The organism is Arthrobacter sp. MDT2-3, assembly GCF_059090465.1.
In genome coordinates this window covers 227569-943340 of sequence record NZ_JBNHFS010000002.1, presented here as the reverse complement: position 1 = coordinate 943340, position 715772 = coordinate 227569, and the positions used below count along the sequence as shown (strand labels likewise).

The 715772-nt window shown below is 64.2% G+C and carries 658 protein-coding genes, 7 tRNA genes, 6 pseudogenes and 1 riboswitch (1 of these 672 running past the window's edge); of the genes and pseudogenes, 391 read left to right on the top strand and 280 right to left on the bottom strand.

What is annotated here, in order from left to right:
• Both AC5RUQ_RS10050 and AC5RUQ_RS10045 read right to left on the bottom strand, forming a co-directional pair.
• Positions 1–472: pseudogene (locus AC5RUQ_RS10050) on the bottom strand (HNH endonuclease); the annotation flags it as partial.
• A gap of 414 nt (positions 473–886) precedes the next feature.
• Positions 887–2902, bottom strand: coding sequence for a beta-galactosidase (locus AC5RUQ_RS10045; protein ID WP_493947164.1), 2016 nt, complete (start codon positions 2900–2902; stop codon positions 887–889).
• Positions 2903–3079: 177 nt separating this feature from the next.
• Between AC5RUQ_RS10045 and AC5RUQ_RS10040 the strand changes: the two genes are divergently transcribed.
• The 5 genes from AC5RUQ_RS10040 to AC5RUQ_RS10020 all read left to right on the top strand — a co-directional run bounded on the left by AC5RUQ_RS10040 (position 3080) and on the right by AC5RUQ_RS10020 (position 8286).
• Positions 3080–4372 carry an ABC transporter substrate-binding protein gene (locus AC5RUQ_RS10040; RefSeq protein WP_493947163.1) on the top strand — a complete coding sequence of 431 codons (1293 nt, stop codon included), beginning with the start codon at positions 3080–3082 and terminating at the stop codon, positions 4370–4372.
• 31 nt (positions 4373–4403) lie between these two features.
• Positions 4404–5357 (top strand): carbohydrate ABC transporter permease, encoded by a 954-nt coding sequence (locus AC5RUQ_RS10035; protein ID WP_493947162.1) that lies wholly within the window; start codon positions 4404–4406, stop codon positions 5355–5357.
• Complete coding sequence (locus AC5RUQ_RS10030) at positions 5354–6271, top strand: carbohydrate ABC transporter permease (RefSeq protein WP_493947161.1); 918 nt, start codon at positions 5354–5356, stop codon at positions 6269–6271. Before AC5RUQ_RS10035 ends, AC5RUQ_RS10030 begins: the two co-directional genes overlap by 4 nt.
• A 22-nt stretch (positions 6272–6293) precedes the next feature.
• Positions 6294–6923 carry a Poxvirus protein I5 gene (locus tag AC5RUQ_RS10025; protein WP_493947160.1) on the top strand — a complete coding sequence of 210 codons (630 nt, stop codon included), beginning with the start codon at positions 6294–6296 and terminating at the stop codon, positions 6921–6923.
• Between the two features lie 103 nt (positions 6924–7026).
• Positions 7027–8286, top strand: a complete 1260-nt coding sequence (locus AC5RUQ_RS10020) for an MFS transporter (protein WP_493947159.1) — start codon at positions 7027–7029, stop codon at positions 8284–8286.
• A gap of 26 nt (positions 8287–8312) precedes the next feature.
• On the opposite strand, the gene AC5RUQ_RS10015 is transcribed toward AC5RUQ_RS10020, so the two are convergent.
• Positions 8313–11597, bottom strand: coding sequence for a family 78 glycoside hydrolase catalytic domain (locus AC5RUQ_RS10015; protein ID WP_493947158.1), 3285 nt, complete (start codon positions 11595–11597; stop codon positions 8313–8315).
• 35 nt (positions 11598–11632) lie between these two features.
• Complete coding sequence (locus AC5RUQ_RS10010) at positions 11633–12901, bottom strand: Gfo/Idh/MocA family protein (protein ID WP_493947157.1); 1269 nt, start codon at positions 12899–12901, stop codon at positions 11633–11635.
• A 236-nt stretch (positions 12902–13137) separates the two neighbouring features.
• On the opposite strand from AC5RUQ_RS10010, the gene AC5RUQ_RS10005 reads away from it, so the two are divergent.
• From AC5RUQ_RS10005 to AC5RUQ_RS09980, 6 genes are all read left to right on the top strand, one after another.
• Complete coding sequence (locus AC5RUQ_RS10005) at positions 13138–13821, top strand: YesL family protein (RefSeq protein WP_493947156.1); 684 nt, start codon at positions 13138–13140, stop codon at positions 13819–13821.
• Between the two features lie 98 nt (positions 13822–13919).
• Positions 13920–15449: an extracellular solute-binding protein gene (locus tag AC5RUQ_RS10000; RefSeq protein ID WP_493947155.1), complete on the top strand. Its 1530-nt coding sequence runs from the start codon at positions 13920–13922 to the stop codon at positions 15447–15449.
• Positions 15450–16424 carry an ABC transporter permease gene (locus AC5RUQ_RS09995; RefSeq protein WP_493947154.1) on the top strand — a complete coding sequence of 325 codons (975 nt, stop codon included), beginning with the start codon at positions 15450–15452 and terminating at the stop codon, positions 16422–16424.
• Between the two features lie 2 nt (positions 16425–16426).
• Positions 16427–17299 (top strand): carbohydrate ABC transporter permease, encoded by an 873-nt coding sequence (locus tag AC5RUQ_RS09990; RefSeq protein ID WP_461172442.1) that lies wholly within the window; start codon positions 16427–16429, stop codon positions 17297–17299.
• Between the two features lie 29 nt (positions 17300–17328).
• Positions 17329–18018, top strand: coding sequence for a rhamnogalacturonan acetylesterase (locus tag AC5RUQ_RS09985; RefSeq protein ID WP_493947153.1), 690 nt, complete (start codon positions 17329–17331; stop codon positions 18016–18018).
• Positions 18019–18690: a DUF1961 family protein gene (locus tag AC5RUQ_RS09980; RefSeq protein WP_493947152.1), complete on the top strand. Its 672-nt coding sequence runs from the start codon at positions 18019–18021 to the stop codon at positions 18688–18690.
• 12 nt (positions 18691–18702) lie between these two features.
• Here AC5RUQ_RS09980 and AC5RUQ_RS09975 read toward each other — a convergent pair whose 3' ends face one another.
• The 4 genes from AC5RUQ_RS09975 to AC5RUQ_RS09960 all read right to left on the bottom strand — a co-directional run bounded on the left by AC5RUQ_RS09975 (position 18703) and on the right by AC5RUQ_RS09960 (position 20436).
• Complete coding sequence (locus AC5RUQ_RS09975; RefSeq protein ID WP_493947151.1) at positions 18703–19275, bottom strand: alpha/beta hydrolase; 573 nt, start codon at positions 19273–19275, stop codon at positions 18703–18705.
• 95 nt (positions 19276–19370) lie between these two features.
• Positions 19371–19499, bottom strand: coding sequence for a twin-arginine translocation signal domain-containing protein (locus AC5RUQ_RS09970; protein WP_493947201.1), 129 nt, complete (start codon positions 19497–19499; stop codon positions 19371–19373).
• Positions 19500–19534: 35 nt separating this feature from the next.
• On the bottom strand, positions 19535–19744 hold the full coding sequence (locus AC5RUQ_RS09965; RefSeq protein ID WP_458781085.1) for a hypothetical protein: 210 nt from the start codon (positions 19742–19744) through the stop codon (positions 19535–19537).
• 77 nt (positions 19745–19821) lie between these two features.
• The gene (locus tag AC5RUQ_RS09960; protein ID WP_493947150.1) at positions 19822–20436 is read right to left on the bottom strand and encodes an AAA family ATPase; all 615 of its coding nucleotides are present in this window, start codon (positions 20434–20436) and stop codon (positions 19822–19824) included.
• A gap of 133 nt (positions 20437–20569) precedes the next feature.
• On the opposite strand from AC5RUQ_RS09960, the gene AC5RUQ_RS09955 reads away from it, so the two are divergent.
• Complete coding sequence (locus tag AC5RUQ_RS09955; protein ID WP_493947149.1) at positions 20570–20944, top strand: DUF7793 family protein; 375 nt, start codon at positions 20570–20572, stop codon at positions 20942–20944.
• A 21-nt stretch (positions 20945–20965) separates the two neighbouring features.
• Here the strand turns inward: AC5RUQ_RS09955 and AC5RUQ_RS09950 are convergent, their stop codons facing one another.
• Positions 20966–21988 (bottom strand): LacI family DNA-binding transcriptional regulator, encoded by a 1023-nt coding sequence (locus AC5RUQ_RS09950; RefSeq protein WP_493947148.1) that lies wholly within the window; start codon positions 21986–21988, stop codon positions 20966–20968.
• Between the two features lie 150 nt (positions 21989–22138).
• Between AC5RUQ_RS09950 and AC5RUQ_RS09945 the strand changes: the two genes are divergently transcribed.
• The 9 genes from AC5RUQ_RS09945 to AC5RUQ_RS09905 all read left to right on the top strand — a co-directional run bounded on the left by AC5RUQ_RS09945 (position 22139) and on the right by AC5RUQ_RS09905 (position 31924).
• Positions 22139–22486, top strand: coding sequence for an L-rhamnose mutarotase (locus AC5RUQ_RS09945; RefSeq protein WP_493947147.1), 348 nt, complete (start codon positions 22139–22141; stop codon positions 22484–22486).
• A 99-nt stretch (positions 22487–22585) separates the two neighbouring features.
• Complete coding sequence (gene rhaI, locus AC5RUQ_RS09940) at positions 22586–23752, top strand: L-rhamnose isomerase (protein WP_493947146.1); 1167 nt, start codon at positions 22586–22588, stop codon at positions 23750–23752.
• 4 nt (positions 23753–23756) lie between these two features.
• Entirely contained in the window at positions 23757–25808 is a 2052-nt protein-coding gene (locus tag AC5RUQ_RS09935) for a bifunctional aldolase/short-chain dehydrogenase (protein ID WP_493947145.1), read from the top strand.
• The gene (locus AC5RUQ_RS09930; RefSeq protein ID WP_493947144.1) at positions 25805–27316 is read left to right on the top strand and encodes a rhamnulokinase; all 1512 of its coding nucleotides are present in this window, start codon (positions 25805–25807) and stop codon (positions 27314–27316) included. The genes AC5RUQ_RS09935 and AC5RUQ_RS09930 overlap by 4 nt, the downstream gene beginning before the upstream one ends.
• Positions 27317–27492: 176 nt before the next feature.
• Positions 27493–28512, top strand: coding sequence for an acetylxylan esterase (locus tag AC5RUQ_RS09925; protein ID WP_493947143.1), 1020 nt, complete (start codon positions 27493–27495; stop codon positions 28510–28512).
• Between the two features lie 15 nt (positions 28513–28527).
• Positions 28528–29895, top strand: coding sequence for a glycoside-pentoside-hexuronide (GPH):cation symporter (locus AC5RUQ_RS09920; RefSeq protein ID WP_493947142.1), 1368 nt, complete (start codon positions 28528–28530; stop codon positions 29893–29895).
• A gap of 214 nt (positions 29896–30109) precedes the next feature.
• Positions 30110–31249: a 3-deoxy-7-phosphoheptulonate synthase gene (locus AC5RUQ_RS09915; RefSeq protein WP_493947141.1), complete on the top strand. Its 1140-nt coding sequence runs from the start codon at positions 30110–30112 to the stop codon at positions 31247–31249.
• A gap of 173 nt (positions 31250–31422) precedes the next feature.
• Positions 31423–31635, top strand: a complete 213-nt coding sequence (locus tag AC5RUQ_RS09910; protein WP_163166742.1) for a helix-turn-helix domain-containing protein — start codon at positions 31423–31425, stop codon at positions 31633–31635.
• Positions 31636–31825: 190 nt separating this feature from the next.
• Positions 31826–31924 carry a 30S ribosomal protein bS22 gene (locus AC5RUQ_RS09905; RefSeq protein ID WP_003792170.1) on the top strand — a complete coding sequence of 33 codons (99 nt, stop codon included), beginning with the start codon at positions 31826–31828 and terminating at the stop codon, positions 31922–31924.
• Positions 31925–32027: 103 nt separating this feature from the next.
• Here AC5RUQ_RS09905 and AC5RUQ_RS09900 read toward each other — a convergent pair whose 3' ends face one another.
• Positions 32028–32846 carry an HAD family hydrolase gene (locus AC5RUQ_RS09900; protein ID WP_493947140.1) on the bottom strand — a complete coding sequence of 273 codons (819 nt, stop codon included), beginning with the start codon at positions 32844–32846 and terminating at the stop codon, positions 32028–32030.
• Between the two features lie 77 nt (positions 32847–32923).
• On the opposite strand from AC5RUQ_RS09900, the gene AC5RUQ_RS09895 reads away from it, so the two are divergent.
• Both AC5RUQ_RS09895 and AC5RUQ_RS09890 read left to right on the top strand, forming a co-directional pair.
• Positions 32924–33178, top strand: coding sequence for a glutaredoxin family protein (locus AC5RUQ_RS09895; RefSeq protein WP_493947139.1), 255 nt, complete (start codon positions 32924–32926; stop codon positions 33176–33178).
• Positions 33179–33282: 104 nt separating this feature from the next.
• A complete protein-coding gene (locus tag AC5RUQ_RS09890) occupies positions 33283–33987 on the top strand; it encodes a redox-sensing transcriptional repressor Rex (RefSeq protein ID WP_163166736.1) in 705 nt (234 codons plus the stop codon).
• Between the two features lie 53 nt (positions 33988–34040).
• Here AC5RUQ_RS09890 and AC5RUQ_RS09885 read toward each other — a convergent pair whose 3' ends face one another.
• The 3 genes from AC5RUQ_RS09885 to AC5RUQ_RS09875 form a co-directional block, all read right to left on the bottom strand.
• Entirely contained in the window at positions 34041–34778 is a 738-nt protein-coding gene (locus AC5RUQ_RS09885; RefSeq protein WP_493947138.1) for a hypothetical protein, read from the bottom strand.
• Between the two features lie 163 nt (positions 34779–34941).
• A complete protein-coding gene (locus AC5RUQ_RS09880; RefSeq protein WP_493947137.1) occupies positions 34942–35397 on the bottom strand; it encodes a hypothetical protein in 456 nt (151 codons plus the stop codon).
• Between the two features lie 174 nt (positions 35398–35571).
• Positions 35572–36120: a YceI family protein gene (locus tag AC5RUQ_RS09875; RefSeq protein WP_493947136.1), complete on the bottom strand. Its 549-nt coding sequence runs from the start codon at positions 36118–36120 to the stop codon at positions 35572–35574.
• A gap of 202 nt (positions 36121–36322) precedes the next feature.
• Between AC5RUQ_RS09875 and AC5RUQ_RS09870 the strand changes: the two genes are divergently transcribed.
• From AC5RUQ_RS09870 to AC5RUQ_RS09825, 10 genes are all read left to right on the top strand, one after another.
• Positions 36323–37003 carry a histidine phosphatase family protein gene (locus AC5RUQ_RS09870; protein ID WP_493947135.1) on the top strand — a complete coding sequence of 227 codons (681 nt, stop codon included), beginning with the start codon at positions 36323–36325 and terminating at the stop codon, positions 37001–37003.
• 38 nt (positions 37004–37041) lie between these two features.
• Positions 37042–37644 carry a TlpA family protein disulfide reductase gene (locus tag AC5RUQ_RS09865; protein WP_493947200.1) on the top strand — a complete coding sequence of 201 codons (603 nt, stop codon included), beginning with the start codon at positions 37042–37044 and terminating at the stop codon, positions 37642–37644.
• A 9-nt stretch (positions 37645–37653) separates the two neighbouring features.
• A complete protein-coding gene (locus tag AC5RUQ_RS09860; RefSeq protein WP_493947134.1) occupies positions 37654–38409 on the top strand; it encodes a cytochrome c biogenesis CcdA family protein in 756 nt (251 codons plus the stop codon).
• Positions 38409–40187 carry a cytochrome c biogenesis protein ResB gene (gene resB, locus AC5RUQ_RS09855; RefSeq protein ID WP_493947133.1) on the top strand — a complete coding sequence of 593 codons (1779 nt, stop codon included), beginning with the start codon at positions 38409–38411 and terminating at the stop codon, positions 40185–40187. Before AC5RUQ_RS09860 ends, resB begins: the two co-directional genes overlap by 1 nt.
• A 2-nt stretch (positions 40188–40189) precedes the next feature.
• Positions 40190–41275 (top strand): c-type cytochrome biogenesis protein CcsB, encoded by a 1086-nt coding sequence (gene ccsB / locus AC5RUQ_RS09850; protein ID WP_493947132.1) that lies wholly within the window; start codon positions 40190–40192, stop codon positions 41273–41275.
• A 152-nt stretch (positions 41276–41427) separates the two neighbouring features.
• Complete coding sequence (locus AC5RUQ_RS09845; RefSeq protein WP_493947131.1) at positions 41428–43578, top strand: Hsp70 family protein; 2151 nt, start codon at positions 41428–41430, stop codon at positions 43576–43578.
• Between the two features lies 1 nt (position 43579).
• The gene (locus AC5RUQ_RS09840; protein WP_493947130.1) at positions 43580–45652 is read left to right on the top strand and encodes a helix-turn-helix transcriptional regulator; all 2073 of its coding nucleotides are present in this window, start codon (positions 43580–43582) and stop codon (positions 45650–45652) included.
• A gap of 163 nt (positions 45653–45815) precedes the next feature.
• A complete protein-coding gene (locus tag AC5RUQ_RS09835) occupies positions 45816–46535 on the top strand; it encodes an IniB N-terminal domain-containing protein (RefSeq protein ID WP_493947129.1) in 720 nt (239 codons plus the stop codon).
• A gap of 52 nt (positions 46536–46587) precedes the next feature.
• Positions 46588–48474: a dynamin family protein gene (locus AC5RUQ_RS09830; protein WP_493947127.1), complete on the top strand. Its 1887-nt coding sequence runs from the start codon at positions 46588–46590 to the stop codon at positions 48472–48474.
• Positions 48471–49958: a dynamin family protein gene (locus tag AC5RUQ_RS09825; RefSeq protein WP_493947126.1), complete on the top strand. Its 1488-nt coding sequence runs from the start codon at positions 48471–48473 to the stop codon at positions 49956–49958. The genes AC5RUQ_RS09830 and AC5RUQ_RS09825 overlap by 4 nt, the downstream gene beginning before the upstream one ends.
• Positions 49959–50009: 51 nt before the next feature.
• On the opposite strand, the gene AC5RUQ_RS09820 is transcribed toward AC5RUQ_RS09825, so the two are convergent.
• Positions 50010–50408 (bottom strand): PLD nuclease N-terminal domain-containing protein, encoded by a 399-nt coding sequence (locus tag AC5RUQ_RS09820; protein WP_493947125.1) that lies wholly within the window; start codon positions 50406–50408, stop codon positions 50010–50012.
• 62 nt (positions 50409–50470) lie between these two features.
• Between AC5RUQ_RS09820 and AC5RUQ_RS09815 the strand changes: the two genes are divergently transcribed.
• Complete coding sequence (locus AC5RUQ_RS09815; protein WP_493947123.1) at positions 50471–50788, top strand: DUF4229 domain-containing protein; 318 nt, start codon at positions 50471–50473, stop codon at positions 50786–50788.
• A 43-nt stretch (positions 50789–50831) separates the two neighbouring features.
• On the opposite strand, the gene AC5RUQ_RS09810 is transcribed toward AC5RUQ_RS09815, so the two are convergent.
• The 4 genes from AC5RUQ_RS09810 to AC5RUQ_RS09795 form a co-directional block, all read right to left on the bottom strand.
• The gene (locus AC5RUQ_RS09810) at positions 50832–51713 is read right to left on the bottom strand and encodes a 1,4-dihydroxy-2-naphthoate polyprenyltransferase (RefSeq protein WP_163166710.1); all 882 of its coding nucleotides are present in this window, start codon (positions 51711–51713) and stop codon (positions 50832–50834) included.
• A 66-nt stretch (positions 51714–51779) separates the two neighbouring features.
• Complete coding sequence (locus AC5RUQ_RS09805; protein WP_493947199.1) at positions 51780–52958, bottom strand: AMP-binding protein; 1179 nt, start codon at positions 52956–52958, stop codon at positions 51780–51782.
• 88 nt (positions 52959–53046) lie between these two features.
• On the bottom strand, positions 53047–54000 hold the full coding sequence (locus AC5RUQ_RS09800; protein ID WP_493947122.1) for a 1,4-dihydroxy-2-naphthoyl-CoA synthase: 954 nt from the start codon (positions 53998–54000) through the stop codon (positions 53047–53049).
• Positions 54001–54022: 22 nt separating this feature from the next.
• Positions 54023–54463 carry a VOC family protein gene (locus AC5RUQ_RS09795; RefSeq protein ID WP_256250015.1) on the bottom strand — a complete coding sequence of 147 codons (441 nt, stop codon included), beginning with the start codon at positions 54461–54463 and terminating at the stop codon, positions 54023–54025.
• Positions 54464–54817: 354 nt separating this feature from the next.
• Here AC5RUQ_RS09795 and AC5RUQ_RS09790 point away from each other — a divergent pair, with 354 nt between their 5' ends.
• Entirely contained in the window at positions 54818–55399 is a 582-nt protein-coding gene (locus AC5RUQ_RS09790; RefSeq protein ID WP_493947121.1) for a hypothetical protein, read from the top strand.
• A 21-nt stretch (positions 55400–55420) separates the two neighbouring features.
• On the opposite strand, the gene AC5RUQ_RS09785 is transcribed toward AC5RUQ_RS09790, so the two are convergent.
• A complete protein-coding gene (locus AC5RUQ_RS09785) occupies positions 55421–56182 on the bottom strand; it encodes a CPBP family intramembrane glutamic endopeptidase (protein WP_493947120.1) in 762 nt (253 codons plus the stop codon).
• A gap of 74 nt (positions 56183–56256) precedes the next feature.
• Between AC5RUQ_RS09785 and AC5RUQ_RS09780 the strand changes: the two genes are divergently transcribed.
• The 9 genes from AC5RUQ_RS09780 to AC5RUQ_RS09740 all read left to right on the top strand — a co-directional run bounded on the left by AC5RUQ_RS09780 (position 56257) and on the right by AC5RUQ_RS09740 (position 67174).
• Positions 56257–57243: a metal ABC transporter substrate-binding protein gene (locus AC5RUQ_RS09780; protein ID WP_493947119.1), complete on the top strand. Its 987-nt coding sequence runs from the start codon at positions 56257–56259 to the stop codon at positions 57241–57243.
• Positions 57240–58031, top strand: a complete 792-nt coding sequence (locus AC5RUQ_RS09775) for a metal ABC transporter ATP-binding protein (protein WP_493947118.1) — start codon at positions 57240–57242, stop codon at positions 58029–58031. The genes AC5RUQ_RS09780 and AC5RUQ_RS09775 overlap by 4 nt, the downstream gene beginning before the upstream one ends.
• Positions 58031–58900 carry a metal ABC transporter permease gene (locus tag AC5RUQ_RS09770; protein WP_493947117.1) on the top strand — a complete coding sequence of 290 codons (870 nt, stop codon included), beginning with the start codon at positions 58031–58033 and terminating at the stop codon, positions 58898–58900. The genes AC5RUQ_RS09775 and AC5RUQ_RS09770 overlap by 1 nt, the downstream gene beginning before the upstream one ends.
• A 157-nt stretch (positions 58901–59057) precedes the next feature.
• Complete coding sequence (locus AC5RUQ_RS09765; protein ID WP_493947116.1) at positions 59058–60749, top strand: ABC-F family ATP-binding cassette domain-containing protein; 1692 nt, start codon at positions 59058–59060, stop codon at positions 60747–60749.
• A gap of 296 nt (positions 60750–61045) precedes the next feature.
• Positions 61046–61393: a molybdopterin oxidoreductase gene (locus AC5RUQ_RS09760; protein ID WP_256250024.1), complete on the top strand. Its 348-nt coding sequence runs from the start codon at positions 61046–61048 to the stop codon at positions 61391–61393.
• Positions 61393–63909, top strand: coding sequence for a nitrite reductase large subunit NirB (gene nirB / locus AC5RUQ_RS09755; protein WP_493947115.1), 2517 nt, complete (start codon positions 61393–61395; stop codon positions 63907–63909). Before AC5RUQ_RS09760 ends, nirB begins: the two co-directional genes overlap by 1 nt.
• Positions 63906–64244 carry a Rieske (2Fe-2S) protein gene (locus AC5RUQ_RS09750; protein WP_493947114.1) on the top strand — a complete coding sequence of 113 codons (339 nt, stop codon included), beginning with the start codon at positions 63906–63908 and terminating at the stop codon, positions 64242–64244. Before nirB ends, AC5RUQ_RS09750 begins: the two co-directional genes overlap by 4 nt.
• A gap of 174 nt (positions 64245–64418) precedes the next feature.
• Entirely contained in the window at positions 64419–65879 is a 1461-nt protein-coding gene (locus tag AC5RUQ_RS09745) for an amino acid permease (RefSeq protein ID WP_493947112.1), read from the top strand.
• A gap of 224 nt (positions 65880–66103) precedes the next feature.
• Entirely contained in the window at positions 66104–67174 is a 1071-nt protein-coding gene (locus tag AC5RUQ_RS09740) for a DNA polymerase IV (protein WP_493947111.1), read from the top strand.
• A gap of 96 nt (positions 67175–67270) precedes the next feature.
• Here AC5RUQ_RS09740 and AC5RUQ_RS09735 read toward each other — a convergent pair whose 3' ends face one another.
• Positions 67271–67447: a CsbD family protein gene (locus tag AC5RUQ_RS09735; protein WP_104998934.1), complete on the bottom strand. Its 177-nt coding sequence runs from the start codon at positions 67445–67447 to the stop codon at positions 67271–67273.
• Positions 67448–67587: 140 nt separating this feature from the next.
• Here AC5RUQ_RS09735 and AC5RUQ_RS09730 point away from each other — a divergent pair, with 140 nt between their 5' ends.
• The 5 genes from AC5RUQ_RS09730 (at position 67588) to AC5RUQ_RS09710 (ending at position 71767) form a co-directional block, all read left to right on the top strand.
• Entirely contained in the window at positions 67588–68049 is a 462-nt protein-coding gene (locus AC5RUQ_RS09730) for an SRPBCC family protein (RefSeq protein WP_493947110.1), read from the top strand.
• Entirely contained in the window at positions 68049–68726 is a 678-nt protein-coding gene (locus tag AC5RUQ_RS09725) for a pentapeptide repeat-containing protein (protein WP_493947109.1), read from the top strand. Before AC5RUQ_RS09730 ends, AC5RUQ_RS09725 begins: the two co-directional genes overlap by 1 nt.
• A gap of 130 nt (positions 68727–68856) precedes the next feature.
• Positions 68857–70083 carry a thiolase family protein gene (locus tag AC5RUQ_RS09720; RefSeq protein ID WP_493947108.1) on the top strand — a complete coding sequence of 409 codons (1227 nt, stop codon included), beginning with the start codon at positions 68857–68859 and terminating at the stop codon, positions 70081–70083.
• On the top strand, positions 70083–70898 hold the full coding sequence (locus tag AC5RUQ_RS09715) for an enoyl-CoA hydratase/isomerase family protein (RefSeq protein WP_493947107.1): 816 nt from the start codon (positions 70083–70085) through the stop codon (positions 70896–70898). Before AC5RUQ_RS09720 ends, AC5RUQ_RS09715 begins: the two co-directional genes overlap by 1 nt.
• Positions 70895–71767 carry a 3-hydroxyacyl-CoA dehydrogenase family protein gene (locus AC5RUQ_RS09710; RefSeq protein WP_493947106.1) on the top strand — a complete coding sequence of 291 codons (873 nt, stop codon included), beginning with the start codon at positions 70895–70897 and terminating at the stop codon, positions 71765–71767. The genes AC5RUQ_RS09715 and AC5RUQ_RS09710 overlap by 4 nt, the downstream gene beginning before the upstream one ends.
• 9 nt (positions 71768–71776) lie before the next feature.
• Here the strand turns inward: AC5RUQ_RS09710 and AC5RUQ_RS09705 are convergent, their stop codons facing one another.
• The gene (locus tag AC5RUQ_RS09705; protein ID WP_493947104.1) at positions 71777–72010 is read right to left on the bottom strand and encodes a DUF6480 family protein; all 234 of its coding nucleotides are present in this window, start codon (positions 72008–72010) and stop codon (positions 71777–71779) included.
• Between the two features lie 75 nt (positions 72011–72085).
• Between AC5RUQ_RS09705 and AC5RUQ_RS09700 the strand changes: the two genes are divergently transcribed.
• Positions 72086–72694, top strand: a complete 609-nt coding sequence (locus AC5RUQ_RS09700; RefSeq protein ID WP_493947103.1) for a GNAT family N-acetyltransferase — start codon at positions 72086–72088, stop codon at positions 72692–72694.
• Between the two features lie 10 nt (positions 72695–72704).
• On the opposite strand, the gene AC5RUQ_RS09695 is transcribed toward AC5RUQ_RS09700, so the two are convergent.
• Positions 72705–73619, bottom strand: a complete 915-nt coding sequence (locus AC5RUQ_RS09695; RefSeq protein WP_493947101.1) for an SGNH/GDSL hydrolase family protein — start codon at positions 73617–73619, stop codon at positions 72705–72707.
• Between the two features lie 163 nt (positions 73620–73782).
• Between AC5RUQ_RS09695 and AC5RUQ_RS09690 the strand changes: the two genes are divergently transcribed.
• A complete protein-coding gene (locus tag AC5RUQ_RS09690; RefSeq protein WP_493947100.1) occupies positions 73783–74502 on the top strand; it encodes a tyrosine-protein phosphatase in 720 nt (239 codons plus the stop codon).
• Positions 74499–76583, top strand: a complete 2085-nt coding sequence (locus tag AC5RUQ_RS09685) for a S1 family peptidase (RefSeq protein WP_493947099.1) — start codon at positions 74499–74501, stop codon at positions 76581–76583. The genes AC5RUQ_RS09690 and AC5RUQ_RS09685 overlap by 4 nt, the downstream gene beginning before the upstream one ends.
• A 28-nt stretch (positions 76584–76611) precedes the next feature.
• On the opposite strand, the gene AC5RUQ_RS09680 is transcribed toward AC5RUQ_RS09685, so the two are convergent.
• Positions 76612–77058: a PaaI family thioesterase gene (locus AC5RUQ_RS09680; protein ID WP_493947097.1), complete on the bottom strand. Its 447-nt coding sequence runs from the start codon at positions 77056–77058 to the stop codon at positions 76612–76614.
• 144 nt (positions 77059–77202) lie between these two features.
• On the opposite strand from AC5RUQ_RS09680, the gene paaZ reads away from it, so the two are divergent.
• Both paaZ and AC5RUQ_RS09670 read left to right on the top strand, forming a co-directional pair.
• Positions 77203–79314, top strand: coding sequence for a phenylacetic acid degradation bifunctional protein PaaZ (gene paaZ, locus AC5RUQ_RS09675; RefSeq protein ID WP_493947096.1), 2112 nt, complete (start codon positions 77203–77205; stop codon positions 79312–79314).
• A 216-nt stretch (positions 79315–79530) separates the two neighbouring features.
• Positions 79531–79938 carry a VOC family protein gene (locus AC5RUQ_RS09670; RefSeq protein ID WP_493947094.1) on the top strand — a complete coding sequence of 136 codons (408 nt, stop codon included), beginning with the start codon at positions 79531–79533 and terminating at the stop codon, positions 79936–79938.
• A gap of 70 nt (positions 79939–80008) precedes the next feature.
• On the opposite strand, the gene AC5RUQ_RS09665 is transcribed toward AC5RUQ_RS09670, so the two are convergent.
• The 5 genes from AC5RUQ_RS09665 to AC5RUQ_RS09645 form a co-directional block, all read right to left on the bottom strand.
• Positions 80009–80299, bottom strand: coding sequence for a hypothetical protein (locus AC5RUQ_RS09665; protein ID WP_493947092.1), 291 nt, complete (start codon positions 80297–80299; stop codon positions 80009–80011).
• 24 nt (positions 80300–80323) lie between these two features.
• On the bottom strand, positions 80324–81436 hold the full coding sequence (locus tag AC5RUQ_RS09660) for a S1C family serine protease (protein ID WP_493947091.1): 1113 nt from the start codon (positions 81434–81436) through the stop codon (positions 80324–80326).
• Between the two features lie 97 nt (positions 81437–81533).
• Positions 81534–82157, bottom strand: coding sequence for a TetR/AcrR family transcriptional regulator (locus tag AC5RUQ_RS09655; protein WP_493947090.1), 624 nt, complete (start codon positions 82155–82157; stop codon positions 81534–81536).
• Positions 82158–82202: 45 nt separating this feature from the next.
• Positions 82203–83570: a phenylacetate--CoA ligase PaaK gene (gene paaK, locus AC5RUQ_RS09650; protein WP_493947089.1), complete on the bottom strand. Its 1368-nt coding sequence runs from the start codon at positions 83568–83570 to the stop codon at positions 82203–82205.
• 7 nt (positions 83571–83577) lie between these two features.
• A complete protein-coding gene (locus AC5RUQ_RS09645; protein WP_458781141.1) occupies positions 83578–84027 on the bottom strand; it encodes a hotdog fold thioesterase in 450 nt (149 codons plus the stop codon).
• A 223-nt stretch (positions 84028–84250) separates the two neighbouring features.
• Here AC5RUQ_RS09645 and pta point away from each other — a divergent pair, with 223 nt between their 5' ends.
• Complete coding sequence (pta, locus tag AC5RUQ_RS09640) at positions 84251–86329, top strand: phosphate acetyltransferase (protein ID WP_493947088.1); 2079 nt, start codon at positions 84251–84253, stop codon at positions 86327–86329.
• A 75-nt stretch (positions 86330–86404) separates the two neighbouring features.
• On the opposite strand, the gene AC5RUQ_RS09635 is transcribed toward pta, so the two are convergent.
• A complete protein-coding gene (locus tag AC5RUQ_RS09635; protein WP_493947087.1) occupies positions 86405–86710 on the bottom strand; it encodes a hypothetical protein in 306 nt (101 codons plus the stop codon).
• 139 nt (positions 86711–86849) lie between these two features.
• Here AC5RUQ_RS09635 and AC5RUQ_RS09630 point away from each other — a divergent pair, with 139 nt between their 5' ends.
• Together AC5RUQ_RS09630 and AC5RUQ_RS09625 are read left to right on the top strand one after the other, a co-directional pair.
• Complete coding sequence (locus AC5RUQ_RS09630; protein WP_493947086.1) at positions 86850–88016, top strand: acetate kinase; 1167 nt, start codon at positions 86850–86852, stop codon at positions 88014–88016.
• 10 nt (positions 88017–88026) lie between these two features.
• Complete coding sequence (locus AC5RUQ_RS09625) at positions 88027–88602, top strand: GNAT family N-acetyltransferase (RefSeq protein WP_493947085.1); 576 nt, start codon at positions 88027–88029, stop codon at positions 88600–88602.
• 97 nt (positions 88603–88699) lie between these two features.
• On the opposite strand, the gene AC5RUQ_RS09620 is transcribed toward AC5RUQ_RS09625, so the two are convergent.
• From AC5RUQ_RS09620 to AC5RUQ_RS09605, 4 genes are read right to left on the bottom strand one after another with little or no spacing between them, the layout of a single operon-like run.
• On the bottom strand, positions 88700–89896 hold the full coding sequence (locus AC5RUQ_RS09620; protein ID WP_493947083.1) for an NAD(P)/FAD-dependent oxidoreductase: 1197 nt from the start codon (positions 89894–89896) through the stop codon (positions 88700–88702).
• 4 nt (positions 89897–89900) lie between these two features.
• Positions 89901–90107, bottom strand: coding sequence for a hypervirulence associated TUDOR domain-containing protein (locus AC5RUQ_RS09615; protein ID WP_163168045.1), 207 nt, complete (start codon positions 90105–90107; stop codon positions 89901–89903).
• Positions 90108–90115: 8 nt separating this feature from the next.
• Positions 90116–92551 (bottom strand): zinc metalloprotease, encoded by a 2436-nt coding sequence (locus tag AC5RUQ_RS09610; protein ID WP_493947082.1) that lies wholly within the window; start codon positions 92549–92551, stop codon positions 90116–90118.
• Between the two features lie 6 nt (positions 92552–92557).
• Positions 92558–93310, bottom strand: a complete 753-nt coding sequence (locus tag AC5RUQ_RS09605) for a peptidoglycan-binding protein (RefSeq protein WP_493947198.1) — start codon at positions 93308–93310, stop codon at positions 92558–92560.
• Positions 93311–93602: 292 nt separating this feature from the next.
• Between AC5RUQ_RS09605 and AC5RUQ_RS09600 the strand changes: the two genes are divergently transcribed.
• Positions 93603–94055: an SRPBCC family protein gene (locus tag AC5RUQ_RS09600; protein ID WP_493947080.1), complete on the top strand. Its 453-nt coding sequence runs from the start codon at positions 93603–93605 to the stop codon at positions 94053–94055.
• Between the two features lie 71 nt (positions 94056–94126).
• Here the strand turns inward: AC5RUQ_RS09600 and AC5RUQ_RS09595 are convergent, their stop codons facing one another.
• Positions 94127–96364, bottom strand: a complete 2238-nt coding sequence (locus AC5RUQ_RS09595; protein WP_493947079.1) for a S9 family peptidase — start codon at positions 96362–96364, stop codon at positions 94127–94129.
• A 585-nt stretch (positions 96365–96949) separates the two neighbouring features.
• Here AC5RUQ_RS09595 and AC5RUQ_RS09590 point away from each other — a divergent pair.
• Positions 96950–97372 (top strand): Hsp20/alpha crystallin family protein, encoded by a 423-nt coding sequence (locus AC5RUQ_RS09590; RefSeq protein WP_493947078.1) that lies wholly within the window; start codon positions 96950–96952, stop codon positions 97370–97372.
• A 234-nt stretch (positions 97373–97606) separates the two neighbouring features.
• On the opposite strand, the gene AC5RUQ_RS09585 is transcribed toward AC5RUQ_RS09590, so the two are convergent.
• From AC5RUQ_RS09585 to AC5RUQ_RS09570, 4 genes are all read right to left on the bottom strand, one after another.
• Entirely contained in the window at positions 97607–98581 is a 975-nt protein-coding gene (locus tag AC5RUQ_RS09585) for an NAD(P)H-hydrate dehydratase (RefSeq protein WP_493947076.1), read from the bottom strand.
• The gene (locus tag AC5RUQ_RS09580) at positions 98559–99344 is read right to left on the bottom strand and encodes a histidine phosphatase family protein (RefSeq protein ID WP_493947075.1); all 786 of its coding nucleotides are present in this window, start codon (positions 99342–99344) and stop codon (positions 98559–98561) included. The genes AC5RUQ_RS09585 and AC5RUQ_RS09580 overlap by 23 nt, the downstream gene beginning before the upstream one ends.
• A gap of 227 nt (positions 99345–99571) precedes the next feature.
• Positions 99572–100678 (bottom strand): LCP family protein, encoded by a 1107-nt coding sequence (locus tag AC5RUQ_RS09575; RefSeq protein WP_493947074.1) that lies wholly within the window; start codon positions 100676–100678, stop codon positions 99572–99574.
• 344 nt (positions 100679–101022) lie between these two features.
• Positions 101023–101685, bottom strand: coding sequence for an arsenate reductase/protein-tyrosine-phosphatase family protein (locus AC5RUQ_RS09570; protein WP_493947073.1), 663 nt, complete (start codon positions 101683–101685; stop codon positions 101023–101025).
• A gap of 275 nt (positions 101686–101960) precedes the next feature.
• Between AC5RUQ_RS09570 and AC5RUQ_RS09565 the strand changes: the two genes are divergently transcribed.
• On the top strand, positions 101961–103205 hold the full coding sequence (locus AC5RUQ_RS09565) for an FAD-dependent oxidoreductase (RefSeq protein WP_493947071.1): 1245 nt from the start codon (positions 101961–101963) through the stop codon (positions 103203–103205).
• 51 nt (positions 103206–103256) lie between these two features.
• Here the strand turns inward: AC5RUQ_RS09565 and AC5RUQ_RS09560 are convergent, their stop codons facing one another.
• Positions 103257–103874 carry a DUF305 domain-containing protein gene (locus tag AC5RUQ_RS09560; RefSeq protein ID WP_493947070.1) on the bottom strand — a complete coding sequence of 206 codons (618 nt, stop codon included), beginning with the start codon at positions 103872–103874 and terminating at the stop codon, positions 103257–103259.
• A 166-nt stretch (positions 103875–104040) separates the two neighbouring features.
• On the bottom strand, positions 104041–106200 hold the full coding sequence (locus tag AC5RUQ_RS09555) for a copper-translocating P-type ATPase (protein ID WP_493947069.1): 2160 nt from the start codon (positions 106198–106200) through the stop codon (positions 104041–104043).
• A gap of 223 nt (positions 106201–106423) precedes the next feature.
• On the opposite strand from AC5RUQ_RS09555, the gene AC5RUQ_RS09550 reads away from it, so the two are divergent.
• Positions 106424–107158 carry a PAS and ANTAR domain-containing protein gene (locus AC5RUQ_RS09550; protein ID WP_493947067.1) on the top strand — a complete coding sequence of 245 codons (735 nt, stop codon included), beginning with the start codon at positions 106424–106426 and terminating at the stop codon, positions 107156–107158.
• A gap of 6 nt (positions 107159–107164) precedes the next feature.
• Here AC5RUQ_RS09550 and AC5RUQ_RS09545 read toward each other — a convergent pair whose 3' ends face one another.
• From AC5RUQ_RS09545 to AC5RUQ_RS09535, 3 genes are read right to left on the bottom strand one after another with little or no spacing between them, the layout of a single operon-like run.
• Complete coding sequence (locus AC5RUQ_RS09545) at positions 107165–107797, bottom strand: hypothetical protein (RefSeq protein ID WP_493947066.1); 633 nt, start codon at positions 107795–107797, stop codon at positions 107165–107167.
• Positions 107798–107846: 49 nt separating this feature from the next.
• Positions 107847–108542: a class F sortase gene (locus AC5RUQ_RS09540; RefSeq protein WP_493947064.1), complete on the bottom strand. Its 696-nt coding sequence runs from the start codon at positions 108540–108542 to the stop codon at positions 107847–107849.
• A 31-nt stretch (positions 108543–108573) separates the two neighbouring features.
• Positions 108574–109350: a hypothetical protein gene (locus tag AC5RUQ_RS09535; protein ID WP_493947063.1), complete on the bottom strand. Its 777-nt coding sequence runs from the start codon at positions 109348–109350 to the stop codon at positions 108574–108576.
• A 201-nt stretch (positions 109351–109551) separates the two neighbouring features.
• On the opposite strand from AC5RUQ_RS09535, the gene nhaA reads away from it, so the two are divergent.
• Positions 109552–110892 carry a Na+/H+ antiporter NhaA gene (gene nhaA / locus AC5RUQ_RS09530; RefSeq protein ID WP_493947061.1) on the top strand — a complete coding sequence of 447 codons (1341 nt, stop codon included), beginning with the start codon at positions 109552–109554 and terminating at the stop codon, positions 110890–110892.
• Between the two features lie 103 nt (positions 110893–110995).
• Here nhaA and AC5RUQ_RS09525 read toward each other — a convergent pair whose 3' ends face one another.
• The 5 genes from AC5RUQ_RS09525 to AC5RUQ_RS09505 all read right to left on the bottom strand — a co-directional run bounded on the left by AC5RUQ_RS09525 (position 110996) and on the right by AC5RUQ_RS09505 (position 114305).
• Positions 110996–111259, bottom strand: coding sequence for a GlsB/YeaQ/YmgE family stress response membrane protein (locus AC5RUQ_RS09525; protein WP_163167433.1), 264 nt, complete (start codon positions 111257–111259; stop codon positions 110996–110998).
• 141 nt (positions 111260–111400) lie between these two features.
• Positions 111401–111625, bottom strand: coding sequence for a hypothetical protein (locus tag AC5RUQ_RS09520; RefSeq protein WP_493947059.1), 225 nt, complete (start codon positions 111623–111625; stop codon positions 111401–111403).
• Positions 111626–111785: 160 nt separating this feature from the next.
• A complete protein-coding gene (locus AC5RUQ_RS09515; RefSeq protein WP_493947058.1) occupies positions 111786–112556 on the bottom strand; it encodes an MBL fold metallo-hydrolase in 771 nt (256 codons plus the stop codon).
• The gene (locus tag AC5RUQ_RS09510) at positions 112553–113143 is read right to left on the bottom strand and encodes a hypothetical protein (protein ID WP_493947057.1); all 591 of its coding nucleotides are present in this window, start codon (positions 113141–113143) and stop codon (positions 112553–112555) included. The genes AC5RUQ_RS09515 and AC5RUQ_RS09510 overlap by 4 nt, the downstream gene beginning before the upstream one ends.
• Before the next feature lie 13 nt (positions 113144–113156).
• Positions 113157–114305 (bottom strand): zinc-dependent alcohol dehydrogenase, encoded by a 1149-nt coding sequence (locus tag AC5RUQ_RS09505; protein ID WP_493947055.1) that lies wholly within the window; start codon positions 114303–114305, stop codon positions 113157–113159.
• Positions 114306–114524: 219 nt separating this feature from the next.
• Between AC5RUQ_RS09505 and AC5RUQ_RS09500 the strand changes: the two genes are divergently transcribed.
• Positions 114525–115049, top strand: a complete 525-nt coding sequence (locus AC5RUQ_RS09500; protein ID WP_493947054.1) for a DUF2243 domain-containing protein — start codon at positions 114525–114527, stop codon at positions 115047–115049.
• Positions 115050–115180: 131 nt separating this feature from the next.
• Positions 115181–116131, top strand: a complete 951-nt coding sequence (locus AC5RUQ_RS09495) for a manganese catalase family protein (protein WP_493947053.1) — start codon at positions 115181–115183, stop codon at positions 116129–116131.
• A 68-nt stretch (positions 116132–116199) separates the two neighbouring features.
• Here AC5RUQ_RS09495 and ctaD read toward each other — a convergent pair whose 3' ends face one another.
• The 4 genes from ctaD to AC5RUQ_RS09475 form a co-directional block, all read right to left on the bottom strand.
• Positions 116200–117954 carry an aa3-type cytochrome oxidase subunit I gene (gene ctaD / locus AC5RUQ_RS09490; protein WP_493947051.1) on the bottom strand — a complete coding sequence of 585 codons (1755 nt, stop codon included), beginning with the start codon at positions 117952–117954 and terminating at the stop codon, positions 116200–116202.
• On the bottom strand, positions 117954–118841 hold the full coding sequence (ctaC, locus tag AC5RUQ_RS09485; RefSeq protein WP_493947049.1) for an aa3-type cytochrome oxidase subunit II: 888 nt from the start codon (positions 118839–118841) through the stop codon (positions 117954–117956). Before ctaC ends, ctaD begins: the two co-directional genes overlap by 1 nt.
• A 213-nt stretch (positions 118842–119054) precedes the next feature.
• Complete coding sequence (locus AC5RUQ_RS09480; protein WP_493947048.1) at positions 119055–119279, bottom strand: hypothetical protein; 225 nt, start codon at positions 119277–119279, stop codon at positions 119055–119057.
• 45 nt (positions 119280–119324) lie between these two features.
• Positions 119325–119582 (bottom strand): hypothetical protein, encoded by a 258-nt coding sequence (locus AC5RUQ_RS09475; RefSeq protein ID WP_163167417.1) that lies wholly within the window; start codon positions 119580–119582, stop codon positions 119325–119327.
• Positions 119583–119912: 330 nt separating this feature from the next.
• On the opposite strand from AC5RUQ_RS09475, the gene AC5RUQ_RS09470 reads away from it, so the two are divergent.
• The 10 genes from AC5RUQ_RS09470 to AC5RUQ_RS09425 all read left to right on the top strand — a co-directional run bounded on the left by AC5RUQ_RS09470 (position 119913) and on the right by AC5RUQ_RS09425 (position 130291).
• Complete coding sequence (locus AC5RUQ_RS09470; RefSeq protein ID WP_493947047.1) at positions 119913–120830, top strand: metallophosphoesterase; 918 nt, start codon at positions 119913–119915, stop codon at positions 120828–120830.
• Positions 120831–120858: 28 nt separating this feature from the next.
• Complete coding sequence (locus AC5RUQ_RS09465; RefSeq protein ID WP_493947045.1) at positions 120859–122343, top strand: SDR family NAD(P)-dependent oxidoreductase; 1485 nt, start codon at positions 120859–120861, stop codon at positions 122341–122343.
• Positions 122340–123947, top strand: a complete 1608-nt coding sequence (locus AC5RUQ_RS09460; RefSeq protein WP_493947044.1) for a class I SAM-dependent methyltransferase — start codon at positions 122340–122342, stop codon at positions 123945–123947. Before AC5RUQ_RS09465 ends, AC5RUQ_RS09460 begins: the two co-directional genes overlap by 4 nt.
• The gene (locus AC5RUQ_RS09455; RefSeq protein ID WP_493947043.1) at positions 123944–124213 is read left to right on the top strand and encodes a DUF6752 domain-containing protein; all 270 of its coding nucleotides are present in this window, start codon (positions 123944–123946) and stop codon (positions 124211–124213) included. Before AC5RUQ_RS09460 ends, AC5RUQ_RS09455 begins: the two co-directional genes overlap by 4 nt.
• Positions 124210–125541 carry a family 1 glycosylhydrolase gene (locus AC5RUQ_RS09450; RefSeq protein WP_493947041.1) on the top strand — a complete coding sequence of 444 codons (1332 nt, stop codon included), beginning with the start codon at positions 124210–124212 and terminating at the stop codon, positions 125539–125541. The genes AC5RUQ_RS09455 and AC5RUQ_RS09450 overlap by 4 nt, the downstream gene beginning before the upstream one ends.
• Entirely contained in the window at positions 125531–126664 is a 1134-nt protein-coding gene (locus AC5RUQ_RS09445; protein ID WP_493947040.1) for a glycosyltransferase, read from the top strand. Before AC5RUQ_RS09450 ends, AC5RUQ_RS09445 begins: the two co-directional genes overlap by 11 nt.
• Positions 126665–126755: 91 nt before the next feature.
• On the top strand, positions 126756–127181 hold the full coding sequence (locus tag AC5RUQ_RS09440; RefSeq protein ID WP_493947039.1) for a four-helix bundle copper-binding protein: 426 nt from the start codon (positions 126756–126758) through the stop codon (positions 127179–127181).
• Positions 127178–127516 (top strand): DUF8129 domain-containing protein, encoded by a 339-nt coding sequence (locus tag AC5RUQ_RS09435; protein ID WP_493947038.1) that lies wholly within the window; start codon positions 127178–127180, stop codon positions 127514–127516. The genes AC5RUQ_RS09440 and AC5RUQ_RS09435 overlap by 4 nt, the downstream gene beginning before the upstream one ends.
• Before the next feature lie 3 nt (positions 127517–127519).
• On the top strand, positions 127520–129109 hold the full coding sequence (locus AC5RUQ_RS09430) for a M20/M25/M40 family metallo-hydrolase (RefSeq protein WP_493947037.1): 1590 nt from the start codon (positions 127520–127522) through the stop codon (positions 129107–129109).
• 15 nt (positions 129110–129124) lie between these two features.
• The gene (locus AC5RUQ_RS09425) at positions 129125–130291 is read left to right on the top strand and encodes a carboxylate-amine ligase (RefSeq protein ID WP_493947036.1); all 1167 of its coding nucleotides are present in this window, start codon (positions 129125–129127) and stop codon (positions 130289–130291) included.
• A 16-nt stretch (positions 130292–130307) separates the two neighbouring features.
• Here the strand turns inward: AC5RUQ_RS09425 and AC5RUQ_RS09420 are convergent, their stop codons facing one another.
• Entirely contained in the window at positions 130308–131048 is a 741-nt protein-coding gene (locus AC5RUQ_RS09420; RefSeq protein WP_493947035.1) for an aquaporin, read from the bottom strand.
• A gap of 46 nt (positions 131049–131094) precedes the next feature.
• Between AC5RUQ_RS09420 and AC5RUQ_RS09415 the strand changes: the two genes are divergently transcribed.
• The 5 genes from AC5RUQ_RS09415 (at position 131095) to AC5RUQ_RS09395 (ending at position 135285) form a co-directional block, all read left to right on the top strand.
• Entirely contained in the window at positions 131095–131766 is a 672-nt protein-coding gene (locus AC5RUQ_RS09415; protein WP_493947033.1) for an arsenate reductase/protein-tyrosine-phosphatase family protein, read from the top strand.
• Between the two features lie 46 nt (positions 131767–131812).
• Complete coding sequence (locus AC5RUQ_RS09410) at positions 131813–132235, top strand: arsenate reductase ArsC (protein WP_493947031.1); 423 nt, start codon at positions 131813–131815, stop codon at positions 132233–132235.
• 253 nt (positions 132236–132488) lie between these two features.
• A complete protein-coding gene (locus AC5RUQ_RS09405; protein ID WP_493947030.1) occupies positions 132489–133715 on the top strand; it encodes a CBM96 family carbohydrate-binding protein in 1227 nt (408 codons plus the stop codon).
• 169 nt (positions 133716–133884) lie between these two features.
• The gene (locus tag AC5RUQ_RS09400; RefSeq protein ID WP_493947029.1) at positions 133885–134259 is read left to right on the top strand and encodes a cupin domain-containing protein; all 375 of its coding nucleotides are present in this window, start codon (positions 133885–133887) and stop codon (positions 134257–134259) included.
• A gap of 12 nt (positions 134260–134271) precedes the next feature.
• Positions 134272–135285 carry an alpha/beta fold hydrolase gene (locus AC5RUQ_RS09395; protein WP_493947028.1) on the top strand — a complete coding sequence of 338 codons (1014 nt, stop codon included), beginning with the start codon at positions 134272–134274 and terminating at the stop codon, positions 135283–135285.
• A 15-nt stretch (positions 135286–135300) separates the two neighbouring features.
• On the opposite strand, the pseudogene AC5RUQ_RS09390 reads toward AC5RUQ_RS09395, so the two are convergent.
• The 5 genes and pseudogenes from AC5RUQ_RS09390 to AC5RUQ_RS09370 form a co-directional block, all read right to left on the bottom strand.
• Positions 135301–136046: pseudogene (locus tag AC5RUQ_RS09390) on the bottom strand (ABC transporter permease).
• Positions 136047–136127: 81 nt separating this feature from the next.
• Positions 136128–136409 carry a hypothetical protein gene (locus AC5RUQ_RS09385; protein ID WP_493947027.1) on the bottom strand — a complete coding sequence of 94 codons (282 nt, stop codon included), beginning with the start codon at positions 136407–136409 and terminating at the stop codon, positions 136128–136130.
• Positions 136410–136543: 134 nt separating this feature from the next.
• Positions 136544–137623: a cation diffusion facilitator family transporter gene (locus AC5RUQ_RS09380; RefSeq protein WP_493947026.1), complete on the bottom strand. Its 1080-nt coding sequence runs from the start codon at positions 137621–137623 to the stop codon at positions 136544–136546.
• Complete coding sequence (locus AC5RUQ_RS09375; protein WP_493947025.1) at positions 137620–137985, bottom strand: ArsR/SmtB family transcription factor; 366 nt, start codon at positions 137983–137985, stop codon at positions 137620–137622. Before AC5RUQ_RS09375 ends, AC5RUQ_RS09380 begins: the two co-directional genes overlap by 4 nt.
• A 33-nt stretch (positions 137986–138018) precedes the next feature.
• Positions 138019–138627, bottom strand: a complete 609-nt coding sequence (locus AC5RUQ_RS09370; protein ID WP_493947024.1) for a flavodoxin family protein — start codon at positions 138625–138627, stop codon at positions 138019–138021.
• Positions 138628–138884: 257 nt separating this feature from the next.
• On the opposite strand from AC5RUQ_RS09370, the gene AC5RUQ_RS09365 reads away from it, so the two are divergent.
• A complete protein-coding gene (locus tag AC5RUQ_RS09365) occupies positions 138885–139697 on the top strand; it encodes a hypothetical protein (RefSeq protein ID WP_493947023.1) in 813 nt (270 codons plus the stop codon).
• Between the two features lie 213 nt (positions 139698–139910).
• The gene (locus AC5RUQ_RS09360; protein ID WP_493947022.1) at positions 139911–140708 is read left to right on the top strand and encodes a DUF2382 domain-containing protein; all 798 of its coding nucleotides are present in this window, start codon (positions 139911–139913) and stop codon (positions 140706–140708) included.
• A gap of 133 nt (positions 140709–140841) precedes the next feature.
• Here the strand turns inward: AC5RUQ_RS09360 and AC5RUQ_RS09355 are convergent, their stop codons facing one another.
• The 12 genes from AC5RUQ_RS09355 to AC5RUQ_RS09300 all read right to left on the bottom strand — a co-directional run bounded on the left by AC5RUQ_RS09355 (position 140842) and on the right by AC5RUQ_RS09300 (position 152933).
• Positions 140842–142161: a TrkH family potassium uptake protein gene (locus tag AC5RUQ_RS09355; protein ID WP_493947197.1), complete on the bottom strand. Its 1320-nt coding sequence runs from the start codon at positions 142159–142161 to the stop codon at positions 140842–140844.
• A gap of 155 nt (positions 142162–142316) precedes the next feature.
• Positions 142317–144299, bottom strand: a complete 1983-nt coding sequence (locus AC5RUQ_RS09350; protein WP_493947021.1) for an APC family permease — start codon at positions 144297–144299, stop codon at positions 142317–142319.
• A gap of 196 nt (positions 144300–144495) precedes the next feature.
• Positions 144496–145167, bottom strand: a complete 672-nt coding sequence (locus tag AC5RUQ_RS09345) for a response regulator (protein WP_461187602.1) — start codon at positions 145165–145167, stop codon at positions 144496–144498.
• Positions 145145–147697: a DUF4118 domain-containing protein gene (locus AC5RUQ_RS09340; RefSeq protein WP_493947020.1), complete on the bottom strand. Its 2553-nt coding sequence runs from the start codon at positions 147695–147697 to the stop codon at positions 145145–145147. Before AC5RUQ_RS09340 ends, AC5RUQ_RS09345 begins: the two co-directional genes overlap by 23 nt.
• A gap of 76 nt (positions 147698–147773) precedes the next feature.
• Positions 147774–148508 carry a hypothetical protein gene (locus tag AC5RUQ_RS09335; protein ID WP_493947019.1) on the bottom strand — a complete coding sequence of 245 codons (735 nt, stop codon included), beginning with the start codon at positions 148506–148508 and terminating at the stop codon, positions 147774–147776.
• A 294-nt stretch (positions 148509–148802) separates the two neighbouring features.
• Complete coding sequence (locus AC5RUQ_RS09330) at positions 148803–149282, bottom strand: phage regulatory CII family protein (RefSeq protein ID WP_493947018.1); 480 nt, start codon at positions 149280–149282, stop codon at positions 148803–148805.
• On the bottom strand, positions 149279–150595 hold the full coding sequence (locus tag AC5RUQ_RS09325) for a serine/threonine-protein kinase (RefSeq protein WP_493947017.1): 1317 nt from the start codon (positions 150593–150595) through the stop codon (positions 149279–149281). The genes AC5RUQ_RS09330 and AC5RUQ_RS09325 overlap by 4 nt, the downstream gene beginning before the upstream one ends.
• On the bottom strand, positions 150592–150744 hold the full coding sequence (locus AC5RUQ_RS09320) for an LPXTG cell wall anchor domain-containing protein (RefSeq protein ID WP_493947016.1): 153 nt from the start codon (positions 150742–150744) through the stop codon (positions 150592–150594). Before AC5RUQ_RS09320 ends, AC5RUQ_RS09325 begins: the two co-directional genes overlap by 4 nt.
• Positions 150745–150782: 38 nt before the next feature.
• Positions 150783–150983, bottom strand: a complete 201-nt coding sequence (locus tag AC5RUQ_RS09315; protein ID WP_493947015.1) for a DUF2795 domain-containing protein — start codon at positions 150981–150983, stop codon at positions 150783–150785.
• Between the two features lie 107 nt (positions 150984–151090).
• Positions 151091–151471, bottom strand: a complete 381-nt coding sequence (locus AC5RUQ_RS09310) for a DUF7793 family protein (RefSeq protein WP_493947014.1) — start codon at positions 151469–151471, stop codon at positions 151091–151093.
• Between the two features lie 8 nt (positions 151472–151479).
• Positions 151480–151863: a DUF7793 family protein gene (locus AC5RUQ_RS09305; protein WP_493947013.1), complete on the bottom strand. Its 384-nt coding sequence runs from the start codon at positions 151861–151863 to the stop codon at positions 151480–151482.
• A 221-nt stretch (positions 151864–152084) separates the two neighbouring features.
• Positions 152085–152933, bottom strand: a complete 849-nt coding sequence (locus AC5RUQ_RS09300) for a LysM peptidoglycan-binding domain-containing protein (protein WP_493947012.1) — start codon at positions 152931–152933, stop codon at positions 152085–152087.
• A 604-nt stretch (positions 152934–153537) separates the two neighbouring features.
• Between AC5RUQ_RS09300 and paaA the strand changes: the two genes are divergently transcribed.
• The 12 genes from paaA to galU (AC5RUQ_RS09240) all read left to right on the top strand — a co-directional run bounded on the left by paaA (position 153538) and on the right by galU (AC5RUQ_RS09240) (position 167244).
• Positions 153538–154554: a 1,2-phenylacetyl-CoA epoxidase subunit PaaA gene (gene paaA, locus AC5RUQ_RS09295; RefSeq protein WP_493947011.1), complete on the top strand. Its 1017-nt coding sequence runs from the start codon at positions 153538–153540 to the stop codon at positions 154552–154554.
• Entirely contained in the window at positions 154551–155018 is a 468-nt protein-coding gene (gene paaB / locus AC5RUQ_RS09290) for a 1,2-phenylacetyl-CoA epoxidase subunit PaaB (protein ID WP_493947010.1), read from the top strand. Before paaA ends, paaB begins: the two co-directional genes overlap by 4 nt.
• Before the next feature lie 50 nt (positions 155019–155068).
• Positions 155069–155968 (top strand): 1,2-phenylacetyl-CoA epoxidase subunit PaaC, encoded by a 900-nt coding sequence (gene paaC / locus AC5RUQ_RS09285; RefSeq protein ID WP_493947196.1) that lies wholly within the window; start codon positions 155069–155071, stop codon positions 155966–155968.
• Positions 155969–155973: 5 nt separating this feature from the next.
• Complete coding sequence (gene paaD, locus AC5RUQ_RS09280; protein ID WP_493947009.1) at positions 155974–156495, top strand: 1,2-phenylacetyl-CoA epoxidase subunit PaaD; 522 nt, start codon at positions 155974–155976, stop codon at positions 156493–156495.
• 9 nt (positions 156496–156504) lie between these two features.
• The gene (paaE, locus tag AC5RUQ_RS09275; RefSeq protein ID WP_493947008.1) at positions 156505–157746 is read left to right on the top strand and encodes a 1,2-phenylacetyl-CoA epoxidase subunit PaaE; all 1242 of its coding nucleotides are present in this window, start codon (positions 156505–156507) and stop codon (positions 157744–157746) included.
• A 24-nt stretch (positions 157747–157770) separates the two neighbouring features.
• Positions 157771–158550, top strand: coding sequence for an enoyl-CoA hydratase/isomerase family protein (locus tag AC5RUQ_RS09270; RefSeq protein WP_493947007.1), 780 nt, complete (start codon positions 157771–157773; stop codon positions 158548–158550).
• A 308-nt stretch (positions 158551–158858) separates the two neighbouring features.
• On the top strand, positions 158859–160970 hold the full coding sequence (locus tag AC5RUQ_RS09265; protein WP_493947006.1) for an excalibur calcium-binding domain-containing protein: 2112 nt from the start codon (positions 158859–158861) through the stop codon (positions 160968–160970).
• Positions 160971–162193: 1223 nt separating this feature from the next.
• Positions 162194–162475 carry a PqqD family protein gene (locus AC5RUQ_RS09260; protein ID WP_493947005.1) on the top strand — a complete coding sequence of 94 codons (282 nt, stop codon included), beginning with the start codon at positions 162194–162196 and terminating at the stop codon, positions 162473–162475.
• A 21-nt stretch (positions 162476–162496) separates the two neighbouring features.
• Complete coding sequence (locus AC5RUQ_RS09255; protein WP_493947003.1) at positions 162497–163705, top strand: hypothetical protein; 1209 nt, start codon at positions 162497–162499, stop codon at positions 163703–163705.
• Positions 163706–163793: 88 nt separating this feature from the next.
• Positions 163794–165377 (top strand): tyrosine-protein kinase domain-containing protein, encoded by a 1584-nt coding sequence (locus AC5RUQ_RS09250; protein WP_493947002.1) that lies wholly within the window; start codon positions 163794–163796, stop codon positions 165375–165377.
• A 4-nt stretch (positions 165378–165381) separates the two neighbouring features.
• The gene (locus AC5RUQ_RS09245) at positions 165382–166287 is read left to right on the top strand and encodes a nucleotidyltransferase family protein (protein ID WP_493947001.1); all 906 of its coding nucleotides are present in this window, start codon (positions 165382–165384) and stop codon (positions 166285–166287) included.
• 66 nt (positions 166288–166353) lie between these two features.
• Positions 166354–167244, top strand: a complete 891-nt coding sequence (galU, locus tag AC5RUQ_RS09240) for a UTP--glucose-1-phosphate uridylyltransferase GalU (protein ID WP_493947000.1) — start codon at positions 166354–166356, stop codon at positions 167242–167244.
• A 17-nt stretch (positions 167245–167261) separates the two neighbouring features.
• Here galU (AC5RUQ_RS09240) and AC5RUQ_RS09235 read toward each other — a convergent pair whose 3' ends face one another.
• From AC5RUQ_RS09235 to AC5RUQ_RS09200, 8 genes are all read right to left on the bottom strand, one after another.
• A complete protein-coding gene (locus tag AC5RUQ_RS09235) occupies positions 167262–167708 on the bottom strand; it encodes a VanZ family protein (RefSeq protein ID WP_493946999.1) in 447 nt (148 codons plus the stop codon).
• Between the two features lie 285 nt (positions 167709–167993).
• On the bottom strand, positions 167994–168599 hold the full coding sequence (locus tag AC5RUQ_RS09230; RefSeq protein ID WP_493946998.1) for an LPXTG cell wall anchor domain-containing protein: 606 nt from the start codon (positions 168597–168599) through the stop codon (positions 167994–167996).
• 182 nt (positions 168600–168781) lie between these two features.
• Complete coding sequence (locus AC5RUQ_RS09225) at positions 168782–170536, bottom strand: DUF4012 domain-containing protein (RefSeq protein WP_493946997.1); 1755 nt, start codon at positions 170534–170536, stop codon at positions 168782–168784.
• A 119-nt stretch (positions 170537–170655) separates the two neighbouring features.
• The gene (locus tag AC5RUQ_RS09220) at positions 170656–171969 is read right to left on the bottom strand and encodes a UDP-glucose dehydrogenase family protein (protein WP_493946996.1); all 1314 of its coding nucleotides are present in this window, start codon (positions 171967–171969) and stop codon (positions 170656–170658) included.
• Positions 171970–172026: 57 nt separating this feature from the next.
• Positions 172027–173463: a sugar transferase gene (locus AC5RUQ_RS09215; protein ID WP_493946995.1), complete on the bottom strand. Its 1437-nt coding sequence runs from the start codon at positions 173461–173463 to the stop codon at positions 172027–172029.
• A gap of 27 nt (positions 173464–173490) precedes the next feature.
• Entirely contained in the window at positions 173491–174507 is a 1017-nt protein-coding gene (locus AC5RUQ_RS09210; RefSeq protein ID WP_493946993.1) for a GDP-L-fucose synthase family protein, read from the bottom strand.
• The gene (gene gmd / locus AC5RUQ_RS09205) at positions 174458–175492 is read right to left on the bottom strand and encodes a GDP-mannose 4,6-dehydratase (RefSeq protein ID WP_493946992.1); all 1035 of its coding nucleotides are present in this window, start codon (positions 175490–175492) and stop codon (positions 174458–174460) included. The genes AC5RUQ_RS09210 and gmd overlap by 50 nt, the downstream gene beginning before the upstream one ends.
• Before the next feature lie 46 nt (positions 175493–175538).
• Positions 175539–176783, bottom strand: coding sequence for a glycosyltransferase (locus AC5RUQ_RS09200; protein ID WP_493946990.1), 1245 nt, complete (start codon positions 176781–176783; stop codon positions 175539–175541).
• Positions 176784–176834: 51 nt separating this feature from the next.
• Here AC5RUQ_RS09200 and AC5RUQ_RS09195 point away from each other — a divergent pair, with 51 nt between their 5' ends.
• Together AC5RUQ_RS09195 and AC5RUQ_RS09190 are read left to right on the top strand one after the other, a co-directional pair.
• Positions 176835–177398: an LbetaH domain-containing protein gene (locus tag AC5RUQ_RS09195; protein ID WP_493946989.1), complete on the top strand. Its 564-nt coding sequence runs from the start codon at positions 176835–176837 to the stop codon at positions 177396–177398.
• 82 nt (positions 177399–177480) lie between these two features.
• Positions 177481–178593 carry a glycosyltransferase gene (locus AC5RUQ_RS09190; protein ID WP_493947195.1) on the top strand — a complete coding sequence of 371 codons (1113 nt, stop codon included), beginning with the start codon at positions 177481–177483 and terminating at the stop codon, positions 178591–178593.
• Between the two features lie 85 nt (positions 178594–178678).
• Here AC5RUQ_RS09190 and AC5RUQ_RS09185 read toward each other — a convergent pair whose 3' ends face one another.
• The 5 genes from AC5RUQ_RS09185 to AC5RUQ_RS09165 form a co-directional block, all read right to left on the bottom strand.
• Positions 178679–179488, bottom strand: a complete 810-nt coding sequence (locus AC5RUQ_RS09185) for a glycosyltransferase (RefSeq protein ID WP_493946988.1) — start codon at positions 179486–179488, stop codon at positions 178679–178681.
• Complete coding sequence (locus AC5RUQ_RS09180; RefSeq protein WP_493946987.1) at positions 179478–180542, bottom strand: glycosyltransferase; 1065 nt, start codon at positions 180540–180542, stop codon at positions 179478–179480. The genes AC5RUQ_RS09185 and AC5RUQ_RS09180 overlap by 11 nt, the downstream gene beginning before the upstream one ends.
• On the bottom strand, positions 180539–181348 hold the full coding sequence (locus AC5RUQ_RS09175) for a lipopolysaccharide biosynthesis protein (protein ID WP_493946986.1): 810 nt from the start codon (positions 181346–181348) through the stop codon (positions 180539–180541). The genes AC5RUQ_RS09180 and AC5RUQ_RS09175 overlap by 4 nt, the downstream gene beginning before the upstream one ends.
• Positions 181349–181905: 557 nt before the next feature.
• Entirely contained in the window at positions 181906–182184 is a 279-nt protein-coding gene (locus tag AC5RUQ_RS09170) for an acyltransferase (protein WP_493947194.1), read from the bottom strand.
• Positions 182185–182502: 318 nt separating this feature from the next.
• Entirely contained in the window at positions 182503–184023 is a 1521-nt protein-coding gene (locus AC5RUQ_RS09165; RefSeq protein ID WP_493946985.1) for a tyrosine-protein kinase domain-containing protein, read from the bottom strand.
• A gap of 561 nt (positions 184024–184584) precedes the next feature.
• On the opposite strand from AC5RUQ_RS09165, the gene AC5RUQ_RS09160 reads away from it, so the two are divergent.
• Positions 184585–185262, top strand: coding sequence for an acyltransferase (locus AC5RUQ_RS09160; protein ID WP_493946984.1), 678 nt, complete (start codon positions 184585–184587; stop codon positions 185260–185262).
• Between the two features lie 417 nt (positions 185263–185679).
• Here AC5RUQ_RS09160 and AC5RUQ_RS09155 read toward each other — a convergent pair whose 3' ends face one another.
• Positions 185680–188193: a right-handed parallel beta-helix repeat-containing protein gene (locus AC5RUQ_RS09155; RefSeq protein WP_493946983.1), complete on the bottom strand. Its 2514-nt coding sequence runs from the start codon at positions 188191–188193 to the stop codon at positions 185680–185682.
• Positions 188194–190675: 2482 nt separating this feature from the next.
• On the opposite strand from AC5RUQ_RS09155, the gene AC5RUQ_RS09150 reads away from it, so the two are divergent.
• The gene (locus AC5RUQ_RS09150) at positions 190676–191911 is read left to right on the top strand and encodes a MinD/ParA family ATP-binding protein (protein ID WP_493946981.1); all 1236 of its coding nucleotides are present in this window, start codon (positions 190676–190678) and stop codon (positions 191909–191911) included.
• Positions 191912–193415: 1504 nt separating this feature from the next.
• Positions 193416–194585, top strand: a complete 1170-nt coding sequence (locus AC5RUQ_RS09145) for a hypothetical protein (protein ID WP_493946980.1) — start codon at positions 193416–193418, stop codon at positions 194583–194585.
• Between the two features lie 620 nt (positions 194586–195205).
• Here AC5RUQ_RS09145 and AC5RUQ_RS09140 read toward each other — a convergent pair.
• The 3 genes from AC5RUQ_RS09140 to AC5RUQ_RS09130 form a co-directional block, all read right to left on the bottom strand.
• Positions 195206–195670 (bottom strand): Lrp/AsnC family transcriptional regulator, encoded by a 465-nt coding sequence (locus AC5RUQ_RS09140; RefSeq protein ID WP_256248981.1) that lies wholly within the window; start codon positions 195668–195670, stop codon positions 195206–195208.
• A gap of 110 nt (positions 195671–195780) precedes the next feature.
• On the bottom strand, positions 195781–196023 hold the full coding sequence (locus tag AC5RUQ_RS09135) for a hypothetical protein (protein WP_493946978.1): 243 nt from the start codon (positions 196021–196023) through the stop codon (positions 195781–195783).
• 406 nt (positions 196024–196429) lie between these two features.
• Positions 196430–197041, bottom strand: coding sequence for an ANTAR domain-containing protein (locus tag AC5RUQ_RS09130; RefSeq protein WP_493946976.1), 612 nt, complete (start codon positions 197039–197041; stop codon positions 196430–196432).
• A gap of 200 nt (positions 197042–197241) precedes the next feature.
• Here AC5RUQ_RS09130 and AC5RUQ_RS09125 point away from each other — a divergent pair, with 200 nt between their 5' ends.
• The gene (locus tag AC5RUQ_RS09125) at positions 197242–197652 is read left to right on the top strand and encodes a nuclear transport factor 2 family protein (RefSeq protein ID WP_493946975.1); all 411 of its coding nucleotides are present in this window, start codon (positions 197242–197244) and stop codon (positions 197650–197652) included.
• A gap of 244 nt (positions 197653–197896) precedes the next feature.
• Here AC5RUQ_RS09125 and AC5RUQ_RS09120 read toward each other — a convergent pair whose 3' ends face one another.
• From AC5RUQ_RS09120 to AC5RUQ_RS09110, 3 genes are all read right to left on the bottom strand, one after another.
• The gene (locus AC5RUQ_RS09120) at positions 197897–198367 is read right to left on the bottom strand and encodes a hypothetical protein (RefSeq protein ID WP_493946974.1); all 471 of its coding nucleotides are present in this window, start codon (positions 198365–198367) and stop codon (positions 197897–197899) included.
• 67 nt (positions 198368–198434) lie between these two features.
• A complete protein-coding gene (locus tag AC5RUQ_RS09115) occupies positions 198435–198860 on the bottom strand; it encodes a hypothetical protein (protein ID WP_493946973.1) in 426 nt (141 codons plus the stop codon).
• A gap of 45 nt (positions 198861–198905) precedes the next feature.
• A complete protein-coding gene (locus AC5RUQ_RS09110; protein WP_493946972.1) occupies positions 198906–199352 on the bottom strand; it encodes a hypothetical protein in 447 nt (148 codons plus the stop codon).
• Between the two features lie 470 nt (positions 199353–199822).
• On the opposite strand from AC5RUQ_RS09110, the gene pdhA reads away from it, so the two are divergent.
• From pdhA to AC5RUQ_RS09095, 3 genes are read left to right on the top strand one after another with little or no spacing between them, the layout of a single operon-like run.
• Positions 199823–201046, top strand: coding sequence for a pyruvate dehydrogenase (acetyl-transferring) E1 component subunit alpha (gene pdhA / locus AC5RUQ_RS09105; protein WP_493946971.1), 1224 nt, complete (start codon positions 199823–199825; stop codon positions 201044–201046).
• On the top strand, positions 201043–202155 hold the full coding sequence (locus AC5RUQ_RS09100; protein WP_493946969.1) for an alpha-ketoacid dehydrogenase subunit beta: 1113 nt from the start codon (positions 201043–201045) through the stop codon (positions 202153–202155). The genes pdhA and AC5RUQ_RS09100 overlap by 4 nt, the downstream gene beginning before the upstream one ends.
• Positions 202156–202157: 2 nt before the next feature.
• Positions 202158–203675 carry a dihydrolipoamide acetyltransferase family protein gene (locus AC5RUQ_RS09095; protein WP_493946967.1) on the top strand — a complete coding sequence of 506 codons (1518 nt, stop codon included), beginning with the start codon at positions 202158–202160 and terminating at the stop codon, positions 203673–203675.
• Between the two features lie 490 nt (positions 203676–204165).
• Here the strand turns inward: AC5RUQ_RS09095 and AC5RUQ_RS09090 are convergent, their stop codons facing one another.
• The gene (locus tag AC5RUQ_RS09090) at positions 204166–204456 is read right to left on the bottom strand and encodes a hypothetical protein (RefSeq protein ID WP_493946965.1); all 291 of its coding nucleotides are present in this window, start codon (positions 204454–204456) and stop codon (positions 204166–204168) included.
• A 242-nt stretch (positions 204457–204698) separates the two neighbouring features.
• Between AC5RUQ_RS09090 and AC5RUQ_RS09085 the strand changes: the two genes are divergently transcribed.
• From AC5RUQ_RS09085 to AC5RUQ_RS09065, 5 genes and pseudogenes are all read left to right on the top strand, one after another.
• Entirely contained in the window at positions 204699–205529 is an 831-nt protein-coding gene (locus tag AC5RUQ_RS09085) for an SGNH/GDSL hydrolase family protein (RefSeq protein WP_493946963.1), read from the top strand.
• Positions 205530–205930: 401 nt separating this feature from the next.
• Positions 205931–208057, top strand: coding sequence for an acyltransferase family protein (locus tag AC5RUQ_RS09080; RefSeq protein ID WP_493946962.1), 2127 nt, complete (start codon positions 205931–205933; stop codon positions 208055–208057).
• 188 nt (positions 208058–208245) lie between these two features.
• Positions 208246–209415, top strand: a complete 1170-nt coding sequence (locus AC5RUQ_RS09075; protein WP_493946960.1) for a glycoside hydrolase family 16 protein — start codon at positions 208246–208248, stop codon at positions 209413–209415.
• 180 nt (positions 209416–209595) lie between these two features.
• Positions 209596–210420, top strand: coding sequence for an MBL fold metallo-hydrolase (locus tag AC5RUQ_RS09070; protein WP_493946959.1), 825 nt, complete (start codon positions 209596–209598; stop codon positions 210418–210420).
• A gap of 111 nt (positions 210421–210531) precedes the next feature.
• A pseudogene (locus tag AC5RUQ_RS09065) lies at positions 210532–211460 on the top strand (lipid kinase).
• A 24-nt stretch (positions 211461–211484) separates the two neighbouring features.
• Here AC5RUQ_RS09065 and AC5RUQ_RS09060 read toward each other — a convergent pair.
• The 4 genes from AC5RUQ_RS09060 to AC5RUQ_RS09045 form a co-directional block, all read right to left on the bottom strand.
• On the bottom strand, positions 211485–211742 hold the full coding sequence (locus tag AC5RUQ_RS09060) for a three-helix bundle dimerization domain-containing protein (protein WP_493946958.1): 258 nt from the start codon (positions 211740–211742) through the stop codon (positions 211485–211487).
• Between the two features lie 192 nt (positions 211743–211934).
• Positions 211935–212099 carry a hypothetical protein gene (locus tag AC5RUQ_RS09055; protein WP_493946957.1) on the bottom strand — a complete coding sequence of 55 codons (165 nt, stop codon included), beginning with the start codon at positions 212097–212099 and terminating at the stop codon, positions 211935–211937.
• Complete coding sequence (locus tag AC5RUQ_RS09050; RefSeq protein WP_493946956.1) at positions 212096–212332, bottom strand: helix-turn-helix domain-containing protein; 237 nt, start codon at positions 212330–212332, stop codon at positions 212096–212098. Before AC5RUQ_RS09050 ends, AC5RUQ_RS09055 begins: the two co-directional genes overlap by 4 nt.
• Entirely contained in the window at positions 212332–212829 is a 498-nt protein-coding gene (locus tag AC5RUQ_RS09045) for a DUF2975 domain-containing protein (RefSeq protein WP_493946955.1), read from the bottom strand. Before AC5RUQ_RS09045 ends, AC5RUQ_RS09050 begins: the two co-directional genes overlap by 1 nt.
• Before the next feature lie 134 nt (positions 212830–212963).
• On the opposite strand from AC5RUQ_RS09045, the gene AC5RUQ_RS09040 reads away from it, so the two are divergent.
• A complete protein-coding gene (locus AC5RUQ_RS09040; RefSeq protein WP_493946954.1) occupies positions 212964–213098 on the top strand; it encodes a hypothetical protein in 135 nt (44 codons plus the stop codon).
• 334 nt (positions 213099–213432) lie between these two features.
• Here AC5RUQ_RS09040 and AC5RUQ_RS09035 read toward each other — a convergent pair whose 3' ends face one another.
• Together AC5RUQ_RS09035 and AC5RUQ_RS09030 are read right to left on the bottom strand one after the other, a co-directional pair.
• A complete protein-coding gene (locus AC5RUQ_RS09035) occupies positions 213433–213615 on the bottom strand; it encodes a hypothetical protein (protein WP_493946953.1) in 183 nt (60 codons plus the stop codon).
• Between the two features lie 287 nt (positions 213616–213902).
• Entirely contained in the window at positions 213903–214052 is a 150-nt protein-coding gene (locus tag AC5RUQ_RS09030) for a hypothetical protein (protein WP_493946951.1), read from the bottom strand.
• 394 nt (positions 214053–214446) lie between these two features.
• On the opposite strand from AC5RUQ_RS09030, the gene AC5RUQ_RS09025 reads away from it, so the two are divergent.
• The gene (locus tag AC5RUQ_RS09025; RefSeq protein WP_493946950.1) at positions 214447–214938 is read left to right on the top strand and encodes an Hpt domain-containing protein; all 492 of its coding nucleotides are present in this window, start codon (positions 214447–214449) and stop codon (positions 214936–214938) included.
• Between the two features lie 79 nt (positions 214939–215017).
• Here AC5RUQ_RS09025 and AC5RUQ_RS09020 read toward each other — a convergent pair whose 3' ends face one another.
• Positions 215018–215830, bottom strand: a complete 813-nt coding sequence (locus AC5RUQ_RS09020) for an ANTAR domain-containing protein (RefSeq protein ID WP_493946949.1) — start codon at positions 215828–215830, stop codon at positions 215018–215020.
• A gap of 126 nt (positions 215831–215956) precedes the next feature.
• On the bottom strand, positions 215957–216712 hold the full coding sequence (locus AC5RUQ_RS09015) for an SDR family oxidoreductase (protein WP_493946948.1): 756 nt from the start codon (positions 216710–216712) through the stop codon (positions 215957–215959).
• Positions 216713–216872: 160 nt separating this feature from the next.
• Between AC5RUQ_RS09015 and AC5RUQ_RS09010 the strand changes: the two genes are divergently transcribed.
• Positions 216873–217685 carry a GAF domain-containing protein gene (locus AC5RUQ_RS09010; protein ID WP_493946947.1) on the top strand — a complete coding sequence of 271 codons (813 nt, stop codon included), beginning with the start codon at positions 216873–216875 and terminating at the stop codon, positions 217683–217685.
• A gap of 491 nt (positions 217686–218176) precedes the next feature.
• Here AC5RUQ_RS09010 and AC5RUQ_RS09005 read toward each other — a convergent pair whose 3' ends face one another.
• The 5 genes from AC5RUQ_RS09005 to AC5RUQ_RS08985 form a co-directional block, all read right to left on the bottom strand.
• Positions 218177–218344 carry a hypothetical protein gene (locus AC5RUQ_RS09005; protein WP_256248112.1) on the bottom strand — a complete coding sequence of 56 codons (168 nt, stop codon included), beginning with the start codon at positions 218342–218344 and terminating at the stop codon, positions 218177–218179.
• A 79-nt stretch (positions 218345–218423) separates the two neighbouring features.
• Positions 218424–218591 (bottom strand): hypothetical protein, encoded by a 168-nt coding sequence (locus AC5RUQ_RS09000; protein ID WP_493946946.1) that lies wholly within the window; start codon positions 218589–218591, stop codon positions 218424–218426.
• A 133-nt stretch (positions 218592–218724) separates the two neighbouring features.
• Positions 218725–219447, bottom strand: a complete 723-nt coding sequence (locus AC5RUQ_RS08995; protein WP_493946945.1) for a GAF domain-containing protein — start codon at positions 219445–219447, stop codon at positions 218725–218727.
• 94 nt (positions 219448–219541) lie between these two features.
• Positions 219542–220288, bottom strand: a complete 747-nt coding sequence (locus tag AC5RUQ_RS08990; protein ID WP_493946944.1) for a glutamate-cysteine ligase family protein — start codon at positions 220286–220288, stop codon at positions 219542–219544.
• Between the two features lie 201 nt (positions 220289–220489).
• Complete coding sequence (locus AC5RUQ_RS08985; protein WP_493946943.1) at positions 220490–220903, bottom strand: Hpt domain-containing protein; 414 nt, start codon at positions 220901–220903, stop codon at positions 220490–220492.
• Between the two features lie 742 nt (positions 220904–221645).
• Here AC5RUQ_RS08985 and AC5RUQ_RS08980 point away from each other — a divergent pair.
• The 5 genes and pseudogenes from AC5RUQ_RS08980 to AC5RUQ_RS08960 all read left to right on the top strand — a co-directional run.
• Positions 221646–222158, top strand: a complete 513-nt coding sequence (locus tag AC5RUQ_RS08980; protein WP_493946942.1) for a hypothetical protein — start codon at positions 221646–221648, stop codon at positions 222156–222158.
• A gap of 126 nt (positions 222159–222284) precedes the next feature.
• Positions 222285–223892 (top strand): multicopper oxidase family protein, encoded by a 1608-nt coding sequence (locus AC5RUQ_RS08975; RefSeq protein ID WP_493946941.1) that lies wholly within the window; start codon positions 222285–222287, stop codon positions 223890–223892.
• A 104-nt stretch (positions 223893–223996) separates the two neighbouring features.
• Complete coding sequence (gene lepB, locus AC5RUQ_RS08970; protein WP_493946939.1) at positions 223997–224449, top strand: signal peptidase I; 453 nt, start codon at positions 223997–223999, stop codon at positions 224447–224449.
• A gap of 67 nt (positions 224450–224516) precedes the next feature.
• Positions 224517–224651, top strand: a pseudogene (locus tag AC5RUQ_RS08965) (transcriptional regulator); the annotation flags it as partial.
• Between the two features lie 20 nt (positions 224652–224671).
• Positions 224672–224947: pseudogene (locus tag AC5RUQ_RS08960) on the top strand (cation efflux transmembrane domain-containing protein); the annotation flags it as partial.
• Positions 224948–225108: 161 nt separating this feature from the next.
• Here AC5RUQ_RS08960 and AC5RUQ_RS08955 read toward each other — a convergent pair.
• The 4 genes from AC5RUQ_RS08955 to AC5RUQ_RS08940 all read right to left on the bottom strand — a co-directional run bounded on the left by AC5RUQ_RS08955 (position 225109) and on the right by AC5RUQ_RS08940 (position 233162).
• Entirely contained in the window at positions 225109–230145 is a 5037-nt protein-coding gene (locus AC5RUQ_RS08955) for a peroxidase family protein (protein ID WP_493946938.1), read from the bottom strand.
• 202 nt (positions 230146–230347) lie between these two features.
• The gene (locus AC5RUQ_RS08950) at positions 230348–230860 is read right to left on the bottom strand and encodes a hypothetical protein (RefSeq protein WP_493946937.1); all 513 of its coding nucleotides are present in this window, start codon (positions 230858–230860) and stop codon (positions 230348–230350) included.
• 77 nt (positions 230861–230937) lie between these two features.
• Positions 230938–231636, bottom strand: coding sequence for a response regulator transcription factor (locus AC5RUQ_RS08945; protein WP_493946936.1), 699 nt, complete (start codon positions 231634–231636; stop codon positions 230938–230940).
• Positions 231633–233162, bottom strand: a complete 1530-nt coding sequence (locus tag AC5RUQ_RS08940; protein WP_493946935.1) for a sensor histidine kinase — start codon at positions 233160–233162, stop codon at positions 231633–231635. The genes AC5RUQ_RS08945 and AC5RUQ_RS08940 overlap by 4 nt, the downstream gene beginning before the upstream one ends.
• 352 nt (positions 233163–233514) lie before the next feature.
• Between AC5RUQ_RS08940 and AC5RUQ_RS08935 the strand changes: the two genes are divergently transcribed.
• Both AC5RUQ_RS08935 and AC5RUQ_RS08930 read left to right on the top strand, forming a co-directional pair.
• Positions 233515–234861 (top strand): BTAD domain-containing putative transcriptional regulator, encoded by a 1347-nt coding sequence (locus tag AC5RUQ_RS08935; RefSeq protein ID WP_493946934.1) that lies wholly within the window; start codon positions 233515–233517, stop codon positions 234859–234861.
• A gap of 16 nt (positions 234862–234877) precedes the next feature.
• A complete protein-coding gene (locus AC5RUQ_RS08930) occupies positions 234878–236296 on the top strand; it encodes a sensor histidine kinase (RefSeq protein ID WP_493946933.1) in 1419 nt (472 codons plus the stop codon).
• A gap of 630 nt (positions 236297–236926) precedes the next feature.
• Here AC5RUQ_RS08930 and AC5RUQ_RS08925 read toward each other — a convergent pair.
• From AC5RUQ_RS08925 to AC5RUQ_RS08915, 3 genes are all read right to left on the bottom strand, one after another.
• Positions 236927–239224: a fibronectin type III domain-containing protein gene (locus AC5RUQ_RS08925; protein WP_493946932.1), complete on the bottom strand. Its 2298-nt coding sequence runs from the start codon at positions 239222–239224 to the stop codon at positions 236927–236929.
• A gap of 254 nt (positions 239225–239478) precedes the next feature.
• Positions 239479–240213 (bottom strand): YcnI family copper-binding membrane protein, encoded by a 735-nt coding sequence (locus tag AC5RUQ_RS08920; protein WP_493946931.1) that lies wholly within the window; start codon positions 240211–240213, stop codon positions 239479–239481.
• 704 nt (positions 240214–240917) lie between these two features.
• Positions 240918–242816: a bifunctional copper resistance protein CopD/cytochrome c oxidase assembly protein gene (locus AC5RUQ_RS08915; RefSeq protein WP_493946930.1), complete on the bottom strand. Its 1899-nt coding sequence runs from the start codon at positions 242814–242816 to the stop codon at positions 240918–240920.
• A 161-nt stretch (positions 242817–242977) separates the two neighbouring features.
• Here AC5RUQ_RS08915 and AC5RUQ_RS08910 point away from each other — a divergent pair, with 161 nt between their 5' ends.
• From AC5RUQ_RS08910 to AC5RUQ_RS08900, 3 genes are all read left to right on the top strand, one after another.
• Entirely contained in the window at positions 242978–244996 is a 2019-nt protein-coding gene (locus AC5RUQ_RS08910; RefSeq protein WP_493946929.1) for a multicopper oxidase family protein, read from the top strand.
• Between the two features lie 75 nt (positions 244997–245071).
• Complete coding sequence (locus AC5RUQ_RS08905; RefSeq protein ID WP_493946927.1) at positions 245072–245908, top strand: alpha/beta fold hydrolase; 837 nt, start codon at positions 245072–245074, stop codon at positions 245906–245908.
• On the top strand, positions 245905–247659 hold the full coding sequence (locus tag AC5RUQ_RS08900) for an EAL domain-containing protein (RefSeq protein ID WP_493946926.1): 1755 nt from the start codon (positions 245905–245907) through the stop codon (positions 247657–247659). The genes AC5RUQ_RS08905 and AC5RUQ_RS08900 overlap by 4 nt, the downstream gene beginning before the upstream one ends.
• A gap of 157 nt (positions 247660–247816) precedes the next feature.
• On the opposite strand, the gene AC5RUQ_RS08895 is transcribed toward AC5RUQ_RS08900, so the two are convergent.
• Together AC5RUQ_RS08895 and AC5RUQ_RS08890 are read right to left on the bottom strand one after the other, a co-directional pair.
• The gene (locus AC5RUQ_RS08895) at positions 247817–248143 is read right to left on the bottom strand and encodes a hypothetical protein (RefSeq protein WP_493946925.1); all 327 of its coding nucleotides are present in this window, start codon (positions 248141–248143) and stop codon (positions 247817–247819) included.
• A gap of 242 nt (positions 248144–248385) precedes the next feature.
• Positions 248386–248730 (bottom strand): thioredoxin domain-containing protein, encoded by a 345-nt coding sequence (locus tag AC5RUQ_RS08890; protein WP_493946924.1) that lies wholly within the window; start codon positions 248728–248730, stop codon positions 248386–248388.
• 134 nt (positions 248731–248864) lie between these two features.
• Between AC5RUQ_RS08890 and AC5RUQ_RS08885 the strand changes: the two genes are divergently transcribed.
• From AC5RUQ_RS08885 to AC5RUQ_RS08875, 3 genes are all read left to right on the top strand, one after another.
• On the top strand, positions 248865–250082 hold the full coding sequence (locus tag AC5RUQ_RS08885) for an MFS transporter (protein WP_493946923.1): 1218 nt from the start codon (positions 248865–248867) through the stop codon (positions 250080–250082).
• Positions 250083–250102: 20 nt separating this feature from the next.
• Complete coding sequence (locus AC5RUQ_RS08880) at positions 250103–250804, top strand: esterase/lipase family protein (protein ID WP_493946922.1); 702 nt, start codon at positions 250103–250105, stop codon at positions 250802–250804.
• Between the two features lie 85 nt (positions 250805–250889).
• Positions 250890–251807 carry an LssY C-terminal domain-containing protein gene (locus tag AC5RUQ_RS08875; RefSeq protein ID WP_493946921.1) on the top strand — a complete coding sequence of 306 codons (918 nt, stop codon included), beginning with the start codon at positions 250890–250892 and terminating at the stop codon, positions 251805–251807.
• A gap of 51 nt (positions 251808–251858) precedes the next feature.
• On the opposite strand, the gene AC5RUQ_RS08870 is transcribed toward AC5RUQ_RS08875, so the two are convergent.
• The 3 genes from AC5RUQ_RS08870 to AC5RUQ_RS08860 form a co-directional block, all read right to left on the bottom strand.
• On the bottom strand, positions 251859–252554 hold the full coding sequence (locus AC5RUQ_RS08870) for a class I SAM-dependent methyltransferase (protein ID WP_493946920.1): 696 nt from the start codon (positions 252552–252554) through the stop codon (positions 251859–251861).
• A 45-nt stretch (positions 252555–252599) separates the two neighbouring features.
• Complete coding sequence (locus tag AC5RUQ_RS08865) at positions 252600–254021, bottom strand: hypothetical protein (protein WP_493946919.1); 1422 nt, start codon at positions 254019–254021, stop codon at positions 252600–252602.
• Between the two features lie 106 nt (positions 254022–254127).
• Complete coding sequence (locus AC5RUQ_RS08860; RefSeq protein WP_493946918.1) at positions 254128–254604, bottom strand: hypothetical protein; 477 nt, start codon at positions 254602–254604, stop codon at positions 254128–254130.
• A gap of 250 nt (positions 254605–254854) precedes the next feature.
• On the opposite strand from AC5RUQ_RS08860, the gene AC5RUQ_RS08855 reads away from it, so the two are divergent.
• From AC5RUQ_RS08855 to AC5RUQ_RS08840, 4 genes are all read left to right on the top strand, one after another.
• Entirely contained in the window at positions 254855–255655 is an 801-nt protein-coding gene (locus AC5RUQ_RS08855) for a carbon-nitrogen hydrolase family protein (RefSeq protein WP_493946917.1), read from the top strand.
• 107 nt (positions 255656–255762) lie between these two features.
• Complete coding sequence (locus AC5RUQ_RS08850) at positions 255763–256581, top strand: gamma-glutamyl-gamma-aminobutyrate hydrolase family protein (protein WP_493946915.1); 819 nt, start codon at positions 255763–255765, stop codon at positions 256579–256581.
• Positions 256582–256857: 276 nt separating this feature from the next.
• Positions 256858–257991: a glutamate--cysteine ligase gene (locus tag AC5RUQ_RS08845; protein WP_493946914.1), complete on the top strand. Its 1134-nt coding sequence runs from the start codon at positions 256858–256860 to the stop codon at positions 257989–257991.
• Between the two features lie 27 nt (positions 257992–258018).
• The gene (locus tag AC5RUQ_RS08840; RefSeq protein ID WP_493946913.1) at positions 258019–259797 is read left to right on the top strand and encodes an N-acetylglutaminylglutamine amidotransferase; all 1779 of its coding nucleotides are present in this window, start codon (positions 258019–258021) and stop codon (positions 259795–259797) included.
• A gap of 12 nt (positions 259798–259809) precedes the next feature.
• Here AC5RUQ_RS08840 and AC5RUQ_RS08835 read toward each other — a convergent pair whose 3' ends face one another.
• The 3 genes from AC5RUQ_RS08835 to AC5RUQ_RS08825 form a co-directional block, all read right to left on the bottom strand.
• Positions 259810–260715 (bottom strand): phosphatase PAP2 family protein, encoded by a 906-nt coding sequence (locus AC5RUQ_RS08835; RefSeq protein WP_493946912.1) that lies wholly within the window; start codon positions 260713–260715, stop codon positions 259810–259812.
• Between the two features lie 78 nt (positions 260716–260793).
• Positions 260794–261294, bottom strand: a complete 501-nt coding sequence (locus tag AC5RUQ_RS08830; RefSeq protein WP_493946911.1) for an SRPBCC family protein — start codon at positions 261292–261294, stop codon at positions 260794–260796.
• 11 nt (positions 261295–261305) lie between these two features.
• Positions 261306–261647, bottom strand: coding sequence for an ArsR/SmtB family transcription factor (locus AC5RUQ_RS08825; RefSeq protein WP_493946910.1), 342 nt, complete (start codon positions 261645–261647; stop codon positions 261306–261308).
• A gap of 70 nt (positions 261648–261717) precedes the next feature.
• Here AC5RUQ_RS08825 and AC5RUQ_RS08820 point away from each other — a divergent pair, with 70 nt between their 5' ends.
• The 3 genes from AC5RUQ_RS08820 (at position 261718) to menD (ending at position 266994) form a co-directional block, all read left to right on the top strand.
• Complete coding sequence (locus AC5RUQ_RS08820; protein WP_493946909.1) at positions 261718–262719, top strand: o-succinylbenzoate synthase; 1002 nt, start codon at positions 261718–261720, stop codon at positions 262717–262719.
• A gap of 186 nt (positions 262720–262905) precedes the next feature.
• Complete coding sequence (locus AC5RUQ_RS08815; RefSeq protein WP_493946908.1) at positions 262906–264975, top strand: PhoX family protein; 2070 nt, start codon at positions 262906–262908, stop codon at positions 264973–264975.
• A gap of 189 nt (positions 264976–265164) precedes the next feature.
• A complete protein-coding gene (gene menD, locus AC5RUQ_RS08810) occupies positions 265165–266994 on the top strand; it encodes a 2-succinyl-5-enolpyruvyl-6-hydroxy-3-cyclohexene-1-carboxylic-acid synthase (RefSeq protein ID WP_493947193.1) in 1830 nt (609 codons plus the stop codon).
• Positions 266995–267021: 27 nt separating this feature from the next.
• Here the strand turns inward: menD and AC5RUQ_RS08805 are convergent, their stop codons facing one another.
• From AC5RUQ_RS08805 to AC5RUQ_RS08780, 6 genes are all read right to left on the bottom strand, one after another.
• Positions 267022–267846 (bottom strand): VOC family protein, encoded by an 825-nt coding sequence (locus AC5RUQ_RS08805; protein ID WP_493946907.1) that lies wholly within the window; start codon positions 267844–267846, stop codon positions 267022–267024.
• The gene (locus tag AC5RUQ_RS08800) at positions 267843–269069 is read right to left on the bottom strand and encodes an aminotransferase class I/II-fold pyridoxal phosphate-dependent enzyme (protein WP_493946906.1); all 1227 of its coding nucleotides are present in this window, start codon (positions 269067–269069) and stop codon (positions 267843–267845) included. The genes AC5RUQ_RS08805 and AC5RUQ_RS08800 overlap by 4 nt, the downstream gene beginning before the upstream one ends.
• 254 nt (positions 269070–269323) lie before the next feature.
• Entirely contained in the window at positions 269324–270127 is an 804-nt protein-coding gene (locus AC5RUQ_RS08795; protein ID WP_256248153.1) for an amino acid ABC transporter ATP-binding protein, read from the bottom strand.
• A 12-nt stretch (positions 270128–270139) separates the two neighbouring features.
• Positions 270140–270931: an amino acid ABC transporter permease gene (locus tag AC5RUQ_RS08790; RefSeq protein ID WP_493946905.1), complete on the bottom strand. Its 792-nt coding sequence runs from the start codon at positions 270929–270931 to the stop codon at positions 270140–270142.
• Between the two features lie 150 nt (positions 270932–271081).
• A complete protein-coding gene (locus AC5RUQ_RS08785; protein WP_493946904.1) occupies positions 271082–271885 on the bottom strand; it encodes an ABC transporter substrate-binding protein in 804 nt (267 codons plus the stop codon).
• A gap of 179 nt (positions 271886–272064) precedes the next feature.
• Positions 272065–273453: an isochorismate synthase gene (locus AC5RUQ_RS08780; RefSeq protein ID WP_493946903.1), complete on the bottom strand. Its 1389-nt coding sequence runs from the start codon at positions 273451–273453 to the stop codon at positions 272065–272067.
• Positions 273454–273553: 100 nt separating this feature from the next.
• Here AC5RUQ_RS08780 and AC5RUQ_RS08775 point away from each other — a divergent pair, with 100 nt between their 5' ends.
• From AC5RUQ_RS08775 to AC5RUQ_RS08760, 4 genes are all read left to right on the top strand, one after another.
• Positions 273554–274339: an alpha/beta fold hydrolase gene (locus AC5RUQ_RS08775; RefSeq protein WP_493946902.1), complete on the top strand. Its 786-nt coding sequence runs from the start codon at positions 273554–273556 to the stop codon at positions 274337–274339.
• Between the two features lie 76 nt (positions 274340–274415).
• Entirely contained in the window at positions 274416–275192 is a 777-nt protein-coding gene (locus AC5RUQ_RS08770; RefSeq protein WP_493947192.1) for a demethylmenaquinone methyltransferase, read from the top strand.
• A gap of 3 nt (positions 275193–275195) precedes the next feature.
• Entirely contained in the window at positions 275196–276527 is a 1332-nt protein-coding gene (locus AC5RUQ_RS08765; RefSeq protein ID WP_493946901.1) for a geranylgeranyl reductase family protein, read from the top strand.
• Positions 276524–277624, top strand: a complete 1101-nt coding sequence (locus AC5RUQ_RS08760) for a polyprenyl synthetase family protein (protein WP_493946900.1) — start codon at positions 276524–276526, stop codon at positions 277622–277624. The genes AC5RUQ_RS08765 and AC5RUQ_RS08760 overlap by 4 nt, the downstream gene beginning before the upstream one ends.
• A gap of 761 nt (positions 277625–278385) precedes the next feature.
• Here the strand turns inward: AC5RUQ_RS08760 and AC5RUQ_RS08755 are convergent.
• On the bottom strand, positions 278386–278811 hold the full coding sequence (locus AC5RUQ_RS08755) for an SMI1/KNR4 family protein (protein ID WP_163161658.1): 426 nt from the start codon (positions 278809–278811) through the stop codon (positions 278386–278388).
• Between the two features lie 14 nt (positions 278812–278825).
• Positions 278826–279497 carry a trimeric intracellular cation channel family protein gene (locus AC5RUQ_RS08750; protein ID WP_458781336.1) on the bottom strand — a complete coding sequence of 224 codons (672 nt, stop codon included), beginning with the start codon at positions 279495–279497 and terminating at the stop codon, positions 278826–278828.
• Positions 279498–279558: 61 nt separating this feature from the next.
• On the opposite strand from AC5RUQ_RS08750, the gene AC5RUQ_RS08745 reads away from it, so the two are divergent.
• From AC5RUQ_RS08745 to AC5RUQ_RS08720, 6 genes are all read left to right on the top strand, one after another.
• A complete protein-coding gene (locus AC5RUQ_RS08745) occupies positions 279559–280452 on the top strand; it encodes a sirohydrochlorin chelatase (protein ID WP_493946899.1) in 894 nt (297 codons plus the stop codon).
• Positions 280453–280506: 54 nt separating this feature from the next.
• Positions 280507–282252, top strand: a complete 1746-nt coding sequence (locus AC5RUQ_RS08740; RefSeq protein WP_493946898.1) for a nitrite/sulfite reductase — start codon at positions 280507–280509, stop codon at positions 282250–282252.
• The gene (locus tag AC5RUQ_RS08735; protein WP_493946897.1) at positions 282249–283097 is read left to right on the top strand and encodes a phosphoadenylyl-sulfate reductase; all 849 of its coding nucleotides are present in this window, start codon (positions 282249–282251) and stop codon (positions 283095–283097) included. Before AC5RUQ_RS08740 ends, AC5RUQ_RS08735 begins: the two co-directional genes overlap by 4 nt.
• Complete coding sequence (cysD, locus tag AC5RUQ_RS08730) at positions 283094–284041, top strand: sulfate adenylyltransferase subunit CysD (protein WP_461172169.1); 948 nt, start codon at positions 283094–283096, stop codon at positions 284039–284041. Before AC5RUQ_RS08735 ends, cysD begins: the two co-directional genes overlap by 4 nt.
• Positions 284041–285447 (top strand): sulfate adenylyltransferase subunit 1, encoded by a 1407-nt coding sequence (locus AC5RUQ_RS08725; RefSeq protein ID WP_493946896.1) that lies wholly within the window; start codon positions 284041–284043, stop codon positions 285445–285447. Before cysD ends, AC5RUQ_RS08725 begins: the two co-directional genes overlap by 1 nt.
• A gap of 117 nt (positions 285448–285564) precedes the next feature.
• The gene (locus tag AC5RUQ_RS08720) at positions 285565–286731 is read left to right on the top strand and encodes an RtcB family protein (protein ID WP_493946895.1); all 1167 of its coding nucleotides are present in this window, start codon (positions 285565–285567) and stop codon (positions 286729–286731) included.
• 45 nt (positions 286732–286776) lie between these two features.
• Here AC5RUQ_RS08720 and AC5RUQ_RS08715 read toward each other — a convergent pair whose 3' ends face one another.
• Positions 286777–287187, bottom strand: coding sequence for an Hpt domain-containing protein (locus tag AC5RUQ_RS08715; protein WP_493947191.1), 411 nt, complete (start codon positions 287185–287187; stop codon positions 286777–286779).
• 332 nt (positions 287188–287519) lie between these two features.
• Between AC5RUQ_RS08715 and AC5RUQ_RS08710 the strand changes: the two genes are divergently transcribed.
• The 5 genes from AC5RUQ_RS08710 to AC5RUQ_RS08690 all read left to right on the top strand — a co-directional run bounded on the left by AC5RUQ_RS08710 (position 287520) and on the right by AC5RUQ_RS08690 (position 293428).
• Complete coding sequence (locus AC5RUQ_RS08710) at positions 287520–288656, top strand: ABC transporter substrate-binding protein (RefSeq protein WP_493947190.1); 1137 nt, start codon at positions 287520–287522, stop codon at positions 288654–288656.
• A gap of 31 nt (positions 288657–288687) precedes the next feature.
• Complete coding sequence (locus AC5RUQ_RS08705; RefSeq protein ID WP_163161677.1) at positions 288688–289413, top strand: ABC transporter ATP-binding protein; 726 nt, start codon at positions 288688–288690, stop codon at positions 289411–289413.
• Positions 289403–290350 (top strand): ABC transporter permease, encoded by a 948-nt coding sequence (locus tag AC5RUQ_RS08700; RefSeq protein WP_493946894.1) that lies wholly within the window; start codon positions 289403–289405, stop codon positions 290348–290350. Before AC5RUQ_RS08705 ends, AC5RUQ_RS08700 begins: the two co-directional genes overlap by 11 nt.
• A 254-nt stretch (positions 290351–290604) precedes the next feature.
• A complete protein-coding gene (gene cobA / locus AC5RUQ_RS08695) occupies positions 290605–291861 on the top strand; it encodes a uroporphyrinogen-III C-methyltransferase (protein ID WP_493946893.1) in 1257 nt (418 codons plus the stop codon).
• Between the two features lie 100 nt (positions 291862–291961).
• Positions 291962–293428 (top strand): FAD-dependent oxidoreductase, encoded by a 1467-nt coding sequence (locus tag AC5RUQ_RS08690; protein WP_493946892.1) that lies wholly within the window; start codon positions 291962–291964, stop codon positions 293426–293428.
• A gap of 121 nt (positions 293429–293549) precedes the next feature.
• Here the strand turns inward: AC5RUQ_RS08690 and AC5RUQ_RS08685 are convergent, their stop codons facing one another.
• From AC5RUQ_RS08685 to AC5RUQ_RS08675, 3 genes are read right to left on the bottom strand one after another with little or no spacing between them, the layout of a single operon-like run.
• The gene (locus tag AC5RUQ_RS08685; RefSeq protein ID WP_493946891.1) at positions 293550–294863 is read right to left on the bottom strand and encodes an SRPBCC family protein; all 1314 of its coding nucleotides are present in this window, start codon (positions 294861–294863) and stop codon (positions 293550–293552) included.
• Positions 294864–294892: 29 nt separating this feature from the next.
• Positions 294893–295720, bottom strand: coding sequence for a DUF1206 domain-containing protein (locus AC5RUQ_RS08680; RefSeq protein ID WP_493946890.1), 828 nt, complete (start codon positions 295718–295720; stop codon positions 294893–294895).
• A gap of 3 nt (positions 295721–295723) precedes the next feature.
• Positions 295724–296014 carry a hypothetical protein gene (locus tag AC5RUQ_RS08675; RefSeq protein WP_493946889.1) on the bottom strand — a complete coding sequence of 97 codons (291 nt, stop codon included), beginning with the start codon at positions 296012–296014 and terminating at the stop codon, positions 295724–295726.
• Between the two features lie 153 nt (positions 296015–296167).
• On the opposite strand from AC5RUQ_RS08675, the gene AC5RUQ_RS08670 reads away from it, so the two are divergent.
• Positions 296168–296704 carry a hypothetical protein gene (locus AC5RUQ_RS08670; protein ID WP_493946888.1) on the top strand — a complete coding sequence of 179 codons (537 nt, stop codon included), beginning with the start codon at positions 296168–296170 and terminating at the stop codon, positions 296702–296704.
• A gap of 87 nt (positions 296705–296791) precedes the next feature.
• Here the strand turns inward: AC5RUQ_RS08670 and AC5RUQ_RS08665 are convergent, their stop codons facing one another.
• From AC5RUQ_RS08665 to AC5RUQ_RS08655, 3 genes are all read right to left on the bottom strand, one after another.
• The gene (locus AC5RUQ_RS08665) at positions 296792–298006 is read right to left on the bottom strand and encodes an AI-2E family transporter (protein ID WP_493946887.1); all 1215 of its coding nucleotides are present in this window, start codon (positions 298004–298006) and stop codon (positions 296792–296794) included.
• Between the two features lie 122 nt (positions 298007–298128).
• Positions 298129–298809 carry a FadR/GntR family transcriptional regulator gene (locus AC5RUQ_RS08660; RefSeq protein ID WP_493946886.1) on the bottom strand — a complete coding sequence of 227 codons (681 nt, stop codon included), beginning with the start codon at positions 298807–298809 and terminating at the stop codon, positions 298129–298131.
• Between the two features lie 6 nt (positions 298810–298815).
• A complete protein-coding gene (locus AC5RUQ_RS08655) occupies positions 298816–300189 on the bottom strand; it encodes an MFS transporter (RefSeq protein ID WP_493946885.1) in 1374 nt (457 codons plus the stop codon).
• A 143-nt stretch (positions 300190–300332) separates the two neighbouring features.
• Between AC5RUQ_RS08655 and AC5RUQ_RS08650 the strand changes: the two genes are divergently transcribed.
• Entirely contained in the window at positions 300333–301904 is a 1572-nt protein-coding gene (locus tag AC5RUQ_RS08650; RefSeq protein ID WP_493946884.1) for a CYTH and CHAD domain-containing protein, read from the top strand.
• Between the two features lie 26 nt (positions 301905–301930).
• Here AC5RUQ_RS08650 and AC5RUQ_RS08645 read toward each other — a convergent pair whose 3' ends face one another.
• Complete coding sequence (locus tag AC5RUQ_RS08645) at positions 301931–303367, bottom strand: PucR family transcriptional regulator (protein WP_493946883.1); 1437 nt, start codon at positions 303365–303367, stop codon at positions 301931–301933.
• Between the two features lie 156 nt (positions 303368–303523).
• Between AC5RUQ_RS08645 and AC5RUQ_RS08640 the strand changes: the two genes are divergently transcribed.
• The gene (locus AC5RUQ_RS08640; protein WP_493946882.1) at positions 303524–304954 is read left to right on the top strand and encodes a gamma-aminobutyraldehyde dehydrogenase; all 1431 of its coding nucleotides are present in this window, start codon (positions 303524–303526) and stop codon (positions 304952–304954) included.
• Positions 304955–305035: 81 nt separating this feature from the next.
• Positions 305036–306406 (top strand): 4-aminobutyrate--2-oxoglutarate transaminase, encoded by a 1371-nt coding sequence (gabT, locus tag AC5RUQ_RS08635; RefSeq protein ID WP_493946881.1) that lies wholly within the window; start codon positions 305036–305038, stop codon positions 306404–306406.
• A gap of 111 nt (positions 306407–306517) precedes the next feature.
• Here gabT and AC5RUQ_RS08630 read toward each other — a convergent pair whose 3' ends face one another.
• Positions 306518–307771 carry an NAD(P)/FAD-dependent oxidoreductase gene (locus AC5RUQ_RS08630; protein WP_493946880.1) on the bottom strand — a complete coding sequence of 418 codons (1254 nt, stop codon included), beginning with the start codon at positions 307769–307771 and terminating at the stop codon, positions 306518–306520.
• A gap of 39 nt (positions 307772–307810) precedes the next feature.
• Complete coding sequence (rarD, locus tag AC5RUQ_RS08625; protein ID WP_493946879.1) at positions 307811–308881, bottom strand: EamA family transporter RarD; 1071 nt, start codon at positions 308879–308881, stop codon at positions 307811–307813.
• An 84-nt stretch (positions 308882–308965) separates the two neighbouring features.
• Here rarD and AC5RUQ_RS08620 point away from each other — a divergent pair, with 84 nt between their 5' ends.
• From AC5RUQ_RS08620 to AC5RUQ_RS08590, 7 genes are all read left to right on the top strand, one after another.
• Positions 308966–309964, top strand: coding sequence for a DNA topoisomerase IB (locus AC5RUQ_RS08620; RefSeq protein ID WP_493946878.1), 999 nt, complete (start codon positions 308966–308968; stop codon positions 309962–309964).
• 103 nt (positions 309965–310067) lie between these two features.
• Positions 310068–311501, top strand: coding sequence for an FAD-dependent oxidoreductase (locus tag AC5RUQ_RS08615; protein WP_493946877.1), 1434 nt, complete (start codon positions 310068–310070; stop codon positions 311499–311501).
• A 111-nt stretch (positions 311502–311612) separates the two neighbouring features.
• The gene (locus tag AC5RUQ_RS08610; RefSeq protein ID WP_493946876.1) at positions 311613–313007 is read left to right on the top strand and encodes a GAF domain-containing protein; all 1395 of its coding nucleotides are present in this window, start codon (positions 311613–311615) and stop codon (positions 313005–313007) included.
• Between the two features lie 103 nt (positions 313008–313110).
• The gene (exaC, locus tag AC5RUQ_RS08605; protein ID WP_493946875.1) at positions 313111–314634 is read left to right on the top strand and encodes an acetaldehyde dehydrogenase ExaC; all 1524 of its coding nucleotides are present in this window, start codon (positions 313111–313113) and stop codon (positions 314632–314634) included.
• 3 nt (positions 314635–314637) lie between these two features.
• Entirely contained in the window at positions 314638–315048 is a 411-nt protein-coding gene (locus AC5RUQ_RS08600; RefSeq protein WP_493946874.1) for a DUF779 domain-containing protein, read from the top strand.
• Positions 315049–315221: 173 nt separating this feature from the next.
• Positions 315222–316769 carry an amino acid permease gene (locus AC5RUQ_RS08595; protein ID WP_493946873.1) on the top strand — a complete coding sequence of 516 codons (1548 nt, stop codon included), beginning with the start codon at positions 315222–315224 and terminating at the stop codon, positions 316767–316769.
• Between the two features lie 182 nt (positions 316770–316951).
• Complete coding sequence (locus tag AC5RUQ_RS08590) at positions 316952–317317, top strand: nuclear transport factor 2 family protein (protein WP_493946872.1); 366 nt, start codon at positions 316952–316954, stop codon at positions 317315–317317.
• Between the two features lie 3 nt (positions 317318–317320).
• On the opposite strand, the gene AC5RUQ_RS08585 is transcribed toward AC5RUQ_RS08590, so the two are convergent.
• The 3 genes from AC5RUQ_RS08585 to AC5RUQ_RS08575 all read right to left on the bottom strand — a co-directional run bounded on the left by AC5RUQ_RS08585 (position 317321) and on the right by AC5RUQ_RS08575 (position 320080).
• Positions 317321–317956: a DUF2461 domain-containing protein gene (locus AC5RUQ_RS08585; RefSeq protein WP_493946871.1), complete on the bottom strand. Its 636-nt coding sequence runs from the start codon at positions 317954–317956 to the stop codon at positions 317321–317323.
• 134 nt (positions 317957–318090) lie between these two features.
• Positions 318091–319587: a catalase gene (locus AC5RUQ_RS08580; RefSeq protein ID WP_256248193.1), complete on the bottom strand. Its 1497-nt coding sequence runs from the start codon at positions 319585–319587 to the stop codon at positions 318091–318093.
• 7 nt (positions 319588–319594) lie between these two features.
• Entirely contained in the window at positions 319595–320080 is a 486-nt protein-coding gene (locus AC5RUQ_RS08575) for a Fur family transcriptional regulator (protein WP_163161728.1), read from the bottom strand.
• 179 nt (positions 320081–320259) lie between these two features.
• On the opposite strand from AC5RUQ_RS08575, the gene htpX reads away from it, so the two are divergent.
• On the top strand, positions 320260–321126 hold the full coding sequence (htpX, locus tag AC5RUQ_RS08570) for a zinc metalloprotease HtpX (RefSeq protein WP_493946870.1): 867 nt from the start codon (positions 320260–320262) through the stop codon (positions 321124–321126).
• A gap of 149 nt (positions 321127–321275) precedes the next feature.
• On the opposite strand, the gene AC5RUQ_RS08565 is transcribed toward htpX, so the two are convergent.
• Positions 321276–321767, bottom strand: a complete 492-nt coding sequence (locus tag AC5RUQ_RS08565) for a YajQ family cyclic di-GMP-binding protein (RefSeq protein WP_050054209.1) — start codon at positions 321765–321767, stop codon at positions 321276–321278.
• A gap of 187 nt (positions 321768–321954) precedes the next feature.
• Here AC5RUQ_RS08565 and AC5RUQ_RS08560 point away from each other — a divergent pair, with 187 nt between their 5' ends.
• Positions 321955–322209, top strand: a complete 255-nt coding sequence (locus tag AC5RUQ_RS08560; RefSeq protein ID WP_493946869.1) for a hypothetical protein — start codon at positions 321955–321957, stop codon at positions 322207–322209.
• A 183-nt stretch (positions 322210–322392) separates the two neighbouring features.
• A tRNA-Tyr gene (locus tag AC5RUQ_RS08555) sits at positions 322393–322474 on the top strand.
• A 235-nt stretch (positions 322475–322709) separates the two neighbouring features.
• On the opposite strand, the gene AC5RUQ_RS08550 is transcribed toward AC5RUQ_RS08555, so the two are convergent.
• On the bottom strand, positions 322710–322922 hold the full coding sequence (locus tag AC5RUQ_RS08550) for a hypothetical protein (protein ID WP_493946868.1): 213 nt from the start codon (positions 322920–322922) through the stop codon (positions 322710–322712).
• Positions 322923–323545: 623 nt separating this feature from the next.
• On the opposite strand from AC5RUQ_RS08550, the gene AC5RUQ_RS08545 reads away from it, so the two are divergent.
• Positions 323546–324529 (top strand): hypothetical protein, encoded by a 984-nt coding sequence (locus tag AC5RUQ_RS08545; protein WP_493946867.1) that lies wholly within the window; start codon positions 323546–323548, stop codon positions 324527–324529.
• A 432-nt stretch (positions 324530–324961) separates the two neighbouring features.
• Here AC5RUQ_RS08545 and AC5RUQ_RS08540 read toward each other — a convergent pair whose 3' ends face one another.
• Positions 324962–325132, bottom strand: a complete 171-nt coding sequence (locus AC5RUQ_RS08540; protein ID WP_493946866.1) for a hypothetical protein — start codon at positions 325130–325132, stop codon at positions 324962–324964.
• Positions 325133–325414: 282 nt separating this feature from the next.
• Between AC5RUQ_RS08540 and AC5RUQ_RS08535 the strand changes: the two genes are divergently transcribed.
• The gene (locus AC5RUQ_RS08535; RefSeq protein WP_493946865.1) at positions 325415–325588 is read left to right on the top strand and encodes a hypothetical protein; all 174 of its coding nucleotides are present in this window, start codon (positions 325415–325417) and stop codon (positions 325586–325588) included.
• Between the two features lie 66 nt (positions 325589–325654).
• Positions 325655–326086, top strand: coding sequence for a CBS domain-containing protein (locus AC5RUQ_RS08530; RefSeq protein ID WP_493946864.1), 432 nt, complete (start codon positions 325655–325657; stop codon positions 326084–326086).
• Positions 326087–326246: 160 nt separating this feature from the next.
• Here AC5RUQ_RS08530 and AC5RUQ_RS08525 read toward each other — a convergent pair whose 3' ends face one another.
• Both AC5RUQ_RS08525 and AC5RUQ_RS08520 read right to left on the bottom strand, forming a co-directional pair.
• Positions 326247–327287, bottom strand: a complete 1041-nt coding sequence (locus AC5RUQ_RS08525; RefSeq protein WP_493946863.1) for a LysM peptidoglycan-binding domain-containing protein — start codon at positions 327285–327287, stop codon at positions 326247–326249.
• Between the two features lie 353 nt (positions 327288–327640).
• Positions 327641–328372 (bottom strand): potassium channel family protein, encoded by a 732-nt coding sequence (locus tag AC5RUQ_RS08520; protein WP_493946862.1) that lies wholly within the window; start codon positions 328370–328372, stop codon positions 327641–327643.
• 76 nt (positions 328373–328448) lie between these two features.
• Between AC5RUQ_RS08520 and AC5RUQ_RS08515 the strand changes: the two genes are divergently transcribed.
• Entirely contained in the window at positions 328449–328994 is a 546-nt protein-coding gene (locus tag AC5RUQ_RS08515) for an acyl-CoA thioesterase (RefSeq protein ID WP_493946861.1), read from the top strand.
• A gap of 111 nt (positions 328995–329105) precedes the next feature.
• Entirely contained in the window at positions 329106–329519 is a 414-nt protein-coding gene (locus AC5RUQ_RS08510) for a thioredoxin family protein (RefSeq protein WP_458781376.1), read from the top strand.
• Between the two features lie 88 nt (positions 329520–329607).
• Here AC5RUQ_RS08510 and AC5RUQ_RS08505 read toward each other — a convergent pair whose 3' ends face one another.
• Positions 329608–329886 carry a putative quinol monooxygenase gene (locus AC5RUQ_RS08505; RefSeq protein ID WP_163161755.1) on the bottom strand — a complete coding sequence of 93 codons (279 nt, stop codon included), beginning with the start codon at positions 329884–329886 and terminating at the stop codon, positions 329608–329610.
• 114 nt (positions 329887–330000) lie between these two features.
• Between AC5RUQ_RS08505 and AC5RUQ_RS08500 the strand changes: the two genes are divergently transcribed.
• Positions 330001–331677: an AMP-binding protein gene (locus AC5RUQ_RS08500; RefSeq protein ID WP_493946860.1), complete on the top strand. Its 1677-nt coding sequence runs from the start codon at positions 330001–330003 to the stop codon at positions 331675–331677.
• 18 nt (positions 331678–331695) lie between these two features.
• On the opposite strand, the gene AC5RUQ_RS08495 is transcribed toward AC5RUQ_RS08500, so the two are convergent.
• From AC5RUQ_RS08495 to AC5RUQ_RS08485, 3 genes are all read right to left on the bottom strand, one after another.
• Entirely contained in the window at positions 331696–332505 is an 810-nt protein-coding gene (locus tag AC5RUQ_RS08495; protein ID WP_493946859.1) for an ABC transporter permease, read from the bottom strand.
• Positions 332505–333473 (bottom strand): ATP-binding cassette domain-containing protein, encoded by a 969-nt coding sequence (locus AC5RUQ_RS08490; RefSeq protein ID WP_493946858.1) that lies wholly within the window; start codon positions 333471–333473, stop codon positions 332505–332507. The genes AC5RUQ_RS08495 and AC5RUQ_RS08490 overlap by 1 nt, the downstream gene beginning before the upstream one ends.
• A gap of 116 nt (positions 333474–333589) precedes the next feature.
• Entirely contained in the window at positions 333590–334573 is a 984-nt protein-coding gene (locus tag AC5RUQ_RS08485) for a DNA-3-methyladenine glycosylase family protein (RefSeq protein WP_493946857.1), read from the bottom strand.
• Between the two features lie 209 nt (positions 334574–334782).
• Here AC5RUQ_RS08485 and AC5RUQ_RS08480 point away from each other — a divergent pair, with 209 nt between their 5' ends.
• The 5 genes from AC5RUQ_RS08480 (at position 334783) to AC5RUQ_RS08460 (ending at position 340108) form a co-directional block, all read left to right on the top strand.
• On the top strand, positions 334783–335190 hold the full coding sequence (locus tag AC5RUQ_RS08480) for a VOC family protein (RefSeq protein ID WP_493946856.1): 408 nt from the start codon (positions 334783–334785) through the stop codon (positions 335188–335190).
• A gap of 35 nt (positions 335191–335225) precedes the next feature.
• Complete coding sequence (locus tag AC5RUQ_RS08475) at positions 335226–336611, top strand: cystathionine beta-synthase (protein ID WP_493946855.1); 1386 nt, start codon at positions 335226–335228, stop codon at positions 336609–336611.
• 25 nt (positions 336612–336636) lie between these two features.
• A complete protein-coding gene (locus AC5RUQ_RS08470; protein WP_493946854.1) occupies positions 336637–337800 on the top strand; it encodes a cystathionine gamma-synthase in 1164 nt (387 codons plus the stop codon).
• 100 nt (positions 337801–337900) lie between these two features.
• Positions 337901–339301: an MFS transporter gene (locus AC5RUQ_RS08465; RefSeq protein WP_493946853.1), complete on the top strand. Its 1401-nt coding sequence runs from the start codon at positions 337901–337903 to the stop codon at positions 339299–339301.
• 36 nt (positions 339302–339337) lie between these two features.
• A complete protein-coding gene (locus AC5RUQ_RS08460) occupies positions 339338–340108 on the top strand; it encodes an SDR family oxidoreductase (RefSeq protein ID WP_493946852.1) in 771 nt (256 codons plus the stop codon).
• Here AC5RUQ_RS08460 and AC5RUQ_RS08455 read toward each other — a convergent pair.
• Genes AC5RUQ_RS08455 through AC5RUQ_RS08445 form a run of 3 tightly spaced genes read right to left on the bottom strand, consistent with a single transcriptional unit; the run spans position 340105 to position 343515 of the window.
• Positions 340105–341649 carry an APC family permease gene (locus tag AC5RUQ_RS08455; protein WP_493946851.1) on the bottom strand — a complete coding sequence of 515 codons (1545 nt, stop codon included), beginning with the start codon at positions 341647–341649 and terminating at the stop codon, positions 340105–340107. The two genes, AC5RUQ_RS08460 and AC5RUQ_RS08455, sit on opposite strands and share 4 nt — an antisense overlap.
• 13 nt (positions 341650–341662) lie before the next feature.
• Complete coding sequence (locus tag AC5RUQ_RS08450) at positions 341663–342874, bottom strand: glutathionylspermidine synthase family protein (RefSeq protein WP_493946850.1); 1212 nt, start codon at positions 342872–342874, stop codon at positions 341663–341665.
• Positions 342875–342876: 2 nt separating this feature from the next.
• Complete coding sequence (locus tag AC5RUQ_RS08445; protein WP_493946849.1) at positions 342877–343515, bottom strand: Tat pathway signal protein; 639 nt, start codon at positions 343513–343515, stop codon at positions 342877–342879.
• Between the two features lie 169 nt (positions 343516–343684).
• On the opposite strand from AC5RUQ_RS08445, the gene AC5RUQ_RS08440 reads away from it, so the two are divergent.
• The 8 genes from AC5RUQ_RS08440 to AC5RUQ_RS08405 all read left to right on the top strand — a co-directional run bounded on the left by AC5RUQ_RS08440 (position 343685) and on the right by AC5RUQ_RS08405 (position 350422).
• Positions 343685–344341, top strand: a complete 657-nt coding sequence (locus AC5RUQ_RS08440) for an MOSC domain-containing protein (RefSeq protein ID WP_493946848.1) — start codon at positions 343685–343687, stop codon at positions 344339–344341.
• A 406-nt stretch (positions 344342–344747) separates the two neighbouring features.
• Positions 344748–346976 (top strand): DEAD/DEAH box helicase, encoded by a 2229-nt coding sequence (locus AC5RUQ_RS08435; RefSeq protein WP_493946847.1) that lies wholly within the window; start codon positions 344748–344750, stop codon positions 346974–346976.
• A 413-nt stretch (positions 346977–347389) separates the two neighbouring features.
• Positions 347390–347461: transfer RNA gene (locus tag AC5RUQ_RS08430), tRNA-Thr, on the top strand.
• A 61-nt stretch (positions 347462–347522) separates the two neighbouring features.
• Positions 347523–347596: transfer RNA gene (locus AC5RUQ_RS08425), tRNA-Met, on the top strand.
• 343 nt (positions 347597–347939) lie between these two features.
• Positions 347940–348188 (top strand): hypothetical protein, encoded by a 249-nt coding sequence (locus AC5RUQ_RS08420; RefSeq protein WP_493946846.1) that lies wholly within the window; start codon positions 347940–347942, stop codon positions 348186–348188.
• An 87-nt stretch (positions 348189–348275) separates the two neighbouring features.
• On the top strand, positions 348276–349082 hold the full coding sequence (gene yidC, locus AC5RUQ_RS08415; protein ID WP_493946845.1) for a membrane protein insertase YidC: 807 nt from the start codon (positions 348276–348278) through the stop codon (positions 349080–349082).
• Positions 349083–349141: 59 nt separating this feature from the next.
• Positions 349142–349699, top strand: coding sequence for a dihydrofolate reductase family protein (locus AC5RUQ_RS08410; RefSeq protein WP_493946844.1), 558 nt, complete (start codon positions 349142–349144; stop codon positions 349697–349699).
• Positions 349700–349762: 63 nt separating this feature from the next.
• Positions 349763–350422 (top strand): SDR family oxidoreductase, encoded by a 660-nt coding sequence (locus tag AC5RUQ_RS08405; protein WP_493946843.1) that lies wholly within the window; start codon positions 349763–349765, stop codon positions 350420–350422.
• A 76-nt stretch (positions 350423–350498) separates the two neighbouring features.
• Here the strand turns inward: AC5RUQ_RS08405 and AC5RUQ_RS08400 are convergent, their stop codons facing one another.
• On the bottom strand, positions 350499–351725 hold the full coding sequence (locus AC5RUQ_RS08400) for an ROK family protein (RefSeq protein ID WP_493947189.1): 1227 nt from the start codon (positions 351723–351725) through the stop codon (positions 350499–350501).
• A gap of 257 nt (positions 351726–351982) precedes the next feature.
• Here AC5RUQ_RS08400 and AC5RUQ_RS08395 point away from each other — a divergent pair, with 257 nt between their 5' ends.
• From AC5RUQ_RS08395 to AC5RUQ_RS08345, 11 genes are all read left to right on the top strand, one after another.
• Complete coding sequence (locus AC5RUQ_RS08395; protein WP_493946842.1) at positions 351983–353224, top strand: ABC transporter substrate-binding protein; 1242 nt, start codon at positions 351983–351985, stop codon at positions 353222–353224.
• Between the two features lie 22 nt (positions 353225–353246).
• Positions 353247–354158 (top strand): carbohydrate ABC transporter permease, encoded by a 912-nt coding sequence (locus AC5RUQ_RS08390; RefSeq protein ID WP_493946841.1) that lies wholly within the window; start codon positions 353247–353249, stop codon positions 354156–354158.
• On the top strand, positions 354158–355069 hold the full coding sequence (locus AC5RUQ_RS08385) for a carbohydrate ABC transporter permease (protein WP_493946840.1): 912 nt from the start codon (positions 354158–354160) through the stop codon (positions 355067–355069). The genes AC5RUQ_RS08390 and AC5RUQ_RS08385 overlap by 1 nt, the downstream gene beginning before the upstream one ends.
• A gap of 94 nt (positions 355070–355163) precedes the next feature.
• Entirely contained in the window at positions 355164–356843 is a 1680-nt protein-coding gene (locus AC5RUQ_RS08380; RefSeq protein WP_493946839.1) for a glycoside hydrolase family 13 protein, read from the top strand.
• Between the two features lie 102 nt (positions 356844–356945).
• Entirely contained in the window at positions 356946–358658 is a 1713-nt protein-coding gene (locus AC5RUQ_RS08375) for a glycoside hydrolase family 13 protein (protein WP_493946838.1), read from the top strand.
• A 31-nt stretch (positions 358659–358689) separates the two neighbouring features.
• Entirely contained in the window at positions 358690–359631 is a 942-nt protein-coding gene (locus tag AC5RUQ_RS08370) for an aldo/keto reductase (RefSeq protein WP_493946837.1), read from the top strand.
• A gap of 165 nt (positions 359632–359796) precedes the next feature.
• On the top strand, positions 359797–360660 hold the full coding sequence (locus AC5RUQ_RS08365; RefSeq protein ID WP_493946836.1) for an HpcH/HpaI aldolase/citrate lyase family protein: 864 nt from the start codon (positions 359797–359799) through the stop codon (positions 360658–360660).
• 26 nt (positions 360661–360686) lie between these two features.
• The gene (locus tag AC5RUQ_RS08360; protein ID WP_493946835.1) at positions 360687–361607 is read left to right on the top strand and encodes a DUF2797 domain-containing protein; all 921 of its coding nucleotides are present in this window, start codon (positions 360687–360689) and stop codon (positions 361605–361607) included.
• 70 nt (positions 361608–361677) lie between these two features.
• The gene (locus AC5RUQ_RS08355; RefSeq protein ID WP_493946834.1) at positions 361678–361902 is read left to right on the top strand and encodes a DUF3188 domain-containing protein; all 225 of its coding nucleotides are present in this window, start codon (positions 361678–361680) and stop codon (positions 361900–361902) included.
• 41 nt (positions 361903–361943) lie between these two features.
• Positions 361944–362405 carry an FAS1-like dehydratase domain-containing protein gene (locus AC5RUQ_RS08350; protein WP_493946833.1) on the top strand — a complete coding sequence of 154 codons (462 nt, stop codon included), beginning with the start codon at positions 361944–361946 and terminating at the stop codon, positions 362403–362405.
• A 2-nt stretch (positions 362406–362407) separates the two neighbouring features.
• Complete coding sequence (locus tag AC5RUQ_RS08345) at positions 362408–362845, top strand: MaoC family dehydratase (RefSeq protein ID WP_493946832.1); 438 nt, start codon at positions 362408–362410, stop codon at positions 362843–362845.
• A 98-nt stretch (positions 362846–362943) separates the two neighbouring features.
• Here AC5RUQ_RS08345 and AC5RUQ_RS08340 read toward each other — a convergent pair whose 3' ends face one another.
• A complete protein-coding gene (locus AC5RUQ_RS08340; RefSeq protein WP_493946831.1) occupies positions 362944–363930 on the bottom strand; it encodes a trypsin-like serine peptidase in 987 nt (328 codons plus the stop codon).
• 194 nt (positions 363931–364124) lie between these two features.
• On the opposite strand from AC5RUQ_RS08340, the gene AC5RUQ_RS08335 reads away from it, so the two are divergent.
• Positions 364125–365192, top strand: coding sequence for a UDP-N-acetylmuramate dehydrogenase (locus AC5RUQ_RS08335; protein WP_493946830.1), 1068 nt, complete (start codon positions 364125–364127; stop codon positions 365190–365192).
• Here the strand turns inward: AC5RUQ_RS08335 and AC5RUQ_RS08330 are convergent.
• Positions 365173–365670: a hypothetical protein gene (locus tag AC5RUQ_RS08330; protein ID WP_493946829.1), complete on the bottom strand. Its 498-nt coding sequence runs from the start codon at positions 365668–365670 to the stop codon at positions 365173–365175. The two genes, AC5RUQ_RS08335 and AC5RUQ_RS08330, sit on opposite strands and share 20 nt — an antisense overlap.
• 54 nt (positions 365671–365724) lie before the next feature.
• On the opposite strand from AC5RUQ_RS08330, the gene AC5RUQ_RS08325 reads away from it, so the two are divergent.
• Positions 365725–366870 carry a winged helix DNA-binding domain-containing protein gene (locus tag AC5RUQ_RS08325; protein WP_493946828.1) on the top strand — a complete coding sequence of 382 codons (1146 nt, stop codon included), beginning with the start codon at positions 365725–365727 and terminating at the stop codon, positions 366868–366870.
• 94 nt (positions 366871–366964) lie between these two features.
• Here AC5RUQ_RS08325 and asd read toward each other — a convergent pair whose 3' ends face one another.
• The 11 genes from asd to AC5RUQ_RS08270 form a co-directional block, all read right to left on the bottom strand.
• Positions 366965–368107 carry an aspartate-semialdehyde dehydrogenase gene (gene asd, locus AC5RUQ_RS08320; protein ID WP_493946827.1) on the bottom strand — a complete coding sequence of 381 codons (1143 nt, stop codon included), beginning with the start codon at positions 368105–368107 and terminating at the stop codon, positions 366965–366967.
• A 136-nt stretch (positions 368108–368243) separates the two neighbouring features.
• On the bottom strand, positions 368244–368660 hold the full coding sequence (locus AC5RUQ_RS08315) for a hypothetical protein (RefSeq protein WP_493946826.1): 417 nt from the start codon (positions 368658–368660) through the stop codon (positions 368244–368246).
• Between the two features lies 1 nt (position 368661).
• Positions 368662–369303 carry a hypothetical protein gene (locus AC5RUQ_RS08310; RefSeq protein WP_493946825.1) on the bottom strand — a complete coding sequence of 214 codons (642 nt, stop codon included), beginning with the start codon at positions 369301–369303 and terminating at the stop codon, positions 368662–368664.
• Positions 369304–369326: 23 nt separating this feature from the next.
• Entirely contained in the window at positions 369327–370316 is a 990-nt protein-coding gene (locus AC5RUQ_RS08305) for a WXG100 family type VII secretion target (RefSeq protein WP_493946824.1), read from the bottom strand.
• A 109-nt stretch (positions 370317–370425) separates the two neighbouring features.
• Positions 370426–370644 carry an NF038396 family protein gene (locus AC5RUQ_RS08300; RefSeq protein ID WP_493946823.1) on the bottom strand — a complete coding sequence of 73 codons (219 nt, stop codon included), beginning with the start codon at positions 370642–370644 and terminating at the stop codon, positions 370426–370428.
• A gap of 2 nt (positions 370645–370646) precedes the next feature.
• The gene (locus AC5RUQ_RS08295; RefSeq protein WP_493946822.1) at positions 370647–371231 is read right to left on the bottom strand and encodes a dihydrofolate reductase; all 585 of its coding nucleotides are present in this window, start codon (positions 371229–371231) and stop codon (positions 370647–370649) included.
• Complete coding sequence (locus AC5RUQ_RS08290; protein WP_493946821.1) at positions 371228–372031, bottom strand: thymidylate synthase; 804 nt, start codon at positions 372029–372031, stop codon at positions 371228–371230. The genes AC5RUQ_RS08295 and AC5RUQ_RS08290 overlap by 4 nt, the downstream gene beginning before the upstream one ends.
• A gap of 45 nt (positions 372032–372076) precedes the next feature.
• A complete protein-coding gene (locus AC5RUQ_RS08285; RefSeq protein ID WP_493946820.1) occupies positions 372077–373048 on the bottom strand; it encodes an NUDIX hydrolase in 972 nt (323 codons plus the stop codon).
• A gap of 11 nt (positions 373049–373059) precedes the next feature.
• On the bottom strand, positions 373060–375309 hold the full coding sequence (locus tag AC5RUQ_RS08280; protein ID WP_493946819.1) for an RNA degradosome polyphosphate kinase: 2250 nt from the start codon (positions 375307–375309) through the stop codon (positions 373060–373062).
• Between the two features lie 128 nt (positions 375310–375437).
• Positions 375438–376406: a mycothiol synthase gene (mshD, locus tag AC5RUQ_RS08275; protein WP_493946818.1), complete on the bottom strand. Its 969-nt coding sequence runs from the start codon at positions 376404–376406 to the stop codon at positions 375438–375440.
• 49 nt (positions 376407–376455) lie between these two features.
• Positions 376456–377154, bottom strand: a complete 699-nt coding sequence (locus tag AC5RUQ_RS08270) for a winged helix-turn-helix transcriptional regulator (protein ID WP_163161846.1) — start codon at positions 377152–377154, stop codon at positions 376456–376458.
• 334 nt (positions 377155–377488) lie between these two features.
• On the opposite strand from AC5RUQ_RS08270, the gene AC5RUQ_RS08265 reads away from it, so the two are divergent.
• The 5 genes from AC5RUQ_RS08265 (at position 377489) to AC5RUQ_RS08245 (ending at position 381353) form a co-directional block, all read left to right on the top strand.
• Positions 377489–378256, top strand: coding sequence for a permease (locus AC5RUQ_RS08265; protein WP_493946817.1), 768 nt, complete (start codon positions 377489–377491; stop codon positions 378254–378256).
• A 169-nt stretch (positions 378257–378425) separates the two neighbouring features.
• Positions 378426–379034 carry a nitrobindin family protein gene (locus AC5RUQ_RS08260; RefSeq protein ID WP_493946816.1) on the top strand — a complete coding sequence of 203 codons (609 nt, stop codon included), beginning with the start codon at positions 378426–378428 and terminating at the stop codon, positions 379032–379034.
• A gap of 39 nt (positions 379035–379073) precedes the next feature.
• Entirely contained in the window at positions 379074–379814 is a 741-nt protein-coding gene (locus tag AC5RUQ_RS08255) for a flavodoxin family protein (protein ID WP_493946815.1), read from the top strand.
• 22 nt (positions 379815–379836) lie between these two features.
• Positions 379837–380919, top strand: coding sequence for a CAF17-like 4Fe-4S cluster assembly/insertion protein YgfZ (gene ygfZ, locus AC5RUQ_RS08250; protein ID WP_493946814.1), 1083 nt, complete (start codon positions 379837–379839; stop codon positions 380917–380919).
• A complete protein-coding gene (locus AC5RUQ_RS08245; protein WP_493946813.1) occupies positions 380919–381353 on the top strand; it encodes an ankyrin repeat domain-containing protein in 435 nt (144 codons plus the stop codon). Before ygfZ ends, AC5RUQ_RS08245 begins: the two co-directional genes overlap by 1 nt.
• Before the next feature lie 74 nt (positions 381354–381427).
• Here the strand turns inward: AC5RUQ_RS08245 and AC5RUQ_RS08240 are convergent, their stop codons facing one another.
• The 5 genes from AC5RUQ_RS08240 to AC5RUQ_RS08220 form a co-directional block, all read right to left on the bottom strand.
• Entirely contained in the window at positions 381428–382144 is a 717-nt protein-coding gene (locus tag AC5RUQ_RS08240; protein WP_493946812.1) for a GNAT family N-acetyltransferase, read from the bottom strand.
• A 99-nt stretch (positions 382145–382243) separates the two neighbouring features.
• On the bottom strand, positions 382244–383269 hold the full coding sequence (locus AC5RUQ_RS08235; protein ID WP_493946811.1) for an ATP-dependent 6-phosphofructokinase: 1026 nt from the start codon (positions 383267–383269) through the stop codon (positions 382244–382246).
• Between the two features lie 187 nt (positions 383270–383456).
• Positions 383457–383714 carry a PspC domain-containing protein gene (locus AC5RUQ_RS08230; RefSeq protein WP_493946810.1) on the bottom strand — a complete coding sequence of 86 codons (258 nt, stop codon included), beginning with the start codon at positions 383712–383714 and terminating at the stop codon, positions 383457–383459.
• Between the two features lie 3 nt (positions 383715–383717).
• Positions 383718–384002 (bottom strand): hypothetical protein, encoded by a 285-nt coding sequence (locus AC5RUQ_RS08225; protein ID WP_493946809.1) that lies wholly within the window; start codon positions 384000–384002, stop codon positions 383718–383720.
• 1 nt (position 384003) lies between these two features.
• Entirely contained in the window at positions 384004–385602 is a 1599-nt protein-coding gene (locus AC5RUQ_RS08220) for a PspC domain-containing protein (protein WP_493946808.1), read from the bottom strand.
• Positions 385603–385726: 124 nt separating this feature from the next.
• On the opposite strand from AC5RUQ_RS08220, the gene AC5RUQ_RS08215 reads away from it, so the two are divergent.
• Together AC5RUQ_RS08215 and AC5RUQ_RS08210 are read left to right on the top strand one after the other, a co-directional pair.
• Positions 385727–387145 (top strand): ATP-binding protein, encoded by a 1419-nt coding sequence (locus tag AC5RUQ_RS08215; RefSeq protein WP_493946807.1) that lies wholly within the window; start codon positions 385727–385729, stop codon positions 387143–387145.
• On the top strand, positions 387142–387831 hold the full coding sequence (locus tag AC5RUQ_RS08210) for a LuxR C-terminal-related transcriptional regulator (protein ID WP_493946806.1): 690 nt from the start codon (positions 387142–387144) through the stop codon (positions 387829–387831). The genes AC5RUQ_RS08215 and AC5RUQ_RS08210 overlap by 4 nt, the downstream gene beginning before the upstream one ends.
• A 172-nt stretch (positions 387832–388003) precedes the next feature.
• Here the strand turns inward: AC5RUQ_RS08210 and AC5RUQ_RS08205 are convergent, their stop codons facing one another.
• Positions 388004–389221, bottom strand: coding sequence for a pyridoxal phosphate-dependent aminotransferase (locus tag AC5RUQ_RS08205; RefSeq protein WP_493946805.1), 1218 nt, complete (start codon positions 389219–389221; stop codon positions 388004–388006).
• A gap of 277 nt (positions 389222–389498) precedes the next feature.
• Between AC5RUQ_RS08205 and AC5RUQ_RS08200 the strand changes: the two genes are divergently transcribed.
• The 9 genes from AC5RUQ_RS08200 to rplL all read left to right on the top strand — a co-directional run bounded on the left by AC5RUQ_RS08200 (position 389499) and on the right by rplL (position 396051).
• Positions 389499–389571: transfer RNA gene (locus tag AC5RUQ_RS08200), tRNA-Trp, on the top strand.
• A gap of 82 nt (positions 389572–389653) precedes the next feature.
• Complete coding sequence (gene secE / locus AC5RUQ_RS08195) at positions 389654–389938, top strand: preprotein translocase subunit SecE (protein WP_493946804.1); 285 nt, start codon at positions 389654–389656, stop codon at positions 389936–389938.
• A gap of 114 nt (positions 389939–390052) precedes the next feature.
• Positions 390053–390856: a transcription termination/antitermination protein NusG gene (nusG, locus tag AC5RUQ_RS08190; protein WP_461172077.1), complete on the top strand. Its 804-nt coding sequence runs from the start codon at positions 390053–390055 to the stop codon at positions 390854–390856.
• A gap of 129 nt (positions 390857–390985) precedes the next feature.
• Entirely contained in the window at positions 390986–391417 is a 432-nt protein-coding gene (gene rplK, locus AC5RUQ_RS08185) for a 50S ribosomal protein L11 (RefSeq protein WP_003803853.1), read from the top strand.
• A 198-nt stretch (positions 391418–391615) separates the two neighbouring features.
• Positions 391616–392323 carry a 50S ribosomal protein L1 gene (gene rplA / locus AC5RUQ_RS08180; protein ID WP_102975123.1) on the top strand — a complete coding sequence of 236 codons (708 nt, stop codon included), beginning with the start codon at positions 391616–391618 and terminating at the stop codon, positions 392321–392323.
• Between the two features lie 131 nt (positions 392324–392454).
• Complete coding sequence (locus tag AC5RUQ_RS08175) at positions 392455–393591, top strand: GNAT family N-acetyltransferase (RefSeq protein ID WP_493946803.1); 1137 nt, start codon at positions 392455–392457, stop codon at positions 393589–393591.
• 7 nt (positions 393592–393598) lie between these two features.
• A complete protein-coding gene (locus tag AC5RUQ_RS08170) occupies positions 393599–394717 on the top strand; it encodes a GNAT family N-acetyltransferase (protein ID WP_493946802.1) in 1119 nt (372 codons plus the stop codon).
• Positions 394718–395014: 297 nt separating this feature from the next.
• Complete coding sequence (rplJ, locus tag AC5RUQ_RS08165) at positions 395015–395599, top strand: 50S ribosomal protein L10 (RefSeq protein ID WP_493946801.1); 585 nt, start codon at positions 395015–395017, stop codon at positions 395597–395599.
• A gap of 77 nt (positions 395600–395676) precedes the next feature.
• Positions 395677–396051, top strand: coding sequence for a 50S ribosomal protein L7/L12 (rplL, locus tag AC5RUQ_RS08160; protein ID WP_066277893.1), 375 nt, complete (start codon positions 395677–395679; stop codon positions 396049–396051).
• A 72-nt stretch (positions 396052–396123) separates the two neighbouring features.
• Here the strand turns inward: rplL and AC5RUQ_RS08155 are convergent, their stop codons facing one another.
• Both AC5RUQ_RS08155 and AC5RUQ_RS08150 read right to left on the bottom strand, forming a co-directional pair.
• Positions 396124–396621 carry an aminoacyl-tRNA deacylase gene (locus tag AC5RUQ_RS08155; RefSeq protein ID WP_493946800.1) on the bottom strand — a complete coding sequence of 166 codons (498 nt, stop codon included), beginning with the start codon at positions 396619–396621 and terminating at the stop codon, positions 396124–396126.
• A complete protein-coding gene (locus AC5RUQ_RS08150; RefSeq protein WP_493946799.1) occupies positions 396621–397820 on the bottom strand; it encodes an acetyl-CoA C-acetyltransferase in 1200 nt (399 codons plus the stop codon). Before AC5RUQ_RS08150 ends, AC5RUQ_RS08155 begins: the two co-directional genes overlap by 1 nt.
• A gap of 247 nt (positions 397821–398067) precedes the next feature.
• On the opposite strand from AC5RUQ_RS08150, the gene AC5RUQ_RS08145 reads away from it, so the two are divergent.
• From AC5RUQ_RS08145 to AC5RUQ_RS08110, 8 genes are all read left to right on the top strand, one after another.
• Complete coding sequence (locus AC5RUQ_RS08145; protein ID WP_493946798.1) at positions 398068–398565, top strand: hypothetical protein; 498 nt, start codon at positions 398068–398070, stop codon at positions 398563–398565.
• Between the two features lie 303 nt (positions 398566–398868).
• Positions 398869–402378 carry a DNA-directed RNA polymerase subunit beta gene (rpoB, locus tag AC5RUQ_RS08140; RefSeq protein WP_091415051.1) on the top strand — a complete coding sequence of 1170 codons (3510 nt, stop codon included), beginning with the start codon at positions 398869–398871 and terminating at the stop codon, positions 402376–402378.
• 105 nt (positions 402379–402483) lie between these two features.
• On the top strand, positions 402484–406383 hold the full coding sequence (locus tag AC5RUQ_RS08135) for a DNA-directed RNA polymerase subunit beta' (RefSeq protein ID WP_163161886.1): 3900 nt from the start codon (positions 402484–402486) through the stop codon (positions 406381–406383).
• A gap of 404 nt (positions 406384–406787) precedes the next feature.
• On the top strand, positions 406788–407162 hold the full coding sequence (gene rpsL, locus AC5RUQ_RS08130) for a 30S ribosomal protein S12 (protein WP_018773658.1): 375 nt from the start codon (positions 406788–406790) through the stop codon (positions 407160–407162).
• Position 407163: 1 nt separating this feature from the next.
• Positions 407164–407634, top strand: a complete 471-nt coding sequence (gene rpsG, locus AC5RUQ_RS08125) for a 30S ribosomal protein S7 (protein ID WP_124091059.1) — start codon at positions 407164–407166, stop codon at positions 407632–407634.
• Positions 407635–407703: 69 nt separating this feature from the next.
• A complete protein-coding gene (gene fusA, locus AC5RUQ_RS08120; protein ID WP_493946797.1) occupies positions 407704–409818 on the top strand; it encodes an elongation factor G in 2115 nt (704 codons plus the stop codon).
• Positions 409819–410082: 264 nt separating this feature from the next.
• Positions 410083–411273, top strand: a complete 1191-nt coding sequence (gene tuf, locus AC5RUQ_RS08115; RefSeq protein WP_163161890.1) for an elongation factor Tu — start codon at positions 410083–410085, stop codon at positions 411271–411273.
• 3 nt (positions 411274–411276) lie between these two features.
• The gene (locus tag AC5RUQ_RS08110) at positions 411277–411501 is read left to right on the top strand and encodes a hypothetical protein (RefSeq protein WP_163161109.1); all 225 of its coding nucleotides are present in this window, start codon (positions 411277–411279) and stop codon (positions 411499–411501) included.
• 10 nt (positions 411502–411511) lie between these two features.
• On the opposite strand, the gene AC5RUQ_RS08105 is transcribed toward AC5RUQ_RS08110, so the two are convergent.
• The gene (locus tag AC5RUQ_RS08105) at positions 411512–412948 is read right to left on the bottom strand and encodes a GH1 family beta-glucosidase (RefSeq protein ID WP_493946796.1); all 1437 of its coding nucleotides are present in this window, start codon (positions 412946–412948) and stop codon (positions 411512–411514) included.
• Between the two features lie 401 nt (positions 412949–413349).
• Here AC5RUQ_RS08105 and rpsJ point away from each other — a divergent pair, with 401 nt between their 5' ends.
• The 31 genes from rpsJ (at position 413350) to AC5RUQ_RS07950 (ending at position 432016) form a co-directional block, all read left to right on the top strand.
• Positions 413350–413658 carry a 30S ribosomal protein S10 gene (gene rpsJ, locus AC5RUQ_RS08100; protein ID WP_003803825.1) on the top strand — a complete coding sequence of 103 codons (309 nt, stop codon included), beginning with the start codon at positions 413350–413352 and terminating at the stop codon, positions 413656–413658.
• 17 nt (positions 413659–413675) lie between these two features.
• Positions 413676–414326 (top strand): 50S ribosomal protein L3, encoded by a 651-nt coding sequence (gene rplC, locus AC5RUQ_RS08095; RefSeq protein WP_013601833.1) that lies wholly within the window; start codon positions 413676–413678, stop codon positions 414324–414326.
• A 4-nt stretch (positions 414327–414330) separates the two neighbouring features.
• Complete coding sequence (gene rplD / locus AC5RUQ_RS08090) at positions 414331–414954, top strand: 50S ribosomal protein L4 (protein ID WP_493946795.1); 624 nt, start codon at positions 414331–414333, stop codon at positions 414952–414954.
• Positions 414951–415256 carry a 50S ribosomal protein L23 gene (gene rplW, locus AC5RUQ_RS08085; RefSeq protein WP_011692807.1) on the top strand — a complete coding sequence of 102 codons (306 nt, stop codon included), beginning with the start codon at positions 414951–414953 and terminating at the stop codon, positions 415254–415256. Before rplD ends, rplW begins: the two co-directional genes overlap by 4 nt.
• A 29-nt stretch (positions 415257–415285) precedes the next feature.
• On the top strand, positions 415286–416125 hold the full coding sequence (gene rplB, locus AC5RUQ_RS08080; RefSeq protein ID WP_043454598.1) for a 50S ribosomal protein L2: 840 nt from the start codon (positions 415286–415288) through the stop codon (positions 416123–416125).
• A 12-nt stretch (positions 416126–416137) separates the two neighbouring features.
• Positions 416138–416419: a 30S ribosomal protein S19 gene (gene rpsS, locus AC5RUQ_RS08075; protein ID WP_018773666.1), complete on the top strand. Its 282-nt coding sequence runs from the start codon at positions 416138–416140 to the stop codon at positions 416417–416419.
• A 38-nt stretch (positions 416420–416457) separates the two neighbouring features.
• The gene (gene rplV, locus AC5RUQ_RS08070) at positions 416458–416823 is read left to right on the top strand and encodes a 50S ribosomal protein L22 (protein ID WP_009358304.1); all 366 of its coding nucleotides are present in this window, start codon (positions 416458–416460) and stop codon (positions 416821–416823) included.
• Positions 416824–417657 (top strand): 30S ribosomal protein S3, encoded by an 834-nt coding sequence (rpsC, locus tag AC5RUQ_RS08065; RefSeq protein ID WP_493946794.1) that lies wholly within the window; start codon positions 416824–416826, stop codon positions 417655–417657.
• On the top strand, positions 417658–418074 hold the full coding sequence (gene rplP, locus AC5RUQ_RS08060) for a 50S ribosomal protein L16 (protein ID WP_013601829.1): 417 nt from the start codon (positions 417658–417660) through the stop codon (positions 418072–418074).
• A 2-nt stretch (positions 418075–418076) separates the two neighbouring features.
• Positions 418077–418406: a 50S ribosomal protein L29 gene (rpmC, locus tag AC5RUQ_RS08055; RefSeq protein WP_163161897.1), complete on the top strand. Its 330-nt coding sequence runs from the start codon at positions 418077–418079 to the stop codon at positions 418404–418406.
• On the top strand, positions 418403–418708 hold the full coding sequence (gene rpsQ / locus AC5RUQ_RS08050) for a 30S ribosomal protein S17 (protein ID WP_104042537.1): 306 nt from the start codon (positions 418403–418405) through the stop codon (positions 418706–418708). Before rpmC ends, rpsQ begins: the two co-directional genes overlap by 4 nt.
• A 790-nt stretch (positions 418709–419498) precedes the next feature.
• A complete protein-coding gene (gene rplN / locus AC5RUQ_RS08045; RefSeq protein WP_009358299.1) occupies positions 419499–419867 on the top strand; it encodes a 50S ribosomal protein L14 in 369 nt (122 codons plus the stop codon).
• A gap of 3 nt (positions 419868–419870) precedes the next feature.
• A complete protein-coding gene (gene rplX, locus AC5RUQ_RS08040) occupies positions 419871–420230 on the top strand; it encodes a 50S ribosomal protein L24 (RefSeq protein WP_056626626.1) in 360 nt (119 codons plus the stop codon).
• Positions 420230–420811: a 50S ribosomal protein L5 gene (gene rplE, locus AC5RUQ_RS08035; RefSeq protein ID WP_066277862.1), complete on the top strand. Its 582-nt coding sequence runs from the start codon at positions 420230–420232 to the stop codon at positions 420809–420811. Before rplX ends, rplE begins: the two co-directional genes overlap by 1 nt.
• A 94-nt stretch (positions 420812–420905) precedes the next feature.
• Positions 420906–421304 (top strand): 30S ribosomal protein S8, encoded by a 399-nt coding sequence (gene rpsH / locus AC5RUQ_RS08030; RefSeq protein ID WP_050054318.1) that lies wholly within the window; start codon positions 420906–420908, stop codon positions 421302–421304.
• An 18-nt stretch (positions 421305–421322) separates the two neighbouring features.
• Positions 421323–421859 (top strand): 50S ribosomal protein L6, encoded by a 537-nt coding sequence (rplF, locus tag AC5RUQ_RS08025; RefSeq protein ID WP_050054319.1) that lies wholly within the window; start codon positions 421323–421325, stop codon positions 421857–421859.
• Between the two features lie 2 nt (positions 421860–421861).
• On the top strand, positions 421862–422245 hold the full coding sequence (gene rplR / locus AC5RUQ_RS08020; protein WP_163161903.1) for a 50S ribosomal protein L18: 384 nt from the start codon (positions 421862–421864) through the stop codon (positions 422243–422245).
• Complete coding sequence (gene rpsE / locus AC5RUQ_RS08015) at positions 422242–422964, top strand: 30S ribosomal protein S5 (RefSeq protein WP_163161905.1); 723 nt, start codon at positions 422242–422244, stop codon at positions 422962–422964. Before rplR ends, rpsE begins: the two co-directional genes overlap by 4 nt.
• 2 nt (positions 422965–422966) lie before the next feature.
• On the top strand, positions 422967–423173 hold the full coding sequence (gene rpmD, locus AC5RUQ_RS08010) for a 50S ribosomal protein L30 (RefSeq protein ID WP_163161907.1): 207 nt from the start codon (positions 422967–422969) through the stop codon (positions 423171–423173).
• Positions 423174–423665: a 50S ribosomal protein L15 gene (rplO, locus tag AC5RUQ_RS08005; RefSeq protein ID WP_163161909.1), complete on the top strand. Its 492-nt coding sequence runs from the start codon at positions 423174–423176 to the stop codon at positions 423663–423665.
• 216 nt (positions 423666–423881) lie between these two features.
• A complete protein-coding gene (gene secY / locus AC5RUQ_RS08000) occupies positions 423882–425192 on the top strand; it encodes a preprotein translocase subunit SecY (RefSeq protein WP_163161911.1) in 1311 nt (436 codons plus the stop codon).
• A gap of 5 nt (positions 425193–425197) precedes the next feature.
• Positions 425198–425767 (top strand): adenylate kinase, encoded by a 570-nt coding sequence (locus AC5RUQ_RS07995; protein ID WP_205484239.1) that lies wholly within the window; start codon positions 425198–425200, stop codon positions 425765–425767.
• Positions 425768–425837: 70 nt separating this feature from the next.
• Entirely contained in the window at positions 425838–426665 is an 828-nt protein-coding gene (map, locus tag AC5RUQ_RS07990) for a type I methionyl aminopeptidase (RefSeq protein ID WP_493946793.1), read from the top strand.
• A gap of 102 nt (positions 426666–426767) precedes the next feature.
• On the top strand, positions 426768–427703 hold the full coding sequence (locus AC5RUQ_RS07985) for a P1 family peptidase (protein ID WP_493946792.1): 936 nt from the start codon (positions 426768–426770) through the stop codon (positions 427701–427703).
• A 172-nt stretch (positions 427704–427875) separates the two neighbouring features.
• A complete protein-coding gene (gene infA / locus AC5RUQ_RS07980) occupies positions 427876–428097 on the top strand; it encodes a translation initiation factor IF-1 (RefSeq protein WP_009358723.1) in 222 nt (73 codons plus the stop codon).
• Between the two features lie 70 nt (positions 428098–428167).
• Positions 428168–428281: a 50S ribosomal protein L36 gene (gene rpmJ / locus AC5RUQ_RS07975; RefSeq protein ID WP_009358722.1), complete on the top strand. Its 114-nt coding sequence runs from the start codon at positions 428168–428170 to the stop codon at positions 428279–428281.
• 182 nt (positions 428282–428463) lie between these two features.
• Positions 428464–428838 (top strand): 30S ribosomal protein S13, encoded by a 375-nt coding sequence (gene rpsM / locus AC5RUQ_RS07970; RefSeq protein ID WP_003803743.1) that lies wholly within the window; start codon positions 428464–428466, stop codon positions 428836–428838.
• A 54-nt stretch (positions 428839–428892) separates the two neighbouring features.
• Positions 428893–429294, top strand: a complete 402-nt coding sequence (gene rpsK, locus AC5RUQ_RS07965; RefSeq protein WP_018769149.1) for a 30S ribosomal protein S11 — start codon at positions 428893–428895, stop codon at positions 429292–429294.
• 131 nt (positions 429295–429425) lie between these two features.
• Positions 429426–430436: a DNA-directed RNA polymerase subunit alpha gene (locus AC5RUQ_RS07960; RefSeq protein WP_013601812.1), complete on the top strand. Its 1011-nt coding sequence runs from the start codon at positions 429426–429428 to the stop codon at positions 430434–430436.
• A gap of 72 nt (positions 430437–430508) precedes the next feature.
• Positions 430509–431093: a 50S ribosomal protein L17 gene (rplQ, locus tag AC5RUQ_RS07955; RefSeq protein WP_493946791.1), complete on the top strand. Its 585-nt coding sequence runs from the start codon at positions 430509–430511 to the stop codon at positions 431091–431093.
• A gap of 32 nt (positions 431094–431125) precedes the next feature.
• On the top strand, positions 431126–432016 hold the full coding sequence (locus AC5RUQ_RS07950; protein WP_493946790.1) for a tRNA pseudouridine synthase A: 891 nt from the start codon (positions 431126–431128) through the stop codon (positions 432014–432016).
• Positions 432017–432030: 14 nt separating this feature from the next.
• Here AC5RUQ_RS07950 and AC5RUQ_RS07945 read toward each other — a convergent pair whose 3' ends face one another.
• Positions 432031–433698: an ATP-binding protein gene (locus AC5RUQ_RS07945; protein WP_493946789.1), complete on the bottom strand. Its 1668-nt coding sequence runs from the start codon at positions 433696–433698 to the stop codon at positions 432031–432033.
• Between the two features lie 264 nt (positions 433699–433962).
• Here AC5RUQ_RS07945 and AC5RUQ_RS07940 point away from each other — a divergent pair, with 264 nt between their 5' ends.
• Positions 433963–434757, top strand: a complete 795-nt coding sequence (locus AC5RUQ_RS07940; RefSeq protein ID WP_493946788.1) for a response regulator transcription factor — start codon at positions 433963–433965, stop codon at positions 434755–434757.
• A gap of 32 nt (positions 434758–434789) precedes the next feature.
• On the opposite strand, the gene AC5RUQ_RS07935 is transcribed toward AC5RUQ_RS07940, so the two are convergent.
• The 19 genes from AC5RUQ_RS07935 to AC5RUQ_RS07845 all read right to left on the bottom strand — a co-directional run bounded on the left by AC5RUQ_RS07935 (position 434790) and on the right by AC5RUQ_RS07845 (position 451013).
• The gene (locus tag AC5RUQ_RS07935; RefSeq protein WP_493946787.1) at positions 434790–435254 is read right to left on the bottom strand and encodes an Hpt domain-containing protein; all 465 of its coding nucleotides are present in this window, start codon (positions 435252–435254) and stop codon (positions 434790–434792) included.
• Positions 435255–435347: 93 nt separating this feature from the next.
• Positions 435348–436232, bottom strand: a complete 885-nt coding sequence (locus AC5RUQ_RS07930; RefSeq protein ID WP_493946786.1) for a type II secretion system F family protein — start codon at positions 436230–436232, stop codon at positions 435348–435350.
• A 7-nt stretch (positions 436233–436239) separates the two neighbouring features.
• Positions 436240–437172, bottom strand: coding sequence for a type II secretion system F family protein (locus AC5RUQ_RS07925; protein WP_493946785.1), 933 nt, complete (start codon positions 437170–437172; stop codon positions 436240–436242).
• Positions 437173–437181: 9 nt separating this feature from the next.
• Positions 437182–438684 (bottom strand): TadA family conjugal transfer-associated ATPase, encoded by a 1503-nt coding sequence (locus AC5RUQ_RS07920; RefSeq protein WP_493946784.1) that lies wholly within the window; start codon positions 438682–438684, stop codon positions 437182–437184.
• Entirely contained in the window at positions 438684–439880 is a 1197-nt protein-coding gene (locus AC5RUQ_RS07915; RefSeq protein ID WP_493946783.1) for a CpaE/TadZ family protein, read from the bottom strand. The genes AC5RUQ_RS07920 and AC5RUQ_RS07915 overlap by 1 nt, the downstream gene beginning before the upstream one ends.
• On the bottom strand, positions 439877–440632 hold the full coding sequence (cpaB, locus tag AC5RUQ_RS07910) for a Flp pilus assembly protein CpaB (RefSeq protein ID WP_493946782.1): 756 nt from the start codon (positions 440630–440632) through the stop codon (positions 439877–439879). Before cpaB (AC5RUQ_RS07910) ends, AC5RUQ_RS07915 begins: the two co-directional genes overlap by 4 nt.
• 37 nt (positions 440633–440669) lie before the next feature.
• On the bottom strand, positions 440670–441701 hold the full coding sequence (locus AC5RUQ_RS07905) for a pilus assembly protein TadG-related protein (protein ID WP_493946781.1): 1032 nt from the start codon (positions 441699–441701) through the stop codon (positions 440670–440672).
• A complete protein-coding gene (locus tag AC5RUQ_RS07900; RefSeq protein WP_493946780.1) occupies positions 441698–442072 on the bottom strand; it encodes a TadE/TadG family type IV pilus assembly protein in 375 nt (124 codons plus the stop codon). The genes AC5RUQ_RS07905 and AC5RUQ_RS07900 overlap by 4 nt, the downstream gene beginning before the upstream one ends.
• A gap of 100 nt (positions 442073–442172) precedes the next feature.
• On the bottom strand, positions 442173–442385 hold the full coding sequence (locus AC5RUQ_RS07895) for a Flp family type IVb pilin (RefSeq protein ID WP_493946779.1): 213 nt from the start codon (positions 442383–442385) through the stop codon (positions 442173–442175).
• Between the two features lie 483 nt (positions 442386–442868).
• Positions 442869–443741 (bottom strand): type II secretion system F family protein, encoded by an 873-nt coding sequence (locus AC5RUQ_RS07890; protein ID WP_493946778.1) that lies wholly within the window; start codon positions 443739–443741, stop codon positions 442869–442871.
• Positions 443742–443751: 10 nt separating this feature from the next.
• On the bottom strand, positions 443752–444705 hold the full coding sequence (locus tag AC5RUQ_RS07885; RefSeq protein ID WP_493946777.1) for a type II secretion system F family protein: 954 nt from the start codon (positions 444703–444705) through the stop codon (positions 443752–443754).
• Complete coding sequence (locus AC5RUQ_RS07880) at positions 444705–446165, bottom strand: TadA family conjugal transfer-associated ATPase (protein ID WP_493946776.1); 1461 nt, start codon at positions 446163–446165, stop codon at positions 444705–444707. The genes AC5RUQ_RS07885 and AC5RUQ_RS07880 overlap by 1 nt, the downstream gene beginning before the upstream one ends.
• Positions 446162–447361 carry a CpaE/TadZ family protein gene (locus tag AC5RUQ_RS07875; protein WP_493946775.1) on the bottom strand — a complete coding sequence of 400 codons (1200 nt, stop codon included), beginning with the start codon at positions 447359–447361 and terminating at the stop codon, positions 446162–446164. Before AC5RUQ_RS07875 ends, AC5RUQ_RS07880 begins: the two co-directional genes overlap by 4 nt.
• Positions 447358–448140 carry a Flp pilus assembly protein CpaB gene (gene cpaB, locus AC5RUQ_RS07870; protein WP_493946774.1) on the bottom strand — a complete coding sequence of 261 codons (783 nt, stop codon included), beginning with the start codon at positions 448138–448140 and terminating at the stop codon, positions 447358–447360. The genes AC5RUQ_RS07875 and cpaB (AC5RUQ_RS07870) overlap by 4 nt, the downstream gene beginning before the upstream one ends.
• A gap of 23 nt (positions 448141–448163) precedes the next feature.
• Positions 448164–449168, bottom strand: coding sequence for a pilus assembly protein TadG-related protein (locus tag AC5RUQ_RS07865; protein ID WP_493946773.1), 1005 nt, complete (start codon positions 449166–449168; stop codon positions 448164–448166).
• A complete protein-coding gene (locus AC5RUQ_RS07860; protein ID WP_493946772.1) occupies positions 449156–449554 on the bottom strand; it encodes a TadE/TadG family type IV pilus assembly protein in 399 nt (132 codons plus the stop codon). The genes AC5RUQ_RS07865 and AC5RUQ_RS07860 overlap by 13 nt, the downstream gene beginning before the upstream one ends.
• A gap of 83 nt (positions 449555–449637) precedes the next feature.
• On the bottom strand, positions 449638–449838 hold the full coding sequence (locus AC5RUQ_RS07855) for a Flp family type IVb pilin (RefSeq protein ID WP_493946771.1): 201 nt from the start codon (positions 449836–449838) through the stop codon (positions 449638–449640).
• 30 nt (positions 449839–449868) lie between these two features.
• The gene (locus AC5RUQ_RS07850; RefSeq protein ID WP_493946770.1) at positions 449869–450069 is read right to left on the bottom strand and encodes a Flp family type IVb pilin; all 201 of its coding nucleotides are present in this window, start codon (positions 450067–450069) and stop codon (positions 449869–449871) included.
• 278 nt (positions 450070–450347) lie between these two features.
• Entirely contained in the window at positions 450348–451013 is a 666-nt protein-coding gene (locus tag AC5RUQ_RS07845) for a prepilin peptidase (protein ID WP_493946769.1), read from the bottom strand.
• Between the two features lie 296 nt (positions 451014–451309).
• Between AC5RUQ_RS07845 and rplM the strand changes: the two genes are divergently transcribed.
• Together rplM and rpsI are read left to right on the top strand one after the other, a co-directional pair.
• Positions 451310–451753 carry a 50S ribosomal protein L13 gene (rplM, locus tag AC5RUQ_RS07840; protein ID WP_015937805.1) on the top strand — a complete coding sequence of 148 codons (444 nt, stop codon included), beginning with the start codon at positions 451310–451312 and terminating at the stop codon, positions 451751–451753.
• A gap of 38 nt (positions 451754–451791) precedes the next feature.
• A complete protein-coding gene (gene rpsI, locus AC5RUQ_RS07835; RefSeq protein WP_050684362.1) occupies positions 451792–452298 on the top strand; it encodes a 30S ribosomal protein S9 in 507 nt (168 codons plus the stop codon).
• A gap of 127 nt (positions 452299–452425) precedes the next feature.
• On the opposite strand, the gene AC5RUQ_RS07830 is transcribed toward rpsI, so the two are convergent.
• From AC5RUQ_RS07830 to AC5RUQ_RS07820, 3 genes are read right to left on the bottom strand one after another with little or no spacing between them, the layout of a single operon-like run.
• Complete coding sequence (locus AC5RUQ_RS07830) at positions 452426–454312, bottom strand: glycosyltransferase family 39 protein (protein WP_493946768.1); 1887 nt, start codon at positions 454310–454312, stop codon at positions 452426–452428.
• Between the two features lie 58 nt (positions 454313–454370).
• On the bottom strand, positions 454371–456251 hold the full coding sequence (locus AC5RUQ_RS07825) for an ArnT family glycosyltransferase (protein ID WP_493946767.1): 1881 nt from the start codon (positions 456249–456251) through the stop codon (positions 454371–454373).
• Positions 456248–457486: a bifunctional glycosyltransferase family 2/GtrA family protein gene (locus AC5RUQ_RS07820; RefSeq protein WP_493946766.1), complete on the bottom strand. Its 1239-nt coding sequence runs from the start codon at positions 457484–457486 to the stop codon at positions 456248–456250. Before AC5RUQ_RS07820 ends, AC5RUQ_RS07825 begins: the two co-directional genes overlap by 4 nt.
• A gap of 183 nt (positions 457487–457669) precedes the next feature.
• Here AC5RUQ_RS07820 and glmM point away from each other — a divergent pair, with 183 nt between their 5' ends.
• Positions 457670–459031, top strand: a complete 1362-nt coding sequence (gene glmM, locus AC5RUQ_RS07815) for a phosphoglucosamine mutase (protein WP_493946765.1) — start codon at positions 457670–457672, stop codon at positions 459029–459031.
• Here the strand turns inward: glmM and AC5RUQ_RS07810 are convergent.
• The 4 genes from AC5RUQ_RS07810 to coaA form a co-directional block, all read right to left on the bottom strand.
• Positions 459021–460172 carry a hypothetical protein gene (locus AC5RUQ_RS07810; RefSeq protein ID WP_493946764.1) on the bottom strand — a complete coding sequence of 384 codons (1152 nt, stop codon included), beginning with the start codon at positions 460170–460172 and terminating at the stop codon, positions 459021–459023. The genes glmM and AC5RUQ_RS07810 overlap by 11 nt on opposite strands.
• Before the next feature lie 148 nt (positions 460173–460320).
• The gene (mscL, locus tag AC5RUQ_RS07805; RefSeq protein WP_493946763.1) at positions 460321–460725 is read right to left on the bottom strand and encodes a large conductance mechanosensitive channel protein MscL; all 405 of its coding nucleotides are present in this window, start codon (positions 460723–460725) and stop codon (positions 460321–460323) included.
• Between the two features lie 23 nt (positions 460726–460748).
• Positions 460749–461633, bottom strand: coding sequence for a M15 family metallopeptidase (locus AC5RUQ_RS07800; RefSeq protein WP_493946762.1), 885 nt, complete (start codon positions 461631–461633; stop codon positions 460749–460751).
• 5 nt (positions 461634–461638) lie between these two features.
• Positions 461639–462604 (bottom strand): type I pantothenate kinase, encoded by a 966-nt coding sequence (gene coaA, locus AC5RUQ_RS07795; protein ID WP_493946761.1) that lies wholly within the window; start codon positions 462602–462604, stop codon positions 461639–461641.
• Positions 462605–462738: 134 nt separating this feature from the next.
• Between coaA and glmS the strand changes: the two genes are divergently transcribed.
• The 8 genes from glmS (at position 462739) to AC5RUQ_RS07755 (ending at position 475606) form a co-directional block, all read left to right on the top strand.
• On the top strand, positions 462739–464625 hold the full coding sequence (glmS, locus tag AC5RUQ_RS07790; protein WP_493946760.1) for a glutamine--fructose-6-phosphate transaminase (isomerizing): 1887 nt from the start codon (positions 462739–462741) through the stop codon (positions 464623–464625).
• A gap of 206 nt (positions 464626–464831) precedes the next feature.
• Complete coding sequence (locus tag AC5RUQ_RS07785; protein WP_013601780.1) at positions 464832–465179, top strand: holo-ACP synthase; 348 nt, start codon at positions 464832–464834, stop codon at positions 465177–465179.
• A 32-nt stretch (positions 465180–465211) separates the two neighbouring features.
• Entirely contained in the window at positions 465212–466807 is a 1596-nt protein-coding gene (locus AC5RUQ_RS07780; RefSeq protein WP_493946759.1) for an NAD(P)H-hydrate dehydratase, read from the top strand.
• A gap of 66 nt (positions 466808–466873) precedes the next feature.
• Positions 466874–469129, top strand: coding sequence for a glycogen debranching protein GlgX (glgX, locus tag AC5RUQ_RS07775; RefSeq protein WP_493946758.1), 2256 nt, complete (start codon positions 466874–466876; stop codon positions 469127–469129).
• A complete protein-coding gene (treY, locus tag AC5RUQ_RS07770) occupies positions 469126–471453 on the top strand; it encodes a malto-oligosyltrehalose synthase (RefSeq protein ID WP_493946757.1) in 2328 nt (775 codons plus the stop codon). Before glgX ends, treY begins: the two co-directional genes overlap by 4 nt.
• A complete protein-coding gene (gene treZ, locus AC5RUQ_RS07765) occupies positions 471450–473219 on the top strand; it encodes a malto-oligosyltrehalose trehalohydrolase (RefSeq protein WP_493946756.1) in 1770 nt (589 codons plus the stop codon). The genes treY and treZ overlap by 4 nt, the downstream gene beginning before the upstream one ends.
• A 100-nt stretch (positions 473220–473319) precedes the next feature.
• Entirely contained in the window at positions 473320–474360 is a 1041-nt protein-coding gene (mgrA, locus tag AC5RUQ_RS07760) for an L-glyceraldehyde 3-phosphate reductase (protein WP_493946755.1), read from the top strand.
• 160 nt (positions 474361–474520) lie between these two features.
• Positions 474521–475606 (top strand): inositol-3-phosphate synthase, encoded by a 1086-nt coding sequence (locus tag AC5RUQ_RS07755; RefSeq protein WP_430231046.1) that lies wholly within the window; start codon positions 474521–474523, stop codon positions 475604–475606.
• Between the two features lie 164 nt (positions 475607–475770).
• Here the strand turns inward: AC5RUQ_RS07755 and AC5RUQ_RS07750 are convergent, their stop codons facing one another.
• The 4 genes from AC5RUQ_RS07750 to AC5RUQ_RS07735 all read right to left on the bottom strand — a co-directional run bounded on the left by AC5RUQ_RS07750 (position 475771) and on the right by AC5RUQ_RS07735 (position 481353).
• Positions 475771–476091, bottom strand: coding sequence for an endonuclease domain-containing protein (locus AC5RUQ_RS07750; protein ID WP_493946754.1), 321 nt, complete (start codon positions 476089–476091; stop codon positions 475771–475773).
• Between the two features lie 789 nt (positions 476092–476880).
• The gene (locus AC5RUQ_RS07745; RefSeq protein ID WP_493946753.1) at positions 476881–478557 is read right to left on the bottom strand and encodes a formate--tetrahydrofolate ligase; all 1677 of its coding nucleotides are present in this window, start codon (positions 478555–478557) and stop codon (positions 476881–476883) included.
• A 47-nt stretch (positions 478558–478604) separates the two neighbouring features.
• A complete protein-coding gene (gene mshA / locus AC5RUQ_RS07740) occupies positions 478605–479867 on the bottom strand; it encodes a D-inositol-3-phosphate glycosyltransferase (protein ID WP_493947188.1) in 1263 nt (420 codons plus the stop codon).
• A gap of 76 nt (positions 479868–479943) precedes the next feature.
• A complete protein-coding gene (locus AC5RUQ_RS07735) occupies positions 479944–481353 on the bottom strand; it encodes a family 4 glycosyl hydrolase (RefSeq protein ID WP_493946752.1) in 1410 nt (469 codons plus the stop codon).
• A gap of 82 nt (positions 481354–481435) precedes the next feature.
• Between AC5RUQ_RS07735 and AC5RUQ_RS07730 the strand changes: the two genes are divergently transcribed.
• Genes AC5RUQ_RS07730 through tsaD form a run of 6 tightly spaced genes read left to right on the top strand, consistent with a single transcriptional unit; the run spans position 481436 to position 486697 of the window.
• Entirely contained in the window at positions 481436–482527 is a 1092-nt protein-coding gene (locus AC5RUQ_RS07730; RefSeq protein ID WP_493946751.1) for a carbohydrate kinase family protein, read from the top strand.
• A gap of 37 nt (positions 482528–482564) precedes the next feature.
• A complete protein-coding gene (alr, locus tag AC5RUQ_RS07725; protein WP_493946750.1) occupies positions 482565–483788 on the top strand; it encodes an alanine racemase in 1224 nt (407 codons plus the stop codon).
• Positions 483785–484417, top strand: coding sequence for a tRNA (adenosine(37)-N6)-threonylcarbamoyltransferase complex ATPase subunit type 1 TsaE (gene tsaE, locus AC5RUQ_RS07720; RefSeq protein WP_493946749.1), 633 nt, complete (start codon positions 483785–483787; stop codon positions 484415–484417). Before alr ends, tsaE begins: the two co-directional genes overlap by 4 nt.
• Positions 484417–485088 (top strand): tRNA (adenosine(37)-N6)-threonylcarbamoyltransferase complex dimerization subunit type 1 TsaB, encoded by a 672-nt coding sequence (tsaB, locus tag AC5RUQ_RS07715; RefSeq protein ID WP_493946748.1) that lies wholly within the window; start codon positions 484417–484419, stop codon positions 485086–485088. The genes tsaE and tsaB overlap by 1 nt, the downstream gene beginning before the upstream one ends.
• A gap of 44 nt (positions 485089–485132) precedes the next feature.
• Positions 485133–485612, top strand: a complete 480-nt coding sequence (gene rimI, locus AC5RUQ_RS07710; protein WP_493947187.1) for a ribosomal protein S18-alanine N-acetyltransferase — start codon at positions 485133–485135, stop codon at positions 485610–485612.
• Positions 485609–486697, top strand: a complete 1089-nt coding sequence (tsaD, locus tag AC5RUQ_RS07705) for a tRNA (adenosine(37)-N6)-threonylcarbamoyltransferase complex transferase subunit TsaD (protein ID WP_493946747.1) — start codon at positions 485609–485611, stop codon at positions 486695–486697. Before rimI ends, tsaD begins: the two co-directional genes overlap by 4 nt.
• A 77-nt stretch (positions 486698–486774) precedes the next feature.
• On the opposite strand, the gene AC5RUQ_RS07700 is transcribed toward tsaD, so the two are convergent.
• A complete protein-coding gene (locus AC5RUQ_RS07700) occupies positions 486775–487926 on the bottom strand; it encodes a glutamate--cysteine ligase (protein WP_163162019.1) in 1152 nt (383 codons plus the stop codon).
• A 386-nt stretch (positions 487927–488312) separates the two neighbouring features.
• Between AC5RUQ_RS07700 and AC5RUQ_RS07695 the strand changes: the two genes are divergently transcribed.
• Together AC5RUQ_RS07695 and AC5RUQ_RS07690 are read left to right on the top strand one after the other, a co-directional pair.
• Complete coding sequence (locus tag AC5RUQ_RS07695; protein WP_493947186.1) at positions 488313–489758, top strand: glycoside hydrolase family 3 N-terminal domain-containing protein; 1446 nt, start codon at positions 488313–488315, stop codon at positions 489756–489758.
• Positions 489759–489847: 89 nt separating this feature from the next.
• Positions 489848–490678 (top strand): shikimate 5-dehydrogenase, encoded by an 831-nt coding sequence (locus tag AC5RUQ_RS07690; protein ID WP_493946746.1) that lies wholly within the window; start codon positions 489848–489850, stop codon positions 490676–490678.
• Positions 490679–490683: 5 nt separating this feature from the next.
• Here AC5RUQ_RS07690 and AC5RUQ_RS07685 read toward each other — a convergent pair whose 3' ends face one another.
• The gene (locus AC5RUQ_RS07685) at positions 490684–491916 is read right to left on the bottom strand and encodes a THUMP-like domain-containing protein (RefSeq protein WP_493946745.1); all 1233 of its coding nucleotides are present in this window, start codon (positions 491914–491916) and stop codon (positions 490684–490686) included.
• 53 nt (positions 491917–491969) lie between these two features.
• On the opposite strand from AC5RUQ_RS07685, the gene AC5RUQ_RS07680 reads away from it, so the two are divergent.
• Complete coding sequence (locus tag AC5RUQ_RS07680) at positions 491970–492347, top strand: hypothetical protein (protein WP_493946744.1); 378 nt, start codon at positions 491970–491972, stop codon at positions 492345–492347.
• On the opposite strand, the gene AC5RUQ_RS07675 is transcribed toward AC5RUQ_RS07680, so the two are convergent.
• Positions 492272–493207, bottom strand: coding sequence for a DMT family transporter (locus AC5RUQ_RS07675; protein WP_493946743.1), 936 nt, complete (start codon positions 493205–493207; stop codon positions 492272–492274). The two genes, AC5RUQ_RS07680 and AC5RUQ_RS07675, sit on opposite strands and share 76 nt — an antisense overlap.
• A 224-nt stretch (positions 493208–493431) precedes the next feature.
• On the opposite strand from AC5RUQ_RS07675, the gene groES reads away from it, so the two are divergent.
• A complete protein-coding gene (groES, locus tag AC5RUQ_RS07670) occupies positions 493432–493728 on the top strand; it encodes a co-chaperone GroES (RefSeq protein ID WP_050054380.1) in 297 nt (98 codons plus the stop codon).
• A gap of 77 nt (positions 493729–493805) precedes the next feature.
• Complete coding sequence (gene groL, locus AC5RUQ_RS07665) at positions 493806–495416, top strand: chaperonin GroEL (RefSeq protein ID WP_256248322.1); 1611 nt, start codon at positions 493806–493808, stop codon at positions 495414–495416.
• 384 nt (positions 495417–495800) lie between these two features.
• Here the strand turns inward: groL and AC5RUQ_RS07660 are convergent, their stop codons facing one another.
• On the bottom strand, positions 495801–496403 hold the full coding sequence (locus tag AC5RUQ_RS07660; protein ID WP_493946742.1) for a dihydrofolate reductase family protein: 603 nt from the start codon (positions 496401–496403) through the stop codon (positions 495801–495803).
• 86 nt (positions 496404–496489) lie between these two features.
• Here AC5RUQ_RS07660 and AC5RUQ_RS07655 point away from each other — a divergent pair, with 86 nt between their 5' ends.
• The 4 genes from AC5RUQ_RS07655 (at position 496490) to AC5RUQ_RS07640 (ending at position 503912) form a co-directional block, all read left to right on the top strand.
• Positions 496490–498013: an ATP-dependent DNA ligase gene (locus tag AC5RUQ_RS07655; protein WP_493946741.1), complete on the top strand. Its 1524-nt coding sequence runs from the start codon at positions 496490–496492 to the stop codon at positions 498011–498013.
• A 134-nt stretch (positions 498014–498147) separates the two neighbouring features.
• A complete protein-coding gene (locus AC5RUQ_RS07650; RefSeq protein WP_493946740.1) occupies positions 498148–500226 on the top strand; it encodes an acyltransferase family protein in 2079 nt (692 codons plus the stop codon).
• Positions 500227–500456: 230 nt separating this feature from the next.
• Positions 500457–501968, top strand: a complete 1512-nt coding sequence (gene guaB, locus AC5RUQ_RS07645) for an IMP dehydrogenase (protein WP_493946739.1) — start codon at positions 500457–500459, stop codon at positions 501966–501968.
• Between the two features lie 84 nt (positions 501969–502052).
• The gene (locus AC5RUQ_RS07640; RefSeq protein ID WP_493946738.1) at positions 502053–503912 is read left to right on the top strand and encodes an ABC transporter ATP-binding protein; all 1860 of its coding nucleotides are present in this window, start codon (positions 502053–502055) and stop codon (positions 503910–503912) included.
• Here AC5RUQ_RS07640 and AC5RUQ_RS07635 read toward each other — a convergent pair.
• Positions 503909–504514, bottom strand: coding sequence for a hypothetical protein (locus AC5RUQ_RS07635; RefSeq protein WP_493946737.1), 606 nt, complete (start codon positions 504512–504514; stop codon positions 503909–503911). The genes AC5RUQ_RS07640 and AC5RUQ_RS07635 overlap by 4 nt on opposite strands.
• A gap of 49 nt (positions 504515–504563) precedes the next feature.
• Between AC5RUQ_RS07635 and AC5RUQ_RS07630 the strand changes: the two genes are divergently transcribed.
• The 7 genes from AC5RUQ_RS07630 (at position 504564) to AC5RUQ_RS07600 (ending at position 515490) form a co-directional block, all read left to right on the top strand.
• A complete protein-coding gene (locus AC5RUQ_RS07630) occupies positions 504564–505700 on the top strand; it encodes a GuaB3 family IMP dehydrogenase-related protein (protein WP_493946736.1) in 1137 nt (378 codons plus the stop codon).
• 100 nt (positions 505701–505800) lie between these two features.
• On the top strand, positions 505801–507540 hold the full coding sequence (locus AC5RUQ_RS07625; RefSeq protein ID WP_493946735.1) for a glycerol-3-phosphate dehydrogenase/oxidase: 1740 nt from the start codon (positions 505801–505803) through the stop codon (positions 507538–507540).
• 41 nt (positions 507541–507581) lie between these two features.
• Entirely contained in the window at positions 507582–508070 is a 489-nt protein-coding gene (locus AC5RUQ_RS07620; RefSeq protein WP_493946734.1) for a PTS sugar transporter subunit IIA, read from the top strand.
• A gap of 106 nt (positions 508071–508176) precedes the next feature.
• The gene (locus AC5RUQ_RS07615) at positions 508177–509028 is read left to right on the top strand and encodes an SURF1 family protein (RefSeq protein ID WP_493946733.1); all 852 of its coding nucleotides are present in this window, start codon (positions 508177–508179) and stop codon (positions 509026–509028) included.
• Positions 509025–509552 (top strand): DUF3817 domain-containing protein, encoded by a 528-nt coding sequence (locus AC5RUQ_RS07610; protein WP_493946732.1) that lies wholly within the window; start codon positions 509025–509027, stop codon positions 509550–509552. Before AC5RUQ_RS07615 ends, AC5RUQ_RS07610 begins: the two co-directional genes overlap by 4 nt.
• Positions 509553–509638: 86 nt before the next feature.
• Entirely contained in the window at positions 509639–511228 is a 1590-nt protein-coding gene (gene guaA, locus AC5RUQ_RS07605; protein ID WP_163162059.1) for a glutamine-hydrolyzing GMP synthase, read from the top strand.
• Between the two features lie 131 nt (positions 511229–511359).
• Complete coding sequence (locus AC5RUQ_RS07600) at positions 511360–515490, top strand: AAA family ATPase (RefSeq protein ID WP_493947185.1); 4131 nt, start codon at positions 511360–511362, stop codon at positions 515488–515490.
• 42 nt (positions 515491–515532) lie between these two features.
• Here the strand turns inward: AC5RUQ_RS07600 and AC5RUQ_RS07595 are convergent, their stop codons facing one another.
• The 3 genes from AC5RUQ_RS07595 to AC5RUQ_RS07585 form a co-directional block, all read right to left on the bottom strand.
• Complete coding sequence (locus tag AC5RUQ_RS07595; protein WP_493946731.1) at positions 515533–516258, bottom strand: RcpC/CpaB family pilus assembly protein; 726 nt, start codon at positions 516256–516258, stop codon at positions 515533–515535.
• 92 nt (positions 516259–516350) lie between these two features.
• Positions 516351–516626, bottom strand: coding sequence for an FmdB family zinc ribbon protein (locus tag AC5RUQ_RS07590; protein ID WP_493946730.1), 276 nt, complete (start codon positions 516624–516626; stop codon positions 516351–516353).
• A 116-nt stretch (positions 516627–516742) separates the two neighbouring features.
• Positions 516743–517378 carry a 5-formyltetrahydrofolate cyclo-ligase gene (locus tag AC5RUQ_RS07585; RefSeq protein ID WP_493946729.1) on the bottom strand — a complete coding sequence of 212 codons (636 nt, stop codon included), beginning with the start codon at positions 517376–517378 and terminating at the stop codon, positions 516743–516745.
• A 91-nt stretch (positions 517379–517469) separates the two neighbouring features.
• On the opposite strand from AC5RUQ_RS07585, the gene galU (AC5RUQ_RS07580) reads away from it, so the two are divergent.
• The 4 genes from galU (AC5RUQ_RS07580) to AC5RUQ_RS07565 all read left to right on the top strand — a co-directional run bounded on the left by galU (AC5RUQ_RS07580) (position 517470) and on the right by AC5RUQ_RS07565 (position 520193).
• Entirely contained in the window at positions 517470–518375 is a 906-nt protein-coding gene (gene galU / locus AC5RUQ_RS07580) for a UTP--glucose-1-phosphate uridylyltransferase GalU (RefSeq protein WP_493946728.1), read from the top strand.
• Positions 518376–518379: 4 nt separating this feature from the next.
• Positions 518380–519000, top strand: coding sequence for a GNAT family N-acetyltransferase (locus tag AC5RUQ_RS07575; protein ID WP_493946727.1), 621 nt, complete (start codon positions 518380–518382; stop codon positions 518998–519000).
• Between the two features lie 81 nt (positions 519001–519081).
• Positions 519082–520002, top strand: a complete 921-nt coding sequence (locus AC5RUQ_RS07570) for a hypothetical protein (protein WP_493946726.1) — start codon at positions 519082–519084, stop codon at positions 520000–520002.
• A 118-nt stretch (positions 520003–520120) separates the two neighbouring features.
• Positions 520121–520193 (top strand) — tRNA-Ala (locus AC5RUQ_RS07565).
• A gap of 55 nt (positions 520194–520248) precedes the next feature.
• Here the strand turns inward: AC5RUQ_RS07565 and corA are convergent.
• The 3 genes from corA to AC5RUQ_RS07550 are packed head-to-tail and all read right to left on the bottom strand — an operon-like array spanning position 520249 to position 522248.
• Complete coding sequence (gene corA, locus AC5RUQ_RS07560) at positions 520249–521244, bottom strand: magnesium/cobalt transporter CorA (protein WP_493946725.1); 996 nt, start codon at positions 521242–521244, stop codon at positions 520249–520251.
• Positions 521245–521278: 34 nt separating this feature from the next.
• A complete protein-coding gene (locus tag AC5RUQ_RS07555) occupies positions 521279–521704 on the bottom strand; it encodes a DUF1761 domain-containing protein (RefSeq protein ID WP_493946724.1) in 426 nt (141 codons plus the stop codon).
• Between the two features lie 10 nt (positions 521705–521714).
• Positions 521715–522248, bottom strand: a complete 534-nt coding sequence (locus tag AC5RUQ_RS07550; RefSeq protein WP_493947184.1) for an Lrp/AsnC family transcriptional regulator — start codon at positions 522246–522248, stop codon at positions 521715–521717.
• A gap of 168 nt (positions 522249–522416) precedes the next feature.
• On the opposite strand from AC5RUQ_RS07550, the gene AC5RUQ_RS07545 reads away from it, so the two are divergent.
• Positions 522417–523658 (top strand): MFS transporter, encoded by a 1242-nt coding sequence (locus tag AC5RUQ_RS07545; RefSeq protein ID WP_493946723.1) that lies wholly within the window; start codon positions 522417–522419, stop codon positions 523656–523658.
• Between the two features lie 15 nt (positions 523659–523673).
• On the opposite strand, the gene AC5RUQ_RS07540 is transcribed toward AC5RUQ_RS07545, so the two are convergent.
• Together AC5RUQ_RS07540 and AC5RUQ_RS07535 are read right to left on the bottom strand one after the other, a co-directional pair.
• Entirely contained in the window at positions 523674–524177 is a 504-nt protein-coding gene (locus tag AC5RUQ_RS07540) for an Lrp/AsnC family transcriptional regulator (protein ID WP_307094416.1), read from the bottom strand.
• A gap of 53 nt (positions 524178–524230) precedes the next feature.
• The gene (locus AC5RUQ_RS07535) at positions 524231–525478 is read right to left on the bottom strand and encodes an MFS transporter (RefSeq protein ID WP_493946722.1); all 1248 of its coding nucleotides are present in this window, start codon (positions 525476–525478) and stop codon (positions 524231–524233) included.
• A 109-nt stretch (positions 525479–525587) separates the two neighbouring features.
• Between AC5RUQ_RS07535 and AC5RUQ_RS07530 the strand changes: the two genes are divergently transcribed.
• Both AC5RUQ_RS07530 and AC5RUQ_RS07525 read left to right on the top strand, forming a co-directional pair.
• Positions 525588–526607 (top strand): LysR family transcriptional regulator, encoded by a 1020-nt coding sequence (locus AC5RUQ_RS07530; RefSeq protein ID WP_493946721.1) that lies wholly within the window; start codon positions 525588–525590, stop codon positions 526605–526607.
• A 16-nt stretch (positions 526608–526623) separates the two neighbouring features.
• Positions 526624–527571 (top strand): N-acetylglucosamine kinase, encoded by a 948-nt coding sequence (locus AC5RUQ_RS07525; protein ID WP_493946720.1) that lies wholly within the window; start codon positions 526624–526626, stop codon positions 527569–527571.
• Between the two features lie 43 nt (positions 527572–527614).
• Here AC5RUQ_RS07525 and AC5RUQ_RS07520 read toward each other — a convergent pair whose 3' ends face one another.
• On the bottom strand, positions 527615–528628 hold the full coding sequence (locus tag AC5RUQ_RS07520) for a pirin family protein (RefSeq protein WP_493946719.1): 1014 nt from the start codon (positions 528626–528628) through the stop codon (positions 527615–527617).
• A 233-nt stretch (positions 528629–528861) separates the two neighbouring features.
• Here AC5RUQ_RS07520 and AC5RUQ_RS07515 point away from each other — a divergent pair, with 233 nt between their 5' ends.
• The 6 genes from AC5RUQ_RS07515 to AC5RUQ_RS07490 all read left to right on the top strand — a co-directional run bounded on the left by AC5RUQ_RS07515 (position 528862) and on the right by AC5RUQ_RS07490 (position 534664).
• Positions 528862–529959, top strand: coding sequence for an ABC transporter ATP-binding protein (locus AC5RUQ_RS07515; protein WP_493946718.1), 1098 nt, complete (start codon positions 528862–528864; stop codon positions 529957–529959).
• The gene (locus AC5RUQ_RS07510; protein WP_493946717.1) at positions 529959–530672 is read left to right on the top strand and encodes an ABC transporter permease; all 714 of its coding nucleotides are present in this window, start codon (positions 529959–529961) and stop codon (positions 530670–530672) included. Before AC5RUQ_RS07515 ends, AC5RUQ_RS07510 begins: the two co-directional genes overlap by 1 nt.
• Positions 530669–531415, top strand: coding sequence for an ABC transporter permease (locus AC5RUQ_RS07505; protein ID WP_493946716.1), 747 nt, complete (start codon positions 530669–530671; stop codon positions 531413–531415). Before AC5RUQ_RS07510 ends, AC5RUQ_RS07505 begins: the two co-directional genes overlap by 4 nt.
• Positions 531412–532374: an ABC transporter substrate-binding protein gene (locus AC5RUQ_RS07500; RefSeq protein ID WP_493946715.1), complete on the top strand. Its 963-nt coding sequence runs from the start codon at positions 531412–531414 to the stop codon at positions 532372–532374. Before AC5RUQ_RS07505 ends, AC5RUQ_RS07500 begins: the two co-directional genes overlap by 4 nt.
• Before the next feature lie 162 nt (positions 532375–532536).
• Complete coding sequence (locus AC5RUQ_RS07495; RefSeq protein ID WP_163162096.1) at positions 532537–533757, top strand: pyridoxal phosphate-dependent aminotransferase; 1221 nt, start codon at positions 532537–532539, stop codon at positions 533755–533757.
• 52 nt (positions 533758–533809) lie between these two features.
• Complete coding sequence (locus AC5RUQ_RS07490; protein ID WP_493946714.1) at positions 533810–534664, top strand: PPK2 family polyphosphate kinase; 855 nt, start codon at positions 533810–533812, stop codon at positions 534662–534664.
• Between the two features lie 4 nt (positions 534665–534668).
• Here AC5RUQ_RS07490 and AC5RUQ_RS07485 read toward each other — a convergent pair whose 3' ends face one another.
• Complete coding sequence (locus AC5RUQ_RS07485; protein ID WP_163162100.1) at positions 534669–534887, bottom strand: exodeoxyribonuclease VII small subunit; 219 nt, start codon at positions 534885–534887, stop codon at positions 534669–534671.
• Positions 534880–536220: an exodeoxyribonuclease VII large subunit gene (xseA, locus tag AC5RUQ_RS07480; protein WP_493946713.1), complete on the bottom strand. Its 1341-nt coding sequence runs from the start codon at positions 536218–536220 to the stop codon at positions 534880–534882. Before xseA ends, AC5RUQ_RS07485 begins: the two co-directional genes overlap by 8 nt.
• A gap of 162 nt (positions 536221–536382) precedes the next feature.
• Between xseA and AC5RUQ_RS07475 the strand changes: the two genes are divergently transcribed.
• Complete coding sequence (locus AC5RUQ_RS07475) at positions 536383–537234, top strand: hypothetical protein (RefSeq protein ID WP_493946712.1); 852 nt, start codon at positions 536383–536385, stop codon at positions 537232–537234.
• Between the two features lie 9 nt (positions 537235–537243).
• Entirely contained in the window at positions 537244–538323 is a 1080-nt protein-coding gene (locus AC5RUQ_RS07470; protein ID WP_163162106.1) for a 4-hydroxy-3-methylbut-2-enyl diphosphate reductase, read from the top strand.
• A 128-nt stretch (positions 538324–538451) separates the two neighbouring features.
• Here AC5RUQ_RS07470 and AC5RUQ_RS07465 read toward each other — a convergent pair whose 3' ends face one another.
• Positions 538452–539681: a DNA recombination protein RmuC gene (locus AC5RUQ_RS07465; RefSeq protein ID WP_493946711.1), complete on the bottom strand. Its 1230-nt coding sequence runs from the start codon at positions 539679–539681 to the stop codon at positions 538452–538454.
• Between the two features lie 100 nt (positions 539682–539781).
• Between AC5RUQ_RS07465 and ychF the strand changes: the two genes are divergently transcribed.
• The 7 genes from ychF (at position 539782) to AC5RUQ_RS07430 (ending at position 549323) form a co-directional block, all read left to right on the top strand.
• Entirely contained in the window at positions 539782–540867 is a 1086-nt protein-coding gene (gene ychF, locus AC5RUQ_RS07460) for a redox-regulated ATPase YchF (protein ID WP_163162110.1), read from the top strand.
• A gap of 132 nt (positions 540868–540999) precedes the next feature.
• Positions 541000–541653 carry an SDR family NAD(P)-dependent oxidoreductase gene (locus AC5RUQ_RS07455; protein WP_493946710.1) on the top strand — a complete coding sequence of 218 codons (654 nt, stop codon included), beginning with the start codon at positions 541000–541002 and terminating at the stop codon, positions 541651–541653.
• Positions 541654–541891: 238 nt separating this feature from the next.
• On the top strand, positions 541892–543655 hold the full coding sequence (locus tag AC5RUQ_RS07450; protein WP_493946709.1) for an ABC transporter family substrate-binding protein: 1764 nt from the start codon (positions 541892–541894) through the stop codon (positions 543653–543655).
• 280 nt (positions 543656–543935) lie between these two features.
• Positions 543936–545606 carry a peptide ABC transporter substrate-binding protein gene (locus tag AC5RUQ_RS07445; protein WP_493946708.1) on the top strand — a complete coding sequence of 557 codons (1671 nt, stop codon included), beginning with the start codon at positions 543936–543938 and terminating at the stop codon, positions 545604–545606.
• Between the two features lie 129 nt (positions 545607–545735).
• Entirely contained in the window at positions 545736–546665 is a 930-nt protein-coding gene (locus AC5RUQ_RS07440) for an ABC transporter permease (RefSeq protein ID WP_256248407.1), read from the top strand.
• On the top strand, positions 546655–547605 hold the full coding sequence (locus tag AC5RUQ_RS07435) for an ABC transporter permease (RefSeq protein ID WP_430225870.1): 951 nt from the start codon (positions 546655–546657) through the stop codon (positions 547603–547605). Before AC5RUQ_RS07440 ends, AC5RUQ_RS07435 begins: the two co-directional genes overlap by 11 nt.
• 11 nt (positions 547606–547616) lie before the next feature.
• On the top strand, positions 547617–549323 hold the full coding sequence (locus AC5RUQ_RS07430) for a dipeptide ABC transporter ATP-binding protein (protein WP_493946707.1): 1707 nt from the start codon (positions 547617–547619) through the stop codon (positions 549321–549323).
• A gap of 9 nt (positions 549324–549332) precedes the next feature.
• On the opposite strand, the gene AC5RUQ_RS07425 is transcribed toward AC5RUQ_RS07430, so the two are convergent.
• On the bottom strand, positions 549333–550208 hold the full coding sequence (locus AC5RUQ_RS07425) for an SGNH/GDSL hydrolase family protein (protein ID WP_493946706.1): 876 nt from the start codon (positions 550206–550208) through the stop codon (positions 549333–549335).
• A gap of 271 nt (positions 550209–550479) precedes the next feature.
• On the opposite strand from AC5RUQ_RS07425, the gene typA reads away from it, so the two are divergent.
• Entirely contained in the window at positions 550480–552408 is a 1929-nt protein-coding gene (gene typA / locus AC5RUQ_RS07420; protein ID WP_256248410.1) for a translational GTPase TypA, read from the top strand.
• 105 nt (positions 552409–552513) lie between these two features.
• On the opposite strand, the gene AC5RUQ_RS07415 is transcribed toward typA, so the two are convergent.
• On the bottom strand, positions 552514–552762 hold the full coding sequence (locus AC5RUQ_RS07415) for a putative acetyltransferase (RefSeq protein WP_493946705.1): 249 nt from the start codon (positions 552760–552762) through the stop codon (positions 552514–552516).
• A 150-nt stretch (positions 552763–552912) separates the two neighbouring features.
• On the opposite strand from AC5RUQ_RS07415, the gene fdxA reads away from it, so the two are divergent.
• From fdxA to AC5RUQ_RS07400, 3 genes are all read left to right on the top strand, one after another.
• The gene (gene fdxA, locus AC5RUQ_RS07410; protein WP_050685972.1) at positions 552913–553239 is read left to right on the top strand and encodes a ferredoxin; all 327 of its coding nucleotides are present in this window, start codon (positions 552913–552915) and stop codon (positions 553237–553239) included.
• A 14-nt stretch (positions 553240–553253) separates the two neighbouring features.
• The gene (gene dapC / locus AC5RUQ_RS07405; protein WP_493946704.1) at positions 553254–554402 is read left to right on the top strand and encodes a succinyldiaminopimelate transaminase; all 1149 of its coding nucleotides are present in this window, start codon (positions 553254–553256) and stop codon (positions 554400–554402) included.
• Between the two features lie 228 nt (positions 554403–554630).
• A complete protein-coding gene (locus AC5RUQ_RS07400) occupies positions 554631–555917 on the top strand; it encodes a citrate synthase (RefSeq protein WP_163162134.1) in 1287 nt (428 codons plus the stop codon).
• Between the two features lie 80 nt (positions 555918–555997).
• Here the strand turns inward: AC5RUQ_RS07400 and galE are convergent, their stop codons facing one another.
• Positions 555998–557011, bottom strand: coding sequence for a UDP-glucose 4-epimerase GalE (gene galE / locus AC5RUQ_RS07395; RefSeq protein WP_493946703.1), 1014 nt, complete (start codon positions 557009–557011; stop codon positions 555998–556000).
• Between the two features lie 128 nt (positions 557012–557139).
• Here galE and AC5RUQ_RS07390 point away from each other — a divergent pair, with 128 nt between their 5' ends.
• Both AC5RUQ_RS07390 and AC5RUQ_RS07385 read left to right on the top strand, forming a co-directional pair.
• Positions 557140–557748 carry a TetR/AcrR family transcriptional regulator gene (locus AC5RUQ_RS07390; protein ID WP_493946702.1) on the top strand — a complete coding sequence of 203 codons (609 nt, stop codon included), beginning with the start codon at positions 557140–557142 and terminating at the stop codon, positions 557746–557748.
• A gap of 99 nt (positions 557749–557847) precedes the next feature.
• Positions 557848–558459, top strand: coding sequence for a hypothetical protein (locus AC5RUQ_RS07385; RefSeq protein WP_493946701.1), 612 nt, complete (start codon positions 557848–557850; stop codon positions 558457–558459).
• Positions 558460–558473: 14 nt separating this feature from the next.
• On the opposite strand, the gene AC5RUQ_RS07380 is transcribed toward AC5RUQ_RS07385, so the two are convergent.
• Positions 558474–559331, bottom strand: a complete 858-nt coding sequence (locus AC5RUQ_RS07380) for a transglycosylase SLT domain-containing protein (RefSeq protein WP_493946700.1) — start codon at positions 559329–559331, stop codon at positions 558474–558476.
• A 5-nt stretch (positions 559332–559336) separates the two neighbouring features.
• Positions 559337–560374 (bottom strand): 2,3,4,5-tetrahydropyridine-2,6-dicarboxylate N-succinyltransferase, encoded by a 1038-nt coding sequence (gene dapD / locus AC5RUQ_RS07375; protein ID WP_493946699.1) that lies wholly within the window; start codon positions 560372–560374, stop codon positions 559337–559339.
• 50 nt (positions 560375–560424) lie between these two features.
• Here dapD and dapE point away from each other — a divergent pair, with 50 nt between their 5' ends.
• Positions 560425–561561, top strand: coding sequence for a succinyl-diaminopimelate desuccinylase (gene dapE, locus AC5RUQ_RS07370; protein WP_493946698.1), 1137 nt, complete (start codon positions 560425–560427; stop codon positions 561559–561561).
• A 53-nt stretch (positions 561562–561614) separates the two neighbouring features.
• Here dapE and AC5RUQ_RS07365 read toward each other — a convergent pair whose 3' ends face one another.
• From AC5RUQ_RS07365 to AC5RUQ_RS07350, 4 genes are all read right to left on the bottom strand, one after another.
• A complete protein-coding gene (locus AC5RUQ_RS07365) occupies positions 561615–562454 on the bottom strand; it encodes an amino acid ABC transporter permease (protein ID WP_493946697.1) in 840 nt (279 codons plus the stop codon).
• Complete coding sequence (locus AC5RUQ_RS07360; protein ID WP_163162150.1) at positions 562451–563101, bottom strand: amino acid ABC transporter permease; 651 nt, start codon at positions 563099–563101, stop codon at positions 562451–562453. The genes AC5RUQ_RS07365 and AC5RUQ_RS07360 overlap by 4 nt, the downstream gene beginning before the upstream one ends.
• 85 nt (positions 563102–563186) lie before the next feature.
• Entirely contained in the window at positions 563187–564074 is an 888-nt protein-coding gene (locus AC5RUQ_RS07355; RefSeq protein ID WP_493946696.1) for a glutamate ABC transporter substrate-binding protein, read from the bottom strand.
• 69 nt (positions 564075–564143) lie between these two features.
• Entirely contained in the window at positions 564144–564899 is a 756-nt protein-coding gene (locus AC5RUQ_RS07350; protein WP_493946695.1) for an amino acid ABC transporter ATP-binding protein, read from the bottom strand.
• Between the two features lie 104 nt (positions 564900–565003).
• Here AC5RUQ_RS07350 and AC5RUQ_RS07345 point away from each other — a divergent pair, with 104 nt between their 5' ends.
• From AC5RUQ_RS07345 to AC5RUQ_RS07330, 4 genes are all read left to right on the top strand, one after another.
• Positions 565004–565786, top strand: a complete 783-nt coding sequence (locus tag AC5RUQ_RS07345; protein WP_493946694.1) for an LOG family protein — start codon at positions 565004–565006, stop codon at positions 565784–565786.
• A 31-nt stretch (positions 565787–565817) separates the two neighbouring features.
• The gene (locus tag AC5RUQ_RS07340; RefSeq protein ID WP_493946693.1) at positions 565818–566264 is read left to right on the top strand and encodes a DivIVA domain-containing protein; all 447 of its coding nucleotides are present in this window, start codon (positions 565818–565820) and stop codon (positions 566262–566264) included.
• A complete protein-coding gene (locus AC5RUQ_RS07335) occupies positions 566261–567508 on the top strand; it encodes a hypothetical protein (RefSeq protein WP_493946692.1) in 1248 nt (415 codons plus the stop codon). The genes AC5RUQ_RS07340 and AC5RUQ_RS07335 overlap by 4 nt, the downstream gene beginning before the upstream one ends.
• A 234-nt stretch (positions 567509–567742) precedes the next feature.
• A complete protein-coding gene (locus tag AC5RUQ_RS07330) occupies positions 567743–567910 on the top strand; it encodes a DUF3117 domain-containing protein (protein WP_009357720.1) in 168 nt (55 codons plus the stop codon).
• 45 nt (positions 567911–567955) lie between these two features.
• On the opposite strand, the gene AC5RUQ_RS07325 is transcribed toward AC5RUQ_RS07330, so the two are convergent.
• A complete protein-coding gene (locus AC5RUQ_RS07325; protein ID WP_493946691.1) occupies positions 567956–568588 on the bottom strand; it encodes an O-methyltransferase in 633 nt (210 codons plus the stop codon).
• 229 nt (positions 568589–568817) lie between these two features.
• On the opposite strand from AC5RUQ_RS07325, the gene sigE reads away from it, so the two are divergent.
• The 3 genes from sigE to AC5RUQ_RS07310 all read left to right on the top strand — a co-directional run bounded on the left by sigE (position 568818) and on the right by AC5RUQ_RS07310 (position 570786).
• A complete protein-coding gene (gene sigE, locus AC5RUQ_RS07320) occupies positions 568818–569432 on the top strand; it encodes an RNA polymerase sigma factor SigE (protein ID WP_163162164.1) in 615 nt (204 codons plus the stop codon).
• Positions 569433–569439: 7 nt separating this feature from the next.
• On the top strand, positions 569440–570306 hold the full coding sequence (locus AC5RUQ_RS07315) for an anti-sigma factor (RefSeq protein WP_493946690.1): 867 nt from the start codon (positions 569440–569442) through the stop codon (positions 570304–570306).
• Positions 570307–570375: 69 nt separating this feature from the next.
• On the top strand, positions 570376–570786 hold the full coding sequence (locus tag AC5RUQ_RS07310) for a twin-arginine translocase TatA/TatE family subunit (RefSeq protein WP_163162166.1): 411 nt from the start codon (positions 570376–570378) through the stop codon (positions 570784–570786).
• Between the two features lie 31 nt (positions 570787–570817).
• Here the strand turns inward: AC5RUQ_RS07310 and AC5RUQ_RS07305 are convergent, their stop codons facing one another.
• From AC5RUQ_RS07305 to AC5RUQ_RS07295, 3 genes are read right to left on the bottom strand one after another with little or no spacing between them, the layout of a single operon-like run.
• Positions 570818–571948: an Mrp/NBP35 family ATP-binding protein gene (locus AC5RUQ_RS07305; protein ID WP_493947183.1), complete on the bottom strand. Its 1131-nt coding sequence runs from the start codon at positions 571946–571948 to the stop codon at positions 570818–570820.
• Between the two features lie 11 nt (positions 571949–571959).
• Entirely contained in the window at positions 571960–572658 is a 699-nt protein-coding gene (locus AC5RUQ_RS07300; protein WP_493946689.1) for a DUF1003 domain-containing protein, read from the bottom strand.
• On the bottom strand, positions 572642–573925 hold the full coding sequence (locus tag AC5RUQ_RS07295) for a magnesium transporter MgtE N-terminal domain-containing protein (protein ID WP_493946688.1): 1284 nt from the start codon (positions 573923–573925) through the stop codon (positions 572642–572644). Before AC5RUQ_RS07295 ends, AC5RUQ_RS07300 begins: the two co-directional genes overlap by 17 nt.
• 77 nt (positions 573926–574002) lie before the next feature.
• Between AC5RUQ_RS07295 and AC5RUQ_RS07290 the strand changes: the two genes are divergently transcribed.
• Entirely contained in the window at positions 574003–574941 is a 939-nt protein-coding gene (locus AC5RUQ_RS07290) for a YflT domain-containing protein (RefSeq protein WP_493946687.1), read from the top strand.
• A gap of 69 nt (positions 574942–575010) precedes the next feature.
• Here AC5RUQ_RS07290 and AC5RUQ_RS07285 read toward each other — a convergent pair whose 3' ends face one another.
• Positions 575011–576591, bottom strand: a complete 1581-nt coding sequence (locus AC5RUQ_RS07285) for an aminopeptidase P family protein (protein WP_493946686.1) — start codon at positions 576589–576591, stop codon at positions 575011–575013.
• 79 nt (positions 576592–576670) lie between these two features.
• Between AC5RUQ_RS07285 and AC5RUQ_RS07280 the strand changes: the two genes are divergently transcribed.
• The gene (locus AC5RUQ_RS07280) at positions 576671–577519 is read left to right on the top strand and encodes a PHP domain-containing protein (protein ID WP_493946685.1); all 849 of its coding nucleotides are present in this window, start codon (positions 576671–576673) and stop codon (positions 577517–577519) included.
• 61 nt (positions 577520–577580) lie between these two features.
• Here the strand turns inward: AC5RUQ_RS07280 and AC5RUQ_RS07275 are convergent, their stop codons facing one another.
• The 4 genes from AC5RUQ_RS07275 to thiE all read right to left on the bottom strand — a co-directional run bounded on the left by AC5RUQ_RS07275 (position 577581) and on the right by thiE (position 582750).
• Positions 577581–578453 carry a DNA-methyltransferase gene (locus tag AC5RUQ_RS07275; protein ID WP_493946684.1) on the bottom strand — a complete coding sequence of 291 codons (873 nt, stop codon included), beginning with the start codon at positions 578451–578453 and terminating at the stop codon, positions 577581–577583.
• Between the two features lie 8 nt (positions 578454–578461).
• Positions 578462–580177: a DEAD/DEAH box helicase gene (locus tag AC5RUQ_RS07270; RefSeq protein ID WP_493946683.1), complete on the bottom strand. Its 1716-nt coding sequence runs from the start codon at positions 580175–580177 to the stop codon at positions 578462–578464.
• A 287-nt stretch (positions 580178–580464) separates the two neighbouring features.
• A complete protein-coding gene (locus tag AC5RUQ_RS07265) occupies positions 580465–581952 on the bottom strand; it encodes an RNB domain-containing ribonuclease (protein WP_493946682.1) in 1488 nt (495 codons plus the stop codon).
• 60 nt (positions 581953–582012) lie between these two features.
• On the bottom strand, positions 582013–582750 hold the full coding sequence (gene thiE / locus AC5RUQ_RS07260; protein WP_493946681.1) for a thiamine phosphate synthase: 738 nt from the start codon (positions 582748–582750) through the stop codon (positions 582013–582015).
• Positions 582751–582777: 27 nt separating this feature from the next.
• A riboswitch (TPP riboswitch) is annotated at positions 582778–582896 on the top strand.
• On the opposite strand from thiE, the gene thiO reads away from it, so the two are divergent.
• The 4 genes from thiO (at position 582889) to AC5RUQ_RS07240 (ending at position 585675) form a co-directional block, all read left to right on the top strand.
• On the top strand, positions 582889–584244 hold the full coding sequence (thiO, locus tag AC5RUQ_RS07255; RefSeq protein WP_493946680.1) for a glycine oxidase ThiO: 1356 nt from the start codon (positions 582889–582891) through the stop codon (positions 584242–584244). (Overlaps the previous riboswitch by 8 nt.)
• On the top strand, positions 584241–584477 hold the full coding sequence (gene thiS, locus AC5RUQ_RS07250; RefSeq protein WP_493946679.1) for a sulfur carrier protein ThiS: 237 nt from the start codon (positions 584241–584243) through the stop codon (positions 584475–584477). The genes thiO and thiS overlap by 4 nt, the downstream gene beginning before the upstream one ends.
• A gap of 4 nt (positions 584478–584481) precedes the next feature.
• Positions 584482–585291, top strand: coding sequence for a thiazole synthase (locus AC5RUQ_RS07245; protein ID WP_493946678.1), 810 nt, complete (start codon positions 584482–584484; stop codon positions 585289–585291).
• Between the two features lie 45 nt (positions 585292–585336).
• Positions 585337–585675 (top strand): 4a-hydroxytetrahydrobiopterin dehydratase, encoded by a 339-nt coding sequence (locus tag AC5RUQ_RS07240; protein WP_493946677.1) that lies wholly within the window; start codon positions 585337–585339, stop codon positions 585673–585675.
• A 72-nt stretch (positions 585676–585747) separates the two neighbouring features.
• On the opposite strand, the gene AC5RUQ_RS07235 is transcribed toward AC5RUQ_RS07240, so the two are convergent.
• From AC5RUQ_RS07235 to AC5RUQ_RS07225, 3 genes are read right to left on the bottom strand one after another with little or no spacing between them, the layout of a single operon-like run.
• Positions 585748–586050: a hypothetical protein gene (locus AC5RUQ_RS07235; RefSeq protein WP_493946676.1), complete on the bottom strand. Its 303-nt coding sequence runs from the start codon at positions 586048–586050 to the stop codon at positions 585748–585750.
• Between the two features lie 40 nt (positions 586051–586090).
• Positions 586091–586315 carry a DUF3107 domain-containing protein gene (locus AC5RUQ_RS07230; RefSeq protein ID WP_493946675.1) on the bottom strand — a complete coding sequence of 75 codons (225 nt, stop codon included), beginning with the start codon at positions 586313–586315 and terminating at the stop codon, positions 586091–586093.
• A gap of 51 nt (positions 586316–586366) precedes the next feature.
• Entirely contained in the window at positions 586367–587032 is a 666-nt protein-coding gene (locus AC5RUQ_RS07225) for a TetR/AcrR family transcriptional regulator (protein ID WP_493946674.1), read from the bottom strand.
• 84 nt (positions 587033–587116) lie between these two features.
• Between AC5RUQ_RS07225 and moeB the strand changes: the two genes are divergently transcribed.
• Positions 587117–588316, top strand: coding sequence for a molybdopterin-synthase adenylyltransferase MoeB (gene moeB / locus AC5RUQ_RS07220; RefSeq protein ID WP_493946673.1), 1200 nt, complete (start codon positions 587117–587119; stop codon positions 588314–588316).
• A gap of 193 nt (positions 588317–588509) precedes the next feature.
• On the opposite strand, the gene AC5RUQ_RS07215 is transcribed toward moeB, so the two are convergent.
• Complete coding sequence (locus AC5RUQ_RS07215) at positions 588510–589829, bottom strand: glutamyl-tRNA reductase (protein ID WP_493946672.1); 1320 nt, start codon at positions 589827–589829, stop codon at positions 588510–588512.
• A 158-nt stretch (positions 589830–589987) separates the two neighbouring features.
• Here AC5RUQ_RS07215 and hemE point away from each other — a divergent pair, with 158 nt between their 5' ends.
• The 10 genes from hemE (at position 589988) to hemL (ending at position 601158) form a co-directional block, all read left to right on the top strand.
• A complete protein-coding gene (hemE, locus tag AC5RUQ_RS07210; protein ID WP_493946671.1) occupies positions 589988–591082 on the top strand; it encodes a uroporphyrinogen decarboxylase in 1095 nt (364 codons plus the stop codon).
• A 3-nt stretch (positions 591083–591085) separates the two neighbouring features.
• Positions 591086–592507, top strand: coding sequence for a protoporphyrinogen oxidase (gene hemG, locus AC5RUQ_RS07205; RefSeq protein ID WP_493946670.1), 1422 nt, complete (start codon positions 591086–591088; stop codon positions 592505–592507).
• Between the two features lie 106 nt (positions 592508–592613).
• Positions 592614–593627, top strand: coding sequence for a hypothetical protein (locus AC5RUQ_RS07200; RefSeq protein ID WP_493946669.1), 1014 nt, complete (start codon positions 592614–592616; stop codon positions 593625–593627).
• A gap of 116 nt (positions 593628–593743) precedes the next feature.
• Positions 593744–594445: a hydrogen peroxide-dependent heme synthase gene (gene hemQ, locus AC5RUQ_RS07195; RefSeq protein WP_163162208.1), complete on the top strand. Its 702-nt coding sequence runs from the start codon at positions 593744–593746 to the stop codon at positions 594443–594445.
• Positions 594442–595719 carry a ferrochelatase gene (locus AC5RUQ_RS07190; RefSeq protein WP_493946668.1) on the top strand — a complete coding sequence of 426 codons (1278 nt, stop codon included), beginning with the start codon at positions 594442–594444 and terminating at the stop codon, positions 595717–595719. Before hemQ ends, AC5RUQ_RS07190 begins: the two co-directional genes overlap by 4 nt.
• Positions 595716–596714, top strand: a complete 999-nt coding sequence (gene hemC / locus AC5RUQ_RS07185) for a hydroxymethylbilane synthase (RefSeq protein ID WP_493946667.1) — start codon at positions 595716–595718, stop codon at positions 596712–596714. Before AC5RUQ_RS07190 ends, hemC begins: the two co-directional genes overlap by 4 nt.
• Before the next feature lie 60 nt (positions 596715–596774).
• Positions 596775–597680: a uroporphyrinogen-III synthase gene (locus tag AC5RUQ_RS07180; RefSeq protein ID WP_493946666.1), complete on the top strand. Its 906-nt coding sequence runs from the start codon at positions 596775–596777 to the stop codon at positions 597678–597680.
• Between the two features lie 64 nt (positions 597681–597744).
• Complete coding sequence (gene hemB / locus AC5RUQ_RS07175; protein ID WP_493946665.1) at positions 597745–598728, top strand: porphobilinogen synthase; 984 nt, start codon at positions 597745–597747, stop codon at positions 598726–598728.
• Positions 598725–599813, top strand: a complete 1089-nt coding sequence (locus AC5RUQ_RS07170) for an LLM class flavin-dependent oxidoreductase (RefSeq protein WP_493946664.1) — start codon at positions 598725–598727, stop codon at positions 599811–599813. The genes hemB and AC5RUQ_RS07170 overlap by 4 nt, the downstream gene beginning before the upstream one ends.
• A gap of 13 nt (positions 599814–599826) precedes the next feature.
• Positions 599827–601158: a glutamate-1-semialdehyde 2,1-aminomutase gene (gene hemL, locus AC5RUQ_RS07165; protein ID WP_493946663.1), complete on the top strand. Its 1332-nt coding sequence runs from the start codon at positions 599827–599829 to the stop codon at positions 601156–601158.
• A 109-nt stretch (positions 601159–601267) separates the two neighbouring features.
• On the opposite strand, the gene AC5RUQ_RS07160 is transcribed toward hemL, so the two are convergent.
• From AC5RUQ_RS07160 to AC5RUQ_RS07145, 4 genes are all read right to left on the bottom strand, one after another.
• Positions 601268–602005: an amino acid ABC transporter ATP-binding protein gene (locus AC5RUQ_RS07160; RefSeq protein WP_163162219.1), complete on the bottom strand. Its 738-nt coding sequence runs from the start codon at positions 602003–602005 to the stop codon at positions 601268–601270.
• Complete coding sequence (locus AC5RUQ_RS07155) at positions 602002–602766, bottom strand: amino acid ABC transporter permease (protein WP_430225825.1); 765 nt, start codon at positions 602764–602766, stop codon at positions 602002–602004. Before AC5RUQ_RS07155 ends, AC5RUQ_RS07160 begins: the two co-directional genes overlap by 4 nt.
• 16 nt (positions 602767–602782) lie before the next feature.
• Positions 602783–603718: an ABC transporter substrate-binding protein gene (locus AC5RUQ_RS07150; protein WP_163162223.1), complete on the bottom strand. Its 936-nt coding sequence runs from the start codon at positions 603716–603718 to the stop codon at positions 602783–602785.
• A gap of 330 nt (positions 603719–604048) precedes the next feature.
• A complete protein-coding gene (locus AC5RUQ_RS07145; RefSeq protein ID WP_493946662.1) occupies positions 604049–604759 on the bottom strand; it encodes a 3'-5' exonuclease in 711 nt (236 codons plus the stop codon).
• A gap of 64 nt (positions 604760–604823) precedes the next feature.
• On the opposite strand from AC5RUQ_RS07145, the gene AC5RUQ_RS07140 reads away from it, so the two are divergent.
• The 3 genes from AC5RUQ_RS07140 (at position 604824) to AC5RUQ_RS07130 (ending at position 612084) form a co-directional block, all read left to right on the top strand.
• Positions 604824–605240 (top strand): MGMT family protein, encoded by a 417-nt coding sequence (locus AC5RUQ_RS07140; RefSeq protein WP_493946661.1) that lies wholly within the window; start codon positions 604824–604826, stop codon positions 605238–605240.
• Positions 605241–605332: 92 nt separating this feature from the next.
• Positions 605333–608590, top strand: coding sequence for an ATP-dependent helicase (locus AC5RUQ_RS07135; RefSeq protein WP_493947182.1), 3258 nt, complete (start codon positions 605333–605335; stop codon positions 608588–608590).
• Positions 608587–612084, top strand: coding sequence for an ATP-dependent helicase (locus AC5RUQ_RS07130; RefSeq protein ID WP_493946660.1), 3498 nt, complete (start codon positions 608587–608589; stop codon positions 612082–612084). The genes AC5RUQ_RS07135 and AC5RUQ_RS07130 overlap by 4 nt, the downstream gene beginning before the upstream one ends.
• On the opposite strand, the gene AC5RUQ_RS07125 is transcribed toward AC5RUQ_RS07130, so the two are convergent.
• On the bottom strand, positions 612071–613351 hold the full coding sequence (locus AC5RUQ_RS07125; RefSeq protein ID WP_493946659.1) for a macrolide 2'-phosphotransferase: 1281 nt from the start codon (positions 613349–613351) through the stop codon (positions 612071–612073). The two genes, AC5RUQ_RS07130 and AC5RUQ_RS07125, sit on opposite strands and share 14 nt — an antisense overlap.
• Positions 613352–613502: 151 nt before the next feature.
• Here AC5RUQ_RS07125 and nudC point away from each other — a divergent pair, with 151 nt between their 5' ends.
• The 3 genes from nudC to AC5RUQ_RS07110 are packed head-to-tail and all read left to right on the top strand — an operon-like array spanning position 613503 to position 617323.
• Positions 613503–614525, top strand: a complete 1023-nt coding sequence (gene nudC, locus AC5RUQ_RS07120) for an NAD(+) diphosphatase (RefSeq protein WP_493946658.1) — start codon at positions 613503–613505, stop codon at positions 614523–614525.
• A gap of 57 nt (positions 614526–614582) precedes the next feature.
• Positions 614583–616715, top strand: a complete 2133-nt coding sequence (locus AC5RUQ_RS07115) for an ATP-dependent DNA helicase UvrD2 (protein ID WP_493946657.1) — start codon at positions 614583–614585, stop codon at positions 616713–616715.
• Positions 616712–617323, top strand: coding sequence for a M48 family metallopeptidase (locus tag AC5RUQ_RS07110; protein WP_493946656.1), 612 nt, complete (start codon positions 616712–616714; stop codon positions 617321–617323). The genes AC5RUQ_RS07115 and AC5RUQ_RS07110 overlap by 4 nt, the downstream gene beginning before the upstream one ends.
• 6 nt (positions 617324–617329) lie before the next feature.
• Here AC5RUQ_RS07110 and AC5RUQ_RS07105 read toward each other — a convergent pair whose 3' ends face one another.
• Complete coding sequence (locus tag AC5RUQ_RS07105) at positions 617330–618775, bottom strand: zinc-dependent metalloprotease (protein ID WP_493946655.1); 1446 nt, start codon at positions 618773–618775, stop codon at positions 617330–617332.
• 135 nt (positions 618776–618910) lie between these two features.
• Between AC5RUQ_RS07105 and AC5RUQ_RS07100 the strand changes: the two genes are divergently transcribed.
• The 5 genes from AC5RUQ_RS07100 (at position 618911) to AC5RUQ_RS07080 (ending at position 624745) form a co-directional block, all read left to right on the top strand.
• The gene (locus tag AC5RUQ_RS07100; protein ID WP_493946654.1) at positions 618911–620125 is read left to right on the top strand and encodes a YlbL family protein; all 1215 of its coding nucleotides are present in this window, start codon (positions 618911–618913) and stop codon (positions 620123–620125) included.
• Between the two features lie 150 nt (positions 620126–620275).
• Positions 620276–623251, top strand: coding sequence for a UPF0182 family membrane protein (locus AC5RUQ_RS07095; protein WP_493947181.1), 2976 nt, complete (start codon positions 620276–620278; stop codon positions 623249–623251).
• 133 nt (positions 623252–623384) lie between these two features.
• Positions 623385–623458 (top strand) — tRNA-Met (locus tag AC5RUQ_RS07090).
• A gap of 138 nt (positions 623459–623596) precedes the next feature.
• Positions 623597–623673 (top strand) — tRNA-Met (locus AC5RUQ_RS07085).
• A 139-nt stretch (positions 623674–623812) separates the two neighbouring features.
• The gene (locus tag AC5RUQ_RS07080) at positions 623813–624745 is read left to right on the top strand and encodes a cytochrome b/b6 domain-containing protein (protein WP_493946653.1); all 933 of its coding nucleotides are present in this window, start codon (positions 623813–623815) and stop codon (positions 624743–624745) included.
• Positions 624746–624773: 28 nt separating this feature from the next.
• Here the strand turns inward: AC5RUQ_RS07080 and AC5RUQ_RS07075 are convergent, their stop codons facing one another.
• The 3 genes from AC5RUQ_RS07075 to AC5RUQ_RS07065 all read right to left on the bottom strand — a co-directional run bounded on the left by AC5RUQ_RS07075 (position 624774) and on the right by AC5RUQ_RS07065 (position 629262).
• Complete coding sequence (locus tag AC5RUQ_RS07075) at positions 624774–626204, bottom strand: cryptochrome/photolyase family protein (RefSeq protein WP_493946652.1); 1431 nt, start codon at positions 626202–626204, stop codon at positions 624774–624776.
• A 95-nt stretch (positions 626205–626299) separates the two neighbouring features.
• Positions 626300–627094, bottom strand: a complete 795-nt coding sequence (locus tag AC5RUQ_RS07070) for a PspA/IM30 family protein (protein ID WP_493946651.1) — start codon at positions 627092–627094, stop codon at positions 626300–626302.
• A 122-nt stretch (positions 627095–627216) separates the two neighbouring features.
• Positions 627217–629262: a TPM domain-containing protein gene (locus AC5RUQ_RS07065; protein ID WP_493946650.1), complete on the bottom strand. Its 2046-nt coding sequence runs from the start codon at positions 629260–629262 to the stop codon at positions 627217–627219.
• A 286-nt stretch (positions 629263–629548) separates the two neighbouring features.
• Between AC5RUQ_RS07065 and AC5RUQ_RS07060 the strand changes: the two genes are divergently transcribed.
• From AC5RUQ_RS07060 to AC5RUQ_RS07045, 4 genes are all read left to right on the top strand, one after another.
• Positions 629549–631201 carry a S1C family serine protease gene (locus tag AC5RUQ_RS07060; protein WP_493946649.1) on the top strand — a complete coding sequence of 551 codons (1653 nt, stop codon included), beginning with the start codon at positions 629549–629551 and terminating at the stop codon, positions 631199–631201.
• A 271-nt stretch (positions 631202–631472) separates the two neighbouring features.
• Positions 631473–632273 carry an electron transfer flavoprotein subunit beta/FixA family protein gene (locus tag AC5RUQ_RS07055; RefSeq protein WP_163162895.1) on the top strand — a complete coding sequence of 267 codons (801 nt, stop codon included), beginning with the start codon at positions 631473–631475 and terminating at the stop codon, positions 632271–632273.
• A gap of 14 nt (positions 632274–632287) precedes the next feature.
• On the top strand, positions 632288–633241 hold the full coding sequence (locus AC5RUQ_RS07050) for an electron transfer flavoprotein subunit alpha/FixB family protein (protein WP_493946648.1): 954 nt from the start codon (positions 632288–632290) through the stop codon (positions 633239–633241).
• 3 nt (positions 633242–633244) lie between these two features.
• Positions 633245–634024: a PIG-L deacetylase family protein gene (locus AC5RUQ_RS07045; protein WP_493946647.1), complete on the top strand. Its 780-nt coding sequence runs from the start codon at positions 633245–633247 to the stop codon at positions 634022–634024.
• A gap of 90 nt (positions 634025–634114) precedes the next feature.
• Here the strand turns inward: AC5RUQ_RS07045 and AC5RUQ_RS07040 are convergent, their stop codons facing one another.
• From AC5RUQ_RS07040 to AC5RUQ_RS07025, 4 genes are all read right to left on the bottom strand, one after another.
• Positions 634115–634999 carry an anti-sigma factor gene (locus AC5RUQ_RS07040; RefSeq protein ID WP_493946646.1) on the bottom strand — a complete coding sequence of 295 codons (885 nt, stop codon included), beginning with the start codon at positions 634997–634999 and terminating at the stop codon, positions 634115–634117.
• A 1-nt stretch (position 635000) separates the two neighbouring features.
• A complete protein-coding gene (gene sigK, locus AC5RUQ_RS07035; protein ID WP_493946645.1) occupies positions 635001–635609 on the bottom strand; it encodes an ECF RNA polymerase sigma factor SigK in 609 nt (202 codons plus the stop codon).
• 232 nt (positions 635610–635841) lie between these two features.
• Complete coding sequence (locus AC5RUQ_RS07030; RefSeq protein WP_493947180.1) at positions 635842–636309, bottom strand: tRNA (cytidine(34)-2'-O)-methyltransferase; 468 nt, start codon at positions 636307–636309, stop codon at positions 635842–635844.
• Positions 636310–636331: 22 nt separating this feature from the next.
• Entirely contained in the window at positions 636332–637276 is a 945-nt protein-coding gene (locus AC5RUQ_RS07025) for a J domain-containing protein (RefSeq protein WP_493946644.1), read from the bottom strand.
• 199 nt (positions 637277–637475) lie between these two features.
• On the opposite strand from AC5RUQ_RS07025, the gene AC5RUQ_RS07020 reads away from it, so the two are divergent.
• A complete protein-coding gene (locus AC5RUQ_RS07020) occupies positions 637476–638174 on the top strand; it encodes a hypothetical protein (RefSeq protein ID WP_493946643.1) in 699 nt (232 codons plus the stop codon).
• Here the strand turns inward: AC5RUQ_RS07020 and AC5RUQ_RS07015 are convergent.
• Positions 638171–638593, bottom strand: coding sequence for a hypothetical protein (locus AC5RUQ_RS07015; protein WP_493946642.1), 423 nt, complete (start codon positions 638591–638593; stop codon positions 638171–638173). The genes AC5RUQ_RS07020 and AC5RUQ_RS07015 overlap by 4 nt on opposite strands.
• 87 nt (positions 638594–638680) lie before the next feature.
• Here AC5RUQ_RS07015 and AC5RUQ_RS07010 point away from each other — a divergent pair, with 87 nt between their 5' ends.
• The 9 genes from AC5RUQ_RS07010 (at position 638681) to AC5RUQ_RS06970 (ending at position 649325) form a co-directional block, all read left to right on the top strand.
• Positions 638681–639346 (top strand): helix-turn-helix transcriptional regulator, encoded by a 666-nt coding sequence (locus AC5RUQ_RS07010; protein ID WP_493946641.1) that lies wholly within the window; start codon positions 638681–638683, stop codon positions 639344–639346.
• A gap of 55 nt (positions 639347–639401) precedes the next feature.
• A complete protein-coding gene (locus AC5RUQ_RS07005) occupies positions 639402–640631 on the top strand; it encodes a cysteine desulfurase family protein (protein ID WP_493946640.1) in 1230 nt (409 codons plus the stop codon).
• Between the two features lie 142 nt (positions 640632–640773).
• Positions 640774–641904: a tRNA 2-thiouridine(34) synthase MnmA gene (gene mnmA / locus AC5RUQ_RS07000; protein ID WP_493946639.1), complete on the top strand. Its 1131-nt coding sequence runs from the start codon at positions 640774–640776 to the stop codon at positions 641902–641904.
• Positions 641905–642141: 237 nt separating this feature from the next.
• The gene (locus AC5RUQ_RS06995) at positions 642142–643773 is read left to right on the top strand and encodes an ABC transporter substrate-binding protein (protein WP_493946638.1); all 1632 of its coding nucleotides are present in this window, start codon (positions 642142–642144) and stop codon (positions 643771–643773) included.
• A gap of 146 nt (positions 643774–643919) precedes the next feature.
• A complete protein-coding gene (locus AC5RUQ_RS06990; protein ID WP_493946637.1) occupies positions 643920–645011 on the top strand; it encodes an ABC transporter permease in 1092 nt (363 codons plus the stop codon).
• A gap of 1 nt (position 645012) precedes the next feature.
• Positions 645013–646026 (top strand): ABC transporter permease, encoded by a 1014-nt coding sequence (locus tag AC5RUQ_RS06985; protein WP_493946636.1) that lies wholly within the window; start codon positions 645013–645015, stop codon positions 646024–646026.
• Positions 646023–647750: an ABC transporter ATP-binding protein gene (locus AC5RUQ_RS06980; protein ID WP_493946635.1), complete on the top strand. Its 1728-nt coding sequence runs from the start codon at positions 646023–646025 to the stop codon at positions 647748–647750. Before AC5RUQ_RS06985 ends, AC5RUQ_RS06980 begins: the two co-directional genes overlap by 4 nt.
• A 97-nt stretch (positions 647751–647847) precedes the next feature.
• A complete protein-coding gene (locus tag AC5RUQ_RS06975) occupies positions 647848–648255 on the top strand; it encodes a chorismate mutase (RefSeq protein WP_256248486.1) in 408 nt (135 codons plus the stop codon).
• Positions 648252–649325, top strand: a complete 1074-nt coding sequence (locus tag AC5RUQ_RS06970; protein WP_493946634.1) for a uroporphyrinogen decarboxylase/cobalamine-independent methonine synthase family protein — start codon at positions 648252–648254, stop codon at positions 649323–649325. Before AC5RUQ_RS06975 ends, AC5RUQ_RS06970 begins: the two co-directional genes overlap by 4 nt.
• 5 nt (positions 649326–649330) lie before the next feature.
• Here the strand turns inward: AC5RUQ_RS06970 and AC5RUQ_RS06965 are convergent, their stop codons facing one another.
• From AC5RUQ_RS06965 to AC5RUQ_RS06940, 6 genes are read right to left on the bottom strand one after another with little or no spacing between them, the layout of a single operon-like run.
• Positions 649331–650044, bottom strand: a complete 714-nt coding sequence (locus tag AC5RUQ_RS06965) for a DUF4166 domain-containing protein (protein ID WP_493946633.1) — start codon at positions 650042–650044, stop codon at positions 649331–649333.
• 43 nt (positions 650045–650087) lie between these two features.
• Entirely contained in the window at positions 650088–651380 is a 1293-nt protein-coding gene (locus tag AC5RUQ_RS06960; protein WP_493946632.1) for a DUF58 domain-containing protein, read from the bottom strand.
• Positions 651380–652372 (bottom strand): AAA family ATPase, encoded by a 993-nt coding sequence (locus AC5RUQ_RS06955; protein ID WP_493946631.1) that lies wholly within the window; start codon positions 652370–652372, stop codon positions 651380–651382. Before AC5RUQ_RS06955 ends, AC5RUQ_RS06960 begins: the two co-directional genes overlap by 1 nt.
• Entirely contained in the window at positions 652369–653568 is a 1200-nt protein-coding gene (locus AC5RUQ_RS06950) for a DUF4350 domain-containing protein (RefSeq protein ID WP_493946630.1), read from the bottom strand. The genes AC5RUQ_RS06955 and AC5RUQ_RS06950 overlap by 4 nt, the downstream gene beginning before the upstream one ends.
• Positions 653565–654230: a DUF4129 domain-containing protein gene (locus AC5RUQ_RS06945; RefSeq protein ID WP_493946629.1), complete on the bottom strand. Its 666-nt coding sequence runs from the start codon at positions 654228–654230 to the stop codon at positions 653565–653567. Before AC5RUQ_RS06945 ends, AC5RUQ_RS06950 begins: the two co-directional genes overlap by 4 nt.
• Positions 654220–655542, bottom strand: coding sequence for a DUF7847 domain-containing protein (locus AC5RUQ_RS06940; RefSeq protein WP_493946628.1), 1323 nt, complete (start codon positions 655540–655542; stop codon positions 654220–654222). The genes AC5RUQ_RS06945 and AC5RUQ_RS06940 overlap by 11 nt, the downstream gene beginning before the upstream one ends.
• Before the next feature lie 181 nt (positions 655543–655723).
• Between AC5RUQ_RS06940 and mtrA the strand changes: the two genes are divergently transcribed.
• The 7 genes from mtrA to secA all read left to right on the top strand — a co-directional run bounded on the left by mtrA (position 655724) and on the right by secA (position 665961).
• The gene (gene mtrA / locus AC5RUQ_RS06935) at positions 655724–656398 is read left to right on the top strand and encodes an MtrAB system response regulator MtrA (protein ID WP_163162297.1); all 675 of its coding nucleotides are present in this window, start codon (positions 655724–655726) and stop codon (positions 656396–656398) included.
• 136 nt (positions 656399–656534) lie between these two features.
• Positions 656535–658286: an MtrAB system histidine kinase MtrB gene (gene mtrB / locus AC5RUQ_RS06930; RefSeq protein ID WP_493947179.1), complete on the top strand. Its 1752-nt coding sequence runs from the start codon at positions 656535–656537 to the stop codon at positions 658284–658286.
• Positions 658283–660001 (top strand): LpqB family beta-propeller domain-containing protein, encoded by a 1719-nt coding sequence (locus tag AC5RUQ_RS06925; protein ID WP_493946627.1) that lies wholly within the window; start codon positions 658283–658285, stop codon positions 659999–660001. The genes mtrB and AC5RUQ_RS06925 overlap by 4 nt, the downstream gene beginning before the upstream one ends.
• An 80-nt stretch (positions 660002–660081) precedes the next feature.
• The gene (locus AC5RUQ_RS06920) at positions 660082–661005 is read left to right on the top strand and encodes a ComF family protein (protein ID WP_493946626.1); all 924 of its coding nucleotides are present in this window, start codon (positions 660082–660084) and stop codon (positions 661003–661005) included.
• Positions 661006–661149: 144 nt separating this feature from the next.
• Positions 661150–661875 carry a ribosome hibernation-promoting factor, HPF/YfiA family gene (gene hpf / locus AC5RUQ_RS06915; RefSeq protein WP_493946625.1) on the top strand — a complete coding sequence of 242 codons (726 nt, stop codon included), beginning with the start codon at positions 661150–661152 and terminating at the stop codon, positions 661873–661875.
• Between the two features lie 32 nt (positions 661876–661907).
• A complete protein-coding gene (locus tag AC5RUQ_RS06910) occupies positions 661908–663122 on the top strand; it encodes a winged helix-turn-helix domain-containing protein (RefSeq protein WP_493946624.1) in 1215 nt (404 codons plus the stop codon).
• Between the two features lie 100 nt (positions 663123–663222).
• The gene (secA, locus tag AC5RUQ_RS06905; RefSeq protein ID WP_493946623.1) at positions 663223–665961 is read left to right on the top strand and encodes a preprotein translocase subunit SecA; all 2739 of its coding nucleotides are present in this window, start codon (positions 663223–663225) and stop codon (positions 665959–665961) included.
• 124 nt (positions 665962–666085) lie between these two features.
• On the opposite strand, the gene AC5RUQ_RS06900 is transcribed toward secA, so the two are convergent.
• Both AC5RUQ_RS06900 and AC5RUQ_RS06895 read right to left on the bottom strand, forming a co-directional pair.
• Complete coding sequence (locus tag AC5RUQ_RS06900; RefSeq protein WP_493946622.1) at positions 666086–666451, bottom strand: Rv3235 family protein; 366 nt, start codon at positions 666449–666451, stop codon at positions 666086–666088.
• A gap of 183 nt (positions 666452–666634) precedes the next feature.
• Entirely contained in the window at positions 666635–667402 is a 768-nt protein-coding gene (locus tag AC5RUQ_RS06895; protein ID WP_493946621.1) for a LysM peptidoglycan-binding domain-containing protein, read from the bottom strand.
• A 138-nt stretch (positions 667403–667540) separates the two neighbouring features.
• Here AC5RUQ_RS06895 and AC5RUQ_RS06890 point away from each other — a divergent pair, with 138 nt between their 5' ends.
• Positions 667541–668110 carry a hypothetical protein gene (locus AC5RUQ_RS06890; protein WP_493946620.1) on the top strand — a complete coding sequence of 190 codons (570 nt, stop codon included), beginning with the start codon at positions 667541–667543 and terminating at the stop codon, positions 668108–668110.
• A gap of 60 nt (positions 668111–668170) precedes the next feature.
• Here the strand turns inward: AC5RUQ_RS06890 and AC5RUQ_RS06885 are convergent, their stop codons facing one another.
• A complete protein-coding gene (locus AC5RUQ_RS06885; RefSeq protein WP_045729765.1) occupies positions 668171–668386 on the bottom strand; it encodes a helix-turn-helix domain-containing protein in 216 nt (71 codons plus the stop codon).
• A 157-nt stretch (positions 668387–668543) separates the two neighbouring features.
• On the opposite strand from AC5RUQ_RS06885, the gene AC5RUQ_RS06880 reads away from it, so the two are divergent.
• The 4 genes from AC5RUQ_RS06880 to AC5RUQ_RS06865 are packed head-to-tail and all read left to right on the top strand — an operon-like array spanning position 668544 to position 676899.
• A complete protein-coding gene (locus AC5RUQ_RS06880) occupies positions 668544–669188 on the top strand; it encodes a hypothetical protein (protein WP_493946619.1) in 645 nt (214 codons plus the stop codon).
• On the top strand, positions 669185–670492 hold the full coding sequence (locus AC5RUQ_RS06875; RefSeq protein WP_493946618.1) for a CpaE/TadZ family protein: 1308 nt from the start codon (positions 669185–669187) through the stop codon (positions 670490–670492). The genes AC5RUQ_RS06880 and AC5RUQ_RS06875 overlap by 4 nt, the downstream gene beginning before the upstream one ends.
• Before the next feature lie 58 nt (positions 670493–670550).
• Positions 670551–675404: an NAD-glutamate dehydrogenase gene (locus tag AC5RUQ_RS06870; RefSeq protein ID WP_493946617.1), complete on the top strand. Its 4854-nt coding sequence runs from the start codon at positions 670551–670553 to the stop codon at positions 675402–675404.
• Between the two features lie 28 nt (positions 675405–675432).
• The gene (locus tag AC5RUQ_RS06865; protein ID WP_163162323.1) at positions 675433–676899 is read left to right on the top strand and encodes a sensor histidine kinase; all 1467 of its coding nucleotides are present in this window, start codon (positions 675433–675435) and stop codon (positions 676897–676899) included.
• Between the two features lie 86 nt (positions 676900–676985).
• Here AC5RUQ_RS06865 and AC5RUQ_RS06860 read toward each other — a convergent pair whose 3' ends face one another.
• On the bottom strand, positions 676986–677234 hold the full coding sequence (locus AC5RUQ_RS06860; protein WP_015937605.1) for a WhiB family transcriptional regulator: 249 nt from the start codon (positions 677232–677234) through the stop codon (positions 676986–676988).
• A 339-nt stretch (positions 677235–677573) separates the two neighbouring features.
• Between AC5RUQ_RS06860 and AC5RUQ_RS06855 the strand changes: the two genes are divergently transcribed.
• Complete coding sequence (locus AC5RUQ_RS06855) at positions 677574–677948, top strand: hypothetical protein (protein WP_493947178.1); 375 nt, start codon at positions 677574–677576, stop codon at positions 677946–677948.
• 96 nt (positions 677949–678044) lie between these two features.
• Here the strand turns inward: AC5RUQ_RS06855 and AC5RUQ_RS06850 are convergent, their stop codons facing one another.
• Complete coding sequence (locus AC5RUQ_RS06850) at positions 678045–682196, bottom strand: type VII secretion EssC family protein (protein ID WP_493946616.1); 4152 nt, start codon at positions 682194–682196, stop codon at positions 678045–678047.
• A gap of 258 nt (positions 682197–682454) precedes the next feature.
• Here AC5RUQ_RS06850 and glf point away from each other — a divergent pair, with 258 nt between their 5' ends.
• From glf to AC5RUQ_RS06825, 5 genes are all read left to right on the top strand, one after another.
• Complete coding sequence (gene glf / locus AC5RUQ_RS06845; RefSeq protein ID WP_493946615.1) at positions 682455–683642, top strand: UDP-galactopyranose mutase; 1188 nt, start codon at positions 682455–682457, stop codon at positions 683640–683642.
• Positions 683639–685630 (top strand): glycosyltransferase, encoded by a 1992-nt coding sequence (locus AC5RUQ_RS06840; protein ID WP_493946614.1) that lies wholly within the window; start codon positions 683639–683641, stop codon positions 685628–685630. The genes glf and AC5RUQ_RS06840 overlap by 4 nt, the downstream gene beginning before the upstream one ends.
• The gene (locus tag AC5RUQ_RS06835; RefSeq protein ID WP_493946613.1) at positions 685631–686500 is read left to right on the top strand and encodes an ABC transporter permease; all 870 of its coding nucleotides are present in this window, start codon (positions 685631–685633) and stop codon (positions 686498–686500) included.
• A 1-nt stretch (position 686501) separates the two neighbouring features.
• Entirely contained in the window at positions 686502–687257 is a 756-nt protein-coding gene (locus AC5RUQ_RS06830; protein WP_493946612.1) for an ABC transporter ATP-binding protein, read from the top strand.
• 90 nt (positions 687258–687347) lie between these two features.
• Positions 687348–689330 carry a DUF6541 family protein gene (locus AC5RUQ_RS06825; protein ID WP_493946611.1) on the top strand — a complete coding sequence of 661 codons (1983 nt, stop codon included), beginning with the start codon at positions 687348–687350 and terminating at the stop codon, positions 689328–689330.
• Between the two features lie 112 nt (positions 689331–689442).
• Here the strand turns inward: AC5RUQ_RS06825 and AC5RUQ_RS06820 are convergent, their stop codons facing one another.
• Positions 689443–689772: a hypothetical protein gene (locus tag AC5RUQ_RS06820; RefSeq protein ID WP_493946610.1), complete on the bottom strand. Its 330-nt coding sequence runs from the start codon at positions 689770–689772 to the stop codon at positions 689443–689445.
• A 320-nt stretch (positions 689773–690092) separates the two neighbouring features.
• Positions 690093–690956 carry a glucose-1-phosphate thymidylyltransferase RfbA gene (gene rfbA, locus AC5RUQ_RS06815; protein WP_163162345.1) on the bottom strand — a complete coding sequence of 288 codons (864 nt, stop codon included), beginning with the start codon at positions 690954–690956 and terminating at the stop codon, positions 690093–690095.
• Between the two features lie 108 nt (positions 690957–691064).
• On the opposite strand from rfbA, the gene AC5RUQ_RS06810 reads away from it, so the two are divergent.
• Together AC5RUQ_RS06810 and AC5RUQ_RS06805 are read left to right on the top strand one after the other, a co-directional pair.
• Positions 691065–692228 carry an acyltransferase family protein gene (locus AC5RUQ_RS06810; protein WP_493946609.1) on the top strand — a complete coding sequence of 388 codons (1164 nt, stop codon included), beginning with the start codon at positions 691065–691067 and terminating at the stop codon, positions 692226–692228.
• Positions 692229–692350: 122 nt separating this feature from the next.
• Positions 692351–694291 (top strand): hypothetical protein, encoded by a 1941-nt coding sequence (locus tag AC5RUQ_RS06805; protein ID WP_493946608.1) that lies wholly within the window; start codon positions 692351–692353, stop codon positions 694289–694291.
• Between the two features lie 110 nt (positions 694292–694401).
• Here the strand turns inward: AC5RUQ_RS06805 and AC5RUQ_RS06800 are convergent, their stop codons facing one another.
• From AC5RUQ_RS06800 to AC5RUQ_RS06775, 6 genes are read right to left on the bottom strand one after another with little or no spacing between them, the layout of a single operon-like run.
• Positions 694402–695496, bottom strand: coding sequence for an NAD-dependent epimerase/dehydratase family protein (locus tag AC5RUQ_RS06800; protein WP_493946607.1), 1095 nt, complete (start codon positions 695494–695496; stop codon positions 694402–694404).
• A gap of 24 nt (positions 695497–695520) precedes the next feature.
• Positions 695521–696408, bottom strand: coding sequence for a glycosyltransferase family 2 protein (locus AC5RUQ_RS06795; RefSeq protein ID WP_493946606.1), 888 nt, complete (start codon positions 696406–696408; stop codon positions 695521–695523).
• A gap of 32 nt (positions 696409–696440) precedes the next feature.
• The gene (locus tag AC5RUQ_RS06790) at positions 696441–696857 is read right to left on the bottom strand and encodes a DUF2304 domain-containing protein (protein WP_205484205.1); all 417 of its coding nucleotides are present in this window, start codon (positions 696855–696857) and stop codon (positions 696441–696443) included.
• Positions 696854–697603, bottom strand: a complete 750-nt coding sequence (locus tag AC5RUQ_RS06785) for a glycosyltransferase family 2 protein (RefSeq protein ID WP_493946605.1) — start codon at positions 697601–697603, stop codon at positions 696854–696856. The genes AC5RUQ_RS06790 and AC5RUQ_RS06785 overlap by 4 nt, the downstream gene beginning before the upstream one ends.
• Positions 697604–697608: 5 nt before the next feature.
• Positions 697609–698682: a glycosyltransferase family 2 protein gene (locus tag AC5RUQ_RS06780; protein ID WP_493946604.1), complete on the bottom strand. Its 1074-nt coding sequence runs from the start codon at positions 698680–698682 to the stop codon at positions 697609–697611.
• Positions 698683–698728: 46 nt separating this feature from the next.
• Positions 698729–700042 carry a lipopolysaccharide biosynthesis protein gene (locus AC5RUQ_RS06775; protein ID WP_493946603.1) on the bottom strand — a complete coding sequence of 438 codons (1314 nt, stop codon included), beginning with the start codon at positions 700040–700042 and terminating at the stop codon, positions 698729–698731.
• A 227-nt stretch (positions 700043–700269) separates the two neighbouring features.
• On the opposite strand from AC5RUQ_RS06775, the pseudogene AC5RUQ_RS06770 reads away from it, so the two are divergent.
• The 5 genes and pseudogenes from AC5RUQ_RS06770 to AC5RUQ_RS06750 form a co-directional block, all read left to right on the top strand.
• Positions 700270–700884: pseudogene (locus AC5RUQ_RS06770) on the top strand (LGFP repeat-containing protein); the annotation flags it as partial.
• A gap of 15 nt (positions 700885–700899) precedes the next feature.
• A complete protein-coding gene (locus AC5RUQ_RS06765; RefSeq protein ID WP_493947177.1) occupies positions 700900–701574 on the top strand; it encodes a D-alanyl-D-alanine carboxypeptidase family protein in 675 nt (224 codons plus the stop codon).
• Positions 701575–701645: 71 nt separating this feature from the next.
• Positions 701646–702644, top strand: a complete 999-nt coding sequence (rfbB, locus tag AC5RUQ_RS06760; RefSeq protein ID WP_493946602.1) for a dTDP-glucose 4,6-dehydratase — start codon at positions 701646–701648, stop codon at positions 702642–702644.
• Positions 702645–702647: 3 nt separating this feature from the next.
• A complete protein-coding gene (locus tag AC5RUQ_RS06755) occupies positions 702648–704078 on the top strand; it encodes a sugar nucleotide-binding protein (protein WP_493946601.1) in 1431 nt (476 codons plus the stop codon).
• A 655-nt stretch (positions 704079–704733) separates the two neighbouring features.
• Entirely contained in the window at positions 704734–706272 is a 1539-nt protein-coding gene (locus AC5RUQ_RS06750; RefSeq protein ID WP_493946600.1) for an LGFP repeat-containing protein, read from the top strand.
• A gap of 343 nt (positions 706273–706615) precedes the next feature.
• Here AC5RUQ_RS06750 and AC5RUQ_RS06745 read toward each other — a convergent pair whose 3' ends face one another.
• Positions 706616–708514, bottom strand: coding sequence for a GH25 family lysozyme (locus AC5RUQ_RS06745; protein ID WP_493946599.1), 1899 nt, complete (start codon positions 708512–708514; stop codon positions 706616–706618).
• A gap of 399 nt (positions 708515–708913) precedes the next feature.
• Positions 708914–709633, bottom strand: a complete 720-nt coding sequence (locus tag AC5RUQ_RS06740) for an LGFP repeat-containing protein (RefSeq protein ID WP_493946598.1) — start codon at positions 709631–709633, stop codon at positions 708914–708916.
• 326 nt (positions 709634–709959) lie between these two features.
• Between AC5RUQ_RS06740 and AC5RUQ_RS06735 the strand changes: the two genes are divergently transcribed.
• From AC5RUQ_RS06735 to prfB, 8 genes are all read left to right on the top strand, one after another.
• Complete coding sequence (locus AC5RUQ_RS06735; RefSeq protein ID WP_493946597.1) at positions 709960–711183, top strand: TadA family conjugal transfer-associated ATPase; 1224 nt, start codon at positions 709960–709962, stop codon at positions 711181–711183.
• Positions 711180–712037, top strand: a complete 858-nt coding sequence (locus AC5RUQ_RS06730; RefSeq protein ID WP_493946596.1) for a type II secretion system F family protein — start codon at positions 711180–711182, stop codon at positions 712035–712037. Before AC5RUQ_RS06735 ends, AC5RUQ_RS06730 begins: the two co-directional genes overlap by 4 nt.
• Entirely contained in the window at positions 712037–712975 is a 939-nt protein-coding gene (locus AC5RUQ_RS06725; protein WP_493946595.1) for a type II secretion system F family protein, read from the top strand. Before AC5RUQ_RS06730 ends, AC5RUQ_RS06725 begins: the two co-directional genes overlap by 1 nt.
• Before the next feature lie 114 nt (positions 712976–713089).
• On the top strand, positions 713090–713284 hold the full coding sequence (locus tag AC5RUQ_RS06720) for a hypothetical protein (RefSeq protein ID WP_493947176.1): 195 nt from the start codon (positions 713090–713092) through the stop codon (positions 713282–713284).
• Between the two features lie 42 nt (positions 713285–713326).
• Positions 713327–713755: a TadE/TadG family type IV pilus assembly protein gene (locus AC5RUQ_RS06715; RefSeq protein ID WP_493947175.1), complete on the top strand. Its 429-nt coding sequence runs from the start codon at positions 713327–713329 to the stop codon at positions 713753–713755.
• Entirely contained in the window at positions 713736–714341 is a 606-nt protein-coding gene (locus tag AC5RUQ_RS06710; protein ID WP_493946594.1) for a TadE/TadG family type IV pilus assembly protein, read from the top strand. Before AC5RUQ_RS06715 ends, AC5RUQ_RS06710 begins: the two co-directional genes overlap by 20 nt.
• The gene (locus AC5RUQ_RS06705) at positions 714338–714784 is read left to right on the top strand and encodes a Tad domain-containing protein (protein WP_493946593.1); all 447 of its coding nucleotides are present in this window, start codon (positions 714338–714340) and stop codon (positions 714782–714784) included. The genes AC5RUQ_RS06710 and AC5RUQ_RS06705 overlap by 4 nt, the downstream gene beginning before the upstream one ends.
• Before the next feature lie 106 nt (positions 714785–714890).
• A protein-coding gene (gene prfB, locus AC5RUQ_RS06700; RefSeq protein ID WP_163162388.1) for a peptide chain release factor 2 crosses the window boundary here: on the top strand, positions 714891–715772 show its 5' portion. It continues 234 nt past the right edge of the window; the window shows 882 of its 1116 coding nt (coding positions 1–882); its start codon is at positions 714891–714893; its stop codon lies off the right edge, out of view.

Sequence of the window (715772 nt, the reverse complement as noted above, 5' to 3'; positions counted from 1 at the left end):
TTCGCTCTGAGACGGCATGGGAAGCCCGCTTCGCGACAGACTGGCGGTCCCGCCGGTACGCTGCGGCACGGACGGCGCCGGTGATGGCCCGGTCCCCACACCCGTCAAGGGTGCCGGTGTCCGCGGCGAGCTCGTCGTCCACGGCCTGCCGGTCCTCGACCGACAAGCATACGGTTTCCTTCACCAGCAGCGTGGTCCGCCACTCATTCAGGCGCCCAGACCGGAAAGCCTCAAACGTGCGGGGCATCTCCCTCAGTGCCTTGGCCAGGCCCAGCAGCCGGCCTCCCCGCGCCGGGGACTCCCGCCGCGCTAACGCCACTTGGGTACCGACCCCGGCACCCAGCTCCTGGGCAGGGACCCCGGCAGCGGCCTGCTCCCGCCGTTGGTGCAGGTCAAAAGCAACAGTGATCTCGGCCTGCCGCGCCGCCGCCAAGACCTTCACATCCTCAAACTGGCGAATCTGATCAATCATGCCCGCACCATCAGCACAAATCGGCACGGCGGCCAGGGCCTCCCGGATAACGGCAACGGATGGGACAACAGGATGGGCGTCCCCTAGTCCGGCTCGCGGCGGGACAGCGGAAGGGGCCTCCCCAAGAACGGCAACCGACGGTACGCCAACGTTCCTCGCCCCGCTTACTTCTGCCAACTCCTGAACCGCTTCCATGAACAAAGTCTTCCATCAGGGTCTGACAAAAACTGCTGATAAAAGCTGTATGTGGAAAACCCGGCGGCAGCAACGCGCCAAGCCGCAAACAGCGAAGCGTTCCCGTGGTGCGGTGCCCAGCCGCAATAAGGTGCGACGGGGCGCCAAGGGAGGCGCCGCCGTCGTACGCACGTCAAGCCTCAGGGCGCCGCGCTGAAGCGGCGCCCTGATAAATGGAGGTCAGTCCTCCACTACCACCACAACACTGCCTGCAGGCACAACCCCGTCGAACGGCTGGCCGGAGAGCAGATCAACGCCGGCGGCCTGGACAGCCCCGGACGTCCGCGAGTGGTTGATGGCGAACAGGAAGCTGCGGCCATCGGCAGAACGCCGGCGCGTCAACTCCACCCCGGGATCGGCCGTTGTAACGGGCCCAATGCCTGACTCCTCGAGCAACCGGTCCACGACCGCCTCGATGCCGTCCCGATCCGGGAACGTGGCGAGGTACCACGCGGCCCCTTCACCCACCGCCCGCCGGGTCAGGGACGGTATGCCCTCCAGTGGATACTCCGTGAAAGTCTGGACCGCTTCGGCGCCCGTCAGGTGGACGTGCTCGCTCCAGATAGAAGAGACGCTGCCGTCGCTCAATTTCAGCTGCCCGCCCGCCAGCAGGGGATGGAACTCCTCCACGCGCACGCCCAGCAGTTCGCGGAATGCACCCGGGTAGCCGCCCAGCCGCACGTGCTCCTTGTCGTCCACAATCCCGCTGAAGTAGCTCACCAGAACTGTGGCACCGGCAGAGGCGGCAGCAGCAATATTGGCTGCGGCTTCGTCGGTGACCGAGTACAGGGTGCACACCAGGACAAGGTCGTAACCCTCAAGCGACGCCGACGGGTGCACCATGTCCACGGACACTCCCCGCAGGAAAAGCGACCGGTGGAAGGCCCGCAGCAGGTCCAGGTACTTCACATCCTGGCTGGGCTTGGAGTCGATTTCGCTCGCCCACCAGGCCTCGTAGTCGAACACAATTGCCACGCGTGATTCCACCCGCGAACCACGCACCGGAGCCAGTCGCTTCAGGGCCGCTCCCAGGTCAACCACCTCGCGCCACACACGCGTGTCCCGGCCCCCATGCGGCACCATCGCAGAGTGGAACTTCTCCGAGCCGGCGAAGCTCTGCCGCCACTGGAAAAACATCACAGCGTCAGCGCCCCGCGCCACGTGGGCCAGCGAGTTGCGCAGCATTTCACCGGGCATCTTGGGCTGGTTGCGCGGCTGCCAGTTGACGGCCGACGTCGAATGTTCCATTAAGATCCACGGGTCACCTCCCGCAATGCCGCGGGTAAGGTCTGCGCTGAAAGCGAGTTCGATCTGCCGTTCGGGATCGGCCGCAACAAGGTAGTGATCGTTGGCGATGACATCCAGGTCCTTGGCCCAGTCGAAGTAGTCCATGGACTTCGTGGCGCTGGATGCCATCAGGTTGGTGGTGCACGGCACCCCGGGAGTGACCTCGCGCAGGACGGCAACGAGGTCCCGGTAGTAGTCCATCAACGCCCAGGAGTTGAAGCGCTGGAAGTCCAGCTGCTGGCCCGGGTTCAACGTCGAAGGCGCAACGCCCGGCGGCAGGATTTCCGCGAACGAGGCATAGTTCTGGGACCAGAACGCCGTACCCCAGGCAGCGTTCAGGGCATCGATGCTCCCGTACCGCCGCTCAAGCCAGAGCCGGAAGGCTGCCGCGTCTTCTTCACCATAAAACTCCGAGACGTGGCAGCCCAACTCGTTGTCCACATGCCAGAGGGCAAGGGCCGGATGGTCCTTGTAGCGCTCCGCCAGCACCCGCGTGATGCCGGTCGCGTAGCGGCGGTAAACGGCCGACGACGGCGTGTAGTGCCGCCGCGAGCCCGGTCCCAGCACGGTTCCGTCCGCCGTGACAGGCAGGATTTCCGGGTGCTTGCGTACCAGCCAGGCAGGGGGAGCGGCCGTCGCAGTTGCCAGGGCTACCTTGACGCCGATTCCCGCCAGGTTGTCCAGCACCTCGTCCAGCCAGTCGAAGCGGTACTTGCCCTCTTCCGGCTCCAGCAGGGCCCAGGAGAAGATCCCCACGCTGAGGAAGCTCACCCCCGCTTCCTGCATCAGCTCCAGGTCCTCCAGCCGGACGCTGACCGGCCACTGTTCGGGGTTGTAGTCGCCGCCGTACGCAATACCTTCGATGTTGTTCCAGACGCTGGCCGGGCTGGGGGTTTCCTGCAAAGTCATGGGACTCCTTTGTCTGCTGGGAAGATGGAACTGGCTCGAAAACCAGATCTTTGGAAAACGCTTGCCCATTTCCGGGAATGCCGATATTGTATCGTTTCAGAAGCCGTGTAAGCCAGCTCACTACTCACGTTGTAGGGTGAGCGACTGGGATTGCACACATCGAGCAAGGAGGCTCTCATGATTAACAGAAGGCATTTCCTCACCACCGTAGCCGTCGGCACCGCATCTGCCGCCGCTCTGGCGGCCTGTGGAACAGGCTCCAGCACCAGCGCCGGGGAAACCGGCTCCGCCGAGAACCCCGTGACCATCAACTACACCTGGTGGGGCAACGACGACCGCGCCGAGCGTACCCGCAAGGCGATCGCCCTGTTCGAGTCGAAAAACCCGGACATCAAGGTCAACGGCAACTTCACCGACTTCGCCGGCTACTGGCAGAAGCGTGCCACCGAAGCAGCCGGCGGCGGCCTGCCGGACGTGATGCAGTGGGACCTCTCCTACCTGCGCGACTACGGCCAGCGCAACCAGCTCCTGGACCTGGGCACCGTGAACATCAACACCGACGCCTTTGATAAGTCCCTCCTGCCTTCAGGCCAGATCAGGGGCAAGACCTACGGCATCCCCACCAGCACCAACGCCTTCGCCGTCTACTACGATCCCGCCAAGCTGGCGTCCCTGGGCATCGCGGAGCCCACCGGTAAGTGGAGCTACAAGGAATTCAACGACTTCCTGACCGAGGTTGGCACCAAGAGCAACAGCGCGATCTTCGGCTCCACCGACTACACCGGTGTTTGGTGGATGTTCAACATCTGGCTGCGCCAGAACAACATCGAGGCCTTCACCGAAGACGGCAAGCTCGGCTTCACCAAGGACGACATGAAGAAGTGGTGGAACACGACGGCGGGCCTGCGCGGCACCCCGGCCATCATCACCGAAGAGCGCGTCACCCAGTTGGCCCCGAAGTCTCCCTTCGGCTCAAACGTCACCGCCACCGAAGTCACCTGGGACAACTTCATGGCCGGCTACCTCGCGGACAGCGGCGCCAAGGAACTCAAGCTGGTCCCGCCGCCCTCGGACGACGCGGACAACCTGGGCCTGTTCCTCAAGCCCTCCATGCTCATGGTTGCCAGCGCCAAGACGAAGTTCAAGGATGCCGCTGCCCGCTTCATCGACTTTATGGTCAACGATCCCGAGGTTGGCCAAATCTTCAAGACCTCCCGCGGTGTTCCGGCGTCGAAGACCCAGCGCGACGGCACCACCTTCGAAGGCACCGACAAGCTCGTGGTGGATTACGAAAAGTCCATCGAGCAGTACCTCAAGGACGCTCCCGAGCCGCCCATCGTGGGCTTCGGTACCCTCGAGGCTTCCTTCAAGCGCGTCAGCTCGGACCTGAACTACGGCAAGCTGACCATCGACGGCGCAGCCGACGCATGGTTCAAGGAAGCCGAAGACCTCATCAAGCAGAACGCCTGATTCAGGCTTTCACAACTGACGGATTGAACTCGTGACTCAAAGCCCAACATTGAGCAGGCGTTCGGCACAGTCCGACTCCCCGCTGCCGCGCAAGTCGCGGCAGCGCGGGGCGGATGCCCGCGCCGGCTACACCTTCCTGCTGCCCTGGCTGCTGGGATTCATCGCCCTCACTGTTGGGCCCATGATTTCCTCGCTCTACCTGTCCTTCACCAACTACAATCTGTTCGATCCGCCCAAGTGGATCGGCCTGGACAACTACACCACCCTCTTCCAGGACGAACGGTTCCTGCAGTCGGTGGGCGTCACCGTCGGTTACGTGGTTTTCGGTACCCCGCTCAAGCTCGCCGCAGCACTGGCAGTGGCGATGCTGCTGAACAGCAAGCGCCGCGGCCAGGGTTTCTACCGCTCAGCGTTCTACGCCCCGTCCCTGATCGGCGCGTCCGTTTCCATCGCCATCGTCTGGAAAGCCATGTTCGGCGATTCCGGCCCGGTGGACCAGGGCCTGTCCTTCTTCGGAATCAACATCGGCGGCTGGGTGGGCAACCCTTCCATGACCATGCCCATGTTCATCCTGCTGACCGTCTGGCAGTTCGGCGCCCCGATGGTGATCTTCCTCGCCGGCTTGAAGCAGATCCCGGCCGATCTCTACGAAGCCGCATCCATGGATGGCGCAGGCCCGGTGCGGAAGTTCTTCAACATCACCTGGCCCATGCTTTCCCCGGTGATCTTCTTCAACCTGCTGATGGAAACCATCCACGCGTTCCAGATTTTCGCCTCGGCCTACATCATCTCCAACGGTGAAGGCGGCCCTGCCGGCTCCACCCTCTTCTACACCCTCTACCTGTACCTGCGGGGCTTCAGCGACTTCCGGATGGGCTACGCTTCGGCGATGGCTTGGCTGCTGGTGATCGTCGTCGGCATCATTACCCTGATCTTCTTCCGCACGTCCAAGTCCTGGGTCCACTACAGCGGTGATGCAAAATGACAACCACGGCAACTCCCACCCAGTCCGCCCCGGACGCACAGGTGCTGAATTACAACCCCAAGTCAGAATCGGCAGGGGCCAAGCGCGCCAAGAGCACCCTCTTCCACGTGGTGGCCCTCGCCCTGACGGCCGTGGTCCTGTACCCGGGTTTGTGGATGATCGCCTCCTCGTTCAAGCCGAATGCCGAGATTGGCGGAGCGAACACGTCGCTGTGGTCCAACAACTTCAGCTTCAACAACTTCGTCACGGCGATGGAAGGCATCGGTGGCGTGTCCACGCTGCAGTTCTTCACCAACTCGCTGATCCTGGCTATTGGTGCAGTGGTGGGAACCGTCCTCTCGGCCAGCGTGTCAGCGTACGCTTTCGCCAGGATCAAGTTCCCGGGCCGCAGCGTCTTCTTTGGCATGATGATCGCAACCCTGCTCCTGCCGTTCCACGTGGTGATCATCCCGCAGTACATCGTGTTCCAGCAGCTGGGCCTGGTGGATACCTACGTGCCGCTGCTGATCGGCAAGTTCCTGGCCGCTGACGCGTTCTTCGTGTTCCTGATGGTCCAGTTCATGCGCAACCTGCCAGGCGAGCTGGACGAGGCCGCCAGGATCGACGGCGCCGGCCACGTCCGGATCTTCACCTCCATCATGCTGCCCCTGATGAAGCCGGCCCTGATCTCCACGTCAATCTTCTCCTTCATCTGGAGCTGGAACGACTTCCTGGGCCCGCTGCTCTACTTGAACACCCCGGACAAGTACCCGCTGCCCCTGGCTTTGCGACTGTTCGTGGACCAGACCCAGAGCTCGGACTACGGTGCAATGATCGCCATGTCCGTCCTGGCCCTGCTGCCGGTGCTGATCTTCTTCCTGGTCTTCCAGCGGTACATTGTTGAAGGCGTCTCCACCCAGGGCCTCAAGGGCTGACGCCCGGAAGCCGATACAGAAAATGAGCGTCATGGACAGCACCACACCCGCCCCCAACCACCACGAGCCCGTCCCGGTCAACCGCTTCGCGTTGTTCTCCGAGACCCTCCTGGCCGGGGTGCTGGTGCTGGTGCTGTCCATTCCGCTGGTGACGATCCCCGCCGCCTATGCGGCGGGGATCGCCCATCTGGAGCGGCACCTCTCCGGCCGGGACGATTCCGTCCGCGGCCTGTGGGGCACGTTCACGGCTGCCCTGCCGGGCAGCTGGAGGCTAGGAATCACGACGGCGGCAGCCGCCGTCGTGATTGTCCTTAACCTTTTGCTCGCTTGGGTAGGGCAGCTGCCGGGCCGGGAAGTGGTGCTGCCGGCAACCCTGATCCTGGCTGCTGCCGCAGCCATTGTGCTCCTCCGCACCGCCGCCGCGTGGTCCGACTTCACCGGCTCCCGCGCCGACGCCCGCAGCGCCTGGCGCTCCTCGCTCGAGACTGGCCAGGCCCTGTCGCTAAAGGACTGGACTGGGTCCCTCCTGCTGGCCGCCGCGCTCTTCGGGGCAGTGGTGTTTGTCTGGATGCTGGCAGCACTGTTCGTGGTGGTCCCCGGCACCCTGATCCTCGCCGCTGCTGCGGTGAAACTGCGCTCCACCCGCTCCTGAATTATCAGGCCCCCCAGTACTGAGTTCCACCAGCGGCGGGCAACTCCCGCAAGCTGCAAACACTTCCCGGTTCTGCCCGTCACTAATGTGAGTTGAGTCCGACGTGTCTTCCGACCGCCAGCGTTCCGAACAGTCCCTCCGCTCGACGAAGAGCCAGCCTCCTTGGTACCAGCCCCTCAAGCAGCGCAACTACAGGCTCTTCCTGGTCCTGGTGTTCACCGGAAGTGTAGGGGTATGGATGCAACGGCTGGCCCAGGACTGGCTGGTGCTGCAGCTCACCGGCAGCCCGGCCGCCGTAGGTGTGGCGGTGGCACTGCAGTTCCTGCCAATGCTGATCGTAGGACCCCTCAGCGGCCTGCTGGTGGACATGTTTCCCAAGCGCCGGATCATGATGGTCTGCCAGGCCGTCATAGCCTTCCTAGCCCTGGCCCTGGCCGTGTGGGCCGCGACTGGAACCGTCACCGTCTGGGCCGTCTACGCCAGTTGCGTAGCGCTTGGCGTAACGTCGGCCATCAACCAGCCCGCCAGCCAGGTGTTCGTCAACGAAGTAGTGGGCGACGCCGCACTCAGGCCGGCAATCGGCATCAACAATGCCATCGGCCAGCTTGGCGCCATGGCCGGGCCTGCGCTGGCTGGAATCGTCATTGCACAAGTTGGATCCGCCGCAGCGTTCGCCGCGAACTCACTGCTGTGCCTGCTGGTGCTTTGCCTGATCGCCGCTATCCGGCCGGCCGAGCTGCACCCGAGCATCCCTGCGGAACGGGGGAGGGGCCAGCTCCTGGCCGGGTTCCGCTACGTCCGGGAACGGCCTTCGCTGCTGCTGGTCATTGCCTTGGCCGGACTCCTGGGGATGTTCGGCATGAACGGGCCCGTGGTGCTGGCCGCCTTTGCCGAACGGGTATGGCACAACGGCGTTGAAGGGTTCGGGCTCTTCAACACCGTCAGTGCCATCGGAGCACTGGCCGGTGCGTTGCTCGCCGCCCGCCTCCGGAGCCTGGGCCGGAAGGGGATCGTGCTGGCTGCAGGCCTCTTCGGCTTCTCCCAGCTGGTGGCGGCCCTGATGCCCACCCTCATCCTCTTCGTTGTCATGCTGGTGGTGGTGGGCCTGATGACCCTGCTGTTCCTGACCAGTGCCGCCACCGCCGTGCAGCTGGAGGCCGGCCCGGAGATCCGCGGCAGGGTGATGGCTTTGTACCTGCCACTGCTGCTGGGAGGACATGCCCTGGGCGGCCTGCTGGCCGGCTGGCTGACCGAGCAGTTCGGCGTACGGCTCGGACTCGTGACCACCGGTGCGCTGGGCATGCTGTCCGCAGCAGTGATCGGTGTGCTGCTCTGGCTCAACGCCCGGAAACAAAGGGACTAGGGGCCCGGCCCACTCAAGCGGAGGAATCAGCTGCCGGGCGTAAACGTCCAGTTCCCGGCGTGCACCCTGAAATCCCTTGTAGGATGCGCGGCCCGGGCGTTCCAGGCGGCAGCAGCCCCGCCTTCGGCAGTGGAAAGAACGACGGCGGCATCCGGCGTCGGTCCCTTGATTCCGTAGGTGCCGGCCGGCAGCCGGACGACCGCAGTAACGCCGGCCGGGACCGTGCATTCCAGGCGCACCAGCCCGCTGTCCCGGCTCCAGCTGACTTCCACGTCGCCGTTGCCTCCCGGAACGGTGCCGCGGGCATGCTCCAGCCGGCACAGCGGCGGTTCGATCAGGAGTTCACGGCCGCCGGCCGAGGCGTAGCGGACGCCGAGCAGGTGCTCGAGGATCTCTTTGACCACGGAGGCGGACCAAGCATGTGACTGGCTGTAGTCCGTGCCTTCCGCCAGGTCCCAGGCCTCCCAGGTGAAGGTTGCGCCGCGCTCCAGGAGCCGCGCCCATCCGGGCTGGTCCTTGTTCGTGAGCAGGTCCAGGACGGCATCTGCGAGGCCTTGGGACAGCAGCGCCCGGACCAACCGGTGCACCGTCAGGGGTCCCTGCCGCATGCCCATGCCGGCAATTCGCAGGGCATCAGCCCTGGCGTGCTCAGTGCCGGTGATCCCCAACGACAGCGGGAACGAGGTGGCGTGCTGGGAGGCGTGGGAGCTGGGTGTGCCGTCGGCGAGGAGGCCGTCCACCATCACACCGTCCACGCGGAGGCGGGTACGGATGGCCCCTGCCAGGGTGCGGGCCCGCCGGGCGTACTCAACAGCGGTATCCTCCTGCCCGGCAAGGGCACAGAGCCGGGACGTTGAGATGAGGGCGGAGTAGGCCTGGGAATTGACGGTGGTCTTGGCGGCGCAGTCCATGTCGTAGCCGAAGCGGCCCGGGGCCGGCCAGTCCACGATGCCGTGGAGGTACGGGCCGGAGCCGCCACCCAGTTGGGTGACCAGTCCCGCCGTCGGGCCCTCTGCCGGGATGTACCGCAAGGCGTAGTCCGCCGTGTCACGGAGATGCGGCAGCAGCTCCCTGACCAATGCCAGGTCACCGGTCCGGCGGTGGTACTCCTCGGCCCACTCCGGGATCATCAGCGAGAAATCGGGGATGTCCCGTTTTCCGTCCCCGTTGGGGTAGACGGCGTTGTAGCGGCCTTTGTCTGATCCGTCGGTCCAGTAGCGGGCAGCCGACCAGCCGAACTCCCGTAGAGCCTGGGCGGTGTAGGCGCGTTCGCCGAAGAGGGCCATGGTGGCGTAGGAGATATTGACGGCGTCGGCCAGGAACTGGCCCTTCTCCCGGGTGGGCGTGTCCACGAACTGCTCCTGCACTCCGTAGAGCGCCGAATCCCGCAGCAGCCGGAATACGTCATTCAGCGTGGCATCGGAACTGCTGAACGTACCCTCGCCGGGGTGCCGGCCGTGGACCACCACCGCACCGACCCTGGACAGGTCCGCGGCGTCCACGCCGAGCAGCTCAAGGTACCGGAAGCCCAGGTGCACCGTAGCCCGGTACTGCTGCGGCCCCGCGGCCTGGGTGTAGGGGAAGGACATGTCGGTGTTCTGGCTGGCGGTCTTGCCGGTGTCCACCCTGCCGTCGGCGCAAAGGACGTAACCCGCCCGGATCATGAGGGTACGGCCGGGGATGCCGTTGAGGAAGTCCACCTCGGGGCGGCCGGGAATGACCTGGCCGAAGTCCGCCACCAGCGTTCCGTCGTCGGCGGTCAGGAACGCCTGCGGCGCCGCGAACTCTTCCGCCAGCACCGTCCGCCGCGGATGCAGGGCCGGGAACTCAGGGCAAGGGTGGCTGCCGTAGCTCAAGGCGGGCGGCATCTGTTCGACGGCGGGCAGGGCAGCTGCGGCCAGGCCGTCCAGATGCTCCACGGGGTCGCCCTCGTCATTGCGGTAGCCCGACTGGCGGTAGGGCGCCTCGGATGCCAGCCAATCCGGGCCTGACGCAAAGACCTCGCGCCGGCCGTCAGCATAGTCAACACTGATGCGGACCAGCAGCCCGGGGAGGCCGGCGGCGCGGCCCTGCCCGGGTCCGTACCAGTGCAGCAGCGCTGTCAGCGGCACCTCTACGTCCTGCGGCCGTGCCGAGGTGCCCGCCGTGCCGTCCGAAAGCCCGGTGAGCAGTCCGGTGACGTCCGCGGCGTCGTAATACCCTTCGCCCGGGTAGCCAAAGGACGTGGTGCTGAGGCATTTGGTGCCGCCCAGGGAGAGCTCTGCGTGATGGTTCGCCGCCATAAAGAGACGGGCCCTGGCCACCGTGCCGGTGAGCCTGATGGTGCTGCTGAACAGCGTCCACTCGTCCGGCTGGCGGCGTGCCGTGGTGCCGGCCCAGTGGGCGAGGTTAGCGCGGGCAAGATCGGTGCCGGCGCCGAACTGATGGTCGAGCAGCAGGTCGCCGGGTTTTCCGTTGGAGGTGTCCGTGACGTGAAGCGACAAATATTCGGCCTGGCTGAGGGGCCCCTGGTGAAGGGCCAGCCGGCCCTGCGCGCCGGGAGCTGCCGGCTCCTTCCAGGCCAGGAGTTCGATGCCGTCCACGGCCACAGTAATGGCGTCGCCGTCGTCCGTGACGTCCAGGTCCCGCCACCCGGTGGTCGCCGGGCTGGCCTGGGAACTGGCCAGGACCTCGGTGGCGGGGGCCGAAGATATGGGAATTTCCCACTCGGCGGCCCGGCGAAGCACCAGGCCGCCGCCGGCATCGAGTTCCAGCAGCAGCCCCGTCCCGGGGCCGGAGCTCCGGACGATGACACCGGCCCCGCCCATCATTGGCCTCACGCGCGCCCGCAGCCAAAAAGCGCGAAGCGGAGGGCATGGTATGGGCAGGAAGGGTGTGCCGGCTACGCGCAGCGCCCCGTCCAGGACCTCCAGCGGAGCGCGGCCACCCGGAGCGCGGTGCACCCAGTCTGCTCCCCACCCGGCGTCCGAGAGGCCGGTGCTGAACTGCTGCGGTTTCGACCAGGCTCCCGGCAGGCCCGCCGCGTCCCACACCCGGACCCGCCACGCATAGTCCGCGTCGTCGTCGAGCGCTGGTCCCTTATAGCCAGCAGAGACGGGGCAGTCGGAAGCAACCTGGCCCGAATTCCACACCCGGGACCCTGCGGCGTCCTGCACCACGATCTCGTAGCCGGTTTGCATGGCACGGGACGGATCCGATTCCTCAGGCTGTACGAGCTGCCAGCTGAACGAGGGGCGTGCTCCCGCCGTAAGACAGGGGAAGAGCCCGTCCGTCAGCAGGCGGTTGGCCTGCAGCTGCCCGCGCGCAATCACGGAAATACCGGCTTTGCAGCTGGGGTGCGGGGCATTCAGGAAACCGGCAGGGTGAAGACGTGCGGGGCGGTACCGGCCCAAGGGAGCCCGAGTTCGCTGAAGGTGGCGTGCTGCCCGGCGGCGCGTTCCAGGGCATCCTCGATGCCGAGAAGCACAGCGTGCGCCGCATCTCCCTCGCCCTCCCACCGGAGGTATGCCTCGTCGATGGGGGCCGGCAGCGGAGCGGTCCGGATAGCTTCCAGGACGAGCATAAAAGCGCCGCTGTCCAGGAGCGGGCTGATGAGCGGTGCTCCGCTGTTGCGGTGGACCAGCAGGTTTTCGGTCAGGCCATCCCGGCCGAAGACTTCCTCGGAGCGGCCCTCGGCAGTTTCCACCGTGAGCCGGTCCTCCGTGTAGTGGAAGACGGCGGTGCCCTTTGAGCCTTGCAGGGTCACGTACGGTTCCACGGATTCGGCGGCGCACAGCGTCAGTGCGCAGGTGACGGGCAGCCCCGAGCTGGTGCGGATCCGGATCACCGAGGTGTCATCGGACTCGATGTCGTTTGCACGGTAAAGCTCGGTCTCAATCGCAGCGATGTCCGCAGTAGTGCGTGCTCCCGCAATCCGAAGGGCTGTTGCCACCGCATGCGCAAGGGGGTTGGTGGCCACGCCGTCCACCACGTCCACACCGTCGATGGTGCGTTTGCCGGCCCAGCGTGACCGCTTGTAGTAGGCCCGGTCCCGCACCCAGCGGCCGGTTGCCGAGATACCCTCCAGCCTGCCAATGGTTCCGTCGGCGAGCAGCTTCCCGATCGCCTGCAGTGCGCGGGAACCCAGGCTCTGGAAGCCGATCTGGACGCTGCGTCCATTGGCTTCGGCAGCGTCGCAAAGCTTGGTGAAGTCCGCGAGTGACGCGACCGGCGGCTTCTCCAGGTAGAGGTCGGCGGCGGTGGCCAGTGCTGCGAGGCCCAGCGGGGCATGGGTCTGGATGGGGGTGGCGACAATGATGAGGTCAAGCCCGCCGGTCTCCGAAAGCAATTCAGCCAGCCCAGGAAAAACGTGCGTCGTTGCGGGGACAGAATCCGGCTCAGGGGGATTGGGGTCAGCAACGGCAACAAGGTCGACGACGCCGGCCGTCTGGAGGCGCTCAAGGTTCCGCAAGTGGTGGGTGCCGAAGCCGTGGACACCTACCAGCGCCACCGTGGAAGCACGGCTGCCGGACTGCTCCGCCCCAGGCTCGCCGGCTGGCTGCGCGCTGGCTCCCGCGGAGGTAGTGAGGTCCCGGGGCTGGTGGGTCCCGGCGACGGTGCCGGCTGGCGTTCCCATGGTGCTCCATTCCGCCCGGACAGGGCATGAGTTCCTGCAAGCGCATGATGGCAAGCGCTTTCCGCTTTCCAGTGTGCGCCACGCGCAGGCTTGCCGTCCACTTATGTAACGATTCAAAAACTAGCTTGACCCGCCCCATGGCGGGGGTCTAGATTTCGAGAAACCGATTACTCACGTGACGTGGACCACTCCGGTCCCCGTTTCTGCAACGATGGAGAACCGAAGGGAGCCGTGCCATGTCAACGTCATCGTGGAGCGCCCGGGCATACTCGTTCTTTGACACACTCCTTTGGGTCGCTTGCCTGAACATGCTGTGGCTCGCCTTCACCGTCCTGGGCCTTGGTGTCCTGGGTGCGGGGCCTGCCACCGCAGCAGCGCAAATCCTGGTCCGCAAGAGGGCCAAGGGTGACGCCGCGCGCCTGCTGCCCGGCTTTGCCCACGAGTACCGCCGCAATCTTGTCCGCGGCAACGCCCTGGCCCTCCCCGTCATGGGGGTGGCCGTGGCCCTCGCCATGAACTGGAACTACTTTTCCGGCTCGGATGGACTGTTGTCCCAGTTGGCAGCCGCTGCAACCTTTGTCGGAGCCATCTTCGTTGCCGGCGCGGTGTGCTACCTGTTCCCCATGTTTGCCCGGTACCACCTTCCCCTGCCCCAGTACTTCCTGATGTCGTCACGCTTCGCCCTCCGCCACCTCGCGGGCACAGTCATTCTGCTGTTCGTCTCTGCAGCCGTGGCCTATGCGAGCGGTGCCGTCCCAGGCCTGATCCCGTTCTTCAGCATCGGAGCCTGGCTGTTCCTGACCGGGTGGCTGTGTGACCGCTTCTTTACCGCCAACGATGACTCCATGGCCGCCGCCTATGAGCAATTGCAGGCCGCTGCCAGCGGTCTGCAGCATAACCAGGCGCTGACAGCGCGCTGAGCGCACGGCCCTAAACATAAAACTGACCTCCTGCTGCCCGGGCTCATCGCTGCGCGGTGACAGCAAAACCGACCCCGAAGAAGTGGAAAAGGAACAAAATGATCCGCAGAAGAATGTCCCTGGCCGCCGCCGTCGTTACCGCTACGGCGCTCACCCTGACGGCCTGCGGCGGAGGTGAAACCCAGTCCGCAGACCTCTCCACAGTGAACGTCATGGCTCCCTTCCTTGAAGCGCAGCCGCCTTCCGCCGACGGCGCCGTCCAGAAGAAGCTCGAGGAGCTGGCTGGCAAGGACGTCAATATCACGTGGGCCCCCAACGCCTCCTACGAGGACAAAACCAACATCACCCTGGCATCCTCCGAGATCCCGCACGTGATGGTCATCCAGGGTAAAACGCCCGGTTTCGTCAAGAACGCCGAAGCCGGTGCCTTCTGGGACCTGACGGACAAGCTGGCTGAATACCCGAATTTGAAGACCACCTTCCCGGACATCCAGCAAAACGCGAGCATCAACGGCAAGGTCTATGGCGTTTACCGCGGCCGCGCCCCCATGCGTGCTGCCGTGATGTTCCGGCAGGACTGGCTGGACAAGTTGGGGCTTGAGGCTCCCAAGACCACGGCGGACCTGTACGAGGTAGCCAAGGCATTCACCGAAAAGGATCCGGACGGCAACGGCCAGAATGACACCTGGGGCATCACCATCCCCAAGTGGGGCGCCCTGGGAACCAACAGCCCGTACGACTTCATCGAGACCTGGTACGGCGCGGGCAACCGCTGGACCGAAAAGGACGGGAAACTGATCCCGAGCTTTGAGACCGAGGAATTCCTGGAAGCCAACCGGTTCGTCAAGAAGATGGTAGACGAGAAGCTCATCAACCCGGACTTTGCCACGTTCGACCCCACCAAGTGGAACGAGCCGTTCCTGAACGGCAAGGGCGGCATCATTGTCGACGTCGACTCCCGGGTGAGCGTCCTCATCAACCTGTTCAAGCAGGCAGACCCGAACAACTTCGACAACAAGGTGGGCTTCGTCGGCAACCTTGAAGGCCCGGACGGCGAGCTAAACGCCCACCCTACCGACGGCTACTCCGGCTTCCTGGCGATCCCCAAGTCCAGCGTCAGGACCGAGGCTGAATTGAAGACCGTGCTGGAGTTCCTGAACACCATGAACGGCAAGGACGTGGCCGTGCTGCTCAACAACGGCATCGAAGGCGTGAACTTCACGCTGGAGGATGGCAAGGCTGCCACCATCAAACCTGAAACCGAGGAAGCCAAAGCCGTCAACACGGACATCAAGAGCTACGCACAGCTCGGCATGAACGTTGCCGGAAACACCTTCTACCCGGTGAAGCAGGCCAGCGAGTACGAACAGCAGGTCTTCGACAAGCGCACCGAAGTGATGGCCGAAGACCTGAAGAGCGCCGTCTACAATCCGGCCGCCCCGTACGTGTCCGCCACCTATGTTTCCAAGGGTGCGCAGCTGGACAACATCGTTGCCGATGCCCGCATCAAGTACCTCGCCGGCCAGATCGACGAGCAGGGCCTGAAGGACGCCATTAAGCTGTGGAACACCAGCGGTGGCGACAAGGTCAAGGAAGAGATCAACAAGCTCTGGCAGGACAACAAGTAAATGACAGCCCCTGTCATTGCCACCAAAGCCGGGGAGCGGGCGCAGCCTCCTGCGTCCGCCCCCCGGAAGCGGGGAAGGTTCTCCGTCCACTTCGCGCACTACAAGTGGCTGTACCTGCTGCTGCTGCCCGGCGTGGTGTACTTTGCCATCTTCCGTTACGGGCCCATGTACGGGGTCAGCATTGCTTTCAAGGACTACGTTCCGTTCCTGGGCGTCAACGGCAGCCCGTGGGTGGGGTTCCAGCACTTCCAGGACTTCTTCTCCAACCCGGACTTCCCGCGGCTGCTGGGCAACACCCTGATCCTGGCGTTCCTGAACCTTGGCATCGCGTTCCCGCTGACCATCGTCCTGGCACTGCTGCTGAATGAAGTCCGGCTCTCAATCCTCAAGCGCACCGTCCAGACCCTCGTGTATATCCCGCACTTCCTGTCCTGGACCATCGTTGCCTCGTTGAGCTTCCTGCTCTTTGCCCTGGACTTCGGCCCGCTGTTCCTGTTCCTGAACTCGGTGATGGGAACGAACATCGATTTCCTGTCGGATCCCAACTGGTTCCGTCCCCTGATTGTGTTGCAGGAGATCTGGAAGAACACCGGCTGGGGAACCATCATCTTCCTCGCCGCGCTCGCCACCGTTGACCAGGACCAGTACGAGGCCGCGATCATCGACGGCGCCGGCCGGTTCCGCCGCGTCTGGCACATCACGCTTCCCGGCATCCGGTCAACAATCATCGTGATGCTGATCCTGGCCATCGGGCAGATGCTCAACACCGGCTTCGAGCAGATCTACCTGATGACCAACGCCCTGAACCGCTCCGCGGCCGACGTGTTCGATACCTACGTGTACTTTGTCGGCATCACGCAGGGCGCCTACAGCTACTCCACCGCCGTCGGGCTCTTCAAATCCCTGGTGGGCCTCGTGCTGATCTTCGGCACCAACGCCCTGGCCAAACGCTTCAACCAGAGCGGACTGTTCTAGCCATGAAAATCCACAACACCACCGGCGGGCGGATCTTCGACGCTGCCAATTACGTGTTCCTGTCCCTGGTCGGCATCATCACCTTGCTGCCGTTCATCTACGTGATGGCCGGATCCTTCGCCACCGAAGCGGAAATCACCCGGCGTGCGTTCTTCGTCTGGCCGGAGCAGTTCACCCTGGGCTCCTACGAGTACATTTTCTCCACACCTGCGTTCACCAGGGCGCTGGTCACCACTGTCCTGGTCACAGCCGTCGGCACACTGATCCAGCTCGCATTCACCGTGACCATGGCCTACCCGCTGGCCAAACGCACCCTTCGCGGGCGCAAGGTCATCCTGTCCCTTGTGGTTTTCGCCATGGTGTTCTCCGGCGGCATGATCCCCACCTTCCTGCTGGTCAAGGACCTGGGCCTGCTGAACTCCTACTGGGCCCTGATCCTGCCCGCGGCGATCAACCCGTTCAGCCTGATCATCATCAAGAACTTCTTCCAGGAACTCCCGCAGGAGCTGGAGGAATCGGCCAAGATGGACGGCGCCACCGAGATCGGGATCCTCTGGCGGATCCTGCTCCCGCTGTCCAAGCCCGTCCTGGCCACGTTCGCGCTGTTCTACGCCGTGGGCATCTGGAACGACTTCATGTCGCCGCTGCTCTACCTCTCGGATAACTCCAAATGGACCCTGCAGATGTACCTGCGCCAGGTCACGGCAGCATCGGACCTCCTGGGCACCGGCAACGTGGATCCTGCCTACATCCCGCCGGAGCAGGGCATCAAGTTCGCCGTCATCGTGGTGGCAACCCTGCCCATCCTGATCTTTTACCCGTTCCTGCAAAAGCACTTTGCCAAAGGCATGCTGATCGGTTCCGTCAAGGGCTGATGCACCAAGAGAAAGCACAAAAGCACACCATGAAAGTCCTGCTTGCCGGAGATTCCACGGTCGCCAACTGCCCCACGCACGAGTACCCCATGAGCGGCTGGGGAGCCAAACTGCCCCCGCATATTTACACCTGGGCTGCCGTGCACAATTTCGCCAAGGGCGGCGCCAGCACTGAGTCCTTCCGGGAGGAGGGGCTTTGGGGCCAGCTTCTGGCGGAGGCAGCCCATGGTGACCTGGTGCTGATCCAGTTCGGCCATAACGACCAAAAGAAGCCGCACCTGGCGGCACGTACGGGTTATGCCGCCAACCTGCAAAGGATGGTGGCCGAAGTCCGGGCCCTGGGGGCGCTGCCCGTGCTGTGCACATCGGTGGAGCGGCGGCACTTCCTGGCCGGCCCGTCGTCGGACGCTTCCTTGGAGGAGAGCCTGGAGGATTATCCGGAAGTGGTGCGGGAGATCGGCCTGGAGCTGGGCCTGCCCGTCATCGACCTCAACTCGTGGACCCGTGCGCTGTACGTGCGGCTGGGGCGGGAGGACTCGGCATCCCTCTTCTGCCACTTCGCACCGGGTGAACATGCGTACTGGCCCGACGGGCTGACGGACAACACCCACTTCTCCCAACAGGGTGCAGCCGTGGTGGCAGAGCACGTTGCGGGGCAGCTTCAGGAGTTGGGGCTGGCCCCGTTGGGTTTGGCACGTACGACGGCGGGGCGCGGCTAGGTGGGAGCGGCCGGCCTGGGAACGAAGGTGCTTTACAGTAACCCGCTAAACGGTCCCGGGGACGTGGCGGACTGGGTAGGCGAAGGGCCCGTGAGCCTGGGCAGCCGCGAAGGGGCCCTGGAGCTGTCCGGCTCGCTGGATGACGAGGAGTTCGGGGACCACGCGCACTGGACGTTCTGGTGCCCGGAGGAGTTTCCCGACGGCATCCGGGTCAGCTGGGAGTTCCTCCCCCTTGAGGAACCGGGGCTGGCCATGGTGTTTTTCGCTGCGAACGGGCATGGCGGGCGGGATCTGTTCTCCCCTGTACTCACGCCGCGGACCGGCTACTACCCGCAGTACCACTCCGGGGACATGGACGCCCTGCACGTCTCGTATTTCCGGCACAAGTACCAGTCGGAGCGGGCCTTCCGGACCTGCAACCTCCGCAAGAGCGCCGGCTTCGAGCTGGTGGCCCAGGGCGCGGACCCATTGCCGCCAACAGAGGACGCCGTGGATTTCTACCGGATGGAAGTTGTGAAGGACGGCCGGAACGTGGCCTTTTCCATCAACGGGCTGCCGCTCCTTGACTGGCAGGATCCATCGGACACGGTGCTGGGCGGAGGCTACTTGGGGTTCAGGCAGATGGCACCGCTCCGCGCCGCCTACCGCAACCTTGTGGTGGAAAAGGTTTAGCGTCCAGTTTCGTTACTTTTGCCAGGCCAGCCAGTCGATGGCGTCCTGGGCAATGGCTGCGGGTACCGCGTGCGGGCCCGGGAACTCCCGGTAGGTGACGTCGTAGTCTTCGGCCTGAAGCGCGGGCACCAGCCGGCGGCTGGTGCGCTCAATCGGCAGGACGGCGTCACTGTCTCCGTGGGAAACGAAGACCCTGGGTTTGCCGTTGCGCGGGACGGGCGGGACAAACCCCGGGGAGAAGGCGATGACCCGGGAAAAGAGGTCGCCATTGGCCAGGCCCAGGGCCAGGGCGTAGGAAGCGCCGTCTGAAAAGCCACCCACACCGATGCGGTTCGGGTCCACGAAGACCTGTTGGAAAACTCGCTCCATGGCCAGGTTGATCACCTGGACGTCGGGGCCGAGGGGACCCCGGACGCCGTCCCACGTTGAGCCACGCGAAGCCGGTGCCGCCAGGACGATTTTGTGTCGTTCCGCAAAGGCGGACAGCAGTGATAATCCTCCCGCGGCCTCACCCCCTGCGCCGTGCAGCAGGAGGATAAGCGGGGCCGGCTGGCCGGGCCGCAGCCCGGACGGGACGTAGAGCAAGGTGTCCCGGACAGCCTCCAGCCCCAGGCCCTGCTGGCCCGGGGCAGGTGCTTGCCGCGGCTTGCTTCCCGGCCTGGCACTCAGGGCAGCAAAGTTCAGGGTTGATTCTTTGGGGGGTCCATTTCTTCTCCCGAGCAGGCTGAGAGCGCTGCGGCCATTGCCAATGCTCCCGCGCCAACCAGGAAGCTGCGTCGCGTGGAGCCGCCGTCCCCTCGTTCACCCAGCAGGGCGGAGGCCCTTACCTTTCAGGTCAATACACCTAGGCGATGGCTTCCAGCGACAGTTCCTCCACCGCCGACTGAAGGGCATCCAGGTCGAACCACGCGACAGGAAGTACGTCATGGATAAAGGCATCAAAATCGAAGGGATGGCAGTGCCCGCCGTGGTTCCAGTAGAGGATCCAGAGATCGATCAGGCCTAGGTCCTTGCGCTGCAGCAGGTGTCTGGCTCTGTGCCGCAGGTCATCCATAACCAATCCTTGCTTCTGCTACCCCCGCCCCACAAGAGCAGTAAGTGTGTTTGGCGCAAAGGATTTCCGGTGTGGTCTCACAAGGGCAGGGAGGCAGGAGATTCCAAGGCATTGGCGATGACCCGCTGCAGCTGCAGGGCACTGTTTTTGGTGGATCCGCCCGCATCAACCACAGTGAATCCGGGGTACCAAGGCAGCTCCGTGTAGGCCTTCCGGAACCTCTGGAGATCCTCAAGGCTTTCCTGGTCCTCGCCCCGAAGGGCAATGCGTTCGTACGCCTGCTCAGCCGGGATGTCGAAGTAGACCACAGCCTGGGCCTTCGGCAGCTTTCCCAGCAGGGCTTCCAGCATCCGGTGGCGGCGGATGCCCCGCGTTTTCCGCAGGGCCAGCTGGCAGTACAGATGCCGGTCCATGATGACCAGGCCGTCAAAGCGCCGGGCACGCAGGTGATTGAGCACAACGTTGAAGACCCGCACAGCGGTTTCGAGAATATCCGCGACCTGCACGGGCAGGGGTACAGCGAAGCGCCGGGCCAGGCCGGCGATGGTTTTCCTCCCAGAGTAGTTGCCGAGCACCAGCACCGGCGTGCCGGGCAGAAGGTCCGCCACCTCGCGCGCGGCAGTGGATTTGCCGGCACCATCAATGCCCAGCACGACAATGAGGGCCGATGGTCGTCTCACGCGAAGTGTCATGTCTCTTTCATACAGGGGCGCACTGTGCCTGCGGTTCGGGAAGCCTGTGGGAAGGCTGTGAAAGCAGAAGGCAGCGCCGCCAGGTCAAAGTTGGAGCAGAATAGGGGAGTCTGCACTGGGAGGGAGACTTGGCATGGAGCCTCTAATGGTTGATGGTGGCAAAGGCACGGTGGAGTTGCGTTCCGACGGTGTCATCCACCTTATCTGGGAGCCGCAGGTCCGCATAGAACAACATGACGCCCAGGCAGCGATGGCGGCCGTCAACGCGATAGCAGGGGACAAGACATACCCGATGCTCGTGGACATGGCCACCACCGAAAATGTCACCAGGACGGCGCGTTCGGTGTTTTCCATCCCCTGTGCCGCCAACCGGATCGCGCTGCTCGGTTCCAGTCCGGTGGACCGGATCCTGGCGAACTTCTTCCTGGGCGTCCACGTCCCGCCCTGCCCCACCCGCTTCTTTACCTCCAGGACTGAATCCATGGCCTGGCTGCTGCAGGCCGGGTAATCGTTCCGGTGCAGAGGCCGGTCAGTCAGCGGACGCGCCCCCGGTGCTCTGACGCACCACCAGTTCCGGGGTGAAGACGACTGCGCGGTGCCTCGCGTGCTGGGCTTCAACCTCTTCCGCCAGGAGTTCGATGGCCGTCCTGCCCAGGGCCTCGGTTGGCTGCCGGATGGAGGAGAGGGGCACCACGGCGGAGACTGCGAAGTCGATGTCGTCATAGCCGATCAGTGCGATGTCCTCCGGGATCCGGTAGGTGTGCGTCATGGTGAGTGACTGCATAACGCCGAGCGCCAAGAGGTCGTTGGCGCAGAAGATCCCGTCGGGTAGCCCGCGGCGGTCCCGTTCCACCAGCATGTTGCCGACGCTGCGGCCGGCCAGGACAGTCTGGCCTTCCGAGACCAGCACCTCAAGCGTGGCGTCCGGTTCTTCCTTCACTGCCCGCTGGGCTCCCTGGAGGCGGTCAGCCACCTGGCGGATGGACGTGGAGCCACCCACAAAGGCCAGCCGACGGCGGCCGGTGTCCAGCAGGTGCCTGGCAGCCAAGTAGCCGCCGGCGTCGTCGTCAACGGCCACGGAGGAGAACTTCTCCTCGTCAGCCAGCCGGTCCACGAGGACTGTGGGCACGCCGCGCTCGCGGAGGAGGTCCAGCCGCTCGGTCACGTCGCCCACGGGCGAAATGAGCAGCCCCTGGACGCGCTGCTCCTGGAACAGGTCGATGTAATTGGCCTCACGGCCGGCGTCGTGGCCGCTGTCGCCCAGCAGCACGGCGCTGCCTTGGAGGGCGGCCGCATCCTCGGCGGCGCGCACCACGGAGGTGAAGAAGGGGTTTCCCACGTCCAGGACGATGAGCCCGATGGTGCGGCTGTGTCCGGCGCGGAGCTGGCGTGCCGCATCATTGCGGACGAAACCTAGTTCATCAATGGCACGCAGTACCCGTTCCTTGGTCCGCTGCGAGACTCTGTCCGGGTAGTTCAGCACATTCGAAACAGTGCCCACCGCCACACTGGCGTGGTTGGCTACGTCCTTGATGCTGGCTGAGCGGTTCATGATTCTCCGTGCTGGTGGGCGGAGTGCAGATGCCTCCCGGTCTTGGTGAGGAACAGGTCCCGGAATGCTTGACACCTGCTCACGTTCAAGAGTACTTTGAATCGTAACAATGAAACGATTCAAAGAATTGCAAGTTCAGGAGAGTTCCAAATGAGGGTGTGCTTCCGTTCCTCGGTCCAGCCGGCGCTGATCGACGAATACCGGCGGCGGCACGCTGCCGTGTGGCCGGAGATGCTCCGGGCCCTCAAGGATTCCGGTTGGAACAACTACTCGCTTTTCCTCGGCGAGGACGGGCTCCTGATCGGTTACCTGGAGTGCGACGACTTCGACGCAGCCCGGGCGCGCATGGCCCTCGCGGACGTAAACGCCCGCTGGCAGGCGGAAATGGCCAAGCTTTTCGAAGACACGGACCAGGCGCCCGATGAGGGGTTCCAGGTACTTGAGGAAGTCTTCAACCTCGACAGCCAGCTCGCGGCGGCAGAATCCGCTGCACGCTGACAGTGCAGGCCAGGCACTGTGCGCTCCAGCAGCGGGGCCACGCCGGACACTGCAACACCAACCAGACCACAGCAAGACAAGACACCGGAAAGAACCATCATGAATGACGTAGCAACGGCGCTGGGCAGGCTCGAGGAGCTTGCCATCGAGGTCCCCTCGTGGGCTTATGGAAATTCCGGTACGCGGTTCAAGGTGTTCGGCACGCCCGGCACCCCGCGCACCGTGCAGGAAAAGCTTGCGGATGCGGCGAAGGTCCACGAACTGACCGGCCTGGCTCCCACCGTTGCGCTGCACATCCCATGGGACAAGGTTGATGACTACGCCGCCCTGAAGGAGTACGCTTCCGGGCTGGGTGTTGGTTTGGGCACGATCAACTCCAACACGTTCCAGGATGATGAGTACAAGTTCGGTTCCCTGACCTCGTCCAACGAGACGGTCCGGCGCCGGGCCATCGACCACCACCTGGACTGCATCGAGATTATGCACGCCACGGGTTCGAAGGACCTGAAGATCTGGCTGGCGGACGGCACCAACTACCCGGGGCAGGATGACATGCGCGGCCGCCAGGACCGCCTCGCCGAGTCCCTGCAGGAGATCTACGCCGCCCTGGGCGACGAGCAGCGCCTGGTTCTCGAGTACAAGTTCTTCGAGCCGGCTTTCTACCACACCGATGTTCCGGACTGGGGCACCTCCTACGCCCAGACCCTCGCGCTGGGCGAGAAGGCGTTCGTCTGCCTGGACACCGGCCACCACGCCCCGGGCACGAACATCGAGTTCATCGTGATGCAGCTGCTGCGCCTGGGCAAGCTTGGTTCCTTCGACTTCAACTCGCGCTTCTATGCAGACGACGACCTCATTGTGGGTGCCGCGGACCCGTTCCAGCTCTTCCGGATCATGTACGAGGTGATCCGTGGCGGCGGCTACGGCAAGGATTCCGGTGTTGCGCTGATGCTGGACCAGTGCCACAACCTGGAGGAAAAGATCCCGGGCCAGATCCGGTCGGTCCTGAACGTGCAGGAAATGACGGCCCGGGCGCTGCTGGTGGATACCGCAGCCCTGGCCGAGGCACAGCGCGCCGGGGATGTCCTGGCCGCCAATGGCATCTTCAACGATGCGTTTTACACCGACGTCCGGCCGGTCCTGGCCGAGTGGCGTGAATCCCGCGGCCTGCCCGCGGACCCGATGGCCGCGTTCAAGGCCAGCGGTTACCAGAAGAAGATCAATGAGGACCGCGTAGGCGGCCAGCAAGCCGGATGGGGCGCGTAGAAGCATGAACATGCAGAACACAGGTAACAAGACTGTTGAAGACCTGATTTCGCGTTCCAACCGCCTGGGTGCGGATAAGCGGAACACCAACTTCGCCGGCGGCAACACCTCGGCCAAGGGCACGGAGAAGGACCCGGTGACGGGCGAGGACGTCCAGCTGTTGTGGGTCAAGGGCTCTGGCGGGGACCTCGGCACGCTGAAGGCGGAGAACCTTGCAGTGCTGCGCCTTGACCGTTTGAACGCGCTGAAGAACGTCTACCCCGGTGTTGAGCGTGAGGACGAGATGGTGGCGGCGTTCGATTACTGCCTGCATGGCAAGGGCGGCGCGGCCCCGTCGATCGACACCGCCATGCACGGCCTGGTGGACGCCGCGCACGTGGACCACCTGCACCCGGACTCCGGCATCGCCATTGCCACCGCGGTGGACGGCGAGGCCCTCACCACCAAGATCTTCGGCAACAAGGTCCTCTGGGTACCCTGGCGCCGCCCCGGCTTCCAGCTGGGCCTGGACATTGCCGCCATCAAGGAAGCCAACCCGCAGGCCATCGGCACCATCCTGGGCGGGCACGGCATCACCGCCTGGGGCGCCACGAGCGAAGAAGCAGAGCAGAACTCGCTGTGGATCATCGAACAGGCCGAGAAGTACATCCGGGACAACGGCACGGCCGAACCCTTCGGACCCAAGCTGCCCGGCTACGCAGCACTGCCGGAGGCCGAGCGCCGCACCAAGGCCGCAGCGCTGGCACCGGTGATCCGCGGCCTGGCCTCCACGGACAAGCCTCAGCTGGGGCACTTCAGCGATGACGCCGTCGTCCTGGACTTCCTCGAAGCCGCCGAACACCTGCGCCTGGGCGCCCTGGGCACGTCCTGCCCGGACCACTTCCTGCGCACCAAGGTCAAGCCGCTGATCCTGGACCTGCCCGCCGACGCCTCCATCGAGGACTCGATTACACGGCTGCACGAACTGCACGCGGACTACCGCGAGGACTACCAGGCCTACTACGACCGCCACGCGGACCAGGACAGCCCGGCCCTGCGCGGCGCGGACCCGGCGATCGTGCTGGTTCCCGGCGTCGGCATGTTTTCCTTCGGCGCCAACAAGCAGACCGCCCGCGTCGCCGGCGAGTTCTACATCAACGCCATCAACGTGATGCGCGGCGCCGAAGCCATCTCCACCTACGCCCCCATCGAGGAATCAGAGAAGTTCCGGATCGAGTACTGGGCGCTGGAGGAAGCCAAGCTTGCCCGGATGCCCAAACCCAAGTCCCACGCCACCCGCATCGCCCTGGTCACCGGCGCCGCCTCCGGCATCGGCAAGGCCATCGCCACCCGCCTCGCCGCGGAAGGCGCCTGCGTGGTCATCGCCGACCTGAACCTGGAGAACGCCGAAAAGGTCGCCCAAGAACTCGGCGGGCCGGACGTTGCCATCGGCGTGCAGGCAGACGTCACGGACGAAGCCCAGGTCGCTGCCGCGATCGACGCCGCTGTGCTGGCGTTCGGCGGTGTGGACCTGGTGGTCAACAACGCCGGCCTGTCCATCTCCAAGCCGCTGCTGGAAACCACCGAGAAGGACTGGGACCTGCAGCACAACGTGATGGCCAAGGGCTCGTTCCTGGTGGCCAAGGCCGCGGCGAAGGTCATGATTGCCCAGGGCCTGGGCGGGGACATCATCTACATCTCCTCCAAGAACTCCGTGTTCGCCGGCCCGAACAACATCGCCTACTCCGCCACCAAGGCGGACCAGGCCCACCAGGTGCGCCTGCTCGCCGCGGAACTGGGCGAGCACGGTATCCGCGTCAACGGCATCAACCCCGACGGCGTGGTCCGCGGCTCCGGCATCTTCGCCGGCGGCTGGGGCGCCAAGCGCGCCGCCGTGTATGGGGTGGACGAGGAGAAACTGGGCGAGTACTACGCCCAGCGCACCCTGCTCAAGCGCGAAGTCCTGCCCGAGCACGTGGCCAACGCCGCCGCCGTCCTCACCAGCAACGAACTGTCCCACACCACCGGCCTGCACATCCCCGTGGACGCCGGAGTGGCCGCAGCCTTCCTGCGATGAGCGCCGAACGCACCAACGAAACTGCCCCGGCCCAGGCCGGGGCAGTTTCCGCAGGCCCCGCCAGGGTATTCGCCGCCGTCGACATCGGCGCCTCCTCGGGCCGGGTCATCCTGGGCCGCGTTAATGCCGGCGGGGAAAACAGCGTTGAGCTGGAAGTTGTCCACCGCTTCCCCAACGGCGTGGTGGAGATCGACGGCGGGCTGCGCTGGGACTTCAACGCCCTCTTCGCCGAAGTGCTCAAGGGGCTCTCGGCGGCGGCGACCGTTGCCGCCGTGCAAGGTGAGCGTGTAGCCAGCATCGGCATCGACACCTGGGCCGTGGACTACGGCCTGGTCAACGCCGCCGGCGAACTGACCGCCCAGCCGTTCAGCTACCGGGACGACCGCAGCCGGACCGCTGTGGAGCCGGTGCACCGGAAGCTGGACCCGGCACGGCTGTACGGGACCACGGGGCTGCAGTTCCTGCAGTTCAACACGATCTACCAGCTGGCCAGCGAGCCGGACCTGGATGGCCTCCAGGCGCTCCTGATCCCGGACCTGATCGCGTTCCTCCTGACGGGGCAGCGCCGGACCGAGGCCACCAACGCCTCCACCACGGGCTTGTTCGACGCCGTGGCGGGGGAGTGGGCCACCGAGTTCCTCACTGCGCTGGGTTTGCGGAAGGACCTGTTCCCCCCGCTGGTCCAGCCCGGTGAAACTGTTGGCACCCTCCTGCCGGCCATTGCCGCCCACGTAGGCCTTCCGCAGGACACAAAAGTGGTGGCTGTCGGCTCGCACGACACCGCCTCCGCCGTCGCAGCCGTCCCCGCGAAAGCGGAGGACGGCGAGGAGGACTTTGCCTATATCTCCTCCGGTACCTGGTCCCTGGTGGGGCTTGAGCTGAAGCACCCTGTCCTTACAGAGGCCAGCCGCGAGGCGAACTTCACGAATGAACGCGGCGTTGACGGCACCATCCGCTACCTCCGCAACATGGGCGGCCTCTGGCTCCTCAGCGAATGCCAGCGGACGTGGGCCTCCGAGGGGTTCCGGCCCAAGCTTCCGGCCCTGCTGACCGCGGCTGCGGCTCTGCCGCCCGGCGGGCCACAGATTAACCCGGACGACCCCTACTTCATTGCCCCGGACAACATGCCGGACCGCATCCGCGCCGCGGTCCGCCGCACCGGAGAAGTACTGTCGAACGATCCTGCCGCGATTACCCGCTGCATCATGGACAGCCTGGCCGCCGGCTACGCCCGCACCATCCGCGACGCCGAGCGCCTCGCTGACCGGTCAGTCGACGTGGTGCATGTGGTGGGCGGCGGCTCCCAGAACCGGCTGCTCTGCCAGCTCACCGCCGATGCCACCGGCAGGAAAGTCGTGGCTGGGCCGGTGGAAGCGACAGCGCTGGGCAACGTCCTGGTTCAGGCCCGGGCAGCCGGCGCGGTATCCGGCGGACTGACCGAGTTGCGGAGCCTGGTGGTGCGGTCACACCAGCTCCAGATGTTCACCCCGGAGCTGTCGCGCCTGTAGGTCCTGCGCAGGCAAAGATCCGCAACGCGCGGACGCATGACGCCACGTCGCTGAACGCGGCGTCATGCGGCCGTACCGGGACTATGCGGCCGCCCCTAAGATCTTCGAGAAGTGTCTCGCCGGCCTGTAAGCAGTGCCATAGACCATGCCAACTACCTGACAGGACCGGATAGCCCATGCCACTCTTCGACCTTCCCTTGGCCCAGCTCCGCAACTACACCTCGGACGTGACGCCGCCCGCCGACTTCACTTCCTTCTGGGACGCCACAATCGCCGAAACCCGGGCCTTTCCGTTGAATGCATCCTTTGAACCGGTGGAGAACTACTTGTCGGTCATCGATACCTTCGATGCCACGTTCGCCGGTTATGGGGGCGCCGCCATCAAGGGCTGGCTGCACCTCCCCGCCAACAGGGCCGCTGGAACAAGGTTGCCGGTAGTGGTGCAGTATGTGGGCTACTCCGGCGGCCGCGGCCTGGTCAACCAGGACACGAAGTGGGCGCAGGCAGGCTACGCGCACTTCATCATGGACACCCGCGGCCAGGGCTACGGCGGCACCCTGGGTGAGACGCCCGACCCGCACCCCTCCGCCGGCGGCGTGGCCCACGCAGGCCTGATGACCAGGGGCATCGCAAGCCGGGAAGACTACTACTACCGCCGGGTCTATGTGGACGCTTTCCGGGCCGTGGAAGCGGTCCAAAGCCATCCGGAGATCGATCCGGCACAGGTGGTTCTCGCCGGCGTCAGCCAGGGCGGCGGCATCGTGGTTGCCACCGCAGGCTTGGCTGCGGGACGGCTCGACGGCGTGATCGCCGCGCTGCCCGATGTTCCGTTCCTGCAGGACTTCCCGCGCGCCATCGACATCACCCCGCGCGGCCCGTACCCGGAGATCGCCCAGTTCCTGGCCCGGCACCGGGACCAATACGAACCGATGCTCGCGGTCCTGAGCTATTTCGACGGCGTCAACCTGGCGCGCCTGGCAACGGCGCCGGCCTTGTACTCCGCAGCCCAGATGGACGATATCTGCCCGCCGTCCACCGTCTTCGCCAGCTTCAATGCCTACGGCTCCGGCACTCCGGATTCATCCGGCACCGGAGCCGTCAAGGAGATTGAGGTCTACCGGTTCAACAACCACGAAGGCGGCCAGGAACACCACTGGATCCGGCAGCTGCTGTTTCTTCGCAAAATTTTGGGGTAAGTTTCTTCTGCGGGCATGAGAAAGCGGTTTCTCAGCCCGGTAGACAAGGAAGCAATGAAGAAACTGGGCAGGCTCAGCGTTCTCGGCTACGGGGCCGGCGATGCGGCCAACAGCATGATCATCAGTACCGGGAACATGTTCCTGCTTGTTTATTACACCGATGTAGCGGGGATCGGGGCAGCGGCGGCAGGAACGCTGCTGCTCGTTGCGCGGGTCTTTAACGCCTTCACGGACATAGCGGCCGGCCGCATCGTGGACCGTGTGCCAAGCAAGCGGTGGGGAAAGTTCCGCCCGTTCCTGATGTTCGGCTTCATTCCCCTGCTGCTGAGTGTGGCGGTGTTCCATGTTCCGGACGTCGACCCGTCCCTGAAACTGCTGTACGCCTACTGCACCTACGCCCTGGTGTGTGTTGCCTACAGCATGGTCAATGTGCCTTACGGGTGCCTGGTGGGGGCCATGACCCAGGACGCCAAGGAACGCGCCAGGCTCGGTGGTGCCCGTACCATCGGCGGCCTCTCGGTGGGGGCCACCCTCGGCTTTTTCATTGCACCGCTCCTCGGTGCCGGCCAGGACATGCAGCAGATCTTTACCTGGCTGACCATCACCTTCGCCGTCGTTGGCTCACTGCTCTATTGCTTCACGGGCATAGTGTGCGTTGAGCAGGTCCCCGGCAGCGTCCCCAAGATCACCCTTCGCCAGAGCGTGGCAGCCCTCAAGGCAAACTCACCGCTGGTGATCCTTTGCGTGAGTTCCGTCCTTTTCGTCACCGGAACTTCTGCCACCGGCGCCTCCCAGTTCTACTACCTCCGGGACGTCCTGTCCCGGGTGGACCTCTTCCCCGTCATGGCCGCAGCCCAAGTGGTGATCACGCTGACGCTGGCTGTCCTGATGCCGGTTCCGGTGGCCCGATGGGGCAAGCGGGCCGTCTACAGTGTTGGCGGCGGATTCGGGGCGATGGGCGGAGCGCTGGTCTTCCTGGCCCCCGCGGACATGCCATTGCTCGGCCTGGCGGGCCTCGTGCTGGGGCTCCTTGCTTCGGCGTCCGTCAGCATCGTGACCTGGGCCCTGATCGCCGACACCGTGGAATACGGTGAATGGAAAACGGGAGTCCGGGTCCAGGGAATCAACTACGCGCTCCTGGCCGCCACCCGGAAGCTCGGTATGGGATTCGGCGCCGCCGTCGTCGCTTTCTCACTGGCTTGGGGCGGCTACGTTTCGGGGATAGCGGAGCAGTCTGATACTGCCACCCTCGCCATCAGGGCGGCGGCAGGGCTGCTGCCGGGGGCACTGGTGCTGGCCTCCGTCGGGATTATGTACTGGTACCGCCTGACCGACCAGAAGCACGCGGAGCTGGTGGCAAGCCTGTCGCGGGATGCGACGTAACAGTTTGCGGCCACAGCGGCCCGCGGTTATGGTTCATGGCATGACAAACCGTTGGTATGCGTATTTTTCGTTGGCTCTGGAGGGGCCCGCGTCTAACTGACACGCATCCAACTTTCCTTCAGAGCCAACAGGGCAGAGATCATTCTCTGCCCTTCGCCGTTTCTCCGGCGGGTTCTGATCTGGGCCCGCTTCCTATCTGGAACAGGACCCGAACATGAGCACCGCAACAGCCCCCGCAAATGCCACCGCAGCCCGCCCCCTTGGTGAAGCTGCAGCGAAATTGACGTCGAACCTGCGCGTCAGCGAATTCACCGCCCTGCCCACGCCGCAGGAACTCATCGCTGAACTGCCGCTGGACGCCCGCGTGGCGGACGTCGTGGAACGCGGACGTGACGAAGTCCGCGCCATCATGGACGGTGTGGATGACCGCCTGCTGGTGATCGTGGGGCCGTGCTCCATCCACGATCCCAAGGCCGGGCTGGAGTACGCGCGGCGGCTGGTCAGCCAGGCCGAGAAGCACAAGGAGGACCTGCTGATCGTGATGCGGGCCTACTTCGAAAAGCCCCGCACCACGGTGGGCTGGAAGGGCCTGATCAACGATCCCCGCCTGGACGGCAGCCACGACATGGTGACCGGCCTTCGCACGGCGCGGCACTTCCTGCAGCAGGTCACCGCGCTCGGGCTCCCCACAGCCACCGAATTCCTGGAGCCCATCAGCCCGCAGTACATGGCGGACCTTATCTCCTGGGGCGCCATCGGGGCCCGCACCACCGAGAGCCAGATCCACCGGCAGCTCGCCTCCGGGCTCTCCATGCCCATTGGCTTCAAAAACGGGACCGACGGCGACCTCCAGGTTGCCATCGACGCCTGCGGTGCTGCCGCGGCGGCCCAGGCTTTCCTTGGTATCGACGGCGATGGCCGGGCCGCGCTCGTGGCCACGGCGGGAAACCCTGACACGCACGTCATCCTCCGTGGCGGACGCAAGGGGCCCAATTACTCTGCTGCCGACGTCGAGGCTGCAACAGCCAAGCTCGCCGGCAAGCAGCTGACCCCGCGCCTCATCGTTGACGCCAGCCACGCCAACAGCGGAAAGAGCCACCACCGCCAGGCAGAAGTAGCGCTGGAGATCGGCGCGCAGCTCGAGGACGGCGGCGCTTCCGCGCAGGCAATTGCCGGCGTCATGCTGGAAAGCTTCCTGGTGGGCGGCGCGCAGAACCTCGATGTTGCCGAGCACGCGGCCGGCCGGTCGGAGCTGGTGTACGGGCAGAGCGTGACCGATGCCTGCATGGACTGGGACGTTTCGGTCTCGGTGCTGGACCAGCTGGCCGCCTCCGCCCGCAAGCGTAGAAGGTAGGCGCCCGCTGCGGAGTGGCGGAGTAAATAGGGGGACAGTACTACTTTCACTTTGGCCACAGGAACATCTAGAGTATCTAGAAGGTGGTTGGTGGATGGCTCAGCATCGTAACACCGCATTGGCACGTACCTGGGGTCACTGTTGTCCATCCGTCAGCAAAGGAAAATAGGGAAATGTCGGCAGAACAGAACTTCTCCAACGCGAAGTTCCTGACCGTGGCAGAAGTAGCCCAGGTCATGCGCGTCTCCAAAATGACTGTCTACCGGCTGGTCCACTCCGGAGAGATGCCGGCAGTGCGGTTCGGCCGCTCCTACCGGGTACCCGAAGCCGCCGTTGAGCAGTACCTCAAGGGCGCCGTGGTGGACGGCCACACCGAAACCGCCTGAGTCGTTTCGTCGCATTCGCCGTGTTTTCGCCGGTCGCAGCCGGACCGGTCAGAAGCGGCTCCGGATAAGCGGTACCCTGTTAAGGAACGTTTTACGTCATTGTAAGAATCTGTCAGTTGTTCAGTTCGTAGCTCTGTCCACGAACACTTTCCATCAGACAGGTACTGCATCTAGTTTGTAAGGAACTTTCGTGGGTTCAGTTATTAAGAAGCGTCGCAAGCGTATGGCCAAGAAGAAGCACCGCAAGCTGCTTCGCAAGACCCGTCACCAGCGCCGCAACAAGAAGTAGAGATACTTCGAACAGCGTGGAAATGCCCGTCGCCTTCCGAGGTGGCGGGCATTTTGTTTTTGCCCTGCCCGTTATGCCGGTGCCCGTTATGCCTTGGTGCCCGTTATGCCCGGGGACCCCGGATGCGGGCGAAGCCTTTCCAGAGTCCGTAGACGGCGCCGCCGGCAGTGGCTGCCTTGAGGCCGAAGGTGGCTGCGCGGCGGCCTGCCCGGAAGTCGTAAACGGGCCAGTTGTTGTCGCGGGCGTGGCGGCGGAGGCGGGCGTCCGGGTTGATGGCCACCGGATGGCCCACCAGGCTAAGCAGCGGGATGTCATTGAAGGAGTCGCTGTAGGCCCAGCAGCGCTTCAGGTCCAGTTCTTCGGCATCCGCCACTGCCTGGACAGCCACAGCTTTCGCGGAGCCGTGCAGGATGTCTCCCACCAGGCGGCCGGTGTACATGCCTTCCGAGATCTCCCCGACCGTCCCCAGGGCTCCCGTGAGTCCCAGCCGGGTGGAGATCACAGTGGCAACTTCTATGGGGGTCGCAGTGACCAGCCACACCCGCCGGCCCACCCGCAGGTGCTGCTCGGCCAAGGCCTTGGCGCCCGGCCAGATCCGTGACGCGATCATCTCGTCGTAGACCTCTTCGCCGAGGGCCTTGACGTCGTCAACCGTGATGCCTGCGGCCAGGGTCAGCGCGGAGTCGCGGACAGCGTGGACGTCGTCCATGTTTTCGCCGCGGGCCACGAACTTGAACTGCTTCCAGGCGAACCCGGCAGCCTGGCCCATGGTGAAGGCTCCGCGCTGGTGCATCTTGCGGGCAACATGGAAGAGGCTGGCGCCGCGCATGAGGGTGTTGTCCACATCGAAGAACGCCGCCTCGCCGGGTTGCGGCGCCGCAACCGGCTTGGTGACTACGGCGACGTACTTCTCCTCGGGCATGGTGTCGAGTCTAGTCAATCCAGTCGGTGGACACTGTCGGCGTCGCGGGGCACAGTCAACGGGGCTACGGTTAAGTCATGGCAACACCGCACGTCGTCCTGATCACCAAAGCTGACTGCCACCTGTGCGAAGAGGCGCGCGACGCCGTCGGCCGGGTTACTGCCTCGCTGGGCCTTGAGTGGACGGAAGAGCTGGTGGACCACCAGCCGGAACTGCGGGACCGCTATGCCGAGGAAATCCCGGTAGTGCTGGTGGACGGCGTGCAGCGCGACTTCTGGAAGATCGATGAGATCCGGCTGGAACGCGTGCTTCAGCGGGCCATGGCAGAGTAGGGGAGCAGCACCGGTGACCGCGCGTGCTTTGTGGCCGGCTGCTTTGTTGGCATCGGCCGGAGGGCTCTAGAGTGGAGTCACAACGCGATGCGAGGGAGGGGCTGGTGGCTTCGCTGGATTCAACTCCCCAGGCTGTCCCGGATCTTCCGGGTACCACTGGCACGCCAGCCAAACAGATTCCGCCCGCAGCGGTGGCCCGGCTGACGCTCTATCTGCGTGCCCTGAACACCCTGCTTGCCGAGGGAGTGGAGCGCGTTTCCTCCGAATCCCTGGCCGAAGCCTCAGGCGTCAGTTCCGCCACACTGCGCAAGGACCTGTCCCACGTGGGCTCCTACGGTACCCGCGGTGTTGGCTACGAGGTGCAGTACTTGAGCCGCCACATCGCGGCGGCACTCGGACTGACGCACGACTGGAAGGTCGCCATCGTCGGCGCAGGCAACCTTGGCAAGGCCCTGGCACGTTACGGCGGATTCGAATCCCGCGGGTTCGACGTCGTGGCCATTTTCGACGCCGACCAGATGGTGGTGGGCAACGAGGTGGGGTGGCTGCGCGTCAGCGACGTAGCCGACCTGGAAACCGTGCTGCACCGGACCGGAGCGAACATGGTGGTGCTGGCGCTGCCGGCGGCCGTGGCACAGGATGTCTGCGACCGCGTGGTGGCCGCCGGCGTCCGCAGCGTCCTGAGCTTCGCCCCCGTGATGCTCCAGGTGCCGGAGGGGGTCAACCTCCGCAAGGTGGACATGGCCACCGAACTGCAGATCCTGGCCTACCACGCACAACGGGCGCAGGCCCCGGGGCAGACCGCCTAGATTTCTCAGGCGGTTCCGGGGCCCACGCCCGCAGGTGTGGGAAGTGCGTAAACCTACCGGCCGTAGGGGTTGCCCAAGCCGCCACCGTAAGGGTTGGCGAAGGGCTGCTGCTTCCGGAAGTACGGGGCAGCCGCCGGCAGGTACAGCAGGACGATGGCGGCGATCCCCAGAAGGGTGCCGATGGTTCCAATGCTGGGAGGACCGAAGAGGCTGAAGATGGACAGTGCAGCGAACACCGTACCCAGGATGCGCGCCCAGTTCTTGCCCTTGCGGACAAAGAAGGCCACCAGCAGGTAGAGCCCTGCGCCGAGGATGGCGAAGACCACCAGGGTGCCGGCGATGACGCCCTTGATGTCCTCGTAGGTGACGCCCGCTCCGCTGCCCTCCATTTGCTGCTCAAAGGTCTGGCGGAATACCGGGTCGTCCAGCTGGGTGAGCCCGGTGAGCATGGAGATGACGAAGATGGCGGCCGAGGCGATCAGCAGCCAGAACGAGATGTTGACCAGCTGCGGCACCCCGTTGCTGCCTGTGGGCTGCGGCTGCTCCGAAGGGTACTGCGCGTACGGGGACTGCCCGTAAGGCTGCTGACCGTACGGCTGCTGGCCAAAGCCCGGAGCCTGCGGCGGGTTCTGGCCATACTGTGGAGTGTTTTGCCCGTACTGCGGGGCGCCGGACTGGCCGTACTGGGGAGCGTTCTGTCCGTACTGCGGGGCGTTTTCCCCGTAGCGCGGCTGCTGGTTGCCCTGCTCGGGATCGTTGGGCACGGGAGGCGGGACGGGAGGATTACTCATGAGCTGTCCTTTGGCATGTCGGGTTCTGGTAGGCTGCCGGGTTTCGGTCCTGTGCCCTACCCCCAGCATGGCTTAAGTCCACCGTACCCCCGGACTGGCGGCAGATGGGTCATTCCAGGGAGGTATTCCGCCCCCTGCTCGGCAGTTGCCCTGCGATGCCTTGCTAACCCTTGTTCCCCCGCGCTGCAAACCATGCCTGCGAGTTCGGCAGCCAGAGCAGGACCGTTGCTGCGAGGCTGATCAGGAAGCCCGCCCAGTTGCCGCCCTGGCCAACACGCATGGCCAGGTTGACCAGGGCGAGGACCAGGGTGACGCCCGTCAGGACTGTGAGGGCCAGCCGGGCCCACTGCTTCCCCTCTTTCATCTTGAGGGCAAAGACGATCTGCGCGGCTCCCACGGCCGCCGCCAGCAGCATCAGCAACAGAACCAGCGCGGCCGCAGCGGGCGCCGCCGCGAAAAGCACCAGCGAGGCAAGCATGCCCAGCAGTCCGCCCAGGAGGCCGAGGATGCCGCCCAGGAACCAGATCCAGAACGAGACCTTGAGCTCAGTGGGAAGTCCCGCCACCGAGAACATGCCGGCAAATCCGTTGCGGGGCCCCGTGCTGTCAAAGTTGCTCATGGCCATCACTGTAGCCCCGCCCCGGCGGCGGCACGGCGAGGCCCGGTGCGCAGGGACTGCCCCTGCGCACCGGGCCACGGTTTCACTGCGCAGGCCGGGACGGCGAAAGCCATCAATGACAGAACCCCGGCACCGGCGCGAAGGCCGGTGCCGGGGTTCCGGCGGAAAGGATGACTAGGCTGCGGGAGCGATGAAGGCGAGCTCGAGGTTGATGGCAACCTTGTCGCTCACCAGGACGCCGCCGGTCTCGAGGACAGCGTTCCAGGTCAGGCCGAAGTCCTTGCGGCTGATGGTGGTTTCAGCGGAAACACCGGCGCGGGTGTTGCCGAATGGGTCCACGGCCACACCATTGAACTCGGTTTCCAGGGTGACCGGGCGGGTGACACCCTTAATGGTCAGGTCGCCGGTCAGCTCGTAGCTGTTGCCCTTGGCCACCAGGCCGTTGGAGACGAAGGACATCTCGGGGAACTTCTCCACGTCGAAGAAGTCTTCACCCTTGACGTGGCCGTCGCGGTTGGCGTCGCCCGAGTCGAAGCTGGCGGTGTTGATGGTGGCGTTGATCCGGGATTCCGCCACGTCCTCGCTCAGTTCCAGGGTTGCTGCTGCTTCCTTGAACTGGCCGCGGACCTTGCTGATGCCTGCGTGGCGGACGGTGAAGCCGATCTCGCTGTGGGAGTTGTCGAGGGTCCAGGTGCCGGTGGTGACGTCTGCGGGAAGTGCCATGATGTTGCTCCTTTGGGGTGTTACCAGTTGACGGTCTTGCCGTTGAACCTTCATCGGTTGAAGTCTCAACTAACTGCTGCATCTACTATAAACATGCATATGCATCTTTTGTTCCCGACTCCGGAACATTTCTTCATAAATTTCAGTTCTACTGGATGTAGAAGATTTCGGATCGAACGCCATATTTGAGAAACTGGTAAACATGCCCCAAGCCACTGTCCACCTGCTCCGCCACGGCGAGGTCCATAATCCTGATGGCGTTTTGTACGGAAGGCTGCCCGAATTCCACCTCTCCGAGCTAGGGCTGGAGATGGCACGCACCCTCGCTGAGCACTTCCGGCAGCGCTCCGAAAACGGGGCCCGTATCACGTACCTGGCCGCCTCGCCGCTGGACCGCGCGCAGGAAACTGCACGGCCGACGTCGGACGCCCTGCATCTGCCCATCCACACGGAGGAACGGATCATCGAGGCGGAAAACTACTTCGAGGGCATGAAGGTCAGCAAGGCGGAACTGCGCAGGCCCAAGCACTGGCCGCGGCTGGTCAACCCCCTCCGGCCCTCCTGGGGCGAGCCGTACAAGCAGCAGGCGGCAAGGGTTATGGCAGCGGCACAGGAGGCACGCCTCCGCGCTATCGAGCTGGCCGACGGCGACTTCGGAGCAGAGGGGCCCGAAGCGATCATGGTCAGCCACCAGCTTCCCATCTGGGCCACCCGCTTGAGCGCGGAAGGCAAGCCCCTGTGGCACGACCCGCGAAAGCGTGAGTGCACACTCACCTCCATCACGTCGCTGATGTTCGACGACGACGGCACCCTGGTGCGCGTCGTGTACAGCGAACCCGCGGCGTCCCTTCTTCCCGGTGCAGCCAGCACCCCTGGAGCCTAGAAGTGACTGACAGTTCTATCCAAAAGGGCCGGCCCGGCCTGGCCGTCAGCTCCCGCCGCAGCGTCCTTGCTGCCGGCGGCCTGGCGCTGACCGCGATCGCCCTGGGCCTTTCGGCATGTGCCCAGGAAGATGCCCTTGCGGAACAGGCAAGGGCCGGGGACAACAAGAACTATGTGGCCGGCGACGGCTCCGTCACGGAGTTCGCGGCGGGCGACCGGAAGTCCGCGCTCCAGATCAACGGCACGCTGTTCAACGGAACCACGGTTGCGCCGGCTGACCTCCAGGGCAAGGTCACCGTCCTGAACTTCTGGTTCGCGGCCTGCGCCCCGTGCCGGGTTGAGGCGCCCATCCTCGAAGAGCTCCACCAGGAATTCAAGCCCCAGGGCGTACAGTTCTACGGCGTCAACCTGCGGGACGAGAAGGCCACCGCGGAAGCCTTCGATAAGTCCTTCAACCTGACCTACCCCAGCTTCGACGACAAGGACGGCGGCGTCCTGCTGGCAGTCTCCGGCCTGGTTCCGCCAGGCGCAGTCCCCACGACCCTCGTGCTGGACAAGCAGGGGCGCGTGGCCTCCCGCGTCCTCGGCGAGATCCAGAAGGGCACCCTGAAAGCCCTCATCGCTGCCGCCGTGGCAGAGTAGCGCAGACCCGTGAACAGCCCCTTCGCCGAAGCCATCCTCAACGGCTCGCTCCTCCTCGCCATTCCGGTGGCGCTGCTGGCCGGACTGGTCTCCTTCCTGTCCCCGTGCGTCCTTCCGCTGGTTCCCGGCTACCTGGGATACGTCACGGGGTTGTCAGGGGTGGACCTGCAGAAGCAGAAGCGCGGCCGGATGCTGCTGGGCATAGGGCTGTTCGTGCTGGGCTTCTCCGTGATTTTCGTCCTCCTCGGCGGTGCGTTCGGCCAGCTGGGCAGCCTGATCGCCGGGCCGCAGAATGCCTGGATCACGCAGGTCCTGGGCATCCTGGTGATCGTTATGGGCGTGGTGTTTATGGGCGGGTTCAGCTGGTTGCAGCGGGACGCCAAGATCCACGCCAAGCCGCCGGCCGGGCTGTGGGGGGCGCCGCTCCTGGGCCTCACGTTCGGCCTGGGCTGGGCACCGTGCATCGGGCCCACTTACTCCGCGGTCCAGCTCCTGAGCCTTTCCGGCGGCTCGTCCGCCGCCAAGGGCGCGTTCCTGGCCTTCGTCTACAGCCTCGGCCTGGGGATCCCCTTCCTGCTGATTGCCCTGGCACTTCGGCGGGGCATGGGCGTCATGGCGTTCTTCCGCAAGCACCGGCTGGCAATCCAGCGCATTGGCGGCGGCATCCTGGTGGTCCTCGGGCTGCTGATGGCCAGCGGCATCTGGGGCACCTGGGTCACCGGGCTGCAGTACTGGTTCCAAACCGATGTGAAGTTGCCGATCTGATGAGCGAGCGCGTGAACGTAGAAAAGAAAACTTCCGTCCCGGCCGGTGGCAATGAGCCCGGCGCCAGGATATCAGAGGCCAAGGCGGAAGCGGCATTGCCTGCGCTGGGGCCGATGGGCATGCTCCGCTGGGCCTGGACCCAGCTGACCAGCATGCGCACAGCGCTGTTCCTGCTGCTGCTCCTCGCCGTCGCTGCGGTCCCGGGCTCGCTGTTCCCGCAGCGCCCGGCCAACCCGTCCGTGGTCACCCAGTACATCAAGGACAACCCGGATTACGGCAAGCTGCTGGACACCCTGCAGCTGTACGACGTCTACTCCTCGGCCTGGTTCTCGGCCATCTACCTGTTGCTGTTCATCTCCCTCATCGGCTGTGTGGTGCCCCGGGCCATCGCCCACTACAAGGCGATGCGGTCCCAGCCCCCGCGGACGCCCAAGCGCCTGTCCCGCCTCCCCGAGTACGGCACCCTGGTCATTCCGTCCGACGCCGGGATCCCGGCGTCGGACGCCATCACCAGTGCCGCGGCGGTGCTGAAGAAGCGCGGCTACCGCGTGGAGGTCCGGGACAGCGGCGGAGAACGTCCCTCGTTGGGCGCTGAGCGCGGCTTCACAAAGGAAGTGGGGAACCTGGTGTTCCACACGTCTTTGATCGGGGTGCTGGTGTCCGTGGCCATCGGCGGACTGTTCGGCTATAGCGGCCAGCGGATCCTCGTGGAGGGTGACACGTTCGTGAACACACTGGTGGGCTACGACCAGTTCACGCCCGGCACCAACTTCGAGTCCGGCCAGCTGCAGCCCTACTCCGTGCAGCTGGACAAGTTCGACATCACCTTTGACCGGGAGTCGGAGGGCAAGTTCGGCCAGCCCATCGACTTCTCCGCCGCCGTGACCACCAAGGAGAACCCTGACGCTCCAGCGCAGAAGGAAATCCTGAAGGTTAACGACCCCATCACCCTGGGCGGCACCAGCATCTACCTCACCGGCAACGGGTACGCTCCCGTGGTGACCATTCGGGATGGCGACGGAAACGTGGCCATGCAGGGGCCGGTGGTAGCCAAGCTGCAGGGGGACAACTACTACTCCTCAGTGGTCATCAAGGTTCCCGATGCCAAGCCGGACCAGCTGGGCTTCGGCGGCTTCTTCCTGCCCACGGCCTTCGTTTCGAACGAGGGGGTGTCCTTCAGCGGCGACCCCGACCTCTTCAACCCGCAGCTGACGCTGAACTCCTACTACGGGGACCTGGGCCTGGACGATGGCGCCCCGCAGAACGTCTTCGAGCTGGATGTGCAGGACCTGACTCCGCTGAACGCGAGAAACCTGGACGCCGGCGGCATCACCCTGGGCCCTGGCAGCAGCTACACGCTGCCCGACGGCAAGGGCACCATCAGCTTCGACGGCGTGAAGCGGTACATCGGCGTGGACATCCACCACAACCCCGGCCAGCTCTACGCCCTGATTTTTGCGCTCCTCGCGGTGGCCGGCCTGATCCTCTCCCTCTACGTCAACCGCCGCCGCGTCTGGGTCCGCACGGGCACCCACGCAGACGGCCGCACCATGGTGGAGTACGGGCTCCTGGCCCGCGGTGAGGACCACCGCCTCGCCGCTGAAGCCGAAGCCGTCCGGAACCTGCTGTCCGGGGAATGGCAGCTCGACGCAGATGCGGCCGGGCCGGAACCCTCCCAGCAAACACCCAGCCGCGAGCAGGACAATTACCCCGGCGCCGCCACCACTACAGGCTCAGTCACCACCCCAGCAGGCCCCACCGGGCCCGAAAAGGACTAGTAATGCCGTACGGAATCAACGAAACCATGGGCCAGTACAGCGAGCTCTTTATGCTGCTCGCTGCAGGCACGTACACGGTGGCTTTCATAGCTTTCGCCTGGGACTTGGCCAAAAGCAGCAGGGCCCTGCGCGCCATCGACCTCAAGGCCGCGCAGGCGGAAGACCCGGCCCGGGTGCCCGTAGGGGCCCGGGCGGGAGCACGCAGCGAGTCGCACCTCGCCGGGCCGGCGGGCAGGGCTGAACGGCCGTCGTCGTCCGCCTCCCCGTCAGCAGGGAACGGGGCCGGGGGAGCCATCACCGCCGACGGCGACATGAAGTACGCTGCCGAACGGCGCGCTCCCGCCCGGGTGGCGGTAGCCCTGACAGTCCTGGGTGCGCTGATCCACGGCGCAGGCGTGCTGACCCGCGCGCTGGGCGCGGGACGGGTGCCCTGGGGCAACATGTACGAGTTCCTCACTACCGGTGCCTTCGTTGCCGTGGCCGTGTTCCTGCTGGTGCTGATCCGCCGCGACCTGCGCTTCCTCGGCACGTTTGTGGTGGGGCTGGTCATTATTATGCTGGTGGCCGCTTCCGTGGCGTACTGGACCCCCGTTGGCCACCTGGTTCCCGCCCTGCAGAGTTACTGGCTGATCATCCACGTGTCCATCGCCGTGCTCTCCTCGGCCCTGTTCACGCTGACGTTCGCGATGTCAGCGCTGCAGCTGGTCCAGGCGCGCCGGCTGAAGACCGTCGCCGCCGGCGGTACGGACAAGCTCGGCTTCATGCGCCTGGTGCCGTCCGCGCTGAGCCTGGAGAACCTCTCCTACCGCATCAACGCCATCGCGTTCATTGGATGGACCTTCACGCTGATGTTCGGCGCCATCTGGGCCGAGAAAGCCTGGGGCCGGTTTTGGGGCTGGGACACCAAGGAAGTGTGGACGTTTGTTATCTGGGTTGTCTATGCCGGCTACCTGCACGCCCGCGCAACCCGCGGCTGGACAGGAACGCGCGCGGCATGGCTGTCGATCGTTGGCTACCTCTGCGTCATCTTCAACTTCACCATCGTTAACCAGTTCTTCAACGGCCTCCACTCGTATTCGGGCCTCTGAGCAGGGGTTTCTTCTTAGCACCCGCAGTACTGCGGCCAAATAACAATTCGGTGTAGCAATGGGGGTATTCGCGGTCCCGGCCGTGATGCTACCTTGGTGACGTGCGCCCGTGATGAAGCTTGCTGGCGACCACGAGTTTTGCTGAGGTACCCATGAGCTACGTTCTCGCCATTGATGTGGGGACCAGTTTCACGGCGGCCGCTGTTGTCCGTTTTCATGACGGAGCCGCGCCGGTTCCGGAGTGCCTGCCGCTGGGCCTTCGGGGATCAGCTGTGCCGTCTGTGGTGTATTACCCGGAGGAAGGCCCCGTCCTGGTGGGGGAGGCCGCGGAACGCCGCGGGCTCGATTCCCCCGGGCGCGTAGTTCGTGAGTTCAAGCGCCGGGTGGGCGACGCCGTGCCCATCTCTGTAGGCATGCTGTCCCTTCCACCCGAGGACGTCTTCGCCACCATGGCCCGGTGGGTGGCAGACCGGGCAACCGAGCGCGAGGCTGAGCCGCCGTCGGAAATCATCCTGACCCATCCCGCCGCATGGGGCACCCACAGGACCTCCCTCATAAAGGACGCCCTTGCCGCAACCGGACTTGGGAAAGTCACCCTGCTGACCGAACCGGAAGCCGCCGCCCTGCATTATGCCTCGCAGGTGCGGGTGGAGACCGGCAGTACCATCGCCGTCTACGACCTCGGCGGCGGGACCTTCGATACTGCTGTTCTCCGCAAAACTGCCGGCAACCGGTTCGAACTGCTGGGGCGCCCGGAGGGCTTTGAAGACCTGGGCGGCGCCGACTTTGATGCCGCCCTTTTCCGTTACGTGGCTGAAAACACCGGTGGGGCACTGGCCGGGCTGGACACTGCCGAGCCTGGAGTGCTCGCCGCACTGGCCCGGCTGCGACGGGAGTGCGTGGAAGCCAAGGAAGCGCTCTCCTCCGACAGCGAGGCGAGCATCTCCGTGCTCCTGCCAGGCATCCAGCAGCAGGTCCGCCTGGTCCGCCCCGAATTCGAGTCACTGATCGAGGAACACATCCGGGACACGGTGGACGCGCTGGAACAGTCGCTGGGGCAGCTGGAGTTGGAGCCCCCGGATCTCACAGCTGTGTTGCTCATTGGCGGATCTTCCCGGATTCCCCTCGTTGCACAGCTGATCTCGGAGCAGCTTGACAGGCCCATCGCCGTGGATGCCGACCCCAAATCGTCAATCTGCCTTGGCGCCGCCGTTTCCGCAGTGCTGGGACAGCCCACCCCCGCTGAGGCTTCTGCCGCAGTGGATCCCGGTGCAGCCGGCACAGATGGTGAGAGCGGACAAAGTCCTGCCCTGAAAAGTGGGCAGGTACCTGTTCGGGTGGCCTCCTGGTCACGAAACACCACCACGGCGCCACGCTCCGCCACGGCAGCGGCCCGCGCGCCAAGCTCCAGGGAGAGGGGCGGAGCGCACGCGCCGAAACCGAGGGTGCGGCTCACTGCTATCGCGGCTACCGCTGCCCTATTCACGGTTCTTAGCGCCACCGCCGCCCAAAGTCCGGAAGGATTCAGCGGCCTGACATCTGTGTTCGTCCCGCCGGCTGGGGCTTCGGACTCCTTGGAGACACTTCCGCCCACAGGAACCGGCGGCAGTGGGACCGGCTCCGCGGCCGCAGCTGCGGGGGATGCCCGGCTGCCAGTGACAGGCATCGAGGCCAGCGTGAAGGAGGGTGACTCCTCCCAGACGGCAGGCCTCGAGTTGGAGGCGGGGGCCACCAGCGGGTTGTCGGCTGTTGCGGCTATTAACAACGGTGCTTCCGCCGAAACCTCCGCCGGCGGTGCAGCTCCGGCTGCCGTCGCTGAGGGCAACGGGGCAACAGTAACTGCGCCAGCGACCGGAGGTACGACGACCACACCCTCGGGCACGGCGACCGCCGGCGGAACGCCGTCCGGCAGTCCGTCCGAAACCTCGTCTGCCACTCCCTCTGAAACCTCGTCTGCCACTCCGTCTGGCACCTCGTCCGGAAGTCCCTCCGAAACGCCGTCCGAAAACTCGACCGGCAGCCCGACCGGAACGGCGACCGGCAACCCGACCGGAACGGCATCCCGAAGAGCGACCGGCAGCCCGACCGGAACAGCGACCGGCAACCCGAGCGGAACGGCAAGTGCTACTTCTACAGACAAAGCAATGACGGCGCCGCCGGTAACGGACGGTTCGCCTTCGCCGGCGGTTCAGGATCCGCCGTCGCCAACGGGTGACCCTTCCCCGTTGCCATTGCTGGAGGAGTTCCCAGGCTCCGGCCAGACCTTCACGGCCTCGGCCACGACCACGACGCCGGCGGCCTAAGATGGTCAGCTATCAGTCGCACGCACAAAAGCCCGCCTTTCGTCCTCCGACGCAGGACCACCAGGGACCTGCACCCCACAGTGCAGAGCCCCTGGCCAGCCAACTCGAGGGCGAGAATGGAGCCGTCCGGGAACTGCTGTTGGCGTTGTCGGTAGGGTTTGCCCTGCCGGGACCGCTGCCCGCTGAGCTGCAGCGCAGGATCGACGGCGACGGGGCGGGCAGCCTTGATGCCCTGATGCAACGGGCAGAATCCGCTGGCCTCTTGACTCCTGATGGAACTGTCGCCGGCCCTGTACAGCATGAGCTGCTCACTGTCGCCCCCACAACTAAGGTGCATGCCCTCCAGCGGGAGCTCGTGACGGTTTACGTAGCGAACGGCCAGCCGTTGGGAGACCTCGCCCGGGAACTGGCCCGAGCCGGACTTGCCGATACGCGCGTGGCAGCGGAACTGGAGTGTTCCGGCGACAAGGCCCTTGAGCACGATCCCGGATTGGCGTACCAGCTTTACGATGAAGCCCTCCTGGCCGGCAGTGACGAGACAGCCACCGCGGCGCGGCGTGCCCAGGCGGCCGCTGCCAACGGCGACCTTGATACCGCTGCCCGCATTGTGGACACCCTCCTGGTACAGAAGGATCCGCCGGACGTGCGCCGTGCCGCCGACGTTGCTGCCGCCGTCTGGGCCCAGCGAGGCATGCTGGGCCGTGGGGCCGACGTCTACCGTTGGCTGGGACCCTCCCGGCTGGGCCCATCCGGACCCCTTGCTGCCGTTGCCCTGATTGGCTCCGGCAACCGGGCCGATGCGGAAGCCATCTTCCGCGCCGACGCACCACCGGCGTCCCCGACGCTGCTCGCAACCACCCTTTCGCAAACCGGCAAAGGCATCCTCCAGTCGCTTGCCGGCGACCCCCATCAGGGCCTCCAGATGCTCATCCATGCCTCGGACATGCTCAACGCAGCGGGTACCGTACTTCCCCTGCCCGAGACGCCGGCTGCGCTGGCAGCCCTGATGGCCCTGAACAGCGGGGAGCCGAACCTGGCGGAAACAATTTGCCGGTCAGCAGCTGCCGCTGGTCAGGGGGGCGATGCAGCCAAGCCAAGGCTGTTCCTGCTGAAAGCATGGTCAGCGATGATGCAGGACCGGCTCGATGACGCCCGGCTCTCCATCAATGAGGCATCGAAGGCGAACCATTGGCCGCTGGTGCCGCGGGACGAGTTCCTTTGTTCGGCATTGGAAGTGGGCATTGCCCGCCGTAACGGTGACGTTCCCGGGCTCATCAAGGCTTGGGAACGGGCGCGTGAAGCGACGCTCCACACGGCCGTAGACCTGTACAGCCTTCTGCCGTGGGGCGAGCTGATGATCGCAGCCGCCCGCCTTCGCGAGGGCCGCAGGGTCAGCCCTTACCTTGATGAGGCATGGAACTTGCTGGAGCGCCTCGGAGATCCGCCGCTGTGGGCCGTACCATTCCACTGGTCGGCAGTCCAGGCAGCCCTTCTGAACGAGCGGCCCGCCGACCTGGCACCGCATGCCGCGGCGTTGGCCCGCGCCGCAGGGCAAAGCCACATCGCCGCCGTATTCGCGGCGGCCGGGAGAGCCTGGGTAACCGTGCTGGCCGAGCGGTTCCATCCTGACGATGTCGAGACGGCGGCGCGGGGCCTGGGCGGCGTGGGAATGCGTTGGGAAGGAGCCAGGCTTGCCGGCCACGCGGCAGCCCGGTCGGATGACCGCAAAGACATGGTGCGCCTGCTGTCCTGCGCCCGGGACCTCCACCCGCAGGCCAGTTCGGCTGGCACGGGTGCATCCGTGCCAGCCGAATCCCGCAATGCTCCCGCCGCCGATACGGGTAACACGATGCATCCGGATGGCGCAGGGCTTAGCGAACGGGAAAAAGAAGTCGCCAGGCTGGTGCTTGATGGCAAGACGTACCGTGAAATTGGCGAAGCCATTTACATCTCCCCCCGGACCGCGGAGCACCACATCGCCCGGATGCGGCGCCGGCTGGGTGCTGAAAACCGTTCGGATCTGCTGGCTAAGCTGCGGGTTGCCTTGGGCCCGGAAAGTCAAGCCGATGACTAGCCCCTAACGCCCCAAAGAGGTTCGGTGTCGGTTCCCCACGAGGGCGACCACCGGTTAGGGGAACCGCCCCGATGCCCCGTCCCCGGCAGCAACAGTACGTTTGATCCAGGCTCGACATCCAGGCCGGAGAATCGGACAACAGAAAAGATTTGAGGACCAGCACATGACAGTCGCAAAGGATGTCGTCCAGTTCCTAATGAACCTCTTCGGTGACCGCCAGGCGGCGCAGGACTTCCTGGATGATCCCGAAGGCGTGCTGGAGAACCACGGCCTGGCCGGTGTCCGTTCCGCGGATGTTGATGCCGCGATGCCAGTCGTCCTGGATTACGCTCCCATCAGCGTCAATGCATCCCGCTTCGACCAGCAGTACAACCCCGGCGGCAACGACGCCAGCACCGGCCTTGCCGGCGGTGGCTGGACTCCGCCTCCCGGTGCCGGCGGGCACGATGACCACGGACACGCGGTGGAGCAGCTTCATCACGTAGTAGCCAATTACTCCTACCCTTCCGCGGGAGATGACCGCGGCGCCGTCATGGACCAGTCCGTGAGCCAAAACATCTGGGCGGACGGCGACGTTGAGCAATGGTTCGACAGTGACTCGCTTGCCTTCGACAGCCCTGCCCCCGGTGTTGGAAGCGACATGGGCTTCGCCGATACCAGGATCGACAACCTGTTCGACTTTGGCGTTGCCACTGATGCCCACGCGGAGAATACGGGCCACACCACCAGCCCATCCATCTCCATCAGTGATTCCTTTAGCGAGGACACGGCCGCATACTTCGATAACGAGCCCAACTTCACCCAGGAAGACCCGGTCCTCAGCGATGTCGACGACGCCGCTGACGCTGAGGAGACGGAGGACCATTTGGAGTTTGATGCCTAGGAGCCGGTTCAGGTGCTATAACCGATCTGAGGCATAAGGCAAAGGACTGGCTGTGGCAGAAACTGGACCGGCAAACCCATTGACAGCGGTGACGGCTGGGCAGCTGATCCAACTTGTGGAGCACGGCCTTCAACTCGTCGGCACTGGAGACCGGGAGGATCTCAAAAAACGCCTCGACCTGACCCTGGGGAGGCTTAGGGATCCCAGCATCCGGGTCATCGTGGTGGGTGAGTTCAAGCAGGGCAAGAGCAAGCTCATCAATGCCTTGGTCGGCGCACCGGCATGCCCTGTTGACGACGACATCGCTACCTCGGTGCCCACGGTTGTCCGCTACGGGGATCCGGCGTCGGCAGCGGTCCTGACCCCCAAAGCAGACGCGGACCCTGGCGACGACGGCAACGCTGAGCGCCAGCCAATCCCTATCGCCGAGCTCCCGGCCTATGTTTCCGAAAAGGGGAACCCCGGGAACAGCAAGAAACTCTTGGCTGCCGAAATATGCCTGCCCCGCAAGATCCTGGCCGGCGGACTTAGCGTCATCGATTCACCAGGTGTGGGGGGCATGGGGTCGGCCCACACCCTGGCCACCCTCACGGCACTGCCCACGGCTGATGCGATGCTCCTGGTTTCGGACGCCTCGCAGGAGTACACCGAACCGGAGCTGCGCTTCCTCCGCCAGGCCATGCGGATCACCCCCAACGTTGTGGGGGTACTGACCAAAACCGACCTTTACCCCGACTGGCGGCGGGTTGAAGAGATGGACCGATGCCACCTCAGCACGGTCGCCGCCGATATTCCGCTGTTTCCCGTGTCCTCCGACCTCCGCCTCGAAGCAGCACGGCTGCAGGACAGTGAACTGAACGTTGAATCAGGCTTCCCTGAATTAATTGCCTACCTTCGCAACGGGATCGTGGGGCAGGCGCAGCGCATCCAGGGCCGCTCGGTCAGCCAGGACCTGCTGGGGGTCACCGAAAACCTGCGCCTTTCCCTGCAATCTGAGCTTGCAGCACTCGAAAACCCTGAAGGCACCCCCCAGATGATAGCGGAGCTGGAGCTGGCAAAGGCAGAAGCGGATGACCTGCGGAAACGCTCGGCACGCTGGCAAATCACGCTCAACGACGGCGTCAGCGACCTGATCGCCGACATGGAGTACGATCTCCGCAACCGCCTTCGCCAAGTCCAACGCGAAGCCGAAACAGCCATCGAGCAGGAGGACCCGGGGCCCGTCTGGGCGGAGTTTTCGCAGTGGCTGGAGGAATGTGTTGCCGCCGCCATTTCTGACACCTTCGTTTTAACCAGCGAGCGGGCGGAATGGCTGGCTGCCCAGGTGGCTGAACACTTCGCGGCAGAGGAAGCGAGGTTGCCGGTGATGCACGCCTCCAATTCGGTAGACCTGATAAATCCCGTGGATGCGATGCCCGGAATGGATTCAGGACACGTGAATCCGGTGCAAAAGGTGCTGATCGGCATGCGCGGGTCCTACGGCGGGGTGCTCATGTTCGGGCTCCTGACCGGGATCTTCGGTATGGCACTCATCAACCCGCTCTCTTTGGGCGCCGGCCTACTGCTGGGACGCAAGGCTTACCGCGAAGATAAGGAAGCGCGGCTCAAGCGCCGGCAGGTTGAAGCCAAGGCCCTGGTCAGGCGGCAGCTCGATGACGTTACCTTCCAGGTTGGCAAGCAACTGAAGGACCGGCTGCGGCTGGTGCAGCGCACTATCCGCGACCACTTCACCGAGATAGCGGACGAGCATCACCGCTCCCTCGCCGATTCTGTCTCGGCGGCACAGAAGGCCGCCAACACCTACGCTCTGGAGAAGGGCGCCCGCATCAGGGACATCACGGCTGAGCTCAAGAAGGTGGATGCCCTCTACCGCGCGGCGGAAGCAGTTGCTGCAGAAGTATCGGATGCCGCAAACAGGACTCATCAGGGCGCACAATGAATCGCTCAACAATTGCGGGAGCCGTGGACCTGGTCCAGGAGGCATTGAAAGTCTACGGCGATGATCCCGCAAGCGCCGCAGTTCTCGAAGGATTTGCCCGGAGGCTCGAGGAGCCGTTGCGCATTGCGATTGCCGGCATGGTGAAAGCCGGCAAGTCCACCCTGCTCAACGCGATAATCGGCGAGGAAATAGCGCCCACAGACACGGGCGAATGTACCCGGATCATCACGTGGTATCGGCACGGGCACACTCCACGGATCACCTTGTATCCACTGGACGGCAAGCCCCGGATTTTGCCGCTCAAACGCGTGGATGGCCGGCTTGTGTTCGTGCTGGGGGAGGTGCAGGCCAGGGATGTGGACCGGCTGGACGTGGAATGGCCGTCGCCGGCGCTGCGGAACATGACCCTGATCGATACCCCCGGTATCGCTTCACTGTCCGAAGATGTGTCTGCCCGCTCCACCACCTTCCTGGCCCCAGCGGATACGCAGTCGGAAGCGGACGCGATCATCTACCTCATGCGCCACATGCACGCCGCCGACCTGCGGTTCCTCGAATCCTTCCGCGACACGGAAGCGGGACGCTCGGGCACGGTCAACGCAATAGCGGTCCTCGCGAGGGCCGATGAAGTGGGTGGGGGCCGCATCGATTCGCTGCTTTCCGCAGGAGAGATTGCGGACAGGTACCGTCATGACCATAACCTGCGGAAGCTCGCACTGGGAGTGGTGCCGGTGGCTGGCCTCCTTGCCCAGAGCGCCCGGACAATGCGGCAGCAGGACTTCGCCGCACTTCAACTGCTGGCGGGACTGGACCGCGCAGACCGCGAAAAGATGTTGCTCTCGGCTGACAGGTTCCTTCGGTCCACCATTCCGGAAGGGCTGAGTGCGGAGTCCAGGGCCTCCCTGCTGGAGAAATACGGGCTGTTCGGCATCCGGCTGGCCGTCGTCCTGATCCCCAATGGATTCAACGAACCCACCCCGTTGGCGCACGAGCTCGCGAGGCGCAGCGGCCTGGATCCGTTGCTGGACCTGTTGGACCGCCAATTCCAGGCGCGTGCCGAGGCATTGAAGGCCCGGACTGCCCTGGTGGGAGTGGAATCGCTGCTGCGCACTTCCCCCCGCCCGGGGACCGGGCACCTGGCCGCAGACCTGGAGCGGCTTCAGGCCAACGCGCATGAGTTCAGGGAACTGAGGCTGCTCGCTACACTTCGGACCACGGGCGTGCCGCTCAGCCCCGAACTGGCTGCGGAGGCTGAGGGCCTGCTCGGCGGCTGGGGCGCAGCGTCATACGCTCGCCTGGGGCTGGATGCAGACACGACGCCGGGCGAGCTCGCTGATGAGGCTCGCCGCCATCTGGTTCGATGGCGCGCCGTGGCCGAGAACCCGCTGACTGACCGTGCAGCCCTTGATGCCTGCCGGGTTGTCGTTCGCAGCTGCGAGGGTGTGCTGGCGGAATCGTCGGCCCGCCAACGCCAGCCAGCCTAACAACCCGCCTAACAACGGGGAGCCCGCCGGCTGCCCTTCAGCGATGCGCCCCTACTTCAGGCCGTCGGCATCGTGTTCGTCGGTCTCGTGCTTGTCCTTGCCGCTGCCCTTGCCGTCGTCCTTCGCCTTGGCATCCAGCTCATCCTTGAGCTTCTTGAGGCGCTCTGCTTCTGCCTGGTTGCGGCGGCGGGCTTCGAGGTTGCGGAGGAAGTCCGGATCATCGTCAGGCGCGGTGGGATGGCGCTGGCTCTGCTGCTGCGGGGAGCTGCCACGGGGCCGGCCGATCAGGAGCCAGAGAATGGCGCCGACCACTGGCAGGACGATCATGACAACGATCCAGGCTGGCTTGGAGATCCCTCGGGTGAGGCGTCCATCAGTGCGGATCACATCCACGAGGCCATACACAAAGATGACGAGGACTGCGACGGCCAAAGCCACACGGAGGAGCATGCCATTAAGTCTATCGTCAGGAGGCGCAGGGGCCTTGGGCGGGAGGCGGCTAAACTTGAATAGTGGCCTTTTTGAAATATTCCCTGATCCGCCTGGCTCTGTTCGCGCCCCTGTTTGTGGTTTTTATGCTCCTTCAGCTGGGCGTGCTGATGTCCGTGATCTGTGCAGCACTGATCGCTTTCGCCGTGAGCTACCTCTTCTTCCAGAAGCAGCGGGACGAGGCCGCAGCGGCCATCCACCACCGTTTCTCGGGCAAGGCAAAGCCGATCCGTTCAGCCAATGAAGTCCAGGACGCCCACGCGGAGGACACCCTCCTGGACGCCAACCCGGATGTCGCCATCAGCAATGACGCCAAGGACCCCAAGCGCAACAGTTTGTAGCGCAAGTCCCCCGGCGGCAAGAAGCCGCGCGGCCCCGGCAGTCCTAGAAGCCGTGGCTCAGCACCAAACCCAGTGAAAACAGCAGGCTGTAGCCGAGGTTGATCAGGCCGGTCTGCTTCAGGACCGGGATCAGGCTCTTGCGCTTGCGGCCGTTGATCATCAGCCATGCCGGCATGAGGCAGGCCGGGATCAGCAGCAGGACGATCAGCATCCACGGCCGCCCGGGGGCCAGGATCACCACCAGCATGATGGCTACGGCGAGCATCAGCACGTAGCTCTCCCGGGCATGCTTGTCGCCGAGCCGCACCGCGAGTGTCTTCTTGCCGGCCTGCATGTCGGTGGGGATATCGCGGACGTTGTTGGCCATCAGGAGCGCCGTGGCGATCAAGCCGGTGCCGATCGCGCCGATAATGGCCGGCAGGTTAATCTGCCCCGCCTGCGTGTAGGTAGTGCCCAGGGTGGCCACCAGCCCGAAGAACACAAACACAAAAACGTCGCCCAGGCCCATGTAGCCGTACGGGTTCTTGCCCCCCGTGTAGCCCCAGGCCGCCATCACGCAGCCGAGCCCCACCAGGATCAACCACCAGCTCTGCGTGATTACCACCAGGATCAGCCCGAAAACCATCGCGGCGGCAAAGGCACCAAAGGCGGCACGCTTCACGTGCTCGGGGCTGGCAGCGCCCGAGCCCACCAGGCGGAGCGGGCCCACACGGTCATCGTCCGTGCCGCGGATACCGTCCGAATAGTCGTTCGCGAAGTTCACGCCCACCTGGAGCAGGAGGGCCACCAGCGCCGCGAGGATGGCGTTGAAGAGCAGGAACGAATCCATTTCATAGGCGGCGGCGGAGCCGATCAGTACCGGCGCAATCGCGGCCGGCAGTGTTCGGAGTCGGGCGCCTTGGATCCATTGTGCGGCTGTGGCCACGGTCAGTACCTCGCGTTGTTGGGGAAGGCGGCAGGATGGGGGCCCGCCGGGTGGTGCAGGTCTACTTTACTTTCCCTGATGCAGGGCGTTGAGTTGGGCGGCCATGGCCAGGCGGTCTGGCTTGCCGTTGGGCAGCATCAGCAGGGAGGACGCCGCAAGGACTGTTTTCGGCGCAAGGATGCCCAGTGTCCGGTGCCACTCCTGTTCAAGGACGACGGCGTGGTCCCCGGTCCCTCCGGTTCCGGCTGGCTCCGCGGGCGCTGCGGTCCCTTCAGGCGGGGTGGCCAAGGCCACGTAAGCTGCCACGGCCTGGCCCCATTCCGCGGACGGTACGCCGGCCACAAAAGCGGCGGCGACGGCGTCGGACTTTTCCAGTTCCTCCTGAACGTGCGCGGCGGAAACCTTGATCCCGCCGGTGATAATCACGTCGTCGGCGCGGCCCAGGACGGTGAGCCGCCCGTCGTCGTCAATGCTGCCGAGGTCACTGGTGCGGTACCAGCGCACGCCGTCCTCCTCGAAGAAGGTGCTCCCGGCTTCATCCGGTGCTTCCAGGTAGCCCGCAGCGATCGTGTCGCCGCCCAGCAGGATGCGGCCGTCCTCTTCCACGCGCATGGACACCCCTTCCAGCGGGAAGCCGTCATAAACGCAGCCGCCGCAGGACTCGGCCGAACCGTAGGTGGTGATGACCCGGACGCCGGCATCCCTAGCGGCCGCCAGCAGCGAGGCGGGGGCGGGCGCGCCGCCCAGCAGGACGGCGTTGAAGCGCCGGAGGACCGCGAGGGTCTCCGGGGACGGCGCGTCAAGCAACCGTTGCAGCTGGGTGGGGACCAGCGAGGTGAAACGGATTTTGTCGGTCAGTTCCTGTGCGGCGGCCGTAAAGGCTTCGGGTGTAAACCCGCCGGACATGTCCATCACCCACGGGCGCGTGCCCGCGAACAGCGAACGGACCAGGACCTGGATTCCGGCCACGTACTGGACGGGCAGTGCCAGCAGCCACTGGCCCTCGCCCTTCAGGGCGAGCGCGGTGGCCATCGAGGAAGCGGCCAGGGATTCCACCGTCAGGACCGTGGCCTTGGGGGCGCCGGTGGAACCGGAGGTGCGCACCACGGCAACCGCATCATCGCAGCCGGGCGTTTCAAGGTGGCCCACAACCAGGGCACCGTCTTCACCCACGGAAAGTTCGACGGCGGGGCCCTCGCCGTGGAGGGCGGCTGCCAGCGCCTTCAGCGCCGGGTCGATGTCCAGGACGCCGCTTCCGGGCGTGCCTGCTCGGAGGGATCCGGTGTTCAGGATTTCATTACCTTGGGGATCGGTGTTCATCGAGCGTCCTGCCTTAGAAGTAGTGCGGGAAGCCGGACCAGTCCGGATCGCGTTTTTCCAGGAACGCTTCCTTGCCCTCCACCGCTTCGTCAGTCATGTAAGCCAGCCGGGTGGCTTCGCCGGCGAACACCTGCTGGCCCGCCAGGCCGTCGTCCGCGAGGTTGAAAGCGAACTTGAGCATCCGGATTGCCTGGGGCGACTGCCTGGCGATATCGGCGGCGTACTCCAGGGCAACCTCTTCGAGGCGTTCGTGGTCCACGGCCTCGTTGACGGCACCCATCCGAACCATGTCCTCCGCGGAGTATTCGCGGGCGAGGAAGAAGATTTCGCGGGCGGACTTCTGCCCGATCTGGCGCGCCAGCAGGGCCGAGCCGTACCCGGCGTCGAAGCTTCCGACCGTTGCGTCCGTCTGCTTGAACCTGCCGAACTGGCGTGAGGCGATGGTGAGGTCTGAGACGACGTGCAGGGAGTGCCCGCCGCCGGCTGCCCAGCCGTTGACTACGGCGATGACCACCTTGGGCATGGTGCGCATCAGCCGCTGGACTTCCAGGATGTGGAGCCGCCCGGCGCGCGCGGGATCGATGCTTTCCTGGGTCTCGCCGTTTGCATACCGATAGCCGTCCCGGCCCCTGATCCGCTGGTCCCCGCCGGAGCAGAACGAGTGCCCGCCGTCCTTGGGGGAGGGGCCGTTTCCGGTGAGCAGCACAGTGGCAACATCAGGAGACATCCGGGCGTGGTCCATCGCCCGGTACAGCTCATCAACGGTGCCGGGCCGGAAGGCATTGCGGACCTCGGGGCGGTTGAAGGCAATCCGCACCGTGGGCAGGTCGCGCACCCATTCGCCGTCGGAATCCCGCTCCACCTGCCGGTGATAGGTCATGTCCTGGAAGTCGTCGAAGCCGGACACAACACGCCAGCGGGTGGGATCGAAGACGTCGGACACCGAGGCGGGGATTTGGTTGCTCACCGTCCAAGTCTAGTAATCGGGGTCAGCTGATGCAGAACTCGTTGCCCTCAGGGTCCGCCATGGTGTGCCACGAATGTGGCCCCTGGCTGGCGCTCCAAAGGAAAGTGGCGCCCCGGGCCTCGAGTTCCCGGCGCACCTCGTCCTTGTCCCGCCCTGCCAAGTCAAGGTCCCAGTGCACGCGGTTCTTGACGGTCTTGCCTTCAGGGGCCGTCTGGAACAGGAGCCGCCTGGCCGGTGCTTTTGCCTCCAGTTCCTCCGGTGGGCGGATCGCACAGCCTTCCCGCCACACCAGCTTGCCGTTGTGCACCGTTGTCTGGTCCTCGGTGGCGAACCCCTGCTCGATCATGGAGCGGATGAAGCCCTCGTCCTGCGGTTCCACCGCCCATTCGAGCGATTCGGCCCACCAGTCGGCCAGGTAGTGCGGATCCCTGCAGTCGATGACAATCTGGATGTTCAGTCCCATCCCACCAAGGTACGGTGGCAGGTGCTCCTACGGTAGGTGCTGCGAGTTTCCGCGTGCGTGGCCCGGAGGATTTGTAGGGCGCAAAGTGGAGGCGGCGGACCAGCACGTCCAGGCGATGCTGGAAACCCACCACACCGAGTCCTCCTCCCAGCCACATCGGGCCGCCGACGCTGTCCCCGAAGCCCATCCATCGCCGTCGGACGTTCCCTTGGTCCAGTCCGGGGGCGAGCGCCGGAGCTGCTCGCGGCGCTCGCCCCGGCGCAGGCGTCACTGGGGAGCTGCGGCCTTTACCGCTTCCGGAGCGGGGCCTCCGTCACCACGGCGTTTGGCGGCTGCGACGACCTGGTTCCCGGTGTGGTGTCCGGGCTGGCCAGCAACCCCACGTTCCTCCGTTTCGGCAACGGCAACACGGTACTGCTCTCCGAGACAGTGGCGGCGAATTTCTACCTGCCCCTTCGCACCGAAAAGCGGCGGAAAGACGGAATCTACGCGCTCGAGCATGGGGGGCAAGTTCAGTGCCGGCATGGACTTCAGCAGCCGGCCCACCGTGGTGCACCGGTTGGACACGGAGATTGTGGTGGAGGCCAGGGCGACCAAACGCTCCTGAGCGTCGGGTTCGACGGCGCGGACACCTCCTTTGCCCTGAAACTCACCTTCCGGCCCGGGGGAGTGCTCGACGGCGTGCTGCCGCTGGGTTCACCTGACGCCTTCCAACTGGTGGAGGGGATGGGGCGCTACCGGGTGGGCTCGGAGGTTATCGAATTCGGTCCCGGCCTTCCTGCGGATCCGGACACACCACCGGCCTACAACCCCGGCGAGAACTACCGGTACCTTGCCGGGACGAATGCTTCAGAGGGGATAAAGGTGTTCATCACTGGCAGGACCAAAGGCAGGCAGGTCTTTTCGCTGCGGGCCCTCAGCCAGCAGTCCTCCTAGGCTGGCGCCTGGGATGACTGCTCAGGCCGGAACCTGCTGGAGCTGCTCGTAGAATTCCGGCGGAATGGCGTAGATGAACACCACCGCCAGCAGGTTTTTTGCTGCATGGACAAAGTAGGAGAACACCAGGTTCCTGCCGGTCCAGACGTAGACGAACACCAGCGTTGCCCCCATGGCCAGGTAGGGAAGCAGGACTGTGAGGGTGAGGGCTTCGCGGCCCACCACGTGCAGGGCGGCGAACAGGACCACGGACAACACGCAGCACACCCAGATGTTTACCCGTCGGCTCAGCTTGCCGATCAGGAGGTGGCGGAAGATGAATTCCTCCACGAACGGGCCCACCACCACCAGCAGCGGGACCATCAGCCACGCCGGAACCTGCTGCATCAAGGCCTGAAGTCCTGCCTGGTTCTCGGAGGTCTCCACACTGCCGCTGGCCGCCACCACGATGGCGGAGAGGATCATCATCGCAATTACGGCGGCCGGGACCATCAGTAACGTGAACCACGGGCGGGTGGCCAGTACCCGCAAGTCACGGCCCACCACCCGGCGGGCGGCGACGACAGCCAGTATGCCCACGACGGCATAGAAGAGCAGGTTCATCGCGTAGGAGGCGGCGGCAGGAGTGGGTGCCACCTGCCGCAGGACGGGTGCGATCAGTGGACCGGCCAGGACGAAAAAACCTGCAAGGCCTACGTAAAGGACAACAGCGATGAAATCCAGAGGCGAAAACCGGTAGAGCTGTGGCTGTGGTGCGGGTGGTATTCGGTGTGCGGTGGCCATGGTTTCAGCCTAGCTTCCCCCGACCTCCCTACTGGCGTTGCCGGGCGAATCGTGCTTCGCCTAGAATGTTCGGTATGCCTAAATTTCCATTTCGGTGCGCCAAAGTAGCCGCCCGAACCAGCCCCGTGCGGCGGGTAACGTCCCTCGCCGCCGCGGCAGCCGCCGTCGTGCTTTCCCTGCTGCTGACCGCCTGCGGAGGGGGTGCCGCCGGGAACGGCACCGACAGCAAGCCCGTGGTGCTGACAACCTTCACGGTGCTCGCTGACATCGCCCGGAACGTGGCCGGGGACAAGCTCACGGTTGAGTCGATCACCAAAGCCGGCGCCGAAATCCATGGCTACGAACCAACTCCCGGTGACATCCGGAAGGCATCGAAGGCTGATCTGATCCTGGACAACGGCCTGAACCTGGAAGCATGGTTCGGGCAGTTCGTCGAAGGCCTGGACGTCCCGCACGCCGTGGTGAGCGAGGGCGTGCAGGTGATGTCCATCAGCGAAGACTCCTACCAGGGCAAGCCCAACCCGCACGCGTGGATGTCGCCGGTGAACGTGCAGATCTACGTGGACAACATGGTGAAGGCATTCAGCAAGCTGGACCCGGACAACGCCGGGGCCTTCAAGGCCAACGGCGACGCGTACAAGGCTGAGCTGCAGGCTGTGCAGGACCAGATGAAGTCCAGCCTCGCAGGTGTCCCGGAAACGCAGCGGGCCCTGGTCACCTGTGAAGGCGCCTTCTCCTACCTGGCCCGTGACGCCGGGCTGACCGAGGTCTACATCTGGGCCGTCAACGCCGAGCAGCAGGCAACGCCGCAACAGATCACCCGGGCCATCGAGTACGTCAAAGCGAATCGGGTCCCGGCCGTCTTCTGTGAGTCAACTGTTTCCGACGCCCCCATGCAGCAGGTGGTGGGCGCTACCGGAGCCGCGTTCGGCGGGACCCTCTACGTCGATTCACTTTCCGAGGCGGACGGACCGGTGCCCACCTATCTGGACCTCATCCGGCACGACGCCGACGTCATCACCAAGGCGCTCGCGGGGGCAACAACCGGAGCAGGGTCATGACTTCCCCGGCAATTCTCGTGGAGAACGTCACCGTCCATTACGGCGAGGTCCGGGCGCTGGATGCAGCAACCCTGACCCTTGAGCCCGCCCGCATATGTGGCTTGGTGGGAATGAACGGCTCCGGCAAGTCCACGCTGTTCAAGGTGATCATGGGAATGATCAGGCCCGACGCCGGCACGGTACGCATCAACGGACAGTCGCCGTCGAGGGCACGCAAGGAAGGCGGCATTGGCTACGTGCCGCAGAGCGAAGATGTTGACTGGCAGTTTCCGCTGTCCGTGCGCGACGTGGTGATGATGGGCCGCTACGGCCATCAGGGCTTTACCCGCCGTGCGTCCAAGGCTGACCGCGCCGCCGTCGATGAAGCACTGGACCGGGTGGAACTGGGACCCTATGCGGGCCGGCAGATCGGCCAGCTCTCCGGCGGCCAGAAGAAACGCGCCTTCGTGGCCCGCGGCATCGCACAGGGAGCCACCACCATGCTCCTGGACGAACCCTTCGCTGGTGTGGACAAGAGGTCCGAGGCAACCATCACCCGCCTCCTGCGGGAGCTTGCCTCGGACGGCTGCTCCATCCTGGTATCCACGCACGATCTGCATGCCCTGCCGCAGCTGTGCGACGAAGCCGTGCTGCTGATGCACAAAGTACTGATGCACGGCCCGCCGGACGTTGTGCTGCAGCCCGAAAACCTGGCCATGGCGTTCGGGCTGGACGTGCTGGAGCGGGACCAGCCTGACACGAAGGTTTCGGGCTCCAGGACCCTGGACGGCAAGCGGGTGAACCACTGATGGAAATACTCCTCGAACCGCTGGGCTATGACTTCATGGTCCGGGCGCTGGTCACCACCGCCCTGGCCGCGGTTGTCTGTGCCGTGCTGAGCTGCTGGCTGGTGCTGATCGGCTGGTCGCTGATGGGCGATGCCGTGTCCCACGCCGTGCTGCCCGGAGTGGTGCTGGCGTACATCGTGGGCGCGCCGTTTGCGCTGGGCGCGTTGGTGTTCGCCCTGATTGCCGTGACGTTGATCGGGGTGGTCCGCAACACGAGCCGTGTCAAGGAGGACGCCGCGATCGGCATCGTGTTTTCCTCGCTGTTCGCCCTGGGCCTGGTGCTGATCTCGGTGACGCCCAGCCAGACAGACCTGAACCACATCATCTTCGGCAACCTGCTCGGCGTCAGTGTTCCGGACCTGATCCAGGTCCTGGTGCTGGGAGTGGTGGCGTTTGTCATCCTCATCCTCAAACGGCGGGACCTCACCCTCTACGCCTTCGACCCCACCCATGCCCACGCCATCGGACTCTCACCCCAACGCCTTGGCGCGCTGCTCCTGGGCCTGCTGGCCTTGACGTCCGTTGTGGCTCTTCAGACTGTGGGCGTGGTCCTGGTGGTGGCCATGCTGATCATCCCGGGAGCCACGGCCTACCTGCTGACTGACCGCTTCTCGAGGATGCTGGTGATTGCCCCCGTAATCTCCGCTGCGTGCTCCCTCGCCGGCATCTACCTCAGCTACTACTTGGACACGGCCTCCGGAGCCATGGTGGTCCTCACGCAGGGAGTGGTGTTCGCCGTCGTGTACCTCTTCAGCCCCAGGCAGGGGCTGATCGGTACCCGCCTGGCGAAGGCCCGCCGAAGGAAAGCCGCCGCGCTCGCCGCTGCTTGACGCGGCGCCCGGGTGCAGGCAGGCTGGAGCGATGAAGTCCTAACCCGGCAGGCCGGCCACGCCGGACTGTTCCCCAAAATCCAAGGCCGCCGTCGAGCACCGGATGAACCCGGTTCAGCTCCGGCGCCCACACTCCGGAACTTTGCGAGGACTTCCCTTGACTGAACACATCAACCTCTCGGACGTCACCCACGGCTACGGCGACCGGTTGCTGCTCGACGGCGTCAACCTGGTGATCGCTGCCGGCGAGCACGCAGCGGTGGTGGGCGAGAACGGTGCCGGCAAATCCACCCTGCTGCGGATTCTGGCCGGCCTCGAACAGCCCCAGGAAGGGACTGCCGCTCTCCACGGCCGGGTGGGCTACCTGGCCCAAACCCATGGGCTGCCCGAGTCCTTGACGGTGGGAGGGGCCATCGACGCGTCCCTCGCATCGCTCCGGGCCCTGGAAGCGGAGCTGGACCGGCTCGAGGCCGGGCTGGCCGACGCGGAGGAGAGCGACCTGGAAGCCTACGGCAGGCTGCAGACGGAATACCAGCTGCGCGAAGGATACGCCGCCGAATCCCGCGTGGAGGCCGCGCTGGACCGGCTGGGCCTGGGCGGCCTGGACCGCAACCGTGCCCTCGGATCGCTTTCCGGCGGAGAACAGGAACGCGTGGCACTGGCCTGCGTTCTGGCGGACCCCGCGGACATTTTGCTCCTGGACGAACCAACCAACCATTTGGACGCCCGCGGAACAGCCTGGCTGGAGGACCGGCTGGCGGCCCACCGGGGCACGGTGGTGGTGGTTTCCCATGACCGCATGCTGCTGCGCAAAGTGGCCGCAAATGTCATTGAGGTTGATGCCGAGCGCCGTACCGTCACGCGCTATGGCAACGGGTACGACGGCTACCTCCGCGAGAAAGCCGCTGAACGCCAGCGCTGGGTCCAGCAGTACCACGGCTGGCTGCACGCCATGGAGGCCGAAAAGCTGCAGGCAGAGACCGTTGCCGGGACCATGGGGTACGGCCGGAAGCGGGATGGCGACAAGATGGGCTTCGATTTCAAGGCCGGTACGTGGCAGAAAGCCGCCAGCAGCCAGGTCCGGAACGCTCAGGAACGGTTGCGGCGGCTGGAAGCCAGCCCGGTGGAGCAGCCGCCGATTCCCCTGCGGCTGGCCGCTCCGGAGTCTTTGCACGCTGCGCCATTGGGCGAAGATGTGGCTGCACCGCTGGCCGCCCACGGAGTCAGCGTTCCCGGCCGGCTCCGAGCAACGGACTTCCAGGCCGGCCTCGGCCAGAAGGTCCTTATCACCGGACCAAACGGCGCCGGCAAGTCCACGTTGCTGTCCGTGCTGGCGGGAACCCTGGCGCCCAGCGAAGGAAGGGTGACGCGGCCGGAACGGGTGGGCTACCTGCAGCAGGAACTGGAGTTGCCGCAATGGCCTTCGCTCCGGCTGTTGCCGGCGTTCGCGGCAGGGCTGGGCGGGAACATCGATGAGCATGCCGAGGCGCTCCTGCGGTTGGGCCTGTTCCGCACCAGCGAGTTCCATGTTCCCGTTGGCAGCCTCTCCGCGGGCCAGCAGCGGCGGCTCGCGCTTGCCCGGCTGCTCCTGGGCGGTTACAGCACTTTGATTGTGGACGAGCCAACCAACCACCTGGCGCCGGTACTGGTGGAACAGCTGGAGGCCGCGCTCGCAACTTTCACCGGAACCCTGGTGATGGTCAGCCACGACCGGGCGCTCCGGGAGTGGTTTGCCAGGTGCCAGCGTGCAGCGGTGAACGGCAGGAACGGCGGGAACACCGGCGGGGACGCCGTCAACGGGCGCTGGATCCGCTACTCCATGGATAAGGGCGTCCTCGCTAAAGCGTGATGTGAGTCTTGGGGGTCACGGCTGCCTCGGCCATTTCGACGGTTCCGCGCCCGCTCGACGTCGGCCGCCGTCGAACCCGCAGGGAACCGTCGAACTGGCAGAGGGGGTGGAGCCGGGAGGGGGTGGAGCCGGGGAGGGGGCGGAGGCGGGCCAGGCAGCGCCGGGCACACGCCGGGCACGCCCGACGATGGTGAGAATTGCTTTAAGAGATGGTTACCGGGAAACCCGTGGCCGGAAACATCGGCGGCGGATGATGGGCCCATGCCAGTCGTTCCGCCGGCCGAAAGGATCTGTCCGTGATCACCAAGAACCTTTTCCTGCAGGGCATCTACCCCTTCAAGGGCGCAGGGCTGGAAAAACCGGCCCCGATCCACAGCGAACTATCCCATTACGTCCCGGACGGGGTGATAAACCAGACCCTTTACTTTCGTGGCGGCAACTCCAGCAGCGAACTGGTCACGGTGGTCCTGGTGCGTAACGGCGTACCCATGCGCTACTTCCCCATCGGAGCGAAGAGCGATGTTCATGTGCCGCTCCGCGTTGTCGAGGACATCGAGGGCGGCTCGGTGATCGAGCTCCATCTGGCGGCCCCCGAGGGCATTGAGGGTTCGGTTGTTGTTGATCTGGGGATGGTGGAGCACTGATGACCAGCGTGGTGGACCGCCCCCAAGGCAGGCACGCAACCACCCCGCCGCGCCGCCGCCTGGTGGTGATCGGCAATGGAATGGCAGGCGCCAGGGCAGTGGAGGAGATCCTCGCCCGGGGAGGCGCGGGCCAGTTCACCATAACGATGTTTGGTGATGAGCCGTACGGGAACTACAACCGCATCATGCTCAGCCACGTCCTTTCCGGCGAGGAAAGTGATGCGGACATCTTCCTGAACTCCCTGTCCTGGTACCGGGAGAACAACATCACCCTCCACGCCGGGGTCCGGGTTGAACGGATTGATAAATTCACCCGGCACGTCTTCTCGAGCGACGGGAGGGTCACTCCCTACGATGTCCTGATCATCGCCACCGGAAGCCGCTCCCACATGCCGCCGATGGACGGGCTTTTCACGCCCGGCGGCTCCGTAAAGCAGGGCGTTTTCGGCTTCCGTACCATCGATGACACCCAGCGGATAGTGGCTCATGCCCAGCAGGAGCATCATCGCCGCGCCGTGGTGATCGGCGGCGGGCTCCTGGGGCTCGAGGCGGCCTACGGCCTGCGCAGCCACGGGTTAGACCTGGAGGTGGTCCATTCCGGCGGGCACCTGATGAACGCGCAGATGGGGCCCGACGGCGGTGCGGTGCTCCGCCGCAGCGTCGAGGCCCTGGGTATCAAGGTGCACACCGGAAGCCGGACCACTGCCGTGCTCGGCGCCGACCGGGTCACCGGTATCAGCCTCCGCGACCAGCCGGACATCAGCTGCGACATGGTGGTGGTTGCGGCCGGGATCCGTCCCAACGTGGACCTGGCGGTGCTCAGCGGGCTGCCGGTGGAACGGGCCATTGTGGTGGATGACAGGCTGCGGGTGCAGGACGAGGAGGGCATCTACGCGGTGGGGGAGTGCGTCCAGCACCGCGGCGAGGTGTACGGCCTGGTGGCGCCGCTCTGGGAGCAGGCCGTGGTCCTGGCTAACCACGTCACCGGTGCGGATACCAGCGCTGCCTACCTCGGATCCCGGACGGCCACCAAACTCAAGGTGGCGGGCGTGGAAGTGGCCTCCATGGGTCTGCACGGGCCGGAACTCGACAGCGACGAACACATCGTCTTTTCAGAACCCAGCCGGGGCGTCTTCAAATCCATTGTGGTCCGGGACAACAAGATGGTGGGCGCAACCCTCCTGGGTGACAGCCGCAAGGTGGCCTACCTGACCCAGGCCTACGACCGCGGCCTGCCGCTGCCGGAAGAGCGGCACAGCCTGCTGTTTGATCTGGGCACCCCGGATGGCGACGTGGGCGTGGCCGAACTCGACGACGACGCCCAGGTCTGCAACTGCAACGGCGTCAACAAGAAGGCGCTGGTGGGAGCAGTGAAGGGCGGCTGCACCACGGTGGCCGGTGCGATGGACGCCACTCGTGCAGGCAAGGGCTGCGGCTCCTGCAAGCTGCTGGTGCAGCAGGTGGTGGAGTGGGCGGCCGGCGGTGCCGTGGAAGAGGACCCGGCCGCCAGCTACTACGTCCCGGGTATCCCATTGGACAAGCAGGCGCTTATGGACGAGATCCGGAAACGCGGGCTGCGTTCGGTGTCCCAGGTGTTCCAGGCGCTTGCTCCGGGCAGCGCGGAGGACGCCAAGTCCAAGATGGGGCTGGCTTCGCTGTTGAAGATGATGCTGGCCGGCCAGTACATCGACGAACGGGACGCGCGGTTCATCAATGACCGGGTGCACGCCAACATCCAGCGCGACGGCTCGTTTTCGGTGGTGCCCCAGATGAAGGGCGGGGTGACATCGGTCCAGCAGCTGCGCCGTATCGCCGACGTCGCCGAGAAACATAACGTGCCGCTGATCAAGCTCACCGGCGGCCAGCGCATCGACCTGCTGGGCATCCCCAAGGAGGACCTGCCGCAGGTGTGGGCGGACTTGGACATGCCCTCCGGTTACGCGTACGGCAAAAGCTTCCGCACTGTCAAAACCTGCGTTGGCAAGGACTTTTGCCGGTACGGAACAGGGGACTCAACAAAGCTGGGCATCGAGATTGAATCCCGCTTCCAGGGCATCGAGTCGCCGGCCAAACTGAAGCTCGCCGTGTCCGGCTGCCCCCGGAACTGCGCCGAATCCCTGGTGAAGGACGTTGGCGTCGTGGCGGTGGAAGGCGGCCGCTGGGAAATCTATGTCGGAGGAGCGGCCGGTGCCCACATCCGCAAGGGCGACCTGCTGGCGACTGTAGACGATCCGGAGCAGGTGAAGGTCCTCACCGGGCGGTTTATGCAGTACTACCGTGAGCAGGCCAACTGGCTGGAACGTACCTACGCCTACGTACCGCGGGTGGGCATCGAACATCTGCGGGCAGTGATCGTTGAGGATTCCGAAGGGATTGCAGGGCGGCTGGATACCGCCATGCAGGCCTCCGTAGACACTTACATGGACCCCTGGAGCGAGCGCAATGATCCCCTGACGCCCGGTCAGTTCAGGACGTCGCTTCCCCTGACGGTCCTTCCCCAGGTGCCGGTTCAATGAACAGCGCCGAGGCAAATGGGAGCCCTGCCTTTCACGTCCTGGGTCCCGTTGACCAGATTCCGTTGGGTGAGGGCAGGGCTTTTGCAGTGGACGGCGCACAGGTAGCAGTCTTCCGGCTCCGGGACGGCGCACTGCGCGCGCTCGCCGCCGTCTGCCCGCACCGCGGCGGTCCGATTGCAGACGGCACCATTGACCGGCAAGTGGTGATCTGCCCCCTGCACCAGCACGCATTTGACCTGGCGACCGGCTGCTCAACCAGCGGGCAGGAACCGCTGCGCAGCTACAACGTGACGTTGGACGGGGACCGGAACCTGGTGCTGCAGACGGGCGTGTAGTGCGCGTCACGTAGCACCCCTGTGCGTCTTGTAAGATAGACGAGCCGCGCGAAGCTTCGGCGCCACGAGAGATTCCGATCACATTCGGTTGCCCAACAGGACATAATGCCGAATTTGTGAGCGGAATCATCCGTGGGCCGGATGCGGCCAACCCCCAACCCACAAGGAATCGTTGTGCCTCAAAGTACCCCCACAGATCTCCAGAACACCACGGCACCATCCACCGCCGTCGACCCCACCCTCAGCGCCGAGGGATACAGCAAGACGCTGGGCAGACGCCACGTCACCATGATTGCCATGGGCGGCGCCATCGGCGTCGGCCTCTTCATGGGTGCCGGCGGACGCCTGGCCTCCACCGGCCCGGCCTTGATTTTCTCCTACGCCATCGCCGGCGTCATCGCCTACCTGCTGATGCGGGCACTGGGCGAGCTCATCATGTACCGCCAGACCTCCGGCTCTTTCGTGAGCTACGCGGGTGAGATGTTCGGCAAGAAGGGCGCGTTCCTTTCCGGCTGGATGTACTTCATCAACTGGGGCATGACGGGCATCGCCGAACTGATTGCCATCGGCCTCTACTTCCAGTTCTTCTTCCCCAACGTTCCCGTGGAAGCCTCAGCCATTGCCGCGCTGGCTCTCCTGGTGGCGGTCAACCTGCTGAGCGTCAAGGCATTCGGCGAGTTCGAGTTCTGGGCTTCCTGCCTCAAAGTCGGTGCCATCCTGATCTTCCTGGCAGTGGGCACCTTCATGGTGGTTACCAACGCCCAGGTGGGTGACGGCAACGCATCGGTGGCCAACCTCTTCGCCGCAGAGGGCGGGATGTTCCCCAAGGGCGCCCTGGTGATGGTCCTGGTCCTCAACGCCGTGATCTTCGCCTACAACGGCATCGAACTCGTGGGCATCACCGCCGGCGAGATGCAGAACCCGGAACGCGAAGTGCCCAAGGCAATCCGCGCCGTCGTACTCCGCATTGTGGTGTTCTACGTCGGCTCCGTGACCCTGCTGGCCATGCTGCTGCCGTCCGACCAGTACGTGGCGGGAACCTCGCCGTTCGTCACCGTGTTCGGCCAGATGGGCCTTGCCTGGGTGGGCGATGTGATGAACATGATCGTTATCACTGCGGCACTGTCCTCCTGCAACTCAGGCCTGTACTCGATTGGCCGTGTGTTCCGCACCATGGCCAACAACGGCCACGCCCCGCAGTGGCTCACCCGGATGTCCAAGCGGCACGTCCCGTACGCGGCTATCCTCGCCATCGCGGCCTTCTACTTGGTGGGCATCCTGCTCAACATCTGGCTGGGCGGCTCGCACGCGTTCGACCTGGCCCTGAACACCGCATCCATCGGCGTCATCTTCACGTGGGGCGCCATCTTCGCCAGCCAGATTGCGCTGCGCCACAAGAAGGGCGTCACGTCTACGCTGCCGATGCCCGGTTCGCCGTGGACCAGCTGGGCCGGCCTGATCGGACTGCTGGCCATCACGGTGCTGATCGGCTTCGACACGATGACCAGCAAGAGCGGCGAGGTGTTCTACCTGGGCCTCTGGACCCTGGCCACCATCCCGTTCTTCGCCGTGGTCCTGTGGCTGGGCTGGCAGAAGGTCAAGCAGAACGAACCGAAGAACGCGCTGTACAGCTAACGGTTCACCCAAGCAGTACGACGACGGCGGGATTCCCTGGGAGGGGATCCCGCCGTCGTCGTTCCCTGGTTAGCGGTGGAGACGGATGGTGCCGAACCCATTGATTCGCCGGAAGGTTGCGGAGTCGCTGGAAGGCGTCAGCGTCGGGGCGCCGTTCCAGCGATTTCGGCGACGGGCGGGTATGCGTGTGGTGCGGAGCGCTCCATGGAGGCAAACTAAGGCTTGTGGGCGAACCCTGGGTGCTGCATGTGGACCTTGACCAGTTCATTGCAGCCGTCGAAGTGCTCCGCCGCCCCGAACTCGCGGGCAAGGCGGTGATCGTTGGCGGCCGCGGCGATCCGTCCGAGCGGGCGGTGGTGTCTACGGCGTCGTACGAAGCGAGGGTTTTCGGTGTCGGCTCGGGAATGCCGCTGCGCATCGCCGCACGAAAAGTGCCCGACGCCGTCATCCTGCCCGTCGACCAGGAGGCCTACCTCGCTGCGTCCGAACAGGTCATGTCAGTGCTGCGCGCGCAACCGGGCGCCACGGTCCAGGTACTCGGCTGGGACGAAGCGTTTGTTGGCGTGCAGGCGGCGGACCCTGAGGCCTATGCCCGGCAACTGCAGCACGCCGTCCTTGAGGAGACCCGGCTGCACTGCAGTGTGGGCGTCGGCGACACCCTGGTCCGCGCCAAAGTAGCCACTACGTTCGGCAAGCCGGCCGGCGTCTTCCGGCTCACTGAAGACAATTGGCTCAAGGTCATGGGAAGCCGGCCCACCATCGAGCTGTGGGGCGTGGGAACCAAGGTGTCGCGGCGCCTGGCCACGCTTGGCATCAAGACTGTTGCCCAGCTTGCGGCGTCCAAGCCTGATGACCTGATTCCCGAATTCGGCCCGAAGATGGGCCCCTGGTACGCGCAGCTCGGCCGGGGCGACGGGTCACGGACAGTCGATGACACGCCCTGGGTGGCACGCGGGCACAGCCGGGAAACCACCTTCCAGCACGATCTGACTGAACCCGGGCAGATTGACGACGCCGTCCGGGAGCTGGCGGCGCGTGTGCTGGAGGATGTCGGGGCCGAGGGGCGGCCGGTCATCGGGCTGACGCTCAAGGTCCGCTACGCCCCGTTCATCACCAAAACGTACGCCCGGAAGATCCCCGAGACATCAGACCCCGCGGAGGTGCTTGCGCGCACTCTCGACCTCGTGGCGAAGATCGAGCCCGGCCGCCCCATCCGGCTCCTGGGGCTGCGCGCCGAAATGACGATGCCCGAAGACTCCCGGCAGGGGCACACTCCGACCCGCAGCGGATGGTGAAAGTGGCTGGACAGCAGAACGGCGGCGGATCCTCGGATCCGCCGCCATTTCTGACTGTTGCAGCACGCCGTTCGCTGCGGCTGCATCAGCGAGGAGCTAGTCGCGCTTGAACTCGTCCTTGACGCTTTCGCCGACCTTCTTGGCGTCGGCCTTGACCTGGTCCGCCTGGCCCTCTGCCTTCAGGCGGTCATTGTCCGTTGCGTTGCCCGCAGCTTCCTTGGCTTTGCCGCCCATATCTTCTGCTGCGTTACTGATCTTGTCTCCGAGGCCCATGGTGGTGGCCTCCTTTCGTTTCCGTTGATCAAACAATGCATTTTCACACTAACACGAAGCTTGCTTACTATTTCAAGCCCGGACTTTCCTTCCGGGAGGGGCGCCTGTTGATTGTCCGTACCCGCGGCTAGGCTCGGAACATGGAGCACACCACCAGCCTCACCCAGCACATTCAGGCGTCACCGGAGAAAGTCTGGTCCGTCATCACGGACATCCCTGGCTCCGCGGCAACGCTGTCCGGAGTCGATTCCGTGCAGCTCCTCACTGACGGCCCCTACGGGGAAGGGACGCGCTGGAAGGAGACACGGAAGATGCTGGGCAAGTCCGAGACGGTGGAGATGTGGGTGGCGGAAGCAGACCGGCACCGCAGCACCACCGTCAAGGCCGTCCAGGGCGGCGCGGACTACACCACCAGGTTCAGCCTTGCCCCGCGGGACGGCGGCACCGAGCTTACCCTGACCTTCGGTGCCGAGGTCATAAAGCCCACGGTAGTGAGCCGGCTCATGATGCTGCTGTTTGGCAGGATGGGTATGGCCGCCACCCGCAAAGCCCTGACCAAGGACCTCGCAGAGATCGCAGCCAAAGCAGAATCGCTTCCGTAGTGGCCGCGTATCCTTCCAAGGCCGCTGACCTGAAGGTTACGGCCCCCAGGCTCACGCCGGTGCGGCTGGAGAACCTGACGGACCAGCCGGCGTCGGACTTCCGCCGCGGTGAAAGGTACGACGGCGGCCGGTACAGCCGTGCCGAGGCTGATGGACTCGAACTCAGCGGGACAGACTTCGCAGAGTGCGAGTTCCAGGGGGTGTCCTTTAATGACACGCAGCTCCGCGGATCCTCGTTCCGGGACTGCATCCTGGGCGAGCTGTACGCACCGGTGTTCAAGGCGGCCCGCTCCACCTGGCGGGACGTCGAGTTGCGGAATCCGCGGCTTGGCTCCGCTGAACTGTACGAGAGCGGCTGGCAGTCAGTCAGCATCGAGGGCGGCAAGCTGGACTTCCTCAACCTGCGCGGCGCCAAGCTCACCGACGTCCTCATCAGCGACTGCATCATCAACGAACTGGACCTGGGCTCAGCCACGGGTACCCGCGTTGGGCTCAAGAACTGCACCATCGGCTCCCTCGACCTCGCCGGGGCGAAACTCAAGGACTTTGATATCCGGAGCACAGGGTTCCGCAGCATCAGCGGGCTCGGCAGCATGGCGGGTGTCGTGGTGGACGAGTACCAGTTGGGCCTCCTGGCACCCCTCCTGGCCGCGCATCTGGGCGTTACGGTCCTCTAAAGCGTTCGAGGGAAGCGCCGGTACCCATCCAAGACCCTCCCGTGTACTATTTACAGAACGAACGGTCGGTAAGTGCTGTGCGCTGCCTGCCGCCGATGACAGTGCTGTTTATCGCGTGAAGGGTGTTTCCATGGCTGCAACCGCAGGTCCGCAGGCTTTCCTTGTTGGCGGGGTCCGAACGCCGGTGGGCAAATACGGCGGGGCGCTGTCCTCCATCCGCCCCGACGACCTCGCAGCCCTGGTAATCAGGGAGGCCGTGAACCGGGCCGGGCTTGATCCGGACAGCATTGACGAGGTGATCCTGGGCAACGCCAACGGCGCCGGGGAGGAAAACCGGAACGTCGCACGGATGGCTACCCTGCTTGCCGGCCTGCCCCTCCACATCCCCGGCATCACCGTTAACCGGCTCTGCTCCTCCGGCCTCAGCGCGATCATCCAGGCGAGTCACATGATCAAGGCCGGCGCCGCGGACATCGTTATCGCCGGTGGCGTCGAATCCATGAGCCGTGCGCCATGGGTCCAGGAAAAGCCCACCGCCGCCTTTGCCAAGCCGGGCCAGATCTTCGACACCTCCATCGGTTGGCGCTTCACCAACCCGCAGTTCCACAAGGGCGAACTGTCCCGCGAGGGCAAGATGACGTACTCCATGCCCGAGACGGCTGAAGAAGTGGCCCGCGTGGACGACATCTCGCGCGAGGACGCGGACGCCTTCGCGGTCCGCTCGCACCAGCGCGCCCTTGACGCCACGGCTGCCGGCCGGTTTAGGGACGAAATCGTCCCCGTCACCGTCAAGACGAGGAAGTCTGAGCATGTTGTGGACACGGACGAGGGTCCCCGGGCTGACACCACCATGGACGTCCTGGCCGGGCTGAAGCCCGTGGCGAACGGCGGCACCATTGTCACGGCCGGCAACTCGTCGTCCCTCAACGACGGCGCGTCAGCCATTATCGTGGCTTCGGAAGCGGCCATCGAACGGCTGGGCCTGACACCCCGGGCACGCATCATCGATGGTGCCTCCGCCGGTTGCGAGCCCGAGATTATGGGTATCGGGCCGGTGCCGGCCACCCAGAAAGTCCTGAAGCGGAGCGGGCTTAGCGTCGGTGACCTCGGTGCCGTCGAACTCAACGAAGCGTTTGCCACGCAGTCCCTTGCCTGCATCCGCCGGCTGGGCCTGGAACAGGACATTGTAAACAACGACGGCGGCGCCATCGCTTTGGGGCACCCGCTGGGTTCCAGCGGGGCCAGGATCGCCATCACCCTGCTGGGGCGGATGGAGCGTGAGGACGCGCGGATCGGGCTGGCCACCATGTGCATCGGCGTCGGTCAAGGCACCGCCATGCTGCTGGAGAAGGTCTAATGCCGGGCGCTGTGGACCTGGCGTCGGAAAAGTTCCATGCGCTGCTGGTGGAAGAGCGCGGAGACCGCGTGGTGGTGCTCCTCAACCGCCCCGAGGTCCGGAATGCCATCGACCAGCAGATGGTGGATGAACTCCACGTCGTCTGCGCTGCCCTTGAGCAGAACCCGAAGATACTGATCATCGCCGGCGTGGACGGTGTTTTTGCCTCGGGAGCGGACATCGCACAGCTGCGGGAGCGCCGCCGGGACGATGCCCTGCAGGGAATCAACTCCACCATCTTCGTCCGGATCGCCAAGCTGCCCATGCCCGTCATTGCCGCCCTGGACGGGTATTGCCTGGGCGGCGGGGCGGAACTCGCCTATGCGGCTGACTTCCGGATCGGCACACCGAACGTGCGCATCGGCAACCCGGAAACCGGGCTGGGCATCCTCGCCGCAGCCGGGGCCAGCTGGCGGCTGAAGGAACTGGTGGGGGAGCCGGTGGCGAAGCAGATTCTGCTGGCCGGCAGGGTCCTCGGGGCCGAGGAAGCCCTGGCGGTTAACCTCATCAGCGAGGTCCATAGCCCCGCTCAGCTTCTTGACGCTGCGCACGACCTGGCGGACAGGATCGGCCGGCAGGATCCGCTGGCCGTGCGGATCACCAAGTCGGTGTTCCATGCACCGGCGGAAGCCCACCCCCTGATCGACCAGTTGGCCCAGGGCATCCTCTTTGAATCTGAGGCCAAGTTCGACCGGATGCAGCGGTTTTTGGACAAGAAGGCCGACAACAGCGCCGGTGTGAAGGCCGGCACCGGGACCGGAAAGAAGAATCCATGAGCACACCGCAACCTGCCCCTGGCCTGCCTTCCCGCGTCGGCGTCCTGGGCGGCGGCCGCATGGGTGCCGGCATCGCGCACGCCTTCCTGGTCAAGGGGGCGGACGTGCTGGTGATCGAGCGCGACGAGCAGTCCGCCGAGGCGGCCCGGGAACGGGTCGAATCAGCCGCAGCCAAGAGCATTGAGCGCGGCGCCGTCGACGCCAACCTCGACGAGCTCGTTTCACGGCTTACGGTGGGCGTGGACTACGACGCTTTCAAGGACCGGCAACTGGTGGTCGAAGCGGTGCCCGAGGACTGGGACCTGAAGGTCACCGCGCTGCAGGGCATCGAGGAACGGCTCGCGGATGATGCCTATCTGGCGTCAAACACGTCCTCGCTGTCCGTGAGCGGACTGGCCGGGGAACTGAAGCGGCCGGAAAACTTCCTGGGGCTGCATTTCTTCAACCCGGTGCCGGCGTCCACCCTGATCGAGGTGGTGCTGGGTGAACACACGTCTTCCGGCCTTGCCGCTGCGGCGAAAGGGTGGGTGGAGGCACTCGGCAAGACCGCCGTCGTCGTCAATGATGCGCCCGGGTTCGCGTCCTCCCGGCTGGGCGTGGCGATCGCCCTAGAGGCAATGCGCATGGTGGAGGAGGGGGTGGCGTCCGCCGAGGACATCGACGCCGCCATGGTCCTGGGCTATAAACACCCCACCGGACCGCTTCGAACCACGGACATCGTCGGGCTGGATGTGCGCCTGGGGATTGCCGAATACCTGCACTCCACGCTGGGGGAGCGATTCGCGCCGCCGCAGATCCTCAAGGACAAGGTGGCTCGCGGCGAATTGGGACGCAAAACTGGGAAGGGCTTTTTTGACTGGCCCAGCTAGGAACGCCGGCTAGTCGAAAAATCCCACAATGTAGCCGACGAAGTACAGGAGCGACAACAGGACCACCACCGCGATAGCTGCGATAACGAAGAACTGTGTGATCTTCTTTGTGCCGTGCTCATCGTGGCCCTGGGGTCCGGCTGTCGAAGCCTCGCCCGGCGGCGTTTCGCCCGGGGGAACTCCGCCTCCCGGCTCCAGGCCGGTGATCTTGTCGTCCTCCGGGTCCGGGTTGGTTCCTGACACGTTATCTCCCTCGTTTGCCGTCCTGGTGCTTTGCCCAGCGTAACCGGCCCGGTTGGTTGGACCTAGGCTGGTGCAGTGACCTTCCTTGAACCCCTTACCCTGACCGGCCGGTATGTAACCCTGGAGCCGCTGAATCCGGACCATCACGACGGCCTGCTTGATGCTGCTCGGGACGGTGAGCTGTGGCGCCTCTGGTACACGTCGGTGCCGTCGCCGGACGAAATGGCAGCGGAGATTCAGCGGAGGCTTGCCCTGCAGGAGCAGGGTTCCATGCTGCCGTTTACTACCCGGTTGATCGACCCGGCCTCCGGCGGCCCCGGCAGGATTATCGGAATGACCACGTACATGAACGTCGACGCCGGCACTCCCCGTGTTGAGATCGGATCCACTTGGAACGCCGCTTCAGTGCAGGGGACCGGGACCAACCCGGACTCCAAGCTGCTGCTCCTGCGGCACGCGTTTGAGGTCCTTGGCTGCCCTGCCGTGGAGTTTCGGACGCACTGGCTTAACCACCAGTCGCGCGAGGCGATCGCCCGGCTGGGTGCCAAGCAGGACGGTGTGCTCCGCAACCACTCAAGGACGCGCGACGGCCTCCTGCGCGACACGGTGGTGTTCTCCATCCTCGAACACGAATGGCCCATGGTCCGGGCGGGCCTGGAGCACCGGCTTGCCCGCCGGGGCTAGGGGTGCTTGGCTACTGGCGTGCGGGCTGGGCCGGCCCAACCGCTGCCAGGAGCGCTGAGGCGTAAGCCTGATGCCCCGCCTGATTGGGGTGGAAGTTGTAGTCGGCCCCGAAGTCGCTTGGTGACAGCTGGAGCCACGGGGCTGCTGAATTAACGGCGTGTCCGGCAAACTCATCAGTCACGCCAACGTACAGCAGGTCTGTTCCGGGCCACGCCTGGGCGGCCAGAACAGCTTTTTCGATAGTCGCATTCACTACTGACGTGGCCCCATTCATGAGCGCCTGATTCTCCCGCGGGATTGGCCTTATTTGACTGGCCGGATCAAAGAGGAGCGGGTAGCCCAGCACCACCGTCTTTGCACGCGGTGCCGTTACTTCTATGGCTAAATATGTCCCGACGAGACTCGCTTTTAGGAAAGCAAGGGCTTCGGGGGAGGTGGCCTGCGCAACAGCTGCTTTGCATGTGCTCTCATCCGAAAAAGCACAAACTGCCAGCACCCGGGCGAAACCCAGATCATTGGCTCCAGCGGTAATCGAGACCAGATCCGTCTTAGCGGAGAGGGCCCTGCCGCGCACCTGGAACCTGATTTGCTCGTGGACGGTGGGCGTGTAGATGACGGGGTCATATGTAGGGCTGAGTCTGGAGAGCACGGCTCCGTGGCAGGCCGCATTCGCCACCAGCTTGATCCCTTTGCTCTTTCCCACCAGGTCCACGTACCCCGGCTGGCTCTGCCAGCAGTCCACACCTGCAGGGCGTTCCGGTGCCCCCGCTCCGGTCCCCGCGGTGTAGGAATCGCCCAATGCCACGTAATCGGTCTGGGCCGGCGCCGCCTCGGCCGGAATGGCTGTGACACCAAGTGCCATCGCCACGGTAACGAGGGCCGCGGCGAAAACGGACCGCCGGCGCCGTACTGCTGGTTTTCCCATTTCGTTCCCCTTCGAACGTCCGCCGCGAACTCGCCGCAGTCAGCTCATGGTCACCGTATACCCCAAGGCCTAACAGGTCACTGGTAGGCCGTACCCCAATCTCGGCAGGTCCGCTACCTGTTTAGAGGTGCAACGGATGTGACTGATGTGATTAGCTGTGCGGATGAACAGAGCGGATGGGTCGATGGACTGGGACGGCGCTGTCAACGCGTGGCACGTGGCCGGCGGGGTTTACCGCATGGGGCGGCGGGAGTGGCTGACCGAGGCTGGCTGGCAGCAGGCCTACAGCGACGGCGTCCGCACCGTTATTGACCTCCGCCACACTCCTGAGGCCCGGCGCCGGGACAGCGATCCCCTCGTTGCGGACTCGGCGTTGGCCGGGATAACCATAGTTTCCGCGCCTACCGAAGAGCCCGGTCATCCGGGCTTTACAGAGATTTCCGGCCCCTACCTCAACGACCCCGCCTATTATGCGGACAACGCCAGGATCTTCCCGGAGAAGCTGGTGGGAGTCTTTCGTGAACTGGCCGCAGCATCGACGCGAGGCAACGTTGTGCTCCACTGCGCCGCCGGCAGGGACCGCAGCGGCATGGTGGCCGCCATGGTCCAGGACCTCGCAGGGGACTCCGACCAGGACATCGCCGAGGGCTACCGGCGCGCCGCCCGCGGTATTAATGAGCGCTATCGCACCCACGGCCCGCCGCACGACCGCGAACGCTATCTTGAGGAAGCCGAGCTGGCACCTGTACTCGAGCAGCGCGGAGACGCAGTCGTGGAGTTTGTGCGGAGCCTGGACACCCGGGCTTTCTTGCTGCGGCACGGCCTGAGCCCTGCTGAGCTGGACGCGGTGCTGGCACTTTGCGGAGCCGGAGTTTCCCAATGAGCGCCGGCAACCTGAGGAGCGCCGCCAATCTGCGGCGTTTCCTTGCCGCCGGGGCGGCCGCGGGGGTATTGGCGTCCTCTGCTTTTGCCGTAAGTCCGGTGTGGGCGGCGGACGCCCCTGAGTTGCCCGAGCCTCCTGCCGCCGTCACTGATGCACAACATTCCGGATTGTCCGAGGCTGCCCTTGAGGAAGCCGTCCTGCGTGATTTGGGAATGACGCCCGATGAGTTTGCTGCGGCGGGGGAGTTGGGTACGCAGGCGGCTGAAGTGGCGGCCGGGCTGCGGGACGTCCCTGGCTACTCAGGAATCCGGCTCCAGGACGGGCAGATTCTGGTGTCGGGCGCCGGAGCGGAGCTGCTGGCGGAAGTTTCTGTGTTTGCACGGACCATCCCGGCCCTTGCGGTGGAGGACGCCCCTGGTCCGGTGGCGACGGAGGAACCTGGCGATGACACTGCGCCAGGCCAGGGCAGCGAGTTGGCGGTCAGTGCCGAGCAGCTGTTTCAGGCGTATATCCGTGAGGTGGGCACAGAGGGCCTGCAGGCCGTAGTGGCCTCGGGCGGAAAGTTTGTTATCCGGACCGGCGGCGTCAATTCGCCGGAAGCAGCGTGGGATGCCGCTGAGGGTGGCTCGGCTGAGGCTGGCCCAGCGACTGGGGGTTCAGCGGCTGCAACGGCCGCCGCTGCCTCCGGCAAGAAGTCGCCTTCCGAGTTCGTGGCCCGCTTCGCCAACGTAGAGCTCGACGGCGGCGCTGCGCTGGCGCCAGAAGCCGACGTTCCCGGGGGAGTCGGTTACATTGCGGATACGGGGTGGTTCTGCTCGACAGGCTTTTCCGCCTTCGACCCTGCCGGGCTGCCGGCAGTTCTTACCGCAGGGCATTGTGCTTCGGACGGTGCTGCCGAAACGGCCGACCTGGAATCCCAGTTCAACAGGTTAGGGCTGCTGGGCAGGTTCGGTTTCAGCCAGTTCGGCGGTCCCGGCAACTCGTGGGTGCTCGATCCCAATACGGCCATCGGCCCGGACAACACTGCAGTAACCGACCCAGGCAACGTGGGAACCGATATCGCCGTCATTGAGTCCCTCCGCCCCGACCTGGACCCGCTGCCCGCCACCAGCACCTGGGGGGACTCGTCGCAACCTGAACCTAATGTCAAGATCATCGGTACAGCTGATCCCGTCCCCGGCATGCCAGTGTGCCGTTCGGGCAGAACCTCCGCCTGGTCCTGCGGCACAGTCGACGCGGTCGGGATTTTTATCGTGCCCGGCCCAACGTATGTTGAGCCCACTGAAACCAGCGATCCCGATGAACCCCTCGACCTGAGGGCATTCCGGGGATTCATGTCCTACGGCGTACAGTCCAGCGGCGGGGACTCCGGCGGACCCTACATCAGCGGCAACTACGCGGTGGGCACCCACGCGGCGGGCGACACCCGCGATAAGAGTGGCAACGTCATCGAGAATTTCGCGGTCGGTGCCACCCTCGCTGACGGCCTCAGCGTCCTGCCCGGATACCAGCTGGAGTTGTTCCTCAACAAGCCGGTGGTGACGTCCCCGCCACCGGGCGCGGTGTACGAGGCTGGCCAGGCCATCAGTGGCAGCGTCCCGGCAGCGCCGGCAACAGCGGTTGCAGCCGGGTCGAAAGTCCGCATCACCATTGAGGGGGATGAACCGTTCGAGCTCCCGGTTAGCACGGACGGCACTTGGACCTTTCCAGCCCCCGAGGGGAATGGGCCGCTCCGCTTCACGGCCGAGACGGTCAACGGGTTCAGTGTCTCCGGAGCCAGCAGCTTCGAATTCGCCCCTGCTGGATCGGCCGAAGGCACTACAGAGGCTGAGTCGGCAGAGCAGGTACGGCAGGTTTCCGCGGACGGCCCGCCCGCCGTCGTCGTGAACGCGCCCGTCAACACTCCTCCTGCTGTCCTCGCCAACACCGGAGGAAACGGCGACCGGAGGAACACCGTCAACCTGGCCTACACCGGCCCGTCCGCGCTTCTCCCCGCGGCAGGCGCTGCCGCAACCGCAATCGTCGTCGGTGCCGTGCTGATGGCGCTGGTTCACCGTCGTCGGCGTCAGACGCCCGGCTGAGGTTTCGGACAACCGCCGTCCAGACTGGTTATTTGTGCCGCCGCATCAGCAGGTTGGTGATGCGCAGGGTGCAAAGCCGCTGGCCAGCCTCGTTGGTGATGACCACCTCGTGCGTTGTGAGCGTCCCGCCCAGATGGATGGGGGTGGCGGTGATGGTCACCTGGCCCTCCCGCGCGGAGCGGTGGTGGGTGGCGGAGACGTCCACGCCCACCGCCGTTTTGCCCATGGTGCTCGCGTGGATCACGGCAGCCCAGGACCCTACCGCTTCGCCTACGGCCAGAGACGCTCCACCGTGCAGCAGCCCGAAGGACTGCCTGTTCCCCTCCACAGGCATGGTGGCCACCACACGCTCCACCGACTCCTCGAGGATCTTCACGCCCATCTTTTCGTCGAGCTCACCGAGGGTAATCTTCCACAACTCGTGGGCATCAGGCCGGTTCTCCACAGCTGCATCCTTCGGCGAGGGGGCGCTCATCTGTTCTCCTTCTGGGTGGTCATTTCGGGCCCGGCCTTCTAGTGTGCACCATGGCCTTTCATGTATGGTGAATATATTACCGAACGGACGGTCAGTAATCACTGGCCGCCTTTGTATGCCCCTTGTTGGAAGGACCCGTCAACGATGACCACCACCGCCACAGCTCCCCAGGCCACGGTCGACACCGTGGAGACAGTGCCCAGCTTCATCATGGATGCGTGGTGGACGCCCGACGCCGGTTCCACGGGTTCCGCTGTCCCCGTACGTGATGCGAGCACGGGGGAGATTTTGGCCAAGGTAAGCACGGAGGGGCTGGACCTTTCCACCGTCGTCGACTACGGCCGCACTACCGGACAGGCTGAACTCGGCCAGTTGACCTTCCACCAGCGCGCCCTCAAGCTCAAGGAACTGGCGCAGTACCTCCACGCCCGGCGCGAACACTTCTACTCCTTCTCGGCCCAGACCGGCGCCACCAAGGTCGACTCCATGATCGACATCGACGGCGGCATCGGCGTCCTGTTCACCTTTGGCTCCAAGGGCCGGCGCGAACTGCCGAACTCGCAGGTGGTGGTGGACGGGCCCATGGAAGTGCTGTCCAAGGACGGCTCCTTCGCCGGCGAGCATATCTACACCCGCATCCCGGGCGTGGCCGTGCAGATCAACGCGTTCAACTTCCCGGTGTGGGGCATGCTGGAGAAGTTCGCCCCGGCCTTCATTGCCGGCGTTCCCACTATCGTCAAGCCCGCCACGCCTACCGGCTACGTAGCTGCAGCCGTGGTCAAGGCCATTGTTGAATCCAACATCCTTCCCAAGGGCTCGCTGCAGCTGATCTCCGGCTCCGTCCGCGGGCTGCTGGATGTGCTGGACTACCGCGACCTGGTGGCCTTCACCGGCTCTGCCTCCACCGCGCTGTCCCTCAAATCCCACCCCAACGTGGTCCAGGGCGGGGTCCGGTTCACCTCCGAAACCGACTCCCTGAACGCCGCGATCCTGGGACCCGACGCCCTGGAGGGCACGCCTGAATTCGACGCCTTCGTGAAGTCCGTTGTCACCGAGATGACCGCGAAGGCGGGGCAGAAGTGCACCGCCATCCGCCGCGCCATCGTTCCGCAGGAGCTCGTAGCCGCCGTGTCTGCCGCCGTCGGAAAACGGATCTCTGAACGTGTTGTGCTGGGCGATCCTCGGGCGGACGGCGTCACCATGGGCGCGCTGGCCTCCGTTGAGCAGCTTGAGGGCGTCCGCGCGGCCGTGCAGTCAATGCTCGACGCCGGCGGTGAGCTTGCGTACGGAACCCTCGAAACGCCGTCGGTCACTTCCGCCGACGGGTCCACGGGCGTGGCGGACGGCGGCGCCTTCATGGCTCCCGTCCTGCTGAACTGGCAGGACCCCGAGGCGGAGGAAGTCCACTCGCTGGAGGCCTTCGGCCCCGTTTCTTCTGTGATCGGCTACAAGGACATTCCCGATGCCATCCGCCTCGCCGCCCGCGGCAGCGGCTCCCTGGTGGCCTCGGTGTGCACCAACGATCCGGCCGTGGCCCGCGAACTCGTGATGGGAATCGCTGCCCACCACGGCCGCGTCCTGATGCTCAACCGCGAGGACGCCCGCAGCTCCACCGGTCATGGCTCACCCGTGCCGCACCTGGTCCACGGCGGCCCCGGCCGGGCAGGCGGCAGCGAGGAACTGGGCGGTATCCGCTCGGTGATGCACCACATGCAGCGCACGGCCATCCAGGGCTCACCCAACATGCTCACCGCCGTTACCGGCGTCTGGCATGCCGGCGCGGACCGCAACTTCACCCTTGAGACGGAGGGAACCCACCCCTTCCGTAAGTCACTGGAGACGCTGCGGATTGGTGACGCCGTCAGGTCGGACCTGCGCCAGGTCACGCTGGAGGATATTTCCGCTTTCGCCGACTCCACCGGCGACACGTTCTACGCCCACACCAACCAGGAAGCCGCGGAAGCCAACCCGTTTTTCCCGGGCATCGTGGCGCACGGCTACCTCTTGCTCGCCTGGGGCGCGGGACTCTTTGTTGAGCCGGCTCCGGGCCCGGTACTGGCCAACTACGGGCTGGAGAACCTGCGCTTCGTCACGCCGGTGGCCGCTGGTGATTCAATCCGCGTCACGCTGACGGCCAAGAAAATCACCCCGCGCGAAACGGACGAGTACGGCGAGGTTGCCTGGGACGCAGTGCTCACCAACCAGAACGACGAGATCGTGGCCACCTACGACGTCCTCACCCTCGTGGCGAAGTAGCCCCACCCCCCGACGCTCTCTCACTTAATGCGCGTTTTTCCCTGACGCTCTCTCACTGTCCTTAGGAAAGTGAGAGAGCGTTTCGGGTTGGGGCGCATTAAGTGAGAGAGCGTTTCGGGATGGGGCGCATTAAGTGAGAGAGCGTTTGAAGCAGGGAAACGGGCGGCGCTTTTCAGGCCACCCGGGCGTAAAATTCTCCCTTTAGGAGGTGGCCATATGACCCTAAGAATGAACACAGCCACCACCGTCCTGCCAGTCGATGATCCGATGCGCGCCCGCAGGTTCTACACAGAAAAACTCGGGATCCCGCACCGCGGCATGACAGACGATGGAAGCGAACTACTCGGCACCAACGGCGGCCCGATGCTGCAGTTGATGCCCGTCTCGGATGGAAAACACTCCGAGCACACTGCAATCAGCTTCGAGGTGACGGACATCGAGCGGACCGTCCGGGACATGGAAGCCAGGGGAGTGCAGTTCCAGGACTACGACCTGCCGAACCTGAAGACCGAGAACCACATCTGCACCACAAACTCGGAGAAGTGCGCCTGGTTCATGGACACGGAGCACAACATCCTCTGCGTCCACGAATCGCTTGGTGTCCAGGCCGAGTACGAACTCTAGATACCCCCTGAAAGCGGTAGGGGCGCCCCGATCAACCGGGGCGCCCCTACCGTCGTTTACGCCAGAAGTGTCAGGATTCGGCACCGCTGTGCAGGCCGTCGTCGCTGCTGTCGTCCGACGGCGCCGCCCCGGTCTGGTCGGAGAGGTCCATGTTGCCGCGGGCTTCATCCATAGTGGGGCCGCCGGAGGGAACGCTGTAGGTGTCCGGGCGGATGCCGTGGGACTGTTCCTCGATCAGCGCCTGCTCCTCGCTGAAGCGGATCGCGTTGGCTTCGTCTGCGGCATCCTGGGGAATGTCCTCGCGGACTTTGGACGGGTCCGGAATGATGAAGCCGGCGTTCGGTTCTTCCTTGGGGCTCATTGTCTAACCTTCCTTTTGGGTTTACTACTCGGTTGGCCGGTCGATAAGGTCCGCTTTGATGTCCAGCGTCTGGTCATCCCGCCGGACTTTGAAGCCTACGGTATCGCCGGGGTTGCGGTTCCGGAGTTCAGCCAGGAGCTTCTCGGGCGCATTCAGCTCCACTCCTTCCATGGATTCCAGGACGTCGCCGGGGCGGATTCCGGCCCGGCCCGCCGGGCCGTCCCCGTCCACGGACAAGACGACGACGCCGGTGGTTGCGTCGATGCCCAGCTGGTCCGCGATCTGCGGTGTCAGTTCGCCCGGGGTGAGGCCGAGATAGGCGTGTTCGGCCGTACCGTCGGCGAGCAGCTCCTCCGCCACCTGGACCGCGGTGGCGGCAGGGATGGCAAAGCCGAGGGAGACGGCGCCGGAAGACGGCGGGATGTACGCCTCGCTGATGCCGATGATCTCACCGCGCATGTTGATGACGGCGCCGCCGGAGTTGCCTGGGCTGATCGGCGCGTCAGTCTGGATCAGGTCCACCAGGGAGAGGCTGTTGGAGGCGGAACCCGGAATTGAACGGTGGAGGCCGGAGATGATCCCTGCGGTGGCGGTGTTTTCAAAGCCCAGTGGGGAACCGAGTACCAGCGCACCTTCTCCCACGCGGGGAAGGCTGTTCTGGTAGGGGGGCTTAGGCAGCCCGGTGCGGTTGGCCTGGACCAGGGCCAGGTCCGTGACAGGATCCGTGGCCCGCACGGTCCCCTCTACCCGCTGCCCGTCCGCGAAACCGACCTCAACCGTGGTGTTGCCCCGAACCACATGCTCGTTGGTGAGGATGAGGCCGTCCTCCGAATACACCACACCGCTACCCAAGCCGCCCTCGGTGAAAATGGTCACTACGGACGGGGCCAGGTTCTCCACCAGCTGGGGAATGCCGCCGGCCGCATCAGGAGCGGGCGCGTTCACGGTGGGTGAAGCCGTGGCGCTGGGCGGGCTGTTGGCGCCGGCCGTGGTGGCTGCGGACGGTTCGCTGGGGGCAGGGGGAGCAGGTGAACCGGTGCACGCCGTGAGGGCCAGGGACAACGCCAGGACCATTCCTCCGGCTGCTGCACGCAGGCAGGCAGGCCCGCGGAATCCCTGGCTGATGGTGGTGCTCATGGATGACCTCCCTGCGGATGCTGCCTGCTTCTACCACCGTAACCGGGCAGCAACAGAAATACCAAGCACACTTAGTATCTTGGCCGGGCGAAGGGGTCTAAGGCTGGGAGTGGAGCCCGTCGAACGCCATGGTGATGACGTCGTCGGCAAGTCTTTCGGGCGAAAGTGACCCGCCGGGTTTGTACCATTCCACGATCGAGTTGATCATGCCGAACAGGAGCCGGGTGACGGTCCGCGGGTCGATGTCCTGCCGCAGCGAGCCCTCGTCCCGGGCGTTGGAGATCAGTGCGGCCACCTTGTGGTCGAAGGTGCGGCGCCGTTCCAGCGCGTTGCGTTCGATCTCGGTGTTGCCGCGCAGGCGCAGGAGCAGCGTAACGAACGGGAGGCGGTCCACCAGCACGGCCACCGTCTGCCGGAGCACAAACTCAAGCCGCGCGTCGGCCGCGCCGGAGGTAGCCTCCGGTTGTTCGAGGATGGCCTCAAGGCCCCCTAGTGCGTGGTCAAGGGCGAGCTTGAGGAGGTCGCCCTTGGACGGCACGTGGTGGTAGATCGCCGACTTTGAGATGCCCAGGTTGTCCGCCAGGATGCCCATGGACGTTGCGTCGTAGCCGTGCCGGTTGAAAACGTCGACGGCGATGCGCAGCACCGACTGCTGGTCGTAGCCGGGCCGGCCGCGCTTGGCGCCGGCGGCTGTACTTGCTGTTTCAGTGGTGCTGGGCATGGTGCCTAGTTTCTCATGAACGGTCGGTCGGCCTGCGCGCTGCTCCTAGCCTTTCGGCCGCAGGTCGTAGATGCGCCGCAGCTTGCCGTTGGACCGCTCAAGCGAGCCCGGCTCCACCACATCCACCGTGCACGACGAACCCACGTGGATCTTGATCTGCTCCTTCAAGTTGCGCGCCGCCGTCGTGCTCTGTTCGGGGGTGACGGCGTCGCGGCGTTCAATCCGGACGGTGAGCTGGTCCATCCGCTGGCCCTCGGGGCGGGTGAGTTCGAGCTGGAAGTGGGGGCTGAGCTCGGGGATCCGCAGGGCGATTTCCTCGATCTGGGACGGGAAGAGGTTGACGCCGCGGAGGATGATCATGTCGTCGCTGCGGCCGGTGATGCGGCCCATCCGGCGGTGGGCGGGGCGGGCTGTGCCGGGCAGGAGCCGGGTGAGGTCCTTGGTGCGGTAGCGGATGATGGGCAGCGCTTCCTTGGTGAGCGAGGTGAAGACCAGCTCGCCGTGTTCGCCGTCGCGAAGGACGTTTTCCTTGCCCACCACCGGGTTGAAGGCGTCGATGATTTCGGGACGGAAGTGGTCCTCCCAGATGTGGCTGCCGTCCTGGGTTTCCACTGCCTCACCAGCGACGCCTGGACCCATCACCTCTGAAAGCCCGTAGATGTCGCAGGCCTTGATGTTCATGGTGACTTCGAGTTCATGCCGCATCTCCTGGGTCCATGGCTCGGCGCCGAGGACGGCGAACTTCAGGGAGGTGGAGGCCGGATCGATGCCCATGTGCGCCATGGCGTCGGCGATGGTCAGCAGGTACGTGGGGGTGGCCAGGATGGCGTCTGGCTTAAAGTCCTGGATCAGCTGGATCTGGCGCTCGGTCTGCCCGCCGGACATCGGGATGACCGTGCAGCCGAGGGCTTCCGCTCCGGCATGGGCGCCCAGGCCGCCGGTGAACAGGCCGTAGCCGTAGGCGTTGTGGACCTTCATGCCGGGGCGGATACCGGACGCGCGGAAGCAGCGGGCCACGAGTTTGGCCCAGTCCGCCAGGTCCTGCTTGGTGTAGCCGACGACGGTGGGCCGGCCCGTAGTGCCCGAGCTGGCGTGCACCCGGGCTACTTCGCTCTGCGGCACGGCGAACATCCCGAACGGGTATTCGGCGCGCAGGTCTTCTTTAGTGGTGAACGGGAAATTGCCCAGGTCGCTGAGTTCACGCAGGTCGGTGGGGTGGATGCCGGCCTCGTCGAACTTGCGCTTGTACAGGGGCACGCGCTCGTAAGCGTAGGCCACCGTGTGCTGGAGCCGGGTGAGCTGCAGGGCCTCGAGCTCGTCGCGCGAGATGGTCTCCTCGCGGTCCAGGCCGTCAGGCGCGGCGGCGGACGTTGCTGCGGTCGCGGCGGGGGTTTCGGGGGCGTGGAGGGTCATGGTTGTCCTACTTCTTGGGGATGGTCCGGCTGCGTCCGCGGAACTCGGCGATGAGTTCGCCCGGGGCAGGCGCGCCGGCGTCGGCAGCAAAAATCTGGATGTCGTACAGGCCGCTGCGCCCGGCGCTGGAGCGGCGGTCGGCGACGGCGGTGATCACCTGGCCGCGGTAGGCCGGCTTGAGGAAGTTGATGTCGACGCCGGCGGCCACAGTGATGTTGTTTTCCTCGCCGGGTGCCGGGTGGACCGGGTTGCAGGCCATGGCGAAGGCGGAGTCCGCAAAGGCGAAGATCATTCCGCCATGCGCCATGCCGAAGCCGTTGAGCATCTCCTGGCGAAGGGTCATCCGGATGGTGGCGTGCCCTTCGCTGACGGCGAGGACCTCGATGCCCATCCAGATGGAGGCGTAGTCGTTTTCCAGGATGGGGTGGATCGCCCCGGAAACTGTTGTTTCAGCCATGCGTCATTGCCTCCAGCTTTATTTACCGAATGTTCATTAGGTAATCCCATGAGGGGGTGCGGTGTCAAGGGGAACGGCGTCCCGCGGGACGCCTTGTAACGGCAGTGCCGGGCTTCCGGATTGCCGCGAAGACCCGTCTCGCGGAGCGCGAAGTGCCCTCGTGTGGGGAGGGAAGTGCAAGGATGGAAGGACCGGCACCAGCACATCAGCAAAAGGGCGGACCATGGCCAAAAGCATCTACGTCAGCGCAACCACCCCCGGATCGGGCAAATCCCTCGTGGCCCTGGGCCTGGCGGACACCCTGCACCGGCATGCCGACAGGATCGGCTTCTTCAAACCCGTGGTGCATGGGCCGAATGCGGCGGACGATCCCATGGTGGCCCTCATGAAGTCCAGGTTTGCGTTGGAGGATGAGCGCTGCCGCGGCGGCCTTACCCACGAGGAAGTCCGGTTCCTGCTCGCCGAAGGCAAACGCGAGGAAATCGACTCCCGCTGCGTGGAAATCTTCGCCGAAATGTCCCGCCACTGCGACGTGGTGATCGTTGAGGGCACCGACCTCACCGGCCAGGACGCCGCCGTCGAATTCGACCTCAACGCGCGCCTGGCCAACAACCTGGCCGCCCCCGTGGTGGCCGTGGTCGGCGCCAAGGGACGGACCGTGGCGGAGGCGGCGGCCGCCGTCGAGGTCGCCCGCAAGGAGCTCGCCGCGGAGAAATGCGCGCTGCTGGCCATCATGGTGAACCGCGCTGACCCGGACGACGTCGACGCTATCGCCGCCGCCGTCAAGCCCGGCGCCTCCAAGCGGCCGGTCTACGTCCTGCCCGAGCTGGAGGAAATCGCCCGCCCCACCACCGGGGAAGTGGCTGCCGCGCTTGGCGTGCGGCAGATTGCCGGCCGGGCGGACATGGAGCGCGACGTCCGGGACATCAAGGTGGCTGCCATGAACGTGGGCAACTTCCTGAACGTGCTGGACGAGGGCGCCCTGGTGATTGTGCCCGGGGACCGCGCCGACGTGATGGTGGCATGCCTGGCGTCCTCATTCTCGCCGGAGTTTCCCGTGGCTTCAGCGCTCATCCTCACAGGCGGGCTGGCGCCGGACGCCAACATCTATCCTCTCCTGGCGCAGGCGCCGTTCCCGGTGTTCGCCGCCCAAGAGGACACCTACACCACGGCCCGCCGCGTCTCGGAAGTCCGGAGCGAGATCTGGTCCGGGCACCGCCGCAAGGTGGCCTCGGCCCTGGGACTCTGGTCCCGCAGCGTGGATGAGGCGGAGCTGGTGGAACGGCTGCACCTGCCGCGGGCCGAGCGGATGACCCCGCTCCGCTTCCTGCACGACCTCATCGAACGGGCCCGGGCCCAGCGCCGCCACGTAGTCCTCCCCGAGGGGACGGATGTGCGGATCCTGCGCGCGGCGGAAATCCTGCACCGGCGCGACGTCTGCGACCTGACCGTGCTCGGACCCGAATCGGACGTCCGCGAACTGGCCGCTGCCCGCGGTATCGACCTGTCCGGAATCAACATCGTGGATCCCGCCACCTCCGACCTGCGGCAGAAGTTCGCCGAGCAGTACTCGGAACTCCGGGCACACAAGGGTGTGGACCTGGCCAAGGCCCTTGAGATCATGCAGGATGTCAGCTACTTCGGCACCATGATGGTCCAGTTGGGTGTGGTGGACGGGATGGTGTCCGGGGCTGCCCACACCACCGCGCACACCATCCGGCCCGCGCTGGAGTTCGTGAAGACCCGCGAGGGCGTGAAAATCGTGTCGTCCGTGTTCCTGATGCTGATGCCGGACCGGGTGCTGGTCTATGGTGACTGCGCAGTGAACCCGGACCCGAACGTGGAGCAGCTGGCGGATATCGCGCTGGCATCCGCCGAGACCGCAGCCCAGTTCGGCGTCGAGCCGCGGGTGGCTATGCTCTCCTACTCCACCGGCGGTTCCGGTTCCGGCTCGGCCGTGGACGAGGTGCGGCAGGCCACCGAGCTGGTCCGCCAGCGCCGTCCCGACCTCGCCGTCGAAGGCCCCATCCAGTACGACGCCGCCGTGGATGCTTCGATCGCCGAGTCCAAAATGCCGGGCTCCTCAGTGGCCGGGCAGGCCAGCGTGTTCATCTTCCCGGACCTCAACACCGGCAACAACACGTACAAGGCGGTGCAGCAAAGCTCGGGGGCTGTCGCCGTCGGGCCCGTCCTGCAGGGGCTGCGGAAGCCGGTCAACGACCTCTCCCGCGGCTGCACCGTTGAGGACATCGTGAACACCGTGGCCATCACGGCCATCCAGGCGCAGGCGCCGGCCTCCTAGGAGTGGCCAAGTCCTCGAAAGCAAAGGACGACGTCGGCACCCGGGCTGGGTGCCGACGTCGTCCTTTTGCAGGGGTCAGCTGTTGTCCGGCTTGGCCAGGCTTTGCTCGTCCTCCTGCTTGGCGGGCTCGTCGGACAGGCCCTGCGGCGTCAGGTCCAGGTCCTCGGTATTTTCGGGGGCCTGCGGGGCTTCGCCCGTTTCGGCGGCCTTGACGTTGCCGGTGTCGTCCAGGGCCGGGTTGGCGCCCTCAACCACAGTGGGATCCTTGGTACCGGAGCCTGGGCCGGCGTCGGAGTCCGCCTGCGGATTGAGGGGCGCCGTGCTGCTGGAACCCGTGTTGGTGGGGTCGTTCTCGTCGATCGATGCGGGCTCGTTGGTCATGGAATTGTCCTCTCGGGGCGTGGTCCAGCCTGTCCGCCGACTCTAGGCACAGCCCGCCCCCATCCGCAAGGAAACTGCATGGCACCAGGGCAACCTATAGTGTGGTTTGAACTGCAGAAGCCAGGCTCAGGAGGCCCGCATGCTCGTGCTTGTCATCAATTCCGGCTCGTCCTCGCTCAAGTACCAGGTGCGCGACGTCGCCGCAGGAAGCGTCTTGACCGAGGGGCTGATCGAAAAAATCGGCATGGGCAACGGCGGCGACGGTGACGGCGAGATCGAGGGCCCGCGGGACCACGCCGAGGCCCTGGAGCAGGTGGACGCAGCCATCCATCAGGAGCTGGGCGGCCTGGAGCTGGCCGCGGTTGGGCACCGCGTGGTGCATGGCGGCGAGCGGTTCGCAGAACCGGTGCTGATCGACAACGAGATCACCCGCGCGATCGAGCGGCTCAACCCGCTGGCGCCCCTGCACAACCCGGCCAACGTCCTGGGCATCCGTGCGATCACCAAAAAGTGGCCGGACATGCCGCAGGTGGCTGTGTTTGATACAGCTTTCCACCGCACCCTTCCGGAGCACGCCTGGCGCTACGCCGTCCCGGACGAGCTCTACACGAACCACGGCATCCGCCGCTACGGCTTCCACGGCACGTCCCATGAGTACGTCACCCGCCGCGCCGCCGCGCTGCTGGACCTTCGGGTTGAGGAGTTCGACGGCGTCATCGCCCACCTGGGCAACGGCGCCTCCGTCACGGCTATCCGGGGCGGCCATTCCGTGGACACGTCCATGGGCTTCACCCCGCTGGAGGGCCTGGTGATGGGCACCCGTTCGGGCGACCTGGACCCCTCCATCCTGGTGTTCCTCGGCCGGGCCGGCTGGACCCCTGAAGACATCGACACCATGCTCAACCGCGAATCCGGGCTGAAGGGCCTGGCCGGCAACAACGACATGCGCTCCGTGGTCGAGGCATCCGAGGCCGGCGACGCCAAGGCGGCCACCGCGCTCGGCGTGACCTCGTATCGGCTGGCCAAATACATCGGGGGCTACCACGTGGCCGTGGGCGGAGCCAAGGCACTGGTGTTCACCGCCGGCATCGGCGAGAACTCACACCAGTTCCGCGCGCTCGTGGCGGAGAAGCTGGGTGCCCTGGGCATAGAGCTCGACGCCGGCCTGAACGCGGAGCGGTCCAAGGAACCCCGCCTCATTTCCACCCCGCAGTCCGCCGTCCCCGTCCTGGTGGTTCCCACTGACGAGGAACGCGCCATCGCGGAGGCGACGGCCGCCGTCGTAGGATCCGGGTCTGGCCGGTAGCCTCCTTCCCATGCCTGAGATCACCCTGCCGATCCGCACCGAGCGGCTGGTCCTGCGCCGCTTCGAGGGCCGTGACCTGGACGCCTTCCACGCGTATCATTCGCTGGCGGAGACGGCCCGGTTCCTGCCCGGACCGGCCAAGAGCTACACCCAGTCGATGGAGCGCGTGGGCCGGTACGCCAACTTCGTTTTCGAGAAGGAGGGCGACTGGGTGGCGCTCGCCATCGAGTCCGCGGACCAGGCCGGCCTGCAGGGCGAGGTGGTGCTGAAATGGCTGCCGGGCCGGGGGCAGGGCGAGGTGGGCTGGGCCCTGGCGCCGGGTGCCAGGGGCAAGGGCTACGCCACCGAGGCCGCAGCGGCGATGCTTCGGCTTGGTTTCGAGGAGCTGGGCCTGCACCGGATCGAGGCGCGCCTGGACGAACTCAACACGGCATCGGCCGAGCTCTGCTGCCGGCTGGGCATGCGGCAGGAAGCACGGCACGTGGACAAGTGGCACTACAAAGGCCAGTGGGCCACCGAGCTGATCTTCGCGGTCCTGGCCGACGAGTGGCGCGTCGACCAGGCCCTAAAACGGACCAGGCCCTAAACGCCGAAACCCCCAGCGACGCTCTCTCACTTGATGTGGCCTTTTCTCAAGCGCTCTCTCACTTGATGCGCCTTTTCCGGAAACGCTCTCGCACCCCTCAGGCGCGGCCCTTGAGGATCAGGTTCCAGTACACCTGCGGGAAGATGTCCCGGTCCACCACCCAGGACAGCTTGCTCTCGTTCCAGGTGGGCACACGGGGGATCGTAGGCATGGGCCGGTACCGGTCGTCGAACTCCGCAAACACCACGGTGTTGCGCGACACCGTGAACGGGCACACGGAGTAGCCGTTGTACTTAGCCGGCAGCGGTTTCCCCTTCCGGGCAGCCACCAGGTTCTTGGCCAGCACCTTGGTCTGCTTGCGCAGGGCACCGCCTGACTTGGAGTTGGTGGTCCCGGCCGCGTCGCCGAGGGACCATACGTTGTGGAACCGGATATGCCGGAGGGTTTGCCGGTCCACCTCCACAAAGCCGCCCGCCTCAGCCGGGGCGGGCAGGTCCGTTGCCTTGAGCCAGTCCGGCGCCGACTGGGGCGGGACGGCGTTGAGGACGTCGTAGTGCAGGTTTTCCTCGACGCCCGACTCGATGTTCCGCACCGTCGCCTTCTGGCCCGCAGCATCGACGGACACCAGTTCGCTGTTGGTCCGAAGTTCGATGCCGTACTCGGCGATCTTGCGGTCCAGTTCCCGGTCCACCTCCGCCACCCCGAACACAGTGGGGTAGGGCTGGACCATCACAACCCGGATCTGGTCCAGGACGCCCTGTTCCCGCCAGTAGTCGCAGGCAAGGTACATCGGCTTTTGCGCAGCGCCGCCGCACTTGATGGGGCCGGCGGGCATGGTGAACACGGCGGTGCCGGATTTCAAGCCGCTGAGCAGCGTCCAGGCTTTGGGCGCCAACTCGAATTCGTAGTGGGAAGCCCCATTGGGGGAATGCACAGCCTCGGCCAAGCCGGGCACCGCGTCCCAGTCGTACTGCAGGCCCGGGCATACCACCAGCTGGCCGTATGCCACGGTGGCTCCGGACTCAAGGGTGACCGTGTTCGAGTCCGTGTCCACGCCCGTGGCGGAATCACGGATCCAGGTGACACCCTTCGGGATCAGGGGCTCCTGCGGCCGGACGGCTTCCTTGGCTGCTGCCCTGCCGCCGGCGATGTGGGAGAACAACGGCTGGAAGTAATGGTGCTCGCGGGGCTCAATGACGGCCACATCCTTGACGCCGTAGCGCTCCAGCCGGGCAGCCAGGGAGATGCCGGCATTGCCGCCGCCAATGATCACAACCTCGTGCTGTGCGGGCACCGTGCTACTTCTTTTCCGTCAGGGCGGAGGCCTTGTGGGCAGCCCGCGCGCCGGTCTTCGCCGATTCCACCACGTACTGGGGCTCGTCTTCGCTGGCACGGTGCTTGTTGCCGTCCAGTTCGAAGTCGCTGGTTTTCTTTTCCACAATTTTGCCGTGCGTCTTGCCCTGCGGCGTGTTCCATTCCACGGACGTTCCCTTGCTCAACGACATCTGCTCTCCTAGCTGGGATTTGCGGTGGGTAGGGGCTCCACAACGGGGGCCGTGCCCCCAGTATCCGCTGTTGGGACCGGCGACTCAACGGGCGCGTACGACGGCGGTGCGTAGCCGGGGGCGGGCTTCGTCGCCGGTGCGGTTGCGGCCCCGGTTCCTGCCGGAGCAGGTGCCTGGGCCCCCGTTCCGGGTGAACTTGGGGCGGGTGTAGCCGGCACAGCTGGAGTTGTGGGGACCGATGTTGCGCCCGGTCCGTCGGTTGGACGAGGCGTGACGGCTTGCGTGGAGCCCTGGGTGGCACGTGGGTCGGCCTGGACGATGGCCGTGATCTGGTCTTTGAACGCGGCGAGCCGGCCCTGGATTTCCGAGAGCGGCACGTTCTGGATGTTCCGGCCGTACTCGGCAATTTCTGCCCACAAGGCCGTCAGTTGCGCCATGCTGGATTCGCTGAGCGGACCATCCAGGGTGAGGACCAGTTGGCTGGCCAGCGCAAAGGTGAGGCACTCGAGGCAGTTGTAGTTGGCTGCGGCCGAGAGGTTCTCCGGGACGATCACGTCCGCCTGGCCCACGATGAGGACCACCTGGAAGCCCACCGCCACCGCTGCGCAGCCGGTGCAGCTGGCAAGGGCGTACGCCTCGTTCCTGGTGTCAACGGGATCCCCGTCCTCGGCCCACACCAGCGCGAAGGCCACACTGTAGGTGACGGAACCGTCGGTGGTGTTCACGGCCAGGGCCTGGTTGCCGTCCTGCGCAGGCGCCGCTGGCCGGTCGAACGGGAAGACCCACGACGGCGGTGCAGCCGCAGCTGGAGAAGCGGATGGGGATGATGCCGGGCCGGAGCCGGGCGAAGCCTCCGCCGGCACCAGCACCATGCTCAGTTGCGGGTTCTCCCGGGTAGGCATAGCGGCACCTTCGGGCCACAGCGCCACGGTCCTTCCGCTGCTGCCTTCCCGCAAAACGGTGTCCGCAGCAGCGAAGATCGACGTTGTTGCATCCGCCAGCGTGCCGCGTTCGTACGGCTGCACCGGACGGTACGTCCCGCCCTCGGGCCACCATGCCCAGCCGAGCCCTGCGAGCAGCGCCGCCACAACACCCATGGCGGCCGTGCGCTGCAGGGCGTTGCCGCGGGTCTTCTGCCAGAGCCCGCTGACCAGCTGCCTCAGCAGCCGCAGCAGGATGTAAAGCATGCCCAGCAGGGGAAGGGCCACGGCCGCGATGGCCAGGACCCGCACCGCGGCGCCCGCCGGATCACCGGCGGAAAGGCTTTCGGCGAACAGTTCCTGCTGCCTCGCGGCACTGCTCCATGCGGTGGCCAGCAGCCGCGGCAGGGCGAGCACCATCATGGCCAAACTGAACAGCAGCAGCGGCACGGTCACCAGCACCCACACACTCACCACGGCCCGGGCCCAGGGCTTGAGCACCTTGTTTTCCGGTTTTCCCCAATGCCAGGGCAGCAGGCCCAGGAGGGTGGGCTTAATGCGCTGGAACAGGTCGGGTACTCCGGTGGCGTCAGCCAGGATGTGGTAACCGTCGAACCTCACCAGGGGGAGCAACTGCCGGACCATCTGCAGGATCTGGGTGACCACCACCAGCAGCAGGGCATCAAAGCCGGTGGCCCACCACAGCCCCATGATCGCCACTGCAACAATCGCGTTGAAGTAGAGGCCGCCAAGATCTGTGCGCAGCCGGCCGCCGCGGCCCAGCCGGTACGAATCGGTGACGTCGGTGAAGAACGCCGGCCAGACGAGGTAGAGACCCATGCCCATGGCGCCGGGTGTTGCGCCGCCTTTGCGCGCGGCTGCGGCATGTCCAAACTCGTGGAAACCGGCTGAAAGGATGGTGATGGCAAAAATCAGCAGCAGCAGTGCCGGGTTGGCGAACGCCTCGTGGGTGGCCGAGCCGAGACCCTTCACCATCAGCACCCACCAACAGGCAGCCAGGAAGCCGGCCGTCACGGCCACGACGATCAGCGGACTGAAAAGCACCGCGAAGGGTGCCGTGATTTTCCGCGTGCGTTCCGTGTCGGTCACTGTGTAGCGGAAGCGCATGCCCAGCAGCGGGTCTGCCTTCCGGACTTCCGGCTCCGATCCATCGGCCAGGCGGAGCAGTCCCATTGGCAGCAGCTGGGAGTCCATCAGCGTGCGCACGTTGTCCGCGCTGATGAGCCGTCCGGAACCCGCCGTGGCGTGCTGCGCGATCTCCTCCACGCTCCGGTTTCCGTCCGCAGCTTCCAGCACCAGGTACAGCAGCCGGGTCAGCTGCAGGGTCTGGCCGTCCGCGCGGCGGACCAGGGAAGGCGGCTCCCGGTAACCCGACCCCTCGGACTGCCCCAAGAGCTGGACGCCGAAGGCACGGGAGGGAACCTGCACCGGGTGCTCGGCAAGGGAGGCAGGGGACGACGGCGGGCCGGCCTCAGGGCGCGGCCCGCCGGTGGCGTGGGTCATCTGTGCTTACTGTTCGAGGTTGGACTGCTGGTCCGCGGAGGCGTTGGCTTCGCCCTCGATGTGCTGCGAGATGATGGCGTCCTGCTCGGCCACCGCGTAAGCCTGGCTGTCGATGGATCCGATGTTCGCGGCGACGGCGGCGTCGATCGGGGCGGCGACGTTTGCGTTCGCGGCCACTGCGCCGTTGATAGGTGCGGCGATGTCGGCGTCGGCCGCGAGGTCCACGTTGACGTTTAGCAGGTCCCCGTCCAGTGCGGCGGCGGGGTCCACCGGCAGTGCGCCGACGTCGGGCAGGGTGCCGCCCAGGCCGTCCTCGGGGACAAGGCCGTCGGTGGCCGTTCCGTCGGGGAGGAGGCTCCCGGCGTCGGCCGTTCCCGCAACGGTGCCCGGTTCAGTGGTTCCGGTGCCCGCCGTGGTGCCGCCGCCGTCAACGGTGTCGTTGCCCTGGTTGATGGTGCTGTCTTGAGTGGATTCGGCGTTCGCGTCGGCCACGATGCCCTGTTCGATCATGACGCCCTGGTCCGCCAGTGCCTGCGCGTCCGAACCGTAGGAGAGGATGTTTGCGGAGGCTGCGGCGTCGATCGGTGCGGCCACGTTGGCGTTGGCCGCCACGGCAAGGTCAATGGGTGCTGCAGCATCGATGCCCAGGTCCAGATCCGCGTTCAGGTCAAGGACAGAGGCAACTTCCTTGTCCGGCAGGGCTGTTGCTTGCTCTGACATCAGTTCATCGTCGGTCAGGGGACGCATTTCCTGTTCCATGCTCACGCAAACCTCCAGATTCGGCGCCGGGGTGGCCTGCCCCCAGCGGGCAGTCAGCGCCAAACAATAGTAAGCATGATGAGCATTTTTTAGTACAGGCGGGTCCCACGGCGGGACGTGTTACCGCTGGTCACGCCGGTTCGAGGGGGCATTCGCCGCTTCCCTTCCCGCACCGTTCAGCCCTAGTGGCAGGGCATTGACTCCGGCTGGCGGAGGGTCCAATCTGTCGCTGTGCCTGCCTTCCTGCCGGCAGAGCCGTGCCGGCACCAGGTGCCCTTCAAAGGAGAACTCAGTGCCTGTTGTAGAAGAAAGTGTTGTTATTGCCCGGCCGCCGCAGGAAGTCTTTGACTTCCTCTCCAAGTTCGAAAACATCGCCGTCTACGATTCCTCGGTCACCGCGTCCGAGCAGATCGGCGGCGGCCCCCTCGGGGTGGGCGCCCGTGGGCGGGGAACCAGCAAAATCATGGGAAAGCAGTTCGACTGGACAACCGAGATCATCGAATTCGACCCGCCCCGGCGGATGGTGTCCCGCTCCGTTGAAGGCAAGCTGGACTTCACCGTAACGCTCACACTGGAACCGTCCGACGGCGGCACCCGCCTGACCCAGCGGATCGATGCCGGGTCCGGCCTGGGCGGCGTCTTTGGCAAACTGGCCGACTCCCTGGTGGAACGTGCCCAGGGGCGGACCGTCCGCGCCAACCTCGAAACCCTTGCAGAGTGGCTGGCCGAACACCCGCAGTCCTGACGTTCCGGCACTTTGGCGGGGCAACGGCGGACAACGACGGCGGGACGGGCCCGCCGTCGTATCCTCGAGTCCTACTTCAGGCCGGCTCCCGGCAGCAGTTCCGTGGCGCCGAGCGAGTCGGCGATGAAGGCGTAGTCCCAGGCCCGTTCGCGCCACTGGACGTAGCGGCCGGAAGCGCCGCCATGGCCGCCGTCCATCTCGATCTTCATCACCACCGGCTCGGATCCCGTGGTCCTGTTCCGCAGCTGCTGCACCCACTTTGCCGGCTCCACGTACAGCACCCGGGTGTCGTTAAAGGACGTCACCGCGGCGATCTTCGGGTACCGGGCAGGGCTCACGTTCTCATAGGGGGAGTACGACTTCATGTAGGCATAGACCTCGGGGTCTGTGATCGGGTTGCCCCATTCCTCCCACTCGAGGGCTGACAGCGGCAGCTCGGGGTCCAGGATGGTGGTGAGCGCATCCACGAACGGCACCTGGGCCACGATCGCGGCGTACTTTTCAGGAGCCATGTTGGCCACGGCACCCATCAACAGTCCGCCGGCCGAGCCGCCGAGGGCCGCAATCCGGGTCGGGTCTACCCAGCCGGAATGCGCCAGCCAGTCGGTTGCGTCCACGAAATCGGTGAAGGTGTTCTTCTTCGCGAGTTTCTTGCCGCTCTCGTACCAGTGCCGGCCGAGCTCGCCGCCGCCGCGGATATGTGCGATCACGAACACCACGCCACGGTCCAGCAGGGACAGGCGCGCGATGCCGAAGCCGGGGTCCATGCTCAGCTCGTAGGAGCCGTAACCGTACACCAGGCCGGCCGCCGTCGAATCCTGCTTCACGGCCTTGTGGCGCAGCACCGAAAGCGGGATCCGCGTGCCGTCCCTGGCCTCGGCCCATTCGCGCGTGGCCACGTAGTCGTTGCCGTCGTAGCCGCCCAGGACCGGGCTTTCCTTCCGAAGGAGCAGCTCGCCGGCGGGCTGCCCGGGGGTGGGCAGGACGAAGTCGTAAACCCGCGACGGCGTGAAGTAGGACGTGTAGCCGAGCCGGATCACCGGCGCCTCGTAGTCCGAACCGCCAACTCCCGCGGTGTACAGCTCCTCGTCGAACGCGGGCTCCACGGGTGCCTCCTGGGCCTCCGTCCCCAGGCCTGCCAGCCCCATGACCTGGACCCGCTCGATGGTGTCCTTGCGGATGGAGACGATGAGGTGTGTGGAGGTGACGCCCGCACCATTGACGCGGACGTCGTCGGAATGTTCGACGACGGTGTCCCAGCGCTGCTCGGCGAGCGGCTTGCGAAGCTCGGCCGGGTCCGCCAGCGAGACCATGGAGTTGATGGCGCCGCGGTTGTGCGTGAGGAGGATGCGTTCCGTCTTCATGCCGTCCGGGCCGGGCAGCAGGACCGGTTCGGCCTCGTAGAGCACGCGCTCATCCCGTGGGATCACGGTGGTGAGCTCCTGGGCCGGGTCATCGAACCGGAGCAGGCGCGTCTCGCTGTACTCGGAGCAGCCGATGCCCAGCACGAGGTAGCGGCGGTCGGCGGAAAGCTCGAAGCCCAGCCACATGGCGACGTCGTCTTCCTGGTAGATCACCACGTCCTCGGTGACGGGTGTTCCAAGGGTGTGGGCCTTGACCTGGTAGGGGCGCCAGGAGTCGTCCACCACTGTGTAGAAGATGCGGGTGCCGTCGGGGGAGAAGGCGACGCCGTAGAAGATGTTCTCGATGACGTCAGGCAGCAGGTCGCCGGTCCGGAGGTCCTTAATGCGCAGGGTGAAGCGTTCATCGCCTGCGTTGTCCACGGCGTACGCATAGAGGTTGCCGTCCACCGTCACGGCCGTGCCGCCCACCGAGAAAAACGGCTTCCCCTCGGCTTCGATGTTGCCGTCGAGCAGGACCTCCTCGCCCGGAATTTCGACGCCGGGCTCCACTGCGGGGGGAGTCCAGTCCGCAACGGGGTTTCCGGTGTTCTGGGCGCGCACCCGGCACTGGATGCCGTACTCCTTGCCTTCCACGGAGCGGCTGAAGTACCACCAGCCGTCCTTGCGGTGGGGGACGGACAGATCTGTCTCCTGCGTGCGGCCTTTGATCTCCTGGAAAATCGCCTCGCGCAGCGGCTCCTGATGCGCAGTGACCGCTTCCTGGTAGGCATTCTCAGCCTTCAGGTGCTCCACAACCTCGTCGGATTCCTTGTTCCGCAGCCACTCGTAGTGGTCTACGAAGGTGTCTCCGTGGTGGATGCGCTCGGAGGGGATCTTCTTGGCCACCGGGGGAGTGGGCGTGGTGGCGGCGGTGCTGGCGGAATCCTGCAGCGGAGTCTGGGTCATGAGTTCAATATATAGACCCGGACCGACAATGAACCGGCCGTTCGCTACCGGACGATAACCCCCCGCCGCTGCCACCTCCGACGCGCCATCACCTCCCGCAGAGATCCAGGTGACATGGCGCCCTAGTGGGCTGTTGGCGGCAGGCGTATCCTGTTCACGCTAAGGCACATCCGCCCAGCGTGAGAGGGGAAGTTTATGACCATCCCGCCAGTGCACGAGCCCGAGCCGTTCCCGCCGGAACCGGGCCCGGACCAGCCTGATCCCACCCAGCCCGGCCATCCCGGACCTAATCCATTCCCGACGCCGGCGCCGCCCGGTCCACTGCCCGTCCCGGACCCGGGTCCCGCGCCGCTCCGGCCAGACCCCACCCGCAGCTAGAACAGCCAATACACAGCGCTGAAGGGGCCTTCGCACGCCGCGAAGGCCCCTTCGCCGTTCCTGCTGCACCCGCCCGAACGCAGTAGAAATTCTTTGCAAAAACCGCTTGCGAATCTGTTGGGCAGGTGCTAAAAAATCTATATCAGCCAATACAGATCGGCTGGTACCAAAACAGGTGTTGGACCGTCTCTTACGAGGAGGGAAGCCATGTTGATGCGAACCGATCCGTTCCGCGAGCTGGACAGGCTGGCCCAGCAGGTCCTCGGCACGGCAGCGCGTCCGGCAGCAATGCCGATGGACGCATGGCGTGAAGGCCAGGACTTTGTAGTCGCCTTTGATCTGCCCGGCGTCACCCCGGATTCGGTGGATCTGGATGTGGAACGGAATGTCCTGACGGTGCGGGCAGAGCGTCCCGAACCTGCAGGCAAGGACACCGAGTTGATCGCCTCCGAGCGGCCGCGCGGCGTGTTCAGCCGCCAGCTGATGCTCGGGGACACGCTGGACACTGACAACGTGAAGGCTTCGTACGACGCCGGTGTCCTGACTCTGCGGATTCCTGTCGCCGAAAAGGCTAAGCCGCGCAAGATCGAGATTGAGGCCAAGGGGGCAAAGCAGGAAATTTCCGCCTAGTCGCCAACAAGGATCGGGACGTCGGGTATTGATTGTTGACTGCCTCTTGGGGCGGATAGCCATTCTGAGCACGCCACAGCGCCTTTCGCGCATCGGCAGGTGAGGCCTGAACTTCCCGATACGGTGGCCCCCGGCTTCGGCCGGGGGTCATCCCACGCCCAGAGGCATCCACGCCCAGAGGCATCCAAGGACGGGGGCGTCCAGCGCCCGGGGCTGCAACCATACAGGGTGGGGTTAAGTGTTCAGCTCCAGCATCAGTGCGGGCAGTTCGTCGGCCAGTTCGCGGGCAAGGAAACCGAGGGGGCCCAGCCTGCTGGCAAGCCTGTCGGCTGCTGCGGCATGAAGATGCGTGCCCCAGCATGCCGCCTGCGCGCTGGTGGTTCCCCGCGCCCGCAGGCCCGCGATCGCCCCGGCCAGGACGTCCCCGCTGCCCGAGGTCCCCAGCCCACCGTAGCCGGTGGTCATCTTCCAGAGCTCGGATTCCTCCGGAGCGTCTCCGCCGGAGGGCCGGGCGATGAAGCCCTGACAGCTCACTACGGCCCGGAACTTATCGGCGATCTCAGCCACATCCGCCGTCAGGTCCTCCATCTCCCGGCCCAGCAGGATCGCTGCCTCCTTGGGATTGGGCGTAAGGATCAGGCGCCCCTTCCACGGGTCCAGCCGGTCCGCCAGCTTCACGAGGCCGCCCAGGGCGTAGGCATCAAGCACGACGGCGGGGCCACCTCCCGCATTTCCCTCCCCGGAGCCTGAATCACCGGAACCTGAATTACCGGAGCCGCCCCCTTCCCGCTCCAACAGCGCCCGCAGCAGATTCTCGGCAAGGTCCGGGTCGTCCAGCCCGGGGCCCACCAGGATGGCATCGGCACGGTCGAGGTAGGAAGAAATCCGATCCAGTCCTTCGCCGGTCACGGACCCCTCTGCGGTCTCCGGGAGTCCCATGGCCCCGCATTCCGGCAGTGCTACACCGAGCTGCATGGCGACGGATTCCGCCACGGCAAGGGTGAGCTTTCCGGCGCCGGCCCGCAGCGAAGCAGTACCTGCCAGCAGTGCCGCACCGGGTGTCGCCCGTGCACCGCCGATGACCAGCACCGAGCCGCGCGAGTACTTGTCCTCGCCCGGCGCCGGCAGCGGCCAGTCGCGCAGCAGCGACGGCGTCACCAGGGTAGGTGAAGCGGCGGCAACGGACTCACTTTGGGTGGACACTGGCATCCCCTGCGTGTTCGGTGACGGCGACGCCCTGCTCGGTAAGGTGGTCCGCCATGTTGAAACTCTCCAAAGTCCAGGGCCCCTCGCCTGACGGTCGCACGTACCGGGTCAGGGAGGCATTAAGCACCGACGTGCTTGCCGCGAGGTCCAGGATTTCCCGCTCCGTCATTCCTTCGAGCACATACCGGAACAGCAGGATCACGGCATCGTGGCAGACCAGCATCACCCGGTGCCCCGTGCTGAGGTTGTTCAGTTCATCCAGGACAGACCGCAGCCTCAGCACCACATCAGCCCAGGATTCGCCGCCTGGCGGCCGATAGTACATCTTGCCCAGCCACTCGCGGCGCTCTGCCTCTTCCGGAAAGCGATTTTCGACGCCCCGGCGGGTCAGCCGGTCCAGGATGCCAAGTTCGCGGTCCCGTAGCCGTTCATCCGTCCGCACTTGCAGGGGCCAGCCTGCGGCCTCAACGGCGATTTCGGCCGTCTGGCGCGCGCGGGCGTAGGGCGAGGAGACCACGGCATCAGGCCGGAGGTCCTCCGCGATCCGTGCCAGCGCCGCGCCCAGGGCCTTTGACTGTTCCTGCCCTGTGCCGGACAGGTTCACGTCAGCATCCCGGGCGGGCACCTCGATGACCTCGGCCCCCGCCAGCCGCGCATCAGTTGCGGCCACGTTGCCTTCGCTCTCACCGTGGCGGATCAGGATCAGCTCCACCGCCCCGGCTTCCTGGACAGCCTCAGTCAGCCCATCCTCTTTCACAAGAATCACCCCGTCCGTGTGCCTTGCCGAATGCAGGAACATTACCAGCGGCGTACCCAAGGAGCAGGGAAAGTAAACGAACGAAAGTAAGCAGGGGGAGAAAAGCGGACGGCGGCGGGATACGAAAGTTCTACATCCTGACGCCGGGCGGGCAGGCGCGGCTGCCGCCGGCACTGCTACCGCTCCGGCGGCGGCACCTAGGTGAACATGGCGCCGCCGTTCGCGTTCCGCCCGCCCTACGGCACGGCCGCGAAGTCCCCGATCCGGCCCTCGCGCAGCGCGGCCCCTACGGCGTTGATGGCACCGTAATCAGGGAACAATACGGACTGGCCCGCGATGAATCCGGAGCCGGCGGTCGGCAAGGTCATGGTTTCAATGGCATTCGCGTCCAGGTTGCGCAGGCTGTAGGCGAGGATGGCCGCCTGCACCGGGTCAAAACCCTTGTTCACAGTGAGGCAGCAGGACGCGAAGTCCACCAAACTCCTTACCGCTGTCACATCATATAATATGCCGCCGGCGGTGAGGCGGGCCAGGACGGCGCGCAGCAGAATCTGCTGGTTGCGCACCCGCTGCAAGTCGCCGTCCACGAACGCGTACCGCTCCCGCGAGAATTCCAGCGCAGCCTGGCCGTCCAGGTGGTTCACGCCCGGACCGAACACGTGCCCTGTATCGTGCGTCGACTGGAACGGGACGGGCACGTTGACGTCGATGCCGCCCAGCCCGTCCACCATGAGCTTGAGGCCGCCGAAGTCCAGCATCAGGGTGTGGTGGATAGTGATCCCGAACAGCTGCTGCACCGTTTGCGTGGTCATGTCGATGCCGCCGTACTGCAGGCCGGCGTTGATCTTCCCCCCGCCGAAGCCTGGGATGTCCACCCACATATCCCTGTTGATGGAGACGATGTACAAGGTCCGGCGGTCAGCAGGAACGTGGACAAGCATGAGGGCGTCTGAACGATGGTCCATGGGCTGGCCGGTCGCTGCCGTATGTGCTGCAGCATCCCTCGCGACGCCCCGCATGTCGCTGCCGATTACCAACACGTTCATGGGTACGGCCGGATGCTCCGGAATGGGTGGAGGAGGTGGCGGGGGAGGAGGCGGGGGAGGAGGTGTAGTTTCTGACGGTGTTTCGGAGGGCGTGGGCGGGATTTCGGTCTGCACCGCTGCGGGCTGCGCCTCCGCGCCGGCTCGGTTGAGGCTGATGACCGCGACGGCGGCGACCACCACAAGGACGAGTGCCAGCAGTGCGGCGATCCACCGCCGCCGTCCGTTCGCGAGCAGGCCATGCGGATGGGGGTCGGAGGGGTTGGTACCGGATGGTTCAGAACCGGCTGGCGTGCTCATTGTGCCTCACCTCATTGTGGGATGGTGGGATCAGTGTCCGCCCGCCGGACCCCCGCTGGCTACATACGTGTCCAAACTGTCATCTGCGGGATGTTTTCGATTAAGTCGGGGTTCCGGCAGCACCATGCGCTGGCCGTAAGTGGCTGCCCATCCCCGAAGTTAGCAACGGCGGAACCGCGATACATCAGGGGAATCCGCAGAAATCCCGCAGGATTTTCCACCGCGGCATCACGACGTTGACAGGCGGGTCAGGCGGGCGCGGCCGAACGACGGCGGCGGGGCTGGCAGGTCAGGCGGGGCGCCGTCGTCGAAGTCGCCGGAAAGGTGCCCGGCTCGCCGTAACGCTACAGCGAACCCGCACGCGTCCCGCGAACGGGAGCGTTGAGGCGTGCGTGGCGCAGGATGGACACGATGGCAGGCGCGAGTTCGTCCTCCATCTGCCGGTACACCTCCGGCGCCCGGCGGTAGGGATCGATGATGTCGTTCTCGGCCGGGTCCGCCGGCAGCGACAGATGGCGCACAGCGGCCGCCCGGGCCGGCAAGCCCCGCCAGAAAGTGTGGTTGGCTGCCAGCGGGTCGCCGTCGTCAGGCGTTCCTAACTCCGGTTCCCTGCCCTCGGCAGCGGCAGCGCGCTGGTCGAGGACGTCAAGCATCCGGGCAAACTCGCGGATGGTGAAGGTCCTTTTGAGGAGCGACGCGTCAAGCTGCAGCACTTCGCCGCGGTGTCCCGAGGTCATGGTGAGCACCAGGTCCACACCGCGCAGGATCTTCGGCGTCAGCTGGCGGGCGGCGAAGTTCTCGGAATTGCCGCCGAACGTGCGCACAATGTCTGCGGAGATCGGCTGCATGGGGTCGCCCACCATGGCACGGGTCCCTGCGCTGGCCACCTCGAAAGCGCCCGGCAGCACCTGGTTGAGCCCCGCCTGCAGGAGCCGTTCAGCCACAGGGGACCGGCAGATGTTGCCCGTGCAGACGGTCAGGATTCTTACTGGTGCGGGTGAGTCCAAGGGAGATTTCTCTTTCCAGCCGGTGCCTCCGTGCTTTTCAACTTAACACGCAACAGCCCGACGGCGGCCTCCCCACCCCGACGCTCCATCACCTTCTGCAGGTTTTTCCCCGACGCTCCATCACCTTTCGCAGGTTTTTCCCGGACGCTCCATCACCTTCTGCAGGTTTTTCCCGGACGCTCTACCACCTTCTGCAGGTTTTTCCCGGACGCTCCATCACCTTCTGCAGGTTTTTCCCGAACGCTCTATCACCTTTCGCGAAGGGCCACGATGATATGACTGTGGAACGCGCTATCGAACGGGACTGCGTGATCGCAGGCGGCGGGCCGGCAGGAATGGTGCTCGGCTACCTGCTCGCACGCAGCGGCCTGCGCGTCACAGTGCTCGAGAAACACGGTGACTTCCTGCGCGACTTTCGCGGCGACACGGTGCATCCGTCCACCGTAACCCTGCTCGGCGAACTCGGGCTGCGCGATAAGTTCCTGCAACTGCCTCTCACCCGGTTGCCCACCATGGACGCCGTTCTCGACGGCCAGCGCTTCACCCTGGTCGACTTCGGCACCCTCCCGGGTCCCGACAACTTCCTCGTCTTCGCCCCGCAGTGGGACTTCCTGAACTTCCTCGCCGGCGAGGCCGCGGCATTCCCCAACTTCGAGCTGCGCATGCTCACCGAGGTGAGCGGACTCATCCTCGAGCAGGACCAGGTGCGCGGTGTCCGGGCGGTAACGTCCGACGGCGGGCTGGAGATCCGTGCGCCACTCACCGTTGCTGCCGACGGACGCAGTTCTGCCTTGCGTACCGCTGCCGGGCTGACTCCCGATGATTTCGGTGTGCCCATCGACGTGCTGTGGTTCAACCTGCCCAAGCCGCCAAACCCTCCCCCCGCAACCCTCGGGTACATATCTACTCAAGGGATGGTCATTACCATTGACCGAGGCGACAGGTACCAGTCCGGCATGGTCATCCAAAAGGGAGGCTTCGACGAGCTTCGAGGGGCAGGACTCGACGCCCTTCAAAAGCGGATCAGCGACGCTGCACCTGTCCTGCGCCCCGTCGTCACCACGCTCACGGACTGGGACCAGATCAAGCTCCTCTCCGTCCAAATCAACCGGCTGCGGCGCTGGTACCGTCCCGGGTTTATCGCGATTGGTGACGCTGCCCATGCGATGTCCCCGATGTTCGGCGTCGGAGTGAACTTCGCAATCCAGGACGCCGTCGCACTGTCCAACGCCATCGCCCAGGACCTCGTTCAGCTAACGGCGCCGGTCGGGAAACTCGCGGCGGTGCAGCGGCGTCGGGAGCGGCCCGTCAAGGTCATGCAGCTGCTGCAGCGCAACGGACACAGGGTACTTTTCAGGGCGACCGCCGGAAGCCGCGTTGCACCACGTTGGCTCGTCCTGCTGCTCCGGGCCGCTTCACCCCTGCTGCGCCGCCTCACGGCACGTTTGGTCGGGGTGGGAATCCTTCCCGAACACGTGAAAAGTGGCGGCGCTTTACCTCGGGGGCGTGCCCCAACCTGAGACGCTCTCCCACCCGTCGTGCGATAGGTGAGAGAGCGTCGAGCGGGGAGTTCAGAGCCCGGCCAGGAGCTGCTTCATCTCAGCGATTTCCGCTTCCTGGGCTGTGACAATGTCGCGGGCTAGCTGGACTGCCTCCGGATGCTTGCCCGCGCCGATCTCCTGCTGGGCCATCTCCACGGCGCCTTCGTGGTGTCCGGTCATCTGTTCCATAAAGAGCTTCGCGGCCCCGGGGCCCTGAGCCGCCTTGAGTTTGTCGAGGCCTTCGGCGTCCACCATGCCGGCCATGCCGTGCCCGGAGTGGTCCGGCGCCGCAACGGGCGCATTCCAGCTCTTCAGCCATCCGGTCATCGCCTCGATTTCGGGCGCCTGGGCATCCTTGATCCTGGTGGCCAGCGCGGCAACTTCCGCCGGCAGGTCCGATTTCGCCAGAACGATGTCGCTCATCTCAACCGCCTGCGCGTGGTGGGGAATCATCATCTGCGCGAACGTGATGTCGGCTTGATTATGGTCGGCGTTGGCGTCCGGCATCATGCTTGACGTCGCACTCGGGCTGCCGTGATCCGCGCCGTGGGTGCTGCTGCCGCCGGGGGTCCCGGTGCCGGCAGCGCAACCAGCAAGGCCAAGCGAGGCGGCGAGGACTGCGGCGACGGCGAACGTGCTGATCTTCATGGCAATGGGTCCTTCTGGTGGATATGAAAAAGCGTTGGGTTTTGGTTGCGGTAGGTGATGGGGCGTTGGGTTTTTGGTTGCGGGAGGTGATGGGGCGTTGGGGTTTTGGTTGCGGGAGGTGATGGGGCGTTGGGTTTTGGTTGCGGGAGGTGATGGGGCGTTGGTTTCAACGTAGCTCGGACGGGTTGAGGCGCACCCTCCGCAGCAGCTGCGCGTTCAAAGCCACCACGATAGTGGACACGGACATCAGCACGGCGCCGGCGGCCGGGGAGAGCACCACTCCGGCGAAAGCAAGGACGCCGGCGGCCAGCGGCACGGACAGGATGTTGTAGCCGGTGGCCCACACCAGGTTCTGCCACATCTTCCGGTAGCTCGCCCGCGACAGGTCCACCATCGACAGCACCGCGCGCGGGTCGTTTCCCGCCAGCACCACACCTGCAGATTCCATGGCCACGTCCGTACCCGCACCAATCGCGATGCCCACCTCCGCACGGGCCAGCGCCGGCGAGTCGTTGACGCCGTCGCCCACCATGGCCACCTTCAACCCCCGGGCTTGCAGCTCGGCTACCTTCTTGTCCTTGTCCGCAGGCAGGACTTCGGCGAACACCTCGTCGATGTTCAGCTCGGCAGCCACAGCTTGGGCCACCTGCCGGGCGTCGCCGGTGATCATGCCCACCTTGACGCCGCGCTTCTGCAGGGCAGCTACGGCCTGGCGCGACTCTGCCCGCACCGCGTCCTCGAGGCTGACCGCCCCAAGCACCCGGCCGTCGTCGACCACGTGCAGGACGGCCGCGCCGCGGTCCATCCACCCGCGCGTCGTGCCGGCCAAGGCAGAGGGTACGACGGCGCCAAGCTCGCGCAGGAGCGCCGGCCCGCCTACGTGCACCGTGCGGCCGCCCACGGAAGCACGGACGCCACGGCCAGTCAGCGAGCTGAAGCCGGCAACGGCGGGCAGCGGAAGGTTCCGCTCCCGGGCTGCGCGGACGATGGCCCGGGCCACAGGGTGTTCACTGTCGGACTCGACGGCCGCGGCAAGGGCCAGCAGCGCGTCAGCGTCTTCACCGGGGACGGTTGCCACGTCCTTCAGTTTGGGCTCGCCGGTGGTGAGGGTGCCGGTCTTGTCGAAGAGGACCACATCGATGGTGCGCATCCGCTCCAGCGCCATGCGGTTCTTTATCAGGACGCCGGCGCGGGCAGCCTGCTCAGTGGAGATGGCGATGACCAGGGGGATGGCCAGGCCCAAAGCGTGCGGGCAGGCGATGACCAGAACGGTGACGGTGCGGGTCACGGCTTCGGGGACGCTGCCCAGGAGTGTCCACACGATGAAGGTGATAACGCCGGCGCCCGCCGCGAAGTAGAACAGGAAGGCTGCTGCGCGGTCGGCCAGCGCCTGGGCCCGCGACGAGGATGCCTGTGCTTCAGCGACCAGCCGCTGGATCCCGGCAAGGGCGGTATCGTCACCGACCGCATCCACCCGGACCCGCACGCTGTTGTCCGTAGCGACTGTTCCTGCCACCACGGCGTCTCCGACGCCCCGGAGCACCGTCTTGGACTCGCCGGTGATCATGGATTCGTCGAACTCAGCCTGCCCGTCGACCACGGTTCCATCGGCGGGCATCCGGGCGCCGGAGCGTACTAAAACAAGGTCGGCGGGCTGGAGTTCGGAGACGGGTACTGTTTCGGTTCCGCTGTCCGTAATGCGTTCCGCCTCATCCGGCAGCAGCGCGGCGAGGGCATCCAGGGCACCCTGCGCCGAACCCAGCGCCCGCATCTCGATCCAGTGCCCCAGCAGCATGATGGCCACCAGCAGCGCGAGCTCCCACCAGAAGTCCAGGTCGAAGCCGCCCAGGCCAAGGCTGGTGACCCAGGAAGCGAGGAACGCGACGGTGATGGCCATGGCGATCAGGAGCATCATTCCGGGCCGGCGGTCCTTCAGCTCCTGCAGGCCGCCTTTCAGGAAGGGCTGGCCGCCGTAGAGGAAGATCACCGTGCCGAGGACGGGCGGGATCCAGGTTGAACCCGGGAACATCGGGACCCTGTACCCCAGGATGTGGCCCACCATCGGGCTGAAGTAGACCACGGGAACGGACAGCGCCAGCGTGAGCCAGAACCTGTTCTTGAACATGGCCGTGCTGTGGCCGGCGTGCTGTCCATGGGTGTGGACGGCATGGTCATCGTCGTGGTGGGAGTTGTGGGCAGCCCTGCCGGTGCCGTGGTGTTCGTGGCCGACCGGGGCCGCAGCAGCTCCCGCTTCGGTGAGGGTGTCGCTGGCCCGGCCGCCGCCGTCGTGATGGTGCGGGTGGTGCTGGTGCTGATGGTCAAGCATGTCAGTTTCCATTCCTTGATGAAGGATCGATGGGTGCTGGGGTTGAACGGCTGTGAAAGGCGGTGCGGGGCACCGGCCGGGACATACCACTTCACTGACAACACTTGAAATATACCCCCTGGGGGTATCCGAGTCAAGAGTTGCGAGTCACCCAGTGCCTTTGGATTCAGCCGCAGACGGGCTGTCTACTCTGTCCCCGGTGCAAGTTTCCGGACATACTTGGATGAACTGGCAACGACGCCAGGACGTCCTGGCGGGCGGGCGGAAAGAAAGACGGGAGGTGGCTGTGGCTGAACTCAGCGGCCCCTACACGTACTCGAGCGCATTGGGCGATAACCAATGCGTGGCGGGCACATTCCACGCGGAACTGGACGGCTGGAAGCTGGAGTGGTCGGACGGGATGTTCGAACTGCACGGTTATGAGCGCGGCGATGTGGTCCCCACGTTGGAGCTGCTGTATTCGCACAAGCATCCGGAGGACAGGCCGCGGTGCGAGGAGATCGTGGCGCAGGTCTGTAGGACCGGCGGCTATTTCTGCATGTACCACCGGATCATCGACGCCCGGGGACGTACCAGGCGGGTGCTGACATCCGGCGACGCGATAATGAACGCGGAGGGGAAAGTCACCTCCATTGAGGGCGTCATGGTGGACCTGACCTCCACGCTCCAGCGTGAAACGGAGCAGACAGCCCGGGATGCGGTGGCCGGCGCCACGTCCACCCGTAGTGTCATAGACCAGGCCCGGGGGATTTTGATGGGCCAGCTGGGAATGGGTTCCGACGATGCCTTCAAGATGCTGGTCAGCACCAGCAGCCACCGCAATGTAAAACTGGTAGTGGTGGCGGCCGAACTGGTGCACCTGGCCAACTCGGAGGAGACGAGGGGTTATCTCCCCGACGCCGTGCGGGCAATCCAGCAGGACAGCAGGAGGCCGGCAGCCCGCCGCCGCGCCAGCTGATTCGTTCTAGTGGTGCTCCACCCAGCAGGCCAGGATGGTGGTGGACAGCTGGTAAGCCAGGGCGTTCCGGGTGATGGCGTCCGGTCCCAGGGTTGCGGGGAGGTCCGAGGCGTCCACCTGCAGCACGAAGCTGTCCTTTTGGAACACCGCTGACCCGTCCTCGGTTTCATACGCCGGAAACCCGAGGTTTGCCAGGCCCTCGATGGGCTTGGCATCCACAGCGAGTGCCTGCATGGCCTCGAAGTAGTTCAGTGCTGTGGCCTGGTCCGCGGCTTCTTTCACGGAAATTTCCAGCGCGCCTTCGTCCAGGTGGTAGATGCAGGTGAACGTGCTGTCGGCCCAGCTGTTCACGGTATGGGGGTCCTGCTTCAGATCGAGGATTGACGTGAGCCTGTCCATCGGCTGGTCCCCGCACACCATCTTGGCCGCTTCGCTGGGCCCCTCGGCGGAGGCTCGGGGGGAGGCGGCGCCGCCGTCGTGATGTCCGCCGCCGTGGGCTGCTGACGGGGAAGGGACGGCGGCAGCAGCGTCCGACGGCGGTGCGGGCACCGCTCCTACGGACCCCGCCGCTGCTGCGCAGCCGGAGAGCAGCAGGGACGAAAGTGCCAGCGAGGCCAGCAGGGGAGTGCGGTTCTTCATGGCTCTTCCGTCCTGGCCGCACACCCCTTCGGGGAGTCGCGGCCGCCTGTCAGGCTTTGAGTTTTGCGTAGATCACGTAGTTGTCGTCGAAGAGGCCGGTGGCGGGATCGTAGCCGTCGCAGGTGATGAGGCGGAGTTCGGATCCTGCGGTGTTTCCATAAACCTCAAGAGTCGGGAATTCGTTCTTGCTGTAGAGCTCGCCGCGGTCAACAGTGAAAACGGCGGTGCTGCCGTCAGCGCGGGACACGGCGACCTCCATCCCCGGAACGAGCTTGCGGAGGTCTGCGAAGACGCCCCCGCGTCCATTGGGGGAGTTCACATGGCCCAGCATGACCGATGGTCCTCGTTCCCCGGGGGTGGGGGAGCCGTTGTACCAGCTGGCAGGGGCCCCGTTGCCGTCGTCCTGGGGGACCTCAAGCGAGCCGTTCTCCCGCAGGCCGAGGCTGAGGAGTTCGGTGCGAACACCTATGGCCGGGATTTCCAGGGACACTGGTTCGGACCGGGACAGGACCGCACGTTCTGCGGCAGGAGGCACGGCGGCAGCGGGGCCGGCCGCGGAAGGCGACGTCGCGGCTGAACCGGGCACGGCACGGGTAACCGCCACGGACGGGTTCGGGGAAGCGGAAGGCAGGGAGCCGGCGTCGGGCGTTCCGGTGCTGCCGGCACCGCAGCCACCCAAGGCCAAGGCGAGCAGAAGCCCGGCCGCCGAGGAGGCAAAAAGACCCCCGCGGCGGCCGGAATTCATATTAATCACAGTGGTGATCAGCAGCCGGTGCTTAGGCTGCTGCTGCGGTGCTGCGGCGGCGTACAACGTAGGCGCCGCCAGCGAGGGCGACCAGGGCCAGGCCGCTGCCGATGGCGAGGGCTCCGGTGTCGGTGCCGGTTTCCTGCGCAATGCCGGTGTCAGCGCCGCCCGCTGGCATCTTCATTTGCCCGGCTGTCAAAGTTCCGCACAGGGCGGGGGAGGTGGCAGCCAGCGGAAGGGTCGGTGCGAGGTCGCTCTTTGCGGCTTGGCCGGCTGCGCTGAGGGTGGCGGGGTCAAGACCGTGAACCACTACCACTGCGGTGCCTGCTGCCAGGGCCGCCTTGGTCTCGGCGTTCAGCTCGAAGGTGCGGTCAACGGTGTATGCGGCACCCTGGCCGCCCACTTTAAGATCAAGGCCTGCTGCGGGGCTGGTGTCGCCGCTGGTGGAGAGGGTAGTGACGATGCCGCCGTAGGACGGGGCGCCTTCAGTGGTGGAAATAACCTGGTCGCCGTCCTTATCGGCGGAAGGGGCCGGGCAGACGCCCTGTGCCCCGCCATGGATGTGCTGGACGTGCGGGTACGGGGCGTCCATGAAGGTAGCCGGCATTCCCGAAACGTTCAGGACAACATGGGCCTGGTTGCCAGTGACATCAACAGTGATGGTGCCCGAACCGGCGCTGCCGTTGAGCTGGCTCAGGGTGGACTGGTAGTGGTCGGCCCCATCATGGGCCATGGCGGGGGCACCGGAGAGGGCAAGGGCGCCCAAAGCGAGGGTGGGAACAGCCATAAAGCGGAGTGTCTTGTTCATCGGAAAGCAGTCTCCTCATACAAGTAACGTTGTCGTCCCAGGTGAGGGACAAGAGTGCTTCGGAGCTGAACGTGTTTCGGATGGGAGCAGAGTGAATTGGACCACATCATGCCTGCGGAAGGTCTGCCTGTAAGATGGTCTGAAGGTGCGCCGGGAAGTCTGGTCGGCATAATCTTGTCGACCCGAATTTGAGGACGCTTCATGAGTAAAACGCCCCCACCCAACCCCATCCGCTCCACGATCTTCGGACGGGGCAGCTATGCCGAATCCCTGCGAATCGGTGAGATCCTGCGCAAGGAAACGGTGGGCGGGGCGCTGCTGGTGGCCGCTGCGCTCATCGCACTGGTCTGGGCGAATTCGCCCGCATCGGACAGCTACTTCGCCCTCCGGGACTACAAGGTGGGCTACGAACCCTGGCACCTTGAACTCAGCCTGGGTGCCTGGGCAGCCGACGGGCTTCTGGCGATCTTCTTCTTCCTGGTGGGCCTGGAGTTAAAGCGGGAGTTTGTAGCGGGGGACCTGCGGCAGATCAGCAAATCGATCGTCCCCGTGACTGCTGCAGCGGGCGGCGTGGTGGTTCCGGCCCTGATATACGTGGCCATTAACCTCACCAGCCCGGAGACCCTGCGCGGCTGGGCCATCCCAACAGCCACGGACATCGCCTTCGCAGTTGCAGTCCTGGCTATCATCGGCTCGCACTTGCCCAGCGCGCTACGGATCTTCCTGCTGACCCTGGCCGTCGTTGATGACCTCATCGCCATCAGCATCATCGCGTTCTTCTACACCAGCGACCTGCACGTCATGCCATTGCTTCTGGCCCTCATCCCGCTGGCTATCTACACGTTCCTGGCACAGAAGTACCGCTTCTTCTTTGGCCGGAAAGCATCGGCGGCCTGGGTCATCCTGCTGCCGCTCGGCGTCATCACGTGGGCCCTTGTCCATTCCTCCGGCATTCACGCCACAGTGGCCGGTGTGCTGTTGGGCTTCGCCGTTCCAGTGCTCCGGTCCCAGGCAGCCGGCGGCCCGGAAGCAGGACCAGGCCTGGCCGAGATCTTCGAGCACCGGTTCCGGCCCATCTCGGCAGGTGTGGCTGTTCCCATCTTCGCCTTCTTCTCCGCCGGTGTGGCTGTTGGCGGCTGGGAAGGGCTGGGTTCGGCGCTCGCGGATCCGGTGGCGCTGGGCATTATCGTGGCGCTAGTGCTGGGGAAGCCGATCGGCATCATGGGCACCACCTGGCTCCTGACAAAAACCAGCAGGGCGGAGCTGGACAAGTCCTTCAAGTGGATCGACGTCTTCGGGGTTGCGCTCCTGGCCGGTATCGGGTTCACGGTGTCCCTGCTGGTGGCCGAGCTTAGCTTCGGGCAGGGGAGCCTGCATGATGACCACGCCAAGGTAGGCATTCTCGCCGCTTCCCTGCTGGCAGCCCTGCTTGCAACGGCCGTATTGAAGACCAGGAACCGCCAGTACCGTGCAGCTGAAGCTGCCGAAAAAGTGGACGCCGACCACGACGGCATCCCGGACGTGTACCAGGAAAGGCCTTAGGGCCGGCCGGCCACCCGGTGGAGTTTTTGTCCACGTATGCGGACTTTAGGGCTCCTGAAGCCTGCGTACGTGGACAAAAACTCCGAATTCTGGCGGGTGCGCTTTAGCGGCGCACGGACCTGCGGCGGCCCACAACGGCTTCGGCCGTGCCCACCAGGAGTACGGAGGCAATAACGGCCACGATGAAGCCCAGGAAGTTCAGCTCGAAGATGTCCCCGGTGCCCAGCAGGGAAGCGACCACTCCGCCGATCACCGAGCCCACCAGGCCCAGCAGGAGAGTTGCCAGCAGGCCCAGGTTTTGCTTGCCCGGCTTGATGAGGCGGGCCAATGCTCCGATAATCAACCCTGCAACGATGAATCCGATCATGAAGTGCTCCTTCGTGGTGGTAGCGGGCAGGTGGCGCCCCGACTGCCGCGGTGGTGCCGCATTGGCTTCATTCTATGCATGGTTGGCATGCCGGCTTTTCCTGCGCCAGTCCGCAGTTCTCAGCGGACATTCCCTGCCCGTTCAGGCGCTGGCCAGAGGCTTGGCCTGTTGCTCCACGTGCCGGATCTCCAGCGCCTCCGGATCCAGCAGCTTCCGCGCCCCGGTCCTCGCGTCCAGGATCCAGAACAGTTCCAGGGCGGGTACGACGTCGGTCACCCGCCCCCGGTGGAAGAGCTTGCCGTTGTGCCACGCTTCGATCTGGTCGCCGATGCGAAGCTGGGCCGTCATTACTTTTGGTGCCTCCATGATGCGGTGCCTCCTGCTGTTGTATCCCCGTAGGAACAGCATGCCGTGGCGAGGTTGCTGAATTGTTTCAACAGGGTGTTTTTTCTGTATCAGCAGCAGGAACTGCGACGCCGCGTGTCTTCTTAGGGGCACCACGACGGCGGGCTGACGCACGCCGGAATCAGGCAGCCGCCTCGCGCCGGGCTGCTTCCACTGCCTCTTCGATGCCGCCTGTCCAGGGTTCACCGTGGCCGGGCAGGACCAGCGAAGCGCCGGTCCGCGCCAGCTGCGTAAGGGTGTCCAGGTTCTGCCGGCTGTCCATGGTCGCGGCTCCCGCCACGATACGCGGACCCGTCCGTCCCGAATAGGGATCAAGCGTCACCAGGGCGTCGCCGCTGAACAGCACATCCCGGTCCCGCAGGTAAAGGCCGCAGTGCCCGGCGGTGTGGCCGGGCGAGAACACCACCTCAAGCGACCCCGGCACCGGCAGCGTGCCGGACCCGGCAGGGAACAGGGATATTTCGTCAACGCCCTTCACCCGCAAGGCGCCCGCCCTGGTCATGCTGGCCAGGACGGGCAGGCCGCCAGGATGCGCCAGCGCAAAGACGAAACGGGACTTCTCGTGCTGGTACTGGTAGGGGTGGCGGGCGATGAAGGAATCGCCTCCGTGCACCCACACCGGCACCTTGAACTCCGAATGCAGCCGGTGCGCCAGGCCCAGGTGGTCGAAGTGCGCGTGGGTGAGCACCAACGCCTTGATGTCGCCGACGGAATGTCCCAGGCCCCGCACCGATTCCTCCAGCGTCTTCCACATCGCCGGCAGCCCCGAGTCCACCAGGGTCAGCCCGTCGGGGCTCTCCACCAGATAGAAATTGACGAAGGCCTCGGAGACGCAGTGGACGCCGTCCGCCACCGTGGTGAACGACGCCCTGCCCGAGGTAGCCTGCGTCATTTCCGCCCCGCCGCCCGCCGCAGCGCCCGCACCGCGGCAACGCCACCCAGGCCGGCAAGCACCCACGGCCCGCCCACCAAAATCGGATCGATCCATTGGTGGTTAACGTCGGCCCGCTTCTTCCCGAGCCGGGAGCTCAGGCCGTGCCGGGAAAACTCGCTGAGGACTCCCGTCTCGGTGACAGGGTTGTCCGGTCGCACGGTGGCCAGCGAGGCGAGGTGGTGCTCCCACGCGTCCACCCGGTCAGCGGCGATCAGCAGCAGCCAGTGCGCGGCCCTGCCCTCGCTGAACCTGGCGTAGGCGTATTTCCGGATGGCTCCCGAGACTCCGGCAGGAGGGGTCGAAGTTCCAAAAACCGGGGTCACGAAAGCGTGTTCGATGGACCGCTCCCGGGGCCACTCCTCCTGTTGGCGTTCCGGGAAGTCCCAGTGCGCGCCGGTCTCGATGCCCGGCTGCTCGCGGGGGAATGAGGGCCGGTCCGCCGGGTCGAGGTCCACACCCCATCCCGGGATCCGCGCCCGCAGCTCCTCCACGGACTCCTTCAGTGCAGGCTTGCCGGCGGTGTAAGGCGTTGGTATTTCAGCCACGGTGCTCTTCCTTTCAGGCCGGGGTGGAAACGATGAGGGGCTTGATGCAGTCATCGAGCTTCGCGGAGAAGATGTGGTACCCCTCGGCGATGTGCTCCAACGGGACGCGGTGGGTGACGATGTCGCTGGGCTTCAGGTACCCGTTCCGGATGTGCTCGAACAGCCTCGGCCACTGCCGTTTGACCGGGCACTGGTTCATCCGCAGCGTCAGGCCCTTGTTCACGGCGTCGCCGAACTTCACCGCGCTGAAAATCGGACCGTACGCGCCCACCACTGACACCGTTCCGCCCTTGCGGACAGCGTCGATTGCCCAGTTCAGCGCCACGGGCGAGCCGCCCTGCAGTTTCAGCTTGGCGGCGGTCACGTGCTGGAGGAAGTTGCCGTCCGCCTCGGCCCCCACCGCGTCAATCACGACGTCGGCGCCCAGGTAGTCAGTCGCTTTCTTCAGGTGCACCACAATGTCGTCGTACTCCACAAAGTTGTACGTTTCGGCGTGCGCGAAGGTGCGCGCCTTCTCCAGCCGGTACTCCAGGTGGTCGATCACGATCACCCTCCCGGCGCCCATCAGCCAGGCGGACTTGGCGGCGAACAGGCCCACCGGGCCGGCACCGAACACCACCACGGTGTCGCCTTCCACGATGTCACCGAGTTGGGCCCCGAAGTAGCCGGTGGGAAGGGCGTCGGTGAGCAGGACGGCGTCCTCCTCGTCCATCCAGTCAGGTATTTTTGCGGGTCCCACGTCGGCGAACGGCACTCGCACAAACTCCGCCTGGCCGCCGTCGTAACCTCCGCAGGTGTGGGAGTAGCCGTAGATGCCGCCCACCGCCGTCGCGTTCGGGTTCACGTTGTGGCAGTTCGAGAACAGGCCGCGGGAGCAGAAGTAGCAGGACCCGCAGTACACGTTGAAGGGAACCATCACGCGGTCCCCGACGGCCAGGTTCTGCACCGAGGGGCCAACCTCGTGCACCACTCCTACGAACTCGTGCCCGAACGTCATGCCCACCCGGGTGTCCGGCATCATGCCGTGGTAGAGGTGCAGGTCCGAGCCGCAAATTGCCCCGGTGGTCACGCGGATAATCGCGTCGTTGGGGTGCTCGATCTTCGGGATGTCTTTTTCTTCGACCCGGATTTTGTACGGGCCCCGGTAAACCATTGCTCGCATGTGTGCCGCCTTGGTTGTTGGCTGGCAGTGCGGTTCCCGTCTCGTGCAGGAACCACCCCCGCTGCTTGAGGCGCACCGCTTGCCCTACGTTTCCACCTCGGGCAGGACTGGTCAAGGGTCCCCGCGCAGGCGCCGGAAGCGGGTGCGGAGGATGCTTAGAGCGTCCGACGGCGGGTAGGGGACAGGGTGAAAGGTGCACCGACGAAGGGGGAGCGAACAGTGTCACGGGAAACCCGAACGCCGCCGGCGAACGCGGCCGGAGTGCCGGCGAGAGCGCCTGCCTTCCTCTTCGGCATGGGGATCGGCGGGTTCGTGGACGGCATCGTCCTGCACCAGCTGCTGCAATGGCACCACATGCTCAGCCACACCGAAAGCGGCAACACCAAGACGGTGGCAGGCTTGGAATTGAACACCCTGGCGGACGGCTTGTTCCACGGCGCCATGTGGGTGCTGGTGGTGGCCGCGGCGGCCCTAACCGTCCGCGCCCGCCGGCAGGGGCGGCTGTCCGGCCGCTGGAGTTTCCACACCGGCTTGGTCCTGTGCGGGTGGGGAATCTTCAATATCGTCGAGGGCCTGGTCAATCACCACTTCCTGCAGATCCACCATGTCCGTGACGACCTGGGCGGCCCGCTGGCGTGGGACCTGGGTTTCCTGGCGGTCAGCGTGGTCCTGGCCGTGGCGGGCTGGCTTCTGTTTCGGGGTAGCCCAACGTCTGGTCAAAGCGCCGCAGTTAACGCAGGATAGTAAGCATGCTGATTAACTCGGCTGCCGCAGCGTATCGGCGTGACAGCATCCGGCGCAGCCCCATGGCCCGGAAGTAACCGGGCCGGCCGGGCCGGACGGCAACAGCACACACCACGAGGAGAGAACTACATATGTACCTGCATACTGAACTTCTTATCAACGAAATTGCTGCCGATGAGCCTGATCCGGCGGCAGCGAACGCCCTGCAGGAGGGCCTGGGCGGCCAGTTCGGTGAAATGCGCACCATGATGCAGTACCTGTTCCAAAGCATCAACTTCCGGGGAGACCCGGCTTCCAAGCCTTACAAGGACCTGCTTCAGGGCGTTGGCACCGAGGAGATCAGCCACGTCGAGCTCATTGGAACCACCATCTCCCAGCTCCTGGACGGCTCCCCGCGGTACCAAGGCAAGAAAACAGACCCCGTTGACGAGCCCGGCGCCAAAGGTGCCACGCCACTCAAGATTGCCTTGGACACCAGCAATATCCACCATTACCTCGTGGGGGCCCAAGGTGCGCTGCCCGTGGACGCCGCCGGCAACCCGTGGAGCGGATCCTACGTTTACAACAGCGGGAACCTCGTCCTTGACCTGCTCTATAACCTGATGCTCGAGTCCACCGGCCGCCTGCAGAAATGCCGCATTTACGAAATGACGGAGAACAAGACGGCCCGCTCCACGATTGCCTACCTAATTGTTCGGGACCAGGCGCACGAGAACGCCTTTGCCAAGGCGCTCGAGAGCCTCGGAGTGAACTGGGGCAAGGTCCTGCCCATCCCCAAAACCAACGCCGAGCAGTTCCCCGAAGTGAAGAAGCTGCTCGACCTTGGACTGCAAAGCATCCAATACACCTTCAGTGCCGACAACCTCAGCGAGGCAGGGAAGCTGTATCGGGGCGCATCGCCGTCGAACGATGGCACCGAACTCAGCACCGAAGTCATGCCCACCGGCGTCCCCAAGACGATGTCCCCGGAGCGCAAGGAAGAGTTCGCACCGGGCTTGGACCCGGAGCTGCTCGCACTCATCCAGGCCACGGCAGAAATAGAACTGAAGGACGCAGACAACCCCACAGAGGCAAGGGCTTAGCCTGAGCCAGCAAGAAGCCCTTGCCGGCAGGTCCATGATGTGACCGGGCGGCAGGGGCTTCCTTGTGCCTACTTGTTGGGGTCCGGGTCCTTGACGTCGCGCGGGCCGATATCGGCAGCGCCCAGGATGCTGGCGGCCGGGCTGTCAGCCGGCGCATGCTCCCGAATGCTCAGCTCCGGGTGGTGCAGGTCCAGGGCGGGACGTTCCGAACGGATCCGGGGCAGGGAGGTGAAGTTGTGCCGCGGCGGTGGGCAGGACGTGGCCCACTCCAGCGAGGCACCAAAGCCCCAGGGATCGTCCACGGTCACCTTCTTGCCGGTCCGCCAGGTGATGTAGACGTTCCAGAGGAACGGGATCATCGAGGCGGCCAACAGGTAGGAGCCGATGGTGGAGAACTGGTTCATCCACGTGAATTCATCTTCCGGCATGTAGTCGGCGTAGCGGCGGGGCATGCCCTCCACACCAAGCCAGTGCTGGATGAGGAAGGTGCCGTGGAAGCCCAGGAAGAGCATCCAGAAGTGGATCTTGCCCAGGCGTTCGTTGAGCATGGTTCCAGTGAACTTGGGCCACCAGAAGTAGAAGCCGGCGAACATCGCGAACACCACCGTGCCGAATACCACGTAGTGGAAATGCGCCACCACGAAGTAGGTGTCGGAGACGTGGAAGTCCAGCGGCGGGGACGCCAGGATGATGCCGGTGAGGCCGCCGAAGAGGAACGTAATCAGAAAGCCCAGGCTCCACAGCATTGGCGTCTCAAAGGTTAGCGAGCCGCCCCACAGAGTACCGATCCAGTTGAAGAACTTCACGCCTGTGGGAACCGCGATGAGCATGGTCATAAACGCGAAGAACGGCAGCAGCACCGCACCGGTGACGTACATGTGGTGTGCCCACACCGTCACGGACAGGGCAGCAATCGCAATGGTGGCGTACACGATGCCCTTGTAGCCGAACAGGGGTTTCCGGCTGAAGACCGGGAAGATCTCCGAGACGATGCCGAAGAACGGCAGCGCGATGATGTACACCTCAGGGTGGCCAAAGAACCAGAACAGGTGCTGCCAGAGGATGGCGCCACCATTGGCCGGATCGTAGATATGGGCGCCGAACTTCCGGTCCGCCCCCAAGGCGAACAGCGCCGCGGCCAGCGGCGGGAAGGCCATCAGCACCAGGATGGAGGTGACCAGGGCGTTCCACGTGAAGATTGGCATGCGCCACATAGTGAGGCCGGGGGCACGCATGCAGATGATGGTGGTGATGAAGTTGACAGCACCCAGGATGGTGCCGAAGCCGGACAGTGCCAGGCCGAACACCCAGAGGTCGCCGCCGAGGCCGGGCGTGAAGGTGGTGTTGGACAGCGGGGTGTAGGCGAACCAGCCGAAGGACGCGGCGCCTTGCGGCGTGATGAAGCCGGACACTGCGATGGTGGACCCAAAGAGGAAGAACCAGAAGGCCAACGCGTTCAGCCGCGGGAACGCGACGTCGGGAGCGCCGATCTGCAGCGGCATAATCACATTAGTGAAGCCGGCGAAGAGCGGGGTGGCGAACATCAGCAGCATCATGGTGCCGTGCATCGTGAACAGCTGGTTGTACTGCTCCTTGGTTTGCAGGATCTGCATGCCTGGTTCGTACAGTTCGGCGCGGATGAGAATTGCCATAACGCCGGCAAGCAAGAAGAAAACAAACGAGGAAATCAGGTACAGGTACCCGATGGTTTTGTGGTCCGTGGACGTGATCCAGCTGACCACGATGCTGCCCTTAGGGCGTTTGGCCACAGAAGGTGCGGCGGTCGCCGACGTGACGCCCATGTTCTGGCCGGTGGTGGTCATTACGGTTCCGTCCTTTGTTGTGCCTGTTCCAGGGCTGGGCGTTCCGGATTCCGGTCGTACTCATCGCCGCGGATGCCGGTGTTGCCCCTGGCGCGGAGGTCGGCAATGTGGCTGTTGTACTCCTGCTCGGTCACGACACGGACCTTGAAGAGCATCTCGGAATGGTATTCACCGCAGAGCTCAGCACATTTGCCGGTAAACTCACCGGTGCGGTTGGGAATGATGTCGATGAACCTGTTGTACTGGTTTTCACCGGGGTACATATCGCGTTTCTGCATGAACTCCACCACCCAGAAGGAATGCTGGACATCGCGGGAGTTCAGCTGCAGTTCCACCTTTTTACCCACCGGCAGGTACAGGGTGGGCAGCCGGTCGGGCGTGCCCCAGTTGCCGTCCAGGTGGGCCTGAACGCCCGGATCTTCGTGGACGTCCTCCTTGACGTAGTTGAAGTCCCACGCCCACTGCTTGCCCCGGACATCGATCACCACGTCCGGGTCCTCGAACCGGTCGTCCATGGCGCGCTGCTCGCGGTCGGTAAAGACGAACAGGACCCCAACGATCATGAGCGGTACCGAGAGGTAAAAGACCTCAAGGGGGAGGTTGTAGCTCATCTGCCGCGGGAACCCGACCGTATCCTTCTTACGGCGGTAGGCGATGATGCACCACAGGATGAGCCCCCAGGTGATCACTCCGACAACCATTGCGGCGATCCACGAATTCACCCACAGGTCAGTGACCAGGGGGGTGTGGTCGGTAGTGTCCCGTTCGCCGGGCAACCAGCCTCGCTGAACCTCCGCAGAACAGGAGGTCAACGCCAGCAGGGCCGGAATCGTCAGTAAAGCGGCAGCCCGCCGCCATCTAGAAGTGTTTCTTCCAGTGCTGCCCACAGCGCGGTTCCCTCCGGAAAATACCCAGAGGCCCAGCTGCATGAGCCCAATTGCCCATGGCGCATGGCCAGCGGGTTTGTGCCCACCCTAGCGCGGGACAGTAGCGGATGGAAGAGGTCCGAACCGTGCGGATTTTTCCACGGCGGCCGCCGGAACCAGGGCAAGCCGTAGGAGGCCGACGGCGGCAGGGGAGTACCGCCGTCGGGCGCCACATCAGGCCGCGTCGCTGATGATTTCCCTGGCCGCCATGGCCAGCAGGTCACGCTGGAGGGCGGGCAGCGAGATCAGTCCCTCCACGTAGGCCTGGACCTCGTATTCGCCGGCAGTGCCGCTCATGCCGAAGTACCGCAGCCAGAGCTCGGCAACGGTGATGTCGGCGTCCTTCAGCATGCGGTTGAGCTGGCTGCGTTCCTCCGGCTCGTGCGGCTCGAATCCCATGACTGTCCCCTTGGCGTCGTTGGGGGCGGCGCTTCCGGCCGCGCGTCAGGCGACGTCCGGGTAGCTGGCGAGGATGTAGTCTGCGGCGGCGGGACCGGTCATGTACAACCGGCAGTCGTTCACGTCAACACCGCAACGCCGCATGCCGGCGCGGAAGGCCTGGTCCGATTTGGCCCGGAAGCCGTGCAGCGATGCCCAGCTGACGTAGAGGCCGTACAGGCAGTCAGGTCCCAAGGGGTGTTCGGCTGAAGGATCGGTGACGGTGGCTTCATCAAGGAACTGCTGAAAATGTGAGGACGGCATGGTGGCCCCAATCCGGTTCTGCAACCTGTGCCGCCGGGCGGCTCCAGCAGCGACTTCCGGCGGCCCTGCAGTAAGGACCGGGAAGGACGGGAGTAACGCCCGTCATACTTCAGAATCTACCCGCGGCAGCAGGGGAAGTATAGCCCGCCCGCCGCCATCTCTAGCCGAATCAGCAGGCTCGGGGAGGCACGAGCACAACGGGTGGACAAAAGATAGTCTTCCCAACATTTGATAAGCGTGCTTATTATGTTCTTCTTTCGGCGGCAAGCAGTGCCCGTCAGCACACCGTCCACAATGGGCCATGCCCAGCGGAACAGCTGAAAGGCTCCCATGCACCTGACCCGGTCCGAGTACTCAAACCCCAACCATGTGCTGGTCCACGTGAGCGATCCTCACTATGTGGAAGAGGGGTTGCTGTACGGCGAGCTGGATCCGCAAACGGGGCTGGTGGAAGTCCTTGATGCCATCGAAGCCAGCGGGCTGAAGCCGGAAGCCATCATCTTCTCCGGCGACCTGGCGGACAAGGGCAGCCTGGAAGCCTACCGGCGGTTGCGGACCACCTGCCAGGCGTACGCCGAGCGCATGGGCGCGCAGCTCATCTGGGCCATGGGCAACCACGACGAACGCATGAACTTCCAAAAGATGCTTCTCGACGAGGAGCCGCGCACCCTTCCGGTGGACCGCAGCTACTACCTGGGCAACCTCCGCGTGCTGGTCCTGGACTCCTCCACCCCTGGCTACCACCACGGCGAGATCAGCGATGAGCAGCTTCGCTGGCTGGCGGGGGAACTGGAGACACAGGCCGACGACGGGACCCTCCTGGTGATCCACCACCCGCCTGTGCCGCCGGTCCAGGAACTTGCGGTGCTTTCGGAGCTGCGGAACCAGGAGAGCCTGGCCCGGGTGCTGGAAGGCAGCGACGTCATCGGAATCCTCTCCGGCCACACCCATCACAGCGTCTTTTCAACCTTCGCCAGCATCCCGGTATCGGTGGCCTCGTCCACCAGCTACAACCAGGACCTGGCACTGCCCGCAGGCGCCATGCAGGGCATGAACGGCGCCCGGTCGTTCAACCTGGTCCGCATCCACAACCGGACCTTCGTCTCGGCGGTGGTCCCCGTGGGCGAGTACCCCCGGATGAAGTCCTACGTCACCGCCGAGGAAACCCGGCAGCGGCTGCAGGCCGCCAAAATCGACATCCCGTCCGCCACCGAAAACGCGGGAGGCACCCCCTGCGGCCGTCACTAGGCCGCGACTTCGAATGAAAGGACCAGCCATGGACCAGAAACCACCCTCTCCACCCGGCACCCGCCGCCGCAACGTGGCGGTCATCCTGGCTGGAGGAGTCGGCGCCCGCATGGGCCTGGACATCCCCAAACAGTTTGTCCCGATCGCCGGCCGCACCAGCCTCGAGCACACGGTGGAGCTGTTCCAGCACTGCGGGCTGGTGGACGAGATGATCGTCATGATGGCTCCGGGTTACATCCCCCGCGCCGAGGAACTTCTCCTGGGCAGCAACAAGGGCAGCAAACCGGGCGCCAAAGCTGACGCGAAGGCAGCCAGCAAGTTCGGCAAACTCGCCGGCATCCTTCCGGGCGGGGCGGACCGGAGCGAAACGTCCCGCCTGGCGCTGGCGGCCATCGCGGACAAGGACGCCAATGTCATCTTCCACGACGCCGTCCGCCCGCTGCTCGACGGCGACATCATCATTGCCTGCATCCGCGCGCTCGACGTCTACGCCGCCGTCGACACCGCCATCCCCTCAGCGGACACCATCATCGAAGTGGATGATGAGAACTTCATCCGCGCAGTGCCACCGCGGGCCAAACTGCGAAGGGGCCAGACGCCCCAGGCGTTCAGGATGCCCGTGATAGCCGAGGCGTACGAACGGGCCGGCCAGGACCCCGGCTTCTCCGCCACGGACGACTGCTCTGTGGTCCTCAAGTACTGCCCCGACGTCCCCATCTTCGTGGTGGACGGGGACGAGGCGAACATCAAAATCACCCAGCCCATCGACATCCACCTTGCGGACAAACTCTTCCAGCTCAAGCACAAAACCATGCTGCCCGGCGGGAACACGGACGGGCTCCGTGGCTCCACCGTGCTGGTGTTCGGTGCAAGTTCCGGGATCGGCCTGGAGCTTGTCCAGCAGCTCGAGGCTGAAGGTGCCCTGGTGGTGGGGCAGAGCCGCACCGGCAACGGAACCTACGTGGAGGACCGCCGGTGCGTGGCCCAGGCGCTGGCCTCCGCCGCCGCCACCCACGGCCACCTCGACCACGTCATTCTTACAGCGGGCGTCCTCAGCGTGGGGCCGCTCGCCCAGCTCACCGATGAGCAGTTGCACCACGACGTGGACGTGAACCTCACGGCAGCCTTCATCGTGGCCCAGGAGTCGCAAAAGTACCTGGCCGAGAGCAAGGGATCGCTGACGCTTTTCGCCTCCAGTTCCTACACCCGCGGCCGGGCCAACTACACGGTCTACTCAGCCACGAAGGCTGCGATCGTGAACCTCACCCAGGCGCTCGCGGACGAGTGGAGCTCGGACGGCATCCGGGTGAACTGCATCAGTCCCAGCCGTACCGCCACCCCCATGCGGTCCAGGGCGTTCGGGGCGGAGGAGGAAGGGTCCCTGCTGCCCGCGGCGGCTGTGGCCGGGGCCAGCATCCAAGTTCTGGCGTCGGCCATGACCGGGCAGGTTGTGGACGTCCGGCTCCCTTACCTGGACCAGTCCAAGGACTCCGACCTGGTGGCGCAGCCATGAGCCAGGACGTCGAGGTACGCAGCATTACCAGCAATAGCTACAGCCACACCCTTCGTGCGGACAGGGTATCGCTGACCCTCGCCGGCCCGCCCATTCCGGCCGGCGCCACCTTGTCCATCCTGCTGGGGGACAGGCCCATCTGGAGCGTCCACTCCGGCGAGGGCGCCAGGGGCGTCCCCGGCAGCTGCATCATCGACTGGCCGCCCGCCCTCGCCAGCCGGCTGTCCGGGTGGGCGCGGCTCAGCGTGCTGCAGGACGGAACGCCGTTATGCCCGACGGCGAGAGTCGCCTTTGATGATTCACCCCACCAGTTCTCGCTCGAGGAGCCCGGCACGGGGATGCCGCAGATCATCAACAAGTGGGGGCGGATCGCCCGGAACTTCGAAGGCCGGCGCGCCTACCTGATCGACGAGGCGCTGGATGAGGCCTGCAGGCTGGTGGAGTGGATGCGGGGCCGCGGCCAGGAGCTGTTCGTCACCGGTGGCACCCTCCTTGGGCCCGTACGCGACGGCCGGGTGATGCCCGGCGATGACGATGTTGACCTTGCCTACCTGAGCCGGCACGAAAATCCCTCGGACATCGCGCTGGAGGGCTTCGAGCTGGAACGGGCCCTTCATGCGCAAGGCTACGAAACGGTCAGGCACTCAGCGGGGCACCTGCAGCTGCTGTTCCCCGGCGCGGACGGCACGGACCGGTTCTACCTGGACATCTTCACCTACTTCAATGTGGGCGGCTGGTTCCACGGTACGTTCCATGCCCGCGAACGCACGGAGGCCGTGACCATCTTTCCGCTGCGGAACCTCAGCATCAACGGACGGGAGCTGCCCGCACCGGCCGAGCCGGAGCAGATGCTCGCCGCGATTTACGGGCCCGGCTGGCACACCCCTGATCCTGCGTTCCGTTTCATCACGCCACCGCCGGCCCGCCGCCGTTATGACACGTGGCTGGGCGGCCTGGACTGGGACCGCGAGAACTGGGAGGACCACCACCGGGCGGTGCTGCGGGGTGAGGGCGGGCAGGGTGCCGGCCAGGCGCCGTCGGCCTGGGCGGAGGAGCTGGCCCGCGGGCTGCCGCCGGCCTCACGCATCCTGGAACTGGGCTGCGGCCTCGGCGGCGACGCTCGGCACTTCTCGGAGCAGGGGCACCATGTGGTGGCCGTTGACTACAGCCGGCCGGCAATCGAGTACCTGCGCGGGCAACAGGCTGGCCCCGGGTCCCTGGAGTTCCGCCGGGTCAACCTCAACTCGCTCCGGGAGACCGCCCCGCTGGCCACGCTCCTGAAGGAGGGCCCAGGCCCCCTGCATGTGTACGCGCGGCTGCTGCTCAATTCGCTCGACTGGCAAGGCCGGGAGAACACGCTGGGGCTGGTCCGGCAGCTTTTGCGGAACCAGGGCCCGGCTGCCGCGGCCTTCCTGGAAGTCCAGGTGGGAGAGTCCGGACCGGCCTTCCCGGAGTGCCGCTTCTATGCGCCCGTGAATGTTGCCGATCTGAAAGCCAGCCTCGCGGAGCTGGGGCTGGAAACAGAAGATGTCCCACCACAACCAGGGCGCCAGGATGACGGCGCAATACGCACGCAACGAGTGAAAGTGAGGGCCCTGCCATGAATGACCCACTGATTGACGCCATCCACGAGCACGAGCCCCTAAGCGACCCGCTGGAAGAGGTTAACCTGCGGCTGGCCAAAGCCGCAACGGATATCGCCGAACTGCGCGCCGAGGTTATCCGGCTGGACCAGGACCTGGACGAGTCCCGGCGGCTGAACCGGAGGGCTGCCGAGCTGCTGGACCTCGTCTACGAGCACCTGGCCGGCAACCCGGGCCGCCTGCCCGCGGACGCTCCTGCCCTGCAGGGGGAGGGAGCGGGCAGATGAGCGGAATCGAAATTATCGGCGCCTTCGAGAGCACGTATCTTCCCCGGCACGACAGGGACATCTTCGAATCCACTGCCCACGATGTCCAGTGGAAACAGGACCTGCAACTGCTGACCGAATGCGGGGTGAGCCGGCTGCGGTACCCCGTCCGCTGGCACCGGGTGGAAGCCGAGGAAGGGGTCTTTAACTGGCAGGACACGGACAAGGTGCTGCATTATCTCCGGGACAACGGCTTCCGGCCCATCGTGGACCTGGTGCACCACACCAGCTATCCCCACTGGATGGAGGGCGGCTTTGCGGACCCCCGCTTCCGCACCGCCTACCTTCGGTACACGGAAGAGTTCGCCCGGCGGTACCCGTGGGTGCAGGAATACACGCTCTTCAACGAGCCTTTCTCCACCTTGTTCCTCACCGGACACGAGGCCATTTGGCCGCCCTACCACGAGGGGCTGGACAGCTTCGTACGCCAGATCCTCAACGTGCTGCCGGCCGTGGCGGAGGCGAGCCGCGCCTACGCGGACCTGCTGCCCGGTGCCAAGCACGTATGGGTGGACACCTGTGAGCACCACACCGGGGAAGGGGCCGCCGGCAGCGCTTACGCCACCATGGCCAACGAGCGCCGGTTCCTGGTGCTGGACAGCTTCCTCGGCAAGTACAACGGCAAGGGCTACGACCCGAACGGCCCCATGGCGGAACTGCTTCGCGGCGCCGGGGGAGAGAAGCTGCAGGAACTGGAGCCGGGACGGATCGACGTGCTGGGCCTGGACTATTACGCCCACTGCCAGTGGCACTTCGATGACAAGGGCGGGTCCACCCACACCCCGCATCCACTGCCCCTGGCGCAGCAGATCTACCTGTACTGGGACCGCTACCGGTTCCCTTGCCTGCTCACCGAAACCAACATCCGCGGTTTCACATCTGACCGGGCCACCTGGTTCAAGTACGTTTTGGAGCAGTGCGAACGGGCCCGGCACATGGGGGTTCCGCTGGACGGCCTGTGCTGGTTCCCGGTAATTGACTCCACGGACTGGGCTTCGCTTCTGTTCCGCAACGACGGGCACATCGACCCCGTGGGGGTGTACTGGCTGGACGACGAGCTGGCGCGGCAGCCGTCAGTTATGTCCGAGTCCTATGCGAAAGCCGCGGCCGGCACGCCGTCCAAAGAGTTGCCGGCCTTCACGCTTGGCGAACCCGTGGCCACCTGGCTGCGCGGATACGAATCACAAATGTCCCACTGGAATTGGAGTGAAGCCCCTGACACGGATCAGGGCAACAACCTGCCCAACACACAGACCCGGATGGAATTGAGGATAGTCAATGCAGAGTGAACTGATCGTTTTGTCGCATCTCCGCTGGGACTGGGTATGGCAGCGCCCCCAGCACCTCGTTTCCCGACTGGGCTCCCGCTGTTCCACCTGGTATGTGGAGGAACCGCTCACGCCGTCGCCCGGATTCACCGGGCCGAACCGGCTGAACCACACGCAGGTGGACGGGATGAACCGGGCCTGGCTGGAGATCCCGGAGCAGGGCCACCACGTGGGATTTTTCGACGACGTCCTCCCGGACTACATCGAGCAGCTGCCCGAACTGGTGGGTCCGCCCACGGGGGAGCGGGTGGTGTGGCTGTACACCCCGCTGGCCCTGGAACTTGCCCTCGCCCTGCAGCCCACCACGCTGGTGTATGACGTGATGGACGATCTCGCCGCCTTCAAGGACGCCCCGCCCGAGCTGGTGGTGAGGCAGCGGCAGGCACTCCGCCGGGCCGACGTCGTCTTTGCCGGTGGCCGCTCCCTGCACCGGTCCATGGTGCGGCAGGGCCGCGCTGACACCCTGCTCTTCCCCAGCGGCGTGGAGCCGGAGCACTACCGGACCCCGACGGCGGAGCCCCGGGTTCCGGGGCAGCGTCCCGTTGCCGGATACGTGGGAGTGCTGGACGAACGGTTGGACCTGGGCCTTATCGCCGACCTCGCCAGCGCGTTGCCGGAGTGGGACATCAGGATGTACGGGCCGGTGGCCAAGATCGATCCGGCCAGCCTGCCCCAGGCGCCGAACATCAGCTACGAGGGGTATACCTGCTACGCGGACCTTCCGGCAGCGATGGAGGGCCTGGATGTTGCCCTGATGCCGTTCGCCCTGAACGAGGCAACCCGTTCCATCAGCCCCACCAAAACGCTCGAATACCTCGCCGCCGGCCTTCCCGTGGTGTCCACCCGGGTGCCGGACGTGGTGGCTGACTTCCCGGGCGTGGTGCACCTGCGCGACGACGGCGCGGGCTTTGCTTCGCTCTGCCGGAACCTCGGCCAGCGCGATCCTTCGCGCGCCCCCAAGCCGAAGACCCGGGAGCTGCTGAAGAAGTACCACTGGGATGCGATCGCAGCCCGGATGGCCGAGTCCGTCTTCGCTTCGGGCCTGCAGGTGCCGGAACCGTCCGACGCCGAGGCCACTGCCTAGCGCAGGGTTTTTGTCCAGATACGCAGACTTCCGAACCCTGGAACCCTGCACATCTGGACAAAAAATCTGCCAGTTACGGAAGGAAAGTGGAATGACGCACATACGGGCCATGATTGACGCCCACCCCAAAGGGCTGGATGAATTCAACAAAGCCAAACTGGCTGAATGCATCGGTGCCTGCTTCGAATGCGCCCAGACCTGCACTGCCTGCGCCGACGCCTGCCTCAGCGAGGACATGGTGGCGGAACTGGTCGCCTGCATCGGGACGGACCTGGACTGCGCCGACATCTGCGCAACAACGGGAAATGTGCTGTCCCGCCACGCCGCTTACAACGGCAACGTCACCCGGGCGCTGCTGGAAGCCTGCCGCGCTGCCTGCCGGGCCTGCGCGGAGGAGTGCGATAAGCACGCCGACATGCACGACCACTGCCAGGTCTGCGCGGAGGCGTGCCGGCGCTGCGAACAGGCATGCGCCGACCTCCTGACCTCACTGGACGAAGGAGCCGAACAACAATGAACGAAGTACCCCTGCACAAGGAACTGCCGCTGCCTGACTACGACCACCTGCCGGCGGGAACCCTCCCGTCACGCATCTCAGGCCTGGACGAGGCGCAAGTGGTGCAGTTGATCACGTACGAGGAGGCCCACGGGAACCGCCTGCCCATCATGCAGATCCTCGAAAAGAGGCTGCATGACCTGCAGGGCGGCACCGTTCCCCGCGGCCCGCAGGCGCCCAGCACGCCGGAAGTGAACACCGGCCAGCCGGACACCCCGCAGACCGCGAACGTGCCGGGTCCGCCCATCAACCCGCCGTCGCAGGGCGATCCCACCAACCCTGCCCAGCCCCGGTGAGCCGTGGAGCAGTATCACGGGTTCGAGGGCCATGACGGCCCGGGTCACGAGGGCCCCAGCCTGCACGCCCCGGAGAACCAGGACGTGAAAGACGCCGGCAGGGACCACGACGACGGCGCTGACCTCCACGCCTTCGTCGTCTCCCGCCGGGCAGAGCTTGAGGGCCAGCTGGCGGAGTGGGTGCGCGTGCCCGGCGTATTGGGGGCGCAGGAGCACACCAAGGACCTGCTCCGCTCGACGAACTGGCTGGCGGCGGCCTTCAGGGACGTGGGCTTCCCGGTGGTGGAGGTGCTGCCCACCGGGGAGTCGCACGCCGTGTACGCGGAATGGTGCGAAGCGCCCGGTGCCCCCACCGTCCTGGTGTACAGCCACCACGATGTACGGGTGGCCAAGCCCGGGCAGTGGGACCAGACCGCGCCCTTCGAGCCGGTGGTGCGGGACGGCCGGCTGTTCGGGCGGGGCAGCTCGGATGCGAAGGGCCAGGTGATGGCCCACCTGTGGTCACTCCGGGCACACCTCGCCCAACAGTCCAAACGCTCTCTCACTTCCGGGGCCCAAAACCCCAACGCTCCATCACCTTTTGACGCCAAAACCCAAACGCTCTCTCACCCTGAACCGCAGGGCCCCCCACGCACCGCACCCGCGGTCAACCTGAAATACCTCGTCGAAGGGGAGGAAGAGGGCGGGTCACCGCATCTGGCCCAGCTGCTGGAGGAGCAGGCGGACCGGCTGCAGGCGGACCTGGTGCTGTTCTCGGACACCCTTCTCTTCCGCGAGGATCATCCGGCCCTGTGCATGAGTCTGCGCGGGATGCTCAGCGCACACCTGGAGCTCACCGGGCCGGATGTCGACGTTCACAGCGGCGCCGTGTCCGGTGCCGCCCCCAATCCGGCCTTTGAACTGAGCAGGTTGCTCGCCGGTCTTCATGACGGGGATGGCCGGATCGCCATCCCCGGATTCTACGACGACGTTGCCGCGGTGCCGGAGGACTTTCGGGAAGCGCTCGCACGCCTGCCCTTCACTGAAGAGGACTGGGTGGAGCGCTCGGAGTCGGGAAGCATCACGGGCGAAGCCGGGTACACGGTTCCGGAGCGGCTGTGGCTCCGCCCGGCGGTGGAGGTCACGGCGCTGGTTGCCGGCGATCCTGCCGGACTTTCCAGCGCCGCCGTTCCGTCGGTGGCGTCCGTGGACCTGAGCTTCCGGACGGTGGCCGGCCAGCGGGTGGAAAAGGTGGCCGGGCAGCTCCGGCAATGGGTCCGGGACACGGTGGGGGAGAACTACGGCCGCACGCTCAGGGTAGATCTCGAGACGGCCCAGGAACCGTATTGGACCCCGGAGCACCCTGCTGTTTCCGCCCTGGAACGGGCCATGGCCAAGGGCTTCCGCTCAGCAGATGTGGGCAGGATGGGCAACGCCGGCGGAGGGCCTGCCGAGCTGCTCAGCCGGTCGCTGGACGCGCCGGTCCTGTTCTTCGGGACGGGCCTGGTGGAGGACCACTGGCACGACAGTGACGAAAGCGCCAACCTCGAAGTCCTTGTCAACGGCGCCGTCACGATTGCATGCTTCTGGGACGAACTGGCCCGGATGGAATGACAAAGGACGACGACGATGGACGGCTCAGGCGATAACGGCAGCGGCACCGGACGGGACACAAACGGCAGTCCAGCTGTCCGGACTTTCGGTATCGAGGAGGAGTTGCTCCTCGTGGATCCGGGTACCGGGGAGGCCGTGCCGATGGCCGGCGCACTCTGGGACCTGTACGTTCGTCCGATGGACTCCGCTTCCGGTCCCGTCCTGACCGCCGAGTTCCAACAGGAGATGATCGAGGTTGTCACGCCCCCGCATTCCACCATGGCTGCACTGGAGGCGGACATCATTCGGGGGCGGGCCATTGCTGAGAGGGCGGCGAGGGACGTGGGAGTCCGGGTTGCAGCGCTGGGAACATCCCCGCTGCCCTCCGATCCCCATCCGGTGCAGCTCCGCCGTTTCGTGGCCATGACTGAGGAATATGGGTTAACGGCCAGGGAGCAGCTCACCTGTGGTTGCCATATTCACGTCTTCGTGGAGTCGGACGAGGAAGGCGTAGCAGTGCTGGACCGGATGCGGATCTGGCTGCCGGTACTCATCGCCCTGAGCGCCAACTCCCCGTTTTGGCATGGGCAGGATACCGGCTACGCCAGCTACCGCTCCCAAGTGTGGAGCCGGTGGCCAACGGCCGGGCCGCTGGAAATCCTGGGTTCACCGGATGCCTACCATCAACTGGTGTACGACATGGTGAGCACCGGTGTGGCACTGGACGAGGGGATGATCTACTTCGATGCCCGGCTTTCCCGCCACTATCCCACGGTGGAGATCCGGATCGCGGATGTGTGCCTGCGGCCGCAGAACACGGTGCTGCTGGCCGGCATCGCCCGCGGATTAGTAGAGACCGCTGCCCGGGAGTGGCGGAAGGGCATCGACCCGGTCGGCGTGCCGGCGTCGCTCCTTCGGCTGGCAGGGTGGAAGGCCAGCCGGTGGGGACTGCGCGGGGAACTGCTGGACCCGGTGACCAACCGCCCGGGGCCGGCGCTCGCCGTCGTCAATGCCCTGCTGAACCATATCCGGGAGGCGCTGGAGGACATCGGGGACCTGGACCGGGTGGAGGAATTGATGGACGATCTGCTCTACGCCGGCACGGGCGCCGTCCGCCAGTTGGAGGTGATCCACCGCACCGGGGATTTGGAGGACGTGGTGGCCGATGCCGCCAACTGCACGGTGTGGGTGGAGGCGGACTAGGAACAGTCGGCGCTGCCTAGGAGTTGGCTTTGTCCGTCTGGTGCGGGAGTGCGACGTCGTCGGCGGCGCGGGCCGCGGAGGGGAACAGGAGGAGCAAGAGGCCCAGGCCCGCTGCCGCGCCGATGAACTGCGCGATGACGAACGGCGGCACGGAGCCCGGTGCGATGCCGGCGAACGTGTCGCTGAAGATCCGCCCGACCGTCACCGCGGGATTCGCGAACGAGGTGGAGGATGTGAACCAGTACGCTGCGCCGATGTAGGCGCCCACCGCCGGCGCGGCAAGCACGCCCCGTTTGGTGGCGGCGAGCGCAAAGATCAGCAGGATCAGCCCGGCGGTGGCAATGACTTCACCGAGCAGGTGCCCACCGGTTGCCCGGTCCTTGCCGGAGATGGAGGTGCCGACGTCGTACATCGCGTTCGCCACCACGCTTCCGCTGATGGCGCCGAGCGTCTGTACGACGACGTAGGTGCTGAGCTCGGGCAGGGTCAGTCCCGTCCCGCTGCGCCGACCCAGAATCCAGTCCACAAGCGAGACCACAGGGTTGAAGTGCGCGCCGCTGACAGGACCGAACACGAGGATGAGGACGGTCAACCCCAGCACGGTGGCGGTGCTGTTCTGAAGCAGCTGGAGCCCGATGTCGTTGGGGGAGAGCTGCTGCGCCGCGATGCCCGAGCCCACAACGATCATCACGAGGAGGCTGGTGCCAAGAAGCTCTGCGACGGCACGGCGCCACAGCGGTGGCTGGTTCGTAGTCATGGCACCAAGCTTGACGCAGGAAAGTGACTCAGTCAAAATTGAGTCAATGAAAACTGAGCCAGAAGATGGGTTCCAAGCGCGGGTCGCAAAACACGCGGCCCTTGCAGATCCTGCACGCCTGCGCATCGTGGACCTGCTGACCCTCGGGGACTTCTCACCCACGGAACTTCAGGCTGAACTGAACATGCCGTCGAACCTGCTGTCCCACCACCTGCGTGCCTTGGAAGGAGCCGGGCTGGCAACCCGCCACCGCTCGGAGGCCGACAAGCGCCGAAGCTACATCAGGCTGGCTGCCGGGGCGTTGGAAGGACTTGCGCCCGGGGTGGAACATGCAGCCAGCCGCGTTGTGTTTGTCTGCACGCGGAACAGCGCCCGGTCCCAGCTGGCTGCCGCCCTCTGGCGCGGGGCCAGTGAAATCCCCTCAACCTCGGCAGGAACACATCCCGGTGACCGCATCGCGCAGGGAGCCATTGAGGTGGCCCGCCGCCATGGCGTGGACCTTCCGGAGGTTCCGCCCCGGAAGCTTGGCAGGGTGGCCAGCGGCGACTTCGTGGTCACCGTCTGCGACAACGCCCACGAGGAGGTCACCAGCCTCGGGGGCATCCACTGGTCCGTGCCCGATCCCCTCCGGATCAACACCGAGGAAGCCTTCGAAATCGCCTTCACTGACATTTCCAACCGGGTCAACGATCTCGCGCCCCGGATGCACGCCGCCTAGCTCGAACCTCAACCAGACCATTCATCCAACTTTCAGGAGAAAAACAATGAGTCCCGAAACCGCCAAGAAGCCTTCCGTCCTGTTCGTCTGCGTCCACAACGCCGGCCGTTCCCAGATGGCCGCCGCCTTCCTCACCACGCTCGGCAAGGGTGAGATCGAGGTCCGTTCCGCCGGGTCCCAGCCTGCCGACAAGATCAACCCCGCCGCGGTGGAGGCCATGGCAGAGCTGGGCATCGACATGTCCGCCGAAGTTCCGAAGGTCCTCACCACCGAGGCCGTGAAGGAATCCGACGTCGTCATCACCATGGGCTGCGGCGACGAATGCCCCTACTTCCCCGGCAAGCGTTACGAGGACTGGGTCCTGGAAGACCCGGCCGGCAAGGGCGTCGAATCCGTCCGTCCCATCCGCGACCAGATCAAGACCCGCATCGAGGGCCTGATCGAGTCCCTCATTCCGGCTGCCACGTAACGCCAGCCCCTTGAACGCGGCATCAAAGGCGCAGGGCAGTTAGGTACATAGGGGTTAATGTTCAGTTCACCAGTTAGGTATAGGAAATCCGCACATTCCTTGAAAATGGGGTATAGGGGATCGATTGCTTGTTCTTTCGCTTCTGGTTTACGCTTTGGCATAGCTGGCATATAGCCGTCGTTGTTTCTGGGTCAACGCTTGCTTTACCCAGCCGGATAATTTAAATCCCCAGTAGAAATAGCGAGGCCGGCTGATGTTCTGGCGTAAGTGTGCAGCGATTGCATCATCCCTTCTGCTCGGGTTCGCAATCATTACTCCCACAACGGCAAACGCCGCCGTATCGACGATCCTGCCCACCATGGACACCTACGTCCAGGCGGACAAGCCGACTACCAACTTTGGCGCCAGCGTTCGTATTTCTACAGAGGGCCGTGCGAAAATCTGGCGGAACTCGCTCCTGCGGTTCAATGTTCAGGTTCCCGCCGGCGAGCATATTGTGTCGGCTAAACTGCGGGTTCATTCGGAGACATCCACAAACTCCACTGAATTTGTGGATGTTTTTACTACATCCGGCGGCTGGACCGAGGGTGGAGTTACCTGGAATAACGCACCAGCACGGGTGACGTGGCTGGGTAAGGCCGGCGGATTTGCTGCCGGCTCTTGGGTTGAATGGGATGTTACGAAGGGCGTGGGCGCAAAAGGGGGCGAGCAGAATTTCAAGCTGGAAAGCAACGCTCAAAAGTGGATTGGGTTTAAGTCGAAGGAATCTTCCAATTCCGCCCTGCGCCCACGGCTGGTGGTGACCACAGCGACTGACACGGCAACCTCAACCGAGGCTGCGGTGGTTCGTGGTTGGGGCACGCCTGTTACTGGCGATGAGTTCAATTACACGGGTGCGCCGGACGCCACGAAGTGGACTGTCTACAACAGCCCCGGGCACGCGGGCAACGGTATCCGGAGTCCCCAGCAGGTTACCGTGGACGGTTCCAAAATGGTTATGACTGGAACTCCGGAGGGCACCACCGCGGGCATTAGCGCGAAGTTTGCAAACCAGAAGTATGGGCGGTGGGAAGTCCGTGCGGCCGGATCCGGTGACAATGAATACCACCTGGTGTCCATCCTGTGGCCGGACAGCGAGAACTGGCCGTGTGATGGTGAAGTTGACTACGCAGAGACGACTGGTGACTGGAACGTCATCAAGTTCTTCCATCACTACTCCTGTGAGAACCGCCAGGTGTCCGCGGAAAAGGTATTGGACGTATCCCAGTTCCACAACTACGCGGTTGACTGGCACTCCGGCGGCATCATTGGTTACGTGGACGGTGTGAAGTGGTTTGAGACCACCAACCCCGCGCACCAGCCTCCCGGTCCGATGCACCAGACGCTGCAACTGGACTGGTTCCCGGACAGCACTGCCAACGGCGCCGGCGAGATGCGGGTGGATTGGGTCCGTGTGTATGCGGCGGCCGGAACGCTCTAGTCAGGGCGCACCATATTGACACGGCCCACACCTGAGCGCACCCTGATAGCGCTAGTTGCCCGTGTTGGCCGGCATTCTGCAGCTTCGCAAGCCGGCCGGCCAACTCTCCCGGAGTTGTCTGGGCGCTCCGGATGAAACAGTTCCACCCGCTCCCTGTCAGGAGAACAGTATGGCTGGCAATTCAGTCAGAGCCCTTGAAGCGAAGTCGTTCGACGAACCGGATGAAAAACGCCGCCCGCCGAAAACCCAGGTGGATGTTGTCAACATCGGAGACACCACCCTGGGCAGGTTTACTTTCGAGCCGGGCTGGAAGTGGTCCGAGACGGTCAAGACCGTGGTCCACACCGACAGCTGCCAGGTGAATCACGTGGGGATCTGCGCCGCGGGGACGCTGACGGTGGAGATGCTGGACGGCACCCGGACCACAATCAGCCCCGGCAACGCTTACACCATTCCCGCCGGCCACGATGCCTGGGTCGAAGGCGACGAGACATTCGTGGGCTACGAAATCATGAGCGCGGCCACCTTTGCCAAGCCTGCCTGAATCGGGCGGGTGATGCGTCCATCTCCTCGGACGGCTTCCGGGTCAGCAGAAGCTCCGGATTCCGGTGCCCGGAGGAAGCCCCGGCGCGGTTGGCGCCGCGCCGGGATCGCCTCGTTGATCATCCTGGGGCTGATCCTCGTCTCCACGGTGGTCAACCTGGTTCTGGAGTCGAGGGAGAAATCGGGCATGGCTGCCTACGGTGAACGTATCGCCGTAGGCAGCGGTTCTCTGAACGTGTACCGGAACGGGCAGGAAGAGGGCCAGCCGATTGTCCTGCTCAGCGGCCTGGGAACCCCGGCGCCCGGCCTCGACTTCGCTCCTCTGGCCCGGGAACTCAGCGGCTTCGACGTCATCGCCGTTGAGGGGTTTGGGTACGGTTACAGCGACATGGAAGCCCCGCCGCGGACCAACGAGAACATCAGTACCGAACTTCACGAGGTCCTGGCCAAACTGCAGGTCAAACAACCCTACGTTCTGGCAGGGCACTCCATCGCCGGTTTCTACATGCTCGACTACGCGAACCGGTACCCAACGGAAGTGGCCGCCGTCGTCGGAATCGATGCGTCCATCCCGAAACCGGGGGATCAGGCGGTTCCAGACCCGGAGCCGGGCATCAACTGGGAACGGGCCCTGGCCGTCACCGGAATAGTGCGCGCAGTCGCCGCCGTCGCGCCGGGTTTCGTGGACCCGGCAAGCGACGCGTACACGGATGACGAGCTGCACCGGATGCGCCTCATGACCAGCTGGAACTACGGCAATCAGGCAGTAGCCGATGAAACCGCCCGGATAGCGAACAATGCAGCAGCCCTAAGGGGAGTGACCTACCCCGACGACCTGCCCGTGCTGGCCTTCATTGCCGGCGAGGATTCCGATTCGACAGCCGCCAAAACATCCGCTGCTCAGAACCTGCTGAAGAACGTCCGGCGGCATGAGGTGGTCACGCTGGAGGGCAACCATTACCTGCACTGGACCCAGTCCAAGCGGATGGCAGAGGAAATCCAAACCTTCCTCGCCGGCCCGGGATAGCCCGGCTGTGGAAGCCTAGAGCGGTTCGGGCCGCACGCGCACCGCCGCCAGTGAACGCAGAAGCGCGACGGCGGTGATGGCGCCCGCCGCCATGATGGACGCCAGGACAATCACTTGGAACCGCCCTGCTTCCAACGGGGAGGCGCCGCCGAAGATTGCGCCCACGAAGGCGCCCGGCAGGGTGACCAGGCCGGTGGTTTTGGTCTGGTCCGTGGAGGGGATCAGGGCTGCGTGCACCGAGTAGCGGGCCTGGGTGAGGGTGGCCTGCGGGGCCGTGGCGCCGAGGGCCAGCCAGCCTTCCACCTGGTCCCACTGCTCACGGACGGCCTCATGGAACCGGCGCCCGGCAAGCACCGCGATGGTCATGCAGTTGCCGATCACTATCCCGCCCACTGCCAGGACGTAGCGGGGCTCGAATGCCACAGCTCCCGTGCCGAAGACGACGGCGAGGGTCACCACGATGCCAAGGCCATGGTCGCTGACACCGTTGCGAAGCGCAGCCAGGACCACGTGAGCCGGCGCGTTGCCGTCACCGCCGCTACGGTGAACATCACCAGCAGCGCCACCGCCACCCACAGTGCATCTGCGATGATGCCGCCGAGGACCAGGCTGATGAGCGCCAGCTGGGCTGCGCCGCGGAGGATAGCCAGAGCCGGTGCAAGGTACGACGGCGTGTGCGAACCCCGGAGCACCGCGACAGTCAGCAACATCAGGATGGCCACGGCCGCGAAGGTGGGTGCCAAGGCGTCGAGGAAGGCCATCAGTTCAGCCTAGCGCCGGCCTGACCCGCACTTAGCGCCGTGACACAGCGATTGGGTCAGCGCCTGGTCCTGGTAACGAAATCAGAGCAGGCTGGGCTGGCTCGAGAGGATGTAGTCCACCGCTGCCGGGCCTTTCAAGGACAATCCCGGCCATTCATGCTTGCCGGTACCGCGCTGTTGCTTTACGTATCCCCGTTGATCCATGGCTGCCCACAAGGACGTTGCGGAGCCGGGCTGCTGGCCATTGAGCAAGCACCAGCTGACGTACACCCCGTAGATGTCGTCTTCGCGAAGAGACGGTTGCCTCTCGCGGTCTTGAAGGAAGCAATCCGAGAGGAAGCGGGCGTAGTTCGGAACACTCATAAGTGGCTCCTTCGGGTCGTTGTAGCTCTACGAATGCTTTGCGGCACTGGTCGCGCAGCAGTGATTCGGAGCCATATCTGCGAAGGATGGGTCAGTGGTGATTAATGTTTTAACCGCCCGAGCTGGCCCCTCGCTCAGGACGAGCGGGCGTGCAGCTGGTTGTCAGTGGCGTTGCTGAGGGGAGTGAGTACCATGTCGTCGATCTTCGGCACCGCATGCCTTAGGCGGTGCCCGGCCTCATGGGTGACCTGTTCAGCGGCAGCCAGGGTGACGCCGTCGTCCACCAGCAAAGTGGCTGCGCCCTGCAAGCGGTGACCTGACCACCGCAGCTGCAGGCGCGGCACGGCCAGGACGCCCGGCGTGCCCTCGAGGGCCTTTTGCGCCGTATCCACAAGGTCGGGTTCGATCCCGTCCATCAGCCGCCGCCCGACGCTTCGCACCGTCCCCCACAAGAGGACCAGGATGGCCGCGGAAATCAACAGGCCGACGATGGGGTCCGCAAGGGGAAAGCCCAGCATGACGCCCACTGCGCCGAGCACTACGGCCAGGGACGTGAAACCGTCCGTGCGGGCGTGCACGCCGTCGGCCACCAGGGCGGCTGAGCCGATCCGGCGGCCCACCCTGATGCGGTACATGGCCACTACCTCGTTGCCTGCGAAACCGATCAAGCCGGCGGCGAAAACCCACCACAGATTGCTTAGCGGTTGGGGGTGCAGGAGCCGGTCAACGGACTGCCATGCCGCCACGACGGCGGACAGGGCAACGACGGCGACGATGAACAGCCCGGCAAGGTCCTCTGCCCGGCCAAAGCCATACGTATAGCGGCGGGTGGCCGCGCGGCGGCCCAGAATGAACGCCACCCACAGCGGGACCGCCGTCAGGGCATCCGAAAAATTGTGGATGGTATCGGCCAGCAGCGCCACGGAACCACTGACCAGCACCACCAGGAACTGCAGGACGGTGGTCGCCAGGAGAATGAACAGACTGATCTTCAGGGCCCGCACGCCTTCGACGCTGGCTTCCATCGCGTCGTCGATGGAGTCGGCGGCATCGTGGGTATGGGGAACAAACAGTTCCACCAACCAGCCCTTGAACCCGCCGTGCCCGTGCCCGTGCCCGTGCCCGTGCCCGTGGCCGTGCTCATGGTCATGACTGTGCCCGTGGTCATGATGGTGATGGTCCGTGTGCTGGTGGGCGTGCCCGGGGTTGCTCATGAGGCCGCCTTCCGGTCGCGGCGGTGGTGCGCAGGCTCTCCGCCAAGGGCGTGCTCAGCCTGGAAAACAGCGTCCACCACCAACTGCCGGGCATGTTCGTTTGCCAGGCGGTACAGAACCCTGGTGCCGTCCTGCCGCGTTGAAACCATCCTGGCCAGACGCATTTTGGCCAGGTGCTGCGAGACGGCCGCCGGTGATTTTCCCACGACGTCGGCCAAGGCACCCACGGCCATCTCGCCGTCGCGCAGGGCCAGGATGATGCGCACCCGGGTGGCGTCGGCAAGCATGGCGAAGACCTCGACGGCGAGCTCCACGTACTGGCTGTCGGCACTCAGCGAACAAATGCTGTTATCTGCATTCATGCGCACATTCTGCCATAGTGGGCGGCAGGTGCCTTACCTCGCGGGGTAAGGCACCTGGTTGAGGGAGCGGGCAAGGTGGGCGGCGTTGCGTGCTGCTCCGGCGGTGGTCGAAGCCACCTTTTCGGGGACGCTGTCCAGGTCTTTGTAGTCCACGGTTTGCATGGCCTCGCCCACCCAGTACGTGGCCCCCTGGGCGGGGATGGTGAAGCCGACGTCGTTCAGCGCCTGCTGCGTGTCCGCCACAGTCTTGTGGGCGCCGTCTTCGTTGCCCACCACTGCGACAATCGCTACTTTTCCGTACATGATGGGCCGCCCGGCCTCGTCAGTTTCGGCGAGGTCGGCATCGAGGCGTTCGATGACGCGTTGCGTAATGCTGCTCGGGTGCCCCATCCAGATCGGGGTGGCGAGGACCAGGATGTCCGCAGCGAGGATTCTCTCGCGGATCCCAGGCCACGCGTCGCCGTCGCCCATGTCCACCTGAACGCCGGGCATCACGTTGTGATCCACCACCCGCAGCGTGGCACCTCGCACGCCGTGCCCTGCAAGTTCCTTTAGCACGTGGTGGGCCATCAGTTCGCTGCTGGACGGCGCGGGTGAAGGCGTCAGGGAGCAAATAAGGGCAAGCGCGGTGAGGTCAGCCATCGTTCATCCTTGTCGTTGAGTTTTCCTTGGTACCGGTCAGTGGTTCGGGGCCGACGGCACGGCGGACTGCCGCGGACCGTCCCCTTCTGGACAGGAAAGTGCGACGGCGGTCCGAACCCCAGTTCCGTCCGTTTTCCCTCGAACACGTCTTGCGCGATAGATAGCAAGTGTGCTTAGTATCTAGTTAGTAACCTTACTTACTAATTGATCAGGCTGGGTTTGAAAGTCCAGCTGCCAACCAGTGGAAGCGAGTGACGATGACGGAGAACCAGTGGCCTGAGGCTTCTGCCCGAAGCCATCTCGACCAGTACGGGAACGCAGCACCGACGGATCCTTCCGCAGAGCCGGAAACTCACGTCACCAAGAAGGACGCAGCCAAGGGAGAGACGTCCAAGATCGCCGGGCAGGCGGCCGGTGCGGCCCACAATGTGGCGCAGACTGCCAAATCCGAAGTCGGGAACGTCGCATCCGAGGCCAAGTCCAGCGCAAGGGACCTCCTGCACCAGGCGAAGTCAGGACTGGGCAGCCAGGCCGGCGCGCAGCAGCAGAAGGCCGCCGATGGCATTCGGACCATCTCCAGTCAGTTGCACACCATGGCAGATGCCCCGGAGCAGAAGGGTATTGCCAGTGACCTGATCCGTCAGGCTGCAGAGCGCACGTCCTCGGTTGCTTCCTGGGTTGAAGGCAAGGAACCCGGGGCGCTGTTGGACGACGTCCAGTCCTTCGCCCGGCGCAAGCCGGGGACGTTCCTGCTCCTGGCTGCCGGCGCCGGCGTTTTTGTGGGCCGGCTCGCGCGTGGCCTGCAGCCAGCCCCGGCCCCGCAAGCAGCAATCCCGCCGATGCCGGCGCAGGCGCCGGCTGCCGCAACGACTGCTGCCGCACCAACCGGTCCGCCCTGGGGCGAGGAGTCGGTCTACCAGGATCGGGTGGCGGCGCCGGCAACCTACGGCGAAACCATCTACGGCGAACCTGCCCGGCCGGCCTATTCGGGCACGGAAGCAGGCGGAGTCCCGCTGCGGGACCTGGATGATCCGTACAGCGAGGTCCGCGGCACGGAACGCCAGCCGTAAGCAGCCAAAGCTGACAGCCAGACACCAGCCCCACCAAACAAAGGACCCGTGTCATGAAGAAACTGCTCTTCGCTTTGCTCCCCGGCATCATCAGCCGGGTACTGAAGGCCCGGAAGGCCAAGCAACTCCGTGCCGGACAGACCCGTCCGCCGCGGAACCGCTTCTAAATTTGTCCTCAAGCAGCACAAAACCAGTAACAAGAAGGAGAAACACATGATCAGCACTGAGAACCTTTCTGCACTGACCACTGCCGGCGGACACGTCGTTGGTTCCGACGGAAGCAAGATCGGATCCATCGGGCAGATTTACGTTGACGACCAGACCTCCGAGCCCACCTGGGTCACGGTGAAGACCGGACTCTTCGGATCCCACGAATCCTTCGCCCCGCTGGACGCCGCTTCGCAGGACGGTAACGACATCGTCGTGGCCCACACCAAGGACAAGGTCAAGGACGCACCCCGCGTCGCCCCGGACGGCCACCTCGAGCCGGAAGAGGAAGACCGCCTTTACACCTACTACGGCCTCAACGGGCACACCGGCAACGGCTTCACGGGCGGCAACGGCTACGCTGCCGGCACCGCAGACGACACGGTGGGCCGCGAAACTGTCGGCCACGACACCTCCGGTCCCACCACCGATGACGCCATGACCCGCTCCGAGGAGCAGCTGCACGTCGGCACCCGCAAGGAAGAGGCCGGCCGGGCACGCCTGCGCAAGTACGTCGTCACCGAAAACGTCACCACCACCGTCCCGGTGCAGCGTGAAGAGGTCCGCCTGGAGCGCGAACCCATCACGGACGCCAACATTGGTGCCGCCCTGGACGGCCCCGCGATCAGCGAGGAAGAGCACGAGGTCATCCTCCACGAGGAGCGCCCCGTCGTCGAAAAGGAAACCGTCCCGGTGGAGCGCGTGCGCCTGGACAAGGAGACCGTGACCAGCGAGCACACCGTCACCGAGGAAGTCCGCAAGGAAAACATCGAGCTCGACGACGACGGCCGCACCCGCCGCTAAGGCTCACCACCGGAATCCTCACCGATTCCCCGCGCACGGCCCGTCCTCCATTCCGGAGGGCGGGCCGTGCGTTTGCGTCCCTGGGCAGGCCCGGACAGTCCCGGGGACGCGGATCGTCGCCGGCGGGGGACGGTCAGCCGATAATGGGCCGCTCCTCGGGCAGGCGGTACAGGCGCGGCCGGGCCGAGAGGGCCAGGGCGGACGCGACCGCCACGGTGCCGATGCGTCCGGTGAACATGAGTGCCATGAGGACCCACTCGGCAGCAGGCGGAAGGTTGTACGTGATGCCGGTGCTCATGCCTACCGTGGCGAAGGCGGAGATGGATTCGAAGAGGACCTTTTCCAGGCTGTAGTCGGTGAACATCAGCAGCAGCATGGTGCCGGTGACCACGGCGCCGATGCCCAGCAGGGCCACGGACAGGGCCTGGCGCTGGGAGGAGGAGCTAATGGACCGGTGCGCGATGGTCACCTGGTCGCGGCCGCGGACTTCGTTCCAGATGGCGAAGCCCAGCACCAGGAATGTGGTGATCTTGATGCCACCGGCCGTGCCGGCGCTGCCGCCGCCGATGAACATCAGGATGTTGGTCACCATAAGTGTTTCCGGCGCGGCAACCCCATAGTCGATGCTGTTGAACCCGGCCGTGCGCGGGAAGACACCGCCGGCAAAGGACCCCAGGATCTTGCCGGTCAGGGAAAGCTGGCCGAGCGTTTCGTTCCTGTTCCATTCGAATGCGGCGAACAGCGCAACACCGGCGGCCAGGAGGAAAACCGTTCCGTAGATGGTCAGGCGCAGGTGGATGGTCCAGTTTTTGGGTTTGATCTCGCCGCGCGAGAGCTGGATGATCACCGGGAACCCCAGCCCGCCGGCGATGATGGCCAGGCAGATGGGCACGATGATCCAGGGGTCTTCAGCGAAACCGATGAGGTTGGTGCTGTAGACGGAGAAGCCCGCGTTATTGAAAGCGGAGATCGCGTGGAAGATCCCGTGCCAGAGGGCGGTGGCCAAGTTCTGGTCGTAGGCAATCCAGAACCGGACGGTCAGTGCCAGGGCTGTTAAGGCTTCGAACGTAAGCATGATCCTGGCTACCCGGACCAGCACAGCACGGACGTCACCGAGGTTCAGGGTGTGGGTTTCGGACTGGGCCACGAGTTGGCCGCGCAGCCCGATGCTCTTGCGGACCAGCAGCGCCAGCAGGGTTGCCAGGGTCATGATGCCAAACCCGCCCACCTGGATGAGCCCGAGGATGATGCCCTGTCCCAGCGGGGTCCAGAACGTTGCCGTGTCCACGGTAATGAGGCCTGTGACGCAGACCGCTGACACTGATGTGAACAGCGCCGGCATGAACCCCTCGGACCCGCCGTCGGTCCGGGCAGCGGGAAGCATCAGCAAAGCGGCACCGATGATAATGACCAGCAGGAAGGCCAGGGGAACTGCCCTGACCGGGTGTGACATCACCCTGCGGATGATGTTTTCCTTGCGTCCTTCCTTGCCGCCCTTCTTGCGTCCCTCCGCCCGGGCGTCCCGAAACATCTTCTGGACAGCGGCGATGCTGGACGCGTCGGGCACCCGCGTGGGGGATTCCGACGGCGGGACCTCCTTATGGATGCTCATCCCACGTGGATGCCGGGGCGCCGGTCCGGATCCGGCTCGTTTTCGCGGATGATCTCCCGGACCACCGGGGCGGTGTCGCCGCGGCCCAGGAGCAGGTAGCGCATCAGGTGCGCCAGGGGGTTGCCTTCGGACCATTCGAAGTAGGCGTGCGGGCGGACGCCGGTGGCGTCCCGCAGGGCCAGGAGGATTGCGGCGATGGCGTTGGGCGCGGCCGGGCTCTGGGCGCGCAGGACCCGGTGGCCGTCCACTTCCACGCCGTGGACTGCCAGGGTGTCGCTGAACTCGGAGGGGTCGGTGATGCCGATTTCGAGGAAGATGACGTCGGCCGTGCCGGGGACGGGGTTGTTCTCCCGCTGCACGGCTTCCTTGTCCGCGTATTCGGCGCCGTCGCACGCCTGGGGCCGGTTGGCGATGAGGTTGATCCGGCCGTCGTACTCCAGGGTGTCGCTGATGAAGCGGCGCGCGTCGTCGTCGAACTCAATCCTGTCCACGCGGAGCTCGGTGGTGCGGCTGATGCGGGAGACGAGGGAAACGGCCACGATGCCCAGGATGAAGAACCCGGAAATGGTGATGCCGTCCGGCTTCTCGATCACGTTCGCCGCCAGGGCGTAGAGCATCACCACGGTCAGGGCCGTGAAGCCGATGGACGCGCGGCGCTGCTTTTTGCGGATGGCGGAGATAGTGACGGCGATGGCCCCGGACACCATCATCGCCAGGATACCGGTGGCGTAGGCGCCGGCCTGGGCGTTGACGTCCGCGTTGAAGCCGATGGTGATCAGGATGCTGATGGCGGTGTAGACCAGCACCACCGGGCGGACGGCGCGGGACCAGTCCGGCGCCATGCCGTAGGAGGGCAGGTACCGGGGGACGATGTTGATCAGGCCGGCCATGGCGGAGGCGCCGGCGAACCACAGGATCAGGATGCTGCTGACGTCGTAGACGGAGCCGAAGCCGTTGCCGAGGCGTTCGTGGGCCAGGTATGCCAGTGCGCGGCCGCTGGCTTCGCCGCCGGCCGCAAATTCCTCGGCGGGGATCAGGACGGTGGTGACGAAGCTGCTGCCCAGCAGGTAGACGCTCATGATGAGCGCCGCCGTCGTCAGAAGCTTCCGCGTGTTTTTGATCCGGCTGGCCAGTTTTTCCTCAGGCGTGGTGCCCTTGGCTGCGACCAGGGGCATCATGCTGACGCCGGTTTCGAAGCCGGACAGGCCCAGGACCAGCAGGGGGAAGGCAACCAGGGCAGGCCCGATGACGCCGCTGAAGCCGCCGCCGGAGGAGAGGAGGGCGTCTGTCCAGGAGGCGAGTGCGCCGGGGGTGGCAAAGACGTGGATGATTCCTTCCCCGATGATGATGGCGTTCATCAGCAGGAAGACCGCCACGAGCGGGATGGCGACGGCGACGGCCTCCGAGAAGCCCAGCAGGAACACCCCGCCCAGGATCAGGAGCAGCACCACGGTGATGGCAACGGCCTGCCCTTCCAGGAAGGGCGGCAGGTAGGGGTTTTCGAGCAGGTGCACCGTGGCGTCTGCCGCCGAAAGGGTGATGGTGATGATCCAGGAGGTGGCAACGAAGCCCAGCAGGATCAGCACGAAGATTTTTCCCCGCCAGAACGGCAGGAGCCGCTCGAGCATCGCCACGGACCCCTGGCCGTGGGGACTTTCCTTTGCAACCCGCCGGTACATGGGCAGCATCCCGAGCAGTGTCAGGGCCACGATGAGCAGCGTCGCAAGCGGTGAGAGTGCGCCGGCGGCGAGGGCAGCGATGCCGGGCAGGTAGGACAGTGTGGAGAAGTAGTCCACGCCGGTCAGGCACATGACCTTCCACCAGCTCTGCTGCGTGGCGTGCGCGTCGGAGGTCTCCGGGCCCACGGGCTGGTTCACCCGGTGCTCCAGCAGCCACCTGACCAGAGGGCTGCCGGATACGGCCTCCCGTTCAGGATTGGGAACGGTGGCGGGGATGGTGAAGTGGGCGGAAGCCGTCAAGGTCGTGTCTTTCTGTACTGCCTGACACGGGTACAACGTCCCGTTTTCAGGCGCGACGCTGTGCTGATAACCACCGGAGCGTAGCACCGGGGAAAGCCCGTCAACGTAGCGTTTCCGCGGATCTTAATGCTTTCTTAACGCCGCCCTGGGGCCCTCCTGCAGGGGGCACCCGTGCCACTGCAACAGGCCTGGCGGGCTACTCCTGGAAGCGGTAACCCAGGCCGGTCTCGGTCAGCAGATGCCGTGGATTCGCCGGGTCGGTTTCGAGCTTCCGCCGCAGCTGCGCGAGGTACACCCGCAGGTAGGCGGTCTCGTGGGCGTAGGCGGGTCCCCACACCTGGGTGAGGATTTCTTCGTGGGTGACCAGGGCGCCGGTGTTCCTGGCCAGCAGTTCCAGGATGTTCCATTCCGTGGGGGTAAGCCGGACTGCCACGCCCCGGCGGGTCACCTGCTTTGTGGCCAGGTTGACGGTGAAGCCGGCGGTCTCGATGACGGGAACGTCCCCGGTGGATCCGCGGCGCAGGGCTGCGCGGAGCCGGGCCATCAGTTCGTCCATCCCGAAGGGCTTGGTCACGTAATCGTCGGCGCCCGCGTCGAGGGCCTGGATCTTGTCATCGGAGCCGTGCCGTGCGGACAGGACCACGATGGGGACTTTGTTCCAGCGCCGAAGCCGCCGGATCACTTCGACGCCGTCCAGGTCCGGAAGGCCCAGGTCCAGGATGATGACGTCCACGGGATGCTGCGCCGCCTGCTCCAACGCGTTCTGTCCGGTGAATGCGGTGACTGTGGAGTAACCCCTGGCGTTCAGGTTGATCTGCAGGGCGCGGAGGATCTGGACCTCGTCGTCAACGATCAGCACTGCTGCCATGAAGTCCTCTCATCCCGAGTTCGGGTGCTACGCCCGTAGAGAGCGGAAGCCGGACCACCATGGTCAGGCCCCCGCCGGGAGTGGGTTCAGCCAGGAGCACCCCGCCCATGGCTTCGGTAAACCCTTTCGCCACGGCCAGGCCCAGGCCGATCCCCGTCCCGGGCGTGGTGTCATCGGCACGCTGGAAAGGCCGGAACATGGCCAGGACCTTGTCCGGAGCGATGCCCGAGCCGTGATCCACGATGCTGAGCTCACTGGCAGGAACATCCCCAATTCTTGCACTGCCCGCGCCGCCCACCGCGCCGGCAATCACGACGTCGGACTCGGGGGCGTACTTCAGCGCGTTCTCCACGAGGTTCGCGATGACCCGTTCCAGCATCCCCGGATCGCCGTCCACCGGAGGCATGTTGTCCGGCAGCAGCACGCGGAGCCGCTCCGAGTCCGTTCCCCGCAGGGCCTCACCCACCACGTCGGCCCAGTAGACGGGGCGGATCAGGGGCGCCACCGAGTCCGCCGTGATTCGGGACATGTCCAGGAGGTTGCTGACCAGGCGGTCCAACCTGTCGGCGCCATGCTCTATGGTGGCCAGCAGTTCTTCCTGCTCCTCCGGCCCGAAGGTGATGGACCTGTCCCGCAGGCTGCTGGAAGCCAGTTTGATCCCGGCCAGGGGCGTGCGCAGGTCATGGGACACGGCCCGCAGGATGGAGGTCCGCATGGTGTTGCCTTCAGCCAGGCGCAGGTTTTCACGCTGGCTCGCGGAGAGCTCCTCGCGCTGGACCATGGCCAGCAGGTGCGCCCCGAAGGCGGCCAGCAACCGCCGTTCGTCTTGGGAGAGTTCCTTTCCGTTCAGCGTGAGCATCCGGTCCCCGTCCAACTGCTCCACCGTGTCTGCCCCGGCCACGTCCGCCGGGCGGGTTTCGCCGGAGAACTCCTGCAGCTCCCAGCCGACTGTCCTGCCGGGCCCGGACTCCTGCCTGGTCCACAGTCCTGCCCCCGCCGCCTGGAAATGCTCCCGCACCTGGTCCAGGAACGCAGGGATGCTGTTCCCTTCCGCCACGGCCCGGCGGCTCAATTCCCCGAGGACAGCCGCTTCCGCGCCGGCGATGTGCGCCTCCTTGCTGAGCTTGGCGGACCGGTCCACCACCAGCGACACAGCCACTGCCACCAGGACGAAGATCAGCAGCGCCAGGACGTTTTCCGGATCGATCACGGTCAGCGAACCCACCGGCCGGACGCTGTAGTAGTTCACGATAAGACCCGCGACGACGGCGGCTGCCACTGCGGGCCACAGCCCCCCGAGCAGCGCCACACCAACGATCCCGGTCAGGTGGACCAGCATGTCGGTGGACAGCTGGTTGTGGGGGAGCAAGTCCAGGCCAAACTGCAGGAGCGGGGGAAGCCCCACCGCGAGCGCGAACGCCGGTATCTCCCGGCGCCGCCCCAGCCGGGGAGGCCTCCGTCGCTGTCGGTCAGCGGAGTTGGGGAGGTGGTTGATGAGGTGGACATCGATATTCCCTGCGTCCTGCATGACGGCGGCTGCCACCCCGCGGCGGGTGCCGAGAAGCGGCCGGCGTGATGAGCCGATGACAACCTGGGAGGCGTTGATGCTCCTCGCGAAATTTACCAGCGCCACACCCGCGTCCTGCCCGCCGACGGAATGGAAAAATCCTCCCAGCTCAGCCGTCAGCTTGCGCAGCTGTTCCAGGTCCTTGCCGGATTCCGGGCCGCGGCCATCCTTGCTGGTGCGGACATGGACCACATGCAGTTCTCCGCCCGCGGCGGCAGCGAGCATCCTCGCAGCACGGCGGACCAGTACCTGGTCCTGCGCCCTGCCGCCCACCCCCACGACAATTTTCTCCCGGGCGGGCCAGCCCTCCCTCACGCGCGCCGGGTCACGGTAGTCCGCCAGCCCGGCGTCGACCCGTTCAGCCAGCCACAACAACGCAAGCTCGCGCAGGGCGGCAAGCGTGCCAACCCGGAAGATCCCGGCCAGGGCGGCATCGGCCTCCTCCCGGGTGCTGTAGATCTTTCCGTCCGCCAGCCGCTGGCGCAGCAGCTCAGGTGCGGCATCCACCAGCTCGACCTGGTTGGCGAGCCGCACCACGGCGTCGGGGACAGTAGTCGACTCCTGGACGCCCGTGATCTCCCGGACGGCATCGGACAAGGACTGCAGGTTCCGGATGTCGAGTGTGGAAATGACATCAATCCCTGCTTCGAGCAGGTGATCGATCTGCTCCCAGCGGCTTACGCCGTCGGCCATTGCAGCGTAGTCGTCAACCAGCACGACGTCGGGCCGGCGGGCAATCAGCGCCTGGTTATCCACATCGGCCAGCGCACTGTCCGGACGCTGCGGACACAGTTCAAGGCCCTTCAGCAGCCCGGCAGTATCGGCACGTCCTCGCGGGGAGACGGCACCAACAACCACATCAAAGCCCTCGCCGGCCAAGCGCCTGCCTTCTTCCAGCATCGCAAACGTCTTGCCCGCCCCGGGCGCAGCCCCCAGAAGGATGCGCAGATTACCTCGTGCCATGGCTCCATTGTTCCCTCCGCCAGGCCACCCCGGCTCCAGGCCCGGAGTTCATCGGCCGGCAGGGCCCATAACTGGCTCAGGACGCCGGGACAATTCCGGTGACGAGTGTGCCGAGGCGGGCAGCTGCTGTCAGCTCAAGGTCAGTCTCCGTGAATCTCAAGTTGTCGCCGCTGATGACCAGGACCCGCCCTGCGCCGGCTGCCTGCAGCCATACGGCGTCAAGGGGGTTCCTGCTGTCCAGTTGCTGGGAACACATCAGGAGTCCGTCAACATGCAGTTGGACTGTTCCACCATCGGCCACGGTGCAGGTGCAGGTGTTCCCGGCAGGGGCAGCCCGCTGAAGGATGTCGGTGTAGCTGGCGCTGAAAGACATCTGGAATCCGTGGTTGAGCAGGACCGAGACCAGCGCCGACGTCTTCTCCCCGCCCGGTTGGCCGATAACAACATTCGGAACCAGAGTGTAGGCCAGCACGGGAATGTCTGCTCCGGGCCCGGCCCCACTCAGGACCAGCCGTGCACCAATGGAGGTCACCTTTTCCACCACACCAAACTCTTCACGCACAGTCAGCCCGGGTTCCTGGCACTGCAGATGGCAGATAACAGGATCGAAGGTGAGGGACGGTGCACCGGCCAGGCTGCGGCCTTCCGTGATGATCACCGACAGGGACAGGACAGCGCCGGGGCCAAGAGGCAGCAGGCACGCCCCGCAGCGGCTGGCCGCAGCCTTGACCGTCTCGATGTAGTGGGCAGTGTCCGTGCCCTTGAAAGCCTTGAGCCGTCCGTCCCAGGCGACATTGCTGATGATGGGCACGTTCCGCAGTCCAATCCGTGACGCGCTCCAGCGACGGACGGCACGAATGGGCTGTTCACGTCGTGGAGCGGGAGACCTGCCGCCGGGCTGGGCATCACATGGGGGCTAGGATGCCTGGCCCGGCGCACTGACCGGAATGAGTTATGGGGGCCAACTCCCCGGCCAGATAACCACAGCTTGAAGCCGCCGCCTTGCGGAAAACCTAGGACGCTGCGGGCGGGAGGCCCCCAAGGAAATCCCAAGCTGCTGACCGGGGCCAGGGCTGGGACGGGAACTGTGGAGGAGCCAGTCCAGTCAGCGGTTGTCCCGCTGCTTTTCGGCCTCTTTCTGTGCCTCTTCCCGCTGTTTTTCGGCTTCCTTTTGTGCCTCTTCGCGTTGTTCCTCGGCTTCCTTTTGTGCCTCTTCCGCCTGCTCCTGCTGGTCCTCGGTCAGCTGTGGGGCAGTCGCAGGGGTTGTGGGCGGCTTTGCCAGGGTTGCTTCCAAATCGCTCCTGATAGTGCCGATGGCAGCCTCGATCCTGCTTCTGCGCTGCTGGGTCATCCGGCCCTGCCCGGCAGCTGTTGCCACCTCCTGGCTCAGTTTCCCAAGCTCGGCCATCGCTGCGGGAAAGTCCTGCTGCGCGGCCCGTTCTTTCGCCGCGGCCACCCGCGTTTGCAGTTGCGCCGCCACGGCGTCGTCGAGATCGGGTTGACCGGAGCAGGACGTCAGGAGCGACATGCCCAGGGCGGCGGCCGCAACACCGGTCAGCAGTTGTCGCAGGGGAGTGCGGTTCATGGCGTGACGCTTTCTTCCAGTTCCTTGAAGTGCTCGCCCAGCTGCCCGGGGATGGCCGGGCCGGGTGTTTCCACCGGCGTGGGCGCCGGCTGCTGGACCGTCGTCAGCAGCACGGCCAGGAGGATCACGACGACGGCGGCCACCGCAGCCAGGACCCACAGCCGGCGGTTTCCCAGGCGTCCCGGTTTTTCCCAGGGGCGCTGCCGTGCCGGCGCCGGCTGGGCGGAAGACGGCGGCGCGGGCGCCGCCTGGACGGAAGCCGGTGAGCGCGATGGCATGTGCGGGGCCGGCTGCCATGACGTGACGTTGGTTGCCTGGTTCTCGGACAGGGCCGGGAGCCGGGCGCCCTGCCTGGCGGCCGGGCTGCTGGACCGGGGCCTCCCGGCAGCTCCCGCAGCCAGGACTTTGGTGGGCGGGTGGGGTGCTGCCAGGGCGGTTTCCACCTCATGCGCTTCGCCGGCCGGCAGGGACCACCCGACGGCGGTGCCCAGCGTGGCTGCAACACTCGCCGCGTCGGGCCGGTCCTGCGGGTTCCGGGCTGTCATGCCGGCAAGCACCGATAACCACTGTGGGCCCAGCGACGCAGGAAGGTGCGGGCCGCGGGAGAGCCGGGCCACCGCCGCTTCCAGCGGCGGTCCGGGAAAGGCCACCGTCCCGGTGAGGGCCTCCAGCAGCACCAGGCCCAGGGAGTAGATGTCCGCCGCGGGTCCCACCGTGTCGCCGCTGGCCTGTTCCGGACTCAAGTAGGCCGCTGTGCCCGGAACCATATTGGTTGCGGTGACCCGGGCGCCGTCAAGCATTCGCGCGATGCCGAAATCAGCGAGCTTGGGCCGCAGCGGTGCTCCTGCCGCGTAGCGGGTGAGGAGGATGTTGGCCGGCTTCACATCGCGGTGCACCACGCCGCGGTGGTGGATGTACTGCAGGGCCTCAGCCAGTTCAGCTCCCAGCCGCGCCGCTTCGGCACCTTCCAGCGGTCCGCTTTCAAGAAGCCGGCGTAGATCGGTTCCGGAAACAAGCTCCATCACCAGGAAAGGCACCTCCCGCCGGCCGCGCAGCAACGTCCCCGTGTCGAACAGCGTCACCAGGCCGTGGTGGTTCAGTTGCGCCAGCATCCGTGCCTCTGATTGCTGCCTGGCCAGTTCGTCTGCGCCGCTGACGTCATCGCGGAAGATTTTCAGCGCCACGTCCCGGTCCAGGACCAAGTCTGTTCCCCGGTAGACGCTTCCCATGCCGCCGTGGCCCAGCACTTCGCCCACCCTGTAGCGCTCGCGCAGGATGGTTCCGGCCAAACCGGTGTCCGTCTCTTCGGTCATGTCCGGGCTTTTCGTTTCACCCAGCCCCACGCCGCCGTGGCAACGAACAGCACCAGGCCGATAAGCGCAAGCCACAGCAGGCCTTCGATGATGAAGCCCAGGATCGACAGAACAAGCCAAATGACAAGCAGTGTGATTATTAGTCCCATTCCCGAATACTAGCCGGAAAGGAACGAGCCGGTCCGGTCTAGGAGTTACTGTCCGAAACCGCTGAACTGACGGCCGTGGGGCTGTCGTACTCCTTGTCGGGGATGGCTTCCAGGGCCTGGATCACGTTGTTGTCAGCACCGGAGTCCTTTGCACTGGACAGCAAGGCTTCACGGCTTGCGGGATAGTCCACGCCGCCGAGGAACTTTTGAATCTGGATCGGGTTCGGAGTTTCGGCCATGGTGCCAGTTTCCTTTCTGATCGGTTTTTATGCCCTCGGCTCCTTTTTATGGGAAAGGGCCGCGAGGACTTCATCGTAGGCTGCACGTTTTGATAGGAAAAGGGTGATTACGGCTGCGCGGAATCTTCCGTCAGCCAAGCAAGCGCTTCATCCTTGGAAGTAAAGAACCGGGTGGGGTGGGCCGGATGGTGCCGTGCCATGTAGAAGCCTGCCATGGCTTCGTCTACGGCCGAGGTTCCGACGATTGCTGCCCGAGTGAGTGGCCAGGAGGAGGCGAAGGCTTCCTGTGCACGCCGGTCAATCCATGTCATGCCGGTCATTTCAACCAGCAGCGGAAGCGTCCGCCCTGCACTGAGGGTGGTGGCACGTTGCATGAGTGCTTTCGCATCGCTTTCCCTGACCACGGCACCGGGGGCCCACTTCAGGCACAGGATCTGCCCGGAAAGCTCGATGGTCCCGAAGATGTCATCATGTGCGTCCTCTTCCACGGCGTCTCCTAAAGACCCGTTGTCGATGAACCGCCGGATGCCATGATGTGCCCGTTCTGCTCGGAGAGCCATTGCAGGGCTTCCGGTTGGCTGGTGAAATACGCGGAGGGAGTGGGAGATTGCCGGGCGAATGCCGCGAGCACGGTGCCCATGGGATGGTCACCCACGAGAGCCACTACGGAGAAACCCCGGTAGGCGATCATGCCTGCCCGTGCCTCCGGGCTCAGTCCGGTCACTCCGGTGATATCCACGAGAATGGGCATGGCCTGCCCGCCGCTGAGTTCCTCCAGGGTGCGGGCAGCCTGGACTGCAATTTCGTAAGTGACAAACACTCTTGGCCGCCAATGCAGCCGCAGAAACCCATCTTCGTGCGACGCGGTAAACGAATTCATGCGTTCCACTGTGCTGGTATCGGAGGGAAAGCGCCAACCCAGGCCCGGCGGGCATCATCGAGACAGCATCAGGTGAGGTTATAGAAAGCTTCCCGGTGAACCAGAACGGGGAACCCATCTACGTCGCCACTGGCAACTCAAACCGGGAGAGGCCTCACGGGGCCAATCCTTAGGGTCGGCGGTAACCGCAGAGGTAACCGCAGTAGCTGGATCGCTGCGGTCTAAAGGCCCGGCTTGTTGATGGGCTTGTCCAACGCGAGGCTTATGGTTTGTCCGGGTACTAATTCGACAGTTGGCAGGTCAACAAACTCGTACCAGGTTCCCCCTGTGCCGGTGGTCGGGCGGTTGGCTGCTCGCAGGTCGGTGATGCTGAATCGGAACGAGATTTGGCGCTCTGTGTCGCCGGGGGCTGTGGTGTAAGTGAGTGGAATCCCTTCAGCATCGGCAGTGAACGTGCCCTGCGCACCCTCGATCTTGAGTTCGCCGGGTATCAACCGCACTTTGCGTCCTGCCGGGATTGGCTCGTTGGCCTCGAGTGACGGGTTGTAAAGCAGGATCTGTTCGGTAGTGGAGCGGAATTTGTATCCGAGGCTGTCGAGAGAGTCACCGTCCACGGTGGTGTAGTAGATGGCCTGGCCGAACGAGTTGGTGACTGTTGTTCCCTTGCCTGATCGGCTGTCCACGGGGTTTTTCTGCAGCTGGATAACGTGTCCGGCCTGGATGAAGTAGGTGCCGCCTTTTTCGTAGGTGAACGGGACCTTGTTGGCTTCGGCTAATTGCTCCGGGGTTAGGTTGAACCGGTACGTAATGCCACTCAGGGTGTCACCGGTTTCTATCTTGTAACTGGTTGGGATGCCGGTCGCGTCAACTGTGGCAACGCCCTTTGCCCCAATCATCGGTTCAGCGGGAATCAACCGGAGTTTTGTACCCGGACTCACGGGTGAATTTCGCTGGAGTCCGTTGAATTCAGCGACCTTTGCCTCTGAGAGGTTGTAAGCGGCAGCCACGCTGGCGAGGGTGTCGCCGGAGACCGTGGTGTAGTAATCCACGTTGCCGAACGAGTCGGCCACCGCTTCCCCGCGTAGGGAAGGCTTTCCATTGCCGACCGGTGACACTTCCGGTGTGGCGGTGGCCGAGTGTGCTGGGACTGGAGCCTCAGTTTGCGTGCATCCGGCCAGCCCCATCGCTAGCAGTGCAATGGAGGCAGCTGCCCACCGGGCCAGCCCTACATGCTTCCGAGCAACTGCAGTACCTTCGTTTCCCATACATCCCCCAAAAAAGCCCGGTGCAACCGGGAGCAAAGATCGTCAGACCAAACCTGAGCATAAGACCTGACGCATCGAAAGTGGATTTCCGAGTCGCCAAGGTCCAGGTGAGGGGTGCATGGGCAGGAACGTACGACGGCGGCGCTCGCCTCGTGCGAGAGGTGATGGGGCGTTCGGCAAAGGGGTGAGGGAGGTGATGGCGCGTTCGGGAAAAGGGTGCGGGACGTGATGGGGCGTTCGGGGAAAGGGTGCGGGAGGTGATGGGGCGTTGGGGGAAAGGGTGCGGGAGGTGATGGGGCGTCGCAGGGGCGGTACCACGCTTGACGGTCAGGAACGCTTCCGCATATCCTGAACGAACGGTCGGTAAATAATTCGGCACGTCCCAGTAGGTCTTTGCATAGGAGCAACCATGGCAGCGCAGAACTTGCAGTCAGTGCCAGCTGAGCTATCCCCGGAGGAGTTCTCGGCGGAAGAAGCGGCAGGCAAGGCCAACTTTGACCGGGTCATGGCCGAGGATTCCCGCATCGAGCCCAAAGACTGGATGCCGGCGCCGTACCGCAAGACGCTGCTGCGCCAGATCTCCCAGCACGCGCACTCCGAGATCATCGGAATGCAGCCGGAGGCCAACTGGATCTCCCGCGCCCCCAGCCTGAAGCGCAAGGCCATTCTCATGGCCAAGGTCCAGGACGAGGCCGGCCACGGGCTCTACCTCTACAGCGCAGCCGAAACCCTTGGCCAAACAAGGGACAAGATGATGGAAGACCTCATCGCCGGCAAGGCGAGGTACTCGAGCATCTTCAACTACCCGGCGCTGACCTGGGCGGACATGGGTGCCATCGGCTGGCTGGTGGACGGTGCCGCCATCTGCAACCAGGTCCCGCTGTGCCGCGCCTCCTACGGCCCCTACGGCCGCGCCATGGTCCGCATCTGCAAGGAAGAGTCCTTCCATCAGCGCCAGGGCTTCGAGATCCTCCTCGAACTCTCCAACGGCACCCCCGAGCAGAAGCAGATGGCCCAGGACGCCGTGAACCGCTGGTACGCCCCGTCCCTGATGATGTTCGGCCCGCCGGACGACGATTCGCCCAACTCCAAGCAGTCCATGGCATGGAACATCAAGCGCTTCAGCAACGATGAACTCCGCAGCCGCTTCGTGGGCATGATGGTCGAGCAGGTCAGGGTCCTGGGCCTCACCCTCCCGGATGACCAGATCCGCTACAACGAGGACACCAGGAAGTGGGAGCACGGCCCGCTGGACTGGCACGAGTTCCAGGAAGTCCTGGCCGGCCGCGGCCCCTGCAATTCCCAGCGTTTGGAACGCCGCAGGGAAGCGCACGACGACGGCGCCTGGGTCCGCCAGGCAGCTTCCGCTTACGCGGACAAACAGCGGGCAAAAGAGTCAATGAAGACGAAGGAATACGCAGCATGAGCCCCCACGGCAACCCGGAAGTCCCCGCAAGTTCGGCCAGTGAAGTAATCCGCGGCGCGGAGCAGGTTCCGGCCGGCGCCCCCACCCCGGAGGCAGCCGCCACCGAGGCCAAGGCCGCCGCAACAACCCCGGCCTCCGAGAACCAGGTTCCCTCGATCCAGCCTGCCGCAAGCCACGCGGACCGCGGCGCCTGGGGCCTGTGGGAAGTGTTCGTAAGGTCCAGCCGCGGGCTGAGCCACGTCCACGCCGGAAGCCTGCACGCACCGGATGCCGCCATGGCCCTGCGCAACGCCCGCGACCTCTACACCCGCCGCAACGAAGGCGTCTCCATCTGGGTTGTCCCCGCCGACGCCATTGCCGCCAGCGATCCCGATGCCAAGGGCTCGTTCTTCGAATCGCCCCAGGGCAAGGACTACCGGCACGCCACGTACTACACCAAGAGCGAAGGGGTAAAGCACCTGTGATCCCCACCGGCTCCCACAGCTCGCAAGCTCGCAGCGGGTCCCTCGCCGGCGTGGCCCCTGCTAACGAAACCACCACCGGCCACGGCGACATCTCCACCGGCGTGGCAGGCGGTGACTCTAACGCAAGCGCAACCCGCATCACCCCCGGCAATGCCCTCCGCCCGGAGGACATCGCGCTCGAGGTCCGCACCGGCGTGGCCAAGCCGTCAGAGGACGTCGCAGAATACGCGCTGCGCCTCGGCGACGACGCCCTGATCCTCGCCCAGCGCCTGGGCCACTGGATTTCCCGCGCCCCTGAGCTGGAGGAGGATGTGGCCCTGGGCAACATCGCCCTGGACCAGCTGGGCCATGCCCGGAGTTTCCTCAGCTATGCCGGCGGCGCCTGGGGGAAGAGCGAGGATGACCTCGCCTACTTCCGCCGCGAGCACGAGTTCCGCAGTGTCCAGCTGTTCGAGCAGCCCAACGGCGACTTCGCGGTAACCATCGCCCGGCAGTTCATCGTGAGCTACTACCAGTTCGAGCTCTACCGCCGCTTGACGGAATCAACAGATGCTACGCTCGCCGCCATCGCGGCCAAGGCCGTGAAGGAAGTGGACTACCACCGGGACCACAGTGCCCAGTGGATCCTCCGCCTGGCTGGCGGCACCGAGGAGTCGCGCAGAAGGATGATCCACGGCCTGCGGCTGATGTGGCCGTACGTCAACGAACTGTTCCAGGACGACGAGCTAACGCAAAGGCTTGCCGGGGCGGGTGCCGCCGTCGCGCCTTCCAGCCTGCGCGAGGACTTTGACCGCCTTACCGGCGAAGTCCTCAAAGAAGCCGAACTCGAGGTGCCGGACGTCCCGGCGGCCCCCGGCGGCGGCCGGCACGGCAGGCACTCGGAGCACCTGGGCTACATCCTGGCCGAGATGCAGGTGCTGGCCCGCGAGCATCCCGGAGCAAGCTGGTGAAGGCCATGTACATCTCTGACTTTGAAACCCGGACCCGCACCCCGCGGCAACAGGCGTGGGACATCGCCGCTACCGTCTGCGATCCGGAGATCCCCGTGCTCACCATCGAGGACCTGGGGATCCTGCGGGACGTGCAGGTGGCAGGAGACCACGTCAGGGTCACCATCACCCCCACCTACTCGGGCTGCCCGGCCATGGACGCCATCCGCGACGACCTCAAGGCAGCCTTCGGAAAAGAGGGCTACACAGATGTCGAGGTGGACCTGGTGCTCGCCCCGGCGTGGACCACGGACTGGATGACGGACGCTGGAAAGCAGAAGCTGCAGGAGTACGGCATCGCCCCGCCGTCGGGCAAGGCAGGAGCAGCCCGCCACGCCGGCCCCATCCGCCTGAGCATGGCCGTGAAGTGCCCCCAGTGCTCGTCCCTGAATACCAAGGAACTCACCCGCTTCGGCTCCACCTCCTGCAAGGCGCTGTATGTGTGCCAGGACTGCAAGGAACCGTTCGACTACTTCAAAGTGCTGTAAGGAAGCCCCATGCCTGTTGTCCGCCAGACTGCCGCCGAAACGGCGCAGGCCACCGGCCGCCGTCGTCCGTCCTTCCACACCCTCGCCGTGAAGGAGGTGCGCCGGCTCACCGAGGACGCCATCGAGGTGGCCTTCCACGTCCCCAAAGAGCTCGCCGGCCAGTTCGACTACCTGCCCGGCCAGTACGTGGCCCTGCGCACCAAGCTCCCGGATGAGACCGGCGAGCTGCACGAGGTGCGCCGCAGCTACTCCATCTGCGCCGAGCCGCGCAGCTTCGCGGACGGCAGCAGCGAGATCCGGGTGGCGGTGAAAAAGGACCTGGGCGGGCTGTTCTCCACCTGGGCCAACGCCGAGCTGAAGGCCGGGGACACGCTGGACGTGATGAGCCCCATGGGCGCGTTTGTGTCGCGGCACGGCCGGGACGGCCAGGCGGTGGAGCAGAACCGGATGAACTCCATGAACAACCCGGAGGAGCTGGCGGGGGACGTCGCCTCCCACGGGGAAGCCAGCTTTGTGGCCATCGCCGCCGGCAGCGGCATCACCCCGGTGATCGCCATCGCCCGCACGCTGCTGGCCGCCAACCCGGAGTCCCGGTTCGACCTGATCTACGCCAACAAGGCCGCCATGGACGTGATGTTCCTGGAGGAGCTGGCGGACCTGAAGGACAAGTACCCGCAGCGGCTGGCCATCCACCACGTGCTGTCCCGCGAGCAGCGGATCGCACCGCTCCTGAGCGGCAGGATCGACGCCGAGAAGCTCCAGCAGCTGCTGGGCACCGCCATCCACGCGGACGACGTGGACGAGTGGTTCCTCTGCGGGCCGTTCGAGCTGGTGCAGCTCTGCCGGGACACCCTGGCCGAGCGCGGCGTGAAGCCGGAAAACATCCGGTTCGAGCTGTTCACGTCCGGCAAGCCGGACAAGCCGGAGGGGCACGCGGGCCGTCCCGTGGTGGTGGACGAGTCCAAGGAGACGTACAAGATCACGTTCAAGCTGGACGGCCTGCAGGGTGACGTGGCCAGCCCCACGCACGCCCGCGAGTCCATCCTGAACGCCGCGCTGCGTGTCCGCCCGGATGTTCCGTTCGCGTGCGCCGGTGGAGTGTGCGGCACGTGCCGGGCCAAGGTGGTCACTGGCAGCGTGACCATGGACGAAAACTACGCGCTGGAGCAGGATGAGCTGGACAAGGGGTACGTGCTGACCTGCCAGAGCCACCCCACCAGCAAGGAAGTCACCGTCGACTTCGACGTCTAAGCCTCTTCAACTTTAAGGAGTTCCATGATTTCCCTCTCCATCAGCAGCGGCGTGGCCGAAGTGGTCCTGAACGCTCCGCACAAGCTGAACTCGCTGGATGAGCAGGCGCTGGCGGATTTGTCCCAGGCGTACGACGACGCTGCTGCCGCCGCCTCCCGCGGTGAGGTGCGGGCGTTGCTGCTGAGGGGAGAGGGCCGCGCCTTCTGCGCGGGCCGGGACATCCAAAACGTGACGCCGGAGAGTGACGACGCCGCCGCGTACCTGGGCGGGCTGGTGGAGCCGCTGCTGAAGAAGATGAGTGCGTTCCCGGCTCCTACGTTCGCGGCCGCCCACGGTGCTTGCCTCGGCGTGGGGCTGGGCCTGCTGCTGGCCACGGACGTGGTGTACGTGGCGGAGAACGCGAAGTTTGGGTCCCCGTTCGCCAAGCTGGGCGCGACGCTGGATTCGGGCGGGCACTGGTACTTCACCGAGCGGCTGGGGATGCACCGGACGCTGGACCTGATCTACACGGCGGAGCTGATCAGCGGCACCGAGGCAGTGGCGCAGGGGCTGTTCAGCCGTGCCATGCCGGCGGATGAGTTGCTGGAGACGACGCGGGGGATTGTGGCGAAGGTGGCCCGCGGCGCCACTGGTGCCTTTACCGCCAGCAAGGAGCTGGTGGCCCACATCCGCGACCAGCGCCTGGGCCTGTGGGAGGCCATGCAGGAGGAGAACGTGGAGCAGGCGCGGCTTTGCAAGACGGACGATTATGCCGAGGGTTTCCGGGCGTTCCAGGAGAAACGCGAGCCGCAGTTCCGGGGCTGAGCCTGCAGGTGCCCGAGCTGGTGGGGCGGGCATTCTGGGCGGATCTTGAGCGAACCCTGCGTTTAGGCTGCGGGGATCTTGATCCATTTTCGGCAGAGTTGGCAAGGCTGGATCAACCAGTCCAAAGCACGCTGCACGGAGTAGGTAAGCACTATCAGGCCGGGTAAGCGGCAAATCAATGGGTTGACGTGTGACGAGCTTCGTCACCAAATCAGCATCTGCAACAGAAGTAATGCGTCCGTCACTTCTGCCTAACGATCCAAACGTCCCATCGATGCGCCGTCGCAGCATTATGAGAAAGAATCAACATGGGGGTCTCTCAGAGGCGGCTTCTCGCCGCCGCTGCTTCACTTGCCATCGCAGCATCCAGTATCGGATCTGTTGCACCGGCCATCGCAGCACCAACACCTGTAACCAACGAGCAGGTTACGGAACCGACCAGTGCACCCACGGAAACGGGAACGGCTTCGGCTGAAACCCCGGTGGCGCCTCCCGCGGCAGAGGCAAGCAAGCCAGCACTGACGGAAGAGCCCAACGCGCCCGCAGTTGCCACTGCGGAACCGGCGCCGCACGTAACATCGGAAGCACCTCAGGTGGCCTCGGCTGAAAGCCTGAACGCGGCCAGCGAGTCCGGCACCACGTTCGGCCAGGTCTCCGGGCTCTTGGGCTCGCTGAAGATTCTGCCTGAGTCAACGGTGCAGTACGACCGGGACCTGTTTGAGCATTGGATTGATGCTGATGGGAATGGCTGCCACACGCGCAAAGAAGTCCTGATTGCAGAATCGCAGGTCCCGGCAACGGTCGGTGCAGGCTGCACAGTAACCGCCGGTCAGTGGACTGGTTGGTACGGCGGAGGCACAGCGTACGATGCCTCCGCCATCGAGATCGATCATTTTGTTGCCCTGTCGGAAGCCTGGGACTCGGGCGCTGCATACTGGACACCGGAGCAGCGCCGCGCCTTCGCGAATGACATGGTGATCGACGAATCGTTGGAAGCCGTACCTTCGGCTATCAACCAGAGCAAGAGCGATCATGACCCAACCGGCTGGCTACCCGCAGACCCAACAGTTTGGTGCAGGTACGCGACAGCCTGGCTGAAGGTTAAGTACCGCTGGAATCTGGCTGTGGATCAAGACGAGTATTACGGGATTGAGCGGATCCTGTCCCTCGGAAGCTGCGGCTACGACACGCTGTACTACCCGGAGAAGGCCGGCACCTCCGAGCCGACTGCCGATAGAACGTACTTGGTGCAAGGCGCTATTGCCGACAAACATGCAACAGCAGCAGGGGTGTTGGGTTCTCCCACCTCCCAGGAGTTCGCGGGTCAGCGATTCGGCGGGGCCTACCAGCTCTTTGAGCGCGGCACTATCGCCTACCTCCAGCAGTATGGCGCCTACATGGTCATCGGCGGCATCAACACTGTATGGAATTCGATCGGTGCCCAAAACAGCGATCTCGGCTACCCCACCTCTGACGAGTACGCCCCGATGGCTGGCGGCGTGATGCAGAACTTCCAGTTCGGAAAGATCTCCTGGAATCCTGCAACGGGTTCGAGGATCACGAAGGGCGGCATCGGTGTCACCTGGGACAATGCAGGTGGCCCGCTCAGTGGCCTCGGTTATCCAACAACTGATGAGTACGCTCCGATGCCCGGCGGTGTAATGCAGGGGTTCCAGTACGGGAAAATTTCCTGGAACGCGGCAACGGGCTCCCGCATCACCAAGGGTGGCATCGGCGCTACGTGGGACAAGGTCGGCGGCCCGCTCAGTGGCCTTGGCTACCCCACCACGGACGAGTACGCCACCGCTAACGGAGGCGTCACGCAGGCGTTCCAGTACGGGCAGATCGTCTGGTCGCCTGCCACCGGCTCCCGCTTCATCAAGGGCGGCATCGGCCAGACGTGGATCAACGCCGGCGGGCCTAACAGCGGACTGGGTTACCCCACCTCGGATGAGGTCGGTGGCCTTGTCGGAGGCGGCGCGAAGCAGTACTTCCAAGGCGGAGAAGTTGTCTGGTCTCCCGCTTCGGGCGCGCGCGTCATGACCGGTGGCATCAGGGGTGCCTGGGTGGGCCAAGGCTCCGAAGGCGGCCGCCTGGGTTACCCGACTACCAATGAATACGGTGCCAGTGGTGGTGGCTACTCGCAGGACTACCAGGGTGGCCGCATCACGTGGCGCTCCGGCAGCGTGAGCGTCGAGTACGCGTCCGACGCGTACAAGCCCGCACCGGCTCCTGCCCCTGCCCCGGCTCCCGCCCCTGCCCCGGCTCCAGCTCCCGCCCCTGCCCCGGCCCCCGCTCCGGTCTACTATGCGAACTGCACTGCGGTGCGTAATGCAGGGAAAGCGCCACTCTACAGCTGGCAGCCTGGCTATCGCTCCGCGCTGGACGCGGACTCCGACGGTATCGCCTGCGAGGGTTAACAAAGCAGCGAAGAGCCCCATCCTCGATCGAGGGTGGGGCTTTTCGCGGTTTTGGAGGGTTGAGCCTGGACAAGCCTGTAGGGGCTTAGGTGGAACCGCATAGCTGGGCTTAGGTGGGTACGGTGGGCCTGAAGGAACGGGTATCGCCTACTCGTGTTTCCCGCTTCGCTTGGTTGTCTACTGGGAAGTGCCGGCGAGGTGGGAGCCTTCGCGAAGAATCCCACCGCAGCACTCGCCGGCACCATTCATCGCGGCAGCTGAAACAGTGTGTCCTCCGGCGAACCCGGGGTGATTCAGGAACGGCGGGATCCATGCGAACCAGATCATCCACTGGGGACGGCATCAACCTTGCGGCCTGCCCCCACCAATTTGTTGGCCGATGCGATGACTGTTCCGCGTCAACAAGCCTGAGGGAATCAGATCAGATGGTGACAGATGAAGGCGGGACCACCTTCGCGGCCGAGTCCGATCCTTACCCGCGCACGTGGTGAACCAGGCCATACAGCCCCTCACAGAAGATCTTGACCCAACCTTGCAGGTTGGTTGCAGGATTCTTAAGTCTCGTTCGGAAGAGTAGACAGGGCCGGGCAAACGTGCCCGGCCCAACTCCCGCTGCCGCTCCTTAAAGGCCGGCCGCGGTTGAAGACTACAACGGGGGCGTCATTGTCTGAGGTTTTGAACGAGAAAGTCACTAGCGGCGAAGAAAACGGTTTCAGCCGCCGCAGGGTAGTCAAGGGAGTGGCGTGGTCTTTGCCGGTTATCGCGACTGCTATCGCCGCTCCGGCGGCAGCGGCATCAGGGATCGCCGCGTCGGTAACGCTAGGGTCTCCCGTTCCAATCACGCTAACCGGAGCCACTGCAGCCTCAGGTACAGGCCCAACTGGCTTCGACATCGAGACCGGAAGTGTGAATACGGGGTCGTCGGTCTCCTACACAATCGTCATTGAATCGCAGGCGCAGAACCAGAAGGCATTGGTCCAAATAGGGTCTGTCTCGGTTGGCACCGGGACCACCTCTATCCCTCAAAACAAAAAGAACACCACGTTCGCAGGCACTTTGCCGACCACACCTGGAGCCCACGCACTGCGCGTCTCTTTGGGTGGATTCAGGTACACCGAGACTGCAACGAGGGGGACTTTTACTTACACCGTTACCCTTACAGCCACCATTGCCGGGTCACCGGCGATTGTCACGACCTCGACCTTCTCGATCACCTACGCATAATGGTCTGGAAACGAGGCGGCCTGGTGGCCGAAGCCCGCACCGAACACCAGGGGCGGGTTGCCCTGCTCCATCTGGACGCAACCCGGCCCGTGGTCCTGGAAGGCACAGCTGCGACTATCTGGGACCTGATCGACGGCCGGCGAACACAGCAGTCCATCCTTGCTGAACTTGAGGCCACCTTCGAGGATCAGGCAGGACAGATGCAGTCCCAGGTGGAACGCTTCCTCGCCAGCCTCGAGGCCCAGCGCCTGATTGAGGCCGCCCCCGACGCGTCGCGCTAACTGTAGAGGGCCGCGGGAACCATGGGAAACGCAGTTGTGGCGTGGAAGCAACGTCTCTTCGAGGAATTGGCACGAGGCAGTGACCTGCTGCGCCTGGAGGTCCTGGGAAGGCAGTTCACTGTCCGCTGGGGCCGCGCGGTCACTCGGCAGCAGCGGGAAAGCATGAATTCGGCGTGGGCGCGCTGTGCCAGCAGCCGCGAGCCCGTGCTTCCGCCGCCGCCAATGGAGCCCACGGACAACCTGCCGTTCACCGCTGCAGTCATCGGCAGGTCGCTGAAGCACGACGGCGGGATGTTCCACGTGCGGGCCGCCTCCTTTGAGGAGCTGGCTGAGAGCCTCACGTCCCGGCTCACGGTGGAAGCCATCCTGGCCAATGCGGGTAAGTTGACAATGCTTCACGCCTGCGGGCTGGCCCACCCGGCCACGGGGGCGGTGGTGGCGCTCGTGGCGAAATCGGGAACGGGAAAAACCACCGCGGCGTCCATGCTGGCCAAGATCTATGGGTATGTCACGGACGAAACGGTGGCCATCCGCCCGGACGGCTCGGTGGTTCCGTATCCCAAGCCGCTGTCTATAAAGCAGGGGCCGGGTGCACCCAAACGCCAGGTGGGACCGGGCGAGCTTGGCCTTCAGCCAGCTCCAGCCATGCCCTTCATCCAGTCGATCGTTCTCCTCAACCGTGTTCAAAGCGAGCCGCCTGCAGCCCCTGTGCTGGAGAAGGTTCCGCTGGCCGATGCGGTACTCGCCCTGATCCCGGACTCGTCCTCGCAAGGGGACCTCCGGGAGCCGCTGCAGTCGCTCCGCCGCCTGATAGACAGCGTTGGGGGAGTCTGGCAGGTGACCTACTCGGAAGCCTCCGATCTGCCGGCAGCCCTGGACCCCCTGTTCAGGACCCAGCCGCAAAAACGGCACGGGGCAGAGCCTGAATGGGAAACGCGCGCAGCAGGTACCCGGCCGGGACCCATTCCGGACCGCTACATCCGAAGGGCAGCAGCAAAGGATGCCGTCGCTATAGGCGACGATCTGCTGGTGATGCTGGACAACCAGATCGTCCGGCTCAGCGGGATCGGCCCGGCCATCTGGGCAGCATCGGCCACTGCGCTCCCGCCGGACCAGCTCGCTGAAGCCGTAGGGGAGGTGCACGGCACGCCGGAAGGCTACCGGGACGCCGTCGCCCTAGCCGTGCAGCAGCTCATCGCTGCGTCAGTTTTGGAACAGGGCGGCGAATAGCCCCCAACGGGTGGGGAACCGCCCGAAGCAGCATTTCGGCCAGGAAGACCAGGCCAGGAAACAAAGAACTTGAGTGGAAGGAACCACTGTGAGCACCACAGCCGCGCCCCCGGAAGCGCCCGTTGGCATGGACCTGACGGACTACCTCCGCATGCTTCGGGCCTACTGGAAGGCGATTGTCGCCTTCACCCTGCTGGCCACCCTAGCGGCCGTGGGCTGGACCGTCCTGCAGCCCAAGATCTACGCCTCGGACTCCAGCGGCATCGTGGTCACGCCGGGCTCGGACAACGTAAGCCTGTCACTCGCGGGGGACAGCCTGGCCAAGGCCAAGGTCAAGAACTACGAGTCGGTGGCGAAGTCCCGGCTTGTGGCGGACCGAGTCATCCAAGCGCTGGAGCTGAACACCAGTGCAGACGCCCTCCTGGGCAGCATCAGCGTGAAGGTTCCGCTGGACACTGCCGAAATCCGGGTGACTGCCCAGTCTACGGACCCTGCCACCGCACAACGCGTTGCCGATGCCTGGGTCAACGGCCTCGCCGCCCAGGTGGAGGCGATCGAAACGGCACCTGCGGGCGAAGCAGCTGCTCAGTCCGGCACCGCAGCAACGCCCGGCGCGGAGTCGCCGGCAAACACCACGGCAACTGCTGTCCGGGTACTTCCGCTGGGCAAGGCCGTCCTGCCCACGAGCCCCACGTCACCCAACCTCAAACTCAACCTCGCCCTGGGTGCACTCGTCGGACTGGCCCTCGGTGTGGCCTACGCGGTGATCCGGCGGCACCTGGACCGACGCATCCGGAAGGCCGCGGAAATCGAACGGATCTTCGGCCTCCCCGTGATCGGCACCCTTCCCGTGGACCACCGCCTGGACCAGAGGAGCACCATCCTGGACGCCGGCACAGGAGTGCAGGTCCACGACGCCGGCGGGGCTATGGGAGAGGCCCTGCGGGAGCTGCGCACGAATATCAGCTTCCTCGACGTGGACCAGCCGCCGCGGATCATCGTGGTCACCAGTTCAGTGCAGTCAGAAGGCAAGTCCACCGTCACGGCCAACCTGGCGGTCACCATGGCGGCCGCGGGAGAAAACGTGGTGGTGGTCGACGGCGACCTCCGCCGGCCCACGCTGGTGGATGTTTTCAACCTGGTTCCGGGAGCAGGGGTCACCGATGTCCTCACCGGCACCGCGAAGCTGGCGGATGTCCTCCAGCCCTGGGGTGCGCTGCCGAACCTTTCAGTCCTTGGCTCCGGCCGGATCCCGCCGAACCCCAGTGAGCTGCTGGGGTCCCGGGCTATGAAAAACATGCTCAACGCGTTGGCCGAAGATGCCATCGTTTTGATCGACGCCCCGCCCCTGCTGCCGGTCACCGACGCCGCCGTCCTCTCCCGCGCAGCAGACGGCGCCATCGTGGTGATCCGGACGGGCAGGACTACCCAGGAGCAGCTGGCACAGTCCCTGGGGAACCTCGAGAAGGTCAAGGGCAGGATCCTGGGGGCGGTGCTCAATTACGTGCCAACCAAGGGAACGGATGCCTACACGTACTACGGAACGTACACCGCTGCGCCGCGGCCAGCGCCGGCATTGGGAGTCGAGCCGCCGCCCGTCATCCTCGCGCAGGACAGCGGGGCTGAGGATGTCCTGGAAGCCTTGGCCAGCGGGCGCAGGGCCAAGGACTAGGGATATGTCGGACGCGGCCAATCAAGCCCAGCTCAGCATTCCTGAGGGTGTACTCCTGTGCCACACCTTGGTGGCACGGGTAGCGGAAAGCCTGGGTATCCGTGCCTTCTTCATCAAAGGGCCGGCCAGCGTGATACAAGGGCTGCGCCAGCCTAAAACGTCAACCGACGTGGACGTTTTCGTCACACCCTCCAATCTGGAACACATGGTGCAAGGCCTGCGGGAGCGGGGCTGGCGGGAACGCCCCGTTGATCCGGACAGCAGAACGTTTCCGAAGCACGCGGTGACCTTGCACCACCCGGAGTGGCCGTGTTGTATCGATGTCCACTTCCGCTTCCCGGGGATGGAAGGTCCGGCAACGGACTGTTTCGAGGTGATGTGGGAAAATACAGATTGCTTGCAACTTGCAGGACAGGAGGTTTGCATCCCTTCAGCAGCGCTGGGAATCCTAATCATTGCATTGCACGCCCTCCGGTCTCCTCATCTGCCTGCCTGCCGGCAGGAGCTCGTATTCCTGGCCCACCTCACGGAACGGCAATCGCGCGCGTCCGCAGTGTTGAACATCGCCACCGCCACTAACTCCCTTGGGGCCATGCGGCCTTTTCTCGAGGATCTCCTCCCTGAAAAAGCTCTGCCGGAGTGGCCGGAGCCATCCACGGAATGGCGCAATCGGCTGATGGCCAAGGAACCGGGGAGTGCAAGGCTCATAGCCATCGCACAGGCGTCGTGGCATCAGAAGCCAAAGATGTTGTGGCGGGCCGTCTTCCCGCGGCCGGACGTCTTCCTGAGCGGGAACATCTACGCGGACATGTCGCTCCGGGGACGGCTCTCGCAGCATCAGGCCAGATGGGTCCGGTTCCTGCGCTCTGCTCCACGAATCGTGCGGAACCTCAGGAACATCGGTGGTTAAGCTGATCAAAACTCAGCGGCCAAGCAGAAATTGCCTTTATCCACCGCTGATTTGTAAGGTTCAGCTATGACTACGGGGAAAGCTATCACCAAAGCCGTCATTCCTGCTGCCGGATTGGGGACTCGCTTCCTGCCCGCCACCAAGGCAATGCCGAAGGAAATGTTGCCGGTCGTTGACCGGCCGGCCATCCAGTACGTGGTTGAGGAAGCCGTGAAGTCCGGCCTCACCGATCTCCTGATGATCACGGGGCGGAACAAGCGCTCCCTGGAGGACCACTTCGACCGCGAGCCTGGCCTGGAGCGCGCGCTGGAGCTCAAGGGCGACAAGGACAAGCTGGAGTCCGTCCAGTACGCCTCCGAGCTGGGACCCATCCACTACGTCCGCCAGGGCGAGGCAAAGGGCTTGGGCCATGCGGTGCTGTGCGCCAGCCAGCACGTAGGCAATGAGCCTTTCGCCGTGCTGCTGGGAGACGACCTCATTGACGAGGCTGAGGACCTGCTGACCACCATGATGGAGGTGCAGCAGAAGACCGGCGGTTCCGTGATCGCCCTGATCGAGGTGGATCCGTCCCAGATCAGCGCCTATGGCTGCGCAGACATCACCGCCGTCGACGGCGAAGACTACGTCCGCGTGAACAGCCTGGTGGAGAAGCCGGCCACGGGGGAGGCTCCCTCCAACCTGGCTGTAATCGGCCGCTACGTGCTGCACCCGGCAGTGTTCGGCATCCTGGAGAAGACAGAGCCGGGCCGGGGCGGCGAGATCCAGCTGACGGATGCCCTGCAGACCCTGGCCGCCGGCGAGGGCGAAGGCTCCGGCGTGTACGGAGTGGTCTTTAAGGGCCGCCGCTTCGATACCGGAGACAAACTGAGCTACCTGAAGGCCGTCATCACGCTCGCGTCCGAGCGTGTTGAATTCGGCGAGGACCTGAAGACCTGGATGAAGGGCTTCGTCAACTAACTGACGTTATCTACTGCCTACAGGCCTGCTGCCGGAAGGCGGCGGGCCTGTATTTTTCGGTGCGCGGCGGTGACCAGCAGCGCACCAATGACAGCCCCTGACGCATTTGTTACAAGGTCCCCTGGGCTTGCAAAGCGGTCGTGAAGAAACAGGAGTTGCCCCAGCTCAATAAATCCGGAAATCAGCAGGCCAAAAGCACCTATTTGCCACCAGGCCTTTTTTGGAAAAGCAAGCAAGCTTACGAATCCGATGGGGATAAATAGCGCAACATTGGCCGAAGCCTCTACAAAACGGTAGCTAAACCAGTCCGGAATTCCGTTCCGGTGGAGGAATAGAAGGATCCGGGCCAGCAAGCCTTGGATTGGCTGGTCCACAGGGGTGGGCCAGAAGGCGATGAGAGCCAGTGGAACCATCATGGCGATAAGGATCAGACGCCAGAGTCGGTAGTTCTTAAGAAGCTTCACATCTCCCTCAGGAGGTCCTCAGAAGGGCTAATGCTGCTATGCCAAGGGCAGCAACCGCTAGCAGCGCCAGGAAGGCGTAGCTGAGCATCTGACGGCGGGGTAGGTGTAGAGAGAAGTCGTATTGCCGTGGTGCTCGCCGCCAATGTCTCCCCATAGTTCATATTGATACCACAGCCAAGCCGTCCCACTGGCGGCTAAGTTCTTTCGGAACCTTAAACGAAGAAGGTGGGTGTTCTCCCTTTCTGGAGGACACCCACCTTCTTCGGCGGTTACTAGTTGGTGCAGTTACGCAGCGACCTCAGCCTTGGCGCGGCGACGAACGACAACAACTGAGGTTGCGCCTGCGGCCAGTGCGCCTGCACCCACGAGGGTCCAGAGGACAAGGCCGGAGTCCGCACCAGTGTTGGCCAGGCCTGAGCCGGTGTTGGCCAGAGGAGCGCCACCGGCGTTGCCGCCGGTGTTGGCCAGGGAAGCTGCCACCGTAACCGTGACGGGGCCGACTACAACGCCGGACTCTACGCCTTCAGCGGTAAGGCTGTAGGTGCCTGCTTCGTTGATAGCGATGGGCAGGGAGAAAGCACCCTGGGCGTCAGCGGTTGTACGCAGGGTCTGAGCTTCGGCAACAACGCTGATTCGTGCTGCTACTGAACGGCCGCCCGCGATGTTGGCGCCGTTGGAAGCAGGAGCCTGGCCGGGCGTTACGCGGATGATAAGCGGTTCCCCGGCGCGGAAGCCCTGGCCGCGGAAGACGAAGTTTTCGCCAGGGCCTACAACGCCGTCAGAAACTGCCGCGTTCGGCGGAAGTGCAGGGTAAGTGTTGGCAACGGCAGGAGCCGAGCCAATCAGGGCGATGGAGCCGGCAAGCGCGAGTGCTGCAAGAGTTTTCTTCATGAGTGTCCCCCCGGAGACGTTTAAGTTTTGGTGTACCCGATTTTGAGGAAGTTTTCCTCTCCACACGAGACCTGTGCGGAACTTACGGATAATGATCCCAAGAAAGAAGGTACCACCTGATCCGCTTTGTGAGCAATGTCAATCCAGTCGGTTTACATAGAGTTAACTCGGAGTCCACATATCTAGCTGCAAGCAACAGTTTCTGTGGGCAAAGTCACGTCGTTTACATCCTGAACGGTCGGCGTGACAACCAAGTTAGGCTCCGTGTGCTGAACGATCTTTCCAAAGGTGAAGTCCACCGTCTGGCTTTCTCCTGGCGCTAGCCGTATAGCCAAAACGCCTACCGGCCTATTGCTGTGCAAATAGGGCGCAAACTCCGTCTTCCGCCCATCCAGTTTCGCCGTTTCCACCTGCGCTTGGACCGGGCCGTAGGCCACTATGTTCGTTTGTACTGACCCCGGCGGCACTCCGAAGTTTCCCCCGCCGGTAACATACGCCGGCAGGGAAGTAGCAGCATCAGCAGGGGCAGTGTTCGTACTGGTGACGCGAACAGTTGTTTGCTCGTAGCCATCCCGCGGGCATTCCTTTACGAGCTGGACTGTTCGCTTCACGTAGTAGTCCATCTTTGCGCCAGTCCCGTCGTTGAAGTAGACACCAAATTGAGCAGATGACACGCTGGGCCCAGAGACGGATCCACTTATAGGGTACTTTGCGATAATCGACTGTTCGGCGGCCGCAGTTGACCATAGCAGAACCCGGCCTTCCTGGGTCCCGCGAGTGAGGCTATCAATCAGTCCCTTGGCGTTGGCTTTGCCGTCGGAAAGAGCAGAAAATATCTCGTTGGCTACGGCTGCGAAGTAAGCGTCCTGAAGGGCCGGTTGCTCGATCTTTGCATAGACATCCGAGAGCAAGGTCTGGACCACATTTTGTCCCGTAAGCTCCGTGGGCAGGTCATTCCCTCCCAAGTTGACGAGCTCTGTTGTTGTGAGGCTCACCGGCCCGATTTCATCCAAAATGTATCCCAAGGTGACGGGATCAATCGAAATGACGCCGTCAAGGCGCTGTCCAGTTTTTTGTTCCCACATGGCATGAGCGGTGCTAGCAGCTGTGGGGAAATCAGGTGTCAGGTTCACGTCCTGCATGTACTTACCCAGGCGTCCGGAGTAGATCTGTTGCTGCTCGGATTCAACGGTAAGTGTCGGCTCCATGATGCCGATCTCAGTTGCGCTGCTTTGGGTCCCTAGGGTCAGTTTGCCGTTATCCAAATTCAGCACAGCAAGAGCCCCTGGAATACCACCAGAAGCTCGCGCCTCAGCATTGTTTTGAATCATCAGTAGATAGTTTCGTGGAGTTTGGGCACCCAGCATTCCCGGCGTCAACTCTCCCGCGCTGGCGGCTGCATCGAGCGCGCTAGCGACTTCTTCTAGCTGAACTCGCGTACGAATCAGCGGGTCGGCAACTTCTGGCATCAATGCGCTTGCATCGAGGGTGTTTAATCTCTCGGAAGAAAGGCGAACGGCATGAGCAGCGGAAGATATCTTTGGGGAGCCCGATTCCAAAGGCCTCAGGTCGGTCCCCGAACTATTAGGAAGCAACACTTCCCAATTAAGGGAGCTGTAGACCTCGACCAGCGGTTTTAGGCCTAGGGTCGCTACGTCGTCGGCAGAACGGGCAACCTCGGCAACAGCACCAAAGTTCGGACCCAGGCCGGGCAGGCTTGACGCCAAGGACCAGACCGGATCATTCGCCGAATCCTTGGCGGCCGAAGTGTGAACCCGAATTTGCTCCACTGCCGCCGACGCTTCATCTACGTTGTCACTGGCGATATGTTCTTTCAGAGGAGCAATCAATTGCGTCGCTGCCTCAAGTTCTGACTGTATTACCGAGGCTTTCGTTGCAAGCCACGCTCCGGTCGCCCCAGCCAGGAGAACCACCACTGTTAAAACGGACAGGGCAAGGAAGAACGGGCGGCCGGGCCGTCTCCAGTAAGTCCGGTTAGGCGCCCTTTTGCCAGAGAGAAAGGAGGTTTCGGGGCTATCTTGAGGGGTAACCATTGTCAGGAACGTCCCAGACCGCGGTAGCTCCATCCCGCGGCCCGCCACTTTGCAGGGTCCAATACGTTGCGGCCATCAAGAATGAGAGGTGTGGAAACGTAGCCTGCCAAGTCATAGGGGTCGAGGTCACGGTATTCTGGCCACTCAGTCAGCAGCAGCAACGCGTCTGCGTTTGAAACAGCCGTAACGGTATCGGCCTCGTAGTGGAGTTCGGGAAAGCGGAGCGCCGCGTTCGCCATGGCCTTTGGGTCGGTGACAGTTACCACTGCACCTTGCAACTGAAGTTGCGCTGCAATGCTTAGGGCAGGGGAATCTCTGACGTCATCGCTCTCGGGCTTGAAGGCGGCACCCAGCACAGTGATCCGCTTGCCCAAAAGAGATCCATCACACAATTCTCGAGCTAGCTCTACAACTCGCGTTCTACGCCGCATGTTGATGCCGTCAACTTCTCGGAGGAAAGTAAGCGCTTGGTCGGCGCCGAGTTCTCCAGCGCGAGCCATAAAAGCACGAATATCCTTCGGGAGGCAGCCCCCGCCAAAACCGATACCGGCATTGAGGAATTTTCTCCCTATGCGGTCATCCATACCGATAGCATCAGCCAGTTGAGTCACATCGGCGCCAGCGGCTTCACACACTTCAGCCATGGCGTTGATAAACGAAATTTTGGTGGCGAGAAATGAGTTGGCGGCGGCTTTAACAAGCTCAGCGGTGGGATGGTCAGTGACAATACGAGGTGTGCCCGATGCCAGAGGTGTTGCATACACGCCATCCAAGACGGCAACGGCGGGATGGTCCTCCGAGCCATCGCTGACGCCGTAGACGAACCGATCGGGGCTGATCGTATCTTCAACGGCATGGCCTTCCCGGAGGAATTCAGGGTTCCATACTAGGTGCGCCGCCGGTTGTTCCGTCTGCAAGAGAGCTTCCAACCGTGATGCAGTCCCCACTGGAACAGTTGACTTTCCCACTACCACATCACCCGGTGCGAGGAAGGGGATAAGGCCAGCTGTGGCCGCATCCACATAAGTTAGATCAGCCCCATTTTCCCCTTTCTTTTGAGGGGTGCCCACACAGATGAAGTGAACGGCGCTGCCCTCGGCTGCGGAGAGGTCCGTGGTGAAGGACAAGCGCCCTGTCTCCTGAACCTCGTTCAGGAGGGCTTCTAGTCCTGGCTCATAGAAGGGCGCTCGCCCCGCAGATAGCTCTTGGATCTTTCTTGAGTCGACGTCAATGCCCACCACCTCGTGCCCCAGCTTTGCCATGCAAGCGGCGTGAACAGCGCCCAGATAGCCGCAGCCAATTACAGATATGCGCATAGTTTTTTCCTTCCCCAAAGGGTCAGTTGTCCGCGTGGCAATGCGGGATCAGATGGGTCAATAGGCGCCCGTGCTGCCGAAGACAGCACGGGCGGTTCGGAGGATGATGACGAGGTCGCCAGCGAGGGACCAGTTCTCCACGTAGTACAAGTCAAGCCTGACTGAGTCTTGCCACGACAGATTTGAGCGTCCACTCACTTGCCAGAGTCCCGTGAGTCCGGGCTTGACCAGTAGGCGGCGGCGGACGTCGCTTTCGTATGCTTCCACCTCGCGTGGCAGCGGTGGGCGTGGGCCGACCAGGCTCATTGAACCACTCAAAACGTTCAAGAGTTGAGGTAACTCGTCAAGGCTGAATCGCCGGAGAATTCGTCCCAAACGCGTTACGCGAGGGTCATTCTTGATCTTGAAGAGCGGACCACTGCCTTCGTTCAGCCTCGCTAACTCTGCAAGACGAGCTTCAGCATCAACAACCATCGTACGGAACTTGAACATGTAGAAGTGGTTCCCTTCCATTCCTACGCGCTCCTGACGAAAGAGAATGGGGCCCGCTGTGTCCAGTTTGATGAGTATTGCGACTAAAACCATCACGGGCGAGGCCAGCAACAGCAGAAGCCCGGCGGCGGTCACGTCAAAGAGTCGCTTGGCAACTCGTTGACCTGCTTCAAGAGTTGGCGTCGTGACGTGGATGAGCGGCAGGCCGGCCACCTGCTGCGTATGGATGCGCGGCCCAGCAATGTCTGTAAGCGCCGGTGCCATTATTAGTCCGATATTTCGAGCTGCCAGTTCCCATCCCAAATGCCGAAGGGTCTGAGGGTGGAGTTGGACGCCCGCCGATAGTGCAACCGCATCAGCGCCGCACGCGTCTAAAGCCCCAACTATGGAATCCGCGTCTGCTTTGTTGCCCAGGATTTGTAAACCCGAATTCGGCTCCAAACCAGTCATGCCTTCGAGCCCAGGCATATAGACACCAACGGGAAGGTACCCGGCATGCCTGGCACCGCGCAATGACGATGCCAAGTGGGAGACAGCACCAGGACCACCAACCAAGAGAAGCCGAGACATGCTATGTCCTTGCCTGCGCTTGATACTTAGATGCTGCCTAATCAGCCAGCGCCCAAGAAGAAGTCCGATCAAGCCGACTGGAAGCGCCAGCCCGACATATCCACGGGCGGTGTCGATGCGAAAGACGTAGGACACAATGGCAACGATGCCGAACAACCACAGGGAAGCCGCTGCAACTCTTTTGTATTCGTCGGGTCCGGATCCAAGAATACGGCTCTGACGGCTATTCCAAGCGCCCAGCATTAGCCACCATGCCACCGCCAGGACAAAAGAAAGCCACGCATAGGCGATGTCTTGTCCTGCAGTGGAGAATTCTGGATCAATCCCAAATCGGATCAGGAAGGCCCCAATAACCGCCCAACTGACGACGAAGGCATCTACAATTCGCAAAAGCCGCGATGATCGCTTGCGCCAATTAGCGTCTTCGCTCATCGAGCATCCCCCATGTCCACCCGAAACCTAGTTGCGAACGGTAAGTGAATTGTTCCTGAACCATTCAACTGTCGTCTGGATTCCTTCTTCAAGCCCAATTGAAGCGGACCATCCGGACTCAGCTAACTTCGAAACATCTAAAAGCTTTCTTGGTGTTCCATCGGGTTTGCTGGAGTCCCAAGCGATTTCTCCGTCATATCCGACCGCAGATGCAACCAGCGAGGCGAGCTCACGAATGGTTACGTCCATTCCCGTCCCCACATTCACCTGGGAAGGCCCATCGTAGTTTTCCAATAAGTGAAGGCACGCTGCCGCCATGTCATCCACGTGCAGGAACTCTCGCCGAGGTGATCCCGTTCCCCAGTTGGTCACGACGTCCACTCCCGATCTAGCGGCTTCGTCATAGCGCCGGATCAAAGCGGGTAAAACGTGCGAACCGGTTGGGGAAAAGTTATCTCCGGGTCCGTACAAGTTTGTCGGCATGGCAGAAATCCAGGGGAGGCCATATTGCCGGCGGACTGCTTGAATCTGCATTATTCCTGCAATCTTGGCAATTGCGTAGGCATCATTGGTGGGCTCCAGGTGCCCTGTCAGCAGTGAGTCTTCCCGTATCGGCTGTTCGGCGAATTTGGGATATATGCAAGACGAACCTAAGAACAGTAAGCGTTCTACGCCGAACTCGCGCGCCGCGTCTAGAACATTTACTTGGATCCGGACATTTTCACTTAGGAAGTCAACCGGATAGCTGTTATTCGCAAGGATGCCGCCCACTTTTGCTGCGGCCAGCACAACATACCGAGGTCGCGCTTCGGCGAAGAAAGCAAAAACCGCGTCCCGATTTTTCAAGTCGAGCTCCGATGAGGTGCGGCCGATCAGATTAGAAAAGCCATTGCTTTCCAGATTCCTCCAGATTGCAGAGCCCACAAGACCTCTATGGCCAGCAACATAGAAACTCGAGGAGCGGTCAAGAGCCGCCGGTTCGAACCCTAAATTGTTAGACACGTGCTGTCCAGCTTTCAAGTTCGACTGTGTCAATCCAGTCATTGCCAGCATGCTTGAGGGCTTCGATATCGGCGTCCACCATAATTCGGGCAAGTTCAGGCGTGTGCACTGTAGCTTTCCAACCCAGTTTTTCTTGCGCTTTTGATGCATCTCCAACGAGTGCATCGACTTCAGTCGGGCGCAGGTAACGCTCGTCAAAGCGCACGTGATTCTCCCAATTTAGGCCAGCATGATCGAACGAAATTTGGAGGAAGTCGCGGACGGTGTAGTTACCCCCGGTTGCGAGTACGAAGTCGTCCGGGTCCTCTGCCTGGAGCATGCGCCACATGCCCTCGACATATTCAGCCGCGTAGCCCCAGTCGCGCACCGCGTCAAGATTTCCCATGTAGAGCAAGTCCTGTTTGCCGGCCTTGATGGCGGCGACAGCGCGAGTAATCTTGCGTGTTACGAACGTTTCCCCTCGGCGGGGCGATTCATGGTTAAAGAGGATGCCGTTTACAGCAAACATGCCGTAGGCCTCACGATAGTTCTTAGTAATCCAGTAGCTGTAGACCTTTGCGGCACCGTACGGCGACCTTGGGTAGAAGGGCGTCTCTTCATTCTGAGGCGGGGGCGTTGCACCAAACATTTCAGAAGACGAAGCCTGATAGAACCTAGTCTCAATTCCGGACATTCGCACTGCTTCAAGAAGGCGAATGGTTCCAACGCCGGTAGTGTCAGCAGTGTGTTCTGGTTCGTCAAAAGAAACACGAACGTGAGACTGCGCCGCAAGATTATAAACTTCATCGGGCTTGATCTCGGCCAAAAGGGTGACCAGCCGTGCTCCATCGCTGAGATCTCCGTAGTGGAGGAAAAGCTTGGCCTTCGGGTCATGAGGGTCCACGTAGAGGTGATCAACTCTAGCTGTGTTGAAAGTGGACGCTCGTCGTATTAGTCCGTGGACCTCGTACCCCTTCGAGAGCAGTAGCTCTGCAAGGTAAGAGCCGTCCTGACCTGTTATCCCGGTAATTAGAGCACGTTTGGTCATGATACCCCCAAAAAGATAGATGTTATGCAAAAAAGAGTCGCCCGACCTATCGGCCGCGCGACGATGCCAGACTCGTGATGAAATCATCATAGTGGGCAACCGCAGTGGCTTCCGCCAATGTTTCATGCCTGAAACGGAGAGCATTAGCTGCCAGTTGCGCAGCTACGGAGGGTTCTTGTGAGAGCGCCTCTGCGGTCTCCACCAAAGCGATGGGAACTCCCGCGTCGACCCTTACTCCTCCTCCGGAGTTCTCAATTTCGTAAGCTGTGACACTGTTCTCGTCCGTGGCTGCAATTACGGGGACTCCAGCGTTGAAGTATGAAGTTAGTTTGCTAGGCACAGCCATGTCCTTGACTCCTGGCAGTTCATTGACAAGCAACACATCAGCAGCAGACAGTGCCCGTTGGAAATCCATGTCGGGTAGCGGGTCGACGAAGCAAATTTTCCGTACCCCCTTTGCCATGGCTTCCAGGCGGCCACGCTGATTGCCATCGCCCATGAGAACGAAACGAACCGCGCTCCCGCGGGCCTCTGCGATGCGAGCGGCCTCGACAACGTTCTCGAGGCCTTGCTTCTTGCCCATGTTCCCCGCATGCAGTACGACTACATCCTCGGCGGACCAGCCCAGCCTTGCTCGCATCTCACGGATTCCGGTTGTCGGTATGTCAGGTAGATGAGTCCAATTGCGTATGACTTCCACTTTGTCGGCAGGGACACCCAAAGTATTGATCATGTGATGCTTGAAACGGTCATGAATGGCCGCCACACCGTCAACAGAGCAAAGTATCTTTGATTCCAGGGCGGTAGCGAGCTTGGCGAGTCTTCCTCCTCCCGTGCCGGTTTCAATAACTCCGCGGCTGTAGAGGTCCTGAATCCAGATGCCAACGGCCGGCCTGTTGGGTCGCAACCGGATGCGCAGTATTGCCAATGCACTTGAGAGAAGGGCGGGACTGACCACCAGTACGACGTCGGGATTGTCCCAACGAGTTGTCAGCAGTCTCAGACCAAAGCTCAATTCCATATGCATCCGAGCGAGGGCGGTCGGATTTCGAGGGACGTGATGCCGAACACGTTTGACGAAGACGCCATTCATTACCTCGGAGATCTTCCATCCGGTGTAGCCCTCCTTGAGGACCCATTCGGGGTAGTGCGGAAACCCAGTGACAACATGAACCGTATGTCCCGCGGCTGCTAGCCCTTCTGCGAGGCTTGCTGTGTACGGTGCGTTTCCAGAGGGTTCTGGGGAGTAGTTGAGGCCTAGGATTGTTATTCGCAATTTTGCTGGAGTCACGAGTGCAAGAATAGTGGTGTTAACAAGCACCGGCTCTCGGAGGACCTAGATATGGACGAACATGCAACGCCTCAGGACGTCCCCGTAGTCAACTTGTGTGATGCGCCAGGCGAACGCAGCGCTTGGGACCGTCCCGCAGCAACCGTCTATGCCTGGGCAATCGTGGAGCAATTGGTCGTCTTCAACCCTTGGCAGATAAGTTCGTCGCTCCGGGTACGTGCGCTGAGGTGGTTTGGGGCCGAGATTGGGAAAGACGTAGTTTTTCGGCCGCGGACGAGGGTTAAGTTCCCTTGGAAGCTGCACGTTGGGAATAACAGCTGGATTGGCGAGGGTGTCTGGTTCCATAATCAGGACCATATCTACGTCGGATCTAATGTAGTCGTCTCACAGGAAACAATGTTGACAACAGGAAGTCACAAGCACCGAAGCGACATGGGTTTGACAACGCGCCCCATTCACATTGAAGACGGCGCATGGGTGACGTCACGATGCATGATTTTGGGTGGAACAAGAATAGGCCGTTCGGCGATAGTTCGTCCCATGTCGGTTGTTGACCGCGATATCGCCGCTAACACCGTCACCGGCGGCGGGCGTGACGTTACTAAACGTTTCTAGGACCATATGAGTTTGGTCTGCCTCGACGAGGACAAGCGAATCTAGTGAAACTTATAGGGGTCAGGCTTTGAAGGTATTGCGTGTGGTGACGTTGGCGAGTTCCACCGGAAAATATGGAGGGCCATTTGACACCGCTGTCAGCCAAACGCGTTTGATCTCCCGCGCTCGAGGTGCAGAAGTGACACTCATCGCCGGGCATCTTCCCAATGACGCTCCTGTTCTGGATTCGCGAACATTCGCTCTTGTCATTCGTCCCGTGCGAAAACTCGTTGCTGGAGCCGGGTTTACGACTTGCATATCGTGGCACATGTGCATGGACCTCCTGCGCCAGGTTCGACGGGCCGATTTGATTCACGTCAGCTATGCGAGAGAACTGATTCCGCTGTTGGCGGCAACTTTGGCCCTTGCATTCCGGAAGCCCCTGGTCCTACAGCCACACGGCATGCTAACGGCACGTTCTAGTCGGCTTCATCGGATCGTCGACTTGGTAGCGCGTCCCATATTCTGCAAAGCAAGCCGTGTTATCGCCCTGACCGTTGTCGAAAAGGCGCAATTACAAAAGTGGTCCGGCCTGAAAGACGATGGATCGTTCAGCGTCATTGGCAACCCGTTACCCTACGAGCCTCAAAACGACCAAGCAACCAGCTCGACGCTTAAGGCATTGTTCATTGCCAGGCTCGAACCGCGCAAACGAGTGCGTGATTTCCTGGAGGCCAAACGTCGGGCGAATGCCTATGGTTGGGAGGAACTTTACGAAGTCGTGGGCCCTGACCAGGGGGATGGGGAAGCCGTTCGGTTGGCGGCGGCCAGCACACCCGGGCTCGTCTATCGAGGGGCAGTGCCTGCAACGCAAATCGACGATATCCTTGGGACTGCCGGCGTGTTTGTGCTCACATCGTGGAACGAGCCTTGGGGAAACGTATTAGTCGCGGCTCTAATAAAGGGGCTTCCAGTGGTTGTTACACGTTCTGCTGCGTTAGCTGAGGAGATCGAGCAGAATCACCTAGGCTTGGTCGTTCCCGACGGAGATCCCGAGGCAGTAGCGCAAGCGGTTCATCAAGTGCTTAGAGGCCGTTGGAGAACGCCTCAAGAGGAAGAAACAGCGTCAAACTTCGCGAAACAGCGTTTTGATCAGGCTGGAATCCAAATACGACTTCTTCGTGCTTATCGTTCAGCGAGCGATGCCCGCGATTAGCGAAAGCTGTTCTAGGCAGATGTCTTAAGGAGTTCAAGTTGCGCTTAGACTCGAATTTCCAATTAGTCGGTCGCCTTTTAGTGAATCAAAGCCGCGCTTTGAGTCTTCCCGCGATTCTCCTGGCAGCGTTCAGTAGCGCTACAAGTCGGCCAGCAAGTCTATCGAGTACCGCACCCACCGGCCCTAACTGAAATCTTTCTACTCGAACCTGATGCTGTAGTAGCGGGTTGAGCGATGCACCTTTCTCAGATATACCGCCGCCCAAATAGTCGATAATGACTTCCTCGGTAACAAATGGGCGTGAAAGTATTCCGAACCTCAAGATAACATCAAAATCGTCGGCCGTACCAAATCTGAGAGCGTGGGATCCCGCATCGATAAAAGTGTCCCTTCTGAACCAGGTCGCTTGGTGGCAATGCGGCTGGAGTCCATAGGCGTGGCGCCACCAAGTATGAGGAACGCTCGGTATCCGTCTGAGAACAGCACCTTGATCCCCGCCCAAATTTTGCGCGGCCGAAATGGCCCAAGGGGCACCTTCTACCTCAGCCCTTTCTAGTGCCTTCAGCGTCGTGCCTAGGCTGCTGCGATGCGTGAAAGTATCTCCTGCATTTAGGAATTGTATCCAACGCCCTTTGGCTAGCTGGGCACCCTTGTTCATAGCGTCATAAATCCCCCTATCAGGCTCAGAAAGGACAGTTCCGACGAATTGAACATTCTGTAGTAACGTCAAGGTGTTGTCCGTTGACGCGCCGTCAACCACAATTACTTCAACTTGCGGAGAACCAATCTCAAACTGGCTCTCAAGCGAACCTAAAGTGCGAGGAAGGAAATTTTTAGCATTGTAGGTAACGATAATGATGGACAAGCGAGGCAGGAAAACATCATCACGACTCATTCAGTATCATATTCCAGTCTTGCGCGCATTTGCTATGCAGGTCGAGGGCCGTCGGTGTATACGTGGGCCAAGGCGTGGCCAAAAAGCGGGAAACAAGTTTCCCGAGCTCCACTGCGGTTGGTGCCAAACTTTCGGTATTGACAATGTGCTCCACGCCAGGGGACGCATAAGCTAGTACGGGTACACGCAGACTCAATGCCATGTGGATTGAACCGCTTTCCGTTACTGATCGATATGGCGCAATCATCAAGTCCGCCGTTTCCAGTCCTGCAATCAGCTCCTCGTCGGACGGGCCGCTTCCCGAGCCGACGTGCTCGCAAGTGACGCCGTTCTCTTCAAGCGCCGCAACAGTCCCATCAGAGACGCGGTCGGGCCCCAGCACTCGCAGTACCCAGCGTGTGTCGGAAGCCTCGGCGACCTGTACGAAGTCCTTGGCGCCCTTGTCTTCTCTCAGGGCGCCAATAAAGGCCACTACGGGCATATCTTGAACTCGGCGGCTGGGGCTCTTCACACGACGTGATGATTGTGAAGTGGTCTCTCTATATGGAGGGTGGGCGGCCACTCGGACTTCGGTTCCCGGGACCTCTGTTAAGGCGGCCAAGCGAGCGCTGTGTACTACACAAAGAGATGATGCCCGCAGTAGGCAGCGCTCCATAAAGCCGGCAATTCCGCGTCGTTTTCTCGCATTGCCTGGATTGTGGTAGATGAAAATGGTCTTTCCACCCACGATCGCTCGGAAAAGAAACAAGCATGCATCCCACGGGTCTCTTGTCCAGACGACGATTAGAGGAAAGCGTTTAGAAGTAGACGCGAGGACCGACAAGGGGCCAATGATCCGACGAAAAGCGAGGGCTGCAAGCCCTGTGTAAGCTCGTTGCCCTAGGGCCAATCTTGGATGAAGATTGACTCCCTTTGGTGCTGATGACCTATTTTCAGTGCACCACAAATCAACGCTGTAGCCGCCGGCCGCGATAACAGAACCTAGCTCCATGCCATATGGATTAATCCAGTTTGGGTCATAAATAGCAACCCGCTTCTGCTTTTTGATGATCAAACTCCAACCAGTTCAACGCTCGTGCGCATAAAGTGTTTCGCTTTCAATATGCATGGAATGAGCTGCGTTACAAATACGGCTACGACCGACGCCCAGACAACGCCACTTGCACCCAAAATCGGGGCTAAATAGATGGAGAGTCCCAAATTCAACATCAGCATGACCGTGGAACAAGTTGCTTGGAAGGTTAGATGTGCCGGCGATGTTAGAAGTACGGCGGAAGCTTGATGACAAGCCATCACTCCTAATAAACAACCAAGCGCTACGGCTAGATCTAGTCCTACGGTCAGCTTGTTCTCGGTAATAATGTCAGCCACAGGACCAACGAAAATGATAAAACACGCTGCAAGAAAACCACCACCTGCGGTCAAGGTAGTGATGGCCTTCGACCATAGCTTTATCGAAGTAGAACCGGATCTTGAGAAAATTGGCCACAACGCCACGGCCGCCATGGAGATGATGGAGAAACAGGGCGCGTACATTTGGGCGGCAATAGAATACTCCGAGAGTTCTCCTGCATTTGAAAAGTGAGATAGAACAAGTCGATCACTCTGCATAGCCAACGGGACGGTGATACTGATGATGATCATCGGCAAGGCAGAGTTCCAAAGCCGAGGCTTATTTCGGATTCTGCGAACAATGAATATGTCACGTAATTTCCAGTGGCTAACTTTCAGGGCCAAAACAAAGCACGACACCGAGACGATCAGTATTCCCGAAGGGGTGGCTACTGCGAGGACGAGTGGGTCCACATTTAGCTCAAGAAGCACATAGGTTGTTGCTGTTGCTGTGACTGGGCCAGCCATGCTCAGGAGACTAACAATGTGGTTGCGTCCTTCTCCGACCAGTATTCTTTGACCTATCCCAAAGGGTATAGATAAAGCAAATGGTAGGAGCACTAGCGCTATCACCCAGCTGGAGGACGCAGCCATCCCTGGGGGTAGGCCTAGAAGGTAGGGCCAAGCACCCATTAGCCCGATCGCCACGGTCACAGCGATAATTACCGCGGCGGAAATTGCTAGGGTTCGGAACGCAATGCCAGCCGTAGCAAGCGCATGTGCACAAAGTGCGCGGCTCTCGAGGCGTTTGGCGGAAGCATTCACGACAGCGGCACCCATACCCAAGTCAGCAAAAGGAACTAGCTGAAACAACGCACCGACAAGAATTATGTAAGCGTAATTTGATACACCGAGCTCCCTGACGAGGAGAAATGTGGTGACAAAGGTCGCTGCTGCCGTGACTGGGAGGGTGAGAACCCTCGCGGAGGCAGAGAGCAATAACGTCTTACCTATCGATGCCACGCGTAGTTACCCATTTATTGCAAGCCTCTTGTAATGCCACACTGGGGCCATAGCTACCACCCCTACCACCACCAAGTCTTCTGACCTGGCGTTGCTAGGTGGTATTGGAGGTCGCTAGGGCGCTCCGAAATGAACTTAGCTGGGACGCCTCCTACCAGCGTGAAGGGTGGAACGGTGCCTCGAACTATGGATCCAGCCGCGACCACGGCTCCTTCGCCAATAGTTGTTCCAGGCAGCAATACGGCACGCGGTCCTATCCAGGCCCGATCTCCGACAGTAACGGGAGCCTCAACATAGCTGAAGTCAGGGGATCTCCAGTCATGCTGGGCCGTCCAGATCATCACCTGAGTGGACATGTTCACGTCCCTACCCAGTGTTAGCCCTCCCCGGGCATCGAGAACTGCACCGTCACCTACAGATGTGCGTGCACCAATCGTTAAGTTGCGCGCGCTCCTGACTTGAAAGCCATGGTAAACGACAGCATTAGAGTCTATTTTTGCACCAAAGAGCCTTAATGCACATATTCGAATCCGATGAACAGGAGTAAAGGCGACTAAGCGGAGTGTCATCATCTCGACGGCCGAGTATTTTGATTTTGCAAACTGCAATGGTGAAGTCACTGGCTATTCTTCCTTTTTCGTCAAATTCATGGCCACTACTTAAAGTTGGTTGAATCTGCTGCTTCGAAAGGTTTTTGCAGGTTGCGTCCCAGGATCTAATAACGCGCGGTCGAACTCACTCACCGAGAGCGTTTCAGTCTCCTCACTTCGCTTGGAGCGGTCTCCCAGGGCGTTGCGCCGCTTTTCACCTGACCTTGCAGATGCTAGCGGCTGTTCGCTGCTGTAGTAGCTGTAGGTGTATGCATCTGGGCCTTTGATTGGGAGCCTATTTAGCACGACGCCAAGTACTTTCGAACCGACCATGGAAAGTGCGCTCAACGCTTTCTCCAAGTCTTGGTGTCTAATCTTTTGGACTCCTACAACTACCACAACACCACCAACGAATTGGGATAGGACCGCGGCATCAGTAACCGGAAGGAGGGGCGGGGCATCAACGACCACGGCATCGAATGAATCTTCGAGCCTTACCAGAAGCTGTTGCATTTCCTCGGAACCGAGGAGCTCGCTGGGATTCGGTGGAATTTGACCCGAAGTCAAAACGTAAAGGTTGTCATCTCCCCAAGGCTGTAAAAGGTCTCCTACGTCGACGGCTCCAACTAAAGCAGTCGTCAGCCCAACTCCTCGCTCAAGACCGAGATACTCATTTATCATTGGCCGACGGAGATCTGCGTCCACAAGACACACGGCCTGTCCCGCCTGCGCGAGCGCTATCGCCAGATTTGTCGCTGTAGTGCTCTTTCCCTCGCCAGGCAGCGATGAAGTGACCAATACTGTTTTGGCACGTCGCGAAACATTGGCGAACTGGAGGTTCGTCCTAAGTTGCCGGAATGATTCGGCCCGCGGGCTTTGATGCGCTGCTTGCGTCAGTAATGGCAGCCGCGTGGCATCTTGGTCGAAGGAAATTCCGCCCAACAGCGGAGCCTCCGTTACCCGGCGCAAGTCTGCCTCGCCTCTTATGCGATTATCAAGGGCTGTTCGCGTGAATGCGCCTACAATACCCAAAGCGAGGCCTACGATAAGCCCCAGCGCGAGATTGAGCTTCGTGTTTGGTCCTGAAGGGTTAAGAGGTGCCTTGGCGGGGGTAATTATCGACATGCTGACGGGCGAAGGGCCTCCGGTTCGTGGCTTTTCCAGAGTATCGACTGCACGCACGAGGCTGTTAGCCACCGCCTCGGCAATGGCAGCGGCTTGAACCGGAGAGTTGTCAGAGACAGAAATGTTTATCAGGACGGTATTGAGGTCACTAGTCGCTTTGACTTTTTTTGCAAGTTCCTCGGACTCGATCGAAAGGCCCAGTGCATCGATTGCCGGTTGCAGGACAACGGGCGTTTGGACTGTACCGACGTAGGATTGAACTCTAGCCTGACTGAAGGTGTTCCCCTGTTGTAGCTCTTGAACAGATCCGGAGCTCTGGATGGCGACAAAAAGTTGAGTGTCAGCAGTGTACGTCGGCTTAGAGAGCATTGATATTGTTCCGCTCACGAGGAGACCAGCGAGCGTTAGCGCAGTAACTAGAATCCAACTTCGCCGTGCAATGCGCAGGTATTCGCGTATGTTCAAACCGGTCCCCCTTTTGAATCCAGGGGTGGCCGGCGGGCACACCACCGGAACGGCAATATTCGTGCGGTCTTGGTAATTGTACCCGCCCGGTACCGCAGTCTTTGTAGCACAAGCACGTTGTTGCTCGCATGACAGGTCGGCGGACCGGTGCATGCGCTATTCCGTTTTGTCCTACTCCCTAGGTGATCCGGCAGTGTAATCCCCGCCCAAGCGGTCATACGCTACCAGGGCGCGCTCCGTGGCAGGCCGTCCAGAGACAGAGGACCCCCTCTCCCGTATCGGTTACTTCGTAGGAAAGGCTGACACCTCCCGCGTGGTGACGTCGAGAGCCCAATACACGGGAAGGATCGGTGGAGTCCCATCACTCACTCACCCTCCATCTATCGCCCTGCTTGGTAGAGATGCTCGTCGCCGACTGGAAGGGAGCATTGGTCGCGAGGACGGATGAGCGGCGCGTCTCGGAACATGTACGGGGGCCGTTCAAGCGGCCAGTACAATCGTCAGCGGCTGTTCCCAGCGCCACTGAAAGATTGACCGTGTCCCATTGAGTAGGATGACGCGGTGACTATATTAACCCGTGCCCGCCGGCTCTTTGAGGACTCACTAGAGCGACCATTTGTCCCTTCTGTCATCCGTACTTCCCTATTCATGCTCAGGACTGGTTCGAAAGATGCCTTGGTGGGTCGCAACTTCAGAATAATAGACCAAGGGTCGTTTAGTGCACCGAAAGACGCTCGACTGCGTTTCGGCACCGGGTTCTTTGGGTTTCTCGACGGCAGCGAACCTGCCCTAATCCGCAACAGGGGTGCACTGACTTTTGCCGGTGCAGTTTCTATCGGAGGCGGCGCGCGGTGGGACGTCGGAAGGGACGCGATCCTGACGGTTGGGGCAGACACTCAATTCTCACCTAACACGAAAATTATCGCTATGAAGCAAGTGAGCATTGGAGAGCGGTGCGCGATCGGATGGGATGTTCAAATAGTTGATTCCGATTTCCACTCGCATGGCATAGCCGGGACGAGGGAGGAACTTCCCCCTGCAACAAACTTCCGAGTTCCTGTAGAGATTGGCAATCACGTATGGGTGGGCAGCGGAGTCAAGATATTCAAGGGAGTGCGAATCGCTGAGGACTGCATAATAGCGGGCGGTTCCGTTGTCACGCGATCCGTAGAAGAAAAAGGCTCGCTTATCGCGGGAAACCCTGCTCGAATCGTGAAGTCAGGAGTGGACTGGCGCTGATTGGTGATTCGTCTTCGAGGTTCGCCTTCGCTCCGCGCGTCTGCGGCCGCCGCCGCACTCGATGACGGGCCAATTGATCGCAGTCCGTATCGCCTCGAGGGGAGACTAGTGCGTATAAGCTGTTCCATACATTTGGTCTTGCAGCAGATTAGGTGGGATTCAGCCTTCCTTCTAACTTCCAAAAACTTTCAGGACAAGATCAAGACGCCCTCAAATGCACTTTGGAGCTAGCCGAATTTCTCCGGAAGCAGTTCTTTCAAGTTCGCTGAACCCATCCACCGGCCGTCTAATCGTAGCGGGCACATCTCTATGGCTTCGTTTGATCATTCCGCCAGCTTCTTTGAGTGGCCATCCAAATCGACACGTCATTCTGTCAACGATGGGTGGGTGGGTGTCCCTGTTGTCAAGGTATCGACCTTAGCGGGCTACGCGAACCTGTACTTGGGGAGGCATTCCTTGTGCATTGACAGCTGACGTGAAAACAGATGGAATCGCTCCTGTCACGGAGTCATGCACATAGGCTGCGCGCCCTAACATTGGGCCTGAAGCTTGATACCCGACTGTCTGGTAACCCGCCCCAGTAATTACCGTCGCTGACGGAGCCGCTACTTGGGGGACTACAGCAAGCCAGTACAGACCTGGGTCAAGAACGGCAGAAATCGCTGCTTCCTTGAATCCTGATGTGTCGGTTGCGACTTTGCCAGTTGTTCCGGGCACAAGAGCGCCAGGGTAGCCTCCGATTCCGTCGAGAACATCGGCAAAAATGGCGAGTTGCGCACTGCCGCCAGTTGCAGCGGGAGATGCGACATTGAAACCAATGCGGTCGACTGTAATCCGCCGGCCAATGAAGATGGGGGTCGCTGATAGCCGATTCAGGGTCACGGAAGAAGTGCCTGTAGTAGCAGGGGAAGCGTAATACAAGTTAGGTCTGAGCCGTGACCCTGCCTCCCGGCCTTCTTCAAGGAGGCGCACCCCTTTTACAGCAAATCCATTGGCACCAACAAAGGGCGGGGCGAGGTAAAAAGATTGCGGCAGCAGCGTAACCGGCGCGGCAGTATCGTTAATTCCAAGCCATTCGTTGGCCCAAATTTCAATGCGCGACCCGTAGTAGCCGTCGGCCACATGAATGCGAGTGACTCCGCAATCCGAAATGATGTTGTTCTTGAATACAAGGTTGTCAGAAACTGGCCCCGCATTCGTCGGGTTGCCTTTTGCGCGAATCCCGGAATGAAGAGCGTAGCTAATGCGGTTACCATCGAACTCGACTTCGTTCAGCGTGTTGCCCGAAGCTGCATGGGTCGGAGCGAGGTAGATACCGTGACTAGCCGTGGAGCCATACGTGCCGACTTGCCCGGAGCCGTCCAGCCTGTTGTTGCGAAACGTGAGCCGGAGCGCGTAATCGCCCTTAGCGAAGATGCCATGTGAAGAATATCCGGAAATCCTGTTGTCGGAGATTTCAGCATCCTCAAGAGCCGCTGTGCTGTATATGCCGAAGGCATTGATACTGCCCCAGTCTGGCCCTGAAATATCTATATAGTTATCCCGAACCACCAAGCCTATGCCAGCGACACCTCTGCCCCAGGAATGTGACCCATCGTCGCCGATGGTTATCCCGTGTAGGTACGACTCTGAACTTTCCGCAGTAGTCTGTGAGCCGATGAGGTGATTGCCTCTGATGATGGTGTTTCGTCCTCGAGAGACTATTCCACCCCCACAGTCCTTGACGGTGTTATTAGTTATTTTCACAATGTCAGTGGAACCGTGCGTAGAAATGCCGGCCGAGCAATCGCCCTCAGCAGTACAGCCATCAAATAAGACATCTCGGACTTCGTCTACATCGAATGAGTGACGGTTCTTGCGGCCATAGCAGCCTATGAACTTTACGTTCTGAGCCTGGGTGACGTGAAAGCCGTAGCCTAGGCCGGAAGCATTGCTTCCTTGCACGCGACAGTTTACGGCGGTCCAATCCAGGCCAGTTGTGCCAGCCAGTCCCTCGATGCCTGCGCCCTCAACAAATATGTTGGACAAGTTCAAGCCGTCAAAATTCGCGAACTGGATACCCGTCTGTTTTGATCCCCCACCTGCGCCTTTGAGGTTGAGGTCCGATACGTAGAGATTTTTCACGGCGGGTATGCGTTTCACGGTCACCGTATAGCTTGATATCGAGTAGGCGTTCCACGTCCGCGTTTCCAGTGTCAGAGTTGTCGCATTTGTGACTTCCTCAATTCGAGCCATCTCCTGTTTCACTGCAGTGGATCTGTCCGAGTTGAAAATCTCTGCATTCGATCGAATGGAAATCATGTCACCCGCGAAGAAGCCGGCAGTAGACGTCACGGTCAACGTCCGACTGCGCGATGTAAGTGCCGCGATTAGAGTCGTGGTTAGGCTCCCGTCACCACCCATGATTCGGAGGATCGCTCCTGATCCAACTGCGCTGCCATCGACAGTGGCGCCTTGTCCATCGATGAAAACATTAGGCTTCGACGTCAAATCATACGCTGAGGGCACGGCGACGGTGTATGTCTTTCCCTGCCCAAATTTGAGGCATCCTCCTGGGGCTAGATTAGCAAAAGCGGCAGCAATAATCTCGGCATCGGTCCTTGTACCGTTCCGAAAGGACTCAACATAAACAGTCCTGCCGACGGGGGCATAAGTCGTGGAGAGGTCAGGAAGTTGGACCTCGGGAATCTTGGATTCATTATCTAGTGTGGCTACGCCGGCAGCGGCACCCTTTTCCGCTGTAGGGACATATGTCGCCGACGGGCTTTTGTCACCGGGGGCAGCATTGGCACCATTGGCACCGACAACTGACACTGCGGAGGCGCCAGTGACGGCAGCTAGAAGGGTGCCAAATCGAAGAAGTCCTCGGCGTTCAACACCAGCGTCGCAATTGGGTAGGCTACCTGTTTCTTTACTAATTTCGCTAGCCATCACTGCTCCGCGATACGAGGGAACACGCGGACAGCCTGAGCAAATGCATGCGACGGCAGCCCCCTTTGGACGGGTGTCGTCACCAGGGAAGCGCCGCCCGTCCCACTACCGGCCAGAGCTGTTTTAAGTCTCCACACTGGTCAAAGCCTCCTAACTCATGGATTGCAGTCCTCAGAGGTTATGGTTTGATTACCTGGTAGGGCACAGTAGGAGCTACTCGAGTTCTAACAAGGCAGCACTCGGCCAAAAGGCTGTGATACTCACTTGCACTATAAATTGCGTTGATTTGAGCGAATCTTAAATTGTTCTTGATCGATTACTGAGCCAGATATGGTCGGGTTGTGTATAGGAGTCGTATCTTGACGTTGGGGCATTTCCGCCACTGATGATGACATATGCACCAATTGCGTCTCCAATAGGTATCCGCCGGTGCCCTACGAGCTTGGCCAGTGTGATCTTCAGCTGGCACATTTGTATCCCTGGCCTCCGTTGTGAGAAACTGTCGCCGTTATTTGTGTCTCTTTTCCTTCTGGTGCTGGATCGAAAAGGTCGTGGCAAGCGTCGCGGCGAAGATCATTTGAGATTTTTGGACATGACAGGTACGAACGCGATGTTCCACAGGCCGACATACGAAGCGGGAGCGCATAGCACTGGAACCTGTTCCTCGCATGCCACCAGCCGGTTCAGCAAGAGCCATGCGATGTAAGCCGTGATGACGAGTCCGACGAATCTGGGGTTGCTCAGTGATCGCTCAATCCATGGCGTAGTTTGATCTGATTCCCGGGAGCAGTAAGTTTATGTATTCGGCTTCGAGATTTTTGTCGGTTGCGTGCAAACCTGTCCTGGCATGATCACATACTCCAAGTTGGCAAACGGCCCCCTGTGCGGTAACCGAGCCACCTGTCGAGGAATAATCGCAATGGCACTCGCGATTCGATCTGCCCCGATGCCAGTAAGTTCTCGCCAATTGCAAGTTGGTTAACAGGAACCACTTGTTGCAGAGCTGGAAGTAGCCATCTACCACTACCTAAACTGCGGCTTGAGCAAGGCCCAATATATAGCCCATTGATACTGTCGGGGTGGCAGTCGTTTTCAACTTACGAGGGGAATTTGAGCAGGGCGGGACGGGCGTCCTGCCTTGTTGTCGCGGGCTGCGCCAGCGACACCCACCTCCGGGCTCCTAACATCGTCGTCCCGTTCTGCCGCTCTAGCTGTATCGGAGATTAGGAATCACCGGAAGTTACCACCGTAAGATTCAGGCAGACGCATCCGAATGCTCAGCACACCAGACTGTGGCAATTAGAGGGCCGCCATTTGTGGACTTTTTATACATCGTCACGTGCACGGTCGTCTTGCCACACTCAGCGCAGAAGGTTTTATGTTGTTTTGTCCCCATACGGGGAATATTACGCAGCCAGGCCGACCTGATCCAAGCGTTACTTTCGAGGGTTACTCCTTACCTACGAGCGACTCAAGTGACCTTCACGTCATGCCCAAGCTTGCAAGCCAGTTTCGTGCCCTGACTAAGCTTTCCTCGTTCTTACCGTGAGGACAGGAAGCTACGCGTGTACCAGCAGGGTAAGCGATAGGAGTTGAACAACAGAGGCCTAGCCCTTACGCGTTCACGTTAGTGGGAATCTGTTTCTGAGTGCACCGCCGACGTTGTGCCGCACCTCAAAGTACGTAACAAGGGCCGGGACGTCATATAACGCTTGACTTGATCAATCCTTGAGGTTGTGTTTTGTACCATCTCGCCATGGGTAGATATGGGGGCACTTACTACACCCGCCGGTCGCGGCGGGAACTGCGGCAGCGCCAATTCCAGGTATTGTCTTACGTTCTGCTGACCCTTCTGGCAGTGGCAACAAGCGCGGTCGTACTGGTGGCATTAGACACCTGACAGAGACGCAGCTAACGGAGGGCCGGTAACAACGTGACTTGTCAATTGACGGCTCGCGTGGTTATGTCGTGGTCGATGGGGATCACTGTGACCAATGGAGGCTGTTGTGGCTATATCCGAATTTGCTTTAGCGTTTTGTGCGCTTTTCGGCACGTTTCTGGTTCCTTTTTCCGTCTTGTACCACATGCTGCGGCTCAAACGCCGGGCCGTTCAGATACCAGCCCCCGCCGCCACACGAGGTAACCGCCCCTAGCCATGCCCTACATTGACATCAACCCGCACAGAGGTCGACCCAAATGGCAGGGCTACGTCGTTTTGACCGTTCTGCTTATTCTTACCGCGGCTGTAGTCGCTGCTGCACTCGCCCGCGTCTGATCGGTGGGGAGTGCCCAAACCCCCTAGACTTACTGTTTGACCAGTGCCGCAGAACTTTTGCCGAAACGTCCTGGGGGGACAGACATGCCCGATCCGGCGGATCAGAACGCACGCGCCTATGCAGATGATGCAGGGCAGCCGCAGCAGCGCCGACGCCGCGATATACGTCGCGCCGACGGTGAGCTAACGGATGTCCGGACAGGAACCATGCCAGCAGCAACACCAAGCCACTCCAACCCGTCTGACACCGGAAAGCCCGCCACGCGCCGGAGCTCCTGGGCGGAGGCAGCAGCAGCAGCCGATGCCGGAACGCAGGCCGCGCATGTTCCGGCTCCCGCCAGGGCGCCAGCCTCTGCTGTAGTTCCGTTGCAACAGGCTGGACCGGCCACAGCCACCTTCTCGTTTGATGGAACAGCAGCGGAAGCCGGACGTGCGCCGTCGGCTACAACAGCTGAATCTTCCGCCTTTCGACGTGCCCGGCCCACGACCGCAGACGTTATCGCCGGCACCCCAATGCCGGACTTCACCAGCTCACCGGGTCTATTTGTGAAGGAGCAGAGGCCGCGCCCAATTGGCGGTTTCCGCGGTGCGATGTACAACATGACGGGCGGCGCGTGGAACATGGGCCCCGGCCTCAAACAGCGCCTGGAAGAAGAATTGGGACGCCGCATTTCCCGTCAGCTCCAGGGCAGCTACAACACGGCGATATTGAGCCTGAAAGGCGGCATTGGCAAGACCTCAACCACAGTGGGGGTAGGCCTCACGCTGGCTGAGTACCGTGGCGACGCGCCCTGTGCAATTGACGCGAATCCCGACTCAGGAGACTTGGTGGAGCGCGCCTTGGGCGAGGGGATATACCAACAATCCAGCCCACGCACCATCTCGGACCTGCTCCGCAACATCGAGTCAGTTGACTCGCTCACCGCGCTGGCGCGGTACATGCACCACGCCGGTCGGTTGCACCTAATTGCAGGGGAGCAGGACCCGGAAGTCTCAGACTCGCTGACCGCGGAAGAGTACTTGCGCATCCGCAAGCTCATCGGCGCCTACTACTCCGTGGCCCTCACCGACTGCGGCACCGGCGTCACTCACAACGCTATGAGCGGTATCCTGCAGTCCGCAAACAATCTGGTGATCGCCGCCGGTTATGCTGTGAGCGGTGCCAAGCGTGCACGCAGCACTCTGCAATGGCTAGCCAGCCACGGGTATGAAGACTTGGCCCGTGATGCCATCGTGGTCATCACGGATAAGGACGAAGTCTCGTCCAGGGTGGACAAAGACGCCATCGAGGAACATCTCGCAGGCATCTGCCGCCAACTTATCGCCGTGCCGCATGATCGGGGGGTGGCCGACGGGGACTTGGTCACACTCGATGTACTCAAGCCTGAAACTCGACGCGCCTACAAGGAGATCGCCGCAGCCATCGTGGACGGGTACCGGTAAGGCAAGCGGTTTTGAACGCCTTCTTCCCCGCGAGGGCTAAGCCGTCCCTCAGCTTCGATCTGCACAAACCCTGATCCAAGGCTCGGGCGATCAACCACGCATTCCTGAGCCTCGCGGCGTAGCTCCGGGGCTTTGTCAGGCGGTACAGGGCACAGTACTTGGGGAACGGGACATGAGTATCAACGACTACGTTGTGGCTCTTGTCGCCGCTGGACTTATCCGCGCTAAAGCACGTCACTAGCCGGCCGCCAACGGGCAGATTTAACCGCTTGTGCTTGAGGGTGCAGTGCAGCGCTCTATGCCAACAATGGGGCTCGGACCGGACCCCGGCGAGCCGCCAGCCATTGCCCTCAGGATAGTTCTCCGTCACGCTGCAGGCTTCAGGTTCCACTGGCGGGAGACTCCCGCGGGCTTGGTGAACGCGGCATGTATGAGCAGCGGTTCCCCGCCAAGATTGCCGCCCATGCCACGTCGATAGAAGTGCGGCTTTCCAGAACTGTCTCCAGGTTGTCCCCGGTGGAACGAACGCTCCGCATCTCCGGTGCAGGCGTAGGCAGGCCGCTGGTTGTCACCTCCAGGGTTTGCCCGAGGGCGGTGCCATGATCTTGACACGCTCGGCGGGACGGACAAAAACCTTACCGACTGCACAACGAACCGGCACTCGATCAGCAACACTAGGTCCGGTCTCCCTGGGGCCCTTTCTGCCACGATTCTTGACCAAATCGATGGGGCTGTCGGCGTTACCGTTGCCCCCGCCTCGTTGGCTCTAAAGGTAGCCCCGTCTCCTGGTCGGAAGATCGCGTTTGCTTTCTCCGTTGTCCCCCGAAACTGGCAGGAACCCGGTGGTTTTCCCGTAATCCCCTGCAAGCAGGCGTAGCGGGCGACACTTCGGCTCAACTCGTTCTCAGCCAACAACAAGGGCATCCGCGCGCTCGCGCATGGCTCGGGCCGGTCCATGAGCATTGACTGGTACCGCCCCGCACACAGGCTGCCAGGGGGACCAGATCGTTGCTAAGTGCCAGCTTCAGATCGAGGACGTCGCCGGCTACAAGTGCCGCTTACTTGGCAGGCACGGCGAACCTCACGGTCAAGATGCTCAATCGGTCCATGGTGGAGCTCGGCGGCCAACCGATGCTGGAAAACATCGGCACGGAGAACCCCCGGGCCCGGTACGGTTCGCCACGCTAACGCCGCCCGCAGCCGGGGCAACTGCCATCAACATCATGGTCGCTCTGACCGCATTGACAGGCGTCCAGGTCAAGGTCCGCATCGGTGCCGTGTCATTTCGCAACGGGACGGCTGAGGGCGCCATTAACATCGCCAGCTAAAGCCTTGTTCAATAGAGGCAGACAGGGTCCCGGTCGCCTACGGGTTCAATGAGCTGGCGGCCGGGCCATTACTCTTAGATCCCATGGGGACATCTCAATTTCAGGATCACTGGCCGAAGCTAATAGTTGCAGCAGTAGTTTTTCTGATCCCTTTGCGCGCACTTTCGGTACCCGGAATGGGCGGCGCTACACCGGGGATCGTCCTCGCAGGACTTCTGTTTTGGGTCGTCTTCACCAACGCCAGAGACTACCGTATCGGCTGGCCTGTCGGCCTGTTCATCGCTTCACTAATATCCGCACCTCTCCTGCTGGAGATCGCAAAATCGGACCACGAAGTAGATCCATCAGCGACAACCGGGTACATCGTCATCCTCGCCGGCGCGCTGCTCACCTACCTGACTCTTCTTTGGTCACGTAAAGAACTGGGCCTCCGTGCCACCGCCATGCTCTACAGCGCCGGCTGGATAGCCCAGCAAGCCATGTCCTCCACAAACTGGAGCACCAACGCGTGGAAGTACGCCTTCGCGTGGCCTGTGACCATATTCCTTGCGGCCCTGATCTACAACAACAGGTCCCGCCTACTGTCGCTGCTGCTAATCGCCGTGATGGCGGCATTGTCCATCATCAACGATTACCGCAGCAACTTCGGGCTACTCGTTGTAGCCGCCCTCCTTGTTATCTGGCTCTGGAATCGTCAGGAAAAGCCCAGCGGCCCGAAGACCGCGGCCATCCTCGTCACCCTGGTTGGGATCTTCTGGTCCGTATTCCAAGGTGCGGTATGGCTGGCCATCAACGGTTACCTGGGGCAGCGAAACCAACTGGTGACTGCCCGGCAGATCGCAGGCGGTGAGAACCTTCTGACGTCCGGACGTGTGGAGTCATCGGCAGCGTTCAACCTGTTCCTGAACCGGCCCTTCGGTTATGGCCCAGGCGTAGCGCCGAACTTCGATGACGTGAGCATAGCTAAGACGGCTCTCCAGGCGACCGGGGTGAACCTCGAAGGCGACTACGTTAACACCTACGTGCTCGGGGCTCAGATCAAGCTGCATTCCGTTGCCAGTGACCTATGGGTGAGCTTCGGCATCGCAGGCCTTCTGCTCGCCGCCTACTTCGCATGGTTGCTGCTGACCAGGCTCATCGGTTCGCAGGAACGCGTCACGGTCCTCTTTGTGTTCGCTTCGCTGGTTGCCCTGTGGGACATCGCATTTTCCCCGATCACTTCGAACATCCACGAGGTATTGTTCGCCGTCGCTCTCGCAACGCCGCTGATCAAAGACTCAGCACGCACCCTTTTGCCCGCGCAAGCCAAAGCCGGCCAGAACGACGAGGACCGCGCCAAGCGGTAGAACCCACCCCGCCCAGCCTGACTCGCTGAAAACAAAAAGGGCAGGCTGAACATCATCAGCATCGTGCCCGTTACACCCGAAACTGCTGGCATCGTCGTGTAGTCACGACGCATCAAAGTTTCTCATCTTCCCCCTACTGGTGCCCCGTTTCTACCGGCCCGTTAGGGGCAAATATGACCGATTTATTATCGTCCCCGTCTTGTGGCATAAGTAGCAAACGCGGCGTTCGGCTGTTGAGGAGTGCTCGAATATCAAAGCTCCGACCCCTGACGGTGCAGTGCCCGCGTTCCTCGCCAGCAGGATGGCCCCCGGATAACTGGCGAGAGTCACAATGGACGCTAAGCCCCGGTTCAGTCGCGCTTGGAGCAAAATGCCAGTGAAACCCAATACCGAGCGTCCCAAGAATCAATTTCCCGACCATTAGGAGGAAGCCGACCGATTGCGCTACAACTTCAAATACCTGCACCCATAGGGAGAGATCGATAATGCGTCACCTGACTTGGACCGCTTATGATTGTTCCTCGCTCCCGCGCACCGTCTCGATCGACGCGCACGGAATAGGGACGATCGAGAGGGCGCCCTTGGCTGGCCTGCTACAGCGCACGCCGCTGCGCATCAGTTCACCGCGTGTCCAAATCCTCAAACACCAAAAACGTCTGGGTATCAAGCACACCAGGCATGGACTGGAGCTGGTCGAAGATGACCCGCCGCAGGTCGATGTTGTCCACCGCGCGGACCAGCAGGATCACGTCGAAGTCGCCACCCACCAGGGCCACGTGGTGCACCTCCGGTATGGCTCCAAGCTGGTCACGCAGTTCTCGCCAGGCGTCCTGCTTCAGCTTCAGCGTCACGTAGGCGGAGGACCGGAGCCCGGCCTTGATCGGGTCCACCAGCGCCGTGAACCTGGACAGCACGCCTTCGCTGGTGAGCCGGCCGATCCGTGTGTACGCGTGTGCCCGCGAGATATGGACGTTCTCCGCCACCTGGGTCACGGACATGCGTCCGTCCCGGGTCAGCTCCGAGATAATCCTGCGGTCGATGTCGTCCAACGGGACGGGTTCCGTCCCGGCGTCCCTGGTTGCCACGCTGTCCACGGCCTATCAGTAATCCGGCTCACACTTACAATTCGTCTCCCAGTGTAAGGGGAGTTGTGCAAGCCTTTGCGATTACCGGAGGAGCTGAATACGAACGGGTGTCAGGAACGCGGGGACGAGGACTCGCTGCGCCGGGCGCCTTCCAGGTTCGCTGCGGTGCGGATGAAGTCGCAGTCGGCGGGGGAGAGGAGAGTTTCACCGTGCCGGTCCTGATCGAACTCTACTCCGGTGGCCTTGGTGATCGCCGCCACCACGGACCGGGGAAGGATCTTGCACCCGGGATTGTCGATCAGCCACTGCCGTGTTTCTGGCTCGAGCCGGTCCCACACCTTGTCAATGCCCATTACGGTTACCCACCCCTAGTCATTCACCTGTGTTTAGAATGCCGCCCCGCGCCCGCGGGACGGATGGTGCTTGGTTTGTCCCGGTCCCCGTCAGCCGCAGGAAAGGCTGGATCGGGAAAGTGATTCAGAGGCGGAGGGGACCACGCTGTCCCCTCCGCGTCCATCGCCACACCAGGAGCCCCCATAGAGGATATCCCTGCCACCTGGTGCGGAGCGTGCTGCCTGCAAAAACAGAAAACGAACTCCGAACTTGACCGAAAGACGTTTTCGTCAATCGACCAAAATAGAGTGTGGTCCCATGCCTGGAGAAGGTCAAGGAGTTTTTCTAAACAGAAGAAGCATTACGGGCGCGCAGCCGGTCGCTATGGGCTTCTTCCGCCAACCGGCAAACTCGGCCCCTCAAAAGTCAGGGGCGGTTTGGTTGCTGCCCGTTGCTTAGGTCGTCCCGTGCGGCTTCCAGAAGAGTGCAATTGCGGTTGCAGGCCGTCATGATGAGCCGTCCGGCCGCTTCCTCCGGCGTGCAGCCGATTCGCGCGGCTATCGCCCCGCAGGCCTCGGCGATCACCGAACGCGATACAAGTGATTCCTCCAGGGCCAGGAACTGATAGTCCCAGAGAGCCGTGGATGGCAGTTCCTCCGGCAGGGGGCGCAAGGAGGTGAGGGCGGACGCCGTCCGCGCCTGGAGTACGGACCGGGCAGCGGCAAGCAGTTCGGCGGCTTCCGGGTATGCCAGCCGGTAGATCAGGTGGCCGTCGGACCGCAGGCACTGAATCAGGTGCTGCCCGCGCATCTGGCCCAGGTGCCGGGACAGGTGCGTCGCCTTCACTCCCGTGCCCTCGCATAATTCCGGAATGGTGGACTCGCCGTGGGAGAGCAACTCCAGGATGTGCGCCCGGACCGGATGGGCCACGGCCTTGAACAACTCCGCTGCAGCAGACATAGGCGGGCCGGCGCCTCCGCCAATAACCCCGTCCGGCATAGCCTGGTGGCTCTCCACGCCAATGTCATACCTGCTCATGCGCTTTGCTCCCTATAGGGCCTGCACGCCATTATCCTCCGTTGTCCGGCTCCCGGCCCCGGAAACTGTCCAAATAAACGGGTGGTTGCATTTCAAAAATACGGCTCGCGCATCTGTGTCAGCCGTGGGGCCACCGCTGTAATTTCCCTATTCAGGACCGGGAGCCCGGCGTTACGCTTGGTCCCAGGACGGAGGAGGCGATGATGCTCGACGAGGCGGACCTGATGCAGGCCCTGCGGCGTCACTGGGAATACTCAGGCAAGGACGAGGACATCGCCCACGAGATCTACCACGACGACGCAGTGCTTGAATTCCCCCAGTCCGGCGAACGCTTCGAAGGCGTGGAGAACTTCCGCGAATGGCGGCGACGGTACCCGGCCAAGCTCAAGTTCCACACCCGGCGCATCACGCACCGTGCCGACCTGGTGGTTGTGGAGAACCTGATCAGCTATGACGGTGCCCCATGGATGTTCACAGTCAGCCTGCTGGAATTCAGGGGCGAGCACGTTGCGCACGAGCGGATCTACATCATGGACGGCTGGGACGCCGCCGAGTGGCGCGCTCCGTGGCGCTCCGAGGTGCCCGCAGACCCGCCGCCGCCGTCTCCCTAGCAACCCCCGGCGCCTCTCGCCGCCATCGAAAACCCACCACCGTCCTGGCCGACCTGTAACTCAAACGCTCTCTCAGCCCGAGTACGCGGATTGAAGCATTGTCGCCCCCCCATTCTTCGCCGAGCCTTTTCTATCCCAGTGGTGAGTGCCTGATGCGTGACGATGTCACGGGCGGTCGTACCGCTGAAACGAATCTTCTTCACGTTTGGCCGAGATGCTTGTCCTGGTTGGACCGGAAATAATCCTACTGGGGGGTGTTGGGCTCCTCGCGATGTTTCCGTCCCACCTCGAGTAGATTGATGTCCACCCCGCCTGCAGTGCCGGGCTTCGGCGAGCCCCGCAGCTTGCGGAGCTGGGTGGCCCGGTATTCGTCCCGGGCCAGCGTGTATGTGTAGAAGGCGGCGCCTCCAGCCAGGGCAGTCAGGAACAGCCCGCCCCAGAAGGGCCCTTCTCCCTGTCCCAGCGGGGCCAGCAATATCAGCACCGAAAGGACAGCCAGTAGTGCGGAAACAACCGCGAGAATTCCCATGCCCCACCAGGTGCTGACCTGGGCCTGCCCGCGGCCGGGCGTAAAGCCAATCTCGTCACCAGGGTAGCTGTGCAGCTCGCCAGTGCTGGTCCTGCGGAGTACCCGCTTTTCCCCGGCTGCAACAGCTTTCTTATGTTCGGCGTATACGGCGTCGTTGCGCCGCTCACGCTCACGGTCGTAAATCAAAGTCAGTCCTTTCACTTAGCGGGTGGGGCAAGCTGCCGCTACGTTGCTATGTTGAGCCTTCGAGCTTTCACAACGCGCTGGGGTTGGCTGCGATCAGCCCGATGAGGGCCAAGACAGGTAGCGCAACCATGACGGGCCCGGCAACCAGCACCCAGGAAGTGCCCGGGTACCCGCGGTAACCCCTGCCGCGCAGCTTAGCCGCCCAGAGGGCGGCGTAGAGGATGCTGGCGATGAGGTACGGGATCGTCATCACGACAGTACCCAAACCGAGCCAGATGATCGCCTGGAGAATGTCTCTCCCGCCTTGGGTGTACATATCGGCCGATGCGGACGTGCCCGCAACAAAAAGAAGCAGCAGCATGACCACCATGAGGCCGGCGAGGGCCAGCAGAATGGTCCTGAATACCCTGGCCCAAGCAGGCAACGGCGGTGCTTGGGCCTGAGTTGCCGGTTGATGGGCAAGATTATTGGGGTACTGGTGATGGGGTTCCACGGTGCTCTCTTCCTGGGCGTGGCCGGCCGCGTCTTGCGGGCGGGATCAGACGGGGTGGACGTGCACAATGATGACCTGGACGTCCTTTAAACCGTCGTAGCGGAGGTCGTACTGGACCTGGAGGCCTGTTGAAGTGCCCGGCGCCAGGGCAAAGTCGCTCTTGTCTTCCGGTTGGCTGGACTTGGATTCGATCCAGTCCTCTGCCGATTCACTGGGAATGCCGTAGCGGTCCACGCCGTCGCGAATCAGGGCTGTTAAGTCCTCCAATGATTCGGCTGTGAGGAAGAACGTGATCTCACGGAAGTCGGGCCCCTTGTTCATGCCGTTGAGCCGGAGCCGGTTTGTCTTGGCGCGGATCAGACCCGTTGGCGCTTCGATAGTCAGTTCCATCACACCATCGGGAATCAGGACATCCGGCGCCTGGCTGGTGCCGTCCTCCAGGCCAACGTCCTTTTTGGTAAGTCTCCCTGAGGTCATGTCGAACCGTGCCATCTTCGAAGTCTTGACGTGTTCTATTCCCGCCGGATCCAGGTTTGAGTAGGTCTTTGCACCGGATGGTGGTGGGGGCTCTGTTGACGCCGCCGGACCATTGCCAGGACCAGCCACGGCGCAGCCTGTAAGCACCAGCGATGCGAGCAAAAACGTGGCAGCTAAGGCCTTCATACTTATCCCCCAGGAGTACGTGACGGTCAGGGTCAGTAAATCACTGGGGCCGGATAATCAGGGAATTCGAAGCAGGGTAGTTGTCCCCATCGCCGCAAGCTCTTCAAGCCCTGAAATTGGCACTTACGCAGGTTTACCATTTCGTCCACACTCCTGCCCGTAATCTGGCTCACACTTACAATTCGTCTTCCGAAAGGCCCGTAATCGAACAGCTTCTCCATGATTCATCAAGGTGCTGGATACGAAACCTTCGGTGGGCGGATACTGGGGAGTAATAGTGGCAACAGAAGGACGGAACGATGACGATCTCCGCGAACCACACCGCACCGGACCAAACCAGCAAGGCGCCCGCCGAGGACGCCCTCACCGAAGCTGCCAAGAAGTTCGGCATCACGGCCGAGGATTACATGCTTCCCGCCCGGCACCAGATCGAGATGGTGGATCCGGACGGCCGGCTCAAGCCCGAAGGTGAGCAGGGCACCGAACCCGGCCACGAGTACCCTTTGCCCGGCGATGAGGAGCTGCTGGCAGCGTACGAGCAGCTCGTCGTCGGACGCCGCGTCAACGACCAGAACTCGGCACTCGTCCGGCAGGGCCGCATGGCCGTGTACCCGTCCAGCCACGGGCAGGAAGCCTGCCAGGTGGCGGCCGCGCTGTGCCTCTCCGACGGTGACTGGATGTTCCCCACCTACCGCGACGCCGTGGCCGTGATGACGCGCGGCGTTGATCCCGTGCAGGTGATGACCATCTTCCGCGGCGACTGGCACGGCGGGTTCGATCCCCTCAAGCACAAAGTGGGCATCCAGTGCACCCCGCTGACCACGCAGCTGCTGCACGCCGTCGGCGTGGCCCACGCCGCCAAGCTCCGCGGCGAGGACACCGTGGTGCTGGCCATGTGCGGCGACGGAGCCACCAGCGAAGGCGACTTCCACGAAGCCCTGAACTTCGCCGCCGTCTTCCACCTGCCCGTCATCTTCTTCGTCCAGAACAACAAGTACGCCATCTCGGTGCCGCTGGCACACCAGTCCGTGGCGCCGTCGCTCGCGCACAAGGCAGTGGGCTACGGCATGGCCGGCGAACGCGTGGACGGCAACGACGTGGTGGCGCTCCTCGCCGTCCTGGACCGGGCCGTGAAACTGGCCAGGGAAGGCGCCGGCCCCCTGCTGGTGGAGGCCAACACTTACCGCATGCAGGCCCACACCAATGCCGACGACGACACCCGCTACCGCGAGAACAGTGAAGTTGCCGAGTGGCGGGCCAAGGACCCGGTGAACCGGATGCGCACCTACCTGACAGACCGCGGGCTCTTGGACGACGACGGTGAGGCGCGGATCCGCGAGAAGGCGGAGGCAGTTGCCACGCAGCTGCGTGACGGCCTCAGCGAAGACGTCCCTGTGGACCCGCAGGAGCTCTTCCGCCACGTCTTTGCCAAGACCACGCCCCAGCTGAAGGAACAGTCCGCCCTGCTCGCCGACGAACTCGCCCGCGACGCAGCATCATCTACCGAGGAGGCCGGCAAGTGAGCCCCACCATCACCACCTCGTCCGAGGCCAACGGCAACGTCAGTGCCGCCACCGCCCGGGCGGCCGCCTCGGCCGCTGCCTCCGCCGAAGCCGCCGGCCCCCAGCCGGTCACCCTTGCCAAAGCGTTGAATACGGCACTGGCCGACGCCATGCACGCCGATTCCTCCGTCCTGGTGTTCGGCGAGGATGTGGGAACGCTGGGCGGAGTCTTCCGCATCACCGACGGACTCACCAAGACCTTCGGGGAGCAGCGCTGCTTCGACACGCCCTTGGCCGAGTCCGGGATTGTGGGCATGGCCGTGGGCATGGCCATCAACGGGATGCGCCCGGTGATCGAGATGCAGTTCGACGCGTTCGCCTACCCGGCGTTCGAGCAGATCATCAGCCACGTGGCCAAGATGCACAACCGCACCAAGGGCGCCGTGAAACTGCCCCTGGTGATCCGGGTTCCCTACGGCGGCGGCATCGGGGGAGTGGAGCACCACTGCGACTCCTCCGAGTCCTATTACGCCCACACCGCCGGCCTGAAGGTGTTCACCCCGGCCACCGTGGCGGACGGCTACCGGATGTTGCGCGAAGCCATCGACTCGGACGATCCCGTGGTGTTTATGGAGCCGAAGAAGCTCTACTGGTCCAAGGACCTGGTGGACCTTTCGGAGTTGCGGGCCGCTCACTCTGCTGCTGCCCAGGCCGGGACATCCTCGGAAGGCCGCGCCGCCGTCGCCCGTCCCGGAACCGACGCCACGCTGATCGCCTACGGGCCGTCCGTCCCCACTGCGCTTGCCGCGGCCGAGGCCGCTGCGCTGGAAGGGCGCTCGCTGGAAGTCATTGACGTGCGCACCATTGTGCCGTTTGACGACGCCACTGTCTGTGAGTCGGTGCGGAAGACCGGCCGGGCCGTGGTGATCGCCGAAGCCCACGGGTTCGCGTCTGTGTCCTCCGAGATCGTGGCCCGGGTGCAGGAGCGCTGCTTCCACTACCTGGCCGCCCCGATCCGCCGCGTCACGGGGTTCGACATCCCCTATCCGGCGCCGAAGCTTGAGAAGTACTACCTGCCCGGCGTGGACCGCATCCTCGACGCCGTTGACGACCTTCAGTGGGAGAACTGACCATGAGTGAAACACGCGTGTTTTTGTTGCCGGATTTGGGCGAAGGCCTCACCGAAGCGGAGCTGGTTTCCTGGCACGTTTCCGTGGGGGACGAGATTGCCGTTGACCAGCCGATTGCCGAGGTGGAAACTGCGAAGTCCACGGTTGAGGTGCCTTCCCCTTATGCCGGGATCGTGGCTGAGTTGCACGGTCAGCCGGGCGAGACGCTGGACGTGGGGAAGCCGCTGATCTCCGTGACGCCTGTTTCCGTGGGTGGGCCGGCTCCGGTGGCTACGCCTGCCGCGGGACCCGCCGAGCCGGAAACCCAGCCGACCGAAACCGAACTGGGGGAGTCCGCAGTTGAGGCTGAGGAAACCCACCCCGAGGCCGAGGCCTACCGCGAAGAGGAAAAGGCGGGATCCGGCAACGTGCTCATAGGGTATGGCACCCCGGGCGGCCACGGCGTCGCCCGCCGGACCCGTGCGCGCAAGGGCACCACAGCCGGCTCGGTCGGCACCCTTCCCTTGGAGGATGGGGCGGCTGACGGCGGCCCTGCGGCGGATGCCGACATGGACCTCTCCCTCCTGCGCACCCGCGTCCCCGGCAAGCTCGGTGCCGTCATCTCACCGCTGGTCCGACGCATGGCCCGGGAGCACGGTGTGGACCTCGGCGAGCTCCCCGGGTCCGGCGAGGGCGGGCTGATCATGCGCCGCGACGTGGAGAAGGCCATCAGCACTCCGGTGGTCGAGCCCGCTCCGGTGGCCGAGCCGAAGCCCGTGGTGGAGCCTCTCGAAATTAAGGACGGAAAAGCTGCGACAACGGACGCCCGCACCGGCCTGGCTGTCTCTTCGCGGACTCCTGTTCGGGGAGTGCGCAAAGCTGTTGCAGCGAACATGGCCCGCAGCCGTTCGGAAATCCCGGAGGCGACCGTCTGGGTGGACGTCGATGCCACCGCGCTGGTGGAACTCCGCCAGGAACTCAAAGCCGCCGGATCTGAGGTGCCCGGCCTGCTTGCGTTCATTGCCCGTTTTGTCACAGCCGGGCTAAAAAAGTACCCGGAGTTGAACACCCGCATCGAAACCGGATCCGACGGGTCCCAAGAGATCGTTTCGTTCGATGGGATCAACCTCGGCATCGCTGCCCAGACCGACCGCGGTCTTGTGGTTCCTTCGGTCCGTTCCGCCGAAAAGCTGAGTGCCCGGGAACTGGACGCGGAGATCCGGCGGCTGACCGACGTCGCGCGCCAGGGCAAGGCCACCCCCACTGAATTGGGCAGCGGCACCTTCACGCTCAACAACTACGGAGTGTTCGGCGTGGACGGATCGGCAGCGATCATCAACCACCCGGAGGTGGCAATTCTCGGCGTGGGCCGGATCATTGACAAGCCGTGGGTGGTGAACGGCGAGTTGGCCGTCCGGAAAGTCACCGAGCTGACCCTCACGTTCGACCACCGCGTCTGCGACGGCGGCACCGCAGCCGGCTTCCTCCGCTTCGTAGCCGACTCAATAGAAAACCCAACCACCCTCCTAGCCGACCTCTAATCCGCCGCCACCCACCCCTAACACCCCCACCCCTAAAACCCCACCCCCACCCCCGGACGCTCTCTCACTTAACGTCGGTTTTTCCTAAACCCTCCATCACTTGACGTCGCCTTTTTCCAAACGCTCCATCACTTAACGTCCGTTTAACCCAAACGCTCCATCACTTGACGTTGGTTTGACTCACACGCTCTATTACGACGGCGGGCCCTGGATTTTCAGGGGCAACATCTTGGAATTCAGCGGTGACAGGGTTGCGCACGAACGGATATACATCATGGATGGGTGGGACGCCGCTGAGTGGCGTGCTCCCTGTCGCTCCGGTGTACCTGCAGACGAGCCCCCGCCGCCGGTTTGTTCCGCTTCGTAGCGGAGGGCCACTGAAAAGCAGACAGCGCTCCTGGCCGATATCCCAGCCAGCGTGCTCATGAGGTAGGGCGTACGACGGCGGCGCGTGCCGCCGTCGTACGCCTACAGCTGTTTCAGGAAGTCTTCACGTCTGGTTTGCCGGGCTGAGGCCGTCGGCAGCCAGCAAGGCATCCAGCTGGGCGGCCTGGTGTGCTTGAAAGGCCTTGTCCGCGTTGGCTTTTGTGCTGGCGAGTAGAGGTATGTCGAGGCTGGCGTTGCATCCCCGGCAGCGGATCTCGTCCGTCCACGCCCAGCTGTATGCTGCGTGGGCTTCCCTTACCCGTTGCATCGCTGTGGTGATGCCTTCCGTCTTGGCCGCAAAGTGCGCCGCGTCCTCGTTGCTGAGGCTGCTACCAATTTCGATGTCGATGCTCATCGTCGCCTCTTTTCCGTTCTTCCGGATGGTGGAATCGACAGTAATGGCTGTTGTCCGGGGAAGGAACGACCGGAAGGTCACGGTTGGTTAACCCTTTTAGCAGCTGCCCGGGTCCTAGGCAGGAGAAGAGCACCGCTTCGGGTCTCTGTCCTCAGGGCTCTTCGCTCGTCTGCTTACCCTGGGGCTCGAACCCCAAACGGGCGGCTCCCCAGAGGGCTCACTTTCGCCGGTACGATGTGCCGGTGAGGGGAAACGGCGGGCGCCTGCAGGAGTGGACCAAGTACGCCGCACTTTTCGTGCTGGCCGTGGCCGCATTTGGGGTGGCAGCTATCGCCCTGATGGGTCCACAGGGAGGAGGCGAGGCCGTCCCCGTGACGGCAAGCGCTTCGGTGGCAACGCCTACGGCTCCTGCGTCTGTGGCTCCCACCTCTCCGGCTCCTGCACCCACAGCTACTGCAACCGCGCCGCAATCGGGGATTGAGTTGCCAGCTGAGCCCGTCCTCCTGATCATGGGCGACTCGTACACTGCCGGTGTTGGTGCCGACCAGCCGGACCAGGGGTGGGCGTACCTGGTTGCCGGGCAGCTCGGATATCCGACCAATATTGATGGCGTATCCGGCACCGGGTTCGCCTGGGGCGGCGGTGGGCAGGACGAGCTTGCGGGTGAGTACGAAATCCGGTTGCGGGAAATTGCCGCCAACCCCGCGTTCGTGCCCAACGTCCTCGTTCTGCAGGGCGGACAGAACGATATCCAGGTCCCCAATGCTGAAGAAGTCACTGCGGCCACGGCGCAGACCATCGAGGCCGCCCGCAGGTTCTGGCCGGGCGTCCAGGTGGTAGTGCTCGGACCGTCGGCGCCCCAGCCTCTCGCCGAGGAACTCCGCGGCGTGAACAGCGCCGTCCGCGCCGGCGCCGCTGCTGCCGGCGCTCCCTTCATTGACGCCATCGAGGCCGGCTGGTTCACAACTGCCAACAGCCCGGGCTTCGACGCTGACGGCGCCCACCCAAACTCAGCCGGACATGCGTACATGGCTGAGAAGTTCCTGGAGTCCTGGGCCGGTTTGGTCCGATAGCCGGATGCCCGCGCGGGAACCAGTTGCCGACGAGACCTGGCGAAGGTCCGCACTCCGAATCCCATGTAACCCAAACGCTCCATCAGTTGATGTCGGTTTAGCCCAAACGCTCCATCAGTTGATGTCGGTTTAGCCGAAACGCTCCATCAGTTGATGTCGGTTTAGCCGAGACGCTCCATCAGTTGAGGTGGCAGCACCCCCCGGGATGGTGAGGCGTACGACGGCGGCGCGCGCCGCCGTCGTACTGGCTGGCCCGCCTGGCGGCGGGAGTGGCGGCAGCCGCCCAAACCGGGGAAATGCATTGATTCTGGCCGCAAAGAGCGGTACGGTCGGCCGCACGAGCCGGTAAGAGACGTCGGGCAAAGGGGCGATCATGATGAAACTGGCCAGTGGATTGCGCCATGGGAAACCACGTTGACGCGCGTAAACGCGGACGCCAATTACAGGCGAGTGAGCATGCCCCGAAGGGAGCCCATCGTCTTTCATCCGTTCCACGCACGTTCCGTCCGGACATAGAGGGTCTTCGCGCGATCGCCGTTTTACTGGTGGTGCTGGACCACGCAGGCGTGCCGGGGCTGCAGGGAGGCTACATCGGTGTCGACGTCTTCTTCGTGGTCTCCGGCTTCCTCATCACCGGCCTCCTGCTCAAAGGCGCTGAGCGGGGCGGGCGGATCTCCCTCTTGGGGTTTTACGCCCGGCGGGCTCGGCGCATCCTGCCTGCCGCCACTCTTGTCCTCGCCGTCACAGTTGTCGCATCCTTCGCGCTGATCGGCGGTACGCGTGCTGCCCGAACCGCCGAAGACGGGCTATGGGCAGCGCTTTTCGCCAGCAATTTTCGCGAAATCTCGCAGGGGACGGACTACTGGGCCAGTTACCTTCCACCATCCCCGCTACAGCACTATTGGTCACTGGCCATTGAGGAGCAGTTCTACCTGTTTTGGCCAGCTGCAATGATTGCGGTCGCTGCGATCGGACGCAGGGTTCCGCTACGCACCTCACTGGCGTTTCTCCTCACGGTCACTGTTGCCGTGTCCCTTGCGTGGTCGGTGTACGCGACGACGGAGAACGCGAGTGCGGCCTACTTCTCTCCCCTGACGAGGGCCTGGGAACTTGCGGCTGGCGCGATTCTTGCCGTGCTTACGCCGGCCATCATGCGGCTGCCGGTTGTCGTTGCTGCCCCTGCGAGTGTGTCTGGACTCATCGCGATTGCGGCAGCAGCGCTTACGCTGGACGAGTTCACGAGGTACCCGGGGTCCGCGGCCATTCTTCCGGTTGGCGGAACGGTTCTTGTGATAATCGGCGGGACAATCGCACCCAAGCGAGGAGCCGAAGTGCTCCTGCAGTGGGGACCTCTGCAGTGGCTTGGCAAGCTCTCTTATTCCCTGTACCTGTGGCACTGGCCGGTGCTGATCCTCGCCGCGGCATCGCTCGGGACTGAACTGACGATGACCACCAGGCTCGCCTTGGTCGGTGTGGCGCTGGCCTTGTCCGTCGTTACCTTCAAATATGTGGAATTTCCCGCACGGAACTCCAGTTGGCTCAAGGCCCGCCGGCCGTCAGTCAGCGTGGCTTTCGGCGCCGCACTGGTGGCGCTGTCACTGGGCCTCACCAGCCTTTTGGTGTCGGTCCTGCCCAAGCCTTCCCCCACAGACAACTTCGACGATTTTCCAGTTGCCCGCGGCAGTGACCTGCCGACGGCTGACGAAGTGGCAAAGGCCGTGGCTGACGGCGTGAACGCTGCAGGGTGGACGCCGGAGCCGCCTGTTGGGAGGTTCCTTTTCAACCGACATGCCTGCGTCAGGGGCCTTGATGCCCCAACAGGGAAAGTCCCATGCAGTTACGGTGACGCCAACGGTGGAGAGACAGTGGTGGTCTATGGCGATTCGCACGCACAGATGTGGGAAAGTCCGCTCGGCGTGACAGCCACTGAACTTGGGCGGCGCTTCGAAGTCTTTACGATGTTCTCGTGTCCGCCAGCCGACTTTTCGGTCTACAACGCGAAGCGCAAGGGTGATTATCCCGAGTGCAAGGCATTCCGTGCCGACTCGCTGGCGAAGATTGCGGCACTTAACCCGAGCGTCGTCCTCATCTCGGGTCAGCGTCAAGGTACCTGGCTTGAGAAGGATGGGCGCCCTGACAAAGAAAACACGCAAGCAGCCTGGGCGCAGGGCCTCGCCTCGACCATCAAGTCGTTGAGCGCGATAAGTGATCGTGTGGTGGTAATCGGGGACATCGCGTACTCGGAAAAGAATCCCCAGGACTGCGTCACATCAAATTCCGACGACGTCCGTCGCTGCCACACTCCGCGGAGTTACGCGGTGGACACCGAACACAATGAGATGGAGAAGCGCGTCGCCGAGGCCGGTGGCGCGGTATACGTGGACGTTGTTCCCTGGTTGTGCGCGCAGTATCTCTGTCCCGCGGTTGTATCGGGATTTGCAACCCATGCGGATGCTCAGCACATCTCCACCAACTACGCCCTGTGGTTGCGCCGGTCTCTTGCTGAGGCGGCAGCCTTGCTTCCTTGACGCGGCGTCAGCACCGTCACGGTCGACCCTCCGGAAAAAACAAGTACCCGGGTGGGAGTTGAATCTCAATATGAGTACTCAGTACTCGTGACCTGCTGCGGCGCCCCTCCTAGGCTGAACAGACGGGGATGAGGCCGGGCGCTCCGTTCTTGCCCAGAGTCCCCCACGCACCACGATGGGAGGACACCATGGCAAACAGCCCTCGCGACTCCCTCTTTCCCTGGATGGGCGGACACGGCAAGACGTCGCATCTTGTCCCTGAGGAGGAAACGTCACGCTCCGAAGCGATCAAGAAGCGTGCGGGGACCGGCGGCGCCGTCCTGATGGTCGTTTCCCTGGCGGTCGCCATTAGTACGCTCAGCGTCGCTGCAACTTCCCCGCGGACCCAAGCTGCTGAGGGCGGAGGAGGAGGCGGAGGAGGAGAGCCAGTGACCCAGGTAACTCGCTCTGCGCAGCCCACTACGGATACCCCTTCACCGGAGCCAACTTCTGATCCAAGTTCTCTGCAGCCGAGTGCCGAGGCCAGGCCTCCGGAAGCTACTGCCGAAACCGCCTCCCCGGAGCCGACCAAGGACGGCGGCTCTGATCCGGCTCCGAAACCCATGTCTGCGTCCTTCGACCAATCCCTGCCGGTGGGCGACCTGCCCGGCTGGAGGCAGGTCTTTGTGGAGGACTTCACGGACGGGGACGTGCCCCTTGGCGGTTTTCCCGGCATCTACGGTTCGAGATGGCACGAGACCTACAAGGACGGCACGCCGGACACCCATGCCCAGGGGCAGGAAAAGAACCAGAGAACGTCCGGCTACTACCCGTCAAAGGTCCTGAGTGTCCACAACGGTGTCCTGGACATGTTCCTGCACTCGGAAAACGGTGTCTCCATGGGTGCGGCACCCTCCCCGAGATTCGCAGGGGCCACCGTGCCGCCCTACAACAGCCAGCTTTACGGGCGCTACTCCGTGCGCTTCAAAGCCGACGCCCTCCCGGGTTACAAGGTAGCCTGGCTGCTCTGGCCCGTTAGCAAGCAGTGGCCGCAGGACGGCGAGATCGATTTCCCGGAAGGGGACCTCTCCACAGTCATCTACGCCGCCCTGCACGGCATCCGGGACGGCAGCCACCAATTCGATGTGTTTCGTCCCAACGTTCCCTTCACGGACTGGCATGTGGCAACCACCGAGTGGAGCCCGGGGCGCATCGAATTCTTCCTTGATGGCAAGTCCATCGGCGTTGCAAAGTCAATGGTCCCGAACAAGCCGATGCGCTACATCCTGCAGACCGAGTCGTGCCTGACCGGCTGCCCGGCACCCGAGACCAGCGGCCATGTTTACGTTGACTGGGTAGCGATTTGGGCGAGGAACTAGCCAAGTTTCGGGAGGCGCAGCAATTTTCCTCCGCTTCGGCCGGGCGGAGGCTACCCTACCTGGCCCAGCAGCAGCATGCGCCACCTGTACCCGCACAGCCTCCCGGAAACTCCAAGGGCCAGTGGGTACAATCGACGCCTGGACGAACGAACACTGCTTTGCCGGAGGTACGGAGAAACAATGTCGGAATGGCTCGAAGTCGGCGCGGACAACTATGTGCTGGTCACCGAAGGATCGCTGCTGAACACCGGACTGATTGTCGGATCCGAGCGGGCGATGGTGATCGATACCGGCTGCGGTCCCCGGCAGGGGCGGGAGATCCTGGATGCGGTGCGGGAGAAGACCCAGTTGCCGCTCGTCGTCGTCAACACCCACGCCCATTACGACCACTTTTTCGGAAACGCCGTGTTCGCGGCAGAGGGCGTCACCGAATTCTGGGCGCACCAGAACTGCGCCGGGGAGATTGATGAACGCGGGGACCTCCAGCGCCGCTTCGTGGGGACGCTGGAACCGGAGATGTCAGCCGGCGAGGGCCAGGACGTGGAGCTCGTGGTGCCCAATGCCATCGTGAAGGACCAGCCGGTGCTGGTGGACCTGGGCGAGTTGACCGCCACCCTGTTCCACCTGGGCCGGGGCCATACCGACGGCGACCTGCTGGTGGGCACGCCCACCACCCTGTATGTCGGCGACCTCGTGGAGCAGGGCGCCCACCCGTCCTTCGAGGACTCCTACCCGGAGGAATGGGCGGACGCGCTCCGGCACATCTCAGCGCTGCGCCACCGCTACGAGTTCCTGATCCCCGGGCACGGCAAACCGTGCAGCGACCAGTTCGTGAAGACCATGGCGGACACCATGACGACGGCGGTACGCCAGGCCCAGCGTTCCATCCGCGAAGCCCCCTCCGACGCGACCAAGGCGATTCCCGTCCTGCCCTACGGGCCGGAGCAGTCGCGCTGGTTCATCAAGCGGCTGCAGGAGACCCGCCGGGAGCACCAGGCATACTGACGCGTACGACGGCGGCCGCGTGCCGCCGTCGTAAGCCTCCCGTTGCCCGGTGCGAACCTTCCGCCTGGTGGCTCAGGGATTTCCCGGCCCACCCACCCTAGGATGTTCCCCATGAAGGTTGCCCGAGAGGCGTACTCCGCTGCCGTGGTGATAAACGCCGGCGCCCGCCTGGGAGCGGCGCCGGAGCTGGCGGTGGACAGGCTGCGAAGGGCGGGCCTGCCCGTCACATCCGTGCACCCTGTGCTGTCCGGCGCAGAGCTGGCCGGAACCCTGGACAGGGTGATGGCCGACGGGCACGACCTGGTGGTTGTTGGCGGCGGTGACGGGACGGTGTCCTACGCCGCCGGCCGGCTTGCAGGGACCGGAATCGTGCTCGGCGTCCTTCCGCTGGGAACCGCCAACGACCTTGCCCGCACGCTCGAGATACCGAACGACCTTGCCGGGGCCTGCGCTGTCCTCGCGGACGGAAAGGTGGTGGACATCGACCTGGGGCGGGCGAACGGCCAGCCCTTCCTGAACGTTGCGTCGGTTGGCCTGTCGGTCGGTGTCACCGAGACCCTCAGCCCCCGCCTGAAGCGGTATCTCGGGCCGCTGGCTTTGGCGTTGCCGCCGTGCGCGCCTATGCCCGGCACAGGCCGTTCCGGGCCCGTCTCGAGTTCCCCGAGGGGGACCATGAAGCGCTGGAACTCGAAAACATGCTGCAGGTGGCAGTGGGCAACGGCCGGCACTACGGCGGCGGTAACACGGTCTCGCCGACGGCGGGGATTGATGACCACACCCTTGATATCTACGCCATCCCCGGGGCGCCGCTGCGGGAGCACGTGAGGATCGCGCGGCTACTGAAGGACGGCAGCTTCGTGGAACGCGACGGGGTTCATCACTTAACCAGCAGGCGTGTCCGGCTGATTACCGAGCCGCCCATGCCGGTAAACCTCGACGGCGAGATCGTCACTGCCACGCCCACCGATTTCACAATCGAGCGCAACGTGGTGCACGTTGTGGTGCCGGAGGGCAGTAGCAGTGCGCGGTTCGACGGGTAGTGCCGTGGCTGATTGAAACCCTCATCAAGCGTTGACAGGAGACCCGCCGGGAGCATTCGCTGCACCCACCTGCGGGCTCAGGACTGCCGGCGAAGCAAGCCTGAGCTTTGCGGCTCGTTCAACGAGGATGGGGATGTAGTCCCGAACCCGGGACTCAGCAAAAAGGTTGTGTTCGTAGGCAACTACGTCCTCGATGACGGAGGTTGGCTGATCAGGGAAGCGCCGGGCCAGCCGGTCTACCACAGCCCTGAGCGCCCGGATTTCAGTTTCCCTGAGAACCATTACCACTACTCCATCACCGAAGGGGAGCCAACCACCTGTACGTTCCAGAACCGGCGCATGGCTAAATCCTACGAACGTGGACAAGGGAAGAAAGGCAAATGCTGGAAGTCTGCGGATACCCGCAGACTTCCGGCCGGCTATGGCTTTTACAGGCCTTCGAGGACAGCCGCTCCCACAGCCCCCTGCTGCTGGTCAGAGCCGGTGGCGATCCCGGCGCACGGCCCGGACGAGGAGGACGGCCGCGCCGGCTACGATCACCGCCCCGATACCCTGCAGACCAGGAGAGTCATCAGCCCCGCCGAGCACGAAGACGGCGACGCCCAGCGCCACGGCGAGGAGTGAGGCCAGCCACCTCACCGCTTTTCCGTCCCGTCGCCGGCACCATCGTCGGCTACCCACTCGAGCAGGTCGCCCGCCTGGCACTCCAGGACCCGGCACATCGCGTCCAGGGTGCTGAAACGGATCGCCTTGGCACGGCCGTTCTTCAGCACCGCCACGTTGGCCGGGGTGATCCCGACGCGCTCAGCGAACTCGCCCACGCTCATCTTGCGCTTGGCCAGTTCGACGTCGATGCGCACCACGATCGCCATCAGATCACCCCTTCCATGTCAGTCCGCAGTGCCGTGGCCTGCCGCAGCAGGTCCCGCATGACCACAATCAGCAGGACCAGCACCGCAAAGATCAGCGTGATGCCGACCAACATGGCAGGTGTCCCGGGGTCACGCAATTCGGGTGTGAAGTAGATGTACGCGATGAGGGAGCCGGCCAGTGCCGCCAGCAGCAGCCATGCCGCGACGAACGTCCACATGATCACGTCCACCCACCGCAGGGAGGCCGGGGTGAAGATCCGGTCGCGCTGGACCAGGGTCAGCAGCCGCCAGATGCATACGATGACAACCTGCAGGCACAGCGCCTCCAATTCGGCGAACAACAGCAGCGGCCATCGCCAGGGATCCATTCCCGGCCCCTCCTCTGTTGTAAAGAGGAATTCGCCAGGGAACGACATGACCTGGGCCACCAACAGCCCAAGGAACACCAACACCAGCAGGACCCTAAGCGGGAGGACCAATCGACTCACAATACTCATGCCTCAAGAATCAATGGGTTTCTATCGAAAGTCAATATATTGGGGTCGTGCTGAGGCCACTACGTGGTTCGGGTTTAGTAAAACGAGTAGGCGATACGCGGGCGCCGGCATGGGGGAATGCGTAGAGTCGGCGCATGGCAGACGTAATCCGCAAGCACGGGCGCAGAAGAGGGCCAGGGCCAGCACAAGGGGGCGGCAAGCAGCTCGCCATCCTTGGCACCGTCCTGTTGATTGTCTTGGCTGTGGCCGCCTTCGCCCTGACACGCTAGGCCCGCCTGGTCCCCTGAATGTGGGCCACGGGGTCTTGTGCCGGCCATGCATGGTCGGGATCCGACGGCGGCAGCACCGAATGCCGGCGTCGTCCGTAATGCCCATGGCCAGTGAGCCATGGTGGCAGCGGGGCTAATGCTGCTGGGCGGAATAGGGGTGATGACCCTGCTGTTGCGGCCTTTGATGTACGCACTGCAAACTGCTGCCACTGTCTTTCTGGGCCGCAACATGCATGCTCTTTGGCTTAGCCTGGAGCGGGTTTGGGCTGGCGCTCGGTACCGGCATAGGCAATGCATGAACTGAGCCCCAGAGGGACCGCTGGGCCCACTAGGGTCAGGCGGCCGGCTCAGGCGCTGCTGCCATCCTCTGGTTGCTGTACGCGGACGATTCCCTGTGCTCAGCACACTGGACATCAGCAACCAGGGAGCCGCCGACGTCGTCCTTTTGGTAGTGCGTGACGTGCTTGGTCTCCCTGCCGCACTTGCTGCAAAAAGCCTGGTGCTGTTTTGTCCACATGAATGAATAATACGGGCTTGGCGGTTTACCGGAAGTAGATGTGCCGGGATGTGTGGCTGTCCACATTTTAACTGCGGTTCCATCAGGTATTTTTCCGCGTTAAAACCCTTTACTACCCGCGTTCGGCTTACTAAAGTCAGTACTTGTCATAGTCCGGATGGGCGCTAGGGGGCGTCCGGGAAGGGGGAGTGCATCACCGCTGACCGATACCAGAAGACAAGTGACCACTACGTTGAAAGCCCCTCCTAGGAGGGGCTTTCCCTTGTCCTTCCAAGGTCCTGCGGATGTCAGCTGTTGCCGGTGTGCACGATGCTTTCACGGTCTTGTTCGCTTGCAGGGGCGTCTGCCAGGCCGGCGGGCGTGAGGTCGAGGTCCTCGATGCCCAGCGAGCGGGAATGTCCGTCATTGGACGCTGTGGTGTTGCTGGTGATGGTCATGCTCTGGTTTCCTTCGGTCTATCTTTTTCGGGTGGGAGCAAGGGTCAGAACTGCGCTGTGGTCCGTGTTTCCCGGGACACGGTGCACCAGCTGGTGCACAGGCCGTAAAAGGCATCCCGGCTGAGGATCGAGCCGGACCCGGGGTCCCGCTAGGTGGCTTCCGTGAGGAACTGATCAAACTGTGATTGCGCCATGGCGGCACTTCACAGCAGGGTGCAGCGGCCCGCCGTTGGGCTACAGCAGCCAGGCTTGATGCCCTGCACAGGACAACAAGCGAGCAGCCAGAATATCAGGGACCCCGGCTTCAGGGCTAAACAAGAGACCTTGGACGAGCTAGGAAACCACAAGGTGCGGCCGCAGGGTTCCCCCAATATCCACTCCGTACAGTCCAGGCATGACCATCACCACCACTCCACTGCACAAGGTGAATTGCCCCCAGCCCGGCGGCACGTCCCCCTTGATAAGCGCCGGAGGATCCACCCATCCGCTCATAGACCATGTTGTGCTGGAGAAGTTGCGCGAGGACCTTCATGAGTACGAGGTCTGGCGGGTATTTGTCCAAAACTTCATCACCGCCCTGCCTTCGAGGATAGAAAAGCTGCGGGTGGCGTTGACTACCGGGGATGCTGCTGAGGCCAGGGATGCGGTCCTCAGCCTCAAGACCGCGAGCCAGATGGTGGGCGCCGAACGCCTCGCGGCCCTCGCCCTCGACCTTGAGGCAGCCCAGCGGGAAGGTATCCGGATCGCTGATCCAGCCGTCGCCCTGCCCCGGCTCGCGGTGGACTACTTGTACCGGATCAAGCAACGGGCCAGTCAGACTTCCCACGCTCTCCAGACACACTTGGATACAGCCAGGCAGCCGCGGGACATCGTCGGCCAGTCCTGAGCGTCCGCTCACGCTGCGCCCCATCTGCCTCGGGGCAGGGCTGTTCCGCTCTGATACTGCTTGCCGCCAAGCTTCCGGTTCAGTCCACGAACCGGGTGGCGGGTGCGCCGCGCGGCATGTTCTTGAGGATGCCCTCGGCCACGTCCCGTACCTGCATGCTTCGCCGGGTGGACGCAGAGGCAAGCATGCTGAAGGCGTCCGGATAGGAACAGCGGTTCCGGCCCATGATCACGCCGCACGCCACGTCGATGGAGGTGCGGCTTTCCAGGACGGCTTTCAGGTTGTCCCCGGCTGCCCGCACGCTCCGCACGTCAAGGGCCAGCTTCAGGCTCTTTCCCGCCACGCCGGCGAACCAGGTGGCATACCCCACCACCTCCGGTGCGAACGAAACGCCAGGCGGGGCGAAGAAGGCCAGGACGCAGGATATGCCGGCCTCCAGCCGGACCGGAACGGCGAGGACTTCGCCGTAGCCGGCGTCGAGGAACCGGCACCGGTAAGCCTGCCACCGCAGGGGAGTGCCGCCGTCGGCCGCCACCACCACGGGAATCCCTGAATCGACCACCTGGGCCCGCGGGCCGTCGTCGAAATCCTGTTCCGCTGCGGCGAGGGAAACGGCCCGGCCGTTGTTTGCTGCGCGAAGGGGAGCACGCTGTGCAGAGGCGAGCGTGGCGGCACAATCGATCTGAACCCCCACCGAGCCGGTGAGCGCAACAGCAGCAGTTTCGGCCAGCCTCCGCAGGGAGTCCACGTCCGTCTGTGTGTCCGTCACCAAATCCAGCAGGAACCCAGAGGGCTCCGGCCACGGCTCCAAGGCGGGGGAGCCCGCCATCGCCTGCTTCCCGCCGTCGGCCTTCAGCACCCTGCCGCTGGTGCCTGCCACATGAATCGTCACCGTGACCCCCCGTTCGCTCCGCCCCCGCACAGCATTGTCCGCGGTCTGCACCTTGAATCTACGGGCGGGCCCGAGGGGAGGGCACCAGTAGCCGGTACTCTAATTTCCGACGGCGGCGGCCGGGGACTACCTGTTTTGTTGCGTTTGCGTTTCCAGCCACTCAAGGAACGTCTGGCGTCCGACGGCGGCACCCGCCTTGGGAATCAGCTTGCCTTTGCGCATCGCTTTACCCATCGGGCCCGGAACAGGCACCTGGACAATCCGTTTCCGCTTGCCCGTCTTCTTCAGGTAGGCGCTGACCAGGTCCACCAGCTGCTCGCCGCGGGGGCCACCGAGATCGGGCAGGCGTCCCTTTGGCCCTGCTTCCGCTGCGGTGACCAGGGCAGCTGCCACCTCCCGGGCGGCGACCGGCTGGGTGAACATCTTCGGCACCAGCACCAGCGGGCCGGCCGAGGCGGCTTTTACCGCCATCGGGACAAACTCGTGGAACTGAGTGGACCGCAGGAGGGACCAGGGAATGCCGCCGTGCCTGACTTCGTCCTCCTGCACCAGCTTCCCGGCGTAGAGGCCCGAGGTGGCCTTGTCGATTCCAACGATGGAGAGTGCCACGTGATGCCGCACGCCCGCCTTCTTCTCCGCCGCCAGCAGGTTCTGCGTGGCGTTGGTGAAGAAGTCAACTGCCTTCTTAGTGGACGTGGTCTGGATGCCGGAGACGTCGATGACTGCCTCCGTGCCCTGGAGCGCCTGGTCCAGGCCGCGGCCGTTTACCAGGTCCACGCCCTCCGAACGGCTCAGGCTGACAACGTTGTGCCCGCGCTCTTTCGCTATCTCCACCACGTGGCGCCCGACGGTACCGGTTCCCCCTGCAACGGCAATCTTCATGGAAGAAATCCTAATCCCGCAGCCCCTGACAAAGGGGTCATCGCGCAATTGTCAGTTTTTCCGAAGTAGGTGCCCTTGCCGATTAGGCCGGAGGGGTAGCCAGAGGGCTAAAGTAGTAAGTAACCTTATGAATGGGGTTTGCAGTTGCGGAATGCTTGGTTTGGCGACTCGGTTGGAGATGTACGGCGTGGATGACGAGGTGGAGCGGCGGCTGGAGCTTGCTGCCACGATCGGTTTGGATCCCCGGAAACTACTGCCCGCCAATGCGGGCAAATCCCGGTTGTCCGAGTTCGAACTGGACGCATACCTTCACGGGTCCATGGCCCGGCCCGAACCGCAACGCCGCCATGGTGCCGGTAACGGACCCTCGCCGGGGCGGCAGCTGGCTCCCTCACCAGGCCTGACGGTGGAAAGATCCGGGCGGTCCGCGGCTGACCAGGGGACACCCCGTGAGCAGTCGCTGTCGGCGCTGGGAGCTGCGGGCAAGTTTCTGCTTACGCCAGAACAGGCAGAGGGTGAACGCCTGAAATCCCTGCACGAGACGGCCCTGCTTCACAGCGGCGCGGAGGAAGCGTTTGACCGCCTTGTGACTGCCACCAGGAAGTACTTTGATGTGGGTGCCGCATCATTGTCACTTATCGCCGAAGACGCCCAGTACTTCAAATCTGTCTTCGGGCCGCTACGAGAGGAAACTCCGAGGCAGATCGCACTCTGCGCGGCAACGGTGGAACAGAACTCGATGCTGATCATCAATGACACGCTCACCGACGACCGTTTCGCGTCCAATCCGCTGGTGGTGGGGGAGCCCCACATCCGCTTCTACGCCGGCTATCCCTTGCACGGGCCCCGCGGTTGGAATATCGGAACCCTGTGCATCATCGACCCGAAACCCCGAGCCTTCCCGCCATCGGACCAGCAGGTACTCCGGACACTCGCCGCAATCGCCCAGAGCCACATCGACGCACGGACTTAGCGCCTGGCCGCCGTCTTGTGGCAGCTGTTGGCTTTACCCGCGGACCTTCCTGACGCTCAACCTGCGCCGCCGCACGGGGGTCTGGCCAGTTGCCGGGCGGAGCCGGCGCCAGGGCTTGTGAGGGTGGGTGCTGTCGGGGCCAGCCGGAGGGGAAGCCGAAGCGACCAGTGACGATCCACTCCTGCGGCGCCGCAACCTGAGGAGCAGGAATACCGCCAGGCCCAACCACGCGACAGCCACACCCAAAATGAGGATTACCGCCGGGATCGCGTCCATGGCTAAGTTTACGCGCGAGTCTGCCAGCACCGAATACTCGTTTCCGCGGCTGCTGACCACGTGGTTTCGGGGGATGCGGGTGGTAAGTACTTGTACTCAAACCCGTGCTTTCTGCGGATCAAACCCACTTCGACCGGGCCGCGTCGAAGCCTCACACTGCCCAGACGACCACGAACTGAACCCAGCGCGGAAACTCCTGGTCCAGCAGTGCAGGATCAGCGGGGGATGCGGCGTCCCCTGAACCGGCTCAGCAGCAGCAGGACGACAGCCACGATCAACAGCACCGGGGCCACCCCCAGGAGGAAGCCCAGCGTTTCGACGGCCAAGCCCACGATGAGGAGGACTATGGCGACGGCGACAATGGCTACGACTAACGCTTTCATCGGTCACACCCTTCGACCCCCCGCGATGGGTCAGGCCTAGGAGAAGTTGGTTTCCCCAGCGTACGCCGTTTCCCTGGAATCAGCTCTCGCCCTCGTTTGACTTGAGACAGATGGCCTGGCTGTAGCCGGCGCGGCGCCCATTGCCGCCAAGGCCGTTGAGGGATTCGTTCAGCGCGTGCGCCAGCATATCGCGCTCAATGGCAGGAAGGCTCAGGGCACCGTGGACGTAGGCATGGACTTCGGTCATGCCGGCTCCTCCGCCAATTGCGAAGTACTTCATCCAAATCTGGTCAAGGGTAAATGGTGCAGCCTCGAATGCTAACCAGAATCCTTGGCGCTGTTCGTCCTCGTCCCCAGGGAGGGCCATCGTTCACCCCCGGTCATGGATCAAGTCCCGGCGTGGACTCAAGGATTTCTTCTGCCACTTCCAGCATGGTCCGGTTCTCGTTCAGTGCCGTGGTCATCAGGTGCAGCATGGCGTCATGGTTGCCCTTGCCCAGGCTCGCCATGACGATCCCCTTGGCGGTGCTGATGGCATCGCGTTGCGCCAGACTCGACTTGAGCTGATCACTCAGCATTTGGGCCCGCTCCCGAGCCTGCACATTAACAAGGAAGATCGAGGCCTGGGCTGCGAACAACTCCAGCAGCCGGATCATGCGGTGCGAGGCCGCCTTGGGCTTGTCCCAGTAGATCTTGATCGCACCGAAGGCGAGGTCCCCAGAAATCAAGGGAACGCTGACACAGGACCGCAAGCCCAGATCGCCTGCTGCCGTGCCCCATTCAGGCCAGCGCAGGTCCGTACGCACGTCTGCGATGTCCACCGGGGATCCCGACGCCCACGCGCTGATGCAGGGACCCTGCCCAAGCTCATATTGAAGCGCATCGGCCTGTGCCACAATCGGGCTGGTTGAAGCTGCGCTGCTGCGGTTGCCGCTGGTATCCATCAGGGATACGCCTGCTCCCGCGGCGTCATTCACCGCCAGGACTGCGGCCTCGGTGATGAGCTTCAGGGCGCTGGAGACGGTCTCCTCGGTCAGGAGTACGTTGGAAAACCGCGCAAAGACCGCGGCCAGCTCGTTGGCCAGCGGCAATTCAGTGTCCATGACCGGCTCCATTCCCAGCGTGTTGGCCCTTGGTGGACCAACTGCTTCTTTCCTTCATCCCAGCACACATTGCCTTCACGTTCCACTCATCTGGTCAGGTCGCGTAGAGGTGGCGCAAACGGCGGCGGGGGCTTGCGGCTGCTGCATGCGTGCGTTCGACGGCGTCCATCACCACTGCCGTCAGGCTCCGGCTTTTAACCATCGCTTCGCGCTGTTTGTGGGCGCCGTTACCGGAGGCCAGGATGTGGGCGAGTCCCAAAGGGACCTGCTCCTCGTCCCCGAAACTGGCGAGGACTGGCCGGATATGCGCCAGGAGGTCCTGCACCGCTTCTGTCGCAGGGCGCGGAGAATGCCGCAGGGGGTGCAGGAGGTTGCCTTCGACGCCGGCTTCACTGGCCAGCCAGCCAGCCAGGCGCAGGTATTCCTGTAAGGATCCGAACTGCTCGCAAGGTCCCGCCGTCGGCCATCGGCTCCAGGCGTGGTAGCGGAAGCTCGCGTAACCGCTGTTGGTTCCCTGCCAGAACGGGGAGTTCTCACTCAGCACCAGCAGCACAGGCAACCAGACGCGGATTCGGTCCAGGACTGCGATGCCTTCCTCCCCCGAGGTGTAGGTGGAACAAACGGGGCCAACAACCTCAAGCTGCTCCTGTTTGACCTCCAGAGCCAGGATTGGCCCCTGGCTGGTCCTTGGATTCTTTGGAGCGTGCCGCATGGCCTGTTCCGCCACCGGCACGGGTTGCCCCGTGTCGGGATCTACGAGCAGGAATTCCTCTTCAACGCCGAAAGTTCGTTGAGGCCCGCCGACGGGTGGAATGCCGGGCTGATCTGTTGAAGATTTCAATGTAGTTCCAATGAGAATGGCATCCGAACCGTCGATAGCTGGTTCACATGACGGTGGAACAACCGGCCCTCCTGCTCGAGCCCTCACCAGCCGCTCCCAGTAAGCAGGCCGCTGATTCCTCAAGATTACGCGCGTGTACAGTTCGCCGGAAGAGAGCGGGGCGAAACCCACCGCACGTTGGGAATGATGTAAACCGGTGAGTCAGGCGGCGCCCCGTCGTTGGTGAAGAAGCCTCTCCAGGAGATAGGCAGTCTGATCCGCGGATTGCCTGATGCGTAGGAGGTAGGCTGCCGCGAGCCGGGGCAGGGCAACCTCGGGGTCGTCGTCGCGGGCGGCCGAACGCAGGGAATGTTCCACATCAAGCGCAAGGCCCGCCAGGTTTTCTGCACCCACCATCTGGCTGGAGGTCTTGAGGCTGAGGACTGCGTTCCTGGCGCCTACTAGATCGGCGGTGGTGAGGGCCAGGCGGAGATTTTCCGTCCTGGCGGGCAGGTGCGCCACGAAATCCTGGACAAAGATACTCCAGACGCCTTCGTCGTCGTCCAGCTCGGCACGCAACCTGTCCAGAACTGAACTGTCCAGGAGTGGCAGGGTATGGCCCCCGTTCTGCGTCATCGCTGTCCTTCCGGCATGGAAATTACCACGCGGTCAAGGACTGGGCCGGAATCGGGCAGGGCCGCCCCAGCAGCAAGGGCTATGAAGCCCAGGAAAATCTGTTTTTTGTCGGCCGGAAAATGACCGGGAGGCGCGGACGTCATGGGGGCCAATGACTTTTTGCGGAACCACGCTGTACCGCCGCCTCCGTCATTGGCCCCGGTCTGATGGTGCGCTTTTCGCACTCCGGGTTTAGTCCCCATAAGCCTGCCCCCTGCCAGCCGAACCACTGAAGCGAGTGTCGTCGCAGACACTTTTTCAGAACGCTACGGGGTGGGGAGAGGAAGGGCACGAGTAGTGGGTACTCACTTTTTTGAAAGTAGACACTCCAGGCGCTTCAGCCGGTACAACAACGTGCACGTCATGGGGAGGGGCTCGGCTTGGCGGTGCCGGCTTCTCGACACCGCCAAGCCCTGAGACTCTGTTTCCCCCAATAAAGGCTTTGGCATTGCTGGTCCCAGTGCCAGCTGCAACTTTGTTGCGCTTCAAGCCTTACACGGAATACTTTGACGTCTCTGGCTCAAGGACCCCGGCAGATAGGGTCAAGAGTGCCTCAAGGTTCCCGCAAATTCTGCACGGATCTGATGCCTCCCACGTCCGGGGGAGAACTATCCGGGCGGGCACACATGCACTGTGCATCGGCCGCTGGGGGCCATGCGCTTGCCCCTAGGGATTCCCTAGGAACCAGCGGAAGACTGCTGCTATGGCATCGACTGCATTGCTCAAGGGCACGAAGTTTCTTGTTCCGGCGGTTTTGCTCGCCCTGGCAGGGGCTCTTGTTTTCAGCATCCTCACGGCCGCCCCGCGGACGCCTCCTGCCATGCTGGGTGCGTCAGCCAGCCTCGATGGAGGACTTGCACGCATCCACGGGGTTATCCCCCTCGAAGTGGACGGCTGGACGCCGCCCGCACCTTCCGCGGTGCTCGCCGATCCACCGGGGAAAGAGCTCCACCGTGTCCGCATACTGGTGGAGCTGACTGCGATGGAGCGGGACGGCCTGTCCTTTGACCCGTCCCGGTATGCCGTCTCGTCCTTGGGCTCAGGAACCTGGAAGCCGGTCTGGTTTTCTCCAGCCCCTGCGACGGCGAGCCAGGGGGAAAGCATCAACGCCACACTCGTGTTTGAACTGCCGGACCGCGCGATAGATCTGGCCCTGGAGCTGCCGGGAGGGCCAGGCCTGTCCCTCGGTGCGGGACATCACCGGGGCGGCAGATAGAAGTGGCCGTCCGATTCCCGGCAACAGATCCCGTTTCAATGTTTCTCCAAGCATTGGGGAAATACTTTCAGGAAATCCGCAAGCTGAGTACGGAACAGTCGAGCCATCCAGCAAAGGAGACCGACCATGACAATTTCACGCCGTCAGGTTCTGTTGATCGGGGGACTCGGAGTCCTCGGAGCAGGTGGCGCCTTGTTGCCCACGGGATCGGTGGAGGCCAAGTCGGCCAGCCGCCTGAGCGACCGGGAGATGCCGCGGCCGTTCCAGGCACCTTTCGTCCAGGCTCCTATCCTCGAGCCGTATTCCACAGGCATTGATCCGGCGGACGGTTTGCCCGTCAACTACTACCGGGTGACGGAAAAGGCCGCTACCGCCAACATCCTGCCTCGGTTGACCACGCCGATTCTCGGTTACAACGGATTGTTCCCCGGGCCCACCATCAGCCTCGACCAGGGCACGAAAGCCGTGCTAAGGGTCCGCAACCAGCTCCCGGCGCAGCACGCCCTGGACGGTCACGCCCTGTCCACCTCAACCCACCTGCACGGTTCCGCGTCACTGCCGCAGTATGACGGTTACGCAAGCGACATCACGCACCCGGGGTTCTATAAGGACTATCGCTTCCCCAACTTCCAGCCGGCCCGCACATTGTGGTACCACGACCACGGCGTCCACTTCACCGCCCTGAACGCCTATTCCGGCCTCGCAGCGCAGTACCACATGCACGATCCCATCGAGCGGCAGCTGCTTCCGCAGGGACGCTACGACGTTGCGCTGACCGTCAGCGATGCAATGTTTGCCGAAAACGGGTCCCTGGGCTACGACGACAACAGCCACTCCGGCCTGTGGGGTGACGTGATCCTGGTCAACGGAAAGCCTTGGCCCGTCATGAAGGTGCAGAAGCGCGTATACCGCTTCCGGATCCTGAACTGCTCCATCTCCCGCTCCCTGCGGCCGGCGCTCAGCACCGGGGATCCCTTGGTGGTGGTGGCCACAGACGGCGGCCTGATGCCGACCGCCCAAAGCGTGGCGAACTACCGCCACGCCGGGGCGGAGCGGTATGAAGTCCTGATCGATTTCCGGAAGTACAGGACGGGGCAGCGGATTGAACTCCGGAACCTGTCCAACAAAAACAACGTGGACTACGACTTCACCAATAAGATCATGGCGTTCGATGTTACGGACGAACCGGTGGACACCTCCGACCCCACCTGGAACCGGATCCCGACCACCCTGACCGGCAGCGAAACGATGTCGCTGACCGCAGCGCAATCCGTAAAAACACGCAGGTTCCGGGTCAAACGCAACGACACCACCAACCTTTGGACCATCAACGAGGACAGTTGGCAGGACGTCATTGCCAGCGGTTACAAGAAAGTGGTTGCCGATCCCGCGCTCAACTCGGTGGAAATCTGGGAATTCGAGAACCGGTCGGGCGGCTGGTTCCACCCGCTGCACATCCACCTGGTGGATTTCCAGATCATCAGCCGCAACGGAAGGGCGCCCTTTCCCTACGAGCGGGGCCCGAAGGACGTGGTGTACATAGGTGAAGACGAGACTGTCAGGCTCCTGATGAAGTTCACCCCCCACAAGGGTGTTTACATGATGCACTGCCACAACCTGCCGCACGAAGACCACGACATGATGGTCCAATTCCGGGTGGGCCTCCAGGAGACCGACGTGGACAACAACGATCCCATGACAGCGGCCAAAGCTGAATGGGACAACGACGATTGAGCACGGCACAAGTAAAGCGCCACGGCCGGCGGCGGCTCCCGAGCCGCCGGCTGCCGTGGCCGAAGGTGCGGTTCATAAGAGGACGCCGGCATCGGCTCCTTGCGGTGGCGCTGATTCCTCTCCTGGTCATTCTGGCGGTCCGCACGTGGCTCGTGGAACCTTTCACCGTGTCGTCGGACAGCATGGAGCCCACCATTCCCTCGGGCGCCGTCGTTCTCCTGTACAAGCCGGCCGCGGCGGCAGGCTTGATTAAGAACGGCGTAGTGGTCGCATTCACCAGTCCCGATGACGGACACACTGCCATCAAGCGCGTCATCGCGGGGGAGGGGCAGACTGTTGCCATCCGGGACGCGGAACTGTACGTCGACGACGTGGCCGTTCCAGAGCCCTTTATCGATCACAGCCGCATCGACGCAACATACTTCGGCCCCATGACGGTGCCCGCCGGAAGCGTGTTTGTGCTGGGCGATAACCGCGGTGTGTCCATCGACTCCAGGGACTTCGGGGCTGTGCCCTTGACGGCGATCCACGGCACCCTGCTGAGCGGTCAGAAATAGGTTCAAGGCTCCCTGGGGGCTCAGTTCAGGATTGCCTGTACACCGGCGGATGTATCGTCCGAGGCATGCCGTCCCCGACGGACGTCGTACGCGGTATGAACTCGCCGATGCCCGGTTGGGCCATGCAATCAATGATCTAATTGGCGTGGTCCTCGCCGTCCATCCGGCCTGCTGCGCTCCGGACGGGACGTGCTTCGCATGACCGCCCTGCTGCAAGCTCCTTCTGCCGAGCGCCGCGCTGTCCTATCCCGCAGGATCCGGCCATCTCCTTCTTCGCCCTGGGCGCGTTCGTGGCCGTCGACGCCGTCCGGTCCCTGACCGGTGGAGGCGAAGCACAGCACTCCACCCCTGGGATTGTCATCGCAGCGTTGAGCTTGGCGATCATGCCGGTTCGGTCCTGGGCACAGCGCCGGGCGGGCCGCGAGTTGGGTTCCCGCACCCGCCGTCGCTGATTCCAAGCAGACCCTGCTGTGTACCTACCTCTCGGCGGTCCTGCTGCCGGTTCCTGCTGTTCCGGGTGCCAAGCATCAAGAAGACTTCCACGGGCTTGATCTGGCCCATTAGGACAATGCGCAAGCCAAAAGGTGGCCTACCCCCTTGACTGGGGGTAGGCCACCCTTTGGCATATGGCAGCACGCTGATGGCGTACTTTCGGTTACTCAGGCATTGGTGGAAGTCCTGGCCTCCTCGGACAGTGCTTTCCTGGCGTTAGCCCGGAAGCGGAACAGTTTGAACGCCAGCAGGGCGCAGGCAGCCAGGAGGCCACCTGTGGTGATGGCAAGGGTCGCGCTGCCCGGATCCGTGACGAGGTACTCGGCCAGGGCCGCCAAGGTGACTGCCGTAGCGGTACCGAGGGGCCCCCCGAAGAGTCCTGCTGCGGGTACCTGTGCCAGCGGTTGATCCGCTACGGGTCCTGCTTCCGCCGGCCCCGCCACATCCTCGTTGAAGGCACGGCGCTCGTCTTCTGTGGCACCGGGGACAACAGGTTCGCTCAGTTCGGAGAACTGGGGTTCGCTGCCGCCGTCGGCGGGGGCAACCTGGAATTGGTAAGCGGCCCCGTTCTCCAGGCCACGAACGACCACTCTCGTGGCACCGGGTTCTGAAGTCAGGATCTCTCCGAACTGGGCCCCCGTGGAATCAACGGTCCGGACCAAGAAGCCGCCGGTTACTGGGGCCGACACCGGCACTTGGGCTGGGTCGACTGGTGCCGGGTTGGCAGGTGCCTGGTCCACTGGTGCCGGGTTGGCAGGTGCCTGGTCCACGGGTGCGGGGTTGGCAGGTGCGGGGTTTGCAGGTGCCTGGTCCACTGGGGCGGTGTCCGGAACAGGCTGGGTGCCCGGCGTCGGCGGGACAACCACGATGACCTCGCCATCGCCCGGGATGACTTCATCGATCCCGTCATCGACTTCTTCGCCGGCTCCGTCTTCGACTTCATCCACGTCATCCTCAACCTCATCCACCTCGTCCTCACCGTCGTCGACTCCGTCGGTTCCGTCGCCGAAGACGAGCTGTTCGATGTTGCGCAGGGTGTCGGTGCCGTCATCGCCGTTGATGTGCTGGACGGTGGTGACAGCTCCGGGCGAGCCCATGGTGCCGTCTCCGCCGGTTGTGGTGATGGTGTAGTTGAATTCGAAGTCCGAGAAGGCCGCGGTATCGGTTCCTTCGGAGGATGCCAGGATTTCCCGGACGACGATGATGTTGCCGGGGTCGACGCTGCCTGCGAATACCGCCTGCTGGAGGGTCGGGCCGGTCAGTGTACCGTCGGAATTGCGCTGGTACTGGGCGTTCATTCCCGTGGCGCTGCCGATCTCAGTGGCCGCGTTGTTGGGGTCCGTACGGACGCTCAGGCGGACGTTGAGGTACCGGTCGCCGTCGATGATGTCATCGCCGCCGCGGCCCTCGATGAGGTCGTTGCCGCCGCCGCCCAGCAGGATGTTGCCTTCGCCCCATACCTGGGGGCCGCTCAGCACGGGGCATTCCTTGGACGCCGATGCGTTGATGACATCAGCAAGGGGAGTCGGCAGTGATGTGATGAGCTGGCCGAGTCCGGTGATGCGGTCAACACCTGCCTGGTCCAGGGCATCGCAGCCGATGAAGCCTCCGCCACCCATTTCCTTGGGAATGCTGTCGTCGCCCCGCAGCTTGTCGTCGAAGGGACCGCCGGAGAGCGCCTCGACTTCGTTGTACCGGTCGCGGACGCCCACCTGCAGGATGTCCAGCGGTTCGATCGGAAGTTCCAGGTCTGCGTCCTGCGGCTGGGGATCGTAGACGCCGATTTCCCAGTCGTAGCCGGATGCGCCGGCCACTTTCTCCACGCCGGGTCCGGCGATGCCGATGTCGTCCCCGCCTTCCATGTCGTAGTCGTCATCGCCGCCCTGGCCCACCAGGACATCGTTGCCGGGCTTCTGTGAGTCGTCCAGGAAGAACAGGTTGCTCGAGTCGCCGATCAGCAGGTCGGGGCCGTCGCCGCCTTCTGCCCAGTCGTTCCCGCCACCGCCGAATACGGCGTCCAGCCCTTCACCGGCGATCACAAAGTCGTCGTCTTCGCCGGAGAAGGTCTCGTTCGAGTTCGCGCCTCCGTTGATGAAGTCCTTTCCGTCGCCGCCGAGGAGGAGGTCCAGGCCCGGGCCGCCGTCGATCGCGTCGTTGTCCGGTCCGCCCTTCAGGATGTCGTCTCCGGCTGAGTCGGTGATGATGTCGTTGCCGTCACCGCCCAGGACTGTATCGGCGCCGTCGTTGCCTTCGATGACGTCCTTGCCCAGGCCGCCCCACATGGTGTCGTTGTCCACGCCGCCATGGATGCGGTCGGCGTTGACGGATCCGTTGTACACGGCCTGGCCGTTGATGCCGGCCGGATCCACCGAGTTGGACGCCCGGTACTTGATGGTGCCGTCGGGCATCCGGATCAGCAGTGCCGATTCGTTGCACTCCGAGGCGGGGTCGTCGGCGACGGCGTTGCCTGCGGAGGCGAAGCCCTGCACCGTTCCGTTGAGGTTCTTTAGCTCGAACTTGCAGTCAGCCGTGGCGAACGCATCGGCCTTCAGTGCCTGGGCGTTGGTGTTGCGCATCATCATCTCCGCGAAGGAGTTTCCTTCAAGCTGCGCCATCAGGTTCATGCCGGGCGTGCGGGCCAGGTAGTACAGCCGGTCACCGTTCTGCAGATCCGTCATCTGGCTTTCGAAAACGTAGTTGAAGGTGCTGCCGAGGAGTCCGCCGAACAGGTTGGTCCGTTCAGCGAGGCCACCCATCCACAGGTCGATGTCATCCAGTCCCGTGATCGATGAGTTTCCCTTGTTGGCCCAGGCATCCGTGCTGTTCATGAAGGCCACGGCGTCCTCGGGAGCAACCTCGCCGGCCAGCGCGTCCGGGCTCACGATCAGCCTGGCTGCTTTGCGCTTGGCCTCCAGCGTGGTGGCTTCCAGGATGGAGGGGTGCTTGCCGTAGGCGGCCACGAAATTGACCAGGGACTTGGGGTGCTTGATGTTTTCGCCGAAGTCGATCCAGTTGGTGTACGGCTTCAGCTGGCCATCGTTGGTTGCACCGTGAATTTCCCGGCGCAGGTTGTTCAGCGTGGGCAGGCCTTCCGACCGGGCCCGGGTCAGGTTGATCGCCGCGAGGTCCATGGGCAGTCCCAGCAGCTTGTTCCGGAGCGTATCGGTGACGAACTCGTCCAGTTCGCTGCCCACCTGGTCCGACATTCCCATGATGATGCTGCCGGCAGCTTCCTCCGAAGTCAGGGGGCCGGCGGGACCGCCGTCTGTGTAGGCGGGCGGATTCAGGAAGCCCTCGAGGAGGGACACGTCATTCTGGGAGCCCCTGACGTCGTCGGACGTTCCAAACATGTTGTCCGCGCCCGGGCTGTCCTCGTTGCGGCGGGAAATGGTTTCCGTGAGCATCGAGTGGCCAAAGCGGTACACGGCGTGGGCGAATTCGGCGCTGACCGCCGGGTTGATGTCCGTCTGGGAGAAGGCGAAAGGCTCGAAAATGTTGAGGGCAGGCTGGATCTTCCGGGCGAACTCCTCAAACACCAGGTGCTGGTATTGCATTTCCGTGACGAACCGTGCGGCCTGGAAGAGCCGTTCGCCGTTCCAGCCCTCGGCGCCTTCAGCCAGCTTCCACTCTGGGAGGGCGGCAGCGCCCCTCGCCGAGGTGTCGTTGCTGAGGACCCGCTTGATGTCCGCGACAAGGCGGTCGTGTTCTGAGTGGAACACCTGGTGGATGGCGGTCAACCCGATGTTCTCGTTGACCCTGCCGTCGCCGGCGATGAAGTGCGCGTTGAGCATCTCGTCGTCGTAGGTCCCGGGGGCCTGGCGCATGAAATCGGCGGAAGCGGTCTTGTCCGCGTCCGGGGCCGGGGCGGCCGGCGGCGTGGCCGGATTGTGGTCTGCGTCCTGGGGTGAGGGGTCGGCGTTGTGCGCGATGTCTGTCAGGAAAGGAGTGCTGAAGTACAGCACGTCCTGGGGCACGAGCGTTCCCCGCCCCTCGTCCGCGGTGCGGTCGGCTTCTACCAGGCCGGACTTGGTAACAAACTGCGGAAGCCCGTTTTTCGGCCCGGGAATGAACTTGCCGTAGGCGTCGGCGGCGAGCATCGGGACATTCAAAGCGTCCTTGTCCAGCAGCTGGATGCCCAGCAACTCCCGGGCCTGCTTCTTGGTGTCAGCCCAGGTGGCCATGCCGCCCGCCGTGGGGGTACCTTCCGCGCCGCCGAGCATCTTGCCCGTCGACACCGGCCGCCCCGAGGCGTTGTTGGCGTACTCGCGCAGGAACACCTGGTGCGAGGAGTGCGATGAGTAGGTTTGGCTCTGGTCCACCCACGGCGAATTGGTGTTCAGGGCATCCTGGACATCGTCTGCCGTTCCCAGGACACCGTCCTGGCCGGGCTGGTTCTGGCCGCGGGTCAGGACCATAAAGCGCATCCTCGGATTGAGGTCATCGGCGTTGCCGAAGACATGGTCCGGTCCTGCGATCAGCGGGTCATCAGCCTTGAGCGGCACATAGACCGTGCCGCCGCCCTTGACGGTCTGGTCGATGCCGTGGTCAAAGAACTGGCCGAAGAGGGTGAACAGGGAGTTGTAGGGCGGTGACAGTCCGACGTCGGTAGTCACGTTGGGGATGAAGAGCGTGTTGTGCGAGGGGACGCAGCCGTCGGGCTCGGCTGCGACCGGGGGAGTCGCCTCAGGGTCAGGGTCCGTGGTGCAGGGCACCACGCCCTCGTTGCCCTGCGTCCGGGCCGGGAAGCCGGCCGCGGCGACAGCGGCCGGGTTGGTGGACGTCTGATCGGCGATCAGGTTGCTGATGGTGCGCGGCCGCGAATCGAAGACGCTTCCCGATTTCTGGGTGTAGCTCGTGGCCATGGGCGGTCCGCCGAAGGACCCGCTCTCGGCGGCACCGAAGGACTTGGATCCCAGCCTCGGGAACACCTGGTCCGATGCGCCGAAGGTCTCCTGGCCGGGCTGAAGGTTGTTGCAGCTTCCGTCAACCGTGCGCAGCCCGTGGGACAGCAGGGGGCTGGCAAGCTGGTTCGGTCCGGTACCCACGAGTGCTCCGCAAGGGCCGGTTTCTGACGTGGTGTTGGCTACGTGCGCTTCGGCGATCTTGATCTGCTTCAGGATGAAGGACAAGTCGGCAGGCGTTACGGTGAAGCCGGCGCCGACCGGTGCCTGCACTGCGTTGGCGGCGATGGGCGGCAAGCCCATGGACGCGGCCAAAGCCACTGCCCCCGATGCGGCCAGGAACCGGAGGCGTGGGCGAGTGCCGGTTTTTTGTGTTGGTTTACGCGATGACGCCTTCATCCTGCAATCTGCTCCCCATGTAGGGCCAACTCCCCAGTAGAGTCGGCGAAACAAGGCAATGCTGCAGGGGCGTCCTAGGGAAAACCTTGGTGCGGACCGTCAGGGGCTACCGGTCACCCCCTTTGTCGTCGCCCGGGGCGTCGTCGGAATCGTTGTCGTCCCTGAGCCCGCCTTTGTCGTCGCCGGGCGGGTCGACGGAATCGTTGTCGTCCCTGAGCCCGCCTTTGTCGTCGCCGGGCGGGTCGTCGGAAACGTTGTCGTCCCTGAGGCCGCCCTTATCGTCGCCGGGCGGGTCGTCAGAAAGGCTGTCGTCCCTGAGCCCGCCCTTATCGTCGAACTGATCGTGGGTGGGGCTGTCAGATGGCACCGCTGCGAAAGTCTGCGGTTCTGCAGTGACGAGCTGCGTTTCCAGGGTTGCCTGGTCGGGGATCGCGGTGATGCTGGCGGTGGGGGCTGAAGTGGGAAGCAGGTCCGCCGAATCCTCGGCTGTGGCGGTGACGGGCGTCACCACCACGCCCGGAGAGACTTCGGCGGGCGGGCCGGCGTTGGCCTGGCCCCAGACCGTGAGGCTCGCAGCACCTACTACAGCTGCGATGGGAAGATACCAGAATTTCTTCATCGGATCGCCTTTCTTGGTTGTGTTCCCACCCTGCCGGGCCGCGGTGAGAGGGGGATGAGACTTTTATGAGAGACCTCTCATGAACGGGATTGAGGCTGGGAAGGGGCAGCGGGGACGGCCACAAAGCGGTAACCGGCTCCCCGAACAGACAGGAATCTTCCGGGGCCGAGCTTGTTGCGCAGGTATCCCACGTAGACATCCACCACGTTGGAGGACCCGTCAAAGTCGTATCCCCACACCCGGCTCAGCAGCTGTTCGCGGCTGAGCAGCCTGCCCTCGTTCTCCAGGAACGCCCGGGCCATGGCGAACTCCCGGGCGGACAACGGCACCGTGCGGCCGCCCACCTTTGCACTGCGAAGGTCGACATCCAGGGTTACGTCGCCGGAGGTTGGGTCTGGTGCCCCTTGGGCCCCCGGGATATCCCTTAGCCGCAGGCGGATCCGCGAGAGCAGCTCCTCGAAACGGAAGGGTTTGGTCATGTAGTCGTCCGCACCGCCGTCGAGCGCTGCGAGGGTGTCCTGAAGCGAATCCTTGGCCGTCAGGACAATCACCGGAACCGTGCACTTCAGGGCCCGTAAGGCCTGCAGCACAGCTAACCCGTCCATTCTGGGCATGCCAATGTCCAGAATGAGCAGGTCAAACTCCCCGGAGCTGCCGTAGTCCAGGGCCCGGATGCCATCTTCCACCGATGTGGTGGTGAAACCCGCTGCCGTAAGCCCCTTGGTGATGAAGCTGGCGATGCGGGGCTCGTCGTCGGCGATCAATATCCGTGTCATGCGGTTCCTCCTGGAAGTGAGAGCACAAAGCGGCTGCCTTCATTTACCCGCGAAATCACCCGAAGTGTTCCGTTGTGTGCTTCGGCAATGGCTTTGACGATCGGTAGCCCCAGGCCCGAGCCTTCTTTGCCCCTTGACACCCCGGCCCTGGCAAAACGGTCGAAGATCCGTTCCTGGTCCGCGGGGCTGATTCCACAGCCCGAGTCAGCCACCCAAATTTCGATATCGCCAGGGGACTGTTCCTGATGTCCATTCGGTGCCGCACCCACAGAAGTGCCCGTCCACGCTGCGCCAAGGGAGATAACGTCATGAAGCCGCGTGGCCTGCACTGCATTGGCTGCCAGCTGTTCCACCGCCTGGGTGAGACGGTTGCGGTCTGCACGAAATTGGCCGCCCGGCATGCTTTCGATCTGCCACCGCCGGTCCGCCAGGACCTTGATCCTGTCCATGGCGGCTTCAAGGAAGGAATCGGCGTCGATCCAGTCCAACCTGATAAAGTCCGGGCGCCCGCTTCGGGCCAGCAACAGGAGCTCATCCACCAGGGATTGCATCCGGTCCAGTTCCTCCAGGAGCAGAACCTGGGTTTCGCTGACATCCCTGGGGTCTCCTGCCTGCAGGAGCTGCAGATGGCCGCCGATGATCGTCAAGGGAGTCCGAAGTTCATGGCTGGCATCATCCACAAACTGACGCTGGTCCGCGATACCTGTTTCCAGCCGGTCCAACATCCGGTTGAAATCCGTGGCCAGCTGCGAGACGTCGTCATCACCGGAGGGGACGAGGACGCGGGTGCTCAAGTCCTCGAACGTGATGGACTCAGTGGCCTGGCGCAACCGCCGGACAGGAACAAACAGACGGCCGGTTACCGCGAAACCCACGGCGCCCGCCAGCAGCAGCGTGGCCAGCGACGCCCCGGCGAAGGTGCCGAAGGACGCGATCATCTGCTCCCGCTGCCGCCCTATTTCATTTGCGGCCACCAGCAACCCGCCGGGGCTTCCGTCGCCCAGCGATACCGAGGTGATGGCCAGGCGCACCGTCCGCCCGTCCAGCGACATGTCATGGAAGACTGTGCTTTTCTCAACATGTTCGGCCCGCACTGTTTCGAGCACCTGGGGAGTAGCGAGATGGCTGGGCTGCTCTGCGGCGGGCAAGAACGTCTTGCCGCCGTTAACGGTGGCCATCACCGATTCGTATCTGCCGGGCGCGTCACCCTGGAGGAAAACGGTGAACAGCCCATCGAGTGAAGTAAACGGCCCTCCGCCCGGAACACCCTGTTCCACAATGTTTTGAAGCCGGGCGGACTGCAGCAGGAGCTCTTCGTTAACACGGCTGTTGAGGTTGCGTAAGTCTAGGGCGAGCGTGGTGACGCCGGTGACCAGCAGGCCGGCTGCCAGGAAAGCCAAGACCGTGACCAGGACCCGGACACGGACAGTACGCAGTTCCGCCCGTACGTCGGACCAGGCCTGCCTCAGCGGCGTAGTGGGTACACTAACGGAGACTTTGTGCATCTCCGCGGTCCGCGATGTCATCCGATTTCCCGTCACATTGGCTGCCGTACCAGGGTTTGTGCTTGTTCTGTACAAATTAGGTAGGCAGGCTTGGGGAAATCTTCGGCGACGGAATTACTACTTTCGCCGCGATACCTAGGGTTTTCCCAATCTTCGCCACCGCTCATCAATTTCGGGTTCACCAGCGGCAACGTTTCCCGCCGTGCTGCGTGGCCCGGCCTAACCGTTTATTCCCACCGGATGGTGTCTGCGTAAAGCCTTCAGGACCAAGTAGTAGGCGGCTACGAAAGTGAGTAATCAACACTGTTGTTCGTCTTTTCCCGTACCTCTTCAATAAGGACCACGCACCACCGAACAACCTGGGGGAATCCACGTGATTACTTTGGAACTGCCAAACAACACCGTCCAGACTGGCCTTGTTCCGGAAGTGCCGCCAACGATGCCGGCGCTTTCGATTTCGGTTTTTGGCCCGTTGACGATCCGCCGCGGCGACATCGAGCTGAGCGCCAACGACCTTGGCGGACCCAAGCCCCGCCAGGTCCTGGAAATTCTCCTGATGAATTTTGGCACGGCAGTGTCGAAGTCCCGGCTGATGGATTTGCTGTGGGGCGGCAACCACCCGGCTGTTGCACTGCCCACCCTTGAAAGCTATGTCAGCGTCCTCCGGCGCAACCTGCAGCCCGGTACCGGGCGAACCGGTCCCCTGCGGACGGTCACCGGCGGCTATGCCATCGACCGGTCATTGGTGGAACTGGATCTGGACCGGTTCGAAACACTGACCAAAAGGGCCTCCCAGGCCGAGCCTCGCACGGCGCTCGCACTGCTGACAGAAGCACTGGACCTGGCTTCAGCCCCACTGCTCGGGGACGAGTTGCTGCCAGCCTGGGCAGAAGAGGAGCGCGCCGCGCACGCAGCGCAGGTGGGTCTTGCCCGCGTCCTGGCCGCAGAAACGGCGCTCTCCCTTGGGGAGGTAAGTAAGGCTATTGCTTGGGGTGGCGCGGCGGTGAAGGAGGACCCCCTCAACGAGCGGGCATGGACGGCGTTGATTCTTGGGCTTGAGCAGAATGGCGAGAGCACGGAAGCCTTGCGCGCTTACGATCGCTGCCGCAGGATCATTGACCAGGAGTTGGGCTGCGCCCCGGGGCCGGCGCTGAGGGAGGCGCAAACCAGGCTCTTGAGGAGCACCGCGGCAACATGCCCGCCGGCGGAGCCAGTTGGTCCCATCCAGGTGGTCACGGAAAGCCGCCCCGTTGCGAGGGTGACCCCGCAGGAAACGGGACGCCTGCGGATTCTTATCGTTGATGACCACACGACATTTTCCGACCTTTTGGCAGGGGCGCTGGACCGCGAGCCGGACCTGCAAAGCGTAGGAGCGGCGAAGTCCGTGGCATCTGCGGTAACGATGTTCCGGGACCTCGGGCCCGACGTCGTCATTATGGATTTGTACCTTCCTGACGGTTCCGGGCTCAAGGCCGCAGAGTGCATCCTTTCGGAAGCGCCCGAAACCCGGATCGTTATGCTGACGGGCAACCCGTCGCAGGAAGCCCTGCGCGAGGCCGCCCGGATGGGTATCTGCGGATTCCTCCCGAAGGACGGAGCCTTGGGGGTCATGCTCGACACCCTGAGGCACGCCCATTCCGGCAGCATGATTGTGAATCCTTCCCTCGTGGCAAAATGGGGCGGCACCGTCTCGCCGGCTGCTGGGTCCTCGGCAAATTGACCCGGCAGATCTCACTGTGAGCAGAATTTTTGCGGGGAAGCCCGCCCACGCCGCCCCTTTTGACCAAGGCGTCGCGGAGCGGCGCGAGGTGAGGGCTGCTGTTGCGCGATTCCTCATTGCCGGCTTTGCTGCGCTCGTCCTGGTTGCCGTCCCCGTTTCCTTCTGGGTCCAGGCCGAAGCGGAACGGCACGCCTTGGCTAACGCCAGGGACATCACCCAGCGCCTGGCCGATAACGTGGTTGGGCCGCTGATTACTGACCAGCTCCTTGCCCGTGACCCCGCCGCGCTGGAATTGCTCGACCAGCGGCTTGCGCCGTGGCTGGCTGAGAGCGGCGTGACCAGGATTAAGGTGTGGGACGAGCACGGCCGCGTAGTCTATTCCGATATCGAATCGCTTATTGGGCAGGATTTCGAGCAGGAGGAATGGGCACGCGAGCTCCTTGAAGGCGGCCCGGCGACTGCAACCTTTGAATCCCAGACTGAGGCAGAAAACGAGTTTGAGGCGGACATTGGCGAACTCGTGGAGGTGTATGCACGCTCCGCATCCGCAAGCGGAGCCCCGATGATCTTCGAAACGTACAGTTCCGGTGACGGAGTCCGCCGCGAACAGCAGGCAGTCCTGATGGGCATGGTCCCGCCCATGGCGCTGTCATTGGCCGTACTTCAGCTGACGCAACTGGTTCCGGCGGTCCGCCTGGCCCGGAGGATGCAGGTCCATCAGGCGGCGCGCAACGCAATGCTGCGGTGTGCCATCGAGGCATCGGACCAGGAGCGCCGGCAAATCGCCAGCGAACTCCACGATGAGGTGATCCAGGATTTGTCCGGACTGGCTTATGCCTTGGAGTCAGAGGAGCGCCGCGGCCCCGTGGAGCTACAGCCCGTATTTGTAAATGCCCGGACCATGCTGCAGAACAATATCCGTACCCTCCGGGCCATGACCTCTGAACTTTATCCCCCCGACCTCGAAGAGCTAGGGCTCAAGGCGTCCCTCGTGAGGCTGGAGGCGCCCCTTGTGGAGCGGGGAATACATCTGACTGTTGAGATTCCGGACAAGCTCGTGCTGGACCGGGACCGGGCTGTTCTGCTCTACCGGGTGGCCCGCGAAGCCTTGGTGAATGTGGGCAAGCATTCCGCAGCGCAGTCGGTTGGCATTCGCGTTTGGCAAGCTGGCCAGCGCACCCAGATCACGGTGTCCGACGACGGCGTGGGCTTCAACCCGACGGAACCCCGCACCGAGGGCCATCTTGGCCTGCGGATCCTTGGCGACACCATTCAGCAGGCCGGGGGCACCTTTGAAGTCCGCTCGACGCCGGGGGCCGGAACTTCCGTTACCGCCGCCTTCGGCGTGGCTGTGCCTGCCGTCAGCTTCGCCGGCAGGCACGCTGCCGCAGCCTCACGGCAGAAGTCTTCCGTACCAAGTGCCATGCAGGCGTAGTTCTCGTTGAGGGTGTAACAGTTTGGTGTGAATTAAGGGGCGGGGGCCTCCGGTACCGAGTGGGCGGTCACGCTCCTCCCGGACAAGGAGGCCCTCGTTTCCTGCGTTGAACTGGCGGCAACTGCAGGCTTGACACCCCTTGGGTGTTCAAGGAGGCAGCTGCCCGCGTCCCAGAGCATAGGAGCCATCAGCAAACGGCTCGTACCGCTGTCCGTGGTCCTGATGCTCACCCGTGATCCGATTCCCCGACACCATCGGTGCAGCCGGCTACTGGGCGCATCCCGAGCCTTGCCACCCTTCTCCAGCCTCGCAGCTGGCCTATCAGGAGCAACGCCGGCGAGACTTTCAACATTCGTGGCGTTCCCCGCACAGGGGACAGTACGACTCCCGCGATCACCAACTGCTGAGGCTGCGGAGATTCGCCGGCACTTTCACAGCAGCCTCGAGACGCACGACGGCCGGTTCCCTTGAGCTACGACGACGGCAGGTTACCTTCCTGGGAAAGGCAACTTGCCGTCGTCGAACGTTTCCTGGTGGCCCAGCCAGTGACGCGACTGTCGCGGGGCGCGCCAAGGCCCGGTGGCTTCCGGTATGTTACCGAGAGCCACCGGGCCAGGGTGGGGCTTTTGTCTACCTGTTGGTGACCGACAGTGGTCCGGCAGTGCCTCCCACGGTCGACTCAATCCAGACAGAGCCTGGGTTGGTGGTGCCGGCGGCATTGTCGCGCAGCCGCAGGCTCCAGGTGCCGCCGGTGGCCGGCGCGACTGCCGCCGCAACGTTTACCCGGCTCAGCACCGTGCCAGTAGGACCACCAACCCTGATGGTGATGGTGGCGCCAGGAACGCTGCCGCTCCCGCTGACCCTCATGTCGCCGGGCTTCCACGTGGCCGAGGCGATGGTGACCTTGTCCGGAACGGGTGTCACCTTGACCTCATCCGTCCGGACCGTCGTGCCGACGGTGACCGTCAGTTTGAAGGTGAGCGGGTTGTTGGTCATCGTGGAGTTGTAGACGGGCAAGCTGAAGGTTGGCTTCGGTGTAGTGGCCCCGTTCAGGGTGACCGTGTCCTTGGCGCTGTTATCTGCGGTCAGAATCTGCTCCCACTTGTATGTGGCGCCGGCGGCCTGGGTGGTGGAACCGGTGCCGTCCAGAGTGACAGTGGTTGCCGTGGTGCGACGCGCGACGTTCTGATCCGGTCCGGCATTCGCGACAACGGCACCCTGAACGGTGACAGGAGCGCTCTTGGCCGATGGGGCTCCGGCGCCGTTGGTGTTGCTGGCCGTGACGGTGAACGTGTACTCGGTGTCGCCGTTCAGCCCGTCGTAGACCAGCGAAGTGACGTCCCCGGCCACCTTCTTGGGAGTTCCGAAGGCTGCGTCGCCGGTGTAGGCCTGGACCGAGTATCCGGTGATGGTGAGTCCTTCAGCTCCGGCGTCGGGTGCCGTCCAGAAAACTTCCGCCGTTCCCAGCCCTGCCTTCGGCGCGCTGGCGATCACCGGAGCGGCCGGGACGGGATCGTTGGTGATCTGGAACTCGAAAGTTTCGTTCTCTACCGAGACGTTACCCGAGGGGTCGATGGCGGCCACCGTGAAGGTGGTGTTTTGGGTGACCTTGATCGGGCCTTTGTAAACTTCTGCGTTGGCGGCGCCACCGCCGGCGGAAACAGGATCTGTTCCGTCAGTTGTGTAGTAGATATCGCTGCCCTGTTCGCTGGCTGTCAGCGTCAGCTCCTGCGCAGTGGAGAAGGTTCCGCCGTTGGGCGAGGCGGTCACAGTCGGGGCTTCGGTGTCCGTTTTCGCGAAGGCGTGGGGAGCCGGGAACGTCTCACCGACGCTGCTGACGGACACCACGTAGACGTCGTACTCTTCGTCGGCAGAAAGGCCCTTGATGGTAGTGCTGGCGGCCTTCGGGTCGCTGATGCGAACACCGGATTCCAGCCGCTCGGATCCGTTGGCCGTTTCAGCGACGGCCGTGACGCGGTAGCCGGTGATTGCCGGCGTTCCGGGGACGGCCACGGCGGGAGTCCAGTTTACTTTCAAGTCGCTGTTTACCTTGGCCGCTGAGATGTTGGTAGGCCCTGCAGGCCCGGAGCCCAGGGGACCATTCGGGCAGCCGCCCATTCCCGGTCCGCCAAGCTCGCCATACTCGGCGATGGTCAGGCCCTGCCGGTTGTCGTCCGCATCGCTCTCTTCCCAGGCCATGGAGCGCGCACCGCCAGCTGCTGCCGCAATTTCGGCGGCCTGCGTTTCGTCGAATTCATAGGTGGCGGTGAAGGTGTTGGGGCCGTCCAAGCCAAATTCCAGCGTTGAAGTGTAGCCGTCGTCCCCTCCCGGTGCTCCGGCAACTGCCCGGGCGTCGCGGCGCCCCACGCTGGTGTCCTTCAGGGCGGGCTCGACAATGCGTTGTTCCATCTGGTCCTGGTTGACGCTGCCGGCCACATGACCCTTAACGATCACGGTGTTGCCGTTGCGGATGGAGGGAGCATTGACGTAGGTGTCCTGGACGGTTGTGGTTCCTGCCTCGGTGGTGCCGAACTTGATGGTCACCTTGTCGCCGGGCTTGATGTCGGGGGTGACCTTCACGTCAGTCCCGTCGCCCCAGCAGACTCCGCCCGGGTGGTTGATCTCAAAGGCCACGTCCCCGGCCGCGACCACGCTCTTCGCGGAGCCGACAATCCCGATTCCGGGGCGGTGGACCTCCACTGTGGCGGTCTGGCCGACCCTGTCCTGGTAGCCCTCAATCGTGACGAAGTCCCGGTCGGGGAAGACCACCACGTTGTTCGGGAATGCCGGGACGGCGGCGTTGGCGGTGGGGATGGCGAGCAGGGATGTGGCACAGAGTACGGCCGAGACCGACCCAATAATGCCGGCCCTTCCAAAACTATGGACGCGGACTCCCCGCTCTCCTGGTCCGTGTAGTGCAGATTTCATAAGAACCTCACTGATCCTGGGTGCGCAAGGGGTTCACGCACAGTCACAACGTAGGAAGTGCACCTTGTGGAAACGCTGGCTGCAGTCCTGCTGAACAGGACGCATACACCAGCCAAGGGACAGGGCGGCTTGCTTTTCCCAAGGAACGAAAGCGGCTCCTAGGGATTCCCTAGGAGCCGGCAGCCGGGCGGTCACAAGCCCCTGCCGCCGCTGTCCCACGGTTGGTGCGACGACGCCGGGCAGGGGCTTGGCAATCAGATCTTCCTGGTTCGTCCCGAGCGGAAGAACGCGGCAATGCCTGCGGCGAGTACCAACAGCCCGGCCGCCAAGGCCGCCCAGACCGGCCCGGGCATGGGTGCATCCGGGTTCACTGCCGCTACCGGCTCAGTGGCCTGCGTTGTCCCAGCGGTGCCGCCGTGGCCGTGTTGTGCCGCCGCGGCGGCAGTTGTCACAAACGATGGGGCGGGGTCCTCGGGTTCGCCTTGGCCCGCTACCACCGGATCATCCCAGTTCCGGACGGTGCCGTCGGAGTAGGACTGCGCCACCGGCAGCATTACGGTGGTACCGGCCGTCGGAAGCCGCCCGACATAGACGGAGAACATCTGGTATTGATCGATAGTCAACTGACTCGATGCGTCGATGGCGGTCCAGGACACGGACAAGGGCGCCTCGGTGATGGTGGCACCGTTCACGGTTACCGGCTGGGGCAACGTTCCTCTGACCACCTCGGCGGTCCAGCCCGGAACGGGCTTTACCCGGACCGATGTGAACGGAGTGGCCGTTGGCAGATCCACCTTGATTTTCGTGGTTGTGGCGGTCTCCGACTCGCTGGGAACCCTGAAAGTCACCTGCGTGGAGGCGCCTTCCGCGGGGGCGTCCGGTGTGACGGTCACGTGGGCGGTGGCCGCATTGAGGCCAAAAGTCATAAGAGTGGCCGTGGCTGCCCCGATGGCAGCTACTTTGAGGGCATTCGTGGTCTTGGTTTTCATGGAAAAGTCCTTTTGCTGGTGCCGCCCAGAATCGAAAGGGATGGCGGGCAGCGGAGTGTGAATTGACGGCTGCAGCGTTCCCTTGACCTGCCTCTGCACTCAGATAGGCGAGGAGAAAGGAGCGCACTGCACCGGTGGCCCCCGGATGCCGTCAGCACGGTGGTTTCGCCAGGGAGTAGGTATTGGCTCGGGTCCGCATTCACCACAGGACGGGCCGGACCAAAAAATGGTAACGGGCTGGAGGGCCTGCGTCAGGGGGCGAAACCAAGCGACGAGCCGCCAAAGCGCTGCTTCTGCCCTGCCTAATAGGGCCGCGGTTACAGCAGCGCCAAGAATGTGCGCCAGCGACATGGCTAGCCCGGGGGCCGCAGGCAGGAGGACTTCAGGTGTCCCGGTCAGGCAGGCGCCGGCGGGGGCGCCATGGTGCCAGCCGTGCGGCGCATTGACGCAGGTGGTTTCCTGGGCCAGGAGGCTCAGAGCCTGGTGAAGCAACACCTGCCCGATTCCAACGACGCCGGCTATTCTCGCCATGGACAAGCGGCGGCCCAGGCCCAACAGGACGGCCAGCAAGACCAGCGCGATCAACGCCGTTGAGGTCTCCGCAGCCGGAAGCGTACCTCCACCGAGGACATGCGAACCGGCGGCAAGCAACCAAACGGCTGCGGTAACCAGCAGAGGACGCAGGAGGCGCAGCACGGGTGCACCTATTTCGCAGGTACTCGGGCTGCGCTGGCTGCCTGCCCTACCTGCTGGTTCTGTGCACCCTGGCCACCGCGGTTGCCGGCCATCGCGGCTGTGATGGCGAGCGTTATGGCGGCGATAGACCACATGATGGTGCCGCCCAGCTCCGGGGCGGCAGCCGCTGCCAGGCCCCAGGGTTGGCCTACCGAGGTGTACCAGGGCATTTCCATTGCCGGTGCCTGCTCCGTCAGTTTCCACCCGCCGAATGCGTAGACGCCGGCCATTCCTGCCAGGACGAACAGCCGCTGGCTTGCTGCGTTGCCGGTGCCGTGGTCCGGCGCCACGGTGAGCGTGGCGGTGGCCAGAGAGCCGGCGAGCAGGGCGAGCAGGGTCGTGGTGTTGTAGCCGATCTGGCCCACGGCTGCCCATTCGAGCAGGGGGGTGTAGTAGATGACGAGCAAGGACGCGGCGAGGATAAAGATGCCCAACACCGGATCCCGGCGCAGCGCCGCAAGCACCGGTTGTACGCACCGTTCCAGGAATTCCTTGACCCCGGCGCTGCCGTCTGTTCTGGCCCTGATGGCAAGGTTGGCCAGGGTCAGCGGGGCGGCCGGGAGGATCAGCAACGGTACGACGGCGGTGAGCATCATCTGGGTCAGGACGTGCGCGTTAAACAGGTAGCCCTGATAGAGGTGCACGCCCCCGTTAGTTACAACGAACAGCACTGCCATTCCCGCAAGCCACGCCGCCGTTCGCTGCGCGGGCCAGGGCCGCGCGCATGCCCGGAGCCGCCGCACCCCGGCCAGGTACGCGAAGACGGCGAAACCGCAGGCCAGGCTCCACAACGGGTCAGGAGCCCAGCCCGCAAGGTACTCCCAAAGGCCCGGCTCGGGCAGCCCGGCGGCGAAGTCCGCGGCAAACGTCTTCCCGGACCCGGCGGCCTTGGGTGGTTCTGTCCGGGCAAGCGCCGCGGCCATCCCCGAAGCGGAACCCATGACTGCGAGTTCGACGGCGGCGAGGGCGGCGAAGTGCCTGCCACCCCGCGCCGGGTGCTTATCAATCCGGCCCAGCAACCAGCGCCGGTGCAGCGCCCCGAACAGCCCGAGCACGATGAAGACTCCGGCCTTGGCCAGGACAATGACACCGTAGGGGCTCAGCAGGGCCTCGACCGTACTGATTCTGGTGAGGGCGCCCAGGATTCCTGAGACTGCGAGGGCGATGAAGCTGATCAACGCCAGCGTGGAGTACCGCCGTACCGTCACGCCCAGCTGGCCCACCGGCAGCACCGGCCTCAGCACGACCAGTGCCAGCAGGCCGCCCAGCCACACTGCGGCGGCGCCCGCGTGCACGAACAGGGTGGCGGTGCTGTCCGCGTGGTCGGTGCCGCCGGCCGCGTGGGATTTCATGACCAGCGGCAACAGCCCTGCGAAAGCCGCGGCGGCGGTGACGGCAAGAAGGCGCGGGCTCCTGAGCCGGAAGCACGAACAAGCTACGGCGGCGGCTATAAGCGTGCTCAGGGCCCCTGCCCGGCCAGCATCAATCCTGGCCAGGTACATCCAAAAGGCCTCATCGAGTCCGGCCGTCGGCGCCCTGTTGGCAAGGAGCAGGAAGCTTGCGGACGTGTGGACCGCGGCGGCCCCGGCCCAAACCACCGCCGACCATCCGGCAAGCTGAAGTGCCCGGGGATAGGCGGTCCCGCCGTGGGGGAGTGCGAAGGCTGCCAGGACCAGTGCACCGATGGTGCCGGCGCTGGCGAGGTTGAACAGCATCTTCGCTGCAGGCAGCCCCCAGGTCACGGCCGGGCCTGCCCGGTCCAACAGGCCCGGGTCCGCGCCGCCGCCGTAGATGTAAGCCCAGACCAGTGACAGTATCCCGGCCGCCAGCAGTGCCAGCAATGCCACTACCCGTGTTCTCAGCGACATCGTGCCCCTTCCGCCGCTCTACTGGCCCTGATCCCGCTCGCACGGCAACGTGGCCTCTTAAGTCATGCCAGCCTGGCGTGACCCGCTTGGGAAATCCTTGGCATCACCGGGCCCCAGATTTCCCCAACGTTTTCGCACCGTTGTTCCTCCACTCTTTGTTTATGTCGATTTCACGCCGTCAGGCACTGCAAATAGGTGGTATCGGAATCATCGGCGCCTTTGGGCTTGCCGTCCCGCTGCGATCGGTGGAGGCAAAGTCAGCGAGCCAGCTGGCCGCCGGCAACATGCCCAGGCCCTACCAGCGGGCTCTAACTATCCCGTCGGTGCTTCAACCCACACAAACCACTGTGGATGCCGACGGCCACAACAGGCACCACTACCGCATTGAGCAGAAACTCAGTTCGGCGAATATCGTGCCGGGCCTGAGCACGCCCATTCTTGGCTACAACGGAACGTTTCCGGGACCAACGATCAAGGTGAATCAGGGCGACCGCATCACTCTCATGATGGACAACGTGCTGCCTCTGCTCCATCCGCAGTGGGGGTACCGGCTTGATACGTCCACCCACCTGCACGGGGCGGCCTCATTGCCGCAGTTCGACGGGTACGCTAACGACCTGACCGGACTCGGCTACTGCAAGGACTACGAGTACGGCAACTTCCAACCGGCGCGGACCCTCTGGTATCACGACCATGCGGTCCACAACACGTCGCAAAGTGTCTACTCCGGGCTGGCGGGCCATTACCACCTGCACGACGAGGTTGAACGAAGCCTGCTTCCCCAGGGCAAGTTCGACGTGCCATTGACCGTTTCCGACGCCATGTTCGCCGCCAACGGCTCCCTGGCATATGACGACAACACCCACTCCGGCCTCTGGGGTGATGTCATCCTGGTAAACGGGGCGCCGTGGCCGGTCATGAAGGTCCAGCGGCGGATCTACCGCTTCCGCATCCTCAATGCTTCCATTTCCCGCTCCTACCGTTTCTCCCTTAGCACCGGGGACCCCGTGACCATGGTCGCCACGGATGGCGGCCTGATGCCCACAGCACAGCAGGTGACATCATGGCGGCACAGCGGCGCGGAGCGCTACGAAGTCCTCATCGACTTCTCCAAGTACCCGGCTGGAAAACGCGTGGAACTGCGCAACCTGTCCAACGACAACAACATTGACTACGACAACACCGGCAGGGTCATGGCCTTTGATGTGACGAATGAACCGGTGGACACGTCCGGGCCGGCCGCAAAGGTTATGCCGACACTGCTCGCACCAAGCACCGCCATGAGCCTGACGCCCTCCCAGTCCGTTAAAAGTCGGCACATGCGCGTGAAGCGGGACAACGACATCTGGACCTTCGGCGGCATGACGTGGGACGAAGTGGTGGAGAGCGGCTACCGGAAAGTGCTGGCAGACCCCGACCTGAACGATGTTGAAATCTGGACCATCGAAAACAGTTCAGGGGGATGGTTTCACCCGGTCCACATCCACCTGGTGGATTTCCAGATCCTCAGCCGCAACGGGAGAGCGCCCTTCAACTATGAACGCGGGCCCAAGGACGTGGTGTACGTCGGCGAGGGCGAGACGGTCCGGCTGCTCATGAAGTTTGAGCACCACCGCGGCCGGTACATGATCCACTGCCACAACCTCCCGCACGAGGATCACGACATGATGGCCCAGTTCAGCGTGGGCATCGATACGAACGATCCCGACCCCAACCACCCCATCGACGCCTCGAAGCCGCATCCGATCAACCAAACCGTACTGGTGGAGGAACCCACGGACGAGCCGACAACGGAAACGCCGGAACCAACCACCAGCGCAACCGCGACTGCGGAGCCAACCGATACTGCCACCACCGCGGAGGCAACACCGACGGCGACAGCAACCGCAACGGCGCAGACCGACGTCCTCACCATCACCACCGCGCGGCACCGCCTTAACAAGGACCTGGACGTCACGGGAACCTCCAGGATCGGCGGTGCCGTCCCGACCGGTTCAGCCTCGGTGAAGGTCTATGACGTCACGCCTGGACGTGCCGAAACCCTGCTGGGCACGGTCTCCATCAACTCCCTTGGCAGCTGGTCGCTGGTGGCCAAGCCCGGCCCGCGTCAACAGGTCACATCGGTCAGGGCCGTATCCAGCCGCGGGGGAACGGCCACGAGCCAGGTTCGCCGGGACTGAAACCTAGGATTCCGCATCCCCCCGCCGCTAGTATCTGAGGCAAGACAAGGTCACCCTAGGCAGGGGTCAGCAAGAATGGTCGAAGCAGCAACGGCAGCGGTTTCCACGGTGATCCACCGCAACAACGTCACGGTGTCCGGGCGGGCTGATGGGCCGGTGATGATGTTTGCCCACGGCTACGGCTGCGACCAGGATATGTGGCGCAAACTCCTGCCCTACTTCGCCGACGATTACCGGCTGGTGCTTTTTGACCACGTCGGTGCGGGCCATTCTGACGCCAACGCCTACGACCGGGAAAAGTACGGGTCCCTGGATGGCTACGCGGCGGACCTCTTGGAGATCTGCGCATGCCTGGACCTGAAGGACGTCATCCTTGTGGCCCACAGCGTCAGCGCGATGATGGCGGTGATCGCTGCAACACAGGAACCGGAGCGGTTCTCCCGGCTCATCCTTGTTGCCCCGTCGCCGCGCTACACCAACGACCCTGCGGAGGGCTACGTGGGCGGGTTTTCACAGGACGACATCGAGGGCCTGCTCGCGTCCCTGGACAGCAACTATTTCGCCTGGGCTGAAGCGCTGGCTCCGATGGCAATGGCCAACCCGGAGACTCCGGAGCTGGCCGAGGAACTGCGGAGCAGCTTCTGCCGGACCAACCCGTCCATTGCCAGGCATTTTGCCCGGGTCACTTTCCTCTCAGACACTCGGCAGGTGCTCGGGAAAGTGCCAACGGACAGCCTGATCCTGCAGTGTTCCGACGATCTGCTCGCGCCGCCGGAGGTAGGCACGTACGTGCACCAGCACCTGGTTCGCAGTTCCCTGGTGCACCTGCAGGCCACGGGTCACTGCCCGCACGTCAGTGCACCCCAGGCTACGGCCGACGCCATCCTGCAATATCTCGCTTCCAGTCCGTGACAGACACCCCGGGTCCGGACCCGGCCCACCTCGAAGCGCTGTTCAACCAGGCACCATGCGGCTACCTGGTGACGGACGACGGCGGCCGCATCACCGCGGTCAACGACACCTTCGTGAGCTGGACGGGTCACAGCCGCTGTGACCTGCTCGGATCCACCCTGCAGTCCCTCATGCCTGTGGGGGACCAGATCCTGTATTCGACCCACTGCATCCCACAGCTGGGGATAACGGGCGCCGTGTCCGAGATTGCGGTCGAAATCATCGGCGCCGACGGCCAGCGCCGGGCGGCTCTGCTCTCGGCGTCGCGGTCCCCGGCCTCAGGCGAGGGGCCCGCCGCCGTCCGCGTGGTTATCTTCAGCGCCCACGAACGCCGGATGTACGAGAAGGAACTGGTTGCAGCCCTTCGCGCGGCGGAGGAATCCGAGGCCCGGCGTGCCGAGGCTGAAAAGGAACTGCACTACCTCGCGCTGCACGATGCCCTCACCGGCCTGCCCAACAGGGCCGGGCTGAAGGCGGCGCTGGACCAACTTCCCGCCGGCGGTGCTGCCGGAATGCGCAGGCCGGCGGTCCTCTTCATAGACCTCGACCATTTCAAGGCCGTCAATGACAGCCTGGGGCACGCCGCGGGGGACGAGCTGCTGATCTCCGTCGCGCAGCGCCTGACGTCGCTGGCCGCAGGATCAAACACTGTGTCCCGGCTTTCCGGGGACGAGTTCGTTGTGGTGGGCGCCTTTGCCGGCCCGAAGGAAGCCACCGCGCTCGCTGCCGGGCTGCTGGAGGTCCTCCGGACACCGATGCAGATCGAAGGGCTGGAGATTGTCACGTCCGCGAGCATAGGAGTGGCAGTGGCCGATGACGGTGAAACCCTTGAAGACCTGATCCGGCGCGCCGATATCGCGATGTACCGGGCCAAGGAGCTGGGACGCAGCCGCTGGGAGCTGCATGAGCCGGCGGAGACGGATCCCACGGTGGACCGGCTGCGCGCGTTGGGCGAGCTTCGGCGTGGAATCAGGGAAGGCGCCCTCCGCGTGCACTACCAGCCCCAAATAGACCTGCGCACCGGGCGCACGAGGGGGGTGGAGGCGCTGGTCAGGTGGCAGCACCCCACGCGCGGCTTGCTCCCGCCGTCGGAGTTCATCACCATGGCCGAGGAATCCGGGCTGGTGCGGCCGCTGGGCGCATGGGTCCTGGGCGAAACGCTGAAGCAGGCAGACAACTGGCGGCGGCAGGGCCGCCCCGGCGCCCTTGAGTTCGCCGTTAACCTTTCTGCCCGCCAGCTCAACGACCCCGAACTGGTCCCGATGGTGGAAGCGGGCCTCCGGCTGCGGGGCATCGATCCCGCGCTCCTGCTGCTGGAAATAACCGAGACAGCCCTCATGGCCGATCCCAGCGCCGCACTCGCATCGCTCACCGCCCTCAAGAACCTGGGCGTAGGGCTGGCTGTTGACGACTTCGGCACGGGCTACTCGAGCCTGACGTACCTGAAAAAATTTCCCATCGACGAACTGAAAATCGACAGGTCCTTCATCAACGGCCTGGGCTCGGACTCCGGAGATTCGGCCATTGTGGGCAGCTGCATCGACCTGGCGCATGCTGTGGGTATCCGGGCAGTCGCCGAAGGCGTGGAAACCCCCGGCCAGGTTCACATGCTCAAGGCCATGGGCTGCGACCTCGCGCAGGGGTACCACTTCGCCCGGCCGCTTCCGGCCGGCCTCCTCGAGGAATGGCTGGACGCAAACGGCGGCGGTTAGCCGGCCCCCGGTGCGGCGTTCCCTCAAACCAAGAGTGCAGCTACCCGTCTATTCGGATACAGCTGCACTCAAAGTTTGTGGAAATCAGGAAGAAAAGAGTCTGGGGCTGGCACTCTGGCCCGATTGTGGGCGCTTCGGGTGCCTTGCCTGGAAGCTTCTAGGCGGCGATCAGTCCGCGCCTTGCGGGCGCGTGCTCCCGGCGCGCTGCCAGGACGCTGATGGTGCAAGGTGCCTGCTGCGGATCGATCCTGGCCGGCAGGTGGTGCGTTTCGGAAGCGGTATGAAGCATTTCGAGGGCTTCTGCATCGACCATCGCGTGGCTGATGTCCAGCTTCAGGTCCAGGCCTTCCCTTAGGGCATTGGCCCGCTTAACTACTACATAAAGTGCGTTCACGCTGTGAACGGTGATGTGCCCCTTTGCAATCACCAGAGCTTTGGCGTGGTCGAGATCTACACGGACAACGATATTGAGCTTTGAATTCAAGTTGTAAAACCTTCCCCGGCATTGGCTGCGACGCTGCAGCTTCTTGCTTTGGCCTGTTTCTTAAGCCTCATCCAGAGTAAGGGGCAAATGTGACCCACGCAACAGTTACGTATTTATTACACCGATTGGGATGCTGATCCTGTGACGCTCCGTGGCCCGCGTTGCTGGAAGCCGCACGCACGCCGGAACGACGGACAGCTGAAGCCGCCGCCCGCCGTCGAACTTTCCGACCAGGAACTGGCTCAGCCCACCGCTTCAGGAAGCCGCCCGGTTAAGACTGACACCGGCGCCGAGGACCAGCGCTCGCGCTCGGGCTCATAGGAGATGACCACGGAGGTGTCCCTGTCCCGCGCCTCCTCCATCGCGAGCAGCAGGGCGTCCTCAATGTGCCGCGCGTATTCGAGCCGCTCGGCCAAGGATCCCTGAAGCTCGCCGTCGTCGATCAGGACATGGCCTTTGCCGTCCACGATGACCTTCAGCGAATACCCCTGGTCCTCGTGGAGGGATCCCCGCGTAGTTGAAATCTCGGTGACCCTGTCTGCCCGGACCAGCCCGTTGCCGAGCGTACGGATCCACACTTCACCCATGGAAAAACCTCCCCTTTGGCAGTGGGCGCGAATCAGCACCCCATAAGGCAAACGGTAGTCCTTCGCAAGGGTTTTGTGACCCCCAAATGTTTGCCTTTCATTTCCCTGCTGCCGGCCACCCTAGGATAAATCTGATGACTTCCCCGGACGACCCCCAACCGTTCAGCCTGCGCGCCATCGCGGTGGCCGCTTTTGGCCCCACCCTGCTCTTCGGGATTGGTCAGGGAGCGATTCTTCCGGTGGTGGCGCTGACCGCCCGCGACCTTGGCGCGTCCGTCGCAGTCGCGGCGCTGATCGTCACGCTGATTGGACTGGGCTCGTGGTTTTTCAACCTGCCCGCATCGCTGGTCACGCTCAAATTCGGCGAACGCTGGGCCATCGTGGGCGCCGCTGTTGCGGCCGCACTGGCCCTGGCTGCAGCCGGTTTGTCCTCCCTCATCCCCAACGGACTGTGGCTGCTCGCGGTGGCGATGGCCGTCGTCGGTATGTCCGGCGCGGTCTTCGGGCTGGCCCGGCAGAAGTACCTCACCGAGGCCGTTCCCGTGGCGTTCCGGGCACGGGCGCTGTCCACCCTGGGCGGTGTGAACCGGATTGGTGTCTTCATTGGCCCGTTCCTGGGCGCTTTGGTGATGCAGTTTTCCGGCATCGGCGGGGCTTACTGGGTGGGTGTGGTGGCGATGGCCGCCGCCGCGCTGCTGTCCCTCACCATCCCGGACCTTGAGTTGGCGGACACGCACGACGGCGGGAGTGCCGGCCCGGAGCCCACCCTCCGCAGTGTGGCGGTTTCCCATGCCGGCGTCTTCCTGAGCGTGGGCGCCGGGATACTGCTGCTCAGCGCGCTGCGCTCGTCCCGCCAGGTGGTCATCCCGCTGTGGGCCGACCACCTGGGCATGGACGCGACCTCGGCCTCCCTGATTTACGGCCTCTCCGGGGCGATCGACATGCTGGTTTTCTATCCGGCCGGCAAGCTCATGGACCGGAAGGGCCGGCAGTTTGTGGCCGTCCCCTCCACCCTGCTGATGGGCGCTGCACTGCTGCTGATTCCGCTCACAGGGTCCTTTGTGGGGTTGCTCCTTGCGGCGCTCTTGATCGGATTCGGCAACGGGATCAGCTCGGGGCTGGTGATGACGCTGGGTGCGGACTTCTCGCCAGACCGTGGGCGTGGCCAGTTCCTGGGGCTCTGGCGGTTTATGGCCGACGCCGGTTCCACCGGCGGGCCTGTCCTCCTCTCCGGGGTGACGGCTTTGGCATCCCTGGGGGCGGGGATCTCAGCCACGGGCATACTCGGGTTCGCGGCGGCGGCCGTGTTCGCCGTCGTCATTCCCAAGCTGAAGCACCGGCGGAACTACTGACGGGGCGCTATCCTCAACAGATGAGTGAAACGGGAACGCCCACTCGAATCAGCGCGCTGCAAAAAGGCGCGTGGTGGCTGCATGACTACCTTTATGCCGGCGTCTGGCAGGTCCGCGGCATGCTCTCCCGCGTCCAGCCCGGCTCGTTCCACCAAGGCCACCGCGCTCCCGTGGTGATCATCCCCGGCGTGTACGAAAACTGGCAGTTTATGCTGCCCCTCATCCAGTGCATCCACGACGCCGGACATCCGGTTCACGTGGTGACCGTGCTGCAGCGGAACAGCCTGGACGTGCCCGCTGCCGCCAGGCTCGTGGCCCAGCACCTGGAGGAAGCGGGCTTGCGGGACGCCGCCATTGTGGCGCACAGCAAGGGCGGGCTTATTGGGAAGTATGCGATGCTGAACCTCGATCCGGAGCAGCGGATCGACCGGATGATCGCCGTGTGCACGCCGTTTTCCGGGTCGCGCTACGCCAAGTACATGCTGCTGCCCAGCCTGCGCATCTTCTCCCCGCGTAACGCCCTGACCCTCCAGCTGGCCAGGGAGGAGACCATCAACAGCCGCATCACCTCCATTTATGGGCCGTTCGATCCGCATATTCCCGAGGGCAGCGTGCTGCCGGGCGCCACCAATATTCAGCTGTCTGTCGCCGGGCACTTTCGAATCCTCGGGGATTCCGAAACGTCGCGGATCATCGTGGAGCAGTTGAACCTTCCGGCGTGACGCTTCGCTTCCGCCACGGTTGGGATGCAGCCTTCCGGCTGCACCTTAGGCTGGTCATGAGTTGGCGACCGAAAGGAGAAGCACTGTGACGTCCACTGGTGACGCCGGCCGCAAGCGGGCCGTCCCGGAAGAGCCGGACCACTCGCGTTCCAGCAGTGCTGTGGAGCGCCGGCAAAGCAGGTGGGCAACAGTCCTCGCTGTCCTGCAGCGGCTGCTGTACCTGGTGGTGACCATAGCCGTGGGCTGGGCTGTCTACTTCTTCCTGCTCGCCCGGCTTTCGCGCGGGCCAGAGCAGGCCTGGGTGTTCCTGCCGGTCTGGCTGATCCTGGCCTATGCGCTGCTGCCGCGTATCCACAAGATCCTCAGCAGCCTGTACATCCCGGACTACTTCATCGGGCGGACCAGGACGGGCGACGGCGTACTGGGGGATCCCGTGAACCTTGCCGTGGTGGGACCCAAGGAGGAGTTGCGCCAGGCGATGCGGACGGCGGGGTGGGTGGAAGCCGACCCCATTACCCTGGCCACGGCCTGGCACACCCTGACCTCGACGGTCCTGGGGCGCAGCTACCCGCAAGCCCCGGTGAGCTCGCTTTATGTGTTCGGCAACAAGCAGGACCTTGCATTCCAGCGGGAAATCGACGGGAATCCGCGTAAACGGCACCACGTCCGGTTCTGGAAATGCCCGGCCGGCTGGATGTTGCCCGGCGGACTGTCAGTGGACTGGGTGGGGGCGGGGACCTACGACCGCAGCGTGGGGTTGTCCCTGTTCACCTTCCAGATCACGCACAAGATCGCCGACCGGACGGACGAGGAACGCGACTTCATCATCGAGACCCTCCGCTCAGCCAACGCAGTTGAGTCCGTGCACGTCATCCTCAACTACTCCAGCGGATACCACCACCGCAACGGCGGCGGCGACGCCATTCGCACCGACGGGCACCTTCCGATCATCGACCTGCACCCGCCGGATCGGCTGCGGAGGGCGGGTTCCCCGGCCTCCTAGACCGTCGCATTGCCGGAGTTGGCTTCATGGACTCCGTGGGCGCGGGGCACGTCAACGGCCGCTGGGGCCGCCTGCGCGGGTGGCTGTGCCCAGGATATGCGCGACGGGAGGGGCCAACGGACCTGCCGAGAAGTCGAACCGCCGGCTGGCCTGCACCGTGAATCCCGCGGCGGTGATGGCCCGGAGCGTGTCCCGGTTGGGGTGGCAGCCGCCGGCCATCCGCTGCCAGGCCGGGGTGAGCAGGTCTTCGGCTGCGGCCAGCAGGCGGTTGTGGGAACGGACGTGCTCGTAAAAGGCGAGTGTCCCTCCGGGGCGCAGGACCCGGCGGATTTCAGCGAGTGCAGTGGCCTGGTCAGCCACGCTGCACAGGACGAGGCTGGCCACCACGGCGTCCGTGCCGGCATCGTCCGCGGGAATCTGTTCGGCGGCGCCGGCCCGAACCGTTATGGGCACCCGCGCGGAGGACGCACTGGCCAGGGCGAGGTTTCGGAGATAGTCGTCCGGTTCGATGGCCAGGACCTGGGTCACCGTTTCCGGGTAGAGCGCGAAGGACGAGCCGTTACCCGCGCCGATTTCGATGACGGTCCCGCTAAGGCGTGAAAGGATGGCTCGCCGGTGTTCCGTGCCGCCGCGGCGGTTCATCTCCTCCACGGCCCGCGCGTACGCCCGGGCGAAGCGGGGGTGCTGCAGGTCCGGCGGTCCGCTCTCGCCGGAGGGTCCTTGTTCCTGCCTGCTGGCGCCGGTCATTACAGTCCTTTTTCCGCCTGGTCTTAGCGATCCTAGCCTGCGTTGCTAGTCCGCGTTGAAGGGGTTGCTCGTGTCCGTGGCGAGCGTACCGCTGCTGGCCGTCAGGACGCACCCAGAAGCTTTACCGGCAATTTCGAGGTCGGGGAAAACGGCGAGGCCTGATGACGCTGCCCGCGTAAGCGTGCCCTTGATGGTGCAGTTGGACTGAAGCATGACCTGCGCGGAGCTATCAACCCGGTTGCCGAAGGCGTCCAGGACATGGACGGTCACCGGCGGCGTGATGGGCGTGTTCTTGAGGACGACGGCGGGAATGGCATCAAACTTGAGTCGCCCCGGGGCTGCGGCGGTGATGGTCGCGGTCACCGGGGCGGGAGCCGCCAGCCCTTGAGAAGCTGCAGTGATGGCCGCGGTGCCAGCTGTGGTGTCCCCGTAAAAGAACGACGCCGACGAGGACCCGGCGGGGATGGTCACAGTGGAGACTTTGGCGCCGTTTGCCGTGGCAGAAAAGATGGTGGCTCCGGCGGAGCTGGTGGCGAGCGAGACGCTGGAAGTCCCGGCAGTAACGGCATTGCCGTAAGCATCCTGGCGTTGAAGGGTCACCGGGCCAAGGGTTGCCGCACTTGAGGCCGGGCCCGTCAGGGCTGCGCCGCTGGTGACTATCAGCTTGCTGGCTGCGGCCGGAACAACCGTGAACGCGCTGCTAACGGCGCCGGCGTAACCAGGGCTGGAAGCGATCAGCGTGTAGCCCTCGCCTGCCTTGTTGATTGAGAGGCCGCTGAACGTGGCTGTGCCCCACCCACCGGTGGTGGCGGTGACCGTTCCGGACAGCGTCCCGGCAGTCGGATTGGCGCCAAGGCTGATGGTGACCGGGACTCCCCGTTCCCACACCTCAAGCCCGAAGATGGTCCGCAATTGCACGCTGAAAGAAGCAATCGGTGAGCCGGCAGTCACGGTGGCGGACGGCTGCGAGTCGAAGGAGAGGTCACGAAGGCTGGTCACCGCTACGGTTCCGCTGACGGGGCCTGCTGCTGTCCAGGAACGGTGGACGGCCGTTACCTGGTAGCGGTGCGTGCCCTCGGGGACTGATGCGTCCGTGCACGTTGTACCTGCGATCGGAGCGGCCGGGCTGGAGCCGCAAGCGGACACGGCTGTGGAACCGGAGATACGGGTGACGAAGTAGCCCGTCGGAACCACCGCGCCGCTGGACCCTGTCCAGCTGACGGCAACATTTGAGTTGCTGCTTGCCGGCACCGAAACGTTGGTGGGCGGAAGCAGCGTGGCGACTGACGCCGTCGTACTTCCGGATCCGGAAGCCCGCCAGTGCGCTGTAGCGGGAGCAGCGCCTGCGAAAGCAGCAATAAAAAGGATCACGACGGCTAGCACTCCGGCCCGCAGGAGCCAGTTAAACCAAACCAGCTCCCGCCAAAGCCGGGGGGTGGCTTCGGGGGAGCTGGCGTTTGTGGGCACGGGGACCTTCCGGAAAAAATCGAGCTTGATAGCGGTCAGGCGGACTTCATCACCATTGGGCTACGAAGCTGATGGACTGCTTCAGGAAGGTGACTCCTTGCCCTCTTCAGCTGGCCGTGAAGTGCAGGGGCACCGTGGCGCCTTTGCAACCGTCCTGGTTGACGCCGGGGCGGTCGACCATCTGAAGCGATACGGTGCCGGATACCGTGCCATTGGCCGGGATCTCGGTTGCGGTGAAGCTGGGCGTGCCTACAGCGAAGTCCAGGGCAGAACACCCGGAGACCTCGGTCCAAGCGGAACCATTGGTGCCGGCGACAGTCACAACAACGTTGGTCAGCTTCTGGACGCCGGCATCTGCGGGGTTTTTCACGGTGAACGTGAAAGTCTGGACTGGACCGTTGGGGGAGAGCGGATCGCCGGCAACGGTGCTGGTGATGGTGAAGTTCTTGGAGGTGCCGGCCTTGGTAGTGGTGTCGTGCGAGCCCGTCGCCGTCCAGTAGGCGAAAGCTGCACCGCCGCCGATAGCTACCAGTGCGGCAGTGGTGCCGATGATGCGCTTCTTACGTCCAGCAACCTTGCTCATGTCATACCCCTAAAACTTTTGCGGTAACCGCAGAGACCCTGTGAGCCTGTGCGGCTCCGATAGGAATAGCTTGGTGGAGCTGGATCAAATTACTCATGGGTAATTCGTCAAGTTTTTGTCAAGTGTTCCTCGGCGTTTGCGCAGGTCAGCGGCGCATAGGCCGGGAACGTACCACTGGGGCTATTCGCGCAGACCGGGGTGTGCGAACCTTTGGTGAAGGGAGCCGTTTCGCCGTGGCAGGAGGGCCGAAGTGAGAATTGCGTGCGGGCAGTTCTGTGCCGGCAGCGAACCGCAGCGGAACCTGGTGCAGATACAACAGTTGATGGAAACTGCCGCCCTGAACAACGCGGACCTGCTGGTGCTTCCCGAGTCCAGCCTGTACGCCGGCACCGAACCCCCAAGTGTCCTCGCGGAAGTCGCAGAGCCCTTGGACGGCCCATTCATCAGCGGGATCGCAGCGCTCGCAAGAGGACTCCACCTGCCGGTGGTGGTAGGAACCGCCGAGACGAACCCCGGCGGCCTTCCGTTCAACACCCTGGTGGCCCTTGACTCGGAGGGCTCTGTTCAAGGCACGTACCGCAAGGTGCATCTTTACGACGCCTTTGGCTACCGCGAAAGCGACGGAACCAGCCAGGGCGCCATCGCCGAGCCGTCCCTGCTCTCCTTCGGGCAGCTGCGGCTGGGCATGCTGACCTGCTACGACCTCAGGTTTCCGGAAAGCGCCCGCTACCTGGTGGACGCCGGGGCGAACGTCCTGCTGCTGCCGGCTATGTGGATCGTCGGCCCGGGGAAAGAAGACCACTTCAACACCTTGGTGCGTGCCCGTGCCATCGAGAACACCACCTACGTGGTGACGGCCAACCAGAGCGGGCCGCTGGCCACTGCCTACTCGATCGTGGTTGACCCCTTCGGGGTGGTGATCGCCAACGCCGGCGAGGCACCCGGGGTCATTTTTGCCGAGCTCGAACCCGAACGGATCGCGGCAGTCAGGACCCGTGTGCCGTCCCTGCGCAACCGCCGCTTCACCGTGGTACCCCGGGACCTCCACTAAGCCCTGGAAGTGTGACCTTCTTGACACCTGCATTTGACCTGCACGAAACATTCAGTGCCTTCCGCCACCATAAAATTGGAGGCAGAGAAATCTCCGGAAGGACCACTGTGCAGACCACCGACGCCGCGATGAAACCCATCATCGGACTCACCACCTACCTGGAGCAGGCTGGGACCGATGGTTGCGGCACGGTCAGGGCGGCATTCCTGCCCGAGACGTACCTGAATCCCATCATCGCCGCGGGCGGTGTGCCCATCCTGCTGCCTCCCCAGCCTGTCATGGCAGGCATGATCGAACTGCTTGTGGGCAGGCTCGACGGTCTGGTGGTTCCCGGGGGCTGGGACGTGGACCCGTCCCTCTACGGCCAGGAAGCCCACCCGGAAACCGATGCCCCACGCCCAGAGCGTGATGCCTGGGAGCAGGCCCTGATCCAAGAGGCGATCCGCCAGGACGTTCCGCTGCTGTGCATCTGCCGCGGCGAGCAATTGCTGAACGTTACGCTGGGCGGCAGCCTCCACCAGCACCTGCCCGACGTCATCGGGAACGGCCAGTACCAGCCCGGCGGCTACAACTTCAACAGGATCCCGGTGGAAATCAAGCCCGGCTCCAGGCTTGAGCAGCTGATCGGCGCGCACCCCGGACCAGTGCCGGTCTCCCACCACCAGGCGGTGGACAAGCTCGGCGAGGGCCTTGTTGCTGCAGCCTGGAGCGAGGACCAAGTGGTGGAAGCCATCGAATACCCCGCGAGCACCTTCACCATGGGCATCCAGTGGCACCCGGAGGAGCTGCCCGAGGACTTCGGCCTTTTCCATGGTTTCGTCGAAGCAGCCCGGGGGAAGTTCCTGTCCCGCCTCCTGCCGGCCACGCCGGCGTCGGCGGTCACTGCGGAGATCAATGCCAGCCTCGCGGGGCCGACGCTCGTCTGAGCGTAATAGCTATCCGCAGGTGGCCAAGTGCTCCTGAAAAAGGCCAAGGGGACGCCCCGAAGCAGCGCGCAATACGCCGTGTTTCGGGGCGTTTTCACGTGTTTTTCCTTGCGGACAGGAAATAAGCATGCTTAGTATGTTCTGACACTGAGGTTAAGCCAAACGCTTCATGGTCCTATCCAGGGAGTCATAGATGGCTGGTTTCCGTAACGTTTTTCCTCCTGCCCATGGACGAGTCCCACGTAGGGGAGATGCCGGCCCAAAGGGGCAGCGCTGATGCGCCGCCTGGGTGTGGAGGAAGAGTTCCTCATCGTCGACAACGCGAGCGGGCATGCCGTCCCACTGGGCGAAGTGCTGGACCGCCTGAGTGACGATGACGGGCTCAGCAGTGAAATGAAGCAGGAACAGATCGAAGCCTGTACGCTGCCAAGGATCCGCCTGGATGAGTTGGCGCAGGACCTCACGGCCCGGCGGGTGAGCGCGGATTCCACGGCCCGCGCAGTGGGAGCACGCTCCGTTGCCCTTGCCACATCGCCTTTTCCGGTGCGTTCCACTGCCGCGCCGGGCGAGCGGATCGAGCGCCTGATGCAAAAGTTCGGCGTGACGGCGGCTGAGCAGCTGACCTGCGGCTGCCACGTCCACGTGGAGATCGACTCGGACGAGGAAGGCGTTGCCATCCTGGACCGGATCCGGATCTGGCTCCCGGTCCTGATGGCCCTCACAGCGAATTCCCCTTTCTGCAACGGTGTGGACACCGGCTATGCAAGCTACCGCTCCCAGGCATGGAACAGGTGGCCCACCGCTGGTCCCAGCGAAATCTTCGGCTCCGCTGAGGGTTACCACGCCCACATCCAGGACATGCTCCGCTCGGGCGTTCCCCTGGACCTGGCGCAGATCTACCTCGACGCCCGGCTTAGCCACCATCACCCCACCGTGGAAATCCGGGTGGCGGATGTGTGCCTGTTAGCCGACGACGCCGTCCTGCTCGCCGCCCTGGTGCGCGGCCTGGCGGAGACAGCCGCCAGGCAGTGGCGCGCGGGCGTGCCCCCGGTGCCGGCCTCTGCAGTACAGCTTCGGCTCGCCTCCTGGCAGGCGGGCCGGTTTGGGCTGGACGGCGAACTGGTGGATCCGCTGACAGGCCAGCCCCGTGCCGCCTTCGAAGTGGTCATGTCCCTGCTGGACTTCATCCAGCCGGTGTTGAAGGAGCAGGGCGAGTTCGACGTTGTGGAATCCCTGCTGTTCCAGGTCCTGACCAGGGGCACCGGTGCTGCAAGGCAGCGGCAGGCCTACGCCAAAGCAGGCAGCCTTAGCGACGTCATCGCCGACGCCGTCCATGCGAGCAGCCTGCCCGCAACAATGCTTCGGAAGCTGAATGATTCGCCGCTGCTCGCGAGCGACCAGAGTTTTTAGGCAAGGATCAGGAACGAGGACCCTGAAATGTGCGGAATAGCCGGCGAAATCGCCTTCAACGGGAGAAAGGCCTCCCAAGAGTCGGTTCTGAAGATGATGGGGGCAATGACGTCGCGGGGGCCTGACGGGCGGGGGACCTGGGAGTCGGGCTGGGTGGCACTGGGGCATCAGCGCCTCAGCATCATTGACCTTTCCGAGGCAGGGGCGCAACCAATGCTGGACGACGGCGGCCTGGCCGTTACGTTCAACGGCTGCATCTACAACTACAAGGAACTGCGCCGGGAACTGGAGCGGGAATTCACCTTCCGGTCCAACAGCGACACCGAGGTGATCCTGAAGGCCTACCGGAAGTGGGGCGACGACTTTGTCCACCACCTGGTGGGGATGTTCGCGGTGGCTCTTTACGATCCGCAGCGGCAGGAAGTCCTGCTGGTCAGGGACCGGCTGGGCATCAAACCGGTGTACGTCTGCGAGCTCGGGGGAAGGTTGCGCTTCGCTTCCAGCCTGCCCGCGCTGGTGGCTTCGGGCGGAATGGATACGTCCATTGACGAGACAGCCTTGCACCACTACCTGAGCTGGCACTCGATCGTCCCCGCGCCGCGGACCATCCTGCGCGGCATCCAGAAGCTGCCGGCCGCCACCATCCGAACCATCCGTGCCGACGGAACCTGGCATGACCGCGAGTACTGGAAACCCGGCTATACGCGCCGCGCGGAGCACGCGGACTGGTCCGCGGGGGACTGGCAGGAAGCCGTCCGCGGTTCCCTTCAAACGGCAGTACGACGCCGGATGGTGGCCGACGTGCCGGTGGGCGTCCTTCTCTCCGGGGGCCTGGACTCCAGCCTCCTCGTTGCCCTGCTCGCCGGGGAGGGCCAGCACGGACTGTCCACGTTCAGCATCGGGTTTGACGGCGCCGGCGGGGACTCCGGGAACGAGTTCGCCTACTCGGACCTCATTGCGCGGGAGTTCGGTACGCAGCATGAGCAACTGCACATCAGCACCTCCGAGTTCGCGCCGTCCATCGATGGGGCCATGGGGGCGATGTCCGAACCGATGGCCAGCCACGACGTGACGGCGTTCCACCTGCTGTGCCGGACTGTCGCCGAGCATCTGAAGGTGGTGCAGTGTGGCCAGGGCGCCGATGAGGTCTTTGGCGGGTACGGATACCACCAGCCGCTTGCTTCTGTGGGCCCTTCGGAGGCGTTGTCCACGTTCACCTCAAGTTTCGTGGACCACAGCCATGAAGAACTCCTGAACATCCTGGAGCCCGAGTGGTACTGCGCCACCGATGTGAGCAACCGGGTCCTGGCCGCCAACCTGGACGCACCCGGTGCGGACACCGCCCTGGACGCGGTGCTCCGGCTGGACACCCACCTGCTGATGGTGGACGATCCCGTCAAGCGGCTGGACAACATGAGCATGGCCTGGGGCATCGAGGCCCGGGTGCCGTTCCTGGACCATGAACTGGTGGAGCTCGCCGCGTCCTGCCCGCCGGAACTCAAGGCATCGCAGGGCGGAAAGGGCATTTTGAAGGACCTGGGCCGGCAGATGCTGCCCGCAGCCGTGGTGGACCGGCCCAAGGGGTACTTCCCGGTCCCTGCCCTCCGGCACCTTGAGGAACCGTTCATCTCCATCGTCCGCGAGGCGCTCCACGCACCGGAGGCCAAGCAGCGGGGACTGTTCCAGCCGGCCTATATCGACGGCCTCCTGGCAGACCCCAACACCCAACGGACAGCCGTCAACAGCAACGTCCTCTGGCAGTTGGCGCTGCTGGAGATGTGGCTCCAGCACCACGGGGTGGGCTAACGCCAGGTGACGTCAGCGCCTGGGCGAGTCCCGCCGTCGTGCGGCATAGGCGAACAGGGCGGTGGTGGCAACGGTGGCCAGATACCCGGCGATCACGATCAGCGAGATCCCGGCCCAGAAATAGTTGGTGGTGCTGACCTCCTGCCAGGGACTGGGCGCGATCCGGACCAGCGAATACATCGCCACCGCAGCCGACGCCAGCCCGATCAGTACCGGCAGCGTGAGCCAGATCCGGGCCGACCCGATGTGCCCGCCGAAGCCGTCCCACGCATTCCACGCCCCGCGGCGGATGATGAGCCAGCCTGCCGGAATCATAAAAGCGCCCACCAGCAGGAACGCCGCCACCACGTCGGCCGGCCGGTGCCACTGGTTGATCAGCGTGGAGACGCCCGAGGCAATCGCGAATGTGCCGCCCACAAAACCGGCCATCGGGCGCCACCGGGGCGAGGCCATCAGGAACACCGCGGCCGCCGCCGACGCCGCCAGGGTGGTGTGCCCGGACGGCAGCGAATTCAGCTCCAGCGTCACCACGCCCTTGTCCGGCCGGGCCGGAAGCACATCCTTCAGGACCTGGGTGGCAATATTCGCGCCGATGCAGGCAGTCACCGCAATGCCGGCTTCCGTCCAGTGCTTCCGGATCACCGTGACAAAGAGCACCACGACGGCGGCCATCACCAGTGAGATGGTGGGCAGCAGATCCAGGAACCTGGTGGTCGCCTTGCCCGCCGGCCCGTGGATATCGACGGCCTCCACCAGCGCGGACTCGTCGATGAACTGGCCCGTAGTGGTCTGGACGAAGTAGTAGTACGTGGCGACCAGCCCTGCAACGCAGGCCAGCGTGGCCAGCACGAAAAAGAAACCCGAGCCCGGAGCGGGGCGTGCTGGGGTCCTGGTCTGTGCCTGCCGTTGAGAAGTCATCACTTCAAGGTTGTCACAGAAAGCTGGGATCCCGCCGCATGTGCCGGGGATGCCGGGTGAGCCCGGCCCCGGCGGCATTTACCCCAGGTTCCGGGTGAGTTCCTCGATCAGTTCGAACTGCTCGCGCACGCCGCCCTCCATGCCGGAGTGGGCAATCATGTCCCGCACGTCCTTGCTGCCTGCGTCGGTGCGGATGCTGACCAGGGTGGCGCCGCCGCCGGCATCGCTGAAGGTGACGGTGTTGACCACGGACCCTTCCTCGCTGTCCGGCGACGCACCTGGCGACTCCATGACCTCCGTGTGCACGATCCGTTCGTTGGGCACGATCTCGCGGTACGTTCCGTGGAAGGCCACCTCGAACCCACCGTGCGCCACCATCACGAAGCGCCATGCGCCGCCCACCCGGAAGTCCATCTCGGCCGTGGTCATCTCGCCCCGCCGCCCGGGCCACCAGCGCTTGACCAGTTCAGGTGTGGTCCAGGCCCTGTACACGAGGTGCCGGGGCGCGCCGACGGTCCGGGTGATGAGGATCTCCCGGTCGCTGGGAAAAGTCACGTCCATGGTGCTTGTCTGTGTCATTGTCCTGATCCTTAGTCTTGCGTGTCTTCCTGTTTGAGGTCGGCGAGCACGTCGTCCAGCAGTTCGAAGCGCTCGCCCCAGAGGTGCTGGTAGCTGGAGACCCAGTCATGGATGGGCTTCAGCGCCTGGGGGTTGAGCCGGTACAGCCGCTGCCGGCCCTCATCCCGCACGTCCACCGCCCCTACCTCCCGCAGCACCCGCAAGTGCCGCGAGACCTGGGGCTGGGCCAGGCCGAGGAGTTCCACCAGCTCGTTCACCGGGCGCTCACCATGAGTGAGGGCGTCCAGGATTTCCCGACGCCGGGGTTCGGCTACCGCGTTGAAAGTGTCCGTAGTCGTCGCTGCCCGTGCCATGTGCTCATTATATATCCATATGGATATGTATTGGAAGGGTTTGCCGCCTCCCGCTTGTACAGTTGGGTCCATGCTTACGGACCCGCGCCCCCTGCCCGCTGTGCAGGAGCTGCTGGCCGGCGCCCACGTGGTGAGCCTCCCCATGCGCGTGAAGTTCCGCGGCATCATGGCGCGCGAGTCCCTGCTGCTGCAGGGTCCAGCCGGTTGGGGAGAGTTCTGCCCCTTCCCCGAGTACGGCGACGCCGAGGCCTCCCGGTGGCTTGCCGCCGCGATCGAGGCCGCCTGGACAGGGTTTCCCACTCCGCTGCGTCCGGTGATTCCCGTCAACGCAACCGTTCCAGCCGTTCCGGCTGACCGGGTTCCGGAGGTCCTTGCGCGCTTTGGCAGGGTGGACGCCGTGAAGGTCAAGGTTGCCGAGCGCGGCCAGACGCTCGACGACGACGCCGCCCGCCTCGCCGCCGTCCGCTCCGCCCTTCCGGATGCAGCTATCCGGGTGGACGCCAATGGGGGCTGGGATGTTCCGGCCGCTGTCGAGGCGCTCACGCGGCTGGCCGCCGTCGGGCTTGAATACGCCGAACAGCCGGTGCCGACCATTGACGGGCTGGCCGAGGTTCGGCGTGCCTCGCGGGCCGCCGGAACACCCGTGCTGATCGCGGCGGACGAGAGTGTCCGTAAGGAATCAGACCCCCTGCGCGTGGCGCGTGCCGGCGCGGCCGACCTCATCGTGGTCAAGGTGGCGCCGCTCGGGGGAGTACGCCGCGCCCTGGACATCGTGGCGCAGGCCGGGCTTCCCGCCGTCGTGAGCTCAGCGCTGGACACCTCGGTGGGGATCCGCGCTGGCCTTGCCCTGGCCGCGGCGCTTCCGGAACTGCCTTACGCGTGCGGGCTTGGTACCGTGTCCCTGTTCGAGTCCGACATCACCACCGATCCGCTGGTGGCCGACGACGGCGCCATCCGCGTCCGCGACGTCGCCGCAGACGCCGGGCTGCTCGAGCAGTATGCGGCTTCGCCAGAGCGCCGGGACTGGTGGCTTGCCCGGCTCCGCCGTGTCCACGCCCTCCTCACCGCCTAGACGCTCCATCACCTTCCGCGCCTTTTCCGCGGACGCTCCATCACCTTCCGCGCCTTTTTGGTCGACGCTCCATCACATCCCTGCAGGTCACGAGCGGTTAACCAGAGCTTCACCTTGTTGACTACTGCGCGTAGAAACCGGCTGACAGGGTGAGGGAACCGCATCGATTTTCCCTGGAAGGCCCCCATGTCTGAAACGACTGCCCGCAAGTTCACCCTGCTGCCGATGCTCGGCCATACCAAGGGCAAGCGCAGTGCCGTCACCTGCGCGCTGAAGTGCGACAACGCCTGCGCCGGCGACGTCTGCAACACCAGCTCCAACAGCTACTTCCGCGACATCGCCTCTGCGACAATGTCCCGCCGCGCCGCCCTGGGCTTCGGCGCTGCCGGTGCGCTCGCCGTCGTCCTCGGCAGTGCCGTCACTTCGCCTGAATCCGCCAGCGCTGCCGGCCTCTCGAAGGCTGCCAAGGAAGGCTTCGGGAAGTCCAAGCTGCAGTTCACGGCCATCCCCTCGATCGATGCCGCCGTGGACGCAGTCACCGTCCCCGAAGGCTTCACCTGGCAGGCGGTGATCCGTTGGGGTGACCCCATCTTTAAGGACGCGCCGGAGTTCGACCTCAACAACCAAACGGCCGCTGCGCAGGAAAAGCAGTTTGGCTACAACAACGACTACACGGACATCCTGGAGATCCCGGGCAGCAAGGGCCGCCGCGCGGTGCTCTTCTCCAACCACGAGTACACCAACGAGAACATCATGTTCCCGGCCACCATGCCTGCGGACCAGATGCGTGCTGTGGGGGCAGCCGCGCACGGGCTCACCGTGGTGGAGCTCGAGCGCCAGAACAAGAACAAACCGTGGACCTACGTCAAGGGTGCGCCGCTGAACCGCCGGTACCTTAACAACACTGTCTACGAGCTGACCGGGCCGGCAGCGGGCTCATCGCTGGTCAAGACTGTTGACGATCAGGACGGCCGCTTCATCAAGGGCACCTTGGGCAACTGCGCCGGCGGCACCACCCCCTGGGGCACCATTCTCTCCGGCGAAGAGAACTTCAACGGCTACTTCGTCTCCCCGGGAACCTCCGCCGAGCACAAGCGCTACGGCCTGACCAACAAGGCCACCGCCCGCAAGTGGGAGCTGGACGAGAAGCGCTGGGACACCCGCAACGCCGGCTATGAGAATGAAGCCAACCGCTTCGGCTGGATCGTGGAGGTTGACCCGTTCGATCCCGATTCCACCCCCAAGAAGCACTCCTCGCTGGGCCGCTTCAAGCACGAGGGCGCCAACGTGATCGTGGCCAAGTCCGGGCATGTCGTGGCCTACTCCGGCGACGACGAGCGCTTCGACTACCTCTACAAGTTCGTTTCGAAGGACAAGTACCGCGAGGGCGACCGCAAGCACAACATGACACTGCTGTCCGCGGGCAACCTGTACGTTGCCAGGTTCACGGGCAACTCGCCAACCGCTGAAATCAGTGGCACCGGTGCAGTGCCCTCAGATGGTGCGTTCGACGGTATCGGCGAGTGGCTGCCGCTGGTGGTGGACGGCAAGTCAGCAGTGCCGGGCATGTCCGTGGAGCAGGTGCTGGTGTACACCCGCCTCGCCGCCGACAAGGTTGGCCCCACCAAGATGGACCGTTGCGAGGACGTGGAGCCCAGCTTGCACACCGGCAAGGTCTACGTGGCGTGCACCAACAACTCCAACCGCGGCACGGGTTCCAACGAGGGCGCCACCGAGGTCAACCCGCGCAACCAGAACCGCGACGGCCACATCGTGGAGATCACTGAAACTGGGGACCAGACATCCACCACGTTCACCTGGAACCTGCTGATGGTCTGCGGCGACCCGGCCCAGGGCGACGTCACCTACTTCTCCGGCTTCCCGGTGGACAAGGTCTCGCCCATCTCGTGCCCGGACAACCTCGCGTTCGACTCCGTGGGCAACCTCTGGATCTCCACCGACGGCGCCCCCTCCGGCATCGGCCGGGCGGACGGACTGTTCAAGGTCACCTTGGACGGCGCCGAGCGCGGCAAGGTGGAACAGTTCCTCGCCGTCCCGCGCGACGGCGAAACGTGTGGCCCCATCATCCACGACGAGGAGCGCACCGTGTTCGTCGCAGTGCAGCACCCGGGCGAGGACGGATCGTTCGACTCGCAGGTCTCCTTCTTCCCGGACTACGTTGCGGCAGGCACGACGCCGGCCCCGGGCCAGGCACGTGCGCCGCGCCCGTCCGTGATCCAGGTGTTCCGCGGCTAGGTTCGTCCCGGTGATAGGGCCCGTCGGAATCCAACGCTCTCTCACTTAACGCGGGTAATTCCAAAACGCTCTATCACTCTCTTCAGGAGAGTGATAGAGCGTTCCGGCTTCAGGCGCATCGAGTGATAGAGCGTTCCGGCTTTAGGCGCATCGAGTGATAGAGCGTCGGGCGTTTTGGTGCGGGAAGTGATGGCGCGTCGGGGGTGGCAGACTGGTTTGGTGACTTCGCACAACGATTCCGCCCCCGACGCCCCCCGCCAGGACGCTTCCCCCGTCGGCTCCCCGCAAGCGGGCACCTTCCCCGCAGACTCTTCCGGTGCCGCCCCTGAGTTAAGTGCCGTCGCAGCCGCGCGGATCGCCGTCGGGGTCCTGGTCAACGGCGGGGTGCAGCACGTGGTGGTGTCGCCCGGGTCCCGGTCCGCTCCCATGGCCTACGCGCTGGCTGAGGCATCGGCGGAGGGCAGGGTGGAGCTGCTGGTCCGCATCGACGAGCGTTCCGCCGGCTTCACTGCGCTGGGCCTGGCCCTGTCCACCGGCTCGCCCGCCGCCGTCCTCACGACGTCCGGGACCGCCGTGGGGAATCTCCTTCCCGCGGTGATGGAGGCAAACCATGCGGCCGTCCCGCTCATCGTCCTGTCCGCTGACCGGCCGGACGAGCTGCGCGGCACAGGCGCCAACCAGACCACCATCCAGCCCGACATCTTCGGGGAACAGGTGCGCTTCGCCGTCGACGTCCCCGCAGGCACCGACCCCGAACGCGCCATCCGGACCGGCCTGTCGGCGGCCACCGGTGCGTTCCCCGACCTGGCCCCCGGCCCGGTCCAGCTCAACCTGGCGTTCCGCGATCCGCTGGTTCCAGAGGCCGGCGCGACGTTGCCGGCGGCGGCAGAACGGCCGCGATACCGGCTCGCCAGCGAGCCTCTCGTGATGAACCTGCCGCCTGCATCCGAGAACCTGCCCGAGCGCCGCACGGTGGTACTCGCAGGGCACGACGCCGGGCCGGTCGCCGAGGCCTTCGCCCGCGCGCACGGCCTGCCGTTGCTGGCCGAGCCGTCCTCCAACGCCCGCTTCGGGCCGAACGCCGTGGGCCCGTACCGGCTTCTGCTGGAGCACTTTGGAGCCGGGGCAGCAGCGCCAATTGAGCGGGTGGTCCTGTTCGGCCGGCCGACTCTGTCCCGGCCGGTCGCAGCCCTGCTGGCCCGCGCGGACGTTCAAGCCGCTCTCTACCAGCCGGTTCCGGTGGCCTGGTACGAGCCCGGCCGGCGCACCGAGCTGCCCCTGGAAAACCTTGCGGACCTGGCAGATTTTGCCGGCCGCGGGCCATCCACATGGCTGGATACCTGGCTGCTTGCCGGATCGGCCGCCCAGCACGCGCTGGATCGTATCCTCGCTGAGGGAGCGCCGGCCACCGGTCCGGCCGTCGGGTCGCTGGTGTGGGAACATTCCCGGGGCCAGCTGCTGCTGGGCTCCTCCAACGGAATCCGCGACGTGGACTTGGCCGGCCTGCCCGCTCCTGAACCTGCCGCCACCGTTTATGCGAACCGCGGCCTCGCCGGGATCGACGGCACCATCTCCACAGCCACCGGGGTTGCACTCGGCGCGCGGCAGGAAACCACCGTCCTGCTGGGCGATGTCACCTTCCTGCACGACGCCGGCGGCCTGCTCCTGGGCACCGGGGAGGAGGAGCCGCACTTGCGGATCGTTGTGCTCAACGACGCCGGCGGGGCCATCTTCGACCTGCTGGAGCACGGCGCCGTGCGTGAGGCGGGAACGTATGGTGACGCCGTCGAGCGCCTCTTCGGCACCCCCCATACAGTGGACATTGCGGCACTTGCTGCAGCGTACGGCGTCGGGCATTGCTCGGTAAGTACGACGGCGGCACTCGCCGAGGCGCTCACGCAGCCGATCGAGGGCCGCAGCATTGTTGAAGTCCGCACGGACCGGCACGGCCTGCGCGCGCTTCACAGCCGGATCAAAGAGGCCGTCGCCGCTGCAGTCGGGGGAGTGCTGGCGCGCTAGCCGAAGAATAGCGATCTGAGGAATCGCTTAGCCCGTCGGCGGCGTGAACTGGCTGGCGCTGAACGTTGCTCCCTGCGGGTCCCGGATCAATGCCTCGCGCGTCCACCCGGTGTCGTACTGCCGAAGGATTCCGGCCCCCAGCCGGATTGCGTCAGCAACAGCCTGGTCCCGGTCGGCAACGGCGAACGTCACGTGCCAGTGCGGCGGTTCATCGGCGGCCGTTGCTACGACCCAGGCGATCGCGTCATCGAAGCCGGGTGGGGCGGCGATTTCTGAGTGCTGGGTCCTGATGTCCGGGTAGATGGTCGCCTCAAGGTGGTCGCCATAACCCGGCCGGCGAACCATCAGCCCGAAGCCGACATCGTCCACCTGCCAGCCGAACGCGTCCTCGTAGAACGCAATGCCCCTGCTGGGGTCAGCCGTATGCAGGTCGCTAAAATTCCAGGCCCCCGGCTGATTGACCACCTGCGCCCCCAGTCGCCGCTTCGGCTGCCAGATGCGGAATTCGACCCCTTCCGGATCGGTCAGCAACGCTCCGCGGCCGCCTTCTCCCGCGTCTGCCGGTGGGGCCAGCACTTTGGCGCCGGCGGTCACCAGCCGCCGGACTGCAGCGTCGGCGTCATCGACTGCTATGTAGGTGTTCCACGCCGTTCCCTCCGCGCTGCTTGCTATCCCGGCGACGTCACGGCCGCCCAGCTTTGCTATCAGATACCTGCCTGGTGCCCCCGGGGGCATCACGTCTTCAAATGTCCAGCCGAAGAGGCCGCCGTAGAACTCAGCAGCCGCGTCTACGTCCGGCTGCTCTGTGTCGACCCAGCACGGTACACCATGGGGGTAGGTCCGTTCGCTCATGTCCCGCTCCTGTCCATGCTTTCCTTCATCGCCGCTTCGAATGCAGGAAGGCTCCGTTCGATCATGTCCTCGTTGGCCGTAAGGGAAACCCGGAAGAAGCCCGGCGTCTCAAACAGTACGCCCGGGAAAACGAAGACATTCCGGCGGACGAGTGACTCGGTGAACGCCTCGTCGTCCGGAATGGGGGAGGTGGCAAACAGGTAGAACGTGCCTTCAGGCCGATGGACGCGATAACCCATGCCGCCCAGCGCCTCCATGAGCCGGTCCCGGCGCCGCTGCAACTGGCCCACGTCGATGCTGAACTTCTCCAGTTCCGGAAGAGCGTGCTGCAGCAGCGCATTCGGGTACACCCACCCCATCGCCACCTGCAGGCCGGTGATCGCGGGGCGCATCTCCTCCCGCTGCGGCATGGTGGGCGGCAGCGCCAGATAGCCCACCCGCTGGCCCGGCGAGAGGTGGGTTTTGCCGTAGGAATAGGCCAGCAGCGTGTGCGCATAGAACTCCACGGGACTGTGGAAGCGGAGGCCATCGAACACAATCCGGTTGTAGGCCTCGTCCGAGACCAGGTAGATCCGCCTGCCGATCCTTACCGAGGCCGCCTCCAACATGTCCGCCAGCCGGAGCAGCAGTTCGGGAGGATAGATCCGCCCCGTGGGATTGTTGGGAGAATTGATGATCACAACCCTGGTGCGCTCCGTGATGGCAGACTCAATCGCATCCAAATCCAGGTCGAACGTTGCCGTGCTGACCTTTACCTTCACCGGGACGAGACCTGCTTCAAGGATCAGCGGCTCGTACAGGAACCACGGCGGCAGGCTGAAAATGACTTCATCGCCGGGATCGCTGACCGTCTTCAGGGCCAAGGCGATGGCGGCAAAACCTCCGGTGGTTAGATAGATGTCCTCCGTCCTGAACGGCACGTCCAGCAGTCGCTGAAGGGATTCCGCGGCCGCCTCCCGGGCAGTTTCGCCGTTGGTCTGGTATGCGAACCACTGGTCGTGCTGTGGGGTAAGGGCATCCCGCAACGTATTGACGTACCGGTCGGGCGGCATCTGGTGCGGGTTGCCGAAAGTGAAATCACAAACATCCGACTGGCCTTTCCGGCGCAGGCTGGCCGCCGTGAGGTAGGCATCAACGCGTTGGAAAGAGGGGATGGATGCCAGCCGCGCAGCGCGATCAGATACCGCGGAGGTGGCCCGGGACGGGATTGTAGGTTCTGTCATGCCGGCGCTCCTCGATTGGCCGGCCCTGGTGGGCCTGCACGTCCGATGGGCAGCACGCTGCTGAGCCAGGGCTGTAGTGGGACCTATTGTGTGCCGCGGCACGGCGGAAGTAAATGCCCGGGCAAGAGGCGCGTGCCGCCGTCGTACGCCTTCCCAGAGTGGCGACGCGCAGCTACCCCTTGACGCAGAAATTCCCTGGCGCTGCGGTTGTATCCGCAGCGCCAGGGAATGTACGTATCGCAACTGGAAGAGGGTTACTCCTCGATATCGATGTGCGTGGGATCGAGCACGCGGCGCAGGAACTCCTTGGTGCGGGCCTGGGTGGGGGCAGAAATGACCTGCTCGGCCACGCCTTCCTCCACCACAATGCCGCCGTCCATAAACACCACGCGGTCGGCCACTTCACGGGCAAAGCCCATCTCGTGGGTGACCACCAGCATGGTCATGCCCTCCTTGGCGAGGTTCCGCATCACGGAGAGGACATCGCCCACGGTCTCAGGGTCCAGGGCAGAGGTGGGCTCATCGAAGAGCATCAGCTCCGGGTCCATGCTCAGCGCGCGGGCAATGGCCACACGCTGCTGCTGGCCGCCGGAGAGCTGGTCCGGGAAACGGTCCGAGAGGTGCCCCAGTCCCACGCGCTCCAGGTTGTGCATGGACACCTTGTCCGCCTCCGCCTGGGACCGCTTGAGGACCTTCGTCTGGGCGATGGAGCAGTTGCGCTTGGCGTCCAGGTGCGGGAACAGGTTGAACTGCTGGAACACCATGCCCACCTTGCGGCGCATCTTGTCGATGTCCACATCGGGATCGGTGGCCTCGAAGCCGCCCACGTGGATGCTGCCCTGGTTGGGCTGCTCCAGCAGGTTCACGCAGCGCAGGAGGGTGGACTTGCCGGAGCCGGACGGCCCGATCAGGCACACCACTTCGCCGGGAGCCACGTCCAGGCTGATGCCTTTCAGGACCTCATTGGATCCGTAGGACTTGCGCAGGTCCTTGATCTCCACGCCGGCGGCGTGGACGGTTGCCGTGCCACCGCGGGAATTGTTTACGACGTCGTTCATGGTCTTCGCTGCCTATCGGTTTGACCGCGCGGTGCGGCTTTCGAACTTCCGGGCCAGGAAGCTCAGGGGGATGGTGATCACCAGGTAGAAGGCTCCGGCCACCAGGAGCGGGGTGAGGCCTGCGCCGAGGCTGGAGATGCCGTCGCGGCCGAACTTGGTGAGCTCGTACTGGGAGGCGGTGAGGCCCAGGACGTAGATCAGCGAGGAGTCCTTGGTCAGCAGGATGACCTCGTTGGTCAGGGGCGGCAGGACGATCTTGAACGCCTGCGGGATGACGATGGTGACCATGGCCCGCCACTGCGGCATGCCCAGGGAGCGGGCTGCTTCGAGCTGGCCCTTCGGTACCGCCTGCAGGCCGGCACGGAGGGTTTCGGCGATGTAGGCCGAGGCCACCATGCCGAGCGAAACCATCACGATCACGGTGATGTTCCACGAGACGCCGAACGCCAGCGGGACGCCGTAGCCGAAGGCGATGAAGACCAGGAGTGCCGGGATGCCGCGGAAAAACTCGATGTAGCCGGTGGCGATCCAGCGGTACAGCGGGAAGCTGGAGAGCTTCATCAGGGCCAGCAGCAGGCCGCCGGAGAGGCCCACGATAAAGCCGAGGAAGGTGTAGATCAGGGTGTTCACCAGGCCGGTCATGAAGATGCCGGGGAACATGGGGCCGATCTTGCCGAAGTTGAAGACGCTGTTGCCGATGGTCTCCCAGTCGGTGGCCAGGATCAGCGCGGCGATGGCCACAACAAAGATTCCGGCCTGGACATACAGGCTTACTTTGGCTCGCTGACGTGCGGTCATTGCCATGGGTTGCTCACATTCGTTGTGCGTGGCAGAGGCCCCGGACGGACTGCGGTACAGCTCGTCCGGGGCCCCGGCTGCGTAGTTCTCAGGGCCGTGACGGAACCAAGGCGGGGGAGCCTCAGGCCTGCACGGCGACTACTTGGCGGTGGTTGGCTACTTGGCGGCTTCGCCGAACCAGGTGGTCTTGAACTTCTCAAGGGAGCCGTCGTCGGTCAGGCGCTTGAGGGTGCCGTTAACCTTCTCAGCCATGGCGGTGTTGCCCTTCTTGATGGAAATGCCCAGCTGCTCGCCGGTGGCAAATTCCTCAACGCTCTTGAACTTGGGCTGGTCCTTGATGGCGTAGCCCAGGACGGACTGGTTGCCCAGGGCTGCGTCGATGGTGCCGGCCTCAAGGGCCTGCACCAGGAGGCCCGTGTCCTCGAACTGCTGGGCATCGAGGCCCTGCTCCTGTGCGTAGTCGGCGCCGGTGGTGGCCTGCTGGACGCCCACCTTCTTGCCCTTGGCATCGGCCAGGCTGTTGACGCCGGAATCTTCGCTGGCTACCAGGGCCAGATCGTCATCCAGGTAAGGGGTGGAGAAGTCCATGACCGACTTGCGGGTATCCGTGATGGAGATGGAGGAGATGCCCAGGTCGCACTGGGTCAGGGCGGTGCCGGTCTCGATGGCCTCGAAGGAGCTGTCCACGATGCTCAGTTCGGCGCCGAAGTCCTTGGCGAGTTCCTTGGCGATGTCGACGTCGAAGCCCACCGTCTGGCCGTCCTTCTCAAATTCGAACGGCTCGTAGGGGATATCCGAGCAGACCGTGAGCTTGCCGGAGTTGATGAGCTGAATGCCGCCTTCGGAAGCTGCCGGAGTGGAGCTTCCGCCGCCGCAGGCCGTGAGGGTGAGGGCGCCGGCGGCGAACAGTGCTGCTGCCTTGGCGGTGATCTTGGCCGTGGCCAGGGACTTGAGCTGCATGTTTCTTACCTTTTGTTGCAGGAGTATGCGGTACTAAATCGGTTCATAGTGTAGCGCCGTTTAGGAGATGTGCATCACAGGAAACTTGTTTTCACTATTGGATAACTAAGTTACAGCTGTTTTCAAGCCTAGGGGAAGGGACAGTGTCTTGAATGCCGGACATCCTGCCCAAGAGGAACCTAGTTGCTGATTCCCAACGACTCCAGCATCGGCCGGAACTTGGCCCAGGTCTCGGCGAGCTCGGCTTCCGGCAGCGAGCCGTCTACTATGCCGCAGCCGGCATATAGCCGCACCGTGTCGTGGGACTCGATGACGGCGCCGCGCAGGGCGATGCCCCATTCTCCGTTTCCGGCAGCGTCCAGCCATCCCACCGGCCCGGCGTAAGGCCCGCGGTCCAAGTGCTCCAGCTTGCGGATCAGCGCCCCGGCGACTTGGGTGGGGGTTCCGCAGACGGCAGCAGTGGGGTGCAGGGCATTGATCAGCGCCAGGCAAGTTGGGACGTGCCCCTCCACCTCGGTCAGCTCCGCCTTGACGTCCGACGCCAGGTGCCAGACATTGGGCAGCTCCAGGATGAACGGTTCGTCGTGGGCGTTCATGGCTTCCGAGAACGGCGCCAGTTGGGACGTCAGTGACTGGATGGCGATCTCGTGCTCGTGCCGCTGCTTCTCCGATCCCGCCAGCACACGGGTGGCGTAATCCATGGGAAGGCCGTCCTCCCCGTGCGCATCACGGCGGTCCAAAGTGCCGGCCAGCACGCGTGCCTGCGCAGTACGCCCCTCCACCTGGATCAGCATCTCGGGCGTGGCACCCACCAGCCCGTCCACTCCGTAGGTCCAGCATTCGCGGTACCGCCTGGCGAGCTCGCCCAGCACCCTGGCAGCGTTCACGCCGGAGGGAACAGTGGCCACAACGTCCCGCGCCAGCACCAGCTTCTCCAACGCGCCCGTCCGGATCTCGGCCACTCCCGCGGCCACGGCGGCCATCCAGTCCTTCTCGCTCAGCGAGCCTGTGTGCAGGGTTGCGCCGGCTGCCAGGGGCAGGGGACGTACGACGGCGCCGCCCGCCTTGGCATGGGCGGTACCCGGGGTGCCGTTCCCGGCGAAGTCCGCTGCCGCCGTCGTGCTTCCACCGTCGGAACCGCTACCCAGCCAGCGGTCGAGCGCGGCGAGGGCCCCCGCCTCGGTGAGGGGGCCGTCGTCGAATGTCAGCTGGGTGACCCAGACCTGTCCATCGCGGACGCCCACCACAATCTCGGGCACGATCAGCCGGGACTCGTGGGCTGAAGTCTTTGAGAAGGCGAAGGAGCCAAAAGCGACGGGACCGGTGCCGGGGAGTTCCACGGAGTCGGTGATTTCGGCCTCGATTACCAGGTGGCGCCACCAGATATCGGCCTCGAGGAAGCGTTCCGGGCCGGTGGCGGTGAAGCGGGCGATCTCGCCGAAACCCACCAGTCCGGCCTCGCGGCGTGTCCAGCAGAGGACATCGTCCCGGACCAGAAACGACGGCAGCCCCCCGGCGAATTTTTGGCTATCAAGGGGGACTGTCAAGGTGCGGAACGTGCTCGTCATGATTGCTCCACGGTACCCCTTTTTACCCCCCGTAAAGGGTACTTAGGGGTACTTTGGGCTGCGCATACCCCAGAAACCGCGCCGGGCGTAGCCTTCAGCCATGGAGTCAGAGGTCCGCATCCTGAACCTTCGCACCGGGATTCTGGTGCCGTGCCTGGTTCACGGCGAGCTCACAGCGAAGCCGTTGCTGCTGCTGCACGCGTGGGGTGAATCGAGCCGCAGCTTCGACCGGCTGATCCCGCTCCTCGCCAATTTCCGGATTCTCGCCCCCGACCTGCGCGGCCAGGGTGAGGCGGACAAACCAGCTGATGGCTACTCCCTTCAGGAACAGGCTGAGGACGTTGCAGCGATCCTCGACGCCCTGCAGTTGACGTCCGCTTCCATCCTGGGATCCTCCAGCGGCGGCTACATCGCCCAGCAGCTGGCCGTAAGTCATCCCGAACGGGTGGACGCTCTGGTCCTGGTTGGCGCGCCGCTGACCCTTAACCGCAGGCCGGTGTTCGATGACGAGGTGGAAGCCCTCACCGAGCCGATCGACGAGGACTGGGTGCGGCAGTCCCTCCTGTGGTTCCAGCTGGGCAGGCCGGTTCCGCAGTGGTACCTGGAGGACCGCGTGCGTGACGGACTCAAAATGCCCGTACACGTGTGGAAGTCCGCGCTGGCAGGGCTTTACCAGGCAACACCGCCCCTGGACCTGGGGGTTATCCGCGCGCCCACCCTCATCCTGCGGGGTGAACAGGACGGTCTCCTGCCGCAGGCCGACCACGAAGTACTTGCTGCCCGCATCCAGGGTTCCGTGCTGAAGGTCTATCCGGGCGTCGGCCACGTGGTTTTGTGGGAGGATCCGGAGCAGGTGGCGAAGGACACCAACGCGTTCCTGGGCTAGCCCAGCCGGCCACCCCGGGGAACCCCTGGGGCAGGGCTTGGTCGGGACCCTCCTGAACATTTGAGACAATGACATGGTGAACCGAGCATCCTTGGATAAGCGTCCGGACGAAGTAGCCACGATGTTTGACGACGTCGCCCCCAAATACGACGTCGTCAACGATGTCCTGTCCCTGGGGCAGACCCGCCGCTGGCGCAAGATCGTTGTAGACGCGATGGAAACCACCAAGGGTCAGCGAGTCCTGGACCTTGCCGCCGGAACGGGCACGTCCAGCGAGCCGTATGCCGATGCCGGCATAGACGTCGTGGCGTGCGACTTCTCCCTCGGAATGCTCAAGGTAGGCAAGCGCCGCCGGCCGGACATCGACTTCATCGCCGGGGACGCCACCAACCTGCCGTTCGCCGACAACACCTTTGACGCCACCACCATCTCCTTCGGCCTGCGCAACGTCAACGAGCCGAAGAAGGCGCTGCAGGAGATGCTCCGCGTCACCAAGCCCGGCGGACGACTGGTCATTGCTGAGTTCTCGCAGCCCGTGGTCCCGCTGTGGCGCACCATGTACACCGAATACCTTATGCGCGCACTGCCTGCCATCGCCGTTAAGGTCGCCTCCAACCCGGACGCCTATGTCTACCTGGCCGAGTCCATCCGCGCGTGGCCGGACCAGGACCACCTTGCTGCCTGGCTGGAGGAATCGGGCTGGGAGAAAGTCACCTACCGGAACCTCACGGGCGGCATCGTGGCGGTGCACCGTGCGTTCAAGGCCCCCGAGTCAACGGCCGGCGGCGCTGCTGCCGCGATCGCCGCGCACAAAGGCCCCGTGGCCAAGCTGCGCCGCAACATCACCCGCTGACCTGTGCGGGTACTGATAGTCGGCGCGGGGCCGGCCGGTTCCACTGCCGCGTACTACCTGGCCAAAGCAGGCATCGGCGTCACAGTTTTGGAGAAGACGAGCTTCCCGCGCGAGAAGGTTTGCGGCGACGGCCTCACTCCCCGAGCCGTCCGCGAAATCCAGAAACTTGGCCTGCCGCACCCTGAAGATGACGGCTGGCGCCGCAACAAGGGCCTGCGCCTGATCGCCGGGGGCCGGACCATCGAGCTGCCGTGGCCCGAGGTTTCCGACTTTCCGCAGTACGGCCTTATCCGCACCCGGCTGGGTTTCGACGAGGAACTGGCCCGCCACGCCCAGGCCGCGGGCGCCGAAATCCTTGAGCGGCACAGCGTTACTGAAGCCCTTCGAAACGACGACGGCCGCGTCACCGGCGTCCGCGCCGCCATCCTTGACGAGGCCGGACGCAAGACGGGGGAGACGCGCGAGTTCAGTGCCGACGTCGTACTCGCCGCCGATGGAAACTCCACCCGCACGGCCGTATCCCTCGGCATTCAAAAGCGCGACGACCGCCCCCTCGGCGTGGCCGTCCGCACCTACTTCACCAGCCCGCGCACCGACGATGACTGGATGGAGGGCTGGCTGGAGCTCCCCGGCCGCGACGGCAAGCTGCTGCCGGGCTACGGCTGGGTGTTCGGCGTCGGCGACGGCACCTCCAACGTTGGCCTCGGCATTCTGAACTCCTCCAAGGAATTCGGCAAGCTCGACTACAAGCAGGTCCTCCGCGAGTGGACCGCCGGCATGCCGGCAGAGTGGGGCTTCACACCGGAAAACCAGGTGGGCGAAATCCGCGGCGCCGCGCTGCCCATGGGCTTCAACCGCACCCCGCACTACTCGCCCGGCCTGCTCCTGCTTGGTGATGCCGGCGGAATGGTCTCCCCGTTCAACGGCGAGGGCATCTCCTACGCCATGGAGTCCGCCCGGTTCGCGGCCGAGTTCATCATTGACGCCTCCTCCCGCGCTGCGTCCTCGGGCGGAACGTACGACGCCGACGCGCACCTCTCGCGGTATGCGGAGTATGTGCGGGGCCAGTGGGGATCGCACTTCACCCTGGGCCGCGCGTTCGCCGCGCTGATCGGCAAGCCTGCGGTCATGAAGCTCGCGCTGCGCACCGGCATGCCCATCCCGGTGCTGATGCGGTTCGTGGTCCGGCTTTTGGCCAACCTCACGGACCCCTCCGCGAAGGGCTTCGAGGACCGGGTGATCCGGGTCCTGGAGTCGCTGGTTCCGGCCACATCCAATACCCAGTCGGTTTCGAATCAGCGGTATCCGCAACAAAAAGTTAGGGTTAACCAGTGAACAACCCCGCAGACCACAGCTGGACGCACGCCGGACACGGCCTGCCGGACTCCGAACCCAGCCTCAACACCACCGCCATCGCAACGGGTTTGCAGCTGCCCGCGGGCTTTGCCGCCATCGCCGGGGATGACGAGCTGGGGCCGGCCATCACCAACAACCTGGCCCGCGTGGAGAAGAAGCTCCGCGAGGCGATTGCGAACTCGGATCCGCTGGCGGACGCAACGTCGCGCCACCTTGTGGAAGCCGGCGGCAAGCGCATCCGGCCTTTGCTCACCCTGCTGTGCGCCCACCTCGGTGACGCATCGCTTCCGGCCGTGGTGCAGGCCGCCGTCGTCGTTGAACTGACCCACCTCGCAACCCTGTACCACGACGACGTGATGGACTCAGCCCCGTTCCGCCGCGGTGCGCCCACGGCTCACGAAGTATGGGGCAACTCGGTGGCGGTCCTGACTGGCGACCTGATCTTTGCCCGGGCCTCGATCCTGGTTTCCGAACTCGGTTCGCGGGCGCTGGGCATCCAGGCCCGTACCTTCGAGCGGTTGTGCCTGGGCCAGCTGCACGAAACCGTGGGGCCGCGTCCGGACGAGGATCCCGTGGAGCACTACCTTTCCGTCATTGCGGACAAGACCGGCTCCCTGGTTGCGGCATCCGGCCAGCTTGGGGCGATTTTTGCCGAAGCCGATCCTGCCTACGAGTCGGTCCTCGTGGAGTACGGCGAGAAGGTGGGCGTGGCATTCCAGCTTGCCGACGATGTCATCGACGTCACCGGCATCAAGGTCAAGTCAGGCAAGTCACCGGGGACGGACCTGCGCGAAGGGGTTCCCACTCTGCCGGTGTTGCTCCTGCGACGGGCGGCCGCGGAGGGTGACAGCTCCGCCGTCGAACTTCTCAAACTCATCGATGGTGACCTGACCTCCGATGAAGCCTTGGCCGAGGCGGTGGCGGCGCTGCGCGAGCACCCGGTGACTGCGGAGTCATGGGTTGTGGCGCGCGAGTGGGCTAACGAGGCTATTGCCGCGCTTGCCCCGCTCCCTGAAGGTGTGGTTAAGGAATCGCTGTCCAACTTCGCGCTGGCTGTGGTGGACCGCGCCAGTTAAGCCTTGTCCTTTGTGGAAGCCCGGCTCCGTGGATGGTGCCGGGCTTCTTCCTTAAGGGCGACAATGCCTGGTCCCGGTGGTGCAGGGTTAGCCCGCTAAAACGGGATAGCCCCGGTCCGCAGCAACGATACGAGTCATACGTTGCCGTGAACCGAGGCTATCTCTCCGTTCGCATCAGACCCGCCGGAGGCGTTTAGCGGATCCGTGAATAGTGTATGACAGCTTTGTCACAAGATGCAAGTCCTCTGTTACTGCGGGTGTCATAGATTTTCCGCGCTGGAATTCCCTGCTCCTGACCTGAGTGCATGACTTATAGGTGCGGCCGGCAATGTTCTTGCGAAGTGGCGGGGCCGGGATCAGTCGGTTCGCCAAAAGTCACGCAATCCGGTTCGTGCAACTCCCGACAATGAGTCCGCTTCTTGTCCACATAGCCCTGGCTGGCCCCTCGCAGCACGTTTTTCCTAGCGACACTCTGAATTGGTGGACATCACTGACTACTTCAATCGGCATGGCGGAGTTGCTCGTGCCAGCCAGTTGAAGAGCGCGGGCTTTACCCGGATACCCAGGGCGGACTCGTTGCTTGAGGTTCTGGCCAGCGCCGTAACAACCGCAGCATCATCGATGGCTACTTGGTCCGGCGCTACTATTACGACGATGTTGTCCACGCACCAGAGGTCATGGTCGCCGAGGTGCAGGCAGTGCTGAAACTATGGCCTATAAATCACGCACTTTGGTCACGGCCGGCCCGGTGGGAGGAAACCTCAGCCTTCCTCGTCCTCGAAGGCCCACTCGAACATGTCGAACACGAACTCCGAGAACGTGCCTTCTTCGGACTTCCACTGGCCGCGGGCGTTGTTGCGGCGGTACACAATGGGGTCCGGGACGCTGAGGTCGCCTACACGGAAGCCCCAGGTGTATTCCTCTTCTTCATCCTCGAGGAACATGAGGAAGCCTTCGTCGTCGACTTCGAGCTCGTCGGGATCCCAGAAGTAGTGGTAGGCCTCCATCAGGTCCTCGCAGCCGCCGATGGCCAGGTAGAACTCGCGGAGGACCAGGGGAATCTGGAATTGGTGGTCGGCCAGGGCCTTGTCCAGCTCCTCGGGAGACAGCCCGTCCTCTTCCTGCCATTCGTCCTCGAGATACTTCGGAACAAGCGCACGGAATTTCTCGAGGAACATGTCAGTCATGGTTCATATCCTAGCTAATCGCGGGCACGCGATTCGCCGCTGTCAACCCCTGCGCGGTGCCATCCGTTGACTGCCAGCGGGATGTACCAGGAGCGCCGCCAGGCAACCACCCGGAAGGCAAAAACGAGGGCGGCCACCACGCAAGCCGTCACCGCATTAAAGGATCCGGTGACCCACAGCACCGCGGTCAGGGCGGCCCCGCTGAAGGCAGGCAGGGCGTAAAGGTCCCGGGAGTTGAACAACTGCGGCACCTCGTTTGCAGTGATGTCGCGCAACAACCCGCCGCCCACCGCTGTGGTGACGCCCAGCAGGACGGCCGCCACAGGATTGACGCCGAAGGAGAGCGCCTTCAGAGTGCCCGTGATGCAGAACAGGGCCAGCCCGCCGGCGTCGAACAGGACCAGCAGCGACGTGAAGCGCTCCACGCTGGAAAACAGGAAGTACACCAGGAACGTGGCCAGCATCGGCGGGACGAGATAGGCGGGATTGCTGAAGGCCGCGGGGGGCGTTGCACCAAGGATGATGTCGCGGATGACGCCGCCGCCCAGGGACACGAGGGAGGCCAGCAGGAGCGAACCCACAATGTCGAACTGCTTCCGGGCGGCCAGGAGGGATCCCGAGACAGCGAAGAAGAAGACACCCACCAGGTCCAGCCACACCAGGGCGATGTCAAAAGGGAATGTCATTGAGCGTCCCGGCGGTTCTAAAGAGGGCGGACAGGGCGGCTCCAACGTTACGCTAGCCCCTATGAACAGCCCCATCATGATCGCCTGCGCCCATGGGACATCCAGCACACAAGGCGCCGCCGAGGTGAACGCCCTGCGCGACGCCATTGCAGCGCTCCGCCCGGGCCTCGACGTCCGCGAAGCCTACGTGGATGTCCAGCAGCCGGACCTGGTGGACGTCATGGCGGGCCTGCCCGAGGGGGAGTCCGCGGTGGTGGTGCCGCTGCTGCTCAGTGTTGGCTACCACGTGAAGGTGGACATCGCGCGGGCCGTCAAGAGCCGTCCGGGCAGTGCGGCCGCCGCCCCGCTCGGACCGGATCCGCGCCTCGCCGCGCTGCTCGACCAGCGCCTGCTCGAAGCCGGGGTGACGGACCGCGACGTGATTGTCCTGGCCGCCGCCGGCTCGTCCAACCCCAAGGCAGCCAGGAGCGTTGAGGAGTTGCTCGGCCAGCTCCAGGAACTGCGGCCCAACAGGATGGTCGCCGCCTATGGGGCGTCTGCCAAGCCGTCCGTGCCCGACGCCGTCGCGATGCTTCGTGAGGAGCTGGAAGGGGGTGCCGGGGCAGGGGAGTCAGCAGGAGCTGTCGACGTCGGCGGGCGGGTGGTGATTGCCTCCTACCTCCTGGCGCCTGGCTACTTCCACGACCAGCTCGCCAAGGCGGGGGCCGACCTCGTGACGGAACCACTGCTGCCGTCGCCGGTGCTCGCCGAGATCGCGCTGGAAAGGTACGACGCCGCCGTCGCGAAGGCCCACGAAACCGCAGCCGGAACTGCTGCTGAAATACCAACAGGAACACCAGCTGAGGCGTCAGCCAGCGGTCCCGCCGCAGCCCCCGCGGAAGCCGGGGCAGATGCACAGCAGGGTGGCTTCTTCAAGGCCGTCCGGCGTTTCGTGACGAAATATTTCCCTAGGTGACTTAGCGTTTCCGGGCCTTTGTGACGCTATTCGGGCGGGACCTACAGTCGATGCATGACTGATACAGCTCTAGCCGGAGCGTCCGCGGACACCGCCGCCCCGAAGCGCCCGGCCCGCACGTCCCGACCCGCCGCGAAGCCGCACGGGCAGTGGAAAGTGGACGGCAAAACGCCTTTGAACGCCAACGAAACCTGGAAACAGGAAGACGACGGCCTTAACGTGCGCGAGCGTATCGAGTCCATCTACTCCAAAGAGGGCTTCGACGCCATCCCCGGCCAGGACCTGCACGGCCGGTTCCGCTGGTGGGGCCTGTACACCCAGCGCAAGCCCGGGATCGACGGCGGCAAGACCGCAACGCTTGAGCCGCACGAGCTCGAGGACAAGTACTTCATGCTCCGCGTGCGGATCGACGGCGGTGCGCTCACCACCGAGCAGTTGCGCGTCATCGGCCAGATTTCCGTTGACTTCGCACGGGATTCTGCCGACCTCACCGACCGCCAGAACATCCAGCTGCACTGGATCCGCGTGGAGGACATTCCCGAGATCTGGACCCGACTGGAAGCTGTCGGCCTGTCCACCACCGAGGCCTGCGGCGACGTTCCCCGCGTCATCCTGGGTTCGCCCGTGGCCGGCATCGCCAAGGACGAGATCATCGACCCCACTCCGCTGATCGAGGAGCTGGGAGAGCGGTTCATCGGCAACCCGCTGCTGTCCAACCTGCCGCGCAAGTACAAGACCGCCATCACCGGCCACCCCAGCCAGGACGTGGTCCACGAGATTAACGACTTCGCCCTGGTGGGTGTCCGCCACCCTGAACTCGGCATCGGCTACGACCTCTGGGCCGGCGGCGCGCTCTCCACCAACCCGATGCTCGGTAAACGCCTGGGCGCCTTCGTGACGCCGGAGCAGGCCGCTGATGTGTGGCTCGGCGTCACCAGCATTTTCCGTGACTACGGCTACCGGCGCATGCGCACCAAGGCCCGCCTGAAGTTCCTGATGGCCGACTGGGGCCCGGAGAAGTTCCGCCAGATCCTCGAGGACGAGTACCTGGGTTACAAGCTGGCCGATGGTCCCGCCGCGCCCAAGCCCACCACTCCGGGTGACCACATCGGTGTCCACGAGCAGAAGGACGGCAAGTTCTTCATCGGCGCCACCCCGCTGGCCGGCCGCCTGTCCGGCGCAGCCCTGGTCAAGCTGGCCGACACCCTCGAAGCCCGCGGCTCCTACCGCCTGCGCACCACGCCGCACCAGAAGCTGGTGGTCCTGGACGTCGCGAAGGACCAGGTGGAGCCCCTGGTGGCCGAACTGGATGCGCTGGGCCTGTCCGCCCGCCCGTCCGTGTTCCGCCGCGGCACCATCGCCTGCACCGGCATCGAGTACTGCAAGCTGGCCATCGTGGAGACCAAGCACACGGCCGCCACCGCCGTGGCCGAGCTGGAACGCCGCCTGGCCGACCTCGCCGAATCCGGTGACCTGCCGCACGCGCTGTCCCTGCACATCAACGGCTGCCCGAACTCCTGCGCCCGCATCCAGACCGCGGACATCGGCCTCAAGGGCATGATGCTGCCCACGCCCGACGGCGACCCCTCCCCGGGTTTCCAGGTCCACCTGGGCGGCGGGCTGGCTTCCAACGAGCGTGAGGAAGCAGGCCTGGGACGCACTGTCCGTGGGCTCAAGGTCTACGTTGACGACCTTCCCGACTACGTGGAGCGCGTTGTCCGCACATTCGTGGCCCAGCGCGCCGAGGGCCAGACCTTCGCGGAATGGGCCCACGTAGCAGACGAGGAGGCACTCCAGTGAGTCCCCAGCCGCACCCCAACCTCGCAAGCTCGGCCGGGGACCCCGGCGGCCGTGGGCCCAAACACGCAGCTGGCATCACCCCGGTGGTTGCGCCGGCCGTTGCCTCGGCCGAGGTTGACGCCACCGTTGCGGCAGCAGCTCCGAAACTCCGCTCGAAGGAAGAGCTGAAGGCCCTTGCCGAAGCCGGTGCTGCCGAGCTCGGCTGGGACGCTCCGGCCCGCGATGTGATCGCCTGGGTGGAGCGCAACTTCGACCTGCCCGCGGTCGCCGTCGCCTGCTCCATGGCCGACGCCGTCCTGCCCGCCCTCGTGGCGGACCAGCTGCCCGGCGTCGACGTCCTGTTCCTGGAGACCGGCTACCACTTCCCGGAAACCTATGCCACGCGCGACGAGGTGGCCGCAAACCTCCGTGTCAACGTGGTGGACGTTCTCCCCGAGAACACCGTGGAGCAGCAGGACCGGCTCCTGGGCAAGGACCTCTTTGCCCGCGATGCCGCCCAGTGCTGCGCCCTGCGCAAGGTGGCTCCGCTGCGCCGCACCCTGTCCGGCTATGAGGTGTGGTTCACCGGCGTCCGCCGTGAGGAAGCACCCACCCGTACCAACACCCCGCTGGTGACCTGGGACGAGGCGAACGGCCTGGTCAAGGTCAACCCCGTGGCTGCATGGACGTTCGACCAGCTGGTCCAGTACTCGGACGACAACCTCCTGCCCGTCAACCCGCTGCTTTCCCAGGGTTACCCCTCCATTGGCTGCCAGCCCTGCACGCGGAAGGTGGCGCCGGGCGACGACCCCCGCGCCGGCCGCTGGGCGGGCTCCGACAAGACAGAATGCGGACTACACGTATGAGCACTTTCCTAACCGAGGAGACTACCCAGGTGACTGACTCCGCCGTCTCCACCCGACTGAGCAGCCTGGACACTCTCGAGTCCGAGGCCATCCACATCATCCGCGAGGTTGTTGCCGAGTTCGAGAAGCCCGCGCTGCTGTTCTCCGGCGGCAAGGACTCCGTGGTGATGCTGCACCTGGCCACCAAGGCATTCTGGCCGGGCAAGGTTCCGTTCCCCGTGCTGCACGTGGACACCGGGCACAACTTCCCCGAGGTCATCGACTTCCGCGACCGCACCGTGGAGCGCCTGGGCCTGAAGCTCGTGGTGGGCTCGGTGCAGGAGTTCATCGACCGCGGCGAACTGGCCGAGCGTGCCGATGGCACCCGCAACCCGCTGCAGACCGTCCCGCTGCTGGACGCCATCCAGCAGAACAAGTTCGACGCCGTCTTTGGCGGCGGCCGCCGTGACGAGGACAAGGCCCGCGCCAAGGAGCGCATCCTGAGCCTGCGCGACGAGTTCGGCCAGTGGGACCCGCGCAACCAGCGCCCTGAGCTGTGGAACCTCTACAACGGCCGCCACACGGTGGGACAGCACGTCCGCGCGTTCCCCATCAGCAACTGGACCGAGCTGGACATCTGGCGCTACATCGAGCGCGAGAATATCGAGCTGCCCGGCCTGTACTACGCCCACGAGCGCGAGGTCTTCGCCCGCGACGGCATGTGGCGCGCAGTGGGCGAAGTGTCCCAGCCGCTGCCGCACGAGGACGTCATCACCAAGACCGTCCGCTACCGCACCGTGGGTGACATGTCCTGCACCGGCGCCGTCGAGTCCGACGCGTACACGGTGGCCGACGTCGTGGTTGAAGTCGCCGCCTCCACCCTGACCGAACGTGGCGCCACCCGTGCAGATGACCGCATCTCCGAGGCAGCCATGGAAGACCGCAAGAAGGACGGGTATTTCTAATGACCACCGAAGCAGTTCTCCCGGCGGACCTGGAAACAGCCCTGCCCACTACGCTCTTCCGGTTCGCCACCGCAGGATCGGTCGACGACGGCAAGTCCACCCTGGTGGGCCGCCTCCTTCACGATTCCAAGGCCATCCTGGCTGACACGCTCGACGCCGTTGCCCGCACCTCGGCCGACCGCGGCTTTGGCGGGGAGAAGGGCGGCATCGACCTGGCCCTGCTGACCGACGGCCTGCGTGCCGAGCGCGAACAGGGCATCACCATCGACGTGGCCTACCGCTACTTCGCCACCGACCGCCGCAGCTTCATCCTGGCCGACTGCCCCGGGCACGTTCAGTACACCAAGAACACGGTGACCGGCGCGTCCACCGCGGATGCCGTCGTCGTACTCATTGACGCCCGCAAGGGTGTCCTGGAACAGACCCGCCGGCACCTGTCCGTACTCCAGCTGCTGCGCGTGGCGCACGTGATCGTGGCCGTCAACAAGATCGACCTGGTGGACTTCAGCGAGTCCGTGTTCCGTGAGATCGAAGCCGACGTGCAGCAGGTGGGCCGGGAGCTGGGACTCGGTTCCGATGGCATCACCGACCTGCTGGTCATCCCGGTGTCGGCGCTCGACGGCGACAACGTGGTGGACCGCTCGCAGCGCACCCCCTGGTACACCGGCCCCGCGCTGCTCGAGGTGCTCGAGACCCTTCCGGCCGCCGACGAGCTGGAAAGCCACCTGGAAAGTTTCCGCTTCCCGGTGCAGCTGGTCATCCGGCCGCAGGGCGCCCTGGCTCCCGACGCCGTTGCCGCCGGCCTGGATGTGGAGGCCTACCGCGACTACCGCGCGTACGCCGGCCAGATCACCGAAGGTTCGGTCAAGGTGGGGGACAAGGTCTCCGTCCTGACTCCCGGCCAGGACCCGCGCACCACCACGGTGGTGGGCATCGATTTCGCCGGCGCCTCGCTGGAGGAAGCCGCTGCCCCGCAGTCGGTCGCCATCCGCCTGGCCGAGGAATTCGACGTCGCCCGCGGTGACACCATCGCCGCCGCCGGCACCGTCCGTGAAGCTTCCGCGGACCTGTACGCCTCACTCTGCTGGCTCTCCCCGAAGCCGCTCCGTGAAGGCGCCAAGGTGCTGGTCAAGCATGGCACCCGCACCGTCCAGGCCCTGGTACGCAACGTTGGCGGCAAGCTGGACCTGGCCTCCTTCAAGCTGGAGCCGGCATCTACGCTGGAACTGAACGACATCGGCCACGCGCAGCTCCGGCTCGCCGCCCCGCTGCCGCTGGAGAACTACCTGCACCACCGCCGCACCGGCGCGTTCCTGGTCATTGACCCGCTGGACGGCAACACGTTGGCCGCCGGCCTGGTCAAGGACCACCCGGGCGACCACGAGGACGAGCGTTACAGCATTTAGGGTTTCGCCCAGGTCGCCGGAACGGTGCGTAGTAGCCGTAGCGCTATGGCTACTACGCACCGTTCCGGCGGACTCGACGGTGGTTCCGGTCTAGTATCAGGCAGTGGGAGGCACTGCATGGAAACCATCAACAGCAAGCTGCTGAACTGGGCTTCGATCCTGGACGGCCAAACGCGGGAGCAGGCCGTGATGACGTCCACGCTGCCGTTCATCTATCCGCACCTGGCGCTCATGCCTGACGCGCACCTGGGCAAGGGCGCCACCGTCGGTTCGGTCATCCCCACGCTGCACGCGATCATCCCGGCGGCCGTGGGGGTGGACATCGGCTGCGGCATGATCGCCGTCCGGACCCAGTATTCGCTGAAGGACCTGCCGAAGGACCGTAAGAAGCTCCGCGAAGACATCGAGCGCGCGATTCCGCTGTCCGCCGGGCACAACAACAAAAAAGTGCTGCCCACGGCGGAGCCCCGGATCGCGGAACTGAAGGAACTGGCGGCAAAGGCGGGCTTCAATCCCGCCCAGTACGTGGCGAAGTGGGAGCTGCAGCTGGGTTCGCTGGGCTCGGGCAACCACTTCATCGAAGTTTGTGCAGACGAGGCCGACGACGTCTGGCTGTTCCTGCACTCCGGCTCGCGCGGCGTCGGCAACAAGATCGCCCAGCACCACATCGGCGTGGCCCAGCACGTCTCCCGGAAGAACCAGATCCACTTGCCCCACCCGGACCTGGCCTACCTCGATGAGGGCACGCCGCAGTTCGACCGGTACATCGCGGAGCTCCGCTGGGCCCAGCACTTCGCCCTGCTGAACAGGGAGGAAATGATGGACCGCGTCCGCACGCAGTTCGGCAACTGGGTGGGCGGGCCGGTGCAGGAACGCGAGCGGATCAATTGCCACCACAACTTCACGCAAAGGGAGACGCACTACGGCAGGTCCCTCTGGGTGTCGCGGAAGGGGGCCATCAAAGCCGCGCCAGGCGATCCCGGACTCATTCCCGGTTCCATGGGGACGGCCTCGTACGTGGTGGAAGGACGCGGCAACCCCGCCTCCCTGAACTCCTCGCCGCACGGGGCGGGCCGGGAGTACTCCCGCAACGCTGCCCGCAAGACGTTCTCCCTCGAGGAGCTGAAGAAGGCCATGCGGGGCATCGAGTTCCGTGCCTCCGAAGCGTTCATTGACGAGATCCCGGCTGCCTACAAGTCGATTGACCAAGTGATGCAGGACGCCGCCGACCTCGTCACGGTCCGGCACAAACTTCGGCAGCTGATCAACGTCAAAGGCAACTGACGCGGATGGACCGGCCGGTCCTGTTGGAAAACCGGAGAACTTACGTCAGCCCAGGTCCGGTTTCTGTTTAAGCGTTGCCTGCAGCAGGTACGTCGTTTGGCGGCCACACTGTTTGATCCGTCGGAGGTGCTCCGCGGCCAGATGGGGCAGTGCAACGGCAGGGTCAGTGCCACGGATCTCGTTGCGAAGGGCCCGATCCAGGTCGATGGCCATCTCGGCAAGGCGTTCAGCGCCCACCATCTGGCTGGACGACTTGAGGCTTAACACCGCATCCATTGCCCCTCGGACGTCCCCGGTTGTCAGGGTTTGCCGCAGCCGTTCAATCCGGTCGGGCAGGTACCCGATGAAGTTCTGCACGAAAACCCTCCAGACTCCCTCATCGCCTTCCAGCTCTTCGCGAAGCCTTTCCAGCACGGCTGGATCAAGGAGGGGCGCGTAGCCGTCGCCCTGCGTCACTGTTGCCCCCCGCGGCAAGCCCACCCGCCGGGCAGGGCCCAGTGACACAACCGTCGCCTGCATCGCTCGATACCCATGACGTGCCCCTGAAAGTCAAAACACCTATGTGCCTCCCAGCAGGACTTTAAATGGACGCTACGTGGCGGGGGATGGCGAAGCACGAGTAGTGAGTACTCGAATCTCTTGGCATGGGGAATTCCCAGCTCACAAGTGGTGGGACGCCGTCGTCGAAATATGACGCTAAATGAACCCGCGTGACCCCCCGTTTCCGCTTCATTGAACGGCTTTCGGCCACTCCCTATGGTGAAACAATGACTAGTTCCAAGCCCGGGATGACCCGCATCGTGGCAGGCGAAAGCGCGGTCCCCAAGCGCAGGCGTGCCATTGAGGCTGCCCTGGCTGTTGGGCTGGTCCTGCTGATCGTGGTGGGGGCAGTGGTGGCATCCACCATTTCGCGTAACACTGAGGCGCAGGCTGTTGAACCCACGCCCGCGGCGGCCTTGAAGCTGGGATATTTTGGCAACGTCACGCACGCGCCCGCACTGGTGGGCATCAAGGAAGGCTTCCTGGCTGAAGCCCTTGGCAATACCGCCCTCAGCACTGAAACTTTCAATGCCGGGCCGGCGGCCATCGAGGCGCTGAATGCGGGCGCTATCGATGCTGCCTACATCGGCCCCAACCCGGCCATCAACTCCTTCGTGAAGAGCCAGGGCGAGTCCGTCAGGATCGTGGCCGGGGCTGCTGCAGGAGGTGCCCAGCTGGTGGTCAAGCCGGGGATCACATCCGCGGCGGACCTCAGGGGCAAGACCCTCGCGTCGCCGCAGCTCGGCGGTACGCAGGATGTGGCACTCCGCGCCTGGCTTGCGGACCAGGGCTACAAAACCAACGTCGACGGCAGCGGCGACGTCGCCATCAACCCCACCGAGAACGCGCAAACGCTCAAGCTGTTCCAGGACGGAAAGCTCGACGGCGCGTGGTTGCCTGAGCCTTGGGCGTCCAGGCTCGTGCTCCAGGCCGGCGCGAAGGTACTGGTGGACGAAAAGGACCTGTGGGATGGCAGCAGCACCGGCAAGCCGGGCGAGTTCCCCACGACGGTCCTGATCGTGAACCAGAAGTTCGCTGCCGACCATCCGGACACGGTGAAGGCGCTGCTGGCGGGCCACGCAAAGTCTGTCGCCTGGCTGAACGAAGCACCGGCCGCGCAGAAGGCCTCCGTCATCAACTCGGCCCTTCAGGAGTCAGCGGGCGCAGCATTGGCCGACGACGTCCTCGCACGGTCCCTGGCCAACATCACCTTCACCCTCGACCCGCTGGCCGGAAGCTACCCCCGGCTGCTGCAGGACGGGGTGGAGGCCGGCACCACCAAACAGGCCGACATCAACGGCCTCTTCGATCTTCGCCCGCTCAACGACGTCATCGCCGGCAGCGGCACGCAACGGATCCCGGCTGCCGGCCTCGGCCGGGACTGATCCCCTTCCATCACTACCTAAGGACGGCACCATGCCAGTCGTACTGGAACATCTGGGCAAGCGCTTCGGCGACGGCGCCCCGGTACTGGACGACGTCAACGCCAACATCGGCAAGGGCGAGTTCGTTGCCCTCCTCGGTGCCTCCGGCTGCGGCAAATCCACCCTGCTAAACATCATGGCGGGACTGGAGGCGCCGACGTCGGGCGCCCTCGAAGTGCCCAGCGACGGTGCCGCCTTTATGTTCCAGGACGCCGCACTGTTTCCCTGGCTTACAGCCCGGGAGAACATTGAGCTGGCCCTGAAGCTCCGTGGAGTGGGCAAGGCCGAGCGCAAGGCCAAGGCACAAGAGCTCCTCGAACTGGTGCACCTTGGCACTGCGGGGGACAAGCGCCCGCACGAGCTGTCCGGCGGCATGCGCCAGCGTGTGTCCCTGGCCCGGTCGCTGGCGCAGGACCGGCAGCTGCTCCTCATGGACGAGCCGTTCGCTGCCTTGGACGCCATTACCCGCGACCTGCTGCACGACGAGCTCGAGCGCATCTGGAAGGAAACCGGGCGCACCATCGTCTTCGTAACCCACAACGTCCGCGAGGCCGTGCGGCTGGGCCAGCGTGTGCTGTTGCTGTCCTCCCGTCCCGGCCGCGTTGTCCAGGAATGGGCAGTCACTGAGGAACACCGGACCGACGCCGGGCTTGCCGGCCAGCTGACCGGGGTCATCACAGCCCGGCTGCGTGAGGAGATTCGCCGCCATGCCAAGTAATCAGATCCCAGTTGCGGAAGCACCTGCCGAACCCACGGAAACCCGGCACGTCCATGCCGCTTTAACAAGAAGTTCTACGGGCAGGGAGGACCTGCGGGAACTGGAATCCGGCCTTGACTCGCTTCAGTCCGACGCCGACCGCAAGCACCGGATCGACTGGAGCCGTGTGCTCCTGCCCATCGCGGCCCTGGTGGTCCTGGTGCTCATTTGGCAGTTCTACGTCTCGCTCGGCGTGAAGCGCCGCGACCTGGTGCCCGGCCCCATGGACGTGGTGACCCAGATGGGCGTCCTCTGGAACGAGGGCAAACTTCAGGAAGCCGTCTTGACCTCCATGCAGCGGGGGGTGGTTGGCTTCGTGATCAGTGTGGCCATCGCTACTCCCGTTGGCCTGTTGCTGGCCCAGGTGGCTCCGTTGCGCCGTGCTTTCGGTCCTCTGATTTCCGGCCTTCAGGTGTTGCCTTCGGTGGCCTGGGTGCCTGCCGCCATCATCTGGTTCGGCCTCACCGACGCCACGGTGTACTTCGTCATCTTTATGGGCGCCATTCCATCCATCATCAACGGACTCATTTCCGGGGTGGACCAGATCCCGCCGCAGTACCGGCGCGTGGGAACGGTCCTGGGTGCCTCCCGGCTGGAGATGGCGCTGCAGATCATCCTTCCCGCCGCCCTGCCTGGATACCTGGGCGGGCTCAAGCAGGGCTGGGCTTTCTCCTGGCGCTCACTCATGGCCGCGGAAATTATCGCCGTGGGCGGAACCATCGGGTTCGGCCTGGGCTCCCTCCTCGACCAGGGCCGCATCCTGTCCGACATGACAGTGGTGATGTCGGCAATCCTGCTGATCCTCGCAGTCGGCATCCTGATCGAACTGCTGGTGTTCGGCCCGATTGAGAAGCGCCTCCTGCGCAGCCGCGGCCTGCTCTCCGGCAGCACCCGCTAACCGGCACCGCACAAAACCCCAAGCAGAGCCCGACGGCAATTCCCGCCGTCGGGCTTTGCTGTGTTTCCGTTCCTGCCAGTACTAACCGGGGCACGTTGGCGCGGACACGCCGCTGAATGCGCCTGTTCCGGCTCCAACACCCGCCAATGTCCCCCACGGCGACGGCGGACCGGTATGTGACGCAGCATTACCTTGCGTGAACTGGTGTTGCTCGGCCTTTGTTGGCGATTGTGACGCGGCCCTACCGTTGATTCATGGCAATTCAGGATATCTACCCCACAGCGCTGCGGTTGCTCGGCCGCCCGGTGCTGGTGGTGGGCGGTGGCCCCGTGGCCGCGCGCCGCGCCAAGGGCCTGCTCGACGCCGGTGCACAGGTCACCGTCGTGGCGCCGGTTGCCTCCGCCGCGCTCCGGGAGCTCGCCGACGCTGGCCTCCTCGCCTGGGAGCCGCGCACCTACGTTCCAGCCGACGTCGAGGGCGTGTGGTTCGTCCAGACGGCCACCGGCGATTCCGCTGTGGACGCCCAGGTTTCTGCCGACGCCGAGGCGCAGCGCATCTGGTGCGTCAACGCCTCCGACCATGAAGCCTCCGCCGCATGGACCCCCGCCGTCGCCGTGGTGGACGACATCAAAATCGCCGTGAACGCCGGGGGAGACCCGCGCCGCGCCATGGCCGTCCGCGACGCCGTAGCCACCGCGCTCGAGACCGGAGACCTGCCGCTGCGACGCCGCCGGGCTTCCGCCGGAAGCGTTGCCCTTGTAGGCGGTGGTCCCGGGGACACCGGCCTCATCACCGTCCGCGGCCGCCGCCTCCTTGGTCAAGCCGACGTCGTGGTGGCAGACCGCCTGGGCCCCCGCGAACTCCTGAACGAGCTGGCCCCCGATGTCCGCGTGATCGAGGTGGGCAAGACCCCCGGCCACCACCCCGTGCCGCAGTCAGAGATCAACCGGATCCTCGTCGAGGAAGCCCTGAAAGGCCACCGCGTGGTCCGGCTCAAGGGCGGCGACCCGTACGTCCTGGGCCGCGGCGGGGAAGAAGCCGAGTACTGCCGGCAGCACGGCGTCGAGGTCGAAGTGGTGTCCGGCGTCACGTCCGCAATCTCCGTTCCCGCCGCCGCCGGCATCCCCGTCACGCACCGCGGCCTGGCCAAAGGCTTCAGCGTAGTGACTGGCCACGAGGAACTGTCCGAAGTTCCGGCCCGCCCGGACCACACCGTGGTGCTGCTCATGGGCGTAGGCCAGCTGCGCGAATCGGCGTCCGCTCTGGGCAAAGCCGGTCTGCCCGCTGACACCCCGGTTGGTATTGTGGAAAACGGCTATTTGCCGAACCAGCGCGTCACCATCGGCACGCTCGGTACCATTGCGGACCAGGCGGAAGCCACCGGCGTCGCAAACCCGGCAGTCATCGTCATCGGCGACGTGGTGCGCGTGAGCCCGTTTGCGCCCTCGCACTTCAAGACCGCTGACTACAGCACCATCACCCCGAACAAGCCCCGCGTCCTCACTACCTAGCCCACCAACCCAACTGGGTAGCGCCAAGTGTCGTTATGAGCTGTGAAAACGACAAGTAGTGCTACTTAGTTGGGACGGACCGAAGAAAAGGAACACAGCCGTGTCATCAAGCACCACCGTAGGTTCTGCCGAACGCCCGCTGCGCGTCGCCGTCGTGGGCTCCGGCCCGGCAGGCGTCTACGCCGCGGACATCCTCACCAAGAGCGAAGCCGTCAAGAGCGGCGAGCTGACCGTGAGCATCGACCTCTTTGACCGCTACCCGGCACCCTACGGACTGATCCGCTACGGCGTGGCCCCGGACCACCCCCGCATCAAGGGCATCGTCAACGCCCTGCACAAGGTGCTGGACCGCGGCGACATCCGCTTCTTCGGCAACGTTGACTACGGCACCGACCTCACCATCGAGGACCTCCGCACGCACTACGACGCCGTCATCTTCGCCACCGGCGCCATCAAGGACGCGGACCTGAACATCCCCGGCATCGAACTGGACGGCTCCTATGGCGGCGCCGACTTCGTCTCCTGGTACGACGGACACCCCGACGTCCCCCGCGAATGGCCGCTGGAAGCCAAGGAAATTGCCGTGATCGGCAACGGCAACGTGGCCCTGGACGTGGCCCGCGTCCTGTCCAAGCACGCCGATGACCTGCTCGTCTCCGAAATCCCGGACAATGTCTACGCCGGCCTGAAAGCCTCGCCCGTCACCGATGTGCACGTCTTCGGCCGCCGCGGCCCGGCACAGGTCAAGTTCACCCCGCTGGAACTGCGCGAGCTTTCCCACTCCAAGGACGTGGACATCATCCTTTACCCGGAGGACTTCGAGTTCGACGAGGAATCCGACCGCCAGATCCAGACCAACAACCAGACCAAGACCATGGTGGGCACGCTCACCAACTGGATCGCCGAGCAGCCTGAGGACCTCTCCGAGCTCAAGGCTTCCCGCCGACTGCACCTGCACTTCCTGCACAGCCCGGTGGAGATCTATGACGACGCCGAGACGCCGGGCAAGGTGGCCGGCATCAAGTTCGAGCGCACCGAGCTGGACGGCACGGGCAACGCCCGCGGCACCGGTGAGTTCGTGGACTACCCGGTCCAGGCCGTCTACCGCGCCATCGGCTACTTCGGCTCCGCCCTGCCGGAGATCGAGTTCGACCACAAGAAGGGCGTCATTCCGAACGACGGCGGACGCGTCCTGGACGCCGCCGGCACCCACGTGCCGGGCATTTACGCCACGGGCTGGATCAAGCGCGGCCCGGTCGGCCTGATCGGCCACACCAAAGGCGACGCCCTCGAGACCGTCACCTACCTGCTCGAAGACCGTGAAAACCTGCCGGTTGCCGCCGTTCCCGAGGCGGACGCCGTCGTCGACCTCCTCGACGGCCGCGGCGTGAAGTTCACCAGCTGGGAAGGCTGGCTGGCACTGGACGCCCACGAGCTCTCCCTCGGCGCTGCTGCCACCGAGGCCGGCGGTTCGCACGGCGTTGAGGTCAAGCGTGAGCGCATCAAGGTGGTGCCGCGCGAGGACATGGTGGCCATTTCCCGCGACGGCGTCGCCGCGCAGGTCTAAGACACCGCAAGCAACGCCCGCCGGCACCCGCAGGGTCTGCGGGTGGCGAGGTCACTTAGCGCCCATCCCTCGAGGGGGTTATGGGCGCGAGGTGACCTCGCGTTGTTTCAACCAGCTTGCGCTACTTCCCGGCCCCGCCGGCCGCCATCAGCTCCAGGCGCTTGAGCGTCTCGCGGTTCCGCACTGTGATCATGGGGTCCCGCATGATTTTGGGCACCTTACTGCCCGGACCGCGGATGGCGTCTTCCGCAATGGTGACCAGGCACTGCGCCCCCTGGTCCTGCAGCGTGATGGCCACCTTGGCTTCGCCCATGGGCCAGCCCCGGGCCACCAGTTCCAGGGACTTGCCGGGTTCGACGGCGGTCACCCGGGTACTGTCGTTGATGACCAGCGGCCAGGCTCCCACGGAGTGATGCAGGCGCGATCCCGCCTGGGGCCAGGTGTCGTCCACGGCGCGGATCCGGGACGCGCCCACAACCCAGCCGGAGTACAGCCAGCCGTCGGCAATGACCCGCCAGACGTCAGCGGCAGGGGTATTGAACAGCTGGGACACGGTGGACATGGTGTTCCTTCCTGGGGTAGCTGGGCTGGTGTGGATCCCCTCCCGAGGGGGAGGGGCGGCAGAATGCGCGACCGAGGGCGGCGGGGGTTGCTGCGCCGCTTGGTAGGAGCGCTCCCGCAGGCGGCGGGTCCAGTCGTAGGCCTGTGTGCCGGGCGGCTGGTTCTCGAGCGGATTGAAGCGCAGGGGAGTGTCGGCCGGCTCAGGGGAGGCGCGCAGCCGCAGTTCGCCGCACTGCCGCCACGGCCCCGCAGGCTTGGCCCAATACAGCCCGAGCACCCATTCGCCGCCCGTGACCGACCCCGCCGGCAGGCTGATGGTCCGGAGCCCCAGTACCATGGGTCCCTTCCGGCCTCGGTAGGGCATCAGCGTGGTGAAGGTGGCCGAGGAGACGTCGAGCCTGGGCTGGAGCAGGAACCTCCCGGGAAGCTGCCAGCCGGTGGAGGCGAAGAGGACGTCGGCAGCGCCGCCCGGGCCGCCGTCGGCGGCACCGACGTCCGTAGCACCGCCGTCCGCCCCGGCGTCGAGCGTTATGCCTGAAGCGGCGCTCCCGGAGGGCGTCACCCGGAGCGCCAGCCCCAGGACGTCAGGCAGCCTCTCCGGCAAGCCTGCCGAACGTGAAAACCGGGCCACAACAGCGTCAACGCCGGGAGCGTCGAGCCAGTCCAGGCCGCTCGGCTCGCCGGGTGTCCCGGTCCTTGTCAGTTCTCCGGCCAGCCCGATGCCCTTGGGATGGATTGGACGGTCAGGGCGGGCCACCTTGAGGAGCCGGAACAGGGCTGCAAAAGCCCGGCCCGCCGTGGCCGTGACGGCAGGGGCAACGTCCCGCGGCCCGCCGCCGTCGGCTGTCTGGTCACTCAACACATGGTGCGTCATGCTTCCTTCCTACCCACATCCGGGGGAAACTACATGCGTCCGAACCGGGACCGGATCAGGGCGAATATCCCGTAAGCAATGAATCCTGCCCCAATGGCGACCAGCACATAGGGACCGAACGGGTGGTCGCGGAGGGCTTTGAGGCCGCCGTCCAGTCCGGTGGACTCCTCCGGACTGTGCTTGGCGGCGGCGATCACAAAGAGCAGGCCGGTGAGGCCCAGAGCGGCGCCTTTGGAGATGTGGCCCGTGACGCCGAGTGTGTCGATGAGCCGCCCGCGACGGGTGCCGTCAAAGTGGAAGAGCTCTTCCTTGAACCCGCGCCGCACGCCCTTGAAGACAAAGTAGATGCCGATTCCGATGATGGTCAGGCCCAGCGCCACCAACGCCCACAGCCCCAGCGGTGTTGCCATCAGCGAGGCGCTGAAGTCCTTCGTGCGTTCACTCGAATCCCCACGCAGTCCCACGGCAAAACCGCCGAAGCTCAACCCCACGCTGGTGTAGGCGACGGCCAGGAAGCCCGATGAGATCAGCTTGGACAGCCGTTCCTTGCGGGGCAGGCGGCGGGCGCGCAGGGTGGCTTCGCTCGCCTGCCACAGCCCCAAACCGACGCACGCCGCGACACAGGCCCACATCACTGCCGGACCCCAGGGGTTGGCGGCCAGTTGCTCTATGGCGCCCGTAGGTTCCGCTTCGCCGGGCTGGCCGAAGGCCACGGCGATGGCAATCGCACCGATAATGACGTGCAGCAGGGCCATCACGGCGAACCCCGTCCGGGCAAGGACGTCCAGGGCGGGATGGTTGGAGGCCTCCTCGACGGCGTCCGCGGCCTGGCTGATGGTGGAATCGCTGTCCGACATCGGTCAGCCGTTCATGGGTCCTTCGGCACGGATCTTCTCAGCGCCTGGTCCTTCGACATGAACTGTGCAGCGGACCACGAGCTTTCCGGGGGCGTTGTCCAGCTCCACGAGGGTGTCATCCGCGCTCAACACCGTGAAAACCTCCGAGCCTGCCACAACGGCCACTCCTTTGGCTTTCGCGGTATCCCGGGCGTTCCCGAATGCTTCGCGCTGAAGCCCTTTCACGTAGCCGTCCTCATTTTCACGGGCGGGGTCTCCGAAGGCCCAGCCGAACAAACTGCCTGTAGTTCCCATGGCGACGATATTACGCGGTCCGTCCGAGCAAGACGGTCTTTCGTAACATTAGTAAGTGTGCTTACCATAGGCGGACCATGACCTTGATGGGACACGGCAAGTGAAGTCCGCAGGCGCGGCATCTCAACCAGTTCAACGTTAGGAATGCACATCATGGCAGGAAATCTCATTGCCCGGTCGGTTCACGATCTGACGGCAGCAGCGTGGTTCGGTGGATCTTTGATGGGTGCCATTGGCCTGAACGGTGCAGCGGCGGCGGCTAAGGACCCGTCCGAGCGCACGCGGCTCTCCAGCGCAGGGTGGATGAAATGGGCACCGTTCCAGACGGCAGCCTTTGCCTCGCACCTGGTGGCGGACCTCGCCATCGCCTGGGAGAACAAGGAGCGCATCGCCAAGCAGGACGGCGTGGCCAGGGACACCGTGATCAAGACTGCGGTGACGGTGGTGGGCGCAGCGGTGACCCTCTACTCCGGGATCCTGGGCAAGAAGGTTGAAAAGCTGGCGGGGGAGGGCGCTGAAGGTGCCACCGAGCCGCGGCCGGGCGCCTCTGACGAGCTCCAGGCTGCCCAGCAGCAGCTCAAGATGCTGCAGTGGGTGATCCCCGCGTTCGCGGGCCTGGTGGTCATCCTCGGTGCCAAGCATGGCGAGATGCAGCGTCCAAAGAACGTCTTTGCAGGGCTCCAAAAGTAGCACTGACGGAACGTAAAAAAGGCTGGCGCACCTGGTTTTCCAGGTGGGCCAGCCTTTTTTATGCGTCTCCAAGCCGGAGTCCGCGGCCTAAATGGGTTTGGTGCCGGCCGGTGGAAGGTCCGGGTTCATGTCCTCAAGGTTCGGATCCTCCGCCGTCCACACCTGGATGATGGCCCAGACGACGGCGGCCAGCGGCACGGAAAGCACAGCACCTACGATGCCGGCCAGGATGGTTCCGGCGGTCAACGCCATGAGGATCACAAGCGCATGGAGCTGCAGCGACTTGCCCATAACGATCGGCTGCAGGAGGTCACCTTCGAGCTGGTTGACGGCGATGACTACGCCCACCACGATCAACGCCACCACGGGACCGTTGGCCACCAGTGCCACCAGGGCGGCTAGGATACCGGCAACAGTGGCACCCACCAGCGGGACGAAGGCGCCGATGAAGACGATGAGCGCCAGGGGGAGGGCCAGCGGAACCTGCAGGATCAGCAGTGCGGCCCCAATGGCTACCGTGTCCACCAGTGCCACGATCGCAGTGCCGCGGACGTAGCCGCCAAGCACCTCAAGGGTACGCTTGCCCACGCGGCGCAGCTTTGCCTCGCGTTCCCCCTTGAAGGGGCGGAGGAAAAAGTTCCAGATCTTGGCGCCGTCCTTCAGGAAGAAGAACAAGATGATGATCACCAGGCCTGCGCCGGCAAGGAACTCGGTTACCACGGACAGTCCGGTGATGGCGCCGGAACGGACCTGGCTGCTGGTGGCAAACTGGATGATGCCCTCACGGGCCTGGTCCAGTTGCTCCTGCTCGATGGGGACGGGGCCGGTGAGCAGGAACCGCTCCAGCTCGTCCAGCCCGGAAGCAGCCTGCTGCGCCAATTCCCCCCACTGGTTGCGGACGGAGTAGTAAATGACTGTGCCAACGCCACCCAGCACCAGCAGGAGCCCGATGAAAGCGATGCCGGTTGCCAGCCCGCCGCGCAGCCCGCGACGGCGAAGCATATTGACGAACGGGCCGATGGCCGCCGCCAGGATGAGTGCGATCAATATCGGTATCACCAGGAGCTTGATCTGCATCAGGGCATAGACCAACACCACAGCGACTGTCAGGATCAGCAGGATCTGTGCTGAGCGGATGCCCACCCTGCCCAGCCCGTCTGCCCACAGTGCGCCGGGCGGCTTGGGTTCCTGTTTCCTGGCGACGGTTGCCGGGGCCTGCTGCTGCAGGGCCGAGTCGGCAGGTGCGGGCGGCGGGGTGTCGCTGTCCGGCCCGTGGTCGGTTACGCGTATTGCTCTCGCCATGGGGACTCCTTATCTCGGCGGGTGCCCTGGCGCAGCGTATACGCGGCAGGGATACTACCTTTCTCAGATAGTAAGCCTACTGACCGATTTGGGAGGCGTGAAACCCCGAAGCAAAAAGCGAACTAGGCCGCGAGCCACTCCGCGCAGGAGTTCAGGTTTGCGTTGACGGTGGCGACGGCGGCGTCCTCGTTGCGCTGCTCAATGGCTGCCAGCAGGAGGTCGTGCCCCTCGTGCTGGAGTCCGTCGAATCCCGGCCGGCGCAGTTGCCTGAGCAGGTCCTCATGGACAACGGCACCGAAGCTGACGTACAGCTCGTGCAGCAGGGGATTGCCCGATGCCTGGGCCACCCGCTCGTGGAAGCCCCAGTCCGCCCGGGCCCAGGCCTGGTAGTCCTCTGAGTTCCACGCTTCGGTCCGGTCGGTGAGGAGGGCGCGCAGGGCCGCGACGTCGTCTGCTGTTGCGTTCCGCGCCGCCAGCCGGGCTGCCTGGGTGTCCAGGCCGAGCCGGACTTCCAGGATGTGGGCCTCGGTGTGGTCCTGGTACATGCGGCGGGCCGCACCGGAGATCTCGCTGGTTGCTCGGACGTACGTGCCGTCGCCGCGGCGGACTTCCAGCATGCCGCTGTGGGCGAGCGCCTTGATGGCCTCGCGGAGGGTGCCGCGCGAGACGCCCAGGTCAGCCATCAGTCCGGGTTCGGACGGGATGCGCTGGTGGAGGGGCCACTCGCCGGACTGGATCATGGTCCGCAGCTTCGCGGTGACTTCGTCCGCGAGCGGCGGGCGGTGTGAGGGGCTCAGTGCCATGGTGGCCTACTTCCTCTTCCCTGCCACGCGGCCGGCGGTGCTGCCGGCAGCGCCGGAAGGACTGGCGGCGGCTGTGCCGGGAACGCTCCGGATCATCGCGCCCCCGGTGATCAGGTGTGCCACCACAATCTGCACCAGCGCCAGGGCCAGCAGTAGGGCGAGGGGCAGGGTCCAGCCGCCGGTGGCGCTGTGCAGGAGGCCCATCCCGAACGGGCCGGTGGTCGCGAGCAGGTAGCCAGTGGACTGGGCCAGCGTGGACAACGCGGTGGTTTCGGCCGTGCTCGCGCCGCTGCGGCTGATCATCACCATCACCAGCGGGAAGATGCCCAGGCCGAAGCCCAGCAGGACGGCGGGAACGATGGCCAGGCCCACCGGCAGGACCAGGAGCAGGGCCAGGCCCACCGCCATGGTGATGCTGACCAGGTAGAACGCGGGGCGCAGCATCCTGGGGCGGGAGCCGATGGCGATGAGCAGCATACCCGCGGGAACGGACACCAACTGCATCAGTCCGAACATCAGCCCGCTCCCGGAGGCGTCCATCCCCATGGTGGTGAGCATGTACGGGAACCAGCTCAGCAGCGCATAGGCCAGCAGTGACTGCAGCGTGAAAATGGCGGTCAGCAGCAGTCCCTTCCTGGTCCGCAGCAGCGGCCAGGGTGACACGTGCCCAGCCGTCGAACGGGTGCTGTTCCGGTGCGCATGCAGAGCTACGGGAAGGAAGCCCAGGAATGCGGCCACGGCCGTAATGCCAATCGCGCCGACGGCTGCTGACGGCGAGCCGAGGGCCTGCGCCAGTGGAACCACAGCGACGGAGGCGACAGTTGCCCCGGTGGTCATGGTCACCGTATAAACGGCCGTCATAAGGGATGTCCGGGAGGCGAAGTGCTCGCGGATGAAGGACGGCATGGCCACGTTGCAGACCGCCAGCCCTGACATCCCCAGCACACTGCCTGCCACCAGCATTCCGGTGGCAGGGATGCCCCGGAGCAGGAGTCCGCCGGCCAGCATGGCCAGGGACAAAAGGATCGCCTTCTCTACACCCAGCTTGCCCGTCAGCCAGGAGGTGCCTGCACCCGCCAGGGCAAAGCACAGGGTGGGGATGGACGGGATGAACGCAGCCACCAGCGGCCCGTAGCCCAGCACCGTCTGCAGGTCATGCAGCAGCGCCGATGCCCCGGTGATGCCTGCCCGCAGATTAAGCCCGATCAGCACCAGGGCAATAACCCCGAAGACGACGGCGGACCGCGGCTTGGTGAGCTTGGTACCTGAGGGAGGTGCGGACGCAGCACGCGCTGGCGACGGCATCTCGGCGGTCACAGGCGAGGCCGCGGTGTAGACGGCGGAAGGCGCGGCAGTAGGAGCGGGGGGAGTGGCGGGCATCTTTCAAGGCTAAAGGTTAGACGTTTGATGTCTCCAGTTTTGTGGCCAAGCTCTCCCGGCCCGTCCTGCCCGGGCAATAGACTTCCACCGAGGGCCGGGACCACCGTAGGGCCCGCTTCCAGAACCAATGCGGAAGGACGGCTGTGGAGGCTTCGCAAGGAATTGAGATCGAAAAGAAATACGACGTCGACAACGACGCCACAGTGCCCGCGCTGGAACAACTGCCCGGCGTTGCCCGCGTGGGAACGCCCCATACCGCTGTGCTGGAGGCTGTCTACTTCGACACCGCCCGGCACGCGCTCGCATCCCGACGCATCACCCTTCGGCGCCGCACCGGCGGGATGGACGCCGGCTGGCACCTGAAGCTGCCCACGGAAATCCGCACCGGCTCCGGAACAGAACCCCAGCAGCGCCGGGAGCTGCACGCACCGCTGGGCCAGCCCGGCGTCGTACCCGACAGCCTGCTGGCCCGAGTGCAGGCGTACCTCCGCGGAACGGACGTAGCGCCGGTGGTCCGGCTCGAAACGCGGCGGACCACCCATGCGCTCTACGGGGAAGACGGTGTCCACCTGGCCGATCTGGCCGACGACCACGTGGAAGCTACACGCCTGCATCACGGCAGCGCGGACGAACAGCCGCAGCGCTGGCGGGAGTGGGAGCTGGAACTCGTCAACGGCGGACCCGACCTATTTGGCCCCGCTGAGCAGCTCCTGGCAACCGCGGGCGCACGCCCCGCCGGCCACGCATCCAAACTCGCGCGGGCACTCGGCAGCGCTGCCGGCGGGAGCGGAGAGCCGGAGAAGGAAAGTCCCCTCGCGCTCCTGGCCGGAAAGAAGGCCCCCGCAGCCGCCGTCGTCACCGTCTATCTGGCGGAACAGCTGGGCCAACTCTTCGCCGGGGATGCCGCGGTGCGGCTGGAAGAGCCCGAGGCCGTCCACGATATGAGGTCCGCGACCCGGCGGATCCGCTCGGTGCTGGCCGCCTACCGGAAGCTTTACCGGGCCGTCCCGGTGCGCCGCCTTCGGGATGAACTTAGCTGGCTGGGCCACCTGTTGGGCGAACCCCGCGACGCCGAGGTCCTGCTGGGCCGGCTGCGGGGCCACCTTGACGAGCTGCCGCCGGGCGAGGGCACGGATGCAGCACGGGAACAGGTGGAGCGCAAGGCCGGTGCTGCCTACGACGCCGGATACCGCCGGCTTCAAGAGGCGCTGCGGTCGGACCGCTATTTTCGGCTGCTGGACGATTTTGAGCTTTTCTGCCGCCAGCCGCCGGTGCTGTCACAGGCCGTGGCTCCTGGGCGGACCGTCGCCGCAAAAGCGGTGGAAAAGTCTGCCCGCCGGCTGCGCCGCTCGCAGAAGGCTGCAGGGCACGCCCGGCGCGGGATGGCCCATGAAAACGCACTCCACCAGGTGCGCAAGGACGCCAAACGGCTACGCCATGTGGCCGAGTCGGCGGGGCTGGTGCGGGGCAAACGCGCCCGGAGGGTGGCCAAGGCTGCCCACCGGCAGCAGAGGATCCTGGGCGACTTCCATGACGCCGTGATTGCGCGGAACCTGCTGCAGACACTCGAAGCGGGCCGTGCGCTGCCCCAGACCACGGCCGAGGCCCTGGCCGCGCTGCGGGCCCGCCAGGCGGAACTGATGACCGCGGCCGAGGCCAAGTACCGCAAAGCCCGCAAGAAGTCCCGCGGCCTGCTGAAGCCCCGCGTCATCTAGTCCCCACCCGCACCCTAGACGGGCGGCTACTTGCCCTGGCGTGCGGACAGCCGGGCCACCGCCAGTGCCAGCCACAGCTGGACGCGGTCGGTGGTGACGGCGGGATCGTAGCCGGTCAGTTCGGTGATCTGCGCCAGCCGGTACCGGACCGTGTTCCGGTGCAGGGTGAGTTCCTCGGCGACGGCGGCCACGGAGCCGTTGTTATTGAGGTAGCTTTCCAGCGTGGTCATCAGCTCCGCACCATGGGCCGCATCGAACGTCCGGAGTGGATTGAGGGACTCGTGCGCCATGTCGGCCAGCGGCACATCCTCGCTCGCCAGCAGCAGCGACGTCAGGCTCAGCCGCTCCGGCTCATTGACGGGCAGCCCGTGGCTCGCCGCGTCACGCGCCTCGAAGTAACTCCAGCGCAGGCCGTTCGGTTTGGTGTACGCGCCGCCGATGCCGATGGTCGCATGGATGCCCGCCTCGGCCAGATGGTCGCTCAACTTCCGCGCCAATGACGGCGCCGCGCCGCCGTCGTCATTCAATACCAGCACCAGGTCCTTGCCCACGACGGCGGCAACCGCCTTCTCCAGTTCCCGCGGCACCGAGGTGCTCACCAGGGCCTTGTGGTGGGCTGCGGAGACGGCCAGCAACACGACGTTCTTGCGGGTGCTGTTTACGCCGACGCCGGCCAGCCTGCGCTGGGCCTCACTGGTTTCCAGCGCCCCGTGGATCACATCCTCCAGCACCTGCCCGCACAGGGCACGCTCCGCCTGGCGCTGCTTGACCATGTTGTTCAGTTCAACGCTGATCAGGTTCTGGGCATACCCGATGATGCCGGTGTCCTCGAAGGGCTTGCGGACCCAGAGCGTGCAGGCGTCGCGCCGGCCGGTGGGGATGGGGTAGGAGGCCCAGGTGTCAGCCTGCGGCGTGTCCTTGCTGCTGTTGTACAGCTGGGCCGTGAACTGCGTGAGGACAATGTCCGCCCGGAGCATGCCGCCCAGGTGCTTCAACAGCGCGGCCAGGCCGCCGCCCGTCAGCAGGGCACGGGCCAGCACCTGGTGTCCTGCGATCAGCCGCTCCAGCTTCGCGTAGTGGTCAGCGGACTGGGCATCCGCCACCAGCTTGCCGATGGCGATGAACGGCGTCTCGTACGGGACCTCCACCACGGGCAGGCCCCAGCGGTTCGCCTCGGCGAGCAACGCCGGCGGGACTGCCTCGTGGGAAAGGCCCACACCAAAACCGATACCGACGGCACCGGCCCGCTGCACCTGCCGGACGAACCGCCGCTGCTCGGGCGCGGACTTCAGCCGCAGGCCGGTGGTCAGGATGAGCTCACCGCCGTTGATGAACCGCTGCGGATCCTCCAGCTCGGTCACCGCCACCCAGTTGATGTCCTGGTGCCACGTCGTCTCGGCAACCCCTGCCTTGGACAGGTTCAGGGATTTGACACCCAAGAGGGCAGCAAGGGAAATGGCCATGGACCAAGGATAAACGGCCGCTAGTCAACCGCACTAAAAAGCAGCAGAAAGGGTGTGCAGGTGGCTATTCACGGCGCAGGAGTGCTGGCATAGGCTCAAGGCAGTCAAATCCATCCGCCTTGCCGCCGATGGCCCCCAGGAAAGAGGTTGCACACCGTGGTCCACACCTTGCAGAACTTCATCAACGGGACGTTTGTCACGCCTGCCGGCACCGGCACGCTGGACATCGTCAATCCCACCAACGGTGACGTTGTGGCGCACTCGCCCATCTCCGTCCAGGAAGACGTTGACGCGGCCATGGCAGCCGCCAAGGAGGCCTTTAAGAGCTGGAAGCACGTCACGCCGGGCCAGCGGCAGCTGATGCTGCTCAAGCTCGCAGATGCCATCGAGGCCAACAGCGACGAACTGGTGGAGGCACAGCACCGCAACACCGGGCAGGTGCGTTCCCTGATCGCCTCGGAGGAAATTGCCGCCGGAGCTGACCAGCTGCGCTTCTTCGCCGGAGCCGCGCGGATCCTTGAAGGCAAGTCCGCCGGTGAGTACTTCGAGGGCCACACCTCCTACGTCCGCCGGGAACCCATCGGCGTCGTGGCCCAGGTTGCCCCGTGGAACTACCCGTTCCTCATGGCCATCTGGAAGATCGGCCCTGCGCTCGCAGCGGGAAACACCGTAGTGCTCAAGCCCTCGGACACCACCCCCGAGTCCACCCTGGTCCTGGCCCGCCTCGCCGGTGACATCCTGCCGGCTGGCGTCCTGAACGTAGTGCTCGGGACCGGCAAGACCGGCGCCATGATGGTGGATCACAAGGTCCCGGGACTCGTGTCCATCACCGGCTCCGTCCGCGCCGGCATCGCCGTCGCCTCCGGTGCTGCCAAGGGCCTCAAGCGCGCCCACCTGGAGCTGGGCGGCAAGGCTCCGGCCATCGTCTTCAAGGACGCCGACATCAAAAAGAGCGCCGCAGCGATTGCCGAGTTCGCTTTCTTCAACGCCGGCCAGGACTGCACGGCCATCACCCGCGTGCTGGTGGAGGAATCCGTGCACGACGACGTGGTGGCAGCCATGGTGGAACACACCAGGACCCTCCGCACGGGTTCCCAGAACGACGAAGACAACTACTTCGGCCCGCTGAACAACGTGAACCACTTCAACCAGGTCACCTCCGTGGTGGAAAGCCTGCCCGCTCACTGCAGGATCGAAACCGGCGGACACCGGGCGGGGGAGAAGGGCTTCTTCTTTGAGCCCACCATCATCACAGGTGCGAAGCAGTCGGACAGCATCGTCCAGCAGGAAACGTTCGGCCCTGTCATTACCGTGCAGAAGTTCAGTACGGAGCAGGAAGCCGTGGAGCTGGCTAACGACGTTGACTACGCCCTGGCCTCCAGCGTATGGACGTCCAACCACGGCACCGCCATGCGACTGAGCCGCGACCTGGACTTCGGTGCAGTCTGGATTAACACTCACATCCTGCTCACCGCCGAGATGCCCCACGGCGGCTTCAAACAGTCCGGCTATGGCAAGGACCTCTCCATGTACGGCGTCGAGGACTACACGCGCATCAAGCACGTGATGTCTGCGCTCGACGCCTAATCCCCACCGGCCCCTCACCTCGCTCCGCTTCGGCCAAGGAACTCCGCCGGCGTGGCCCCACCCAGCAAGGAAAGAATCATCATGACCACCACCGCATCAGACATCACCTTCCGCCTGGAGCAGAAGCGGCGCGTCCAGGCCGACTTCCCGGGCCCCAAGTCGCTGGCCTTGGCGGAGCGGCGCAAAGCCGTGGTCGCCGCGGGCGTCGCGTCTGGCGTTCCCGTTTACGTTGCAGACGCCGACGGCGGCGTTATCCACGACGTGGATGGCAACTCCTTTATTGACCTGGGTTCAGGCATTGCCGTGACCAGCGTTGGAGCCTCCGATCCCGCCGTCGTGGGCGCCGTGAAGGAAGCCGTGGAGCACTTCACGCACACCTGCTTTATGGTTACCCCCTACGAAGGCTACGTGGCCGTCGCCGAGCAGCTGAACCGCCTCACCCCGGGCGACCACGAAAAGCGCACCGTCCTGTTCAACTCCGGTGCCGAGGCAGTGGAGAACGCCATCAAGGTGGCCCGCCTGGCCACCGGGCGCGACGCCGTCGTGGCGTTCGACCACGCCTACCACGGCCGCACCAACCTCACCATGGCACTGACCGCCAAGGCCATGCCGTACAAGACCAACTTCGGGCCGTTCGCACCCGAGGTCTACCGCATGCCCATGAGCTACCCGTACCGCGAGGAAAACCCGGAGATCACCGGTGCCGAGGCCGCCAAGCGCGCCATCACCATGATCGAGAAGCAGATCGGCGGAGACCAGGTCGCCGCGATCATCATCGAGCCCATCCAGGGTGAGGGCGGCTTCATCGTCCCGGCCGAGGGTTTCCTCCCCGCACTGGCCGAATGGGCCAAGGAGAAGGGCATCGTCTTCATCGCCGACGAAGTCCAGTCCGGATTCTGCCGCACCGGCGAATGGTTCGCCGTCAACCACGAAGGCGTCATCCCGGACATCATGACCCTGGCCAAGGGAATCGCCGGCGGCATGCCGCTCTCCGCCATCACCGGCCGGGCGGACCTGCTCGACGCCGTCCACCCCGGCGGCCTGGGCGGTACCTACGGCGGCAACCCGGTAGCGTGCGCTGCGGCGCTGGCCTCCATTGGCACCATGGAGGAGTACGACCTTGCCGGCCGTGCCCGCCACATTGAGTCCCTGGCCACCACGAGGCTCCGCGAGCTGCAGACCGAGCTGGCCGGTACCGGCTCGGGCGTGATCGGTGATATCCGCGGCCGCGGCGCTATGCTGGCCATCGAACTGGTCCAGGCCGGCTCCAAGGAACCGAACCCGGAACTGACCAAGGCTGTTGCGGCCGCGTGCCTCAAGGAAGGCGTCATCATCCTGACCTGCGGCACCTACGGCAACGTGATCCGGCTCCTGCCGCCGCTGGTCATCACCGATGAACTGCTGAACGACGGCCTGGACGTCCTGTCCGCCGTCATCAAGGCCAACGCGTAACGCCGGCCACACAGAGTTAGCGTCCCCTCGCAACGGCGCAAACAAACCCTGAGGCCCCGGAACAACCGTTCCGGGGCCTCAGGGTTTAACCAGCGATCTGCTCTCACGCCGTTATCTGGCGTCGTTGTCCGGTCCGCCGATGACCACCTGCGCCGGGCTGTGCAGGACGTACCCGTTGAGCCAGGAAAACAGGGCCCGGACTTTCTGCTGGAATCCGGACAGGAGGGCGAGGTGCACGAGGAGCCAGGACACAAAAGCCAGTGAACCCTGAAGCTGAACGCGCTTCCGGCCGAGCTCAGCGACGGCGGCGCCCCGGCCAACCATGGCCATGTATCCCTTGTCCGTGTAGCGGAAAGGCTGCCGGGTACCGCCGTGCAGGTCCGCGTAGACGTTGCGGGCAGCCCACTTTCCCGCCTGCTGGGCCACAGAGCCAAGCTGCGGCAGCTTCGCTCCGGTCGAATCGGTGATGTTGGCTGCGTCGCCAACGACGTAGACGCCTTCTGACCCAGGAGCTGTCAGATCCGGGTTGACGTCGATCCGGCCACCTTTGCCCTGCGGAAGCCCCGAGCCGGCGATCAGGTTTCCGGCCTTCAGGCCCCCGGCCCACACAACGACGTCACCCGGGATGTTGGTCCCGTCCGCCAGCGTCACGCCGTCCGCCCGGACTTCGGTCACGCTGACACCCATGTGCAGGTGGACACCGATCTTCGTGAGTCGCCGGCGGGTATATTCCTGGGACTTTGACGAGAACATGGTCAACACCGTCGGGACCATGTCCACCAGGTGCACGCGGCACCGTGCCGCGAGGTCCGGAGAAAAATACTTGCTCACCACGAATTTGATGTTCTCCGCCAGGGCTCCGGCGGTCTCGACGCCGGTAGGACCGCCACCGACCACCACCATGTCCACCGCGGAGCCGGGCTCCCTGTCGGCCCGGTCCAGCAGGCGCGTCACGCTGGTTCCCAGGCGGGTGGCGTCCGTGACCGAATACAACGGGAAGGCATGTTCTTCCGCGCCGGGGGTATTGAAAAAGTTGGGCACGGCGCCGACGGCAATCACCAGGGCCTGGGCCTGGAAGGTGTCACCCTCGGCGGTGGTGACAGTGTGGTCCACGGCATCGATTGCGGCCACGTCCGCGGTCAGGACCCGCACGTTTCGAAGCCGCCTAAAAACGGACCGAATGGGCCGGGCAATGGCAGAGACGCCGATCTGCGATGTGGCCACCTGGTACAGCAGGGGCTGGAACTGGTGGTAGTTGTTCGAGTCAATAAGCAGGACGCGCACGCCTTTGCGGCCAAGTTCCTTCGCTGCCGCTATGCCGGCAAATCCGGCCCCGATCACGATGACCTGATATGAGTCCTCCATCCGAGCAACCTACTCCACAGAGGTTCCCGGCAACAGTGCTTAGGAGGATTTCAGTGTGGCTTTGCTCCGCCGCCGGGCTACTGACGTTTTGCGTGCGGTCCGCAGCATGTCCACCGTCAGGACCAGCAATGCCACCCAGACCACTCCGAACCCAATCCACCGGTCGAGGGTCATCGCTTCCTTGAACACCACGAGGGCGAGGACAAACTGCAGCAGGGGTGCGAAGTACTGGAGCAGCCCGATAGTGGTCATGGGGAGCCTGCGCGCCGAGGCCCCAAAGAACAGCAACGGAACCGCGGTGATGACACCGGAGGCCAGCAGGAGCCAGAAATGACCAGGGCCCTGGGTGGTGAGGGTCGCCGTTCCGGTTAGGGCGAGGTAGACCATGGTCACCGCCGCGAACGGGGCCAGCACCATGGTTTCCACGCTGAGGCTGGTGACGGCGTCCACCCTGGGCCCAACACGTTTCTTGACGAAGCCGTAGAGGCCAAAGCTGAAGGCCAGCGTCAGGGCGATCCACGGCAGCTTGCCGTACGAATAGGTCAGCACCCCCACCGCAACAAACCCGATGCCTACCGCCGCCCACTGGAGCGGGCGGAGCTTTTCCTTCAGCACAAACACGCCCAGCAGGACCGACACCAGAGGGTTGATGAAGTAGCCGAGGGAGGCCTCCACTGCCTGGCCGGTGGTCACTCCATAGGTGTAGGTCAGCCAGTTGACGGCGATCAGGAACGCGGCCAGGGCCAGGGAACCAAACACGGCGCGGTTCCGCAGTGCGCCGGCCAGAGCGGCCCATGAACGGGTGACGGTGATCAGCAGCGCGCAGAACAGCAGCGACCACACCACGCGGTTCGCCACGATTTCCACGGCGCCGGCCGGCATCAGGACAAAGAAGTAAAGCGGGAGCAGCCCCCACAGCCCGTACGCCCCGATGCCAAAGAGGATTCCCGCCGTCGTCTCCTTGTCCACCGCCTTGGGAGGCGCGCCCTTGCTGCCTGCCGCTGGCGCTGCCGCTGGAACGGCCGACGTCGGCACGGCTGGCGATGCTTGAGACGCGGACGGAGCAGGGACAGGGGAGGCAGGTCCATCGGGAGAACGCACGACATCCATAACATCAGTTTTAGGGCAGGTATTCCGGCAAATAGTCAGTAGGCTTGCTTTTATGATGTTTGCCGACCGGATGGAGGCCACCCGATGAGACTCCGCCGCAGCAACGCTTTGGGCCGCGGCTACCGCCGTGTCGCCGCAGGCAAGGGCTTCAGCTACAGGGACCTTGATGGTTCAACGCTGCCGCCCGGCCCTGTGCGGGACCGGCTGGAGAGCATCGGAATCCCGCCGGCCTGGACGGACGTGTGGATCGCCCCGTTCGAGAACGGGCACATCCAGGCCACCGGTGTGGACGCGGTGGGCCGGCGGCAGTACATCTACCATCCGGAATGGCGGGAACGGAAGGACCGGGTGAAGTTCAACCGGGCGCTGCAGCTGGCCGAATCGCTTCCCGCCGCCCGCCGGCGGGTCACCATGGACCTGCGCGGCGAAGGGTTCTCCCGCGAGCGCGTCCTCGCTGGAGCCTTCCGGATGCTGGACAGCGGGTCGCTGCGGGTGGGATCCGAACGGTACACCAACGAAAACGGCAGCCACGGGCTCGCCACCCTCCTGTGCGCCCACGTCCAGGTGCGCAAGGACCGGATCCTCCTGAGGTTCCCGGGTAAGAGCGGAAAGGACTGGGAGTCCGAAATCCGCGACGCCGACCTCGCGGCCTTGCTGCGCCTGCTCAAGCGGCGTGGCGCCAATGCCAGGCTCCTGGCGTATAAGGAAGGCCGGCACTGGCGGCCCGTTACCAGCGCCGACATCAATGCCTACGTCAAGGAGCGGACCGGTTCGGACTTCACCGCCAAGGACTTCCGCACCCTGCGCGGCACCGTGGCCGCTGCCGCCAGCTTGGCCCGGACCGGCGCCCAGCGGACAGCCGCCAAACGAAAGCGCGCCATCAGCCGGGCCATGATGGAAGCGTCCGAGGTGCTGGGCAATACGCCGTCGATTGCCCGCAAGAGCTACGTGGATCCCCGCGTGCTGGACCATTACCACGAGGGCGAAACCATCGACCCAAAGCGTCCCGACTCCGCTGAATCGGAGCTGCGGGCGTTGCTCTACCGCGAAGGCAACGTTGTACCACTCGAGAAAAGCGGTTAGCGCCCTGCGTTACAGGCAGCAATATTTCGCGGAAACGGACAATTAGAATAAGTGACTGTGCGCTGCACCTGCCGCGTATCGTCATCGGCCAGAAGGGTTCCAGGTGTCCAACCTCGGCGAAACCACGCCCGCACGTCCCCTCCGCGTAGCAATTGTGGGCGCGGGACCTGCCGGTGTCTACGCTGCGGACATCCTCACCAAGTCCAGGGGTGTCAAGGACGGCGATTTTGAGGTCAGCATCGACCTTTTCGAGGCTTACCCTGCGCCGTACGGGCTGATCCGTTACGGTGTGGCGCCTGACCATCCCAGGATCAAGGGAATCGTCAACGCCCTCCACAAGGTCCTAAACCGTGGAGACATCCGGTTCCTGGGCAACGTGACCTATGGGCGGGACCTCACCCTGCACGATTTCCGTGCGTTCTACGACGCCGTCATTTTCTCCACCGGCGCCGTTAAGGACGCGGATTTGGCCATCCCGGGCATTGACCTGCAGGGCTCCTTCGGCGGGGCGGACTTTGTTTCCTGGTACGACGGGCACCCGGACGTCCCCCGCGAATGGCCGCTGGAGGCCAAGGAAATTGCTGTCATCGGCAACGGCAACGTGGCCCTGGACGTAGCCCGGATGCTGGTGAAGCACCCGGAGGAGCTTCTTTCCACCGAAATTCCGGACAACGTGTACCAGGGGTTGAAGGCGTCGCCGGTCACCGACGTCCACGTCTTTGGGCGGCGCGGCCCGGCCCAGGTGAAGTTCACGCCCCTTGAACTGCGGGAACTTAGCCACATGAACGACGTGGACATCGTGCTCTATCCCGAGGACTTTGAATTCGACGAGGCTTCCGATGAGGCGATCCGGAGCAACAACCAGATCAAGACAATGGTGAACACGCTCACCAACTGGCTGGTGGAGGAGCACACCGAGTCCGAGGACCCGTCGTCCCGGCGCCTGCACCTGCACTTCCTGCACAGCCCGGTAGAGATTTACGACGACGGCGGGTCCGGCAAGGTGGCGGGCATCAAGTTTGAGCGTATGCAGCTTGACGGCACCGGCAACGCCAAGGGCACCGGCGAGTTCATCGAATACCCGGTGCAGGCCGTGTACCGCGCCATCGGTTATCACGGCTCGGCCCTTGATGAGCTGGAGTACGACGCCAAGCGCGGGGTCATCCCCAACGAAGGCGGCCGCGTGCTGGACGCCGAAGGAAACCCTGTCCCGGGGATCTACGCCACGGGCTGGATCAAGCGCGGACCCGTGGGCCTGATCGGCCATACCAAGGGTGACGCCCTGGAAACCATCGGTTTCCTCCTGGAGGACCGGCTCACGCTCCCGCCGGCGCAGAATCCTGATCCGCAGGCCATCATCCACCTGCTGGAAGAGCGCGGCATCGAATACACCACGTGGGAAGGCTGGAACAGGCTTGACGCCCACGAAGCAGCCCTGGGCGCAGCCTGGACCGGGCCGGAAGGCGCTGACCATGTGGTGCGCGAACGCATCAAGGTGGTGCCGCGCGAAGAGATGATCCGCATTTCCCGCGCCTGACCTTCCCCGCCTTTGCTCCCGGATAGGTGGGGGAGGAGGGCCGCGTTAGAATGGCGACCTCCCTTGGCCGGCCGAGATGAAGCCGTGCCCGTAGGCAGCAGCAGGAGTTCAATGAGGAACCTGATACAGCCAGGCCCGGCAGCCGACGCTGAAGCGCGCCAACGTGCCGCCCTCGCCGGGCATGAATACTTGGACAATAGCTTCCGCGACAGCAATTTCCCGGAAAGCACCGTTGCGACGGAGAACCGGGAGCTGCCCGGACTGCGGCAGCTCATCAGGGAGTCGTGGCAGCGGTCGGCAGGCTTCAAGGCCAACCCGGACAACCCCGGAGCCCCGCTGGCCATCGACCGGGACGAGCTGGAGGACTACCGGCGGCAGCACCCACTGGCTGCCGTCATGCCGGTCATCAACAAGCTCCTGGTCCAGCCCAGTCATGACAGCGGATTGCTGGTGGCGGTGGGGGATGAGGTAGGGCGCCTGCTGTGGGTGGAGGGTGACCCCGCTCTTCAGCGGCGTGCCGAGGGCAAGATGTTCGTCCCTGGCGCGGATTGGTCCGAAGCGACCGTAGGCACCAGCGCGCCGGGTACTGCCCTCGCCCTTGGCCGCGGCATCCAGATCGCCGGTCCCGAACACTACCAGCGGGCCGTGCACGCCTGGAGCTGCACGGCTGTTCCGTTTCACGACCCCGACTCCGGAGCGGTCCTGGGAGTCGTGGACATCACTGGCACGGCCACCGCCGTGGCACCGCACACGCTGTCCCTCGTGGAGGCAACGGTGGCTGCCGCCCAGGCGCAGCTGCGTGTTGAACGCCTCCAGCGTGCGGCCGGGGCCACGAGCAGGCCGGAACGACGGCGGTCGCCACGCGCCGCGTCCCGGGCGCCGGGCGAAAGCACGACGGATGGCAGCCTCTACCGGAACAGCCTTCAGCTGCTGGGCCGCGACCAGGCCTTGCTCAGCCTGGGCGGCAGGACCGTTGCACTGTCCGCCCGGCACAGCGAAATCCTCGCCCTGCTGAGCACCCACCCGGGCGGACTCAGCGCCGAGGAGCTCAACCTCCTGCTCTACCGCGGGGATGGTTCCACCATCACGCTCCGCGCCGAAATGGTGCGCCTGCGCAAAGTCCTCCAGCAACTCGAGCCGGATGCCGTTCCGGGTTCCCGGCCGTACCGCCTTCCCCTCGACCTGGTCCCGGACAGCGCCCAGGTGCTGAGCTGCCTGCAGCGCGGCGCCCACCGGATCGCCTTGGAGATTTACCGCGGCGCAGTGCTTCCCCGCTCCGAAGCACCCGGCATTATCGAGCTGCGGAACAAAGTTTCGTCACTGCTGCGGGAAGCAGTCATGACGGACGGCAGCGCCGAGTCGCTGCTTAGGTACGCCAGGCTCCCGGAGGCAAGGGACGACGTCGGCATCCGCCGTGCCGCGCTGCGCCTTCTTCCGCCCCGCTCGCCAAAGCGGGCCGCCGTCGTCGCGGACCTCGAGCGGCTTGACGCCGAACTGGGCACTTAAACGGGCCCACCTGGTCCCGAAGGTTGCAACCTTGCTGCAACCTTCCCGCTCGTACGCTGGCCACAACGGCGAAAGCCTGATCTGCACAGCAAAGGAGCTAGCAATGACTGTTTACGTACAGCCCGGAACCGAGGGCTCGAAGGTCACCTTCAAGGACCGCTACGAGAACTGGATCGGCGGGGAGTGGGTGGCCCCAGTGAAGGGGCAGTACTTCGAAAACATTACGCCGGTAACGGGTAAAGCCTTCTGTGAAGTGGCCCGAGGCACGGCCGAGGATATCGAACTGGCGCTGGATGCCGCGCACAAGGTTGCACTGTCCTGGGGAAAGACTTCCGTGGCAGAGCGCGCCGCGATCCTGAACAAGATTGCGGACCGCATCGACGAGAACCTGGAAATGCTGGCCGTGGCCGAGTCCTGGGACAACGGCAAGCCCATCCGCGAAACGCTCAACGCGGACCTTCCGCTCGCGGCCGACCACTTCCGCTACTTCGCCTCGGCCGTCCGCGCCCAGGAGGGCAGGCTGTCCCAGCTCGATGACGACACCACCGCCTACCACTACCACGAACCCCTCGGCGTCGTCGGCCAGATCATCCCCTGGAACTTCCCCATCCTCATGGCCGTGTGGAAGCTCGCCCCCGCACTTGCGGCAGGAAACGCGGTGGTGCTCAAGCCGGCCGAGCAGACGCCGTCGTCCATCCTGGTCCTGATGGAACTCATCGGGGACCTGCTGCCCGCGGGCGTGATCAACGTGGTGAACGGCTTCGGTGTGGAGGCGGGAAAACCTCTTGCGTCCAGCCCCCGTATCCGCAAGATCGCGTTCACCGGCGAGACCACTACCGGCCGCCTGATCAGCCAGTACGCCAGCCAGAACCTCATTCCTGTCACGCTGGAGTTGGGCGGCAAGAGCCCGAATATCTTCTTCAGCGATGTCGCCCAGGACAATGACGCGTTTTACGACAAGGCACAGGAAGGGTTCGCGCTGTTCGCCTTCAACCAGGGGGAGGTGTGCACCTGCCCGTCCCGCGCGCTGGTGCAGGAGGACATCTACGAGTCGTTTATGGCCGACGCCGTCGCCCGGGTGGAAAAGATGGTCCAGGGCAACCCGTTGGACACCGAGACGCAGGTGGGGGCCCAGGCCTCGAACGACCAGCTGGAAAAGATCCTCTCCTACATCGACATCGGAAAGCAGGAGGGCGCCAAGGTCCTCACCGGAGGCGGCCGTGCAGAACTGCCGGGCGACTTGGCCGGCGGGTACTACGTCCAGCCGACCGTGTTCGAAGGCCACAACAAGATGCGCATCTTCCAGGAGGAGATTTTCGGCCCGGTCGTCGCCGTGACGAAGTTCAGCGACTACAGCGACGCCATGGGCATTGCGAACGACACCCTTTATGGGCTGGGTGCAGGTGTCTGGTCCCGTAACGGCAACGTGGCCTACCGTGCCGGCCGCGAGATCCAGGCCGGGCGCGTCTGGGTCAACAACTACCACGCCTACCCGGCCGGGGCCGCGTTCGGAGGGTACAAGTCCTCCGGTATCGGGCGTGAGAACCATGCGATGATGCTGGACCACTACCAGCAGACCAAGAACCTGCTGGTCAGCTACAACGAAAACAAGCTGGGCTTCTTCTAGGCCATGGCTCCGAGAAGTGCGATCGACGCCGCGGTGACGCTGCCCGGGGAGGACTTTTCCCGGGTGGCCCTCACGCCCGAGGCCGCGGAACTGTTGCGGACGCTCTGGCTCCGGCACGGGCCGCTGATGTTCCACCAGTCCGGCGGGTGCTGCGACGGGTCATCGCCCATGTGTTTTCCTGTGGGCGACTTCCTCACCGGTGACTCCGACGTCCTGCTGGGCCTGTTCGATATCTCGGATGGCCTTGAACCCCAGCCCCTTGAGTTCTGGATGTCCCGGGAGCAGTTCAACTACTGGAGCCACACGCACCTGACTGTTGATGTGGTGCCGGGGCGGGGCAGCGGTTTCTCGGTGGAAGCACCGGAAGGCAAACGGTTCCTGATCCGTTCCACCCTCATGGACTGGCCCGCCTAGCAGTTCGACATAAAGCGCTTGAGGCCCTCCGCCTGGAGGGTCTTAAGCGCTTTCACGGAATAGAGTTCGGCCCGTTGGCCGTCTCACCATTCGGGACAATTGGGACCGTCCAGTGGATGGACACTATCGTTGATAGGTCTGTTTCCATCAGAAATCAGGATAGTGATCCCCTTATGAACCTTCTCCGGACCAAATCGATCGAGCAGTCGATGGCCGACGCCGATGAACCCGGACGCAAGCTCAAGCGGTCCCTCAGCACCTGGGACCTCATGATCATGGGCGTTGCAGTGGCCGTGGGCGCCGGTATCTTCTCCGTCGGTGCCAAGGCAGCTGCCAACTTCTCCGGCCCTGCCGTCACGCTGTCCTTCGCGATCGCTGCCGTCACCTGCGCCCTTGCCATCATGTGCTACGCCGAGTTTGCCACCGCCATTCCCGTGGCCGGCTCCGCTTACGTCTTCACTTACGCCACGATGGGCGAACTCCTTGCCTGGATCATCGGCTGGAATCTGATCCTCGAGCTCTTCACAGCAGCCGCGGTCATCGCCAAGTACTGGGGCATCTACCTCAGCAAGGTCTTCGCCCTCATGGGCGCCGACGTACCGGCGGCACTCTCCCTCGGCGGCGTGGACCTTTACTGGGGCGCCTTCCTGATCGTTGCCGTCTTTACGGTGCTGCTGGTGCTGGGCACCAAGCTGTCCGCCCGAGTAGGCAACATCTTCACCCTGATCAAGATCGGCGTGGTCCTCTTTGTGATCATCGTTGGCTTCACCTACGTGAAGTTCGAAAACTACAGCCCCTTCATCCCTGCTGCCGAACCGACCGGCGGCACCGGCACCGCAGATGTCCTGAAGCAGTCCTTCTTCGGCTTCCTCACCGGCGCCGCCCCGGCACAGTACGGCACCCTCGGCATCTTCGCCGGCGCGGCCCTGGTGTTCTTCGCCTTCATCGGCTTCGACGTGGTGGCCACGTCCGCCGAGGAAGTCAAGAACCCGCAGAAGACCCTGCCGCGCGGCATCTTCGGCGGCCTTGCCCTGGTGACCCTCCTGTACATCCTGGTTTCCCTGGCCCTGACCGGCATGGTGTCCTACACCCAGCTGGCCGAGGCGGAGAGCCCCACGCTCACCACCGCTTTCGAAGCTGTAGGTGACACGTCCGCGGCCAAGGTTATTGCCTTCGGTTCCCTGGTGGGCCTGACAACCGTGATCATGGTGCTCCTCATGGGGCTGTCCCGCGTGGTCCTTGCCATGAGCCGCGACGGCCTCCTGCCACGTTCGCTGTCCAAGACCAGTGACAAGCGTTCAACCCCGGTGCGCCTCCAGGTCATCTGCGGCGCCGCGGTTGCGCTGGTGGCCGGCCTGACCAACGTGGACCTGCTTGAGGAAATGATCAACATCGGCACGCTCTCGGCGTTTGTGGTGGTGAGCTTGGGCATCCTGGTGCTGCGCAAGAAGCGCCCGGACCTGAAGCCTGCCTTCCGCGTCCCGTTCGGCAAGGTCCTGCCGATCGTTTCCGCCGTGCTGTGCCTCTACCTGATGACCAACCTGGCCGTGGAAACCTGGATCTTCTTTGCCATCTGGCTGGTGATTGGCCTCGCCATTTACTTCGCCTACGGCCAGCGCCACTCCAGGCTGAACGAACGGTTCGCTGAGGCCAACACAGCTGTCAACGGCGCTCGCGCTGCATTCTCCCAGGATGACGACGACGAGCTGACCCGCGCCTGATGCCGTAGAAGGTGCCCAACCAAGCTATGCCAACCGCCCGCTGATTCCCGATCAGCGGGCGGTTCTGCTTTCTCCCACCCGATCGCGCTTGAGAATTCTCGTGCAGCCCGGCCGAGTTTGGAGTTCAATAAAAGCTGGACCTGAGGCGGGCCCAAAGACGCCTATGGGAGGAAGCGGGCGCTATGGAGAGCACCATGGAGTCGGTGGCAAGGGCTTTTTCAAGCCACCGGTTTGAGGATTCCCTTCCCCAGCTGGACGACGACGTTGCCTGGGAGCTTGTAGGCGGCGAAGAGCTGAGAGGCAAGGCGGCCGTTGTGGATGTCTGCACGTCCCTGGCGCGGGACCTCGAGGACGTGCACACCAGTTTCGACCAGTTCAGGGTGCTGGTCGCCCCTGACTGCGCTGTGGTTGACAGTGTTGCCAGCTACCTCGCTACGGACGGCAGCATCAGCCGGGTTGCGTCCTGCGACATCTATGACTTCGTAGACGGTCGGGTGGTCCGGATCCGCTCCTACAATGTGGAACTGGCTTCCGACACTGCCGGCTGACGCTCACGGCGCGGCGTAGCGGCCAACCCAGTCCACCAACGGCCGCAGTTCATCCCACAACGCCCCGATCTCCTGGACTGCTGCAGGAGTGTCCAGCCAGGCAGGGCGGCCCAGGTCCGTGCTGGCCGCGAGGGACTTGTGCTTCAGGAGCTCGCCCCGCGGATGGTCCCGCGGGTACCCGCGCGGGACAGTCTTGAGCTTCTCTCCCTCCACCGCCAACCCAGCAGCACCGACGGCGTCGATAATATGCCGAAGGGATTCTCCTGTTCCGGAGGCGTCGACCGAGTTGCGGTACCTCACCAGCTGGGCGGGGGTGTGGGAATGGTAGCCGCCACCCACCAGAAGCCCCTCCGCGCTGACCTGCAGGTAGTAGCCCATCCCTTCGTGGATGGAGGCAAAAGCACCCTGTGCCGTTTTGTACGGCGATTTGTCCAGGGAGAACCGGATGTCCCTGTTGGGCCGGAAGATCCTGCCGGGGCCAAACCGGGGCTCCAGCTCCGCGAGCAGGAGCGTGATCGGTTCACGGACCAGCTCCTGGTACCTGTCCTTATGCTCCAGCCACCACTCACGATTGTTGTTGTCCTGCAGCTCTTTGTAGAACTCGAAGGCGCCGGTGGGGATGCCCTGGAAAGTTGTCATGCGTCGATCCTAGGGACGGCTGCAAGCGGCGGCTATGGACTTAGTGCGTATGTGGAAAGCGGAGCTTTGTGGAAATAAAAAACCGCCCCGCCACGGGAATTCGTGGCAGGGCGGTTTCAGCAGCTTTAGACGAATTAGCCGATCTTGTTGGCAGCCTCTGCATCGGAGGACGGTGCCGACGCAACAGCTACGGCGCCGAGATTGGCGCGGAGCTTGGCGCCGAGTTCGGCGTCAACGTTGGTCCAGTACTGGATGGCGCGTTCCTTGATGCCGGGGCTCTTGACGCCGCCCACTGCACCGGTGATGGTCTCGAGCAGGCGGGCCTTGGCGCCGTCGTCGTAAACCTCGCGGTACAGGGTGCCGGCCTGGATGAAGTCGCTGTCCTCGGCGTGGAGGGAGTGCGCGGCAAGGGTCAGCTCGCCGTCGTTCTCCCAGCCACCGGCCGGGTTCTGCGGTTCAACTGCGGCCGGGCCACCAACAGAGTTGGGGGCGTAGACCGGGACGGAGGGAGCGTTGAAGTGGTAACGCCCGGCGCCGTCCTGGCTGTAGTTGTTGACCTGGTTCTTCGGCTGGTTGACCGGGATCTGGGCGTGGTTGGTGCCCACGCGGTAGCGGTGTGCGTCAGCGTAGGAGAAGATGCGGGCCTGCAGCATCTTGTCCGGGGAAGCGGCGATGCCCGGCACGAAGTTCGAGGGGGCGAAGGTGGCCTGCTCGATCTGCGCGAAGTAGTTCTCCGGGTTCCGGTTCAGTTCCATGGTGCCCACCTTGATCAGGGGGTAGTCGCCGTGCGGCCACACCTTGGTCAGGTCGAACGGGTTGAAGCGGTAGGTCTTGGCGTCCTCGTACGGCATGACCTGGACGTGCAGGTCCCAGGACGGGAAGTTGCCGGCTTCGATGTTCTCGGACAGGTCGCGGATGTAGAAGTCCGCGTCCGAACCGGCCAGGGCCTCGGCCTGCTCGCTGGACATTGAGTTCACGCCCTGGTTGGACTTGAAGTGGTACTTCACCCAGAAGCGCTCGCCCTCGGCGTTGATCCACTGGTAGGTGTGTGAGCCGTAGCCCTGCATTTCGCGCCAGGAGGCGGGCAGGCCGCGGTCACCCATGAGCCAGGTGACCTGGTGTGCGGACTCGGGGGAGAGGGTCCAGAAGTCCCACTGCATGTCGGCGTCGCGCAGATGGGTGCCCGGGAGGCGCTTCTGGGAGTGGATGAAGTCCGGGAACTTGATGCCGTCGCGGATGAAGAACACCGGGGTGTTGTTGCCCACGAGGTCGTAGTTGCCCTCGGAGGTGTAGAACTTCACGGCGAAACCGCGGGGATCGCGCCAGGTGTCCGGGGAACCGTTCTCGCCGGCCACGGAGGAGAAGCGGATCAGCATCTCGGTTTCGACGCCGGGCTGGAGGAAGGCTGCCTTCGTGTACTTGGACACGTCCTCGGTGGTCTTGAACGTACCGAATGCACCGCCGCCCTTGGCGTGCACTACGCGCTCCGGAACCCGCTCGCGGTTGAACTGGGCGAGCTTTTCCACCAGGTAGTGGTCAGTCAGGATGATGGCACCGTCGGCACCGACTGACTTTGAGTGTGCGTCGGACGTAACGGGGGCACCTGACTGGGTTGTTGAAATGGCAGTCATTGTTCTCCTATTTCTCTATTTCTTCTGAGGGACGATTGGAAGGAAGTTGTTGGGACTGCTGGCAGTCCTGGCAGATGCCCTGGTACATCACATCGGCGATCTGGATGGTCATGGGCTTGGCATTCTCGTCCCAGTGTGGCGTGAGGCAGGGGGCGTGGCCCACGGCGCAGTCCACGTCCTCCACGCGGCCGCAGCTGATGCAGATGGCGTGGTGGTGATTGTCCCCCACACGGGTTTCGTACAGCGCGGGGGAGTGCGGGGGTTCGAATCTGCGCAGCATGTGCAGGTCCGTCAGGTCCCCGAGGACCACGTACACGGACTGGGCCGTGAGTTCCGGAAGCTCGGCGCGGGCCGCGGCCAGAATGCTTTCGGCAGGAGAATGGGGATGCCGTTCCACGGCGGTGAGCACCGCCAGCCGCTGTTTGGTCACCCTGCGGCCATGGGCGCGCAGGGCGGCAGCCCATGCCTCGTGGCCGTCAAAGTGCTCTGTCATGACACTATTGAAGCACTTATTATGAACATCTCACAATAAGGCTGGGCTTACCTCTTGGGACCCTCTCGCAACTTCTGCACCACGAGGTGATTGCCGGGTGATGAACGTGCGCAATTCAGGGAGAGTGCCGGAACCCTGCTCCGGGGAAAGCCGTTCCCATAGAAGAGGGAGGATGAGACGTGCACAGACACTACAACGGACTCAAAACGGTGGCGCTGTTTGGCGTCCTGTGGGCGGTACTGCTGGGCCTTGGAGCGTTGATCGGGGCCAGCACGCGTAGTTCTGCGCCCATCTGGATCATGGCGCTGGTGGGGGCGGCCACCACGGCGTACGGCTATTGGAACAGCGACAAAATCGCCCTCCGGTCCATGCAGGCCTATCCCGTCACCGAAGGGCAGGCTCCGCAGCTGTACCAGATAGTCCGGGAGCTCTCCGTCCGGGCCAACCAGCCGATGCCGCGCATTTATCTTTCGCCCACGATGAATCCGAACGCGTTCGCCACCGGGCGCAATCCGAGGAACGCCGCCGTCTGCTGCACCGAGGGAATCCTGCAGCTCCTGAACGTCCGTGAACTCCGCGGAGTCCTCGGACACGAACTCATGCACGTGTACAACCGGGACATCCTCACATCCTCGGTTGCGGCCGCTGTTGCGGGCGTCATCACCTCGGTGGGGCAGATGCTGCTGTTCTTCGGCGGCGACCGGCGGAACTCGAATCCGTTGGCGATGCTGGCGATGGCTTTGCTGGCGCCTTTCGCGGCGTCCCTGATCCAGCTGGCCATCTCCCGAACCCGGGAGTACGACGCCGATGAGAACGGCGCGCAGCTGACCGGCGATCCGCTGGCGCTCGCCTCAGCCCTGGCCAAGATTGAGCGCGGCCTGGGCATCGCCCCGCTGCCGCAGGACCAGCGGTTGGTCAACGCGTCCCACCTGATGATCGCCAACCCGTTCCGCGGCGGAGCGATGAGCAAGCTGTTCGCCACCCATCCGCCCATGCGGGACCGGATTTCTCGGTTGGAACAGATGGCGGGGCGACCGCTGGTTTAGCTCGGTATTCGTTGGTCTAGCGGGGATCTTGTGGGCAACGCGTGGATTACATCGCGAGACGCAAAGAGGCCGGCGACGCCCGCTATTTGGGCGTCGCCGGCCTTTGGCTTAGCGGCAATTACAGGCGCGTCGAAAACGACGGTCCGCTGCTAACTGCGGAAGTTCACAAACTGCAGATCGGCCTCGTCGAAGTCCTTCAGCAGTGCCATGGTGGCCTGCAGATCGTCGCGGGACTTGGACGTGACGCGCAGTTCGTCGCCCTGGATCTGGGACTTCACGGACTTGGGGGCTTCGTCACGGATCAGCTTGTTGATCTTCTTCGCCAGGTCCTGGGCGATGCCCTCCTTGATGGAGGCCTCGAGGCGGAACTCCTTGCCGGAGGCGTAGGGTTCGCCGGTGTCCAACGACTTCAGCGAGATGCCGCGGCGGATCAGCTTCGACTGCAGGACATCCAGCACAGCCAGGACGCGTTCCTCGGAATTGGCCTTCATCAGGATCTTCTCGCCGCTGAAGTCCACTTCGGCACCCACGCCCTTGAAGTCGTAGCGCTGGGCCAGTTCCTTCTGTGCCTGGTTGAGGGCGTTTGCCACTTCCTGCTTGTCCACTTTGCTTACGACGTCGAATGTTGACTCGCCTGCCATGACTCTCCTTGTGCTGGTGGGAGCCCCGTCCGCGGACGGGGCTTAGGTGGCTGAATTCAAGCCTAATACGGATGCTCCCGTTGAGGGGTGAGCCGTATTCACAGTTCCCTCTCAGCGGACGCTCCGGGGGAACGAAGGAGGGGCGTGCAGAGTTATAGGAGTTGGAAAGCTGCACGAAGGGAACACCATGCACCGCAATGCCGTCCGATATGTCACCCGCACCACCTCGGCGGCGGCCGGCGCGGTGGCCACAGCAGCAACGTCGGTGGCGGCAGCGGCGGTGGCGGCCTCCATCATCTTCAGTCCAGTGGCGGACGCCTCCTCCCGGATGGAGGGCGTCCACGCGGACCTGGTCCGTGCCGTCCAGCTGAACCAGATCACCGAGGAGCAGGCCGTGAAGTTCGAGGCCAGGCTGGCCGGCAGGATCTTGGGGGAAGCCTGACGTGCGCCTGCTCCGGACGCCCTGAAAGCCCGAAATCCCGCCCGGTTGCGGGCTTGCGGGTGCCGATTCGATTCTTCAGCGGAAGTTCTGTATTGTTGTGTTGCCCGCGGTTACTGGAAGCGGAACGGTCCGGAAACGGACAGTTCGCAGACTGCAGCCGGGGGTGATCTTCTTTTGAAGTTCGGCAGATTACCCGAGCGGCCAAAGGGGGCTGACTGTAAATCAGCTGGCAACGCCTACGGGGGTTCGAATCCCTCATCTGCCACAGTCCCGGTTTTCCGGGAATTTAGACCCGTTCGGATCTCTTCGGAGGTCCGGGCGGGTCTTTTTTATTGCTTCGAGAGCACAGTTGTGAGCACACCTTTGCTTTTCTTTGACGCCCTGCAGCAGCGAAAAGGTACTCTCAGCGGTGTTCCTCGCGGCGTCTCCCACCATGTGCGCTACAGGTCACGAGCGATCCGGCTCCCCGAAGTGCTCAACGGCGGACGCGGATGCGGTGCTCACCACGTCCGGATTATTTCCCTGATCCACTCGTAAATGCTGACGACGATGCACACCAGCCCCATGGCCAGGATCAGCGTGCCAACCAGTGAGAGCAGCGTATAGAGATCCTCGTCGCTGCGGTACTGCTCCTGACTGGATCGTCCGCCCAGCACTTCAAACAGCACCCACCCGATGGGCAGCAGCCCAAGGCCGAGCAGGAATGTCCTCACACGCGCATCTTGCATATGTCCCTCATGTTGAAGACCTTCACCGTATCTGCCGCCGGAAGCGATCGCTCCAGCACGCGGGCGCAACAGCAATTAGGCCGAACCTACGCATGCCTACAGACAGGAACCATTTCGGGCGCCCGATGGTGAAGCAGTACGTCGGCATTATGAACAAATGCGGTCGCACGGCAGTTCTCGCGTCACAGAGTCAGCATTTAGGTACGCATGCCCTCACGTGTCACAGCAGTCACATATGCTCCTTCTATCACTTCCGCTGCACCTTTGCAGCACTATGAGAAAGACACAACATGGGGGCCTCTCAGAGGCGGCTTCTCGCCGCCGCAGCTTCTCTTGCCATCGCAGCATCCGGACTCGGATCTGCTGTACCGGCTATCGCAGCAACACCGCTCACTACCGTTACAGACGAGCAGGTAGCAGTACCCAGCAGTTCACCTACTGGGCCATCCGTCGTTCCGGTTGAAACCGCGGCAGCGCCCGCTCCCACGGAAGCAGGCAGTCCTTTACCAGCAGAGGAACCGAGCGCTCCGGCGGCTACGCCCGCAGACAAAGGCGCGGCACCCGAATCGGTAACACCTGGCAGTTACACGACCTCAGGTGCAATCGGGGTGAAGTATGCCACGGCCTCCGCTGTCCTAGGTGCCGCCATATCGCCGGAGTTCACCAGCCAGCGTTTCGGTGGCGCGTACCAACTCTTTGAGAACGGCACAATCGCCTACCTTCCGCAGTACGGTGCCTACATAGTTATCGGCGGCAATAACAGCGTTTGGCAGTCCATTGGTGCGCAGGACAGCGACCTCGGCTACCCAATCTCCGCTGAGTACGCACCGATGACTGGCGGAGTGATGCAGATCTTCCAGTTCGGGAAAATTTCTTGGAACCCCGCAACGGGTTCTCGTGTCACCAAGGGTGGCATTGGTGGGGCCTGGGACAACGCAGGCGGGCCGCTGGGCGGCCTCGGCTACCCGACCACGGATGAATATGCTCCCAGGCCTGGTGGTGTTATGCAGGATTTCCAGTTCGGCAAGATTTCCTGGAACGCCGCAACGGGTTCGCGCGTCACCAAGGGTGGCATTGGCGCGACCTGGGACTCCGCGGGCGGCCCCCTCAGCGGCCTTGGCTACCCCACAACGGACGAATACGCAACGGTTAACGGCGGCGCCGCCCAGGACTTCCAGTACGGGCAAATCGCCTATTCACCGGCAACGGGATCCCACATTGTCAGAGGCGCTATTGGGGCGACGTGGATCCTCGTCGCCGGACCTCAAGGGCAATTCGGGTACCCGACGGCCGGCGAGATTACTGGCCTGACGGGCGGTGGGGCCAAGCAGTACTTCCAGTACGGTGAAATTGTGTGGTCCCCAAGCGTTGGTACCAAGCTCATTTCCGGCGGCATTCGATCCGCGTGGGCTGGTCAGGGCTCTGAAGCGGGACGCCTCGGATATCCGACCAACAATGGTTACGGGGTCAGCGGCGGCGGCGTCGGCCAGGATTTCCAGGGTGGCCGAATCATCTGGTACCCCGGTAGCACCAAGGTCGAATACGCCTCCGGCGCGTATCAGCCAGTTCCCGCAGCACCCCAGCCCTACTAGGCCAACTGCGCTGCAGCTCGAAGGCCCTGTCCGTTGTAAGGGGCGGGGCCTTCCTGCTGCTCGGGTCCCTGAGGTCGGCGCCTCAACGACGTACGCTGGCGGGCGCGTCTGGTACCCGTCGCTACGTCGAGGCTCCGAAAGGCAGTCTCGCCCCGGCCGCCGCCACCGTTCCTGCTGCCTGGCCAAGGCAAGCTGTCCGGGGACCCCACGGATACCGTCGCCGACTGGGTGACCGCACATGGGGCGGAAATCACCACCGAGGACGTGGAGCTGGTCATGGAAGCCGTAGGGCCGGGTCGCAGGGGGGAACCCGAACTGGCAGAGCTGTGGGACGACGCCGACGAACCCGAATGGCGCGACTCCCTCGAAGACCTTCTAAAAGGCTGCGCGCGGCCCTGCGGTAGGGTCGGCACCGGCGGCAGCCGGCTATGTCTAAGCTGCACTTTCATCGGAGCTCTGGATCTCGACACTCTGGAGTGCGCGGCCGACGTCGGCTGGCGGCCGGCGCCGGGCTTTGACCAGAACAATCAGCATGGTTAGGACGGTGACCGTCCAGGCAATCGCGGCCAGGAACACCAGACCGGTTGCCATTAGGGGGTGCATGCCGAAAGTCTAGGACTGCGGCGCTTTGATTATCGGACGCAACTCCGCAGCATCAGAGCCTTAATTTGCACAAGCAGGGACTCGAAGCCGGCGGAAATACGTGAGGGCACGAAAAAGGTACGCCCCGTTCGCTGAGGGCACCCTTCTCGATTCCCCTCGCAGCATTTCAGAGCGCACCGCGACTTCAACACGTGATGCCTTGAACCACTACGAGTTCGGGGAGCGGGCTCTAAACGGCGTTGAACGTGAAGATCGCCATGCTCAGCACCAGGAGTCCGAAAAATGCCACTCCGCAATCAGCTGGCGGACGAGCTGGACCGAACCGGCAACATCTCGCTGATTACCCTCGCGGGTGAACAGTATCGGACCATCTTCCGGGACCTCCCCTGGCCGTACGAGATTCCAATGAGGGCGCTTCGCAAACCGCCGTCGACATCGCTGCCGGCCGGGGCGTAGGCTGGCAGCATCGGCGCACGTGCCCCGATGCCCTGCGTCGATAAACCAATCGATGAAGGAGGACCAATGAGTGCCGTACGTGAGTTTATGACTACGGACGCGCAGTGTATTAAGGAAAACCAGTCCCTGACAGATGCCGCCCGGATGATGATGGATCTGGACTGCGGATCGTTGCCGATCTGCGGTGACGACGGCAAGCTGAAGGGCATGATCACCGACCGCGACATCGTGCTCAAGTGCGTGGCGGCCGGACGTGATCCGCGGGAGATGATGGCCCGCGACCTCGCCTCGGGCAGGCCCCACTGGGTGGACGCCGACGCGAACGTTGATGCCGCCATCGAAATGATGGAAAGGTACCAGGTCCGGCGGCTCCCGGTTATCGCCGACCACAAGTTGGTGGGAATCATCAGCCAGGGAGACATCGCCCGCAACTACTCCGAACAGCGTGTTGGTGAGCTCGTGGAGCACATTTCGGAACGCAAACGGATGAACGCATAGCCGGGATTGACCGTTAAGCTCATCCCCGCAATCAACGCCACGGAGTCCTCTCCGTGGCGTTCCTTTTTTGCCCGCTCATTGCCATGTCCGCAGCTCCCCGCCCTGAAGGTTGGGAGCCGCGAACAAGCCTGGAAAGCCAGTGGCGACCGGTTCTGCCTCCTCAGTTCAGGGCGATCAGGAGCATCTGGGTGGTCCCGGGAATGCACGTCTGCAGGATTGCCCGGGGGAAACCGCCGAATACTGCGATGACGTCGTTGGTGGTTCCCGGGTTGGGTACCTGGCCCCTGGCAGTTACGGTGTACGTTCCGTAGCCCGGAATGCTGACCGTCTCGCCCACCCCGATTCCGGAGAACCGCCCCCAGCCGCCGCAGAAATCGTGCTCGGTGATGAAGAGCGAATAGCCGTCGTTGGGCGTGTAGTGGATGGGCCCGATGCAGGCGTCAACCATGGCCTGGCCGCCGGCGCCGGCCACGTAGATCGTGCGGACTGCGGGAGCGGCGGGAACGAAGGCGGGGGCTGCCGCTGCCGGCGGTGGAGCCGGAGCCGCAGCGGCAGCCGGCGCCGGAGCACCGGCCTGGACTGGTGCCGCCACGGGCACGGCAACGGCTGGACCCGTAAGGACCAATGTCTGGCCCGGGACGATGATGCTGAAGGAGCTTAGGCCGTTGGCAGCAAGCATGGCGTTCATGTCCACGCCGAACCTGGCGGCGATGGCACCTACGGTATCCCCGGGGACCACCGTGTAAAGGTTGGGGTCCGCGGCAGGTGCTGCAGGTGCCGGCTCAGGGGCGGGCGCAGGTTCGGCAGGTGGCGCCGGAGCTGCCTCCGGCGGCGTTTCCGCAGCAGGTGGCGCAGCTGGGGGCACATCCGCTGGGGGTACATCCGCTGGCGCTGCCGCCTGCCCCTGAACAGTGCCGGAAGAATCGGTGCCGGACGCAGCCTGGGCCTTGGCTTCAACACCGGCCGGGCCTTCGGGGACCGCCTCCGCAACGGGAGCGGCCGCCGTCGTATCCTGTAGAACGATGGGGGCCGGTGCGGCCAGGGCCCCGACACCCACGGCGGCCACCACGGCTGCCGTGGCCATCCCGGCCCATAACTTGTTGCTGACGGTACGGCGGCCCACCGTCAGGTCGGTGCGGGGGACGTCGGTGGCGAAACTGCGGCTTTGTGGATCTGAGGCTTTGAGGTTCAGCTCGTTCATGGGTAGCCCATCGAGGTTCGGTCCAGCCGAGCCGGTGCAGATGCACGGCGCGAAAGCGGGACGGATCGAGGTGTGATGCTGGCGGCCCGGCTTCGAGCCGGCCGCTCACGGCGCATGATGGAGGCGTCCGTACACCCAGAAAATACGGAAGCTCCGCGAGGAGGCGCTGCCATCAGAAGCCATCCGGTGGACAGGCCAGCACTTGTTCGGTCCTAGGAATCCCGAGTCTAGGAACCCTGCACAGGTCACGGCACCAGTAGGGATTACCCGAATATTTTGGTGCAGTACTTGGGACGTCCCGGAGCAATACTCAAAACCGCAATGGCCTGATACCTGCTGAGGCCACGCCGGGACTAGCGGCTGCGCTGGTCCTTCAGCTCCGCAATCTCGCGGCGTAGTGAAGCCATCTCCGCTGCGAGTTCTGCCACCCCGGCCCGGAGCGGCTCCTCGGCATCCGACACCGCTTCGGCCGTGTCCTCCACGCGCTGCACCAGCCAGGACGCGATGGAGGCTGTAACCACGCCCAGGACGGCGATTCCGCTCATCATCAGGGCCGCGGCGACCATCCGGCCGATGGGCGTCACCGGGTACATGTCCCCATAGCCAACAGTGGTGATGGTGGTCATGGCCCACCACAGCGCATCGCCGAAGGTGACGATCTTTGCGTCCGGGGCGGACTGCTCCACATCGAGGACGGCAAGGGCCCCGACAAATACCAGCATCGCGGCCGACCCCGCCACATACGTAACAACGCGTCCCCGGAGCGTGTCACCCAGCGTCCGGTGCAGCACCGACAGCAGCGTCACCAGCCGGAGCAGGCGGAGCGGCCGAAAGAACGGCAGGGCCACAATGAGCAGTTCATGGAGGTTCCGGACGAACCAGCCGCTCCGGTCATCGGCGAGCCAAAGGTTGGCTACATAGTCCACGGCAAAAATGCCCCAGGTAGCCCACATTACCGCTTCAAGCCACAACGCGCCGCTGCCTTCAACGCGGCCGATCACTTGCCACGCATACGCTGCCAGGAAGATGAGCGCAGTCACCGTGAGCGGCCAGTCCGCCAGGTCCCGGTAGCGTTGTTGGGTCATGCAGGAAATCCTACGCGGACGGTCTCCGGTAGCCCCGCCGATACCCCGCTAAGTTACCCACAGGTAACATAGGTTCATGCACCTGCTTCTACGAACCCTCCTGCTGCTGTTCACGTCATCCCGCCGCCCGCCGTTGACCGTCTGGGATGGGTCCTCGCTGCCGCTGCGGGTGCTGCCCACGGACATCGACATTGCCATGCACATCAACAACGGCATGTACCTATCCCTGATGGACCTGGGCCGGTTTGACCTGATGGTTCGCAGCGGGGTATGGAAGCGGATGCGCCGCCGGGGCTGGGGTCCGGTGGTGGCCGCAGAAACCATCGCCTTCCGGAAATCCCTCCAGCTGTGGCAGCAGTACACCATCGAAACCCGCATCATCGGCCTGGACGCCAAGGCCATCTACTTCGAGCAGCGCATGGTGGCCGACGGCGAAATCTATGCCCGCGCCTACATCGCCACCCGCCTGGTCCTCAAGGGCCGGCCCGTCAGCCAGGAGGAGATACTCCGGGAGTTCGGCCAGCCGCCGGCGGACCTGGTGCTCCCTGACTGGGTCCACGAGTGGCGGGCGTCCAGCGCGCTGCCGGGGAGCCGGACGCCTGCGCCGCACCTGTGGGGCTGACACATCCCGCCTAGTGCCGGCATGGTGATCTGAGAACGTGCACGTTATTCCCGATGACGCGTGCAGCGAACAGCCGCGACAAGCGCGGGCCGTCCCGCGTACCGTTGACACATGGCTACCGTTGACATCACAGGTGAACAGTTCGCATCGACCATCGAGGGCAACGACATTGTCCTGGTGGATTTCTGGGCAGAATGGTGCGGCCCCTGCAAGCAGTTCGGACCCACGTACTCGGCCGTCTCCGAGAAGCACCCGGATGTCCTCTTCACCAAGGTGGACACAGAGGCTGAGCAGCAGCTCGCCGCCGAGGCAGGCATCTCCTCCATTCCCACGCTGATGGCTTTCCGCGAAAAGGTGCTGGTGTTCTCACAGCCCGGCGCGCTGAACTCACAGCAGCTTGAACAGGTGGTTGACGCCGTGAAGGCCCTGGACATGGACGAAGTCCACGCCCACGTGGCACGCCAGCGGGAGGAAGCCGCTGCGGCCGCCGGTCCGCAGGACGGCACGCAGATTCCCGAAGCGTGATTCCCCAGGCATGACCCTTCCTTAAACTGACGAAGCGGCGCCCTCTCCACGAGAGGCGCCGCTTCGTCTTTGCCGGTGTAAGCGGCCGTTAGAGGCGTTCCAGCTTGACGGGCTCGGCCAGGAGCGCGCTCAGGGATTCGTTCAGGTCCTGCACCGCGATGCCGTTGGAGTGCTTGGCCAGGTCCTCCTCCGATGCCCACTGCTCGGTGAGGACGAGTTTTTCCTCCGTGGCTTCGGTGAGCTCGTAGCGGATGCAGCCGGGTTCGTTCACCACCTCGTCGATGGCTATTTCGAGGGCCAGCTTTACGCGGTAGAACTCTCCGTCGTTGGGAATGAAGGTTGCCTGCAGGTCAATGGGTGAACTCATGGATTTCACAATACCGGCCGTCGGCTGACGGACCGTTCCTGTTGCCGCTGCCCGCGGGACTGTTGCGCCTCTTACGTGCTTCTATTGCCCGGGTCCTGTTGGTAGCGTGCCATCATGCGTGCTTATACAGCCGGGAACACTGACGTTCCGCTACTCGAAGAGACCATCGGCGGGAACTTCGAGCGGGTGGTGGAGAGGTTCCCGTTCCATGACGCCCTGATCGAGGCGGCCGCGGTGCCGGGCGCCGACGCACGGCGCTGGAGCTACACCAAGATGAACGACGACGTCGACCGGCTGGCCCGTGCGCTCCTCGCCCTGGGCATCGCCAAGGGCGACCGGGTGGGGATCTGGAGCCCCAACTGCGCCGAGTGGACGCTGCTGCAGTACGCTACCGCCAAGGCCGGCGCCATCCTGGTCAACGTCAATCCCGCCTACCGCAGCCACGAGCTGGAGTTCGTGGTGAAGCAGAACGGCATGCGGATGCTTGTCACGGCGCCCTCGGACCGGAACAGCGATTACGTGGGCATGGCACGGCATGCGCTCGCAGAGTGCCCGGACCTGCGTCAACTGGTGTTCCTTCCCGTTCCCGGCGGGGAAGGGCCCGACGGCGGGGTCCCGCTAAGTGACGCAGAGCTGACCTACGCTGAGCTGCTGAGGCGGGCGGACGACGTCGGGCATTCCGGGCTGCGGGCACGCATGGCTGAACTGAGCCCGCACGATCCCATCAACCTGCAGTACACCTCAGGGACAACGGGATTTCCCAAGGGCGCCACGCTGACCCACCACAATATCCTCAACAACGGCTACTCCATAGGGGAACTGCTCGGCTATACCGAACAGGACAGGGTAGTGATCCCGGTGCCGTTCTACCACTGCTTCGGCATGGTGATCGGCAACTTGAATGCTCTCAGCCATGGGGCGGCCACCATCATTCCCGGCCGGGGGTTCTCGCCGGCGGCCACCCTGGAGGCCGTGCAGGATTTCGGCGGCACCTCGCTGTACGGGGTGCCCACGATGTTCATCGCCGAGCTCGCCCTCCCGGACTTCGCCTCCTACGACCTGTCCACCCTCCGCACGGGCGTCATGGCTGGATCCCTGTGTCCCATCGAGGTGATGAACCGCGTTATCTCCGACATGAACATGAAGGATGTGGCCATCTGCTACGGCATGACCGAAACGTCACCGGTTTCCACTATGACGCGGCAGGGGGACAGCCTGCAGCACCGCACGGAAACTGTGGGCCGGACCATGCCGCACCTGGAGAGCAAGATCGTGGACCCGGGTACCTGGGAAGTCCTGGAGCGCGGGCAGATCGGGGAGCTGTGCACCCGCGGCTATGCGGTGATGGCCGGGTACTGGAACCAGCCTGAGAAGACCGCCGAGGCGCTTGACGGTGACGGTTGGATGCACACCGGCGACCTGGCCCGGATGGATGACGACGGGTACGTCATCGTTGAAGGCCGGATCAAGGACATGGTGATCAGGGGCGGTGAAAACATTTATCCGCGGGAAATCGAGGAGTTCCTTTACACCCACCCGTCCATCCAGGACGTGCAGGTGATCGGGGTGCCGGACGAAAAGTATGGCGAGGAGCTGATGGCCTGCATCATCCTCCAGCCCGGCGCGGAACCGCTGGACGCAGACGCAGTCTCGGAGTTCTGCCGGGGCAAGCTGGCCCACTACAAGATTCCGCGCTATGTGGACGTGCGGGACAGCTTTCCCATGACCGTCTCCGGAAAGGTCCGCAAAGTGGAAATGCGGGAGGAAGCCGTGGCCCGGCTGGGGCTCTGACCGCGGCGCGTCCCCTGCTCAGTTGAGGTTGCGGTTGATTGCCTTCACCCCCACAACGAGCCCGACGGCGGCTGTCACCGAAGCGGCGAGCAGGCCCAGGAGGGTGTCAGTTCCGACGACGCCGGCGAACAGTTCACGTTCCGCATTCACCAGGTAGGTCAGGGGGTTGAACAGGCTGGCGGTCTTCATCCATGCCGGCCCGGCTTCGATTGGAAGCATGATGCCGGAGAGGATCATGAGCGGAAAAAGCAGCGTCTGCTGGACACCCCAGAAGATCCACTCCTTGTTCTGCGAAACGAGGGCCAGCGCATAGGACAACGCCCCCAGTCCGATCCCGAAGATCCCCAGGATGATCAGCCCGAGCAGCACGTGAAGCGGGTAGAAGACGAAACCGAACGGGATGCAGACCAGGGCGATGAGGAGCCCTTGGATAACCAGCGGCGCCCACTCCTTCAACGCCCGGCCGATCATCAGCGACGAGCGGGACAGCGGTGTGGCCAGGATCCGTTCGTAGGAACCGGTCATCAACTCGTACTGCAGGTTGGAACCGGTCATGGAGGTGCCGAACAGCGCGATCATCACCACGACGCCGGGCAGGAACCACTGCAGCGTGGACTGGCCTCCGAAAGCCGGCGCCCCCACGGCCGCGCCGAGCAGCGGGCCGAACAGGCCAAGGAAAACCAACGGCTGGATCAGCGAAAAGATGAGCGAGAACGGGTCCCGCAAAGGCAGCAGCATTTCACGCCAGAACACGAACCGGGTATCGTGCAGGACCTGGCCAAGGCCGGGCTTTTCCCTGGGCTCAGCGGCGATGGCTCGTGTGCCCATCAGCGGTTTGCCCCTTCCCTGAGGTTGCGGCCGGTAAGTTCCAGGAACACGTCGTCCAGTGTGGGCGGCTTCAGCTCCAGGGACTGGGCGGGAGCACCGGCGTCGTCCATCTCCTTCAGAAGCGCCGGCGCCAGCCGCGCGCCCTCCGGTAGCCGGAGGCGGAAGCGGACAACGCCGTCGTACGAATTCTCGGAGACCTCACCGCCGGCCGCGGCACGGCCCAGCAGCCCGCGGACCCCGGAAGCGCTGCCCGCCGCCACCTCGACGGCGAGCAGGTCACCGGCGAGGTTTGCCTTCAGCCGCCCGGCGGTGTCATCAGCGATGATGTGGCCGTGGTCGATGATGATCACGCGCTCGGACATGGAATCCGCCTCGTCCATGTAGTGCGTGGTCAGGACGATCGTTGTGCCGTGTTCTTCCCGCATCCGCATGATGTGCTCCCACAGGTTGGCCCGGTTCTGCGGGTCCATGCCGGTGGATGGCTCGTCGAGGAACAGCAGCCGGGGGGAGTGCATCAGCCCCAGTGCCACGTCCATCCTGCGCCGCTGCCCGCCGGACAGTTTCACCACGGTGCGTTTGGAAAGGTCTCCCAGGTCCAGGGATGTGAGGAGTTCCTGCGCCCGGGCCAGCGCGTCAGAGGAATTCATGCCGTAGAAGCGGCCCTGCATCACCAGTTCGTCAATGACCCGGAAGCTGTGGCCGCCGCCGTTGCCCTGGCCGATGTAGCCGATGCGCGCCCGCACCCCTGCCGGATCTGCGGTGACATCAACACCCGCAACCGAGGCGGTCCCCGACGTGGGCCGGAGCAGGGTGGTGAGCATCCGCAGCGTGGTGGACTTGCCGGCGCCGTTCGGGCCGAGGAACGCCACCAGCTCACCGGGGGCAACATCGATGTCGACGCCCTTGACGGCTTCTACTGTTTCCTTTTTGACGGTGAAGTTCTTGGTGAGTTTTTCCGTGTGGATCATGGGTGGCTCCAGAGGATGCGGCATACCGGGGCTCTGGACGGGCTCCCTGGCGTCACGCTATACCCATCGCCGGCGCACGTCCACGGAAAACTGCATGGATGCGGCGCGCGCCTGGCCTAGTGCCGGCGGTGGTCCTGGATGGTCATCCGGGGGCCAAAGGTGGGCTTGCGGAAGCCGCTGCTCTGGATCATCCGCACCACGCGCTGGCGGTGCCCTTCCCAGGGCGCAAGCAGGCGGAGCATGCCGGCGTCGTCCGTCCGGCGGCCCGTGAGTGCCGCGCCCACATAGGCAGCCAGGTGATAGTCACCCAACGAGATGGAGTCCGGGCAGCCGTGCGTGCGCTGTACCACTTCCGCCGCTGTCCAGATGCCGATTCCCGGGATTGTCTGCATCTTTGCTGCGGCCTCCAGCGCCGGCAGCGCTGCCAGCCGTTCGAGTGCAACGGCGGACCGCAGCGCCCGCATGACCGTCGCAGACCGCTGCGGCCCCACCCCTGCCTTGTGCCACTCCCAGCTGGGGACCTGCAGCCACTGGGCGGCCGTGGGCGCCAGCACCAGGCCGGGCGGCGTGTCGGTGCCGGCCAGCGGGGCCGGTGTTCCGTACCGGTGCACCAGGTACCGGTAGGCCCGCCGCGCTTCGATGACCGTCACCTTTTGCTCCAGGATGATGGGCACGAGCTGGTCAATCATGTGCCCGGTGGACGGAAGCCGCAGGGCCAGGCTCCGCCGTCGTGCCTCCCGGACCATGCGGGGGAGGGTGGCGTGGAACGCTGGCTCATCAAAGGCCCGCCAGTCGTCGCCGGCACCCAGGAGCCGCGGGACTGATTCAATGGCAGCGGCGGCGCCGGGGCCCCAGGCCTGGGTGTCGACGCGGTGCTCCAGCCCGGTGCTGCCGGCCGGACTAAACCGAAGAGTGGCGGGGCCCTCTTCGGTGGTGAAGGCATGCCAGATGACACTTCCCTGGACGCTGAAGGATGGATCGCTGGTGCCGCGCAGGAGCGGGCCGAGGGTCCGCGCCAGATCATAGGGGCCGTCCGGATACCACCGGAGCGAGGCGTCCGCGGCGGCCGCCAGCCGCGCGGGTGCCTCTGCGATCGTCATGCACCAATCGTCCCACGGCGGGCTGACAACGTGCCCGCCCTGCCGGTTCTGGCGCCGGAGTTTTTGTCCACGTAGGCAGGGCTTCACGCCTCGGAAGTCTGCATATCTGGACAAAAACCCGGCCCTTAACGGGCAGCGGACAGAGGACTAGACTCCACCCTGTGGTGCGGAAACGCTGCACTGAAGGCTCGAAAAACCAGGAGGAAACAATGGGTGGAGTAGTGCATTTCGAAATTCCCGCGGACGACCAGGAACGGGCCAGGAGCTTCTACAAGGAGGCCCTCGGCTGGCGGATCGATCCCGTCCCGGGCATGGACTACAACATGGTGATCACCACGCCCATGGACGAGTCCACGGGACAACCGACGGAAGCGGGCGCAATCAACGGCGGCATGATGGCCCGGGAGGCAGACCTGACGAACCCCGTCCTCACCGTGGATGTTGAGGATATAGAGGCCACGCTGAAGACAGTGGAGTCTTTGGGCGGCGCCGTGGTGCGGGCGAAGGAAACCATTCCCGGAATGGGCTCCTTCGCATACTTCAAGGACACCGAAGGCAACGTCATGGGCCTCTGGGAGAACCTTCCCGCTGAGGAGCAGGCACAGGCCGCCGGGTAGCGGAATGCGCCTGCGGAAGCGGTAGCTTTGTACTCATGAAGTACGCCCAGTCCGTCCTGGACCTCATCGGCAATACCCCGCTTATCAAGCTCAACCACGTGACGGATGGCGTCAAAGCCACAGTCCTGGTCAAACTGGAGTACCTGAACCCCGGGGGATCCATCAAGGACCGCATCGCGGCGAAGATGGTGGAGGATGCCGAGCGGGACGGCAAGCTGCAGCCCGGCGGCACGATTGTTGAGCCCACGTCCGGGAACACGGGTGTGGGTTTGGCGCTCGTGGCCCAGCAAAAGGGCTACAAGTGCATCTTTGTGGTGCCGGACAAGGTGGGCGAGGATAAGCGCGCCGTGCTGCAGGCCTATGGCGCGGAAGTGGTGGTGACACCCACCGCCGTGCCGCCGGACAGCCCGCAAAGTTACTACGGCGTGTCGGACCGGATCGTCCGCGAGACGCCCGGAGCGTACAAGCCGGACCAGTTCTCCAACCCCGCGGCACCCGGCAGCCATTACCTGACTACCGGCCCCGAGATCTGGCGGGACACTGACGGCAAGGTCACCCACTGCGTCATCGGCGCCGGCACCGGCGGCACCATCACCGGCACCGGCAGGTACCTCAAGGAAGTTTCGGCGGGCCGGCCGGCGTCCGACGGCGGGACGGTCCGGATCATCGGCGCCGACCCGGAAGGTTCGGTCTACTCCGGCGGCACCGGGCGCCCGTACTTCGTGGAGGGCGTGGGCGAGGACATGTGGCCCGCCAACTACGACAAGTCCGTCCCGGACCAGGTGATCGCCGTCAGTGACGCCGACTCCTTTGCCATGACCCGGCGCCTGGCCCGTGAAGAGGGCCTGCTGGTGGGCGGATCCTCGGGCATGGCTGTGGTGGCCGCGCTGCAGGCGGCGCGGGACCTGCCGGAAAGCGCCGTCGTCGTCGTGATCCTGCCTGACTCCGGCCGCGGCTACCTGGCCAAAATCTTCAACGACCAGTGGATGCGGTCCTACGGCTTCCTCTCCGGGGGCGAGGAGACCTCAGTGGGCGAGGTGATCAGCTCCAAGAACGGCGAACTGCCGGACCTGGTGCACATTCACCCCAACGAGTCAGTCCGCGATGTCATCAACATCATGAACGAGTTCGGCGTCAGCCACATCCCGGTCCTGTCCCAGGAGCCCCCGGTGGTGATGGGCGAGGTGCTGGGCGCGGTGGATGAGCGCACCCTCACCGCCAAGCTGTTCCGCGGCGAAGCCAAGCTGACGGACAAGATCTCCGAGCACATGGGTCCGAAGCTGCCGGTGATCGGTTCGCTGGAAACCATCTCGGCCGCCAGGGAGCTGCTCTCGGACGTGGACACCGTGATGGTCACGTTTGTGGGCGCTCCCGTAGGGATCCTCACCCGCCACGACCTCCTGGCCTACCTCAGCAACTGAACTGCAACGCCGATAAAGGAGCATCATGTCCGTATCGAAGAACCAGGGCTTCAACACCCGGGCCGTCCACGCCGGCCAGGCTTTCGAGCCCCGCACAGGGGCAGTGGTGCCGCCACTGCATTTCAGCTCCACCTACGCCCAAGACGGCATCGGCGGGCTCCGGGACGGCTATGAGTACGGCCGCGGCGGCAACCCCACGCGTGACGCGCTGCAGGAACAGCTGGCCGCGCTGGAAGGCGGCACGCACGCCTACAGCTTCAGTTCCGGCCTGGCGGCTGAGGACTCCCTCATCCGCGCCCTGACCCGCCCCGGGGACCACATCGTGCTGGGCAACGACGCGTACGGCGGCACCTACCGGCTGATCAGCCGGGTGCTGGGCGGTTGGGGGATCGGCAACACTCCCGTGGACATGGCAGATCTCGACGCCGTGCGGGCGGCGGTTGCCGCCAACAAGACGCGCTTCGTCTGGGTGGAGACCCCGTCCAACCCCCTGATGAAAATCACCGACATCGAGGCCCTTGCTGGAGTTGCCCACGACGCCGGCGCCCTCCTGGTGGTGGACAACACCTTCGCTTCCCCGTACCTCCAGACCCCGCTGGCCCTGGGTGCCGACATCGTGGTGCACTCCACCACCAAATACATCGGCGGGCACTCGGACGTGGTGGGCGGCGCCGTGGTGGTCAAGGACGCGGAGCTGGCCGAAAAGATCGGGTTTGTGCAGTTCGCCGTGGGCGCCGTTTCGGGTCCCATGGACGCCTTCCTCACCACCCGCGGACTCAAGACCCTGGGCGTGCGGATGGACCGGCACAGCCTCAACGGCCAGGCAGTGGCGGAGTGGCTGCTGGAACGCCCCGAAGTGGAGGCTGTCCTGTACCCGGGGCTGCCGACGCATCCCGGCCACGAGCTCGCCAAGAAACAGATGCGGAGCTTCGGCGGCATGGTGTCAGTCCAGTTCAAGGGCGGCGAGGCGGCGGCCAGGAAGGTAGCCGAATCAACCACGGTGTTCACCCTGGCGGAGTCGCTGGGCGGCATCGAATCGCTTATGAACTACCCGTCCGAGATGACCCACGCCTCGGTCAAGGGCACCGAACTGGCAGTTCCGGTGAACCTCCTCCGCTTGTCGTGCGGCATTGAAGACGTGGAGGACCTGGTGGCGGACCTCGACCAGGCCTTCTCCTCGATTCCCTAGGGGTGACGGTAGCCATTTGGGCAAAGAAACACCTTCCGCCCCCGTCCGAGCAGGCAACAACCCACGCGCCGTCCTCGAAAGCTCAGAACGGAGCAGCCGCATGAGCCCCGACCGCACGGCCGACGTCGACGGAACCGCCTCGCAAGCCGGCCCGGGCGCTGCCGCCGGAACGGACAGCCCCGGATCCGCCGTCGTTCCGCCCCACCGGCGGCCCCGCCGCTTTCATCCTGCCTGGACCGTTGCCGCCGTAGCCTTCCTTGCCCTGGTGGGTGCCGCCGGTTTCCGTGCTGCACCAGGTGTCCTGATGGTCCCGCTGCAGGAGGAGTTCGGCTGGTCCACCACCGTGTTGTCGGCGGCTGTCAGCATCAACCTGGTCCTCTTTGGGCTCACAGCGCCGTTTGCCGCTGCCCTGATGGAGCGGTTCGGCATCCGGGCAGTAACGTCAGTCGCGCTGGTCCTGATCGGCACGGGCAGCGCCCTCACCGTGCTGGTGAACCAGTCCTGGCAGATCCTGCTGACCTGGGGCCTGCTGATCGGCCTCGGCACCGGATCCATGGCGCTGGTCTTCGCCGCCACCATTGCCAACACCTGGTTCGTCAAGAACCGCGGGCTGGTGATCGGCATCCTGACCGCCGGCAGTGCGGCCGGCCAGCTGGTCTTCCTGCCGTTTATCGCCATGCTGGCCCAGGACCCGGGCTGGCGGCAGGCGTCCCTCCTGATCGCCGCGGGAGCCCTGGCCGTGGTCCCGCTGGTGCTGAAGTTCCTCAAAAACTCCCCGGCCGACGTCGGGGTCCTCCCGTATGGTGCGGAACAAGCTGCCGCCGGGGCACACCCGGCACCGCCTGCGGACACTGGTCCGCGCGCCAACGCAGCAGTGCGGGCGCTGCAGGTGCTCCGGCGGGCCAGCCGGGTACGGACCTTCTGGGCGCTCGTGGCAGGCTTCGCGATCTGCGGGGCAACCACCAACGGACTGATCGGCACCCACTTCATTCCCTCTGCGCACGACCACGGCATGCCCGAAACCACCGCCGCCGGCCTGCTCGCCGTCGTCGGCATCTTTGACATCGTGGGCACCATCGCCTCCGGCTGGCTGACGGACCGGTTCAACCCCCGGATCCTGCTTGCCGTCTACTACCAGTTCCGCGGGATCGGACTGCTGGTGTTGCCCCTGCTCCTCAGTGCCGAAGTCCAGCCCAGCATGATCGTCTTTGTGGTGATTTACGGCCTCGACTGGGTGGCTACTGTCCCGCCAACGGCGGCCATCTGCCGGGAAACCTTCGGCGCGGACGGCAGCGTGGTGTTCGGCTGGGTCTTCGCGGCCCACCAGCTCGGAGCAGCCGCTGCCGCCCTGGGTGCCGGCGCCATCAGGGACGCCACCGGCCAGTACACGTACGCCTGGTTCGGCGCCGCCGCGATGTGCACCATCGCTGCAGTCATCAGCGCCACCATCCGAAGGCATGGCAGCTCCCGCGAAACCGTACCCGCCGGCGCCGCAGCCTGACCCGGAAGGCAGCGCAGCGGCCAGTACGCTGATCCCATGGAAACCCCTGCCGAAGGCCCTGTCCGTCACGTAGCCCTGATCACCGGCGCTGGCCGGCTTGCTTCCATCGGCGCCGGCATCGCCCGCCAGCTTGCCGCCGAAGGCTGGGACCTGGTGCTGGCTTACTGGCAGGACTACGACGCCCGGATGCCGTGGGGGAGCGAGCCGGACGACGTGGTCCGTTTGACGGCCGAGCTGGAGGCGATCGGCGCCAGCGTCCACTTCCTGCCCGCAAACCTGGAGGACCCGGGCACGGCCGATCGCCTCCTGGCTGAAGCGGTGCAGCTGGCCGGTCCGCTGCAGGGCATGGTGCTGAGCCATGCCGAGTCCGTTGGCTCCGGCGTCCTGGACACGAGCCTGGAATCGTTCGAACGCCACTTTGCCGTGAACACGCGGGCCAGCTGGCAGCTCATTGCCGCTTTCGCGCGGCAGGCAACGGCTGACGGCGGTGCGATCGTTGCGCTGACCAGTGACCACACGTCATTCAACCTGCCCTACGGCGCCTCGAAGGGCGCGCTGGACAGGATCGTCATCGCCGCTGCCCGCGAGCTGGGGCCGCGGGGAATTTCCGCCAACGTCCTCAACCCGGGGCCGGTGGACACTGGCTGGATGGATGACGAGGTGCGGGAGGCCTTGACCGCCCGGCAGCCCACCGGCCGCCTGGGCACCCCTGCCGACGTCGCCGGTACCGCTGCGTTCCTGCTCTCGCCGGCCGGCCGCTGGGTTTCGGGACAGCTCATCAAGTCAGACGGTGGCTTCTCCGCCTAGCAGTCAGCGCTACTTGCTTGGGGAGGGGTGCTGCTCTTGCTGGTGGCGGTTGCCTTGCCGGTGAAGTAGCTGCGGGTTGCGGGCAGGAACCGGCAGACGACGGCGAGCACCACTCCAAGTGCCAGCAGCACCACACCGCTGATAAACGCTCCGCCGACGCCGAAGATCTGGGTGTCGCCATAGGCCGGGTCCCACATTTGCACGGCCGAGATAAAGAAAGCAGCCGTTAGGAGCAGCGCGCCCACCAGCGGCAGGATGCCGCGGAACCAGAGGTTGCGTGCCGACTGCCGCAAGGTATCCCGGAAGTACCAGAAGCAGGCGAAGCCGGTGAGGGCGTAGTAGAAGGCGATGAAGAGGCTGATGGCGCTAATGGAGTCTGACAGCAGGTTTTCGCTGAGGAAACTCATGGCGACGTAGTAGGCAATCGCTGCCGCCCCCATCACCTGTGTGGAGAAACCGGGGGTTTGGTTCTTCGGGTGCACCTCGCCGAACTTGGCCGGCAGGGCACCGTGCACTCCCATGGACAGGGTGCCGCGGGCGGTTGGCAGGATGGTGGTCTGGGTGGAGGAGAGCACCGAAGCGAGGACTGCGACGACGATCAGCCAGCCCCAGGGGCCGAGGACCACGTCCTTCATGGCCAGGAAGACGTCGTCCTGGTTGGCCTCGTTGCCCAGTCCGATGCCTTCTGTGCCCACAGTTGCGTACATCATCACCAGGAGCGCAACAGAGACGTAGATGGCCACCAGGATGAAGGCGGAGATCACCGCACCCCGGCCGGGGGTGGTGGAGGGGTTTTCGGTTTCCTCATTGACCGCCAGGCAGGTGTCCCAGCCCCAGTAGATAAACAGCGCAAGCAGCGCGCCATGGACCACTGCGCCGGGATCGGCGAAGGCCCCGGAAGGGTTGAACCACTCAAAATCGAAAGGTTGCCCCTCCGGCGCGCCGCTGACAATCCGAATCACGATGGCCAGCGCAAAGATGCCCAGCGCGATGTACTGCACGTAGGTCAGTACCCGCTGGACGTGTTCGCCCAGCCGGATGCCCCGGTAATTCACCAGCGTCATCACGGCGATGAACAGCACACCCGTGGCGGTAACTATCACCTTGTTTTCGGCCAGCGAGCCGTCACCTACCAGAAGCCACAGGTACTGGCCAGCCACCTGGGCGAGATTGGCCAGGACCACGATGCCGGCCAGCGCAACACCCCAGCCGCCCAGCCAGCCGGCCCACGGTCCGAAGGCCCGCCAGGACCATGTGAAGGTGGTGCCGCAGTCCGGGATGGCGCTGTTGAGTTCGCGGAATGCGTAGGCGATGAACAGGACGGGGATAAAGCCGAGCAGCAGGATCAGGGGAGTGTAGTTTCCGTTGACCGCAACGATAAGGCCCAGCGTGGCGGCCAGCGAATACACCGGCGCCGTCGAAGCCAGGCCCAGCATGACCGAGTCGCCAAGGTCCAGGATGCCAGCGCGGAGCCCCTTGGACGGAACGGAGGTGCCGGGCCCGCCGCCCGGTCCTCCCGCCGTCGTGGTTTCCGTGCTCATGGTGTCACCGGGCTCATAGTGCGATACCTGCTTTGCTGGAGTGGGCCGCGGCCGAGAGCGGGGCCGGGGCATCGATGGTGTTGGGCAAGAACCTGCAGAAGTAGTCGGTGACGGGGCCGTCCGATTCGCGGATCCCGCAGCCCACGGACTCACCGTCCACTACCCAGAGGCCAAGGACGGGATGGTTGCCGTCGAAATCCGGCAGCGGATGGTACTGCTGGTAGCACCATCCCTCGCGGCCGTATCCGCCGGGTTGTTCCAGGCTGATGCCCTGGGCGTGGATCTTGATGTTGTCGCCTTCGCGGCCATGCAGGGGTTTGGCCACCCATTCCTTGAGCGGCCCGGGTTCGTTCAGGTACGCCGGCAGCAGGTTGGAATGCCCAGGGAACAGGTGCCACAGTGCCGCGAGGAGCGCCTTGTTGGAGAGCAGCATCTTCCAGGCGGGTTCAACCCAGCGGGGATTGTGGGCGCGTTCCAGCAGCCGGGGCCCGAAGGGTTCCTTCATCATCAGCTCCCACGGGTACAGCTTGAACATGGTGCTGATCATGAAGTTGTCCAGGTCCACAAAGCGGTTCAGGTTGGGGTCCCAGCCGATATCGGACATGTTGATGCCGATGGTGGTCCATCCCGCCTGGCTGGCCACGTCGCGCATGTAGGCGGCGGTCATCCAGTCCTCCCCGGACTCCTCGACCTCGGAGTGCGCCACGTGCAGGGTGCTCATCCCGGTGCGGAACTGCATCTTCTTCCACTGCCGGATCAGCGCTTCATGGATGCCGTTCCACTGGTCCTTCTCCGGGAAGACGTCCTGCAGCCAGAACCATTGGGCCACGGCGGCCTCGATCAGGCCGGTGGGGGTGTCCGCGTTGTACTCGAGCATCTTGGCAGGCCCGCCCTGCCCGTCGTAGATGAAGTCGAAGCGTCCGTAAACATCGGGATCGCCTGCCTGCAATGAGTCCGCAGCCAGCTCGAGGGCCTGCGGGCCGATGCCAATGTCCCCCATGGCGCCGGTGGCCAGGAACCGGGCGGCCTCCAGGCACATCTTGTGCATATCCTCGGCCGTTCCCTCGAGGGTCTCCACCTCGTCCAGGGTGAACTCGTAGTAGGCGGCTTCATTCCAGTATTCGATCCTGCGGCCGTCCGGCATGGTGGTGGTGGAGAACACCAGGCCCTGTTCTTCAATTTTCTGCTTCCACCCGGGCCTGGGCTCGATCAACTTCCGCTTCACGCCTAGCCCCCCGAGACTTTGCCGCCGCCACCGCTGGTGCCGCTTTTGGCGCTGGTGCCGAAGCCGCCCCGGCTGACGGTGCCGCCCTTGGTGCTGTAGCCCGTGGAGGCTTTCGCGCCGCTGGGCACGGTCCGCGTGTAGCTGGGGGCGGTTGAGCGGTTCTGCCCGATGGCGGGGACGTACGCCCCGCGTGAGAAGAAGTACCAGGCGTAGATGCCGCCGCCCCTGCCGGCAGAGCTGTCACAGCTGGTGTCCTCCACGCGCTCGCCGGTTTCGTCATTGAAACAGACCTGCGCGTACTCCGGCTCGTCCTGGTTGCTGGCAACCACCGCGGTGATGGTGCCGGCCAGCAGGGCAGTCACGCCCAGGCCCACCACGACGGTGCGCCGCTGGGAGCGCTTCTTCCGGGCCGCCCCCTCGGCCTGCTGCTTCTCCCGGTCACGGGCAAAGGGATCTACCGGTGTGACTGGTTCGTTCAGGAGTTCCGGGCGCAGTTCCGGTTTGGGTACCTGCCACGGGGGAGGCTTGGGGGCGTCCGGCGCCGGGGTGCCGTCCGGTGCGGCAGCGGAGCTGCCCGCCGCGCCGGCCTGCCGGCCGTCGCCCCTGGCTGGATCGTGCTCCGGGTCCTTGTTCGGGTCCACGGCGTCCCCCCTCAGTTCTCCACGTGAATTGGGCACAGCGCTGCACCCCCAATTGCAATCCTCAAATCAGCGTAGTCCCTGCAGCCTGCTGCTGCGAGCAGGAAAGCCGGGAGAACTCCCCATGGCGGGGTAGCCGCCACGGGCAGCACTGGAAACCTACACTGGTCCCATGGAAACCGCTTCTGTGCTTGCCGTGTGCCGTGTTCACCAGCTCGTTCCGGATGCCTCCAGCGTGGGCGTGACTGCCATCGACAAGCGTGCGGTGGAGGGGCCGGTGAAGGTGCACAAGCTGGGCCTGCAGGGCGACATCCAGGCGAACCGGGTCCACCACGGCGGGCCGGACCAGGCCCTTTACGCCTACTCGCAGGCGGACGCCGACTTCTGGGCCGCAGGGCTCCAGCGCGACCTGCCGCCGGGAATTTTCGGTGAGAACCTGCGCGTGGCCGGGATAGACGCCACGGGGGCGGTGATCGGCGAACGCTGGCAGATCGGCCTCGACGTGGAAGTGGAGGTTACGTCCCCGCGTACACCCTGCGCCACGTTCCAGCGACGGCTGGGTGAGCCGCAGTTCGTCAAACGCTTCACCGGTGAGGGCAGGGTGGGCGCCTACCTCCGGGTGATCCGCGTTGGCACCATCCGGGCAGGGGACCATATCCACCGGACGTACATCCCCAGGCATGGGATTACTGTGGGCAAGTGGTTCAGTGAACCGGACCTGGAGTCGATGGAAGCACTGCGTGGCGCCGACGCCGACGGCGAGATCCGGCTGCAGCAGCCTGAGTTCAAGCAGAAGTTCGCGGCGCTGGAGCGGCAGTTGGGCCGGTAACAACCTACGCGGGTGGCTGGCAGGGGAGCCATGTGGGCAAGCTCACCGCCGCCGTCGTGCTCCCAATTACCGCTGGGGCCGGTGCGTGCCCTACACTTGAAATATCCCCCACTCCGGAAATCCCTTATTCCTGCCCAATTTTTGAGGCAGGACTGGCAAGTGTTGGGGCCCGCACAAGCGATGCGGGCATTTTCATAGGGAGAGCCGGCTAAAGAAAACGCTGTACAGACTGCTGGGATAGCAGCCAAGAGATGCAGCGGGAAGTCCTGCCACGGGATTGCGAAAGCGCCGGACTTCTATGTGACCGGCCGGTCAACGTTTGCCCGGCACCCACGGCACACGTACTGCGGCTCCGCTCACCTCGGGTAGTGCCGCCTGGCCCCCTATGGATGAGGAATTCTTCCCTATGCCCGAAAATCACAACGACTCCACCTTCGAAGCGGCAACCGCCGAAACCGCCGCCGTCGAATTCACCGAGGCCGCTGTCCCCGCAGCAGCGCCCGCCCCCGCAGCCGAAGCTTCCCTCGAAGCACCGGCCGCCCCCGCAGCCGAAGCTTCCCTCGAAGCACCTGCCGCCCCCGCAGCCGAAGCTTCCCTCGAAGCACCTGCCGCCCCCGCAGCCGAAGCTTCCCTCGAAGCACCGGCCGCCCCCGCAGCACACGCTGAGCAAGCTCCCGCAGCCAACGCTGAGGAAGAAGAAGGCATCAAGTTCGCCGACCTCGGCATCGATGGCCGTGTGCTGGCCGCCCTGCAGGACGTCGGCTACGAAAAGCCGTCCCCCATCCAGGCAGCCACCATCCCGCTGCTGCTGGAAGGCCGCGACGTTGTTGGCCTCGCCCAGACCGGCACCGGTAAGACTGCAGCATTCGCAGTACCGGCACTGTCCCGCCTGGCCGAACTCCACGACCTCAACGGCCCGTCCCGCAAGACCCAGGCCCTGGTGCTGGCCCCCACCCGCGAGCTCGCGCTGCAGGTGGCGGAGGCCTTCACTTCCTACGCCAAGCACATTGACGACTTCACCGTCCTGCCCGTCTACGGCGGTTCCGCCTACGGTCCGCAGCTCGCCGGCCTGCGCCGCGGTGCCCAGGTTGTTGTGGGTACCCCGGGCCGCGTGATCGACCATATCTCCAAGGGTTCCCTGGACCTGTCCGAACTCCAGTACCTGGTGCTGGACGAGGCTGACGAGATGCTGCGCATGGGCTTCGCTGAAGACGTTGAGCAGATCTTCCAGCAGACCCCGTCGGACCGCCAGGTGGCCCTGTTCTCGGCCACCATGCCGAGCCAGATCCGCCGCATGTCCAAGCAATACCTGAACAACCCGGCCGAGATTTCCGTCAAGTCCAAGACCACCACCGGTGCCAACACGCGCCAGCGGTACCTGCAGGTCATGGGCCCGCACAAGCTCGACGCCATGACCCGCATCCTCGAGGTGGAAGAGTTCGACGGCGTTATCGCCTTCGTGCGCACCAAAATGGCCACCGAGGACCTGGCTGACAAGCTGAAGTCCCGCGGTTTCCAGGCTGCTGCCATCAACGGCGACATTCCGCAGCAGCAGCGTGAGCGCACTGTCGACGCGCTGAAGGAAGGCCGCATCGACATCCTCGTTGCTACCGACGTCGCCGCCCGTGGCCTTGACGTGGAGCGCATCAGCCACGTCATCAACTACGACATCCCGCACGACACCGAGTCCTACGTCCACCGCATCGGCCGCACCGGCCGCGCAGGCCGCTCCGGCGACGCCATCCTCTTTATGACGCCGCGGGAGAAGTACCTGCTGCGTTCCATCGAGAAGGCAACCCGCCAGCCGGTGGAGCAGATGCACCTGCCCACCGCGGAAACCGTGAACACGCTTCGCCTGGGCAAGTTCGCCGAGAAGATCACCGAGACGCTTGCGTCCGAGGATGTCTCCGCGTTCCGCGACCTCATCGCCTCCTACGAGGAAGAGCACAACGTTCCGGCTGCGGAAATCGCAGCGGCCCTCGCCGTTATGGCGCAGGGCGGGCAGCCGCTGCTGGTCAAGGAACTGCCTGCAGCTCCCGAGTTCCAGAAGCGCGAGCGCTCCAAGGACGGCTTCGGCTCCCGCGGGCCCACCCGCACGCTCACCGAGGGCAATGCCACGTACCGGATCGCAGTGGGACGCCGCCAGCGCGTTATGCCCGGCTCCATTGTGGGCGCCATCGCCAACGAGGGCGGCATCTCCTCGGCCCAGATCGGCGGCATCGATATCCGTTCGGACCACTCCCTGGTGGAGCTGCCGGCGGACCTCAGCCCCGAGCAGCTGCGTGCCCTGTCCCGCACCCGGATCGGTGGCGAGCTGATCCACCTCGAGCTGGACAACGGCCGCAAGCCCTCCGGCGAACGTGGTGCCTACCAGGGCAACCGCAGCGGCGACCGTGGCGGTAACTTCAAGGGCAACGGCGGGTTCAAGAAGGAGTTCCGCAAGAACGACGGCGAGCGTTCCTCCGCGGACCGCGGCGGCCGCTCGTACAGCGAACGTTCCTTCAGTGCTGACAGCGGTGCCACCCGCGGCCAGGCCAGCGATTCCCGCTTCGCCGGCCACGGCGACGGCTCCCGCAAGCCCCGCCACGGCAACGAGGGCGGACAGCGCGACTTCAACCGCAAGGGCAAGTGGTAACTAGTCAGCTCGTCTGACAGGTTCCCCCGGTGGGCCGGCTTTCGAGCCGGCCCACCGGCATTTAAAAGCCTTTTACGGACGACGGCGGAGGGCGGCACCGTGTCGTCCGGCACTTCCAGCGCGCCCAAGCCTGTGAGTTTCTGTGCAGATATGCGGACTTCGACGGCGTTAAAGCCTGCATATGGGGACAAAAATTCATGGGAAGTGTGGGGATCAACACATCCTTGTTCCTGGTCCTTCGGGAAAGGTGCGAAGCCGAGAATACTTAAGGAGTGAGAGGGCTTCATTTCCGTTGATTTGCCGGCATTTTCCGGCCGTTGGAGGGCTGTTTGGGCAACTGTTTCGGCCCTTCCTGAACTGCCCGGACGCCGATTTGTTGGTGGTGGAATCTTCCGGTAGAGTATTTACTCGTTGCCCCCCTAGCTCAGTGGTAGAGCGCGTTCTTGGTAAGAACGAGGTCACCGGATCGATTCCGGTGGGGGGCTCTGAATGAGGGCCTGTGTCAAGGCGGTTTTGACCGGCTTGACACAGGTTTTTCTCATTCGTGGCGGTGTAGCTCAGTTGGTTAGAGCGCACGACTCATAATCGTGAGGTCGGGAGATCGAGCCTCCCCACCGCTACAGGCTAAGCCCCTGGAATCCCCCGAGATTCCGGGGGCTTTTCCGTTGGAGGCGAAGTGCCGCTTTCAGGTGCAACCCCTGAGATTCCTCTCACATCCCACTGCTTTTCTGGGTGCTGGATGATTTTGGATGTTTTGAACTGACCGGAGCAAGCGCCACGGCTTAGTGGCCCGCTTGCCGCGGTTGTACTTCCGCTGCGCAACACCATGCAGACAACGCCGAACACTGACTGGGGGACCGTTCCCGGAATGTCAGCAAAACATCATCGTGGGTACACGCGGAGGCAACCCTGCGCCAGCATACTGAGGCCGGGGGAGCACTTCGACAAAGGAAAGGACGCGTCATGATCAGCAATGACAAAGCTTTTATCCGTTCTTATGATGAGCTCTCCGCAGGAGATGCCATCGAAGCGTTTTATGGGAACACTTTGGTCCACCGCGGTCCGGTCACAGAGGTCGCGCTGGACCAGGGGTTGCTCTGGATTCTGGACACTCTGACAGGCAGCCGCCGCCTTCTCGACATCTCGGAACTCGAGATCGTGCGTTTGCCGGCGCACTACCGTGAAGTCCTGGTAGGGGCACCTGGTCAATAGGAACGCGCGCCATCGACTTGAACGGTAGCGCGTGACAAGTTCCCTGTTTCCCCGTAGCTTTGCCGCATCTTACCGATGGGGAAACGCATGGACATCTTTGACGCAATCCTGGTCCCGTTCAGATGGTTAGTGTCTGCCGTAATGGTCGGCTTGCATGAAGGGCTGAGCGCCGTCGGCATGCCTCCGGCCAGCGGCTGGACATGGACCCTGTCCATCATCGGGCTGGTTCTGCTGATCCGCGCTGCCCTGATTCCCGTGTTTTTGAAGCAGCTCGACGCCCAGCGCCGGATGCGGCTCCTGCAGCCGGACTTAAAGACGCTGCAGGAAAAGTACAAGGGCCGGACAGACCCGCTCTCCCGCCAGTCATTGGCCCAGGAGCAGATGGCCTTGTATAAGAAGCACGGGACCAACCCCTTCTCCGCCTGCCTGCCCATGCTGATCCAGGTGCCGTTCTTCTTTGCGCTGTACCAGGTTCTCGCCGGCATCAGCACCCGGGCAGCGCAGGGTGAGGGAACGGGCGCCATGAGCCACGACCAGGTAGTACAGTTCGACCAGTCCAGCATCTTCGGCGCCACATTGACGGCATCAGTGCTGCACGGCGGCAGCGGCAACCAGACAGCCGTTATGGTGTTGACCATCCTGATGATCCTGGCGATGACCGCCGCGCAGATTGTCACGCAAAAGTTGATCCTCGCGCGGAACGCGTTGCCGGGGGACACCGGAAGTCCCTTTATGCGGCAGCAAAAAGTGGTGCTCTACACGTTGCCGGTGGTGTTCGCGCTGGGAGGGGTCTTCTTCCCCATCGGCGTCCTGGTCTATTGGACAGTCACCAACGCCTGGACCATGGCACAGCAGTTTTTCGTCCGTGAACGGCGGACATCCGGAACTGCATAGTCCCGCCGGAACGGGGACACAGTCTTACCCAAAGCCTGAAGTGCAGGCACAATGAGCCCATGGCTGAGCTTATCTACACGGGCATTGCATCCCTGGACGGCTACGTCGCTGACCGCCACGGCAACTTCGACTGGAGTGCCCCGGACGAGGAAGTCCATGCCTTCGTCAACGACTTGGAGCGCGACGCCGGCACATACCTTCTGGGGCGGCGCATGTACGAGGTGCTGTCCGTCTGGGAGACCCTGGGCGGAAGCGACGACCCGCCCGTCATCCAGGACTACGGGCGCATCTGGCGGGCAGCAGACAAGGTGGTCTTCTCCACGACATTGGACGCGCCGCTGACCGCCAGGACGACAGTCCAGCGCTCTTTCGAACCCGATGCCATCCGGGACCTGAAGGAGAGCAGCAGGGGCAGCATCGGCATTGGCGGCTCCACCCTGGCAGCCAGCGCACTCCGGGCGGGGCTGGTGGACGAGTGCCGGGTCTTCCTCAACCCGGTGGCAGTGGGAGGGGGCCTTCGCTTCCTGCCGGACGGGCTGAACCTGCGGCTTGAACTCCAGGACGAGCGCAGGTTCCGCAATGGAGTGGTGTACCTCAGCTACCGCACTGTCCCCTGATCCTGCCAGGGGTCGAACGTGCGGCGATGTGGCGTATGCGGGATGGGGGAGCAGAATGGGGCCATGACCCGAATCGCAATCATCGGCGGCCACGGCAAAGTGGCCCTGCATCTGTCCACCCTGCTCACGGAAGAGGGCCACAGCCTCACCTCGTTCATCCGCAACCCCGACCACGCGGGGGACGTCGCGCAAACGGGCGCAACGCCGTCGGTCCTTGATATCGAGAATTCCACGACGGCGGCCATCGCGGAGGCACTGACGGGCCACGACGCTGTCGTCTGGTCAGCAGGCGCGGGCGGCGGAAACCCCGCCCGGACATTCGCTGTGGACCGGGACGCGGCCATCCGTTCGATGGATGCCGCAGTACACGCCGGAGTGGACCGCTACGTGATGGTGTCCTACCTGGGAGCCCGCAAGGACCACGGCGTACCTGAGAGCAACGGCTTTTTTGCCTACGCCGAGGCGAAAGCTGCCGCTGACGAGTACCTTCGCGGCACCGGCCTCTCGTGGACCATCCTGGGCCCGGGCACCCTGACCGACAAGCCCGGCACGGGTTTGATCAAGGTAGATCCCAACCCGGGGGAGGGAGACGGCGGCACGTCGCGCAGCAACACCGCCATCGTGGCAGCAGCCGTGCTGGACCTGCCGGAGACGGCGGGACGGACGATTGAATTCTGCGACGGTTCGCTTCCGGTGGCCGCAGCGCTGGAATCACCGGCGTAATTTGCCGGAGGAATCACAACCTCGGTTCTGGTGCCCAGGACCATCCGGGGGCTGGGCACGTCCCAGGTGAACCGCGTCAGGAAACGGGGTGCAAGGGTTTCGGCAACGAAGCGGGGTAAAGGTCAAGAGCGTGCTCCTCGACATAATCGAGGGCAAGGCGGATGGCACCGATTGACACAATGCCATCCCCCAGGGAGGAGGCTTCCACACGGGGCGGAGTGAAAGTGTACTTCGGCAGCTGCTCCTCGATGGCGGGGATGAGGGCGCGGGCAGAGGCTGCGACACCGCCTGCGAGGACGACGAGCTCAGGGTTCACCAGCGTGCTCAGCGAACCAATCACGCGTGCCATGCGGTGTGCGACACGGTCGAGGACTTCCTGCGCGGCATTGTCGCCATCCCTGGCCGCGGCGAACACCATCTCGGCCGTGAGGCCGGCCGGTGCGCTGCCGGACAGCTCGTGCAGCCGGGTCTTTGCATTGGCGGCGAGCGCTTCCTGGCCCCAAAGTGCTACATAGTGCGCGATGCCGATGGTATCGCCTACGCCTTCGACATTGGCCAGGTACCCCAGCTCCCCGAAGCCGCCAAGCTGTCCGTGGAGCAGGCGACCGGATTCGAGTACGCCGGAGCCCAGCCGGTCCCCGGCTAGCATGACGATAAGGTTGTCAACGCCTTGGGCCGTCCCCTGCCAGCGTTCGGCCAGGGCGGCAAGATTGGCGTCGTTCTCCAGCAGCACATGCCAGCCGTGCCGCTCCGAAACAAGCCGGCGGACATCAAAAGACTTCCAGAATTCCTGAACCGTGAGGACTTCGCCGCTCCGACTGACCGGAGCGGCGACCCCAACGGACACGGCAAGAACGGAGTCTGGGGACACGGCTGCCTTGTCCAAGGCCTCTGCGGCGATCCGGTCCAGTACATCGGCCCGCTCGTCAGCGGGTAGGTTGTGCGCCCGGAAGGGTGTCGTGACCCTGGAGAGGGCCTTTCCCGCCATGTCGGCGACGATGGTGGTGATCTTGTTGGCGCCAATATCGATGCCCAGAACGCTGGCCGCGCGATCGTCAAAAACGAATCTGCGGGCCGGCCTGCCTTTGACATAACCCTCGGTGCCCCGTTGGTTTTCCAGCTCCTCAAGCCATCCGAGCCGGACGAGCTCATCACAAATCGAGATAACGGTGGCCCGGGAAAGCCCAGTGGCAGCCATAAGGTCCGTGCCCGTCATGATGCCGGCCCCGCGCATTGCCTTAAGCATGGCACTGGCGTTGACCCTCCGCAGCAACTGTGTGGACGGTGCAGTCTCATTCATCAGGGGCTCCCCATTCTTCCGGGCTGCCACGGGACGTTGACCAGCCCTTCTAAATTTAGGCCATAAATATACCCGGGAAACAATGTGGCATGTGCTTGACGCTGTGACCCACGACACTCCATAATATTGATAGGAGCTAAATTTATAGCTTGTATCAACTCGACGGGCGGCATCGGCTAATCCCCGCCGTAGCCCCGCGGCTCCGATCGCCGCACCACGAAAGGACGAGGGTGTCTTCGAACTTGACGCGCACTAAACGCATGGCCGTGCTTGGTCTCTGTCTGGCTCTGCTCGCCGGCCTCCTCTCAGGCTGCGCTGGAGACTCCGGCAAGGAGACCATCCGGTTCACCTTCAGCAAGCGGGAGGCCATCGGTTTCATGACGAAACTCGTCGCCGACTACAACGCTTCGCAGGACAACACAGAAGTCGTTATGGATACCTCGGGGGTTGACGTCGTTTCAGCCAGTTTCGTCCGGGGCAATCCGCCGGACATCGCGCTCGCGAACTACAACATGGAAACGGCCAGGTTCGTGCAGCGCGGCGCGCTGAGTGACTTGTCCGGAACGCAGGCCTCAACCCGTATCCGGAAGGACCTGCAACCCCTGATGGACCAGTACGGCTCGTATCCAGGCCGCACCAGCGCCCTGCCGTACTCGATCATGGCGTCCTCCGTCATCTACAACAAGGAGATCTTCGCTGCCCACGGCATCGATGTGCCTAAGACCTGGAGCGAACTCATCGCGGCGTGTGATGCGCTGAAAACCGCCGGGGTGACGCCGTTCTACGCAACGTGGAAGGACGACTGGACAGTCGCCCAAGGGTGGTTTGACTACTCCGTGGGCGGCCAGCTCGACACCATCGACTTCTTCCGCAAGCTTTCCGAAGCAGGCACGGAGGTGGGACCGGATTCACGGGCGTCATTCGAAAAGGACTTTCAACAACCCGTCGCGAAAATGCTGGAACTGGCGGGCAGCTATGTCAACAAAGACGCCGCGAGCCGAGCTTATGGCGACGGCAATCTCGCGTTTGCGCAAGGTAAGGCAGCAATGTATCTGCAGGGCCCGTGGGCATTCGGCGAGATCGCAAAGAGTGCTCCCGACCTCCAGCTCGGAACCTTTCCGCTGCCGATGACAGAGAACCCCGAGGACCTGCGCGTCCGGGTCAACGTGGATCTCGCCGCCTGGATTCCCGAAGGATCCAAGCACAAGGACGCTGCCCGTGACTTCCTCGAGTACCTCTACCAGCCGGAAGTTATCGAAGCGTATAACAAGTCGCAGCTGGGCTTCACGCCCACTATCGATGCCGCCGGAGCTCCAGACCCGCGGATCGAGGGGATGGTCGAGTACTACGAAAAGGGCCAGGTCTATCAGGGTCCGTCGGTGCTGGTGCCGCGCACCATCCCCATCATGAATCACGTCCAGGCGCTCGTGTTGGGCGCAGATCCTGCAGCCACCTTCCGCACACTCGACGCAGACTGGGCGCGCCTGGCGTTCCGCCAGTAGCGCTCACAAGGGAGCCAGATACATGTCCATCACCACAGCAACAAGACCGGGGCAGGAACGCCCGCAGACCCGCAAAAAGCGGCGGGTCGAACCGATTTTCTACCTTTTCCTCTTGCCAAGCCTCGTCCTCTTTACCCTGGCGATCACGGTTCCAGGCCTTGTTGGCATCTTCTTCAGCTTCACGAACTCCATCGGAATCGGCGACTGGGAGTTCGTCGGACTGACCAACTACATTGCAATTTTCAGCGATCCTGCCATTCTGCAGAGCTATCTGTTCACGTTCGGATTCTCGATTGTGACCGTGCTTGTGGTGAACGTCATCGCTTTCCTTCTCGCCGTGGGGCTCACGTCGCAGATCCGTATGAAAACCGCGTTGCGGACCATCTTCGTCATCCCCATGGTGGTCTCCGGCATCATCATTGCGTATGTTTTCAATTTCCTGTTCTCGAACTCGCTGCCCTCGGCAGGTGCGGCAGCCGGGATTTCCTGGCTGGAGACGAGCCTCCTGGCAAACCCTGACCTTGCCTGGGTCGCCATCGTGGTGGTTACGGCCTGGCAGGCGGTGCCCGGGGCGCTGCTGATCTATATCGCCGGACTCGTCTCGATCCCCGGGGAAGTGTATGAGGCCGCGGACATCGATGGCGCGAGCAAGTTCCAGCAGCTCCTGAAAATCACCGCTCCGCTCGTGGCCGGCTATGTGGTGATCAACATCATTCTCGGATTCAAGGGCTTCCTCAACGCCTACGACATCATCGTCGGACTCACCAACGGCGGCCCGGGCACCTCAACACGAAGCATCGCGATGACCGTCATCGCTGGCTTCAATGGCGGCGACTATGCCTACCAGATGGCCAACGCGACCATCTTCTTCGTCGTCGCTGTCCTCATATCTCTCCTGCAGCTTTCGCTGACTCGCGGACGGAACACACTCTGATGACCTCACCATCCACCCTCACCGCCGGGGATATTTACCGCACCGAACCAGCACCTGCCGAAGCCGGACGACGACGCGCAGGTTTGAAGGTCGAACGGGTGAACTGGCCGGCTACCACCATCCTGGTACTCTGTGCGGTCACTGTACTGCTTCCGCTGTACGTTACGCTCTCCATGGCCTTCAAAACCCAGGGGCAGGCTGTGGACGGCAACGCATTTTCATTCCCTGCGCCCTTAAGTATTGACGGCTTCGTCCAGGCGTGGACCTTGACCAACTTCCCCGTAGGCGCTGCAATGTCGTTGCTGGTGACGGCGGGGACTGTGGCCGCGACGATCGTGCTGGCTGCGTTTGCCTCGTACGCGATCGTGCGCAACTGGGAACGCAGGTTGTTCCGGTACTCCTTCTACTACCTGCTCGCAGCGATGTTCATCCCGTTTCCGGTCGTCGCGCTGCCGCAGATCCAGTTGACCGGCCGCCTGGGCCTGGACAATCCGCTGGGCGTGATTCTGCTCGCCACGATGTTCCAGTTGAGCTTCAGCGTGCTGCTGTTCACCGCATTCCTGCGCTCAATCCCGATGGAATTGGAAGAGAGCGCCCGCATTGACGGCGCTACCACCTGGCAGACTTTCTGGAAACTGATTTTTCCGCTGCTGGCGCCGATGAGCGCCACGGTGGGCATTTTCGCCTTCCTCTACGCCTGGAATGACTTCATGATGCCTTCGTTGATCATCTCCGACCCGGCGTTGCAAACCCTTCCAGTGCGGCAGAACCTGTTCCAGACCCAGTTCAGCAACAACTACCACGTCTCCTTTGCGTCCTACCTGATGGCCATGGCTCCGGCCATCGTGGCGTATCTCTTTACCCAGCGGTGGGTTATGGCAGGCGTTACCCAGGGCGCCGTCAAGGGCTGAGCCTGGTCACTTGCATGGCCGGCCCGCAGTGAGCAAAAACGCAAGCAATTCAGCATCCACGCAAGAAACTCCAGCCCCAGAAAGGGGAAACCGTTTGTCCATCCTTTCGAGCCAGACGCCCGATGCCGACACCTGGTCCACGTCAGCCAGCGATTGGTGGCGCCAGGCCGCGGTTTACCAGATCTACCCGCGCAGTTTCGCCGATTCGAACGGGGACGGGATCGGGGATCTGAACGGCATCACCGGGAGGGTGCCGTACTTGAAGAGCCTTGGTATCGACGCCGTGTGGCTCAGTCCCTTCTACCCCTCCGCGCTGGCTGACGGCGGCTACGACGTTGATGACTACCGTGACGTTGATCCCAGGATCGGCAGCCTCGCAGATTTCGACACGATGACCGCGGCTCTGCACGCCGGGGGCATCAAAGTGATCGTGGACATTGTCCCCAACCACTCCTCCAACCGGCACGTCTGGTTCCAGGAAGCCCTGGCCGCGCCCAAGGGTTCACCGGCCCGCCGCCGGTACCATTTCAGGGACGGCAAGGGCGCGCATGGCGAACTGCCGCCGTCGGACTGGACAGCCGCTTTCGGCGGCCCCGCCTGGACCCGGACGGACGACGGGCAGTGGTATCTGCACACCTTCACCCCGGAGCAGCCGGACTGGAATTGGGACAACCCTGAGGTCCGTGAGGACTTCCTCAAGACCTTGCGCTTCTGGGCTGACCGCGGTGTGGACGGCTTCCGCGTGGACGTGGCCAACCTTCTCGTCAAGGACCTCCGGCCCGAACTGCCCAGTAGGCAGGAACTGGATGCCATGGACCGTACCGCCGGGACCCACCCGCTCATGGACCGCGACGAAGTCCACGAGATCTATGCCGAATGGCGCAAAGTATTCAACGAATATGACCCGCCGCGCTTCGCTGTGGCGGAGGCCTGGGTGGAGACCGCCTCGAGGCGGGCCAAGTACGCCTCCCCTGAAGGCCTGGGCCAGGCTTTCAGTTTCGACCTGCTCATGGCCGACTTCAACGCCAGCCAGTTCCGCGCCATCATCGCCGACAACCTCGAACAGGCCCGCCTCACCGGCTCCACCACCACCTGGGTATTTTCCAACCATGACGTCACGCGCCACGCCACGCGTTACGGTCTCGAACCGCTCAACGGGCGGCCGGGGAAACCGGGAGTGGACTGGGTCAAAGCGGGCGGTCCCCGTCAAGCACTGGACGTCGAAGGAGGCCTCCGCCGAGCCAAGGCCGCCACGTTGCTGATGCTCGCCCTTCCCGGCTCCGCGTACCTCTATCAGGGCGAGGAACTGGGCCTGCACGAGGTTGCGGACATCCCTGCTGACCAGCGCCAGGACCCTTCGTTCTTCCGGGGCGCGGAGTACGACGGCCTGGGCCGGGACGGCTGCCGCGTTCCACTGCCCTGGGAACCTTCCGGACCTTCCTTCGGTTTCGGTGCCAACGGTGCCCATCTGCCTCAGCCGGACTGGTTCGCCGAATACGCAGCCAGCACCCAGGAGGCGGACAACGCCTCAACCCTGCATCTCTACCGCAAAGCGTTGGCACTGCGGCACAAACTTCAGGGCGCCGAGACCCTGGAATGGAAACACGACGGGAATGAACAGGCGCTGCACTTTGTGCGCCCGGGAGGGTGGCACGTCGTTGCGAACTTTGGTACCGCCGCCATCGAACTTCCTGAAGGCAAGGTCCTGATCTCCAGCGCCGGCATCGAAGGCGGCAAACTCCCGGGCGAGGCAACCGCCTGGCTCAGGGCCTAACGCGACGTCCCGCCCAGGCAATGCAGTCGCTGTTGACGGCCGCCGCGTTACCCGCACATACTGGTCGACAAGATAATTTAGATACTAAATAAAAGGAGTGTTGTGAGCACCACCGCCACCCTGGCAACCCTGTCCGATTCCAACCACCTGGCCGACCCGAACTGGTGGCGCCAGGCCTCTGTGTACCAGATCTACCCCCGGAGTTTCTCAGACTCCAACGGTGATGCCATCGGTGACCTCAAGGGCATCACCGCCAAAGTGCCTTACCTGAAGTCGCTGGCAATCGACGCCGTGTGGCTCAGCCCGTTCTACCCCTCAGCCTTGGCGGACGGTGGCTACGACGTGGACGACTACCGCGACGTGGACCCCAAGCTCGGCACGCTTGCGGACTTTGACGAGATGGCGAACGCGCTGCACGGGGCCGGCATAAAGCTGATCGCCGACATCGTTCCCAACCACTCCTCGGACAGGCACAAGTGGTTCAGGGAAGCCCTCGCCTCGCCTAAAGGGTCACCCGCCCGGGACCGCTACATCTTCCGCGACGGCAAGGGCCCCAACGGTGAGTTCCCGCCGTCGGACTGGGACTCCGTCTTTGGCGGCCCGGCCTGGGAGCGCATCACTGAACCGGATGGCACCCCGGGCCAGTGGTACATGCACATCTTTGCCAAGGAACAGCCGGACTTGAACTGGTCCAACCGCGAAATCCGGGAGGACTTCCTCAAGACTTTGCGCTTCTGGTCCGACCGGGGTGTTGACGGGTTCCGGGTGGACGTGGCCCATGCCCTCACCAAGGACCTCACCGAGCCCCTGTTGTCCAAGCTGGAACTCAGCGAGCTCAACACCGGGGTGGATGGATTCGACGACGGCACCCACCCCTTCTGGGACAGGGACGAAGTCCACGAGATTTACGCCGAATGGCGCGAGGTGTTCAACGAGTACAACCCGCCGCGCACCGCCGTCGCGGAAGCCTGGGTCCACGCGACCCGGCGCGCCCGCTACGCCAGCCCGCAGGGCCTCGGCCAGGCGTTCAACTTCGACCTGCTGCAGGCCGATTTCGACGCCGGCGAATACAAGGAGATCATCACCCGGAACCTTGCCGAAGCGGCCTCCACCGGCGCCTCGTCCACCTGGGTGTTTTCCAACCACGACGTGGTCCGCCATGCCACCCGTTACGGCCTGCCCCAGGTGTCCAAGGGCAAGGACCGCACCAAAGGCCAGGACGGCAAGGACTGGCTGCTGGCCGGCGGCCCCAAGGAAGAACTGGACGTGGAGCTCGGCGAACGCCGTGCCCGCGCCGCCACCTTGCTGATGCTGGCCGTCCCCGGTTCTGCCTACCTGTACCAGGGCGAGGAACTCGGGCTGCAGGAAGTCGCCGAAATTCCCGAAGCGGAGCGCCAGGACCCCTCCTTCTTCCGCAACAAGGGCGTGGAAGTCGGCCGTGACGGCTGCCGTGTGCCGTTGCCCTGGAAGGTGGAGGGAACCTCCTTCGGCTTTGGTGACGGCGGCGCGCACCTGCCGCAGCCGGACTGGTTCAGCACGTACGCCGTTGAGGCGCAGGACGGCACCAAGGGCTCCACGCTGGAACTCTACCGCGCCGCCCTGAAGCTGCGCCGCGAACTGCAAACCGACGAAGAGCTGGAATGGGTAGAGACCGGCAACCCGGAAGTCCTGCACTTCCGCCGCCCCAACGGCTGGCAGTCAGTGACGAACTTCGGGGACACCGCCGTCGACCTTCCGGAAGGAACGGTCCTGGTCAGCAGCGCCCCCCTCGAGGGCGGCAAGCTGCCAGCCAACACCACGGCATGGCTGCGCTGATGCGCCCCTGCCATCCGGGGTGGCCGGCCTGATGCAGGAACTGATTTATGGCTGCATGGGCCTGGGCGGCAGCTGGTCCGACGAGCCGCATGCCGGCGAGCATGTGGACGAGGCCGCTGCCGCCGTCGAGGCCGCGCTCGATGCCGGCATCACCCTGTTTGACCACGCGGACATCTACCGCAGCGGCAAGTCGGAGGCCGTCTTCGGCGAGGTGCTGAGCGCAACGCCGGGGCTCCGGGACCGCATCCGGCTTCAGACCAAGTGTGGCATCCGGCTGAACGAGCGCGGCCTGCAGACGCATTACGACCTCAGCCGTGCGGCCATCTTGGAGCGGGTCAACGACAGCCTGAAGCGGCTGCGGTCGGAGTATGTGGACGTCCTCCTGCTGCACCGCCCTGACCCCCTGGCGGACCCTGCGGAGGTGGCCGCCGCCGTCGGGCAGCTGATGGCGGAAGGCAAGGTCCGGCAGCTGGGGGTGTCCAACATGTCCGGGGCGCAGATCGAGGCGCTGCAGGACCGGCTGGAAACTCCGGTGGTGGCAAACCAGCTGGAAATGAGCCTGCTCAAGCGGGCATGGCTGGAAAGCCAGGTGCTGGTCAACCACGCCGAGCACCTGGACTACAGCTTCCCGCACGGCACGCTGGAATACTGCACCCGGAACTCGATCACCCTGCAGGCCTACGGCTCACTGGCCCGCGGCCTGTACACCGGGGCGGAACCCGACAGCCCGACGTCGGCCGAAGCCGCCACGGGGAAACTGGTGTTGGAGCTGGCCAAGAGGTACGGCAGTTCGGGCGAGGCAGTCCTGCTGGGATGGCTGATGAAGCACCCGGCGGGCATCGCCCCGGTGATCGGAACGGTCAACCCCGGACGCATCCGGGCCTGCGCTGACGCTTCGCGCTTGGCACAGGTAATGAGCCGGGCCGACTGGTACCAGCTGTGGGTGACGGCGCGGGGAAGCAACATCCCCTGAACCACCCCAACCGGGTAGCAGCAAGTGCCGTTGTGAGGCGCAGAACGGCACTTGCTGCTACCTACTTTCATCAGGATTGAGTCATATGGGGTTTAGTTCGTATTGAACCTCCCGAGCGGGCCGTTTTCTGCCTCGTGCTGCTTCCAAGACCGATACGGTAGATACATGACGTCTACCATCGCCACCGAGACCGTAAGGCCGGAACGCAATATCCCAGCAGAGATCGCCCGTTCATGGCTCCTTGTTAATGCCATGAAGACCGAGCTTTTTGACCAGTCGGCCGTGTCCCGCGCCGACTCGATCATCCTGGATATTGAAGATGCTGTGGACCCTTCGCAGAAGGACCAGGCCCGGGGCCACGTGGTGGACTGGCTCACCGCAGGCGGCAAGGCCTGGGTCCGGATCAACGACGCCACGAGCCCGTTCTGGGCAGATGACTTGGCCGGCCTCCGCGGTACCCCCGGCCTCCTTGGCGTCATGCTGGCCAAGACCGAATCCGCCGACCAAGTGACGGAAAGCTTCCACCGCATGGACGGCAAGACCCCCGTCATCCCTTTGGTGGAATCCGCTGTCGGTATCGAGGAAGCCAACCAGATCGCCAAGGCACAGGGCGCTTTCCGCCTGGCGTTCGGCTCCGGTGACTTCCGCCGCGACACCGGCATGGCCGCCACTGCCGAGGCCATGGCCTACCCGCGCGCCAAGCTCGTGGTAGCCAGCCGCGTCGGCAACCTCCCGGGCCCCATCGACGGCCCCACCGTTGGCACCAACCACCCCATCCTGCGGGAGCAGACCGGCATCACCGTGATGATGGGCATGACCGGCAAGCTCTGCCTGGCCATCGACCAGACCCCCGTCATCAACGAGGTCATCAGCCCCACCCCGTCCGACGTCGCCTGGGCCACCGACTTCATGGCCGACTTCGAAGCCAACGGCCGCGTCATCCGTGACGGCTCCGACCTGCCCCGCCTGGGCCGCGCCGAGAAGATCATGAAGCTCGCGGTAGCCTTTGGGGTGCAGCCCGCGCTGTAGCACCTACATTCATTCCAGGAGACCCCGTGACCGATACCCGTTATCTGGTCCACGGGGTCTTTTGGCCCGCGCCGCCGGCCTCCTGCCCGGTCCTGCGGCTGCAGGCTCCGGACGGCACCTTCCGGGAATTAGCGCTCGACGGCGGTGCCCGCCTGGGCTTCCGGCTCGCCGCCGACGGGAAGTCCTGCCTTGGCCACCACCGCGTGCACGGTCCCGAGCACCGGGACCACGTCCTGTGCCCCGGCCGATCTCCGGCGGCCCGCGGGCACCAGTGTGAGCGGTGCTTTGTTGCGGACGATTTCCGGCTTATGCACGACTTCCACCGGGACGGCCGGGTTCCGCCGGGCCTGCGCAGCTACCTGATGCAGCCGCACTGGCTTTACGTTGCCACCTTCGCTGCCGGGGCAACCAAGGTGGGTACGGCATCAGATCTCCGAAAGTGGCAGCGGCTCGCCGAACAGGGGGCCGTGGTGGCCAGCTACGTCGCCCGTGCCGCTGACGGGCGCGTGGTGCGGCTGCTGGAGGACATGGTGACGCGCGACGGCGGGCTTCCACAGCAGGTGCGGTCAGCCGCCAAGGCTGCGGCCCTGGCCACTCCGGCTTCTGCGTCCTGGCTCACCCAACGCAACACCTTGCACGCAACCACCGCACGCCGGGTCATTTCCGCAGCAGGGCTGGACGGTTTCGAGGTGGTGGACGAGGGCTGGAACCGGCCCGGACTCGCGCAGCGGCTTTGCTCCGGAACCGCCCGCCACGCCTACCCGTACACGCTGGCTTCCGGGCAGCACGGGTTCACCATCCGGTCCGCGGCCGGAAGCTTTGTCCTGGCAGCCCTCAATGACGCCGATCTGGAATTCGTGGTGGACCTTGGCCAGCTGAAGGGCCGCACGATCGAACTGGGCCAGTACAGCTCCACAGTGCCGGCAGTCCAAGAGGCGCTGTTCTGACTCCGGCACTGCTGCCCGCCCGCCACCGGCGCACTCCGGTAACGGCGGCTCGTCCCGGTAGAATGGCAAGGTGCTGAACGAATTCTGGGCCACCGCGCCAACCCGCTACAAAGTCCTGGTCTTCGGCGCGATGGGACTGATCGCCGTCGGCATCATCCTGAACCTGGTGGGCAACACCAGCGGCAACTCCGCCCTCGCCACCGCATCCCTGCCGCTGCTCGGGTTGGGCCTGATTCTGCACATCGCCGGGATCGTGGTCCGTGGCCAGAGCATCCGCAAGAACCTGCGCCGGTAACCTTTCGGGCGGCTCCGGAGCCTGACGATAGGCTTGGGCCCATGACTATCAATCCGGACCTGCAGGGCAGAAGCTACCCTGCCGCAGAGGTGTACGACGTTGGCCGCGAGAAAATCCGCGAATTTGCCCGCGCCGTCAAAGCCACCCATCCTGCACACTTCGATGTTGACGCCGCCAAAGCCCTGGGCCACACCGACCTTGTTGCCCCGCCAACGTTTGCCATCATCATTGCCCAGCGCGCTGACGCCCAGCTCATTGAGGATCCGGAGGCAGGTATCGACTTCTCGCGCGTGGTCCACGCCGACCAGCGCTTCACCCACCACCGGCCCATCCTCGCCGGGGACCGCCTGGTTGCGGAGCTTCACGTGGACGGTGTCCGTGCCATGGGCGGCGGCGCGATGATCACCACGCGTTCGGAGATCTTCGCCCTTGGCGCGGATGACTCCCGGGAACCGGTCACCACCACCACGTCGTCCATCCTGGTCCGCGGAGAGGGACAGTAACCATGAGCCCCACGTTCAACGAACTCACGGCCGGCCAGGAAATCGGCAGCCGCACCATCGAGGTCACCCGCACCGACCTGGTCAAGTACGCCGGTGCTTCCGGCGACTTCAACCCCATCCACTGGAACGAGGCCTTTGCCACCGGCGTGGAGCTGCCCGGCGTCATTGCGCACGGCATGTTCACCATGGGCTCCGCCGTGCAGCTGGTCACTGACTGGGCAGGCGACCCGGCCGCCGTCGTCGACTTCCAGACCCGCTTCACCAAGCCGGTCCTGGTCACCGACACCACCGGGACCGCCGAACCCGGCGCCACTATCGAGGTCAGCGGCACCATCGGAAAGCTCGACGCCGAGGCCGGCACCGCGCGTGTTGACCTCACCGTGGTTTCCGCCGGGCAGAAAGTCCTGATGAAGGCCCAGGCCGTCGTCCGCCTTTCCTGAGGCCCCGCTGCCATCAGGCGCAGGTGTACAAAAGGACTGAGGGAGGCTGCCCCGGGGCAGCCTCCCTCAGTCCTTTTTCATGACAATGCTGCCCGGGTTCAGGAAGCCGAGGCGGCGGCGTTGTAGGTCGACTGAATGACAGAACCCCAGTATGGTCCGTACATCTTGGTGGAATTGCTCCCATAACCGTAGCTGTTGACCGAGTTTTGATACCCGCCGGACGAGCTGCCGATGAACCAGGGACCACCTGAGGAACCGCCGGTCATGTTGCACGGGATTCCTTGGGAGTTGAACTGCGGGTTGTAGGGATCGTTGGTTGCTGTGCCCGTGCAGCTCTTGAGCGATTCTCCATTGAAGGGTGCTGCTGCCGGATAGCCGAATGCCTTGTAGCTGAGGCCGCGGGCGGCATTGAACCGGACGCCGGAGGCTCCGACGACGTCTGCAAGGTTGCGGCCGTTCAGCTGTGACATGACGGCGAACCCTGTGTCGTACTGCATGCTGCCCGACGAGCTCCACTGGGTAGGAGCATAGAGGGCTTTGGCCGTCCACTTGCCGTAGGGTGCTGAGCCATTGAGATAGGCAGGCACGAAGGTGAACCTGGTTGCGAACGCGCCAGGGCCTTCATTGAGGCAGTGGCCCGCTGTGGAAACAGTGTTTCTGTTGCCCGACGCCACCGAGTTTGCCGAGCAGACATAGTCCGCTCCGCCCAGGGTAAAGAACACCTTGCCGATGTGCGGCACCGGGTTCTCGCTGGCATTCACCAGCGGTTGGACTGAGGGGTCCGAACCCTTGATTCTGCTTTCAGCTCCCTTACCGACTGCTTCGTCGGCGTACGGAGTGTTGGCCTTCTGCCGCGCCAGTGCCTTCTTCGCCAGCACTTCGCCGGGTATGGCTGCCCGCATGCGTTCCGACGTCCAGTAGTCGGGGTCGGCAGTGCCGGCAGTCCTGGTGCTGCTCACGCCGTGAACTTCCTTGTGCTCCGGAGCAGGGGGTGCCGCCGTGGCGCCGCCTGCCGAGGCGAGGGTGAATAGTGCGGCTGTGGATAGGCTCATGAGGCTCGTGGCCAGAGTCCTGGATATTGTCATAGCTGTCCTATGCGTTTGCCGGGAAGCGAACCCTTGTATGTGATCCGCTGGGGTTGAAACTACGCAGGTATGACAAGTTTGTAAATATCTAATACTGGTTTTGTTTCTTAATTATCGATCTTGTTAATCGCCGATCGGATCCAGATGGTGGTGCCGCCCAGGGCCCCCTTGAGTTTGCCTAGTATTGTGGTCTGGTGACTTCCACCCTGCTTTCCCAGCTCACCACGGCCGCCGTCGGCGGCCCGGCCGCTGCCTACATCGAGGCACGGACCGAGTCTGAGATCATCAACGCCGTCCGCAACGCCGATGCAGCCGGTGAGCCGCTGCTGATCCTCAGCGGTGGCTCCAACCTGCTGATTTCCGACGACGGGTTCCCCGGGACGGTGGTGAGGATCGTCTCTGAAGGGTTCACCGTCAACGCGGAGGACTCCTGCGGAGGCGTTGCCGTGGTGGTTCAGGCAGGGCACAACTGGGACAAGCTGGTGGAGCACGCCGTTCTTCACGCCTGGTCCGGGGTCGAGGCCCTCGCCGGCATCCCGGGCTCAACCGGCGCAACCCCGGTGCAGAACGTGGGCGCCTACGGCTCGGACGTTTCCCAGACCATCGCTGTTGTCCGCACCTGGGACCGGGAGCGGAATGCCGTGAAAACCTTCACCAATTCGGAGCTGAAGTTCGGGTACCGGGACTCCATCCTGAAGCAGACCACGGTTAACGGCTCGCCCCGCTACGTGGTTCTCACCGTTGAGTTTCAACTGCCCCTGGGGCGGATGAGCGCCCCCATCCGGTACGCGGAACTGGCACGATCGCTGGGGGTGGAGCAGGGCAAGCGCGCCTACTCCACTGACGTGCGCCGGGAAGTGCTCCGACTGCGTGCTTCCAAGGGCATGGTCTTGGATCCCGAGGACCGGGACACGTACTCCACGGGTTCTTTCTTCACCAACCCCATCGTCCCGGCCGAGGTTGCCGCTGCGCTTCCGGAAGGGGCGCCCCGGTACCCCGCAGGCCAGGACGGGCTGGTGAAGCTTTCCGCTGCGTGGCTGATCGACCAATCCGGCTTCAGCAAGGGCTTTGGCCTGGAGCCCGGGAGCGTCAGCGGGGGCCGTGCGTCCCTGTCCACAAAGCACACCCTGGCCATCACCAACCGCGGCTCGGCCAGTGCGGCGGACGTGGTGGCGGTGGCGCGGGAGGTGCGTTCCGGCGTCGAACAGCGCTTTGGCATCACACTGCACCCGGAACCACTGCTTATCGGCTTGGAACTGTAGCCCGCGGTTCAGTGGGAGCCCCGGTGGAAGTTCCGCCCGTTGCCTCGGTGCCGAGTCCCATAACCGCCGAGGCCCAGCCGGCGCTGGCCAGGTAGAGCCCCATAAACAGCCAGACGAGCAGGCCAGGGGCCAGCGGGTTTGCGGTGCCGGCCACCACGCAGGTCGCCAAACCGCCGGCGGCGATGGCGATGGACAGCACCCAGAGAACCTTTCCGGCCCGGGGGTGCCGCCGCCAGTCGCGGAACACCCGCAGCCCGTTGCGGCTCACGCTGATAGCCGGGAAGAGCACCGCGTAGCCGCCGCCCAGGCATAGCGCCAGGGACGGTAAAAGGAGCAGGGGATCGGAGCTGCCGCTCTCCACAAAGCCGGGCAAGGAAGCCACCCCCAGGACTGTTCCCGCCAGGACGGAAACTGTCCCGCCAAGCATCCACTGCTTCGTTCTTAAATCAAGCAACTGCCACAAACTCCCCAAAGTCATGCCTCTACCCTAATGGTCCGTGCCGCAGGCCGGTCCGGAGCCTAGGATGGGCCCATGGCTGCAAGGGTGGGGAACCGTGTTGACCGCCGAACCATGGGCAGGCTGCGGCTGGTGTCCCAACGGCTGGTGTCCCAACGGCTGGTGCCGCTTCCGGCCGTGCCACCCGCCCCTGACGTCTCCGGGTCTGTAGCCGGGACGGTCCGGTGGATGACAGCAATGCAGGCCCAGGACCTGCAGGCAGCGATCTGGGCTGTGGGCGCCAGGGTACCGGGAGTGGGTTTGAGTGATGTCCGGTCCGCCCTCGATTCGGGTGCTGTGGTCCGGTCGTGGCCGATGCGCGGCACATTGCACTTCGTGGCGCCTGAGGATCTGCACTGGATGCTGGACCTCACTGCAGAGCGGTTAACGAAGAGTATCGCCGCCCGGCACCGCGAACTGGGCATCACGTGGGCGGACATCGAGAAGTGCCGGGGCATTGCGCTGGAACGGCTTGCCGGGGGCGGGGCTGCCAGCCGGGCGGAGCTCTTCCAGGTGTTCGACGCCGCGGGGCAGCCTACCGAGGGCCAGCGGGGCATCCACATCCTGGGAACATTGTGCCGGCACGGCTGGCTGGTGCAGGGGCCGCTGGCCGGGAACCAGCAGCTGATGGTGGGCTTCGAAGACTGGATTCCGGTGTCGCGGAAACTGGAGCGGCAGCAGGCCGTCGCGGAGTTTCTGCTGCGCTACTTCCGCAGCCATGGTCCGGCAACGGTCCGGGACTTCGCCTGGTGGACGCAGCTTCCCCTGACCGAGGTCCGGGCGGCGTTCGAGGACGTTAAAGGGCAACTCGTGGAGCTTGAGTTCGAGGGCACAAGCTACTGGCTTTCCGCGGAGACGGCGTCCCTGCTCGACTCCGGTGTACCCGGCCAGCGGTCCGTGCTCCTGCTGCCTGGCTTTGACGAGTTCGTGCTGGGCTATATGGACCGGAGCCTGGTCCTGGCGCCCGAGCACGCCAACAAGATCGTCCCTGGCGGTAACGGCGTCTTCAAGAAAACCTTGGCGGCCGGGGGAGAAGTGATAGGCACCTGGGCCGTCGAGGGCAAAGGCCAGCGCGCCGCCGTCGTGCCTGGGCTGTTCGACGACGCCCGGCCGCTCGGTCCGGCAGCACAGGCCGCCTTCGACCGCGCAGCCCGGAGCTACCTCAAGTTCCTGGAAGGCTGACGGGCTGCACTGCACGCGCAGCCCTGCCCCGCATAAGCGGTCCGGGCGGGACCGTTTGTGCGGGGCAGGGCCGCTATCAAGGGCAGCTGGCGGGTTACAGGTTCCCGGTGGCGATGTTGAGCATGCGGCGCAGCGGCTCGGCGGCGCCCCAGAGGAGCTGGTCGCCCACGGTGAAGGCGCTGATGTACTGCGGGCCCATCTCCATCTTGCGGATGCGGCCTACGGGGATATCCAGGGTGCCTGAGGCGGCGACGGGCGTCAGCTCCGCCATGGAGGCTTCCTTGGTGTTCGGAACCACCTTGGCCCACTGGTTGTCCTCGTCCAGGAGCTTCTCGATCTCGGCGACGGACAGGTCCTCGCGGAGCTTGAGGGTGAGGGCCTGGGAGTGGGACCGCATGGCGCCAATGCGGACGCAGAGTCCGTCCATGATCACGCGGTTTTCCTCGCCGGTGCCGAGGATCTTGTTGGTCTCCACCCCGGCCTTCCACTCTTCCTTGGACTGTCCATTGCCGAGGTCGGCGTCGATCCAGGGGATGAGGGAGCCGGCAAGCGGCACGCCGAACTGCGTGGCATCGATGCCGGTGCGCTGGTGGGCAAGGACTTTGCGGTCGATGTCCAATATGGCCGACGCCGGGTCGTCCAGTTCCGAGCTGACCTCGGCGTTGAGCGTACCGAACTGGCTGAGGAGCTCACGCATGTGCCGGGCACCGCCGCCGGAGGCAGCCTGGTAGGTCATGGAGGTGCCCCACTCCACCAGTCCGTTCTTGAACAGGCCGCCAAGGCCCATAAGCATGCAGGACACGGTGCAGTTGCCGCCGATGAAGTCCTTGGTGCCGTTCACCAGGCCCTTGTCGATGACGTCCCTGTTGATAGGGTCCAGGACGATGATCGAATCGTCGTTCATGCGCAAGGTGGACGCGGCGTCGATCCAGAGGCCGTCCCACCCGCGGCTGCGGAGCTCACCGTGGACCTGCTTGGTGTAATCGCCGCCCTGGGCGGTGACAATAATGGGCAGCTTCGCGAGGGTGTTGATGTCGAACGCGTTCTCGAGCTTGCCGGCGCTGCCTTCTGCTATACCAGCAAGCGACGGCGCGGCACCTCCCGCGTTCGAGGTGGAGAAGAACACCGGGTTGATGTTGGCGAAGTCGCCTTCGTCCTGCATGCGCTGCATCAGGACGGAACCGACCATGCCGCGCCATCCGACCAGGCCGACGGAAGGGGTAGCTGCTGTAGTCATCCGTCCAGTTTAGACGCCGGAACAGGCAGGGCGCAGTCGGTTACGTCACTCTGGCGGCTGCGAACGGGGCCCGACCTGGAGTCGATCGAAGACCAGGCTGCCACTACCTGTCGAACTGGTGGCGGCGGAACCAGGGTCACTGGGACACATGGCCGGCGCCGGGCTCGGGGGCGCCCCGCTCTTTGCGTACCTGGGTGGCGCGGTGCTCGTCACGGGCCAGGCCAAAGGTGTACCAGGCGCCCAGCCCCGCCAGGGCAGAGAGGATAAGTGCCGCCCAAAACGGCGGCTCACCCTGCGCCAGGGGCATTAGCAGTATTAGCCACGAAGCACCGAACAAAAGGCCCAGCACGGCTGTAAGGATCCCCATGCCCCACCAGGACCGCACCTGTACCTGTCCGCGGCCTGGCGAAAAACCAATTTCGTCGCTGGGGTAGCTGTGCAGCTCACCGGTATCCGTTTTTCGAAGGACGCGTTTTTCGCCCCGGGCGAGGGCCTGCTTGTGTTCGGCATAGACATCGTCGTTGCGGCGTTCGCGGTCACGGTCGAATGGCATGTCAGTCCTGACGGATGGTGCGGATCTGGGCAAGGAGAGCGGCGTCATCAAGCCCGGCGGTTTCAGAAATATCCTGCTGCCCGCGGCTGGAGGTGCCGACGGTCCATGTTCCCTCGTCCTTCTTTACATAAAGGGTTTGGCCGGTGGCCTCCTCGCGGCGGCGCAGCGTGGCGCCGCCCTGGGGGTTGTCGCGCAGGTGCTGCTTGACTACCAGGAGATTGGCTTCAGCGGCGGTAAGATCAGGCCGCTGTGCCATGGCCCACCACGTGAAGTAGGCGCGGGGCTGGAAAATCAGCTTAATGTCAGGGCTTTCGACTCCGATGACGCTGTCGCCGCCCTCCGGGGTGAGCAACGAAATTTCCATGCGGCGGGTAGCGGAAGAGAGCGCCGTAGCGATGGCGGCGGTGGGCCCCGCTACGGCGAGCTTCCCGTCGGCTTCGGCTGTAGCAAGGCCACGGGCCACCAGCGACGAGGCGCCGGCGCTGATCATGTCGGTGTTGCCCAGGTAGCTGTCCACCCGTAACGCCTCGGCGCTCAAGACGGAGGCATCCCCGCCCTGGAGGCTGGCAAGGGTGGCAATTTCAGCGAAACCAAAACCGAGCGCGTCCGGTACGGCTGTTGTTTCCGTTGGGGTTTCAGTCATCGTCAATGCCTCTCGTTGTGTACTCAGAACCCAAAGAAGTCACCGACCTTTTCGGCCGCGTCTCCAGCGCCTTCCCAGGCTGCCTCGGCGCCGTCGGCGATGGATCCTCCGATGGCATTCACTGTTTCCTTGACGATGGGAACATTGTCGTAAATGGCCAGGGCGCCGGAGGCCACCATGGCTGCCGTGCCCACAGGAGGCGGCGCGAAGCTTGCCACGCCCAGTCCTGCCTTGATGCCAGAGTAAACGGCACCTCCGGCGTCCCCTTCGCTGATGTTGTTGACCGTATCCAGCAGGTCAAGGCCAACGCCGACTCCTCCGAGGACTTTGCCGCCCACCTCGAAGAACGTGGCGGCCTTACCGCCTTCGGCAAGATTCAGCGCTGTATCCCACCTGCCGTCGAACAACTCCGAGGACGTGTTGAAGTACTGGCTCAGGATGTTCGAATCCTGGAATGCCCTTGCTACCTCGCGGAAGTCCTTGGAGAAGAATTCGCCGACAGAGTCGGCCTTGCCAATGAAAGCGCCAAGATCGAACAGGCCAGCCCGTAAGTTGGGGAAGGCCTTGGTCAGGTTGTAGATGTCCCAGCCGTCGCGAAACGGGGAATCGGGGTCGGCTATCCAATCCGGTCCCCATGGATTATCGGATGGCGAGCGGCCCGTGCCCTGGCCACCGACGCTGCCTGGCACGCCCATACCGGGTCCGCCCGTGCCAGGCCCGGCGCTCCTGCCAGCCCCGCCGGTGCTGCTCGCCCTGTCCTGCTCTTCGGCATGGGTGAGCAGGAGCTTGGACTCCTGCTTCAGGCGTGCCGCAGTTTTCTGCAGGAGTGTACGGTGGCTGCCGTTCCAATCGGACCTGAAGTGCTCGGCGTCCTGGCCCTTCCACGCCGGCGTGTTGTTGATCTGGCCGCTCAGCTGCGTGGACTGCTGCAGCAACAGGTCGGCCGTCTTACTGAACTGCCGTGCCAGCGTGCGCAGCTGGTCGACGTCCGCGCCCCACAGATTTCCTGACACCTGGCTTCCCCCAATATTCGAGCAGCTCCTGACGGCTGCAGGCCCAGCCTAGTAACAACCTGGTTCGGGCGCGATGGGGTGGTCTCCCCATGACCCGGACTTACGTCGGCTAGTGGCGCTCCGGTTCCTCCAGCACGGCTGCTTTCCGGGCGCGCAGGGCAAAGAACGCGCCGAAGGCGAACACCTGCGTCACCACGACGAGCACAATGGCCCCGGCGATCTTGTTGCCGCCCAGGACCATCGTGAGCCCAACGATGGCGGACAGTAGCGCCAGCAGGGGGAGCAGCATGTAGCCCAGCACAAAAAGGGTTTCCGGTTTCTTCAACATTCCTAGCCCTCAGTCCTTGACCATTTAGTAAACCTGTAGCGTGTGCCGTTGGCGCCGGTCAGCCAGCCGTCCGGCGGGACGGAGGCGGACGCTTCCCAACTGGTGCCAAGCTCGGGGGCGAAAGTGTCGCCGTCGGAATCGACGTCGATGGTGGTGACCACCGCGACGTTGGCGAGCTCGGTGGACTGGCGGAAAATCTCGCCGCCGCCCAGGATCCAGACGGTTTCGCCGCCGTCGACGAACTGGGACTCAAGCAACGCGTCATCAAGGGAGGAGACCACGACGGCGCCTTCCGCCTCGGGCGTGTCGGCCCAGCTTTTCTGCCGGGTGATCACGATGTTGGTCCGGCCGGGCAGGGGTCGGTACTTCTCCGGAAAGGACAGCCAGGTCTTGCGGCCCATCACTACGGGGTGGCCCATGGTCAGCCGGTTGAAGTGCTTGAGGTCCTCGGGCAGGTGCCAGGGCATGTCGCCGTCTTTGCCGATGACCCCGTCGGGCGTCTGGGCCCATACCAGTCCCACGCCCGTCACCGACGCTGCCAGTTCCTCCGTGAAGGACTGCGGATCGGTCGAATTCTCCGTGCTCATACCGCGATCGGAGCCTTGATAGTGGGGTGGTGCTGGTAGCCCACCACTTCGAAGTCGTCCAGGGTGTAGTCGAAGATCGAGGCCGGTTTCCGGATGATTTTCAGCTGCGGGTACTCGTACGGCTGCCGGTCCAGCTGCTTGAGGACCTGGTCCATGTGGTTCTCGTAGATGTGCACGTCGCCGCCGGTCCAGACGAATTCGCCCGGCTCGAGTCCCACCTGCTGTGCCACCATGCAGGTGAGCAGCGCATAGGAGGCGATATTGAACGGCACGCCCAGGAACACGTCTGCGGAGCGCTGGTACAGCTGGCATGAGAGCTTGCCGTCGGCCACGTAGAACTGGAAGAACGCGTGGCACGGCGGCAGTGCCATGTCATCGAGTTCGGCGACGTTCCAGGCCGAGACGATGTGCCGGCGGGAGTCCGGATTGGATTTCAGGGTCTCGATGAGTTCGGCAATCTGGTCGATGTGCCCGCCGTCCGGGGTGGGCCAGCTGCGCCACTGGACGCCGTAGACGGGTCCCAGGTCGCCGTCGGCGTCGGCCCACTCATTCCAGATGGTGACGCCCTGGTCCTGCATCCATTTCACGTTCGTTTCGCCGCGCAGGAACCACAGGAGCTCTACTGCCACGGACTTGAAATGGACCCGCTTGGTGGTGATCAGCGGAAAACTCGTGGTCAGGTCAAAGCGCATTTGGCGCCCGAAAACGCTGGTGGTTCCGGTTCCAGTGCGGTCCGATTTGTGCGTGCCGGAAGCCAGGACATCGCGCAGGAGGTCTTCATAAGGCGTTGGGATGCTCACGGCTCAAGTCTACTTTGGTTGCCAACGCCGCCAGCCCAGCCGCACCTAGTCATCAAAAGGCTTGAACTGCTCCACGGCAACAATCCGGTTCTTACCGCCCGGAGCCACATGGCACACCACCAGTTCGCCGGGGGACAGGTACGGCTCGTCCGCCGGCAGGAGGGCGCCCAGATGCGACGACATGTGTTTGGCCAGCTGCCCGAACACGGTGGGCAGCGCCGGGCGGTGGGTGCAGACGGCGACTGGACGCTGCTTATCGAGCAGGGCCTCGATGACTGCCGCGGTCTTCTTGGGACTCCGTTGGTGCCGGTGCTCCGTCAGGGCTTCGGCCAGTTTCACCTTCGCGCCGGTTGCCTTGGCATACGGCGCAACTGTGGCGACGCACCGGAGCCACGGGCTGGTGACAACCCGGGGCGGCTTCCACGCCTGAAGCAGCCGGCCGACAGCCTGGGCCTGGCGCGTTCCGGTGGCAGCCAACGGCCGCTCGCCTTCCGCCTTGGTCCATGACGAGCGGGGTTTGGCTTTTGCGTGGCGGACCACCAGGAGGGGCCAGGTGTCCAGTTCCCCACGCTCATGGGCCTGGCGCAGGCACTCCAGGGGCTCGACGTCGGACGGGTTGGAAAGCAGCTTGGCCGCCTTTTCCGGGGCGCACCACATCACACTGTCCACCTCTTTGCCGTCCGGTACCAGCCTTCCGCCACCGTTGACTTTGACGGCCCAGTAATGGACGACCTTCAGGCCGGACGCTACGTGGTAGTGGATGGGCGGCAGGGGAATCCCCAAGGGCGCGTCCAGCCCGATCTCCTCCCGGACTTCGCGGACGGCGCATTCGGGGACGGTCTCGCCGTCGTCGATCTTGCCCTTTGGCCAGGACCAGTCGTCGTAGCGGGGGCGGTGGATCAGCAGGACTTCAAGCTGGTCCTTCGTGACCCTCCAGGGCAGGGCGCCGGCGGCAGTGACTGCTACCGGTTCTCCTGGGTGGTCTGTCTGGTCTGCTACGAGTGCGTCGCTCGACAAAACAGCAGCCCTTACCGTCGGCTCAGGCTGCGCTGCCGAGGCCGCGACGCCAGCAGGAAGGACTGGACGTCCTCAAGTTTCCTGCCGTCGTCGGCCAGATGGTGACGTGACCAGTTCCCCTCGTTGTCCAGGTGCCAGCTCGCGGTTTCCGGGGCCATGTAGCGGCGCAACAGGTCCAGGACATAGTTGATGTCATCGGGAGCGGCCAGTTGGACCAGGGCCTCTACCCGTCGGTCCAGGTTGCGGTGCATCATGTCCGCGGACCCGATATACACCACCGGATCCCCGCCGTTGGCGAAGGCGAACACGCGGGAATGCTCCAGGAACCTGCCCAGGACGGAGCGGACGGTGATGTTGTCGCTGAGCCCTGGCACTCCCGGGCGCAGCGAGCAGATGCCGCGGACCACGACGTCCACCTTTACCCCGGCCTGGGATGCCCGGTACAGCGAATCGATGATGGCCTCGTCCACCATGGAGTTGACCTTGATCTGGACGCGGGCCGGCAGCCCGGCGCGGGCGTTCCGGATCTCAGTTTCGATCCGGTCGATCAGCCCGGAACGCACCGAACGCGGCGCAACCAGAAGCCGCTTGAAAGTTGACTTGGGGGCGTAACCGGAGAGCTGGTTGAAGAGCTTGGAAAGGTCCTCGCCCACCTGGTCGTTCGCGGTCAGGAGGCCCAGGTCCTCGTAGTAGCGGGCCGTACGCGGATGGTAGTTGCCTGTCCCGATGTGGCAGTAGCGGCGCAGCCCGTCCACTTCCTGGCGCACCACCAGTGAGAGCTTGCAGTGGGTCTTCAGGCCCACGATGCCGTACACCACGTGCACGCCGGCCTGTTCCAGCTTTCGGGCCCAGGAGATGTTCGCCTGTTCGTCAAACCTTGCCTTGATCTCCACCAGGGCCAGGACCTGCTTGCCGGCCTCGGCCGCATCGATCAGGGCATCAACGATGGGGGAGTCGCCGGAGGTGCGGTACAGGGTCTGCTTGATGGCCTGGACCTTGGGGTCCGCTGCGGCCTGCTCAAGGAAGGCCTGGACCGAGGTGGAAAACGAGTCGTACGGGTGATGGAGCAGGATGTCCCGGCGGCGCATCGCCGCAAAGACGTTGGCAGCCTTGGAGGTCTCGGACTCGTTCAGGTACCGGGAGGTATGTGGAACGTGCTTGGGGTAGTGCAGGTCGGCGCGGTCAATGCCCGCAATCACCGACAGGCCCCGGAGGTCCAGCGGGGCCGGGACCGAGTAGACCTCGGATTCCTCGACGCCCAGTTCCCGGATCAGCAGCGCCCGGATGTTGGGGTTGATGTCGTTGGTGACCTCCAGCCGCACAGGGGGGCCGAAGCGGCGGCGCAGCAATTCCTTTTCGAGCGCCTGCAGCAGGTTCTCGGCGTCGTCCTCTTCAACCTCCACATCCTCGTTCCGGGTGACCCGGAAGGTGTGGTGTTCCAGGACCTCCATCCCGGCAAACAGCTTGTCCAAGTGAACCGCAATGACTTCCTCAAGCGCGATGAAGCGCGCCACCCGGCCGGCTACCGCTCCGGCACGCGGGCCGTCGATGGATATGAGCCGCGGCAGCTGGTCCGGCACCTTGACGCGGGCGAACAGCTCCTTGTCGCTGACCGGGTTCCGCACCACGACGGCCAGGTTGAGGGAGAGACCCGAAATGTAGGGGAACGGGTGCGCCGGGTCCACCGCCAGGGGCGTCAGGATGGGGAACACCTTTTCGGCGAACATCTGGCTGAGCTGCTGCTTGGCCGCATCATCGAGTTCGTCCCAGTGCATGAGGTGTATATGCTCGTACGCCAGGGCCGGACGGATCTGTTCTGCGAAGACCCGCGCGTGGCGCTGCTGGAGCCGGTGGGCTTCCTCCCCGATTTTTTCAAGCACTTCCACCGGGCTCAGGCCCGCGGGGGACGGGACCGCCAGTCCCGTTGCGATGCGCCGCTTCAGGCCGGCCACGCGGACCATAAAGAACTCGTCCAGGTTTGACGCGAAAATGGACAGGAAGCTCACCCGTTCCAACAGGTGCAGGGAAGCGTCTTCGGCGAGCTCAAGGACCCTCGAGTTGAAGCTGAGCCAGCTCAGTTCCCGGTCAAGGAAGCGGTCCGGCCGGATGTCGCCCTCAGGTTCCAGGTTGGGCGCAAAATCCGGAATGTCGATCCGGTCCTGCGTGGCCCGCGACGCCGGAACCTCCGAGGAGCCGAATCGGGCGCGCACAGGGACTGGAGTCTCCTGGGACGTGGCTGCTCCGGAAGGTTCCGGGTTCATGGCATCTCCTTTACCTGGCGCTTGAACTGCCGTTTCCGGCCGGCGCGGTTCTGTTTCAACCATACAAGCATTCACTGCCCGGGCGCCTTTGATTTACCGCCTTCGGGCGCCTGCGTCAGGGGATTGGACTAACCCGCCGCCGGGCCGTACATCACGTCCATGTCCCAACGGGTGAAGCCCAGGCGGCGGTACAGGGACACTGCCGGGGCGTTATCGGCGTCGACGTACAGCATCACCGCGTGCAGCCCCAAGTCCTGCAGGTACTTGATGCCCGCCACTGTCAGGGCTTTGCCCAGGCCTGAACCTTGGGCTTCCGGGGTCACCCCCACCACGTAGATTTCACCGATAGGGGGGTGCGAGCCGTGGCTCGGATGCACCTTGGTCCAGTGGTACCCCAGCAACCGGCCGTTCCCGTTCACGGCAAGGAGGAAGCCCGCGGGATCAAACCAATCCTCAGCCATCCGGGCATCAAGGTCCGCGCGGGTGAGGCTGCCCTGCTCCGGGTGGTGGGAAAAGGCGGCGCGGTTGGCTGCCAGCCAGGCGTCCTCATCCTGGCCGGGCACAAAAGCCCGGATCACAACGCCTTCCGGAAGGGCGACGTCGGGAAGGTCCGCAGCCGCCGTCGTCATCCGCATCTTCCACAGCTCCCGCACGGGGACGTAGCCGTAGCGCGCGGCAAGGTCGGCCGCCGCTTCATGGTTGCCGTGGGACCACGCCTTCAGTCCCTGCAGCCCGCGCTGGTCCTGAAGGGCACCAACGAGGCGGTCGGCGACGCCCTGGTTGCGGTAGCTGGGGTGTACCGCGATTTCCACCACGCCGTTGCCGTCCGGCTCTTCGACCACCGTAGCGAAGCCTGCAAGGTCCTGGCCGGAGGAGGGATCAGAGTCCTCGTCCGGGGCATAGAGGGCCAAGGTCAGCAGCTTGTGTTCCACGGAGTCGCCGGCGCGCATGCTGATGAGGGTCTGCTCTGAGATAGATGGGTTGCCGTCCGACTCTTCCGCCGCCGACAGGAGACCGATGCAGTCCTTCAGGAGCTGCTGGTCAACACCGCCTTGAACAACATGGACGGGCCACTTCTCAGGGTGCGCTGGAGTCATGAGGCAAGGCTATACGGGTTCGCCGGACGCCGGACCGCGAAGCCCGGGGTCAGGCTTCCGTCAGCTCGTCTTCTTGCTGCCGCACCAGGGTGAGCCGGTAGCCAACGTTGCGGACAGTGCTGATGAGGTTTTCGTGGTCGGCGCCCAGCTTGGCGCGCAGGCGCCGGACATGGACATCCACGGTACGGGTGCCGCCGTAGTAGTCGTAGCCCCATACTTCGGTGAGCAGCTGCTGCCGGGTGAATACGCGGCCGGGGTGCTGCGCCAGGTACTTCAGGAGTTCAAATTCCTTGAACGTCAGGTTCAGGGGTGCCCCGTTCACGCGGGCGGTGTAGCTCGCCTCATCGATGACGACGCCGGCGGCACGGATCTCGGACGGCGTGTCCTCCTGTTCGGGCACAGCCCGGGCGACCGACAGCCGGATGCGGGCCTCCACCTCGGCAGGGCCAGCTGATTCCAGCACGATGTCGTCCACGGCCCAGGCAGAGGAGACAGCAGCCATGCCGCCTTCGGTGAGGATCAGCACCAGCGGGGCGCTGAGTCCGGTGGCTTTGAGCAGCTGGGTGAGGGAACGGGCCCCCACCAGGTCCTTGCGGGCATCCAGCAGCACAATGTCGCAGGGGTCGGTCTCCAGCAGCGCTGTTGGCTCGGCGGGAAGGATATGAACGCGGTGGTTTAGCAACTCCAGGGCAGGCAAAATGTCCACCGAAGAACCGGTGCTGTTCGTCAGTAACAGGATGTGCGACATTGTTCCTCCAAGGGCCGTCCGCGCATCGTTGGGCGACTGAACCGGATTTTCACCGGCCTGTACTGGCTCCCTGCCACGGTTTGGGACTCTGCCAGGGCAGCGGTCCGGCCACTTCAGCAGGGAACTTAGCTGAGCTCCGAGTATACCCGCAGGCCCTGCCTGCACCATTGATTCGGCCCTGATGAGAGTACGTTTTGCGACATAACCCGTTCACATAAGGCAGGATTGTGGCAGGGCCGGATGCCCTGCCGCCGAGGGCGGACCGCCTTCGAAGGTCAATGCAGGATGGGATGCATCGCGTGAGTGCACAGACTAAGCCCGGGCCGGGATCCGTATGACGGCGGAACTGCAGGCGCCCGCCCGCTCGCTGGGCTCGTGGACCATCGGCGTGGTGGGAATCGTAGGGCTGGCTGCCATCATCGCGGGGGTCTATACATCCCGGGAGGCCCTCGTCGCCGTTGCCGTGGCCAGCGCGGCTGCGGTGGGCATCGGCTGGCCGCACTTCCTCCGAATTCCTGCCAAAAAGACGCTCGCGGCGGTGATTGCCCTGGCCGGGGCCGGGTCCGCGCTCGCTGCCGCGTATGCCCCCGCTCCCGGCTACCTCGATTGGACGCCGCCCTTTATTGCACTCGGCATGATGGCCGTTTTTGTGGTGCAGCTCATCCGCGGAACAGGGCAGGCGCAGCGGCTGGAGTCAACCCTCGGCTGCTCGGCAGGAGTGCTGCTCGCCTGCCTCGGCGCGGGCTGGATCGCCGGCGCACGGTTCAACGGGGTGCGCGAGATGCTGCTCGTGGCGGCGATCAGCGCGGCCGTTGCCCTGCTGGCAGGATTGATCAGGTGGCCGGACAGTATTATTGCGCCCCTGGGCATCGTTCTCGCGGGACTTGCCGGTCCGCTCGCCGGGCTGGTGCTCTCGGATATCGCTGTCCTGCCGGCGGCCATTTTTGGTGTGGTGGTAGGTGCGGTCCTGGTGAGTTTCCGCCGGCTCGTAACGCTGCGCGGCGCTCCGATTAACGTTCCTGCTGCCTTTAGCATGGGCTTGGCGCCTGTCTCGGCGGTGGGTTCCCTGGCTTACTTCATAGACAAACTACTCATCTACTAACGCGTTAGGATGGCATCATGTCCGTACTTGCTTTTGAAATCTTCTTCCTTGTCCTGCTCGGCATCGCCAGCCTCTCCATGGCATGGTTTGCCGGCTTTGTGGTTTACCGCCTGTTCAAAGGCCAGAAGTAGACCCTTTCCGGAGCTAGCCGTTTTCCGAGGTAATTGCTGTGCCGATTGAGATTCCCACTGACTTGACCCCAGAACTCGTCCCGCTTTCCTGGCTCATTGGTGAGTGGGAGGGCCGCGGGCGGCTGGGCACAGGGGACGAGGACTCGGAGCACTTCCTGCAGCGTGTGTCCTTCACCCACAACGGGCTGCCGTATCTTCAATACCGTGCAGAGAGCTGGTTGACGGATGACGACGGCACGCGCCTGCGGCCGCTGACCGTCGAGACGGGCTTCTGGGCGCTGGAGCGTAAACAGCTGGATGCCGACGGCGGCCCTGGCCTGATCCCCGCGGACATCGTTCCTGCTTTGAAGAGTGCCGATGAGGTGGAAGCCCTCCGCAACAGCGAGGGCGGCTTCGATATCTCGGTGTCCATCTCGCATCCCGGAGGTATCTCCGAGCTGTACTACGGACAGATCAAGGGACCGCAGATCCAGCTGACCACCGACATGGTGATGCGCGGGAGCCACTCCAAGGACTACAGCGCGGCCACGCGCATCTTCGGCCTGGTGGACGGCAACCTGCTCTGGCGGTGGGATGTCGCCGTTGGTGGCAAAGAGGGCAAGGGACTGGAAGCGCACGCCTCCGCCTTCCTCAAAAAAGTCTCCTGACCCTATCCGGTCCGGGGGAACGAAAGCGGGTCGTGGAACGTGAAAGATTCCCAGAACGTACAGTCTTCCGGCAGTCCGCTGGACTACAGCGACCTGAAAGCAGTTTTTTTCAACGGGACCCTGAAGAGGTCGCCCCAGACCAGTAATACGGACGGGCTGATCAACATCAGCCGGCTCATCATGGAAAAGCAGGGCGTCAGCACCCGTGTGATCCGCACAGTGGACCACGATATTGCCAGCGGCGTCTACCCGGACATGACCCAGTACGGCTGGCCCACGGATGAGTGGCCCCAGCTGTATCCGGCTGTGGCGGAAGCGGACATCCTGGTGGTGGCCGGACCCATCTGGCTCGGAGACAACTCCTCCCAGACAAAGAAGTTGATCGAGCGCCTCTACGCCCACTCGGGCGAACTCAACAGCAAAGGCCAGTGGGTTTTTTACCCCAAGGTGGGCGGCTGCCTGATCACGGGCAACGAGGACGGCATAAAACACTGTTCCATGAACCTGCTCTACAGCCTTCAGCACATCGGTTTCAGCATTCCGCCCCAGGCGGACGCAGGGTGGATCGGAGCCGTTGGGCCGGGACCGAGTTACCTGGATGAGGGTTCGGGCGGGCCCGAAACAGACTTCACCAACCGCAACGTCACTTTCATGACCTGGAACCTCCTGCACCTTGCCCGGATCCTCAAAGACGCTGGCGGGCTGCCGGCCCATGGCAACCTGCCGCAGGAATGGGCAGCAGGGACGCGTTTCGATTTTGAAAATCCGGAATACCGCTGACCACCAAGGACTTCTACTACATATGACTACTTCCAGCCCCCTGTTGTCGCGCCCTGGAGCCGTTGAGGCAACCGGCGCGGACGCCGGCGTCGCCTCCCACTACGGCGAGCCCCTGCGTGAGCAGCGCGCACTCGCTGCCGGTACCGCCGTCGTCGACCTTTCCCACCGCGGCATTGTCACCGTCAGCGGGCCGGACAGGCTGAGCTGGCTCAACACGCTGTCCTCGCAGCAGGTGGCCGGCCTCCAGCCCGGGGAATCCAGCGAACTGCTCCTCCTGAGCGTCCAGGGCAGGATCGATTTTGACGCCCGGGTGATTGACGACGGCGCTACCACCTGGCTGATCGTTGAGGCCGCCGAAGCAGCCCCCCTGGCAGGATTCCTGAACCGGATGAAATTCATGCTGCGGGTGGAAATTGCTGATGTTTCCGACGACTGGGCGGTCGTGGGCAGCACCAAGGCAATTCAGGAATGGTCGGAGCTGCTGGTGTGGCAGGACCCCTGGCCCAACGTGGCAGCCGGTGGCTACTCCTATGCCACCGTTCCGGAAGCCAGCCATCCCGGGCTGGAGCGGCCATGGTTTGAGTACCTGGTACCGGCCGCCGGCCTGGAACAGCGGGTAGCCAACCGCCAGCTGGCCGGAGTACTCGCAGCGGAAGCGCTGCGGCTGGCGGCCTGGCGCCCGCGGATCGGTGCTGAAACGGATGACAAGACCATCCCGCATGAGCTGGATCTCCTCCGCACGGCCGTGCATCTGGCCAAAGGCTGCTACAAGGGACAGGAAACCATCGCGCGCGTGCACAACCTGGGACATCCGCCGCGCCGGCTCGTGTTCCTCCAGTTGGATGGATCGCAGCACACCCTGCCACAGGCCGGAAGTCCGGTGTTTGCGGGGGAGCGGAAGGTGGGGGCGGTTACCTCGGTGGCCCAGCATTACGAGATGGGGCCGGTTGCCCTGGCAGTCATAAAGCGTTCGGTGGGCGCGGATGAAATACTGACGGTCCTGGACGGCGAGGAGCCTTACCCTGCTGCCCAGGAACTTATCGTTGCCCCCGACGCCGGCCAGGTAGTGGGGCGCCAGACCGGATTCCTCAAGGGGCCACGCTAATGACTGACAACGCCGGAACCAACGCCGCACCGTCCGCCTCACCGGCGGGCCAGGAAGGGCCCGACGACGAGGCGCTCGCTTTGGCGCAGACGCTCTTCCAGGCCGCCAGGGAAGGGGACACGGCGCTGCTCCGTGCTTATCTCGACGCCGGCGCTCCCGCCACCCTGACGAATTCCGCCGGCGATTCCCTCCTGATGCTCGCTGCCTACCATGGCCACGCGGAGACCGTTCAGCTTATCCTGAAACACGGCGCTGAGGCCGACGCCACCAACGACCGCGGCCAGACTCCGCTGGCCGGAGCGGCGTTCAAGGGCTACACCGACGTTGCCCGGGTCCTGCTGGATGCCGGTGCGGACCCGGATGCAGGTTCGCCGTCGGCCCGGGCTGCCGCCCAGATGTTCGCGCGTAGGGAGATCCTGGATCTCCTGGGCTAGTTGACGCGGCCGTAGTGCCGACCTTTATGAAGCCTTGGCCGGTTTAGCGCTGGGGTTTCAGCATGTTTGTCCCGTCACCCAAGGTGGACGCTGGTCTGGATTCCGCCGGCTGACAGGCCTAGCTTCCGGGCCAGCGCCAGGGACCCGGTGTTGCTGACGTCCGTCCGCCACTGCAGCGTAAGGCCGGCTGCGAGTGCCTCGTGGGCGGCGATGGACACCGCGAGCGAGCCCAGGCCCCGGCGCCGCCATTCCGGGTCCACCAAGACGCCCAGGTGGGCCAGCAGGCCCACCCACTCCGAGTATGCGCCGCAGGCCAGAGGGACGCGGCGCCCGTCAACTTCGTGGACGATGGTGTAGCGGTTTTCGAGGTCTGACAGGCCAACCTCGTTGACGTCGTCCGGCGGGCAGCGGCCCTCCAGTTCGATGGCCTCCGGGTTGCCGTGGGAGACCGTCATCTCTTCCGAGGGCTGCTTCAGGGGCAGGTCGTCGGCGAAGAACAACGCCGCGGCGCCCAGGCCGTGGCCGCCGTGCGACCGGGTCAGCGTCAGGAGCGTGACGTGCTGGGCCATCTCCTCGTCGGGAATGCCGGCAGCGGCATCAATGACCCACTGCGGGCCCACCAGTGCCGAGCTGCCAAAGAGCCGCACGAACTCCACGGTCCGCGCGGATTCGTCGGCCCGGACGATCCGCTCCCCGGAGGCCAGGGCCGTTCCGAAGGCGTCGTCGTCGAGTCCCAGGCGCCTGGCCCAGGCAAGCTGGATGATGGCGGCGGAACCGGGGTCAAGTGTCATACTCCCAGCCTAGGGCGGGCAAGTGGCCCCGCCGAGCAGGACACCTTTGCTGAACGAGACAACGCAGCTGAACAGGACACCGCAGTTAAACAGGACAACTCAGCCGAACAGGACGGCGGCTTCGTCGTAGCGCTTCTGTGGAACGGTCTTGAGCTGGCCCAGGGCTTCCTGGAAACCCACGTGCTCAATGTCCGTGCCCTTCAGTGCCACCATGGTGCCCCAGTAGCCTTCCACCACCGAGTCGATGGCCGCCATGCCCAGCCGGGTGGCCAGGACGCGGTCGAAGGCGGACGGCACGCCGCCGCGCTGGATATGGCCGAGGATGGTGGCACGGGTTTCGATGCCGGTGCGGGCTTCAAGTTCCGGGGCGAGCTGGTCCGCGATGCCGCCCAGGCGGGGCCTGCCAAAGGTGTCCAGGCCGCGTTCGGAGTGCGGGGTTTCCATATGCTCGGGAACGAATCCTTCGGCCACCACCACCAGGGGCGCGCGGCCACGGGCATGGGCGTCCTTCACCCATTCCGTGATCTGGTCGATGCTGACCTTTTGCTCCGGGATAAGGATGGCGTGCGCACCGGCCGCCATGCCGGCGTGCAGCGCGATCCAGCCAACGTGCCGGCCCATGACTTCGGCGATCATGCAGCGGTGGTGTGATTCGCCGGTCGTCCGGAGCCGGTCGATGGCTTCGGTGGCGATCTGGACGGCGGTGTCGAAGCCGAAGGTGTAGTCGGTGGCGTCGAGGTCGTTGTCCACCGTCTTGGGAACACCTACGATCTTCAGGCCTGCGTCGGTGAGGCGCTTGGCCGCGGCCAGGGTCCCCTCACCGCCGATGGCGATGATGGCGTCAATGCCGAGGCGGTCCATATGGGCTTTGATGACCTCGGGGCCGCCGCCGTTTTCGAAGGGGTTGGTGCGTGAGGTGCCCAGAATGGTGCCGCCCTGTTTGGCGATACCGCGGACCATGGTGCGGGGGATGTCGATGATGTCGCCCTCGACGACGCCCCGCCAGCCGTCAAGGAAACCCACGAATTCGTGACCATGGATGGCAATGCCCTTGAGGACGGCTCCGCGGATCACGGCGTTCAGTCCGGGGCAGTCGCCACCGCTGGTGAGAATTCCAATTTTCATGTCTCGGCTCAAATCCTGGAGAGAAGGTGTACAGGCAGAGCGCCACGCTGAGCTCACATAGAGTCTAGTGGGGGGTGTGGGGTACGACACAAACCGGTTACACAAGGGGCCGGTCGGGGATCAGCCAGCGCAAAAGAAAAAGTGCCCCCGCTCGCAAGGGGAGCGGGGACACTTTCTAGTCGGTTTCTCAGGGACGGTTCAGGGACCGGCGGTCAAGGAACGTCTGGAGCGGGATGACGTTCCGCTGGTCCGGCAGGATCACCCAGGCCAGGAGATAGAAGATCAGGGCCGGCCCGGGCAGCAGGGCAAAGAGGAGGAATGCGATGCGGACGTAGGCCACGTCCACGTTGAGCTTGGCGGCGATGCCTCCCAGAACGCCTCCAAGCCAGCGCTGCGGTCCGCGTTTCAGGCCGAGGCCCCTGACGATGCTGAAAAACTTGTCCATGGCTTAAGCCTTCCCTGTTGTAGGACTGTTGTCACGTTTCCGGGCTGAGAGGAGTCCACCGATCACCAGGGCGCCGCCGGCTCCGATCATTAGCCCGATCAGGACGTAGGTCCCGTTGAGGGTGACGATGCCCAGCTGCGCGATGATGATCAGGGCGGCGAGGGCCAGGACGATCAGTCCCCAGACCACCGTTCCCACCCGCGCCCCGGATGGAGGGGCAGAGTCGGTGCGTGCCGCCGTCGTGCTTCCCGGAACGTACGGGTCCGGGGCCGGGGTGTGGCTGCTCATGTCAGTTACCTTCCTTGATGATGACATTGCTGACGGTGCCGTCGATCTGGATCACCAGGTGGCTGCCGGGCTTGTCGGTGTTGTAGCTGCTTTCCCGTGTGGTGGTCCCGCCGCGCTGGCTCCCGCCTTCGGTCAGGTTGCCGAGGGTCATATCGGCCCTGATGTCCACGGGCACGGTGTCGGGAATGACCACCGTGACGTTGCTGGCGGTGAAGTCCAGCGGGACCAGCACCTCTGACTGGAGCGGGGCACTTCCGGCCAGTTCGGTGAGATCGACGGTGCCGCGTCCTGCCGTGATGTTGAGCCCGTCGCTTGCCTGCTGGATGCTCATGGGCGTCCAGTCAACCTGCTGGAAGCGGACCCGGTCGCCGTTGTTGCCCACCACGTTGAAGATTCCGCCGATGATCAGGGCCGCCACCGCGAAGAACGAGAGGATGCCCGAGGTCCGGCCGCGCAGGCCCAGGATGAGGATGCCGATGCCCAGGACGGCCGCTGCGCTTGCCCAGGCGATGGCGTTGGTGGAATCACCGAGGTCGATGACGTTGGTGACGTCCAGCGCTTTCAGTCCTGCGCCGACAATCAAGGCGCTGCCGGCTGTGATCGCGACGGCGGGGGCACCGGGACCTGCGGGACGTACCTTCGGAGCAGGTGGGGGACCCTGCGGTTGCCGGGTGCCACCGGCGCCTCCGTTGTTCCATCCGCCGCCGGACCCGCTGCCGCCGTACGGGCTGCCTCCGTACGGGCTGCCGGTGAAAGGACCGGTGCCCGCAACGTCTGAGTAAGGGGGAGTGGTGCCGGTGGACGTAGATGCGGAATATGCGGTGCTGCCGGGGTAAGCGCTGCCTGCGTAGGAGGTGGGGCCGGCCGCTGCGCCCGCCGGTGTTCCAACGGCCACCTTGTTCCGCTGCGCCAGGTAGTAGATCAGGTAGATGGCGCCGCCAACCCAAAAGATGGTCCAAAGGAAGGCGCCGAAGCCGTGATCGCCCCAACCCCAGAAGCCGCCGCCCAATCCGCTGAAGCCGAGGATAACGGCGATCAGGGAACCTGTCATGCCGCTGGTCCACCGGCCGGCGCCGGCCTCCTGGACGTGGATCCTCCCATCGGGCTCGGGCAGGAAGGCCCACGCCAGGCCGTAGGCAAGAACGCCGATGCCGGCGAAGAGGGTGAGGACGATGAAGACGCCGCGCACGATCAGCGGGTCGATGCCCATGCGGTGGGCGATGCCGCTTGAGACGCCGCCGATCCAGCGGTCCTGGCCGCGGGTGATGCCGTGGCTGCGGACCCAACCGAAGAAGTCCGTCTGCTGGCTGGGCATTCCCGCGTAGGCGTAGCTGCCGGTGTTCTGGGTTGAGCTGCTGTGGCTGGAGGAGGGTCCGGCCGACGGCTCGGCGTAAGGCCCATCAGAGCTGTCCTGCGCCGGGTAATCCTGTGTCGCGGGGTAATCCTGCGTGGGGTCCTGCTTGGATTCCTCGGCCGGGATCTGGTCCGATGCTGAGGGGGTGGCAGGCGGCACCACGGGCTCCGTGGCGTGTTCGTTTTCGCGCCTGGGGAGGGGCTCCGTTGGCTGGCCGTCGTCGGGGGTGGGGGTTTGCGAGTTCATACCTCGATCCTTCCGCTTGCCGGTCCTTGGCTCTACTGGGGGACACCCTGAACGGCCCCTGAGTGGCCCCCGGTTCCGGCCGGATTGCGGTCCGGGGAACCCTGATCCGTGCTTGGATTGATCCATGACAACCGTCCCCGTCCGCCCCCCGCTGGTCCGCCGCAGCGACCGCTTTATCGCGGGCGTGTGCTCCGGCCTTGCCGCGCACCTGGGCTGGCCGGTCCGCAACGTACGGGTGGCGATGGCCCTGGCTTCACTGGCCGGCGGGGCCGGCGTCGTCTTCTATGCCTGGTTGTGGATCATGGTGCCCACCGCGGACGAAAGCGCCCGGCGGCAGGCGCGCCGGCCGCCGTCGCCCATTGCCCCGGCCGTGAGCCGCGAGCCTGTTCATGGGGCCGTTCCCCGGGCCCCTGCCCCGGCTGGCCCTGGTGTTGCCCTTCCCGGAGCGGCCGACGGCGGCCCTGGCTCGGCCACTGCCCCTCCCGCTTCCGGCGGTTACCCGGCAGCAGGGGAGTCAGCAGGACAGGCTTCCGAGGCTGCCCGTCCCTGGTTCAGGTTCCGGGACATGCGCTACGGCAAGGAGATCCTGCTCGGCGTGGGGCTGCTGCTGGTGGCGGGCATCCTGGTCGCCCAGCTCCTGGGCGTGGACGTTCCCCTGGGCACACTTATTCCGGCGGCGGCAGTCCTTGGCGGCGCTTCCATTGCTTGGATGCAGCTTGATGAAACCCGGCGTGCCGGGCTCGTGGACAAGACCAAGGCGGACCAAGCCGGCGGCTGGGCCCGGCTGGCGGCCGGCCTGGCGCTGGTGGTGGCGGGCGTCCTGGTGATGGTGTCCGGATCCGGTTCCTGGGAGCAGACGTGGCTGGCGCTGCTGGCGTCCGTTGCTGTCCTCGGCGGGGTGGTGCTGGTCCTGCTCCCGTGGGCGCTGAAGTTCTGGCGTGACCTGGAAGCGGAGCGCGCCGGCCGCATCCGGGAAACTGAACGTGCCGAGATCGCCGCCCACCTTCACGACTCGGTGCTGCAGACGCTGGCCCTTATCCAGCGGAGGGCTGCCAATGAGCACGACGTCGTCCGGCTGGCCCGTGCCCAGGAACGGGAGCTGCGGGGCTGGCTGTTTGAGGATCCCGGCAAGGACGCCGGGCAGTTGTCGGACCGGATCAAGGCGGTAGCCGCCGAAGTGGAAGACCTGCTGGGCAACGCCGTCGAGGTGGTCAGCGTGGGGGACACGGCCGTCACGGAAGGCCATGAAGCGCTGGTCCAGGCGAGCCGAGAGGCCATGCTCAACGCCTCCCGCCACGGCGGCGGGACCGTCTCGGTCTACTTGGAGGCAGCCGCCGGACGTGCGGAAGTCTTCGTCAAGGACCGCGGCCCGGGCTTTGAGCTGCAGGACGTTCCGGAGGACAGGCTCGGGGTGCGGGAGTCCATCATCGGCCGGATGAACCGGCACGGCGGCACGGCGGCGATTACCAGTACCAGTGAAGGCACGGAGGTGCGGCTGGTCTTCCCCGCCGCGCCGCAGGACAGCACGGAAGGCAAACCATGAATGCAACGCAGGGAGCCGGTGCCGGCCCCGTCCGAACCGTCAGGTCCGCCCGGGTGGTGATTGTGGATGACCATGCGATCTTCCGCTCCGGCCTGAAGGCGGACCTGGATCCCAGTATCCAGGTGGTGGGCGAGGCGGCGACGGTAGAGCAGGCGATTGCCGTGATCGCCCGGGAGCGACCGGACGTGGTGCTCCTGGACGTCCACCTTCCTGGCGGCCTTGGGGGCGGGGGTCGTGAAGTCATCGCCGGCTCCGCTGCCCTGCTGGCCACCACCAGGTTCCTTGCCCTCAGCGTCTCGGACGCGGCGGAGGATGTCGTGGCGGTGATCCGGGCCGGAGCACGGGGCTACGTCACCAAGACCATCTCGGGGGCAGAAATCACCGACGCCGTGTACCGGGTTGCCGGTGGGGACGCCGTCTTCTCGCCGCGGCTAGCTGGCTTCGTCCTGGATGCTTTTGGCACCGCCCCTGCAGACATCGCCGACGACGAACTGGACAAGCTCTCCGCCCGGGAGCTTGAGGTCATGCGCCTCATCGCCCGCGGCTACAGCTACAAGGAAGTGGCCAAGGAGCTGTTCATCAGCATCAAGACCGTGGAAACTCACGTGTCCGCCGTGCTCCGCAAGCTGCAGCTCTCCAGCCGGCACGAACTCACCAAGTGGGCAGCCGAACGCCGCCTCCTCTAAACGGGACGCTCTATCACTTAATGGGCATTAACCCGGAACGCTCTATCACTTGATGCGGCTTAAGCCGGAACGCTCTATCACTCTCCTGAGGAGAATGATAGAGCGTTTGGGTTTTTCCTGCGGAAGGTGATAGAGCGTTTGGATTTTTCGAGCGTTAAGTGAGAGAGCGTCCCTACTGGGCCTTGCCTAGGAAGTCCTGCAGGCGCTGCACGCCGGTGGCGAGGTCCTCGTCACCAAGCGCGTAGGAAAGTCGCAGGTAGCCGGAAGGCCCGAAGGCTTCGCCCGGAACCACTGCCACCTCAACCTCATCCAGGATCAGGGCTGCGAGCTCGGCGGAGGTCTGCGGCGTGGCGGTACCCGACGCGGTCGGGAATTCCTTGCCCAGCAGCGCGCGGACGTCCGCGTACACGTAGAACGCGCCCTTCGGCGTTGGGCATTCCACGCCGTCGATGGCGTTCAGGCCGGCGACGATGGCCTTGCGGCGGCGGTCAAAGGCGACCTTCATCTCGTCGACGGCGGTCAGCGGTCCGGACACGGCGGCGAGGGCGGCGACCTGGGGAATGTTGGAGACGTTGGAGGTGGCGTGGGACTGCAGGTTGGTGGCGGCCTTGATGACGTCGGCCGGGCCGATCATCCAGCCCACGCGCCAGCCCGTCATGGCGTAGGTCTTGGCCACGCCGTTGAGGATAACCACTTTGTCGCCCAGCTCCGGGGCAGCGGTGGCGATGGAGGTGAACGGAACGCCGTCGTACGTCAGGTGCTCGTAAATCTCATCAGTGACAACCCACAGGCCCTTGGCCGCGGCCCACTTGCCGATCTCCGCCACCTGCTCAGGGGAGTAGACGGAACCGGTGGGGTTCGACGGCGACACGAACAGCAGGATCTTCGTCCTGTCGGTGACCGCTGCTTCGAGTTGCTCCACCGTCACCAGGTAGTCCTGCTCCGGGCCGGCAAACACCTCCACGGGCACGCCGCCTGCGAGCCGGATGGCCTCCGGGTACGTGGTCCAGAACGGGGTGGGCACAATGACTTCGTCACCCGGATCAACCAGCGTGGCGAAGGTGTTGTAGACGGCCTGCTTGCCGCCGTTGGTCACCAGTACCTGGGAAGCGTCCACCGCGTAGCCGGAGTCCCGCAGGGTCTTCTCGGCGATGGCCTTCTTCAGCTCGGGCAAGCCGCCGGCGGGGGAGTAGCGGTGGTACTTGGGCTGGCTCGCCGCCTCAATGGCCGCCTGGACGATGTAGTCCGGGGTGGGGAAATCCGGTTCACCCGCGCCGAAACCAATGACCGGCCGGCCAGCTGCCTTCAGCGCCTTCGCCTTGGCATCAACGGCAAGGGTTGCGGATTCGGCAATAGCGGAAATGCGCTTGGAAACGCGGGCGGCAGACATGGCAGGTCCGTTCTTCGCTTGCAGCCCGGAGGCTGGAGTGTGGGTTTCGACGTGATCTACTCTATGCTGTTCACCGGACCCTCCGGGTTGCCGGTTCTGATTTGTGACTGCCTGCCAGTCAAGGTCAATCCTGGCCGCGGGAAGGGCCGGAAACGGGCTGGTTCGACGAACGCGAAGTTGTTGCGTAGACTGGTTCACCGGTGTTGAAAACACGGATGATGACGTGCGCCCCAGTGCAAGCTGGTGGTTTGTCGTTGGAGCGTGGAATTCACTCCATAGGGTAGTGGCGCAATTGGTAGCGCAGCGGTCTCCAAAACCGCAGGTTGCAGGTTCGAGTCCTGTCTGCCCTGCGCAAGCTGCCCCGGACAAAAATCCGGGGCAAGCGCAGCAACCATGGTTCTGATCAGGGCCGGGTAATCCAACATTGCAAAGATGAGCGAGGACCAGGTGACCGAAACAGCTGCCAGCAGCTCCAAGGGCCGCCCAGCTAAGAAGGACGCCAAGGCAAACTTCTTCGCCCGCATTGCGCTCTTCATCCGCCAGATCATCGGCGAGCTGAAGAAAGTTGTTGCACCAACCCGCAAGGAACTGATCAACTACACGCTCGTGGTGCTGGTGTTCGTCGGCATCATGATGATCATCGTCAGCCTGCTGGACCTCGGTTTTGGAAGCGCTGTCAGCTGGATCTTCGGCGGTAGCGTCCCCGGGGACAGCTAAGGCTGAACCGTCCGCAGGCCGTGTGATCCGTCCGGGAAACCGGAGGGAAACACCGGTGTGCGGAATTGAGCCATTTAAATAGGCATGTTAGGCAATGAGGAAGCAGGAGACCAAGTGTCTGAGCAGGAGCTCGAGGTAACCGAGACTGAGCTGGAAGAGTCCGCGGACATCACGGCAGAAGCCGGTGACGAGTCTGAGGTTGAGTCCTCCGCGCCCGAAGCCAGCGACGCCGAGTCTGAAGACGCTGAGGCGGACGACGCCGGCTCCGAGGAAGAGTCAGCTGACGCCCTCGCAGCCGCCGCGGCGAAGGCCGATGTTGACCCCGCCGAGGAATTCAAGGCCAAGCTGCGCCGCCAGGAAGGTGACTGGTACGTCATCCACTCCTACGCCGGTTACGAAAACCGCGTGAAGGCCAACCTGGAAACCCGCATCCAGACCCTGGACATGGAAGATTACATCTTCGAGATCCAGGTGCCCATGGAAGAAGTCGTTGAGATCAAGAACGCTCAGCGCAAGGTCATCAACCGCGTCCGCATCCCCGGCTACGTACTGGTCCGCATGGACCTGACGGATGCCTCCTGGGGCGCCGTCCGCCACACCCCCGGCGTCACCGGCTTCGTGGGCAACGCCCATAACCCCGTGCCGCTGCGCCTGGACGAGGTTTTCTCCATGCTCGCTCCCGTTTTCGAGGAAGAGCAGGCCGAGAAGGGCAAGCCGGTCAACAAGCAGAACCAGGCTCCCGTGGATGTCGACTTCGAGGTCGGCGAATCCGTCATCGTCAAGGAAGGTCCGTTCGAGACCCTCCCCGCAACGATCTCCGAGATCAAGGTCGAATCCCAGACCCTCGTGGTGCTGGTTTCCATCTTCGAGCGCGAAACGCCGGTCACCCTGGCGTTCAACCAGGTCACCAAGATCTGACCACCCAAGAATTCGTCCCGGCGCTGCCTGCTTTAGCAGCACCGGAACGGCCGGCCGCCTTGCCATGGCGGCCAAAAACCTGAGGCACGCTCCTGTGTCCCAGGACGTTATTGAGAGAAGGACCCTACATTGGCTCCCAAGAAGAAGGTCACCGGCCTCATCAAGCTGCAGATCCAGGCAGGTGCCGCTAACCCGGCTCCGCCGATCGGTCCTGCGCTTGGCCAGCACGGTGTCAACATCATGGAATTCTGCAAGGCGTACAACGCTGCGACGGAAGCCCAGCGCGGAAACGTCATCCCCGTGGAAATCACGGTCTACGAGGACCGTTCCTTCACGTTCATCACCAAGACCCCGCCGGCTGCAGAGCTCATCAAAAAGGCTGCAGGCGTCGCCAAGGGTTCAGCAACCCCGCACACTGTCAAGGTTGCCAAGCTGACCCAGGCACAGGTCAACGAGATTGCTTCCACCAAGATGGAAGACCTCAACGCCACCAGCCTCGAAGGCGCAGCGAAGATCATCGCCGGCACTGCCCGCTCCATGGGCATCACCGTCGAGGGTTAATCCCCCGCTGCCACATGTCGGGTTCGGGAAACTGATCACGACGACGGGCGGCACCGCCGGGCAACCGGCACCACTGCCGTATAAGCGGCACAAACCGACAATGTTGGGAACCGGGCACGGATAACGAGCCCGCTCACCAACTGTGGCAGGGCCCAGCGCGGTCCGCAGACCACAACTGCACAAGGAGAAATTAGCAGCATGGCAAAGCGCAGCAAAGCATATGAGGCAGCAGCCGCCAAGATCGACGCGGAGAAGTTCTACGCGCCGTTCGAGGCAGTAACGCTGGCCAAGGACACCAACCCGTCCAAGTTTGACGCCACCGTTGAGGTTGCATTCCGCCTCGGCGTCGACCCCCGCAAGGCTGACCAGATGGTCCGCGGCACCGTCAACCTGCCCCACGGCACCGGTAAGACTGCCCGCGTCCTGGTTTTCGCTACGGGTGACAAGGCTGAGGCAGCAATCGCTGCCGGCGCCGACTTCGTTGGTTCCGATGACCTGATCGAAAAGATCGCAGCCGGCTGGACCGACTTCGACGCCGCCGTTGCCACCCCTGACCTCATGGGCAAGGTTGGCCGCCTCGGTAAGGTCCTGGGCCCGCGTAACCTGATGCCGAACCCGAAGACGGGCACCGTGACCCCCGACGTCACCAAGGCCGTCAACGACATCAAGGGTGGAAAGATCGACTTCCGCGTCGACAAGCACTCCAACCTGCACTTCATCATCGGCAAGGTGTCCTTCGACGCCCTCAAGTTGGCTGAGAACTACGCAGCAGCACTGGAAGAGGTGCTTCGCCTGAAGCCGTCCGCTTCCAAGGGCCGCTACATCCAGAAGGCCACCGTTGCCACCACCTTCGGCCCCGGCATCTCCGTGGACCCGAACGTCACCAAGGTTCTGACCGAGGCCTAAATCCTCGTGTGAAGCAACCGCAGCGGATCCTTCCGATGCAAACTAAAACCGCCCGGCACCCGTGCCGGGCGGTTTTTGTTTAAGTCCGCAAACCATGCCCGAAGCGGCAGACTCTTGCCTAAGCTGTAGAAATGGCCGAACCGGATGTGGATCCATCCCCGGAAGACTCTGTTGTGCTGGCAATATCCGAAGTGGACATCTTGCAGCCCGGCGGCGAAACAGCTGCGGTGGCCCGCCAGCTTACCGCCGAGTTTGAGGAATGCCACGCCTTGAGGGTGGCCCATGAACTCGCTGCGTGGGGCAACCTGGACCGCTGCCCCACGCTGCAGGAAGCTGCCGAGTTCTGGCAGGGCAACGAGTATGAGGAACGGCACCTGTACCTGGCCAGGGTCGGCGCGGAAACCGTGGGTATCTGCTCGGTCACCCTCCCACTGCGCGAGAACACGCACACCGCTGGAGTCGATGTACTGGTTGCTCCTGTCCACCGGCGTCGGGGACTGGGCCGAGCCCTGCTCAAGCATGCCGAGGCCGTCGCCCGGGATCGCGGCAGGACCTCTCTTGACGGCTATCACGAGGTGCCTTTGAAGGCTGCGAATGGTGCAGCCCTGCTGCCCGCGAAATCCGGCGCCGGTGGACTGCCGCTTGACGAGCCCGCGGTGGCTTTTGCCCTTGCTGCCGGCTATGAGCTCGAGCAGGTGGAACGGTCAAGTCGCCTGGCCCTGCCTGTGCCTCCGGAACTGCTGGACCGGTTGGAGGCCGATGCCTCCGCCCAGGCCGCGGAATACTCCGTCATCGGCTGGAATGACAGCTGCCCGGAAGACCTGCTGCAGGCGTATGCCGAGCTCAAAGCGACGATGAGTACGGACGTACCCATCGCCGGGCTGGATTGGGAACGTGAGGACTGGGATGTGGCCAGGGTCCGGGAGGAGGAGAACACGCTGATCCGCAGTGGAGTCCAATCAGCGGTGACGGCGGCCCGGCAGCGGGAGACGGGGCAACTGGCGGCCTACACCGTCCTGAACTGGCGCCCGGGTGTGCCGGACTCCATCGTGCAGCAGGACACCCTGGTCACCTCCGAACACCGCGGCCACCGCCTGGGCATGCTGACCAAAGTGGCAAACTTGCGGCGGGCACAGAACCGGTGGCCGGCGGCGCGGTCGGTGCTGACATGGAATGCCAACGAAAACCAACATATGCTGGCCATAAATATCGCACTTGGATTCAAGCCCGCAGGTTATGAAGGCGAGTGGCAGAAACGGCTGGGATGATTCGCCTATGGCAAAAGACGTGAAGATCGAGCAGCTTTGGATTCCCGACTCACTGGAGGCGCCGGACGCAGCGGACTTCCTTGCCGCCGTCGAGGTGGGGCGGAAAGTCAGGATGCAGACCTGGGGCAGCGATGACCTCGCCTATGGTCCGTTGGAGAAGCTGCTCGAGTTCCAGGACCCGTACGAGCGCCAGCTGATTCTCGTAGCCAAGGTGGACGGGGAGATCGTGGGGACCGTCGATATCGCCCTGCCCTTGACTGACAACCTGGACCTGGCCGAATTCACCCTCGACATCCTTCCCGAGTTCCAGCGCCAGGGAGTGGGCCGCCGGCTCCTCCAGGCCGCCGAACAGCTGGCCCGCGGCGAGGGGCGCACCATGATCCTGGTGGACACGAACCACCCCGGCGCCTCGCTCCATGAATTCGAGCGCGCCCAGTTGGTTCCGGGCTCGGGCCAGGGCTTCGTACCGCTGGAGAGCCGCGAAGTGGAGTTCGCCCAGCGGACCGGATATACGCTTCAGCATATTGAGCAGTTCAGCTCCTGCACGCTGCCGCTGGACACAAAGCTGGTGGCCGATCTGCAGGCTGAGGCAGACGAGGCCAACAACGGCCGATACCGGCTGCACCACTGGACGGACCGCTGCCCGGACCAGTGGCTGGAGGCCGTCGCGGCCCTGGAGAACCAGTCAGGGGCCGACGTCGATCCCGCCCTGGACCCGCCGGTTGAGCAGGACATGGTGCTCGACGGCGCCATCCTCCGGGAAGCCGAAGAGGTTGCCATCGCGCAGGGCAGACGGACCGTGGTCACCGCCGTCGAACACCTGGCCTCGGGAACGCTCGTGGGCCTGACCACCATCACGGTACTGGCACACCGGGCCGACGTCGTCTTCCAGGACGACACCCTGGTGCTGCAGGAGCACAGGGGGAACAAGCTGGGCCTGCTGATCAAGGTGGCCAACATGGAAAGGCTCACCGAGCAGTTTCCCGACGCGCGGGTCATCTATACCTGGAACGCCCCGGAAAACCGGTACCTCCTGACCGTCAACCAGCAGCTGGGTTTCCAGACCGCCGGGGTCACCGGGATTTGGCAAAAGGAGCTTCCGCACGTGCACACCAGCACCAGCTAGCGGCCGGATTTGGAGGACCGGGGGCTCTCCCCGTAGACTTGAAGGACCAAAGACCGTCGGTTGTTGGAAATCCACTCTCTCGAACATGGCTCAACTCTGCAGTTGTGCGCGGGAGAAGCAGTGGCTTTCTGGACGAAGGACCCTCAACGTAGGGCGGCCGGCGCAGGTGAACGAAGCAAAGCTCCATGGAAACATCTGTGTTGAGCCAAGCCCCGTGCATCTGCGCGGGGCGTTTTTAGTTTTAGCTCACTTGAGCGGGGACCGTCGCATACCGGCACTATCCCCGGAAGGAGGGTTATGGCAACGCCTACCAAGGTTTCAGCAGTAGCTGAGATCACTAACGATTTCAAGGAATCGAACGCCGCTGTCCTGACCGAATACCGTGGGCTCACCGTTGCACAGCTCAAGCAGCTGCGTGTTTCTCTCGGCCAGGACACCAAGTTCGCGGTCGTCAAGAACACCCTGACCGCCATTGCAGCCAAGGAAGCCGGTGTTGAAGCATTCAACGACCAGCTTTCCGGCCCCACTGCAATCGCGTTCATCAAGGGTGACGCAGTTGCCGCTGCCAAGAGCCTGACGGATTTTGCCAAGACCAACAAGCAGCTGGTCATCAAGACCGGTTACTTCGAGGGCAAGGCACTGAACGCCAGCGAGGTTGCCGAACTGGCAGCGCTCGAGTCCCGCGAGCTGCAGCTCGCCAAGGTTGCAGGCGTCCTCAAGGCCCCTGCCGCAGCAGCTGCACGCATCATTGACGCACTGCGCCTCAAGCTTGAAGAAGAGAACGGTGCACCGGCAGCTGCCGAGGCGCCTGCCGCTGAAGAAGCTCCCGCTGCCGAAGCAGAAGCTCCCGCAGCTGAGGCTCCCGCAGCCGAAGAGAACTAATTCTCTTTACCCCACAAGACTCCGGTGTGAAGCACGGCCGCGTGCCGCTGAACACCACAACAGGAAGGACGCCTACCATGGCGAAGCTCACCAACGAAGAGCTCATTGAAGCTTTCAAGGAACTGACCATCATCGAGCTCTCCGAGTTCGTCAAGCTCTTCGAAGAGACCTTCGAAGTTACCGCTGCTGCTGTAGCTGTTGCCGGCCCCGCCGGTGCTGCTGCTGAAGAGGTTGAAGAGAAGACTGACTTCGACGTCGTCCTCGAAGCTGCCGGCGACAAGAAGATCGCAGTGATCAAGGAAGTTCGCGCCATCACTTCCCTGGGCCTCAAGGAAGCCAAGGACCTGGTTGACAGCGCTCCCAAGGCTGTCCTCGAAGGTGCAACCAAGGAAGCTGCCGAGAAGGCCAAGGAGCAGCTCGAGGCTGCAGGCGCCACCGTTACCCTCAAGTAACAACGCCTCTTCCTCAAAAAGCCCCGTCCACGTTTGTGGGCGGGGCTTTTTGCGTATTCAGTTCAGCTGGCGTCAAGCAGGGTCGCTGATGTCCGCGACGACGGCGCGCAACGCTCCCGTGAGGGCGTCGGCGTCCACGAAGGCGCTGTAGCCGTGGGCACCTGCACCCATAGAGATCCTCCGGCCCGTGATGGTGGCGTCGGCATACACAGGCCAGCTGTTGGTGCTGCCCAGCGGGGTGATGGTGCCGCGTTCGTAGCCGGTTGCGTCCAGCGCCACGTCCGCTGGCGGCAGGTAAAGCTTGTTGACGCCCACGAGGTTCCGGAGCTTGGGCCAGGAGATCTGGCGGTCGCCGGGAATCAGCGCAAAGAGGAACGACCCGTCCTTGTGCTTGACCACCAACGACTTCACGATGTCGGCGGGCGTAATGCCCAGGATGCCGGCCGCTTCCTCGAGGCTTTTGGCGGCCGGCCTTTCCACTACCTCGACCTGAAGGCCCCTGGCGGCTGCATCCGCCAGGAACCGTTCGCGTCCGACGCCGTCCGTTCCGTTCGCAGGCATGTCCGCCATCAGTCGCGGTACAGCAGGAGGGCTTCGCCCTGTCCGCCACCCCCGCACAGGGACACCGCGGCTTTGCCTGTTCCGCGTCGCCTAAGCTCATGGGCGGCATGTACAGCGAGCCGGGCACCGGATGCCCCGATGGGGTGGCCCAGTGCGATGGCACCGCCATGGATGTTGCACTTTTCAAGGGGGTAATCGAGATCCTGCAGCGACTGGACCGCCACGGAACCGAACGCTTCGTTGATCTCGATAAAGTCCAAATTGGCGGTGGTCCAGCCCGCACGGCCCAGGGCGTTCTTAATGGCGTTGGACGGCTGGGAATGCAGGGAGTTGTCCGGCCCGGCAACCTGCCCGGGCTTGCCGACAACCGCAAGGTATTCCAGCCCGTTCTCCTCGGCAAAGGCGCGGGAGGAGAGGACCAGGGCCGCGGCTCCATCAGACAGGGGAGAGGAGTTGCCGGCGGTGATGGTGCCGTCGGTGACGAAGGCTGCCCGCAGCCCGGCCAAGGACTCGACGGAGGCGTTTGGGCGCACACCTTCATCGGTGGAGACCACCAGGGGATCGCCCTTGCGTTGCTTGACGCTGAGGGGAACGATCTCGTCGTCGAAGGTGCCGTTCTTGGCGGCCAGTGCGGCGCGCTGGTGCGACTGGGCGGCCACGTTGTCCTGTGATGTCCTGTCGATGCCCAGCGTAAGGTTACGGGTTTCGGTGGACAGCCCCATCGACTGGCCGTCAAAGGCATCCGTAAGTCCATCGTGCGCAGCCACGTCCAGTGCCTGGATGGAGCCGTAGGTCCACCCCTGCCGTGAGCCGGGCAGCACGTGAGGTGCCCGGGTCATGGACTCCTGCCCGCCTGCCACCACCACGGCCGCCTCACCGCCGCGGATCATCCGGGCAGCGTCGATCACCGCGGTCAGCCCCGAGAGGCAGACCTTGTTCACGGTGACAGCAGGAACGTTCCAGCCGATGCCGGCGCCGATGGAGCTCTGCCGTGCGGGATTCTGGCCGGCACCGGCTTGGAGCACCTGTCCCATGATGACGGCCTCCACCTGGCCGGCGTCCACCCCGCTCGCTTCCAGGGCCGCCTTGATGGCGTGGGCCCCGAGATCGACGGCGGTAAAGCTCGCCAGCTGGCCGTTGATACGGCCCTGTGGAGTACGAACTGCTGCGAGGATGACAACGTCAGTGTTGTCCGCGAAGTTGCCCATGTTTATCTCTTCCGATCTGATTCGTTGTAGGCCACCAAGGCTATCGTGACGCTGGTCACCCATATATTCAAACGCCCCGGCCGCTATGTGCATTCCGGCAGTGCCCCGGCTCCCGCGACGGCAGCGGCGGGGGAGGAGTCCCCATCCCCGGAACGTGCGCGACGGCGGCTGCCTGCGTAGGGTAGACGCCGGACACTTTTGCAGGGGGACAGCAGGTCCGTGCCCCGGGGACGCTTGGAGCAGCACCGTGAAAAAAATCCTGATGATGGCAGCGGCCATCGGTTTTGCGTCACTTACGGCCTGTTCCGTTTCCACCCCGGATCCCAACGCCGCCTCAACGGCGCCGGCCGCGCCTGAGCCAGGCCGGGAAAACCCTCGCCGCCCCACCGGCTCCGCTGGAAGCGTCACGGACGCGCCGCCGTCGTCAGCTCCAGGGGGAGCCGCAGCAGTGGGAGCAAAAGGGACCTGTGAACTCTTCAACAAACTGGTCGCGGAGTACAAGGCCGTCCCGGCCGATGACCCGGACGGCTTTGAGGACATCTACCTGCGGGCCGACGACGCCAAGGACGCAACGGCCGGTGACCTCCAAGGGCTCTTCGCGTCACTGAGCCTGCTCGCCATCGACCATTCAGCCGCAGCAGAATCCGGCGGCGTGCCAGCGCAGGAATCCCGGGACGCAGTCAGGGACGCGGTGTTTGCCAACGCCGGGACGTGCACGGCCGAAGGCGTCACCCTGCGGCTTTAGTCCCGCCTGCCGCACGCAGCCCGGAAAACCGGTGCTTGCAATCGGGCCGGATGTGGGGTAGACATGTAGGTTATTTTGCCGTATCGTAGATATTTGCGTCTTCCCTGTTTACCTTCAGCCTTCATATAGCGGTGGGCTTTCGCCTGGCAGCTGGCAATCAACGTGCCGTCAACAACGTCACAGCATGGTCAGCACCGGCCCCGGGTCATATAGCGGAACCGGATGGTAGCACTGCGGAGCATTCCGCAGGGTGCACAGCGGGGGAGATCTGAAAACGCCTGAAGGTCTGTGGAAGGATCCCTCTTGGTCGCCTCGAGCACCTCTAATAACGAAACCGCTAACACCGCCGACAGCACTGATGGTGCCACTCGCCGGCTCTCATTCGCAAAGATTCACGAACCTCTTGACGTTCCGAATCTGCTTGCCCTCCAGACGGACAGCTTCGACTGGCTGGTCGGAAACGAACGCTGGCAGGCACGCGTAGCGAAAGCAGTCGAAGAAAACGATCTTAGCGTCGCCACCACGTCCGGTCTTTCGGACATCTTCGAAGAGATCTCCCCGATTGAGGACTTCCAGGGCACTATGTCCCTGAGCTTCTCCGATCCCGAGTTCGCTGACCCGAAGTACACCATGGCCGAGTGCAAGGACCGGGACGCAACGTACTCGGCTCCGCTGTACGTCAAGGCCGAGTTCATGAACAACAACACGGGTGAGATCAAGCAGCAGACCGTGTTCATGGGCGACTTCCCGCTGATGACCGAGAAGGGTACCTTCGTGGTCAACGGCACCGAGCGTGTTGTCGTCTCCCAGCTGGTCCGTTCCCCGGGCGCCTACTTCGAGCGTGCCGCCGACAAGACCAGTGACAAGGACATCTTCACTGCGAAGATCATCCCGTCCCGCGGCGCCTGGTTCGAGCTCGAAATCGACAAGCGCGACCAGGTCGGCGTTCGCCTCGACCGCAAGCGCAAGCAGTCGGTCACCGTCCTGCTGAAGGCCCTCGGCTGGACCGAAGGCCAGATCCTCGAAGAGTTCGGCCAGTACGACTCGATGCGGGCAACCCTTGAGAAGGACGCCACCGAGACCCGCGAAGACGCGTTGCTGGACATCTACCGGAAGCTGCGCCCGGGCGAGCCGCCCACCGTCGAGGCTGCCCAGTCGCTGCTGGACAACCTGTACTTCAACTCCAAGCGCTACGATCTGGCCAAGGTTGGCCGCTACAAGATCAACCGCAAGCTTGGCATCGACCGCTCCCTTGGCGACAAGGAAGCATCGGTCCTGCACGTTGAAGACATCGTGGCCATGATCAAGTTCCTCGTCGCGCTGCACGCCGGTGAGAAGACCATCAAGGGCACCCGCGATGGCCAGGAAGTGGACCTGCGCGTCGAAATCGACGACATCGACCACTTCGGCAACCGCCGCATCCGCGCCGTCGGCGAGCTTATCGAGAACCAGGTCCGCACCGGCCTGTCCCGTATGGAGCGCGTTGTCCGCGAGCGTATGACCACCCAGGACGTCGAGGCCATCACGCCCCAGACCCTGATCAACATCCGCCCCGTGGTTGCAGCCATCAAGGAGTTCTTCGGAACCTCCCAGCTGTCGCAGTTCATGGACCAGAACAACCCGCTCTCGGGCCTGACCCACAAGCGCCGCCTGTCGGCCCTTGGCCCCGGTGGTCTGTCCCGTGACCGCGCCGGCATGGAAGTCCGTGACGTGCACCCGTCCCACTACGGACGTATGTGCCCCATCGAAACCCCTGAAGGCCCGAACATTGGTCTGATCGGCTCGCTGGCATCCTACGGACGCATCAACCCGTTCGGCTTCATCGAGACCCCGTACCGCCTGGTCAAGAACGGCGTCGTGTCCGACGACGTCCAGTACCTGACGGCCGACGACGAGGCTGAGGTGCTCATCGCCCAGGCCAACGCGCCGCTGGACGAGAACAAGAAGTTCGCCGAAGACACCGTCCTGGTCCGTGCCCGTGGTGGTGGAGGCGAGCCTGTGCTCGTTCCCGCCGAGGACGTCGAGTTCATGGACGTTTCCCCGCGCCAGATGGTGTCCGTGGCTACCGCCCTGATCCCGTTCCTCGAGCACGACGACGCCAACCGCGCACTCATGGGTGCCAACATGCAGCGCCAGGCCGTGCCGCTGGTCCGTTCCGAGGCTCCGTTCGTGGGCACCGGCATGGAGCGCGCCGCAGCCGTTGACGCCGGTGACGTTGTCATCGCGAAGAAGGCCGGTGTGGTCACCGAGGTTTCCGCCGAGCTCGTCATCATGCTCAACGACGACGGCACGGAGACCAACTACCGCATCAACAAGTTCGCCCGCTCCAACCAGGGCAACTGCTACAACCACCGTGTCCTGGTGAACGAAGGCCAGCGCCTGGAAGTTGGCGGCATCATCGCCGACGGCCCGGCAACGGACCAGGGCGAGCTCGCCCTCGGTAAGAACCTGCTCGTGGCATTCATGTCATGGGAAGGCCACAACTTCGAGGACGCCATCATCCTCTCGCAGCGCATCGTTGCCGAGGACGTTCTTTCCTCCATCCACATCGAGGAGCACGAGATCGATGCCCGCGACACCAAGCTTGGTGCCGAGGAAATCACCCGTGACATCCCCAACGTGTCCGAGGAAGTCCTGGCAGGCCTGGACGAGCGCGGCATCATCCACATCGGTGCCGAGGTTGAAGCAGGGGACATCCTGGTTGGAAAGGTCACCCCGAAGGGTGAAACCGAACTGACCCCCGAAGAACGCCTGCTGCGCGCCATCTTCGGTGAGAAGTCCCGCGAAGTCCGCGACACGTCCCTGAAGGTGCCCCACGGCGAGTCCGGCACCGTCATCGGCGTGCGCGTCTTCGACCGCGACAACGACGACGAACTGCCCCCGGGCGTGAACCAGCTGGTCCGCGTCTACGTGGCTGCCAAGCGTAAGATCACCGATGGCGACAAGCTCGCCGGCCGCCACGGCAACAAGGGTGTTATCTCCAAGATCCTCCCGATCGAGGACATGCCCTTCCTTGCCGACGGCACCCCCGTTGATATCGTCCTGAACCCGCTGGGTGTCCCGGGCCGAATGAACGTGGGCCAGGTGCTTGAAACGCACCTCGGCTGGGTTGCCAAGACCGGCTGGAAGATCGAAGGCGAGCCCGAGTGGGTCAAGCAGCTGCCGAACCTGCCGCGCGAGAGTGGCCAGACCACTGTTGCAACGCCGGTGTTCGACGGCGCCCGCGAAGAGGAAATCACGGGCCTGCTGGACTCCACCAACGTGACCCGCGACGGCGAACGCCTGATCAACTCCTCCGGCAAGACCCGTCTGTTCGACGGCCGCTCCGGCGAGCCGTTCCCGGATCCGATCTCGGTCGGCTACATGTACATCCTGAAGCTCCACCACCTGGTGGACGACAAGATCCACGCGCGCTCCACCGGCCCGTACTCCATGATCACGCAGCAGCCGCTGGGTGGTAAGGCACAGTTCGGTGGCCAGCGCTTCGGTGAAATGGAAGTGTGGGCGCTCGAAGCTTACGGCGCCGCCTACACGCTCCAGGAACTCCTCACGATCAAGTCTGATGACATCCACGGTCGTGTGAAGGTCTACGAAGCCATCGTCAAGGGCGAGAACATCCCCGAGCCGGGCGTTCCCGAGTCCTTCAAGGTCTTGATCAAGGAAATGCAGTCGCTGTGCCTGAACGTGGAAGTCCTCTCCACGGACGGAACCACAATTGAAATGCGTGACTCTGATGACGCAGTCTTCACCGCTGCGGAAGAACTGGGCATCGATCTGTCTCGTGCAGAGCCCAGTTCGGTAGAAGAGGTCTAGCAGGCGGGCGTCCGACGGCGGGTGACCACCCGCCGTCGGACCTCACCTCCCTCATTCCGCACCCAAGACTTCAGAATTTAGAGAACAAGAGAGAACAGGGACCATATGTCCAGCGAATCCTCCTTCGGCCTCATGCAGATCGGCCTCGCCACCGCGGAAGACATCCGCGGTTGGTCTTACGGCGAGGTTAAGAAGCCGGAAACCATCAACTACCGCACCCTTAAGCCCGAGAAGGACGGACTCTTCTGCGAGAAGATCTTCGGCCCGTCCCGGGACTGGGAATGCTACTGCGGCAAGTACAAGCGCGTGCGCTTCAAGGGCATCATCTGTGAGCGTTGTGGCGTTGAAGTCACCCGCGCAAAGGTCCGCCGCGAACGCATGGGCCACATCGAGCTGGCCGCACCCGTCACGCACATCTGGTACTTCAAGGGTGTTCCGTCCCGCCTGGGCTACCTCCTTGACCTGGCACCGAAGGACCTTGAAAAGGTCATTTACTTCGCTGCCTACATGATCACCAGCGTCGACGAAGCTGCCCGCCACGAGGAACTGCCCAACCTGCAGGTTGAGCACGACATCGAGAAGAAGCAGCTCATCGACAACCGCGACTCCGACATCGCGGCGATCGCCCGCGACCTCGAAGGCGAAATTGCCCGCCTTGAGGGTGAAGGCGCGAAGGCTGCCGACAAGAAGAAGGCCCGCGACTCCGCCGACCGCCAGATGGCGAACGTGCGCAAGCGTGCCGACGCCGACATCGAGCGCCTTGAGCAGGTCTGGGACCGTTTCAAGAACCTCAAGGTCGCCGACCTCGAAGGTGACGAAGGCCTGTACCGCGAGCTGCGCGACCGCTACGGCATGTACTTCGAAGGCTCCATGGGTGCCGAAGCCATCAAGAAGCGTCTTGAGAGCTTCGACATGCAGGCCGAGTCGGACCTGCTCCGCGACATCATCGCCAACGGCAAGGGCCAGCGCAAGACCCGCGCCCTCAAGCGACTGAAGGTGGTCAACGCGTTCCTGACCACCAACAACAGCCCGCTTGGCATGGTCCTCGACGCCGTCCCGGTGATCCCGCCGGAACTGCGCCCCATGGTCCAGCTGGACGGTGGCCGCTTCGCGACCTCCGACCTCAACGACCTGTACCGCCGTGTGATCAACCGCAACAACCGCCTCAAGCGCCTGCTTGACCTGGGTGCTCCGGAGATCATCGTCAACAATGAGAAGCGCATGCTTCAGGAAGCTGTTGACAGCCTCTTCGACAACGGCCGCCGCGGCCGTCCGGTCACCGGACCGGGCAACCGTCCGCTGAAGTCCCTGAGTGACATGCTCAAGGGCAAGCAGGGCCGTTTCCGCCAGAACCTCCTCGGCAAGCGCGTCGACTACTCCGGCCGTTCGGTCATCGTCGTCGGCCCGCAGCTGAAGCTGCACCAGTGCGGCCTGCCCAAGCAGATGGCGCTGGAGCTCTTCAAGCCGTTCGTGATGAAGCGCCTGGTTGACCTCAACCACGCCCAGAACATCAAGTCGGCCAAGCGCATGGTGGAGCGGTACCGTCCGCAGGTCTGGGACGTGCTCGAAGAGATCATCACCGAACACCCGGTGCTGCTCAACCGTGCACCTACCCTGCACCGCCTCGGCATCCAGGCGTTCGAGCCGCAGCTTGTTGAAGGTAAGGCAATCCAGCTCCACCCGCTGGTTTGTGGCGCCTTCAACGCCGACTTCGACGGCGACCAGATGGCAGTCCACCTGCCGCTGAGCCCCGAAGCGCAGGCTGAGGCCCGCATCCTGATGCTGTCCTCGAACAACATCCTGAAGCCCTCTGACGGACGCCCGGTCACCCTGCCTTCGCAGGATATGATCATCGGCCTCTACCACCTGACCACCAAGCGTGTTGGCTCAGCTGGCGAAGGCCGCGTCTTCGGTTCGGTTGCGGAAGCCATCATGGCGTTCGATGCCCGCGAGCTGCACCTGAACTCGCAGGTCAAGATCCGCCTCGAAGGCTTCGTGCCCTACGCCGGCTGGGAAGCTCCGGAAGGCTGGGAGCCGGGTCAGCCCGCGCTCGTCCAGACCTCCCTGGGCCAGGTTCTCTTCAACGAGACGCTGCCCGAGGACTACCCGTGGGTTGAGGCTGTTGCCGACAAGGGCGAGCTGTCACGCATCGTCAACGACCTCGCGGAGCGCTACCCGAAGGTCGTCACCGCGGCAACGCTGGACAACCTGAAGGATGCCGGTTTCTACTGGGCCACCCGCTCAGGCGTCACCGTCGCCATCTCGGACATTGAGGTTCCGGCCGCAAAGCCGGCCATCCTCGCCGGTTACGAGGAGCGGGCTGCGAAGATCCAGGGCCAGTACGACAAGGGCCTGATCGACGACGACGAGCGCCGCCAGGAACTGATCGAGATCTGGAACAAGGCAACCAACGAGATCGCCCAGGCGATGCGCGACAGCCTGTCGCCGATGAACACCATCAACCGCATGGTGTCCTCCGGTGCACGTGGTAACTGGATGCAGGTCCGCCAGATCGCGGGTATCCGTGGCCTCGTGGCCAACCCGAAGGGTGAAATTATTCCCCGTCCCATCAAGTCCTCCTACCGTGAGGGCCTGTCGGTTCTGGAATACTTCATCGCCACGCACGGCGCGCGTAAGGGTCTTGCTGACACCGCTCTGCGTACCGCCAACTCGGGTTACTTGACCCGTCGTCTGGTGGACGTGTCCCAGGACGTCATCGTCCGTGAAGAGGACTGCGGCACCGAGCGCGGCCTGGTCACGCCCATCGCAGTCGCCGATTCCAACGGTGAGCTGGTGCTGGACGAGAACGTCGAGAACAGCGCGTACGCACGTACGCTCGCCGTCGACGTCGTGGACTCCGAGGGCAACGTCCTCGCAGCCGCCGGCACCGACTGCGGCGACGTAGTGATCGCCGAGCTGTTCGCGGCAGGCATCACCGAGGTCAAGGTCCGCTCCGTACTCACCTGTGAGTCCAGCGTCGGCACCTGCGCCCTGTGCTACGGCCGTTCGCTGGCCACTGGCAAGACCGTGGACATCGGCGAGGCCGTGGGCATCATCGCCGCACAGTCCATCGGTGAGCCCGGTACCCAGCTGACCATGCGTACGTTCCACACCGGTGGTGCAGTCTCCGCCAGCGGCGGCGACGACATCACCCAGGGTCTGCCCCGTATCCAGGAGCTCTTCGAAGCCCGTACTCCGAAGGGTGTTGCACCGATTGCAGAAGCAGCCGGCCGCATCACCATCGAAGAGTCCGAGCGCCAGATGCGCCTGGTCATCACTCCTGATGACGGAACTGAAGAGATCGCCTACCCGGTCCTGCGCCGTTCACGCCTGCTGATCGAGGATGGCGACCACGTCACCGTCGGCCAGAAGCTGATCAACGGACCGGTGGACCCCAAGCAGGTCCTGCGCATCATGGGTCCGCGTGCGGCACAGAAGTTCCTGGTGGACGAAGTCCAGGGCGTGTACCGCAGCCAGGGCATCGGTATCCACGACAAGCACGTCGAGGTTATCGTCCGCCAGATGCTGCGCCGCGTTACGGTCATCGAGTCCGGCGAATCGGACCTGCTGCCCGGCGAGCTCGCCGAGCGCAGCCGCTTCGAGGACGCCAACCGCCGTGTTGTCTCCGAGGGCAAGACTCCGGCTTCCGGACGTCCTGAGCTCATGGGCATCACCAAGGCGTCGCTGGCCACCGAGTCCTGGCTGTCCGCAGCTTCCTTCCAGGAGACCACCCGCGTCCTGACGCAGGCGGCCATGGAAGGCAAGAGCGACCCGCTGCTCGGCCTCAAGGAGAACGTCATCATCGGTAAGCTGATCCCGGCCGGCACGGGCCTCCCGCGCTACACCGAGGTCACCGTCGAGCCCACTGAAGAAGCAAAGGCCAACCTGTTCACCGGCCCCAGCGCATTCAGTGACTTCTCGTACGACACCCTGGGCGGCGACGGAGCTCCTGAGTTCCACGCCATCCCGCTGGATGACTACGACCTGGGCAACGACTTCCGGTAACGAAGTTCCGCTGATTGGCTGAAGGGCCCCGCCTCCACGTTTGTGGGGGCGGGGCCTTCCCTTTCCCACTTGGGGGAGTGCCGCCCGATTAAGGGGTAGAGGCCGTCCGTGCTAGACTTGTTACCAATTGTTATTGTGGCAGTGGATGAGTGCGCCGGTTCCAGCTGAAAGGCTGAGCCAGAGCGACGTTTCCGGTTTGCAGGGTTCTTGTGCAACGTATGCCACATTTTTGCATGCCTAGGGACCATTGAAGACGCGAGTCAGGTCATTCCCTGCGTATGCGATCCGACTATTAAGGCTTCGCCTTCGCCGCCTTGGAGATCTTCTTCAAGGCCCAGGCGGCGGGGCAACGCAAAGGAGAGTGGCCGGAAGCGGCCACTCCGGATAAAACGGAGAACACGAGAGTGCCTACGATCAACCAGCTGGTCCGCAAGGGCCGCACGCCGAAGGTCAAAAAGACCAAGGCCCCCGCCCTTAACGGCAGCCCCATGCGCCGCGGTGTCTGCACCCGCGTCTACACCACCACCCCGAAGAAGCCGAACTCGGCTCTGCGTAAGGTGGCACGTGTGCGCCTCAACGGTGGTATCGAAGTAACCGCCTACATTCCCGGTGTTGGCCACAACCTGCAGGAGCACTCCATTGTGCTCGTCCGCGGTGGTCGTGTGAAGGACCTCCCCGGTGTCCGCTACAAGATCGTCCGTGGCGCCCTCGATACCCAGGGTGTCAAGAACCGTAAGCAGGCCCGCAGCCGCTACGGCGCAAAGATGGAGAAGAAGTAATATGCCTCGCAAGGGTCCGGCCCCGAAGCGGCCGCTAGTCATTGATCCCGTTTACGGCTCCCCGCTGGTCACCCAGCTGATTAACAAGGTGCTCGTCGACGGCAAGAAGTCCACCGCAGAGCGCATCGTTTACGGTGCCCTTGCCGGTGCGCAGGAAAAGTCCGGTGGCGATCCCGTTGCAGCCTTGAAGAAGGCCATGGACAACATCAAGCCGAGCCTTGAAGTGAAGTCGCGCCGTGTTGGTGGTGCCACTTACCAGGTTCCGGTTGAGGTCAAGCCGGGTCGAGCCACTGCGCTTGCCCTCCGCTGGCTCGTGGGCTACTCGAAGGCCCGCCGCGAGAAGACCATGACCGAGCGCCTCCGCAACGAGATTCTGGATGCGTCCAACGGTCTCGGCGCCGCTGTGAAGCGTCGCGAAGACACCCACAAGATGGCCGAGTCCAACAAGGCCTTCGCACACTACCGCTGGTAATACTCCCCGGACGCCGCCGGCTCAACAGAGCCGGCGGCGAACGTGTAGTCCATCCCAAAAGGAGACCCCGTGGCACAGGACGTGCTTACCGACCTTAGTAAGGTCCGCAACATCGGCATCATGGCCCACATTGATGCCGGCAAGACCACCACAACCGAGCGCATCCTGTTCTACACGGGTGTGAACCACAAGATCGGCGAAACGCACGACGGCGCTTCGACCACTGACTGGATGGAACAGGAAAAGGAACGCGGCATCACCATCACGTCTGCCGCCGTGACCTGCTTCTGGGAGAACAACCAGATCAACATCATCGACACCCCCGGCCACGTTGACTTCACCGTTGAGGTTGAGCGCTCCCTGCGCGTCCTCGACGGCGCCGTCGCCGTCTTCGATGGCAAGGAAGGCGTTGAGCCGCAGTCTGAGACTGTCTGGCGCCAGGCTGACAAGTACAACGTCCCTCGTATCTGCTTCGTCAACAAAATGGACAAGCTGGGCGCTGACTTCTACTTCACGGTAGACACCATCATCAGCCGCCTGGGCGCCAAGCCGCTCGTTATGCAGCTGCCGATCGGTGCCGAGAACGACTTCATCGGCGTCGTGGACCTCCTTTACATGCGCGCACTGGTGTGGCCCGGCGATGCCAAGGGTGACGTCACCATGGGTGCGAAGTACGAGGTCCGCGAGATCCCGGCTGACCTCCAGGAAAAGGCCGAGGAGTACCGCGCACACCTCGTTGAGGCTGTTGCAGAGTCCTCCGAGGAACTCATGGAGAAGTACCTTGAGGGCGAAGAGATCTCGATCGACGAGCTCAAGGCCGGCATCCGCAAGATGACGATCAACTCCGAGCTGTACCCGATCTTCTGCGGTTCCGCGTTCAAAAACCGTGGCGTACAGCCCATGCTCGATGCTGTCGTCGACTACCTGCCGAACCCGCTCGACGTCCCGCCGATGATCGGTCACGATCCTCGCGACGAAGAGAAGGAACTGACCCGCAAACCGTCTTCGGAAGAGCCGTTCTCGGCTCTTGCCTTCAAGATCGCAGCGCACCCGTTCTTCGGCCAGCTCACCTTCATCCGCGTGTACTCCGGTCACGTTGAAGCAGGCGCCCAGGTGGTCAACTCCACCAAGGGCAAGAAGGAGCGCATCGGCAAGCTGTTCCAGATGCACGCCAACAAGGAAATGCCCGTTGACGGCGCTACCGCAGGCCACATCTACGCAGCCATCGGTCTGAAGGACACCACCACGGGTGACACCCTGTGCGACTCCGCCAACCAGATCGTCCTCGAGTCCATGAGCTTCCCGGAGCCCGTGATCTCGGTTGCCATCGAGCCGAACACCAAGGGTGACCAGGAGAAACTCTCCACGGCCATCCAGAAGCTCTCCGCTGAGGACCCCACCTTCCAGGTGTCCCTCAACGAAGACACCGGCCAGACCATCATCGCCGGCATGGGCGAGCTCCACCTGGACATCCTGGTGGACCGCATGCGCCGCGAATTCAAGGTCGAGGCCAACGTTGGTAAGCCCCAGGTTGCCTACCGCGAAACCATCAAGCGCGCCGTCGAACGCCACGACTACACGCACAAGAAGCAGACCGGTGGTTCGGGTCAGTTCGCAAAGATCCAAATCGCGATCGAGCCGCTGGACACCGCCGAGGGCGAGCTGTACGAGTTCGAGAACAAGGTCACCGGTGGCCGCGTTCCCCGCGAGTACATTCCGTCTGTTGACGCTGGTATCCAGGATGCGCTGAACGACGGCGTCCTGGCCGGTTACCCGGTTGTCGGCATTAAGGCCACGCTGATTGATGGCGCGTACCACGATGTTGACTCGTCGGAAATGGCGTTCAAGATCGCCGGCCGTATGGCTTTCAAGGAAGCTGCACGTAAGGCGAACCCTGTCCTGCTCGAACCGCTGATGGATGTCGAGGTCCGCACCCCTGAGGAATACATGGGTGAAGTCATCGGTGACCTCAACTCCCGCCGCGGCCAGATGCAGTCCATGGAAGATGCACAGGGCGTCAAGGTCATCCGTGCGCACGTTCCGCTGTCCGGCATGTTCGGTTACATCGGTGACCTGCGCTCGAAGACCCAGGGCCGCGCTGTGTACTCCATGACGTTCAACAGCTACGCCGAGGTCCCGAAGGCAGTTGCCGACGAGATCATCCAGAAGACCCGCGGCGAATAGTCTTTCGGACTTTCGAAGCGAACAAACTCGGGTGTGCTTCCGGTTGACGGAGGCCCGCCTGGTGCAGGTGGCCGGTTTTCGGTCGGATGCAGTCCGGTCAAGCCGGGTTCCGGCCATCTGCACGAACAGGCTCGAGGGACTAGTATTAGTTCCTGAATCTGCAATTTCACCAATCCAAAGCCCCCCAAGTAGACTTACCTGAGTTTCTGCCGCGACAAGCGCGGCTGAAGGGTATGTCATTTGAAAACGTTCTAGGAGGAACCTGTGGCAAAGGCAAAGTTCGAGCGGACTAAGCCGCACGTTAACATCGGCACCATTGGTCACGTTGACCACGGTAAGACGACGTTGACGGCCGCCATTTCCAAGGTGCTGTACGACAAGTACCCGACTCTCAACGAGAAGCGTGACTTCGCGTCGATTGACTCTGCTCCCGAAGAGCGTCAGCGCGGCATTACCATCAACATCTCCCACGTTGAGTACCAGACCGAAAAGCGCCACTACGCACACGTAGACGCCCCCGGTCACGCTGACTACATCAAGAACATGATCACCGGTGCTGCACAGATGGACGGTGCAATCCTCGTGGTTGCCGCCACTGACGGCCCGATGGCACAGACCCGCGAGCACGTTCTGCTCGCCCGCCAGGTTGGTGTTCCCTACCTGCTGGTCGCGCTGAACAAGTCCGACATGGTTGACGATGAGGAACTGCTGGACCTCGTTGAAATGGAAGTTCGTGAGCTCCTCAGCTCGCAGGGCTTCGATGGCGACGAAGCACCGGTTGTCCGCGTTTCCGGCCTCAAGGCACTGGAAGGCGACCCGGAGTGGGTCAAGTCCGTCGAGGACCTGATGGCTGCTGTTGACGAGTCTGTTCCGGACCCCGTACGTGACCGTGACAAGCCGTTCCTGATGCCCATCGAGGACGTCTTCACCATCACCGGCCGTGGCACCGTTGTTACGGGCCGCGCCGAGCGTGGAACCCTCGCCATCAACTCTGAGGTCGAGATCGTCGGCATCCGCCCGGTCCAGAAGACCACGGTTACCGGTATCGAGATGTTCCACAAGCAGCTCGACGAAGCATGGGCCGGCGAGAACTGTGGCCTCCTGCTCCGCGGTCTGAAGCGCGATGACGTAGAGCGTGGCCAGGTTGTCGTCAAGCCGGGTTCCATCACCCCGCACACCGACTTCGAGGCTAACGTCTACATCCTCTCCAAGGACGAAGGCGGACGTCACAACCCGTTCTACTCCAACTACCGCCCGCAGTTCTACTTCCGTACCACGGACGTAACCGGCGTTATCACCCTGCCCGAGGGCACGGAAATGGTTATGCCTGGCGACAACACTGAGATGACCGTTGCGCTCATCCAGCCCATCGCTATGGAAGAGGGCCTCGGCTTCGCAATCCGCGAAGGCGGCCGCACCGTTGGTTCAGGACGCGTTACCAAGATCAACAAGTAATTCTTGTTTGAACTGAAGAACAGCCCCGCTGCTACTGCAGCGGGGCTGTTCTTTTTGGTTAACTCCTGCCTGATACTGTTGCTGGACCGAAAGGAGTTCATCATGGGATGGCTTATTTTTCTGATCATCGTTGTCGCCGTGGTCGCCGGTGTCTTCTGGGCCAAGAAGCACTTCCGCCACGAAATCGATCGCGCCAAGCGGATCAACCGGGCGAACAAAAACCAGTAGCGGCGCAGGGCTAGCCTGCCGCGGCCCGGCGTGCCTTGCTGAGCGACTGGTACCAGTAGAAGGACTGCTTAGGCGTACGCTCCAGCGTTTCGAAATCCACGTGGACCAGGCCGAAGCGCTGGGAGTAACCGGCCGCCCATTCGAAATTGTCCATTAGGGTCCACACGTAATAGCCGCGCAGGTCCACGGCCGAAGCCATCCCGCCGGGCGAGGTGGCGTCCAGTGCTGCACGCAGGTGCGAGGCGATGTAGTTCATACGGTCCTCATCCTGGACGGGCCCGGACACTTGGTCGGGCTCCGGGTAACTGGCGCCGCCTTCGGTGATGTAAACCGGGGGGAGTGCAGTCCCATACCGGTCCTGGAGTTCTTTGAGCAGGATGCCCAGGTGCTCAGGAGCTACAGGCCAGCCGAATCCGGTGCTGCTGTACTCCGGGTAGCCCACCTCATGGAAAGGAAGCCTGGCTACCGCCTTGTGCGTATTGGCAGGAATAGGCGTAACCCCGCGGCCCAGGGCAACCTTCACCGGGAAGTAGTAGTTGAGGCCGTAAAAGTCCAGTGGCTGGTGGATGGTCTGCAGGTCGGCCTCGGAAATCTGGCCGATGGACCGCAGCCATGGCCTAGCGTACAGGGGCAGGTGCGGGTAGCGGCCCAGCAGCACTGGGTCGGCGTAGATCCTGTTCATCAGGAGGTCGTACAGCTTCGCCACCAGCTTGTCTCCGACCTTTCCGCTGGCCGGCCGGACAGGGGAGTGCAGATTGGTTACGCCTACGTCTCCCTTTACCCCTGCCGCACGCAGGGCCTGTGCGCCGAGACCGTGGGCCAGGAGTTGGTGGTGGATCGCCGGGAGGGCATCGAACATCAGGGTGCGGCCGGGGGCGTGGACGCCCAGGGCGTAGCCGTTCAGGGTCACCGACAACGGTTCGTTGAGTGTCACCCACTGCGCGACGCGGTCCCCGAAGCGTTCGCCGGCGGCGGCGGCATACTCGCCAAACCGTTCCGCTGTTTCACGGTTCATCCAACCACCCCGGTGTTCCAGCGGCAGGGGAGTATCCCAGTGATAAAGGGTGGCCATGGGGGAGACGCCGGCTGCCAGCAACTGGTCGATCAGCCGGTCGTAGAAGTCCAGTCCCTCCGCGTTGAGTCGTCCCTGGCCTTCGGGCTGGATTCTTGGCCAGGACAACGAGAAGCGGTAGGAGTCCACACCAAGCTCCTGCAGGAGGGCGATGTCCTCCGGCAGGCGGTTATAGTGGTCGCAAGCCACCGCGGGGGAGTGCCCGTCCATAATGCTGCCGGGCTTCTCGGCGAAGGCGTCCCACCCGGACGGGCCCCGGCCGCCCTGGGTCAGGGCTCCTTCGATTTGAAAGGCTGCGGCTGCGACGCCCAGGGTGAACGACGGCGGCATGCGGCTGGCCAGTTCGGTCACGGATTCGGTGCTTTCCAGCGTCATGCCCCTATCATCCATTCCGGTGTTGCCGAAGGCAATGATCCCTCGGACTGGCCCCCGGTATGGGCCAATTCGCTTCTGGCGCCAAATTCCGGCATACTAGATGAGTTGTTCAAGCGCTTCTTCGTGTCCCGATCCGGATAATGCCGGGTGCCAGGGTCCAAGTGGAAGACCAAACATAACCCCCTCCCCATGGAATTGCGGATTTGTATGCGTGCCAAGCGCGACACGCCCGACCGCGGGGGTCGGTTACGCCGGCAAGGTGAGGAACCCGGATTCATCCGGATTCAGTTTGTGCGGCGGATGGTGGTTACGACCTCAATTGCTTCGGCAGCCATACAACGAGTAAGTGAACAGGGCAGCCCCAACCAGGGGAAGCACAGACTGAAAGAGAGTCAGGCGACATGGCGGGACAAAAAATCCGCATCCGGCTGAAGTCATACGACCACGAGGTCATTGACGTTTCAGCACGGAAGATCGTTGAGACGGTCACGCGCGCAGGCGCAACGGTAGTCGGCCCCGTGCCGCTGCCGACGGAGAAGAACGTGTACTGCGTCATCCGCTCTCCGCACAAGTACAAGGACAGCCGCGAGCACTTCGAAATGCGCACGCACAAGCGTCTTATCGACATCATCGATCCCACGCCGAAGGCTGTTGACTCGCTTATGCGTCTCGACCTGCCGGCAGACGTGAACATCGAAATCAAGCTGTAGGGAGGTGCTGAGAGACTATGACCGCAACCCGTAACGTAAAGGGCCTGCTGGGCACGAAGCTCGGCATGACCCAGGTCTGGGACGAGAACAACAAGCTCATCCCCGTCACTGTGGTCCAGGCAGATTCGAACGTCATCACCCAGCTGCGCAACGCAGAAGCTGATGGCTACGTAGCCGTACAGATCGGCTACGGCCAGATCGATCCCCGCAAGGTTACCAAGCCGCTGGCTGGTCACTTTGAGAAGGCAGGCGTCACGCCTCGCCGCCACGTCGTCGAACTCCGTACCGCAGATGCTGCTGAGTACGAGCTGGGCCAGGAGCTCTCCGTAGAGGTCTTCGAAGCCGGCCAGAAGATCGACGTCATCGGCACCACCAAGGGTAAGGGCTTCGCCGGTGTTATGAAGCGTCACGGCTTCCACGGCGTTGGAGCTTCCCACGGTGCCCACAAGAACCACCGTAAGCCCGGTTCAATCGGTGGCGCATCCACCCCGAGCCGCGTCTTCAAGGGCATGAAAATGGCCGGCCGCATGGGCGCCGTTCGTCACACCACGCTGAACCTCACGGTTCACGCGGTTGACGTCGAGAAGTCGCTGCTCCTTATCAAGGGCGCCGTTCCCGGTGCCCGCGGCCAGGTCGTACTCGTACGCACCGCCGTGAAGGGAGCCTAGTTCAATGGCTAACACTGTCCAGGTTGACCTGCCTGCAGAGATCTTCGACGTTCAGACCAACGTGCCGCTGCTGCACCAGGTTGTCGTTGCCCAGCTCGCTGCTGCTCGCCAGGGTACCCACAAGACCAAGACCCGCGCTGAAGTTTCCGGTGCAGGACGCAAGCCGTTCAAGCAGAAGGGCACCGGCCGCGCCCGTCAGGGTTCCATCCGTGCTCCTCACATGACCGGCGGTGGCGTTGTCCACGGTCCCACTCCGCGTGACTACAGCCAGCGCACCCCCAAGAAGATGATTGCTGCTGCACTGCGTGGCGCACTGTCTGACCGGGCGCGCAACGGACGCATCCACGTTGTTGCCGAACTGGTTGAGGGCTCCAAGCCGTCGTCCAAGGCTGCACTTGCAACGCTGCGCGGCGTTTCCGACCGCAAGAACCTGCTGGTTGTCATCGAGCGCGCCAACGATGTTGCTGCACTGTCCGTGCGCAACCTCGACGGTGTTCACGTTCTGTACGCAGACCAGCTGAACACCTACGACGTTCTCGTGTCTGATGACGTTGTCTTCACCAAGGCTGCCTACGAAGCATTCGTTGCCGGCAAGGCAGTGGCAAAGAATGAGGAGGATGCCAAGTGAGTGCAGCCACCATCAAGGATCCCCGCGACGTCGTGCTTGCGCCCGTCGTGTCGGAAAAGAGCTACGGCCTGATCGACGAGGGCAAGTACACCTTCCTGGTGGACCCCCGGTCGAACAAGACCGAGATCAAGCTGGCCGTGGAGAAGATCTTCTCCGTCAAGGTCGAATCGATCAACACCATCAACCGTGCCGGTAAGCGCAAGCGCACCAAATTCGGATGGGGTACCCGCAAGAACACCAAGCGTGCAATTGTGACCCTCAAAGAAGGCACTATCGACATCTTCGGCGGTCCGCTCGCGTAGCGGAGACCACTTTAACGAGGAAATAAATTATGGGAATCCGTAAATACAAGCCGACTACCCCGGGCCGTCGTGGCTCGAGCGTAGCGGACTTCATCGAAATCACGCGGTCGACGCCGGAAAAGTCGTTGGTACGTCCGCTGCCCAAAAAGGGCGGCCGTAACAATACCGGTAAGATCACCACCCGTCACAAGGGTGGCGGACACAAGCGCCAGTACCGTCTGATCGACTTCCGTCGCCACGACAAGGACGGCGTTGACGCCCGCGTTGCTGAAATTGAGTACGATCCGAACCGTACGGCTCGCATCGCCCTCCTGCACTACGTTGATGGCACCAAGCGTTACATCATCGCCCCGAACAAGCTGTCCCAGGGTGACTTCGTAGAGGCAGGTGCCAACGCTGACATCAAGCCTGGCAACAACCTGCCCCTGCGCAACATCCCCGTGGGTACCGTTATCCACGCAGTTGAACTGCGCCCGGGCGGCGGCGCCAAGATGGGCCGGTCCGCTGGTGCATCCATCCAGCTCGTCGCCAAGGAAGGCCGCTTCGCCCAGCTGCGTCTGCCTTCCGGTGAAATCCGCAACGTTGACGTGCGCTGCCGCGCAACCGTCGGCGAGGTGGGCAACGCCGAGCAGTCGAACATCAACTGGGGCAAGGCCGGCCGTATGCGCTGGAAGGGCGTCCGCCCGACCGTCCGTGGTGTCGCCATGAACCCGGTTGACCACCCGCACGGTGGTGGCGAGGGTAAGACGTCGGGTGGACGTAACCCCGTCAACCCGAACGGTAAGCGGGAAGGCCGCACCCGCCGCCCCAACAAAGAGAGCGACAAGCTTATTGTTCGTCGCCGTCGTACTGGCAAGAACAAGCGATAGGAGCCTGGACACATGCCACGCAGCCTGAAAAAAGGTCCTTTCGTTGACCAGCACCTCTTTGTGAAGGTAGCCAGGGAAAACGAAAAGGGCACCAAGAACGTCATCAAGACCTGGTCACGCCGTTCGATGATCGTCCCCGACATGCTCGGGCACACGATCGCCGTACACGACGGACGCAAGCACATTCCGGTGTTTGTCACTGAGTCGATGGTCGGGCACAAGCTCGGCGAATTCGCTCCCACGCGGACATTCCGCGGCCATGTCAAGGACGACCGTAAGGGCAAGCGCCGCTAGGCGCCTGCACTTACGTCAAAGACGAGAGAAGGAAAGCAATGGAAGCCAAGGCAATTGCGCGCCACATCCGCGTAACGCCTATGAAGGCCCGGCGCGTCGTCAACCTTGTTCGTGGTTTGCAAGCGAATGAGGCTCTGGCAATTCTGAAGTTTGCCCCACAGGCAGCTTCAGAGCCGGTATTCAAGGTAGTTCAGTCGGCAATCTCCAACGCCCGGGTCCTCGCGGACCGCGACGGCGTGGCGTTTGACGAAGGCGACCTCATCATCAGCGAAGCGTTTGTTGATGAAGGCCCGACCATGAAGCGGTTCCAGCCGCGTGCCCAGGGTCGCGCATTTCAGATCAAGAAGCGCACCAGCCACATCACCGTGGTAGTCGCTACCCCGGAGAAAGAGGAGGCTCGCTAAGTGGGACAGAAAGTAAACCCGCACGGGTTCCGACTCGGCATCACCACCGATCACGTATCGCACTGGTTCGCTGACAGCACCAAGGCCGGCCAGCGGTACAAGGACTTCGTTCGCGAAGACATCCGCATCCGCCAGCTCATGTCCACGGGCATGGAGCGTGCCGGCATCGCCAAGGTTGAGATCGAGCGCACCCGTGACCGTGTCCGCGTGGACATCCACACGGCCCGCCCGGGCATCGTCATCGGCCGCCGTGGAGCAGAAGCAGACCGCATCCGCGGCGAGCTCGAAAAGCTCACCGGCAAGCAGGTCCAGCTGAACATCCTCGAGGTCAAGAACCCCGAGATGGAAGCACAGCTTGTTGCCCAGGGCGTTGCTGAGCAGCTGACTTCACGTGTGGCTTTCCGCCGCGCGATGAAGAAGGCCATGCAGTCCGCACAGCGTGCAGGTGCCAAGGGCATCCGTATCGCCTGCTCGGGTCGACTGGGTGGCGCTGAAATGTCCCGCTCGGAGTTCTACCGCGAAGGCCGTGTGCCCCTGCACACCCTCCGCGCGAACATCGACTACGGCTTCTACGAAGCCAAGACCACCTTCGGCCGCATCGGTGTGAAGGTTTGGATCTACAAGGGTGACATCACCGCCAAGGAACTGGCCCAGCAGGCCGCTTCCGCTCCGTCCCGTGGCCGCGGTCCGAGCGACCGTCCCGGCCGCCCGGGTGGCGCTGACCGTGGTGACCGCCGCCGTCGCAACGACCGTCCGGCCGCTGACGCAGCTCCTGCTGCCGAGGCTCCGGCAGCTGAAGCTGCTGCTCCGGCAGCAGAAGGAGGACAGGCTTAAATGCTTATCCCACGTCGAGTCAAGCACCGTAAGCAGCACCACCCGGGTCGTTCCGGCGCTGCTACGGGCGGCACCAAGGTCTCCTTCGGTGAGTACGGCATCCAGGCCCTGAGCCCGGCGTACGTCACCAACCGTCAGATCGAATCCGCCCGTATCGCCATGACCCGCCACATCAAGCGTGGCGGTAAGGTCTGGATCAACATCTACCCGGACCGTCCCCTCACCAAGAAGCCTGCCGAAACCCGCATGGGTTCCGGTAAGGGTTCACCGGAATGGTGGGTCGCAAACGTCAAGCCGGGTCGGGTTCTCTTTGAGATCTCCGGCGTCGAAGAATCGGTAGCACGCGAGGCCCTGCGCCTGGCAATCCACAAGCTCCCGTTGAAGGCACGCATTCTGCGTCGCGAAGGTGGTGAATAGAAATGGCAGTAGGATCCAAGGATCTGGCTCCCGCACAGCTGGACGGTTTCGACAACGAGCGTCTCGTTGAAGAACTCCGCAAGGCCAAGGAAGAGCTGTTCAACCTGCGTTTCCAGTCCGCCACCGGACAGCTGGAGAACCACGGTCGTCTGCGCGCGGTAAAGAAGGACATCGCCCGCATCTACACCGTTCTCCGTGAGCGCGAGCTGGGCATTCGTGCCGAGGTTGCCGCACCGGTTGTGGAAGCCAAGGAAGAAAAGAAGTCCAAGAAGGCAGCAACCAAGAAGGCCGACAAGGCTGAAACGGTTGAGACCGAGGAGGATGCCAAGTGAGTGAAAAGGACGAGAACGTGACCGAAACTGCTACCGCAGCCACGGCTGAGCAGCGCGGTTACCGCAAGACGCGTCGCGGCTACGTGGTCTCTGACAAGATGGAAAAGACCATCGTTGTCCAGGTTGAAGACCGCGTGAAGCACGCCCTGTACGGCAAGGTCATCCGCCGTACCTCCAAGGTCAAGGCCCACGACGAAGAGAACACCGCCGGCATCGGCGACCTCGTTGTCATCGCCGAGACCCGTCCGCTGTCCGCCACGAAGAACTGGCGGCTCGTGGAGATCCTCGAGAAGGCCAAGTAGCACCTGCTGCTTCGGTATCCGGAAGCCCCTGCTCCCTTTGGGAGCGGGGGCTTCCGCGTTTAACAGCTGCGCCCCGTCACGCTGGGCATGCTTTCAGGGACGGGACGACGGCGGTCGCGGGTCTGGGGGAGTGGCAGGGTGGGCCAATAGGCTGCGGTGCGTGACGCCGTCGTCCCCCTCGACGCTCTCTCACTTAACGCCTGTTTTTAACGGACGCTCTCTCACTTAAAGCCTGTTTTTAACGGACGCTCTCTCACTCCTCTCAGGAAAGTGAGGGAGCGTCAACCGAAAGGGCACATCAAGTGAGGGAGCGTCAACCGAAAGGGCACATCAAGTGAGAGAGCGTCCCAGGCAGCCTGCGGGAAGTGGTGGGGCGTTGCTTGAAAAGGTGCAGGAGGTGGTGGAGCGGACGACGGCGGTGCGGCGGCTTCCTGCGCAAGTAGCAGGTCAGGCGGGACAAAAGGCTGCCGTGCGTGTCGCCGTCGTCCGTCTTGCGGGGGAGCGCCGGCGGTGATATGGGGATGGGCGGAAAACGTGCTAGGATATTGAGTTTGTATGGCGCCCTTAGTGCGCCGACATCAACCTCGTAAACAAGCGTGCCACGGCATAGTGCCCCCTTGCGCCCAGGATTTCCTGGACCGGATGGGAGCAACTGCTTCTGGCACGGGCGTTTAGGCCTGGTCTGGCAAAATCCAGGCAGGTCAAGAGACACCCCGATCAACCGTTCCGCAAGGCTCATTCCGTAGGAAGATTTTCGGTCTGAGAACCGGCGCGACGCAAGGAGTAAATAGTGATTCAGCAGGAGTCGCGACTCAAGGTCGCCGACAACACGGGTGCTAAGGAAATCCTTACCATTCGCGTTCTCGGTGGATCCGGCCGTCGCTACGCAGGCATCGGTGACGTCATTGTCGCCACCGTCAAGGATGCAATTCCCGGCGGCAACGTAAAGAAGGGCGATGTTGTTAAGGCAGTCATCGTCCGTACCAAGAAGGAACGCCGCCGTGCGGATGGTTCCTACATCAAGTTTGACGAGAACGCAGCTGTGATCCTGAAGGGCGACGGTGACCCCCGCGGTACCCGTATCTTCGGACCGGTTGGTCGTGAACTGCGTGACAAGAAGTTCATGAAGATCGTTTCTCTGGCTCCGGAGGTGCTCTAGTCCATGGCTAAGATCAAGAAGGGTGACCTGGTTCAGGTCATCACTGGCGCCAAGGCTGAGCGCGGCGGCGACCGCGGCAAGCAGGGCAAGGTCCTGCGCGTGTTCCCCGAGACCAACCGCGTGCTGGTCGAAGGCATCAACCGCGTTACCAAGCACACCAAGGTCGGTCAGTCGCAGCGCGGCACCAAGACCGGTGGCATCGAAGTTGTTGAAGCTTCGATCCACATCTCCAACGTGGCTCTGGTTGACCCGTCCACCAAGAAGCCCACCCGCGTCGGTTTCCGCACCGAGACCGTTGAGCGCAATGGCGTGAAGCGTGAAGTGCGCGTGCGCGTGGCCAAGAGCTCAGGGAAGGACATCTAATGACTGAGACTCTCGAGACTCCGGCAACGAAGATCGTTCCTCGTCTGAAGACCAAGTACGCCGAATCCATCAAGAGCACGCTCATTGAGGAATTCAAGTACGAAAACGTCAACCAGGTTCCGCGCCTCGTGAAGGTCGTTGTGAACATGGGTGTTGGAGATGCCGCCAAGGACTCCAAGCTGATCGACGGCGCTGTCCGCGACCTCACCCAGATCACCGGCCAGAAGCCGCAGGTAACCAAGGCCCGTAAGTCGATCGCTCAGTTCAAGCTGCGCGAAGGCATGCCCATCGGTGCACACGCTACCCTGCGTGGCGACCGCATGTGGGAATTCCTGGACCGTCTGGTCACCCTCGCACTGCCCCGTATCAGGGACTTCCGTGGTCTCTCCGGCAAGCAGTTCGACGGTAACGGCAACTACACCTTCGGTCTGACCGAGCAGGTTATGTTCCACGAGATCGACCAGGACAAGATCGACCGCGTCCGCGGTATGGACATCACGGTTGTCACCACTGCCAAGACCGATGACGAAGGCCGCGCGCTGCTTAAGGCGCTTGGTTTCCCGTTCAAGGCCGAAGACTAATCTAACTACGTAAAAGGTCCGGCGGTCCGGCTTCTGAATCCGTTCAGGAAAGCAGCACCGCGGAAACCGTTATGAGGAAGGGCAAGAGCCCACAATGACAATGACAGATCCTGTCGCAGACATGCTTACGCGTCTGCGCAATGCAAACTCGGCATACCACGATTCCGTGTCCATGCCGTACAGCAAGCTCAAGGCACGTGTTGCTGACATCCTCAAGGCCGAAGGCTTCATCGCCGGCTGGAAGGAAGAAGACGCTGAGGTTGGCAAGAAGCTGACCATCGAGCTCAAGTTCGGACCGAACCGCGAGCGTTCAATCGCTGGTGTTCGTCGTATTTCCAAGCCGGGACTGCGCGTTTACGCAAAGTCCACCAACCTGCCGCACGTGCTGGGTGGCCTGGGTGTCGCAATCCTGTCCACCTCTTCCGGCCTCCTGACTGACAAGCAGGCCGGCAAGAAGGGCGTGGGCGGCGAAGTCCTCGCTTACGTCTGGTAACGGGAAAGGAAGAGAATAATGTCACGTATTGGACGTCTCCCCATCACCGTTCCTGCCGGCGTTGAGGTCAAGGTTGACGGCTCTGTCGTCAGCGTTAAGGGTTCCAAGGGCGAGCTGAACCACACTGTGGCCAGCCCGATCGAGGTCACCCTGGATGCAGACACCCTGACTGTCGCCCGCCCGAACGACGAGCGCGCCTCCCGTTCACTCCACGGCCTGACCCGCACCCTGATCTCCAACATGATCGAGGGCGTTACCAAGGGCTACGAGAAGAAGCTTGAAATCGTCGGTACCGGTTACCGCGTTCAGGCCAAGGGATCTGACCTTGAGTTCGCTCTCGGCTTCAGCCACCCGGTCAATGTCTCCGCACCGGAGGGCATCACCTTTGCAGTTGAGACCCCGACCAAGCTCTCTGTTTCAGGTATCAACAAGCAGCAGGTCGGCGAGGTTGCTGCCAACATTCGCAAGCTGCGGAAGCCGGACCCCTACAAGGGCAAGGGCATCCGTTACGCCGGCGAAGTCATCCGCCGCAAGGTCGGAAAGGCTGGTAAGTAACCATGGCCATCTCAATTAACAAGAAGCGTACGAACAAGAGCAAGTCTGCCCAGCGCAGCCGCCGCCAGCTTCGTATCCGTAAGCGCATCTCCGGTACGGCTGTACGTCCTCGTCTGGTCGTCAACCGTTCCGCACGCCACGTATTCGTCCAGGTTGTCGATGACACCAAGGGCCTGACCGTAGCGAGCGCCTCCACTCTGGAAGCCGACCTTCGTGCATTCGACGGCGACAAGACTGCCAAGGCCAAGCGCGTTGGCGAACTCGTCGCAGAGCGTGCCAAGGCTGCCGGTATCGAAGCTGTTGTCTTCGACCGCGGTGGTAACAAGTACCACGGCCGGATTGCCGCCGTCGCTGACGGTGCACGTGAAGGTGGGCTGTCACTGTGACGGAAGCAAACAAGGAAAAGGACACTGTGTCTGCAGATCAGAAGGCTACCGAAGCCGTAGCTGCCGCTGAGACCACTGCGCCCGCAGCTGCCGATGACCGCCGTGGTGGCGCTCGTCGCGGTGAGCGTGGCGACCGTGGCCAGGGCCGCGGCGACCGTGGTGGCCGTGGCGGCCGCGACGGCGGCCGTGAAGCCGAGAAGAGCCAGTTCGTAGAGCGCGTTGTCACCATCAACCGCGTCTCCAAGGTGGTCAAGGGTGGTCGTCGCTTCAGCTTCACCGCCCTGGTCGTCGTCGGTGACGGCAATGGCATGGTCGGCGTTGGCTACGGCAAGGCTAAGGAAGTTCCTGCCGCAATCGCGAAGGGCGTTGAAGAGGCTAAGAAGTCCTTCTTCCGCGTTCCCCGCGTTGGCAGCACCATCCCGCACCGCGTCCAGGGTGAGGCCGCTGCAGGCGTCGTAATGCTGCGTCCGGCTTCCGCCGGTACCGGTGTTATCGCCGGTGGCCCGGTCCGTGCAGTACTGGAGTGCGTGGGCATCCACGACATCCTCTCCAAGTCGCTCGGTTCCTCCAACGCCATCAACATCGTTCACGCGACCGTTGATGCCCTGAAGCGCCTCGAAGAGCCGGCAGCAGTGGCAGCACGCCGCGGCCTGCCCCTCGACGAGATCGCTCCGCCGGCACTGGTGAAGGCTCTCCTGAATTCGAAGGCGGGTGTCTAGTTATGGCTAAGAACCTGATTCCCTCCGACGTCCAGTTGGAGATCACTCAGATCAAGTCCGCCATTGGCGGCAAGCAGAACCAGCGCGACACCCTGCGGTCCCTCGGCCTGAAGCGGATCGGACACACCGTTGTCCGCACCGCCGATGCCGTCACCGTGGGAATGCTGAACACGGTTCCGCACCTGGTACAGGTAGAGGAGGCGAAGTAAATGGCAGAGAACACTGCTGACAAGGCACAGAGCGCCGCTGCTGAGAAGCAGAACGCCCTGAAGGTTCACCACCTGCGTCCCGCCCCGGGTGCCAAGACCGCCAAGACCCGCGTTGGTCGTGGTGAAGGCTCCAAGGGTAAGACCGCCGGTCGTGGCACCAAGGGTACTGCAGCCCGCTACCAGGTCAAGGCTGGCTTTGCCGGCGGCCAGCTGCCGCTGCACATGCGCCTGCCGAAGCTGCGCGGCTTCAAGAACCCGTTCCGGGTTGAGTTCCAGGTTGTAAACCTGGACAAGCTCAACGAGCTGTTCCCGGAAGGTGGCGCAGTCACCGTGGAGAACCTGGTCGAAAAGGGTGCCGTTCGCAAGAACCAGCCCGTCAAGGTGCTGGGCACCGGCGACATCACCGTCAAGGTTGACGTCACCGCCCACGCATTCTCGGCCAGCGCCGCTGAAAAGATTGCTGCAGCAGGCGGAAGCACCACCGCTCTCTAGAGCCGGTGGGCGCCAAGCCCGTTGTTGAACTCCCGGTCTCCGGGGCCAAGGCCCTGGAGACCGGGAGTTTTTCACATCCGCCGGGCGTATTTTTCCCGCCACCCGCCGCATGCGCGCTTTCCCGGATTGTTCGCATGGCGCATCCAACCGTTAGACTCGGTTGTTGGGATTTATAGATCCCCATCACAACTCTTATTAACACCACCAGGAGGACGCTTGCTTAGCGCATTTGGCCGGGCCTTTCGCACGCCTGATCTGCGACGCAAGTTGTTGTTCACGCTGGGAATCATCACCATCTTCCGCTTGGGTGCTTTCATTCCCTCGCCAGGTGTGGACTACCAGAATGTCCAGCAATGCTTGCAGAACGGTCAGACCGCAGGCGGCCTGTACCAGCTCGTTAACCTGTTCAGCGGCGGCGCGTTGCTCCAGGTGTCCATCTTTGCCCTCGGCATCATGCCGTACATCACGGCAAGCATCATCGTCCAGCTGCTCCGGGTGGTGATTCCCCGGTTCCAGCAGCTCTACGAAGAGGGCGCGTCCGGGCAGTCCAAGCTGACCCAGTACACGCGGTACCTCACCATCGCGCTGGGCCTGCTGAACGCCACCACCCTGGTCTCCCTGGCGCGGTCCGGGCAGCTTCTTCCCGGCTGCAACCTGCCGATCATCCCGGACACCAGCGTGATCACCACCATCCTGATCATCATCACCCTGACGGCCGGCACCGGCCTGATCATGTGGATGGGTGAGCTCGTCACCGAGAAGGGCGTGGGCAACGGTATGTCCCTGCTCATCTTCACGTCCATCGCGGCCACGTTCCCCACCTCCCTCGGCGCCATCTGGAGCTCGCAGGGTCCCGGAACGTTCTTTATGGTCCTCGCCATCGGCCTGTTGACCGTGGCCCTGGTGGTCTTCGTTGAGCAGTCGCAGCGCCGCGTGCCGGTGCAGTACGCCAAGCGCATGATCGGCCGCCGCACCGTGGGAGGTACCAGCACGTACATCCCCATCAAGGTCAACATGGCCGGTGTTATCCCCGTGATCTTCGCTTCCTCCATGCTGTACCTGCCGGGCCTGATCTCCCAGTTCAACCAGCCCCGGCAGGGCGAGCAGATCCAGCCTTGGGTGGAATGGATCAACAACAACCTGGTCCGCGGTGACCAGCCGATCTACATGGTGCTTTACTTCGCCATGATCGTTTTCTTCACCTACTTCTACGTCGCGATCACCTTCAACCCTGAAGAGGTCTCGGACAACATGAAGAAGTACGGCGGCTTCATTCCTGGTATCCGCGCGGGCAAACCGACCGCTGACTACCTGCAGTATGTGCTGTCCCGGATCACCCTGCCAGGCGCCCTGTACCTGGGCTTCGTGGCGCTGATTCCGCTGGTGGCACTGGTACTGATCAACGCGAACCAGAACTTCCCGTTCGGTGGCACCTCGATCCTGATCATGGTGGGCGTTGGCCTGGAGACCGTCAAGCAGATTGATGCGCAGCTACAACAACGTCACTACGAAGGGCTTTTGCGATGACGAGAATGCTGATTATTGGACCTCCCGGTTCCGGAAAAGGAACGCAGGCAGAGCGGATCTCGGAGCGCCTCGGCGTTGTGGCGATCTCCACCGGCGACATCTTCCGTGCAAACGTAAAGGGCGAAACGCCGCTTGGCATTGAAGCCAAGAAGTATATGGACGCCGGCGACTTCGTTCCGGACAGCGTGACCAACAAGATGGTGCGCGACCGCCTCAGCGAGTCCGACGTCGAAAACGGCTTCCTCCTGGACGGCTACCCCCGCACCACGGCGCAGGTGGACTACCTCGATGAGATCCTCGCCAAGGGCGAAGAGAAGCTCGACGTCGTCCTGCAGCTGACCGCCGACGACGAGGAACTGGTCCACCGCCTCCTCGGCCGGGCCAAGGAAACGGGCCGGAGCGACGACAACGAAGCCGTCATCCGCCACCGCCTTGACCTGTACCACGAGCAGACCGAAGCCGTGGTGGCCAAGTATGCCGAGCGCGGCATCCTTACCCAGGTGGACGGGATCGGCCCCATCGACGAGGTCACGGACCGCGTCATGCAGGCCATCAAGGCCGCACAGGCTGCCTGATCCAGGCAAAGCATTTCCGAGGCTCCTCCCGGTAAACGGGAGGAGCCTCAGCCATTTGAAAGGAAACACCATGGCCTTTGGCCAGCCCCGTATCGAATACAAGACCAACGCCCAGATGCGCACCATGCACGAAGCAGGCCTGGTCCTGAGCCGTGCCCTGGATGCAGCGGTTGCAGCAGCCGTGCCCGGAGTTACCACCAAGCACCTGGACGACGTGTTCGCTGCTGTGCTGAACGAAGCCGGCGCGAAGTCCAACTTCCTCGGCTACCACGGCTTTCCGGCGACCATCTGCACCTCCGTCAATGAGGAGGTGGTGCACGGCATCCCCGGCAGCCGTGTGCTCCGCGACGGCGACATCATCTCGATCGACGGCGGCGCAATCGTGAACGGCTGGCACTCCGACTCGGCGCGCACCGTTATTGTGGGCACCGCGGACCCCGAGGACCAGCGCCTCTCCGACGTCACCCGCGCAGCCATGTGGCGGGGCATCGCCGCACTGGCCACGGGCAAGCACGTGGGCGACATCGGCGCCGCAATCGACGATTACGTATCCTCCGTGCCGGGCAAGCCGCTGGGCATCCTCGAGGACTATGTGGGGCACGGCATCGGCTCTGAAATGCACATGGCCCCGGACGTGCTCAACTACCGCACCAGCCACCGCGGCCCCAAGATCCGTCCCGGCCTTTGCCTGGCGATCGAGCCCATGCTGGTGCGCGGCAGCATCGACACCGCCGTGCTTGAGGACGACTGGACCGTTGTCACCACGGACGGCAAGCGCTCCTGCCAGTGGGAGCATTCAGTGGCGGTCCATGACAAGGGCATCTGGGTGCTGTCAGCGCCCGACGGCGGCGCGGAGCATCTCGTGCCCCTCGGCGTCACCCCCGTCCCCATCCCATAGTTTCCGCTCGCCCAGCCCAACCAGGTAGCGCCATGTGTCGTTTTGACCCTTCAAAACGACACTTGGCGCTACTTGGTTGAGGGAGGGGGAACAATGGGTGCCATGGGAGCAATCACCGACGTGCCCGGGATCAGGGTTGGCCACGTACAGAAGACTGACGCCGGCTGGCTAAGTGGCGTGACGGTGGTCCTGCCCCCGCCGGCCACGGTTGGATCAGTCGATGTCCAGGGCGGCGGACCGGCCACCCACGAAACGGATGCACTCGATCCCACCACCCTGGTCAGTGCGGTGGACGCCGTGGTGCTTACCGGCGGCAGCGCGTACGGCCTGGTGTCCGCGTCAGGCGCCCAGCGCTGGTGCGAGGAAAACAACCGGGGCTTTGCGGTGCCCGGGGGAGTAGTGCCCATCGTCCCGGCAGCCGCGATCTTCGACCTGGGCCGCGGCGGTGACTTCTCAGCCCGTCCGACGGCGGAGATGGGTTACGCCGCAACCGCCGCCGCCGCTGCGCAAAAGGACGGGCACGACGTCGGACGCGGCAATGTGGGTGCCGGCACAGGAGCGTTGCTGGCCCGAACCCATAAAGGCGGAGTAGGTACGGCATCAATCGCACTCGAAAACGGCATTGTTGTGGGGGCAATTGCTGTTGTGAACGCGCTGGGACTGCCATTTGACCAGAACAAACCTGAAGTACCAGCGCCGGTGAAAGCGGCCACCACGACGAACACCACGCTGGTTGTTGTGGCAACGAACGGAGTCCTGGACGTGGCCGAATGCAAGCGGACTGCTTCAGCCTCCCATGCCGGGATCGCCCGGGCACTGAATCCTTCGCACACTCTTGGCGACGGGGACACGGTTTTCTGCTTGTCCACCCAAGCTGTGGCGCTCGACCGCACGGACGAAGCTGCCCGGCAGGTCAGTCTCATCGCGCTGCAAAGCGCGGCAGCCGACGTCGTCCGTTTGGCCATCCTCGACGGCGTGGCCAGCGCGGAAGCCGTGAGCACTCCGGCCGGTGATTATGGTGCGTACGGCGCCCGGTAGGTTAGTATTGCCGATTTAACTTTTACAGCGATACGGAGTAGTGTTGTTTGTTGGTTGTCTGGACTGCCACGCCCTTTTGGGGCCTGGAACTGACAATCGATCCAACAAAAACGTTCGTGGTCATGCCCGGTGCAATCCGGCAGGACTGCGGCAACAACAGTTAGCGGAGGGTATGGCCAAGAAGGACGGGGTCATTGAGATCGAAGGCGTTGTGACTGAGGCGCTGCCTAACGCGATGTTTCGCGTTGAGCTCACCAACAAGCACATCGTACTGGCACACATCTCTGGAAAGATGCGTCAGCACTACATCAGGATTCTCCCTGAGGACCGCGTAGTGGTGGAGCTGAGCCCGTACGACCTCACCCGTGGTCGTATCGTCTACCGCTACAAGTAAATTGCTGGGCGGCTTCAGTGCGAACTGATGTCCGCTCCAGTTGACCAACTGCCACACGCAAAGGAATGCCATGAAGGTCAAGCCGAGCGTCAAGCAGATCTGCGAAAAGTGCAAAGTGATCCGCCGTAATGGCCGGGTCATGGTGATCTGCGAGAACCCGCGCCACAAGCAGCGCCAGGGCTAATTTCCCTTCTCGGGAAATCCTGGGTTGCTAACCCACGCAAGTAAATAAAGGCAGCACAAGCTGATCTGGAACATTGAGCTCGAAAGAGTCCGGACAGCTAACCCCCGGTCGGAGGCTGGGGCCGCACAGAACGTGCGGGTGTACTGCCTACGACCTCCGGTTTATCAAGGAGTACTGCCACTATGGCTCGTCTCGCTGGCGTAGACATTCCCCGCGAAAAGCGGCTGGAAATTGCGCTTACTTACATCTACGGCGTGGGCAAGACCCGTGCACACGAAACCCTGGCTGCCACTGGCATCAGCGCTGACGTTCGCGTCAAGGACCTGACTGATGCACAGCTGGTTGAGCTGCGTGACTACATTGAAGGCAACTACAAGGTTGAGGGTGACCTTCGCCGCGAAGTAGCAGCAGATATCCGCCGCAAGGTTGAAATCGGCAGCTACGAAGGCCTGCGCCACCGCAAGGGCCTGCCCGTACGCGGACAGCGTACGAAGACCAACGCCCGTACCCGCAAGGGCCCGAAGCGCACCGTCGCCGGCAAGAAGAAGGCCCGTTAAAATCCCCGCCGGGATTAACGGACTTTCCCCCGATAACTTTCTGTAGGAGAAATAATGCCCCCGAAGACTCGTGGCGCGGTTCGCAAGCCGCGTAAGAAGGACAAGAAGAATATCGCGCTTGGCCAGGCGCACATCAAGAGCACTTTTAACAACACCATCGTTTCCATCACGGATCCGAACGGCGCTGTTATCTCTTGGGCTTCCTCAGGTGAGGTTGGCTTCAAGGGCTCGCGTAAGTCCACTCCGTTCGCTGCCCAGATGGCTGCCGAAGCCGCTGCCAAGCGCGCCCAGGAGCACGGCATGCGCAAGGTTGACGTTTTCGTCAAGGGACCGGGATCCGGACGCGAGACCGCGATCCGTTCGCTGCAGGCCGCAGGCCTCGAGGTTGGCTCCATCCAGGACGTCACCCCCGCTGCGCACAACGGCTGCCGCCCGCCGAAGCGCCGCCGCGTCTAAGGCTTTCCACGCCGCATGAGCTTGCCCGGACCGTCGATGGTCCGGGCAAGCCCAGCGCGTTAAGTCTTCAGACCGAATTTCCACCACCTGTGTTGCGTCATATAGCGGATGCTCGCCGAAAGGAAACCTAAGTGCTCATTGCACAGCGCCCCACCCTCTCCGAAGAGGTAGTTTCAGAAAACCGTTCGCGTTTCATCATTGAACCGCTGGAACCGGGCTTCGGCTACACCCTCGGAAACTCCCTCCGCCGTACCCTGCTCTCCTCCATCCCCGGTGCTGCTGTAACCAGCATCCGGATCGATGGCGTGCTGCACGAGTTCACCACGGTTCCGGGTGTCAAGGAAGATGTCACTGAGATCATCCTGAACATCAAGAGCCTCTCGGTTTCCTCCGAGCACGATGAGCCGGTTGTCGCTTACCTGCGCAAGCAGGGCCCCGGAGTCGTCACCGCCGCGGACATCGCTCCGCCGGCCGGCGTCGAATTCCACAACCCGGATCTGCACATTGCCACGCTGAACTCGAAGGGCAAGTTCGAACTCGAACTGACCATCGAGCGCGGCCGCGGCTACGTTTCGGCAGCTCAGAACAAGTCCGGCGACGCAGAAATTGGCCGTATTCCGGTCGATTCCATCTACTCGCCGGTGCTGAAGGTTACTTTCCGCGTGGAAGCAACCCGTGTTGAGCAGCGCACCGACTTCGACAAGCTGATTGTCGACGTCGAGACCAAGCAGGCCATCGCCCCGCGCGATGCCGTCGCTTCCGCAGGCACCACCCTGGTGGAGCTCTTCGGTCTGGCACGTGAGCTGAACACCGCAGCTGAAGGTATTGAGATCGGCCCGTCGCCCACCGACGCTGCCCTGGCAGCCGACATGGCCCTGCCGATCGAGGATCTGGACCTCACCGTCCGTTCCTACAACTGCCTCAAGCGTGAGGGCATCCACACCGTGGGTGAACTCGTTGCCCGCTCCGAGGCTGACCTGATGGACATCCGTAACTTCGGTGCCAAGTCCATTGACGAGGTCAAGGCAAAGCTGGTTGAACTGGGCCTGTCCCTCAAGGACTCGCCTCCCGGTTTTGACCTCGCAGCACGCGCCGCAGCAATCGAAGAGGACGACGCCGCCTTCGGCGACGACGAACTCTAAACCAGACCTTGGCCGGCGGGCAGGGCACCATGGTGTGCCCGGCCCACGGCTTCCATTTGAGGAGAAACAATTATGCCTACCCCCACTAAGGGTCCGCGCCTCGGAGGCGGCCCGGCTCACGAGCGCCTCATGCTCGCGAACCTGGCAGCATCCCTGTTCGAGCACAAGCGGATCACCACCACGGTCACCAAGGCCAAGCGCCTGAAGCCGTACGCAGAGCGCCTGGTGACCTTCGCCAAGCGTGGCGACCTCGCTTCCCGCCGCCGCGTGCTCGGCCTGATCAGCAACAAGGGCGTCGTCCACGAGCTGTTCACCGACATCGCCCAGGCTGTGGAGAACCGCGACGGCGGCTACACCCGCATCACCAAGATCGGCAACCGCAAGGGCGACAACGCTCCCATGGCTGTCATCGAACTGGTTCTCGAGCCGGTTTCCGCCAAGCAGGCTGTAGTCGCTGAGGCTACCGCCGCTGCCAAGCGGGATGCAGACAAGGCTGCTCCGGTTGCCGAGGAAGCTCCCGAGGCTGAGGTTGCCGAGACCGAAGCTGCTGAGGCTCCTGCCGAGGACGCTGCAACTGAAGAGGCAGCAACCGAAGAGGCTCCGGCCGCTGAGGAAGCTCCTGAAGCTCCCGCTGCCGAGGAGAAGGACGCGAAGTAATTCGCTGATTTTCTTCGCATAGACTTAGTTCTATGAACGACCAAAAACCCGCGGCCCCCGTAATGGGGGGCGGCGGGTTTTTGCGTGTCCGGCTTGACGTGTCGTACGACGGCGGGCCCTTCAGCGGGTGGGCGCTGCAGCCGGGCCTCCGGACGGTCCAGGGCGTCCTTGAGGAGGCCCTGCACATGCTCCTCCGGCGTGCCGTCCGCGTGACTGTTGCCGGGCGCACCGACGCCGGAGTGCATGCCCGCGGCCAGGTGGTCCACCTGGACCTCACGGAATCCGAGTGGCTGGGCCTGCCGCGCGGGCACGAACTGGATCCCGCCGTCGCCATGCTCCGCAGGATCCGCGGCGCCCTGAGCCGGGTGCTCGGTGACCTCACCGGCGCAGTGGAGGTACACAGAATCTCGCTGGCGCCCCCCGGCTTCGACGCCCGTTTCTCCGCCCTCTGGCGGCGCTACAGCTACCGCATCGCCGACGGCCCCGCCCTGTGGGACCCGCTGGGCCGGTACTCCACCCTGTGGCACAAGAATCCGCTGGACGTTTCGCTGCTGAACGAGGGCGCTGCCAAGCTCCTGGGGCTCCAGAATTTCCTGTCGTTCTGCAAGCCCCGTGAGGGTGCCACCACCATCCGCGAGCTCCAGCGCTTTGAGTTCGCCCGGTCGGAGGACGGCGTCATCGTGGCCACCGTCCAGGCCGACGCCTTCTGCCACAACATGGTTCGGGCCCTGATCGGTTCGGCTCTGTACGTGGGGGAGGGCGTGGAGGAACCGGCCTGGCTCCACGAACGGCTGCTCGCCAGGAAGCGGGATGCCAAGTCCGTGCTGGCCGCCCCGCACCCGCTGGTGCTGGAGGAAGTGGCGTACCCGTCCGACGACGAGCTGCTGGCCCGCGCCGAGCTCACCCGGGCGCTCCGGGAGTAGCCCCCGCCCGCCCCCTAGAATGACGGCGGCGGGCCCTCCGCCGGCAGGGTCAGCGTGAAAGTGCTTCCCTGGCCTTGCCCGCTGACACACGTGATGTGCCCGCCGTGGCGCTCCACAATCATCTTGGTGATGGACAGGCCGAGGCCGGCGCCGGCGATGGCGGCGCCCTTGGCGGACTCCGTTCGGAAGAAGCGCTTGAAGACCCTGGTGGTGTCCTCGCTGCTGATCCCCATTCCGGTGTCGCTGACACTGAGCTGCACCCAGTCGTCGGTGCTGCGGGCGCTGATGCTCACCTTCCCGCCGTCGGGCGAGTACTTGATGGCGTTGGACACCAGGTTGTCCAGTGCCTGCCCGATCCTGAGCGGGTCCGCGTAGGCCCACAAGGGCGAGGGAACGTCTGCCGTGAGCCGGATGTTCGCATGCTCCGCCTGCGCCTGGGCCGAACCGATGCTGGTTTCCACGAGGCTGGCGAGGTCCGTGCGTTTGGGGTGGACGTTAAGTGCGGCCGACGCCGAAGCGGACAGGTCCGCCACGAGCGCCAGCAACCGCTCAGCGTTCCGCTGAACCACCAATAGGCGCTGGGCCACCTGGGGCGGCAGGGCGGCGACGTCGTCGAGTACCAGGTCCACGTTGCCGATGATGGAGTTCAGGGGTGTCTTGAACTCGTGGGTCACGTTGGAAACCAGTTCCTGGTTGGCTGCCAGGGCTTCCACCCAGCCGGTGACGTCGCTGTAGACCACCACAGCTCCGGTGAATTGGCCGTCCTCGCCGACGAGGGGCCGGGCCGCCGTCGAGACTGCGCGTTGCTCCGTTCCCTCTCCGGCCCACACCAAGTAGTCGGCGAATGACTCCCCGGCGATGGCGCGGCTGATCGGACGCTTCTCCGGCGGCAGCAGGGTCCGCCTGTCCTGGCCAAAGATCAGCTGGTGGCCCTGGCCGGGCATGGCGTCGTCGGCACCGGTTGCCCGGCGGAAGTTCCGCTGCCGGTCGTTTGAAACGAGGAAGTGGCCGGAACGGTCGACGGCGGCAATCCCGACGTCGGTGGCGTCAAGGACCGTCTGAAGCAGCTTTTCACGCTCACGGCTCTCACGGAGCAGCTTCCGAAGTTCCTTGTCCTTCTGGGCCAGTTCGCGTTGCTGCAGCCGGACGTGCATGCTCGCGAACCTGATGGCGAGGGAAACGGAAAGCATCATGAGGGGGAAGAGCAGCGTGGTGGTGATGTCCGAGGGCGTCAGGTTGGGAAACCGCCCGGCCAGTGAGGGAACCATGATGAGCATGGGGCCGAAAAAACTGAGGACCAGGCTGCTCCTGGCGAGCATGCCCGAGGCGGAAAGCCAGATCACCGGGAACACCGCCAGGACGGCAAGTCCCGGGAGGAGGGGCGCGGCGCCGTTCCGGAGAAGCCCGATAGCGACGAAGTCGAGGATGGGGATCAGCAGGTAGGGGCGGTGCGCCAGCCGCTCCCACGGGACCAGAAGGCAGCCGAGGATGAGGATGCCGGAAAGGAGGATCCCGGCCAGGAAGAGCGGACTGTGCAGCAGCGTGGGCCACGCGAACGGGGTGGCAATGGCAAGGGCCGCCACGATCAAAGTCAGGGGCAGTTGGCACAGGGCAACCTGCGACCGCGGCCCGAGGCGCTGGAAGAAGCGGGCAGGTCCGCGTGGAAAAAGCCCCTCAGCCATGACCCCGGCTACGGCCGCCGCTCAGGCTACGGTGGATTGTCACTTGGATATTCACCGCTGGGGCAACAGAATTCCCGTTGAGCAAGGTGGCACATCCTCTCCGGCTCGTAATCCACATACTTGTCATAATAATTGACTTTTCAAATGCAATGTTGAAACAGATGTGATCAGCACGGCTTACTTGTAGCGTATAAAGGGTTGGAGCGGGTATGGCATTAGCGCTGGGCTGATGGGGGGCCATAACCGCCTGGCGCAGGGATATCAATGGACGATCTTGGTGTGGCTGTAGTAATCGAAGACGACGCCGACGTGCGCAACCTCCTCGAAGGAGTGTTGAGCCAGGCCGGCTTCGAGGTGCATACAGCGGTTGACGGGCGGGCCGGAGTGGAAGTGGTCCGCGCCAAACAGGCGAACGTGGTGACGCTGGACATCGGACTGCCGGACATCGACGGGTTCGAAGTGCTGCGGCGGATCCGCAATTTCAGCAACGCCTACGTGGTGATGCTGACCGGCAGGACCGAGGAGCCGGACCTGCTGTCCGCCCTTAACGCCGGTGCTGACGACTACATTGCCAAGCCTTTCCGACCCCGCGAGTTGAGGGCACGGGTGGCGGCGATGATGCGCAGGCCCCGGCACGAGGTCAACACGCAGAGACCGGCGTCATCCGTCTGGGGAGCAGCGCCCGCTGCGCCTGTTGCGGCCGCCCGGCTGGAGGATTCCGCGGTCCTGCACCACAACGGCCTGGCGCTGAACCACCGGACACGCACGGTGGAAATCAACGGAGAGCCGCTCGGGCTCACGCGAAGCGAGTTTGATCTGCTCCACGTCCTCCTGCGCGGCGGCGGGGCGGTCTGCACCCGGGCCGACCTTGTCCGGGCTGTGCGCGGCGACTTCTACGGTGAGGACACTTATATCAGCGAGGCGGACGAGCGGGCCGTTGAGGTCCACATCGGCAACCTGCGGCGGAAGCTTAAGGAAGATGCGGTGTCGCCGCGCTGGCTGCAGACGGTGCGGGGAGTCGGGTACAGGTTGGCGCCCGGCAGGCCGGACGCTGTCTAAGCCGTTCTGCAAAAGGCCGGCGTCGGGTCAGGCTAGCCGTTTTTGAGAATGTACGTCGCCTGGAGTTCGGATACCGTCTGGCCGCCGTCCTGGGCAACCCGTTTCATCAAAGCTTGGCCCTGGCCGAAGTCGCCCCGCCGGATCAGTACTTCCAGCAGTTCAGCCAGTTTCGCCAGGCGCACCCCGCCCACCATGGCGGAGCTGATCTTCAGGCTGATGACGGCATCGAGAGCCGATTCGCTGTCCTGGCTGTCCACCGCTGCAGCCAGCCGCGTGCAGCGCTGGTCCCACATGGCGGCATAATCGCGGGCGAAGCGCTGGGCGAGGCCGGAGCCGGCAAGTTCGTCTTCCAGCTCCTCCAGCACGGCCGCGTCAACAAGCGGCAAGAGCCCGGCCGCTTCCTGTGAATACCCGGAACCGGTAACCGCTGTGATCCCGGGCTGCGGCGGATTCGCAGGTGCGCTCCTGTCGCTGGAGCCGGGATCGGGACTTTGCATTCTTCAAGGCTACTTCCTGGGTTGAATTGGTTGGCCTATTTTGGGTGATCCTGTGTAAACCTTGAGTCATTTTTGCGGCCATACACTTCCGCCCTATTGGCTGCTGAAAGTCACGATCGTGTTGATGACGGCGGGTCCGAGAATGGCGATGAACAAGACCGGGAATATGAAGAACAACAACGGGAAAAGGATCATCACGGGGAGCTTCATGGCCTTTTCCTCCGCCCGCTGCCTCCGCTTGACCCGCATGACTTTCGCCTGGACGCGGAGCACCCGGCTGATGGCGATGCCATACGTGTCTGCTTGGACCACGGCCTGCACAAAGCTCCGCAGCTCTGGGATGTTGGTCCTTTCCGCCAGCGCAAGGTAGGACTCCCTGCGGCTGCGGCCAACCTGCATGTCCTGCAGGGTGCGGACCAGTTCTTCGGCAAGCGGCCCCTTGCCGTTTTCCCCTGCCCGTGCCATCGCGCCTTCGAAGCCCAGTCCGGCCTCCACGGAGATCAGCATCTGGTCCAGCGTGTTGGCCAGCTCCAGTTGCATCACCTTTTGGCGCTCCTGGCCCTTGCTGTAGAGCAGCAGGTCCGGAATAAAGTAGCCGAGGACCAGGACGAAAAGACCTGCCAGTTTCATCAGGGGGGTGCTTCCAATGGCGGTGACGTAAAAGCCCAGTCCGGCTCCCGTCACGCCTATCGCCAGCTTGGAACCCAGGACCTTACCCAACGGCATGGATGCCGGCCGGCCCGCGAGGGCCAACAGACGGTCCAGGAAGGCGACGTACGCAGGGGGAGTGAGGCGCCTGCCGATGGTCTCAAGCAGGCTCGGCTTGCCGCTGGGCTCAACGTCCACCAGGGCGGCGCCGCGGGACAGCAGATCGCTGACCGCCACGCGGCCCTGTCTGTCCACGCTGAGAACGGACCACGCGAGCCCAGCCAGGGGGACACACACCAGCAGGATGGAGAGGAGAACTATCAAATTCACAGTGTCCTCAAAACTTCAGGTCGATGATCTTGCGCATCCACAATGCGCCGATGGTCATGAGGACAAATGACGCCCCAATCATTGTCCAGCCCAGTGGATGGGTGAACATCGGGTTCATGTAGTTCGGGCTTACGGAGACGAGCATGCCCACTATGCCGAAGGGCATCGCGATGAGGATATAAGCCGAGAACTTGCCTTCGGCCGCCAATGCCTTGATGTGGCCCTTGATCTCGCTGCGCTCGCGGATGGTTTCGTTGACCTGGTCCAGGACGTCCGCCAGGTTGCCGCCCACTTCGCGGTTGATCTGGATGGCTTGCGAGATCCAGACAAAATCCTCATTCTTCATCCGGTCCGCAGTGTCGTTGAGTGCTGCCAGAAGGTCCCGGCCCAGGCTGGTTTCGGTGATGACCCGCCGCATCTCTTCCGACGTCGGCTTTTGCGACTCGCTGGCTGCTGCGTCGATGGCGCGAAGGATGCTGTGGCCGGCACGCAGGCCGCCGGAGAGAAGCTGGAGGGTGTCACCGAGTTGGCCGTCGAAAGCAGCCCGGCGTTTCCCCGCGAGGAATCCGAGGACGAGCTTTCCGACGAACGGCGCCAGCAGTGCAAGGAGGATACCCACCAGCGGACCCACGGTGACAGTGCCTACAAGCATTCCGATGCAGGCACCGATGCCCACCAGCAGGAAGAATTCAGCCTGGCTCAGACGGAGCCCGGCGTTTTCGAGTTCCGCGCGGGAGAACAGGGAGACGTTGCGTCCGTGCAGGAGCCGTTCGAAAGAGCGGACGGCGGAGAGTGCGAATCGCGTCAGGGAGGATGGCGGCTCAGGATCAAACGGACGACGGCGGTCCAGCGGCACCGAGGGGGCGCCCGGCAGAATCACAGCGACACCAAGCAGGCAAACGGCCACGAGCAGGATGACGGCTCCAGCAGCAAGAATCATGGCTGTGCCTTATCTTCCGGGGGTGGCGTGGCTGGCAGGAACTTGGGGACCGGCAAAGACACTGGGGGACACATGGATGCCCAGGTCTTCGAAACGGTCAATGAACCGCGGCCTGATTCCGGTGGCAACCGGCTTGCCCAGGAAGCGCCCGTGGGCATCAACACCGGCGGAGTAATCGAAGACGAACGCGTCCTGAAGGGTCACGATGTCTCCTTCCATGCCCTGGACTTCCGTGACGTGGGTGATCCGGCGCGAGCCGTCGCGCAACCTGGAGATCTGGACGATGAGGTTGACGGCGGAGGCGATCTGCTCACGGATGGCGCGTAGCGGCAGATCCATCCCGGCCATTAGCACCAGGGTTTCGAGCCTCGCTACGGCATCGCGGGGCGAGTTGGAGTGCACGGTAGAAAGGGAGCCGTCGTGGCCCGTGTTCATGGCCTGCAGCATGTCCAGCGATTCCCCGCCACGGACCTCACCCACCACGATCCGGTCGGGCCGCATGCGGAGGGAGTTACGGAGCAGTTCGCGGATGGTTACTTCACCCTTGCCCTCGGTGTTGGGGGGCCGGCTTTCGAGCCGGACTACGTGCTGCTGCTGGATTTGCAGTTCCACCGCGTCCTCGATGGTGACGATCCGTTCGTCAGCGGGGAGGAATGAGGACAGCACGTTAAGCAGGGTGGTCTTGCCCGTACCCGTACCACCGGAAACGATGATGTTGAGCTTGGCTTTGACGCAGGCGTTCAGCAGTTCAGCCATTTCGGGCGTCAGCGTCCCGAAGTCAATCAGGTTGCGGACCGTCAGCGGGACCTTGCTGAATTTACGGATGGTGAGCGACGAGCCGCCCACGGCCAGAGGAGGAATGACGGCGTTCACACGGGACCCGTCCTCGAGGCGGGCGTCCACCAGCGGGGAGGATTCGTCGATGCGGCGGCCGACCTTCGAGACGATACGCTCGATGACCTTGCGCAGGTGCTCTTCGGAGCTGAACCGGGACTCGGTGAGCGTCAGTTTGCCTTTCCGCTCCACATAGATTTGGTCCATCCGGTTTACCATGATTTCCGTGACGGCCGGATCATCCAGTAGTCGCTGGAGCGGACCGTAGCCCAGCACATCGTCGGCCACATCGCGGATCAGCCGGGTGCGTTCCTCGGCGGTGAGCGGGACCTGCTCTGCGTCTATGATCCGGGTCAGTTCCTCTTTGGCGGTGGCCCGGAGCTCGTGCTCGGTGACGGCAGCGTCGTTAAAGCGCGCGCCCATCCGCTCGAAAAGGGCAGTGGCCGCCCGGTGCTTCATGGCTGCGAAGACATCCACGGGCTGTGCCTTGGGCACTGCGGGGGTGCCGGCGTCGGACGCTGGAGTTACAGGAGGCTGCTGGGCAGGAAGGCGCCGGGGCCCGCTCTCCCTCACCGGAGCGGGGGGAGCGGCAGGGCGGGGCGGTTCAAGCAAGGCGACGTTGCTGGCGGATGCCTGGCTGCGGTCCTGAACCGCGCTGATCCGTTCGGAGAGCTTCATCAGATGACCACCCTTCGGTGAACTTTGCGCTGGGCCTGGGCACGCCAGGCCGGATTGAACCGCTCCACCAGCTGGCGGAGGCTCTTGACGGCGGGGTCCTTCTTGGATTCCTGGAGCACGGGGATGCCCCGGTTGGTGGAGAGCGCCACGGCGCGGGACCGGGGGACGCTGACGTCCACGGGCGCGCCGATGGTGGATTCGACATCCTGCACGTTGAGCCCCGCTTTGGCGTCTGCCATGTTCAGGACAACGTGCCGCGATTCGGGCATGATTTCCAGCTGCCGGAGCACTTCCAGTCCCGAGCGCAGGCCGCGGAGGCTGGGGATGTCCATGGCGCTGACCCAGACGACGTCGGTGCATTGTTCCATGGCAGCGAGGCCGATCTCGGGCATGCCCGGTGCGGTGTCGAGAACCACATACTGGAACTCCTGGGCCAGCTGCTCCAGCAGCCGGCTGATCTGTTCCGGCGTGATGTGGTCCGCGTCCACCGGGCTGGGCGGAGCGCACAAGGCGTAGATACCCGCCGGGTGCACAGTTAGAAAAGCCTTGAGGACCAGGGAGTCTTGGGCTGCCGCCGGTGAGACCGCATCCGTCACCGTGTGTTCGGGGTTGAGGTAGAGGCCGGACGCGACATCGCCGAACTGCAGGTCAAGGTCCACAATGACCACGCTCATGGGAGCTATCTGGCCGAGGCCGATGGCGATGTTGGTGGCAAGGGTCGTCTTGCCGACGCCGCCCTTGGGGGAGAAGACGCCGATCACCAGGCCCTTGCCGCCATTTTCAGTCGGCGGCGCCGCATGGTCGCGGTGCCGGGTGGCGAAGGACTGGCAAGCCCGTTCCAGTAGGACGCGGATATCCGCGGCTTCCGCCTGGGGGCTGAGGATGTCCCGGATACCGGCGCGCATGGCGTGCAGCAGGAAAGACGGATCCACGTCGCTGACCAGGACCAAGCTGAGGTTGGGCAGCTGGACGTCGAAGACCTTGGCGAACCGCAACGCTTCCTCGTAGGGGACGTCCGGTCCGATGATCAGCACTTCGGGCTGCTCCTGGTTGAGGAGGGCGAATAGTTCCGCCGGACCTGCGGGGAGAATGTCGGAGGCAATAGTTTGCACGGATCCGCGGAGACCGTTGGCGACGGCGGCGCGCAGCTTCTGGTCGAAGTCACCGTTGGGGGAGAGGAGGACGAAGCGGCTCACTTGTACACCCCTTCCTTGCGTTCGACGCGGGGTCCGTTGTCCTGGGCATCGAGGGGTTCCTTGGTGAGCCAGAGCCTGCCGAACTCAGAGGCGAAAACGATCTTGCCGGCGTCGATATCGCTGACGGCGACGGTGAGCATGAGGGAGCCTTCTGGGAACGTGGTGTCCTGGGGGTCGGAGCCGTCCGCGGGCTTTTCGGCGCTCGCGGCCTGGGGCGCACGCTGGACCGCGGTGACGAGGACTTTGCGTACTGTCAGCTGGGTGGTTGCGTCTTCGGGCTTCGCTTTGTAGGCCCCGTTCTCGAAAGTAAGGAAGATTCCCACGTGCTCGCCGACGTCAATCCTGCCGCCTACCACGCGCTTCGCTTCCACCTCGAAGGAAACTTCCTGGAGGCCAGGGGGAACCTCGATGGCGCCCTGTGCTTTGACGTCTGCGGGGGCGATGAGCCGCTCGGCAAGGAGTTGCTCGCCGGGCACGAGGTCGACGGCGCTGACAGTTCCGGCCTTGTTGTCCAGCGTGCTGAGCGCGGACTCTGACTTTCCGGCGGCGGGGACTTTCTCGATCGCCAGTGAAACCGCCATGTCATTGACTGGGGTGCCCGCGGGGATGGCTTCCTTCACGACCAGGACATCCACGGGTTCTGTCGATGCCAAGGCACGCTGGTCTGCACCGTTTGCGTAGAAGATGATGAGGATCGCCCCCACGAGCGCCAGGGCAACCGCGGCCGTACCGGCGAGCAGGCGAGACTTCACTTTCAACTCCTGGATATGGGGTGGCTGGGGTTTCGGGTTAGAGGATCGGGCGGGCTACGGTGGCGCCGTACTCACTTACGGGGCCGAGGGTGTAGCCGTCAGCGAGGGAGACATACTTGATGAAGCTGCCGATGATGCCACGGCAGTTCCCTTTGCACTCCGTCGCGGTGGTGACGCCCGTCGTCGTGGATTTTTCGCTGCGAAACTCATAGGGAAGTCCGCTGTTGCCGCTGAACTTCCAGCCCGTCACTTCATACGCGGCAAAGGAAATCAGGCCGTAGATTGCGCCGGAGCCTGTTCCTGTGACCTTGTTGAAGACCGGGAGGAGAACGACGACTTTTCGTCCCGCGTTAATCTCGCTGGCCCACTTGGTGAGCTCGGCGGAACAATGTCCCGGCGCATTGTTGCCAGTGTCGCTGCCGCCCTCGCTGGTGGAGAGATCAATGGTGCCGCCGCATTTTCCCGCGTCCGGCGCAAGCCAGCCGAAGCCTCCGGCCACGGCTGCTCCAGAGGGACCATAGTTGCAGTCCGGGTTGGCGTTGTTTCCGTGGTCCTGGAGGAGCTGAAGCGAGCCGTCCACGTGGCCTTTGACCTGGCAGATGGAGAAGGCCAGGGGGAAGGCGGTACGTCCCGCATTAGGGCTGCCCCACTCCGCTGACGCCCGCGCACCGACTTCCTTGCTCGGGATGCCGAGGACATTTGCGAAGAAGAGGGAGACAGAGTTGTCTGCACCGCCCGCTTCCTTCGCGGAGGTGGTGACGCCGACCTTTCGGGCCGTCTTATCCAATTCGATGCCGTAAACCTTGCTCATGCCGTCCAGGGCGTTCTGGTTGGCGAGGCTTCCGGCGAGTGCCGACGTCGTGGAACACACCTGATCTGTCGCCTCCCGCGCGCACTTTTGGGCGAGCGCGATGGCGGCGGCGTCCGCGCCATTTTGCAGTTGGGCGCGTTCTGAGTAGATGACCCCGACGTCAACGGCAATCGCCACGAAGCCCAGGAGGGTGACCAGGAGGATGGCGACGACGACTGAGACTGCACCGCGTTCGTTGTTGCTGTTGCTCGCCGTCATCCGCCGCACAACATGACCCCCTTGCCTGTCATGGGAAAAGGGCCGGCGATGCCGGTGATCGTGGACAGGTTGTACTTGATGGTGAGCGTCACCTGGTTTCCCGTGCTGCACGCGTCGGTGCTCAGTGTGATATCTGAGGTGGGAATGGTGGTGCTGACAGATGCGGCCGCGTTCTTTGCGGCGGTCTTGGCGCTGGTGGGGTCATTGGCGATGGCCATCACCCGGACGCCGTCGCGGGCTGCGTTGGTCAGCGTGATCTGCGCATTGTAGGCGCGGCCGAATTCGATAGTTCCTAGAACCAGCATCAAGAGGAGGGGCAGCAGGAGTGCAAATTCGACGGCGGCCGCACCGCGTTCCGAATCATGTGACACCTGCTGCACCTCCTCTTGAGTGACTCGTGTTTTCTTGGCCTGGCTGGGCGAGGCGGTGCGGTTCCGATATGGGGGGCCGGAACCGGACGGCGTGGGCTTTCTAGCCGCCGGCACCGCCGGTGGCGGCCGTCGTCGGAACAGGAACCTTCCCGGCAACGTTATTGAACATGCTGCTCAGGTTGTTGCCGAGGAGAGTGACGGCGATGATGATGACGACGGCGATGAGTGCAACCATGATGCCGTATTCGACGGCGGTGGCACCCTTTTCGTCCTTGCGGAGACGGATCATGAGGTTGGTGTAAAGAGAAAGCATTCTGTACTCCTGAGCGAGTCGGATGGCTGGCCCTGCACCAGCACTGATACGAAGTTAGCAACGAGAAACGGGCCAAAATCGGTATCTTGGGACATCCTGCGTAAAGGCTTTCCGCGGTGTACTTTTCCTGCGCTATTGCTTGGTTCCTACTGCGCTAACGCTGGGATTTGAACTCCGTGGGCACGCAAAAGGACCCCCTCGGTTCTGGGTGCCAAGGGGGTCCGGTATTGGGGGCGCCAGATGGCGCAATTGCGGGGGTTCGCTAAGGAATGCCTAGTGCGGTCCTCACGCCAGTGGTGAGGAAACCGAAAACGGAATTGAGTGAGGTCCCGAACAGACCTACTCCGGCTACTATCACCATGGCGATGAAGCCCGTCAGGATGCTGTACTCGCTAGCGGTGGCGCCACGTTCCTGATCACGGAAGGCCGTGAGTATGTGGGATAGGCTATTCAGAAGCCGTGTCAGGTAGTTCACCGGTCCTCCTAGGAAAAGGCAGCAATGATGTTCATGACGGCCGGCCCCAGCAGGATGATGAAGAGGGTCGGGAAGATGAAGAAGATGAGCGGAAAAAGGATCTTCACGGGGATTTTCATCGCATGTTCCTCTGCCCGCTGACGGCGCTTAAGGCGCATTTCATGGGCTTGAACCTTCAGAACCTTTGCGATGGCAATGCCGTACGCGTCCGCCTGAACGATGGCCCGGATAAAGGATCGGAGATCGGGGACATCAACACGTTCAGACAGCGACAGGTAGGCCTCCTTCCGGGAACGTCCTACTTGCATATCCTGCAAGGTCCGGGTCATTTCGTCAGCGAGCGGCCCGCTTCCATTCTGGGCCGTTCGGGCCATTGCAGCTTCGAAACCCAAGCCGGCCTGCACGGAGATCAGCATCTGATCCAGGGTGTTGGGCAGTTCCTGCCTGATTTTCGCCCTCCGTTTCTCGGCATTGGTTCGCACTAGCAGATCCGGCGCGAAGTAGCCGAACCCTACTGCGGCGAGCAAAAGGGCAAAGCGAGCGGGCGCCGGGGATGCAAGGAAAAAGAACAAACCGAAAGCCGCTCCTGCCAGTGCCAGCATGGGTTTGACGACCAAGAGGCGTTCCAGCGGCCACTCCTTCGGCCGCCCCACACCGGCAAGCTGCTTGTCCAACCACGCCACGTAACCGACTGGCGTGATCTTGCGGGCAACGGCGCTCGCATCTACGGAAAGGCTCTGCTGGGACGCGTTCCTGGCCCTCTGGCCAAGGTTGGCTTGAATGTTGCGGATGGCAACCCTGTCGGTGGCGAACACCGACCAAACCAGATACGAAATTGGGAGAACGATTGCCAGCATCGCGCCCAGTGCTATTGGTGACATGTCATTGCTCCTAGTACCTGGGTTTGATCAAGCGGCTGAGCCAGAAACCGCCGGCCGTCAGCATGACGGCCGCAACTGCCAGCATTAGATAGCCGGGCACCGTGCTCGTGAAGGTCTTGGAGTACTGGGGGTTGATAAAAATCAATGCGAAGAAGAGGACTACAGGAAGCCCCATGAGGACGCCTGCGGACATTTTTCCTTCGGCACTCAGGGCTTTTACCTGCCGGCGGATCTGGTTTCGATCGCGGATAGTTTCGCCAACATGATCCAATACCTCCGCCAGGTCTCCACCAACCTCGCGGTGAATCTCGATCGCCTGTGAGATCCAGGCGAAGTCTTCGCTGCCGGTCCGTGCGGAAACATCCATCATCGATTGGCCGAGGTCCCGGCCGATCCTGGTCTCGTTGACAATACGGCTTAGCTCTTCAGACATTGGCGCATCAGACTCGCGTGCTGAAGCATCGATGGCGCGGAGGAGACTGTGGCCGGCACGCATACTGCCCGTTAACATCTGCAGCGTATCGGGCAACTGTTCGTCGAACTTGCCTTTGCGCCTCGACGTCAACACCGAGAGATAGGCGAGCATGGCCGCGGGGACGACCGCGAGTGCCAGGAGTGCGAAGAAAAGGCCGCCCAATAAGAAGGCAAGAACGGCGCCGGCCACTGCGCCTGCCCCCATCATCAAGAGGAAATCGGCCGGCTGGGCCTTCAGCCCGGCGCGCTCGAGCCGTTCCCGACTGACCAGGAAGTCGTTCTTCCCTTTCAGTCTCTTGTTGATCGCGCCGACGGCGGTATCGGTGAGAAGGGTGAGCCTGGAAGCAGCGGCCGCGACGTCCGGACGGCGTCTTTCCATCGGAATTACGTGCTTGGACTTAAGGACCACTGTGAACAGTAGGATGACGGCTGCAAAAATCAACAGCACTCCCAGAACCATAGGTGCGACTGAGTCCTCCGGTACTGCCATCACCGGCTCCTGACTGCCTGGGCACCGAACACAGCTGGAGAAATCTTGATGCCCAGTTCCTCGAACCGGTCTGTAAAGCGTGGCCGGACCCCTGTCGGAATTGGCTTCCCCAAGAAGCGACCATTGGCGTCAATGCCTGCTGAGTAGTCGAAGACGAAGGCGTCCTGAAGGGTCACGATGTCTCCTTCCATGCCCTGGACTTCGGTCACATGAGTCACCCGTCGAGATCCGTCCCGGAGCCTGGAGATGTGAACGATGAGGTTCACCGCCGAAGCAATTTGCTCGCGAATTGCCCGCAACGGAAGATCCATGCCGGCCATCAGCACGAGGGTTTCCAACCGGGCCACGGCATCTCGTGGAGAGTTCGCGTGAACAGTTGAAATCGAGCCGTCATGGCCGGTGTTCATTGCTTGAAGCATGTCCAGCGACTCACCTCCACGGACTTCTCCCACGACGATCCGGTCAGGCCTCATACGCAACGAGTTGCGAACCAGGTCGCGAATTGAAACTTCGCCTTTTCCTTCGATGTTGGCCGGCCGGCTTTCGAGCCTGACGACGTGATCCTGTTGAAGCTGCAGCTCGACTGCGTCCTCAATAGTCACGATCCGGTCCGAAGCCGGGATGAAGGAAGACAGAACGTTCAACATCGTGGTTTTGCCAGTGCCGGTACCGCCGGAAACGATGATATTCATCTTGGCCAGCACACATGCTCTGAGGAGCTCGGCCATCTCGGGGGAAAGGCTTCCGAAACCAATAAGTTTCTCAACCGTGAGCGCTTCTCGTGAGAACTTTCTAATCGTCAGGGAAGCCCCGTTTACCGCCAACGGCGGGATGATTGCGTTGACACGTGAACCGTCGGGGAGCCTGGCGTCGACCAAAGGGGAAGATTCGTCGATCCGACGGCCAATACGTGTCACGATGCGCTCGATGACTCGCCGCAAGGCATCTTCGCTTGTGAACTTGGTATCTGTAAGGAACAGCTGGCCGTGGCGTTCCACGTAAATCTGGTCCGCTCGGTTCACCATAATTTCGGTGACGCTTGGGTCGTCCAGGTAGCGCTGCATGGGGCCGTGGCCGAGGACGTCGTCAATGATCTCGCGGGTCAGTCGCTGGCGTTCCCCCTGCGACAAAGGAACCTGTTCTTCATCGACGACTGCCCTCAGCTCATCCTTGACGAACTGATGGAGCTCAGTTTCTTCCAAGGACGAGTCAGTAATCCGGGAACCTAGCCGCTCATACAAAGCCTGGCTCGCCCGCTCCTTAAGACCAGCCAGCGCTTCGCTTGCACTACCCTCGGTGAGCTCCACGTGGGTGGAAGCCTGAGACTGTTCAGCCGCTTGTGCTTGCTGCAAAGCGCTGAGGGTAGCTGCGGGGACCTGCGGTACCGAGGATACTGGCGCGACTACATCGGCGCTGGTTCCGTCGGAGCGCAGCTTGGCAAATCGGTTTGAGAGTGTCACTGCACTACCGCCCTTCGGTGGAGCTTCTTACGGGGGGCTTCCCAGTTTGGTTTGAAGCGCTCAACCAGATGTCTGAGGCCCTTAGCTGCAGGGTCCCTGCTTCCGTCCTGCAGGAGAGGAACACCCTTGTTTGTTGAAAAGGGAACTGTTCGCGAACGGGGGAGCACGATATCAACGGGAGCGCCGATTGTGGCTTCCACGTCCTGGACGGTGAGGCCAGTTTTGCGGTCAGCCATGTTGAGGACAACATGCCTGTTGTCAGGGAGGAGATCAAGTTCCGAGAGAATCTGGAATCCCGTCCTCAGACCGCGGATGCTGGGGATGTCCATGCCACAAACCCAAACTGCATCCGTGGCCTGCTCGAGGGTTGCCAGGACGTGCTCACCAAGTCCTGGGGCTGTATCCACCACTACATACTGGAATTCAGCCCGCAGTTGACGCAGCAGGTGGCTTACGTGATCTCCCGTGATCCTGTCCATCTCGATGGGGTTGTGAGGGGCGCACAAGACGTAGATGTTTCCGGGATGAAGAGACAGATACGTCTTGAGGACCATGGCGTCCTGGCTCGCTGCTCCCACCACGGCGTCGGTGATAGTGAAATCAGGGTCTAGCAGCAGGCCACTGGCAATGTCGCCGAACTGAAGATCGAGGTCGACCACCACTACGCTCATTGGAGCTATCTGCCCCAGCCCGATGGCCAGGTTACTCGCGATCGTGGTCTTGCCAACGCCGCCCTTCGGCGACATGACCGCCACCACCCGTCCACCTTCGGTAGTTGGCCGCTCCGCGGTGTTGGGACTTAGCCCGCGCCGTCGTCCCGCGGCTGCCAGACTCGCACGCTCTACCAAAGCGCGGACCTGATCCATGTCAGCGGAAGGTGGGATGAGGTCTCTGATGCCCGAGCGCATCGCGTTCAAGGCCAGTTCGCCGTCGTCGTCCGCAGCCAGCACAATGCTGACTTCCGGATACTGGAGATCCATTACGGCCGCGAACTTGAGGGCCTCATCCCGGGGCAAACCCGGCCCGAGGATCAGTACTTCCGGCGGTTCGCCAGCCTGCTGCCGAAGGATGTCCTCCGGAGACTCGGGCAGGTATGCGGCCTGGAAGAACTGCAGTGAGCCGCTCAGCGGAGCCACTGATGCCCGAACCTTCCGCTCGTAGTCCACGGACGGGGAAATCAATATGAAGCGGCTCATTTGAATACCTTTGTCTGATTGACAACACCGTTGGTGCCCTCAGTGGCCTCAGCCGGCTCTTTGGAGAGGTAGATCTTTCCAAACTCGGCCGCATACACCAGCTTTTCAGCATCAACTGCGTTCCTGGCGAATGTGATTAGGTAGGAGTCACTCGACGTCTGCTTGTCCGAGCTCTCAGCGTTGAGGGCGCCCTGCGAGCTTGCTTGGGTTGCCTCGCCCTGTGTCTGCGCGGCTTGGCCGGAGCTGAACTGCACTGCGGTCACTAACACTTTGTGGAAAGTCAGCTGCGTTCCGCTGCCACCCTCGCCGGCTGCTCCACCGGCATCACCAAGTGAAATAAAGACGCCAACCGTGTCGCCGGCCTGAATTTTTCCGCCCACAACACGGTCGATGCTAAGGCGAACTGTAATCTCCTGAAGGCCTTCCGGAACCTCGACCCTGGCTGGCCCCAAGAACGCGTTTGCGTCCACCATGCGGCTCGTCAGGAGCTGTTCTCCTGGCTCCAGTGCTACTGACGTTACTTTGGAACCCAGCGAGTTAAGGTCGTCAACAACTCCCTCGGCCACGGCGGTTCTAGGAACCGTCTTGGTGATGAGGTACTGGCCGAGCTGGCTGGCCGGAGTGCCGGCAGCCACCTCCTGCTTTACTACAAGGACGTCTTCGGTTTCTGTGTTGGCAAGCGCGCGGCGGTCCGCGCCTTGCACGTAATTGAAAAGAAGGACCGTGCCTATGATTGCGACAACCAGTGCGGCAATGCCTCCCAGCAGGCGTGCTTTCATTTTCTACTTCCCCTTTGTTGGAACTACTTGATAAGTCGGATTTCCGAAGTGCCCAGGTCCACACCGCCGGGGATCACGCTTCCGGACCCGATAGCGACGTACTCAACGAACTGACCGATGATGCACCGCTCTTGCCCACCGCTGCACGAGAGGGAACTCGTCATACCCGGGTCTGTCGCGGTATTTCGAAACTCGTATTCGTGGTTATTCCCAAACTTCCAGCCCCAGATCTTGAAAGTTGCGTAGCCGACGATGTTGAAGCTGCCCGTATTTCCTGTTCCGGTAGCGGTATCGAAGACCGGGAACTGTTCTTTGACCTCGCCGCCTCCGAGGATTGTGTTTTGCCACCCAGTGAGGACGGCCGAACAGCCGCTGGGAGGGTTATTGCCTGGATCAGAGGCCATACCGTTATTGCCAACTTGAGTTGCCGCGTTGCAAGGCGAGGATTCGTCTAGCCAGCCCCAACCGCCGGGAATCTGAGTTCCCGAGGGACCAGTGCATGTGGCGCCCGGCTTGTATGAGATCTTCTGCACCACCGCGGTGGGGCTCGCTGATGTCAAGTTGTAGCAGTTGTCCGATAATGCCAGAGGGAACCCGGAACCACTTCCAGGGGGCCCGACACCTGCTGTCGCTTGGGCTCCGACAGTTACGGGGCCTGCATTTATGGCATTTGCAAAAAGGTTTGTTAGGAAACTGGAGGAACCGTTTTTAGTCGACGTGGTAACCGTCACCTGACCAGGGACAGAGAAATCTACGGAGGCGTTGCTGGCGGCGTCATTGGAGTTAGAGTTCGCCAGGCCGTCGGCCAATGCAGGAGCGCAGGAGCCCTGCTCACAACTTTTAGCAACCGCCAAGGCCCCCGCATCGGCCCCGTTCTGCAGCTGGGAGCGTTCGGCGTATATCTGACCGACATCGACGGCCATTGCGCCGGCACCGATGAGAACAAGCATCATGACAGCAACCGTTACCCCGGCCGCTCCACGTTCACCTGATCGTGCACGCCTTGCCCTGGTGATTAACCGCCGCATTGCATGGCCCCTTTGCCTGAGATTGTGAGAGTGGACCCAAAAAATCCGGTCAGCGATGAGCCGCTGTACTTGACGGTTACGACGGCGTTCGCGGTTGGGGTTGTAGCGGGGCACGTCGCTGCTGAGTAGTCGAACGTCAAGAGCGAAGCATTGATTGAGGGCGCACCTGCCTTGCCGGCAGTAGTTGCCTTCGCAGCGTCCTTTGTAATTGCCATAGTCCTGGCCGCTTCACGTGAAGCCTGAGTAACGGACAACTGAACGTTGTAAGCGTTAGAAAATTCGACGACGGCGATAATCATCGCGACCAAGATCGGGGCGACAAGGGCGAACTCGACGGCCACCGCGCCTTGCTCGTCGTGTTTCCGAGTTTTATGGCTGCGTTTCAACGGGTCCCCCTGGACGGTTGCAGCGTGAAAATAAGTGCGGTGTGCCGCGCCTTTTGTGGGCACGGCACACCGTTTGATTTGGCTTACCAGGCGCCGACGGAGCCAGCGAGGTTGCTGAAGAATGTGTTGAGGTTTCCGCCGAAGAGCGTTACCCCTGCCACAATCACCAGCGCGATAAGACCCACCAAGAGCGAGTACTCCGTCGCCGTGGCACCCTTCTCGTTGGATAGGAGCCCCCGAAGGGCAATGACGAACTGGTAGAGGTCTTTCTTGAAGCTAGACATGGGTTTGCCTTCCTTTGCCGAGCTCCGCCTTTACCAGGCGCCGACTTTGCCGGCGAGGTTGCTGAAGAAGGTGTTGAGGTTGCCGCCGAACAGTGTCACACCGGCAACGATGACCAGCGCAATGAGGCCGACGAGCAGTGAGTATTCCGTGGCAGTTGCGCCCTTTTCGGACTCGAACCGATCCTTGATGCCGGCGACAAAAGCCATCATCGAGACCATAAGTGAAGTCATTGTAATTTCCTTTAATTCGGTGAAATGGGTGAATTGATTTCAACGAATTTCCAGCTGCCCCCATAAATCCTTTAGCGGCTGGACTTCGCTAAGAAGAGATTGTCATTTGGGGGCAAGGGCAACAATGCGTAGTAGTACTCGACTTTTTCCCAAGGCACTAAAAGTACGTACTTGCCAGGCGGGGGTAGTACTCAGAAAGGCAAGTGAGTACACGGGCGCACTACTTGGACGTGTGGCGCGCTTAACCGGGCCGGGCCCGGAAAGATCGCCCGAGGAAGCTAGGTGAGGAAGAGGGCGGCAGTCGCCGTAGCGGCGAGCATAGAGGGGCCGTGGGCCACTTCTGTGGCTTTGTTCCGGCCTTCTCGGCTGAGCATCAGCACTGTGACTACACCGTTCAGGATGAAGCCCAGGAGTCCGCCGTAGAGCAGTTGACTCCAGCCTAAGTACCCGAGGTAAAGGCCGACGGGTGCCGCCAGCTTCACATCGCCCATCCCGATGCCGCCGGGGGTAATAAGCCCCAAAATAAGGTAGCCAAGAAACAAGATGACGGCACCGAGCACCGCGCGCAGGAGATCATCAGCCTGCTTATTGAATAACCCGGGGATCAAAAAGATAAAAAAACCACCCACGAGCAGCATTAATACGAGCGGGTTGGGCAGCAAATGCAGTGCGACGTCGATGCGTGCGAGCTGCACGCCCAGCGCGGCCAGGAATATGAAAGCCGGCAGGGCGGGACCCATTCCAAACCGCAAAGTAAAGGCCGCGCACGCGAGGCCGGTGAGTGCCGCCGTCGTGATTCTGATGGGAAGGGCGGGGAGGCCGCCCAGCCTGGGAAGGTGCTTGGCGATGAGCAGTTCGATGACAGGGCACAGGACCAATCCCAAGACGCCGGCGCCAATAGCCAGGACCCACGTGGCTAAACCGTCATTACCCACTGCAAACACCGCGACCCCCTGCGTCCGTCAGGCCGGCAGGTGCTGAGGCGGCCTCCGGCTACCCCATTTTGACCCTGAACCCCTTAACGCGCTAATCTTGGTAGTCGTTGTGCGTGTCCTATTCCGATGGTGCGTGCCCGCTGAGAATCCGGTTGCAGGATGACTCCTCAACGTGCACATTCGGAACCACAGGATGACTGGTTACATAGAGCCCTCACCTCTGTTCCGGTAGCGCGCAGATAGTAGGTGCCCACCCCTGAGTGGCTCCTAAACAAGAACGCCAGAATAAGAACGAGGCAAACACCGTGCGTACGTACACCCCGAAGCCCGGCGATATCAACCGCCAGTGGCACGTCATTGACGCCACAGACGTTGTCCTTGGTCGTCTCGCGAGCCAGACCGCAATCCTGCTGCGCGGCAAGCACAAGGCCACCTTTGCATCCCACATGGACATGGGCGACTTCGTCATCATCATCAACGCTGAAAAGGTTGCCCTCACCGGCGCCAAGCTGGAGCAGAAGCGCGCTTACCGCCACTCCGGCTACCCGGGCGGCCTGACCTCCGTCAACTACGCGGAACTGTTGGAATCCAACCCGGTCCGCGCCGTTGAGAAGGCCATCAAGGGCATGCTCCCCAAGAACTCCCTCGCTGCGCAGCAGCTGGGCAAGCTGAAGGTGTACCGCGGTGCTGAGCACCCGCACGCCGCCCAGCAGCCCAAGACTTTCGAAATCACCCAGGTCGCCCAGTAGTCCTGGCCACCAAACAACTTATCTATACAAGGAGAATCGTGGCTCAGAACGAAGAGACCACCGAAGCCGTTGAGGCTGAGGAAACCCTGACCAGCTACACCTCTGAAAGCTCAGCTGCTGACGCCGCTGCGCCGAAGAAGGAGCGTCCGGCACTGACCGTTGCCGGCGCAGCTGTTGGTCGCCGCAAGGAAGCCGTTGCACGCGTTCGCGTTGTTCCCGGCTCCGGCAAGTGGACCATCAACGGCCGCGCGCTGGACAACTACTTCCCGAACAAGCTGCACCAGCAGGACGTCAACGAGCCCTTCAAGATCCTCGATCTCGAAGGTGCCTACGACGTTATCGCCCGCATCCACGGCGGCGGCATTTCCGGCCAGGCCGGTGCCTTGCGCCTCGGCATCGCCCGTTCGCTGAACGAGATCGACGTCGAGAACAACCGCGCCACCCTGAAGAAGGCCGGCTATCTCTCACGTGACGCCCGCGTCATCGAGCGTAAGAAGGCTGGCCTCAAGAAGGCCCGTAAGGCTCAGCAGTACTCCAAGCGCTAAATCCGCTTACACAGAAGCCCGTCCCGCCATTGGCGGGGCGGGCTTCTCGCATTCCAGCATGCGTCGTAGGTCGGAGCAACTGAGACAAAGAAGTCGCTGTTTCGGAGCCATAGCTTTTTTTGAGTCTCTAACCCGCGTCCGCTGGCTGTCTCAGGTCGTAAACGGTCGTTCCGTCGATCGCGGTGGCTTGGTAATTCGATTTCACCCAGTCTGAAATCTGAATCAACGCGGCGCTTCGATCCGGTAGCTCCAAATGGTCCTGATGCCAAACCAGGAAACAGACATCCCCGCGGTTCACATGATCCTTGAACTGGCTTAGAGTGGGCGCTGGATCCATACCGGCAAACCCCCCGACCGGCATAACGGCTCGGGATGAGGCCAGCTGAAGTTTGGCCGCTGACTGTGAGGGATATGTAGCGGCCCCCCAAGCGCAGGATGACGAGTGTTTCACGAGCTCAACCAAAGCTGGTCCAGGGTCGTACCCAAACCCGATGTCGTAAGCCCAACTGGGTTGTTTTTGGCTGACGCCGTCGAGAAATCGGCTGATGCTCGTTGTACTTTTCGTAAGAGGGCCGGACAGGGGATTCGAACCGCTGTGGGGTACGGAAGCCGTATAAATGGACGTTGCCAAGGGGGCGGCGATAAGTCCGCCCGCTGAGAGGGCGCACGCAACTGCGTTTAGCCACGGTACCGGTGGAGGCACGGCGAGCAAGACAGCGCCGGCAAGGCCGGCAGCAAGTATTGAGGTGAGCAGCAGTGATGGCCAGCCCTCCACTGTATTCATGAGTGCCCACGCGATTAGGGTGCCGGTGGCTACTGTAAAGGACGCCGCCAGCCTCGCCTTCTTTCTGGAACTCCAAGTCCGGAGTGCCTCGGTCCCGAGCCCCATGACCAAAGCGAGAGGGGGTGCCAGTGTAGCGGTGTAGTACGAATGGATCCCGTCACCCATGAACGAAAGCATCAGGTAGGTCGTTATGAACCAAACGACTGAGAGGATGGCGGTGGCTTTCCTGCCTCGTGTGCCAGTAAGACCACGCCATGCCAGGAGAAGCCAAACGCACGATAAAACAGCTGCCAGGAGTAACCATCCTGCTTCTTGGGCGAAGTTGCCGTTAAGAAGCCGTAGAAAGCCCTGATCGCTTTCGACGGATCGAAACTGTGCGGGAATGAGGCTGACGGTAGGGTCCTTTGCTCTGGGGAGCACGCGGTTCAGGCCGTTGTAAGCCAAAGTTAGTTGTATAACACTGTTGTCTGTGGATCCGCCGATATATGGACGTGCAGCCGGTGGTATCAGTTCCACAATTGACATCCAGAGCCCACCGGCAAAGATTAAGGCGGTCAAGCCGACGCAGCAAGTGCGGATCTTTTGCCACCACGCAATGTGGCTACAGACCAGGAACGCGACCGCCAAGGCAGGAAGGCTAAGCATCGCCTGTAACTGCTTGGTCATGAATCCCAATCCAAGAACGAGTCCAGCGTAAACGAAGTCGCGGGTCCGCCCTGTCTCCACAGCACGAACCACGAAGTACGCAGCGGCCACCATTAGCAACAGCATCAGCGGATCCGGGTTGTTGTACCTCGACATCAAGGTGATGATTGGCGCTGTGAAGAAAACAGTTGCGGCGGTTAAAGCAGCAATAGCCGAAAAATTCCGTCGTACTAAGAGGTAAATGAGGAAAGTTGTCAGGATTCCCATTGCCGCTTGAGGCAAGAGAATGCTTTCTGGTGATAGCCCGAATACTTTGGCTGATATCCCCATGATCCATAAACTCAGGGGTGGCTTATCCACCGTTATGGCGTTACCCCAGTCCGATGAACCGAAGAAGAAAGCTTTCCAATCCATGGTGCCGGCCTGCACAGCAGCCGAATAGAACGAGTTGGCCCAACCACTGATGCCGATGTTGGCCGTGTAGAGCACGGTGTTCGACAACAGGACCATCAACAATGCAGGCCGTTCCCATTTCGGCTGATCTGAGGCTCCTACGAAGAGCGTACGGACAGCGGCGCGTGGCATCCGGCCAAGCCACGTTGATTGAGCTGTAGAACCCATTCGGGCGGTACGGGTGGATGCGCTAACGGAGGTCATAGATCTTGACGCCATCGACTGAATGCTCCTCAAAGTTGTCCTGTACCCACAACGAAATATCAATCGTGTCTTGGCTAAGTTCGCCCCGGTCCAGCAGATCTTGTTGCCAGATAAAGTATCCGACCCGGCCATTCGCGACTAGACCTCGAAACTGGTCCAAAGTCGGTGCTGGATCAGTTCCGAGCCAGCCACCTAGCGCTATGACCGGAACGCCCGATTCGAGCTGATACAGCGCTGCATTCTGTGCTGAATAGGTCGCTGCCGCCCAATCCTGTTCACCTTTGGACTCCCGTAGCATCTCGGTGACGGGGTTGGATGGTTTGGCTCCGAACGCAGTGTGGGCTGCCCAGGCCGGTGATCCTGCCTTGGCGACTGCAAGCAACCGTGACATTGCCATGGGATCGTTGGCAATCGGACCTGATTGGGGATTGGTACCGTTTTGAGGCGTGGCAAGAGTGTGGAAGTCGGCTCCGAGTGGTCCAATTGCGATTGCAACTGCGACGCTGCATGCCGCCAGCTTTGAGGCAGGCACGCTATAGGCGAAAAGCCAACCGGCGGCGGCGGCGATGCCGGTGACGACGACGATCATATGGAACCACATGGGCCAGGCGTCACTGTAGTTGAGTATTCGGTAGCTCATATAGGTGGACGATCCCACAATGAGCGTCCCCAGCAGGCGAGGGATCAACTGGTCCCGCTTAACCCATAACTTGAAAAGGCCGATGGGCACGACTAGGGCGAGAGGAGCGGCTAGGGAAAATGTGTAATACGTGTGAATCATGGAGCCCATGAAGCACAGCAAGAGGAAGGCAGTCAGGAACCAAGCTATAGATACTGCGGCAACGTTCCTCTGCAGATTGCTGAACCCCAATGTTCCATTCAAGACGATTATCACTATTGTCAGAGCTATTGCTGGAAATAAGACCCACGCGATCTCCGGCGCGAAGTTTCCGTCAAAGATCCTTGAAAACCCCCCGTTGTAGGGAGCAAGGTCATCATTAGCTACTGAACGGCCACCGCTGATTTTTGTAGGGATCCGTAAGAACCGTGCGAGGCCGTTGTAGTCCACCGTGAGTTCGACAATGCTGTTGGTTCTGGATCCGCCGACGTACGGGCGGTTCGCTGCCGGAGTGAGATCGACGATGGTCATCCACCAGCCGCCGCTCACGACTAAAGCGGTGAAGGCAGCAAGTAGTCGGAGGAGCCGGAAGGCCAATGTACCGATCCCAAAGAGCAATATGGCAAGTACGAAAGCAGGAATTGGGAGCAAGGCTTGAATTTGTTTGGCCATAAAACCCATACCGAGTGCGGTGCCGGCAAGTAGGTACCAGGTCCAACGGTTGTCCTCCACCGCCCGGAGGACGAAGTAGACGGCTGCGACAGTTAACAGCCCCATAAGGGGTTCGGGGTTGTTATAGCGAGACATAAGTACAACCACGGGCGTGGTGGCATAAATTAGACCACCGAGCAGGGCAGGTGCGGCGGAATGGCTACGGCGGATGATCTTGAAGATTAGCCAAGTAGTGGCCACACCCATGAGCGCCTGAGGGACGAGCAGCGCCCAGGAACTCAGTCCGAAAAGCCGGACCGAGAGAGACATGATCCAGATGCTGAGAGGTGGTTTATCAACCGTAATCAGGTTGCCGGCATCGAGGGAGCCGTAAAAAAACGCTTTCCAATCCTGCGACCCTGCCTGGGCAGCGGCGGAGTAGTACGGGTTGGCCCAACCGTTCCGGTCTAGCCCCCATAGGAAAACCGCAGCGGTGGCAGTCAGAAGAATGGTCAGGCCGATTTGCTCCCACGCTAATTGCTTTCGGACTCCGTGACCGAGCATAGGAGCCGCTGCCCGCGTCTCAGCCACAGTCACCGAACCGGCTCCCCGACAGGATGCAGCCCTACCAAAGAGGACCGTTGGCCACCTTGCTGTACTCGGAACACCCAAAGCCGCAGGAGGACGAACCTCATAAGTGTGGCGAATACGTTGGCGGCAGTTAGTGTCAGCAATTCCAGGTTTGGCGCGGCATCCGGGCTGGCAGCATGCAGTACCAACAATGAAGAGGATGTAACAGTCCAAGCCAAAAGAAAGACGATCAAGCCTTGGAACTGGTGCGTGAACAGCTTCTCGGGGCCGCTGATGCCGAAAGTGAATCGCCGGTTGGCAGCCGTGTTGCCAACAGCAGTTAGGAGCAGTGCTAAGAAGTTGGCCTCTTGAGAGCCGAACTGTCCTTGGAAAACGAGATATAGAAGTGCGAAAGCCAGCGTCGAAACTACGCCAACAACTCCAAAGCGCAGCACCTGGCCAAAGAAGCTGGGGCGGTCCACGGGCACAATGGGGCGGCGTCCTAGTTCGGCGTAAATCGCCTGAACGGGAATGACGCCCTTGACCAAAGAACCAGCGACGCGAGCCATACCGCGAAGGTCGTCGATAGCAGTCTGTTTGATGTCCACCCGGCTGTCAGGATCATCCACCCAGTCGACCGGGATTTCGTGAATACGGAGTCCGGAACGCTCGGCAATGATCAGCAGTTCGGTGTCGAAAAACCAGCCGTTATCCTCCACATGGGGGAGCAGCCGTTTGGCAACGTCGGCCCGAATTGCCTTAAACCCGCACTGAGCATCCGAAAAGCGCACTTGCATGGTCCGCCGGAGCAGGAAGTTATAAGACCTGGATATGAATTCCCGCTTCGGACCTCTACTCACGCGCGAGCTTTGCCCCAGTCGCGTGCCTATGGAAATGTCGGAGTGTCCCGAAAGTAAGGGCGCAACCAGCGGTGGTAACGCTGCAAGATCGGTGGAAAGATCGACGTCCAGATAGGCGAGGACTTTCGCATCTGAAGCGCCCCAAGCATCTCTTAGCGCGAGTCCGCGGCCCTTGACCTCAAGACGGCGATATTCAACGTTCGGCATGTGCTCGCTAAGGCGAGCGGCAATCACCGGAGTCCGATCGGTGCTTGCATTATCGGCGATGGTGATTTTCCACGTCGACGGCATTTGGTGCGTCAGATATTCGGCGAGCCTTATGATGCTGGTTTCGAGTACCGCTTCTTCGTTGTAGACCGGTACAACAATTTCGAGCGCCAAGCCCCCATAGCTAGGTGTCATGCATGGATCGTACGGGCGGCAAATTGCGGATGACGAGGCTTTTCAGCAAAGACAGGTAACGGCGAAAAGAACCAAGTAGTCCCAGTAATTGCCCCCGCTCAAAGGCAGGTACTCAGCAAGTAGAAGCGGTGAGGGCAAGCCACCTACGCAGGTGTCACCCGCCCCATCCTCTAGACTTGACCGGTGTCTAGATTATTTGGAACTGATGGTGTCCGGGGGCTGGCGAACGGTCTGTTGACTGCGGAGCTCGCTATGCAGCTGGCCCAGGCGGCCGCCGTCGTACTCGGCCATGACCGCAAATCCAACGGGTCCCGGCCGCGCGCCGTTGTAGCCCGCGATCCGCGGGCAAGCGGTGAATTCATTGCCGCGGCGGTGGAGGCCGGACTCTCGAGCTCCGGCATTGACGTTTACGACGCGGGCGTCCTCCCCACTCCGGCGGCGGCCTATCTCGTGGCGGACCTGGACGCTGACTTCGGCGTCATGATCTCAGCCTCCCACAACCCTGCGCCCGACAACGGCATCAAGTTCTTCGCCCGCGGCGGCCAGAAGCTCCCGGACGAGGTGGAGGACGCCATCGAGGCGCAGATGTCCAAGGAGGCGGTGCGCCCGGTCGGCGCCGATGTGGGACGCATTCAGCGCTTCTCGGACGCGGAGGACCGCTACATCGTCCACCTCCTCCAGACCCTGCCGCACCGGCTGGACGGACTTACGGTGGTTCTGGACTGCGCCCACGGTGCTGCCAGCGGTTGCTCGCCCCAGGTCTTCAAGGACGCCGGCGCGAACGTCATTGTGATCGGTGCTGACCCGGACGGCCACAACATCAACGACGGCGTCGGCTCCACCCACCTTGGTCCCCTCAAGGAGGCCGTCGTCAAGTACGGCGCCAACCTGGGAATCGCCCACGACGGCGACGCAGATCGCTGCCTCGCCGTGGACCACGAGGGCAACGAAGTGGATGGCGACCAGATCATGGCCATCCTCGCCGTGGCGCTGAAGGCGTCAGGCAAGCTCAGGGACGATGTCTTGGTGGCAACTGTTATGAGCAACCTCGGATTGAAGATCGCGCTCCGCGAAGCGGGCATCAGCATCCGCGAAACCGCAGTGGGGGACCGCTACGTCCTCGAGGAAATGCGCGACGGCGGCTTCAACCTGGGCGGAGAACAGTCCGGCCACGTAATTTTCGCCGACCACGCCACTACCGGGGACGGCGTGCTCACCGGACTGCAGCTCGCAGCCCAGATTGCCCTGACCGGAAAGCCGCTCAAAGAACTCGCCACGGTGATGACCAAGCTTCCCCAGGTTCTAATCAACGTAAAGGGTGTGGACCGCGCGGGTGTGAAGAGGAACGAGGTCCTCGCTCAGGCTGTGGCGGCGGCTGAAGCCGCCCTCGGTGACACCGGCCGCGTCCTGCTCCGCCCCTCCGGTACTGAGCCCGTGGTGCGCGTAATGGTAGAAGCTGCCGACGAAGAGACCGCCCAGTCCATCGCCGAACACCTTGCCCAAGTGGTCCGTGCGGAGCTGGCCCTCGAACTGGTTATTGATTGACAGTTGCGAGGTCAGCTGGAGTTGACGTCGAACGCCAAAGTGTTCGTAAGAGCTTGGCGACCACGAAACACTGGACCAGAGATGCCAGAATAAGCGGCCAAGCATATTGGTTGCTCAAGAAATAGAGAACATAGACAAATGCTCCAGTGCTGGCGAAGAGCCAGGGTGTAAGGTGCAGCTTTCCATGCCCCAGAACGAGTAATGACATCACTTCTGCCGCGAAAAAGTAGCGGTCATGCATCTGTGGAAGTAGGAGGGGGCAAAGAGCGACGACTGTGATAGCAAAGAGGACGCGACGGTCCTCTGAGTCAGGTCCCCTCCAATAACCCACAGCCGCAACCATGAGGCCAACACCACAAATGACAATTGCTGGGATTCTGCCTTGCTCTGCGGTAACTGTCGGAAACCACGTGTAGATGTTAGCCGCGCCCGCGACCAAGCGGTATTCCTGAGTTTGATTGATATACACACTGAGCGTGCTGAGCCAAGATCGGCCGAACAGCACAGGGGGAATGCTGAGCAACAACCACAGACCAGCCGCCATGGCAGGGCATCGAACGCCCGACCGATTTCGAAGGCTAATGGCGATCAGGGCTGGAAAGAAGAAGACTGCTTGCAGCTTAAATGCAATTGCAGTGGCCCACCACAACCATGCACCGCGGCCATCATTGCGTAAAAGACTTCGGAGAGACAACAGCAGGAAGGAGGTGTAGAAGGCATCGCACTGCCCCCACATGCTGGCGTTGATCAAGACAGTGGGCACGAAGAGGACCAGCAGCGCAGCCGTTACGGAGTGGAGTCGGCTAGAGCGGAATTGCTGGAAGATGAGCCCTGTTGAAATTGCAAGCAGGCCATCGCCCAGCAAAGAAACAAGCTTGATAGCAAATATGGGCTCTATGGGCAACAGGCTACTGAGGTACATGAGGAGCAGGTAGGGGAAGTTGTAGTTCGAGAATTCGCCGCCAAGAGCGGCCGCACCGTTGTTGCGGAACTCCTGCATCCAAGGCAGAAGGTATATCGTCGAATCTTCGCTTTCAAAAGGGAACAATGCGAGTCTCAACGCCATCGCAAGACTTCCCAAAAACCATGCGGCCGAAGTAGGAATTTTATGTTTGTGTTGCCGCATGTCCAAGGACGTCAAACTCTTTCTCTCCCCATCTCCTTATCATTCGGTTTGAATAGCAGGCATGTCAACCGGTGGTTAGTTTTGAAAGCGTAAAGGCGCAGTCCCTGAACAGCAAAGCGGCCCGCCTCCATAAGGAGACGGGCCGCTGGCGTTATTCAACGCGTCAGGGGGTGCGGCTTGTCAGCGCGTCCCGGATCTCGGTCAGCAGCGCGATCTGCGGGTCCTCTGCAGACTCCTTTTTTACGTCCTGGCCGATTCCCAGCCTGCGGTTGCGGCGCTCGATCATGAGGTTCATCGGCATCACCACAACGAAGTAAATCGCCGCGGAAACCAGCAGAAAATTCACGATGGCAGTCAGCAGCACGCCAAACTCGATGAAGTTGCCGTTAAAGTTCACTCTTGCGAAGCTGTCGAAGTTCGGCGAACCTGTCAGCCCGGCAATGAAAGGCATGAGTACCTTATTCACGAGGGCCGTCACTACCGCGCCAAAGGCGGTTCCAATAACGACGGCGACGGCAAGGTCAACAACATTGCCCTTCATAATGAAATTCTTGAATCCAGTCAGCATAGGAACCAAGCTAGCGCATCGCGTTAGGGATACCCCGGCGCCGCCCCCACGCCGAAGTACTCCTCCAGCGTGAAAATTCCATGCGCAGCCATGTCGGTCGCGGCGTCCACGCCGATGTACCGCAGGTGCCACGGCTCGTAGTAGTACCCCGTGATCGGGTGGAACATCCACGGGTAGCGCACCACGAACCCGAACCGGTGTCCGTTCGCCTTCGCCCATATGGCCGCGGGCTGGTCCGCGAAGCACGGCTGGAAACCGCACACACCCCCGCCGTCCGCGATGTCGAATGCCCAGCCGGTCTGGTGTTCCGAGTAGCCGGGCCGCGCGCTTGCCGTGTCGGCATCGGCTTGGCCGCGGGAGGCGACGTAGCCGTTGTAGGTGGCCACCTGGGTGCCGTAGGAGCGGTACCCGCTTGCCAGCACCATGGCCACCCCGTCCCCCGCGGCCGCCGCGAACATCGCCTCGGCCGCGGCCGCCGTCGTACTGTTCAGCAGGGCCGCCTCGCCGGAGACGGTCATGGCCACGGCCGGCCGCACCAGGTCAGCCGGGACATAGTCTGCGGGGATCAGCGGCCGGTGCTTGTTGACCACCAGCCAGGGGCTGGCAGGGTCGGTGAGGGAGAACTGCCGCGGCAAAGCGGAGGAGGGCGACGGTGTCGGGGACGGTTCCGGAGGCGGGGGAGCCGCCGTCGTGGCTTCCGCCGTCGCGATGGGAGATTCGGAGGGCGACGGAGAAAGCGAAGGTGAAGCAGAAGGCGTGCTCGACGACGGCGCAGCCGCCCCGGGCACTTCCGGCGTGCACGCAGCCAGAACAGTGAGTCCTGCCCCGGCCGCTAGGAAGCGGGCGAAGGTGCGCCGGCTGGTCGCCGTCTGCCCGGAAGCTTCGGACGGGGTGCAGTCGTAGCACACCTGTGCTAAACCTTCCGAAGGAGCATGCGGCGGATGGAATGGTCCGCGTCTTTGGTGAGCACCAGCTGCGCGCGGCCACGCGTCGGGAGGACGTTCTCCTCCAGGTTCGGCTCGTTGATCCGCTTCCAAATATCCCGGGCAGTGCTCTCCGCTTCCTCGTCGGATAGGGCTGCGTAGCGGTGGAAGTAAGACTCCGGCTGCGCGAACGCCGTGGTGCGGAGCTTGCGGAACCTGTCCACGTACCATTCCTCAATATAGGAAGTCTTTGCATCCACGTAGATGGAGAAGTCGAAGAAATCGCTCAGGGCCAGCCCCTGCCGGCCGTCATGCCGCGGCCGTGCCGGTGCCAGGACGTTAAGCCCTTCCACGATCAGCACGTCGGGGCGGCGGACCACCACTTCCTTGCCCGGAACGATGTCGTAGGTGACGTGGGAATACCAGGGAGCTCGGACTTCCTCAGCGCCGCTCTTTATTTCGCTCACAAAGCGCAGCAGCGCCCGGCGGTCGTAGGACTCCGGAAAGCCCTTCCGCTCCATCAGTTGCCGGCGCTTCAGTTCAGCCAGGGGGTACAGGAAACCGTCAGTGGTGATGAGTTCCACATTGGGGGTGCCAGGCCAGCGGCGCAGCATTTCGCGGAGAACGCGGGCGATGGTGGACTTGCCGACGGCGACCGAGCCCGCCACGCCGATGACAAACGGAGTGCGCTGGGTTTGCTCGCCCAGGAAGGTGGTGGTGGCCGCGTGAAGCTGGCCGGCGGCCTCAACATACAGGTGCAGGAGCCGGGAGAGCGGAAGGTAAACCTCCCGGACCTCCTTGATGTCCAGGGGGTCGCCAAGGCCGCGGAGACGGTCGATATCCTCCTGATTAAGAGGTTGTTCCATCTCATCGGCGAGCCGGGACCAGGTCTGCCGGTCCAGCTCAACGAACGGGGAGACGCCTTCGCCGTTCGCGTCATTGCGTTGCACAGTCACTTTAGAGATTCTGCCCCCAGCCCGGCCGAGAGCGAAATGCGGGCGCGCACTCACACCCGCGAGCATGCAACAGAGGCGGCTCCCGGCAGCGCTTGGTTTAAGTCCGAGGCACCCCTGCCGATAGTCTTGAGCCTATGTGTGGAATCGTAGGATACGTGGGCCGTTCTGATAACGGCGGGAATCACAGTGCGCTGGATGTTGTCCTGGAGGGACTGCGGCGCCTGGAGTACCGGGGCTATGACTCCGCAGGGGTCGCTGTGGTGTCCCGGGGTTTGATTGAGTCCCGTAAGAAGTCGGGGAAGCTGAGCAACCTGATTGCCGAGCTGGAGGCCCGTCCGCTGCCGGAGACCGTCACCGGGATCGGCCACACCCGTTGGGCGACCCATGGTGGTCCGACGGACCGGAACGCGCACCCGCACCTGGCTGATGACGGCAAGCTCGCCGTGATCCACAACGGCATCATCGAAAACTTCGCCGAGCTGAAGCTTGAGCTGCTGGATAAGGGCGTAACGTTCCTTTCCGAGACCGACACCGAGGTGGCCGCGGCGCTGCTGGGGGATATCTTCCGGAACAAGCTGGGCGGGGACACCTCCGACGGCGGCCTGACCCGCGCGATGGAGCTGGCCTGCCAGCGCCTCGAGGGCGCTTTCACCCTGCTGGCGGTCCACGCGGACCAGCCCGACGTCGTCGTCGCCGCCCGCCGCAACTCGCCCCTGGTAGTGGGCCTGGGCGAAGGGGAGAACTTCCTGGGTTCGGACGTCTCCGGCTTCATCGACTACACCCGCCGCGCCGTGGAGCTGGGTCAGGACCAGATCGTCACCATTACCGCGGACACCGTGCAGATCACCGACTTTTACGGCAACCCGGCCGAGGGCAAGGAATACCACGTGGACTGGGACCCCGCCTCGGCGGAAAAGGGCGGTTTCAGCTCGTTCATGGAAAAGGAAATCCATGACCAGCCCGACGCCGTGGCGCAGACCCTGCTGGGCCGCTCGGACATCAACGGCAAGCTGACCCTGGATGAGCTGCGGATCGATGTTGAACGGCTGAAGCAGGTCAATAAGATCATCGTGCTGGCCTGCGGCACCGCCGCATACGCCGGCACCGTGGCCAAGTACGCGATCGAGAACTGGTGCCGGATCCCCACCGAAGTGGAGCTCGCACACGAGTTCCGCTACCGGGATCCGATCCTGGACGAGAACACCCTGGTGGTCTCGATCAGCCAGTCAGGCGAGACCATGGACACCCTGATGGCCGTCCGGTACGCCCGCGAGCAGGGCGCGAAGACCATCTCGATCTGCAACACCAACGGCTCCACCATCCCGCGTGAATCCGACGCCGTGCTGTACACACACGCGGGCCCGGAAATCGCTGTGGCCTCCACCAAGGCATTCCTGGCGCAGATCACCGCCGCGTACCTGCTGGGCCTGTATCTGGCACAGCTGCGCGGGAACATCTTCTCCGGCCAGATCAAGGACGTCCTCGCGGACCTGAACAAGATCCCGGCCAAGATCCAGAAGATCCTGGACAACGCAGGGCCGTTGCGCGAGCTGGCCCGGTCCATGGCTGACGAGAAGTCGGTGCTGTTCCTGGGCCGCCACGTCGGCTACCCGGTGGCCCTCGAAGGTGCGCTGAAGCTGAAGGAGATTGCGTACATCCACGCCGAGGGCTTCGCCGCCGGCGAGCTCAAGCACGGCCCCATCGCCCTGATCGATGAAGGCCAGCCGGTGTTCGTGGTGGTCCCGTCCCCGCGCGGCCGCGACTCGCTGCACGCCAAGGTCGTTTCCAACATCCAGGAAGTCCGCGCCCGTGGCGCCCGCACCCTGGTCATCGCCGAGGAAGGTGACGAAGCGGTCAAGGCCTACGCCGAGCACGTCTTCTACGTCCCCGAAACCCCCACCCTGCTGATGCCGCTGCTGACCACCGTCCCGCTGCAGATCTTCGCCGCGGAACTCGCCGCAGCCAAGGGCTACGACGTGGACCAGCCCCGCAACCTCGCCAAGAGCGTCACGGTCGAGTAGCTGGTTCTGATCTACAGCTGAAGCCCCGGGCAGAGAGCCCGGGGCTTCAGCTTTTTTTGGACCTGTTCGCGCGACTTTTGCTGGCCTCAGCGGCAGGAGCCCCCGGAATTACAGGGCAGCCATTAAGCTGAGGGCCCAATAACCACGCATTCCTGTCGAGCGCGCTGCGGCGCGGGAGCCCAGGAGTGTCACCGTAGAATGGCCGCATGATTGTTGGCATAGGCGTAGACGTTGTAGACATCGAGCGGTTCGGCCGCCAGCTTGAGCGCACCCCCGGCCTCCGGGACAGGCTGTTCGTCCCTGCGGAGCGGGAGCTGAACACACGGTCACTGGCTGCGAGGTTCGCCGCGAAGGAAGCTGTGGCCAAGGTCCTCGGTGCGCCCGCTGGCATGAACTGGCAGGACTGCTGGATCGGCCTGGATCACAACGGACCCACCGTCCAGGTCAAGGGCACGGTGCTGGCGGTCGCCGAGGCCAAGGGCGTCAAGCGCTGGCATCTCTCGATCAGTCACGACGGCGGCATTGCCACGGCTACGGTCCTGGCCGAAGGCTGAACCGGAACCGGCCCGCCGCGCCACCGACAAACGTGATCAGCGCCTACACCGGAACCCAAGTCCGGGAAGCCGAGGAGCCCCTCCTGGCTGCCGGCCTGGGAAACGTCCTCATGCAGCGCGCAGCCCATGGGCTGGCCAACACCATCGTCAGGGAACTCCAGTCCCGCGGCCGCCGGATCTACGGCTCCAGCCTTGTGGTGCTCACCGGCAAGGGCAACAACGGTGGGGACGGCCTCTACGCCGCGGCCTTCCTCGCCGCCCGGGGCATGCGTACGACGGCGGTGCTTACCGCAGATTCGGCACATCCCCAGGCGCTGGCTGCTTTTGAAGGTGCCGGCGGACGGGTGCGCCACCTCACGGACGCAGCACTTGGCGAAGTTGCCGCAGAAGCGGCGCGCACCGGCGTCGTGATCGATGCTGTGTTGGGTACCGGTGCGAAAGGCGGGCTGCGGGGGAGTGCGGCAACCCTGGTCCAGGCCATCGCCGATGCCCGGGATGGACACATCGCCCCCGGTTTAGTGGTGTCGTGCGACCTGCCCAGCGGTGTGGACGCTGATACCGGGGAGGTGTCCGGGCCGGTCCTGCCTGCGGATGTGACGGTGACTTTCGGGGCGGCGAAGGCGGGCCTGCTGGCGGATCCCGGCGCAGATCATGCCGGCAGGGTAGAAGTGGTGCCTATTGGCATCGAGGACAATTTTGAACGCAGCATCCTGCGGCGGCTCGAGGATCCAGACATCGCAGGCTTCCTTCCCAATCCTGCCCGGCGTGCCCACAAGTACTCCCGCGGAGTCCTGGGAGTGGTTGCGGGATCCGCAGATTATCCCGGCGCAGCCGTCCTGGCATGCCGCGGTGCACTTGCTGCGGGAGCCGGTATGGTGCGCTATCTCGGGCCGCCCGCGGTCGCTGACCTGATCCGGCAGTCCTGCCCGGAAGTGGTGTGCAGTACCGGCACCGTGGCTGAAAACAGGGTCCAGGCGTGGCTGGTGGGCTCCGGTATGGGACCCGAAGACCACGAACAGCTGCAGCGCGCCCGTGACGCCGTGGAGTCCGGATTGCCTGTGGTGGCGGATGCCGGTGCGCTTCCCGCCCTTCCCGATGCGCTCGCCCCGAATGTGGTGCTGACCCCTCACGCTGGCGAGCTCGCCGCGCTGCTGAAGCGATTGGGGGTTGAGGTGGACCGCGCTGCAGTGGAAGCCGGGACCCTCGGCGCCGTCTGCCAAGCTGCAAAGCTGACCGGAGCCACCGTCCTGCTCAAAGGCGCCACCACTCTGGTGGCCGCGCCGACCGGGGATGTCTACAGCCAGGCCGACGGAACGCCCTGGCTCGCCACTGCCGGCAGCGGCGACGTGCTGGCGGGCGTCATCGGTGCGCTGCTCGCGCAGGCGGGTCCCGACGTCGGGCTCTTCCAGAAGTTAGGCGTAAAAGAGGAGGTACGGTGGGCTGTCATGGCCGCGCTGGGAGCCGCGCTGCATGGCCGCGCCGGGAGGGCGGCGTCGGACGCCTGCTTCGGCGGGCCGATCGCTGCGGGCGGAATCGCCGACGCCTTACCGCATGTTTGGGGTAAAGTAAGCACGCTTAGTAACTCTGGGGTCCGGAAACGTAATAGTCACACCCAGCCGTTACGGTAGGCATTAGTTCGCACCGGCAGCAGAAGGCTCATGCCCTTCGGCTGCCGAATCACAAAGAGGAGCATTATGGAAGTCTGGCCTGGATCGGCTTATCCCCTTGGCGCCACGTTCAACGGAACCGGCACCAACTTTGCCCTGTTCAGCGAACGCGCCGAAAAAGTTGAACTCTGCCTCTTTGACGACGACGGCGTGGAGACCCGCTACCAGCTTGACGAGGTGGACGGCTACGTCTGGCACTGCTACATCCCGCAGGTCCAGCCCGGCCAGAAGTACGGCTACCGTGTCCACGGCCCTTACGATCCTGCTTCCGGCAACCGTTTTAACCCCAACAAGCTCCTGCTGGATCCTTATGCCAAGGCCGTCCACGGCCAGGTGGACTGGGACCCATCGCTGTTTACGTACAACCTGGGCGATCCGGACTCCATCAACAACGAGGATTCCGCCAGCCACATGATGATGGGCGTGGTCATCAACCCGTTCTTCGACTGGGACGGCGACCAGAACCTGCGGATTCCCTACCACCAGTCGGTCATCTACGAAGCCCACGTCAAGGGCCTCACCCAACTGCACCCGGAGATTCCCGAGGAGCAGCGCGGGACGTACGCCGGCGTGGCGCACCCAGCCGTGATCTCACACCTGCAGAAGCTGGGCGTTACCGCCATCGAGCTGATGCCCGTGCACCAGTTCGTTAACGACGGCACCCTGGAGGACAAGGGCCTGAACAACTACTGGGGTTACAACACCATTGGCTTCTTCGCGCCGCAAAACACCTACAGCTCCACGGGTGACACCGGCCAGCAGGTCCAGGACTTCAAGGCGATGGTCCGTTCACTGCACAAAGCCGGCATCGAAGTCATCCTGGACGTGGTGTACAACCACACCGCTGAAGGCAACCACCTGGGCCCCACACTGTCCTTCAAGGGCATCGACAACGCCGCCTATTACCGGTTGATGGAGGGCGACGAGAAGCACTACATGGACTACACCGGCACCGGAAACTCCCTGAACGTCCGCCAGCCCCACTCCCTGCAGCTGCTGATGGACTCCCTGCGCTACTGGGTCACCGAGATGCACGTGGACGGCTTCCGCTTCGACCTCGCCTCAACCCTTGCCCGTGAGTTCTACGACGTGGACAAGCTGTCCACCTTCTTCGAACTCATTCAGCAGGACCCGGTTGTCTCCCAGGTCAAGCTCATCGCCGAGCCTTGGGACGTCGGCCCCGGCGGCTACCAGGTGGGCAACTTCCCGCCGCAGTGGACGGAGTGGAACGGCAAGTACCGTGACACCGTCCGCGACTTCTGGCGCGGCGAACCCGCCACCCTGGGCGAATTCGCCTCCCGCATTACGGGTTCCGCGGACCTGTACGAGCACTCCGGCCGCCGTCCCGTGGCGTCCATCAACTTTGTCACTGCGCACGACGGCTTCACCCTCGCGGACCTGGTGTCCTACAACGAGAAGCACAACGAGGCCAACGGCGAGGGCAACAACGACGGCGAATCCCACAACCGGTCCTGGAACTGCGGCGTCGAGGGCCCCACCGACGATCCCGAGGTCCTTTCGTTGCGGGCCCGCCAGCAGCGGAACTTCATCGCCTCCCTGCTCCTCTCCCAGGGCGTGCCCATGCTCCTGCACGGCGACGAGATGGGACGCACCCAGCAGGGCAACAACAACGGGTACTGCCAGGACTCCGAACTGACTTGGATCGACTGGGAAAGCATTGACCAGCCGCTGATCGAGTTCACGGCAGCGGTCAACGCACTCCGCGCCAAGCACCCCACCTTCCGCCGCAGCCGGTTCTTCGATGGACGGCCCGTCCTGCGGGGCGAAGGCGAACGCCTGCCGGACATCGTATGGCTTGACCCGGACGGCGAGATCATGAAGCCGGAAGCCTGGGACAGCGGCTTTGGCCGGTCCGTGGGCGTCTTCCTGAACGGCGACGGCATCCAGGGCAAGGACACCCGCGGCCGCAGGATCACCGACGTCAATTTCCTGCTGTACTTCAACGCCCATGACGACACCGTGAAGTTCACCCTGCCCTCGGATGAGTTCGCACCCGCCTGGGACGTCATCATCGACACCGCCGGGCAGAACGCAGACACAGAGCCCGTCTCTGCCGGGGAAGCGCTGCCCGTCGAGGCCAAGTCCTTGGTGGTCCTGCGCGCCCACACCGTCGAGGAAGTTGAGCCCGACCACTCGGTCGCTGCTTCCCTCGCTGCGCTCACGCAGACCTCCACCAGCGAGACCGAATCCCTCAGCACCCCCATGGTGGCTGAGCCAGGGAAAACCACGAAGATTGGGGAGCGGAAGGCGACCGAGAAGTGAGGGTCCCGGCATCCACCTACCGTTTGCAGATCCGCAAAAGCTTCACCCTGTTTGACGCCGCGGACAAGGTCCCGTACCTGAAGGACCTGGGCGTCGACTGGATCTACCTTTCCCCCATCCTGACGGCGGAGCAGGGCTCGGATCACGGCTATGACGTGACCGACCCCTCCGCCGTGGATCCGGACCGGGGTGGCCCGGAAGGCCTGCTGGCCCTGTCCAAGGCAGCCCGCGAGCACGGCATGGGTGTCCTCGTGGACATCGTGCCCAACCACGTGGGCGTTGCCACGCCGGCCCAGAACCCGTGGTGGTGGTCCCTGCTGAAGGAAGGGCAGGGCTCGCCCTACGCCGAAGCCTTCGACGTCGAATGGGAGCTGGCCGGCGGAAAAATCCGGCTGCCCATGCTTGGCTCCGGTGAGGACCTGGACAAGCTGGAGGTCAAGGACGGTGAACTCCGCTACTACGACCACCGGTTCCCGATCGCCGAGGGAACGTATTCCGACGGCGACACCCCCCAGGAGGTCCACAGCCGCCAGCACTACGAGCTGATCGACTGGCGCCGCGCCGACGCTGAGCTGAACTACCGGCGCTTCTTCGCCGTTACCACGCTGGCCGGGATCCGGGTGGAGACCCCGCACGTCTTCGAGGAAGCCCATGCCGAAGTTGGCCGCTGGTTCCGTGAGGGACTCGTGGACGGGCTCCGGGTTGACCACCCGGACGGCCTGGCGGACCCTGCCGGCTACCTGCGCTGGCTGAAGGACCTCAGCGGCGGAGCCTACGTCCTGGTAGAAAAAATCCTGGAGCCGGGCGAAGCCCTGCCCCAGGACTTCGCCACCGAGGGCACTACCGGCTATGACGCACTGGCTGACGTGGACCGGATCTTCGTTGATCCCGCAGGCGAGCAGGTTCTTGATGACCTGGACGCCAAGCTGCGGGGCTCTGCGGTTCCTGCTGACTACGCCGGGATGATCCGGGGCACCAAGCGGATGATCGCGGACGGCATCCTGCGCTCCGAGGTGCAGCGCCTGGCACGCCTGGTTCCGGATTCCTACGGGCTTTCCGTGGAACAGGCCGCTGATGCCATCGCCGAAATCATCGCGGCCTTCCCGGTTTACCGGACGTACCTGCCCACGGGCGCCGGCATCCTCAAGGAAGCCTGCGAATCTGCGGCGGCGCACCGGCCCGAGCTGGAGGTTGCCGTCGGCACGCTGCTGCCGCTGCTCCTCGACCCTGCAAACCCGATCGCGGTGCGCTTCCAGCAGACCTCCGGCATGGTGATGGCCAAGGGTGTGGAGGACACGGCGTTCTACCGCTACACCCGGCTTGGCACGCTGACGGAGGTGGGGGCCGAACCGACGGAGTTCGCCGTCTCTCCGGAGGAGTTCCACCACCGGATGCGTCGGCGGCAGGAGGAACTTCCGCTGTCGATGACCACCATGTCCACGCACGACACCAAGCGCAGCGAGGATGCCCGGGCCCGAATCTCGGTCATTGCCGAACTGCCGCAGGAGTGGACGGCCACGCTGAACACTCTTCGCGAGCTTGCCCCGATTCCGGACGGGCCCTACGAGAACCTGCTCTGGCAGGCCATCATCGGCGCCTGGCCGGCGAGCAGGGAGCGGCTCCAGGGCTACGCGGAAAAGGCAGCCCGCGAGGCCGGCAACTCCACCACGTGGACAGACCCGGACGAAGAGTTCGAGTCCTCCGTCAAGGCGGCAGTGGACGCTGCGTTCGACGACCAGCGCGTCACCAAGGTGGTGGAGGACTTCGTGGCACAAACTGACGCCTACGCCGCGTCCAACTCCGTTTCCGCCAAGCTGGTCCAGCTGACCATGCCCGGCGTCCCGGACGTCTACCAGGGCAGCGAGTTCTGGGAAAGGTCCTTGACGGACCCCGACAACCGGCGGCCCGTGGACTTTGCGGTCCGCCAGCAGGAGTTGGCAAAGCTCGACGCCGGTGAGTTGCCTGCTGCGGGCACGGAAACCAGCAAGCTCCTGGTCACCTCCCGGGCGCTTCGGCTCCGCCGTGACCGGCCCGAACTGTTCCAGGGCTACACCCCGGTTGCCGCCTCGGGTGCCGGTGCAGAACACCTGCTCGCGTTCCACCGCGGCGCGGACGGTACTCCCGGAGCCATGACGCTGGCCACCCGGCTTCCGGCGGGGCTGGCGGCCGACGGCGGATGGCGGGACACCGCCGTCGACCTCCCCGTCCCTGTGCGGGACGAGCTCACCGGTGCCGGGTACGGGCCGGGCGCCGTTTCGGTGGCTGACGTCCTGGGTACCTACCCGGTGGCTTTGCTCGTACCGGTGGATGGAGAAAAGGCATGACCCTCGTTAATGGTGGGCCCAAGCGCTTCGATGTCTGGGCTCCCGATGCCAGTTCGGTGATCCTGGTGGCCAACGGCCGGCAGTATCCCATGCTGAAAAAGGAAACGGCGCCCGGCTCGGAGGGCTGGTGGACTGCCCCCGATGCTCCAGGGGACGGCGATGTGGACTACGGCTACCTGCTGGACGGGGACGGCCACCCGCTGCCCGATCCGCGGTCGCGGCGCCTGCCCGACGGTGTTCACGAGCTTTCCCGGACGTTCGACCCCGCCGCGTATGCCTGGCAGGACAGTGCCTGGAAGGGCAAGGAGCTTCAGGGTTCGGTTATCTACGAACTCCACGTCGGCACCTTCACCCCGGAGGGCACCTTGGACGCCGCAGCCGGAAAGCTGGGCTACCTGGCGGACCTCGGCGTCGACTTCGTGGAACTGCTGCCGGTTAACGGCTTCAACGGCACCCACAACTGGGGCTACGACGGCGTTCAGTGGTACGCGGTCCACGAGGGTTACGGCGGGCCGGCGGCCTACCAGCGCTTTGTGGACGCAGCCCACGCCGCGGGCCTGGGCGTCATCCAGGACGTGGTGTACAACCACCTCGGCCCGAGCGGCAACTACCTGCCCAAGTTCGGTCCGTACCTGAAGCAGGGGGACGCCAACACCTGGGGCGACTCGGTCAACCTGGACGGCCCCGGTTCGGATGTGGTGCGGGAGTACATCCTGGACAACGCCGCGCTCTGGCTCCGGGATTATCACGTGGACGGGTTGCGGCTGGACGCCGTGCACGCGCTGCGCGATGAGCGTGCCGTGCACATCCTGGAGGAGTTCGGTGCCTTGGGCGATGCCGTCTCGGCTGAGACCGGGCTGCCCAAGACGCTCATTGCCGAGTCGGACCTGAACAACCCGCGCCTGCTGTACCCCCGGGACGCCAATGGTTACGGGCTCGCCGGGCAGTGGAGCGATGACTTCCACCACGCCGTCCACGTGAGCGTCAGCGGCGAGACCACCGGGTACTACGAGGACTTCCAGTCCCTGGCCGTGTTGGCAAAGGTCCTCAAGGACGGCTTCCTGCACGACGGCAGCTACTCCAGCTTCCGCGGACGCCACCATGGCCGGCCCATTAATGCCGCCCTGGCCCACCCGGCCGCTCTCGTGGTGTGCAACCAGAACCACGACCAAATCGGCAACCGGGCCACGGGGGACAGGCTTTCGCAGTCGTTGTCCTACGGGCAGCTGGCGGTGGCAGCCGTGCTGACCCTGACGTCACCGTTTACGCCCATGCTGTTTATGGGGGAGGAGTTTGCAGCGAGCACCCCATGGCAGTTCTTCACCTCGCATCCGGAACCGGAGCTGGGCAAGGCCACTGCCGAGGGCCGGATCAAGGAGTTTGAGCGCATGGGGTGGGACCCCGCCGTCGTGCCCGATCCCCAGGATCCGGAGACCTTCCGCCGGTCCAAGCTGAACTGGGACGAAGCCGCCGGCGGCGACCACGCCCGGCTTCTGGAGCTCTACCGCTCCCTGACGGCGCTGCGCCGGGAACACACCGAGCTCGCCGGGCTTGGCTTCGGGGAGACGGACGTGACGTTCGACGACGACGCGGGCTGGCTGCGTTTTCGCCGCGGCAGCGTTGAGGTGCTGCTGAACCTCTCGGATGCCAAGGTCCGGTTGGAGGACATTTCCGGGTCGGTCCTGCTGGCGACGGATGAGGGAACCGGCCTTGACGGCGAAGCCCTCGCCCTGGCGCCCTGGAGTGCCGCCATCCTGAAATCCTGACTATGTCGGCTGGAGAGTTACGCCGCGGGCTGTGTCAGCCTGCGGCGTAACTTTACGGCCATTATCTGTAGCGCCGGTCACAACTGGCAGGATGGAACGTATGACTTATTCCGCGGCGGAAAACCGCTACGACTCCATGCCCTACCGCCGCGTTGGTCGCAGCGGCCTGAAACTTCCGGCGATCTCGCTCGGCCTGTGGCACAACTTCGGCGACGACAAGCGTTTTGACGAACAGCGCGCCATCCTTCGCCGTGCCTTCGACCTGGGCGTTAACCACTTCGACCTCGCCAACAACTACGGCCCGCCGGACGGCTCCGCCGAAACCAACTTCGGCCGCCACCTCAAGGACGACTTCAAGCCCTACCGGGACGAACTCGTCATTTCCACGAAGGCCGGCTACTACATGTGGCCCGGCCCCTACGGTGAATGGGGCTCCCGCAAGTACCTGATCTCCAGCCTGGACCAGTCGCTGCAGCGGATGGGACTGGACTACGTGGATATCTTCTACAGCCACCGGCCGGACCCCGAGACCCCGCTGGAAGAAACCATGGGGGCCCTGGACTACGCAGTGCGTTCGGGCAAGGCGCTCTATGCCGGCATCTCTTCCTACACGCCGGAGCAGACCCTGGAAGCGGCCCGTATCCTGAAGGACCTCGGGACGCCGCTGCTCATCCACCAGCCCAGCTACTCCATGCTCAACCGGTGGACCGAAAACGGTTCGCCGAATCTTTATGAGGCACTCGACCAGGTGGGGGCAGGTTCCATCGCCTTCTCGCCGCTGGCCCAGGGCATGCTCACCGACCGCTACCTCAACGGTGTTCCTGCTGATTCGCGTGCAGCCAAGGCCCGGTTCCTGTCCGAGGACGCCATCACGGACGAAAAGCTGCACCGGATCCGTGGACTCCACGGCATCGCCGAGGGCCGCGGGCAGTCCTTGGCGCAAATGGCCGTCGCCTGGATCCTGCGGGACCAGCCGAAGGGTTCGCCTGTCACATCCGCACTGATCGGGGCCTCGAGCGTCCGCCAGTTGGAGGACACATTGTCCGCCATCAACAACCTCGAGTTCACCGAGGATGAGCTGAACGCCATCGACGAATTCGCCGTGGAATCGGACATCAACCTCTGGAAGCAGCCCGCCTAGTTTCTTTGCCATCCCAGGGAGTGGGACAGGGGAACAAGCCCTTGTCCCGCTCTGTTGGGTACTATGAAAAGGCGCCGCGCGGCGCCGAGCCTGCCGGCCGCCGTCGTACTTTAGTCGCAGCGGATCCCGGCCGGCTGACGTTTGTTCTCAAAGGAGTTCCGTGTCTTCACATCCGATTCGTGTTGCAATTGTCGGCGTAGGAAACTGTGCCGCTTCGCTGGTCCAGGGCGTCCACTACTACAAGGACGCAGACCCCAAGGCCACGATCCCGGGCCTGATGCACGTCGAGTTCGGCCAGTACCACGTGGGTGACGTTGAGTTCGTCGCCGCGTTCGACGTAGATGGCAAGAAGGTTGGCGTTGACCTTGCCGATGCGATCCTGGCCAGCGAAAACAACACCATCAAGATCGCCGACGTACCGCCCACCGGCGTAACCGTCCAGCGCGGCCACACCCTCGACGGGCTCGGCAAGTACTACCTCGAGACCATCGAGCAGTCCAACGAAGAGCCTGTAGACGTTGTCCAGGCACTCAAGGACGCCAAGGTTGACGTCATGGTGTGCTACCTGCCGGTTGGTTCGCAGGAAGCTGCCGAGTTCTACGCCCAGTGCGCCATCGACGCCGGGGTTGCCTTCGTCAACGCCCTGCCGGTGTTCATCGCCGGTACCAAGGCGTGGGCTGACAAGTTCACCGCCGCCGGCGTGCCGATCGTGGGCGACGACATCAAGAGCCAGATCGGTGCCACCATCACGCACCGCGTTATGGCCAAGCTCTTCGAGGACCGCGGCGTCACCCTGGACCGCACGTATCAGCTGAACGTCGGCGGCAACATGGACTTCAAGAACATGCTGGAGCGCGACCGCCTGGAGTCCAAGAAGATCTCCAAGACCCAGGCCGTCACGTCCAACGTCGAAGCTGAGCTGGCCGCCAAAGACGTCCACATTGGCCCGTCCGACTACGTCCAGTGGCTCGATGACCGCAAGTGGGCCTTCGTCCGCCTCGAAGGCCGCAACTTTGGCGACGCCCCCGTTTCGCTCGAGTACAAGCTGGAAGTCTGGGATTCACCCAACTCGGCCGGCGTGATCATCGACGCCATCCGCGCCGCCAAGATCGGCCTGGACCGCGGCATCGGCGGCCCACTGCTCTCGGCATCGAGCTACTTCATGAAGTCCCCGCCGGAGCAGTTCAACGACGACCTCGCCCGCGAAAAGGTGGAAGCCTTCATCCGCGGAGACCTCGAGCGCTAAACACCGCTCTTCGGCTTCTTATGCGCTCCCTCACCTTCGGGTGGGGGAGCGCTTGCCCTTAAGACGCTCCATCACTTCCCGCAGGTTTTTCCGCGACGCCCCATCACCTCCCGCACCGTTTCTCACGACGCCCCATCACCTCCCGCAGACTCTGCCGGCTTACTTCACCCAGCACCGACAAAACCGGCCGCGTAGGGATGATCCGTCAGTGCCGTACGAAGGTGCCGCTTTATCGACATTATGGCTCGATCGAAACCGTCTGCGGCGTCGTCCTTTGTGACTACCAGAACTGTCCAACCGGCCGATTCGAAGGCCTTGTCCCGCCGTCGGTCGCTAAATTGCTGGGCATCAAGAAGGTGATGCCCGCCGTCGTACTGGATTGCGATACGCCGGTGCCGGTAACCAAGGTCGGCAGTAGGGGAGGCTGCGTCGTCCGGCCGAAGCACAATCTGGAGGTCCGGTTCCGGTAAGTTCCCGTCTGCCATGGCTAGCCGAAGCATGGTTTCAGGTGCGGAATCAGCCCCAACCCGCATCAGTTCAAGTGCCTGCCGCGCACGAACAATGCCCTGAAGGTTGGGGTGTCGCCCAACCAGGGTGCGGAGCCCGTCCAAGGTGTCGAAGGGCTCCGATCTGCCCTCAAACTCCGGTCGAGGGATACGAATGAGCTGATCTCCAAGGCAGACCAACTCAACCAGCGATAGCCGTCGGGCCAAGTCGAGCCACGATCGCGAACGCGTGCTGATCCGGATGCCCTCCACCGACTCAGTCTCGTCTTCCCTCACTATGACGTTATGTGCGGTTACGCCTCTCCGGCGCACTTGCGGCAACTGCTTGGGCTTGCTGAGATGTAGTTCCGTTGAGTCCGATAGCCAGGGCGGCAACAGCAGACAATGCAGACGCGCGGCAGTGACGTGGGAAATCCAGGCACCTGGTGATGCCTGGGAGAGCGCACGTGCCGCTGCTTCCAGCTCAAAGCTCCAATCCGAGGGGCGGTACAACCCCCTGCTCACATGGACCACGTCACGACCGCGAAGCCTGCTGGCCGGTACGCCCAAGGCCAGTGCCGAGGTGAAGGTGAAAGGGGCACTGGCCAATGGCTGGGGCAGGTCAAGGGGCTTGGGCATATTGGCATTGTGACCCAAAAGACCATGCCCCTGCAGAAGTTTTCCACAGTCAGTCTGCGCCGTGCGGGAGGTGATGGGGCGTTTGGGAAATGGCCGCGGGAGGTGATGGGGCGTTGTGGAATTAGGTGCGGGAGGTGGTGGGGCGTTTGATTAGGCCAGACCCACTGGGTTGCCGCCGTCATCCACGTCCATGCGCATCGCGGCCGGGGCGGCGGGCAGTCCGGGCATGGTCATAACCGCTCCGGTGAGCGCCACGATAAAGCCCGCCCCGGTCTTGGGCAGGAGGTCGCGCACGTGGATAACGAACCCCTTCGGCGCCCCGAGACGGGAGGCGTCGTCAGTGAACGAGTACTGCGTCTTGGCCATGCATACAGGGAGCCCGCCCCAGCCGTTCCGCTCGATGTCGGCCAGCCGTTTCAGGGCCGGTACGGAAAAATCCACCCCGTCCGCACCATAAATTTCCTGCGCGATGGTCCGGATCTTGTCCTCTACGGGAAGCTCCAGCGGGTAGAGGTGCCGGAAGTCGTTCGGTCCGGCCAGTGCCTTCGCCACCAGGGTGGCAAGTTCGTCCCCGCCGTCGCCACCGCCGCCGCGCCCCCACACATCGGCGACCGCGGCCGGTACTCCCTCCGCAGAGCACCACGCCAGCAGCCAATCGAGTTCCTCGGCAGAGTCGGAGCCAAACCTGTTGATGGCCACCACCGGTGGCACCCCGAACTTCTCCACGTTCCGGATGTGCCGGCGCAGGTTGGGCACCCCCGCCTCCAAGGCGGCCACATTAGGGGTTGTGAGCTGGTCCTTGGCCACCCCGCCCTGCATTTTCAGAGCCCGCACCGTTGCCACGACCACAACGGCGGAGGGCGCCAGGCTGCCGATGCGTGCCTTGATGTCCATGAATTTCTCGGCCCCCAGATCGGCGCCGAAGCCTGCCTCGGTGACCACAATGTCCGCCAGCCGCCGGGCCGTCTGGGTGGCAATCAGTGAATTGCAGCCGTGCGCGATGTTGGCGAAGGGACCGCCGTGGACCAGGGCAGGGGTGCCGGCGATGGTCTGCACCAGGTTCGGCTTGATGGCTTCCTTCAGCAGCAGCGTCAGCGCGCCCTGAACGCCGAGGTGGGCCACGGTCACCGGCGAACGGTCAAAGGTGTAGCCGAACGTGATCCGGCCCAGGCGCCCGCGAAGGTCCGCCAGATCCGTAGCCAAACAGAAAACTGCCATGATCTCGGACGCCACGGTAATGTCGAACCCGTCCTGGCGGGGGACTCCCTGCGTAGGCCCGCCCAGTCCGATGACCACCTCGCGCAGTGCCCGGTCGTTCACGTCCAGAACCCGTTTGAAGGTCAGGCGCCGGGGGTCGATGTTGAGTTCGTTGCCCTGGTAGATGTGGTTGTCCACCAGTGCCATCAGGGCGTTGTTCGCCGATGTCACGGCGTGGAAATCCCCGGTGAAGTGCAGGTTGATCTCGTCCATCGGCAGCACCTGCGAGTACCCGCCGCCAGTGGCCCCGCCCTTCATGCCCAGGACCGGCCCAAGGGAGGGCTCCCGAAGGGCGATCATCACCCGGTGCCCCGCCCGTGCCAGGGAATCGGCAAGCCCCACCGTCGTGGTGGACTTTCCCTCACCAGCCGGGGTGGGGGACATGGCTGAGACCAGCACCACCTTGCCTTGGGGTGGCGGCGCGTCCAGCCGCGCGGGGTCGATTTTCGCCTTGTACCGCCCGTACAGTTCCACCGCCTCCGTGTTGATTCCCGCGGCCGCCGCGATCTCCTCGATGGGCAGGATCCGTGCCGCACGGGCGATCTCGAGGTCACTCGGGGTAGCAGACATCTTTGTCCTTTGCTGGAGCGGATAGGGCAGCTGGAGCGGATGGGGTGTCAGGGGGCGGGAACCGTCGTCAGGGGTTGCTTTGCATGGTGGTCGACGGCGGCGTGGTAGCTCTCGAGCGTGATGGCAGCCGTGCGCTGCCATCCCGAGTTCTGGGCGCGGATGGCGGCTGCCCGCCCCATGTCTTCGCGGGTAGTGGGGTCGTCGTACAGCGCCTCCAGTGCATCCGCCCAGTCCGAGGCGTGGTGGCCGTCCACCAAGAGTCCTGTCCTGCCGTCGAAAATGGCCCGCGACAGGCCACCGACCCGCGTTGCCACCACAGGGGTGCCGCAGGCCTGGGCTTCAAGCGCCACCAGCCCGAAGGACTCGCTGTAGGAGGGCATCACCACCACATCGGCCGCACGAAACCAGGCCGCCAGCTCAGGTGCCTTGACCGGCGGAAGCTGCGTGACGACGTCGTCCATCTCCGCCTCCGCAACCAGCCGCCGGAGGTTGAATTCCTTGTTCCCGCTCAACGAACCGAGGATGGTGAGCCGCAGGTTGATGTCGGGACGCCGGTGCCGAAGCAGGGCTGCGGCCTTCACCAGGATCTGTGGTCCCTTCAGCCGCTGGATCCGGCCCGCGAAAACCAGGTGGAAAGTCTCGGGAGCGATGCCCCGCTCAGTCCGCGACCTGGCCCGGAAGGCAGGAGTGAAAGTACTGAGGTCGACTCCGGGCGGGGCAATATCTATCCGGTCGTACGACGCCCCGTAGTGCGACACCAGCTCGGCCGCCTCCGCGCTGGTGTTGGCAATCAGCCGGGCTGCGCCGTCCACGATGCGGTGCTCACCCAGCTCGCGCCGCCGCGGTTCAGGCTGTTCGCCGGATTCAAGCAGCAGGTTCTTGACCTTGGCCATGGTGTGCATGGTGTGCACCAACGGCACGCCCCAAAGCCCGGAAAGCTCCAGACCCGCGATCCCGGAGACCCAATAGTGCGAATGGATGACGTCGTAGCGGCCGTGCGGCTGGCGCTGCCGGATCTGCTCGATCTCTTCCACCATGCTGTGGAGAAGGCCGGGAAGCTCCTCCTTGGGGATCTTCCTGGTGGGGCCGGCAAGGACGTTGTGGACGCATACGCCGGGATCGGGGTGCTCGACGGCGGGCTGGCCGGCGGAGGTGGCACGCGTGAAGATCTCCACTTCCACGCCGGCCTCCGCCAGGGCGGAGGCCAGTTCCCGGATATACACGTTCATGCCGCCGGCATCACCGGAACCCGGCTGCTCCATGGGGGAGGTGTGGAGTGACAGTAAAGCCACCCTGCGGACCGGTGCCACGGGACCTCCTTCCGGCTCCCGGCGCAGGTTGACGCGCCGGGTGAGTGCTGGCATTCGATAAAACACTACTCCTGTGTCAACGCGTACCGCCCCGCCACATCCTCCCCAGGGCTGGAAACGCCTGCTCGTAGCCGGCGAGCAGCTCAGCACCGAGTTCTTCCGACCCCACCAGGGGATGCTGCGCGAAGGCCTGCAGCGCGGCGTCGCGGTCGCCCTCCGTGGCAGCCCGCACGGCCAGCCGCTCCACGTTTTTCACTTGGCGGAGCAGCTGGAGTTGTTCCGGCGGGGGGGCCTGCTGGGCAAGCGGCAGCGCGCCGTCGGCTGTTACCGTGCAGGGAAGCTCGACGACGGCGTCGGCCGGCAGCCCGGGAATGGCAGCTTTGGGGGCGGCCGGCTGAGCGGGGGCCGGCTCGGCGCTGTCCGCAGGCAAAGTGTTGGATGTGTTCAGGATCAGCTGCGCATCCCCGGAACCCGATACAGCCCGCATGGCCGCCAGCGCCACCCGCTCATAGCCGCCGCCGGCGAGGTCGTCCTCGTTGCGGCGCTCACCCTTCCCGCGGGCCTCGGCCAGGTAGCCCTCCTCGCGGGACCTGCGCGCAGCCTCCCACAGGGTGAAAGCCTCACCGCTGGCCGCGGCGAGCCTCGGGTACAGTTCCTGCTGCTGGCTGTGGATGGATTCCCCCCGGGTTTCAGGCATGGCACGCAGCGCTTCCCGGGCAGCGTCCTGCTGGTAGTAGTAATACAGGTACTCGTTGGGAAGGGCGCCGAGGCGGGCAAGAAAGGGCTGGGGAAACAGCCGGCCCTCTTCGAAGGACTGAAGGGCAGCGGGATCGGACAGCAATGCAGGAAGGACGTCCCGTCCGCCGGACTCCAGCCGGTACAGCCACCCCAGGTGGTTCAGCCCGTAGTAGCCCACGCCGTCGAGCGTTCCTTCCGGCAGCGTGACGCCGGCGGCGCGCGCCGCGCGGTGCACCAGGCCGCCCGCGGAGTCGCAGATCCCGATGACGCGCCTGCCGAGCACCGGCAGGAGTGCCTCGGTGACCATGCCAGCCGGATTGGTGAAGTTGATCAGCCACGCGTCGGGGCAGTGTTCCTTCATGAGGCGCGCCAGCTCCAGCATGTGCGGGATGGTCCGGAGGGCGTAGGAGATGCCGCCGGCCCCCGTTGTCTCCTGGCCCAGCAGGCCCAGGTCCTGCGCCACTTTTTCGTCAGCCACGCGTCCGGCGGTGCCGCCGGGGCGGATGGCGGCAAACACCATCTCCGTTCCCGCCAGGGCCTCCGGGAGGTTGGTGGTGGGATGGACCGGCAGGCGGGGGCCCTGCCCTGACGGCATGCTGCGCAGGACCGCTGCCATGGCGGCAAGGCGGGAAAGGTCGACGTCGAACAGCACCAGGTCGGTGGCCACACCGGTGAAGGCCCCCGAGGCCAGCGCCCGGTAGATCAACGGAACCCGGAAACCCCCACCACCGACGATCAGAAGCCGCATAATCAGCAGTCTAGGCGTGGGTGTCCGCAGCACCTACGGCCGCCCCTACCGTATGTCTGTGGCAGGGCGTAGTGTGCGGCACATGGAGGCGATTCCCGCACGCCCGTTTGACCCCCTGGCTGCCGTCCGCGCGCCGTCGGACCTCGGATTCGACGTGCTGCTGGCCGGAACGGTGTTCCAGGACATCATTTTCACCGGTCTGCCGCACGGGCCGGAACCGGGTACAGAAATCTGGAGCGACGGCATGGGCAGCTGCCCGGGCGGGGTGGCAAACCAGGCAATCGCCGCGGCACGGCTTGGCCTGCGCACCGGCCTGGCGGCGGCCTTCGGCGATGACGGCTACGGGGATTTCAACTGGAAGATCCTGTCCGGCCAGGAGCACGTGGACCTCAGCCTGTCGCGGAAGATTCCGGGCTGGCATTCGCCGGTGACGGTCTCCCTGTGCGTGGACAAGGACCGGTCCCTGGTGACCCACGGCCATGCTCCACCGGTGACGGCGTCGGAGCTCATCGGGGACCCGCCTCCCGCGCTCGCCGGCATCGCTGAAGTGGGCCTGGAAGTGGAGCCCTGGGCCATGGCGGCGCACAAGGCGGGCGTGAAGCTGTTCGGGGACGTTGGCTGGGATCCCAGCGGCGTCTGGGCGCCGGTCCGGCTGGACAACCTGCAGTACTTCCACGCGTTCCTGCCCAACCAGCGCGAGGCCATGGCATTCACGGGCAAGGACGATCCCTGGACTGCTCTCTACGCGCTGGCAGACCGGGTGCCGGTTGCGGTGGTGACCCTCGGGCCACAGGGCGCCATGGCGGTCGACTCGGAAACGGGCGAGGAGGAGTGGGTGCCCTCACTGCCCGTCAAGGCTTTCGATCCAACGGGCGCAGGCGACTGCTTCGACGCCGCATTCATCGTGGGGAGCCTGGCCGGCTGGCCGCTGGGGAACAGGCTGCGTTTCGCCAACCTCTGTGCCTCGCTCGCGGTGCAGGAAGTGGGAGGTTCCCTTGCCGCCCCGGGCTGGGGGGACATCGCCGACTGGTGGAAACGTGCCAACGCCAGGCCCGAAAGACAGACCAGCCAGTGGCTGCGGCGCTTCTCGTTCCTGGCGGACATCGTCCAGGACGTTCCGCTGGCCGCCCAGCGCCGGGCAGCGGCCACCATCGCACACCTCTCTGACGCGTGATTATTCGGCCCGAAGCGCCAGCACTAGAATCACTAAGGTGACTTACCCCGCTACAACCGGTGATTTCGACGCTGCCCCCGTGCAGGACCCCCGCCACGAACGGTCCGCCGTGATTGACCTTGATGCCATCCGGCACAACGTCCGCCGGCTGGCGGCAGCAGCTTCCCCGGCAAAAGTCATGGCCGTTGTTAAGGCCGACGCCTACGGCCACGGCGCGGTTCCGGTGGCGAGGGCTGCCCTTGAAGCAGGCGCATCGTGGCTGGGGGTTGCCCACATCTCCGAGGCCCTGGCCCTGCGTGCCGCCGGGATTGATGCTCCAGTGCTCGCCTGGCTGCACACCACGGAAAGCAACTTTGGCGCGGCGGTGGCTGCCGGCGTCGACATTGGCTGCTCCGGCTGGGAGCTTGAGCGCATTGTTGCTGCTGCCCGGGAGCAGGAACGCCCCGCCCGCGTCCATCTGAAGGTGGACACCGGGCTGGGACGCAACGGTGCCACGCTTGATACCTGGGACAACCTGGTGGGCGAAGCCATGGAATACCAGGACCAGGGCCTGCTGCGCGTGGTGGGCATCTTCTCGCACCTTGCCGTCGCTGACGAACCGGAGCGGCCCGAGACCGACCAGCAGCTCGCGGCGTTCCGCGAAGTGCTCGCCGTTGCCGAGGACGCCGGCGTGGACCCGGAGGTCCGGCACCTCGCGAATACGCCGGCCACCCTGTCCCGGCCCGACACCCACTTCGACCTTGTCCGCGTGGGCCTGGGGATTTACGGACTGTCGCCCTTTGAAGGGCAGACGTCGGCCGAGCTGGGACTCCGCCCGGCCATGACGCTGCGGACCCTCGTTTCCCAGTGCAAGGAAGTGCCGGACGGGCAAGGCGTCTCCTACGGTCTCCGCTACCACACCAGCGGCCCCAGCACCCTGGGCCTGATCCCGGTGGGCTACGCCGACGGAGTGCCCCGCGTCGCTACGGGCGGTCCCGTCCGGGTGGCCGGTAAAACCTACCCAGTGGTGGGGAGGATCGCCATGGACCAGATGGTCATCGACCTCGGCGACACCGGCCCTGCCGGCGCCGGCCTGCTGGGTGCCGAAGCCGAGCTGTTCGGCGACGGCACCGACGGCGGGCCCACTGCCGACGACTGGGCACGCGCTGCCGGAACCATCAATTACGAGATCGTCACCAGGATCAGCCCACGCGTGCCCCGCCGCTTTATCAACGAACAGGCTCCGGCCGCCGTCGTTCACAGGGCAGAGGGTGCCGCATGAACGCGCCCTCCGCGGAGTTAGGGGACACCGGCAGGGTTCGTCCCAACTGGGAAAAGGCGTTAACCGCGACGACGGCGGACCAGACCCATGCGCTTGCCGCACGCCTTGCGTCGGTCCTGGAAGCCGGGGACCTGCTGGTGCTCTCCGGCGAGCTGGGTGCCGGGAAAACCACCTTCACCCAAGGTTTGGGAGAGGGGCTGGGCGTCCGCGCCGGGATCATTTCCCCCACGTTCGTCCTGGTCCGCATCCACCCCAACCTGCCCGACGGACCGCGTCCCGGCGGGCCGGACCTGGTGCACGTTGATGCGTACCGCCTGGGGTCGGCAGCAGAGATAGACGACATCGACCTCGAGAACACCCTGGACTCGTCCGTGACGGTGGTGGAGTGGGGCCATGACCGGGTGGAGCACCTGAGCGAGAGCCGGCTGGAGATCGATCTGCACCGTGCCATGGGGTTGGGCACTGGCGGCCTTGGCGCCACAGCCAATGCTCCCGGCGCCACCGACGGCGGCATGCTGGATTTCGAGGACGAGGACACGGACGAGCCGCGGACCATTGTGATGCGCGGTTACGGTCCCCGCTGGCCGGCTGTTCCCGAACCCGTCGCAACCTTTGAAGGGAAAGCCTGATGCTCATCCTCGCCATCGACACCTCTGCCGTGGCAAGCGCGGCACTGGTTTCAGACGACGCCCTCGAAGGCGTGGTGGCCAGCTTCTCCACCGAGGACACCCGCAGCCACGCCGAGGTGCTCGCCCCGGGGATCGAACAGCTCCTGGCCGATGCCGGCGTCAGCGGCAGCGATATTGATGCCCTGGTGGTAGGCGTGGGCCCTGGCCCGTTCACCGGGCTGCGGTCGGGAATTGCCACCGCACGCACCCTGTCCTTCGTCTGGGGCAAGCCCCTCCACGGGCTGATGAGCCTGGACGCCGTTGCTTTGGAAGTCGCCGAATCCACCGCCGCCGCCCCCGAATTCCTGGTGGTAACGGACGCGCGGCGCAAAGAGGTCTACTGGGCGCGCTACCGCCTTCCCGAAGGCCGGCTTCCCGTGCTGGAGGACGGTCCGCATGTTGGCTTCGCCGCGGACCTTCCGGACCTGCCCGCCTACGGCGCCGGCGCCGGGCTTTACGCAGACACCCTGAAGGCGGACCCGGAGTTCGCAGCGGAACAGCCGGACGCCCTGTACCTGGGCCAGTTCGCGCTGGCCCGGCTCGCGGCCGGTGACGAGCTCCTCGACTCCACCCCCTTGTATCTCCGCGAATCCGATGCACAGGTCCCCGGACCCAGGAAGAGGGCACTGTGAGCACCGCCCCGGACATCAGCAGCCATGGCGTCTCCGTACGTGGAATGACCGCCGAGGACGTGATCGCCGTCAGCGTCCTGGAACAACGGCTTTTCCCGGTGGATGCGTGGCCCCTGCAGATGTTCTATGACGAGCTGTCCCAGCCGGAGACCCGCCAATATCTGGTGGCGGAGAGCAGCACCGGCATCGTGGGCTACGCCGGGTTGATGTGCATTGAACCCATCGCCGACGTGCAGACCATCGCCGTCGTGCCTGAATACGAGGGCCGCGGCATTGGCACTACGCTGCTGACCCGGCTCATTGAGGAGGCGCGCCGCAGGCACGCGGCGGATCTCCTGCTGGAGGTCCGTGCCGATAATCCGCGTGCCCAGCAGCTCTACCGGCGCTTCGGCTTTGAACAAATCCATGTCCGGCCCCGCTACTACCGCGACGGCGTGGACGCCCTTATCATGCGGCTCCAGCTCAACGGTGAAGCCGGCGAAGGAACGGGAGACGCCACGTCAACGGAAGCAGGCCAGCCATGAACCGCTCGCAGCCACTGGTGCTGGGCATCGAATCGTCCTGTGACGAGACCGGGGTTGGCATAGTCCGGGGGACCGCCCTGCTGACCAACACGGTGTCCTCGTCGATGGATGAACATGTCCGGTTCGGCGGGGTCATCCCGGAGATCGCTTCACGCGCGCACCTTGACGCCTTTGTGCCCACCCTCGAGCAGGCGCTGTCCGATGCCGGCGTGGCCCTGGACGACGTGGACGCGATCGCGGTCACCTCCGGCCCCGGCCTGGCCGGCGCCCTCATGGTGGGGGTCTGCGCCGCGAAGGCTCTGGCCGTGGCCACCGGCAAACCGTTGTATGCCATCAACCACCTCGTCGCGCACGTGGGCGTGGGGCTGCTGGACGGGAAGGAAGGGCAGGCGCCGCAGTTGCCCGAAAACCTCGGCGCCCTGCTGGTGTCCGGCGGGCACACCGAGATCCTGAAAATCAACAGCATCACCGACGACGTAGTCCTCCTCGGTTCCACCATCGACGACGCCGCCGGCGAAGCCTACGACAAGGTGGCCCGAATCCTCGGGCTGGGTTACCCCGGCGGACCGGCCATCGACAAGGTGGCCCGCACCGGCAACGCCAAGTCCATCCGCTTCCCCCGCGGCCTCAGCCAGCCCAAGTACATGGGCACGTCCGAGGAACCGGGCCCGCACCGTTACGACTGGTCCTTCAGCGGGCTCAAGACCGCCGTGGCCCGGTGCGTTGAACAGTTCGAGGCACGCGGGCAGGAGGTTCCGGTGGCCGATATCGCGGCCGCGTTCCAGGAAGCCGTGGTGGACATCATCTCCTCCAAGGCCGTGCTGGCCTGCCGGGAGCACGGCATCAAGGACGTGCTGCTCGGCGGCGGGGTGGCGGCAAACTCACGCCTGCGAGAGCTGACGGGCCAGCGCTGCGCCTCCGCCGGAATCAGGCTCCACGTTCCGCCCCTGGACCTCTGCACCGACAACGGCGCCATGGTCGCGGCGCTGGGAGCGCAATTGGTGATGGCGGGGATTGGGCCGAGCGGAATCCGCTTCGCCCCGGATTCCTCCCTGCCGGTCACAGCGGTGTCGCTCCCCGCCTGAACTTCACTTGACCTATCAGTTTTGGTTCTTAAAACACGCGTTTGGGGACCAAAACTGATAGGTCAACGCAATGGAGATCAGGCGGTGGGACCGTTCCGCATCTGCTTGACCAGGTCCAGGACCACGGCCTGGAGGTCGCCGCCGTGCTCCTCGGCTACCCGGCGCTGGCGCTGGTAGCCGGCACCCCGGCGGATGATCTTTTCGACGTCGGCCAGCTCGTCCGGGCAGCCCAGCTTGGCGGCGACGGGCTCCAGCCGGTTGAGGGTCTCCAGCAGGTGGTCGGTGACCAGCTGCTCCTTGCCTGCGGCGTCCAGGATGATGATGGCGTCCATGCCGTACCGTGCGGCCCGCCACTTGTTCTCCTGCACGTGCCACGGCGGCATGGTGGGGATGGTTCCGCCGTTGTCCAAGGTGGTGGAGAACTCGTCCACCAGGCACTGGGTGAGGGCAGCGATGGCACCGACTTCCTCCAGCGTGGCCAGGCCGTCACAGATGCGCATCTCGATGGTGCCAAGGTTCGGCACGGGCCGGATGTCCCACCGGATTTCCGAGAGGGTGTCGATCACGCCGGTGGTGAACATGTCCTGCACATAGGACTCGTATTCCTCCCAGGAGCTGAACTGGAAGGGGAGGCCGGCCGTGGGCAGCTGCTGGAACATCAGGGCCCGCTGAGATGCGTAGCCGGTGTCCTCGCCACCCCAGAAAGGGCTCGATGCCGAGAGCGCCTGGAAGTGCGGGAAGTAGTTGACCAGCCCGTCCAGCACGGGAAGCGCCTTCTCGCGGCGGTCCAGCCCCACGTGGACATGCACGCCGTAGATGACCATCTGGCGGCCCCACCACTGGGTGCGGTCAATAAGTTTTGCGTAGCGGGCCTTGTCCGTCACCGGCTGCAGCTGCGGCGGGCTGAACGGGTGGCTTCCGGCGCAGAACAGCTCCACACCCATCGGATCGGTGATTTCCCGGACGGCAGCGAGGGACCGGGTGAGGTCCTCTTTCGCCTCCGCGGCAGTCTCGCAGATGCCGGTGACCAGCTCCACGGTATTCAGCAGCAGTTCCTGCTTGATGTGCGGGTGCTCGTCATCTTCATTGAGTTCCGGGTGGCGGGAGGCCACGCCGCGCAGTACCTCGTTGGCAACGGAGGCGAGCTCGCCGGTCCGGCCGTCCACCAGCGCGAGCTCCCATTCAACACCGAGGGTTGATTGCCTCGAAGAAGCGAAGTCAATCTTCACACGTATCCTCACTGTCCGGTTTACTGCTGGCGCACGCCGCTCACAGGCTGCTGCTGGCAGGCGGACGGGTGTTTCAAGTCTAGTGCAGGGGTAGCATCGTATTGATGGCCCCGTTCCAACACCTGCGTGACAGTTTTCACAAATCCTTCCCCGTCCTGGCCGCAGCATCCGCGGCGGTAGCCTTGGCATCCTGTACCGCCGCCCCGGCGCCTGTCCGGTCGCAGTCACCCTCCACGTCCGCCGCACCTTCCGTATCACCAAGTACGACGCCGGCACCCGCCACCGCCTCCCCCTCACCTTCCGTAACTGCCGATCCCGGGTCCCGGCCGCTGGGGTGGGGCCCCCAGCAGCGGGACCAGGACGCCGCAGCCGCTGCCGTCGCGGCAATGTCGCCGGAACAGAAGGCCGGGCAGGTCCTCCTTCCGTTCTTCACCGGGACTGATGCAGGCGCCCATGCCGCCGTCATCGAACGCCTGCACCTCGCCGGGGCCATCATCATGGGCGACAACGTGCCGCTGGACCCGCAGGGCAAAGTGGACCTGCCGGCCATGGCCGCCATCAACAAGCGGCTCGCACAGGCGGCAACGGCGGACGGCAGGCCCTGGCCCGGGATGATCGGCGTGGACCAGGAGGGCGGGATAGTGGCGCGCCTGAATGCGCCGCTGACGGAGTGGCCGTCGCCGATGAGCTACGGCGCCGCAGGCAGCGTACCCCTTGCCAAGGAGGCCGGCCAGGGGTTGGCCGCAGAGTTGGTGCCGCTTGGTTTCAACACCGATTTTGCCCCGGACACTGATGTGACCATCGGGCCGGCGGACCCCACCATCGGTGCCCGGTCCATGTCCGGAAACCCCGATGCGGCGTCCAGCCTTGGAGTGGCATTCACACAGGGAATGCTGGCGGCAGGCGTCCTTCCCGCCGTCAAGCACTTCCCCGGGCACGGGTCCGTGACCACTGATTCGCACCTGAACCTTCCCACGCAGCCGGCCACCGTGGCGGAACTGGCCGCCCGGGACTGGAAACCGTTCCAGGCCGCCATCGCCGCTGGAGCGCCGATGGTGATGACCGGCCACATCGCCGTGCCCGCCCTGGCACCCGGAGTGCCGGCGTCGCTCTCCCAACCCACGTACTCCGCGTTGCGGGGACTCGGCTTCAAGGGGGTGGCGGTGACAGACGCCCTGAACATGGGAGCCGTGCACAAGCAGTACCCGGCCGGGTCCGCCGCCGTGATGGCCCTTGCCGCGGGTGCCGACCTGCTGCTGATGCCGGCCGACGTTGGGCAGGCCCATGCCGCGATTGTTAATGCTGTCACCACCGGCAGCCTGCCACCCGCCCGCCTGGACGAAGCGGCACTGCGGGTGGCGACCATGATGACTTGGCAAGCGCGGGCAGCAGCGGGCACCGGCGCCCCAACAGGCGCCCCGGCCGGCAGCGGGGCCGCGCTCGCCGCCAAGGTATCCGCCGCCGCCGTCACCGTGCTCTCCGGGCACTGCGGTGGACCCCTTGCATCCGGTGCCGTCCGGGTCACAGGCGGCAGCCCGGCGGACCGGGCACGTTTCGCAGATGCTGCAGCGCGAAACGGGCTCGCCGTCGGCTCCGGACCCTTGGTCAGCCTCATCCCGTTCGGGGGACGGCCGGCAGGCGGCGACATCGCCGTTGCCCTCGACGCACCCTGGCCGCTGCAGCACTCCGCGGCGCCGGTGAAGATCGCGCTCTATGGCCGCAGCCAGGGCGCCTTCGACGCCCTCGCCGCCGTCCTTGCCGGGACGGCGCCGGCACCCGGGAAGCTGCCCGCCGCCGTCGGAAGCTATCCCGCGGGAACCGGCTGCCCCTGATCCCGAACAGGTAGCGTCAACTGTCGTTTCGGCGGCTCACAATGACAGTTGGCGCTACCCAGTTGGGGGAGTGTGGGTTTAATGGTCAGGTGCCCATTCTGAATAAAGACATGACCCTCTGCATCTCACTTTCCGCCCGTCCCAGCAACAACGGGACCCGCTTCCACAACCACCTGTACGAACAGTTGGAGCTCAACTGGATCTACAAGGCGTTTGCCCCCACCAACCTGGAGCAGGCAATCGCCGGAGTCCGGGGGCTGGGCATCCGCGGGTGCGCCATTTCCATGCCGTACAAGGAGGACGTGATTGCCCTCGTGGATGAGATGGACCCTTCCGCCAAGGCCATCGATTCCGTCAACACGATCGTGAACACCGAGGGCCATCTGAAGGCGTACAACACCGACTACACGGCGATCGAACAGCTGTTGGCCTCCAACTCCGTGCCCACTAGCTACTCGGTCTTGGTCCAGGGTGCGGGGGGCATGGCCAAGGCCACCGTCGCTGCGCTCCGTGACGCCGGGTTCGCTAATGTCACGGTCCTTGCCCGCAACGAGACCACGGGGCGGGCGCTTGCAGAGCAGTACGGCTTCCAGTGGCGTCCGGCGCTCGACGGCGGGACGGCGGACCTGATCATCAACGTGACGCCTATTGGTATGGCAGGGGGTATGGCGGGGGGACCTGACGTGGACAGCCTGGCCTTCCCGCAGGAAACCATTGACGCCGCGCAGGTTGTTTTCGACGTGGTTGCCCTGCCCGCCGAAACCCCGCTGATCAAGGCGGCGCGGGCCGCCGGGAAGCCGGTAATCACCGGAGCAGAGGTGGCCACTATCCAGGCACTGGAGCAGTTTGTGCTCTACACCGGCGTTCGGCCCACCGCAGAGCAGGTCCGTGCGGCGGAGGAGTTCATGCGCGCCCAGTAGCGCTCTTAGGCCGGCTCCACCACGATGGCCACCCGGTCCTCCCCGACGCGGGTCAGGACCAGGGTGGCTGTTTTGTTGCCGCCCTTCCTGCTGCCTGCGTTTTTGCCGCCGGGTAGCAGCTGCTTGCGGAGTTCCTCCGGGGTCACGGCGGTGCCGCGCTTCTTGATGTCCAGCACTCCGATGCCCTCCGCCTTCACCCAGGCCTTGAGCACCTTGACGTTGTACGGCATGACGTCCAGCACTTTGTAGGCCCGCGCGAAGGGGGTGTCCACCAGCTGCGGTGCGCAGACGTAGGCGATGTGTTCATCCACCAGGTGCCCGCCCAGCTGCAGCGCGACGTCGGCCACCAGCCCCGCGCGGATCACCGCACCGTCCGGCTCGTACAGGTAGCCTTCCACCGGTCCCACCTGGGCTGCGGGTCCTGCGCCGAAATCCTCGCCGCTGGTCAGCTCGGCCGCACCTTCGCTACCCAGGACCAGCGCTGCCCTGCGGACTCCGGACCGCCGGACGGCGTTGAACCACAGGGCCACTTCGGTGACATCCCCGGACACTGAAACCCACTGGGCCTCGCAGTCTGCCGGCACGGAATCATGCGGCATCCCCGGCCCCATTTTGACGCCGACCGCGCGGCCGGATGCCGCCAGGGACTGAACAAAGGACAGCGGCGGCGAAAAGGCTTCCGGGTCCCAGATGCGCTTGGTTCCGGAGGTGGAGGTGACCCGCCGCGCAGGATCCAGCCAGACGCCGTCGATCCCGTCCAGCGGAACGGCGGTGGCATCTGCATGGACAACGGTGGCGTTGGGGAAGGGGATGAGGTTCACCGTGGCGCAGGCGGCGGTGGTCTCGTCCATTTCCACCGCGGTCACGGTGATGTCCATCGAAGCCAGCGCCAGCGAGTCGGCGGCAAGGCCGCAGCCCAGGTCCGCCACGTGCTTGATGCCCGCCTCCGCGAACCGCTGGGCGTGCCGGGCGGCCACGTTGAGCCTGGTTGCCTGCTCCAGGCCGGCCTGGGTGAACAGCATGCTCCGGGAAAACTCACCGAACTTGGCTTCGGCCCTGGTCCGGAGCCTGGACTGGGTCAGGACGGCGGAGACCATTGCGGGGGAGTGCCCGGCCTTGCGCAGGGCCGAGTTGAGTTCGAACGACGTGTCCTCCTGGTAGGGCCCCAAAGACGCCAAAAGGTCCCATCCCTCGGGGGTCAGGAGCGGCGCGATCTGGTCATGGGGAGCTTGAGACATGCATTCCAGCCTAGTGGAGGAGGGTCCGGCGGGATGCGGATAGTGTTGAAAGCATGGAAGAGAGCGCAGGCCCCCAGCAGTCCGGAGAACCAGCCAGGGACAGGGGCCCCGCCAGATTCGCCCGTCCGGCACTGATTGCCGGATCCCTGGTGACGGTGGTGTGCATCGGGCTCCTGGTGGTGATCTTTTTCCTCGATACGTTCAATGCCACTGTCTACTCTGTGGGTGGTGACGACATCGCCGGTGACACCCAGGAAGCGCGGGACATCCGGGGGCTTTACGACGGCGCCCGTGCCGGCAGCATCGCCGTCCTGGTTGCTGCCCTGCTGACGGCTGCAGGGGCGGCGGTGGTGCTTTACCGGGGGCGGAACTCGTCGGCCGGTGAGGGTGAGGGCGGGGATGACGTCGACTTCGACGACCTGGGACGCTGAGGCGCCTTTCCGCCTGCGCTGGTGAGCAGCACCCCGGAGATGACCAGGACGCCGCCGAGCACCTGCGCCACAGTGACGGGCTGGCCCAGGGCCACCGTGATGATGGCGGTGAACACCGCGATGAGGTTCAAATAGTTGCCGGCGTTGGCCGCGGTGGTCCGCTTGAGGGCAAGGTTCCACAGCAGGTAGGAGCCCAGCGAGGGAAACAGTGCAATGAACGCTAGGGACCAGCCCTCAGAAGGGGTGCCCGGCAGGCCGGCGCCGGCCACGAGGGCGAGCGGGCTCAGGACCACGGCCGCCATCGCCACCTGCACCGCTGTGGAGGTGATGGCGGGGATGCTCAGCCTGCGGGCGATGATCGTATACAGGCCCCAGACGGTGATGGCCCCAAGGATCAGCAGCTCGCCCTTGTTGATGGAAAACGTCAGCAGGCGCTGCAGTTCGCCGCCGGTGAGCACCAGCAGGACGCCCAGCAGGCCCAGGCCGATCCCCATCCAGCTCAGCGGGCGCGGCCTGTCCCGGAGGAGGACCACGGCCAGCACCATGATCAGTGCCGGGTTCGCGGCGGTCACCAGGGAGGCGTTCAGGGCAGACGTGTGCTGCAGGGCGCTGTACAGCAACAGGGTGTAGCCGCTCATGCCCAGGGAACTCAGGAGCAGCAGGACCGGCCAGCGGCGCAGGACAGCGCGCCAGTCGGGCCGCTCCACGGCGTGGGCCAGCACCAGCAGCGGCACTGCGGCCAGTACCCATCGCCAGAACGTCAGCTGGAGTGGCTCCATGGTCTTCATGGCAGCCTGGCCGACGACAAAATTGCCGGCCCAGAAAAGGTTGGCAAGGATCAGGTATACGGCAGCTCGCACCGCTCAAATCTACATGTGGAGGGTTCGCGGATGACGAAACGCTGGCACTCGCCTTGACCGAGTGCTAACCCTTACATAGAGTCTTCATTAGCACTCTCCCTAGGAGGGTGCTAACACATGAAGAGCTGCCAGCCAGGCTGCTGCCGGCACCGCGACGACGGTATGCCAGCCAGGGCGGAAAGCTTTCCAGTCCACGAATTTGCTGACGAAAAGGAGAGGTCCGAGTGTCGGTCTCTATTAAGCCTCTTGAGGATCGTATTGTTGTCCGCCCGCTCGAAGCCGAGCAGACCACGGCTTCCGGCCTGGTTATCCCGGACTCCGCGCAGGAGAAGCCCCAGGAAGGCGAAGTTGTTGCAGTAGGCCCCGGCCGCTTTGACGACAACGGCAACCGCGTCCCGCTCGACGTTGCCGAGGGCGACGTTGTTATCTACTCCAAGTACGGCGGAACCGAAGTCAAGCACAGCGGCACCGAGTACCTCGTACTGTCCGCCCGCGACGTCCTGGCGATCGTCGTAAAGTAACTCCCCGGATCCCCGTGCCGCTGGTCATGCGTTCTGCTGGTCAGCTGCGCGGGGTTCTGTCTTGAAAGGACAAAACCATGGCAAAGCAGCTTGCGTTTAACGACGCTGCCCGCCGGTCTCTTGAAGCCGGCATTGATAAGCTCGCCAACACCGTCAAGGTGACGCTCGGCCCGCGCGGCCGCAACGTCGTCCTGGACAAGAAGTGGGGCGCTCCCACCATCACGAACGACGGCGTCACCATCGCCCGCGAAGTTGAGCTGGACGACCCGTACGAGAACCTTGGCGCCCAGCTGGCTAAGGAAGTCGCCACCAAGACCAACGATGTTGCCGGCGACGGCACCACCACGGCAACGGTTCTGGCCCAGGCCCTGGTCAAGGAAGGCCTGCGCAACGTAGCGGCAGGTGCCGCTCCCGGCCAGATCAAGCGCGGCATCGAGGTTTCCGTTGAAGCCGTTGCCGCCCGCCTGCTGGAGAACGCCCGCCCCGTTGAAGGCACCCAAGTAGCCAGCGTTGCAGCCATCTCCGCCCAGAGCGAAGAAATCGGTGAGCTCCTCGCCGAGGCATTTGGCAAGGTTGGCAAGGATGGTGTGATCACCATCGAAGAGTCCTCCACCACGCAGACCGAACTGGTCCTCACTGAGGGCATGCAGTTCGACAAGGGCTACCTGTCCCCGTACTTCGTCACCGACGCAGAGCGCCAGGAAGCCGTCCTCGAGGACGCCCTCATCCTGATCAACCAGGGCAAGATCTCCTCAGTGCAGGAGTTCCTGCCGCTGCTGGAAAAGGCGCTGCAGAGCTCCAAGCCGCTGTTCATCATCGCTGAGGACGTCGACGGCGAGGCCCTGTCCACGCTGATCGTCAACCGCATCCGCGGCACCCTGAACGTTGTTGCCGTCAAGGCTCCGGGCTTCGGCGACCGCCGTAAGGCCATGCTGCAGGACATCGCCACCCTCACCGGTGCGCAGGTTGTCTCCCCGGAACTGGGCCTGAGCCTGGACACGGTTGGCCTTGAGGTGCTGGGTACTGCCCGCCGCATCACGGTCACCAAGGACAACACCACCATTGTTGACGGCGCCGGTTCCGCAGAAGACGTGGCAGCACGCGTTGCCCAGCTCCGTGCCGAGCTCACCCGCACCGACTCCGACTGGGACCGCGAAAAGCTCCAGGAGCGCCTGGCCAAGCTGGCCGGCGGCATCGGCGTCATCAAGGTCGGCGCAGCCACCGAGGTTGAGCTGAAGGAAAAGAAGCACCGCATCGAGGACGCTGTTTCCTCCACACGCGCTGCCCTCGAAGAAGGCATCGTCGCCGGTGGTGGCTCCGCCCTGATCCACGCCCTCAAGGCATTGGATGAGGACCCGGCTGTCAAGGCTCTCGAAGGCGACGCCGCCGCTGCAGTGGGCATTGTCCGCCGCGCGCTGGTCCAGCCGCTGCGCTGGATTGCCCAGAACGCCGGCTTTGACGGCTACGTCATCACCGCCAAGGTTGCCGAGCTCGAGACCAACAACGGCTTCAACGCCAAGACGGGCGAGTACGAGGACCTGATCGGCGCCGGCGTCATCGACCCCGTCAAGGTCACCCGTGCGGCCCTCCGCAACGCAGCCTCCATCGCAGCACTGGTTCTCACCACCGAGACCCTTGTTGTGGAGAAGCCTGCCGAGGAAGACGAGCACGCAGGCCACAGCCACTAGTCCCCACAGGGACGTGGGCCCAGCCCTATAGTCACAAAAAACCGGTCCGGCATCGCTGGGCCGGTTTTTTGGTGCCGTCAGACGCTCCATCACGTCCCGCAGCAAATCGGGCAACCCTCCATCACCTTTGGGTGAACCCAAGGCGCCGAAAGCATATGCCTGCGGGAGCACCGCCGTCGGACTTCATCAGTTAGTGATGGAGCGATGAGCCAAAAGCCGCAGGAGCTGATGGGGCGTTGGATGGAAAACGGCAGGAGCTGATGGGGCGTTGGATGGAAAACGGCCGGAGCTGATGGGGCGTTGGATGGAAAACGGCCGGCGCCAAGTATCACCGGCGCCGTGGACAAGACCAGTTCGTCCACCCGCCCGCCCGGGCCTTTCCCATCACATGTCCGCCATGTCCTGCGTCTTAACCTCACCGGCGCGCTCGTACACCAGCGACACCGCCCCTTTCGGGAAGCTGCGGGCCGGCTCCGCGAGGCGGAACGAGGCGGGGATGGTCCCGGCGTCGAACAGGCGCTTGCCCTGCCCGAGCGTGACGGGGTAAAGCCAGAGGTGGAGGCGGTCCAAAACGTCTGCAGCGAGCAGTGAACGGATGAGGACGCCGCTGCCGAACATGTGCACCTGGTTGTACTCCTCACGGAGCCGGCCCGCGGCGGTGGCGTCCGGCAGGACTGTCGTGCCCGCCCAGGCCGGAGCGGTCAGGGTGCTGGAAACAACGAACTTCGGCACCCGGTTGAGCGTGCCGCCGATGTCGCCGGACTGGTGCGGCCAGTAGCTGGCGAAGATGTCGTAGGTCTTCCGGCCGAGAAGCAGGGCATCGATGAGGCTGATCTCGGCCTCGATGGCAGCCTCAGCCTCGTCGTCGGATACCGGCATCTGCCAGCCGCCCAGGTCGAAGCCGCCCGCGGTGTCCTCTTCGCGGCCGCCCGGTCCCTGGTAAACGCCGTCAAGGGTCAGGAACAGGTTCGCGACGATTATTCCCATGCGTCCAGTCTGGAACTGCCCTCCGGCAGTGTCCAGCATCGCCCGGCATCCCTACCCGGCATCGGCCGGCGTGGCACACTGGTGCCATGCTGCTCGATGAGCTTGTGAGAACTACGGATGCCGTGGCGTCCACGCGCTCCCGGCTCGCCAAGGTCGATGCACTCGCAGATCTGCTGCGCAGGCTCGAGCCCGCTGACATCGCCACGGCGGTCGGCCTGCTGACCGCCAGGCCGCGGCAGGGACGGGTAGGGGTCGGTTGGCGCGGCATGTCAGCGGCCATGGGGGAGCCGGCCGCTGAACCGAGCCTGACCGTCGCCGACCTCGACGCTGCGCTGGACCGGCTGCTCGTCACCTCAGGCGCTGGATCTGCCGCCGAGCGCGCCGCGACCCTCCGGACGCTGACGGCGGCCGCCACCGAGCGCGAGCAGGCCTTCATCGCCGGCGTGCTGCTCGGCGAACTGCGTACCGGTGCACTCGAGGGCGTCCTCACCGATGCCATCGCCCGCGCCGCCGACCGGCCCGTCGACGCCGTACGCCGCGCGGCCATGCTCTCCGGTGATCTCGGCGAAACCGCACTGCTGGCTATGACGGGCACGGCGGCCCAACTCGCCGCCGTCGGCCTGGTAGTCGGCCGCCCCGTGCAACCCATGCTCGCCTCAACCGCGGCCAGCGCCGGTGCCGCGCTGGAAGTCACGGGGGAGGCATCGGTGGAATACAAGCTCGACGGCGCGCGCATCCAGGTGCATCGCCTCGGCGACGATGTGCGGATCTTTACGCGTACCTTGGCCGAGGTAACCCACCGGCTGCCCGAGGTGGTCGAGGTGGTGCGCCGCCTGCCCGTGCGGGATGTGATCCTCGACGGCGAGACCCTGGCCCTCAACGAGGACGGCGGCCCGCGGCCGTTCCAGGAGACCATGTCACGGTTCGGGGCGGACGCCGCGCGCGACACCTTGCTGCATCCGTGGTTCTTTGACGTGCTGCACGTCGACGGGCGGGACCTGCTCGACGAGCCGCTGATGACCCGCATCGAAGTGCTCGAGCGCATCGCTCCCGGGTATCGGATTCCCGGGGAGATCACGGCGGATGCGGCCGTAGCTGAGAAAGTGGCCCGGGATGCGCTGGCCGCAGGCCATGAGGGCATCGTTGTGAAGGCGGTTGGATCGGCCTACGCGGCGGGCCGTCGGGGTTCCAACTGGGTCAAGGTGAAGCCGGTGCTCACGTACGACCTGGTGGTGCTCGCGTGCGAATGGGGGTCAGGACGGCGCACCGGGTTGCTGTCGAACCTGCACCTGGGAGCCCTCGACCCCACCGGCGAGTTCGGCGAACCCGGCGGTTACGTCATGGTGGGCAAGACCTTCAAGGGCCTCACCGACGCCCTGCTGCAATGGCAAACCGGGCGCTTCCAGGAGCTCGAGGTGCGGCGAACGGCGGGCACCTTCTGGGTGGAACCCGTCACCGTGGTGGAGATCGCGATCGACGGCGTGCAGTCTTCTTCGCGCTATCCCGGCGGAATAGCCCTGCGGTTCGCACGCGTCAAGCGCTACCGCGACGACAAGACGGCTGCCGAAGCCGACACCATCCAGACACTGCGGGCGCTGCTGCGTTCCTAGCTGGAAAAGGAGCCCCCGGGCGCGCCCGACTGCGCCGAAGTTACGGCCAAGGATGGGTCCGCGAGGTGCTGCGACGTCAAATACCCCAGTTGGGTAGAATTGATGTTTTGCCTAGCGCCTGTGAGGTATTTTTTGTGTCAGTAGCGAGAACAGCGGTTGCAGCCGGACCGCCTTCCGGAGCCGATGCCAAGAGCCGGAAACCAACGTTCCGGCCGGAGGTCCAAGGGCTCCGGGCCCTCGCCGTCCTGATGGTGGTTGCGTACCACGTCTGGCTGGGCCGGGTGTCCGGCGGGGTGGACATTTTCCTGCTGATTTCGGCTTTCCTGCTCACGCTTTCCTTTGTCCGGAAAGCGGAATCAGGGCGCCCCTTCGGGCTCCTGGGACATTGGCTGCACCTGTTCAAACGGCTGCTGCCGGCCGCCGTTGTGGTCATTCTCGGTATCCTCGCCGGGACGTGGCTGATCCTGCCGCAGAGCCGCTGGCCACAGGTGCTGGACCAGGCCTGGGCGTCGCTGCTGTACAACCAGAACTGGCTGCTCGCTGATACCGCTGTGGACTACTACGCCCAGGACCATGCCGGCGCCAGCCCGCTCCAGCACTTCTGGTCGCTGTCCATCCAGGGCCAGGTGTTCATCCTGTGGCCGCTGATCTTCGCCGGCACCGCGGCGCTGCTGGCGCTGGCGCGCCGCGTCCCGGCACTTAACAGGGCGAACTACCGGGGGCTGCTGGCGCTGGTTTTCGGCACGGTCTTCGCCTTTTCGCTGGCCTATTCCGTGGAGCAGACTGCCACCAACCAGGCGTACGCCTACTTTGACACCAGGGCCCGGCTCTGGGAGTTCGCACTGGGGTCACTCCTGGCACTTGCGCTGCCCTACCTCAAGCCTGCCCGGGCCCTGCGGGTCATACTGGGCTGGGCGGGGCTGGCGGCCATGGTCTCCTGCGGCCTGCTGCTGACCGTGGACCGGTCCTTCCCCGGGTACGTCGCGCTGTGGCCCACCCTCGCCGCGGCTGCGATCATCGTTGCGGGACAATCCGGCAGCCGTTACGGTGTGGACACGTTCCTGGGCAGCAAACCCATGGTGGCGCTGGGGGATAACTCCTATGCACTGTACCTCTGGCACTGGCCCGTCCTGGTTCTTGCGCTCGCCGCCACCGGCGTGGACGCACCCAACCTGGCCCAGGGACTGGGCATCGTCGGCGCATCGGTCGTCCTCGCTGTCCTGACCACCCGGTTCGTTGAAAAGCCGCTCCGCGACTGGCACTGGCCCAAACGCCGGGCCTGGCGCACCGCCGTCGTCATTGTTGCCTGTGGGGCCATCCTCGCCGGTCCCGTGGCCGTCTGGCAGACCACGCTCACCGCAGAGGAAAGCGCGACGGCGGCCCAGCCGCGCGAGCTCACGCCCGGGGCGGCGGCCCTGAACCCGGAGCACGCCCCGGTGCCCGATCCTGACGCCAAGATCATTCCGGGGCCGGCCGCGCTGGACAACGACTGGGCCGGCATCCATGCCCCCTGCACCGGAGCCAATGCCACCAGCGACCCCATCCTCGAAGGATGCCGGCAGGAGGTTCCGGAAGGGGAGGTCACCAAACGCATTGTGGTCCTTGGCGACTCCCACTCCCAGCAGTACCTGGGTGCGCTGGCGCCCATTGCCGCAGCGCGGGGCTGGGAACTGGTGACGCTGCTGATGCCGGCGTGCCGCTTTGGCGCCGAGTCGGTGGAAAGGAACGCGGAATGCAATGCCTACAACCAGGCCAGCGCCGCCTACGTCCTGGAACACAAGCCCGACGCAGTGTTCACGGTGGCGTCACTGACCCATGAGGAAGCCCCGTTCGAAACCGAAGTCCCGGGTTACCTGGAGGGCGTCCGGCCGTTTGCTGACGCCGGGATCGAGATTATCGGCATCCGGGACAACCCCCGCTTTACGTTCAACATGCCCGAGTGCATCCAGCGCAACGGCCCGGACGCCCCGGAATGCAGCGTGTCCCTAGAAGAATCACTGGTGGACCCCTCTCCGCTCGAAAACTACTCGGGCCAGGTTGAGGGGCTGCACCTTATGGATCTGAGCGACTTCATCTGTGCCCGCGGCATCTGCCCGGGCGTGGTGGGAAATGTGTACGTCTACAAGGACGACAACCACCTCACCCGGACCTACGTGGAAACCATGATCCCCATGTTCGAACAACGGCTCCTGGCCGCGACCGGCTGGAACTGACGGCTCTACAGCATCCCGCTGTGGGGCTGCCGTTGGTGTGGTTGCTCACATTGCCGGCATGGAATAGGGGGATCGGCGCCGAGGTTCTAATATTTACTCAACACTTTCTGAACCCGGGGCGCCGCACGCAGCGGTGGTCCCGATCTTCTGCACAGGCCAGTCCCGTAATGACGGGCTGGTCATCGGCTGCAACCCCTACCCGCACAGCAACCATGGTAAGAGGCGCATTCATGACCGAGCCCGAACACAACCCCTTTGGCTTCATCGGCCTGACATATGACGACGTCCTGCTCCTGCCGGGCCACACCGAGGTCATCCCTTCCGAAGCGGATACCTCCTCCCGGATCTCCAAGCGCATCACTGTGCAGACCCCCTTGCTGTCCGCAGCCATGGACACCGTGACGGAGTCCCGGATGGCCATCGCCATGGCCCGCCAGGGCGGCCTGGGCGTGGTGCACCGCAACCTGTCCATCGCCGACCAGGCGGACCAGGTGGACCGCGTCAAGCGCAGCGAGTCCGGCATGATCACCAACCCGCTGACCATCCGGCCCGAGGCAACCCTGCGCGAGCTGGATGACCTCTGCGCCCAGTACCGCGTGTCCGGCCTGCCGGTAGTGGACGAGGACAACCGCCTGCTGGGCATCGTCACCAACCGCGACACCCGCTTTGTGCCCGAATCCGACTTCCCGCTGCGGCTGGTCAGCGACGTCATGACCAAGATGCCCCTGGTCACCGGTCACGTTGGCATCAGCCGCGAGGAAGCCTCGCACAAGCTGGCCACCAACAAGATCGAAAAGCTGCCGCTGGTGGATGAGCAGGGCCGGCTGAAGGGCCTGATCACCACCAAGGACTTCACCAAGGCAGAGCAGTACCCGCTGGCCACGAAGGACGACGAAGGCCGCCTCCGGGTGGGTGCAGCCATCGGCTTCTTCGGGGACGGCTGGGAGCGCGCAATGGCACTGGTTGACGCCGGCGTTGACGCCCTGTTCGTGGACACCGCGAACGGACACTCGCAGGGTGTGCTGGACATGATCCGCCGCCTCAAGTCCGATCCCGTGGCGGCGCACGTTGACATCATCGGCGGCCAGGCCGCCACGCGCGAAGGCGCCCAGGCCCTGATCGAGGCCGGAGCCGACGGCATCAAGGTGGGTGTGGGACCTGGCTCCATCTGCACCACCCGTGTGGTGGCCGGTGTGGGCGTTCCGCAGATCACCGCCATCTACGAGTCCGCGAAGGCAGCTATCCCTGCCGGGGTTCCGCTGATCGCCGACGGCGGCCTGCAGTACTCCGGCGACATCGGCAAGGCGCTCGTGGCCGGTGCCGATACGGTCATGCTCGGCTCCCTCCTGGCGGGCTGCGACGAATCACCGGGCGAGCTGATATTCGTCAACGGCAAGCAGTTCAAGTCCTACCGCGGCATGGGCTCCTTGGGTGCCATGCAGTCCCGGGGCAAGAACACGTCCTACTCCAAGGACCGCTACTTCCAGGCCGACGTCTCGGGTGACGACAAGCTCATCCCCGAGGGCATCGAAGGCCGTGTTGCCTACCGCGGTCCGCTGGCTTCCGTGGCCTACCAGTTGGTGGGCGGCCTGCGCCAGACCATGTTCTACACCGGTGCCCCCACCATCCCCGAGCTGAAGGCCCGCGGCAAGTTTGTCCGGATCACCCCGGCAGGGCTGAAGGAATCGCACCCGCACGACATCCAGATGACCGTCGAGGCGCCGAACTACGGTTCCCGCTGACACCGGTCCACACCACAGCCGGCAGGCCATGGAGTTCGCGCTCCATGGCCTGCCGGCGTTTGTGCCCGGTACTAGGCTGAATCCATGCCCGCACCAAGCCACCCGGTTGAACTGAGCCCTAAGAGGGAACCCCAGCGCCGCCTGGCCCTCCGGCCCTACGCACGCGCTGTAGCCCAGGTCCTCCGGGTGAGCTTCCGCGCCTCCCCGGGCGCGGTGGTCATGAAAGTGCTCGGCTCGCTGATTTCGGCCGTTCTGCCGCTGGTCACCACCTACTTCGCTGCGCTCACCACCACCGCGCTGGCTGCCGCGTACTCCGGTGACGCCGCAGCCGGCCAGCTCGCGATTGTCTACGTCATCATCACCGCCGCCCTGGGTCTTTTCTGGGGTGCCTTCACCAGCGTGGACCGCTACATCCAGCAGCTGATGAGCTTCAAGGTGGGGGCCATCGTGGGCGACCAGATGTACGAGCGGTTCCTTGCCCTCGAGTTCTGGCGCTACGACGACAAAGAAACCGTTGACCTGTACGACCGCGCCAAGCGGTTCTCGGACTCCTATGCCCGGGTATTGGACCGGATCGCGGCGATCTTCACCCAGCTCGTCTCGGTCATCCTGGCCGTCGGAGCACTGCTCCTGGTCAGCTGGTGGATCGCCGTGATTGTCCTGGTGGCCATCGTCCCCAGCGTCTACCTGCAGTTCAAGCTGTCCCGGGAGCAGATAGCGCATTGGAACACGCAGGTGGACTCCCGGCGGCAGCGGCGGATGATCGAACAAAACCTCCTGCGGCCGCAGCACATTGCCGAGATGCGCCTCTACGGCATCGTGGGCTTCCTGATGGACCTCCGCTCCCGCCTCCGCGACGCGGATGAGCGCCGCCGTCTTGATTTCCAGCGCCGGTACATCCCCAAGCAGCTCGCCGCCGATGCCCTGCAATACGGCGCGGAGGTGGTCTCGCTGATCTGGGTGGTGGGGCAGATCATCGCCCGCGCGCAGCCCGTCGGCCAGTTCCTCTATGTGCAGCAGATCGTCAGCCGGGCATTGTCCACGGCCAACAACCTGGTGTCCTCCCTCAGCTCCATTGACGAGGACCTGGCGAACCTCAAGGACTACGAACTGTTTATGGCCCTGCCGGTGCATTCCGAGCACGCGCCCCCGCTGCTCGAGCCGCCGAAAACGGTGGAACTGAAGGACATCCGCTTCACCTACACGGGCAGCGACATCGAGGTGATCCGCGGGATCAACCTGACCATCAGCGAGGGCCAGCACATCGCCATCGTGGGGGAGAACGGCGCCGGGAAGTCCACGCTGATCCGGATCCTGGCCGGACTCTACCGCCCCGATTCCGGCCAGGTAATGCTCGACGACGTTGACCTCGCCGCCGTCGACGTCACCTCCTGGCACAGGCACCTCGCGGTGCTGAGCCAGGAGTTCCTCAAGTACGAGTTCGCCACTGCCGCCGAAAATATCTACTTTGGTGATGTTGACTCACCCCGGGACGACGCCCGCATCCGCGTGGCCGCAGCAGATGCGGAGGCGCTGGACTTCATCAACAAGCTGCCCAACGGGCTGGAAAACCACGTCAGCAACTGGATGGAGGATCCGCGCGGACGCAAAGGCAGCGGACTCTCCGGCGGCCAATGGCAGCGGCTGGCCATGGCCCGCAACTTCTACCGGGACGCCTCGTTCATGGTGATGGACGAACCGACATCGGCTATCGATGCCCTCGCCGAGCACCGCATCTTCACCCGTCTCTTTGCGGACCGAAGCAGCACCATCATCGCCATCAGCCACCGCCTTGCCACCATCGAAAAGGCGGACATCGTGTACATGCTGGAGGACGGCAGGATCGTGGAGCAGGGGACCCACAAGGAGCTTGTTGCGCTTCGCGGCCGCTACTTCAGGATGTTCGAGTCGCAACTGAATCTGGAAGAATCCGAAGGGGTCTAGGACTCCACCACGGTGGTGCGCACCCGCGCCAGGCTCGGCTGCGGCGGGACGCTGCTGAAGCCGAAGGTCACCGCCGGCACGATGGGAGTCAGCGCCCCGGCGTCCACCCCCTCCCACTGCACGACGGCGGAACTGATGGTCCGCAGGTCACTCACCCCGTAATACTCGTGCCGGCCGCTCCGGGCGCCTCCGAAGGTACGTGAACCGCCGCTGAGGACGGCGGCAACCGGGCTGATCAGCCGCAGCCAGCGTGGGTGGACGGCGATCGGCCGGGGCACGGCCCGCAGCGCGCTGCCCAGGAGGGGCCTCGGGCCGAGCCGGGCGCGGACAGCCAGGGCCCCGGCGTCGACCGTCAGCAGGTCCCGGGCCAATGTGGTGTTTACCTCCAGCACGCGGACGTCGTCGAAGCAGTACGTGTCGGAGATGAAGCGGGCCACCTCCGCCGTGGGCGCGAGCAGCAAACGGTGCCCGGACGGCTGCTGAACCATTACATCGGAGAACGCGCCGAAGGGGGACGCCTGCCAGACCCCCACGACGGCCCGCAGCCCCGAGGCCGTCCCAAGCCCGGCAATATGACCGTCAAACACCCAGCGCCTGCCCATAGGCCCACTGTAGCCAAGGACAGCACTGCGGCTGGGATAACCTAGTGCAGTGACTTACGAGATCGAGATCGGCCGTGGCAAGCGTGGGCGTCGAGCCTACTCCCTGGATGACATTGCGATTGTCCCCAACCGTCGTACCCGCGACCCCAAGGACGTCTCCGTCTCCTGGCAGATCGACGCCTACCAGTTCAGCATGCCCGTCATCGCGGCTCCCATGGACTCAGCCATGTCCCCGGCCACAGCCATCGCACTGGGCAAGCTCGGCGGCCTCGGCGTCCTTGACCTCGAGGGCCTCTGGACCCGGTATGAGGACCCGCAGCCCGTCCTCGACGAAATCGGTGCCCTGCAGGACGAGACCAACAGCCCCGCCGTGACCGGGCGGATGCAGGAGCTGTACAAGGCCCCCATCCAGCCCGAACTGATCACCTCCCGCCTCGCGGAGATGCGCGCCGCCGGCGTGACCGTGGCCGGTTCACTTACTCCGCAGCGCACGCAGGAGCACTACAAGACCGTGGTGGCCGCGGGCGTCGACATCTTTGTCATCCGCGGAACCACTGTGTCCGCCGAGCACGTGTCCAAGGACCACGAGCCGCTGAACCTCAAGCAGTTCATCTACGAACTGGACGTCCCCGTGATCGTCGGCGGCGCGGCGGGCTACACGCCGGCACTGCACCTGATGCGCACCGGTGCTGCCGGTGTGCTGGTGGGCTTCGGCGGCGGCGCCACCACCACCACCCGCCGTGCCCTGGGTATCCACTCGCCGATGGCCTCGGCAATTTCCGACGTCGCTGCCGCCCGCCGTGACTACATGGACGAGTCCGGCGGCCGCTATGTCCACGTGATCGCCGACGGCGGCATGGGCACCTCCGGCGATATCGTCAAGGCAATTGCCATGGGCGCCGACGCCGTGATGCTGGGCAGCGCGCTCGCCCGGGCCGAAGAGGCGCCCGGCAAGGGCTGGCACTGGGGCCAGGAAGCCCACCACCTCGAACTGCCCCGTGGTGACCGCGCAAACGTCGGCACCGTCGGTCCGCTCGAAGAAGTCCTTTTCGGACCGGGCCACCACACCAACGGAACCTCGAACCTCATCGGCGCACTCCGCCGCTCCATGGCGACCACCGGCTATTCGGACCTGAAGGAATTCCAGCGGGTCGACGTCGTGGTTTCCCCTTACTCAGGGAACTGACGCAAGGCTGCGCCTAATCGCTCCCTGCCGCCCTGCCCAAGCGTGCCGCAACGAAGTAGTGTGGTTTCACAACCGGGACTAGTGGCACTGGAGGCGTTCGATGAAGAGTGTTCCTGCTAACGGCGGGGCCCTGGGCCCCGCAGCCAGGGAAGCAGCCATCCAGCGGCTGCGTGCAACCGCTGAGCCAGGACAGGAACTGGACATCCTGATTGTCGGCGGCGGCATTGTGGGTACCGGCGCGGCCCTTGACGCAGTCACCCGTGGATTGGACGTCGGGATCGTCGAGGCCAACGACTGGGCTGCCGGTACGTCCTCCCGTTCGTCAAAGCTGATCCACGGCGGCCTGCGCTACCTGGAAATGCTCGACTTTGGCCTGGTCAAGGAGGCGTTGCAGGAGCGCGGGCTGCTGCTTTCCGAACTGGCGCCGCACCTGGCCCGGCCGGTGCCGTTCCTGTACCCGCTGACCAGGCCCTTCCTCGAACGTCCCTACGTAGGCGCCGGCATCGCACTATACGACGCCATGTCCATCTCCAGCGGCCACAGCAGGGGAGTGCCGTTCCACAAACACCTCAGCAGGCGGGGTACGCTGCGGGCGGCGCCGAGCCTGAAGGACGATGCGTTTGTGGGCTCCATCCGGTACTACGACGGCCAGGTGGATGACGCGAAATACTGCGCCAACCTCATCCGGACAGCTTCCTACTACGGCGCCCATGCAGTGAACCAGATGGCCGTGGTGGACTTCCTGCGTGAAGGTGAACGCGTGGTGGGGGCCAAAGTGGTCAACCATGAGGACGGAACGCAGTTCAACGTCAGGGCCAAACAGGTCATCAATGCCACCGGGGTCTGGACCGACGAAACCCAGGCCATGGTCACCGAGCGCGGCCAGCTGAAGGTCCGGGCCTCCAAAGGAATCCACCTGGTGGTTCCGCGGGACCGTTTCCAGTCCACCGTAGGCCTGATCCTGCGCACCGAGAAGTCGGTGCTGTTTGTCATTCCCTGGGGGCGGCACTGGATCATCGGCACCACGGACACAGACTGGCACCTGGACAAAGCCCACCCCGCCGCGTCCAGCAAGGACATCGACTACATCCTGGAACACGTCAACAAGGTCCTGAAGCGGCCGCTCACCCGCGAAGACGTGGAAGGCGTGTACGCCGGCCTGCGTCCGCTGCTGGCCGGCGAAAACGACTCCACCGCCAAGCTGTCGCGGGAGCACGTGGTGGCACACCCCGTGCCCGGCCTGGTGGTGGTGGCCGGCGGAAAGTGGACCACCTACCGCGTCATGGCCAAGGACGCAGTGGATGAGGCAACACGGACCATGGACGAGCGGGTACCTCCCAGCTGCACGGAAACCATCCCGCTGCTGGGGGCGAGCGGCTACAAGGCCGCATGGAACCGCCGGAACCGCACGGCGGAGGAATCAGGCGTCCACGTGGCCAGGATTGAACACCTCCTCAACCGTTACGGGTCCCTGACGCCCGAGGTGCTGGCCATCATCGCAGAGAACCCTGCTCTTGCCGAACCCATCCCCGGCGCCGATGACTACCTGCAGGCAGAGGCGGTGTACGCGGCAAGCCACGAAGGCGCCCGCCACGTCAATGACGTTCTGACCCGGCGGACCAGGATTTCCATCGAGGCCTGGGACCGTGGTGTGTCTGCCGTGCCGGTAGTCGCTAAACTGATGGGTGACGTCCTTGGCTGGAGCGACGCCCAACGTGAGAATGAGGTCAGGCACTACATTGCACGGGTGGAGGCGGAACGCCTCAGCCAGCAACAGCCGGACGACGAATCCGCAGACGCCGCCCGCTTGGGTGTGGAAGACATCGTGCCCTTGCGCTGAGGGATTCACGGCACCAGCACTGCTGACTGAAGGGATACGCCTTGGCGGAACCACTTGACCGGTACGATGCCGAACTTACCACCCCGGAAATGGTGATCCTGGAGCTGGAGGCATCGGACAAGGCGGACGCCGCCACCCAGCTCGCAGAACGCCTCTACGCGGCTGGACGGGTATCGGATCTGCCCGGGTTCCTCAAGCATGTCAATGCCCGTGAGCACCAGCTGGCCACCGGGCTCCCCGGCGGAATCGGGTTGCCCCACGCCCGCAGCGAGTTTGTGTCCCGCACCTCGATCGCCGTCGGGATTGCCAAGTACGGCCACGCGCTGGACTTCGGCGCCACTGACGGGCCCGCCACGGTGATCCTCCTGATCGCCACTCCCGCAAGTTCCTTCTCCGACCACCTCGAGGTCCTGGCCACCCTGGCCCGCTCACTCTCCAAGGAGTCTTTCCGCGAATCGCTGCGCCGTGCTTACGACGCAGAAGTGATCGCTGAACTCATCAATTCCAGCCTGGTGTTTTTCGACCACTGACGCCTGGGCCGTTGCATCCATTCCCGCCGGGTCCTGCCGCTGGACAGGATCCCTCCGGCCCCCGGGCGTTTAGTTGTTCTACAGCGGGACGAAGTACGGTTAAGACGTGTGGAAAACAGCCCTCAAACCCCGATGGATCGCAGGTTTCATTTTCGCGATCGCCATTTCCGGGGTCTTCGTGCTGCTCAGCCAATGGCAGTTCGGACGCTCCACCCAGCCGGAGGTGCCGGCCAATCCCGCCACCGAGCAGGTACAGCCACTGACGGAAACGCTTCAGCCGGGCGACTTCTTCCATGGTACCGACGCCGACCAGATGGTCAGCGCGCAGGGGACCTATGACCCGGCCAAGCAGGTCCTGGTCCCGGGCCGCCTGTACGGCGGCAAGACCGGCTACTGGGTAGTCTCCGCCTTCGCCGTCAACGGCGCGCCCACCCTTAGCGGCGTTGCCGCCTCACCCCAGACATGGATCCCCGTCGCGAGGGGATGGGTGGCGGACCCCGCCGATGCCCCGGCCCCGCCGTCGGGCATTATTGAACTCACCGGCAGGCTGCTCCCGTCTGAAGCGCCCGTGGCAGGAAAGGCAGCCGCCCCGGGCGAGGCCACAGCAGTCTCGGTGGCGGAGCTGATCAACTACTGGGAAATCAGCAGCTATCCGGGCTTCGTCGCCGCCACTGCGGAAATCGCCGATGGCGCGGACGTCAGCCCTGCAGCAGTGCCGGGAGACCTCCTTCCCCTGCAGATCGGCCCGCAGCCGCCGGCCCAGCAGATCAACTGGCTCAACCTCTTCTACTCCCTTGAGTGGGTTGTCTTCGCCGGTTTTGCCCTCTTCATCTGGTGGCGGCTGGTCAAGGACGACTACCACCGGGATCTTGAGGAAGACCTCGACGATGACGAGGACGACGCCACCGTCCCCGAAGAAACCCACCCTGAACAGAACCAGCAAAAGGTACAGCCATGATTGATCCGAAACCGGCCACCCCCGCCGCCGCAGGCAGCAACACAGGCAGCAAAACTGCCGGCAAGGCGTCCGGCAAGAAGCGCCGTTTTGGCGGCACCGAAGCGCAGATCCGCTCCGCCCTGAAGTTCTACAAGGTCCTGGCCTACCTCACGGGCGCCATGCTGCTGCTGCTGTGCGCCGAACTGATCGCCCGGTATGGATTTGGGAAGTACCTCTTTGCCGGCGGTACCGACGCCGTCAGCGGCCAGCCGTTCGGCTTTGGTTTCGCGGATGCGGAACCGCAGGGCGTCCTGGGTGGAGTCAACCTCTCCGTCGCCGTCCTCATTGTCCACGGCTGGATGTACGTGGTGTACCTCATTTCAAACTTCCGGCTCTGGGCCCTCATGCGCTGGCCGTTCCTGAAGCTGATCCTGCTGGCACTGGGCGGGGTGGTTCCGTTCCTGTCCTTCATTGTGGAGAAGAAGTTCCACGCCGAGGTGGACGCTGAGCTCGCGGCCAACCCCCAGGCGCCGCAGAGGTACTGAGCAGCCGCTGGAAGTGGGGAGTTCGCTCCGTCACAGCGCAGCTTCTCAAGGTGCGCCGGTGCAACGGCGCCCAGTAGGCTAGTACGGTGACTACTCCCACTGCATCCCAGACTTCCCAGAAGCCGGTGCTGGTTGTTGACTACGGTGCCCAGTACGCGCAGCTGATTGCCCGCCGCGTCCGGGAAGCGAATGTGTATTCGGAAGTGGTTCCGCATACCTACACAACCGAGCAGCTCCTGGCCAAGAACCCCGCCGCCATCATCCTTTCCGGCGGCCCTTCCAGCGTCTACGCTGACGGCGCCCCCAGCGTCGGTGCCGACCTTTTTGAGGCCGGTGTTCCCGTCTTTGGCATCTGCTACGGCTTCCAGGCGATGGCCAACGCCCTGGGCGGCAAGGTGGACAAGACCGGGCTGCGGGAGTACGGGTCCACGGAAACCACCCTTCTCGGCGAAGGCCGCTCGGTCCTGGAGGGCATGCCCCAACACCAGAACACGTGGATGAGCCACGGTGACTCCGTCCACGAGGCTCCTGACGGCTTTGAAGTCCTGGCGACGACGGCGGGTGCTGAAGTAGCTGCCTTCGCCAACGAGGAGAAGGGCCTGTTCGGTGTCCAGTGGCACCCCGAGGTCAAACACTCCGCCTACGGCCAGCAGGTCCTGGAGAACTTCCTCTTCAAGGGCGCCAAGCTGGAACCGAACTGGACCACGGGCAACATCCTCGAGGAGCAGGTGGAGCGCATCCGCAAGCAGATCGGCGATGCCAGGGTCATCTGCGGCCTCTCCGGCGGCGTGGACTCCGCCGTCGCCGCTGCCCTTGTCCAGCGTGCCGTTGGCGACCAGCTCACCTGTGTCTTCGTGGACCACGGCCTGCTGCGCGAAGGCGAAGCGGAACAGGTGGAACGCGACTTCGTCGCCGCCACCGGCGTGAAGCTCTACGTGGCCAACGAGCAGGAACGCTTCCTCTCAGCCCTCGCCGGTGTCAGCGATCCGGAAACCAAGCGCAAGATCATCGGCCGCGAATTTATTCGCGCCTTCGAAGAGGCAGAACTTGCCATCATCGCCGAGGCTGCCGCCCATGGCGAGAAGATCAAGTTCCTGGTCCAGGGGACGCTGTATCCGGACGTCGTCGAATCCGGCGGCGGCGAAGGTGCCGCGAACATCAAGAGCCACCACAACGTTGGCGGCCTGCCCGAGGACCTGCAGTTCGAGCTCGTAGAGCCGCTGCGCGCCCTCTTCAAGGACGAGGTCCGCGCCGTCGGTGCCCAGCTTGGACTGCCGCAGGAGATCGTGGGCCGCCAGCCCTTCCCCGGACCGGGCCTCGGAATCCGCATCGTCGGTGAAGTCACCAAGGACCGCCTGGACCTGCTGCGCAAAGCTGACGCGATTGCCCGGGCCGAGCTCACCGCCGCCGGGCTGGACAACGAAGTCTGGCAGATGCCGGTGGTCCTGCTCGCCGACGTCCGCAGCGTGGGCGTCATGGGCGACGGCCGCACCTACGGCCACCCCATCGTGCTCCGTCCCGTCTCCTCGGAGGACGCCATGACGGCCGACTGGTCCCGCTTGCCGTATGAGCTCCTCGCCAGGATCTCCAACCGCATCACCAACGAGGTGGAGGGTGTCAACCGCGTGGTGCTTGACGTGACCAGCAAGCCGCCGGGAACCATCGAGTGGGAATAGCATCATGAGTGGCCGGCCTCCGATGAAGGAGGCCGGCCACTGCTGTTTCCATTTCCGAAAACTCCGCAATTTAGCCTGCTCCAGTGTTGCGGTCTCTCAGTCCGGGCATCGAAGCGGCTACGCTCGAATCTATGCCGGTATGGTCCAGGGCGTCACGCGCGAGCGCAGAAAAGAAGGCAGTAGTGTCAGTTGGTCAAGGCCACCCGGAAGGCTCCGAGGAGCTCCGTAAATGGTTGTCCGGGCTCAAGCCCGTCACCGGGGCGGATACGATGCTGCGCTTCACCAAGACCCCCGAAGGCTCCATCGACCTGACGCATGCGCACCCGTCCGGCCTCGCCCAGCTTATGGCCGGGCGGAAGACCAGGCTTTCCACGCTGATCCGGGACCGCCAGCAGTACGTCGTCGCGGCCAGGGCTTCGCGCAACATCCGGTCCAAAATTTTCGAGCTCGCCAATGACCGCGGCATCGATGCCGGCTATTTCTCGGCGGGCACCGTGGTGTGGACGTCTGCCGTGGGCGGCAAGCCCCAGCGCATCTCGGCCCCCGTCATGCTCACGGCGATTTCGCTCACCGTCCGTCCGGGGGAGGACGACTACGAACTGCAGTTGACCGAGCAGGCCCACATCAACCCGGCCCTGGTGCGGCACCTGAAGAACATCCACGGCATTGTCTTTGACGTCAATGCCGTCACCCGGCTCGCGTACAGCACTGCCCGCTTCGATCCCCAGCCGGTCCTGGACAAACTGGCTGCCCTCATCCGGCCCATCCACGGTGCCGAGGCACAGCACAACCTGCTGGTTTCCACCTTCGCGGACCTTTCCGGGAACCTGGACGACCCGTGGATCAACGACTCCAACCCCCTGGTGTCCGCACTGGCCACCGCAGCAGGCGGAGAAGTGGTGGACGTCGTGGAGCCGGACCCGTCCCGTTTCCCGCCGCTGGACAGCAGGCACCCCAGTGAGGAGATGCTCCTGCTGGACGCGGACATCGACCAGCAGTACGTGATCGACGCTGCCCGCGCCGGTGATTCGCTCGTCGTCAGCAGCCCTCCGGGCACCGGCCAGACCCAAACGGCCATCAATACCATCGGTGCCCTGGTGGACGCCGGAAAAACCGTCCTGGTAGTTGGCGACCGCCGCGCCAGCCTCAACGAAGTGTCCGGGCAGCTCGAAAGCCTGGGCCTCGAATCCATCATGTTCCAGCTCTCCGGGAACGTTACTCCGCAGCAGCTGAAGGGCCAGCTGGTCCGGGCGATCGTTCGCAACGAAAAATCCCTGGAACCCCAGCTGGGGAACCTGCACAACACCCTGACTGAGCACCGCCATGCCTTGATGGACCATGTGGCGTCCCTGCACAACGTCCGCCAGCGCTGGGGCTGCTCGCCCTACCAGGCCATGCAGTCGCTCGCCCAGCTGACGTCGATCCACCCGGCGCCCGCCACCACCGTGCGGCTGAAACGCAGTGTCCTGGACAGCATCCGGGACCGGGATGAGCTTGCCGGCAGGCTCCGGCGCGCCGCGGAGCTGGGCAGCTTCAGCAAGGCGTCCACCACCAGTCCCTGGCATGGCGCACGCCTGCTCACGCGCAAGGAGACTGAGGAAGCCCAGGACCTGGTCCGCTCCGTGGAGAAGAGCCTGCCGGTCCTGCGCGAACGCATGAACGCCGTGGCGCAGCATGCCGAGATCCGGCTGGGCGCTTCCTTCGCCGAATGGGGCGAACAGCTCGATCTCCTGGTCGCCGTACGCGGAAGCCTGGACAAGTTCACCCCCGACATTTTCGATCGGCCGGTCACAGACCTCATCTCGGCTACAGCACCTTCTGCCTGGCGCCGTGAGCGCGGCATCGAGTTGACCGCGATGCAGCGGTCACGGCTGCGCAGGGTGGCCAAGGAATACGTCCGGCCAGGCGTCCATATCGCCGATCTCCACAGCTCCCTGGTCCTGGTCCAGGAACAGCGCGCGCTGTGGGCAGGCTACGCCACCACGCAGCGCCACCCGGCGGTGCCGTCCGGACTTGCCGAGATCAGCGTGATGTACCGCGCCCTGGAACGCGAACTGGCCCAGCTGGGCGAGGCGCTCCGGCACACGGAGGCAGGCGGCTCGCTGTCCACCGTCCCGTATGAAGACCTGATGGAACGGCTCGAGCGGCTCGTGGCGGACACCGACACCCTCAAAACGCTGCCCGAGCGCACCCTCCTGGTGGAGAACATGCGCGAGCACGGGCTGGGGGAGCTCCTGGCTGACCTGGCGGAGCGGGAGGTTCCGGCAGGCTCGGTCGCGGCGGAACTTGAACTCGCCTGGTGGCAGTCGGCGCTGGAAGCCATGATCAGCGGGGACGATTACCTCGCCATGTCCGACGGCGACGCCCTGCGGCAGCTGGAGGCCGAATACCGGCTGGCTGACAATGCGCACATCGCCAGCGGTGCTGCCCGCCTTCGGTGGGACCTGGCGGAACGGTGGCGGGACGGCATCGCAGCCCACCCCCGCCAGGCCGACCTCCTGCGCAGCCTCCTGAAGGACGGCAGGGTGTCCCTGCCAGCGCTGACTGCACAGGCTCCGAACCTGATCGGCACCCTCGTTCCGGTCTGGTCCGTCAGCCCGTACCTGATGACCGGCCTGCTGCCCGCGGAGCAACACTTCGACGCGGTGGTCATCCTGGACGCCGAGGCGACGTCGCTCCAGGCTGTGCTTCCATCCATCGCCCGTGCCCGCCAGGTCATTGCCTTCGGCGACGCCGTGATTGCCAGCCCCCGAACCTTTACCGTGGGCGTAGAACGGCTGGCCGCAGGCGAGACGGCACACCAGCGGGTGGAGAGCGCTTTCAAAGCGCTGTCCGCAGTGCTCCCCGTGTGGCGGCTCAACTTCGTCTACCGCGCGGTGGACGAGGACCTGGTCCTCCAGCTCAGCAAGAACTTTTACGACGGCGCCCTGCGCCGCCTTCCGGAGGGCCAGTCCGCTACCGGCCTGGACCGGTCCCTGCTGGTGGAGTACCTGCCGGACGGCACCGGACTGCCAAGCGCGGACCACGAAGGCGTGGAGTCCGTGGTGGCCGAGGTCAACCGCGTGGTGCAGCTGGTTTTCGAACATGCACGCACCCGTCCCCGCACATCTCTGGCAGTGGTTACGGCCAGCCTCCGCCATGCTGCCCGGATCGGGGAATCCATCCGGCTCCAGCTGCCCAACCACCCGGGCCTGGCCGGATTCTTTGGTGCCGGACCGGAGTCTTTCCGGGTAGTTGACCTGGAACGGGCACAGGGCCTGGTGCGCGACCACGTCATCTTCTCGCCGGGCTTCGGCCGCACCCCGCACGGGCGCGCCCTGCACAACTTCGGTCCGCTCTCCGCTGAAGGGGGCCGGGAAAAATTCGCGCTGGCCATGACCCGGGCACGCCGGTCGATCCACGTGCTGACCTGCTTCCGGCCGGAGGACCTGGACCACACCCGGCTGACGCACGGCGCAGTGGATCTGTATTCACTGCTGGACCGCGAAATTTCGGGGAATACTGATCTGGGAACTCCCGCTTCCCGTGCTGCCGCCAGCGAACAGGCTCTTGGTGCCGATCCCCTGGTCGCTGACCTGGGGGACAGGCTCCGGGCACGCGGCGCGCGGGTTTGGCACCAGTACGACGGCGCAATCGACGTCGTGGCGGCCGCAGATCCGCTGAGCACAATGGGCCAGGACGAGACCGACCTGCCCTGGCCGGTGGCCATCGAGTCCGACGGTACCGAGCAGTACCGCACCATGAGCGTGCGTGAACGGAGCCGGCTGCGTCCGCAGCTGCTGGAGCGCCTGGGGTGGCGGTACATGCCGTTGTGGACCATCGAGGTGTTCACTGACCCGTCAGCCTGCGCAGACCGGATTGCCGCTTACCTGGGCCTTGAACGGGCGGTGCTGCGGGACCGGACGTCAACCTCAACAGGGTTCCTTGACGACGACGTGGACCAGGCGCTCAATGGAATCGACGCCGGAGAACACGCACGCCGCCGGCCGCAGGAGAAGTACCCGGACAGCAAGGAGGCGGTCTCCGTGGCCCCTGAACAAAACACGAACGGCCAGGCGGCCGGGCAGTCCGTCCCTGCCGGCCCGGCTCCCGAAGACGACCAGAGCCAAGACGACCAGGGCCAAGGGGAAGCCAAGGGCCAGGGCGTGACGCAAGGCATTCTGCCCACCAAGGCCGCCGAAGACGACCCGCGGCGCTGGGGCGATGCTGACGACGACCACGACGCCTGGCTGAAGGAACAAAAGCCGCCGCACTGGGGCTGAGTGACCCGGCCGGGGTGACGGGGGTGGCAGGGTTGCCCCGGCTCAGGGCCCAACCAGGACGAAGAACAGTTTGCCTTGGGTGGAGGCCCCCGCCAGCCGGGCAGCCTGCTCTGCGCTTGCCGCCACCACGATAAGCCCGTCCGTCTCGGCGGTGCCCAGCCACTGCCCGCTCTGGCCGCCCTTGCCGGACGTCCAGAGCACCGGCACGGACGCTGCCAGAACCTCGGACGGTGCCTGCTGGTCGAAGCCGTTCGCCGCCGTCAGCACCACGTTGACCAGCTGCCCGGGCGAGACGAGCTGGATGGATGACGGATCCGCCATCCGAAGAGGCACAGCGGCCGAGCCTGGAGGCGTGCCGGCCAGAAGCCCGGGACCGAGCAGTTGGGTGTCCGTCAGGAGCTGGCCCTTGCGCAGGGGAGCGACGAGCTGTTTCCCGGCCAACTCGCTTTCTTCGTCCAGGAAACCCGCGGCCATCATGTGCGGCGGCACCTGCACGTGGGCAAGGTCTGAGGCCGCCATGGCCGAGCCGGCAGGTAAATCCCTTGCGGCAGCCAGGGCTGTGACAGTGTGGACGGGCGCGGGAGTGAGCTGATGGACGGTGATTGCAGCCGCCGCGCAAAGCAGCAAAGCCACAGCGAGCCGGCGGTTCCGGCTCAGCCACCCGCCAAACCGGACCGCTGCCGGCTGGCGACCGGCACGGCCGGAACGGCGGGGCGTGCGCGGATATCGGGAGGCAGCGCGGCCGGGGCGGAGAAGGTTTGCAGGCATGCGCCTACGCTATGGCGACGGGGGTACCCGCAACAGGAGCGCGGTGCGCTATGTGGACAAAGCCGGGGCGGGCCGGCGTCGGACAGTCCTGCTTAGCTGGCTGCAGCAGGCGCCGGAGCAGTCGCGGCAGGTGCCGCTGCGGGAGCGGACGCTGCAGCAGCCGGGGCCGGCGAGACGGTGCTTCCCTTGGAGTCCCGGGAATCGGTGCGGTAGAAACCTGATCCCTTGAAGACGACACCGACGCTGTTGAACTTCTTGCGCAGCGTCCCCTGGCACTCGGGGCACGAGGTCAAAGTACTGTCCGAGAACGACTGGACGATGTCGAAGGCATGGCCGCAATCCTTGCAGGCGTACGCGTACGTTGGCACTGGTGCTCCTCCTCTTGGGCAAACGAGAGGTCCCGTGCTGCCTGGACGGAAGTCCGTTAGCAGTCGCAGGGCCTGAGTGCTAATTCTATCATCCCCGCAGCGTTGGACTGCGGGGTTCAGTGGTGGCCGTCGAGCGGCAGGAAGCCGGACGGCGCCAGGACGGCAGGGACGGGGCGGTCGAACTCCTCCTCGGGGATCTCGCCGGCGGGGAGCAGTTCTTCGTCATAGATAACGGCAGCCAGCGGGATGTTCTTCCCGGCGGTGGCGAGATGGCCCAAAAACTTGTCGTAGTACCCACCGCCTTGCCCAACGCGGTTGCCCGAAAGGTCCACGGCGGTGGCCGGGATGAAGAGGGCGGCTGCCGTTCCGGCCACATCCGGCCCGTGCCTGTCGCCCTTGGGTTCCAGGATCGGGGCGTACCGGCTCTGCTCAAAGCCGGCTTCCGGGTTCCAGAAGACCCATGCGAGCTCCCGCCCAGGCTCGCAGACAGGCAGCAGGACCCGATGGCCGCCGGTATGGAGTGCGCTGATCAGCGGAAGGGTGGGCGGTTCGACGCCTACGCCAAAGTAGACGCAGAATGTGGCAGGAGTACCGCCGGCGAGGGATGCAGCCCAGCCTGCGCCGTGGCGTGCGATGGCAGCCCCTGCCGCCTCCAGTTGCTGCGGGCTTAGGGCGGCACGCCGCTGCCGGTGGGCAGTGCGGATCCTGGTCTTGGTTGCCTTCGCGTCCTCAAGCACTGTGTCTTCCTCCATCGTTGCATTACGGCGTTGTGCCCTGCAGTCACAGGGACCTGCAGCTGCCTAATGATTACTGAATGCTTGACGCTGACGTTAGATTAGTCGGGTGACTACCAGTAACCCCAGAGTTCGCAAAGCCGTTATACCCGCTGCCGGACTCGGCACCAGGTTCCTGCCCGCCACCAAGGCCATGCCCAAGGAAATGCTCCCCGTCGTGGACAAGCCTGCCATCCAATATGTGGTTGAGGAAGCCGTAAGCGTGGGCCTCAACGACCTGCTAATGATCACCGGGCGGAACAAGCGGGCCCTGGAAGACCATTTTGACCGGGTGCCGGCATTGGAATCCACCCTTGAAGACAAAGGGGATACGACGAAACTGGCGTCCATCCAGGCTGCCAGCAATCTCGGTGACATCCACTACGTCCGCCAGGGCGACGCCAACGGTCTTGGCCACGCTGTCCTCCGCGCAAAACAGCACGTGGGCAACGAAGCCTTCGCCGTCCTCCTGGGCGATGACCTCATCGATGCCCGTGATGAACTCCTCAGCACCATGATTGAGGTGCAGGCGGAAACGGGAGGGTCCGTGATTGCCCTCATCGAGGTGGAGCCGTCACAGATCAGCGCTTACGGTTGCGCCGACATTGCGGAGATTGACGGCGAGGACTACGTACGGGTCAACCGCCTGGTAGAGAAGCCGGCCGCGGACGAAGCCCCTTCCAACCTCGCCGTTATTGGCCGCTACGTACTGCACCCCGCCGTCTTCGATGTGCTGGAGCACACCGGTCCCGGGCGGGGCGGCGAAATCCAGCTCACCGATGCCCTGCAGGAGCTTGCGTCCGGGGAGGGCGAGGGGCACGGCGTCTACGGTGTTGTCTTCCGGGGCCGCCGCTACGACACCGGAGACAAGTTGAGCTACCTCAAGGCCTGCGTCCAGCTCGCCATCGACAGCGAAGACCTGGGCCCCGGCCTGCGGGAGTGGCTGCCGGGCTTCACCGCCAGCCTGTCCAAGTAGCACCGTGCGCGCCGGCCCCATCTGGCCCGTGACCCTCGAGTGCGGAGACCTGGTCCTGAGGCCCATCAGGTACCGGGACAAGAAAGAGTGGACGGAAGTGCGGGCCCGTAACAGCCAATGGCTGGCACCGTGGGAGGCTTCGAACCCGGACCCCGCCGGCGGCCTGCCTGATTACCGGCAAATGGTCCGCTCGCTGAACTCCCAAGCCGCCCAGGCCACGGCCCTTCCGTTTGTGATCACTGAGCGCGGTCCTGCCAGCAAAAACCCTGCGATTGTTGGCCAGTTGACTGTTTCATCAATTGTGTGGGGTTCGGCCATGATGGCAACCCTCGGGTACTGGGTGGACCAGGCGCGCGCGGGGCGGGGTATAGCCCCCACCTCTGTCGCCCTGGTAACGGACCACTGCTTCCGGACCTTGGGGCTGCACAGGATGGAAATCAACATCCGGCCCGAGAACGCACCCAGCCTGCGGGTAGTGGAGAAACTGGGTTTCCGGGATGAGGGATACCGGCCGCGCTACCTGCACATCAACGGTGAGTGGGCCGACCACCGGTCGTTTGCCTTAACCTCAGAGGAAGTTCCCGAGGGGTTGTTGCAGCGCTGGCTTGCCTCCAGGCCGTCATAAATCCATTGATTTGCCAGCCGCGCCACGACACACCGCGGCTAATGCGGCTGGAGCCGACCTGATGCTCATACGGTTTTGAGTGTGGACTTCCCCCTTAGCAGCTCAGTGATCCTTGTGGTTGCCGTTGTGCTCTGGATTGTATGGGTTGCCCCCTACGTCCTCCGGAACCGCCGGCACCAGTTCCAACCCGCCGGCGACTTCCTGGCAGACGCCCCCGCCGATGAAATGCCGGACCCGCGTGCAGGGCTGGTTTTGAAGGTCGCCGCCCAGCAGGAGAAAGCCATGGACACCAGGAAGAGCACCGGATCCACTGCGGCCACAGCGGCCAGCGCTGCCCCCACGGGCCAGTTCCGGATCCGATACGGCCGCACGGCACTCGCCCTCGCGGGACTGGTTTCCCTGCTGACGGCGGTCGTTTCTGCGGTCCTGCTGGCGTTTGGGCTGGGATCTCCGGTTCTCCCCCTGGCATGCGTAGCCCTGACAGTGGCGTCCGTGGTCCTTCTCCGCTGGCTGGCCATCCGGGACCGCACGTCCAAAGTCAACGCTGCTTTCCGTTCCGCGATGACCGCATCTGCCCCCCGGCCCGCAGCCGAGCACGTTCCGCCCAAGCCGGAATCCGCGCCGGTGCGCCCGGAAAGCCCGCTCTTTGACGCGGAGGCCGACAAGCCCAAGATCAAGCCCCTGACAGCCCTGGAACTCCGCGAAGCCGCCCTTGCCGTTGCGGTGGCTGCCGGTGACACCAGTGCGGCACTGCCTGCACCCGCAAGCACGTGGGAGCCCGTGGAGGTCCCCAAGCCTGTTTACGTTGAGGCGGCCAAGGCCGAGCGCCCGGCACCCGAGCCGCTGGAGCTGCCGGAGGCACCCAAGGCCACCGGTAAGCCGTCCCTCAAGCAGGGTGCTGCCGCCGTCCCCGCCGTGCCGGCTCCGGAAGCGCAGCAGCTCACCAAGGCCCAGAGCGCGCTCAGCAATCTCGACGACGTCCTGCAGCGCCGCCGCGCCTGACCATACGCTCCCGGGGAAGGTTCCCGTGACGGTTTCCGGGCGCCGGTTGGCATTGGGCCCGGAAAATTTGTAGCCTAGGTTCACCGGTGCCGCTCCTGTTGACCAAGCGGCTGGTTCCGGGGTTATAGCTCAGTTGGTAGAGCGCTTCGTTCGCATCGAAGAGGTCAGGGGTTCGAATCCCCTTAGCTCCACAGAATGTCTCCCTGCCGGATTACAGCCGCCCTCGTCGCGTGGCGCCTCCAGGGCCTACAGCCAGCCCTTCTTCTTGAAGATGACGTACATCAGTGCCGCCGTAGCCGCCATCAGCCCAATGGCCATGGGATAGCCCAGCTGCCAGTGGAGTTCGGGCATGTGGTCGAAGTTCATGCCGTAGACGCCGGCCACGAATGACGGTGCGAAGAAGATGGCGGCCCACGAGGAGATCTTCTTTACCTGTTCGTTCTGTTCCGCGCTTGCTTCGTTTTGCCGGTTGGCGGTGAGGGTGCCGTCCAGGGTCAGGGCGTTCTGCAACAGGTCACGGAACGAATCTGCCCGTGAGATCACCCGCTCTACATGGTCCTCCACGTCGCGCAGGCTGTGGCGGAGGTCGGTTTCCACATCGTACTTTTCAAACCCCCGCTTCAGCTGGTGCATCATGTCCGGCAGGGGGTGGATGGCCCGCTGGAACTGGATGACCTCGCGAGCGAGTTCATAAATGCGGCGAGACACGGTCGTGTCGCCGCTGAACAGCTGGTCTTCAATTTCGTCGATGTCGTTTTCCAGCCCGGCAACTACGGGCCCGTAGTCATCCACCACCCGGTCCAGCAGGGCGTAAAGGACGGCCTCGGGCCCGTGCCGCAACAGGTCCGGCCGGCTTTCCAGGCGCTGCCGCACCCGTGCCACTCCAGCAGTCTCGGCGTGCCGCACAGTGACTACGAAGTTCTTGCCCGTGAAAATGTGGAGCTCGCCGAACTCCACCGTTTCCGTGGCGTCCAGGTACCGGGCAGGCCGCAGGACGGTGAAAAGGTTGTCTTCGTAGCGCTCCAGCTTGGGTCTCTGGTGCGCGGAGATCGCGTCTTCCACCGCCAGCGCGTGCAGCCCGAACTCGGTGGCCACCGCCGCCATCTCCTCGGCGGTGGGCCGATAGAGGCCGATCCAGGCCATTCCCCCGTGGTGCGCAAGGGTCTCAAAAGTCTGTTCCAGGTTTTCGGGTTCCGCGTGCCGGACGCCGTCCACGTAAACCGCATTGTCAATGATGGTCATGGCCGGCTGTCCTTCGCCGAGGGGGTCCGGCGCATCAGGACATTGCTCCGATGATGGCACCCGAGACTGTCATGGCCAGCAGGTCGTGGCCGGAATCGATAAGGGTGACGGCGGCAGGCCGGCCCGCGAAGCCGTTGTGGATCACGTGGCCGCCGGCACGGAAGACCAGCGCCAGAATAAGGGCAAACCAGCCACCCGCCAGGGCGTTGTCCAGCCCGAGCTTGCTGATCAGGACTGCCAGCAGGATGGCTGTCAAGGCGGCCGCCGCCATCATGGGCCCCCAGATTCCGGCACCGCCACTCATGTTCTTGAGATCGTCCTCGGTTTTTCCAATCGCGGCCATCCACCGGTTGCCCAGGACGGCAGGCATGTACCAGACAAAGCCGATGGCCATGGTGGCGACGAAGGCAAGCAGCACGGCGAGCCAGTTGATCTGTGAAACGTACGAGAGCCAATCCATTCTGAAAATCCTAGCTGTCCGTCTCCACCCCAGCCGCCCGGGAGGGTTTCGCCGGGCCGTGTTGTCCCGCCCCGGCAGCTTTGGCCAGGCCACTGATGAGCGGCTCCGTCCGGTAGGGGATGTGTGTGTGCAGCGCCAGGACGGTTTCGGTCCGGATAACCCCTTTGATCCTTAGGACCTGCCGCAGGGCTGCCTGGAGGTTATGGGTGTCGGTGGCCACCACCCGGCACCAGACGTCACCTCGTCCGGAGATCTCGTGGACCTCCAGAACCTGCGGAATCAGCCGCAGCGCCCCTACCACCCCGTCCAGCTCGCGGTGTGACACCTCAATGGTCACGAAGGCCACAACGTCGTAGCCCACAGCTTCCAGGTCCACCTCGCGCCCCCCGGACCGCAGGACCCCGGCCCGGAGCAGGCGCCGGACCCGTGACTGAGCAGTGTTGCGGGCAACCCCCAGCGAATCGCTGAGCTCACCGATCTGGATCCTGGGGTCCCGGATGAGCTCCAGGAGGATCTTCAGGTCGGTGGGGTCCAGGTGGTTCAAATGATCACTCTCCGTCACGTCAGCATCAGAATATTGATGATGATGCTCAATTGTGGCACCACTTTCCGCCCGAAAGAGCAGAAGTGCTGCACGCTGGACCTATCACATGTCCATCCGCGCCAGGCTCCCACAAGGACCACCTGCCGCGGCAGCAGCAGAGGCGGCACAATGACGGTCTTCAGCGAACTCCGCATGCGTCCGGTTCCAGCCACAACGGCTGGATGGGACGCGTCAATTACTGCCCGGCTGGTGCTGGCCGGCGCCGTAATTTTCACGCTGTTGGTTGGTGCCAACCTTGCCACGCCCCTGTACCCCCTCCTGCAGGCGGAACTCGGACTGTCCCCGCTGGATGTAACGGCCGCGTTCACGAGCTACGTGCTGGCGCTTGTGGCCACGCTGATGCTGGCCGGGCACTGGTCGGACCACATCGGGCGGAGGGCTGCCCTCATCCTCGCCGTTGTTGCCGGCCTGGCCGGCGGCTGGCTTTTTGCGGAGGCACACACGCTGGGTGCGCTATGTGCCGGGCGGGCGCTCCAGGGAGTCGCAGTTGCCCTTGCTACGGGGGCAAGCGCCGCCGCCCTGCGTGAACTGCTGCCCTCACGTCCCGAGTGGGCCTCCCGCTTCACGCTGCTGGCTTCAGCGGGGGGAGTGGCCGCCGGCCCGGTGATCGGCGGGCTCCTGTCATTACTTCCCGGGGCTACGTCGGCACCGTACTACGTCCATGCTGCAGTCCTCGCCGCGCTGCTGGTCCCGCTGTACCTCCTGCGGGCTCGCCCGGCTATCCAGCCGTCCGCAGGACCCAAACCGCTGCAGCTGCTCGCACCGCGCCGTCCTTCCGTGACGCAGGCGGCAAGGGGCGCGTTCTGGCTGGCAGCCGGCGTCGGCTTCCTGAGCTTCGCAGTGTTTGGTTTCTGCCTCTCGTTGGCCCCCGGCTACTTCGCCCGGATCCTGGCCGTGGACAGCCGGCCCCTGATCGGCGTGCTGGCCGGCCTGACCCTCGCGGCATCGGCGCTAACCCAGTTGGTGACCCTTCGGGGCCGCTTCGTTGTCCCGGGCGGGCTGGCGGTCCTGGGCATCTCGGTACTCCTGCTGGGCGCGGCAGGAGTGTGGAACAGCCCGGTGCTGCTGGTAGTTGCAAGCGTTGCCGCCGGTGCGGGGCAGGGCCTCGCCTTCCGCACTGTTTTCAATGATGTTGCTGCCCGGGTGGAGCCCAGCCGCCAGGCCCAGACCATCAGCACGGTGTACGTCATCACCTACCTGGGCAGCGCTGTCCCGGTGCTGGGGCTCGGCTGGGCCGCCGGCGTGTTCGGCCTGGCGCCTTCCGTGGCCGGATTCGTGGTGCTGTGCGGCTCCGCAGCGCTCATTTTGGCTGCCGTCACACTCCGTCAGGCAGTACGCACACGGGGCTAGCCGCCACAGGTCCGGCTACTCCGGGAGCGGCCCGTGGTTCCCCTGGATGTGCTCGAACACCAACGTGGTTTCCGTATGGCCAACCACTGGATCGGTGGCCAGGTTGTCCAGCACCCAGTCCCGCAGGTCCTCGGTGGTGGCAACGGCAATGTGAAGCAGGTAATCCACCGAGCCCGAGGTATGGAAGGTGGACAGCACTGCCGGGAGGTGGGGGACGCGCGCCGTAAAGCGGTCGATCTGGTCCCGGTCGTGCGCCCTCAGCCGCACAGCGACCAGGGCCTGCACCGACCTGCCGATGGATGACAGGTTGAGCTTCGCCTCAAAGCCCTGCACGATGCCCCGCTCCGTGAGCGCACGGGTCCGCATCAGGGCTGTGGAGGGGGCGATGCCCACCAGTTCGGCAAGCTGCTTGTTCGAGATCCTTGCGTCCTCCACCAAAGCGGCAAGAAGGCGTTCGTCGATGGCATCAAGGGGCTCCAGATGCACTCCCGGCCTGACGTTCCTGGCATTCGTGCTCACGGCGGCTCCTTACAAAGTTCCTGCGTTTATCCTAGACGCCCGCAGGCCCGCGTTTAGGCTGCGGCGGTGCCTGCTGCCTTCGGATGGACGACGGCGACAGCCACCGCTGTGAGGCAGGCGAGGATCATGACGGCGGCGGCCAGGGCGTCCCAGCCATAGGACTGGAAGAGCAGGCCGCCGGCCCAGCCGATGAGGCTTGATCCCATATAGTAGGCGAGGTTGTAGAGCGAGGCGGCCTGGGCACGTCCAGTGCTGGCAATCGCACCCGTCCAGCCTGCGCCGATACTGTGGGCCGCAAAGAAGCCGCCCGTGAAAATGACCAGCCCCGCGAGGATCAGCAGAAGTGACGGAGTCAGCGTGAGGGCGAGGCCCGCCGTCGAGAGGGCAAGCCCGGCGAGCAGCACGTTGCGGCGCCCGAAATGCATCGTCAGCCCTGCTGCCCAGCGGGAGGAGAAGGTCCCCGAAAGGTAGGCAAGGAAAATCAGGCTGATGACGGTGGTGGGCAGCCCAAAGGGCTCGCCGGAGAGCCGGAACCCGAGGTAGTTGTAGACGGCCACGAAGCCGCCCATCATCAGGAAAGCCTGGATGTAGAGGGCGAGCAGCCGAATATTGCGCAGGTGGCCGCCAAGGGTTTGGACGGCTCCGCGGAGTCCGGGAGCCTTGGCGGCGGTGAAACCCTGGGCCCGCGGCACCAGGACCAGGAAGGCGACCGCGGCCAGCGTCGCCAGGACGGAGACGGCCAGGGCTGCGGCACGCCAGCCCCACAACTCCCCGGCAGGTCCGGCCACCAGGCGGCCGGCCAGGCCGCCAAGCGTGGTGCCTGCGACGTAACTTCCCGCTGCCACTGCGGCATGGGCCTTGGTAACCTCCTCGTTGAGGTAGGCGATGGCAATGGCCGGGATCCCTCCAAGCGCCATACCTTCGAGGAGCCGCAGGCCCAGCAGCATGGCGAAGCTGGTGGACAGGGGCACCAGCAGGCCCAGCACTGTTGCCACGGAGATTCCCCACATCATGGCCTTGACCCTGCCTATCCTGTCCGCCAGGAAGGACCACGGGATCACCGTTACGGCCAGTCCTACCGTAGCCAGGGAGATGGTCAGCGCGGCCTCTGCGGCGGTGACCTGCAAGTCCGAGGCAAGGATCGGCAGGACGGCCTGGGTGGAATACAGCTGGGCAAAAGTCGCTACCCCGGCGAAGGCCAGGCCGGCAATGATCCGGCCGTACGCCGTGGAGCCTTTCGCATGCCCCTCCCAGGTTGGCGGGAACGTCTGGTGACCCGGCAGCGGGAGATTGTGTGGCATGTGGCAAGCGTAGACCCGGCCGAATGACTGCCTCCAATGCATCTTTTATGCCAGACTCATATCAAATTTGGAACAATGCCATCTCCCAGCTTTGGAACAGGAAGGACGCATGGAGCCCGACCACAAGCAGTTGGCGCAGCTTCTTCCGCTCTTGCCGCTGCTGGCTGAACTGGGCCGGACCGAACATGTCACCGAAACCGCCGAACTCCTTGGAGTACCCCAGTCCACGGTGAGCAGGGCACTGGCCCGGGCCAGCGCCGCCGTCGGTACCGAACTCCTGGTCAGGGACGGCAGGGGAGTGCGCCTCACCCCGGCTGCCCGGTCCCTGCTGCCCTACATCGAGCGGGCCTTGACGGAGTTCCAGGCCGGTCTGGACCTGGTCCGCAACGAGTCCGATGTTGTCCGCGGCAAAATCTCCGTCTCGTTCCAGCACACCTTTGGTGAGTCCACGCTCCCGCTCCTCATCAGTGCCTTCCGCAGCCGCCACCCGGGCGCCGTGTTTACGCTGAGCCAGGGAGCACGCGACTCCTGCCTGGCCGAGCTCGCAGTGGGCGGGTCCGACCTGGCGCTGACCGCGCCGGTGGCAACGCCCGGCAGGAACCTTCTCTCCGCCCCGCTCTACCGGGAACCCCTGCGCCTGGTGGTCCACCATACCCATGCGCTCGCGGGCAAAGCCGTGGCGTCCGTAGCGGACATCCGCTCCGAACCGTTTGTGGCACTCGGCCCCGGTTACGGCATGCGCTCGCTGACCGATGCCCTGTTCCGTGAGGCCGGATACCGTCCCCGCATCGCCTTCGAAAGCCAGGACTCCCATACCGTCAGGGGCCTCGTCTCGGCCGGACTCGGCGTCAGTATCCTGCCACCGGGCGGGGATGCCCCCGGGCGGGACGTCACCGCGGAAACGGGCAACCTGGGCTGGGTGGAAGTGCCCCTGGACTCGGCTTTGGCCTTCCGCGAGGTCGGACTGAGCTGGCGGCAGCGTAAAGCTGAGGTTGAACCGGCTGCCGTCCGGCTGTTCCGCGCCATGGTCCTCACGGACGGGCCGGAGCTCCTGGCCGGGCTGGTGGAACGGCGGTCCCGGCTGGCAACTCCCAGTGACGAAGGACCCGAAACGTCAATACCCCTGTGACCAGTACCCTTGTGACGTGACGAACGCCGAGAATCCCTCTGCCCTGCCTGCCAAGACGCTGAACCCGCCGACGAATCCGCCCGCTGGCGTCATCATCGGCCTGGACATCGGCGGCACGAAAACGCACGGCATCCGCTTTGAAAACGGGGTCCCGGTGGCCGACGAGTCTGCGGGGAGTTCGAACGTCCAAAACGTCACCCGTGATGAGGCTGCCCGCAACCTTGCCAGCCTCTTTGGCAGGATCGGCGGGGGAACGGTGTCCCACGTGTACGCCGGATCCGGCGGCATTGACACCGAAGAGGATGCCGCAGCCCTTGCCGGGCTGATCGAACCGCACGTTCCCGGCGCGCACATCACGGTGGTGCATGACTCCCGACTGCTCCTCGCTGCAGGCCATGCCGGTACAGGCGTGGCGGTGATCGCCGGCACCGGTTCGGCAGCCTGGGGCAGGAACGCCGACGGCGCCGAGGCCAGGGCGGGAGGCTGGGGTTACCTGCTGGGTGACGAAGGCAGCGGTTATTGGCTGGGACGGGAGGCTGTGCGCTATAGCCTCCGGCGGATGAACCAGGGCCTTCCAGTGGACCAGCTGACGGCCGCCCTGCTGGCGTCCTGCGGAGTGGACCATCCGAGCCGCCTCATCGCCCAGTTCCACTCACCGGACACCGGACGCCGTTTCTGGGCGCAGCAGGCCCGGCACGTAGTGGAGGCGGCAGCAGCGGGCCATCCGGCAAGCCAGGAACTGCTGCAGCAGGCAGGCCAGGACCTGGCCGGGTTGGCCGTGCAGGTGCTGCACCAGCTGGACATACCAGGGCCGGTCATCCTGGGCGGCGGGCTGGGCATGAACGTGGTGCCCCTCCAGGACTCCTTCCGCCGGCACCTTGCGGAAGCCGGGGTGACCAATGTCCGGGTCCTGGACCAGGAACCCGTCTTCGGTGTGCTGCAGTTGCTAACAGAAAGGGCCTGACGCGCAGCGCGAGCAGGGACACGCCCTCGCCGGATGGGGGTTCCTACACGGACCGCTTCCGCGGAGTAAGCCGTACGGCCGGCAGCGGGGGAGCAGGGATGCGTCCGGCCTCCGGGCCGGCGTCAGGACCGTGCCCGGGGACCAGGCCGTAGCGGGCTGCTGCCATCTCCCCGTCAGGGAGAACTGCCTGCGCTTCCCAAGCGTCCCGGGCCTGCTCGACTTCATCGTGCGTACGTCCCACGAAGTTCCACCACATCAGCAGCTCCTCCTGGAAGGGCTCGCCGCCGATCAGGAGGAAACGCGTCCCGGGATTCGCCTGGACCTGAAGTTCCCGCCGGCCGATGCCAAGGTAGCCCAGCGGCCCGGGAGGAAGTTCCTGGCCATCCAGCGTCAGCCCCCCGTCGAGCACCAGGATGCCGTGTTCGAAGTGCTCGTTGAGGGGGAGTACGGCACTGCCTTCGCAGGAAACATCCGCTCCCACAATCGGGGAATACATCGTTGCCGGCGAGACCGCACCGCCGAGTTCGCCCACCATCACGGTGGCGATAAAACCTTCGCCGGCCGCTGTGGGAAGGTCACGGTGCTGCTCGAACGCCGGCCGCCGGTGCCGTTCCCCATCCGGAAGGGCCACCCAGAGCTGAAGGCCGCGCTGCAGGGGCAGTTCGCCCCCCGGCGGAAGCACTGCGAACTCAGAATGGGAAACCCCGTGCCCCGCAGTCATGATGTTCAGCTCGCCGGGCCGCACCACCACGTCGCTGCCCACACTGTCCCGGTGCCGGATGGTCCCGGCCAGCGGCCAGGTCACCGTTTGCAGCCCGATATGCGGGTGTGGAAGCACGGACATCGCGGTACGGTCCGGGCCGAAGCTGTCCAGGAAGCACCAAGCGCCGATGGTCGGGAGCCCGCGCTGGGGCAGCGTCCGCTGGACATTCATTGCACGCACCCCACCCAGCGGTACTTCACGTTCAGGCCACAGCTGCAGGCAGGGGCCGGAGCTCCCTTCCGGCTTTGCCGGTGGGCACACTTCCTGTTGCGGGGAAACTTCCAAGTTGGTCACCTCCCCACTTTAGGCCCGGATACCACCCCGCGGTATGTCCATCCCCGCCCCGGCCCAACACCTACCCATCCGGCCGGGAACCGGTACCGAATGATTACAGTTAGGGATTCCTTTGCCGGAATTGGGGTGTACTGCAGGTGTTGCCGCGTCCGGTTTGGGCTACCGTAACTATCAGCGTGCTGTGACAATTCGCGTTGCTTTCCGAAGCCGTCCAACAGAACAGGTAAGTCCGCATGGACCAGGCCATGATCGAGTTTCAGAGCGTCACCAAGCAGTACCAGGGCGGGCAGCCGGCCGTGGACCAGCTCACCATGTCCATTAGCCCAGGTTCCATCACCGTATTTGTGGGGCCCTCCGGCTGCGGCAAGACCACGTCGCTGCGCATGATCAACCGCATGGTCGAGCCCACCTCAGGCGTCATCACGGTAGCGGGCAAGGACGTCACCACCGTCCCGGCGCCGGAACTCCGCCGTTCCATGGGGTATGTGATGCAGTCCTCCGGACTTTTGCCGCACCGCTCGGTGCTGGACAACATCGCCACCGTGCCCAGGCTCAACGGTGTCTCCAAGTCCGCCGCCAGGGAACGCGCCCAGGAACTGCTCGACGTCGTTGGCCTGGCCCCTTCCTTGGGGAAGCGCTACCCTTCACAGCTTTCGGGCGGCCAGCAACAGCGCGTGGGCGTAGCCCGGGCCCTCGCCGCAGACCCGCCTGTCCTCCTGATGGATGAACCGTTCAGCGCAGTGGATCCCGTGGTCCGTGACGAGCTTCAGCAGGAACTCCTGAGGCTCCAGAAAGACCTGGCCAAAACCATCGTCTTTGTTACCCACGACATCGACGAGGCCACAACACTGGGCGACAAGGTGGCCGTTTTCGCCACCGGCGGCAAGCTCGCGCAGTACGCCACTCCGGAGGAGATCCTGAGGGCGCCTGCGAACGACTTCGTGGCCTCCTTCGTGGGCCGCGACCGTGGTTTCCGCCACCTCGGATTTACGGCGTCCGACGGCGTCGCCGTCCACCAGGTGCCGACGGTGGTCCGCGATCCCGGCGGCAGCCTGGATTCCAATCCCGCCGCCGGCTGGCAGCTCGTGGTGGATGCCGACGGGCGTCCGCTCGGCTGGACGGGCCCCGGAACCGCTGCCGGACTGATTCCCGGCGGATCACTCTTCCGCCCCGGCGAGAGCCTTCGCCGCGCCCTTGATGCGGCCTTGTCCTCGCCGTCCGGCCTCGGCGTTGCCGTGAATTCGGACGGCCGGGTACTCGGCGTCGTCAGGGGTGGCGAAGTCCTGGCCCTCATCGAAGAGGCCCGCCAGGTACGGCAGGCTGCGCTCTGATGGAGTGGTTCCTGGCCAACAGCGGCATGGTCCTGGAACGGGCCGGCCAGCATATGGTGCTGGCCCTGATGCCCATGGTGCTGGGACTGGTGGTGGCCATCCCGCTGGCCCAGCTGGCGCGGCAGCATCCAGTGCTTCGCTCGGTAGTGCTCACGGTGTCGTCGCTGCTCTACACCATTCCCTCGCTGGCCCTGTTTATCATTCTGCCCACGATTCTGGGGACCAGGATCCTGGATCCGCTCAACGTGGTGGTGGCCCTCACCATTTACGCGGTTGCCCTACTGGTGCGGGCTGCCCTTGATGCCTTCGACTCAGTGGACGGGGACGTCAGCCAAGCAGCCGTGGCCATGGGGTACAAGCCGCTTGCACGCTTCCTGCACGTGGACCTTCCGTTGTCCCTGCCCGTGCTCTTTGCCGGCCTGCGGGTTGTTTCCGTCAGCAATATCTCGCTTGTGAGTGTGGCCGCCCTGCTCGGAGTCGGCAACCTGGGCATGCTCTTCACCTCGGGGCTGCAGCGGGGCTTCGTGACGGAAATTGTGGTGGGCATCCTTGCCATCCTGGTCCTCGCACTGCTGATGGACGCCATCCTGGTCCTGCTGGAGCGGCTGCTGACACCGTGGGAGCGGGCCGGCCGGCGGGGCCACCGTGGGCGGAACACCACCGGCAGGACTGATCCCGGCAGGAGCCTTGCGCCAGCGGGAGGATCGACATGAGCAACGTCTTCTCCGAGACCTTCGCCTGGCTGGCCGACCCGCTGCGCTGGACCGGGAGCGCCGGCATTCCCGCACGGTTGGTCGAGCACCTGCAATACACGGGGCTCGTGATGCTGATCGCCACCGCAATCGCCGTCCCCGTCGGCCTCTACGTCGGCCACACCGGACGGGGGAGAGTGGCCATCGTGGCCCTTGCCGGTGCCCTGCGCGCCCTGCCCACACTCGGCCTGCTGACTTTGTTTGTCCTGCTTGCCGGAATCGGTCTGATGCCTCCCGTCTGGGCGCTGGTGATCCTCACCGTGCCGCCCCTGCTGGCCGGAACCTATGCCGGCATCTCCAGCGTGGACCGCAACGTGGTGGACGCCGCCCGCGCCATGGGAATGACCGAACTTCAGGTCCTGTTCCGGGCAGAACTGCCCAACGCCCTGACGGTGATGTTCGGCGGCTTCAGGACCGGTGTGCTCCAGGTGATTGCCACCGTCTCCGTGGTGGCCTACATCAACCTGGGCGGCCTGGGCCGGTACCTGTTCGACGGACTCGTCCTCAGTGACTTCCCGCAAATGCTGGGTGGATCGCTGCTGATTGCCGCGCTGGCCATCGGCGTCGATCTTGTCCTCGCCCTTATCCAGAGGCTGTTCCTGTCACCAGGGGCCTCGAAACAGTCCCACCGCGGCCAGCAGGCTGCGGTCGATCTCACCGTCCCCGTTGTTGCGGAGACTGTGGCACAAGGAGGTAAGTCATGAAAGAAAGCCGACCACAAGGCTTTGGCAGGCGGGCGTTCGGCGGCGTGGCCGCTGGAATCGGCCTGGCCATGGCCCTGTCCGCCTGTGGCGGATCGTCAGATCCGCTGAGCAACGCCCCGGCAACCAGCGGCACTGCGTCGGGGGGAGCCACCTCGCTGGTGATCGGTTCGGCGGACTTCCCGGAGAGCCAAATCATCGCTGAGCTGTATGCAGGGGCGCTCACGGCGGCCGGCGTCACCGCCACCACCAAGCCGAACATTGGCTCCCGCGAGGTGTATTTCACGGCCGTCCAGGACGGGTCGGTGGACGTAATTCCGGACTACACCGGCAACCTGCTGCTGCACGTGGACAAGGAGGCAAAGGAGGTCTCGGCGGAGGACATCGCCAAGGCCCTGCCGGAGAAGCTTCCGGACGGCCTCGCCGTCCTGGAGCCGGCCAAAGCCGAAAACAAGGACGCCATGGTGGTCACCAAGGCAACCGCGGAGAAGTACCAGCTGAAGTCCATCGAGGACCTGGCCAAGGTCTGCAGCGAGATTGTGGTGGGAGCCCCGGCCACCTTCGCTGAGCGCGCCTACGGGCTGCCGGGCCTGAAGAGCAACTACAACTGCGAGCCCAAGAAGCTGGAACCCTTCAGCGACGGCGGTGGTCCGGTGACGCTCAAGGCCCTGCTCGAAGACCAGGTGCAGGTGGCGGACATCTACACCACCACCCCGTCCATCACGGACAACGACCTTGTGGTCCTGGAGGACCCGAAGAACAACTTCATTGCCCAGCAGGTTATCCCGCTGTACAACGAGGCCAAGATGACGGATAAGGCGAAAGAAGCACTTAACTCTGTGTCGCGGATCCTCACCACTGAGGACCTGATCAACCTCAACCGTGCTGTCAGCGGCGACCAGAAGCAGGGCGCCAAGGAGGCGGCCGAGGCTTGGCTCAAGGACAAGGGCATCGTCAAGTAGGAGCCTGCTTACCTGCTGTGCCAGTACGACGGCGGTTGCCGGACTTTTCCACGTCCGGCAGCCGCCGTCGTGATGCCTGGGTCATTTTCTGCCAACTACGCCCGACACGGGTGTGGCTGATGTCTCAGCGGAAGCGCATCCCTCCTGTGGCATATTTAGTGGATGGCAGAATTCAAGCAGTCCACGAAGCTCAACAACGTCCTTTACGACATCCGTGGACCGATCCTCCAGGCCGCCCAGCAGATGGAGGCGGAGGGGCACCGGATCCTGAAGCTGAACATCGGAAACCCGGCCCCGTTTGGATTCGAAGCGCCCGACGCCATCCTGGTGGACATGATTCGCCACCTGCCGCACGCCCAGGGCTACAGCGACTCCCGGGGCATATTTTCCGCCCGTACCGCCGTCTCGCAGTATTACCAGACCCGCGGGATCCAGAACATCCACGTCGACGATATTTACCTGGGCAACGGCGTCAGTGAACTCATCACCATGTCCTTGATGGCCTTGCTCAACGACGGTGACGAGGTCCTGATCCCCACGCCTGACTACCCCTTGTGGACCGCATCCGTGGCACTCGCCAGCGGTAAGCCGGTCCACTACCTCTGCGACGAGGAATCCGGCTGGCAGCCTGACCTTGAGGACATGGAAGCCAAAATTACGCCGCGGACCAAGGGCATCGTGGTCATCAACCCGAACAACCCCACCGGCGCCGTCTACCCTGACGAAACGCTGAAGAAGATTGTGGCCCTTGCCGAGAAGCACGGACTGGTGATTTTCGCGGACGAGATTTACGAGAAGATCCTGTACGAGGACGCAGTCCATGTGAACCTTGCCAAGCTCACCGGCGACCACGTCCTGTGCCTTACCTTCAGCGGCTTGTCCAAGGCTTACCGCGTGTGCGGCTACCGCGCAGGCTGGATGGCCATCTCCGGCCCCAAGAAGGACGCAGCCGATTACCTTGAGGGCATCAGCCTCCTGGCCAACATGCGCCTCTGCGCAAACGTGCCCGCCCAGCACGCCATCCAGACGGCACTCGGCGGCTACCAGAGCATCAACGACCTGATCCTGCCGGGCGGGCGGCTGCTGGAGCAGCGCAATAAGGCCTACGACATGCTGAACGCCATCCCCGGCGTGAGCACCCAGCAGGCACGCGGCGCCTTGTACCTCTTTCCCCGGCTGGACCCCGAGGTCTACCACATCCGGGACGATGAGAAGTTTGTCCTGGACCTCCTTCGGGAGCAGAAGATCCTGGTTTCCCACGGCCGCGCCTTCAACTGGGTACGCCCGGACCACTTCCGCATGGTGACCCTGCCCAACGTCAAGGACATCGAAGAGGCAGTCGGGCGGATGGGGGACTTCCTAAGCAGGTATCAAGGGAACTAGCCTGTGGACACGGGCGATTCGGTCCCGTGAACCTTCGCGGAAAGGATTCCCCATGGCCGGCGTCGTCCAATTCGACCAGCACCCCTCCGAGACCCTTCGGGCGGGGGAGGGGTTCTCGCTGGCAAACGTTGATCCAGACTCCACGCCCGGCTACAGCGGCAGCAAAGTAGACGGAAAGGCCCTCCTGGCGGACCTGGATGACGAGCTGGGCGAGTTGCAGGAGAAGCTTTTCGCGGAGTCACGCTTTGGCGGACGGAAGCGGATCCTGCTGATCCTGCAGGCGATGGACACGGCAGGCAAGGGCGGAATCGTAAACCACGTCATGGCCGCCACCGACCCCCAGGGCATCCAGTTCAAGGCTTTCAAGGCTCCGACGGATGAGGAGAAGTCCTATGACTTCCTGTGGCGGATCCAGAAGGAAGTGCCGGCTGCCGGCATGATGGGCGTTTTCGACCGCTCCCATTATGAGGACGTGCTGATCCACCGCGTCCACGGCTGGGCCAGCCCCGATGAGATCAAACGCCGCTATGTGGCAATCAATGAGTTTGAGGGACGTCTTGCGGACTCGGGGACCAAAGTCGTCAAGGTGATGCTCCACATCAGCGGGGAAGAGCAGAAGGCGCGGCTGCTGGCCCGGCTGGACGACCCGGCCAAGCACTGGAAGTACAGCCGGGGCGACCTCGATGAGCGGGCGTTCTGGGAGGACTATATGGATGCGTACCAGGCGGCCATCGATGAAACGAGCACTCCGGACGCGCCCTGGCACGTGGTTCCGGCCAACAAGAAGTGGTACGCCCGGATCGCAGTGCAGCAGCTGCTCCTGGGGGCACTGGCCGGGCTGAACCTTGAGTGGCCCAAGGCCGAGTTCGACGTCGCAACCGAGCGGGAGCTGATCCTCCGTTCCTGAGGCTTTACAGCGGTTGGTCGCGGGCAGCGGCCAGCCGTTTCCTGGCGCCTTCCAGCCATTCCTCGCACCGTGCGGCCAACGCTTCGCCCCGCTCCCACAGCGCCAGGGATTCCTCCAGGCTGGCGCCACCTGCCTCGAGCCTGCCCACCACTGCGATGAGCTGCTCGCGGGCTTCCTCATAGCTCAGCGCTGCGACGTCGTTTCCTGGCTTTTGCTCAGTCATTGGGTTCTCCGGTTTCCGATATGTGCTGTTCAAGCCTGCCCGTGGACGTGGCGCCGAAACGGCCTTCCGCCACCCGGACCGAGAGCGGCGTTCCCGCCGGCGCCTCCGCCGGGCGGCGCACCACGGCGTGCCCCGAGTTGGTGGAGCGTGCTGCCAGTGCATCGGCGAGTTCGACGACGGCGTACCCCCGGTCGAGCGTCTTCTGCGGAGACAGCGCACGTACCTGGGCCTTCATGTGCTCCAGCTGGTCAGCGGCCCGCACCACGGTGGAGCTCACCGCCGCGGAGGACCTTCGGAGCAGCCGCTCAATCTCCTCGGAGCGGTTGGTCACCATGCCTTCGGGTGCAGCCATGACGGGCCTTGAGTGAAGGGAAGCCAGGCGGTCCGATTCCCTGTCCACGAGGCGCTCCATGCACCGGCGCAGTTGCTCGCGGGCCTGGCGGACCCCTGCCAGTTCTTCGGAGACTTCCGGCACGATGCGCTTGGCGGCGTCTGTTGGAGTGGATGCGCGCAGGTCGGCGACATCATCCAGCAGGGGCCTGTCCGCCTCGTGGCCGATGGCACTCACCACGGGAGTGGAGGCCGCTGCCACAGCCCGGATCAGTTCTTCGCTGTTGAAGGGCAGGAGGTCTTCCAGGGCGCCCCCGCCGCGGGCGATGACAATAACGTCCACCTCCGGTAAGGCGTCCAGGTCCCGCAACGCGCGCACCACTTGGGAGACAGCTGTATTTCCCTGGACGGCAACCTCCCGGATTTCAAACTCCACCGCGGGCCAGCGGAGGGCAGCGTTCCGGAGGATGTCCTTTTTGGCATCGGAGTCGCGGCCGGTGATGAGTCCTATGCGATGCGGCAACAGGGGCAGCGGCTTCTTGCGGGAGTCGGCAAAGAGGCCTTCGGCGGCGAGGGCCTGGCGGAGCCGCTCGATCCGGGCAAGGAGGTCGCCCAGGCCCACCGGCCTGATATCCCTGACCAGCATGTTCAGCCGGCCCGTTTTGATCCAGAACTCGGGCTTCAGCAGGGCCACCACGCGGGAACCGCGTTCCAGCGGCAGGTTCTGGCGTTCCAGCACTTTGGTCCACACCGAGGCCGGCAGCGAAACCTCCGCGTCAACATCCCGCAAGGTCAGGTACGCGTTGCTTCCGCGGCGGTTCAGTTCGATGACCTGGCCTTCGACCCAGGCCGACGGCGTGCGGTCGATGTGGGCTTTCAGCTTCTGCGAGAGGAGCTGCAGCGGCCATGGGTTGTCAGGGGTGGTTTCCGCTGCCGTCGCCGGAAGGGTGGTGGGTGCCGCCAGTTGCTGGCCGGGGACCGGGAGTGAGGCCTGTTCAGACATGCGAAGTCCCTTGCGGGGCTGGAGCTGAGGGCATGGGGTCCTTCGTCTGTTGTGCGGCGGTCATTCAACCTTATCCATAAGCTGTAGCATCCGGGACTGACAGTGGCCGGCCAGGATGCCCGCCTAGGATGGGTTGACCGCCATCGACCTGAAGGACCTGCTGTGCGCACTTTTGTTTCCGCTGCCGCCACCGTGCTGGCCGTACTGCTCGCTGCTGTGGCAGTTCCGGCCATCTGGCTGGACCGGAGCATTGTCCAGGAGCAGGGCTTCGTGGAACTGGCGGCGCCGCTGGGCAGGAATCCAGAGTTCCAGCAAGGACTGGCAGCGGCCGCCATTGGCACGATCGATACCAGCGCCGTCCCGGGCTTCCTCTCGGACCTCGTCCGGCCGGTCCTGGAAGACGCCGCCGCGTCCCTGACCGGTCTTCCCGGCTACCCCGCTGCCTGGGAAGAAGCACTCCGGAAAAGCCACCGCCTCAGTTTCGCGGGGACGGGCGACAACAGCCCTGAAGCTACCGCTGCCTCAACCCTGACCCTCGACGTCGCCCCACTTGTGGCGCTGGGTTCCGAGGAAATCTCACGTGCCACCAGGCTTCCCCTGGACCCGCCGGAGCAGACGCTCATTAATGTGGGCCAGCCGGAGCACAAGGAATGGATTGAGCGACTGAGCACCTATGCTCCCTCCGGCTACCTGCTGGCCGGGGGATCTGCGGTGGCGCTGCTCCTGGCGCTCGTTGCCGCCCGCCGGCGCTGGACGGTGCTGGTGGCCGCAGGAGTTGGCGCGTTATTGCTGGCAGCTCTCTGGACGTTGGGCGCGCAGGCAGGTTCCGCGGCGGTGTTGGCTATGGACAGCGGTAACGAGGTGGCCAACATTTTCAGGGATGAGTTCGTCGCGGCGGCCTCCGCCGACTTCCAGATATGGACCTGGGTAGCGGCAATCACCGGCGGGGTCCTGGTGCTGGTGGGAATTGTGGCCGGCCTCATACCGAGAAAGCGGGCGCGGGCAACCCGGTAGAATCGAGTAATGACCCCCTCAGCTGTTTCCCTTTCGATGCCCACAATCCCGCGTAGGCGCCGCTCTCCCGAGGAAGTAGCTGCTGCAGCCCCCGTATCCGGAACCAAAAAGGTGCTGCTCGCTGCTCCCCGCGGATACTGCGCCGGTGTTGACCGTGCCGTCATCGCCGTTGAGAAGGCCCTGGAACACTATGGCCCTCCGGTGTATGTGCGGAAGCAGATTGTGCACAACGTCCATGTGGTCAGCTCCCTGGAGGAAAAAGGCGCCATCTTCGTTGACGAGACGGACGAAGTGCCGGAGGGCGCGCTGGTGATTTTTTCTGCCCACGGCGTATCGCCGGCGGTGGTCCAGTCCGCTGAGGACCGCGGCCTGCGCACCATTGACGCCACCTGCCCGCTGGTGACCAAGGTCCACAAGGAAGCCGTGCGCTTCGCGAAGGATGATTTCGACATCCTGTTGATCGGCCACGACGGCCACGAGGAAGTTGAAGGCACGGCAGGCGAAGCTCCGGAGCACATCCAGATCATCAACGGTCCGCACGAGGTGGACAAGGTGACGGTGCGGGACCCGGAGAAGGTCATCTGGCTGTCACAGACCACCCTCAGCGTTGACGAGACCATGGAAACGGTCCGCCTGTTGAAGGATCGGTTTCCAACCCTGCAGGACCCGCCCAGCGACGACATCTGCTATGCCACCACCAACCGCCAGGTGGCGATCAAGAAGATTTCCCCCCAGGCAGACCTGGTAATCGTGGTGGGCTCGGCCAATTCCTCAAACTCCGTGAGGCTGGTGGAGGTTGCCCTCGAGTACGGTGCCAAGGCCTCCTACCGGGTGGATTTTGCCAATGAAGTTGATGAGGCCTGGTTTGAGGGCGTCGCAACGGTTGGCGTAACGTCCGGGGCCTCCGTACCTGAGGTGCTGGTGCAGGACGTGCTGCGCCTGCTGGCCGATTACGGCTACGGCACCGTTGAGGAAGTCGTCACGGCCGAAGAGGATCTCCTGTTCTCGTTGCCCAAGGAGCTTCGGGCGACCCTGAAGCAGGCCGGCGATGTCAGCCGTGCACTGGGCGGACGCCGGCCGCGGAGCTAAGAACGCCGGCGTCGAAGCTGGGAGCAAAGTGAGTGGGCCTGGCAGCTGCGGCTGCCAGGCCCTTTCCTTAGCCCGGATTCCTGACCTCGGGAGTTCTTACCCCGTAGTTCTTGTCCCGAAGGCTGCCCTCAGGCGGCCTCGTCCTCGCTCTGGAGTTCGGGGGCGGCCAGGGCGCGCGGTGTGACCTCCACAACCGGAGGGGTCTTCAGGCCCGATTCCTCCAGGCTGTTCAACTTCCTGGCAGTGGGAAGGATGCGCGCTTCCAGCGTGCCCACCATGGAGTTGTAGCGGTCCACGGATGACTTCAGCGAAGACCCCAGCTTGCTGACATTTTCGCCCAAAGTTCCCATCCGGTCGTACAGCTGCCTCGCAAGGTCGAACAGTTCACGGGCGCTGTCCGTCAGGACGTCCTGCCGCCAGGTGAAGGCCACAGATTTCAGCACAGCCAGCAGCGTGCTCGGAGACGCCAGGACCACGTTCCTCGAGAGCGCATGGTCGAGGAGTTCGGCATCAGCCATGAGTGCTGCGGCCAGAATCGATTCTGCCGGGATGAAGCAGATCACCAGCTCTGGCGAGTTGCCGGGGATGTCCCAGTATTTCTTGTTGCTCAATGAGTCCACATGGGCCCGCAGCGCCTTTGCGTGGGCAGCCAGGAGCCCCTGCTGGGAGCGGCGGTCTGCGCTCAGGGGCAGCCCGGGCTGCCCCGTCCGGGAATCCATGGACGCGCCGAGTTCCTGCGCCTCGAGGTAGGCCGACAGGGGGACCTTTGCATCAACCACCAACTGCTTCTCGCCGGGCAGCTGGACCACAAGGTCCGGGCGGACGGAGGACTCGCCACCGGCACTGTGAACCTGTTCGATGAAGTCGACGTGGCGGAGCATCCCGGAGGCCTCCACCACGCGCCGCAATTGGACCTCTCCCCACTGCCCGCGCGCACTGTTGGACCGCAGGGCGGACTCCAGGGCATGGGTGGACCGGATCAGCTGCTCATCCGAAAGCCGGGCTTCCTGCAGTTGCTGGGCCAGCTGGCCGTACTGTTCCAGCCTGTCACGTTCCAGGAGCGCCACCTGCTGCTGCACTGCCGTCAGTTTCTCGGCCACGGGCGCCAGCGCACGGAGCACGCTGCCGTCCTGGGACCGTGATTCCCCCAACTCCCGGTTCTGTGCAGCCAAAAGGCGGCGTTCGGCGTCGGCCGCGGCAAACTGTGCGCTCACCTCCGAAAGCCGCGACGAAACGGCGTCGAAGTCCTCTTCCACGGCGCGGCTGTTCTTCCGCAGCGCGAAGTAGGTGGCTGCAGCGCCCGCAAGGGCTCCCAGCAACAGCATGAACAAAGCCAGTATCAGCGCAAAAGCATCCATGTGCTCACTGTCGCACGGGGCTGTGACATTTCCCGGAAGCGACATTTCAGCCCGCCGGCCCGGAACCCCTTGGCGCCTGCTGCGGGTAGAATCAATGCTCGTGGCTCTTACTATTGGCATCGTCGGACTGCCCAACGTCGGCAAATCAACTCTTTTCAACGCACTGACCCGCAACCAGGTGTTGGCGGCGAACTACCCGTTCGCCACCATCGAGCCCAACGTCGGCGTCGTGAACCTGCCCGACCCCCGCCTTCAGAAGCTGGCTGAGATCTTCGGTTCGCAGCGCCTCCTGCCGGCCCCGGTGTCGTTCGTGGACATCGCCGGAATCGTCAAGGGCGCATCCGAGGGTGAAGGCCTGGGCAACAAGTTCCTGGCCAACATCCGCGAGGCCGAAGCTATTGCCCAGGTGGTGCGCGTGTTCGATGACCCCGATGTTATCCACGTCGATGGGAAAGTGGACCCGCGCTCCGACATGGAAACCATCAACACCGAGCTCATCCTGGCCGACCTGCAAACCATCGAGAACGCCATTCCGCGGATCGAAAAGGAAGTCAAGATCAAGAAGCGGGAAGCTGCGGAGCTTGCCGCCATCAAGGCAGCCCAGGTGGTTCTGGAACGCGGCGACACCATCTTCTCTTCCATTAAGAGCGACAAGCTGGAAATGGAACACCTCAAGGAGCTCGGCCTCCTGACGGCAAAGCCGTTCATCTACGTCTTCAACGCCGACGAAGCCATCCTGGGCAGTCCAGAAAAGCAGGAGGAACTGCGGGCCATGGTTGCCCCGGCGGACGCCGTTTTCCTCGACGCCAAGCTCGAAGCCGACCTCGTGGAACTTGACGAGGAAGAGGCCCGCGAAATGCTGGAAATGAACGGCCAGGACGAATCCGGACTGGACCAACTGGCGCGCGTCGGCTTCCACACGCTGGGGCTGCAGACTTACCTCACGGCCGGCCCCAAGGAAACCCGTGCCTGGACCATCCGCCAGGGTGATACTGCACCGCAGGCAGCAGGGGTAATCCACTCCGACTTCCAGCGCGGCTTCATCAAGGCCGAGGTAGTTTCCTTCAATGACCTCGTCGAAGCAGGGTCCATGGCAGAGGCCAAGTCCCGGGGTAAGGTCAGGATCGAAGGCAAGGAATATGTCATGGCCGACGGCGATGTGGTGGAGTTCCGCTTCAACGTCTAGCCCACAGAATTTTTAGAGGGGCCATTTGCTTCCGCAGATGGGCCCCTCTCTGTTGGTGCGATGGGAGCATTCCGTGGGTTCTAAAACCGACCCATGCTGGGCTACCTGCAGCACGTGACCTAGGATCTACCCATGACCACTCTTCATGGTGCGGTCGTTCTGGTAGTCGGCGCCACCGGCGGACTCGGTTCGCGCATCGCCGCTCAGCTGGAGAGTAAAGGCGCCATCGTCGCCCGGTCGTCAAAGTCTGCTGGGCACGATCTGCGCGCCCCGTCCGTGATCCAGGAGGTGCTGGACGATACGAATGCGCAGCACGGACGCCTCGACGGGCTAGTGGTTGCGTCCGGGGTCGTCGCCTTCGGCGCCGCATCAGACCTTGACCCCGCCACAGTGAACGAACTCTTCGCTGTGAACACGACCAGTCCGATCCAGCTCATTACCCAGAGCCAGCCCTACCTCGCGGCCTCGGCTCGTGAGGGCCGGGAGCCCTTCGTTGTCACACTGAGCGGCGTTGTCGCCGAGGCACCCGTCGCCGGTCTGGCGGCATACTCGGCGTCGAAGGCTGGGCTCGCGGCCTTCGTTGTCGCAGCGGCGCGCGAGTATCGCCGCGCGGGCATCCGAATTGTGGACGCCCGCCCAGGCCACACTGGCACGGCTCTGTCCGATCATCCGATCGCCGGGTCAGCGCCGAAGTTCGGTGCGGGGCTGGATCCGGACCTGGTTGCAGGGCGGATTATCACCGCGATCGTCGATGGCGAGAAGGATCTGCCCAGCACCGCCTTCTAGTCCCGGCCGAGCCCCTTAACGGAGCGCAAAAGAAGCTCATGGACCCCGAAGCCGTGGACCCGGAGAAACGGCGGGAGCACCGCCGTCGTGCTGAAGCCCTGCTGGGCCCAGGACAGGGGGCAACACGGCTGCTGCGGACGGCACCGGAAAACAAGGGGCCTCACGCACTATCCTGAGTACAGGGCGTGATCCTGCGAAGTCCAGGAGCCCCTCCCGCAGAAGGAAAACAGGAGGCGGCATGCCGGTCAGGCGTTTGATGCAGTTCATCACCGCAGCGGTAGCTGCAGCCGTAGTACTTTCGGGCTGCTCGGGCGGGGGAGGCCCCACTCCCGTGGTGGTGGGAGAGTCGAAACGGGGTGGCAGCGCCACCGTTGCCGAGGTCAACGCCTTCTCGTCCTTCAACCCCTACAGCACTGATGGCAACACGGACATCAACTCCAAGGTCGGGCACATCACGCACTCAGGGTTCTACTACCTGGATGACTCGTCCACCGTGGTGCGCAATGAAAAGTTCGGCCGCTTCGAAAAGGTGTCCGACCAGCCGCTCAAGGTGAGGTACACCGTGAACGAGGGCGTTACGTGGTCTGACGGCGAAGCGATCGACGCCGGCGACCTCCTGTTGAGCTGGGCTGCCGGCTCCGGATACTTCGACGACGCCGATCCCATCGCCGGAACCGGAACCAGGTATTTTTCCACCGCCGCGGATACCAGCGGGCTGGCGGGAACCGTTCTGCCCGAGATCGGTGCGGACGGGCGTTCCATCACCCTGGAGTACGAGGTGCCGTACGCCGACTGGGAAGTGGCGTTCGACGTCGGCCTGCCGGCGCACGTTGTGGCCGCGAAAAGCGACCTGAACGATGAGGAAGACCTCATCAACCTGGTCAAGGACTCACCTCGCGGGGACGTCGAAGAACCGGCGCTCAATGCGGCCCTGAAGCAGGTCAGCGACTTCTGGAACTCCGGATTCGACACCAAGGGTCTTCCCGATGACCCCTCGCTCTACCTCTCCAGCGGACCGTATATCGTCCGGGACATCGTCCCCGAGGTCTCCATGAGGCTGGTCCGCAACCGCGACTACGTCTGGGGCCAGGAACCGTGGCTTGATGAAATCAACATCCGGTTCACCGGCGCGTTGCCGGCGGCCTTGGACGCCCTCAGGAACGGGCAGGCGGATATCATTTCGCCCCAACCCTCTGGCGGCACCGACAATCTGTTCACGGGCCTGATTGAAAAGGGCATCACCGTTGCGCGTTATAACCAGTCCGGGTATGACCACCTGGACCTCAGCTTTTCCGGGCCCTTCGCCCGGGACGGCGTCCGGGAGGCGTTCCTGAAGACCGTTCCGCGGCAAGCCATTGTCGATGCCGTCGTCGGGGACCTGCTGCCGGATGCAAAGCCCCTCAACTCGCATGTGTTCCTGCCGGGACAGCCAAAATACGAAGACACCGCGAAGAACAACGGGTCCGCGGATTATGCCGAGGCGGACATCGAGGGTGCCAAAGCGCTCCTGGATGGTGAAACTCCCACCGTCCGGATCCTCTACAACCGCGATAACCCCAACCGCGCCCAGGCTTTTGCCCTGATCCGGGACTCTGCAGCCCTGGCCGGCTTCCAGGTTGTCGACGCCGGACAAGGCAACGCCGACTGGGCCAGGGCCCTGGGCGGCGGCGGGTACGACGCAGCGCTGCTCGGCTGGATCGGCACCGGGGTGGGCGTCAGCCGCGTTCCGCAGATCTTCCGCACCGGCGCCGGTAGCAATTTCAACGGATTCTCGGACGGCGACGCCGACAAGGCGATGGAAGAACTCGCCGGGACCACTGACCTGGCCAAACAGGACGAGCTCCTCGCGGAAATCGATAAGCAGGTATGGGAGAACGCTTACGGCCTCCCGCTGTACCAGACCGTGGGCACAACAGCCTTCAGTGACCGGATTGCCGGCGTTAAGCCAAGCCCCGGCCTCTTGGGCGTCTGGTGGAATGTCTGGGACTGGCGGCTGCCCTAGAAGCCGCCTGAATGCCTTGCCGCATGCCACGTGGCAGGGTTCACATTACCGATTCGCAGTTACGCCTACCGGCGAGTAGCATGTGACTTGCACAACTTCCGTTGACCGACTAGGCGTTCAGTTCAAGCCGGTCACGGTTTGGCAACGGAGTACCAGCATCTGGACTTTGTGCGGTTAGGCTACTCGTATATGTAGGTTGCGTCACAGTTGAAAGCTGCGTCTCGCCTGCGGGGAAGCACAAGATTCCCCTCGTTTTCTCCCACAACTCATAGGAGGCGGAATGCGTTTTGCGCGCACTTCCAAAGCACTGGGCATCGTGGCAATCGCCGCACTCGCCCTGACCGGCTGCGGCGCTGGAGGCGGCAGCAATGACGGTGCCAGCCAGTCGGCCGGCGACCCCAATAAGGTCATCACCGCCTACAGCAACGAACCACAGAACCCGCTGCTGCCGGCAAACACCAACGAAGTTTATGGCGGCCGCGTCGTCGAACTTCTCTTCGAAGGCCTGACCAGCTATGACCCCAGTGGGCAGTCAGTCAACGCCCTGGCCGAGTCCATCGAATCCCCGGACGGCCAGAACTACACCATCAAGGTGAAGAGCGGCACCAAATTCACCAACGGTGAGGAAGTTACTGCCAAGAGCTTCGTCGACGCCTGGAACTTTGCTGCACTGAGCACCAATGCCCAGGCCAACAGCAGCTTCTTTGAGTCGATTGAGGGCTACGACGCTGTCAGCGCCACCAAGAAGGAAGGCGAGACCGAGGTCCCCGCCCCCACCTCGCAGACCCTTTCGGGCCTGGTCCTCAAGGACGACACGACCATTGAGGTCAAGCTGACCCAGCCTGAGGCCGACTGGCCGCTGCGCCTTGGTTACACCGCCTTTATGCCGCTTCCGTCCCAGGCGATCGCCGATCCGAAGGCCTACGGCGAGAACCCGGTAGGCAACGGTCCGTACAAGATGGCCAAGGAAGGCGCCTGGCAGCACGACAGCCAGATTGAACTCGTCAAGAACGAGGACTACGCCGGCCCCCGTGTAGCGAAGAACGGCGGCGTAACCTTCAAGTTCTACACCGATCCGGCTCCCGCCTACACCGACATCCAGGCCAACAACCTGGACGTTACCGACGTCCTTCCGACCAACGCCTTGAAGACGTACACCACGGACTTCCCGGAGAACCACCTGAACAAGCCATACGCCGGCAACTCCACCCTGAACATCCCGGGCTACCTGCCCGAGTTCCAGGGCGAGGCAGGCAAGCTGCGCCGTCAGGCCATCTCCATGGCCATCAACCGTGACGAGATCACCAAGGTGATCTTCAGTGGCACCCGCATCCCGGCCAAGGACTTCACCTCCCCGGCAGTGGATGGCTACAACGACAACGTCGAGGGTTCCGAGGTCCTGAAGTTTGACGCCGCAAAGGCAAAGGAAGCCTGGGACAAGGCCAATGCCATCAGCCCCTGGCCCGCAGACAAGACCCTCCAGCTCGCCTACAACACTGACGGCGGCAACAAGGAATGGATCGACGCTGTTGCCAACAACCTGAAGAACAACCTGGGCATCCAGGCCGAGGGACAGCCGTTCGCCAAGTTCGCTGAAATCCTTGACCTTCGCAAGGCGCAGACCCTTCCCGGCTTCACCCGGGCAGGTTGGCAGGCCGACTACCCGTCGCTCTACAACTTCCTCGGCCCGCTCCTGAAGACCGGTGCCAGCGCCAACTACGAGGGCTACTCGAACCCCGAATTCGACAAGCTCCTCGACGAAGGACTGGGTGCCAAGTCCACGGACGACGCCAACGCAAAGTTCACCGAGGCCCAGGAGATCCTGTTCCAGGACCTGCCCAACCTCCCGCTGTGGTACTCCGCCCGCCAGGTCGTGTGGAGCCAGAACGTGACGAACGTGGACAGCGGCTGGAACGGTGTCATTCAGTACTACAACATCACCGCGAAGTAGTTCTGAGACCGTCCAACTCAACTAGCTAGTGGGGGCCCGGCAACAGCCGGGCCCCCATAGCCTTGATACCGGCAGGAAGCTGTCCCACATGAATTTCCCAACATCTCCAAAGTCCTCGGAGGGTCTGCTGTGATCCAGTTCATTCTCCGGCGGCTGCTCCAAGTCATCCCTGTTTTCCTGGGCACAACCCTGCTGGTGTACTTCATGGTGTTTGCCCTTCCAGGGGATCCCATCAGGGCACTCTTCGGAGACCGCCCGCCGAGCGAGGCTGTCATCGCGGCGCTCCGCCAGCAGTACAACCTCGACCAGCCGTTCTGGGTCCAGTACGGCCTGTTCCTCAAGAACCTCTTTACGTTCAACCTGGGCGTCGACTTCACCGGCCAGCCCATCGCGGCAACCCTTGGCCGGGTCTTCCCCGTCACCGTGATGCTCGCCATCGAAGCGCTGGTTATCCAGGCCGTGTTCGGCATCGGCTTCGGCCTCATCGCCGGCCTGCGCAAGGGCAAAATCTTCGATTCATCAGTGCTGCTCGCCTCGCTCGTTGTCATCGCCATTCCCATCTTCGTCCTCGGCTTCGTGCTGCAGCTGGTGTTCGGCGTATACCTTGGCTGGGCCAAACCCACGGTGGGCACGGACGTCAGCTGGGGTACTTTGCTGCTTCCGGCCTTCGCGCTGGCGCTGGTGTCCTTCGCCTACGTGCTCCGCCTCACCCGGGCATCGGTAATAGAAAACTCAACGGCTGATTACGTCCGTACCGCGACTGCAAAGGGGCTGTCCCGGCCTCGGGTAGTGATGGCGCACATCCTCCGCAACTCGATGATTCCCGTTGTTACGTACCTGGGCGCCAGCCTCGGTGGCTTGATGGGCGGCGCCATTGTAACCGAAGGCATCTTCAACGTTCCCGGTGTAGGGCAGAAGCTCTACCAGGCAATTCTCCGCAGCGAAGGCCCAACCGTCGTCGCCATCGTGAGTGTGCTGGTGCTGGTCTTCGTTATCGCCAACCTGCTGGTTGATTTGCTGTACGCCTGGCTTGATCCGAGGATTCGCTATGAAAAGTAACCAAGACACCACGCATTTCGTTGCCCCCATCGAGGAAACCCCTCTGCTGGCAACGGATGCTGTTAAGACGGACCAAGCCCCGCTGAGCCTGTGGGCAGACGCCTGGCGCAAGCTCCGCCGTCGTCCGCTGTTCATCGTCTCGGCAGTGATGATCCTGGTCATCCTGGTTGTGGCGTTCTTCCCGGGCCTGTTCACCCAGACGGCCCCCAATGACAACTGCCAGTTGGCCAATTCGGACGGCGCACCTTCCCCCGGCCACCCGTTCGGGTTCACCTTCCAGGGCTGCGACGTGTACGCCCGCGTTATTTACGGCACGCAGGCCTCCGTGATGGTTGGCGTCTTCGCCGTCATCGGTGTGCTCATCATCGGTGTGACCCTCGGCGCGCTTGCCGGTTTCTACGGCGGTTGGGTCGATTCCGTCATCGCCCGACTCGGCGATATCTTCTTCGCACTTCCGCTGGTGCTCGGCGCCCTGGTTGTCACCCAGTTGCCGTTCTTCCGCGAAAACAAGAGCGTGTGGACGGTCATCATGATCATCGTGCTGCTCGCGTGGCCACAGATGGCACGGTTGACCCGCGGGGCGGTGATCGAAGTCCGGAACGCGGACTTCATCACGGCGGCCCGTTCGCTGGGCGTGTCCAGGATCCAGAGCCTTATCAAGCATGTCCTGCCCAACGCCCTTGCCCCTATCATCGTGCTGGCCACCATGGAACTCGGGGTGTTCATCGTGCTGGAGGCGACGTTGTCGTTCCTCGGCATTGGGCTCCCCGGCAGCATCATGTCCTGGGGCAATGACATCTCTGCGGCGCAGTCGTCCATCCGCACCAACCCAGCAGTACTGCTGTACCCGGCTGCCGCACTGTCCATCACCGTCCTGAGCTTCATCATGCTGGGCGATGCCCTGCGTGATGCTCTTGACCCGAAGAGCCGCCAGCGATGAAGGAGGCACACGTGACTACATCCGATGTCACTATCACTGAAGCCGGAATACCCGCAGACCGGCCGCTGCTGGAAATCCGCGACCTCGCCATCACGTTCAATACCAGCAACGGCGAAGTCAACGCTGTCCGGAACGCGCACCTGACCATCATGCCGGGTGAAACCGTGGCCATCGTGGGCGAGTCGGGGTCCGGAAAGTCGACCACCGCCCTGGCTGCCATTGGCTTGCTGCCCGGCAACGGGCGGGTCTCCGGCGGACAGATCCTGCTGGACGGCGAAGACATCTCGCACGCGCCCGAAAAGCGGATGATCGAACTGCGCGGCAACACCATCGGCATGGTGCCCCAGGACCCGATGTCCAACCTGAACCCGGTGTGGAAGATCGGCTACCAGGTCAAGGAAACGCTGCAGGCGAACGGGCGTCCCAGTGGCCCCGAGGACATCGCCAAGGTCTTGTCCGAAGCCGGGCTGCCGGACTCCCACCGGCGCGCCAAGCAGTACCCCCACGAGTTCTCCGGCGGTATGCGCCAACGGGCCCTGATCGCGATCGGCCTGTCCTGCCAGCCCAGGCTGCTGATCGCCGATGAACCCACGTCAGCGCTGGACGTCACGGTGCAGCGGCAGATCCTGGACCACCTCGAAGGCATGACCTCCGAACTGGGCACAGCTGTCCTGCTGATCACCCACGACCTGGGCCTCGCGGCTGAACGCGCGGACAAGGTTGTGGTGATGTACCGCGGACAGGTAGTGGAGTCGGGGCCGTCGCTGGAGCTGCTGCAGAACCCGCAGCACCCCTACACCAAGCGGCTCGTTGAGTCTGCGCCCTCCCTGGCAAGCAGAAGGATCCAGGTTGCCAAGGAACAGGGCCTGGAAGCGGCCGATCTGCTCGCTCCGGCCGCGGAGGCGCTTGCTGCCGACAACGTCCTGCAAATCCAGGACCTGCGGAAGGTGTACAAGCTTCGGCAGGGCCTGGGGAAATCATCGGACTTCGCGGCCGTGGACGGCGTAAGCTTCGACGTCCTCCGGGGAACCACGACGGCGATCGTGGGGGAGTCGGGCTCCGGCAAGTCCACCGTGGCCAAGATGGTGCTCCAGCTGGAGAAGCCCACCGACGGCAGGATCCTTTTCGACGGCGTGGACACCTCGCTGCTGAAGCCTTCGGAGCTGTTCAAATTCCGGCGCCGGGTCCAGCCCATCTTCCAGGATCCCTACGGCTCCCTGGACCCCATGTACAACATCTTCCGGACCATCGAGGAGCCGCTGCGGGTCCACAAAATCGGGAACAAAGCCAGCCGGGAAAAGAAGGTCCGTGAACTGCTGGACCAGGTGGCGCTGCCGCAATCCACCATGCAGCGGTACCCGAACGAGCTCTCTGGCGGGCAGCGGCAGCGCGTCGCCATTGCGCGGGCACTTGCCCTGGATCCTGAAGTCATCATCTGTGATGAAGCAGTTTCCGCCCTCGACGTGCTGGTCCAGGCCCAGGTACTGAATCTGCTGGCAGACCTTCAGTCCAACCTTGGGCTGACCTACCTCTTCATCACCCACGACCTCGCGGTGGTGCGGCAGATCGCGGACCACGTCTGCGTGATGGAGAAGGGGCGTCTGGTGGAGACCGGATCAACGGACAACGTCTTCGACGCGCCGCAGCAGGAGTACACACAGGCACTGCTTAACGCCATCCCCGGCGCAAAGCTGATGCTGCCGCCGGAAGTCGCTTAGCAGCCCTTCCTATTCACCGGTTGGAGCCGGAGCCTGCTGGCTCCGGCTCCAACTGCTTTCACCCTGCCCCATTGCCGGCTTCCGCTCGAGGCCCAGGTCGCGCAGCCTGCGCTCCAGGAGCGCACCCAGGGCCTGCCGGCCGCTGGGATTCATGTGCACGGCGTCGGCGAGGTCCTTGGCCAGGCCGTACTTGGTGAGCCAGTCGCCCACGGAAACGAAGGGCAGGCCATGCGCGGCGGCCACCGATCCCAGCAAAGCATCAACTTCCGTGCGGCGGCCGCCCCCGTTGTTTTCGCCCCGGGCCAGGGTTCCTATCATCGCCATCGGGGTTCCCGGATAGCGTGCCTGCAACTCTGCAATTAACCGGCCGGCGTTGCCGGCGATCTGGCTGTCGGATGCCCCGCTGGCAGCGTCATTGCCGCCGCCCTGGATAACAATCAGCGCGGGAGTACCGGAAGGAATTAGCCAGTCACCCCGCAGGAGGGCGTCGATGTAGTTGCCTGTCTTCCCGTTGGCTGTCACGAATCCGGTGCCGCCCTTCCCGCCAAAGTACACCTTGTACCCCGCAGCAGAGAGGCCTTGGCGGGGCCAGCCGTCTGCCGGTTCCGACTGCGAATCCCCGATCAGGAGGACGGTTTTGCTGATATCGGGGACAACGGCTTCGAACCGCCCATTAGCGGGGTTCAGGACAGGGAAGCCGGCACGCAATTGCCCGCCGGCTGCTCCTTCGGGACCGGCGGCCGCAGCGGCCGGGGGAGGATTTCCAAGGGCTTGCCCGGACAGGCCGCAGCCCGCGAGGGCCAGGACACTAGATAAGGCAATAACCGCGATGCAGCCGTACGCAGCAGAACGGGTCTGGGCCAACGCAGGCGAGGCTTTGCGCATCTGGTGTCTTTCGGGCTTGCACGGTCTGTCAGAGCAATCATGTGGCATGCCAACCTGTAAGGCCAGTGATATTGCCCACAATTTCTGGCGCGGCGCACCGCCGGGGCGCCGGGGGGGGCCGCACGCCGCCGGAAAAATTTAGGCCAATAAATGGCACAGCGGCTAGACTTGGGGAAGGTGCCCTGTGCTAAGGGCCTGATCTGTCGTGCGTTCCAGTTGGAAATGTCGCGATACAACAGCTGACTTTCACCACTGAATCGAGCCATTACGCATGTCTGAAACCACCACCAACACCGCGGTAGCCACTGCATCCCGCAGTGACCTCCGCAACGTCGCGATTGTGGCCCACGTTGACCACGGCAAGACCACCCTGGTCGACGCCATGCTCAAGCAGACCAACTCCTTTGCCGAGCACAACCACCTCGAAGACCGCGTGATGGACTCCGGTGACCTCGAGCGCGAAAAGGGCATCACCATCCTGGCCAAGAACACCACGGTGGCCTACAACGGTCCGTCCTCCAACGGCCAGACCATCACCATCAACGTTATCGACACCCCCGGCCACGCCGACTTCGGCGGCGAGGTGGAGCGCGGCCTGTCCATGGTTGACGGCGTTGTCCTCCTCGTTGACGCTTCCGAAGGTCCGCTGCCGCAGACCCGCTTTGTGCTCCGCAAGGCCCTGGCCGCCCACCTGCCCGTCATCCTGCTGGTGAACAAGACGGACCGTCCCGATGCCCGCATTGAGGAAGTCGTCCACGAGTCCATGGACCTCCTCCTGGGCCTGGCTTCCGACCTGGCCGACGAAGTTCCGGATCTCGACCTGGACAAGATCCTTGAGGTTCCCGTTGTCTACGCTGCCGCCAAGGTTGGCCGCGCGTCCCTGGAGCAGCCCGCCGACGGCACCGCCCCGGAGAACGAGGACCTGGAGCCGCTCTTCAAGACCATCATTGAGCACATTCCGGCTCCCACCTACAACCCGGAAGGTGTGCTGCAGGCGCACGTCACCAACCTGGATGCCTCGCCCTTCCTGGGCCGCCTGGCACTGCTGCGCATCTACAACGGCACCCTGCGCAAGGGCCAGACCGTTGCCTGGGCACGTGCCAACGGTGAGCTCAAGAACGTCAAGATCACTGAACTGCTGGCCACGAAGGCCCTGGACCGTGTTCCGGCCGAATCTGCCGGACCCGGTGAGATCGTCGCCGTCGCCGGTATTGAGGACATCACCATCGGTGAGACCCTGACCGACGCCGAGAACCCGCAGCCGCTGCCGCTGATCACCGTGGACGATCCCGCGATCTCCATGACCATCGGCATCAACACCTCGCCGCTGGCGGGCAAGGTCAAGGGCGCCAAGGTCACGGCCCGCCAGGTGAAGGACCGCCTGGACAAGGAACTGATCGGTAACGTCTCCATCAAGGTTCTCCCCACCGAGCGTCCCGACGCCTGGGAAGTACAGGGCCGTGGCGAGCTGGCCCTGGCCATCCTCGTTGAGCAGATGCGCCGCGAAGGCTTCGAGCTGACCGTGGGCAAGCCGCAGGTTGTCACCAAGACCATCGACGGCAAGATCCACGAGCCCATGGAGCACATGACCATAGACGTGCCCGAAGAGTACCTCGGCGCCGTCACGCAGCTCATGGCCGCACGCAAGGGCCGCATGACCAACATGGCCAACCACGGCACCGGCTGGTGCCGGATGGAATTCATCGTTCCCGCCCGTGGCCTGATCGGCTTCCGCACCAAGTTCCTCACGGACACCCGCGGCGCCGGCATCGCAGCTTCCATCTCCGAGGGCTACGAGCCGTGGGCCGGCCCCATCGAGTACCGCACCAACGGTTCCATGGTCGCCGACCGCGCCGGTGTTGTAACGCCGTTCGCCATGATCAACCTCCAGGAGCGCGGTTCCTTCTTCGTGAAGCCTACCTCTGAGGTTTACGAGGGCATGATTGTCGGCGAGAACTCCCGCGCCGACGACATGGACGTCAACATCACCAAGGAAAAGAAGCTCACCAACATGCGTGCAGCCTCCTCGGACACCTTCGAGAACCTGACGCCCCCGCGCGACCTCACCCTCGAAGAGTGCCTCGAATTCGCCCGTGAGGACGAATGCGTCGAGGTGACCCCGGAGTCCATCCGCATCCGCAAGGTGATCCTGGACACCAACGAGCGCGCCAAGGCCAACCGCGCCCGCGCGAAGGTCTAGCAACAACGGCCCTGATGGCCAATGAAACTGCCGGGACGGCAGGCGGATTTCCCGCCGTCGTCCCGGCTTTTTCTTTGCCTCCTGCGGGGTGGGCGCAGCCGGCCCTTATGGCGCGGCTTGCCGGCGCGGGCGCGGCTCCGGTGCCGGCGGGACTTCCTTGGCTGCGACGACCTCGTCCAGGGGGATGACGACGTCGTCCTGCCGCGTACGGACGGTGCAGGCACCGGCGTCGCACATCACCAGGTGCCCCAAGGCGTCCGTGAAGCCGCCGTCGATGCGGTAGCGCACCACCACCCGGGTGCCAGGCGCGGCGGCGGCAAGGAATCCGGCAGGTGTGGGGGCGGGCAGGTTCACCACTTCATACTAAAGGGCTTCACACAAGGCCACCGGCTAGGTTCGCGGGAACGGGCCGGGAGATAATAGGCTCAGATGTCAGGGTCCGGCCATAGTTGCCGGATGCAAGAACCGGCGGGTTGCCGGAACCAACGTGGAGAGGCCAGGGACGTGACGTACGTAATCGCGCAGCCGTGTGTAGATGTCAAGGACAAGGCATGTATTGAGGAATGCCCCGTCGACTGCATCTATGAAGGTGAGCGTTCGCTGTACATCCATCCGGACGAATGCGTCGACTGCGGGGCATGCGAGCCCGTCTGCCCCGTCGAGGCCATCTACTACGAGGATGACACCCCGGATGAGTGGGCCGACTACTACAAGGCCAACGTGGAGTTCTTTGACGACCTCGGTTCTCCCGGCGGAGCCGCCAAGGTCGGCAACACCGGCAAGGACCACCCCATGATCGCCGCGCTGCCGCCGCAGAACCAAGACCACTGACGCAGGCAGGATTGGTGACCGCAGCAGTGAATACGTTCGGCCTTGACCTGCCCGACTACCCGTGGGAGGCCATGGCGCCGTATCTCGCCACGGCTTCCGCGCATCCGGACGGAGCGGTCAATCTGTCCATCGGCACGCCGGTGGATCCCACTCCAGCCTTGATCCAGGACGCCTTGAAGGCCGCCGCGGATGCCCCCGGGTACCCTACCGTCCACGGCACTCCCGCGCTCCGGGAAGCCATCGCCGGATGGTTTGAACGCCGCCGCGGCGTGGCCGGTCTTGATCCCCGTAACATCATGCCGACGGTGGGCTCCAAGGAACTCGTGGCCTGGCTGCCGCTGTTGCTGGGTCTGAAGCCAGGCGACGTCGTCGTGCGCCCCAAGGTTGCCTACCCCACGTACGATATCGGTGCCACCCTCGCTGGCGTTACCTCCGTTGCAACCGACAACCTGGACGAGCTCGACGACGCCACCCGCTCCCGCGTCCGGCTGATCTGGGTCAATTCACCCGGCAACCCGACCGGCAGCGTGCGGGGAATCGACTCTTTGAAGGCGCTGGTGGCGCAGGCCCGGGACATCGGCGCAGTAGTGGCCTCCGACGAATGCTATGCCGAACTTGGCTGGGGCGACTGGGACGTCCAGCGCGGCGGCCATGCAGTTCCGAGCATCCTTGACCCCCGGGTTGCTGGCGGATCCCACCAGGGCCTGCTTGCTGTGTACTCGCTGAGCAAGCAATCCAACGTGGCAGGCTACCGGGCGGCGTTTGTGGCCGGTGATCCGGACCTGATGCCCAACCTGGTGAACAGCCGCAAACACGCGGGCATGATCGTGCCCTATCCGGTGCAGGAGGCCATGCGGGTGGCACTGGGCGACGACACACACGTTGAAGCCCAGAAGGACCTGTACCGCGGACGCCGCGAACGGCTGGTTCCGGCGCTGCTGGGCTTTGGGCTGGAAATCAAGGAATCCGACGCCGGGTTGTACCTCTGGTCCACGGCGGGGGAGGGCACCTGGGACACTGTGGCGCGTTTGGCAGAGCGCGGCATCGTGGTGGGCCCCGGCGTCTTCTACGGCGAGGCCGGCAACGGCTATATCCGGGTCGCCCTCACCGGAACCGACGAACGGATCGACGCCGCTGTCGCCCGGCTGGCCGCCACATCGTAACAATGCTGTGACTCGCGCCACATCGGGCTGGTTTTAGGCCACTTTTGAACGTCGCGGATTAGTGGCACCCGCCAAGGAGCGGTAGCTTTTTAAGTGACTATCAATGGTGGCTTTCTACAAGAAGGCAGCCCGGGTGTTGGAACCTGTGTTCTCAGGCTTCGTGCGCGGCTCACCTGATGTTGGATCAAGCTTTCGACAGAGGCCCAGACGCCTCATGAAGGGGACTCCATGACTGAGACCAACAATGCTGCGACCCTGCACCACGCAGGAGGCGAGCTCAAGCTGCCGCGCATCCAGGTTGTTGAAGGAAACGAGGGCTACGACGTTTCCAAACTGCTGAAGCAGACGGGCGCAGTCACCTTTGACCCCGGCTTCATGAACACAGCAGCCACAACTTCGGCTATCACCTACATCGACGGCGATGCGGGCATCCTGCGTTACCGCGGATACCCCATCGAGCAGCTGGCACAGCACTCCAGCTTCCTTGAGGTGTCCTACCTGCTGATCTATGGCAACCTGCCCACTCCCACCGAACTGGACGAATTCGACCAGAAGATCCGCCGGCACACGCTGCTGCACGAAGAGCTCAAGGGCTTCTTCGGCGGGTTCCCCCGCGACGCGCACCCCATGCCCGTCCTGTCCTCGGCCGTTTCCGCGCTGTCCACGTTCTACCAGGACTCACTGGATCCCTTCAACGCCGAGCAGGTGGAAGTTTCCACCATCCGCCTGATGGCAAAGCTCCCGGTTATCGCGGCCTATGCCCACAAGAAGTCCATCGGCCAGCCCATGCTGTACCCGGACAACTCGCACAACCTCGTGGAGAACTTCCTCCGGCTCAGCTTCGGCCTTCCGGCCGAGCAGTACGAGGTGGACCCGGTTGTCGCGAAGGCCCTGGACCTGCTGCTCATCCTGCACGCGGACCACGAGCAGAACTGCTCCACCTCCACCGTGCGCCTGGTGGGGTCCTCCAACGCCAACCTGTTCGCGTCCGTCTCAGCCGGCATCAATGCGTTGTTCGGGCCTGCCCATGGTGGCGCCAACGAGGCTGTGCTGAAGATGCTCCGCCAGATCCAGGCCGAGGGCACCAAGCCCGAGGACTACATGGAGAAGGTCAAGAACAAGGAAGACGGCGTCCGGCTTATGGGCTTCGGGCACCGCGTGTACAAGAACTACGATCCGCGCGCCAAGATCGTCAAGGCCACCGCCCACGAGATCCTCACCAAGCTCGGCGGCAACGATGAACTGCTGGACATCGCGCTGCGCCTGGAAGAGAAGGCGCTGAACGATGACTACTTCATCCAGCGCAAGCTCTACCCCAACGTGGACTTCTACACCGGCCTCATTTACAAGGCCATGGGCTTCCCCGAGAAGATGTTTACGGTGCTCTTCGCCATCGGCCGCCTCCCCGGCTGGATCGCGCAGTGGCGCGAAATGATCAGCGACCCGAACACCAAGATCGGCCGCCCGCGGCAGCTCTACATCGGCGAGCCGGAGCGCGACTACCCGGTCCGCTGACATAGCAGCCTGAATTACGACGGCGGCCGCCCACCTCCAGGAGGTGGGCGGCCGCTTTCTTGTAATGGGACCACGTTGCCTCAGGAGTTGTAGCCCTGGGGGTTGTTTTTCTGCCAGCGCCAGTGGTCCTCGCACATTTCATCCACGGTCTTGGTGGTGGACCAGCTGAGGTCTGCCAAGGCGGAGGTGGCGTCGGCCCAGAACGCTGGCAGGTCGCCGGCGCGGCGGCCCGTGATTTCGTACGGGATTGGCTTGCCCACTGCCTTCTCGAAGGAGCGCAGGACCTCCAGCACCGAGGAGCCCTTGCCGGAACCGAGGTTCCAGCGGAAGACGCCGGCGCGGTCCGCCACGTGGTTCAGTGCGGCCACGTGGCCTTCAGCGAGGTCGACGACGTGGATGTAGTCGCGCAGGCAGGTGCCGTCCGGGGTGTCATAGTCGCCGCCGAAGACCATAAGCTTTTCGCGCCGGCCTACCGCTACCTGGGCGATGAACGGCACCAGGTTGTTCGGGATACCCTGGGGATCCTCGCCTATCCGTCCGGAGGGGTGGGCTCCCACAGGGTTGAAGTAGCGCAGCAGGGCTATATGCCAGCGGCTGTCCGCTGAACCCAGGTCCGAGAGGATGTCCTCGATCTGTTCCTTGGTGCGGCCGTAAGGGTTGTTGGCCCCGATCTCCATCTTTTCCACGTAGGGGATGGGGTTATGCTCGCCGTAGACGGTGGCTGAGGAGCTGAAGACGATGGAGCGGACGTTGTGCCGGTCCATGACCCGGATGAGGTTCAGGGTGCCCACCAGGTTGTTGTAATAGTAGTTGAGCGGCTCGCGCACTGACTCGCCCACGGCCTTCAGCCCGGCGAAGTGGATCACCGCGTCGATGGTGTCGCCGGCAAACACTTTTTCCACGGCGGCCTCGTCCACGAGGTCGACGTTGTGGAACTCCGCTGTCTTGCCGGTGAGTTCCGCAACCCGCCGGAGCGACTCTTCGCTGGAGTTCACGAGGTTGTCGATGACCACCACGTCATGGCCGGCTTCCTGCAGGGACAGAACAGTGTGGGACCCGATGTAGCCGGTTCCCCCTGTGACCAGTATTTTCATGCCTCCAACGCTATCCCAACTGGGCGGGCTGCCGCCGATGTGTCCCGGATAACGGGCAGCAGGCCGGGGTTTACGGAACTGGCGGCGGGCCGGATTCTCTATTCAGCACAGATGTGTTAAAAAATGGAGTGCCTAAAATTGTCAATGCCGAAGCCCGGCGCCAGGACGTGGTCGAAGCGGTCTGGCGGATCATCGCAGTGGACGGGCTGGAAAAGGCGTCGCTCCGGGAAGTGGCAGACGAGGCGGGGCTGGCCGTCGGGTCCGTAAGGCACTACTTCGCGGGAAGCGAGGAGCTGCTCACGCATTCCTTTGCGACCGTCGTCGACCGTATCGTTGCCAGGCTGGTTGAAGCCCTGCCCGCCTTGGAGAAGAACCCGCCCGCAAGCCCTGAACACCGGGAAGCGGTTTTAACACTCTTGGGCGAACTGCTGCCGCTGGATGAACGGCGGGCTGTGGAGGCCTGTGTCTGGATGGCCTTTCGGAACGCCGCCAGGATCAGACCCTTCCTTGCAACGGAGGCAGATCGCAGCCACCGGGAAGTCGCGGCCTTGATGGGACGCACCATCACCACCCTGATGCCCGCCGGTGAACCCGAGGAAGCACTGGTGGTGGAGGCTGAAAGACTCCTGGCGACCCTCGACGGACTATGTATGCATGCCCTGCTCCAGCCAGCCTGGATGACGGCCGGCATCTGCAGGGAGGTGTTGGAGCGGCACCTTGACGGGCTTGCGGCGTGACTGCCGTTAACGTCATCGAACATGGGGAATAGACTGATAACCGGGGGCGTGACACCGGATCAACAGGACCGGTCACAACGCGCCAGGGAAGGATTTCGGATGCACCAAACAGGCGGTTCCGGCTGGCAGATCACCACCGACACGTCCGGACCGATGATGATCGCCCTGTACGTCCGCGATGCAGCCGGGCTGGACGGCGCCGGCCATCCGGCCCTGTCGCATGCCGCGCCCAAAATCCGCCCTGCAGACCATTCCCACCTCACTGCCGATGTTGGTGGCCTGAGCGGGCTTAAGACGGAGTGGGAGGCCTGGTGGGCGCAGTTACTGAAGGCCCATCCCCAGACGTCGCCGGAACTGTCGCCGCCTGATTTTGAGGCCTTTGGCAATTCGCCGGCGCTGCAGCGTGTACTGCAGGCGCACTTCGGCTCTGCCCTCACCTGGGCGCGGGAGCGCAGGAGCGAATACGCCGAGCTGGAAGCAGAGCGGGCTGCCATCGGTACAGACCAGCTGCTGGAGGACATGGTTGATGACAGGCTGTTGGAGGTAGGGCGGGACGCCCGCGACTTCAAGTTGACCATCATCGAGCTGCCTCTGAATGAGCAGCGGGCGTGGTACCTCGAGCCGGACAAAATCATCATGAGCCACGAGCTGATGGGCCAGCCCGAGCTGTTCCGCAGCTATGTCCAACCGGTGGTGGAGATCCTGGCTTAGGACGGCCAGCAGGCTCAGCCCTCGACGCCAACCGGTGACACAGTGATCCGGACCTGGCCGTCAGAGCCTGATGATTCCTGCCAGCCGTTCCGCTGTCCCCGGTCCCAGGTCCGTCCAGCCACCTGTACCTGCGTCACTTCATACACCTTGGCGTTTGCCACGGCCCACTGGGCAACCGACCAGGCCTGGCTGCCGGCGGCTTCCACCACCAGCGTCTGGCCTTCCACAGCCGTGACCAACGGCCCGTAGGCCTGGGCCAGTCCCGCCGAAACGGCGCCAGGGTCTCCGGCAGCCGATGCGGAACGGAGCGTGCATTGAACGGCTTCGGGCGTCTGGCCGGACAGTCCGGAGGCAAAGAAGCGCCCCATCTGCTCATGCTGCGCATAGGCGGTGGGGAAAGCGGACCGCTGGACCCGCTGCGCCGCTTCGGTGATCTCCATCGACTCATAGCCCGGGATTTGGACCAAAGCGTCGTAAAAGGCGTTTGCTGCATAGTACGGGTCCATGACCTGCGCCTCGCTGCCCCAGCCCTGGGACGGGCGCTGCTGGAACAGCCCCCGCGAATCAGGGCCTGCCTGGTCTCCGTGGTCGATGTTCCGCAGCTTGGACTCCTGCATCGCGGTGGCAAGCGCTATGGTCGCGGCCCGCGGCGGGAGCCCCCGCTGGACAGCGACGGCGGTGATCAGGGAAGCGTATACCGCCTGGTCGGGTGCCAGCTCTGCCGTTCCTCCGCCCACGACGGCGATGCAGCGTTCCGAAACAAGGGTTTCGGAACGCTGCACAAAAAACACCGCCGCATAGACGCCGCCGATCACCAGTGCGAGGGCGAGCAGCAGCACCAGGAGCCTGCGCAGGCCTTGGCTTCGTGCCATAGGGATCAGTTGGCGTGCAGGGCGTCGTTCAGTTCCACGGACTGGCCCGCACGGGGAAGGACCTCCACAGCACCGTTGGTGGAGTTGCGGCGGAACAGCAGGTTGGGGACGCCGGAGAGCTCCGCTGCCTTAACGATCTTGGTGGTGTCTTCGCCTACCTCGTCCTTGGGACCAGGTACGCGCACCCGGGTTCCTGCCGTGACATAGAGGCCGGCTTCCACCACCGAGTCGTCGCCGATGCTAATCCCGACGCCGGAGTTCGCGCCGAGCAGTACGCGCTCACCGATGGTGATCTTCTCTTTGCCGCCGCCGGACAGCGTGCCCATGATGGACGCTCCGCCGCCGACGTCGCTGCCGTCACCGGTCACTACACCCGCGGAAATCCGGCCTTCGACCATGGAAGTGCCCAGCGTGCCCGCGTTGAAATTGACGAAGCCTTCGTGCATGACCGTAGTGCCTTCGGCGAGGTGTGCACCCAGGCGCACGCGGTCGGCGTCGGCGATCCTGACGCCCGTGGGGACCACGTAGTCCACCATGCGGGGGAACTTGTCGATGCCGTACACGGTGACTGCCCCGCGCCGGCGCAGCCGGGCGCGGGTCAGTTCGAAGCCCTCCACCGCGGCCGGCCCGAAGTTGGTCCACACAACGTTCGGCAACTTGCCGAAGATGCCGTCCAGGTTGATGGTGTTCGGCCGGACCAGGCGGTGCGAGAGCAGGTGCAGGCGAAGGTAGGCGTCCGCGGTGTCGGCCGGGGCTTCATCGAGGTTGATCTGGACAAAGACCACCTTCTGCTCCGTGCCGCGGTCCTCATCGGTGCCGCCTTCGGCGATCCGGGTGAGAACGTCATCCGCGTTCTCCACTGCACGCAGGTTTTCGGCGGCTACACCCAGGGCCGGGGCCGGGAACCAGACGTCCAGGACGGTGGCATCATCTGCGTTGCCCTTGGCGGACGCAATGGTGGCCACGCCGAAGCCGTAGGCGGAGCGTTCTTCGGTGGGGGCGTTCTGGGTTTCGGGCACAGCGGAGGAAGCAGTTTCAGTCATGGCCCCAGTCTATCGATGGCGGGGGACCTGCTCCGAACTAGACTGGCTCCGTGACTGCCGAAACCGCCCCCGGACCTTCCACCCTACCGCTCGACCTGCGCCAGGACGTTGCGCTCCTGACCGCCGCCATCATGGACATCAACAGCGTGTCCGGAAATGAGACCGCGTTGGCCGATGCCGTGGAAGCGGCCCTGCTGACCATTCCGGGCCTGCACGTTGTCCGCGACGGCGACTCGATCATTGCCCGCACGGAGCTGGGGAACGCCGAACGCGTCATCCTGGCAGGCCACCTCGATACCGTTCCGCTGCCCCTGACTGAAGGGTCCAGGGGTACGGTTCCATCCAGCTGGGAATCCGGGGTGCCCGGGGAGGGCGTGCTGTACGGCCGCGGTGCCACCGACATGAAGGGCGGCGTCGCGGTTCAGCTGGCGCTTGCCGCCACAATGTTCGACGGCGGGGCGGCGCCCAAGCGGGACGTCACCTTTGTTTTCTACGACCACGAGGAAGTGGAGGCCGTAAAGAGCGGCCTGGGCCGGCTGGTGCGCAACCATGGCAACCTGCTTGGCGGCGACTTCGCCATCCTGCTGGAACCGACCGACGGCACGGTGGAGGGCGGCTGCAACGGGACAAGCCGGTTTGAGGCAACAACAGTGGGCGAGGCAGCGCACTCGGCCCGGGCATGGATGGGCAGCAACGCCATCCATGCAGCGGCACCCATCCTGGCCAGGCTGGCGGCCTACGAACCTGCCACTGTCAACGTGGACGGGCTGGAATACCGCGAGAGCCTCAACGCGGTAAAAATCAACGGTGGCACCGCCGGCAATGTTATTCCAGACCGGTGCGTGGTGGAGATCAACTACCGCTTTGCACCGGACAAGACCCCCGACCAGGCAGAAGCGGTGGTGCGGGAACTTCTTAAAGGCTTCGACGTCGTCCGCACCGACGCTGCCGCCGGTGCACGCCCGGGGCTCCAGCACCCCGCGGCCGCTTCCTTCGTTGCCGCCGTCGGAGCCGAGCCAAAGCCCAAATACGGCTGGACCGACGTCGCGCGGTTCAGTGCACTGGGGATCCCGGCGGTGAACTTCGGGCCGGGGGATGCCCTGCTGGCCCATAAGGACAACGAGCACGTCCATGCCGACGCCATTCGTAAGTGCCTGCACGCGCTGCAGGACTGGCTGGCAGCCTGACTTAAATGGCAGTGGCCCGGACCAAAGGTCCGGGCCACTGTTGCAGGAAGGTATCAGGGGACGGGTGCTTCGGCTTTTTCGGGTTCGGCCTTGGCCACGCCGCCTGCCGCCTTCTTGGATCCGCGGCGCTCAATCCACACTGCGATGCGTGAAACGCAGATGTTGATGGCAATGTAGATCGCCGCTGCCACGAAGAAGATGGGGAACAGGAACTGTGTACCCAGGAAGTCAGCCATCACCTGCACGGCACGCAGCAGCTCGCCGTACGCCACGATATAGCCGAGTGAAGTGTCCTTCAGGAGGACCACCATCTGGGCTACGAGCGAGGGCATCATGCGCCGGATGGCCTGCGGCAGCTCGATCAGCATCCGGGACTTGAAGCTGGTCAGGCCAATGGCCAGGCCGGCTTCCCGCTGCCCCTTGGGAAGCGACTGGATGCCCGCACGGATGATTTCCGCGAACACTGCCGAGTTGTAAAGCACCAGGCCGGTGACGACGGCAATGAACGGCGAGGTTCCGAACCCCAGCAGGATGAAGAGCATCATCAGGACTACCGGCATGCCGCGGAGGAACTCCAGCAGCACCCGGACAGGGATGCGGATGAAGGCTGCATCCGAGATGCGCAACAGGCACAGCAGGAGGCCGAGCGGGAAGGCGATCACTGCTGCCAAAGCCGCGGCGCTGAGGGTTGCGCTCAATCCGTTGCCCAGGAGTGTCCACACGTCTGCACGGGTGAAGATGGCCCACCGGCGCCCTTCAAAAATGCCTTGCTGGGCAAAGGTCATGATGATCCAGGCAAGCAGGCCCAGGATCAGCAGGGAACCGACGATCGAACCAATCAGGGATATCCGCCGGGCCTTCGGGCCGGGAACGTCATAAAGTACCGAGGTCATCGGGCAATCGCCACCTTTCGTTCCACCGTGCTGGCGAGGATGCCCAGCGGAACGGTGAGGAGCAGATAGAAGAACGCAACGCCCAGCAGCACGGGGATCACGGCGTCACCGTTGGCGTTGGCCAACTGGCGGCCGTAGCCGAACAGTTCCAGGACGAAGAACGCGCCGGCCACCGAAGAGTTCTTTACCAGTGCGATCAGGATGTTGATCAACGGCGGGACCACCGTCCGAAGGGCCTGCGGGAGGATGATGAGGTTCAGGACCTGCCCGAAGTTCATGCCGATGCTGCGGGCGGCTTCGGCCTGGCCAACGGGAACACTGTTGACACCCGAGCGGACAGCTTCGGCGATGAACGCTGCGGTGTAGGTACTGAGGGCAATGATGGCTGCAACCTCAAACTGCTCGAAGGTAACGCCGAGCCGGGGGAGAACGATCGCTGCGAAGAAGAAGGCGATGGTCAGCGGGGTGTTCCGGAGAACCTCCACGTAGACCATGCTGAAGCCGCGGAGTGCTGCTACGGGGGAGACCCTGGCTGCCGCCAGCAGCGTGCCAAGAACCAGGGCGATGACTCCGGAAACGGCGGAAAGGAAAAGCGTGCGGAGAAAACCGTTCCAGTACAGGGGCAGGTTTTCAAGAATGACGTCCATAAAATCCTTTGGATGTGGGCGTGGACGGGAGCGGAGACGGTGGTTGCCGGGGCTGCAGAACAGCCCCGGCAACTAGCGGCGTTACCTAGTAACGGTCGAGCTCGGGCAGCTCAGGGGCAGTCTTGATGACTGAACCTGCGGTATCTTCCCATGCCTTCTTGTAGGACCCGTCCTCCTGGAACGCTTCGAGCTGGTCGTTGATCCAGTTGCGGAACTCGGTGTCGTCCTTCTTCAGGCCGATGCCGTAGGGCTCCTTCGTAAAGGTCTCGTCCGAAGCGAGCTTGAAGGCGTCCGGCTCCTTGTCCACGAAACCGGCCAGGATCACGTTGTCGGTGGTGACTGCTTCAACCTGCTTGTTGCGAAGGGGCTCCAGGCAGGCGGAGTAGGTGGCTGCAGGGACGAGCTCTGCACCGTACTTGTCCACAATCGTCGCGGCGGGGGTCGAGCCGGTGACCGAGCAGACCTTCTTGCCCTTGACGTCCTCGGGGGTCTTGATGGTGTCGTTGTCCTTGTTCACCATCAGTGCCTGGCCGGCCTCGTAGTACGGTCCGGCAAAGCTGACAACCTGCTTGCGCTTGTCGTTGATGGTGTACGTGGCGATCACCAGGTCAACCTTGCCCTGCTCGATGAACGGCTCGCGGTTGGCTGACACCGTCTCGGACCATTCGATCTTGTCGGCAGCGATGCCCAGCTTGGCGGCGATCAGCTTGCCGATTTCGACGTCGAAGCCCACCGGCTTGCCGTCCAGGCCCACCTGGCCGAAGAGCGGCTGGTCGTACTTGGTACCGATCTTGATGGTTCCGGCCGAGGCGAGCTTTTCCATGGTGGTGCCGGCGGCGAAGGTGGGTGCTGCTTCAACTGAGGGGTCGCTGGTGGTACCGGCTCCGCCTCCGCCACATGCGCTCAGGGACAGGGCGAGGGCAGCGGTAGCCGCCACGAAGAATGACTTCCGCCGGGTCATAAATGCCTTCATGACATTCCTTTCATTGGTGGCCGTGGGTCACGGCCTGGGTGCGAACTTGTGTGTTTGTTCGTAGGTGAATCAGTGGGTGAGGAGCTTGGAGAGGAAATCCTTGGCGCGGTCGCTCTTGGGATTGGTGAAGAACTCCTCAGGGGTGGCGTCCTCAACGATCTGGCCGTCCGCCATAAAGACCACTCGGTCGGCGGCTTTGCGGGCGAAGCCCATCTCGTGCGTGACCACGATCATGGTCATGCCCTCCTTGGCCAGCTGGATCATAACGTCCAGGACCTCGTTGATCATCTCGGGGTCCAGTGCCGACGTCGGCTCGTCGAAAAGCATGACCTTGGGCTTCATCGCCAGGGCGCGGGCGATGGCAACGCGTTGCTGCTGGCCACCGGACAGCTGTGCGGGAAGCTTCGGAGCCTGGTGTCCGACGCCAACCCGTTCAAGCAGCGCCATGGCGTCCTTGTCCGCGGTTGACTTTGCAACGCCCTTGACCTTGATGGGACCAAGGGTGACGTTTTCGAGGATGGTTTTGTGCGCGAAGAGATTGAATGACTGGAAGACCATTCCGACGTCGGCCCGGAGCTGTGCCAGTTCCTTGCCTTCCGCGGGGAGGACTTTTCCATCAATGCTGATAGTGCCGCCTTCAATCGTTTCGAGGCGGTTGATGGCGCGGCACAGCGTGGACTTACCGGAGCCAGACGGCCCGATGACCACGACAACCTCGCCTTTGCGGACCTGCAGGTTGATGTCCTTCAAAACGTGCAGCTGGCCGTAATGCTTATTTACGGCGTTCAGGGAGACGAGGGCATCGCCGGGCACATGAGTAGTCATAGGAAGAATCTAGCGAACAACGCCGTCTTATGATGCGAATCACCCCAAGTTCCTGCGGATCGTGATTCAAGAGATACCTCCCGCAGGCAGGTTAGCCTTGGGGAATGAGCATCAGTGCAGATCCGGCCAAAAACTCCCAGCCGCGCCGTAAAGGACCCCTTGAACTTCGCCGCAAGCAGGCGTCCGTGGAGATGTCCGACCAGCATTTGCTTGATACCAAAGGCCCTGGCCAGTTCGTGCACACTGACCCATGGCGCGTGCTCAGGATCCAAAGCGAGTTCGTCGAGGGGTTCGGGGCGTTGGCTGACCTCGGTCCGGCCGTCAGCGTCTTCGGTTCAGCCCGGACCAAGCCGGGCAGCCCCTACTATGAGATGGGCGTTGAGGTGGGGCGGAAGCTGGCCGAGGCCGGCGTCGCGGTGATCACCGGAGGCGGACCGGGGTCCATGGAAGCCGCCAACCGCGGCGCCGTTGAAGGTAACGGCGTATCCGTCGGACTCGGCATTGAGCTCCCTTTCGAGCAGGGCCTGAACCAATGGGTGGACCTGGGGATTAACTTCCGGTACTTCTTTGCCCGCAAAACCATGTTCGTAAAGTACGCGCAGGGATTCATCGTCCTGCCTGGCGGCCTTGGCACGCTGGATGAACTCTTCGAAGCCATGGTCCTGGTGCAGACCAGGAAGGTGACGTCCTTCCCGATCGTGCTGCTCGGCGTCGACTTCTGGGGCCCGATGATCGATTGGATCAGGGGCACGCTCGTGGCTGAGAGGATGGTCTCGGAAAAGGACCTGGACCTGATCCAAGTGGTGGATGACCCGGCGGAAGCGGTGGACCGGGTGCTCCACGTGGCCGTCACGCCCTCCCTGAACGGCGAACAGCGCCCGGAATAACAAAGGCGGCCACGTCTGGCACGATGGGATAGTGACTTTTTTTCTGGTCTTCCTTGCCGTTGCCCTGATCGGCGCTGTCCTCTGGGCCGGTGCAGGGGGCCGTTCCGGCAAGCCCGGCGGCCGCGCCCTGCCTGCCCTGCTGGACGCCGGCCTTGACCAGCCTCCCGCTAACCTTCCCCCGGTCCTCCTGCCAGCCAATGCGGCGCCACAGGACGTGGACCGCGTGCGGTTTTCGCTGGGCCTCCGGGGCTACCGGATGGACCAGGTGGACCAGGTGCTCGATGAGTTGAGGGACCAGCTTGCGGCAAGCCGGCAGGAAGTTGAGATCCTGAAGGCCAGGCTGGAGGCCATGGAAGATGCAGGGCCCGCCGCTGGAACGGCGGCGGAGCCCGCGGCTGGGACAGGTGCACAGGCGGATCCGCCGGCGGCGGAAATCCATGGGCATGCCGGCGCAGGGGCCGGGGAGGTCCGGGAGTGAGCACTGCCACCCGGCGGGGAACGGGCGTTTCAGCGTCGGTCCAGGCGCTCGCCGTCCGCTTCGGCGCAACCGTCCGCGGCTGGCCCTGGTGGTTGCAGGTCTCGGCCATCTACATCGCGGCCAGGTCCGTCAGCGCCGCGATTTTTATGGCTGCCGCCTTGCACCAAGGGCCCAACCCCTGGTTCCCGGCCAAGCCCGACTACTGGAACTTCATCAACATCTGGGACGCGCGGTGGTACGGCAGGGTTATCGCCACCGGTTATCCCGCCACCCTTCCGGTCGATGACGCAGGCAATGTCCAGGAGAATACGTGGGCCTTTTATCCCCTGTACCCGTCGCTGGCAGGAGGGCTCAGCAGACTGACGGGGTTGGCCCCTGCTGCTTCGCTGACCATTATCGCCATGCTGTCCGGTTTGGCTGCCGCCCTGGTGGTCTATGCGCTTTTCCGGCATAAGGCAGCACACGGGCCGGCACTGTGGGCAGTGACGTTCTTCGCCACCTTCCCTGTGTCCGCGGTGCTCCAGGTGCCATATGCCGAACCGTTGTCCCTGTTGCTGCTCGCGGCCGCATTGCTGCTGGTAGTCCGGCGGCAGTACCTGTGGGCGATCCCCGTGGTGGTGATGCTGTGCCTCTCGCGTCCGGTGGGCGTTCCATTCGCGGCCATGCTGGGGCTCCTCCTGGTCCACCGGCTGGTGCAGCGCCTGGGCGGCCGGGAACCGGGTCCGCACTCCGTCGGGGACCTGGCGGCCCTTACTGCTCTAACGGCAGTGGCAGGCCTCGCGGCACTGGCGTGGCCGGCGGCCGCCTGGGCGGCAACGGGGGACATCCAGGCCTATACCAAGACTGAAACAGTATGGCGGGGCCAAAATCTGGTGCCGTTCAAGCCCTGGTTCGACACCGGCGTCGACCTCTTCGGCCCGGTGCTCGGAGTGGTGGCGCCTTTCGTTTTCGTGGCGCTCTTCGGCGCGATGCTGTACCTTCCGCCGATAGTTCGGCTCGGGGCCGAACTTCGGCTGTGGTGCGCCTGCTACGTGGGCTACCTGGTGATGTTCCTCCACCCGCAGACCAGTACTTTCCGTATGCTGCTGCCGCTTTTCCCACTGGCGCTGGGTGCCGCGCTCCTGTCACAGTCCCGGGCTTACCGCGGAACTGTCGTGGTGATGTTCGTGTTGTTGCAGATCGTGTGGATTGTCTGGCTGTGGGCGTGGGCGCAGCTGCCAGGCGGCGGGGATTATCCACCGTAGAAAAAACCGGCTTCTGTGCAGGTCAGACTGCAAATTGGACCCGCCCACAAATGTCCATCGATTAGCTACGGGCGGGTAATTCCGCGATAATGGTAGGTAAGCAAGGACAATAAGCATTCAGAATACGCGCAGCCCCGGCGGTGTCCATCCACTCCGCCATGGCAGCTTGATCTACATGCGGACACAGCCCACCCGGGCTGATCAGTCCTGGGACTAAATGGAGGGGAATTCCTCATGGCGGCTATGAAACCACGCACCGGCGACGGCCCAATGGAAGTCACCAAGGAGGGCCGCAGCCTGATCATGCGCGTCCCGCTCGAAGGCGGCGGGCGCCTGGTGGTCGAACTGAATGCAGCCGAAGCGGCCAACCTCAAGGAATGCCTGGTCGGCGTTACCGAATGATTGTGCCGGACAGGGTCCGCTAGCCTTCGGGCTGCGGATCCTGTCTTATTTTTTGACCGCTACGAGCAGGCCGTCGCCGGTGGGAAGCATGGCGGAGGCCAGCCTCTCGTCGTCGCGAATGCTCTTCCCCACCTGGCGCAGGACCACCGTGGTGGCCTCGCGGCCCGCAGGGTTGGCTACCTTGTCCTTGTCCAGTGCATCGTTGATGATCAGCAGCCCGGCGGGCTTCAGGAGCCGGATGGCCTGCTCCACATAACCGGGAAGTCCCGGCTTGTCAGCGTCGATGAACACCAGGTCGTACGCGCTGTCCGTGAGGCGCGGCAGGACGTCCCCTGCGCGGCCGGAGATGGTGCGGGTGCGGTTGGCCGGGCTGCCGGCCTCCGAGAAGGCTTCCCGTGCGGCTTTGAGGTGTTCGACGTCCACGTCAATGGTGGTGAGGACAGCGTGCGGACCGAGGCCGCGGAGCAGACAGACACCCGAGACGCCTGCACCGGTTCCGATTTCGACGGCGGTCTGCGCCTTCGACGCGGCAGCGAGGACGGTGAGGACGGCGCCCACGCCGGGCCCGATGGGGGTCACGCCCAATTCAAAGGAACGTTCCCGGGCCCGCAGCATGACCTCATCCTCAGCGGGCAGATCTTCTGCATAGGACCAGCTGGTGGACTTGTCGGCGCTCATGGGTTTTCGCTTTCTGGGCGGCAGGGGGAGTGTCCTCTACAGCCTACTGTGTCGTTCGGCAACAGCCGGGAAGGCGGGCTGTTGCGCCCACGGCTGAAGTTACCCGGCAGTCAGGAAATTCCCAGCCAAGTTTGAAATGATTATTATCTGGTCATCCATAGGGTGGGCGGCGCCGAATTAGAGATGTCAACAGTATCCGGGCGTAAGCATTCCACGAGGGGAGTGGACGATGTCATCATCAGTTGTGGCACCTGTCCCTGCAGCAAACAAGCCTGAGTCCGAGTGGGTGCGCCCTACTTGGGAAGAAGTGGTGACTAACCACTCCGCGAAGGTTTACCGGCTGGCTTACCGCCTGACCGGAAACAAGTACGACGCCGAAGACCTCACCCAGGAGGTGTTTGTCCGCGTTTTCCGTTCGCTGGAAAATTTTAAGCCCGGAACGCTGGACGGCTGGCTGCACCGCATCACCACGAATCTCTTCCTTGACCAGGCGCGGCGGAAAACACGCATCCGGTTTGACGCCCTTGCGGAGGACGCTGAGTCGAGGATCCCCGGGCGGGAACCTGGCCCGGAGCAGAGCTTCGAGCTGAACAACCTGGACCTTGATGTCCAGGCCGCCCTCGAGGAACTCCCGCCGGACTTCCGTGCAGCTGTGGTTCTTTGTGATCTTGAAGGCCTGTCCTACGACGAAGTTGCCGAGGCCCTGGGTGTCAAGCTCGGTACGGTGCGCTCCCGCATCCACCGTGGCCGCACCATGCTCCGCGAAAAGCTGGCCCACCGTGACCCGCGACCGCAGCAGTCCAGGCCCAAGCTGTCATTGCCGCGCATCGCCGGCATCCTCTGAACGGCACATGAGGCCCCAGTTTCCGCTCAGCCGCAGGCATCAGCGCACCGCCAGCCATATCCAGTCCTGCCATGAATGTGCTTCAGCCCTGCACCGGGAGCGGCAGTACTTGGAGCGGCTGCGGGATGCGCCCATCCCGCCGGCCAGCGATGACCTGACCGCCCGGCTGCTGGCCAGGACCCAGGAGTTGGCAGCCCGGCCGCCGGTTCCTGCCCCGCATCACCAGGGATCCAGGGCAGCGGTCCGGGTGCTCGCGATGACGGCAGGGGGCACCGTTGCCGCAGCGGGTGTGCTCGCTGCCGGCGCTTTTGCTGTGGCCGGTGAGCCGCTTCAGGCAGATGGTGCTGCAGCCGGAGCCACGCTCTCGCAGGTCTCCGCCCAGACGCCGGCTGACGGGAGGACCCTGAGCGTGGACAGGTTGTCGGGCCTGCGGTCGGAAGGCTGGGTGTGCCCCGAGCTCGGGGCCATGGGATTCCACCTCGAGTCGGCGAAAGCCGTGATGCTCGAGGGCCGCCCCGCCGTCGAACTGAAGCTCTCCGACGGGACCCATTACGCGACCATCACGGAACGGCATAACCCCGGGGGCGCAGAAGAGGAACCTGGTTCGGGGCAGGCCGGCCCGACGTTGCAGATCCTGGCGTCCTCGCCGTGGTCCGCAACCTTTCGGACGCAGGGCCGCACCTTCACCTACGTCTCCGACCTCCCCGCGGAACAGGCCGACGACGCCATGCCCATCCTTCAGCGCCTCAGCGAAAAGGCGGGCCAAGGTGTCGCAGCCGAAGCGCCGGCGGAACCTCCTGCGCAGCATCCTGAACCCGTGGTACAGCGCCTGCAGCGCGGCGTAAACAAGATCGTGGCCCTTTTTACGCAGTAAAGCGGACAGTTTCCACCGCCCGTGGGCGGGAATCGTCACTGGCAGCCCGGAGAGGGTAATCTTCCTAAAGTGTTTGGAATCAACGGCCCGGAGTTCTTTCTTCTGCTGATCATTGGCGTCCTCGTGATCGGTCCCCAACGGCTGCCCGAATACACCCAGAAACTGGCCAACCTGGTCAAGGAAGTCCGCCGCATGGCTTCCGGCGCCCGGGAGCAGATTAAGGAAGAAGTGGGAATCGACATCGATGATGTCGACTGGAAGAAGTACGACCCCCGCCAGTACGATCCCCGGCGCATCATCAAAGAGGCACTCCTGGACGATGACGCCAAGCCCGTCAGCGCCGGTGCGCCTGCCGCCGTCGCAGCCGTCTCCGGCGCCGCCGCCGTAGCGGTGGCTGATGCCGCTCCGAAGCGGCCTGAGAGGGTGCTTCAGTCGCTTCCGCCGGGCGAAGCTGCCCCCTTCGATACGGAAGCCACCTAGCCACCCGACGTGGGGAGGCCTTGGCAGGAACTCAGCGGGGCTGCAGCCCAAGCTTCATGCCGGCCAGACCCCGAGGTTTTGCTGCCAGCCTGCCGGCGATGTCCGAGAGCGCTTGTGCCGCCGGCGTTCCGGCCTGGCCGAGGACGATGGGTACTCCCATGTCGCCGCCCTCGCGCAGTTGGATGTCCAGCGGGATCTGCCCCAGCAGCGGCACGTCGGTGCCCACAGTGGCTGTCAGCCGTTCCGCGAGGACCGCCCCGCCGCCGCTTCCAAACAGCTCCATCCTGCCGCCGTCGGGCATTTCCAGGTAGGACATGTTCTCGATCACCCCGGCCACGGACTGCCCGGTCTGGGTTGCGATGGCGCCGGCCCTCTCGGCGACGTCGGCCGCGGCAGCCTGCGGCGTAGTAACCACCAGGATCTCCGCCTTGGGCAGCAGTTGCGCGACGGAGATGGCGATGTCTCCGGTGCCGGGCGGCAGGTCCAGGAACAGGGCGTCCAGGTCGCCGAAGTAAACATCCGTCAGGAACTGCTCAAGGGCCCGGTGCAGCATGGGTCCGCGCCACGCTACAGGCTGGTTGCCGCTCACGAACATCCCGATGGAGATCACCTTCACGCCGTATGCAACCGGGGGAAGGATCATGTCGTCCACCCGCGTGGGCGCCTGGCTGATGCCCATCAGGCCGGGAACCGAGAAGCCATAGACGTCGGCGTCCACAATTCCGACCCGCAGCCCTTGTGCAGCGAGGGCGCAGGCAAGGTTGACAGTCACGGAGGACTTTCCCACGCCGCCCTTGCCGCTGGCCACCGCGTAGACCCTGGTAAGGGAGCCGGGCTCGTTGAACGGGATGCCGCGCTGGCCGCCGGCCCCGCGGAGCAGCTCCTTGAGGGCATCACGCTGCTCCTGCGTCATCACCTTCAGTTCGACGTCGACGGCGGCCACTCCCGGAACTGCCAGCAGCGCCTTCGTCGCATCGGCTGTGATGGTGTCCCGGAGCGGGCAGCCGGCGATAGTGAGCAGGACAACCAGGGTGGCCCTGCCGTCGTCGGAAACGTCGACGGACTCCACCATGCCCAACTCAGTGATGGGACGGCGGAGTTCGGGATCGATGACCGTGGCCAGGGCGGCATTGACTGCCCCGGCCAGCGAGGTGTTATTGATGGGTGTGCTCCTTAGCGGTCCTGGGTGGAATGCCCCGGCTTCACCCGGGGAATCTGTTGGGTGCGGGGGTTCCGCTGCCTGTCACGCTGATCCTTGAGTTTCTCCCGCACCTTGTCGCGCGGGGACTCATGTTGCCCCTGCCCCGACGGATCATGCGTCCGGAGCTCTTCCTGGGCTTCCAGCACGTCTTCCAACAGCGAGCGCAGCTCGGCGCGGACGTAGTCGCGCGTTGCCACCTCACGCAGCGCGATCCGCAACGATGCCAGTTCCCGGGTCAGGTATTCGGTATCGGACAGGTTGCGTTCAGCACGCTGGCGGTCCTGCTGGAGGGAGACGCGATCACGGTCGTCCTGGCGGTTCTGGGCCAGCAGCAGCAGCGGTGCCGCATAGGACGCCTGCAGGGACAGCATCAGGGTCAGCAGGGTGAAACCGAGGTCCCGGGAGTCGAACTGCCAAGCCAGCGGTGCCCATGTGTTCCAGGCCAGCCAGACGACGACGAAGACCGTCATGTAGACGAGGAACTGCGGCGTACCCATGAAACGGGCGAAGCCTTCGGTGGCGTGGCCGAAGGCATCCGGATCAGGGGAGAACTTGGGCAGGATCCGCTGGCGGCCGCTCAGCGGCGTGTCGAGGCTGCCCTTCGCCGCCGCCTTGGCGGGGTTCCGCAGGTTGGGGTTCTTGGGAGCGCCAATGTCAGCCAATGCGGCCACCGAGCCTTCTTATCGGGGCTTCGCCGTCATGGGCTCGCCAGTCGTCCGGCAACAGATGATCCAGAACGTCATCAACAGTCACCGCCCCCACAAGCCGGCCGGCGTCGTTGACCACCGGAAGGGAGTTCAGATTATAGGTAGCCAGGGTCCGTGCCACTTCGCTGATGTGGGCCTGGTCGGACAGCGGCTCAAGGTTCTTGTCCACCAGGTTTCCCAGCGGTTCGAACGGCGGGTATCGAAGCAACTGCTGGATGTGGACCACGCCAAGGAAGCGCCCGGTAGGTGTCTCCAGCGGAGGCCTGGTAATAAAAATGGACGATGCAAGCGCGGGGGAGAGCTCCTCGCGCCGGACATGCGCCAGTGCCTCGGCCACCGTGGCCTCAGGCGGCAGGATGACCGGGACCGGCGTCATGAGGCCGCCGGCAGTGTCTTCGTCGTATTCCAGCAGGCGCCGCACATCCTCAGCGCCCTCGGGCTCCATCAGCTGGAGCAGTTCCTCCGCCTGGGCCGAGGGGAGCTCGCCGAGGAGGTCGGCGGCGTCGTCGGGGTCCATTTCCTCCAGGACATCGGCGGCGCGCTGCACGTCCAGGGCGGAGAGGATCTCCACCTGGTCATCCTCCGGCAGCTCCTGGAGGACGTCGGCCAGGCGCTCGTCCTGCAGCTCACTGGCCACCTCGAAGCGGCGCTTGTCGCTCATCTCCTGGAGAGCTTCGGCGAAGTCCGCGGGCTTGAGGTCTTCGTGGTTCGCGACGAACTGGGTGGCTGCCTGGGGCTCGGTGCGGGGCCCCTGCAGAGCGTCAGCCCAGTCGATGATGAGGGTTTCGTTCCGGCGGAGCCTGCTCAACGGCGAGAGGGAATGGCCCCGCCGGACAAAAAGCTTGCTGACGAACCAGTCGCGGGAGCGGTGCTGGTCCATGGCGATGTCTTCGATAGTGGCGTCGCCGCTGCCGTCCCGGAGTGTGACACGGCGGTCGAACATCTCCGCCACCACCAGGGTTTCGGCGCCGCGCTGCTCGAAGCGGCGCAGGTTGACCAGGCCGGTGCAGATGATCTGGGTCTGGTCGATGGAGGTGATCCGCGTCATGGGCACGAAGACCCGTTTCTTTCCTGGAACCTCCACCACGATGCCCACCACGTGCGGGGCACCCTGGGTGCCGCGGGAGAGCACAACAACATCGCGCAGCCGGCCCAGCCGGTCGCCCAGCGGGTCGAAGACGTCCAGGCCCAGTAGGCGCGCCACGAAGACGCGGGTAGGAGTTGTGCTCACTCCTACAGGCTACCGAGTCTGCTCTCTTTTAGCTGAATTTACAGGCAGCACACATAGTCATGGGCAAGAATGGGACTATGGCAAACATTTTTGGCGCTCCCAAGGCTGGCGGGCCCAACGGCGTGGACGAAGCCCGCGCGGTTCCCACCGGCGACACCGTCGGCTCCTACACGTCCTATCTGGACGCCCAGAAGGCTGTGGACTACCTCGCGGACCAGCAGTTCCCGGTCCACATGGTATCCATCGTGGGCAACGAACTGAAGATGGTGGAGCGGGTCACGGGGCGCCTGAGCTACCCGCGCGTGGCTCTGTCCGGGGCGCTGAGCGGTATGTGGTTTGGCCTTTTCGTGGGTGTGATGCTCTCCTTCTTCGCGCCCTCACCGGGATACTTCTCCATCCTGGCATCCGTACTGATGGGTGCTGCCTTCTTTATGCTCTTCGGCATTGTCACCTACGCCATGCAGCGCGGGAAGCGGGACTTCACGTCCACCAGCCAGGTGGTGGCCACCAGCTACGACGTCGTCGTGTCGCCGGAAGCTGCGCACGAGGCGCGCCGGCTGCTGCAGCAGCTGCCGATGACCCGCTCCGACGCCGCCGCGGGCAACGGCCCCTACACGCAGCGGGACTACCCGAACCAGCCCTACCAGCAGCCCGGCCAGGGTCCTGCCCGCCCTTCCGGCTGGAACGATCCGTACGGCCAGTCTGCCGGCAACCAGGTGCAGGAAAACCCCGCTTACGGCGCGCCCGCCGGGCAACAGGCCGACGCCGGGGCGCAGCAGCAGCCCGCGCCGACACCGGCGCGCGCGGTGCGGTATCCCGACCTTCCAGATGGCCGGCCCCAGTACGGCGTCCGGGTTCCCCAGGGTCCTGAAGCCGGGGCCGGCGCGGCGGCGGGCGAACAGCAAACGCCGGCGCAGCAGTCTGCAGGACAGCCCGGGGACGGGCAGCCGGGGGGACAGCGGCCCGTGGATCGGCGCCCTGGTGACGATCAGCGCCCGGACGACTCACGGCAGTAGTCTGGGGCGAAAAGTTGAAAGCAAAAATCGGGGCCACCGGAATTCCGGTGGCCCCGATTTTTTGTCTGCTTAGTTGGCGCCATCGGCTTCGCGGTAGATGCCTGCCATCCAGTTTTCCACGTCATCCGCCTTGCGCGGCAGCGCGGCACTGAGGTTCACGGGACCCTCTGCCGTCATCAGGATGTCATCCTCGATCCGCACGCCGATCCCGCGGTATTCGGCCGGGATGGCAAGGTCCTCTTCCTTGAAGTACAGGCCTGGTTCGATGGTGAACACCATGCCTTCGGTGAGGATGCCGTCCAGGTACAGCTCGCGTTTGGCCTGTGCGCAGTCGTGCACATCGAGTCCCAGGTGGTGGCTGGTTCCGTGCGGCATCCAGCGGCGGTGCTGCTGGCCCTCCGGGCTGATGGCCTCTTCGACGCTGACGGGCAGGAGGCCCCATTCGGCGAGGCGCTCCGCGAGGACGGTGGTGGCGGCGGTGTGGATGTCACGGAAGCGGGTGCCGGGCTGTGCCGCGGCGAACCCCGCGTCTGCGGCGTCCAGCACAGCCTCGTACACCCTGCGCTGGATTTCCGAGAACACTCCCGTGGCCGGCAGGGTACGGGTGATGTCAGCGGTGTACAGCGAGTCTGCTTCCACGCCCGCGTCCAGCAGCAGGAGCTCCCCGGCGTTAATCTTTCCGGTGTTGCGGGTCCAGTGCAGGACGGTGGCGTTGTTGCCCGAGGCCGCGATGGTGTCGTAGCCCAGCTCGTTGCCCACCTCGCGGGCCCGGGCGAAGAATGCACCCTCCACAACGCGTTCACCGCGGGCGTGCGTCAGTGCCCGGGGGAGGGCCTTCACAACCTCTTCGAAACCTTCCACGGTGGCGGCGACTGCGAGCTTCATCTGCTCGATTTCCCACTCATCCTTGAGCAGGCGAAGCTCCGATAGGGCTTCGCTGAGTTTTTCGTCGAGCGCGTCCAGGACGGCAAGGTCCAGGTTGTCGGGGTCCTTCGCCGTGTTGTACCGGGCGGTGTCCACAAGGGCGTCGATGTTGTCGTCCACCTTGCGCACCAGACGGATGGAGATGCCGCCGATTTCAGGGGCGCCCACGTCCTTGGTGATGGCGGTCTCGAGCTGGTCGATGTGTGCCGTCGCCAGGCCGAGGCGGGCCTCGAACTCGGCCAGCGTAGGACGGGCACCGATCCAGAACTCGCCTGAGCGTGCATCGGCGTAGAACTGTTCGGTATCGCGCCCGGCGAGCGGCCGGAAGTAGAGCGTGGCGCGGTGGTTGCCGCCGTCGTCGCCCTTTCCTTCGTCGACGGGCTCCAGGATCAGGACGGCGTCCGGCTCGTGGTCAAGGCCAAGCCCGGTGAGGTGCGCAAAGCCCGAGTGCGGGCGGAAGCGGTAGTCGCAGTCGTTGGAGCGGACCTTCAGCGGGCCGGCCGGTATGACCAGGCGTTCGCCTTTGAACTGGTCCGAGATGGCCTTGCGCCGGGTTGCGGCGTGGCTGGCAACGGCGTCGCGCGCCGGGAGGTCCTGGCTGGACGGCGCCCAGTTGCTGGCCATAAAGGCCTTAAAGGCGTCGGAACTGGGCCGCTGGGAGCGGTTGTTGACCCGCTCTTCCAAGGGCTGGGAAGCAGAATCTGGGGTGTTATCGGCAGCGTTCACGGCACCATCGTCTCACCAGCACGAAGCCTTGTGCGAATACCGCATGAACGGAGGATGCGCGGTCTACTAGGCTGGTGTGGTGAGGATTGACCTGCATGCCCACTCCAACGTCTCCGACGGCACCGAGAAGCCCGCCGACGTGATGGCGTCCGCTGCCCGCGCGGGGCTGGACGTGGTGGCGCTGACCGACCACGATTCCACCGCAGGCTGGGTGGAAGCCTCCGCTGCGGCAGTGGACCACGGCGTTGCACTGGTGCCCGGCATGGAGGTCTCATGCCGGACCGAACAGGGCATCAGTGTCCACCTCCTGAGCTACCTGCACGACCCCGAACATGCCGGGCTGCTGGAGGAGATCACCAAGGCCAAGGATGCCCGGCACACCCGCGCCGAGCGGATGGTCACCCTCCTCGCCGAGGACTACCCGCTCACTTGGGACGACGTCATCCATCACGTTGCTCCGGGTGCCACGCTGGGGCGTCCGCATATCGCCGACGCGCTGGTGGCCGCCGGGGTGGTGGAGGACCGGTCGGAGGCGTTCGCGTCCATCCTCACCTCCCGTTCCCGCTACTTCATCCAGCATTACGCGCCGGACCCTGCCACCGCCGTCGAACTGGTCCGCGCGGCAGGAGGCGTCCCCGTGTTTGCCCATCCGGTAGCCTCCTCGCGGGGCCGCATTGTGGGGGAGCGCGTCTACCAGGAGATGATCGACGCCGGACTGGCCGGCCTGGAGATCGACCACCGCGACAATCCGGAGGAGGGCCGCGACTTCCTGCGCCGGCTCGCCGCAAGGCATGACCTGCTGATCACCGGCTCGTCCGACTACCACGGCACCGGCAAACCCAACCTGCTGGGGGAAAACCTGACGGGGGCGGACGTCCTGGCCCGGATTGAGGACATGGCCACCGGGACCGCCGTCGTCCGTCCCTGAACACGGCACGTAGGTAGCGCCAAGTGTCGTTTTGGGAGCTCAAAACGACACTTGGCGCTACCTAGTTGGGAGGGAAAGACGTGAACTCGGCGTGGGCACCCAGTCGCTTGGCCATGATGTCAATGGCCGGCTGGTTTTGGTCCACGCACACGAACTTCCGGCCGAGTTTCGCCGAGACGGCGCCGAGCGTGCCGGAACCCGCAAAGAAGTCCAGGCACCAATCTCCGGGCCGGCTTGACGCAGCCACGACGCGCCGGACAAGCCCTTCGGGCTTCTGCGTGGGGTAGCCGGTCTTTTCCTTGCCGGTGGGGGAGACGATGGTGTGCCACCAGACGTCGGTGGGCAGCTTGCCCAGCTCGCGCTTGGCGGGCGTGACCAGCCCGGGCGCCATGTAGGGTTCCCGGTCCACCTCGGCGCTGTCGAAGTGGTACTTGGCCGGGTTTTTCACGTAGACCAGGATGTTGTCGTGCTTGGTGGGCCAGCGGTTTTTTGCCCGCGCGCCGTAGTCATAGGCCCAGATGATCTCGTTCAGGAAACACTCGCGGCCGAAGATGGCGTCCAGCATCACCTTGGCGTAGTGCACCTCGCGGTAGTCCAAGTGCAGGTAAAGCGTGCCGTCCTCGGCCAGCAGGCGCCAGGCCTCGACGAGCCGTGGTTCCAGGAAGGACCAGTAGTCGCTGAACGCGTCGTCGTAGCGGTGCAGCGCTCCCTTGATCGTGTCGTAGGAGCGCCCCTTGAAACCTACTCGGTCACCTGTGCCGTCGGCGTTGGCCACCATGGTGGTCTGCTGGCGCAGCTGGGCCCTGCCGGTGTTGAACGGCGGATCCACGTATATCAGTGTGAAGGCGCCGTCCGGCAGCGAGGGGAGGAACTCCGCGTTGTCAGCGTGTACCACCAGGCTGCTGCCGTCCGGCGCCCAGACAGTGTCAGTCATTGAGGGGGTTAGGCCTCGGTGCTGCCAGGCTGTGCCGCTGTGTCGCTGCCGGCCACTACCTCGCCGTTGCGGCGGCGGGTGCGTGTACGGGAACGGCGGGCACGTGAGGGCTGCTCGCCCTCTGATGCGGGTGAGGCCGCGGCCGGGGATTCGGCGGCAGCTGTGGGGGCTGCAGCGGAATCTGACGTACGACGGCGGCGCTCCCCGGTGCGGGCTGCTGAGTCACCGCTGCTGCGGCTGTCGTCGCGGTTTCCGCCCCTGCTGTCGCGGCCCCGGCTGCTGCGGTCCCGGCCGTCGCGTTCGCGTGACGGGCCACTGTCACGGCCGCCGCGGCTGTTCTTCTTGCCGGTTTCGCCCAAGTCTTCAAGTACCTCGGCGTCGACTCCGGCAAGGATGCGCTTGTCACGCGGCAGGCGGCCCTTGGTGCCTTCGGGGATGTCCAGGTCCTCGTAGAGGTGCGGTGAGGAGGAATAGGTCTCGATGGGCTCCGGCACGCTCAGGCCCAGGGCCTTGTTGATGAGGCTCCAGCGCGGCATGTCATCCCAGTCCACGAAGGTCACCGCGGTGCCCTTGTTGCCGGCCCGGCCGGTGCGGCCCACGCGGTGCAGGTAGATCTTCTCGTCTTCCACGCACTGGTAGTTGATGACGTGGGTGACGTCGTCAACGTCAATGCCGCGCGCCGCGACGTCGGTGGCCACCAGGACGTCCACCTTGTTATTGCGGAAGGCACGCAGTGCCTGTTCACGGGCGCCCTGGCCCAGGTCGCCGTGGATGGCGGCAGCCGCGAAGCCGCGGTCCACAAGCTCCTCGGCCACCTTTGCGGCGGTGCGCTTGGTCTTGGTGAAGATAATGGTGCGGCCGCGGCCACGCGCCTGCAGGATGCGGGCCACAACTTCGGTCTTGTCCATGCTGTGGGCACGGTAGATCAGCTGCCGGATATCGCGCTTGGTGAGGCCCTCGTCATCGGGATCAGCGGCGCGGATGTGCGTGGGCTGCGTCATGTAGCGGCGGGCCATCGCAATGACGGGCCCGGGCATGGTGGCGGAGAACAGCAGGGTCTGGCGTACTGCCGGCGTGCCGGCAATGAGGGTTTCCACGTCCGGCAGGAAGCCGAGGTCCAGCATCTCGTCAGCTTCGTCCAGGATGACGATTTTGACGTTCTTCAGGCTCAGGTGCTTCTGCTTGTAAAGGTCGATGAGGCGGCCGGGTGTTCCCACCACGATCTCCACGCCCTTCTTCAATGCCTCCACCTGCGGCTCGTAGGCACGGCCGCCGTAGATGGTAGTGATGCGGGCGTTGCGTTTGCGGGAAGCGGTCTGCAGGTCATTGGCCACCTGCACGGCGAGTTCGCGCGTAGGGACGATGACCAGGGCCTGCGGGGCGCCGGGAACCGGGAGCTTGTCGTAACCGGGGTCGTCCTGGCCCACCACGCGCTGGAGGGCGGGGATGCCGAAGCCGAGGGTTTTGCCGGTACCGGTCTTGGCCTGGCCGATGATGTCGTGGCCGGACAGGGCCACCGGCAGGGTCATGGCCTGGATGGGGAAGGGGTGGGTGATCCCGGCGTCGGCCAGGGATTCCACGATATCGGCCCGGACGTTGTAGTCCGCGAAGGACTTCTCCGCGATTTCGTGGGGCTTCTCGTCCGAGATGATGGTTTCTTCCGGCTCGATGGTCTCGGTGCCGGTCTCGTCGGTCAGAAGCTGGTGGGTATGCAATTCACTCACTGTGGAGTTTCCTTATTCATTTGGGCAGTGGCGCTGCCTGCTCAACGGGCCGGCCAAAGGCTGTTCCGGAGCACGCTCGGGCGCACAAGCAATTCCAGTGGAAGCCGATCGCGGGCTATCTAAATGCTGGCACTGGTGACCAGCGGGTGTATCTCAAGATCGCGTAGGGGCGGGCTTGTTGGTTTCAAATCAAGGAAATCAACGACCGGGCATCCATATCTACCTCTTCAGTCTAGCCGCAGGCGGCCCAAATCCCGGCTTTCCCGGCCGGGTGGCACTTTGCCGCACTACTCCACGAGTTCGAAATGGACTTCCCGCGTCACGATATCCGAGGAGACCAGCCGGACCCGGACCTTGGTTCCGGACACCAGTTCCCCGGCGCAGCGGGCGGTCACAGCGGGGTCTGCAATCTGGATGACTCCCGAACTGCCGTTCCCGTTGCCGTTCTTCCCGTTGCCGCTGCCGTTTTTGCCGTTTTCCTTTTGCGGCTTGGACCCGGAAATCACGATTGCGTCGAAATCCTGCCCGATGTGGTTAACCAGCAAGGCGGCCTCCACGGTGTCCAGGGCCATGCGCTCCATCCGTGATGCCAGCTGGTCGGACCCGGCCATGATCTCGGGCAGCGACTGAAGTGCCTCCCGTGCCCAGGCCGGTACATTGCCGCCGTTACTCAACGCCTCGCAGATCACCAGGACAAAGCGGTCCACGAGGCGGCGCAGGGGAGCGGTGGTGTGGGCATAGGCGGCACCAATGGCGGACTGGACTGCGTCCTCGGGGACGGCACCGTCAAAAGCCGTATAGGCGGCGCCACGGAACAGCATGCCGGCCGAATGCAGAATGGCAAGCTGGCGGGGATCGGTGGAATCGAGGCTGCGCAGGTATTCGCCGTAGCTGACCTCACCGTCCCAGGGCTTGCCAAGGGCCTCTGTCTGCAGCCGGAAATGATTCAGGGAGCGCTCGTCCGGGGACGGCATGGTGCGCAGGATGCCCACTTTTCCCGCCAGCATCAGGCCCGCCGCCGCCATTCCGGTCATGAGGGATATCTGCGCGTTCCAGTCCTCCACCGGAAGCTGGGGAGCGGCGGCAATCCGATAGCCGCCGTCGGGAAGCTGGACGATCTCCTGTTCCGGCATGTTCAGGCTGGCACCGCCGCGCGCCCGTTCCAGGTCCACGCGTTTGAGCCCAACTTCCTTAAGGAGCTGCAGCACCGGCGAGGCCGTACCGGCGTCGAGCTCCGCCTGCACTCCTTTATAGCTGAGCTTCGCGCGGCTGCGCATCCGGGCCCGCTTTACGGCCACGGACGTCACCTCGGCGGCGCTGTCCAGGCGGAAGTCCCAGACAAACGCAGAGCAGTCCTGCCCGGGAAGGAGGCTCCCGGCCTCTTCGCTGATGACTTCTGGATGCAGCGGGATTCGACCGTCCGGGGCATAGAACGTCTGGCCCCGGCGGCGTGTTTCCGCGTCCAGGGGCCCGCCGGGGGCAACAAATGCGGGCACATCGGCGATGGCGTACAGCACGTGGTAGCCGTCGCCGTCGGCTTCAATAAACAGCGCCTGGTCCAGGTCGGTGGACGACGCCGGATCGATGGTGATGAATTCGACGCCGGTGAGGTCGTAGGCAGGGAGCTGCAGGGATTCGACTGCCGCTTTCGCGTCAGCCACCGCCTCGTCGGGGTAGGCGCCCGGCAGCTCCAGCTCGGTCCTCAGGGCACTCAGCGCTTCCTCAAGCGCGTTGTTGTGCTCGTGGACGTTGGGGGCCAGCCGATGGTGTGACACGAAAATCAGCCTAGCCGGAATCGGCGGCATAGTGCAGGCATCCGGCCCGGAGCGGCGTTGTCAGGAGTTTGGGGCATCCAGGGCGGCGAGCAGTGCAGCGGCGGCGGCTGCGGGATCGTCCGCTTCCGTAATGGCCCGCACCACCACAATCCTGCGTGCGCCTGCGTCCACCACCTGCTCCACGTTGCCGTGGTCAATGCCGCCGATCGCGAACCAGGGAACACCGTCGTCGGACTGTCCCTCCTGCTCCGCCGGCCGGGCAGCGTCGGCGGCATACTTCACCAGCTCCAGTCCCGCCGCTGCCCGCCCCGGTTTGGTGGGCGTTGCCCACACCGGTCCGACGCAGAAGTAGTCCAGCCCGGCGGGGCGGGCGGCCGCACCGAGCGCCGCGTCCACCTGGGCGGGGGTGTGGCTGGACAGGCCGATGGCGGCGTTGCCGTTGAGCAGGGTGCGTGCAGCGTCCAGGGGCAGGTCCTTTTGGCCGATGTGGAAGACGGGTGCCCCGGACAGCACCGCAATGTCGGCGCGGTCGTTGACAGCCCAGAGCCGGCCGTGCCGCTCTGCCGCTTCCTTGAGCACCGCCAGGAGTTCCAGCTCCTCTCCTGCTTCGATGGCCTTGTCGCGCAGCTGGATGATGTCCACCCCGCCGGCGTACGCTGCGTCCACGAACTGGCCGAAGTCGCCGCGGTCCCGGCGGGCGTCGGTGCAGAGGTAGAGGCGGGCGGCGTTGACGCCGTTGCTGATCTTGGCGCTGCTGAGTACGTCGGTGCCGGCGGCAGGGGTGTGGGACACATTCATGGGGGAAAGCCTAGTTCCTCTACACTGGCCTCGTACTGCGGGAGCCCGCGGCAGCTGTCACAAAGCGCCGGGCTGAGAGGGCGTCAGAGCCGACCGCTTGACCTGATCCGGCTAATACCGGCGTAGGGAAGGAGACACATGCGCGCATCACCAGAGCCCCTGGCCGTGGATGCGGCCAACACCATCCACGCTGATGTGGCGGTGATCGGCGGTGGAGTGATCGGCCACGGCATTGCGTGGGAGGCGAAGCGTTCCGGCCGTTCCGTGGTGGTGATCGATGACGCACCGGGTTCGGGGGCCAGCTGGGCCGCCGCCGGGATGCTTGCCCCGGTGAGCGAGCTGCACTACCAGGAGGAGGATCTCCTGGAATTCATGCTGGATGCCTCGTCCCGCTGGCCGGCTTTTGCCGGCGGCCTCACCGCTGCGTCAGGAACAGATCCGGGATACATTACGACGCCGACCCTCGCCGTGGGTGCCGACGCCGCCGACCGCCGCGCCCTGATGGACCTGCGCACCGTCCAGCAGGCCAGCGGCCTTTCCGTTGAGCCGGTAACTGTCCGGGACGCGCGACAACGGGAACCCCTGCTCAGCCCGGGGATCGCCTGCGCGCTGGACACTCCGGCCGACCACCAGGTGGATCCGCGGCTGTTGGTGGCGTGCCTGCGGGCCGCCTTGGCTCATGGCATGGACGACGGCGGCGGGAACAGGGACAAAGTTGCGGCCCGCGGTACTGCAGCAGCCGGCGTCGTCGGCGGGTTTGCGGTAGCGGCCAAGGCAACCGGGCTGCTGTGGCACGGGGGAGCTGTTGCCGGCGTGCGCCTGGCGGACGGGGGAACGGTGCTGGCCGCCGAAACGGTGGTGGCGAACGGGCTGCACGCGGCAGCTCTTGAAGGGCTACCCCCAGGGCTGAACCTGCCAGTGCGGCCCGTCCACGGGGACATCCTCCGCCTGGCAGTGCCCCGGCACCTGCAGCCCCTGGTGACGTCCACGGTCCGCGGGCTGGTGCACGGCGTTCCCGTCTATATCGTTCCCCGCAGGGACGGCACGGTGGTGATCGGGGCAACCCAGCGTGAAGACGCGCTGTCCGCCATGGACGCCGTTTCCGCCGGGGCCGTGTACCAGCTCCTCCGCGACGCGCAGGTACTGGTTCCCGCCGTCGCCGAACTCGAACTGCTGGAATGCACTGCACGCGCCCGTCCCGGAACGCCCGACAACGCGCCGCTGCTGGGGCGGGTTCCCGCCCCCAAATCAGCGGCGGACCGGGAGCACGGGTACGTTGCCGGCCTCATCATCGCTACCGGGTTCTTCCGGCACGGAGTCCTGCTGACGCCCGCCGCAGCCGCCGTCTGCCGGGACCTTCTGGACGGCCTCGAGGACCCCCGTTGGGCAGCCTTCAGCCCTGGCCGCTTTTCCACGAGGGCAGGCGCCCGCTTAACCACGGGCTCAGCCTCCAACCACTTCCGCCACACATCGCCCACGAAGGAAACAGCATGAACATCACCTTGAACGGAACCCGGCACCCTGTGCCTGAGGGCGCCTCCATCACCGTGCTCGTCAGCCAGGTCACCGGCCGCCCCCTAGCCGCCAACGGGCAGGCAACGGACGGCCAAAAGCTTGGTGTGGCGGTGGCCCACAATTCCGAGGTTGTACCGCGCAGCCAGTGGTTTACCACCGCGCTCGCGGAAGGCGACGAGGTCGAACTCGTCACGGCTGTGCAGGGAGGCTGAGACCATGACCGAAACCATCACTACTCCAAGCGTGGCGGGCCACGATGATCCGCTGGTCATTGACGGCGTAACCCTGACATCCCGGCTCATCATGGGCACCGGCGGCGCGCCAAGCCTGGACGGCCTGGGGGCTGCCCTCCTGGCCTCCGGCACCGGTCTGACCACGGTGGCAATGCGGCGGTATTCCACGGCCGAGACGGGCTCGCTCTTCCAGCTGCTCGTGGACCACGGCATCCGCGTGCTGCCCAACACGGCAGGTTGCTTCACCGCCCGGGATGCCGTGCTGACGGCGGAACTGGCCCGTGAGGCACTGGAAACCGACTGGGTGAAGCTGGAAGTCATAGCTGACGAACAGACCCTGCTGCCGGACGCCGTCGAACTGGTGGACGCCACTGAACAACTGGTCAACAGGGGCTTCAAGGTTTTTGCCTACACCAACGACGATCCCGTCCTCGCGCTCCGGCTTGAAAACCTTGGGGCCACCGCAGTCATGCCGCTCGGGGCGCCGATCGGCACCGGACTGGGCATCCTGAACCCGCACAACATCGAGCTGATCGTTTCCCGCGCCTCGGTTCCGGTGGTCCTGGATGCCGGCATCGGTACCGCCTCGGACGCGGCCCTTGCCATGGAGCTGGGGTGCGACGCCGTGCTGCTGGCTACGGCCGTAACCCGGGCGCAGAATCCTGCCCTGATGGGGGAGGCCTTCAAACATGCGGTGATCGCCGGTAGGCTGGCGAAAGCGGCGGGCAGGATCCCGCGCCGCGAACATGCACTGGCGTCGTCGGCCATGGAGGGCCGGGCAGAGTTCCTGTAGCCCGCTCCCGGTGCCGCTCCGCCAGCCATAAGGTGAGGAGCAGCCATGGCCGGCAAGGACATTCTTTCTCCCGAGCGGCTCGAGGACGCACTGGCCGTCCTGACGGACTGGCGGTACAGCCAAGGTGCGCTGGTGACGGTGTACAAGGTGCCGACGGCGGCTGCCGCACTTGAGCTGATTGCCGCCGTCGGGCGCCTTGCCGAAGAACAGAACCACCACCCGGACCTGGACTGGCGCTACAACCGGGTGTTCCTCCTTTACACCTCGCATGACGCCGGGGGAGAAGTCACCGCCCGCGACGTGGGCGCGGCGGAGGCAGTGAGTGAAGCCGCCGCCGCGGTCCATGCGGTAGCCGAACCGGCCAGGCACCCAGCAGCCGCTTAAACAACTGTGACCACCACCCCGGAGGGCGGTGGTCACAGGCGTGTTTGGTGTGCGCGGCGGGGGTCTTTCCGGCTAAAGCTTCAGCGCCGCAGTAAGCCGTTCCAGATCATGCCTGGCCCGCGTACGGCCAAGGTACAGGACCACGGCAACTGCCGCTGCTGCGCCCAAAACCATGGGCAGGACCCACGGCAGCCAGGTCATGCCCGGCAGGTAGCCGAAGCCTGCAGCCATCAGGATGATCCAGGCGACAGCTCCCACACCCACGGCAACGCCGGCCGGCAGGACAACACCGTATTTTGTGTGCCGCTTGTCGTTGGCCCAGACGATGAAACCTGCGGCTGCTGTCACCAGCACCACAATGGTCAGCGAAAGCATGGCTCTCCTTGGAATGCTCGCCCCTCAGCGGGGAACGGGGCTAGAACTGGCCGAAACCTACGCGGCGCTGTTCCTCGGCACCGATTTCTACATAGGCCAGTGCCTTGCCGGGAACAATGATCAGGCGTCCCTTGTCATCCTTTAGGCGCAGTTCGCTGCCGCTGGTGATGGCTTCCTCTACAACCTTGGCTACGGAGTCCGGATCCTCGACCGATTCCAGCACAATTTCGCGGCCAACATTTTGAACGCCGATCTTAATTTCCACAGGGGGCCTCCCAGCCGGTTCACGTTACTCGGGTTATGTCTTATTTGTAGTCTAGGACTCTTTGGGGAAGCGAGAGATTCCGCGCCAAGCTAAACGGTAGATGAGGTCGCTGGCCACATCGAGGTCCAGGTTCCCGTCGGTTTCGAGCCAGTAGCGGGCGCTGACCTGAGCCATCCCGGCGAGCCCGCGGCCCAGGAGCTCTGCCTCCAGGTGGGGAAGCTTGGTGTCCTCGGCGATGACGTGTGCAATGGCGTCGGCAAATGTCCGGTTAAAGGTCTCCAGCCGTGAGCTGACATCCGGATCGTTGATGAGGTCGGATTCGAAAACGAGCCGGTGGGCCTGGTCATCGTTGGCGATGAACCGGAAATAGGCCCGCATCACGGCCTGCACGCGTTCGTCGTTGTCAGTGGTGGAGTTCAGCGCCCCCAGCATCAGGTCCGTCAAGGAGGCCAGGTGGCTTTCGAGCAGGGCCAGGTACAGCTCCCGCTTTGAGGGGAAGTGCTGGTACAGGACCGGTTTGCTGACGTGGGCTGTCTCTGCGATTTCGTCCATGGCGGCGCCGTGATAGCCGTTGGCAACGAAGACTTCCTGTGCTGCGGAAAGAAGTTGTGCGCGTCTCTCATCCCGGGGAAGCCGGGCGGACCGTTGCCCGGCGGGGCGGGAGGCGGTTTGCGGTTCGGCTGCGGACGGGCGGTCAGCCCGTGCTTCATGGACCACAGTTGTCCTTCTTTCCCTTGCAGTTACCCCCACTCTACGTCGGGGTAATATGACCGGGCGGTATCCCGGGGCATACATTGAAGTATGGCTTCGACATTCTCCGCAAATGTTTCGACTATTTCACTGCCTCCGCTGGTTGAACCGGCCGGTGAGCTCACTCCTGACGAGGTGGAGCGCTACTCGCGGCACCTCATCATTCCCGAGATCGGCGCACTGGGGCAGCGGAGGCTCAAGAATGCCAAAGTACTGGTGATCGGCGCCGGCGGGCTCGGGTCCCCGGCGCTGCTGTACCTTGCGGCCGCGGGGGTGGGGACGCTGGGGATCATCGACGACGACGCGGTTGACCTCAGCAATTTGCAGCGCCAGGTCATCCACGGCGTGGCTGACGTTGGCCGGCCGAAGATCGAGTCGGCGCGGGACGCCATTGCTGCCCTCAACCCGCTGGTGGACGTCCGGCTGCATAACGTCCGGTTGGACGCCTCCAATGCCCTGGAGCTGTTCGCGGACTACGACCTGATCCTGGACGGCGCCGACAACTTCGCCACCCGCTACCTGGTCAACGACGCCGCCGCCATCCTGGGCAAGCCCTACGTCTGGGGCTCCATCTTCCGCTTCGACGGGCAGGTGAGCGTCTTCTGGGAAAAGCACGGACCCACCTACCGTGACCTCTATCCTGAGGCGCCGCCGGCAGGGTCTGTCCCTTCCTGCGGTGAGGGCGGGGTGTTCGGCATGCTTTGCGCTGCGGTGGGGTCGCTGATGGTGACTGAGGCAGTGAAGCTGATTACCGGCGTCGGACGCTCGCTGCTGGGCAGGGTGGCCCTGTTCGACGCCCTGGGCGGCAGCTGGCGCGAGATCCGCGTCTCCAAGGACCCGGCTGCCGAGCCGATCACGGAGCTGACGGACTATGAGGCGTTCTGCGGCATTACGCCGGCGGCGCAGGCGGACACTGAACACACCGTCACAGCTACCCAGCTGGCCACCATGCTCGCGTCCCGGAAAGCCGGCCTGAAGGACTTTGAGCTCGTGGACGTCCGGGAGCCCGGCGAATACGACATTGTAAGGATCGACGGCGCCGTACTCATCCCGCAGGGACGGATCCTTGCCGGGGAAGCGTGGCAGGAGCTGCCGCAGGACAAGGACATTGTGTTCCTGTGCAAGGCCGGGACCCGCTCGGCGAACGTCCTGGCGGCGGCACAGAAGGCCGGCTATCAGCGGGTCAGCCATCTCGACGGCGGCATCCTCGCCTGGGTCCGCGAGGTGGAACCCAACAAGCCCGTCTACTAAGCCCGGGCTCGCCCACCCCAACGCGCCATCACTTCCGCACCCTTTTGAACGGACGCTCTCTCACTTGACGCGCCTTTTCAGAGGACGCTCTCTCACTTTCCTTTGGGAGAGTGAGAGGGCGTGGGTGGAAAGGGCACATTAAGTGAGAGAGCGTTGCCCAGAAGCGGGCAGGTGGTGGTGGGGCGTTGGCTGGTCAGGCGCTTTCGAGGCCCTGGTGGTCCACCGGGCACTCGGCCTGGGGAACGGCGCGGGCTGCCGGCTGCTCCACAGTAATGCCGTAGAGGGCCTCCAGCGCGGCAACGTACTCGTCCTGCTGGCCGTTGGCCGCGAGCTCGCGGGCGCGCACGGTGGGAACGTGAAGCAGCTGCTTGACCATGCGCCGAAGTGCGAACTCCACCTCTTCAGCTGCCGCCGTGCAGCCGTGCCGGGCACGGACCTTCTCCATTTCCGCGTCCAGGACGTTCATGGTGTGCCGCCGCAGTGCAACGATCGCGGAATCCACGGACCGGGCCTCCCGCTCCTGCTCGAAGGCCTTGGCTGCGCCGCTGACGATGCCGCTTGCCTGGGCCAGTGACTCAGCCTGTTCCTGCGGTGCGGCGAGGCGCACGGATTCCAGGGTCAACAGCTCAACGCCTTCCAGCTCGCCCACGCCGGGGTCGAAATCATGGGTAAGGGCCAGATCGATGGCAATCAGTGGCTGTGGCGAATCTGCGCGCACGAGGGCGAGTTCATCGGCTTCCACCCGGGTGTCCGAGCCGCTGCAGCCGATCATCACGTCCGCCGCAGCCACGGCAGGACGCAGCGTTTCCTCGTCAAGGGCCGTGCCGCCGCGGGTGGCCACAAAGCCTTCGGCGCGGCCTGAGGAAGAGAAGACGGAGATATCGGTACAGCCCCGCTCACGCAGCAGTGCCATCGTGGCGCCGGCGTAGGCTCCGGTGCCGAAGACCACCACCTTCTTGGCGGACCAGTCAGGGTTCTCGGAAAGGTCAGTTGCCAAATCCAAAGCCACGGAAACGATGGAAAGTCCCCGTGATCCCAGTGCGGTCTGGGCGCCGACGTCCTTGGCTGTCTTTGACGCGGCCTGGAACAGGCGCACGAGTCCGGAGCTGGCGGTTCCTTCGTGCTGGGCGGTGATGAGTGCCCGGCGTACCTGGCCCGCGATCTCGCGTTCACCGACGACGGCGGAATCCAGCCCGGCGCTGACCGCAAAGAGGTGCTGGCTTACTTCAGGGCCGGTGCGGGTGCTGAAGGAGCGGGAAACCAGCGGTTCGCTGAGTCCGCTGACGTCGCTGATCTGGGCGACAAGCGCTGCGCGGGCGGCTTCAACGTCGTCCGGGTGGGGAGCCTCACCATAGATTTCGTAGCGGTTGCAGGTGGCAAGGACAACCGCACCCGTCACCGCCGGCGATCCGGAGAGAGCGGATGTGGCGATCCCGGAGGCACCGTTGCTCAACTGAGCAACGGTCTCAAGATCGATGTCGGCGTGTGTAGCCACCAATGAAAAAAGAACCACAGCAGGTCAATCATAGCTTTTTCGTTCCTCGGTAGAACAACCGCCCGGCCCGGATGCGGCCGGCCGGCGCTGTGATTCCTGCCACGGCGGGGGAAAGGGCCCCTGGCGTGACAGCCTGTCGTTATCTTTTGCTGCTGTTTTTGGGCACAATCAAAGGCATGACTTCCAGCCCTGCCATGTCCGCTGCCGGCGCCCTCGCTGCAGACCATCCACTGGTGGATGGACGCACCGCAGACTCGCCGCTGATCACGGCCTACCGCGGCGGAAAGCCATCGCGCCGCCCCGTATGGTTCATGCGGCAGGCGGGGCGTTCGCTCCCTGAGTACCTCAAAGTCCGCGAAGGCATTGCCATGCTGGACTCCTGCCTGCGCCCGGAGCTCGCCTCGGAGATCACGCTCCAGCCGGTCCGCCGCCACGATGTGGACGCCGGAATCTTCTTCTCCGACATTGTCATTCCGCTCAAGCTGGCCGGCGTGGGCGTGGACATCGTGCCCGGAGTGGGCCCGGTCCTGGACAGGCCCGTCCGGACTGCCGCGGACGTTGCCGCCCTGCCGGAGCTGACCTGGGAGGCGCTCGAACCTATCCGCCAGGCGGTCCGGCTTACGGTAGCCGAACTCGGTAAGACCCCACTCATCGGCTTCGCCGGGGCGCCCTTCACCCTGGCGGCGTACATGGTGGAGGGCAAGCCGTCCCGCGACCACCTCGGACCCCGCACTATGATGCACGCAGACCCGGAGACTTGGCGCGCCCTCGCCAACTGGGCCGCCGATGCATCCGGCATGTTCCTGCAGGCCCAGCTGGAGGCCGGTGCCTCCGCCGGGCAGCTGTTCGACTCGTGGGCAGGCTCCCTGGGCCTGGCCGACTACACACAATTTGTGGCCCCGGCGTCCAGGCGCGCGCTGGATCATGTAAGGCACCTTGGCGCCCCGCTCATCCACTTCGGCACCGGTACCTCCGAGCTTCTCGTGGCAATGCGGGACGTAGGCGTGGATGTGGTGGGTGTTGATTACCGCCTGCCGCTGGACGAGGCCAACCGGAGGCTGGGCGGATCGGTCCCGCTGCAGGGAAACATAGACCCCGCGCTGCTGTCCGCGCCCTGGGAAATCCTGGAAGCGCACGTCCGCGCCGTTATTGCCGCCGGTGCTGCTGCGCCCGGCCACGTCCTCAATCTTGGCCACGGCGTTCCTCCCGAGACCGACCCCGCCGTCCTCACCCGGGTTGTAGAGCTCATCCACTCCATCTCGCCGGAGTAACCCGTGGCGATTCACCCGGCTGGTGCCCCGCCCGCGTTGGTGCTGGGCGGTGGGATCTCAGGTCTCCTGTCCGCCCGGGAGCTGGCCGTTGCCGGGCACCCGGTGACAGTCCTGGAAGCCGGCGGTGAGTGGGGTGGCTGCGTGGGCAGCCATGTTGTAGCGGGCCTCACCCTGGACAGCGGGGCAGAGTCCTTCGCTACGCGGTCCGACGCCGTTGCCGGCCTTGCCGGGGAACTGGGCCTTTCGGACAGGATCGTTGCGCCCCGGCCCGGCGGCGCCTGGGTCCAGCTCCCGGACGGCCCCCGCGAACTTCCCAAGACAGGCGTTCTGGGAATTCCCGCCAACCCCTGGGATCCCGAAGTCCGCAGGTCCCTGGGCCTGTTCGGCTCGCTCCGCGCTTCCCTCGATAGGATCCTGCCCGCGTCCATCGGCACGGCTGCGGACGTTGTCAGCGTGTCCGCCCTCGTCCGGGCGCGCATGGGACGCCGGGTCCTGGAGCGGCTGGTAGCGCCCGTTGTGGGTGGCGTGCACTCCGCCGACCCCGGACTCCTGGACGTCGACATGGTAGCTCCGGGACTCCGCGCAGGGCTGCGGCAGCATGGCTCCCTGGCCGCCGCTGTTGCATCCCAGCGGCGCAACAGCGCCGGACCCGCCAGGGCAGGTTCCGCCGTGGCCGGGCTCGAAGGCGGAATGCACACCCTCGTCACCGCGCTGGTCAACGATCTGCAGGACCGGGGCGTCACGCTCCTGTCCGGAAGGCGCGTAACAGCGGTCACCCGGACATCCGAAGGGTGGCGCGTTGACGCCGCGGGGGAGACGTTCGACGCCGGCCTGCTGGTCGTCGCAGTGGACGGGCCGGCCGCCGTCGGACTGCTGGAAAAGGCAGTGCCGGCAATTGCTGGACAGCAGCCCGGTTCCGGGCCTGACGTGCAGCTCGTCACCCTGGTCCTGGACAAGCCCGAACTGGACCGCCGTCCCCGCGGCACCGGCATCCTCGTTGCACCACAAACTCCCGGCGTCCAGGCAAAGGCCCTGACGCACGCCACGGGCAAATGGGACTGGCTGGCCGCCGCCGCCGGCTCCGGCAGGCATGTCATCCGGCTCTCCTATGGACGTGTTGACAGCACCGGCAACCAGCCCGGCGAACCGGATACCGACGACGGGCTCCTGGCGGCGTCGCTTCACGACGCATCGGCCTTGCTCGGAGTTGGCATCGGCCGGCAGGACGTTGTGGCGTGGGACGTTGTACGGTGGCGCGGTGCCCTGCCTTTTGCGGCCGTCGGACACCGCGCCCGGGTAACCGCAATCCGGGAAGCCTGCAACGCGGTGGGCGGCGTGGCCGTGGTAGGCGGCTGGGTAGCCGGGAACGGACTCGCCGCAGTGGTGTCCGACACGAAGAACCAAATCCGGAACCTGGCCGGCTGAACGTCCTCGCTGGTCAGGCCCGTAGAGGCACGGAAGCAGGGCTCTCCCGGACCGCCGTTGGGTGCTTTGCTGGTTTTCACTTCGCCGCCAGACATGGTTAGTGTCGATGACTATGTTTTACAACAGGTCCGATTTTTCCATGCCCCGGACCGGTATCCATGGGGGACTCCGACGCGGCGCAGCAGCTGCGGCAGTCGGGGCGGTACTGGTTCTCACGACGGGCGTCCCGGCGTCCCAAGCAAAAGAGGGAGCGCCCGGCCCTGGTGACCCCGGAGCCCCGGCGGTTGACACCAAATCCCTCCCCGTGGTGACCCCGCTGAAGGGCCAGTCAGCTGCCGCCCGGGAGAATGCGCCGGGCCAGGACCGCGAGGGGAAGAGCAACAATGGCAACGTTCCTGCGGACAACGGGAAGGGTGCGGATGCCAAGCAGCCTGCCAGCCCCAGCCCGGCTCCTACTCCTTCCGCCTCCGCAATCCCGTCTGCCCTCCGTCCCGCCGTGAAGGCCACCCAAAAGTCATCGGCACCAACACCTTCACCTTCAGCCACCGCTCCGGCGTCCCCGGTTCCGACAACCAGCGCGCCCGCAGCCAGCACTCCCACAGCCACCCGCTCCGCGACGTCTGCTCCTGCCGGCTCCGCCCCTGCAGCCAGCACTCCGACAGCCACCCGGACAGCGCCGGGTGCTGCGCCTTCGGTTCCCGCTGCCGTGCCGGAAGCCCCGGGCACCGGCACCGGCACCCCTGCTGCCCCTGATACGCCCGCAGGGGCAGGCGGGACGACACCGGCCCAGCCCGCCCCGCCCGCACCCGTTGTGGCAGCGGATCCTGCCACGCCGACGGCAGGCGAGCCCACCGCCGATGCCGCCGCAGGCGAAGCTGCTACCGCAACTGGGACGGGTGAAGTGGGCGGACAGGGCGGATATGTACCGCTTTACGCCGTGCCACGTACACAGGCGGGGTGGGCGCCGTATGCTTCAGTCCCGAACGGCAACAGCGTCCGGAGCAGCGCGGTGCTGGCTGCGCAGCCGGAGCCGAAGAGTGCCCTGGTGTGGCTTGGCTCGGGGCTGGTAGGGGTGGCTGGTGCCGCCGGACTGGTCTTCTTCCGCCTGCGAAATCCCTAGGCACGGACCTCCGGGGATCCGCAAACAACGGATGCTGCTGTGACATTGAGCACTTCTACGGGCCGTAGAACTCGCTGGTTTCGACTTGGCGGGTACGAAGGGGCAAACTTGTAACCATGAGCCACACTTCTGCCGAATCTGTCACTAAAACCGAAGAATCAGCCGAGCAGTTTTTCACCCTCTGGACGGTCTTCAAGCGTTCCGAGGCGCTGGTGCGCAGCGCCGCTGCTGCCACCGACTTCGAGGCCCTGCTGGAACGGCTTGCCCAGGCCGGCGTGACTCACCGCGGCAGTTACGACGTTTCCGCCATGCGGGCCGATGCGGACGTAATGGTGTGGCTCCACGGGCCCAAGCCCGAAGCCCTGCAGCAAGCCATCCGGGACATCCGCCGCAGCACCCTCTTCGCCGGCACCGAGATTGTCTGGTCCGCCATGGGTGTGCACCGCGAGGCTGAGTTCGCCAAGAACCACACCCCTGCCTACTCCCGCGGCGTCGCACCGGCAGAATGGCTGTGCGTCTACCCGTTTGTCCGCTCCTACGAGTGGTATATCCTGCCCGAGGCTGAGCGCGGCAAGATGCTCCGCGACCACGGCCTGCTGGGCCGGGACTTCCCGCAGGTCATTTCCAATACTGTCTCCTCCTTCGCGCTGGGTGACTGGGAATGGATCCTGGGCCTTGAGGCACCTGAGCTCGTGGACCTGGTGGACCTCATGCGCCACCTTCGCGCCACGGAAGCGCGCAACCACGTCCGGGAAGAGATTCCGTTCTATACCGGACGCCGTATCTCGGCGGAAGAAGTTGCAGAGGTGCTGGCATGAGCCCCCTCGAAGCACGCGATCCCCATGGTGTGGCGGCCGTTAACCCCGTGACAGAGGCCGGCCGCATGGCCCCCAAGAATTACGACGCCGTCCTCCTTGCCTCCTTCGGCGGCCCGGAAGGCCAGGAAGACGTCATCCCGTTCCTCCGCAATGTGACCCGCGGGCGCGGAATCCCGGACGAGCGGCTTGAGGAAGTCTCCCACCACTACCGTGCAAACGGCGGCATCAGCCCCATCAACCAGCAGAACCGCGAGCTGAAGGCAGCACTCGAGGCCGAGCTCGGCGCCCGCGGCATTGACCTTCCCGTGCTGTGGGGCAACCGCAACTGGGCCCCGTACATCCCGCAGACCCTGCAGGATGCGTACGACGCCGGGCACCGCCGCCTGCTGATGATCACCACGAGTGCCTACTCCTGTTACTCCAGCTGCCGCCAGTACCGTGAAGACATTGGCATGGCGCTGACTGAGACCGGCCTGGACGGCCGGCTGGAAGTGGACAAGGTGCGCCAGTACTTCGACCACCCCGGCTTCGTGGAGCCCTTCGTCGAGGGCACCGCCGCGGGCCTGGCGGAGGTCCGGGAAAAACTGGCAGCCGCAGGCACACCCGACGCGCCCGTCCAGATCCTGTTTGCCACGCACTCCATCCCTACCCGCGACGCAGACGCGGCAGGCCGGTCCGAGGGCGAACCCCGCGAATTCGAAGAGGGCTCCGCGTACGTTGCCCAGCACCTGGCCACCGCAGCCGCCGTCATCCAGGGGGTGGAAGAGGAATCGGGCCTTACCGCCCCTTGGTCGCTGGTGTACCAGTCCCGTTCCGGGGCCCCGCACGTGCCGTGGCTCGAACCGGACATCAACGACGCCATTGAAGAGCTTGCCGGCCAGGGCGTCAAGGGAATCGTTATTGTGCCCCTCGGCTTCGTGAGCGACCACATGGAAGTTGTCTGGGACCTGGATACGGAAGCCCTGGAAACATGCGCCAACCTGGGACTCGCAGCCACCCGCGTTCCCACTCCCGGCACCCACCGCACATTCGTCAACGGCCTGGTGGACCTGATTTCCGAGCGGACCGTGGCCAACAACATCAGCGACCGCCCGGCAGTGACCGCCCTTGGCCCCTGGTACGACGTCTGCCGCCCGGGATGCTGCGCAAACTTCCGCGGCGAGAAGCCCACCATCGCAGGGGCGGACACCACCGTGGGCACTGGCCATGATCCTTATCCGGCCGACGCGGAGGCCAACCAGCCGGGCACGGCCGGGGGAGCGCCGCAGCAGTGACAGTCCGCATCGGAACCCGCGCCAGCAAGCTGGCACTCACCCAGACGCAGCAAACCGCTGACCAGCTGGCCGCCGTCGGAGGCTTCCCGGTGGAACTCGTCCACATCAGGACCGACGGTGACGTCCTCACGGGCTCGTTGTCCCAAATGGGCGGCACGGGCGTTTTTGTCGCCGCGCTGCGCGATGCGCTGCTCCGCAATGAGTGCGACGTGGCCATCCATTCGCTCAAGGACCTGCCCACCGGCGCGGCAGTGGGACTTAGCCTTGCCGCCACACCAAAGCGGGTGGACGTCCGTGATGTCCTCTGCGCCCGGGACGGGCTCAAACTTGCCGACCTCCCCTCAGGCGCCACCGTGGGGACCGGCTCGCCCCGCCGTGCGGCCCAACTGCGCACCGCCCGGCCCGACCTTGAGATCCTGGATATCCGCGGCAACGTGGACACCCGCCTGGGCAGGGTTCCCGGACTTCCGGGGAACGCAACGGACCGGGTGGTTGCGGGCAAGTCCTGCGACCTCGATGCCGTGGTTCTCGCGGCGGCAGGGCTGGAACGCATCGGCCGGCTGGATGCCGTTAGCGAGTTCCTCGAAACTGACGTTATGCTTCCCGCTGCCGGCCAGGGATCCCTCGCCATTGAGTGCCGCACAGCCGATGCCCCGCCCAGGCCGGGCTCCACGGAGGGTTCCAAGGATGTCCTTGCGCAGGCACTGGCCGCGCTGGACGATCCGGATACCCGGCTCGCTGTCACGGCTGAGCGGGCCCTGCTGGCCCGGCTCGAAGCCGGCTGCGCAGCACCGGTGGGCGCCTACGCCTTCCGGAAGGGCAGCATGCTCCATCTGGAAGCCGTGGTCTGTGCTGTGGACGGCACCGCTTCAGTCCGGGACAAACGGGCAACCGACGGACTCACGGAAGTAGGGGCCACCCTGCTGGGCATCGAACTCGCCGAAGTCCTCCTCGCCGCCGGTGCCGCCGATATCGCAGACCTGCAGGCTTCCTGAGCCGGCCATGGGACTGCCTTCCCGCCGTGTCCAGGACCGCCCTCTTAGGGAGGGGTAGGCGTGGCGGACCGCACCGCCAACGGAGCAATCGGGTCCGGGAGCGGGAAGCTGCTTATTGGGGCCCGGGTACTGATCACCCGCAGCCCGGAACGCTCACTCCCCTTGGTAGCGGCACTTGAGGAGGCCGGCGCCGAGGCGCTCCTGCTGCCGCTGATCGACTTCGAACGTGCCGCGGACCAGCACTCCCTGGATGTGGCCTGCGATGCGCTCGGTGGCGGCGCATTTGAATGGTTGATCATCAGCAGCGCCACCACGGTCCATGTGCTCACCGCCAAGGCAACCGAACGGGGCCTCACGCTGCGCCAGTGGATACCTGCCGCAACCCGGATCGCTGCAATCGGACCGGCCTGCCGGCGTCTCCTCGAAGCCGCAGGCCTGCCGGTGGATCTGATGCCCAAAGACGAACAGTCCGCTTCGGGACTGCTCGAGGTATGGCCCGCCAGCACCGATAAGGTACTTCTTCCCCAAGCGGACATCGCGCCTGCACGACTCGCCGAAGGGCTGGCGGCGGCAGGCAGCACTGTCACGGCAGTGACCGCGTACCGCACCGTCGACTATCCCGCGGCAGCGGAGCGCAGGCTGGCCATACCGCCGGAGGATGCGGCGCCGGGGCGGGGCACGCCGTCGTACTCCCTGCTTGCACCGGAAGCAGCCGCCGCCGAAATCGCGGCCGGGCGGATCCAGGCAGTAGTGGCCGCCTCGCCCAGCGCCGTCCGGCGAATCCATGCGCTCTCGCCGCTGCACGGCTGCCGCCTCGTGGCGATCGGAAGGTCGACGGCGGAACAGGCCGCCTCCCTTGGCTTGCCTGTGGCTGCAATCGCCGGCGAGCCCACGCCACAAGGACTGGTGACCGCCGTCGAAACGGCACTTGGCACCGGTGGGAATTCCGGCCGGCAACCGCCCTGACCTGCCGGAAAACCGCCAGCCAGGACTTCCGCCCACCCCTCGAACCATTCCCAAGGACAGGACCATGACTTTTCCGAGCCACCGCCCCCGCCGCCTCCGCACCACTCCGGCCATGCGCCGGCTGACCGCTGAAACCCGGCTGGCGCCGGCCGAGCTGATCCTCCCGGCCTTCATCCGGGAAGGCCTCACCGAGCCGAACCCGATCACGTCGATGCCCGGAGTTGCCCAGCACACCACGGAGACGCTCAAGCGGGCTGCGGCAGAAGCTGTTGAGCTCGGCCTTGGCGGCATCATGCTGTTCGGCATCCCGGAGGCCCGGGACGCCGAGGGCACCGCCTCCCTTGACCCCGACGGCGTCCTGAACAAGGCCATCCGGGATGTCCGCTCGGAGGTCGGCGACGACCTGGTGGTCATGAGCGATGTTTGCCTGGATGAGTTCACTGACCACGGGCACTGCGGCGTACTGGACGCCGAGGGCTACGTGGACAACGACCGCACCGTTGAGATCTACGCCCGGATGGCCGTGGCACAGGCCGACGCGGGTGCCCACATGCTGGGCCCCTCGGGCATGATGGACGGCCAGGTCGCCGCCATCCGCGCCGCCCTGGACCAGGCAGGGCACACCAGTACCTCCGTTATTGCCTACGCGGCGAAGTACGCGTCGGCCTTCTACGGTCCGTTCCGGGAAGCCGTCGACTCCCAGCTCAAGGGGGACCGGCGCACGTACCAGATGGACGCGGGCAACCGCACCGAAGCCCTTCGCGAGGTTGAACTGGACCTCGCCGAAGGGGCAGACGTGGTGATGGTGAAGCCGGCCATGAGCTACCTGGACATCGTCGCCGACGTGGCGGCGATGAGCCCGGTCCCTGTGGCGGCCTACCAGATCTCGGGGGAGTACGCGATGATCGAGGCTGCTGCCGCCAACGGCTGGATTGACAGGCGTGCGGCTATCACCGAATCCGTGCTCGGCATCCGCCGCGCCGGCGCCCACATGGTGCTGACATACTGGGCAGCTGAACTGGCCGGCTGGTTGAAGGAGTCCCGATGAGCGAAATCCCGCCCCTTCCCACGGCCCCGGTGGGCGCGGACAGGATCCTGATCGGGCTGAACACGTTCGGCGACGTCGGCGAGAACCCGGACGGCAGCCCGCAGCCGCATGCCCAGGTGCTGCGCCAGCTGCTCGAACAGGCTGAGCTGGCGGACGCCGTCGGACTCCACGCCTTTGGCGTGGGCGAGCACCACCGCAAGGACTACGCGGTATCCGCGCCCGAGGTCTTCCTCGGGGCCGCTGCCGCCCGCACCACCAGGATCCGCCTTGGCTCCGCGGTCACTGTCCTGAGTTCGGATGACCCCATCCGGGTATTCCAGCGGTTCTCCACCGTGGACGCCCTATCGAACGGCCGCGCCGAAGTGATGCTGGGCCGGGGCTCCTTTATTGAATCCTTTCCGCTGTTCGGGCTGGACCTCGCAGACTATGAGGTCCTGTTTGAAGAGAAGCTGGAGCTGTTCGACAAGATACGGGCGCAGAAGCCGGTGCACTGGGAAGGCCGCACCAGGCCGGCCCTTTCCGGCCTGAGCGTCTACCCGCCCCTGGAACGCCACCTGCTGCCCACCTGGATCGGCGTCGGGGGAACACCCGAATCGGTGCTTCGGTGCGCGCAGTATGGCTACCCCATCATCTTCGCGATTATCGGGGGGCAGCCGCGCTCGTTCCGGCCGCTCGTGGAGCTGTACCGGGAAGCCATGACCAAATACGGCCACCCCATGCAGCAGGTTGCCACGCACTCGCCCGGCCATGTGGCAGATACAGACGAACAGGCCCGGGAGGAACTCTTCCCGCACTGGCTGAAACTGCGGAACAAGCTTGGGGCCGAGCGCGGCTGGGGACCTGCCGGACGGGGGGAGTTCGACGCCCTGTGCGCTCCCGAGGGCGCCCTGTACGTAGGCTCGCCCGAAACGGTGGCACGGAAGATTGTCCTGCTCAAGCAGAACCTGGGCGTGGACCGCTTCGACCTCAAGTACAGCAACGGTCCCTTGCCGCACTCCGCCATGATGCGCTCCATCGAGCTCCTGGGGATGGCGGTGGCGCCCCGGGTGGCGGAATTGCTCGCAACTGAAGCGCCGGCTAACTGAGAGAATGGGAACCATGACTTCCAGCAATCCTCGCAACGAGGCACTTTTCGACCGCGCCCGCCAGCTGATGCCGGGCGGAGTCAACTCTCCCGTGAGAGCCTTCGGGTCCGTAGGCGGGACTCCGCGCTTTATGGTCTCCGCGCAAGGCCCGTACCTGACGGACGCCGACGGCAAGGAATACGTGGACCTGGTCTGCTCCTGGGGCCCGGCGTTGCTGGGCCACGCACACCCGGCCGTGCTGGAGGCAGTTCACGCTGCAGTGGACCGCGGCCTTTCCTTTGGCGCCTCCACACCTGACGAGGCGAACCTGGCGGCGATCGTCCAGGAACGTGTGCCGGCGGTGGAGCGGCTCCGGATGGTCTCCACCGGCACCGAAGCAACCATGACGGCCGTCCGCCTGGCCCGCGGCTTCACCGGCCGAAACCTGATCATTAAGTTCGCAGGCTGCTATCACGGGCATCTGGACAGCCTCCTGGCGTCGGCTGGTTCGGGCGTGGCAACGCTCGCCCTGCCAGGCTCGGCCGGTGTCACCGAGGCCACCACGGCCGAAACCCTGGTGCTGCCGTACAACGACCTCACCGCCGTGAAGGAAGCGTTTGCCGCCCACGGACCCAGCATCGCCGCCGTCATCACCGAAGCGGCGCCGGCCAACATGGGCGTGGTAACGCCCGAGGACGGCTTCAACCTTGGCCTGTCCCGCATCACCCGCGAACACGGGGCGCTGCTCATCGTGGACGAGGTGCTCACCGGGTTCCGCACCGGTTACTCGGGGTACTGGGGCCTCACCGGCGGCGCGCCGGACGCCGCTGAACCGTGGACGCCGGACCTGCTCACCTTCGGCAAGGTCATCGGCGGGGGAATGCCGACGGCGGCCCTCGGCGGACGTGCCGACATCATGGACCATCTTGCCCCCACCGGTCCGGTGTACCAGGCCGGGACGCTCTCCGGGAACCCGGTGGCGATGGCTGCGGGTGTTGCAACCCTGACGCATGCCACCCGGGACGTCTACTCCTTCATTGACGTCCGCTCGCTGGAGCTCTCCTCGGCCCTGTCCACTGCCCTGGACGCCGCAGGGGTGGACCATTCGATCCAGTTCGCGGGGAACCTTTTCTCGGTGGCGTTCGGCACCTCGACCAACGGTGTGCACAACTACGCCGACGCCCAGGCGCAGGAGAGCTTCCGCTACGCGCCGTTCTTCCACTCCATGCTGGAGTCGGGCGTCTACCTGCCGCCGTCGGTGTTCGAGGCCTGGTTCTTGTCCGCCGCGCACGACGACACAGCTATGAACCGCATCTTCGATGCGCTTCCGGCCGCAGCAAAGGCGGCAGCAGCCGCACAAGGCTAGTTCCGCCGTCGGGCGTTTTGTCTCTCGAAGGACATCCCGGCACCCACACACAAAGAAATCCCCGGCTGCTTTTGCAACCGGGGATTTCTTTGTGTGCCTGGGCCAGGAGCTACAGAACGTCCGAGAGGAAGTTCTTCAGGCGGTCCGTGGCGGGGTCACTGAAGATCTGCTGCGGAGGACCGGATTCCACCACAACGCCGGCGTCCATAAACGTCACCGTGTCCGAGACGTTGCGGGAGAAGCCCATCTCGTGGGTTACCACCACCATGGTCATACCGCCCTTCGCGAGGTCCGTCATGAGCGCCAGGACGCCCTTGACGAGCTCGGGATCCAGAGCGGACGTAGCCTCGTCAAAAAACATGACTTCCGGCTTCATGGCAAGTGCCCGCGCTATAGCCACGCGCTGCTGCTGGCCTCCGGAGAGGTTTGCCGGGCGGGCGTCGGCCTTGTGCTTCAGGCCCACCAGGTCCAGCTGCTCCAGGGCTTCGGCGCGGGCCTGTTCCTGCGGCAGCTTACGCAGCTTCCTCAGGGCCAGGGACACGTTGTCCACCACCGTTTTGTGCGGGAACAGGTTGAACTGCTGGAACACCATGCCGATCCGCTGCCGGAGCTCGTCAGGGTTGTCCTTCAGGACCGAACGGCCATCCAGGAGGATGTCGCCCTGATCGGGCTCGATCAGCCGGTTCATCACACGCAGCAGTGTGGACTTACCGGACCCCGAAGGGCCGATGACCGAGGCAGTGGTTCCCTTCTCCACGTGCAGGTCAATGCCGCGGAGAACGTGGTTGTGCCCGAACGATAGGTGCAGGTTCTTGCCGGTCAGGGTTCCGGACGCGAATTCCGTCATGCGTGTGCCCCCTTGCCGATAGGTGCTGCCAGCTCATCCGGTTCCTTCTTTTCCGGCTTCCCGGTACGGAGCCGGTTGTCGATGAAGTTCACGAAGTGGGTCAGCGGAACGGTCAGGATCAGATACAGCACCCCTGCGGCCACCAGCGGAGAGAGGTTGCCGGTGTTGGCCATGGCGTCATTTCCGATCCGGAAGATCTCCCGGTCCGAGGCAGCCAGGCCAAGCATGAACACCAGCGAGGAATCCTTTAACAGCGAGATGAACTGGTTCACCAGTGCGGGAAGGACCCGGCGGATGCCCTGCGGCACCACCACCAGGCGCATGGAACTGCCGTAGCTGAAGCCCAGCGCCCGGGATGCCTCCAACTGCCCCTTCTCCACGCTCTGGATGCCCGATCGGAAGATTTCGCCGATGTAAGCTGCCGCTATGAGCGTCAAGGCCAGGATGCCCAGGGGGTAAGGGTTCCGGGACCCGGTGATTTCCCGGGCGATCGGACTGAGCCCGATACCGATGACCAGGATCACCAGGATGGCGGGGAGCCCACGGAAGATATCGGTGTAGATGCGCGCCACCCAGCGGGCCCCGGCGTTGCGGGAAATCCCCATCATGGCCAGCGCCAGCCCCAGCAGGGAACCTAAGACGCCGGAGGCCACAGCCAGTATCAGGGTGTTGGGCAAACCGACCATAAGCAGGGCGGGAATGACTTTAGCCATTTCCTCCCAGTTGAAGAAGGTGTCAGCCAGCTGATCCAAGAGATCCATGGACGTTGCGGCTCAATCAGCTCTGGGGAACCGTGGCGGCCTTGCTGCCCGGCTTCCAGTCGCTCGGCATCTCGCGGTCCGGGTACCACTCCTTGGTCAGCTTGGACCAGGTTCCGTCAGCGATAACGGCGTCCAGGCCGGAATTCAGCGCGTCGATCAGCGGCTGGTTGTCCTTGGCCACGGCGTAGGCAGTGAAGTTCTGGGTGTTGACGACGGACTCGGCGATGACGGTGCCGTCGCCTTCCTTCACCTGGCCGGTGGCCTGCTGGGACGGGGCGACCCAGGCGTCCACCTGGCCGTTGCGCACGTTGGCGTACACGGTGGCGTAATCCGGGAAACGGATCGGCTCAAGCTTCAACGTGTTGGTGACATAGTCATCCTGGACGGTGCCCTGGACGACGCCGATGCGGAGGTCGCCGGTGAGGTCGGCGAAGCCCTTGACGTCGCTGTCGGTCTTGGCAACGACGGCCATGAAGCCGAAGTCGTAGCCGTTGGTGAAACCGACGTTCTGGCGGCGGGCGTCCGTGGTGGAGATGGAGGAGGAGCCGACGTCGAACTGCTTGGTCTGCACCTGGGAAAGGAGTGCCGAGAAGTCCGTGGCAACGAATTCGACCTCAAGGCCGAGCTTGCCGGCAATGGCGCGCAGCAGTTCGTTGTCGTAGCCGGTGAACTTGCCCGAGGGGTCAATGAAGATGTTCGGCGGGGCGTCCGAGAGGGTGCCCACCTCGAGCTTGCCTTCAGTGTTGAGGCCGAGCTTGGTCTTGTCGATCTGATCGATCGGCGTGACGTCGGCGGTGGTGTACTTGTCCAGCGTCTGCTGGTCACTGCCGGCGAGGGCATCCGTGGGCGTTCCGGTGGGCTCGGCAGATCCTGAGCCGCATGCTGCGAGGGAAACCGCGAGGGCGAGTGCCACGGGAGCGGTTGTGAGCCACTTCATCGCTTTGATTTTCATCAGGTTGTCACTTTCATTGAGTCATAAGTCAACCGGGCCGCAAGGCTGCGCTGGTGGCGCCTGGCACCTGCCCGGTGCTGGTCAAGCAAGGCCAGGGCAGGGGTGACCGCAAAACTTTATTGTCTCACTTTGGCGATTCTGGTCCGGATTGTGAAGAAGCGCGGATGAGACGGGACCTCTGGCGAACAAAATTCGGCCTCGCGCTGATTCGCCTGCCCAGCTGGAGCTTGGTAGGGCCGTGACGGCGAATCCTCGCTGCCCAAAAGCAAGCTGCCTTATGAAGCGATATGACTGTGAATTATATCTCGGAGCGGCAGGGTGACCGGAGGGCTAGAAGCCGCCGGCACTGGCATCCTGCGGGGGCAGCACGGGCCAGTCGCCTTCGATCACGGCTGTTGGCTTCGTCTTGCGGAGGTAGCCCTGGAAGTCCGCAGCCTGGCTCACGGCCCAGTCCACCTGAAGCTGGTGCAGCTGGCTGGCAGGCATGCTCAGTTTCGGGAACTTTCCAGCCATGGCATCCAGGACCTTCAGGGTAGCCAGGGCGTCAGCGGCCGACGTATGGGCATTGTCCAGGACCACGCCGTACTCTTCGCACAATGCAGTCAGGGTTCGCTTGCCCTTGCGGTATCGGTCCACCTGCTTGTTCATGATGTAGGGGTCCAGGACCGGAAAGCGCGTCAGTTGCGGGACCCCATAGCGGGCCGACTCGGCTGCGAGCACGGTGAAGTCGTAGCTCGCGTTGAACGCGATGACCGGCGTACCGTCATCGAAAAGCCCTTGCAGCACTGCCGCGAGCTCCTTCGTCACCTCGTGGGCGGGCCTGCCCTCGCGCCTGGCTTGTTCAGTGGTGATGCCGTGCACATCACTGGCTTCGGTGGGTATTTCAACCCCTGGATCGGCCAGCCACTCATGCTCGCTGATGACCTCACCCTTGTGGTCCACCACAGTGACTGACGCCGTGACTATCCGGGCGGCACGCGAGTTGCGGCCGGTGGTTTCGAGGTCGAAGGCTGCTCGGGGAAGGGTGTTCCAGGTGCTCATACGTCCACGCTAACGGCGGCCACCGACAATTCCCGGGAGCGCCACTGCAGCTAATATTGGATTAATGCGGATTGAGTATGTGGAGGCGGTACTGGCCATCGTGAGGCTGGTTCCGGCCGGGGCCGCAGTGTCGTACGGGGACGTCGCCGAACTGCTGGGATCAGGCGGGCCCAGACAGATCGGTTCAGTCATGAGCCACTACGGCAGCGGCGTTCCCTGGTGGCGGATCCTCAAGGCAAGCGGACACGCTCCGGAGGGACACGAAGTGAAAGCCCTCCGCCACTACCTAAAGGAAGGAACGCCCCTCACAGGCGACCACGAAACCTACCTGCGGACGGGGGAGGGCTCCTGGCGGGTGGACCTTTCCGCAGCACGCTGGGCGCCGACACCTGAAGATTTTGGGCAGATCGACGCTGTCTCCGGGGAGTTGGAGCGTCGGCTCCATAAATTGTCGGTGGCTGATGATGGAATGTCCGGGTGACAGTAACAGTTCCCTTCACAGGTCCCCGCGACGAGTACCGGCAGGTATCAGCAGCTGGTCTCGAAGCCGAATTCGGTACAGCAGCCGGAGCATTGCACGATGGTGGGAGCGGGCACCCAGGCCAGACCGGCTCTCCGGGCCTCAAACTGCTGCCGCCGCGGCGGATCCATGCCGAAGCCCCGTCGCTGACCTCCGATCAGCAGGCCGCTGTGGACGTGCCCCAAGGGGCCGGGCCTGTCCTGGTACCGGGGGCGCCGGGCACGGGAAAAACCACTGTCTTGATCGAAGCCGCGGTCACGCGGGCGCTGCGGGACGGAATTGACCCCGAGCGGATGCTCATCCTGGCCCCGACCCGCCTCGCGGCCGATTCCCTCCGCGACCGGTTCACGGCCCGGCTGGACAGAAGCCTCAGCACGACGCCAGCCCGGACCTGGGCCTCCTACGCCTTTGATCTCCTCCGGCGCGCCAAGGCCGAAGGAGTGCTGCCCCTCTCAAGGCCGCCGCGCCTCCTGTCCGGTCCGGAGCAGGACCTCATCATCAAGGAACTCCTCGAAGGCCACCGCCTGCCAGGGCTGGAGCTGCCCTGGCCTGACGATCTTGCGGGAGCCTTGGAGACGCGCGGCTTCCGGCAGGAAGTACGGCAGCTGTTCGACCGTGTTATCGAGTCCGGCCTGACCGCCGCGGACCTCGCCCACCTGGGCCGCCAGTGCGACCGGCCTGACTGGATTGCCGCCGCCGGGTTGTACGCAGAGTACCGTGACGTCCTGGACCTCAGGATGCCAGAGGCCTTTGATCCCGCGGGGATCATTACCGCGGCACGCCAGATCTTCCAGGACGTCCCGGAATTCCTGGCTGCCGAACGCGAGCGCTTGCAGTTGGTTGTCGTTGATGACGTGCAGGAGGCAAACCCTGCCGTCTTTGAGCTTCTGGCAGACATCGCCCGCGGGACGGACTGCTTCATTGCCTTCTCCCCGGACACCGTCGTCCAGGGCTTCCGGGGAGCGCGCCCGGATCTGGTGGCCGAACTGCCGCGCCTGCTGTCGCCGCACGCCCCCGCCCTGGAGCGGCCCCTGCGATACGCACACCGGCACACGCAGGCGCTGGCAGACGCATGGCTGGGGGTTGCCGCACGTATATCGCAGCGTGCCGGCGGGCAGTTGGCAAGGCAACTCGAGCAGCCGGCAGGGCACCGGGCGCAGGGAGTGGTGGAAGCCCATCTCGTGCCGTCAGCCGTGCATGAACTCCGGTATGTGGCCCAGCGCATCCTGGACCAGCACATCAACCACGGGCGGGACCTGGCCGAGATCGCGGTGATCGTGCGCAACGGAGGGCAGGTCAGCGAGCTGCAGCGTTACCTGTCCGGCCAGGGGATCCCGGTCCGCGTGCCTGTGGCCGAGTCGGCTGTCCGGGACGAGGTGGCGGTACGGCCCCTGCTCGACGCATTTGCCGTCGCCCTTGACCCCAGCCAGCTGACACCTGAAACAGCTGTATCCCTTTTGACCTCCCGCATCGGCGGTGCCACGTCCATCGAGCTGCGCCGGCTGCGGCAGTCGCTGAGGCGCGAGGAACTCCTGGGCGGCGGAGGCCGCACCAGTGATGCCTTGCTCGTCGAGGCCCTGCTCGAACCCGGGGCCCTATCCTCCCTCGGCATGGAGGGCCGTGCGGCGCGGCGCACGGCCGGCATGATCCAGGCAGGACGGAAAGCTGCCTTCGAACCGGGTGCCAACGCCGAGTCCGTGTTGTGGGCCCTTTGGAATTCCACTGGTCTTTCCACTGCCTGGACGGAGACCGCTTTGTCCGGCGGGCCGCACGGTGCCCGCGCAGACCGCGACCTCGACGCCATGATGGCGCTTTTCCACACGGCCGAACGGTACGTAGACCAGATGCCCGGTGCCGGTCCGGAGCAGTTCCTTGAGTACCTGCTGAACCAGGAGCTCCCCATGGACACGCTGGCCGCCCGCGCCCAGTTGGACGACGCCGTCGAACTGATGACTCCCGCCAGCGCAGCAGGGCGGGAATGGCCTGTGGTCCTGGTGGCCGGGCTCCAGGAAGGCGTATGGCCGAACACGCGGCTGCGCGGTGAACTCCTGGGCAGCACCCTCTACGCCGATGCAGTTGAGCATGGACCACCTTACGCGCTGCAGCGGGATCCGCTGAGCCGTTTGCGGGACATCCGGTATGACGAACTACGGAGCTTCTCCACGGCGGTGTCAAGGGCACGGGAGCTCCTAATCTGTACTGCCGTGTCCTCAGAGGACGATCAGCCGTCCTCCTTCCTGGATTACGTCTCACCTCCCAGCCCGGGCCAGGCGGGCCGGGAATTCACCCCGGTGGAGCGTCCCATGACCCTGCGTGCCCTGGTTGCCGAACTGCGGCAATATGCCCAGCTGGATGGAAAGCATGAGGCTGAGGCGGAGGAAGCGGTTAGGGTCCTTGCCCGGCTCACGGCTGCCGAGCCTCCCGTGGCCGGCGCGCATCCCGGAAGCTGGTGGGGGCTGCCACAGCTGACCTCGTCCGATCCCGTGGTTCCCCCCGGAGGAACAGTGTTTGTGTCGCCGTCGAAAGTTGAGACGGTCCAGAAGTCGCCGCTCGACTGGTTCGTACAGGCCGCAGGCGGCGAGGCGGCCACCGATTTCGCGAGGAGCCTGGGCACGCTGGTCCACGCCATCGCGCAGGAACTGCCGGATGCGTCAGGAGCAGAGTACGTCGCGGAACTGGTGCGCCGCTGGCCCGCGCTGGGGATGAAGGACAACTGGGAGGGGAGACTGGATTTCCAGCGCGCGGAGGCCATGGTCCGCAAGCTTGCCCAGTATGTGCTGGTCATGAGGAGCGAAGGCCGGAGCCTGCTGGGGGTCGAGCAGGACTTCGAGGTGGCGCTCCCGGACGTGGCTGTGGACGACGGTACGGCCCGCGCGGCAGTCCTCCGCGGCCAGGTGGACCGCCTGGAAATCGACAGTGAGGGCAGGCTGGTCATCGTGGACCTCAAGACAGGAAAACGCCAGCCGGGTAAAGCGGAACTCTCCGCGCATCCGCAGCTCGGCGCCTACCAGGCCGCAGTGCTCGCCGGCGGATTCAGCGAAAGTCCCGGCGGGGGTAACCCTGCCGTTCCCGGCGGTGCAGTACTTGCCCAACTTGGAACTGGAACAAAAAATCCAGGCATCCAGCAGCAGGATCCGCTTGACCCCCAGGAGAACTGGGCTTTGGACATGGTGAAGGAGGCCGCCACTGTGATGGCCGGCAGCGAATTCCTGGCACGGCATGATCCAGCGAAGGGAAGCCATGGCGGACACGGCTGCAGGCTCCCCGAAGTATGTCCGTTGTGCGTACGGGGAAGGCAGGTCACCGAATGAGCGTGGAAGCAGCGGTGGCCGCACTCAACGTCCCCGAAGCCCGGTTCACGCCGGAAGAACTCTCCCTGCTGCTGGGCGAAAAGAACGTGCCCACGCGGGAGCAGTCGGACATCATCAGTTCGCCGCTGACTCCGCGGCTGGTCATTGCAGGCGCCGGATCGGGCAAGACCGCCACCATGGCGGATCGCGTCGTCTGGCTGGTGGCCAACGGCTGGGTCCGGCCGGAGGAAGTCCTCGGGGTGACGTTCACCCGCAAGGCAGCAGGGGAGCTTGCGTCCCGGATCCGGGTGAAGCTGGCCGCCCTGCAACGGCTGGCCGGCCAGGACACGGCGCACCGGCTGTTCCCGGCACAGCTGGTCAGCAGCGATTCCCTCGAGCCCAAGGTGTCCACTTACCACTCCTTTGCCAGCGGCATCGTGTCAGACTATGGACTGCGGCTGGGCGTGGAGCGGGACGTGGTCCTCCTCGGTGGAGCGCAGGCGTGGCAGCTGGCCAGTGAAGTGGTGGAGGCCTACGACGGCGAGTACGCCCACTTCAAGTCTGCAAAGTCCACCCTGGTGAAGGCGGTTATCCAGCTGGCCGGGGAATGCGCGGAGCACCTCCAGGAGCCCGAGGACGTGGAAGCCTGGCTGATGGCAAGGCTGTCGGAATTCGAATCCCTGCCGTACCAGGCGGGCAAAAAGAAGAACCCACCCCAGGCTGCGGCCGAGCTTGCCGGGATGCTGCGGACCAGGGCCAGCGTGGCGGACATGGTGGGCCGGTACGCAGCAGCGAAGCGGTCACGGGGTGCCCTTGACTTCGGAGACCTTGTGGCGCTCGCCGCCAAGGTGGCGCAGGAAGTTCCGTTGGCCGCACACATGGAACGGCAGCGGTACAAAGTGGTGCTGCTCGACGAATTCCAGGACACCTCCTATGCCCAGTTGGTGCTGTTCTCCCGGCTCTTCGGAGGCGGACATGCGGTGACCGCAGTGGGCGACCCCAACCAGTCCATCTACGGTTTCCGCGGAGCCTCGGCCGGGCAGCTTTTCCACTTTGTCCGGGAATTCCCAGTCACCGGCGGTCCTGCCGGCGACGGAAAATGGGCTCCTGCCCCCACCTCCTACCTGACAACGGCCTGGCGGAACGGCCGGGCAATCCTCTCGGCAGCCAACGTAATGTCCGAGTCCCTGGGCAAGGCAGCAGCCCAGCGGGGACCGGCCGGCGGGGGAGGGGCGGCACCCGGGGACGTGCCTCCGCTGCAGCCCAGCCCGGGTGCAGTTGAGGGAACGGTGGTGCTGGGGCGCTTCGGCACAGATGTCGATGAAGCGTCCGCAATCGCAGAGGACGTTTTGAAGTACCGGGTGACGGACTTTGAGCTCAAACCCGACGGAACCCCCGTACCGCCTGCCCTTGCCGTCCTCTGCCGCCGCCGCGCGCAGATGGAGACCATCCGGCGCCAGTTTGAAGCCAGGGGAATCCCGTATGAGATTGTCGGACTTGGCGGGCTCCTGGATACCCCCGAGATCGTGGACCTCGTGGCTACGCTGCGTGTGCTTGCCGACCCTGGACGCTCCGACTCGCTGATGCGCCTCCTGGCGGGTGCCCGCTGGCGCATCGGCCCGGCCGACCTGATGGCGCTGCGCGACTGGTCCAGTCAGCTCGCGCGCCGGCGCGGACACGTCGCCGAACGGTCCCTTGACGGGCAGCCGGACGACCACACCAATGGCACGGTCCTCGAGAGCGATCTGACTGACGGTGCCAGCCTGGTGGAGGCCCTGGACTGGCTGCCCCGGGAGGGCTGGACGTCGGCCAACGGCAGGTCGCTCACCCCCGGTGCCCGCAGCCGGCTTGCCCGGCTGTCGTCTGAACTGCGGCAACTCCGAAGCTACCTCGGGGATGACCTCACCACCTTGCTGGGCGAGGTTGAGCGGGCCATGCTGCTGGATATCGAAGTGGCCGCGCGGCCAGGCATCAGCATCCATCAAGCCCGCCGCAACCTTGACGCCTTCCAGGACGCCGCCGCAGGGTTCCTGCGCACCTCCCAGCGTGTGGACATCCTCGCGTTCCTGTCCTGGTTGGAAGCTGCCGCTGCTGAGGAAAACGGGTTGGAAGCGCCGGCCAGTGACGTGAACCGGGAGGCTGTGCAACTGCTGACAGTCCATGCATCGAAGGGCCTTGAATGGGATGTGGTTTTTGTCCCCGGGCTCAATGCGGGAGCCTTCCCCAGCGACAGGGACTCCCGGTGGAGCAGTGGCTCGGCTGCCCTGCCCTGGCCGCTCCGGGGTGACCGTGCCGACCTTCCCCAGTGGGACCTCGACCAGCCGGACCAGAAGGGCTGGCTGGACGCCGAAAAGGACTTCAAGTCCTCTGTCCAGGCCCACGGGGAGTCAGAGGAACGCCGCCTCGCCTACGTGGCCTACACCAGGGCCAAGCACGTCCTCTGGGCGTCCAGTCCTGCGTGGGTCGGGTCCCGGGCGGGGCGTGCTGAGATGTCACCGTTCCTTTCCGGGCTCGAGGCACTCACCAAGGTGTCCGGGGGTGGGCCGCGGCCTGCTGCGACAGTCCATCCGGGGTCACTGGAGGAAGAGGCCCTTCCCGAAAAGAGCCCGCTCACCCTTGAAGCAGAAGTTGCCAACTGGCCGTACGACCCCCTTGAGGGGCCCGTGGATCCGCGCACCGGGAACCGCCTGCGCCTTTCGCGCGGACGCCGGCAGGCAATGGAGACAGCTGCTGCCAGGGTTCTTGCTGCGCTGGGAATCCAGGACAGCGAAGCCCTTCCGGTTCTGCAACCACTCGAAGAACCTCCAGGGCAGGCTGGTCCGGGCAGGGAACTGACCGGGGTGGCACGGGGATGGGCCCGGGAAGCGGCGCTGCTGCTGGAACGACGCACGAGGAGGAGCGCCGGCCGGGAAGTGCACCTGCCCGGCCACATCTCCGCATCCACCCTGGTGGAACTGCGGGAGGACCCCGCCGCGGTGCTTGGCAGGCTCCGCAGGCCCGTGCCACGGGAACCGGGCATGTCAGCCCGGAAGGGAACCGCGTTCCACGAATGGGTGGAGGAGTACTTCGGTGCCGCCGGAATGCTCGACCTCGGTGAAGCTCCGGGCTCGGATGACCACATTGATGCTGCCTACGACCTTGATGCCATGGTGGCAACTTTCAAGGCCTCTCCCTGGGCGGAACGGTCGCCCGCGTTCGTTGAGGTTCCGGTAGAGACCCGGGTGGGGGACGTCGTGGTGCGTGGGCGCATTGACGCGGTCTTCCGGGACGCCGACGGCCGGTGGGACCTGGTGGACTGGAAGACCGGACGGCGGCCGTCCGCGGCCCAGCTCAGGACCAAATCCGTGCAGCTTGCGGTGTACCGCCTTGCCTGGGCGCGGCTGAAGGAGGTGCCTCTGGAGGAAGTGCGGGCAGCCTTTTTCTACGTCGCGGACAACGAGGTTGTGCGTCCCCACGACCTCGGTACAGCCGGCGAGCTGGAGGAGATTGTGGCGGCTGCCCTCAGTTCTTCTTGACGTCCACGATGGAGATCGCGGCTGTGGAGGTGTCGTCCAATTCCTTTTTATCCTCCGCCTTGGGCTGCCCACCGTCCGCCGTCGGCCCGTTGCCCCCCGCGGGGTCCTCTGCACCAGCCTTAGCCGGGGGCTCCACCGGGATGGGAGTGATGTGGACCGCCGGCTGGACCGGGGCCGGAACCGGCAGCGGGACTACCGTAACGGACGGCCCCGAACCCAAAGGACCGGCGTCGGCCGCCATGATCGCTGACACCTTCCCTGTGGCTGCATGGGCACCCGAGCCACCGGCCGCGGATAAGCCCGTAGCCGGCGCGCCCGCCGCTGGCTGCGGCTCCACGCTGATCGGCTGCCCGCCGTGCTCTTCGATGTCCCGGGCAAGGGTTCCGAGCATCTCTTCTGCTTCTGAAATCATGCCGGGGTCATCCGAGGCGATTCCCTTCACCAGGTACTGGGCCAGGGCGAATTCGGCGGAAAGTGCTGCCCGGCGCAGGAGGTGGTTGTCCGGGGTGTCCCTGCGGCTGGCCGTGTAGGCGCCCAGTACCGCGTCCACGAAGTCCTGCTCATTGGAGGCAACAAGCCAGGCGAAATCGTCGGCGGGATCGCCGATCCTCAAGTCGGTCCAGCCGGTGACCGCCGTCACGCGCTGGCCCTCCAACAGGAGGTTGTCCTCGTGAAGGTCGCCGTGCACTACGCTCGGGTTGAAGCGCCACAGGGACACGTCTTCCATGGCATGCTCCCAGCGGAGCAGCAGGGCGGGCGGGATTTTTCCCGTGGTGGCCGCCTGGTCAAGTTCATTCAGCCGCCGCTGCCGGAACTCATTGGGGGTGTAGCTGGGCAGGTCGGCATTGCTGACCAGTGAATGGGGCAAGTCATGGATGGCGGCAAGGGCGACGCCGATCTCCCGGGCGAGGGCGTCCGGGCCTGCGGTCAGTTCCTCGACGCTGCGCGTGCTGCCGGCCAGATGCGAGTAGACGAACGTGCTTAAGGTACCCAGCCGCACGCTGCCGGCAACGGTGGGCATCAGGAAGGGCAGCTCGGCCCTGATGGCCGGGGCGAAGGCACGCAGCACGAGGAATTCCGTCTCAAGCCGGGCGCTTGCCTCGGCGTGCCGCGGTGAGCGCACGCGCCACCGCTTGCCCTCGGAATCGAGCAGCAGGGCGGAGTCGAAGTCCGCAGGGTCATCCGGGGCAGAGCTAACGGCCGTCGGGGTCAGTCCGGGGACTGCCGCGGTTGCAACGGCTGCCAGTTCAATCGGTTTTCTTCTCACCGTTCCACGGTAGATTGCGTGCAGTCCAAGACACCGGTCCAAGGACGGCGAGTCTTCAGATATAGTCCAAATCAGGGTAGGCAGGGGAGCCCGGCCACGGGGACGTGTACCCCAAATATCAATTGTCGGCCCCAGTCAGTACGGTGGACACATGAGCCACACGGAGTCTGCAACACCGGTCCACCTGGGCAAGGCGGCCCGGCTGCCGGCGAACCACCTCATGGACACGGTACTCCCGGTGCCCCCCGCGCTGGTTGACCGCGGATCCGTCGCCCGGGCGCAACCGGGAATGGTGGAGGAACTCCTCGCCAAACCAGACACGGTGGCGGTCGTCCTCTCCGGCAGGCAGGGGCTGATCCATGCCGGCGGGCTGTTCACGTCGGCGGCCCGGCCACTCCTTAAGGAACTGGCCGCCGCAGGTACGCCGCCACAGCTGACGGTCTACCTTGGTTCCGCCCTGCCCGATTCGGACCTTGCGCCGGGTACCCAACTGTTGCTTTTCGTCCTGGCGGAAGCGGTGGAGCCTGGAACTGCCGGGATACCCTCTGATGCTTCGTGGGCAGGATTCCGTGACGTTGCCGCCGGGCTGAGTCCAACACATACTGCCCTTTTTGTTGAAGCCAGTGCCATTGCCAACTGGCATGCCACGCACACGCATTGTCCGCGCTGCGGTTCTCCCACGGACGTGGAAGCCGGGGGATGGGTGCGGCGCTGCCCGGCCGATTCGTCTGAACACTACCCGCGGACCGATCCCGCAATCATAGTTACCGTCGTGGGCCCGGACGGCCGGCTGCTCCTGGGCGGCGGCGGGGCCCGTGATGCCAGGAACTATTCAACCCTGGCGGGGTTCGTGGAACCGGGGGAATCCCTGGAGCAGGCAGTGGTACGGGAGATCCATGAGGAAGTGGGAGTGAGGGTTGCTGCCTGCCAATACCTTGGCTCGCAGTCCTGGCCCTTCCCGGCCTCCCTTATGCTTGGATTTACCGCCGTCACCGAAGACGCCGAGGCAACGCCCGACGGCGTGGAGGTCACCAGGGCGCGCTGGTTCAGCCGGGAGGAACTCCAGGAGGCTGTGCTCAGCGGTGAAATCACCATCTCCAGCCGGCTGTCGATTGCCCGCTCCCTGATTGAGCACTGGTACGGCGGACGGATTCAGGACCGGGTTGGCGCCTGAAGCCCTACTTATCCATCAGACTCCAGCACGCGGTAGTCGAGACGAAAAAGCAGCAAAGTGACTACAGAAAATTTTGACGGCGCAGCGTCCCTGGAGGACCGGATCCTGGGCGGCCTGGACGCCGAGCAGCGCGAGGTTGCCAGCACGCTCAACGGACCGCTGTGCGTTCTAGCCGGCGCCGGCACGGGAAAAACCCGGGCCATCACACACCGCATCGCCTATGGCGTGCACTCAGGTGTTTACACTCCCCAGCGGCTCCTGGCCGTGACCTTTACTGCCCGCGCGGCGGCAGAAATGCGCAGCCGGCTGCGGGACCTTGGCGCAGGCAACGTCCAGGCCCGGACCTTCCATGCAGCAGCACTGCGCCAGCTGCAGTTTTTCTGGCCGCAGGCTGTCGGCGGGACGCTGCCCAACCTGCTGGACCACAAAGCCCAGATGCTCGCCGAGGCAGCCCGCCGGCTTCGATTGAGCACTGACAGGGCCTCGATCCGCGACCTCGCTTCGGAAATTGAGTGGGCCAAAGTCTCCATGCTGACGCCCGCCAACTACCTGGAAAACGCGCAGGACCGGGGAGCGCCGGGCGGTTTCGACCTCACCGCCGTCGCCCGGGTCTTCCAGTCCTACGAGGATGTTAAGACGGACCGCAATGTCATCGACTTCGAGGACGTCCTCCTGATCACGGTAGGCATCCTGCAGGAGGACGAGAAGGTTGCCGCCACCGTCCGCGAGCAGTACCGGCACTTTGTGGTGGACGAGTACCAGGACGTTTCCCCGCTGCAGCAAAGGCTCCTTGAACTGTGGCTGGGAGGCAGGGACGAACTGTGCGTCGTGGGGGATGCCAGCCAGACCATCTACTCGTTCACCGGGGCCTCTCCGAAGCACCTCCTGGAATTCAAGGCCCGCTATCCGCAAGCCAACGTGGTGAAACTGATCAGGGACTACCGCTCCACGCCCCAGGTGGTAAAGCTCGCCAACGATCTCCTCGCCGGCAGGCGGAGCAGCGGAGCCGCCGCTGATGCCGCCTGGGCCGCTCCGCTCCAGCTCGTGGCCCAGCGGCCGGCCGGGCCTGCCCCCCAGTTCACCGAGTGCTCGGACGATGAAGCGGAAGCCGCCACAGTGGCGCAAAAGATCAAGGCATTGCTCGACGCCGGCACTCCAGCCAGCGAGGTGGCTGTCCTGTTCCGCACCAACGGGCAGTCCGAGGCCTATGAACAGGCTCTTGCTGCCGCCGGCATCGGCTACCAGTTGCGTGGCGGAGAGCGCTTCTTTGCCCGCAAGGAAGTACGCGATGCCATCCTCCAGCTGCGGGCAGCCACCCGGGCAGTCTCGATCGAGGAGCCGGAACCGCTGGGCCAGCTGGTCAGGGACATCGTCGCTTCCCTTGGCTATACCGAGGCAGCACCCCACAACGGCGGTGCGCTCCGTGAACGTTGGGAGTCCCTCGCGGCGCTGGTAGCCCTCGCGGACGAACTCGTCCAGACCCGGGGACCGGAGTTTGGCCTGGCCGACTTTGTGAACGAGCTCCAGGAGCGTTCGCTGGCCCAGCATGCACCCACAGTGCAGGGCGTGACCCTCGCCTCTCTGCACGCGGCCAAGGGCCTGGAATGGGACGCGGTGTTCCTGGTGGGACTAAGCGAAGGCTTGATGCCCATTTCCTTTGCAGACTCTCCGGAATCCGTGGACGAGGAGCGGCGGCTCCTCTACGTGGGGATTACCCGCGCGCGCGAACACCTCTCACTGTCCTGGTCTTCGGCCAGGACTCCCGGCGGCCGGGCCAACCGCAAGCCCTCCAGGTTCCTGGACGGCCTGCGCCCGGATTCCGTTGCCGGCTCAAATATCAGGGGCAAGGGGCCCGCGCCCCGCCGCAAGGCAGCCGCCCCGGCTGTCTGCAGGGTCTGCGGCAGCATGCTGGCCACCGGTGCGGAACGCAAGGTGGGGCGGTGCAACGCCTGCCCGCCGAGCTACGAGGAACAGATCTTTGACGCCCTGCGCACCTGGCGGCGGGAGGTGGCCCTCGCCGCCGACGTTCCCGCCTTCGTGGTGTTCACCGACGCAACGCTCACGGCCATTGCCGAAGCCCGGCCGGCCTCCTTGGAAGAACTTGCGGCGCTTGCCGGAGTGGGACCGTCAAAGCTGGAACGCTATGGGGAAGACGTTTTGCGGGTCCTGGTGGAAAGCACCTCGCTGTGATCACCACCGAGGGTGGCGCCCCGGTCGAGGTGCGGCGCTCCGCCCGCCGGACCCGGACTGTCGCCGCCTTCTGGGAGAACGGGACCGCCGTGGTAGCCATTCCGGCGCGGTTCACGGCAGCCCAGGAAAAGGAATGGGTCCAGCGGATGCTGGCCAAGCTGCACCGGCAGGGGGAACGGCGGTCAGCTTCCGGCAGGAAGCGCCCTGCTTCGGACGCCGCCCTGGCTGCCCAGGCAGTCCGGCTCTCCGAGCAGTACCTCAGCGGAAAGGCCGTGCCGGCGTCGGTACGCTGGGTCAGCAACCAGAACTCACGGTGGGGTTCGGCCACCCCGGCGGACGGCACTATCCGTCTCTCGGACAAGCTCCGCCCCATGCCCCAGTGGGTCATCGATTATGTACTGCTCCATGAACTCGCCCACCTCCTGGTGGCCAGCCATAATGCGGCGTTCTGGAAGCTGCTGGCGGCCTACCCGGAGACCGCGCGGGCGAAGGCATTCCTGGAAGGGGTTTCCTTCGCCATGGCGCGCGGCCTCCCGGGCAGCGAAACGAGGGACGGAACCGGTGCCGTCAGCCCAGGCGGGGAGCGCTGGACGGACGACGCCGACTAGACCGGCTTAGCTTTTAGGCCCGCCGTCCTGCCCATCAGCATCCGGATCCTCGGCCGGCTTCCCGTCCTGGCCGCCGTCGGCGTCTTCGTTTCGGCTGGAGGGGGAGTCGTCAAACCCGCCGCTAAGCAACTTCTGCAGGGCGTCGTCCACCTCGGTGTCGCTGGCTTCCGCCAGTTTCCGGCGTCCGCTGAACCCGCGGGGATCGTCCAGGTCCTCGGCGGTGGGCAGCAGGTCGGGGTGGTGCCAGATTGCGTCACGGCCTTCAATGCCGCGTTCTTCTTTCAGCGTGGCCCACAGTGTGGCAGCATCCCGCAGCCGGCGGGGGCGCAACTCCAAACCAACCAGCGAAGCGAAGGCGTGCTCCGCCGGACCGCCGGTGGCACGGCGGCGGCGAACGGTTTCGCGAAGAGCGCCCGCTGACGGAAGAACATTCTCGGTGGCCGCAGCAGTAAGTTCGTCCACCCATCCCTCCACCAGGGCGAGCGCCGTTTCCAGTTTCTCGAGCGCCTGGTCCTGGGCGGGCGTCCGCTGAGGCATAAATACGCCCTGCGACAGGGCTTCCTGGATGCCCTCCGGATTGCCGGGATCAAGTTCCCGCGCCAGTTCCTCAATGCGGGAGGTATCGATATGGATGCCCCGTGCGTAGGCCTCGATGGCGCCAAGCAGGTGGCCCCGCAGCCACGGAACCTGGACAAAGAGCCGGGCGTGGGCCGCTTCCCGAACAGCGAGGAAGAGCCGGATGTCGTTCTCGGGCAGGGAAAGCCCTTCGCCGAAAGCGGCGACGTTCAGGGGCAGCAGGGCCATCTCAAGATCGGCGAGGGGAACTCCAATGTCGGTGGAGCTGACCACATCCGTGGAGAGGGCGCCGATGGCCTGCCCCAGCTGCATGCCGAAAATGGCGCCGCCCATGTTCTGGAGCATGGACGAGGCTCCGCCCATCATGGACTTCATCTCCTCCGGCATCTGCTCGGTCATTGCGGAGGAGAGCGCATTGGCGATGCTGTTGGCGACCGGCTCGGTCAGCCTCTTCCAGGTGCCAAGGGTCGCCTCCACCCACTCCGCCCTGGACCAAGCGCGGCCGATCAGGCCGGTGGCGGGAAGATCCGTGACGGGGTCGAGCCACAGTTCAGCGAGCCGCAGGGCCTCGTCCACTTCGCGGGACTGCTGTGAGGTGACCGATGGATCCGCGCTGCCGGCGGCGACCCGCCGCGCATTCTCGTGGGCCAGCTTCCAGTTCACCGGGCCCTCGGACGGCGCGCTCATCATGGCCTGGACCTGGGAGAACATCTGGGCCAGGAGGTTGGGGTCGTTGGGAAGGCCGGCAGCCTTTGCGAGCTCGGCAGGGTCGAAATTTTCCATCCCCTTGCCGCCCATCAGGTTTTGCAGCATCTCTGTCAACGGGTCCTTGGGGGTGTCGTCGCCGTTGGACGGATTAAGTGGGTTGGAGGTCATGATCCCGCCGATCGTCGGTGTGACTGTTGATCAACCTTCACGGTACCCCGGTGGTGGACGGCTGTCTGCCGGAGTGCGTTACCGTTCGCTGTAGGCAAAGAACTCCGTCTGCCGGCACCGCGTAGTGTTGGTTCAGTGACTACAACCCGTGGCGGCCACCCCTCCGAGGACCACGCTGCCGAGCTCCCTTCCGATCCCTGGCGCGGGGAATCGGGCGGCCCTGAAGCCGGCGCGCCAACAGGTGCCGCAGGCTCTTCGCCAGCGGCCGGCACCCCGCCGTTCCCCGGCGGTCCGCCGCGCCGGGACAGGAAAGTCTCGGCCATGATGGTGGCCGGGATAACGGCCCTGGGACTCGGAATCGCGGTGGGCACCCTGCCGGTCCCCTACGTCGTCGAAACACCCGGCCCCACCTACAACACGCTGGGCCAGAGCCAGGGAAGCCCGGTCATCAAAGTCAGCGGCCGGGAAACCTATCCGGCAGCGGGCAACCTCGACCTGACCACCGTTTACGTGAGCGGCGGCCCGAACGGCCCAGTGAGTGTCCTGGGCGCTTTCTCCGCCTGGCTCGACCCATCAAAAGCCGTGTACCCCGAGGAATTGATCTACCCCAGCGGCACAACCAGGGAGGAGGCCGCGGAGCAGAGCTCGGTGGCCATGACAACGTCCCAGGAGAATGCGGTGGCCTCGGCCCTCAACGAGCTGGACATTCCCTTTGCGCAGCAGCTTCAGGCAGCAGACCTCTCCGAGGACTCTGCCGCCGCGGGAAAAATCGAGCCGGGGGATATCCTCAAGACAATCAACGGCAAGGAGATTACCTCCCTCGCCGTCGTCCAGGAGGAACTGGCAGCAGGCAAGGGCGCGGCTGCCACAGTGGTGGTGCAACGCGATGGCCGAGAGGTCACGCAGGTGATTACCCCTAAAGACAACGGTACGGGCCGCTTCATCCTGGGCGTCATGCTCAAGTACCTGTTCACGTTCCCCTTCGACGTGGAGATTTCGCTCGAAAAAGTCGGGGGCCCCAGCGCGGGACTGATGTTCTCGCTCGGCATCATCGACACAGTCACTCCGGGGGACCTCACAGGAGGAAAACACGTGGCCGGCACCGGAACCATAACCCCGGACGGTGTGGTGGGGCCCATAGGCGGCATCGGGCAGAAAATGCAGGGTGCAAGGTCCGGGGGAGCCACGCTCTTCCTCGCTCCCGCTGCCAACTGCGGGGAAGTGGTGGGCAATATTCCCGACGGTCTCCAGGTGGTCAAGGTCGAGAACCTCGCGGAGGCCCGCCGCGCCGTTGAGCTTGCCGGTTCCGGCGGGGACACATCCGGCCTGCCGGCGTGCACAAGCAACTAGACTGGGCAGGAACTAAGCATTACTGCCACTCGTGGCAATTAAGACGGACGAAACCAGCGTTTGACCGGTAAGTACGTCGCTCGCACGCACGCTTCGAATATTCTGACGACCAGCTATGAGGTACCGAGTTTGTCCCGTCCAGCCAGCACCATGTCCACAGGTAAACCCCCTTCAAGACGCGGCGCGCTGACGCCCACCCTGATCGTTGTTGCCCTGGTAGTTGTGGGCTTCATTTTCTTTGCCAACGTCTGGACCGATGTCCTCTGGTACCGGCAGCTCGGCTTTATTGAAGTGTTCGTCACCGAGAACCTGGCGCGGATCGGGATCTTCGCTGCAGGGTTCGCCATCATGTTCCTTGCGGTCTTCTACGCTATCCGCATCGCCTACCAGTCCCGGCCGGTCTACGCCCCGGACTCGGAAATCCGCGACAACCTCAACCGCTACCAGGCACAGCTGGAACCTGTCCGCCGCGTGGTTATGGTGGGCCTGCCGGTCCTGTTCGGCCTCTTCGCCGGAAGCGCCGCATCCAGCCAGTGGCAGAGGGTCCTTCTCTTCTTCAACCAGGAACCCTTCGGAAAGTCGGATCCGGAATTCAACCTGGACATCAGCTTCTACCTGATGACGCTGCCGTTCCTCGGCTTCGTGACCGGGTTCCTGATCAGCGTGGTGGTGATTGCCGGCATCGCGGGCATCCTGACCCATTACCTCTACGGCAGTATTCGGCTGATGGAACGGGGCGTCTTCACCAGCCGCGCGGCCCAGATCCACATCGCCGTAACGGGTGCCGTCTTCCTGGTCCTCCTGGGCATCAACTTCTGGCTTGACCGCTATTCGGCTGTCCAGAGCAACAGCGGACGCTGGGCCGGCGCCCTGTACACGGACGTGAACGCCGTGATTCCCACCAAGTCCATCCTGGCGGTGGCTGCAGCACTCGTCGCCATCCTGTTCATCGTGGCCGCCGTCATCGGCCGGTGGCGCCTGCCTGTGATCGGCACGGCGATGCTCGTCATCACGTCCATCCTTGCCGGCGGCGTTTACCCCTGGGTGATCCAGCAGTTCCAGGTACGCCCCTCGGAAGAGACGCTGGAAAAGGAGTTCATTCAGCGCAACATCGACAACACGCGCGCCGCCTACGGACTGGATGCCATCCAGGTGGACCGTTACGATGCCACCAACACCGCGAGCACCGGCGCGCTGGCGCCGGATGCCCAGACCACGGCAAACATCAGGCTGCTGGACCCGAACCTGATCTCGGACGCGTTCTCGCAGCTGGAACAGTACCGCCCGTACTATCGGTTCCCGGAGTCCCTCAACGTTGACCGCTATGAGGTGGACGGGCAGATCCAGGACACCGTTATCGCCGTCCGCGAGCTGAACCCCACCAACGTGCAAACAAACCAGCAGGGCTGGCTCAACCAGCACGTTGTGTACACCCACGGTTACGGCGTGGTGGCAGCCAAGGGCAACAAGTTCACCGTTGACGGCAAGCCGGAGTTCCTGCAATCAGGCATTCCCTCCACGGGTGTGCTGGGCGATGACTCCAGCTACGAACCGCGGATCTACTTCGGCGAATACTCGCCGGACTACTCAATCGTGGGTGCACCGGACGGTGCTCCGCCCCGCGAGCAGGACAGGCCGTCAGGTGAGGGCGAGACCCAGTACACCTTCGAAGGCAACGGCGGACCGAACGTAGGCACCTTCTTCAACAGGGTGCTGTACTCCATCAAGTTCCAGTCCTCGGACCTGCTGCTCTCGGACGGCGTCAACCCGGAATCGCAGATCCTGTACGAACGCAACCCACGTGAGCGCGTAGAGAAGGTGGCCCCCTACCTGACCGTGGACGGCAACGCCTACCCTGCAGTGGTTGACGGCCGGGTGAAGTGGATCGTGGACGGCTACACCACCAGCCAGTACTACCCGTACTCCCAGCAGGAGCAGCTCTCGGACGCCACCGCCGATTCGCAGACCACTTCCGGCCGTGCAGTCGCCCTGCCGAACAGCACCGTCAACTACATCCGAAACTCTGTGAAGGCCACAGTCGACGCCTACGACGGCTCGGTCACGCTGTACGCCTGGGACGATCAGGACCCGCTGCTGAAGTCCTGGCAGAAAGTGTTCCCCACGTCGCTGAAGCCTTATTCGGAAATGTCCGGCGATGTCATGAGCCACGTCCGGTACCCCGAGGACCTCTTTAAGGTCCAGCGCCAGCTGCTGGGCGAGTACCACGTGACGGACCCGTCCAGCTTCTACCAGACGAAGGACGCCTGGAGCGTGCCGAACGACCCCACGGTTGATTCGACGAACGACGTCAAGCAGCCGCCGTTCTACATGTCGCTGCAGATGCCGGACCAGGATAAGCCTGCTTTCCAGCTGACGTCGTCGTTCATTCCGCAGATCGTCAACGGGAACGCGCGTAACGTCCTCTACGGCTTCCTGGCCGCCGATTCCGATGCCGGCAACCAGGCGGGTGTGAAGGCTGAGAGTTACGGCAAGCTGCGGTTGCTGCAGATCCCGCCGGAGATCCAGGTCCCCGGCCCGGGCCAGGCGCAGAACAAGTTCAACTCTGATCCCACGGTTTCGCAGGCCCTTAACCTGCTCCGCCAGGGGGCCTCTGACGTCCTGAACGGTAATCTGCTTACGCTCCCTGTCGGTGGAGGCATCCTCTACGTCCAGCCGGTGTACCTGAAGTCCACCGGTGAGACGTCCTACCCCACGCTGCAGCGCGTCCTGGTGGCCTTCGGCGACAAGGTTGGGTTCGCCCCGACGCTTGACGAGGCGCTGAAGCAGCTCTTCGGCGGCGACTCCGGGGCGTCTGCGGGCGACTCCGGCAACAACGGCCAGACACCCACAGATCCGGCTGCTCCGACTGCACCGGGCGGAGCGGATGCCAAGGCTGAACTGCGGGCGGCGCTGGATGAGGCGAACGCTGCAATCCAGGCGGGGCAGGCGGCACTGGCTGCCGGCGACTTTGCAGCCTATGGTGAGGCGCAGAAGCGTATCTCCGCGGCCCTCCAGCGGGCCCTGGATGCGGAGAACAAGATCCCAGTCGCCGTTCCCGAGGCAACTCCGGCTCCGGCCTCTACGGCGACACCTGAAGCCACGCCTTCGCCGTCACCCAGCAGCTGATCACCTTTTAGTCGATCACGACGGCGGCACCCGGCACCCGTTCCACCTGGAGCGGGTGCCGGTCCCGCGAGACGGAGATCACGCCTTCCCGATTTGGCCTGCTGTTCACCGGCCGGTAAAGTAGTTCTTGCGACGCGGGGTGGAGCAGTTCGGTAGCTCGCTGGGCTCATAACCCAGAGGTCACAGGTTCAAATCCTGTCCCCGCAACTGACGGAAGTCCCGGACACTGGAAACAGTGTCCGGGACTTTTTGGTTTAATCGTCGAGCCCGGGTTCGGGACGAAAAGGGGCCCTGAAGCAGTGTGTAAAAACCCGCCGCGGAAATAGGGTAGTGTTGTTTCAGCGACGCGGGGTGGAGCAGTTCGGTAGCTCGCTGGGCTCATAACCCAGAGGTCACAGGTTCAAATCCTGTCCCCGCAACCATGAGAAGGCCCCGACCGGCAGACAAGCCGGACGGGGCCTTCTTTTTTCCTTGAATGCCGGTAGTTCCTAGTATTCTCTTTCGCAGAGACTCACGCATTGTGAGCACTTCGCCAGTCATTCTCGAGAGGAATGTTGCTCGATGTCCACACCCACGAAAAAGCCCGGCACTGCCGCGGGCAAGCGGTCCCGACTCTATTGGGGTGTGCCCGCGGTCCTTGCGGCGCTGGTCCTCGTGGTGTTGATAGCCAAGTGGCTGATGGGTTTGCCCGCCGTCGCCTCCTTCGTGGCGGACTATCCCGGGCATTCGGAGCTGCCGGCTGGGGCGCCCGAGGGTTTCCCTGCCTGGCTCGCCTGGCAGCACTTCCTGAACGCGTTCTTCCTCCTGCTGATCATCCGGACTGGATGGCAGGTGCGGACCACCACGCGCCCCAGCGGACACTGGACCCGCAACAACAAGGGCCTGATCAAGACGAAGAACCCGCCCACCAAGATCAGCCTTGAGCTCTGGTTCCACCTCACGCTGGACGCCCTGTGGATCCTCAACGGCCTGGTGTTCGCGGTCCTGCTGTTTGCCACCGGGCAGTGGATGCGGATTGTTCCCACCAGCTGGGACGTCTTCCCCAATGCGCTCTCCGCCGCCCTGCAGTACGCCTCCCTGAACTGGCCCACAGAGAACGGCTGGGTGAACTACAACGCGCTTCAGCTGATCTCCTACTTCGTGACGGTCTTCATCGCGGCGCCCCTGGCCTTCATCACGGGCCTCCGGATGTCGTCTGCGTGGCCGAAGAAGGCAACCGGCCTCAACAAGGCCTACCCGATTGAATGGGCCCGGGCCGTCCACTTCCCGGTGATGATCTACTTCGTTGCCTTCATCGTGGTGCACGTCTTCCTGGTGCTCGCCACAGGAGCGCTACGCAACCTCAACCACATGTACGGAGTACGGGACGACGACGGCTGGTTCGGGTTCTGGGTTTTCCTCGCCTCGGTTGTGGTCATGGTGGCGGCCTGGTTCCTGGCCCGCCCCATCTTCCTGCGGCCGATAGCGTCCTTGATGGGCAAGGTCAGCCGGTAATCCGCGGCGGGGGCCCGCGCAGCAGCCCTTAGTCCTTGAGCCTGCTGTAGGTCTCCAGGGCCCTCTCCCGGGACTCCGGCAACCCAACGAGCGGCGCCGGGTACCCGGGCGCGTCGGCCGCTTTCCATGGCTCGTGGATGGCTTTACCGTCAAGGCCGGCAAGTTCCGGGATGTATTGGCGCAGGTAGCTGCCTGCGGGATCGAATTTCCTGCTCTGCGTCACCGGGTTGAAGATGCGGAAGTAGGGGGACGCGTCGGCTCCGGAGCCAGCCACCCATTGCCAGTTGGCGGGGTTGCTGGCAGCATCCGCGTCCACGAGGGTGTCCCAGAACCACTGCTCGCCGATGCGCCAGTCCGCCAGGAGATTTTTGACCAGGAATGAAGCGGCCGCCATCCGCACGCGGTTATGCATCCAGCCTGTCTGCCACAGCTGCCGCATCCCGGCGTCAACGAGGGGATAACCCGTGCGGCCCTGTTGCCAGGCCTTCAGCTCGCCACGGCTGAGCTGCTGCCACTCAAAGCGGTCAAACTCCGGCCGGTAGTTGCGGGTGGCGAGTTCGGGGTTCGTGTAAAGAAGGTGCCAGCAGAACTCCCGCCAGCCCAGCTCTGAACGGAATATTCCGACGTCGGCCGGTATCTTGCGCGGGTACCGTTCCCGGATCTCGCGCCACACCCTGAACGGGCTGACCTCGCCGAAGCGCAGGTGCGGGGACAGGCGGCTGGTACCTTCCACACCCGGCACGTTGCGCCCGGTTCCGTAGTCTTCCGCCGGTCCGTCCAAAAAATCCGCCAGGCGGCGCAGGGCGCCCTTTTCGCCCGGCTCCCAGGTGTCTGCCAGGCCGCTGCTCCAGTCGGGGGAGCGGGGCAGGAGGTTCCAGCTGTCCAGCTCTTCACCGGCAGGAAGTGCTCCTCCTCTTTCCAGGGCGGGGGAGGGAAGCTGGAGCGGTACCTCATGCGGGTCCCGCACGTCGCCGTGGGCGAGGCATGCACGCCAGAAGGGCGTGAACACCTTGTAGGGTCCACCGGCGCCGGTGCGAATGGTCCAGGGCTCGAACAGGAGGTTTGCCTGGTGGCTGGATGCGTCAACGCCGTTGCCGCCGGCCCAGGCCTTCACATCGGCATCCACGGTGCGCTCCGCCAGTCCGTAACGCCGGTTCCAGAAGAGGTGCGTGGCAGACATTTCGGCGGCCAGTTCCTTGATCACAGCTGCCGCCGGCCCGCGGCGAAGAAGGAGGCGCGAACCTTTGTTTTCCAAGGAAGCGGCCAGCGCCGCAAGGGAATGGTGAAGCCACCACCGGGTTGCTCCACCCAGCGTCCGGATCCCCGCCGACTCCTCGTCCAAAATGAAGACGACGGTCAAGGGCAGGCCCAGCGCTCCCGCCTCGGTCAGCGCAGGGTTATCGTCCAGGCGGAGGTCATCACGCAGCCAGACGAGGGACGTTGCGTCAGGGGAAGCCATGCCACCACGCTACACACCCCCGGCACTAGGAAGGCCGGGGCAGCGGTCCCGGCCTTCCTATTGTGCTAGTGGGGAGGCTGCTCCCCGCCCGGCGGTCAGAGCTTGTCGTAGTCGATTTCAGTCGCAGTGGACTCGTCGGAGGCGGCAGAGCCCGCGGCGCCGATGGCAGGCTTTGATGTGCCACCCGACTTCAGGGCAGCCAGGCGTGCCTCGATCTCCACCTGCTCACCGAGGTCCTCAAGCTGGTTGAACTGCGCGTCAAGGCTCGACGAGGCGAGTTCCTGCTGCCCGCGGACCTTGGCTTCTTCCCGGCGGATCTTCTCTTCGAAGCGGCCCACTTCACTGGTGGGGTCCATGATGTCGATGCTCTTGATGGCGTCGTGGACCTGTGCCTGGGCAGCTGCGGTCTTGGAACGGGCAACCAGTTCGTTGCGCTTGCTGGTCAGCTGGTTAAGCTTGCCCTTCATCTGGTCCAGGCCGGTCTTCAGCTTGTCCACCACTTCGCGCTGCGACATGATGCTGGGTTCTGCACCCTTGGCCTCATTCTCAGCGGCCATTTGGCGCTGCAGGGCCACCTTGGCAAGGTTGTCGAACTTTTCGGCGTCAGACACGTTACCGCTGGCGCGGTACTCATCAGCCTTGCGGGATGCGGCAAGGGCCTTGTTTCCCCAGTCGCGCGAGTTTTTGACGTCCTCGTTGTAGTCGTCCTCGAGCATACGGAGGTTGCCGATGGTCTGCGCGACGGCTGACTCCGCCTCAGCGATGTTGTTGGTGTAGTCCCGGACCATCTGGTCCAGCATCTTCTGCGGATCCTCAGCGTTATCCAGCAAGGAGTTGATGTTCGCCTTTGCCAGCTGCGCGACTCGACCGAAAATGGACTGTTTAACCATGGTGTTACCTTTCGTCCTGCTCTGTGTTGACCACTGAAATCAGTGAACGTTTATGTACTGCGCCCCGGGCGCCAGGCCAAGGGGTTCAAGTGCCGTTCCGGCCAGGGATGGTGCCTAACGGATCAGAAGTCTCCACCGCCGCCGGAGTCTCCGCCCCAGCCGCCCATGTCTCCTCCGCCGCCGAAATCGCCGCCGCCCCATCCTCCACCGTCGCTGTGGCCGCCGCCCCAGCCGCCGCCACCACCTCCGTTGAGGATTGAGTTAATCAGGATGCCGCCGAGGATGGCGCCTCCCAGTCCGCCGCCGCCGCCTCCGCCGAACATGCCGCCGCGGCCGTAGCCCTGGTTGGCGTAGCCGTCGAAGTGGTCAACATCGGCCTGTGCCAGCTGGGCTGCCTGCGCCGCCAGTGCGTGTGCCTGCTGGGCGTAGGTAAGGGCCGTCACCGGATCAGTGCGTGCTATGGACAGCGCGTAATCCAGGTTGCGCTGCGACTCCGCCAGCCGGGTGCGTGCTTCTGTTCCCACTCCGCCGCGGCGGGCAGTGATGTAGTCGGAGGTGGCACTGATCTGGGCTTGGGCGGACATGATGGTCTGCTGAAGTGATGCCTGGGCCCGGCGCGCCTGTTCCTGCTGGTCCCTGATGCCGCTGAGTGACTGGTCGAGCGACTGGTGTGCCGTTTCGACGCGCTGCAAGGTGGCGATGGGGTCAATCTTCCCGCCCTGGATCTCTGACTTGACCTGGGCCAGTGCAGCTTCAACGGCCGCCACCGGTCCGGCGAGGTCGGGATGGGCGCCGGACTGGATCATGGCCCGTGCCTGCGCGAGGTCCTGGGACGTGTCAACTACTGCCGCATCAAGGCCGCTTCGGGCCTCATCCAGGCTGGACGAAACTTTGGCGATTGCATCGATGAGGACGTTTGTCTGGTGCAGGCTCTCTTCTGCGGCGCGGACAGCAACGGCGGCCAGGCTTCCTTCGCCCTCAGCCAGCTTCTGCTCCGCAGTGGCTGAGGCGTTCTGGACGAAGGCGAGCCGTTCCTTGGCCTGCAGGATATTGTCCGAAACCTGCGCCAGTGCGCTCTCCGCGTACTTGGCCCTCAGCGCGGTGAGGGACTGCTCAGCGCTGGCGATCTTCGAATCCGCTTCGCGGGCCCCGGCGTTGACTGCTGCCAGTGCCCGTGGGGCGTTCTTCTCAAGTTCGCGGAGGGAATCGAAGTCTGCCTTCTGCTCCTGGAGCGAGGCGAGTGCGGCTTCCGAGCGGCGGATAATCTCACCCAGCCACGTACGCTGCTGCTCTTCGGTGTCGGGGATGTGGTCGTCCAGCTGCTGCTGCAGCTTGAACGATTCCGTCATGTGGCCTTTGGCTTCCTCCAGCGCCTTGGTGAAGTTGCCGACGGCAGAATCACCGTACTGTGCCTGGGCGAACATCAGTTCCTGCTCGCTGGACTTGATCGCGTCATCTGCCTCGATAAGGAGGGATCCGCTCTTGCGGCGAAGCTCCTCTACGCTCAGGGAAGCCAGTGGATCAACTTCGGCACCCTGCGGGCCGTAGCTCGCGCTGGACGCCTGGGCAGCAGCCTTCTTGCGCTTGTTCCGGAAGTACAGGTATGCGCCCGCACCGCCTGCGGCAACCACGCCGGTTCCCACCAGTACGGCTGCCCCGGCACCGTCACCTGAAGGGACGTTGCCACTGCCGCCTCCGGCAGCATCGCCGATTGCCGCAGCAGCGTTGATTGCTGCCTGGGCGTAGTTGTCATTAGCCAGCTGCGGACCAATGGCCTTGCTCTTGATGTTCTCGAGTTGGGCCGCGGTGATCTTGCTGCCGCCCTTATTCAGGACGTACTGCCGGGTATCGGTGGCGACCGCGAAAATCAAGGCGTTAGGCCCGAGGCTTGCTTTTTCGGCTACGGCGTCCGTCCATGCTTCCCGATCAGCCGGGTTTTCGAACCTCTTGACCGTAACGACGTGGAGCACGGTCGCGTGGTCAGTGCCGAGCTTCTTGATGGCTTCCTGTACTTCGCCCTTTTGGGAACCCAGGACACCGGCGGAATCGACTATCTTTGATGCCGGATCCAAGGTGACCGGATCCTCTGCCCACGCGGCCGCGGCGGGAACCGCCAGCAGGCCGGTAAGGCCGATCACGGCGAGAATACGTTTGAACTTTGACCGCATGTGCAACCCTTCAGCACGCCTGACACCGATTCGGGACGAACCGGTCGTCTCAGAATGCAGCAGCGCCCCCACGCATGTGTGTAGCCGCAGGTCGCTGTGGCAATCATCTTGATTCTATGGTGCACCCCACAGGCCGTCCATCGGGTCGAATATGCCACCAGCGAAACGTCGCGGGAAGGACGAAAACAGTCTCCGGAAAAGTCCACAGCAAGCTCTCAGCAAACATCCGCGCTTGTTACAGGGAGGGAGTCCATAGTTAATTCAGACGAGGATGAAAGGAAGTCCCATGACTGAGAACCAAACCCCCGGTGCCGCTCCGGAGAGCCGCGGCACGGGGCGGCAGGATTCCTGGCAGCAGCACTCAACCCAGCCGGGGAACAATCCTGGCGAGGTTCAGGATGCGGATGGCACGGCCGCCCCGCGTTCCACGGGACACGCGCCCAATGAGGCTCCCGGTCCGCGCCAGTATCCGACTGAACAGCTGGACCGGACGAACCGGGGGGATAACCCCACCCAGGAGCTTCCGGGAGCGCGGCCGGCGTACCCGCAGCGCCAGCCCTATCCGCAGCGCCAGCCGTTCTACGGGCAGGCTGCTTCCGGCCAGCACCCAGGCCAGCCTGCACACAATGAACCCCACGGCTCCCAGCCCCACGATGGCTCCTACGGCCAGAGCCAGCACCATGCCCCCGGTGGTCATCCGGGACTGGCTCCGAATCCGAAGGATGCCCCACGCAAGAAGGCTTCATTTGGCGTCGGGACCCTGGTGGCCAGCATCCTCGCGGCCGGCCTGGTGGGCGGCGGCGTAGCGACCGTTGCGGGCGGCGAGGCCTTTGACAGCCCGGGCTCCGCTTCAGCTACCAGCAGCAACAGCCAGCCCGGAACGGTCATCGTCAACAACCAGGATGATGTCAACGCCATAACGGCTGCCGCCCTGAAGGCATCACCGAGCGTGGTGACCATCAGCGCTTCAAGCAACGGCGCCGGCGGTACAGGTTCAGGCATCGTCCTGGACGACCAGGGCCATATCCTCACCAACACGCACGTGGTCACGCTGGACGGCCAGACGGCCAACGCCGCCCTCGAAGTCCGCACCAGCGATGGCAGGGTGGTCACCGCCAAACTGGTTGGTACCGACCCGCTGTCAGACCTTGCCGTCATCAAGGTGGACAACGCCTCTGGCCTTACGCCTGCCACCCTGGGCGACTCCGGCAAGCTCAACGTCGGGGACACCGCCATTGCGATCGGCTCGCCGCTGGGCCTGACCGGAACGGTGACGGATGGCATCGTTTCCACGCTCAACAGGACCATCAGCGTCGCCTCAGCCGCAGCCCCTGAAGAGGGCGACAACGCCGAGGGCGACGACGAGGGCGGGTTCCAGTTTGCGCCTCCGGACGGCGGCCAGAGCCAGCAATCGGCGGCACAGGGCCAGATCTCCATCAACGTGATCCAGACAGACGCCGCCATCAACCCCGGCAATTCGGGTGGCGCCCTGGTGAACAGCAGCGGCGAGATCATCGGCGTCAACGTGGCCATCGCATCGGCCGGATCCGGCTCGCTGTCCTCCTCGAGCGGCAACATCGGAGTGGGCTTCAGCATCCCCATCAACCACGCCAAGCGCGTGGCCAACGAGATCATCGAGACCGGCAAGGCCTCGCACGGACAGCTGGGTGTCAGCGTCAAGCCGAAGGGCACAAGCGCGTCCTCAGAGTTCTCTGTGGGCGCAGACGTCGCCACCGTGGAACCGGACTCGGCAGCCTCTAAGGCGGGAATCAGGGTGGGTGACGTGATCACAAGGTTCAACGACCTTGCAGTCGGTGAACCGGAGCAACTGACCGCAGCTGTCCGTGAGCAGCCCGGCGGTTCCAAAGTGAAAATCACCGTATTGCGCAACGGCCAGGAACAGACGCTCGACGTCACGCTGGGCACCGCAGCGAGCTAAGCGCCGTACGCGGCGCCAACCGCGCAGCAGTACGACGGCGGCGTCCCCACCTTCAGGAGGGGGCGTCGCCGTCGTTGTTTCCGCGCTTGCGGGGGAAGGCGGCACCGGCGTCAAGGGAGTGCTGACACAGGCGTTAACGGAAGACGGCGCACAGGTGCGCCTATATGGTTAGCTAGGAGCTACCCGTACGCCGGGCATTCCGCGGCCATGACCCTACCCGGCTGGCTGTCCACAAGCATGGAAGGCTGCTGTCGATACAGTGGAAAAGACATTGAAGATCATCGTCCTGGTCAAGCATGTACCGGACGCCCAGTTCGACCGTCACCTCAACGGGGAGGGCTACACGACGGACCGTGATGAAAGCATCCTGTCCGAGCTGGACGAATATGCCCTCGAGGCGGCACTGCAGCTGGCAGAGGCGCGCGGCGGCAGCAAGGCGGGCAACCAGGTCATCGCGCTGAGCATGGGCCCCGCCGGTGCGGTCAACTCGGTCAAGAAGTCCCTTCAGATGGGCGCCACCGAGGGCGTGCACCTGACGGACGATGCCCTGGCAGGCTCCGACGCGGCGGCCACGTCACTGGCACTTTCGGCAGCTGTCCGGTACCTGGGCCAGGATGCGCCCGTGGACCTGATCATTACCGGTATGGCCTCCACCGACGGCGAGACCTCCCTGGTCCCCGCGCAGCTGGCCGAACGCCTTGGCCTTCCCCAGGTCACGTTCGCTTCCTCCCTGGAGGTGGACGGCGGACGGCTCGTGGCGCGGCGCGACGCGGACACGAGCTCGGAAACCGTCGAGGCAGCCCTCCCGGCGCTGGTGTCGGTGACGGATCAGATCAACGAGCCGCGGTACCCCAACTTCAAGGGCATCATCGCCGCCAAGCGCAAGTCCATCACCACCCTGTCCCTCGCCGACATTGGAGTGGATCCCGCCCAGGTGGGGCACGCAGGTTCGTGGACCACAGTGACCAATGCCGAGGAACGGCCGCCGCGCACCGCCGGCACCATCATCACCGACGAAGGCGACGCCGGCATCAAGCTGGTTGACTTCCTGGCCGCCCAGAAGCTGCTCTAAGAGGGAACATCGACATGGCAAAAGTACTTGTTTTTATTGACAACCCCGGCAACTCGCTCAAGAAGAGCAGCCTTGAGCTGCTGACGCTGGCACGTTCCCTAGGGGAAAGCGTTGTTGCCCTGAACGGGGAACTGCACAACGACGTAGCAGCTGCTTTCGGCGAGTACGGCGTCAGCGCTGTCCTTCGCCCCTCCGCGCAGGACCTGGACGACTACCTTGTGGCACCCAAGGCCGCTTACCTTGCGGCCGCAGCGCAAAGCACCGGGGCCGCCACCGTGCTGCTCGACAACTCTCCGGAGGGCAAGGAAATTGCCGCCCGCCTGGGAATCCGCCTTAACGCCGGTGTTATTACCGACGTTGTCGCCGTGGACCCTGACGGAACAGCCCACAAGTCGGTTCTCGCCGGTTCCTATAACACCGCGTGCAAAACCACCACGCCCGTGTCCGTGCTGACCCTCAAGGCCAACAACGTGGTCCCGGAGCCGGCTGCCGCACCGAGCACGCCGGAAACCGTCACGGTTGACGTTCCGGTGGGCAGCACTGAAGCCGCGGCCCGGATCACCGCCCGCGAGCAGAAGGTTGCCAGCGGCCGCCCGGACCTGACCGACGCCCGGATCGTGGTGGCCGGCGGACGCGGCCTCGACGGCGACTTTGGACCCGTCGAGGAACTCGCAGACGCACTGGGAGCGGCCGTGGGAGCCTCACGTGCAGCCACCGACGCCGGCTGGATCAGCCATGACGCCCAGGTGGGGCAGACCGGCAAGACCGTTTCCCCGCAGCTGTATATTTCCGCAGGTATCTCCGGTGCCATCCAGCAGAAGGCCGGCATGCAGACCGCAAAGGTCATTGTCGCGGTGAACAAGGACGCCGAGTCCCCCGTGTTCGAGATCGCGGACTTCGGCATAGTCGGGGACCTCTTCGATGTCCTCCCGCAGGCCACTGCAGAAATCAAGAAGCGTAAAGGCTGATTATTGGCTGCCTTCACTGCGCAGGCGGAGAGCCCGTTCAACCCGGCCACGGACCGGATTGGACGGGTGCTCTGTTTTGCGGCCCACCCGGACGACATCGATTTCGGTGCTGCCGGCACCATCGCGGCCTGGACGGCGGCAGGTGTGCAGGTCAGCTACTGCATCATGACCGACGGCGACGCGGGCGGTTTCGACCCGGCGCACCGGGCGGACATCATTGCCATGCGCGACGCCGAACAGCGCCGCGCTGCCGAACTGGTCGGGGTGACCGACATCCACTACCTCCATCAGCGTGACGGCTACCTCGAACCGTCGCACGAGGTGATGCGTGGAGTGGTGAAGCTCATCCGCGAAATTCGTCCCGACGTCGTACTTGCTATGCATCCGGAACGGAACTGGCGGCGGATCCAGAAAAGCCATCCGGACCACCTTGCCGTGGGGGAGGCCGTGACACGCGCGGTTTATCCGGCGCTGGAAAATCCGTTCGCCTACCCCGAACTCGCCGAGGCCGGGCTGGAGGCGTACAAGCTTCCGTGGCTCTGGCTGTACGCGGGGCCGGACGAACGGGAAAACCACTTCGTTGATGTCACCGAGCACGTGGACGCCAAACTCGACGCCATCCATGTACACGTCAGCCAGCACCCGGACGTCGAGGCCATGGAATCAGCAGTACGCCAGGGCATGCACGCCAATGCTGCCCGTGCCGGGCTTCCCGCCGGGCACAGCGCTGAAGCGTTCCATGTAGTAGCGGTCAACGGGCCCGGAACCATAGCTGGTTTCTAGGGGACCGGTGTTCTGAATACACAAAAGGCGCCCCGCGGCTTTCATTCCGGATTTCCGCTGGGCGCCTTTGTGATGCTTTGCTGGCCGGTGCTACGCGTCCAAGGGGGCGGCGGCGACGGTGGGCAGGGTGGGGGACTCGGAGCCGCCGACGGGCTCGACGGTGATCCCGAGCGCTGCGGCAGAGGAGATTCCCTCCACTACTGCGGGTTTGGAGAGTGCTTCCGCGTCCATCAGCCCCTGCGAGACAGGTGCTGACCCGTCCTTGGGAATCAGCCACATCTGGTAAACCTTGCCCTCGGGCGGAGCAGGAACGTCTTTCATCCTGACAACGGCTGCGTCTTGGGACGAGGAAATCTGGACGGTGGCAGTACCGCCGCCGGCAACGTCCACCGAGGCCTCCCGGAGGTCCCCTGCACGGACCACCTGGTTCAGGGGGTCGTTCTGGTCCGCAATGTAGGAGCCGACGCCAACTCCGCCCAGGGCTATCGCTGCTGCCGCTGCGATTCCGACGAGCCAGCGGCGGGCGCCACCCGGACGGCGCTGTTCCTCACGGCGCTGCCGGGCCCGGGCCAGCTCGTCATTGGAATCTTCCCCGACGCCAGGGAAGGAGGCGGAGCCGGCGGAAGGAGCGGGCGCGACGGTGTCCCGGCGCGCGTCCTGAGCGGGCAAATGGGCGGGCAGCTGCGCCGGCAATTGGGCTGTGATCCGGTCGAAAAGGTCAGCCGGCGGTTCTTCCTCCGCCTTGAACGTGCGCGTCAGCGTTTCCCTGGCTTGGCGGACGCGTTCGTCGAAGGAGTCCCGTTCCGCCGGCGGTGCCGTTGAAATATACTGCTCGATGGTACGGCGTTCCTCGTCCGTCACTGCATCCATAGCGTACAGTTCGGCCAGGTCAACAGCACGGCCGGAGGCGAGGTCAGCAGAGACGGTATCGCCGAAGGCGCCAGAGCGGCTGCGTCCGTTATTCATTTCGGTCATTTCAACTCACCCCCAGGCAGGTCTTCAAGCGGATTAGTCCGTCGCGGATGCGGGACTTGATGGTGGGAACTGCGGCGTTCAGGCGTTCTGCGACTTCGCGGTAGGTGAGCCCGCCGTAATAGGCGAGGCGAACCGATTCCTGCTGCGTCTCGGTCAGCGTGCCAAGACACCGGACCACGGCCTCTGCTTCGAGCCTGCTTCCCACTTCGTCGGACACGCTGTCATGGTCGATGTCCTGGGTGCTGGCACCGTACCGGGCTTCACGGTCGGTGGCCGACTGGGACGACCGGACCTTGTCCACAGCACGCCGGTGCGAAATGGTCATGAGCCACGCCAGCGGGCTGCCGGCGGCCGGATCGAACTTGGCCGCGTTCTGCCAGACCTGCAGGAATACCTCCTGCGTCGTGTCCTCGCTGAGCTCAGCGTCTACGAGGACCCTGCGCGCCATACCGTAAACACGCCGGGACGTCAGTTGGTAAAACTCCGCGAATGCCGTACGGTCGCCGTCGGCTATCTGCTGCAGCAGGGCAACAAGTCGCTGGTTGACGTCGGCCGGCGTTTCCGCCACCGTGGCCGGAGCCTCGGAATGAGGCGCGTTGGGAGTTTCCATCACTACCAAGCATAAGTCTCCAGGAGATGAATCCTTAGCAGTGCCGCCGGGGATGCGGTGGCCTGACCTGGAACCTTCCCGGAGAAGTGTCACCTGCCGCTCCTTAATCGCTGTGGAATGTTCTCAGGAGTTATTCGGCGCAGCTGCGGAGGCGGATTGGCCGGGGCCCAATATTGTTTGGCGGCGCATTCCGGCAGCATCCTGCCGGGCGGAGTGAAGCGGACCCGCGGCCCTAGATCCGTGCGCCGGCGAATCCCTGCTGGCGCCAGGCTTCGTAGACGGCGATGGAAGCGGCGTTGGCGAGGTTGAGCGAGCGCAGGGCGGGCAGCATGGGCAGCCGAACGGTGGCAGTGACGTGGGAATCCGTTTTCAGTTCCGGTGGCAGGCCCACGGATTCCCGGCCAAACATCAGGACATCTCCCGGCTGGTAAGCGATGTCTGCGTAGCTGGCGGTTCCGTCCGACGTAAAGGCATAAACGCGTTCCGGTTGGAGGTGCTGCCAGGCGGCTTCCATGCTCCGGTGCACTGTGACGACGGCGAGGTCGTGGTAATCGAGGCCGGCCCGGCGGAGCTTCGCGTCCGAGAAGTCGAATCCCAGGGGCTCCACCAGATGCAGTTCAGCGCCGGTGATGGCTGCCAGGCGGATGGCGTTGCCGGTATTGCCGGGGATTTCGGGGGCGTGGAAGAGGATGCGGAACACCATCCCATCCTAGTCAACGCCGTCAGTGCATGCCGCGCAGCAACCTGGCCAGTACAGGAACGTTGACAGTGTTCGGAGCCGGACCGGACGCGAGGAACTCTTTCAGACCCCGGACCATGCCCGCGGCATTCACAACGCGGACGGTCTCCAGTGCGCCGGCCGAGCGGCGATGCTGGTCGATTACCGGCTCGTGAAGATTCCCGCCCGGGCTATGCACCACCGTCCAGCCGGTGACATTCAACTCCGGAAAAATGTCCTGCATGGCACGGACTACGAGCGCCAGCTGCGGCGGGGCAACAGAGCGTCCGCCGTGGTTCAGGGTCCTGCCGTCCCAGGCATAGGCGCCCTTGGGCAAAAGCATGGAGCCGATCAGCGCCAGCCGGTAGCCGGACAGCACGGCGTGGTCGATGTGGCTGTTGTCCGCCGGTGACTGGAGCCCGTTGATGAGCCTCGCCGCCGGTATGGCGGGGAGTACCTGGCGGGTCAGGAGCTGGACGGTGCGCATCTCGCGCTGGATCCGCGCTTCGGCCCCGAAGATCCCGCGCTTCCGCGGCATGCCGTGAATCTGCTGACTAGCCTCAGCCAGCGGGATCAGGGGAACTATCTCACCGTCCGCGGGATCGTAGGGCGGAACGTAGACCGGAGGGTCTCCGGCAGTGTTGCGGCTGCCGCCGGTCCTGTGCACGGTGGCCGAAGCCCGGCTGCCCGCCGGCGGTGCATCAAAGTGCGGCTCCGAATCCTGGTTTACCCCGGCAGTGCCGGCCGCGTAGGAGCGGTCGTAGGCTTTCCGGCGTTGTGGATCAATCAGGGTTTCGTAGGCGCTGGTGACCCGGCGGAAAGCGGCCGCGTCCCCGCCATGGTCGGGGTGGGCAACGCGGGCGGCGCGCCGATAGGCCACCTTAATTTCCTTCTCGGTGGCGGTGACTGCCACACGAAGCACCTGGTAATGCGAGCTGCTCTCGGTCAAGCACTCATCCTTCTGTCGGTATGGCCAGTCCGCGGGGGCAGCCCTGTCGGCCCAGCTTATCGGCCCTTGCCCTGACAACGATCGTGTCGGCGTTCCGGGTTCCCGGCCGCCTGTTGCCCATTCGGACAGGCGGGGACGGCGTTTAGACTCTTGGGGATGACGGCCGCGGGGGCCGGGCAGGGAGTGTACTGGGGAGCGCATGCAAAAGCCGACGACGGCGGGCCGGGCCCGCAGGGTTCGTGCGGGAAGAGTGCCGCTGGCCGCTGCCGTGCTGAGTGCCGTGTTTACCGGGGGCTGCAGTGTTGGCGTTCCTGACCCTGCGGCGCCGGAACCCGTGGAAAGCGTGGCGGTGGTTGCCACGCCCACCATCACTCCGGGCCATGACGCCGAGGCAGTGGCGGGGCAGGACCTGCCCTTCTCCGCGGGCGGCATCCTGGCCCCTGGAGTACCGGTGGGGATCTCGGACGGTCTGAAGGACGCGCCCGGCTGGACGATGGTGAAGGACGATGTTGCCGGCGAAAGCCAGTATCGAAAGGCGGATGGCTGCCTGGTGGCCGCAAAGGTCCGGACCAGCCAGTCTGTGCTGGCCCGGAACGGCGACCACGAGTCCACTGTTGCTCTGTTTCAGTACCTGGATCCCACGATCCTGCCGGACTACCTCAAAGCCGGGACGCTGCGGTGGGGAGGGGATGACTCCTCCCCGGGCCGCTCGGTTGAAGTGCTGGTTCTGGAACAGGCTGCCTCGGCCGGAGACAGGGCCACAGCGGTGCTGGCCAGGCTTTTTGGAACTGCGGAATCATCGGTCTACGTTTCCGTGTCATGCCCGGACCCAGCATCCCTGGCCGCGGCACGCGATGACGTGGCCAGGTTCCTGCCGGTGCTGCCGCCTTCGGCCTAGCTGCGGGAGGGCTTGTCGGTCCGCCGGGACAACCGGTAGAGGGCCAGGGCGCCGACGAGTAGTCCAAAGTCACGAAGTGCCACGTCGAAGAAGGCTCCGAGCAGCAGCAGGTTGAGGATGATTCCGCCCAGCCAGGCGGCCACGAGGAGCGACCCGAACTGCGGACGGACGGCTACGGCGATACCGGCAACAATTTCCACCACCCCGACGACGTACATCAGGGTTGGGGCGGGCAACGGCACCAGGGCCGTGGCTTGCGGTGCGAGGTAGGTGGTCCAGTCCGCGAGGATATTCGTGAACTTATCCAGTCCGAAGACGATGGGTGCGACGGTAAAAACGGTCCGCAGCAACAGGAAGGCCTGCCGGGCCGGCTCCACGGTTGCGGTGGCGTTGGCGCGCAGTGCTGATGTGGTTTTCACAGCTGACTCCTTCTAAAAATAGGTAATGCTATTTTAGAATCCGGACGGGTCTATAATCAATACATCTTGACTTTGGATTGGTGGGCAATGAGCAAACTTTCCTGGGCCGGCCGGATGGCCGCACTCGCCTCCCTTGGTGATGAAAAGCGCCGCCAGCTCTTTGAGCTCGTTGCGGTTTCCCCGGGAGCCGTAGGCCGGGACGAAGTGGCCGGTGCCACCGGAATTCCCCGCAGCACTGTCTCCTTCCACCTGGACCGGCTGGTGCAGGACGGCCTGCTGGCGGTTGAGTTCCACAAGCCGCCGGGGAAGTCGGGGCCGGGCTCGGGCCGCCCGGCCAAGATGTACCGTCCGGTTGCAGGTGAAATCGGGGCGTCAGTGCCGGACCGGAACTACGACCTCGCCGGCGAGCTGATGGCAGCTGCGATCGAACGGTCCACCACCGGAGGTGAGCCAGTCGGCGATTCCCTGCCTGCCGAGTCATTCCGGAAGGGCCGCTCCCTCGCTGAAACGTCGGAGACCCTGGAGGACTTCCTGGTGCAGTCCGGCTACCGCCCGGAGCCGGATGGCGACGGCGGTTTCCGCCTGCCAAACTGTCCTTTCCACCGCCTTTCCGATGGGCATCCGGGGGTGGTGTGCACCATGAACGGTGCTTTCCTGAGGGGCGCCGCAAGCCACTTCGACGCCTCCTCGGACCGCGTCGCACCTGTAGACCTGCCCGGCCACTGCTGTGCCAGGATCATGCCGCCTGCCTAAATTCGCCAAAAGCTGCGGCCCCGGACCTGTGGGGCAGGACGGCTAGAATTACAGGGTGCCCGTTTACCTCGACCATGCAGCCACCACCCCTCTTTCTCCTGAGGCGTTGGCTGCCCTGACGCGTGAACTTGCCCGCACCGGAAATCCGTCCTCCCTTCACGGCTCCGGCCGCAGGGCACGCCGCACCGTGGAAGATGCACGGGAAGCCCTCGCCGCAGCGGCAGGCGCCCATCCCTCCGAGGTGATCTTCACGTCCGGTGGCACCGAATCGGACAACCTTGCCGTCAAGGGCCTGTACTGGTCCCGGGTCGGCGAAAACCCCGCGCGGCGGCGCATCCTGTGCTCCGCCGTCGAACACCATGCAGTGATGGACACGGTGGAGTGGCTGGAGCGGCACGAGGGCGCCGAGGTCACCTGGCTTCCTGTCGACGGCGGCGGGTTGGTGGACCTGGCGTTCCTGGAGGCTGAGCTTTCCCGTGACCCGGACACCATCGCCCTGGTGACGGTGATGTGGGCGAACAATGAGGTAGGAACCATCCAGCCCGTCGAACGCGTGGTGGAACTGGCGCACGCCGTGGGTGTTCCCGTCCACTCCGACGCGGTCCAGGCGTTCGGATCACTGCAGGTTGATTTCAAGGCATCAGGCCTGGATGCCATGTCCGTCTCCGGGCACAAGATTGGCGGACCTGTAGGAGTGGGCGCCCTGCTGCTCGGAAGATCGGTGAAACTCACCCCGGTCCAGCACGGCGGAGGCCAGGAACGGGACGTCCGCTCAGGCACCCTGGACACCGCCTCCATCGCAGCCTTCGCCGCGGCGGCCGAAACCGCCGTCGCGAACCTTGGCACTGAATCGAAGCGCATCACCGCACTCCGCGACCGGCTGATCGAAGGCGTCCGCGAGCAGGTGCCGGAAGCAGTCCTGCGCGGTGCACCCGCCGCCGGCAGGCTCCCCGGCAATGCCCACTTCACCTTCCCGGGCTGCGAAGGGGACTCCCTGCTGTTCCTCTTGGACCTGGCTGGTGTGGAGTCGTCCACCGGGTCAGCCTGCACTGCGGGCGTGCCGAGGCCCTCGCACGTGCTGCTCGCGATGGGACTGGACGAGGAAACAGCGCGCGGCGCCCAGCGGTTCACTCTGGGGCACTCCTCGAAGGCAGAGGACGTCGATGCGCTGCTGGCCGCCCTTCCCGATGCCTACGTGCGGGCGCGGCAGGCAGGAATGGCCGGCCACGAGTCCTCCATCCAGACGGCCGGTACCGTTGCCCGGCAGGGTTTGGGCGCTCGCTGACCGTGCATTTGCCAGAGGCCGTAGAATAGATAGGCCAAGATCGTTTCCCGTGAGCCTGCCTGAGTTTTCGGCAGCAGGTCCAGCCAGCACCGTCCGGCACCACACGGACAAGAGCCGGAAACACCCCCAACAGAAAGCCAGTATGCGAGTCCTAGCAGCCATGAGCGGCGGAGTTGATTCCGCCGTCGCCGCCGCCCGCGCCGTCGAGGCGGGGCACGACGTCGTCGGGGTCCACCTGGCGCTCTCCCGCATGCCCGGCACGCTGCGGACCGGAAGCCGCGGCTGCTGCACCATCGAGGACTCCCGGGACGCCTGGCGCGCCTGCGACGTCCTGGGCATTCCCTACTACGTGTGGGACTTCTCCGAGCGCTTCAAGGAGGACGTTGTCCAGGACTTCATCGATGAATACGCCGCGGGCCGCACCCCCAACCCGTGCATGCGCTGCAATGAGCGTATTAAGTTCGCGGCGCTGCTGGAAAAGGCGATCGCCCTGGGCTTCGATGCCGTCTGCACCGGACACTATGCCAAGGTCATCGAGGACGCGGACGGCAACCGCGAACTGCACCGCGCCGCTGACTGGGCAAAGGACCAGAGCTACGTCCTGGGCGTCCTGACCCACGAGCAACTCAAGCACTCCATGTTCCCGCTGGCCGACACACCCTCCAAGGCTGAAGTGCGTGCGGAGGCTGAACGCCGCGGACTCTCAGTGGCCAACAAGCCCGACAGCCACGACATCTGCTTCATCCCCGACGGCGACACCGCCGGCTGGCTCGCCGAAAAGATCGACATGACCACCGGCGACATCGTGGACGAAACAGGTACCAAGGTGGGGGAGCACCCCGGCGCCAACGCCTTCACAGTGGGCCAGCGCCGCGGCCTGAAACTGGGCACACCCGCCGCCGACGGCAAGCCCCGGTTTGTCCTTGAGATCCGGCCCAAGGAAAACAAGGTGGTGGTTGGTCCCGAAGCCCTGCTGGCCATTGACGAAATCAGGGGCATCAAGGTGTCCTGGGCGGGCTTGCCCATTGCGGAAGTGGAAACAGGCGGGATCTTTGACTGCTACGCCCAGGTCCGGGCGCACGGCGACCCGGTCCCCGCGACGGCCCGCATGGAAGCTCAGGAAGAAGGTGCCGGCGCTGAACTGGTGGTTCGGCTGACTACGCCGCTGCGGGGCGTTGCCCCCGGGCAGACCGTGGTCCTTTACCAGGGCAGCCGGGTACTGGGCCAGGCCACTATCGACGCCGCACGCTCACTCCAGCGCGCCGCGCTCTAAAACCATCCATTCCACACGCCGCCCCGGTTCAACCGGGGCGGCGTTCTTCGCTGCGCCGCCGGCAAATGAGAGCACCGCATCATTCAGGTAAATTTTGTGTCTCAACTCACAAAATGGCCCGTGTTGGGGGTTGACTCTCTGATTGAATCTAGGCATCAGCACAGCGCGCTCCCGCCGAAGCAAAGGCACCCTGCAGCGACCGGCGGGCCGCGTATTCATCGAACAGAAAGTTCACAGATGACGAAGAGCAACAAGGCACTGCACGGCGCGATCGCGCTGGCAGGCATCTCCGCACTCGCATTGACTGCCTGCACGGGCCCCTCAGGCGGCGGCGGAACCTCCACCGGTGATGCCGGCGGCGGGGCCATCACCTACGGAACCACTGACAAAGTCGTCACGCTGGACCCCGCCGGTTCCTACGATGGCGGCTCGTTTATGGTGATGAACCAGATCTATCCCTTCCTGCTCAACTACAAGCCTGGCACCGCCGATGCCACCCCGGACATCGCTGAGTCTGCTTCCTTCACCAGCCCCACCGAATTCACTGTGAAGCTTAAACCGGACCTGAAGTTCGCCAACGGCCACACCCTTGACTCCTCCGACGTCGTTTTCTCATTCAACCGCGTGAAGGCCATCGACGATCCCAACGGCCCCGCTTCGCTCCTGGCCAATATGGAGAAAATCGAAGCGACGGACCCCAACACGGTGGTGTTCACCCTCGCCGCCGGAAACGACCAGGTGTTCCCTGGCGTCCTCGCCTCCAACCCGGGACCCATTGTGGACGAGGAAGTCTTCCCCGCGGACAAGATTATGGACGATGACGCCATCATCGCCGCTAAGCCCTTTGCCGGCCAGTACACGATTGAAAGCTACAAGAAGAACGAGCTGGTCAGCTTCAAGCCCAACCCGGACTACCAAGGGATGCTGGGCGCAGCCGCCAATGACGGCGCCACGCTCAAGCACTACGCGGACCCGAACAACCTGAAACTCGACGTCCAGCAGGGCAACATCGATGTCGCAGGCCGCATCCTCACGGCAACCGACGTGGCCGACCTGGAAAAGGACTCCAAGGTCAAGGTCCACAAGGGCCCCGGCGGGGAATTGCGCTACATGGTCTTCAACTTCGACACCATGCCGTTCGGCGCGAAGACTCCCGAAGCCGATCCCGCGAAGTCGCTGGCCGTGCGCCAGGCCATCGCGCACCTCGTTGACCGCGACGTCATCGCCTCCCAGGTTTTCAAGAACACCTACACTCCCGTCTATTCCTACGTCCCCAAGGAATTCGAGGGAGCTGCGGAACCGCTGAAGAGCCTTTACGGTGACGGCAGCGGCAAGCCCAGCCTGGACAAGGCAAAGAAGGTCCTGGCCGACGCCGGCATCACCTCCCCGGTTGACCTCAAGCTGCAGTACACCGACCGATACGGCACGTCCGCCGCAGACGAGTATGCCCTCGTGAAGGAACAGCTCGAGAAGTCCGGCCTCTTTACCGTGGACCTCAAGTCCACGGAGTGGACCACCTACACGAAGGAGCGCCGCGCGGATGCCTACCCGGTGTACCAGCTCGGCTGGTTCCCGGACTACTCGGATGCGGACAACTACCTGACCCCGTTCTTCATCCCCGGCAACTTCCTCGGCAACCACTACGAGAACCCTGCCGTAACGGACATCGTCAAGAAGCAGCTGGTAACCACGGACAAGGCGGAGCGGAGCGAACTGCTCGGCCAGGCCCAGGAAGCAATCGCCAAGGATCTCTCCACGCTGCCGCTGCTGCAGGGTGCCCAGGTGATGGTGGCCGGAACGGATGTCCAGGGAGTCGAAAAGACCCTGGACGCGTCGTTCAAGACCCGTCTTGGCGTGATGTCCAAGTAGGTCCGTCGACCATCCGGTTCTGACCGCACACGGGGCGGGACGTGATGCGCCTGCAGCCAGGTGCACGTGTCCCGCCCCGTCTGCTGGTCACGGTTGCTGCACTCCTGCTGGAGCTGCAGCGCCGGCAACGACAACTTTAGGTACCCATGACAACACTCATTGACGCGCCCCCGAGCGACGCGGACGGCCTCCTCCCGGCCACCAAAAAATCTTCCGGCGGGGGACTGGGCCAGTACATCCTGATCCGTTTCCTGCTGATCTTCCCCACGATCTTCATCCTGGTGACCATGGTTTTCTTCCTGATGAGGATTACCGGTGACCCCATTACTGCGGCCATGGGCGGGCGGCTGCCTGCCGACCAGCTTCAGGAGCGCATCCAGGCGGCCGGCTACGACCGGCCCCTCCTGGTCCAGTACTTCGAATACCTCGGCCAGCTGGCCACGGGCAACTTCGGCCGCACACTCACGGACAACCGGGCCGTCGTCGAAATGCTCTCAACCTATGGCTCAGCAACACTGGAGCTAACCATCAACGCACTGCTCGTCGCCCTCCTGGTAGGCATCCCGCTCGGCATGGTCGCGGCGCACCGCCGGGACAAGGCGCCTGACGCCGTCCTGCGGGTCTTCGCCATTCTTTGCTACGCCACCCCCGTATTCTTCGCGGGCATGCTGCTGAAGCTGACCTTCTCGGTGTGGCTGGGCTGGCTGCCGGTTGCCGGCAGGGCCAAAACATCCAGCGAACTGGCCCTGACATCCCTGGAGGCCCCCACCGGGATCTACTGGCTGGACGCGCTCCGAAGCGGAAACATGGCAGCGCTCAGCGACGTCATGGCCCACGCTGTTCTGCCTGCGGTGGCGCTGGGGCTCCTGACAGCCGGAATCTTCCTCCGACTTGTCCGGACCAACGTCATCGGGACCTTGGGCAGGGATTACGTGGAGGCCGGCCGGTCCAGGGGAGTGAGCGAATACCGCCTGGTCACCAAGCACGCCTACAAGCCCGCCCTGATCCCGATCATCACCGTGATGGGGCTGCAGATCGCCGTAATGCTCGGCGGCGCCGTACTCACGGAGAAGACCTTCGAGTGGAAGGGCCTGGGATTCCAGCTGGCGAACTACCTCACAGCGCGTGACTTCGTCGCCGTCCAGGGCATCGTGGTGCTGCTCGCCATCATCGTGGCCATGACCAACTTCATCGTGGACATCATCGCCGCGCTGATCGATCCCCGGGTGAGGTACTGACATGAGCATTCCAACCGTTCCCATCCCCATGGAAAGCCCCCGGGCGCCCTGGTACCGGCGCCTGCCGGTCGTCTCGCACTTCAGCAAAAGCGTGGGCCTCCAGCGCGGCATGCTGGTGGCAGGCCTGATCCTGACCGGAGCTTTTGTCCTGACGGCGCTCTTCGCCCCGCTGCTGGCGCCCTACGGCTTCTCCCAGCTGTCCGACGCCGATGGCAACTTCCCCACCCAGCAGGCCCCGGGCGGCAAGCACCTTTTGGGTACAACCGTAGGAGGCTACGACGTCCTGTCGCGGGTGATCTGGGGTGCGCAGACCGCCATCCTGGTGATTGTCGTCGCCGTGGCCATGTCCATCGTCGTCGGCGTCGTCCTTGGCTTGGTCAGCGGCTACCTGGGCGGGTGGCTCGACCGCATCCTGGTGGTTATCGCCGACGCCGTCTACGCCTTTCCGTCGCTGCTGGTGGCCATCGTGATGGCCATCGTTATCAGCGGGGGCCAGTCCAGCCTCGTCGGCGGCATCTTCGCCGCCGGCACTGCCATCACGCTGGTATTCATTCCGCAGTATTTCCGGGTCATCAGGGCTGAGACCGTGAGGTTGAAGGCTGAGCCGTTCGTAGAGTCCGCCAAGGTGGTGGGCGCCTCCAACATCCGCATCATGAGCCGCCACATCTACCGCAACGCAACCCGTACCCTGCCGCTGATCTTCACCCTCAACGCCTCCGAAGCCATCCTCACCCTTGCCGGACTGGGGTTCCTTGGTTTTGGCATCGAACCCAGCTCGGCCGCGGAATGGGGCTTCGACCTCAATAAGGCGCTTGCCGACACTACCTCCGGGATCTGGTGGACCGGCATGTTCCCGGGCCTGGCCATCGTGCTCACCGTGGTGGGCCTGACCCTGGTGGGCGAGAGCATCAACGACCTCAACGATCCGCGCCTGCGCGGACGCAAGAGCACAGGCGGCAGCTCCCCGGCGCCGGTGGACAACGCCGCCATGGCAATCGAAGGCAGGACATTATGACGATCAACATTGATCCACTGTCCGGACGGCATGCAGGCGAAGGCCAGTCCGACGGCGGCCTCCCGGTTCTCGACATCGACCACCTCCAGGTCACTTTCGCTACCGACGGCGGTCCCGTCCATGCAGTCAAGGACGTCAGCCTGGAGGTGCGGAAAGGCGAAGTCCTCGCCATCGTGGGGGAATCCGGGTCCGGCAAGACAGTCACCGCCAAGGCCATCCTGGGCCTGCTCCCGGAAACGGCCAGGAGTTCAGGGGCAGTGGTGATCAACGGAGCCGACGTGATCAGTGTCAGCGCCGCCCGCCTCCGCCAGATCCGCGGCCGTGACGTGGCAATGGTTTTCCAGGAACCCTCCACGGCGCTGAACCCGGTGTTCACCGTGGGCTGGCAGATCGCCGAAGGTATCCGGGCCCACGCGGGCAGCGGCGGAAAGCGGGTTTCGGCCAGGGAAGCCAAGTCCCGGGCCGTTGAAGCGCTGCGCAAGGTGGGCATCCCGGATCCGGAACACCGCGTCAACTATTATCCGCACCAGTTCTCCGGAGGACAGAAGCAGCGGGTGGTGATCGCCGCGGCCCTGGCACTGAATCCCGGCCTGATTGTTGCCGACGAGCCCACCACCGCGCTGGACGTCACGGTCCAGGCAGAGATCCTGGAACTGCTCCGGGACCTGCGGGACAAGTACGGCACGTCCATTGTGCTCATCACGCACAACATGGGTGTGGTAGCGGACCTCGCCGACCGCGTGGTGGTGATGTACCAGGGGGACGTCGTCGAGGAGGCGCCCGCCAGCACCCTCTTTGCGGAACCGCGGCAGGACTACACCCGAAAGCTGCTCGCCGCGGTACCGCACCTCGGGCATAACTCCGCGTCACAAGGACTGACCGCCCGGGCGCACCAGGAAGAGGAAGTCCTGGTCGAAGCCAACAACCTGACCATCGAGTACCCGGGCAGGCTCGGAACACCGGCGTTCAAGGCCGTGGACCGGGTCAGCTTCACCCTTTCCCGGGGCGAAGTGTTCGGACTGGTGGGGGAGTCCGGTTCCGGCAAAACCACCATCGGGCGGGCCATCGCGGGCCTGAACAGGACCACCGGAGGCAGCCTCCGCGTGCTGGGCTACGAGATGCTGAACCTTCGGGAGCGAACCTTCAAACCGCTCCGGAAGGACATCGGCTTTGTGTTCCAGGACCCTGCTGCTTCCTTCAACCCGCAGCTGAGCATCGGGGACTGCATCGCCGAACCCATGGTCATCCACACGAAGCCAAGCCCGGCGCAGGCGCGCAAACGCGTCGGCGAGCTGCTCGAATCAGTCCAGCTGCCGGCGTCGTACGCAGGACGGTACCCGCACGAGCTGTCCGGAGGGCAGCGCCAGCGGGCATCCCTGGCGCGGGCCCTCAGCCTCAACCCGCGGCTGCTGATAGCTGACGAGCCGACGTCGGCCCTGGACGTTTCAGTGCAGGCCAAGGTCCTGGAGTTGTTCAAGGACATCCAGGAGGAGTTCGGCTTCGCCTGCCTCTTCATCAGCCACGACCTCGCCGTTGTGGACATCCTGTCCTCTTGGGTGGGCGTCCTGTACAAGGGCAGGCTGGTGGAGCAGGGGATCGGAAGCCAGGTGATGGGAAACCCGCAGCATGACTACACGCGGCGGCTCATCGCATCCCTTCCCGTACCGGATCCGCAGGAACAGGCGAGGCGGCGGGAAGAACACCGGGCGCTGCTCGGCACCTGATGCGCTGACCCTGAGCCTGCACTAAGCGCCGGTGCCGGATACCGGCACCGGCGCTTAACACCCGGTTGAAACAGGAGCCCTCCCATAGACTTGAACCATGACGCAGCACAACCTCCACGCTCCTGACTCCGATGACTACGACCCCTCCGCCAGTTCATTGGCCGGCCAGGTGGACAACTCGGTGATGGCTGAGCTGCTGTCCATCCGCTCCAGCATCGACAATATCGACGCCACCCTGGTCTATCTCCTGGCTGAGCGCTTCAAGGCAACCCAGAAAGTCGGGTTCCTCAAGGCCACGCATCGGCTGCCCGCAGGCGATCCGGGGCGTGAGGCCGCCCAAATTGCCCGGCTGCGCAGGCTGGCCGAAGACGCCCACCTGGATCCTGCCTTTGCAGAGAAGTTCCTGAATTTCATCATCGGCGAGGTCATCCGGCATCACGAGGCGATCGCCGAAGACCATGAGGCCGCCTCGGGGCAGCACCCGCAGGCATCAGCACTCGCGTGAGGACCGGAGAACGGCACGAAGCCGGGTCCGGCGCAACGCGCGGGAACGAGGCGCCGCCGCGGGAGGTAACGGCTACCGGACTTGGGCCCTGGCCCGGCGAGGACCCGGTGGAGGCGGCAAAAATCATCCGGGGCGAGCTGGGCAGCCCCCATCTGCCATTCCTCGCCGAACTGCCGGACCGGGGCGTGGGGTCAGATGCCCTGGGCCGCACCGCTTGCCTTCTCGAGGAGTTGGCCGTGGACGTCCAGCCTTATGGTTGGCGGCTCGTGGACCGTCCCGGCAAGGACTTCCGCCGCGCTGCCTCGGCCCTTGCCACTGACATCAACGTCCTGGCCGATGTGGCCGGTGCCGAGGAGAAACCGGCTGCGGAGGTCAAGGTCCAGCTGGTGGGTCCGCTAAGCCTTGCGGCCGGCCTCCACCTGCACAACGGCGAGCGCGCCCTCATGGACTACGGCGCCCGGCGGGACCTCGCAGCTTCCCTGGCTGCTGGCGTCGGCGCTTATCTTTCCAGGGTCTCGGCAGCAGTTCCGGGTGCCCGGCTGGTGGTCCAGGTGGATGAGCCTGACATCGCAGCCGTCCTGGCCGGCAGCATTCCCACGTCCAGCGGCTACCGCACGTTGCGTGCTGTTGCGGCCTCCGAAGCGCGGGAGTCCTGGCGTGTTGTTTTGGACGCTTTGCGGGCCGCCGGCGCCGCCGAGATCGTTATTGCCGTTCCTGAAATTGAAGCGCCTTTCGAACAGGTCCTCGCGGCCGGAGCCGACGGCATTGCTGTTCCACTGAAGGCGCTGACTGCCCGGCAATGGGAGCAGCTGGCCGGAGCCGTGGAAGCGGATAAACGCCTGTGGATCGGGGCGCTGGACTTAGCGGCGAACTCACTGCCCCGGGTGGCTGACTGCGTCGAGGCGGTATGGCGCCCGTGGCGGCAGCTCGGCCTGCCGGCAACGGCCCTCAGCACGGTACGCGTCACGCCCTCTGCAGGACTTGCCGGCCGCAGCCCGGCTGAGGCTACGGCGGTCCTGGGCCGGATCACGCAGCTCGCCGATGGGCTGAACCAGCTGGCGCAGGGCTAGGAGCGTCAGACCCGGTTTTCCCAGCGGTCCGGCTGCGCGTACCGCGGCAGGAAGCTCTGGGCGGCGCTCCCGCCAGTGTATGCACGCAGCCTGTAGTCAAAGCTGCCGGCATACACCAGCACCAGGCCGATCTGGGGCTGGATCACCTTGACCTGGATGTGGTGCTTCCCGTTGCCGCCTTCGGCCGGGTCCCACCACTGTTCGGCGTAGGCTTTGGCGTCCAGGGCGGCGGGGAGGGGGATGCGGAGGGGGCCAAGGAAAAGCCTTGAGGCTTCGGAAACGCCGCGGAGCCGCCCCTGCGCTGTCACGCTCAGGTTCAGGTCCGTCACCAGCCGCCGGTACCTCCCCACGTAGTCCACCAGCCGGGGTGCCCCGTTGTGGCGGGCCACGCTGGTGGTGTCCTGGAAAATCCGGGTACGCCCCGGGAAGCGGATTTCCCGCCGCGCCGTGAGGCTGGAACGGCCAAAGGGATCCTGGTGCGCGTGGTTTTCGATCCGGAACGGAATGTTCTCCCCGTACTCGGGAAAAAACGCTTCCTCCCCGCCGGTCAGCCGCAGCAGCGGACGCAGCCAGTCCTGGCGGCAGCCTACGACGTCGAACGTGCCCTCGCCCACGCCGTACTGGCCGCTGCCCGGCACCAGGGCAAAGTACTCCTGCAGTTCGGGCTGCAGCCGGCTGAAGTCCGAACCCAGGGCCTGCTGGTAGATCGGTAAGTTCATGGGGGACCTCCTCGTGAGCGGGGCACGGACAGCGATAGGGACTTCACAATCTACCTGCAGCCTTGAGCCTGATGTACATATCCGCCAGCTGTGGCGGGAGTTCCTGCGGCTCGGCATCCACCACTTCCACGCCATGATTCCGGAGCTCGGCGGTGACTGCTGCGCGCTGCAAAAGCGCGCGTTCGGCGGCGGCAGCGCGGAAGACACCGGCGGCACTGTCACGTTCCCGCAGCATCATTCCGAGCTGGGGGTCCCGGACGGCCGCCACCACCACCACGTGCTGGCGGGCCAGTTGCACCGTAGTGGGAATGAGGCCCTCCTCCGGCGCGCCGCCTTCCAGGGAGGTCAGCAGCACCACCAGGGACCGGTGGGCGGACACAGCCCGTACCTGCCCCGGGATTGCCGACCAGTCCAGTTCGATGAGTTCGGCTTCCAGCGGGGCCATCGCCTGGACCAGCTGGCCCAGGAGATTGCCCTGCCCGGCAGATCCCGTCCTCGCCCGGGTCCGGCGGTCAAAGGCCAGGAAATCCACCCGGTCGCCGCCCCTTTCGGCAAGGACTCCCAGCAGGAGGGCCGCTTCCATGCCGGTATCCAAGCGGGGCTCGTCGTCGATCCTTGCTGCCGAGGTCCTGGAAGTGTCCAAGACCATCACAACGCGCCGGTCGCGTTCCGGCCGCCAGGTGCGAACCACAACGGAAGACCGGCGGGCCGTTGCCCGCCAGTCGATGGACCGGACGTCGTCGCCGCGGACGTAGTCACGCAAGGAATCAAACTCCGTGCCGGCACCCCTGATCTGGACGGCGGCCTTGCCGTCGAGCTCGCGAAGCTTGCGCAGTTTGGACGGCAGGTGCCGCCGGGAATTAAAAGGAGGCAGGACCCGCAGTACGCCGGGGCAGTCGATGGTCCGCTGCCGGGCTGCCAGCAGCAATGGTCCGTAGGAGCGGACGGTGACGTGGGGGGCCTTGAGGTCTCCGCGTCTGGCAGGCTGCAGCCGCACACTGCTCCGCCGGCCTTCGCCTGCCGGAACGTTGATGTCCTGAACCGGATTTTGGGCCCCTGCCGAGGGTTGCCAGGCATCACGCAGGGTTCCGCGCAACCGGCGCCGTCCATCGTTCCGGACAGTAAGCACAGAGTCCGCGGTCCCGTGCAGGGTCACGTTGCCGGGCTCCCGGCGCACCACCCGGACGTGGCGGAGCGAACCGGCGAGGGCCAGATCCACGGCTGCCAGGGCAAGCAGGCAGCCGGCCACGAGGCAGACCGTTCCCCATCCGGGCAACAGCAGGACCGGCACCAGGCCCAGCAGCACCAGCACCACAAAACGCCCGGAAATGGCCATCAGCGTGGAACGGGTACGGCAGCGAGGATGCTGGCCAGGACATCGTCCACCCGCACCCCGTCCATCTGCGCTTCAGGCTGAAGCGTCACCCGGTGCCGCAGGCAGGGCAGGGCCAGCGCTTTGACGTCATCGGGTGTGACGAAACCCCGTCCCGACAGCCAGGCCCAGGACCTTGAGGTGTTCAGCAACGCCGTGGCACCGCGGGGCGAGACGCCCAACTGGAAGGATGGTGCCGACCGCGTGGCCCGGGCAAGGTCCACAATGTAGCCGATAATTTCGGGCTCGACCGCAACGGTGGCCACCGCCTGCCGGGCCCGCTCAAGGTCCGCCGCACCTGCCACCGGCCGGACGCCGGCCGCTGCAAGGTCCCGCGGATCGAAACCGGCGGCGTGGCGCCGGATGACTTCCATCTCGTCCCGGCGCTCCGGCAAGGGCATGGTGAGCTTCAGCAGGAAACGGTCCAGCTGTGCCTCGGGGAGGGGATAGGTGCCCTCGTACTCCACCGGGTTCTGGGTGGCGGCTACAAGGAATGGCGAGGGCAGCGGCCGCGATACGCCGTCCACTGAGACCTGCCGCTCCTCCATGGCCTCGAGCAGCGACGCCTGGGTCTTGGGCGGGGTCCGGTTAATTTCGTCGGCGAGCAGGAGGTTTGTGAACACCGGGCCCTCCCGAAACGAGAACTCGGAGCTGTGGGAGTCGTACACCAGGGAACCGGTGACGTCACCCGGCATCAGGTCCGGGGTGAACTGCACCCGTTTGGTGTCAAGGCTCAGGGCCGCGGACAACGCCCGCACCAACAGGGTCTTGGCCACACCCGGCACGCCTTCCAGCAGCACATGCCCCTGTGACAGCAGGGCAATCAGCAGGCCGGTGACGGTTGCATCCTGCCCCACCACCGCCTTTGCCACCTCATGGCGCACGTCCAGCAGCGCCTGACGGGCGGAATCATGGGTATTGTCAAGGACCCGGGGGCCGCTGCCTTGTTCGCTCATCGGCTACTGACCTCTTTCTCTAGGGTGTCCAGTTCCTGCGCCCAGGCAACAAGCCGCGGCTCGCTGCGGGGACGTTCGTTAAGCAGTTGTTTGATGTCCTGGGAGGGCCGGTCCAGGAACCGTGCCGTCGCTTCCGCAGTGTCGTCCGCGGTGGTACCTGGCCCCAGCCGCAGCTTCCGGGCCAGCCGCACCAGCGTACCGGCCCGAAGGTTGTCCCGTGCCTGGTCGATCGCATGCGAGTCGTGGTAGAGCCGGGCCCTTCCCTCTGCCGTCTCCACAGCCTTGACCACCACGGGCAGCGGCTCGAAAACCAGGGGTCCGTGGCGCCGGCCCCGCCAGAGGATTGCCGCCAGGGCCACCAGGGCGAGCCAGAGGCCAAGGAAACGGGCCCAGTCCGGTGCGAGCTCGTCCAGCGTTTGCGGGGAACCGGATGTCTCCAGGTCCTCCACGGACGGCAAGTACCAGACCAGGTCCGCTGAACCGCCCAGGGTCCGGATCGCGAGGGCGGCGTTGCCCAGTTCGTCGAGCCGTTCGTTACTGAGGATAGCCGTGCTGCCCAGGACTGAAACGTGCCCGTCGCCGCTTACGGTCAGCAGCCCGGCGGCGGAGCCCGTGGGCCGGTAGCAGGACGTCCCGCCGTCGTACACGAAGCCGGACTCGCCGGAGACGGCACCGGCGGCTTCCGCATCGGCGAGCGCGCAGCCGGGCTCCAGGACTGTTGATGCCTCAGGCACCACACCGGCCTGGCTGATGCCGCTGTCCAGCGCGGCGAGCGTCTGCAGCCGGGGCGATACAACTACCACGCGATTCGCGGCGCCGGACAATTCGCGCAGCCGGGAGTCATCCAGGAACCCGTCCCGGTCGTACAGCAGGAGCGTGGGGGAGTCGCCGTCGGCAAGGGCGGCCATTGCGTCTTCGAACGTGTCGGCGTCCCGGACGTCAACCCCGTGGCGGCCTAATATTTGGGTGACAGCCCGTGCCCCCTCTGGTCCGGGGTTATGGACGGACAAGGAAACACCGTCGCCCTTGGGGGCGAGTTGTCCCCAGATGACCAGTCCCAAGGCCACGGCCACGACTGCTGCCACTGCAGCAAGGGCGCGGTGCCTGCGTAGCCACCGAAGCGGACTCCTGCCGGCACCCCCGGTTTCGGCGCTGTGGTTCTCCCTGACCGTAGCCTCGGAAACCATCCCGGTCATGGCAGCGCCGCCGGATCCTGCTGCAGGGCGCCCTTTTGCTGGTCCAAATTCTTGGCAGGCTTGGTTGCCTCGAGATGTTGGTCCAGGCCGGCTATCGCCTGGTAGTCAGAGTTGCCCGCCGTCCAGCTTCCGTAGCGCACTGCGTCGAAAGTCCTGGCTGCCTGGTGGAGGCGTGCCGCTTCAGCCGGGAACGGGACGGACAGGGCGAGGACCACTTCATCAGCGGTCCGGCCCGGCTGCGGATCGAGGACCGTACGGTCTTCCGCGGAACGGACCAGCGCGCGGAACCGGTCGACGACGGCGTCCCCCCAGTTGCCTGCTGCGGCCGAGGCTTCCGCGCGCAGCCGGTAGTCGGAAGCTGTCAGTTCAGTATCCGGCTCGAAGACTTCCTTACGCTGCCGCGTCTTCGGGTTCAGGCGGGGCCGGGCCAGGATCACGGCGACGGCGATGATTACCGCGATGACGATTCCGATCACCGGGCTCGGCACCGGTCCCGGTTCGCCGGCGGGCCCGTCCAGGGACAGCAGCCAGTCCAGGAAACTTCGCCACAACGATTCCAGCCAACCCGGCTCGGCGTCCCGGTACTCGGATTTGGCGAGTTCCTCAGTTGCCCACCGCCGGGCTTCCTCGGCCCCCGGGAGCACCGGAGGTTCAGCGGACATTCGGCCAGTCTCCGCCGGGGCCCGTCCCGGGGAGAGGGCCCGGCCCCGATGCAGTCATCCCGCGTCCGGGGATTCCTTCCGGATCGGCGCCGGTTTCCAGCAGGCGGAGCAGCGCGATGTCCAGCCCGTCCTTCCGCATTCGAAGATCCATATAGATCAACGCCATCACAGACGTTTGGAAGGCATAGCCGACTGCGCCGATCAGTGCGCCCAGGACGGCAGTGGCCACACCGACTCCCACGGCGATGGCGACGTCCTGCTCGGTGCCGCCGTGGGGCGAGATGAAACCGCCCAGGAAGGTGGGCAGCAGGCTCACCGGGATCATCACCACCTGCCCGATGATGCCCACCAAGATGCCCACCACCAAGGTGATTCCGAAGATCCGCCACCAGTTGGCGCGGGTGAGTGCCCAGGAGCGGCGCAGGCCATCAAGGGCGCCAAGTTCTTCAATGACGACGGCGGCAGGGGCCACCATCAGCTTGATGTAGATCCATACGAACACGGCAATAAAAGCCGGCACCAGGGGAATGAGCAGCAGGGCTCCCATGCCTTCCAGGCCGGCGACCAGCCCCACGGCGACCGCTGCAATGACCAGAAACCCGAGCAAGCCCGCAACCATCATCAGCGCGGCCATGCGGACCAGCGCCCAGGCCCGCGAACGTGCCAGGCCCCACATTTGCCGGAAGCCGGTGGGGCGGTTGAGGATGGACCGCGCCACGGGCACCACCATAGCGCCCTGGAGCACGGCCGAGATAAAAAGCGTCAGGACTACTACCAGCAGGATGGCGGCCAGAAATCCCAGGCCGAGGGAGGCAAGGTCGGCAGGACTGGCGTTCTCCGCCCAGGTTTCGACGGAGACCAGGGAGGTGGCTGTCACGGCCGTGATCACTGCGGCGAGGATGGCTGCGAGCGATTGCGCGAGGACGGCGGCGCCCAGCATGGCCTTTGCGTTGCGCCGGATCGTCTGGAAGGAGCCGTCCAGGATCTCACCGAACATCAGGGGGCGCAGCGGAACGATGCCGGGTTTGGGCGGGGCCACGTAACGGGGCTGGCCATAGGGTTGCTGGCCATAGCCCGGGTACTGGTACGGGGACTGCGGTGCGCCCCACTGCTGCTGCCCTGGCCCGGGGCCCCAAACAGGCTGGCCGCCCCATTCAGGCTGTTTGTTCCACGCGGGTACCGCACCCCAACCGGCCTGGCCGTAAGTGGGCGGTTGGCTGTCAGCGCCGGGGCCTTGGCTACCGGCGCCGCCGCCTTTAGCGGACCGGTCCCAGCCCTGGGGCTGTTGCGCGCCCGGATCTTCTTGTGACACCCTTGTTCCTTCCCCCGTAGCTGTGCCCCGGCTGTCGGCGCCCGGGCTGCAGCACACGGTGGGCACCGGGAACGTCCGGCTTCGTCCCAGCCTATAGTTCCGCAGGCGGGCCACCTAGCGTTCCGCCATGCCGCAGCGCCCTGAACAGGACAAAGCCTGCCTGATAAGGGAATATATAACTATGAAGGCACGCATTCTGGTGGTAGACGATGACGAAGCGCTGGCCGAAATGATCGGAATTGTTCTTCGCAATGACGGCTTCGAGCCGGTCTTCTGCGCCGACGGCGCCAAGGCGCTTGACGTTTTCCGCTCATCCCGGCCGGACCTTGTCCTTTTGGACCTTATGCTTCCCGGCGTGGACGGCATTGAGGTCTGCCGGCAGATCCGCGCGGAGTCTGACGTGCCCATCGTGATGCTCACCGCCAAGGCAGACACCTCCGACGTCGTCCGCGGCCTGGAGTCCGGTGCCGATGACTACGTGCCCAAGCCGTTCAAGCCGGCCGAACTCGTGGCCCGTGTCCGCGCCCGGCTCCGGCCCGGTGACCAGAAGGCCCCGGAAACCCTGAAGATCGCGGACATCACCATCGACGTAGCCGGCCACACGGTCAGTAGGGGCAATGAGCGGATCTCCCTCACGCCGCTGGAGTTCGACCTCCTGGTGGCCCTTGCCCGCAAGCCGTGGCAGGTGTTTACCCGCGAACTGCTGCTCGAGCAGGTCTGGGGCTACCGCCACGCCGCCGACACGCGGCTGGTCAATGTCCATGTCCAGCGCCTCCGGTCAAAAATCGAGCAGGATCCGGAAGCCCCGGAAGTTGTATTAACGGTGCGTGGTGTCGGCTACAAAGCAGGGGCCTGACCCCGCAGTTCCCACGGGGGGACCTGCCAACGCGCCCGCTGCGGGAAATTCTCCGGAATCCCACGGCGGGCCTGACCGGCCTGAGCCTCACAAGGCGCCGGAGCACACCGACGCCGTAACTGCCGGCTTCCAGAAGCTGTCCTTCCGCGCCAGGATCTGGCGGCGGCGCACCCTGATCGTCTGCCTGCGCGTTGCCCGGCTGGTTCTAACAGGGATCCGGCGGTTCCTTCCGGCGGTCCGCTATATAGGGCGGGCCCTGCACCGGCGATGGCGCCGGTCGCTGCAGTTCCGCACCGTCCTCACCACCCTGATGCTCGCGATCACCTCGTTTGCAGTGGTTGGTGCATACCTGTCCAACCAGATCGCCAACAACCTGTTCCAGGAGCGGCTGACCCAGGCCGAGTCGGAAACCCGCTACAACGTCAAGCAGGTCCAGGACACCTTCGACGGCGCCCAGGTCACCGATCAGTCCAGCGTGATCACCCTGGTATACGACACCCTCAACGCGGTGGAGGGCCGGGGTTCCGTCATCCAGCGGCGGTATGTCTTCGAGGCCATGCCCGAACAGACCAAACCCCGCAACCGGTGGGTGGAGTCACGGGCATCGGACCAGCTAACAGTCAGTGTGATCCCGCCTGAGCTGCGTAAGGCCGTGCAGGAGTCGGGAAAGGACCAGTACTGGGCGTCCACCGTGATCCCGGTCGGCACTGAGGACCGTCCCGGCATTGCCGTGGGCAACAAGGTGACTTTCAATGGCACCGTCTACGAGCTGTACCTTATTTACGATCTGAACACCGCGCAGCAGACCCTCGACGAGATCCAAAGCGTGCTGTGGGCAGGCGGCGCCGTGCTGGTCCTGATGATCGGCGCCATCGCCTGGTACGTCACGCGCAACGTCGTCAGCCCGGTCAGCCACGCCGCCATGGTGTCCGAAAAGCTGGCGGCCGGCCAGTTGCAGGAACGGATGGTGGTCCGGGGCGAGGACGAGGTTGCCCGCCTTGGCGCCTCCTTCAACCATATGGCAGCAAGCCTCCAGGAGCAGATCACGCAGCTGGCCACGCTGTCCCAGATGCAGCAGCGCTTTGTATCCGATGTTTCCCACGAACTGCGGACTCCATTGACCACCGTCCGAATGGCAGCGGAAGTGCTGTACGACGCGCGGGAAGAATTCGATCCCATCAACAAACGCTCCGCCGAGCTCCTGTACAACCAAGTGGAGCGTTTCCAGTCCCTTCTTTCGGACCTGCTGGAGATCTCCCGCTTCGATGCCGGCGTGGCCATGCTGGACGCCGAGCCGGAGGACATCCTTCAGGTGGTGGCCCACGTTATTGAAGGGGCGGCGCCGGTAGCAGCCGAGTACGGCTCCGAAATCATCCTCAGCGCCCCCGGCGGCGCCATCATCGTGGAAATGGATGCCCGCAGGATTGACAGGATCCTTCGGAACCTCATCCTCAACGCCGTGGAGCACGGCGAAGGAAAGCCGGTAAGGGTCACCGTGGCAGCCAGCCGGACCGCCGTCGGAATAGCAGTCCGGGACCACGGCATTGGCATGGCACCGGCGGAAGCCGCCCGCGTCTTTGACAGGTTCTGGCGGGCAGACCCTGCCCGCGCCCGTACCACCGGGGGCAGTGGCCTTGGCCTGTCCATAGCGATGGAGGACACCAAACTCCACAACGGCTGGCTCCAGGCGTGGGGGAAGAAGGGCCACGGGGCAAACTTCCGGCTGACACTGCCTCTTCGCCAGGGCGAAGACATCGACAAGTCGCCGGTTCAGCTGGAACCCAGTGACATCACGCTCCCCGACGAGGCGGACAACAAAAACATGCTCGTGCTGGAAGCCGGCGGAGCGCCGCTTGTTCCGGCGTCCACGCCGAAGGAGACCACATGACGGGCGACACCTCAGGCCGGGCAAAACCCGTGGCTTTACTGCTGGTCCTGCTGGCCGTCCTGCTGGCCGGCTGCGCCCGCATCCCCACGTCCGGACCGGTAGGCAAAAGCAGTGAGGGAAGCGCCGGCAACCTCAGCGCACCCGTGTTCCTGCCGGCTGCGCCGCAGGACGGCGCTACGCCCGAAACGATCATCGACTACTTCTACCGGGCAGGCAGCGGCTATGAGGACGACTACGCGGTCGCACGCCAATATCTGACCCAGGCGTCATCCGTCTCCTGGAAGCCGGACCAGCGCGCCCTTGTGTACCGTGAAGCACGGGTTGTGCCGGGCGAGGCGGAGAATGTCTACAACTATGAGCTCGACGTCGCCTACACGGTCGACGCCGACGGAATAGCCACCCAGTCCCCAGAGGGCACCGTTGAGAAGATCCCGGTGACGGTTACCCAGGTGGACGGGGAATGGCGGATTTCCGCCCTTCCGGATGGCACAGCCATTGCCGAAGAAACCTTCAAGGTCATCTACGGCGCATACCCCATCTACTTCTATGACCCCAGCTTCACGTACGCGGTGCCTGATGTCCGCTGGTTCATCAAGAACAAGACCGTCAAGGCGATGACCAGTGCGCTGCTGGCCGGGCCTGCCCCGTATCTGCGTGGCGCCGTGGTGAGCGCCTTCCCCTCGGGCATCAAGCTGGCCCGGGAATCGGTGCCTGTTGTCTCAGGCGCTGCACAGGTGGACCTGACAGCCAAGGAACTCACTGAAACCTCACCCGAAGACCGCCTGCGGATGCAGATGCAGCTGACCCTGACCTTCCGCAGCCAGCCGGATGTGGTCAATGTCGAGCTGCGCGCAAACCAGGACCTGGTCCGCGTCGAGGACAACGGCTCGGTCCTCCCGCCGGTGCTGGACAAAAGCGTGCCCTCACGCCAGATTGCTGTCAGCGGCAATGATCTGGTGCGCTACGAGAACAACAGGGTGTCACCACTGCCGGATATGCAGCCGGTGTCTTCCCTCAACCCGCGGTTTCCCGCAGAATCCCCGGTGTCACAGACCGCGGCCTTCCTCAACGACAGCCGCACCACCCTGTACAGCATCAATCCCGGCCAGCCGGCGAGGGCATTGACTACACGGAGCACCCTGACCCGGCCGTCCTTCGGCCTGAATGAATGGGTGTGGTCGGCAGGGCCGGGAGCTTCGGGGGGAACCGAAGTTGTTGCATACCGCCCCACGGGCGTGGCCGAGGGAGCCAACGTACCGTCGGTAACCCTGGCGCCCGCCTGGCTGGCGGGACGCACCGTCAAGGACTTCCGGATCTCGCGGGAAGGAGTCCGGGCGCTGGTGATTTCCGAACAAAACGGGAAGACCCGCGTGCAGGTGACCGGCATTATCCGCGGCACGGACGGAACACCGCGGGAGCTGACGCCGCCGGTTTCCCTGGCCACAAACAGCGAACCGGACCAGGGCGTCTGGGTCAGTGACTCCACCGTTGCCGTGATGAAGGGCGCCGCGGCGTCGAACGTCACGCCGGAGTTGCTGTCCCTCACCTCGGGGCAGCCACAACAACTGGCCCCGTGGCCCGGACTGGTGGCACTCAGCGCCGGGAACGGGGCTGAGGAAATCTATGCGCAGTCCGCGGAAGGCGTCTTCCAGCGGCTCGGAAATGGCTGGTCCCCCCAGATCAAGGGACCCATCGAGCCGTCGTTCCCTGGCTGATGCTGTTGCCCCGCCCGGCGTTGTCCACATAGGCGGGGAGCGTCGTTTCCTCGGAGTACGTGCGGGCAGATCCTTATGTGGTGAGCAACAAATGCACTACTGAGGCCGGGGCGGGGAGGAGGGTTCGGCTGGACCCGGACCTTGCACCGGCACCCGAACGGTCCGCCAGCCACCGCTCCGAATATCAGAGTGCACTCCTGCGCCTGCTGGACCAGGCAGCGGGGGCTGCGGCAGACCTCCTTGCGCTTGCTGTTCCGGTGGACTGCGTCTGCTGCGGCGCCGAAGACCGGGCCCTCTGCGGTCAGTGCGACCGCCGTATCCGGCGGCTGACGTGCGACCCATTCCGTGCCGAGAGCGGAGCACCTGCCCTGATGGATGTTGGCGGCAGGGTTCTTCTGCCCGTCGTGGCTGCCGGTGTTTACCGGGAGGAGCTCGCCCAGGCACTGTTGTCCTTCAAACGCCACGGCCAGTATCAGCTCAAAAGCAGCCTCGGGCGGGCGCTCGCCGGGGCTGTCCGTTCCGCATCACCCGGAACGGAAGTGAGCTGTCTGGTCCCGGTGCCGAGCAGCAATGCGGCCTTCCTTAAACGCGGTTTCAGTCCCGTCCACCTGCTCCTGGAGGAGGTGTCACGCCAGGTGCCCGGGCTTGCGGTGCAGGATGTGCTGGGAAAGACCGGGTCGGGCGGCCTGCAGCTGCCGGGCGGGCAAAAAGGCCTCGACCGTGGCGGCCGCGCAAAGCGGGTCCGGGGTTCCATGCAGGTCCGCCAACGTGGCCGGAACCAAGTAGCCGGACAGCGCTGCATCATTGTCGACGACGTCCTCACTACAGGCGCGACACTTGCTGAAGCAGCCCGGGCACTGCACGTGTCCGGTGCGTTGGTGACGGGCGCAATCGTGCTGGCTGCGACACGCCCGCCCGACTCTTCAGGCCCCGGCGCCGCATCCCCGGAAGGCCGCGGAAGGGAGCATGTCTTAGAAAAAAATAAACCAGGAAAGGATGAATAAAGGATGGCTATGAACTAACGTCGGTGGTGGGTACCAAGAACAGAATGTACCTGTCGATGGCGGCTCGGAGAGGGGCTTGACTGTCAAACAGATCGGCCCAGGGAAGTGCTGCCGTCGTGTCACCGAAGTCATTTGGAGGGCACCATGGAGTTTATGATCAGCGGACGAAATCTGACAGTTTCAGACCGGTTCCGCGAATATGCCGGGGAGAAGATCTCAAAGATCGAGTCGCTGGGGGACAAAGTCCAGCGTGTTGATGCGAAGGTTTCCAAGGAGACCAGTTCCCGGCAGACCGGCGACCAGCTGACCGTTGAGGTGACAGTTCTGGGCAGGGGACCGGTGATCCGTGCCGAAGCAAGCGCCGCTGACAAGTTCGCGGCATTCGACCTCGCGTACAACAAGTTGCTTGAGCGTCTCCGCCGCGCCAAGGACCGCAAGAAGGTCCATCATGGACGGCACACACCCAAGGCTGTCCGCGAAGCAACCGCCACGCTGGAGCCCGCCAGCGCCCACGAACCGATCTACGTCGAGGCGAGCCACCGGAACGAAACGGCGGAGGCTCCCACAGAGAAGTCTCCCTATGATGTTGACAACGACATCCCTGCCGGCGATTCCCCGGTCCTAATCCGGCGCAAGGTCTTCCCGGCCGCCTCGCTTTCCCTCGATGATGCCGTGGACAACATGGAACTCGTCGGGCATGACTTCTACCTTTTCGTGGACAAGGCGACGAATACGCCGTCCGTCGTGTACCGGCGCCGCGGCTGGACCTATGGGGTTATCACCCTGGACCACGAATGCGAACCTGGTGACACCGTGGTCGAAGAAAAAATCATTGCGTACCGTTCGGACGATGCAGCAGCAAAGGCCTAGGGTGGTGAACACCATCCACAGGGAGGACTGATGTGCCAGCGACGCTGAGCCTGGACCAGGCCCGGCGGATCGCTCTGGCAGCACAGGGACTCGACAAAGGACGGCCCACCGGCCCCGTGACATCACGGACGGTGGGCCGCACCTTTGCCCGGCTCCAGCTCGTCCAGATAGATTCCGTCAATGTTCTCGCCCGGAGCCACTTCCTCCCCTTTTTCTCCCGGCTGGGAAACTACGACCGCAGCATCCTCCAGCGGATGTCCGGCACCCATCCGCGGCGGATGGTGGAGTACTGGGCTCATGAGGCCAGCTATATCCGCCCGGAGCATTTTGCCGACCTCCGCCTCTGGCAGAAAAGGGCATGGGTGGGCGCCGCCGGCATGGACCCCGGTGTGCGGGCTACCATCTCTGCCAGGATCCTCGAAACGCTCGCGTCCGCACGCCCGATGACCGCTGCCGAGATCGCGGCGAGGATCGGCCACGTCGAGGAAAAGCAGGCAGTCAATTGGGGTTGGAACTGGAGTGCGGTCAAGCGGGTACTGGAACACCTGTTTGAGGAGGGCCTGGTTTCGGCGGCTTCCAGGACTGAGCAGTTTGAGCGCAAGTACACCCTGACCTCCAGGGTGCTGCCGGGCGTTCCCCTTCCAGGGCAGCGGGAACTCGATCGCACGCCTGCGCTGTACCGCCTTATCGATGCCGCGGCCCAGGCCCACGGCATCGGAACCGTGCGGTGCTTTGCTGACTACTTCCGCACCCCGCTCAAGGCCGCGGCGGCCTCCGTGGAGCATTTGGTGGATTGCGGGAGGCTGGAGCGGGTGACGGTGGCGGGCTGGAACCGCGACGTGTTCCGGCACGTGGAGGCCACGCTTCCACGCAAAGCCGCCGCCCGGGCCCTGCTGAGTCCCTTTGATTCCTTGGTTTTTGAACGCCGCCGGCTGGAAGAACTGTTCGGCTTCCACTACCGGATCGAGATCTACACTCCGGAGCACAAAAGGCGTTATGGGTATTACGTGCTTCCCTTCCTTTTAAGGGACCGGATTGTCGCGCGGGTGGACCTCAAAGCTGACCGCTTAGGCGGGAAACTCCTGGCCAGGTCCGCGTTCGCCGAGCCCGGCGCCCCGGGGGACACCGCCGTCGAACTCGCAGCCGAGCTCCGCTTGATGGCGGACTGGCTGGGACTTCCCGACGTGGAGGTGAGTTGCCGCGGCGACCTGTCCGGGGCGCTCGCGAAGGCCGTTGCCGGCTTGTAGCCCGTATCCGCTCTGAGGGAACAAACGGGCCCCGGGGCGGTGTCTCTCCCGTAGACTAAAAACGCCAGAATCGGCGGCATAAGACTGGGAGCATCTTCACGTGGCATCACTTATCGAAAAACTTCTCCGCACCGGTGACAAGAAAACGCTCCGGCAACTGCGGAACTATGCCGACTCCATCAACGCCCTGGAAGATTCGTTCAAGACTTTCACGGATGCCGAACTCCGTGAGGAAACGGACCGGCTGCGCGAACGCCACCAGGATGGGGAGAAGCTTGATGACCTGCTTCCCGAAGCCTTTGCCGCGGTCCGGGAAGCGGCCTCACGGACCTTGGGCATGCGCCACTTCGACGTTCAGCTGATGGGCGGCGCAGCCCTGCACCTGGGCAACATCGCGGAAATGAAGACCGGTGAAGGCAAGACCCTGGTGGCAACTGCTCCTGCCTACCTCAATGCGCTCACCGGCAAAGGCGTTCACGTTATCACCGTCAACGACTACCTGGCCGAATACCAGTCCGACCTCATGGGCCGCGTCTACCGTTTCCTCGGCCTGACCAGCGGCTGTATCCTCGCGAACCAGGATCCGGCAGTGCGGCGCCACCAGTACGCCTCGGACATCACCTACGGCACCAACAACGAGTTCGGCTTCGACTACCTCCGCGACAACATGGCCTGGGACAAATCGGAACTGGTCCAGCGCGGGCACAACTTCGCCATCGTTGACGAAGTGGACTCCATCCTGATCGATGAAGCCCGTACCCCGCTCATCATTTCCGGTCCCGCCCAGGGTGACACCAACCGCTGGTACAGCGAATTCGCCAAGGTGGTCCTGCGGCTCCAGCCTGAGAAGGACTACGAAGTCGACGAAAAGAAGCGCACAGTCGGTGTCCTGGAAAGCGGCATCGAAAAGGTCGAGGACTACCTCGGCATCCAGAACCTTTACGAATCCGCGAACACGCCCCTTATCGGGTTCCTCAACAACGCGATCAAGGCCAAGGAACTGTTCAAGCGGGACAAGGACTACGTCATTCTCGACGGCGAGGTCCTGATCGTTGATGAGCACACCGGCCGTATCCTTGCCGGCCGCCGCTACAACGAAGGCATGCACCAGGCCATCGAGGCCAAAGAAGGCGTGGAGATCAAGGCGGAGAACCAGACCCTGGCCACCGTAACGCTGCAGAACTACTTCCGTATGTACGGCAAACTCTCAGGGATGACCGGAACTGCCGAGACCGAGGCAGCGGAATTCATGGGGACCTACAAGCTCGGTGTGGTTGCCATTCCCACCAACCGCGACATGCAGCGGATCGACCAGTCGGACCTGGTCTTCAAGAACGAGGCGGTCAAGTTCGACGCCGTCGTGAAGGATATTGCCGAACGGCACGAAAAGGGCCAGCCGGTCCTGGTGGGCACCACGAGCGTGGAAAAGAGCGAATACCTGTCCCGGCTCCTTGCCAAGGAAGGAATCCGCCACGAAGTCCTGAACGCGAAGAACCACGCACGGGAAGCAGCCATCGTGGCGCAGGCCGGCCGGAAGGGTGCCGTCACCGTGGCAACCAACATGGCCGGCCGCGGTACGGACATCATGCTCGGCGGCAATGCTGAATTCACTGCTGTGGCGGAGCTGGCGAAGCGGGGTCTTGATCCGGAAGAGAACTCCGAGGAATACGAATCCGCCTGGCCTGCCGCGCTTGAAGCTGCCAAGCAGTCCGTCAAGGACGAGCACGAGGAAGTTCTGAACCTGGGCGGCCTATACGTGCTGGGTACCGAACGGCACGAATCGCGCCGCATCGACAACCAGCTGCGCGGCCGTTCCGGCCGCCAGGGCGACCCCGGTGAGTCCCGTTTCTACCTTTCACTGACTGACGACCTCATGCGGCTCTTCAACTCCGGTGCCGCGGAGCGCCTGATGAACAGTTCGGTCCCGGACGATGTCGCGCTGGAATCAAAGCTCGTCTCCCGTGCCATCGCTTCGGCGCAGGGCCAGGTGGAGGGCCGCAACGCCGAACAGCGCAAGAACGTCCTGAAGTACGACGATGTCCTCAACCGCCAGCGCGAGGCCATCTATGGTGACCGGCGCCGGATCCTTGAAGGCGATGACCTGCACGAAAAGGTGCAGTTCTTTATTGAGGACACCATCACAGCCCTCATTGATGCTGCCACAGCGGAGGGCAACGGCGACGACTGGGACTTCAACCTGCTCTGGACCAACCTCAAGACGTTGTACCCGGTCAGCGTCACGGCCGACGAGATCATCGAGGAAGCCGGTGGCAAGTCCAGGCTTACGGTTGAGTTCCTGAAAGAGGAGCTGCTGTCCGATGCCCGGTTGGTCTACCAGGCGAGGGAAGAGACTATCGGTTCCGAAAGCATGCGCGAGCTGGAACGCCGCGTTGTCCTGTCAGTGATTGGACGCAAGTGGCAGGAACACCTTTACGAGATGGACTACCTCAAGGAGGGGATCGGCCTGCGCGCGATGGCCCAGCGTGACCCTCTTGTCGAGTACCAGCGTGAGGGCTTTACCCTGTTCCAAAGCATGATGGAGGCCATCCGGGAGGAAAGCGTGGGCTTCCTTTACAACCTCGAAGTGGAAGTCACTCCTGCCCGGGATGTCGTAGTGGCTGACGATGAAGGTGGACACACCGAGCACGTTGAGCCACAGGTGCGGGCCGCCGGACTGGAAGCGCCGGCCCAACCTGCCCAGCTGCAGTACACTGCTCCCCGCGAGGATGGCGGCACCCAGACCCGGGTGGAAACCCGGTCCTCCGGCCGCTCAGGAAATCCCGCCAAGGCTGCGGCCCAGGATGCAGCAAAGCGATCTGCGAAAAAGAAAAAGCGCTGACTCTCGTCGCGAGAAACTGATAGTTGAATGAAGGGCAGGGCCGGGACATCGTTTCCCGGCCCTGGTCGCGTTTGGCATCAATTTTCATTAGCACGATACCGCTCGGCTCTTTGCTGTAAGCCCCTCAACCGATGACAAGCTCAGTCACCCGCCATACCTGCTTGCCACGCTCCAGCCGGATGGCCACAGCCCGGGCGCGGACATCATCCACCACAACGGCGCTGGCTTCATAAATGCCTTCCGCCACTTCGCAAACGCGGACCGAGCGGACGATGGAATTCCGATGCAGCCGAGCCAAGGCGGGGTTGCCCGTCCGGGTGATTTCGCGCCGGATCAGGCAGGCGCGGTGCTGCAAGGCTGCGAGGCAGCGGGGATCAAGCCGCCGTGCCAGCTGGTGGACGGGGCGGATACCCGCGAGTACTTCCATGGCAGCCTGGACTGTGCCGCGGGTGACCGCACGCACCTCCGACAACTCATCGGCCGGGCGCAAGACTGGAGGCGTCGCGGCCTGGCCGGGTGGGGAAATCCTGGCCGGCGCCTGTGGTGGAATCTGCCGGATTGTCGGATTCCCCGCCCTTCCTGGCGTTTCGACGGCTCGAATAGGTATCGCTGCGGTCATTGCTTTCCCCTTGCTGGTGGCTGAAGTTATGGATTGCTTGAAGGCGGTCCGGCGCTAGGCTGCGGAGGGCGGCTGAAGTATTTGTCCTGGGAGCAGCACGTCGGGATTCTGCCCGATGATGGCGCGGTTGGCCGCGTACCACCGAGGCCACTGCATGGCGATCTCCACGTCCGAGGCTCCTGGTCCCATCGCCTGCGCGGTGATGTCCCACAGTGTGTCTCCCGCCAGGACAGCCACGGCGCCGGTTTCGGCTTTCGCCTCCTCGACTGCGCGTACTGCGGGAGCAGCCAGCAGCCCCGGGCTGGCCACCGGAGCAGCCGGCTGCCAGCCTGGGTCGATGTCCGATGGGGGAGTTGCGGGGTTCTCCGAACGTAGCGTCACTGACAGCGGTTCGGCGCTTGCAGCGGCTGCAACCCGGTCCTGCGTGGGTGTCCACTCCGGTCCGGGCAGCATCGTGTTTGCATGTGCAGCCGGACCGGACATCAGCTGAACCGAAAGCGCAGCAAGAACGAGCCGCTGCATTAGTGCCGGGGACAGCTTCCGGGTCACTGCTGCCGCGCGGGTCCTGCCGTTGCGCTCCAGAAGAGCGGTGGCTCCCGCGAAGACAAATGCAAGGCACCACCAGCCAACCAGGACGGCTCCGCCGGCCGCCGCGCCTGCGCCAAGCAGGTGCTCCGGGTGGAGCCCCTGCTGCCGGGCGGCGGAGCGCTGCCATTGCTCCAGAATCCCGGAACCCGCAGCATAAAGAACGACGCCCAGCAGCAGCACAGCTGTCGCGCTGATGGCGTCGGTGGCTCGCGCGGATTCTGCTGATTGGGTCATTGGATTCCTTTTGATGAAGTTTGATGCTGTTTGATATTGATACAGTCAGTTTGAGGGCGCTATCTCGCTTTGTCCAGACGGTGGAGAGAAAAATCCTCATTCGTTGACCTCGTACGGCCCAGGCCCTACGCTGGCCGGATGCGCTGGGATGCACTCTTTACTGACCTCGAAAGCCAATTTGCGGAGGCGGACCGGCTGGCCCTTGACGCCGAAGTCAATGAGCGGGCGCGGGCGGAAATGGTGGGTCTGGAACTGGCCGACCGGTTGCGGGCAGTTCTGGGCTGCAGGCTAACGGTCTACCTGGCCGCGGGGGAATCTTTTTCCGGCACGCTCTCACACGTCGGCGGGGAGGCATTGGTGCTGGATGAAGGACAGCACCAGCTACTCATTCCGTACGCGTCAGCGGTGCGCTATGTTGGCCTGGGCCGGCTGTCACTGGCTGAAACGTCCTCTGTGCGCCGGGGGATCGGGCTGGCTCATGCTCTGCGCGGGCTGGCCCGGGACCGCGCCGAACTGTCGGTCATCATTGGGAACGCCGGCGGAGTGGTCCGCCTTGCAGGAGTCATCGACCGGGTGGGAAAGGACTACGTCGACCTTGCTGTCCTTACTCCAGGCGAGGTGCGCCGAGGCCAGCACGTGAATCAGATCGCAACCATTCCCTTCACTGCGCTGGCTGCGATCAGGTCACGGCGGACCACTGAGCTCTAGGGGCTGGCGCTCCAGGCTGGAGCGGCACGTGAAGCCGGAGAGCCGAGTGAGGGGGAGAGGTCAGACTGACTTCGACTTCGATTCCTGGATCATGCGGCTTGCTTCGGCGTACCGTTCCTCGATGTACTGCTCAAGCATCTTTTCTTCCACCCGCCACTGGCCCCGGCCGCCAACCTGGATAGCCTTGAGCTCACCGCTCCGGACCAGCGCGTAGGCAGCCGGAGAATTAATCTGAAGCTGCTCGGCGACGTCTGCGAGTGTAAGAAATCTGGGCATATATCCATTTTGCCACCGGTATTGGCACTTTGCTGCTTTTATCCACAATTTGGCCCTATTTGGACTTTTGGCTTTTGTTCCTGCGTCAGTGCCGCAACAATGAGGAGGAGTCGGGACACAGCGGGCAGTCCCGGTCCGTATAGGGGGAGAAACGGTAATGGTTCCTGAGTCATCTGCCACGGCGGCAAGGCTGAAACGGCCTTCATGGAAGGACCCGCGCTTGCTGATGGGTGTTCTCCTTGTACTGGCATCCGTGGCTGGCGTCGTCTTCCTGGTGGGGAGTGCCGACCGGACTACGGAGGTCTACGCGGCCCGCGACGGCATAGCGGTGGGCGAAAAGCTCACGCCGGAGAACGTCGTCCGGGCCAAGGTCAGGCTGGGCGAGACGGAAGCGCAATACATTACCGCCGAGTCAGGACTGCCGGAGAACGTGGTTGCAGTACAAAGGATCGGCAAGGACCAACTCGTTCCCAGGGCAAGCCTCGGCGCAGTGGACGAACTGGACCGCAAGCCAGTTGCCTTAACCATCGGGGAGCCCCTTCCCGCGCAGGCCGTGGCAGGCGCCAGGGTCGATGTATGGGTTGCCCAGCCAGATGCCCGCAACGGCTTCAGCGAACCGAAACTTCTCCTCCCGGGCGCTGAAATCGCGGAAGTAACGGCCGGCTCCACAGCCCTGGGGTCGTCGCGGAACACGGTGTTGATGGTGCTGGTGGATGATAACCAGATGCCCGGCTTGCTTGGAGCACAAGCGAATGAAGCCAAGATCTCGGTAGTGTGGAATCCCGGTGGCGGTGCCCGATGAGTATTCCCGTCGTCACGGTCGGGCAGAGCCGTGAGGATCTGGTCGGCGGGCTGGAGCGCCTGCACGGACCTGTCACAGTGGTCCGAAGATGCGCGGAACTGCCCGAATTGCTGGCCGCGTGCCAAAGTGGACTGGCGAGGGCCGCGGTTGTTGCCGAGGGCTCCGAGGGCCTGACCTCTTCACTGGTTGACCGGCTTGGAGCGGTTGGTGTGGCCGTCATTGCGTTGACCGATTCGGCTGATGAAGCCGCAAGACTGCAGAGGATAGGAGTGGCTTCCGCCCTGACCGGCGTGGAATCGGCGGTTCTGTCAGACAGGATTGCGGAGGCAGTGGCCCAAGTGACCGATGGCAGACCCCGGGGCGCCCACTCGAGCAGTGCCGCTGACACTGGCGCTGCCCCTAGCCCAGTACCGGCGGAACCACTTAACAGCCACGAGGAGCCAGGGCCGGGGCGGATCATCGCGGTGTGGGGCCCTGCCGGGGCGCCGGGACGGACTGTCGTTGCGGCGAACATCGCCGGCGAACTGGCCGCCGAAGGAAAGTCCGTTATCCTCGTCGACGCCGACAGTTATGGTGCGAGCATAGCCGCTGTGCTGGGCCTGATGGATGAGTCTGCCGGCCTGGCACAGGCGTGCAGGCTAGCTGACCAGGGGCTGCTGGACGCAGACGCGCTGAGGAGGGTGGCCACACCGATCGCCACGAAGCTCGGTTCTTTCCGGGTCCTCACCGGAATTACCCGCGCAGACCGGTGGACGGAGCTCCGGGCATCCGCCCTTTCCATCGTCCTGGAACGAGCGAAACAGATTGCCGAGGTGGTTGTCGTGGACACCGGATTCTGCCTTGAGGCTGACGAGGAGCTGAGCTTTGACACCATGGCCCCCCGCAGAAACGCGGCCACGCTGCGCTCCCTGGAACTCGCTGACACTGTTTACGCTGTCGGTGCCGCGGATCCTGTCGGAGTGCCAAGGCTCGTACGGGGTTTGGCCGAGCTCGAGACAGCCGTTCCACAGGCGGCACCCATCGTCGTGATGAACAGAGTCCGGGCCTCCTCTGTCGGCAGGGGTCCCGAACGGCAGTTGCGGGACGCGTGGGAAAGGTTCGGGCCGGCGTCGGAACTTAAGGCTTTCCTTCCGGAGGACAGCGCGGCGGCAGACGGAGCACTGCTGGGAGGGTCCCTCCTGCTGGAAGTGGCACCCGATTCGCCCCTCCGCAGAGCCATTGCAGGACTTGTTTGTGCACCCGTCCAGCAAAAACTGAAAACCTCTGTGTTTTCTTCCACAGCACGGCGCAAACTAAAAGACTAGGCTCGCCGTAAGAGCTGCAAGGAAGCAGCGAGACTTTTTGTGATGGAGGCGTGTGTCGATGTCGTCTGGATCCAGCGTGGAGGATCAGCCCCTTTCGATCGAAGGCCATGAGGGCTTTATCGGGGACTACTATCAGCACCTAGCCGAAGAGGACGCGCGGAGTTATCCGGGAGACGTACTGACCGCACGAGCGGAAGCGCACCGGGACGTCGCGTCGGCGCGGAAACCGGGCCATGCAAACATTTCCATTGTCGATGAGGAAGACAGCAGCGTGGTCTTCGTGGTTACCGACGACATGCCCTTCCTCGTTGACTCTGTCAACGCTGAACTGGTCCGGCAGCACGCAGCCATCAGGCTGGTGGTCCACCCCCTTTTTGTGGCCACCCGCAACAAGGAAACCGGGGCCCTGGTAAAGGTCAACAAGGTCCCCTCCCACCTCGGAATCTCCAGCGGCGACACCGCTGCCATGCCCAACCTGTCCCACCTCATAGCCCAGGGCGAAAACTCCTCGCATATGGAGTCATGGATCGCCGTCGAAATAAACCGCGTATCCGACGAAGCCAAAGCAGCACTGCTGGAAGGCCTGCAGCGGGTACTGAGCGACGTCCGGGCTGCGGTTGAAGACTGGCCCCATATGCGCCAAAAGGCGCTACAGATCGCCGAGAGCCTGGACAAGGTCGCAAACCCGGCGCAGATCGCTGAGCTCAGGCAGGCTCAGGACCTCCTTCACTGGCTTGACGACGGAAACTTCACCTTCCTCGGCTACCGCGAATACGACCTGGTCAACGTGGGCGGGGAAGATGTCCTGGAACTGCGTGAAGACAGCGGCCTGGGACTGCTGCGCGCAGCCGCCGACTCCCCGCACATCCAGCACCTCACGGACACAGGCCGGAAAAAAGCACGCGAAAAGCGCGCCCTCGTCATTACCAAGGCGAACTCCCGCTCCACCGTCCACCGGTCGGCCTACCTCGACTACATCGGGATCAAGAGTTTCGACTCAGCAGGCAACGTCAATGGGGAGCGGCGCTTCATCGGCCTCTTTGCCACCAGCGCGTACACCGGTTCCGTCCGTAACATCCCCATCGTCCGGGAAAAGGTCGACGCGGTCCTGAGCAGCGCGGGTTTCCCGCCGGATTCCCACTCCGGAAAGGACCTGCTCGGCATCCTGGAGACCTATCCGAGGGATGAACTCTTCCAAATTGAGGTTGCGGACCTCGCTGCCACCGCACTTGGCATCCAAAAGCTGCAGGAGCGCAGGCGCACCAGACTCTTCCTGCGGCCTGACATCTACGGCCGGTTTATGTCCGCCGTCGTCTACCTTCCCAGGGACAGGTACACCACCAACGTCCGGCTCCGCATCGAGCAGGAACTGCGCGAGACGTTCCAGGCAGTGTCCATCGACTATGAGGCACGCATGACCGAGTCGGCGCTCGCCCGGCTGTTCTTCCGTATCCGCCTGCCCAAGGGTGCCGACGTCAGCAACGTCAACGCCGAGGAATTGGAAAAACGGCTGGTGCGTGCCGCCCGCTCGTGGAGCGAAGGCATCGCGGAAGTCCTGCGTGAAGGGCGGGACGTTGCAGAGGCCAAGGAGCTCGCAGCCATCTGGTCGGAGGCCTTCCCGGCGAGCTACCGCGTGGATTACGAAGTTGAGGATGCCCTTGAAGACATCGCCCGCTTCGAGAAATACGGCGCGGCGGCGGAGCGCACTGCCGGCGCCAAGCAGGAACGGCCAGGCGTGCATGTCTACCTCCCGGAGGGGGCGGGGGCAACGCTGGAGGAAGACGCCCGCGTCAAGCTCTACATGCTGGAGCCCAAGAGCCTGAGCCAGATCCTGCCCTTCTTCCATAACCTTGGCCTGGAGGTGCTGGACGAGCGGCCGTTCGAGATCGAAACTGCCGATCGAAGGGATTTCTTCCTCTATGACCTGGGGTTGAAGTACCCGGCGGGAGTCGATCCCGTGTCGACGGGCCAGTTGCTGGCTGATTCCTTCTCCGCTGCTGTTACCGGTGCCGCTGAATCCGATGCATTTGACCGGCTGGTTTTGCGCGAGGGTCTGCAGTGGCGCCAGATAACGGTGCTGCGCGCCTACGCCCGCTACATGCGCCAGATGGGCAATGCCAACTCCTTCGGTTTTATGGCGGACACCCTGCTGGCGAATCCGGAAGTGACCAAGGGACTGAGTGCGCTCTTCGCCGCCCGCTTTGATCCTTCCCTCAACGTTGAAGCTCGCCTGGAGGCGCAAACTTCCGTGCGTGAAGAACTTGCAGCGGCCATCGAAAAGGTGGCCACGCTCGACGCCGACAGGGTACTGCGGACCTTCCTGAACCTGATCGAGTCCACGCTCCGGACCAACTTCTACCAGGACAAGCCCCACCTCAGCTTCAAACTCGATCCGGCCCGGATTGAGGGGCTGCCTTTCCCCCGTCCCATGTTCGAAATCTGGGTCTATGCACCCCGAGTCGAGGGTGTCCACCTCCGCTTCGGCAAGGTTGCCCGCGGCGGGCTGCGCTGGTCCGACCGCCGCGAGGATTTCCGCACCGAAGTCCTGGGCCTGGTGAAAGCACAGACTGTAAAGAACGCCGTCATCGTGCCCACCGGGGCCAAGGGCGGCTTCTTCGCCAAGCAGCTTCCCGACCCCACAGTTGACCGATCCGCCTGGATGGCTGAAGGCGTCGAAAGCTACAAGACCTTTATCCGCGGCCTCCTTGACATCACTGACAACCTCGTCACGGAGGGTGACGGCGAAAGGCTGGTGCCGCCGTCGGACGTTATCAGGCACGACGACGACGATTCCTACCTCGTGGTGGCGGCCGACAAGGGAACCGCGACTTTCTCCGACATCGCGAACGGGCTGGCCAAGGAATATGGGTTCTGGCTGGGTGACGCGTTCGCTTCCGGCGGGTCCGTGGGGTACGACCACAAGGCGATGGGCATCACCGCCCGGGGCGCCTGGGAATCCGTGAAGCGTCACTTCAGCGAGCTTGACTTGGACACGCAGACCGAGCCGTTCACTGTGGTGGGAGTGGGTGATATGTCCGGCGACGTGTTCGGCAACGGCATGCTCCTCTCGCGCCACATCCGGCTTCTCGCAGCCTTCGATCACCGCCACATCTTCCTGGACCCCAACCCGGACGAAGAAACCTCCTTCGTGGAGCGGCAGCGGTTGTTCGAGCTGCCGAGGTCATCGTGGGACGACTACAACAAGTCCCTCATCAGCGAAGGCGGCGGAGTCTTCCCCCGCCAGGCAAAATCGATACCCGTTTCCGCCCAGGTACGCGCCGCCCTGGGGCTGCCCGCCGAAACAACGGAACTCAGCCCGCCGGAACTCCTGCGTGCAATCCTGTTGGCTCCGGCAGACCTCCTCTACAACGGCGGCATCGGAACCTACGTCAAGGCGAGCACCGAGTCCAACGCTTCCGTGGGGGACAAAGCCAACGACGCCATCCGCGTTGACGGCAGGGACCTGCGCGTCAAGGTGGTGGGCGAGGGCGGAAACCTGGGCATGACGCAGCGCGGCCGCATCGAAGCTGCTTTGCAGGGGGTTATCCTCAACACCGATGCCATCGACAACTCTGCCGGAGTTGACTGCTCCGACCACGAAGTCAACATCAAGATCTTTGTGGACCGGATGGTTGCGGCCGGGAAGCTGAGTGCCGAAGAGCGCGCAGGATTCCTTGCATCGATGACCGATGAGGTGGGCCGGCTGGTGCTCGAAGACAACATCGACCAGAACATCCTGCTGCTGAATGACCGGACCCGCGTGGCCGAGTGGAGCCCGAGCTATGAACGGCTGATGGACTGGCTGGAAAAGAAGGCTGACCTGAACCGTGATCTGGAGGCGCTTCCCACCACGGAGGTGCTGAGGGAGCGGCTGCAGCAGGGCCAGGGCCTGACTTCCCCGGAGCTGTCCGTTCTGGCGGCCTACGCCAAGATCGAGCTGACGTCCGCACTGCGCGACAGCGACCTCGCTGACGACCCCTGGTTCAGGAAGACGCTGCGGGCCTACTTCCCTGAGCAGCTGCGTGAACGGTTTGACGCGGAGCTGGACACCCATCCGCTGCGGCGCGAAATTATCGCAACCATTGTGGCTAACGACATGATCAACATGGGCGGCATTACGTTCGCTTTCCGGACCATGGAAGAAACGTCGGCCTCGGAAGTGGCTGTCGCCAAAGCGTTCGTTGCCCTGAGGGAGGTTTACGAACTCGACGTGATGGTCGAGGAACTGAACAGCCTGCCGGCGTCGTTCCCCACCGAGCACTGGAGCACTGTCCACCTTGACATCCGGCGGTTGCTCGACCGGGCTGTCCGGTGGCTGCTGGGGCAGGGCAGCGTCTCCCGGCCGATTGCCGACGTCGTGGCTGAATTCAAGCCACTCATGGATCCCATGCGGGCCCGCCTGCTCGACTACCTGCGCGGCGATGACCGGGACAGGGTTGCCGGCTGGCTGGAGAAAGCGCGCGACTGGGAGCTGCCGGAAGGACTGGCACTGCGGTGGGCGGAGCTCTTCGAGAGCTTTGTCCTGCTGGACATCGCAAAGATCGCCCGCGTCCGGAAGGATCCCGTAGAGGAAATTGCGGCCGTCTACTACACCGTCTTCAACCGGTTCCACGCGGACTCCCTGCTGGAGCGGATCAGCAGCCTGCCGCGGCAGGACCGGTGGCAGGCACTGGCCAGGGCGGCGCTGCGCGATGACCTGTATTCCACCATCTCCGACATGACGACGGCGGTGCTGGACGCTACCGATGCTGCGGACTCGCCGGAGGCGCGGCTGAAGGATTGGGAGGCCCGGAACGCCGAGCAGTTGGGCAGGGCGAAGAGCATGTTTGATGAGGTCAATGCCCTCGAGGCCGACGACATGGCCTCACTGTCGGTAGCATTGAGGCTCTTGAGGTCAATCGTTCGACGCTAGCGAGTCCGGCGTCGCAAATGGAGGTGCAGTGGCAATCTTTACGGACCCTATCAGGGAACATGCTGATTTCGGGCCGGGGGATGCCGAATGGCTGCACCTCCTGGTGGGGGACTGGCAAATGGTCGCGGACCTGGCGTTCGCGGACCTGGCGCTCTGGTTCCCCCACCCGGACCACGGGTACGTGGCGCTGGCGCATGTCCGGCCCTCCACCACGCATACGGTGTTCCACGGTGACTTCGTGGGCGAACCTATCCGCTCGGATCTTCAGCCCCTCGTGGACAAGGCCTGGAACAGCCGCTCCATCGAGCGTTCCAGCGAAACCAACTGGAGCAGTGACATGGCGTTGCGGGTCGAGGCGGTACCGATGGTCCGGAACGGCCGAACCCTGGCCGTTGTTACTACGCACATGGACCTGTCGAGCTCGCGGATGCCGTCCCGGCTGGAGCTTACGTACCGGCAGTGCGCTTATGACCTGCTGCGGATGGGCACCCTTGGGTTGTGGCCTGACTTCGCCTCTCCCACGGGGTCCCGCCGCGGCGCCCCCCGTGTGGGGGACGGCTTGATCAGGCTTGATGCCGAGGGCATCGTCCAGTACGCCAGCCCCAACGGAGTCTCGGCTTTCCGGCGCCTCGGCGACGGGGAATCCCTGGAGGGCCGCTCGCTGGCCGAGGTTACTGCGAGCCTGCTCAAGGACCGCCGCATGGTGGACGAGACCTTGCCCCTGGTGGTCACGGGCCGTATGCCCTGGCGCAGCGAGATTGAATCCCGTGGGGTGAGCCTGTCCCTGCGGGCGATCCCGCTGCGTGATGAGCAGCAGCGCTTCGGCGCGCTGGTCCTTTGCCGCGATGTGTCCGAACTGCGGCGGCGCGAGATGGAGCTCGTGACCAAGGACGCCACCATCCGCGAAATCCACCATCGGGTCAAAAACAATTTGCAGACCGTTGCAGCGCTGTTGCGCATGCAATCCCGGCGCATGGTCAGCGACGAGGCGAAACAGGGACTCGAGCAGGCGATGCGGCGCGTGGCCACCATCGCGCTGGTCCACGAAACCCTGTCCCAGGGCCTGACGCAGAGCGTGGACTTCGACGAGCTGATTGGGCGGCAGTTCCGGCTGTCCGCAGAAGTAGCCTCGCCATCGCAGCAGGTCAGGACCGAGCGCTCCGGTTTGTTCGGCGAACTTCCCAGCGACTTCGCCACTCCGCTGGCGCTGGTCATCAATGAACTGGTCACAAACGCCGTTGAGCATGGCCTTGAGGGGCGTACCGGCACCGTATGGCTGCTGGCTGACCGCTCCGAAGGGGACGACGGCGAAGAGCTCACCGTCACCATTGCCGACGACGGTGTGGGCCTGCCCGACACGCCCCACGTTGAGGGCCTGGGGCTGCAGATCGTGCGCACCCTGGTGACCAGCGAACTCGGCGGCACCATCCAGTGGCAGCCGCGTGAGGGCGGCGGTACCGCCGTTCAGATCCGGCTCAGCCTGGCCGCCAAGTAGGGCACCAAAAAGGCCCTGGCGGCAACCTTGCAGGTTGCGGCCAGGGCCTTTGGGTGTTTTAGCTTATGCCTACGTGCCTAGTGGAATCAGGAAGCCCGGCGGGCGCGCGCTGCCCGGCGCTTCAGGGCACGGCGCTCGTCCTCGCTCATGCCGCCCCAGACACCGGCATCCTGGCCGGACTCGAGGGCCCACTGCAGGCAGGTGTCCACTACCGGGCACCGACGGCAGACGCTTTTCGCTTCCTCAATCTGCAGGAGCGCCGGGCCTGTGTTCCCTACGGGGAAGAACAGTTCCGGGTCCTTTTCGAGGCACGCTGCGCGGTTACGCCAATCCATGCTGATCAGTTGCTCCATTTCTGGGAAGAGCTCCTTGTGAAATTATTCACTAGTAGCTACAAAGGAAAGGGGCCCGGCAGGGCCCCGTTGGTCATCTGAGTCAAGCCTGTCATGTTAACGCTGTGTAAACAAGGGGTAATAAGGCTTGAAATCCCGGGAACGCTGAGCGATACGTCACAGTGGCGGTACTGGCCCTCACCACTGTCCGACTATGTCCGGTAGGGTGCCAGTGTGTCAAGACCCCCTGTGAACCCCATTGACCCGCCGAACCCGTCAGAAGGCCCAAACGAGGAGCAGCCGGCGGGAGGCACCCGCCCGGCACGGCCGGCAGCTGTCTTCGTGGTGGCGCTTATTGTGGCGGCGGAGGCGACAGCCCTGCTGACGGCCGCTGCCTGGTACGGCTACCAGTTGGCAGCGGGCAGCCCGGTTCTTTCCTTCTGGGGGGCAGTGTTCACCCTTGCGCTGCTCCTGGCTTTTTCGGCCTGGCTCTATTCGGTGGCAGTGTTTCTTTGCCGGGGTTACCGGTGGACCAGGGCTGCCGCGCTGGTGGCTCAATTGTTCGTTTTGACCATCGGATTTCCTACGCTGACTGGTGGTCTTCTTCTGGCTGGAACGGTGATGCTGGTCCCTGCGGTCACCGCCATAGTGCTGCTGTTCCACAACAAAGTCATCAGTTTCGCATCCCGCACCGGAAGCGCGACACCGGCTCTCTGAATGCCGCGCCGGGTACCTTTTCTGGTCTGGCCACTGCTCCTCAATTCCACTTGACCTCGGTTCGCCGCAGCTGCGGGCTGTAGTTGCTCCGGCTCATCAGGCCTCGGCCTCGGTTCCGGGCCCGGCTCCTGCTCCAGGCCCGGGCCCGGCCCAGCCCACCTGGATGCTCCGCGCGAGGCCTTGCGAGACGAGGATTCCCCTGCCCGGTGGTGCACTGGCTTCCACCTCGAACCGGACTCCGAAGACATCACCGTCAGACAGGGAACGGGGTGCAAGCAGGAGTCCGGTGCCCGCCGAACGGGAGGACATGACCAGCGGCACGCGTTGCAGGAGCATAGGGCTGTAGGTCGCCGTGAGGACCACTGGGTGCCCCAGGGCATTGAATTCCGACAAGTCCCGGATGGCTTCGGCGGGGAGAAGGTCGGCGTCATCGACCAGTGCTACCGTACCCTTTCGTGTTTCATCTGCTGCCGCTGTGGCGAGCGATCGCCCCCAGAAGCGGCGGAGGTCCGTGCCATCTCTGGGATAGAGCCACGGGCGGCCTTTGAGATTCATGAGCGGCAGGGCGCGTAAGAAGTTGCTTTTCCCGGTGCCCGGTCCCCCCAGGACAGTGAACACCGCTGCCGCCTGAAGCCGGCAGGAGGTTGGCTCAAGTTCGTCACCGCCAATGCCAATGAGGATGTCCTGCATCCTGGCGCTGCCCAGAGCGCGTGGTTGTTTGCGCCGCTCCGTCAAGTCGTGTGCGCTTGTACCGGAAGGTGTCATTTCCCGTATCTTCAAGGCTGGCACCAACGCGGGAAGTTGATCGATGCGGAAGGGGAGTTTGGAAAGCCGGATCTCCGACCTCCCTCCGCTCTCCGGGGCGTTCACCCCCTCAATGCCTTCCGGGCCGTTCACCCCCTTAACCGTCTCAGGGACGCAGGCCGCCGCCCTTGAATCCAAGTGCTGGTGGTTGTACAGCTGGCAAACGGCAGGCACTGCTCCGGACATCGGACCGAACACCACCGCGCGCCCCTTAAGCTCCGCAGTGGCCGGCATTCGGGGCCACGCAATTCGACTGTCCGCGTTGGAACCGGTGGGGAAGTAGAACCGGTTGGGAAATGCGGACAGTGCCCTGGAGCTGACGAGTTCACGATCGCCGGCGGCAATCACGATAATCCCTGCCTGCCCGCCATCACGGACCAGGTCCTGGACGAGATCTTCGGCCCAGGCCAAAGGCCCGGCCCGGAATGCCGAAACCCAAGAACCCCATCCGGAGATGACGAGTACCAAGGGCACCTCACCATGCCCGCCACCTTGGCCCAACCGGCGTGCCAACTCCTGCTTGAGGCGCTCGAGTACGCGGACGGCCCGTCGCAGCTCATGCAGGCCGGCATGTGCGCCAATGGCGGGGTGTGTGGCCAAAGCCAGGAAAGTACCCCCCGCATCCAGGATGTAGCCGTGTGCTTCGACCGGGTTGAGGAGCAACTGCATCACAGCCAGTTCGAGTGCTTCGGTGGCACCGGAAGACGGAGCGCCGATAAGGGCCAAGTGACCGTCTGCGGGCGGATTCCACACAAGGGGCGCCAGTCTTTGCTGTTCCGGCAGATCCACCAGTCCGAGCTCAAGAGACCATTGCGCGCTCCTGTGGCTGCCTGCTGGAGATGCCGAAGTGGTCTCGGGAGGGGCTGGCAGGTTCGAAGGGAGGGGAGGGGCAACCGGCAGCCTCGGGGCCCGTCCCTTCCGCTCACACCACAGGTCCCGGACCAGACTCACCAGTGGGGCTGCTGCCTGCGCAGGTGTTTGCCTGGCCGGGAGGCGACTTCCAGGCCCGCCCCTCTCGGCTGAAGCAAGGCAGTCCACGGCGAGCTCCACCTTAACGGCACCCGCAGGGCGGGAACTACCACTAGGGATTGGACCTAGGGATGCGGTCTGGAATTCCTGGGGAGCCTCCATGCCGCGAGCCAGGAAGGCCCGTCCCGGCGCGTCAATGCTGATGCCGGCGGCCGCTTTGGAACTGATGATGTCTGTGGACTCCATCTCCGATTGCACCCTCAGGGCAATGCTTGAGGTGACGTTCGCCCGGATATCCGCCGTGAGTGCCCCCTGCGGCCGTTGGGTGGCCATGACCAGATGAATTCCAAGGGAGCGCCCGATCGCCGCGATCCGCAGCAGTTCGCGGAGCACTTCCGGGGCATCATCCACGAGCATGCGGAACTCATCGATGACGATGACCAGATGGGGGAGGGGGAAGTTCTGCGAAACGCCGGTGGACCGGTAGGCAGCGAGATCCGGGACCCGCGCAGAAGCGAGAGCCTCCTCGCGCAGCCGGATTTCCGTGCGAAGGGAAGTAAGGGTGCGTTCGAGTTCGTGCGTGGACAAGTCAGTCAGCAACCCGACGCAGTGGACCAGTTCCGTGAGGGGACCGAGCCCGGAGCCGCCTTTGAAATCGACAAATAGGAAATTTACCCGGTCGGGCGGGTGGCTGAGGGCCAAAGCCAAGGTAAGGGTCCGGAGTAATTCAGACTTTCCGGAGCCGGTTGTGCCGGCAACCAGGAGGTGGGGGCCGTCGGCCTGAAGGTCCAGGGTACGCACTCCCGTGGCGCTGAGCCCTAGCGGAATGTGCAGGCCGTGGTTTCGGGTGCTGGCTTTCCATCGGGCAGCAGTGTGGTGCGGAGAGAGCGACAGCACCTCCGGGAGGGAACACGCTCGGGGGACAGCCGCCTCCTTGTTATCCCGCCGCTCCGGATGGACGGCGAGCTGTCGGCAGAAACTCAGGAATACGTCTTCGCGTGCCAAATCCGGGACGAATGCAACGTCGCCGGCCGCGAGCCGCAGGAGTGATGTTCGCTCGGTAAGTTCCACATCGCAGGTCCCGGTGCTTTCTTCAGTCGAAAACCGGAGGACCTGCCAACCGAGTGCCGCCGCACTTTCGGCAATAGTGCCGAGGTCGTCCTCTGCGTCTGCGTTGGAAGTTGCCAGCAGCAGGATTACGCCGTGTTGGTAGTCACGTCCGAAGCCCTCCCTAAGAATGGGCAGTATGTCGGCCGCAGAAGTGGTGAGAGTGACGCTCGGCAGGTACCGGGCAGCCAAAGGAAGGCGGGCTGCTTCGCCGCAAAGAACGATTCGTGTGCCGTGGCCCCTGGGGTAGCCGGCCAACTGCATCAGGAAGGATCGGATGATGCCGTCAGCCACGTGGTCAGAGCCGCGGAATGATGTGGGCATTGCCGGGTCCAAGGTCACGGGAACCGCGTCCAGGCAGGGAAGGCCCACCAACGAAGCGGCGGGCTCTACTTTCACATTGGCTGGCTGCGGAGCCTCCCCCAGGCGCAGCCAAACCCCGTCCTCGCCGGGGGAAACAGCGGTGGTGCCCTGGTTTTGACTGACAGCCATGGCCAGGAGCGCCAGGGACGGGCCGGACCGTCGTCGTCGTTCCCGGTCTACTTCCACGGCGGCTGCGATGGCTTTTCCAAGCTCGCGGCGCTGCCGCCGATCTGAGGCGAGAGGGATAAGGACAGACACCGCCGATACGGCGGCAAAGGCGAGGAACATCCACAAGCCGGTGAGCACGGCGAGTCCTATTCCGATCAGCAGGGGAAGAACTGCCGTCAACAGGAGCCAAGCCCTGTTGGCCGTATCCGTGCGGCCGGGGACGGTGAGGGGCTGGTGGGTGGGAGTCCCGGCGTCGGCCAGCGTTTTGTCAGTCAGGTCCATAAAAACCAACGACATCCTCGTGTTGCCGCACCGGATGCTTGACTTAGTGGAGACGACCGCGCTGCGGATCCGTTTGCCGTCGACGTGGATGCCGTTGGCGCTGTCGAGGTCAATGATCATGATGTCCGTCTCGGCGACAACGAGGCGGGCGTGCTCGCGGGACAGTTCGGGGTCGGGGATCACGATGCGGGTTCCGCTCCGCCCGATGGTGTAGGAGCCTCGTCGCAGGGGCACCACGGTGCCCGCACCGACGCCCGTGTGCACCGCCAGGGCGAGCTGGGCGTCTTCACCAGGCATCCGTCGTCGTGCCTTCCGGGCGTGGCGTTGGCAAGCCCCATCCACAAGGACGGCACCGTTCACCAGTGGGGCGGTTCCCACGCTCATGGAATCGATGTCTTTGCCCTGGATGGAGATCGGACCTGTCCCGAAATTCTGGATCAGTTGGACATGAATGTCCTCGCCAGTGGTCCCTTCGGGCGCATTGATGGTGAGTTCGAGTGGTGATTCCTGCAGCCCGGACCCCGGGCTGCGGACGAGCGTGCAATGGAGTTTCATCGGTACAGATCCTCACGGCCTTTCAACCCACGCTAGTGAGCGGAACGCCGCGCCGGTTGAACGAGTTTCCGTATGTGGACAACGCGGTGCGCGCTCGCAGTGAGGAACGCTACAAACTGCGGCGCCAATTGCGGTCCTGGCAACCTCCTGGCGGGCTGGATGAACGCTTGATTCGACGGGCGCCGCAGTGCCTCGGGTAGGCTAGAGCAGCAGACTTTGGACGACAATGTGCTGCCCGCATACGACACTGGAGATTTTGTGACCGCTGACCTCGTCATCGTAGGGTCCGGCTTTTTTGGCCTGACAATCGCAGAACAGGCCGCTACCGAGCTCGGCTTGAAGGTCGTCGTCATCGACCGCCGCCACCACATCGGCGGCAATGCTTACAGCGAAAAGGAAGAACAGACAGGTATCGAGGTGCACCGCTATGGTGCCCACCTGTTCCACACGTCCAACGAGCGTGTGTGGGAGTACGTCAACCGGTTCACTACCTTCACCAACTACGTTCACAAGGTATACGGCGTGCACAAGGGCGAGGTCTACTCCCTGCCGATTAATCTGGCCACCATCAACCAGTTTTTCAGGGCCAACCTCACACCAGGCCAGGCCCGCGACCTCATCCAGGAACAGGCTGGCGAGCTTGCCGGAACCGACCCGCAGAACCTCAACGACAAGGGCATCCAACTCATTGGCCGCCCGCTGTACGAAGCTTTTATCAAGCACTACACGGGCAAGCAGTGGCAGACGGATCCCAAGGACCTGCCCGCCGGCATCATCTCCCGGCTCCCCGTGCGCTACAACTACGACAACCGGTACTTCAACGACAAGTACGAGGGCCTGCCAACCAACGGTTACACAGCATGGATCGAAAAGATGGCAGAACACCCGAATATCGAAGTTCGGCTGAATACCGATTTCTTTGACGAATCGCACGAGTACAGCAAGAACAAGGTCGTGGGCACTATCCCTGTCGTGTACACCGGTCCGGTTGACCGCTACTTCGACTACGCAGAGGGTGACCTCTCGTGGCGCACCATTGACTTCGAGGAAGAAGTGCTCGATATCGAGGACTTCCAGGGCACGTCAGTTGTGAATTACAACGACGACGACGTCCCCTACACCCGGGTCATTGAACCCCGCCACTTCCACCCGGAGCGCGACTACCAGACGGAGAAGACCGTCATCATGCGTGAATTCTCACGCTTCGCAGAGAAGGGCGACGAGCCCTACTATCCGGTCAACACGTCCGCCGACCGGGAACGTCTACTCAAGTACCGCGATCTGGCTGCTACCGAGAAGAATGTCCTCTTCGGCGGCCGCCTGGGCACGTACAAATACCTGGATATGCATATGGCCATCGGTTCTGCACTCAGCATGTTCGACAACAAAATCAGGCCGCACTTCGAAGCCGGCGAGAAACTTGAAAGTGGAGGAGTGGACGCATGAGCGAGCAAGAAGAAAGCACCCGTTGGGCACCAATTCAGCGCATCATCCTGCCTTCGCCCGACCAGCCGGACACTGTGTCCCTCTATGTGGATGCCGGATCCGCCAGTGGAATCCGGCTTCGTGAAAACGATGAGTTTGCCCGTACACCCAAGTTGCTTGAAGACAAGCTGCAGATGTCCAGCTCGGAGAGCCGCGAGGCGCACTTCGAAGACCTTTTGTCCCGTCACTCGATGCGTGTCCGCTCAGGTGAACAGATCTCCTTTGGCACTTACTTCAACGCGTTCCCGGCAAGTTACTGGCGGCGCTGGACCTCGGTGCGCGACGTTCGCCTCGTAGTTCAGACAAAAGGAACCGGGACCGTTACTGTCTACAAGTCCAACGCCCGCGGCTCTGTGCAGCGCGTTGATGGCAAACACGTCGACGGCACCGCCACCTCAATTTTCGAACTGACGCTGAAGCCGTTCGGGGACGGCGGCTGGTACTGGTTTGACTTGGCGGCAAGTTCCGGCGATCTCGTTCTGGAGCACGGGCATTGGGAAGCCTTGGACCGCTCCCGGCCGAAGGGCCAGGTGACGCTGCAGATCACCACCATGAATAAACCTGAATTCTGCCTGAATAACGCCCGAATCCTCGCGGAAAACCTTGACGTGTTGGACAACGTCAAAGAGATTCTGATTGTGGACCAGGGAACGACGAAGGTCGAACAGCAGGAGCACTTCGAAGCTGTTAGGGAATCACTGGGCGGCAAGCTAAGGGTGATAAACCAAGCCAACCTCGGGGGATCAGGCGGATTCGCGCGCGGGATGTATGAGTCGGTGGAAAACGGCAGCGACTACGTACTTCTGCTCGATGACGACATCGTCGTTGAGCCTGAGAGCATTGTCCGGCTGTTGACCTTCGCTGACCACTGCCGTAAACCGACCATCGTCGGTGGCCATATGTTCGACCTCTATAACCGTAGTGTCCTGCATACCTTCGGAGAGGTTGTGGATCCGTTCCGAATCGTGCCAGCGCTTCCGCACGCGGATATGGAGACCAGACACGACTTCAGCGTCACGAATCTTCGCCAGACCCCTTGGCTGCACCGCCGCGTGGATGTGGACTACAACGGGTGGTGGATGTGTCTGATCCCAACAACCGTAATTAAGGAAATCGGCCTATCCCTTCCGCTCTTCATTAAGTGGGACGATGCCGAGTATGGACTTCGCGCGAGGGAGGCCGGGTTTGCTACCGTGTCCCTCCCAGGTGCTGCCGTTTGGCACGTTTCCTGGATTGACAAGGATGACCTGGTGGGCTGGCAGGCCTACTTCCACGCGAGGAACCGGCTGATCACCACGCTGATACACAGTCCATATCCAAAGGGTGGCCGTGTTTTGCGGGAGTCAGTTCAGGCCGATGTGAAGCATCTTGTGTCCATGCAGTACTTCACCGAGCACGGGCGGATCGAAGCGCTCCGGGACCTCCTCAAGGGGCCCGAAGGCCTTCACAAAGTCCTCGCCACAAAGCTGCCGGAGATCAACATGGTGAAGTCCGAGTATCCGGACGCTCAGTTGAAGGACGACGTGGACGACTTCCCTGCGCCGAAGATCGGCCGAGGACCAATGGGGGGTACCGTCGTGGGGATGCCCAGCAAGAAGGAACTGATTCCTTGGGGGATAAAGACGGTTGCCCGGCAGCTGATCAAAGCTCCCGGGCCGGAGAGCGCCGAGCGCCCTCAAGGATATCTGGCCCACCGGGATAACCGATGGTTCCGGGTGGCCCACTACGACAGCGTTGTGGTGTCTAACGCCGAAGGAACAGGTGCTTCCTGGTACCAGCGGGACCCGAAGAAGCTTAAATCAATGCTCGCCGAAGCGACACTGCTGCACGCCAAGCTACTGCGCGAGTGGGACAAGCTCGCAGACCAGTATCGGCGGGCTGTACCGGAAATTAGCTCCTTCGAAGCCTGGAAAAAAACGTTTGAAGCGAATGCGAAGGACGACGCCTAGATGGCCGGTCAAACCGACCAGCTGATAAAACCTGGAAGCGGACGAGGGCTTCTCGACGTCTACGGGGACAGGTTCCTGCTCAAGCTGCTGGTGCGCAAGGAAATCAAAGTACGTTACCGCGGTTCGGTATTGGGCCTTCTATGGTCCTACGTCAAGCCGTTGGTGCAGTTCCTCATCTATTTCATTGCACTGGGCATCTTCCTAAACCTCCAGCGCGGCACTCCCAACTACGCTATTTATCTCTTTGCCGGCATTGTCCTGGTGAACTTCTTCACAGAGTCGCTGTCCAATGCAACCCGTTCAATCGTGGACAATCGTGATCTGATTCGGAAGATCTACCTCCCTCGGGAACTGTTTCCCGTGTCAACTGTGTGGGTTTCGGCTGCTCATTTCCTGCCGCAGCTTCTGGTGCTGATTGGCGCCTGTCTTGTTGTGGGCTGGACGCCGTCGATCCTGCAACTGGCGGCCGTGGTCCTGATTTTCGGGATGGTCGCTGTTCTTGCCACCGGGTTGGGCCTGATGTTCGGTGCTGTCAACGTATATTTCCGCGATTCCGAAAACATTGTGGATATGATCGTGATGGTCGTGACCTGGGCCTCTCCCGTACTGTACGTCTGGTCGATGGTTGAACGGGTGATGGGACCGTGGTTCTGGGTCTATCAGCTGAACCCCATGACAGTAGCCGTCGAAGTCTTCCACTGGGCGTTTTGGGAACCCACCTTGAAAGCGGATCAATTGGTCGCCGACACAATGCCGCCCGATCTGCTGACGGTCTGGCTGCCCGTAGCAATGCTGGTGACTTTGGCAGTGCTGTTCCTGGGCCAGTTGACGTTCCGCCGCCTTGCCATCCATTTTGCACAGGAGCTTTGAGATGACTTCCCACGGCAACGTGGCCATCAGTTGTGTGGGCCTCAGGAAGCAGTTTGTTCTTCGCCATACTCGGTCATTGAAGGAAGCCCTTGTGTGGCTTGTTAAGGGCCGCAAGGGGGACCTGTCCAAGAAGTTCCTGGCCCTTAAGGATGTCTCCCTTGAAGTGAAACAGGGGGAGACTGTGGCGCTTATGGGCCTGAACGGCTCTGGAAAGTCGACACTGTTGAAGCTCATTTCCGGTGTTTTACAGCCCGACGGCGGGACAGTCCGGACGCGGGGCCGGGTGGCCGGACTGATTGAAGTGGGTGCAGGGTTCCATCACGACCTCAGTGGGCGGGACAACGTGTACCTCAATGGCGCCATTCTTGGGATGACTGAGAAACAGATCGATAGCATGTTTGATTCGATAGTCGAATTCTCGGAGATTGGCGAGTTCATCGACACGGAAGTCAAGTTCTATTCGTCTGGAATGTATCTCCGCCTCGCTTTCTCCATTGCAGTACACACCGATCCGGAAGTGTTCCTGATCGACGAAATTCTTGCTGTCGGCGACGAACCCTTCCAACGGAAGTGCATCGCAAAAATCAAGGAACTGGCCGATTTGGGCAAGACCCTGTTTGTGGTCAGCCATGATCTGGACCTGGTCGCAACTGTCTGTGAACGAGGCGTCCTCCTGGAGCACGGCCAAGTCATTATGGACGGGGATGTGCACGACGTGGTTTCGGAACTGCGCCGCCGGACACTCACCGAGACCTAGCAACAGACGCCGGTGAATTAGCGTTACCAGGTTTCCTGGCCGGCACCTCAGTATCAGTATCTGTCCCAAACCTCCCGAGAGTGGTGTTCCGTGTCCTGGTGGCAATCCTTGCCAATAATCCTCACAGCAGTGCTGCTGCTACTGCTGCCTGGCTTGGCCACTTCGTTGGCTGTACGCATGCGCGGAATTCCTGCTGTGCTGATTGCACCAGCCTTCAGCGTGGGAACCCTTGGTTTCCTCGCTCTGATATTTCCGTTTGCCGGAATCCCGTGGGCGCCAGTGCCGGTACTCGTTGGTTGCGCGATTGTCTCCGCTGTGGCGTTCTTTGTCTCCAGGACTTGGGGCTCCGGGTGGACCCGTCCAGCACGGCGTCCAAGTACGGTCCATTTATCCTTGGTAGTGGGAGTCGGAAGCGTCGTCACGGCTTTGGTCGTGGGTCTGCAAATGGCAACTGCAATGATCCACCCCGACTCCATCTCGCAGACCTACGACAATGTTTTCCATTTGAATGCAGTCCGTTGGGCCATGGAGTCAAGAAATTCGTCGCCTCTGAACCTGGGAGCCTTTACCGGGATCAGTGCCTACCCCGCGGGCTGGCACGCAATTGTGGCAATCGTCGGGGAGCTCACGGGTGCTACGATACCTGTCCTCGTGAATTCCACGAGCATTGCCATCGGTGCAGTAGCCTGGCCGCTTAGCGCTCTCTTCCTCACCTTCGCCGTCGCCGGGTATCGCAAGGCGACGGCGATCGCAACATTCGTTTTCTCCGCCGGTTTTGCGACATTTCCGATACTGATGATCGATTGGGGCGTGCTGTATCCAAACCTGCTTTCGATCTCTGTCCTGCCTGCTGCGCTGGGGCTTGCCTTTACTGCGCTTGGGCTGGGTTACCACGACCGTCCGCCAGCGCTGATCGCCTGGTTGAGCCTAAGTGTTGCCGTCGCGGGAGTCGCACTCGCGCACCCTAGTACGCTGATGGCGTTTTTGGCGTTCGCTCTTCCAGGTGCATTGGCGGTCTACTACTTCCGGATCCGGCTTCTTTGGCCGCCGCGAACGAAGGACTCCAGCCGCCAGGCGTGGCTTCTGACCGCTGCGCTGCTCGGTGGACTGGCTCTGCTGACAGTCGTTTGGTACTTCCTCCGGCCACCGTCGGATGCAGCGAACTGGAGGGTTGTCGAGACTCCTCCCCAGGCAATAGGCGAACTCCTGTTTAACGCTCCCTTGGGGCGTCCGTCCCAAGAAATATTGAGTCTTTGCCTTCTTGCGGGCATAATCCATCTTTGGACCACGAAGTCCCGACGCTGGCTAATCGGAACCTATCTCATCGGAGCGGCCCTGTTTTTCTTTGCCGCAGGATACAACGCGCCGATTCGGCAGTTTATTACCGGTGTCTGGTACTTCGACAGCTACCGCTTGGCGGCATTGCTGCCGGTTGTCGTTTTAGGACCAGCGGTGATTGGCGCCCTGTTCCTTATAGATCTTGTGAGGGAAAAGATCAGGGCGGCTGACGGGTCCGTCCTTGGGAAGACCAGGCTTCCGGGTAAACCAGGTCCCACACGGCAAGCAGTCCTGGTTTCGGCGGTCTACGCCGTTGCCCTTGTGCCCATAGCACCTCAACTGATGCCGGTTAATTTCGCCGCTTACCAAGCACACTGGCAGTACCGCAGCGACGCCAATTCTGCGCTGCTGTCCCCGGAGGAAAGGAGACTGTTGGAGCGCCTTCCTGAAACAACTGAGCCAGGTGCCAATATCGCGGGTCTGCCAAGCAGCGGGACGGCTCTGGCCTACGCGTTGGCCGGCCGCACTGTCATACAGCCCCACATCCTGACAACTCACGGGTCTGATATCGATGTTGTAAATGCCGGCCTGAAGGACGCTGCTGAGTTCCCGGCGGTCTGTGAGTCTGTTCGACGCCTTAACGTCCGATATGTTTTGGACTTCGGCACCAGGACCGTCACGGGAACCCTTGCCGGTTATGGCGGTGTGATGGATCTTGAGGAGAATGCAAGCTTGGAGCTCGTCGATTCGGAAGGATCAGACGCTCGGCTGTTCAAAGTGGTTGCGTGCTGGTAGGGATAATGGCGCCGGCATGCTGGACCGGCAGTGAGACGTACATCTCGCCTACCTGCAAATAGGGCTGGCGCACGGCCGAAAAATATCCAGTTGATTTTCAGGACCGGGCGGCCTACTTCTCCTGAACCGTTCCGAGCAGTGATTCCAGCTTCTTCCAAGTCTTAACGTTGCATTCGTTGTCGCGGCGGAAGCTTGTCCTGACTGACGTGCCATTGATCTCGCCGAAAACGTCCGCAATGTTCGGCTGGCCAACACCTTCGCAATCTTCACTGGTTTCGGCGGGCTCGTACTCCAAGAGTTTCGGTTGCCGGGCCAAAACCTTGCAGGCCTCGTCCCCGTCCGGAAGATCTGTTCCTTCTACGGCGGAAGTTCCAACGCAAACAAGACGGTGTGTCGACTGTTGCCCGGCATTTCCGCTCAGGGTGGTCACCGTCAGCCGCACGTTCGGTTCCCCGGCTGACGGAGGGTACGTAGGGCTGGTGGTCTGGGTCGGTTGAAGCGTGGGTGTGGGCGAATTCTTGGGGGGCGCATCGGCAATACTGCATGAGCTGAGGACCGTACCGGCAGCAACTATGGAGAGTATTACTTTGAGTGGCGTTCGCATGATGCTCCTTGGCTAGTGCAGCCTTCGCGATAGTGAATCTGATCTGCTGATAGTGCCGGCGGCAATCTTCGTTACCGCAGTTACCAAGGTTGCCCGGCCGGTCACGGCTCGTGCGGTCCCACCCCTGCCGGCAGCGCCGTTTAGGGGAGGACGAAGCGTCACTCCTCCAGGAGTTCCAGAAGGTAGGCGCCGTAACCGCTCTTCACCAGCGGCTCCGCGCGGCGGCGCAGGTCGTCGTCGGTGAGGAAGCCCAAACGCCAGGCTATTTCCTCCGGAGCGCCAATCTTCTGGCCCTGACGGTTTTCCACTGTCCGAATGAAGTTCGATGCGTCGCTGAGGTCATTAAAGGTCCCGGTATCCAGCCAAGCGGTTCCACGAGGCAGAATTTCTACTTGCAGATCGCCGCGCTCCAGATACACCTTGTTGACGTCGGTGATTTCCAACTCGCCGCGTGCCGAGGGCTTGAGGCCCTTTGCGATGTCGATGACGTCGTTGTCGTAGAAATAGAGGCCGGGGACGGCATAGTGGCTACGGGGGGTGGTTGGTTTCTCCTCAAGGGACAGTGCCTTGCCTTCCCCGTCGAATTCCACCACGCCGTAGGCTGACGGATCTTTGACCCAGTAGCCGAAGACGGCGCCCCCCTTGATGTTCGCGTGCCGGCGCAGTTGGGTGCCCATGCCTTGGCCGTAGAAGATGTTGTCTCCCAGAACCAGAGCAACGGTGTCGTCGCCTATGTGATCGGCCCCAAGGATAAACGCCTGTGCCAGGCCATCCGGGCTGGGCTGCTGGACGTAGGAGAGGTTCACGCCGAACTGCGAACCGTCTCCCAGAAGGCGCTGAAACTGGTCCGAGTCCTGGGGCGTGGTAATGATGAGAATGTCCCGGATGCCCGCAAGAATCAACGTGGACAGGGGGTAGTAAATCATCGGCTTGTCGTACACCGGGACCAGTTGCTTGCTGATGCCAAGAGTGATGGGATGGAGCCTGGATCCGGTGCCTCCGGCAAGGATGATTCCGCGCATTAGTCCATCATTGCCTTAGCTTTGGCGCGGGGCAAACCGGGGGGCTAAGCGCGGCACGGTAGAATTGCGTGTCAGTGTCATTCCCCATGAGCCGAACCCGGAGTCTGCGTGTCATCAGAAAAAGCCCCTGCAGGACTCCTACTGGGCAAGCCACTCGATCCCCGGAACAACAGCCTCAACCTCATCCGGCTGATCCTGGCCCTAGCCGTGTTGGTTCATCACAGCTGGCCGCTGACTGGTTCCGCTAACGAGCCGGTCTTCGCCGGGGAGACGCTGGGCGGATGGGCGGTTTCTGGCTTCTTTGTGATCAGCGGCTACCTCATCACCGGCAGCAGATTCAGCCACGGACTAGGTGACTACCTGGTACACCGCGTGGCCCGGATCATGCCAGCGTTTATCGTCTGTCTGCTGACAATGGTGGCCTTCTTCGCACCTATCGGTTACTTCGTGGCTCGGGGAAGCCTGTCGGGTTATTTCAGCACGGCCACCTCGCCGATGAATTTCCTCATTTCCAACCTGACCTTGAAAATGAACCATTACGACATCGCTGGAACGCCGCTCAATGTCCCCTACGCCGGGGCGTGGAACGGCTCGCTGTGGAGTCTTTACTATGAATTTTTGTGCTATCTCGTAGTGGCCGCGCTCGGGTGCTTCGCGATTTTCCGGAAGTCTCCTTGGTTCCTTACCTTGATTTTTGCCGTTTCCGTCGTAGCGCAGGCAAATATTGACGTCATCAACCGCTACACCAATGGAAACTTTGATGTAGTGCTGTTGTTGAAGCTGCTGCCGTTCTTCCTCGGCGGTGCTGTCCTCTTCGTTTGGAAGTCCCGGATCGGAATCCACTGGGCTCCGGCCGTCGCCAGCCTCATCGTGTCGCTGCTTATGGTTTCCGCTTTTCCGCTGTGGGGTGGTCAGGCGTCCGGGGTTCTGATTGCTTACGGCACCCTGTGGATTTCAACCTGGCTTCCGCAGCCCAGCCTCATCGCAAAGAATGACGTCTCCTACGGCGTTTACATCTATGCCTTTGCGTTCCAGCAACTGCTGGCAGTCTTCGGGGGCCACGAGTGGGGCCTTGTCCTGTTTTCCTTGGCTGCCATGGCCCTCACCATCCCCACGGCGATCGCGAGCTGGGTTTGGATTGAGCGGCCAGTGATGCGCAGGGTCCGCAGCAAGGATCACCGGCCCAAAGCCATACCGGTGGAGAGAATGATAGCTGCCGCGCCTACTGAACAAGCGGCCACAAGGGCCGAGTCCGTACGTACGTCCTCGTGACCGCTGGGCAAACCCGTCGCGGGGCCCAGCGTCGCGATACTCACCGCGCCGTGCCTGGCCGGGACGGCTGGTTCCTCCAGGCTCCGCGCGGAGCCAAACCGGGCGCCCTGCTAAGGGGATCCGTGGCATTTGTCGCCGCGGCCGCAGTCGTGATTGCCCTGCGCCTTACAGATTTCCTCACAGGCGGCTGGACGATCGGCCTGCTGTTGGCCTGCCTGTTGGCACTCCCTACAGCCCGGACATTTTCTGCGCGCATTGCCCTGTCGCTCAGCCTCCTGCTGGGACTGGTTCCTCTGCTTTGGTGGGTTCCTTCAGGATTGGGCCCGTTGGGGCGGGGAACGCTTGTGCTGGCCGGAGCGGTGGGCGCTGTGGCCTTCGTGGTGGTCGGTGGCGGCGTCAAGGCGGGCGCACGCCGGCTGGTGCCCCGGTTTTCATGGCTCGACTGCCTGCCTGTCACCGCCGCAGCGCTGTCCGTCTGGGTCCACTTCAACCTGCTCTCGGTACGTGCCTACGAGAAGGCTCTGAGCCTGCTCACCTTGAATTGGGACAATGCTTCCCACTTCGACATTTTCCACATGCAGCGGCTTTATGGTCGGGTTGTACCCCTCTTGGGCGCCTCTCCTGATGGCAGTGACTGGTCCTTCAAGGATTACCCGCAGGGTTTTCACGGTGTGGTAGCCATTTTTGCGGAACTTAAGTTTGCCAAGCCAGCGGGGACGCCCGCGGAGGAACTGGTGAATTACGCCAACGGGAGCGCCCTTGTCTCCGTGTTGGTGGCAGCGATGGTCCTTGCCGCGCTCGCGTCGGTACCTGCCTTCCGCCGCCAGCCGCTCATTGGCTTTCCTGCTTTGATGGTGGTGGCAGCAGGCTGGATCTTCGGACCCGGATCCTCGGCCTCGCTCCACGGCTTCCCGAATTTTTTCCTTGCGGTAGGGCTCGCAGCTGTGGCGATCGTGCTGGCAGCCGATACGGGCCGACCGCTGCGCTCTCCAATACTGCTGTCCCTCGTGGCGTGCGTGGTGGGCGTGGCCCACAACTGGGTACTCCTTGAGGTGCTGGTGCTGGGTGCGGCAGTAATGGTACTGCTGCCTTGGGACCTGAGGCGGTGGCGTGCCACCCGCGGGGGTTACGTTTTCGCGGTTGGGATTGCGCTGGTGGGCGTCACCGGCATTGGTCTGGCGCTCGGCCAGCTTGCAGGGGTTTCCACGGATGCCGTCCTGTACGGTGTGGGCGGCGTGCCAATACCGGACCTGGGCCAGTTGGCCGTAATCATCACTGGCACCTCAGCCTTGGCGGTTCTTGTATTCTCAGGGTCTGCCCAGCGCTCAAGCGGCACCTTGCAACGACTGCGTTGGTCCTTTACAGGCCTTGCTGCAGCGGTGGTACTAGCGATCTGCATGGCAGTCGCCCAGCTGATCAAGGGCGGGACGCTGACGTACTACTCCCACAAGCTGGGGATTGCCCTGTTCCTCGCTGGGCTCGTGACGTTCGCACTGATGCTGGCCGCCCTTCTGGAAACCGTCCGTACCCGGTCCCGGGCAGCCGTGGATGGAGCGGGGGGAAACGGAGCGTCTGCTGCCTCCCCACGGGACTCTAGGCGGCTCAGCGGAACAGGACCCCTCGCGGCTTCGGTGCTGGCGACTGTTGCAGCAACGCAGGCCTTCGGCTTCATTTTCCCACTGTCAAAGGAAGGCCTGCCGCCCTCGTCCCCCTCGGCTGTGGCGATGGCCAAGGAGTTGAAGGTACTCGAAGAGGTGCCGCGTTCCGTGGATATGCTGATGGCGGCCACTAGGGGCCGCCAGGGCCAGCCAGCGGTTTACGTCACCACAAGGCCCACCGACATTGATGCCATCCTGGCGAAGCAGTGGTATGACGGCCTCACCGCAACCTACACCGAAAGAGGCTGGGAGCTTTCGCTAAATATGTTCGAGCTCAGCGGGGGCGTGGACAACCTCCGCCCTGTGGTCAACAAAATCATGAAGGCGGACCCGTCAGCCCTGATCATCGTAGATCCTGAAAATCAGGCAGCGCTCAATCACATCCTGGCAACGCTGGACGGGTGAGCAAGGGCAGCCCTTCGTCAGCCCGGGGTTTCCTTCGAAAGAGGCGTTAAACGCGAACGACGGCGGCACCTTCCGGTACCGCCGTCGCCTGCTGTTCTGCCGGCGAAGCCTTAGTAGGGCTGAACGTCCGGCTGCGCATCAATCCATGCGCTGAGCCGTTCAATGCCCTGTTCCAAGTTGTACTGAGGCTTCCAGCCGAGCGTTGCCTTCGCAGCTTCGACGTCAGCCCAGGCATGCCGCACATCGCCCTGACGGTACTGGCCGGTGACGTGCGGATCGGGTGCGCCGTAGCGGGCAGCGATGATCCTGGCGGCGGTGCCGATGGTTTGAAACTCCCCGGAGCCAATGTCCATCGGTTCTCCCTGAACGGTAGGGGAAAGTGCGCCAGCCACAATAGCCGAGGCTACGTCGTCGATGAGGACGAAGTCACGGCGGACCTCGCCGTCCTCGTACAGCGGAATGGATTTGCCGCCCATAGCCATGCGGCAAAACAAGCTCATAATCCCGGTATAGGGATTGATGAGGGACTGACCTGGCCCGTAGACATTCTGGAGGCGCAGGATAACAGTCTCAACACCGTAGGACTTTGCCCATGCCTGAAGGATGTTTTCCTGGGCAAGCTTTGTGGCGCCGTAGACGCTGACCGGAGCGGGGAAGGTCTCGGCGGCCTTCATGGCTGCAGGCGTGGCGTTGGGGAAGTCCCACTGGGCCTTGTCCAGAGTGGCGCTGGTGCGCTGCCCGGGGTAAAACCGGCGGCCCTCAGCATCGTCCCAGGGGCCTTCGCCATAGACCGCGCGGCTGGAGGACAGGACAATCCGCCGGGGGAGCTTGCCGTGACGGTTCAGTCCGTCAAGCATCTGCGAGGTACCCACCACATTGACGTGCGCATGCCGCGTGGATTCCTCCAGCGACTGCCCCGTCCCGGTTTCGGCAGCGAGGTGGATGACGACGTCGGGAGCGACGTCTGCGAGGACCTGGTCCCAGGTCTGTGCCTCGGTGATGTCAGCAACCACCAATTCGGCACCTTCGTGAAGCCCGCCGGGCCGCTCGCCGGAGGCATGGATCTGAGGGTGCAGGTTGTCCACCACTACTACGCGGCCGAAGTTGGCCACGAGGTCGCTTGAGATTGCGCACCCGATGAAGCCGGCGCCGCCGGTAACCAGGACCGTTCCCTGGGACTCGGCTTCGGGGTTGGTTGTTGTCATGATGGGCCTTTCTGAAGCTGACATCTAGTTACCGAATGTGTGGCCAAGGAGGACCTTCGCGGCCGGGAAGTTCCTCCTGCCCACAGCCTTCGGCAAGAGGGCGAGTGCGTGGGCGCGGGACGTCAGGCGCAAATTTGCCGCCCGTGAGGCCTTGGTCCAACCGTTGAGTTTGGCCTGTTCTGCCGATACCGCGAAGTACTCGCGTTCGCCGGCAAAGCGGGAGCCGTCAACCAACTTGGTGGACGAGGCACTTTCCGAGTGACGGCGGTATGAAAAACACACTGTGGGCTCGAGGAGAAGCTGGTCTCCCCGGTAGACCATGTCCATCACCAGGGCGAGGTCTTGAATGATGGGGAAGCCGGAGCGGAATTCGACGGCACGAATCTTGTCAGTCCGGAAGGCGAGTGAAGGCCAGTAGAGCCAGTCGCCGTGCATCAGGTTTACCGCCAGGGACTCGCCGGACAGGAGACGCGGCCCTTGGGTTCGGGGCCGGACAAGGTGCTGCTTGGTTATGTCCACCAGGGTTCGCACTACGGTGCCGTCCCCGTCGATGACACGGACGCCGGGTTGGATGATGGCGGCTTCGGGAAACCGCTGGTGGGCGGCGTTGATAACCCGCACGTAGTTAGGCAACAGGATGTCGTCACAGCCCAGAATTACCATGACCTCCTCGGTAGCGAGGGCGACGCAGGTCTTGTAGTTCTCAGTAATTCCAGCGTTGTGTTCCTTGCGGATGTATTTGACGCGGGGGTCGTCGATCCCGGCCATGTACCGCTGGATCTCGTGGTCAGGGTAAGCGTCGTCAACCACGGTTAGGAGCCAGTCGTCAGAGTCCTGTTCGAGGACGCTGCGGACCGTCTGCTTCATGTAGTCGGGGTCGCCCCAGTAGGGAATGAAAATATCAAGTGGCATAAGGGATCCAATGCGTTTGGGGCAGTGCGGCTTCAGCCGCGGTCAAGGGGAGCGGGCTCGTTTGCTGGTGGGGTCCGGGAAGGCTCAGCCAATTCGGCGTCCAGCCTGGCTTCCAGCCGTTCGATGTGGGTTCGCAGGATTGCTGCTTCCTCGGCCAGTGTACGGGTCTCATCTTCCACCACAGAGATTTCCCACGAGAGGTGCAGGCAGACGCCCAGCGCCAACAATATGGTCATAGAGAACAGGAGGTTGGAAGGGACCTGGACGCCGAGAAGCCGGGCTGTCTGAGCCAAAAGCTGCGGGAACGCCGCAAGGACCAGTGTGGCTAAGCCGACCACCAGCCAGAGCGCCGCATACTTCTCGCGGAGCTTCTTCCGGCGGAGCATCTCGACCACGAGGACGACGATGACGAGGGCAAGTATGAAAGCAGCCAGAACGGGCAAGATCATGCACTTTCGAGTTGTGGGGAAGCTGTTTGGATCTGCGAGCGTCGCCGTGTCAGGGCGAAGAGCAGGGCAAACACCGACCGGCCTAGGTAGATGGCAGATTTCAGCGGATTGTGGCTGGGCGTTCCGCCTTGGCGCGCCCGCATCTCCACGGGAACCTGGGTGATCACGCAGCCGGACCTGATGGCTACAACCAGCGAATCGATGGTGTCGCCCAAGTACTCAGCCGGGTAGTGGTCGATGAACTGATCGATGCCACGCCGGTTGGCTGCCTTGAATCCAGAGGTGACGTCCGTCAGGCGGGTATGCGCCAGGCCGGAGATGACCTTGGCGAGCAGGACCATGGCCCAGCGCCGTGGACCGGTGACCTTGTAGGTGCCCCGGTCCGCGAAGCGGGCGCCGATGGCAATGTCCGCCTCCGCCAAGGCAGCCAGCACCCGGGAGATTTCCTTGGGATCATGCTGGCCGTCCGCGTCCACTTGGATGACGGCGTCGTATCCGTTCCGCTTTGCGTACTTGAAGCCGGCGCGCATGGCCCCGCCTACGCCAAGGTTGAAGGGGAGGTCCAGGACTACGGCCCCTGCCTCTCGAGCTACGGCAGCCGTGCTGTCCTGGGAACCGTCGTTCACAACCAGAACGTCATATGTCTCACGCAGCGCCAGCACTTCGCGGACTGTATTGCCAACGGACTCCGCTTCGTTCCACGCCGGCATAATGACGAGGGCGCGGGTGTAGGGGGGGATTGACATAGGTACTAATCTATACCAGAACCGCTGGCGGGAGTGGCGGGTGGCGCGGCTGCAGGCATCTCCGACGAGGGCGTTTGGGGCTTTCCCACGCCATATGCAGCGCGGATGTGGCGGAGGTAGAGAAAGGCGTACAGGGAAGGCGTCAGCTTGAGCAACACGGCGCCGGCGCCGATGATTTTGTGCACAGCGAGGGTCCGGGAAAGCATCCGCCAGCCAAGGTCTTTGCGGCACTCGGCCACCGTGGCTGCAGCGGCGGGTGAACCGGTGCCGCGGGCAATCGCGCTTTGGGCCACCAGCAGGATTACCAGCGAGCGCATGCAGTCATAGGCGGCGCCGTACTTGCCCTCCTTGAACCGTTGGTCCAGGTGTTCGTTCAGGTGGTTCATGGCCACCGTGGTGTCCGCCACCGTGGGAACCCTGCCCCAGGTAAGGGAAGCATCCATGATGTAGTACCGGTAAACCGGAGTATCGATGGATCGAACCCTGCGGGACAGCGAGTGCAAAATGACGTTGACAGCCATGTCCTCGAACCGTGCGGCACCTTCGGCGAACCGGACCTGGCTGAACAGTTCCCGCCGATACAGCTTGTCCCATGGGAACGGAGTGAGCTGGTCGCACATGGCCAACCGGCAGGCTTCTGCGCCGTCGAAGTCGCCGAGCGCGCGCGAGCCATTGCGCGTTTCCGTGCCGTTGGGCTGCACCACGATCCGGCCGCCGACCACAAGGTCCACATCGGGTGCGGTGGCTGCGTGCATGGTTTCGAGGAATACGGGCAGGTACTGGTCATCGCTGTCAATGAAGCTGATCCAGGATCCCCGGGCCGCATCCAGGCCGGCGTTCCGCGCGGCCGACACTCCCGCATTGGAGGGCAAAGCGATAACTGTCAGATTTCCGAACTCCTCTTCAAGCCTCCTGGCCAAGTCCAGCGTTCCGTCTGTGGAGTGGTCATCCACTATGACCAGTTCGAAGTCTGGGTCCGTCTGGGCCATGACACTCCGCACCGCCCGTTCCAGGAAGCGGGCGGCGTTGTATGCGGGCAGAATCACCGTGGTCCGCGGACTGTCGGAATTGTTCGTCACAGGTCTTCCTTCGTTGATGAGGTCGGCAGGGGAAGGTGGTGTCGGATCACGTGGTCGCAGCAGCGGCTGATCTGCCGAGGCGCACGATCGAAGCAACGTGGATAGCCGCGCCTACGACGGGTCCTGCCGCAAGGGCCACAGCCGTCCGGATGGGCAGCGGCAGCGGCAGCAGGAGGCAGAGCACGCTGACCACCGTGCCACTGACCCAGCCTGCGGAATAGCCGCGGTGCATGCCCACCGCCAGGGCTGCTGTTCCGGTAAGCGTCAGGACAGCCATGAGCGCGGCGTCGAATGTCAGCGCGGCCAAGAGCCAGGCCGGTACATCGTATTTGCCGGGAAACAGCAGTTGCATGAGCCAGGGACCCAGCAGAGCAGCTGCGATCCCGCCTGCCACACCCACCGCGAGGAAGAGGGCAGCGGGTTTGATCAGCGCGTGGACGCCGCGATCGCGCTGGTTGACGAACGCGGCGATGGCCACACCCTGAAACGCCTGGAGCGGAACCATGATCGGCGCCCTCGTGAGTTGGATGGCGAGGAGGAGCCCGCCGGCCGCGGTCAGTTCCTGGGCGCTGCTGGTGAAACTCAGGATCACAGGGAAGCCTACGATGAGGGCAGCCGTGGCGCTTGAGGAGAGCATGGCGTGGCCGGTCTGCTTCATGTACGCCGTGCGGGGCACATCGGCGCGGGCAACTGCGGCGTGGCGTGCAGCTGGTGAGACCAGGAGGAAAACCAGCCAAAGGACCGCAGCCAGTGCGCAGGCGAGTTCGAGACCCAGGAGTCCGACGCCGAGCAGCGCCACGGTGCCTACGGTCGCCAGGCGGAACATTGCCTCAGCGCTCATTAGTCTGGAGTACAGATTCCAATCCTGGGTTCCTGCTGAGGCGCCTGCCAGGGCGGAATGGCCGGAATAGGCCATTGCGGCGGCAGCCAGGGTGGGCAAAAGCCAGGGGGTGTTAATGCCGAGCACGGACGGCGCCCACAACCATGAGGATGCCAGGACAAGGACGGCCAGGATTGCCCCCACCAGAACGCCGTTTGCCAATACCGAGGGGTGTTGTGCGCCGCCGGGGGCTCCGCCCAGGGTTTCCGCCGATCGAACAGCGCGGGTGGTCTCGCTTTGGATGCCCGACAACACGCCGAAGATACCAAACAGTGCGCCCCAAAACACGCTGAACTGTGCATATTCCTCGGGGCGGAGGTGGTTTCCGGCAATCACCAGGATGATGAAACCTGCAGCCGCGGAGACGATGGAGGCAGCGCCCACGCCCGACGCACTTCTGGAGCTGATGGTCCGGTCACTGGCAGCGTCAGGCTCCTCCTCCGGCTGCGCAGAGGTGGGCTTTTTCCAAGGCAAATTCATTGAGGGCTTTCCGTGGCGACGCGATACCTGGCTTTCCCAGGCGCCTTTCGATCTTACGGTAAGGCTCTTGCTTCGGCCTTAGCGCCCGTTCTCGAGAAAAGGTTGCAAACGTCCACGGTTCCGTAGTGCTTCGGGGCATATAGAATCACCTGCACGAGCCAGTGATAAACCTGCCCGGCGTTGCGTCCATATGGAAATTTTCTCTTCCACCAAGCAGTCAGGTGAACATGAAGTACATTCGGGTTCCAGCTCTATCAACGGTCCTAACCGTCCTGTGTCTACTGGCCGGACTCTTGGTCGGCACCCCCGCTTGGGCAGCGTCCCCGATCCAGACCAAATATCAGGCGCTCGGGGGACCGGCTGGCAATCTTGGTGCCGCTATCGGCGGAGAAAAATGCGGGCTGGCCGGGGGAGGCTGCTATCAAGACTATCAACGCGGCCAAATACACTGGACGCCCGCGACCGGAGCCCGCGCCACGTGGGGTGCGGTCGGCGCACTCTGGCAGCAGCAGGGGTGGGAACAAGGCCGGCTTGGGTATGCGGTTGCGGATGAAGTCTGCGGGCTTGTCCGGTCGGGCTGCTATCAGAGTTTTCAGGGCGGGCAAATCCATTGGTCGCCTGCCAGTGGTGCGCAGCAGACGCTCTGGGGGGCCATCAGGAACAGATGGGCGGTCGGAGGCTTCGAGTCCGGTCCGCTGGGCTATCCGGCGGCCGCCGAACGATGCGGTCTTAGGGCAGGTGGCTGCTATCAGTCCTTCCAGGGAGGTCAGGTCCATTGGGCGCCGGGCATAGGCGCATATGCCACCGGAGGTTCCATTGATTACGTCTGGGGAACCCTCGGATGGGAGAACGGGCGCTTGGGCTACCCCTTGACCGAGGAGGTCTGCGCCGGTAATGCCGGCTGCACCCAGAATTTCCAGGGCGGCACCCTGACGTGGCACCCATCTACCGGCGTTACCGTCAATTACTACCAGCCGGGGGAGTACCAGCGGGTCATCAATAAGCGCAATCCCCTCTCGCCCATTGACTATGCGCCTTCCGACATGGTGAATGTCGGCGGGCACCCTTTGCGTTATCAGGCAGCTTTGGGCTTCTGGCAGCTTGCCGATGCTGCAAATGCCTCAGGCGTGCCGTTGACCGTGATCAGCGGCTTCCGGAGCTACGCCACCCAGGCGACGCTCTACAACAGCTATGTGGCTATGTATGGGCAGGAACGCGCTGACACAATCTCGGCCCGGCCCGGATTTTCCGAGCACCAAAGCGGGCTGGCCGTTGACATCGGGAACCCTGGTGGAGCCTGTGGGCTCCAGGACTGTTTTGCCCAAACGGCCGCCGGGCAATTCGCCGCAAATCGTGCCCATGAGTTCGGCTTTATCGTCCGGTACCCCGCAGGAATGAGCTACTGGACAGGGTATGCCTATGAACCATGGCATCTAAGGTACGTCGGCAAGGACATAGCCATGGACATGCACCGCCGTGGCATCGCCACCCTCGAGCAGTACTACGGATACCCGCCGGCGCCCAGTTATTGAGCCAAGGCCGATAGGGCCTGGACACCCGGATGGATGACAAGGGACCAACAGCCAGCCGGTAACCTATGAATATGTCGCGACTCCTCGTAACCGGCGGTGCCGGGTTCATAGGCTCAAATTTTGTCCACTACGTTTTGGAAAATACGGATGACCAGGTCACCGTGCTGGACAATCTGACATACGCAGGGAACCTGGAGTCGCTGCGGGGACTGCCGGAAGACCGTTTTGAGTTCGTCCGCGGCGATATCGCTGATGCGGAGTTGGTGGACCGCCTGGTGGCGGAGACCGACGTTGTTGTCCATTACGCGGCGGAGTCACACAATGACAATTCGCTGCATGATCCGCGCCCCTTCCTGGACACCAACATCATTGGTACCTACACGCTGATTGAGGCTGCGCGGAAGCACGACAAGCGGTTTCACCACATTTCCACGGACGAGGTCTACGGCGATCTGGAACTGGATGACCCGGAGCGGTTCACCGAGCAGACTCCGTACAACCCCTCTAGCCCGTATTCCTCCACGAAGGCCGGCTCTGACCTGCTGGTCCGCGCCTGGGTCCGTTCCTTTGGCCTGCAGGCGACCATCAGCAACTGCTCCAACAACTACGGGCCCTACCAGCACGTGGAGAAGTTCATCCCGCGCCAGATCACCAACGTGATCGACGGGATCCGGCCCAAGCTCTACGGCAAGGGAGAGAACGTCCGTGACTGGATCCACGCCAACGACCACTCCTCGGCCGTGCTGGCCATCATTGCCAAGGGCAGGATCGGTGAGACGTACCTGATCGGAGCCGATGGGGAGAAGAACAACAAGGATGTTGTTGAGCTGATCCTGAAGCACATGGGCCAGGCCCCGGACGCGTACGACCATGTGGTGGACCGCCCGGGCCACGACCTGCGCTACGCCATCGACTCCACCAAGCTCCGTGACGAGCTCGGCTGGGAGCCGCAGTTCTCCAACTTCGATGCCGGTATCGAGGACACCATCGCTTGGTACCGGGACAACGAGGACTGGTGGCGCCCGCAGAAGGCGCAGACCGAAGCCAAGTACAAGGAACAGGGCCAGTAGACGATGTCGATCGAGTTCTCGAAAAAGCTGACCGCACACGAGACGCCGATCCCCGGCGTCGTCGTGTATGACTTGCCGGTCCATGGCGACAATCGTGGCTGGTTCAAGGAAAACTGGCAGCGGGAGAAAATGGTAGCCCTCGGGTTGCCGGACTTCCGTCCAGTCCAGAACAACATCTCTTTCAACGAGAAGGCCGGCACTACCCGCGGTATCCACGCCGAGCCGTGGGACAAGTTCATCTCGGTGGCTACGGGGCGCATTTTTGGCGCTTGGGTTGACCTCCGTGAAGGCCCGTCCTTTGGCGCAGTATTTACCACGGAGATGGACGCGAGCCAGGCAATTTTCATCCCGCGCGGCGTCGGCAACGCCTTTCAGACCCTGGAAGACAATACGGCCTACACCTACCTGGTCAACGACCACTGGTCGGCGGACGCCCAGGGTCAGTACACATTCCTTAACCTCGCGGATGAGACGGCGGCCATCCAGTGGCCCATCGCCTTGGAACGGGCCGAACTGTCCGACAAGGACAAAGCGCATCCGCGCCTGGCGGATGTGGTCCCCATGCCCGGGAAGAAGATCCTCGTGGTAGGCGCCGATGGGCAGCTCGGCAAGGCATTGCGGGAGCTTTACAACGGTGACGTATCCGTGGAGTTCACGGGGCGTGCAGAATTTGACCTGGGCAACGAGGACGCTTACAAGTCCCGGAACTGGAAGAACTACTCCACGATCATTAACGCTGCAGCCTATACAGCAGTTGACACTGCCGAGACCGCAGAAGGACGGGCGGCGGCCTGGACCGTCAACGTTGCGGCGGTGTCATACCTGGCGAAGACCGCCGTCGCCCATGACCTTACGCTGGTACACATTTCTTCCGACTATGTGTTCGACGGCGGCCGCAGTGTTCACGACGAAAGCGAGCCCTTCACTCCGTTAGGTGTTTACGGACAGACGAAGGCCGCCGGAGACGCTATTGTCAGCGTGGTGCCGCGGCATTACATCGTGCGGACCAGTTGGGTAATTGGCGACGGTAACAACTTCGTACGGACCATGGCGAACCTGGCCTTGCGCGGCGTCAAACCATCCGTTGTCAATGATCAAACCGGCCGATTGAGTTTCACTGTAGACATAGCTTCGGGAATCAGGCACCTCCTCGAAACCGGCGCTGCTTACGGAACCTACAACTTGACTAACCACGGTGTGCCGCAGACTTGGGCTGACATTGCCGCTGAGGTCTATGAGCTGGTCGGCGTAGGCGGGCAAGCCGTAACTGGAGTCAGCACAGCAGAGTATTTCAAAGATAAATCGGCTGCCCCGAGACCTCTCAACAGCACACTTGATCTCAGCAAACTAGCTTCGCAGGGCTTCTCACCGCGGGATGCGCAAAAAGCTTTGGAAGAATACATTCATGGGCTGGAGCTTCCCGGCGAACGATAGCTCGCCCAGGGACCAGCGGTTCTGCGCTTATCACTGCCCCGGCGAACGCACCACGTGGGCTCCGGAAAGTCGTTTTGGCTAGCCCTGTGCGAGGAACCTTACGGTGCAGGTGCTAATTCCTACGCACGCTTCTAGGTGGCCTGCTGGACCCACTGGGATCCTGATCAGTGGGTCGGCGCCGGCGCTGGCGGCGGCGACCTCGGCTGCGGCTGAAGACGAGTCCGTTCCGGGACTGACGCTCAGTCCCCGGTCGCCTCTTATCGTTGTCATTCGGCAGGGATTGAGAACGCAAGCGGCTGGCATCGGCAGGGCGCACATTCGGTCCTGATTCGGCTGTTCCTGGTCGAGGGGTTCCTGACTGAAGAAAGCCGGCCGGGGCTGTCCTGTTGAACATTTTCTTCGCGTCAGCGCCGGCACGGCCATATCAACTAAGTCCCTGCGCTCGAAGCACAACCTCCGGTCCTAACTAACCCAAGGGTTTCCTCAAGCTCATAACCGGATACTTGGCGGCACGGGAAGCCGCGGGTGGAAGCGCTCCCGATCAAGTATTAGGAGATGGTTTCAGATGTATCCGACCAAATTGAGCAGTGGGTCCCATCGCGGAGGTCATGGGCACTGGCTTCCTCGGCGATGGCTGGGCAAAACGACTGTCGGGATGGCGGCGGGGGCAATGCTGGTCGCCACCGTGGCAGTTCCCGGCGAAGCGGCACTAAGTGACACGGGGCCAATTGACCCGAGCCATGGCTTTCCGGCCTGGTATTCCGATGCAGGCAACGTTGCAGCGGGGCTGGGTCCGCTGCAACTCGAGCTGTGCCTGGACGGGCCGCTGTGCCTGGCGACTGACTTTCGCCCCGACCCAGACCAACCGTTGTCCTTCCCCGACAACTTCCCGGATGAGGCGTTCTGGTGGGCAGGAGAGGCGTCCATTGAGTCCGGGAACACGAGTGCCTTGCTGGTGATGGCGCAAGAAGCTGCTTTTGCAAACGAAGCAGTTGTGGCCGGTGACCAAGTGGCCTTTAGCCGAATCCGTATTCGCATCGACGGCCTAACCGCGAATTCGAGTTACACGATCACGCACCCATACGGTACCGTCACCCAGACCGCGGACTCCACCGGAACCATCAACTACACCCTTGATCAAGGCTGCTTTGATACCCCATGCGGTCAACAAGGATTTGCGCGGGCAGCAAACGGCACCGTCGGTCCGTTCCTGCGCTGGACCTCGGGAGCACCCGAGGGCTATGTCGGTGACCCTGATGTGGAGCATGCGGTGGTCGGAAGCCCTACGGGGAACAACTTCTTCCAGGTGGAAGGGCCCGGTATAGGCACTCTGCGGACAGACCGTTTCGCGATCCAGGGCAAGATCGATGCCGGCCAAGAGCCCCTTGCTGTCCAGGGTTCCATCGCGGCCAAACACGCCACTGTCGCCTCCCTGGTTGGCAATCCGATAGCGGACGAAATCACAGCCCAACGGTTTGGTGGCGGTTACCAAAAGTTTGAACGTGGAACCATCGCCTACCTCCCTGCTTCGGAAGCTTTTGCCGTCGTCGGTGGAATCAACACGGTCTGGAACAGCATCGGTGCCCAGAACAGTGACCTCGGCTACCCGACGTCAGACGAGTACTCACCGATGGCCGGTGGTGTTATGCAAGACTTCCAGTTTGGCAAAATCTCCTGGAACCCCGTTACGGGATCCAGAATCACTAAAGGCGGCATCGGCGTCACCTGGGACAAGGTTGGTGGCCCGCTCAGTGGGCTCGGATACCCCACAACAGATGAATACGCCACGGCCAACGGAGGCGTCACTCAAGCCTTCCAGTTCGGGCAAATTGTCTGGTCTCCCGCCACTGGCTCCCGCTTCATCAAGGGCGGAATCGGTGCTACGTGGATCAATATCGGCGGCCCGCAGAGCCCACTTGGATACCCAACCTCGGACGAAGTCGGCGGACTCGTTCAGGGCGGTGCAAAACAGTACTTCCAGGGCGGGGAAGTTATCTGGTCTCCAGCAGCAGGTGCCCGCGTTGTTACCGGCGGCATCAGGGCCGCCTGGGTTGGCCATGGCTCTGAAGGCGGGCGCTTGGGCTACCCGACCACCAACGAGTACGCAGTCGGTGGCGGAGGCTACGCGCAGGATTACCAAGGCGGCCGCATCACCTGGCGCCCCGGTAATCCCACTGTTGAGTTGGCGAAGTAAGGCCTGCGTCCAGGCTTCCTCGTAGCATTTCGGCGGCTCCGAGGTACTGCTCACGTAAGCGAGGAGCCGAGGAATGCCCCGCTACCCAGAAGGGTAGCGGGGCATTCCCACGCAATCTGTCAGCGCCTGCAGCTGGTCTTGGGTCAAGACTAGCTTCAGGCTGCAGGCGTCCATCCAGGAGATGGAAGGACACCATGCACCCTAGCCAGGATGTGGCGGATTGAGCTCATTCAACGGTTTTGCATAGCGGCAGCCACCAACAACCAATTGTCAGAATGCTCTGAATCTCACTCGGACGTCACTTCTCTGCGACGCCTCCGCCCGACTTCCATCCTCGGCACTGTCAGCGACGGTAGACGCTCACTCCAGTTGTCGGAGTCCAGATCAGTGACCCTCCCTGGAAGTCCTGCCGACATTCCCGCGAAGAGTTGCAGTATTCGTCAGTGTAGGGATACCCGAGCCAGCCGTTTTCGAAGTTCTGACTCGCCCAAACGTGCCGGATCGATCCGAAGGGGCTGAAGTGGGCTCCAGTGGCGGATGACCAGATCATTGAGCCGCCCTGGAAGAACTGGTAGCAGCCGCCGTTCTTCAGGCCACATGCTTCATTGCTGACGGGATAGCCGGTCTGGCCATTCTCGGAACCAAGGCGCTGGAAGCTCGCACGGATTGCACCTGCAGCGACGGCGTAGGCTCCAGATGAGGGCGACCAGTAGATGTCACCTCCTTGGAACGTCTGCACGCATCCTGAAGCTGTATATCCGCAAACCTGGCCCGAAGTCGGGTAACCTAAGACCCCGTTTTCGAAGCCCATCGCGGCGTAGCGGTCCCGGATTGGACCAGAAGGACTGATCTGGATCCCTGTGCCGGTCCAGATAATGGCGCCTCCCTGAAACATCTGGTAGCAACCGCCGCCTTTTAGTCCACATATTTCAGGTCCCACGACTGGATAGCCCAAAGGCCCGTTCTCGGATCCGGACCGCTGGTAAGTGCCACGGATTGCTCCGTCCCGTATTGCGTGGGCGCCAGTGGCCGGAGACCACTGAATCGATCCGCCTTGGAAGATCTGGTAACAACCATTGTTTACCAATCCACACGCTATCGGCCCCCAAGGATTCCCAATCCAAGACTTGGAGGCTTGGTATTCCTGGCTGAAGGCGGCTTCGATGTTTTCGCCGGATCGCGCAAAGCGTTGGAGTGACGCGTAATCTCCGTTCCATACATTCGAGTCACCCGCGAAAGGACCCGTGCTGCTGTACTGCCAGATGCTGTAGGTGCTCCAGCTGGCTGTGGGAACCGGTCCTGCATTGTTGGTGGGGGAGCTTGGGTAGGCAGCAACCCAAAGGGGGTAGTCGCCAAAACCGGCAGGATTACCCAGGCATTGATTCCACCAACTCGTGTTGGTGTAGATAACAGGCAGCCGACCCGTAAGCGACTGCATGGTGTTGCCGAAGTCCCTCACCCACGATTGGAGCTGGGCCGGCGACATGTTGTAGCACGTGTTGCCAAAGTAGAAACCGTTGATGGTCCGGCCTTCGTAGGGGTTGAACTCGAAGTCAAGGACGGGCGGCATGGTATATCCGTCAGCCGACCAGCCTCCTCCGTTGCGCACAAAGTAACGGGCCTGGTCCGCTCCGGAGGACCAGTTGGGAATAGCGAAGTGGTACGCACCGCGGATCATCCCGACGTTGCGGGAGCCCTGGTATTGCGAGCCGTAGGACGGGTTGGTGTAGTAGTTTCCTTCCGTGGCCTTTACATAAGCGAACCTTGAGCCCATGTTCCACTGCTGCTGCCAGTCCACGCTGGGCTGATGTCCACTGACGTCCAGACCCTGGACCCCAAACGTTGGCATCCAGGTGCCTTCGGTTGACAACGACTCCGCGCTAAGCCGGCCAGCGGAATTGGAGGGAGCCGATGATGTGACGCGGGCGGACCGCTGTCCCATTTCGGCTCCGCCGACTCCAACTGCTTCCGCCATTGACTGCGCAGCCTCTGCTGTGGGTGGGGCAGATTGTGTCGCTGTTGGTGCTATCTGCTCGGGGGTTGGGGGCGCCGTCGATATGGTCGGGGAGGGTGAACCAGTCGGGGAGCTAGTACTTGTGCCGGCCGCGGTAGGCGTCGGGGCAGGTTCGGCGGCGGTCGCAATGCCCGCCAGTCCTGGACCCGCTGCCAGGCTGGCAGCCAGAAGCGCTATCCCCAACGACATCAATGCGGGGCGACGGGACTGAGACAGGTTCCGCTTCATTTTTGCTCCGGAGACAATGTGGCGCTCCGCCGAGCGCTCATTTGGTTGCTGCTTGGATGATTCCCCCCAGGGATGCACCAAGCAGGTGGTATATCGACAATTAACGCGCCAACCATAGCACTGGTGTTGCATCTGTAACTAGTGGTTCAGATGTTGCTGATGTGATTACACGCCAGCGATGGTTGGGGAGCTACGTGCAGGATTTCATGCGAAACGTTACCGATTGCTCGAACAGCGGGGGGTCACGAGCGCACTTTTCAGTTGCCCCTACGGTGTCTGCCTACGCTTGGCTGCCCCGAGTTACCGGCGGCCGCCCGGCTGGGAGCGTGGGTGGCAGCCGACGCTAGCACGATTGGCCGCTGATGAGCGGCCAATCGATGCTGTAAACGACGACTACGGTTAGTACCGATCAGTCCAGATTCTTCCGTTGGACCAATAAATTATGCCGTCTTCGAAGCGCTGGGCACGAGTTGACGCATTCACTGAATATTCATCGGTTACGGGACGGCCCATGTAGAAGTAGCTTCCGCCACGTTCGTATTCCCAGCGAATGGCTCCTTGCAGCAGCCGGGTTCCGTACTGAGGTGTGAAGTAGAACGTTCCACCCTGGAAAGCTTGGACGGCGCCCCCTGCGTACCAATAAGTCTCATCCGATACCGGATAGCCGGCCACCCCGGTCTGGCCGCCCTTGTTCCACCAGGCCTCCCGGATGCCTGCTCCAATGTAGTGCAGACCAATCTGAGGCGTGTAATACATCGTTCCGTTCGTGAAGTGCTGTGCGATGGCACCGCCGCCTAACGGCTCCTCGTCTCGAATTGGCCAGCCCGCTTCATGGCCGGCGTACCACTTATTTTCGATTGCGCCCCACAGTGGATGCGCTCCACCCACCGGTGACCAGAAGATGATCCCCCCTTGAAAATCCTGCTGGGCTCCTCCGGTTACTGGGTACTCGTTCCAGAGCGGCAGCCCTAACGGTGATGAGGACCCGCCGATGGACGAATATTTTGCGCCGATTGCACCAACAACTGCCGGCGCGTAGGCTCCCGCTGCGGGACCGAGGCCTGAAAGCACGATCGCAGCCGCAGCTGCAATCGCCAATTTAGCCTTTAACTTCTTCATTATTCTCCCCATTGCAATTCGTGAATCGGCAGCCCAGTGGGGCTGACGACTCATTATGCGGGAAGTTTCAATGGCCGCACTAACCTCGTCCACGAAACGATCGAGTATCTACGCCACACGTGTCACTGCACCGTGTCAAAGATCAAAAGACTTCTGGAACATGAAGTAAGTTGCAAGTTCCCCGTCGCGCCCTGCGCAGATGCTCATCACACCCCAAATAATTATCCACAGCGCCCAAAATATGACTTGGCAGCCTCTTGTGCGCTCTTTAGGCTTTACCCAGTTGCACTGCCTCCGCCGGGGGCGGCAGTTGTATTGGGGAACATATGGACGCGCTGGGAATTGTCGAGGACGAAGTCCGCGAGCTTATCCGTCGTCGAGGACTTGATCCGCTTCGTCAGGTAGGAGAAGTCCGTCGCCTTGTAGAGGCTGCAGTAAGTGACTACGACGAGCGGGCCCTGATGGGTCCACTGCCTCCTATTGGCCCCTTGGATGCGGCACGCAAGTTCCTTTTTGATGCCGTCGCCGGATTCGGCGTACTGCAGCCACTCTTGGACGATCCAACCATCGAAGAAGTCTGGATCAACACTCCCAACGAAATCTACGTAGCAAGGAACGGCGAATCCGAGCTGACCTCCCTTACCTTGACGGAGCAGCAGGTGCGGGACCTGGTAGAGCGGATGCTTAAGAGTTCCGGCCGCCGACTGGATATGTCTTCGCCCTTTGTGGACGCAGCGCTGCCCGACGGGTCCAGGCTCCACGTCGTAATTCCCGACGTCACCCGAAGGCACTGGGCCGTCAACATCAGGAAGTTCGTCGCCAAGGCGAGCCGGCTTGAACATTTAGTTGAGCTGGGCACGCTGACACCGCAATCGGCCCGGTTCCTTGGTGCCGCCGTTGCCAGCGGGCTCAACATCCTCGTCTCAGGAGCAACGCAGGCAGGCAAAACCACAATGCTCAACTGCCTTGCAGCCAGTATCGGGAGCCGGGAACGCGTAATAACCGTCGAAGAAATTTTCGAGCTGCAATTCCCTCTTCGGGACGTTGTTGGGTTGCAATGCCGTCAGCCGAACCTTGAAGGCGAGGGTGAGATACCGATGCGCCGGCTGGTGAAGGAAGCGCTCCGGATGCGTCCGGACAGACTCGTCGTCGGTGAAGTGCGGGAAGCAGAAAGCCTGGACATGCTGATCGCCCTAAATTCAGGCCTGCCGGGGATGTGCACTGTCCACGCAAACTCCGCGCATGATGCCGTCACCAAAATCTGCACACTCCCTTTACTCGCTGGAGAGAACATCTCGAGCCAGTTCGTCGTGCCCACGGTCGCGTCCTGCATCGACCTCGTGGTGCACTGCAGCCGTCGCGCCGACGGGCGCCGGGAAGTGACCGAAATCCTGGCCCTCGGCCGCCGGGTAGAGAACGGCATTATCGAATCATCGCCGGTGTTCTGCCTGGTGGACGGCTTGCTGCAACCACGGCCTACCTCCATGCCAGCGCAGGAGAAATTCTCCAGGGCCGGATATGACGTCGCCGCGCCGCTGGAGCCGCGATGATATCGGCGCTTTTGGGAGTAACCGCAGGGGCCGGGTTCTTCCTGATCTGGTGGTCCTTTTGGGAGTCGCCGAAACCAACGCGCCCAAAGGAAAGGACCAGCCGTCTCGCGGACCTCCTTGCCGGGGCGGGCATCGAAAAAGTGTCTGCGTCCGGACTGGTGGGAACCTGCATCGGACTGGGGCTTTCTGTGGCTCTGGTCTTTTTCGCCATAACCCGCTCGTGGCCGATCTCCATCTGTTTCGGCCTCTTCGGGGTCTGGCTTCCGATAACGGTCCTTCGCTGGAAGGCAAAGAAGCGGAGTGCCTTGCTGCGCACCCTCTGGCCCGACGTCGTTGACCATCTACGTTCTGCCATCCGGGCGGGGCTCCCTCTGCCGGAGGCACTCATCCAACTCGGCGACAAAGGCCCCGAAGAACTTCGGCACGTCTTCCGGGACTTCGGAGCGGACTACCGCGCGGGCGGCAACTTTGAAGCCTCACTCAACCAGCTCAAGCACCGGCTTGCCGATCCTGTTGCAGATCGGATTGTCGAAGCGTTGCGCCTGACGAGGGAAGTGGGGGGCTCCGACCTGGGCAAACTGCTCGGAACGCTGGCTGAGTTTTTGCGGGAAAACGCCCGGACACGCAGTGAGTTGGAGGCGCGGCAGTCCTGGACGGTCAACGCAGCACGGCTCGCCGTTGCCGCACCCTGGATCGTCATGATGCTCCTTGCGACAAGGCCGGAGGCGGTACAGGCCTACAACACACCAATGGGCGCCGCGGTCTTGCTTGGCGGTCTGGTGGTCTCCTTGGTCTGCTACTCCATAATGCTTCGGATTGGTGCACTTCCCCAGGACGAGCGGGTGCTCAGGTAATGGACATTTCAGTTCCTGCTGTTGTCTGCGGAATGCTGATGGGCATCGGCCTGTGGCTCGTTATTTTCCGGTCTCCTTTCATGCGTGCCGTCACCCTGTCCCAGCGCATCGAGCCGCAGCTGAAATCACAGAACCTTGAGTCCAGGCTGCTGCGCGCCGGGGAACACAACCCGACACCCTTCGGGCCGCTGGGAAGGATTCTTCGACCCGTACTTCAGGACAGCCTGGCAGCCCTCGCACGGCTTAACCCGGCGTCGAAAGCTACGGCCCGACGACTGGCCCAGGCCGGAATCGATAAGTCACCGGTTGATTTTCGGGCGGAACAACTACTGTGGGCGGCCGCCGGGTTCGCGGCATCCATCATCTTCATCGTTCTCGGTGCGGCCTCGGGAAGGTTCAACCCGGTATTGGCTGCCGTTGCTGTCTTGGGGAGTGGCATAGGAGGGTTTATCTTCCGCGATTACTGGCTCGGTGCGCAGATCCGCCGAAGGGAGTCGAAGATGATGGCGGAATTCCCCGGCCTCGCAGAACTGATGGCGTTGGCAGTCAGCGCGGGGGAGAGCGCTACTGGCGCCTTGGACAGGGTCTGCCGTAGCGCCAAAGGTGAGCTCACGAAGGAGTTCGCCAAGGTCCTTACTGAGACGAGAGCAGGAAAGCCGTTGATCCAGGCACTGCAGGAGTTCTCGGCGCGGACTGACCTGGCACCCCTCGTCCGTTTCGTCGACGGAATTGTCGTTGCAGTAGAAAGGGGCACTCCCTTAGCCGATGTGCTCCGTGCCCAAGCGCAGGACGTACGTGATACGGCGAAGCGTGACCTGATGGAAACCGCAGGCAAGAAGGAAATTGCCATGATGGTGCCGCTCGTATTTGGGGTGCTGCCCTTGACTGTTGTTTTTGCCGTCTTCCCGGGCATTGCCGCAATAAATCTGGGATTTTGAACGCCAAACGGGACGTACGCACTGACCAATTCGAAGCAGGAAAAAGGAATAGGACGGAAAATGAAAAAATTGGGGTTCCGCTCGATGATGCTGTTCCTGTCGATTGCGGCAACAATGCTGGCAGGGGCGGTCGGCCGAAAGGCACAGTCAGGGAGGGACCCAGTGAAGGACCACCCTGAGCGGGGTGATGTCCCTGGCTGGGTCATGATCACGCTCATGTCCGCCGTCCTCGTGGCAGCGCTGCTTGCGCTCGCCGGCCCGGCACTCGAAGCCATGTTCAACCAGGCGATGGACAAGGTCGGAAGCTAACAGATGGCAGCGTCCACCCGCGGTAGAAACACAAACCGCGCTCTGGACACGCGACGCCAAGCCCCGCGCCCGGGTAAGCCGATCTCGCATCGGGCAACCGATTCCCGGGAGCAGGGGTCTGCTGTCGTCGATTTCGTCCTGGTCGGCAGCCTCCTCACACTGTTTTTCCTTGCGATCATTCAGCTGACACTGGTCCTGCACGTGAGGAACACTCTGATTGACGCAGCGGCATCGGGTGCACGGTACGGAACTCTCGCGGACCGGAGTGCTGAGGACGCGGAGGAAAGGACACGCAGCCTCATCCATTCCGCCTTGAACGCGGGCTTTGCCCAACAAGTCAGCACCCGCGAAGTGACGTACCAGGGCCTGCGGACCCTGGAAGTGACCGTACGGGCTCCGATGCCCGTAATAGGTCTCATCGGACCCCGGGACCTTTTGGAGGTGAAAGGGCATGCCGCTGTTCAGCCGTGACCCAAGCCTCGAGTCTCTCCGCATCCGGCTGATGGTAGCCCTCTGCCTCGCACCGGGCACTGAAGAGCAGGAGCCCTTGGCCCTGCTCCGGTTAGCGCGCCACGAAGGAGGAAGGCGCCGACGGGAAGGCGTTCACCTGCAGAAATCCACCCAGCGGCCGTCGCGCGACGGCCACCATGAACGGGGGAGCGCGGTGGTTGAGTTCACCTTCCTGGCGCTCCTGCTGATGGTGCCGCTCGTATACTTCATCATCACCATGAGCCAGATCCAGGGCGGCTCCTTTGCTGTCGTCGGGGCGGCTGACCAGGCCGCCAAGGTCTACATAGCGCAGCCAGACCCAGCCACTGCGCAGGCAGCAGCCGAACAGGCGGTGGCGATCGCGCTCGCCGACTTCGGACACAAACCTGAGGGGGCGCAGGTAGCAACGTCCTGCAGTCCCGCAGATTGCCAGGCGGCCGGCAGCACAGTCACGGTAACCGTGAGCCTGACAGTGCCACTCCCGTTCCTGCCGTTCAACGATGATTTTCGCCTCAGCGCCAGCGAAGTCGAGGCGTCGTCCACGCAACTGGTAGGCAGGTTTCGGTGAGAGAAGTGCCGCGCGATGAAAGCGGTCAGATCATGGTGATGATCCTTGGCTACGTCGTTTTAGCTCTGTTGGTCACAACTGTGGTCATCGGCATTTCGTCCGTCTACCTCGAACACAAACGGCTGCTTTCCTTGGCCGACGGCGCGTCTCTTGCCGCCGCCGACAGCTACACCCTCGGGGAGGTGGAAACCCAAGGTGGCAACCCCTCTGCGGTCTTGAGCCCTGCGAGGGTGAGAAACGTGGCGGCAGACTTTGTCTCCAGGAGCCCCGCGTCACAGCGTTTTAATGAGCTCGCTGTCACGGACGCAACGGGCAGCCCTGACGGTTCAACCGCCGTCGTAGTTTTGACTGCTGCTGTACACCCGCCGGTGGTGAACTTCCTGATGCCCGATGGCATAAAGATCGAGGCTGCTTCCACCGCTCGCTCGCGGCTAACCCGCTGATGCCGCTCAGCGCGCCGCAACTGCCCCCGGCCCTACCGGCGCCGCAACTGCCCCATTGAGTCGCAGGGTCCGGGCCTTCAGCGGGATAGCGTAGGCTTAAACAACCATGGCCAATATTGATTTTTCCGCTGAAATCCGCGCCCTTCGCGCCACCTACGAGTCAATTGAGCGAGTCTCCGACGTAGAAGCGCTGAAGGAAGACATCGCCGAACTCAGCGAGCGGGCCGGTGAACCGGACCTGTGGGATGACCCCGCAGCGGCGCAGAAAATCACTTCGCGGCTTTCCCACCGCCAGTCGGAGTTGGAGCGCCTCAACAACCTGGCCTCAAGGATTGATGACCTCGAAGTCCTGGTGGAGCTCGGGCAGGACGAGGACGACGCCGCCTCCATGGGCGAGGCTGCCGCTGAACTGGAGTCCATCAAGAAGGCCCTGAAGGAACTCGAAGTCGTCACACTGCTGTCAGGCGAGTACGACGAGCGTGAAGCGGTTGTCTCCATTCGCGCAGGAGCCGGCGGGGTGGATGCTGCCGACTTCGCCGAGATGCTGATGCGCATGTACCTCCGCTGGGCCGAGCGGCACGGTTACCCCACCACTGTCATGGACACCTCCTATGCTGAGGAAGCAGGCCTGAAGTCCGCGACCTTTGAGGTGAAGGCCCCTTATGCCTTCGGGACTCTCAGTGTCGAAGCCGGCACCCATCGACTCGTGAGGATCAGCCCCTTCGACAACCAGGGGCGGCGCCAGACTTCCTTCGCCGCCGTCGAGGTCATCCCGCTGATCGAGCAAACGGACTCCATCGAGATCCCGGACAACGAGATCCGCGTCGATGTCTTCCGCTCATCGGGCCCGGGCGGGCAGTCAGTTAACACCACTGACTCCGCGGTCCGCCTGACCCACATCCCCACCGGAACCGTGGTTTCCATGCAGAACGAAAAGTCGCAGCTGCAAAACCGGGCGGCGGCCATGCGCGTCCTGCAATCCAGGCTC

Bases quoted from the DNA above. Each gene is read 5' to 3' on its own strand.
- AC5RUQ_RS09415 (WP_493947033.1), top strand. From the start codon at position 131,095: ATGAAAACTGAGCCAGAAGATGGGTTCCAAGCGCGGGTCGCAAAACAC.
- AC5RUQ_RS08785 (WP_493946904.1), bottom strand. From the start codon at position 271,885: ATGCAGCTCAAGTCCCTGGCCACGGCCAAGATCACCGCCAAGGCAGCA.
- ygfZ (WP_493946814.1), top strand. From the start codon at position 379,837: ATGACTACTTCCAGCCCCCTGTTGTCGCGCCCTGGAGCCGTTGAGGCA.
- AC5RUQ_RS09880 (WP_493947137.1), bottom strand. From the start codon at position 35,397: ATGAGCAACTTTGACAGCACGGGGCCCCGCAACGGATTTGCCGGCATG.
- AC5RUQ_RS09540 (WP_493947064.1), bottom strand. From the start codon at position 108,542: ATGAATTCCGGCCGCCGCGGGGGTCTTTTTGCCTCCTCGGCGGCCGGG.
- rplJ (WP_493946801.1), top strand. From the start codon at position 395,015: ATGGCAACGCCTACCAAGGTTTCAGCAGTAGCTGAGATCACTAACGAT.
- AC5RUQ_RS09585 (WP_493947076.1), bottom strand. From the start codon at position 98,581: ATGCCAGTGTCCACCCAAAGTGAGTCCGTTGCCGCCGCTTCACCTACC.
- AC5RUQ_RS09015 (WP_493946948.1), bottom strand. From the start codon at position 216,712: ATGAAGATTGCCGTTGCAGGGGGAACCGGTACCGTCGGGCGCCACGTG.
- rplE (WP_066277862.1), top strand. From the start codon at position 420,230: ATGACTGAGACTCTCGAGACTCCGGCAACGAAGATCGTTCCTCGTCTG.
- ctaD (WP_493947051.1), bottom strand. From the start codon at position 117,954: ATGACCACCACCGGCCAGAACATGGGCGTCACGTCGGCGACCGCCGCA.
- AC5RUQ_RS06735 (WP_493946597.1), top strand. From the start codon at position 709,960: ATGGACGCGCTGGGAATTGTCGAGGACGAAGTCCGCGAGCTTATCCGT.
- AC5RUQ_RS08880 (WP_493946922.1), top strand. From the start codon at position 250,103: ATGAGTGAAACGGGAACGCCCACTCGAATCAGCGCGCTGCAAAAAGGC.
- AC5RUQ_RS09625 (WP_493947085.1), top strand. From the start codon at position 88,027: ATGCCTGAGATCACCCTGCCGATCCGCACCGAGCGGCTGGTCCTGCGC.
- AC5RUQ_RS08975 (WP_493946941.1), top strand. From the start codon at position 222,285: ATGACAATTTCACGCCGTCAGGTTCTGTTGATCGGGGGACTCGGAGTC.
- AC5RUQ_RS08655 (WP_493946885.1), bottom strand. From the start codon at position 300,189: ATGCCCGCCACTCCCCCCGCTCCTACTGCCGCGCCTTCCGCCGTCTAC.
- xseA (WP_493946713.1), bottom strand. From the start codon at position 536,220: ATGTCTGAACAGGCCTCACTCCCGGTCCCCGGCCAGCAACTGGCGGCA.
- asd (WP_493946827.1), bottom strand. From the start codon at position 368,107: ATGACTACAGCAGCTACCCCTTCCGTCGGCCTGGTCGGATGGCGCGGC.
- AC5RUQ_RS09035 (WP_493946953.1), bottom strand. From the start codon at position 213,615: ATGTGGACAAAACAGCACCAGGCTTTTTGCAGCAAGTGCGGCAGGGAG.
- AC5RUQ_RS08870 (WP_493946920.1), bottom strand. From the start codon at position 252,554: ATGACCGGCGCCAGCAGGCAGGAACAAGGACCCTCCGGCGAGAGCGGA.
- hemB (WP_493946665.1), top strand. From the start codon at position 597,745: ATGACTTTTCCGAGCCACCGCCCCCGCCGCCTCCGCACCACTCCGGCC.
- AC5RUQ_RS09385 (WP_493947027.1), bottom strand. From the start codon at position 136,409: ATGAGTGTTCCGAACTACGCCCGCTTCCTCTCGGATTGCTTCCTTCAA.
- AC5RUQ_RS07745 (WP_493946753.1), bottom strand. From the start codon at position 478,557: ATGTCTGCTACCCCGAGTGACCTCGAGATCGCCCGTGCGGCACGGATC.
- AC5RUQ_RS08280 (WP_493946819.1), bottom strand. From the start codon at position 375,309: ATGAACCCGGAACCTTCCGGAGCAGCCACGTCCCAGGAGACTCCAGTC.
- AC5RUQ_RS06775 (WP_493946603.1), bottom strand. From the start codon at position 700,042: ATGAATTTGCCTTGGAAAAAGCCCACCTCTGCGCAGCCGGAGGAGGAG.
- AC5RUQ_RS09315 (WP_493947015.1), bottom strand. From the start codon at position 150,983: ATGGCCGAAACTCCGAACCCGATCCAGATTCAAAAGTTCCTCGGCGGC.
- AC5RUQ_RS09360 (WP_493947022.1), top strand. From the start codon at position 139,911: ATGATCAGCACTGAGAACCTTTCTGCACTGACCACTGCCGGCGGACAC.
- AC5RUQ_RS08885 (WP_493946923.1), top strand. From the start codon at position 248,865: ATGACTTCCCCGGACGACCCCCAACCGTTCAGCCTGCGCGCCATCGCG.
- AC5RUQ_RS09915 (WP_493947141.1), top strand. From the start codon at position 30,110: ATGAGCACCGCAACAGCCCCCGCAAATGCCACCGCAGCCCGCCCCCTT.
- AC5RUQ_RS08135 (WP_163161886.1), top strand. From the start codon at position 402,484: ATGTCCAGCGAATCCTCCTTCGGCCTCATGCAGATCGGCCTCGCCACC.
- AC5RUQ_RS06975 (WP_256248486.1), top strand. From the start codon at position 647,848: ATGACGCAGCACAACCTCCACGCTCCTGACTCCGATGACTACGACCCC.
- infA (WP_009358723.1), top strand. From the start codon at position 427,876: ATGGCCAAGAAGGACGGGGTCATTGAGATCGAAGGCGTTGTGACTGAG.
- AC5RUQ_RS09400 (WP_493947029.1), top strand. From the start codon at position 133,885: ATGGCTGGCAATTCAGTCAGAGCCCTTGAAGCGAAGTCGTTCGACGAA.
- AC5RUQ_RS07865 (WP_493946773.1), bottom strand. From the start codon at position 449,168: ATGCGGCGGTTAATCACCAGGGCAAGGCGTGCACGATCAGGTGAACGT.
- AC5RUQ_RS09090 (WP_493946965.1), bottom strand. From the start codon at position 204,456: ATGAGCATCGACATCGAAATTGGTAGCAGCCTCAGCAACGAGGACGCG.
- AC5RUQ_RS08755 (WP_163161658.1), bottom strand. From the start codon at position 278,811: ATGACTGACATGTTCCTCGAGAAATTCCGTGCGCTTGTTCCGAAGTAT.
- nudC (WP_493946658.1), top strand. From the start codon at position 613,503: ATGAGCCACACGGAGTCTGCAACACCGGTCCACCTGGGCAAGGCGGCC.
- rpsH (WP_050054318.1), top strand. From the start codon at position 420,906: ATGACAATGACAGATCCTGTCGCAGACATGCTTACGCGTCTGCGCAAT.
- AC5RUQ_RS08700 (WP_493946894.1), top strand. From the start codon at position 289,403: ATGCCAAGTAATCAGATCCCAGTTGCGGAAGCACCTGCCGAACCCACG.
- AC5RUQ_RS09110 (WP_493946972.1), bottom strand. From the start codon at position 199,352: ATGGCACGGTTCGACATGACCTCAGGGAGACTTACCAAAAAGGACGTT.
- AC5RUQ_RS07455 (WP_493946710.1), top strand. From the start codon at position 541,000: ATGACCACTCTTCATGGTGCGGTCGTTCTGGTAGTCGGCGCCACCGGC.
- AC5RUQ_RS08465 (WP_493946853.1), top strand. From the start codon at position 337,901: ATGAGCCCCGACCGCACGGCCGACGTCGACGGAACCGCCTCGCAAGCC.
- AC5RUQ_RS07985 (WP_493946792.1), top strand. From the start codon at position 426,768: ATGGGAGCAATCACCGACGTGCCCGGGATCAGGGTTGGCCACGTACAG.
- rarD (WP_493946879.1), bottom strand. From the start codon at position 308,881: ATGGATGTCGTGCGTTCTCCCGATGGACCTGCCTCCCCTGTCCCTGCT.
- AC5RUQ_RS07070 (WP_493946651.1), bottom strand. From the start codon at position 627,094: ATGGTTAAACAGTCCATTTTCGGTCGAGTCGCGCAGCTGGCAAAGGCG.
- AC5RUQ_RS09330 (WP_493947018.1), bottom strand. From the start codon at position 149,282: ATGAACCGCACTCCCCTGCGACAACTGCTGACCGGTGTTGCGGCCGCC.
- tsaD (WP_493946747.1), top strand. From the start codon at position 485,609: ATGAACCGCTCGCAGCCACTGGTGCTGGGCATCGAATCGTCCTGTGAC.
- AC5RUQ_RS08315 (WP_493946826.1), bottom strand. From the start codon at position 368,660: ATGCCATTCGACCGTGACCGCGAACGCCGCAACGACGATGTCTATGCC.
- AC5RUQ_RS07040 (WP_493946646.1), bottom strand. From the start codon at position 634,999: ATGACCGAAATGAATAACGGACGCAGCCGCTCTGGCGCCTTCGGCGAT.
- AC5RUQ_RS07640 (WP_493946738.1), top strand. From the start codon at position 502,053: ATGCCCGCACCAAGCCACCCGGTTGAACTGAGCCCTAAGAGGGAACCC.
- AC5RUQ_RS08490 (WP_493946858.1), bottom strand. From the start codon at position 333,473: ATGATCCACACGGAAAAACTCACCAAGAACTTCACCGTCAAAAAGGAA.
- galU (WP_493947000.1), top strand. From the start codon at position 166,354: ATGACTACGGGGAAAGCTATCACCAAAGCCGTCATTCCTGCTGCCGGA.
- AC5RUQ_RS08220 (WP_493946808.1), bottom strand. From the start codon at position 385,602: ATGAACTCGCAAACCCCCACCCCCGACGACGGCCAGCCAACGGAGCCC.
- rhaI (WP_493947146.1), top strand. From the start codon at position 22,586: ATGAATGACGTAGCAACGGCGCTGGGCAGGCTCGAGGAGCTTGCCATC.
- paaZ (WP_493947096.1), top strand. From the start codon at position 77,203: ATGACCACCACCGCCACAGCTCCCCAGGCCACGGTCGACACCGTGGAG.
- AC5RUQ_RS08665 (WP_493946887.1), bottom strand. From the start codon at position 298,006: ATGGCGAGAGCAATACGCGTAACCGACCACGGGCCGGACAGCGACACC.
- rplF (WP_050054319.1), top strand. From the start codon at position 421,323: ATGTCACGTATTGGACGTCTCCCCATCACCGTTCCTGCCGGCGTTGAG.
- AC5RUQ_RS08720 (WP_493946895.1), top strand. From the start codon at position 285,565: ATGGAAACCATCAACAGCAAGCTGCTGAACTGGGCTTCGATCCTGGAC.
- AC5RUQ_RS07855 (WP_493946771.1), bottom strand. From the start codon at position 449,838: ATGTCTAGCTTCAAGAAAGACCTCTACCAGTTCGTCATTGCCCTTCGG.
- AC5RUQ_RS09045 (WP_493946955.1), bottom strand. From the start codon at position 212,829: ATGAGTATTGTGAGTCGATTGGTCCTCCCGCTTAGGGTCCTGCTGGTG.
- AC5RUQ_RS07385 (WP_493946701.1), top strand. From the start codon at position 557,848: ATGCACCAAACAGGCGGTTCCGGCTGGCAGATCACCACCGACACGTCC.
- AC5RUQ_RS08835 (WP_493946912.1), bottom strand. From the start codon at position 260,715: ATGACTTCTCAACGGCAGGCACAGACCAGGACCCCAGCACGCCCCGCT.
- AC5RUQ_RS07510 (WP_493946717.1), top strand. From the start codon at position 529,959: ATGGAGTGGTTCCTGGCCAACAGCGGCATGGTCCTGGAACGGGCCGGC.
- AC5RUQ_RS09245 (WP_493947001.1), top strand. From the start codon at position 165,382: ATGTCGGACGCGGCCAATCAAGCCCAGCTCAGCATTCCTGAGGGTGTA.
- AC5RUQ_RS09615 (WP_163168045.1), bottom strand. From the start codon at position 90,107: ATGTCGTTGAGCAAGGGAACGTCCGTGGAATGGAACACGCCGCAGGGC.
- AC5RUQ_RS06730 (WP_493946596.1), top strand. From the start codon at position 711,180: ATGATATCGGCGCTTTTGGGAGTAACCGCAGGGGCCGGGTTCTTCCTG.
- AC5RUQ_RS07130 (WP_493946660.1), top strand. From the start codon at position 608,587: ATGAGCGTGGAAGCAGCGGTGGCCGCACTCAACGTCCCCGAAGCCCGG.
- AC5RUQ_RS08705 (WP_163161677.1), top strand. From the start codon at position 288,688: ATGCCAGTCGTACTGGAACATCTGGGCAAGCGCTTCGGCGACGGCGCC.
- AC5RUQ_RS09990 (WP_461172442.1), top strand. From the start codon at position 16,427: ATGAAAATCCACAACACCACCGGCGGGCGGATCTTCGACGCTGCCAAT.
- AC5RUQ_RS08740 (WP_493946898.1), top strand. From the start codon at position 280,507: ATGACTGATACAGCTCTAGCCGGAGCGTCCGCGGACACCGCCGCCCCG.
- AC5RUQ_RS08410 (WP_493946844.1), top strand. From the start codon at position 349,142: ATGGCTGAGCTTATCTACACGGGCATTGCATCCCTGGACGGCTACGTC.
- AC5RUQ_RS08210 (WP_493946806.1), top strand. From the start codon at position 387,142: ATGAATGCAACGCAGGGAGCCGGTGCCGGCCCCGTCCGAACCGTCAGG.
- AC5RUQ_RS09030 (WP_493946951.1), bottom strand. From the start codon at position 214,052: ATGACCATCACCAGCAACACCACAGCGTCCAATGACGGACATTCCCGC.
- AC5RUQ_RS08915 (WP_493946930.1), bottom strand. From the start codon at position 242,816: ATGTCGCTGAGAACACGGGTAGTGGCATTGCTGGCACTGCTGGCGGCC.
- AC5RUQ_RS09185 (WP_493946988.1), bottom strand. From the start codon at position 179,488: ATGAGTCGTGATGATGTTTTCCTGCCTCGCTTGTCCATCATTATCGTT.
- AC5RUQ_RS06710 (WP_493946594.1), top strand. From the start codon at position 713,736: ATGCCGCTGTTCAGCCGTGACCCAAGCCTCGAGTCTCTCCGCATCCGG.
- AC5RUQ_RS09895 (WP_493947139.1), top strand. From the start codon at position 32,924: ATGGCAACACCGCACGTCGTCCTGATCACCAAAGCTGACTGCCACCTG.
- AC5RUQ_RS07545 (WP_493946723.1), top strand. From the start codon at position 522,417: ATGACGGTCTTCAGCGAACTCCGCATGCGTCCGGTTCCAGCCACAACG.
- AC5RUQ_RS07500 (WP_493946715.1), top strand. From the start codon at position 531,412: ATGAAAGAAAGCCGACCACAAGGCTTTGGCAGGCGGGCGTTCGGCGGC.
- AC5RUQ_RS10045 (WP_493947164.1), bottom strand. From the start codon at position 2,902: ATGACTTTGCAGGAAACCCCCAGCCCGGCCAGCGTCTGGAACAACATC.
- AC5RUQ_RS08235 (WP_493946811.1), bottom strand. From the start codon at position 383,269: ATGAAAATTGGAATTCTCACCAGCGGTGGCGACTGCCCCGGACTGAAC.
- rpsG (WP_124091059.1), top strand. From the start codon at position 407,164: ATGCCTCGCAAGGGTCCGGCCCCGAAGCGGCCGCTAGTCATTGATCCC.
- AC5RUQ_RS07200 (WP_493946669.1), top strand. From the start codon at position 592,614: ATGACTATGTTTTACAACAGGTCCGATTTTTCCATGCCCCGGACCGGT.
- AC5RUQ_RS07950 (WP_493946790.1), top strand. From the start codon at position 431,126: ATGAACGACCAAAAACCCGCGGCCCCCGTAATGGGGGGCGGCGGGTTT.
- AC5RUQ_RS07150 (WP_163162223.1), bottom strand. From the start codon at position 603,718: ATGAAAATCAAAGCGATGAAGTGGCTCACAACCGCTCCCGTGGCACTC.
- AC5RUQ_RS07425 (WP_493946706.1), bottom strand. From the start codon at position 550,208: ATGCGCAAAGCCTCGCCTGCGTTGGCCCAGACCCGTTCTGCTGCGTAC.
- AC5RUQ_RS08830 (WP_493946911.1), bottom strand. From the start codon at position 261,294: ATGACACAGACAAGCACCATGGACGTGACTTTTCCCAGCGACCGGGAG.
- AC5RUQ_RS06875 (WP_493946618.1), top strand. From the start codon at position 669,185: ATGAGTATTCCCGTCGTCACGGTCGGGCAGAGCCGTGAGGATCTGGTC.
- AC5RUQ_RS06745 (WP_493946599.1), bottom strand. From the start codon at position 708,514: ATGAAGCGGAACCTGTCTCAGTCCCGTCGCCCCGCATTGATGTCGTTG.
- AC5RUQ_RS07145 (WP_493946662.1), bottom strand. From the start codon at position 604,759: ATGAGCACCTGGAACACCCTTCCCCGAGCAGCCTTCGACCTCGAAACC.
- AC5RUQ_RS09125 (WP_493946975.1), top strand. From the start codon at position 197,242: ATGATGCTCGACGAGGCGGACCTGATGCAGGCCCTGCGGCGTCACTGG.
- AC5RUQ_RS07160 (WP_163162219.1), bottom strand. From the start codon at position 602,005: ATGACGGAATTCGCGTCCGGAACCCTGACCGGCAAGAACCTGCACCTA.
- AC5RUQ_RS09925 (WP_493947143.1), top strand. From the start codon at position 27,493: ATGCCACTCTTCGACCTTCCCTTGGCCCAGCTCCGCAACTACACCTCG.
- glgX (WP_493946758.1), top strand. From the start codon at position 466,874: ATGGAAGTCTGGCCTGGATCGGCTTATCCCCTTGGCGCCACGTTCAAC.
- treZ (WP_493946756.1), top strand. From the start codon at position 471,450: ATGACCCTCGTTAATGGTGGGCCCAAGCGCTTCGATGTCTGGGCTCCC.
- AC5RUQ_RS10040 (WP_493947163.1), top strand. From the start codon at position 3,080: ATGATTAACAGAAGGCATTTCCTCACCACCGTAGCCGTCGGCACCGCA.
- tsaE (WP_493946749.1), top strand. From the start codon at position 483,785: ATGAACGCGCCCTCCGCGGAGTTAGGGGACACCGGCAGGGTTCGTCCC.
- AC5RUQ_RS09505 (WP_493947055.1), bottom strand. From the start codon at position 114,305: ATGCGAGCAATGGTTTACCGGGGCCCGTACAAAATCCGGGTCGAAGAA.
- AC5RUQ_RS08905 (WP_493946927.1), top strand. From the start codon at position 245,072: ATGGTCGAAGCAGCAACGGCAGCGGTTTCCACGGTGATCCACCGCAAC.
- corA (WP_493946725.1), bottom strand. From the start codon at position 521,244: ATGACCATCATTGACAATGCGGTTTACGTGGACGGCGTCCGGCACGCG.
- menD (WP_493947193.1), top strand. From the start codon at position 265,165: ATGGCGCGTCGGGGGTGGCAGACTGGTTTGGTGACTTCGCACAACGAT.
- AC5RUQ_RS07660 (WP_493946742.1), bottom strand. From the start codon at position 496,403: ATGGGAATAATCGTCGCGAACCTGTTCCTGACCCTTGACGGCGTTTAC.
- galE (WP_493946703.1), bottom strand. From the start codon at position 557,011: ATGAAAATACTGGTCACAGGGGGAACCGGCTACATCGGGTCCCACACT.
- AC5RUQ_RS08565 (WP_050054209.1), bottom strand. From the start codon at position 321,767: ATGGCAGGCGAGTCAACATTCGACGTCGTAAGCAAAGTGGACAAGCAG.
- AC5RUQ_RS07925 (WP_493946785.1), bottom strand. From the start codon at position 437,172: ATGATTCTTGCTGCTGGAGCCGTCATCCTGCTCGTGGCCGTTTGCCTG.
- AC5RUQ_RS09820 (WP_493947125.1), bottom strand. From the start codon at position 50,408: ATGCTCCTCCGTGTGGCTTTGGCCGTCGCAGTCCTCGTCATCTTTGTG.
- AC5RUQ_RS09050 (WP_493946956.1), bottom strand. From the start codon at position 212,332: ATGGCGATCGTGGTGCGCATCGACGTCGAACTGGCCAAGCGCAAGATG.
- AC5RUQ_RS09870 (WP_493947135.1), top strand. From the start codon at position 36,323: ATGCCCCAAGCCACTGTCCACCTGCTCCGCCACGGCGAGGTCCATAAT.
- AC5RUQ_RS06885 (WP_045729765.1), bottom strand. From the start codon at position 668,386: ATGCCCAGATTTCTTACACTCGCAGACGTCGCCGAGCAGCTTCAGATT.
- AC5RUQ_RS08245 (WP_493946813.1), top strand. From the start codon at position 380,919: ATGACTGACAACGCCGGAACCAACGCCGCACCGTCCGCCTCACCGGCG.
- rplA (WP_102975123.1), top strand. From the start codon at position 391,616: ATGGCAAAGCGCAGCAAAGCATATGAGGCAGCAGCCGCCAAGATCGAC.
- AC5RUQ_RS08995 (WP_493946945.1), bottom strand. From the start codon at position 219,447: ATGGACACTGAATTGCCGCTGGCCAACGAGCTGGCCGCGGTCTTTGCG.
- yidC (WP_493946845.1), top strand. From the start codon at position 348,276: ATGGACATCTTTGACGCAATCCTGGTCCCGTTCAGATGGTTAGTGTCT.
- AC5RUQ_RS08175 (WP_493946803.1), top strand. From the start codon at position 392,455: ATGGCCGAACCGGATGTGGATCCATCCCCGGAAGACTCTGTTGTGCTG.
- AC5RUQ_RS07380 (WP_493946700.1), bottom strand. From the start codon at position 559,331: ATGGCACGAAGCCAAGGCCTGCGCAGGCTCCTGGTGCTGCTGCTCGCC.
- AC5RUQ_RS09145 (WP_493946980.1), top strand. From the start codon at position 193,416: ATGGGCGGCGCTACACCGGGGATCGTCCTCGCAGGACTTCTGTTTTGG.
- AC5RUQ_RS07505 (WP_493946716.1), top strand. From the start codon at position 530,669: ATGAGCAACGTCTTCTCCGAGACCTTCGCCTGGCTGGCCGACCCGCTG.
- AC5RUQ_RS10010 (WP_493947157.1), bottom strand. From the start codon at position 12,901: ATGGGAACGCCAGCCGGCACCGTCGCCGGGACCCACCAGCCCCGGGAC.
- AC5RUQ_RS07355 (WP_493946696.1), bottom strand. From the start codon at position 564,074: ATGAAGGCATTTATGACCCGGCGGAAGTCATTCTTCGTGGCGGCTACC.
- rplR (WP_163161903.1), top strand. From the start codon at position 421,862: ATGGCCATCTCAATTAACAAGAAGCGTACGAACAAGAGCAAGTCTGCC.
- AC5RUQ_RS07680 (WP_493946744.1), top strand. From the start codon at position 491,970: ATGGAAGAGAGCGCAGGCCCCCAGCAGTCCGGAGAACCAGCCAGGGAC.
- AC5RUQ_RS06945 (WP_493946629.1), bottom strand. From the start codon at position 654,230: ATGTCCGCTGAACCTCCGGTGCTCCCGGGGGCCGAGGAAGCCCGGCGG.
- AC5RUQ_RS09910 (WP_163166742.1), top strand. From the start codon at position 31,423: ATGTCGGCAGAACAGAACTTCTCCAACGCGAAGTTCCTGACCGTGGCA.
- AC5RUQ_RS09645 (WP_458781141.1), bottom strand. From the start codon at position 84,027: ATGGCTGAAACAACAGTTTCCGGGGCGATCCACCCCATCCTGGAAAAC.
- AC5RUQ_RS09885 (WP_493947138.1), bottom strand. From the start codon at position 34,778: ATGAGTAATCCTCCCGTCCCGCCTCCCGTGCCCAACGATCCCGAGCAG.
- AC5RUQ_RS09845 (WP_493947131.1), top strand. From the start codon at position 41,428: ATGAGCTACGTTCTCGCCATTGATGTGGGGACCAGTTTCACGGCGGCC.
- AC5RUQ_RS08470 (WP_493946854.1), top strand. From the start codon at position 336,637: ATGTCCGTATCGAAGAACCAGGGCTTCAACACCCGGGCCGTCCACGCC.
- AC5RUQ_RS06720 (WP_493947176.1), top strand. From the start codon at position 713,090: ATGCTGGCAGGGGCGGTCGGCCGAAAGGCACAGTCAGGGAGGGACCCA.
- AC5RUQ_RS08500 (WP_493946860.1), top strand. From the start codon at position 330,001: ATGCGTGCTTATACAGCCGGGAACACTGACGTTCCGCTACTCGAAGAG.
- AC5RUQ_RS08535 (WP_493946865.1), top strand. From the start codon at position 325,415: ATGCCACTCCGCAATCAGCTGGCGGACGAGCTGGACCGAACCGGCAAC.
- AC5RUQ_RS06725 (WP_493946595.1), top strand. From the start codon at position 712,037: ATGGACATTTCAGTTCCTGCTGTTGTCTGCGGAATGCTGATGGGCATC.
- AC5RUQ_RS08820 (WP_493946909.1), top strand. From the start codon at position 261,718: ATGCTTACGGACCCGCGCCCCCTGCCCGCTGTGCAGGAGCTGCTGGCC.
- AC5RUQ_RS08985 (WP_493946943.1), bottom strand. From the start codon at position 220,903: ATGACGCAGAACGGGGGCCATACCCTGCCACTCCTGGACAGTTCAGTT.
- AC5RUQ_RS09715 (WP_493947107.1), top strand. From the start codon at position 70,083: ATGCCGGGCGCTGTGGACCTGGCGTCGGAAAAGTTCCATGCGCTGCTG.
- AC5RUQ_RS08580 (WP_256248193.1), bottom strand. From the start codon at position 319,587: ATGACTGCCATTTCAACAACCCAGTCAGGTGCCCCCGTTACGTCCGAC.
- AC5RUQ_RS09265 (WP_493947006.1), top strand. From the start codon at position 158,859: ATGGGGGTCTCTCAGAGGCGGCTTCTCGCCGCCGCTGCTTCACTTGCC.
- AC5RUQ_RS09610 (WP_493947082.1), bottom strand. From the start codon at position 92,551: ATGACCCACGCCACCGGCGGGCCGCGCCCTGAGGCCGGCCCGCCGTCG.
- AC5RUQ_RS09875 (WP_493947136.1), bottom strand. From the start codon at position 36,120: ATGGCACTTCCCGCAGACGTCACCACCGGCACCTGGACCCTCGACAAC.
- map (WP_493946793.1), top strand. From the start codon at position 425,838: ATGGCCTTTGGCCAGCCCCGTATCGAATACAAGACCAACGCCCAGATG.
- AC5RUQ_RS09040 (WP_493946954.1), top strand. From the start codon at position 212,964: ATGGCAGACGTAATCCGCAAGCACGGGCGCAGAAGAGGGCCAGGGCCA.
- AC5RUQ_RS09945 (WP_493947147.1), top strand. From the start codon at position 22,139: ATGAGGGTGTGCTTCCGTTCCTCGGTCCAGCCGGCGCTGATCGACGAA.
- AC5RUQ_RS08515 (WP_493946861.1), top strand. From the start codon at position 328,449: ATGCACCTGCTTCTACGAACCCTCCTGCTGCTGTTCACGTCATCCCGC.
- AC5RUQ_RS09340 (WP_493947020.1), bottom strand. From the start codon at position 147,697: ATGGCACGAGGTAATCTGCGCATCCTTCTGGGGGCTGCGCCCGGGGCG.
- AC5RUQ_RS08435 (WP_493946847.1), top strand. From the start codon at position 344,748: ATGCCCGAAAATCACAACGACTCCACCTTCGAAGCGGCAACCGCCGAA.
- AC5RUQ_RS09460 (WP_493947044.1), top strand. From the start codon at position 122,340: ATGAGCCAGGACGTCGAGGTACGCAGCATTACCAGCAATAGCTACAGC.
- glmS (WP_493946760.1), top strand. From the start codon at position 462,739: ATGTGTGGAATCGTAGGATACGTGGGCCGTTCTGATAACGGCGGGAAT.
- AC5RUQ_RS09155 (WP_493946983.1), bottom strand. From the start codon at position 188,193: ATGGCTAGCGAAATTAGTAAAGAAACAGGTAGCCTACCCAATTGCGAC.
- AC5RUQ_RS09965 (WP_458781085.1), bottom strand. From the start codon at position 19,744: ATGGATGACCTGCGGCACAGAGCCAGACACCTGCTGCAGCGCAAGGAC.
- AC5RUQ_RS07885 (WP_493946777.1), bottom strand. From the start codon at position 444,705: ATGGCAGTACCGGAGGACTCAGTCGCACCTATGGTTCTGGGAGTGCTG.
- AC5RUQ_RS06870 (WP_493946617.1), top strand. From the start codon at position 670,551: ATGTCGTCTGGATCCAGCGTGGAGGATCAGCCCCTTTCGATCGAAGGC.
- sigE (WP_163162164.1), top strand. From the start codon at position 568,818: ATGTCATCATCAGTTGTGGCACCTGTCCCTGCAGCAAACAAGCCTGAG.
- AC5RUQ_RS08800 (WP_493946906.1), bottom strand. From the start codon at position 269,069: ATGACAGAACCTACAATCCCGTCCCGGGCCACCTCCGCGGTATCTGAT.
- AC5RUQ_RS06830 (WP_493946612.1), top strand. From the start codon at position 686,502: ATGACTTCCCACGGCAACGTGGCCATCAGTTGTGTGGGCCTCAGGAAG.
- hpf (WP_493946625.1), top strand. From the start codon at position 661,150: ATGGAGTTTATGATCAGCGGACGAAATCTGACAGTTTCAGACCGGTTC.
- AC5RUQ_RS09215 (WP_493946995.1), bottom strand. From the start codon at position 173,463: ATGAGCGAAGACGCTAATTGGCGCAAGCGATCATCGCGGCTTTTGCGA.
- hemQ (WP_163162208.1), top strand. From the start codon at position 593,744: ATGAGCCACACTTCTGCCGAATCTGTCACTAAAACCGAAGAATCAGCC.
- pta (WP_493947088.1), top strand. From the start codon at position 84,251: ATGGCCAAAAGCATCTACGTCAGCGCAACCACCCCCGGATCGGGCAAA.
- AC5RUQ_RS07935 (WP_493946787.1), bottom strand. From the start codon at position 435,254: ATGCAAAGTCCCGATCCCGGCTCCAGCGACAGGAGCGCACCTGCGAAT.
- AC5RUQ_RS07245 (WP_493946678.1), top strand. From the start codon at position 584,482: ATGACCGAAACCATCACTACTCCAAGCGTGGCGGGCCACGATGATCCG.
- AC5RUQ_RS09220 (WP_493946996.1), bottom strand. From the start codon at position 171,969: ATGCGCATATCTGTAATTGGCTGCGGCTATCTGGGCGCTGTTCACGCC.
- AC5RUQ_RS09560 (WP_493947070.1), bottom strand. From the start codon at position 103,874: ATGAAGATCAGCACGTTCGCCGTCGCCGCAGTCCTCGCCGCCTCGCTT.
- moeB (WP_493946673.1), top strand. From the start codon at position 587,117: ATGGCTTCGACATTCTCCGCAAATGTTTCGACTATTTCACTGCCTCCG.
- AC5RUQ_RS06880 (WP_493946619.1), top strand. From the start codon at position 668,544: ATGGTTCCTGAGTCATCTGCCACGGCGGCAAGGCTGAAACGGCCTTCA.
- AC5RUQ_RS07750 (WP_493946754.1), bottom strand. From the start codon at position 476,091: ATGGCAGACGGGAACTTACCGGAACCGGACCTCCAGATTGTGCTTCGG.
- AC5RUQ_RS06840 (WP_493946614.1), top strand. From the start codon at position 683,639: ATGAGCGAGCAAGAAGAAAGCACCCGTTGGGCACCAATTCAGCGCATC.
- AC5RUQ_RS09545 (WP_493947066.1), bottom strand. From the start codon at position 107,797: ATGAAGAACCGCACTCCCCTGCTGGCCTCGCTGGCACTTTCGTCCCTG.
- AC5RUQ_RS07995 (WP_205484239.1), top strand. From the start codon at position 425,198: ATGCTGATTATTGGACCTCCCGGTTCCGGAAAAGGAACGCAGGCAGAG.
- AC5RUQ_RS09230 (WP_493946998.1), bottom strand. From the start codon at position 168,599: ATGAAGAAAACTCTTGCAGCACTCGCGCTTGCCGGCTCCATCGCCCTG.
- AC5RUQ_RS09465 (WP_493947045.1), top strand. From the start codon at position 120,859: ATGGACCAGAAACCACCCTCTCCACCCGGCACCCGCCGCCGCAACGTG.
- AC5RUQ_RS08945 (WP_493946936.1), bottom strand. From the start codon at position 231,636: ATGACACGGATATTGATCGCCGACGACGAGCCCCGCATCGCCAGCTTC.
- AC5RUQ_RS09535 (WP_493947063.1), bottom strand. From the start codon at position 109,350: ATGAACAAGACACTCCGCTTTATGGCTGTTCCCACCCTCGCTTTGGGC.
- AC5RUQ_RS08745 (WP_493946899.1), top strand. From the start codon at position 279,559: ATGAACAGCCCCATCATGATCGCCTGCGCCCATGGGACATCCAGCACA.
- AC5RUQ_RS07465 (WP_493946711.1), bottom strand. From the start codon at position 539,681: ATGGATGCTTTTGCGCTGATACTGGCTTTGTTCATGCTGTTGCTGGGA.
- AC5RUQ_RS09900 (WP_493947140.1), bottom strand. From the start codon at position 32,846: ATGCCCGAGGAGAAGTACGTCGCCGTAGTCACCAAGCCGGTTGCGGCG.
- AC5RUQ_RS06955 (WP_493946631.1), bottom strand. From the start codon at position 652,372: ATGAGCGAACAAGGCAGCGGCCCCCGGGTCCTTGACAATACCCATGAT.
- dapD (WP_493946699.1), bottom strand. From the start codon at position 560,374: ATGACTGAAACTGCTTCCTCCGCTGTGCCCGAAACCCAGAACGCCCCC.
- AC5RUQ_RS10025 (WP_493947160.1), top strand. From the start codon at position 6,294: ATGAGCGTCATGGACAGCACCACACCCGCCCCCAACCACCACGAGCCC.
- AC5RUQ_RS06800 (WP_493946607.1), bottom strand. From the start codon at position 695,496: ATGACAACAACCAACCCCGAAGCCGAGTCCCAGGGAACGGTCCTGGTT.
- rplB (WP_043454598.1), top strand. From the start codon at position 415,286: ATGGGAATCCGTAAATACAAGCCGACTACCCCGGGCCGTCGTGGCTCG.
- AC5RUQ_RS08670 (WP_493946888.1), top strand. From the start codon at position 296,168: ATGGCAGGAAATCTCATTGCCCGGTCGGTTCACGATCTGACGGCAGCA.
- AC5RUQ_RS09135 (WP_493946978.1), bottom strand. From the start codon at position 196,023: ATGGGCATTGACAAGGTGTGGGACCGGCTCGAGCCAGAAACACGGCAG.
- AC5RUQ_RS09935 (WP_493947145.1), top strand. From the start codon at position 23,757: ATGAACATGCAGAACACAGGTAACAAGACTGTTGAAGACCTGATTTCG.
- AC5RUQ_RS09075 (WP_493946960.1), top strand. From the start codon at position 208,246: ATGGCAAACAGCCCTCGCGACTCCCTCTTTCCCTGGATGGGCGGACAC.
- AC5RUQ_RS08215 (WP_493946807.1), top strand. From the start codon at position 385,727: ATGACAACCGTCCCCGTCCGCCCCCCGCTGGTCCGCCGCAGCGACCGC.
- nirB (WP_493947115.1), top strand. From the start codon at position 61,393: ATGACCAGCGTGGTGGACCGCCCCCAAGGCAGGCACGCAACCACCCCG.
- AC5RUQ_RS07495 (WP_163162096.1), top strand. From the start codon at position 532,537: ATGGCAGAATTCAAGCAGTCCACGAAGCTCAACAACGTCCTTTACGAC.
- AC5RUQ_RS07010 (WP_493946641.1), top strand. From the start codon at position 638,681: ATGAGCAAACTTTCCTGGGCCGGCCGGATGGCCGCACTCGCCTCCCTT.
- AC5RUQ_RS08780 (WP_493946903.1), bottom strand. From the start codon at position 273,453: ATGACGAGCACGTTCCGCACCTTGACAGTCCCCCTTGATAGCCAAAAA.
- AC5RUQ_RS08330 (WP_493946829.1), bottom strand. From the start codon at position 365,670: ATGACTTTGGGGAGTTTGTGGCAGTTGCTTGATTTAAGAACGAAGCAG.
- AC5RUQ_RS07600 (WP_493947185.1), top strand. From the start codon at position 511,360: ATGCCGGTATGGTCCAGGGCGTCACGCGCGAGCGCAGAAAAGAAGGCA.
- AC5RUQ_RS07490 (WP_493946714.1), top strand. From the start codon at position 533,810: ATGGCCGGCGTCGTCCAATTCGACCAGCACCCCTCCGAGACCCTTCGG.
- AC5RUQ_RS08225 (WP_493946809.1), bottom strand. From the start codon at position 384,002: ATGAGCAGCCACACCCCGGCCCCGGACCCGTACGTTCCGGGAAGCACG.
- mscL (WP_493946763.1), bottom strand. From the start codon at position 460,725: ATGCTGACTGGATTCAAGAATTTCATTATGAAGGGCAATGTTGTTGAC.
- gabT (WP_493946881.1), top strand. From the start codon at position 305,036: ATGACCACCACCGCATCAGACATCACCTTCCGCCTGGAGCAGAAGCGG.
- rplL (WP_066277893.1), top strand. From the start codon at position 395,677: ATGGCGAAGCTCACCAACGAAGAGCTCATTGAAGCTTTCAAGGAACTG.
- AC5RUQ_RS08925 (WP_493946932.1), bottom strand. From the start codon at position 239,224: ATGAAATCTGCACTACACGGACCAGGAGAGCGGGGAGTCCGCGTCCAT.
- AC5RUQ_RS08630 (WP_493946880.1), bottom strand. From the start codon at position 307,771: ATGGAGGACTCATATCAGGTCATCGTGATCGGGGCCGGATTTGCCGGC.
- rplD (WP_493946795.1), top strand. From the start codon at position 414,331: ATGGCTAACACTGTCCAGGTTGACCTGCCTGCAGAGATCTTCGACGTT.
- AC5RUQ_RS08675 (WP_493946889.1), bottom strand. From the start codon at position 296,014: ATGGGAACTACAGGCAGTTTGTTCGGCTGGGCCTTCGGAGACCCCGCC.
- AC5RUQ_RS08390 (WP_493946841.1), top strand. From the start codon at position 353,247: ATGTCCATCACCACAGCAACAAGACCGGGGCAGGAACGCCCGCAGACC.
- AC5RUQ_RS07530 (WP_493946721.1), top strand. From the start codon at position 525,588: ATGGAGCCCGACCACAAGCAGTTGGCGCAGCTTCTTCCGCTCTTGCCG.
- AC5RUQ_RS06950 (WP_493946630.1), bottom strand. From the start codon at position 653,568: ATGACCGGGATGGTTTCCGAGGCTACGGTCAGGGAGAACCACAGCGCC.
- AC5RUQ_RS08955 (WP_493946938.1), bottom strand. From the start codon at position 230,145: ATGGGCTTGCCGCCCATCGCCGCCAACGCAGTGCAGGCACCGGTCGGC.
- AC5RUQ_RS08680 (WP_493946890.1), bottom strand. From the start codon at position 295,720: ATGTCGGACAGCGATTCCACCATCAGCCAGGCCGCGGACGCCGTCGAG.
- AC5RUQ_RS07595 (WP_493946731.1), bottom strand. From the start codon at position 516,258: ATGCCTGCAAACCTTCTCCGCCCCGGCCGCGCTGCCTCCCGATATCCG.
- AC5RUQ_RS08460 (WP_493946852.1), top strand. From the start codon at position 339,338: ATGGAAACCCCTGCCGAAGGCCCTGTCCGTCACGTAGCCCTGATCACC.
- AC5RUQ_RS07655 (WP_493946741.1), top strand. From the start codon at position 496,490: ATGCTGCTCGATGAGCTTGTGAGAACTACGGATGCCGTGGCGTCCACG.
- AC5RUQ_RS08485 (WP_493946857.1), bottom strand. From the start codon at position 334,573: ATGACGATCGCAGAGGCACCCGCGCGGCTGGCGGCCGCCGCGGACGCC.
- AC5RUQ_RS09995 (WP_493947154.1), top strand. From the start codon at position 15,450: ATGACAGCCCCTGTCATTGCCACCAAAGCCGGGGAGCGGGCGCAGCCT.
- AC5RUQ_RS09260 (WP_493947005.1), top strand. From the start codon at position 162,194: ATGGTCTGGAAACGAGGCGGCCTGGTGGCCGAAGCCCGCACCGAACAC.
- cobA (WP_493946893.1), top strand. From the start codon at position 290,605: ATGGCAATTCAGGATATCTACCCCACAGCGCTGCGGTTGCTCGGCCGC.
- AC5RUQ_RS07060 (WP_493946649.1), top strand. From the start codon at position 629,549: ATGACTGAGAACCAAACCCCCGGTGCCGCTCCGGAGAGCCGCGGCACG.
- AC5RUQ_RS09370 (WP_493947024.1), bottom strand. From the start codon at position 138,627: ATGGCTGACCTCACCGCGCTTGCCCTTATTTGCTCCCTGACGCCTTCA.
- AC5RUQ_RS09735 (WP_104998934.1), bottom strand. From the start codon at position 67,447: ATGGGCCTCGGAGACAAGATCAGTAACGCAGCAGAAGATATGGGCGGC.
- rplV (WP_009358304.1), top strand. From the start codon at position 416,458: ATGGAAGCCAAGGCAATTGCGCGCCACATCCGCGTAACGCCTATGAAG.
- AC5RUQ_RS08940 (WP_493946935.1), bottom strand. From the start codon at position 233,162: ATGACATCGCGGACCGCGGAGATGCACAAAGTCTCCGTTAGTGTACCC.
- AC5RUQ_RS08860 (WP_493946918.1), bottom strand. From the start codon at position 254,604: ATGAGCAAGGTTGCTGGACGTAAGAAGCGCATCATCGGCACCACTGCC.
- AC5RUQ_RS09345 (WP_461187602.1), bottom strand. From the start codon at position 145,167: ATGGCAGCAGTGCTGATCGTTGACGACGAGGTCCAGATCCTCCGCGCC.
- exaC (WP_493946875.1), top strand. From the start codon at position 313,111: ATGACTGTTTACGTACAGCCCGGAACCGAGGGCTCGAAGGTCACCTTC.
- AC5RUQ_RS06755 (WP_493946601.1), top strand. From the start codon at position 702,648: ATGTCGATCGAGTTCTCGAAAAAGCTGACCGCACACGAGACGCCGATC.
- AC5RUQ_RS07020 (WP_493946643.1), top strand. From the start codon at position 637,476: ATGCAAAAGCCGACGACGGCGGGCCGGGCCCGCAGGGTTCGTGCGGGA.
- AC5RUQ_RS08510 (WP_458781376.1), top strand. From the start codon at position 329,106: ATGGCTACCGTTGACATCACAGGTGAACAGTTCGCATCGACCATCGAG.
- AC5RUQ_RS07345 (WP_493946694.1), top strand. From the start codon at position 565,004: ATGAGCATCAGTGCAGATCCGGCCAAAAACTCCCAGCCGCGCCGTAAA.
- AC5RUQ_RS08920 (WP_493946931.1), bottom strand. From the start codon at position 240,213: ATGAAAACCAAGACCACGAATGCCCTCAAAGTAGCTGCCATCGGGGCA.
- AC5RUQ_RS07485 (WP_163162100.1), bottom strand. From the start codon at position 534,887: ATGACTGAGCAAAAGCCAGGAAACGACGTCGCAGCGCTGAGCTATGAG.
- AC5RUQ_RS09495 (WP_493947053.1), top strand. From the start codon at position 115,181: ATGTACCTGCATACTGAACTTCTTATCAACGAAATTGCTGCCGATGAG.
- AC5RUQ_RS08790 (WP_493946905.1), bottom strand. From the start codon at position 270,931: ATGGCAATGACCGCACGTCAGCGAGCCAAAGTAAGCCTGTATGTCCAG.
- AC5RUQ_RS09270 (WP_493947007.1), top strand. From the start codon at position 157,771: ATGATTTCCCTCTCCATCAGCAGCGGCGTGGCCGAAGTGGTCCTGAAC.
- AC5RUQ_RS07190 (WP_493946668.1), top strand. From the start codon at position 594,442: ATGAGCCCCCTCGAAGCACGCGATCCCCATGGTGTGGCGGCCGTTAAC.
- AC5RUQ_RS08300 (WP_493946823.1), bottom strand. From the start codon at position 370,644: ATGTTGAAGAAACCGGAAACCCTTTTTGTGCTGGGCTACATGCTGCTC.
- ccsB (WP_493947132.1), top strand. From the start codon at position 40,190: ATGCCGTACGGAATCAACGAAACCATGGGCCAGTACAGCGAGCTCTTT.
- AC5RUQ_RS09605 (WP_493947198.1), bottom strand. From the start codon at position 93,310: ATGGAACAGGAAATGCGTCCCCTGACCGACGATGAACTGATGTCAGAG.
- AC5RUQ_RS09305 (WP_493947013.1), bottom strand. From the start codon at position 151,863: ATGAATTCGTTTACCGCGTCGCACGAAGATGGGTTTCTGCGGCTGCAT.
- typA (WP_256248410.1), top strand. From the start codon at position 550,480: ATGTCTGAAACCACCACCAACACCGCGGTAGCCACTGCATCCCGCAGT.
- AC5RUQ_RS09955 (WP_493947149.1), top strand. From the start codon at position 20,570: ATGGAGCCTCTAATGGTTGATGGTGGCAAAGGCACGGTGGAGTTGCGT.
- AC5RUQ_RS07290 (WP_493946687.1), top strand. From the start codon at position 574,003: ATGGCAAACATTTTTGGCGCTCCCAAGGCTGGCGGGCCCAACGGCGTG.
- AC5RUQ_RS08170 (WP_493946802.1), top strand. From the start codon at position 393,599: ATGGCAAAAGACGTGAAGATCGAGCAGCTTTGGATTCCCGACTCACTG.
- AC5RUQ_RS09775 (WP_493947118.1), top strand. From the start codon at position 57,240: ATGACTTCCCCGGCAATTCTCGTGGAGAACGTCACCGTCCATTACGGC.
- AC5RUQ_RS08750 (WP_458781336.1), bottom strand. From the start codon at position 279,497: ATGACATTCCCTTTTGACATCGCCCTGGTGTGGCTGGACCTGGTGGGT.
- AC5RUQ_RS07905 (WP_493946781.1), bottom strand. From the start codon at position 441,701: ATGACGGCGAGCAACAGCAACAACGAACGCGGTGCAGTCTCAGTCGTC.
- AC5RUQ_RS06890 (WP_493946620.1), top strand. From the start codon at position 667,541: ATGCGCTGGGATGCACTCTTTACTGACCTCGAAAGCCAATTTGCGGAG.
- AC5RUQ_RS09785 (WP_493947120.1), bottom strand. From the start codon at position 56,182: ATGGCCACCGCACACCGAATACCACCCGCACCACAGCCACAGCTCTAC.
- AC5RUQ_RS07890 (WP_493946778.1), bottom strand. From the start codon at position 443,741: ATGTCACCAATAGCACTGGGCGCGATGCTGGCAATCGTTCTCCCAATT.
- AC5RUQ_RS09320 (WP_493947016.1), bottom strand. From the start codon at position 150,744: ATGGGACTAATAATCACACTGCTTGTCATTTGGCTTGTTCTGTCGATC.
- AC5RUQ_RS09445 (WP_493947040.1), top strand. From the start codon at position 125,531: ATGCAGAGTGAACTGATCGTTTTGTCGCATCTCCGCTGGGACTGGGTA.
- AC5RUQ_RS07155 (WP_430225825.1), bottom strand. From the start codon at position 602,766: ATGGATCTCTTGGATCAGCTGGCTGACACCTTCTTCAACTGGGAGGAA.
- AC5RUQ_RS07470 (WP_163162106.1), top strand. From the start codon at position 537,244: ATGACCCCCTCAGCTGTTTCCCTTTCGATGCCCACAATCCCGCGTAGG.
- AC5RUQ_RS10030 (WP_493947161.1), top strand. From the start codon at position 5,354: ATGACAACCACGGCAACTCCCACCCAGTCCGCCCCGGACGCACAGGTG.
- AC5RUQ_RS08405 (WP_493946843.1), top strand. From the start codon at position 349,763: ATGACCCGAATCGCAATCATCGGCGGCCACGGCAAAGTGGCCCTGCAT.
- mgrA (WP_493946755.1), top strand. From the start codon at position 473,320: ATGACTTATTCCGCGGCGGAAAACCGCTACGACTCCATGCCCTACCGC.
- AC5RUQ_RS10000 (WP_493947155.1), top strand. From the start codon at position 13,920: ATGATCCGCAGAAGAATGTCCCTGGCCGCCGCCGTCGTTACCGCTACG.
- AC5RUQ_RS06895 (WP_493946621.1), bottom strand. From the start codon at position 667,402: ATGACCCAATCAGCAGAATCCGCGCGAGCCACCGACGCCATCAGCGCG.
- AC5RUQ_RS08495 (WP_493946859.1), bottom strand. From the start codon at position 332,505: ATGGGCACACGAGCCATCGCCGCTGAGCCCAGGGAAAAGCCCGGCCTT.
- AC5RUQ_RS07610 (WP_493946732.1), top strand. From the start codon at position 509,025: ATGATTGATCCGAAACCGGCCACCCCCGCCGCCGCAGGCAGCAACACA.
- AC5RUQ_RS07585 (WP_493946729.1), bottom strand. From the start codon at position 517,378: ATGGAGGAAGACACAGTGCTTGAGGACGCGAAGGCAACCAAGACCAGG.
- AC5RUQ_RS08340 (WP_493946831.1), bottom strand. From the start codon at position 363,930: ATGACAATATCCAGGACTCTGGCCACGAGCCTCATGAGCCTATCCACA.
- AC5RUQ_RS08840 (WP_493946913.1), top strand. From the start codon at position 258,019: ATGTGCGGAATAGCCGGCGAAATCGCCTTCAACGGGAGAAAGGCCTCC.
- AC5RUQ_RS08890 (WP_493946924.1), bottom strand. From the start codon at position 248,730: ATGGGTGAAGTGTGGATCCGTACGCTCGGCAACGGGCTGGTCCGGGCA.
- AC5RUQ_RS09710 (WP_493947106.1), top strand. From the start codon at position 70,895: ATGAGCACACCGCAACCTGCCCCTGGCCTGCCTTCCCGCGTCGGCGTC.
- nhaA (WP_493947061.1), top strand. From the start codon at position 109,552: ATGAGTAAAACGCCCCCACCCAACCCCATCCGCTCCACGATCTTCGGA.
- AC5RUQ_RS07435 (WP_430225870.1), top strand. From the start codon at position 546,655: ATGAAAAGTAACCAAGACACCACGCATTTCGTTGCCCCCATCGAGGAA.
- AC5RUQ_RS09470 (WP_493947047.1), top strand. From the start codon at position 119,913: ATGCACCTGACCCGGTCCGAGTACTCAAACCCCAACCATGTGCTGGTC.
- AC5RUQ_RS09835 (WP_493947129.1), top strand. From the start codon at position 45,816: ATGACAGTCGCAAAGGATGTCGTCCAGTTCCTAATGAACCTCTTCGGT.
- AC5RUQ_RS07895 (WP_493946779.1), bottom strand. From the start codon at position 442,385: ATGCTTTCTCTTTACACCAACCTCATGATCCGTCTCCGCAAGGACGAA.
- AC5RUQ_RS09840 (WP_493947130.1), top strand. From the start codon at position 43,580: ATGGTCAGCTATCAGTCGCACGCACAAAAGCCCGCCTTTCGTCCTCCG.
- mshD (WP_493946818.1), bottom strand. From the start codon at position 376,406: ATGACTCCAGCGCACCCTGAGAAGTGGCCCGTCCATGTTGTTCAAGGC.
- AC5RUQ_RS07105 (WP_493946655.1), bottom strand. From the start codon at position 618,775: ATGACCTCCAACCCACTTAATCCGTCCAACGGCGACGACACCCCCAAG.
- AC5RUQ_RS08365 (WP_493946836.1), top strand. From the start codon at position 359,797: ATGACGTCTACCATCGCCACCGAGACCGTAAGGCCGGAACGCAATATC.
- rfbB (WP_493946602.1), top strand. From the start codon at position 701,646: ATGTCGCGACTCCTCGTAACCGGCGGTGCCGGGTTCATAGGCTCAAAT.
- AC5RUQ_RS06835 (WP_493946613.1), top strand. From the start codon at position 685,631: ATGGCCGGTCAAACCGACCAGCTGATAAAACCTGGAAGCGGACGAGGG.
- AC5RUQ_RS09325 (WP_493947017.1), bottom strand. From the start codon at position 150,595: ATGACCGAAGAGACGGACACCGGTTTGGCCGGAACCATCCTGCGCGAG.
- AC5RUQ_RS08155 (WP_493946800.1), bottom strand. From the start codon at position 396,621: ATGGCGGACATGCCTGCGAACGGAACGGACGGCGTCGGACGCGAACGG.
- AC5RUQ_RS09825 (WP_493947126.1), top strand. From the start codon at position 48,471: ATGAATCGCTCAACAATTGCGGGAGCCGTGGACCTGGTCCAGGAGGCA.
- guaB (WP_493946739.1), top strand. From the start codon at position 500,457: ATGACCGAGCCCGAACACAACCCCTTTGGCTTCATCGGCCTGACATAT.
- AC5RUQ_RS08480 (WP_493946856.1), top strand. From the start codon at position 334,783: ATGGGTGGAGTAGTGCATTTCGAAATTCCCGCGGACGACCAGGAACGG.
- hemL (WP_493946663.1), top strand. From the start codon at position 599,827: ATGACTTCCAGCAATCCTCGCAACGAGGCACTTTTCGACCGCGCCCGC.
- AC5RUQ_RS09565 (WP_493947071.1), top strand. From the start codon at position 101,961: ATGACTGTGGAACGCGCTATCGAACGGGACTGCGTGATCGCAGGCGGC.
- paaE (WP_493947008.1), top strand. From the start codon at position 156,505: ATGCCTGTTGTCCGCCAGACTGCCGCCGAAACGGCGCAGGCCACCGGC.
- rpsK (WP_018769149.1), top strand. From the start codon at position 428,893: ATGCCCCCGAAGACTCGTGGCGCGGTTCGCAAGCCGCGTAAGAAGGAC.
- AC5RUQ_RS08685 (WP_493946891.1), bottom strand. From the start codon at position 294,863: ATGACGCACCATGTGTTGAGTGACCAGACAGCCGACGGCGGCGGGCCG.
- AC5RUQ_RS09595 (WP_493947079.1), bottom strand. From the start codon at position 96,364: ATGACCCAGACTCCGCTGCAGGATTCCGCCAGCACCGCCGCCACCACG.
- AC5RUQ_RS09475 (WP_163167417.1), bottom strand. From the start codon at position 119,582: ATGCCGTCCTCACATTTTCAGCAGTTCCTTGATGAAGCCACCGTCACC.
- AC5RUQ_RS09355 (WP_493947197.1), bottom strand. From the start codon at position 142,161: ATGTCACACCCGGTCAGGGCAGTTCCCCTGGCCTTCCTGCTGGTCATT.
- AC5RUQ_RS08395 (WP_493946842.1), top strand. From the start codon at position 351,983: ATGGCCGTGCTTGGTCTCTGTCTGGCTCTGCTCGCCGGCCTCCTCTCA.
- AC5RUQ_RS08505 (WP_163161755.1), bottom strand. From the start codon at position 329,886: ATGAGTTCACCCATTGACCTGCAGGCAACCTTCATTCCCAACGACGGA.
- AC5RUQ_RS09630 (WP_493947086.1), top strand. From the start codon at position 86,850: ATGCTCGTGCTTGTCATCAATTCCGGCTCGTCCTCGCTCAAGTACCAG.
- AC5RUQ_RS08420 (WP_493946846.1), top strand. From the start codon at position 347,940: ATGATCAGCAATGACAAAGCTTTTATCCGTTCTTATGATGAGCTCTCC.
- AC5RUQ_RS08585 (WP_493946871.1), bottom strand. From the start codon at position 317,956: ATGACAACTTTCCAGGGCATCCCCACCGGCGCCTTCGAGTTCTACAAA.
- AC5RUQ_RS07315 (WP_493946690.1), top strand. From the start codon at position 569,440: ATGAGGCCCCAGTTTCCGCTCAGCCGCAGGCATCAGCGCACCGCCAGC.
- AC5RUQ_RS09195 (WP_493946989.1), top strand. From the start codon at position 176,835: ATGGACGAACATGCAACGCCTCAGGACGTCCCCGTAGTCAACTTGTGT.
- AC5RUQ_RS08845 (WP_493946914.1), top strand. From the start codon at position 256,858: ATGCGCCGCCTGGGTGTGGAGGAAGAGTTCCTCATCGTCGACAACGCG.
- AC5RUQ_RS09455 (WP_493947043.1), top strand. From the start codon at position 123,944: ATGAATGACCCACTGATTGACGCCATCCACGAGCACGAGCCCCTAAGC.
- AC5RUQ_RS08910 (WP_493946929.1), top strand. From the start codon at position 242,978: ATGTCGATTTCACGCCGTCAGGCACTGCAAATAGGTGGTATCGGAATC.
- AC5RUQ_RS09525 (WP_163167433.1), bottom strand. From the start codon at position 111,259: ATGATCGGATTCATCGTTGCAGGGTTGATTATCGGAGCATTGGCCCGC.
- AC5RUQ_RS09095 (WP_493946967.1), top strand. From the start codon at position 202,158: ATGAGTGAAACACGCGTGTTTTTGTTGCCGGATTTGGGCGAAGGCCTC.
- AC5RUQ_RS07555 (WP_493946724.1), bottom strand. From the start codon at position 521,704: ATGGATTGGCTCTCGTACGTTTCACAGATCAACTGGCTCGCCGTGCTG.
- AC5RUQ_RS09410 (WP_493947031.1), top strand. From the start codon at position 131,813: ATGAGTCCCGAAACCGCCAAGAAGCCTTCCGTCCTGTTCGTCTGCGTC.
- AC5RUQ_RS06990 (WP_493946637.1), top strand. From the start codon at position 643,920: ATGACAACACTCATTGACGCGCCCCCGAGCGACGCGGACGGCCTCCTC.
- AC5RUQ_RS09685 (WP_493947099.1), top strand. From the start codon at position 74,499: ATGAGCGCCGGCAACCTGAGGAGCGCCGCCAATCTGCGGCGTTTCCTT.
- AC5RUQ_RS06995 (WP_493946638.1), top strand. From the start codon at position 642,142: ATGACGAAGAGCAACAAGGCACTGCACGGCGCGATCGCGCTGGCAGGC.
- AC5RUQ_RS09060 (WP_493946958.1), bottom strand. From the start codon at position 211,742: ATGGTTCTCAGGGAAACTGAAATCCGGGCGCTCAGGGCTGTGGTAGAC.
- AC5RUQ_RS08230 (WP_493946810.1), bottom strand. From the start codon at position 383,714: ATGGACAAGTTTTTCAGCATCGTCAGGGGCCTCGGCCTGAAACGCGGA.
- AC5RUQ_RS09405 (WP_493947030.1), top strand. From the start codon at position 132,489: ATGTTCTGGCGTAAGTGTGCAGCGATTGCATCATCCCTTCTGCTCGGG.
- rpmJ (WP_009358722.1), top strand. From the start codon at position 428,168: ATGAAGGTCAAGCCGAGCGTCAAGCAGATCTGCGAAAAGTGCAAAGTG.
- AC5RUQ_RS09690 (WP_493947100.1), top strand. From the start codon at position 73,783: ATGAACAGAGCGGATGGGTCGATGGACTGGGACGGCGCTGTCAACGCG.
- AC5RUQ_RS08560 (WP_493946869.1), top strand. From the start codon at position 321,955: ATGCACCGCAATGCCGTCCGATATGTCACCCGCACCACCTCGGCGGCG.
- mtrA (WP_163162297.1), top strand. From the start codon at position 655,724: ATGAAGGCACGCATTCTGGTGGTAGACGATGACGAAGCGCTGGCCGAA.
- AC5RUQ_RS07080 (WP_493946653.1), top strand. From the start codon at position 623,813: ATGTCCACACCCACGAAAAAGCCCGGCACTGCCGCGGGCAAGCGGTCC.
- AC5RUQ_RS07275 (WP_493946684.1), bottom strand. From the start codon at position 578,453: ATGACTGACACTGTCTGGGCGCCGGACGGCAGCAGCCTGGTGGTACAC.
- rplP (WP_013601829.1), top strand. From the start codon at position 417,658: ATGCTTATCCCACGTCGAGTCAAGCACCGTAAGCAGCACCACCCGGGT.
- rpsM (WP_003803743.1), top strand. From the start codon at position 428,464: ATGGCTCGTCTCGCTGGCGTAGACATTCCCCGCGAAAAGCGGCTGGAA.
- AC5RUQ_RS09395 (WP_493947028.1), top strand. From the start codon at position 134,272: ATGCGTCCATCTCCTCGGACGGCTTCCGGGTCAGCAGAAGCTCCGGAT.
- AC5RUQ_RS08660 (WP_493946886.1), bottom strand. From the start codon at position 298,809: ATGGCACTGAGCCCCTCACACCGCCCGCCGCTCGCGGACGAAGTCACC.
- cysD (WP_461172169.1), top strand. From the start codon at position 283,094: ATGAGCACTTTCCTAACCGAGGAGACTACCCAGGTGACTGACTCCGCC.
- resB (WP_493947133.1), top strand. From the start codon at position 38,409: ATGAGCGAGCGCGTGAACGTAGAAAAGAAAACTTCCGTCCCGGCCGGT.
- AC5RUQ_RS08710 (WP_493947190.1), top strand. From the start codon at position 287,520: ATGACCCGCATCGTGGCAGGCGAAAGCGCGGTCCCCAAGCGCAGGCGT.
- AC5RUQ_RS09680 (WP_493947097.1), bottom strand. From the start codon at position 77,058: ATGAGCGCCCCCTCGCCGAAGGATGCAGCTGTGGAGAACCGGCCTGAT.
- AC5RUQ_RS09920 (WP_493947142.1), top strand. From the start codon at position 28,528: ATGAGAAAGCGGTTTCTCAGCCCGGTAGACAAGGAAGCAATGAAGAAA.
- tsaB (WP_493946748.1), top strand. From the start codon at position 484,417: ATGCTCATCCTCGCCATCGACACCTCTGCCGTGGCAAGCGCGGCACTG.
- AC5RUQ_RS08825 (WP_493946910.1), bottom strand. From the start codon at position 261,647: ATGGCACGGGCAGCGACGACTACGGACACTTTCAACGCGGTAGCCGAA.
- secE (WP_493946804.1), top strand. From the start codon at position 389,654: ATGAGCGAGGACCAGGTGACCGAAACAGCTGCCAGCAGCTCCAAGGGC.
- AC5RUQ_RS08620 (WP_493946878.1), top strand. From the start codon at position 308,966: ATGAGACTCCGCCGCAGCAACGCTTTGGGCCGCGGCTACCGCCGTGTC.
- AC5RUQ_RS08385 (WP_493946840.1), top strand. From the start codon at position 354,158: ATGACCTCACCATCCACCCTCACCGCCGGGGATATTTACCGCACCGAA.
- AC5RUQ_RS07730 (WP_493946751.1), top strand. From the start codon at position 481,436: ATGGAGGCGATTCCCGCACGCCCGTTTGACCCCCTGGCTGCCGTCCGC.
- AC5RUQ_RS06860 (WP_015937605.1), bottom strand. From the start codon at position 677,234: ATGGATTGGCGTAACCGCGCAGCGTGCCTCGAAAAGGACCCGGAACTG.
- AC5RUQ_RS08105 (WP_493946796.1), bottom strand. From the start codon at position 412,948: ATGACGCTGGAAAGCACCGAATCCGTGACCGAACTGGCCAGCCGCATG.
- AC5RUQ_RS09380 (WP_493947026.1), bottom strand. From the start codon at position 137,623: ATGAGCAACCCCGGGCACGCCCACCAGCACACGGACCATCACCATCAT.
- thiS (WP_493946679.1), top strand. From the start codon at position 584,241: ATGAACATCACCTTGAACGGAACCCGGCACCCTGTGCCTGAGGGCGCC.
- AC5RUQ_RS09575 (WP_493947074.1), bottom strand. From the start codon at position 100,678: ATGAGCACGCCAGCCGGTTCTGAACCATCCGGTACCAACCCCTCCGAC.
- AC5RUQ_RS09550 (WP_493947067.1), top strand. From the start codon at position 106,424: ATGAACTGGCAACGACGCCAGGACGTCCTGGCGGGCGGGCGGAAAGAA.
- AC5RUQ_RS09255 (WP_493947003.1), top strand. From the start codon at position 162,497: ATGGGAAACGCAGTTGTGGCGTGGAAGCAACGTCTCTTCGAGGAATTG.
- AC5RUQ_RS06795 (WP_493946606.1), bottom strand. From the start codon at position 696,408: ATGCCACTTGATATTTTCATTCCCTACTGGGGCGACCCCGACTACATG.
- AC5RUQ_RS09515 (WP_493947058.1), bottom strand. From the start codon at position 112,556: ATGACGCAGGCTACCTCGGGCAGGGCGTCGTTCACCACGGTGGCGGAC.
- AC5RUQ_RS08240 (WP_493946812.1), bottom strand. From the start codon at position 382,144: ATGACACTTGACCCCGGTTCCGCCGCCATCATCCAGCTTGCCTGGGCC.
- AC5RUQ_RS08815 (WP_493946908.1), top strand. From the start codon at position 262,906: ATGTCTGAAACGACTGCCCGCAAGTTCACCCTGCTGCCGATGCTCGGC.
- AC5RUQ_RS08575 (WP_163161728.1), bottom strand. From the start codon at position 320,080: ATGACAGAGCACTTTGACGGCCACGAGGCATGGGCTGCCGCCCTGCGC.
- rplX (WP_056626626.1), top strand. From the start codon at position 419,871: ATGGCTAAGATCAAGAAGGGTGACCTGGTTCAGGTCATCACTGGCGCC.
- AC5RUQ_RS07875 (WP_493946775.1), bottom strand. From the start codon at position 447,361: ATGAGCCGCTTCATATTGATTTCCCCGTCCGTGGACTACGAGCGGAAG.
- AC5RUQ_RS09420 (WP_493947035.1), bottom strand. From the start codon at position 131,048: ATGACTACGAACCAGCCACCGCTGTGGCGCCGTGCCGTCGCAGAGCTT.
- AC5RUQ_RS10005 (WP_493947156.1), top strand. From the start codon at position 13,138: ATGTCAACGTCATCGTGGAGCGCCCGGGCATACTCGTTCTTTGACACA.
- AC5RUQ_RS09720 (WP_493947108.1), top strand. From the start codon at position 68,857: ATGGCTGCAACCGCAGGTCCGCAGGCTTTCCTTGTTGGCGGGGTCCGA.
- AC5RUQ_RS08205 (WP_493946805.1), bottom strand. From the start codon at position 389,221: ATGTCTGCCGCCCGCGTTTCCAAGCGCATTTCCGCTATTGCCGAATCC.
- AC5RUQ_RS08590 (WP_493946872.1), top strand. From the start codon at position 316,952: ATGGAGAGCACCATGGAGTCGGTGGCAAGGGCTTTTTCAAGCCACCGG.
- AC5RUQ_RS09660 (WP_493947091.1), bottom strand. From the start codon at position 81,436: ATGAGCACCACCATCAGCCAGGGATTCCGCGGGCCTGCCTGCCTGCGT.
- AC5RUQ_RS08600 (WP_493946874.1), top strand. From the start codon at position 314,638: ATGGCTCCGAGAAGTGCGATCGACGCCGCGGTGACGCTGCCCGGGGAG.
- AC5RUQ_RS09655 (WP_493947090.1), bottom strand. From the start codon at position 82,157: ATGCCCAGCACCACTGAAACAGCAAGTACAGCCGCCGGCGCCAAGCGC.
- AC5RUQ_RS07535 (WP_493946722.1), bottom strand. From the start codon at position 525,478: ATGCCACACAATCTCCCGCTGCCGGGTCACCAGACGTTCCCGCCAACC.
- AC5RUQ_RS07450 (WP_493946709.1), top strand. From the start codon at position 541,892: ATGCCGGTCAGGCGTTTGATGCAGTTCATCACCGCAGCGGTAGCTGCA.
- AC5RUQ_RS08980 (WP_493946942.1), top strand. From the start codon at position 221,646: ATGGCATCGACTGCATTGCTCAAGGGCACGAAGTTTCTTGTTCCGGCG.
- AC5RUQ_RS06740 (WP_493946598.1), bottom strand. From the start codon at position 709,633: ATGAAGAAGTTAAAGGCTAAATTGGCGATTGCAGCTGCGGCTGCGATC.
- AC5RUQ_RS07360 (WP_163162150.1), bottom strand. From the start codon at position 563,101: ATGGACGTCATTCTTGAAAACCTGCCCCTGTACTGGAACGGTTTTCTC.
- AC5RUQ_RS07365 (WP_493946697.1), bottom strand. From the start codon at position 562,454: ATGACCTCGGTACTTTATGACGTTCCCGGCCCGAAGGCCCGGCGGATA.
- hemE (WP_493946671.1), top strand. From the start codon at position 589,988: ATGACTTCCAGCCCTGCCATGTCCGCTGCCGGCGCCCTCGCTGCAGAC.
- AC5RUQ_RS08595 (WP_493946873.1), top strand. From the start codon at position 315,222: ATGAACCTTCTCCGGACCAAATCGATCGAGCAGTCGATGGCCGACGCC.
- AC5RUQ_RS06925 (WP_493946627.1), top strand. From the start codon at position 658,283: ATGACGGGCGACACCTCAGGCCGGGCAAAACCCGTGGCTTTACTGCTG.
- AC5RUQ_RS09520 (WP_493947059.1), bottom strand. From the start codon at position 111,625: ATGGAGGCACCAAAAGTAATGACGGCCCAGCTTCGCATCGGCGACCAG.
- AC5RUQ_RS08795 (WP_256248153.1), bottom strand. From the start codon at position 270,127: ATGAACGACGTCGTAAACAATTCCCGCGGTGGCACGGCAACCGTCCAC.
- AC5RUQ_RS09375 (WP_493947025.1), bottom strand. From the start codon at position 137,985: ATGAATGCAGATAACAGCATTTGTTCGCTGAGTGCCGACAGCCAGTAC.
- AC5RUQ_RS08265 (WP_493946817.1), top strand. From the start codon at position 377,489: ATGACGGCGGAACTGCAGGCGCCCGCCCGCTCGCTGGGCTCGTGGACC.
- AC5RUQ_RS09950 (WP_493947148.1), bottom strand. From the start codon at position 21,988: ATGAACCGCTCAGCCAGCATCAAGGACGTAGCCAACCACGCCAGTGTG.
- gmd (WP_493946992.1), bottom strand. From the start codon at position 175,492: ATGACCAAACGTGCTCTAATTACCGGGATAACAGGTCAGGACGGCTCT.
- AC5RUQ_RS07075 (WP_493946652.1), bottom strand. From the start codon at position 626,204: ATGGCTTCCCCTGACGCAACGTCCCTCGTCTGGCTGCGTGATGACCTC.
- AC5RUQ_RS07170 (WP_493946664.1), top strand. From the start codon at position 598,725: ATGAGCGAAATCCCGCCCCTTCCCACGGCCCCGGTGGGCGCGGACAGG.
- AC5RUQ_RS09635 (WP_493947087.1), bottom strand. From the start codon at position 86,710: ATGACCAACGAGCCCGCATCGATCGACGAGAACGACCCCACCAACACG.
- AC5RUQ_RS07140 (WP_493946661.1), top strand. From the start codon at position 604,824: ATGCGGATTGAGTATGTGGAGGCGGTACTGGCCATCGTGAGGCTGGTT.
- AC5RUQ_RS07635 (WP_493946737.1), bottom strand. From the start codon at position 504,514: ATGGGCAGGCGCTGGGTGTTTGACGGTCATATTGCCGGGCTTGGGACG.
- AC5RUQ_RS07515 (WP_493946718.1), top strand. From the start codon at position 528,862: ATGGACCAGGCCATGATCGAGTTTCAGAGCGTCACCAAGCAGTACCAG.
- AC5RUQ_RS09435 (WP_493947038.1), top strand. From the start codon at position 127,178: ATGAACGAAGTACCCCTGCACAAGGAACTGCCGCTGCCTGACTACGAC.
- AC5RUQ_RS06980 (WP_493946635.1), top strand. From the start codon at position 646,023: ATGACGATCAACATTGATCCACTGTCCGGACGGCATGCAGGCGAAGGC.
- sigK (WP_493946645.1), bottom strand. From the start codon at position 635,609: ATGGAAACTCCCAACGCGCCTCATTCCGAGGCTCCGGCCACGGTGGCG.
- AC5RUQ_RS09440 (WP_493947039.1), top strand. From the start codon at position 126,756: ATGACGCACATACGGGCCATGATTGACGCCCACCCCAAAGGGCTGGAT.
- rpmD (WP_163161907.1), top strand. From the start codon at position 422,967: ATGGCTAAGAACCTGATTCCCTCCGACGTCCAGTTGGAGATCACTCAG.
- AC5RUQ_RS07065 (WP_493946650.1), bottom strand. From the start codon at position 629,262: ATGCGGTCAAAGTTCAAACGTATTCTCGCCGTGATCGGCCTTACCGGC.
- AC5RUQ_RS08645 (WP_493946883.1), bottom strand. From the start codon at position 303,367: ATGGCCATTTCCCTTGCTGCCCTCTTGGGTGTCAAATCCCTGAACCTG.
- AC5RUQ_RS09590 (WP_493947078.1), top strand. From the start codon at position 96,950: ATGTTGATGCGAACCGATCCGTTCCGCGAGCTGGACAGGCTGGCCCAG.
- AC5RUQ_RS08440 (WP_493946848.1), top strand. From the start codon at position 343,685: ATGGAAACCGCTTCTGTGCTTGCCGTGTGCCGTGTTCACCAGCTCGTT.
- rpmC (WP_163161897.1), top strand. From the start codon at position 418,077: ATGGCAGTAGGATCCAAGGATCTGGCTCCCGCACAGCTGGACGGTTTC.
- AC5RUQ_RS08475 (WP_493946855.1), top strand. From the start codon at position 335,226: ATGAAGTACGCCCAGTCCGTCCTGGACCTCATCGGCAATACCCCGCTT.
- thiO (WP_493946680.1), top strand. From the start codon at position 582,889: ATGCGCGCATCACCAGAGCCCCTGGCCGTGGATGCGGCCAACACCATC.
- AC5RUQ_RS09555 (WP_493947069.1), bottom strand. From the start codon at position 106,200: ATGCTTGACCATCAGCACCAGCACCACCCGCACCATCACGACGGCGGC.
- AC5RUQ_RS08525 (WP_493946863.1), bottom strand. From the start codon at position 327,287: ATGAACGAGCTGAACCTCAAAGCCTCAGATCCACAAAGCCGCAGTTTC.
- AC5RUQ_RS09695 (WP_493947101.1), bottom strand. From the start codon at position 73,619: ATGGGAAAACCAGCAGTACGGCGCCGGCGGTCCGTTTTCGCCGCGGCC.
- AC5RUQ_RS07050 (WP_493946648.1), top strand. From the start codon at position 632,288: ATGGCAAAAGTACTTGTTTTTATTGACAACCCCGGCAACTCGCTCAAG.
- pdhA (WP_493946971.1), top strand. From the start codon at position 199,823: ATGACGATCTCCGCGAACCACACCGCACCGGACCAAACCAGCAAGGCG.
- AC5RUQ_RS07240 (WP_493946677.1), top strand. From the start codon at position 585,337: ATGGCCGGCAAGGACATTCTTTCTCCCGAGCGGCTCGAGGACGCACTG.
- AC5RUQ_RS09070 (WP_493946959.1), top strand. From the start codon at position 209,596: ATGTCGGAATGGCTCGAAGTCGGCGCGGACAACTATGTGCTGGTCACC.
- rplC (WP_013601833.1), top strand. From the start codon at position 413,676: ATGACCGCAACCCGTAACGTAAAGGGCCTGCTGGGCACGAAGCTCGGC.
- AC5RUQ_RS08725 (WP_493946896.1), top strand. From the start codon at position 284,041: ATGACCACCGAAGCAGTTCTCCCGGCGGACCTGGAAACAGCCCTGCCC.
- rplQ (WP_493946791.1), top strand. From the start codon at position 430,509: ATGCCTACCCCCACTAAGGGTCCGCGCCTCGGAGGCGGCCCGGCTCAC.
- AC5RUQ_RS08805 (WP_493946907.1), bottom strand. From the start codon at position 267,846: ATGAGCGAACGGACCTACCCCCATGGTGTACCGTGCTGGGTCGACACA.
- AC5RUQ_RS08295 (WP_493946822.1), bottom strand. From the start codon at position 371,231: ATGAGCACGGAGAATTCGACCGATCCGCAGTCCTTCACGGAGGAACTG.
- AC5RUQ_RS08270 (WP_163161846.1), bottom strand. From the start codon at position 377,154: ATGTCGCACATCCTGTTACTGACGAACAGCACCGGTTCTTCGGTGGAC.
- AC5RUQ_RS07325 (WP_493946691.1), bottom strand. From the start codon at position 568,588: ATGAGCGCCGACAAGTCCACCAGCTGGTCCTATGCAGAAGATCTGCCC.
- rpsS (WP_018773666.1), top strand. From the start codon at position 416,138: ATGCCACGCAGCCTGAAAAAAGGTCCTTTCGTTGACCAGCACCTCTTT.
- rfbA (WP_163162345.1), bottom strand. From the start codon at position 690,956: ATGCGCGGAATCATCCTTGCCGGAGGCACCGGATCCAGGCTCCATCCC.
- AC5RUQ_RS09985 (WP_493947153.1), top strand. From the start codon at position 17,329: ATGAAAGTCCTGCTTGCCGGAGATTCCACGGTCGCCAACTGCCCCACG.
- thiE (WP_493946681.1), bottom strand. From the start codon at position 582,750: ATGAATGTGTCCCACACCCCTGCCGCCGGCACCGACGTACTCAGCAGC.
- AC5RUQ_RS08325 (WP_493946828.1), top strand. From the start codon at position 365,725: ATGGCTGCAAGGGTGGGGAACCGTGTTGACCGCCGAACCATGGGCAGG.
- AC5RUQ_RS07940 (WP_493946788.1), top strand. From the start codon at position 433,963: ATGGACGATCTTGGTGTGGCTGTAGTAATCGAAGACGACGCCGACGTG.
- AC5RUQ_RS09665 (WP_493947092.1), bottom strand. From the start codon at position 80,299: ATGAGCCCCAAGGAAGAACCGAACGCCGGCTTCATCATTCCGGACCCG.
- AC5RUQ_RS09750 (WP_493947114.1), top strand. From the start codon at position 63,906: ATGAACAGCGCCGAGGCAAATGGGAGCCCTGCCTTTCACGTCCTGGGT.
- rpsJ (WP_003803825.1), top strand. From the start codon at position 413,350: ATGGCGGGACAAAAAATCCGCATCCGGCTGAAGTCATACGACCACGAG.
- AC5RUQ_RS09170 (WP_493947194.1), bottom strand. From the start codon at position 182,184: ATGATCTGGACGGCCCAGCATGACTGGAGATCCCCTGACTTCAGCTAT.
- AC5RUQ_RS09795 (WP_256250015.1), bottom strand. From the start codon at position 54,463: ATGGGACTGAACATCCAGATTGTCATCGACTGCAGGGATCCGCACTAC.
- AC5RUQ_RS09670 (WP_493947094.1), top strand. From the start codon at position 79,531: ATGACCCTAAGAATGAACACAGCCACCACCGTCCTGCCAGTCGATGAT.
- AC5RUQ_RS06785 (WP_493946605.1), bottom strand. From the start codon at position 697,603: ATGTCAATCCCCCCCTACACCCGCGCCCTCGTCATTATGCCGGCGTGG.
- AC5RUQ_RS09425 (WP_493947036.1), top strand. From the start codon at position 129,125: ATGGACGGCTCAGGCGATAACGGCAGCGGCACCGGACGGGACACAAAC.
- AC5RUQ_RS06850 (WP_493946616.1), bottom strand. From the start codon at position 682,196: ATGAAACTCCATTGCACGCTCGTCCGCAGCCCGGGGTCCGGGCTGCAG.
- AC5RUQ_RS07685 (WP_493946745.1), bottom strand. From the start codon at position 491,916: ATGTCTCAAGCTCCCCATGACCAGATCGCGCCGCTCCTGACCCCCGAG.
- AC5RUQ_RS06750 (WP_493946600.1), top strand. From the start codon at position 704,734: ATGGCGGCGGGGGCAATGCTGGTCGCCACCGTGGCAGTTCCCGGCGAA.
- AC5RUQ_RS08950 (WP_493946937.1), bottom strand. From the start codon at position 230,860: ATGAAGAAATTCTGGTATCTTCCCATCGCAGCTGTAGTAGGTGCTGCG.
- AC5RUQ_RS08530 (WP_493946864.1), top strand. From the start codon at position 325,655: ATGAGTGCCGTACGTGAGTTTATGACTACGGACGCGCAGTGTATTAAG.
- AC5RUQ_RS09150 (WP_493946981.1), top strand. From the start codon at position 190,676: ATGCCAGCAGCAACACCAAGCCACTCCAACCCGTCTGACACCGGAAAG.
- AC5RUQ_RS08150 (WP_493946799.1), bottom strand. From the start codon at position 397,820: ATGGGCAACTTCGCGGACAACACTGACGTTGTCATCCTCGCAGCAGTT.
- AC5RUQ_RS06985 (WP_493946636.1), top strand. From the start codon at position 645,013: ATGAGCATTCCAACCGTTCCCATCCCCATGGAAAGCCCCCGGGCGCCC.
- AC5RUQ_RS06960 (WP_493946632.1), bottom strand. From the start codon at position 651,380: ATGGCCATTTCCGGGCGTTTTGTGGTGCTGGTGCTGCTGGGCCTGGTG.
- AC5RUQ_RS09000 (WP_493946946.1), bottom strand. From the start codon at position 218,591: ATGACCGAAGTCCATGCCTACGTCCACGGTGCCCTGAGCCTTCCTGCC.
- AC5RUQ_RS07820 (WP_493946766.1), bottom strand. From the start codon at position 457,486: ATGACACCTAGCTATGGGGGCTTGGCGCTCGAAATTGTTGTACCGGTC.
- AC5RUQ_RS07850 (WP_493946770.1), bottom strand. From the start codon at position 450,069: ATGACTTCACTTATGGTCTCGATGATGGCTTTTGTCGCCGGCATCAAG.
- AC5RUQ_RS09210 (WP_493946993.1), bottom strand. From the start codon at position 174,507: ATGACTGGATTGACACAGTCGAACTTGAAAGCTGGACAGCACGTGTCT.
- groL (WP_256248322.1), top strand. From the start codon at position 493,806: ATGGCAAAGCAGCTTGCGTTTAACGACGCTGCCCGCCGGTCTCTTGAA.
- AC5RUQ_RS07235 (WP_493946676.1), bottom strand. From the start codon at position 586,050: ATGCTTTCGCTGACCATTGTGGTGCTGGTGACAGCAGCCGCAGGTTTC.
- AC5RUQ_RS09770 (WP_493947117.1), top strand. From the start codon at position 58,031: ATGGAAATACTCCTCGAACCGCTGGGCTATGACTTCATGGTCCGGGCG.
- AC5RUQ_RS07330 (WP_009357720.1), top strand. From the start codon at position 567,743: ATGGCGGCTATGAAACCACGCACCGGCGACGGCCCAATGGAAGTCACC.
- AC5RUQ_RS07095 (WP_493947181.1), top strand. From the start codon at position 620,276: ATGTCCACAGGTAAACCCCCTTCAAGACGCGGCGCGCTGACGCCCACC.
- AC5RUQ_RS07785 (WP_013601780.1), top strand. From the start codon at position 464,832: ATGATTGTTGGCATAGGCGTAGACGTTGTAGACATCGAGCGGTTCGGC.
- AC5RUQ_RS09130 (WP_493946976.1), bottom strand. From the start codon at position 197,041: ATGAGCAGGTATGACATTGGCGTGGAGAGCCACCAGGCTATGCCGGAC.
- AC5RUQ_RS08610 (WP_493946876.1), top strand. From the start codon at position 311,613: ATGAGGAACCTGATACAGCCAGGCCCGGCAGCCGACGCTGAAGCGCGC.
- AC5RUQ_RS08775 (WP_493946902.1), top strand. From the start codon at position 273,554: ATGGAGTCAGAGGTCCGCATCCTGAACCTTCGCACCGGGATTCTGGTG.
- paaD (WP_493947009.1), top strand. From the start codon at position 155,974: ATGTACATCTCTGACTTTGAAACCCGGACCCGCACCCCGCGGCAACAG.
- AC5RUQ_RS09080 (WP_493946962.1), top strand. From the start codon at position 205,931: ATGGGAAACCACGTTGACGCGCGTAAACGCGGACGCCAATTACAGGCG.
- mnmA (WP_493946639.1), top strand. From the start codon at position 640,774: ATGCGAGTCCTAGCAGCCATGAGCGGCGGAGTTGATTCCGCCGTCGCC.
- paaA (WP_493947011.1), top strand. From the start codon at position 153,538: ATGGCAGCGCAGAACTTGCAGTCAGTGCCAGCTGAGCTATCCCCGGAG.
- AC5RUQ_RS08370 (WP_493946837.1), top strand. From the start codon at position 358,690: ATGCAGGAACTGATTTATGGCTGCATGGGCCTGGGCGGCAGCTGGTCC.
- rplO (WP_163161909.1), top strand. From the start codon at position 423,174: ATGGCAGAGAACACTGCTGACAAGGCACAGAGCGCCGCTGCTGAGAAG.
- AC5RUQ_RS09480 (WP_493947048.1), bottom strand. From the start codon at position 119,279: ATGGGATTCGAGCCGCACGAGCCGGAGGAACGCAGCCAGCTCAACCGC.
- AC5RUQ_RS09450 (WP_493947041.1), top strand. From the start codon at position 124,210: ATGAGCGGAATCGAAATTATCGGCGCCTTCGAGAGCACGTATCTTCCC.
- AC5RUQ_RS08455 (WP_493946851.1), bottom strand. From the start codon at position 341,649: ATGAGCACGGAAACCACGACGGCGGGAGGACCGGGCGGCGGGCCCGGC.
- AC5RUQ_RS08540 (WP_493946866.1), bottom strand. From the start codon at position 325,132: ATGCACCCCCTAATGGCAACCGGTCTGGTGTTCCTGGCCGCGATTGCC.
- AC5RUQ_RS09730 (WP_493947110.1), top strand. From the start codon at position 67,588: ATGGAGCACACCACCAGCCTCACCCAGCACATTCAGGCGTCACCGGAG.
- rimI (WP_493947187.1), top strand. From the start codon at position 485,133: ATGACCGCCGAGGACGTGATCGCCGTCAGCGTCCTGGAACAACGGCTT.
- AC5RUQ_RS08310 (WP_493946825.1), bottom strand. From the start codon at position 369,303: ATGACTGAAACCCCAACGGAAACAACAGCCGTACCGGACGCGCTCGGT.
- AC5RUQ_RS07350 (WP_493946695.1), bottom strand. From the start codon at position 564,899: ATGACTACTCATGTGCCCGGCGATGCCCTCGTCTCCCTGAACGCCGTA.
- AC5RUQ_RS08350 (WP_493946833.1), top strand. From the start codon at position 361,944: ATGACTATCAATCCGGACCTGCAGGGCAGAAGCTACCCTGCCGCAGAG.
- AC5RUQ_RS09930 (WP_493947144.1), top strand. From the start codon at position 25,805: ATGAGCGCCGAACGCACCAACGAAACTGCCCCGGCCCAGGCCGGGGCA.
- AC5RUQ_RS08345 (WP_493946832.1), top strand. From the start codon at position 362,408: ATGAGCCCCACGTTCAACGAACTCACGGCCGGCCAGGAAATCGGCAGC.
- AC5RUQ_RS07625 (WP_493946735.1), top strand. From the start codon at position 505,801: ATGAAGAGTGTTCCTGCTAACGGCGGGGCCCTGGGCCCCGCAGCCAGG.
- AC5RUQ_RS07945 (WP_493946789.1), bottom strand. From the start codon at position 433,698: ATGGCTGAGGGGCTTTTTCCACGCGGACCTGCCCGCTTCTTCCAGCGC.
- AC5RUQ_RS06790 (WP_205484205.1), bottom strand. From the start codon at position 696,857: ATGATCTTGCCCGTTCTGGCTGCTTTCATACTTGCCCTCGTCATCGTC.
- AC5RUQ_RS07735 (WP_493946752.1), bottom strand. From the start codon at position 481,353: ATGCGGCTTCTGATCGTCGGTGGTGGGGGTTTCCGGGTTCCGTTGATC.
- AC5RUQ_RS07920 (WP_493946784.1), bottom strand. From the start codon at position 438,684: ATGAAGCTCTCCGAACGGATCAGCGCGGTTCAGGACCGCAGCCAGGCA.
- AC5RUQ_RS09960 (WP_493947150.1), bottom strand. From the start codon at position 20,436: ATGACACTTCGCGTGAGACGACCATCGGCCCTCATTGTCGTGCTGGGC.
- AC5RUQ_RS08520 (WP_493946862.1), bottom strand. From the start codon at position 328,372: ATGACCCAACAACGCTACCGGGACCTGGCGGACTGGCCGCTCACGGTG.
- AC5RUQ_RS07830 (WP_493946768.1), bottom strand. From the start codon at position 454,312: ATGCCACGCGCCGCTGTCCGTACGCTCTTCGTAGGAGCCTCAGATCAG.
- AC5RUQ_RS06965 (WP_493946633.1), bottom strand. From the start codon at position 650,044: ATGAACTTACCGATCTACCAGCAGGCCCTGGGTTCGGACTTCAGCCGG.
- AC5RUQ_RS07695 (WP_493947186.1), top strand. From the start codon at position 488,313: ATGTCGCCGGAACAGAAGGCCGGGCAGGTCCTCCTTCCGTTCTTCACC.
- AC5RUQ_RS09365 (WP_493947023.1), top strand. From the start codon at position 138,885: ATGACGGAGAACCAGTGGCCTGAGGCTTCTGCCCGAAGCCATCTCGAC.
- paaB (WP_493947010.1), top strand. From the start codon at position 154,551: ATGAGCCCCCACGGCAACCCGGAAGTCCCCGCAAGTTCGGCCAGTGAA.
- paaK (WP_493947089.1), bottom strand. From the start codon at position 83,570: ATGACCCTCCACGCCCCCGAAACCCCCGCCGCGACCGCAGCAACGTCC.
- AC5RUQ_RS09175 (WP_493946986.1), bottom strand. From the start codon at position 181,348: ATGGCTGGCCCAGTCACAGCAACAGCAACAACCTATGTGCTTCTTGAG.
- AC5RUQ_RS07400 (WP_163162134.1), top strand. From the start codon at position 554,631: ATGACTGAGACCAACAATGCTGCGACCCTGCACCACGCAGGAGGCGAG.
- cpaB (WP_493946774.1), bottom strand. From the start codon at position 448,140: ATGAAAGCACGCCTGCTGGGAGGCATTGCCGCACTGGTTGTCGCAATC.
- AC5RUQ_RS09025 (WP_493946950.1), top strand. From the start codon at position 214,447: ATGACCATCACCACCACTCCACTGCACAAGGTGAATTGCCCCCAGCCC.
- AC5RUQ_RS07445 (WP_493946708.1), top strand. From the start codon at position 543,936: ATGCGTTTTGCGCGCACTTCCAAAGCACTGGGCATCGTGGCAATCGCC.
- AC5RUQ_RS09780 (WP_493947119.1), top strand. From the start codon at position 56,257: ATGCCTAAATTTCCATTTCGGTGCGCCAAAGTAGCCGCCCGAACCAGC.
- AC5RUQ_RS09005 (WP_256248112.1), bottom strand. From the start codon at position 218,344: ATGAAAGCGTTAGTCGTAGCCATTGTCGCCGTCGCCATAGTCCTCCTC.